717 protein-coding genes, 13 tRNA genes, 5 pseudogenes and 1 riboswitch (1 of these 736 running past the window's edge) are annotated in these 789,710 nt (G+C 57.5%); of the genes and pseudogenes, 400 read left to right on the forward strand and 335 right to left on the reverse strand.

Features of this window, described 5'->3' with window-relative positions; genetic code table 11:
- The 10 genes from EQV96_RS06580 to EQV96_RS06625 form a co-directional block, all read right to left on the reverse strand.
- Positions 1-688 carry the 5' portion of a sigma-54 dependent transcriptional regulator gene (locus EQV96_RS06580; protein WP_240881645.1) on the reverse strand. The gene continues 230 nt to the left of window position 1, outside the view, so only the first 688 of its 918 coding nucleotides appear in the window; the start codon lies at positions 686-688; its stop codon lies beyond the left edge, outside the window.
- A gap of 250 nt (positions 689-938) precedes the next feature.
- Positions 939-2,003, reverse strand: coding sequence for an FUSC family protein (locus EQV96_RS06585; protein WP_240881648.1), 1,065 nt, complete (start codon positions 2,001-2,003; stop codon positions 939-941).
- Between the two features lie 124 nt (positions 2,004-2,127).
- The gene (ychF, locus tag EQV96_RS06590; RefSeq protein ID WP_086798695.1) at positions 2,128-3,228 is read right to left on the reverse strand and encodes a redox-regulated ATPase YchF; all 1,101 of its coding nucleotides are present in this window, start codon (positions 3,226-3,228) and stop codon (positions 2,128-2,130) included.
- A gap of 23 nt (positions 3,229-3,251) precedes the next feature.
- On the reverse strand, positions 3,252-3,836 hold the full coding sequence (gene pth / locus EQV96_RS06595; RefSeq protein WP_016781749.1) for an aminoacyl-tRNA hydrolase: 585 nt from the start codon (positions 3,834-3,836) through the stop codon (positions 3,252-3,254).
- 166 nt (positions 3,837-4,002) lie between these two features.
- Positions 4,003-4,590, reverse strand: coding sequence for a 50S ribosomal protein L25/general stress protein Ctc (locus EQV96_RS06600; protein ID WP_095003177.1), 588 nt, complete (start codon positions 4,588-4,590; stop codon positions 4,003-4,005).
- Between the two features lie 139 nt (positions 4,591-4,729).
- Entirely contained in the window at positions 4,730-5,671 is a 942-nt protein-coding gene (locus tag EQV96_RS06605) for a ribose-phosphate pyrophosphokinase (RefSeq protein WP_019825119.1), read from the reverse strand.
- Positions 5,672-5,716: 45 nt separating this feature from the next.
- Positions 5,717-5,791 (reverse strand) — tRNA-Gln (locus EQV96_RS06610).
- Positions 5,792-5,828: 37 nt separating this feature from the next.
- Positions 5,829-6,677, reverse strand: coding sequence for a 4-(cytidine 5'-diphospho)-2-C-methyl-D-erythritol kinase (gene ispE, locus EQV96_RS06615; RefSeq protein ID WP_095019685.1), 849 nt, complete (start codon positions 6,675-6,677; stop codon positions 5,829-5,831).
- A 13-nt stretch (positions 6,678-6,690) separates the two neighbouring features.
- Entirely contained in the window at positions 6,691-7,317 is a 627-nt protein-coding gene (gene lolB, locus EQV96_RS06620; RefSeq protein ID WP_095021221.1) for a lipoprotein insertase outer membrane protein LolB, read from the reverse strand.
- A gap of 3 nt (positions 7,318-7,320) precedes the next feature.
- Positions 7,321-9,045, reverse strand: a complete 1,725-nt coding sequence (locus EQV96_RS06625) for a tetratricopeptide repeat protein (RefSeq protein WP_095024935.1) — start codon at positions 9,043-9,045, stop codon at positions 7,321-7,323.
- Positions 9,046-9,246: 201 nt separating this feature from the next.
- Here EQV96_RS06625 and hemA point away from each other — a divergent pair, with 201 nt between their 5' ends.
- The 6 genes from hemA to EQV96_RS06655 all read left to right on the forward strand — a co-directional run bounded on the left by hemA (position 9,247) and on the right by EQV96_RS06655 (position 14,580).
- Positions 9,247-10,530 carry a glutamyl-tRNA reductase gene (gene hemA, locus EQV96_RS06630; RefSeq protein WP_095003174.1) on the forward strand — a complete coding sequence of 428 codons (1,284 nt, stop codon included), beginning with the start codon at positions 9,247-9,249 and terminating at the stop codon, positions 10,528-10,530.
- A gap of 2 nt (positions 10,531-10,532) precedes the next feature.
- On the forward strand, positions 10,533-11,615 hold the full coding sequence (gene prfA, locus EQV96_RS06635) for a peptide chain release factor 1 (protein WP_095003173.1): 1,083 nt from the start codon (positions 10,533-10,535) through the stop codon (positions 11,613-11,615).
- Entirely contained in the window at positions 11,616-12,446 is an 831-nt protein-coding gene (prmC, locus tag EQV96_RS06640; protein ID WP_240881651.1) for a peptide chain release factor N(5)-glutamine methyltransferase, read from the forward strand. It begins immediately after the preceding gene.
- On the forward strand, positions 12,440-13,195 hold the full coding sequence (locus EQV96_RS06645) for a molybdopterin-synthase adenylyltransferase MoeB (RefSeq protein ID WP_095031454.1): 756 nt from the start codon (positions 12,440-12,442) through the stop codon (positions 13,193-13,195). Before prmC ends, EQV96_RS06645 begins: the two co-directional genes overlap by 7 nt.
- Complete coding sequence (gene murI, locus EQV96_RS06650) at positions 13,188-13,979, forward strand: glutamate racemase (RefSeq protein ID WP_095018255.1); 792 nt, start codon at positions 13,188-13,190, stop codon at positions 13,977-13,979. The genes EQV96_RS06645 and murI overlap by 8 nt, the downstream gene beginning before the upstream one ends.
- An 82-nt stretch (positions 13,980-14,061) precedes the next feature.
- Positions 14,062-14,580 (forward strand): acyloxyacyl hydrolase, encoded by a 519-nt coding sequence (locus tag EQV96_RS06655; RefSeq protein WP_240881653.1) that lies wholly within the window; start codon positions 14,062-14,064, stop codon positions 14,578-14,580.
- A gap of 10 nt (positions 14,581-14,590) precedes the next feature.
- Here the strand turns inward: EQV96_RS06655 and EQV96_RS06660 are convergent, their stop codons facing one another.
- The 10 genes from EQV96_RS06660 to EQV96_RS06705 form a co-directional block, all read right to left on the reverse strand.
- Positions 14,591-14,896 carry a YkgJ family cysteine cluster protein gene (locus EQV96_RS06660; protein WP_095001104.1) on the reverse strand — a complete coding sequence of 102 codons (306 nt, stop codon included), beginning with the start codon at positions 14,894-14,896 and terminating at the stop codon, positions 14,591-14,593.
- Positions 14,897-15,136: 240 nt separating this feature from the next.
- Positions 15,137-15,643 carry a DUF2878 domain-containing protein gene (locus EQV96_RS06665; protein WP_095018254.1) on the reverse strand — a complete coding sequence of 169 codons (507 nt, stop codon included), beginning with the start codon at positions 15,641-15,643 and terminating at the stop codon, positions 15,137-15,139.
- Positions 15,636-16,907, reverse strand: a complete 1,272-nt coding sequence (locus EQV96_RS06670) for a cyclopropane-fatty-acyl-phospholipid synthase family protein (protein ID WP_240881654.1) — start codon at positions 16,905-16,907, stop codon at positions 15,636-15,638. The genes EQV96_RS06665 and EQV96_RS06670 overlap by 8 nt, the downstream gene beginning before the upstream one ends.
- Positions 16,894-17,694: a DUF1365 domain-containing protein gene (locus tag EQV96_RS06675; protein WP_095020519.1), complete on the reverse strand. Its 801-nt coding sequence runs from the start codon at positions 17,692-17,694 to the stop codon at positions 16,894-16,896. Before EQV96_RS06675 ends, EQV96_RS06670 begins: the two co-directional genes overlap by 14 nt.
- Positions 17,691-18,938 (reverse strand): FAD-dependent oxidoreductase, encoded by a 1,248-nt coding sequence (locus EQV96_RS06680; protein ID WP_095001108.1) that lies wholly within the window; start codon positions 18,936-18,938, stop codon positions 17,691-17,693. Before EQV96_RS06680 ends, EQV96_RS06675 begins: the two co-directional genes overlap by 4 nt.
- Complete coding sequence (locus EQV96_RS06685) at positions 18,935-19,705, reverse strand: SDR family NAD(P)-dependent oxidoreductase (protein ID WP_095018251.1); 771 nt, start codon at positions 19,703-19,705, stop codon at positions 18,935-18,937. Before EQV96_RS06685 ends, EQV96_RS06680 begins: the two co-directional genes overlap by 4 nt.
- Positions 19,698-21,143, reverse strand: a complete 1,446-nt coding sequence (gene phrB / locus EQV96_RS06690) for a deoxyribodipyrimidine photo-lyase (protein WP_095018250.1) — start codon at positions 21,141-21,143, stop codon at positions 19,698-19,700. The genes EQV96_RS06685 and phrB overlap by 8 nt, the downstream gene beginning before the upstream one ends.
- A gap of 8 nt (positions 21,144-21,151) precedes the next feature.
- A complete protein-coding gene (locus tag EQV96_RS06695; RefSeq protein WP_095001111.1) occupies positions 21,152-22,090 on the reverse strand; it encodes a MerR family transcriptional regulator in 939 nt (312 codons plus the stop codon).
- A gap of 2 nt (positions 22,091-22,092) precedes the next feature.
- Positions 22,093-23,061 (reverse strand): DUF523 and DUF1722 domain-containing protein, encoded by a 969-nt coding sequence (locus tag EQV96_RS06700; protein ID WP_095001112.1) that lies wholly within the window; start codon positions 23,059-23,061, stop codon positions 22,093-22,095.
- Positions 23,062-23,233: 172 nt separating this feature from the next.
- Positions 23,234-24,220, reverse strand: a complete 987-nt coding sequence (locus EQV96_RS06705; RefSeq protein WP_095001113.1) for an FAD-dependent oxidoreductase — start codon at positions 24,218-24,220, stop codon at positions 23,234-23,236.
- A 192-nt stretch (positions 24,221-24,412) separates the two neighbouring features.
- Here EQV96_RS06705 and EQV96_RS06710 point away from each other — a divergent pair, with 192 nt between their 5' ends.
- Complete coding sequence (locus EQV96_RS06710) at positions 24,413-25,315, forward strand: TIGR01777 family oxidoreductase (protein WP_095001114.1); 903 nt, start codon at positions 24,413-24,415, stop codon at positions 25,313-25,315.
- 13 nt (positions 25,316-25,328) lie between these two features.
- Positions 25,329-26,354, forward strand: a complete 1,026-nt coding sequence (gene hemH / locus EQV96_RS06715; protein WP_095001115.1) for a ferrochelatase — start codon at positions 25,329-25,331, stop codon at positions 26,352-26,354.
- A gap of 106 nt (positions 26,355-26,460) precedes the next feature.
- Here the strand turns inward: hemH and EQV96_RS06720 are convergent, their stop codons facing one another.
- Positions 26,461-27,738 carry a uracil-xanthine permease family protein gene (locus tag EQV96_RS06720; RefSeq protein ID WP_240881655.1) on the reverse strand — a complete coding sequence of 426 codons (1,278 nt, stop codon included), beginning with the start codon at positions 27,736-27,738 and terminating at the stop codon, positions 26,461-26,463.
- A 1-nt stretch (position 27,739) separates the two neighbouring features.
- A complete protein-coding gene (upp, locus tag EQV96_RS06725) occupies positions 27,740-28,378 on the reverse strand; it encodes a uracil phosphoribosyltransferase (RefSeq protein ID WP_095001117.1) in 639 nt (212 codons plus the stop codon).
- A gap of 164 nt (positions 28,379-28,542) precedes the next feature.
- On the opposite strand from upp, the gene EQV96_RS06730 reads away from it, so the two are divergent.
- Positions 28,543-29,100, forward strand: coding sequence for a hypoxanthine-guanine phosphoribosyltransferase (locus EQV96_RS06730; protein ID WP_095018249.1), 558 nt, complete (start codon positions 28,543-28,545; stop codon positions 29,098-29,100).
- Positions 29,101-29,164: 64 nt separating this feature from the next.
- On the forward strand, positions 29,165-30,106 hold the full coding sequence (locus EQV96_RS06735; RefSeq protein ID WP_095023081.1) for an AEC family transporter: 942 nt from the start codon (positions 29,165-29,167) through the stop codon (positions 30,104-30,106).
- A 2-nt stretch (positions 30,107-30,108) separates the two neighbouring features.
- Here the strand turns inward: EQV96_RS06735 and EQV96_RS06740 are convergent, their stop codons facing one another.
- The 6 genes from EQV96_RS06740 to gatC all read right to left on the reverse strand — a co-directional run bounded on the left by EQV96_RS06740 (position 30,109) and on the right by gatC (position 36,466).
- Positions 30,109-31,581, reverse strand: a complete 1,473-nt coding sequence (locus EQV96_RS06740) for a PhoPQ-activated protein PqaA family protein (protein ID WP_240881657.1) — start codon at positions 31,579-31,581, stop codon at positions 30,109-30,111.
- A 137-nt stretch (positions 31,582-31,718) separates the two neighbouring features.
- Positions 31,719-32,759 (reverse strand): calcium/sodium antiporter, encoded by a 1,041-nt coding sequence (locus EQV96_RS06745; protein WP_169916777.1) that lies wholly within the window; start codon positions 32,757-32,759, stop codon positions 31,719-31,721.
- Between the two features lie 47 nt (positions 32,760-32,806).
- Positions 32,807-33,178, reverse strand: a complete 372-nt coding sequence (locus EQV96_RS06750) for a septal ring lytic transglycosylase RlpA family protein (protein WP_095001121.1) — start codon at positions 33,176-33,178, stop codon at positions 32,807-32,809.
- A gap of 77 nt (positions 33,179-33,255) precedes the next feature.
- Complete coding sequence (gatB, locus tag EQV96_RS06755) at positions 33,256-34,701, reverse strand: Asp-tRNA(Asn)/Glu-tRNA(Gln) amidotransferase subunit GatB (protein ID WP_240881662.1); 1,446 nt, start codon at positions 34,699-34,701, stop codon at positions 33,256-33,258.
- 10 nt (positions 34,702-34,711) lie between these two features.
- On the reverse strand, positions 34,712-36,163 hold the full coding sequence (gene gatA, locus EQV96_RS06760; protein ID WP_095001123.1) for an Asp-tRNA(Asn)/Glu-tRNA(Gln) amidotransferase subunit GatA: 1,452 nt from the start codon (positions 36,161-36,163) through the stop codon (positions 34,712-34,714).
- A 15-nt stretch (positions 36,164-36,178) separates the two neighbouring features.
- The gene (gene gatC, locus EQV96_RS06765) at positions 36,179-36,466 is read right to left on the reverse strand and encodes an Asp-tRNA(Asn)/Glu-tRNA(Gln) amidotransferase subunit GatC (protein WP_016781778.1); all 288 of its coding nucleotides are present in this window, start codon (positions 36,464-36,466) and stop codon (positions 36,179-36,181) included.
- A 210-nt stretch (positions 36,467-36,676) separates the two neighbouring features.
- Here gatC and mreB point away from each other — a divergent pair, with 210 nt between their 5' ends.
- From mreB to tldD, 8 genes are all read left to right on the forward strand, one after another.
- Positions 36,677-37,714 (forward strand): rod shape-determining protein MreB, encoded by a 1,038-nt coding sequence (mreB, locus tag EQV96_RS06770; protein ID WP_002555108.1) that lies wholly within the window; start codon positions 36,677-36,679, stop codon positions 37,712-37,714.
- A gap of 143 nt (positions 37,715-37,857) precedes the next feature.
- The gene (mreC, locus tag EQV96_RS06775) at positions 37,858-38,928 is read left to right on the forward strand and encodes a rod shape-determining protein MreC (RefSeq protein ID WP_095001124.1); all 1,071 of its coding nucleotides are present in this window, start codon (positions 37,858-37,860) and stop codon (positions 38,926-38,928) included.
- Entirely contained in the window at positions 38,929-39,417 is a 489-nt protein-coding gene (mreD, locus tag EQV96_RS06780) for a rod shape-determining protein MreD (protein ID WP_095001125.1), read from the forward strand.
- A gap of 51 nt (positions 39,418-39,468) precedes the next feature.
- Positions 39,469-40,074, forward strand: a complete 606-nt coding sequence (locus EQV96_RS06785; protein WP_095018244.1) for a Maf family protein — start codon at positions 39,469-39,471, stop codon at positions 40,072-40,074.
- Positions 40,075-40,130: 56 nt separating this feature from the next.
- Positions 40,131-41,588: a ribonuclease G gene (rng, locus tag EQV96_RS06790; protein WP_095001127.1), complete on the forward strand. Its 1,458-nt coding sequence runs from the start codon at positions 40,131-40,133 to the stop codon at positions 41,586-41,588.
- A gap of 75 nt (positions 41,589-41,663) precedes the next feature.
- A complete protein-coding gene (locus EQV96_RS06795) occupies positions 41,664-45,476 on the forward strand; it encodes a YhdP family protein (RefSeq protein ID WP_095001128.1) in 3,813 nt (1,270 codons plus the stop codon).
- 9 nt (positions 45,477-45,485) lie between these two features.
- On the forward strand, positions 45,486-46,313 hold the full coding sequence (locus EQV96_RS06800) for a carbon-nitrogen hydrolase family protein (protein WP_095001129.1): 828 nt from the start codon (positions 45,486-45,488) through the stop codon (positions 46,311-46,313).
- Positions 46,314-46,468: 155 nt separating this feature from the next.
- A complete protein-coding gene (gene tldD, locus EQV96_RS06805; protein ID WP_240881668.1) occupies positions 46,469-47,911 on the forward strand; it encodes a metalloprotease TldD in 1,443 nt (480 codons plus the stop codon).
- Positions 47,912-47,958: 47 nt separating this feature from the next.
- Here tldD and yjgA read toward each other — a convergent pair whose 3' ends face one another.
- Complete coding sequence (gene yjgA / locus EQV96_RS06810) at positions 47,959-48,480, reverse strand: ribosome biogenesis factor YjgA (protein WP_016781786.1); 522 nt, start codon at positions 48,478-48,480, stop codon at positions 47,959-47,961.
- 107 nt (positions 48,481-48,587) lie between these two features.
- On the opposite strand from yjgA, the gene pmbA reads away from it, so the two are divergent.
- The 6 genes from pmbA (at position 48,588) to EQV96_RS06840 (ending at position 53,850) form a co-directional block, all read left to right on the forward strand.
- The gene (gene pmbA / locus EQV96_RS06815; RefSeq protein ID WP_095018242.1) at positions 48,588-49,934 is read left to right on the forward strand and encodes a metalloprotease PmbA; all 1,347 of its coding nucleotides are present in this window, start codon (positions 48,588-48,590) and stop codon (positions 49,932-49,934) included.
- Between the two features lie 141 nt (positions 49,935-50,075).
- Positions 50,076-50,471 carry a FagA protein gene (locus tag EQV96_RS06820; protein WP_095001132.1) on the forward strand — a complete coding sequence of 132 codons (396 nt, stop codon included), beginning with the start codon at positions 50,076-50,078 and terminating at the stop codon, positions 50,469-50,471.
- Positions 50,464-51,840, forward strand: coding sequence for a class II fumarate hydratase (locus tag EQV96_RS06825; RefSeq protein WP_095018241.1), 1,377 nt, complete (start codon positions 50,464-50,466; stop codon positions 51,838-51,840). Before EQV96_RS06820 ends, EQV96_RS06825 begins: the two co-directional genes overlap by 8 nt.
- 27 nt (positions 51,841-51,867) lie before the next feature.
- Positions 51,868-52,317 (forward strand): hypothetical protein, encoded by a 450-nt coding sequence (locus EQV96_RS06830; RefSeq protein ID WP_095001134.1) that lies wholly within the window; start codon positions 51,868-51,870, stop codon positions 52,315-52,317.
- Position 52,318: 1 nt separating this feature from the next.
- Positions 52,319-52,930 (forward strand): superoxide dismutase, encoded by a 612-nt coding sequence (locus tag EQV96_RS06835; RefSeq protein ID WP_095001135.1) that lies wholly within the window; start codon positions 52,319-52,321, stop codon positions 52,928-52,930.
- A 26-nt stretch (positions 52,931-52,956) separates the two neighbouring features.
- Positions 52,957-53,850 (forward strand): ZIP family metal transporter, encoded by an 894-nt coding sequence (locus tag EQV96_RS06840; RefSeq protein WP_095001136.1) that lies wholly within the window; start codon positions 52,957-52,959, stop codon positions 53,848-53,850.
- Between the two features lie 133 nt (positions 53,851-53,983).
- Here EQV96_RS06840 and EQV96_RS06845 read toward each other — a convergent pair whose 3' ends face one another.
- The 10 genes from EQV96_RS06845 to EQV96_RS06890 form a co-directional block, all read right to left on the reverse strand.
- Positions 53,984-54,256, reverse strand: coding sequence for an HPr family phosphocarrier protein (locus tag EQV96_RS06845; RefSeq protein ID WP_095001137.1), 273 nt, complete (start codon positions 54,254-54,256; stop codon positions 53,984-53,986).
- Positions 54,257-54,271: 15 nt separating this feature from the next.
- The gene (rapZ, locus tag EQV96_RS06850; protein ID WP_019825031.1) at positions 54,272-55,129 is read right to left on the reverse strand and encodes an RNase adapter RapZ; all 858 of its coding nucleotides are present in this window, start codon (positions 55,127-55,129) and stop codon (positions 54,272-54,274) included.
- 2 nt (positions 55,130-55,131) lie between these two features.
- A complete protein-coding gene (gene ptsN, locus EQV96_RS06855; RefSeq protein ID WP_095001138.1) occupies positions 55,132-55,596 on the reverse strand; it encodes a PTS IIA-like nitrogen regulatory protein PtsN in 465 nt (154 codons plus the stop codon).
- A gap of 12 nt (positions 55,597-55,608) precedes the next feature.
- Positions 55,609-55,917 carry a ribosome-associated translation inhibitor RaiA gene (gene raiA, locus EQV96_RS06860; protein ID WP_016781796.1) on the reverse strand — a complete coding sequence of 103 codons (309 nt, stop codon included), beginning with the start codon at positions 55,915-55,917 and terminating at the stop codon, positions 55,609-55,611.
- Between the two features lie 75 nt (positions 55,918-55,992).
- A complete protein-coding gene (locus EQV96_RS06865) occupies positions 55,993-57,486 on the reverse strand; it encodes an RNA polymerase factor sigma-54 (protein WP_095001139.1) in 1,494 nt (497 codons plus the stop codon).
- Positions 57,487-57,721: 235 nt separating this feature from the next.
- Entirely contained in the window at positions 57,722-58,447 is a 726-nt protein-coding gene (lptB, locus tag EQV96_RS06870) for an LPS export ABC transporter ATP-binding protein (RefSeq protein ID WP_095001140.1), read from the reverse strand.
- Positions 58,447-58,992, reverse strand: coding sequence for a lipopolysaccharide transport periplasmic protein LptA (gene lptA, locus EQV96_RS06875; RefSeq protein ID WP_095001141.1), 546 nt, complete (start codon positions 58,990-58,992; stop codon positions 58,447-58,449). The genes lptB and lptA overlap by 1 nt, the downstream gene beginning before the upstream one ends.
- Complete coding sequence (lptC, locus tag EQV96_RS06880; RefSeq protein WP_095001142.1) at positions 58,979-59,551, reverse strand: LPS export ABC transporter periplasmic protein LptC; 573 nt, start codon at positions 59,549-59,551, stop codon at positions 58,979-58,981. The genes lptA and lptC overlap by 14 nt, the downstream gene beginning before the upstream one ends.
- Before the next feature lie 8 nt (positions 59,552-59,559).
- A complete protein-coding gene (locus EQV96_RS06885) occupies positions 59,560-60,084 on the reverse strand; it encodes an HAD family hydrolase (protein ID WP_095001143.1) in 525 nt (174 codons plus the stop codon).
- A complete protein-coding gene (locus EQV96_RS06890; protein WP_095001144.1) occupies positions 60,084-61,058 on the reverse strand; it encodes a KpsF/GutQ family sugar-phosphate isomerase in 975 nt (324 codons plus the stop codon). Before EQV96_RS06890 ends, EQV96_RS06885 begins: the two co-directional genes overlap by 1 nt.
- Positions 61,059-61,350: 292 nt before the next feature.
- Between EQV96_RS06890 and EQV96_RS06895 the strand changes: the two genes are divergently transcribed.
- From EQV96_RS06895 to hisC, 10 genes are all read left to right on the forward strand, one after another.
- Entirely contained in the window at positions 61,351-62,160 is an 810-nt protein-coding gene (locus EQV96_RS06895; RefSeq protein WP_095001145.1) for an ATP-binding cassette domain-containing protein, read from the forward strand.
- On the forward strand, positions 62,160-62,957 hold the full coding sequence (gene mlaE / locus EQV96_RS06900; protein ID WP_095001146.1) for a lipid asymmetry maintenance ABC transporter permease subunit MlaE: 798 nt from the start codon (positions 62,160-62,162) through the stop codon (positions 62,955-62,957). Before EQV96_RS06895 ends, mlaE begins: the two co-directional genes overlap by 1 nt.
- Complete coding sequence (gene mlaD, locus EQV96_RS06905) at positions 62,957-63,424, forward strand: outer membrane lipid asymmetry maintenance protein MlaD (protein ID WP_095018238.1); 468 nt, start codon at positions 62,957-62,959, stop codon at positions 63,422-63,424. Before mlaE ends, mlaD begins: the two co-directional genes overlap by 1 nt.
- Positions 63,425-63,435: 11 nt before the next feature.
- Entirely contained in the window at positions 63,436-64,095 is a 660-nt protein-coding gene (locus EQV96_RS06910; protein ID WP_095001148.1) for an ABC transporter substrate-binding protein, read from the forward strand.
- Complete coding sequence (locus tag EQV96_RS06915) at positions 64,092-64,397, forward strand: STAS domain-containing protein (RefSeq protein WP_095001149.1); 306 nt, start codon at positions 64,092-64,094, stop codon at positions 64,395-64,397. Before EQV96_RS06910 ends, EQV96_RS06915 begins: the two co-directional genes overlap by 4 nt.
- Before the next feature lie 115 nt (positions 64,398-64,512).
- Positions 64,513-64,752: a BolA family protein gene (locus tag EQV96_RS06920; RefSeq protein WP_003439919.1), complete on the forward strand. Its 240-nt coding sequence runs from the start codon at positions 64,513-64,515 to the stop codon at positions 64,750-64,752.
- Positions 64,753-64,783: 31 nt separating this feature from the next.
- Positions 64,784-66,049 (forward strand): UDP-N-acetylglucosamine 1-carboxyvinyltransferase, encoded by a 1,266-nt coding sequence (murA, locus tag EQV96_RS06925; RefSeq protein WP_095001150.1) that lies wholly within the window; start codon positions 64,784-64,786, stop codon positions 66,047-66,049.
- A gap of 181 nt (positions 66,050-66,230) precedes the next feature.
- Positions 66,231-66,866 carry an ATP phosphoribosyltransferase gene (gene hisG / locus EQV96_RS06930; protein ID WP_016781809.1) on the forward strand — a complete coding sequence of 212 codons (636 nt, stop codon included), beginning with the start codon at positions 66,231-66,233 and terminating at the stop codon, positions 66,864-66,866.
- Positions 66,867-67,014: 148 nt separating this feature from the next.
- Positions 67,015-68,337 (forward strand): histidinol dehydrogenase, encoded by a 1,323-nt coding sequence (gene hisD / locus EQV96_RS06935; protein WP_095001151.1) that lies wholly within the window; start codon positions 67,015-67,017, stop codon positions 68,335-68,337.
- Positions 68,338-68,342: 5 nt separating this feature from the next.
- Positions 68,343-69,395, forward strand: a complete 1,053-nt coding sequence (gene hisC / locus EQV96_RS06940; protein WP_095001152.1) for a histidinol-phosphate transaminase — start codon at positions 68,343-68,345, stop codon at positions 69,393-69,395.
- A gap of 106 nt (positions 69,396-69,501) precedes the next feature.
- Here hisC and algW read toward each other — a convergent pair whose 3' ends face one another.
- Positions 69,502-70,656, reverse strand: coding sequence for a Do family serine endopeptidase AlgW (gene algW / locus EQV96_RS06945; protein WP_095001153.1), 1,155 nt, complete (start codon positions 70,654-70,656; stop codon positions 69,502-69,504).
- Between the two features lie 100 nt (positions 70,657-70,756).
- Here algW and EQV96_RS06950 point away from each other — a divergent pair, with 100 nt between their 5' ends.
- The 3 genes from EQV96_RS06950 to cysN all read left to right on the forward strand — a co-directional run bounded on the left by EQV96_RS06950 (position 70,757) and on the right by cysN (position 74,588).
- Positions 70,757-71,515 carry a Nif3-like dinuclear metal center hexameric protein gene (locus EQV96_RS06950; RefSeq protein ID WP_095001154.1) on the forward strand — a complete coding sequence of 253 codons (759 nt, stop codon included), beginning with the start codon at positions 70,757-70,759 and terminating at the stop codon, positions 71,513-71,515.
- 247 nt (positions 71,516-71,762) lie between these two features.
- Entirely contained in the window at positions 71,763-72,680 is a 918-nt protein-coding gene (gene cysD / locus EQV96_RS06955) for a sulfate adenylyltransferase subunit CysD (protein ID WP_095001155.1), read from the forward strand.
- Positions 72,681-72,689: 9 nt separating this feature from the next.
- Positions 72,690-74,588: a sulfate adenylyltransferase subunit CysN gene (gene cysN / locus EQV96_RS06960; RefSeq protein WP_095024926.1), complete on the forward strand. Its 1,899-nt coding sequence runs from the start codon at positions 72,690-72,692 to the stop codon at positions 74,586-74,588.
- A 180-nt stretch (positions 74,589-74,768) separates the two neighbouring features.
- Here the strand turns inward: cysN and EQV96_RS06965 are convergent, their stop codons facing one another.
- The 3 genes and pseudogenes from EQV96_RS06965 to EQV96_RS06975 all read right to left on the reverse strand — a co-directional run bounded on the left by EQV96_RS06965 (position 74,769) and on the right by EQV96_RS06975 (position 78,142).
- A complete protein-coding gene (locus EQV96_RS06965) occupies positions 74,769-75,674 on the reverse strand; it encodes an acyltransferase (protein WP_095018235.1) in 906 nt (301 codons plus the stop codon).
- Positions 75,675-77,774: a phosphate acetyltransferase gene (gene pta / locus EQV96_RS06970; RefSeq protein WP_133144311.1), complete on the reverse strand. Its 2,100-nt coding sequence runs from the start codon at positions 77,772-77,774 to the stop codon at positions 75,675-75,677.
- 60 nt (positions 77,775-77,834) lie between these two features.
- Positions 77,835-78,142, reverse strand: a pseudogene (locus EQV96_RS06975) (DUF3565 domain-containing protein).
- Here EQV96_RS06975 and EQV96_RS06980 point away from each other — a divergent pair.
- Together EQV96_RS06980 and EQV96_RS06985 are read left to right on the forward strand one after the other, a co-directional pair.
- Entirely contained in the window at positions 78,141-78,626 is a 486-nt protein-coding gene (locus EQV96_RS06980) for a peptidylprolyl isomerase (protein WP_095001159.1), read from the forward strand. The pseudogene EQV96_RS06975 and the gene EQV96_RS06980 sit on opposite strands and share 2 nt — an antisense overlap.
- A gap of 135 nt (positions 78,627-78,761) precedes the next feature.
- Positions 78,762-79,244 carry a glutathione peroxidase gene (locus tag EQV96_RS06985; protein WP_095001160.1) on the forward strand — a complete coding sequence of 161 codons (483 nt, stop codon included), beginning with the start codon at positions 78,762-78,764 and terminating at the stop codon, positions 79,242-79,244.
- Here EQV96_RS06985 and EQV96_RS06990 read toward each other — a convergent pair.
- A complete protein-coding gene (locus EQV96_RS06990) occupies positions 79,241-80,431 on the reverse strand; it encodes a glycosyltransferase family 1 protein (RefSeq protein ID WP_232527634.1) in 1,191 nt (396 codons plus the stop codon). The two genes, EQV96_RS06985 and EQV96_RS06990, sit on opposite strands and share 4 nt — an antisense overlap.
- A gap of 61 nt (positions 80,432-80,492) precedes the next feature.
- Positions 80,493-81,254, reverse strand: a complete 762-nt coding sequence (gene cysZ / locus EQV96_RS06995) for a sulfate transporter CysZ (RefSeq protein WP_095001162.1) — start codon at positions 81,252-81,254, stop codon at positions 80,493-80,495.
- A gap of 311 nt (positions 81,255-81,565) precedes the next feature.
- Here cysZ and trxB point away from each other — a divergent pair, with 311 nt between their 5' ends.
- The gene (gene trxB / locus EQV96_RS07000) at positions 81,566-82,528 is read left to right on the forward strand and encodes a thioredoxin-disulfide reductase (RefSeq protein WP_016781820.1); all 963 of its coding nucleotides are present in this window, start codon (positions 81,566-81,568) and stop codon (positions 82,526-82,528) included.
- Between the two features lie 152 nt (positions 82,529-82,680).
- On the opposite strand, the gene EQV96_RS07005 is transcribed toward trxB, so the two are convergent.
- The 6 genes from EQV96_RS07005 to EQV96_RS07030 form a co-directional block, all read right to left on the reverse strand.
- On the reverse strand, positions 82,681-83,022 hold the full coding sequence (locus EQV96_RS07005; protein WP_095001163.1) for a HopJ type III effector protein: 342 nt from the start codon (positions 83,020-83,022) through the stop codon (positions 82,681-82,683).
- Positions 83,015-83,311: a DUF1244 domain-containing protein gene (locus EQV96_RS07010; RefSeq protein ID WP_095018232.1), complete on the reverse strand. Its 297-nt coding sequence runs from the start codon at positions 83,309-83,311 to the stop codon at positions 83,015-83,017. The genes EQV96_RS07005 and EQV96_RS07010 overlap by 8 nt, the downstream gene beginning before the upstream one ends.
- A 14-nt stretch (positions 83,312-83,325) precedes the next feature.
- Complete coding sequence (folX, locus tag EQV96_RS07015) at positions 83,326-83,712, reverse strand: dihydroneopterin triphosphate 2'-epimerase (RefSeq protein ID WP_095001165.1); 387 nt, start codon at positions 83,710-83,712, stop codon at positions 83,326-83,328.
- Positions 83,712-84,272 (reverse strand): GTP cyclohydrolase I FolE, encoded by a 561-nt coding sequence (folE, locus tag EQV96_RS07020; RefSeq protein ID WP_095001166.1) that lies wholly within the window; start codon positions 84,270-84,272, stop codon positions 83,712-83,714. The genes folX and folE overlap by 1 nt, the downstream gene beginning before the upstream one ends.
- A 25-nt stretch (positions 84,273-84,297) precedes the next feature.
- Positions 84,298-85,008: a dihydromonapterin reductase gene (folM, locus tag EQV96_RS07025; RefSeq protein ID WP_095001167.1), complete on the reverse strand. Its 711-nt coding sequence runs from the start codon at positions 85,006-85,008 to the stop codon at positions 84,298-84,300.
- 88 nt (positions 85,009-85,096) lie between these two features.
- Positions 85,097-85,666, reverse strand: coding sequence for an antibiotic biosynthesis monooxygenase (locus EQV96_RS07030; protein WP_095001168.1), 570 nt, complete (start codon positions 85,664-85,666; stop codon positions 85,097-85,099).
- 246 nt (positions 85,667-85,912) lie between these two features.
- On the opposite strand from EQV96_RS07030, the gene EQV96_RS07035 reads away from it, so the two are divergent.
- On the forward strand, positions 85,913-86,845 hold the full coding sequence (locus EQV96_RS07035) for a MerR family transcriptional regulator (protein ID WP_095018231.1): 933 nt from the start codon (positions 85,913-85,915) through the stop codon (positions 86,843-86,845).
- Here the strand turns inward: EQV96_RS07035 and EQV96_RS07040 are convergent, their stop codons facing one another.
- Positions 86,846-87,451 carry a hypothetical protein gene (locus tag EQV96_RS07040; RefSeq protein ID WP_095018230.1) on the reverse strand — a complete coding sequence of 202 codons (606 nt, stop codon included), beginning with the start codon at positions 87,449-87,451 and terminating at the stop codon, positions 86,846-86,848.
- Positions 87,452-87,509: 58 nt separating this feature from the next.
- The gene (locus EQV96_RS07045; RefSeq protein WP_095001171.1) at positions 87,510-87,977 is read right to left on the reverse strand and encodes a PAS domain-containing protein; all 468 of its coding nucleotides are present in this window, start codon (positions 87,975-87,977) and stop codon (positions 87,510-87,512) included.
- Between the two features lie 101 nt (positions 87,978-88,078).
- Between EQV96_RS07045 and EQV96_RS07050 the strand changes: the two genes are divergently transcribed.
- The gene (locus EQV96_RS07050; RefSeq protein ID WP_095001172.1) at positions 88,079-88,534 is read left to right on the forward strand and encodes a flavodoxin; all 456 of its coding nucleotides are present in this window, start codon (positions 88,079-88,081) and stop codon (positions 88,532-88,534) included.
- Here the strand turns inward: EQV96_RS07050 and EQV96_RS07055 are convergent.
- Positions 88,515-89,411 carry a LysR family transcriptional regulator gene (locus EQV96_RS07055; RefSeq protein WP_095001173.1) on the reverse strand — a complete coding sequence of 299 codons (897 nt, stop codon included), beginning with the start codon at positions 89,409-89,411 and terminating at the stop codon, positions 88,515-88,517. The two genes, EQV96_RS07050 and EQV96_RS07055, sit on opposite strands and share 20 nt — an antisense overlap.
- Positions 89,412-89,510: 99 nt before the next feature.
- Between EQV96_RS07055 and EQV96_RS07060 the strand changes: the two genes are divergently transcribed.
- From EQV96_RS07060 to EQV96_RS07070, 3 genes are all read left to right on the forward strand, one after another.
- Positions 89,511-89,897: a CidA/LrgA family protein gene (locus EQV96_RS07060; RefSeq protein ID WP_095001174.1), complete on the forward strand. Its 387-nt coding sequence runs from the start codon at positions 89,511-89,513 to the stop codon at positions 89,895-89,897.
- A complete protein-coding gene (locus EQV96_RS07065) occupies positions 89,887-90,573 on the forward strand; it encodes an LrgB family protein (protein ID WP_095001175.1) in 687 nt (228 codons plus the stop codon). Before EQV96_RS07060 ends, EQV96_RS07065 begins: the two co-directional genes overlap by 11 nt.
- Positions 90,574-90,943: 370 nt before the next feature.
- Entirely contained in the window at positions 90,944-91,318 is a 375-nt protein-coding gene (locus EQV96_RS07070; RefSeq protein ID WP_240881670.1) for a hypothetical protein, read from the forward strand.
- Positions 91,319-91,330: 12 nt separating this feature from the next.
- On the opposite strand, the gene EQV96_RS07075 is transcribed toward EQV96_RS07070, so the two are convergent.
- A complete protein-coding gene (locus EQV96_RS07075; RefSeq protein WP_095001178.1) occupies positions 91,331-92,125 on the reverse strand; it encodes an IclR family transcriptional regulator in 795 nt (264 codons plus the stop codon).
- Between the two features lie 164 nt (positions 92,126-92,289).
- Here EQV96_RS07075 and hmgA point away from each other — a divergent pair, with 164 nt between their 5' ends.
- The 4 genes from hmgA to EQV96_RS07095 all read left to right on the forward strand — a co-directional run bounded on the left by hmgA (position 92,290) and on the right by EQV96_RS07095 (position 96,804).
- A complete protein-coding gene (hmgA, locus tag EQV96_RS07080; RefSeq protein ID WP_240881671.1) occupies positions 92,290-93,594 on the forward strand; it encodes a homogentisate 1,2-dioxygenase in 1,305 nt (434 codons plus the stop codon).
- A 3-nt stretch (positions 93,595-93,597) separates the two neighbouring features.
- Positions 93,598-94,902 (forward strand): fumarylacetoacetase, encoded by a 1,305-nt coding sequence (gene fahA, locus EQV96_RS07085; protein ID WP_130871992.1) that lies wholly within the window; start codon positions 93,598-93,600, stop codon positions 94,900-94,902.
- Positions 94,903-94,914: 12 nt separating this feature from the next.
- A complete protein-coding gene (gene maiA / locus EQV96_RS07090; protein WP_095020533.1) occupies positions 94,915-95,553 on the forward strand; it encodes a maleylacetoacetate isomerase in 639 nt (212 codons plus the stop codon).
- Positions 95,554-95,778: 225 nt separating this feature from the next.
- Positions 95,779-96,804 (forward strand): Glu/Leu/Phe/Val dehydrogenase dimerization domain-containing protein, encoded by a 1,026-nt coding sequence (locus tag EQV96_RS07095; RefSeq protein WP_095018259.1) that lies wholly within the window; start codon positions 95,779-95,781, stop codon positions 96,802-96,804.
- Here EQV96_RS07095 and EQV96_RS07100 read toward each other — a convergent pair.
- The 3 genes from EQV96_RS07100 to EQV96_RS07110 form a co-directional block, all read right to left on the reverse strand.
- A complete protein-coding gene (locus tag EQV96_RS07100; protein ID WP_095018224.1) occupies positions 96,780-97,172 on the reverse strand; it encodes a MerR family transcriptional regulator in 393 nt (130 codons plus the stop codon). The genes EQV96_RS07095 and EQV96_RS07100 overlap by 25 nt on opposite strands.
- Before the next feature lie 30 nt (positions 97,173-97,202).
- Positions 97,203-97,778 carry an NAD(P)H-dependent oxidoreductase gene (locus EQV96_RS07105; RefSeq protein WP_095001390.1) on the reverse strand — a complete coding sequence of 192 codons (576 nt, stop codon included), beginning with the start codon at positions 97,776-97,778 and terminating at the stop codon, positions 97,203-97,205.
- A 78-nt stretch (positions 97,779-97,856) separates the two neighbouring features.
- Positions 97,857-98,114 (reverse strand): YebG family protein, encoded by a 258-nt coding sequence (locus EQV96_RS07110; RefSeq protein WP_016781842.1) that lies wholly within the window; start codon positions 98,112-98,114, stop codon positions 97,857-97,859.
- 269 nt (positions 98,115-98,383) lie between these two features.
- Here EQV96_RS07110 and EQV96_RS07115 point away from each other — a divergent pair, with 269 nt between their 5' ends.
- A complete protein-coding gene (locus tag EQV96_RS07115) occupies positions 98,384-98,884 on the forward strand; it encodes a phosphate-starvation-inducible PsiE family protein (RefSeq protein ID WP_016781843.1) in 501 nt (166 codons plus the stop codon).
- A gap of 74 nt (positions 98,885-98,958) precedes the next feature.
- On the opposite strand, the gene EQV96_RS07120 is transcribed toward EQV96_RS07115, so the two are convergent.
- The 4 genes from EQV96_RS07120 to EQV96_RS07135 all read right to left on the reverse strand — a co-directional run bounded on the left by EQV96_RS07120 (position 98,959) and on the right by EQV96_RS07135 (position 103,603).
- Positions 98,959-99,387: an HPF/RaiA family ribosome-associated protein gene (locus EQV96_RS07120; protein ID WP_095001183.1), complete on the reverse strand. Its 429-nt coding sequence runs from the start codon at positions 99,385-99,387 to the stop codon at positions 98,959-98,961.
- Between the two features lie 202 nt (positions 99,388-99,589).
- The gene (gene fecA / locus EQV96_RS07125) at positions 99,590-101,926 is read right to left on the reverse strand and encodes a TonB-dependent Fe(3+) dicitrate receptor FecA (RefSeq protein ID WP_095020534.1); all 2,337 of its coding nucleotides are present in this window, start codon (positions 101,924-101,926) and stop codon (positions 99,590-99,592) included.
- 226 nt (positions 101,927-102,152) lie between these two features.
- Positions 102,153-103,118: a FecR family protein gene (locus tag EQV96_RS07130; protein WP_346769610.1), complete on the reverse strand. Its 966-nt coding sequence runs from the start codon at positions 103,116-103,118 to the stop codon at positions 102,153-102,155.
- Positions 103,115-103,603 carry a sigma-70 family RNA polymerase sigma factor gene (locus EQV96_RS07135; protein ID WP_095001186.1) on the reverse strand — a complete coding sequence of 163 codons (489 nt, stop codon included), beginning with the start codon at positions 103,601-103,603 and terminating at the stop codon, positions 103,115-103,117. Before EQV96_RS07135 ends, EQV96_RS07130 begins: the two co-directional genes overlap by 4 nt.
- A 182-nt stretch (positions 103,604-103,785) precedes the next feature.
- Between EQV96_RS07135 and EQV96_RS07140 the strand changes: the two genes are divergently transcribed.
- The 3 genes from EQV96_RS07140 (at position 103,786) to EQV96_RS07150 (ending at position 107,923) form a co-directional block, all read left to right on the forward strand.
- Positions 103,786-104,340: a sigma-70 family RNA polymerase sigma factor gene (locus EQV96_RS07140; RefSeq protein WP_095018221.1), complete on the forward strand. Its 555-nt coding sequence runs from the start codon at positions 103,786-103,788 to the stop codon at positions 104,338-104,340.
- A complete protein-coding gene (locus tag EQV96_RS07145) occupies positions 104,334-105,323 on the forward strand; it encodes a FecR family protein (RefSeq protein WP_240881957.1) in 990 nt (329 codons plus the stop codon). The genes EQV96_RS07140 and EQV96_RS07145 overlap by 7 nt, the downstream gene beginning before the upstream one ends.
- A gap of 182 nt (positions 105,324-105,505) precedes the next feature.
- The gene (locus tag EQV96_RS07150) at positions 105,506-107,923 is read left to right on the forward strand and encodes a TonB-dependent receptor (RefSeq protein ID WP_095001189.1); all 2,418 of its coding nucleotides are present in this window, start codon (positions 105,506-105,508) and stop codon (positions 107,921-107,923) included.
- A gap of 11 nt (positions 107,924-107,934) precedes the next feature.
- On the opposite strand, the gene EQV96_RS07155 is transcribed toward EQV96_RS07150, so the two are convergent.
- Positions 107,935-108,807, reverse strand: a complete 873-nt coding sequence (locus tag EQV96_RS07155; RefSeq protein WP_095001194.1) for a helix-turn-helix domain-containing protein — start codon at positions 108,805-108,807, stop codon at positions 107,935-107,937.
- Positions 108,808-108,925: 118 nt separating this feature from the next.
- Between EQV96_RS07155 and EQV96_RS07160 the strand changes: the two genes are divergently transcribed.
- Positions 108,926-109,822 (forward strand): DMT family transporter, encoded by an 897-nt coding sequence (locus EQV96_RS07160; protein WP_095018257.1) that lies wholly within the window; start codon positions 108,926-108,928, stop codon positions 109,820-109,822.
- Positions 109,823-109,934: 112 nt separating this feature from the next.
- On the opposite strand, the gene EQV96_RS07165 is transcribed toward EQV96_RS07160, so the two are convergent.
- On the reverse strand, positions 109,935-110,924 hold the full coding sequence (locus EQV96_RS07165) for a D-glycerate dehydrogenase (RefSeq protein WP_095024913.1): 990 nt from the start codon (positions 110,922-110,924) through the stop codon (positions 109,935-109,937).
- A 170-nt stretch (positions 110,925-111,094) separates the two neighbouring features.
- Positions 111,095-112,027, reverse strand: coding sequence for a LysR family transcriptional regulator (locus EQV96_RS07170; protein ID WP_095001197.1), 933 nt, complete (start codon positions 112,025-112,027; stop codon positions 111,095-111,097).
- Between the two features lie 223 nt (positions 112,028-112,250).
- Between EQV96_RS07170 and EQV96_RS07175 the strand changes: the two genes are divergently transcribed.
- From EQV96_RS07175 to EQV96_RS07190, 4 genes are read left to right on the forward strand one after another with little or no spacing between them, the layout of a single operon-like run.
- Positions 112,251-113,762 carry an efflux transporter outer membrane subunit gene (locus EQV96_RS07175; RefSeq protein ID WP_095018218.1) on the forward strand — a complete coding sequence of 504 codons (1,512 nt, stop codon included), beginning with the start codon at positions 112,251-112,253 and terminating at the stop codon, positions 113,760-113,762.
- Between the two features lie 46 nt (positions 113,763-113,808).
- Positions 113,809-115,995, forward strand: coding sequence for an FUSC family protein (locus EQV96_RS07180; protein WP_095001199.1), 2,187 nt, complete (start codon positions 113,809-113,811; stop codon positions 115,993-115,995).
- Entirely contained in the window at positions 115,985-116,185 is a 201-nt protein-coding gene (locus EQV96_RS07185; protein WP_016781859.1) for a DUF1656 domain-containing protein, read from the forward strand. The genes EQV96_RS07180 and EQV96_RS07185 overlap by 11 nt, the downstream gene beginning before the upstream one ends.
- Positions 116,186-116,195: 10 nt before the next feature.
- Positions 116,196-117,059 (forward strand): HlyD family secretion protein, encoded by an 864-nt coding sequence (locus EQV96_RS07190; protein ID WP_016781860.1) that lies wholly within the window; start codon positions 116,196-116,198, stop codon positions 117,057-117,059.
- Between the two features lie 109 nt (positions 117,060-117,168).
- Here EQV96_RS07190 and EQV96_RS07195 read toward each other — a convergent pair whose 3' ends face one another.
- On the reverse strand, positions 117,169-117,564 hold the full coding sequence (locus tag EQV96_RS07195) for a DUF4440 domain-containing protein (protein WP_095018217.1): 396 nt from the start codon (positions 117,562-117,564) through the stop codon (positions 117,169-117,171).
- Positions 117,565-117,577: 13 nt separating this feature from the next.
- Positions 117,578-118,801 carry an MFS transporter gene (locus EQV96_RS07200; protein WP_240881672.1) on the reverse strand — a complete coding sequence of 408 codons (1,224 nt, stop codon included), beginning with the start codon at positions 118,799-118,801 and terminating at the stop codon, positions 117,578-117,580.
- A gap of 109 nt (positions 118,802-118,910) precedes the next feature.
- Between EQV96_RS07200 and EQV96_RS07205 the strand changes: the two genes are divergently transcribed.
- On the forward strand, positions 118,911-119,795 hold the full coding sequence (locus tag EQV96_RS07205) for a LysR family transcriptional regulator (protein ID WP_095020543.1): 885 nt from the start codon (positions 118,911-118,913) through the stop codon (positions 119,793-119,795).
- A gap of 40 nt (positions 119,796-119,835) precedes the next feature.
- On the opposite strand, the gene EQV96_RS07210 is transcribed toward EQV96_RS07205, so the two are convergent.
- From EQV96_RS07210 to yaaA, 3 genes are read right to left on the reverse strand one after another with little or no spacing between them, the layout of a single operon-like run.
- Positions 119,836-120,660: an SDR family oxidoreductase gene (locus EQV96_RS07210; RefSeq protein WP_095001203.1), complete on the reverse strand. Its 825-nt coding sequence runs from the start codon at positions 120,658-120,660 to the stop codon at positions 119,836-119,838.
- 10 nt (positions 120,661-120,670) lie between these two features.
- Positions 120,671-121,135 carry a multidrug transporter gene (locus EQV96_RS07215; protein ID WP_095001204.1) on the reverse strand — a complete coding sequence of 155 codons (465 nt, stop codon included), beginning with the start codon at positions 121,133-121,135 and terminating at the stop codon, positions 120,671-120,673.
- A gap of 56 nt (positions 121,136-121,191) precedes the next feature.
- Positions 121,192-121,971 (reverse strand): peroxide stress protein YaaA, encoded by a 780-nt coding sequence (gene yaaA, locus EQV96_RS07220; protein WP_095001205.1) that lies wholly within the window; start codon positions 121,969-121,971, stop codon positions 121,192-121,194.
- 143 nt (positions 121,972-122,114) lie between these two features.
- On the opposite strand from yaaA, the gene EQV96_RS07225 reads away from it, so the two are divergent.
- On the forward strand, positions 122,115-123,242 hold the full coding sequence (locus tag EQV96_RS07225; RefSeq protein ID WP_095001206.1) for a polysaccharide deacetylase family protein: 1,128 nt from the start codon (positions 122,115-122,117) through the stop codon (positions 123,240-123,242).
- 47 nt (positions 123,243-123,289) lie between these two features.
- Here EQV96_RS07225 and EQV96_RS07230 read toward each other — a convergent pair whose 3' ends face one another.
- Positions 123,290-123,610, reverse strand: coding sequence for a hypothetical protein (locus tag EQV96_RS07230; RefSeq protein WP_095001207.1), 321 nt, complete (start codon positions 123,608-123,610; stop codon positions 123,290-123,292).
- Between the two features lie 565 nt (positions 123,611-124,175).
- Here EQV96_RS07230 and EQV96_RS07235 point away from each other — a divergent pair.
- Complete coding sequence (locus EQV96_RS07235; protein ID WP_095001208.1) at positions 124,176-125,570, forward strand: PhoH family protein; 1,395 nt, start codon at positions 124,176-124,178, stop codon at positions 125,568-125,570.
- A 183-nt stretch (positions 125,571-125,753) separates the two neighbouring features.
- A complete protein-coding gene (locus EQV96_RS07240; protein WP_095001209.1) occupies positions 125,754-126,665 on the forward strand; it encodes a LysR substrate-binding domain-containing protein in 912 nt (303 codons plus the stop codon).
- Here the strand turns inward: EQV96_RS07240 and EQV96_RS07245 are convergent.
- Positions 126,654-127,100 (reverse strand): DMT family transporter, encoded by a 447-nt coding sequence (locus EQV96_RS07245; RefSeq protein WP_095001210.1) that lies wholly within the window; start codon positions 127,098-127,100, stop codon positions 126,654-126,656. The two genes, EQV96_RS07240 and EQV96_RS07245, sit on opposite strands and share 12 nt — an antisense overlap.
- A gap of 145 nt (positions 127,101-127,245) precedes the next feature.
- On the opposite strand from EQV96_RS07245, the gene moaC reads away from it, so the two are divergent.
- Genes moaC through moaE form a run of 3 tightly spaced genes read left to right on the forward strand, consistent with a single transcriptional unit; the run spans position 127,246 to position 128,413 of the window.
- Positions 127,246-127,719, forward strand: a complete 474-nt coding sequence (moaC, locus tag EQV96_RS07250; RefSeq protein ID WP_095001211.1) for a cyclic pyranopterin monophosphate synthase MoaC — start codon at positions 127,246-127,248, stop codon at positions 127,717-127,719.
- A complete protein-coding gene (locus tag EQV96_RS07255; RefSeq protein ID WP_095001212.1) occupies positions 127,716-127,961 on the forward strand; it encodes a MoaD/ThiS family protein in 246 nt (81 codons plus the stop codon). Before moaC ends, EQV96_RS07255 begins: the two co-directional genes overlap by 4 nt.
- 2 nt (positions 127,962-127,963) lie before the next feature.
- Positions 127,964-128,413, forward strand: coding sequence for a molybdopterin synthase catalytic subunit MoaE (gene moaE / locus EQV96_RS07260; protein ID WP_095001213.1), 450 nt, complete (start codon positions 127,964-127,966; stop codon positions 128,411-128,413).
- A 117-nt stretch (positions 128,414-128,530) separates the two neighbouring features.
- Here moaE and rhlB read toward each other — a convergent pair whose 3' ends face one another.
- The gene (gene rhlB, locus EQV96_RS07265; protein WP_095001214.1) at positions 128,531-130,027 is read right to left on the reverse strand and encodes an ATP-dependent RNA helicase RhlB; all 1,497 of its coding nucleotides are present in this window, start codon (positions 130,025-130,027) and stop codon (positions 128,531-128,533) included.
- 86 nt (positions 130,028-130,113) lie between these two features.
- Positions 130,114-130,770 (reverse strand): alpha/beta fold hydrolase, encoded by a 657-nt coding sequence (locus EQV96_RS07270; RefSeq protein ID WP_240881673.1) that lies wholly within the window; start codon positions 130,768-130,770, stop codon positions 130,114-130,116.
- A gap of 406 nt (positions 130,771-131,176) precedes the next feature.
- Here EQV96_RS07270 and EQV96_RS07275 point away from each other — a divergent pair, with 406 nt between their 5' ends.
- The 4 genes from EQV96_RS07275 (at position 131,177) to EQV96_RS07290 (ending at position 135,340) form a co-directional block, all read left to right on the forward strand.
- On the forward strand, positions 131,177-132,208 hold the full coding sequence (locus EQV96_RS07275) for an amino acid ABC transporter substrate-binding protein (protein ID WP_240881675.1): 1,032 nt from the start codon (positions 131,177-131,179) through the stop codon (positions 132,206-132,208).
- Between the two features lie 65 nt (positions 132,209-132,273).
- Complete coding sequence (locus EQV96_RS07280; protein ID WP_095024906.1) at positions 132,274-133,455, forward strand: amino acid ABC transporter permease; 1,182 nt, start codon at positions 132,274-132,276, stop codon at positions 133,453-133,455.
- 10 nt (positions 133,456-133,465) lie between these two features.
- Positions 133,466-134,563, forward strand: a complete 1,098-nt coding sequence (locus EQV96_RS07285) for an amino acid ABC transporter permease (protein WP_095023049.1) — start codon at positions 133,466-133,468, stop codon at positions 134,561-134,563.
- Positions 134,564-134,575: 12 nt separating this feature from the next.
- Complete coding sequence (locus EQV96_RS07290) at positions 134,576-135,340, forward strand: amino acid ABC transporter ATP-binding protein (protein ID WP_095001219.1); 765 nt, start codon at positions 134,576-134,578, stop codon at positions 135,338-135,340.
- Between the two features lie 67 nt (positions 135,341-135,407).
- On the opposite strand, the gene EQV96_RS07295 is transcribed toward EQV96_RS07290, so the two are convergent.
- Together EQV96_RS07295 and EQV96_RS07300 are read right to left on the reverse strand one after the other, a co-directional pair.
- Positions 135,408-135,878: a type II toxin-antitoxin system MqsA family antitoxin gene (locus EQV96_RS07295; protein WP_095001220.1), complete on the reverse strand. Its 471-nt coding sequence runs from the start codon at positions 135,876-135,878 to the stop codon at positions 135,408-135,410.
- Entirely contained in the window at positions 135,875-136,186 is a 312-nt protein-coding gene (locus tag EQV96_RS07300; protein ID WP_095023048.1) for a type II toxin-antitoxin system MqsR family toxin, read from the reverse strand. The genes EQV96_RS07295 and EQV96_RS07300 overlap by 4 nt, the downstream gene beginning before the upstream one ends.
- Before the next feature lie 165 nt (positions 136,187-136,351).
- Between EQV96_RS07300 and EQV96_RS07305 the strand changes: the two genes are divergently transcribed.
- The 4 genes from EQV96_RS07305 to EQV96_RS07320 all read left to right on the forward strand — a co-directional run bounded on the left by EQV96_RS07305 (position 136,352) and on the right by EQV96_RS07320 (position 139,123).
- Complete coding sequence (locus tag EQV96_RS07305) at positions 136,352-137,011, forward strand: FadR/GntR family transcriptional regulator (protein WP_095001222.1); 660 nt, start codon at positions 136,352-136,354, stop codon at positions 137,009-137,011.
- Positions 137,001-138,320, forward strand: a complete 1,320-nt coding sequence (locus EQV96_RS07310) for a CynX/NimT family MFS transporter (protein WP_095018209.1) — start codon at positions 137,001-137,003, stop codon at positions 138,318-138,320. Before EQV96_RS07305 ends, EQV96_RS07310 begins: the two co-directional genes overlap by 11 nt.
- Before the next feature lie 66 nt (positions 138,321-138,386).
- Positions 138,387-138,857 carry a nuclear transport factor 2 family protein gene (locus EQV96_RS07315; protein WP_095018208.1) on the forward strand — a complete coding sequence of 157 codons (471 nt, stop codon included), beginning with the start codon at positions 138,387-138,389 and terminating at the stop codon, positions 138,855-138,857.
- A 2-nt stretch (positions 138,858-138,859) separates the two neighbouring features.
- Positions 138,860-139,123 carry a GIY-YIG nuclease family protein gene (locus tag EQV96_RS07320; protein ID WP_232527635.1) on the forward strand — a complete coding sequence of 88 codons (264 nt, stop codon included), beginning with the start codon at positions 138,860-138,862 and terminating at the stop codon, positions 139,121-139,123.
- A gap of 116 nt (positions 139,124-139,239) precedes the next feature.
- Here EQV96_RS07320 and EQV96_RS07325 read toward each other — a convergent pair whose 3' ends face one another.
- Together EQV96_RS07325 and yejK are read right to left on the reverse strand one after the other, a co-directional pair.
- Complete coding sequence (locus EQV96_RS07325; RefSeq protein WP_016781886.1) at positions 139,240-139,590, reverse strand: glutaredoxin family protein; 351 nt, start codon at positions 139,588-139,590, stop codon at positions 139,240-139,242.
- Positions 139,590-140,594 (reverse strand): nucleoid-associated protein YejK, encoded by a 1,005-nt coding sequence (yejK, locus tag EQV96_RS07330; RefSeq protein WP_095001225.1) that lies wholly within the window; start codon positions 140,592-140,594, stop codon positions 139,590-139,592. The genes EQV96_RS07325 and yejK overlap by 1 nt, the downstream gene beginning before the upstream one ends.
- Before the next feature lie 386 nt (positions 140,595-140,980).
- On the opposite strand from yejK, the gene EQV96_RS07335 reads away from it, so the two are divergent.
- Positions 140,981-141,262, forward strand: coding sequence for an HU family DNA-binding protein (locus EQV96_RS07335; protein ID WP_003440137.1), 282 nt, complete (start codon positions 140,981-140,983; stop codon positions 141,260-141,262).
- Between the two features lie 133 nt (positions 141,263-141,395).
- Here EQV96_RS07335 and rlmF read toward each other — a convergent pair whose 3' ends face one another.
- The 5 genes from rlmF to EQV96_RS07360 form a co-directional block, all read right to left on the reverse strand.
- Positions 141,396-142,412, reverse strand: coding sequence for a 23S rRNA (adenine(1618)-N(6))-methyltransferase RlmF (gene rlmF / locus EQV96_RS07340; RefSeq protein WP_095001226.1), 1,017 nt, complete (start codon positions 142,410-142,412; stop codon positions 141,396-141,398).
- An 89-nt stretch (positions 142,413-142,501) separates the two neighbouring features.
- Positions 142,502-145,348, reverse strand: a complete 2,847-nt coding sequence (locus EQV96_RS07345; protein ID WP_240881678.1) for a valine--tRNA ligase — start codon at positions 145,346-145,348, stop codon at positions 142,502-142,504.
- 172 nt (positions 145,349-145,520) lie between these two features.
- A complete protein-coding gene (locus EQV96_RS07350; RefSeq protein WP_095001228.1) occupies positions 145,521-145,916 on the reverse strand; it encodes a DNA polymerase III subunit chi in 396 nt (131 codons plus the stop codon).
- Positions 145,917-145,923: 7 nt separating this feature from the next.
- Positions 145,924-146,376, reverse strand: coding sequence for a DNA polymerase III subunit chi (locus EQV96_RS07355; RefSeq protein ID WP_095024904.1), 453 nt, complete (start codon positions 146,374-146,376; stop codon positions 145,924-145,926).
- Positions 146,377-146,435: 59 nt separating this feature from the next.
- Positions 146,436-147,926, reverse strand: coding sequence for a leucyl aminopeptidase (locus EQV96_RS07360; RefSeq protein WP_095001230.1), 1,491 nt, complete (start codon positions 147,924-147,926; stop codon positions 146,436-146,438).
- A gap of 310 nt (positions 147,927-148,236) precedes the next feature.
- Between EQV96_RS07360 and lptF the strand changes: the two genes are divergently transcribed.
- The 8 genes from lptF to pdxJ all read left to right on the forward strand — a co-directional run bounded on the left by lptF (position 148,237) and on the right by pdxJ (position 156,682).
- Positions 148,237-149,355: an LPS export ABC transporter permease LptF gene (lptF, locus tag EQV96_RS07365; RefSeq protein ID WP_095001231.1), complete on the forward strand. Its 1,119-nt coding sequence runs from the start codon at positions 148,237-148,239 to the stop codon at positions 149,353-149,355.
- Entirely contained in the window at positions 149,348-150,409 is a 1,062-nt protein-coding gene (gene lptG / locus EQV96_RS07370) for an LPS export ABC transporter permease LptG (protein ID WP_095001232.1), read from the forward strand. The genes lptF and lptG overlap by 8 nt, the downstream gene beginning before the upstream one ends.
- A gap of 161 nt (positions 150,410-150,570) precedes the next feature.
- Positions 150,571-152,370, forward strand: a complete 1,800-nt coding sequence (gene lepA, locus EQV96_RS07375) for a translation elongation factor 4 (protein ID WP_095001233.1) — start codon at positions 150,571-150,573, stop codon at positions 152,368-152,370.
- Positions 152,371-152,375: 5 nt separating this feature from the next.
- Entirely contained in the window at positions 152,376-153,230 is an 855-nt protein-coding gene (gene lepB / locus EQV96_RS07380; RefSeq protein WP_095001234.1) for a signal peptidase I, read from the forward strand.
- A gap of 218 nt (positions 153,231-153,448) precedes the next feature.
- On the forward strand, positions 153,449-154,138 hold the full coding sequence (gene rnc, locus EQV96_RS07385; RefSeq protein ID WP_095001235.1) for a ribonuclease III: 690 nt from the start codon (positions 153,449-153,451) through the stop codon (positions 154,136-154,138).
- On the forward strand, positions 154,131-155,033 hold the full coding sequence (era, locus tag EQV96_RS07390; RefSeq protein WP_095001236.1) for a GTPase Era: 903 nt from the start codon (positions 154,131-154,133) through the stop codon (positions 155,031-155,033). Before rnc ends, era begins: the two co-directional genes overlap by 8 nt.
- Before the next feature lie 164 nt (positions 155,034-155,197).
- Complete coding sequence (gene recO, locus EQV96_RS07395) at positions 155,198-155,887, forward strand: DNA repair protein RecO (RefSeq protein WP_240881680.1); 690 nt, start codon at positions 155,198-155,200, stop codon at positions 155,885-155,887.
- A 51-nt stretch (positions 155,888-155,938) separates the two neighbouring features.
- Complete coding sequence (gene pdxJ, locus EQV96_RS07400; protein ID WP_095001238.1) at positions 155,939-156,682, forward strand: pyridoxine 5'-phosphate synthase; 744 nt, start codon at positions 155,939-155,941, stop codon at positions 156,680-156,682.
- 87 nt (positions 156,683-156,769) lie between these two features.
- On the opposite strand, the gene mltF is transcribed toward pdxJ, so the two are convergent.
- Positions 156,770-158,227, reverse strand: a complete 1,458-nt coding sequence (gene mltF, locus EQV96_RS07405; protein WP_095001239.1) for a membrane-bound lytic murein transglycosylase MltF — start codon at positions 158,225-158,227, stop codon at positions 156,770-156,772.
- Positions 158,228-158,512: 285 nt separating this feature from the next.
- Between mltF and purL the strand changes: the two genes are divergently transcribed.
- Positions 158,513-162,409, forward strand: a complete 3,897-nt coding sequence (gene purL / locus EQV96_RS07410) for a phosphoribosylformylglycinamidine synthase (protein ID WP_095018204.1) — start codon at positions 158,513-158,515, stop codon at positions 162,407-162,409.
- A 4-nt stretch (positions 162,410-162,413) separates the two neighbouring features.
- Positions 162,414-162,725 carry a YqfO family protein gene (locus tag EQV96_RS07415; protein WP_095001241.1) on the forward strand — a complete coding sequence of 104 codons (312 nt, stop codon included), beginning with the start codon at positions 162,414-162,416 and terminating at the stop codon, positions 162,723-162,725.
- Between the two features lie 72 nt (positions 162,726-162,797).
- On the opposite strand, the gene EQV96_RS07420 is transcribed toward EQV96_RS07415, so the two are convergent.
- Complete coding sequence (locus tag EQV96_RS07420) at positions 162,798-163,364, reverse strand: L,D-transpeptidase family protein (protein WP_095001242.1); 567 nt, start codon at positions 163,362-163,364, stop codon at positions 162,798-162,800.
- A 35-nt stretch (positions 163,365-163,399) separates the two neighbouring features.
- Positions 163,400-163,957: an NUDIX hydrolase gene (locus EQV96_RS07425; protein ID WP_240881682.1), complete on the reverse strand. Its 558-nt coding sequence runs from the start codon at positions 163,955-163,957 to the stop codon at positions 163,400-163,402.
- Positions 163,958-164,102: 145 nt separating this feature from the next.
- Here EQV96_RS07425 and EQV96_RS07430 point away from each other — a divergent pair, with 145 nt between their 5' ends.
- The 5 genes from EQV96_RS07430 (at position 164,103) to purT (ending at position 167,383) form a co-directional block, all read left to right on the forward strand.
- Positions 164,103-164,705 carry a CoA pyrophosphatase gene (locus tag EQV96_RS07430; RefSeq protein ID WP_095001244.1) on the forward strand — a complete coding sequence of 201 codons (603 nt, stop codon included), beginning with the start codon at positions 164,103-164,105 and terminating at the stop codon, positions 164,703-164,705.
- Between the two features lie 40 nt (positions 164,706-164,745).
- Complete coding sequence (locus EQV96_RS07435) at positions 164,746-165,270, forward strand: gamma carbonic anhydrase family protein (protein WP_095001245.1); 525 nt, start codon at positions 164,746-164,748, stop codon at positions 165,268-165,270.
- Positions 165,267-165,476 (forward strand): DUF1289 domain-containing protein, encoded by a 210-nt coding sequence (locus tag EQV96_RS07440; RefSeq protein WP_016781908.1) that lies wholly within the window; start codon positions 165,267-165,269, stop codon positions 165,474-165,476. The genes EQV96_RS07435 and EQV96_RS07440 overlap by 4 nt, the downstream gene beginning before the upstream one ends.
- 177 nt (positions 165,477-165,653) lie before the next feature.
- The gene (locus EQV96_RS07445) at positions 165,654-166,115 is read left to right on the forward strand and encodes a VUT family protein (protein WP_095018202.1); all 462 of its coding nucleotides are present in this window, start codon (positions 165,654-165,656) and stop codon (positions 166,113-166,115) included.
- Between the two features lie 86 nt (positions 166,116-166,201).
- Positions 166,202-167,383 carry a formate-dependent phosphoribosylglycinamide formyltransferase gene (gene purT, locus EQV96_RS07450; RefSeq protein WP_133144293.1) on the forward strand — a complete coding sequence of 394 codons (1,182 nt, stop codon included), beginning with the start codon at positions 166,202-166,204 and terminating at the stop codon, positions 167,381-167,383.
- Positions 167,384-167,491: 108 nt separating this feature from the next.
- Here purT and EQV96_RS07455 read toward each other — a convergent pair whose 3' ends face one another.
- The 3 genes and pseudogenes from EQV96_RS07455 to ccsA form a co-directional block, all read right to left on the reverse strand.
- Positions 167,492-168,808, reverse strand: a complete 1,317-nt coding sequence (locus EQV96_RS07455) for an MFS transporter (protein ID WP_095024902.1) — start codon at positions 168,806-168,808, stop codon at positions 167,492-167,494.
- A 257-nt stretch (positions 168,809-169,065) separates the two neighbouring features.
- Positions 169,066-169,761: pseudogene (locus EQV96_RS07460) on the reverse strand (transporter associated domain-containing protein); the annotation flags it as partial.
- 195 nt (positions 169,762-169,956) lie between these two features.
- Positions 169,957-170,769, reverse strand: a complete 813-nt coding sequence (gene ccsA / locus EQV96_RS07465) for a cytochrome c biogenesis protein CcsA (protein ID WP_095001249.1) — start codon at positions 170,767-170,769, stop codon at positions 169,957-169,959.
- A 208-nt stretch (positions 170,770-170,977) separates the two neighbouring features.
- On the opposite strand from ccsA, the gene ffh reads away from it, so the two are divergent.
- The 6 genes from ffh (at position 170,978) to EQV96_RS07495 (ending at position 175,062) form a co-directional block, all read left to right on the forward strand.
- Positions 170,978-172,354 carry a signal recognition particle protein gene (gene ffh / locus EQV96_RS07470; RefSeq protein ID WP_095001250.1) on the forward strand — a complete coding sequence of 459 codons (1,377 nt, stop codon included), beginning with the start codon at positions 170,978-170,980 and terminating at the stop codon, positions 172,352-172,354.
- A gap of 249 nt (positions 172,355-172,603) precedes the next feature.
- Entirely contained in the window at positions 172,604-172,855 is a 252-nt protein-coding gene (gene rpsP, locus EQV96_RS07475) for a 30S ribosomal protein S16 (protein WP_095001251.1), read from the forward strand.
- Between the two features lie 5 nt (positions 172,856-172,860).
- Positions 172,861-173,400, forward strand: a complete 540-nt coding sequence (gene rimM / locus EQV96_RS07480) for a ribosome maturation factor RimM (protein WP_048363294.1) — start codon at positions 172,861-172,863, stop codon at positions 173,398-173,400.
- Between the two features lie 2 nt (positions 173,401-173,402).
- Positions 173,403-174,155: a tRNA (guanosine(37)-N1)-methyltransferase TrmD gene (trmD, locus tag EQV96_RS07485; protein WP_003440270.1), complete on the forward strand. Its 753-nt coding sequence runs from the start codon at positions 173,403-173,405 to the stop codon at positions 174,153-174,155.
- Positions 174,156-174,200: 45 nt separating this feature from the next.
- The gene (rplS, locus tag EQV96_RS07490; protein ID WP_003440273.1) at positions 174,201-174,551 is read left to right on the forward strand and encodes a 50S ribosomal protein L19; all 351 of its coding nucleotides are present in this window, start codon (positions 174,201-174,203) and stop codon (positions 174,549-174,551) included.
- 97 nt (positions 174,552-174,648) lie between these two features.
- Positions 174,649-175,062 (forward strand): acyl-CoA thioesterase, encoded by a 414-nt coding sequence (locus EQV96_RS07495; protein WP_095001252.1) that lies wholly within the window; start codon positions 174,649-174,651, stop codon positions 175,060-175,062.
- Between the two features lie 6 nt (positions 175,063-175,068).
- Here the strand turns inward: EQV96_RS07495 and EQV96_RS07500 are convergent, their stop codons facing one another.
- Positions 175,069-176,865, reverse strand: a complete 1,797-nt coding sequence (locus EQV96_RS07500; protein WP_095001253.1) for a sodium:proton antiporter — start codon at positions 176,863-176,865, stop codon at positions 175,069-175,071.
- A gap of 120 nt (positions 176,866-176,985) precedes the next feature.
- On the opposite strand from EQV96_RS07500, the gene xerD reads away from it, so the two are divergent.
- From xerD to EQV96_RS07530, 6 genes are all read left to right on the forward strand, one after another.
- Positions 176,986-177,882, forward strand: a complete 897-nt coding sequence (gene xerD / locus EQV96_RS07505) for a site-specific tyrosine recombinase XerD (RefSeq protein ID WP_095038756.1) — start codon at positions 176,986-176,988, stop codon at positions 177,880-177,882.
- A gap of 122 nt (positions 177,883-178,004) precedes the next feature.
- A complete protein-coding gene (locus EQV96_RS07510) occupies positions 178,005-178,736 on the forward strand; it encodes a DsbC family protein (protein ID WP_095001255.1) in 732 nt (243 codons plus the stop codon).
- A 136-nt stretch (positions 178,737-178,872) separates the two neighbouring features.
- Positions 178,873-180,177, forward strand: coding sequence for a homoserine dehydrogenase (locus EQV96_RS07515; RefSeq protein ID WP_016781922.1), 1,305 nt, complete (start codon positions 178,873-178,875; stop codon positions 180,175-180,177).
- Positions 180,178-180,282: 105 nt separating this feature from the next.
- Entirely contained in the window at positions 180,283-181,692 is a 1,410-nt protein-coding gene (gene thrC / locus EQV96_RS07520) for a threonine synthase (RefSeq protein WP_095001256.1), read from the forward strand.
- A 120-nt stretch (positions 181,693-181,812) separates the two neighbouring features.
- Positions 181,813-183,909 (forward strand): transporter substrate-binding domain-containing protein, encoded by a 2,097-nt coding sequence (locus EQV96_RS07525; protein ID WP_095020554.1) that lies wholly within the window; start codon positions 181,813-181,815, stop codon positions 183,907-183,909.
- Between the two features lie 131 nt (positions 183,910-184,040).
- Positions 184,041-184,460, forward strand: a complete 420-nt coding sequence (locus tag EQV96_RS07530) for a response regulator (protein WP_095031485.1) — start codon at positions 184,041-184,043, stop codon at positions 184,458-184,460.
- A gap of 164 nt (positions 184,461-184,624) precedes the next feature.
- On the opposite strand, the gene EQV96_RS07535 is transcribed toward EQV96_RS07530, so the two are convergent.
- Both EQV96_RS07535 and EQV96_RS07540 read right to left on the reverse strand, forming a co-directional pair.
- On the reverse strand, positions 184,625-185,437 hold the full coding sequence (locus EQV96_RS07535; protein ID WP_240881684.1) for a TIGR02285 family protein: 813 nt from the start codon (positions 185,435-185,437) through the stop codon (positions 184,625-184,627).
- 43 nt (positions 185,438-185,480) lie between these two features.
- The gene (locus tag EQV96_RS07540; protein ID WP_095023041.1) at positions 185,481-186,680 is read right to left on the reverse strand and encodes a CaiB/BaiF CoA-transferase family protein; all 1,200 of its coding nucleotides are present in this window, start codon (positions 186,678-186,680) and stop codon (positions 185,481-185,483) included.
- Between the two features lie 134 nt (positions 186,681-186,814).
- On the opposite strand from EQV96_RS07540, the gene EQV96_RS07545 reads away from it, so the two are divergent.
- From EQV96_RS07545 to EQV96_RS07600, 12 genes are all read left to right on the forward strand, one after another.
- Entirely contained in the window at positions 186,815-187,357 is a 543-nt protein-coding gene (locus EQV96_RS07545; RefSeq protein WP_016781928.1) for a YaeQ family protein, read from the forward strand.
- Between the two features lie 41 nt (positions 187,358-187,398).
- Entirely contained in the window at positions 187,399-189,108 is a 1,710-nt protein-coding gene (recJ, locus tag EQV96_RS07550; RefSeq protein WP_240881686.1) for a single-stranded-DNA-specific exonuclease RecJ, read from the forward strand.
- Between the two features lie 205 nt (positions 189,109-189,313).
- The gene (locus tag EQV96_RS07555) at positions 189,314-190,420 is read left to right on the forward strand and encodes an NADH:flavin oxidoreductase/NADH oxidase (RefSeq protein ID WP_153398752.1); all 1,107 of its coding nucleotides are present in this window, start codon (positions 189,314-189,316) and stop codon (positions 190,418-190,420) included.
- Positions 190,421-190,498: 78 nt separating this feature from the next.
- On the forward strand, positions 190,499-191,206 hold the full coding sequence (locus EQV96_RS07560) for a tellurite resistance TerB family protein (protein WP_240881688.1): 708 nt from the start codon (positions 190,499-190,501) through the stop codon (positions 191,204-191,206).
- A gap of 191 nt (positions 191,207-191,397) precedes the next feature.
- Entirely contained in the window at positions 191,398-193,074 is a 1,677-nt protein-coding gene (locus EQV96_RS07565; RefSeq protein WP_130872007.1) for an acid phosphatase, read from the forward strand.
- Between the two features lie 140 nt (positions 193,075-193,214).
- The gene (locus EQV96_RS07570) at positions 193,215-194,837 is read left to right on the forward strand and encodes a methyl-accepting chemotaxis protein (RefSeq protein ID WP_095001265.1); all 1,623 of its coding nucleotides are present in this window, start codon (positions 193,215-193,217) and stop codon (positions 194,835-194,837) included.
- Positions 194,837-195,352, forward strand: coding sequence for a chemotaxis protein CheW (locus tag EQV96_RS07575; protein ID WP_095020557.1), 516 nt, complete (start codon positions 194,837-194,839; stop codon positions 195,350-195,352). Before EQV96_RS07570 ends, EQV96_RS07575 begins: the two co-directional genes overlap by 1 nt.
- Entirely contained in the window at positions 195,349-196,623 is a 1,275-nt protein-coding gene (locus EQV96_RS07580) for a protein-glutamate O-methyltransferase CheR (protein ID WP_095018191.1), read from the forward strand. The genes EQV96_RS07575 and EQV96_RS07580 overlap by 4 nt, the downstream gene beginning before the upstream one ends.
- Complete coding sequence (locus tag EQV96_RS07585; protein WP_095001268.1) at positions 196,620-197,306, forward strand: chemotaxis protein CheW; 687 nt, start codon at positions 196,620-196,622, stop codon at positions 197,304-197,306. Before EQV96_RS07580 ends, EQV96_RS07585 begins: the two co-directional genes overlap by 4 nt.
- Positions 197,303-199,612 (forward strand): hybrid sensor histidine kinase/response regulator, encoded by a 2,310-nt coding sequence (locus EQV96_RS07590; protein ID WP_095001269.1) that lies wholly within the window; start codon positions 197,303-197,305, stop codon positions 199,610-199,612. The genes EQV96_RS07585 and EQV96_RS07590 overlap by 4 nt, the downstream gene beginning before the upstream one ends.
- Positions 199,609-200,619 carry a chemotaxis response regulator protein-glutamate methylesterase gene (locus tag EQV96_RS07595; RefSeq protein WP_095001270.1) on the forward strand — a complete coding sequence of 337 codons (1,011 nt, stop codon included), beginning with the start codon at positions 199,609-199,611 and terminating at the stop codon, positions 200,617-200,619. The genes EQV96_RS07590 and EQV96_RS07595 overlap by 4 nt, the downstream gene beginning before the upstream one ends.
- Before the next feature lie 52 nt (positions 200,620-200,671).
- Positions 200,672-201,673 (forward strand): diguanylate cyclase, encoded by a 1,002-nt coding sequence (locus EQV96_RS07600; RefSeq protein WP_095001271.1) that lies wholly within the window; start codon positions 200,672-200,674, stop codon positions 201,671-201,673.
- Positions 201,674-201,817: 144 nt separating this feature from the next.
- On the opposite strand, the gene EQV96_RS07605 is transcribed toward EQV96_RS07600, so the two are convergent.
- The 6 genes from EQV96_RS07605 to EQV96_RS07630 are packed head-to-tail and all read right to left on the reverse strand — an operon-like array spanning position 201,818 to position 207,688.
- On the reverse strand, positions 201,818-202,444 hold the full coding sequence (locus tag EQV96_RS07605; protein ID WP_095018188.1) for a riboflavin synthase subunit alpha: 627 nt from the start codon (positions 202,442-202,444) through the stop codon (positions 201,818-201,820).
- On the reverse strand, positions 202,444-203,232 hold the full coding sequence (locus EQV96_RS07610; protein ID WP_165484566.1) for a class I SAM-dependent methyltransferase: 789 nt from the start codon (positions 203,230-203,232) through the stop codon (positions 202,444-202,446). Before EQV96_RS07610 ends, EQV96_RS07605 begins: the two co-directional genes overlap by 1 nt.
- Positions 203,233-203,248: 16 nt before the next feature.
- Entirely contained in the window at positions 203,249-204,121 is an 873-nt protein-coding gene (locus EQV96_RS07615; protein WP_095001395.1) for a 3-keto-5-aminohexanoate cleavage protein, read from the reverse strand.
- Between the two features lie 5 nt (positions 204,122-204,126).
- Positions 204,127-204,771, reverse strand: coding sequence for a GTP cyclohydrolase II RibA (ribA, locus tag EQV96_RS07620; RefSeq protein ID WP_232527636.1), 645 nt, complete (start codon positions 204,769-204,771; stop codon positions 204,127-204,129).
- 14 nt (positions 204,772-204,785) lie between these two features.
- Complete coding sequence (locus EQV96_RS07625) at positions 204,786-206,183, reverse strand: MFS transporter (RefSeq protein WP_240881690.1); 1,398 nt, start codon at positions 206,181-206,183, stop codon at positions 204,786-204,788.
- Positions 206,180-207,688, reverse strand: coding sequence for a gamma-glutamyltransferase (locus tag EQV96_RS07630; protein WP_095001276.1), 1,509 nt, complete (start codon positions 207,686-207,688; stop codon positions 206,180-206,182). The genes EQV96_RS07625 and EQV96_RS07630 overlap by 4 nt, the downstream gene beginning before the upstream one ends.
- Positions 207,689-208,050: 362 nt before the next feature.
- Between EQV96_RS07630 and prfB the strand changes: the two genes are divergently transcribed.
- From prfB to EQV96_RS07665, 7 genes are all read left to right on the forward strand, one after another.
- Positions 208,051-209,146, forward strand: a protein-coding gene (gene prfB / locus EQV96_RS07635; RefSeq protein WP_130872011.1) for a peptide chain release factor 2 whose coding sequence is annotated in 2 segments (ribosomal slippage) — positions 208,051-208,122 and positions 208,124-209,146 — 1,095 coding nt in all. Because the reading frame shifts where the segments join, the coding sequence is not laid out codon by codon here.
- Positions 209,147-209,258: 112 nt separating this feature from the next.
- Positions 209,259-210,761 (forward strand): lysine--tRNA ligase, encoded by a 1,503-nt coding sequence (lysS, locus tag EQV96_RS07640; protein WP_130872012.1) that lies wholly within the window; start codon positions 209,259-209,261, stop codon positions 210,759-210,761.
- Between the two features lie 170 nt (positions 210,762-210,931).
- Complete coding sequence (locus tag EQV96_RS07645; protein ID WP_095001278.1) at positions 210,932-211,636, forward strand: TetR family transcriptional regulator; 705 nt, start codon at positions 210,932-210,934, stop codon at positions 211,634-211,636.
- 12 nt (positions 211,637-211,648) lie between these two features.
- Entirely contained in the window at positions 211,649-212,197 is a 549-nt protein-coding gene (locus EQV96_RS07650; RefSeq protein WP_095001279.1) for a hypothetical protein, read from the forward strand.
- A 19-nt stretch (positions 212,198-212,216) separates the two neighbouring features.
- Complete coding sequence (locus EQV96_RS07655) at positions 212,217-213,500, forward strand: flavohemoglobin expression-modulating QEGLA motif protein (RefSeq protein ID WP_153326490.1); 1,284 nt, start codon at positions 212,217-212,219, stop codon at positions 213,498-213,500.
- Positions 213,501-213,617: 117 nt separating this feature from the next.
- Positions 213,618-214,529 (forward strand): alpha/beta hydrolase, encoded by a 912-nt coding sequence (locus EQV96_RS07660; protein ID WP_095024890.1) that lies wholly within the window; start codon positions 213,618-213,620, stop codon positions 214,527-214,529.
- Positions 214,526-214,852 (forward strand): hypothetical protein, encoded by a 327-nt coding sequence (locus EQV96_RS07665; RefSeq protein ID WP_029611547.1) that lies wholly within the window; start codon positions 214,526-214,528, stop codon positions 214,850-214,852. Before EQV96_RS07660 ends, EQV96_RS07665 begins: the two co-directional genes overlap by 4 nt.
- A 159-nt stretch (positions 214,853-215,011) precedes the next feature.
- Here EQV96_RS07665 and EQV96_RS07670 read toward each other — a convergent pair whose 3' ends face one another.
- Positions 215,012-215,791: an OmpA family protein gene (locus EQV96_RS07670; protein ID WP_095001282.1), complete on the reverse strand. Its 780-nt coding sequence runs from the start codon at positions 215,789-215,791 to the stop codon at positions 215,012-215,014.
- Positions 215,792-215,857: 66 nt separating this feature from the next.
- Positions 215,858-216,256: a DUF4398 domain-containing protein gene (locus tag EQV96_RS07675; protein WP_169916774.1), complete on the reverse strand. Its 399-nt coding sequence runs from the start codon at positions 216,254-216,256 to the stop codon at positions 215,858-215,860.
- Positions 216,257-216,541: 285 nt separating this feature from the next.
- Between EQV96_RS07675 and ppc the strand changes: the two genes are divergently transcribed.
- The 5 genes from ppc to EQV96_RS07700 all read left to right on the forward strand — a co-directional run bounded on the left by ppc (position 216,542) and on the right by EQV96_RS07700 (position 222,157).
- On the forward strand, positions 216,542-219,172 hold the full coding sequence (gene ppc / locus EQV96_RS07680) for a phosphoenolpyruvate carboxylase (RefSeq protein WP_095001283.1): 2,631 nt from the start codon (positions 216,542-216,544) through the stop codon (positions 219,170-219,172).
- A gap of 286 nt (positions 219,173-219,458) precedes the next feature.
- On the forward strand, positions 219,459-220,106 hold the full coding sequence (gene adk, locus EQV96_RS07685; RefSeq protein ID WP_095001284.1) for an adenylate kinase: 648 nt from the start codon (positions 219,459-219,461) through the stop codon (positions 220,104-220,106).
- A 95-nt stretch (positions 220,107-220,201) separates the two neighbouring features.
- Positions 220,202-220,885 carry a tRNA (adenosine(37)-N6)-threonylcarbamoyltransferase complex dimerization subunit type 1 TsaB gene (tsaB, locus tag EQV96_RS07690; RefSeq protein ID WP_095018182.1) on the forward strand — a complete coding sequence of 228 codons (684 nt, stop codon included), beginning with the start codon at positions 220,202-220,204 and terminating at the stop codon, positions 220,883-220,885.
- 116 nt (positions 220,886-221,001) lie between these two features.
- Positions 221,002-221,289, forward strand: coding sequence for a hypothetical protein (locus tag EQV96_RS07695; RefSeq protein ID WP_095018181.1), 288 nt, complete (start codon positions 221,002-221,004; stop codon positions 221,287-221,289).
- A 4-nt stretch (positions 221,290-221,293) separates the two neighbouring features.
- The gene (locus EQV96_RS07700) at positions 221,294-222,157 is read left to right on the forward strand and encodes a DUF72 domain-containing protein (protein ID WP_240881692.1); all 864 of its coding nucleotides are present in this window, start codon (positions 221,294-221,296) and stop codon (positions 222,155-222,157) included.
- Here EQV96_RS07700 and EQV96_RS07705 read toward each other — a convergent pair.
- Entirely contained in the window at positions 222,154-222,774 is a 621-nt protein-coding gene (locus tag EQV96_RS07705) for an energy transducer TonB (RefSeq protein WP_095026623.1), read from the reverse strand. The two genes, EQV96_RS07700 and EQV96_RS07705, sit on opposite strands and share 4 nt — an antisense overlap.
- Before the next feature lie 93 nt (positions 222,775-222,867).
- Here EQV96_RS07705 and EQV96_RS07710 point away from each other — a divergent pair, with 93 nt between their 5' ends.
- On the forward strand, positions 222,868-223,650 hold the full coding sequence (locus EQV96_RS07710) for a class I SAM-dependent methyltransferase (protein ID WP_095001289.1): 783 nt from the start codon (positions 222,868-222,870) through the stop codon (positions 223,648-223,650).
- Between the two features lie 130 nt (positions 223,651-223,780).
- Here the strand turns inward: EQV96_RS07710 and EQV96_RS07715 are convergent, their stop codons facing one another.
- Positions 223,781-224,422 (reverse strand): TetR/AcrR family transcriptional regulator, encoded by a 642-nt coding sequence (locus tag EQV96_RS07715; protein ID WP_240881694.1) that lies wholly within the window; start codon positions 224,420-224,422, stop codon positions 223,781-223,783.
- 89 nt (positions 224,423-224,511) lie between these two features.
- Here EQV96_RS07715 and EQV96_RS07720 point away from each other — a divergent pair, with 89 nt between their 5' ends.
- Together EQV96_RS07720 and EQV96_RS07725 are read left to right on the forward strand one after the other, a co-directional pair.
- Complete coding sequence (locus EQV96_RS07720) at positions 224,512-225,612, forward strand: efflux RND transporter periplasmic adaptor subunit (protein WP_095018178.1); 1,101 nt, start codon at positions 224,512-224,514, stop codon at positions 225,610-225,612.
- 5 nt (positions 225,613-225,617) lie between these two features.
- Positions 225,618-228,683, forward strand: a complete 3,066-nt coding sequence (locus EQV96_RS07725) for an efflux RND transporter permease subunit (RefSeq protein ID WP_095001292.1) — start codon at positions 225,618-225,620, stop codon at positions 228,681-228,683.
- Between the two features lie 163 nt (positions 228,684-228,846).
- Here EQV96_RS07725 and EQV96_RS07730 read toward each other — a convergent pair whose 3' ends face one another.
- From EQV96_RS07730 to plsB, 3 genes are all read right to left on the reverse strand, one after another.
- The gene (locus EQV96_RS07730) at positions 228,847-229,245 is read right to left on the reverse strand and encodes a YbaY family lipoprotein (protein ID WP_095001293.1); all 399 of its coding nucleotides are present in this window, start codon (positions 229,243-229,245) and stop codon (positions 228,847-228,849) included.
- A 124-nt stretch (positions 229,246-229,369) separates the two neighbouring features.
- Positions 229,370-229,546, reverse strand: coding sequence for a hypothetical protein (locus EQV96_RS07735; RefSeq protein ID WP_153328079.1), 177 nt, complete (start codon positions 229,544-229,546; stop codon positions 229,370-229,372).
- Between the two features lie 123 nt (positions 229,547-229,669).
- Positions 229,670-232,168, reverse strand: coding sequence for a glycerol-3-phosphate 1-O-acyltransferase PlsB (gene plsB / locus EQV96_RS07740; protein WP_095018176.1), 2,499 nt, complete (start codon positions 232,166-232,168; stop codon positions 229,670-229,672).
- A 239-nt stretch (positions 232,169-232,407) separates the two neighbouring features.
- Here plsB and EQV96_RS07745 point away from each other — a divergent pair, with 239 nt between their 5' ends.
- Positions 232,408-232,617, forward strand: coding sequence for a cold-shock protein (locus EQV96_RS07745; protein WP_095001295.1), 210 nt, complete (start codon positions 232,408-232,410; stop codon positions 232,615-232,617).
- A gap of 127 nt (positions 232,618-232,744) precedes the next feature.
- On the opposite strand, the gene EQV96_RS07750 is transcribed toward EQV96_RS07745, so the two are convergent.
- From EQV96_RS07750 to EQV96_RS07765, 4 genes are all read right to left on the reverse strand, one after another.
- Complete coding sequence (locus EQV96_RS07750) at positions 232,745-233,122, reverse strand: hypothetical protein (protein WP_095001296.1); 378 nt, start codon at positions 233,120-233,122, stop codon at positions 232,745-232,747.
- A gap of 80 nt (positions 233,123-233,202) precedes the next feature.
- Positions 233,203-234,012, reverse strand: coding sequence for a putative RNA methyltransferase (locus tag EQV96_RS07755; RefSeq protein WP_095018175.1), 810 nt, complete (start codon positions 234,010-234,012; stop codon positions 233,203-233,205).
- Positions 234,012-235,163 (reverse strand): succinyl-diaminopimelate desuccinylase, encoded by a 1,152-nt coding sequence (gene dapE, locus EQV96_RS07760; RefSeq protein ID WP_095001298.1) that lies wholly within the window; start codon positions 235,161-235,163, stop codon positions 234,012-234,014. The genes EQV96_RS07755 and dapE overlap by 1 nt, the downstream gene beginning before the upstream one ends.
- Positions 235,164-235,258: 95 nt before the next feature.
- Entirely contained in the window at positions 235,259-237,850 is a 2,592-nt protein-coding gene (locus tag EQV96_RS07765; protein WP_095001299.1) for a glycosyltransferase, read from the reverse strand.
- 276 nt (positions 237,851-238,126) lie between these two features.
- On the opposite strand from EQV96_RS07765, the gene tcdA reads away from it, so the two are divergent.
- On the forward strand, positions 238,127-238,945 hold the full coding sequence (gene tcdA, locus EQV96_RS07770; RefSeq protein ID WP_095001300.1) for a tRNA cyclic N6-threonylcarbamoyladenosine(37) synthase TcdA: 819 nt from the start codon (positions 238,127-238,129) through the stop codon (positions 238,943-238,945).
- Positions 238,946-239,066: 121 nt separating this feature from the next.
- Here the strand turns inward: tcdA and EQV96_RS07775 are convergent, their stop codons facing one another.
- The 4 genes from EQV96_RS07775 to EQV96_RS07790 are packed head-to-tail and all read right to left on the reverse strand — an operon-like array spanning position 239,067 to position 242,164.
- Positions 239,067-239,471 (reverse strand): SufE family protein, encoded by a 405-nt coding sequence (locus EQV96_RS07775; protein ID WP_153400135.1) that lies wholly within the window; start codon positions 239,469-239,471, stop codon positions 239,067-239,069.
- Positions 239,468-240,673 carry a cysteine desulfurase gene (locus EQV96_RS07780; RefSeq protein ID WP_095001302.1) on the reverse strand — a complete coding sequence of 402 codons (1,206 nt, stop codon included), beginning with the start codon at positions 240,671-240,673 and terminating at the stop codon, positions 239,468-239,470. Before EQV96_RS07780 ends, EQV96_RS07775 begins: the two co-directional genes overlap by 4 nt.
- 58 nt (positions 240,674-240,731) lie before the next feature.
- Positions 240,732-241,766 (reverse strand): 2,3,4,5-tetrahydropyridine-2,6-dicarboxylate N-succinyltransferase, encoded by a 1,035-nt coding sequence (dapD, locus tag EQV96_RS07785; protein WP_095001303.1) that lies wholly within the window; start codon positions 241,764-241,766, stop codon positions 240,732-240,734.
- A 35-nt stretch (positions 241,767-241,801) separates the two neighbouring features.
- Complete coding sequence (locus tag EQV96_RS07790) at positions 241,802-242,164, reverse strand: ArsC family reductase (protein ID WP_095001396.1); 363 nt, start codon at positions 242,162-242,164, stop codon at positions 241,802-241,804.
- Positions 242,165-242,393: 229 nt separating this feature from the next.
- Between EQV96_RS07790 and EQV96_RS07795 the strand changes: the two genes are divergently transcribed.
- A complete protein-coding gene (locus EQV96_RS07795) occupies positions 242,394-244,040 on the forward strand; it encodes a Na+/H+ antiporter (RefSeq protein ID WP_240881696.1) in 1,647 nt (548 codons plus the stop codon).
- Positions 244,041-244,145: 105 nt separating this feature from the next.
- Here the strand turns inward: EQV96_RS07795 and dapC are convergent, their stop codons facing one another.
- Genes dapC through map form a run of 3 tightly spaced genes read right to left on the reverse strand, consistent with a single transcriptional unit; the run spans position 244,146 to position 248,984 of the window.
- Positions 244,146-245,345 (reverse strand): succinyldiaminopimelate transaminase, encoded by a 1,200-nt coding sequence (gene dapC / locus EQV96_RS07800; RefSeq protein WP_095001305.1) that lies wholly within the window; start codon positions 245,343-245,345, stop codon positions 244,146-244,148.
- Between the two features lie 26 nt (positions 245,346-245,371).
- Positions 245,372-248,074 (reverse strand): [protein-PII] uridylyltransferase, encoded by a 2,703-nt coding sequence (locus tag EQV96_RS07805; protein ID WP_095020566.1) that lies wholly within the window; start codon positions 248,072-248,074, stop codon positions 245,372-245,374.
- A 55-nt stretch (positions 248,075-248,129) separates the two neighbouring features.
- Entirely contained in the window at positions 248,130-248,984 is an 855-nt protein-coding gene (map, locus tag EQV96_RS07810; protein WP_095001307.1) for a type I methionyl aminopeptidase, read from the reverse strand.
- 867 nt (positions 248,985-249,851) lie between these two features.
- Here map and rpsB point away from each other — a divergent pair.
- The 23 genes and pseudogenes from rpsB to ispD all read left to right on the forward strand — a co-directional run bounded on the left by rpsB (position 249,852) and on the right by ispD (position 275,976).
- Positions 249,852-250,595: a 30S ribosomal protein S2 gene (rpsB, locus tag EQV96_RS07815; RefSeq protein WP_016781981.1), complete on the forward strand. Its 744-nt coding sequence runs from the start codon at positions 249,852-249,854 to the stop codon at positions 250,593-250,595.
- 206 nt (positions 250,596-250,801) lie between these two features.
- On the forward strand, positions 250,802-251,671 hold the full coding sequence (gene tsf, locus EQV96_RS07820; RefSeq protein WP_095001308.1) for a translation elongation factor Ts: 870 nt from the start codon (positions 250,802-250,804) through the stop codon (positions 251,669-251,671).
- 208 nt (positions 251,672-251,879) lie between these two features.
- Entirely contained in the window at positions 251,880-252,623 is a 744-nt protein-coding gene (gene pyrH / locus EQV96_RS07825; RefSeq protein ID WP_003440426.1) for a UMP kinase, read from the forward strand.
- Complete coding sequence (gene frr / locus EQV96_RS07830; protein WP_016781983.1) at positions 252,620-253,177, forward strand: ribosome recycling factor; 558 nt, start codon at positions 252,620-252,622, stop codon at positions 253,175-253,177. Before pyrH ends, frr begins: the two co-directional genes overlap by 4 nt.
- Before the next feature lie 15 nt (positions 253,178-253,192).
- Complete coding sequence (gene uppS, locus EQV96_RS07835) at positions 253,193-253,948, forward strand: polyprenyl diphosphate synthase (protein ID WP_095001309.1); 756 nt, start codon at positions 253,193-253,195, stop codon at positions 253,946-253,948.
- Positions 253,948-254,754, forward strand: a complete 807-nt coding sequence (locus tag EQV96_RS07840) for a phosphatidate cytidylyltransferase (RefSeq protein ID WP_095001310.1) — start codon at positions 253,948-253,950, stop codon at positions 254,752-254,754. Before uppS ends, EQV96_RS07840 begins: the two co-directional genes overlap by 1 nt.
- Entirely contained in the window at positions 254,751-255,938 is a 1,188-nt protein-coding gene (ispC, locus tag EQV96_RS07845) for a 1-deoxy-D-xylulose-5-phosphate reductoisomerase (protein ID WP_095001311.1), read from the forward strand. The genes EQV96_RS07840 and ispC overlap by 4 nt, the downstream gene beginning before the upstream one ends.
- Positions 255,939-255,981: 43 nt before the next feature.
- Positions 255,982-257,334, forward strand: coding sequence for a sigma E protease regulator RseP (rseP, locus tag EQV96_RS07850; RefSeq protein ID WP_095018172.1), 1,353 nt, complete (start codon positions 255,982-255,984; stop codon positions 257,332-257,334).
- A gap of 75 nt (positions 257,335-257,409) precedes the next feature.
- Complete coding sequence (gene bamA, locus EQV96_RS07855) at positions 257,410-259,770, forward strand: outer membrane protein assembly factor BamA (protein ID WP_095001313.1); 2,361 nt, start codon at positions 257,410-257,412, stop codon at positions 259,768-259,770.
- A 44-nt stretch (positions 259,771-259,814) separates the two neighbouring features.
- Positions 259,815-260,318, forward strand: coding sequence for an OmpH family outer membrane protein (locus EQV96_RS07860; RefSeq protein ID WP_003440444.1), 504 nt, complete (start codon positions 259,815-259,817; stop codon positions 260,316-260,318).
- A 2-nt stretch (positions 260,319-260,320) separates the two neighbouring features.
- A pseudogene (gene lpxD / locus EQV96_RS07865) lies at positions 260,321-261,375 on the forward strand (UDP-3-O-(3-hydroxymyristoyl)glucosamine N-acyltransferase).
- Positions 261,376-261,484: 109 nt separating this feature from the next.
- The gene (fabZ, locus tag EQV96_RS07870; RefSeq protein WP_016781990.1) at positions 261,485-261,925 is read left to right on the forward strand and encodes a 3-hydroxyacyl-ACP dehydratase FabZ; all 441 of its coding nucleotides are present in this window, start codon (positions 261,485-261,487) and stop codon (positions 261,923-261,925) included.
- Positions 261,922-262,698: an acyl-ACP--UDP-N-acetylglucosamine O-acyltransferase gene (gene lpxA / locus EQV96_RS07875; protein WP_095001315.1), complete on the forward strand. Its 777-nt coding sequence runs from the start codon at positions 261,922-261,924 to the stop codon at positions 262,696-262,698. The genes fabZ and lpxA overlap by 4 nt, the downstream gene beginning before the upstream one ends.
- 2 nt (positions 262,699-262,700) lie before the next feature.
- Positions 262,701-263,831: a lipid-A-disaccharide synthase gene (lpxB, locus tag EQV96_RS07880; protein WP_095018170.1), complete on the forward strand. Its 1,131-nt coding sequence runs from the start codon at positions 262,701-262,703 to the stop codon at positions 263,829-263,831.
- An 11-nt stretch (positions 263,832-263,842) separates the two neighbouring features.
- The gene (gene rnhB / locus EQV96_RS07885) at positions 263,843-264,451 is read left to right on the forward strand and encodes a ribonuclease HII (protein WP_095001317.1); all 609 of its coding nucleotides are present in this window, start codon (positions 263,843-263,845) and stop codon (positions 264,449-264,451) included.
- 78 nt (positions 264,452-264,529) lie between these two features.
- A complete protein-coding gene (dnaE, locus tag EQV96_RS07890; protein WP_095001318.1) occupies positions 264,530-268,051 on the forward strand; it encodes a DNA polymerase III subunit alpha in 3,522 nt (1,173 codons plus the stop codon).
- 184 nt (positions 268,052-268,235) lie between these two features.
- Positions 268,236-269,183 carry an acetyl-CoA carboxylase carboxyltransferase subunit alpha gene (locus EQV96_RS07895; RefSeq protein WP_016781995.1) on the forward strand — a complete coding sequence of 316 codons (948 nt, stop codon included), beginning with the start codon at positions 268,236-268,238 and terminating at the stop codon, positions 269,181-269,183.
- A gap of 130 nt (positions 269,184-269,313) precedes the next feature.
- The gene (tilS, locus tag EQV96_RS07900; protein WP_240881700.1) at positions 269,314-270,630 is read left to right on the forward strand and encodes a tRNA lysidine(34) synthetase TilS; all 1,317 of its coding nucleotides are present in this window, start codon (positions 269,314-269,316) and stop codon (positions 270,628-270,630) included.
- A 272-nt stretch (positions 270,631-270,902) separates the two neighbouring features.
- Positions 270,903-272,534, forward strand: coding sequence for a CTP synthase (locus EQV96_RS07905; RefSeq protein WP_029611550.1), 1,632 nt, complete (start codon positions 270,903-270,905; stop codon positions 272,532-272,534).
- Between the two features lie 5 nt (positions 272,535-272,539).
- Positions 272,540-273,385 carry a 3-deoxy-8-phosphooctulonate synthase gene (kdsA, locus tag EQV96_RS07910; RefSeq protein WP_016781998.1) on the forward strand — a complete coding sequence of 282 codons (846 nt, stop codon included), beginning with the start codon at positions 272,540-272,542 and terminating at the stop codon, positions 273,383-273,385.
- Between the two features lie 153 nt (positions 273,386-273,538).
- On the forward strand, positions 273,539-274,828 hold the full coding sequence (eno, locus tag EQV96_RS07915) for a phosphopyruvate hydratase (protein WP_095001321.1): 1,290 nt from the start codon (positions 273,539-273,541) through the stop codon (positions 274,826-274,828).
- 168 nt (positions 274,829-274,996) lie between these two features.
- A complete protein-coding gene (gene ftsB / locus EQV96_RS07920; protein ID WP_016782000.1) occupies positions 274,997-275,275 on the forward strand; it encodes a cell division protein FtsB in 279 nt (92 codons plus the stop codon).
- Positions 275,272-275,976 (forward strand): 2-C-methyl-D-erythritol 4-phosphate cytidylyltransferase, encoded by a 705-nt coding sequence (gene ispD, locus EQV96_RS07925; RefSeq protein ID WP_095001322.1) that lies wholly within the window; start codon positions 275,272-275,274, stop codon positions 275,974-275,976. The genes ftsB and ispD overlap by 4 nt, the downstream gene beginning before the upstream one ends.
- Positions 275,977-276,091: 115 nt before the next feature.
- Here ispD and EQV96_RS07930 read toward each other — a convergent pair whose 3' ends face one another.
- On the reverse strand, positions 276,092-276,997 hold the full coding sequence (locus EQV96_RS07930; protein ID WP_095001323.1) for a LysR substrate-binding domain-containing protein: 906 nt from the start codon (positions 276,995-276,997) through the stop codon (positions 276,092-276,094).
- 108 nt (positions 276,998-277,105) lie between these two features.
- Here EQV96_RS07930 and EQV96_RS07935 point away from each other — a divergent pair, with 108 nt between their 5' ends.
- From EQV96_RS07935 to rpoS, 8 genes are all read left to right on the forward strand, one after another.
- Complete coding sequence (locus EQV96_RS07935; protein ID WP_016782003.1) at positions 277,106-278,218, forward strand: S-(hydroxymethyl)glutathione dehydrogenase/class III alcohol dehydrogenase; 1,113 nt, start codon at positions 277,106-277,108, stop codon at positions 278,216-278,218.
- Positions 278,219-278,302: 84 nt separating this feature from the next.
- Positions 278,303-279,154, forward strand: a complete 852-nt coding sequence (gene fghA, locus EQV96_RS07940) for an S-formylglutathione hydrolase (protein WP_176464271.1) — start codon at positions 278,303-278,305, stop codon at positions 279,152-279,154.
- Between the two features lie 43 nt (positions 279,155-279,197).
- A complete protein-coding gene (gene ispF, locus EQV96_RS07945; protein WP_095001325.1) occupies positions 279,198-279,671 on the forward strand; it encodes a 2-C-methyl-D-erythritol 2,4-cyclodiphosphate synthase in 474 nt (157 codons plus the stop codon).
- Positions 279,668-280,726, forward strand: a complete 1,059-nt coding sequence (truD, locus tag EQV96_RS07950; RefSeq protein ID WP_240881705.1) for a tRNA pseudouridine(13) synthase TruD — start codon at positions 279,668-279,670, stop codon at positions 280,724-280,726. Before ispF ends, truD begins: the two co-directional genes overlap by 4 nt.
- Positions 280,714-281,463: a 5'/3'-nucleotidase SurE gene (surE, locus tag EQV96_RS07955; protein WP_095001327.1), complete on the forward strand. Its 750-nt coding sequence runs from the start codon at positions 280,714-280,716 to the stop codon at positions 281,461-281,463. The genes truD and surE overlap by 13 nt, the downstream gene beginning before the upstream one ends.
- A gap of 41 nt (positions 281,464-281,504) precedes the next feature.
- Positions 281,505-282,140 carry a protein-L-isoaspartate(D-aspartate) O-methyltransferase gene (locus tag EQV96_RS07960; RefSeq protein WP_169916772.1) on the forward strand — a complete coding sequence of 212 codons (636 nt, stop codon included), beginning with the start codon at positions 281,505-281,507 and terminating at the stop codon, positions 282,138-282,140.
- Positions 282,141-282,349: 209 nt separating this feature from the next.
- Positions 282,350-283,177: a peptidoglycan DD-metalloendopeptidase family protein gene (locus EQV96_RS07965; protein WP_095001329.1), complete on the forward strand. Its 828-nt coding sequence runs from the start codon at positions 282,350-282,352 to the stop codon at positions 283,175-283,177.
- A gap of 106 nt (positions 283,178-283,283) precedes the next feature.
- Entirely contained in the window at positions 283,284-284,288 is a 1,005-nt protein-coding gene (rpoS, locus tag EQV96_RS07970; RefSeq protein WP_095001330.1) for an RNA polymerase sigma factor RpoS, read from the forward strand.
- Positions 284,289-284,916: 628 nt separating this feature from the next.
- Here rpoS and EQV96_RS07975 read toward each other — a convergent pair.
- The 3 genes from EQV96_RS07975 to EQV96_RS07985 are packed head-to-tail and all read right to left on the reverse strand — an operon-like array spanning position 284,917 to position 287,466.
- Positions 284,917-285,966 carry an alkene reductase gene (locus EQV96_RS07975; protein ID WP_095001331.1) on the reverse strand — a complete coding sequence of 350 codons (1,050 nt, stop codon included), beginning with the start codon at positions 285,964-285,966 and terminating at the stop codon, positions 284,917-284,919.
- Between the two features lie 20 nt (positions 285,967-285,986).
- The gene (locus tag EQV96_RS07980) at positions 285,987-287,153 is read right to left on the reverse strand and encodes an MFS transporter (RefSeq protein ID WP_095001332.1); all 1,167 of its coding nucleotides are present in this window, start codon (positions 287,151-287,153) and stop codon (positions 285,987-285,989) included.
- 10 nt (positions 287,154-287,163) lie between these two features.
- On the reverse strand, positions 287,164-287,466 hold the full coding sequence (locus EQV96_RS07985) for a helix-turn-helix transcriptional regulator (protein ID WP_095001333.1): 303 nt from the start codon (positions 287,464-287,466) through the stop codon (positions 287,164-287,166).
- 154 nt (positions 287,467-287,620) lie between these two features.
- Between EQV96_RS07985 and EQV96_RS07990 the strand changes: the two genes are divergently transcribed.
- Both EQV96_RS07990 and EQV96_RS07995 read left to right on the forward strand, forming a co-directional pair.
- Positions 287,621-288,208, forward strand: coding sequence for an ACP phosphodiesterase (locus tag EQV96_RS07990; RefSeq protein WP_095020574.1), 588 nt, complete (start codon positions 287,621-287,623; stop codon positions 288,206-288,208).
- A gap of 871 nt (positions 288,209-289,079) precedes the next feature.
- Positions 289,080-289,349, forward strand: coding sequence for a short-chain dehydrogenase (locus tag EQV96_RS07995; RefSeq protein WP_095031499.1), 270 nt, complete (start codon positions 289,080-289,082; stop codon positions 289,347-289,349).
- A 530-nt stretch (positions 289,350-289,879) separates the two neighbouring features.
- Here the strand turns inward: EQV96_RS07995 and EQV96_RS08000 are convergent.
- Entirely contained in the window at positions 289,880-290,671 is a 792-nt protein-coding gene (locus EQV96_RS08000; protein WP_095026058.1) for a lysophospholipid acyltransferase family protein, read from the reverse strand.
- A complete protein-coding gene (gene olsB, locus EQV96_RS08005; protein ID WP_240881707.1) occupies positions 290,671-291,426 on the reverse strand; it encodes an L-ornithine N(alpha)-acyltransferase in 756 nt (251 codons plus the stop codon). The genes EQV96_RS08000 and olsB overlap by 1 nt, the downstream gene beginning before the upstream one ends.
- 237 nt (positions 291,427-291,663) lie before the next feature.
- Here olsB and EQV96_RS08010 point away from each other — a divergent pair, with 237 nt between their 5' ends.
- The 3 genes from EQV96_RS08010 (at position 291,664) to EQV96_RS08020 (ending at position 294,151) form a co-directional block, all read left to right on the forward strand.
- Positions 291,664-292,254 carry a YceI family protein gene (locus tag EQV96_RS08010; RefSeq protein WP_095001339.1) on the forward strand — a complete coding sequence of 197 codons (591 nt, stop codon included), beginning with the start codon at positions 291,664-291,666 and terminating at the stop codon, positions 292,252-292,254.
- A gap of 1 nt (position 292,255) precedes the next feature.
- Positions 292,256-293,413 carry a phosphatidylserine/phosphatidylglycerophosphate/cardiolipin synthase family protein gene (locus EQV96_RS08015; RefSeq protein WP_240881709.1) on the forward strand — a complete coding sequence of 386 codons (1,158 nt, stop codon included), beginning with the start codon at positions 292,256-292,258 and terminating at the stop codon, positions 293,411-293,413.
- 102 nt (positions 293,414-293,515) lie between these two features.
- A complete protein-coding gene (locus EQV96_RS08020; RefSeq protein WP_095001341.1) occupies positions 293,516-294,151 on the forward strand; it encodes a LysE family transporter in 636 nt (211 codons plus the stop codon).
- Between the two features lie 137 nt (positions 294,152-294,288).
- Here EQV96_RS08020 and EQV96_RS08025 read toward each other — a convergent pair.
- The 4 genes from EQV96_RS08025 to EQV96_RS08040 form a co-directional block, all read right to left on the reverse strand.
- A tRNA-Gly gene (locus tag EQV96_RS08025) sits at positions 294,289-294,362 on the reverse strand.
- A 106-nt stretch (positions 294,363-294,468) separates the two neighbouring features.
- Positions 294,469-295,323 carry an alpha/beta hydrolase gene (locus EQV96_RS08030; protein ID WP_176465209.1) on the reverse strand — a complete coding sequence of 285 codons (855 nt, stop codon included), beginning with the start codon at positions 295,321-295,323 and terminating at the stop codon, positions 294,469-294,471.
- An 87-nt stretch (positions 295,324-295,410) separates the two neighbouring features.
- On the reverse strand, positions 295,411-296,121 hold the full coding sequence (locus EQV96_RS08035) for a pseudouridine synthase (protein ID WP_095019718.1): 711 nt from the start codon (positions 296,119-296,121) through the stop codon (positions 295,411-295,413).
- Between the two features lie 33 nt (positions 296,122-296,154).
- Positions 296,155-296,376, reverse strand: a complete 222-nt coding sequence (locus EQV96_RS08040; RefSeq protein ID WP_095019719.1) for a cysteine-rich CWC family protein — start codon at positions 296,374-296,376, stop codon at positions 296,155-296,157.
- A 251-nt stretch (positions 296,377-296,627) separates the two neighbouring features.
- Here EQV96_RS08040 and EQV96_RS08045 point away from each other — a divergent pair, with 251 nt between their 5' ends.
- Positions 296,628-297,065, forward strand: a complete 438-nt coding sequence (locus EQV96_RS08045; protein ID WP_133144264.1) for a DUF3757 domain-containing protein — start codon at positions 296,628-296,630, stop codon at positions 297,063-297,065.
- Between the two features lie 302 nt (positions 297,066-297,367).
- Here EQV96_RS08045 and EQV96_RS08050 read toward each other — a convergent pair whose 3' ends face one another.
- Complete coding sequence (locus tag EQV96_RS08050; RefSeq protein ID WP_240881711.1) at positions 297,368-297,673, reverse strand: hypothetical protein; 306 nt, start codon at positions 297,671-297,673, stop codon at positions 297,368-297,370.
- A gap of 130 nt (positions 297,674-297,803) precedes the next feature.
- On the opposite strand from EQV96_RS08050, the gene ung reads away from it, so the two are divergent.
- The gene (gene ung, locus EQV96_RS08055; protein WP_095001347.1) at positions 297,804-298,496 is read left to right on the forward strand and encodes a uracil-DNA glycosylase; all 693 of its coding nucleotides are present in this window, start codon (positions 297,804-297,806) and stop codon (positions 298,494-298,496) included.
- A gap of 60 nt (positions 298,497-298,556) precedes the next feature.
- On the opposite strand, the gene EQV96_RS08060 is transcribed toward ung, so the two are convergent.
- From EQV96_RS08060 to EQV96_RS08075, 4 genes are read right to left on the reverse strand one after another with little or no spacing between them, the layout of a single operon-like run.
- Positions 298,557-299,600 carry an AbrB family transcriptional regulator gene (locus EQV96_RS08060; protein ID WP_240881712.1) on the reverse strand — a complete coding sequence of 348 codons (1,044 nt, stop codon included), beginning with the start codon at positions 299,598-299,600 and terminating at the stop codon, positions 298,557-298,559.
- A complete protein-coding gene (locus EQV96_RS08065) occupies positions 299,593-301,107 on the reverse strand; it encodes a tripartite tricarboxylate transporter permease (RefSeq protein ID WP_095001349.1) in 1,515 nt (504 codons plus the stop codon). Before EQV96_RS08065 ends, EQV96_RS08060 begins: the two co-directional genes overlap by 8 nt.
- A gap of 1 nt (position 301,108) precedes the next feature.
- A complete protein-coding gene (locus EQV96_RS08070; protein WP_095001350.1) occupies positions 301,109-301,567 on the reverse strand; it encodes a tripartite tricarboxylate transporter TctB family protein in 459 nt (152 codons plus the stop codon).
- Positions 301,568-301,624: 57 nt separating this feature from the next.
- Positions 301,625-302,560 (reverse strand): tripartite tricarboxylate transporter substrate binding protein, encoded by a 936-nt coding sequence (locus tag EQV96_RS08075; RefSeq protein WP_238705541.1) that lies wholly within the window; start codon positions 302,558-302,560, stop codon positions 301,625-301,627.
- A 396-nt stretch (positions 302,561-302,956) separates the two neighbouring features.
- On the opposite strand from EQV96_RS08075, the gene EQV96_RS08080 reads away from it, so the two are divergent.
- Entirely contained in the window at positions 302,957-303,628 is a 672-nt protein-coding gene (locus EQV96_RS08080; protein ID WP_095020844.1) for a response regulator, read from the forward strand.
- Complete coding sequence (locus EQV96_RS08085; RefSeq protein ID WP_095001353.1) at positions 303,621-305,015, forward strand: sensor histidine kinase; 1,395 nt, start codon at positions 303,621-303,623, stop codon at positions 305,013-305,015. Before EQV96_RS08080 ends, EQV96_RS08085 begins: the two co-directional genes overlap by 8 nt.
- A gap of 153 nt (positions 305,016-305,168) precedes the next feature.
- Here the strand turns inward: EQV96_RS08085 and EQV96_RS08090 are convergent, their stop codons facing one another.
- On the reverse strand, positions 305,169-305,972 hold the full coding sequence (locus EQV96_RS08090; protein WP_095001354.1) for an HDOD domain-containing protein: 804 nt from the start codon (positions 305,970-305,972) through the stop codon (positions 305,169-305,171).
- A 32-nt stretch (positions 305,973-306,004) separates the two neighbouring features.
- Positions 306,005-306,949, reverse strand: a complete 945-nt coding sequence (locus tag EQV96_RS08095; RefSeq protein ID WP_240881713.1) for a folate-binding protein — start codon at positions 306,947-306,949, stop codon at positions 306,005-306,007.
- Positions 306,950-307,097: 148 nt separating this feature from the next.
- On the opposite strand from EQV96_RS08095, the gene EQV96_RS08100 reads away from it, so the two are divergent.
- Together EQV96_RS08100 and EQV96_RS08105 are read left to right on the forward strand one after the other, a co-directional pair.
- Positions 307,098-307,352: a succinate dehydrogenase assembly factor 2 gene (locus tag EQV96_RS08100; RefSeq protein ID WP_048363403.1), complete on the forward strand. Its 255-nt coding sequence runs from the start codon at positions 307,098-307,100 to the stop codon at positions 307,350-307,352.
- On the forward strand, positions 307,336-307,788 hold the full coding sequence (locus tag EQV96_RS08105; RefSeq protein ID WP_095027212.1) for a protein YgfX: 453 nt from the start codon (positions 307,336-307,338) through the stop codon (positions 307,786-307,788). Before EQV96_RS08100 ends, EQV96_RS08105 begins: the two co-directional genes overlap by 17 nt.
- Here the strand turns inward: EQV96_RS08105 and EQV96_RS08110 are convergent.
- Positions 307,757-307,948, reverse strand: a pseudogene (locus EQV96_RS08110) (L-aspartate oxidase); the annotation flags it as partial. The gene EQV96_RS08105 and the pseudogene EQV96_RS08110 sit on opposite strands and share 32 nt — an antisense overlap.
- A gap of 43 nt (positions 307,949-307,991) precedes the next feature.
- Between EQV96_RS08110 and EQV96_RS08115 the strand changes: the two are divergent.
- The 6 genes from EQV96_RS08115 to EQV96_RS08140 all read left to right on the forward strand — a co-directional run bounded on the left by EQV96_RS08115 (position 307,992) and on the right by EQV96_RS08140 (position 313,578).
- Positions 307,992-309,425 carry a tyrosine-type recombinase/integrase gene (locus EQV96_RS08115; RefSeq protein WP_240881714.1) on the forward strand — a complete coding sequence of 478 codons (1,434 nt, stop codon included), beginning with the start codon at positions 307,992-307,994 and terminating at the stop codon, positions 309,423-309,425.
- 36 nt (positions 309,426-309,461) lie between these two features.
- Positions 309,462-309,782, forward strand: a complete 321-nt coding sequence (locus tag EQV96_RS08120; protein ID WP_237148380.1) for a hypothetical protein — start codon at positions 309,462-309,464, stop codon at positions 309,780-309,782.
- A gap of 1,137 nt (positions 309,783-310,919) precedes the next feature.
- Positions 310,920-311,465, forward strand: coding sequence for a hypothetical protein (locus tag EQV96_RS08125; protein ID WP_240881715.1), 546 nt, complete (start codon positions 310,920-310,922; stop codon positions 311,463-311,465).
- Complete coding sequence (locus EQV96_RS08130; protein WP_240881717.1) at positions 311,465-311,782, forward strand: hypothetical protein; 318 nt, start codon at positions 311,465-311,467, stop codon at positions 311,780-311,782. The genes EQV96_RS08125 and EQV96_RS08130 overlap by 1 nt, the downstream gene beginning before the upstream one ends.
- 315 nt (positions 311,783-312,097) lie before the next feature.
- On the forward strand, positions 312,098-312,490 hold the full coding sequence (locus EQV96_RS08135) for a hypothetical protein (RefSeq protein WP_240881719.1): 393 nt from the start codon (positions 312,098-312,100) through the stop codon (positions 312,488-312,490).
- A 74-nt stretch (positions 312,491-312,564) separates the two neighbouring features.
- Entirely contained in the window at positions 312,565-313,578 is a 1,014-nt protein-coding gene (locus tag EQV96_RS08140) for a hypothetical protein (RefSeq protein WP_086798458.1), read from the forward strand.
- Positions 313,579-314,121: 543 nt separating this feature from the next.
- Here EQV96_RS08140 and nadB read toward each other — a convergent pair.
- Entirely contained in the window at positions 314,122-315,729 is a 1,608-nt protein-coding gene (gene nadB / locus EQV96_RS08145; RefSeq protein WP_240881720.1) for an L-aspartate oxidase, read from the reverse strand.
- A gap of 524 nt (positions 315,730-316,253) precedes the next feature.
- On the opposite strand from nadB, the gene rpoE reads away from it, so the two are divergent.
- From rpoE to EQV96_RS08165, 4 genes are all read left to right on the forward strand, one after another.
- Positions 316,254-316,835 (forward strand): RNA polymerase sigma factor RpoE, encoded by a 582-nt coding sequence (rpoE, locus tag EQV96_RS08150; RefSeq protein ID WP_016782046.1) that lies wholly within the window; start codon positions 316,254-316,256, stop codon positions 316,833-316,835.
- A 31-nt stretch (positions 316,836-316,866) separates the two neighbouring features.
- Complete coding sequence (locus EQV96_RS08155; protein WP_095019735.1) at positions 316,867-317,457, forward strand: RseA family anti-sigma factor; 591 nt, start codon at positions 316,867-316,869, stop codon at positions 317,455-317,457.
- A gap of 8 nt (positions 317,458-317,465) precedes the next feature.
- Entirely contained in the window at positions 317,466-318,428 is a 963-nt protein-coding gene (locus EQV96_RS08160; RefSeq protein WP_095027214.1) for a MucB/RseB C-terminal domain-containing protein, read from the forward strand.
- A 179-nt stretch (positions 318,429-318,607) separates the two neighbouring features.
- On the forward strand, positions 318,608-320,035 hold the full coding sequence (locus tag EQV96_RS08165; RefSeq protein WP_095001367.1) for a DegQ family serine endoprotease: 1,428 nt from the start codon (positions 318,608-318,610) through the stop codon (positions 320,033-320,035).
- 140 nt (positions 320,036-320,175) lie between these two features.
- Here the strand turns inward: EQV96_RS08165 and EQV96_RS08170 are convergent, their stop codons facing one another.
- The 12 genes from EQV96_RS08170 to arcD (EQV96_RS08225) form a co-directional block, all read right to left on the reverse strand.
- Positions 320,176-320,664: an RDD family protein gene (locus EQV96_RS08170; RefSeq protein ID WP_095001368.1), complete on the reverse strand. Its 489-nt coding sequence runs from the start codon at positions 320,662-320,664 to the stop codon at positions 320,176-320,178.
- A gap of 93 nt (positions 320,665-320,757) precedes the next feature.
- The gene (locus EQV96_RS08175; protein ID WP_016782052.1) at positions 320,758-320,970 is read right to left on the reverse strand and encodes a cold-shock protein; all 213 of its coding nucleotides are present in this window, start codon (positions 320,968-320,970) and stop codon (positions 320,758-320,760) included.
- Positions 320,971-321,350: 380 nt separating this feature from the next.
- Complete coding sequence (gene gcvT / locus EQV96_RS08180; RefSeq protein WP_095001369.1) at positions 321,351-322,475, reverse strand: glycine cleavage system aminomethyltransferase GcvT; 1,125 nt, start codon at positions 322,473-322,475, stop codon at positions 321,351-321,353.
- Between the two features lie 17 nt (positions 322,476-322,492).
- Positions 322,493-323,869 carry an L-serine ammonia-lyase gene (locus EQV96_RS08185; protein ID WP_095019740.1) on the reverse strand — a complete coding sequence of 459 codons (1,377 nt, stop codon included), beginning with the start codon at positions 323,867-323,869 and terminating at the stop codon, positions 322,493-322,495.
- A 154-nt stretch (positions 323,870-324,023) separates the two neighbouring features.
- Complete coding sequence (gcvP, locus tag EQV96_RS08190) at positions 324,024-326,882, reverse strand: aminomethyl-transferring glycine dehydrogenase (protein ID WP_240881721.1); 2,859 nt, start codon at positions 326,880-326,882, stop codon at positions 324,024-324,026.
- Between the two features lie 10 nt (positions 326,883-326,892).
- Positions 326,893-327,276, reverse strand: a complete 384-nt coding sequence (gcvH, locus tag EQV96_RS08195; protein ID WP_095001372.1) for a glycine cleavage system protein GcvH — start codon at positions 327,274-327,276, stop codon at positions 326,893-326,895.
- Between the two features lie 465 nt (positions 327,277-327,741).
- Complete coding sequence (locus EQV96_RS08200) at positions 327,742-329,250, reverse strand: sigma-54-dependent transcriptional regulator (RefSeq protein WP_240881722.1); 1,509 nt, start codon at positions 329,248-329,250, stop codon at positions 327,742-327,744.
- Between the two features lie 184 nt (positions 329,251-329,434).
- Positions 329,435-329,794 carry a DUF5064 family protein gene (locus EQV96_RS08205; RefSeq protein ID WP_095001374.1) on the reverse strand — a complete coding sequence of 120 codons (360 nt, stop codon included), beginning with the start codon at positions 329,792-329,794 and terminating at the stop codon, positions 329,435-329,437.
- A gap of 54 nt (positions 329,795-329,848) precedes the next feature.
- Positions 329,849-330,778: a carbamate kinase gene (arcC, locus tag EQV96_RS08210; RefSeq protein WP_095001375.1), complete on the reverse strand. Its 930-nt coding sequence runs from the start codon at positions 330,776-330,778 to the stop codon at positions 329,849-329,851.
- Positions 330,779-330,935: 157 nt separating this feature from the next.
- Complete coding sequence (locus EQV96_RS08215; protein ID WP_095001376.1) at positions 330,936-331,946, reverse strand: ornithine carbamoyltransferase; 1,011 nt, start codon at positions 331,944-331,946, stop codon at positions 330,936-330,938.
- Between the two features lie 78 nt (positions 331,947-332,024).
- Positions 332,025-333,281, reverse strand: coding sequence for an arginine deiminase (gene arcA, locus EQV96_RS08220; RefSeq protein WP_088377977.1), 1,257 nt, complete (start codon positions 333,279-333,281; stop codon positions 332,025-332,027).
- A 33-nt stretch (positions 333,282-333,314) separates the two neighbouring features.
- A complete protein-coding gene (gene arcD / locus EQV96_RS08225; RefSeq protein WP_029611554.1) occupies positions 333,315-334,742 on the reverse strand; it encodes an arginine-ornithine antiporter in 1,428 nt (475 codons plus the stop codon).
- A 454-nt stretch (positions 334,743-335,196) separates the two neighbouring features.
- On the opposite strand from arcD (EQV96_RS08225), the gene arcD (EQV96_RS08230) reads away from it, so the two are divergent.
- Positions 335,197-336,624, forward strand: coding sequence for an arginine-ornithine antiporter (gene arcD / locus EQV96_RS08230; protein ID WP_095001377.1), 1,428 nt, complete (start codon positions 335,197-335,199; stop codon positions 336,622-336,624).
- A 171-nt stretch (positions 336,625-336,795) separates the two neighbouring features.
- Here arcD (EQV96_RS08230) and EQV96_RS08235 read toward each other — a convergent pair whose 3' ends face one another.
- The 7 genes from EQV96_RS08235 to gap form a co-directional block, all read right to left on the reverse strand.
- Positions 336,796-337,197, reverse strand: coding sequence for a YbaN family protein (locus tag EQV96_RS08235; RefSeq protein WP_095001397.1), 402 nt, complete (start codon positions 337,195-337,197; stop codon positions 336,796-336,798).
- A gap of 57 nt (positions 337,198-337,254) precedes the next feature.
- Positions 337,255-337,863: a biliverdin-producing heme oxygenase gene (locus EQV96_RS08240; RefSeq protein ID WP_240881723.1), complete on the reverse strand. Its 609-nt coding sequence runs from the start codon at positions 337,861-337,863 to the stop codon at positions 337,255-337,257.
- 112 nt (positions 337,864-337,975) lie between these two features.
- Positions 337,976-340,573 (reverse strand): TonB-dependent receptor, encoded by a 2,598-nt coding sequence (locus EQV96_RS08245; RefSeq protein ID WP_095001379.1) that lies wholly within the window; start codon positions 340,571-340,573, stop codon positions 337,976-337,978.
- A 118-nt stretch (positions 340,574-340,691) separates the two neighbouring features.
- Complete coding sequence (locus EQV96_RS08250) at positions 340,692-341,660, reverse strand: FecR domain-containing protein (protein WP_095001380.1); 969 nt, start codon at positions 341,658-341,660, stop codon at positions 340,692-340,694.
- 51 nt (positions 341,661-341,711) lie between these two features.
- A complete protein-coding gene (locus EQV96_RS08255) occupies positions 341,712-342,230 on the reverse strand; it encodes an RNA polymerase sigma factor (protein ID WP_095001381.1) in 519 nt (172 codons plus the stop codon).
- Positions 342,231-342,395: 165 nt separating this feature from the next.
- A complete protein-coding gene (locus EQV96_RS08260) occupies positions 342,396-342,860 on the reverse strand; it encodes a methylglyoxal synthase (RefSeq protein ID WP_095001382.1) in 465 nt (154 codons plus the stop codon).
- A gap of 4 nt (positions 342,861-342,864) precedes the next feature.
- A complete protein-coding gene (gene gap / locus EQV96_RS08265) occupies positions 342,865-343,866 on the reverse strand; it encodes a type I glyceraldehyde-3-phosphate dehydrogenase (protein WP_095001383.1) in 1,002 nt (333 codons plus the stop codon).
- Positions 343,867-344,075: 209 nt separating this feature from the next.
- On the opposite strand from gap, the gene edd reads away from it, so the two are divergent.
- From edd to EQV96_RS08285, 4 genes are all read left to right on the forward strand, one after another.
- Positions 344,076-345,902, forward strand: coding sequence for a phosphogluconate dehydratase (gene edd, locus EQV96_RS08270; protein ID WP_095001384.1), 1,827 nt, complete (start codon positions 344,076-344,078; stop codon positions 345,900-345,902).
- Entirely contained in the window at positions 345,899-346,855 is a 957-nt protein-coding gene (locus EQV96_RS08275; RefSeq protein ID WP_095025545.1) for a glucokinase, read from the forward strand. Before edd ends, EQV96_RS08275 begins: the two co-directional genes overlap by 4 nt.
- Positions 346,856-346,944: 89 nt before the next feature.
- Complete coding sequence (locus EQV96_RS08280) at positions 346,945-347,676, forward strand: response regulator transcription factor (protein WP_095019828.1); 732 nt, start codon at positions 346,945-346,947, stop codon at positions 347,674-347,676.
- Positions 347,666-349,126 (forward strand): HAMP domain-containing sensor histidine kinase, encoded by a 1,461-nt coding sequence (locus EQV96_RS08285; RefSeq protein ID WP_095001387.1) that lies wholly within the window; start codon positions 347,666-347,668, stop codon positions 349,124-349,126. Before EQV96_RS08280 ends, EQV96_RS08285 begins: the two co-directional genes overlap by 11 nt.
- On the opposite strand, the gene EQV96_RS08290 is transcribed toward EQV96_RS08285, so the two are convergent.
- Positions 349,095-349,742, reverse strand: a complete 648-nt coding sequence (locus EQV96_RS08290) for an AP2 domain-containing protein (RefSeq protein ID WP_095020852.1) — start codon at positions 349,740-349,742, stop codon at positions 349,095-349,097. The genes EQV96_RS08285 and EQV96_RS08290 overlap by 32 nt on opposite strands.
- A 354-nt stretch (positions 349,743-350,096) precedes the next feature.
- Between EQV96_RS08290 and EQV96_RS08295 the strand changes: the two genes are divergently transcribed.
- The 6 genes from EQV96_RS08295 (at position 350,097) to EQV96_RS08320 (ending at position 356,779) form a co-directional block, all read left to right on the forward strand.
- Complete coding sequence (locus EQV96_RS08295; protein WP_095019694.1) at positions 350,097-351,386, forward strand: ABC transporter substrate-binding protein; 1,290 nt, start codon at positions 350,097-350,099, stop codon at positions 351,384-351,386.
- 108 nt (positions 351,387-351,494) lie between these two features.
- The gene (locus EQV96_RS08300; RefSeq protein ID WP_095003275.1) at positions 351,495-352,403 is read left to right on the forward strand and encodes a sugar ABC transporter permease; all 909 of its coding nucleotides are present in this window, start codon (positions 351,495-351,497) and stop codon (positions 352,401-352,403) included.
- The gene (locus tag EQV96_RS08305; RefSeq protein ID WP_095003274.1) at positions 352,396-353,232 is read left to right on the forward strand and encodes a carbohydrate ABC transporter permease; all 837 of its coding nucleotides are present in this window, start codon (positions 352,396-352,398) and stop codon (positions 353,230-353,232) included. The genes EQV96_RS08300 and EQV96_RS08305 overlap by 8 nt, the downstream gene beginning before the upstream one ends.
- A gap of 3 nt (positions 353,233-353,235) precedes the next feature.
- Entirely contained in the window at positions 353,236-354,396 is a 1,161-nt protein-coding gene (locus EQV96_RS08310) for an ABC transporter ATP-binding protein (protein ID WP_095003273.1), read from the forward strand.
- Between the two features lie 84 nt (positions 354,397-354,480).
- A complete protein-coding gene (locus tag EQV96_RS08315; RefSeq protein WP_095003272.1) occupies positions 354,481-355,818 on the forward strand; it encodes a carbohydrate porin in 1,338 nt (445 codons plus the stop codon).
- Positions 355,819-355,915: 97 nt separating this feature from the next.
- A complete protein-coding gene (locus EQV96_RS08320; RefSeq protein ID WP_095003271.1) occupies positions 355,916-356,779 on the forward strand; it encodes a D-hexose-6-phosphate mutarotase in 864 nt (287 codons plus the stop codon).
- 22 nt (positions 356,780-356,801) lie between these two features.
- Here EQV96_RS08320 and EQV96_RS08325 read toward each other — a convergent pair whose 3' ends face one another.
- Positions 356,802-357,662, reverse strand: a complete 861-nt coding sequence (locus tag EQV96_RS08325) for a MurR/RpiR family transcriptional regulator (RefSeq protein WP_169845242.1) — start codon at positions 357,660-357,662, stop codon at positions 356,802-356,804.
- Between the two features lie 205 nt (positions 357,663-357,867).
- Here EQV96_RS08325 and zwf (EQV96_RS08330) point away from each other — a divergent pair, with 205 nt between their 5' ends.
- Genes zwf (EQV96_RS08330) through EQV96_RS08340 form a run of 3 tightly spaced genes read left to right on the forward strand, consistent with a single transcriptional unit; the run spans position 357,868 to position 360,720 of the window.
- Positions 357,868-359,337, forward strand: a complete 1,470-nt coding sequence (zwf, locus tag EQV96_RS08330; protein WP_095003270.1) for a glucose-6-phosphate dehydrogenase — start codon at positions 357,868-357,870, stop codon at positions 359,335-359,337.
- A complete protein-coding gene (pgl, locus tag EQV96_RS08335; RefSeq protein WP_095019695.1) occupies positions 359,324-360,037 on the forward strand; it encodes a 6-phosphogluconolactonase in 714 nt (237 codons plus the stop codon). The genes zwf (EQV96_RS08330) and pgl overlap by 14 nt, the downstream gene beginning before the upstream one ends.
- Positions 360,034-360,720 (forward strand): bifunctional 4-hydroxy-2-oxoglutarate aldolase/2-dehydro-3-deoxy-phosphogluconate aldolase, encoded by a 687-nt coding sequence (locus EQV96_RS08340; protein WP_169916916.1) that lies wholly within the window; start codon positions 360,034-360,036, stop codon positions 360,718-360,720. The genes pgl and EQV96_RS08340 overlap by 4 nt, the downstream gene beginning before the upstream one ends.
- Before the next feature lie 95 nt (positions 360,721-360,815).
- Here the strand turns inward: EQV96_RS08340 and EQV96_RS08345 are convergent, their stop codons facing one another.
- Entirely contained in the window at positions 360,816-362,009 is a 1,194-nt protein-coding gene (locus EQV96_RS08345; protein WP_095019696.1) for an aminotransferase class V-fold PLP-dependent enzyme, read from the reverse strand.
- A 12-nt stretch (positions 362,010-362,021) separates the two neighbouring features.
- Complete coding sequence (locus tag EQV96_RS08350; RefSeq protein WP_019693207.1) at positions 362,022-362,258, reverse strand: DUF3820 family protein; 237 nt, start codon at positions 362,256-362,258, stop codon at positions 362,022-362,024.
- Positions 362,259-362,466: 208 nt separating this feature from the next.
- On the opposite strand from EQV96_RS08350, the gene EQV96_RS08355 reads away from it, so the two are divergent.
- Positions 362,467-362,934, forward strand: coding sequence for a PA2169 family four-helix-bundle protein (locus EQV96_RS08355; protein ID WP_095003266.1), 468 nt, complete (start codon positions 362,467-362,469; stop codon positions 362,932-362,934).
- A gap of 119 nt (positions 362,935-363,053) precedes the next feature.
- On the opposite strand, the gene EQV96_RS08360 is transcribed toward EQV96_RS08355, so the two are convergent.
- Positions 363,054-363,524 (reverse strand): MaoC family dehydratase, encoded by a 471-nt coding sequence (locus EQV96_RS08360; protein WP_019829146.1) that lies wholly within the window; start codon positions 363,522-363,524, stop codon positions 363,054-363,056.
- A 79-nt stretch (positions 363,525-363,603) separates the two neighbouring features.
- A complete protein-coding gene (locus tag EQV96_RS08365; protein ID WP_095003265.1) occupies positions 363,604-364,548 on the reverse strand; it encodes an alpha/beta hydrolase in 945 nt (314 codons plus the stop codon).
- A gap of 209 nt (positions 364,549-364,757) precedes the next feature.
- Between EQV96_RS08365 and fadD2 the strand changes: the two genes are divergently transcribed.
- Together fadD2 and fadD1 are read left to right on the forward strand one after the other, a co-directional pair.
- Positions 364,758-366,446 carry a long-chain-fatty-acid--CoA ligase FadD2 gene (fadD2, locus tag EQV96_RS08370; protein ID WP_240881725.1) on the forward strand — a complete coding sequence of 563 codons (1,689 nt, stop codon included), beginning with the start codon at positions 364,758-364,760 and terminating at the stop codon, positions 366,444-366,446.
- Between the two features lie 329 nt (positions 366,447-366,775).
- On the forward strand, positions 366,776-368,467 hold the full coding sequence (gene fadD1, locus EQV96_RS08375) for a long-chain-fatty-acid--CoA ligase FadD1 (protein ID WP_095003263.1): 1,692 nt from the start codon (positions 366,776-366,778) through the stop codon (positions 368,465-368,467).
- A 206-nt stretch (positions 368,468-368,673) separates the two neighbouring features.
- Here fadD1 and EQV96_RS08380 read toward each other — a convergent pair whose 3' ends face one another.
- Complete coding sequence (locus EQV96_RS08380; protein WP_016782092.1) at positions 368,674-369,054, reverse strand: hypothetical protein; 381 nt, start codon at positions 369,052-369,054, stop codon at positions 368,674-368,676.
- A gap of 281 nt (positions 369,055-369,335) precedes the next feature.
- Here EQV96_RS08380 and EQV96_RS08385 point away from each other — a divergent pair, with 281 nt between their 5' ends.
- Together EQV96_RS08385 and def are read left to right on the forward strand one after the other, a co-directional pair.
- On the forward strand, positions 369,336-370,289 hold the full coding sequence (locus tag EQV96_RS08385; RefSeq protein WP_095003262.1) for a YihY/virulence factor BrkB family protein: 954 nt from the start codon (positions 369,336-369,338) through the stop codon (positions 370,287-370,289).
- A gap of 2 nt (positions 370,290-370,291) precedes the next feature.
- On the forward strand, positions 370,292-370,831 hold the full coding sequence (gene def / locus EQV96_RS08390) for a peptide deformylase (protein ID WP_095003261.1): 540 nt from the start codon (positions 370,292-370,294) through the stop codon (positions 370,829-370,831).
- Here the strand turns inward: def and EQV96_RS08395 are convergent.
- On the reverse strand, positions 370,785-371,231 hold the full coding sequence (locus EQV96_RS08395; protein WP_095020857.1) for a GNAT family N-acetyltransferase: 447 nt from the start codon (positions 371,229-371,231) through the stop codon (positions 370,785-370,787). The genes def and EQV96_RS08395 overlap by 47 nt on opposite strands.
- Before the next feature lie 604 nt (positions 371,232-371,835).
- Here EQV96_RS08395 and EQV96_RS08400 point away from each other — a divergent pair.
- Entirely contained in the window at positions 371,836-373,155 is a 1,320-nt protein-coding gene (locus EQV96_RS08400) for a PAS domain-containing methyl-accepting chemotaxis protein (protein ID WP_240881727.1), read from the forward strand.
- A gap of 34 nt (positions 373,156-373,189) precedes the next feature.
- On the opposite strand, the gene EQV96_RS08405 is transcribed toward EQV96_RS08400, so the two are convergent.
- Positions 373,190-374,221: a LacI family DNA-binding transcriptional regulator gene (locus EQV96_RS08405; protein ID WP_095003278.1), complete on the reverse strand. Its 1,032-nt coding sequence runs from the start codon at positions 374,219-374,221 to the stop codon at positions 373,190-373,192.
- 229 nt (positions 374,222-374,450) lie between these two features.
- Here EQV96_RS08405 and EQV96_RS08410 point away from each other — a divergent pair, with 229 nt between their 5' ends.
- Positions 374,451-374,984, forward strand: coding sequence for a gluconokinase, GntK/IdnK-type (locus EQV96_RS08410; RefSeq protein ID WP_095003258.1), 534 nt, complete (start codon positions 374,451-374,453; stop codon positions 374,982-374,984).
- 85 nt (positions 374,985-375,069) lie between these two features.
- Positions 375,070-376,422: a GntP family permease gene (locus EQV96_RS08415; RefSeq protein ID WP_095003257.1), complete on the forward strand. Its 1,353-nt coding sequence runs from the start codon at positions 375,070-375,072 to the stop codon at positions 376,420-376,422.
- Positions 376,423-376,470: 48 nt separating this feature from the next.
- On the opposite strand, the gene alaC is transcribed toward EQV96_RS08415, so the two are convergent.
- A complete protein-coding gene (alaC, locus tag EQV96_RS08420; protein WP_095003256.1) occupies positions 376,471-377,679 on the reverse strand; it encodes an alanine transaminase in 1,209 nt (402 codons plus the stop codon).
- Positions 377,680-377,877: 198 nt separating this feature from the next.
- Here alaC and EQV96_RS08425 point away from each other — a divergent pair, with 198 nt between their 5' ends.
- Positions 377,878-378,369 carry a GyrI-like domain-containing protein gene (locus EQV96_RS08425; protein ID WP_095003255.1) on the forward strand — a complete coding sequence of 164 codons (492 nt, stop codon included), beginning with the start codon at positions 377,878-377,880 and terminating at the stop codon, positions 378,367-378,369.
- On the opposite strand, the gene EQV96_RS08430 is transcribed toward EQV96_RS08425, so the two are convergent.
- From EQV96_RS08430 to EQV96_RS08450, 5 genes are all read right to left on the reverse strand, one after another.
- Positions 378,366-378,872 carry a GNAT family N-acetyltransferase gene (locus EQV96_RS08430; RefSeq protein WP_153327079.1) on the reverse strand — a complete coding sequence of 169 codons (507 nt, stop codon included), beginning with the start codon at positions 378,870-378,872 and terminating at the stop codon, positions 378,366-378,368. The two genes, EQV96_RS08425 and EQV96_RS08430, sit on opposite strands and share 4 nt — an antisense overlap.
- A gap of 113 nt (positions 378,873-378,985) precedes the next feature.
- Entirely contained in the window at positions 378,986-379,774 is a 789-nt protein-coding gene (gene mddA, locus EQV96_RS08435; RefSeq protein WP_240881962.1) for a methanethiol S-methyltransferase, read from the reverse strand.
- A 141-nt stretch (positions 379,775-379,915) separates the two neighbouring features.
- Positions 379,916-381,094 (reverse strand): GAF domain-containing sensor histidine kinase, encoded by a 1,179-nt coding sequence (locus tag EQV96_RS08440; RefSeq protein ID WP_240881729.1) that lies wholly within the window; start codon positions 381,092-381,094, stop codon positions 379,916-379,918.
- Positions 381,095-381,224: 130 nt separating this feature from the next.
- Entirely contained in the window at positions 381,225-381,530 is a 306-nt protein-coding gene (locus EQV96_RS08445) for a PepSY domain-containing protein (RefSeq protein WP_095003251.1), read from the reverse strand.
- 95 nt (positions 381,531-381,625) lie between these two features.
- Positions 381,626-382,759, reverse strand: a complete 1,134-nt coding sequence (locus EQV96_RS08450) for a glycerophosphodiester phosphodiesterase (RefSeq protein WP_240881731.1) — start codon at positions 382,757-382,759, stop codon at positions 381,626-381,628.
- Positions 382,760-382,927: 168 nt separating this feature from the next.
- On the opposite strand from EQV96_RS08450, the gene EQV96_RS08455 reads away from it, so the two are divergent.
- Positions 382,928-383,251, forward strand: coding sequence for a DUF2025 family protein (locus EQV96_RS08455; RefSeq protein WP_095019703.1), 324 nt, complete (start codon positions 382,928-382,930; stop codon positions 383,249-383,251).
- 23 nt (positions 383,252-383,274) lie between these two features.
- Here the strand turns inward: EQV96_RS08455 and EQV96_RS08460 are convergent, their stop codons facing one another.
- A complete protein-coding gene (locus EQV96_RS08460) occupies positions 383,275-384,354 on the reverse strand; it encodes a diguanylate cyclase (RefSeq protein WP_095003248.1) in 1,080 nt (359 codons plus the stop codon).
- Positions 384,355-384,610: 256 nt separating this feature from the next.
- Here EQV96_RS08460 and EQV96_RS08465 point away from each other — a divergent pair, with 256 nt between their 5' ends.
- Positions 384,611-385,639: an MBL fold metallo-hydrolase gene (locus EQV96_RS08465; RefSeq protein ID WP_095003247.1), complete on the forward strand. Its 1,029-nt coding sequence runs from the start codon at positions 384,611-384,613 to the stop codon at positions 385,637-385,639.
- A gap of 9 nt (positions 385,640-385,648) precedes the next feature.
- On the opposite strand, the gene EQV96_RS08470 is transcribed toward EQV96_RS08465, so the two are convergent.
- Positions 385,649-385,966 carry a helix-turn-helix transcriptional regulator gene (locus tag EQV96_RS08470; RefSeq protein ID WP_095003246.1) on the reverse strand — a complete coding sequence of 106 codons (318 nt, stop codon included), beginning with the start codon at positions 385,964-385,966 and terminating at the stop codon, positions 385,649-385,651.
- Positions 385,967-386,575: 609 nt separating this feature from the next.
- Between EQV96_RS08470 and EQV96_RS08475 the strand changes: the two genes are divergently transcribed.
- Positions 386,576-387,622, forward strand: coding sequence for a hypothetical protein (locus EQV96_RS08475; protein ID WP_095025552.1), 1,047 nt, complete (start codon positions 386,576-386,578; stop codon positions 387,620-387,622).
- Between the two features lie 79 nt (positions 387,623-387,701).
- Here the strand turns inward: EQV96_RS08475 and EQV96_RS08480 are convergent, their stop codons facing one another.
- The 3 genes from EQV96_RS08480 to EQV96_RS08490 all read right to left on the reverse strand — a co-directional run bounded on the left by EQV96_RS08480 (position 387,702) and on the right by EQV96_RS08490 (position 390,118).
- Positions 387,702-388,952 (reverse strand): ribonucleotide-diphosphate reductase subunit beta, encoded by a 1,251-nt coding sequence (locus EQV96_RS08480; protein WP_016782118.1) that lies wholly within the window; start codon positions 388,950-388,952, stop codon positions 387,702-387,704.
- Between the two features lie 503 nt (positions 388,953-389,455).
- Positions 389,456-389,713 (reverse strand): heme utilization protein, encoded by a 258-nt coding sequence (locus tag EQV96_RS08485; protein ID WP_095019707.1) that lies wholly within the window; start codon positions 389,711-389,713, stop codon positions 389,456-389,458.
- 141 nt (positions 389,714-389,854) lie between these two features.
- On the reverse strand, positions 389,855-390,118 hold the full coding sequence (locus EQV96_RS08490) for a DUF2790 domain-containing protein (RefSeq protein ID WP_095003243.1): 264 nt from the start codon (positions 390,116-390,118) through the stop codon (positions 389,855-389,857).
- A 415-nt stretch (positions 390,119-390,533) separates the two neighbouring features.
- On the opposite strand from EQV96_RS08490, the gene acs reads away from it, so the two are divergent.
- From acs to argR, 7 genes are all read left to right on the forward strand, one after another.
- Positions 390,534-392,489, forward strand: a complete 1,956-nt coding sequence (gene acs / locus EQV96_RS08495; protein WP_086798394.1) for an acetate--CoA ligase — start codon at positions 390,534-390,536, stop codon at positions 392,487-392,489.
- Positions 392,490-393,001: 512 nt separating this feature from the next.
- Positions 393,002-393,775, forward strand: a complete 774-nt coding sequence (locus EQV96_RS08500) for an ABC transporter substrate-binding protein (RefSeq protein WP_095003241.1) — start codon at positions 393,002-393,004, stop codon at positions 393,773-393,775.
- A 105-nt stretch (positions 393,776-393,880) separates the two neighbouring features.
- A complete protein-coding gene (locus EQV96_RS08505) occupies positions 393,881-394,570 on the forward strand; it encodes an ABC transporter permease (protein WP_095003240.1) in 690 nt (229 codons plus the stop codon).
- On the forward strand, positions 394,567-395,265 hold the full coding sequence (locus EQV96_RS08510) for an ABC transporter permease (protein WP_095003239.1): 699 nt from the start codon (positions 394,567-394,569) through the stop codon (positions 395,263-395,265). Before EQV96_RS08505 ends, EQV96_RS08510 begins: the two co-directional genes overlap by 4 nt.
- 3 nt (positions 395,266-395,268) lie before the next feature.
- A complete protein-coding gene (locus EQV96_RS08515; protein WP_095003238.1) occupies positions 395,269-396,381 on the forward strand; it encodes a succinylglutamate desuccinylase/aspartoacylase family protein in 1,113 nt (370 codons plus the stop codon).
- Between the two features lie 23 nt (positions 396,382-396,404).
- Entirely contained in the window at positions 396,405-397,169 is a 765-nt protein-coding gene (locus tag EQV96_RS08520; protein ID WP_095003237.1) for an ATP-binding cassette domain-containing protein, read from the forward strand.
- Between the two features lie 115 nt (positions 397,170-397,284).
- On the forward strand, positions 397,285-398,265 hold the full coding sequence (argR, locus tag EQV96_RS08525) for a transcriptional regulator ArgR (protein ID WP_095003236.1): 981 nt from the start codon (positions 397,285-397,287) through the stop codon (positions 398,263-398,265).
- A gap of 2 nt (positions 398,266-398,267) precedes the next feature.
- On the opposite strand, the gene EQV96_RS08530 is transcribed toward argR, so the two are convergent.
- Complete coding sequence (locus tag EQV96_RS08530) at positions 398,268-403,391, reverse strand: NEL-type E3 ubiquitin ligase domain-containing protein (protein ID WP_240881732.1); 5,124 nt, start codon at positions 403,389-403,391, stop codon at positions 398,268-398,270.
- 396 nt (positions 403,392-403,787) lie between these two features.
- Here EQV96_RS08530 and EQV96_RS08535 point away from each other — a divergent pair, with 396 nt between their 5' ends.
- The 7 genes from EQV96_RS08535 (at position 403,788) to astE (ending at position 411,670) form a co-directional block, all read left to right on the forward strand.
- Positions 403,788-405,008 carry an aspartate aminotransferase family protein gene (locus tag EQV96_RS08535; RefSeq protein ID WP_095020866.1) on the forward strand — a complete coding sequence of 407 codons (1,221 nt, stop codon included), beginning with the start codon at positions 403,788-403,790 and terminating at the stop codon, positions 405,006-405,008.
- Positions 405,009-405,248: 240 nt separating this feature from the next.
- On the forward strand, positions 405,249-406,268 hold the full coding sequence (gene aruF, locus EQV96_RS08540; protein ID WP_240881734.1) for an arginine/ornithine succinyltransferase subunit alpha: 1,020 nt from the start codon (positions 405,249-405,251) through the stop codon (positions 406,266-406,268).
- A gap of 56 nt (positions 406,269-406,324) precedes the next feature.
- Complete coding sequence (gene astA / locus EQV96_RS08545) at positions 406,325-407,362, forward strand: arginine N-succinyltransferase (protein ID WP_130872045.1); 1,038 nt, start codon at positions 406,325-406,327, stop codon at positions 407,360-407,362.
- Positions 407,359-408,828, forward strand: coding sequence for a succinylglutamate-semialdehyde dehydrogenase (astD, locus tag EQV96_RS08550; protein WP_240881964.1), 1,470 nt, complete (start codon positions 407,359-407,361; stop codon positions 408,826-408,828). The genes astA and astD overlap by 4 nt, the downstream gene beginning before the upstream one ends.
- 117 nt (positions 408,829-408,945) lie before the next feature.
- Positions 408,946-410,292: an N-succinylarginine dihydrolase gene (gene astB / locus EQV96_RS08555; protein WP_095003230.1), complete on the forward strand. Its 1,347-nt coding sequence runs from the start codon at positions 408,946-408,948 to the stop codon at positions 410,290-410,292.
- A gap of 67 nt (positions 410,293-410,359) precedes the next feature.
- Positions 410,360-410,647 (forward strand): hypothetical protein, encoded by a 288-nt coding sequence (locus tag EQV96_RS08560; RefSeq protein WP_003440880.1) that lies wholly within the window; start codon positions 410,360-410,362, stop codon positions 410,645-410,647.
- A gap of 12 nt (positions 410,648-410,659) precedes the next feature.
- Complete coding sequence (astE, locus tag EQV96_RS08565) at positions 410,660-411,670, forward strand: succinylglutamate desuccinylase (RefSeq protein ID WP_240881736.1); 1,011 nt, start codon at positions 410,660-410,662, stop codon at positions 411,668-411,670.
- On the opposite strand, the gene EQV96_RS08570 is transcribed toward astE, so the two are convergent.
- Both EQV96_RS08570 and EQV96_RS08575 read right to left on the reverse strand, forming a co-directional pair.
- On the reverse strand, positions 411,667-412,968 hold the full coding sequence (locus EQV96_RS08570) for a M91 family zinc metallopeptidase (RefSeq protein ID WP_143518905.1): 1,302 nt from the start codon (positions 412,966-412,968) through the stop codon (positions 411,667-411,669). The genes astE and EQV96_RS08570 overlap by 4 nt on opposite strands.
- Positions 412,969-413,300: 332 nt before the next feature.
- Positions 413,301-413,795 carry a 6,7-dimethyl-8-ribityllumazine synthase gene (locus EQV96_RS08575; protein ID WP_095019218.1) on the reverse strand — a complete coding sequence of 165 codons (495 nt, stop codon included), beginning with the start codon at positions 413,793-413,795 and terminating at the stop codon, positions 413,301-413,303.
- A gap of 131 nt (positions 413,796-413,926) precedes the next feature.
- Positions 413,927-414,097: riboswitch (FMN riboswitch) on the reverse strand.
- A gap of 215 nt (positions 414,098-414,312) precedes the next feature.
- On the opposite strand from EQV96_RS08575, the gene ltaE reads away from it, so the two are divergent.
- From ltaE to mgtE, 10 genes are all read left to right on the forward strand, one after another.
- Positions 414,313-415,317, forward strand: a complete 1,005-nt coding sequence (gene ltaE, locus EQV96_RS08580; RefSeq protein ID WP_095003367.1) for a low-specificity L-threonine aldolase — start codon at positions 414,313-414,315, stop codon at positions 415,315-415,317.
- 146 nt (positions 415,318-415,463) lie between these two features.
- A complete protein-coding gene (alaS, locus tag EQV96_RS08585; RefSeq protein ID WP_095019219.1) occupies positions 415,464-418,082 on the forward strand; it encodes an alanine--tRNA ligase in 2,619 nt (872 codons plus the stop codon).
- 83 nt (positions 418,083-418,165) lie between these two features.
- The gene (locus EQV96_RS08590; RefSeq protein WP_095003369.1) at positions 418,166-419,401 is read left to right on the forward strand and encodes an aspartate kinase; all 1,236 of its coding nucleotides are present in this window, start codon (positions 418,166-418,168) and stop codon (positions 419,399-419,401) included.
- A 184-nt stretch (positions 419,402-419,585) separates the two neighbouring features.
- The gene (csrA, locus tag EQV96_RS08595; protein WP_095003370.1) at positions 419,586-419,774 is read left to right on the forward strand and encodes a carbon storage regulator CsrA; all 189 of its coding nucleotides are present in this window, start codon (positions 419,586-419,588) and stop codon (positions 419,772-419,774) included.
- 61 nt (positions 419,775-419,835) lie between these two features.
- A tRNA-Ser gene (locus EQV96_RS08600) sits at positions 419,836-419,926 on the forward strand.
- Positions 419,927-420,033: 107 nt separating this feature from the next.
- Positions 420,034-420,110 (forward strand) — tRNA-Arg (locus EQV96_RS08605).
- A 71-nt stretch (positions 420,111-420,181) separates the two neighbouring features.
- Positions 420,182-420,258, forward strand: a tRNA-Arg gene (locus EQV96_RS08610).
- 71 nt (positions 420,259-420,329) lie between these two features.
- Positions 420,330-420,406: transfer RNA gene (locus EQV96_RS08615), tRNA-Arg, on the forward strand.
- 71 nt (positions 420,407-420,477) lie between these two features.
- A tRNA-Arg gene (locus tag EQV96_RS08620) sits at positions 420,478-420,554 on the forward strand.
- Positions 420,555-420,957: 403 nt separating this feature from the next.
- Positions 420,958-422,400, forward strand: coding sequence for a magnesium transporter (mgtE, locus tag EQV96_RS08625; RefSeq protein WP_016782141.1), 1,443 nt, complete (start codon positions 420,958-420,960; stop codon positions 422,398-422,400).
- A gap of 75 nt (positions 422,401-422,475) precedes the next feature.
- Here mgtE and EQV96_RS08630 read toward each other — a convergent pair whose 3' ends face one another.
- From EQV96_RS08630 to EQV96_RS08640, 3 genes are all read right to left on the reverse strand, one after another.
- Positions 422,476-422,802, reverse strand: coding sequence for an Arc family DNA-binding protein (locus EQV96_RS08630; protein WP_016782142.1), 327 nt, complete (start codon positions 422,800-422,802; stop codon positions 422,476-422,478).
- A 274-nt stretch (positions 422,803-423,076) separates the two neighbouring features.
- Positions 423,077-423,253, reverse strand: a complete 177-nt coding sequence (locus EQV96_RS08635; protein WP_165446519.1) for a PA3371 family protein — start codon at positions 423,251-423,253, stop codon at positions 423,077-423,079.
- A 28-nt stretch (positions 423,254-423,281) separates the two neighbouring features.
- On the reverse strand, positions 423,282-423,512 hold the full coding sequence (locus EQV96_RS08640) for a hypothetical protein (RefSeq protein WP_095019285.1): 231 nt from the start codon (positions 423,510-423,512) through the stop codon (positions 423,282-423,284).
- A 324-nt stretch (positions 423,513-423,836) separates the two neighbouring features.
- Here EQV96_RS08640 and EQV96_RS08645 point away from each other — a divergent pair.
- A tRNA-Arg gene (locus tag EQV96_RS08645) sits at positions 423,837-423,913 on the forward strand.
- 63 nt (positions 423,914-423,976) lie between these two features.
- Here the strand turns inward: EQV96_RS08645 and EQV96_RS08650 are convergent.
- From EQV96_RS08650 to EQV96_RS08680, 7 genes are all read right to left on the reverse strand, one after another.
- Positions 423,977-425,164 (reverse strand): fumarylacetoacetate hydrolase family protein, encoded by a 1,188-nt coding sequence (locus EQV96_RS08650; RefSeq protein WP_095023006.1) that lies wholly within the window; start codon positions 425,162-425,164, stop codon positions 423,977-423,979.
- A 132-nt stretch (positions 425,165-425,296) separates the two neighbouring features.
- Complete coding sequence (locus EQV96_RS08655; protein ID WP_095003372.1) at positions 425,297-427,081, reverse strand: IlvD/Edd family dehydratase; 1,785 nt, start codon at positions 427,079-427,081, stop codon at positions 425,297-425,299.
- 21 nt (positions 427,082-427,102) lie between these two features.
- Positions 427,103-427,987 carry an NAD(P)-dependent oxidoreductase gene (locus tag EQV96_RS08660; RefSeq protein ID WP_138738495.1) on the reverse strand — a complete coding sequence of 295 codons (885 nt, stop codon included), beginning with the start codon at positions 427,985-427,987 and terminating at the stop codon, positions 427,103-427,105.
- Positions 427,984-429,351, reverse strand: a complete 1,368-nt coding sequence (locus tag EQV96_RS08665; protein ID WP_095003374.1) for an MFS transporter — start codon at positions 429,349-429,351, stop codon at positions 427,984-427,986. Before EQV96_RS08665 ends, EQV96_RS08660 begins: the two co-directional genes overlap by 4 nt.
- A gap of 171 nt (positions 429,352-429,522) precedes the next feature.
- Positions 429,523-430,497: a D-erythronate dehydrogenase gene (denD, locus tag EQV96_RS08670; protein ID WP_240881737.1), complete on the reverse strand. Its 975-nt coding sequence runs from the start codon at positions 430,495-430,497 to the stop codon at positions 429,523-429,525.
- A 37-nt stretch (positions 430,498-430,534) separates the two neighbouring features.
- Entirely contained in the window at positions 430,535-431,383 is an 849-nt protein-coding gene (locus tag EQV96_RS08675) for an ureidoglycolate lyase (protein WP_240881738.1), read from the reverse strand.
- A gap of 138 nt (positions 431,384-431,521) precedes the next feature.
- Positions 431,522-432,262, reverse strand: a complete 741-nt coding sequence (locus EQV96_RS08680) for an SDR family oxidoreductase (RefSeq protein ID WP_095019225.1) — start codon at positions 432,260-432,262, stop codon at positions 431,522-431,524.
- A 106-nt stretch (positions 432,263-432,368) separates the two neighbouring features.
- Between EQV96_RS08680 and EQV96_RS08685 the strand changes: the two genes are divergently transcribed.
- The 3 genes from EQV96_RS08685 to EQV96_RS08695 all read left to right on the forward strand — a co-directional run bounded on the left by EQV96_RS08685 (position 432,369) and on the right by EQV96_RS08695 (position 435,767).
- Positions 432,369-433,325: a LysR family transcriptional regulator gene (locus EQV96_RS08685; protein ID WP_095003378.1), complete on the forward strand. Its 957-nt coding sequence runs from the start codon at positions 432,369-432,371 to the stop codon at positions 433,323-433,325.
- 116 nt (positions 433,326-433,441) lie between these two features.
- A complete protein-coding gene (locus EQV96_RS08690) occupies positions 433,442-434,710 on the forward strand; it encodes an MFS transporter (protein ID WP_240881739.1) in 1,269 nt (422 codons plus the stop codon).
- Between the two features lie 598 nt (positions 434,711-435,308).
- Positions 435,309-435,767, forward strand: coding sequence for a transposase (locus tag EQV96_RS08695; RefSeq protein WP_153326841.1), 459 nt, complete (start codon positions 435,309-435,311; stop codon positions 435,765-435,767).
- Between the two features lie 26 nt (positions 435,768-435,793).
- Here the strand turns inward: EQV96_RS08695 and EQV96_RS08700 are convergent, their stop codons facing one another.
- The 9 genes from EQV96_RS08700 to EQV96_RS08740 all read right to left on the reverse strand — a co-directional run bounded on the left by EQV96_RS08700 (position 435,794) and on the right by EQV96_RS08740 (position 443,867).
- Positions 435,794-436,045: a hypothetical protein gene (locus tag EQV96_RS08700; protein ID WP_095001843.1), complete on the reverse strand. Its 252-nt coding sequence runs from the start codon at positions 436,043-436,045 to the stop codon at positions 435,794-435,796.
- 84 nt (positions 436,046-436,129) lie between these two features.
- The gene (locus EQV96_RS08705; protein WP_095001842.1) at positions 436,130-437,440 is read right to left on the reverse strand and encodes an MFS transporter; all 1,311 of its coding nucleotides are present in this window, start codon (positions 437,438-437,440) and stop codon (positions 436,130-436,132) included.
- Positions 437,441-437,476: 36 nt separating this feature from the next.
- Positions 437,477-438,703 carry an L-fucose:H+ symporter permease gene (gene fucP, locus EQV96_RS08710; RefSeq protein WP_095001841.1) on the reverse strand — a complete coding sequence of 409 codons (1,227 nt, stop codon included), beginning with the start codon at positions 438,701-438,703 and terminating at the stop codon, positions 437,477-437,479.
- A 148-nt stretch (positions 438,704-438,851) separates the two neighbouring features.
- Positions 438,852-439,193, reverse strand: a complete 342-nt coding sequence (locus EQV96_RS08715; protein WP_095038635.1) for an L-rhamnose mutarotase — start codon at positions 439,191-439,193, stop codon at positions 438,852-438,854.
- On the reverse strand, positions 439,190-439,966 hold the full coding sequence (locus tag EQV96_RS08720) for an SDR family oxidoreductase (protein WP_095001839.1): 777 nt from the start codon (positions 439,964-439,966) through the stop codon (positions 439,190-439,192). Before EQV96_RS08720 ends, EQV96_RS08715 begins: the two co-directional genes overlap by 4 nt.
- Complete coding sequence (locus EQV96_RS08725) at positions 439,963-440,808, reverse strand: amidohydrolase family protein (protein ID WP_095019230.1); 846 nt, start codon at positions 440,806-440,808, stop codon at positions 439,963-439,965. Before EQV96_RS08725 ends, EQV96_RS08720 begins: the two co-directional genes overlap by 4 nt.
- A gap of 24 nt (positions 440,809-440,832) precedes the next feature.
- Complete coding sequence (locus EQV96_RS08730; protein WP_095019231.1) at positions 440,833-442,110, reverse strand: L-fuconate dehydratase; 1,278 nt, start codon at positions 442,108-442,110, stop codon at positions 440,833-440,835.
- A gap of 14 nt (positions 442,111-442,124) precedes the next feature.
- Entirely contained in the window at positions 442,125-442,973 is an 849-nt protein-coding gene (locus tag EQV96_RS08735) for a fumarylacetoacetate hydrolase family protein (RefSeq protein WP_095021369.1), read from the reverse strand.
- Positions 442,974-443,126: 153 nt separating this feature from the next.
- Entirely contained in the window at positions 443,127-443,867 is a 741-nt protein-coding gene (locus EQV96_RS08740) for an SDR family oxidoreductase (RefSeq protein ID WP_095019233.1), read from the reverse strand.
- Between the two features lie 238 nt (positions 443,868-444,105).
- Between EQV96_RS08740 and EQV96_RS08745 the strand changes: the two genes are divergently transcribed.
- Positions 444,106-444,867: a FadR/GntR family transcriptional regulator gene (locus EQV96_RS08745; protein WP_095001834.1), complete on the forward strand. Its 762-nt coding sequence runs from the start codon at positions 444,106-444,108 to the stop codon at positions 444,865-444,867.
- A gap of 120 nt (positions 444,868-444,987) precedes the next feature.
- A complete protein-coding gene (locus tag EQV96_RS08750) occupies positions 444,988-446,205 on the forward strand; it encodes an EAL domain-containing response regulator (RefSeq protein WP_240881742.1) in 1,218 nt (405 codons plus the stop codon).
- Here EQV96_RS08750 and EQV96_RS08755 read toward each other — a convergent pair.
- On the reverse strand, positions 446,198-447,496 hold the full coding sequence (locus EQV96_RS08755; RefSeq protein ID WP_218722814.1) for a histidine-type phosphatase: 1,299 nt from the start codon (positions 447,494-447,496) through the stop codon (positions 446,198-446,200). The two genes, EQV96_RS08750 and EQV96_RS08755, sit on opposite strands and share 8 nt — an antisense overlap.
- A 305-nt stretch (positions 447,497-447,801) precedes the next feature.
- On the opposite strand from EQV96_RS08755, the gene EQV96_RS08760 reads away from it, so the two are divergent.
- Positions 447,802-449,043: a glutamine synthetase family protein gene (locus EQV96_RS08760; RefSeq protein WP_165446524.1), complete on the forward strand. Its 1,242-nt coding sequence runs from the start codon at positions 447,802-447,804 to the stop codon at positions 449,041-449,043.
- Between the two features lie 65 nt (positions 449,044-449,108).
- Positions 449,109-450,422, forward strand: a complete 1,314-nt coding sequence (locus tag EQV96_RS08765; protein WP_095001830.1) for an MFS transporter — start codon at positions 449,109-449,111, stop codon at positions 450,420-450,422.
- Positions 450,423-450,522: 100 nt separating this feature from the next.
- On the opposite strand, the gene EQV96_RS08770 is transcribed toward EQV96_RS08765, so the two are convergent.
- From EQV96_RS08770 to flgA, 4 genes are all read right to left on the reverse strand, one after another.
- Positions 450,523-451,263, reverse strand: a complete 741-nt coding sequence (locus EQV96_RS08770) for a flagellar brake protein (protein WP_095001829.1) — start codon at positions 451,261-451,263, stop codon at positions 450,523-450,525.
- Positions 451,264-451,359: 96 nt separating this feature from the next.
- Positions 451,360-451,827 (reverse strand): flagellar protein FlgN, encoded by a 468-nt coding sequence (locus EQV96_RS08775; protein ID WP_095001828.1) that lies wholly within the window; start codon positions 451,825-451,827, stop codon positions 451,360-451,362.
- A 49-nt stretch (positions 451,828-451,876) separates the two neighbouring features.
- On the reverse strand, positions 451,877-452,203 hold the full coding sequence (flgM, locus tag EQV96_RS08780) for a flagellar biosynthesis anti-sigma factor FlgM (RefSeq protein ID WP_095001827.1): 327 nt from the start codon (positions 452,201-452,203) through the stop codon (positions 451,877-451,879).
- A gap of 151 nt (positions 452,204-452,354) precedes the next feature.
- Positions 452,355-453,125, reverse strand: coding sequence for a flagellar basal body P-ring formation chaperone FlgA (gene flgA / locus EQV96_RS08785; protein ID WP_095001826.1), 771 nt, complete (start codon positions 453,123-453,125; stop codon positions 452,355-452,357).
- Positions 453,126-453,201: 76 nt separating this feature from the next.
- On the opposite strand from flgA, the gene EQV96_RS08790 reads away from it, so the two are divergent.
- The 6 genes from EQV96_RS08790 (at position 453,202) to flgE (ending at position 458,413) form a co-directional block, all read left to right on the forward strand.
- On the forward strand, positions 453,202-454,134 hold the full coding sequence (locus EQV96_RS08790; protein ID WP_095001825.1) for a chemotaxis protein CheV: 933 nt from the start codon (positions 453,202-453,204) through the stop codon (positions 454,132-454,134).
- Positions 454,135-454,179: 45 nt separating this feature from the next.
- Positions 454,180-455,007, forward strand: coding sequence for a protein-glutamate O-methyltransferase CheR (gene cheR / locus EQV96_RS08795; protein ID WP_095001824.1), 828 nt, complete (start codon positions 454,180-454,182; stop codon positions 455,005-455,007).
- A 449-nt stretch (positions 455,008-455,456) separates the two neighbouring features.
- Positions 455,457-455,864, forward strand: coding sequence for a flagellar basal body rod protein FlgB (gene flgB, locus EQV96_RS08800; RefSeq protein WP_016782175.1), 408 nt, complete (start codon positions 455,457-455,459; stop codon positions 455,862-455,864).
- Between the two features lie 3 nt (positions 455,865-455,867).
- Positions 455,868-456,314 (forward strand): flagellar basal body rod protein FlgC, encoded by a 447-nt coding sequence (gene flgC, locus EQV96_RS08805; protein WP_095001823.1) that lies wholly within the window; start codon positions 455,868-455,870, stop codon positions 456,312-456,314.
- 15 nt (positions 456,315-456,329) lie between these two features.
- Positions 456,330-457,055, forward strand: coding sequence for a flagellar hook assembly protein FlgD (flgD, locus tag EQV96_RS08810; RefSeq protein WP_095001822.1), 726 nt, complete (start codon positions 456,330-456,332; stop codon positions 457,053-457,055).
- Between the two features lie 29 nt (positions 457,056-457,084).
- Positions 457,085-458,413, forward strand: a complete 1,329-nt coding sequence (flgE, locus tag EQV96_RS08815; protein WP_095001821.1) for a flagellar hook protein FlgE — start codon at positions 457,085-457,087, stop codon at positions 458,411-458,413.
- A 156-nt stretch (positions 458,414-458,569) separates the two neighbouring features.
- Here the strand turns inward: flgE and codA are convergent, their stop codons facing one another.
- From codA to EQV96_RS08835, 4 genes are all read right to left on the reverse strand, one after another.
- Positions 458,570-459,805, reverse strand: coding sequence for a cytosine deaminase (gene codA / locus EQV96_RS08820; RefSeq protein ID WP_095019237.1), 1,236 nt, complete (start codon positions 459,803-459,805; stop codon positions 458,570-458,572).
- Positions 459,802-461,025 carry a PucR family transcriptional regulator gene (locus EQV96_RS08825; RefSeq protein WP_240881744.1) on the reverse strand — a complete coding sequence of 408 codons (1,224 nt, stop codon included), beginning with the start codon at positions 461,023-461,025 and terminating at the stop codon, positions 459,802-459,804. Before EQV96_RS08825 ends, codA begins: the two co-directional genes overlap by 4 nt.
- A complete protein-coding gene (gene codB, locus EQV96_RS08830) occupies positions 461,022-462,287 on the reverse strand; it encodes a cytosine permease (RefSeq protein ID WP_240881746.1) in 1,266 nt (421 codons plus the stop codon). The genes EQV96_RS08825 and codB overlap by 4 nt, the downstream gene beginning before the upstream one ends.
- Positions 462,288-462,641: 354 nt before the next feature.
- Complete coding sequence (locus EQV96_RS08835) at positions 462,642-463,871, reverse strand: hypothetical protein (RefSeq protein WP_141232525.1); 1,230 nt, start codon at positions 463,869-463,871, stop codon at positions 462,642-462,644.
- A 476-nt stretch (positions 463,872-464,347) separates the two neighbouring features.
- On the opposite strand from EQV96_RS08835, the gene EQV96_RS08840 reads away from it, so the two are divergent.
- Positions 464,348-465,877 (forward strand): hypothetical protein, encoded by a 1,530-nt coding sequence (locus EQV96_RS08840; protein ID WP_095019242.1) that lies wholly within the window; start codon positions 464,348-464,350, stop codon positions 465,875-465,877.
- 487 nt (positions 465,878-466,364) lie between these two features.
- On the opposite strand, the gene EQV96_RS08845 is transcribed toward EQV96_RS08840, so the two are convergent.
- The 3 genes from EQV96_RS08845 to EQV96_RS08855 all read right to left on the reverse strand — a co-directional run bounded on the left by EQV96_RS08845 (position 466,365) and on the right by EQV96_RS08855 (position 470,389).
- Entirely contained in the window at positions 466,365-467,111 is a 747-nt protein-coding gene (locus EQV96_RS08845; protein WP_048351756.1) for a hypothetical protein, read from the reverse strand.
- Between the two features lie 303 nt (positions 467,112-467,414).
- Positions 467,415-469,121 (reverse strand): ATP-binding protein, encoded by a 1,707-nt coding sequence (locus EQV96_RS08850; RefSeq protein ID WP_048351755.1) that lies wholly within the window; start codon positions 469,119-469,121, stop codon positions 467,415-467,417.
- Between the two features lie 2 nt (positions 469,122-469,123).
- The gene (locus tag EQV96_RS08855; RefSeq protein WP_231984114.1) at positions 469,124-470,389 is read right to left on the reverse strand and encodes an SIR2 family protein; all 1,266 of its coding nucleotides are present in this window, start codon (positions 470,387-470,389) and stop codon (positions 469,124-469,126) included.
- Positions 470,390-470,788: 399 nt separating this feature from the next.
- Here EQV96_RS08855 and EQV96_RS08860 point away from each other — a divergent pair, with 399 nt between their 5' ends.
- Positions 470,789-471,046 carry a transposase gene (locus EQV96_RS08860; protein ID WP_072022822.1) on the forward strand — a complete coding sequence of 86 codons (258 nt, stop codon included), beginning with the start codon at positions 470,789-470,791 and terminating at the stop codon, positions 471,044-471,046.
- Between the two features lie 104 nt (positions 471,047-471,150).
- On the opposite strand, the gene EQV96_RS08865 is transcribed toward EQV96_RS08860, so the two are convergent.
- Entirely contained in the window at positions 471,151-471,618 is a 468-nt protein-coding gene (locus tag EQV96_RS08865) for a helix-turn-helix transcriptional regulator (protein ID WP_048351754.1), read from the reverse strand.
- 177 nt (positions 471,619-471,795) lie between these two features.
- A complete protein-coding gene (locus EQV96_RS08870) occupies positions 471,796-472,011 on the reverse strand; it encodes a hypothetical protein (protein WP_048351753.1) in 216 nt (71 codons plus the stop codon).
- Between the two features lie 160 nt (positions 472,012-472,171).
- On the opposite strand from EQV96_RS08870, the gene EQV96_RS08875 reads away from it, so the two are divergent.
- The 3 genes from EQV96_RS08875 to EQV96_RS08885 all read left to right on the forward strand — a co-directional run bounded on the left by EQV96_RS08875 (position 472,172) and on the right by EQV96_RS08885 (position 473,899).
- Complete coding sequence (locus tag EQV96_RS08875; protein ID WP_048351752.1) at positions 472,172-472,594, forward strand: hypothetical protein; 423 nt, start codon at positions 472,172-472,174, stop codon at positions 472,592-472,594.
- A gap of 104 nt (positions 472,595-472,698) precedes the next feature.
- Positions 472,699-473,427 (forward strand): metallophosphoesterase family protein, encoded by a 729-nt coding sequence (locus EQV96_RS08880; RefSeq protein WP_240881748.1) that lies wholly within the window; start codon positions 472,699-472,701, stop codon positions 473,425-473,427.
- 70 nt (positions 473,428-473,497) lie between these two features.
- The gene (locus EQV96_RS08885) at positions 473,498-473,899 is read left to right on the forward strand and encodes a hypothetical protein (protein WP_240881750.1); all 402 of its coding nucleotides are present in this window, start codon (positions 473,498-473,500) and stop codon (positions 473,897-473,899) included.
- 27 nt (positions 473,900-473,926) lie between these two features.
- Here the strand turns inward: EQV96_RS08885 and EQV96_RS08890 are convergent, their stop codons facing one another.
- Positions 473,927-474,541: a hypothetical protein gene (locus EQV96_RS08890; protein WP_240881751.1), complete on the reverse strand. Its 615-nt coding sequence runs from the start codon at positions 474,539-474,541 to the stop codon at positions 473,927-473,929.
- Positions 474,542-474,830: 289 nt separating this feature from the next.
- Here EQV96_RS08890 and EQV96_RS08895 point away from each other — a divergent pair, with 289 nt between their 5' ends.
- The gene (locus EQV96_RS08895) at positions 474,831-476,129 is read left to right on the forward strand and encodes an RES family NAD+ phosphorylase (protein WP_048351748.1); all 1,299 of its coding nucleotides are present in this window, start codon (positions 474,831-474,833) and stop codon (positions 476,127-476,129) included.
- A 367-nt stretch (positions 476,130-476,496) separates the two neighbouring features.
- Here EQV96_RS08895 and EQV96_RS08900 read toward each other — a convergent pair whose 3' ends face one another.
- On the reverse strand, positions 476,497-478,641 hold the full coding sequence (locus tag EQV96_RS08900) for a DEAD/DEAH box helicase (RefSeq protein WP_048351747.1): 2,145 nt from the start codon (positions 478,639-478,641) through the stop codon (positions 476,497-476,499).
- A gap of 103 nt (positions 478,642-478,744) precedes the next feature.
- Positions 478,745-480,370: a dsDNA nuclease domain-containing protein gene (locus EQV96_RS08905; RefSeq protein WP_048351746.1), complete on the reverse strand. Its 1,626-nt coding sequence runs from the start codon at positions 480,368-480,370 to the stop codon at positions 478,745-478,747.
- Positions 480,371-480,541: 171 nt separating this feature from the next.
- Here EQV96_RS08905 and EQV96_RS08910 point away from each other — a divergent pair, with 171 nt between their 5' ends.
- Both EQV96_RS08910 and EQV96_RS08915 read left to right on the forward strand, forming a co-directional pair.
- On the forward strand, positions 480,542-481,390 hold the full coding sequence (locus EQV96_RS08910) for a hypothetical protein (protein WP_151121062.1): 849 nt from the start codon (positions 480,542-480,544) through the stop codon (positions 481,388-481,390).
- Between the two features lie 570 nt (positions 481,391-481,960).
- Positions 481,961-482,260, forward strand: a pseudogene (locus EQV96_RS08915) (transposase domain-containing protein); the annotation flags it as partial.
- Here EQV96_RS08915 and EQV96_RS08920 read toward each other — a convergent pair.
- From EQV96_RS08920 to bglX, 10 genes are all read right to left on the reverse strand, one after another.
- Positions 482,221-483,114, reverse strand: coding sequence for an HNH endonuclease (locus EQV96_RS08920; protein ID WP_240881754.1), 894 nt, complete (start codon positions 483,112-483,114; stop codon positions 482,221-482,223). The pseudogene EQV96_RS08915 and the gene EQV96_RS08920 sit on opposite strands and share 40 nt — an antisense overlap.
- Positions 483,111-484,826, reverse strand: a complete 1,716-nt coding sequence (locus tag EQV96_RS08925) for an AAA family ATPase (protein WP_197678349.1) — start codon at positions 484,824-484,826, stop codon at positions 483,111-483,113. Before EQV96_RS08925 ends, EQV96_RS08920 begins: the two co-directional genes overlap by 4 nt.
- Positions 484,827-485,240: 414 nt before the next feature.
- Positions 485,241-485,600, reverse strand: a complete 360-nt coding sequence (locus EQV96_RS08930) for a hypothetical protein (RefSeq protein ID WP_240881755.1) — start codon at positions 485,598-485,600, stop codon at positions 485,241-485,243.
- Between the two features lie 407 nt (positions 485,601-486,007).
- A complete protein-coding gene (locus EQV96_RS08935; protein ID WP_048351744.1) occupies positions 486,008-486,682 on the reverse strand; it encodes a hypothetical protein in 675 nt (224 codons plus the stop codon).
- Between the two features lie 617 nt (positions 486,683-487,299).
- On the reverse strand, positions 487,300-487,713 hold the full coding sequence (locus EQV96_RS08940) for a hypothetical protein (RefSeq protein WP_047295392.1): 414 nt from the start codon (positions 487,711-487,713) through the stop codon (positions 487,300-487,302).
- Positions 487,714-489,852, reverse strand: a complete 2,139-nt coding sequence (locus EQV96_RS08945) for a hypothetical protein (protein WP_240881757.1) — start codon at positions 489,850-489,852, stop codon at positions 487,714-487,716. It abuts the gene before it with no gap.
- Positions 489,853-491,316 (reverse strand): tyrosine-type recombinase/integrase, encoded by a 1,464-nt coding sequence (locus tag EQV96_RS08950; protein ID WP_048351742.1) that lies wholly within the window; start codon positions 491,314-491,316, stop codon positions 489,853-489,855.
- Positions 491,313-492,494: a tyrosine-type recombinase/integrase gene (locus EQV96_RS08955; protein ID WP_048654688.1), complete on the reverse strand. Its 1,182-nt coding sequence runs from the start codon at positions 492,492-492,494 to the stop codon at positions 491,313-491,315. The genes EQV96_RS08950 and EQV96_RS08955 overlap by 4 nt, the downstream gene beginning before the upstream one ends.
- A gap of 191 nt (positions 492,495-492,685) precedes the next feature.
- Positions 492,686-495,559, reverse strand: a complete 2,874-nt coding sequence (locus EQV96_RS08960) for a ribonucleoside-diphosphate reductase subunit alpha (protein WP_095001817.1) — start codon at positions 495,557-495,559, stop codon at positions 492,686-492,688.
- A gap of 693 nt (positions 495,560-496,252) precedes the next feature.
- Entirely contained in the window at positions 496,253-498,544 is a 2,292-nt protein-coding gene (gene bglX / locus EQV96_RS08965) for a beta-glucosidase BglX (protein WP_130872071.1), read from the reverse strand.
- 243 nt (positions 498,545-498,787) lie between these two features.
- Between bglX and EQV96_RS08970 the strand changes: the two genes are divergently transcribed.
- The 10 genes from EQV96_RS08970 (at position 498,788) to EQV96_RS09020 (ending at position 505,987) form a co-directional block, all read left to right on the forward strand.
- Positions 498,788-499,396 (forward strand): LemA family protein, encoded by a 609-nt coding sequence (locus EQV96_RS08970; protein WP_095019250.1) that lies wholly within the window; start codon positions 498,788-498,790, stop codon positions 499,394-499,396.
- Between the two features lie 154 nt (positions 499,397-499,550).
- Positions 499,551-500,291: a YgcG family protein gene (locus EQV96_RS23250; RefSeq protein ID WP_095022961.1), complete on the forward strand. Its 741-nt coding sequence runs from the start codon at positions 499,551-499,553 to the stop codon at positions 500,289-500,291.
- A 26-nt stretch (positions 500,292-500,317) separates the two neighbouring features.
- A complete protein-coding gene (locus EQV96_RS08985) occupies positions 500,318-500,932 on the forward strand; it encodes a TPM domain-containing protein (RefSeq protein WP_240881761.1) in 615 nt (204 codons plus the stop codon).
- Between the two features lie 256 nt (positions 500,933-501,188).
- Positions 501,189-501,380, forward strand: a complete 192-nt coding sequence (locus EQV96_RS08990; protein WP_095001812.1) for a LuxR C-terminal-related transcriptional regulator — start codon at positions 501,189-501,191, stop codon at positions 501,378-501,380.
- A gap of 86 nt (positions 501,381-501,466) precedes the next feature.
- Entirely contained in the window at positions 501,467-502,018 is a 552-nt protein-coding gene (locus EQV96_RS08995; protein ID WP_095019252.1) for a hypothetical protein, read from the forward strand.
- The gene (locus EQV96_RS09000) at positions 501,999-502,583 is read left to right on the forward strand and encodes a 2OG-Fe(II) oxygenase (protein ID WP_095019253.1); all 585 of its coding nucleotides are present in this window, start codon (positions 501,999-502,001) and stop codon (positions 502,581-502,583) included. The genes EQV96_RS08995 and EQV96_RS09000 overlap by 20 nt, the downstream gene beginning before the upstream one ends.
- A gap of 3 nt (positions 502,584-502,586) precedes the next feature.
- A complete protein-coding gene (locus EQV96_RS09005) occupies positions 502,587-503,441 on the forward strand; it encodes a hypothetical protein (RefSeq protein WP_240881763.1) in 855 nt (284 codons plus the stop codon).
- Positions 503,442-503,736: 295 nt separating this feature from the next.
- Complete coding sequence (locus EQV96_RS09010) at positions 503,737-504,954, forward strand: SAM-dependent methyltransferase (protein WP_095025861.1); 1,218 nt, start codon at positions 503,737-503,739, stop codon at positions 504,952-504,954.
- A 115-nt stretch (positions 504,955-505,069) separates the two neighbouring features.
- On the forward strand, positions 505,070-505,651 hold the full coding sequence (locus tag EQV96_RS09015; RefSeq protein ID WP_095001809.1) for a DJ-1/PfpI family protein: 582 nt from the start codon (positions 505,070-505,072) through the stop codon (positions 505,649-505,651).
- Between the two features lie 15 nt (positions 505,652-505,666).
- Positions 505,667-505,987, forward strand: coding sequence for a ribbon-helix-helix domain-containing protein (locus EQV96_RS09020; protein WP_095001808.1), 321 nt, complete (start codon positions 505,667-505,669; stop codon positions 505,985-505,987).
- 138 nt (positions 505,988-506,125) lie between these two features.
- Here the strand turns inward: EQV96_RS09020 and EQV96_RS09025 are convergent, their stop codons facing one another.
- The 3 genes from EQV96_RS09025 to EQV96_RS09035 all read right to left on the reverse strand — a co-directional run bounded on the left by EQV96_RS09025 (position 506,126) and on the right by EQV96_RS09035 (position 510,269).
- Positions 506,126-508,672 carry a TonB-dependent receptor gene (locus tag EQV96_RS09025; RefSeq protein WP_130872076.1) on the reverse strand — a complete coding sequence of 849 codons (2,547 nt, stop codon included), beginning with the start codon at positions 508,670-508,672 and terminating at the stop codon, positions 506,126-506,128.
- A gap of 119 nt (positions 508,673-508,791) precedes the next feature.
- Positions 508,792-509,733: a FecR domain-containing protein gene (locus EQV96_RS09030; RefSeq protein WP_240881765.1), complete on the reverse strand. Its 942-nt coding sequence runs from the start codon at positions 509,731-509,733 to the stop codon at positions 508,792-508,794.
- Positions 509,730-510,269 (reverse strand): RNA polymerase sigma factor, encoded by a 540-nt coding sequence (locus EQV96_RS09035; RefSeq protein WP_130872077.1) that lies wholly within the window; start codon positions 510,267-510,269, stop codon positions 509,730-509,732. The genes EQV96_RS09030 and EQV96_RS09035 overlap by 4 nt, the downstream gene beginning before the upstream one ends.
- 172 nt (positions 510,270-510,441) lie before the next feature.
- On the opposite strand from EQV96_RS09035, the gene EQV96_RS09040 reads away from it, so the two are divergent.
- Positions 510,442-510,774, forward strand: a complete 333-nt coding sequence (locus EQV96_RS09040; RefSeq protein WP_095001804.1) for a YegP family protein — start codon at positions 510,442-510,444, stop codon at positions 510,772-510,774.
- A gap of 154 nt (positions 510,775-510,928) precedes the next feature.
- Here EQV96_RS09040 and EQV96_RS09045 read toward each other — a convergent pair whose 3' ends face one another.
- Positions 510,929-511,954 (reverse strand): DUF4917 family protein, encoded by a 1,026-nt coding sequence (locus tag EQV96_RS09045; protein WP_095001803.1) that lies wholly within the window; start codon positions 511,952-511,954, stop codon positions 510,929-510,931.
- Between the two features lie 137 nt (positions 511,955-512,091).
- Between EQV96_RS09045 and yiaY the strand changes: the two genes are divergently transcribed.
- The gene (gene yiaY, locus EQV96_RS09050) at positions 512,092-513,240 is read left to right on the forward strand and encodes an L-threonine dehydrogenase (RefSeq protein ID WP_095001802.1); all 1,149 of its coding nucleotides are present in this window, start codon (positions 512,092-512,094) and stop codon (positions 513,238-513,240) included.
- A 120-nt stretch (positions 513,241-513,360) separates the two neighbouring features.
- Here yiaY and EQV96_RS09055 read toward each other — a convergent pair whose 3' ends face one another.
- A complete protein-coding gene (locus EQV96_RS09055; protein ID WP_095001801.1) occupies positions 513,361-514,884 on the reverse strand; it encodes a fumarate hydratase in 1,524 nt (507 codons plus the stop codon).
- A gap of 350 nt (positions 514,885-515,234) precedes the next feature.
- Here EQV96_RS09055 and EQV96_RS09060 point away from each other — a divergent pair, with 350 nt between their 5' ends.
- Complete coding sequence (locus EQV96_RS09060; protein ID WP_130872079.1) at positions 515,235-516,170, forward strand: iron-sulfur-binding ferredoxin reductase; 936 nt, start codon at positions 515,235-515,237, stop codon at positions 516,168-516,170.
- Positions 516,171-516,230: 60 nt separating this feature from the next.
- Here the strand turns inward: EQV96_RS09060 and pyk are convergent, their stop codons facing one another.
- Positions 516,231-517,682: a pyruvate kinase gene (gene pyk, locus EQV96_RS09065; RefSeq protein WP_088377893.1), complete on the reverse strand. Its 1,452-nt coding sequence runs from the start codon at positions 517,680-517,682 to the stop codon at positions 516,231-516,233.
- A 162-nt stretch (positions 517,683-517,844) separates the two neighbouring features.
- Between pyk and EQV96_RS09070 the strand changes: the two genes are divergently transcribed.
- From EQV96_RS09070 to sbcB, 3 genes are all read left to right on the forward strand, one after another.
- Entirely contained in the window at positions 517,845-518,225 is a 381-nt protein-coding gene (locus EQV96_RS09070) for a tetratricopeptide repeat protein (RefSeq protein ID WP_240881768.1), read from the forward strand.
- Between the two features lie 239 nt (positions 518,226-518,464).
- The gene (locus EQV96_RS09075) at positions 518,465-518,824 is read left to right on the forward strand and encodes a PilZ domain-containing protein (protein ID WP_095001797.1); all 360 of its coding nucleotides are present in this window, start codon (positions 518,465-518,467) and stop codon (positions 518,822-518,824) included.
- A 67-nt stretch (positions 518,825-518,891) separates the two neighbouring features.
- Complete coding sequence (gene sbcB, locus EQV96_RS09080; RefSeq protein WP_240881770.1) at positions 518,892-520,343, forward strand: exodeoxyribonuclease I; 1,452 nt, start codon at positions 518,892-518,894, stop codon at positions 520,341-520,343.
- Between the two features lie 76 nt (positions 520,344-520,419).
- Here the strand turns inward: sbcB and mvaT are convergent, their stop codons facing one another.
- Positions 520,420-520,797 carry a histone-like nucleoid-structuring protein MvaT gene (mvaT, locus tag EQV96_RS09085; protein WP_048363549.1) on the reverse strand — a complete coding sequence of 126 codons (378 nt, stop codon included), beginning with the start codon at positions 520,795-520,797 and terminating at the stop codon, positions 520,420-520,422.
- 349 nt (positions 520,798-521,146) lie between these two features.
- On the opposite strand from mvaT, the gene purU reads away from it, so the two are divergent.
- Positions 521,147-521,995, forward strand: coding sequence for a formyltetrahydrofolate deformylase (gene purU, locus EQV96_RS09090; RefSeq protein WP_095001795.1), 849 nt, complete (start codon positions 521,147-521,149; stop codon positions 521,993-521,995).
- Positions 521,996-522,047: 52 nt separating this feature from the next.
- Positions 522,048-522,227 (forward strand): hypothetical protein, encoded by a 180-nt coding sequence (locus EQV96_RS09095; protein WP_095001794.1) that lies wholly within the window; start codon positions 522,048-522,050, stop codon positions 522,225-522,227.
- Here EQV96_RS09095 and EQV96_RS09100 read toward each other — a convergent pair.
- A complete protein-coding gene (locus EQV96_RS09100) occupies positions 522,224-524,113 on the reverse strand; it encodes a methyl-accepting chemotaxis protein (RefSeq protein ID WP_095038655.1) in 1,890 nt (629 codons plus the stop codon). The genes EQV96_RS09095 and EQV96_RS09100 overlap by 4 nt on opposite strands.
- 195 nt (positions 524,114-524,308) lie before the next feature.
- On the opposite strand from EQV96_RS09100, the gene EQV96_RS09105 reads away from it, so the two are divergent.
- Positions 524,309-525,793 carry a helicase HerA-like domain-containing protein gene (locus EQV96_RS09105; protein ID WP_095022951.1) on the forward strand — a complete coding sequence of 495 codons (1,485 nt, stop codon included), beginning with the start codon at positions 524,309-524,311 and terminating at the stop codon, positions 525,791-525,793.
- A gap of 64 nt (positions 525,794-525,857) precedes the next feature.
- On the opposite strand, the gene EQV96_RS09110 is transcribed toward EQV96_RS09105, so the two are convergent.
- A complete protein-coding gene (locus EQV96_RS09110; RefSeq protein WP_095001791.1) occupies positions 525,858-526,316 on the reverse strand; it encodes a DciA family protein in 459 nt (152 codons plus the stop codon).
- Between the two features lie 307 nt (positions 526,317-526,623).
- Between EQV96_RS09110 and secA the strand changes: the two genes are divergently transcribed.
- The 4 genes from secA (at position 526,624) to EQV96_RS09130 (ending at position 532,385) form a co-directional block, all read left to right on the forward strand.
- Entirely contained in the window at positions 526,624-529,377 is a 2,754-nt protein-coding gene (secA, locus tag EQV96_RS09115) for a preprotein translocase subunit SecA (protein ID WP_095001790.1), read from the forward strand.
- Positions 529,378-529,492: 115 nt separating this feature from the next.
- Entirely contained in the window at positions 529,493-530,710 is a 1,218-nt protein-coding gene (gene argJ / locus EQV96_RS09120) for a bifunctional glutamate N-acetyltransferase/amino-acid acetyltransferase ArgJ (RefSeq protein ID WP_095001789.1), read from the forward strand.
- 101 nt (positions 530,711-530,811) lie between these two features.
- The gene (locus EQV96_RS09125) at positions 530,812-531,444 is read left to right on the forward strand and encodes a glutathione S-transferase (protein WP_095001788.1); all 633 of its coding nucleotides are present in this window, start codon (positions 530,812-530,814) and stop codon (positions 531,442-531,444) included.
- Positions 531,441-532,385, forward strand: coding sequence for a Nudix family hydrolase (locus EQV96_RS09130; protein ID WP_095019263.1), 945 nt, complete (start codon positions 531,441-531,443; stop codon positions 532,383-532,385). The genes EQV96_RS09125 and EQV96_RS09130 overlap by 4 nt, the downstream gene beginning before the upstream one ends.
- 159 nt (positions 532,386-532,544) lie before the next feature.
- On the opposite strand, the gene EQV96_RS09135 is transcribed toward EQV96_RS09130, so the two are convergent.
- From EQV96_RS09135 to EQV96_RS09145, 3 genes are read right to left on the reverse strand one after another with little or no spacing between them, the layout of a single operon-like run.
- Complete coding sequence (locus EQV96_RS09135) at positions 532,545-533,126, reverse strand: cob(I)yrinic acid a,c-diamide adenosyltransferase (RefSeq protein WP_095001786.1); 582 nt, start codon at positions 533,124-533,126, stop codon at positions 532,545-532,547.
- Positions 533,127-533,128: 2 nt separating this feature from the next.
- Positions 533,129-535,165, reverse strand: coding sequence for an ATP-binding protein (locus tag EQV96_RS09140; protein WP_095001785.1), 2,037 nt, complete (start codon positions 535,163-535,165; stop codon positions 533,129-533,131).
- 47 nt (positions 535,166-535,212) lie between these two features.
- A complete protein-coding gene (locus EQV96_RS09145) occupies positions 535,213-536,178 on the reverse strand; it encodes a putative 2-dehydropantoate 2-reductase (protein ID WP_095022948.1) in 966 nt (321 codons plus the stop codon).
- A 115-nt stretch (positions 536,179-536,293) separates the two neighbouring features.
- Between EQV96_RS09145 and EQV96_RS09150 the strand changes: the two genes are divergently transcribed.
- Positions 536,294-536,779 carry a YajQ family cyclic di-GMP-binding protein gene (locus EQV96_RS09150; protein WP_007906601.1) on the forward strand — a complete coding sequence of 162 codons (486 nt, stop codon included), beginning with the start codon at positions 536,294-536,296 and terminating at the stop codon, positions 536,777-536,779.
- A gap of 136 nt (positions 536,780-536,915) precedes the next feature.
- Entirely contained in the window at positions 536,916-537,758 is an 843-nt protein-coding gene (locus tag EQV96_RS09155) for a mechanosensitive ion channel family protein (protein WP_130872086.1), read from the forward strand.
- A gap of 265 nt (positions 537,759-538,023) precedes the next feature.
- Here the strand turns inward: EQV96_RS09155 and EQV96_RS09160 are convergent, their stop codons facing one another.
- Positions 538,024-539,307, reverse strand: coding sequence for an OprD family porin (locus EQV96_RS09160; RefSeq protein WP_240881771.1), 1,284 nt, complete (start codon positions 539,305-539,307; stop codon positions 538,024-538,026).
- A gap of 781 nt (positions 539,308-540,088) precedes the next feature.
- Here EQV96_RS09160 and EQV96_RS09165 point away from each other — a divergent pair.
- Positions 540,089-540,514, forward strand: coding sequence for an HIT domain-containing protein (locus tag EQV96_RS09165; RefSeq protein WP_095001781.1), 426 nt, complete (start codon positions 540,089-540,091; stop codon positions 540,512-540,514).
- Between the two features lie 2 nt (positions 540,515-540,516).
- Positions 540,517-540,723, forward strand: coding sequence for a SlyX family protein (locus EQV96_RS09170; RefSeq protein WP_095019267.1), 207 nt, complete (start codon positions 540,517-540,519; stop codon positions 540,721-540,723).
- A 68-nt stretch (positions 540,724-540,791) separates the two neighbouring features.
- On the opposite strand, the gene EQV96_RS23255 is transcribed toward EQV96_RS09170, so the two are convergent.
- Positions 540,792-541,394, reverse strand: a complete 603-nt coding sequence (locus tag EQV96_RS23255) for a cold-shock protein (protein WP_095001779.1) — start codon at positions 541,392-541,394, stop codon at positions 540,792-540,794.
- A gap of 473 nt (positions 541,395-541,867) precedes the next feature.
- Between EQV96_RS23255 and EQV96_RS09180 the strand changes: the two genes are divergently transcribed.
- The 17 genes from EQV96_RS09180 (at position 541,868) to EQV96_RS09260 (ending at position 554,998) form a co-directional block, all read left to right on the forward strand.
- The gene (locus EQV96_RS09180; RefSeq protein ID WP_095001778.1) at positions 541,868-542,230 is read left to right on the forward strand and encodes a ribbon-helix-helix domain-containing protein; all 363 of its coding nucleotides are present in this window, start codon (positions 541,868-541,870) and stop codon (positions 542,228-542,230) included.
- Between the two features lie 180 nt (positions 542,231-542,410).
- Complete coding sequence (locus tag EQV96_RS09185; protein WP_029611571.1) at positions 542,411-542,632, forward strand: zinc ribbon domain-containing protein; 222 nt, start codon at positions 542,411-542,413, stop codon at positions 542,630-542,632.
- Positions 542,633-542,741: 109 nt separating this feature from the next.
- Entirely contained in the window at positions 542,742-544,517 is a 1,776-nt protein-coding gene (aspS, locus tag EQV96_RS09190; protein ID WP_016782225.1) for an aspartate--tRNA ligase, read from the forward strand.
- Between the two features lie 109 nt (positions 544,518-544,626).
- Entirely contained in the window at positions 544,627-545,373 is a 747-nt protein-coding gene (locus EQV96_RS09195; RefSeq protein WP_016782226.1) for a YebC/PmpR family DNA-binding transcriptional regulator, read from the forward strand.
- 128 nt (positions 545,374-545,501) lie between these two features.
- Positions 545,502-546,026 (forward strand): crossover junction endodeoxyribonuclease RuvC, encoded by a 525-nt coding sequence (ruvC, locus tag EQV96_RS09200; protein WP_029611572.1) that lies wholly within the window; start codon positions 545,502-545,504, stop codon positions 546,024-546,026.
- Positions 546,027-546,136: 110 nt separating this feature from the next.
- Entirely contained in the window at positions 546,137-546,745 is a 609-nt protein-coding gene (gene ruvA, locus EQV96_RS09205; RefSeq protein ID WP_095001777.1) for a Holliday junction branch migration protein RuvA, read from the forward strand.
- Positions 546,746-547,804 (forward strand): Holliday junction branch migration DNA helicase RuvB, encoded by a 1,059-nt coding sequence (gene ruvB / locus EQV96_RS09210; RefSeq protein ID WP_095001776.1) that lies wholly within the window; start codon positions 546,746-546,748, stop codon positions 547,802-547,804. It abuts the gene before it with no gap.
- A gap of 137 nt (positions 547,805-547,941) precedes the next feature.
- A complete protein-coding gene (gene ybgC, locus EQV96_RS09215; RefSeq protein WP_016782230.1) occupies positions 547,942-548,409 on the forward strand; it encodes a tol-pal system-associated acyl-CoA thioesterase in 468 nt (155 codons plus the stop codon).
- The gene (gene tolQ / locus EQV96_RS09220; RefSeq protein WP_048363571.1) at positions 548,399-549,094 is read left to right on the forward strand and encodes a protein TolQ; all 696 of its coding nucleotides are present in this window, start codon (positions 548,399-548,401) and stop codon (positions 549,092-549,094) included. The genes ybgC and tolQ overlap by 11 nt, the downstream gene beginning before the upstream one ends.
- A 23-nt stretch (positions 549,095-549,117) precedes the next feature.
- Positions 549,118-549,570 (forward strand): protein TolR, encoded by a 453-nt coding sequence (gene tolR, locus EQV96_RS09225; protein ID WP_162200692.1) that lies wholly within the window; start codon positions 549,118-549,120, stop codon positions 549,568-549,570.
- Complete coding sequence (gene tolA / locus EQV96_RS09230) at positions 549,570-550,664, forward strand: cell envelope integrity protein TolA (RefSeq protein WP_095001775.1); 1,095 nt, start codon at positions 549,570-549,572, stop codon at positions 550,662-550,664. Before tolR ends, tolA begins: the two co-directional genes overlap by 1 nt.
- Before the next feature lie 47 nt (positions 550,665-550,711).
- Complete coding sequence (tolB, locus tag EQV96_RS09235; protein WP_016782234.1) at positions 550,712-551,962, forward strand: Tol-Pal system beta propeller repeat protein TolB; 1,251 nt, start codon at positions 550,712-550,714, stop codon at positions 551,960-551,962.
- Between the two features lie 55 nt (positions 551,963-552,017).
- Positions 552,018-552,518 (forward strand): peptidoglycan-associated lipoprotein Pal, encoded by a 501-nt coding sequence (pal, locus tag EQV96_RS09240; protein WP_003441254.1) that lies wholly within the window; start codon positions 552,018-552,020, stop codon positions 552,516-552,518.
- Between the two features lie 6 nt (positions 552,519-552,524).
- Positions 552,525-553,343 carry a tol-pal system protein YbgF gene (gene ybgF, locus EQV96_RS09245; protein ID WP_095001774.1) on the forward strand — a complete coding sequence of 273 codons (819 nt, stop codon included), beginning with the start codon at positions 552,525-552,527 and terminating at the stop codon, positions 553,341-553,343.
- Positions 553,344-553,506: 163 nt separating this feature from the next.
- Positions 553,507-554,154 (forward strand): 7-carboxy-7-deazaguanine synthase QueE, encoded by a 648-nt coding sequence (gene queE / locus EQV96_RS09250; protein ID WP_095001773.1) that lies wholly within the window; start codon positions 553,507-553,509, stop codon positions 554,152-554,154.
- A 1-nt stretch (position 554,155) separates the two neighbouring features.
- Positions 554,156-554,848 (forward strand): 7-cyano-7-deazaguanine synthase QueC, encoded by a 693-nt coding sequence (gene queC / locus EQV96_RS09255; RefSeq protein ID WP_095001772.1) that lies wholly within the window; start codon positions 554,156-554,158, stop codon positions 554,846-554,848.
- Between the two features lie 74 nt (positions 554,849-554,922).
- Positions 554,923-554,998 (forward strand) — tRNA-Lys (locus tag EQV96_RS09260).
- 346 nt (positions 554,999-555,344) lie between these two features.
- Here the strand turns inward: EQV96_RS09260 and EQV96_RS09265 are convergent.
- The 3 genes from EQV96_RS09265 to EQV96_RS09275 form a co-directional block, all read right to left on the reverse strand.
- The gene (locus EQV96_RS09265) at positions 555,345-556,700 is read right to left on the reverse strand and encodes a site-specific integrase (RefSeq protein ID WP_240881773.1); all 1,356 of its coding nucleotides are present in this window, start codon (positions 556,698-556,700) and stop codon (positions 555,345-555,347) included.
- Positions 556,697-558,442 carry a MobH family relaxase gene (gene mobH, locus EQV96_RS09270; protein ID WP_240881777.1) on the reverse strand — a complete coding sequence of 582 codons (1,746 nt, stop codon included), beginning with the start codon at positions 558,440-558,442 and terminating at the stop codon, positions 556,697-556,699. The genes EQV96_RS09265 and mobH overlap by 4 nt, the downstream gene beginning before the upstream one ends.
- 333 nt (positions 558,443-558,775) lie before the next feature.
- Positions 558,776-558,970: a hypothetical protein gene (locus EQV96_RS09275; protein WP_240881779.1), complete on the reverse strand. Its 195-nt coding sequence runs from the start codon at positions 558,968-558,970 to the stop codon at positions 558,776-558,778.
- A gap of 291 nt (positions 558,971-559,261) precedes the next feature.
- Between EQV96_RS09275 and EQV96_RS09280 the strand changes: the two genes are divergently transcribed.
- The gene (locus tag EQV96_RS09280; protein WP_240881781.1) at positions 559,262-559,633 is read left to right on the forward strand and encodes a hypothetical protein; all 372 of its coding nucleotides are present in this window, start codon (positions 559,262-559,264) and stop codon (positions 559,631-559,633) included.
- Positions 559,634-559,661: 28 nt separating this feature from the next.
- Here EQV96_RS09280 and EQV96_RS09285 read toward each other — a convergent pair whose 3' ends face one another.
- The 6 genes from EQV96_RS09285 to EQV96_RS09310 form a co-directional block, all read right to left on the reverse strand.
- Entirely contained in the window at positions 559,662-561,233 is a 1,572-nt protein-coding gene (locus EQV96_RS09285; RefSeq protein ID WP_240881782.1) for a conjugal transfer protein TraG N-terminal domain-containing protein, read from the reverse strand.
- Between the two features lie 14 nt (positions 561,234-561,247).
- Positions 561,248-561,598: a hypothetical protein gene (locus EQV96_RS09290; protein WP_240881783.1), complete on the reverse strand. Its 351-nt coding sequence runs from the start codon at positions 561,596-561,598 to the stop codon at positions 561,248-561,250.
- Between the two features lie 10 nt (positions 561,599-561,608).
- Positions 561,609-563,030 (reverse strand): integrating conjugative element protein, encoded by a 1,422-nt coding sequence (locus EQV96_RS09295; protein WP_240881784.1) that lies wholly within the window; start codon positions 563,028-563,030, stop codon positions 561,609-561,611.
- Entirely contained in the window at positions 562,976-563,914 is a 939-nt protein-coding gene (locus tag EQV96_RS09300) for a TIGR03756 family integrating conjugative element protein (protein ID WP_240881785.1), read from the reverse strand. Before EQV96_RS09300 ends, EQV96_RS09295 begins: the two co-directional genes overlap by 55 nt.
- Positions 563,911-564,279: a TIGR03757 family integrating conjugative element protein gene (locus EQV96_RS09305; RefSeq protein ID WP_240881968.1), complete on the reverse strand. Its 369-nt coding sequence runs from the start codon at positions 564,277-564,279 to the stop codon at positions 563,911-563,913. Before EQV96_RS09305 ends, EQV96_RS09300 begins: the two co-directional genes overlap by 4 nt.
- A gap of 448 nt (positions 564,280-564,727) precedes the next feature.
- Positions 564,728-565,372 carry a hypothetical protein gene (locus EQV96_RS09310; RefSeq protein WP_240881786.1) on the reverse strand — a complete coding sequence of 215 codons (645 nt, stop codon included), beginning with the start codon at positions 565,370-565,372 and terminating at the stop codon, positions 564,728-564,730.
- Positions 565,373-565,627: 255 nt separating this feature from the next.
- Here EQV96_RS09310 and EQV96_RS09315 point away from each other — a divergent pair, with 255 nt between their 5' ends.
- Positions 565,628-567,577, forward strand: a complete 1,950-nt coding sequence (locus tag EQV96_RS09315) for an AAA family ATPase (RefSeq protein ID WP_240881788.1) — start codon at positions 565,628-565,630, stop codon at positions 567,575-567,577.
- A gap of 136 nt (positions 567,578-567,713) precedes the next feature.
- On the opposite strand, the gene EQV96_RS09320 is transcribed toward EQV96_RS09315, so the two are convergent.
- The 5 genes from EQV96_RS09320 to EQV96_RS09340 all read right to left on the reverse strand — a co-directional run bounded on the left by EQV96_RS09320 (position 567,714) and on the right by EQV96_RS09340 (position 573,556).
- Entirely contained in the window at positions 567,714-569,951 is a 2,238-nt protein-coding gene (locus EQV96_RS09320) for a hypothetical protein (protein WP_240881790.1), read from the reverse strand.
- A 1-nt stretch (position 569,952) separates the two neighbouring features.
- Positions 569,953-571,110, reverse strand: coding sequence for an ATP-binding protein (locus EQV96_RS09325; RefSeq protein WP_240881792.1), 1,158 nt, complete (start codon positions 571,108-571,110; stop codon positions 569,953-569,955).
- A 319-nt stretch (positions 571,111-571,429) separates the two neighbouring features.
- Positions 571,430-571,834: a hypothetical protein gene (locus tag EQV96_RS09330; RefSeq protein ID WP_240881794.1), complete on the reverse strand. Its 405-nt coding sequence runs from the start codon at positions 571,832-571,834 to the stop codon at positions 571,430-571,432.
- Between the two features lie 296 nt (positions 571,835-572,130).
- A complete protein-coding gene (locus EQV96_RS09335) occupies positions 572,131-572,415 on the reverse strand; it encodes a DUF3077 domain-containing protein (protein WP_240881795.1) in 285 nt (94 codons plus the stop codon).
- A 454-nt stretch (positions 572,416-572,869) separates the two neighbouring features.
- Positions 572,870-573,556 carry an SOS response-associated peptidase family protein gene (locus tag EQV96_RS09340; RefSeq protein WP_240881970.1) on the reverse strand — a complete coding sequence of 229 codons (687 nt, stop codon included), beginning with the start codon at positions 573,554-573,556 and terminating at the stop codon, positions 572,870-572,872.
- A 151-nt stretch (positions 573,557-573,707) separates the two neighbouring features.
- Here EQV96_RS09340 and EQV96_RS09345 point away from each other — a divergent pair, with 151 nt between their 5' ends.
- Both EQV96_RS09345 and umuC read left to right on the forward strand, forming a co-directional pair.
- Positions 573,708-574,136 carry a S24 family peptidase gene (locus EQV96_RS09345; RefSeq protein WP_134049875.1) on the forward strand — a complete coding sequence of 143 codons (429 nt, stop codon included), beginning with the start codon at positions 573,708-573,710 and terminating at the stop codon, positions 574,134-574,136.
- Positions 574,126-575,403 (forward strand): translesion error-prone DNA polymerase V subunit UmuC, encoded by a 1,278-nt coding sequence (gene umuC, locus EQV96_RS09350; RefSeq protein WP_240881798.1) that lies wholly within the window; start codon positions 574,126-574,128, stop codon positions 575,401-575,403. The genes EQV96_RS09345 and umuC overlap by 11 nt, the downstream gene beginning before the upstream one ends.
- A gap of 348 nt (positions 575,404-575,751) precedes the next feature.
- On the opposite strand, the gene EQV96_RS09355 is transcribed toward umuC, so the two are convergent.
- The 3 genes from EQV96_RS09355 to EQV96_RS09365 all read right to left on the reverse strand — a co-directional run bounded on the left by EQV96_RS09355 (position 575,752) and on the right by EQV96_RS09365 (position 579,815).
- Positions 575,752-576,381, reverse strand: coding sequence for an HNH endonuclease (locus EQV96_RS09355; protein WP_240881800.1), 630 nt, complete (start codon positions 576,379-576,381; stop codon positions 575,752-575,754).
- Positions 576,368-577,798: an AAA family ATPase gene (locus tag EQV96_RS09360; RefSeq protein ID WP_240881802.1), complete on the reverse strand. Its 1,431-nt coding sequence runs from the start codon at positions 577,796-577,798 to the stop codon at positions 576,368-576,370. The genes EQV96_RS09355 and EQV96_RS09360 overlap by 14 nt, the downstream gene beginning before the upstream one ends.
- A 667-nt stretch (positions 577,799-578,465) precedes the next feature.
- Complete coding sequence (locus EQV96_RS09365; RefSeq protein WP_240881804.1) at positions 578,466-579,815, reverse strand: transposase; 1,350 nt, start codon at positions 579,813-579,815, stop codon at positions 578,466-578,468.
- Positions 579,816-580,155: 340 nt separating this feature from the next.
- On the opposite strand from EQV96_RS09365, the gene EQV96_RS09370 reads away from it, so the two are divergent.
- The 5 genes from EQV96_RS09370 to EQV96_RS09390 all read left to right on the forward strand — a co-directional run bounded on the left by EQV96_RS09370 (position 580,156) and on the right by EQV96_RS09390 (position 586,544).
- Entirely contained in the window at positions 580,156-581,445 is a 1,290-nt protein-coding gene (locus EQV96_RS09370) for an SIR2 family protein (protein WP_240881805.1), read from the forward strand.
- A gap of 3 nt (positions 581,446-581,448) precedes the next feature.
- The gene (locus tag EQV96_RS09375; protein WP_240881806.1) at positions 581,449-583,155 is read left to right on the forward strand and encodes an ATP-binding protein; all 1,707 of its coding nucleotides are present in this window, start codon (positions 581,449-581,451) and stop codon (positions 583,153-583,155) included.
- 68 nt (positions 583,156-583,223) lie between these two features.
- Positions 583,224-583,751 carry a hypothetical protein gene (locus EQV96_RS09380; protein WP_240881809.1) on the forward strand — a complete coding sequence of 176 codons (528 nt, stop codon included), beginning with the start codon at positions 583,224-583,226 and terminating at the stop codon, positions 583,749-583,751.
- A gap of 421 nt (positions 583,752-584,172) precedes the next feature.
- A complete protein-coding gene (locus EQV96_RS09385; protein ID WP_240881811.1) occupies positions 584,173-585,621 on the forward strand; it encodes an AAA family ATPase in 1,449 nt (482 codons plus the stop codon).
- Positions 585,618-586,544, forward strand: a complete 927-nt coding sequence (locus tag EQV96_RS09390) for a hypothetical protein (RefSeq protein WP_240881814.1) — start codon at positions 585,618-585,620, stop codon at positions 586,542-586,544. The genes EQV96_RS09385 and EQV96_RS09390 overlap by 4 nt, the downstream gene beginning before the upstream one ends.
- Before the next feature lie 1,180 nt (positions 586,545-587,724).
- Here the strand turns inward: EQV96_RS09390 and EQV96_RS09395 are convergent.
- From EQV96_RS09395 to EQV96_RS09440, 10 genes are read right to left on the reverse strand one after another with little or no spacing between them, the layout of a single operon-like run.
- Positions 587,725-588,003 carry a hypothetical protein gene (locus tag EQV96_RS09395; RefSeq protein WP_240881816.1) on the reverse strand — a complete coding sequence of 93 codons (279 nt, stop codon included), beginning with the start codon at positions 588,001-588,003 and terminating at the stop codon, positions 587,725-587,727.
- Entirely contained in the window at positions 588,000-590,921 is a 2,922-nt protein-coding gene (locus tag EQV96_RS09400) for a conjugative transfer ATPase (RefSeq protein ID WP_240881818.1), read from the reverse strand. Before EQV96_RS09400 ends, EQV96_RS09395 begins: the two co-directional genes overlap by 4 nt.
- The gene (locus tag EQV96_RS09405; RefSeq protein ID WP_240881821.1) at positions 590,921-591,325 is read right to left on the reverse strand and encodes a TIGR03751 family conjugal transfer lipoprotein; all 405 of its coding nucleotides are present in this window, start codon (positions 591,323-591,325) and stop codon (positions 590,921-590,923) included. The genes EQV96_RS09400 and EQV96_RS09405 overlap by 1 nt, the downstream gene beginning before the upstream one ends.
- Positions 591,303-592,781 carry a TIGR03752 family integrating conjugative element protein gene (locus EQV96_RS09410; RefSeq protein ID WP_240881823.1) on the reverse strand — a complete coding sequence of 493 codons (1,479 nt, stop codon included), beginning with the start codon at positions 592,779-592,781 and terminating at the stop codon, positions 591,303-591,305. The genes EQV96_RS09405 and EQV96_RS09410 overlap by 23 nt, the downstream gene beginning before the upstream one ends.
- Entirely contained in the window at positions 592,771-593,616 is an 846-nt protein-coding gene (locus EQV96_RS09415) for a TIGR03749 family integrating conjugative element protein (RefSeq protein WP_240881825.1), read from the reverse strand. Before EQV96_RS09415 ends, EQV96_RS09410 begins: the two co-directional genes overlap by 11 nt.
- Positions 593,613-594,269, reverse strand: a complete 657-nt coding sequence (locus EQV96_RS09420; RefSeq protein ID WP_240881827.1) for a PFL_4703 family integrating conjugative element protein — start codon at positions 594,267-594,269, stop codon at positions 593,613-593,615. The genes EQV96_RS09415 and EQV96_RS09420 overlap by 4 nt, the downstream gene beginning before the upstream one ends.
- On the reverse strand, positions 594,266-594,646 hold the full coding sequence (locus EQV96_RS09425; protein ID WP_240881829.1) for a TIGR03750 family conjugal transfer protein: 381 nt from the start codon (positions 594,644-594,646) through the stop codon (positions 594,266-594,268). Before EQV96_RS09425 ends, EQV96_RS09420 begins: the two co-directional genes overlap by 4 nt.
- 12 nt (positions 594,647-594,658) lie before the next feature.
- Positions 594,659-594,997 (reverse strand): TIGR03745 family integrating conjugative element membrane protein, encoded by a 339-nt coding sequence (locus EQV96_RS09430; protein ID WP_240881831.1) that lies wholly within the window; start codon positions 594,995-594,997, stop codon positions 594,659-594,661.
- Positions 594,998-595,015: 18 nt separating this feature from the next.
- Complete coding sequence (locus EQV96_RS09435; RefSeq protein WP_240881833.1) at positions 595,016-595,255, reverse strand: TIGR03758 family integrating conjugative element protein; 240 nt, start codon at positions 595,253-595,255, stop codon at positions 595,016-595,018.
- On the reverse strand, positions 595,252-595,548 hold the full coding sequence (locus EQV96_RS09440; protein ID WP_240881972.1) for an RAQPRD family integrative conjugative element protein: 297 nt from the start codon (positions 595,546-595,548) through the stop codon (positions 595,252-595,254). The genes EQV96_RS09435 and EQV96_RS09440 overlap by 4 nt, the downstream gene beginning before the upstream one ends.
- A 766-nt stretch (positions 595,549-596,314) precedes the next feature.
- Here EQV96_RS09440 and EQV96_RS09445 point away from each other — a divergent pair.
- Positions 596,315-597,679, forward strand: coding sequence for a hypothetical protein (locus tag EQV96_RS09445; protein WP_240881835.1), 1,365 nt, complete (start codon positions 596,315-596,317; stop codon positions 597,677-597,679).
- 43 nt (positions 597,680-597,722) lie between these two features.
- Here EQV96_RS09445 and EQV96_RS09450 read toward each other — a convergent pair whose 3' ends face one another.
- The 5 genes from EQV96_RS09450 to EQV96_RS09470 all read right to left on the reverse strand — a co-directional run bounded on the left by EQV96_RS09450 (position 597,723) and on the right by EQV96_RS09470 (position 604,530).
- Positions 597,723-599,270 carry an IS66 family transposase gene (locus tag EQV96_RS09450; protein WP_240881838.1) on the reverse strand — a complete coding sequence of 516 codons (1,548 nt, stop codon included), beginning with the start codon at positions 599,268-599,270 and terminating at the stop codon, positions 597,723-597,725.
- A gap of 49 nt (positions 599,271-599,319) precedes the next feature.
- Positions 599,320-599,655 (reverse strand): IS66 family insertion sequence element accessory protein TnpB, encoded by a 336-nt coding sequence (gene tnpB, locus EQV96_RS09455; RefSeq protein ID WP_240881839.1) that lies wholly within the window; start codon positions 599,653-599,655, stop codon positions 599,320-599,322.
- On the reverse strand, positions 599,652-599,915 hold the full coding sequence (locus EQV96_RS09460; RefSeq protein WP_240881841.1) for a transposase: 264 nt from the start codon (positions 599,913-599,915) through the stop codon (positions 599,652-599,654). The genes tnpB and EQV96_RS09460 overlap by 4 nt, the downstream gene beginning before the upstream one ends.
- Positions 599,916-600,265: 350 nt before the next feature.
- Positions 600,266-602,227, reverse strand: coding sequence for a UvrD-helicase domain-containing protein (locus EQV96_RS09465; RefSeq protein WP_240881843.1), 1,962 nt, complete (start codon positions 602,225-602,227; stop codon positions 600,266-600,268).
- Positions 602,224-604,530 carry an AAA family ATPase gene (locus tag EQV96_RS09470; protein WP_240881844.1) on the reverse strand — a complete coding sequence of 769 codons (2,307 nt, stop codon included), beginning with the start codon at positions 604,528-604,530 and terminating at the stop codon, positions 602,224-602,226. Before EQV96_RS09470 ends, EQV96_RS09465 begins: the two co-directional genes overlap by 4 nt.
- A gap of 371 nt (positions 604,531-604,901) precedes the next feature.
- Between EQV96_RS09470 and EQV96_RS09475 the strand changes: the two genes are divergently transcribed.
- The 4 genes from EQV96_RS09475 (at position 604,902) to EQV96_RS09490 (ending at position 609,741) form a co-directional block, all read left to right on the forward strand.
- The gene (locus EQV96_RS09475) at positions 604,902-606,575 is read left to right on the forward strand and encodes an ATP-binding protein (protein WP_240881846.1); all 1,674 of its coding nucleotides are present in this window, start codon (positions 604,902-604,904) and stop codon (positions 606,573-606,575) included.
- Positions 606,572-607,465, forward strand: coding sequence for an HNH endonuclease (locus EQV96_RS09480; protein ID WP_240881848.1), 894 nt, complete (start codon positions 606,572-606,574; stop codon positions 607,463-607,465). The genes EQV96_RS09475 and EQV96_RS09480 overlap by 4 nt, the downstream gene beginning before the upstream one ends.
- A gap of 83 nt (positions 607,466-607,548) precedes the next feature.
- Positions 607,549-608,397 carry a hypothetical protein gene (locus tag EQV96_RS09485; protein WP_240881850.1) on the forward strand — a complete coding sequence of 283 codons (849 nt, stop codon included), beginning with the start codon at positions 607,549-607,551 and terminating at the stop codon, positions 608,395-608,397.
- 168 nt (positions 608,398-608,565) lie between these two features.
- A complete protein-coding gene (locus tag EQV96_RS09490; RefSeq protein ID WP_240881852.1) occupies positions 608,566-609,741 on the forward strand; it encodes a restriction endonuclease in 1,176 nt (391 codons plus the stop codon).
- 1,494 nt (positions 609,742-611,235) lie between these two features.
- Here the strand turns inward: EQV96_RS09490 and EQV96_RS09495 are convergent.
- The 9 genes from EQV96_RS09495 to EQV96_RS09535 all read right to left on the reverse strand — a co-directional run bounded on the left by EQV96_RS09495 (position 611,236) and on the right by EQV96_RS09535 (position 618,478).
- Positions 611,236-611,991: a TIGR03747 family integrating conjugative element membrane protein gene (locus EQV96_RS09495; protein ID WP_240881854.1), complete on the reverse strand. Its 756-nt coding sequence runs from the start codon at positions 611,989-611,991 to the stop codon at positions 611,236-611,238.
- Positions 611,991-614,153 (reverse strand): type IV conjugative transfer system coupling protein TraD, encoded by a 2,163-nt coding sequence (gene traD, locus EQV96_RS09500; protein ID WP_240881856.1) that lies wholly within the window; start codon positions 614,151-614,153, stop codon positions 611,991-611,993. The genes EQV96_RS09495 and traD overlap by 1 nt, the downstream gene beginning before the upstream one ends.
- Before the next feature lie 16 nt (positions 614,154-614,169).
- Positions 614,170-614,676, reverse strand: a complete 507-nt coding sequence (locus EQV96_RS09505) for an integrating conjugative element protein (RefSeq protein WP_240881859.1) — start codon at positions 614,674-614,676, stop codon at positions 614,170-614,172.
- Positions 614,673-615,230: a lytic transglycosylase domain-containing protein gene (locus EQV96_RS09510; RefSeq protein WP_240881861.1), complete on the reverse strand. Its 558-nt coding sequence runs from the start codon at positions 615,228-615,230 to the stop codon at positions 614,673-614,675. Before EQV96_RS09510 ends, EQV96_RS09505 begins: the two co-directional genes overlap by 4 nt.
- The gene (locus EQV96_RS09515; RefSeq protein WP_240881974.1) at positions 615,215-615,940 is read right to left on the reverse strand and encodes a TIGR03759 family integrating conjugative element protein; all 726 of its coding nucleotides are present in this window, start codon (positions 615,938-615,940) and stop codon (positions 615,215-615,217) included. Before EQV96_RS09515 ends, EQV96_RS09510 begins: the two co-directional genes overlap by 16 nt.
- Before the next feature lie 51 nt (positions 615,941-615,991).
- The gene (locus EQV96_RS09520) at positions 615,992-616,681 is read right to left on the reverse strand and encodes a methyl-accepting chemotaxis protein (RefSeq protein ID WP_240881863.1); all 690 of its coding nucleotides are present in this window, start codon (positions 616,679-616,681) and stop codon (positions 615,992-615,994) included.
- Between the two features lie 341 nt (positions 616,682-617,022).
- A complete protein-coding gene (locus EQV96_RS09525) occupies positions 617,023-617,562 on the reverse strand; it encodes a PBECR2 nuclease fold domain-containing protein (protein WP_240881865.1) in 540 nt (179 codons plus the stop codon).
- An 81-nt stretch (positions 617,563-617,643) separates the two neighbouring features.
- Positions 617,644-618,072: an SGNH hydrolase domain-containing protein gene (locus tag EQV96_RS09530; protein ID WP_240881867.1), complete on the reverse strand. Its 429-nt coding sequence runs from the start codon at positions 618,070-618,072 to the stop codon at positions 617,644-617,646.
- On the reverse strand, positions 618,056-618,478 hold the full coding sequence (locus EQV96_RS09535) for an acyltransferase (protein WP_240881870.1): 423 nt from the start codon (positions 618,476-618,478) through the stop codon (positions 618,056-618,058). Before EQV96_RS09535 ends, EQV96_RS09530 begins: the two co-directional genes overlap by 17 nt.
- Before the next feature lie 142 nt (positions 618,479-618,620).
- On the opposite strand from EQV96_RS09535, the gene EQV96_RS09540 reads away from it, so the two are divergent.
- Positions 618,621-618,899 carry a hypothetical protein gene (locus EQV96_RS09540; protein ID WP_240881872.1) on the forward strand — a complete coding sequence of 93 codons (279 nt, stop codon included), beginning with the start codon at positions 618,621-618,623 and terminating at the stop codon, positions 618,897-618,899.
- Between the two features lie 154 nt (positions 618,900-619,053).
- Here the strand turns inward: EQV96_RS09540 and EQV96_RS09545 are convergent, their stop codons facing one another.
- The 4 genes from EQV96_RS09545 to EQV96_RS09560 all read right to left on the reverse strand — a co-directional run bounded on the left by EQV96_RS09545 (position 619,054) and on the right by EQV96_RS09560 (position 622,307).
- Positions 619,054-619,536: a GNAT family N-acetyltransferase gene (locus EQV96_RS09545; protein ID WP_232527639.1), complete on the reverse strand. Its 483-nt coding sequence runs from the start codon at positions 619,534-619,536 to the stop codon at positions 619,054-619,056.
- Between the two features lie 278 nt (positions 619,537-619,814).
- The gene (locus EQV96_RS09550; RefSeq protein ID WP_232527640.1) at positions 619,815-620,426 is read right to left on the reverse strand and encodes a hypothetical protein; all 612 of its coding nucleotides are present in this window, start codon (positions 620,424-620,426) and stop codon (positions 619,815-619,817) included.
- Positions 620,427-620,551: 125 nt separating this feature from the next.
- Entirely contained in the window at positions 620,552-621,448 is an 897-nt protein-coding gene (locus tag EQV96_RS09555; protein ID WP_240881874.1) for an SDR family oxidoreductase, read from the reverse strand.
- A gap of 118 nt (positions 621,449-621,566) precedes the next feature.
- A complete protein-coding gene (locus EQV96_RS09560; protein ID WP_095001760.1) occupies positions 621,567-622,307 on the reverse strand; it encodes an SDR family oxidoreductase in 741 nt (246 codons plus the stop codon).
- A gap of 137 nt (positions 622,308-622,444) precedes the next feature.
- Here EQV96_RS09560 and EQV96_RS09565 point away from each other — a divergent pair, with 137 nt between their 5' ends.
- The 4 genes from EQV96_RS09565 (at position 622,445) to EQV96_RS09580 (ending at position 636,261) form a co-directional block, all read left to right on the forward strand.
- Positions 622,445-623,335, forward strand: a complete 891-nt coding sequence (locus tag EQV96_RS09565) for a LysR family transcriptional regulator (protein WP_130872092.1) — start codon at positions 622,445-622,447, stop codon at positions 623,333-623,335.
- Between the two features lie 567 nt (positions 623,336-623,902).
- A complete protein-coding gene (locus tag EQV96_RS09570) occupies positions 623,903-625,621 on the forward strand; it encodes a ShlB/FhaC/HecB family hemolysin secretion/activation protein (protein ID WP_240881876.1) in 1,719 nt (572 codons plus the stop codon).
- A gap of 30 nt (positions 625,622-625,651) precedes the next feature.
- Positions 625,652-635,827: a DUF637 domain-containing protein gene (locus EQV96_RS09575; protein WP_240881878.1), complete on the forward strand. Its 10,176-nt coding sequence runs from the start codon at positions 625,652-625,654 to the stop codon at positions 635,825-635,827.
- Positions 635,828-635,835: 8 nt separating this feature from the next.
- Positions 635,836-636,261 carry a hypothetical protein gene (locus EQV96_RS09580; protein WP_143518580.1) on the forward strand — a complete coding sequence of 142 codons (426 nt, stop codon included), beginning with the start codon at positions 635,836-635,838 and terminating at the stop codon, positions 636,259-636,261.
- A gap of 359 nt (positions 636,262-636,620) precedes the next feature.
- Here EQV96_RS09580 and EQV96_RS09585 read toward each other — a convergent pair whose 3' ends face one another.
- Entirely contained in the window at positions 636,621-637,862 is a 1,242-nt protein-coding gene (locus tag EQV96_RS09585) for an MFS transporter (RefSeq protein ID WP_179292405.1), read from the reverse strand.
- 65 nt (positions 637,863-637,927) lie between these two features.
- Between EQV96_RS09585 and EQV96_RS09590 the strand changes: the two genes are divergently transcribed.
- Positions 637,928-638,749, forward strand: a complete 822-nt coding sequence (locus EQV96_RS09590) for a helix-turn-helix transcriptional regulator (protein ID WP_095001756.1) — start codon at positions 637,928-637,930, stop codon at positions 638,747-638,749.
- Positions 638,750-638,763: 14 nt separating this feature from the next.
- Here EQV96_RS09590 and EQV96_RS09595 read toward each other — a convergent pair whose 3' ends face one another.
- Complete coding sequence (locus EQV96_RS09595; protein ID WP_095026558.1) at positions 638,764-639,279, reverse strand: cupin domain-containing protein; 516 nt, start codon at positions 639,277-639,279, stop codon at positions 638,764-638,766.
- Between the two features lie 176 nt (positions 639,280-639,455).
- Entirely contained in the window at positions 639,456-640,475 is a 1,020-nt protein-coding gene (locus tag EQV96_RS09600) for an alpha/beta hydrolase (protein ID WP_095026557.1), read from the reverse strand.
- A 62-nt stretch (positions 640,476-640,537) separates the two neighbouring features.
- On the opposite strand from EQV96_RS09600, the gene EQV96_RS09605 reads away from it, so the two are divergent.
- Complete coding sequence (locus EQV96_RS09605) at positions 640,538-640,717, forward strand: hypothetical protein (RefSeq protein WP_143518471.1); 180 nt, start codon at positions 640,538-640,540, stop codon at positions 640,715-640,717.
- Between the two features lie 37 nt (positions 640,718-640,754).
- Here EQV96_RS09605 and EQV96_RS09610 read toward each other — a convergent pair whose 3' ends face one another.
- The gene (locus EQV96_RS09610; RefSeq protein WP_138738467.1) at positions 640,755-641,993 is read right to left on the reverse strand and encodes an acyl-CoA dehydrogenase family protein; all 1,239 of its coding nucleotides are present in this window, start codon (positions 641,991-641,993) and stop codon (positions 640,755-640,757) included.
- 313 nt (positions 641,994-642,306) lie between these two features.
- Here EQV96_RS09610 and EQV96_RS09615 point away from each other — a divergent pair, with 313 nt between their 5' ends.
- From EQV96_RS09615 to EQV96_RS09625, 3 genes are all read left to right on the forward strand, one after another.
- Complete coding sequence (locus EQV96_RS09615; RefSeq protein WP_218722837.1) at positions 642,307-643,230, forward strand: ABC transporter substrate-binding protein; 924 nt, start codon at positions 642,307-642,309, stop codon at positions 643,228-643,230.
- A 17-nt stretch (positions 643,231-643,247) separates the two neighbouring features.
- Positions 643,248-644,567, forward strand: a complete 1,320-nt coding sequence (locus EQV96_RS09620) for an LLM class flavin-dependent oxidoreductase (RefSeq protein ID WP_240881880.1) — start codon at positions 643,248-643,250, stop codon at positions 644,565-644,567.
- 263 nt (positions 644,568-644,830) lie between these two features.
- On the forward strand, positions 644,831-644,980 hold the full coding sequence (locus EQV96_RS09625) for a hypothetical protein (RefSeq protein ID WP_165484563.1): 150 nt from the start codon (positions 644,831-644,833) through the stop codon (positions 644,978-644,980).
- A gap of 32 nt (positions 644,981-645,012) precedes the next feature.
- Here EQV96_RS09625 and EQV96_RS09630 read toward each other — a convergent pair whose 3' ends face one another.
- Positions 645,013-645,678 (reverse strand): response regulator, encoded by a 666-nt coding sequence (locus EQV96_RS09630; protein ID WP_138738465.1) that lies wholly within the window; start codon positions 645,676-645,678, stop codon positions 645,013-645,015.
- A 3-nt stretch (positions 645,679-645,681) separates the two neighbouring features.
- Complete coding sequence (locus EQV96_RS09635) at positions 645,682-647,067, reverse strand: ATP-binding protein (RefSeq protein ID WP_095001749.1); 1,386 nt, start codon at positions 647,065-647,067, stop codon at positions 645,682-645,684.
- 138 nt (positions 647,068-647,205) lie between these two features.
- On the opposite strand from EQV96_RS09635, the gene EQV96_RS09640 reads away from it, so the two are divergent.
- Genes EQV96_RS09640 through EQV96_RS09655 form a run of 4 tightly spaced genes read left to right on the forward strand, consistent with a single transcriptional unit; the run spans position 647,206 to position 654,702 of the window.
- Positions 647,206-648,402 carry an efflux RND transporter periplasmic adaptor subunit gene (locus EQV96_RS09640; protein WP_095032092.1) on the forward strand — a complete coding sequence of 399 codons (1,197 nt, stop codon included), beginning with the start codon at positions 647,206-647,208 and terminating at the stop codon, positions 648,400-648,402.
- Between the two features lie 2 nt (positions 648,403-648,404).
- Positions 648,405-651,539 carry an efflux RND transporter permease subunit gene (locus tag EQV96_RS09645; protein ID WP_095038669.1) on the forward strand — a complete coding sequence of 1,045 codons (3,135 nt, stop codon included), beginning with the start codon at positions 648,405-648,407 and terminating at the stop codon, positions 651,537-651,539.
- A complete protein-coding gene (locus EQV96_RS09650; RefSeq protein WP_240881882.1) occupies positions 651,536-652,909 on the forward strand; it encodes an efflux transporter outer membrane subunit in 1,374 nt (457 codons plus the stop codon). The genes EQV96_RS09645 and EQV96_RS09650 overlap by 4 nt, the downstream gene beginning before the upstream one ends.
- 41 nt (positions 652,910-652,950) lie before the next feature.
- Entirely contained in the window at positions 652,951-654,702 is a 1,752-nt protein-coding gene (locus EQV96_RS09655) for a tannase/feruloyl esterase family alpha/beta hydrolase (RefSeq protein ID WP_240881884.1), read from the forward strand.
- A 5-nt stretch (positions 654,703-654,707) separates the two neighbouring features.
- Here EQV96_RS09655 and EQV96_RS09660 read toward each other — a convergent pair whose 3' ends face one another.
- Complete coding sequence (locus tag EQV96_RS09660; RefSeq protein WP_095001744.1) at positions 654,708-655,568, reverse strand: response regulator transcription factor; 861 nt, start codon at positions 655,566-655,568, stop codon at positions 654,708-654,710.
- Positions 655,569-655,809: 241 nt separating this feature from the next.
- Here EQV96_RS09660 and EQV96_RS09665 point away from each other — a divergent pair, with 241 nt between their 5' ends.
- The 15 genes from EQV96_RS09665 (at position 655,810) to EQV96_RS09735 (ending at position 670,436) form a co-directional block, all read left to right on the forward strand.
- Positions 655,810-656,001 (forward strand): Flp family type IVb pilin, encoded by a 192-nt coding sequence (locus EQV96_RS09665; RefSeq protein WP_095001743.1) that lies wholly within the window; start codon positions 655,810-655,812, stop codon positions 655,999-656,001.
- A gap of 417 nt (positions 656,002-656,418) precedes the next feature.
- Positions 656,419-656,610 (forward strand): type IVb pilin, Flp family, encoded by a 192-nt coding sequence (locus tag EQV96_RS09670; RefSeq protein WP_016782274.1) that lies wholly within the window; start codon positions 656,419-656,421, stop codon positions 656,608-656,610.
- A 28-nt stretch (positions 656,611-656,638) separates the two neighbouring features.
- A complete protein-coding gene (locus tag EQV96_RS09675; protein ID WP_240881894.1) occupies positions 656,639-657,157 on the forward strand; it encodes a prepilin peptidase in 519 nt (172 codons plus the stop codon).
- Between the two features lie 14 nt (positions 657,158-657,171).
- Entirely contained in the window at positions 657,172-658,494 is a 1,323-nt protein-coding gene (locus EQV96_RS09680; RefSeq protein ID WP_095001741.1) for an AAA family ATPase, read from the forward strand.
- 12 nt (positions 658,495-658,506) lie between these two features.
- Positions 658,507-659,313, forward strand: a complete 807-nt coding sequence (gene cpaB / locus EQV96_RS09685) for a Flp pilus assembly protein CpaB (RefSeq protein WP_095020918.1) — start codon at positions 658,507-658,509, stop codon at positions 659,311-659,313.
- Positions 659,314-659,356: 43 nt separating this feature from the next.
- Entirely contained in the window at positions 659,357-660,694 is a 1,338-nt protein-coding gene (locus EQV96_RS09690) for a TadE/TadG family type IV pilus assembly protein (RefSeq protein WP_240881896.1), read from the forward strand.
- 8 nt (positions 660,695-660,702) lie between these two features.
- Entirely contained in the window at positions 660,703-661,173 is a 471-nt protein-coding gene (locus tag EQV96_RS09695) for a TadE/TadG family type IV pilus assembly protein (RefSeq protein WP_095001738.1), read from the forward strand.
- On the forward strand, positions 661,173-661,676 hold the full coding sequence (locus EQV96_RS09700; RefSeq protein ID WP_095001737.1) for a TadE family protein: 504 nt from the start codon (positions 661,173-661,175) through the stop codon (positions 661,674-661,676). Before EQV96_RS09695 ends, EQV96_RS09700 begins: the two co-directional genes overlap by 1 nt.
- Positions 661,670-662,887 (forward strand): AAA family ATPase, encoded by a 1,218-nt coding sequence (locus EQV96_RS09705; protein ID WP_240881904.1) that lies wholly within the window; start codon positions 661,670-661,672, stop codon positions 662,885-662,887. Before EQV96_RS09700 ends, EQV96_RS09705 begins: the two co-directional genes overlap by 7 nt.
- A gap of 3 nt (positions 662,888-662,890) precedes the next feature.
- Positions 662,891-664,330 (forward strand): CpaF family protein, encoded by a 1,440-nt coding sequence (locus EQV96_RS09710; protein WP_095001735.1) that lies wholly within the window; start codon positions 662,891-662,893, stop codon positions 664,328-664,330.
- Entirely contained in the window at positions 664,327-665,313 is a 987-nt protein-coding gene (locus tag EQV96_RS09715) for a type II secretion system F family protein (RefSeq protein ID WP_095001734.1), read from the forward strand. The genes EQV96_RS09710 and EQV96_RS09715 overlap by 4 nt, the downstream gene beginning before the upstream one ends.
- A gap of 24 nt (positions 665,314-665,337) precedes the next feature.
- On the forward strand, positions 665,338-666,300 hold the full coding sequence (locus tag EQV96_RS09720; protein ID WP_095001733.1) for a type II secretion system F family protein: 963 nt from the start codon (positions 665,338-665,340) through the stop codon (positions 666,298-666,300).
- A 204-nt stretch (positions 666,301-666,504) separates the two neighbouring features.
- Positions 666,505-667,845, forward strand: a complete 1,341-nt coding sequence (locus EQV96_RS09725; protein WP_095001847.1) for an aromatic acid/H+ symport family MFS transporter — start codon at positions 666,505-666,507, stop codon at positions 667,843-667,845.
- A 25-nt stretch (positions 667,846-667,870) separates the two neighbouring features.
- A complete protein-coding gene (locus EQV96_RS09730; protein ID WP_095019332.1) occupies positions 667,871-669,133 on the forward strand; it encodes a gallate dioxygenase in 1,263 nt (420 codons plus the stop codon).
- A gap of 55 nt (positions 669,134-669,188) precedes the next feature.
- Positions 669,189-670,436, forward strand: a complete 1,248-nt coding sequence (locus tag EQV96_RS09735) for an OprD family porin (protein WP_095001731.1) — start codon at positions 669,189-669,191, stop codon at positions 670,434-670,436.
- Here EQV96_RS09735 and EQV96_RS09740 read toward each other — a convergent pair.
- Positions 670,415-671,629 carry a LysR family transcriptional regulator gene (locus EQV96_RS09740; RefSeq protein ID WP_095001730.1) on the reverse strand — a complete coding sequence of 405 codons (1,215 nt, stop codon included), beginning with the start codon at positions 671,627-671,629 and terminating at the stop codon, positions 670,415-670,417. The genes EQV96_RS09735 and EQV96_RS09740 overlap by 22 nt on opposite strands.
- A gap of 156 nt (positions 671,630-671,785) precedes the next feature.
- Between EQV96_RS09740 and galB the strand changes: the two genes are divergently transcribed.
- The 5 genes from galB to nadA all read left to right on the forward strand — a co-directional run bounded on the left by galB (position 671,786) and on the right by nadA (position 676,348).
- On the forward strand, positions 671,786-672,520 hold the full coding sequence (gene galB, locus EQV96_RS09745; protein ID WP_240881906.1) for a 4-oxalmesaconate hydratase: 735 nt from the start codon (positions 671,786-671,788) through the stop codon (positions 672,518-672,520).
- Complete coding sequence (locus EQV96_RS09750; RefSeq protein WP_095020913.1) at positions 672,517-673,233, forward strand: 4-carboxy-4-hydroxy-2-oxoadipate aldolase/oxaloacetate decarboxylase; 717 nt, start codon at positions 672,517-672,519, stop codon at positions 673,231-673,233. The genes galB and EQV96_RS09750 overlap by 4 nt, the downstream gene beginning before the upstream one ends.
- Positions 673,234-673,235: 2 nt before the next feature.
- The gene (locus EQV96_RS09755; protein WP_095001727.1) at positions 673,236-674,312 is read left to right on the forward strand and encodes a 4-oxalomesaconate tautomerase; all 1,077 of its coding nucleotides are present in this window, start codon (positions 673,236-673,238) and stop codon (positions 674,310-674,312) included.
- A 76-nt stretch (positions 674,313-674,388) separates the two neighbouring features.
- The gene (locus EQV96_RS09760) at positions 674,389-675,075 is read left to right on the forward strand and encodes a type 1 glutamine amidotransferase domain-containing protein (protein WP_240881908.1); all 687 of its coding nucleotides are present in this window, start codon (positions 674,389-674,391) and stop codon (positions 675,073-675,075) included.
- 214 nt (positions 675,076-675,289) lie between these two features.
- Positions 675,290-676,348, forward strand: a complete 1,059-nt coding sequence (gene nadA / locus EQV96_RS09765; RefSeq protein ID WP_095001725.1) for a quinolinate synthase NadA — start codon at positions 675,290-675,292, stop codon at positions 676,346-676,348.
- 39 nt (positions 676,349-676,387) lie between these two features.
- Here nadA and EQV96_RS09770 read toward each other — a convergent pair whose 3' ends face one another.
- A complete protein-coding gene (locus EQV96_RS09770) occupies positions 676,388-677,818 on the reverse strand; it encodes a M48 family metalloprotease (RefSeq protein ID WP_095001724.1) in 1,431 nt (476 codons plus the stop codon).
- A 120-nt stretch (positions 677,819-677,938) separates the two neighbouring features.
- Between EQV96_RS09770 and EQV96_RS09775 the strand changes: the two genes are divergently transcribed.
- Together EQV96_RS09775 and EQV96_RS09780 are read left to right on the forward strand one after the other, a co-directional pair.
- Positions 677,939-678,178, forward strand: a complete 240-nt coding sequence (locus EQV96_RS09775; protein WP_095001723.1) for a sulfurtransferase TusA family protein — start codon at positions 677,939-677,941, stop codon at positions 678,176-678,178.
- An 86-nt stretch (positions 678,179-678,264) separates the two neighbouring features.
- Complete coding sequence (locus tag EQV96_RS09780; protein ID WP_095001722.1) at positions 678,265-679,335, forward strand: AI-2E family transporter; 1,071 nt, start codon at positions 678,265-678,267, stop codon at positions 679,333-679,335.
- A gap of 69 nt (positions 679,336-679,404) precedes the next feature.
- On the opposite strand, the gene acnB is transcribed toward EQV96_RS09780, so the two are convergent.
- Entirely contained in the window at positions 679,405-682,005 is a 2,601-nt protein-coding gene (gene acnB / locus EQV96_RS09785; protein WP_095001721.1) for a bifunctional aconitate hydratase 2/2-methylisocitrate dehydratase, read from the reverse strand.
- Positions 682,006-682,411: 406 nt separating this feature from the next.
- Here acnB and EQV96_RS09790 point away from each other — a divergent pair, with 406 nt between their 5' ends.
- Positions 682,412-682,882, forward strand: a complete 471-nt coding sequence (locus tag EQV96_RS09790; protein ID WP_095001720.1) for a DUF1289 domain-containing protein — start codon at positions 682,412-682,414, stop codon at positions 682,880-682,882.
- Between the two features lie 4 nt (positions 682,883-682,886).
- Here EQV96_RS09790 and EQV96_RS09795 read toward each other — a convergent pair whose 3' ends face one another.
- Positions 682,887-683,750 (reverse strand): universal stress protein, encoded by an 864-nt coding sequence (locus EQV96_RS09795; protein ID WP_240881916.1) that lies wholly within the window; start codon positions 683,748-683,750, stop codon positions 682,887-682,889.
- 220 nt (positions 683,751-683,970) lie between these two features.
- Here EQV96_RS09795 and miaE point away from each other — a divergent pair, with 220 nt between their 5' ends.
- From miaE to EQV96_RS09820, 5 genes are all read left to right on the forward strand, one after another.
- Entirely contained in the window at positions 683,971-684,579 is a 609-nt protein-coding gene (gene miaE / locus EQV96_RS09800; protein ID WP_095001718.1) for a tRNA isopentenyl-2-thiomethyl-A-37 hydroxylase MiaE, read from the forward strand.
- 261 nt (positions 684,580-684,840) lie between these two features.
- On the forward strand, positions 684,841-685,314 hold the full coding sequence (locus EQV96_RS09805) for a MarR family transcriptional regulator (protein WP_095020911.1): 474 nt from the start codon (positions 684,841-684,843) through the stop codon (positions 685,312-685,314).
- Positions 685,311-686,786, forward strand: coding sequence for an efflux transporter outer membrane subunit (locus EQV96_RS09810; RefSeq protein ID WP_095001716.1), 1,476 nt, complete (start codon positions 685,311-685,313; stop codon positions 686,784-686,786). The genes EQV96_RS09805 and EQV96_RS09810 overlap by 4 nt, the downstream gene beginning before the upstream one ends.
- 9 nt (positions 686,787-686,795) lie before the next feature.
- Positions 686,796-688,001 (forward strand): efflux RND transporter periplasmic adaptor subunit, encoded by a 1,206-nt coding sequence (locus EQV96_RS09815; protein ID WP_095019325.1) that lies wholly within the window; start codon positions 686,796-686,798, stop codon positions 687,999-688,001.
- Between the two features lie 63 nt (positions 688,002-688,064).
- Entirely contained in the window at positions 688,065-689,594 is a 1,530-nt protein-coding gene (locus EQV96_RS09820; RefSeq protein ID WP_095001714.1) for a DHA2 family efflux MFS transporter permease subunit, read from the forward strand.
- A 121-nt stretch (positions 689,595-689,715) separates the two neighbouring features.
- Here the strand turns inward: EQV96_RS09820 and lpxH are convergent, their stop codons facing one another.
- Both lpxH and EQV96_RS09830 read right to left on the reverse strand, forming a co-directional pair.
- Positions 689,716-690,453 carry a UDP-2,3-diacylglucosamine diphosphatase gene (gene lpxH, locus EQV96_RS09825; RefSeq protein ID WP_240881918.1) on the reverse strand — a complete coding sequence of 246 codons (738 nt, stop codon included), beginning with the start codon at positions 690,451-690,453 and terminating at the stop codon, positions 689,716-689,718.
- On the reverse strand, positions 690,450-690,953 hold the full coding sequence (locus EQV96_RS09830) for a peptidylprolyl isomerase (protein ID WP_095001712.1): 504 nt from the start codon (positions 690,951-690,953) through the stop codon (positions 690,450-690,452). Before EQV96_RS09830 ends, lpxH begins: the two co-directional genes overlap by 4 nt.
- 277 nt (positions 690,954-691,230) lie before the next feature.
- Here EQV96_RS09830 and EQV96_RS09835 point away from each other — a divergent pair, with 277 nt between their 5' ends.
- Both EQV96_RS09835 and cysS read left to right on the forward strand, forming a co-directional pair.
- Positions 691,231-692,928 carry a glutamine--tRNA ligase/YqeY domain fusion protein gene (locus EQV96_RS09835; RefSeq protein ID WP_095001711.1) on the forward strand — a complete coding sequence of 566 codons (1,698 nt, stop codon included), beginning with the start codon at positions 691,231-691,233 and terminating at the stop codon, positions 692,926-692,928.
- A gap of 22 nt (positions 692,929-692,950) precedes the next feature.
- Positions 692,951-694,333 (forward strand): cysteine--tRNA ligase, encoded by a 1,383-nt coding sequence (gene cysS / locus EQV96_RS09840; RefSeq protein ID WP_095001710.1) that lies wholly within the window; start codon positions 692,951-692,953, stop codon positions 694,331-694,333.
- Between the two features lie 220 nt (positions 694,334-694,553).
- Here the strand turns inward: cysS and folD are convergent, their stop codons facing one another.
- Entirely contained in the window at positions 694,554-695,411 is an 858-nt protein-coding gene (folD, locus tag EQV96_RS09845; protein WP_088377854.1) for a bifunctional methylenetetrahydrofolate dehydrogenase/methenyltetrahydrofolate cyclohydrolase FolD, read from the reverse strand.
- A 280-nt stretch (positions 695,412-695,691) separates the two neighbouring features.
- On the opposite strand from folD, the gene EQV96_RS09850 reads away from it, so the two are divergent.
- From EQV96_RS09850 to EQV96_RS09895, 10 genes are all read left to right on the forward strand, one after another.
- Positions 695,692-695,768: transfer RNA gene (locus EQV96_RS09850), tRNA-Arg, on the forward strand.
- A gap of 41 nt (positions 695,769-695,809) precedes the next feature.
- Positions 695,810-695,885 (forward strand) — tRNA-His (locus tag EQV96_RS09855).
- Positions 695,886-695,941: 56 nt separating this feature from the next.
- Positions 695,942-696,026: transfer RNA gene (locus EQV96_RS09860), tRNA-Leu, on the forward strand.
- An 86-nt stretch (positions 696,027-696,112) separates the two neighbouring features.
- A tRNA-His gene (locus EQV96_RS09865) sits at positions 696,113-696,188 on the forward strand.
- 359 nt (positions 696,189-696,547) lie between these two features.
- Positions 696,548-697,858 (forward strand): trigger factor, encoded by a 1,311-nt coding sequence (gene tig, locus EQV96_RS09870; protein ID WP_029611584.1) that lies wholly within the window; start codon positions 696,548-696,550, stop codon positions 697,856-697,858.
- A gap of 90 nt (positions 697,859-697,948) precedes the next feature.
- Positions 697,949-698,590 carry an ATP-dependent Clp endopeptidase proteolytic subunit ClpP gene (clpP, locus tag EQV96_RS09875; protein WP_095001709.1) on the forward strand — a complete coding sequence of 214 codons (642 nt, stop codon included), beginning with the start codon at positions 697,949-697,951 and terminating at the stop codon, positions 698,588-698,590.
- Positions 698,591-698,696: 106 nt separating this feature from the next.
- A complete protein-coding gene (clpX, locus tag EQV96_RS09880; RefSeq protein ID WP_016782313.1) occupies positions 698,697-699,980 on the forward strand; it encodes an ATP-dependent Clp protease ATP-binding subunit ClpX in 1,284 nt (427 codons plus the stop codon).
- Between the two features lie 162 nt (positions 699,981-700,142).
- A complete protein-coding gene (gene lon, locus EQV96_RS09885) occupies positions 700,143-702,539 on the forward strand; it encodes an endopeptidase La (RefSeq protein WP_095001708.1) in 2,397 nt (798 codons plus the stop codon).
- 148 nt (positions 702,540-702,687) lie between these two features.
- Complete coding sequence (locus EQV96_RS09890) at positions 702,688-702,960, forward strand: HU family DNA-binding protein (protein WP_016782315.1); 273 nt, start codon at positions 702,688-702,690, stop codon at positions 702,958-702,960.
- A 229-nt stretch (positions 702,961-703,189) separates the two neighbouring features.
- Positions 703,190-705,061: a SurA N-terminal domain-containing protein gene (locus tag EQV96_RS09895; RefSeq protein ID WP_095019322.1), complete on the forward strand. Its 1,872-nt coding sequence runs from the start codon at positions 703,190-703,192 to the stop codon at positions 705,059-705,061.
- A gap of 240 nt (positions 705,062-705,301) precedes the next feature.
- On the opposite strand, the gene fabI is transcribed toward EQV96_RS09895, so the two are convergent.
- From fabI to gloB, 8 genes are all read right to left on the reverse strand, one after another.
- Positions 705,302-706,096: an enoyl-ACP reductase FabI gene (gene fabI, locus EQV96_RS09900; protein ID WP_016782317.1), complete on the reverse strand. Its 795-nt coding sequence runs from the start codon at positions 706,094-706,096 to the stop codon at positions 705,302-705,304.
- A 19-nt stretch (positions 706,097-706,115) separates the two neighbouring features.
- Positions 706,116-707,726 carry an ABC transporter ATP-binding protein gene (locus EQV96_RS09905; RefSeq protein ID WP_095038674.1) on the reverse strand — a complete coding sequence of 537 codons (1,611 nt, stop codon included), beginning with the start codon at positions 707,724-707,726 and terminating at the stop codon, positions 706,116-706,118.
- Position 707,727: 1 nt separating this feature from the next.
- Complete coding sequence (locus tag EQV96_RS09910) at positions 707,728-708,747, reverse strand: ABC transporter permease (protein WP_095019320.1); 1,020 nt, start codon at positions 708,745-708,747, stop codon at positions 707,728-707,730.
- Between the two features lies 1 nt (position 708,748).
- Positions 708,749-709,822 (reverse strand): microcin C ABC transporter permease YejB, encoded by a 1,074-nt coding sequence (locus tag EQV96_RS09915; RefSeq protein ID WP_095019319.1) that lies wholly within the window; start codon positions 709,820-709,822, stop codon positions 708,749-708,751.
- Positions 709,823-711,664: an extracellular solute-binding protein gene (locus EQV96_RS09920; RefSeq protein WP_095038675.1), complete on the reverse strand. Its 1,842-nt coding sequence runs from the start codon at positions 711,662-711,664 to the stop codon at positions 709,823-709,825. It abuts the gene before it with no gap.
- A complete protein-coding gene (locus EQV96_RS09925) occupies positions 711,661-713,493 on the reverse strand; it encodes an extracellular solute-binding protein (RefSeq protein WP_095022902.1) in 1,833 nt (610 codons plus the stop codon). Before EQV96_RS09925 ends, EQV96_RS09920 begins: the two co-directional genes overlap by 4 nt.
- Before the next feature lie 154 nt (positions 713,494-713,647).
- Positions 713,648-715,048, reverse strand: a complete 1,401-nt coding sequence (locus EQV96_RS09930) for a lytic transglycosylase domain-containing protein (protein WP_095001701.1) — start codon at positions 715,046-715,048, stop codon at positions 713,648-713,650.
- 97 nt (positions 715,049-715,145) lie between these two features.
- Positions 715,146-715,925 carry a hydroxyacylglutathione hydrolase gene (gene gloB, locus EQV96_RS09935; RefSeq protein ID WP_095019317.1) on the reverse strand — a complete coding sequence of 260 codons (780 nt, stop codon included), beginning with the start codon at positions 715,923-715,925 and terminating at the stop codon, positions 715,146-715,148.
- Positions 715,926-716,034: 109 nt separating this feature from the next.
- Here gloB and EQV96_RS09940 point away from each other — a divergent pair, with 109 nt between their 5' ends.
- From EQV96_RS09940 to EQV96_RS09955, 4 genes are all read left to right on the forward strand, one after another.
- Positions 716,035-716,793: a class I SAM-dependent methyltransferase gene (locus tag EQV96_RS09940; RefSeq protein ID WP_095001699.1), complete on the forward strand. Its 759-nt coding sequence runs from the start codon at positions 716,035-716,037 to the stop codon at positions 716,791-716,793.
- A gap of 86 nt (positions 716,794-716,879) precedes the next feature.
- Entirely contained in the window at positions 716,880-717,332 is a 453-nt protein-coding gene (gene rnhA / locus EQV96_RS09945; protein ID WP_095001698.1) for a ribonuclease HI, read from the forward strand.
- Positions 717,325-718,083 carry a DNA polymerase III subunit epsilon gene (gene dnaQ / locus EQV96_RS09950; protein ID WP_095001697.1) on the forward strand — a complete coding sequence of 253 codons (759 nt, stop codon included), beginning with the start codon at positions 717,325-717,327 and terminating at the stop codon, positions 718,081-718,083. Before rnhA ends, dnaQ begins: the two co-directional genes overlap by 8 nt.
- A gap of 67 nt (positions 718,084-718,150) precedes the next feature.
- The gene (locus tag EQV96_RS09955) at positions 718,151-718,726 is read left to right on the forward strand and encodes a GNAT family N-acetyltransferase (RefSeq protein WP_095001696.1); all 576 of its coding nucleotides are present in this window, start codon (positions 718,151-718,153) and stop codon (positions 718,724-718,726) included.
- 53 nt (positions 718,727-718,779) lie between these two features.
- On the opposite strand, the gene EQV96_RS09960 is transcribed toward EQV96_RS09955, so the two are convergent.
- The gene (locus tag EQV96_RS09960; protein WP_095001695.1) at positions 718,780-719,691 is read right to left on the reverse strand and encodes a LysR substrate-binding domain-containing protein; all 912 of its coding nucleotides are present in this window, start codon (positions 719,689-719,691) and stop codon (positions 718,780-718,782) included.
- Between the two features lie 171 nt (positions 719,692-719,862).
- Positions 719,863-720,084 (reverse strand): hypothetical protein, encoded by a 222-nt coding sequence (locus EQV96_RS09965; RefSeq protein WP_095001694.1) that lies wholly within the window; start codon positions 720,082-720,084, stop codon positions 719,863-719,865.
- Positions 720,085-720,280: 196 nt separating this feature from the next.
- On the opposite strand from EQV96_RS09965, the gene EQV96_RS09970 reads away from it, so the two are divergent.
- Entirely contained in the window at positions 720,281-720,829 is a 549-nt protein-coding gene (locus tag EQV96_RS09970) for an NAD(P)H-dependent oxidoreductase (RefSeq protein ID WP_095001693.1), read from the forward strand.
- Positions 720,830-720,892: 63 nt separating this feature from the next.
- On the opposite strand, the gene phnX is transcribed toward EQV96_RS09970, so the two are convergent.
- Complete coding sequence (gene phnX / locus EQV96_RS09975; RefSeq protein ID WP_095001692.1) at positions 720,893-721,720, reverse strand: phosphonoacetaldehyde hydrolase; 828 nt, start codon at positions 721,718-721,720, stop codon at positions 720,893-720,895.
- A gap of 72 nt (positions 721,721-721,792) precedes the next feature.
- The gene (locus EQV96_RS09980; RefSeq protein WP_095001691.1) at positions 721,793-722,902 is read right to left on the reverse strand and encodes a 2-aminoethylphosphonate--pyruvate transaminase; all 1,110 of its coding nucleotides are present in this window, start codon (positions 722,900-722,902) and stop codon (positions 721,793-721,795) included.
- A gap of 113 nt (positions 722,903-723,015) precedes the next feature.
- Here EQV96_RS09980 and EQV96_RS09985 point away from each other — a divergent pair, with 113 nt between their 5' ends.
- Positions 723,016-723,873, forward strand: a complete 858-nt coding sequence (locus EQV96_RS09985; protein WP_095001690.1) for a LysR substrate-binding domain-containing protein — start codon at positions 723,016-723,018, stop codon at positions 723,871-723,873.
- Between the two features lie 44 nt (positions 723,874-723,917).
- Here EQV96_RS09985 and EQV96_RS09990 read toward each other — a convergent pair whose 3' ends face one another.
- Positions 723,918-724,787 carry a LysR substrate-binding domain-containing protein gene (locus EQV96_RS09990; protein WP_095001689.1) on the reverse strand — a complete coding sequence of 290 codons (870 nt, stop codon included), beginning with the start codon at positions 724,785-724,787 and terminating at the stop codon, positions 723,918-723,920.
- Positions 724,788-725,078: 291 nt separating this feature from the next.
- On the opposite strand from EQV96_RS09990, the gene EQV96_RS09995 reads away from it, so the two are divergent.
- From EQV96_RS09995 to EQV96_RS10005, 3 genes are all read left to right on the forward strand, one after another.
- Positions 725,079-726,404 (forward strand): MFS transporter, encoded by a 1,326-nt coding sequence (locus EQV96_RS09995; RefSeq protein WP_095019312.1) that lies wholly within the window; start codon positions 725,079-725,081, stop codon positions 726,402-726,404.
- Positions 726,405-726,419: 15 nt separating this feature from the next.
- Complete coding sequence (locus EQV96_RS10000; RefSeq protein ID WP_095020899.1) at positions 726,420-727,811, forward strand: FAD-dependent oxidoreductase; 1,392 nt, start codon at positions 726,420-726,422, stop codon at positions 727,809-727,811.
- A 107-nt stretch (positions 727,812-727,918) separates the two neighbouring features.
- On the forward strand, positions 727,919-728,623 hold the full coding sequence (locus tag EQV96_RS10005) for a YebC/PmpR family DNA-binding transcriptional regulator (RefSeq protein WP_016782338.1): 705 nt from the start codon (positions 727,919-727,921) through the stop codon (positions 728,621-728,623).
- 56 nt (positions 728,624-728,679) lie between these two features.
- Here EQV96_RS10005 and EQV96_RS10010 read toward each other — a convergent pair whose 3' ends face one another.
- From EQV96_RS10010 to EQV96_RS10020, 3 genes are all read right to left on the reverse strand, one after another.
- Positions 728,680-729,990 (reverse strand): protein kinase, encoded by a 1,311-nt coding sequence (locus EQV96_RS10010; RefSeq protein ID WP_138738448.1) that lies wholly within the window; start codon positions 729,988-729,990, stop codon positions 728,680-728,682.
- A 173-nt stretch (positions 729,991-730,163) separates the two neighbouring features.
- On the reverse strand, positions 730,164-731,315 hold the full coding sequence (locus EQV96_RS10015) for a M14-type cytosolic carboxypeptidase (RefSeq protein ID WP_095038679.1): 1,152 nt from the start codon (positions 731,313-731,315) through the stop codon (positions 730,164-730,166).
- A 535-nt stretch (positions 731,316-731,850) separates the two neighbouring features.
- Positions 731,851-732,318, reverse strand: a complete 468-nt coding sequence (locus EQV96_RS10020) for an Lrp/AsnC family transcriptional regulator (protein WP_095001684.1) — start codon at positions 732,316-732,318, stop codon at positions 731,851-731,853.
- A gap of 170 nt (positions 732,319-732,488) precedes the next feature.
- Here EQV96_RS10020 and EQV96_RS10025 point away from each other — a divergent pair, with 170 nt between their 5' ends.
- Positions 732,489-733,541: a Glu/Leu/Phe/Val dehydrogenase dimerization domain-containing protein gene (locus tag EQV96_RS10025; protein ID WP_095019308.1), complete on the forward strand. Its 1,053-nt coding sequence runs from the start codon at positions 732,489-732,491 to the stop codon at positions 733,539-733,541.
- Positions 733,542-733,588: 47 nt separating this feature from the next.
- On the opposite strand, the gene EQV96_RS10030 is transcribed toward EQV96_RS10025, so the two are convergent.
- Complete coding sequence (locus EQV96_RS10030; RefSeq protein WP_095001682.1) at positions 733,589-733,936, reverse strand: DUF3077 domain-containing protein; 348 nt, start codon at positions 733,934-733,936, stop codon at positions 733,589-733,591.
- Positions 733,937-734,065: 129 nt separating this feature from the next.
- Between EQV96_RS10030 and EQV96_RS10035 the strand changes: the two genes are divergently transcribed.
- On the forward strand, positions 734,066-734,725 hold the full coding sequence (locus tag EQV96_RS10035; protein WP_095001681.1) for a S24 family peptidase: 660 nt from the start codon (positions 734,066-734,068) through the stop codon (positions 734,723-734,725).
- A gap of 60 nt (positions 734,726-734,785) precedes the next feature.
- Here EQV96_RS10035 and EQV96_RS10040 read toward each other — a convergent pair whose 3' ends face one another.
- The 4 genes from EQV96_RS10040 to EQV96_RS10055 are packed head-to-tail and all read right to left on the reverse strand — an operon-like array spanning position 734,786 to position 740,351.
- Positions 734,786-736,726, reverse strand: a complete 1,941-nt coding sequence (locus EQV96_RS10040) for an acetyl/propionyl/methylcrotonyl-CoA carboxylase subunit alpha (RefSeq protein ID WP_218722850.1) — start codon at positions 736,724-736,726, stop codon at positions 734,786-734,788.
- Positions 736,723-737,541: a gamma-carboxygeranoyl-CoA hydratase gene (locus EQV96_RS10045; RefSeq protein ID WP_095038682.1), complete on the reverse strand. Its 819-nt coding sequence runs from the start codon at positions 737,539-737,541 to the stop codon at positions 736,723-736,725. Before EQV96_RS10045 ends, EQV96_RS10040 begins: the two co-directional genes overlap by 4 nt.
- 27 nt (positions 737,542-737,568) lie before the next feature.
- Positions 737,569-739,176, reverse strand: coding sequence for a carboxyl transferase domain-containing protein (locus EQV96_RS10050; RefSeq protein ID WP_095001678.1), 1,608 nt, complete (start codon positions 739,174-739,176; stop codon positions 737,569-737,571).
- An 11-nt stretch (positions 739,177-739,187) separates the two neighbouring features.
- A complete protein-coding gene (locus tag EQV96_RS10055; protein WP_095001677.1) occupies positions 739,188-740,351 on the reverse strand; it encodes an isovaleryl-CoA dehydrogenase in 1,164 nt (387 codons plus the stop codon).
- 204 nt (positions 740,352-740,555) lie between these two features.
- Here EQV96_RS10055 and EQV96_RS10060 point away from each other — a divergent pair, with 204 nt between their 5' ends.
- On the forward strand, positions 740,556-742,238 hold the full coding sequence (locus EQV96_RS10060) for an AMP-binding protein (RefSeq protein ID WP_240881920.1): 1,683 nt from the start codon (positions 740,556-740,558) through the stop codon (positions 742,236-742,238).
- A 672-nt stretch (positions 742,239-742,910) separates the two neighbouring features.
- Here EQV96_RS10060 and EQV96_RS10065 read toward each other — a convergent pair.
- The 3 genes from EQV96_RS10065 to EQV96_RS10075 form a co-directional block, all read right to left on the reverse strand.
- Entirely contained in the window at positions 742,911-743,807 is an 897-nt protein-coding gene (locus EQV96_RS10065) for a hydroxymethylglutaryl-CoA lyase (protein WP_095026534.1), read from the reverse strand.
- A 108-nt stretch (positions 743,808-743,915) separates the two neighbouring features.
- A complete protein-coding gene (locus EQV96_RS10070; RefSeq protein ID WP_095001674.1) occupies positions 743,916-744,326 on the reverse strand; it encodes a MerR family DNA-binding transcriptional regulator in 411 nt (136 codons plus the stop codon).
- A gap of 26 nt (positions 744,327-744,352) precedes the next feature.
- Positions 744,353-745,306, reverse strand: a complete 954-nt coding sequence (locus EQV96_RS10075) for a LysR family transcriptional regulator (RefSeq protein ID WP_095001673.1) — start codon at positions 745,304-745,306, stop codon at positions 744,353-744,355.
- A gap of 155 nt (positions 745,307-745,461) precedes the next feature.
- Between EQV96_RS10075 and EQV96_RS10080 the strand changes: the two genes are divergently transcribed.
- Positions 745,462-746,667 (forward strand): acyl-CoA dehydrogenase, encoded by a 1,206-nt coding sequence (locus EQV96_RS10080; protein WP_095019302.1) that lies wholly within the window; start codon positions 745,462-745,464, stop codon positions 746,665-746,667.
- Positions 746,668-746,694: 27 nt separating this feature from the next.
- Here EQV96_RS10080 and EQV96_RS10085 read toward each other — a convergent pair whose 3' ends face one another.
- Positions 746,695-747,990, reverse strand: coding sequence for a phosphate ABC transporter substrate-binding/OmpA family protein (locus EQV96_RS10085; RefSeq protein ID WP_240881976.1), 1,296 nt, complete (start codon positions 747,988-747,990; stop codon positions 746,695-746,697).
- 134 nt (positions 747,991-748,124) lie between these two features.
- A complete protein-coding gene (gene xthA / locus EQV96_RS10090) occupies positions 748,125-748,937 on the reverse strand; it encodes an exodeoxyribonuclease III (RefSeq protein WP_095001670.1) in 813 nt (270 codons plus the stop codon).
- A gap of 182 nt (positions 748,938-749,119) precedes the next feature.
- On the opposite strand from xthA, the gene EQV96_RS10095 reads away from it, so the two are divergent.
- The 3 genes from EQV96_RS10095 (at position 749,120) to EQV96_RS10105 (ending at position 755,233) form a co-directional block, all read left to right on the forward strand.
- On the forward strand, positions 749,120-749,770 hold the full coding sequence (locus tag EQV96_RS10095; RefSeq protein WP_095001669.1) for a GNAT family N-acetyltransferase: 651 nt from the start codon (positions 749,120-749,122) through the stop codon (positions 749,768-749,770).
- A 64-nt stretch (positions 749,771-749,834) separates the two neighbouring features.
- Positions 749,835-751,562, forward strand: coding sequence for an autotransporter assembly complex family protein (locus EQV96_RS10100; RefSeq protein ID WP_095001668.1), 1,728 nt, complete (start codon positions 749,835-749,837; stop codon positions 751,560-751,562).
- Positions 751,559-755,233, forward strand: coding sequence for a translocation/assembly module TamB domain-containing protein (locus EQV96_RS10105; RefSeq protein ID WP_240881922.1), 3,675 nt, complete (start codon positions 751,559-751,561; stop codon positions 755,231-755,233). Before EQV96_RS10100 ends, EQV96_RS10105 begins: the two co-directional genes overlap by 4 nt.
- A 117-nt stretch (positions 755,234-755,350) precedes the next feature.
- On the opposite strand, the gene EQV96_RS10110 is transcribed toward EQV96_RS10105, so the two are convergent.
- Positions 755,351-756,346 carry an aldo/keto reductase gene (locus tag EQV96_RS10110; RefSeq protein WP_095019299.1) on the reverse strand — a complete coding sequence of 332 codons (996 nt, stop codon included), beginning with the start codon at positions 756,344-756,346 and terminating at the stop codon, positions 755,351-755,353.
- A gap of 111 nt (positions 756,347-756,457) precedes the next feature.
- Here EQV96_RS10110 and EQV96_RS10115 point away from each other — a divergent pair, with 111 nt between their 5' ends.
- Both EQV96_RS10115 and EQV96_RS10120 read left to right on the forward strand, forming a co-directional pair.
- On the forward strand, positions 756,458-757,363 hold the full coding sequence (locus tag EQV96_RS10115) for a LysR family transcriptional regulator (RefSeq protein WP_095001665.1): 906 nt from the start codon (positions 756,458-756,460) through the stop codon (positions 757,361-757,363).
- A gap of 150 nt (positions 757,364-757,513) precedes the next feature.
- Positions 757,514-757,702, forward strand: a complete 189-nt coding sequence (locus EQV96_RS10120) for a hypothetical protein (RefSeq protein ID WP_095001664.1) — start codon at positions 757,514-757,516, stop codon at positions 757,700-757,702.
- Here the strand turns inward: EQV96_RS10120 and EQV96_RS10125 are convergent.
- Positions 757,699-758,085, reverse strand: coding sequence for a fe2+ zn2+ uptake regulation protein (locus EQV96_RS10125; protein ID WP_095001663.1), 387 nt, complete (start codon positions 758,083-758,085; stop codon positions 757,699-757,701). The two genes, EQV96_RS10120 and EQV96_RS10125, sit on opposite strands and share 4 nt — an antisense overlap.
- 202 nt (positions 758,086-758,287) lie before the next feature.
- The gene (locus EQV96_RS10130) at positions 758,288-759,289 is read right to left on the reverse strand and encodes a FecR family protein (RefSeq protein ID WP_095001662.1); all 1,002 of its coding nucleotides are present in this window, start codon (positions 759,287-759,289) and stop codon (positions 758,288-758,290) included.
- Between the two features lie 164 nt (positions 759,290-759,453).
- On the opposite strand from EQV96_RS10130, the gene EQV96_RS10135 reads away from it, so the two are divergent.
- Positions 759,454-759,729, forward strand: coding sequence for a PepSY domain-containing protein (locus tag EQV96_RS10135; RefSeq protein WP_095001661.1), 276 nt, complete (start codon positions 759,454-759,456; stop codon positions 759,727-759,729).
- Positions 759,730-759,815: 86 nt separating this feature from the next.
- On the opposite strand, the gene EQV96_RS10140 is transcribed toward EQV96_RS10135, so the two are convergent.
- From EQV96_RS10140 to EQV96_RS10150, 3 genes are all read right to left on the reverse strand, one after another.
- Positions 759,816-760,367 carry a GNAT family N-acetyltransferase gene (locus EQV96_RS10140; protein ID WP_218722855.1) on the reverse strand — a complete coding sequence of 184 codons (552 nt, stop codon included), beginning with the start codon at positions 760,365-760,367 and terminating at the stop codon, positions 759,816-759,818.
- A gap of 111 nt (positions 760,368-760,478) precedes the next feature.
- Positions 760,479-760,736, reverse strand: coding sequence for a DUF2790 domain-containing protein (locus tag EQV96_RS10145; RefSeq protein ID WP_095019298.1), 258 nt, complete (start codon positions 760,734-760,736; stop codon positions 760,479-760,481).
- Between the two features lie 285 nt (positions 760,737-761,021).
- Positions 761,022-761,276 (reverse strand): DUF2790 domain-containing protein, encoded by a 255-nt coding sequence (locus EQV96_RS10150; RefSeq protein ID WP_095001658.1) that lies wholly within the window; start codon positions 761,274-761,276, stop codon positions 761,022-761,024.
- 304 nt (positions 761,277-761,580) lie between these two features.
- Here EQV96_RS10150 and zapE point away from each other — a divergent pair, with 304 nt between their 5' ends.
- The gene (gene zapE, locus EQV96_RS10155) at positions 761,581-762,699 is read left to right on the forward strand and encodes a cell division protein ZapE (RefSeq protein ID WP_240881931.1); all 1,119 of its coding nucleotides are present in this window, start codon (positions 761,581-761,583) and stop codon (positions 762,697-762,699) included.
- Positions 762,700-762,853: 154 nt separating this feature from the next.
- On the opposite strand, the gene dkgB is transcribed toward zapE, so the two are convergent.
- Positions 762,854-763,657: a 2,5-didehydrogluconate reductase DkgB gene (dkgB, locus tag EQV96_RS10160; RefSeq protein WP_240881933.1), complete on the reverse strand. Its 804-nt coding sequence runs from the start codon at positions 763,655-763,657 to the stop codon at positions 762,854-762,856.
- A 322-nt stretch (positions 763,658-763,979) separates the two neighbouring features.
- Between dkgB and EQV96_RS10165 the strand changes: the two genes are divergently transcribed.
- The 6 genes from EQV96_RS10165 to EQV96_RS10190 all read left to right on the forward strand — a co-directional run bounded on the left by EQV96_RS10165 (position 763,980) and on the right by EQV96_RS10190 (position 772,767).
- The gene (locus tag EQV96_RS10165) at positions 763,980-764,459 is read left to right on the forward strand and encodes a sigma-70 family RNA polymerase sigma factor (protein WP_095019296.1); all 480 of its coding nucleotides are present in this window, start codon (positions 763,980-763,982) and stop codon (positions 764,457-764,459) included.
- Between the two features lie 347 nt (positions 764,460-764,806).
- On the forward strand, positions 764,807-767,569 hold the full coding sequence (gene mgtA / locus EQV96_RS10170; protein WP_240881940.1) for a magnesium-translocating P-type ATPase: 2,763 nt from the start codon (positions 764,807-764,809) through the stop codon (positions 767,567-767,569).
- Positions 767,570-767,960: 391 nt separating this feature from the next.
- Entirely contained in the window at positions 767,961-768,584 is a 624-nt protein-coding gene (locus tag EQV96_RS10175) for a response regulator transcription factor (RefSeq protein ID WP_095001652.1), read from the forward strand.
- Complete coding sequence (locus tag EQV96_RS10180) at positions 768,585-771,851, forward strand: transporter substrate-binding domain-containing protein (protein WP_240881942.1); 3,267 nt, start codon at positions 768,585-768,587, stop codon at positions 771,849-771,851.
- Complete coding sequence (locus EQV96_RS10185; RefSeq protein ID WP_232527641.1) at positions 771,823-772,191, forward strand: hypothetical protein; 369 nt, start codon at positions 771,823-771,825, stop codon at positions 772,189-772,191. Before EQV96_RS10180 ends, EQV96_RS10185 begins: the two co-directional genes overlap by 29 nt.
- Before the next feature lie 90 nt (positions 772,192-772,281).
- Entirely contained in the window at positions 772,282-772,767 is a 486-nt protein-coding gene (locus EQV96_RS10190; RefSeq protein ID WP_095019294.1) for a GNAT family N-acetyltransferase, read from the forward strand.
- 52 nt (positions 772,768-772,819) lie between these two features.
- Here EQV96_RS10190 and EQV96_RS10195 read toward each other — a convergent pair whose 3' ends face one another.
- Together EQV96_RS10195 and EQV96_RS10200 are read right to left on the reverse strand one after the other, a co-directional pair.
- Positions 772,820-775,033 carry a TonB-dependent siderophore receptor gene (locus EQV96_RS10195; protein WP_240881944.1) on the reverse strand — a complete coding sequence of 738 codons (2,214 nt, stop codon included), beginning with the start codon at positions 775,031-775,033 and terminating at the stop codon, positions 772,820-772,822.
- 139 nt (positions 775,034-775,172) lie between these two features.
- Entirely contained in the window at positions 775,173-776,915 is a 1,743-nt protein-coding gene (locus tag EQV96_RS10200; RefSeq protein ID WP_095001648.1) for a phosphoethanolamine transferase CptA, read from the reverse strand.
- Between the two features lie 362 nt (positions 776,916-777,277).
- Here EQV96_RS10200 and gnd point away from each other — a divergent pair, with 362 nt between their 5' ends.
- The 5 genes from gnd to nudC all read left to right on the forward strand — a co-directional run bounded on the left by gnd (position 777,278) and on the right by nudC (position 782,391).
- Complete coding sequence (gnd, locus tag EQV96_RS10205) at positions 777,278-778,258, forward strand: phosphogluconate dehydrogenase (NAD(+)-dependent, decarboxylating) (RefSeq protein ID WP_095001647.1); 981 nt, start codon at positions 777,278-777,280, stop codon at positions 778,256-778,258.
- On the forward strand, positions 778,255-779,778 hold the full coding sequence (gene zwf / locus EQV96_RS10210; protein WP_240881947.1) for a glucose-6-phosphate dehydrogenase: 1,524 nt from the start codon (positions 778,255-778,257) through the stop codon (positions 779,776-779,778). Before gnd ends, zwf (EQV96_RS10210) begins: the two co-directional genes overlap by 4 nt.
- On the forward strand, positions 779,775-780,593 hold the full coding sequence (locus EQV96_RS10215; RefSeq protein ID WP_153381242.1) for an HAD family hydrolase: 819 nt from the start codon (positions 779,775-779,777) through the stop codon (positions 780,591-780,593). The genes zwf (EQV96_RS10210) and EQV96_RS10215 overlap by 4 nt, the downstream gene beginning before the upstream one ends.
- Positions 780,594-780,717: 124 nt before the next feature.
- Positions 780,718-781,530, forward strand: a complete 813-nt coding sequence (locus EQV96_RS10220; RefSeq protein ID WP_095001645.1) for a crotonase/enoyl-CoA hydratase family protein — start codon at positions 780,718-780,720, stop codon at positions 781,528-781,530.
- A gap of 30 nt (positions 781,531-781,560) precedes the next feature.
- Positions 781,561-782,391 carry an NAD(+) diphosphatase gene (gene nudC, locus EQV96_RS10225; RefSeq protein ID WP_095020880.1) on the forward strand — a complete coding sequence of 277 codons (831 nt, stop codon included), beginning with the start codon at positions 781,561-781,563 and terminating at the stop codon, positions 782,389-782,391.
- On the opposite strand, the gene EQV96_RS10230 is transcribed toward nudC, so the two are convergent.
- Both EQV96_RS10230 and EQV96_RS10235 read right to left on the reverse strand, forming a co-directional pair.
- Positions 782,359-783,138, reverse strand: a complete 780-nt coding sequence (locus tag EQV96_RS10230; RefSeq protein WP_095001643.1) for a TSUP family transporter — start codon at positions 783,136-783,138, stop codon at positions 782,359-782,361. The two genes, nudC and EQV96_RS10230, sit on opposite strands and share 33 nt — an antisense overlap.
- Positions 783,139-783,310: 172 nt before the next feature.
- Positions 783,311-784,396 carry a sigma-54 dependent transcriptional regulator gene (locus tag EQV96_RS10235; RefSeq protein WP_240881949.1) on the reverse strand — a complete coding sequence of 362 codons (1,086 nt, stop codon included), beginning with the start codon at positions 784,394-784,396 and terminating at the stop codon, positions 783,311-783,313.
- A gap of 331 nt (positions 784,397-784,727) precedes the next feature.
- On the opposite strand from EQV96_RS10235, the gene EQV96_RS10240 reads away from it, so the two are divergent.
- Complete coding sequence (locus EQV96_RS10240) at positions 784,728-785,897, forward strand: aminotransferase class V-fold PLP-dependent enzyme (protein ID WP_240881951.1); 1,170 nt, start codon at positions 784,728-784,730, stop codon at positions 785,895-785,897.
- Positions 785,898-785,953: 56 nt separating this feature from the next.
- The gene (locus EQV96_RS10245) at positions 785,954-787,774 is read left to right on the forward strand and encodes an aminopeptidase P family protein (RefSeq protein WP_240881953.1); all 1,821 of its coding nucleotides are present in this window, start codon (positions 785,954-785,956) and stop codon (positions 787,772-787,774) included.
- Between the two features lie 49 nt (positions 787,775-787,823).
- Here the strand turns inward: EQV96_RS10245 and EQV96_RS10250 are convergent, their stop codons facing one another.
- A complete protein-coding gene (locus tag EQV96_RS10250; RefSeq protein ID WP_095001639.1) occupies positions 787,824-788,105 on the reverse strand; it encodes a hypothetical protein in 282 nt (93 codons plus the stop codon).
- Between the two features lie 151 nt (positions 788,106-788,256).
- Complete coding sequence (rhtA, locus tag EQV96_RS10255; RefSeq protein WP_095001638.1) at positions 788,257-789,156, reverse strand: threonine/homoserine exporter RhtA; 900 nt, start codon at positions 789,154-789,156, stop codon at positions 788,257-788,259.
- Positions 789,157-789,710 lie beyond the last annotated feature (554 nt).

A 789,710-nucleotide genomic window follows, 5' to 3' on the forward strand; every position in this document is an offset into this window, starting at 1 on the left:
ACTCCCTGACATTGCCCGGCCAGTCATGACAGATGATCTGTTGTAGCAGCGCAGTGTTCGGTACTGGTATGGATGAGTTGAAATGCCGGGCCTCACGCTGAATAAACTCCATAAACAAGGGGGTAATGTATTCGCGTCGTTCTCGCAAAGGCGGCAAGTGCAGGTTCACGACATTCAGGCGATAGTACAGGTCGCACCTGAAATGACCTTGTGCCACCAACTTCGCAAGGGAGGTTTGGGCCGAGGCAATCACACGCATGTCCACAGGGATGAATGTTGTCGAGCCCAATCGCTCAACACCACGGGTTTCCAGAACGCGCAACAATTTGGCCTGCAAAGCCAGCGGCATGCTGTCTATTTCATCCAGGTACAGAGTGCCTTTATCTGAAGCTTCTATAAATCCTGCACGTGATTGCAGGGCGCCGGTGAATGCGCCTTGGGTGACACCAAACAACTGGCTTTCCGCCAGACTCTCGGGGATGGCCGCGCAATTGAGTGCAATATAACGACCACGGCGCCCGGATAAGGTATGCAGATGCTCGGCCAATGTATCTTTGCCTGTGCCTGTTTCACCATGAAGCATTATGTCGATATTTTGTGCTGCCGCATTTCTGACAGTAGCGTGAAGTTGTGTGTCATCGGAAAAATATAGGCTTGAAGGCTCTTTGTCCGGGCGAAAGGATCCCATTGAATATACTCCGGCGCCATGTTTTTTTGGTAGGGGAAATTCGCAATGTTAAACAGGTATAAACAACGCTTTTTATTTTATAGTTTGAAGGTGTTGACGGTTTAAACCAAGGCCTGAACTGGCCGCCTGTCGAGAGCTAAAACACATAGACACGGTAAGGATTAGTATTTATTGGCGTAGGGATAGCGTGCCTTACCTCCATGGATCGAACTTCGTGGAGGTAAGGGTAAACGGGTATTTATTCGTATTTTTATTCAGGGTTTTTTCTGCTATCGCCCTGAGTCGTAAATCCGAAGGTCAGAAGGGCGCTTTCAACGGTGCTCAAGTGCTGCATGCACAGCTGCCATGGTGCTGACACAACATCGGCCGATTCATCGCCGGCTACGGGGATGAGTACCGGGTGTTCATCGTCGCTGGCGATCGAGGCGCACCCTGAAGCAACGTTTGCCAGCCGTTCGTGGAGGGAGGACGGTGCCGGGCCCTGTTCCTTGCGCAAGGCATCGGCAAAGGCTTCTGCAAACAACAGGGAGCTGGCGTATAAACGCACGGCGTGGCGCTCGTAACGGCTGGCAATGTCTTTGACTTCCCGTGATACAAAGCGCCCGCGCAAGGTCCAGCGGGCGGTATTGCGGGCCATGCTGATGCCGTTCTCCAGGGCAATAAGGCTGTCGTGGGCCCTGGAAAATATCTGCACGGCATTTTGAGCCTTGGCCGCATTTTGTCCTTCGAGAGCTTGCAGGCTTTTACCGAATCCCGACGCCAGCTTTTCGAGCAACTCCTTGGCGGAGCTGTCGATAATGCCGATCGGGTTGGGGGTCAGCAGTATCTGGCTGAAAACCAGCCCGACGCATGAGCCCACGACCACATCAAGCATCCGTACCACGCCAGCACTTTCCGGGCCTACGGCCAGCATCAGCACCGCCGATACACCGGCCTGGATGGGCACCACGGCCCCCAGGCCATAGAGTGCCGCGATGGCGATGGCAGAGAAGGTGGCAAAGCCAATACGCACCAACGGGTAAGCATCCGGCAACCACAAGGCGGCTTCGCCTACGATGATCCCGGTGGCGACACCCACCATCAGGCCCACCGCTTGCTTGCCATGACTGGGCAGGCCTGGAGCCAGGCACACCACGGCACTGATTGCGGCAAACACGGGGTGTATGTGACCGAAAAAATGCCGGGCGATAATCCACGCCAGTGCGGCGGCAATGGCTGAGGCCAGGGCGTCTCGCCAGCCCAGGGACCAGCGGGCTTTGATTTTTTCGACTATGGGGTCGGTATAGCGGCTGAGGAATTTGGCGCGGGGAATCATTGAGGCTCCCGATCATGAGGTGAGATGGCGTTAACCATAGACCGTTGTTGCGCCCCGGAGTGCGCCACAAACGCCAGGCCAAAAAAAACCGCGCCTGGGCGCGGTTTTTTATACGTGTGCTGTATTACACGTTGAAACGGAAGTGCAGGACGTCACCGTCTTTAACGATGTATTCCTTGCCTTCCAGACGCCACTTACCGGCTTCTTTCGCGCCCGCTTCCCCGTTGAACTTGATGAAATCGTCGTAGGCGATAACTTCAGCGCGGATAAAGCCTTTTTCGAAGTCGGTGTGGATCACACCGGCTGCTTGAGGGGCGGTCGCACCTACTTTTACTGTCCAGGCGCGAACTTCCTGCACGCCGGCGGTGAAGTAGGTTTGCAGGTCCAGCATTTCGTAACCGGCGCGAATCACACGGTTAAGACCAGGCTCTTCAAGGCCCAGGGCCTCCAGGAACATGTCTTTCTCTTCGCCGTCATCCAGCTCGGCGATTTCTGCTTCGATCTTGTTGCAGACCGGAACAACGATCGCGCCTTCTTCTTCAGCGATAGCCAGCACAACGTCCAGCAACGGGTTGTTCTCAAAACCGTCTTCAGCCACGTTGGCGATGTACATCACCGGCTTGGTGGTCAGCAGGTGGAAGCCTTTGATGATGGCTTTCTCATCTGCGTCCATGTTCTTGATCAGGCTGCGTGCCGGCTTGCCCAGGGTGAAGTGGGCGATCAGCTGTTCCAGCAGGGCTTTTTGGGCTACGGCTTCCTTGTCACCGCCTTTGGCATTGCGCGCGACTTTCTGCAGTTGCTTTTCGCAGCTGTCGAGGTCGGCGAAGATCAGCTCAAGGTCGATGATTTCGATGTCGCGTTTCGGGTCAACGCTGTTGGAAACGTGAATAACGTTTTCGTCTTCAAAGCAGCGGACCACGTGAGCGATGGCATCGGTCTCACGGATGTTGGCCAGGAACTTGTTACCCAGGCCTTCACCTTTCGATGCGCCAGCCACCAGGCCCGCGATATCAACGAACTCCATGGTGGTCGGCAGGATACGCTGTGGCTTGACGATGGCAGCCAGCGCGTCCAGGCGTGGGTCGGGCATCGGCACGATACCGGTGTTCGGCTCGATCGTGCAGAAGGGGAAGTTCTCGGCCGCGATACCGGACTTGGTAAGGGCGTTGAACAGGGTGGACTTGCCGACGTTAGGCAGGCCGACGATGCCGCAGTTGAATCCCATGGTGTTTCCCCTCGGAAAAAGAGTCAGGCCTTCTGGCTGTGCAGGTTTTTCATCGCACGGTTCCATTCCCCGGCGAGGATATCCGGCAGCACGCCGAGGGCAAAATCGATGCTGGCATCCAGTTTTTCCTGTTCGGCGCGTGGCGCACGACCGAGGACAAAGTTGGACACCATGCTGGCGACGCCCGGGTGGCCAATGCCAAGCCGCAGACGGTAGAAATCTTTGTTGTTCCCCAGTTGCGCGATGATGTCGCGCAATCCGTTGTGACCTCCGTGGCCGCCGCCCAGCTTGAGCTTGGCAACGCCTGGCGGGAGATCGAGTTCGTCGTGGGCCACCAATATGGATTCCGGCGCAATGCGGTAGAAACCGGCAAGCGCCGCAACGGCCTGGCCGCTTCGGTTCATATAGGTGGTGGGGATCAACAGACGAACATCCTGACCCTGGTGGCTGAAGCGCCCGGTCAGGCCAAAATATTTGCGGTCTGCAACGAGGTTTACCCCATTGGCTGCCGCGAGACGCTCAACAAAAAGGGCCCCTGCGTTATGCCGGGTCTGTTCGTATTCGGTGCCTGGATTTCCCAGGCCAACGATCAGTTTTATGGCGGTCACGACAAGGGCCCTTCTATGGAGTTGTGGATAACATCGCCGCTAACGGTTAGCGGCGAAAACGGACAAGAAAGCGGGTTTACGTGAGTAAACTTCGCGATCTTGTCCGCTTTACTCGCTGCGTGTTAGCTCGCGATGTTTCTCAAGACTCCAACGACAGAGTAATGAATTACTCTGCTGCTTCTGGTGCAACACGTGGAGCGTGAACGTTGGCTACTGCCAGGTCGTTACCGTGTGCCAGAGCTACGAACTCAACGCCTTTAGGAGCGGTGATGTCCGACAGGTGAATGATCGAGCCGACTTCAGCGTTAGCCAGGTCAACTTCGATGAATTCAGGCAGGTCTTTTGGCAGGCAGGAAACTTCGATTTCCGCAACAACGTGGGAGATCTCGCCGCCTTTCTTGATCGGAGCCGCTTCACCAACGAAGTGAACCGGTACGATTGCAGTCAGTTTTTGACCAGCAACAACGCGTACGAAGTCAGCGTGCATCACGTGGCCTTTAGCCGGGTGACGTTGCAGAGCTTTGATGATCACGTTTTGCTTAACGCCGCCAACGGTCAGTTCGATAACGTGGCTGTAAGCAGCTTCGTTTTCGAGCAGTTTGGCAACTTCTTTAGCCAGCATGCTGATGGATTCAGGGGCTTTTTCGCCACCGTAAACTACAGCTGGAACCAGGCTTGCGAGACGACGCAGGCGGCGGCTCGCACCTTTCCCCAGGTCGGAACGCACTTCAGCATTCAGAGTAAAATCGTTCATGTTGTATCTCCAAAATAACCACATCCGCCCTGGCGTTTGCGACCAGCGCCATGGACGGTATGGGCAAAAAAGCCCCGCCCCAACGGATTGCTGGGGCGGGGCGCTTTTCGTCAGCAGAAGTCCTGAAAGGGCAGGGCCCTTATCGGAACATCGCGCTGATCGATTCTTCGTTGCTGATGCGGCGAACCGCTTCAGCCACAACCGGTGCGATATCCAGTTGGCGGATACGCGAACAGGCTTGTGCGGCAGCGGACAGCGGGATGGTGTTAGTCACCACCAGCTCATCCAGCATGGAATTTTCGATATTCTCGATTGCCCGACCCGACAGCACAGGGTGTGTGCAGTAGGCGAACACTTTGGAAGCACCATGCTCTTTCAAGGCTTTAGCCGCGTGGCACAACGTGCCGGCGGTATCGACCATGTCATCAACCAGAATACAGGTACGCCCTTCGACATCACCGATGATATGCATCACTTCAGAGTGATTGGCTTTCTCACGGCGTTTGTCGATGATACCCAGATCGACGCCCAGGGATTTGGCAACAGCACGTGCACGCACGACGCCGCCGATATCCGGGGACACAATCATAAGGTTCTCAAAGCGCTGATCTTCGATGTCATCCACCAAAACTGGGGAGCCATAGATGTTATCTACAGGAATATCGAAGAAACCCTGGATTTGGTCAGCATGCAAATCAACCGTGAGAACACGATCGATGCCGACTACGGTAAGCATGTCAGCAACAACTTTTGCGCTGATAGCCACACGTGCGGAACGCGGACGGCGATCCTGACGGGCATAACCAAAGTAAGGAATAACAGCAGTAATACGAGTCGCTGAGGAGCGGCGGAAGGCATCAGCCATCACGACGAGTTCCATCAGGTTATCGTTGGTCGGAGCACAAGTCGGCTGAATGATGAAAACGTCTTTACCGCGGACATTTTCATTAATCTCAGCGGTAATTTCGCCGTCGGAAAACTTGCCGACAGAGATGTCACCGAGTGGGATATGCAGCTGACGTACGACACGCCGAGCCAGATCGGGGTTAGCGTTCCCCGTAAAGACCATCATCTTGGACACGCGCAGTACCTGAAGGCTGAGGGTAACCTGGATGAGTATAAGAAATGGCAGGGGCGGCTGGATTCGAACCAACGCATGGCAGGATCAAAACCTGCTGCCTTACCGCTTGGCGACGCCCCTGTATCTGTTGCTACGAGTACCGTGTACCCGTTTCCTTTTACAAATTTTGCAGCTTGCGATGCAACATCGAAACGTTGCTTCCTTTTGCTACAAACCCTGTAAGGGTCTCTGTAAGAAGGTGCAGCACTTTATCAGCATCTGCTTCGTTTGGGAAGGCCCCAAATATACAACTTCCAGTTCCAGTTAATTTTGCTTCGGTATATTTACCTAACAAATTCAAAGCGTTACGTACTTCTGGATAACGCTCCTTCACTACTGCTTCGCAGTCGTTTCGGCTGTTTCCCTTGGGAACGGGGCGCACTTTAATGGGCAAAGAGTCACGTGTCAACAACGGATCTGAAAATATTTCTGCAGTACTTACAGATACTTGCGGGACAAGCACCAGATACCAGGGTTCTTCTGGCTCGGCAGGCGTAAGAATTTCGCCGACACCTTCAGCAAATGCGGCGTGGCCACGAACGAAAACCGGGACGTCGGCCCCAAGAGTCAGGCCCAGCGCTGCCAGCCGGTCTTCATCCCAGGCCAGTTGCCAAAGATGGTTGAGCGCGAGCAGTGTGGTGGCGGCATTGGAACTGCCGCCACCGATGCCGCCGCCCATGGGCAACACTTTTTTGATCCAGATATCGATCCCCAGAGGGCAAGCGGATTGTGCCTGAAGCTTTTTTGCGGCCTTGACGATCAAATTGTCGTCATGAGCAACACCGGGGAATTCGGTGTGCAGGCAAATGACTCCGTCGTCACGCACGGCAAAGGTCATTTCATCGCCGTAGTCGAGAAATTGAAACAGCGTTTGCAGTTCGTGATAGCCATCTTCGCGACGACCGAGAATGTGCAGCATCAGATTAAGCTTTGCCGGTGAGGGCAAAACCAGAGTGTTTCGATTCAGACGGTCTTGCATCTTATTGACCCAACAAGCGAGGTTGCCAATCTTTAACCACGAGCGTGACATCCAGATCCGGGCCGTGCAGCTTGACCCGCTCAGGCAGCCAGAAGCCGTTTTGCTCGACATAGCTCAAATATTCGATTTTCCAGCCGTCCTGTTCCAGGTTGGCCAGGCGGCTGTCACCATTCAATGTTACCCGGCTTTTGCTGCCGGGCGCAGGCAAGCCGCGTACCCACCAGACCAGATGTGACACTGGCAGGCTCCAGCCCAATTGTTCGCCCAAAAGCGCTTCAGGGGTCGGTGCTTCATAGCGGCCCTGATTGGCCACTTCCAGAAGCACGCTGCCCGGGCGCCCGGTCAGGCGAGCGGCTCCGCGGCCCAGCGGACCGGAAAGGCGTATGTCGTAATAGTCCTGGCGCTGCAGCCAGAACAGCGTGGCGCTGCCCGATTCTTTAGGGGCGCGAATGCCGACTTTGCCGCTGATTTGCCAGCCGTCGAGCCGGGTCAATTGCTGTTTGTGGGCTGACCACAGGGCAGGGCTGCCGTGGCCTTCTACGGATTCGCGGGCGCCGAAGCCCGCGCAACCGGCGAGCACGGCAATCAGGCTGAAAACCACGAGATGGCGCAAGTGACGATAAAACATGAGTTAAAGAGTCTCTGATCCGGTCAGGCGCAAAATGGTTTTGCGCAGAATAGGGCTGTCAGGATTTTCTTTAAGAAAAGTGCCCCAGATTTTTTTCGCTTCACGCTGCTTGCCATTGGCCCACAGCACTTCGCCCAGATGAGCGGCTACTTCCTGATCAGGAAAACGCTCCAGCGCCTGGCGCAGCAAGCGTTCGGCCTCATCCAGATTGCCAAGGCGATAATTCACCCAGCCCAGGCTGTCGAGCACAGCAGGGTCGTCCGGGTTCAGATCATAGGCTTGCTGGATCAGCGCCTTGGCTTCCGTGTAGCGAGTGGTTCGATCCGAAAGCGTATAGCCCAGGGCGTTCAATGCCATGGCGTTGTCAGGTTCACGCTTGATGATGGCGCGTAAATCCCGCTCCATCTGATCTAGATCGTTACGTTTCTCGGCCAGCATGGCGCGTGAATACAGCAGGTTGAGATCGTCCGGGTATTGCTTGAGTGCTTGTTGCAGCGTGTTCCAGGCGCGATCGGTCTGGTTGTTCGCCGCCAGGGTTTCGGCTTCTATCAAGTACAGCTGGATGGCGTAGTCGGGCTGTGCACCACGGGCCGAGGCCAGTTTTTTCGAGGCTTCGGCGCCGCGACCATGGCTGATCAGGATGTCCGCCTGGCGCAGTTGTGCGGGCAGGTATTCGCTGCCGGGACCTACCAATGCGTACTCAACCAGTGCGCCCTCCGGATCATTGCGTTCTTCGGCGATGCGGCCCAGGTTCAGATGCGCCGAGTCGACGTGGCTGTCGCGCTCGATCAGCTCTTGCAGATAGCCTTCGGCTTCGTCCCAGGATTTGCCTTCCAGGCAAACCAGTGCCAGCGAGAATCGCAGCTCATCGTCTTCGGGGTATTGCTCCACCAGGCTGGCAAACTGCACTTTTGCCTCGGCCATGCGGTTCTGCTCGACCAGGGTGCGCGCATAGGTCAGGCCCAGGCGCTTGTCATCGGGGTACTGGCTGACGCTTTTTTTCAGCAGGGGCAACGCTTCATCACCGCGGTTGAGGCTTTGCAACAAACGGGCGCGCAACAGAATCGGGGCAACTTCGCCGTTTTGCGGCGGGTTCTTTTCCAGTAGCTTCAGCGCGCCTTCGGCATCACCGTCCTGTTGCATCAACAAGGCCTTGCCGAAAATCAGCTGACCGTTGTCCGGGTGCTTGGCCAGCAGGCTGTCAAAACTTTTTTGCAGACCTGCCCGGGTATCCGCATCGGTTTCTATGGCCGCCAGGGCCAGGAAATCGAAGTGAGTATCACCCTTGGCCTGCAGGACTTTTTCCATGTAGACCAGGGATTCGTCATAACGGCCGTTGCGCGCCAGCTGAATGGCTGCAGCACGTTGCGCCTCGATATCGTCCGGGGCGTTTTTCACCCAGATCAGCGAGGTATCCAGTGCGGCCTGGTCGGCGCCCAGATACTCGGCGATACGGAAAGCGCGTTCGGAAACTCCCGGATCCTGCGTGTTGATCGCTTGCGTCACGTAGTTATCGAGGGCGATATCCAGACGATTGCGCTGGCCGGCCAGCTCGGCGCTCAACAGGCTGTACAGCGTGTCTTCGCTGAACGAACTGTAGACCGTGGGTTTTTCCGGGGTGGAGGAAACGTCTTCTGCCGCGGATGAGTCATCCGGGGACGTGGGGGCCAGAGCCTGGCAGCCACTGAGAAGGACGAGAGCGAGGAGCAACGCGGAGGATCTATTCATATAAGAGATGGGCGACTTACCTGCGGTCTGGGCATCATGACACATGCAATGGTGCAAACCATAACAGGTGCGACTATCGATATCCGGGGCTGATGATGTGTTCAACAGACGTTAACTATAGAGACAATAGTCAGCAATGGTTGTTCTGAATCTGGCGAAGTAGGACAATTGTCGGCTTCTTGTCATCATCAGCGATCTTGAATGGCCTTCCTCGCACTCGGTATTAACCACAAGACTGCTTCAGTAGACGTCCGCGAGCGCGTGGCTTTTACTCCGGAGCAGTTGGTTGAGGCCTTGCAGCAGCTCTGCCGCCTAACCGACAGTCGCGAAGCTGCGATCCTCTCCACCTGCAATCGCAGCGAGCTCTATATAGAGCAGGACCACCTTTCGGCAGACCGTGTGCTGCAATGGCTGGCGGACTATCATGACCTGAGCCTCGATGAACTGCGTGCCTGCGCCTATATCCATGAAGACGACGCAGCCGTTCGTCACATGATGCGCGTGGCTTCAGGCCTGGATTCGCTGGTGTTGGGCGAACCGCAGATTCTCGGCCAGATGAAGTCGGCCTATGCCGTGGCGCGTGAGGCGGGCACGGTCGGGCCGTTGTTGGGGCGCTTGTTCCAGGCCACGTTCAACTCGGCCAAACAGGTGCGCACCGACACCGCCATCGGTGAAAACCCGGTTTCGGTGGCCTTTGCCGCGGTGAGCCTGGCCAAGCAGATCTTCAGCGATCTGCAGCGCAGCCAGGCCTTGCTGATCGGTGCGGGCGAGACGATTACCCTGGTCGCCCGCCACCTGCATGACCTGGGAGTAAAGCGTATCGTGGTGGCCAACCGTACCCTGGAACGCGCCAGTACCCTGGCTGAGCAGTTTGGCGCCCACGCGGTACTGCTGTCGGATATTCCCCAGGAGCTGGTACACAGCGACATCGTGATCAGCTCCACGGCCAGCCAATTGCCGATTTTGGGCAAGGGCGCGGTCGAAAGCGCCCTGAAGCTGCGCAAGCACAAACCGATCTTTATGGTCGATATTGCCGTTCCCCGGGATATCGAGCCTGAAGTCGGTGAGCTGGACGACGTGTACCTCTATACCGTCGATGACTTGCATGAAGTGGTTGCGGAAAACCTCAAGAGCCGTCAGGGCGCGGCCCAGGCGGCAGAAGAGCTGGTGAGCATAGGCGCTGACGATTTTATGGTGCGCCTGCGTGAACTGGCGGCTGTGGATGTGCTCAAGGCCTACCGCCAGCAAAGCGAACGCCTGCGTGACGAAGAGCTGCAAAAGGCCCAGCGCATGCTCGCCAACGGCAGCAATCCGGAAGATGTGCTGGTACAACTGGCGCGCGGGCTGACCAACAAATTGCTTCATGCCCCCAGCGTACAACTGAAAAAACTTTCCGCCGAAGGCCGCCTCGATGCGCTGGCCATGGCCCAAGAACTTTTTGCCCTCGGTGAGGGCTCATCGCATAGCTCTGCGGATAAAAAATAGTAATGAAAGCGTCACTGCTTAATAAACTGGACATCCTCCAGGACCGTTTTGAAGAACTGACCGCATTGCTTGGCGATGGCGAAGTCATTTCCGATCAAACCAAATTCCGCGCCTATTCCAAGGAATACTCGGAAGTTGAACCCATTGTTGCCGCTTACGCGCAGTGGCTCAAAGTGCAGGCCGACCTTGAAGGCGCCCAGGCGTTGCTCAAGGACAACGACCCGGACATGCGCGAAATGGCGGTCGAGGAAGTTCGTGAAGCCAAAGAGCGATTGATCGAACTGGAAAAAGACCTGCAACGCATGCTGCTGCCCAAGGATCCGAATGACGGGCGCAACGTGTTTCTGGAAATTCGCGCCGGCACCGGTGGCGATGAAGCGGCGATTTTTGCCGGTGACCTGTTTCGCATGTACTCGCGCTACGCCGAGCGCCGTGGCTGGCGGGTTGAAATCCTGTCCGAAAGCATCGGCGAGCATGGTGGCTATAAAGAAGTCATTGCCCGTGTCGAAGGTGAGAATGTTTACGCCAAGCTGAAGTTCGAGTCCGGTGTACACCGCGTGCAGCGTGTACCTGCAACCGAATCCCAGGGTCGTATCCATACCTCGGCCTGTACCGTGGCGGTGCTGCCAGAGCCCGATGAGCAGGAAGCCATCGAGATCAACCCGGCCGATTTGCGTGTGGATACCTACCGTTCCTCCGGAGCCGGTGGCCAGCACGTCAACAAGACCGACTCGGCCATCCGCATTACTCACTTGCCCTCGGGCATTGTGGTGGAGTGTCAGGAAGAGCGTTCCCAGCATAAAAACCGGGCGCGGGCGATGTCCTGGCTCTCGGCCAAATTGAATGACCAGCAAACCAGCGCCGCGGCCAATGCCATTGCCAGCGAGCGCAAGTCGCTGGTGGGCTCGGGGGATCGTTCCGAGCGCATCCGCACTTACAATTTCGCGCAGGGGCGAGTGACTGACCATCGTGTCAACCTGACCCTGTATTCCCTGGATGACGTACTGGCTGGCGGCGTTGATGCCGTTATCGAGCCTTTATTGGCGGAGTTTCAGGCTGATCAACTGACAGCCCTGGGTGAATAAATGACTATTATTGCCAGCTTGTTGCGTGCTGCTGAACTGCCTGATTCACCTACGGCCCGTCTTGATGCGGAGCTGCTGCTGGCCGCTGCCCTGGGCAAGTCGCGCAGCTATCTGCACACATGGCCCGAAAAAATCGTCAGCAGCGAAGCCGCCTTGACCTTCGCCGAGTACTTGCTGCGCCGCCGTGCCGGTGAGCCGGTGGCCTATATTCTGGGGCAGCAGGGTTTCTGGAACCTTGATCTGGAAGTGGCGCCGCATACGCTGATTCCGCGCCCGGACACCGAGTTGCTGGTGGAAACCGCGCTGGCCCTGCTGCCCGCAACCCCGGCCAAAGTGCTGGACCTGGGCACTGGCAGCGGTGCAATCGCCCTGGCTTTGGCCAGTGAACGTGCCGCCTGGCACGTCACGGCAGTTGACCGCGTGCTTGAGGCCGTGGCTCTGGCCGAGCGCAATCGCCAGCGTTTGCAGCTCGACAACGTCAATGTGTTTACCAGCCATTGGTTCAGCGCGCTGGACGACCAGCGTTTTGACCTGATTATCAGCAACCCGCCCTATATTGCTGCCGGTGATATTCACCTGGCGCAAGGCGATGTGCGTTTCGAACCTGAAAGCGCTCTGGTTGCCGGTGCCGATGGCCTGGACGATATCCGCCAGATCATTACCGCTTCTGCGCAGCACTTGAATGCAGGTGGCTGGTTGATGCTGGAGCACGGTTACGATCAGGCTGCAGCTGTGCGCCAACTGTTGCAGGACGCAGGTTTTACCGAGGTTGAAAGCCGCACGGACCTGGGCGGCCACGAACGCATTACATTGGGCCGCCTGCCGTGCTGACCGACGAGGAGCTGTTGCGCTATAGCCGACAGATCCTGTTGCAACAGGTTGATATCGATGGCCAGCTGAAGCTGAAAAACAGCCGTGTGCTGATTGTCGGGCTGGGTGGGCTGGGCTCGCCCGTCGCGCTGTACCTGGCCGCCGCCGGTGTCGGCGAGCTGCATCTGGCTGACTTTGACAGCGTTGACCTGACCAATCTGCAGCGTCAGATCATTCATGACACTGCCAATGTTGGCGAGAGCAAGGTGGACTCGGCGTTGCGCCGACTGCGCCTGATCAATCCGCATCTCAAGCTGGTTGCCCACCGCTCGGTGCTGGATGCCGATTCGCTGGCCGACGCCGTTGCCGCGGTGGATCTGGTGCTCGACTGCTGCGACAACTTTGCCACCCGTGAAGCGGTGAACAAGGCCTGTGTTGCGGCGCGCAAGCCGTTGGTCAGTGGCGCGGCGATTCGCCTTGAGGGGCAGCTGTCGGTGTTTGACTCGCGCCAGAGTGCCAGCCCTTGCTATCACTGCCTGTACGGGCATGGCAGCGAAGAGGAGCTGACCTGCAGCGAAGCCGGCGTCATTGGCCCCCTGGTGGGGGTGATCGGCAGCTTGCAGGCCCTTGAAGCGCTCAAGGTGTTGGCCGGATTTGGTGAGCCACTGGTGGGCCGGCTGTTGCTGGTCGATGCCTCGAGCACGCGTTTTCGCGAATTGCGGGTCAAGCGCGACCCGGCCTGCAGCGTATGCGGTACTGGCCATGAGTGAGGCGCCGATTGGCGTTTTCGACTCCGGCGTCGGTGGCTTGTCGGTACTCAAGGAGATCCACGCGCTATTGCCCAACGAGTCGCTGCTTTATGTGGCGGACTGCGGGCATATCCCCTATGGCGAAAAAAGCCCCGAATTCATTCGTCAGCGCTGCGCGGTAATGGCTGAATTTTTCCAGCAGCAAGGCGCCAAGGCGCTGGTGCTGGCCTGTAATACTGCAACGGTGGCTGCGGTGGCGGATTTGCGTCAGCGTTACCCGACCTGGCCCATGGTCGGTATGGAGCCAGCGGTCAAACCGGCGGCAGCGGCCACCCGCAGTGGTGTGGTAGGCGTACTCGCCACGACCGGCACATTGCAGAGCGCCAAATTTGCCGCCTTGCTCGATCGTTTTGCCAGCGATGTGCGGGTTATCACTCAGCCATGCCCGGGCCTGGTGGAGCTGATCGAAACCGGCGACCTGCACAGCGATACCTTGCGAACTTTGTTGCGCGGTTATGTCGAACCGTTGCTGGCCGCGGGCTGTGACACCATTATTCTTGGCTGTACGCATTACCCCTTCCTCAAGCCTCTGCTAAGCCAGATGCTTCCTGGTTCGATTACCCTGATCGACACCGGTGCCGCCGTGGCGCGCCAGCTCAAGCGATTGTTGGCTGAGCGCGGCTTGCTGGCAGCTGGCCCGCCTGCTGAAACGCAGTTCTGGACCAGCGCTTCTCCTGAACACTTAGGAAATATCCTGCCTGTGTTGTGGAATAAATCTGGCGTTGTGCGAAGCTTCGGTCTGTAAAAAAACAGAACTTATGCTTCATGACACCTGCCTGATGAAGCGCATAACCACTGACATGGGCATATGAAAATAGGATTTTCTTATGAAGCGACTTTTTTGTTTGGCTGCGCTTGCAGCCGCTGCACTGGGGCAAAGTTTTACTGCACAGGCTGCCGGGCTTGAATTTGCGGTGGGGCACACCAGCGAATCGACCATGACCTACCGTCTGGGCTTGAAATCTGATTGGGACAAAAGCTGGCTACTAAGTGATGTGGGGCGTCTGACCGGCTATTGGGATGGGGCTTATACCTACTGGGAAGGTGACAAGTCATCCGCGAGTAATAGCCTGTCGTTCTCGCCCGTGCTGGTGTACGAATTTGCCGGTGGAAGCGTAAAGCCCTATCTCGAAGCCGGGATCGGGGTGGCGTTGTTCTCGCACACTGAAGTGGAGGGCAACCGTCTGGGAACAGCTTTCCAGTTTGAAGACCGTTTGGGGTTTGGCCTGCGCTTTGCCGGTGGTCATGAGGTCGGGATACGTGCGACCCACTATTCCAATGCCGGGATCTCCAGCACCAATGACGGCGTAGAAAGCTATGCGCTGCACTACACCATGCCGCTGTAGGGGCAGGTATTTAGCGATACGCCGTGGCAATGCCCTGGCGTTCATTGAGGCATTCGACTTCGCCCATTTCGAACTCGCGGCAAATCAGTGGTCGAAGCTCATAGATGGTGCACATCATGGTGTTGCGGTCCAAAGCCGCACACCAACCATCATCCAGGCGCAGCATCACTTCGCCGCCCCAGTCATCCTCTGCAATAAAACGCTCGGGCACACCGGTATCGGTGATCAGCATCACTTCCAGCTGGCAGCAGCATGCCGCGCACGTTGAACAGGTAACGGCGGGTTCGGTAATTTCGGTCAGGGGGATGTTGGTCATAGGCGTGCAGTGTAAGGCAGTGCTGGCATCAGGTGTGAATGTGCTGATGAACGCAGATGTATAACCCCCCGTAGATACTCTGTTGCCGGTCAACCCTCCCTGTGGGAGCGAGCCTGCTCGCGAACGACTTTCGCGAGCAGGCTCGCTCCCACAGTTAAAATTTCCTTCAGACCTTGCAGCTGCCGCAGCCGTCGTAAAGTCAGCCATTGCGGTTTGCCAGATGAAACTCGCTCTCAGGATTTACGCTTGCTGCGCAACCGGACGTAGCCTGTCGGCAATCGCTACAAGGACCGCAAACAACCCAGCCCACAACAGGCTCAACCCGGCCAGCGTCGGCCAAAGGCCCAGCGGGAATTGCACCGCGCCCAGACGTTGCCCGGCGTAATACGACAGCGGTCCACCGATGGCTCCCAGCAAAACAGCACGCCACCAGGGCTTGGCAGTCCACGCCAGGCAGTGGTTCAAGGTGATGGCCAGCAGGGCCCAAAGCAACATCAGCCAGAACGGAATCACTATGCCGGGCTGCTTGAAGGCGAAAACATCGGCATTGAGCAACAGGCTGTCCACCGTACTGCCGAGCACGCACACGACCACTACCAGGCGCACTTCTGCCAATGAGCGGCTGATAAACAGCAGATGCACCAGCAGGGCGCCCGCGGCCAGCAGCAACCACAGGCTGTTGCCTCCCAGTACACAGGCAAACCAGCCGAGCTGGAACAGCCCGGCATTTACCAGGTTTTTAAGCATTGAACCGGCCAAGCAATGGTTCGGTCATGGCCGCCGGCTTGGCCAGCAACAATTGTGCGGTGCCGATGCTGCGCTCGAGAAAGCCGCCCTCGCAGTAGCACAGGTAAAACTCCCACAGGCGCAGAAAGTATTCGTCGTAGCCCAATTCCGTTAAACGGCCGTGTGCGCGGCGAAAGTTCTCATGCCACAAGCGTAGGGTTTTGGCGTAGTGCAGGCCAAAATCTTCCATATGCATCAGATTCATATCGGTGTCCTTGCCGACAATTTCGAGCATTTTTTGCACGCTAGGCAGTGCACCACCGGGAAAGATGTAGCGCTGGATAAAGTCCACGCTACTTTTTGCCTGCTCGTAACGCTGCTCGCGAATGGTGATGGCTTGCAGCAGCATCAGGCCGTGGGGCTTGAGCAAGCGGGCGCATTGCTTGAAGTAACTGGGCAAGAAGTGATGGCCGACTGCTTCGATCATCTCGATCGACACCAGCTTGTCGTATTGCCCGGTCAGGTCGCGGTAATCCTCCAGCAGTAACGTTACTTGCTCTTGTAAGCCCAGCGCCTCGATGCGGGCTTGGGTGTAGTCGAATTGCTCTTTGGACAATGTAGTCGTCGTCACCTTGCAGCCGTAATGTTGCGCTGCATACAACGCCATGCTGCCCCAGCCGGTACCGATTTCCAGCAAATGGTCTGCGGGCTTGAGGTCGAGCTTCTGGCAGATGCGCTGCAGCTTGTTAAGCTGGGCTTGCTCCAGGGTGTCGTCAGCCGTTAAGAACTGCGCGGCGGAATACATCATGGTCGGGTCGAGGAATTGCTCGAACATGTCATTACCCAGGTCGTAATGCGCAGCAATGTTTTTTTGCGAGCCCTTGCGGGTGTTGCGATTGATCCAGTGCAAGCCGCGTATCAGCGGGCGACCCAGGCGGGCCAGGCCACCTTCCATGGCATCAAGCACGTCCATGTTGCTGACCAGTACGCGGATCACTTTGGTCAGGTCAGGTGAACTCCAGTAGCCATGAATAAAGGCTTCGCCGGCGCCAATCGAGCCGTTGCTGGCGATCATGCCCCAGACACTTGTATCGTGAATCTGCACCTCGCCGACCAGGCCCGCACCGCTGTCACCGAAGATCAGGCGTTCACCGTTTTCGGTGATCACCAGATGCCCGCTTTTCAATTGACTGAGCTGGCGCAGCACCCCGCGACGCAGTAGTGCGCTGGTCAGGTTATGGGTAGTCGACAGTGAGGTTTTGCTCACCAGGCTAGGGCTCTTCATGGCGTTGATCCTTGGGTTGCAGGGCGGCAATGCGAAAGGCGCCGTCGGCGGCCTGGTGGGAAAAAATCGGTGTGCGTTTAAGAAACAGGCGCAACGCTTGCCAGTAAATGGCCAGGCAGGTTTTGGCGGTCATCCACGGGAACTGCCGCAGATAGCGGTGCAGGCCCGGGCGGTCCAGGGGAGTGCGTTGCAGGTTGAGGGTGGCATCAAACAGTTTCAGATCACCTTGCCAGTCGGCCATATGCACCCCGAGCCGGGCCTGGGGCGGGCTGAAGCTCATGTGGTATTCCAGATCCCGTGGCAGAAAAGGTGATACGTGGAAGGCTTTGGCCACGGCAACGTGGGAAAAACCGTCTCCATTGGCGGGAAGCACATAGTGATAACGTTCGCGCCAAGGCGTATTGGTGACTTCACACAGGAGGGCGGCCAGTTTTCCGTCAGCTTCGTAACAATAGAAGAAGCTCACCGGGTTGAAGGACAGCCCCCAACTGCGGGCTTGTGTGAGCACGCATATCGGGCCTTGCGGCGTATAACCCAAAGCGCTGGAAACTTGCTGGCGTACCGCATCAATCAGGCGCATGCCGGTTGCGGTGAAGGTTTTCAGGTAATCGGTTTCACGAAACGAGAAGGGCGCAAAGCGACTTTTGCCTGCCAGTGGTGAAAGCCCCAGTACAGCGTCTTGCTCATCCAGATCCAGATACAACAGGCCGATCTGATAGCGAAAGGCATGGGGCTTTGGAGCAAAGCGCCGATGGCCGATCCAGCCGCTGTACAGGGCGCTGTTCATAATTGCTGACCAAAGGCCTGGGCCACGCGCAAGGCGCTGACCACGCCGTCTTCATGGAAGCCGTTGGCCCAATAAGCGCCACAAAAGTAGCTGTGCTGTGCGCCCAGCAGTTCTTGCCAGCGCGCTTGCGCGGCGACGGCGTCCAGGCTGTATTGCGGGTGGGCATAGGTGTAGCTGGCCAGCACTTTGAGCGGGTCAATTGCTGCGGTTTGGTTGAGACTGACGCAAAAAGTGGTCTCGCTCTGAATCCCTTGCAGGATGTTCATATCGTAGGTTACGGCTGCACGTTTTTGCCCTGCACCGCCCAGGCGATAATTCCAGCTAGCCCAAGCCAGCTTTCGGTCGGGTAGTAATCGGGTATCGGTGTGCAGCACGACCTCGTTGTCGGCGTATGGCATGGCTCCCAGAATCTGTTGTTCGGCAACCGAGGGCTTGGCCAGCAGCTTCAGGGCCTGGTCGCTGTGACAGGCAAAGATCACCTTGTCGAAAGATTCAGTACCACCAACGCTGTGCACCAGAACGCTTTCGGCATTGCGTTCAACCTGGATAACCGGGCAGTTGCGGCGAATCCTGTCGGCAAATCCTGCGCTCAAGGGTTTTAGGTAGCTACTGGAACCGCCTTCAATCACACGCCATTGCGGGCGATTGCTGACGCTGAGCAGGCCGTGATTCTTGAAAAAGCGCACAAAGAACTGCAATGGAAAGGCTTGCATCTCGACCAGGGACATCGACCAGATCGCAGCCCCCATCGGCACGATATAGTGTTCGATAAAGCGCGAGCCATAACCCCGCAGTCGCAAGTAGTCGCCCAACCGGGTGTTGCTGGCAATACGTTGTTCGTCCAGGTCGCGAATGGCCTCGCGATTGAAACGCAAAATATCGCGCAACATGCCCCAGAACCTGGGCGACAACAGGTTGCTGCGCTGGGCGAACAGGCTGTTGAGGGTATTGCCGTTGTATTCGAGGTTGCTGTCGGTGTCGTGGACTGAAAAACTCATTTCAGTGGCTTTGGAGCCAACACCCAATTGCTCCATCAATTTGATGAAATTAGGGTAAGTCCAATCGTTGAACACAATAAAGCCGGTGTCCACGGCATAGGTTTGGCCTTTGACGCTCACATTGACGGTATGGGTGTGCCCGCCGATCCAGTCGCTGGCCTCGAACACGCTGACATCATGTTCTTTATGCAGCAGGTAGCCGCAGGTAAGCCCTGAAATCCCGCTGCCAATGATCGCTATTTTCATGATGGCTTTCCGTCGGATGTACGTGCCAGACGCTTGCCTAACGCCACTTGCAGGCGCTTTGGCAGGTTTGCCAGCAGCCGCAAGGAGGCAATGAACAGCGTCGGGAAGGCGATCTCCAGCGGGCGTTTTTCCAGGCGCTGGCAAATATGCCGTGCCGCCTTGTGTGCAGGCCAGCGCATGGGCATCGGGAAGTCATTGTGTTCAGTGAGCGGGGTATCGACAAAGCCGGGGCTGACCAGGGTGACATCGATCTGTTCCTGGGCCAGATCGATGCGCAACGATTCGAGCAAGTAGCGCAGGCCGGCTTTTGACGCACCGTAGGCCCCGGCCCGTGGCAATGGCCATAAGGTGACCGAGCTGACCACTCCCACCAGATGCGGGCGCGAGCCTGCGCGCAGCAGTGGCAGTGCGCTTTCCAGGCAATAGCTGTTGGCCAGCAGGTTGGTGCGCACCACGCGCTCGACCAGTGCGGCGTCGAAGTGGCGGGCATCAACATACTCACAGGTGCCTGCATTGAGGATTACGGTGTCCAGCGCGCCCCAGGCCTGGATGATGCGCTTGCCAATTTCGCGTACCTGCAGGCTGTCGGTCAGGTCGCCGGGCACCAGCAAGACCTGTCCGGGGTAACGGTCGGACAAGGCTTTCAAAGGCGCCAGCGTGCGGGCTGTCAATGCCAGCCGGGCGCCACTACTGAGCAACTCTTCGGCCATTTGCGCACCAATGCCGCTGCTGGCGCCCGTGAGCCAGATCCGCCGCCGATCAGCCATGGCTGGCCTCCAGCATTTGCCGGGAGGGCAGATTTTTGAAGGCGCTCAAGGCGCGGTCGCGGCTTTGGCTCAAGTTGACGATGGGCGCCGGGTAATTCGCCACGCCAAACAGCCCGCCCACCGACGCGGGGTTGTGCACCTGTTTTTTGTTCAGCTCGGCCAGTTCGGGCAGCCAGTGCTTGATAAATTTACCCTCGGGGTCGAAGCGTTCGGACTGGGTGATCGGGTTGAAAATACGGAAATACGGCACCGAGTCGGTTCCCGTGGATGAACTCCACTGCCAGCCGCCATTGTTGGCGGCCAGATCACCGTCGATCAGATGCTGCATAAAAAAGCGCTCGCCCTCGCGCCAGTCGATCAGCAGATTTTTGGTCAGGAACATAGCCACTACCATGCGCAGGCGGTTGTGCATCCAGCCGGTTTCCAGCAGTTGCCTGATGGCCGCGTCGATAATCGGGAAGCCAGTGCGGCCCTGTTTCCAGGCGGCCAGTTCATCCGGCGCGTGGCGCCAGGGCAGGTATTCGGTTTCCGGACGAAAGGCGCGGTGACGTGAGACCCTTGGGTAGCCCACCAGGATATGTTTGTAGAACTCGCGCCACAGCAGCTCGGTGATCCAGGTAAAGACCCCCGGGCTGCCGCTTTCAAACTCGCCGTTGTTGCTTTGCAATGCGGCGTGCAGGCATTGGCGGGGTGAGATCACGCCTGCCGCGAGGTAGGCCGACAGCTGGCTGGTACCGGGTTTGGCGGGCAGGTCGCGTTCGTCCTGATAGTAGTGGATCTGCTCATCGGCAAACTGTGCCAGGCGTTGGCGAGCCTGATCCTCGCCTGCTGGCCACAATGCGCGCAGCGAATCGCTGGGTACGGCGAAACCGCTGACAGACTTGGGTATGACGTCGCTCTGGATATTCAGCGGTGATTGTTTTTCAGGCCTGGCAACCAGCTTGGGCAAGGCCATGTGCAGGCGGTTGTAGCAGATGCGGCGAAACTGGCTGAAGACCTGAAAGTACGAGCCCGACTGCGTGAGGATGCTGCCCGGCTGGAACAACAGTTGGTCGAGGTAACCGTGAAACTCGATGCCCTGGGCTTCAAGGGCCCGGGCAACTGCCTGGTCGCGGCGGGTTTCATGGATGCCATATTCCTGGTTGGTGTGTACCGCCTCAACTCCGTGCTGCTGGCACAGCTCAAGGAGCACCGCAGGCGCCTGGTCCCAGCTGGGCGCAGTACGAATAAGCAAAGGAATATTGAGCTGTTGCAGGCTGTTGCTCAGCGTGCGCAGATTGCGCAGCCAGAAGTCTACCTTGCTTGGCGCATCGTCATGGGCCAGCCATTGCTCGGGGCTGATCAGGTATACGGCCAGGGTGGGGCCGCGTTTGGCAGCGGCGCTCAGGGCGGTGTTGTCGTCGTGGCGCAAGTCGGTGCGCAGCCAGATCAGTTGCATATCATTTCCTAGCGATAAAGGCCGAGTTGGCTGAGGCGTTGATGGGCCTCTACCGGGTTGTGGGCCAGATACAATCCTGCGATCTCGGTTGTACTTACGGACAACTGGTCGAAGTGGATGCATACCGTCGGTCCGGCGATCAGGATCGGGCAGTCGATACCCTGCAGCAGTCGGGGCAGTTGATGGGTATTGAGGGTTTTGCTGGAATACAGCACCACGGCGCGGGGCTTCAAATGCTCGACAGCCAGGCCCAGTTCGCCGCCGGGCACAGGTGCGTCGAAGACTTCTACCGGGCAGTGGCTGCTGCTGACCAGCAAGGCGGTCAGCCACAGTTGCGGCTCGAAGGGCAGGTCGGAATGATTGATCAGCAGTACCGGCGCGCCCTTGAGCGAACGGTTGTTGTGATAAATCCGTGCCCCCAGCTTGCTGCGCAGCCAGGAGTGGAAAAACACCCGCTCCAATTGCGCACCGAACTGCCCTTGCCAGCGTTGTTCCAGCTCGCTCAAAAGAGGCAGCAGCAGTTGTTCACAGAGCGGGCGGGCGGGGTAGAGCGACATTGCCTGGTTAAAGCAGTCGTCGAGGCGGCGTTCGGCCAGCTCACTGATGGCTTCAATCATGGTTTGCCGCCACGCCTGCCAGTCGCTGTCAGGTGCCGGGGCGAGAGTCGGCGGCGCGTTGAGTAGCGGCTTGATCTGGCTGACCGACACGCCACGGTTGAGCCACAACAAAATCTGCTGGATGCGCTGGATATGCTCGGTCGAGAACAGGCGATGGCCCTTGGCCGTGCGGTGCGGCACGATCAAGCCGTAGCGGCGTTCCCAGGCACGCAGGGTCACGGCATTCACACCGGTGATGCGCGACACTTCGCGGATGGGCAACCAGCCTTCGGCCAGTGCCTGGCTGTAGTCCGTACCAGGGGTGTTGGACATGATCAGGTCATCATTCATGGTCAGATGGCATTACGCAGGCTGAGGTCTTCCGGGTGCGGCTGCAGGTAAACCTGGCGCGAGATGTACGGGTGGGGGTGCAGGCGAAAGTGATGCTTGAGCAGGGTCAGCGGGACCACCAGTGGCACGATGCCGTGCAGGTACTGGCCAATCAGTTGCTGGACTTCCTGCTTGTCTTCGGCGCTGATGGCTTGCTTGAGGTAGCCGCTGATATGTTGCAGCACATTGGTGTGGGTGCGGCGGGTGGCGCATTTTTTCAGGGCTTTCATCAGTTCGCTGAAGTACTGCGGTGCGATGCCCATAGGGTCTTGCTTGCCAAGGCTGCCGAGCAGGTTGCCGAGGGTTTTGTACTGCACCGGATGATGGGCCATCAGCAGATATTTGTAGCGGGCATGAAACTCGGTCAGTGAGCGGCGGGTAACGCCCTGTTTGAGCAGTGCCTGCCAGGCGCTGTAGGCGTACACCCGGGTCATGAAGTTTTCCCGCAGCACCGGGTCGTTCAAACGGCCGTCTTCTTCCACGGGTAAATCGGGTTGAGCGTCACAGAATGCCCGGGCGTAGATGCCGCGCCCGCTCAGTTCGGCAGGGCGTCCGCCGTCCTGATACACCTTGACCCGCTCCAGGCCACAGGACGGTGACTTCTGCATGAAGATGTAGCCGCAGATATCGGTGTGCGCCGCGGCCATTTCCACGCCGTAGTCGTGCAGGGGCCGGGTCACGTCCAGCGTGCTGTCGACCGTGCCGACAGCCTGGGGTTGTAAGGGGTTGCCCACCAATCGCACCGGCTGGCGCGGAATACCCAGACCGATGGCGACCTCGGGGCAAAGCGGGACAAATTCGAAGTGTTGGGTCAGGGCCTGGCTGCACAGGCGTGACTCTTTATGCCCGCCGTTGAACCGCACTTCAGCCCCCAACAAGCAGGCGCTGATGGCTATTTTGGGTTTGTGCCGGGCAGATGCGGGGCTGGGCATGTGACGAACCTCCAAGAATTACTTGTACATCTTTTTGGTGATGTACAACTTGAGTTCATCATATGCCAGATGTTGTACAAGTCAAATTTCTTGTACAGGTATTTGAAGGGTTGTTAATCCCGCGTAGCAGCTGCTCGTTCCTGCGGCAGCTGCTGCGGCACGTGTTGTGGCTTCAATCCAGATGCTCGATCAGCCGTCGCGCTGCTTCCTGGCCGCTGAGCCAGGCGCCTTCCACGCGACCTGACAAGCACCAGTCACCACAGGCATACAGGCCCAGATCGGAGTCGGCCAGCGCGCCCCATTCATGCGCCGCAGCAGGGCGGGCGTAGAGCCAGCGGTGGGCCAGGCTGAAAATCGGTGCGGGAGTAGGGAAGTGCATCAACTCGGCAAATGCGCCGTGCAGATGTTCGATCACTGACTCTTTGGGCAGGTCGAGGTTCTGTTTGCTCCAGGCACTGGTGGCGTGCAGGACCCAGGTGTCAGGCTGGCTGTCGCGCCCGGGTTTGCTGCGGTTACGGGCCAGCCAGTCCAGCGGGCTGCCTTGCACGAAGCAGCCTTCCATGGGCGTGTCGAGGGGGGATTCGAACGCCAGTGCCACGGCCCAGGCCGGTTCCATTTTCACACCGGCAGCAGCGCTTGCGAGCTTGGGTGCGCTGGCCAGCAGGGACGTGGCTTGTGGTGCCGGAGTGGCGATGATGACGTGGCTGAACGGGCCGTGTTCCTCACCTTCGGCATCCAGCAAGTGCCAGCGTTTTTCGCCGCGTATAAGGTCGGTGATCTGGCAGGAGAAACTCACGGGCAAATGGCCCAGCAGGCCTCGGGTAATGGCGCTCATGCGCGGCGTGCCCACCCAGCGGGTTTGCTCGTCGGGTGAGGGGCTTAACAGGCCATTTTTATAGTGGTACAGGTGCGGTTCCCACTCGGCGGCCCAGCCTTCGGCTTGCCATTGCTGGACTTCATCGACAAAACGGCGGTCGCGTGCGGTGAAATACTGAGCCCCCAGGTCCAGTACCCCGACATCACTGCGCTTGCTCGACATGCGTCCACCGCTGCCCCGGCTTTTATCGAACAATTGAATTGCATGCCCCGCCTTGTGCAGGGCATTTGCGGCTGACAGCCCGGCTATGCCGGCACCGATAATTGCGATGGGTACAGTCATTGTGGCCCCCGATCTCTGTTTGCACAGACTACGCCGTCGGCAATACCTGTACAATTATGTTTTTTAGTATAGGTTTTAGTGTTTGCTTCAGATCCATGTGGCCTATTCTTAAATCAGCTCAACGACCGATAAAAGGTCTTTATATAAAAATAGACCAGTGCTCCCGATAAAACTCCTTGTGAGGATCAACTCATGCACATTTTGCTGACCGGCGGTACAGGCTTGATAGGGCGTCAGCTCTGTCGTCACTGGCTGGCGCAAGGCCATCGCCTCAGTGTGTGGAGCCGGCGCCCCGAACAGGTGGCTCAATTATGCGGTGCCCAGGTCAAAGGGATTGCCCTGCTTGAAGAGCTTGGTGAGGAGCCGATTGATGCGGTGATCAACCTGGCCGGCGCGCCGATTGCCGATCGGCCCTGGACCCGCAAGCGCAAGGCTTTGTTGTGGAGCAGCCGCATCACCTTGACCGAGACCCTTGTGGGTTGGTTGCAAAGTCGTGCGCAAAAGCCTTCAGTGCTGGTATCGGGTTCGGCGGTGGGCTGGTATGGCGACGGTGGTGAGCGCGAGCTGACAGAAGAGTCGCCGACGGTGAGTGAGGATTTCGCCAGCCACTTGTGTATCGCCTGGGAAGAGACCGCTCAGCGGGCACAGGTTTTGGGGGTGCGCGTGGTCCTGGTGCGCACGGGGCTGGTGCTGGCGGCCGAAGGCGGCTTTTTGTCGCGCCTGTTGTTGCCGTTCAAGCTGGCGCTGGGCGGGCCGATAGGCAATGGTCGGCAATGGATGCCGTGGATTCATATCAATGACCAAATCGCCCTGATTGATTTTCTTGTGCATGAGAATGCCGCAAGCGGTCCTTATAATGCCTGCGCGCCGCATCCGGTACGCAATGGCGAATTTGCTCAGGTGCTGGGTCGCGTGTTGCACCGCCCGGCCTTTATGCCCATGCCTGCCTTTGTGTTACGTGTGCTGCTCGGCGAGATGGCCGGTTTGTTGCTGGGTGGCCAGCGGGCTCAACCGGCAAAACTGCTGGCAGCGGGTTTTACTTTTCAGTTCACCGATTTGCGTGCGGCGCTCGAAGATGTCGCCGCCCGCCCCTGAAATAGGAAGTTGCATGACCGATCACGCGCTGTTGCTGGTTAACCTGGGTTCGCCGGCGTCTACTTCGGTAGCGGATGTACGCAGCTACTTGAATCAGTTTTTAATGGACCCGTACGTCATCGATCTGCCGTGGCCGGTGCGACGCTTGCTGGTGTCGCTGATTCTGATCAAGCGGCCCGAGCAATCGGCCCATGCCTATGCCTCGATCTGGTGGAAGGAAGGTTCGCCGCTGGTGGAACTGAGCCGCCGTTTGCAACAGGCCATGACCAAAGAGTGGAGCCAGGGCCCGGTCGAGCTGGCAATGCGTTACGGCGAGCCATCGATTGAAACCGTGTTGACCCGTATTGCTGCGCAGGGCATCAAAAAGGTCACTCTGGCGCCGCTTTACCCGCAGTTCGCCGACAGCACCGTGACCACGGTGATTGAAGAGGCCAAGCGGGTGGTAAAGGCCAAAAAGCTGCCTGTCCAGTTCTCCATCCTGCAACCGTTCTATGATCAGCCCGAATACCTCGATGCTCTCGTGGCAAGTGCCCAACCGCATCTGGAGCAGGATTACGATCACTTGCTGCTGAGCTTTCACGGCTTGCCCGAGCGGCATTTACACAAGCTGGATCCGACCGGCAACCACTGCTTCAAAAATGATGACTGCTGCAAGAATGCATCGCCTGCGGTACTTGCCACCTGTTATCGGGCGCAGTGTCTGCGCACCGCACAGGCCTTTGCCGAGCGCATGGGCTTGCCTGAAGGGAAGTGGTCGGTGGCGTTCCAGTCCCGTCTGGGCCGGGCCAAGTGGATTGAACCCTACACTGAGGCGCGTCTGGATGCGTTGGCCAAGCAAGGGGTAAAGAAGATTCTGGTGATGTGCCCGGCGTTTGTGGCCGATTGCATTGAAACCCTGGAAGAGATTGGCGATCGCGGACGAGAGCAGTTTATCGAGGCGGGGGGCGAGGAGTTGGTGCTGGTGCCGTGTCTCAATGACCACCCGCAGTGGGCGCAGGCGTTGAACACGTTGTGTGAGAGGGCGCCGCTGGCCCTGTAGAAAACCCCTGTGGGAGCGGGCTTGCTCGCGATGCAGTCAACGCGGTCTATCTGTTGGATAGAGGTGATGCCATCGCGAGCAAGCCCGCTCCCACAAGGATTACAGGTCAGATGACGGGGCCGTCACCTTTTTTCTTGTGCTTCCAGCTGTCATTGCCCGGCAGGATCAGGTTCAGCGCAATCGCCACAACGGCGCACAGCGCGATGCCTTTGAGACCGAAGTCCTCAGGCCCCATCCCCGTACCGATCAGTACGCCGCCAATCCCGAATACCAGGGTCACCGAGACGATTACCAGGTTGCGTGCTTCGCTCAGGTCGACTTGATGGCGGATCAGGGTGTTCATGCCCACCGCCGCAATCGAACCGAACAGCAGGCACAGAATCCCGCCCATCACCGGCACTGGAATGCTTTGCAGCAGTGCGCCGAACTTGCCGATAAATGCCAGGCTGATGGCGAAGATCGCCGCCCAGGTCATGATTTTCGGGTTGTAGTTCTTGGTCAGCATCACCGCGCCTGTCACTTCGGCGTACGTGGTGTTGGGTGGGCCACCCAGCAAGCCGGCTGCAGTGGTGGCAATGCCGTCACCGAACAGTGTGCGGTGCAGGCCCGGTTTTTTCAGGTAGTCGCGACCGGTTACGCTGCCTACGGCAATGACACCGCCGATATGTTCAATGGCCGGGGCAAGTGCCACGGGGACGATAAACAGAATCGCCTGCCAGTTGAACTCGGGCGCGGTGAAGTGCGGTAGCGCAAACCAGGGGGCGGCGGCGATCTTGGCGGTGTCGACAACACCGAAGTAGAACGCCATGCCAAAACCTACCAGCACGCCGGCAATGATCGGCACCAGACGGAAAATCCCTTTGCCGAATACGGCCACGATCAAGGTGGTCAGCAGTGCTGGCATCGAGATCAGCATTGCCGTCTGATAGTGAATCAGCTCGGTGCCATCTTCAGCGCGACCCATGGCCATGTGTGCAGCAATGGGTGCCATCGCGAGGCCGATCGAGATAATCACCGGGCCAATCACCACAGGTGGCAGCAGGCGGTCAATAAAACCGGTGCCCTTGAGCTTTACCGCGAAACCGAGAAAGGTGTACACGAAACCGGCTGCCATCACGCCGCCCATGGTCGCGGCCAGGCCGAACTGACCCTTGGCGAGAATGATCGGAGTAATGAAAGCGAAACTCGAAGCCAGAAAGACCGGCACCTGGCGCCGGGTCACGATCTGGAACAGCAGAGTCCCGAGACCCGCCGTGAACAGCGCAACGTTAGGGTCCAGGCCTGTAATCAAAGGCATCAACACCAACGCGCCAAAGGCCACGAAGAGCATCTGCGCGCCAGATATGATCTGGCGCCAGAGCGGGTCGTTGAACTCGTCCTGCATGTTAAATGTCCTTTTGCTTGGTGCCGAAGATCTTGTCGCCGGCATCACCCAAGCCCGGAATGATGTAGCCGTGCTCGTTCAAACGCTCATCAATGGAGGCGGTGTAGATGGTTACGTCCGGGTGAGCGGCTTCAACAGCTGCAATCCCTTCAGGCGCAGCAACCAGCACCATGGCGCGGATTTCCTTGCAGCCTGCTTTTTTCAGCAGATCAATGGTGGCAACCATCGAGGAACCGGTGGCCAGCATCGGGTCGATAATCATCGCCAGACGCTCGTTGATTTCCGGTACCAGTTTTTCCAGGTAAGTGTGGGCCTGGAGGGTTTCTTCATTGCGGGCAATGCCGACAGCACTGACCTTGGCGCCCGGGATCAGGCTAAGGACGCCTTCAAGCATGCCGATACCTGCACGCAGGATCGGGACGACGGTAATTTTCTTACCGGCGATTTTTTCAACTTGAACAGTGCCACACCAGCCGTCGATATCGTAGGTTTCGAGGGTCAGGTCACTGGTGGCTTCATAGGTCAGCAACGCGCCGACTTCCTGAGCGAGCTCGCGGAAATTCTTCGTGCTAATGTCAGCACGACGCATCAGGCCGAGTTTGTGACGGATTAGCGGATGGCGTATCTCACGGATAGGCATAGGGAAAAACTCCGGGGGCAGGCAAAAAAACCGGCCTAGATTAATCTAATCCGGGGTGATGTCCTACAGACATTACTGCACGTTAGTCCATAAATGCTTGATCTGAGCCAAGCGGATGCGTACCTTTGCCCGCTTTTCTTGCACAACACCCCCTGGAGAGCGTCATGTCTGCTGATCTCGAGCATATCCGTCAAATCATGCGAGAGGCTGACTGCCTGTACACCGAAGCTGAAGTCGAGGCAGCCATTGCCCGCGTTGGCGCGCAAATCACGGCTGAAATGGCCGAGACCAATCCAGTGGTATTTTGTGTGATGAACGGCGGCCTGATTTTTTCCGGCAAGCTGCTTACCCATCTGCAATTTCCGCTTGAAGCGTCGTATTTGCATGCGACACGCTATCGCAATGAAACCACGGGTGGTGACCTGTTCTGGAAAGCCAAGCCTGAAGTCTCGTTTATAGACCGTCATGTACTGATCATCGATGACATCCTCGATGAAGGTCACACCCTGAGCGCGATCGTTGATTTCTGCAAACACGCCGGTGCCCGTCAGGTGCATACCGCGGTATTGATCGACAAGGAACATGACCGCAAGGCGCGTCCTGACCTGAAGGCCGACTACACGGGCTTGCCTTGCATTGACCGTTACGTGTTTGGCTATGGTATGGACTACAAAGGCTACTGGCGTAATGCTGCCGGCATTTATGCCGTCAAAGGTATGTAATAAAGGTCGTTGAAGCTGACCTCTGGAAGGCTTCAACCTGTCCTGTCTTCACGAGAGCGCCGACATGCTGGCTATATTCCTTCAGACGCTCTCCATTACGGCTCCCGTGTTTGCCATGCTGTTTTTAGGCGTGGTGCTCAAGCGTGTGGGCTGGATCAATGACAACTTTATCCATACGGCGTCGGCATTGGTGTTTAACGTCACCATGCCGGCGTTGTTGTTTTTGGGTATTTTGCACGCTGACCTCAGGGCTGCCTTGCAGCCCAAGGTGCTGGCGTATTTTGTCGCGGCGACCCTGCTCAGCTTTGCCCTGGCGTGGGGCTGGTCAATCTGGCGCTGCCCGCGGGAAGATCGCGGCATCTACACCCAGGGCGCTTTTCGCGGTAATAACGGGGTTATCGGCCTGGCTCTGGCGGCCAGCATGTACGGCGACTACGGGATTTCACTGGGGGCAGTGCTCGCCGGCCTGGTGATCCTGCTCTACAACACCCTGTCGACCATCGTATTGGCGGTTTACAGCCCGGTCATCAAGTCCGATCCGTGGAGTATCTGCAAAAGTGTGGTCAAGAACCCGCTGATCATCAGTGTTCTGGCTGCAGTGCCCTTTGCGCTGTTCAAGATCAGCTTGCCTGGCTGGTTGCAGGCATCGGGTGAGTATCTGGCGGCGATGACCTTGCCGCTGGCGCTGATTTGCATCGGTGGCACGCTGTCATTGGCGAGCCTGCGCAAAAGTGGCGACATGGCGCTGAGCGCCAGCCTGGTGAAAATGGTCAGCATGCCGCTGCTGGCAACCCTCGGCGCCTGGATCTGCGGTTTTCGCGGGCCGGAACTGGGGATTTTGTTCCTGTACTTCGCCAGCCCTACGGCGGCTGCCAGTTATGTCATGGCGCGGGCAGCCAATGGTAATCACGAGCTGGCAGCAGCGATTATCGTGATCACCACCTTGATGGCGGCTATCACCACCAATATCGGGATTTTTGTGTTGCAGTGGGGCGGCTGGATTTAATCTCAGGCTGGATCGTTCAGGTTTCTGCATGCAGGCCCGATTTGTTTGGGTGTCCAGGTCGGATAGGTGTGCGGCAAAACCAGTACAGGCGTACTGATGACCAGGCCGTCGGCCATCGTGGCCTCTATGTAGTTGGCGCTCCAGCCCTCTTCGGGTGAGTTCAACTCAACGGTAAGCGTGTTGTTTTCGGTCATGACAATCGGGGTGGCTTCGTACCTGATACCGCAGGCCAGTCGGAAATCACGATCATTGAGATTGAACGCGCGCCATTGAACCAGTTTGGTGGGGCGTTCAGAAAACCCAAGTTGCATTTTTGAACTTGCCGATTCGGTTTTTTCGATGGTTGTTAGGGTCGGTAATGGACGTTTCTGTTGCAGTCGGTTGGTAAAAGCAATCAACGAACTCTCGATAAATGCCTTTATCCCGTAATGGTTTGCGTTGGGTGCGACACGGAGCATTTTTGTTCCAGGCAACGCGTCAAAATAAAACCGTGCGTTGTCCGGGAGAAAAAAGTCATCGCTGCTGGCATTCACGATGTACTTGGGGATTGTCATCCTGTCGGTTGATGATTTGACATAGAGCAGAGGGTCTTCTATCTGCATCAGTTTGTCGAAATCAGCCGTTTCTAACTGTTGCGTAATGCCTTCGTGGTGATAGGCATTGAAAGCAATCGGCCAGCTTTTACCATAAGCACCATAGGTGTGTTTCAGAACCGCTTTGGTGTTGAGAATATCGATAACAAAGGGGGCTATTGCGCTCACCCGCGAGTCTGTCAGCGCCGTCATCCATACCGCCCACCCCCGTTTGGACGCGCCGCTGGCAATAAAACGATCTATTTGCCATGGCTTGAGCTCCTGTTGGGCAAGGTCCATGGCTTTGACCAGTGTGAGCATCATGGGAATGTGCAGCGAAAGAAATGGCCGGGTCTCAGGGCTTTTTAGAAACAGAGACCAGCTATGGGCCACGCTGTCATCTTCGCGACGCGCCAGGTCATCATCGGCATAGGTCAGGTACTGATTCGGGATATTGCTGACAGAGACCACAATGGTTTGCGTTTGCCGGGCAATGCCGAGTGCCATTTCTTCGGTAAAGTCTGTTGAAGGTTGCAGGGGTTTGTCGGTTGCAGGGATATTGATCCCGTTATTGGCGATCAATAGTGCCTGGCTATTCAATGCAGCTTGCGGAATATAGATATCGACAGTGTGAACCCAGTCGGTCGGGCGAGCGAAGTCATGCCCTGTCCAGCGCTGGGACTGAAGCTCGAAGCGACGTCTTTCCACCCCGGGAAACAATGTTGAGCCGATGAACTTGTGCGTCAGCGCCTGATCAGCTTGAGCCTGTTTGTAGCAGCCCAATACTTTACTGAAATCTTGACCGTTGTTGATGAAGCAGGTCATCGCGGCATCCGATGCGTAACTGCAACCGCTTGTCAGCAGGGTGAGGGCGAGTAAAACGAGGGAGCGAAGTGAGTTCATGGCAGGCCCGTAAATACCAGAGGCGCATGTATCGCGCGGCATCTTCCATGTTTACGGGAGTTATCTAAATACTTCAGCAGGATGTACCTGTCTTTGTTGTAAGTTTTGTTCCTGCATTAAGTGGTAGTTTCCACGCCTCAATGTTGTCGGCGCCATGCACGCAAAGTGCTGAACAGCAGAAACAGCAACAAAGCCGGCAGAATGTAAAACAGCATCAGATGCTCGAGCTTGCCTGCCAGCGGCATGCCGGTGGTGAATGACACTACGTGCAGGCCATACGCCAGATACAAGCCGAGAAACAGCAAGCCTTCCGCCCGTGTCACCCGATAGCCGCTATAGAACACCGGCAGGCACAGCGCTGCGACGCCCAGCATTACCGGCAGGTCGAAGGCCAGTGCATTGGGCGACACCGACAGTGGCGCGGGCGCCAGCAGGGCGGTGAGCCCCAATACGCCCAGCAGGTTAAACACGTTGCTGCCAATGACGTTGCCCACCGCAATTTCACGCTGGCCGCGAAATGCAGCAATCAGGGAAGTGGCCAGCTCGGGCAGTGAGGTACTCACGGCGATGATGGTCAGGCCGATGATGCGTTCGGACAGGCCCAGCTCTGACGCCACCTCGACGGCAGCGCCCAGCAGCAGGTGGCCGGCAAAGCCGAGGAGGAGCAAGGCGCAGCCCATCTGCGTGAGTGTGCGTAGCCATGAAGCGTGAGGGGTGTCGCGGCCGGGGTGGTGGTGACCGCTGTGGCGGGATTGGTGCAGCAGCAAGAACAGGTACACCAGCAAGCCGACCAGCAACAGTGCGCCGTCCAGGCGGTCGAGTTGATGGTTCAGGGCCAGTGCAAACACCATGATGCTGGCGAGAATCATCAACGGGATGTCCAGGCGCACCAGCTGTCGCGACACCCGCAGTGGAATAATCAGCGCCGAAAGCCCGAGGGTGACGAGGATGTTAAAAATATTGCTGCCAATGACACTGCCCACGGCAATGTCCGCGGTGTCATTGAGCGCGGCCTGCAGGCTGACCGTCATCTGGGGTGCGCTGCTGCCCATTGCTACCACGGTCAAGCCGACCAGAAGTGGCCGTACCTTCAATTTGCTCGCAATGTGCTCTGCGCAGCGCACCAACAGCTGCGCACCTGCAATCAACAGCACCAGGCCGCCGAACAGTTGCAGCACGCTCCACGCAGATAATGCGCTCAAGCCGAAAATAGTGACCCCCTCGCTTAGTTGCTCAAGCCCTGGACCCGGACTTTAGCCGTGCCACTGCGCAGCATATCCAACTGCCTGGCGGCCTGGCGTGAAAGATCGATCAAGCGGCTGCGCGTATGCGGGCCGCGGTCATTGATGCGTACTACGACGGATTTGTCGTTGCTCAAGTTGGTGACCAGTACCCGCGTCCCGAAAGGCAGGGCGGGATGGGCAGCGGTAAGGGCATTTTGGTCGAAAGGTTCACCGCTGGCGGTTCGCTTGCCGTGGTGGCGAGCGCCGTAATAGGAGGCAATGCCGGTTTTGTCATAGCCGCGGGGGTCTATGTCATGGCTGGCACAGCCGGCGAGCAAGCTGAGCAGGGCGCAGGCGCCGAGTAGCTGCTTCATGGGGGAATCCTTCTGTTGCGGGAAATAACCACAAAAATCTGTGGGAGCGGGCAAGCCCGCTCCCACAGTTGAGTGGCTTAGCCTTCGAGTTTGCTTTTCAGCAGCTCGTTGACCTGTTGCGGGTTTGCTTTGCCTTTGGACGCTTTCATCGCCTGGCCGACAAAGAAACCGAACATCTTGCCGCGCTTGGCTTCATCTGCCGCACGGTATTGCTCGACCTGCTCTGCGTTGGCCGCCAGCATTTCGTCCAGCACCTTTTCAATGGCGCCGCTGTCGGTGACTTGCTTGAGACCGCGCTTTTCGATGACCTCGTCAGCGCTGCCCTCGCCATTGGCCATTGCTTCAAGCACCACTTTGGCAATCTTGCCGGAGATGGTGTTGTCCTTGATGCGCTGCAGCATGCCGCCCAGCTGTTCGGCGCTTACCGGTGACTGGTCGATGTCCAGGCCTTGCTTGTTAAGCAGGCTGCCCAGCTCAACCATGACCCAGTTGGCCGCCAGCTTGGCGTCGCTGCTGATGCTCACGACTTTTTCGAAGTAGTCAGCTTGTTCGCGGCTCGAAGCCAAAACGCTGGCGTCGTAGGCCGACAGACCGAACTGCGACTGGAAGCGCTCGCGCTTTTGCGGTGGCAGTTCTGGCAGGGTGGCGCGAACCTGTTCGATAAACGCATCTTCGATCACCACCGGCAGCAGGTCGGGATCGGGGAAGTAACGGTAGTCGTTGGCTTCCTCCTTGCTGCGCATGGCGCGGGTTTCGTCCTTGTTCGGGTCATACAGGCGGGTTTGCTGGATAACCTTGCCGCCGTCTTCGATCAGCTCGATCTGGCGCTGGATTTCGCTGTTGATCGCCTTCTCGATAAAGCGGAACGAGTTGACGTTCTTGATCTCGCAGCGGGTGCCGAACTCGGCCTGACCCACCGGGCGCACCGATACGTTGCAGTCGCAACGCAGCGAGCCTTCGGCCATGTTGCCGTCGCAGATACCCAGGTAACGTACCAGGGCGTGCATGGCTTTGACGTAGGCCACGGCCTCTTTGGCGCTGCGCATGTCCGGTTCGGAAACGATTTCCAGCAGCGGTGTGCCCGCGCGGTTCAGGTCGATGCCGGTGGAGCCGCTGAAGTCTTCGTGCAGGCTTTTGCCGGCGTCTTCTTCAAGGTGCGCGCGGGTAATGCCGACCCGCTTGACGGTGCCGTCTTCCAGAGTGATGTCCAGGTGACCCTTGCCGACGATCGGCAACTCCATCTGGCTGATCTGGTAGCCCTTGGGCAGGTCGGGGTAGAAATAGTTCTTGCGGGCAAACACGTTGTGCTGACCGATCTCGGCATCTACTGCCACGCCGAACATGACGGCCATGCGCACGGCCTCCTGGTTCAGTACCGGCAATACGCCGGGCATGCCCAGGTCTACCAGGCTGGCCTGGGTGTTCGGTTCTGCACCAAAGGTGGTGGCACTACCGGAGAAAATCTTCGATTGGGTGGCGAGCTGGGAGTGAATTTCCAGCCCGATCACAACTTCCCATTGCATATGTTTCTCCTCAGAAGCCGGCAGGTGAGCGCGTGTGCCAGTCAGTGTTCAACTGATACTGGTGGGCGACGTTGAGCAGGCGACCTTCCTGGAAATAAGGTGCAAGCAACTGCACGCCCACTGGCAAGCCATCGACAAAACCGGCTGGCATCGACAGGCCCGGCAGGCCCGCGAGGTTGGCGGTGATGGTGTAGACGTCTTCCAGGTAGGCGGAAACCGGGTCGCTGTTTTTAGCGCCGATTTTCCAGGCCGGGTTAGGCGTGGTCGGGCCGAGGATGATGTCGACTTCGTTGAATGCCGCCATGAAGTCGTTTTTGATCAGGCGACGGATTTTTTGCGCCTGCAGGTAGTAAGCGTCGTAGTAGCCCGCCGACAGGGCGTAGGCCCCCACCAGGATCCGGCGCTGTACTTCCGGGCCAAAGCCCTCGGCGCGCGAGCGCTTGTACAGGTCAGTGAGGTCCTTGGGGTTTTCGCAGCGATGGCCGAAGCGCACACCGTCAAAACGCGACAGGTTGGACGAGGCCTCGGCAGGTGCGATGACGTAGTACGCAGGAATCGCGTGCTGCATGTTCGGCAGGCTGATCGGCTTGATCACGGCGCCGAGTTTTTCCAGTTCCTTGATGCTGTTGTGGATCAGCTCGGCGATACGCGTGTCGAGGCCTTCGCTGAAGAACTCTTTAGGCACGCCGATACGCAGGCCTTTCAGCGAACCATTGAGGTTGGCGCTGAAGTCCGGTACGGGTTCGTCAATGCTGGTGGAGTCTTGCGGGTCGAAACCGGCCATGCCTTGCAGCAGGATGGCGCAGTCTTCGGCCGTGCGAGCCAGCGGGCCGGCCTGGTCGAGGCTGGAGGCGTAGGCGATCATGCCCCAGCGCGAAACGCGACCGTACGTCGGTTTCAGGCCTGTGAGGTTGGTCAGGGCTGCCGGCTGTCGGATAGATCCTCCAGTGTCGGTCCCCGTCGCGGCAGGCAACAGGCGGGCGGCAACGGCGGCGGCCGAACCACCCGACGAACCGCCGGGTACGTGGTCAAGGTTCCACGGGTTTTTGACCGCGCCGTAGTAGCTCGATTCGTTGGCCGAACCCATGGCGAACTCGTCCATGTTGGTCTTGCCCAGGCTTACGGCGCCGGCAGCGGCCAGCTTGGCTACCACTGTGGCGTCGTACGGTGCCTTGAAGTTGTCGAGCATCTTCGAGGCGCAGCTGGTGCGTACGCCCAGGGTGCAGAACAGGTCCTTGTGAGCGATCGGGGCGCCCAGCAGGGCACCGCTTTCACCGTTGGCGCGACGTGCGTCAGCGGCCTTGGCCTGCTCCAGGGCAAGGTCTTCGGTGAGGGTGATAAAACTGTTGAGCTGAGGATCGAGCTGGGCGATACGCGCCAGCAGGGTCTTGGTCAGCTCTTCGGAAGAAAACTTTTTATCGGCGAGTCCGCGGGCGATCTCGGCCAGAGTCAATTGATGCATGCAGGCGCTTTCCCTTTACTCGATGACTTTCGGAACCAGATAGAGGCCGTTTTCGACCGCTGGTGCGATGGACTGATACGCCTCGCGATGATTGCTCTCAGTCACGACGTCTGCACGCAGGCGCTGGCTGGCTTCCAGTGGGTGGGCCAGAGGCTCGATACCGGTCGTGTCGACGGCCTGCATCTGATCAATCAGCCCCAAAATGCTGTTAAGGGCTTCGGTGGTGCGTGGAATATCGGCATCATTGAGGCCAAGACGGGCCAAATGTGCGATTTTTTCCACGTCGGAGCGGTCTAGCGCCATGGGATTCTCCAGTGGAAAACAGGACGGATGCTATCCGTGTGTTAGATTGTCGGAACACTACCGCATTTCTACGGTCATATGGCCGCGATTGTGGGTGTTGGTGCTCAGAAAAGCGCCCAATTTAACATATTGGCGCCTTGCCCAAAATCCCTGTCGTTGTTAGAGTTTGCCGCACTTTTTTACCCACGCGTTGCCTAGGGTCCCTTTCCCATGTTCAAGAAACTGCGTGGCATGTTTTCCAGCGATCTTTCCATCGACCTGGGCACTGCCAACACCCTTATTTACGTGCGCGAGCGCGGTATTGTCCTGAATGAGCCATCAGTTGTGGCTATTCGGACACACGGTAACCAGAAAAGTGTCGTTGCTGTCGGCACCGAGGCCAAGCGCATGCTTGGCCGTACACCGGGCAACATTGCTGCCATTCGTCCGATGAAGGACGGCGTTATCGCCGATTTCAGCGTTTGCGAAAAAATGCTGCAGTACTTCATCAACAAGGTGCATGAAAACAGTTTCCTGCAGCCTAGCCCGCGAGTCTTGATTTGCGTGCCTTGCAAATCGACTCAGGTAGAGCGTCGCGCCATTCGTGAATCGGCACTCGGTGCCGGTGCCCGTGAAGTGTTCCTGATCGAAGAACCAATGGCTGCGGCCATCGGTGCAGGCCTGCCGGTTGAAGAAGCTCGTGGCTCGATGGTTGTCGATATCGGTGGCGGTACCACTGAAATCGCGCTGATCTCCCTGAACGGTGTGGTTTACGCCGAATCCGTACGGGTAGGTGGCGACCGTTTCGACGAAGCAATCATCACCTATGTGCGCCGTAACTACGGCAGCCTGATCGGTGAATCGACTGCCGAGCGCATCAAGCAGGAAATCGGCACTGCCTACCCGGGTGGTGAAGTACGTGAAGTCGACGTACGCGGCCGTAACCTGGCAGAGGGCGTACCACGTGCCTTCACCCTGAACTCCAATGAAGTGCTCGAGGCTCTGCAAGAGTCGCTGGCAACCATCGTTCAGGCCGTGAAAAGCGCGCTGGAACAGTCTCCGCCAGAGCTGGCTTCGGACATCGCCGAGCGTGGCCTGGTACTGACCGGTGGTGGCGCCTTGCTGCGTGACCTCGACAAGTTGCTGGCTCAGGAAACCGGTCTGCCGGTGATTGTTGCCGAAGACCCGTTGACCTGTGTTGCGCGTGGCGGTGGTCGTGCGCTGGAAATGATGGATAAACACACGATGGACCTGCTCTCCAGCGAATAAGATCGCGTGGTGCAGCCCTTTCGTTATCATCAGAAGGTAGCACTTTGCAGTGCTGCCTTTTGGCGTTTATCTTCTGTCAATCTTCATCCAGGCCGCTTGAAGCCGTATGAATAAATTGAACACCTGCCCGGGAGGAGCGGCTTATTAAACCGCTCTTTTCCAAAGGCCCCTCATTGGGCGTGCGCTTTCTGGTGCTGGTCGTGCTATCGGTCGCGCTAATGGTAGTGGACGCTCGCTTTACGTTACTCAAGCCTGTGCGCAGCCAGATGTCTCTGGTACTGATGCAGTCCTACTGGATCACCGATCTGCCGCAGCGTTTGTGGCAGGGCGTGGCCAGTCAGTTCGGCAGCCGCACTGAGCTGGTGGCTGAAAACGAGAAACTCAAAACCGAAAACCTTCTGCTTCAGGGGCGCATGCAAAAGCTGGCGGCCTTGACCGAGCAGAACGTTCGCCTGCGCGAGTTGCTCAACTCTTCGGCGCTGGTCAACGAAAAGGTCGAAGTGGCCGAGCTGATCGGCATGGACCCCAACCCCTTCACTCATCGCATCATCATCAACAAGGGTGAACGTGACGGCGTTGTGCTGGGCCAGCCGGTACTCGATGCCCGCGGTCTGATGGGGCAGGTGGTTGAGTTGATGCCTTACACCTCGCGTGTCCTGTTGCTGACCGATACCACCCATAGCATTCCAGTACAGGTCAACCGTAACGGGTTGCGGGCGATTGCCAGCGGTACGGGCAACCCCGAGAGCCTTGAACTGCGTCATGTTGCCGACACGGCGGATATCAAGGTGGGTGACCTGTTGGTCAGCTCGGGCCTGGGGCAGCGCTTCCCGGCCGGTTATCCGGTGGCAACGGTAAAGGAGGTGATTCACGATTCGGGTCAGCCCTTTGCCATTGTGCGGGCCGTGCCGACGGCAGCCCTGAATCGCAGCCGTTACCTGCTGCTGGTGTTCAGTGACAGCCGTACCCCTGAAGAGCGGGCCAACGATGCGGCCAAGGCTCAGCAGGCTGAACAAAACGGTGAACCGCCGCCGATCATTCCGGCGACGGTGCCCAAGCCGGTTGCGCCTGCAGCGGCCGTTATCCCGGCGGCTGTGGCTCCAGCTCCGGCGGCTGTTGCCGAGCCCAAGACCGTGAAAAAACCTGCGCCCGCTGCAACCCCTGCCGCCAAGCCGCCAGCCGCCGTGCCGGCCACTACCCGGGAGAGGCAATAAATGGCGAGTACCCGTTCGCGTAACGGCTGGATCATCTGGCTGACATTTGCCATTGGCCTGTTGCTCAGTATTTCACCCATGCCCCAGTTCATGGAAATCCTGCGCCCGCTCTGGCTGGCATTGCTACTGGCTTTCTGGGCCTTGTACATGCCGCACAAAGTGGGCATGGTCACCGCGTTTTGCCTGGGGTTGGCGGAGGATGTGCTGTATGGCACGTTGCTGGGGCAGAACGCCCTGACCCTGACCCTGATTACCTTTCTGGTGCTGTCCCTTCAGCAGCGCTTGCGGGTGTTCCCGATGTGGCAGCAATGCCTGGTGCTTCTGGTTGTGTTCGGCCTGGCGCAGCTTGCCCAACTGTGGCTCAGTGCGTTGACCGGCAATCGCCAGCCAACGCTGGCGCTGGTGTTGCCGGGTGTGGTCAGTGCCCTGCTGTGGCCCTGGGTCAGTTACGGGCTGCGCGGGCTGTGCAGACGCTTCAAAATCAATTAACCGGATACGAGCCATTTCCTGGTTTGTGCACCTCGACAGGGAGATGTCTTGATGACCTCGCTTTATCTGGCCTCTGGCTCACCGCGCCGACGCGAGTTGTTGACTCAGATCGGCGTGCCGTTTGAAACGGTCAGCGCAGCCATTGACGAAACTCCCCTCCCGAATGAATCCCCTGTGGCCTATGTCGAGCGCCTGGCGCGCGAAAAGGCCCAGGCCGGGCGCCAACAACTGCTGACGACCATGCCGGACGCTGCGTTTTGCGTACTGGGGGCTGACACGGCCGTGGTGCTCGATGAACACATTCTCGGTAAACCGGTCGACGAGGCCGACGCCTTGGCTATGCTCATGGCGCTGTCTGGCCGGGAGCATGAGGTGTTGACCGCGATCGCGATTATTGACGCCGGGCGCTGTGAAACCCGAGTGGTACGCAGTCAGGTACGCTTTAGAAACATCAGCAAACAAGAAGCCAGCCTGTATTGGGCCAGCGGTGAACCCCTGGACAAAGCCGGTGGCTACGCCATTCAGGGCTTGGCTGCGGTGTTTGTGGCGGGCTTGAATGGCAGTTATTCCGCCGTCGTGGGCCTGCCTGTGTGCGAAACCGCAGAACTGCTCGGGCATTTCGGCATACCCTGTTGGCAAAACCTTACCGTGCGCTGAATACGGCACCTACGAGACGTGGCACTACTGTGATGACGCCTGAACGAGACCCAGCCATGAGTGAAGAGATCCTGATCAACATCACGCCGATGGAATCGCGCGTGGCAGTGGTAGAGAACGGTGTTCTGCAAGAGGTGCATGTCGAGCGTACCCAGCGCCGGGGCATTGTCGGTAATATCTACAAAGGCAAGATTGTCAGGGTTTTGCCCGGCATGCAGGCTGCCTTTGTGGATATCGGTCTGGATCGTGCTGCTTTTATTCATGCCTCCGAAATTTCCCTGCGTGAAGGCCAGGCCGTTGAAAGCATCGGTACGCTGGTGCATGAAGGCCAGAGCCTGGTGGTGCAAGTCACCAAAGACCCGATAGGTTCAAAAGGTGCGCGCCTGACGACTCAACTGTCGATACCCTCGCGCTACCTGGTGTATATGCCGCGCACTGCCCATGTCGGCATTTCGCTGAAGATCGAAGACGAAGCCGAGCGCGAACGCCTTAAACAGGTGGTCAGTGATTGCGTGGCCCAGGAAGGCATCAAGGAAGCCGGCGGGTTTATCCTGCGTACGGCGGCCGAAGGTGCCGGGGCGGATGAGATCCTGATGGATATTCGCTACCTGCGTCGTTTGTGGGACCAGATCGGTGCCCAGATCAAGACGGTTGGCGCGCCGACGGTGATCTACGAAGACCTGGGCCTGGCGCTGCGTACATTGCGTGATCTGGTCAGCCCCAAGATCGAGAAAATTCGCATCGATTCGCGGGAAACCTTTCAGAGGACCACGCAATTTGTTGCCGAACTGATGCCGGAAATCGCCGACCGCCTTGAGCACTACCCGGGCGAACGGCCGATTTTCGATTTGTACGGCGTTGAAGACGAAATCCAGAAGGCTCTGGACCGCAAGGTACCGCTCAAGTCCGGCGGTTATCTGGTGGTCGACCCGGCTGAGGCCATGACCACCATCGACGTCAACACCGGCGCGTTTGTGGGGCATCGCAACCTTGAGGAAACCATCTTCAAGACCAACCTCGAAGCGGCTACCGCGATTGCCCGGCAACTGCGCCTGCGCAACCTGGGCGGGATCATCATCATCGACTTTATCGACATGGAAGATGAAGAGCACCAGCGCCAGGTGATACGCACCCTGGAAAAACAGCTGGAGCGTGATCACGCCAAGACCAACATCATCGGCATTACCGAGTTGGGTCTGGTGCAGATGACCCGCAAACGTACGCGCGAGAGCCTGGAGCAAGTGTTGTGCGAGCCGTGCGTGTGCTGCCAGGGCCGGGGAAAGTTGAAAACCCCCGAAACCATCTGCTATGAAATCTTCCGTGAGATCCTGCGAGAGGCCCGGGCTTATCAAGCGACCGGCTATCGTGTGCTGGCCAACCAGAAAGTGGTGGATCGTTTGCTGGACGAAGAGTCAGGCAATGTCGCGGAGCTGGAAGGGTTTATCGGTCGCACGATTCGTTTTCAGGTCGAAACCATGTACTCCCAGGAACAATACGACGTGGTGCTGCTCTGAAGTATCTAGCGTCACATAGCGTCGAAAAGGGGCTGAAACCGGCCCCTACGATCATTATTTAAGGGGCCACCTGACATGGAGCGTCTGACACGCTTTTTTGCCGCGCTGACCCGTTGGGGGCTGGGCGCGTGCGCTCTGGTTTTGGTCCTGACGGCGTTGTACGTCAGTATCGGCCGTGAATTGACCCCCCTGATCGCCGAATACCGCGTTGAAGTGCAGAGCAAAGCCCGCGAAGCGCTGGGCATGCCATTGACCATTGGCAGCCTGGAAGGAAGCTGGAGCGGCATGGCGCCGGTATTGAAGGCCCACGACGTCATGGTCGGTGAGGGCAACAGCGCCCTGCGTCTGGATGAAGTGCAGGTGGTGCCCGATGTGTGGGCCAGCCTGTTGAACCGTGATATCCGTATTGGTCACGTGCAGCTCAATGGTCTGCAACTGAGCTTGCGCCAGGATGAACACGGCCACTGGGCACTCGAAGGGCTGCCGGTGCAGGATGACCAGCCGCTTGACCCTGAACAGTTGCTCAATCAGCTGCAACGCGTGGCGCGGTTGTCGGTGCTCGACAGCCAGGTGACCCTGGAACCCTACAAACAATCCCCGCTGACCCTGACTTATGTCGGGCTGACGCTGGACGTCGGCGCGTCGGACCAGCGTCTTGATGCGCGGCTGACCTTGCCCGATGGCCAGCCCGTGGCGCTGAGCCTCAGCACACAGGTTCAGGCCAGCCACTGGCGTGACGGTGCGGCCCAGGCCTATGTGAGCCTGCCGCAAAGTGATTGGGCCAAGTGGCTGCCGGCCACGCTGATCGCACCGTGGAAAGTCTCCGAGCTCAAGGCTGGAGGCGAGTTCTGGTTCAACTGGAGCCAGGGCTCGGTACAGAGCGCGGTGGCGCGCCTGAATGCGACCCGGTTCAGTGGTGCCTATGCCGATCGCAAACCCGAGACCATCGAGAACCTGGCGCTGCATGCCTGGGCTGAGCGCGGCAAACAGGGTTTCAGGGTGGTGCTCGACTCACTGGCCATGAACCTGGGCAAGACCCGTTGGGAAACCCGTCTGCAACTGCAGCAGTTCGCGGCCACCGACAAGGAGCAGGAGCGTTGGCACCTGCAGGCCGACCGCCTGGACCTGACCCCGATCACGCCGCTGATGGACTCACTGGCCCCCGTGCCGGAAGCCGTCGCCAAAGTCATCGATCAATTGAGCGTTACCGGCACCTTGCGCAATGTGCTGGCTGATTATCGACCAGCAGCCACGGACGATCAAAAAATCAGCTTTGCGGCCAATCTGGAGCAGGTCGGCTTCAATGCCACCCACGGCGCTCCGGCGGCGCGCAATGTCAGTGGCCTGATCAGCGGCGACCTGGGCAAGGGCGAACTGCGCCTGGACAGCAAAGACTTCATGCTGCACCTCGACCCGATCTTCGCCAAGCCCTGGCAATACCTGCAAGCCAATGCCCTGCTGACCTGGACCCTGAACAAGGACAGCTTCACCCTGATTGCGCCCTACATCAAAGTGCTGGGGGAAGAGGGCAATATCGCGGCCGACTTTTTGATCCGCATTCACCTTGACCATTCCCAGGAAGATTACATGGACCTGCGGGTGGGCCTGACAGATGGCGACGGTCGTTTTACCCCCAAGTACCTGCCTGAAGTACTGAGTCCGGCGCTTTCGGAGTGGCTGAGCACGGCGATTATCAAAGGCGCAGTCGAAGAGGGCTTCTTCCAGTATCAAGGTTCGCTGAGCCATGACGCCGTTGCGGCGGCGCGCAATATCAGCCTGTTTTTCAAGGTGCATGGCGCAGAACTGGCGTTCCAGCCTGGCTGGCCCCATGTGCGTAACGTGTCGGGCGATGTGTTTATTGAAGATAGCGGTGTGCGGATCATGGCCAGCAAAGGTCAGCTACTCGACACCCGTGTGCGTAACGTGGCTGTCAGCATCCCGCATGTGCCTGCCGGCAAGGTCAGCCATCTGTTTCTGGATGGCGACTTTGAGGGCGGGCTGGGGGACGGTCTGAAAATTCTTCAGGAAGCACCGATAGGTACCGCAGAAACGTTCGCTGGCTGGCAGGGTGAAGGTTCGCTGAAGGGCCGTGTTGATCTGGACATCCCGCTGGAACAGGGCGTGGAGCCAAAAATCCTGGTGGACTTCAATGTCGACAAGGCGCGCCTGAAAATCAGCGAACCCGAGCTTGAACTGACCCAGCTCAAGGGTGACCTGCGCTTTGACAGTGCCAAGGGCCTGAGCGGCAAGGGCATCAGCGCCCGGGCGTTCGATCGCCCGATCACCGCGCAGATCTTTGCCGACGGCAAGCCTGGCCGCATCAGCACCCGGGTGGTGGCCAGCGGTCAGGTGGGGGTGAAAAAACTCACGGACTGGCTCAAGTTCAATCAACCGATCCCGGTAAGCGGTGACTTGCCCTATCAGTTGCAACTGACCCTGGACGGTGCCGACAGCCAGTTACGCGTCAGCTCCAGCCTCAAGGGCGCGGTGGTGGATTTGCCGGCACCCTTCGGGCTGGCGGCCAATGAAAGCCGCAACAGCGTGTTTCGCATGACTCTGCAAGGGGCCGAGCGGCGGTACTGGTTTGACTACGGCGACCTGGTCAACCTGACCTTTGCTGCCCCCAATGGCAAGTTTGAAGACGGGCGTGGCGAGTTGTTCCTGGGCGATGGCAAACCCGTTTTGCCCACGACCAAGGGCCTGCGCATTCGCGGCGTGCTGTCGGAGCTGGACGTCGCCCCCTGGCAGGCGCTGGTCGAACGATATGCCGGCAATGACCCCGGCGGCAGCGCCAAGCAACTGCTCAGCAGTGCGGACTTTAAAGTCGGCAAGTTGATTGCCTTCGGCACCCAATTGGATCAGGTGCGCCTGGTCATGAAGCGCGTCGCCGCCTCCTGGGCGCTGCAAATCGACAGCAAGCAGGCCATCGGCGCCGTGACCCTACCGGATGCGAACAACGCGCCGATTGTGGTCAACATGCAGACCATTCGCCTGCCTGCGCCTGATCCCAAGACGGTGGCAGACGAGAATGCCCCCGACCCGCTGGCTGCGGTCGACCCGCGCAAAATACCGGCCCTGGACATCATTATTCGCCAGCTCTACCAGGGGGCGGACCTGCTTGGTGCCTGGTCACTCAACATTCGACCCAACAGCCGTGGCATCAGCCTTACCAGTCTCAACCTGGGGCTCAAGGGCATGCTGCTAGAAGGTTCGGGCGGCTGGGAAGGCGTGGCGGGTAACAGCAAAAGCTGGTACCAGGGGCGCCTGGGTGGCGGCAACCTGGCCACGGTGCTGAAGAACTGGGGCTTTGCCCCCAGCGTCACCAGCGACAACTTTCATGTGGACATCGATGGCAACTGGCCCGGTTCGCCAGCGTGGATTGGTCTCAAGCGTTTCTCCGGCACACTGGACGCCTCGCTCAACAAGGGGCAGTTTGTGGAAGTCGACGGCAGCGCCCAGGTGCTGCGCATTTTTGGCTTGCTCAACTTCAACGCCATTGGCCGCCGTCTGCGCCTGGACTTCTCCGACCTGTTCGGCAAGGGCCTGAGCTATGACCGGGTCAAGGGCGTGCTCAATGCCCGCAGCGGCGTGTACAGCACAGGCAAGCCGATCCTGATGACCGGGCCGTCCACCAATCTGGAACTTAACGGTACATTGAACATGGTCACCGACCGGGTCGACGCCAAGCTGCTGGTGACCTTGCCCGTGACCAATAACCTGCCCCTTGCAGCGCTGTTGGTGGGCGGGCCGGCAGCGGGCGGGGCGATGTTCCTGCTCAACAAGCTGATCGGTGATCAGGTGTCGCGCTTCGCCAGCGTGCAATACAGCATTCAAGGGCCGTGGAACGATCCGAAGATCACTTTCGACAAGCCTTTCGAGAAACACTAGGAGCGCAGCATGACCCTGGCAGTGATTCAAATGGTCAGCCAGAGCGATGTCCTGGCCAATCTGGCCCAGGCCCGTCGCCTGCTGGAGGAGGCTGCCCAAGGCGGTGCGCAACTGGCCGTGTTGCCCGAGAACTTTGCCGCGATGGGCCGTCGCGATACTGCCGCCATCGGCCGCGCCGAGGCCTTGGGCGAGGGCCCGATCCTGCCCTGGTTGAAACAGACCGCCCGCGACCTCAAGTTATGGGTAGTGGCTGGTACTTTGCCTCTGCCCCCCGAGGGGCAGCCTGAAGCCAAGGTCAATGCTTGTTCATTGCTGATCAACGCCGAGGGCGAGCAAGCGGCCCGTTACGACAAATTGCACTTGTTTGATGTGGATGTGTCTGACAACCGTGGCCGCTATCGCGAGTCTGATGACTATGCCCGGGGCAAGCGTGTGGTGGTGGTTGATACCCCGGTCGGCAAGCTGGGCCTGAGCGTATGTTATGACCTGCGCTTCCCGGAGCTGTACAGTGAGCTGCGCACTGCGGGCGCTGAACTGATTACCGCGCCCTCGGCCTTTACCGCTGTCACGGGTGCGGCCCATTGGGAGATACTGATACGCGCCCGCGCCATTGAAACCCAGTGCTATATCCTTGCAGCGGCCCAGGGCGGCGTGCATCCGGGCCCGCGAGAAACCTGGGGGCATGCAGCCATTATCGATCCCTGGGGGCGGGTGCTGGCCGAGCAGGCGCAGGGCGAGGGGGTGTTGCTGGCCCGCCGCGATGCGCTTGAGCAGGCGGATATCAGGGCGCGCATGCCGGTGGTGAGCCATCGGCGGTTCAACGCCCATCTAATTTAAGTGGGAGCGGGCTTGCTCGCGATGCAGGCGACAGGGTGTAACCGTTGCCCCGCATCGATGCCATCGCGAGCAAGCCCGCTCCCACAGAACAGATTTTTCAGGCCCGAGGGTTCAGCACTTAAAGATGCTGAAGCAGGGGCCAAGACGGAGTGATTATGAGCGAGTTGTTGACCTCAGTCAGCGAACACCTGTTGGCACCCGGAGGTGTCACCATCGAAAGCCTGCAAAGCGTATTGGGCGACCTGGCCGGGCCGGGTATCGACGCGGCAGACCTGTATTTCCAGGGCCAGATTTCCGAATCCTGGGCGCTGGAAGACGGCATCGTCAAAGAAGGCAGCTTTAACCTCGACCAGGGTGTAGGTGTTCGCGCCCAGTCTGGCGAGAAGACCGGCTTTGCCTACAGCAATGCCATTACCCTGGACGCATTGGGTCAGGCCGCCCGCGCCGCCCGTTCGATCTCCCGTGCCGGGCAAAACGGCACGGTGCAGGCGTTCACCACTCAGGACGTGGCTCAGCTGTATGGCCCGGACAACCCGCTGGAAGTCATCAGCCTCGCAGAAAAGGTCGAGCTGCTCAAGCGTGTCGATGCCGCCACCCGCGCCCTCGATCCGCGTATCCAGCAAGTCACCGTGAGCATGGCCGGGGTCTGGGAGCGGATTCTGGTGGCCTCCACCGATGGCGGGCTGGCGGCAGATATCCGGCCGCTGGTGCGTTTCAACGTCAGCGTCATCGTTGAGCAGAATGGCCGTCGCGAGCGCGGCGGTCATGGTGGTGGCGGGCGTACCGACTACCGCTATTTCCTCACTGACGATCGTGCCATGGGTTACGCCCGTGAAGCGTTGCGCCAGGCCCTGGTCAACCTCGAAGCGGTACCGGCTCCGGCAGGCACCATGCCGGTGGTTCTGGGCTCGGGTTGGTCCGGCGTACTGTTGCATGAAGCGGTGGGTCACGGTCTGGAAGGGGACTTCAACCGCAAGGGCAGTTCTGCCTACAGCGGACGCATGGGCGAAATGGTTGCTTCCAAACTGTGCACCATCGTCGATGACGGTACCCTGGCGGGCCGCCGTGGCTCGCTGAGCGTGGATGACGAAGGCACCCCGACCGAGTGCACCACCCTGATTGAAAACGGCGTGCTCAAGGGCTATATGCAGGACAAGCTCAATGCCCGTCTGATGGGCGTGGCGCGCACCGGCAACGGCCGTCGCGAATCCTATGCGCACTTGCCGATGCCGCGCATGACCAACACCTACATGCTGGGCGGCGAAAGCGATCCTGCCGAAATCATCGCTTCGGTGAAAAAGGGCATCTACTGCGCCAATCTGGGTGGTGGTCAGGTCGATATCACCAGCGGCAAGTTTGTGTTCTCCACCAGCGAAGCCTATCTGATTGAAGACGGCAAAATCACTCGCCCAGTCAAAGGCGCGACCCTGATTGGCAACGGGCCGGAAGCAATGAGCAAGGTGTCGATGGTCGGTAACGATCTGTCGCTGGACAGCGGCGTAGGCACGTGTGGCAAGGATGGGCAGTCGGTGCCGGTAGGTGTCGGCCAGCCAACCCTGAAGATTGACGCGATCACTGTAGGCGGTACGGGCGGTTGAGGGGAGGTCCCGTGAAGGTTGCCAGGCAACCTTCACGGGTACGAGGCTTAACGCAGACCGCGTTGAGTCTCGTCCAACCCACGGATGTACTTGAACAATTTGCGGCTTGAAGCCGGTGCCTTGTTATGAGCCAGCTCGTGTTTGGCCTGACGTATCACCGAACGCATTTGCTGGCGGTCGGCTTCAGGGAACTCGGCAACAAACTTTTCCAGTACAGCGTCATCACCCTCGATCAGGCGATCACGCCAGCGCTCGAGGTTGTGAAAACGTTCGTTGTACTGGCGAGAAGAGGCATCGACTTGATCGATCAAGGCAAGAATTTCGTCAAGCGGTTGATCGCGCATCAGTTTGCCGATGAACATCATATGGCGCTTGCGCGCAATATGAGCCGTGTGTTTTGGAGCATCTGCCAAAGCCTTACGCATAGCGTCAGTCAGGGGCATTTTGTTCAGCAAGTCAGGCTTGAGTGTCGTGAGACGCTCGCCCAGATCAACCAGAGCATGAAGCTCGCGTTTGACCTGCGATTTGCTTTTTTCGCCGTCGAAGGCGTCGTCGTAAGAATCAACCATGGTGGCAGTCCGCAAAGAAACGCCGCCATGATAACCAGTCGGGGGCCGCTTGTCCGGCCCGGTCGCTCGGCGGCCCTGCCGAAAACAGAATTTGAGTGGAGAAAACCATGAGTGCAGTTCAAAGCGTCGGCCCGCAGGCCTTGCCGGCACTGCAGGAACAGGTCGAGCAAATCATCGCCGAAGCCAGGCGCCAGGGTGCCAGCGCCTGTGAAGTCGCCGTGTCGCTGGAGCAGGGGTTGTCGACCTCGGTACGTCAGCGCGAAGTTGAAACCGTAGAGTTCAACCGTGACCAGGGTTTTGGCATCACCCTCTATGTAGGCCAGCGCAAAGGCTCGGCCAGCACCTCGGCCACCGGCCCGGATGCCATCCGCGAAACCGTCGCCGCCGCCCTGGCGATTGCCAAACATACCTCGGAAGACGAAAGCTCGGGTTTGGCCGATGCCAGCCTGATGGCGCGTGAACTGAAAGACTTTGATGTGTTCCACACCTGGGATATCACCCCCGAGCAGGCCATTGAAAAGGCCCTGGCCTGCGAAGCCGCTGCATTTGAGGCCGACAGCCGGATCAAAAATGCCGATGGCACCACCCTCAGCACCCATCAGGGCTGCCGCGTGTACGGCAATAGCCATGGTTTTATCGGCGGCTCGGCTTCGACCCGTCACAGCCTCAGCTGCGTAATGATTGCCGAAGGCGACGGCCAGATGCAGCGTGACTACTGGTATGACGTCAATTGCCAGGGCGAGTTGTTGATGGACGCCGTGAGCATTGGCCAGCGCGCTGCCGAGCGCGCTGCCCGGCGACTGGGCTCGCGCCCGGTACCGACGTGCGAGGTGCCGGTGCTGTTCTCGGCCGAACTGGCTGGCGGCCTGTTTGGCAGTTTCCTGGGGGCAATCTCGGGTGGCAACCTGTACCGTAAATCGTCGTTCCTGCTCGATGCAATGGGGCAGCAGATTTTCCCTGAATGGTTGACCCTGGATGAGCGCCCGCACCTGATGCGCGCCATGGGCAGCTCGTCGTTCGACAATGATGGCCTGGCCACTTACGCCAAACCGTTTATCAAGGACGGCGAGTTGGTTTCGTACATCCTGAGCACTTACTCGGGGCGCAAACTGGGCATGCCGAGCACTGCCAACGCCGGCGGCGTGCATAACCTCTTTGTGACACACGGTGATGAAGACCAGGCAGCCTTGATTCGCAAAATGGGGCGTGGTCTGTTTGTCACCGAGTTAATGGGCAGCGGCCTGAACATGGTCACCGGTGACTATTCCCGTGGCGCGGCGGGTTTCTGGGTCGAGAATGGCGAAATCCAGTTCCCGGTGCAGGAAGTGACCATCGCCGGCAATATGCGCGACATGTTTAAACAGATCGTGGCCGTGGGCAACGATCTGGAACTGCGCAGCAACATCCGCACCGGTTCGGTGCTGATTGAACGCATGATGGTGGCGGGCAGCTAAGACTGGCCTGTTCCATGCCAAGGCGTATCACTGCAGCGGTGATACGCCTTTTTTGTGTTTGTGCATCCTGTCCTTTAGCAGACTTGTTTTGATAATCAATATCGCTTAATAATGAATCTCATTATCGAGTGAGCCTGGGTCATGAGTTCTGCGTTGCGTGAAGGGCCGTATCTAGAAAGCTGGCGCTGGATGAGCCGCCAGATCCGCTGCGGGCTGGCGCCGGACGAGCCGCGCCTGATCGAGCATTACCTGGCTGAAGGCCGCTATCTTGCTGGCTGTACAGCCACTTCCCCGTGGTTGATTGCGGTCACCACCTTCCGCCTGATGCTAGACACAGCCACTGACACCGCGCTGCCGTGGCACTGGCGCAATCTGTGCCTGGACAACGCGTGGCGTCCGCTGCGCGACCTCGAAACCCAAGCCCTGTGCAATTGCCGACTCAAGCGCTGGCAAAGCTTTGCCTGGCAGTTGGCAACCTGCGAGCTCGAACCTTCAATTTCTTTAACAGAACTGGTGCAAGGATTTCCCGATGAGTAACACTCGTATCGAACGTGACAGCATGGGTGAGTTGCGTGTGCCTGAATCCGCGTTGTACGGTGCGCAAACCCAGCGTGCAGTCGACAATTTCCCCATCAGCCATCAACGCATGCCTGCGCAATTCATTCGCGCCCTGATCCTGGCCAAGGGCGCAGCGGCCCTGGCCAACGTTGAACTCAAGCAGATCAGCGCGGCCCAGGGCGAGGCGATTGTCGAGGCCACCCAGATCCTGTTGACCGGTGATTTCATGGAGCACTTCCCGGTGGATATTTTCCAGACCGGTTCGGGCACCAGCTCCAACATGAATGCCAACGAAGTGATTGCAACCCTGGCCACGCGGCTGCTGGGCGAGCCGGTGAACCCCAACGATCACGTCAACTGCGGGCAAAGCAGTAACGACATTATCCCGACCACCATCCATGTCAGCGCTGCACTGGGCCTGCACGAGCAGTTGCTGCCGGCGCTGAGCCATCTGGTGCAGGTTATCGAGCGCAAGGCGATCGAGGTTCACGCCTACGTCAAAACCGGGCGCACCCACTTGATGGACGCGATGCCGGTACGCATGAGCCAGGTGCTCAATGGCTGGGCGCAGCAGCTCAAGGCCAATATCGAGCATTTGCATAACCTGCAGCCAGCTCTGCAAGCCCTGGCCCAGGGCGGTACCGCGGTGGGCACCGGGATTAACGCCCACCCGCAGTTTGCTGCGTTATTCAGTCAGCAACTCAGCGAGCTGACCGGGGTGGCCTTCACGCCGGGCAAGGACCTGTTTGCCTTGATTGGTTCGCAAGACACCGCAGTGGCTGTTTCTGGTCAGTTGAAGGCCACGGCAGTGTCACTGATGAAAATCGCCAACGACCTGCGCTGGATGAACTCCGGCCCCCTGGCCGGTCTGGGCGAAATCGAACTTGAGGCGTTACAGCCGGGCTCGTCGATCATGCCGGGCAAGGTCAATCCGGTGATTCCGGAAGCGACGGCGATGGTCGCGGCCCAGGTCATCGGCAACGACGCGGCGATCACCGTGGCAGGTCAGTCCGGCAATTTCGAACTGAACGTCATGCTGCCGGTGATTGCGCACAACCTGTTGAGCAGCATCGAACTCATGGCCAACTCAAGCCGCCTGTTGGCTGACAAGGCCATCGCCAGCTTCAAGGTCAATGAAGCCAAGCTCAAGGAGGCGCTGTCGCGCAATCCGATCCTGGTAACGGCACTGAACCCGATCATCGGTTATCAAAAAGCCGCCGAAATTGCCAAGACCGCTTACCAGCAAGGGCGCCCGGTAATCGATGTGGCACTTGAATACACGGATTTGTCACGCAGCCAGCTTGAGGTCCTTCTCGACCCCGAGAAACTCACCGCCGGCGGCGTTTAATCCATCGACACTGCTTTGGAGGTTCACATGGATCACTGGAAACGCACGATCGAAAGAGCCAACCGCTGTTTCGCCGAAGGCGAACTGGTCGATGCCCGCGAGCATTATCTGCAGGCGCTGGCCCTGGCCCAGGTGCTGTTCGAGCGCTGGAGTGATGCCGACGAAGCAGTGGCCGCCTGCGTCATTTCACACCACAACCTGGCGGATCTGCATTTGCGCCTCAATCAACCGGAGGAGAGCGTGGAGTACCTCTGTGCGATTCATCAGCGATTGTTGCAAACCATGCAGAACGCGCGCCTGCCGACAGCATTGCGTGAAGCGGCGCTGCGTCAGAGCAGCAAGACCTACGTAGAGCTTTTGAATTTTATCAGTGAGTACGGCGAGTACCCGCGCTCCAACCTGTTGCTCAAAAGCAATGTGGCTCAGAGCAGCCATGAGTTCTCGACAGTTAGCGGCCATCACTTAGGAGCACATTGAAATGACTTACACCTTGCCTGCATTGCCTTATGCCTATGACGCGCTTGAACCGCATATTGATGCGCAAACCATGGAAATTCACTACACCAAGCATCACCAGACCTACATCAATAACCTCAATGCGGCCGTAGAGGGCACCGAATGGGCCAAGTGGCCGGTGGAAAAACTGGTGGCCAGTGTTCATCAGTTGCCCGAAAAGCTGCGCGCTGCAGTGATCAACCAGGGTGGCGGGCATGCCAACCACTCGTTGTTCTGGGAAGTCATGAGCCCTAAAGGCGGGGGTAAGCCCGAAGGTGCGCTGGCCAAGGCGATTGACGAGCAGTTGGGTGGTCTGGAGGCGTTCAAGGAAAACTTTACCAAAGCCGCGCTGACGCGTTTTGGCAGTGGCTGGGCATGGTTGAGCGTGACCCCGCAAAAAACGCTGGTAATCGAAAGCAGCGGCAACCAGGACAGCCCGCTGATGAACGGCAATACGCCGATCCTGGGGCTTGATGTGTGGGAGCACGCGTATTACCTGCGCTATCAAAACCGCCGCCCGGAGTATATCAACGCGTTTTACAACGTGATCAACTGGCCGGAAGTGGCGCGACGCTATCAAGCGGCGATTGGCTAAGCGCAACGAAAGGATTCAGGCGGATTATGGGCACGCAAATTTTAGCGGTCGGTGGCGTTCGAATGTTTCGCTATGCCTTCGGTACGCTTTTGCTGTTGGCGGGTACGGCCCTGTTGGTTGCCAAGGGGCTGGTCTGGCTGGATCTGGAGCCCCGGCTGCTGCGGGCGCTGCAGGGCGGTGCGTTGTGTGCACTGGGCACGGCGTTAGGCGCCGTGCCTGTCCTGGTTATTCGAAAAATGCCGGTGGCGGTCAGTGACACTCTGCTGGGCTTTGGGGCCGGTGTGATGCTGGCGGCCACGGCCTTTTCGCTGATTGTGCCGGGCATTGCGGCAGCGCAAAGCCTGGGGTTGTCACCCTGGCCCGCCAGCGGGCTTATAAGTGCAGGGATCCTGCTGGGCGCATTCTGCCTGTTTCTGGTGGATCGCAAGGTGTCCGGGGCCGGTCCGGAGGTATTTGTCAGTCGCCCCGGTGAGCCGGTCATCGCGCCGCGCATCTGGTTGTTTGTGATTGCCATTGTGGCGCACAACATTCCTGAAGGCATGGCGGTCGGGGTGTCGGCGGGTGGCGGCATGCCGGATGCCGATAGCCTGGCGATGGGCATTGCGTTGCAGGATGTGCCGGAAGGCCTGGTAATTGCCCTTGTATTGGCAGGGGCGGGCATGTCGCGGGTCAAGGCGTTCCTGATTGGTGCGGCATCAGGTCTGGTTGAGCCGGTCTTTGCGGTGCTCTGCGCATGGCTGGTCAACTTGGCCGAGGTGCTGTTGCCGTTGGGTCTGGCATTGGCGGCCGGGGCGATGCTGCTGGTGGTCACCCAGGAAGTCATCCCCGAGTCGCGGCGCAATGGCCACGAAAAGCTGGCGAGCCTGGGGCTGTGTGTCGGCTTTTGTTTGATGATGGTGATGGATACGGCGCTTGGTTGAATCGATCTCTGCAGATACTCTTTAGTCGATCAATTCCTGCCGTGGGAACGAGCCTGCTCGCGAACAACCTTCGCGAGCAGGCTCGTTCCCACGGTGGCAGTTTTCCTGCCGCTGCGTCGAAAAAGCTTCAGGCTTATTCGCCTTCATCAAAGTAGTTGTTGATCAGGGCAACCAGTGCGTCCAGCGCCTCCTGATCCTTCTCACCTTCGGTCTTGATGTGGATGGTTGTGCCCTTGCCGGCGGCCAGCATCATCATGGCCATGATGCTTTTGCCGTCGACCATCGACTCAGGGGTGCGACCCGCCTGGATCTGACATGGAAACTGCCCTGCGATGCCGACAAACTTTGCCGATGCACGGGCGTGCAAGCCCAGTTTGTTGATGATTTCAATTTCCACTGCAGGCATCGCGGGGTAGATCCTTCAAGTAAGGTCGCGGTGGCGAACCTGGACGTTCTTCAGAGTTTCTTGCAGGCATTTGCCCAGGCGTTCGGTCAGGTACACGGAGCGGTGATGCCCGCCCGTGCAGCCGATTCCGATTGTCACATAGGCGCGGTTGCTGGCTGCAAAGCGCGGTAGCCATTTAAGCAGGTAGCTGGAGATGTCCTGGAACATCTCTTCGACATCAGGTTGCGCCGCCAGATAATCGGCTACCGGCTGGTCCAGCCCTGACTGCTCGCGCAGCTCGGGTTTCCAGTACGGGTTGGGCAGGCAGCGCACGTCAAACACCAGGTCGGCATCCACCGGCATACCGCGCTTGAAACCGAACGACTCCACCAAAAAGGCGGTGCCTGGCTCTGGCTTGTTCAGCAGGCGCAGCTTGATGGTGTCACGTAACTGATACAGATTCAGATTGGTGGTGTTGATGGTCAGGTCAGCAAGGTCGGCAATGGGGCCCAAAAGCTGGGTTTCATCGCGAATGGCTTCGGCAAGGGAGCGGCTCGCGCTGCTGAGCGGGTGGCGCCTGCGGGTTTCCGAGAAGCGCTTGAGCAAGGTTTCTTCGTCGGCATCCAGGTACAGCACGTCGCACTGGATATGCCGGTTACGCACCTCTTCAAGCAACTGCGGAAAACGTGATAAATGACTCGGCAGGTTGCGCGCATCGATCGAAACGGCCACCAGTGGCTGGGCCAGTTCAGTGTGAATCAACGCGCGTTCGGCCAGTTCCGGCAGCAAGCCGGCTGGCAGGTTGTCGATGCAATAGAAACCGTTGTCTTCAAGGACGGCGAGGGCAGTGCTTTTACCGGAGCCGGAGCGTCCGCTGACTATGACTAAGCGCATGATTAATGACCGTTCTGTACGTCCAGAACAACCTGATACAACGCTTCGTTGCTAGGTGCGTTGCGCAGTCTTTCGCGCACGTCTTTGCGATCGAGCATGCTGGCAATCTGCCGGAGCAGTTCCAGGTGTGCATCGGTTGCCGCTTCTGGCACCAGCAAAACGAAAAGCAGGTCGACCGGCGCGCCATCGATGGCGTCGAAATCTATGGGGGCGTCGAGGTGCAGCAAGGCGCTTACAGGCGACTCGCAGCCCTTGAGGCGGCAATGGGGTATGGCGATGCCGTTGCCAAAACCGGTGGAACCCAGTTTTTCACGGGCAATAAGGCTCTCGAAAACATCCTGCATTTCGAGACCAGGCACTTCGCGGCTGATCAGGTTGGCAATATGTTCGAGTGCACGCTTTTTACTGCCGCCCGGCGCGTTCACCAGGGAACGGCCGGGGGTCAGGATACTTTCAAGTCGGATCATGGGTAGGGAGTATTAACGACCGGTCGCGCCCTGGAGCAGGCTTTGGGTCTTTTCCTTATGCTTTTTCAGTTGGCGATCAAGCTTGTCAGTGAGCAGATCGATGGCGGCATACATATCGTCATGCTCGGCGTTGGCAACGACTTCTCCTCCATGGATGTGCAAGGTGGCCTCGATTTTCTGTTTCAGTTTTTCGACCGCCATCGTTACCTGTACGTTGGTAATCTTGTCGAAGTGACGCTCCAGTCGGTCGAGTTTTTCGCCGATGTATGCGCGTAGCGGTTCGGTGACTTCCAGTTGGTGTCCACTGATGTTGACTTGCATACAGTTTCTCCTTTGATGCCATTGCATAAAGCGGCAGGCCGAGCAGCCTGCCACTGAAACGCCGGGGTCCGTGGCTTACATCAAACGCTTGCGTTCGCTCGAAGGCGCTATCCCGAGGGATTCGCGGTACTTGGCGACGGTGCGACGGGCTACCTGAATACCTTGTGCCTCCAGTAAACCAGCGATCTTGCTGTCACTCAACGGCTTTTTCTGATTTTCCGCTGCAACCAGTTTTTTGATGATGGCACGGATCGCGGTGGAGGAGCATTCGCCGCCTTCAGAGGTGCTGACGTGGCTGGAGAAAAAGTATTTAAGTTCATAAATGCCCCGTGGGGTATGCATGAATTTTTGTGTGGTAACCCGGGAAATGGTGGATTCGTGCATGCCCACCGCTTCGGCGATATCGTGCAGTACCAGGGGTTTCATGGCTTCATCGCCATGCTCGAGAAAGCCGCGTTGGTGCTCGACGATCTGGGTCGCCACTTTCATCAGGGTTTCGTTGCGGCTTTGCAGGCTTTTGATAAACCAGCGTGCTTCCTGCAGCTGGTTGCGCATAAAGGTGTTGTCGGCGCTGGTATCGGCTCTGCGTACGAAACCGGCGTATTGCGCGTTCACGCGCAGGCGCGGTACGGACTCCTGGTTAAGCTCGACCAGCCAGCGCTCGTTGTCCTTGCGCACGATCACGTCAGGTACGACGTATTCGGCTTCGCTGGATTCGATTTGCGAACCCGGGCGCGGGTTGAGGCTCTGTACCAGTTCAATGACCTGGCGCAGTTCGTCCTCTTTGAGCTTCATGCGGCGCATCAGCTGGCTGTAGTCGCGTGCGCCCAGCAGGTCGATGTAGTCGGTGACCAGGCGCTTGGCCTCGCTCAGCCAGGGGGTCTTGGCAGGCAGTTGGCGCAATTGCAGGAGCAGGCATTCACCCAGGTTGCGCGCGCCAATGCCAGCCGGTTCGAATTGCTGGATGCGGTGCAGGACGGCTTCGATTTCATCGAGTTCAATGTCCAGTTCCGGATCAAAGGCTTCGAGGATTTCTTCGAGGGTTTCGTCCAGGTAGCCCTGGTTGTTGATGCAGTCGATCAGGGTTACGCCGATCAGACGGTCGGTGTCGGACATCGGAGCCAGGTTCAATTGCCACAGCAGGTGGCTTTGCAGGCTTTCACCGGTCGAGGTGCGGGTGGTGAAGTCCCACTCGTCATCGTCGTTGCTTGGCAGGCTGCTGGCGCTGGTCTGGTAGATGTCTTCCCAGGCAGTGTCCACGGGCAGTTCGTTGGGAATGCGCTCACCCCAGTCACCGTCTTCCAGATTGTCTACGGTCTGGGCAGTTTCCTGGTAGGTGGGCTCTTGAACGTCGGGATTGGGCTTTTGCTCAATGTTATCGGCAAGGGGGTCTGCATTGTCGAAGTCGTCGCCTTCTTCCTGGCGCTCGAGCATGGGGTTGGACTCCAGGGCTTCCTGGATTTCCTGTTGCAGATCGAGGGTCGACAATTGGAGCAGGCGGATGGCCTGTTGCAGCTGAGGTGTCATTGTCAGCTGCTGGCCCATTCTCAGGACTAGCGATGGTTTCATGGCAGGGGCTTAACACCTTATTCGCCGGCGCACATGGCGCCATCCACTACAGGGCGCGTGAGCGCCAAACATAAGCAAATTATATGCCTGAAACCGGTGCGTTTGCCTAGGGGGCGGTCTAAATTAGTTTGCGGGTGGTGAACTGATCGAGAGCACCCCGTTGAATATTCGGGCAATAAAATGCTGGCGCATTTTTACTGCCCGGATGCCCTGGCTGCCCATGATGTGTCCGGGCTTACAGGCGGAACTCGTGACCCAGGTAAACTTCCCGCACCAACTTGTTGGCCAGAATCGTTTCAGCATCGCCTTCAGCGATCAATTGCCCGTCATTGACGATATAGGCCGTTTCGCAGATATCGAGGGTTTCACGGACATTGTGGTCGGTGATCAGCACGCCAATGCCCTTGGCTTTGAGGTGGTAGATGATTTGTTTGATGTCGCCCACCGAGATCGGATCGACACCGGCAAAGGGTTCGTCGAGCAGGATGAACTTGGGTGCCGTGGCCAGTGCGCGGGCAATTTCTACCCGACGGCGCTCACCGCCCGACAGGCTCATGCCCAGGTTGTCGCGAATATGGTTGATATGGAATTCCTGCAGCAGGCTTTCCAGCTCCTTGCGACGACCGGTCTTGTCGAGCTCCTTGCGGGTTTCGAGGATTGCCATGATGTTGTCGGCCACCGACAGCTTGCGAAAGATCGAGGCTTCCTGTGGCAAGTAACCGATACCGGCGCGTGCGCGACCATGCATGGGCTCGTGGCTGACGTCCAGGTCATCGATCAGTACGCGACCCTGATCGGCGTGCACCAGGCCGACAATCATGTAGAAACAGGTGGTTTTGCCCGCGCCGTTGGGGCCGAGCAGGCCCACGATTTGCCCGCTGTCGATCGACAGGCTGACATCACGTACTACCTGACGGCTCTTGTAGCTTTTGGCCAGATGCTGGGCTTTCAGAGTTGCCATTACTGGGCCTTCTGCTGGTCGGTTTTCTTCTTGGGCTGGATCACCATGTCGATGCGCGGGCGAGGTGCGGTGACATTGGCGCCATTGGCGCGACCGGCACTGGCAATTTGTTTTACCGTGTCGTAGACGATTTTCTCGCCCTCGGTGGTATTGCCGTCGTTGATCACTTTGGCCTTGTCAATCAGTACGATGCGGTTTTGTGGTGCATGGTATTGAATGGTGACGGCATAAGCCTGTACCGGTTTGGGGTCAGTGGCTTTTTGCAGTTGCTCGAAGTAGGCCAGGTTGCCGACGGATGTCACCACGTCGATTTCGCCTGCAGCATTACGGGTGATGGTGACGGTGTTGCCGGTGATTTTCATCGAGCCCTGGGTGATGATGACATCGCCCTTGTAGGTGGCAATACCTTGCTTGTCATCCAGTTGTGCCTCGTTGGCCTGGATGCGAATAGGTTGTTCGGTGTCGTTCGGCAGAGCCCAGGCGCTCACGCTTCCCAGTGCTGCGCTCAGGCTGAGCAATAAAGGGAGGGTTTTAACGAGACTCATACTGTCCTCTTACGTTGGACAGCAGGTCCATCCTGCCGTCTTTCAAATATGCTTTCATGCCCTTGCCAGTGGTTACGCCGCCAGCGCCGTCGATTCTAACGTCTCGCTCGGTCTGCGCATATTCCTTCTGGGGGAATACAGTCATACGGGTACTGGTAATAATGGTGGTGCGGTTTTTTTCGTCAGTGCGCGCGATGCGCACCGAATCGATAAGCTCGACCTCGGTGCCATCCGGGTTGACTTCACCGCGCTCGCTCTGCACGTTCCACGGGTAGGCCGTGCCGCGGTAGAGCTGCATTTTCGGTTGGGTCATCTGAGTGACCTCGGAAGCCTTCAAATGTTCAAGCTTCTCGGACGTCATGTCGTACTGCAGCTTGCCGTCAGGTAAAAACTGACGGCTGTGTGCATTGGTGGCGTAGTAGTCGATAGCGTTTTCATCCACCGCCAGGGTAGGGGCATTGAGAAAACGTTCCGGCCTGATATTCCAGTAGCCAGCAGCTGCAAACAGCGAGGCAATCACTGTAAACAGCACTATTTGGCGAATCTTTTTGCTCAGCATAGAAAGCTCTATAGGTAGGCGGCGTGGGCTGCGTCCAGGCTGCCCTGGGCACGCAGAATCAGCTCGCAGAATTCACGGGCGGCACCTTCGCCACCCCGCGCCCGGGTTACCCCGTGGGCGTGCTCGCGGACAAAGTCCGCAGCGTTGGCCACGGCCATGCCCAGACCTACCCGGCGGATAACCGGCAGGTCGGGCAAGTCATCTCCCAGGTAGGCAACCTGTTCATAGCTTAGGTTGAGTTGGCCAAGAAGCTCGTCCAGTACGACCAATTTGTCTTCGCGGCCCTGGTACAGATACGGGATGCCCAGGTTTTGTGCGCGACGCTCGACCACCGGGGTTTTGCGGCCGCTGATAATTGCCGTTTGCACACCGGCGGCCATAAGCATCTTGATGCCCTGGCCGTCGAGGGTATTGAAGGTCTTGAATTCGCTGCCATCTTCGAGGAAATACAGGCGGCCGTCGGTCAATACGCCGTCAACGTCAAAAATGGCCAGCTTGATGCCCTTGCCGCGCTTGAGAAGTTCCTGGGTCATTACATTACTCCTGCGCGTAGCAGATCGTGCATGTTCAAGGCGCCAACCGGACGATCTTGCTTGTCGACCACCACCAGCGCGCTGATTTTGTGGTCTTCCATGATTTTAAGGGCTTCGGCTGCCAGCATGTCGGCGCGGGCGGTTTTGCCGTGCGGGGTCATGACCGCGTCGATGGTGGCGTTGCGGATGTCGATTTCGCGGTCCAGGGTGCGGCGCAAGTCGCCGTCAGTAAAGATTCCGGCCAGTCGACCGTCCTCTTCTATGACGACGGTCATGCCCAGCCCCTTGTGGGTCATTTCCATCAACGCTTCCTTGAGCAATGTACCGCGCACGACTTGCGGCAGTTCATCACCAGAGTGCATGACGTTTTCCACTTTCAGCAATAGGCGTCGGCCCAGTGCTCCGCCGGGGTGGGAAAAGGCGAAATCTTCTGCAGTAAAACCGCGAGCTTCAAGCAGGGCAATAGCCAGTGCATCGCCCAGCACCAAGGTTGCCGTGGTGGACGAGGTCGGTGCCAGATTCAACGGGCAGGCTTCCTGGGCCACGCGGGCATCCAGGCTGACATCGGCGGCCTTGGCCAGCGGCGATTCGGGGTTGCCGGTCATGCTGATCAGCTTGATGCCCAGGCGCTTGATCAGTGGCAGCAGGGTGACGATTTCGGCGGTCGAGCCGGAGTTGGACAGTGCGAGGATAATGTCATCGCGGGTAATCATGCCCATGTCGCCGTGGCTGGCTTCTGCCGGGTGGACAAAAAAAGCCGTGGTGCCGGTGCTGGCCAGGGTTGCGGCAATTTTATTGCCGATGTGTCCTGACTTGCCCATGCCGACCACGACCACCCGGCCTTTACTGGCCAAAATCATCTCGCAAGCGCGTACGAAATCTGCGTCGATATGTGTCAGCAAGCCCTCTACGGCTTCCAGTTCGAGGCGGATGGTGCGTTGGGCGGATTGGATCAGGTCGCTGGATTGGCTCATGGTTGAAGTCGGGTAGCCTGAGAAAAGGCAACGATTATAGCGGTTATGTGGCGTTCCCTCACGCTTGATCGCTGTGCTTTATTGCATGTGCTTACAAAGTGCGCGTGTGTTTGCAGAAAAAACATCTTTATTTCACTGTACTGAGACTTAACCGGCACTCCTTCGGTCTTGGGCGGTCACTATGAGCAGTGGTATAGTTCGCCGCCAGTTCGGCCCGCCAGGGAACGCGTGCTTCTTCACAAGAAGTTTGGTGTCCGGGTGAGAGGCAGAGGCTGCATCGCAAGGAGTTTAGATGAGCGCCGATAACGCCTACGCGGTCGAGCTGAAGGGAGTGTCCTTCAAGCGCGGTACGCGCAGCATCTTCAATAATGTCGATATTCGCATCCCGCGTGGCAAGGTCACGGGGATCATGGGGCCGTCTGGCTGCGGCAAGACCACACTGTTGCGCCTGATGGGCATGCAACTGCGTCCCAACAGCGGCGAAGTGTGGGTCAACAATCAAAACCTGCCGGCCCTGTCGCGCAGTGATTTGTTTGATGCCCGCAAGCATATGGGCGTGTTGTTTCAGAGCGGTGCGCTGTTTACCGATCTGGACGTGTTCGAGAACGTTGCTTTCCCGTTGCGGGTGCATACCGAGCTGCCGGAAGAAATGATCCGTGACATCGTGCTGCTTAAATTGCAGGCGGTGGGCTTGCGCGGAGCTATCGACCTGATGCCCGACGAGTTGTCCGGCGGCATGAAACGCCGGGTGGCGCTGGCGCGGGCGATTGCCCTGGATCCGCAGATCCTGATGTATGACGAACCCTTCGTGGGGCAGGATCCCATTGCAATGGGCGTGCTGGTACGCCTGATTCGTTTGCTCAATGATGCGCTGGGCATTACCAGTATCGTGGTTTCTCACGATCTGGCTGAAACTGCGAGCATTGCCGACTATCTATATGTAGTCGGCGATGGCCAGGTGCTGGGGCAGGGCACGCCCGAAGAATTGATGAACGCCGATAACCCGCGCATTCGCCAGTTCATGACCGGCGACCCGGATGGCCCGGTTCCGTTCCACTTTCCGGCGTCGGACTACCGAACCGATCTACTGGGGAAGCGCTGATGCGCAAGATGTCATTAATGAGCCGTATCGGTCTGTTCGGCCGGGCCGGGATCGACACCGTTGCGGTACTGGGGCGTTCGGCAGTGTTCCTGTTTCATGCACTGCTGGGGCGTGGCGGTATCGGGGGCGGGTTTGGTTTGCTGGTCAGGCAGCTGCATTCGGTTGGCGTCATGTCGCTGGTCATTATCGTGGTGTCCGGCATATTTATCGGCATGGTACTGGCACTGCAAGGCTTCAGTATCCTGTCCAGCTATGGTTCGGAGCAGGCAGTGGGGCAGATGGTGGCCCTGACCCTGTTGCGCGAACTGGGTCCCGTGGTTACCGCCTTGCTGTTCGCCGGGCGCGCAGGGTCGGCGCTGACGGCTGAAATCGGCAACATGAAATCGACCGAGCAGTTGTCCAGCCTGGAAATGATCGGTGTTGATCCGCTCAAGTACATCATTGCGCCGCGGTTGTGGGCCGGGTTTATTTCCCTGCCTGTGCTGGCGATGATTTTCAGCGTGGTCGGGATCTGGGGTGGTTCGTGGGTTGCCGTGGACTGGCTCGGTGTCTACGACGGCTCCTACTGGGCCAACATGCAAAACAGCGTAACCTTCAGTGGTGACGTAATTAACGGGATCATCAAAAGCATCGTGTTTGCCTTTGTGGTGACCTGGATTGCCGTGTTTCAAGGTTATGACTGTGAGCCCACCTCAGAGGGGATCAGCCGTGCCACTACCAAGACCGTGGTGTATGCCTCACTGGCAGTCCTCGGGCTGGACTTTATATTGACCGCCTTGATGTTTGGAGATTTCTGATGCAAAACCGCACCATGGAAATCGGTGTCGGCCTGTTCCTGCTGGCTGGCATCCTGGCTTTGCTGTTGCTTGCCTTGCGGGTCAGCGGGCTGTCCCCGACGGCGAGCACTGACACCTACAAGCTCTATGCCAATTTCGACAATATTGCCGGGCTGACCGTGCGCGCCAAAGTCACCATGGCTGGCGTGACCATCGGCAAGGTGACAGCAATCGACCTGGACCGTGACAACTACATGGCCCGCGTCACATTGCAGCTCGAAAAAGCGGTGGATAACCTGCCTGTGGATTCGACAGCGTCTATCCTCACAGCAGGCCTGCTGGGCGAGAAATACATCGGCATCAGCGTGGGTGGCGAAGACGCGACCCTCAAGGACGGCGGCACCATTCACGACACGCAGTCGTCGCTGGTTCTTGAAGACCTGATCGGTAAATTCCTGCTCAATACCGTTAGCAAAGACGCCAAATAAGGAGCTTCCAGATGATTTCTCTCTTGCGCCGTGGCCTGCTGGTAATACTGGCCGCAGCCCTTCCTCTGGTGGCGAACGCCGCGCCGGGGCAGTCGGCCCATGACATCGTTTCAGATACCACGACAAGGTTGCTGGCCGACCTGGCTGCCAACAAGGAGCAATACAAACAAAGCCCAAGCAAGTTCTATGATGCCCTGAACGAAATCGTCGGCCCTGCAGTAGATGTTGATGGCATCTCCAAAAGCATCATGACGGTCAAGTACTCGCGCAATGCAACGCCTGCCCAGATGCAGCGCTTTCAAGAGAACTTCAAGCGCAGCCTGATGCAGTTCTACGGCAATGCCTTGCTTGAGTTCAAGAATCAGGGCATCACCGTTGGCCCGGCCAAGGACGAAAGCGGCGATCGCACCAGTGTCGACATGACCGTCAAGGGTGACAACGGCGCCATTTATCCATTGTCCTATACCCTTAACAAGGTCAACGGCGAGTGGAAAGTGCGTAACGTGATCATCAATGGCATCAATATCGGCAAGCTGTTCCGCGATCAGTTCGCCGATGCCATGCAGCGCAACGGCAACAACCTGGATAAAACCATCGACAACTGGGCGGGTGAAGTGGCCAAGGCCAAGCAGACCACTGATGCGGCATCGCCCAAGGCAGCCGGGCAATGAGTGAAGCGGCCATAACCCTGGCCGGCGAGAGCGAGCTACGCCTTAGTGGCGTGCTCGATTATCAGACTGGCCCCCGTTTGCGCACAGAAGGTCAGGCCCTGATCAAAAAAGCCCTGGCCAAAGAGCTGGTGGTTGACTGCTCGGGCGTTACCAAATCGAGCAGCGTCGGTTTGTCGCTGCTGCTGTGTTATATCCGTGATGCCCAGGCCCTGAACAAGCCATTGAGCATTCGTGCCATGCCCGAAGACATGCGCGAAATCGCCCAGGTTTCGGGTGTGACCGAGCTGCTGGCACATCATTAATCGCCACATTTAAATAAGCCCCCCTGTCAGAGTCCTGTTATGCGGGGTTCGCAGGCGCGGGGCTTTTTTGTATGATGGCCGACCCGTGCGCGTTAGGCGCCGATTGAGGTTGAGCATGCAGGCCGTAGAAGTGAAGAGCTTTCTTGAAGGAAAGCTGCCAGGAACCCAGGTAGAAGTTGAGGGCGAAGGCTGCAACTTTCAGTTGAACGTGATCAGTGACGAACTGGTGGCCCTGAGCCCGGTCAAACGTCAACAAAGCATCTATGCCCATTTGAACCCGTGGATCGCTGATGGCAGCATCCATGCGGTCACTATGAAATTCTTCAGCAGCGCGGCCTGGGCCGAGCGCACCTGAGCCCCCTGAGCCCATTGGCGTCGAGATTGTTATGGATAAATTGATTATTACCGGCGGTGCCCGCCTTGATGGCGAGATCCGCATTTCCGGGGCGAAGAACTCTGCCCTGCCGATCCTGGCAGCGACCCTGCTGTGCAATGGCCCGGTCACTGTAGCCAACCTGCCGCATTTGCATGACATCACCACCATGATCGAGCTGTTCGGTCGCATGGGCATTGAGCCGGTGATCGATGAAAAGCTCAGTGTCGAAATCAACCCGAACACCATCAAAACCCTGGTCGCGCCGTATGAGCTGGTGAAAACCATGCGCGCATCGATCCTGGTACTGGGGCCGATGGTTGCACGTTTCGGTTACGCTGAAGTTGCCTTGCCGGGCGGCTGCGCCATTGGCTCGCGTCCGGTTGACCTGCACATCCGCGGCCTTGAAGCCATGGGCGCAGTGATCGACGTTGAAGGTGGCTACATCAAGGCCAAGGCGCCTGAAGGCGGCTTGCGCGGTGCCAGCTTCTTCTTTGATACCGTCAGCGTGACCGGTACCGAGAACATCATGATGGCCGCAGCACTGGCCAACGGCCGCAGCGTATTGCAGAACTCTGCACGCGAGCCTGAAGTCGTCGACCTGGCCAACTTCCTGAACGCCATGGGCGCCAAGGTAAGCGGTGCTGGTACTGACACCATCACCATTGATGGCGTCAAAGAGCTGCATTCGGCGACTTACCGCGTCATGCCGGACCGTATTGAAACCGGTACTTACCTGGTAGCCGCTGCCGTCACCGGTGGCCGCGTGAAGGTCAAGGACACTGATCCGACCATCCTTGAAGCCGTCCTTGAGAAGCTCAAGGAAGCAGGCGCCGAGGTCACCACCGGTGAAGACTGGATCGAGCTGAACATGCACGGCAAACGCCCTAAAGCGGTGAACGTGCGTACTGCTCCGTACCCGGCGTTTCCGACCGACATGCAGGCGCAGTTCATCTCGCTCAACGCCATTGCCGAAGGCACGGGTGCAGTGATCGAGACGATCTTCGAAAACCGCTTCATGCACGTGTATGAACTGCACCGCATGGGCGCCAAGATCCAGGTTGAAGGCAACACTGCCATCGTGACCGGCACTGAAACCCTCAAGGGCGCGCCAGTAATGGCCACCGACCTGCGTGCTTCTGCCAGCCTGGTGATTTCGGCGCTGGTGGCGGAAGGCGATACCCTGATCGATCGCATCTACCACATAGACCGTGGTTACGAGTGCATCGAAGAAAAACTGCAAATGCTGGGCGCCAAAATCCGCCGCGTTCCGGGCTAGTTTTTGCTGTTTGGCATCATGGGCACAGGGATAGTGTCCAGCTGCCAGGTGACGTAACGGCCTGCAAGCGTTACCTTACCTGGCCTCGAATCGTTCAAGTCGAGCCTGATATCAGGCTCGATGCTTGTCCGGCGCCGATTGCGCACGGGCAAAAGTACCCTGATAAGGACTTACGTTTCCCATGTTGACCATTGCACTGTCCAAGGGCCGTATCCTTGACGACACCCTGCCGCTTCTGGCCGAAGCAGGCATTGTGCCGACCGAGAATCCGGACAAAAGCCGCAAGCTGATCATCCCGACCTCACAGCCTGACGTCCGCCTGCTGATCGTCCGTGCCACCGACGTGCCGACTTACGTTGAGCATGGTGCCGCCGACCTCGGTGTGGCCGGTAAAGACGTGCTGATGGAGTATGGTGGCCAGGGCCTGTACGAGCCGCTGGACCTGCAGATTGCCCAGTGCAAGCTGATGACCGCCGGTGCCATTGGTGTCGCTGAACCCAAGGGCCGCCTGCGCGTTGCGACCAAGTTCGTCAATGTCGCCAAGCGTTACTACGCCGAACAGGGCCGTCAGGTCGACATCATCAAGCTGTATGGCTCGATGGAGCTGGCCCCCCTGATTGGTCTGGCCGACAAGATCATTGACGTGGTCGATACCGGCAACACCTTGCGTGCCAATGGCCTGGAACCCCAGGAATTCATTGCCGCCATCAGCTCCCGCCTGGTGGTTAACAAGGCTTCGATGAAAATGCAGCACGCCCGTATTCAAGCCCTGATCGATACCCTGCGCAAAGCAGTGGAATCTCGACACCGCGGCTGACTCACCTGCGCGGCTTCAGGTCGCGCCCATCTATCCGCGTAATAGCCAGAAATCTCAGGTACCCACGCGGATGGCTTGGTAGTCTTGTGGTGCCTGAGCTGCGCAAAACCCTTATTCCAAGCATTCGCCCATTACCGAGGCCCTCGCTATGACCGCTCCCACTGCAATTCGCCGACTCAACGCTGCTGACCCGGACTTCGCGCAGCATCTGGATCATCTGCTGAGCTGGGAAAGTGTGTCTGACGACTCGGTCAACCAGCGTGTGCTCGACATCATCAAGGCTGTGCGTGAGCGGGGCGACGCTGCCCTGGTTGAGTTCACCCAGCGCTTTGACGGGCTTGAAGTGGCCTCGATGGCTGACCTGATCCTGCCGCGCGAGCGCCTGGAACTGGCCCTGACCCGCATCACTGCGCCACAACGTGAAGCACTGGAAACGGCCGCACAGCGCGTGCGCAGCTACCACGAGAAACAGAAACAGGACTCCTGGAGCTACACCGAAGCCGATGGCACGGTGCTGGGCCAGAAAGTCACGCCGCTGGATCGCGCCGGTCTGTACGTACCGGGTGGCAAGGCGTCGTACCCTTCGTCGGTGCTGATGAACGCGATTCCGGCCAAGGTTGCCGGCGTGACCGAAGTGGTGATGGTCGTGCCGACCCCGCGTGGCGAAATCAATGAACTGGTGCTGGCTGCCGCCTGCATTGCGGGCGTTGACCGGGTGTTCACCATTGGTGGCGCACAAGCGGTTGCGGCATTGGCTTATGGCACCGAAAGCGTACCCAAAGTCGACAAGGTGGTAGGCCCGGGCAATATCTACGTCGCGACCGCCAAGCGCCATGTATTTGGCCAGGTAGGCATCGACATGATTGCCGGCCCTTCGGAGATCCTCGTCGTGTGCGACGGCCAGACCGACCCGGACTGGATTGCCATGGATCTGTTCTCCCAGGCCGAGCACGATGAAGACGCGCAAGCGATTCTGGTTAGCCCTGATGCCGAGTTCCTCGACAAGGTGGCGGCTAGCATCGCCAAACTGCTGCCGACCATGGAGCGGGCCGAAATCATCGAAACCTCGATCAATGGTCGTGGTGCGCTGATTCTGGTGAACGACATGCAGCAGGCTATCGACGTGGCCAACCGCATTGCTCCGGAACACCTGGAGCTATCGGTGGCAGACCCGCAAGCCTGGTTGCCGCAGATCCGCCACGCCGGTGCAATCTTTATGGGTCGTCACACCTCAGAGGCGCTGGGCGACTACTGCGCAGGGCCTAATCACGTACTGCCGACTTCCGGTACGGCGCGTTTTTCGTCACCGCTTGGCGTTTATGATTTCCAGAAGCGCTCCTCGATTATCTTCTGCTCCGAGCAGGGTGCTTCCGACCTGGGCAAAACCGCTTCGATTCTCGCTCGCGGCGAATCGCTGACCGGTCACGCCCGCAGTGCTGAATACCGCATCCTCGCCGACAAACAGGGGTAACAAGTATGAGCAAGTTCTGGAGCCCATTCGTTAAAGCCCTGGTGCCTTATGTGCCGGGTGAACAACCGAAGCTGACCAAACTGGTCAAGCTCAACACCAACGAAAACCCCTATGGGCCTTCGCCTAAAGCGCTGGCAGCGATGCAGGCCGAAATCAATGACAACCTGCGTTTATACCCCGACCCGAACAGCGACCTGCTTAAGCAGGCGGTGGCCGAGTATTACGGTGTGCAGACCAATCAGGTGTTTTTGGGCAACGGCTCGGACGAAGTGCTGGCCCATGTTTTCAATGGCCTGTTCCAGCACGACAAACCGCTGCTGTTTCCGGATATAAGTTACAGTTTTTATCCGGTTTACTGCGGGCTGTATGGCATCGAGTTTGACGCCATAGCACTGGATGAGCAGTTCCAGATCCAGCCTGCGGACTACACCCGGGCCAATGGCGGGATCATCTTCCCCAACCCCAATGCACCGACCGGTTGCCTGCTGGCGCTGGAGGCCATCGAACAGATCCTCAAGGCCAACCCTGATTCGGTGGTCGTGGTGGATGAAGCGTATATCGACTTTGGCGGCGAAACGGCCATCAGCCTGGTGGACCGTTATCCGAACCTGCTGGTCACCCAGACCCTGTCCAAGTCGCGCTCCCTGGCCGGTTTGCGTGTCGGCCTGGCGGTGGGCCATCCGGATCTGATCGAAGCGCTGGAGCGAATCAAGAACAGCTTCAACTCCTATCCGCTTGATCGTATCGCCATTGTTGGCGCAGCGGCAGCGTTTGCCGACCGCGAATATTTCCAACAGACCTGCCAGTGGGTGATCGACAGTCGCGAGCAAGTGGTCGCGCAGTTGCAGGCGCTGGGCTTTGAAGTGCTGCCATCGGCCGCGAACTTTATCTTCGCCCGTCACCCGGAACACGATGCGGCGGCGTTGGCGGCCAAGTTGCGTGATCAGGGGGTGATCGTGCGTCACTTCAAGCAACTGCGCATTGCCCAGTTCCTGCGCATCAGCATCGGCACGCCGGAGCAGAATGCGGCGTTGATTGAAGGGTTGTCAGACTTGTAACCGCTGCCCTCTCCCGGAGGGAGAGGGGACTAAAGCAAGAGCAGTATTCGCGCAGCACCACAAATCGGCCCCCTCTCCCTTTAGGAGAGGGCTGGGGTGAGGGTTTTCAGTCGTTCTGCGGCGGCTGCTCTTGCGGCGGTCGCAGGCCCACTGCGGCGGTGAGCTTGAGCTCTTTGCCGTTGCGCATGACCTGTATGGTGATTTTGTCCGAAGGTTTGATCCGCGCCACCTGATTCATCGAACGACGGCCATCGCTGGCGGGTTCGCCATCAATGCTCAGAATCACGTCTCCCAGTTGCAAACCGGCTTTTTGCGCCGGGCCATCACGGAAAATCCCTGCCACAACAATTCCCGGACGACCACTGAGGCCAAACGACTCGGCCAGCTCCTGGGTCAACGGCTGCACTTCAATGCCCAGCCAGCCGCGAATCACCTGGCCGTGCTCGATGATCGACTTCATGACTTCCATGGCCAGATTGATCGGGATCGCAAAACCGATGCCCTGTGAGCCGCCGGACTTGGAGAAAATCGCGGTGTTGATGCCGGTCAGGTTACCGTTGGCATCCACCAGCGCGCCGCCCGAGTTACCCGGGTTGATCGCGGCATCCGTCTGGATAAAGTCTTCGTAGTTGTTCAGGCCCAACTGGTTGCGCCCGGTGGCACTGATAATGCCCATGGTGGTGGTCTGGCCAACGCCAAACGGGTTGCCGATCGCCAGGGCGATATCACCGATGCGCAGGGTGTCCGAGCGGCCGATGGTAATTGCAGGCAGGTTTTTCAGGTCGATCTTCAGTACTGCCAGGTCCGTTTCCGGGTCGCTACCAATAACCCGTGCATGTGTTTCGCGGCCGTCCTTGAGTGCCACCACAATCTGGTCGGCACCTGCGACTACATGGTTATTGGTCAGTAAATAGCCCTCGGGGCTCATCAGCACTGCCGAACCCAGGCTGGACTCCATACGACGCTGTTTAGGCTCGTTGTTGCCGAAAAAGTGACGGAACTGCGGGTCTTCAAACAATGGGCGGGCGTTTTTGTTCACCACCTTGGTGGTGTACAAGTTGGCCACGGCAGGCGCGGCGCGCACCACTGCATCGGCGTAGGTCACGGGACCCTGCTGCATGTAACTGGTTTGCGGGGCTTGTTGCAGATTAACGTCCAGGCTCGGCAGCCCAACCCATTGCGGGTAACGCTGAATAATCAGCAAAGCGATAAGCACGCCAGCCAGCAACGGCCAGCCAAAGAAACGCAAAGCCTTAAACATTGAACTCAGTCCTGAAGGTTGCAGAGCCATTCTGACGGCCCATAATGACGCCATTATACGAGGGCCGCCCGGCTCTGAACGCTATATTTAGGAGTCTTTTATGGCTGTCTCCCTGAGCACGCTGGTAGAAGAGGCAAATCGTTACCTCAACTGTGCCGCCATCGGCGATTACTGCCCCAATGGCTTGCAAGTCGAAGGCCGCCCGCAGGTGATGCGTATAGTCAGTGGCGTGACCGCCAGCCAGGCATTGCTGGATGCCGCAGTCGAGGCCCAGGCTGATCTGGTGCTGGTGCATCACGGCTACTTCTGGAAAGGCGAAGACCCGTGCGTTACCGGTATGAAGCAGCGCCGCCTGAAAACCCTGCTCAAGCACGATATCAGCCTGCTGGCCTACCACTTGCCGCTGGATCTGCATCCAGAAGTGGGCAACAACGTGCAATTGGCCCGGCAGCTGGATATCACCGTCGAAGGTCCGCTGGAACCGGGCAATTCGAAAGTGGTGGGGCTGGTGGGTTCCTTGGCCGAGCCTGTAACGGCCCGCGATTTTGCCCGCCGTGTGCAAGAAGCGCTGGGCCGTGAGCCGTTGCTGATTGAAGGCAGCGAAATGATCCGTCGCGTGGGCTGGTGTACCGGTGGCGGGCAGGGCTTTATCGATCAGGCGGTACAGGCGGGGGTTGATCTGTACCTGAGTGGCGAAGCGTCAGAGCAGACTTTCCATAGTGCCAGGGAAAACGACATCAGCTTTATTGCCGCAGGCCATCACGCCACCGAACGTTATGGCGTGCAAGCCCTGGGGGATTACCTGGCGCGGCGCTTCGCCCTGGAACACCTGTTTATCGATTGCCCGAATCCGATCTGAGCATTGGAGTTGAACCCTGTGGGAGCGGGCTTGCTCGCGATCGAATCAACGCGTTCTTGCTGTATAACCGCATTGCCTGCATCGCGAGCAAGCCCGCTCCCACATGGAGTAATCGCCCAAACTCCGAGGTCTATTCTTAGACCGTTTCGATCTAGTTGGTGCCATCTATAGAAGAGGGTGCTGTGCTAGCATTCGCCCCTCGAACACGGCCCGCAGGCCGTTCATAAGATAGCTTTCGTGAGTAGCCATGGTCGACAAACTGACGCACCTGAAACAGCTGGAGGCGGAAAGCATCCACATCATCCGCGAGGTGGCCGCCGAGTTCGATAACCCGGTGATGCTGTACTCGATCGGTAAAGATTCCGCCGTGATGCTGCACCTTGCTCGCAAGGCGTTTTTCCCTGGCAAGCTGCCGTTTCCGGTGATGCATGTCGATACCCAGTGGAAATTCCAGGAGATGTACAGCTTTCGCGACAAGATGGTCGCCGAGCTGGGCCTGGACCTGATCACTCACGTCAACCCGGACGGCGTGGCACAAGGGATTAACCCTTTCACCCACGGCAGCGCCAAGCATACCGATATCATGAAGACCGAGGGCCTGAAGCAGGCTCTGGACAAATACGGTTTTGATGCCGCCTTTGGTGGTGCGCGTCGCGATGAAGAAAAATCCCGTGCCAAAGAGCGCGTGTATTCCTTCCGTGACAGCAAGCACCGCTGGGACCCGAAAAATCAGCGGCCCGAGTTGTGGAACGTCTACAACGGCAACGTCAACAAAGGCGAATCGATTCGCGTGTTCCCGTTGTCGAACTGGACCGAGCTGGATATCTGGCAGTACATCTACCTCGAAGGCATCCCGATTGTGCCGCTGTACTTCGCCGCAGAACGCGAAGTGATCGAGAAGAACGGCACGCTGATCATGATCGACGACGAGCGCATCCTTGAGCACCTGTCTGATGAAGACAAGGCGCGTATCGTCAAGAAAAAGGTCCGTTTCCGGACGCTTGGCTGCTACCCGCTGACCGGCGCGGTGGAGTCCGAGGCTGAAACCCTGACCGACATCATCCAGGAAATGCTCCTGACGCGAACTTCCGAGCGCCAGGGCCGAGTCATCGATCACGATGGCGCAGGCTCGATGGAAGATAAAAAACGTCAAGGTTATTTCTAAGGGGTTGTCATGTCGCACGTATCTGATTTGATCAGCGAGGACATCCTCGCCTACCTGGGCCAGCACGAACGCAAAGAAATGCTGCGTTTCCTGACCTGTGGCAACGTCGACGACGGCAAGAGCACCCTGATCGGGCGCTTGCTGCACGACTCCAAGATGATCTACGAAGACCATCTGGAAGCCATTACCCGCGACTCGAAAAAAAGCGGTACCACAGGCGACGATATCGACCTGGCGCTGCTGGTAGACGGCCTGCAAGCTGAGCGCGAGCAGGGTATTACCATCGACGTGGCTTATCGTTATTTCTCCACCGCCAAGCGCAAATTCATCATTGCCGACACCCCTGGCCATGAGCAGTACACCCGCAACATGGCCACCGGTGCATCGACCTGTGACCTGGCGATCATTCTGGTGGATGCCCGTTACGGCGTGCAGACCCAGACCCGTCGCCACAGCTTTATTGCTTCGTTGCTGGGCATCAAGCATATCGTCGTGGCCATCAACAAGATGGACCTCAAGGGTTTCGACGAGGGTGTGTTCGAGTCGATCAAGGCCGACTACCTGAAGTTCGCCGAAGGCTTGAAGATGAAGCCTACCAGCCTGCACTTTGTGCCGATGTCCGCCCTTAAAGGCGACAACGTGGTGAACAAGTCCGAGCGCTCGCCGTGGTACACCGGCCAGTCGCTGATGGAAATCCTCGAAACCGTGGAAGTGGCGGCCGACCGCAACCTCACCGACCTGCGCTTCCCGGTGCAGTACGTGAACCGTCCGAACCTGAACTTCCGTGGTTTTGCCGGTACCCTGGCCAGCGGCATCGTGCACAAGGGCGATGAAATCGTCGTATTGCCGTCGGGCAAGAGCAGCCGGGTCAAATCCATCGTTACCTTTGAAGGTGAGCTGGAACACGCAGGCCCGGGCCAGGCAGTTACGCTGACCATGGAAGACGAGATCGACATCTCCCGTGGCGACCTGTTGGTGCATGCCGACAATGTGCCGCTGGTGACTGACAACTTCGAAGCCATGCTGGTGTGGATGGCTGAAGAGCCGATGCTGCCGGGCAAGAAGTACGACATCAAGCGCGCCACCAGCTATGTACCGGGTTCGATTGCCAGCATCATCAACAAGGTCGATGTGAACACCCTGGAAGAGGGCCCGGCCAGCGCCTTGCAACTGAACGAGATCGGCAAGGTCAAGATCAGCCTCGATGCACCGATCGCCCTGGACGGCTACGCCAGCAACCGCACCACCGGTTCGTTTATCATCATCGACCGTTTGACCAATGGCACTGTCGGTGCCGGGATGATCGTCGCGCAGCCGTTGAGTCATGGCAGCGCGACCCATCATGGCAAACTGGCGCATGTGGCGGTTGAAGAGCGTGCCCAGCGCTTTGGCCAGCAGCCCGCCACAGTGCTGTTCAGCGGCCTGTCCGGCGCCGGCAAGAGCACTCTGGCCTATGCTGTTGAGCGCAAGCTGTTCGACATGGGTCGTGCGGTGTTTGTACTCGATGGTCAGAACCTGCGCCATGACCTGAACAAGGGGCTGCCACAGGATCGTGCCGGTCGTACGGAAAACTGGCGTCGTGCCGCTCACGTGGCGCGTCAGTTTAACGAAGCGGGCTTGCTGACATTGGCCGCGTTCGTGGCACCGGATGCCGAAGGCCGTGAACAGGCGAAGGCGCTGATCGGCAGCGACCGTCTGCTTACCGTGTATGTGCAGGCATCCCCGGCCGTATGCGCCGAGCGAGACCCGCAAGGTTTGTATGCGGCGGGTGGCGACAATATTCCGGGTGAGTCCTTCCCGTATGACGTGCCGTTGAATGCCGACCTGGTGGTCGACACGCAAACGCTGTCACTGGAAGAAAGCGTCAAGCAGGTGCTGGACCTGTTGCGTCAACGCGGCGCAATTTAAGCCGCACTAAAAAGCCCGCCACCGAGTGATCGGTGGCGGGCTTTTTGTTGGGCGCTGTATTTTTCCCCAGCCCTCTCCCGAGGGAGAGGGAGCTGATTTGTGGTGTTGTACAGGTCTGCTTTTGCCTTTAGTCCCCTCTCCCTTTGGGAGAGGGTTAGGGTGAGGGGCTTTTGATCTTCTTCACTGTGCCGGATAGTCCCGATGCAACTGCTCCAGCAAGCGGTCCTTCTCTTCCCAGAGCTGGTTGATCCAGCCCTGGAACGCCAGGCGGTACTCCGGGTCCTGGTCGTAGTTCTTGCCCAGGAATTCATCGGGTATTTGCAGCTCTTCAAACACCACGACTACGTCCTTCACATTGCCGCACAACAAGTCCCAGTACCCCGGACGCCCGCCCGGGTAGTGGATGGTCACGTTGACGATTGATTTCAGCTGTTCGCCCATCGCGTCCAGGACGAAGGCGATACCGCCGGCCTTGGGCTTGAGCAGGTAGCGAAACGGCGAGTTCTGTTGCGCATGCTTGGCTTCGGTGAAGCGCGTGCCTTCGACGAAGTTGAAGATGCCCACCGACTGGTTCTTGAATTTGGCGCAGGTCTTGCGCGTAGTTGCCAGGTCAGCGCCTTTCTTTTCCGGGTGCCTGGCCAGGTACGCCTTCGAATAGCGTTTCATAAACGGAAAGCCCAGTGCCCACCACGCCAGGCCAATCACCGGAACCCAGATCAGTTCCTGTTTAAGGAAGAACTTCAGCGGACGGATGCGTTTGTTAAGCACATATTGAAGCACCATGATGTCAACCCAGCTCTGGTGGTTGCTGGTCACCAGATACGAGTGCTCATAGTCCAGCCCTTCAAGGCCTTTGATATGCCAGCGGGTCTTGCGTATCAGGTCCATCCAGCGGTTGTTGTTGCCGACCCAGGCTTCGTGGATCCGGCGCATCAATTCGTCGGTCAGCCGTTGCGCCGCCGGGAACGGCAGGCACAGCTTGAAAATCGCGACGATAAACAACGGCGTGCAACACAGGATGGTGTTGATCGCCAGCAGCAGTGAAGCGATGACGCCGCGTATCGGCGCAGGCAGAAAGTCCAGCATTTACACATCCATAGGTCGGTTGGCGGCTTGAATCGCCGTAAGGGCGATGGTGTAGACGATATCGTCCACTTGTGCGCCGCGAGGCAGATCGTTTACCGGTTTGCGCAGGCCCTGCAGCATCGGCCCCAGGCTGACGCAGTCGGCGCTGCGCTGTACGGCTTTGTGCGTGGTGTTGCCGGTATTGAGGTCGGGGAACACAAATACCGTGGCCCGGCCCGCCACCTGGCTGTTGGGCGCCAGTTGCCTGGCCACCACTTCGTTGGCTGCTGCGTCGTATTGCAACGGGCCGTCGATCAGCAGCGCATGTTGCGCTTCGTGCGCCAGAAGGGTGGCTTCGCGGACTTTTTCGACTTCTTCACCGCTGGCCGATTCGCCGCTGGAGTAGCTGATCATGGCCACCCGTGGCGTGATGCCGAAGGCAGCGGCAGAGTCGGCACTTTGCAGGGCGATCTCAGCCAGTTCAGTGGCGCTCGGGTGCGGGTTCATGACGCAGTCGCCATACACCAGCACCTGCTCGGGGAACAACATGAAGAACACGGATGACACCAGCGTACAGCCCGGCGCGGTTTTGATCAGTTGCAGGGCAGGGCGGATGGTGTTGGCGGTGGAGTGGATCACCCCTGAAACCAGGCCGTCGACCTCATCCAGCGCCAGCATCATGGTACCAATCACCACCGGGTCTTCCAGTTGTTGCTCGGCCATCGGCGCGTTGAGGCTTTTGGTTTTGCGCAGGGCCACCATCGGTTCGACGTACCGGCCGCGGATCAGGTCCGGGTCAAGAATCTCCAGTCCTTCGGGCAGTTCAAAACCGTGGGCCTTGGCCACTGCCTGGACTTCTTCGGGCTTGGCCAGCAATACACAACGGGCGATACCGCGTGCCTGGCAAATGGCCGCAGCCTGTACGGTCAGGGGTTCGCTGCCTTCGGGCAGGACAATGCGCTTGTTGGCCTGCTGGGCACGCTGGATCAACTGATAGCGAAAAACTGCAGGGGTGAGGCGCATTTCGCGGGGTGTACCGCAGCGCTGGTGCAGCCAGTGGGCATCGAGGTGGCTGGCGACGAAATCAGTGATGATTTCCGCGCGCTCGCGGTCATCGATGGGAATTTCCTTGTTCAGGCCGTTGAGACGGTTGGCGGTGTCGTACGAGCCGGTACTCACCGACAGCACCGGCAGCCCGGCCTGCAGGGCGCCACGGCAGAGTTCCATCAGGCGTGGGTCGGGCTGGGTGTCGCTGGTCAGCAGCAGGCCGGCCAGCGGGACGCCGTTCATGGCAGCGAGGCTCACGGCCAGGATAATGTCGTCGCGATCTCCCGGGGTAACCACCAGCACGCCCGGTTTGAGCAGTTGCAGGGTGTTGAGCACCGTGCGTGCGCAGAGGATGATTTTCGACATGCGACGGGTTTCATAGTCCCCGGCATTGAGCACCTGGGCTCCCAGCAATTCGGCCACATCGCGGGTGCGTGGAGCATTCAGCTCGGGCTGAAAGGGAATGCAGCCCAGTAACTTGAAATCACCACTGCGCAGCAGCGGCGAATGCTCTTTGAGGCGTGCCGCAAAAGCGTCCATGCTTTCGTCGGTGCGCACCTTGTTGAGGATCACGCCCAGCACTTTCGGGTCTTTTGGCCCGCCAAACAGCTGGGCCTGCAACTCCACCCGACCCGACAGCTCGGTCAGCACTTCGTTTTCCGGGGCCGAGACCAGGATCACTTCAGCATCCAGGCTCTTGGCCAGGTGCAGGTTGACCCGTGCCGCGTAGCTGGCCGTGCGGGTGGGCACCATGCCTTCGACAATCAGCACGTCCTTGCCGATGGCCGCTTGTTGATAGAGGTTGATGATTTCTTCGAGCAACTCATCGAGCTGGCCGTCACCCAGCATGCGCTCGACATGGGCCAGGCCCAGTGGGGTAGGCGGCTTGAGGCCGTGGGTGCGGGCCACCAGTTCAGTGGAGCGCTCCGGCCCCAAATCCCCCGGGTGCGGCTGGGCAATGGGCTTGAAAAACCCGACTTTAAGCCCGGCGCGCTCAAGAGTGCGAACCAGGCCCAGGCTAATGGATGTCAGACCCACACCAAAATCGGTGGGCGCGATAAAGAAAGTTTGCATGCGAGCTTCCTGACGTGGCAGTGCAAGGGCAACACCCTTTAAACGGGGCTTGTGCCTGAATCAATTGCCAAGATTAGCGCTATCCGCCTCTTGAGCACACCAGCCACAGGCAAAGGGCTGGCCTATTTTGGCCTGGCGTTGCCCGGGATCAAGCACCCACGGCCGGGATTGCCAGGGCGGTTGATGGCGCTGGTGCTGTGTGTGGCCACAGGAGAGCACGGTAACCCAGTGCTGCTCCTCATCCTGACGCCAGCCAATGATCGTTGAAGTTTTCAAAATTATCCGTTGGTCTTGGTTGTGTTCGCTTTCGGGCGATTGCTTGGTTAAACTTGCGAACTCATTATTTTTTGCAAAAGGTCTCGCCCCATGACGATCGCCGCTAACAAGGCTGTCTCCATCGACTATACCCTGACCAACGACGCTGGTGAGGTCATCGACAGCTCCGCCGGCGGCGCGCCGCTGGTTTACCTGCAAGGCGCTGGCAACATCATCCCGGGTCTGGAAAAGGCTCTGGTTGGCAAGGCCGTCGGTGACGAGCTGGACGTTACCGTTGAGCCGGAAGACGCGTACGGCGAGTACTCCGCCGAACTGGTCAGCACCTTGAGCAGCAGCATGTTCGAAGGCGTTGACCAACTGGAAGTTGGCATGCAGTTCCACGCTTCGGCGCCGGACGGCCAAATGCAGATCGTGACCATCCGTGACCTGGACGGCGACGACGTGACTGTAGACGGTAACCACCCACTGGCTGGTCAGCGTCTGAACTTCAAGGTCAAGGTTGTGGCTATCCGTGACGCGAGCGAAGAAGAAATCGCTCACGGCCACGTACACGGTGAAGGCGGTCATCAGCACTGACAAGTGCTGCTACGCTCACATGAGAGCTAGCCAGGAAAGGCGCCTACGGGCGCCTTTTTGCATCCTGGATTATGAGGGCAATCGGCAGGCTGAACGATTGTTTGAATGTGGATACGGGAATTTTTGGAGTCCGTCATGAGTGCATTTCACGAACTTACCCTGGACGCGCTGGATGGCAAGCCGCTGCCGCTGGAGACTTTTAAAGGCAAAGTGGTGCTGGTAGTGAATGTCGCCTCCAAGTGCGGTTTGACCCCTCAGTACGCAGCCCTGGAAAACCTCTACCAGCAATTCAAGGGCAAGGGCTTCAGCGTTCTAGGCGTGCCATGCAATCAGTTCGCCGGGCAGGAACCGGGGAGCGAGCAGGATATCCAGGCGTTTTGCAGCCTCAACTACGGCGTCACTTTCCCTCTGAGCAGCAAGCTTGAGGTCAACGGGCCTGACCGCCATCAGCTTTATCGGTTGCTGGCAGGCGAGGGCGCCGAATTTGAAGGGGAAATTACCTGGAACTTCGAGAAGTTTCTGGTTGGCAAGGATGGCCGGGTATTGGCGCGTTTCTCACCGCGTACCGCCCCAGACGATGCCACGGTCATTCAGGCCATTGAGAAGTCCCTGGCCTAAGGCTTTTTTACGGTCATCGGAACCGGCACCGGGGCTGCGTATTCGCGGCCCTGGCGAGCCTGCTGCAACTGGTTTTCGAACTGCTCGACAATCCCCGTCCAGCTTTGCCGACTGGCATGGCAGCGGGCATTGAGGCGCAGGGTGCGCAAGGTTTCCGGGTCATCAAGCAGCCAGCAGGCGGCTTCGATCCAGGCGTATTCATCCCCCGGCATGGCCAGTACGCCGTTGTAGCCATGACGAATATGCAAGCCGGCAGCAGCCTCGTCATAGGCCACCACTCCCAGGCCTGAAGCCTGGGCTTCGAGCACCACGTTGCCGAAGGTTTCGCTCAGGCTGGGAAACAAAAACACGTCACCGGATGCGTAATGGCACGCTAGCGCTTCGCCAGACTGCTGCCCGCAAAAAATGGCCTCAGGCAACGAGGCTTCCAGTGAGGCACGTTTTGAGCCGTTGCCCACCACGATCAATTTGAAGCGGCGTGCGGGATAACGGGCTTGTAGTTCATCGAAACAGCGCTTGAGTGCGTCCAGATTTTTTTCCGGTGCCAAGCGTCCTACATACAACAGGGCAATATCGTTTTCTCTGAGCCCCCAACTCTGGCGCAAGGCATTCTGACGTTTTGCCGGGCTGAACAGCTGGCTATCGACGCCACGGGGCAGCAGCTCCAGGCGTTCAAAATGCCTGCGCTCAAGTTCTACGCGTTGGCTGGCACTGGGCACCAGGGTCATTGCCGAGCGGTTGTGAAACCCGCGCAGGTAGTGAGTCAGCGCCCGGGTAAACAGGGTCAGGCCATGCTGGCGCAAGTACTGCTGAAAATTGGTATGAAAGCCGGTGACCGCGGTAATGCCGAGGCGTCGGGCAACCCTGAGTGCGCACAGCCCAAGGGGCCCCTCTGTGGCGATATAAACCACGTCAGGGGGGTGCTGGCACCAGCGCCTGGTCAGGCGATGGGTGGAGGTCAGGCCCCATTGCAGGCCGGGATAACCGGGCAGCGGCCAACCGCGGCAGAGCATCAGGTCGTCGCTGCTGCGCTGATTGCCATCGGCGCTCTGGCGTGGGCGTATCAGTTGCACGCGGTGGTTGCGGGCGCGCAAGCCATCGCACAGGTGGCCAAGGGTATTGGCCACGCCATTGATTTCAGGGGCGAAGGTTTCGGTAACAAGTGCGATATGAAGGGCTGTGGTCATGACCCCAGTGTGCGTTGGGGTCATGACGTCAATGTGTCACGGTGATGATGGAATGATGAAGTCAGCGGCTGCGGTTGGCGGCTGCCAGCGCTTCATCGCCACGCTCGCGCACCCAGAACAGGGTTGCACCGGCAACGGCTGCGGGCATCATCAGGATATTGACCACCGGGATCAGCAGCACCAGATAGACGATGCCGCCAAAACTCATGCTCTGCCAGCGTTTTTCGCGCAGCCAGGCGAGCATCTCGTTCCAGCCCAGCTTGTGGTTGTCGGCCGGGTAGTCGATGTACTGGATGGCCATCATCCAGATCCCGAACAGCAGCCACAGCGGTGCCGCGATCAGGTTGAGCACCGGAATAAACGAGAGGATCAGCAGGGCAATGGCCCGCGGCAGAAAGTAGCCCAGCTTGCGCATTTCACGGGCCAGGGTGCGCGGCACCATGGCGGCCAGTTCGCCCCAGCTGAAAGGTGGCGAATTATCGACCCCGCGCACCACGGCTTCGACCTTCTCCGAGAGAAAACCGTTAAATGGCGCGGCGATGATGTTGGCCAGCATGGTGAAGGTGAAAAACACCATCAACGCCACCAGCACCACGAACAGTGGCCACAACACGTAGTTGAGGAAACCGAGCCAGTTGGGCAGGGTCGGCATCAAGGTATCGACCCAGAGGCTGAACTGATGCCCGGCGAAATAAATCAATCCGACGAACAGCACCAGATTGATCAGTAACGGCAGCAGCACGAACAGGCGCAAGCCAGGGCTGAGGATCAACTTAAGGCCTTCACGCAGGTACTGCGGGCCAGAGAGAACAGGGGCGGGCATAGCGTGCTCCGAACAGTGGAAAACCGGGCGACCTTAGCGGCTTTGTCCGCAGGACGAAAGCCTTGTCGCAGTATCGACAATAACTGTAACAAAGCCGTCTAAAATCGACTTCGACTACATAGAGACCTGCTATGAGCTGGATTGTTAATGCGTATTTCCTTACTCTCTGCGGCCTCTATATGCTTCACCCATATTTTTCAGGATCTGCGCGTTGCAGGCATAGCCTGGGCAGGTTTACGATTTCTTTTTATTCCAGCCGGTAAAGCGGCGTTCCGACCCGGTTTCAATGCGGGCGGTCATAGGAGTGAGTCATGTCTGAAGTACGTCATTCGCGTGTGATTATTCTGGGTTCCGGCCCTGCCGGTTACAGCGCCGCTGTCTATGCGGCCCGCGCCAACCTCAAACCACTGCTGATCACGGGCATGCAGGCTGGCGGTCAACTGACCACCACCACCGAAGTCGACAACTGGCCCGGTGATGTTCACGGCCTGACCGGCCCGGCCTTGATGGAACGCATGCGTGAGCATGCGGAGCGTTTCGAGACGGAAATCATTTTCGACCACATCAATGAAGTGGACCTGAAAAATCGTCCGTTCACCCTCAAGGGTGACAGCGGTACATTCACCTGCGACGCACTGATCATCGCTACCGGCGCCAGCGCCCGTTATCTGGGCTTGCCGTCGGAAGAAGCATTCATGGGCAAAGGCGTTTCTGCCTGTGCGACCTGTGACGGTTTCTTCTACCGCAACAAACCTGTTGCCGTAGTGGGTGGTGGTAACACCGCGGTTGAAGAGGCCCTGTACCTGGCCAATATCGCCAGCAAAGTAACCCTGGTTCACCGTCGCGAAACCTTCCGCGCCGAGAAGATCCTGATCGACAAGCTGCACGCCCGTGTTGCTGAAGGCAAGATCGAACTCAAGCTGAATGCGACCCTGGACGAAGTGCTGGGCGACAACATGGGTGTGACCGGTGCGCGCCTGAAGAACAACGACGGCAGCTTTGACGAGCTGAAAGTCGATGGCGTATTTATCGCCATCGGCCACACACCGAACACTTCGTTGTTCGAAGGCCAGCTTGAGCTTAAAGACGGCTACATGGTTGTGCAGGGCGGCCGTGAAGGCAACGCTACTGCGACCAGCGTTGAAGGCGTGTTTGCTGCGGGCGACGTGGCGGACCACGTTTATCGTCAGGCCATTACCTCGGCTGGCGCCGGTTGCATGGCAGCGCTGGACACCGAGCGCTACCTGGACGGCCTGCAGAACGCCCAGTTCTGATAGCCTGCCTCAACAAAAAAACCGGCTTTGGCCGGTTTTTTTGTGTCTGCCCTGTGGGAGCGGGCTTGCTCGCGATGGGATCGCAGCGGTGTAACTGAAAAAAATCGGCGCCTGCATCGCGAGCAAGCCCGCTCCCACGATGAGTTGCAGTATTACGCCTTGCGCGTAAGCGGCTGTGCGTCGAATTTAACACCGGCCAGGCCGTGGGCAATCAGTGCGCGAATGTTGCTGTGGTCTGTGCCTTCAGGCGTGGCCAGTACCGAGCGGTAGTGTTCGCCGAAAGCCAGCAGGGTTTCCTGGTCGCTCAAACCTTCCAGCAGGGCCAGGCCCAGGGTCTTGCACGAACCTTCATTTTGCCCTGCAGCGTTTTCCACACCGCCGTTGATGAAGCTCTGAGGCTGGTAATCGTAGTGCGCGCCAATAAACGCCAGGGTATCGGCAAAAACGTGCTCGCCGCTGTTGAGGCTGGCGCGCAGGGTGTTCAAATCAGTCATGCTTTTTTCCTTGGGTGAACGCCGCCGTCTGTTCGGCGCTGGCTTCTTTCTGGTACTGGGCTTTCCACTCGGCATACGGCATGCCGTAGACCACTTCGCGTGCGTCATCGAGGCTGATGGCGATCTGGCGCTCGTCTGCTGCGGCCTTGTACCACTTGGACAGGCAATTGCGGCAAAAACCCGAGAGGTTCATCAGGTCTATGTTTTGCACGTCCTTGCGGCTGTCCAGGTGCGCGACAAGGCGGCGAAAGGCGGCTGCCTCCAGTTCAAGCTGTTCTTGAGGTGTCATGGGGTTCACCGGGGTTATGAGGTTGCAGTCTGACGGCTCGCCGCCAGTGTAATCGACACCGATTCGGCAAAGCGCAGCGCGTGCGGTTTGTCGACTTCGACTTCGGCATACAGTACCGCGTCGTTGGCCATCACCAGATCCAGCAACTCCTGGGTCAGGCGCTCAAGCAGGGCGAAGCGGTTCTCTTCGACGTGCTGGATCACGGCCTTGGTGATGGTGCGGTAATTGAGCGCGTGGTCGATATCGTTATCGCGCACCGCCTCCTGCGCCGCGTAGAGGATGGTGAGGTTGATCAACACATCCTGCTTGTTGAGGATTTCTTCCTCATTGATGCCGATATAGGTACGCAGGCACAAGTCCTTGACGCGAATACGGGCCATTCCTGGCTGAAGTTGTGGCATTACGACTTGCTCCGTCCAATCAGTTGCAAGAACTCCATGCGGGTGCTCGGTTCGCGGAAGGCGCCGAGCATGACCGAGGTGTTCATGGTCGAATTCTGTTTTTCTACGCCGCGCATCATCATGCACATATGCTGGGCTTCGATCACCACGGCCACACCGGCAGCCTGGGTGACGCTTTCGATGGCGTCCGCGATTTCCCGGGTGAGGTTTTCCTGGATCTGCAGGCGCCGGGCAAACATGTCGACAATGCGGGCGATTTTCGACAGCCCCAGTACCTTGCCCGTCGGTATATAGGCCACATGGGCCTTGCCGATAAAGGGCAGCAGGTGATGCTCGCACAATGAGTACAGCTCGATATTGGCCACGATCACCATTTCGTCACTGTCAGAGGCGAAGAGGGCGCCGTTGACGATTTTCTCCACGCTCTGCTCGTAGCCATGACACAGGTATTGCATGGCTTTGGCGGCGCGTTTGGGGGTGTCGAGCAGGCCTTCGCGCTCAGGGTCTTCGCCTAAACCAATAAGAATCTCGCGGTAATGCTCAGGCAGTGATGCGCTCATCTAAGTACTTCCTCGCGGGGCGGCATTATTTTAAATGCCGGCCGCCGTTGACGGTCAGGGTGGTGCCGGTCACATACGGGTTGTCCAGCAGATAGCGCAGGCTGCGGTAAATCACCTCGGCGCCGGGCTCGATGCCCAGCACGGATTTGGCCAGCGCTTGGGTGCGGTACGCCGCATCGTCGTCGGGGTTGAACATCAGCAAGGCCGGGGCGATACCGTTGACTTTGATCTGTGGCGCCAGTTTAGCCGCGAATGACAGGGTCAGGCTGTCGAGCCCGGCTTTGGTTGCGCAATAGGCCATATGCTTGCTGCTGCCCTTGCGTGTTACATCATCGCTGATATGCACAATATCTGCAGGGTTCGAGCGTTTGAGCAGCTCGCTGCAATGCAGGTTGATCAGATATGGCGCGAGCATATGCACGCTGAACATGTGCAAAAAGGCGCTGGTTTCTGTCTGTGGGGTTTCTTCCAGCCAGGCCGAGGCGTTGTGGACAATCGCCCGCAAGCTGTCGGTGTGTATTTTCAGCCGTTCGATAAAATCGAGAATGCCGGCTTCGGTCGAAAAGTCGGCAAACAGCGCAATGGCACCCAGGTCGCGGAGAATTTGCACGCCGGGTTTTTCACTGCGATAGGTGAAAATCACCGGATAGCCGTCGGCCAGCAGCTGCTGCGCACAATGCAGGCCAACGCGCTGGCCTGCGCCAGTGATCAGAATCGGTGCGGTAGAAGTGGGCATGACGTACTCGGTGCACAAAAGCCGGAAACAGTCGCGGCGCATTGGCAAAACTATACCAGTGTCCGCGACCTGACGGCCAAGCCCGAGATTAGTGGCGCGGTGTCGCGATAGCGCTGCGCAGGGGTTTGCCTGGGGTGCTGTGCAGCCAACCTGCCAGCAAGTGGGTAGAGAGTGGAATAAACAGGTAAACCATCAGCGGCGTCAGGGCCAGGGTACTGACCAGTACCCGTGGCAACAGGGCTAACTCGCCGAGCAAGGGGGCGCATACAAAGTTGAACAGGAGTGAGACCGGGAAGAACGCCAGCCAGATGGCGACTGCCTGCTTCCAGCGGGGCGGTCTTTGCCCGGTATTGCCGAACCAGCCGTCGATGCCGCTGACCCGGTGCTCGGAAGGGTTGGCGAACAGGTCGCTGCCACGCAGCAACCAGGCCTTGCGCGAGACGGAGTGCTCCCAGGCATGCAAGGTGGATTCGTCGGCAAAGCGGAAGATGATTTGAAATTCGTCGTCGCCCGGTGGCGGCGCCAGAACGCCCGAGCCCAGGTAGCCGGCAAAGTCCGTGGCCAGCTGTTCGCCTTCGTGCAGCCAGGCGATCAGTTCCTGGTAGCGGCCTTTGGCGACACGGCGCGCAACCATCAATGTGACAGGGGAGGTAGACATTGTGTATCTCCATGAGGCTGATGCTGCCCGGGTAGGGCAATCACAAAACACGGCGCCGGGGTGGTGGGCCATGTCCGTAAAAACAAGCAAGGATTGTTCCTGAATACACACAGCGCCGTTTGTGGGAGCGGGCATCACCGCGCTCACCTGACAGACCGCGTGGCCTGCACCGCGAGCAAGCCCGCTCCCACAGGGTCTGGATTGACGGGTAGAATCCAGTCACCCTTTCTGATTGTTGCCCTGCCGATGCCTGTGATTACTGAACTCGAGCCCATTGCCCAGGCTGATGATTGCCAGGGTCTGTATCCGATCCGGGAAGTGGCCAGGCTGACGGGAATCAACCCGGTAACCCTGCGTGCCTGGGAGCGCCGCTATGGGTTGATCGAACCAAAACGCACCGAAAGTGGGCATCGTCTGTATTCCGTGAGCGATATTGGAACGATTCGTCAGGTCATGGGCTGGCTTGAGCGTGGGGTTTCTGTCAGCAAAGTCGCGCAATTGCTAGCAAGCAACAGTTCCGTCGATGTCCCGGCACCCGCCAGCAGTGAGTACCGCGACTGGCAAACCCGTATTGGCAGCGCCCTCACGGACTTTAACGAACCCGAATTGGAGCGTCTTTACGGGCAGATTTTCTCCAGCTACCCGATTGACGTTGTGTTTCAGGGGATTTTCCTGCCGCTGTGGCAGCAACTGCTTGGGACCCGGGATACTTTTGGCCGTACCAGTGAATGGCTGCTGCTGGACGGCTTCTTGCGCGGTCGGGTACAGCATCGCCTTCAATTGCAGGCCGCTGTTGCCCGCCCGTGCGTGCTGGTGGTGGCGATGCCTGAGTTGTGCCGCGAGCTGGAGTTGCTGGTGGCGGGCTTGCTGCTGACCCGTAATGACCGCGTGGTCAGGGTTGTGGCCATAGGTCAGCCATTGGAAGAGTTGTCACTGGTTTGCCAGAAGCTGGAGCCCCGGGCCGTTGTGCTGTTTGCCAACCATGCATTGAACACGGTCCACCAGCGCAGGCTGACACGCCTGGCACAGACCCTGAATTGCTCGGTGTCGTTGGCAGGTGAGGCCTCGGATGTGGTTCAGGAGGCTTTGGCGAACTCATCCATCGCTTGCCTGGGGAGTGTGTCACGCCTGATCAATCAACGTCTGGATGCTGAACTCAAGGCAACGCCGGGGGGTTGATCAGACGTGCAGGCCCGGGTGCGCCAGGCGGTGTTGTTGCAGGATGTACTGGCGCAGATGCTCGGTTTCGCCCTTGTCGCTCTGGCTTAGGCGGTAGGCATAAAGGCCCGTTTCCGTTTTGCGCTCCAGGGTGCCGCGCAGGTTGATCCGCTCATATCCATCGGGGCTGAACCACTGTGCAAACTGGCGTGGCGGCTGGCTGTCGTGACGCATTTCAATCAGCACGCCTTTGAATGACAGTTCGGTTACCCACAGATGACCTGCCTTGCCGCGGATATTTTCCAGCGGCACCGGCTCGGCCAGTGACAGGCGCCAGGGGCGCGCCTTTGGCCCGTCTTCGAAGATGCTCGGGGCGCCGAGTTGCAGATGCTGGGCATGGAATTCGTCTTCAACCAGGCGCAGCGGAAAACTCATTTGCTGATTGGCAATTTGTGCCTGGATGGTGACCTGTTCATGGGCGGCAAGGCGTGTCAGCAAATCGCGGATTTGCGACATCCCGTTGACCATCAGGCTCGACGACGCATCCCGTTTATTCAACAGCGGGTTTTGGTGCATCGTTTGGATGAAATCCAGTTCGTCCTGAGTCAAAAGGGCATCGTGCGACATGGATAAAGCTCGAAAAGGTGTCTGAAAAATCGTCACAGCGACTATCAGACCGTAATTTCTACGTTTTGTTTAATCCGCTCGTCGCCTTGAGCGCCTGCAGTTCAGCCTGAACCGAGGCCAGTCGGGCTTCGAGCTGGGCGACCCGCTGCTGGGCCTTTACCTGCAAGGTGACGTCTTTTTGCACGCCAATAAAGTATGTCAGCTTGTCGTTTTCGTTAAACACCGGCGTGATCGACAGTTCATTCCAGAAGTGCGTGCCGTCCTTGCGATAGTTGCGCAGGATCTGGCGGGTGGGCTGACCGCTGGCAATCGCCTCGCGGATCAATTGCAGGCCCTGCTGGTCACGGTCGCCGGCCTGCAAGAAGCGGCAGTCCTGATAGAGGATGTCGTCGCGGCTGTAGCCGGTGAGGGTTTCAAAGGCGTTGTTTGCATAAATCAGGATGTTGTCTTCACCTTCTTGTTCGGCAACGACAATGCCGTCCTGGGACGCGTCCACCATGCGTTGTAATAAACGGGCGTTGATCATTGAGTGGTTCTCCAGAGAGGCATACAGATGGGCGCATGGTAAGGCATCGCTGCCAGACCTGTTAATATCCCAGGCTTTTAGTCAGCTACAGGATCAGATTGATGAAAGTCGCCATCCTTTCCGGCTCGGTGTACGGCACCGCTGAAGAAGTCGCCCGCAATGCGAAACAACTGCTGACCGATGCCGGTTTTGAGGTTTTGCTCAATACCCGCGCCACTTTGGCCGATCTCCAGGCGTTTGCTCCCGAAGCGCTGCTGGCGGTGACCTCGACCACGGGCATGGGCGAGCTACCGGACAATCTCGTGCCACTGTACAGCGCCATCCGTGACCAGTTGCCAGGCGCCTGGCGCGGGCTGCCTGGGGCAGTGATTGCCCTGGGTGATGAAAGTTACGGTGACACGTTTTGTGGCGGTGGTGAGCAAATGCGCGAACTGTTTGCCGAGCTTGGCGTGCGTGAAGTGCTGCCGATGCTGCGTTTGGACTCCAGCGTCACGGTGACTCCGGAGGAAGACTCCGAGCCGTGGATTGCAGAACTGATCAAAACACTGAAGCCGTAACCGGGCGTTCACGCAGCAGCTCAAGCCAGGCCTGGGCTGCCCGTGACAGATACGCGCCATCACGCCAGATAAACGCGATATCCCAGCGCAAGTCATCCGGTGCGAGCAGTTTGAGCCGCACCACCCCGGGGCGCACCAGCCCGCGGGCGACCACACTGGGCAGCAACACTACGCCCTGGCCTGCAGCCACCAATGCCACCAGAAAATCCGCCTGGCCACTGCGCCCGCCTTCGTTGGGGGTAAAGCCTGACTGCTGGCAGGCTTTGAGCACCCGATCGTTGAGCACAAAGCTGCGCTGGTAGAGCAAAAAGGGCGTATCAGCCAATTGCTCAAGTCTTACGCCGGGCCCCTCGGCCAGTGGATGATCGGCCGGGAGCAGAACATCCAGCGGCTCGTCACAAAACGGCTGATAAGCAAACGCGGGATTATTCGGGGTCAGGCTGCCGCCCAGCTCCAGTTCGCCGCTCAAAACGGCCTGTTCGATATTCAAGCTGCCTTCTTCGAGCAACTGCACCCGGATATTCGGGTAGCGTCGACGGTATTCGGCAAACAGCCCGGCAAACAGGGTGTTGCTGCCCAGCAGCGGCAGGCCCACCCGCAGTTCCCCCCGGGTCATCTGGCTCAAGTCGTCCAGCTCGCTCAACAACTCCCGATGCAAGCGCAGCATGCCTTCGGCCCGCTGCAACACCACATTGCCCGCTGCCGTCAGCCGCACCTGAGAACCCAGGCGGTCGAACAGCGGTGTACCGAGGCTGTGCTCGAGCTGCGCCACTTGTTTGCTCACCGCTGACTGGCTGATATGCAAGCTGTGGGAGGCGGGGGTAAAACCGCCCTGGCGGGCGACTTCGACAAAGGTGCGCAGGTGTTTGAATTCCATTGGCGTGATTCCATTTTGGAATGGCTACAAGTCTGACAATTCGTTTCCGGGATGTTAGCAGGCTCTTTAAACTGGAAACCTGTCTGAAATGGAAACAACATGAAACGCTTCGATGTAAAACGCCTGGGTCGGTTGGTCAGTGAACTGGCCGTTTTGTTGGCGCTGTATTTTCTGGGCTGCCAGCTGGCAACCTGGGGGCACTTGCCGATCCCGGGCGGGGTGGTGGGCATGGCGCTGCTGTTGCTGGCGTTTGCCCTGGGCTGGGTCAGACCGGCGACCCTGCAATTGGGGGCCGGTGTGTTGATGGCCGAAATGCTGTTGTTTTTCATCCCTGCACTCATGAGCCTGCTTGATTACGGTGTAATCGTGCGTGATGAAGGTTGGCGCATCCTGTTGGTCATTGGCGTGAGTACCTTGCTGGTGATGGTGGTGACGGCGTTCACGGTGGAAGCGGTGTGCCGCTGGAGGATGCGTCATGAAGTTTGAACTGATGCCCATGTTCTGGCTGCTGTTCACGCTGTTGACCTACGCCTTCAGCCGCTGGCTGTACCGGCGTACCGGGCGATACCTGCTGTCTCCGCTGATCCTGGTCCCGGCCTTGCTGCTAGCCGTGGCCGTGCCGTTGCACACTGCCTATGCTGAATACTCAAGCAATACCCATTGGCTGATGCTGGTTCTGGGGCCGGTAACGGTGGCCTTTGCCGTACCGATCTGGCAGCAACGCAAGTTGCTGGCCCGTCACTGGGTGGCGTTGCTGCTGGGGATGCTGGCAGGCAGCGCGGCGTCCATTGGCAGTTCGTTCTGGCTGGCCCGGGCGCTGGCGCTGGACACCTCATTGACCATGTCGCTGGTGCCGCGCTCCATCACCACACCGTTTGCCATGCCGCTGGCACAGGATCTGGGGGGCGTACCTGAGCTCACGGCGGTGTTTGTAATGTTCACCGGTGTGTTTGGCGCGTTGCTGGGCGGTATTTTGCTCAAGTGGCTGCCGCTGCGCAGCAGTCTGGCCCGGGGCGCCCTGTTTGGTATCGGCGCTCATGGCGCAGGGGTCAGCCGTGCCCGCGAAGTGGGCAGTGAGGAAGGCTCGGTAGCAGGGCTGGTGATGGTGCTGACCGGCATCCTTAACCTGTTTGCCGCGCCGTTGCTGGCGATGGTGTTCTAGTTCTTAAACCCGCCACATACCCCGTGGGAGCGGGCACCATAAAAAAGGCCGCTGTAAAACAGCGGCCAAGGAAGACGTTCATCAAGGAGCTACAAATCAACGTCAGGGTAAATCGGGGAGAGCAGAGTCGATGCGACTCGATGCGTGTCCGTGTTGCGAAGTCCGGCAAGCTTAAGGGCTGGCCCGCAGCGGAGTAAGCCCGGTTTGGGACAATCTGTATTACAGCTACGGCAACAGTCCTTGTGCGGTAACTATGTGCCGCACACCTGCTGTCGTCCCGGTGTTGAATGAGCCTTCACACGGACTCTCCAGGTCGACTTGAACCGTGCACGACGCCGGATGGGCCTGGAGCACTGACAGGAGGTTCACCATGACCCGTAATGAAAAACCCGCATCGCCGATCAACAACTTCAGCCTCAAACCCAGCGCAGAAGTGATCGAGCGTGTGCGCTCGTTTCTTGACGAGCGACTCCAGCCCCAGGGCCTGGATTGCAGAAGCCTCTATCTCAATACAGTGAACAATATCGTTGACCAGACCCTGACGTACAGCCAGAACCTGCTGGGTCTGGGTGTGGATACGCTGGAGTGGGGCGCTGTGCAGGCCCATGATGACTGGGAGTCGGGGGTGTTTTCCCGGTCCTGGACATTCGATGACAGCCTGCGAGTGGATCAACCGTCCATGGCCGACATCGAGCAGATGATGAAAGACCTGCTCGATGAGGCCAAATACGAGTGGATGGTCTAAAACAATGAGCTGTCAGGCTGGCTGATAACCCATCCGCCAACTGATGGCCTGGCTCGCGGCCAACAAGCGTTTGGCTGCGGGCCCGTTTTCATCGGCGTGGAACAGGGAGGTGGGACCAACCACTGTCAGTACGGCCGCCACCTGACCGGTCGCATTGAACACCGGGGCCGACAAGGCATCGACGCCAGGCATCAGCAAGCCATGGACGAAGTGCAGGCCGCGCTGGCGGATTTGACTGCAAAGTGCGACGTAGGCTGCAGGTGTTTGCAGCGGATGCACCTGATCGGTCTTGAACTCCAGTTCGCGCAAGTCGGCGGTTTCGCGATCCGGTAAAAAAGCGTTGAACACCAGCCCCGTGGATGAGCTCAGCAATGGCAATACCGAGCCCAGCTGGGTCACCACCGTGACCGCCCGCACCGCCGGCTCGATATGCACCACGGTCGCGCCCTGGTTACCCCACACCGCCAAAAAGCAGGTTTCGTTCAAGTCGTCGCGCAGTTCGGCCAGGGGCAGGCTGGCGACCTTGAGCACATCCATGCTGTTGAGCGCAGCCAGTCCCACACGCAACGCCTCGCGCCCCAAACCGTAATGATTGGTGGCGACATTTTGCTCGGCAAACCCGCTGGCAATCAGTGCCTGTAAATAGCGATGCACCTTGCTCGCGGGCATTTGCACGTGTTCGGCCAGGCGCGACAGCGACGTGGAGGGTGAGAGCTCGGCCAGCGCCTTGAGGATGTCAGTGCCGACCTCGGCCGAACGCACTTTTTGCTTGCCGGTGCTGTCGTTGCTGCTGCGGGGCTTTTCCATGGAAGTGTTTATATCTCGGGACGAATGGGCGTCTTTATAGCTTGACGCTTGTTACCAATCAAATTACGTTATGCGTAATTGAATTACGATAAAAATAACGCAGCGACGCGCAAATGCCTTCAGCGCAGGGCGCAGTCATCTGCCTTCTCCATGCTGGAGGCTCCATGAACGTCGATTCGCCTTTGTCAGGTCTTGGCTATCTGTCCGGGTTTGGCAACGAATTCAGCAGCGAAGCATTGCCCGGCGCCCTGCCGGTGGGTCAGAACTCCCCGCAAAAAGCCCCCTACGGTCTGTACGCCGAATTGTTTTCCGGAACTGCGTTCACCATGGTGCGCAGCGAGGCGCGGCGTACGTGGATGTACCGCATCCAGCCGTCAGCCAACCATCCGGCGTTCGTCAAACTGGAGCGGCAACTGGCTGGTGGCCCGTTGGGCCCGGTGACGCCGAATCGCTTGCGCTGGAACCCGCTGCCGATTCCTGCCGAGGCTACGGACTTTATCGACGGCCTGGTGGGCATGGTGGCCAATGGCGGGTCGGATAAACCCTCGGGCATCAGCATTTACCATTACTGCGCCAATACTTCGATGCAGCGGGTGTTTTTCAATGCCGACGGCGAAATGTTGCTGGTTCCCGAGTCGGGGCGTTTGCGCATTTGTACCGAACTGGGGCGTCTGGATCTGCAGCCTCTGGAGATCGCGGTCATTCCTCGCGGTCTCAAGTTTCGTGTCGAGTTGCTTGACCCGCAGGCCCGCGGCTATGTTGCCGAGAACCATGGTGCACCGCTGCGCCTGCCTGATCTGGGGCCGATTGGCAGTAATGGCCTGGCCAACCCTCGCGACTTTCTGACTCCGCTCGCCCACTACGAAGACGGTGCGCTCCCTACGCAACTGGTGCAAAAATTTCTTGGTGAGTTGTGGGGCTGCGAGCTGGATCATTCGCCGCTCAACGTAGTGGCCTGGCATGGCAACAACGTGCCGTACAAATACAATCTGCGCCGCTTCAACACCATCGGCACTGTCAGCTTCGATCATCCCGATCCATCGATTTTTACTGTTTTGACTTCGCCTACCAGCGTACCGGGACTGGCCAACCTCGATTTCGTGATTTTCCCGCCGCGCTGGATGGTGGCTGAAAACACTTTCCGGCCACCCTGGTTCCACCGCAACCTGATGAACGAATTCATGGGCCTGATCCAGGGCAGTTACGATGCCAAGGCCGAAGGCTTCCTGCCCGGCGGTGCATCGCTGCACAGCTGCATGAGCGCCCACGGGCCGGACGGCGAAACCTGTACCAAAGCCATTGCGGCCGAGCTGCAACCCAGCAAGATCGAAAACACCATGGCCTTTATGTTCGAAACCAGCCAGGTGTTGCGCCCCAGCCGGTTCGCCCTGGAGTGCCCGCAGCTGCAATCGAACTACGACGCTTGCTGGGCCACGCTGCCCGTGACCTTCACCCCGAACCGGAGATAACCCATGACCCAGTCCACTTTGACCCGCAGCTGGATCGCCTCCGCCAACGGCCACAGCGACTTCCCCCTGCAAAACCTGCCCATGGGCATTTTCAGCATTGATGGCTCGGCGCCACGTAGCGGGGTGGCTATTGGCGATGCCATTTTCGACCTGGAAGCCGGGCTGGCAGCGGGGCTGTTTGAAGGTCAGGCCAAGATAGCCGTAGAGGCTTCGTTGGGCGGGGCGTTGAATAGCTACTTTGCCCTGGATCGGGGCGCCCGGGTTGCCCTGCGCGAGCGTTTGCAGGAACTGCTGGGGGAGGGCAGTTCCCTGCGCGGCAAAATCGAAGCCCAGGGTTCCCGCCTGCTGCCACTGGCAGCTGATTGCCAGATGCACCTGCCGGCCAAAATCGGCGACTACACCGACTTTTATGTGGGCATTGAGCACGCCAAAAACGTCGGCAAGCTGTTCCGCCCGGACAACCCGCTGCTGCCCAACTACAAGTATGTGCCGATTGGCTATCACGGGCGCGCCTCGACCATTCGCCCGTCCGGTGCCGAAGTTCGGCGCCCTAAAGGCCAGACCTTGCCTGCCGGGCAGACCGAGCCAACCTTTGGCCCGTGCGCCCGCCTGGACTACGAACTGGAACTGGGCATCTGGGTTGGCAAAGGCAATGACATGGGCGATGCCATCCCGGTCAGCGAAGCTGCAGAGCACATTGCCGGCTTCTGCCTGCTCAATGACTGGTCGGCACGGGACATCCAGGCCTGGGAATACCAGCCGCTGGGCCCGTTTCTGTCCAAAAGCTTTATCACCAGTATCTCGCCGTGGGTGGTGAGTGCCGAGGCGCTGGAACCATTCCGTCGCGCGCAACCGGCCCGTCCTGAGGGTGATCCACAGCCACTGGCTTACCTGCTCGATACCAGGGATCAGGCCAATGGCGCGCTGGATATCGAACTTGAAGTGCTGCTGCTGACCGAGGCGATGCGTGAGCAGAACCTGCCAGCCCATCGTCTGGGCTTGAGCAACAGCCTGAACATGTACTGGACCGCGGCCCAACTGGTGGCTCACCACAGCGTCAACGGCTGCCAGTTGCAGTCCGGTGACCTGTTCGGTTCGGGCACCTTGTCGGGCCCGGCCCGTTCGCAACTGGGCAGCCTGCTGGAAATCACCGAGGGCGGTAAACACCCGATAGAACTGGCTTCAGGCGAAGTGCGTAAATTTCTGGAGGATGGTGACGAAATCATCCTGCGTGCCCGCTGCGCCCGTGAAGGCCATGCTTCCATCGGTTTTGGCGAGTGCCGGGGCAAGGTTGTTGCCGCGCGCTAAAAGGAGCGGGTCATGGAACTCTTCACCTATTACCGCTCAACCTCGTCTTACCGGGTGCGTATCGCGCTGGCCCTGAAAGGGCTGGATTATCAGGCGGTGCCGGTCAATCTGCTCGTACCGGCTGGCGGTGAACACCGTCAGCCGGCGTATCTGGCCATCAACCCGCAGGGCCGCGTGCCGGCCTTGCGTACCGATGAAGGCTGCGTCTTGACCCAGTCGCCAGCAATCATCGAGTACCTTGAAGAGCGCTATCCCCAGGTGGCGCTGCTGTCCGCTGACCTCGCCACCCGCGCTCATGAACGGGGGGTAGCGGCTCTGGTTGCTTGTGATATCCACCCGTTGCACAACGTCAGCGTGCTCAATCGATTGCGCCAGTTGGGGCAGGATGAGGAGCAGGTGGTGGAGTGGATCGGTCACTGGATCGGCCAAGGGCTGGCAGCCATCGAGCAGTTGATCGGTGACGAAGGTTACTGCTTTGGCGCGCAGCCCGGGTTGGCGGATGTGTATTTGATCCCTCAGCTGTACGCGGCGCAGCGTTTTGGCGTGCAAATGGCGGCGTACCCGCGCATTGCCCGAGTGGCAGCGCTGGCTGAGCAACACCCGGCCTTTATCCTGGCGCATCCGGCCAATCAACCTGACACGCCTGCCTGACCTCACTCTGTGTGTGGGAGCGGGCTTGCTCGCGATCGAATCAACGCGGTCTTGCGTAATAACCGCATTGCCTGCATCGCGAGCAAGCCCGCTCCCACAGAACCCTATCCCGCCGGGATATGTCCGAAACCCTGAAAACCGCGCAGGCTTATTCCTGAGCTCTTCAACGAATTTTCTGGCGCCACCTATACTGGCGTTTACCCATAATCGTTCGAGGGCCTGATGATGTTTGCTCTTATGCAAAGCGCTCAGCTCGAGTCGCTGCACCTTAGTGTAGACCCCGTTACAGGCCTTAAAGCCGTGATAGCCATCCACAACACTCGCCTGGGGCCAGCGTTGGGGGGCTGTCGTTATCTTGCTTACCCCAATGACGAAAGTGCAGTCGGTGATGCCATCCGCCTGGCTCAAGACATGAGCTACAAAGCCGCGCTGGCAGGGCTGGCTGTTGGAGGGGGGCAGGCTGTGGTGGTGCGTGCGGCCCACGTTGATAGTCGCGCGGCGCTGTTTGAGGCTTTTGGTCGCTGTGTGGACCAACTGGACGGGCGCTATATCACGGCAATTGACAGCGGCACCTCCACTGCCGATATGGACTGCATTGCCCAGCACACCCGGCATGTCACCAGCACCACTGCTGCGGGGGATCCTTCGCCGCATACGGCCATGGGGGTTTTTGCCGGCATTCGCAGCACCGCATCGTCGCGATTGGGTAGCGACAACCTCGAAGGTTTGCGGGTGGCGGTGCAGGGCCTGGGCAAAGTGGGTTACGCGCTGGCCGAACAGCTGCATGCTGCGGGCGCCGAATTGCTGGTCTGCGATACCGATCCCGGCAAAGTGCGCCTGGCCATGGAACAACTGGGGGCGCACCCGATTGCCTGCGAAGCCTTGCTCAGCACACCCTGCGATATCCTTGCGCCGTGTGGTCTGGGCGGCGTATTGAACTGGCACAGCGTCGCGCAACTGCGCTGCTCGGCTGTGGCCGGGTGTGCCAATAACCAGCTGACCAATCTACAAGTGGCCGATCAGCTCGAGCGGCGGGGGATTTTGTATGCCCCGGATTACGTCATCAATTCCGGCGGGCTGATCTATATGGCCCTGACCCATGAAGGTGCCGCCCCCGAGGCCATCAACCAGCAGTTGCTGCAGATCAGTCAGCGCCTGACCGGCATCTATGCTCACGCCCAGGCCGAAAAGCGTTCACCGGCACGGGTTTCGGACGAGCTGGCTCATCAATTGTTGTACCCCAAGGACTGAACACAGGCCAGGTCCAGTTCCGGGCCTTCCATGGCAAAGCGTGTTTCAAACTCTTCCAACCCCGCATGCACCTGTTGCAACGCTTCGATCTGATTCATTACGGCGTGTTTTTTGCGGGCGATGGCGTTGCTCACGACCTCCCATGGCAGCGTCTGGCCGCGGTGTTGATCAAGGATGGCCTGCATTTCCTTGAGCTTGAAGCCCAGCTGTTGCGCGCATTTGATAAATGTCAGCAGTTCAACGCTTTGCTCGCTGTAGATGCGATAAGCGCCACGGCGTTGCGGTGCAGGTAACAGGCCGATTTCTTCGTAGTGGCGAATGCTTTTGACGGTGGTGCCCGACAATTGGGCGGCTTTGCCGATGTACATGAAAAGTCCTTTTAATCGCCGCCCGCCGAATTATCGAGTGGCGAGCTTGCGTGCCTCTAGAAGCCAGGCGTCTCTTTGATGAGGCGTGGCGTTCAGGATGGGGCCAAACGTCAGGGTGGCGGTGGGTTTTATGCCACAAAACGCCAGTGTGGTTTTGCGTATCTGATGCAGCCCCGGCATGCGGTACACCCATCTGTAGTACCACGGCGGGGTGTCCATCGTCACCAGCAGGTGCGCGCTGCGGCCTTTCAGTAGCTTGTCGGGGAAAGCCTTGCCCTTGCGGTATTGAAAGGCAAAACCGGGCAGCAGGATGCGATCGAAAAAGCCTTTGAGCAATGCGGGGATTCCGCCCCACCAGATCGGGTAGACCAGCACCAGGTGTTCGGCCCAGAGGATGTTGGCCTGGGCGTGGAGCAGGTCAGGCTCCAGTGCCTGGACCTCCTGATAGCCTTCGCGCAGCACCGGGTCGAAGCGCAGGGCGCCCAGGCGCATGATGCGTACTTCATGGCTGGCATCCTTGGCGGCAGCTATGTAGCTGTCTGCCAGTGCGCTACAGAAACTGTTCGTGCCGGGGTGACCGAGAATCACCAGTACTCGCTTGCTCATCATGACGCCAACCTCAAAGGGGGCCTTTGAGGGTAGAGGCTGCCCCGTAGGGGAGAGTCAAGCGAGAACCGGGGGCGATTACTCGCTGTCGACCAGCAACTCGGACAGGGCGTCCGGCTGGCTCTTGAATGCCTTGGCAAACACATCGCGATTTTTCGCCATGTAGATACCGGCTTCTTCGACTTGCTGCTCGTTCAGGGACGGCACAGCTTTTTGCAACACTTCGGCCAGCAACTCTGCCAGTTCCAGCATTTTGTCATGACGGTCAGCTTCGGCTTTATCCATGAACAAACGCTCCAGATCTCGGCTGCTGCGGTATACCACTTCGACGGCCATTTACCACCTCATATGCCTTCACGTAAATTATCTAGCGATTACTGTATTTATATACAGCTAAAAGGATAAGCCAATCATCGGGATTTGAATAGCGGCTTTTTCACTCTAGCTGTAATTGATAGGCGCAGCGGGCGCCCGACGTGTCTAATTGCCGCCCGCCATCATCTTAAGTGAGCAGCATCAGGCTGCCACATGGCCTTTTTTCTGCATGTTAAAAGCGTCATGTGCATCGCGGATGATCCGTTCGAGTCGATTCAAGGAGCTGCATCGTGAGAGTTAACAAAGCTGAGAAGCTACGTCGCCAGGTTCATGAACTGGCCGAGTCGATGGGCAACCTGTTCGTCGAAACCTTCCATTACCTGGCATTGTTTGCCATTGGCGCGGTCACTGCCTGGGCGGCGGTGATGGAATTCCTGGGAATGGTGGAGAAGGGCAACATCACGATTGATGACATCCTGCTGCTGTTTATCTACCTCGAGCTGGGGGCAATGGTCGGGATTTATTTCAAGACCAACCACATGCCCGTGCGCTTCCTGATTTATGTGGCGATCACGGCGCTGACCCGCTTGCTGATTTCCAATGTGTCCCATCACAACCCGCCAGACATGGGAGTGGTGTACCTGACCGGGGCGATCCTGTTGCTGGCCTTCGCCATTCTGGTGGTGCGCTATGCGTCTTCGCAGTTCCCGTCGGTGAAGATCGAGAACCCTCATCGCAAGACTGGTGCCGGTTCCGGCGAGCATCCGGAAGTGGAGAAGGGGGAATTGTAAGTCGATTTTACATATGAAAAAGGGCGGGCTTACCAAGGTAAGCCCGCCCTTTTTTGTGCCTCACTGACGTTCAATCAGCTGATCTTGTCGAGTTCCTTTTCTTTCTCCAGGAACTCTTCTTCAAGCAAGTCATCAGCGGTCTGCTTTGGCTCTTTTGCCTCAAACCCTTCCGGGGCGAGGGTCACTGTACGTTTGCCACGCAGCTTGCCGAACAGGTGCTCCAGAGCGTGCTCCAGTTTTTGAGCAGCACCCTCCACAGCTTGGGTCAGTGAATCAGCGTCGTGGGATACGAGAATTGGCTGGTGTCCTTTAGGTCGAGCCTCCATTTTGCAGCGTTTGTCCTTGGGACCGGACTTGCCGCCATTTTCATCACTGAGATGGACCTCGACCCGGGTCAGATCTTCCAAATGGCGTTCGAGCGTGACTTCAACAGTAGCGGTGACCCAGTCCTGGGTGCGTTTGTCACTGTCGATGTGTTTATCGGAAAAGACGTGAGTAAGCATAGTTCTTCCCTTATATAAGCGTGCTCGTGTGAGGTCTGACGGCCTTGGGTGTACAAAGGTTCATCGTCATCGCTCAGTTACAGTGTTTGGGCCGATGAGCAAATATTTCAAGCACTATTTTCAGGAAGTCTTTCAAGTCGTGACCGGTGTCAGTCTTTGCCTGTAGGAAAAGCCCGCGTGTGCGGGCTTTAGCCAATTTAAATCAAAATGCGACAGAGGTTTGTACATAGAGCGTGCGTGGCTCGCCCACGTATTTGCCCTTGTTGTTGTCGTCAAACGAGCGGGTGTAGTACTCGTGGTTGAGGATATTTTTGACCCCCACAGCCACGTTAAGGTCGGACAGCTGGTGGCCAAAGTCATAGCCCACACGGCTGTTGAAGACCATATAGCCTGGGATCAAACCGGTGCTGCCGTCAGCGCTTTCGGCGCGGGTATTGGCGTTGTCGGCGAACTGGTTGCTTTGGAAGGTGCTGTCCAGGTTGGCTTTCCACGGCCCCTCGGTATAGCCGACGCCGATGCTGCCTTTGTTTTTCGAGGAGAACGGCACACGATTGCCTTTGTTCGGCCCGTCTTCGCGGATGGTCGCGTCAACATAGGCATAGGTGGCGTATACGTCGAACCCCGCCAGTACCGGGCTCAGGCCATCCAGCGCGTAGTTGACGCTGGCCTCGATGCCCTGATGACGGGTCTTGCCCCGTGCGATCACCGTGTCGGTGGTTTGGTTGCTGTCGTACTGGTTGTTGAAGTTGATCAGAAATGCGCCGATCTCCGCGCGCAGGTTGCCATTGTCGTAGCGAGTGCCAATTTCCCAGGTGCGCGCTTTTTCCGGTTTTACCTCGCCGCCGGTAACGCGATTGGGCATCTGGCTGTACTGCACGCTGCCGAAGGAGCCTTCGGTATTGGCATACAGATTCCAGCTGTCGGTCACGTGGTACATCACGTTCAGGGCGGGAAGCGGAGTGTTGTAGTCGCCCTTGTATTTGACGTTGGTCAGCAAGTTGGTTTGCTGTTGTTCAATCATTTCGTAGCGAATGCCCGGAGTGAAGGTCCATTTGCCGATGTCGATCTTGTCGTCGATAAAGAATGCATGGGCTTCGGTGGCACCACGGGTGTCGCGGTCATTGCGGCTGTTGGTGGTGGGCAGTTCATTGGCGGCAATCGGCGTGCGGTAGCGCAACTCATGGCCGGCTTCGTTGATATAACGATAACCTGCGCCCACTTCGTGGCTGCTGTTGCCCAGATCAAAGCCCTGGGCTATACGGGTTTCGATCCCGCGCACCCAATATTCCCGCGGTGACAGCGAGAGGAAGCTGCCCTGGTCCAGATACCCGCTGCGCAGGGTCTTGGTGAAGAAGCTGTTGACGGTGAATTCACGGCGATCTTCCTGGTAGCGATAGCCAAAGTTGACCAGGGTGCGACGGCCCCAGAACTTGTCGTTGGGGCGGGTCGACTGATACGGGTCAGCCTTGTAGGCCGCGGTGCTCAGGCCGCCGGGCATATCGGCCTCGCCATCGTAGTATTGGGCCATGGCGTGCAGGCTGTTGGCTTCGTCGATCTGATAGTTGCCCTTGAGGATCAGGTCGTCGATGCGTGTGTCGCTATGCTGGCGCCAGTCGCCGCCGCGTACGCCGGAATACAGCAGGGCGCCGCCGAGGCCGTTGTCGGCGGTGCCGCCGGCCAGCAGGTTGGCGGTTTTCTTGAAGCCATCCTGGGTGGACGATGGGCTGGTTTCGGTTTGCAGGCCAACTTTTACAGTCGGTTCGTCAGGAATGGCGCGGGTCACGAAGTTGACGATACCGCCGACGTTCTGCGGGCCATACCGCACGGCACCGCCGCCACGCACTACGTCTACCGCATCCATATTGCCCATGCTGATGGGGGCAAACGACAGCTGCGGCTGACCGTAGGGGGCGAAGGGCACGGGAATGCCGTCCATCAACACGGTGGAACGGGTCGCCAGGCGCGGGTTGAGCCCGCGGATACCGAAGTTCAGGGCCATGTCATGGCTGCCGGTGCCGTTGTTTTCCGGAGCGTTGACGCCAGGGATGCGGTTGAGCACTTCGCGGGCACTGGTGGCGCCCTGGCGTTCGAACTCTTCGCGGCGGATCACGTCACGGGCGCCGGGGTGTTCGAACACATCGGTTTGCGCCGCGTCGCCGAGCCAGTCACCGACCACGCTGGAAGCGCCCAGCTCAATGCTTGCCGGAGCTGTCGAGGTGGTTGCCGGTTGCAGGCTGAATGCCCCCTGGCCTTCAGCGCGGGCTTGCAGGCCAGTGCCTTCAAGCAGGGCCTGCAAGCCTTGTTCTGGATCGTAGGTGCCTTCCAGGCCCTTACTCTGCATACCGCTGGCGGCGGCGGAGCTGAACGAAATCAGCACCCCGGCTTCGCGTCCGAATTGGTTGAGAGCGTTTTCCAGCGATGACGGTGCGATGTGGTAAGCCTTGGCGTCGGCAAATGCCATCGGCAGGACGCTGAAACTCAAACTGGCACCTAATAGCAAGCGGGCCAGGGACGTAAGACGGAAGGGCTGAGCGGGCATGAGGGATCCTGTGGGGATGAGAATCTAAGTGGCTTACCTTCTCTGTCACGCCAGATCCGAAATCGGCTCACATTTTTTGAAAATAAAATGCACACCCTTTGTGGGAGCGGGCTTGCTCGCGATTGGATCGCCGTGGTGTGACTGGCAGACCGCGTTGTTGCCATCGCGAGCAAGCCCGCTCCCACAACAAGCTCGCTGCTACAACACGTCCGTTTGCACAGAGCCGTTACACCCGCGCTTCAACCGTTACCCAATAGCGGGTAAAGCGCTTTATTCGCACTGGCAAGCTGACGGCAAGCAGGTCCAGCACGCGTTCGCTGTCGTCCACCGGGTAGGTGCCGGAGATCAGCAGGTCGGCGACTTTTGGGTCGCAGTTGAGCTGGCCCCGGCGATAGCGGCCCAGTTCGACGAGAAAATCCGCCAGGCGCATATGCGCAGCAACCAGCATGCCGTCGGTCCACGCACCGCTCCCCGCATCCAGAGGGCGCGGGGTGTTCCAGGCCTGGCGGGTGAAGCTCAGTTGCTGGTGCGGCTCAACCCACAATGCACTACCCGTATGCGCTGTTGGCATCAGCGCTACCCGGCCATCGAATACGGCGATTTCAGTATGCTCGCCAAATTGGCGCACATTCAGGCGGGCGCCCTGGGGCTGCAAGCTGCCGTGGGCGGTGAGCACCTGCAAGGGCCGCGAATCCCGGGCGGCGGTGAGCAGCATTTCGCCTTCGAGCAGGCGGATGACTCGTTGCTGGGCATCGAATTTCACATCCACCGCGCTGGCGGTGTTGAGCTGGAGCTGGCTGCCATCATGCAACTGCAGGTTGCGCCGCTGGCCCACCGGTGTGCTGAAGTCTGCCAGCAACGGGGTGACGGGCAACTGCTCGCGCAGGCCCCAGGTCAATGCCGAGCCTGCGCCTAAAAGCAGCAACAGCTTCAATGCCTGACGGCGACTGCTGCTTTTGGGCGCGTTCAGGGCCGCATGGGCCAGTGGCGACGACAAACCGCGCAAGCGCTGGTTGATGCGCTGGATATGCTCCCACGCCCGCTGGTGTTCAGGATGGGCGTGTAACCATTGCTCCCAGGCCTGCTGGCGCCTGGGACTGAGCGCACCGCCCTGCATTTCGACCAGCCAGCTGACTGCTTGCTCGGCCACCGCCGTGCCGATGTCGGGCGGTGCATTGAAGGCACCGTTCACAGGGCGAAGTAGCAACGCAGGGCTGCCTTGCTCAAATGACGTTTGACCGTGGCAATCGAGATACCCAGTTGAGCGCCGATTTCTGCGTAGCCCAGGCCATCGACCTGAGCCAGTAAAAAGGCCCGTTTGACCGGGGAAGGCAGGCCGTCGAGCAATTGATCGAGCTCCATCAGGGTTTGCAGAATGATTGCGCGTTCTTCTTCACTGGGGGCAACCTGTTCGGGCAGGTCAGCCAGGGCCTGCAGGTAGGCGCGCTCCAGATCCTGGCGGCGATAGTGATTAAACAGCACGCGCTTGGCGACCACGGTCAAAAACGCCCGGGGTTCGCCAGGGGGCGGGGTTTCGCGGGCGGTCAGCAGCCGCATGAAAGTGTCCTGGGCCAGGTCGGCGGCATTCTGCGGGCAGCCGAGCTTGCGCCGCAACCAGCCCGTGAGCCAGCTGTGGTGGTCCTGATACAGAACCTCGACGGTGTTTGACTGCGACAACGACCACTCCGGCTGCGCTGAATAACGCTTTAGAGAACAAGAATTGTTCGCATTGTAGGGGTGGCTTTATGCATTGAGCAATCACCACTTATCAAGGGCGGTCGCGCAGCCCGTCATCTGCTTTTGCATATGAGAATATTTATCATTAGTATCGCTTTCCTTTTGCCTGCGCATCGATCTCCATGACCCCACCCGAACTCAAGGATGGCCCTACCAGCGAACCGCGCCAGGGACGAGCGCATTTCCTGCAGGTGTTTCTTAGCCAACGTCCGCAGATGGAAGCGCTGGTGAGCCGCCGCGTGGGCTGCCGGGCTACGGCCGCGGATCTGGTGCAGGATTTGTTTTTGCGGTTTTGGCGGCGGCCGTTGGTGCAGGTTGAAGAGCTGAGCACCTATCTGTTGCGCTGTGCGGGCAATATCGCCATCGACCATTTGCGCAGCGAAGGTACGCGCGAGCGGGTCAGCCATCACTGGCAGCCTGAACCGGACGCCAGAAGCTGCGAGCCCCAGGCCGCTCTGGAAGCCGGAAATGACTTGCGCCAGGTCGAGGCGGCATTGCGCAGCCTGCCCGAGCGCACGCGGCATATCTTTTTGCTCAACCGTATTCACGGTCGCACCTATGCCGAGATCGCCAAGGTCATGGGCGTGTCGCAAAGTGCTGTCGAAAAACACATGATGCGTGCCCTGGAGGCCTGCAAGGCCAGTCTGCGTGAGCCGCCATCAGGGACAGCATTGTGAACCGCCATTCGAGAGTTGCCGTGACAGCCGAGCAAGAGCGTGCCGCGTTGGACTGGCTCAGTGTGCTGCACGACCGGCCCGACAGTGGCGATCAGGCCACCTTCAATCGCTGGCTGCAGGCTGACCCTGCCCATGCCGAGGCCTATGCCCAGGCGCAGGTGGTGTGGGAGCTGAGTGAAGTGGCGGCCAGTACCCTGGCTAACGAAGAGTCGCTGGCCCTTCAGCGATACCTGTCGGCTATGGATACATCCCGGCGCGGTCGCCTGCGGCATTGGGCCGGTGGGTTGGCCATTGCTGCATGCCTGCTGCTGATGGTCGGTGTATTTGCCGGTTGGCAACCGGCGCGCTGGGTGGACGATCTGGGCGCGGACTATGTGAGCGCGCCTGGGCAAGTGCGCACTGTGGTGCTGGCCGATCAAACGCAGGTCACGCTGGATGCCGACAGCGCCATTGCGGTGAACTTCAGTGGTGGTGAACGCCATGTGCAATTGCGCCGTGGCGTGGCCTTCTTTCACGTCACCCATACCGGCGCGCCCTTTGTGGTAGATGCCGACGGCGGTGAAGCGCGGGTCCTGGGCACCGAATTTGAGGTGCGCCTGCAACCGGGCGGGGCGCAAGTCACGGTGTTGTCCGGGCGGGTAGGGGTCAAGGCTGGCAAGGATTCGGCTCAGCAGATTCTTACTGCCGATCAGCAAATCACCTACGACGCTGGGGTTACCGATGCAGTGCATCACGTTGACAGCCAGAGCCGTCTGGGCTGGCGCTCGGGCTGGTTGAGCTATTACAAAACCCCGCTGGCTGATGTCGTGGCCGATCTCAGGCGTTATTACCCGGGGCAGATTGTGTTGCTCAACAGCCAGTTGGGTGCCAGGAAAATCAGCGGCAGTTTCCCCAGCCAGGACCCGCAAGCCGTGCTCAATTCGTTGCAGGGCGTGCTCGGATTTGAGCAGCACAGCGTGTTAGGGCTGATTGTGTTGCGTTGACGCGCCCTCCACATATCCCTGTGGGAGCGGGTTTGCTCCCACCGTTTTCCCACAGGCGGTCTGTGGCGTCATCGCGGATTTTTTTTCATTGCGTGGTGAGGTAAACCCCGGCCCCATCCGTGTAGTGCTTGAAAATGCGAAAAATTCGTATTCCGTATCAGGTCAACACACAGGTCATGAGCATGAAGTCCAGGGCAAGTTCGGTGAAACAGTGGTTGGGAGCTTCTGCATTCGTGATGGCCGGGTTGGCGCTAAACCCGCTTTATGCGGCCATGGCTGCCGAGGCGCCGCAACAGCAGGCCGAAGCCTTGTTCGATTTCAACCAGCCGGCGAAACCTCTGCCCCAGGCGCTCAACGACTTTTCCCGGCTGACCGGCCTGAGCGTGGTCTACACCGATGAAGCCCCCTTTGGCCTGCAAGCGCCGGCGATCAAGGGACGCATGAGTGCCGGGCAGGCTTTGCAGCAGTTGCTCGCGCAGTCTGGCTTCAATGGGCGGCGTACCGACGCCAACACTTTTGCCCTGGAACCCCAGCCCACCGCAGGCGCCCTGAACCTGGGGGCCACCAGCATTACCTCGCTGGCCACAACCGACACCAGCTACCAGCCACCAGCCACCACTTCGGTGATGCGCGGCACGGGCTCATCCATGGAAGTGCCGCAAACCATCAATGTGGTTGCCGCCCAGGTGATTCGCGACCAGGCGCCGCGCAATCTGGATGATGCCCTGAACAATGTCAGCGGCATCACCCAGGGCAACACGCTGGGCAGTACCCAGGACTCGGTGATGAAGCGCGGCTTTGGTGACAACCGTGACGGTTCGATCATGCGCGACGGTATGCCGCTGGTGCAGGGCCGGGCGATGAACGCTACCACCGAACGGGTCGAAGTGCTCAAGGGGCCGGCCTCGTTGCTCTACGGGATTCAAGATCCGGGTGGTGTCGTCAACGTGGTCAGCAAAAAGCCGCAGCTGGAGCAGTACAACGCGGTGACGGTGCGTGGGTCAACCTACGGTTCGGGTAAAAACGGCGGCGGTGGCAGCCTCGACAGCACCGGCCCGCTGGGTGACTCGGGGCTGGCCTACCGGATGATCATCGATCATGAAGATGAAGATTACTGGCGCAATTTCGGTGTGCATCGCGAAACCCTGATCGCGCCGTCGCTGGCCTGGTACGGCGACAACACCCAAGTACTGCTGGCGTACGAACACCGCGAGTTCCTGACCCCCTTCGACCGTGGCACGGCCATCAATCCGGCGACCAACCATCCGCTGGACATTCCGGCCACGCGCCGCCTGGACGAGCCGTTCAACAATATGGAAGGGCGCTCGGACCTGTACCGCCTTGAAGTCGATCACGACCTCAACGACGACTGGAAAGCCCATTTCGGCTACAGCTGGAACCGCGAAACCTACGACGCCAGCCAGGTTCGGGTTACCAAGGTCAACTCCGACGGCACCCTGACGCGAAAAATGGACGGCACCAAAGGCGCCATCACCACCGACCGTTTCAGCACCTTCAGCTTGCAGGGCAAGGTTCAGGCCGCTGGCATGCAGCATGACCTGGTGTTTGGCGTGGACGACGAATACCGCAAAATCTATCGCGCCGAGCTGATCCGCCAGGACAGCCAGTCCACGTTCAATTACGAAAATCCGGTGTACGGCAATGAAGTCGCCGGTACCACTGTGAGCGCCAGTGACAGCAACCAGACCGACCTGCTGCGCAGCGACTCGTTGTTTGCCCAGGACTCGATCCACCTCACCGACCAATGGATTCTGGTGGCGGGCGCACGCTTTCAGAAGTACGACCAACTGGCGGGCAAAAGCATTCCGTTCAAGGCCAGTACCGATACCAACGGGGTGAAATGGATCCCGCGGGCCGGGCTGGTATACCGCTACACCGATGAACTGTCGTTCTATGGCAGCTACACCGAATCGTTCAAGCCCAACTCCTCGATCGCTCCGCTGACGGGCGGCGTGGTACTGGACTCCTCCATCGCACCGGAGCAGTCAAAATCCTGGGAACTGGGGGCCAAGCTGGATATCCCGGGCCGTATCACTGGCACCCTGGCCTTGTACGACATCAAAAAGCGCAATGTGCTGGTGTCCTCCACGGTGGACGATGTCACCGCATATTCGGCCGCGGGTGAAGTTCGTTCCCGGGGCCTGGAACTGGACGTCAGCGGCCAGTTGACGGACCAGTGGAGCCTGATCGGCAGCTATGCCTATACCGATGCCGAGGTGACCAAAGACACCACCTACCAGGGCATGCGTCTGCAGAACGTGGCCAAGAACAGCGGTTCGCTGTCGGCGGTCTATGACTTTGGCAGCATCGTGGGCGGTGACAAGCTACGCGTTGGCGCAGGCGCGCGCTATGTGGGCGAACGGGCGGGGGATGCCCTGAACGACTTCGATCTGCCGGGTTACACCGTGGCCGATGCCTTTGCCACCTACGACACCAAGGTTGAGGGGCAAAAGGTCAAATTCCAGGTCAACGTCAAAAACCTTTTCGACCGCACTTACTACACCTCGGCGGCCAGCCGCACCTTTGTCTCCATCGGCGATGCGCGGCAACTCACATTTTCCAGCACTCTGGAGTTCTAAGGCCGCCAGGGTTACCTGAACACCGCCCGAAACTCCCCCGGCGTGCCGCCCAGGCTTTGCTTGAAGCGGTTGGCGAAGTGGCTGGCGCTGGCGAAGCCACAGGCCAGTGCAACATGGCCCAACGCCAGTGTGCTGTTGCGCAGCAGGTCGCGGGCGCGGGCCAGGCGGCGGGCCAGCAGGTATTGATGGGGCGGTACGCCAAAGCTTTCGCGGAACATGCGGGCAAAGTGGTAAGGCGATAGCGCGCACTGCGCTGCCAACTGGCCGATGTTCAGCGGTTCGGCCAGCCGGTGCTCGATGTATTCCACCAGTTGGCGGCGCTGATAGGCCGCCAGCCCGCCCTTGAGTTGCAGCCCGTCACGCAGCCCCACCTGGGTCAGTACGGCATGGTCGAGCAGGGCGCTGGCCAGGCTGCTGGTGAGCAGGCGTTCGGCGGGCTCGTCCCAGTTGGTCTGGATCAGTTGATGAAAGCGGCGGGTTTGCTGTTCGTCATCCTGAAAGGTCAGTTCCCGCAATTGCATCTCCCTGGGTTCGCGGTCGAGCAGGGCGATGCAGCCCAGGGCAAATTGCTCCTGGCTGACATACACATGGGCCAGGCGTATTTCGCCATTGATCACCCACGCCGATCGATGATCGGCGGGCAGCACGCAGAGCTTGCCCGGTGAGCCCTTGGCGCCCGGTTGCTCGCGTCTGAAAGTACCGGTGCCGCCGGAGATATAGCACGACAAGGTGTGGTGCGTCGGTGCTTCATACTCACGGGCATCGTGGTGGTTGGTCCACACAGCAGCGGCCATGCCCTCACCCAGCTCGGCACTGTGCACCAGACGGGCATTGGGCGAGCTGTTCATGGACTGGAAGACTTGCAGGGTATCGAATGCGGGCATGCTCGCATCCTACTCCGTCGCACTGCGGCTGCCAGCCCCGACCCCACAAAAGCGCAAGAATCTGCAAGTGCGGCCCAGGCAGCGGGCCCAGACTGAAGGCCATTGTCTGGAGTGCGCCATGAACCTGTTTTTATATGTAATGACTGTCTTGATCTGGGGCACCACCTGGATCGCCCTGAAATTGCAATTGGGGGTGGTGGCGATACCGGTGTCCATCGTTTACCGCTTTGGTCTGGCGGCGTTGGTGCTGTTTGCCGTGCTGTTGCTCAGCCGCAAGTTGCAGGTGATGAACAGGCGCGGGCATCTGATTTGCCTGGCCCAGGGGTTGTGCCTGTTCTGTGTCAACTTCATGTGTTTCTTGACCGCCAGCCAGTGGGTGACCACAGGCCTGATCGCGGTGGTGTTTTCTACCGCCACATTGTGGAATGCGCTGAATGCGCGGATTTTCTTCAAGCAGAAAATCGCCCGCAACGTGATCGCTGGCGGTGCCCTGGGCATGCTCGGGCTGGGCCTGTTGTTCTGGCCGGAATTGAGCGGGCATGCCGCCACACCGCATATTGCCCTCGGACTGGGGCTGGCGTTGATCGGCACCCTGTGTTTTTCGGCGGGCAACATGCTGTCCAGCCTGCAACAGAAAGCCGGGCTCAAGCCGCTGACCACCAATGCCTGGGGCATGCTGTATGGTGCCAGCATGCTGGCGGTGTACTGCGCGCTAAGGGGTATCCCGTTCGAAATGGAATGGAACACGCGCTATATCGGTTCGCTGTTGTACCTGGTGATACCGGGCTCGGTGATCGGCTTTACCGCGTACCTGACCCTGGTCGGGCGCATGGGGCCGGAGCGCGCGGCCTATTGCACGGTGTTGTTCCCGCTGGTGGCGCTGAATGTGTCGGCCTTTGCCGAAGGCTACCAGTGGACCCCCCCGGCGTTGGCCGGGTTGGTGCTGGTGATGCTGGGTAACGTGCTGGTGTTTCGCAAACCCAAGCCGGTGGCATTGAACGCCAAGCTGGCGTGAGTCTGTAACCCCCTGTGGGAGCGGGCTTGCTCGCGATGGCAGCGACGCGGTGTATCAGTCACACCTCGGCGATCCAATCGCGAGCAAGCTCGCTCCCACAACAGACCTTGCCTCAGCCCTTGAACACCTGCGGGTTGACCAGGTCTTGCGGGCGTTCGCCCAGCAGGGCGCTGCGCAGGTTGGCCAGGGCGCGGTTGGCCATCGCCTCACGGGTTTCGTGGGTGGCCGAGCCGATATGGGGCAGGGTCACGGCGTTTTTCAACGCGAACAAAGGTGATTCGCTCAGCGGTTCTTTCTCGTAAACATCCAGGCCAGCGCCGCGAATGGTGCCGTTTTGCAGGGCTTCGATCAGTGCCGGTTCGTCGACCACCGGGCCACGGGAGATATTCACCAGAATAGCGCTCGGCTTCATCAGCTTGAGTTCGCGCTGGCTGATCAGATGCCGGGTTTTCTCGCTCAATGGCACCACCAGGCAGACGAAGTCCGCTTCGGCCAGCAACTGGTCGAGGCTGCGAAATTGCGCGCCCAACTCTTGCTCAAGTGCGGTCTTGCGGCTGTTGCCGCTGTACAGGATTGGCATGTTGAAACCCAGCCGGCCACGACGGGCAACGGCTGCGCCGATATTACCCATGCCGACGATACCCAGGGTCTTGCCGTAGACATCGCTGCCGAACAGGGCGGGTGGCACGCTGGCTTGCCATTGGCCGGCCTTGGTCCAGGCGTCCAGCTCGGCGACCCGACGGGCGCTGCTCATGATCAGGGTAAAACCCAGGTCGGCGGTGCTTTCGGTCAGCACGTCCGGGGTATTGGTGAGCATGATGCCGCGTTCGTTGAAGTAGTCGACATCGTAGTTGTCGTAACCCACCGAGACGCTGGAGACGACCTCAAGCTGCCGGGCATGTTCCAGCTGCTTGCGCCCCAGTTTGCGGCCGACGCCGATCAGACCGTGGGCGTGGGGCAGTGCCTCTTCGAATTGGGCGTTGATATCGCCCAGCTTGGGGTTGGGCGCGATGACGTTGAAATCCTGTTGCAGGCGCTCGATCATCTCGGGGGTGACGCGGCTGAAGGCAAGTACGGTTTTCTTGGTGCTGGAAAGGCTCATCTGAACAAGACTCATCGGCTGTCGGGAATGTAAGCACGCTAACATTCTCGCCCGCCCGCTGCCAATCCTTGACCTGTGGGAGCGGGCTTGCTCGCGATTGGATCGTCGGGGTGTGGCAGATACACCGCGTTGTAGCAATCGCGAGCAAGCCCGCTCCCACAAAATCGCAATCAGCTATAGGTGGCCAGTTCAGTCTGATGCGCCGCCAGAATTTCCGGCAGCGAGCTTTTCAAGTATTCGACCCAGGTCTTGATCTTGGCATCCAGGTACTGGCGCGACGGGTAGATGGCGTACAGGTTCAGTTCCTGGGAGCGGTACTTGGGCAGCATGCGCACCAGCGTGCCGTTGCGCAGGCCTTCGATGGCGGCGTACACCGGCAGCACGCCGACACCCATGCCGCTGGTGATCGCGGTTTTCATCGCGTCGGCCGAGTTGACCAGAAACGGCGAAGAGTTGATCAGCACCATTTCCTGGCCTTCCGGGCCTTCGAACACCCATTTGTCCAATGCAATCACCGGGCTGACCAGGCGCAGGCAGGAATGGTTGAGCAGGTCGCTGGGCTTGGTTGCCGTGCCATTGGCTTTCACATAGCCGGGCGATGCACAGACGATGCTGTAGGTAATGCCCAGGCGCTGGGACACAAAACCCGAGTCCGGCAGCTCGCTGGCCAGCACGATGGACACGTCGTAGCCTTCGTTGAGCAGGTCCGGCACGCGGTTGGCCAGGGTCAGGTCGAAGGTCACGTCGGGGTGGGTCTTGCGGTAGCGGGCAATGGCGTCGATCACGAAGTGCTGGCCGATGCCGGTCATGGTGTGCACTTTCAATTGCCCGGCAGGGCGCGAGTGGGCGTCGCTGGCCTCGGCTTCGGCTTCCTCAACGTAGGCCAGGATTTGCTCGCAGCGCAGTAAATAGCGTTTGCCGGCTTCGGTCAGGGCGATGCGGCGGGTGGTGCGGTTAAGCAGGCGTGTTTGCAGGTGGGCCTCAAGGTTGGAGACCGCGCGCGAGACGTTGGCAGTGGTGGTGTCCAGCATGGCGGCAGCGGCCGTGAAACTTCCGGCTTCGGCCACACAACTGAAGGCGCGCATGTTTTGCAAAGTGTCCATGAAGTGCTCTCAAGGGGCGATATAGGGGACAGCAACCAATTACACAGCAACAAATTGTGACATGAAGTTTCAGGCTTTACAGGCCGCTTTTCATTCGACCAACGGATTATCCCAAGAACGGTAATAAAGATTCACATTTATGCCCGCTTATCGTTGTGCCTGCCAAGTCATAGACTTCTCTATCTCAAGCCTCATCCTCCCTCCTTTTCAGGAATTTGCAGCAGTGCAGCGTCGCATCAGCAGAGAGCTTAAAGCCCTCAGTGTTCTGGCTTTATCGTTAGCATTAAACGGTTGCATTGGTTTTGGTGGCATCGCGCCCAAGGGCAGCATGCTTCCCGCCAATACGCTGGCCACCGACGAGGCGATTCAAAGCGCCGCGAAAGACGCGAACTGGCCCAAAGCCCAATGGTGGCACGCTTATGGCGACCCGCAACTGGATGAGTGGATCAGCCTTGCCGTACAGGGTAGCCCAACGATGGCAATGGCTGCAGCCCGTGTGCGTCAGGCCAGAGCCATGGCCGGGGTTGCCGAGTCGGCCGAGTCGCTGCAAATCAACGCAGATTCGACGCTCAAACGGCACAACTGGCCCTCGGACCAATTCTATGGCCCGGGTGCATTGGACAACTCCACAACCTGGGACAACAACGCCGCGCTGGGCTTCAGCTTTGCCCTGGACTTGTGGGGCCGCGAAAGCAATGCCACAGAGCAGGCCGTGGACATGGCGCACATGAGTGTGGCCGAAGGTCGTCAGGCCCAGCTCGAACTGCAGAACAACGTGATTCGTGCCTATATCCAGCTGTCGCTGCACTACGCCCAGCTCGATATCGTCGAATCGACCCTGCACCAGCAAGAACAGATTCTCGATCTGGCGCAAAAGCGTCTGGACGGCGGTATCGGCACCCATTTTGAAGTCAGCCAGGCGCAGGCGCCGCTGCCCGAGATTCATCGCCAGATTGACGCCCAGGAAGAAGAAATCGCCTTGACCCGCAACCAGTTGTCGGCGCTGGCCGGCAAGGGCCCGGGGGAGGGTGCACGCCTCAAGCGACCAACCCTCGCCCTGGCCACTGCACTGAAACTGCCGTCGAGCCTTCCTGCTGAACTGCTGGGACAGCGTCCTGATGTGGTTGCCAGCCGCTGGGAAGTGGCAGCCCAGGCCCGCGGCATCGATGTGGCGCACGCCGGTTTCTACCCCAACGTAGACCTGGTGGGCAGCATCGGCTTTATGGCCACCGGTGGTAGCGCGCTGGGTTTTCTGACCGGCAAGAAGCTCAACTACAACGTTGGCCCGGCCATTTCGCTGCCGATCTTCGATGGCGGTCGCTTGCGCTCGGAACTGGGCGTGGCCTCTGGTGGCTATGACATGGCCGTGGCCAAGTACAACCAGACCCTGGTGACTGCGCTCAAGGGCATTTCCGATCAGTTGATCAAGCGCGAGTCGATGGAAAAACAGCAGGTCTTTGCCGCCGAGTCGGTGCAGGCCGCGCAAAAAACCTACGACATCGCCGTGGTCGCGTTCCAGCGTGGTCTGACCGACTACCTCAACGTGCTCAATGCACAAACCCTGCTGTTCAAGCAGCAGCAGATCCAGCAACAGGTCCAGGCCGCCCGCCTGAGTGCCCACGCCGAGCTGGTGACGGCGCTGGGTGGCGGCCTTGGTGCTGGCAACGATGTGCCCAGGGACGATCGCTATGTGCCCGACAAACCGCCGGCCGTCATGGCGCTGTTCAACCACTGAACCTGACCACCAATCCCCCTCGATGGCTAATTTTGAGAGCCTGTAGATGAACCACTTGCCCGCCCCGGTACGCTGGCTGTATTCCCTGGAATGGCGCCGTGGCTTTTTTGACTGGGCACGCAGCGATGGCGTGACCTGGGTGCATATTTTCAAAGTGCTGGTCGCCGCCTTTCTGACCCTGTGGCTGGCCATGCGCCTTGAGCTGCCGCAACCGCGCACCGCCATGATCACTGTCTTTATCGTGATGCAGCCGCAAAGCGGCCAGGTGTTCGCCAAAAGTTTTTACCGGTTTTTGGGCACCCTGACCGGCTCGGCGGTAATGGTGGCGCTGATCGCCCTGTTCGCGCAGAACACCGTGCTGTTTCTCGGTGCGATGGCGATCTGGGTGGGCATCTGCTCCGCCGGTGCTGCTCGCTGCCGCAACTTCCGTGCTTATGGTTTTGTGCTGGCCGGTTACACCGCTGCAATGGTCGGCCTGCCTGCCCTGGCCCACCCCGATGGCGCCTTTATGGCCGCGGTGTGGCGGGTGCTGGAGATCTCGCTGGGCATTCTCTGCTCCACCGTGGTCAGCGCTGCGATCCTGCCCAAAACGGCTGGCGCAGCAATGCATGACGCGCTGTACAAACGCTTTGGCGTATTTGCCGGTTTTGTTGCCGAAGGCCTGCGTGGCCAGTCCTCCCAGGAGGCCTACGAGGCCAGCAACGTGCGTTTTATCGGTGAAAGCGTGGGCCTCGAAGGCATGCGCAGCGTGACCGTATTTGAAGACCCGCATATGCGTCGTCGCAGTGGCCGCCTGAGTCGTTTGAACAGCGAGTTCATGGCCATTACTACGCGCTTCAATGCCTTGCACCAGTTGCTTGCACGTTTGCGCAGCCGTGGTGTGGTGGACGTAGTGTCGGCCATCGAGCCGGAGCTGGAGATCCTGGCGCAGTTGCTCGACACCTATGCCGGTCGCTCGTTGACGGATAAAGACGCGGCTTTGCTCGCCGAGCAACTGGATGCCTTCAAGGCGAGCCTGCCAGGGCATGTCCGTGCGTTGCGGGTCAGGTTTCTGCAAAGCGAACCCAGCCCGTCTGACTTCCTCGACTTCAACACCGCCTACGAGCTGCTGTTCCGCTTTGTCGACGACCTGCACAACTACGCGCTGACCCACGCCTCGCTGGCCGATCACACCCACGAACGGGAGCGTTGGGACCAACCGTTTATTTCGCAGACCAACTGGTGGTCGGCGGCCGCTTCCGGGATTCGGGCAGCGTTTATCCTGGCCGTGCTCGGCACCTACTGGGTGATGACCGCCTGGCCCAGCGGCGCCATGATGACCCTGATCGCCGCCGCCACGGTGGGCTTGTCGGCAGCCACGCCCAACCCCAAACGCATGGCTTTTCAGATGGCCTGCGGGACCTTCCTGGGGGCGTTGATCGGCTTTGTCGAAATGTTTTTCGTGCTGCCTCATATCGACGGTTTCCCGCTGTTGTGTCTGGTGCTGACGCCGGTGATCGTGCTCGGTTCGTTCCTCACGTCGCGGGCCAATTACGCGGGTGTCGGCCTGGGCTTGCTGATCTTTTTCAGCACCGGCTCGGTCCCCGACAACCTGACGATCTATAACCCGTATCAGTTCATTAACGACTACATCGCGATGGTCATGGGCATGCTGGTCTGTGCGGCTGCCGGTGCGATTATCCTGCCGCCCAACAGCCGCTGGTTGTGGAGCCGTCTGGAGCAGGATCTGCGTGAACAGGTGGTGTATGCCATCAGTGGCAAGTTACGTGGTCTGAGCTCCAGCCTGGAAAGCCGTACCCGTGACCTGATGCATCAGGCTTACGGCCTGGCCGCCGGCAAGCCGCAGGTGCAACGCCAATTGCTGCGCTGGATGTTTGTGGTGCTGGAAGTCGGCCACGCAATTATCGAGCTGCGCAAGGAACAGGCCATTTTGCCGGTTCACCCGGCGTATGCCGAGGCCCAGCCGTGGCGCCAGGCCATCCGGGTCATGGGCCGGGCGCTGGTGCGGCTGTTTATCGCCCCCAGCGAAAGCAACCTGGAGCGCGCGCTGATTGCCGTCGATCACGCCATCAGCCGCGTGCAGTCTACCGACGAACCCTTTGCCCGCAACTTCGATACCTCGGCGTTGGTGCGGGTGCAAAGCTACCTGCATTTTATTCGTACATCACTGCTTGACCCGCAATCGCCGCTGGCCGCTTATGCCCAGCCGCAAGGACTTGAACATGCCTCGTGAAATCGCCTTCCACGGCGTCTACATGCCCACCATGACCCTGATGTTTTTTATCGCGGCGGGGTTGGCATGGGGCTTTGACCGACTGTTTTCCGGCTACGACCTGTACCGCTTCTTCTGGCACCCGGCGCTGCTGCGCCTGAGCCTGTTTGCTTGTCTTTTTGGCGCCATGGCGCTCACTGTTTACCGTTGAGACCGATCCGATGAAAAAGTTCTTCAGCCTGCTTGCCACCTTGCTGGTTTTGGCCCTTGCGATATGGATCGGCCGAACCCTGTGGGAACATTACATGAACACCCCGTGGACCCGTGATGGACGGGTGCGGGCCGATATCATCAACGTCGCGGCCGACGTCAACGGCTATGTGGTCGGCGTGCCGGTCAAGGACAACCAGTTGGTGAAAAAGGGCGACGTGCTGCTGGAAATCGACCCTGAGCACTACGAAATCATGGTCAAGCAAGCCCAGTCGCTGGTGGCCTCCCGCAAGGCAACCTGGGAAATGCGCAAGGTCAACGCCCATCGTCGGGCTGACATGGACAGCCTGGTGATTTCCCGCGAGAACCGTGACGACGCCAGCAACATCGCCGACTCGGCCCTGGCCGACTATCAGCACGCCCTGGCGCAGCTGGACGCGGCGCAGCTCAACCTCAAGCGCACCAAGGTCCTGGCCACGGTCGATGGTTACGTGACCAACCTCAATGTGCATCGCGGCGACTATGCACGGGTGGGTGATCCGAAAATGGCCGTGATCGACCAGGATTCGTTCTGGGTCTATGGCTTCTTTGAAGAAACCAAACTGCCGCATATCCGCGTGGGCGACAAAGCCGACCTGCAAATGATGAGCGGTGAAGTGTTGAAGGGCCATGTTGAAAGCATCTCGCGCGGTATCTACGACCGCGACAACCCCGAAAGCCGTGAGCTGGTGGCTGACGTTAACCCGACGTTCAACTGGGTGCGTCTGGCCCAGCGGGTGCCGGTGCGGATCCATATCGACGAGATCCCCGATGGCTTCCTGCTGGCCGCGGGTACGACCTGTACGGTGATCGTGGATCAGGGCAAGGCCGAGTAAAGTTAATGTGGGAGCGGGCTTGCTCGCGATGGCCTCGACGCGGTTTAACTGAAACACCGCAGTGACGGCATCGCGAGCAAGCCCGCTCCCACAAGCGCGAGGCCGGGGTTCAAGCCGCGCAAAACGTCTCGTGCAAATGCCGCCACAGTATCTTGCCGTCGGCGTCTTTCTCGAATACCACGGTGGCGCGGCGGTCGGTGCGGTTGCCGTTGTGTTCTTCCTGCAGCTCGCGGTAGCTGACTACTGCACCACCTGGATGCAGGGCAATGCCCTTGAACTCGCTGAGGGTGATGTTCAGGCCCGGGCGCGCACCGCGCAGTTGTTCAAACAGTGTTTCTACGCCGTTGGCGTCCAGCACGTTGCCGCTGGGGGCAATCATCGAAAACTGCGGCGAAAACCGCGCCAGCAATACCGGCAGCACGCCGGGTTCCAGACCGGAAAACCAGCCTTCAATTTCGACGTGGGTTTCGCTTACCAGATCGAAGTAGCGCTTATAGTCACTCATCAAAATCTCCAGGTCAGGGTGCGAGCAAGGCCAGCACGCGGGATGTATCAAGGCGTAGAACGGGAACCAGCGGCACCAGCGTCAATGCACCCCCGATGGCAAAGCATAGGGCAAAGGCGTGGGACGTCGAGGTGATTGCGGTCAATGTACCGAACAGGGCCATCATCAAGGCCGGGCCAAGCAGGAAGCTCAATTGGCGGTTGAGGTTCCACAGTGCACTGGCGTGGCCCATGTGTTCGGGTGCGATATCGATAAAGGCTGTGTTTTGTGCGCTGCTGCTGCACAGGCTGCCACCAAAGCCCATCACGGCGTACAGCGCCATGGGCAAGCCGATGCTGGAGCTATCGATTTGGGGCAGTAACGCAATACCCGCGGCTTGTACGCTCATGCCCAGCAGTAGCAAGGGTTTGGGGCCAAGGCGGTTGAACTGGTAGCGGCTCAGGGTGATGCCCAGTGCTGAAGCCAGAGCCCAGGGCAGCATCAGCATGCCGGTTTGCGTGGCGCTAAAACCCAGTTGGTGCAGGTACAAGATACTCACCAGTTGCGTGCCGATGAAAATGCCGGGGATAAACAGGTAGGTCAGCATTGCCACTTGCAGCAACGGGCTTTTGAACAGGCGGCCCATATTGGCTGCGCCAGCTCGAATGCGCCTGTAAGTCATGGGCAATACGGGCTGCGCAGGCGGGTCGGGTTGCAGCCAGCAGACTGCCAGCAGCAGGGTAAGCAAGGTCAGTGGCAGATTGGCATAAAACACCCAGCGCCAAGTGAGCGCTTCGATCATCCAGCCGCCCAGTGCTGGCGACAGTGCGGGCACTAGCAGCGCCACCAGCAAAATCACTGAGGTCAGTCGGGCCCGGTCGCGGATCGGGAAGTGCCGATAGGCCATAGCCTGACCGACCGGAATCAACAGCCCGCCCCCCAGCCCCTGCAGCAGGCGGTAGCCGATCAGAGCTTCAATTGAGGTCGCTTGGGCCACACACAACGACGCCACGCTGAATAATGTCAGTGAAAGCACAATCAGGCGTTTCTCACCAAACAGTTGGGTTAGCCATACGCTGGGCACAATGACCAGGATCAGGCCAAGCATGTAGGCATTGCCAATCCACGCCAGTTGTGTGACCGAGGCATGCAGCTGCTGGCTGATATCCGGGTAGGCGATCGAGGCTGCGAACATATTCACCAGATCCAGGGCAAATCCCAGCAGATACACCAGCGCGACTTTATTGCGGTAAGCCATGGGTGGCTCCTTTTCAGTAGAGCGCACAGTAAGCAGCTTTGGCTTATGGAGGAACCGTCCGTCTGCTGCTAGATTGTCAAAATTATTTTGACAATTGGCAGGTTTCTCTATGGTCAGCCTCGACCGGTTCGACACCTTCAAGGCCGTGGTCGAAGCAGGCTCCCTTACCGCCGCGGCTGATTTACTGGGGCAAACCCGTGCGGTGGTCAGCTTCAATATCAAGCGTCTAGAGGCTGAGCTGGGCGTGACCCTGCTAACGCGCAACACCCGACGGTTGGCCCTGACTGAGGCGGGTGAGCGCTTTTACCAGCGCTGCCTGAGCATGCTGGAAGAGGCCCGGCTGGCGATTGACGAAGCGCGCAGCGAACACACCGAACTCAAGGGCACGCTGCGCATCACCACCACCGTTGAATATGCCCTGGCCAAGGTGGTGCCGGCGCTGGAGCTCTTCCGTGCCTTGCACCCTGACCTCAACGTCCAGCTGTCGACCTCATCGACCCACGCGGATCTGATCTCCGAGCGTTTTGACGTGGCCTTGCGACTGGGTCGCGTGCTCGACTCCAGCCATCGTGCCGTGCAATTGAGCACCTTCGGCATTCTGCCGGTGGCCTCGCCGGCGTTCGTTGCCAGCGTGGTGCCGATAGACAGCGTGCACGCGCTTGAGCAAACGCCGTGGCTGGAGCATGGCCGGGTTGGGGAGTTGACTATTACCGAGGTGAGCAGCGGTGTGGTCCGTCCTTACCAGCCCAACCCCTGCAAGGCGCGCATCAGGGCGGACAATTCATCGGTGTTGCAGGCGTTTGCCCTGACCGGGCAAGGCGTGGCGATCCTGCCCGACTGGCTGATCGAGGAGGATTTGCGCACGGGGCGGCTGGTACATCTGCTGCCCGAATGGCAACTGAGCCGCCAGGGGGTGTACGCGCTCTACCCCGATACACGGCATTTGCCGCTGAAGGTGCGGGTGTTTATCGATTTTATGAAGGCGTATGCATAGGCCAGTGCTATCACCCGTAGCAGCTGCTACATAATGAGTGTCAGGCACGGGTATTGAGGCCGAACCGCTTCATCAGGATTTTTTCCAGTAGGGCAGCGGGCACCAGCGCGGCCAGCAGCGGCAAGGCGCGGCTGCCATTACCGTAACGCAGCAACATCGGTGGCTTGGGTTTCATGACGGCCTTGAATACTGCGTCGGCAAAAGCTGTGGCCGGGGTGGGATTGTCTTGTGAGGCCCTGGCCCTGGCGCGAATACCGTCGCGCATGGGCCACCAGGCGGAGCTCTCGGCAATCAACTGCTCGGCCTGGGCGCTGGCATTTTTCGCGAAGCTGGTATCAATGGCCCCGGGCTGCACTTCCAGCACGCCAATGGCAAAAGGCGCCAGCTCCATGCGCAGGGCATCACTCAAGGCATGTACTGCAGCTTTAGAGGCACAGTAGGCGCCGGCAAACGGGGTGACCAGTACCCCGGAAACACTGCCGATATTGACCACCAGGCCCTTGTTGCGGCGCAGCGCCGGGAACAGCGCGCGGGTAACGCCCACAATGGAAAATACATTGGTTTCAAATTGCTGCTGCAAGCCCTCGACGCCGCCATCGAGCAGGGGGCCCATAGCGCCGAAACCTGCATTGTTTATCAGCACGTCCAGCCCGCCGCCTGCCTGCTCCAGGCGCTCGGCCAATTGCTCCAACCCCTGCGGATCATTGACGTCCAGTTGCACAGCGGCAAACCCCGCCGCAGCCAATAGTGCTACATCCCCAGGCTTGCGGGCGCAGGCCCAGACATCATGCCCCGCCACCTTGAAAGCATCGGCCAGGGCGCGGCCAATACCGCTGGAACAACCGGTGATCAAAACACGCAGCATGGGAACATCCTTAATTGGAAAAACTGCCTTGCAGGCGTTCTGCCCGAAACTCGAGGGTTTGCGGGCGATAACCCGTGCGCAGCGGCGGCATCGGCAAGCAGTCCTGCCAGCTTGCCCCTGCTTGCAATTCGCCGGGGCCGCGGTAGCGCGGGGCGGTGTAAAGGTTGTCGGCAAGATTGACGGTGTCGCCCGGTGCATAGGCGGCAATGCGCCAGCCAAGTTCGACCAGTGGTACGTCATTGCTGTTTTTCAGGGTCAGTTGCAGCGGTCGGTCTGCCGGGCATTGGGCAGGGTCATAGACGATGCGCAGTTCCAGACGTGCCAGTTGTGCCGCCTCACGGCTGTCCAGCCACGCCACCGAGGCTGCAACTATCGCCAGCCCCAGTACGGCAGCCAGTGAGACCGGCAAGGCCTTGGCCGGGTAGCGCAACAACAGGACAAGCCAGGTGATGATCAGTAAAACGCCGATAAACATGGCTGGGCCTCTTGCAGGGAATACCTATAACTTACCAGCATGAGGCATGCAGCGGGTCACTGCGGGGCGTGGTCGCGCAAAAACACCAGCAAATCCGGCTTGGACTGCTCGGCGCTGAAGCGATAACCCTGCTCATCAAACTGCTTGAGGTGCTCAGGGTTGTCGATGCGCTCCTTGATCACAAACCGGCTCATCATGCCTCGGGCTTTTTTCGCATAGAAACTGATGATTTTATGCTGGCCGTTTTTCAGGTCCTTGAACTCGGTATTGATGATGCGGGCGTTCAATGCCGACTTTTTTACCGCCGAGAAGTATTCGTTGGATGCCAGATTGAGCAGTACGTCATCGCCTTGTTCGGCCAGGGCCTGGTTGAGCCATTCGCTGATGTGCGTGCCCCAGAACGCGTACAGGTCCTTGCCCCGTGCGTTGGCCAGTTTGGTGCCCATTTCCAGGCGATACGGCATCATCAGGTCCAGCGGACGCAGCAGGCCGTAGAGCCCCGAGAGCATGCGCAGGTGGCTTTGCGCATAGTCGAAGTCGGCCTCGCTGAAGTCCACGGCATTGAGGCCGGTGTAGACATCGCCCTTGAACGCCAGCAGTGCCTGCTTGGCATTGGCGGGGGTAAAGGCGGGCGTCCAGCTGCCAAAGCGCGCCGCGTTGAGGCCCGACAGCTTGTCGGATAAATGCATCAGCTCGCCAATCTGTTGCGGGCTCAGTTCGCGCAATTGTTCGATCAATTCCTGGGAATGGTCCAGGTACTGGGGCTGGGTGAAACGTGCTGTGGCGGGCGGCGTTTCATAATCGAGGGTTTTAGCGGGTGAAATCACCATCAGCATGGGGTTGTCTCCTTTTAGCGTCGGGGGATTCTAGGCGTTGGCGCAGTTTGACTCCACCTATGAACGCGATAGATCCCCCAACGCCTGCGGGGTCGGGCACTGGTCGGGTTATAGTGCCGTCAGTTTTTACAGGGGGTTGATCAGTGCGCATTGCTCTTTTCTTGTGGGTCTGGCTGGTGTGTGCCGGGGCGGTGGCAGCACCTGTCGAGCCCGCGACGCTGGATCGCAGCACCTGGCCCGAACAATTGACCAGCCCGGCCTTGTTCGATGTTGCCTCGCGTGCCGAAATACTCGCTTTTGCCCATGCCTTGATGGTCAGCGAAGCGCTGGATGAAAGCGCCCTGAAACAGCGGTTGGGTCTGAAAATAATCAATATTGAGGCAATAGATGCTCTGCGCCAGCGGATGTGGCAGCGGTTACTGACCAACTACAACCTGGCGCAGCAAAGTTGCGATCAGGATGCTTCGTTCTGCTATTACGTCGATGACATGGACAGTCTGCGTGAGCAGGCGGGCAAGTTCGCGATCGCCGATGACTCGTTTTATGTGGCCTGGGCCGAGCCCGGCCGTGAGTTTCACCAGCGCTACCTGGATGAGCAATTACGCATGGCGGCGCTGCTCCCGCAAATCAGCAGTGAAATCGCTCTGTTGGGCGACCAGGAAGTCAACGGCGAGACGATGCACGACCGGCTGTTTTTGTTGACCTTCGACAGCGGCCCCACGCAATTGCCGGGCACTACTGACTGGCTGACCGGTTACCTGCGCAAGCAATCCATCAGCGGGATTTTTTTCGTGCTGGGTAACAGCTTGCAGGTGCGTCTCGACAAGGAGGGCGCGCTGGCCTTGCAGGCACTCTACAAGGGACAGTGTGTGGGTGTGCAGGGCTGGGAGTACCGTTCCCACAGTCACTGGAAAGACTGGCAGGACTCTATTGCGCGTAGCGCCGCCCTGGTCAATCAGGTTGTGCCGCAGCGCTACGTGCCTCTGTTTCGCCCGCCCTACGGGCAGCGCCGGGCCGACAGCGGCGGTTTTTTTGAGGCTCAGGGCATGCGGGTGGCCTTGTGGGGCATCGATGCCCAGGACTTGGCGACGAGCTTGAACGGCGAGCAGTCAGCCCATCGAGTATTGACCCTGATGCTGCTTTGGCGGCATGGGGTGATTGCGTTTCATGACACCCAGGACAAGGTGCGTACGGCATTACCCTGGCTGATGAACGCTACCTCACAAAGTGGATTGGGCTGGGACAGTTGTGAAGCGCTCGGTGAGCGCTAGACCATTCCTCCTGGCCCGCCGGCTTCGACGGGCCAGGAAACACGGCGTTACAGCAGGCGCAGTGCCAGATGGCTGCCTGCGCGCAGGTATTCAACCTGGGCGGTGATTGCATCCTTGACGATGGCTTCACCGGTATCGGTCAGCTTGGCGTTCTTGGCATCGATTACTGCCAGTTGCAGCAATTGCATGGCGACATCCATGGCCTTTTGAAAAGCGGTCGTATTGTTGTGATGGCCAAAGTGCTCGATGATCCTTTCCATTCTTTCATCAGCATTGTCGCGCAGCTGTTCGTACTCGGTGAACGAAACGCTGCCGTCCTTGTAAATCTCGAGCAGCAATTGTTCAAGTGTTTTGGAGATGGGAGTCATGCAGTCATCCTTTCGCAGTAACGCGGTCGCGGTTTTTATTCGTCACCTGAAGAGGGGGGCGTCAGTACCGTGACCTCGTGCATTAATGAAGGTGTTGCGCGGAGTTGAATCAGAAAATCACCACGGAAGTGACGGTTAGCGGACTCAGTGCCAGCCGCAGCTTAATGCGGGCGAAAAGATGCCGGTGCAGGGTTTGTCCTGGATCTATGTAGGAATTAACGGGCTTTAATGAAGGGGTGTCGAATTCAGGTTTGAGCGCTGCGCACTGCCGCGACAGAGGACGAACAGGTTGATTGCAGCACTTTTTAATACCGGTAGATCTATTAGCTTAGTTGCGGTCCCGGAATGCGCCAAGGGTTGTTCGTCATTCAAAAAATAAAGTGCTGGAATGTGAAAAAACATTTTTTTTGTCACACATTTAGGAGTATTACGAAGACAGACGGCCGAAACCTGCGAAACAGGTGGCGTCTTCCAGGACGCCATCGGGCAGGGCATACGGCAGTCACTTCGAGGCGCAGCACTGTTGCGGTATTGCGTCGAATGGCTCCCACAAAGGTGACCGAGTATGGATGATCACGGACGCACTCCTTCTTCCAACCAGCCAATCCTTTATGTACTCGATACCAATGTTCTGATTCACGATCCAAACGCAATGCTTAACTTCGAGGAACACCACGTCGCGATCCCGATGACGGTGCTCGAAGAGCTCGACAAGCTCAAAACCGGCAAATTACTGGTGGCAGCCGAGTGCCGTCAGGCCATTCGCCTCATTGACCAGTTGCTGGGGGTTGCCACCCCCGATGACGTCGAAAAAGGTGTGCCGATCCAGCGCGGCAAAGGCGCACCTAAGGGCTTCCTGTCGATCATGATGAGCAAGCGCCGCGAGCCCAACGCGTTGCTGCCCGAAAACCTCAACGACAACATCATCATCAACCAGTTGATCGACTTGCACGCGCGTGAGCCGCAATTGCGCGTGGTGCTGGTCACCAAAGACATCAACATGCGCCTAAAGGCCCGGGCTTGCGGGATCGAGTCCGAGGATTACAGTACCGACCAGCTGGTTGACGACGTGTCGATGCTCTCGCGCGGCTATCACACCATGACCGGTTCGTTCTGGGACCGCGTCAACAAGGTCGAAACCCGCCAGGGGCATGGCCGTACCTGGCATCAGGTGCAAATGAACGAAAACCTGCCGGCGGTGCATATCAATGAATTCATCATTGATGAGCAGGGCTTTGTCGGCTGGATCAAGGAGGTGCGCAAGGATCAGTTGCTGATCCTCGACATGCATCAGGAACCGCTGCTGCACCAGGAAGCCTGGGGCCTCAAACCGCGGGATATTTACCAGGGGCTGGCGCTGTTTGCTTTGCTCGACCCGGACATTCACCTGGTCAACCTGTCGGGTGCGGCGGGATCGGGCAAGACCATCCTTGCGCTGGCGGCAGCGATTGAACAAACCATGGTCAGCAAACGCTACCGGCGGATTATCTGTACCCGCAGCGTGCAGGGCCTGGACCAGGAAATCGGCTTCTTGCCGGGCACCGAAGCCGAAAAAATGGAGCCTTGGCTGGGTGCCATTACTGACAACCTCGAAGCTCTGCACATGGATGATGAAAATACCCACGGCAGCGTCGACTACATTCTGAGCAAGGTGCCGTTGCAGTTCAAATCCCTGAACTACATCCGCGGTCGCAGTTTCCAGCAGAGCCTGATCCTGATCGATGAGTGCCAGAACCTGACACCGCACCAGATGAAAACCATCATTACCCGTGCCGGTGCCGGTTCCAAAGTGGTATGCCTGGGTAACCTGGCACAGATCGATACCCCCTACCTGTCGGCCACCAGTTCGGGGCTGACCTACCTGACGGAGCGTTTCAAAGACTTCCCCAACGGTGTGCATATAGCCCTGCAAGGGGTGCCTCGCTCGATTCTGGCGGAATACGCCGAGTCACATTTGTAACTGCCTGAAGGTAGGAGCGGGCTTGCTCGCGATGAAGATGACGCGGTATCCCAGATACACCGCGCCACTTTCATCGCGAGCAAGCCCGCTCCCACTGGCGTTTTGGCTTCATGTAAGCTGACGGCGGTTGCGCGCATGGATCATGCAGCGTTGCCCTGGAGTTGGCCAAGACAGGAGCGTCAGGTGTTACTGCGTAATATCGATTTGAATCTGCTGGTGGTGCTCGATGCGCTGCTCACGGAAAAACACGTAACCCGCACCGGTGTTCGTTTGCATTTGAGCCAGCCCGCCATCAGCCACTCACTGAACAAACTCAGGGTGCTGCTTGATGACCCGTTGCTGATCCGTCAGGGCAACGAGGTGGTGCTGAGCGTGATGGCGCAAAATCTCCAGGCGCCGCTCAAGGCCATCCTGGGACAGGTCGAAACGCTGCTCGGTCAGTCCATCGACTTTGTGCCGGCAGAATCACAGCGCACCTTTCGCCTGGCCATGTCCGATTACGGCGCGACCATCGTGTTGCCAAAACTGCTGGTGCTGCTGCGCGAGCAAGCACCGGACACTTCGCTGGTGATCATCCAGGACAGCCGCCTGGGCATGCTGGAGCAGATCGAGCAGGGCAAGATCGATCTGGCCGTTGGGGTTTTCCCCACGATGCCAGCAGATATCTGCAGCGATGTATTGTTTGAAGAAACCTTTACCTGCCTGCTCAATCGTCGTTCGCTCCCGGACAATGGCGTGCTCGATCTGGACAGCTATCTGGCGCGCCCGCACCTGCTGGTGTCGACGGATGGCAATACCCAGGGTGAGGTCGATAACGTGTTGCACGCCCGGGGGTTGCAGCGCCGGGTTGCGGTCAATGTGCCGCACTGGGGCACGGCACCGGGGATGATTACCGACACCGACCTGATTCTTACTGTGGCCACCCGTACCCTGGACAATCTGTCATTCGGCGACAACCTGGTGGCACTGCCGCCTCCCATGACGATAGCGCCGTTCAACTATGTGCAGGTCTGGCATCAGCGTTTCAACGAAGACCCGGCTCATCGCTGGCTGCGGGATCTGGTCAGGCAAGTGAGTGCGCCTTCAGCCGCGTGAAGCGATGACAAAACCTGCCAGCACCACGCTGACCCCGAGCAGTTTTTGCAGGCTGGGGGTGTTTCTTGGCAAACCCAGCAAGCCGAAGTAATCGATCAGCAGTGAACTGATCAACTGGCCCACCACCACCGCCATGATGAAGTTCAGCGCCCCCAGGCGCGGCACGCTGATCAGCGCCACGGTGATGTAAAACACCCCGGCCAGCCCGCCGAGCCAGATCCACCAGGGGCCGGTGAGCAGGGCCGCGAGATTGGGGCGGGGCACTTTGACAATCAGCATTACCAGCGCAATCGCCAGGCCGCTGATCAGTAATGAGATCACGGTGGCCCAAAAGGGATGGCCCAGCACCACGCCCAATCGAGCGTTACTGCCCGCTTGCAGGGGCACCGCAGCACCCGCCAGCAGGCTCAGGGCAATGGCAATAAAAAGTGGCATAGGTATGACTCCAAAGTTTCGACCTTTGTACGGCGATTGCCTGCGGGCGGCCAATTCCATGTTCTGATGCGCGGTATTCGCGGGGTCGATGGCCTTAAGCTGACCCTCGGGTTTACAATCGATACTCCTCTCTGGAGTACCCCCTGTGCTGACTCACTTAGATTCCCAAGGCCGCGCCAACATGGTCGATGTCACCGACAAAGCGGTGACCTCCCGTGAGGCTGTGGCACAAGCGGTGGTGCGCATGCGCCCTGAAACCCTGGACATGATCATCAGTGGCGGTCACCCCAAGGGTGATGTGTTTGCCGTGGCGCGGATTGCCGGGATCCAGGCGGCGAAGAAAACCTCGGACCTGATCCCTTTGTGCCATCCGTTGATGCTCACCAGCGTCAAGGTTGAGCTCAGTGCCCAAGGCAGCGACGCGGTATTGATCGTGGCGCGCTGCAAGCTGTCCGGGCAGACCGGCGTCGAAATGGAAGCCCTGACCGCCGCCAGCGTTGCAGCCCTGACTATTTACGACATGTGCAAGGCGGTCGATCGCGGCATGACCATCGAAGGTGTGCGCGTACTGGAAAAGCTCGGCGGCAAGAGCGGGCACTTTCAGGCGGATGCGTCATGAAGCTCAAAGTGGTTTTCTTTGCCCGCTATCGCGAGGTTCTGGGGCTGGATAGTGAGGCAGTGGAGGGCGGGTTCGTCTCCATTGAGCAGTTGCGCGCGCACCTGACGCAACGCGGTGGTGCCTGGCAGGTGCTGGCCGAGCCCAACCTGATGTGTGCGCGCAATGAAGAGCTGTGCAAGCTCGCCGAACCCCTGGCGGACGGCGACGAAGTGGCATTTTTTCCGCCCGTGACCGGAGGCTGAACATGGCGATTCGGGTGCAAGCGGCGGCCTTTGATCCTGGCGCTGAAGTCAATGCACTGCATGCCGCGAATCTGGGCGTGGGCGCAGTGGTGAGTTTTGTCGGTTATGTGCGCGACTTCAATGACGGCCGTGACGTGGCGGGGATGTTCCTGGAGCATTATCCGGGCATGACCGAGAAAGCCCTGGGCAAAATTATTGATGAAGCTGCGCAGCGCTGGCCGCTGCTCAAGCTTGAAGTGCTGCACCGTATTGGCCTGCTGGAGCCGGGAGAGCCGATTGTGTTTGTTGGCGTAGCCAGTGCTCACCGTCAGGCCGCTTTCGATGCCTGCAGTTTTGTGATGGATTATCTGAAAACCCGCGCCCCGTTCTGGAAAAAAGAACAGACCCCCTCAGGCCCGCGATGGGTGGAGGGGCGGGTGAGCGATGAAGTGGCGGCGCAGCGCTGGAAGTAATCAAGCCCTGTAGCCGCTGCCGCAGGCTGCGATAAGGGCCGCAGGCCCTTCAAAAAGCGGGGCCGCTTCGCAGCCCATCGCAGCCTGGTGCCTCGGCAGCGGCTACAGATTTGCGTATCAGGCCGTTGCAGTCGGGTCCTGCGGCTTGCGCACAGCGCGTACGACAGGGCGCAGCAGCTCGGCTGGCGGCGTTTCGCAGCTGATTTTACGACCTAGCAGGGCTTCGATAGACGGCAACTGGTACGAGTCGTCTTCACCGGCAAAACTGATCGATACACCGCTGGCGCCAGCACGGCCGGTACGGCCAATACGGTGTACATAGTCGTCCGGCACTTCAGGCAGGGTGAAGTTGATCACGTGGCTGATGCCATCAATGTGGATGCCACGACCTGCAACGTCGGTAGCTACCAGCACGCGGATCTTGCCTTCGCGGAAGCCTTCCAGGGTCTTGATACGTTTGTGCTGCGGTACATCCCCCGACAGTTGCGCCGCGTTGATACCGTCACGTACCAGGCGCTCTTCGATGCGGCGCACTTCGTCCTTGCGGTTGGCAAATACGATCACCCGTTCCCAGCCATTGTCGTTGACCAGGTTGAACAACAGCTTGTACTTGTCGGCACCGGCGACGGCATAGACGTGCTGCTCAACCATGTCACTGGCGACGTTGACCGCTTCGATCTCGACGATGGCAGGGTCTGTGGTCCATTGCTTGGCCAGGTTCATCACGTCCTCGGTAAAGGTCGCGGAGAACAGCAGCGTCTGACGTTCGGCTTTTGGTGGCGTTTGACGAATGATCTGGCGTACTTGCGGGATGAAGCCCATGTCCAGCATGCGGTCGGCTTCGTCGAGCACCATCACTTCGACCATGTCCAGATGCACTTCGCCGCGCTGGTTGAAGTCCAGCAGACGGCCCGGTGTGGCCACCAGAATGTCGCAATGGCGGGCTTCAAGCTGCTTGAGTTGCTTGTCGAAGTCCATGCCGCCCACGAATGTCATGACATTGAGGTCGGTGTACTTGGTCAGGTCGGCCGCGTCCTTGGCTATCTGCACCACCAGCTCACGGGTCGGCGCGATGATCAGAGCGCGTGGTTCGCCCATGTAACGCTCTTTTGGCGGCGGCGTCTGGGTCAACTGGCTAATGATCGAGATCAGGAACGCAGCCGTCTTGCCCGTACCGGTCTGGGCACGGCCAATGGCGTCACGCCCGCTCAGGGTATAGCCCAGTACGCCTGCCTGGATCGGCGTGCAGTACGGAAAACCAAGGTCCTGGATGGCGTGCATCAGCTCGGGGGCGAGCTTGAAATCGTGAAAGCGGACTTTGCCTTCTTGTGGCTCGACGGCGAAGTCTTCGAGTTTCCAGGGAATGACCGGTGGCTTGGGGGCCGCCTCACGCCGTGGCTTGGCAATTTTGGGTTTTTCGATACGCGGTTGTTCAGCAGCGGATTGTGCGTCGGGAGTGTTCACCGGCTCAGGGGCTGGAACAGGAGCAGAACGGCCAGGTTGTTGCGCGTCGGTTCGCGCTCTGGCGTTGCCTGGAGGTGTAACGGAAGCTGGCGCGAGCGGCTCAGCCTCGCTTTTACCGAATATTTTTTTAAGTGCTTTGAGCACGGTCATCTCATCAGTTGGTTAAGGAGTATACGCCGGGCAGTGTAATGCAAGTCGGGCGCTCGGCGTGTAGTGAACGACGGGATGTTTCGGTTTTAGCTCAGATGTTTCGTCAGCCAGGTACCGATATCGCTTATTTCCTCTGGTAACACTTCATGGCCCATTGGGTACTCCTGCCATGTAACGGACACACCTGCGGCTTTCAAATGCTCATAAGCCGTACGACCCATAGCGTTTTGGACTACATCATCGTACTGCCCGTGCAGGCACAAAGCCGGGATTCGCTGCTGGCTGGCCGACAATGGCAGGCCTTCGTTGAAGGTTGGCGCATAGGTTGAAAGGGCAATAACGCCACCCAGTGGGCCCTGCCATTTCAAATAAGCGGTATGGAAAACCACGGCGCCACCTTGTGAAAACCCGGCCAGAAAAATCCGGCTGGCGTCGATACCGCTCTGGCGCTGGGCTTCGATCAAGGCAATGACCATTTCGGCCGACTCTTCGAGCTCTTCTTCACTGATCGAGCGGGCAGGACTCATGGCCTTGATGTCGTACCAGCTAGGCATGGCATAGCCGCCATTGATGGTCACGGCGCGGGTTGGAGCCTGCGGCAATACAAAGCGCGTGGTCAGCAACGACTGTTGCAGGATCTCAGCCACCGGCATGAAGTCATAACGGTCGGCACCCAGACCGTGGAGCCAGATAACACAGGCGTCTGCGGTTTTTTGAGGCTGGATGATCAGGGGTTGGGTCATGGCTGCTCCATCGTTGTGCATGTGCGCAAATCGGGTGCGCTACAAGTGTGCTTGATCGACTAAGGATTACAGAATATGTCGCGTGCTTGAACGTTTTTTCCTGCATTACCTACTGAACTTACTTAGGGGCCAAGAGTGGTACGCGCCTTGCTATGTGGACAGTGGCGTGAATGCGCCCCCTTTGGACGGTAACACTAACAGGGGGGGCTGCAAAAATCCCGAGGTTGGAGTTAGACAAGGAATTCAACAGCTCAAGTGAGCGCTTCAGTTTGACGGTTCGTGCGATGCACCCATCGCTCAAGGCTTATGCCGCTTGACCCAATAAAAAGCCAACATGGGTCAACAGTGCCTCACAAGGGGGCGGCGGGCCTTGTTCAAACACAAAAAAGCAGCACTGGAGGTTTGAATGAAGCAATTGAAATCCACCCTGGCTTTGGCCACAGCAGCCATCGTGTTACTCAGTGCCAGCGGTTTTGCCCACGCAGGCGGGACCCTGGACAGTGTCAAGAAGAAAGGTTTTGTGCAATGTGGCGTGAGTGACGGTTTACCGGGCTTTTCGGTACCGGATAAAGACGGCAAGATCATGGGGATCGATGCGGATGTCTGTCGTGCAGTGGCCGCCGCAGTGTTTGGCGATGCTACCAAGGTCAAGTTCAGCCAGTTGAACGCCAAGGAGCGTTTCACCGCGCTGCAATCGGGCGAAGTCGATGTGTTGTCGCGCAATACCACCTGGACCAGTTCCCGTGATGCGGGCATGGGCATGGTGTTCGCGGGCGTGACCTATTACGACGGCGTCGGCTTTTTGGTCAACAACAAGCTGGGGGTAAAAAGTGCCAAGGAACTGGACGGTGCAACCATCTGTATCCAGGCCGGCACGACTACCGAGCTGAATGTGTCGGATTACTTCCGCGCCAATAACCTCAAGTACACCCCGATCACCTTCGACACCTCTGATGAAAGCGCCAAGTCTCTGGAAAGCGGCCGTTGCGACGTGTTGACCTCCGACAAGTCCCAGTTGTACGCACAGCGTAGCAAGCTGGCCAACCCGAGCGACTATGTCGTATTGCCTGAAACCATCTCCAAGGAGCCTCTGGGGCCTGTCGTGCGCAAGGGCGACGAAGACTGGTTCAGCATTGTGAAGTGGACCCTGTTCGCCATGCTCAATGCTGAAGAAGCCGGCATCACCTCGAAAAACGTTGTGGCTGAAGCCAAATCCACCAAAAACCCGGATGTCGCCCGCTTGCTGGGTGCTGACGGCGAATACGGCAAAGACCTGAAACTGCCAAAAGACTGGGTGGTGCAGATTGTCAGCCAGGTGGGTAACTACGGTGAAGTCTTCGAGAAAAACCTCGGTAAAAACACGCCTCTGGCCATCGACCGCGGGCTGAACGCTCTGTGGAATAACGGCGGCATTCAATACGCACCCCCTGTGCGCTGATAGCCCTTTCATCCGGCAGGCCAACTGCCGGGTGATGTTGTCTGATCCATTGTTAGGGGCACTTCATGCAAATTAAAGTCGGCGCACCCAAGCCCAGGCTCAGCCTCGGCGATCCACGTGTGCGTGCGTGGTTATTTCAGATCGTCACCGTCGCGCTGGTGGTCCTTATGGGCTGGTATCTGTTCAACAATACCCAGACCAACCTGCAACATCGCGGCATTACTTCGGGTTTTGACTTTCTGGAGCGCAGTGCCGGGTTTGGCATTGCGCAGCATTTGATTGATTACACCGAGTCCGACAGTTATGCGCGGGTCTTTCTGATCGGGTTGCTCAACACCTTGCTGGTGTCCGTGATCGGTATCGTCCTGGCGACGATCCTGGGGTTTATCATCGGCGTGGCACGCCTGTCGTCGAACTGGATGATCAGCAAGCTGGCAACGGTGTATGTGGAGATCTTTCGCAATATCCCGCCATTGCTGCAAATCCTGTTCTGGTACTTCGCGGTCTTCCTGACCATGCCAGGGCCACGCAACAGCCATAACTTTGCCAACACCTTCTATATGAGCAGCCGTGGCCTGAACATGCCGGCCGCAGTGGGTACGGATGCCTTCTGGCCGTTTGTGGCCAGTGTGGTGCTGGCTATCGTGGCCGTGGTGCTGATGGTCCGTCGGGCCAACAAGCGCTTTGAAGACACCGGCGAGCCATTTCACAAGTTCTGGGTCGGGCTGTTCTTGCTGCTGGCGATTCCTGGCCTGTGCGTGTTGCTGTTCGGTACCCCGGTGCACTGGGAGATGCCACAGCTCAAGGGCTTCAACTTTGTCGGTGGCTGGGTGCTGATCCCGGAACTGTTGGCGCTGACCATTGCGTTGACGGTGTACACCGCGGCCTTTATTGCCGAAATCGTACGGTCGGGGATCAAATCCGTCAGTCACGGTCAGACCGAAGCCGCCCGCTCGCTGGGGCTGCGCCCGGGGCCGACGCTGCGCAAGGTAATCATCCCGCAAGCGCTGCGGGTGATCATCCCGCCTTTGACCAGCCAATACCTGAACCTGGTGAAAAACTCGTCGCTGGCGGCGGGCATCGGTTATCCGGAAATGGTTTCACTGTTTGCCGGCACGGTCCTCAACCAGACCGGGCAAGCGATTGAAGTCATTGCCATCACCATGAGCGTGTACCTGGCCATCAGCATCAGCATTTCGCTGCTGATGAATTGGTACAACACGCGCATTGCGCTGATCGAGCGATGAGGACTGGACTATGACGACTCATGTTTTCAAACCCGACATGCCGCCGCCTGGCAACCGCATCGGTATTGTCGCCTGGGCGCGGGCAAATCTGTTTTCCAGCTGGCTCAACACCTTGCTGACCCTGTTTGCCTTTTATCTGGTCTGGCTGATCGTGCCGCCGCTGCTGAGCTGGACGATTTTCGATGCCAATTGGGTAGGCAGCACGCAAGCTGATTGCACCAAAGAGGGCGCTTGCTGGGTGTTTATCCAGCAGCGTTTTGGCCAGTTTATGTATGGCTATTACCCGACCGGGCTGCGCTGGCGGGTTGACCTGACGGTATGGCTGGCCGTGGTGGGTGCGGCGCCGTTGTTTATCTCGCGCTTCAAGCACAAGGCTATCTACGGGCTGGGCTTTTTGGTGGTGTACCCCATCCTGGCGTTTACCTTGCTCCACGGCGGCTATCTGGGCCTGACTAACGTGGCTACCAGCCAGTGGGGCGGCCTGATGCTCACGCTGGTGATTGCCACGGTAGGTATTGCCGGCGCCTTGCCACTGGGGATTTTGCTGGCCCTGGGCCGCCGCTCGGACATGCCGGCCATTCGCGTGGTGTGCGTGACTTTTATCGAGTTTTGGCGCGGCGTTCCGCTGATTACCGTGCTGTTTATGTCTTCGGTGATGCTGCCGCTGTTTCTGCCCGAGGGCATGAACTTCGACAAATTACTGCGGGCCTTGATCGGCGTAATCCTGTTTCAGTCGGCTTATGTGGCGGAAGTGGTGCGTGGCGGTCTGCAAGCCATCCCCAAGGGTCAGTACGAGGCGGCTGCGGCCATGGGCCTGGGCTACTGGCGCAGCATGGGCCTGGTGATTTTGCCGCAAGCCCTGAAGCTGGTGATCCCCGGCATCGTCAACACCTTTATTGCCCTGTTCAAGGACACCAGCCTGGTGATCATCATCGGTCTGTTCGACCTGCTCAATAGCGTCAAACAAGCCGCCGCCGACCCGAAATGGCTGGGTATGGCCACTGAAGGCTATGTGTTTGCCGCCTTGGTGTTCTGGATTTTCTGTTTTGGTATGTCCCGCTACTCCATGCATCTGGAGCACAAGCTGGACACTGGCCACAAGCGTTAGGAGTATTGCAAGATGAGTGAAACAATCAAAAAGCCAGCAAGCTCTGAAGGCATTATTCAGATGCTGGGCGTCAACAAGTGGTACGGCCAGTTCCATGTGCTAAAGGACATCAACCTCAACGTACAGCCGGGCGAGCGTATCGTCTTGTGCGGGCCTTCGGGCTCCGGCAAGTCAACCACCATCCGTTGCCTCAATCGCCTCGAAGAGCACCAGCAGGGACGCATCGTGGTCGACGGTGTAGAGCTGACCAACGACATCAAGCAAATCGAGACGGTGCGGCGTGAAGTGGGCATGGTGTTCCAGCACTTCAACCTGTTCCCGCACCTGACCATTCTGCAGAACTGCACGCTGGCGCCGATGTGGGTGCGCAAGATGCCCCGGCGTCAGGCCGAAGAAATTGCCATGCATTATCTGGAACGGGTGCGTATTCCGGAGCAGGCGCACAAGTTCCCGGGGCAGTTGTCGGGTGGTCAGCAGCAACGTGTGGCAATTGCCCGGGCGCTGTGCATGAAGCCCAAGATCATGCTGTTTGACGAACCGACTTCAGCACTTGACCCGGAGATGGTCAAAGAGGTGCTGGACACCATGATCGGCCTGGCGGAAGACGGCATGACGATGCTCTGCGTAACCCACGAAATGGGCTTTGCGCGCACCGTGGCCAACCGGGTGATCTTTATGGACAAGGGCGAAATCGTGGAGGAGGCCGCCCCGAATGACTTCTTCGACAACCCGCAAAATGACCGGACCAAACTGTTCCTGAATCAGATTTTGCATTGATCGGGACTTGTAGCCGCTGATGATCGTAGCCTCGCTGCGCTCGTCAGCGGCTAGAAAACCAAAGGTGTCAGTTTTCGCGCTGCTGCTGTTTTTGCACCAGCAGCGCATTGATGTCTGCACACTCGTTGATGGCTTGTAATTCGCGGACCAGTTCGGGGTGGCGATCGAGCAGTCGCATCAACACAAACAAGGGTTTTGGTGGCTCCACCTCGGCCCGTTCATAACGACTGAACGCATTGTGGCCACCCCCCGACAGCAACTGCACGGCATTTTTTTGGGTGAAGTGAAGCTTGCGGCGGATACGCTTCATTTCTTCCGCCATAACCCGTTTGGCATCTTCTACCAGTTCGTCGCCAGCCTGGGCATATAGCTCTGCGCTGGGTGCATCAAATTCGATCTCGGCGCACTCGGTGCATTCGTGCCCGTCCAGGCCGTGCACCACCCGGTTCAATTGCTTGAAGTTCACATTGAAGCTGCGGCCCTTGAACGCTTGCATGGCATTGGCGGCGCCGCAGGTGCAGCAGTCATTTTTGCTCATGATGTTTTCTCCTTGAAAGCGATGACCGGCGGCCCTCCGCAGGGGCGATACGTCACCTTGATAGAGATGGCCAAACCGTAGGCCTGTGCGTGATATACGTCCTGCCAGACCTTGTGGTCGGCGTGGGTCGACATCGATTTGTACAGCGCACTGCGCTCCAACGAGGTAATGACCCTCTGCATTTGTGCGAGGACCAGGCCCAGGCTTCGTCCACCATCCAATGCGCTTTTGGTAAAGGCGACAGCGCCAAGCCGTTGTACATCGGCTTGAATGCACTGGAGGTTGTAGTGAGGTGTTTTCTTTTCCATAAGAGGCAGCCTCGATGCAATCAAAAGTACCCTTAAAGGGTTTTTTGTTCAAGGGTGAACAAGGTTTTTTAGGGGGCTTTTAATCTGTAGTTGATTGCTCGTATGGAGGTGTCTGAGTAACATGTCGGAAAATTCATCCTATGATTGGATGAAAAGGCGAATTAAATGACAGACGCTTCTCCCATCATCAAACGCTCGCTGGTCGACCAGGCTCTGGAGCAACTGCGTGCGCGAATAAACAACGGTACCTGGGAGGTGGGTCAGCGTTTGCCAACCGAGCCCGAGCTGGCTACGCAATTGAACATCAGTCGTAACACTGTGCGTGAAGCCATGCGCGTGCTGGCATTTGCCGGGCTGATAGAGATTCGCCAGGGCGATGGCAGCTACTTGCGCAGCCGTGTCGACCCGATGGACACGCTGCGCGCGCTGTCATCCTGCTCTCTGGAGCAGGGCCGGGAGATGCGTCACATCATTGAGGTTGAAGCCGCTGGCCTGGCCGCCCTGCGCCGCACGGACGAGGACTTGCGCCTGCTGCATCAGGCGCTGGACGCCAGTGGCCAGCACTATCACGGTGAACTCGATACCTATATTTGCTGTGACCTGGTGTTTCACCAACGACTGATTGATGCCGCCCACAACCCGGCCCTGAGCGAGCTCTACCGCTTTACCTCAAGCGTCTTGACCAATCATTTGCGCAAGACCATGGACGTCCATCCGCGTCGTCAAGTGGTGTTCGACCTGCACGTTGATTTACTGGAAGCCGTAGAACAACAAAACCCGCAACGGGCCATGGCGCTGTGCCGGACGTTGATCAATGAACCTTGAGCCGGAGCACGCCATGAGCCACCCTTCGTCAATTTCCAATGCCAGCGTCGAGCCCGTTCGTCATCTCGATGAACTGGAAGAATTGCTGATCGACGCTGAAATTGACGACGAGCAGGTTCAGCACACTGCGCCTGTTGTCTTGCGTCCGTGGTTATTGCTTCTGGGGCTGGTGCTGGTGGCTTTGAACCTGCGTCCCGCGCTGTCGAGCATGGCGCCGTTACTGGGTGAGGTGTCTGACAGACTGGGCTTGTCTGCGGCGCAGGCTGGCCTGTTGACCACGTTGCCCGTGCTGTGCCTGGGGCTGTTCGCGCCCCTGGCGCCAATCCTGGCGCGGCGATTTGGTACCGAGCGGGTAGTGCTGGGGATTTTGCTGACGCTGGGCGGCGGGATCGTTCTGCGCAGTTGCCTGGGCGAAGTGGGGCTGTTTGCCGGGAGCATTCTGGCGGGGGCCAGTATCGGCGTCATCGGTGTGTTGTTGCCGGGCATCATCAAGCGTGATTTCGCCGGGCATGCCGGAACCATGACCGGTGTTTACACCATGGCCCTGTGCCTGGGTGCGGCACTGGCGGCGGGGGCCACGGTGCCCCTTAGCGAGTCACTGGGGCAGAGCTGGGCAATGGGGCTTGGCTTCTGGGCCTTGCCCGCATTGCTTGCGGTTGTTTTCTGGCTGCCACAGGTGGGCAAGCGTCAGGGCACGCACAACGTTGCTTACCGCGTGCGTGGCTTGTTGCGTGACCCGTTGGCCTGGCAAGTGACGCTCTATATGGGGCTGCAATCCTCGTTGTCCTACATTGTTTTTGGCTGGTTGCCGTCAATCCTGATTGGTCGCGGCCTGACGCCTACCCAGGCGGGGCTGGTGATGTCCGGCTCGGTTATCGTGCAATTGATCACGGCGCTGACGGCACCGTGGCTGGCCACGCGGGGTAAAGACCAGCGGCTGGCAATCGTGCTGGTTATGGGCATGACCCTGGCCGGGCTGTTTGGTTGCCTTTATGCGCCTATCGAGGGCTTGTGGGGCTGGGCGATTGTGCTGGGCCTGGGGCAGGGCGGCACATTCAGCCTGGCCTTGACCATGATCGTGCTGCGCTCGCGCGATGCCCATGTCGCCGCCAATCTGTCGGGCATGGCCCAGGGCATTGGTTACACCGTGGCATCGATGGGGCCGCTGGCGGTGGGCGTGGTGCATGAAGTGACGGGTGGCTGGAGTGCCGTGGGCTGGATATTTGCAGTCATCGGTCTGGGGGCCATCGTCGCCGGGCTTGGCGCCGGCCGTTCACTGTATGTGAATGTACAAAGCGAGAAAGTCTGAGGCCCATAGTGTTTCTGTTCATGGCAGATTATCGTGCTCTGATTCCAGACCTGTACGGACCCTGCCATGAGCCAAGACCACCAAGCATTGATCACTCGTTTCTACCAGGCCTTCCAGCGGCTTGATGCCGAGGCAATGGCTGACTGTTACACCACTGACGTGGTGTTCAGCGACCCTGTGTTTGGCGAGCTGCGTGGCCACAACGCCGCTGACATGTGGCGCATGCTGACCTTGCGGGCCAAGGATTTCAGCCTCACCTTCGATCAGGTTCAGGCTGACGGCCAGCATGGCAGCGCGCACTGGGTGGCGACCTATGTGTTTGGCCAGACCGGCGCCACGGTGGTCAATGATATCCAGGCACGGTTTGTGTTTCGTGATGGCAAGATTTGCGAGCATCACGACCATTTCGATCTGTGGCGCTGGTCGCGTCAGGCACTGGGCACCAAGGGCCTGTTGCTGGGGTGGACACCGCTGGTACAAAACGCCATTCGGGCGCAGGCGCAAAAAGGGCTCAAGGCCTTTCAGGGCAGCCGCTGAAAGTGGTCGAGAAACCCTGGTTTGTGTACCTTGTGCGGGCCGCTAATGGCTCTTTGTATTGCGGTATCAGCGATGACCCGGTGCGCCGTTTTGCCAAGCATCAAACGGGCAAGGGCGCGCGTTTTTTCGCTTCAAGCCCGGCAGTGGCGCTGGTGTATGTCGAATCCTGGCCGGACAAGGGTGAGGCATTGCGCCAGGAGCGATTGATCAAGAAGCTCAGGAAGAGTGCCAAGGAGTGTCTGGTGCAAAGTCAGAAGCTGGAGTGATTTTCCTGTGGGAGCGGGCTTGCCCGCGATGGTATCTCTGCGGTTTGTCTGGCTGACCGCAGCGCCTGCATCGCGAGCAAGCCCGCTCCCACAGAAATTGAACAGTTGTTCCCGGCTTATTTCAGTGCCGCCAATATCGCATCGGGCTTGAAGTCGCGAATCAGCGTGCCGTTTACATCCAGTATCGGAATGCCGCGCCCGCCCAGCGCCTCGTAAGCCTGGCGGGCACTGGCATCCTTGTCGATATCGAATTCCTTGAACGGTATGCCTTTCTCATCCAGGAACCGCCGAGTGGCCTTGCAGTAGCCGCACCACTCGGTGGAGTACAACACCACCCGGGCGCTGGCCCGGGTTTGCTCACTGACGACACCCGAAGGGTTGAGCACGCGCTCGATCTTGCCCCAGTTCTGAAAGATGACCACTACCACCAGAACAAACAGGACTTTCTTCAAGATACCGTTGAGCATTACTTGCTGCGCTTGAGCTGATCGAGCAGTTGGGTCGGCAAGCCCTTGATCACCAGCGTACCGGCTTCTTCGTCGAACTCGACCTTGGAACCCAACAGGTGTGCCTCAAAGCTGATAGAGAGCCCCTCAGCGCGCCCGGTGAAGCGACGGAACTGGTTCAGGGTGCGCTTGTCAGCAGGAATTTCGGGGGACAGGCCGTAATCCTTGTTACGGATATGATCGTAGAAAGCCTTGGGGCGTTCTTCGTCGATCAACTCGGACAACTCTTCCAGGCCCATGGGTTCGCCGATTTTTGCCTGACTGCTGGCGTAATCGACCAGGGTCTTGGTTTTTTCCCGGGCGGACTCTTCCGGCAAGTCTTCGCTTTCTACGAAGTCACTGAAGGCCTTGAGCAGGGTACGGGTTTCGCCCGGGCCATCGACACCTTCCTGGCAGCCGATAAAGTCGCGGAAGTACTCCGAAACCTTCTTGCCGTTTTTACCTTTGATAAACGAAATGTATTGCTTGGACTGCTTGTTGTTCTGCCACTCGGAAATGTTGATCCGTGCGGCCAGGTGCAGCTGGCCAAGGTCCAGATGGCGCGAAGGCGTCACGTCCAGCTCCGAGGTCACGGCAACGCCGTCGCTGTGGTGCAGCAGGGCGATGGCCAGGTAGTCGGTCATGCCTTGCTGGTAATGGGCGAACAGCACGTGGCCGCCAACGGAAAGGTTGGACTCTTCCATCAGTTTTTGCAGATGCTCGACGGCGACGCGGCTGAACGCCGTGAAGTCTTTACCGCCATCGAGGTATTCCTTGAGCCAGCCGCTGAACGGATGCGCGCCGGACTCGGCATGGAAAAACCCCCAGGCTTTACCTTGCTTGGCGTTATAGCTTTCGTTGAGGTCAGCGAGCATGTTCTCGATGGCTTGAGACCCGGCCAGTTCAGAGTCACGGGCGTGGAGAACTGCGGGCGTACCGTCGGGTTTTTTGTCAATCAAGTGGACGATGCAATGACGGATCGGCATGGGCTTCTCGGTGTGTAATGAGAGGGCAGGGTGCACACCCCGCAAAGGCGCCAAGTGTACCGCACCTGAGCCTCGGGTCGGGGTTTGGGGGGCTTGAGGGCGCCCTGGACGGTTTTTTTACCGTTTTAAGGCCATAAAGCTGACCAAAAGCCCAGGTAGAGGCGGATATTTAACTGTCTCTGTGCTAGTTTTGCCCGGTCTTGCGCTCGGAAACGGCGTAAAGCGTGCATTCAGCATGTGTCAGGTCGAACCAAACCCCGTTTTAGCTATCTACATCCGCGATTCGTCGTGAAAGCTGGCGGGTGTGCCAGACCCTTGAGATCTGGCTCGATGGCTGACATTGCACTCTGCAAACCAAATGAATTTGATAGGGAAGGAACATCTCAATGGCTATTACTAAAGACCAACTGATCGCTGATATCGCTGAAGCTATCGACGCGCCGAAAACTACCGCGCGTAACGCTCTGGACCAACTGGCCCAGATCGTTGCTGATCAATTGGAAAATGGCGGCGAAATCACTCTGCCAGGTATTGGCAAACTGAAAGTGACCGAGCGTCCTGCCCGTACTGGCCGTAACCCTTCGACTGGCGCAGCCATCGAAATCGCAGCCAAAAAAGTTATCAAGCTCGTTGTGGCCAAAGGCCTGACTGACGCTGTTAACAAGTAAGACTGCTGTAAAAAAGCCGCGCTTCGGATTACTCCGAAGCGCAGCTTTTTTATGCCTGCAAAGTTTGTAGCAGCTGCCGAACGCAGCCTCGCGCAGCTCGGCAGCTGCTACGAGGTTTTGCATATTTACAAGATTACTTCCAGTTCTTCTCGCGCCACAGCTGTTGCTGTTCTTTGTCATGGAATGTCCAGGCGACAAAGCGGCTTTGCTTGTTGCCCTGAGACATGTCGACCACCTGGCTTTCACGCACACCGGCTTTTTTCAGTGCGGTCTGGATCGCCGGCAAGTTGGACGCCTTGGACACCAGTACGCTGAACCACAGCACCTGACGGCCCACTTGCACGCTTTCGCGAATCAGTTGGGTCACAAAGCGCTGCTCGCCCCCTTCACACCACAATTCGGCCGCTTGACCGCCAAAGTTCAGAACAGGCAGTTTGCGCTTGGGATCAGCTTTGCCCAGTGCCCGCCATTTACGCTCGCTGCCGCGCGTTGCTTCATCGATGGACGCATGAAACGGCGGGTTGCACATGCTTAGGTCAAAACGCTCGGCGCTGTCCAGGACGTCCAGCAAGATCTTCTTCTGATCGGGTTGCAGGCGCAGGCTGATGGCTTTGTTCAGGCCGTTGGACTGCACGATCGCCTTGGCCGCTTTAACGGCTGTAGGGTCAACTTCGGTGCCCAGGAACTGCCAGCGGTATTCGCTGTGACCAATCAGCGGGTAAACGCAGTTTGCGCCCATACCGATGTCCAGCACGCGCACGCTCGGGCCACGCGGGATGACGCCATCGTTCATGGTGGCCAGCAGGTCGGCCAGAAAGTGCACGTAGTCAGCGCGACCGGGCACAGGCGGGCACAGGTAGTCAGCCGGAATGTCCCAGTGGGCGATACCGTAGAACGCCTTGAGCAGCGCACGGTTGAATACGCGCACGGCATCCGGGTTGGCGAAGTCGATGCTTTCTTTGCCGTACGGGTTGATGATCACGAACTCTGCCAGCTCAGGGCAGACCGAAATCAGCTGCGGGAAGTCGTAGCGGCCCTGATGGCGGTTACGTGGGTGCAGGCTTGGCTTGACCCGTGGCTCAGCCGGCTTGGCGTCGCTGACAGCCTTGGGCTTGTGGCGTGTGGCTTTGGAAGTGCGTGGGGTTGTCATGTTCAATTCATTCCACAAAAGCAATCGCGGGCAAGCCCTTAGTTCCTTTCAGAGCTAAGGGCTTGCCCGCGATCAGGTGCGCAGCTTTATTACAGGCTGGAAATCCGCGCGTGCTGTTCGGCCAATTTGCTCAAGGCTTGTTCGGCTTCGGCTAACTTGGTTCGTTCTTTTTCGATGACTTCGGCCGGAGCTTTGTCAACGAACGCGGCGTTAGAGAGTTTTCCACCTACGCGGGCCACTTCGCCGTTCAGACGCTGGATTTCCTTGTCCAGACGCGCCAACTCTGCATCTTTGTCGATCAGGCCGGCCATGGGCACCAGCACTTCCATCTCGCCTACCAGTGCGGTAGCCGACAGCGGTGCTTCGGCGCCCTCTTGCAGCACGGTGATCGCTTCGAGTTTAGCCAGCTTTTTGAGCAAGGCATCGTTCTCGGCCAGACGGCGTTGATCTTCGCTGCTGACGTTTTTCAGGTAGATCTGCAAAGGCTTGCCCGGGCCGATGTTCATTTCGCCACGGATGTTGCGAATACCCAGCATCAGGCCCTTGAGCCATTCGATATCGTCTTCGGCGGCCTGGTCGATGCGCGCTTCGTTCGGTACCGGCCACGGTTGCAGCATGATGGTCTTGCCTTCAGCACCGGCCAGCGGCGCGATGCGCTGCCAGATTTCTTCGGTGATGAATGGCATGAACGGATGCGCCAGGCGCAACGCCACTTCCAGCACCCGAACCAGCGTACGGCGAGTGCCGCGCTGACGTTCTACCGGGGCGTTTTCGTCCCACAGCACAGGCTTGGACAGTTCCAGGTACCAGTCGCAGTACTGGTTCCAGATGAACTCGTACAGCGCTTGCGCCGCGAGGTCGAAACGGAACTGGTCGAGGTGACGGGTCACTTCTGCTTCGGTGCGCTGCAGCTGCGAGATGATCCAGCGGTCAGCCAGCGACAGTTCGTAGGCTTCGCCGTTCTGGCCGCAGTCTTCGCCCTTGTCCAGCACGTAGCGTGCGGCGTTCCAGATCTTGTTGCAGAAGTTGCGATAGCCTTCGACGCGGCCCATGTCGAACTTGATGTCACGGCCGGTGGACGCCAGCGAGCAGAACGTGAAGCGCAGGGCGTCGGTACCGTAGCTGGCGATGCCGTCGGCGAATTCGTCGCGGGTCTGCTTCTCGATTTTCTTCAGCAGTTTTGGCTGCATCAGGCCGGTGGTGCGTTTGGCCACCAGGTCTTCGAGCTCGATGCCGTCGATGATGTCCAGCGGGTCCAGGACGTTGCCCTTGGACTTGGACATCTTCTGGCCTTGACCGTCACGGACCAGGCCGTGGACATACACGGTCTTGAACGGAACTTGCGGGGTGCCGTCTTCGTTTTTCACCAAATGCATGGTGAGCATGATCATCCGGGCAACCCAGAAGAAAATGATGTCGAAACCGGTAACCAGCACGTCAGTGGAGTGGAAGGTTTTCAGTGCTTCGGTTTTTTCCGGCCAGCCGAGGGTGGAGAACGTCCACAGACCCGAACTGAACCAGGTGTCGAGCACGTCGTTGTCCTGTTGCAAGGCAACGTCCGGGCCCAGGTTGTTCTTGGCGCGTACTTCGGCCTCGTCGCGGCCTACATAGACTTTGCCCGACTCGTCGTACCAGGCCGGAATGCGGTGGCCCCACCACAGCTGACGGCTGATGCACCAGTCCTGGATGTCGCGCATCCACGAGAAGTACATGTTTTCGTACTGTTTAGGCACGAACGCGATGCGCCCGTCTTCCACGGCAGCAATGGCAGGCTCTGCCAGAGGCTTGGTCGACACGTACCACTGGTCAGTCAGCCACGGTTCGATCACGGTGCCCGAACGGTCGCCTTTCGGCACTTTCAGGGCGTGATCATCGACGCTGAGCAACAGGCCGGCTTCGTCGAAATCAGCGACAATTTGCTTGCGCGCTTCGAAGCGGTCCAGGCCTGCATACTTGGCCGGCAGGGTACCGTCGATGGACTCGTTCAGCGTGCCATCGAGGTTGAACACCTGGGCAGCAGGCAGCACGGCGGCGTTTTTATCGAAGATGTTGAGCAGCGGCAGGTTGTGACGCTTGCCGACTTCGTAGTCGTTGAAATCGTGGGCCGGGGTGATTTTCACACAACCGGTACCGAATTCAGGATCGCAATAATCGTCCGCGATGATCGGAATGCGGCGGCCAACCAGCGGCAGCTCGACAAACTTGCCGATCAGGGCCTTGTAGCGCTCGTCTTCCGGGTTTACCGCAACAGCTGCGTCGCCCAGCATGGTTTCCGGACGGGTGGTAGCAACCACCAGGTAGTCCAGGCCTTCGGCGGTCTTGGCGCCGTCAGCCAGCGGGTAGCGCAGGTTCCACAGGAAACCTTTCTCGTCGTGGTTTTCCACTTCAAGGTCGGAGATGGCCGTGTGCAGCTTGGTGTCCCAGTTGACCAGGCGCTTGCCACGATAGATCAGGCCGTCTTCGTGGAGGCGCACGAAGGCTTCCTTCACGGCTTCAGACAGGCCGTCATCCATGGTGAAGCGCTCGCGGCTCCAGTCTACGGACGAACCCAGGCGGCGGATCTGACGGCTGATGTTGCCGCCGGACTGATCTTTCCATTCCCAGATCTTGTCGAGGAATTTTTCACGACCCAAATCGTGGCGGTTCAGGCCTTGTGCTTCGATCTGACGCTCGACCAGCATCTGGGTGGCGATACCGGCGTGGTCGGTACCCGGCTGCCACAGGGTGTTGCGGCCCTGCATGCGACGGAAACGGATCAGGGCATCCATGATCGCGTTGTTGAAGCCGTGCCCCATGTGCAGGCTGCCGGTGACGTTCGGCGGCGGAATCATGATGGTGTACGGGTCGCCCGCGCCTTGCGGGGCAAAATAATTCTCTTCTTCCCAGGTTTTGTACCAGGAAGTTTCAATGGCGTGCGGCTGGTAGGTCTTATCCATGCGCGGCGGGACCCTATTGGCATTAATTCAGGAAAGCCGGCAAGTATAGCGGGGTGGGACTGCGCGGGGAACCTATTGCTGTTGTGGGAGCGGGCTTGCTCGCGATACGGGCAACCCGGTGCATCGGCTTCATTAAGGTGCTGCAATCGCGAGCAAGCCCGCTCCCACAGGGTCAGCTTTGATGTTGGGCGAGCAGACGCTCCATGTGGGCATCAAGGCGGCGCTTGATCTCGGTTTCGATGTGCGGGGCGAAGTCGTTGATCACGTCCTGCATGATGGCCTGGGCAGCAGTGCGCAGCTCTCGGTCCAGGTGCGCAAGCAGTGCGTCAGGGGCTTTCTCCGTCGCGGGCGCCGGGGTGATGCCGACCAGCGGTATTTGCGTGGGCACCGGCTCCGGCTCTGGTTCATCGCTGATAACTTCGTCGAGCAACGGGATCTGTTCGTCGGGCCGACCTACCATCTCTGTCAGCAGCGGCGGTTGCAGCCCCTCATCGCCGAGCAGCTTGCGAATGGACTCAAGATCATCAAGCAGGTGTGCAGCTTTTTGCGGCGAATTGGAGGTGTCCATCGTGTGCTCAGAGTCGTTGTAACTTGTGGTCCTGCAGAGGATAGCCCTGTTCTCGGTAGAAACGGAAACTCTCCCGTGCAGCCTGTCGCACGGCGGGGTCTTCGACCACCACTTCGGCCACGCGGGCGAAACGTTTGAAAAAGTCGGGGACTTTGAGGTCCAGGTTGATCAGTAAGTCCTGGTGGTTTGCGGGTGCATCCGTACAGCCCATGACCACGACGCCATCGGGTTGGTCTTCAGTGTTGCTGTGGGGCACGAAGCTTTCGCCCTTGAAGCGCCACAGGCGTTCATCCAGGTCCTGGCGCTGGGCACTGTCAGAGCAATGCAGATACACGCGATGGCCCAGGCGCCAGGCCTTCTCGGTGAGTTTGCAGGCAAAATCCAGCCGCGCAGAGGGTTCGGCGCTGGGCAGGATATAAAAGTCGATCTTGGTGAGTTCTTGGTTTGCTTCGGGGGTCATTGCGATTCCTGAATCGGGACTGCGCCGCCCTCAAGCGGCGCAGTCTTCGATTGTCAGCTTCAAGCGTTGGCGCGATCCAGCAGGTACTGGGTCAGCAGGGGCACTGGGCGGCCACTTGCGCCCTTGTCCTTGCCGCCGCTGACCCATGCCGTGCCGGCGATGTCCAGGTGCGCCCAGTTATAGGCCTTGGCAAAACGCGACAGGAAGCAGCCAGCAGTGATGGCGCCGCCTTTAGGCCCGCCAATGTTGGCCATGTCGGCGAACGGGCTGTCCAGTTGTTCCTGGTACTCGTCGAACAGCGGCAGTTGCCATGCACGGTCGTCGGCTTGCTTGCCGGCTTCCAGCAACTGGTTGATCAGGTCGTCGTTGTTGCCCATCAGGCCCGAGGTGTGAGCGCCCAATGCAACCATGCAGGCGCCGGTCAGGGTGGCGATGTCGATCACGGCCTGTGGCTTGAAGCGCTCGGCGTAGGTCAGGGCGTCACACAGCACCAGACGGCCTTCGGCGTCGGTGTTGAGGATTTCGACCGTCTGGCCGCTCATGGTCGTCACGATGTCGCCCGGGCGTGCCGCGCCGCCGCTAGGCATGTTTTCAGCACAGGCCAGAATGCACACCAGGTTGATCGGCAGTTTCAGCTCGAGTACGGCGCGCAGGGTGCCGAACACGCTGGCAGCACCACCCATGTCGTACTTCATTTCATCCATGCCGGCGCCCGGCTTGAGGCTGATGCCGCCGGTGTCGAAGGTGATGCCTTTACCTACCAGTACGTACGGTTTTTCGGATTTTTTGCCTCCGGCGTAGTTCATCACGATCAGACGAGGCGGCTGGTCGCTGCCCTGGCCTACAGCGTAGAACGCGCCCATGCCCAGATCCTTGATCTTTTTCTCGTCAAGGATTTCGACTTTCAGGCCTTTGAACTCTTTGCCCAGGTCCTTGGCCTGCTCGGCAAGGAAGCTCGGGTGGCAGATGTTCGGCGGCAGGTTGCCCAGGTCGCGGGTGAACGCCATGCCGGCGGCAATTGCCTGGGCGTGGGTCACGGCGCGCTGCACTTCAGCCTGCGCGGCCTTGATGGTCAGCAGGGTGATTTTTTTCAGGGCGCGGGGTTCGGCCTTCTGGCTTTTGAAACGGTCGAAGGTGTATTCGCCGTCTACGAGGGTTTCGGCCAGCAAGCGGGTCTTGCTGTAGCTGTCGCGGCCCTTGACCACCAATTCGTCCAGTGCGAACACCGCATCGCTACCGCCCAGGCCTTTGAGTACACCCAGTGCGCCGCTGATGATTTTGCGGAACGGGCGATCGCCCAGTTCTTCATCCTTGCCGGTACCCAGCAGCAGCACGCGCTCGGCTTTGAGGTTGGGCAAGCTGTGCAACAGCAGGCTTTGACCGGTTTTGCCGGCCAGGTCGCCGCGCTTGAGGACTGCGCTGATGGCGCCACCGGTGAGTTCGTCGAGGGCTTTGGCGGTTGGGCCGAGCTTGCGGCCTTCGCCGATGGCGACCACCAGAGTGGCCGTTTTCAACGTTTCTGGGCTAACGCTTTTTACAACCAGTTCCATGTCCGGGTCCCTGAGTCAAATGGTCAACATGCGCACAAACAGTTCTGTTTGTTTGCTTATATAGAAGAAGCGCTTCACCTGTGATCAAGGCTGGCGTCAAGGCGGGCAGTTTGAACCCCGTCGGAGGAGCCTGACAACCCCGGTTTAGGGCCAAGTTGCCACTTTCAAGACTGTGCAGTGACAGGGGAGGGCATTCACAGGATAATGCGCCATCTTTTTAGACGGCCCATCTCATCTATGATGAGGTATGTGCCGACTCGTTATGCTGTTTGTTTGGCCGCCTTAGCCTGACGACCCTGGAGTGTCTGGTTTGATCGTCTTCCGTTATCTGTCCCGCGAAGTCCTGCTTACATTGAGCGCTGTCAGTGCTGTGCTGCTGGTCATCATCATGAGCGGTCGCTTCATCAAATATCTGGCCCAGGCCGCCTCGGGCGCCCTGGACCCGGGTTCGTTGTTCCTGATCATGGGCTTTCGCCTGCCGGGCTTCATGCAGCTGATCCTGCCTCTGGGGCTGTTCCTGGGCATTCTTCTCTCTTATGGTCGCTTGTACCTTGAGAGCGAAATGACCGTGCTGTCGGCCACCGGCATGAGTCGTCAGCGGTTGCTGGCCATGACCATGGCACCGGCTGCGCTGGTCGCGCTGATCGTGGCCTGGCTCAGTCTGAGCCTGGCCCCGCAGGGCAACAATGAATTTCAGCTGCTGCTCAACAAGCAGGATGCCCTGACCGAATTCGACACCCTGGAGGCCGGGCGCTTCCAGTCGCTGAGTGACGGTACACGGGTGACCTACACCGAAGAATTGAGCAATGACCGCAGCCTCTTGTCCGGCGTATTCATTTCGCAGAAGAAACTCGGAGAAGAGGCCAAGGATCGCAGTATTTCCGTGCTGCTGGCCGAGAAGGGTCATCAGGAAGTGCGTCCTGACGGCAGTCGCTGGCTGGTGCTGAACAATGGCTATCGCTATGACGGCAACCCTGGGCAGGCCGATTATCGGGCAATCAAGTACGATACCTATGGTGTGCTGCTGCCCAAGCCGGAAGTCAGCAATGAAGTGACAGACCGCGATGCGATCCCTACCGCAAGCCTTCTCGGCAGCACGGATCCTCGTGTGGTTGCCGAGCTGCATTGGCGGATTGCCTTCCCCGTGCTGGTCTTTATCGTGACCTTGATCGCAGTGCCGTTGTCGCGGGTCAATCCGCGTCAGGGGCGCTTCCTCAAGTTGTTGCCGGCGATTCTTCTTTATATGAGCTACCTGAGCATGCTGACCTGGGGCAAGGGGCTTCTTCAGGATGGCAAGACCCCGATGGCGCTGGGCCTGTGGTGGGTGCATGGGCTGTTCCTGATCATTGGCCTGGGGTTGATGTACTGGGAGCCGCTGCGCTTGAAACTGGCAAGTCGCCGTAGTGCCGAGGAGATGGCCCGTGGTTAAGCTCGACCGCTACATTGGTAGCAGTGTGTTGTTGGCGATTCTGGCCGTGTTGGGGATCATCCTCGGGCTGGCCCTGCTGTTTGCCGTGATCGACGAGATGCGCAGTCTCAGCAGCACCTACACCGTTCTGGATGTGTTCAGTTTTGTCATGCTGACTGCGCCCCGACGCCTGTATGAAATGTTGCCGATGGCAGCGTTGATTGGCTGCTTGATCGGTTTGGGCGGCCTGGCCAGCAACAGTGAGCTGACCATCATGCGTGCCGCAGGTGTGTCCCTTGGGCGCATCGTCTGGGCCGTGATGAAGCCGATGCTGGTGCTGATGGTTGCAGGGGTGCTGATTGGCGAATATGTAGTGCCTGCCACGGAAAACATTGCCCAGGCCAACCGCGCGCTGGCCCAGGGCGGTGGCGACTCGCAAAGCTCCAAGCATGGCTTGTGGCACCGCCAGGGTGATGAGTTTATCCATATCAACGCCGTTCAGCCCGATGGCCTGCTTTACGGTGTGACCCGTTATCGCTTCGACAAAGACCATCAGATGCAGTCGGCAAGCTTTGCCAAAAAGGCCCAGTACCACCAGGGCGACTGGCAGTTGAGTGATGTGAGCACCACTCTTTTTCATGGCGACAGCACTGAGGTAGTCAAGGCGCCTGAAGAAAAATGGGACGTGTCGTTGAGCCCGCAACTGCTCAATACCGTGGTCATGGCGCCCGAATCGCTGTCGATTTCCGGGTTGTGGAACTATATCCACTACCTCAAGGATCAGGGCCTGAACAACGGCCGTTACTGGCTGGCTTTTTGGGTCAAGGTGTTGCAGCCGCTGGTGACTGCCGCGCTGGTATTGATGGCCATATCTTTCATCTTCGGCCCGTTGCGCTCTGTTACGCTGGGGCAGCGGGTTTTTACCGGGGTGCTGGTAGGGTTTACCTTCAAGATCGCCCAGGACCTGCTGGGGCCTTTGAGCCTGGTGTTCGGCTTCTCGCCGCTGTTTGCGGTGCTGCTGCCGGCTTCCATTTGTGCCGTGGCCGGTATCTGGCTGTTACGTCGAGCGGGTTGAGTAGCGCTCATTGAGCCAATCAAGAGCCTCTATCTCTCGATAGGGGCTTTTTTGTAGGTGCCCATTGGCCTGTGAACGTGACGCTTGGCGCGATGTTCAGGTACAATTCCCGGCTATTTTTCGGCGGGCAGTCTGCCTGCGACTTTTTTGAGTGTTGACCCGTGAGTGATCTGAGTCATATCCGCAATTTCTCCATCATCGCCCACATTGACCATGGCAAGTCGACGCTGGCCGATCGTTTCATCCAGATGTGCGGTGGCCTGACTGCCCGCGAAATGGAGGCCCAGGTACTGGACTCCATGGACCTCGAGCGTGAGCGCGGGATCACCATCAAGGCCCACAGCGTCACCTTGTATTACACGGCCAAAGACGGTAATACCTACCAGTTGAACTTCATTGATACCCCGGGCCACGTTGACTTCACCTACGAAGTTAGCCGTTCCCTGGCGGCCTGTGAAGGTGCGTTGCTGGTGGTCGATGCGGGGCAGGGTGTAGAAGCCCAGTCCGTAGCCAACTGCTACACCGCGATTGAGCAGGGCCTGGAAGTCATGCCGGTGCTGAACAAGATCGACCTGCCACAGGCTGATCCTGATCGCGTTAAGGAAGAAATCGAAAAAATCATTGGCATCGACGCCACTGATGCCGTGACCTGCAGTGCCAAGACCGGCCTGGGCGTGGACGAGGTGCTTGAGCGCCTGGTACACACCATTCCTGCGCCGACCGGCAATATCGAAGATCCGCTGCAAGCGTTGATCATCGACTCCTGGTTCGATAACTACCTGGGCGTTGTGTCCCTGGTTCGCGTGCGCCACGGCCGCGTGAAAAAGGGCGACAAGATTCTGGTCAAATCCACCGGCAAGATCCACCTGGTGGACAGCGTTGGTGTATTCAACCCGAAACACACCGCCACTGCAGACCTGAAAGCCGGTGAAGTAGGTTTCATCATCGCCGGTATCAAGGACATTCACGGTGCGCCAGTGGGCGATACCCTGACCTTGAGCACGACTCCGGATGTTGATGTACTGCCCGGTTTCAAGCGTATTCAGCCTCAGGTATACGCGGGCCTGTTCCCGGTTAGCTCCGATGACTTCGAAGACTTCCGTGATGCGTTGCAAAAACTGACGCTGAACGACTCTTCGCTGCAATACACGCCAGAAAGCTCTGACGCACTGGGCTTCGGCTTCCGTTGCGGCTTCCTGGGCATGCTGCACATGGAGATCATTCAGGAGCGCCTGGAGCGCGAGTACAACCTGGACCTGATCACCACTGCGCCAACCGTAATTTTCGAACTGCTGCTCAAGACCGGTGAAACGATTTACGTCGATAACCCGTCCAAGCTGCCAGATCTTTCAATGATTGAAGACATGCGCGAGCCAATCGTGCGTGCCAACATTCTTGTGCCTCAGGAGCACCTGGGTAACGTCATTACCCTGTGCATTGAAAAACGTGGCGTGCAGCACGACATGTTGTTCCTGGGTACCCAGGTACAAGTGACCTACGATTTGCCGATGAACGAAGTGGTTCTGGACTTCTTCGACCGTCTCAAATCCACCAGTCGCGGCTATGCTTCGCTTGATTACCACTTCGATCGTTACCAGTCAGCTAATCTGGTCAAGCTCGATGTACTGATCAACGGTGACAAGGTAGATGCGCTGGCCCTGATCGTGCACAAGGAAAACGCGCACTACAAAGGTCGCCAGTTGACCGAGAAGATGAAAGAACTGATTCCGCGCCAGATGTTCGACGTCGCGATCCAGGCCGCCATTGGCGGGCAGATCATTGCACGGACCTCCGTCAAGGCACTCAGAAAGAACGTACTGGCCAAATGCTACGGTGGTGACGTTAGCCGTAAGCGCAAGCTGTTGGAAAAGCAAAAGGCCGGTAAAAAACGCATGAAGCAAGTGGGCAACGTGGAAATTCCACAAGAAGCCTTCCTTGCAGTGCTCCGTTTGGATAGCTAGGTCCTATGTCACTAAATTTCCCGCTGTTGCTGGTCATTGCTGTTGCCGTGTGCGGTTTGCTGGCGCTGCTCGATTTGGTCTTCCTGGCTCCGCGCCGGCGCAAGGCCATTGCCAACTATCAAGCCAGCGTTACGCCGGTTGATATGCAGGTAGTCGAAAAGCTCAACAAGGAGCCGCTGCTGGTTGAATACGGCAAGTCGTTCTTTCCCGTGTTGTTTATCGTGCTGGTGTTGCGTTCGTTTCTGGTTGAGCCGTTCCAGATTCCGTCCGGCTCGATGAAACCGACCCTGGATGTGGGCGATTTCATTTTGGTGAACAAGTTTTCGTACGGGATCCGCTTGCCGGTACTCGACACGAAAATCATCGAAGTGGGTGATCCGAAGCGGGGCGATGTGATGGTGTTTCGCTACCCAAGCGATCCGACAGTCAACTACATCAAGCGTGTAGTTGGCCTGCCGGGCGACAAGATCCGCTATACCAGCGACAAGCATCTTTATGTCAACGACCAACTGGTTGCCGAGCAACTGGTCAAGGCCGAGCCTGGAACCCTGGGCAGTGCCGAGTTGTACAAAGAGAAGCTGGGCGAAGTCGAGCACATGATCCGCAAGGAAATGAGCCGCTATCGTGCGCCGCCTGACAAGGAGTGGACGGTTCCGGCCGGGCATTACTTCATGATGGGTGACAACCGTGACAATTCGAACGACAGCCGTTACTGGGATGATCCGAACATTCCCAAAGACGAGCTGGGCATGGTTCCCGACAAGAATATTGTCGGCAAGGCCTTCGCTGTTTGGATGAGCTGGCCGGAACCCAAGGCGAGCAACCTGCCGAACTTCTCGCGGGTTGGTCTGATCAAGTAGCCAGAACGGCGCTGTTTATAACAGCGCCGATTGCTTTTCAGGTGTGCGAAACAAGTCGCGCGCCTGAGTATTCAGGATGTGGATTTGAACAAAGCGTTAAGTGTGACGGCGGCGAACAGCCTGTTCCCTGTCCATTTGCTATGCGATAAACGAGCATCACTGATCCCTAATATCGGTCCGGTGGTGACATTCGGCCACGAACTCAGCGTGGGTAAATCGTGAGTTTTTCTTTAGAACGTTTAGAGCGTCAGCTCGGCTACACCTTCAAAGACCAGGAACTGATGGTTCTGGCCCTGACACACCGCAGTTTCGCGGGGCGCAATAACGAGCGCCTTGAGTTCCTGGGGGATGCCATTCTCAATTTTGTTGCCGGCGAAGCCTTGTTTGACCGTTTCCCGCTGGCGCGTGAAGGCCAGTTGTCACGCTTGCGTGCGCGGCTGGTAAAGGGTGAGACCCTAGCAGTACTGGCCCGCGGCTTTGAGCTGGGCGAGTACCTGCGCCTGGGTTCCGGTGAACTGAAAAGCGGCGGATTTCGCCGTGAATCGATCCTGGCCGATGCCCTTGAGGCGCTGATCGGCGCCATTTACCTGGACGCCGGCATGGATGTCGCTCGCGACCGCGTACTGGCCTGGCTGGCCAGCGAGTTCGAGACGCTGACCCTGGTCGACACCAACAAAGATCCAAAGACCCGCCTGCAAGAGTTCTTGCAGTCGCGTGCCTGCGACCTGCCACGTTACGAAGTGGTGGATATCCAGGGCGAACCGCATTGCCGCACCTTCTTTGTCGAGTGCGAGATTGCCTTATTGAATGAAAAAAGCCGGGGACAGGGCGTGAGCCGTCGTATTGCCGAACAGGTAGCGGCCGCCGCAGCACTGATTGCCCTTGGCGTGGAGAATGGTCATGACTGATTCAACCGCAACTCGCTGTGGCTACGTTGCCATTGTTGGTCGTCCAAACGTGGGTAAATCCACACTGCTGAACCATATCCTGGGTCAAAAGCTGGCGATCACCTCGCGCAAGCCTCAGACCACCCGCCACAACATGCTGGGCATCAAGACCGAAGGCAACGTGCAAGCGGTCTACGTGGATACCCCGGGCATGCACAAGGGCGGCGAAAAGGCCCTGAACCGCTATATGAACAAAACCGCTTCGGCTGCGTTGAAAGACGTCGATGTGGTGATCTTCGTTGTTGACCGCACCAAGTGGACCGACGAAGACCAGATGGTGCTGGAGCGCGTGCAGTACGTAACCGGCCCGCTGATCGTGGCGTTGAACAAGACCGACCGTATCGAAGACAAGGCCGAGCTGATGCCGCACCTGAGCTGGCTTCAGGAGCAACTGCCGAACGCCCAGATCATCCCGATCTCGGCTCAGCACGGGCACAACCTTGAAGCCCTTGAGCGCGTGATTGCCGATCACCTGCCGGAAAACGAGCACTTCTTCCCGGAAGACCAGATCACCGATCGCAGCAGCCGCTTCCTGGCCGCCGAACTGGTACGTGAAAAGATCATGCGCCAGATGGGTGCCGAGCTGCCGTACCAGATCACCGTCGAGATCGAAGAGTTCAAGCAGCAGGGCAAAACCCTGCATATCCATGCCTTGATTCTGGTTGAGCGTGATGGTCAGAAAAAAATCATCATTGGCGACAAGGGCGAGCGTATCAAGCGTATCGGTACCGAAGCGCGCAAGGATATGGAGCTGCTGTTCGACTCCAAGATCATGCTTAACCTTTGGGTTAAAGTGAAAGGTGGCTGGTCCGACGACGAGCGCGCCCTGCGTTCGCTGGGCTACGGCGACCTGTAAGCACAGCATTACACCCCCCCCCTGTGGGAGCGGGCTTGCTCGCGATAGCATCAACTCGGAACTTCAGACAGGCCGAGTTGCTGCTATCGCGAGCAAGCCCGCTCCCACATTAGTTTTATGCTGTTCTTCCTGGCAGTGTTTGCCTTTTGAGATAGCTGACTTCCATGTCCAGTAAACCCCCGGCCCCCCAACTCGCCTACGTCCTGCACAGTCGCCCCTATCGTGAAACCAGTGCCCTGGTGGATTTCATCACGCCTCAAGGGCGCCTGCGGGCCGTGCTGCGCAGTGCGCGGGGCAAGGCGGGGACGCTGGCCCGGCCTTTTGTGCCGCTGGAAATCGAATTTCGCGGCCGTGGCGAGCTGAAAAACGTCGGACGCATGGAGAGTGCCGGGATTGCCACCTGGCTCAATGGCGAAGCGCTGTTCAGCGGCCTCTATCTCAATGAGCTGCTGATCAGGCTGTTGCCAGCCGAAGACCCGCATCCGGCGGTCTTCGACCACTATGCCGCGACGCTGATGGCGCTTGCGCAAGGACGCGCGCTCGAACCTCTGCTGCGAGCGTTCGAATGGCGCCTGCTGGACGATCTGGGCTATGGCTTTTCGTTGACCCGGGACATTCAAGGCGAACCGGTGGCCAGCGATGGCATGTACCGTTTGCAGGTAGATGCCGGGCTTGAACGGATTTATCTGGTGCAGCCCGGTCTGTTTCATGGCACCGAACTGCACGCAATGGCCGAGGCTGACTGGACCGTGCCCGGAGCCTTGTCCGCCGCCAAGCGCCTGATGCGTCAGGCATTGGCCGTGCATTTGGCTGGTAAACCGCTGGCCAGTCGTGAGTTGTTTCGCAAGCCCTGAATAGACCGGTATGCTGTGCGCCGAATCGTCAACTCTTCAGGAGAGCCCCCCGTGACCCAAAGCAATCGCATTCTTCTCGGCGTGAACATCGACCACGTAGCCACGCTGCGTCAGGCTCGCGGCACCCGTTACCCTGATCCGGTCAAGGCAGCGCTGGATGCAGAAGAGGCGGGCGCCGACGGCATTACCGTGCACTTGCGCGAAGATCGTCGACATATCCAGGAACGCGATGTGTTGCTGCTCAAGGATGTCCTGCAAACGCGCATGAACTTCGAAATGGGCGTTACCGAAGAGATGATGCTGTTTGCCGAGCGCATTCGCCCGGCGCATATCTGCCTGGTGCCTGAAACCCGTCAGGAACTGACCACCGAAGGCGGTCTGGATGTTGCCGGGCAGGAAGCGCGGATCAAGGCAGCTGTCGAGCGGCTGAGCAAGATTGGCTGTGAAGTGTCGCTGTTTATTGACGCCGATGAGCGTCAGATCGAAGCGTCCAGGCGCGTAGGCGCACCGGCAATCGAACTGCACACCGGACGCTATGCCGATGCCCAGACCCCGACCGAAGTCGCCGAAGAGTTGCAGCGTGTCGCCGATGGCGTTGCGTTTGGCCTGGCTCAAGGGCTGATCGTCAATGCTGGCCACGGTCTGCATTACCACAACGTGGAAGCGGTAGCCGCGATCAAGGGCATCAATGAATTGAACATTGGCCATGCGCTGGTGGCGCATGCATTGTTCGTGGGCTTCAAGTCGGCAGTGGCTGAAATGAAAGCGCTGATTGTGGCTGCGGCCAAGGTTTAAAAACGGCTACGGGGATCATTCAATTGTGGGAGCGAGCCTGCTCGCGAAGCTCATTCGCGAGCAGGCTCGCTCCCACAGAATTGTGTTCTACAACTGCGGCTCTTCTTTGGGCTTGGTCTTGTCGATGCCGGGGATATGCAGCTTGCTGTCGGCCGCCTGATCACCTTCGAGCTGTGGCTGCGTGGCCCAGGTCAAGATGTCGTAGTAACGACGGATGTTGGCCACAAAATGTACTGGCTCGCCGCCACGGGCGTAGCCATAGCGGGTTTTGCTGTACCACTGCTTCTGCGCAAGGCGAGGCAGCATTTTCTTTACATCAAGCCACTTGTTCGGGTTCAGGCCTTCTTTCTTGGCCAGCTTGCGTGCGTCTTCCAGATGACCGCCACCGACGTTGTAGGCAGCCAGTGCGAACCAGGTGCGATCCGGTTCCTGAATATCATCGTCCAGCTCGCTCTTGATCAATGCGAGGTATTTGGCGCCGCCCATGATGCTTTGCTTGGCATCCAGGCGGTTGGACACGCCCATCGCTTGAGCCGTGTTCTGGGTCAGCATCATCAGGCCGCGCACACCTGTTTTTGAGGTGACGGCGGGTTGCCATAAAGATTCCTGATAACCCATGGCTGCCAGCAGGCGCCAGTCGATCTGTTCTTTTTTGGCCGCTTCCTTGAAGAACTTTTCGTACTTGGGCAAGCGCTGTTGCAGGTGCTGGGCGAAGGTGTACGCGCCAACGTAGCCAAGGACATCGACATGCCCGTAGTAGCGGTCTTTAAGGCGTTGCAGGGTGCCGTTCTTTTCGACCTTGTCCAGATAGGCGTTGATCTCGTTGAGCAGGCTGTTGTCTTCACCGGCCGCCACTGCCCAGCGCTGACTGCGTGCATCGCCCAGGTCAAAGGCGACGCGCACGTTGGGGAAGTACACCTGGTTCATCGCCACTTCGTTGGAGTCGACCAGCGTGAGGTCGATCTGGCCTTCATCGACCATGCGCAGCAAATCGACGACTTCGACCGCGTCGGATTCGTCGTACTCGATTCCGGGATACTGTTTTTTCAGTTCGGCCAGTTGCTCTGCGTGGGAGCTGCCTTTGAGGACCGTGATGCGCTTGCCGGCCAGATCCGCAGCAGAGGTGGGGCGGGACTGGCCGTTGCGGTAGATGATCTGTGGCGTGACTTCGAGGTACGGGTGGGAAAATCTGGCTTGTTGCAGGCGTTTCTCGCTGCTGACCAGTCCGGCAGCAGCCAGAACCGGGCCGTCAGGCTGGCCCAGTTGATTGAACAGTTCATCCAGGTTGTCCGCGGTCTCGATTTTGAGCTCAACCCCAAGATCGTCGGCAAAACGCTTCACCAACTCGTATTCAAAGCCGGTTTCACCATTGCGATCCTCAAAGTAGGTCGCAGGGCTGTTGCGGGTAATCACCCGCAGTACCCCATCCTCCTTTACGCGCTCCAGGGTGCTGGGTTTTTCAACGCAGGCACTGAGCATCAGGAAGAGTCCGGTTGCGAGCAGCCATTTGGCGCAGCGCGGGCGGATATCAGTTAGAGAAAACATCCGCGCAGTATACGCAAAGCAGCACGGGTGCCATATCTCGACAATTTCCAGTCATTCTGATATTGACCGCGAAAATCGCTCAAACCCTTGTAAAATGGGGGGTAGAGCTCTGTTTAAAGATCATAATCGAGCATCCGTTAAGCGGCTGATAGCTATAAAGAATAAGGCTTTGGTCGATTCGCGACGTCTGGTGCGCTTCAGGTGTGCCGTTTCGGGTGCCGTGGCGAACGGTTTAGGCTAGAATGCCCGGCCTCAAAGCATACCCCTCCCGAGGCTGTCCCGAAGATGTTGATCCTGCGCGGCGCTCCTGCCCTTTCTGCCTTTCGCCACAGCAAACTCCTTGCACAACTGAGCCTCAAGGTTCCGTCTGTCACTGGTTTGTATGCTGAATTCGCCCACTTTGCCGATACCACCGGTGAGCTGACCAGCGATGAACAGCAGGTACTGGCTCGTCTCCTGAAGTACGGCCCAAGCGTGCCGGTCCAAGAGCCGAGCGGCCGACTGTTCCTGGTGTTGCCGCGGTTTGGCACCATCTCTCCCTGGTCGAGCAAGGCCAGCGACATTGCCCGTAACTGTGGCCTGGCTAAAATCCAGCGCCTGGAACGCGGCATTGCATTCTATGTAGCTGGCCAGTTCAGCGATGCGGATGCCGAACTGATCGGCGCTGTATTGCATGACCGCATGACGCAAATCGTGCTGGGCGCTCTGGAGCAGGCTGCAGGCTTGTTCAGCCACGCCGAGCCAAAGCCGCTGACCGCGATTGACGTACTGGGTGGCGGTCGTGCCGCGCTGGAAAAAGCCAACGTCGAGCTGGGCCTTGCCCTGGCCGAAGACGAAATCGATTATCTGGTCAATGCCTTCAACGGTCTGGGTCGCAACCCGCACGACATCGAATTGATGATGTTTGCCCAGGCCAACTCCGAACATTGCCGCCACAAGATCTTCAACGCCAGCTGGGACATCGACGGCCAAAGCCAGGACAAGAGCCTGTTTGGCATGATCAAGAACACCTACGTGATGCACAGCGAAGGCGTTCTGTCTGCTTATAAAGACAACGCGTCGGTTATCGTCGGCAGTGTTGCCGGGCGTTTCTTCCCGGATCCCGAAACCCGCCAGTACGGTGCGGTGCAGGAGCCAGTGCACATCCTGATGAAGGTAGAAACCCACAACCACCCGACCGCCATTGCCCCGTTCCCGGGTGCAGCGACAGGCTCCGGTGGTGAGATCCGTGACGAAGGTGCAACCGGTCGTGGTGCCAAGCCAAAGGCCGGCCTGACCGGTTTCACCGTGTCCAACCTGCAGATCCCGGGCTTTGTACAACCGTGGGAAGTGCCGTACGGCAAGCCTGAGCGCATTGTTACCGCGCTGGACATCATGATCGAAGGCCCGCTGGGCGGTGCTGCATTCAACAATGAATTCGGTCGTCCTGCCCTGACCGGTTACTTCCGTACGTTCGAGCAGTCCATCACCACCCCCCGTGGCGAAGAAGTGCGTGGTTACCACAAGCCGATCATGTTGGCCGGCGGCATGGGCAACATCCGCGCCGAACACGTGCAGAAAGCCGAAATCACCGTGGGCTCCAAGCTCATCGTGCTGGGCGGTCCGGCCATGCTGATCGGCCTGGGTGGCGGTGCAGCATCCTCTATGGCCACCGGCGCAAGCTCGGCTGACCTGGACTTCGCTTCGGTACAGCGCGAAAACCCGGAAATGGAGCGTCGTTGCCAGGAAGTGATCGACCGCTGCTGGCAGCTGGGTGACAAGAACCCGATCAGCTTTATCCACGATGTGGGTGCTGGCGGTTTGTCCAACGCATTCCCTGAGCTGGTGAACGACGGCGACCGTGGTGGCCGTTTCGAACTGCGCAACATTCCAAACGACGAGCCGGGCATGGCCCCGCACGAAATCTGGAGCAACGAATCCCAGGAACGTTATGTTCTGGCGGTGGGCGTCGAAGATTTCGAGCGCTTCCAGGCGATCTGCGAACGCGAGCGTTGCCCGTTTGCCGTCGTCGGTGAAGCCACTGCCGAGCCGCAACTGACCGTGACCGACAGCCACTTCGGCAACAACCCGGTGGACATGCCACTGGAAGTGTTGCTGGGCAAGGCGCCGCGCATGCACCGTTCGGCTGTTCGCGAAGAAGAGTTGGGCGATGATTTCGACCCGGCACAGCTGAGCATCGGCGAGTGCGTCGAGCGCGTTCTGCATCACCCGGCCGTGGCCAGCAAAAGCTTCCTGATCACCATCGGCGACCGCACCATCACCGGTCTGGTTGCCCGCGATCAGATGGTCGGGCCGTGGCAGGTTCCTGTGGCTGACGTTGCTGTCACCGCAACCAGCTTCGACGTGTACACCGGTGAAGCCATGGCCATGGGCGAGCGTACGCCGCTGGCACTGCTGGATGCTCCGGCATCGGGCCGCATGGCAATTGGTGAGACCCTGACCAATATCGCGGCTTCGCGCATTGGCAAGATCAGCGACATCAAGCTGTCAGCCAACTGGATGTCCGCTGCAGGCCACCCGGGTGAAGACGCCCGCTTGTACGACACCGTCAAGGCTGTCGGCATGGAGCTGTGCCCTGAGCTGGGCATCACCATTCCGGTGGGCAAGGACTCGATGTCGATGCAAACCCGCTGGAGCGAAGAGGGCACGGACAAAACCGTGACCTCGCCGCTGTCGCTGGTTGTGACCGGTTTTGCCCCGGTGCTCGACGTTCGCCAGACCCTGACCCCGGTACTGCGCATGGACAAAGGCCTGACCGATCTGATCCTGATCGACCTGGGCCGTGGCCAGAACCGCATGGGCGCCTCGATCCTGGCCCAGACCTACGGCAAGCTGGGCAAGCAGGCCCCTGACGTTGATGACGCAGAAGACCTCAAGGCTTTCTTCGCGGTGATCCAGGGCCTGAATGCCGATGGTCACCTGCTGGCTTACCATGACCGTTCCGACGGTGGTTTGCTGACCAGCGTGATGGAAATGGCCTTTGCCGGCCACTGCGGTCTGAACCTGACCCTGGATTGCCTCGCAGACAGCGCCAGCCAGCTCCCGGCCATCCTGTTCAACGAAGAACTGGGCGCCGTGATTCAGGTGCGTCAGGACGCGACTGCTGATGTGCTTGCACAGTTCAGCGCTGCAGGCCTGGGCGAGTGTGTCGACGTGATCGGCCAGCCGCTGAACAACAGCGAAGTCACCATCACCTTCAACGATGAAAAAGTGTTTGTCGGTCAGCGTGGCGAGTTGCAGCGCCAGTGGGCTGAAACCAGCTTCCAGATCCAGCGTATGCGTGACAACGCGGACTGCGCACAGCAAGAGTTCGACGTGCTGCTCGAAGAAGACAACCCGGGCCTGACTGCCCAGTTGAGCTTTGACGTCAACGCCAATATCAGCGCGCCGTACATCAAGAAAGGCATTCGTCCGCAAGTGGCTGTCCTGCGTGAGCAGGGCGTCAACGGTCAGGTTGAAATGGCCGCGGCGTTTGACCGTGCCGGTTTCAATGCAATCGACGTACACATGAGCGATATTCTGGCCGGCCGTGTCGACCTGAACGAGTTCAAAGGTCTGGTTGCCTGCGGTGGTTTCTCCTACGGCGACGTACTGGGTGCCGGTGAAGGCTGGGCCAAGTCGGCGCTGTTCAATGCCCGTGCCCGCGATGCGTTCCAGAGCTTCTTCGAGCGCACTGACAGCTTCTCCCTGGGTGTGTGCAACGGTTGCCAGATGATGTCCAACCTGAGCGAACTGATCCCTGGCAGCGAGCTGTGGCCACACTTTGTGCGCAACCGTTCCGAGCAGTTCGAAGCCCGTGTGGCGATGGTTCAGGTTCAGGAGTCGAACTCGATCTTCCTGCAGGGCATGGCCGGTTCGCGAATGCCGATCGCCATTGCTCATGGTGAAGGTCATGCCGAGTTCGCCAGCGAAGAAGCCATGCTGCAAGCGGACCTGTCCGGTTCGGTGGCGCTGCGCTTCGTCGACAACCACGGCAAGGTCACGGAAAACTACCCGGCCAACCCTAACGGCTCGCCGCGCGGGATTACCGGCCTGACCAGCCGTGACGGCCGTGTGACCATCATGATGCCGCACCCGGAGCGGGTATTCCGCGCCGTGCAGAACTCGTGGCGCCCGGAAGAGTGGAACGAAGATGCGCCGTGGTTGCGCATGTTCCGTAACGCTCGTGTGTGGGTAGATTAAGAGCATGTACAAGCTCAGCTTTTTCGTTCCTCCGAGCCATGTGGACGTGGTCAAGGATGCCGTATTCGCTGCCGGTGGCGGACGGATCGGCAGCTATGACCACTGCGCCTGGCAGACCATGGGCCAGGGCCAGTTTCGCGCGCTGGACGGCAGCCAGCCGTTCATCGGGCAAACTGGTCAGGTCGAGTATGTGGGGGAGTGGAAGGTTGAGCTGGTCGTCGCCGATGATCTGATTCAGGCCGTGGTGGCTGCGCTCAAGCACAGCCACCCGTATGAAACCCCGGCGTACGAAGTGTGGCAACTGGCTGATTTCTAGCCACAAGTCATATAAAAAACCCGCTGAACCGTTACCGGTCAGCGGGTTTTTTGTTGCTCGTATGACAGCTGGCTATGGGCGGATTTCAACCATGGTGCCGTCTGGAACGAGGTTCCAGACTTCACGCATTTCGTGGTTTTTCATCGCGATGCACCCATCGGTCCAGTCCAGGGTATGGAACAGTTCCTCGGGGTTGTCTTCGCTGTCCGGGGTGCCGTGGATCATGATCATCGAGCCCGGGTTCAGGCCTTCACGCCGGGCCGTGGCAGCGTCGCTGATGTTGGGGTAGTTGATGTGCATCGCCAGGTTGAACTTGTCGCTTTTTTTGCGCCAGTCGACCCAGTAGATGCCCTCGGGAGTGCGTTTGTCCCCTTCGCGTACTTTTGGGCCCTTGGGTTGTTTGCCCAGGGAGATGCGGTAGGTCTTGACCGGTTTGCCGTTGCTGATCAGCTCCAGCTTGCGGGCAGACTTGATGACCAGCACCTTGTCGATATTCTGCCCGGGACGTACCGGAAGCGACGAAGGGGCGGGTTTCAGGACCTGGTTTTTATCAACGGGTTTGCCGTTTACGGTTATGACAACAGAGGCCTGGCAGGTAACGGCAAATGACAGGCATAGAGCAGCGAGCAACCAACGCATTAGAGGAACATTCCTGAGTTACAAGGCAAGCAGCATTATTTTTGGGCGGTCTTCAGGCTGGCCAGCGGTGCTACAGCCTCGCTGCGTACGGGGTAGTGAGCGCCCGGGCGGTCAGCGAAAAAGCATTCTAAGGTACGGCTGACCGTGCGGAAAGCCAGCTCTGACCAAGGGATGTCGACTTCTTCGAGCAGGCGCACTTCCAGGCTCTCTTCACCGGCTGCGAAGTTCGGGCCCAGCAGGTCGGCGCGGTAGAAAATATGCACCTGATTGATATGCGGCACATCGATCAGGGTGTAGATGGCCAGGTTCTCAACCACGGCACAGGCTTCCTCCAGGGTTTCGCGTCGGGCCGCGTTTTCAACCGTCTCGCCGTTCTCCATAAAGCCTGCGGGCAGTGTCCAGTAGCCTTTGCGCGGTTCGATGGCGCGACGGCACAGCAGCACTTGTGTGCCCCACACGGGCACGCAACCGGCGACAATATTGGGGTTTTGATAATGAATGGTCTGGCAGTGGTCGCAGACATAGCGCAGGCGCGAATCGCCTTGCGGGATATGCTGGCTGACGGAATGGCCGCACTGGCTACAAAATTTCATGCTGTGGTCTCTGGCTCGTTGTCTATCTTGGGGGCTGAGGTGGGCTCGCGGCAAGTGTGGTCTGGCGGGCTGCGACACTGTAGGACTTGGGTGCCCGGTGCGATTTGGTGCATGATGCCCGATAAGTGCCGGATCGAGATGACCTATGCTGGACGAGCTGCTTGGCCGTGTGAGCCGCTATACCCCACGGACGCTGGAAACAGAACGGAATTACCCGGAAGCTGCGGTGTTGTTGCCGGTCACACGCAGTTCTGAGCCTGAGCTGATTCTCACCCTGCGTGCCAGCGGGTTGTCGACCCACGGTGGTGAAGTGGCTTTTCCGGGCGGTCGCCGCGACCCGGAAGACCCCGACCTGGTGTTCACCGCCCTGCGTGAGGCCGAAGAAGAAATCGGCTTGCCGCCGGGGCTGGTCGAGGTGATCGGGCCGCTGAGCCCCTTGATCTCGTTACACGGTATTCGCGTAACGCCTTATGTCGGTCTGGTCCCGGATTACGTTGAGTATCTGGCCAATGACGCCGAAATCGCTGCGGTATTCAGCGTGCCGCTGGAGTTCTTCCGCCAGGACCCGCGTGAGCACACTCATCGCATCGACTACCAGGGCCGTAGCTGGTACGTGCCGAGCTACCGTTTTGGCGTGTATAAAATCTGGGGACTGACGGCAATCATGATCGTGGAGCTGATGAACCTGCTCTATGACGACGTCAATATCAACCTGCATACCCCGCCTGAACGTTCCATTCCAATTTAGAGCCGTCAGCAGACGGCCACGCCTGCCTTGAGGACATCCCATGAAATACCGCTTGGGCGACTCGTTCGTCGAAACCCATCCCGAAAGCTGGACCGCACCCAATGCCACCCTGATCGGCAAGGTGCGCCTGGAAGAGGGCGCCAGTGTTTGGTTTAACGCCGTGTTGCGTGGCGATAACGAACTGATCCTGATCGGCAAGCACAGCAATGTGCAAGATGGCGCGGTGATGCATACCGACATGGGCTATCCGCTCACACTTGGCACCGGCGTGACCATTGGCCATAACGCCATGTTGCATGGTTGTACGGTGGGCGATTACAGCCTGATCGGTATCAATGCGGTGATCCTCAATGGCGCGAAAATCGGCAAGCACTGCATCATTGGCGCCAATTCGTTGATTGGCGAAGGTAAGGAAATTCCGGACGGCTCGCTGGTCATGGGGTCGCCGGGCAAGGTGGTACGTGACCTGACGGATGAGCAGAAAAAATTGCTGGAAGCCAGCGCGGCCCACTACGTCAAGAACGGCCAGCGATATGCCCGTGACCTTCAGGTGCAAGAACAATGACGGAAGCAGAGCGCCCGGTCGCCTCGCCCTGTGTGAATATCTGCGCGCTGGACGACGACGATGTGTGCAGTGGCTGCCAGCGTACCGTGGCGGAAATCACCCGCTGGAGCCGCATGACCAACCCGGAGCGCCGCGAGGTGCTAGTGCTGTGCCATGAGCGGGCCAAAGCCAGTGGTGTGGTGTGGATGTTGGGTTCCGGTAGCTGAAAACGCTTCTTTATTGTGTGAGCGGGCTTGCTCGCGATGCAGGCGCCGCGACCTGTCAGGCAAACTGCGCTGATATCATCGTGAGCAAGCCCGCTCCCGCAGGGGGATGTCGCGGGTACAAAATCGACTGCGACTCAAGTACCCTGTGCGCCTTATTTAGAGGTGTCGCCCGCTGCCATGCTGTTTCTTGTCGCTTATATCGCCAGCGTCGTGCTGATCAACTACGCGTTTTCCACTGCGCCGCACCTGGACATAATCTGGTCAGCCTGGGGTGGCCTGGTGTTTGTATTGCGCGACATGGTGCAAACCCGATTCGGTCACGGTGCCCTGCTGGCCATGCTGGCGGCCCTGGTGTTGTCGTACGTCACCTCCGATCCTTCCATTGCACTGGCCAGCGCCACTGCCTTCGCCGTGTCCGAGTGCATCGACTGGCTGGTCTTCAGCATCACCAAGCGGCCTTTGCATGACCGCTTGTGGATCAGCTCTGCGCTGAGCATCCCGATCGACACCTTTATCTTCTTCGGCATGATCGATGCCTTCACCCCTGGCGTGATCATTACCGCCATGGCCTCGAAATTCGCCGGCGTCACCTGCGTATGGCTGGCAATGGCCTGGCGTTTGCGCAAAGCCTCGGTCTAGTCATGTAAAATGCCGGCCTTTGTATCCCCCTGCAGGCGCTGGCTTGGTCAGTGCCTTCGATGATTTTGTTTCCTTGAGGACCTGAAATGACCCGTATCGGAACTCCACTGTCGCCCACTGCGACCCGCGTCATGTTGTGTGGCTGCGGTGAGCTGGGCAAAGAAGTTGTCATCGAATTGCAGCGCCTGGGGGTCGAAGTGATCGCCGTCGATCGCTACGCCAATGCACCTGCCATGCAGGTTGCCCATCGCAGTCATGTGATCAACATGCTTGACGGCGCCGCCCTGCGTGCCGTCATCGAAGCAGAACAACCGCACTTTATCGTTCCGGAAATCGAAGCCATCGCCACCGCCACCCTGGTGGAGCTGGAAGCTGAAGGTTTCACCGTTATTCCAACGGCGCGTGCCACGTCGTTGACCATGAACCGCGAAGGCATTCGTCGCCTGGCAGCCGAAGAGCTGGACCTGCCAACCTCGCCGTACCATTTTGCCGACACCTTTGAAGACTACAGCGCCGCCGTGCTGGATCTGGGCTTCCCGTGCGTGGTCAAGCCGGTGATGAGTTCGTCAGGCAAGGGCCAGAGCCTGCTGCGCAGTGCTGAGGAGGTAAAGGCTGCGTGGGACTACGCGCAGGAAGGCGGTCGTGCGGGCAAGGGTCGGGTCATTATCGAAGGCTTTATCGACTTCGATTACGAAATTACTTTGCTGACCGTGCGCCATATTGGCGGTACCACGTTCTGCGCACCGGTTGGTCACCGACAGGAGAAGGGCGATTACCAGGAATCCTGGCAGCCACAGGCCATGAGCCCGATTGCTCTGGCCGAGTCCGAGCGTGTCGCCAAGGCTGTTACTGAAGCGCTGGGTGGTCGTGGTCTGTTTGGCGTTGAGTTGTTTATCAAGGGCGATCAGGTGTGGTTCAGCGAAGTGTCGCCGCGCCCGCACGATACCGGCCTGGTGACATTGATTTCTCAGGATCTGTCGCAGTTCGCATTGCATGCTCGCGCCATTCTCGGCCTGCCGATTCCATTGATTCGTCAGTTCGGGCCATCGGCTTCGGCGGTGATTCTGGTAGAAGGTCAGTCGACCCAGACTGCATTCGCCAACCTGGGTGCTGCCCTGAGCGAACCGGACACCGCATTGCGCCTGTTCGGCAAGCCAGAGGTCAACGGCCAGCGTCGCATGGGCGTGGCCCTGGCTCGCGATGAGTCGATTGAAGCAGCTCGCGCCAAAGCGACCCGCGCGGCCAAGGCAGTAGTTGTAGAGCTGTAAAAACCATTGTGGGAGCGGGCTAGCTCGCGATTCAATTGCCCCGGTACATCTGATGTACCGAGGCGTTGCAATCGCGAGCTAGCCCGCTCCCACAGGTTAAGTGTTTCTTCAAGCCACCTTGTTCAGGTCAGCCTCTCTCGTTTCCTTCAGGCACAGCACGGCAATCAGGCTGAGAATCGCTGCGCCCGACACGTACCCGCCTACCCAGCTCAACCCCCCCATGCTCACCAGCTTTTGCGCAAAAAAAGGTGCAGCGGAAGCTCCGACAATGCCACCCAGATTGTAAGCCGCCGACGCGCCGGTATAGCGCACGCGGGTCGGGAACAGTTCAGGGAGCAGGGCACCCATCGGGGCAAAGGTCACGCCCATCAAAAACAGCTCGATGCACAGGAACAGCGCCACACCCCAGGTGGTGCCGTGGGTGAGCAGAGGCTCCATCAGAAAACCTGACAAGATCGCCAGCACGCCACCGACTATCAGCACCGGCTTGCGTCCATAACGGTCACTGGCCCAGGCCGACAGAGGTGTGGCCGCCGCCATGAACAGCACGGCAAAACACAGCAGGCCGAGGAAGGTTTCGCGGGTATAGCCCAGGGTGGCGACGCCATAGCTCAGGGAAAACACTGTCGAGATATAGAACAGTGCGTAACACACCACCATCGAAGCGGCGCCCAGCAGCATCGGTGCCCAGTATTGGCTGAAGAGTTCGACGATGGGCATTTTCACCCGCTCGTGCTGTGCTACGGCCTTGGCAAACACCGGTGTCTCTTCCAGCTTCAGGCGTACATACAGACCCACCATCACCAGCGCTGCGCTAAGCAGGAAGGGGATGCGCCAGCCCCAGGAGCGGAACTGCTCATCGCTCAGGCTCATGGCCAGAATCAGAAACAGGCCATTGGCCGCCAGAAAACCGATCGAAGGCCCCAGTTGCGGAAACATGCCATACCAGGCGCGCTTGCCCTTGGGGGCGTTCTCGGTGGCCAGCAATGCCGCGCCGCCCCATTCGCCACCCAGCCCCAGGCCCTGGCCGAAGCGCAGCACGCACAGCAGGATCGGGGCCCAGGCGCCGATTGTGGCGTAGCCCGGCAGCACCCCGATCAATGTGGTGCACACGCCCATCAGTAGCAGTGAGGCCACCAGGGTGGATTTGCGTCCGATGCGGTCACCGAAGTGGCCAAACAGGAATGAGCCCAGCGGGCGGGCGAGAAAGGCGATGCCGAAGGTCAGAAACGCCGACAGCATTTGTGCGGTACCGGATGTCTGCGGAAAAAATACCGGGCCTATCACCAGTGCAGCGGCGGTGGCATACACATAAAAGTCGTAGAACTCGATGGCCGTGCCAATAAAGCTGGCCGTGGCGACGCGGGTGGCGGAGTTGGCCGGCTTGTCGGGCGTAGCTTCGCTATAGGTTGTGCTGGAGGTCATGCGTATATCCCTGACAGTTATGAGCCCTGTGCCGATGTCCGCTTTGGCGGTGCGACATGGCGAGCAATTTTTATGGTCGTTGGCCCTGAGGGATAACAGGGTGCAAGCGCAGTTCAGGATGGGAACGTACGCAGGTACTGCGTCATACAACGCGCCGACAGCGCTGGGTGCGGGTAACACGCGTGTTGGCGAGGCTTGGGTAAGCGATGATGATTATAGGGAGGCCCGCTCAAATGTAACAAGACCTTGCGCGGCGATTAAACCGCGGGCTTGACGCTGTTGTGCCAGATCAGTACGCGGCTGACGCGGTTTTCTTCGGTCTGGAGGATCTCCAGGCGATAGCCGCCGATTTTCAGGCACACGGTGGTCTCGGGGATGGTTTCCAGCGCTTCGGTGACCAGGCCATTGAGGGTTTTCGGGCCGTCGCAGGGCAGGTGCCAGCCCAGGGCCTTGTTCAGCTCGCGAATGGAGGCTGCACCATCGACAACATAACGGCCGTCGGGCAGGGGGTCGATATGGGGGTTATCGATATTCTGCTCGTCTTCGAACTCGCCGACGATCTCTTCGAGGATGTCCTCAAGCGTCACGATGCCAAGCACTTCGCCGTATTCATCGACCACCACGCCCAGGCGGCGCTGCTGCTTGTGGAAGTTAAGCAGTTGCAGTTGCAGCGGGGTGCTTTCGGGGATGAAGTAAGGTTCGTGGCAAACGGCCAGCAGTGCTTCTTTGGTCAGGCTGGCGTCGGGCAGCATGTGCTGGATGTGGCGGGTGTTGAGGATGGCTTCGACCTGGTTGATGTCGTTGTGAAACACCGGCAGGCGTGTGCGCGAGGTCTGGCGCAACTGCTCAATCAGGTCTTCGATCGGGTCGTCGAGGTTCAAGCCTTCGACTTCGTTGCGCGGGATCAGGATATCGTTGACCGTGATGTTGTCCAGCGCATGGATGCCTGATAGCAGGGCCGGGCGGCTGTTGGGCTGCTCGTCCTGTTGCTGGGGAGCCTCCTCTCGCAGCTGCTGGGCGTTGGTGCGCCTGGCGCGGGCACTGCTTTTGCCCAGTATAAAGCCGATAAATACAGCGGCTCCTGCGATCAATAGTGCCGAAATTGTCAGAATCGGCCCAGGGGGCAAGCTATCCATAATTATCGCCCGTCAGATATGCAGAATGTATTCACGAACCAGCTTGCTGCCAAAGTAGGCCAGCATCAGCAGGCAAAAACCGGCAAAGGTCCAGCGGATGGCCTTGTGACCGCGCCAGCCGAGGTGGTGACGGCCCCACAGCAACACGCTGAATACGATCCAGGCCAGGCAGGCCAGCAGGGTCTTGTGCACCAGGTGCTGGGCGAACAGGTTGCCCAGAAACAGCCAACCGGAAACCAGGGACAGCGAAAGCAGCGACCAGCCGGCCCAGAGAAAGCCGAACAGCAGGCTTTCCATGGTTTGCAGTGGCGGGAAGTTCTTGATCAGGCCCTTGGGATGCTTGTGCTTGAGCTGATAGTTCTGCAGCGACAGCAACAGCGCCTGGAACACCGCAATGGTGAACATGCCATAGGCCAGAATCGACAGCAGGATATGCGCGAGTATGCCTGGCTCTTCATTAATGACCTGAACCGTGCCGGGCGGGGCGAATTCGGACAGCAGTACTGTCAGCATGCCCAGCGGGTATAAAAGCAGCAGCAGGTTCTCGACCGGTATGCGGGCGCAGGCCGCCAGGGTCACGGTAATCACGGCCACGGCAATCAGGCTGGCTGCACTGAAGAAGTCCAGTTCAAGGCCTGCAGGCGTCATCAGGTGGGTGAACAGGCTGGCGGCGTGGGCGAGTACGGCAAGAATGCCGAGCGTCACCAACAGGCGTTTGTTTGCCTTTGCGCCCTGGCGCAGACAAGAGCCCTGATAGAAGGTCGCAGCGGCATACAAGCAGGCGGCGGCGAGGCTGGGTAGCAAACTGGGTGACAAGGGGAGCATAAATCCTGTTAGGCAAGCCCGAAAGGACTGAGTTTGGCATACAACCGCCTGTGCACGAAAGACCACATAAGCCGACGGCATGGTGTCGGACACGGCCAGTCTTCGCTATAATCCGCGACCTGCCCACGCCGCAGGCTCGCCGAGCATCAGTTTTACACGGGCTGGGCCGCAATAACCCCGGTCTACTTTGGGCCTGAAAGGATCGCGCATGTTTGAAAATTTAACCGACCGTCTTTCGCAGACGCTGCGCCATGTCACCGGCAAGGCCAAGCTGACCGAAGACAATATCAAAGACACCCTGCGTGAAGTACGCATGGCGTTGCTGGAAGCCGACGTGGCTTTGCCAGTGGTCAAAGACTTCGTCGCTGCGGTCAAAGAGCGCGCTGTCGGCACTGAAGTGTCGCGCAGCCTGACGCCGGGCCAGGCGTTTGTAAAAATTGTTCAGGCTGAACTTGAAAGCCTGATGGGCGCTGCCAACGAGGACCTGGTCCTTAATGTCACGCCGCCAGCCGTTGTATTGATGGCCGGTTTGCAGGGCGCTGGTAAAACCACGACTGCCGGCAAGCTGGCGCGCTTCCTTAAAGAGCGCAAAAAGAAAACTGTGATGGTGGTCTCGGCCGACGTTTATCGTCCGGCTGCGATCAAACAGCTCGAAACCCTGGCCAATGAAGTCGGTGTAACCTTCTTCCCGTCCGACCTTAGCCAGAAGCCGGTAGACATCGCTCGCGCCGCCATTGCGGAAGCCAAGCTGAAGTTCATCGACGTGGTCATCCTCGATACCGCAGGTCGCCTGCATATCGATGCCGAGATGATGACCGAGATCCAGGAGCTGCACGCGGCCGTCAAGCCGGCAGAAACCCTGTTTGTCGTCGACGCCATGACTGGCCAGGATGCGGCCAACACCGCCAAGGCGTTCGGTGATGCATTGCCGCTGACCGGGGTGATCCTGACCAAGGTCGACGGTGATGCCCGGGGTGGTGCGGCGTTGTCCGTGCGAGCCATTACCGGCAAGCCGATCAAGTTCATCGGTATGGGTGAGAAGAGCGATGCGCTCGAGCCGTTCCACCCGGATCGTATCGCTTCGCGCATCCTCGGCATGGGCGACGTGCTCAGCTTGATCGAGCAGGCCGAACAGACCCTCGATAAAGACAAAGCCGACAAACTGGCTAAAAAGCTTAAAAAAGGCAAAGGCTTCGATCTCGAAGACTTCCGTGACCAGCTGCAACAGATGAAGAACATGGGTGGCCTTGGCGGCCTCATGGATAAACTGCCGAACATGGGTGGTGTCAATCTGGCGCAAATGGGCAATGCCCAGGGCGCAGCTGAGAAACAGTTCAAGCAGATGGAAGCCATCATCAACTCCATGACCCCGGCCGAGCGCCGCGACCCTGAGCTGATCAGCGGTTCGCGCAAACGCCGGATTGCCATGGGCTCCGGCACTCAGGTGCAGGACATCGGCCGCTTGATCAAGCAGCACAAGCAGATGCAAAAGATGATGAAAAAATTCTCCACCAAAGGTGGGATGGCGAAAATGATGCGCGGCATGGGCTCGATGATGCCCGGCGGCGGCATGCCAAAAATGTAATTTACCCGCCCGGACGCTTGCGTCCGGGCAACTCGCAGCAATGCGAGACACCCGGCAAACCCGCACTGTGCGGGAGCTGACCTGTCACCATTCGTGGTGACCTAGTTGCAAGTCTGTACGGCATGCCGATAGGCGCCAGAAAAAGACATTTGCAAAAGTCCGGATATTCCTTAGAATATGCGGCCTTTCGGGCACCTATGCCCGCTGTGCCTTTAGATTTGCAGCACCGACTACAGGAACGATGTTCACATGCTAACAATCCGTCTTGCCCTTGGCGGCTCCAAAAAGCGCCCGTTTTACCACTTGACCGTTACCGACAGCCGTAACCCACGTGACGGTTCCCACAAGGAACAAATTGGTTTCTTCAACCCGGTTGCCCGTGGTCAGGAAATCCGTTTCTCCGTTAAAGAAGACCGCCTCGCCTACTGGCTGAGCGTTGGTGCTCAACTGTCTGAGCGTGTTGCTCAGCTGGTTAAAGAAAACGCTAAGGCTGCGGCCTGAGCAATATGAGCGTGACGCCTGAAACTGCTGATGATTTGATCGTTATCGGCAAAATCTACTCGATTCACGGCGTGCGCGGCGAAGTGAAGGTTTATTCCTTTACGGATCCAATTGATAACCTGTTGGACTACAAAAAACTGACGCTTCGGCGCGGTAATGATGTACGACAGGCAGAGCTGGTCAGTGGCCGTTCTCATAACGGCAAGTTTCTGGTTGTAAAGCTCAAGGGTCTCGATGACCGTGATGAAGCTGGTCTTCTTCGTGAATTCGAAATCTGCGTGCCGCGTAACCTGTTTCCTGAGCTGACCGACGGCGAGTACTACTGGTACCAGCTGCAGGGACTGAAAGTGACCAACCTTGAAGGGCAATTGCTCGGCAAGATTGTTGACCTGATGGAAACTGGCTCGAACGATGTCATGGAAGTCAAACCTTGCCCAGGTAGCCTGGATGATCGTGATCGCTTGTTGCCCTATACAGAGCAATGCGTGTTGAGCGTCGACCTTGCAGCTGGCGAGATGAAGGTGGATTGGGATGCGGACTTCTAAGCGTGGCTAAATTGCGCGTAGAAGTGATCAGTTTGTTTCCCGAAATGTTTTCCGCCATCAGCGACTACGGCATCACTAGTCGTGCGGTGAAACAAGGGCTCTTGCAGCTGACTTGTTGGAACCCGCGAGACTACACAACGGATCGGCATCACACTGTGGATGATCGCCCATTTGGCGGTGGTCCGGGCATGGTGATGAAGATCAAGCCTCTGGAAGATGCACTGGTTCAGGCCAGAGAAGCAGCCGGAGAGGCGGCGAAGGTGATTTACCTGTCGCCCCAAGGCCGTCAACTGAATCAGTCGGCGGTACGCGAGCTGGCGAATGAGGAAGCATTAATCCTTATTGCAGGTCGTTATGAAGGCATTGACGAGCGTTTTATAGACGCTTATGTCGATGAAGAGTGGTCAATTGGTGACTATGTACTCTCTGGTGGCGAGCTGCCGGCGATGGTTCTGATTGATGCGGTTACACGACTGCTGCCTGGAGCTTTAGGGCATGCGGACTCCGCGGAGGAAGATTCCTTCACAGATGGTCTGCTGGATTGCCCGCACTACACCCGACCGGAGGTGTATGCGGATCAGCGTGTTCCCGACGTATTGCTTAGTGGCAATCATGCACACATCCGGCGTTGGCGTTTACAGCAGTCCCTTGGGCGGACCTTTGAACGACGCGCCGATCTTCTGGAAAGCCGCTCGCTTTCTGGAGAAGAGAAGAAGCTGCTCGAGGAATACATCCGCGAGCGGGACGATAGTTAACAACGTATCGATGGTAGATCAGTTGATCTACCTTAGGAGCACAGCATGACTAACAAAATCATCCTTGCACTCGAAGCAGAGCAGATGACTAAAGAGATCCCTCCTTTTGCCCCGGGCGACACCATTGTCGTTCAGGTGAAAGTGAAGGAAGGCGATCGTTCGCGTCTGCAAGCTTTCGAAGGTGTAGTGATTGCCAAGCGTAACCGTGGCGTGAACAGTGCTTTCACTGTTCGTAAAATCTCCAACGGTGTTGGCGTAGAGCGTACTTTCCAGACCTACAGCCCGCAAATCGACAGCATGGCTGTTAAGCGTCGCGGTGACGTGCGTAAAGCCAAGCTGTACTACCTGCGCGACCTGTCGGGTAAAGCAGCTCGCATCAAGGAAAAACTGGCTTAAGTCCAGCTTCCCGATGCAGAAAAAAGCAGCCTTCGGGCTGCTTTTTTGTTGCCTGAGATTTGTCAGACCTTTGTCCAGTTGTAGGTAGTAAGAAAGCATGACTTCGCGTGAGCAAGAGATTCAACGCCGTACCGACCTCTCCGTTACCCGTATTACCAAAGCGGTATTCCCCTCTACCACCAATCACCACAACACCCTGTTTGGCGGCACCGCGCTGGCGTGGATGGACGAAGTTTCGTTTATTGCCGCAACGCGTTTTTGTCGTCTGCCGTTGGTGACGGTGTCCACGGATCGTATTGATTTCAACCATCCGATCGCGGCTGGCTCCATCGTTGAGCTGGTGGGGCGTGTGGTTAAAGTTGGCAACACCAGCCTCAAGGTTGAGGTCGAGGTGTATGTCGAAAGCATGAGCTGCGATGGTCGCGAACTGGCGATCCAGGGCTTGTTCAGCTTTGTCGCCATCGATGATGACAAGCGCCCGGTACCGGTGTTGCCAGGGTTTGCCTCGTAACAGCTGCTACGGGTGCCTGATCAACGCCAGCAGCGTCCACCCGGAGCCTGGTTTCAATTCACTGTCAGGTGTCACTACATGCACCCAGCCAGTGTTGTCGCGGGCGAAGAGCAGGGTGACGCGCTTGCCATGCAGGGCCAGGTAGTCCGCCCAGGTGAAGTTGTCGGTCAGTGTGGTGCTGTACAGCTCGGCTCCCTGGCTCAACTCACTGGCGAGCTGGCCGTAGGTCAGCGCCGGGTTGCCCAGGGCTTGACCGCGGTACTCGTGGCTGGCGCGATGCTTGTCAGTGCGACGAATTTCCTGGCCATTGGTCAGTGTAAACAAGCGCTGTAGCCCGAACTCGTGATGAAAGCGTGCCGCTGCCAGGGTATTCAACTCGCCAGAGGGTGACAGTGCGAGCAAATGCCCCAGCCCCACCAGATCCAGGTGACTCTCGGCATGCTCTGAAGCCGGATTGCCAAAGTAAGTGGGCAAGTTGTCCATGCGCGCGGCGCGAATGTGTTCCCAGTTGGAATCGGTTAGCAGTACGCGGCTGCCCAGTTGCTGCAATGCCTTGCCAATAACCCGGGCCGGGCCATTGGCGCCAACGATCAAAAAGCCGCTGGGGGCCGGCTCCGCGACTTTGAGCAGGCGGGCCAGGGGCCGTGCCGTCGCGCTTTGCAGCACCACCGTACCGATGATCACTGCAAAGGTCAGGGGCACCAGTAGCAGCGCGCCGTCATGGCCTGCTTCGTCCAGGCGGATCGCAAAAATTGCTGAAACGGCTGCCGCGACAATCCCGCGTGGGGCGATCCAGGCGAGCAAGGCGCGTTCGCGCCAGTTCAGTTTTGAGCCAAAGGTCGAAATCACCACGTTCAGAGGCCGGGCGATAAATTGAATAATCAGCAGCAACACCAGCACCACAGGCCCCAGGCCGATCATGGCGTTCAAGTCCAGGCGCGCCGCCAGCAGGATAAACAGCCCCGAGATCAGGAAGATGCTCAGGTTTTCCTTGAAGTGCAGGATGTTGCGTACATCCACCCCCTTCATATTGGCCATCCACATGCCCATCAAGGTGACCGCCAGCAGTCCGGACTCATGCATCACCGTATTGGCGCCAATAAATACGCCCAGCACTGCTGCCAGCGTGGCCAGGCTGTGCAGGTACTCCGGCAGCCATTGGCGGCGTACGATCTGCCCCATGATCCAGCCACCTACAATGCCGAACAAGCTGCCGCATACAATCACCCCGGCAAAGGTCAGCAGGCTGTGGCTCAGGCCTTCGCCCGTGGCGCTGGCGATGATAAAGCTGTAGACCACCACCGCCAGCAGCGCGCCAATCGGGTCGATGACAATGCCTTCCCAGCGCAGGATATTGGCAATCGATGCCTTGGGCCGTACTACGCGCAGCATCGGCACAATCACCGTAGGCCCGGTGACCAGTGTCAGCGTGCCGAACAGCAAGGCCAGAAGCCAGTCAAAGCCCAGTAGCCAATGGGTCGCCAGGGTGATCACGGCCCAGGTCGAGAGCGCACCGATAGTGACCAGCCGATGGACCACAGTGCCGATTTCGCGCCACTCGGACAAATGCAGGGTCAGGCTGCCTTCAAACAGAATCAGCGCCACCGCCAGTGAGACCAGCGGCATCAGCAGCGGGCCGAACAATTCTTGCGGGTCCAGCCAGCCCAATACCGGGCCGACCAGGATCCCGCTCAACAGCAGAAACAGGATGGCCGGCAGCTTCAGTCGCCAGGCCAGCCACTGTGAGCCCAGGGCAGCGATGCCGATGCCGCCGAAAGACAGCAAAATCTGTTGTTCGGTCATAAGGTCATCCTGTGAAAACTTGGGGTTTATGGCATCCGCCAGCCATGAAAGACTAGCGCTCACTTTTGCAGTTCACTTTATATTTGTGCGCAGCCTCCGGCCTGTGCGTTTCGAGAGCCAATGCCCGCTATAGACGACCCACTTATCGACCGTTTTCTGGATGCCCTGTGGCTGGAAAAAGGCCTGTCGGACAACACCCGCGGTGCTTATCGCAGTGACCTGGCTTTATTCAATGGCTGGTTGCAGGAGCGCGGTATCGCTGTGGCCAGCGCCGGGCGCGAGTTGATCCTCGATCATCTCGCCTGGCGCCTGGAGCAGGGCTACAAGCCTCGCTCGACTGCGCGCTTGCTCTCAGGTTTGCGTGGCTTCTATCGTTATCTGCTGCGAGAAAACATGATTGCCGTCGACCCTACCTTGCAGGTCGATATGCCGCAGTTGGGCAGGCCATTACCCAAGTCCCTGTCAGAGGCAGACGTAGAAGCGCTGCTCGCCGCCCCTGATCTGAGTGAGGCCATCGGCCAGCGTGATCGGGCCATGCTTGAAGTACTGTATGCCTGTGGCCTGCGCGTAACCGAATTGATCAGCCTGACTCTGGAGCAGGTCAACCTGCGCCAGGGCGTTTTGCGCGTGATGGGCAAGGGCAGCAAGGAACGCCTGGTGCCGATGGGGGAGGAGGCCATCGTCCGGGTCGAGCGCTACATGCGCGATGCCCGGCATGAGCTGCTGGGCGGTCGCCCCAGTGATGTGCTGTTTCCCAGTCAGCGCGGTGAACAGATGACCCGCCAGACCTTCTGGCATCGCATCAAGCATCAGGCCAGGGTGGCCGGGATCGACAAGTCGCTGTCGCCACATACCTTGCGCCATGCCTTCGCCACCCATTTGCTCAATCACGGCGCCGATTTGCGTGTGGTGCAAATGCTGCTGGGGCACAGCGACCTCTCGACGACACAGATTTACACCCATGTTGCCCGTGCCCGACTGCAGGACCTGCATGCCCTCCATCACCCGCGTGGCTAGTCGGAGTCGGTCATGCAGGCCATCTGTGGTAGGCTTTGCCGGTTTAGAAAGCGCGCCGCCCAAACCCGTTGTTTCAGGACGGGTATCGGGGTTGGCAGCTTTGCCCGTCTTCAGGAGTTCCCATGCGTGTGATCCAGATTTTCGCCGCCGCAGCCATTGCGTTGGTCAGCACCTTCTCGTTCGCCGATACCGGCGCCGAACAAGCAATCCGCAAGAGCCTCGAAACCCTGCAACTGGATGTGCCGGTCGAGAGCATCAGTGCCAGCCCCATGGCCGGCCTGTATGAAGTCAAGCTCAAGGGCAGCCGCGTGCTGTATGCCAGTGCCGATGGCCAGTTCATCGTTCAGGGCTACATGTTCCAGCTCAAGGACGGCAAGCCGGTGAACCTGACCGAGCAGGCCGAACGTGTTGGCGTGGCCAAGTTGATTAATGGCATTCCGGTGGCAGAGACCGTCGTTTACCCTGCCATCGGCGAAACCAAGTCGCATATCACGGTATTTACCGACACCACTTGCCCGTACTGCCACAAATTGCATGCCGAAGTCCCGCAACTGAACAAGATGGGGATTGAAGTGCGCTATGTTGCGTTCCCGCGTCAGGGCCTCGGCTCACCGGGTGACCAGCAGCTGCAGGCGGTGTGGTGTTCCAAGGACAAAAAAACGGCGATGGACAAGATGACTGATGGTAAAACCGTCGAGGCGCCAAAATGCGCCAATCCGGTTGCCAAGCAGTTCGCCATGGGCCAGTCCATCGGCGTCAATGGCACGCCAGCCATCGTTTTGGCTGACGGTCAGGTGATTCCGGGTTATCAGCCTGCTGCGCAGGTTGGCAAGCTGGCACTCAGTGTTAAATAATCCAGTGTCGTCACGATAAGCCTGTGACGATCATGGCGGGGCAGTTCAGTTGCCCGGCCATTAATAGAGAACCGTGGCAATCCACGGTTGTTTTTCACGGCCGACCTTGAGTCGGCCGTTTTATGGGGAGTTCAGCGTGAATCCGGTCAAAGTAGGTATCTGTGGGCTCGGGACCGTCGGTGGCGGCACCTTCAACGTACTAAAGCGTAACGCCGAGGAGATTGCCCGCCGTGCCGGGCGTGGTATCCAGGTTGCGCAAATTGCAATGCGTACGCCAAACCCTCAGTGCGACATTACCGGTACCCCCATTACCAACGATGTATTCGCTGTTGCGACCAACCCTGAAATCGACATTGTTATCGAGCTGATTGGTGGTTACACCATCGCCCGTGAACTGGTGCTCAAGGCCATCGAAAACGGCAAGCATGTCGTGACCGCGAACAAGGCGCTGATTGCCGTTCACGGTAATGAAATCTTCGCCAAAGCCCAGGAAAAGGGCGTGATCGTGGCGTTCGAAGCGGCCGTTGCAGGCGGTATCCCGGTGATCAAGGCGATCCGTGAAGGTCTCTCGGCCAATCGTATCAACTGGGTGGCGGGCATCATCAACGGTACCGGTAACTTCATCCTCACCGAAATGCGCGAAAAAGGCCGTACGTTCGAAGACGTGCTGGCTGAAGCACAAGCGCTGGGTTATGCCGAGGCAGACCCGACGTTTGACGTTGAAGGTATCGATGCGGCGCACAAGCTGACCATTCTGGCGTCGATTGCTTTCGGTATCCCGTTGCAGTTCGACAAGGCCTACACCGAAGGCATCACCAAGCTGACAACCGCTGATGTGAATTACGCAGAGGCGCTGGGTTATCGCATCAAGCATCTGGGTGTTGCACGCAGCACGGCCAACGGCATCGAGTTGCGGGTTCACCCGACGCTGATTCCGGCTGACCGCCTGATCGCCAACGTCAACGGCGTAATGAACGCAGTCATGGTCAACGGTGACGCTGCCGGTTCGACCCTGTTCTATGGTGCTGGCGCCGGTATGGAACCAACGGCTTCGTCCGTGGTTGCCGACCTGGTAGACGTGGTGCGTGCCATGACCAGCGACCCGGAAAACCGCGTACCGCACCTGGCCTTCCAGCCGGATCTGCTCTCCGACCATCCGATCCTGCCGATCGAAGCGTGCGAAAGCGCCTACTACCTGCGCATCCAGGCCAAAGATCACCCGGGCGTATTGGCCCAGGTGGCGAGCATCTTGTCCGAGCGCGGCATCAATATCGAATCGATCATGCAGAAAGAAGTCGAAGAGCATGACGGCCTGGTGCCAATGATCCTGTTGACCCATCGGGTAATTGAACAGCACATCAACGATGCCATTGCCGCGCTTGAAGCATTGCAGGGCGTTGTGGGTCCGGTCGTTCGCATCCGCGTTGAGCATCTTAATTAATTAAGAGCGGCAAGCGGCAGCGGCAAGCGGCAAGCAAGAGCACATCGGCTTTTACTTGTTGCCTGGCGCTAAACCGCTTGGCGCTCAAACCGAAGGTTTGAACCCATGCGCTATATCAGTACCCGTGGCCAGGCACCGGCCCTGAATTTTGAAGATGTGTTGCTGGCCGGTCTGGCCAGTGATGGCGGTTTGTATGTACCGGAAAACCTGCCGCGCTTTACCCAGGAAGAAATCGCTTCCTGGGCCGGTTTGCCTTACCACGAACTGGCCTTTCGGGTTATGCGCCCGTTCGTGACCGGCAGCATTCCGGATGCAGACTTCAAAAAGATTCTCGAAGAAACCTACGGCGCGTTTTCCCACGCAGCTGTAGCGCCACTGCGTCAGCTAAATGGCAATGAATGGGTACTTGAGCTGTTCCACGGTCCGACCCTGGCGTTCAAGGACTTTGCCCTGCAACTGCTCGGCCGCTTGCTCGACTACGTGCTGGCCAAGCGTGGCGAGCGTGTGGTGATTGTCGGCGCGACTTCCGGGGATACCGGTTCGGCGGCGATCGAAGGCTGCAAGCATTGCGAAAACGTCGACATCTTTATCCTGCACCCCAACAACCGAGTATCGGAAGTCCAGCGTCGGCAGATGACCACGCTGTTCGGTGACAACATTCATAACATCGCCATCGAAGGCAACTTCGATGACTGCCAGGAAATGGTCAAGGCCAGCTTCGCCGACCAGGGTTTCCTCAAGGGTACACGCCTGGTCGCCGTAAACTCGATCAACTGGGCGCGGATCATGGCCCAGATCGTTTACTACTTCCATGCCTCCCTGCAACTGGGCGGGCCACACCGTTCCGTGTCGTTCTCGGTGCCTACCGGCAACTTCGGCGACATCTTTGCGGGCTACCTGGCACGCAACATGGGCCTGCCGATCAACCAGCTGATCGTTGCCACCAACCGCAACGACATCCTGCACCGCTTCATGAGCGGCAATCAGTACGCCAAGGACACCTTGCACGCGACTCTGTCGCCGTCGATGGACATCATGGTGTCGTCGAACTTCGAGCGCTTGCTGTTCGACCTTCATGGTCGCAATGGCGCAGCCGTTGCCGGTCTGATGGATACCTTCAAGCAAACCGGTAATTTCAGCGTTGATGAAGATCGCTGGACCGAAGCGCGTCGTCTGTTTGATTCGCTGGCGGTTGATGATGAGCAAACCTGCGAAACCATCGCTCAGGTATTTGTCGAAAGCGGCGAAGTGCTCGATCCGCACACCGCTATCGGTGTGCGTGCGGCCCGTGAATGCCGTCGCAGTCTGGATATCCCGATGGTCATTCTGGGCACGGCACATCCGGTCAAGTTCCCTGAAGCGGTTGAAAAAGCCGGCATAGGAAAAGCGCTCGAACTGCCGTCTCACCTTTCTGACTTGTTTGAGCGAGAGGAGCGTTACACCGTACTGGCTAATGACCTCAAGGCTGTCCAGGGCTTTGTCAGCCAGCATGGCAACCGTGGCAAGCCGCTTTAACGGCATTCGTCTTACGTAATTTGAAGCCCGTCATCTGACGGGCTTTTTTATTGGTGCATGGCAAACTTGCCAGGTCTTCGCCCCTTCTGTGCTGGCGAATACCCGGTCAAGGATGCTGTCATGTCACGTATTCACCAGACATTTGAATCATGGATGCGCATAGTGCTGGGCATGGCCTTGTTGAGCCTGGCCCTGCCGGTGATGGGCGCTTCCGGAACGCCTTTCAGGCTCGCAACACGCTTTGTGGATATCCAGCCTCTGCAACTGGATGCCCCGGAGCGGCAATGGCTGGCCAATCATGGAACGCTACGGGTTGGTATCGCCATCGGTGATTACGAACCGGTCGACATCACCGACGACCGCAATAACTATCAGGGCATCAGCGCAGATTACCTGAGCATCGTTCGAGACACGTTGGGCGTGCCTGTTGAAGTCCTGGGCTACAGGCGTCGTGATCAGGCCGTTGCAGAGCTGCTGGCCGGCAATATCGATATTCTGGCCAGCGCCAGCGGGTTTGAGCGAGGGATTGAAGGTGTAGCTTTTTCCCGGGAGTACATGACTGATCGACTGGTTATCGTTTGTCGCTCATGTGAGGAAGAGCCGGTCAAAAACTGGGTCGGGAAAAAAATCGGCTTTATGGAGGGCTACGTCGATATTCATACCGCCCAGGCGTTTTACCCTGACAGTGAAATCACCACCATCAGTGACCTGCATAATGCAATGGACGCGCTGGTTGAGGGGGATATCGACGGGTTTATCGGCAATGAACTTATCGTGCAGTCATTCAAAAGTGTCCGGCCTCATTCGGGGGTGCGCATTATCGGTGATAGCGCCTTGCCATCCTCCGGTTTTGCATTTGCTACACGCCTCTCTGACCCCGAACTTGGGTTGCTGATCAACCGCGCGCTGGGCAGCCTTGATGACAATACATCGCGCATGGTGCTTTCACGCTGGATCATCGGGCTTGAAGGGCACGCTGTTCAATCGCATATCAACCTGCTGCCTGGCGAGCTTGAGTGGATCCAGCGCAATCCGGTTGTAGCCCTGGCGACCCAGCAGTTCCCCTTGTACGCATTCAAGACCGGGGACGGTCGTTGGGTAGGGCTGAGTGTGGATATTCTGGCGCGAATTTCTCGCATGACCGGGCTGCAGTTTGTACATAAAGAAGCGTTTTCAACGGTACAAATCCTCGACATGCTCAAAAGTGGCGAGGCACTGATGAACTCAAGCCTCTCCAGAAGTCGTGAGCGCAAAGCTTTTTTGAACTTCACCTATTCCTACGGTGGGGCACCCTGGGTGTTTGTTGTACGAGTCAATGATTCCCGGCTGGGTTCATTGGACGAACTGGCCGGCAAGGTTCTGGCGCTTCCAGCCAGGCACGCCCTCGAAGACTTGATTCGACGTGAATACCCCGCAATCACCTTGCATCTGGTTGATACCTACGCCCAGGCACGTCACGCGGTCGCCAATGGCGAGGCAGATGCGACGATACAAACAGAGACACAGGCTCATCTTTACCCACCGGGGCGCCTCAAGGTCGGACGCAGTGTTGACGGGCAATGGGCTGCCGCCAGCTTTTCGGTCCCTGTTCTATACCCGGAGCTTTTCAGCATCATGAACAAGGCGTTGGAAGCCATGCCCATGGCCGAGATTCGGGCGCTGAGAACCAAGTGGCTGGGGGGGGTGGGCAAACCGCTGATCATCGAGAGTGGCCTGTATCACTCAGCCCGTCTTTATTGGGCGATAGCGGTCTTGATTGCGGCCGGGCTTATGTTGTTTGTGTACAACTGGTTTCTGCGCAGGCAACTGATTATTGCGCGTCAATCCGAGAAAACCCTGAATGAGCAGTTGGGGCTCAGTCACCGCTTTCTGGATGGCATTCCCAGCCCGATTTTCGTGGTTGGCCTGGAGGGAGAGCTGATTACCTGCAATCAAAGCTATGAGCAGCGTTTATCTGTCCAGTTGGGACGGATTCGCGGGTTAAAGGTGACTGATGTTGATTTGTTTTCGAAGGACCTGGCCGAGAAGCTCCAGCGGGAAATAATGCGCATGATTCAAAGCCGCAAACCCTGTTACCAAAAACGTTGGGTGGAGTTTAAGTCCGGAGGCATGGAAATCTATCAGTGGGTTGTTCCGTTTTATTCAGAGACTGGGCGTCTGGAGGGGCTGGTAGGAGGATGGTTCGACAAATCTGAAGCTAAAAAGTGGGATCAGTAAGCTGGTTTGATCCAGTAAATGAAAGGCGTTGTGGATTCCTATGGTATTTACAGATATGTCCTATGTGTATTGAGTGTTGAGCCCACTAAGGTTTACCTCCTCTGTAGCGCTAGGTTTATGCCTGAAGGCCCATGATGCGATCTTTGAAAGTATTGATTCTTGAAGACAACCCGTTTCAATTAATGGTGTTGCATCAGATGTTGAACGCCTTCCGCATTTTTGACGTGTTGACGGCCGAAAGCGTTGATTGCGCCCGCGAGTCCTTGCTCAGGCGCGGTGCCATAGACGTGGCCATTTGTGATTTGTATATGGAAGGGGCATCAGGGCAGGAGCTGATCCGCGAGTTGGCCCTTGAACGCAAAGCTGCAGCGTTGATCATTTTGAGTGCTGCTGCACCTCCGGTGGTCGAGAGGGCGGCCAGAGTGGCCCGCAGTCAAGGTCTCAGGGTGCTGGGGTGTCTGTCAAAACCCGTGACCATAGGGGCGCTGGGGCAATTGTTGGGTGCCTTCGAGCTACAGCAGATAAGTGCTGATGGCGCGAATGCAGATTAATTGCCAGTACCGGGGGAACTTCCAGCAGGTTTGGTTTGTCAGATTTTTCATCAGCAGGAGCAAGTTTATTGCTCCGATACTTGTAGCCTGTTGAGCGGGTTATCATGACCCTGTTAAACCCCGAGCAGCCTCCCCACTGCTCGGGGTTTTTTTATGCGTACGTGTCATTGCTCATCCAGGTAAGACAGGGATGGCGAGCCCAATGTGGTGAGTATCGAATTGACCCTGCTAATGACCTCACGTCCTTGCGCAGTGTCCGAGCAGCCAACGTAAATCGACTGATATTCCGGGGCGCCCTGGATCGGATAAAACAGCAGTTCGTCGGATGACAAACCTTGCTGACTGGCCTTGGCCTGGATTTCTGGCCAGTAGCCCAATAGCGTCGGCATACGGCCTGCATGTTGCATTTGCAGCAGGCTGCCCAACGGATCGTTACCGTAATGCATGACAATCTGGCCTGGCGGGCTCAGCTTCAGCTGGCTATCAATCAATACTCCGTAGCTGCGTTTGGCAATGACTCCAAGCTTGAGGGTTTGCGCCTTGAGCAGCCCCGGCAGGTCTACCTTGTCGTCATGGACAAAGGGTTCGATCAAATGCTGATTCTCACGCAGTATGGCCATGCCATTGCTGTGCATGATCGCAACGGGCTCGGAGTAAACGATCGAGAGGGCGCGGGCGGGATTCCAGATCAGCGCCGGATCGCAGGTCAGCGAGGGTTCTTCAAGCATCTGCAGGGCCCGAGCCCGGTTAACCCGCATTATCACGTGCTGGTATTGCGGCATGCCTGCGATCAGGGCTGGCATCACCTGGTCGACTATCCCCTTACCTTTTTGCGGGCCATGAAACACCGTTAACGGTGGCAGGTCGCGCAACAACCAGATGAGTGTGGGTGCTGCCTGACTGCCAGGGGCCCAGGCCAGAAACAATGCGGTGATCAGGCCTGCCCAAAGTCTTCGCAAGGTCGAACGCTGGGTCATGCTGCTGATCTCCTTGGGTGGCCACTAAAAATGGGCAACACGCCTAGATGGCGCCCGCTTGCTTGAGGTTGGCGATTGCTGCAGCGTCGTAACCCAGGCTGTTCAACACCTCGATGTTATGTGCACCCAGTTCGGGGCCTACCCAATCTGCCGTGCCCGGAGTATCGGAGAGCCTTGGCACGATACCGGGCATCTTGAAGTCTCTACCGTCAGGCAGTTTGGCCTGCAGGAACATTTCACGGGCCAGAAACTGTGGATCGCTGAACATGTCTTCTGCCGAGAAAATACGGCTGGCAGGCACCTGCGCTGCGCCCAGTTGTTCAAGTACCGTGGCCAGCGGCAGCGAGCCGACCCAGCGGTCAATCACGCCATACAGTTCGTCACGGCGTGCGTCACGACCATCGTTGTGTGCAAGCTCCGGGTCGTTGGCCAGATCGTCGCGCCCGATAATCTGCATAAAGCGCTTGAAAATGGCGTCGCCATTGGCGCCGATCTGTACGTGCTTGCCGTCCAGGCTGGTATGGATGGAAGAGGGCGTAATTCCCGGCATGATATTGCCGGTACGTTCACGGATGAAACCGAACACATCGAACTCGGGCACCATGCTTTCCATCATGGCAAAAATCGCTTCGTAGAGCGCCACGTCTACCACCTGGCCCTGGCCGCCGTTGACCTCGCGATGACGCAAAGCCATAAGGGCACCGATCACACCCCACAGCGCGGCAATCGAGTCGCCAATCGAGATGCCTGTGCGCACTGGCGGACGATCTTCGAAACCGGTGATATAACGCAGCCCGCCCATGGATTCGCCGACCGCACCAAACCCCGGCTGATCTTTCATCGGGCCGGTCTGGCCAAAGCCGGACAGGCGCACCATCACCAGCTTGGGGTTCAGTGCATGCAGCACATCCCAACCCAGTCCGAGTTTCTCCAGAACCCCGGGGCGAAAGTTTTCGATCAGAATATCGGCGTCTGTCAGCAGCTCCTTGAGAATGCTCAGACCGTCGGGGTGTTTTAGATTCAGGGTCAGGGATTTTTTGTTGCGCGCCTGGACGAACCACCATAGCGATGTGCCTTCATACAGCTTGCGCCATTTTCGCAGCGGGTCGCCGCCGTCAGGGGATTCGACCTTGATCACCTGGGCGCCAAACTCGGCGCAAATGCGCGATGCAAATGGCCCGGCGATCAGGGTACCCAATTCAACAACTTTAAGGCCTGAAAGGGGTTTGGTGGCGAGCGGCATGTGGAATCCTTGTCCAAGGGCGAGCGAGTACAGCCTTTTAACATAGCTGGCGGCTGGCAAGAAGCTGGCCGATTCGTTCAATCACGGTGTATCGGTTAGACTTGTCGCCTTTCTCCGTATCAAGAAGCCCGTTCATGGCACAGCCGTCCACGACCTACAAGTTTGAACTCAACCTTACCGATCTCGATCGCGGGGTCTATGAAAGCGTCAAGCAGACCATCGCCCGCCACCCTTCGGAGACCGAAGAACGCATGACTGTGCGCCTTCTGGCCTACGCTTTTTGGTACAACGAGCAGCTGTCTTTTGGTCGAGGCCTGTCAGATGTAGACGAACCGGCCCTGTGGGAAAAAAGCCTGGATGACCGTGTTCTGCACTGGATCGAAGTCGGACAGCCCGATGCCGACCGTCTGACCTGGTGCTCGCGCCGTACCGAGCGCACCAGCCTGCTGGCGTATGGCAGCTTGCGTGTGTGGGAAGGCAAGGTGATTCCTGCAATCAAGAACCTGAAGAACGTCAATATCGCAGCCGTTCCGCAAGAGATTCTTGAGGTGCTGGCCAAAGATATGCCACGGGTTATCAAGTGGGACGTGATGATCAGCGAGGGTACGATTTTCGTGACAGATGATCGCGGCCAGCACGAAGTGCAACTGCAGTGGCTGCAAGGCGAACGCGGCTAAGTTCCAACCCTTTTTTACGCTTAGAGACTCTTCACCTGCTTATGCGCATCGAACCTCGTCCATTGCCTGAACCCCTGCCTTTTCTGGGCGAAATGCCAACCCTGCTGACCCGCCTTTACGCCGCACGGGGTGTGCAGTCGCAAGCTGAGCTGGACAAGAGCCTGGCGCGGTTGATCCCGTATCAGCAGCTCAAGGGCATTGATTCAGCGGTGGACTTGCTGGTGGTCGCGCTTGAGCAGCGCCAACGCATTCTGATCGTCGGCGACTTTGACGCCGACGGTGCCACGGCCAGCACCGTGGGTATGCTCGGTCTGCGCCTGCTGGGGGCGGCCCATGTCGATTACCTGGTGCCCAACCGCTTCGAGTATGGCTACGGCCTGACCCCGGAAATCGTCGAAGTTGCGCTGACCCGCACGCCGCACTTGTTGATCACGGTCGATAACGGAATTTCCAGTATCGAAGGTGTGGCCGCAGCCAAAAAAGCTGGTTTGAGCGTGCTGGTTACCGACCACCACTTGCCGGGCAGTGAATTGCCGGCCGCGGATGCCATCGTCAACCCCAACCAGCCCGGCTGCGAGTTCCCGAGCAAGGCGCTGGCGGGGGTAGGGGTGATCTTCTATGTGCTGATCGCTTTGCGCGCGCGCTTGAACAGCCTGGGCTGGTACCAGAACAGCAAGGCGCCGAATATTGCCGAATTGCTGGATCTGGTGGCGCTGGGCAGCGTCGCGGACGTGGTGCCGCTGGATGCGAACAACCGCATCCTGGTACACCAGGGGCTTGAGCGCATCCGTGCCGGGCGTGCCCGGCCCGGGCTCAAGGCTATTCTGGAAGTGGCCAAGCGTGACCATTCGAAAATTACCTCCACCGACCTGGGTTTTATCCTCGGGCCGCGCCTGAATGCCGCCGGGCGCCTGGACGACATGAGCCTGGGTATCGAATGCCTGCTCACCGATGACGCCAATGCCGCACGGGAAATGGCTGCGCAACTGGACGAAATGAACCAGGACCGTAAATCCATCGAGCAGGGCATGCAACGTGAAGCGCTGGCCCAGCTCAAGGATCTGACCATCGACAGCATGCCGTTTGGCCTGTGCCTGTTCGACCCCGAGTGGCACCAGGGAGTGATCGGAATTCTGGCTTCGCGGCTCAAGGAGCGTTACTTCCGCCCGACTTTTGCCTTTGCCGATGCCGGGGATGGCATGCTCAAGGGCTCCGGCCGATCGGTGCCGGGCTTTCATATTCGTGATGCACTGAGTGTGGTGGCTGCACAGCATCCGGACTTGATCAGCAAATACGGTGGCCATGCCATGGCGGCTGGCCTGACTTTGCCTGAGGCTAACTTCCCGCTGTTCTGTGAGGCCTTTGATGCTGAAGTGCGGCGTCAATTGCGTGAAGAAGACCTGACCGGGCGCATGCTGTCTGACGGCAGCCTGGCAGTGGAAGAGTTTCACCTGGAGCTGGCGCGTGCCCTGCGCAATGCCGGGCCATGGGGGCAGCACTTTCCCGAACCGCTGTTCCACGGGGTATTCCAGTTGGTGGAGCAACGCATCGTGGGGGAGCGGCATTTGAAAGTCGTGCTCAAGACCGAATGCGGCAGCGTAAAGCTCGACGGCATTGCTTTCGGGATCGACCGCGAAGTGTGGCCGAACCCGACCATTCGCTGGGTGGAACTGGCCTACAAGCTTGACCTCAACGAATTTCGCGGCAACGAAACCGTACAGTTGATGATTGCCCATATCGAGCCGCGCTAATCCGCCAATCCCCTGTGGGAGCGGGCTTGCTCGCGATGCTTTCACCGCGGTTGGCCTGACAGGCCGCGGTGCCCGTATCGCGAGCAAGCCCGCTCCCACCAAAACCACCACGTCCCGTTGCGATATGAACTCCCCCTCATCCAGTGTTGTCGACTAGGCTCTTCAGAAGTACTTGGAGCCTGCCCACTGGAATTAGAGGTGACCCATGAGTCTGCTGCTCGAACCCTATACCCTGCGCCAACTGACCCTTCTTAACCGCATTGCGGTCTCGCCAATGTGCCAGTACTCCAGCGTCGATGGGCTGGCAAATGACTGGCACCTGGTCCACCTGGGCAGCCGTGCCGTTGGCGGCGCCGGGCTGATTTTTACCGAAGCCACTGCCGTCACCCCCGAAGGCCGTATCACTGCCCAGGATCTGGGCCTGTGGAACGACGAGCAGATTGAACCCCTGCAACGCATCACCCGCTTTATTCGCGCCCAGGGCGCTGTAGCCGGCATCCAGCTGGCCCATGCCGGGCGTAAGGCCAGCACCCACCGCCCCTGGTTGGGCAAGCATGGCAGCGTCAAGGTGGAGGAGGGCGGCTGGGTGCCTGTCGGGCCGTCCCCCATTGCCTTCGACCCACAGCACACTGCCCCAGTGCAACTGGACGAGACCCAGATCAAAGAGGTTATCCAGGCGTTCGTGGCTGCCGCCAAGCGAGCGCTGGAGGCTGGCTTCTCGGTGGTTGAAGTACATGCTGCTCATGGTTACTTGTTGCATCAATTTCTTTCACCGTTGAGCAACCAGCGACGTGACCAATACGGCGGTTCGTTCGAGAATCGCATCCGTCTGGTGTTGGAAGTCACCGAGGCCGTGCGCGGTGTATGGCCGCAGGAGCTACCGCTGTTTGTGCGGGTCTCGGCCACCGACTGGGTGGAAGACGGCTGGAACCCTGACGAAACCGTCGAACTGGCACGACGCCTCAAGGCATTGGGCGTGGACCTGATCGACGTGTCTTCGGGCGGTACCGCAGCCAATGCCGAGATTCCGGTGGGGCCTGGCTACCAGACCCGTTTTGCCGAGCGCGTGCGCAAGGAGGCCTGCATTGCCACCGGTACGGTGGGCATGATCACCGAACCGGCCCAGGCCGAGCATATTTTGCGTACCGGGCAGGCCAACCTGATCCTGCTGGCGCGTGAACTGTTGCGTGACCCGTATTGGCCGTTGCATGCAGACGATGACCTGGGCGGTAAAAAGGCCATCTGGCCAGCCCAGTACCAGCGCGCGACCCATCGCGACCAACCGATTCATGAGTCCGACCTGCGCGACTGATAGCCAATGCTCTTTACGATAAACCTGCCTGCGGGCGGGTTTTCTGGCGCCCCCTGACCCTGTTAAGAGAGGATGCTTATGAGTTTGCTCGACCAACTGCTTAAATCCGGCCAACAGATGCTGGCGAAAAAAACCGGCACCCAAGGCAGCGCCTCCCGTGACGATAAAGGCGGCCTGGGTGACCTGCTCGGGTCTGGTGGTCTGGGCGGCCTGCTTTCCGGCGCGGGTGGCGGCGCTCTGGCAGCCAGTGCCCTGGGGCTGCTGCTGGGCAACAAGAGTGCGCGCAAATACGGTGGTCAGGCACTGACCTATGGCGGCCTTGCCGCCCTGGGCGTTCTGGCCTACAAGGCCTACGGCAACTGGCAGGCCAATCAGGGCACGGCACCGCAGACCGAGCCGCAAACCATTGACCGTGTTCCGGCGCCGCAAGTGGAGCAACACAGCCAGGCGATCCTCAAGGCCCTGGTGGCTGCTGCCAAGGCTGATGGGCATGTGGATGAGCGTGAGCGCCAACTGATCGATGGCGAGTTGAACAAACTCAATGGCGACCCTGCATTGCGCCAATGGCTGCAAGCTGAACTGAACAAGCCGCTGGACCCGGCAGAGGTTGCCAGAGCTGCCAGCACCCCGGAAATCGCGGCCGAAATGTATATCGCCAGCCTGATTCTGGTGGATGAAGAACATTTCATGGAGCGCGCCTATCTGGAAGAGCTGGCCAAACAGCTCAAGCTCGACCCGGGGCTCAAGATCGAGCTGGAAGCCCAGGTCAAGCAGGCGCAGGGCTAGCGCACTCTGTGGGCGCGAGCCTGCATCACGATGCAGGCGCCGCAACATGCTTGTTTTAGACGCTCCGAGCCGCAACGGCCCGGGGCGTTTTTTTATGCTTCGTGGCTTCGATCCACTGCAACTTCCCCGTCATAATCCCCTGTTAGCCTGCCCGCCAGAAATAATTTGTTACGTGTAATCAGGAAGCCGCAATGAGCGACAAGAAAGACCAGGACACCCAATGCCCTGCCGACAGCAGCCGCCGTCGCTTCCTCGCCGGTGCTGCCGCACTGGGCGTTGGCGCGGCCACCTTGAGCGCTTGCGGCAGCAGTCAGCATGAACCCCCCGTCAGGCCGCAACCGCTGACCCCGGCCGAGCTGGACAAAAAGCTCCACGAACAGGTCAAGACCATCGTGGTGATCTATGCCGAGAACCGCAGCTTCAACAACCTGTTTGCAAATTTCCCCGGTGTCGAGAAGCCGTTGTCGGCCCTCAAACCCGCCGACTACCAGCAACGCGACCGTGATGGCAGCCTGCTACAGACCCTGCCACCGATATGGGGCGGGCTGCTGCAAGTGGGACCGCAGACGGTAGATGGCGTGACCTATGCGCCGGGTGAGCAGTTTCAGGAGAACCTGCCCAACGCCCCCTTCGCGCTGAAAGGGCCGAATCAGCAAGATCTGCCGTTGAATCTGGTGACCCGCGACCTGTGGCATGTGTTCTATCAGAACCAGATGCAGATCAACGATGGCAAGAACGACCAGTTCGTGGCCTGGGGGGATTCCGGCGGCTTGCCCATGGGCTACTACGCCCAGTCGCAGTATTCGCTGCGTCTGTGGGACGTAGCCCGTGAATTCGTACTGTGCGACAACTTCTTCCAGGGGGCTTTTGGCGGTTCGTTCCTTAACCACCAATACCTGATCAGCGCAGCGGTGCCGTTCTATCCGAACGCGAATACCTCTGTTGCCGAGGCGCAGATTGCTGTTTTGCAGGGCGATGACCCTGCCGGTACACGCTTGAAGGCTCTGGACAAATCCCCGGCCAGCGCCATGACCGGCGCCGCGCAGTTCGGTCCCAGCGCTCTTACTCCGGACGGTTTTGCAGTCAACACCATGGCGCCGCCTTACTGGCCGACCTGGATCCGCGACCCCGAGCGTCCCGACTATGCCAAGTCCGACCTGCCAAGCGTACTGGTGCCACAAAGCCATGAGCATATCGGCGACAAACTGAGCAAAAAGAACATTGACTGGGCCTGGTACGCGGGGGCCTGGCAGGCCACGCTGGAGCAGTTCAAGGGCTCGGACGGGATCCCCAAGATCCCCAACTTCCAGTACCACCACCAGCCATTCAACTACTTTGTTCAACAAGGCCCGCAGAACCCGCAGGAGCGCAGCAAGCGCCTGCGCGACGCAGGCCTGGGCGATGAGTCCGGCAGCAACCGCTTTCTGGCTGACGCCGAGGCTGGCAGCCTGCCAGCCGTGAGTTTCTACAAGCCTCAGGGCAACCTCAACCTGCACGCTGGCTATGCCGATGTGGCTGCTGGTGACCGGCACCTTGACCGTGTGCTCAAGGTGCTGCGCAACAGCCCGCAATGGCAAAACATGGTGATCGTGCTTACCGTGGACGAAAACGGTGGCTGGTGGGATCACGTTGCACCGCCCAAAGGTGATCGCTGGGGGCCGGGTACAAGGATTCCGGCTCTGGTGGTATCACCTTTCGCACGCAAGGGGACGGTGGATCACACGGTGTATGACACCGCTTCGATTCTGCGCCTGATTAGCCGGGTGCATCAGCTGGAAGTGCTGGATGGCCTCAAGCAACGTGACGATGCCATGAAGGCGCGGGGGCAAGCGCCCATGGGCGACCTGACCAATGCATTGATGTTCTGACAACAGCCCTCCCACAGGTTTGAAGTTTTGCATGTAGGAATTTTTGTCTATTGCTGTGAGATCTGTCTCAACGCCTGTACGAATCATTGCTTACCCTCGGCTATACTCACCTTCATTTGAATGGCACCCGAGGATCGACTGTGAAGAACTGGACGTTACGCCAACGCATCTTGGCGAGCTTTGCTGTAATCATCGCCATTATGCTGCTGATGGTTGTTGCGTCTTACTCGCGCCTGCTGTCGATCGAAACCAGTGAAGAAAAGGTGCAAACCGACTCGATTCCCGGGGTCTATTACAGTTCGATGATTCGTAGCGCCTGGGTCGACAGCTATGTCCTGACCCTGGAGCTGGTGGGCTCGCTTAATCAGCGTGACCTGACCAACGAAGACCGCAAGTTGTACGCCAGCTACGAAGACCGCTTGAACAAAGAACTGGATAACTATCGCGGCACTATTTTTGAAGGTGAAGACAGGGCCCACTTCGACGACTTCGAGCGTCTGCATGGAGAGTACGGCGTGGTGTTGGCGAAAATTCTTGATCTCTATCAGAACAAGGATTACGCCCAGGCCCACAAGGTGCTTAGTGAGCAACTGGCTCCAGCCTGGATGGAAGGCCGCAAGTTGCTCAACAGCATCATTGAAGGCAACAGCGAGTCGGCCAAGCTCGCCACTGACAATATTGGTCACGCCGTATTGACTGCCAAGATCAGCATGATCATTTCCCTGGTTATTGCCGTACTTGCAGCAGCGCTGTGTGGCTTCCTGTTGCTGCGCGCAATCATGTCGCCGATGCAGCGTATCGTCACGATTCTGGAAGTGATGCGTTCCGGTGACCTGAGCTCGCGCTTGAATCTGGAGCGCAAGGACGAGTTTGGCGCGGTGGAAACCGGCTTCAACGACATGATGGCCGAGCTGACTACGTTGGTGTCCCAGGCCCAGCGCTCTTCGGTGCAGGTCACTACGTCGGTTACGGAAATTGCCGCTACCTCCAAGCAACAACAGGCCACAGCCACTGAAACCGCAGCCACCACTACGGAAATAGGTGCAACTTCCCGGGAAATTGCCGCCACGTCCCGTGACCTGGTGCGCACCATGACCGAAGTGACCTCGGCAGCCGACCAGGCCTCGATCCTGGCCGGTTCCGGGCAGCAGGGCCTGGCCCGCATGGAAGAAACCATGCACTCGGTGATGGGGGCTGCCGATCTGGTCAACGCCAAACTGGCGATCCTCAACGAGAAGGCCGGTAACATCAACCAGGTGGTGGTGACCATCGTCAAGGTCGCCGACCAGACCAATTTGCTGTCGCTTAACGCGGCCATTGAAGCTGAAAAAGCCGGTGAATACGGCCGCGGTTTTGCTGTGGTTGCTACCGAAGTGCGCCGTTTGGCCGACCAGACTGCTGTGGCTACCTACGATATCGAGCAGATGGTGCGCGAGATTCAGTCGGCAGTGTCGGCGGGTGTGATGGGCATGGACAAGTTCTCTGAAGAAGTACGCCGCGGCATGTCCGAAGTGCAGCAAGTGGGCGAGCAGCTGTCGCAGATCATCCATCAGGTTCAGGCCCTGGCGCCGCGTGTACTGATGGTCAATGAAGGCATGCAGGCTCAGGCTACCGGTGCCGAGCAGATCAACCTTGCGCTGGTGCAATTGGGTGATGCCAGCAGCCAGACCGTCGAGTCCCTGCGTCAGGCCAGCTTCGCGATCGACGAATTGAGTCAGGTTGCCGTTGGGTTGCGCAGCGGCGTTTCGCGTTTCAAAGTCTGATGAGCGAGCTTTCAGCCAAAAAACCGGGCGCCAAGGTGTCGCAAAAACGCCTGTTTCTGGTGTTTTATATTGGTAACGAGCGCTATGCACTGGCCGCTGGCGATGTGGTCGAAGTGTTGCCGCGCTTGCCACTCAAGCCCATAGCCCATGCCCCCGAGTGGGTAGCGGGGGTTTTTGCTCATCGTGATCGAATGGTTCCGGTGATCGATATCAGTGCCATGACCTTTGGCACCGCCGCCGTAGCCCGAACCAGCACCCGGCTGGTGCTGGTCAATTATCGCGGGCAATTGCTCGGCCTGCTGCTTGAACAGGCCAGTGACACCTTGCGCTGCGATCCGGCGGAGTTTCAGCCCTACGGTGTCGATAACCGCGATGCGCCTTACCTGGGACCGGTGCGCAAAGATGAGGCCGGGCTGTTGCAGTGGTTAAGTGTCGACGATCTGCTCAGCCCTGCGGTGTCTGCTCTGCTTTTTGCCCAGGGCGAAGATGACACCTGCGTCCAGGTGGCGCCATGAGTCTTGATCAGCGTTTTTTTGACTATTTGAAGCAGCGCATCGGCCTGGATGTGGCATCGGTCGGCCCGGCGATTATCGAACGTGCCGTACGCCAGCGCTGCATTGCATTGGGCATGGCTGATAACGATCGCTACTGGCAGCGCCTGCTCAGTTCCCAGGATGAACAGCAAGCCCTGATCGAATCGGTGATCGTGCCCGAGACCTGGTTCTTCCGTTACCCCGAATCCTTTGCCACCCTGGGCCGCCTGGCCAGGCAGCGCCTGGCGGAAATCGGCAGCCGACGCCCGTTGCGTATCCTGAGTCTGCCGTGTTCGACCGGCGAAGAGCCGTATTCGATTGCCATGGCACTGTTTGATGCCGGATTTGCTGCACACCAATTCAAGGTCGACGCCCTGGATGTCAGTCCGCTTTCGGTGCAGCGTGCGCAAAACGCGCTGTATGGCAAAAACTCCTTTCGAGGTCAGCCAACAGATTTTCGTGAGCGCTACTTCTGTGTCGAGAGCGATGGTTATCAGTTGTCGGAGCGGGTCTGCGGGCAGGTCAGCTTTACCGCAGGCAACCTGCTGGATCCGATACTGCTCGCCAGCCACGAGCCTTATGACTTTGTGTTCTGCCGCAACCTGTTGATCTACTTTGATCTTAAAACCCAGCAGCAGGCCCTGGATGTGCTCAAGCGCCTGACCCGTGATGATGGTGTTTTGTTTATAGGTCCGGCCGAAGGCAGCTTGCTCAACCGGCTGGGCATGCGTTCGATCGGTGCTCCGCAGTCATTTGCCTTTTGCCACAATCATGAGCCATTGCCGGCAGCGCGCCCTGTGCTTGCCGAACTCAAGCCACTGGCACGACCAAAAGCGCCAGCGCCTGTGCCGACACCGGCCAGCCGGCCTTTTGCCCCGCGCGCGCAAGCCCCGATCGGGCAAAAATCGGCTTCGCCAGTGGATGGGCCGGGTCTGTTGCTTGAACAGATTGCCAGCCTGGCCAATGAAGGCAAAAGCCTTGAGGCGCGTGCGGTCTGCGAACAGTTCTTGCAGCGGCATGACCCGCAGGCCGAGGTGTTTTACTGGTTGGGCCTGCTCAGCGATGTGCAGGGCCAGACCTCAGAGGCCCAGGGCTTCTATCGCAAGGCGCTGTACCTGGAACCCCAGCATTCGGAAGCGCTGGCCCATCTGGCAGCGCTGTTGGCTTCACAAGGCGATGAAGCAGGCGCCCGGCGCTTGCACGAGCGCGCAGCCCGTAACGGGCGTTCCACTCAAAGTGAGCGTAAACAATGAGCGCTTTAGCAGCACAGAGCTTGATTCACTCCGAAGCGCAGGCCATTGATGACTGCTGGAACCGCATTGGCATCTACGGTGACAAAAGCTGCCCGTTGCTGCCCCAGCATATCCATTGCCGCAACTGCGACACGTATGCTGCTGCCGCGACCCGTTTGCTCGACCGCTATTCATTTGAGCAGCAAAGCCAGGAGCTTTATGCCCCGCAGGCCCATGAGCAAAAGGTTGCAACCTGCTCACTGGTGATTTTCCGCCTGAGTGAGGAGTGGCTGGGGCTGCCCACGCGTTGCCTGGATGAAGTGGCACCGATGCAAACCATTCACTCCCTGCCGCACCAGCGTTCCCGGGCCTTGCGCGGTGTGGCCAATGTGCGCGGCACTCTGGTGCCGTGCCTGTCGCTGGTTGAACTGCTGGGGCTTGACCCTGCCACGCCGGGAGCCTCTTCGCAGCGGGTGATGCCGCGCATGCTGATTGTGGCCGCCCACGGTGGAGCCGTGGTACTGCCGGTGGATGAGGTGGATGGCATTCATAATATTGCCGAGGGCGACATCAATGCTGCATCGCTCTCCGGCGAGCATGTCAGCGCCAAATACACCCGGGGTGTGCTGCAGTGGAAAACCCGCAGCCTGCGTTTACTGGATGAAGAGCAACTGTTGAGCGCAATCACCCGGAGCCTGACATGACCCCCGAGCAAATGCGCGACGCCTCGCTGCTTGAGCTGTTCAGCCTGGAGGCCGAGGCGCAAACCCAGGTGCTCAACGAAGGCCTGCTGGCGCTGGAACGCAACCCGACCCAGGCTGACCAGCTGGAAGCTTGCATGCGCGCGGCCCACTCGCTCAAGGGCGCAGCCCGGATTGTCGGGGTGGATGCCGGGGTCAGCGTGTCCCATGTCATGGAAGACTGCCTGGTCAGTGCCCAGGAAGGCCGTTTGTACCTGCAACGCGAACACATTGATGCCTTGTTGCAAGGTACCGACCTGCTGATGCGCATTGCCACCCCCGGCAACACTGTCACGCCTCACGACATCGACGCCTATGTGGCGCACATGAATGAGCTGCTGGATCCGTCTGCCCCCGGTGCGCGGGTGGCGCCGCCCGAATTTGACGTGTCGCAGCTGTTGTTGATGCCCTCGCCAGCTGTACCCGAATTTGCGCCAGAACCTGTGGTTGAGCGTCAGGTCGAGGTGCCAGCCGAGCCGGCAGCGGAGCCAGCACGTCGCCCCCAGCGTCTGACCGAAAGCGGCGAGCGGGTACTGCGGGTCACGGCCCAGCGCCTTAACAGCCTGCTCGATCTGTCGAGCAAATCCCTGGTGGAAACCCAGCGCCTCAAACCCTTTCTGGTGACATTGCAACGGCTTAAACGCATGCAAAGCACCAACTTGCGGGCCATGGACACGCTCAATGAACACCTCCAGGTCTCGGGCATCAGCCATGAAGCCGAGCAGGCACTGGTCGATGCCCGGCAGATGCTGGCCGAGTCCCAGCACCTGCTCAGCGAGCAGACCGCCGAACTTGACGAATTTTGCTGGCAGGCTGGCCAGCGTGCGCAATTGCTCTACGACACTGCACTGGCGTGTCGCATGCGGCCCTTCGCCGATGTGCTGGTCGGGCAGGAGCGCATGGTGCGTGATTTGGGTCGCGCCCTGGGCAAGCAGATCCGCCTGGAAATCGAAGGCGAGAAAACCCAGGTTGACCGCGACGTGCTGGAAAAGCTCGAAGCACCCTTGATCCATTTATTGCGCAATGCCGTCGACCACGGTATTGAAACCCCGGAACAGCGCTTGCTGGCGGGCAAACCGGCCGAAGGCCTGATCCGCCTGCGCATCTCCCATCAGGCCGGTCTGCTGGTGCTGGAGTTGAGCGATGACGGTGCCGGTGTCGATCTGGACCGTTTGCGTCGCACCATCGTCGAGCGTCAGTTGTCCACCGAGGAGACGGTGGCGCAACTGAGCGAAGAAGAGCTGCTGACCTTTCTGTTTTTACCCGGTTTCAGTCTGCGCGACACCGTCACCGAAGTATCGGGGCGCGGTGTGGGGCTGGATGCCGTACAGCATATGGTGCGCCTGTTGCGCGGTGCCATTGTGCTGGAGCACACCCCCCAGCATGGCAGCCGCTTCCATCTTGAAGTGCCGTTGACTCTGTCGGTGGTGCGCAGCCTGGTGGTTGAAGTGGCCGACGAAGCCTATGCCTTCCCGCTGGCCCATATCGAGCGCATGCGCGACCTGGAGCCCGACGACATCGTGCAGCTCGAAGGCCGTCAGCACTTCTGGCATGAAGGCCGCCATGTGGGGCTGGTTGCCGCCAGCCAATTGTTGCAGCGCCCTGCCAGCCAGAGCGATGACGAAACCCTCAAGGTGGTGGTGATTCGCGAACGCGACGCGGTCTATGGCGTGGCCGTTGAGCGCTTTATCGGTGAGCGCACCCTGGTGGTCCTGCCCCTTGATCCGCGTCTGGGCAAGGTCCAGGACATTTCCGCCGGGGCCTTGCTGGATGATGGTTCACCGGTGCTGATCGTAGATGTCGAAGACATGCTGCGTTCGGTAGACAAACTGCTTAATACCGGGCGTCTTGAGCGTATCGACCGGCGTAACCGGCACACCGCCGAATTGACCCGCAAACGTATTCTGGTGGTGGATGACTCATTGACGGTGCGCGAACTGCAACGCAAGTTGCTGATTAACCGTGGTTATGAAGTGGCTGTGGCGGTTGACGGCATGGACGGCTGGAACGCGCTGCGTGCCGAACATTTCGATTTGTTGATTACCGACATCGATATGCCGCGCATGGATGGCATCGAACTGGTTACCCTGTTGCGTCGCGATAACCGATTGCAATCAATGCCGGTGATGGTGGTGTCGTACAAAGATCGTGAAGAAGACCGTCGGCGCGGCCTGGATGCAGGCGCCGACTATTATCTAGCCAAAGCGAGTTTCCATGACGATGCCCTGCTCGACGCAGTGGTTGAACTCATTGGTGGAGCCCAGACATGAGAATCGCCATCGTCAACGATATGCCCCTGGCGGTTGAGGCCTTGCGCCGGGCGCTGGCGTTCGAACCCGCGCACCATGTGATCTGGGTTGCCGGTGATGGTCAGGAGGCGGTGCGCCTGTGCGCCGAGAACACCCCGGACCTGATTCTGATGGACTTGATCATGCCGGTCATGGACGGCGTCGAGGCCACGCGCCGGATCATGGCTGAAAGCCCTTGTGCGATTGTGATTGTCACCATCGACCGCGAGCAGAATGTGCACCGTGTTTTTGAGGCCATGGGCTTTGGTGCGCTGGATGTGGTGGATACCCCCGTGCTGGGCGGCAGCAACCCCAGAGAGGCGGCGGCGCCTTTGCTGCGCAAGATACTCAATGTTGGCTGGTTGATGGGGCAGAGTGAGAAACGGGTCAAGCCGGTAGTGACCCATGCTCGTGTACCGGGTGTGCGGGCAGGGCTGGTGGCCATCGGTTCGTCGGCAGGTGGTCCGGCTGCACTTGAAACCCTGCTTAAAGGTCTGCCGAGAAACTTTGAGGCAGCTATCGTACTGGTTCAGCACGTTGATCAGGTGTTTGCTGCAGGTATGGCCGAGTGGCTGAGCACTTCGTGCGGACTTGATGTGCGCCTGGCCCGCGACGGGGAGACGCCGCAGGTGGGCACTGTGCTGCTGGCGGGCACCAATCACCATATCAGGCTATTGAAAAATGGCACGCTGGCTTACACCGCCGAGCCGGTCAATGAGATTTATCGGCCATCGATCGATGTTTTTTTTGAAAGTGTTGCCCGCTACTGGAATGGTGAAGCGGTGGGAGTGCTGTTGACCGGCATGGGGCGTGACGGGGCTCAAGGTCTTAAACTCATGCGCCAGCAGGGGTTTCTCACCATTGCCCAGGATCAGCAGAGCAGCTCGGTGTACGGAATGCCCAAAGCGGCAGCGGCCATCGATGCCGCAGTCGAGATTCGCCCATTGGACAAGATTGCGCCACGCTTGCTGGAGAAATTTGCCAAATGACTGGTAGAACCCGGCAAGAGTGGCTTGAAGGCAGTAATTCAGGTGAACGCGCATGAGCGACTTGCAGTTGGACGACGTTAAAACTGATGAAAACGCGGCCATGGTGTTGCTGGTAGACGATCAGGCAATGATCGGCGAAGCCGTGCGCCGAGGGTTGGCCCTTGAACAGAACATTGATTTTCACTTCTGTGCCGACCCGCACCAGGCCATTGCCCAGGCTATCCGCATCAAGCCGACGGTGATTTTGCAGGATCTGGTGATGCCGGGCCTGGACGGCTTGAGCCTGGTGCGCGAATACCGCAACCACCCGGCGACGCAAAATATCCCGATTATCGTGTTGTCCACCAAAGAGGACCCGTTGATCAAAAGCGCGGCGTTCTCGGCCGGGGCCAATGATTACCTGGTGAAGCTGCCGGACAACATCGAACTGGTGGCGCGTATCCGCTATCACTCGCGCTCCTACATGACGCTGTTGCAGCGTGATGCTGCCTACCGTGCGCTGCGGGTCAGCCAACAGCAATTGCTGGACACCAATCTGGTGCTGCAACGGCTGATGAACTCCGATGGCCTGACCGGGCTGTCCAACCGCCGCCACTTTGATGAATACCTTGAGCTGGAATGGCGTCGCGCCATGCGTGAGCAGAACCAATTGTCGTTGTTGATGATCGATGTTGATTACTTCAAATCATACAACGACTCGTTTGGCCATCTGGACGGCGATGAAGCGTTGCGCAAGGTGGCGGCGGGCATCCGTGATGCCAGCAGCCGGCCATCTGACTTGCCGGCCCGTTATGGCGGTGAGGAATTTGCCATTGTACTGCCCAACACTTCCCAGGGCGGCGCGCGGCTGGTGGCAGAAAAACTGCGCATGGCGGTTGAAGCGATGAAAATCCCGCATATTTCGCCGACAGCAGGCTCCAGCCTGACCATCAGTATTGGCCTGTCGACCATGACCCCGCAGCAGGGTAGCAACTGCCGCGAGCTGATCTCGGCGGCGGACAAGGGGCTTTACCTGGCCAAGAAGAATGGGCGTAATCAGGTGGGTATTGAGTGATTGCTCTCAAGACCTTGTCGCTTGCATCGCAGGCAAGCCAGCTTCCACAGGTTTTGTGTCGTTCACACAGCCGGAGTGCTTACAGCACTGTCGTGGGAGCGAGCCTGCGCGCGATGGCATCAACGGTGACTGCTTTGCCGCACGCTACAGGTTTCCCGGGAGCAGGCGGGCCAGGGTAGTCCTAAGGGTATCTACCAGGGTTCGGGTGGTCTGGTCGATTTCGATATTGACCCGGTCGCCCACCCGCAAGCTGCTCAAATTGGTCAGGGCGAGTGTTTGCGCAATCAGGTTGACCGTCACCCAGTGCCGCTCTTCATCCAGGCTATCGATGGTGAGGCTGCAGCCATGCATACCGACAAAACCCTTTTTGAACAGGTAGGCAAAGGTCGACGCATCCAGCTGGAGTTGCGCAGTCACCGTTTCGCCCAGTGGCTGCCACGACACGACCTGCGCGGTACTTTCAACATGGCCGTACAGTGCGTGCCCGCCATTCTCATCGCCAGTTCGATGTGAACGTTCAATATTGACCTGCTCATCGATACTCAAGTGTTTGAGTGTCGTGATTTCGGCCGTTCGGTGAGAAATATCAAACGTCGCGGTGCCTGCAGAGTAGGCAACGACGGTCAGGCAGGTGCCGTTGACCGACACGCTGGCACCGATATCAACGTTTTCGAATAGAGAGGCTTTCTGGGCCAGGACGATACGTTTGTGCCCAGCCTGCGTGTGCACCGACAGCACCCGGGCAGTGCCTTGAACAATTCCGGTATACATCAGGCAGCCCTCCTTTTAAGCAGCATCAAGCCAGTGGAATACGCGGTTTTGTATTCTGCGGCGCAATAGTGCTCATAGAGTTTTTGATAGTAAGCGGCGATTGCCAGGTCGCGGACGCTTTCTTCGAACTGGCCATAGACCACGGAGCCGCTACCCAGGTGCCAATCCCTGAAATCTTCAAACGTCTTGAAGTGCACGGGTTCCTCGATACGGTGCGAGCGAATGATCTCGAAACCGTGAAGTGCCGTGACAAGGGAGTGCCTGTTGAACCTGAAATCATCGAATACCACGGGCTCGGCAATACAGGGGTATTGCTGGCGGATAGCGGTCAGCACCCGCTCCTGGATCGATCGCTCACCTTGTACATAATCGAAGTCGAAAGCACAGGATAAATATAAGTAACCGCCCGGTTTCAAAGCCCTGAATAATTTATCGATAACAGTTTGTTCGTTGGGAATAAACCAATGCAGGCAGGCGGCACAGACGGCTGCGTCAAACGCTGGCCAGTGTTCGAGGGGACAGTCCAGGAAGTCGCTGACCATAAATCTGATATTGGGTGCTGCATGAGCGCGGTTGGCGTACGCAATCATGTCAGCGGAAATATCAATGCCCACGTACTGCTCAATCTTTTCTTTGTCCGTGAAGAGCAGGGTATTACCGGTTCCGCACCCGACATCCAGCAATGTGCCTTGGGGGGGAGCGAACGACAGCAATAGTTTCAAACAGCGTCTCTGCAGGTTTTTGGAGGTGCGTTGATAATTTTCGGGAGTAAACCAGACATTCTCCATTTTCTGTTTCCTCGTATCAGTCAACGATAGGGGGCAAGCCATAGCGACCTTGTCCAGGTTGCAGTCCTAGTTGTTCCCTGACCTGCCTGGGGGTGGCGGGTGTCAACTCCTGCAGGTTGGCAATGGCGGTGATGCGCTCGAGCAGGCTGCGATTACTCGCCAGGGTGGTGCGTTTATGGTCGAGCCAGATATTGTCTTCAAGGCCGATGCGGATGCCATGACCAGAGGCGAGAGCCAGGGTATTGCTGCGCAGTTGATAGCTGCCCAGCCCGGCGAAAGAACTGACGACATTGCCCGGCAGTGAGCTGGTAATGGCTGCCATGTGCGCAAAACTGGGCTGTGCGCCAAAAATATTGCCCAGCAAAATATTGGCGTAGACAGTGGGCGGCATTAACGATTTTTTGATCAGGCAATGCAGGTAGTTCGACATGCCGCTATCAAATATCTCAACCTCGGGCGAGATGCCTTTTAGCGCCATTTGTTCGGCGAGGTAGTTGATTGTCGCCGGGGCATTAATGCTGGGCTGCGTGGAAAAGTTCATGGACGACAAGGTCAATGAACCCATATCGGGTTTTGCGTCACCGTCCAATGACAGGGGCAGCGCTCTGAGAGTTGGATCGGAAATGTTTCGACCACTGAGTGAGGCGCATAAAATCAGTTGTTTATTATATTTTCTGATGCCTTCGAAGAGAGTGGCAAATGTGTTGAGGTCGCAGGTCGGTTCGCCGGTTTTTTGATCCCTGGCGTGCAGGTGCGCAATGGACGCACCCAGTTCGGCGGCCATCAATACATCGTCGATAATTTCTGAGGTGCTGATGGGTGTGTGGGGGTTCATCTGCTTTGTCGGTAGCATGCCTGTAGGTGAAAAATTCAGAATGTAAGTGCTCATTGCGATCACCATTTTTTGTTTTTCAAGTTGATCGTATGGTGTTTTTTATTGATTTTGCTGCGCAGGTAGTCCTCGTTTTCGACGGTCAGGAAAACCCCGGAGGGCAGGGTGGTATTGATGGTGATATCGCAATTTTCCAGGGCCAGGATTTTTGCCGGGTTGTTGGTAATCAGGTCGATGTGATGAATATGCAGGGCCTTGAGCATGGCCCCCGCACTTTCAAACTCTCTCAAGTCATCGGCGTACCCGAGCATCTCGTTGGCAGTGAAGGTATCAATGCCCTGGTTTTGCAGCAGGTAGGCATCGAACTTGGAGTACAGGCCAATACCGCGCCCTTCCTGACGCAGATAGATCAATACGCCACCCCCTCGCGCGGCTATTTGCGACAGGGCTTCTTTGAGCTGGGCGCCGCAATCGCAACGCTTTGAGCCGAATACATCGCCTGTCAGGCACTCGGAATGAACCCGGGTGAGTACGGGAGTGGTTTGACAGTCACCAATCAATAGCGCGAAGTGTTCTTTATCGACACCTTCAAATGACACAAATCGGGTGAGTTGAGGAACGCCCTCTATCGGAATTTCAACGGTGGTTTTCAACGTCAATGCTTTCATCTTCAGCTCCTTGCGTAACACCACATGAGTACGGGACATACCCAGGTTTTCCGTTAATCGGACTTGAAGTGCATGGGGTCGATATGGCTCCTGTTTGAGTTGGGCAGGCGCAGTGCGCCCAGCACGGTAAGAAGTGACGCAAGCGTCACGGTGGACATGCCGATCGTGAAGAACGGCAGGTGTTCGGGAATAAAGAAGGCACTCAGAAGGGCAGGTACTGCCTGGCCGATCAGGGCGTTGTGTTGCATCACCGAACTGATCAGGATATTGGCGTGATGCATGCGGTGCTGTTGCACATTGCGCAGTGCGGTGGATGAGTAGCCGAGAAATTGAAATGAGCGTGCGCAACCGTGTAGAAAACACATCAACCACAGTGCCGGTAGTTGGTTTAGCAGTGGCGGGAAAAGAAACAGGCCCAACGTGACGGATGTCGTCAGTGCCGAATAGATGAAATAGCGTTTCAGGCAGCGGCAGCCTGTTAATAGCCGGGCTGCCACGGGTTTTGAAACAAGGTTGCCGGCGAAAATAAACAACAGGCAGTGGCCAATCGAAACGGGCGAATAATTCGAATTTTTCATGAGGTGAATAATCAGCAGCGTTGGAAATGCATAAATGCTGATACGGAACAAACTGCCGGAGAGAATGTTGAACTTGAACGCTGGATCATTGAGCAAGGACAGATCAAACAATTGCGCCTTCGCGTGCTGGTGCAGCCTTGTGCAAAGTCGTTTGCTGCCATAGAGCATTGCACCTGCGGCCAGAACGCTGCAGAAGAGCCAGTTATTCGAAGCCGCCATAAACATCATGAACAAGGCCGATGAGGACAGTGCCCATAGTGCGTAGGCATGTTTATCAAGCTGTAAACGCGGGGTTTCAGGGGCAGGCAGTGAGTACAGGGTGATGCGGCAGGCAATAATCAATCCTGCGGCAAAGAGTCCGATAGAGGCAAAAATCAGTCGCCAGTTGCCGATGTTTAACAGCAGGTTGGCCATATAGGGGGCAACCATCGGGGCGACGAGCGCAGGCGCAATCAGCCAGGCCATGGTTTTGGGAATGGCAATCTTCGGGGTGTTGGCCAGGATCAAGGCTCGTCCGGCAGGTACCACCAACGCACTGCCAAAGCCCTGGACAAGGCGGGCGATGCACAGCAGGTAAATATTCTGGCTGATGGCGCAGGCCAGGGAGGCGAGGCAAAAAATCGCCAGGCCGCACAGGAATTGTTGGGCAAGCGCGAAACGGTTGAACAAATGCCCGCTCAGGGGCAGGAACAAGACCAGGGCCAGTAGATAGGTGGCCAGTGACAGTGTCACGCCGCTGATGCTGGCGCCCAGGTCGTTGGCCATGGGGATGATGGCCATCAGCATGATGGTTGCATCCAGTACTTCCAGAAAGAAAGCACTGGCGACAGTCAGTATGGCTGCATGGCCTGAACCGCAAACGTGAGCCTTCATACCGCCAGCGCCACACCGCTGCCACGAGGGTCTGCAGCGGCGAACACCTGACCGGTCAGGGTGTTGATGCCAGCCAGCTGTACCACCCCGAATTTATCGGATAGCCCGTGAGTACAGGTAAATATCGGGTTCGTTTGTGCGGATTCGCTTAAATAGGTAATGCCGTTTGTCTTCGGGTGCCGGCCCAGATTGGCAAAGCGCGGGCTCGACAGGGCGGTTTGAACCGGGCATTGCTCAGCGATAATTTTGTAGATGACGTACGCCAGTGTCTGGGACTGCACAGGCCCCCCGGATGTACCAATGATAAATTCCAGGTGATCGGTGGTGACACGCACGCAGTTGGTGGTGTGTTTGGCGGCTGTGTTGCCCTTGAAGGTCGAACCCAGATGGGGGCCATTGAATGAGAATGCCCGGTTGCTCAGGATAATGCCTGTGTCATCGATCTCGAACAGTGACCCCAGGGGGGTAAAGATCGAGTTGGTTATGCCGGTCAGGGTCCCGTCGGCCTCGGCACATGCCATAAAGATGGTGTGGGAGGGTTTGGACAATTGAGGCACAGGTTCGGGGTTGTCGAATTTGAGCTGTTGATAGATCAGGGCGGCCTGTTGGCTCAGGCTGTCATCGCTGTGCGTCTCTGAAGAAAGCGGCGATGCCACCCAGCTGTCGATCAGCCCGGCTGCCGTACAGAGCTGTGCCGGTGTGAGCAAGGCCGTGTCTTCGGCACTCCACTGGTAGACTTTCAAGAGCAGGAACAGCTCTTTCCATGGACTGTTACTGCCATGCGCCGTGACATTGGCGTGCATGAAAGTGGTTTTTTTTACTTCTGAGGGGTTAGGGGTAAAGTCGGAAAAATCTTCAGGTGTATACAAATGCGGGTCACAGGTCGACAGCGCGTCAAATACCTGCGCCGCCAACTGCCCCCTGTACATGGATGCAAAACCTTCACGCGCCAAAGCGGCCAGGGTTTGACGGTAGAAGGGCGCTGGATCTTGCTGTTGAATAAAGTATTTGTTCCATTGTGAAAATCGTGTCTGTCTGAGTGAGTCTTTAGTGCTGTTATCAAACGCCTGAATCAAACTGCTGGACGCCACCACGCCATGTTTCAAGTCATTGTCGTGCAGGTGTTTAAATACGCCGTTCAAGTCGATGTCATGTAGGCGTGTATAACGATCATAAGCTGAAGGGCAGCCATAGATCATGGTGCTGTAAATCCCTCTGCGAGGAATTGATACAAGGCCTTTATGCAAGTAGTTGTCGTGATGCTGGTGAAAACCTGTTCTGCCCGTTCCGTTGAAGATGGCCAGGTTATGGGGGGTTGATTGCATGATAATTGCGTCGCCTCCCAGGCCGCATAAGTGCGGGAGGTTATACGTCAGTGACACGGCTGCACTTAATACGGCATGCGGGGTCGCCCCTGATGTTAGATAGGCCTGCATGGCCATCATCGAGGACTTGAAGTGGGGGGTCGCTATACCGAATGAGTGACCGTTCGCTAAGTTCGACATGGGGCTGCCATTTAATTATTGGTTGTTCGGATATGGCGTGTGGGTATCAGGGAATCAGGTGTTGTAAGTGTGTTGTAGGTATAGCGGTGCAGGTTTTTAAGTGCAATTATTTGGCGTGTAGTACTTTTCTCTCAAATTGGGTAATTATTCCTATGTAGTATTCAAACTTGTCGTACGGCTGAGATGGCCTCGTCTTTCAGATGTAATTCTGTGCCCAGAATTATGTGCGACGTATCGCTCATCGAAGAAGGCTTGCGACCTGTTGTCACTGGCCACATAACCCCGCCAGGCGGGCTGCTGATACGCTCGGTTTACGGTATACTCCCCGGCTTTGTAAAAATCGCCTGAGAGTGCCGCCAGCCATGGAAATCAACCCGATCCTTAACAGCATCAAGGACCTGTCAGAGCGCTCCGAAACCATTCGGGGGTATCTTTGACTACGATCAAAAGCATGAGCGTCTGACCGAAGTCAATCGCGAGCTTGAAGATCCGAGTGTCTGGAACAACCCTGCATACGCCCAGGAACTGGGGCGCGAGCGCTCCCTGCTGGCGCAGATCGTTGAAACCCTCGATGAGATGCACACAGGCCTGGCCGATGCCAAAGACCTGCTGTTGATGGCCGCCGAGGAAGAAGACCAGGGCGCCGTCGATGACGTGGCCGCTGAAGTTGAACGCCTGCGCGAAGCCCTTGAAAAACTCGAATTCCGCCGCATGTTCAGTGGTGAGATGGATGCCAACAACGCGTACCTGGACATCCAGGCTGGCTCCGGTGGCACCGAAGCGCAAGACTGGGCCAATATCCTGCTGCGGATGTATTTGCGTTGGGCCGACAAGCGCGGCTTCGATGCCACCATCATGGAACTGTCCGCCGGTGAAGTTGCCGGTATCAAGGGTGCAACCGTTCATATCAAAGGCGAATACGCATTTGGTTGGTTGCGCACCGAGATTGGCGTCCATCGTCTGGTACGCAAAAGCCCGTACGATTCGGGCAACCGTCGTCATACCTCGTTTTCGGCTGTATTCGTTTCGCCGGAAATCGATGACAACATCGAAATCGACATCAACCCCTCTGACCTGCGGATCGATACCTATCGCTCCTCCGGAGCGGGTGGTCAGCACGTAAACACCACTGACTCGGCCGTACGTATCACTCACGTGCCGACCAATACCGTGGTGAGCTGCCAGAACGAACGTTCCCAGCATGCGAACAAAGACACCGCGATGAAAATGCTTCGGGCGCGTCTTTACGAGCAGGAAATCCAGAAGCGCAATGCCGCTTCCCAGGCCCTGGAAGACACCAAGTCGGACATCGGCTGGGGTCATCAGATCCGCTCGTACGTTCTCGACGCCTCGCGGATCAAGGATTTGCGTACCAATATCGAGCGCAGCGACTGCGACAAGGTGCTCGACGGCGATATCGACGAATACCTGATAGCCAGCCTGAAACAAGGGCTGTAAGTCGGCAACAAAACGTGTGCGAAGCCAGTGCGATGCCCAGAGGGTGCGCCAAAGCCCGCTTCCCCCTGCCGCAAGGCGGGGGCAACAGAACTGTGATGGAATTTTTAAAGACATGAGCGACCAACAACTCGACCCGCAAGACCTGCAACAGGAAGAAAATGCCCTGATCGCCCTGCGCAAGGAAAAGCTTGCTGCCGTGCGTGCCAAGGGCAATGCCTTCCCGAATGACTTCCGCCGTGACAGCCTCTGCGCTGACCTGCAGAAGAAGTATGCGCAAGCGTCCAAGGAAGAGCTGGCCGAAGCCGCCATTCCGGTGAAGGTTGCCGGTCGCATCATGCTTAACCGTGGCTCGTTCATGGTGATCCAGGACATGACCGGTCGCATCCAGGTCTACGTCAACCGCAAGACCCTGCCGGAAGAAACCCTGGCCGAAGTAAAAACCTGGGACCTGGGCGACATCATTGCCGCTGAAGGCACCCTGGCCCGCTCCGGCAAAGGTGACCTGTACGTTGAAATGACCAGCGTGCGCCTGCTGACCAAATCCCTGCGTCCGCTGCCGGACAAGCACCACGGCCTGACCGACACCGAGCAGCGCTATCGCCAGCGTTACGTTGACTTGATCGTTAACGAAGACGTGCGTCACACCTTCCGTGTACGTTCACAAGTGATTGCCCACATTCGCAGCTTCCTGATGGCACGCGACTTCCTGGAAGTCGAAACGCCGATGCTGCAAACCATCCCGGGTGGCGCTGCGGCCAAGCCGTTTGAAACCCACCACAATGCCCTGGACATGGACATGTACCTGCGCATCGCGCCGGAACTGTTCCTCAAGCGTCTGGTGGTGGGTGGTTTCGAGAAAGTGTTCGAGATCAACCGCAACTTCCGTAACGAAGGCGTGTCGACCCGTCACAACCCTGAATTCACCATGTTGGAGTTCTACCAGGCTTACGCCGACTACGAAGACAACATGGACCTGACCGAAGAGCTGTTCCGTGAACTGGCGCAGCTGGTTCTGGGCACTACAGACGTACCGTACGGCGACAAGGTGTTCCACTTTGGCGAACCGTTTGTGCGTCTGTCGGTATTCGACTCGATCCTCAAGTACAACCCCGAGCTGACCGCTGACGACCTCAACGACCTCGACAAGGCTCGCGCCATCGCCAAGAAAGCCGGCGCCAAGGTGCTGGGCTTCGAAGGTCTGGGCAAGCTGCAAGTGATGATTTTCGAAGAGTTGGTCGAGCACAAGCTGGAGCAACCGCACTTCATTACCCAGTACCCGTTCGAAGTGTCGCCGCTGGCCCGTCGCAACGACGAAAACCCGAACGTTACTGACCGTTTTGAGCTGTTCATCGGTGGCCGTGAAATCGCCAACGCCTACTCCGAGCTCAACGACGCAGAAGACCAGGCAGAGCGCTTCATGGCACAGGTAGCCGACAAGGACGCCGGTGACGACGAAGCCATGCACTACGATGCCGACTTCGTCCGCGCCCTGGAATACGGCATGCCGCCGACTGCCGGTGAAGGTATCGGTATCGACCGTCTGGTGATGTTGTTGACCAACTCACCGTCGATTCGCGACGTTATCCTGTTCCCGCATATGCGCCCGCAGGCGTAACGATGCAGAATAAGAAGCCGCCGTTAAAGGCGGCTTTTTATTGCCTGGCATGCAGCCAGCAGAATAATCAGGAGAGTTTGTGGGAGCGAGCCTGCTCGCGAAGGTGGCTTTCGCGAGCAGGCTCGCTCCCACAGTTTCGGTAACGCCGCTCAATTCAGAAGGAATCTGTGATGCCTCCTCAAGGCGCAGCAAATGTTGCGGTGGCGCTTGCCCAAAGTGTCGAATACCAGGGTCGCAAGGCCAGCCGGCATGGCAGCGAGCAGCGCCGCCAGTTGATTCTCGATGCTGCCATGCGCATCGTCATACGCGACGGCGTGCGGGGCGTGCGCCATCGGGCGGTGGCCGCCGAAGCGGGGGTGCCGTTGTCGGCAACCACGTATTACTTCAAGGATATCGATGACCTGATCAACGACACCTTCGCCCAGTATGTGGAGCGCAGTGCGGCCTTTATGGCCAAGTTGTGGCAGGGCACCGAAGGCAAGTTGCGGGAAATGATGGCCCAGGGCGATGGCAGCCACCGGGCGCGGGGGCTGCTGGCCGATGATATTGCACGGATGACCGCCGATTACCTTCAGCGCCAACTGCTCACCCGCCGCGACCAGTTGATGGCCGAGCAAGCTTTTCATCAGGCCGCATTGATCAACCCGCGGCTGGCGGTGCTGGTACGTGCCCATCAGCAGATTTTCCTGCAGGGTGCCGGGCAGATCTTCGAAGTGCTAGGCTCCACACAACCTCAGCAGGATGCCAAAGTCTTGACGGCGATTATCGGTCGGATGGAATATCAGGCCCTACTTGATGGCGCGCAGCCCGAGGCGGATGACGACCGTCTGGCTATTCTTACGCGTTACATGCACTTGGTGTTGGCCGCTCTATAGAAGGATGCAGGCATGAAAGTTTGGCGCGTGATGCTTATGGCATTGTCGTTTTTGATGTTGAACGGTTGTCTCGTGACCTTCAGCCAGGCCCCGATCGAGGCGCAGCCGGCACCCAAACAGCTGCTGGGCAAATGGATCAGCAAGGATGCCTGGGGCCAGGCACGCAATCTCGATATCAGTGCCATCGACAAAACACGCTACCAGGCCGTCGTTTACCCCAAGGGCGAACCCAAGGCCCGTGAGCGCTATGTCTTTATCGTCGCCCGCCACGGCAGCCGCTGGTATGCCTCGGCCGCGATACCGGCCAAACTGGGCGGCAACCATACCCTCAGCGGATTTGAGCTGACCGATAACGGCGAACTGGTGATCTACGATCTTGACCTGGATCAGATCAAGCAGGCCATTGGCCAGTCCGCGTTGAACGGTGAGCCGGTGGAAACCGCTGAAGGGACGGGTACCCTGATCAAAAGCCCGTCGGCTGAAGTCTTTGCCTATCTGGATGACCCGGCCAATTCCGACGTATTTGTCGAAGCGGCCCGCTATAAACGTGTGGCCAAATAACGCTGTTAACTGAAGGAAGCTGCCGGTGGACGACTACCAGCGCACGATACGCACCTTGTCTGACCGCATCGTGCTGGCACAGACACCGATCCGCGTGCTGGATGCGGTGAAGTGGGATGACAGCATCCGCCAGGGCTTTTTAAAGGCCAAAGGCAAGGCCATGCCTGCAGTTGATCGCGACTATTACCTGGGCCGGCCACTGGCTTTTGATTCGGCGGCGGTGAAGTCCGAGTTCCAGAACATCGAGCGGGATATCACCCGCCAGCTGGGGCAGTTCAACCCGGTCGGGCAGATCATGCGGCGCATGTGCAAGGAATACCGCATGGTGGTGCGCATGCTCGAAGCCCGTGGCACCGAGGATTTCGGGCTTATTTCCCAGGAGCTGTATGGCGCAGCTTCCGATGCGTTTCATGCTGGCGATCCGACCCTGGCTGACCTGGGCCTGATGATGTCCGATTACCTGGACAACATCGACGGGCGCGGGGCGCTCAAGGACGAAGCCAAGATCCTGACCGCCAAGGATGCCGTGAATCTGCTGCAAAGCCGCCTGAACAAGGTGTTTGGCGAGGCTGAAGAAACCATCCGCGTGTTCGAGTCCGACGGTATCGTGGCAGATGCGGCGGCGGGTGCCGATTACATCAAGATCCGAACCGATGCGATGTTCAACGAACGCGACGTGCGCGCCCTCGAAGTCCACGAAGGGCTGGTGCATGTGGGCACCACGCTCAATGGCCTGAACCAGCCGATCTGCACCTTCCTGTCCAAGGGGCCGCCTTCTTCCACCGTGACCCAGGAAGGCCTGGCAATCCTGATGGAGATCATCACCTTTGCCTCCTACCCCAGTCGCCTGCGCAAACTGACCAACCGAACCCGCGCCATCCATATGGTGGAGGAGGGCGCAGATTTCATGCAGGTGTACGAGTTTTTCCGCGAGCAAGGCTTCGAGATGCCAGAAAGTTATGGCAACGCGAGTCGGGTTTTCCGTGGGTCGGTGCCAAATGGACTGCCATTCACCAAAGACTTGTCCTACCTCAAGGGCTTCATCATGGTTTACAACTACATTCAGCTGGCCGTACGTAAAGGCAAGCTGGAACAAGTGCCGCTGCTGTTCTGTGGCAAGACCACCCTGGAGGACATGCGAACCCTGCGTCAGTTGGTGGATGAAGGCCTGGTGGTAGCGCCCAAGTACCTGCCGGACCAGTTCCGCGACATGAACGCGCTCTCGGCCTGGATGTGCTTCAGCAACTTCCTCAACCATTTGAGCCTTGACCGTATCGAAGCGGATTACTCCAACATTTTGTGAACCCTGTGGGAGCGGGCTTGCTCGCGATACAGGCGCTGCGGCGTTTCAGTTGAACCGCGTCGATGCCATCGCGAGCAAGCCCGCTCCCACACTCACTCGTTCAGGCGAATCGTTCTGATGAAAATCCTGGCTGCACTCTGCCTGCTGTTGACCCTCAGCGGATGCAGTTCCCTGTTGTTCTACCCTGAGCCCGGCCAGCCGGTTACCCCGAAGGCCGCTGGCCTGGATTATAGCGATGTCACCCTGACTGCCGCCGATGGCACGCGCCTGCACGGTTGGTGGCTACCGGCCAAGAAAGGCGTGCCGCTCAAGGGCACGGTGCTGCATCTGCACGGCAATGGCGGCAACCTGGCTTACCATCTCGGCGCCACTGCCTGGTTGCCGGAGCAGGGTTATCAAGTGCTGATGCTCGACTATCGCGGTTACGGCCTGTCCCAAGGAGAGCCCGGGCTGCCGGCGGTGTATCAGGACATCGATGCCGCTTTTGACTGGTTGCAGCATGAGCCGCAAGCCCGGGGCCTGCCGCTGATTGTGCTGGGGCAAAGCCTGGGCGGCGCCATGGGCATCCACTACCTGAGCGAGCACCCGCAGCAGCGCGCGCGAGTCAAGGCGGTGGTGCTCGATGGCGTGCCGGCCAGTTACCGCGAAGTGGGGCAGTTTGCCCTGAGTACGTCCTGGCTGACCTGGCCGCTGCAGGTGCCGCTGTCCTGGCTGGTACCGGATGCCGACAGTGCTCTTTACGCGATACCGAACATGGGCGACACGCCGATGCTGATCTTCCACAGCCTCGATGATCCCATCGTGCCGCTTTCCAATGGCCTGCGCCTGTACCAGGCTGCGCCACCGCCCAAGGTGCTGCAACTGACCCGTGGCGGCCATGTACAGACGTTTGCCGACCCGACCTGGCGTCAGGTAATGCTGCGTTACCTGGATGACCCGCAACATTTCAATGGCGTGCGGCGCCTGGGCGAAATTGCCAATTACCCCGCGTCACCGAACACCGAACTTGAATCCGAGAGCCAACAATGAGTGAAGAACGCAACGCCATCCCCCTGATCATCACCGGTATCTGCAGCATTATCGGCACCGTGGGCGCCCTGTGGTACTACGGTTACCTGCATTTTGCCAAGCCCGAGGACGCCTTGCTGCTCAGCGACTTCACCATGCTCAAGACTATCCCGGGGGAGGACTATAAGGTCTCGCTCACGCCGGCCAACCAGGTGGCGCAGTGCATCGACGGCATCATCGTCTTGTTCGATACCGAGCAAAAAGGCCTGACCGGTGTGCTGGTCAACAACAAGAAACAGGCCGTACGTTGCCTGGGCCAGGAAACGCCGAAGCTGGAGCAGTAACGTTCTGTTGTGGGAGCGGGCTTGCTCGCGATTGAATCGCCTCGGTATGCCTGACTAACCGCGCTGTCTGCATCGCGAGCAAGCCCGCTCCCACAGTTGTGGATATATTTGCGCAAAAAAAAGCCCCGCCTGATTACTCAGGCGGGGCTTTTTCATGTCTTACTTCATGGTTGAACGCGGAGCAACCGGCTGGTTGTCGTTGGAGATGGTCACTTCAACGCGGCGGTTCTGGGCGCGGCCAGAATCGGTGCTGTTGCTGGCCACCGGGTATTCCTTGCCATAGCCCTGCGCCACGATGCGGGTAGGGTCTACACCTTTGCGCACCAGTGCATTACGCACCGACTCGGCACGGCGCTCGGACAGGGTCTGGTTGAAAGCCGCCGAACCGACACTGTCGGTATAACCCTCGACAATCACCTTGCGGTCCGGGTTCTGCAGCAGGTATTCGGCCAGGGTGTTGATATTGCGCATGCCGTTGGGTTGCAGCTCGGATTTGCCGAACTGGAACAGCACATCACCAAAGGTCACCAGTGTGCCGCGTTCGGTTTGCTTGGCGTTCATGCCTTTGAGTTGCTGGATCTGCGCATCACGGGCATCGAGCAAGGCCTGGTTGCGCGCCGCACCGGCGTTTTTCAGATTGTTTTCAGCGGTTCGCAACGCGATGGTCTGCTTGGCCACTTCCACACGCTGGTTGGTCAGGTAAGCCAGCTGGTCAACCTTGGACTCGTCTTCCTTGTTCAGGTAAGCCTTTTCAGCCTTGTCCAGCCATTCGCTGGCGTCCTTGGTTTCGAGCGCTGCAACCTTGGTCGCTTCAGGGTTGGTTTGCAGGGCCGAGAAGTTGGTCTTGGCGTTTTCCAGGTTGACGTTGGGCTGGTGCGAGCACGCCGCCAGGCCAACGCTCAGGGCCAACAGGGCAGGGATCATTACTGTATTGCGCATGATATGTCGTCCTTTCTATCGATTAGGAATGCTGTGTCGTCAGATGCAGTCAAAAAAGGGCAGCGTTTACTGAACGCTGCGCATGCCTTCCTGACGCAATTGCTGAACGGCATTCTGAGCATCCTGAACAGCCTTCTCTGCTTTAGCTGCCTGGGCCTTGCGCTCTGCTACGCGTGCATCCCACTCAGCCTGTTCGGACAGGCGGCGGGCCTCGTCATATTTTTTGTCATGCATGGCCAGCTCGGCCTGCTTGAGCTTGTCCTGGGCTGACTTCATTTCCACCGGTGCATATTCAGTGGCACCTGCGCTCACGGCGTTGTTCACCGCCGATTGCGTCACGGCGTACTGCTCTGAAGGTGGATTGCCAGCACAACCGGCCAGAACGAAGCTGGTGCCGATTGCCAGCGCAGCCAGTTTTAGCCCGCGCAGGCGAGGTGAGGTGGTTTTGACAGTGCGGGTCATCATGGTCTTCAACTCCATTGGGAAGCTCCTTAAAAAAGCAAATTCCATCACGACTGGCGACGTCACCCGGAGTGTTGGAACACGAGTTCCAGCGGTGATGGTTAATGGCTGTGACCGAAGCGTTTTTTGAATAGTTCAATAAAAGATGGCATTTGGCCTAAAAGATTTTCTGACCGATTGGTCAGCGCATTTTTTTAAATCTGTGCTTCCCATGGCTTGCCTCCAACTGCCTTTGCAACGCACTCTTGGGGCACGAGCTGTCCCCGGATCCTGCTGGAGAAACTGCTGATGACCGATATTGATGCACGCTTGCGCGATGATGTTCACCTGCTGGGTGAGCTGTTGGGTAATACGATTCGTGACCAATACGGCGAAGCTTTTCTCGCCAAGATCGAGCGCATTCGCCAGGGGGCCAAAGCCGACCGGCGCGGCACCACCGGCGAGGAGTTAAGCGCCATTCTGGACGCCCTGGGCGATGACGAAGTGCTGCCCGTTGCGCGAGCCTTCAACCAGTTTTTGAACCTGGCCAATATTGCCGAGCAGTACGAGCTGATCCACCGCCGTGAAGAAGGCCAGCCCCAGCCGTTCGAGGCGCTGGTGTTGCCGCAACTGCTTGCGCGCCTGCTCGCCGAAGGCCATGACCCCGAGTCGCTGGCGCGCCAGGTCAGCCGTCTTGAAATTGAACTGGTACTCACCGCACACCCCACTGAAGTGACTCGCCGCACCCTGATCCAGAAGTACGATGCCATTGCCGAGCAACTGGCGGCCCAGGACCATCGTGACCTGACCCTCGCGGAAAAATCCGAGATTCATCAGCGCTTGCAGCGGTTGATCGCCGAGGCCTGGCACACCGAAGAAATCCGTCGCACCCGACCTACCCCTGTGGATGAGGCCAAGTGGGGTTTTGCGGTGATCGAGCATTCGTTATGGCACGCCGTGCCGCATATGCTGCGTAAGGCTGACAAAGCTCTGCATGCCGCGACCGGCCTGCATTTGCCGCTTGAGGCCGCACCGGTCCGCTTTGCTTCCTGGATGGGCGGCGACCGTGATGGCAATCCCAATGTCACGGCCAGCGTTACCCGTGAAGTACTGCTGCTGGCGCGCTGGATGGCGGCGGACCTGTACCTGCGCGATATCGACAAACTGGCGGCCGATCTGTCGATGCAACAGGCCTCGGCGCAACTGCTGGCCGCCGCAGGCGACAGCGCCGAGCCGTATCGCGCCGTACTCAAACAATTGCGTGAACGCCTGCGGGCCACCCGCAATTGGGCGCATACAGCCTTGCACAGCACCCAGGCCGCGCCGCCTGAAGTGCTGCAGGACAATCGCGAACTGCTGGCGCCGTTGCAGCTGTGTTATCAGTCCCTGCATGCCTGTGGCATGGGCGTAATTGCCGATGGCCCGCTGCTCGATTTCCTGCGTCGGGCTGTAACCTTCGGCCTGTTCCTGGTGCGCCTCGATGTGCGCCAGGATGCTGCACGCCATGCCTCGGCCATGACTGAAATCACCGATTACCTGGGCCTGGGCCGCTATGAGGACTGGGACGAAGATGCGCGTCTTAGCTTTCTGATGCGCGAATTGAACAACCGTCGGCCGCTGTTGCCCGGTTATTTCAAGCCGGGGGCCGACACCGCCGAAGTGCTGGCGACCTGCCGCGAAGTCGCTGCCGCACCGGGCGCCTCGCTGGGCTCCTACGTGATCTCGATGGCCGGTGCTGCCTCGGATGTACTGGCGGTGCAACTGTTGCTCAAGGAGGCTGGGCTGGAGCGGCCGATGCGGGTTGTACCGCTGTTCGAAACCCTCGCCGACCTCGACAATGCGGGGCCGGTGATCGAGCGCCTGCTGCTGTTGCCGGGTTATCGCGCGCACCTGCAGGGCCCGCAGGAAGTGATGATCGGCTATTCCGATTCGGCCAAGGATGCGGGCACCACCGCGGCCGCCTGGGCGCAGTACCGGGCGCAGGAAGCCCTGGTCAATATCTGCCGTGAGCAAGGCGTCGAGCTGCTGTTGTTTCATGGTCGCGGCGGTACCGTGGGGCGCGGCGGTGGCCCGGCTCACGCGGCCATCCTGTCGCAGCCGCCGGGCTCGGTGGCGGGGCGTTTCCGCACCACTGAACAGGGCGAAATGATTCGCTTCAAATTCGGCCTGCCGGACATTGCCGAGCAAAATCTCAACCTGTACCTGGCCGCCGTGCTGGAGGCCACTTTGCTGCCACCGCCCCTGCCGGAGCCGGGCTGGCGGGTACTGATGGATGAGCTGGCGGCAGACGGGGTCGCTGCCTACCGTGGCGTAGTGCGGGATAATCCGCAGTTCGTCGAGTACTTTCGCCAGTCCACCCCGGAGCAGGAGCTGGGCCGCTTGCCTCTGGGCAGTCGGCCGGCCAAGCGCCGGGCAGGGGGCATTGAAAGCCTGCGGGCCATCCCCTGGATTTTTGGCTGGACCCAGACCCGCCTGATGTTGCCCGCCTGGCTGGGTTGGGAAACTGCATTGCGTCGTGCGCTGGAACGCGGTGAAGGTGATCAACTGGCACAAATGCGTGAGCAGTGGCCCTTCTTTCGCACCCGTATCGACATGCTGGAAATGGTCCTGGCCAAGGCCGATGCCGATATCGCCCGGCTTTACGACGAGCGCCTGGTGAGCCCGGAACTGCTGCCATTGGGTGCGCACTTACGCGACTTATTGTCGCAGGCGTGCGCAGTGGTGCTGGGCTTGACCGGGCAGGCGCAGTTGATGGCACATAGCCCGGAGACGCTCGAGTTCATCCGTTTGCGCAACACTTACCTTGATCCTCTTCATCTATTGCAGGCCGAGCTGCTGGCACGCTCGCGTCGCCAGCAAGCGGCGCAGGACAGCCCTCTGGAACAAGCGTTGCTGGTGACTGTGGCCGGGATCGCGGCCGGCTTGCGCAACACCGGCTAAGGCAAAACAGCGGCAAATGTCGCGCCAGAGCGGACGGGGACACGGCAGACTGGATGCCGATCGCTGCGCGGGCGCGACACTTTATTGTGGGGTTGCGACCTGTGACACCCGGCCGCACAGGCCCGTTTGGCTGTAATTTTTCCTACTTTGGGCGGCTTGTGTGGGCCGGGCCTGCTGTGTATCTTGATCAGCCCTTGGCCGTTTTGATGGCCATAACCCGATTTTGAGACTGGCCCAAAGAGGCGAGTTTGTTGTCATTTAAATAAAAAATTTGAGGAGCACATCGATGCGCGTAATTCTGCTGGGAGCTCCCGGGGCCGGTAAAGGTACTCAGGCAAAGTTCATCACTGAAAAATTTGGCATCCCGCAAATCTCCACCGGCGACATGTTGCGTGCAGCCGTAAAAGCCGGCACCGAGCTGGGCCTGATCGCCAAAGGCGTGATGGACAGCGGTGGCCTGGTTTCCGACGACCTGATCATCAATCTGGTCAAAGAGCGCATTGCTCAGCCGGATTGCGTAAACGGTTTCCTGTTCGACGGTTTCCCGCGCACCATTCCGCAAGCTGAAGCGCTGGTTAAAGCCGGTGTCGAGCTGGACCACGTGCTGGAAATCGCCGTTGAAGACGAAGAGATCGTCCAGCGTATTGCTGGCCGTCGTGTACACGAAGCCTCGGGCCGTGTGTACCACACCGTCTACAACCCGCCAAAGGTTGAAGGCAAGGACGATGTGACCGGCGAAGATCTGGTACAGCGCAAGGACGACACCGAAGAAACCGTTCGTCACCGCCTGTCTGTTTACCATTCGCAAACCAAGCCGCTGGTGGACTTCTACCAGAAGCTGGCCGCTGCTCAGGGCAAGCCCAAGTACAGCCACGTTGAAGGCGTTGGCTCGGTCGAATCGATCACGGCCAAGGTGCTTGAAGCACTGAGCTGATAAGTCGATTTTGCGTCATGACAACAGCCCGCTTGCGGGCTGTTGTTGTTTATACTGCTGCACTTTTTTCAATTCTGATTCTGACGGGAACACCGATGACCACCTTGCTGGCCCTGGATACCGCGACTGAAGCTTGCTCAGTTGCCTTGTTGCACGATGGCAAGGTTACTAGCCACTACGAGGTGATCCCGCGCCTGCATGCGCAAAAGCTGTTACCGATGATCAAGGCGCTGCTGGCCGCGGCCGGTGTCGAGCTGTCGGCGGTTGAGGCCATTGCCTTCGGTCGCGGGCCTGGTGCCTTTACCGGTGTGCGTATTGCCATTGGCGTGGTTCAGGGCCTGGCCTTTGCACTGGAGCGTCCGGTGTTGCCGATCTCCAACCTGGCGGTCCTGGCCCAGCGTGCTCACCGTGAGCACGGCGCAACCCAGGTGGTGTCGGCGATCGATGCGCGCATGGACGAGGTGTATTGGGGCTGCTACCGCGAAGAAGCGGGTGAAATGCGCCTGCAAGGCGCTGAAGCGGTATTGGCGCCTGAGGCTGCGGCCTTGCCCGATGGTGCTACAGGCGACTGGTATGGCGCGGGCACTGGCTGGGGCTATGCCGAGCGCTTGAACGTCAAGCCGTATGCAATGGACGCAGGCATGTTGCCCCACGCCGAAGACCTGCTGACCCTGGCCCGCTTTGCCTGGGCCCGCGGCGAAGCCATCCGTGCCGATGACGCCCAGCCTGTGTACCTGCGCGACAAGGTAGCGGCTACAAAAGCCGAACGTGGCGTTTGATCCACTTTTGTAGCAGCTGCCGAGCGGAGCGAGGCTGCTGCTACAAAATGGCCGGCCCATTTGCTTAGTCTGCCCTGCGCCGCTAAATTGTATCTATCGTTACAGAGCATGCAGCCATGCGCATTGACAGCTTTTCTCCCCGGTCATACCCCATCAAGCGCAAGCCGCGTAATGGTCAGGCGGTGGTTGATGAGTCGGTTGAAGACACTGAGGCTGCGCCCGAAAACACCCCCCGCACATCCTCCGGCGCCGAGCGCATCAGCCAGTTGCCGGTGCGCTCGCAAGACATGATCTTCCAGCGCGCCATGAGCAAAAGCGCGGCCAGTGCCCTTGCCAGCTACCTGACCACCGCAGGCTTCGTCGACTGGGAACAGGAAGTGCTGGGCCTGGATCTTTACATCTGAGTACATGACTGACCTTCCTTACTACCTCGGTTGTCCGTCCTGGAGTGAAAACGCCTGGCGCGAAGAGCTGTATCCGCAAAACGCCCGCCCGGCGGATTTTCTGAGCCTGTATGCGCAGGTGTTCAATGCGGTCGAGGGCAACACCACGTTTTACGCCAGGCCTGCACCGACCACGGTGGTCCGATGGGCACAAAGCCTGCCTGAACACTTTCGGCTGACGGCCAAGTTCCCTCGGGATATCAGTCACGGCGGTGATTTGCGCGAGCAATTGCATGCAGCCGAAGACTTCCTGCAACTGTTGCAGCCCTTGGGAGCGCGTGTAGCGCCATTTTGGCTACAACTCCCGGCAAGCTTCGGGCCACAGCGCCTGGCGGAGCTGGTGAGCTTTGTGGACGCCTTGCAGAGGCCGTTGGCCGTTGAGGTGCGGCATCCGGAGTTCTTCGCCAAGGGCGATGCCGAGCGCCTGCTCAATCGTCTGCTGATGGATCGAGGGGTTGAGCGTATCTGCCTTGATTCGCGGGCACTGTTCAGTTGTGATTCGGGCGACCCTGCCGTGCTTCACGCACAATCGAAAAAGCCCAGGGTGCCCCCACGTCCGGCGGCTTTCACGCAATGTCCGCAGGTGCGTTTTATTGGCCGTCCGGAGCTTGAGGCCAACGATCCTTACCTGGTGCCCTGGGTTGAAAAAGTCGCGGGCTGGATCGAGGAAGGGCGCACGCCCTATGTTTTTTTGCACACGCCGGACAATCACCGTGCTCCGGAACTGGCACGGCGTTTTCATCTTCAACTGAGTGAAAGGTTACCTGGGTTGCCGGCATTGCCCGAGCTGCATCCCCCCCAGAGTCGCGAACAACTAGGCCTGCTTTAAGCCGCCAGGCGCAAGTTGTTGACCACCAGCGGGCGTGCCCAGCCCAGATCGAAATCCATGGCCCGTTGTTGCTCGATCAGGGTCATGGCATCGAAGGGCTCGGCAGGCGGCGGCAGCAAGTCAGACTCAAACTCGGCAATGGGCAGATGCAACGCGCGAGGTTCAGGCGCAGGGCCCGGTTCAGGCAGCGGATGGCCCTGAGCCATGACTACTGGGCGCACCCACGTAGTGTTGAAATCCTGCTGGTGTTGTTGCTCGACAATGACCTCAGGCGGGTAGGGCACGCCGGGCGGTGGCAGCAGGTCCAGTTCAAATTCGGCAATGGGCAAAAACAGGGCTTCAGGCGGGCGCAGTTCAGTGTCCTGAACGTCGCAGTGGCGCTGGGTCACGATAGTGCCCAAAACCTCACTGCCGCCACGGGGCTCGGCATTTTCATTTTTGGCTGTCGGCGCTGTATCAACCGTCGCATAGTCTTCAGTACCGGACTGCTCGGCCAATGCCTGGGCGTAGAAGTCCTTCCACAGGTGGTTGACGCTTCCTGTGATCTGGGAATTGTGTCGGCCAAAGTCACCAATGGGCGCAATAAAGCCGATAGATGCGGATTGAATGTCTGACATAACTCTCGGTTGGCGCTCAGCTCTGGCAAAATGCCGGATATTTCATTTATCGGCAGTCTTTGCCGATCATTAAATTTTTGAGCGTGTTTTTAGATGATTGAGCAAACAGCGGGCTGTCGTATCAAAGTCGAGGCACTGGACGAGGCTTATCAGGCCCTGGCCGAGCAATGGGCCGAGCGTCTGGGTTTGTCGTTGGACGAACCGGACGCCGAGTTCGCCTTGCAATTGAGCGCCCAGGGTTTGCAGCTGCAGCAGTTGGGCGCAGATGCGCCGGGCCCGGTGCGGGTCGACTTTGTCGAAGGTGGCGCGGCCCATCGACGTTTGTTTGGCGGCGGCACGGGGCAGATGATCGCCAAGGCCGTGGGCATCCAGCAGGGTGTGCGCCCGCGGGTGCTGGATGCCACGGCGGGCCTGGGCAAGGATGCATTTGTGCTGGCGAGCCTGGGCTGTGAAATGAGCCTGATCGAGCGCCAGCCGCTGATCGGTGCCTTGCTCGAAGACGGGCTGGCCCGTGGTCTGGATGACTTTGAGGTGGCGCCGATCGTGTCGCGTATGCACTTGCTCAAGGGCAATTCGATCGAAGTGATGCGCAATTGGCAAGGCGAACCGCCGCAGGTGATTTACCTGGACCCGATGTTCCCCCATCGCGAAAAAACCGCCCTGGTGAAAAAGGAAATGCGCTTGTTCCGGCCATTGGTGGGTGATGACAACGATGCCCCGGCGTTGCTGGAAGCTGCGCTGGCGTTGGCCAGCCACCGGGTGGTGGTCAAGCGCCCGCGCAAGGCACCGTGCATTGCCGGGCCCAAGCCGAGCCATGCGCTGGATGGTAAGTCGAGCCGTTACGATATTTATCCGAAAAAAGCGTTGAAACCTTAAAAGCCCCTCACCCTAGCCCTCTCCCGGAGGGAGAGGGGACTAAAGGCAAAAGCAAATCTGCGTAACACCACAGATCAGCCCCCTCTCCCTCCGGGAGAGGGTTGGGGTGAGGGTAAAAGGCGCCGCGGTCTCACGACAATGGCTGATACGCCCGCATAAATATCCCCACCACTTCCTGCACATGGGCCTCGCTTTCCTCGGGGCCCGGCGGTTCACCGCCAGCAAACAGCAGGCGAAAGTTCGGAGCGCCCTTGAGCATGCAGAAGAAGTGCTCCGCCGCATAATGGGGGTTGTCGATCTGCAGCGCGCCACTTTGATCCATCTTGCGCAGTAGCCCCTCCATCTCGTGCACCACACGCTCCGGCCCGGCCTCCAGAAAGATCTGCGACAGCTTCGGATCCTGGCTGCCCAGGGCAACCATCAGGCGATGCAGGTTCAGCGACTCTTCACTGTTGATCAGCAGCTGAAAACCACGGGCAATGTTCACCAATACATCCTTGATCGGCTTGCCTGCAGGTAATTCAAAGAACAGTACCGGCAACTGTTCGGTGCATTTGGACATGATGGCCGAGGAAAACAGGGTCTCCTTGTCGGTGAAGTGACTGTAGACCGTCAGTTTTGACACGCCTGCCAGACCCGCAACCGCATCCATGCTGGTGTTGGCATAGCCCTTGGTCAAAAACAGGGTTTTGGCGGCGTCGAGGATCGACTGGCGTTTTGCCAGGTCCTTGGGGCGCCCGAGGGCATTGGGGGGTAAAGGATTGTCAGACATATCCGTTTATTACTGGACTGGTGAGTTTAGTATTAATAACATGCTGCCAGTATAAATATTCCAAGCCCCATTAGCGAAAGGTCATCACCATGTTGCGCCATGCCTTGCCCCGCGCTGTGCCTGTGTGTCTGCTGTTTTTATTGTCTGGGTGTGGGCAGCAGGAGCCCGCAAAAATCAGCATCAGCCCGGCGATGGTGGTGCAACCGCAGCCTTCGGCACTGGCCAGCCAGAGTTACCCCGGCGAAGTGCGGGCACGCTTTGACCCGCAGTTGGCGTTTCGCATTGGCGGCAAAGTTACCAAGCGTCTGGTGGACGAGGGGGAGCGGGTCAAGGCTAATCAGCCGCTGGCCGAGCTGGACCCGCAGGACGTGCGCCTGCAACTGGACGCCACCCGCGCCCAGGTCGCCGCCGGGCAGGCCAACCTGAACCTGGTGCGTGCCGAGCGTGATCGCTACAAGACCCTGCTGGACCGGCAGATGGTCAGCCGTTCGCAGTTCGACAACGCCGAAAACCTCTACCGCTCAGGCGAAGCCAGGCTGCAACAGCTCAAGGCCGAGCAGGACGTGGCCAGCAATCAGGCGAGTTATGCGGTGTTGCGTGCGCCGCAAGACGGTGTGATTGCCCAGCGTCAGGTCGAAGTGGGGCAGGTGGTCAATGCCGGGCAAACGGTGTTTACCCTGGCTGCCGACGGCGAGCGTGAGGTATTGATCAGCTTGCCGGAACAGGATTTTGGCCGTTTCAAGATAGGCATGCCGGTAGCGGTCGAGTTGTGGTCGCAGCCTGGCCAGCGCTTCAGCGGCCGCATCCGCGAACTGTCGCCTTCAGCTGATCCTAAATCGCGCACCTTTGCTGCGCGTATCGCTTTCACCGCTGGCAAAGTGCCTGCCGAACTGGGACAAAGTGCCCGGGTGTTTATTCAGAGTGAAGGTGTCAGCTCGCTGTCGGTGCCGTTGTCGGCCCTGACTGCGGAAAATGGTGCGTCCTATGTGTGGCGGGTGGGCCAGGGCAACAAGTTGGAGCAGGTGCCCGTGCGTGTGGGGCCGTTTGGCGAAAGCAGCGTGCCGGTGCTCGAAGGCCTTACGGCCGATGACTGGATTGTTGCCGCCGGTGTGCATGTGTTGCATCCCGGCCAGGAGGTGCGGCCGATTGATCGCTCCAACCGGGCGATCAATGTCGCGGCCAAGGAGTAGTCGCCATGGGTTTTAACCTTTCCGCATGGGCGTTGCGAAATCGTCAGATCGTCCTGTTTCTGATGCTGTTGCTGGCAATCGTTGGCGGTCTTTCTTACACCAAATTAGGGCAAAGCGAAGACCCGCCGTTTACCTTCAAGGCGATGGTAATCCGCACCCTGTGGCCGGGCGCCACGGCTGAAGAAGTCTCGCGTCAGGTCACCGAGCGAATCGAGAAGAAACTGATGGAAACCGGCGAGTACGAGCGCATTGTCTCGTTCTCGCGCCCGGGTGAATCGCAAGTGACCTTTATGGCCCGCGATTCGATGCATTCCGACCAGATCCCCGAGCTGTGGTATCAGGTACGCAAAAAGATCAGTGATATCCGCTACACCTTGCCACCGGATGTTCAGGGGCCGTTCTTCAACGATGAATTCGGCACGACCTTCGGCAATATCTACAGCCTGAGCGGCGAAGGTTACGACTACGCGGTACTCAAGGACTACGCTGACCGTATCCAGATCCAGCTGCAAAGGGTCAAGGATGTGGGCAAGGTCGAGCTGCTGGGCCTGCAGGACGAAAAAATCTGGATCGAGCTGTCCAACCTCAAACTGGCGACCCTTGGCTTGCCGCTGGCTGCGGTGCAAAAAGCCCTTGAAGAGCAAAACGCAGTATCGACGGCGGGCTTCTTCGAAACCCCGACCGAGCGCGTGCAATTGCGTGTGAGCGGTAACTTCAAGACGGTCGAAGAGATCGAGCGCTTCCCCATTCGCGTAGGCGAGCGCACCTTGCGCATCAGCGACGTGGCGGATGTGCGTCGCGGTTTTAATGATCCTCCGGCACCGCGCATGCGCTTTATGGGCCAGGACGCGATTGGCCTGGCCGTGGCGATGAAGGACGGTGGCGATATTCTGGTGCTGGGCAAGGCACTGGACACCGAGTTTGAGCGGATCCAGAAAAACCTTCCGGCGGGGATGCAGCTGGGCAAAGTGTCAGACCAGCCTGCGGCGGTGAAAACCAGCGTTGGTGAGTTTGTGCAGGTGCTGGTCGAAGCACTGGTCATCGTTTTGCTGGTGAGTTTTTTCTCCCTGGGTGTGCGTACCGGCATGGTGGTGGCGCTGACCATTCCGCTGGTGCTGGCCATGACCTTTGCCGCCATGCATTACTTTGGCATCGGCCTGCACAAGATCTCGCTGGGCGCGTTGGTGCTGGCGCTGGGCCTGCTGGTCGACGACGCGATCATCGCCGTGGAAATGATGGCGATCAAAATGGAGCAGGGCTACGACCGGCTCAAGGCCGCCAGCTTTGCCTGGACCAGCACCGCGTTCCCGATGCTCACCGGTACGCTGATAACGGCTGCGGGCTTTTTGCCGATTGCCATGGCGCAGTCGAGCACCGGCGAATACACCCGCTCGATTTTCCAGGTGGTGACCATTGCCCTGCTGGCGTCGTGGGTGGCTGCGGTGGTGTTTGTGCCGTATTTGGGCGCGCTGTTGTTACCGGACCTGGCGAAGATTCATGCGGCCAAACACGGCACAGGGGCTGGCGTGCCTGACCCCTATGCAACGCCATTTTACCAGCGCGTACGTCGGTTGGTGGAGTGGTGCGTGACCCGGCGCAAAACCGTGATTGCCCTGACCGCGTTGGTGTTTATAGGCTCGGTGGTGCTGTTCAAGTTTGTTCCGCAGCAGTTCTTCCCGGCGTCCAGCCGACTGGAGCTGATGGTCGATATGAAGCTGGCCGAGGGTGCTTCGTTGAGCAACACCACCGACCAGGTCAAGCAGCTCGAGGCACTGCTCAAGGATCACCCGGGCATCGAGAACTATGTGGCTTACGCAGGCACCGGTTCGCCCCGCTATTACCTGCCACTGGATCAGCAACTGCCCGCGGCGAGCTTTGCCCAGTTTGTGGTGTTGGCCAAGACCATCGAGGACCGGGAAAGCCTGCGCACCTGGTTGATCGACACGCTCAATGAACAGTTCCCGACGATACGCTCGCGGGTGACGCGTCTGGAAAACGGCCCGCCTGTGGGCTATCCGGTGCAGTTTCGGGTGACCGGCGAGCATATCGAAGAGGTACGGGCGCTGGCGCGCAAGGTCGCAGCCCAGGTGCGGGGCAACCCCCATGTGGTTAACGTGCACCTGGACTGGGAAGAGCCGAGCAAGGTGGTCAACCTCAATATCGATCAGGACCGGGCGCGTGCCCTGGGGGTGAGTACGGCCAACCTGTCACGCTTCTTGCAAAGTACCTTGCTGGGCTCGACGGTCAGCCAGTACCGCGAAGATAACGAGTTGATCGAAATTCTGCTGCGCGGCACAGCCCAGGAACGTACCGAACTGGCGCTGCTGCCGAGCCTGGCGGTACCGACCGATAATGGCCAGAGCGTTGCCCTGTCGCAGATTGCGACCCTGGAGTACGGCTTTGAAGAAGGCATTATCTGGCACCGCAATCGTCTGCCGACCGTGACGGTGCGGGCGGATATTTACGGCAAGGAGCAACCGGCGACCCTGGTGCAGCAGATTCTGCCGACCCTGGAAGGTGTGCGTGCCGAGCTGCCAGATGGCTATCTGCTGGAAGTGGGTGGCACGGTGGAAGACTCCACCCGCGGCCAGGACTCGGTGAAGGCCGGTGTACCTCTGTTTATCGTGGTAGTGCTGACGTTGCTGATGGTGCAGTTGCGCAGTTTCTCGCGCATGGTGATGGTATTCCTGACGGCGCCTTTGGGTTTGATCGGGGTGACATTGTTCCTGTTGTTGTTTGGCAAACCGTTCGGTTTTGTGGCGATGCTGGGCACCATTGCGTTGTCGGGGATGATCATGCGCAACTCGGTGATCCTGGTGGATCAGATCGAGCAGGACAAGGCGGCGGGGCTGGACCCGTGGCGGGCGGTGATTGAAGCGACGGTGCGGCGGTTCCGGCCGATTGTGCTGACCGCGCTGGCGGCGGTACTGGCGATGATTCCACTGTCACGCAGCGTGTTCTTCGGGCCGATGGCGGTGGCCATTATGGGCGGGTTGATCGTGGCGACTGTGCTGACGTTGCTGTTCTTGCCTGCGTTGTATGCGGCTTGGTTCAAGGTGAAGAAGGTCTAGGAGCCAAAGCCCCTCACCCTAACCCTCTCCCGGAGGGAGAGGGGACCGACCGCGTTGATGCGGGATTCAACTCAATGCTTTCAGACTGCCGAGATTCTTGAAAATCCCCTAATCGGCTCCCTCTCCCTCCGGGAGAGGGTTGGGGTGAGGGCGAGCCTGCGGATTAGCGAATCTGATCCACGCGCACACGGATCGGCTGCTGGGTCTTGGCCGTCAGGTCGACACTGTTGCGCTCGGTGTTGATAAACAGCAACTGGCCGTTCTCTTCAATCCGCGCGCTGATTGCGTAGGTGTGGCCAGGTTTGATTTGCGCCGGGTCATAGGTCAGGTGGAAAGGCAGTGGCACCTGGCCTTTTACCGGGCCGCTCTGCTTGGCCAGCGTTACCGCTGGCGCGTCGGCCAGAGACACATCCTGCAGGCTCACTTCCAGTGTAGCGGTAGGTGGCAGGGCGATACGTTGCAGGTAGAACACTTCACCGTCGAGGGACGCTTGCGGGGTCGAGGTCATGGAACTACAGGCTCCCAGCAGGGCGGTCAGGCTCAGTAAAAGTAACTTTTTCATAGGGCAGACTCCGTTTCTTTTCCTGTGTAAGACATTTCACACTGGAGAATGGAAGGGATTCTAGCAATGAACTTGCCTTTGAAGCGGCAAACCTGTGCCTGACAACCGCTGCTGTTTCAGTGGGTTATTCAGTCAGAGGTTCATCCTGGGATTCGTCAGGGGGGTTGTTGTGGCTGGCGGGTTGGATGCCGTTGCCACCGTGGACGCTGCCATCGGGATTCTGAACATGCCAGGGCGTGCCAGCATTACCCCTGGTTTCAGGAGAGGGGTGTTCGGAGGGGGTTTTGTTGTCTTGGGTCATTTCCAGACTTCCTTATCGTTGGTTTGCTTTGGATGTGTGCCGAAATCTTCGGCACACATCCAAGGCTAGTCGCGGATTGGAAGGCTGAAACCGGTTGAGACGTTTCAACTCAACTTTGCAGGATTATCCCACGCTCTCGGAAATATCCGCGGCATCTTCACTGCGGTGCAATGCCACCTGGCGAATGGACAGGCGGATTTCCGCAGGCAACACGCGCTTGGCGGCCCCTTCAGCCAGTTCACCGAGCAATTCGTGGTAGCTCAGCTTGCCATTGCTATCGCGGCGCAACACGTCCTCTTCAAGCAAGGTCTGGATAAAGTGCCGGAACAGGCTCTTGTCGAAGAATTCCGGGGCGTTGAGCCCATGCAGAATCGACAGGCGCTGGGCCATCATGGTGCACAGGTCTTCCAGTTCTTCGGCGCTCAGGGTGTTCTGGCCGCTGTTGAGCAGCAGGGATATAGCCATGTAAAAGCGCTGCAGGGTTTGCGCAATGCTTTTGGACAGCAGCGTCAGCAATACAAAGTGTCGCGAGCTTGGCGCAGGGCGCAGGTACACGTCTTTTTCGAACCGTAGCAACCCTTGCTCGACAAAGGCTTCAAGCCATTGATCGACCACTCCGTCGAGTTCTTGCTCGGACCAGCGGATAAACAGTTCCGATTGCAGGTACGGATAGAGCGCATGGGTGTAGCGCAGGATCTGTTCGCGGCTCATGCGCGAAGTGCTCTGGAAGAAGCTGGCGAGTAAAGATGGCAAGGCAAAGATATGCATCACGTTGTTGCGGTAATAAGTCATCAGTACCGCGTTCTGCTCATCCAGATAGAGGATCTTGCCCAGCGCATCGCTTTGCTCGGCCAGCAGATTCATGTCTTTGACATGCTTGATCAGCGCCGGGCCATCGCCTTCGGGCAAGGTGGTGTACGGCGAGTAAGGCACACGGCGCAGCAGGGCCAGATAGAGGTCCAGTACCCGGGCCATGGCTTGCTCATCCAGGGCCAGGCGGGTAGTGGACAGCAAGGCCAGTGCCACCAGGTTTACCGGGTTGATGGCCGCCGCTTCATTCAGATGCCGGGCAACCTTTTCTCCCAGGCGGTTGGTGGTCTGGCTCAGCCATTCAGGGCGGTAGGACGGTGCAAGCTCCTGCTGACGCCAGCCCGGCTGCTCCTGCTCAAGAAACTCGGCCAGCTTGATCGGCTCGCCGAAGTTGACTGCGACCTGACCGAACTTCTGTTTTTTCAGCGCACCGATCACTTTGAAAATGTCAAAAATCGACTCTTTTTTCTTGCTGGCGCCGCGCAGCTCACCCAGGTAGGTACGGCCTTCAAGAACGCGTTCGTAACCGATGTATACGGGTACGAACACGATCGGCGTGCGTGATGAACGCAGGAAACTGCGCACGGTGATGGCCAGCATCCCGGTTTTCGGTTGCAGCATGCGTCCGGTGCGCGAGCGGCCACCTTCGACGAAGTACTCCACCGGGAAACCCTTGGTGAACAGGGTGTGCATGTATTCGTTGAACACCGAGGTGTACAACGGGTTGCCCTTGAAGGTGCGGCGCATGAAAAATGCCCCGCCACGGCGTAGCAGCGGGCCCAGCACCGGCATGTTCAGGTTGATCCCGGCGGCAATGTGCGGCGGGGTCAGGCCGTTGCGAAACAGCAGATAGGACAGCAGCAGGTAGTCGATATGGCTGCGGTGGCACGGCACATAAATGATCTCATGGCCCTGGGCGACCTTTTGCACGCTCTCGATCTGGTTGACCTTGACCCCATCGTAAATCTTGTTCCAGAACCAGCTCAGCAGTACTTCAAAAAAACGGATCGCGGTGTAGGTGTAGTCCGAGGCGATTTCATTGGCGTAGCGCAGCGCAAGGGCACGGGCCTTGTCGGGCGAAATATTCTCGCGCTCGGCTTCATCGAGGATCGCCTGGCGCACGGAAGGCTCGTTGACCAGGCCCTTTACCAGCGTACGCCGGTGCGACAGGTCGGGGCCGATGGTCGAGATTTTCAGGTTGCGAAAGTGCACCCGTAAAATGCGCTGGGCCATGCGCACGGTGCGTTCGTGGCCCTTGTTGAGGTCGACCAGCTCTCGCATATGGATAGGGGCCGAGAACTGCACGCGGGTTTTACGGCCCAGAATCAGGATGCGCAGCATGCGCCGCAAACGCCCGGTCACGGCCCAGCTGTCGGCGAACAGCAGTTTCCAGGGGCTGGACTCGCTGTCGGGGGACTGGCCCCAGAATACGCTGACCGGGATGATTTGCGCGTCTTCCCCCGGGTGCTGGCTCAAGCCGTCAACCAGTCGGGTCAATACCGGCGGTGCGCCACGCTTGTCCTGACGCCCCAGCCAGTCCGGCTCGGGGGTCAGGTAGAAGAAGGCAGCTGGCTCTATCATCTCGCCTACGGCAACTGGCAGCACCGGGCGCGGCAGGCCGGCTTTGGAGCACTCGGCGTCGACAACGGCCAGCTCGGTCAGCGAGGGCGATTGCAGTACATAGAACACCGGTCGGCTGCGATCCAGGTTCAGGGTCAGCGAAGACTGGTTGATGGTCTCCGAGCGCACCCACAGGTACAGCAAGCGACGCAGGGCGCCAAATACAAGGCGGCGGAATGGGGAGGGGGTCATACGGCTTCTGCGTTAGTGAATTAAACGAGCGTTTACTCGGTCGGGTAGTTTGCAGTATCAGCGCAAAATCGGCAAAAAAGCGCTGAACTAATATTGATTGAGTGTTTTTTTGCCTGACCTATACTCGGTGGTCTTTCGCGATACTGCGTCAGACAGAGTTTTGCAGAGTCAGGTTCAAACGATAGTTCTCAAAGGGCCAGTTAACGAGCCCGATCAATAATAAAAAGGGGGGATGTTCCATGACTGCACGTGTAACGGGCAATGTGAAGTGGTTTAACGACGCAAAGGGCTACGGCTTTATCCAGTGCGAAGACGGGGCTGATGTGTTTGTGCATTACCGTGCCATTCGCGGTGAAGGCCATCGCAGCCTGGCCGAAGGTCAGCAGGTCGAATACACCCAGGTCTCGGGCGCCAAGGGCCTGCAAGCCGAGGATGTAGTGGGGTTGTAAGGCACTGCTTGCCCTCCCTGTGGGAGCGGGCTTGCTCGCGATTGCATCAGCGCATGTGCACATAGACACCGCGTCGGTCGCATCGCAGGCAAGCCAGCTCCCACAAGGGATCTATGGCCGGTCCGAATCAGGAACCGGTTTTCCAGGTGATTTCTTCCTGGCCGTCTTCGCTGATGCGGATCCAGCGGTCGGCGTCTGCCTCGCCCTGTTCTTCAACCCAGCTGCCCGGCGCGCAGCGCACTTCGATGTGCAATGCCTCAAAAGCAGCCTTGGCGCAGGCGATGTCGTCTTCCCACGGCGTCTGGTCACTGTCCAGGTACAGGCTATTCCATTTGCCTACAGCTTTTGGCATCCAGGTTACGGGCACGTTGCCGGCCATGCACTTCCAGGTTTCGCCTTTCTTTTTCCATTCCGTGCACGGTCCCAGCACGTTTGCCAGCCAGGCTTCGACGTCTTTGTAAGTGACGGCTTCTTTCAGGTAAATCTCGATATCGGGTTGGCGCATGGATGTCCTCACTGCGTGTCTGAAAAATCCATTCGCGGATTAGTCGGGCCAAGGGCATGTGCACCTGGCCGTAAAATGGGTTATTGAAGTACGAAGTAATCGTAGCGCATCGACACGGTCACCACTAAAGGCTCGGGGTGCTCGATGACCTCGGCGCGCCGCTCGGCACTGGCACGCCAGCCGTGAGGGGTCATGGCCAGCAGGTTGGCGCGATCCTGGGGTTCGCTCAGGCTGAGGGTGAACTCCAGTGTTTCACTGTGCTGTAGCGACATGCCTTCGGGCACCAGGGCCAGATGCTTGTCGTCGGCGTAATCCCGGACTTCGTCGTACAGGCGTTCGCGCAATTCCATCAAGTGACCGCGGGTCGGGCCTACACGCATCAGGCCGCCACCGGGGGTGAGCAGGCGCTTGGCTTCGAGCCAGTCCAGCGGGCTGAACACACTGGCCAGGAACTGGCAGCTGGCGTCAGCCAGTGGCACGCGGGCCATGCTGGCGATCAACCAGGTCAGTTGCGGGCTGCGTTTACAGGCACGCTTGACCGCTTCGCGGGAGATATCCAGCGCGTAGCCATCGGCGTTGGGCAGCGCGTCGGCGATTTGCGCGGTGTAGTAACCCTCGCCACAGCCGATGTCGAGCCAGCGCTGCGGCGCGCGTTCGGCGGCCAGTTCGGCCAGGCGTTTGGCCACAGGGGCGTAATGCCCGGCGTTTAGAAAGTCGCGGCGGGCTTCAACCATAGCCTGGTTGTCGCCTGGGTCACGGCTGTTCTTGTGTTGCACCGGCAGCAGGTTCAGGTAGCCCTGGCGGGCACGGTCAAAGCGATGGCCGGCAGGGCACACCACACCATTGTCTGCCGCGTTGAGCGGCTCGGAGCAGATCGGGCAGGCGAGCATCAGGCGAGCAACTTGATCAGGGTCTGATAGTAGATTTCGGTCAACACGTCGAGATCGCTGGCCAGCACCCGTTCGTTGACCTGGTGAATGGTCGCGTTGACCGGCCCCAGCTCTACCACCTGGGTGCCCAGGGTCGCGATAAAGCGACCGTCGGATGTGCCACCGCTGGTGGAAGCCTTGGTTTCGCGACCGGTCACCTGCTTGATGCTCGACGACACGGCATCCAGCAGCGCCCCCGGCTCGGTCAGGAACGGCAGGCCGGACAGCGCCCAGTCGATGTGCCAGTCCAGGCCGTGCTTGTCCAGGATGTCCGCGACGCGCTTTTGCAGGCCCTCAACGGTGGACTCGGTGGAGAAGCGGAAGTTGAACACTGCAACCAGATCACCCGGGATGACGTTGGTCGCGCCTGTGCCTGAGTTGAGGTTGGAAATCTGGAAGCTGGTTGGCGGGAAAAAGGCATTGCCGTTGTCCCAATGCTCGGCGGCCAGCTCGGTCAGCGCAGGCACGGCCAGATGAATCGGGTTCTTGGCCAGATGCGGGTAGGCCACATGGCCTTGAACGCCGCGAACGGTGAGCTTGGCCCCCAGAGAACCGCGACGGCCGTTCTTGACCACATCACCCACCAGGGAAGTGCTCGACGGCTCGCCGACGATGCACCAGTCCAGACGCTCGTTACGTGCGGCGAAACGTTCGATCACGGCCTTGGTGCCGTGATGGGCCGGGCCTTCTTCGTCACTGGTGATCAAAAATGCGACCTTGCCCTTGTGGTCCGGGTAGTCGCAGACAAAGCGTTCAGCGGCCACCAGCATGGCTGCCAGGCTGCCTTTCATGTCGGCCGCGCCACGGCCGCAGAGCATGCCGTGCTCATCGATCAGCGCGTCGAACGGGTCGTTCTGCCAGGCCTGTACCGGGCCGGTCGGTACCACGTCAGTGTGGCCGGCGAAGCACAGCACCGGGCCTTCGTGTTTGCCGTGGGTGGCCCAGAAGTTGTCGACGTCTTCGATGCGCATCGGCTCAAGCATGAAGCCGGCATCGCCCAGGCGCTGCATCATCAGCTTCTGGCAGTCAGCGTCGATCGGCGTCACGGAAGGGCGACGGATCAGATCGCAGGCGAGTTGCAGGGTCGGCGAAAGGTCGGCGTGGGCCGTCATGGTAGGGACTCCGAAGCGGGACACAAGGCACAAAAGGGCGGTTATCTTAAAGCAAAACGGCGGCCAGAGGCCGCCGTTTAGTGGTTGCAGTCGATTTATGCAGCGGGTTGCTCTTGTGCTTCTTCGACCGGTTTAGGCAACGAAGACATAAAGGCCATGATCAGCGCTGCCAGATACGGCAACGATTGCACCAGCAGCATCACCACCCAGAAACGCATGTCGTTGCTCGGCAGGCCTTGTACGAAGAAAATCCCCACAGCCGCGCCCCAGAGCAGCAGCATGATGAACACCTCTTCGCGGGCTTCCGAGATCGCTACCCAAAAGCCGTGGTTATCGGCGTTTTTAGGCGTCCGGAAGAACGGGATGCTGGTGGTGAAGAACCCGTACAGCACGGCTTTGGCGATGGTGTGGGACAACGCCAGCCCGGCCAGTGCCGCGGCGAAGGCGTCCTTGAGGTTGACCCCCACTGCACGGCGGTACAGGAAAATGATCTTGCCCACCTTGAACACAAATAGCGCCAGTGGCGGAATGGCGAAAATCAACAGTGGCGGGTCGACCCGCGTTGGCACGATGATCATCGCCGCCGACCACAACAGGGCACCGACAGTGAAGAAAATATTCATGCCGTCGGCCACCCATGGCAGCCAGCCTGCGAGGAAGTGATAGCGCTGGCCACGGGTCAGCTCCGTGTCTTTGCCCAGCAACAGGCTGGAGGTGTGACGCTTGATAATCTGAATCGCACCGTAGGCCCAGCGGAATCGCTGTTTCTTGAAGTCGATAAAGGTATCGGGCATCAGGCCCTTGCCATAGCTGTTGTGGGAATACGCGGCGGAATACCCTTTTTCAAATACCCGCAGGCCCAGTTCGGCGTCTTCACAGATGCACCAGTCTGCCCAGCCCAGTTCTTCGAGCACTGAACGGCGGGTCATGGTCATGGTGCCGTGCTGAATGATCGCATCGCGGTCGTTACGGGTGACCATGCCGATATGGAAAAAGCCCTTGTATTCGGAGTAGCAGAGCTTTTTGAAGGTGCTTTCGTTCTGGTCGCGGTAGTCCTGTGGCGATTGCACGATGGCGATTTTCGGGTCGGCAAAGTGCGGCACCATATGCTTGAGCCAGTTGCGGTCCACGCAGTAATCAGAGTCGATCACGGCAATCACTTCGGCATCCGGTGCGGTATGCGGGATCAGGTAGTTCAGCGCGCCGCCCTTGAAACCGGCCAGGGGCGCGACGTGGAAGAACTTGAAGCGCGGGCCGAGGGTGGCGCAGTAATCGCGCACCGGCTCCCAGACTGCCGGGTCCTTGGTGTTGTTGTCGATGATCAACACTTCGAAATCGGGGTAGTCGAGGTTGGCCAGGGCGTCGAGGGTCTGTTTGACCATCTCCGGCGGCTCGTTGTAGCACGGCACATGGATCGAGACTTTCGGACGGTAGGCATCGTCGGCTTCTACCGGTAAAAACTCCCTTCGCCGCTTGCGAATCCATACTGCTTCGGCCAGTTCATGGGCCTCGGTGAGCAGCACGATAAACACCCCGAGCGCACCTAAGCCAAGCAGAAAGCCCACAGTCAGGCTGAACCAGGTGCTGTATTGCTGGCTGTAGTCATAGGCGATCCACACCAGCACCGAGCCGCAGAGGAAAGCGGTAAAGGTCAGGAAGGTACGGCCACGCTGGCGCAGGGCGGAACCGTCGATCAGCAGCAGTGCCAGTGACAGCAGGCCCATGACCACCGAGCCGATGGCCAGTACGCGCCACTGTGGAATCGCCACCACCGGCCCTTCAAAATTGAATTTTTGCTGGCGGGCAGCGTTGTACACGCCCCAGTACGCGCCCACTGAACCTTCGTCGCTGGCCTTCCACGGCTGGTCGAAGGCTTCGATCACAAAATAGTTGTAGCCCCGGCGGTTGAGGGTATTGACCAACGTACGCAGATAAATCGCTTGGTCGGCCGGGGTAGCGTCAGCGCCACCGCGCATGCGGCCATTGCTCGGCCAGCCAACTTCCGACAGCAGCAGCGGTTTTTTCGGGAACATTTTTTTCAGGTCGCGGGCACGGTCCAGGACGAATTCGCCGGCCTTGTCCACCGGGATAAATTCCCAGTAGGGCAGGATGTGCGCGGCGATCAGGTCAACGTGCTTGGCCAGTTGCGGGTACTTTTCCCAAATATGCCATTGCTCGGACGTGGTGACCGGCACCTTGACCGCGGCGCGCACCCGATCCAGCAGGACGATCAGGTCTTCGGGCGTGATTTCTTCGCGGAACAGGGCTTCGTTGCCCACCACAACCCGCACCACGCTGCGTGAGTTGTTGGCCAGTTCGATGGCTTTCTGGATTTCCCGCTCGTTGCGCTCCAGATCAGGGCTGATCCAGATCCCGATGGTCACGCGCAGGCCGAATTCTTCGGCCAGCTTGGGAATGTCGCCCAGGGTGCCGTCAACCGAGTAAGTCCGGATGTTGTCGGTCAGCTTGCTGATGATTTCCAGGTCGCGACGCATTTCATCGTCGGTCGGGTACTGGTCTTTCTGTGGGTACTGCCCTTGCTGGAACGGCGAGTACGAAAAACCGGAGATTTGCTCGGGCCAGTTGGGCGCAGAGACCGGGCGATTGATCAGCGCCCAGAAGCCTGTGAAGAGCGCGGCGATGGCCAGGACCACCACCAGATTGAGTCCAAATTTACGCGATGACATAACTATTTCGGGTTCCAAAGGGAGTGGAACGAAGATCGGTCGGCGGGTGCCAAACGGCGCGCATCCTACACTGTGCTTTGACCAATCGTATAGCGGACGGAATTGAGTCTGGCGTTTGGCACTTACAGCCGACTTAAGTTCTTTCTTTATTAGTTGTAGCTCTTATCTTCTTCCGTAGCAGGCTATTAAAGCAGGCTTGGTCGCATAGCTTGTAGGAAAGATACTCAATGCAATGTAAGAACCCTATAATGCGCGCCGGTTTTTGGGGTGTTGGTCATGAGTACAGAAGATCCACGTTTTGCCGGTGTAGCCCGGTTATATGGGCTGGAAGGCCTTGAACGACTGAAGGCGGCGCATGTGGCGATCGTCGGTGTAGGCGGCGTCGGGTCGTGGGCAGCGGAAGCGATTGCGCGCTGCGGCGTCGGCGAAATTTCGCTGTTTGATCTGGATGACGTGTGCGTCAGCAACAGCAACCGCCAGTTACACGCCTTGAGTACGACCATTGGTCGGGACAAGGTTGAGGTGATGGCCGAACGCCTGCGTCAGATCAATCCTGACTGCAAGGTTCATGAGGTGGCCGATTTCGTGACGCGCGAAACCATGGCCGACTACATCACCCCCGATATTGATTGCGTGATCGACTGCATCGACAGTGTGAATGCCAAGGCGGCGCTGATTGCCTGGTGCAAGCGGCGCAAGATACAGATCATCACCACCGGTGGCGCGGGCGGGCAAATTGACCCGACGCTGATTCAGGTCTGTGACTTGAACCGTACCTTCAATGACCCTCTGGCCTCCAAGGTGCGTTCGACCTTGCGCCGCGATTATGGATTTTCGCGCACCATGACCCGTCACTACAGCGTGCCGTGTGTGTTTTCCACCGAGCAGCTGCGCTACCCAAAGCCGGACGGCAGCATTTGCCTGCAGAAGAGTTTTGTCGGTGACGGGGTGAAGCTGGACTGTGCTGGCGGGTTTGGCGCAGTGATGATGGTGACGGCCACCTTCGGCATGGTGGCGGCGACCAAGGCGGTGGACAAGATCGTGGCGGGCGTGCGCCGGCCTTCGGAGAAGGTAAAGCCTGCACCACAGGAATAAGGCTCGCCTCGGACCTGGCCTGTGGGAGCGGCCTTGCTCGCGATAGCACCGGCGCGGTGTTTCAGATGAACCGAATCGCCCGCATCGCGAGCAAGCCCGCTTCCCCAGGGGGCGGCAATGGTCAGGCTGCCAATTCCCGCATCCGCACCAGCACCGCATTGAGCCCATTGCTGCGCGATGGCGACAACTGCCGGCTAAGCCCCAATTGCTCGAACCATCCCGGCAAATCGACCTGCAGCAGCTCTTGCGTGGTCAAGCCGTTCACCCGCACCAGCAGCAACGCCACCAGCCCGCGAATCAGTCGCGCTTCACTGCTGGCAGCAAACTGCCAATGGCCATCGACCTGCTCACCCACCAGCCACATCTGGCTTTCACAGCCATGCACCCGGTTGGCGTCGGTTTTGTCGGCTTCGCTGAGTTCCGGCAAGCGCTGGCCCCATTGCATCAGCAGGCGTGCACGCTGTTCCCAGCCGGTGCAATGCTCAAAGCTGTCGAGCGCCGCCTGGGCGTCGGCGGGCAGGGTCATTGCAGCAACTCCAGCGCCTGATCGAGGGCGAGGAAAAAACGCTCCAGATCTTCTGAGTCATTGTACAGCGCCAGCGAAACACGGATGGCACCAGCCAGACCAAGGCTTTTAAGCAGTGGCATGGCGCAATGATGCCCGGCGCGAACGGCAATCCCCTGTTCGGTCAGCAGATGGGCCAGATCGGCGTTGTGGACGCCCTCGACTACAAAACTGACCAGGGCCAGTTGCGGGGCGCCCAGCAGACGAATGCCCTGGCGCTGCTGCAAACCCTCGACGAGCAATCTGTGCAGTGCTGTTTCGTGGGCCTGGACTGCGCCCTGGTTGAGGTTGGCCAGATAGTTGAGGGTTGCCCCCAGTCCGATCACGCTGGCAATCGGCGGGGTACCAGCCTCAAATCCCAGCGGTGCCGGGCGAAAGGTGGCGTGCTGATAGTCGGCGTCCTGCACCATCTCGCCGCCAAACTGCCAGTGTTGCAAGCGGGCCAGGGCTTCATGACGGCCAAACAGCACGCCCAGCCCGTCGGGGCCATAGAGCTTGTGGGCGGAAAACACATAGAAGTCACAACCCAGCGCCTGAACGTCCTGGCGACCGTGGACAACACCCTGGGCGCCGTCAACCACGGTCAGTGCATTCTGTGCCCTGGCCAGCGCCAACAGTTCGGGCAGGGGCTGCCACACACCAAGGACGTTGGATAACTGGCTCACGGCCAACAGGCGAGTGCGCGGGGTGATCAGGCGTGCGGCGGCCACGAGGTCGATCACGCCGTCGGCATCCAGTGGCAGTACCACCAGGGCCAGCTTTTTACGCTTTGCAAGTTGCTGCCACGGCAGCAAGTTGGCGTGATGTTCCAGGGCGCTGATAACGATTTCATCGCCCGTATTGAATTGGTGCTCCAGGCCGTAGGCCAGAAGGTTCAGCGCTGACGTGGCGCCGTGGGTGAACACGATTTGCCCGCACTCGCCGGCATTGAGCCATTGCGTCACTTTGTGGCGGGTGTTTTCGAATGCCTGGGTCGCGTGGGCGCCCGGCAGATGTTGGGCCCTGTGTACATTGGCTGCGCCGTTGGCGTAGTAATGCGTCAGTGCGTCGAGCAGGGCTTGGGGTTTTTGCGTGGTGGCAGCGCTGTCCAGATACGTCTGGTCCTGACGTTGCAAGGCGGCGATGGCGGGAAAGTCAGCGCGCCAGGGAGAAGGCAAAAGCATGGTGTTCGGGCTCTGTTGACGAGGCCGGAAGCCGGCCCCGTCAGTTGCAGACAGACGCTTAGTTGTGAGCGTGCAGTGCTTCGTTCAGCTCGATGGCCGACTTGTGGGTTTTGCATTCCACAGCGCCGGTTTCCGAGTTGCGGCGGAACAACAGGTCAGGCTGGCCAGCCAGGTCACGGGCCTTGACCACTTTGACCAGCTGGTTGTTTTCGTCCAGCAGGGCCACTTTGGTACCTGCGGTCACGTACAGGCCGGACTCGACGGTGTTGCGGTCACCCAGCGGGATGCCGATACCGGCGTTGGCGCCGATCAGGCAGCCTTCGCCGACCTTGATCACGATGTTGCCACCACCCGACAGGGTGCCCATGGTCGAGCAACCGCCGCCCAGGTCCGAACCTTTGCCGACAAACACGCCTGCCGATACACGGCCTTCGATCATGCCCGGGCCTTCGGTACCAGCGTTGAAGTTGACGAAACCTTCGTGCATCACGGTGGTGCCTTCGCCGACGTAGGCGCCCAGGCGAATACGCGCCGCATCAGCGATGCGCACACCGGCCGGAACCACGTAGTCGGTCATTTTCGGGAACTTGTCGACCGAGAACACTTCCAGCAGATCGCCACGCAGGCGCGCTTCGAGTTGACGCTCGGCCAGTTCGCCCAGATCGATGGCGCCCTGGCTGGTCCATGCCACGTTTGGCAGCAGCGGGAACACGCCCGCCAGGCTCAGGCCGTGGGGCTTGACCAGGCGATGGGACAGCAGGTGCAGCTTGAGGTAGGCCTCTGGCGTCGAGGTCAGAGTGGCGTCTTCGGCCAGCAGGGTGGCAACCAGCGGCTTGTGGCTTTCGGCCAGGCGGGTCAGCAGGGCAGCCTGGGCGGCGTCGACCGGTTTGGCGGCTTCAGCCATCTGTGCGGCTTGGGCGGTAGTAAAGGTGATTGCCTGATTGCCACCGGTGTAGCCCAGAATCGGTGCGATGGCTGCAATCAGCTCGGCCGATGGATTGACCAGGGGTTGTGCGTAGAACACTTCCAGCCATGCGCCTTGGCGGTTTTGGGTGCCGACGCCGAAGGCTGCGCTGAACAGGGTAGTAGACATGCAATTACCTCTTACAAAAATAAATGGGCGGGCGCTTACAGAAGGGCCGCCGCATAAAGATCTGGCTTGAAGCCAATCAGGGTTTTGTCACCGAGATCGAGCACCGGGCGCTTGATCATCGAGGGTTGGGCGAGCATCAGTTCAATGGCTTTGGCTTGGTCGAGATCGGCTTTGCGTTCGTCGTCGAGCTTGCGAAAGGTTGTACCGGCGCGGTTGAGCACCACTTCCCAGCCGTGCTCATTGCACCAGCGGGTCAGGTGTTCACGGTCAATGCCGCTGCTTTTGTAGTCATGGAAATCGTAGTGCACTGCATGTTCATCGAGCCAGGTGCGAGCCTTTTTCATGGTGTCGCAGGCTTTGATGCCGAAAAGGTGCAACGTCTTGCTTGAATCGGTCACGGAAATTGCCCCCCCTTTGGAGATGCGGTAAATGAGCAGTCGCGGATTATGCCATGCGCAGCGCCCTTGGGCGTGATTGGCTGCGAGCTTGGCACAGACTTGTGACATGTCGTCGCACTGCTACTTTTGTTCAGGCTCGGCTTTTACGGTTAGACGCTACTATGGAGCGCAATGGGAAATTGTTGCTATTTATTTAGTTTAAAACTGATCGTTCGGGAACTCTGCTGATATGCAAACCGCCTATACCGTCCTTATCCTGCTGATGCTGGTGGGGGTTTCGCGTCTGTTGGGGCGTGTCATACCTCTGCCTTTGCCGCTGGTGCAGATTGCCGCCGGTGCCGTACTGGCCTGGCCGACACTGGGCCTGCATGTGGCGCTGGAACCTGAGCTGTTCCTGTTTCTGTTCTTGCCGCCGCTGCTGTTCTCGGATGGCTGGCGCATGCCCAAGCGTGAGTTCTGGCGCCTGCGCGGGCCGATTCTGACCCTGGCAGTAGGGCTGGTTTTGTTTACGGTGGTGGGTGCGGGTTATTTCATCCATTGGCTGTTGCCGACCATCCCCTTGCCGGTGGCATTTGCCCTGGCAGCAGTACTGTCACCCACTGATGCGGTGGCGGTATCGGCCATTGCACAGAATCGCTTGCCCGCACCCTTGATGCACATGCTGCAAGGCGAGGCGCTGATGAATGACGCCACGGGCCTGGTGACCTTCAAGTTCGCCCTGGTGGCTGCCATTACCGGGGTGTTTTCCCTGGCCAATGCCAGCCTGACCTTCATTTTGGTGGCCTGTGGCGGGCTGGCCATTGGCGTCGCCCTGAGCTGGCTGGTGGGGCGTTTGCGCGCGTGGATGATCGCCCGTGGCTGGGATGACCCGGCCACCCATGTGGTGTTTATGTTGCTGCTGCCTTTTGCCGCCTATGTACTGGCCGAACGCTTGGGTGCTTCGGGCATCCTGTCGGCGGTGGCGGCGGGGATGATGCAGAGCTGGCTGGACCTGTTGCCGCGTCAGACCAGCACCCGCCTGCTTAATCGCAGTGTGTGGTCGCTGCTGGAGTTTGCCTTCAACGGGTTGATCTTTTTGCTGTTGGGCCTGCAATTGCCGGACATCATCAAGGCGGTGGTCAGCCACGAAACGACTCTGTGGCCGACTTTGATGTATCGCTGCCTGGATGTGGTGGCGATTTTCCTGGTGCTGCTGGCGCTGCGCTTCATCTGGGTGCAGAGCATCTGGCGGCTGTCCGGCCTGTTGCGCCGCTGGCGTGGCAAGGGCGAGCTGACGATGGTGCCGACAGCCCGCTCCTGCTGGCTGCTGACCGTGGGCGGGGTACGCGGTGCGGTGACCCTGGCGGGCGTGATGTCGGTACCGCTGCTGGTCAGCGAGGGTTTGAATTTTCCTGAGCGTGATTTGCTGATCTTTATTGCTGCCGGGGTGATTTTGCTGTCGCTGGTGGCAGCCTGCATCGCCTTGCCGGTGTTGTTGCGCGGTATTCCAAAAAGCCCGGACGATGCCATGCGCAAAGAAGTGCGCGAAGCCTGGCGGCGCACCGCAGAAGCGGCGATTCACGCGCTGGAAGCAGAAGAGGTGGTGGAGGCCGATGGTCAGCAGGATGCGGCCCAGGCGGCTCTGGCGGCTGAGCTAAAGGCGCGGATCATGTCTGAGTACCGTCATCAGCTTGAGGTGTACAACGACTCGGCGGAGGCCCAGGCACTGGCTTCGCAAATGGACCAGCTGGAAAGCCGCTTGCGGCTCAAGGCGCTGCGGGCGCAGCGGCTGGAACTGTACAGCTTGCGCCGCCATCACGAAATCGGCGACGACGCCCTGAGCGAAATCCTCAAGGACCTGGACTTGAGCGAGGCCAACCTGGGAACGGTGAAATAACCCAGCTTTATGTGGGAGCGGGCTTGCTCGCGATGGCATCGCAGCGGTTCGTCTGGCAGACCGCATCGCTTGCATCGCGAGCAAGCCCGCTCCCACAGGGGCGGTTTAGCCGCGGCGCTGGATAAAGTCGCGGATCCGCCCGGCGGCTTCCACGCACTCAGCCAGTGGCGCAACCAGGGCCATGCGTACGCGACCAGCGCCGGGGTTGAAACCGTCTACTTCGCGGGACAGATAAGAGCCCGGCACTACGGTGACGTGCTCTTGGGCAAACAGGTCGCGGCAGAATTCGGCGTCGTCGCCTTCAACCCTGGGCCACAGGTAGAAGCCGCCATCCGGGCGCTGCACATCCAGTACCGGGGTTAAAATCTCCAACACCGCATCAAACTTCTCGCGATACAGGTCACGGTTGCTACGTACGTGGTCTTCGTCGTTCCAGGCGGCAATGCTTGCCAGCTGGGTTTGTACCGGCATTGCGCAGCCATGGTACGTGCGGTACAGCAGGAACGCCTTGAGGATGTCGGCATCGCCGGCCACAAAACCGGAACGCAAACCCGGCAGGTTGGAGCGCTTGGACAGGCTGTGGAACACCACGCAACGCTTGAAGTCTTCACGGCCCAGGGCCACACAGGCGCTGAGCAGGCCGACCGGTGGTGTCTTCTCGTCGAAGTACAGCTCGCTGTAGCACTCGTCTGCGGCGATCACGAAGTCGTGTTCGTCGGCCAGTGCGATCAGTTTTTTCAGGGTTTCAAGCGGGATCAGCGCACCGGTCGGGTTACCCGGCGAGCACAGGAACAGGATCTGGCAGCGTTTCCAGGTGTCGACGGATACGGCGTCGAAATCCGGGTTGAACCCATGCTCGGCCAGGCACGGCAGGTAGTGCGGCTGAGCGCCTGCCAGGAAGGCGGCCCCTTCATAGATCTGGTAGAACGGGTTCGGGCTCACCACCAGAGCGTCGTCACCACGGTTGACCACGGTCTGGGTGAAGGCAAACAGGGCTTCACGGGTGCCGTTGACCGGCAGGATATTGCGCGCCGGGTCAAGCCAGCCTTTTGGCACGTTGAAACGACGCTCGGCCCAGTCGGCGATAGCTTCGCGCAGCGCCGGGATGCCCAGGGTGGTCGGGTAGACCGCCATCTGGTCGAGGTTGTCAGCCAGTGCCTTGGCCACGAAGTCCGGCGAGCGGTGCTTGGGTTCGCCAATCGACAGCGCGATCGGGCGCTTGTCGGCGTTGGGCTGCACGCTGCCAAGCAGGGCGCGCAATTTTTCGAACGGGTAAGGCTGCAGCTGGTTTAGAGCGTTGTTCATGGGGTGCGGGTCTCACTCGGCGGCGGTTAAATGCTCAGGCGCCACGGTTCTGGGGTTGAATCCTGATTGACCGTCAGTTGCTCGACGATCGCTTCCTGCAAACGCATGCACAGCTGCGGGTCTGACAGCGGCTGGTTGTTTGCATCGGTAATGAAAAAGACGTCTTCGACGCGTTCACCCAGGGTGGCAATCTTGGCGTTCTGCAGCGACAGATCAAACTCCAGAAAGATCATTCCGATGCGAGCCAGCAGGCCCGGGCGGTCGGGGGCGCTGAGCTCCAGCACGGTCACCGGGCGCTGGGCGTCGTTATGGATCGTGACCTGGGGCGCAAAGGCAAAGTGCTTGAGCTGGCGCGGCACGCGGCGCTGGATGATGGTCGGGTAGTCGTCCGGGTTGCGCAGGGCTTCGGTCAGCCCCTTACGGATTTTTTCGATACGCGCCGGGTTGTTACCAATCGAGCCACCATCGTTGTCGAGCACGATATAGGTGTCGAGGGTGAACTGACTGCTGGAGGTGATAATGCGTGCGTCATGGATGTTCAGGTTGAGCTGGTCCATGGCGGCCACTGTCACGGCGAAGAAGTCGTGCTGGTCGGGTGCATAGATGAAGATCTGCGTGCCGCCCTCGAACTCGCGCTGGGTGGTTTCCTTGATCAGCACCAGCGGGCCGCCATCGGCAGGCTGCTGCAGGATGGCTTCGGTATGCAGGGCCACGTCGGCAGAGGAGTGTCGCAGGAAATAGTCGTCGCCCAGCTGTGACCAGAGCTGTTCCACGTCATCCTGGTCGGTACCCCCGCGCACCAGAATATCCAGCGCCGCACTTTGCGTCTGGCGGATCTGTTCTTCGCGGTCCACCGGGTTTTCCAGGCCTCTACGCAAGGCACGCTTGGTCTCGGTGTAGAGCTGGCGCAACAGGCTGGCGCGCCAGGAGTTCCACAGCGTCGGGTTGGTGGCGTTGATATCGGCGACAGTCAGCACATAGAGGTAGTCGAGGTGGGTTTCGTCCACCACAATCTGGGCAAAATCATGGATGACCTGCGGGTCGGACAGGTCCTTGCGCTGGGCGGTGGTGGACATCACCAGGTGGTTTTGTACCAGCCACACGATCAGGCGCGTGTCCCACTGCGGCAACTGATGACGGATGCAGAACGCTTCTGCATCCACGGCACCGATTTCGGAATGGTCGCCGTGGCGGCCCTTGCCGATATCGTGGTACAGCCCGGCCAGGTAGATCAGCTCGGGCTTGGGCAGCTTGGCCATCAACTTGCTGGCGAGCGGGAATTTCTCCGATACCTGGGTGTATTGCAGCTTACGCAGGTGTTTGATCAGGTTCAGGGTGTGGGCATCGACCGTATAAATGTGGAACAGGTCATGCTGCATTTGCCCGACGATAAAACCAAACTCGGGCAGGTAACGGCCCAGGATGCCGTAACGGTTCATCCGGCGCAGGTTGCGGTGGATGCCGATCTTGCACTTGAACAGTTCGATAAACAGGCTGGTGTTGCGGATGTCTTTGCGGAAATCTTCGTCGATCAGGTAGCGATGTTCGCGTAGCAGGCGGATGGTGTCGGCCCGCACGCCCTTGATCTCGGGGTGCTGTGCCATCAGCAGGAAGATTTCCAGCATGGCGAAGGGGGTGCGCTTGAACACGTGGTCGCTGGTGGCTTCGATATAGCCATCGTGCAACTGGAAGCGCGAGTTCAACGGGGTTGGCGGCGCTTCGTCCTCGGGGGCGAGAATCACTTCTTCGAAGTGCTGGATGATCAGGTCGCTGAGCTGGGCAATGCTCATGACCACCCGGTAGTACTGCTGCATGAAATTTTCGATGGTCTGCTTGGCGTCTTCGCCGGTAAAGCCGAGCAGTTCGCCGATGCTGCGCTGGTGGTCGAACAGCAGACGGTCTTCGGCACGCCCGGCAAGCATGTGCAGGGCGTAGCGCACCTTCCACAAAAATTCCTGGGACGAGGCCAGCAGGGCGTGCTCGCTTTCTACCAGAAAGCCTTCGCCGGCAAGGGCGCGCAAATTCAGGGTGCCGTACTGGCGGCGGGCTACCCACAAAATGGTCTGGATATCGCGCAGGCCGCCGGGCGAACCCTTGACGTTAGGCTCCAGGTTGTACTCGGTGTCATTGTACTTGTGGTGGCGGGCCTTTTGCTCGGCGCGCTTGGCCAGGAAAAACTCCTTGCTGGGCCACATGTGGGCGGTGCTGGTGACGTCCAGCATGCGCTGACGCAAATGCTCGGGGCCCGCCACGGTGCGGCTTTCCATCAAGTTGGTGATGATGGTCAGGTCGGCGCGGGCCTGCTCTGCGCACTCATCCACCGAGCGCACGCTCTGACCTACTTCTAGGCCTATGTCCCATAGAAGTGTCAGAAAACGCTCAATGGAATCACGGAAAACTTCGTGATCTGCGTTGTCCAGCAGTATCAGCAAATCGATATCGGAATAAGGGTGCAACTCGCCGCGGCCATAGCCGCCGACGGCGACCAGCGCGATGTCGGCCTCAGCGCTCCAGCTGAACTGGTCCCACGCCTGTTGCAGGATGTTGTCGACGAACCATGCACGGTCTTCGATCAGGCGGCGAATATCACGCCCCTTTTTGAAGCGTTCGTCGAGTACCTCCCGAGCCTGGCGGATCGCCTTTTTGAAAGCGGCAATGGGGCTCGCCTTTAATGCCAGCTCGGCCTGGAACTGGCCGCGGTCAAAAAGTTCTGGATCCACCTGCGGCATCGATTGGCATTCCTGTGCTGGGTTTTACGGGCTAAACGGTGAAAACACGCAAGTTTCAGGCCGAAACGCGGGGGATGGTGTCATCGCTGCGCAGGGTGAAAATTTCGTAACCGGTGTCGGTGACCAGCAGGGTGTGTTCCCACTGGGCAGACAGCTTGCGGTCCTTGGTGATGGCGGTCCAGCCGTCGCCCAGCACCTTGGTGTCGGCCTTGCCCTGATTGATCATCGGCTCGATGGTGAAGGTCATGCCGGCCTTGAGCTCCATACCGGTGCCAGCGCGGCCGTAGTGCAGGATCTGCGGCTCTTCGTGGAATACCTTGCCGATACCGTGGCCGCAGAACTCGCGTACTACAGAAAAACCGTTCTTTTCAGCGTGCTTCTGGATCACTTCGCCGATATCGCCCAGGCGGCAGCCCGGTTTAACGATTTCGATAGCCTTGTACATGCATTCCTGGGTCACTTGCGACAGGCGCTCGGCCCATACCGGAACCTTGCCGACGTGGAACATGCGGCTGGTGTCGCCGTGGTAGCCGTCCTTGATCACGGTGACGTCGATGTTCAGGGTGTCGCCGTCCTTCAATACCTTGTCGCCCGGGATGCCGTGGCATACCACGTGATTGATCGAGGTGCAGATCGACTTGGGAAAGCCTTTATAGTTGAGCGGGGCAGGGATGGCCTTTTGCACATTGACGATATAGTCATGGCAGATGCGATCCAGCTCTTCAGTGGTGACGCCGGGTTTTACGTACTCGGCGATCATTTCCAGGACTTCGGCGGCCAGTTTGCCGGCGATACGCATTTTTGCGATGTCCTCTGGGGTTTTGAGGGTGACGGTCATTCGGGCTCTCTTCGCGCGTTGGCGCTCATCATCAGGATTGCGGGCGTGCTGTGAATCGCGGCACGCCGTCATAAAAGTACGATTCTAACAGACGGTCGGCGTTAGTCGTGGGCCTGTAGCCATCGCTTCTCTTAATAGATAGGAGCATCCTGGTTCTATTCCAAGGCCCCGCGCGAATAAGGTAAGCGGCCGAAGCCCGCGCTTTTGATTTTTTCGCCCTTCGTGAGGCCGAATAGGTATGTACTCGGTAGTTTTAAATGGCATTGCGCGTACATATCCAGCATTTGTGTCTAACTGAGACTATGGTTTCGACCTTACGTCGAGTCCCTTTTGGAAGGACCCAAAAGGAACCAAAAGGTCCTCGCCCCATCGTACGGCCTTCGCTGCGCTCAGGTTCCCTCGCTCCGGCTCTGCTCCGTGGGCCCGCCGCCACGGGCCATCCATGGCCCATCGCGGCTCTCCCGGCATCCATGCCGGTCGACCCACTCCGCAGAACCTCCTCTCGGCCTCCCGGGAGGGCAGGCAGATCAAAAGCACTGCGCCCCGAGGCGGCCGACCGGCCGGCCTGTTCGGTCAATTCAGAAGCGGCCCTGGCCCAGGTGTCAGACTTGTTGTGCTGTGCGGCCGTCTCGCTCCGACGCTGTTATGGACTTGCTCGGTGTTTGGAATATTTTGCTGGTGGAAGTGGTATTGTTGGACAAGAAGCAAGAGCAAGCCAGGCGTAAGCCCTTGCAGGGCAACGCTTTAGCAATAAAGTCTGAATTCACACTTCGTTTTTAATGCATCTTGTGGTATAAAATGCGCCGCTTTGCGGGTATAGCCCGCAGAGCACAAACCCACACACGTGTCGACACGATGACCTGGGTGCCTTCAGCTTTGAAGCTGCTGGTTGGTCGTTGGGATACGTGGAGGCCTAACCCGACTTATTAAGGAACTATCATGTCCCAAGTCAACATGCGCGATATGCTGAAGGCCGGTGTGCACTTCGGTCACCAAACCCGTTACTGGAACCCGAAGATGGGTAAATACATCTTTGGCGCGCGTAACAAGATCCACATCATCAACCTTGAAAAAACCCTGCCAATGTTCAACGAAGCTCTGACTTTCGTTGAGCGCCTGGCCCAGGGCAAAAACAAGATTCTGTTCGTCGGCACCAAGCGTTCCGCTGGCAAGATCGTTGCTGAAGAAGCAGCACGTTGCGGTTCGCCGTACGTGGATCACCGCTGGTTGGGCGGCATGCTCACCAACTTCAAAACCATTCGTGCTTCGATCAAGCGTCTGCGTGACCTTGAAATCCAGGCAGAAGACGGTACTTTCGCCAAGCTGACCAAGAAAGAGGCGCTGATGCGCACTCGCGATCTGCAGAAGCTGGATCGTAGCCTGGGTGGTATCAAGGACATGGGCGGTCTGCCAGACGCTCTGTTCGTTATCGACGTTGACCACGAGCGTATCGCGATCACCGAAGCTAACAAGTTGGGTATCCCGGTAATCGGCGTTGTCGATACCAACAGCAGCCCAGAAGGTGTTGACTACATCATCCCGGGTAACGATGACGCAATCCGCGCTATCCAGCTGTACATGGGTGCGATGGCTGATGCTGTGATCAAAGGCCGTAACCACGTTGCTGGCGGCACCGACGTTTTCGTCGAAGAAGCTCCAGCTGCAGCGGTAGTTGAAGGCTGAGTAATTAACGCCTAGCGTTTACTCAGTACGCAAAAAGGGGGCTTGGCCCCCTTTTTGCCACCTCGAAATCCATTTGTTGTAACCCTGTTTGTTGTATCTGTATCAGATGGCGACCTGCACGGTTGATTCGGGGTGCGCTTCAAACGAATTGAACGCCCGTTCGGTCGGGTGGAATGGTTGAAAACCTATCCAAGAGGAATTTTGAAATGGCAGAGATTACTGCAGCGTTGGTTAAAGAACTGCGTGAGCGTACTGGCGAAGGCATGATGGACTGCAAGAAAGCCTTGACCAAGGCTGGCGGCGACATCGAAAAAGCCATTGATGACATGCGTGCTTCGGGCGCCATCAAGGCAGCCAAAAAAGCAGGTAACGTTGCTGCTGAAGGCGCTATCGCAGTTAAAGTTGCAGACGACAACAAGTCGGCTGTAATTCTTGAAGTCAACTCGCAAACCGACTTCCTGGCTCTGCAAGACGACTTCAAAAAATTCGTTGCTGACAGCGTTGAAAAAGCGTTCGCTGACAAACTGACCGACGCAGCTCCGCTGATCGCTGCTCAAGAAGCTGATCGTCTGGTTCTGGTTGGTAAAGTAGGCGAGAACGTCAACATCCGTCGTCTGGCCCGCATCGAAGGTGACGTTGTTGATGCTTACCTGCACGGCAACAAAATCGGTGTTGTGGTAGCTCTGAAAGGCGGCAACGCCGAGCTGGCTCGTGACATCGCCATGCACGTAGCTGCAAGCAACCCTGAGTTCCTGCTGCCATCGCAAGTTTCCGCTGATGCTATCGAACGCGAAAAAACCGTGTTCATGAGCCTCAACGAAGACAAGATCAAAGGCAAGCCAGCCGAAATCGTTGAAAAAATGGTTGCCGGTCGTATCAGCAAGTTCCTGGCTGAAGCCAGCCTGGTTGAGCAAGCGTTCGTCAAGAACCCGGAAATCAAGGTCGGCGATCTGGCCAAGAAAGCCGGCGCTGAAATCGTTTCCTTCACTTACTTCAAAGTAGGTGATGGCATCGAGAAGCCAGTTGACGACTTCGCTGCTGAAGTTGCTGCTCAAGTGGCTGCAAGCAAGCAATAAGACGGTTCTAAACTGTCGACCCGAAGAGGCTGCCCGCTCACGCGCGCAGCCTCTTTTCAAATGGGAGGGGATTTTTCCTTCTCGGCGGAACCGGTTTGCAAAATCGTGTTCCGATGGTGCTGCTGTGCAGTGCCACAGCTAGAACAAGCGCGGGTTGAAAAATGACCTCGCACAGATTATCTATAAAACGCGGCAGGAGAGATTCGCAATGGCTCAGCAGGGCAGTGGTTATCAAGCTCGCTATAAACGCATTCTACTCAAGCTAAGCGGCGAAGCCCTGATGGGCTCTGAAGAGTTCGGGATCGATCCCAAGGTGCTCGACCGCATGGCGCTGGAAGTGGGCCAACTGGTCGGCATCGGCGTTCAGGTAGGACTGGTGATTGGTGGTGGCAACCTGTTCCGTGGTGCTGCATTGAGCGCCGCCGGTATGGATCGTGTGACTGGCGACCATATGGGCATGCTGGCTACCGTGATGAACGCCCTGGCCATGCGCGATGCGCTGGAACGTGCGAATATCTCCGCCATCGTTATGTCGGCCATTTCCATGGTTGGTGTGACCGATCATTACGATCGTCGCAAGGCCATGCGCCACCTGAATGCCAAGGATGTGGTGATTTTCGCTGCAGGCACCGGTAATCCTTTCTTCACGACGGATTCGGCAGCATGCTTGCGTGCCATTGAAATCGACGCTGATGTCGTGCTCAAGGCAACCAAGGTTGACGGCGTGTACACCGCAGATCCATTCAAAGACCCGCATGCCGAGAAGTTCGATCATCTGACTTACGATGAAGTACTGGATCGCAAACTGGGTGTTATGGACCTGACGGCCATCTGTCTGTGCCGCGACCACAAAATGCCATTGCGTGTATTTAATATGAACAAGCCCGGCGCCCTGCTTAATATTGTCCATGGCGGCGCTGAAGGTACTCTGATCGAGGAAGGTCAACAATGATCAACGAAATCAAGAAAGACGCTCAAACGCGTATGCAGAAGTCGCTGGAATCCCTGGCCCATGCATTTGGCCAGATCCGTACCGGCAAGGCTCACCCGAGCATTCTGGGCAGCGTGATGGTGCCTTACTATGGCTCGGATACTCCGATCAGCCAGGTCGCCAACATCACCGTCAAAGACTCCCGCACCCTTCAAGTTGTGGCGTTCGAGCGCAACATGCTGGGCGCAGTCGACAAGGCCATCCAGAGCGCCGGTCTGAACCTGAACCCGACCAACCTGGGTGAGTTGCTGCTGATCTCCATGCCGGCCCTGACTGAAGAAACCCGCAAGGTTTTCGCCAAGCAGGCCCGTGATGCAGCTGAAGATGCCCGTATTGCCGTGCGCAATATCCGTCGCGACGCCTTGAGCCAATTGAAAGACCTGGTCAAGGAAAAGGAAATCAGCGAAGACGAAGAGCGTCGTGCTGCTGATGATATCCAGAAGCTGACCGACAAGGCCGTGGCGGATATCGAAGTTGCCACCAAGCAGAAAGAAGCGGACCTGATGGCCGTATAAGGGTCAGGGCGTTTTATGGAAAAGACGAAGCAGGCTGACCCGTCATCTGTTCCGCGACATGTCGCGATCATCATGGACGGTAATAATCGCTGGGCAAAAAAACGCTTTCTGCCAGGTGTTGCCGGGCATAAAGCGGGTGTGGATGCAGTTCGCGCGGTCATTGAAGTGTGTGCCGGGGCCGGGGTCGAGGTACTGACCCTGTTCGCGTTTTCCAGTGAAAACTGGCAGCGGCCCGCCGCTGAAGTCAGTGCCTTGATGGACCTGTTTTTCAGGGCGCTGCGTCGTGAGGCCAAGCGCCTCAACGAAAACGAGATCAGCCTGCGGATCATTGGCGACCGCTCGCGCTTTCATCCCGACTTGCAAAAGGCGATGCGTGAAGCGGAAGCAATGACAGTGGGCGAAGGCCGCTTTGTCTTGCAGATTGCCGCCAATTACGGTGGCCAGTGGGATATCGCGCAGGCCGCGCAGCAGTTGGCGCGTCAAGTCCAGACAGGGCACTTGCAGCCGGAGGATATCACTCCGGGTTTGCTGCAAACCTGTCTGGTAACGGGTGATCTGCCATTGCCCGATCTGTGTATCCGCACCGGTGGCGAGCACCGCATCAGCAATTTCTTGCTGTGGCAGCTGGCCTATTCCGAGTTGTACTTCTCCGACCTGTTCTGGCCGGACTTCAAACACGAGGCCATGCAGCACGCATTGGCTGATTTCGCTTCTCGCCAGCGCCGCTTCGGTAAAACGAGCGAGCAGGTTGAGGCTGGAGCCCGGATTTAATGCTTAAACAAAGAATCATCACTGCACTTATCTTGCTGCCAATTGCCTTGTGTGGCTTTTTCCTGCTCGAGGGCAGCGGCTTTGCGCTGTTTATTGGCCTGGTCGTGACCCTGGGTGCCTGGGAGTGGGCGCGTCTTGCCGGCTTTGAGGCGCAAGGTGCACGGGTGCTGTTTGCTGTAGTAGTGGCCGCGCTGCTGTTGGGGCTGCATATATTCCCCGATCTGGCGCCCTGGGTGCTGGGCGCGGCGGTGTTGTGGTGGGCGACAGCGACCTTTCTGGTGCTGACCTTTCCGCAATCGGCTGCGCACTGGTCGAGTATTGCGGCCAGGCTGGTGATCGGTCTGTTGATCCTGCTGCCGGCCTGGCAAGGGCTGGTCCTGATCAAGGCGATGCCGCTGGGCAACTGGCTGATCATGGCGGTGATGGTTCTGGTATGGGGCGCAGATATTGGTGCCTATTTTTCCGGGCGCAAATTCGGCAAGCGCAAGCTTGCCCCCAAGGTCAGTCCGGGCAAAAGCTGGGAAGGTGTATTTGGCGGTCTGTTGCTCAGCCTGCTGATCACCGCGGTCGTGGGTATAGTGCGTGACTGGAGCGCTTCGCAGATGTTTGTTGCACTGCTGGGCGCTGCTGTGATCGTCCTGATTTCGGTGGTGGGCGACCTCACGGAAAGCATGTTCAAACGCCAGGCCGGGGTCAAAGACAGCAGTAACCTGCTGCCGGGCCATGGTGGTGTACTGGATCGTATCGACAGCCTGACGGCGGCGATCCCGGTATTTGCTGTATTGCTGTGGATGGCGGCTTCATGAGCCGTCCACAACAGATTACTGTTCTGGGGGCTACGGGTTCCATTGGCCTGAGCACCCTGGATGTTATTGCGCGTCACCCTGACCGCTATCAGGCCTTTGCCCTGACAGGCTACAGCCGTCTCGCCGAACTGCTGGCCTTGTGCATCAAGCACCGGCCGCAGGTTGCCGTGGTGCCGGATGAGCGTGCTGCCAGCCAGTTACAGGCGGATTTGCGCGCAGCCGGGCTCAATACCGAAGTATTGGTAGGTGAGGAGGGGTTGTGTCAGGTTTCGTCGGCTCCTGAAGTGGATTCGGTGATGGCGGCAATTGTCGGTGCCGCAGGCCTGCGCCCGACACTGGCGGCGGTCAATGCCGGCAAGAAGATCCTGCTGGCCAACAAAGAAGCGTTGGTGATGACCGGCGACCTGTTTATGCAGGCCGTGCGTCGCAGCGGTTCGGTATTGCTGCCCATCGACAGCGAACACAACGCGATTTTCCAGTGCTTGCCCCGGGACTTTTCCCGTGGCCTGGGTAATGTCGGTGTTCGTCGGATTTTGCTGACAGCCTCTGGTGGTCCATTCCGTGAGACGCCGCTGGCAGAGCTTGAACACGTCACGCCGGATCAAGCCTGTGCTCATCCCAATTGGTCGATGGGGCGCAAGATTTCGGTTGATTCGGCCAGCATGATGAACAAAGGCCTGGAGCTGATCGAGGCCTGCTGGCTGTTTGATGCACGCCCGGAACAGGTCGAGGTGGTGATCCATCCGCAAAGCGTGATTCACTCGCTGGTCGATTATGTGGATGGCTCGGTGCTGGCCCAGTTGGGCAACCCCGATATGCGTACGCCGATTGCCAATGCCCTGGCCTGGCCTGAGCGGATTGACTCGGGTGTTGCGCCGTTGGACCTGTTTGCAGTGGCGCGGCTGGACTTCCAGCGCCCTGACGAGCAACGCTTCCCTTGTTTGCGTCTGGCTCGCGAGGCTGCCATGGCGGGCAATAGCGCGCCAGCGATGCTCAATGCGGCAAACGAAGTTGCCGTGGCCGCCTTTTTGGACGGGCGAATCCGTTATCCGCAGATCGCGCGTATTATCGAAGACGTATTGAACAGCGAGCCCGTTGTGGCCGTCGACGAATTGGAAGCGGTATTTGCCGCAGATAGCAAAGCCCGGATGCTGGCTGAACAGTGGTTGAGTCGTAACGGCTGAAAGTGATGTGAGCCGGAACCGGACAGAATCGCGGAGAAAGTAGATGAGTGCGCTCTATATGATTGTTGGCACCCTGGTGGCATTGGGTGTGCTGGTCACTTTTCATGAATTCGGTCACTTTTGGGTGGCGCGCCGTTGTGGCGTCAAGGTTCTGCGCTTCTCCGTGGGCTTCGGTACGCCTCTGCTCCGCTGGCATGACCGCCAGGGCACCGAGTTTGTAGTTGCTGCCATTCCGTTGGGTGGCTACGTCAAGATGCTCGATGAGCGCGAAGGCGAAGTGCCCGCCGAGCAGCGCGATCAATCGTTTAACCGCAAGACCGTAGGCCAGCGCATTGCCATCGTTGCGGCCGGGCCAATTGCCAACTTCATGTTGGCCATGGCGTTCTTCTGGGTGCTGGCAATGATGGGCAGCCAGCAGGTGCGGCCGGTCATCGGTGCAGTGGAAAGCGGCAGCCTGGCGGCTCAGGCCGGGCTGACTGCCGGTCAGGAAATCGTCTCCATTGATGGCGAGCCAACCACGGGCTGGTCAAACGTCAACCTGCAGCTGGTTCGCCGTCTGGGCGAAAGCGGTTCGTTGCAGGTGGTGGTGCGTGAGCCGGGTACAACGGCTGAAACGTCCCGTCAGTTGGTATTGAAAGACTGGCTCAAGGGCGCTGATGAGCCGGATCCGATCAAGTCGTTGGGGATTCGCCCATGGCGTCCCGAGTTGCCAGCCGTTCTGGCAGAACTCGACCCTAAAGGCCCTGCCCAGGCTGCCGGGCTTAAAACCGGTGACAAGCTGCTGGCCATCGACGATCAGCCGGTCAAGGACTGGCAGCAGGTCGTGGACTGGGTGCGGGTACATCCGCAAGCCCGTATTGTTTTGCATGTCGAGCGCGACGGTGTGCCGGTAGAGATTCCGGTCACGCTGGCTGCGCGTGGCGAAGGCAAGGCAGCAACCGGTTATCTGGGGGCCGGCGTCAAAGGTGTCGACTGGCCACCATCGATGATCCGTGAAGTCAGCTATGGCCCGCTCGCGGCAATCGGGGAGGGGGCCAAACGCACCTGGACCATGAGCATATTGACGCTCGACTCACTCAAGAAAATGTTGTTCGGCGAGCTCTCGGTAAAAAACTTGAGTGGACCGATAACCATTGCTAAAGTGGCGGGCGCTTCTGCCCAGTCGGGTGTTGCTGATTTCCTGAATTTCCTGGCTTATCTGAGTATCAGCCTCGGGGTTCTGAATTTGTTGCCCATACCTGTACTGGATGGGGGACATTTGTTGTTTTATCTGATCGAGTGGGTGCGTGGTCGCCCCTTGTCGGATCGGGTGCAGGGTTGGGGAATGCAGATCGGTATCAGCTTGGTGGTCGGGGTGATGTTACTTGCCTTGATCAACGATCTGGGCCGTCTGTAAACGCTTCGCTGAATTGCGAATCTGCCGCATTTTGCGGCAGTTTGTTTATTGCCAGTTGGAATAAGAAAGGACTTCATGAAACGTCTGCTGCTAACTGCGGTTCTCGCCGTACTGATGATCGCCGAAGTTCACGCCGAGTCCTTCACTATCTCTGATATCCGTGTCAACGGCCTCCAGCGGGTTTCCGCCGGTAGCGTGTTTGGCGCGTTGCCTCTGAACGTGGGTGAAGTAGCGGATGACCGCCGTCTGGTGGAATCCACTCGTGCGTTGTTCAAAACCGGGTTCTTTCAGGACATCCAACTGGGTCGTGATGGCAATGTGCTTGTTATCACGGTTGTCGAACGTCCTTCCGTCTCCAGCATCACCATTGACGGCAACAAGGCGATCTCCACTGATGACCTTATGAAAGGTCTTAAACAGTCGGGCCTGGCCGAAGGTGAAATCTTCCAGCGCGCCACCCTTGAAGGCGTGCGCAACGAACTGCAACGCCAGTATGTTGCCCAGGGCCGCTACTCGGCGACGGTAGACACCGAAGTGGTGCCCGAGCCGCGTAACCGGGTTGCCTTGAAGGTCAATATCAACGAGGGCACGGTTGCCGCGATCCAGCACATCAACGTGGTGGGCAACACGGTTTTCCCTGAGTCCGACCTGGTTGACCTGTTTGAACTCAAGACCACGAACTGGCTGTCGTTCTTCAAGAACGACGACAAGTACGCACGTGAAAAACTGTCGGGTGACCTTGAGCGTCTGCGCTCCTACTACCTCGATCGCGGCTATATCAATATGGATATTGCTTCGACCCAGGTATCGATCACGCCTGACAAGAAAAGCGTCTACATCACCGTAAACGTGAATGAAGGCGAAAAATACAATGTTGGCGAAGTGAAACTGAGCGGTGACCTCAAGGTTCCGGAAGATCAGATCAAGTCGCTGCTGCTTGTTCAGCCGGGCCAGGTGTTCTCGCGCAAGCTGATGACCACCACCTCGGAGCTGATCACCCGTCGTCTGGGTAACGAGGGCTATACCTTCGCCAACGTCAACGGCGTACCTCAGCCAAACCCTGAAGATCACACCGTGGCCATCACCTTTGTGGTCGATCCGGGCAAGCGTGCTTACGTCAACCGCATCAACTACCGCGGCAACACCAAGTCGGCTGACGAAGTGCTGCGTCGCGAAATGCGCCAGATGGAAGGTGGCTGGGCATCGACTTACCTGATTGACCAGTCCAAGGTCCGCCTTGAGCGTCTGGGCTTCTTCAAGGAAGTCAACGTCGAGACTCCGGCAGTGCCAGGCACTGACGATCAGGTTGACGTGAACTATGCAGTAGAAGAGCAGGCATCGGGTTCCATTACCGCCAGCGTCGGTTTTGCCCAGAGCGCAGGTTTGATCCTGGGCGGTTCGATTACCCAGAACAACTTCCTGGGTACGGGCAACAAGGTCAGCATTGGCCTGACCCGCAGCGAATACCAGAGCCGCTACAACTTCAGCTATGTCGATCCGTACTGGACAGCTGATGGTGTGAGCCTGGGTTACAACGCTTTCTACCGTACTACCGACTACAAAGACCTCGACGTTGACGTAGCAAACTACTCGGTGGACAGCCTGGGTGCTGGTATCACCATGGGCTACCCGATCAGCGACACATCGCGCCTGACCTATGGCCTGACTGTGCAGCAGGATGAAATCAGCACCGGCCAGTACACCGTTGACGAGATTTTCGACTTCGTAAACCGTGAAGGCGACAAGTACCTCAACTTCAAGGCATCGGTCGGCTGGTCTGAATCGACCCTGAACAAAGGCGTATTGCCGACTCGCGGCAGCTCGCAGAGCCTGGTGTTTGAAACCACCATTCCAGGCAGCGACCTGCAGTTCTACAAGCTGGACTACCGTGCCCAGCTGTTCCAGCCGTTGACAGACACCTACACCATGCGCCTGCACACCGAGTTGGGCTATGGTGATGGCTATGGTTCCACCGAAGGCCTGCCGTTCTATGAAAACTATTACGCGGGTGGCTTCAACTCGGTACGTGGCTTCAAGGACAGCGCTCTGGGCCCACGCAGCACCCCAAGCCGTGGTGCTGGTGTAACCGGTAACGTAGGCACCATCGCCGACCCGGATCAGGATCCACTGCCATTCGGTGGTAACGTGCTGATCCAGGGTGGTGTGGAAGTGTTGTTCCCTATGCCGTTCGTCAAAGACCAGCGTTCCCTGCGCACCTCCGTGTTCTGGGATGTGGGTAACGTGTTCGACACCAACTGCAAGGGCGATACCAAGGATTGCGATATCGGCTTCAGCAACCTGGCCAGCTCTGTGGGTGTTGGTGTGACCTGGGTGACTGCGCTTGGCCCGCTGAGTTTCAGCTTGGCCATGCCGATCAAGAAACCGGATGATGCCGACACTCAAGTGTTCCAATTCTCCCTCGGCCAGACTTTCTAAAGCCTGACTTCAGATACAGACAACGGATTTTTTAGGAGTGCATCGTGCGTAAGTTGACTCAATTGGTTCTCCTGGCTTCGGTTCTAGTGGCTGGCCCGGCTTTCGCCGACATGAAAATTGCCGTGCTGAACTATCAGATGGCATTGCTTGAATCGGACGCCGCCAAGCGTTACGCCGTAGATGCCGAGAAGAAATTTGGCCCGCAACTGACCAAGCTCAAAAGCCTGGAAAGCAGCGCCAAGGGTATTCAGGACCGTCTGGTAAAAGGCGGCGACAAGATGCAGCAGGGCGAGCGTGAGCGTCTGGAGCTTGAATTCAAGCAAAAGGCCCGTGACTTCCAGTTCCAGTCCAAGGAACTGAACGAAGCCAAAGCCGTTGCTGACCGTGAAATGCTGAAACAGCTGAAGCCGAAACTGGACAGCGCTGTTGAAGAAGTCATCAAAAAAGGCGCCTTTGACCTGGTGTTCGAGCGTGGTGCTGTGATTGATGTTAAACCTCAGTACGACATCACTCGCCAAGTTATCGAGCGCATGAATCAGCTGAAGTAATTATGACTGCGACTATAAAACTCGGCCAATTGGCCGAGTTCCTCGGGGCCACCTTGCGTGGCTCTGCGGAGAAAGAAATTACTGGGCTAGCCACTTTACAAGAGGCTGGCCCAGCTCAGTTGAGCTTTCTGGCCAACCCCCAGTACCGAAAATTCCTTGTCGACTGCCAGGCCGGAGCTGTATTGCTCAAGGCTGCTGACGCCGAAGAGTATCCCGGTGATGCCCTGGTTGTGCCGGATCCTTACCTGGCTTATGCGCGGATTTCCCATCTGTTTGATCCCAAGCCCAAAGCCACTGCCGGCGTTCATCCATCGGCAGTGATTGCTGCTGACGCGGTGGTTGACCCTGCGGCGAGCATTGGTGCGTTTGCCGTCATCGAAAGCGGTGCGCGCATCGCTGCCGGTGTCACGGTGGGCCCTCATTGCTTTATCGGGGCGCGTTGCGAAATCGGTGAAGGCGGCTGGCTGGCTCCACGCGTGACGCTTTATCACGATGTTCGTATCGGCAAGCGTGTGGTTATTCAGTCGGGCGCAGTGCTGGGCGGTGAAGGCTTTGGTTTTGCCAACGAAAAAGGCGTGTGGCAAAAAATCGCGCAAATCGGTGGTGTGACCATTGGTGATGATGTCGAAATCGGTGTCAACACGGCCATCGACCGCGGCGCCCTGGCCGATACCGTAATCGGTAATGGGGTCAAGCTGGATAACCAGATCCAGATCGCGCACAACGTTCAGGTCGGTGACCATACGGCCATGGCCGCATGTGTCGGGATCTCGGGCAGCACCAAGATCGGCAAGCACTGCATGCTGGCAGGTGGTGTCGGTTTGGTGGGGCACATTGAAATTTGTGACAATGTATTCTTGACTGGCATGACAATGGTGACCCACTCGATTACCGAGCCTGGCGCCTACTCTTCCGGTACCGCGATGCAGCCGGCCGCCGAGTGGCGCAAAAGTGCGGCACGTATTCGTCAGCTGGACGATATCGCCCGGCGATTGAAACAACTGGAAAAGCACGTCGGTAAGTGACCCCCGGCGGTAAAGCTTCTTCAAAAGGTTAATACAATTTCCATATCAAGCGTGCAGAGCCATTGGTTTGCTTCCTTGATTTGCTAGAGGAGCGCGCCTTAGTCGCGCGCGCCCAATCTTTATTACAGGCTTCCCCACGAAATGATGGACATCAACGAGATTCGCGAATATCTGCCCCACCGTTACCCGTTCCTGCTGGTGGACCGAGTGGTGGATCTGGATGTCGAGAACAAGCGCATTCGTGCCTACAAGAATGTCAGCATCAATGAGCCTTTTTTCAACGGTCACTTCCCGGCCCACCCGATCATGCCGGGCGTGTTGATCATCGAGGCCATGGCTCAGGCAGCCGGCATCCTTGGTTTCAAGATGATGGACCTCAAGCCGGCTGACGGTACACTTTATTACTTCGTAGGTTCCGACAAGCTACGCTTTCGTCAGCCTGTGCTGCCAGGTGATCAACTGATCCTTGAGGCCAAGTTCTTGAGCTGCAAGCGTTCCATCTGGAAGTTCGAGTGCCAGGCAACGGTTGACGGCAAGCCGGTATGCTCGGCTGAAATCATTTGTGCGGAACGCAAACTATGAGTTTGATTGACCCTCGCGCAATCATCGATCCGACGGCCATTTTGGCCGACGACGTCGAGGTCGGCCCTTGGTCGATCATCGGCGCTGGTGTGGAAATCGGCGAGGGGACTGTGATTGGGCCGCATGTGATTCTCAAGGGCCCAACCAGGATCGGTAAGCACAATCGCATCTACCAGTTTTCTTCGGTAGGTGAGGACACCCCTGATCTGAAGTACAAGGGTGAGGAAACTCGCCTGGTGATCGGTGACCACAACGTGATTCGTGAAGGTGTCACCATTCATCGCGGCACCATTCAGGACCGCTCTGAAACCACGCTGGGTGATCACAACCTGGTAATGGCCTATGCCCATATCGGCCATGACAGCGTTATTGGCAACCATTGCATCCTGGTCAATAACTCTGCGTTGGCAGGCCATGTGCACATGGGTGACTGGGCCATCCTGTCCGGTTTTACCCTGGTCCATCAGTTCTGCCACATCGGTGCGCACAGCTTTTCGGGCATGGGCACTGCCATTGGCAAGGACGTTCCTGCATTTGTAACCGTGTTTGGCAGCCCTGCCGAAGCACGCAGCATGAACTTCGAAGGCATGCGTCGTCGCGGCTTCAGTGACGATGCCATCCATGCCTTGCGTCGTGCCTACAAGGTGGTTTACCGCCAGGGGTTGACTGTTGATCAGGCGCTTGCAGAATTGGCCGAGCCTGCTGCTCAGTTCCCGGAAGTTGCCATGTTTGTAGAGTCCATTCGCTCTTCCACTCGCGGCATCACGCGCTAGTCATGGCCAGATTGCGTATCGCGCTGGTAGCGGGTGAGGCCTCGGGCGACATATTGGGTTCGGGGTTGATGCGGGCACTCAAGGCCCAGCATTCTGATATCGAATTTATCGGCGTGGGTGGTCCATTGATGGAAGCAGAGGGCATGAGCTCCTACTTCCCGATGGAACGTCTGTCGGTGATGGGCCTGGTTGAAGTGCTGGGTCGCCTGCGTGAATTGCTCAAGCGCCGCAAGCTGTTGGTTCAGACCCTGATCGCCGAAAAGCCCGACGTGTTTATCGGCATCGACGCCCCCGATTTCACCCTCAATATCGAACTTCAATTGCGTCGTGCCGGGATCAAGACCGTGCATTATGTGAGCCCGTCCGTGTGGGCGTGGCGGCAGAAGCGCGTGCTGAAAATCCGCGAAGGTTGCGATTTGATGCTGACGTTGCTGCCATTCGAGGCGCGCTTTTACGAAGAGCACGGTGTGCCCGTGCGTTTTGTCGGGCATTCGCTGGCAGACACCATTCCTCTTGAGGCCGACAAGGCCGGTGCGCGCGCCGAGTTGGGCCTGCCTGACGGGCCGTTGGTCGCCTTGATGCCGGGTAGTCGTGGTGGTGAAGTTGGCAAGCTTGGCGGGTTGTTTCTCGATGCCGCGCAAATAATCCGCCAAGCTCGCCCTGATGTGCGCTTTGTATTGCCTTGCGCGAGCGCAGCGCGTCGCGAGCAGATCGAACAGTTGCTGGTGGGGCGCGACTTGCCGCTGACCTTGCTCGACGGCCAGTCGCACCTCGCGCTAGCGGCCTGTGATGCGGTCTTGATCGCATCGGGCACGGCCACTCTTGAAGCCTTGCTGTACAAGCGGCCGATGGTGGTGGCTTATCGTCTTGCGCGTCTCACGTTCTGGATTCTCAAGCGTCTGGTCAAAAGCCCGTATGTGTCGCTGCCCAACTTGCTGGCCCAGCGCATGCTGGTGCCCGAGCTGTTGCAGGATGCAGCCACGCCTGAGGCACTGGCCCGCACCTTGCTGCCTTTGCTTGAGGGTGGTGAAGAGCAGACCCGCGGCTTTGACGAAATTCATCGCACCTTGCGTCTCGACGCTTCCAATCAGGCCGCCAAAGCGGTACTGGGCCTGATTGCACAATCCAAATGAGTAAAGTAACCATGCAAATCGGCTTGGACTTCAATCTGGTCGAAGACCTCGTGGCGGGTGTCGATGAAGTGGGTCGTGGCCCCTTGTGCGGTGCCGTGGTAACGGCCGCCGTGATTCTCGACCCCAATCGGCCTATCGCCGGGCTCAATGATTCGAAAAAGCTCACTGAAGCCCGTCGCGAAAAGCTCTTCGACGAAATTCGTGAAAAAGCACTGAGCTGGTGCATTGCTCGGGCCGAAGTCGAAGAAATCGACGAGCTGAACATTCTGCACGCCACCATGCTGGCCATGCAGCGCGCTGTTGAAGGGCTGAGCATTACCCCGAAACTGGCCATGATCGACGGTAATCGTTGCCCCAAGCTGGCTATGCCAGCCGAGGCCGTGGTCAAGGGCGATAGCAAGGTACCGGCAATTGCCGCGGCATCGATTCTGGCCAAGGTCAGCCGTGACCGCGAAATGGCTGCATTCGAGCTGCAGTACCCTGGCTATGGCATTGGCGGGCACAAGGGTTACCCAACGGCCGTTCATCTTGCAGCCCTTGAGCGCCTGGGGCCTACACCGATACATCGCCGTTCGTTTGGTCCGGTGCGTCGTGCTTACGAGGCCCTTGAAGGCCTTTAGCCATAAGGCTGATGTTTTTGCCAAGGCCCGGTACAATCCGGGCCTTGTTGTTTCTCAAAGCTTATAGACAGGATCACCATGCCGGCTTCATTCGTTCACCTGCGCCTGCACACTGAATACTCCCTGGTCGATGGCCTGGTGCGGATCAAACCGCTGATCAAAACTCTGGCCGGCATGAATATGCCCGCTGTCGCGGTGACCGATCAGAACAACATGTGCTCCCTGGTCAAGTTCTACAAGGCGGCCATGGGCGGCGGCATCAAGCCGATCAGTGGTGCAGACCTGTGGCTGTCGAACAAGGACCCTGAAAACCCCCTCAGCCGTATCAGCCTGTTGGCGATGAACCCGTTGGGCTATCGCAACCTGACCGAGCTGATCTCCCGTGGTTACATCGATGGCCAGCGCAATGGCCAGGTCATCATCGAGCGCGAGTGGGTAGCCGAGGCCGCCGATGGCCTGATCATGCTGTCGGCTGCGAAAGAGGGCGAGATCGGTGTCGCGCTGATCAGTGGCAACACTGAAGAAGCCGAGACCCTGGCCCGAGAATGGATGACGGTGTTCCCTGACCGCTTCTATATCGAAGTGCAGCGCACCAAGCGTCCCAATGACGAAGAGCATCTGCATGCGGCTGTGGCCCTGGCAGACAAGATCGGCGCGCCGCTGGTGGCAACCAACGATGTGCGCTTTATCAGGCAACAGGACTTTGAGGCTCACGAAACCCGCGTCTGCATTGGTGAGGGCCGGGCACTGGACGACCCGCGTCGCTCCAAGAATTACAGCGATCAGCAGTATCTGAAAAGCGCCGAGGAAATGGCCGAGCTGTTCAGTGACTTGCCTGATGCTTTGGCAAACACGGTTGAAATTGCCAAACGCTGCAATATCGAAGTAAAGCTGGGCACTCACTTTTTGCCCAACTTCCCGATCCCTGATGGCATGACCATCGATGAATATTTCCGCAAGGTGTCATTTGACGGCCTGGAAGAGCGCCTGAGCGTTCTGCTGCCCAAAGACACCACCGAGGATTACGACACCAAGCGTCAGGTGTATGTCGACCGGCTGAATTTCGAACTGGATATCATCATCCAGATGGGGTTCCCGGGTTACTTCCTGATCGTGATGGACTTTATTCAGTGGGCCAAGAGCAATGGCGTACCGGTAGGACCGGGCCGGGGGTCGGGTGCCGGCTCGCTGGTGGCCTATGTACAGAAGATCACCGACCTTGATCCGCTGGAATACGACCTCCTGTTCGAACGATTCCTTAACCCGGAACGGGTATCGATGCCCGACTTCGACGTCGACTTCTGCATGGATGGTCGCGACCGGGTAATCGAGTATGTGGCCGAAAAATACGGACGCAACGCGGTAAGCCAGATCATCACTTTCGGTTCGATGGCCGCCAAGGCGGTAATCCGTGACGTGGCGCGGGTGCAGGGCAAGTCCTACGGCCTGGCGGATCGTCTGTCGAAGATGATTCCGTTTGAAGTCGGTATGACCCTGGAAAAAGCCTTCGAGCAGGAAGAAATCCTGCGCGACTTTATCAAGGTTGATGAAGAAGCGGCCGAAATCTGGGAAATGGCCCGCAAGCTTGAAGGCGTTGTACGTAACGTCGGCAAGCACGCCGGTGGTGTGGTGATCGCACCGACCAAACTGACTGACTTCTCGCCGATTTACTGCGACGAAGAGGGTGGTGGTCTGGTTACCCAGTTCGACAAGGATGACGTTGAGTCTGCTGGCCTGGTGAAGTTCGACTTCCTCGGTCTGCGGACCCTGACAGTGATCGACTGGGCGTTGAAAACCATCAACCGCGATCGCGCCAAGGTCGACGAGCCGCCGCTGGATATCGCCTTTATCCCGCTGGACGACAAGCCGACCTACCAGTTGCTGCAAAAGGCCGAAACCACCGCGGTGTTCCAGCTCGAGTCGCGCGGTATGAAAGAGCTGATCAAAAAGCTCAAGCCCGACTGCCTGGAAGACTTGATCGCACTGGTGGCCCTGTTCCGTCCAGGGCCGCTGCAGTCAGGCATGGTTGATGACTTTATCAACCGTAAGCACGGTCGCGCCGAACTGGCGTACCCGCACTCCGATTACCAGTACGAAGGCCTCAAGCCTGTATTGGCACCCACTTACGGCATCATTCTGTATCAGGAACAGGTGATGCAGATTGCCCAGGTCATGGCCGGTTATACCCTCGGCGGCGCTGACATGCTGCGTCGGGCCATGGGCAAGAAAAAACCCGAAGAAATGGCCAAGCAGCGCGGTGGCTTTATTGAAGGTTGCGCCAATAACAATATTGACGCTGACCTGGCCGGTAACATTTTCGACCTGGTGGAAAAATTTGCCGGTTACGGTTTCAACAAGTCCCACTCCGCTGCCTACGGCCTGGTGTCGTACCAGACCGCCTGGCTGAAAACCCACTACCCGGCGCCATTTATGGCCGCGGTACTGTCGGCGGATATGCACAACACCGACAAGGTGGTGATCCTGATCGAAGAGATTCGCAGCATGAAGCTGCGTCTCGATGCGCCGGATGTGAATGCCTCGGAGTTCAAGTTCACGGTGAACGATGAAGGCCGGATCATTTATGGCCTGGGGGCGATCAAGGGGGTGGGCGAGGGGCCTGTCGAGGCCATTACCGAGGCGCGTCAGGACGGCCCGTTCAAGGATTTGTTCGATTTCTGCGCCCGGGTTGACCTCAAACGTATCAACAAGCGTACTCTTGATGGCCTGATCCGCAGCGGTGCCCTTGACCGCCTGGGGCCGTTTTTCCATGACGAGCCCAAGGCCTGGCAAGCCAACATCGACCAGAACCGTGCGGTGTTGCTGTCGGCGCTGGAAGAAGCGATCAAGGCAGCCGAACAAACTGCGCGCACCCATGACAGCGGGCACGCCGACCTGTTTGGCGGGTTGTTTGTCGAGGCTGATGCGGACGTCTATGCCCACCACCGCAAGGCCAGGGAACTGACGCTCAAGGAGCGACTCAAAGGCGAGAAGGACACTCTGGGCCTGTACCTGACCGGCCATCCGATTGACGAGTACGAGGGCGAGATCCGCCGCTTTGCCCGCCAGCGCATTATTGATCTCAAGCCAGCCCGTGATACCCAGACCGTTGCCGGGATGATTATCGCGTTGCGGGTGATGAAGAACAAAAAAGGCGACAAGATGGGCTTTATCACTCTCGATGACCGTTCGGCGCGCATTGAAGCGTCGTTGTTCGCCGAGGCGTTTCATTCGGCGCAGTCGCTGTTGCAGACTGATGCGATGGTGGTGGTCGAAGGTGAAGTCAGCAATGACGACTTCTCCGGTGGCCTGCGCCTGCGGGTCAAACGGGTGATGAGCATGGAAGATGCACGCACCAGTCTGGCCGAGAGCTTGCGCCTGAAAGTGAACCGGGACGCGCTCAAGGGTGATCAGTTGCGTAATCTGGGCGAGTTGCTGAAAAAACATCGCGGAGCCTGTCCTGTCACCATGGAGTACACGGGCGAAGAGGCCAAGGCCATGCTGCAGTTTGGCGAGACCTGGCGGATCGATCCGGCAGACAGCTTGATTCAAGCCCTGCGTGACCAGTTCGGGCGAGACAACGTCTTCCTCCAATACCGTTGACGGTCAGGGGCCATAGCTGCGCCCTGACCTCGACCTGAATTTTTAATCTCGACCTGAGAGCGCCTGTCCCTTAAGGTAGGCGCGATACAGATCAACCGGCTGCCCCAGCTCGGTTAGAAACGCCAGCAATTGCTGGGTTTCAGACCCTCTGGCATGCTTTGCCGCCGACCCAAGACGGATGCTTATGAACCCGAATTTTCTTGATTTCGAACAGCCGATTGCTGACCTGCAAGCCAAAATCGAAGAGTTGCGCTTGGTTGGTAATGACAATTCGCTGAATATCAGTGATGAAATCTCTCGTCTGCAAGACAAAAGCAAAACGCTGACTGAAGATATTTTCGGCAAGCTGACCAGCTGGCAGATTGCCCGTTTGGCCCGTCACCCGCGTCGTCCCTACACGCTGGACTACATCGATCACATCTTCACCGAGTTCGATGAGCTGCATGGCGACCGCCACTTTGCCGATGACGCTGCCATTGTTGGCGGTATTGCCCGTCTGGACGATCAGCCAGTGATGGTGATTGGTCATCAGAAAGGCCGTGAAGTGCGTGAAAAGGTACGACGCAACTTTGGTATGCCGCGCCCTGAAGGCTACCGCAAGGCCTGCCGTCTGATGGAAATGGCCGAGCGCTTCAAGATGCCGATCCTGACCTTTATCGACACGCCGGGTGCTTACCCGGGTATCGACGCCGAAGAGCGCAACCAGAGCGAAGCCATTGCCTGGAACCTGCGCGTCATGTCGCGCCTGAAAACCCCTATCATCGCCACCGTTATCGGCGAAGGCGGTTCGGGCGGTGCATTGGCCATTGGCGTGTGCGACCAGTTGAACATGCTGCAGTACTCGACCTACGCGGTGATCTCGCCGGAAGGTTGCGCCTCGATTCTGTGGAAAACCGCCGAAAAAGCGCCGGACGCAGCTGAAGCCATGGGTATCACTGCAGAACGTCTGAAAGGCCTGGGCATCGTCGACAAGGTGATTGGCGAGCCATTGGGCGGCGCGCACCGTGACCCGGCTGCGGCTTCTGCGAGCATTCGTGCCGATCTGATTTCCCAGCTCGACATGCTCAAGAAGCTGGATCACGAAGCCCTGCTCAAACGTCGTTATGATCGTTTGATGAGCTACGGTCTCTGATACTTGATTAAAACCGGCCCTCACCCCAACCCTCTCCCGGAGGGAGAGGGAGCTGATTGGTGGTGTTCTCGCTACCGCGTGCGGTCAGTCCCCTCTCCCTCTGGGAGAGGGCTAGGGTGAGGGGCTTTTAATGGCTGACATGTCAACTCTACTTCTGCAAGCCCTCGGCCCCTGGCGCAACGCCAAGGCCTGGCACGTCGCGCTCTCCGGCGGACTCGATTCCACCGTTCTGCTGCACCTTCTCGTTCAATTACGTAAAACCCACTCATTACCGCCTATCACCGCTGTCCATGTGCATCATGGCCTACAGGCGGCGGCCGATGCGTGGCCAGCCCATTGTCAGGCACTGTGTAGGGGGCTTGGAGTGCCCTTGCAGGTGATTGCCGTGCAGGTGCAGGCGGGCGCAAGCGTCGAGCGTGCAGCGCGGGATGCGCGCTATCAGGCGTTTGCGGCGATCAGCGGTGCCGGGGAGGTGCTGCTGCTCGGGCAGCATCGCGATGACCAGGCTGAAACCCTGTTGTTTCGCCTGTTGCGCGGGGCGGGGGTCAGCGGCCTGGCGGGCATGCCGCGCCAGCGTCGCCTGGGCGCAGGACACCTGTGCCGGCCTTTGCTGGACGTGTCCCGCGCCCAGCTTGAGTCATATGCCCGAACACAGGGTCTGAGCTGGATTGAGGACCCGTCTAACACCCAGACAGATTTTTCCCGCAATTTCCTGCGCCATGAAGTCCTCCCGATCCTCGCTCGGCGCTGGCCCCAGGCGGCTGCCAGCATGGCCCGCAGCGCAGCGCACTGTGCCGAGGCGCAGGGTTTGCTGGATGAACTGGCCCAGCAGGATTTGCACGCTGCGGGCTCTACCAGCGAGTTTGCCTGGCTTGGCTTGCCCTCCCTGGAACTGACCGCCATCGCCAGCCTGTCACCTGCCCGTCAGCGCAATGCCTTGCGTCACTGGCTGTCAGCCTTCACGTCATTGCCGGACACCGACCATTGGGCGGGGTGGGATGCCCTGCGGGATGCCCGCATCGATGCGCAGCCGGTGTGGAAGCTCGCAGACGGCGAGTTGCATCGTGCCGGTGGGCGTATTTGGTGGCTGGCCGGCGAATGGTTGCACCAACCGATCGCCCCCGTGTTGTGGCCCTGTCCTGATCAGGCCCTGGCGCTGCCGGGTAATGGTCGTGTGCATTTTGTCGGGGATATCCCGGATGGCCCTTTGCAAGTGAGCTATCGTCTAGGGGGCGAAGTGATGGCGCAGGCACAGCGCGGTCATCGTGATCTCAAGCGGCTGCTCAACGAGCGAGGTGTTCCGTTGTTTGCCCGTGGCAGATTGCCGCTTCTGTACCGCAATGAGCAGTTATTGGCCGTGGCAAACCTCCCTGGACTGGACTCCAGCCCCTGTGGGCACTGGAAATTGCAGTGGCTGCCAACTTCGAGCGATCAAGGTTTGAGCTGAAAGGGGGTTTCCGGTAGACTACGCTCCCTTCTTGATACAACTTCTGTGGATTCACCAGAATTGCAGATGTTGCCGATTACCAAGCAGTCTTTGCTGGGCGATTTTAAAAAAATGTGTGGCTTGCATCGAACCGGTGGTTTCCATCGGTCTGTTTCAACGCAGCAGTTTTTCGAAAGGTGCACTGTGACTAATGCTGGTGATTGGGGGCTTCGGCCTTCCTTCGCTTTCCCCGGCGGCTCTGACCGCTTTAACGCAGACTTCTAGGGTTTTTCATGACGCGCTACATCTTCGTCACGGGCGGTGTTGTTTCTTCATTGGGGAAAGGCATTGCCTCGGCTTCATTGGCAGCCATCCTGGAGGCGCGGGGACTTAAGGTCACCATGCTGAAGCTGGACCCCTACATCAACGTTGATCCGGGCACCATGAGCCCGTTCCAGCACGGTGAAGTGTTCGTCACGCACGACGGCGCCGAAACCGACCTGGACTTGGGCCATTACGAGCGGTTTATCCGCACGACCATGACCCAGAACAACAACTTCACCACGGGCCGCGTTTACGAACACGTCCTGCGCAAGGAGCGCCGTGGTGATTACCTGGGTGCAACCATTCAGGTAATTCCGCACATCACCGACGAAATCAAACGTCGGATCATCAAGGGCGCCGGCGATGCCGACGTAGCGATGGTTGAGATTGGCGGCACTGTGGGTGACATTGAGTCGCAACCGTTCCTCGAAGCTATCCGTCAGCTGCGCATCGAAGTGGGCGCCAAGCGCGCCATGCTGATGCACCTGACTCTGGTTCCGTACATTGCCACCGCTGGCGAAACGAAAACCAAACCTACACAGCACTCGGTTAAAGAGCTGCGTTCCATCGGCCTGCAGCCAGACGTACTGATCTGCCGCTCCGATCACCACGTTGATGTGTCTTCGCGTCGCAAGATCGCGCTGTTCACCAACGTTGAGGAACGTGCTGTCATTTCGCTGGAAGACGCCGACACCATCTACAAGATCCCGGGCATGCTGCACGCTCAGGGCCTGGATGATTTCGTCGTTGAGCGCTTTGGCCTGGAATGCAACAGCGCCGACCTGTCCGAGTGGGACAAGGTCGTCGACGCCAAGCTGAACCCGGAGCACGAAGTCACCATCGCGATGGTCGGCAAGTACATGGAACTGCTGGACGCGTACAAATCGCTGATCGAAGCGATGAGCCACGCCGGTATTTCCAACCGTACCAAGGTCAACCTGCGCTATATCGACTCCGAAGACATCGAAAACAAAGGCACCGAGCTGCTTGAAGGCTGTGATGCCATTCTGGTTCCGGGCGGCTTCGGTCTGCGCGGCGTCGAAGGCAAGATCACTGCCGTTCAATATGCACGCGAGAACAAGGTGCCATACCTGGGTATCTGCCTGGGCATGCAAGTAGCGGTTATCGAGTTCGCACGTAATGTGCTGGGCTGGAAAGACGCCAACTCCACCGAATTCGATCGCAGCAGCGGCCATCCGGTTGTCGGTCTGATCACCGAGTGGGAAGACGCCACCGGTGCAGTCGAAACCCGTACCGAAACTTCCGACCTGGGCGGCACCATGCGTCTGGGCGCGCAGGATTGCCAGCTGCAAGCCGGTTCCCTGGTTCACGATTGCTATGCCAAGGACGTGATTGTTGAACGTCATCGTCATCGCTATGAAGTGAACAATAACCTGCTGCCGCAACTGACCGAAGCAGGCCTGAAAGTGACCGGTCGTTCCGGTGACGGCGCGTTGGTCGAAGTGGTTGAAGCTCCGGACCATCCTTGGTTTGTCGCTTGCCAGTTCCACCCGGAGTTCACCTCCACGCCACGTGATGGCCATCCATTGTTCACCGGTTTCGTCAAAGCTGCACTGGCGCAACACGAGAAGAAGGCGTAATCAGAATGGCGCAAAAGATTATCCGTGTAGGCAATATCGAAATTGCCAACGACAAGCCAATGGTCTTGTTCGGTGGGATGAACGTGCTGGAAAGCCGTGATATGGCCATGCAGGTGTGCGAAGAGTACGTACGGGTCACCGAAAAGCTTGGTATTCCTTACGTGTTCAAGGCCAGTTTCGACAAGGCCAATCGTTCATCTGTCAGCTCTTACCGTGGCCCAGGCCTCGAAGAAGGCATGCGGATTTTTCAGGACATCAAGGCCGCCTTCGGTGTGCCGCTGATTACCGACGTCCACGAGCCTGCGCAAGCGGCCGTGGTCGCCGAGGTCTGCGACATCATCCAGTTGCCGGCTTTCCTGTCGCGTCAAACTGACCTGGTCGTGGCCATGGCCAAGACCGGCGCCGTGATCAACATCAAAAAAGCCCAGTTCCTTGCGCCTCAGGAAATGAAACACATCCTGAGCAAATGCGAAGAAGCGGGCAATGATCAGTTGATCCTCTGCGAACGTGGTTCCAGCTTTGGCTACAACAACCTTGTTGTCGACATGCTGGGCTTCGGCATCATGAAGCAGTTCGAATACCCGGTGTTTTTCGACGTGACCCATGCGCTGCAAATGCCTGGCGGTCGCTCGGACTCTGCCGGTGGTCGTCGTGCCCAGGTAACCGACCTGGCCAAGGCTGGTATCAGCCAGAGCCTGGCCGGTCTGTTCCTGGAAGCACACCCGGATCCTGACAACGCCAAGTGCGACGGCCCTTGTGCCTTGCGCCTGGACAAGCTGGAGCCATTCCTGGCCCAGCTGAAGTCGCTGGATGAGTTGGTTAAAAGTTTTCCGACAATAGAAACCGCGTAACCCTCGTTTCTCCGGTAAAGTACCGCACGATTTCTCGGGCCTCAGGGCCCGAGCCTTATCGCCCGCAAGGCTGCCCGCTATTTGACCCTTGCCGCCGATAACAATATTTCCCTCAGCTGCGTCGTTTTCGTCAACTTTGGAGTATTTACAACAATGGCAAAGATCGTCGACATCAAAGGTCGTGAAGTTCTCGACTCCCGTGGCAATCCCACTGTGGAAGCGGACGTGCTTCTCGACAACGGCATCATCGGCAGCGCTTGCGCGCCGTCCGGTGCTTCCACCGGTTCCCGTGAAGCGCTGGAACTGCGTGATGGCGACAAAAGCCGTTACCTGGGCAAAGGCGTGCTGAAAGCCGTTGCCAACATCAACGGCCCTATTCGTGATTTGCTGCTGGGTAAAGACCCGGTTGACCAAAAGGCGCTGGACCACGCGATGATCGCGCTGGACGGTACTGAGAACAAAGGCTCCCTGGGCGCCAACGCCATCCTGGCCGTGTCTTTGGCTGCTGCCAAAGCTGCTGCCCAGGACCAGGACCTGCCGCTGTACGCACACATCGCCAACCTGAACGGTACTCCGGGTGTTTACTCGATGCCGGTTCCGATGATGAACATCATCAACGGTGGCGAGCACGCCGATAACAACGTCGACATTCAAGAGTTCATGGTTCAGCCGGTTGGCGCCAAGACCTTTTCCGACGCGCTGCGCATGGGCACCGAAATCTTCCATCACCTCAAAGCAGTGCTCAAGGCCCGTGGCCTGAACACCGCAGTGGGCGACGAAGGCGGTTTCGCACCTAACCTGGCGTCCAACGAAGATGCTCTGAAAGTCATTTCCGAAGCCATCGCCAATGCCGGTTACACCCTGGGCACCGACGTGACCCTGGCGCTGGACTGCGCGGCCAGCGAATTCTACGAAGACGGCAAGTACAACCTGTCGGGCGAAGGCCAAGTGTTCAGCTCCGAAGGTTTTGCTGAATACCTCAAAGGTCTGACCCAGCGTTACCCGATCATCTCCATCGAAGACGGTCTGGACGAGTCTGACTGGGATGGCTGGAAAATCCTGACCGACAAAATCGGTGAGAAGGTGCAGCTGGTAGGCGACGACCTGTTCGTGACCAACACCAAGATCCTGAAAGAAGGCATCGACAAGAGCATCGCTAACTCGATCCTGATCAAGTTCAACCAGATCGGCACCCTGACCGAAACCCTGGAAGCCATCCAGATGGCCAAGGCTGCAGGTTACACGGCTGTGATCTCCCACCGCTCCGGCGAAACCGAAGATTCCACCATTGCCGACCTGGCCGTGGGTACCGCCGCTGGCCAGATCAAGACCGGCTCGCTGTGCCGTTCCGATCGCGTTTCCAAGTACAACCAATTGCTGCGTATCGAAGAGCAACTGGGTGCAAAAGCCAAGTACAACGGCCGTGGCGAGTTTCGCGGCTGAGTACTTAATGGTAAAAAGTCAGCAGGTAGTGTCGGAAAGCTCGCCAAGTCGGGTCTTTTGACACTAATCTGATGCTTCTGTATACAAGCCTGGTTCGTCCAGGCTTTGTATTATTCGTTGTTTACGTTTGTCGGCATGGCTGTCTTTTCACTGGATACCTGATATTCGATGCGCAGTCCCAATTGGTTGTTTCTAATCTTGCTCTTGCTGCTGGCAGGCCTGCAGTATCGCCTGTGGGTGGGTAATGGCAGTTTGGCGCAGGTTACTGACCTGACCCAGCAAATAGCCGATCAACGTGCTGAAAACGAAATCCTGCTTGAGCGCAACCGCGTGCTGGATGCGGAAGTGCTGGAGCTGAAAAAAGGCATGGAGACCGTTGAAGAACGTGCTCGCCATGAGTTGGGCATGATCAAAGAGGGTGAAACCCTCTATCAGTTGGCCCAATGAGTCATTTGTCACCGGCCTTCTGGGCCGTGATTCCTGCCGCGGGTGTAGGTGCCCGTATGGCCGCGGACCGTCCCAAACAATATTTGCAGTTGGGTGGACGCAGTATTCTGGAACACAGCATCAGCTGTTTCCTCGACCACCCGGGCCTGAAGGGGCTGGTGGTCAGTGTCGCTTTTGATGATCCTTTCTGGCCGTCCTTGCCTTGTGCTGCCGACCCTCGGGTTGTGCGGGTAGACGGCGGGCGTGAGCGCGCCGACTCGGTACTCAACGCGTTGTTGCACCTGCATGCGCAGGGCGCGGCAGATGACGATTGGGTGTTGGTGCATGATGCCGCGAGGCCCAACCTGTCTCGGGAAGACCTTAACAAGCTGCTGAGTGAATTGGCTGACGACCCTGTAGGTGGTTTGTTAGCCGTTCCAGCGCGGGACACGCTCAAACGGGTGGACAAGCAGGGGCGTGCGGTTGAAACCGTGGATCGCAGCTTGATCTGGCAGGCCTATACGCCGCAGATGTTCCGCTTGGGGGCGTTGCATCGTGCTTTGGCTGACAGTCTGGTGGCCGATGCAACCATCACCGATGAATCTTCAGCGATGGAGTGGGCAGGTCTGGCGCCGCGTTTGATCGAAGGGCGTTCGGACAACATCAAGGTCACCCGCCCCGAAGACCTTGAGTGGTTGCGTTTGCGTTGGGCCAAGCGCTGATCAGAACCTGCTGAGGTTCTTGTGGGAGCGGGCTTGCTCGCGATGGTATCAACTGAGTTTGCCTGACAGACCGAGTCGTCTGCATCGCGAGCAAGCCCGCTCCCACTGTTAAAAACTACTGCTCCCTCTCCTGGTATTCCTCCCGCCTGGCCAACCCCTCCTTCAAGTAATCAACCAGCTTTCTGACTTTGGGCGACAAGTGCCGCTGTTGCGGGTACAGCGCCCATACTGCGGTGTTGGGGGGCTGGTGGGTGTCGAGCAACGACACCAGCGTCCCGGTCTTCAAGTGCTCCAGCACGTAATAGTCCGGCAACTGACAAATCCCTACACCCTGTAACGCAGCATCCAGTACAGCCTGCCCACTGTTGCATCGCCAGTTCCCTTGCACCCGTTGCGAAAATTCGCGGCCGTCCTGCTGCAATTGCCATAGATCTGAACTGCCAATCAGACAATTGTGCCGGCTCAATTCCGACAGGCTATGGGGGCGCCCGTAACGTTCCAGGTAGGAGGGCGAGGCGCACATATACATGCGCCTGGGAGCCAGGCGCGTGGCTACCAGTCTTGAGTCCTGCAAGCGCCCCAGGCGGATCGCCAGATCCAGGCTTTCATGCACTAGGTCCAATGGCCGGTTGCTCAGTTCGATGTCCACCCGCAATTGCGGGTACAGCCCCATAAAGCGCGTAACCAGCGGCACGATAAAACGTTCGCCATAGGCCACGGCACAGGTCATGCGCAACATGCCCTTGGGTTCGCTGGCCAGATCACCGATGGCACGCAGTGCTTCTTCACGTCCGTCTTGCAGGCGCTGGCAGTGCTGCAAAAAAGTTTGACCGGCTTCGGTCAGCGTCACCTTGCGGGTACTGCGATAAAACAGGCGGGTCTGCAACCGCTCTTCAAGTCGCGCTACCTGGCGGCTGATATGGGATGAAGAGACGCCAAGACGTTCGGCCGCCGCTGTGAATTGGCCACATTCGGCCACAGCGACAAATTCGTCTATACCTTCCCAGCGGTTCTCATTCATGGTTGATTGTCCCTGCATGGCAATAATGTTTTGCTTTTGCCTGGATTATTAATCACCTGGCGCTGATTTACACTCTGCGTCTTGTTTTTACTTTGCTGGAGACGATCGATGATCAAGTCACGTGCCGCCGTTGCGTTCGAAGCCAAAAAGCCGCTGGAAATCGTGGAAGTAGACGTTGCCATGCCCAAGGCTGGCGAAGTGCTGCTGCGGGTTGTGGCCTCGGGTGTTTGCCATACCGATGCCTACACCTTGTCGGGCGCAGACCCGGAAGGCATCTTCCCGTCGATCCTGGGCCATGAAGGCGGTGCCATCGTTGAAGCCATCGGCGAAGGCGTGACCTCGGTTGCGGTCGGCGATCATGTCATCCCGCTGTACACCCCTGAATGTGGCAAGTGCAAATTCTGCCTGTCGGGCAAGACCAACCTGTGTCAGGCCATTCGTGCCACCCAGGGCAAGGGCTTGATGCCTGATGGCACTACGCGCTTCTCCTACAAAGGTCAGCCGATTTTCCACTACATGGGCACTTCGACCTTTTCCGAATACACCGTGCTCCCTGAGATTTCGGTCGCAAAAATTCAGAAGGACGCTCCTCTGGAGAAAGTGTGTCTGCTGGGTTGCGGCGTGACGACCGGGATCGGCGCGGTGCTGAACACGGCCAAGGTCAAGCCGGGCGACACCGTGGCCATCTTCGGTCTGGGCGGTATTGGCCTGTCTGCGGTAATCGGTGCGGTGAAAGCGAAGGCGGCGCGGATCATAGCCATTGATATCAACCCGGCCAAGTTTGAAATCGCCCGACAGCTGGGTGCTACTGATTGCGTGAACCCGAAAGACTTCGATCGCCCGATTCAGGAAGTGATAGTCGACATGACCGATGGCGGTGTCGATTTTTCCTTTGAGTGCATCGGCAATGTGCAGTTGATGCGTGCGGCACTGGAGTGCTGCCACAAGGGATGGGGCGAGTCGGTGATTATTGGCGTGGCAGGTGCGGGGCAGGAAATTTCCACCCGTCCGTTCCAGCTGGTGACCGGTCGCGTCTGGCGCGGTTCGGCATTTGGTGGCGTGCGCGGCCGCAGCGAATTGCCAAGCTATGTAGATATGGCACAAAGCGGCGAGATCCCGCTGGATACTTTCATCACCCACACCATGGGCCTGGAAGATATCAATAAGGCTTTTGACCTGATGCATGAAGGCAAAAGCATCCGCACTGTCATCCATTTCTAAATAACTGCGGCAAGTCGAATGCCATAAAATACCTGTGGGAGCGGGCTTGCTCCCACAGGGGGGTGTTTGTCTTGTGGTCTGGAGTTGCCCATGTCTCTTGAGAACATTTCCTGCCAGAAGAGCTTTGGCGGTTGGCACAAGCGTTACAAGCACCGGTCCGAAGTGCTGGGCTGCGACATGGTGTTTGCCGTGTACTTGCCGCCGCAGGCGGAGCAGGGCGCAAAGCTGCCTGTAGTGTATTGGCTGTCGGGTTTGACCTGTACCGACGAAAACTTCATGCACAAGGCCGGGGCTATGAAGATGGCTGCCGAATTGGGCCTTATCATCGTCGCACCGGACACCAGCCCCCGTGGCGAAGGCGTGCCCGATGACCCGCAGGGGGCGTGGGATTTCGGCCTGGGTGCAGGGTTCTATCTGAATGCCACTCAGCAGCCGTGGGCCCAGCACTATCAGATGCACGATTATGTGGTGCAGGAATTGCCGGCTCTGGTCGAAGCGCATTTCCCGGCTTCGCAAAAGCGTGGCATCAGCGGACACTCGATGGGTGGGCACGGGGCATTGGTTTGCGCGTTGCGTAATCCGGGGCGTTACCTGTCGGTGTCGGCGTTTGCGCCCATCAGCAATCCGACGGATTGCCCGTGGGGGCAAAAGGCATTCTCCCATTACCTGGGAGAAGAGCGGGCGCGCTGGCGTGAGTGGGATGCCAGTGTGCTGATTGGCGAGGCCAGTGAAAGGCTGCCGTTGCTGGTCGATCAGGGAGATCGCGATGACTTCCTGGCTGTTCAGCTCAAGCCTGAAGTGCTGCAACAGGCCGCCAGGCTAGCCGATTACCCGCTGACCTTGCGTTTGCAACCGGGCTACGACCATAGCTATTTCTTCATCGCCAGCTTTATTGACGACCACTTGCGTCACCACGCAAGCGCACTAAGTGCTTAATAGTAGGTAGAATCACGCCCTGACTTAATCGGGGCGTTTTTTTATGCGTATTGGCCACGGCTATGATGTGCACTGTTTCGCTGAAGGCGATTTCATTACGTTGGGCGGCGTGCGGATCTCCCATAAATTCGGGCTGTTGGCCCACTCTGATGGCGATGTGCTGTTGCACGCCCTGAGCGACGCCTTGCTGGGCGCTGCAGCGCTTGGCGATATCGGCAAGCATTTCCCGGACACCGATCCGACCTTCAAGGGCGCTGACAGTCGCGTTCTGTTGCGTCATGTCGTCGGTCTGATCCATGCCAAGGGCTGGAAAGTCGGCAATGTCGACAACACCATCATTGCCCAGGCACCAAAAATGGCGCCGCATATTGAAACGATGCGTGCGCTGATTGCCGCGGATCTAGAGGTTGATTTGGACCAGGTAAACGTAAAGGCCACGACCACCGAGAAGCTCGGCTTCGTTGGGCGTGAAGAAGGCATCGCAGTGCATTCCATTGCCTTGTTGGTTCGCTCATGAACGAGTTCGATCTGCTGGGCCCGCTCGCTTATGGCGAGGCATTGGGCACGGCTGTGCTCAAGGCCACGGCTGAAGATTTTCAAGTCGACGAAGTGCTTGATATACCGCTGTCCGGAGATGGTGAGCACCTGTGGTTGTGGGTCGAGAAGCGCGGCCTGAATACCGAGGAGGCGGCCCGGCGCCTTGCCAAGGCTGCAGGCGTGCCACTGCGCACCGTCAGCTATGCAGGCCTCAAGGACCGCCAGGCATTGACCCGCCAGTGGTTCAGCGTGCAACTGCCGGGCAAGGCAGACCCTGATCTGTCGGGCGCCGAAAACGACACGCTGAAGATTCTCAAGATCTCGCGACACAAGCGCAAATTGCAGCGTGGAGCCCATGCGGCCAATGGTTTCACCTTGCGCCTGACGCAACTGAACGCCGACAAGGACGCGCTGGAGCAACGCCTGCAACTGATCGCCAAGCAGGGTGTACCGAACTATTTCGGTAGCCAGCGCTTTGGCTGGCAGGGCGGCAATCTGGGTGAAGCCCGTGATTATGCGGCGCGCAAGGCCTTGCCTGAGCAGCGCAACGTTCGTTCGCGGCTGCTGTCCACCGCGCGCAGCTATCTGTTCAATCAGGTGCTGGCCGCACGGGTGGCCGATGGCAGCTGGCAACGGGCGCAGGTTGGCGATTTACTGGCTTTTACCGACAGCCGCAGCTTTTTCCCGGCGGGCGAGGCTGAATGCAGCGACCCGCGCCTGGCCATTCTCGATCTGCACCCCACCGGCCCGCAGTGGGGCGAGGGCGAATCCCCGACCACTGGCGCCACCCACGCGCTGGAGCAGTCAATTGCAGAGCGTGAAGCCGACTTGCGTGACTGGCTGGTACGCGCCGGCATGAGCCATGAGCGACGTATCCTGCGACTGCCCATTGGCCGGTTGACGTGGCATTATCCTCAGCCTGACATTCTGCAACTGGAATTTGTTCTGCCGCCAGGATGCTTCGCCACTGTTCTGGTGCGCGAGCTTGTTGATCTGGTGACGTTGGATCAAGCGGACACCTTATGCGAATTCTGATTTCAAACGATGACGGGGTAACAGCTCCGGGCCTGGCCGCGCTTTATGGTGCGCTGGCCGACTACGCCGAGTGCGTGGTAGTTGCCCCCGAGCAGGACAAAAGTGGCGCCAGCAGTTCGCTGACGCTGGACCGTCCCCTGCATCCTCATACCCTGGCCAATGGCTTTATCAGCATCAACGGTACACCTACCGATTGCGTGCATCTGGCTATTCACGGCTTGCTCGAGCAGCAGCCGGACATGGTGGTGTCGGGCATCAACCTGGGTGCCAACCTGGGTGATGACGTGTTGTACTCGGGCACTGTGGCGGCGGCACTCGAGGGCCGCTTCCTGGATCGTCCTTCTTTTGCCTTTTCGTTGGTCTCCCGCCAGGTGGACAACCTGCCGACGGCGGCGTTTTTTGCCCGCAAGCTGCTTGAAGCCCACGCATCGCTGAATTTGCCGCCGCGTACGGTCCTCAATGTGAACATTCCCAACCTGCCGTTGGCGAAGATTCGTGGCATTCAACTCACCCGTCTCGGCCATCGTGCCCGTGCTGCTGCACCGGTACGGGTGGTCGATCCGCGCGGCAAGGCAGGTTACTGGATTGCTGCGGCAGGCGATGTCGAAGACGGTGGCCCGGGCACGGACTTCCATGCCGTGATGCAGGGTTATGTATCGATCACGCCGCTGCAACTGGATCGCACCTTTGGTGATGGTTTCAACAGCCTCAATGACTGGCTGGAGGGCATGGGCTGATGGCGCGCGAGCAGGATGGCATGATGCACCGCGGCATTGGCATGACCTCTGAGCGCACCCGTGAGCGGCTGATTCAGCGCCTGCGTGAAGAGGGCATCGTTAACCAGAACGTGCTCGAGGTCATTCGCCGCACGCCACGTCATCTGTTTGTGGATGAAGCCCTGGCGCACAGGGCGTACGAAGATACGGCGCTGCCGATCGGCAATAACCAGACCATCTCCCAGCCTTACATGGTGGCGCGCATGAGCGAGCTGTTGCTTGAGGACGGGCCGCTGGACAAGGTCATGGAGATCGGCACCGGTTCGGGGTACCAGACCGCCGTGCTGTCGCAGCTGGTCGAGCGGATTTTTTCGGTCGAGCGCATCAAGGTGCTGCAGGACCGGGCCAAGGAGCGATTGCTTGAGCTCAACCTGCGCAATGTGGTGTTCCGCTGGGGCGATGGGTGGGAGGGCTGGCCTGCGCTGGCGCCTTACAACGGCATTATCGTCACCGCTGTAGCCACTGATGTGCCGCAGGCACTGCTCGACCAACTGGCCCCTGGCGGGCGCCTGGTGATCCCGGTGGGTGCCGGCGAGATGCAGCAGTTGATGTTGATCGTGCGCGAAGAGCACGGTTTCGCCCGGCGGGTGATCGGTAATGTACGCTTTGTGCCGCTGCTCAACGGGCCGCTGGCCTGAGTCTTTGTTCGTATCGGGTGAATTTTGGGGCAGGGTACGGGTCATAAAGCCCATCACCCGGGCTCTGCCCGGTATGTGTGTATGTTTTATACGCTGTGTTTATCAATCGGCTTTACAGTCTGTAAAAGCCCTATAGCCAGTTATACTTGCTGCAAACCATGGCCAGTACTGGCGTTTTACTATTTAGCCATCTTCAAAGGGAGCGGCGGGTGAGTCTCACAGTCATTGCGCAGCGTAAGAGCAGCAAAAGCTTTCAGAGACTGGTGGTCGGTCTATTTCTGAGTACCACACTGGCTTTGTTGGCAGCGTGCTCCAGCACCCCCAAAAATGGCGTGAATGTCGTTGACCGTAACGGCGTGGCCCAGCGCCCGGCCGTGACCACCGGGCAATACGCGGTGCGTCGCGGCGACACTTTGTTCTCGATTGCCTTTCGTTATGGGTGGGACTGGAAGGCCCTGGCTGCACGCAACAATATTGCCGCCCCGTTCACCATCGTCCCGGGCCAGGTCATCCGCTTTGACGGGCGCTCAGGCACCCAGCCTGCAGGCGGCTCGACCACCACCGTTGTGTCATCCTCTTCGGGCAGCAAAACCACGGTTATCAAGCGTTCCGCCACGGCTGCAAGTGCCCCCGCAGCGGTTGCCCCGATGCCGGCAGGCCCCGCTCCCAAGGGGTGGGGATGGCCCTCAAATGGCATTTTGATCGGAAAATTCTCTTCAAACGGTAGTTTGAATAAAGGTATTGATATCGCCGGCGATTTGGGACAGCCTGTTTTAGCTGCGTCTGATGGTTCGGTTGTATACGCTGGCAGTGGATTGAGGGGCTACGGCGAACTGATCATCATCAAACACAGTGATACCTACGTCAGTGCCTACGGTCACAACCGCAGGCTTTTGGTTCGGGAGGGGCAGCAGGTCAAGGTCGGACAGACAATTGCCGAAATGGGGTCAACTGGTACAGACCGGGTGAAACTTCACTTTGAGATTCGCCGCCAAGGTAAACCTGTAGATCCATTGCAATTCCTTCCTCGCCGTTGATCGGTTACCAGCCTGTTCCTGATGTGGATAAGGAACAGGCTCCAGCGTTGCCAGGGATTAAGGCGAGGCTTGAGCTTGAGGTCGAACTCAACAAAGGACTATTGCAATGGCTCTCAACAAAGAAGCGCCGGGGTTTGACATCGACGATGAGGTGCTCCTTATGGACTCCAGCATCGATAGCGACTTGATGTCAGAAGAAGACGATTCGCCCCCTACAGCTAGAACCAAGTCCAAAAAAGCAGCTGCTACAAAACAGCACAAGTACATTGACTACACGCGGGCCCTTGATGCGACCCAGTTGTACCTCAATGAAATCGGCTTTTCCCCGTTACTCTCTCCGGCAGAAGAAGTCCATTTTGCGCGTTTGTCGCAAAGCGGCGACCCGGCCGGGCGCAAGCGAATGATAGAAAGCAACCTGCGGCTGGTGGTGAAAATTGCCCGACGTTACGTCAACCGTGGTTTGTCATTGCTTGACCTGATCGAAGAAGGCAACCTGGGCCTGATCCGGGCTGTCGAGAAATTCGATCCCGAACGAGGGTTTCGCTTCTCGACCTACGCCACCTGGTGGATCCGCCAAACGATTGAACGGGCGATCATGAACCAGACCCGCACCATCCGTTTGCCGATCCACGTTGTAAAAGAGCTGAACGTCTACCTGCGAGCCGCGCGCGAACTCACGCAAAAGCTCGATCACGAACCCTCTCCTGAAGAAATCGCCAATCTGCTCGAAAAACCGGTCGCCGAGGTCAAGCGCATGCTTGGGCTTAATGAACGCGTGTCTTCGGTAGACGTGTCTTTGGGGCCGGACTCTGACAAAACCCTGCTTGATACCCTGACGGATGACAGGCCCACAGACCCTTGTGAGCTGCTTCAGGACGATGACTTGTCGCAAAGTATCGATCAGTGGTTGTCCGAGCTCACAGACAAGCAGCGTGAAGTGGTGATTCGCCGTTTCGGGCTGCGTGGCCATGAGAGCAGCACTCTTGAGGATGTAGGGCTGGAAATTGGCCTGACCCGTGAGCGTGTGCGCCAGATCCAGGTTGAAGGGCTCAAGCGCTTGCGAGAAATTCTTGAACGCAACGGCCTGTCGAGCGAGTCGCTGTTCCAGTAATCCGCGAACGGCTGACAAAAAACCCCGAACTAATCGGGGTTTTTTGTGGGTGTTTGTTTTGAGTGATGCCCGGTAGTGCGAATTTGACAACAATATGGACCTTGTTGTTATACAAACTTGAACTAATTGTTTATTTAATCGGCTTTGAAATGGAATGTCACGGACGAGATAGGTTATTGCCTGTGGCTTGCTGTAAGCATTTACTTACTTTTTACGTAAGCCAAGGGCTTGGCAATAAAGGGCAAACGCCTTTGTGTAACAGTGCTTAACTCATAAGTCATTGAAATATAATGCATTTATATTTTTAGTTGGGCAGTTTGTGTAATAAATACTCATAACATCCGCGCTTGCAGCAATCCTATAAAACTCTAGTATTTGAACTGTATCGACGGATCGATACGGCGCTCAAGGAAGAACGCAGACGGACATCGCGGGAAGCGATTCATCAGGATGATGAGAAGGAACAAAAGGGACTAGGGAAAAAATGTGGGCGGGTCAAACCGCCCCTTTTTTTGCCCGCAAAAAAGGTCCGGGCGGTGATGTTTAAACGGTTATAGCAAAACGCCCAAGGCCATTGGTCTCGGGCGTTTTGCGTGGTGCAGTCACCTGGCCGTGCCAGGCTCAGTACTTAGAGTACTGGATAGTCGATATAGCCCACTGCGCCATTGACGTAGAAGGTTTCCGGGTGCGCCTCATTCAGCGGCGCATCGGCCTTCAAGCGTGCGGGCAGATCAGGGTTGGCGATAAACGGCACGCCGAATGCGACGGCATCGGCCTTGCCTGCTGCCAGCCAGGCATTGGCACTGTCTTTGGTGAAGCTCTCATTGACGATGTACGGGCCACCGAAGGCTTGCTTGAGTTGCGGGCCCAGGCTGTCGGCAGCTTCATGCTCGCGCGCACAGATGTAGGCAATACCGCGCTTGCCCAGTTCGCGGGCGACATAACCAAAGGTTTCGGCCAGGTTTTCATCGCCCATGTCGTGCAGGTCGGCCCGTGGCGACAAATGCACGCCAACCCGGCCGGCACCCCAGACTTCAATGGCGGCGTCGGTAACTTCCAGCAACAGGCGCGCACGGTTCTCTATGCTGCCGCCGTACTGGTCGGTACGTTTGTTGGTGCTGCTTTGCAGGAACTGGTCGAGCAGGTAGCCATTTGCACCATGGATCTCGACGCCATCAAAACCGGCAGCCTTGGCGTTTTCTGCGCCTGTGCGGTAAGCCTCGACAATATCGGCGATCTCGGCAGTTTCCAGCGCGCGAGGCGTCGGGAAATCAACCTTCGGGCGCACCAGGCTAACATGGCCTTTGGCCGCAATGGCGCTGGGTGCAACCGGCGTTTCACCGTTCAGGTACATCGGATGCGAGATGCGGCCTACATGCCACAACTGCAGCGCAATCCGGCCACCGGCAGCGTGGACGGCCCGGGTGATATTGGTCCAGCCGCGTACCTGGTCGTCGGCCCAGATGCCCGGAGTGTCAGGGTAGCCGACGCCCATAGGCGTGACCGATGTGGCCTCGCTCAGGATCAGGCCGGCAGAGGCGCGTTGAACGTAGTATTCAGCCATCAGGGCATTAGGTACCCGACCTTCGCTGGCGCGGCAGCGGGTCAGCGGAGCCATGATGATGCGGTTGGGCAGTTCGAGGTCGCCCAACTTGATCGGATCGAAAATCGTCGTCATTTATGCAGCCCTCTCAAGGATCAGTTAGTAGCAGTAGCCAGTTCGGAATTGCCGCCCTGGCGGAAAGTGATCAGCGTCACCAGCAGTGCCAGTATTGCCAGTGCGGCAGCGGCCAGTGGAACGCTGGTGAGGCCGAAGCCGTGGGCGATGACACTGCCGCCAACCCAGGCGCCGAGTGCATTGCCGACGTTGAATGCGCCGATATTCAGGGTTGAAACCAGGTTCGGGGCAGCCTTGCCGAAGGTCACGACATTGATTTGCAGCGCCGGTACGGCAGCGAATGAAGCCGCAGCCCACAAAAACAGGGTGATTTCAGTCGGGATCACCGCGACGCTGGTCCAGGTCAGTACGGTGGACATCACCGCCATCGCGATAAACACACCGATCAGCGTTGCGGCCAGGCGTTTGTCCGCCAGCTTGCCACCGATGATATTGCCCACCGTCAGGCCAAGGCCGATCAGCAGCAGAGTCCAGGTCACGCCGCTTGGCGAAACGCCGGTGACATCACCGAGCAGGGGCGCGACATAAGTGAACAGGGTGAACATCGACGCGGAAAACAGCGCAGTCATGCTCAGCGACAGCCAGATGCCTGCGCCTTTGAGCGCGGCCAGTTCGGCACGCATGTCGAGTTTTTCCTCGTCACGCTTGGCTGGCAGAAAGCGGATCAGGCCGATCAATGCCACGACACCGATCACGGTGACGGCAAAAAACGTCGAGCGCCATCCTGCTGCCTGGCCCAGAGCAGTGCCCAGGGGAACGCCGAGCACGTTGGCCAGGGTCAGGCCGGTAAACATCAGGGCCACGGCAGACGCGCGCTTGTTGGCAGGTACCAGGCCTGCGGCCACGACCGAACCAATACCGAAGAACGCGCCGTGGCACAGGGCAGTGACAACACGGGCAAACATCAGCACGTTGTAATCACTGGCCAGGGCACAGAGCAGGTTGCCGATGATGAATATCACCATCAACGCTACCAGGGCGGCCTTGCGCGGCAACCTGGCCGTGGCCAGCGCCATAAACGGCGCACCGATGGCCACGCCCAGCGCGTAGCCGGTTACCAGCCAGCCGGCACCGGGAATGGATACACCAAGGTCGGTTGCGACATCAGGCAGCAAGCCCATGATCACAAACTCGGTGGTCCCGATGGCGAAAGCGCTGAGCGCCAGAATGAGTAGCGAGAGGGGCATGGAAGTCCTTTTAAAGCTCTTGGCTGATTTTTTCGAGGAAGACCTTGATGGTTTCCTCATTACGTTTGAAAAAGTGCCACTGACCGTGTTTTTGGCTGGTAATCAGGCCCGCTCGCTGCAGCGTTGCGAGATGGGCAGAAACCGTGGACTGCGACAGGCCGCAGAGCTGATCAAACTGCCCGGCACACACACCATGTTCGGTGGAGTGGACCTGGTCAGGGAACGAGGCATCAGGGTTTTTCAGAGCGTTGAGAATTTCTCGGCGTACTGGGTGTGCCAGGGCTTTTATTATTTCGTCGAGGTCGATCGTCATGGTTGCAGTGCTCATTGGGTACAACGTTATATCGCGATGAGGCGAACTTTAAATCGTTATATCGCGATATACAAATATGATTTCGATCTTAGATCAGCTCAAATCGATATATCGGGTTATAACGATATTGGTGTGGCAGTGCTAAACTGCGCCCATGAATTATCTCGCACATCTGCACCTTGGCGGTCAGCGCCCGGAAGAAATGCTGGGCAGTCTTTATGGCGATTTTGTCAAAGGGCGGCTGCATGGCCAATACAGCGCGGACATTGAACACGGTATAGCGCTGCACCGCAGCATTGATGTCTTTACTGACAACCACCCCCTGGTTGATCAGTCGTTGTCGCGATTTGCCCATACTCGCCGGCGGTATGCGGGCATTGTGCTGGACGTGTTTTTTGACCATTGCCTGGCGCGGGACTGGGGGCAGTATGCTGAAGGGCCGCTGGAGCGTTTTACCTCGGATTTTTACCGGGTGCTGGTGGCCGAACAACAGCTGCCACGGCGGCTTGCCACGATTGCGCCGCACATGGCGGCCCATGACTGGTTGGGTTCGTATCGGGATTTTGCCGTGCTGGAGCAGGTGTTCAATGGTATAGCCCGGCGCTTGTCGCGCCCCGAGGAACTGGCCGGGGCGATGCAGGACTTGAAGGCGTTGTATGAACCTCTGAGCGAGGATTTTCGGGCGTTTTATCCGCAGTTGCAGGTATTTGCGGCGGGTTGTTACCGGAAGGGATGTCCGTAGCCGCTGACGCGGGGCGAAGTCGTCGCAAAATCAGGCAATGGGTTGTGTCAGTTACACCAGGTTCTCAGGGTTTACGGCTGTTTGATCTTGTTTGACTGGTGTGTTGAGTACATATCCGGCATTCGTGCCTAACTGGGATATTGGTTTCGCTCTTACAGCGAGTCACTTTTTCCAGACGCCGAAAAAGTAACCAAAAAGGCTTGCCCCGGCGTACGGCCTTCGCTGCGCTCAGGTTCCCTCGCTCCGGTCCTGCTCCGTGGGCCCGCCGCCACGGGCCATCCATGGCCCATCGCGGCTCTCCCGGCATCCATGCCGGTCGACCCACTCCACAGAACCTCCTCTCGGCCTCCCGAAGGGGCGGGCAGATCAAAAGCACTGCGTCCCGAGGCGGCCGACCGGCCGGCCTGTTCGGTTCGCGTGTACTGCGCAATCTCTGTAGATACTCTGTTGCAGGTCAAGCCCTATTTGTGGGAGCGAGCCTGCTCGCGAACGACCTTCGCGAGCAGGCTCGCTCCCACAGTTGCAGTGTTCCTCGGCAGCGGCTACAGAAACTACAAGCTCACGTTTTTTCGGGATTTTTCTCACAGGTTTGCCAATTGCTGGGGCGAGGGGACGACGCTTATAGTCGGTGTTCGCCGATAAGGCGGCCGGGTTTGGCGACCTGCTTAACATTTAGTTAGCATGCGATTGTTCTATATGGCAGAGCGTGTATTTTGCTCGCGTTGCTCTATGGCAGCTGTGCGTGGGAGATCTTCGGGTCTGCCGGGTTTTCCTAAATGTTACCGGTTCGCCAACCCGCGTACAGCAGCCACCTGCTTTTGTTTGGCGACGAAAACGGTCGGCTCAAATTCGACATTTAGGAGTTTGATTAATGACCGACTCATCGTTTGTCCCGCTTACCGCCATCGACTGCACCATCCCCGCTTTATTGATCGACCGTCACGCGCCCCTTGACGTACTTCACGCCAACGCCGCTGCTCGCGTACTGGCCGTCACGCAACTGATGGAATCGTTTTCCAGTCGGGAAGTGCAAGAGGCTGACTCTGTAGATCTTAGGCATATGGCTACTGTTTCGGCGCAATTGCTGCGTGATGGGTGTGATTTGCTGGATGTGCTGGGCTGGCGGTTGAGGCCTGCTTGATAGCGTTTTATAACTGATGCATTGAGTGCATAACCAATATTCGCTTTAAAAATCGCAGCCTTGTTCCTTCGGCAGTGACTACAGAGATTTTGCAGCACACACTTACGCCAAACAGGCCGGCCGGTCGGCCGCCTCGGCGTAGTGCTTTTGATCTGCCTGCCCTCCCGGGAGGCCGAGAGGAGGTTCTGAGGAGTGGGTCGACCGGCATGGATGCCGGGAGAGCCGCGATGGGCCATGGATGGCCCGTGGCGGCGGGCCCACGGAGCAGAGCCGGAGCGAGGGAACCTGAGCGCAGCGAAGGCCGTACGATGGGGCGAGGACTTTTTGGTTCCTTTTTGGTCCTTCAAAAAGGGACTCGCCGTAAGGGCGAAACCAATATTTCAGTTAGACGCACATGCCGGATATGTACGCGGTGGGCCAGTTAATGTGCAACGTACCTTTACTGTTGCAACGCGACTTTATCGTCGCACCGTGTCGCCTGCATCGCGAGCAAGCCCGCTCCCACAACATCCCCTTACATGGCTCCCGGCTCAAATCATCGCCCCCACTCTCTCCGGCAGCGGATCTGTTTGCGTCACCGGTGCTGACACCACCCGCCGGATCGCTTCCTGCGCTCTGAACGCCAGCACGGCCCGCTCTTGTGCCTGGCTGGCAATGGGCTCCAGCAGATGAATCTCAACGTCGCTCTGCTCATGGCTAAACAGTCGCAGCAGATGTGAGAGCAAATCGTCATTGCCAATAAACGGCGCTATCGCATCGACCTCGCCATTGCGCAAATAGCGGATGGCTACAGGTTGCAGTGGTACCCGGCTGTCAATGGCCGCCGACAGCAACCGCCCATGAAAGGTACGCACCGAGCACCCATCCGTGGTGGTGCCTTCGGGAAACATCAGCAGGGGTAGCGGCTGTTGCAGGTGACGGGTCATTTGCTCACGAATCACCTGGCTGTCTCCCGCACCACGGCGGATAAACAAACTGCCTGCCTTGGCCGCCAACCACCCGGCCACCGGCCAGCCACGCACCTCGGCTTTGGACAGAAATGACAGCGGGGTCAGTTGCCCCAGCAATGCAATATCGGTCCAGGACACGTGATTGCTCACCCACAGCATCGGCGTTGCCGGGATTTCCCCGACCACGGTGACGCGAAAGGGCAGGGCGCTGCTCAGGCGTGTCATAAAAAACTGCGACCAGCGCTGGCGGCGATCCATTGTGCTGTTCAGGCCCAGGCGTTCAAGCAGCCCGAACATGCCCGCCATGCCCAGCCCCAGACTGACCACCCCGAGCACCCGTGCCACCCGGGCATACCGGCGCAAGCGGCGCATCACACGGCCGCCTTGAAGTGACGCGCATAGCGCGGGCACAGTTCATCACGCTTGAGCAGGATGAAGACGTCGGCCACCTGAAAGTCTTCATCCCAGCAGGGCTCGCCGCAAATCCTCGCGCCCAGGCGCATATAGGCCTTGAGCAGCGGCGGCATTTCCGTGATGACGTTGCTGGGCACTTCCTGCGCCGGCAGCGGATTTTTCGGCTCGGCGCGTAGATGCTCCGTACACAAGTAACGCTCGCGCAGACGCTGCATGATCGCCTGGGCCTGAATGCCACCATCCTGCATCGGGATGCTGGCGCAGCCCATCAGGTAGCGATAATTGCCCTGGTTAAGGACTTCGGCCAGTTCACCCCACAGCACGGCGATGGTGCCACCATTGCGGTAGGCCGGGTCGACGCAGGTGCGCCCGATTTCAAGCAGCGGCCCCTGCAGGTTGGCCAACCCGTGAAGGTTGAACTCTTCTTCGCTGTAAAAATGGCCGATACGTTGTGCCGCGCTGTGATCCAGCAGGCGGGTGGTGGCAACCAACTGGCCGCTATTGAGATCGCGTACCCCGATATGTTCGCAATAAGCGTCATAGCCGTCCTCGTCCAGCCCGTGTTCGGCGCTTTTGAGTTTGGCCTTCAACTCGTCGCTGAACACACGAAAACGCAGGGTCTGAGCCTCGCGCAATGCCGCGGGGCCGAGCAAACGCTCAGCCTGCAAGCGACGTTCTGGAGCGGTGTCGCGGATACGGGCGATCTGGGACATTGCGAATCTCCGTGCAGGCACTGTGCCCGCTCTGGGTATCTGCCAATCGACTGAGGTGTGCAACTTCAGGCTAAGCAGGTGCAATGTCACCACTGTGACGTTTGGATGATGCTTGTGTGACAGGGGGGCGGGAGGAACTGTCGGTAGCGCCTGGCGTCTCAAGAGGGTGAAAAAAGTCCTGCCAAAACCGCTCGCCGGGTTTAATGTTCACCCACGTTTATTGGTTGATGAGTTTTTATGCTTAAAGCGCTGTTATCTTCTGCCTGTGCCTTGTTGCTGACCCTGGGTGTGAGCCTGTCTGCCCAGGCCAACTGGTACCTGGACGGTGAGTCGTCACGGCTGTCATTTATCACCACGCAAAATGCCAATATCGCCGATGTGCACCGCTTTCTGGTCCTGCATGGCAAGGTTGACCGCAAAGGCCTGGCGCAATTGCGTATTGAGATGGACTCGGTCAACAGCTCAGTGCCACTGCGTGATGAGCGCATGCGTGACGTGTTGTTTGATTTCAAGCACTTCCCGGAAGCGCAGATCAGCGCGCAGATCGACCTGCAACCGATCAATGACCTGGCCTCCGGTGCGCAACTGGAATTGCGCTTGCCGGTAACGGTCAGCTTGCGCGGCAAACAGCACACCTATCAAGCCGAGCTATTGGCCACCCGTCTGGATGAACGACGCTTTCAGGTCGTGACCCTGGAGCCGCTGATGCTGCAAGCCGAAGATTTTGGCCTGCAACCGGAGCTTGAAACCTTGCGCAAACTGGCCGGGCTTTCGGCCATCAGCTTTTCAGTACCGGTGAATGCGGTGCTGATTTTCACGGCCCGTTAAGATGGCCGGCGCAGTGTTTGGCTGGCGCAGTGACAATAGTTTTGAGTTGCTGATCGACGGGCCGCAGTTTTTCCCGCGCATGCTGGCCGTCATTGAACAGGCTCAGGAGCAGATCGATCTGGAGTTGTATCTGGTTGAGGCCGGTGACTGTGCCGAAACCATCGTCCAAGCCCTGGAACAGGCGGCCTGGCGCGAGGTGCGGGTGCGTTGCCTGTTTGACGCCTACGGAAGTCTGGGATTGGGCCCGGCGTTGCGCCGCAGGCTGATCGAAGCCGGGGTTGAGCTGCGGCATTACAACCCGCTGAGCTGGCGCCGTGGCCTCAACAATCTGTATCGCGATCATCGCAAGCTGTTGTTGGTGGATCAGCAATTGGCTGTGGTGGGTGGCACCGGCGTCACCGATGAGTTCTGGCGCCCCACTGAAAACAGCTGCGACTGGCATGAGGTGATGGTGCAGATGCAAGGTCCGCTGGTGCTGGACTGGCAGATGCTGTTTGATCGCCAGTGGCGGGCCAATATCAGCCGCAAGGCCTGGAAACCGGCGACCCACTTCGGCCTGGCGCGCTTGCCCGGTGTGCCCGACGAGGCTGAGGGTATGGGGCGCGTGGCCTACGCCGATGCCCATCAACATCGCGATATCCTGCAATCGCTGGTGCGCGCGATCAACAGCGCCAAGCAGCGCATCTGGCTGGCCACGCCTTACTTTCTGCCGACCTGGAGCGTGCGCCGTTCATTGCGCCGGGCAGCAGCGCGGGGTGTCGATGTGCGGCTGCTGCTCACCGGGCCGCGCACAGACCACCCTTCGGTGCGCTACGCCGGGCACCGTTATTACCCGCGGCTGCTCAAGACCGGAGTGCAGATACTGGAATATCAGCCCTGTTTTCTGCATTTGAAAATGGTCCTGATCGACGATTGGGTCAGCGTTGGCTCATGCAATTTTGACCACTGGAACCTGCGTTTCAACCTTGAAGCCAACCTTGAGGCGCTGGATCCGGCGCTTACCCAGGCGGTGGCGGCCAGCTTTATCGCCGACTTCGCCCAAAGTCAGCCCGTCAGCCTGCAAGACTGGCAATCACGCCCCCTCTGGCGACGGGTGAAGCAGCGCATCTGGGGCTGGGTTGACCGGCTGGTGGTGAATATTTTGGGGCGGCGCCACTGAATTTCGCCCTGCACGCGGTTACTTAAGCGTTGATAACGTGCAAAATCGAGCCACTTCACGGCAGCGGACGAACGTGAGGCATGATTATCTGGAGCGTTTTGCATGACACCTTCGTTGTTATTGGCCGTTCTGGCCTCAGGCTTTATCTATGGGATCACGCCGGGCCCGGGCGTGCTGGCTGTTTTCGGCATTGGCGCTGCCCGTGGGCGACGTGCCGGCGCCGGTTTTCTGTGCGGGCATTTGCTCGGCGATGTGATCTGGTGCAGCACGGCGTTGATTGCCATCGTCGGCGCACGTGAATTTGGCAGCACTGCCTTCAACGTGCTGGGCTTGATCAGCGGCTTGTACCTTTTCTGGCTGGGCCTGCGTGCCGTTCGCGCCCAGGGCAGCAGCAGTGCTCAACAAGGCCCGGCGCGACAGCCGTTTGCCCACGGGATTTTCTTCGGATTGACCAACCCCAAAGCGTATCCGGTGGCAGTGGCGACATTCACTGCGCTGTTGTCCAGCCGCGCAGAGTTACTGACCTGGGCCATGTTGCCCTGGTTGATTGCGTTGAGCTTTGTGGGTGGGGCGCTGGCCTACATGATTCTGGTGGGTGTTGTTGGCGCCGGCCATGTCAGGGCGCTCTATCAGCGCCATGAGTTACTGATTACCCGGCTGTGCGGGGTGATGTTTATCGGCTTTGCCATCAGTGCGCTGATGCATGCGCTGCCCGGATTGTTGCAAGCGATCGTTTGAAATAACGGGCAGGGGGGATGCAGTGTGGACAATGTCATCGGGGATGAAAAAGGGTGGGGTAGGGCTTGGATGGCAATGCAGTTGCAGGATTTTGCTGTGTAGCGAAGCTTTCAAGTAGATTGAAAGCTAGGAAGAAGTGGAGCGGGTGGCGGGAATCGAACCCGCGTGATCAGCTTGGGAAGCTGGAGTAATACCATTATACGACACCCGCTCAGAGCGGCTGACTTTGTACCAGAAGATGGCAGCGATGAGAAGTTTTATTCTTGAAATGTGTTGTTTTAGCAGCTTTTTCGTTCTGCTGATTGCCTCGAGCACCCTCACAACGACAGTGAGGGTGGGTGAGGTCGGGTTGGCTTTAAAAACTCGAGCAGGGCGTTTTTACTGCTGTGGCTGGCGCTCCTGTTTTCCATATCGAGAAAATGCCCGGTGTTTTCCAGGCTGATGAACCGGCTGTTGGCAATCGGCTGGGCAAAGTGCCGGGCGTCGCTGGCCACGGTGTATTCGTCCCATTGGCCATTGATAAACAGCACCGGTATATCGATACCCTGCGTGGCACTGAGAAAGCCTTGCTGATCGTTGTTCAGGACCTGGTCTATATGAAAGTGCATTTGCGCGTATTCATGCTCGGCCAGGCTGCTGACGTGCCTGAAGTTGAAACGCTTGAACAATGGCGGCAAATGCTTGCCCAGTGTGTCGTTGACCAGATTGCCCACCTGAGTGCGGTTGCAAGCTGCCAGGCAATGACGGCCACGCTCCAGGTAATCGCGCATGGCGTCGTTGATCAGCGGCGAAAACGAACTGATCACGGCCTTTTCGATGCGTCGCGGCACACACGCCAGGGCGGTAAGTGCCGCTGTCCCGCCCCATGAAAATGACAGCAGGTAGTTCGCGTCAAAATGCTCTATCAGCTCCAGCAAAATTTGAGCTTCTATTTCCCTCGTCAGCATCTTCTGATGAGGGTTATGAGGTCTGGAGTTGCCCGCGTAGGGCTGGTCATAGAGAACAACGTTTAAATGCGGGTGGAGGTTTTTCAGGGTCTGGCCAAAGGACGCAGTGGTGGCCATCGAACCATTCACCAGGATGATGGTGTTTAGCGCCGTATCGCAACGATAAAGCTCGGTATGGATACGGTATTGGCCTTGAATGTCGAGCACGGCAATTTCGGGCTTCATCATGGCGTCAGACTCCAGTGAATCGAGCGTCGGTCTGACTCATGGTGCTCTGTGATTGTTACAGAAAGGGGTGGGCCTCGTTGCCGGCTAATTTGCTGGAGTGGGTTGGAATTGCACCACTTCCTGCTCGCTCAGCGCCCGGTACTCGCCGGGGGCCAGCAGGCTGTCGAGCACCAAGGGGCCGATGCTTTCGCGGTGCAGGCGCACGACCTTGTTGTTGAAGAAGCCAAACATGCGTTTGACCTGATGATAACGGCCCTCAACGATGCTCAGGCGCGCACTGCAAGGGCCAAGCAGTTCCAGCCCGGCGGGCTGCGTGGTCAGGTCTTCAAAAGCGAAATAGACGCCCTCACGAAATTTGCTGATATACGCGTTGGTAATTTCCTGCTCGGTCTCGACGTAATACACCTTGGGCATCTTGGTCTCGGGCTGAGTGACATGACGCGACCATTGGCCGTCATTGGTAATCAGCATCAACCCGCTGGTGTTGAAGTCCAGCCGACCTGCGATATGCAGGTCGTGTTTGTCCGGCTCATCCAGCAAGTCGATCACCGTAGGATGTTCCGCATCCTGGGTGGCGCTTACACATCCGGGTGGCTTGTGCAGCATGAAGTAACGCGCCGGTTTGCCTGCCTGCAAGATTTGCCCGTCGAACTCAACCTGGCTGAATGCCCGGATTTCGTGACGTGGATCGCAGATAACCTGCCCATCAACCTGGATGCGCTTCTCTATCAGGAGCAAGCGTACTTGCTGGCGGTTGAACTGGGGGCGGTTGCTCAGAAAACGGTCTAAACGCATAGCGATCAATCACAAGGAATTCATGCGCGTATCTTACGTGAGGCTCTGCGCCCGTGCAGGCGGCAATTGACTTGCAACGTTCGCGCAACGTGGGCACAGGCAGGCGAGGTCACGTAGCTCAAGTGGTAATGCCTGTATGACCTTGGGATCAATATTGACGGTATGGCACCAGCAGGATTGAGCCGCGATATCCGGGCTGGCCATGGAGCAGTCGTTTCGAGCGCCGCATGCTGGGCACAGGTCAGGGGTGGTCATTTCAGCATGTCCATGGAAATAGTTGATGGCTTGATAATAATCCTTACAAGGGTAGGAAAACGATCGTTATTTATAATCAGTGTGGAGGTTGGGTCTTTTTGATTAGGTGCTGAGGATAAAGAAGATCGCACGTATCCTCAGGAAATTCCCTACATAATAACCTGTTGTTAAATAATAATGTCCGTTTAGGATTGGGGGGGGCGGCAAGTTGCTTGTCGTGAACAATTTTCAGTATTTGATTGGGGGCGTATATGAAATACGTGTACTTGTTGTGTGCGATGTTGTTTTATTCTTCGGTTTCTTTAGCCAGTGTGGTTGAAAGTTGTCCGCGTGCTGAAACCGTGACGCTCAGAAATGGTATCTATACGGCGCCAGCCAATGCTTCCGCAGCTGAATGGATCGCTGTGGCAAGCGCCCCGACAGCGTCACCGTTGCAAACATTCGAAGCCGCTGTTTTTTATCCAGCCAATAACGAGGCAGGGTCTACGGGGCGGATCGGGTACTGCGAGTACAGGGCGGCGGACAGGTCACTTCTGAACTTGCATTATAATAATCCGGATGCTTCCGGTGACGCCATGACTCTGGTGGAGGCTAGAAACTGGAAGATGTATACCAGCGGGTTTGGGCTGGCTTTTTATGAATGCAACTCATCTGACACCAATGGGTGTTCGTTTTCGGTACGGAATTGATTTGCGTGTCCGGTAATGCCTTATCCAGCTGATGCGGCCAGGCAGGGAGTCTGGCTGACTACTCTGCATGGCTGTGGGGTGTAAATTCGAGAGTGTTTGGTTGGTTTCTTAGATATTGAATGAAGTGTGCGCGGTTTTTTATATCTTTCGATGGGGCGGGAGCACTGTCTTTGGTTTGAGAGGTTTGTATGTATATTCGAGTTATGGCTGTTGTTTTAATAAGTGCATCCCTGTCTGCCTGTATAAATTATCCTGTGTATCCCAGGCACCATCAGCGAGCCGACGTGCGTTCCGCCCCACTGTTAAATCAGGGCGTAAATAGCCCTGTGGTCAGGCAAAAAGTTAAGGCGCCGCTTATTCGGCGCGAAAAGCTGAATCAGCAAAGGATCAATAGCCCTGTGCTTGTGCGAGAGGTTCAGGCGCCGCTTATTCAGCGCGAACAGCTGAATCAGCAAGGGGTCAATAGTCCTGTGCTTGTGCGAGAGGTTCAGGCGCCGCTTATTCAGCGCGAACAGCTGAATCATCAAGGGATTAATAGCCCTGTGCTTGTGCAAGAGGTTCAGGCACCCCTCATTCAGTATTAAAGGTTCAGCAAGATCAGCGTTCACGGTCGAACCGGCAATGACCCCGGCACAAGCACCTGACCCGCTTGCATGGCGCCGGACGCGACGGATGGGGATGTTGACAACAGGGACGGGGTTTTCTAGTGTCCGCCCCATTGTTTCTCAGGACTTACCCATGACCCCGGATGACCGTATAAAACTTGAACCTGTCTGGAAACAGGCATTGCGTGAGGAGTTCGATAAACCTTACATGGCCGAGCTGCGCGAGTTCCTGCGCCAGGAACATGCGGCCGGAAAAGAGATTTACCCACCGGGTCCGCTTATTTTCAATGCCCTTAACCTGACGCCGCTGGACAAGATCAAGGTGGTCATTCTTGGTCAGGACCCTTATCACGGCCCCGGTCAGGCCCATGGTTTGTGTTTTTCAGTACAGCCCGGTATCCCGACACCGCCGTCGCTGGTCAATATCTATAAAGAGCTCAAGCGTGACCTGAATATTGATATCGCCCCTCACGGCTGCTTGCAACATTGGGCAGAGCAGGGCGTTTTGCTGCTCAATACCACGATGACGGTGGAGCGCGCCAATGCCGCCTCCCATGCCAAGAAGGGCTGGGAGCATTTTACTGACCGGATTATCCAGGTGGTCAGCGAGCAGCAACCCAAGCTGGTGTTCCTGCTGTGGGGCGCCCATGCCCAGAGCAAGCAAAAACTGATCGATGCGACCAAACACCTGGTGCTGACGTCGGTGCATCCATCGCCGCTATCGGCGTATCGGGGCTTTATAGGCAACGGCCACTTCAGCCGAACCAACAAGTTCCTTGAGCAAAACGGCCTGGCTGCGATCGACTGGAAACTGCCACCGGTTTAAGTCATGACTCAGCGGTACAAGGCACACTCAGCGCAATAGCCGGTGTGCCAGCACTTGTTGTCAGGAAGGGTTGGCTTCATCCTGGCGAGCCCAATAGCGGAACAGGGGTTCAGCCAAAAACAGCACGAAGATCAGGCGCATCACCTGCAACGCGGTAACCAAGGGCACTGACAGTTGCAATGTTTCTGCGGTGAGGCTCATTTCTGCAATGCCGCCCGGCATCATCCCCAGGGTCATCGAGCGCAGATCGAGTTGGGTAAGGGCACTCAAGCCCAGTGCGCACAGGCTGGCTATCAACATGGTCAGGGCTGTGCCCAGCAGGGTTTTACCGATAAAAGACGGCGCCCGTCGAAAGAATGCCCGATTGAAATGACAGCCCAGCCCGCTGCCAATCAGCCACTGCCCCATCTGGCTGCTGCCGTCTGGCAGGCCTATATGCAAATCCCACAGAATACTCACGCTGGCACTGACCAGCAGCGGCCCGAACAGCCACGGGTTTGGCTGGCGCAGGCGTTGCCAGATCCAGGCCAGCAAGGCACCTGCCGGAAACAATAACGCCAGCCAATAGAAGTTAATCGAGGCAGGGTGTACGGCAGGAGCACCTTCGCCCAGCAGGTACTTGAAGGCTGCCGGAACGCACAGCACAACGGTCAGTACGCGCAGGCTCTGCCCAGCAGCGACGCGGCTCAATACGGCGCCATTGCGTGCGCCGAGGTTGACCATCTCCCCCGAACCGCCGGGCATGCTGGAGAAGAACGCAGTGGCGCGATCCTCACCGCTGCGGCGCATCAGCCATACACCGATCACACTCGACACACTGGTGAGCAGGGCGCCCGCCAGGATCAGCCAGAAATGCGCCAGCACCTGCTCCATCACCACAGGTGTGAAATGCAGGCCGATACCGATGCCCACAATCCACTGCCCGCATTTACGCCCGCCGGGAATCTCGGCCAGTTGCCAGGGTGTCAGGCAACGCACCAGGATGATCGCCAGCAGAGAGCCGACCATCCACGGTAACGGCCAGCCGATCTGGCTGGCGAGGTAGCCGCCAGCCAGGCCGATCAGCGGCGTGCCCCACCAGTGCTTGAGTCCTGAATCAGGCATTGGCCAGGGCGCGACGTTGAGCGCTGCGTTTGCGCCAGATACGTATGACAGGCAGCAACAACATGATTGTCGTCAGTACCCAGACACCCAGGGTGATCGGGCTCGCCCACAGGATATCCAGCGCACCGTTGGATATCGACAGTGCGCGACGCAGGTTCTGCTCCATCAGCCCGCCCAGAATGAACCCCAACAATACCGGAGACAGCGGGAAGTCGAGCTTGCGCAGGATATAGCCGAAGATGCCGATACCGATCATCAGGAACAGATCGAAGGTGGTCGCGTGCACGGCGTATACACCAATGGCCGTGATGATGGCGATTGCGGGCACCAGCGCCCAGTTAGGCACCGACAGAATCCGGGTGAAGATACGGATCATCGGGATGTTGAGGATCACCAGCATGACGTTGGCGATAAACAATGACGCGATCAGACCCCAGACGATATCCGGCTGCTGCTGAAACAACAGCGGGCCGGGGGTGATGTTGTACAGCGAGAGGGCGCCGATCATCACTGCCGTGGTGCCCGAACCCGGCACGCCCAGGGTCAGCATGGGTACCAGCGCCCCACAAGCGGAAGCACCGATTGCGGTTTCGGGGGCCGCCAGACCGCGCATGTCACCCTCGCCGAATTTGCCGGAAGTACCCGCCAGGCGTTTTTCCGTCATATAGGACACAGCGCTGGCTAGTGTGGCACCTGCACCCGGCAGAACGCCCATGATAAAACCGAGCAACCCGCAACGGATATTCACCGCGAATACCGCAGACGCTTCCTTGAAATTGAACATCATGCGTCCGGTGGCCTTAACCGCTTCCTGGCCGCGATGGGTTTTTTCCAGCAGCAACAGGATTTCGCTGATGGAGAACAAACCCAGTACCAGCACGACAAATTGAATGCCGTCAGTCAGGTGGATGTTGTCGCCGGTGAAGCGGTATACGCCACTGTTGGCATCAATCCCCACGCAGGCCAGAAACAGGCCGATAAGCGCAGCGATAAAGGTTTTGAGCGGACGGTCCCCGGCCATGCCGCCGAGGCAGACAATGGCAAACACCATCAGCACGAAATACTCCGCCGGGCCGAAGGCTATCGCCCACTTGGCCAGTAGCGGAGCAAACAGCACCATGCCGCAGGTGGCGATAAAGGCGCCAATAAATGAGCTCCAGGCCGACAGCGACAACGCCACGCCAGCCAGGCCTTTACGCGCCATCGGGTAGCCGTCGAGGGTGGTCATCACGGTCGAAGCTTCGCCAGGGATGTTCAGCAGGATCGAGCTGATACGCCCGCCGTATTCACAGCCCAGATACACCGCCGCCAGCAGGATCAGCGCCGATTCCGGTGGCAGGCCCAAGGCAAATGCGATGGGGATCAGCAGGGCGACCCCGTTGATTGGGCCAAGCCCCGGCAGCAGGCCGACCACGGTGCCGATCAAGGTGCCGCACAGGGCTGTGACCAGATTGTACGGGCTGAGCGCGACGCCGAAGCCCTGGCCCAAATAGCCGAAAGTATCCATATCAGTCCTCCAGAACGTCGAGCAGGCCAAGCGGCAGCGGAACGTCCATGGCTTTATCAAAGAGTAAATAAAGGCCAACGCTCACCAAGCTGATGATCACGCTGCTGGGCAGCCAGCGACCGCCATACAGACGCGCCAGCGGGATGCCGACCAGGATGCTGCTGAGGATAAAACCGAGAGGTTCGAAGGTGCCGGCGAAGATCAGCAACAGCACGATACACAGGCCGATCTTGGTCAGGGTTTCACGATCCAGTTTGGGGTCATCTTCGCTGTGCACCACGGGGGAGGGGCGAAAGATCATGTAGGCCAGCCCCAATCCCATTAATGCCAGCATCAGCAAAGGGAAAGCGCGAGGACCAACGGGTTCGTAGGAAAAGGCTGCCTGATAAGGCCAGGCCATCGCCGCCAAACCGGCGCAGACAAGCAGCAGGGCCGAAGCAAATACGCGTTGTGCAAGCATGGTTCACTCCTGGGCTGTGCCCCTGGGTGCAAGGGCACAGCCAGTGGTCGGCGGCGGTTACTGGATCAGGCCGAATTCCTGGGCCAGTACTTTGTAGTCAGCCACCTGCTTTTTCACATAGGTGTCCAGCTCCGGGCCGGTCATGGCGAAGGGGAACAGTTCGCGCTGATCACGCAAAGTGGCGAAATCTTCGGAGGCCAGCAGCTTGTCAAAAGCCTCTTTCCACCAGGCGTACTCTGCATCGCTGACTTTTGGCCCCAGGTAGAAGCCGCGTACGACAGGCCAGACAATGTCGTAGCCCTGTTCCTTGGCCGTCGGGATGTCCTTCATCTCCGGCTCATCGAGGCGCTCGTTGGCGAATACGGCGAGCAGGCGCATATCACCGCTCTGGATATGGGGCATGGAGTCGGAAATATCTGTACTGCCTACCTGAATATGGCCACCCAGCAGCGCGGTAGCGATTTCACCGCCACCCTCTAGGGCCACATAACGCAGGTCACGGGGGTTGATCCCGGCGGCCTTGGCGATCAGGGCGGTCTGCATCCAGTCCTGGCTGCCCACGGTGCCGCCTGAGCCAATGACCACTTTGCTCGGGTCTTTTTTCAGGGCCTGAACCAGATCATCGAGATTTTTGTAGGGCGAGTCCTTCTTCACCGCAATGGCCCCGTAGCTGGTGCCGACCGCTGCCAGCCAGCGTACGGCGCTTTCATCGAAGCGGCCGAACTTGCCCTGGGCCAGGTTAAGCAATGAGCCACTGGACCAGGCTACCAGGGTGCCAGCATCGGCCGGGCGCTGGGCGACCACGGCGTTGTAGGCAACAGCCCCCACGCCACCCGGCATGTAGGTCACACGCATGGGTTTGCTCAGCAGCTTCTCGTTGACCAGTGCGCTTTGCGCCAGTTTGCAGGTCAGGTCAAAGCCACCGCCAGGGGACGCCGGGGCAATGCATTCGGGGCGTTTGGGTTCAGCCAGCAGTTGGCCAGTGAAGAGCATGCAGCCGGCCGCAATAGCCAGAGTGCGCAGGGGGAATTTCATATCGTCTCCTCAGGAGCTTTTATTTTTATAGGGCAGTTTTGGGGTGTGCGAAATCATCGCGACAGAGCGCGGGTAGGGGGGGAATACAGGGATGAAGGGCTTCGGGCTGATAAGTCAGCATGCAGGTGCTCCATTATTGTTCTTATTGGCGAAAACGCTTCAAGGCGTTTTTCGGGCCGTTATGCAGTGCATGACGGCGACAGGGATTACTGTCAGTCTCGTGATGCTAGCCGGCCAACCTTTCGCTAACCTTTCAAAACAGATTCACTGTTTTTGCGCTTCACAGCACTCCTGCCGTCTGTACACTCCGCGCACAAAAGGCTGCGGCCTGGACAAAAAATCGAGGTAAAACCGATGCGTGTGCTTTTGGTCGAAGATCAGCTACAGCTGGCCGAGAGTGTTGCCCAAGCCCTGAAAGGCATGGGCCTGACCGTGGATGTTCTGCATGATGGCGTGGCCGCCGACCTGGCCTTGAGCAGTGAAGAATATGCCGTGGCGATTCTGGATGTAGGCTTGCCGCGCATGGATGGCTTTGAAGTCCTGGCGCGTTTACGGGCTCGTGGCAAAACCTTGCCGGTGTTGATGTTGACTGCGCGCAGTGACGTCAAGGACCGGGTTCACGGGCTTAACCTAGGGGCCGATGATTACCTGGCCAAGCCATTTGAGCTGACGGAGCTGGAAGCCCGGGTCAAGGCGCTGCTGCGTCGCAGTGTGCTGGGTGGTGAGCGGCTGCAGCAATGCGGCGCCCTGGTGTACGACCTCGGAACCCGGCGCTTCACCCTTGGTGATGAGCTGCTGGTGCTGACCTCCCGCGAGCAGGCGGTACTGGAAGCGCTGATAGCGCGCCCTGGCAGGGTCATGAGCAAGGAGCAACTGGCCGCTCAGGTGTTTGGCCTGGATGAGGAGGCAAGCCCGGACGCCATCGAGATTTACATTCACCGACTGCGTAAAAAACTCGACGGCCAGGCAGTGGCGATCGTGACGTTCAGGGGCCTGGGGTATTTGCTGGAAGGCCGCGATGTTTAAGCTCGACAGCTTGCGCTGGAGCCTGTTGTGGCACCTTACGCTGTTGCTGGTTGTGTTGATGCTGGCGAGCAGCTTGAGCGCTTACTTCAACGGTCGCGAGGCCGCCGATACGGCGTATGACCGAACCCTGCTGGCATCGGCACGAACCATTGCCGCCGGGCTCTCGCAGCGTGATGGCAGCCTGAGTGCGGATGTGCCCTACGTTGCCCTTGATACCTTTGCCTACGACAGCGCCGGGCGAATCTACTACCAGGTCAATGATATTCATCAGAAGCTGATTTCCGGTTATGAAAATCTGCCCGCGCCGCCAGCTGGCACGCCGCGGACCGATGATTATCCGGCGTTGGCGCGTTTTTATGATGGCACTTATCTCGGCCAGAACGTGCGCGTTGTGAGTTTGCTCAAGGCTGTGAGCGAACCCAGCATGAACGGCATGGCGGAAATTCGTGTGGCCGAGACCGACGAAGCACGGGTGGCCATGGCCCGTAGCTTGATGGCGGACACCTTGCTGCGCCTGGGCATGCTGGGGTTGGGGGCATTACTGGTGGTGTGGTTTGCCGTAAGCGCCGCACTGCGCCCGCTGGAGCGTTTGCGCAGCGCCGTGGAGGAGCGCGAGATGGATGATCTGCGACCCTTGCCGCTGGTGTCGGTGCAGCGAGAACTACGGCCATTGGTGCAGGCACTCAATCATTTTACCGAGCGTTTGCGTGGGCAGTTCGCTCGTCAGGCGCAGTTTATTGCTGACGCTGCCCATGAGTTGCGCACACCTCTGGCAGTCCTCAAGGCCCAGCTTGAATTGGGCTTGCGTGCAAAGGAACCGCAGACCTTGCGCCATACCCTTGAGCAAGCGGCCCAGGGTACGGACCGGTTGACCCATTTGGCCAATCAGTTGCTGTCGCTGGCGCGCATCGAAAACGGCGCCCGGGCTATTGCCGAAGGCGGTGCGCAGTTGCTCGACCTGAGTCAGTTGGCCCGCGAGCTGGGCATGGCCATGGCGCCGCTGGCCCATGCCCGCGGGTTTGCCCTGGCGCTTGAGGCCGACCAGCCGGTCTGGCTGTACGGTGAGCCTACGTTGCTGCATGAACTGCTGAGCAATCTGGTGGACAACGCCATGGCTCACACACCGGTGGGTGGCAATGTGATTTTGCGCGTGACAGCGCCTGCCGTGCTGGAAGTCGAAGATGATGGTCCGGGCATTCCCCATGAAGATCGCGAACGGGTATTTGAACGCTTCTATCGACGTAATCAGCAGGTGGCCGGGTCGGGGCTGGGGCTGGCGATTGTGGGTGAAATCTGTCGCGCCCACCTTGCCCATATCAGTTTGCATGATGGCGTGCAGGGCGGGTTGAAAGTGCGGGTGAGTTTTGTGCCGGCCAATGGGCGCTAGTCCTGTGACATGGATGGATAAATACCCTGGCCAGTCGACCCGGCGTCAAATCCCCTGTGGGAGCGGGCTTGCCCGCGATTGAATCGATTCGGTGTAACTGACAGACCGCGTCGTCTGCATCGCGAGCAAGCCCGCTCCCACAGATTCAGAGGTTCAGATAAGCATCCAGCGCGCTTCGTGCAGTTGCTCCTGAAACTTCAGGTCATCAGCTTGCACCTTCAACTTCTTGAGCGCGGGCAGGGCGACCAGTGCTTCCATGTCTTGCCCCATAAACACGGTAGCGATTTGCACCAGATCGATGTAGTCGATGGCTTTGGTTTGCCGGGAAAAGTCCTGATACTGCCCGGGAATCTTTAGCAGCATTTCCGGAAACTCCCAGCCTGCCAGCAGCTTGTCACCAATCAGCGGGTGAATGCTGTCGATGACGTGGTTAAGCGAAACCGGATCGGAAAGCAGTTCGTTGTGCTCTTCGGCGTAGGTCAGGATGGGCAAGACGCCGATCTGGTGCACCAGGCCGCCCAGTGCCGCCTGGTCAGGCTTGAGCAAGGTATGACGGCGGCACAGGGTGTAGCAGATGCCGGCCACTTCCAGGCTCTGGCGCCATACATCGCGCATTTTCTGCTCGACCACCTCGGAGCGGGCATGGAAAATCTGCTCCATCACCAGCCCGATCGCCAGATTGCTGCTGTAGTTAACACCCAGGCGGGTGATGGCCGTGTGCAGGTCAGTCACCTCACGGGTGGCACGCAACATCGGGCTGTTGACCACTTTGATCAGTCGGGCTGACAGCGCGGTGTCACGACCTATGACCTTGCTCAAGTTACTGACGCTGATTTCAGGGTTTTCCGCGGCCTTGCGAATGTTTAACGCTACTTCCGGTAGTGTGGGTAGAACCAGGTCATCTCTATCAATGGCCTTAAGCAAGTCCATTTGGACTCTGTGCGCCAGCATGCTCATTTCTCTAGGTACTGCATTTCAATGTGTGGCAATCAACGCTGGATTTCGCGATCGCGGTCCAGTTGATACGGCAGCTCAAGCAGTGAAAGGCCAGGGCCTTGCAGGTCACCCAAGTGAATATCTCCGGCTTGCGCAGCATCGCTGGTCAGCACGGCTAGCAGCTCAACACCGTTTTCGGCGTTAGCGGCCAGTACCACTTCGCCCACGGAACTGGCGTGGGACGGGGTAAACAGCGGCGTGCCGGGGGCGGGCGCAGCATGCCCCGCCTCAAGGGACAGGCGGTAGAGGTGGCGTTTGAGTTTGCCCAGGTATTGCATGCGGGCAACGATTTCCTGGCCGGTGTAGCAGCCTTTTTTGAAGCTGACACCGCCTACGGCCTGCAGGTTGATCATTTGCGGAATGAACAACTCACGGGTTTGGGCCATGACCTGGCCAATGCCGGCGCGAACCTGGCCCAGCAGCCATTGGTTGAGGTCGGCCTCGGGCAGCTGTGCCTTGAGGTGCTGAACGAGGCTTTCAGTCTGTTCGACAGGGGCCCAGAGTTCCGCGCGGCCTTCAGAAGCGCGAATGGCGATCAGGTCGCTGGCGCGGGCAACGCTGTCAGTTTCAGCTGGCAGGTCCAGGCCCAGGCTTTGCAGCACCGAGTCGGCATTTACCAGGCCAAAGCGTACCCAGTTGGCACTGTCATCGGTCAGTTTGGACTTGGAGAACACCGCGTACTTTTTCAGGTCCGCCAACTGCGGTTCAACCAGTTCGCGCGCCATTGCCAGCAGGCAGCCGTTGTCTTGCAGTACGATGCGAAAGCTCGACTGCATACGGCCTTTTTGCGTGCAGCGGGCGCCAAGGCTTGAGCTGGTTTCACTCAAATAGTTGAGGTTGCAGGTCAGCTGCCCTTGCAGAAACTTGCTGGCGTCGTTGCCGATCACAGCAAGGATGCCTTCGTGGTTCAGGGTGCAAAAAAAAGCAGAGTCGGCCATGGGTCATCGCAGTTGAATAAGTCTGGAACACATCATAGAGGTGCGCCCTGCAAATGGGTAGTTCGCAAAGGATGGACGGGGCCGACCAAAGCCGACTGTTCTATGACGGATCGGCCTGTATACTTGCGTTCTATTTGAGGAGCGCTCCATGGTCGAAGATGTTGAACTCAATCGTCTCTACTGGCACAGCCGCCGCGGCATGCTTGAACTTGATGTGTTGCTGGTGCCTTTCGTCAAGGAGGTGTACGCCACCCTTAATGACGTAGACCGCGAATGCTATCGCAAGCTGCTGGAGTGCGAAGACCAGGACATGTTTGGCTGGTTTATGGAGCGCAGCGAGTCCGAGGACCCTGAGCTGCAGCGCATGGTCCGGATGATTCTGGACCGTGTCCAGCCCAAGTAATTATTTTGAATGCCGCTGGCATGCCTCGGGGCAATTGCTGGCGGCGTATCTTGCAGCCCAGTCGCTGGCGCTGATATCTATTTGCCTTCTTTCAATCCCTGCCTGGGCACACCTGCTCGGCGCATTGCTGTGTCTGGCTCACGGGGCCTGGGTGTTGCCAAGGCATATCCGCCTGACCCATGGCAGTGCCATTACCCGGTTGCGTCATGATGTTGATGGCTGGCAGTTGTGGAGTCGTGACCAAGGCTGGCAGGCCGTGCAACTGCGCCGTGACAGCCTGGCGCTACCCCTGGTGGTAGTGGTGCGCTTTCGCTTGCCGGGTGAGCGGCGGGTGCGTGCGGTGTGCATTCCGGCCGCCGCGCTGGCACCGGATCAGCACCGGCGCCTGCGCGTGCGACTGAAGTTCAGTCGGCGTAGGTGGCTGGCACCAGAATAGTGTCCAGCGCTTCGGGGAGCATGTGCGGGTAGTCGAGGGTGTAGTGCAGGCCGCGCGACTCCTTGCGGGTCATGGCACTGCGGATCATCAACTCGGCCACTTGCGCCAGGTTGCGCAACTCGATCAGGTCACGGCTGACCTTGTAGTTGCTGTAGAACTCGACCCTATGAGGCTAAACCCAATGGATACAGGGGTTTCAGCCGATGACCGTCAACCACCACTCCCTAACTGGGACAAACCTGTTACAAACTGCCCTCGCCAAGCCGTACCACTATCGCCGGTCTGGTCGCTATTACCTTCGCCTTCGCCCTCAAGGAACCGCTAAGGGTTTCTATACGCTATCGCTCAGAACCACAGACAAGGCCACTGCTATGACCATCTCCAAGGACATCCTCAAGACGCTCGCTGCTTTCCACTTGGATAACCCAGAGGCAACATGGGATGAGCTCAGAGAGCGATTGGCTGACATCGCTGAGGAGTGCCTGACCATGGCTCATGGTGATGACTCATTGGTGGCCTACGAGATGATCTATGACGAGCTACGTCTGTCGCTTCGTGAGGCATCAGCTAAGGGGCCAATGACCATTGATCAACAAAGGGCCGCGAGCAAAGCCGAGGACATCCTTGAGGCCGCTCAGGAGCGCTTGAAGGGGAGGCCGGGCAAGCTGGTTGGGATCGTTGAGGAACTCAGAGGTGTTCCTTGTGGCACGTCTGTAGCCCCTTGTCTGTCCCTATCTGTAAACGCTTCTAAGGCTCTGACATTCGAGCATCTCTCAGGGCTCTATATGGCGGAGCAAAAGGACAACGTACAGGCCAGCACTATGAGAGATGTTAAGTCGTCTTGTGCTGCTATCAGCGCTGTTCTGGGAGGTCTCGATCTTAAAGAGCACACTCGGGCTGACATGGTGGCGCTCAAGGCAAAACTCCTTGAGGACCGCAAAGGTTCCACTGTAAACAAGCTGCTGACCCGACTATCAACTGTCATGGATTGGGCTGTCCATAATGGCTATCTCGACAAGAGTTTTGACAAGGGCCTGAAGCTCTCTAAGGACGCTGACAGCTCGCGTGAGGCGCTCTCTCAGGATCAGGTCCAGTTGCTCATGTCCTACGCTAATGGCCTGTCTGCTGATGTATGGCAGCGCTGGGCGTTGTCCCTTGGGGCCATCACTGGGACCCGTATCGAGGAGCTCAGGCAGTTGACCAAGGCTGACGTTAAGCAGGTTGGAGGTGTGTGGGTCATCGACATTAATAGGAATGACGGCAAAACGGCTAAGACTAAGCATTCACTTCGGGTCGTACCGTTAACCGATGGGGCCTATGGGTTTGACCTAAAGGCGTTCCTTAAGTTTGTCGAAAAGTCCGACACTCGGCTGTTCACGCTGGGGGCTGGGCAATTCTCTGGTGTGCTCAATGGGGCCCTTCGGGATGTCTTGAAGTTGAAAGCTGATCGGACCCAAACATTCCACTCGTTGCGACACTCATTGGCTGGAGCCTTGAAGGCCGCTGAGGTGCCTGTGGGGACCGCTGAGTCGATCTTGGGGCACTCGTCGGGGTCGATTAGTTATGACCTCTATGGTGCGGGGAGTGCTGTGGAAGTGGGGCGTATGGCTGAGGCCTTGAAGGTGGCCTTTCAATAGCCAAGTGATATCATCAACGTTCTGAATGGAGGTTTCATGACCAACCCGATAGAAATAACTCTCTCTGTTGTAGCCGGGATTTTGATCGTTAAGGGGGGGATGTTTCTATGGCAAAAAAACAAAGAATATCGGGCAGCTTGTATGACTGCGCTGGCCTTGGAAGTTCGCTATGAGGCCATGCGTGATGCTGGGCACGAGCTATTAGACCAGTACGAGTTGGAGCTCGAGCCGTGTCGCCGTGCTGAGGTCCTCAATGCTTTGATCCATAAAATGTCTTTGAGGGATGCGGATACTTTGGCTGCAAAGGAAGCTCAACTGCACGCTGAGAAGCCTAAAACTCCCGGAAGCTGGACCTAAAGACGTTCTATATTGAAGTGCAGCTTCCCGGTACGAGCTGTGCTCTCTTAGGGCGCCCCGACTCCTCTGTGCTTCATTTGAACATCTTGAAAACGTCCCACACGACAGCTCCAATGAACGCAAACCCAGAGATTGCCCATAGAGCCTGCATGATTTTGCGCCGTGCCACATTGATTGACGGTCGCATGCCTGAGGTGATTAGCGTTGCTGCGAAGTTGATTACCAATTGGGCACCCATCAGTTTGAGGATGAGGAGTGTATAAGGCATTGAAACTCCTTGGTTAGGTTGCCAAAAGATATCATTGTGCCATATCTGATTTTATGCCAGTTGTCATATCTAAAATATTTCTTCTTGTCGCTTGTCAAGAACGATTTAAAAACCCTCACTAAGGGTACAGGTAGGCAGACACACAGAAATAAATCCTGCCTGTACATTCAGATTCCTACCATTTGACCTGAGACCACCGAGTGCCAAGAGCGATCACCTAAAGGGTGACACGCCAACGCTCAACCGTCCCCGGTAAGCAGACCAAGCGTCTGGCTCCAGTAGGAAGGAGCGAATATTGATATTGCTGATCGTAAGTCGGTGCCTTTTAGGGCATCGCTGAGAAGCCTTGCACGGGATTGGGGCCACCGTGTATTGCTCAATGTTCACGGGGACCTTAACTTAAAGATCTTAAAGATTGCTCATTGAGAACTATCTAATAATTATCTTTAAATAAATCTATTTCTTTATCTTTAAGAAAGGACTTGTAGGTTTCTTTTGGAAGGGATTTGTCTTGCGACAATGATTATCCCTGCTCGCCGAGAATAACCTTAAGCAGAGCTGTAAGTGGTCGTTCACACCAGCGGTGAATTTGGCGCTTGGTTTTCTTTAAGAGGTTCTGTTGGCTTCGTAGAAGCTGTGCAAATTCTGCATAGCTCGAAGGACTCAGCACCAAAGAGGGTCATATAAATCAAGGTGTCGTAAAAACCCTCACTAAGGCTACACATACATCACGCCCATCGCTGGGCATCACACAGATAATCGCAGAGTCTTCCTGTTTGCTTCTTCATGCCACCGTCCAGAACCTTTGTCGGGTCTCTGCGCTGGGCTGTGGGAGCGAACCTGAGGGAGCAAACAAGAGGAATAGACAAATGATCACTGACATCAAACATAAGCACGCTGGGCACGTCATCATTATCGAAGGTCAAGCATTCAAGGCCAATGATGCAGGGCAGTGGGATCTAACTGACATCTGGCGAACCTTAAAGTTACCAAAGGGTAAACAGCCGGGTAAGTGGGTAGACACCAAGAAGGCCAAGACCTTGGAACAAACCGGAAATATCGGTTCGTTAAACAAGGGCCGAGCAGGGTCCGTGACACAAGCAACCAAGCGAGCCACTCTGGCATATGCCGGATGGGTCTCAGATGAGTTTGAGAGGATGGTCTATGACGCCTTCGAGGCGATCCTTGAGTTACCCGAAGTTGCTCTCATCGTTGCCGACAAGATGGCCTCCTTGGGGAACGATCACAGTGCATCCATCCTCAAGCGCATGACATTCAATGACAAGTGTCAATGGAACTCTCTGGGGCACCGTAATACCGTACAGGGCCTTCGTTCAGCTATCGCTAAAGGCAACCTCACAGAAGATCAAGCAGCCACCCTTGCAGCCAGAGACGGCCTAAAGGGATTCGCTTAATGAGCAACTTTAAGAAAACCATTCCGACAATCGATGAGCTCGTCTTGATTAACAGGGTGTTCACCAAGCCACGCCGGGCATCGCTCATTACGATCCGCGCCTTGGTCTCAAAGGTGAATGCTCCAGGCCGTTCGCGTGATCCTGAATTGGGCACTGTTTATGACCTCGCGGTGACGCTCCCCTACATTGCCCTCATAACAAACCATCGATGCATGGAAGCGCTCAAGGACGCTCTTGAAGACGGTCTCAGTTTGAAGACACTTGTCCGCTGTGACCTGTCCATTCCGATGAACAGTCAGCCGATAGTACTGGCCTGAGAACTGTCGTTTAAAAACCCTCACTAAGGCCACGGGAATCAGTCACCCATGGTCTCCTCAAAGTCCCACGAGGCGCCCTAAGCGTCAGTAGTGGGCAATCTATGCACCACACCGGAACCTCTTTGCTGTCCGCCATTCAGCACAAAGGCATTCCTACAGTCCCCGCCAAGTTAACGCCCACAGGACTGTGAAACCACCTTCAATCCAATACCTTTAAGCAAACCTTGTTGATCCCGTGCGGGTCTCCTTTCCCCATTGGTCACGCGATCATGGCGGCAAGGTTTGACTTAAGGGTCTCTCAAAGGAGAACCCAATATGAAACTCGACATCGTACATACCGATAAGACCCTGACTATTCAAGGCCAAACTGTGACTAAGGCATATGCCGAAGGCGTGATGTTGGCAGGCTTGCTGGCTGCTGTGGGCAAGAACCACGGCGCTATCATTTCGATCATCAAGCAGTTCATGGAGGCTGGTCTGAGCACCGCAGCATTCCCTGATCAAACCTCAGTTGCCCGCCAAGAGATCCACGCGGCTGGTCTACGTGAAGCTGCTCGACAACGTGATGCCCAGTTCCATGCGGACCGCTTTGCATCCTACAAGGCCCCGACACGTCTTGAGGTAGCTCGTGCTCGGGAGACCAAAGAGAAGCAAGCAGCGGCTATCCGTGAACACGGCAACGCCATTCGTGCAGCCCGCCGTAACTAACAGTCGGCCACAAGGAGCCTTTGAGACCTCTCAGGGCTTCCCTAAACAGAATTCAATTCAGGAGATTATCAAACATGAAACCATACGAATACGTTAAGCCTACAACGTGGTCCACCGCTATCACCGAACAAGGTGGGACCATTCAGTTCAACACTGAGACCACCATCAAAGGTGGCGCAGGCACTGATGCAGCAGCTTATGTGAAGGCCCTGACAGATGGTCTCGATGAATACTTCAACGGTGGCGACTGGGAAGAAGGCGCTGAAGAAGCGATTCCCTGTGAGTTCCGCCCTAAGGGCACCGAGCCGACCACCCAACAGATCGTTCTGATGCAAGATCGAAGTGTTGAGTTCGACCCGCGCAAGTCCATCTATGACGATTCGACCTTCACTAAAGGCGAGGCCGTCGCTGGTGACTTCCTGTTCTGTGAGGCCACCCCTCAGGCCGCTCTGTTTTCTTTTCGTCAGACCTTCTTGGACCATCACATCATGTCGGGCTTCACCCTCAATGGTTTGACGCAGACCGCTGAGAAGCTCTTGAAGGACTTCGAGATGTCCTGTGGTGCGACCATTGCCAAGATTCTGACCACCTCTTCGTCCACTGAGGTCAAGGCCCTTACAGGTCTCTCTAAGAACCCACGCGAACGCGCTGAGGACATCATTGATGGTCTGACCATGAACATCAACCAAGCAGTTGGAACCTCGCTGTCTGACTTCGTGTTGCTGATCCCGGCTAAAGAAGTTGCTGGTCTTGAGCGTGCTGCTCAGCGTGCTGGACTGTCAGACGTAGAGGACCTCTTGGGCTGTGGCTCTCAGTTCTACTCTGGCGAGGACTTGGGCATCTTCATGTTGCCTAAGGGCATGGCCTCACTGAGCTTCCGTAAGGACTCCAACGGTGCTGTGTGGCAGATCCATGCGACCCGTAACCCTAACGCTATGGCGTGGGACGTAGAGGTCATTGGTGTGGCTGATGTGGTGACACAGGCCAAGGTACAGCTCAAGCTGGCAAACCCTGCTGACCCTAAAGAGAAGCTCCAAGTAGAGCTGGTCGATTTCCCTATGGTCACTCGTGTGACCCTGGCTGACTAAATGATGTATCCCTGAGGCTCCCTTTGAGGAGTCTTGGGTTCTTTTAGTGATATGTTATTTCGTTTCTTTTTGGCTGGTTCAAGGAGGACCCTTATGACCATGCGAAAGATGTTCGGTTGGCTGTCCTCAAGGCTATCGTTAAGTCTCCCAGCTTCTGGAAGGTAGTCGCCATGATTGCCATCGTCAGCGGGGTGGCTGTCCCTGAGGGACTCATAGAGCTTACCCATGATCTGCTGAGCGATGTAATGACAGCCATGTAGGGCGTTCCTGTGTGAAATCTCGTGGGCCATTGGCTTGCAGGTTATTCAGATTTCACACAGGAACCCCTAAGAGGGGCTTTTAGAATTTGGCAGAAAAATGTGAGTGACCACCTTTAATGCACTCTGGGAGCAAGTACCCCCGTAGGCCCTCGCGCACTCGCTCAGGCGCACCATAAGGACCCTTGCGGGCACGCGATAAGGACCCCAGCATTGGGACAAAAGTGAGCCAAAGCTGTTACAAAACGATGCCTTATGGTGCTACGCTAAGGTCTCCTAACGTGCCTCAAAAGGTCGGTGTAAGGATCGTATCCTTCGCCTCTGGCAGCATCTCAGGATAGTCCAGCGTGTAGTGCAGACCCCGAGATTCCTTACGTTCCATGGCAGACCTGATCATCAGTTCAGCTACTTGGGCAAGGTTCCTCAGCTCAATCAGGTCTCTGCTTACACGATAGTTGCTGTAGAACTCGTCAATTTCATCCAGCAGCAGGCGCACCCGGTGCTGGGCCCGCTGCAGGCGCTTGTTGGTGCGCACGATGCCCACGTAGTCCCACATAAAGCGCCGTAGCTCATCCCAGTTGTGGGCGATGATTACGTCTTCATCGGAGTCGGTCACCTGGCTGGCATCCCAACTCGGCAGTGCGACGGGGGCGGCGATTTCGGGCGACTGGGCAAGGATGTCTGCCGCTGCCGACTTGGCGTACACAAAGCACTCGAGCAGCGAGTTGCTGGCCATGCGGTTGGCACCATGCAGGCCGGTGAAGCTGGTTTCGCCGATGGCGTACAGGCCCGGCACATCGGTGTGGCCATGTTCGTCGACCATCACGCCGCCGCAGGTGTAATGCGCCGCAGGTACTACCGGGATGGCCTGTTGAGTGATGTCGATACCAAATGCCAGGCAGCGCTCATATACAGTCGGGAAGTGGGCCTTGATAAAGCTATCGGGCTCATGGCTGATATCCAGGTACACACAATCGATGCCCAGACGCTTCATTTCATGGTCGATGGCCCGGGCGACGATATCCCGCGGGGCCAGTTCGCCCCGCGGGTCGAAGCGATGCATGAAACGCTCGCCGTTGGGCAGCTTGAGGTGCGCGCCTTCGCCCCGCAGGGCTTCAGTGATTAAAAAGCTCTTGGCTTGCGGGTGATACAGGCAGGTGGGGTGGAACTGGTTGAACTCCAGGTTGGCCACCCGGCAACCCGAGCGCCAGGCCATGGCAATGCCATCACCGCAGGCACCGTCCGGGTTGCTGGTATAGAGGTACACCTTGGCTGCGCCACCGGTTGCCAGAATGGTGAAGCGCGAGCCAAAGGTGTCGACTTCACCCGTGGCACGATCCAGCACATAGGCACCGAGGCAGCGATCACCTTCCAGGCCCAGGCGGCGTTCGGTAATCAGATCGACGGCAACGCGCTGTTCGAGCAGTTCGATATTGGGGCGCTGGCGGGCCTGTTCGAGCAATGTCTTGAAAATCGCCGCGCCGGTGGCGTCGGCCGCATGGATGATGCGCCGGTGGCTGTGCCCGCCTTCTCGGGTGAGGTGGAACTCAAAGCCCTGTTGCTCCGGGTCGATGCTGTCATCGCGGGTGAAGGGTACGCCCTGATCGATCAGCCACTGGATGGCTTCGCGGCTGTGCTCGACGGTAAAGCGTACCGCGTCTTCGTGGCACAGCCCGCCACCGGCATTGAGGGTGTCTTCGACGTGGGACTGCACCGTGTCGGTGTCATCCAGGACAGCGGCGACACCGCCCTGGGCCCAGAACGTCGAACCATTGGCCAGATCGCCTTTGCTCAGCACTGCAATACGCATATGGCTGGGTAACGTGAGCGCAAGGCTCAAGCCGGCAGCGCCGCTGCCAATCACCAGCACATCATGTTGAAAATGTTGGCTCATTCTTCTCACATCCGCAAAAAAACGCCCTCTGGTATCTCTAGTATATAGAGGGGGGGATCGGCACAATGGCCGGGCCTTTATGGCATTGTGAAATTACAGCGGGCGCAAAGTGTGCCTCAGACACGAAGGGTCTGCATGTTGATTTGCACAATTAATCTGCATGCTGGGGCAGTGCTCTGGAATGGCGCGGGTTCTGATACGCTTCCAAGGTACTGCAGGGCTTGTTTTATACGAAGTTTTTGAACTTTTCGTATAGCCAGGGGTTCCATAGTGGGCTGCCCTTGATGCAGGGGAACGGCGTCCAGATTGATGCGGGGTTTGTTTTTTCGACTCGACAGCTGAATTTGACGACAAGATTATTGACGCAGCCGGCCAGGCCCGAGCTGCGTTTTCGTGTGTGCCAAATCCGGGCACGCAGGAAACTTGCCAGGGGGGAGAGAACTTTTGCGAAAAGCCCGAGTCTATGTTTGCAAGCCTGATCAATTAGCACAGCAATCTTCCTCCCGGTCTTATGAGGAGTATTCATGCTAGCCCAGGAAGAGGATCAGCAGCTGGTCGAGCGCGTACAGCGTGGCGACAAGCGCGCGTTCGATCTGCTGGTGTTGAAGTATCAACACAAAATTCTCGGGTTGATCGTGCGTTTCGTGCACGACACCCATGAAGCCCAAGACGTTGCCCAGGAGGCCTTTATCAAGGCGTACCGGGCACTTGGTAATTTTCGCGGCGACAGTGCCTTTTACACATGGCTGTATCGCATCGCCATTAACACGGCGAAAAACTATCTGGTGTCACGCGGTCGACGTCCGCCTGACAGCGATGTGAGTTCGGAAGATGCCGAGTTTTATGATGGTGATCACGGTCTCAAGGACCTCGAGTCGCCGGAGCGCGCTTTGCTCCGAGACGAGATCGAAGGCACCGTTCATCGCACTATTCAGCTACTGCCAGAAGATTTGCGTACGGCTTTAACTTTACGTGAATTTGATGGTCTGAGTTACGAGGACATTGCGAGCGTCATGCAATGCCCGGTGGGTACCGTGCGCTCCCGGATTTTCCGCGCCCGGGAAGCCATAGATAAAGCCCTGCAGCCGTTGTTGCAGGAAAACTGAGACAGCGGCGACAGCCAAGAGAGGAACCGCCATGAGTCGTGAAGCCCTGCAGGAATCGCTGTCCGCAGTGATGGATAACGAAGCGGACGAACTGGAACTACGTCGGGTATTGAATGCCTTCGACGACACACAAACCCGTGACACCTGGTCCCGTTATCAGGTGGCCCGTGCTGTGATGCACAAGGACCTGTTGATTCCGCGCCTGGACATCGCATCTGCCGTTTCGGCCGCGCTGGCTGAAGAGCAAACCCCGGCCAAGGTTGTCCGTGGGCCGTGGCGCAGCATTGGTCGCCTGGCCGTAGCCGCGTCGGTTACCGTCGCTGTTCTGGCGGGTGTGCGGCTGTACAACCAGGATGACATCGTTGGCAACCAGCTCGCCCAGCAGAACCCTGCGCAGAGCCTGAGTGCACCGATGGCCAAAGGTCCGGCAGTACTGGCCAACTACAGCGAGAGTGCCGATCAGGCCACCGGCCCGATGGCCAACGGTGTCCTGCAAGGTCAGCCGGGCTGGCAAGATCAGCGTTTGCCTGGCTACCTGCGCCAGCACGCAGAGCAAGCAGCGCTGAAAGGGGCTGAAAGCCCTCTGCCTTATGCTCGTGCTGCGAGCCTCGAAAACCGTTAAGGACCATCATGCGCGTCCTACCTTTGCTACCTCTTCTGCTCAGTGGCTGGTTTGCAGTACCGGCCCACGCCGATGAAGCCCAGGACTGGTTAAAACGTCTTGGGCAGGCCGAGCAACAGCATAGCTATCAGGGTACTTTCGTTTACGAGCGTAACGGTAGTTTTTCTACCCACAGCATCTGGCACCGCGTGCAGGATGGCAAGGTTCGTGAACGGTTGATGCAGCTTGATGGCACTGCGCAAGAGGTGATCCGCTCGGATGGGCGCACTGAATGTGTCACTGGCAAACAGGCCTCCGGGTTGGGCGATGTCACGGCTGTCGCGGCGCGTCAATTCGATGTCCAGAAGTTCAATGACCTGTATGCCGTGGCAATCGAGGGCAACTCCAGGGTCGCCGGTCGCCCGGTAGTGGTCATATCGTTTGCTCCGCGTGATCAGCATCGCTACGGTTTTGAGCTGTATCTGGATCGTGAAACCGGTTTGCCTCTGAAGTCCTTGTTGCTCAATGACAAGGGGCAGTTGCTTGAGCGCTACCAGTTTACGACCTTTGCCACCACGCCTCCTGATGACAGCCAGCTCACGCCTGCGGGGCAGTGCCGTGCTGTTGCCCCTGCCGACAAAGGGGCCGGGCAGGTCAATTCGGTTCAGGCCTGGCACTCTGACTGGCTGCCCTCCGGTTTTGAGCAGGTCAGCAGTACGGTGCGCCGTGATCCGCGGACCAAATCCGAAGTCACCAGCCTTCTGTATGACGATGGCCTTGCCCGTTTTTCGGTGTTTATCGAGCCGGTCAAGGGCGCTGCTGTTCCAGATGCCCGCGTCCAGCTCGGGCCCACAGCTGCGGTCACGCGCCACCTGAGCACGCCTCAGGGAGACATGATGGCCACGGTGGTGGGTGAAATTCCCATGGGCACTGCTGAACGAATTGCCCTGTCGATGCGTGTCGGTGAAAACGATGCTCAGGCCAAACCATAGGGTTGCATCGACATGGCGGGTGACAATTTTCGATTTGCCATTTTTATCTCTTTTTATAAAGGTCAGAGCCCCAAAGGGCTTTGGCCTTGTTTGTTTTCCGGGGTCTGAAAAACGGTCTATGCTTTTGACTTGTTTTTAGGTGCCTGTCGCTTAACTCTGCTGTTATTAACGGGAGCTGTATGTCGATGCCGCGATTGAAATCTTATCTACCCATTTTTGCAGCCGTGCTGATGCTCGGGCAGGCAGTGCCGGTGATGGCTGAAGCGCAGTTGCCTGATTTCACCCAACTGGTTGAACAGGCTTCGCCAGCCGTAGTGAATATCAGTACCACGCAAAAGCTGCCTGAGCGTCGCATTTCCAGCATGGGCCAAATGCCCGACCTGGAAGGCCTGCCGCCTGGCCTGCGCGACTTTTTTGAGCGCAGCCTGCCACCTGCACCCGGTGGCAAAGGCGGGCGTCAGCGCGAGGCCCAGTCCCTGGGCTCGGGCTTTATCATCTCGCCCGATGGCTACATCCTGACCAACAACCACGTGGTTGCAGATGCCGATGAAATCATTGTGCGCCTGTCCGATCGCAGTGAAATGAAAGCCAAGCTGGTGGGCACTGACCCGCGCTCTGACGTGGCCTTGCTGAAAATCGATGGCAAGAACCTGCCGGTGCTCAAACTGGGCAAGTCCCAGGACCTCAAGGCCGGCCAGTGGGTGGTTGCGATCGGTTCGCCATTTGGTTTCGACCACACCGTTACCCAGGGCATCATCAGCGCCATGGGCCGCAGCCTGCCGAATGAAAGCTATGTGCCATTTATCCAGACTGACGTGCCGATCAACCCGGGCAACTCGGGTGGTCCGCTGTTCAACCTGGCGGGCGAAGTCGTGGGCATCAACTCGCAAATCTATACCCGTTCGGGCGGTTTCATGGGCGTGTCCTTTGCAATCCCGATCGATGTGGCGATGGACGTTGCCAATCAGCTCAAGGCTGGCGGCAAAGTCAGCCGTGGCTGGTTGGGCGTGGTGATCCAGGAGGTCAACAAGGACCTGGCCGAGTCTTTCGGTCTGGAAAAACCTGCCGGTGCACTGGTGGCGCAGGTACTGGATGACGGCCCGGCTGCCAAAGGCGGTCTGCAAGTGGGCGACGTGATTTTGAGCATGAATGGTCAGCCGATCGTCATGTCGGCAGATTTGCCGCACCTGGTTGGCGCTCTCAAGGCCGGCAGCAAGGCCAACCTTGAAGTTATTCGTAACGGCAAGCGCCAGAATCTGGAGCTGACCGTGGGCGCTATCCCTGATGATGCAAAAGACATCGCTTCGGGTGGCGGCGCTGAACAAAGCAGCAACCGCCTGGGCGTGTCCGTAGCGGACTTGAGTGAAGAGCAGAAGAAAGCCAACGACATCAAGGGCGGTGTGATCATTACTGACGTTCAGGACGGTCCTGCGGCCTTGATCGGCCTGCAGCCTGGCGACGTGATTACGCACTTGAACAATCAGGCCATCACCAATGGCAAGGAGTTCACCGAGATCGCCAAGGCATTGCCGAAGAACCGTTCGGTGTCGATGCGGGTTCTGCGTCAGGGGCGTGCCAGCTTTATCACGTTCAAGCTGGCGGAGTAAGCCGCACAGCCGTGAGGGAGCGGGCTTGCTTGCGATAGCATCGGCGCGGTTCAACGGCGAAACCGCGTTGCCTTCATCGAGAGCAAGCCCGCTCCCACAAGGGCAATAAAAAAGCCCGTATCGCGAGATACGGGCTTTTTTTATTTCTTCTGCTTGGGGACGCGAACCAACTGCGTATTGGAATACATGTCATGCCAGGTGCGTTTTTGCTTGTCGAAGATCGACCAGACAAACCCCAGCCCCAGGCACAACCACGAGCCTATGGACACGATAAAACGCAGAAGGGCCTGCCACAGGCTGATTGCCGTGCCGTCGGCGTTCTGTACGCGAACTCCCCAGACCTGCATGCCCAGGGTTTGCCCGGAGTGGGTCCAGAACTTGGCAAAGAAACCGAACAGGACGAAAAACAGGAGGGTCGACAGCAGCGGGTCACCATCCAGGGCGCCTGCTTCTGACAGTTCGCGCATTTTGGCTTCGCCAATAAAGCTCATCATGATCAGCTTGTAGATAAAGGTCGTGACGATCAGCAGGGCGGTACACAGCAGAAAGTCGTAGAACATGGCTGCCAGGCGGCGCCCCAGGCCAACGGCGGGAAAGTCGCCTTGAGGGCTAAGCGGTTGTTTCGACATGGCAGGGTCTCGTGAAGGAAAACAGCCATCTTACGGAATAACGGCCATAAAAAAGCCTCTGATGTCACCATCAGAGGCTTTTGTGCACGAGATTTAAGCTTCTGCTTGAACTTCGTCAGCCTGCAGGCCTTTTTGGCCCTGTACCGAGATGAAGGTCACTTTCTGGCCTTCCTTCAGGCTTTTGAAGCCGTTGCCCTGGATGGCACGGAAGTGCACAAACAGGTCCGGGCCGCTTTCAGGGGTGATGAAACCAAACCCCTTCTCGTCGTTGAACCACTTGACCGTACCGCTCTGACGTTGAGACATTTCTTAATTCCTTGACGCTAACAATTAATGACAGCCTCTTTCACATGAAAGAGTACTGGTGCTGGGTTGCAGGAAAGTAAGAGACGCAGAACGGGATGTAGCAAGCATTGAGCTACTGCCCAGGTCACGATTCCAGCGACCCATGCAAACACAGTGGGCAAACTCTACGAAACTGTAATTGAAAAAACAAGCCCCTTTAAATACGCCGCAGGGCCGCTGTTTTTAATACTCTAAACGCAGAGTCAAAGAGCGGATCGTTATAGAGGTGTTCAATTATTTTCGTGTAATAAAGACTGTTTTCGCTATCGAAAGTTTGCACTGTTATGTAGCAGTTGCATGACACGTACGCACCGTGAACATGCAACTGTATAACTTACTGTTTAACCCCTGTAATAACGTTGCGCTACAAACGGCATTTTCGACACTTTCATCGGCACGCGCTTGCCCCGCACGATGGCCCAGACTTCAGTGTCCACAGGCGTGAATGCGATATCCAGATAACCCATTGCCAAGGGTGCGCCCAACGTTGGCCCAAAGCCGCCGCTGCATACGGTGCCGATCTCGGTGCCGTCGGCATCGACGATTTGTGCGCCTTCACGCACCGGGGTACGTTCCTGGGGCAGCAAGCCCACTCGTTTACGCGCTACGCCGTTTTGCTGCTGGGCAAAGATGCTCTCGGCACCCGGGAAACCACCGGCCCGCGGGCCGTCAGCGCGACGGGCCTTGGAGATGGCCCAGAGCAGGCTGGCTTCGATAGGCGTCGTGGTGTCGTTCATGTCGTGGCCGTACAGGCACAGGCCCGCTTCCAGGCGCAGCGAATCCCGTGCGCCCAGGCCGATGGCCTGAACCTCTGGCTCGGCCAGCAGGCGGCGGGCCAGTGCTTCGGCGTGCTCGGCCGGCACTGAAATCTCAAAACCGTCTTCGCCGGTATAACCCGAGCGGCTGACGTAGCAATCCGCGCCCAGTAAGGTCACCGGGGCAAATTGCATAAAGGTCATGTTCGCCACTTGCGGTGCCAGGCGTTGCAGTACGCTGACTGCAGCCGGGCCTTGCAGGGCAAGCAGGGCGCGCTCTTCAAACAGCGGCTGGATCTGGCAGTGGGCGCTCAAATGCTTGCGCAGGTGGGCCAGGTCCTGATCCTTGCAGGCGGCGTTGACCACCAGGAACAGCTCGTCATTACCCAGGTTGGCGACCATCAGGTCATCGAGGATGCCGCCCTGTTCGTTGGTGAACATGGCATAGCGCTGCATACCCACTGGCAGGTCGATGATATCCACCGGCACCAGTGCTTCCAGGGCTTTGGCCGCGTCAGCACCGGTCAGACGGATCTGGCCCATGTGCGATACATCGAATAACCCGGCCTGTTCACGGGTGTGCTGGTGCTCTTTCATCACCCCTAGCGGGTACTGCACGGGCATGTCGTAGCCGGCAAACGGCACCATGCGGGCGCCGAGTTCAAGGTGCAGTGCATGCAGCGGGGTTTTAAGCAGTTGTTCGGTGGACATTCGAGACTCCTTGAAAATCAGCACTCAATAATGTTGACGGCGAGACCGCCGCGGGCGGTCTCCTTGTATTTGCTTTTCATGTCGGCGCCGGTCTGGCGCATGGTGCGGATCACCTTGTCGAGCGAGACAAAGTGCTGACCATCACCTCGCAGGGCCATGCGCACTGCGTTGATGGCCTTGACCGAGCCCATCGCGTTACGTTCGATGCACGGCACTTGCACCAGCCCGCCAATCGGATCGCAGGTCAGGCCGAGGTTGTGCTCCATGCCGATCTCGGCGGCGTTCTCGACTTGCTGCACGCTGCCGCCCAGCACTTCACACAACGCGCCGGCCGCCATTGAACAGGCCACGCCGACTTCACCCTGGCAGCCGACTTCGGCCCCCGAAATCGAAGCGTTTTCCTTGTACAGAATGCCGATGGCGGCGGCAGTGAGCAGAAAACGCACCACGCCGTCTTCATTGGCGCCGCCGATAAAGCGCATGTAGTAATGCAAAACGGCCGGGATAATTCCCGCCGCACCGTTGGTAGGCGCTGTGACCACGCGCCCGCCGTTGGCGTTTTCTTCATTGACGGCCAGGGCGTACAGGTTCACCCAGTCCAGTACTGACAAGGCATCGCGCAGCGCGGCTTCCGGGTTGGCACAGAGCTGACGGTGCAAGGCCGGGGCACGGCGCTTGACCTTCAAACCGCCGGGTAAAATCCCTTCATTGCGACAGCCGGCACTTACGCAGTCCTGCATGACCTGCCAGATTTTCAACAGACCGCTGCGGGTCTCGGCTTCCGGGCGCCAGGCGCCTTCATTGGCCATCATCACTTCACTGATCGACAGGTGATGGGTTACGCATTGGCGCAACAGGTCCTTGGCGGTTTTGAAGGGGTATTGCAGCACAGTACTGTCTTCGACAATTCGGTCGGCACCTGCCGCGCCTTCGTCCACCACAAAACCACCGCCGATCGAGTAATACTCGCGGCTGCGGATCTGAATGCCGGCGGCATCCAGTGCCCGAAAAATCATGCCGTTGGGGTGATAGGGCAGGGGTTTGCGAATCATCGCCAGGTGTGATTTTTCGATGAATTCGATGGGGTGTTCACCCAGCAGGTTCAGGCGCCCGCTGCTGCGAATCGCGGCCAGTCGTTCGGCCACGGTTTCGGTGTTGACGGTATCCGGATGTTCACCTTCCAGCCCCAGCAGCACGGCTTTGTCGCTGCCGTGGCCTTTGCCGGTGGCGCCGAGGGAACCGTAGAGTTCAACTTTTACGCAGGCTGTTTGTTGCAACAGCTCATCACGGCGCAGACCTTCGACAAAACGCGCAGCAGCACGCATGGGGCCGACGGTATGGGAACTGGAGGGGCCGATGCCAATCTTGAACAGGTCGAACACGCTTAACGACATGGGGTTCTCCGGTTTCTTATTGTGTGGGTAGGCAAATCATCTGTAGCCGCTGCCGCAGGCTGCGATAAAGCCCGCAGGGCCTTGGCCGTTGTGCCCGAAAGCGGGGCCGCTTCGCAGCCCAGCGCAGCCTTCGGCAGCGGCTACAGGTTTTGACTTATGCCTCCTGATAGTTCTCGATCGACGGGCACGCACACACCAGGTTGCGGTCGCCAAATACGTTGTCGACGCGACCGACCGGTGGCCAGTACTTGCCTTCAATCAAGGACGCCACCGGGTACACCGCCTGTTCGCGGCTGTAGGGGTGAGTCCATTCGCCGACCATTTCTGCGGCGGTGTGCGGGGCGTTTTTCAGCGGGTTGTCTTCCTTGTCCAGGCCGCCGCTCTCGACTTCGCGGATTTCTTCGCGGATGCAGATCATCGCGTCACAGAAACGATCCAGCTCTTCCTTGGACTCGCTTTCGGTCGGCTCGATCATCAGCGTGCCCGCCACCGGGAACGACATGGTCGGGGCGTGGAAGCCAAAATCGATAAGGCGCTTGGCCACGTCATCGACGCTGATACCGCTGGTTTCCTTGAGCGGGCGCAGGTCGAGGATGCATTCGTGGGCGACCAGGCCATTGCTGCCCGAGTACAGCACCGGGTAGTGCTCTTCAAGACGGCGGGCGATGTAGTTGGCGTTGAGGATGGCCAGTTGCGATGCACGTTTGAGGCCTTCACCGCCCATCATGCGGATATACATCCAGGTGATCGGCAGAATGCTGGCACTGCCAAACGGTGCCGCGCAGACTGCGCCTTCCTTGCGTGCCATGGCCGCGTGGCCCGGCAGGAAGGGTGTGAGGTGCGATTTGACGCCAATCGGGCCTACACCCGGGCCGCCACCGCCGTGAGGGATGCAGAAGGTTTTGTGCAGGTTGAGGTGGGACACGTCGCCGCCGAACTTGCCCGGAGCGCACAGGCCCACCATCGCGTTCATGTTGGCGCCGTCGATGTACACCTGGCCGCCGTTGTCATGAATGATGCCGCAGATTTCGCGGATGCCTTCTTCGAACACGCCGTGGGTGGAGGGGTAGGTGATCATCAGCGCGGCGAGGTGGTCGCGGTGCTCGATGGCCTTGGCACGCAGGTCTTCGATATCAACGTTGCCGCGGGCGTCACAGGCGGTGACCACCACGCGCATGCCGGCCATGTTGGCGGTGGCCGGGTTGGTGCCGTGGGCCGAGGACGGGATCAGGCAGATATCGCGGCGCTCGTCGCCACGGCTCTGGTGGTAGGCACGAATGGCCAGCAAGCCGGCGTATTCGCCCTGGGAACCGGCGTTTGGTTGAAGGGAAATAGCATCGTAGCCGGTAGCCGCGCAGAGCATGGCTTCCAGTTCGGTGGTCAATTGCTGGTAGCCCAGGCTTTGTTCGGCAGGCGCAAACGGGTGCAGGTTGCCGAACTCGGCCCAGGTAACCGGGATCATTTCGCTGGCGGCGTTGAGCTTCATGGTGCACGAGCCCAGCGGGATCATGGTGCGGTCCAGCGCCAGGTCCTTGTCGGCCAGGCGACGCAGGTAGCGCATCAGCTCGGTTTCAGAGTGGTAGCGGTTGAACACCGGGTGGCTGAGGATCGGCGACTGGCGCAGCAGGGCGGCGGGCAGGGTGCCCGTTACGCTGGTGGCCAGTGCGTCGAAGTCAGGCAGGGCCTGGCCGTCTGTGGCGAGCAATGCCCACAGTGCAGTGACGTCGGACTGGCTGCTGGTTTCATCCAGCGACAGGCCCAGGCGCTGGTCGTCGATCACGCGCAGATTGATGTTCTGCGCATGGGCCTTGGCGTGCAGCGCAGCGGTGTGGGTGCCGGTGTTGAGGGTCAGGGTGTCGAAGAACTGTTCCTGCTCGACCTTCAGCCCCAGATCGCTGAGGCCACGGGCCAGGATCGCGGTCAACTGGTGAGTGCGTTGGGCGATTTGCGTCAGGCCTTTAGGGCCGTGGTAAACGGCATACATGCTGGCGATGTTGGCCAGCAGCACCTGAGCGGTACAGATGTTGCTCGTGGCCTTCTCGCGGCGGATATGCTGCTCGCGGGTTTGCATGGCCAGGCGCAACGCCGGTTTACCGTGACGGTCAACCGAAACACCGACCAAGCGACCCGGCATGTCGCGCTTGAATGCATCGCGGGTGGCGAAGTAGGCCGCGTGCGGGCCACCGAAGCCCAGTGGTACGCCAAAGCGCTGGGCGCTGCCGATGGCGACGTCCGCGCCGAACTCGCCCGGCGGGGTCAGCAGGGTCAGCGCCAGCAGGTCGGCGGCAACAGCCACCAGGGCGTTGGCGGCGTGGAAACGCTCGACCAGTTCGCGATAGTCGAATACATCGCCGTTGCTGGCCGGGTATTGCAGCAACGCGCCGAAGAAGGCTGTCACGTCAGTCAGTTCGCGCTCGTCGGCCACAAACACTTCAATGCCCAGCGGCTCGGCACGGGTGCGCAGCACGTCGAGGGTTTGCGGGTGGCAGTGGCTGGAGGCGAAAAAGCGGTGGCTGGTTTTGTTCTTGCTCAGGCGTTTGCAGAAGGTCATGGCTTCTGCAGCAGCGGTGGCTTCGTCGAGCAGCGAAGCGTTGGCAATCGGCAGGCCGCTAAGGTCGCTGATCAGGGTCTGGAAGTTGAGCAGCGCTTCGAGACGGCCCTGGGAAATTTCTGGCTGGTACGGTGTGTAGGCGGTGTACCAGGCCGGGTTTTCCAGCAGGTTGCGCAGGATTGGCGAAGGCGTGTGGCAGTTGTAATAGCCTTGGCCGATATAGGTTTTGCATAGTTGGTTTTTGGTCGCAATGGCCTTGATAGAGGCCAGGGCGTCGGCTTCACTTTGCCCGGCCGGCAAGTTGAGCACGCTGGTGCCCTTGATGCTTTCCGGGATCACGCTGGCGCTGAGACCTTCAAGGGAATCAAAGCCCAGGGTGGCGAGCATGGCCTGTTCATCGGCCTGACGCGGGCCGATATGGCGCGCGATAAATTCATTGGCGGTGCTGAGATTGATGGTCATGGCTGGGCTCTCAGTTGTCGTCTTGGGCTTTGATCAGGCGGTCATAGGCGTCCTGATCGAGCAGTTGGCCAACAGCGTTGGCGTCGGCGGGCTTGAAGCGGAAGAACCAGCCTTCGCCCAGCGGGTCTTCGTTGACCAGTTCCGGGCTGCTGTCGAGCGCCGGGTTGACTGCGATCACTTCGCCGTCCAGGGGCATATACACGCCGCTGGCCGCCTTGACCGACTCGACAGTCGCGGCTTCGGCGCCCTTGTCGTAGGCCTGCAGCTCGGGCAATTGCACAAACACCACGTCACCCAGAGCGTTTTGCGCAAACGCGGTAATCCCCACGGTTACGCTGCCGTCAGCTTCGGCGCGCAGCCATTCGTGGTCTTCAGTAAAACGCAATTCGCTCATGGAAACTCCTCAAGGCCAGACAGGTCTGGTGGTCACAGGTAAATGCTCGTGCAGGTCGAGCTTATTGAGAAGTTCATTGCAAGATGGTTGCCAGTTTAAAAATATTCTTATTTATCAATAACTTAAGATTTTATAAGCGATATTTGAAGAGCAGGGCTGTAGCGAATTCGATACAGCCTGAAGGCCATAAAAAAATCCAAGGGGATCAAAGCCTTGCGTGGCATGGGTAGAGAGGGTGTGTATCGAATTCGTTCCGGTGGAGTGAATTCGATACAAGGCTTGGGTTGCCAATGAGCGGGAGCACAAATTCTGTTGCAGCTGCCGAAGGCTGCCTTCGGCAGCTGCAAGGTCTGAAGGAAATTTTAACTGTGGGAGCGAGCCTGCTCGCGAACGAGTTTCGCGAGCAGGCTCGCTCCCACAGGGAGGGTTGACCGGCAACAGAGTATCTACAGGGCTCTGTGTCCGTCAGGCCTTGCCCGGGATGCCGTATTTGCGCAGTCGATGGGCGATGGCGGTGTGACTGGTTTGCAGGCGGCTGGCCAGTTGGCGGGTGGAGGGGTAGCTGACGTAGAGCTTCTCCAGCAGCGCCTTCTCGAATGTTTCGACAGCGTGCTCGAGGGTCTCGATCTCGCTGTCGTTTTGTCGTGCCACCGAGGTGCCGGCGATATCCAGGTCGCCAATGTCCACCAGCGAACCCTCGCAGATGGCCGCTGCGCGAAAAATCACGTTCTGCAACTGGCGTACGTTGCCGGGCCAGCGGTTGCCCAGCAGGGCCGGGTAGGTACCGGGTGCCAGGCGACACGCCGGACGCTGGATCTGGGTACAGGCCTGCTGCATGAACGCGCGTGCCAGCAACAAAATATCCTGGCCGCGTTCACGCAGGGGGGGCACTTCGATATTGAGCACGTTCAGACGGTAGAACAGGTCTTCGCGAAAGCTGCCTTCGTTGACCATTTTTTCGAGGCTGCGGTGCGTGGCGCTGAGGATGCGCACATTGACCTTGACCTCGCGTTCGCCGCCCACCCGGCGAAAGCTGCCGTCGTTGAGAAAGCGCAGCAGCTTGGCTTGCAGGTAGGGTGACATTTCGGCGATTTCGTCGAGAAATACCGTGCCGTTGTTGGCCAGTTCCATCAGCCCCGGCTTGCCGCCACGCTGGGCGCCGGTAAAAGCGCCGGGGGCATAGCCGAACAGTTCGCTTTCAGCCAGGTTCTCCGGGAGCGCAGCGCAGTTCAGGGCCAGGAACGGTGCGCCAAACCGATCGCTGATGGCATGGCAGGCGCGGGCCACCAGTTCTTTGCCGGTGCCGGTCTCCCCCTGGATCAGCAAGGGCGCGTCCAGGGCCGCTACGCGCTGCGCCCGGGCTTTAAGGGTGCGGATGGCAGGGGAGTCGCCGAGCAGGGCGTCAAAGCCTTCTGCGTGATCGTGATGCAGGGCTGCCAGGCGCTCGCCGATGCGGCTTGGCTGGTACAGGGTGAGCAGGGCGCCGGCATCGGTGATCGGCGTAGCGTCGAGCATCAGCGGATGGCCGTTGAGCGTGACTTCGCGCAGTGGCAGGCGAAAGCCGTTTTCCAGCAGCACGTCGAGCAGCCCGGGGTCGCTGAACAGTTGGCCGATACTTTCGCCGGTCGGCTCGTGGCCGTACAGTGCAACCAGCGCCGGGTTGGCCAGCAGCACATGGCCTTCGCTGTCGAGCGCCAGTACCGGGTCGGTCATGGCGGCGAGCAAGGCGTCCAGTTGCAGGTGACGGCGCTGGCCGGGAAGGATATCGACCACCGTTACCGTTTGCACACCGCGGACACCAAACAGGGCCTCGCGCAGCTCGTCGAGCACTTGCGGGCTGAGGGTCGGGGCGTCGATGTAAACGTTGGGCGGAACCATTTCCACCGCATCCAGATTGAGGTTGCGCCCGCCCAGCAATGCCAGGACTTCCTGGGTGATGCCAACTCGGTCGATAAAACTGACATGGATACGCATGGGAACGGCAAACACTTCTGGCCAGCAGGGACGGCCAGTATGCCTTGGCGGGGGGGATAGGTGAAATTCCGTGGGAGCGGGCTTGCTCGCGATGGCATCAGCGCGGTCTAGTCGTTAAACCATGTTGCCTGCATCGCGAGCAAGCCCGCTCCCACAAAAATGCAGCCCTCAGCCAGTGGCTGAATCAGTCCAGATGGTCGAGCTTGATCGGGTCGCCCGGCTTGTGGTTGAGCTGGGCCATCACGTCGGCGAACATCTTGTCGTAGTAACCGTGCATCGAGCGGATGTCGGCGGTTTTGGGAATGCCGTGCTTCACGGCAATCTGGAAAGCGTCATGGGCAAAGTTGTAGGCCATGTCCTTGGGCAGTGTGAAGGACTCCTTGAACTCCTTCTTGTTGATCTGGCCGTGCATGTCGAACTGCATCGACTTGCCTTCCTTGGGATCCTGAACGACCTGGTAATCGATCTTGATGTCATACCCAAAGTCGCTCGGTTGCAGCGGTTCGCGGTGGATATGCAGGTGACCGGGTTCGAACGAGGCCATAGGGTACTCCTTGAGGCTATGGGAAAGGGCAGGCCCCGGGGCCTGCCCCGAGGTTCAGAAGTAGGTGATACCCGGTTTTTCGGTGCTGACCCGAGTACCGGCCTTACCTTGAACGATTGCTTCGATATCCGCCAGTGCGCCGATCACGGCAGTCTTGCCGGTTTTGCGGGCAAACTCGCAGGCCGCTTCCACTTTAGGGCCCATGGAGCCCGAGGCAAAGCCGAGTTTTTCCAGCTCGTCCGGGTGGGCCTGAGCAATGCCCTTCTGGGTTGGCTTGCCCCAGTCGATAAAGGCCGCATTCACGTCAGTGGCGATCACCAGCAGGTCGCTGTCCAGTTGCTGGGCCAGCAGCGAGGACGCCAGGTCCTTGTCGATCACCGCTTCGATGCCGCGCAGCTTGCCGTCTTCGCCGTACATGGTGGGAATGCCGCCGCCGCCCGCACAGATCACGATGGTGCCCTTTTCCAGCAGCCACTTGATCGGGCGAATTTCGAAGATGCGTTTGGGTTTCGGGCTAGGCACTACGCGACGGAACTTGTCGCCGTCCGGAGCAATGCTCCAGCCTTTTTCGGCGGCCAGGCTCTTGGCTTCGCTTTCGGTGTAGACCGGGCCGATCGGCTTGGTCGGCTTCTGGAACGCGGGGTCCTTGGGGTCGACTTCAACCTGAGTCAGCAGGGTGGCAAACGCGGCCTCCTGTGGCAGCAGGTTGCCCAGTTCCTGCTCGATCATGTAGCCGATCATGCCTTCGGTTTCAGCACCGAGCACGTCCAGCGGGTAAGGGGCGACTGCAGTGTAGGCGGCGGCTTGCAGGGACAGCAGGCCGACTTGCGGACCGTTACCGTGGGCCACTACCAGCTCGTTGCCATGGGCAATGCGGGCGATTTGGGCGGTAGCGGTCTGGATGTTTTCGCGCTGGTTCTCGGCGGTCATGGGCTGGCCGCGACGCAAGAGGGCGTTACCGCCCAGTGCAACGACGATACGCATAGAAGATGTCCTTTTAAAAGTGTGGGAGCAGCCTATGTGGGAGCGGGCTTGCCCGCGATGGCATCGCCTCGGTGCATCAGATGAATCGAGGTGTTTGCATCGCGAGCAAGCCCGCTCCCACGGTAGTCATGGGTTCACATGACTACCGTGGACAGGCTTAGATATCAGCCAATGCCGCGACCAAAATCGCCTTGATGGTGTGCATGCGGTTTTCAGCTTGCTCAAAGGCGATGTTGACAGGGGACTCGAACACTTCCTCGGTCACTTCAATGCCGTTTTTCAGGTTTGGATGGTGCTCGGCCACATCTTTGCCGACCTTGGTTTCACAGTTGTGGAACGCAGGCAGACAGTGCATGAACTTCACGCGTGGGTTTTCTGCCGCCTTGATCATGTCGCTGTTGACCTGGTAAGGCAGCAGCAGCTTGATACGGTCGTTCCAGGCTTCAACCGGTTCGCCCATCGATACCCAGACGTCGGTGTGGATAAAGTCCACGCCTTTGACGGCAGCTTTAGGGTCTTCGGTCAGGGTGATTTTGGCACCGCTTTCCTTGGCGAATTCCTGGCACTGTTTAACGAACGACTCTTCCGGCCACAGGCTTTTTGGTGCGGCAATACGCACGTCCATGCCCAGTTTGGCACCGATCAGCAGCAGCGAGTTACCCATGTTGTTGCGGGCGTCGCCCAGGTACGCGTAGCTGATGTTGTGCAGCGGCTTGTCGCTGTGTTCGCGCATGGTCAGCACGTCGGCGATCATTTGCGTCGGGTGGAACTCAGCGGTCAGACCGTTGAACACCGGCACGCCTGCGTACTTGGCCAGCTCTTCGACAACAGCCTGTTCAAAGCCACGGTATTCGATGGCGTCAAACATGCGGCCCAGAACGCGGGCGGTGTCTTTCATGCTTTCTTTGTGACCGATCTGTGAAGAAACCGGGTCGATGTAGGTAACGTGCGCGCCCTGGTCGTGGGCTGCCACTTCAAATGCGCAACGGGTGCGGGTCGACGTTTTTTCGAAGATCAGGGCGATGTTTTTGCCTTTCAAGTGCGGCTCTTCAGTACCGGTGTACTTGGCGCGCTTGAGATCGCGGGACAGATCGAGCAGGAAATGCAACTCACGTGGAGTGTGGTGCATCAGGCTCAGAAGGCTGCGGTTTTTCATGTTAAAAGCCATGGTGATCTCCTTGGTTTCGGGTTAACCGGCTTGCACCGGCCCCGTGTTGGGGCCGGGGCAAGCAATCAAATGGGTAGATTAATAGTCGACAGGGTCACGCACGATCGGGCAGGTCATGCAGTGACCGCCGCCACGGCCGCGGCCCAGTTCGGAGGCGCTGATGGTGATGACTTCAACGCCAGCCTTGCGCAGCAGGGTGTTGGTGTAGGTGTTGCGGTCGTAACCGATCACCACGCCAGGCTCCAGGGCCACCACGTTGTTACCGTCATCCCACTGCTCGCGTTCTGCTGCGAACGAGTTGCCGCCGGTTTCGACCACACGCAGTTTTTTCACGCCCAGGGCCTTGGCCACTACGTCGAGGAAGTGTCCTTCTTCGCGTCGTACGTCCACGCCGCCTTGTTTCTTGTCGTCCGGGTACACCGAGAACGCAACGATCTGGTTCACGACTTCAGGGAAGATGGTCACCAGGTCGCGGTCGCAGAAGCTGAACACGGTGTCCAGGTGCATCGCCGCGCGGGACTTGGGCATACCGGCAACGATCACTCGTTCTACAGCGCCGTTCTTGAACAGGTTTTGTGCCAGTTGGCCAATGGCCTGACGTGACGTGCGCTCGCCCATACCGATCAGGACTACGCCGTTGCCGATTGGCATCACGTCGCCGCCTTCAAGGCTGGCGTTGCCATGGTCGACAGTCGGGTCGCCGTACCAGATCTGGAAGTCGGCGTTGGTGAACTCAGGGTGGAACTTGTAGATCGCGGTGGTCAGCAGGGTTTCCTGACGACGCGCCGGCCAGTACATAGGGTTCAGCGTCACGCCACCGTAGATCCAGCAAGTGGTGTCACGGGTGAACTGGGTGTTGGGCAGCGGTGGCAGGATAAAGCTGGTGTGACCGAGAAAGTCACGGAACATCTGAATGGTCTTGCCACCAAAGCTGTCCGGCAGGTCGTCGGCCGACACGCCGCCGATCAGGTACTCGGCAATTTGGCGTGGCTCAAGGCTTTTAAGCCAGGATTTGACTTCGTTGACCAGGCCCACACCCACCTGATTGGGGGTCACTTTGTGGTCCAGAATCCAGTCCAGGGCTTCCGGGATGGCAACGATATCGGTCAGCAGGTTGTGCATTTCCAGCACATCAATGCCGCGGTCGCGCATTTTGGTGACGAAGTCGAAGTGGTCACGCTTGGCCTGGTTGACCCACAGTACGTCATCGAACAGCAATTCATCGCAGTTGCTTGGGGTCAGGCGCTGGTGAGCCAGGCCTGGGGAACACACCATAACCTTATGCAGCTTACCGGCTTCGGAATGCACGCCGTATTTCACTTTTTCCGTGGTCATTACAGTCATCCTCCAAAGTACACAAACAGGTTGTTACAGGGTCAGGAAACCGTCGTAGAGACCATAGGCAGCCACCAGGGCGCCGATCACTACTGCGGCAAAAATCACTTTCTCGATGTTGGTGAACACGGGCTGGCCGCTTTCACGCTTGGCCTTGGCGAACAGAATCGCGCCAGGTGCATAGAGCAGGGCCGACAACAGCAGGTACTTGAGGCCGCCGGCATAGATCAGCCAGATCGCGTAGATCAGGGCGATACCGCCGATGATCAGATCTTTCTTGCGTTCTGCCAGGGCGTTCTCGTAAGTCTCGGCACGTACCGCCAGCAGGAAGCCGTAGGCTGCAGACCAGAGGTAAGGCACCAGGATCATCGAGGTCGCCAGGTAGATCAGCGACAGATAAGTACTGGCCGAGAACAGGGTGATGATCAGGAACAGTTGCACCATGGCGTTGGTCAGCCACAGGGCGTTGACCGGTACATGGTTGGCGTTTTCCTTTTTCAGGAAGGCCGGCATGGTGTGGTCCTTGGCCGCCGAGAACATGATCTCTGCGCACAGCAGTACCCACGAGAGCAGGGCACCCAGCAGGGAGATGATCAAGCCGACGCTGATCAGTACTGCACCCCAGTGACCGACCACATGCTCAAGCACGGCCGCCATCGAAGGGTTTTGCAGTTTTGCCAGTTCAGGCTGAGTCATGATGCCCAGCGACAGCACGTTCACCAGTACCAGCAACAGCAGCACGGTGATAAAGCCGATCACGGTGGCCCGACCCACGTCCGAACGTTTTTCGGCACGGGAAGAGAAGATGCTTGCGCCTTCGATACCGATGAACACCCAAACGGTGACCAGCATCATGTTGCGCACCTGATCCATCACGCTGCCCAGGTCCGGGTTTTTTACGCCCCAGATGTCACTGGTAAAGATGTCCAGTTTGAACGCGAAGAGGGCAATCAGGATAAACAGAACCAGCGGTACGACCTTGGCAACGGTGGTTACCAGGTTGATGAACGCTGCTTCCTTGATGCCGCGCAGTACCAGGAAATGCACGGCCCAGAGCAGGATCGAGGCGCCGATGATGGCGGCGGGGGTATTGCCTTCGCCGAAGATCGGGAAGAAGTAACCCAGGGTGCTGAACAGCAACACGAAGTAGCCGACGTTACCCAGCCAGGCGCTGATCCAGTAGCCCCAGGCTGACGAGAAACCCATGTAATCGCCGAAGCCTGCTTTGGCGTAGGCATACACGCCGCCGTCAAGGTCAGGTTTGCGATTGGCGAGGGTCTGGAACACAAAAGCGAGGGTCAACATACCGACAGCGGTAATTGCCCAACCGATCAGGATTGCGCCGACATCAGCGCTGGCGGCCATGTTTTGTGGCAGCGAAAAAATCCCGCCGCCAATCATTGAGCCGACTACCAGAGCAACCAACGCACCCAGTCGCAGTTTTCCAGGAGTATCAGACATTTGTAGTGACTCCAATCTAGGAGAAGTGAGGCTTCAAAGTTAAGTCCATTGATATTCAAGCCGTTTGACATAGATCAGGGCATTACTACATTCCATTGTTGATAGAGCGGGGAAGGTCGCGATCACGCATTTTTATGACGCTTCCTGAAAGCCTTACTCCAGAGATGTTTTCAGGTATTAATACGTTCGTTACCCACGGTGTCGTGGGGATTGAAGCTAGCCAGTATTTCCAGATTTGCAAATGTCATCTTCAAGTTTCATGAACCCCTCCATGAAATTAAATCGTCATCTATATATGAACGGTTTTTTAGGTTTCAATAGGCGCAATGGTTATCAGGGAAGCACGGCTTATTGCGGGGATCTATTAAACGTTTGGGCACTGCATATATTTAGTCAGTGAACGTCTGTAGCCTGATATTCATAAGTTTTAACCAAGTAGTACAGCGAGGTGACGATGTCGCAACAGACGCAAAAGCTTAGGCTCAACGCCCTGATCGCGTTGGTTGTCGGCTCGATGATTGGAGGCGGGATTTTTTCGTTGCCACAAAATATCGCCGAGCATGCTGCCGGTGGTGCCGTGTTGATCGGCTGGGCAATCACGGCAGTGGGCATGCTGGCGCTGGCCTTTGTGTTCCAGACCCTGGCCAATCGCAAGCCGCAGCTGGATTCGGGGGTGTATGCCTACGCCAAGGCCGGGTTTGGCGACTACATGGGTTTCTCGTCAGCCTGGGGCTACTGGATCAGCGCCTGGATGGGCAACGTCGGTTACTTCGTATTGCTGTTCAGCACCCTGGGCTATTTTTTTCCGGTGTTTGGCCAGGGCAACACGCCGATCGCCATAGGTTGCGCATCGTTGCTGCTGTGGGGGGTGCATTTCCTGGTGCTGCGCGGGATCAAGGAAGCGGCGTTTATCAACCAGCTGACCACCGTGGCCAAAATCGTCCCCATTGTGATGTTTATCGTGCTCACCGCCGTGGCGTTCAAGGCCGATATTTTCACCCGGGATTTTTGGGGCACACAAACACCCAGCCTGGGCAGCGTGATGGACCAGGTGCGCAACATGATGCTGGTGACGGTCTTCGTGTTTATCGGTATTGAAGGTGCCAGTGTCTACTCGGGCCGTGCCGAGAAACGTTCGGATGTGGGCAAGGCTACGGTCATTGGCTTTCTCGGCGTGCTGGCCCTGCTGGTGCTGGTGAACGTGCTGTCGCTGGGGATCATGAGCCAGCCGGAACTGGCCAGTCTGCAAAACCCGTCGATGGCCGGGGTGCTCAAGCATGTGGTGGGAGAGTGGGGTGCGATACTGATCAGTATCGGGCTGGCGATCTCGCTGCTGGGGGCGCTGCTGTCGTGGGCGTTGCTGTGCGCCGAGATCCTCTATGCCACAGCCCGGGACAACACCATGCCGGCGTTCCTGAAAAAGGAAAACGCCAACCATGTGCCGGTCAATGCCCTGTGGCTGACCAACTCGATGATCCAGATTTTCCTGGTGATCACCCTGGTGTCCGCCGGTACTTACACCAGTCTGATCTATCTGGCGTCATCGATGATCCTGGTGCCTTACCTGTGGTCGGCAGCTTACGCGGTGCTGCTGTGCGTGAGGGGCGAGACTTATGAGCGGGCGGGGCGGCGGAGGGTCAAGGACCTGCTGGTAGGGGCGGTGGCGCTGATTTATGCGATGTGGCTGTTATATGCGGCGGGGCCCAAATACCTGCTGCTCTCGGCGTTGCTGTATGCACCTGGGGTGTTCTTTTTCGCCAAGGCCAAGCGCGAGCAGGGTGAGCTGCTGTTCAAGCCCTGGGAGAAGGTGATATTCGCGATGGTGGTGATAACCGCACTGGCGGCAGCTTATGCGCTGTATAGCGGGGCGTTGGCGTTGTAAGTGGCGATTTGTGGGAGCGGGCTTGCTCGCGATGGCATCGCCGCCGTTTGCCTGATACACCGGGGTGTCAGTATCGCAGGCAAGCCAGCTCCCACAGGTGTGCGGCGCTCATAAATTCCGAGGGGGGCCAGTTCCTGTAAAAAGCCTTATGAGTGCTCCGCTCGTCAACTGCTACGAAGGGCTTGGCAAGCGCTCCGGTCGCGACCAGATCCACAGATTGCCCATGCTCATGCCGGCAATCGCCAGAAACACCGGCCAGTTGTGATCCAGCACATACAGCATCAGCCCTGCGCACAACAACATGCTGACAGTGGCGCTGATTTTGGCGTTGCGCTTGATGATCTTGCCGTTGCGCCAGTTGCTCAGGATCGGACCAAACAACCGGTGGTTTTCCAGCCAGGCACTCAAGCGCGGGGAGCTTTTGGTCGCGGCCCAGGCGGCGAGCAAAATAAATTCGGTGGTCGGCAGGCCAGGAATCACAATCGCAATCAGGCCAATGCCCAGGCTCACATAGGCCAGCAAGCCGAACAGGATTCGGGCGATTTTCGACGTGGATCGGGTTTGGCGGGTCATAAGCTCAGGACGCATAAAAGGACACCCGACCAGCGTGCGCTGGTCGGGCCTGTCAGCTTAAGCCAGTTCTGGCTGAGCAGCGTAGGCGTGTTCCAGTAATACGGTAAAACGCTCAAAGGCCGCTACTGCACCTTTGTCGAGGTCGGCTTCTTCTTCAGCCGTCAGTTCCAGGCCGTCGAGGGTGCGGATAAAGCTTTTCCAGCCTTCGGCACGGCCACCGGCAGGCTCGCCCAGGTGGCGGGCGCCGAAGCTGTCGCTCAGGCCCAGGCCCACAGCACGCTTGATCAGGAATGCAGCGCCCAGCTTGGAACCTTCGGAAACGAAGATCCAGCCCAGTGCTTCAGCCTTGCTTGGCGAATTGACCGCGCCGGCAACCGGGGCAGGCACTTCGGTGTTGAGGTCGGCCAGGTCGGCCTTGGCTTGCTCGGCGCGGCAGCGCTCTGGCAGGTCAGGGACGATTTCTTTCAGGGCCGGGTCGGTGTACAGCGCCTTGAGCTCCGACTGGAACAGGTACTGGGCGACGACAAAGCGGGCGAAACTGGCCGCGTCATCAAATGGCTTGTGCGCCTTGACCAAAGCGTCGAGCTTTTGATGCGGCTCGTTGGTGATCTGGTTCAGACGTTGGGAACGCAAGGCCGGACGTGATGCGGAATCAGCAGTGGTCATGAAAAAATCCTTGAGAATGAGATGCGCTTTGTAACTAGACGATCAGGAAGACGCATCACAGTAAAAAATCCTCACTGCGCAGAGCAGAATTCTGCGCAGTGAGCGTGGCTGATCAGATATCCCAGACCAGATTGATCGAGAAGTTGCGGCCCGGCGCGGTCAGTCGCTCCATATTGGCCGGGTTCAGCACGCCGGCCTCACCCACGCTGTCGTAGCCGCGCACGTCATCCCAGTTCCAGTATTTCTTGTCGGTCAGGTTGTACAGACCGGCATTGACGGTGACGTCCTTGGTGACCTTGTAGAAACCGGTCAGGTCGAGCACACCATAGCCAGGCGACTTGAACTGCTTGCTGGTGCCATCGGGGGCGAAGTAGCTGGTGTCGTCGACCTGATCCTTGCTCTTGACCAGGGTCCAGCTCACCAGGGCGCCATAGTTCTGCTGCTCGTAGCCCAGGCCCATCACGGCGGTCAGCGGGTTGACGCTGTTGATCGGCTGGCCGGTGTCTTCGTTGCGACCGTGGGCATATGCCACGGAACCACGGGTATAGAGGCCCTGTGGCGCGCCGAAAGCGTCCAGGTTCAGGCGGCCTTTGACCTCGGCACCCTTGATGGTGGCGTGCTTGATGTTGTTGGCTTGGAACTTGAGGTCGTCGTAGCCGGGGGTGATGGCATCTTCGTTAATGAAGTCGCGGTACTTGTTATAGAACACGGCTACGTCGAATGAGCCGGCGTCAAAGTTGCCGCGCAGGCCGGTCTCGTAGCTTTTGCTTTTTTCCGGTTCCAGATCCGGGTTCGGCTCTACCGAGTAGCCTGCCTGCAGGTTGTCAAATCGACCGTACAGCGCCTTGGCGGTCGGGGTGCGGAAGCCTTCGGCGTACTGGCCGTACCAGGTGTAGTTGTCGTTGAACGCGTAAGTGACGCCCAGTTTTGGCGACAGGCGGTGCCAGACCTTGTCTGCATCGCTTACGGTGCCTTTCTGGTCGCTGTTGACGGTGTTGAGGAATTCCTGGGTGATATGCGGCGTCAGCTTGGTGTAGTCGTAGCGCAGGCCGGGCATGAAGGTCCAGTCATTCCAGCTGATCTGGTCCTGGGCGAACAGGCTGTAGGTGTTGATGGTCGGGTCCGGGAAGTCGCTGGATTTGACCAGGTAATCTTTCGGGCTGTCGGCGCCCACGGCGGTGCAACCATTGCCTACTGCCAGGCAGGTGCCCGAGCCACTGCGCGAACCGGTGACTTTCTGGTGCTTGATAGTGGCACCGTAGGTCAGCAGGTGATCGGTGTCAGCAATATGGAAGGCTTTGTCTGCCTGGGCGTCCAGTACCCAGGTTTTTTCTTCGTAGGTGGTGTTGCGCGAACGCATCACATGACGGCTGTAGGGGAAGTAGTCTTCCAGGGTGTTCTGGTCGGTTTTGGCGATCTGGTAGTTCAGGCTCCACTTGAAGTGGTCAGCCACGGCGGTATCCAGCGCCATGCTGTTTTCCAGGCCGAAACGCTCGCGGCTGATGGTGTCCTTGCCGTTACGCGACAGGTACATGCCCAGCGGCTGGCCGTTGTTGAACGGTCCGCCGACCGCGCTTTTTTCATTGATGTCGAGGCGGTCCTTGTACTTCTCATAAGTGAAGCCAAGACGGTCGTCATCGTTGTAGTTCCAGCCCAGCTTGGCCAGTACGTTGGTGGTTTTGGTATCTTCAGGGTTGGCCGCGGTACGGGACAGCCCGGTGCCGCCGTGGTCACCGTAGGATTCGGTTTCGTGACCGTCGCGCTGGCTCAGGTGCAACAAGCCGTCGAAGTCGCCCGAGCGGCCGGCGACGGTGCCGGATTTCAACCAACTGCGATCGGCCGAGCTGTAGCCGGCCTTGAGGCGGGCGCCAACATCCTGGCCCGGCTTGATGATGTCATTGGGGTCGAGGGTGAAGTAGCTGACGGCACCGCCAATGGCGTTGCTGCCATAAAGTACCGACGCCGGGCCACGGAGGATTTCGACGCGCTTGATGATTTCCGGGTCGACGTAGTTGCGCTGGGTCTTGGCGTACGGGCCGTTGAAGAACGAGTTGGGGATCTCGACGCCGTCCACCTGGGTCAGGATCCGGTCGCCGTCGATGCCGCGGATGTTGTAGTTGCTGATGCCGCCACGCTGGCCGGCGCCGCCTACCGAGACACCCGGCTCATAGCGCACCAGGTCCTTGATGGTATTGACGTTATCGCGGTCCATATCCTGGCGGTCATGGACGGTAATGGTGCTGGGCACCGAGTTCACGTCCTGCTCCTGGCGAGTGGCGCTGATGGTGACTTGTTGCAGGGCCAGGGTGCCGGTGGAGCTGCTGCGCTTTTCCAGCACGATATTGTTGCTGGCCAGCTTGCGGTAGCCCAGGTTGGTGCCGATCAACAGGCGCTCCAGGGCTTTTTCCGGGGTGAGTGAACCGCGCACGCCGGGTGAGGACACATTCTGCGCCAGCTCTGCCGGCAGGCCGACCTGCCAGCCGGTCACCGTGCTGAAATCGTTAAGCGCGGAGGCCAATGGCTGCTGGGAGATCGCAAACTTGTAATTGCCCACGGAGCGGGTCGCCGGCTGCTCATCGGTCGCCGCCAGGGCTGGAGCCGCCTGCACACCGGCCAAAAGCATGGCGGCGGTCAACAACGACAACGTGCACTGCTGCAAACCACCCTTGCGGGCGTTGGATGAGGACCGGCTGTTGAAACGAGTGGGCATTGATAGCGCTCCGTGGTGAACGAATCTTATAGTTGCGAAGCTGACTCAAAATGCGAATCAGTTGCATTGACTACAACGAGACGTATGACCTTAGGCTATCGAGTAAAAAAACCTACTTTTAATTGAGAATTACCAACGCCGGGAATTCTGAAAGGCTACTTGAGGTGATATGGGCCAGTGAGCGGACGATATCCAGAGGCTGATCCAGCCGGTAGTTGCCGGTCACTGCCACGTTGGCGAGTTTGTCGTTGTTGTTGACGATCCAGCCTGGGTAGTAGCGGCGTACTTCATCCAGCACCTTGCCCATCGGGCAGTTTTCGAACACCAGGCGCCCCTGCACCCAGGCCAGGTCGGTCTGGGGGTTGAGCCGGGCGGTCTTGCTGAAGCCGTCAGGGCCAATGCGCACGCTGTTGCCAGCCGACAGGCGCATTTGCGCACCGGCACTGTTGACCCGCAAGTCGACGTCGCCGCGCTGCACCCGCACCTGTGTTTCACCATTGAGGTAGCTCACGGCGAAGGCGGTGTCGCGCACGCTGACGCGCACGGGGCCAGCATCAAGCACCAGCGGGAACTCCAGGTCGGCGGGAATTTCGAAATACGCTTCGCCCTGATACAGGCGGGCGCTGCTTTGGGCATTGACCACCTTGCTGGAAAACGCCGAGTTGGTGTTAAGCAGCACTTTTGAGCCGTCCTCGAGTTGCAGGCGCTGGCGCTCGCCCACCACGGTCAGGTGATCGGCTTGCAGGCGTAACGGTACATTGCTGTAGCTGCCGACGCTGATAATCACCACCGCCGCAGTTGCCAGGTGTTTCCAGTGTCGTCCTATGCGCCGCAACAGGCCGGGGCTACGGCGGGCTTGCAGGGTTTGCGCGGCGGCCAGCAGCGGTTCGCCGTTCCAGATCGCATTGGCCTTGGCAAAGGCCTGGGCATGGGCGGGGTCGGCATTGAGCCAGTTTTCGAAAGCGGCTTTTTGTTCGTCGCTCGCACACTCAAGAGTAATCAGCCATTCCAGTGCCTGATCCATGGCGCTGTCCTGCAGCACGTCTTGCGCCAGTTCTGGCACGGCAGATTTGTGAGTGTCCGTCACGGATGTTCCTTGGCAGTTTCAGAGCGTTCTAGCAGGCATCGCCGGTCAAGGTTAAGGGCGATTGAGTCTGTCGGCTACCCCGATGCAGATTGCCATGATCAATTTGAGTTCCTTTTGAACGGTGCTCAAGGAAACGTCAAGCTCTTCGGCAATCTCCTGATAACTGCAGCCATGCAGGCGGCTGAGGATGAAAATCCGTTGTTGACGGGCACTTAACTGGCTCAGGCTCACACTCAGACGCTCCAGTAGTTGCGCGGCTTGATGGGCTTCTTCAGGGGTGCTGAGAGGGGAGGCAACGCCTTCGATCACTTCAGTGGGCACATCTTCGACCACGGTGCGTGACTGGATCCGCCGGGCGCGCAGGTGGTCAAGCGCCAGATTGCGTGCGGTCTGGAACACAAAGGGCTCAAGGTGCTCGACGCTGCGTTCGCTCAAGGCGCGGGTTACGCGCAGGTAGGTCTCCTGCAGCAGGTCTTCGGCGGTGCTGTGGTTGTTGACCATCCGCTCCAGGGTGCGCAGCAGGGTTACCCGTTGGGTAAGGAAGACTTGATTGAAGTGGGACTGACTCACAGTGCTACCCGACCGATTTTGAGCGAATGATAATGCTTATCATCTGTGCTATTGGTCAAGTGCTGTTTTGAAATGGTTTGAAATCGTTCTGGTGGGAGTGAGCCTGCTCGCGAAGGTCGTAGACGATAGTGCGTCTTCGCGAGCAGGCTCGCTCCCACCATAAACCTAAACCCGACCCTTCAAATACGCACTGTAATCAGGAATGCGGTGTTCATGGGGCTGGCTCATCAGCGGGCTGCTGAGCAGGTAGTCGGCGCTGCATTCATTGCACGCCACGGGGATGTTCCATACTGCCGCAACCCGCAGCAGTGCCTTGATGTCCGGGTCGTGGGGCTGGGGCTCGAACGGGTCCCAGAAGAACACCAGCATGTCGACCCGTTGCTCGGCGATCCGTGCCCCCACCTGTTGATCGCCGCCCAACGGCCCGCTGATCATGCTTTCGATCGGCAGGCCAAGGCGCTGGCTCAGCAGCAGCCCGGTGGTGCCGGTGGCGCACAGGTCATGCTGGCTGAGGGCTGCCTTGTGGCGTTCGGCCCAGTCCAGCAAAAAGCCCTTGCAATGATCGTGGGCCACCAGGGCGATACGCTTGCGCGCCGCCAGGGTGGCCGTGGTGAAGCTGATACCGATCATCGCGTTACTCCGCGTTGTGCAGCGCCAGGCAGTTATCGAGCATGCGGTTGGAGAAGCCCCACTCGTTGTCGTACCAGGCCAGCACTTTTAGCAGTTTGCCGCTGACTTTGGTGTGATTGGCATCGAAGATCGACGAAAGCGGGTTGTGGTTGAAGTCGCTCGATACCAGCGGCAGGGTGTTGTAACCCAGTACTTTGGAGTGCTGGCTGGCTTCCTTGAACAGCGCGTTGACTTCAGCTGCGGTGGTTTCGCGCTTGAGTTCAATGGTCAGGTCGACCAGCGACACGTTGATCACCGGCACCCGCACGGCCATGCCGGTGAGCTTGCCGGCGAGTTCCGGCAATACCAGGCCCACGGCTTCGGCTGCGCCGGTTTTGCTCGGGATCATGTTCTGGGTGGCCGAACGTGCGCGGTAGGGGTCCGAGTGATAAACGTCGGTCAGGTTCTGGTCATTGGTGTAGGCGTGAATGGTGGTCATCAGGCCGTTTTCAATGCCGAATTCGCGGTGCAGGATCTGCGCCACGGGTGCCAGGCAGTTGGTCGTGCAGGAAGCATTGGAAATAATGTGGTGGGATTGACGCAAAATGTCGTGGTTGACACCGTAGACCACCGTCGCATCGGCATTTTTGCCGGGAGCAGAGATAATCACCTTGCGGGCGCCAGCAGTAATATGTGCTTGTGCCTTGCTGCGCTCGGTGAACAAACCTGTGCATTCAAACACCACATCGATGTTCAGTGCCGCCCACGGCAGTTCGGCCGGATTGCGAATGGCGGTCACGCTGATGCGGTCACCATTGACGGTCAGGCTTTCCTGATCGTGTTCGACATTGGCGTCGAACGTGCCGTGAACCGTGTCGTACTTGAGCAGATGGGCATTGATCGAACTGTCACCCAGATCGTTGATGGCGACGATCTGCAGGTCCTGACGGTAGCCTTGGGTATACAGTGCGCGCAGGACGTTACGGCCGATACGGCCAAAACCATTGATTGCGATTCGTAGAGTCATGGAAAGCGCCTGCCATCGATTTGTTGTTGGAATTACAAGATTATTCGCATAAAAATAGAAAACAAGCCATTTAAGTGGCAATATTTTGTTTTATCTACAACGAGTGACCTGAATCAACGGGTCCGAATGATTGAAGTCGCTCCCCGGAGCCCTTCGGTCAGCATAGGACACGCACAGGTCGCCACATCCGTTAGCCTGGAGTTCAACACATGCATCCCCGCGTTCTTGAAGTCACCGAGCGTCTTATTGCCCGCAGTCGTGCAACCCGCGAGGCGTATCTGACGCTTATTCGTGGCGCTGCCGGCGACGGCCCGCAACGCGGCAAGCTGCAATGCGCGAACTTCGCCCACGGCGTGGCAGGGTGTGGCACTGAAGATAAAAACAGCCTGCGGATGATGAACGCGGCCAACGTGGCAATTGTTTCGTCATATAACGACATGCTCTCGGCGCACCAGCCGTACGAGCACTTTCCTGAGCAAATCAAAAAAGCCCTGCGTGAAATTGGCTCGGTGGGCCAGTTCGCAGGCGGCACCCCGGCCATGTGTGACGGCGTGACCCAGGGCGAGCCGGGCATGGAACTCAGTTTGCTGAGCCGCGAAGTGATTGCCTTGTCCACAGCCGTGGCGCTGTCCCACAATATGTTCGACGCGGCGCTGATGCTGGGCATTTGCGACAAGATCGTGCCGGGCCTGCTGATGGGGGCGCTGCGTTTTGGTCACTTGCCGACCATCTTTGTACCGGGTGGGCCGATGCCGTCGGGCATTTCCAACAAGGAAAAAGCCGATGTGCGCCAGCGCTACGCCGAAGGCAAGGCCAGCCGCGAAGAGTTGCTGGAATCGGAGATGAAGTCCTACCACAGCCCTGGCACCTGCACGTTCTACGGCACCGCGAACACCAACCAGTTGCTGATGGAAGTGATGGGCCTGCATTTGCCAGGCGCCTCTTTCGTTAACCCCTACACGCCTTTGCGCGATGCCCTGACTCGCGAAGCGGCTCATCAAGTCACTCGTCTGACCAAGCAAAACGGCGATTTCATGCCGCTGGGCGAGATCGTTGACGAGCGTTCGCTGGTCAACTCCATCGTTGCGCTGCACGCCACCGGCGGTTCGACCAACCACACCTTGCACATGCCGGCGATTGCCATGTCGGCGGGTATCCAGCTGACCTGGCAAGACATGGCCGACCTCTCCGAGGTGGTACCGACCCTGTCCCACGTGTATCCAAACGGCAAGGCCGATATCAACCACTTCCAGGCCGCCGGTGGTATGGCGTTCCTGATTCGGGAGCTGCTGGAAGCCGGTCTGCTTCACGAAAACGTCAACACCGTGGCGGGCTATGGCCTGAGCCGCTACACCCGCGAACCGTTCCTGGTGGATGGCGAGCTGGTATGGCGTGAAGGTCCGATTGAAAGCCTCGACGAGTCGATCCTGCGCCCGGTTGCCCGTGCATTCTCCGGCGAGGGTGGCCTGCGGGTGATGGAAGGCAACCTGGGCCGTGGCGTGATGAAGGTCTCGGCGGTAGCCCCGGAACATCAGATCGTCGAAGCCCCGGCGCGGGTGTTCCAGGACCAGCAACAACTGGCCGATGCGTTCAAGGCCGGTGAGCTGGAGCACGATTTCGTGGCCGTGATGCGTTTTCAGGGGCCGCGCTCCAACGGTATGCCCGAGCTGCACAAGATGACGCCGTTTCTGGGTGTGTTGCAGGATCGGGGCTTCAAGGTGGCGCTGATTACCGACGGGCGGATGTCAGGCGCGTCGGGGAAGATCCCGGCAGCGATTCATGTGAGCCCCGAGGCTTCGATTGGCGGCGCCCTGGCGCGGGTGCAGGACGGCGACATAATTCGCGTCGATGGGGTAAAAGGTACGTTGCAACTGCTGGTGGATGAGGCAGAATTTGCCGCGCGCACCCCGGCTGTCGGCACTCTGGATAATGCCGTCGGCACCGGGCGTGAGTTGTTTGCGTTTATGCGTCAGGCCTTCAGTTCGGCCGAGCAGGGCGCGAGCACCTTTACCTCGTCTCTGGAAAATCTGAAATGAAGCTCGCACTGGTCGGTGATATAGGCGGTACCAACGCACGTTTTGCGTTGTGGGAAAACGACCAGTTGCGTTCGGTCAGCGTATTGCCCACAGCAGACTTCGCCTGCCCGGAAGATGCCATCAAGCTTTACCTGGATACGCTGGAACTGGCTCCGGGCTCTGTAGGCTCGGTATGTCTGTCAGTGGCCGGGCCGGTGAGTGGCGATGAATTTCGTTTTACCAACAACCATTGGCGCTTGAGCCGCTCGGCTTTCTGCCATGCGCTGCAGGTCGACAATCTGCTGCTGATCAACGACTTCAGCGCGATGGCCTTGGGCATGACCCGGCTGCAACCCGAAGATGTGCGCCAGGTTTGCCCGGGGGTTGTTGACCCGACGCGCCCGGCGGTGGTTATCGGGCCGGGCACCGGGCTGGGTGTGGGCACTTTGCTCAATCTCGGCGAGGGTCAATTCATGGCCTTGCCGGGGGAGGGCGGGCATGTCGACCTGCCCATGAGCAACCCGCGTGAAGTGCAGTTGTGGCAGCACATCTACAATGAAATCGGCCATGTGAGCGCCGAGAGCATTTTGAGCGGCAGCGGTTTGCCGCGGGTCTATCGGGCGATTTGTGCGGTGGATGGCCATGCACCGGTACTGGACAGCGACCGGGCCATTACCGCGGCTGCTTTGGCGGGCGACCCTGTGGCGCTGCAAGTGCTGGAACATTTCAGTTGCTGGCTGGGCCGTGTGGCGGGCAACAATGTGCTGACCATCGGTGGCCGTGGCGGGGTGTATATCGTCGGCGGGGTGATTCCGCGCTTTGCCGATATCTTCCTGGCCAGCGGCTTTGCCCGCAGCTTTGCCGACAAAGGCTGCATGAGCGACTACCTCAAGGGTATCCCGGTGTGGCTGGTGACGGCGCCGTACCCGGGTTTGATCGGTGCCGGGGTGGCGTTGCAGCAGGCGTTTGGCTGAAAGCTCCGTGAGTGGGCTTGTTGTGGGAGCGAGCAAGCCCGCTCCCACAGAGTTTGGATCGCCGTATAAAAACAATAAGGAACACCACTGTGAGCACACCCGGCAAATCCATTTTGCTGGTCGATGACGACCAGGAAATTCGCGACCTGCTTGATCTGTATCTCACCCGCGCCGGTTTCCAGGTGCGTGCCGTGGGAGATGGCGCCGGTTTTCGCGAAACGCTGGACAGCGCGGCGAGTGATCTGTTGATCCTCGATGTCATGTTGCCCGATGAAGACGGCTTCAGCCTGTGCCGCTGGGTGCGTCAGCATCCGCGCTTTGCCCAGATCCCGATCATCATGCTCACTGCCAGTTCCGACGAGGCCGATCGCATCATTGGCCTTGAGCTGGGCGCCGACGATTACCTGGGTAAACCCTTCAGCCCCCGTGAGCTGCTGGCGCGGATCAAGGCGTTGTTACGCAGGGCACAATTTGTCGCTACCACCTCGGGCAACGAGGTGCTGGCATTTGAAGAGTGGCGGCTGAACACCGTGACTCATCGGCTGTTTCATACCGATGGAGAAGAGGTGATTTTGTCGGGGGCAGATTTTGCCTTGCTCAAATTGTTTCTCGATAACCCGCAGCAGATTCTCGACCGCGACACTATTGGCAATGCAACCCGCGGGCGTGAGCTGATGCCGCTTGATCGCATTGTCGACATGGCGGTCAGCCGCCTGCGCCAGCGCCTGCGTGACACTGACAAGCCGCCACGGCTGATCCGCACCATCCGCGGCAGCGGTTATCAGCTGGCGGCTCAGGTCATGTCCGGCAATGACCTTTAAGCGCCTGGGCAAATGGCATATGCCCCGTTCGCTGCTGGGACGCATGTTGTTGCTGACCTTGCTCGCCATCCTGCTGGCGCAAACCCTGTCCAGTGCTATCTGGTTGTCGCAGTTGCGTACCACGCAACTCGAAGGCCTGGTCAACAGCGCGCGTAGCCTGGCCCACTCGATGAACGCCACCGTCGCCTACCTGCGTTCCCTGCCGCTGGCCTATCGTCCATTGGTACTGGATCAACTGCGCAGCATGGGCGGTACGCGTTTTGTCGTGAGCCTCAACGACAAACCACTGGATATGCAGGTGTTGCCGCCCACCCAGCGCAAGCAGGCGGTACTGGATGCCGTGGATCAGGTATTGCGCGAGGCCGTGGGGCCCAATGTCGAGATGTCGGTGCAGTTTGTCAGCCCCCAGGATCTGCGTATTTTCAATGCCGGTCTCAAACTCGACGAGCTACCGCGCTCCTGGGCGCATTTTGCACTGACGCTGGAGCCGGTCGATCCGCCGATCCTGGTCACACAAATCCAGATGGTGCCCGGTGAATGGCTGTATATCGCCTCCTTGTTGCCCCAGCCCTACACCAGTCTCGAAGAGGAGGGGCTGCCGGCCCTGCAGGTGTGGTTTATCGTGCTCAGCAGTATTTTTCTGTTGTTGTTCATCGGTCTGTTGATGCACTGGCAAAGCCGTCCGCTCAAGCGTCTGGCGCGAGCGGCCCGGGACATGTCGCTGGGTGAGGACGAGGTCAAGCCGGTCGAGGTGGGCGGCGGCAGTGAAGTGGTCGAGGTGGCGCGCGCCCTCAATACCATGCGTGCCCGCATCAGTCGTTATCTGACCGAGCGCGGCCAGTTGTTCAGTGCCATCTCCCATGATTTGCGCACGCCCATTACCCGCTTGCGCCTGCGGGTCGAGCTGCTCGACGACGAACAACTGCAATACAAATTCGGCCGTGATCTGGACGAGCTGGAAATGCTGGTCAAAGGGGCGCTGCAATGTGTGAAAGACACCGATATTCACGAAAACATCGAAGCCGTGGACTTGAACCAGTTGCTTGACTGCCTGATCGAGCCTTACCTGCTGCCCCAGGGTAACGGCCGCGTAACGCTGCAGGGCCGGGCTGTCAGACCTTACTATGGTAAACCCCTGGCGCTGCGGCGCTGCATGGGCAACCTGATCGATAACGCGCTCAAGTACGGCCACTACGCGCATTTGCGTATTGATGACAATGAGCAGGCCTTTGTCCTCACGGTTGACGATGAGGGGCCGGGCGTACCCGAGCAGCGTCTTGAGCAGGTATTCGAACCGCACTTTCGCCTGGCCGGGCAGCAGCAGGGCTACGGGCTCGGATTGGGGATTGCACGCAGCATCGCCCATAGCCATGGCGGTGAAGTCAGTTTGCAGAACCTGCGGGCCGGCGGCCTGCGGGTTACTTTGCACTTGCCGCGAAATGGCGATTGATCGACAGGGTCGCCTGCTCGGGGCTGATGGGCAACAGGGGTTCCAGGTTGCTGTCCGAAGGCTTTGCAAGGGTGGGGCTGGGCGGGTGGTCGCTGTTCATGGCGGCGTTGATACGGTTCTCACGCACGCGCCTGCTGGTCTGGCCGAAGTGCTGTTGCAGTTTTTCCATGGCCACGTCGTAGGGCTCATTGCACAGAGTCAGTTGCCTCTGACGCTCTTGTAGCGCCAGACGTTTGGCCTCGTCATCGCCATGCCGGTCAACGCGAAAGCTCTTGCTCAGGTTGTAGCCGTGAATGCGGGTTGTCGCACGCCAGTAGTCGATCTGGTTGGAGCGGACCCGGTACACCCCTGGATGACCGCTGGTGTTGTGCGGCATAAGGCGCTGACGGTTTTCATAAGAAAACGCCAGGGGCATTTTGAGAACCAATTGGTTACGCATGGTCTCAGCGGCCTCCAGGGCAGCAGCCTGATCCGCGTAGTCGGTGAAATTGAAACAGTGGACATGTACTTTCCCCGAGCGCCGAATGTCCAGCTTCCAGGCGCAGGGGGTGCCGTCCGGATCCAGTAGCTGGCTGATAAAACAGTGATTCTGGGGCGTTGCGCGCTGTTTTGGCATGAAACTCATCTCCTGATGGGGGGGCCGGCATCCGTTCTTGAATTGTGGCGAAGTGTTGCAGCCTCGCTGAAGTTTTTTGCAGGTTCAACGTGGGAAAACGACTTCGGGATCCGTCCTACATGCAACGCAGAAAATACCTTATGTATCGATAGGCGCAGCTTAAGTGCCCAGAGGAATACGGGGTTTAGCGCTGTTGAAAGATCTTTGGAACAGAACAATCACCTCGGCCGCCATGTCACCAGGTTGTGACATTTCGGCGTCTGTTCGTTACGTGCAGGCAGTTTGCGATGGATACACTCTCTAGCAGCGCAAGCAAAAGACTTGCACAGCTATAACAACAAGAAAGGTCTCGACATGAATTCATTCAATCGCCTCGCCGTTGTCATTTCGCTTGCCACACTGTTCCCCCTGGGTGCTTATGCTGCCGCCCCTGCCGATTCCAAAGGCACGGTTGAAGTGGTGCATTGGTGGACCTCCGGCGGTGAAGCCAAAGCGGTTGATGTGCTGAAAAAACTGATCGAAAAAGACGGTTATACCTGGCAGGACAGCGCTGTAGCAGGCGGTGGCGGTGCTGCGGCCATGACCGTGCTGAAAACCCGCGCCGTCTCCGGCAACCCGCCATCAGCGGCGCAGATCAAGGGCCCGGACTTGCAGGAGTGGGGCGCACTGGGTTTGTTGACCAACCTCGATGAGGTGTCCAAGGCCAACAACTGGGATGGCATGCTGTCCAAGACCGTATCCGACACCATGAAGTACGACGGCCATTACGTGGCGGTACCGGTGAATATTCACCGGGTGAACTGGTTGTGGATCAACCCTGAAGTCTTCAAAAAGGCCGGTATCGACAAGGCGCCCACTACCCTTGACGAACTTTTTGCTGCGGGCGACAAGCTCAAGGCAGCGGGCTTTATTCCCCTGGCCCACGGCGGCCAGCCGTGGCAGGACAGCACGGTCTTTGAAGACCTGGTGCTGAGCGTCATGGGCCCGCAAGGCTATAAAAAAGCGTTCGTCGATCTTGATGAGAAAACCCTCACCGGCCCGCAGATGGCTGAAGTGTTCAGCAAACTGAAAAAACTCCAGGGCTATATGGACCCTGACGGCACCGGCCAGGACTGGAACCTGGAAGCGGCCAAGGTGATCAACGGCAAGGCCGGCATGCAGATCATGGGTGACTGGGCGAAAAGCGAATGGGCTGCTGCGGGCAAAAAGGCCGGTACTGATTTCGAATGCGTGCCGTTTCCGGGCACCCAGGGCAGCTTTACCTACAACATCGACTCGCTGGCGATGTTCAAACTCTCGGCGAAAAACAACACGCCGGGCAATATCGCCGCGCAAAACGACGTGGCCAAAGTCGCCCTTGAACCCGAATTCCAGTACGTGTTCAACCAGAACAAAGGCTCGATCCCGGTACGCAGTGACCTGGACATGAGCAAGTTCGACAGCTGTGCCCAGGCCTCGGCCAAGGATTTTGCCGAAGCGGGCAAAACCCACGGTCAGTTGCCGAGCATGGCGCATAACATGGCCACCTCGCTGGCGGTACAGGGCGCTATTTTCGACACGGTAAGCAACTTTATGAGCGACAAGAGTGCTGATCCGGCCACTGCCGGGAAAAAGCTCTATTCGGCCATCAAGTCGGCACAGTAATTCGTTGAGCTGACCCGCCACGCCTTGTGCGTGGCTCCCCCCCCCTTGTCCCTGGTTGTGCGGCATCTGCATTGGCGGATGCCGGCATACCCTGCCGGGAGTATTTCGATGAGTTCCGTGGCTGTGTTCAGCAAGGCCTCGCCCTTTGATGCGCTGCAGCGCTGGTTGCCCAAGCTGGTTTTGGCGCCGAGCATGCTGATCGTATTGGTGGGCTTTTATGGCTACATTTTTTGGACGTTCCTGCTGTCGTTCACCAACTCCAGTTTTATGCCCAGCTACCAGTGGGTCGGCCTGCAGCAATATGCGCGCTTGATGGCCAATGACCGCTGGTGGGTTGCGAGCAAGAACCTGGCGGTGTTTGGTGGCATGTTTATCGTCATCAGCCTGGTGATTGGCGTGTTCCTGGCGATTCTGCTCGACCAGCGGATTCGCAAGGAAGGTTTTATCCGCACCATCTACCTGTACCCGATGGCGCTCTCCATGATCGTCACCGGTACGGCCTGGAAATGGCTGCTCAACCCGGGCCTGGGGCTGGATAAAATGCTTCGTGACTGGGGCTGGGAAGGCTTTCGCTTTGACTGGCTGCTGGATCAGGACCGGGTGGTGTACTGCCTGGTGATCGCGGCGGTATGGCAGGCCTCCGGATTTGTCATGGCGATGTTTCTGGCCGGGTTGCGCGGGGTTGATCAGTCGATCATTCGTGCCGCTCAGGTCGACGGCGCAAACTTGCCGACCATCTACTTGCGCATTGTCCTGCCGAGCCTGCGACCGGTGTTTTTCAGCGCCTTCATGATCCTGGCGCACATTGCCATCAAGAGCTTCGACCTGGTGTCAGCGATGACTGCCGGTGGCCCTGGCTACTCCTCGGATCTGCCTGCGATGTTCATGTACTCCTTTACTTTCAGCCGTGGGCAAATGGGCATCGGTTCTGCCAGCGCGATCATGATGCTGGGCGCGATTCTGGCCATTCTCGTGCCGTATCTGTATTCCGAGCTGAGGAACAAACGCCATGATTAATGCTCAGCGTTTTACCTTCAGCCGTGTGGCGATCTACGCCACCCTGATCCTTGCGGCGGCGGTGTATCTGGTGCCGCTGGTGGTGATGCTGCTTACCAGTTTCAAAACCCCGGAAGACATCCGCACCGGCAACCTGCTGAGCTGGCCGCAAGTGATCGACGGTATCGGCTGGATCAAGGCCTGGGACACGGTGGGCGGGTATTTCTGGAACTCGGTGAAAATCACCGTGCCAGCGGTCCTGATTTCGACCTTTATCGGCGCCATGAACGGTTATGTCCTGTCGATGTGGCGTTTTCGCGGCTCGCAGCTGTTTTTCGGCCTGCTATTGTTTGGCTGCTTCCTGCCGTTTCAGACGGTGTTGCTGCCGGCCTCGTTCACCATCGGCAAACTGGGGCTGGCCAACACCACCACCGGCCTGGTGCTGGTGCATGTGGTCTACGGTCTGGCCTTTACCACGCTGTTTTTCCGCAACTACTACGTGAGTATCCCGGATGCGCTGGTCAAGGCTGCGCGTCTGGACGGTGCGGGCTTTTTCACTATTTTCGGGCGCATCCTGCTGCCGATGTCGGTGCCCATCGTCATGGTCTGCCTGATCTGGCAGTTCACTCAAATCTGGAACGACTTTCTGTTTGGTGTGGTGTTTGCCAGTGGCGATGCGCAGCCGATTACGGTGGCGCTCAACAACCTGGTCAATACCAGCACCGGCGCCAAGGAATACAACGTGGACATGGCTGCGGCCATGATTGCGGGGCTGCCGACGCTGCTGGTCTACATCTTTGCGGGCAAGTATTTTCTGCGCGGGCTGACGTCCGGCGCGGTCAAGGGGTAAGGCATGGCGACTCTAGAATTACGCAACGTAAATAAATCCTACGGCAAGGGTTTGCCCGACACGCTGAAAAACATCGAGCTGAAAATCGATGACGGCGAGTTCCTGATTCTGGTGGGGCCTTCGGGCTGCGGCAAATCAACCCTGATGAACTGCATCGCCGGTCTTGAGAGCATCAGTGGCGGGGCGATTCTGGTGGACGATGCCGATATCAGCGGCATGAGCCCCAAGGACCGTGACATCGCCATGGTGTTTCAGTCCTACGCGCTGTACCCGACCATGAATGTCCGCGACAACATTGCCTTCGGCCTGAAGATTCGCAAGATGAGTGCGGCGGCCATTGACGAAGAAGTGGCGCGGGTGTCCAAACTGCTGCAGATCGAGCACCTGCTGACGCGCAAGCCCGGCCAGCTGTCCGGTGGCCAGCAGCAGCGCGTGGCCATGGGCCGGGCGCTGGCGCGGCGGCCGAAGATCTACCTGTTCGACGAACCGCTGTCCAACCTCGATGCCAAGTTGCGGGTCGAGATGCGCACCGAAATGAAGCTGATGCACCAGCGCCTGAAAACCACCACCGTCTACGTTACCCACGACCAGATCGAAGCCATGACCCTGGGCGACAAAGTGGCGGTGATGAAAGACGGCATCATTCAGCAGTTCGGCACCCCGAAACAGATCTACAACGACCCGGCCAACCTGTTTGTCGCCAGTTTTATTGGCTCGCCACCGATGAACTTTATCCCCCTGCGTTTGCAGCGTCGCGACGGCCGCTTGCTGGCCTTGCTCGACAGCGGCCAGGCGCGTTGCGAGCTGCCGCTGGGCATGCAGGACGCCGGGCTGGAAGACCGCGATGTGATCGTGGGCATCCGCGCCGAGCAAATTGTGCTGGCGCCAGCCGAACCCAATGGCCTGCCGGTTATTCGCGCCGAGGTGCAGGTTGTCGAACCCACCGGCCCCGATACCCTGGTTTTTGTCAGCCTCAACGGCATCAAAGTGTGCTGCCGCATGGCTCCGGATGATGCCCCTGCGGTCGGTCAGAGCCTCAATTTGCAGTTCGATCCTGCCAAAGTGCTACTGTTTGATGCGAATACGGGGGAGCGTCTGGGGGCGATGAGTTCGCCTCAGGCTCAAGGCCGGGCTGATAACGTGGCGCAATTCAAGGGTCGTTAAGTCAACAGGGAGCCTGTTACCGGGCCTCCTTGCAGTTGTGCCGCGTTAAACAAAGCCAATAAGAAGACAACGAGGATTAAAGGGATGACTAACAGAATGACCCGCACCCGTCTGGCCTGCCAGCTATCGGCAATTGTCGCGCTAGGTCTGGGTGCAAGCAGTGTCTACGCCGACGAAGCCTTCAGTGCCGATTCGAAATGGATGACGGGTGACTGGGGCGGCGAGCGCACCAGGCTGATCGAGCAGGGTATCGACATCAAGGCCGATTATGTCGGTGAAGTGGGCGCCAACCTGCACGGTGGCTACAACGACGACAAGACCGCACGCTACAGCGACCAGTTTGGTCTGGGTGTGGCGCTGGACCTGCAAAAGCTGTGGGGCTGGGACAACACCCAGGCGAAGATCCAGCTGACCAACCGTAATGGTCAGAATATTTCCAATGACCGTGTCGGTGATCCGCGTGCAGGGACCTTGAGTTCCTCCCAGGAAGTCTATGGCCGTGGCCATATGGTGCGTCTGACCCAATTGTGGATCCAGCACCAGTTCCTCGATGGCAAGCTGGACGTCAAGGCCGGTTATTTCGGTGAAGGCGAGGACTTCAACACCTTCCCGTGCGAATTCCAGAACCTGGCGTTCTGTGGCTCGCAGGTGGGTAACTGGGCCACCAACCTCTGGTACAACTGGCCGGTCAGCCAGGCGGCGCTGCGCGTGAAGTACAACATCACGCCTGAGTTGTACGCGCAAATCGGTGCGTACAACCAGAATCCGTCGCAACTGGAGCACGGCAACGGCTTCAAGCTCAGCGGCAGCGGTACCAAGGGCACTGTGTTGCCGGTTGAGTTGGTGTGGTCGCCCAAGGTCAACGACCTGCCGGGCGAATACCGTGTGGGTTACTACAAGAGCACGGCGCCTGCCGATGACGTGAAGGTCAATATCACCAATGATGGTCAGGACTATCGCGTACGTGACAGCAAACACGGCTACTGGTTTGTCGTGCAGCAGCAACTCACCAGCCACAACGGTGACGCTTCGCGCGGCCTGCATATCGCGGCCAACGCCACTTTCCATGACAAGCAGACCAACATCGTCGACAACTATCAGTCGCTGATGTTTGTGTACAAAGGGCCGTTCGATGCCCGGCCCAAGGATGACATCGGCATTGGCGCCGCCCGTATTCATGTCAACGATGACGTGAAGAAAAGCGCCGAGCTGATCAATGCGTCCATCGGTGCCACCGACTACAGCGACCCCTTGTACACGCCGCTGCGCAATACCGAGTACAACTACGAACTCAACTACGGCTTCCACGTGACCAACTGGCTGACGGTGCGTCCAAACCTGCAGTACATCACTCACCCGGGTGGTGTGGACCAGGTAGACAACGCATTGGTGGCCGGACTGAAAATTCAGTCGACGTTCTAAATGCGCTAAGCTCCTTGTTTTTCCAGCGGATAGCCTTGGCTATCCGCTTTTTTTCGGGGCTGCACCCCCCGGCGCATGATTTTCAGGACTGCGGCACATGCATGAGCATCCGCTTCACCGTTTTTTCAAATCCAGACGCGAGCAGCCGGTTTTCCAGTGGGAGCGCTTTCAGCAGCGCGACGTACTGGTGATCGATCATCCGCATTGCCAGGCGGTGTTCAGCCGTCAGGGCGCGCAGTTGCTGCACTTCCAGCCGACCGGGCAAAAACCCTGGCTGTGGTGCGCTGCCAAGTGGCCGCAAGTGGGTGCGATACGTGGTGGGGTACCGATCTTCTGGCCCTGGTATGGCCGTCACCCCAGTGAAAACGCCTGGCCATCCCATGGCTGGGCGCGGTTGATCGACTGGAAGCTGCTCGACAGCAGCAGCGACGAAGAAGGGGTGACCTTGCACTGGCGCTTGCAGCTGTGCGATTGGCAGGTGGATTTGCATGCGCGATTGGGCGAAGAAATGGAGCTGCGCCTGAGCACCGAACATCAGGACGACGAGCCTTGCCAGGTGAGCCAGGCGTTGCGCGCTTACTGGCGAATTGGTGATGTTGCTGAGGTAGCGCTGTCCGGTCTGGACGGAGCGCACGGCTACGACCAGTTGAACCGTGAGGTATGCCAGCAGAAAGGCGAGTTACGGGTGGGAGGTGGTTGTCAGCGGGTGTTCCAGCATGACGGCGAAATGCAGCTCAATGACCATGCCTGGCAACGGGCTTTGAGCATCGACACGGGTGATCAGGGCAGCACGGTGGTCTGGCATCCCGGCAAGCGGCCGTTGCTGGGGGTGAGCTGGAACGAAGTGATGGGCTTTGTGTGTGTGGAGTCCACGAGTGGCGGTACCCATAACCAGGCCCTTGCCCCGGGCGAGCAGGCTCATTTGAGCTTGCAGGCGAGGGCGGGGCTTTGCAGCGTCTGATGGGGCATTACCAAGCGCTTGCCTAGTTGAACTCATCGCCCACCGGATAGCGGCTGGCGTTGAGGCTTTCCTTGATTTTGCGCAGGTGTGGCTGGAAGTCCACGCCGCGGCGCAGGGTCATGCCGGTTGCCAGTACATCCAGTACGGTCAGCTGGATGATGCGCGAGGTCATCGGCATATAGATGTCGGTGTCTTCGGGCAGCGGGATGTTCAGGCTCAGGGTGCTGGCCTTGGCCAGTGGCGAGTTTTCCGCAGTTAGCCCCAGTACCGAGGCACCGTTGGCGCGCGCAATGCGAGCCACTTCCACCAGTTCACGGGTGCGACCGGTGTAGGAAATAATCACGAACAATTCACCCGTGTGCGCCACCGAGGCGATCATGCGCTGCATCAGCACGTCGGCGTGGGCGGTGACGGCCAGGTTGAAGCGGAAGAACTTGTGTTGCGCATCCAGTGCCACCGGTGCAGAAGCGCCCAAGCCAAAAAAGTGGATCTGCCGGGCCTGGATCAGCAAGTCGACGGCGCGGCTGATAAGGTTGGGGTCCAGTGCCTGGCAGGCACTGTCCAGCGAGGCGATGGCGCTGCCGAAGATTTTTTGTGTATACGCGGCCGGATTATCGTCTGCCTCTACCGCGCGGCTCACGTAAGCTGCGCCGCTGGCCAGGCTTTGTGCCAGTTGCAGCTTTAACTCGGGGTAGCCGCTGACACCAAATGAACGGCAGAAACGGTTAACCGTGGGTTCGCTGACAGAAGCTGCCTGCGCCAGGGCGGCGATGCTGAATCGGGTCGCCTGCTGCGGGTTCTGCAAAATGATTTCGGCCACTTTGCGCTCGGCCTTGTTCAGGTCTTCGAGGCGGCCCTTGATCTGTTCGAGTAAATTTCGCACGCGGTCCATTTATGGTCCTTGGGTCAGCGATGCAAGAACCGGACTAAAGCGGTTCTGGAAGGTGGCCTATCCTACTGGTGGCCTGTGACGACCACTAGCAGGAATCTGTATTTTGAGAAAATGTTGTGTTTATTACTACATTTTTCCTTGAGTGATACCTTGAAAAAAGGTATTTGTAGCTTAACTTGATAAAAGAACAAACATCATGCCTTCGATTACGGTTGAACCGTGCACCTTTGCCTTGTTCGGCGCCCTTGGCGATCTGGCCCTGCGCAAGCTGTTTCCTGCCTTGTACCAACTGGATCGCGCCGGTCTGCTGCATGCCGACACACGCATTCTCGCGCTGGCCCGAGAGCCGGGCGAGGCCTCCACGCACCTGGCGCATATCGACAGCCAGTTGCGCCAGTATCTGGGCGAGAAGGAAATCGAAGTCGAAGCATTGAACCGCTTCCTGGCTCGCTTGAGCTACCTGCATGTGGATTTTTTCAAGACTGAAGATTACCTGGCGCTGGCTGAAATGGCCGGCACAGAGCAGCGCCTGATCGCTTACTTCGCCACTCCGGCGGCTGTGTACGGTGCCATTTGCGAGAACCTGTCCGCGGTCGGCCTGGCTGAAAACACCCGTGTGGTGCTGGAAAAGCCCATCGGTTCGGATCTTGAGTCTTCGCGCAAGGTCAACGATTCCGTGGCGCAGTTCTTCCCCGAGAACCGCACTTACCGCATCGACCACTACCTGGGCAAAGAGACCGTACAAAACCTGATCGCGCTGCGTTTTGCCAACAGCCTGTTCGAGACCCAGTGGAACCAGCGCTACATCTCCCACGTTGAAATCACCGTGGCCGAGAAAGTCGGCATCGAGGGCCGCTGGGGCTATTTCGACAAGGCTGGCCAACTGCGCGACATGATCCAGAACCACCTGCTGCAGTTGCTGTGCCTGATTGCCATGGACCCGCCTGCGGACCTGTCGGCCGACAGCATTCGCGACGAAAAGGTCAAAGTGCTCAAGGCCCTGGCCCCGATCAGCGCCGAAGGCCTGACCACCCAGGTGGTACGCGGCCAGTACATTGCCGGTTACAGCGAAGGTCAGTCGGTGCCGGGTTATCTGGAGGAAGAAAACTCCAACACCCAGAGTGACACCGAGACCTTTGTGGCACTGCGCGCCGATATTCGTAACTGGCGTTGGGCAGGGGTGCCGTTCTACCTGCGCACCGGCAAGCGCATGCCACAAAAGCTCTCGCAAATCGTTATCCACTTCAAGGAGCCGTCGCACTACATCTTTGCTCCCGAGCAGCGCCTGCAAATCGGCAACAAGCTGATTATTCGCCTGCAACCGGACGAAGGTATTTCCTTGCGGGTAATGACCAAGGACCAGGGCCTGGATAAAGGCATGCAACTGCGCAGCGGCCCGTTGCAATTGAATTTTTCTGACACTTATCGCAGCACACGGATTCCGGATGCTTACGAGCGCCTGTTGCTCGAAGTCATGCGCGGCAACCAGAACCTGTTTGTACGCAAAGATGAAATTGAAGCGGCATGGAAATGGTGCGACCAGTTGATCGCCGGCTGGAAAAAGTCCGGTGATGCGCCCAAGCCTTACGCGGCGGGGTCCTGGGGGCCGATGAGTTCCATTGCACTGATTACGCGGGACGGGAGGTCTTGGTATGGCGATATCTGATTTGAAACTGCCTGAAGGTGTGAGCTCGCACACCTTCAAGAACCCGGCGTTGTTGGCCGAAGGGCTGGCAACAAAAGTTGCCGGGCAATTGAACCAGGCTATCGCCGAGCAGGGCGTTGCCACTCTGGTGGTGTCCGGCGGCCGCAGCCCGGTGGCGTTTTTCCAAAGCTTGATCAAGCAGCCGGTCGATTGGTCGAAAGTGGTTGTCAGCCTGGCGGATGAACGCTGGGTGCCGGTCGAGCATGCCGACAGCAACGCGGGCCTGCTTAAAAAGCATCTGCTCCAAGGCCCGGCGGCCAAAGCCCGTTTTGTCGGCTTGTATAACGCTGCAGCCACGGTAGAAAAGGCTGCGCTGGAGGCCGATCAGGGGCTGGCCGAGTTGCCGCCGATCGATGTGCTGATCCTGGGTATGGGCGATGACGGGCATACCGCGTCGCTGTTCCCCAATAGCCCGAATCTGAGTGAAGCCCTGCAACTGGACAACCCGCGTCGTTGCTGGGCGATGCTGGCGCCAACGGTGCCGCACCAGCGTCTGAGCATGAGTCGCAGCCTGTTGGCGAGCGCGAAGCACAAGGTGCTGTCGATCCAGGGCCAGTCCAAATTGAACACCCTCAACGAAGCGCTGGGGGGCACAGATGTTGCCGCCTTGCCGATTCGTGCCTTCCTGCAACCTACGTTAGAGATTTACTGGTGCCCATGAGCCAAGGATCAGCTGCCATGACAACAACAATTGCGAACGTATCGATGGCGGATAAAGTCGCCCTGATCGACAGCCTGTGTGAGCGAGCACGAATTCTGCCGGTGATTACCATTGCCCGCGAACAAGACATCCTGCCTTTGGCGGATGCGCTGGCGGCCGGTGGTCTGACGGCGCTGGAAGTGACCCTGCGTTCGGCGTTCGGCCTCAAGGCCATTCGTATCCTGCGTGACCAGCGCCCTGAGCTGGTGACAGGTGCGGGTACCGTACTGGATCGCCATATGCTGGCGGCGGCGGAAGACGCCGGTTCGCAATTTATTGTTACGCCGGGCATTACCCGTGACTTGCTCGAGGCCAGTGTTGCCAGCGACATTCCGCTGCTGCCGGGCATCAGCAATGCTTCCGGGATCATGGAAGGCTATGGCTTGGGTTACCGCCGTTTCAAACTGTTCCCTGCAGAAGTCAGCGGCGGTGTAGCGGCGATCAAGGCCCTGGGCGGCCCTTTTGGCGAAGTGAAATTCTGCCCGACCGGCGGTGTTGGTCCGGCTAATATCCGCAACTACATGGCCTTGAAAAACGTGATGTGCGTGGGCGGTAGCTGGATGCTGGACAGCGAATGGATCAAGAACGGCGACTGGGCCCGAATCCAGGAATGCACCGCTGAGGCGCTTGCCCTGCTGGATTGATGTTTTAGTTACGAATGTGTTGTGTGTTCTACGGTTTTTGGTGCGCTTGGTCGGCGCACCTTTTTTTTGCCTGAAAAATACCCGCTCCCACAAGGTTATGTGTGAGCTTGCGAAAGCTCGCGCAGCGCCCGCACCAGTTGGTTGATGTCATCCAGCGTGGTGGCAAAGCCCACTGTTACCCGGATACAACTGCCACACGCCGAACCGTTGCGGGCTACGGTGAACAGGTTGTAGTCCTTGAGCAGGCGATCAACCATCGGTTGTTGATCCTGCACATGGGTAAAGCGCAGCGAAGTGATTGCGCAATACAAGCGCGGATCATCGTTGACCAGCACTTCAATGCCCTCGATCTTGCGCGCCTCGCTGACCCACAGGTTGCGCAGGTAGTTGAGTCGGGCACCCTTGCCTCGGGCGTCACCCATCTCATGGTGTTCCTGCAGCACCTTGGTCAGGGTTAGCCAGGCGGGGATGTTGACCGTGCCATAAACGGCGCGGTTGCGCACATCCGGCTCGGGGTAGCGCTCATTGCCCATATCGGGGTCAATGTCGCCCAGGCGCTGGGGATCGATATACATCAGGCCCAGGGTCAGCGGCGCGCCAATCCATTTATGCAGGTTGAATCCGGCAAAGGCCACACCCAGTGCCGGCAGGTCCAGTTCGATCTGCCCCAGGGCATGGGCACCGTCCAGAATCACGTCAACCCCATGCTCTTTTGCCGCCGCAACAATGGCCTCCACGGGCATGACCAGGCCAGTGCGATGGGTAACGTGAGTGAGCGCCATCAGCTTGATCCGCGGGTTACGTTCAAATGCCTGGCGATAGCTGGCCACCAGGCTTTCAAACGTGGCTGGGTGCGTGTGGGAGATTTCGATAATTTCCAGGCCGCGTTGGCGTGCCACTCCACGCATGGCGTATTCGACGCTGTGGTATTCCAGGTCGCTGATCAGCAATTGATCGCCCGTTTGCAGGCCATTGTAGTTGCGGATCAATGATTGCAGGCCGTCAGACGCGCAAAAGGTCAGCGCCAGGCCGGCAGGGGCTACACCAAGCAACCCCGCCAGCGAGTCGCGAATTTCCAGGCCCTGAGTGGTATCGAAGTGCTGGCGCACAGGCACCGAGTTGTTGCGGTTAATAAAGTCGATATTACGCTGGTAGTCCTGTGCCACGTCGCGGGTCATACGCCCGAAGTAGCCGTTCTCCAGATTGATCGGGCCGGGCGCAAGGTCGTAGCGCTCGGCAATTGCTTGCCAGAAGTGTTCGTCGCGGGCGTTATCTTCAATCCTTGGCATGGGGCAGCTCTATCAATGGCGGGGTTTGGGTTTTCCGTGTTTGGCGCGTAACGGGTCGAGCAGGTCCGACAGGCCGTTATGATCAATCTCTTGCATCAGGGCCAGCAAGCCGCCCAGTTCTCCGTGGGGGAAACCTTCACGGGCGAACCAGTTGAGGTACTGGCCGGGCAGGTCGGCGATGATTCGGCCCTTGTATTTGCCGAAGGGCATTTCACGAGTGACCAGCAGTTCGAGTTTTTCGGGGTTCATGCAGCGGCCCTTAGATGGGTAAAGCTGTGGAAATCAAAATACAGGCAATTTGCATGAAGGCCAATTGACAGATCATGCATATAAACCGGATACAGATTTTTTGATATTTATTAAGTCATTGATATTTAAGGATTTTATTTAATTATAAAACTGGCACGAGCCCTGCAACCTCTATTGCACGATCCTCAACCTTGTAAGGAATTGAACAATGACTGACCTTAATAAAGAAGCCATTAGCATCCTGAACGATCTGATCGAAACCAGCAAAGACGGCCAGGAAGGGTTTAAAAGCTGTGCCGAAGATATCAAGCACCCGGAGCTGAAGGCTCTGTTTGCCAAGCGTTCAGCCGATTGCGCTGCCGCAGCTGCCGAACTTCAGGCTCAAGTTCGAGCTCTGGGTGGTGACCCGGAAACCAGCACCAGCGTGGCCGGTGACTTGCATCGCCGTTGGGTGGATGTGAAGTCCGTGTTTACCGGCAAAGACGAAGAAGCGGTGCTCAACGAAGCCGAGCGCGGCGAAGATCATGCGCTGAAGGCTTATAAAGAAGCGCTGGAAAAAATCAGCAAGCACAACCTGGTCGGCATTCGTGATCTGGTAGAGCGCCAGTACCACGGCGTGCAACGCAACCACGATCAGGTCAAGGCGCTGCGCAATCAGGCCCGTGCCCGTGCATGATTAGCTTGAAGCTGTAGTTCCAAAAATGTGGGAGCGGGCTTGCTCGTGATGCAAAAACTCGATTGATCAGAATGATCGAGTTGATGTTATCGCGAGCGAGCCCGCTCCCACATTGCGTTTTAGCCAATGCTGATCGCAGGCAGTACCGGCAGGGTCACGGTTTGTTGCTTGCGTGGCGCAATGATTTCGGCCTCGCCATCAACAACGATTTCATCGCGCTGGTTGAATACGCGAGTAGCAATGCGCACACGGAACTTGGGCAGTTTTTCCAGGATTTCCAGGCGCACGGTGAGGGTGTCACCGATTTTCACCGGTTTCTGAAAGCTCATTTGCTGGCCGACATAGATGGTGCCCGGGCCAGGCAGCTCGCAGGCTACGGCAGCACTTATCAGCGCACCACTGAACATGCCATGGGCAATACGCTCCTTGAACATGGTGGCGGCGGCGAACTCGGGGTCGAGGTGCACCGGATTGTGGTCGCCGGACATGGCCGCAAAAAGCTGAATGTCACGCTCTCCGACGGTTTTGCTGTAGCTGGCTGTCTGGCCGACTTCGAGGGCTTCGTACGGGGTGTTGGTAACCTGAGTCATCTAGCGCATGTCCTGTGACGAGTGTTTGGTTTTAAAGCTATGATTTTAAAAGCTTTTTAGGTGTAAATCTGTTTTTCGCTCATTCGCTTCGCGACGGGCGGGAGTGGCTCAATGCCTGATTTAGCCACTTAATTACATCAGCCATGACTTCATCGCGGTTGGTTTCGTTGAAGAGTTCATGCCGCGCTTGCGGATACAGATTCAGTTGCAACTGACGATTGCCGGCATTTCGCAATGCCCTGGCCAGATCAGTGAGACGCTTGCCTTCACTCACCGGATCACATTCGCCGCCGATTATCAGCAGCGGCAGGCCCGGATCGATCTGAGCGAGATTGGACGCTTTGCTGATTTGCTGCAACCCGCCGAGCAGGTCGATCCACAGTTGGTTGGTGCACCGAAAGCCGCACAGGGGGTCGCTGGCGTAGGCATCGACCTGGGCCGGATCGCGGCTGAGCCAGTCATACGGCGTGCGATTGGGTTTGAAGGCCTTGTTGAACGAGCCGAACGACAACCATTCGATCAGCGCACTGCGGCCCTTGGCTCCCTGGCGCCAACGCTCTAGTCGGGCGATCAGGCTGGCTGCACGATAGAGCGCCACCGGCTGGAAATTCGAAGCACTCAGAATCACCCCTTGCAGGCTGGCACTGTGATGCATCACATACGCCTGCGCGATATAGCTGCCCATGCTGTGCCCGAGCAAAAAAACCGGTATGCCAGGGTGGGCCTGGCCGATATGCCGGCTCAGGCTGGCCACGTCGCTGACCACCGCGCACCAGCCATCATTGTCGGCAAAATAGCCCAGGGTGCCGCGCTCGGCTGTTTTACCGTGACCGCGCTGATCATGGGCATACAGGGCAAAACCGGCAGCACACAGGGCCTGGCCCAGGTGCGCATAACGGCCACTGTGTTCGGCCATGCCATGAGCCAGCAGGACAACAGCCCTGGGTGTACTGTCCGGCAGCCACTGGTTAACGAAAAGACCGCTGCGGTCATTCGCTTCCAGCCAGAAAGTCTCAGGGGTCATGGCATTTCCTTTAATTATTGTCGTACCAGTGTATAGCGCATTTGCAAGGGGGCCAGTTAACGGGCGTTTACCCGGCAATAAGATTCAAGATGTAAATGGCGAAGATCGCTGTATTTGCCTACAACTTTATAACTGTTAACGTCCGCAAGCTCCGCTTTTCATTCGACACGAGACGCGGCCAGGCACACTCAGGTACGAGGATAAAAACAATGCAACCTGATTTCTGGAATGACAAACGTCCCGCCGGTGTACCGCTGGATATCGACATGACGGCTTTTAAATCGGTTGTTGACGTGTTTGAGCGCTCCTGCAAAAAGTTTGCGGATCGCCCGGCCTTCAGCAATCTGGGAGTGACCATCACCTATGCCGAGCTTGAGCGCCACAGTGCCGCGTTTGCCGGTTATCTGCAGGAGTACACCGATCTCAAGCCGGGCGACCGTATTGCCGTACAAATGCCCAACACCCTGCAATATCCGATTGCCGTGTTCGGAGCCATGCGTGCAGGCCTGATTGTGGTCAATACCAACCCGCTCTACACCTCGCGCGAGATGCGCCATCAGTTCAAAAGCGCTGGCATTCGTGCACTGGTGTACTTGAACATGTTCGGCAAGCGCGTACAGGAAGTGCTGCAAGACACTGAAATCGACTACCTGATCGAAGCCAGAATGGGCGACATGATGCCCGCCGCCAAAGGCTGGATCACCAATCTGGTGGTCGACAAGGTGAAAAAACTGGTGCCTGCCTATCAGTTGCCCCAGGCCATTGCCTTCAAAAGCGTCTTGCGCCGGGGCGCGGGGCAGGTGATCCGGCCACTGGCGGTAGCGCTGGATGATATCGCCGTCCTGCAGTACACCGGCGGTACCACCGGCCTGCCCAAGGGCGCGATGCTCACCCATGGCAATCTGGTCGCCAATATGCAGCAGATTCGTGCGTGCCTGTCCCAGCATGCCGAAGATGGCCTGCCGATGTTCAAGGACGGTCAAGAGATCATGGTGGCACCGTTGCCGCTTTACCATATCTACGCATTCACGGCCAATTGCATGTGCATGATGGTTACGGGCAATCACAACCTGTTGATTACCAATCCGCGCGATATCAAGGGTTTTATCAAGGAGCTGAAAAACTGGAAGTTCTCCGGGTTGCTGGGCTTGAACACCCTGTTTGTGGCTCTGATGGACCATCCTGACTTTAAAGACCTGGATTTCTCCCACCTCAAGCTCACCAACTCAGGCGGTACTGCGCTGGTCAAGACCACAGCTGAGCGTTGGGAAAGGCTCACCGGCTGTCGCATCGTCGAAGGCTATGGCTTGACTGAAACCTCACCGGTGGCCAGTGCCAACCCTTACGGCCCGCAGGCGCGTCTGGGCACTGTGGGCATGCCGGTACCGGGAACGCTGATGAAGGTGATCAGCGATGATGGCAATGAGGTTGGGCTGGGTGAGCGCGGCGAGCTATGCATCAAAGGCCCGCAAGTGATGAAGGGTTACTGGCAAAACCCCGAGGCTACGGCCGAGGTGCTGGACGCCGAGGGCTGGTTCAAGACCGGCGATGTCGCCGTGATTGATCCGGACGGTTTTGTCCGCATCGTCGATCGCAAGAAAGATCTGATTATCGTCTCAGGCTTTAATGTCTACCCCAACGAAATCGAAGATATCGTGATGGCACACCCTAAAGTGGCCAATTGCGCAGTTATCGGCGTACCTGATGAGCGCACGGGCGAGGCAGTCAAACTGTTTGTGGTGCCGCGTGCAGGCGGGGTGACCGTTGAGGAGCTCAAGGCCTACTGCAAGGAAAATTTCACCGGTTACAAGGTGCCCAAGCAAATAGTGTTGCGTGATGCTTTGCCCATGACGCCGGTGGGAAAAATCCTGCGACGGGAGTTACGGGATACCGCCTGATTCGTTCATCATGGCGACAGACGCTCGCAGGCTGAAAGGCCGCGGGCGTTTTTTTATGCCTATGATAAGGGGCTGTAATACCTGAGATAGAGGGGTTTATCGGTTAATAGAGTGTTTATACTAATGATGACTTTGGATTGTCCTACAGTCAGGTTGGTGACTCTAAACCCGGTTTTTGGCTCTAGGCGGCCTTTGGCAAAGCTGCTACTCTCGGCGCGCTTTGTGACTTCAGGGTAAGTGAAAGTCAGAGCTGTCCATTATAAAAATCAAACAAATAAGAACCGCACCCGATGCGGTGAAGAATTCGCGACGCTGAGGAGTGGGCTTCCATGATTGAAGGCTTTTGGAAGGATAAGTACCCAGCTGGGATTGCTGCTGAAATCAATCCAGATGAATATCCAAATATTCAGACGGTACTGCGGGAATCTTGCCAGCGTTTCGCCGATAAACCGGCGTTCAGTAACCTCGGCAAAACCATTACCTACGGTGAGCTCTATGAGCAGTCGGGCGCTTTTGCAGCCTGGTTGCAGCAGCACACCGACTTGCAGCCGGGCGATCGCATCGCCGTGCAGCTGCCCAACCTGTTGCAATACCCGATTGCTGTGTTCGGAGCCATCCGCGCCGGTTTGATTGTGGTCAACACCAACCCGCTGTACACCGCGCGGGAAATGGAACACCAGTTCAAGGATTCCGGTGCCAAGGCACTGGTGTGCCTGGCGAACATGGCGCATCTGGCTGAAAAAGTCGTGCCCCAGACGTCGGTCAAGTATGTGATCGTCACCGAAGTGGCTGACATGCTGTCGCCTTTCAAGCGGGTGCTGATCAATAGCGTCATCAAGTACGTGAAAAAGATGGTCCCTGCTTATCATTTGCCACAGGCCGTCAAGTTCAACGACGTGCTGAGCAAAGGCCAGGGCCAGCCGGTCAAGGAAGCCAGCCCGGTGAGCAGTGATGTTGCCGTGCTGCAATACACGGGCGGCACTACCGGTGTGGCCAAGGGCGCGATGCTGACCCATCGCAACCTGATCGCCAACATGTTGCAGTGCAAGGCATTGATGGCCTCCAACCTCGATGAAGGTTGTGAAATCCTGATTACGCCTTTGCCGCTGTATCACATCTACGCCTTTACCTTTCACTGCATGGCGATGATGCTACTGGGCAATCACAACGTATTGATCAGTAACCCCCGTGATTTACCGGCGATGGTCAAAGAGCTGTCCAAGTGGAAATTCACCGGTTTTGTCGGCCTCAATACCCTGTTTGTGGCGCTGTGCAACAGCGAGGCGTTCCGCAAGCTGGATTTCTCGGCCCTCAAAGTGACGCTCTCGGGTGGCATGGCCTTGCAACTGTCGGTGGCCGAGCGCTGGAAGACCGTGACCGGTTGCCCGATCTGCGAAGGTTATGGCATGACCGAGACCAGTCCGGTAGCCACGGTCAACCCGGCCCAGAGCATTCAGATCGGTACCATTGGCATTCCGGTGCCTTCGACCCTGTGCAAAGTGATTAACGATGCCGGCGAAGAGCTGCCGCTGGGTGAAGTCGGCGAGCTGTGCATCAAGGGCCCGCAGGTCATGAAAGGCTACTGGGAGCGTCCTGACGCCACCGCCGAGATCATGGACAGCGAAGGCTGGTTGAAATCCGGTGATATCGCAGTGATTCAGCCTGATGGCTACATGCGTATCGTTGATCGCAAAAAAGACATGATTCTGGTGTCGGGCTTCAATGTTTACCCCAACGAGCTGGAAGACGTGATGGCCTCCTTGCCGGGCGTATTGCAGTGCGCTGCAATCGGTATTCCGGACGAGAAGACCGGTGAGCTGATCAAGGTGTTTATCGTGGTCAAGCCGGGTATGACGCTGACCAAGGAACAGGTCATGACGCATATGCGTGCCAACCTGACGGCTTACAAGGCGCCCAAGTTCGTCGAGTTCCGCGACAGCTTGCCGACCACCAACGTGGGCAAGATCCTGCGTCGTGAGTTGCGAGACGAAGAACTGAAAAAGCTGGGCCTCAAGAAGTAACAGGCCTGGATACGAAAAATCCCCGCAATGCGGGGATTTTTCGTTTTGATACGGTGAAGGTCTGTTGTAGCAGCTGCCGAAGGAACACTGCAACTGTGGGCGCGAGCCTGCTCGCGAAGGTCGTTCGCGAGCAGGCTCGCTCCCACAATAGGGCTTGACCTGCAACAGAGTATCTACAGGTCGGCCACAGGTTTTGGCCTTTGGGTTTATTTCTGTAAAAACTGTGCGAAGTTGACGCCAGTACCTGTAGGACGCACGTCCTGCAGATAGGAGTCCTTGTCTGCACTCAACTCCAGGCTCATGGTCGGCGTACGCTTGTGCGTTGCACGTACTACCATGCCTTCGCGTTTTTCACGCAGGAATGCAGTCGTTACCTTCAGGTGCAGCAGTTCGTCGGTGCTTGGGGTGTGCAGGAGCAGATGCACCCATTCGTACTGGCCGACGGCCAGGCGCGCCAGCGGAATATCGAACCACCAGATGTTCTTGTTGGTGTTCAGTGCGGCGAAATGGCAGTTGTTGACGCCGAGTACCGCGCCGCCGAGTTCCTGGTTCCTGCGGGCAATAGCCAGCTTTTTATCGAGTTTCATAACCTTCCTACAATTGCGGATCTTCAGCGCCATAGCCTGAATACGTCGCGTATTCTCGGGGGTTAGCGGGCAAACATAAAGCCCAACCTGCGCTGATCGACGAAATGATGGGCAGAAAATAAATGAAACTCGATGCCGGACCACAAGGTCAATGTTGGGTTGGCCTTTTTACGGGTTTGGCGATCCGGTATTTTCAAAGTCGCCAATTGGGCTACTTTTAGGTAAAACCCTTCGCTTGGAGGCGTGTTGACCTCATTAACGATGCGGCGAAAGGAGACGCTATGTTATTCCCAGGCTTGAATGGCCTGCCTTTGGGCAAAGTCTTGATCCGAACGGTCAAGGAATTTATCGACGATGAAATGTCGACCTACGCCTCGGCGCTGGCCTATCAAATGCTGTTTTCGTTATTCCCTTTCATTCTGTTCCTGATTGCATTGATCGGTTTTTTGCATCTGCCAGACTTCTTTACCTGGTTGCGCCTGCAGTCCGAACTGGTACTGCCGCCGCAAGCGCTGGAGCAGGTCAACCCGGTGATCGACCAGTTGCAGCAATCCAAGGGCGGATTGCTTTCGGTAGGTATCGTCATTGCGCTATGGACGGCTTCTGCGGGTGTGCGCCTGATGATGAGCGCAATGAATGCTGCCTACGACGTGGTTGAAGGGCGCCCCGTCTGGAAACGTTTTCCGCTGTCGATTTTCTACACGATCGGCATTGCCGGCATGCTGCTGGTCGCCGCCGCACTGATGGTGCTCGGACCGCAGGTGATGAGCTGGCTGGCGGGGCAGGTGGGGCTTGAAGACTTTGTGGTCACGTTGTGGACCATCCTGCGCTGGCCGGCGATTATTTTGCTGATGATGGTGGCAGTGGCGTTGATGTATTACGTAATGCCCGATGTTGAGCAGAAATTCCGTTTTATTACCCCGGGCTCGGTGCTGGCGGTAGTGGTCTGGATTGTGGCTTCCTTGGGGTTTGCCTTTTATGTCAAAACCTTCGCGGACTACAACGCCATGTATGGCAGTATCGGTGCAATCATTGTGCTGTTGCTTTACTTCTACATTTCGGCCGCGGTGCTGTTGCTGGGCGCTGAAATGAATGCTGTGATCGAACATATGTCGGCTGAAGGAAAAAATCCGGGCGAGAAGACATTCGATGAGTCTGCCGACCCTGATCCAAAGCAGCATGTCTCCGGCCTTGGCCGCGACCACTCCCTTAAATCCACTTCTGATGAAACCTGACCATGATTCGTGAAATCCTGAAAATGGGTGATGAGCGTTTATTACGTGTGGCCCAACCGGTGCCGGATGAGATGTTCGACACGCCAGAACTCTGGCAACTGCTCGACGACATGTTGCAGACCATGGAACACGCTGGCGGCGTGGGCCTGGCAGCGCCGCAGATTGGCGTTGACCTGCAACTGGTGGTGTTCGGTTTCGAGCACAGCGAGCGTTACCCGGATGCCGAAGCCGTGCCGCAGACCATTCTGATCAACCCGCTGATCACGCCGCTGAGCCCGGCAGTTGAAGAGGACTGGGAGGGTTGCCTGTCGGTGCCGGGTCTGCGTGGGGTCGTGGAGCGCTTCCACAAGATCCGCTACGAAGGTTTCACCCCCAAGGGTGAGCCAATCGTACGGATTGCAGAGGGGTTTCATGCGCGGGTCGTGCAGCATGAGTGCGATCACTTGATCGGTCGTCTGTATCCGTCACGGATCAAGGACTTCAGCAAGTTCGGTTTTATTGAGGTGCTGTTTCCTGATCTGGATCCGCACACCAAGGAGTAAGGCCCATCGCTATCATCGCTTTGTTGCGTTGATAGCGAACCAGCCGCTCATGCAGGGCATGGGGCAATTCCACGTCCAGGCTAAACCCCAGCTTTTCATAAAACCCCTGCAACTGCGGGTCGCAGAACAACCAGATCGGGCCATCGACGGCAGCTATTGCCTGGCTGAGCAGATCGCCAGCCACCCCTTGGCCGCGTAGCGCTGGCGCGACAAAAAGCCCGGTCAGCCAGTGGCCGTGAGCCATTGGTCGCAAACATAAACCGGCAATAATCCCCTCTTTGCGGGCGACCCATAACTGCGCTTCCCTGACCGCCTTCATCGATGATTGATGTGTGCGATAAAACTTGTTCATCAGTGGCCATAAAGCCGCTTCAAGTGGGGCGTAAACAATGGCAGTCATAAGTCCACAGGCTCAGGGGAGGGGCGCGCAGTATAAATAACTAAAAGGCAGATTTCTGCGGGTTATCTGAATAGTGTGGGTGATCTGTATTCGGAATTAAAGCGTACACATACGCATTCATTTCGAAATAACCGACTTTAAATGAAAGTTCACCATGGATCAGTGCTATACCTCAGTGAACAACCCTGGTTACTGGAGTGCATAACATGTCCAAAGGTATGGATTCAAAGAAAGCAGCGAAGAAAAAGCCGGCTAAAACAGCCGATGAAAAACGCGCTGACAAGAAAGCCAAAAAAACTGATACCGGATTGTTTGGTCATTAAGTGGATTTACCGGGGCCCGCTCCTCGGGGCCCTGTCACTTTTAATACTGCATCATCCATTTGGTAAATTTTTAAAGCGTGAGCGTTCCGTCGCAGGTTGATGGCCATTTGCTTGCGCGCGTCATTTGGCTAGCTATGCTCCATGTTTACGGGGTCGTAGCCATAAGTGCTCAAACCCTCGAAGTGCGTACAGCTCTAACGTTAAGAGTGAGATACCCAGCTGATTGGCTGCGTCTTGAAACTTTTGAATTATCAATAGACAGCACCTCCAGGGATTGAGCCATGTTTAATTCGCATCGCAAAGCCGATCTGCTCGAAAATCAACGTCTTAGCGGCTTATTAAATGACATGGCCGCTAAAGTGCAGGCTATCAGCCGTTCCATGGCAATTATTGAGTTCGCCCCTGACGGCACCATTCTGGATGCCAACGAGAATTTTTGTCGGGTTGTGGGTTATTCCGCTGACGAGATTCGGGGCAAGCACCATCGGCTATTTTGCGAAGCGGCTTACGTTAATTCCAGTGAGTACAACAATTTCTGGCGGGACCTGGCCCGAGGCGAACCTTTGAGCGGCACCTTTTCACGGCTCGACAAGGCGGGGCGTGAGGTGTGGCTGGAAGCCAGCTACATGCCCATCGTCGGCGCTGACCAGCACGTTGTGCGTGTCATCAAGGTGGCTTCGGATGTCACAGATCGAATCAATAAAGAACACGAAACCCAGAGCATCGTAAACGCCCTGAGCCGGTCGATGGCGGTGATCGAGTTTTCACCGGATGGGCGGGTAATCAATGCCAACCAGAACTTCCTCGACACAATGCATTACTCGCTGAGCGAAATTGTCGGCCAGCATCACGGCATGTTCTGTCGTCGAAGCGAGGCCGAGTCAGCCGGCTACAAGGCTTTCTGGGCCTCGCTCAATCGCGGCGAGTACCATTCCAGACGATTTGAGCGGGTCGACAAACACGGTCATACGGTGTTTCTCGAGGCCTCCTATAACCCCATCTTCGATGCCAGGGGGCGCCTGTACAAAGTGGTGAAATTCGCCAGTGATATCACTGCTCAGGTCACCAACCTGCAGACTGCCGCCGAATCGGCCCACAGCACTTCGGTGCAAAACGATGCCTGCGCGCAGAAGGGCTCGCAGGTGGTGCAGCAAACCGTGCAAATCATCGAGGCCATTTCCAAAGACCTTAATGAAGCAGCGCAGAGCATTGATGCGGTAAGCAAACAGTCGGACAGTATCGGCAAGATCGTGCAGACCATTCGTGGTATTGCGGATCAAACCAATTTACTGGCGCTCAATGCCGCGATCGAGGCAGCGCGGGCGGGGGAGCACGGGCGCGGCTTTGCCGTGGTGGCCGATGAGGTCAGAAGCCTGGCGGCGCGCACCAGTGCGGCCACCCTGGAAATTGTCGAAGTGGTGCGTCGAAATCATGATCTGTCGCTGAGCGCTGTGACCAGCATGCAGTCGAGCCTTAGCCGCACAGGGCTTGGTGTTGAGCTGGCAAATGAGGCCGGGGAAGCGATTCTGGAAATCCAGCAAGGCTCCCGGCATGTGGTCGATGCCATCAGCCAGTTCAACTCGACGTTGCAACTGCATTAAAGCTGTACTGTTTACATGATGAGGGTGAGGGGCTTTAACTGCTTTCACGCACCATCAGTTCAAAGCCCATGTCCTGCACAGGGTTGGCAACTTTATTGCCTGCCATCAGTGTCAGCATCTGCTCGGCTGCGCGACGGCCAATAGCTTCCCGGGGCGTACGAATACTGCTCAGGCGAGGCACCATAAACTCTGAAGACGGCAGGTCGTTAAAGCCCAGTACGGCGATTTGCTCCGGGATTTTGATGCCGATGCGTGCAGCCTCAAGCAAGGCGCCCTGGGCCAGGTCGTCGTTGCCGAAAAAGATCGCATCCACTTGTGGATGGCTGGCGAGCAATTGCAGGAACAATTCGCCCCCCAGGCCAACCGAAGACGGACGTGGCGTCAGTACTTCAAGATCAGGGTTGTACAGTCCGGCTTCCTGCAAAGTGCGGCGATAACCCTCACCGCGCAGCAACGTGCGTTGATCGAGCTGGGCGCCGATATAGGCCAGATGTCTGCGGCCACGGGAGATCAAGTGCCGGGCAGCTGTTTCACCGGCCTGCAGCTGTGAAAAGCCGACGCAGTTCAAGCCCTCGGCGGCATCCAGCTCCATCATGTACACGCAGGGTACATTGCTGGTCTCGATCATCCGCCGTGAGCTTTCAGAACGATCAAAACCGGTCAGCAGCAGGCCTCGGGGCTGGTAGGCCATATAGTTGCGCAGCAAATTTTCTTCTTCGTCACGGGAATAGTGGAAGTTGCCGATCAATACTTCAAAGCCCCGGGGGCGCAACACGTCATGGATGGCTTCGAGGGTGTCTATAAAAAGCAGGTTGGACAGCGAAGGTACCAGCACCACGACAGAATGACTCTGCGCCGAAGCTAGCGCGCGGGCGGCGGGATTGACCACATAGTTCAGCTCGTCGGCAGCAACACGGACCTTTTCGGCCAGCTCCGTGGCAACGCTGCTGATACCGCGCAGGGCTCGCGAGGCGGTGATGGGGCTGACCCCCGCAAGGCGGGCAACTTCGTTAAGGGTGGGGCGACCCGTGGTCCGGGTGTTTTTATCGTTTTTGGAGGTGGTCATCAGGGCGGCTTGCCAAACAAAAAACAAGTCACTAAGGTAGCGCTGTCCTGTCGGACCCGCAATTGCCTGATTGCGTGTAAATCAGTTACCCCAGCTTTGTATGTCGAGAGCGTCTCCGCGTCTCCCCATAAAAATGAGAAATAGACGTCGGTAGCCTAAGCTTTGTGCTTTGCTTTCAAGTATTGAACGCATGAACAAAGACAGCGCTGTCTACGGACTGAGGTGTTTCATGAGTCAACCTATCACTGCTCTGGTCATCATGGGTGTTGCCGGCTGCGGCAAATCCAGCGTTAGCCAGGCATTGTGCCAGCTCAATGGCGCGACCCCGATTGAAGGCGATGCGTTTCACCCGGCGGCCAACATTGCCAAGATGAGTGCCGGTATTCCCCTGACCGATGAAGACCGTGCCGGCTGGCTTGACAGCCTGTGCGACGAATTGCGTCGTGCGGTTGCCAGTGGTCAGCGCCCGGTGCTGACCTGTTCGGCACTCAAGCTGCGTTATCGCGAGCGTTTACGCAGTGCGGTAGATGGTCTGGGTTTTGTGTTTCTGGAGCTGACCCCTGAGGTGGCGGCTGCCCGGGTGGCCGATCGTCCGGGGCACTTTATGCCTAAGACCCTGATCGACAGCCAGTTCGCTGCGCTTGAATCACCGACCAATGAATCCTTGGTGCTGACTCTGAATGCAGCCCAGATGAACGTTAAGCAATTAGCAAGCGCCGCCCGAGACTGGTGGTGCGAGCAGACGGTAATGGCAACTTCATGATGTTGTTTCAAACAGATAGCGCTATCTGCCTCGGCTGTAGCGGCACCCCCGTACTTGATAACAACAAAAAGGCAGGAGACGCCCCATGCTAGGCATGTCCCATAATACGTTTCTGCTGCTTGATGCAGTGGTGACCATTATCGGCCTGATCGTACTGATCACCCGATTCAAACTGCACCCCTTTATTGCCTTGATCATCGCCTCTGCGTTTCTGGGGCTGACGGCCGGCATGCCTGCCAACCTGATCATCAAGTCGTTCCAGGATGGTTTTGGCGGCGTGTTGGGCTTTGTCGGGATCATCCTGGCGCTGGGCACCATGCTTGGCAAAATGATGGCCGACTCCGGTGGTGCTGACCAGATCGCCCGTACCTTGATCCGTGCCTTCGGCAAGGACAAGGTGCAGTGGGCAATGATGTTTGCCGCCTTTCTGGTCGGTATTCCATTGTTCTTCGAAATCGGCTTTGTACTGCTGATTCCGCTGGTGTTTATCGTTGCGCGACGTACTGGCGTGTCGATCATCAAGATCGGTATCCCGCTGCTCGCCGGCTTGTCGGCTGTTCACGGGCTGGTACCGCCGCACCCGGGCCCGCTGCTGGCCATTGGCGTGTTTGGTGCCGACATCGGCAAGACCATTCTGTACGGCCTGATTGTTGCTCTGCCTACCGCGATCATTGCCGGACCGATTTACGGTACGTTTATCGCCAAGTACATCCCGGGCCATGCATCCCAGGACCTCATGGATCAACTGGCCAGTGAGCCGGAATCCAGCACCTTGCCGAGTTTTTCCATCACCCTGATCACCGTGCTGTTGCCGGTATTCCTGATGCTGCTCAAGACGTTCGCCGACGTGGCGCTGCCCGATGGCAACTTCTTCCGTGTGTGGATGGACATGATCGGCCACCCGATCAGTGCGCTGTTGCTGGCATTGCTGCTGGCGCTGTACACCTTTGGCGCCCGCCAGGGTATCGACTCCAAACGCATCCTCAAGCTGCTGGACGCGAGCCTGGCTCCTACCGCAGCGATCATTCTGATCATTGGTGCGGGCGGCGGTTTCAAGCAGATGCTGGTAGCCAGCGGTGTGGGTGACGTGATCGGCCATATGGCGGTAAACGCGCAAATTTCGCCGATTTTGCTGGCCTGGCTGGTGGCTGCAGTGATTCGTATCGCGACGGGTTCTGCGACCGTAGCGACCATTACCGGGGCGGGGATTGTGTTGCCGGTGGTGGACATGATTCCGGGTGTGAACCGTGAGCTGCTGGTATTGGCAACCGGCGCAGGCTCGTTGATCCTGTCTCACGTCAACGACGCAGGTTTCTGGCTGGTGAAGCAGTACTTCAATATGACCGTGGCTGAAACCTTCAAGACCTGGACCGCGATGGAAACCATCCTCTCGGTTGTAGGTTTGATCTTTATTCTGCTGCTGTCGTTGGTGGTTTAAAGCACCAATAAACCTGTGGGAGCTGGTTTACCAGCTCCCACAGTCGTTTTAGCCAGCGTTAAAGCCATCAGCGCGGAACATAGCGCGAATTCCACGCAGCGCCTGACGAATGCGATCCTGATTTTCAATCAGGGCAAAGCGCACATGGTCGTCACCGTACTCCCCAAAGCCTACCCCCGGCGAAACACAGACCTTGGCATCTGCCAGCAGCTTCTTGGCGAATTCCAGTGAGCCCAGGTGGGCGTAGTGTTCGGGAATCTTGGCCCAGATATACATCGAAGCTTTCGGGTTTTCGACCATCCAGCCCAGTTCGTGCAGCCCTTTGACGATCACGTTACGGCGCTGACGATACTGTTCGGCAATATCCTTCACACATTGCTGGTCACCCTCAAGTGCAGCAATTGCCGCCACTTGCAGCGGGGTAAAGGTGCCGTAGTCGTGGTAACTCTTGATTCGCGCCAGAGCATTGACCAGCTCAGGATTGCCCACCATAAAACCGATACGCCAGCCTGCCATGTTGTAGCTTTTGGACAGCGTGAAGAACTCCACGGCGATGTCCTTGGCGCCCGGTACTTGCATGATCGAAGGCGCTTTCCAGCCGTCATAGACGATATCGGCGTAGGCCAGATCGTGCACAACCAGCACATCATATTGCTTGGCCAGGGCCACCACGCGCTCGAAGAAATCCAGTTCGACACACTGCGCCGTCGGGTTGGACGGGAAGCCCAGGATCATCATTTTCGGTTTGGGGATGGAGCCGCGGATAGCTTTTTCCAGCTCAGCAAAAAAGTCCACGCCGGGGATCAGCGGTACCGAACGCACCTGGGCACCGGCAATCACGGCACCGTAGATATGAATCGGGTAGCTGGGGTTGGGCACCAGCACGGTGTCGCCCTGATCCAGGGTGGCAAGCATCAAGTGCGCCAGGCCTTCCTTGGAGCCGATGGTGACAATGGCTTCGTGCTCGGGATCGATCTCAACGTTGTAACGGTCGGCATACCAGCGCGAAATGGCCCGGCGCAGGCGTGGAATTCCCCGCGAAGTCGAGTAGCCGTGAGTGTCTTCACGCTGCGCGACGGTGCAGAGTTTTTCGACGATGTGGGGAGGTGTCGGGCCGTCAGGGTTACCCATGCTGAAGTCGATGATGTCTTCGCCACGACGACGGGCGGCCATCTTCAGCTCGGCAGTGATATTGAAAACGTAGGGGGGGAGTCGATCTATGCGCGCAAAACGTCGCGGCGAACCTTGGTCTGCCATGTGTGCCTCTGATACGTAAGCGCCCGGAACCGTCCGAGCGACGTTGACCACTGCGGTGGTCTGGACGAAACAATACGGGCGCTGATGGCCTTTTGTCTAGGTGCTGTCAGCGTCTATTTTTCGCTGATCCGACCTGTATGTGGTTTTGTTCCTATACTCAGATGCTAGGTTTCCTACTTCCTCCATCGAGCATGCCCCATGGACCAACTAAAAAAGTTCGAGCTGTCAGCGCCGCGATTTGCCAAAGGCCAGTTTCAATTGATCGCGGGTTTGGGTGGCCGTTTCACTGAGGAGAGCGTTGATCGAATCCCGCTGTTATGGGAAAAATTCATCCCGGAAATCGGCAAGGTACCAAGCCAAATTGGCGAGGAAACCTACGGTGTTTGTTGTAATCCTGATGGCGAGGGTGGCTTTGAATACATTGCTGGCGTGGCTATCAGCAAGCTTGATGATCTGCCTGAGCGGTATCGCTGGATTGAACTGCAGGAGCAGTCTTACGCGGTCTTTGAGCATCACGGGGCATTGGACACGCTTGGTCAGACCTTTCAGGCGATCTGGAAAGACTGGTTGCCAAATTCGGGCTACCAAGCCGCTGATGCGCCCGAGTTCGAGCGCTACAGCGCAGACTTCAATGCGGACACCGGTACGGGGCTGCTGGAAATCTGGCTGCCGATCAAAAAGCCTGCTTAGCTTGCCTGCAACTGCAGGGGCGGCATGGGGGCCAGCGACAGCACCAACCGTCGCTCACCACGATAGGCCTCGCCTTGCTCGACCCAGCCCTGGCTCAGATAAAAAGCCATGGCGCTGGTATTGAACGGGCTGACCGAGAGCATCAATTGGCGAATCTCGGGCCATATCTGTTCAATGGCCCTGGCCAGCTCGCGCAAACAGGCCTTGCCCAATCCCTGGCCCTGAGCACGGCTGTCGACCTGTAGTGCGTGCAAGGTGGCGCAGCCCGGCTCAGCCCAGTGGGCCAGAAGCGGCTCGCGCTTGAGAAGCAAAAATGCCACTGGCAACTCGTCGTTGAGCAGCACCAGCCCTTTGATGCCCGCCTGCGGCTGGACCGGCAACGAGTGCAGGGCAGACTCGATGGTGCCGCAAAAGGCAATCTGCTCAGGGCGAACTTCTATCTCGCGCAGTTGCTCGCGCTGGCGGGGTGTCAGGTCTTCATAAGCGCATAGGCGGGTGTTCATGTCGGGTTTCTGTCGAGGCGCAATAGGAGGCATCTGACAGGCAGTGTCAGTAGCCGCTGAACAGCGCGTCAGTTTCTACCCATCACGGTTCTAAATACAGATTTATTCGTGGGTCAGCGCCCGGTGCCGGACTTGCGGCGTAGAGAGGGCAGCAACATGCCGACGTTTTTTTGATAAACCCGGTACTTGTCCCCAAACAGCTCAACCAGATCTTTCTCTTCCAGTTGGGTGCCGATCAGAATGTAAAGGGTGCTTGTCAGTGCAAACACCAGGTGCCCGACACTCATCTCGGGCGTTACCCAGAAAGCGATCAGGAATCCCAGATACAACGGGTGACGCACGAGCTTGTAGAGCGCGGGGGTTCTGAATGCGTTGTTTACGGGTTTTGGTTGGCGCAGGGTGTCAAAGGGCTGTTTGACGCCAAACAATTCGAAGTGGCTGATCATGAAAGAGGCCAGCAGCACCAACCCCCATCCGAACCAGTACAGCGTGACAAGTAACCCCGCAAACAAGGGCGACTGTACACTCCAGACACTGATATCGATCGGCTGCCACAGCCAGCATATAAGCGCCAGCACCGCACTGGAGGCCAGGACATAAGTGGCCCGTTCAATAACTGGCGGTATGACATGACACCACCTGCGCTTGAAGCTTTTGCGCGCCATGATGCTGTGTTGCAGGGCAAATACGGTGATCAGCAGCACATCGACCACAAGCGCCCAGGGCCATGCCAGGCCAGATCCCGAATCGATACTTTTCGGGACGGCGACATTCCCCAGAAAACCTATCAGATAAACAAATGTCAGTAGAAAAAACAGATAGCTGAACAGGCTATAGAGCAGCGCTGCGAGTTTTTCAGTACGGCTGGTTGAACGCGGTTTCAGCTCAATTTTGGTGTGCATGAACGACTCCTTTCGAACATGGCGAAATTTCAATTAAAACGTCTACAGCCAGTACCTTAGCCCCTATATGGCAAATGGCTAGCGTCGCGGCCGGGCGGTCATAAGATGTCGTCTCACATACCAGTCGAGGGCGTCAGAGCATCAGGGCAGCGCCATGCTGAAGGTGAAGACTGTGCCTTGGTCCTGGTCCGAGGTGACTTCCATATGGCCGCCGTGGGACAGGGCGATCTGGCTGGCAATATACAGCCCAAGGCCAAGTCCGGCCTGGGGAGTGTCGGTGGCCGGGCGTGAGTAGGGTTTGAACAAATGCGGCAGTTGTTCGGCCGGGATGGGCTCGCCCTGGTTGCAGATCCTCAGGGTGAATACCCCATTGAGTACCAGTGCCGAGATGTCAACGGGCCCGTCGGGGCAGCCATGGGTGATGGCATTGGTCAACAGGTTGGAGAGCAGTTGGGCCAGGCGGCCGCTGTCACAGCGGATGCCCTCAAGTGGCCCTATGTCTGAGCGGATGGAACGTTGTGCATGAACGCTTTGCAGTTCCGAGATGACATGGATGAAGACCTGGTCGAGATCGGGGCACTCGCGCAGCGTCAGCGGGATGCCGCTACCGAGCCGTCCGCGGGCAAAGTCCATAACGTCCTCAACCAGCTGCGAGGCACGGTTGCCGCAGCTCAGGATATGCTTGACCAGGACATCGGTGGAGGGGTCTGGGTGCACCCGTAGCAAGCGCTCTGCGGCTGTGGTGATGGCGAATAACGGGTTGCGCAGGTCATGGCCTATAACAGCGATAAATTGCTCGCGCAGCTCTGCGGTTTCACGCTCCTGCTCCAACGCGGTTTCTGTACGTTGCAGGTTTTCTTCGGCGTCAATTTGCAGCGACAGCAGGCGTGCGAATGACTCCATTGTGGACTGGATCGTACTGTTCCTGAGGCTTGCAGGCTCGGGGTCGAGTGCGCACAGGGTGCCGAAAAAACTACCGTCAGTGCGCCATACCGGAATCGTGATGTAGCTTTCGAAGCGATAAATCCGCGGCGTGTGATGGTGTTGGTACAGCGGATCGGCGCTGGCTTTATCAATGATGATCGGCAGGTGCGAGTTCATGCTTTCAAAGCACAGGGTGCTGACCAGGTCCAGCTCGCCACCGGACTGCAAACCGAAACCCAGCTTGTCGAGTACCGCGCAGGCGGTCCAGGTGGTCTGGGTGACACGGGCAACGGCAGCAAAGCGCATACCGGTCATTTCCGTAATCACCTGCAACATTGCAGGTACGGCACTGATCCGGTTAATTGTCGCGATATCGTCAGCCGTGCCGTACGTCATGGTAAATGCTCGAGCTCAAAAAGATGATTCTAGCCAGAACACTTGAGCGCGGCACTTATTCCTAAGCAAGCGCTAAATAAAAAGGCCGCGCCACCCATGAAGAGTGGCGCAGCCTTTTATTCAAATCAACTTAGGTGTCTTGTTTGTCTTGCAGCACTTCGCCGGTTTTTGCGTCGAGATCTACGTCCCATTTGATGCCTTTGGTATCGCGCAATTCAACTTCATACACCAGCTTGCCGTAGGAGTGATCAAGCTCGGTATCGAGAATGGTCGCGCCAGGGTGTTTGTCCAGTGCTGCTTGATTCAACTTTTCAAACGAGGTGATTTCACCCGATTTGATCAGGCCCGGGATATGGTCCGGGCGTACATCGGCCTGAGCAATACCGGCAGTCAGAGCCAGGGCAACAGTTGCAAATACCAGATTAAGTTTTTTCATGTTGAGTCCCTTTGGGTTGATCTGTTCAAGTGGGATCAGATTAACCGGCGCAACTTAACTCACCCTTAATTTTCGCCCCTTGCCGGCTTGCAGGTTTAAAAGTCATTTTTCTCCAGCAACTGATTGACGCTTTGTGGCACCGGGCGCTGGTAATACGTGAGCAACTCGCTGGCGCGGTTGGTGAAGATGCCGTCGACACCTGCGTCCATTGCCTTTTTGAAGTCAACGGGGGCATCGAGGGTGTAAACATGTACCAGCATGCCCCGGTCATGGGCGGCGCTGTTCATCCAGGGCTGGATCAGGTCGAAGTAGCTCTGGTCACCCCCGTGGGTCAAGGCTGCCGAAGGGCCTGTACCGATGGCACCGTTGGCCTTGGCAAAGTCGAGCCACTGGATGAATTCGGCTTTGTCCTTGGGTTGCTGTTTGGCGTAGTACGCGGCTTTATCCTTTTCGCCGGAGTCGGCGAAACTGACTGAGGTGTTGGGCTTCATGCCGCCTTCACCTACCCATAACAGCAGGATCTTCGGCGTGTCGGGCATTTCTTTTTGCAGCAGCTCAAGGCTGTTTTTGTCGAAGGTTTGCAACATGACCCGGCCTTTGCCCTGGCCGACCAGTGGTTTGCCTTCCGCCTCTGCCGAGGCAACGGGCTCAAGCCAGCCGCGTTCGCTCAACTTGTTTTTCAGATCGTGTTCAAGGCCCGGGAACTGCCTGGGCTCTTTGGTTTCGATGTAGAGGCCCGGTTTGTACTGTGGATTGCCCTGGGCGATATCGATAATTTCGTCCAGGGTCAGGATCGGCAGCCCGACATAGGACGGGCGCGCGCGATCCGGATAAGCCTGGTTGAACCAACTGCCGGCATCCAGGGTTTTAAGCTCGGCCAGGGTAAAGGCGCTGGCCGGGCTGTCCTTGCGTTGCGGAAACTTTTTGGCGACGTCAGTGGTGCGCAACAGGCTGTTGTCATGCAGCGCAAACAGAACGCCGTCCTTGCTGCGTTGCAGGTCCATTTCCAGATAGTCAGCCCCCAGATCCCTGGCAAGGGTGTAGGCGGCAGCGGTTGATTCCGGAGCATCGAAGGACGCACCGCGATGGGCGATCACCGCCGGGCGCGGTATGCCGTGAGCGTTGGCCAGTGCCGCCTCGGTCGCATTGGATGCGCCAGCATTCTGTACGCCACCCAAGCCCAGGAGCAGGCTCAGCAGCAGGGCGTTTTTGCCAAAAGTGTCAGGCATTGGTTGAGTTCCTTTCAATCATAAAAGCAGAGGGTGTTTTTTAGCGGTTTTTCGTGAAGATGTGCAGTATTCTTGGCCACATCAACGTCCCCGGCAGAGGGGCAGGCAATCGAACTTGCGTGTAAACCACCGTCCCGGAGCCTTTCAGGCTCATCAGTGAGGTTTACCATGCGTATCACTTCGCAACTCATCTGTCAGGCCGCCGACCTACTTAGCGGCTTTGTTGGTTTCAATCGTAAGACAGGCCAGCACATTGTCCGTTTCAGTGAAGATTCATTTGGAATGGATGTCGCCGACGACAACATCACGCCCACCAGCGAATTTGTCTGGCAGGCCGATGGTGCTGGCACCATGACTCTCAAGCGCGAGTTGATTCAGTTGTTGCTGGATCAGAATATCGATGACCGCCTGAACATCACCGAGCCCTTGAGGGTGTATATGCATCGCCAGGATGTGCCCGAGATTTCGGCCTTGCGTCGCTGCATCAGTTGAATAGCGCTGCCCGGGCCCTGTTTCTATACCGGATCATTGCTCAGCTGTGATTCAGCAAGGGTGTCTGCTGCGCCAACACTGATTTTGTTGCGCCCGGTATTCTTTGCGATATATAGCGCTTTGTCTGCCTCGTTCAGCCACGTGCTGGCCTGGAGGAGTTCGGGGCGGCAAGTGGCAAGCCCGATACTCAGGCTAACGCACAGGCCGGGCTCGTCGGCGTGTTGATAGTTGTCAATCACATGGCGCAGCCGTTCCATGATTTCCCGGGCCTGGTCCAGGGTGCGATTGGGCAGGATGACGCAGAATTCATCACCGCCGTAGCGGCCTGCAAGGTCTTCAGTACGCAAATTGTCCTTGAGCTCCTTGCTGAGCTGGCGCAATACACTGTCGCCGACAATATGCCCGTAGGTGTCGTTGATCTGTTTGAAGTGATCGATATCAATCAGCGCCAGAGTCGCCGGAGAATTGCGCTCCAGACTTTGCTGGAAACTGAGTTGCAGCAGGTCTTTCCATGAGCCGTGATTAAGCAGCCCGGTCAGGCTATCGGTGCGGCTGAGGGTACTGAGGGTGCGTTTATGCTCGGCCAGGGTGATTGCCAGACCATAGCTGACCATGCCTACAGCAAAAGGGTAAAGAATCAGCACGGGTACGCAGGCATAGACCTGCAGGCTGGTGGTATGGGGTGTAAACGCAAAGCCGAACAGCAGCAACGCAACCAGGGCGCCTGCCAGCTGCGCCAGCGCTCCGCGAACCAGCAGTTTTGGCCCTCCGGCAGCCACGTTGTGCATGGTCATCATCGACACGATGATCACCGTAGGCAGCGGATTGAACTCGATAGCCGCCGCCCAAAACCCTCCGCACAGGGAATCAATCAAAATATTTCGACGTTCAGCCCGGTAGGGATAGGTTGCACGCGATGACAATTGATAGGCCAGGTGAGGCCATACGAACGCGTTTAGCAGCAGTAGTGGCCAAACCCATATGGATCTGTCGAGGGGGTAGAGGGCGGCCATTAGCCCGATACTGCCAAACCCTGAGCCAATCACTCGCGGCGCATAAATACGCTTGGCGAACGACAACCCTTTGCCTCTTTTATTGTCCATGTCTATCTGCGCAAGATGTGCGGGCGGAGTTTCTGGCAACTGCCGGGTACTGCATTATCGATTGTTGGCTGGTCGGTCAGCCTTGTCGAGAATACACCCCATCTGTTCCGAAAATTCTGAAACAGTTATGGGGACTAGATTAGCTTATTAAGTCGAGGGCAAGCTGCGGCGCAGAAGGATGCCAGTAGAATGTCGATCATCCTCTAACAGGCCTGTAAACAGAGTATTAATCACTTTTGACTGGAGCCTTCAAGCCATGGCACTCGACTCAAGCAGTGCAGAGGGGCCTAAGCCCGCTGAGCGTCATAAAGGTGCATTTCAAAATGCTGGCGTCAGGCCGCCTTCCAGTATCGGCAAAACCTTGGGCATTTTTTGGAGAATGATATTCCAAAAGCCTGCGAGCACTCGCCCTGCAGGTGTGATCCCGGTCAAACCGCTGACCCGTGAGCAATTGGACGAGGCTGCGGATTTCAGTGTGTACCGGTTGGGTCACTCGACTCTGCTGCTCAAGCTCAAGGGAAAGTACTGGTTGACCGACCCGGTCTATGCTGAGCGTGCATCGCCGTTCCAGTGGGCTGGCCCCAAGCGCTTCCATGCGCCGCCCATCAGCCTTGATGAGCTCCCGCCATTGGAAGCTGTGATTCTTTCCCACAATCATTACGATCACCTGGACCAAAAAACCGTATTGCAACTGGCCGCCAAAACACAGCAGTTTTTGGCGCCGCTGGGTGTGGGCGACTTGCTGGTCAAATGGGGAGTACCAGCCAGCAAGGTTCAGCAACTGGATTGGTGGCAGGGCACCCAACTTGCAGGTATCCGCTTTATCGCGACTCCTTCCCAGCACTTTTCAGGCCGCGGCCTGTTTGATCATAACCAGACGCTTTGGGCATCCTGGGTGATGATCATTGATGACGTGCGAATCTTCTTCAGTGGAGACTCAGGTTACTTCGACGGTTTCAAGCTGATCGGCGAGCAGTTTGGGCCATTTGATCTGACCCTGATGGAGACGGGTGCCTACAACACCGACTGGCCCGATGTGCATATGCAGCCCGAACACAGCCTGCAAGCGCACAACGACCTCAACGGGCGTTGGTTGTTACCTATTCACAACGGCACCTTTGATCTGGCCTTTCATGCCTGGTTCGAGCCGTTTGAGCGCATTGTGGCGTTGGCAGAGCAGCGCAAAGTGCTGATTACAACGCCACAAATGGGTGAGGCTTTCAATCTGCTAACCCCTCACCGGGGCCGTGCCTGGTGGCTTGAGGTAGAAACCCCAGGGCAATAGGGCCGTATTTCACTCGATCAGAGCAAAATCTTCGCGCCCCATCGGGTCTGGTGTTGTGCCGCGAACATTTCCCCCGCGACCGGGGGTAAAGCCGGGAAAGAACACCAGGCCCTGCGCCTCAAGGCTATAGGCCAGGGCCAGCCGGGTTACGTCGCGAACGGGGGCTTGTGACTCGAAGCGTTCAATGGCCGAGACTGAAACCCCGGACTGCTCACTCAGGTACTCGCGATTCCAGCCCAGCATTTCGCGGGCCTGCGAGCAGTGCAGCGGGGTAAATTGATTGATGACGATACGTTCAAACGTACTGCGCGTGGCTGAATGAGGCATGGGTTTCTCCAGGGCTGAGTCAGTGCTTGAAAATGTACTGTGTTTTTATACAGCTATCTTGGTGCCGGAACAAACTCATTTTTTGATAAGTGCCGAGGGGCGAAATCTGTTGTCTGGCTGCATTTTTATGAGCTTTTGCGCGAAGAGCATGGGTCGAAAATTTCGATAGTGGGGTGTGTGTAATTTTTTCGCGGAAAACGGCCATGTTGCTCACGTCATCGCGGGGACACGGTTAGCAGAGCTTTCTTCGTTGAAATCAGAAAAATCCTAACTCTTTTATTTTAAATAAGCTTAAGACTGGTTCCCATATCAGGGATGTCCCAGTGCTTAGCCTGCACATTGACGCTATCAAAATATAATGCCCATAAAGTTTGCACACTTGTATCTGTTGAAGCAGCCATCACCTTCTACGAAGACACCCACGTTGTATTCAGGGTGGGAGCCTTGCGGCGAAAATCAGCAATAAGTCAGTTGCAAAAGGTATCTGGGGTTTTCTCTGTCGCTGGGTGTGTGCGGTTAATGTAAAAGAGAACTTTTAAACAGTTTTTCAGTGGTCGGATGATGACTGTTTAAACGTTTACCCTTATCTGCAAGAACGGTATAAAAAAGATGATGGAAGCCATAGGTGAGCCCACCAACAGTATCAATCAACTCCTGTATTTGCTGTATGGCGACAAAGAAGTTTATCGGCTTGAAGCAAAATTCAGTATTTTGTCGGCGTTGCGCTACAGAAAAGATCCGGCTGACTTTACGATCACACTGATGACTGATCAGCCTGAGGCATTTGATGGCTGGCCTGTGAGCGTGTTGCCTCTGAGCGTTGAGGTGCTGGACGCCTGGCAAGGGGCAGGTGGTTATTATCACCGGCGTAAGGCTTGCGCTATCCAGGCGGGCGTTGCGCTGTCTGGCAAAACCATTTTCGTTGATACCGATACGGTTTTTTTCAAAGACCCGGCCCAATTGTTTAAACGGGTCTCTGATAATCATTTTTTGATGGATAAGTTTGAGTTGAGTTGGGCAGATGCTTCCCGGCGCCTGGGGTTTCGTAAACTGGTTACACAGCTCGACGCTGAAAATAAAGCCCCCGCACCGTGGTTGAAGCTGTTCAATAGCGGGGTTTGCGGGATGACCAAAACCAACGGTCATATTTTTGAAGGTGTAATTAGTTTGATTGATCAATGGGCTCATCATGGAGCAACACTTCTTACGATTGAGCAAATTGCTATATCGTTTATGCTGCATGGTCGAAAAGTGATTGCGGCCAATGACTGCATTAATCATTACTTCTCGGTGAAGCACTATCACCATGCAATGTACCGGGCTTTTTTTAATAAGCAGGATGAGGGCTATCGTGAGGGTTTGCCGCAAGCATCATTTGCCGTTCCTGACCGTCTTCCCAGGGTCTCGCTGCGTCATCGTTTACAGCTGAGGTGGAAATTGAGGGGGCAATGCAGTACCTCTCGAAAAATTGCCAAACTCTATCTGCTGGGTAAGGCGGGTAGCCAATTACCCTATCTTGAGGCGTGTAAGCCTCTTTGGTGGGCTGTAGCCGTTGAGGAGCTGAGAAATCTGGAAGCTGCTGGGAAGTCTCACACGAAACTCGCCGCACTATGGCAGGCGGATTCCGGCTTTTTGAGTTTAATAAAGGGTAATTGAAAATTTCGATGCCAATAAAAAGGGCCAACATGGTTGGCCCTTTTTATTTACCCGGTGTGGCTTTAACCAACCCGGTGTATCAATCCCAGCTCAATGCACCGCCGGTTTGGTATTCGATGACCCGTGTTTCGAAGAAGTTTTTCTCTTTCTTCAAATCCATGATTTCGCTCATCCATGGGAACGGGTTAGTCGTGCCCGGGTATTCTTCTTTCAGGCCGATTTGCGACAGGCGGCGGTTGGCGATGAACTTGAGGTAGTCTTCCATCATCGCTGCGTTCATGCCCAATACGCCGCGTGGCATGGTGTCACGTGCGTATTCGATTTCCAGCTGGGTGCCTTGCAGAATCATCTGCGAAGCTTCTTCCTTCATTTCAGCGTCCCACAAGTGCGGGTTTTCGATTTTGATCTGGTTGATCACGTCGATGCCGAAGTTCAGGTGCATGGATTCGTCGCGCAGGATGTACTGGAACTGCTCGGCAACCCCGGTCATTTTGTTGCGACGACCCATCGACAGGATCTGCGTAAAGCCGCAGTAGAAGAAGATGCCTTCCAGAACGCAGTAGTAGGCGATCAGGTTGCGCAGCAGCTCTTTGTCGGTTTCGACAGTACCGGTTTCGAACTTCGGATCAGAGATCGAACGGGTGTATTTCAGGCCCCAGGTAGCTTTTTTAGCAACCGACGGGATCTCGTGGTACATGTTGAAGATCTCGCCTTCATCCATGGCCAGCGATTCGATGCAGTACTGGTAGGCGTGGGTATGGATCGCCTCTTCGAAAGCCTGGCGCAGGATGTACTGGCGGCACTCCGGGTTGGTGATCAGGCGGTATACGGCCAGTACCAGGTTGTTGGCTACCAGGGAGTCGGCAGTCGAGAAGAAGCCCAGGTTGCGCATCACGATGCGGCGCTCGTCGTCGGTCAGGCCTTCCGGGTTTTTCCAGAGGGCGATGTCGGCGGTCATGTTGACTTCTTGCGGCATCCAGTGGTTTGCGCAACCGTCCAGGTATTTCTGCCACGCCCAGTCGTACTTGAACGGTACGAGCTGGTTCAGGTCGGCGCGGCAGTTGATCATCATTTTTTCGTCAACCGCTACACGGGCGGAAGCGCCTTCGAGTTCGGCCAGACCTTCAGCAATGTCGAGGTTGTCCAGCGCGGCTTTGGCACGAATGATCGCGGCCGAGTCGGTAGCCGTGACTGCGCGGGCTTCCTGGGCAGCTACGCCGCCAGCGGCGTCGAGGCGGTCCATGTTGGCTTCGGTTGCGTGGCCTGCGTTGGCGCCTTTAACAGCGACTTCGCCTTCGTCTTCTTTGTCGAATTCGTCCCAGCTCAGCATGACGTGTCGTCTCCTGCGTGAGGGCCTGATAGCTGCGTGAAAACACTTATGGTTTGGTTTTTACGCGGCCATAGGCCACTTGGATCTAAGAAATGTTGCTTGCAGTAGCGTTGTGCTCACGCAAAAACATGAATGTGTACGTTGGCTTGTACCGCTGTCGTTCAGGGAAGGAGGTCGTGCCTGCACTTGCCCTGGGCCTTGAGGCCGTAGCAGCGTGGTTTTTTAGCCCGCGAAGGGGATATGCCAAGCCTTTTTGATGGCCGCAGTATAAGGCTTTTGCACAAGGTATTTCAGCCAGTTTTTTTGCTGGAGATGCGACGAAACGCCCTAAATTTGTCCAGGGCTTAAGCAAGGCTGCGGCTGGGCGAGGGTTTGCCGGGGCAGAAGTTTTTTTGTCATGGGTCTGGGCGACCAAATGACCTGTGGCATGAGCGGGAGGGAAGGGAGATTTGTTGCAAGGCAGACCACGCCCGGCAGCTACCGGGCGTCAGGTCGAAGCGGTGTTAGCTGAGACGATGGCCGTTGGTACGGTCATAGCCGTCTTCAGCAAAGCTGGCCGAGCGGGTGCTGTCATAGCCGTCTTCGGCAAAGCTGGCCGAGCGAGTGCTGTCATAGCCGTCTTCGGCAAAATTGGCCGAGCGGGTGCTGTTGTAGCCATCTTCAGTAAAAGTGGCGGCGTGGGTACGGTCATAACCGTCAGCGGCAAAAGCTGAACTGGCCAGAACAGACAAACTGAAAGCCACTATCAAAGAACGTTTCATTAGATAATTCCCGGGCGATACATGCGCGGCGGGCAACGTTTCAAAGTTATATAAGCCAGGTTGAAAGTTGCAATTAAACACCGCGTTGGTTCGCGTGAATAAGTGAGTTGATTAACGCTGGAATAAATCGCAGGTTATTAATCAGCCGTTGGAGCAGCCGTTGCCCATGACACGGTATTCAAGAGTGTGCTGCTTGCCCTGCGAGTCTTCGTAGACCATCTGGGCCGGCACAACTTCGCAAACGCTGGGGATTTCGCTCATGGAAATCACTTTGGCGATGTCCAGTTCGGATGAGTAGGAATACTGTTCGACGGCAGGTTGCGGGTGCGCAGCTTGTGTGTTCACTTCCTCAGCCATGGCGGTCAGACACACACTGCTCAGGGCCAGAACTAACAACGCTTTCATTTCAGAGTTACCTGTTTTAGGTCGAGTGGGGTCACACAGCCCTTGTGAGGCTGTGCGTGAAACTGAGTATTGAAGAGCGACTTAACTTGCCTTCGTGGGGGCTGTAACTTGGGTTAATCGCGGTGCCTTGGTTGGCGAGATGAATTTTAGGCCTGTGCCGTGCGGGCATATAGAGGGAGTTTTGATAAAGACTGTTGACAGTTTCTGCAACAATCGTCGAAAACAGAGCTCATTTCTGACGTTTACAAGGCGCGTGACGAGCAGGAAATCGCTGTAAGTACTGTGCTTGAGCCTTGCGCAGAAAAACCATGACTTTTCTGCGTGTTTCTTACTACCAACGTCGAATGGATCTCACGGCCTGGCCCGGCTAAAACAGGGTCATAAAACAACAACTACAAGCATTGAGGTATGAAACATGAGTGCCGCTTCCCTGTATCCCGTACGCCCTGAAGTCGCTGCCAATACGCTGACTGACGAGGCGACCTACAAGGCGATGTACCAGCAGTCCGTCGTCAACCCGGATGGCTTCTGGCGCGAACAAGCAAAGCGCCTCGACTGGATCAAGCCTTTTACCACCGTCAAACAGACCTCTTTCGACGATCATCATGTCGATATCAAATGGTTCGCGGACGGCACTCTCAACGTTTCCTACAACTGCCTGGACCGTCACCTTGCCGAGCGCGGCGATCAAGTGGCCATCATTTGGGAAGGGGATGATCCTTCCGAGCAGCGCAACATTACCTACCGTGAGCTGCACGAAGAGGTGTGCAAGCTGGCCAACGCCTTGCGCGGTCAGGATGTGCACCGGGGTGACGTAGTCACCATCTATATGCCGATGGTGCCTGAGGCTGTGGTCGCCATGCTGGCGTGTACCCGGATCGGTGCAATCCACTCGGTTGTATTTGGTGGGTTCTCGCCAGAGGCGCTGGCCGGCCGGATCATCGACTGCAAATCCAAGGTAGTGATCACCGCTGACGAAGGCCTGCGTGGCGGCAAGCGTACCGCGCTCAAGGCCAATGTCGATGTGGCACTGACCAACCCGGATACCTCCAGCGTTCAGAAGATCATCGTGTTCAAGCGTACCGGCGGGGACATCGCCTGGTACAAGCATCGTGATATCTGGTACCACGACCTGATGGCCGTGGCCTCGACTCACTGCGCCCCGAAAGAAATGGGCGCAGAAGAAGCCTTGTTTATCCTTTATACCTCCGGCTCCACCGGCAAGCCCAAAGGTGTGCAGCACACCACGGGTGGCTATCTGCTCTATGCGGCGTTGACCCACGAACGCGTGTTCGACTACCGCCCGGGCGAGGTGTACTGGTGCACGGCGGACGTCGGCTGGGTGACCGGTCACACTTATATCGTCTACGGGCCATTGGCCAACGGCGCAACCACCGTGCTGTTCGAAGGTGTGCCGAACTACCCGGACATTACCCGCGTTTCGAAAATTGTCGACAAGCACAAGGTCAATATTCTCTACACCGCGCCTACAGCCATTCGCGCGATGATGGCCGAAGGTCAGGCGGCGGTTAAGGATGCCGATGGCTCCAGCTTGCGCTTGCTGGGCTCGGTGGGTGAGCCGATCAACCCTGAGGCCTGGAACTGGTACTACACAACGGTCGGCAAAGAGCGTTGCCCGATTGTGGATACCTGGTGGCAGACCGAAACCGGCGCTTGCATGATGAGCCCGCTGCCTGGGGCGCATGCACTCAAGCCAGGCTCTGCAGCGCGTCCGTTCTTTGGTGTGGTGCCAGGGCTGGTGGATAACCTTGGCAACCTTATAGAAGGGGCCGCTGAAGGTAACCTGGTGATTCTGGACTCCTGGCCTGGACAGGCGCGCACCTTGTATGGCGATCACGACCGGTTCGTCGATACCTACTTCAAGACCTTCCGTGGCATGTACTTCACCGGCGACGGCGCGCGTCGTGACGAAGACGGTTACTACTGGATCACCGGTCGTGTAGATGACGTGCTCAACGTGTCCGGCCACCGGATGGGGACTGCTGAAATCGAAAGCGCAATGGTGGCCCACCCTAAAGTGGCAGAGGCTGCAGTGGTTGGCGTGCCCCATGACATCAAAGGGCAGGGGATTTATGTCTATGTCACCCTCAATGGTGGCGAAGAGCCAAGTGAGGCGTTGCGCCTTGAATTGAAAAACTGGGTGCGCAAAGAGATCGGTCCGATCGCTTCGCCGGATGTCATCCAGTGGGCGCCCGGCCTGCCGAAAACCCGTTCGGGCAAAATCATGCGTCGTATCCTTCGCAAGATAGCTACCGGTGAATACGACGGTCTGGGTGATATTTCTACTCTGGCTGACCCGGGTGTGGTGCAGCACTTGATCGATACCCATAAAGGCATGAAGGTCGCGTAACACGGCCTGAAGGTCACCAAGCCCCGTCCGGCATAACCTGGCGGGGCTTTTTATTGGGCAACTGCAGATCCTGTGGGAGCCGACTATGTGTTACCGCAGATGTAACCGGTTGCCCGTTAGCGGGGCCTTCTGATACTCAAAGCACCGTTTTAGAGCCCTTTTCGGCTCCTGAAAAAATAAGATGAAACGCTGCACTTGCCGGAATAGAAGGCTTTGCGAATAATAGGCCCGCTATTTGCAACTCACATAGGTTCTATGTCTTTTGCTCTTGCATAAACATGAAGAGCTGTCAATGCCTGGAGTCGCTTTTTTCGGTGCATCTGTAACTAGTTGTCGCATTGAAGAAATAACGGCTTGAAGCCTGTCGTTAGAATGCCGATCACCCGCTCGTCGTTGTTGTGCTGGTCACAGTGCAACGCCAGTAGGACGTGGCGCCGCATTCCCGGTTTAACCTCCGCATATTGGGCTCAGGCTCACTCTGCTTTTATTGCCTTTACCGATGGAGTCCTAAGATGAAGAAACTCGTGCTTCTTGGCGCCCTGGCACTGTCCGTGCTGTCCCTGCAGGCTTTTGCTGCTGACAAACCTCTGAAAATTGGTATTGAAGCGGCTTACCCTCCGTTCGCTTCCAAAGCCCCGGATGGCAGTATCGTGGGTTTTGACTACGACATCGGTAATGCACTGTGCGAGCAGATGCAGGTCAAGTGCGTGTGGGTCGAGCAAGAATTCGATGGCCTGATCCCGGCACTTAAAGTGCGCAAAATCGACGCAATCCTGTCCTCGATGTCCATCACCGAAGACCGCAAGAAGTCCGTTGATTTCACCAACAAGTACTACCTGACGCCAGCGCGCCTGGTGATGAAGGAAGGTACTGTGGTCAGCGACAGCCTTGATGAACTCAAAGGCAAGAAAATCGGCGTACAGCGCGGCTCGATTCACGACCGTTTCGCCAAGGAAGTTCTGGCGCCTAAAGGTGCCGTTGTCGTTCCTTACGGCTCGCAGAACGAAATCTACCTGGACGTGGAAGCGGGTCGTCTCGACGGCACCGTTGCAGACGCCACCCTGCTGGAAGACGGTTTCCTGAAGACCCCGGCTGGCAAAGGCTACGCATTCGCAGGCCCGGCATTCACCGACGTCAAGTACTTTGGTGATGGCGTGGGTATCGCCGTACGCAAGGGCGACGCCCTGAAAGACAAGATCAACGCTGCTATCACGGCTCTGCGTGAAAACGGCAAGTACAAGCAAATCCAGGACAAGTACTTCAACTTCGATATTTACGGTCAGTAATACATCGCAGCAGTACGTCCGAAATGGCGCAAGCGACAGAATCTCTGAAGTTTGCGCCATTTTTTATTCCCCCATTTTCGAGCTATTTTTTAGAGGGCCGGAATCATGTTGAAAGGCTACGGGGCTGTCATCCTCGATGGCGCTTGGCTGACGCTTCAGCTCGCCTTGTCGTCCATGGCCCTGGCCATTGTTCTAGGTCTGATCGGTGTTTCGTTGCGCTTGTCGCCGGTACGTTGGCTGGCTTGGATGGGCGATCTGTATTCAACGGTAATCCGCGGGATTCCCGACCTTGTGCTGATTTTGCTGATTTTCTACGGCGGTCAGGACCTGCTCAATCGCGTTGCGCCGATGCTGGGCTACGACGATTACATTGACTTGAATCCGTTGGCGGCCGGTATCGGCACCCTGGGCTTCATTTTTGGTGCCTACCTGTCCGAGACCTTTCGTGGGGCCTTCATGGCCATTCCCAAGGGGCAGGCTGAAGCCGGCATGGCTTATGGCATGAGCCCGTTTCAGGTGTTTTTCCGGGTATTGGTGCCACAGATGATTCGCCTGGCGATCCCTGGCTTTACCAATAACTGGCTGGTGTTGACCAAGGCGACTGCACTGATTTCGGTGGTGGGCCTGCAAGACATGATGTTCAAGGCCAAGCAGGCGGCTGATGCCACCCGCGAGCCGTTCACCTTCTTCCTGGCCGTTGCGGCGATGTACCTGGTACTGACCAGTGTTTCGCTGCTGGCATTGCGACAACTTGAGAAGCGCTACTCGGTAGGCGTAAGGGCGGCTGATCTATGATCTTTGACTACAACGTCATCTGGGCCAGCATGCCGCTGTACTTGAGCGGCATGCTGGAAACCGTGAAACTGCTGGGTATTTCGCTGTTTTTCGGCCTGCTGGCAGCCGTGCCGCTGGGGTTGATGCGGGTCTCCAAGCAGGCCTGGGTCAACTTTCCGGCCTGGCTGTTCACCTACGTGATTCGCGGCACGCCGATGCTGGTGCAGCTGTTCTTGATCTACTACGGGCTGGCCCAGTTCGAAGTGATTCGTGACAGCTTTATGTGGCCGCTGTTGTCCAGTGCCACCTTCTGTGCCTGCCTGGCGTTTGCCATCAATACCAGCGCCTATACCGCCGAAATCATAGCCGGCAGCCTGCGGGCCACGCCCAATGGTGAGATTGAAGCGGCCAAGGCAATGGGCATGTCCCGTTCCAAGATGTATCGCCGCATTTTGCTGCCGTCGGCCATGCGCCGGGCTCTGCCGCAATACAGCAATGAAGTGATCATGATGTTGCAGACCACCAGTCTGGCCTCCATCGTGACCCTGATCGACATTACGGGCGCTGCGCGTACCGTCAATGCCCAGTACTACCTGCCGTTTGAGGCCTACATCACGGCCGGTGCTTTCTACCTGTGCCTGACCTTCATTCTGGTGCGCCTGTTCAAACTGGCCGAGCGCCGCTGGCTGGGCTATATGGCCCCGCGCAAGGCCTGAGTCATGGAGCGTATCGATCACCTGCTGCCCTGGAGCAGCCTGGGTTCCGAGCGTCACTTGACGGTGTTCCGTTTCGGTGAAGGTGAGCGCAAAGCCTATATCCAGGCCAGCCTGCATGCAGACGAACTGCCGGGCATGCGTTGTGCCTGGGAACTGAAAAAGCGCCTGAGCGAACTTGAAGCCCGGGGTGCTTTGAATGGCGTGATCGAACTGGTGCCCGTGGCCAACCCCCTGGGGCTCGGCCAGTTGCTGCAAGGCAGTCATCAGGGACGTTTCGAGTTTGGCAGCGGCAAAAACTTCAACCGCGATTTCGTCGAGTTGAGTGAGCCGGTAGCGCAGAGGCTGGCAGGTCGCCTGGGGGATGATCCTCACGCCAACACCCGACTGATCCGTCAGACAATGCTTGATATATTGTCCGAGTTGCCAGATCCGGTCAGTCAGTTGCAAGGTATGCAGCGTGTTTTGTTGAGTCATGCCTGTGATGCAGACATTGTCCTGGATCTGCATTGCGAGACCGATGCCGCACTGCATCTGTACGCCTTGCCCCAGCATTGGCCGCAGTGGCGTTCGCTGGCTGCGCATCTGGGTGTGCGGGTTGGGCTGTTGGCTGAAGACTCGGGTGGCAGCTCCTTCGATGAAGCCTGCTCAGTGCCCTGGCTGCGTTTGCAGCGCCAGTTTGCCGATGCGCAGATCCCTTTGGCCTGCATGTCGACCACCCTGGAGTTGGGCGGGCAGGCGGACACCGGCCGCCCGCAGGCCGAGGCTTATGCCGAGGGCATTCTGGCGTTTCTGGCCGAACAGGGCCTGATCACAGGTGACTGGCCTGCAGCGCAGCATGAGGCATGTGAAGGCATGCCATTTGAAGGCACTGAGTTGTTGTTTGCACCGCACCCCGGTGTGGTGAGTTTTTTACGTCCGGTGGGCGCCTGGGTTGAGCCCGGCGAGCCGCTGTTTGAAGTGATTGATCCTTTATCTGACCGGGTCAGTACGGTATGCGCGGGCACCGCCGGTGTGTTATTTGCCGTTGAGCGACTGCGCTATGCCCAACCCGGTTTCTGGCTGGCTAAAGTGGCGGGGCGCAAGCCTTTGCGTCACGGGCGCTTGCTCAACGACTGACTGTTTTTGTGAGAACCGACAGCATGTACAAACTTGAAGTCCAAGACCTGCATAAACGCTATGGCAGTCATGAAGTGCTCAAAGGCGTTTCGCTGGCCGCCAAGGCAGGTGATGTGATCAGCATCATCGGTTCCAGTGGCTCCGGCAAAAGTACCTTTTTGCGTTGCATCAACCTGCTCGAGCAACCCCATGCAGGCAAGATCCTGCTCAATGGTGAAGAGCTCAAGCTGATTGCCAACAAGGACGGCGCGCTCAAGGCCGCCGATCCCAAGCAGTTGCAGCGCATGCGCTCGCGCCTGTCGATGGTGTTCCAGCATTTCAACCTGTGGTCGCACATGACCGCGCTGGAAAACATCATGGAAGCGCCGGTGCATGTACTGGGCATGTCCAAGGCCGAAGCCCGTGACAAGGCTGAGCATTACCTGCAGAAAGTAGGCGTGTCGCACCGCAAGGATGCTTACCCGGGGCATATGTCCGGTGGCGAGCAGCAGCGTGTGGCAATTGCCCGTGCGCTGGCGATGGAGCCTGAGGTCATGCTGTTTGACGAGCCGACCTCGGCCCTTGACCCTGAGCTGGTGGGTGATGTGCTCAAGGTGATGCAGGATCTGGCCCAGGAAGGTCGCACCATGGTGGTGGTGACCCACGAAATGGGTTTTGCCCGTGAAGTGTCGAACCAACTGGTGTTTCTGCATAAAGGTATTGTCGAAGAAAGCGGTGACCCGCGTGAAGTGCTGGTTAACCCGCAGTGCGAGCGGTTGCAGCAGTTTCTGTCGGGCAGCTTGAAATAACTGCAATTTTAAGACTGCCGCTGTGCACCAAAATAGGTCATGCTCCGCATCCCGCGTAGCTGGCCCAGGCTGGGTGCACAGGTTTTATTCCCGTTTTCGTTCCGGATAGCACGCCATGACCGCCCATCGAATTGGTTTCCTCATTTGGCCCAGCACCAAAGCCTTGACTCTGGCGCTGGCCGAGGAAGCGTTGCGTGTTGCCCAGCGCGTGCATCCTGAAGTCGTCTACGAGTTGTTGTTCTTGCAGGCCGAGGCACCGCTTGAAGGAGCCTGGCAATTGCCGGGTGAGCCCTGGAACGGCAAGCTTGAAGGTTGCCAAAAGCTGTTTTTGCTGGCGGATGAGCCGCCTGCCGCCCTGACCTCGGCCCTGAGCAGTGCGCTCAAGCAACTGGTGCGGGCAGGGTGCGTGATTGGCGGGCTGTCGGCGGGTGTCTACCCGCTGGCGCAATTGGGTTTGCTGGATGGCTACCGTGCGGCCGTGCACTGGCGCTGGCAGGACGATTTCGCCGAGCGCTTCCCCAAAGTAATCGCCACCAGTCATTTGTTCGACTGGGATCGTGATCGCCTGAGCGCTTGCGGCGGGCTGTCGGTACTCGATTTGTTGCTGGCGGTGCTGGCTCGCGATCATGGTGCCGAACTGGCCGGTGCGGTGTCCGAGGAGCTGGTGGTCGAGCGCATCCGTGAAGGCGGTGAGCGTCAGCGTATCCCGCTGCAGAACCGTCTTGGCTCCAGCCATCCCAAGCTGACCCAGGCTGTGTTGCTGATGGAGGCCAATATTGAAGAGCCCCTGACCACCGACGAAATCGCCCAGCATGTGTGCGTTTCCCGTCGTCAGTTGGAGCGTATCTTCAAGCAGTACCTCAATCGCGTGCCGAGTCAGTACTACCTCGAACTGCGCCTGAATAAAGCCCGGCAGATGTTGATGCAAACCAGCAAGTCGATCATCCAGATCGGCTTGTCCTGCGGTTTCTCGTCGGGGCCGCATTTCTCCAGCGCCTATCGCAACTTCTTTGGTGCGACTCCCCGTGAAGATCGCAATCAGCGCCGTAGCAGCAGCCCTTTCGAGTTGTCTTCGGCCCCGGCCGAGCGCGGCTGAGGTCAGGTCAGCCTGGCTTTGGTCAGAGCCTGACGGGTCAACTGCCGGCTGAGCTCTTTGCGTTCATCGGCGATCTGGCTGTAGATCCGGTAGTAGAACCTGTCATTCATGGGCTCGGAGGTGAATACCTGAGGCTCAGGCACTGCCAGTTTTAGGGCGAGTTCCTGCAGCTCGACACGCTGCCCTGCATGGCGCTGCTCCAGGCGCGTATCCGAGCGAACCCAATTATCCTGCAGCTCCCTGAGCTGCTCGAGCCACTCGGCCTTCTGTTCGAAGAGGCTGGCGTTGGCGTCCAGTTCCGAGGCGTAAGTTTTGTTCAGGTAGGTCTCCCAGAAGGGCACATCAAGGATCTGATTGACCAGCCCGTCACCGGCTTCGCCCTCATGAATCAGGCGATAGGCCCTGACAAACTCCGTATCGCCCACCTGGGCAGTCATCCTGTAGACCATGTAGTTAGGTACCCAGGGCAGTTCGAGGCTTGTGCTCAGCCGGGTCTGGTAGCCGGTGTGGACTTCGACTTCGTCGACCGTTCCGGGCGCACCATCGATCACTTCGCTGGTAAACCTCAAGCCCTGGCCGCCCTCACTCACAGGCCTGACACGTTGCGCCACATCCGCCCGGGCAATGTCACCGATCTTGGCCAGCCGGGCCTTGCCGCGTGCCAGCGTTATCAGGTTTTTTTCCAGTTCCAGTGGTGTGCTTCGGGCGTTATAGAACTCATGGGCCATGGTTTCCAGGCCCATGGCATTGAATATCTGGGCGCCGGCGTCGGCGCAATTGGTGGGCGAACTGGCCATGGTGAACAGTAGCTCGCGCATGCGGGTGTCGTTACTGGCAGCATCGATCAAGCGCCAGACTTTCTGCGTCAAATCTCCCAGGCCTTCCTGATAGGCAATTTGGTCAGAGGGTGTTTCAAATACGTCCGGGGGGATTTCCATTCGGGCGATGACTTCAAAAAACCCCTGTGAGCCATGCTCGTGCTCTAGAGTCTCCCAGAGTTCCTGCATGGATACCTGTGACCCGGGGGGGCCGAACAACCAGAATGAGCTTTGCTCTGACCCTCGTGGCGGATAAGTGCGATGAGGGTCTAGGCCAAGGGCGCGGCGATACTGAGTGACACGGTCCTGACTCTCCAGGTCAAGCTTCTGGCGTTCAAGGCGGGCATTGGCAATCAACCAGGATTCGGCCGATTGATCGGGGTAGTCGGGCACGGTATGGATCTCGTTGCCCAGCAGGTTCAATTTGAAAGCCTTCGGTCGTGGCTGGTCGAACAACCCCGGGGGCCATTGAGTGATGCGGGTGTTCTCCAGTACCAGTGTCCTGAGTTCGGGCATATGCCCCACGGCCAAAGGGCTGCCAAGAGGGTTGTGGCCCAGATCAAGGTGTTGAAGACGGGTAAGGTGCTTGAGCTGACTCTGCATCCCGGCGTTCAGGGTCAGGCGGTTATGGGCAAGGTGCAGCGACCTGAGGTGCGGCAGTGTATCGAGTGTCCCGGGCAGGGTTTCAAGGTCGTTGGCGTTGAGCGAAAGTACCTTCAGATTGGGAAAGTAGGTCAGGAAGTCGCCCTGGTTTGGGGAAAAGCTGCAATCGTCGAGCCTCAGCAGGCCTACATGGCTCAGGGGGCGGCTTAAAACCAGGCTGTCGGTGCCGGCATGGCCGAACAGGGTGCTGCTGAAGTCCAGTTCGGCCACTATGGCAGCCTGTCCTGTTTTGTTGATATGGACCTTGTCGGCCGATAGCCAGGAGTTCTTTATTCTGGAGCCTATCAGGCGCCTTAAACCATGAAGGTTGGGTGGCAATGCGTTGTCGGTGGTGACGCCGATCGCAGCGCTGATCCAGTTGTCCAGTGTCTCGAAAAGCTGGTCTTTTTCCTCCTCGGTGGCGCGCAGGTGTTCAAGGGCCTGCTCGCTGTCGATTCGCGCCGTGATCAACGCTATCTCGTCGTTATTTCGATAGGGGTAGAGGGCCTTGACCCGTTCCTGCAAGGGATTGGCTGCAGGCGTGGTATTGACCCGGCTGCTGGCGGCGCCGCGCAACAGGGTTTCGCTTTCGGTTGCCACGCAAGCTGCCGGGGGTGGCAGGTCAAGTGCCGTTCGGATTTCACCGGGGGCGCTGTACTTATCTGTCAGCCATTGTTTGAAGTTCTGGCCAATGGCGAACCTGGATTTCAGGTGCTCGCTGTTGCGTTCGGGGAGCGCCTTCATCAGCGCACCGTGAAAGCGCGAGGCTGGATGCAGCAGGGCATGCTCGCCATCGTAGGTTTCATAGGCGTCCGGACCTTTACGAACCAGTATTCGGGTGTGCCTGGCGTCCTTGGGGGCATGGCTGCAGCGCAAGGTGCCGTCAACGACCAGATCGCGCACCTCGAGATGAAGGTCGTGGATCGCATCGGTGTAGGTTTTCAGGGTGTTTATGGCCAGTTTTTCGCCGTCTGGAGTCAGCAGGTCATCTTCAAGCAGTCCCTCCTGGGCGTGAGCTATGCGGGTTTGGTGTTCCAGCTCGGTGGCCAGATTTTTTACCCTCAGGGGGATTCTGCCATTCTCGAGGAGGGTGGTTTTCTCGAGCGTGCTGGTGGTCTCAAGCAGCGCTTGGGTGACAGGGGCGGGCAGGTGCGCAAAGGTGCTTTCTATCAATCGCGCTGCCGGGTTTTTTGTCTGGCGCTCCCTGGCGTACTGATGGTCGAAGATGTCTTCCCGTCGTTGCCGGGCGTAGTCGGACACCTTGGCCTGCAGGGTGTTGACGGCTTCTGTCTTTGTTGCGCGCGGGCCCAGCAGGGCATCGAGTTGAGGCGTGTTGAAGTTGTCGACAATCAGGGGCCACAGTTTGCCGTTCTTGATGTCCTGCTGAGAAATCCTGAGAGAGTCCTCGGGGAGTGCCTCGGGGGCACCGTAGACATGGGCCATGCCACTGAGGGTTTCATCGACAAAGACATTCAGGGCTTTGTCTGGCGGCCAGCCGGGTAATTCGGTGGGCAGGCTTTCCAGCCAGTTCCCCTTGGTTGAAAGGGCTCGCCCTTGGCGAATACGGGTGATGTCCTCGATATTTTGTTTTTGGATCCTCAGTCGTGCCATACAGTCTTTGAGCAGAGGCGGAGTCGGTTCGTTATGCAGGTGAACCCTTCGCAACACGCCTTCATCGGTGCCGCTGATAATTCGCAGCTTCTCCAGCTCGGCATCGCTGAAGCCCTCGGCGACAGGGCCGAGCCGACGCATAAGGATCGAGCCTTGCCAGGTTTGCGGGCGCTCACCCTCCATCAGCCAGGCGCCTTCACCGTTGTGCTGCATCCGGGGGCCGTAGGCGTGGGGCCGTGTCGGGTGACGCAAGGTATAAGGGCCGGCGCTTTCGGTCTTGTCCAGTACTAGCGTGTGTCGGGCTTGCTGCCCGGAACTGAGGGTCAGCAGTGTTTTGTCCTGGTGGTACTGCAGGCCCAGTTCGTCGGACGCGAGGTGTTCGGGCAGGGCCAGGTCGTGGTGGTAGGCGCTGATGTCAGGGTTCCACAATCGAGTGGCGCCATCGTTGCAGGTGACAGGTTTCATGCCTTGTACAAAGGCGGATGGCTTGGGCAGCAAGCCTCCCAGCACTTTTGTGCCCGCCGCAAAAAAACCTGCCTGGATACCGCTCTCCAGCACCCCGAACAGGTGTTCGAATGCTTCAGTGGTCTTGCCTTGCACCCAGTCGTGGATACCCTCATAGGTGTCGTCCAGCAGTTGCCAGGCCATTTGCAGCAGCATCAGTTCGCCGACGACAGGTACAAAAGGCGCGATGACAAAGGCTGCGGCATTCAGCAGTGCCATGCCAATGCCTTTCAGGCGTTCAAGGCGTGCCTCACGGGTTTTGCGGTCTTCGGCATCGGTCGACACGGCGAGGCTTTTGGCATCGTTGAAAATTTTTGCCAGTTGCCTGCTGTAAAGCGTTTCCCAGAGGTCATCAGGTATCGGCACCAGCAGGTATTCAATCGCGGGTTTTTCGATCGGTATCAGGGTTTGCGCAACCAGTGCGTCTGGTAGCGTTGCGCCCGGTGCGATGGGGGTGTCGGGGATGACCTGCCAGTAGGTTCTTTTAAGACCCTCCAGAAAAGCCCCCAATCGGTCGTGGGCGACGAAGCGGCTGAAGAAATGCTGGTAGGAAGTGCTTTTCAGGCGTTCGGTCAGATGCGCCATGCACTCGCCGATCGATGAGTATTCCTTGACCGGATGCAGGGGGTCGTGGGGTATGTACGCAACTACCGATCGTTGATGTACCGGCATGAAGATCAGCGGGCTTTCGATGTCGAGGGAGAGCACTGTCAGGCGATAGGTCAGCCAACGGTTGTCCAGGCCTATGAGAAAGGCATCCAGTGACTCATACAGGGGCAGGCCGATCTGTCTGGTCATCACGGCGTAGGTCAGATCGGCCTTCAGGTCGGCGCGTTGACTGTCCAGTATTTTGTTTTTCAGCCTTAACTGCCTGCCATGATCGTCAAGACCCAGATGGCGCGTGAGATGGTCCTTGTAGCGGGCGCCCAGATTCAGTGTTCGGCACAAGGCCGTGAAGGCCTGCACGGGCATGTGCTCGGTGATGTGATTGAGCTGCTTGAAATGCCCCTGGGCATCGGGGCGGCTGATATACCCCGAGCCTGAGAGGTAGGCATAGGGCAGGGTTTCATGCAGTTCAAAGTTGTGCAGGGCCGCGTCTAGCAGGGACACGCGCCAGGTCGTGGTACCGCTTTCGCGCAGGCCGATGACAGGCAGGTAGTTCGGGATATACAGATTGATAAAGGTGTTGTGTACATCCAGGTCCAGCTGATATTGGCGTTTAATAAGGTTGTTCAGCAAGGGCGCCGCAAACCCGTGAACATCTACGACCCTTGCCAGGTCTTTTTCAACATCGTTGCGGGCGGCCCATCGCGCTGCAAACGTTTTGCGCAAGGTGTCGCCCTGAGCGGGCGTGAGGGTCCTCAAGGTTGGGTGAAGGCTGGGGGACGTCCCTTTCAATGCGTTCAGGGTCGGTCGGCCCAGGGACGTGGCCCAGGGCGGCATGGCCTCGGCAATGGTCGTGAAGTGGGGGATGGTCTGGAGTCGGTTCGCCGCTGTTAACCCTTTTTCAGGGGGCGGTTTCAGGGGCGCAAGAGGTGTTGGATCGGGCATGTCCGGTACTCGTATGTCCTGATGGAGTACCTTCAAGATCCGCCAGTACGAGCCCGTTAAAAAGCGCAAATATTTGCTGGCTGGCGGAGGCTTTGCATCAACAATCAGCGATCAATCCATACATATTTAGCACCCATACGTACAGATCCGGCGGTGATCGGCAAAAACTCGCGTTTTCCGGGAAAATCAGCGCGCCAGAGTGCTGCCGCAAAGACGCCCCAGCGTTTAAACTGCGCCTTTGTGACGGAATATGTCGCATTGTCGTAATGCCTTTGTAAATCGTGGTTTGGCGCTATAAGAAGTTGTCGCTTGGCGACAAGGCGTGCTCCCGATGTGTCCCTACAATCCCCCCATCGCTCGCCAGTTTAGGCAGGCGTTCCTCTTCAGGAGACTCCGATGTCCGTTGAGCAAGCCCCGGTGCAACGCGCCGATTTCGACCAGGTCATGGTTCCCAACTACGCGCCTGCAGCCTTTATTCCTGTGCGTGGTGCCGGTTCCCGAGTATGGGATCAGGCCGGTCGGGAGCTGATCGACTTCGCGGGCGGCATTGCCGTTAACGTTCTTGGCCATGCGCATCCGGCATTGGTCGGTGCCTTGACTGAGCAGGCGAATACTCTTTGGCATGTGTCCAACGTGTTCACCAACGAGCCGGCGTTGCGCCTGGCGAAAAAACTGGTGGACTCGACCTTTGCCGAGCGTGTGTTCTTCTGCAACTCGGGCGCTGAAGCCAACGAAGCCGCTTTCAAGCTGGCCCGTCGTGTCGCCCATGACCGTTTCGGCAGCGAGAAGTACGAAATCATCGCTGCGCTCAACAGCTTTCACGGCCGCACGCTGTTCACCGTGAACGTGGGCGGGCAGTCGAAGTACTCCGACGGTTTTGGTCCGAAAATCACCGGCATTACCCATGTTCCGTTCAACGACCTTGACGCGCTGAAAGCGGCGATTTCGGACAAGACCTGCGCAGTGGTGCTGGAGCCGATCCAGGGCGAAGGCGGCGTGCTGCCGGCCGAGCAGGCTTACCTGCAAGGCGCCCGCGAACTGTGCGACCAGCATAATGCGTTGCTGGTGTTTGACGAAGTTCAAACCGGCATGGGTCGTACCGGCGAGCTGTTTGCCTACATGCATTACGGCGTGACCCCGGATATTTTGACCAGCGCCAAGAGCCTGGGCGGCGGTTTCCCGATCGCAGCCATGCTGACCACCGAAGCGCTGGCCAAGCATCTGGTTGTCGGCACCCACGGCACCACCTACGGCGGTAACCCGCTGGCGTGTGCAGTCGGCAATGCGGTAATCGATGTGATCAACACGCCAGAGGTACTGCAAGGCGTCAAGGCCAGGCATGACCTGTTCAAGACCCGCCTTGAGCAAATCGGCCAGCAATACGGCCTGTTCACTCAAGTGCGTGGCATGGGCCTGCTGCTGGGTTGTGTGCTGAACGATGCCTGGAAGGGCCGCGCCAAGGACATCTTCAATGCCGCTGAAAAAGAAAACCTGATGATTCTGCAGGCCGGCCCCGACGTTGTGCGTTTCGCGCCAAGCCTGGTGGTTGACGAGGCCGATATCGAAGAAGGTCTGAACCGCTTCGAACGTGCCGTAAAGAATCTGACGCAAGCCTGAGTGTGACCTCGACGCCCGGCTTGCCGGGCGTCGAACCGAATTTAATGTGCCGGGCCAGGCTCAATGCACAGGGCTTTCAATGTCGGAGCGGGCTTGCTCGCGATACAGGCAGCGCGGTGTGTCAGTCACGCCGCAGTGACGTCATCGCGAGCAAGCCCGCTCCCACAGTTGAAATCCCGGGTGTACTCGACTGTTCGGCCTATACCCCTCTATGCAATTCAAGGATTAAGGAGTGACACCATGCTGGTGATGCGCCCTGCGCAAATGGCTGATCTGGGCGAGGTACAGCGTCTGGCTGCGGACAGCCCGATTGGTGTCACTTCATTGCCGGACGATATCGAACGCCTGCGCGACAAGATCGCCGCGTCTGAAACCTCGTTCGCTGCCGAAGTGAGCTTCAATGGCGAAGAAAGCTATTTTTTCGTCCTTGAAGACACCGCTGCCGGCAAGTTGGTGGGGTGCTCGGCGATCGTGGCCTCGGCCGGTTATTCGGAGCCGTTTTACAGCTTCCGTAACGAGACGTTCGTGCACGCCTCCCGCGAACTGAAGATTCACAACAAGATTCACGTCCTGTCGCAGTGCCATGATCTGACCGGTAACAGCCTGCTGACCAGTTTTTATGTGGTCCCGGAACTGGTGGGGTCGGCCTGGTCCGAACTCAACTCCCGTGGCCGCCTGCTGTTTGTGGCCAACCACCCGGAGCGTTTTGCCGATTCCGTGGTCACCGAGATCGTTGGCTACAGCGATGAAAATGGCGACTCGCCGTTCTGGGACGCCATTGGTCGCAACTTCTTCGACTTGAACTATGCCGCCGCCGAGCGTCTGTGCGGGCTTAAAAGCCGCACCTTCCTTGCCGAGCTGATGCCGCATTACCCGATTTACGTGCCGCTGCTGCCCGACACAGCCCAAGAGGTCATGGGGCAAGTCCACCCGCGTGCGCAGATCACCTTTGACATCCTGATGCGCGAAGGTTTCGAGACCGATCACTACATCGATATTTTCGACGGTGGCCCGACCTTGCATGCCCGGGTTTCGGGCATCCGCTCAATCGCCCAGAGCCGCGTGGTTCCGGTCAAGATCGGCGCACTGAGCACAGGCGGTGGACGTCAGTATCTGGTGGCCAATGCCCAGCTACAGGATTACCGCGCCGTATTGCTGGAGCTGGATTGGGCGCCGGGCAAACCGGTCACGCTGGATCTGGAAGCGGCCGAAGCACTTGGTGTTGGCGAAGGTGCCAGCGTACGAGTGGTAGCGGTATAACGCGTTTGAGCGAGTTTCGCGGGGGGTCGTCAGCGAGCCCCGTCCAAGGAGATAGCATGATAGTTCGTCCTGTACGCAACAGCGATTTACCGGCCCTGATTGAGCTGGCACGCAGCACCGGCACCGGCCTGACCACCTTGCCGGCCAACGAAGAGCGCTTGCTGCATCGGGTCACCTGGGCTGAGAAAACCTTCCGTGGCGAAGCCGAGCGTGGCGATGCGGACTATCTGTTTGTGCTCGAAAACGACGATGGCAAAGTGGTGGGTATTTCCGCCATTGCCGGTGCCGTGGGCTTGCGTGAGCCCTGGTACAACTTCCGTGTGGGCCTGACGGTCAGCGCCTCTCAAGAGTTGAATATTTACCGCGAAATCCCGACCCTGTTTCTGGCCAATGACCTGACCGGCAACTCCGAGCTGTGCTCATTGTTCCTCAGTGCCGATTACCGTACCGGGCTCAATGGCCGCCTGCTGGCCAAGGCGCGGATGCTGTTTATCGCCGAGTTCCCGGAGCTGTTTGGCAGCAAGATCATTGCCGAAATGCGTGGCATGTCCGATGAAAGTGGCCGCTCGCCATTCTGGGAAAGCCTGGGCCGGCACTTTTTCAAAATGGAGTTCAGCCAGGCCGACTACCTGACCGGCGTGGGCAACAAAGCCTTTATCGCCGAGTTGATGCCCAAGTTCCCGGTGTACACCTGTTTCCTGTCCGAAGATGCCCGAGCGGTGATCGGCAAGGTGCATACCCACACCGAACCGGCCTTGAACATGCTTAAAAGCGAAGGCTTCAGTTATCAGGGCTACGTCGATATTTTTGACGCAGGCCCGGCGGTTGAGTGTGAAACCAGCAAGATCCGCGCAGTGCGCGACAGCGAAGCGCTGGTGCTGGCTATTGGCACACCGGGTGACGACGCAACGCCTTACCTGATGCACAACCGCAAACGCGAAGATTGCCGCATCACGGCCGCCCCTGCGCGGCTGGCTGCTGGCACCCTGGTGGTCGACCCGCTGACCGCCAAACGCCTGCAACTGAGCGCGGGCGACCAGGTGCGCGCCGTTGCCTTGTCCGCCCAGTCAATGGCCCCACGGGAGTCAAAATAATGAGTACGTTGTATATCGCAGGTACCTGGCAGAGCGGGCAGGGCGAGGCTTTGGAGTCGCTGAACCCGGTTACCCAGCACGTGCTTTGGGCTGGCAAGGGTGCCGATGCCGGGCAAGTGGATACCGCCGTGAAGGCTGCGCGCCAGGCTTTCCCGCAGTGGGCCAAACAGACTTTCGAGCAGCGCCTGAGCGTGCTCGAAGCGTTTGCCGCAAGCCTTAAAAACCACGCCGACGAACTGTCGCGCTGCATCGGTGAAGAAACCGGCAAACCCCTCTGGGAGTCGGCCACCGAAGTCACCAGCATGATCAATAAAGTGGCGATTTCGGTACAGAGCTACCGCGAGCGCACGGGTGAAAAAAGTGGACCGCTGGGGGATGCCACGGCCGTTTTGCGTCACAAGCCTCATGGTGTAGTGGCTGTTTTCGGTCCGTACAACTTCCCCGGTCATTTGCCCAACGGGCACATTGTTCCGGCGTTGCTGGCGGGTAACAGCGTGGTATTCAAACCGAGCGAATTGACCCCTAAAGTCGCCGAACTGACGGTCAAGTGCTGGATCGAAGCGGGTCTGCCTGCGGGCGTGCTCAACCTGCTGCAGGGCGCACGCGACACCGGTATCGCCCTGGCGGCGCACACGGGTATCGACGGGTTGTTCTTCACCGGTTCGAGCCGCACCGGCAATGCCCTGCACCAGCAATTTGCCGGGCGCCCGGACAAAATCCTGGCTCTGGAAATGGGTGGCAACAACCCGCTGGTGGTCGATCAGGTAGAGGACCTGGACGCAGCGGTGTACACCATCATCCAGTCGGCCTTTATCTCCGCCGGGCAGCGTTGCACCTGTGCCCGCCGCTTGCTGGTGCCGCAAGGCGCATGGGGCGACAGCCTGCTGACGCGCCTGGTTGAAGTGAGTCAGAGCATCGAAGTGGGTGCTTTCGATCAGCAGCCGGCGCCATTCATGGGGTCGGTGATTTCCCTTGGCGCAGCGCGCGCCTTGATGGATGCCCAGGAAGTGTTGCTGGGGTCGGGGGCTGTGGCCTTGCTGGAAATGCACCAGCCAGACATCAATGCCGCCTTGCTGACGCCGGGCATTATCGATGTGACAGAGGTTGGCGATCGTTCGGACGAAGAACTGTTCGGGCCATTGCTGCAAGTGATTCGCTACGCTGACTTTGATGCGGCGATTGCTGAAGCCAACAACACGGCGTTTGGTCTGGCGGCCGGGTTGCTGTCGGATTCCGAAGCGCGTTACCAGCAGTTCTGGCTCGAAAGCCGCGCCGGTATCGTCAACTGGAACAAACAATTGACCGGCGCGGCGAGCAGTGCGCCATTTGGTGGTATCGGGGCGTCGGGCAATCATCGCGCCAGTGCCTACTACGCGGCGGATTATTGCGCATACCCGGTGGCTTCCCTTGAAACGCCGACCCTGGCTTTGCCAGCAGCGCTGACCCCGGGCGTGCGGATGTCGTAACGCTTATCTCAACCCTGTGGGAGCGAGCCTGCTCGCGAAAGCCTTATAGGCCATTCGCGAGCAGGCTCGCTCCCACAGGTGCTGTATGACTTATAACCGTTTTCCGGAGCCTCGCTGATGAAGTCCTTTGAAGTCAATTTTGACGGTTTAGTGGGGCCGACCCATAACTATGGCGGTTTGTCGTTTGGCAACGTCGCTTCCCAGAGCAACAGCCAGCAGGCTTCCAACCCTAAGGAAGCTGCGCTGCAAGGCCTGGAAAAAATGAAAGCGTTGATGGACATGGGCTTTGTCCAGGGCGTGCTGGCCCCGCAAGAGCGTCCGGACGTTGCTGCCTTGCGCAGCCTGGGTTTTGCCGGGACTGATGCTCAGGTGATCGAGCGCGCCGCCAAAGAGGCCATGCCATTGCTGGTCGCCAGCTGCTCGGCCTCGAGCATGTGGGTAGCCAATGCGGCCACAGTCAGCCCCAGTGCCGACACCGCTGACGGTCGCGTGCACTTCACCGCTGCCAACCTCAATTGCAAATACCATCGCAGTATCGAGCACCCGACCACCAGTCGCGTGCTGGGCGCGATGTTTGCCGATCAGGAGCATTTTGCCCACCACGCGGCTTTGCCGGCAGTGGCGCAATTTGGCGATGAAGGTGCAGCCAACCACACGCGTTTTTGCCGCGATTATGGTGAGGCCGGTGTCGAGTTTTTTGTGTTCGGCCGCAGTGCGTTCGACAGTCGTTACCCGGCACCGCAAAAATACCCGGCGCGCCAGACCCTCGAGGCTTCGCAGGCAGTGGCTCGCCTGCATGGCCTGAGCGAGGAGGGTGTGGTGTTTGCCCAGCAAAATCCCGCGGTCATTGACCAGGGTGTGTTTCATAACGACGTGATCGCCGTGGGTAATGGTGAACTGTTGTTCCATCACCAGGATGCTTTCCTCAATACCGAGCAGATGCTGGCCGAGTTGCAGGCCAAGCTGGCGACCCGTGGCGCCAACTTCCAGTCGATCAGCGTGCCCCGTGATCAGGTGGCCGTGGAAGATGCCGTGCGCTCTTATCTGTTCAACAGCCAGCTGCTGAGTCGCGCCGATGGCTCGATGCTATTGATCGTGCCTGAAGAGTGTCGTGCCAACCCGCGCGTGTGGCAGTACCTGCAAGGGCTGACGGCCGCTGGCGGGCCGATCCGTGAGGTCAAGGTGTTCGACCTCAAGCAGAGCATGCAGAATGGCGGTGGTCCGGCGTGCCTGCGCCTGCGGGTCGCGCTCAACGAAACCGAGCTGGCGGCCGTCAACCCCGGCGTGATCATGACCCCGGCGCTGTACGACACCCTGACGGTCTGGGTGAACAAACATTATCGTGATGCTTTGCGCGAAAGTGACCTGGCTGATCCACAATTGCTGCTTGAATGCCGCACGGCATTGGATGAACTGACGCAAATCCTTAAACTGGGCGCGGTTTACCCCTTCCAGATCAATTGAAAGGCGCTGTGCCTGGGCGATAGTTGACGCCGGGCACGCACCTTCACACCCCAATGAGAGCGATGAAATGACTGATACCCTGAAGCTGATCCTTGAAGACACCGACGGTACCCAGCTGGAAACGTCCTGCACGCGCGTTGCTGTCATGTGGCAGGGCAAGGAATTGTGGATCCAGCAGGACGGCCGTGGCCAGTTGCTGATCGGTGTAGACGTTGAAGAAGGCGATGCCGAATACGCCAACCTGCTGCTGCGCCCATTGGCGACTAACCTTGTGAGCCTGCAACTGGAAATGGAACCGGCTGATCTGGGCGATGATGAAGACGGTCACGTACACGGTCCGGACTGCAACCACTGATAAGGAAGTTCTATGCTCGCTCTCGGCAAACTGCTTGAACTGACCTTGGCCGGACGTGAACCGGCCGAGAAAACTCAACTGACTGTCGACGGCGTGCGGATGCGCTGGCTGACCGAAGGCGCGCTTGAAGTGCGCCCGCCCGAGGCTCGTGACAACGGTATGGATCTGTTGTTGTCAGCCGGCATCCATGGCAATGAAACAGCGCCGATCGAGTTGCTTGATCGCCTGTTGCAGGCCATTGCACGGGGTATTATCAAGCCCCGTGCGCGAATTCTGTTTCTGTTCGGCAACCCCGGCGCCATGCGTACTGGCGCACGTTTTGTCGAGGAAGACCTCAACCGGCTGTTCAACGGCCGTCACGAAAGCAGCAGTGGCCCCGAAGCCCTGCGTGCTTGCGAGCTTGAACACCTGGCTGAAACCTTTTTCAGCCCTCCCGGGCGTACTCGTCTGCACTACGACTTGCACACGGCCATTCGAGGGTCGAAGATCGAGCAGTTTGCGTTGTATCCCTTCAAGGAGGGCCGTAGCCACTCTCGCGAAGAGCTGTCGCGCTTGCGTGCGGCCGGGATGGAAGCGGTGCTGTTGCAAAACAAGCCCTCCATTGTGTTCAGTGCCTATACCTACGATCGCTTGGGCGCCGAGGCGTTTACCCTTGAGTTGGGCAAGGCCCGGCCTTTCGGGCAGAACGGCGGAGTCAATGTCGAACGTCTGGAGCAGCGTTTGCAGCAGATGATCGAGGGTAGCGAGCCAGCACTGGCCGATGCTTCGCTCGAGGGTTTGCAGTTGTTCAGTGTGGCGCGTGAAGTCATCAAGCACAGTGATGCCTTTATCCTGCACTTGCCTGCCGATATCGAAAATTTCAGCGAGTTGCCCAAGGGCTATCTACTGGCGCAAGACGCCGGCAAAACCCGCTGGATTATTGAAGAAGAGGGTGCGCGGATCATCTTTCCCAACCCTAAAGTCAAAAATGGCCTGCGCGCCGGTATCATTATCGAACCGACAACCCTGGCCCCACAGGGTTAATCATCCGAGTAATGGATATAGGTTTTGCGCAGGGGCAGCCCCAGTTCTTCGCGTATGCCGTTTTCGCTGAACTGTGCCGGGTTCGTGGGGAGGGCAGGGGTTGCAGGGTCTTTATCGAAGTCAAAGGGCTCTGTGTTGCAAGGTAAGCCCACGGCCTGCAGTTCATCATTTTTCACCAGCGCAGCTTGCTTGGTTCCCTGATGCCCGTCGGGGCTTGCGCCTAAAAATCGTGTGCCCGTGACAAAGTTGTAGGCGTGGCATAGCTCGTGGTAGAGAGAGGTAAGCGGTATCGCGCCGGGTGTGGAAAATGCCGGGTTGTAGTACACCGTTCCTCCGAAATCAGGCAGACCTGCCATCCCGACCTGAATAAAAGACCGGCCATCACCCAGATTGGGTATGTATAGGCCGTTATTTACCTGCTTGAGTTCGGCGATGGTGATGGGTTTCTGGCTTTTACGAATACTTTTTGTCAGTTCGCGCAGTAGCTGGCTCCCGTTGCCGGAGCTCAGCAACAGTTTCAAGTCATCCTGAACCCTTACGATAAACTCTTCGCTGCCTTGAATAATCAGCCCTGATTCCGGCAGGGGGATTGGGCTGCCAATAAATGTATTGGCGACCTTTTTGTGCGGGGTGATTCTGCCTTCGGCGATATAGGTGGGCTCGCTGTCGGTGAATACTTTGTCCCTGTCTTTTATTTGATTGAGGATGTCCTGGCCCTGGCCGGTATAGATCACATTGGAGCCCGCTCCGGCTGTAATAAGGTCATCGCCGTCGCCCCCGCATAGAATGCTGTGGCCCTGGCCTCCGACGGCTACATCGTCACCTTCTCCTGCGTCGATAAAGGCCATGCCGGCCCCGCCACGAAAAAAGTCTGCCCCTTTGCCCGTGTAGGCAACGGTTGTGCCCGTGCCATTGGCGTTGACGATGTCATTGCCATCTCCAGTGTCTACGTAGCTGGTGCCCCCACGGGTCATCACCATGTCATCGCCAGTACCGGTCAGCACCGTGGACTTGCCGCTGCTGGTCACGACGGTGTCATTGCCGGGGCCGGTTTCGATATGAAAGGTGTTTTTCAGGGTGTCGGCGATGTAAACCGTATCGTTGCCGTTCAAGGTATGAATTTCGATGATCTGCTTTGCACTTGCAGGCTTTATCCGATAGCGCTCATGGTTCAGGTCGATCAGCAGAGAGTCGTTGTCGCCCTTGGTGACGCAAATGGATGCCCGCGCCACCGAGGCACGGAAGACCAGGCGGTCAATGGGGCGGGGGTACAGGACGCCTTCAGTGACGTAGCGCACGAGGGTGGCGTTATCGCCAATATGAAGAATGCTTTGTGTGGTGCTCTCTGTCACATGGGGCAGGGGGTGTGAAACCGTTGTTTCGGTTCTTTCGAGCGGGGCCTGGGCACCGCCGTCAAACTCGAAATGATGAGGGGCTGGCAGAGGGGTAGTTGTTACTGGGGGCGGGGTTGGGCACATAAGAGATGCTCCTGGGCGTCAAGTTCAAATGTCATCGGTGACCGGGCACCTGTATCGACAATTGAAACGCCTGGATGGCTTATGTGTGCGTTACATGTTTATGGTGTGCTCCCCGGCGAGCCTGGTTTCAGGGCTGGCCGGGGAATCAGGCATTACACCGCGCGTTTTTGCTGGGTATCCATGCGCTTGATGTTGCGGATTTTCTGCAGTGTGTCTACGCACGTCCGGGCGGCTTCCTGGCCTTTGTGCACGAAGTGCTCAAAGAAAAACTTCTGATGCTCCTCACCGGCGTGGAAGTGGTGCGGCGTGAGGCTGACGGAGAACACCGGCACTTCGGTTTCCAGTTGTACTTGCATCAGGCCGCTGACGACCGTCTGGGCAACAAAGTCGTGACGGTAGATGCCGCCATCCACGACCAGTGCGGCGCCGACAATTCCGGCGTAACGACCGGTCTTGGCCAGCAGTTTGGCGTGCAGCGGGATCTCGAATGCGCCGCCGACTTCGAAGAAATCGATGTCGCTTTCCTGATAGCCCAGCACCAGCATTTCGGCCAGGAAGCCCTTGCGGCTCTGGTCGACAATCTCTTTGTGCCAGGAAGCCTGGATAAATGCGACACGTTCGTTGTGGTGAATAGCTGTAGGTTGCATGTTCAGATTCCTGTTTGTGTGAAAAACAGGGCATATGAATCGAATGGGATTAAAGGGTACGTTCAGGAGGGCAGCGCACGGCCATACGGCATCGCCACTATCCCGCCTGGTTGACGGCCCTTTGGCGCCAATCCCGTTCTCTCTTCATCCGGACTATGACCGTCGGCCCCGGGATCACACCGGGTCTGCTGACCTTGGTTTATTCCTGGCCGAAGCTCAAGAATGTGCCAAGCGCTCGCGGGCTATGCGCTTTGCGCGCAATTACCGCCGGTGGGGAGTCGCACCCCGCCCTGAGAACGTTGCCACCAGCCTTTCTGGCGGCGGACATTTTGTATCACATATTTTTCGAGTATGCATTGATGCTTTTTGCTAATAGCTATCAGTTTTTCCATTTCATTAATAAGGTAATTCCTACGTGAGCATCCGAATATTGTCGATCGCTGCAGAGTAGGCTTGTTCTGGCGGGAATCGCACGTTTAGCATTCAACACTGATCAAACCTTGCCGAGGCCAATGCCATGTCTGTTATCGATCTTCGTAGTGACACCGTGACCCAACCCACCCCAGGCATGCGTGAAGCCATGGCAAATGCGCCTATGGGCGATGATGTGTATGGCGAAGATCCTTCGGTGAACAAACTGGAATCCGAGCTGGCATTGCGCCTGGGCTTTGCCAGGGGGCTGTTTGTGCCTACGGGCACCATGAGCAACCTGCTGGCCTTGATGGCGCATTGCGAGCGCGGTGATGAATACATCGTCGGTCAGCAGGCTCACACCTATAAGTATGAAGGTGGCGGGGCGGCGGTCCTGGGGTCCATTCAGCCGCAACCGCTGGAGGTGCAGGCCGATGGCTCGCTTGATCTGAAACAGGTGGCTGCCGCGATCAAACCGGATGACTTCCACTTTGCCCGCACCCGCCTGCTTGCGCTGGAAAACACCATGCAAGGCAAGGTGCTGCCCACCGAGTACCTGGCAGCGGCCGGCCGCCTGACCCGCGAGCACGGCCTGGCGCTGCATCTTGATGGCGCGCGGTTGTACAACGCGGCGGTCAAACTGGGCGTTGACGCCGGTGATATCACCCGCCATTTCGATTCGGTATCGGTCTGCCTGTCCAAAGGCCTGGGCGCGCCCGTGGGGTCGGTGCTGTGCGGCACCGCCGAGCTTGTCTCCCGCGCTCGACGCCTGCGCAAGATGGTCGGGGGCGGCATGCGCCAGGCCGGTCAACTGGCGGCTGCCGGGCTGTATGCACTGGATCATCAGGTGGCGCGTCTGGCCGATGACCATGCCAATGCCCAGTTGCTGGCCGAGGGCCTGCGTGCTGCCGGTTATGAGGTTGAGCCGGTGCAGACCAATATGGTCTACGTCCAGATCGGTGAGCGTGCCGAGGCACTCAAGGCCTTTGCGGCCGGCCAGGGGATCAGGCTCAGTGCCGCGCCGCGCTTGCGAATGGTGACGCACATGGATGTCAGTCGCAGCCAGATTGAGCAGGTGATAGCGGTTTTTGCCGAGTTTTCCCTTCAATAAGCGTTCAATCCGTCCAATTGCTTGTCGCTATCGTATAAACACGCTGTACCCGGGGCGAAGGGCCGATATAATGCGGCCCTTTGCGAGTCGCACTGTCGATTGACGTGATTTACTTGCCTCTGGCCGCAGCCTCCGTGGAAGAACCTATGAAAAGCGCAGAAATCCGTGAAGCCTTCCTTCGCTTCTTCGAGGAGCAAGGTCACACCCGTGTCCCTTCCAGCTCCTTGGTCCCTAATAACGACCCGACCCTGCTGTTCACCAACGCGGGGATGAACCAGTTCAAGGACTGTTTCCTGGGTCAAGAAAAACGTGCCTACACCCGAGCGACCAGCAGCCAGAAGTGCGTGCGTGCCGGCGGCAAGAACAGCGACCTGGAAAACGTCGGTTACACCGCCCGTCACCACACCTTCTTTGAAATGCTCGGCAATTTCAGCTTTGGCGATTACTTCAAGAAAGATGCGATCAATTTCGCCTGGACCTTCCTGACCGGTGTTCTCAAGCTGCCCAAAGACAAGCTGTGGGTGACCGTCTACGCCAGCGATGACGAAGCCTACGACATCTGGACCCAGGACGTCGGCGTGCCTGCCGAGCGCATGATCCGTATCGGCGACAACAAGGGCGCGCCGTATGCATCGGACAACTTCTGGACCATGGGCGATACCGGCCCGTGCGGCCCGTGCACCGAGATTTTCTACGATCACGGCCCGGAAATCTGGGGTGGCCCGCCGGGCTCGCCAGACGAAGACGGCGACCGTTACATCGAAATCTGGAACAACGTTTTCATGCAGTTCAACCGCACCGCCGATGGCGTGTTGCATCCGTTGCCAGCGCCGTCGGTAGACACCGGCATGGGCCTGGAGCGGATCAGTGCGGTGATGCAGCACGTCAACTCCAACTACGATATCGACCTGTTCCAGAGCCTGCTGACCGCAGCGGCGGACGCGATCGGCTGCGCCAACGAAGGCCAGGCATCGCTCAAGGTGGTAGCGGACCATATCCGTTCGTGCAGCTTCCTGATCGCCGACGGTGTACTGCCATCGAACGAAGGTCGCGGCTACGTGCTGCGCCGCATCATTCGTCGCGCCTGCCGTCATGGCAACAAGCTGGGTGCTACCGGCAATTTCTTCTACAAGATCGTCGCGGCCCTGGTGGCCGAGATGGGTGCCAGCTTCCCGGAGCTGGTGCGCGAGCAGGCCAATATCGAGCGCGTGCTCAAGGCTGAAGAAGAGCAGTTCTCCAAGACCCTGGAGCAGGGTCTGAAAATCCTCGAGCTGGATCTGGCTGAGCTCAAGGGTACCGTGGTGCCTGGCGACGTAGTGTTCAAGCTCTACGACACCTACGGCTTCCCGATGGACCTGACGGCCGATATCGCCCGCGAGCGCAACCTGACCGTGGACGAAGAAGGCTTCGAACGCGAGATGGAAGCCCAGCGTGTGCGTGCCCGTTCGGCCAGCTCGTTTGGCCTGGACTACAACACCCTGGTCAAAGTCGACGTGCCGACCGAGTTTGTCGGTTACAACGCTACCCAGGCCTCGGCCAAGGTGGTTGCGCTGTATAAAGAAGGGCAGTCGGTTGCCAGCCTGAACGAAGGCGACGAGGGTGTGGTGATTCTCGACCAGACCCCGTTCTATGCCGAATCGGGCGGTCAGGTCGGCGATTGCGGTTACCTGCAGGCGGGTGCTGCCCGCTTTGACGTGCGCGACACCACCAAGACCGGTGGCGCTTTCCTGCACCACGGCGTGGTTGCTGCGGGCGGCCTGAAAGTGGGCGAAACCGTTGAAGCCCAGGTGGACGCCGATGTGCGTCACGCCACGGCGCTGAACCACTCGGCCACCCACTTGCTGCACGCCGCCTTGCGCCAGGTTCTGGGCGAGCACGTTCAGCAGAAAGGCTCTCTGGTTGACAGCCAGCGCATGCGTTTTGACTTCAGCCACTTCGAAGCGATCAAGCCTGAGCAGATCAAGGCGCTGGAAGATATCGTCAACGCCGAGATTCGCAAGAATACCCCGGTCGAGACTGAAGAAACCGACATCGAAACCGCCAAGGAAAAAGGCGCCATGGCGCTGTTTGGCGAGAAGTACGGCGACAGCGTGCGCGTGCTGAGCATGGGTGGTGATTTCTCGGTTGAGCTGTGTGGTGGTATCCACGCCAAGCGCACCGGTGATATCGGCCTGATGAAAATCATCAGCGAAGGCGGTGTAGCCTCCGGTATCCGTCGTATTGAAGCGGTGACCGGCGCAGCCGCACTGGCTTACCTCAATGCTGCCGAAGAGCAGCTCAAGGAAGCCGCCAGCCTGGTCAAGGGCTCGCGCGAGAACCTGGTCGACAAATTGTCGGCGGTACTTGAGCGCAACCGTCAGCTGGAAAAACAGCTTGAGCAGTTGCAGGCCAAGGCCGCAAGCGCAGCGGGTGATGATCTGTCATCGTCGGCAGTGGACGTAAAAGGCGTGAAAGTGTTGACCGCCCGCCTGGACGGTCAAGACGGCAAAGCGCTTCTGGCGCTGGTAGATCAGCTGAAGAACAAGCTCGGCCGTGCGGTGATCCTGCTCGGCAGTGTCCATGAAGACAAGGTTGTACTGGTTGCAGGCGTAACCAAAGACCTGACTGGCCAACTCAAAGCCGGTGATTTGATGAAGCAGGCTGCTGCGGCAGTGGGCGGGAAGGGCGGTGGTCGTCCGGACATGGCGCAAGGTGGCGGTGTTGATGCTGCAGCCCTGGACGCCGCGCTGGCTCTGACCGTGCCATTTGTCGAGCAGGGTATCTGAGGTCCAGAACGCGCCGTTGTCTAGTAACGGCGCGTCGTTTGAATGATAAATGGGCGCCCTTTATGGGCTGAGGCTGCTTTGAAATGGCTTTGATCGTACAGAAATTCGGAGGCACCTCGGTCGGCACTGTCGAGAGAATCGAGCAGGTCGCCGATAAAGTTAAGAAGTTCCGCGAAGCCGGCAATGATCTGGTGATCGTGCTATCGGCCATGAGCGGCGAAACCAATCGCCTGATCGACCTGGCCAAGCAAATCAGCGATCAGCCGTTGCCGCGTGAGCTGGATATGATTGTATCCACGGGCGAGCAGGTGACTATTGGTCTGCTGTCCATGGCGCTGAACAAGCGTGGTGTGCCGGCCGTGTCCTACACCGGCAGCCAGGTGCGCATCCTCACGGACAGCTCGCACACCAAGGCCCGTATCCTGAAAATTGACGATCAGAAGATTCGCGCTGATCTCAAGGCCGGTCGTGTGGTTGTGGTTGCCGGTTTCCAGGGCGTTGATGAGCTCGGAAATATCACCACGCTGGGCCGTGGCGGTTCCGACACCACGGGTGTGGCGCTGGCAGCGGCCCTCAAGGCTGATGAATGCCAGATCTACACCGATGTTGACGGCGTCTACACCACTGACCCGCGGGTTGTGGCCAAGGCGCAGCGTCTGGAAAAGATCACCTTCGAAGAAATGCTGGAAATGGCCAGCCTGGGTTCCAAGGTGTTGCAGATCCGCGCAGTCGAGTTCGCCGGCAAGTACAACGTTCCGCTGCGCGTTTTGCACAGCTTCAAGGAGGGTCCAGGTACCCTCATTACTATTGATGAAGAGGAATCCATGGAACAGCCGATCATTTCTGGTATCGCGTTCAATCGCGACGAAGCCAAGCTGACCATCCGTGGCGTGCCGGACACCCCGGGCGTGGCGTTCAAGATTCTGGGCCCGATCAGCGCGGCCAACATCGAAGTCGACATGATCGTGCAGAACGTTGCGCACGATAACACCACCGATTTTACCTTCACCGTACACCGCAATGACTACAATGCGGCGCAAAGCGTGCTGGAAAATACCGCTCGCGAGATCGGTGCCCGTGAAGTGGTGGGCGACACCAACATTGCCAAGGTTTCGATCGTGGGTGTGGGCATGCGCTCTCATGCAGGCGTTGCCAGCCGCATGTTTGAATCGCTGGCCAAGGAGAACATCAACATTCTGATGATCTCGACTTCCGAGATCAAAGTGTCTGTTGTGATCGAAGAAAAGTACCTGGAGCTGGCCGTGCGTTCCCTGCACACCGCTTTTGATCTGGATGCGCCAGCCCGACAGGGCGAGTAAGGCGTTGGCAGAAGGGCGCGGTTAATCCGCGCCCTTTGTTTTTTGGCAGGCATGCACGAAGCCCACCCGTTTTGTCATGTTGGTCAATACTAAGGAGCGCAGAGTGCTACTAGTCGCTAGTAGGCTCGGGCTCTTTTTTTTTGCAGACTGTTGTCCCTGAAAAGATAAGTGTGAGGAGAAACGTATGCTGATTCTGACTCGCCGTTGTGCGGAAAGCCTGATCATAGGCGATGGCGAAATTACCGTGACCGTATTGGGCGTCAAAGGCAACCAGGTGCGCATTGGCGTCAATGCTCCCAAGGAAGTGGCCGTACACCGTGAAGAGATCTACCTGCGGATCAAGAATGAAAAGGATGAAGAACCAAGTCTTTAATTTTATTTAAGTTTTTAGTTGCATGCGGGGAAAAGGCTGGTTATTATACGCCCCGTGTTGCGGAGAGGTGGCCGAGTGGCCGAAGGCGCTCCCCTGCTAAGGGAGTACATCTCAAAAGGGTGTCGGGGGTTCGAATCCCCCCTTCTCCGCCATTATTCATGTAGCACGTTGTGATCTAGGCAGTTCAGTAAGTTGTTGAAAATACTGAAAAAAAATCTTGCCAGAGAGATTCAACGGTCTATAATGCGCCGCTTCAAATGCACTCGTAGCTCAGCTGGATAGAGTACTCGGCTACGAACCGAGCGGTCACAGGTTCGAATCCTGTCGAGTGCACCATTTAAGAGTCAATTGCCAAGGCGATTGGTTTTGCTTCAACCAGCGGTGGTCTGGTCTATCAAACACAACTTGCACTCGTAGCTCAGCTGGATAGAGTACTCGGCTACGAACCGAGCGGTCACAGGTTCGAATCCTGTCGAGTGCACCATTTAAGAGTCAATCGCCCAGGCGGTTGGCTTTGCTTCAACCAGCGGTGGTCTGGTTTATCAAACACAACTTGCACTCGTAGCTCAGCTGGATAGAGTACTCGGCTACGAACCGAGCGGTCACAGGTTCGAATCCTGTCGAGTGCACCATTTAAGAGTCAATTGCCCAGGCAGTTGGCTTTGCTTCAGCCAGCGGTGGTCTGGTTTAACAAACACAACCTGCACTCGTAGCTCAGCTGGATAGAGTACTCGGCTACGAACCGAGCGGTCACAGGTTCGAATCCTGTCGAGTGCACCAAACATCAAAAAGCCCGCACATTGTGCGGGCTTTTTGTTATCTGCGATTTGGCTATTGCTGTCATCCTCGCGACTTGTCTTGTGTTTATTCTGGTTCTTGTCCCTGCTCGTCAACGGCTACAAGGTTGAATTTCAGCTTTGAGTTGTGCCCTGTGCAACTCATCCTTCGTCGCACAAGCAGTGCGCAGGCGCCGTCTGGCGGTTTTTCGCAAGCTTTTGTTATCTCCAAGATTTTTGCGTCATTAATTTTCAAGCCGTGTATGATTGCGCCCGTCAGCCCCGCCGGGGCTTGTGGAATACCTCCATGGACTTACCCAGTAGTAACTCAGCATCCCGCTTTACCAATCATGAATTGACTGATTGATCCTTCCGGCGTGCCCTGCTGCTGGGAGTGGAGTTCGCCTATGACCGAAGTTGAAGTAAAGAAAACCCAAGAAAGCCTGCAAAGCCGCCTTGCTCAAGTTATTGAGCTGCTTAATCGCCAGCGTGTGGTCGAAGATCTGACTCATCGTCAGGAAGGCCATCACCATGACCGGGTCGAGAACCTGGTCCATCGGCAAAACCTTGTTGAACTCCAGCGCAAGCTGGAAGACCTGCACTCCGCAGACGTTGCCTATATCCTCGAAGCATTGCCTCTGGACGACCGCCTGACGGTCTGGCAGCTGGTCAAGGCTGATCGCGATGGCGACATCCTGCTCGAAGTATCCGACTCGGTGCGTGAAACCCTGATCGCCGACATGGACGATCACGAGCTCCTGGCAGCCGCCAAGGAGATGGACGCCGACGAACTTGCTGACCTGGCTCCCGAGCTGCCGCGAGACGTCGTCCATGAGCTGATGGAGACCCTGGATGGCCAGCAGCGTGAGCGCGTGCGCTCCGCACTGTCCTATAACGAGGACCAGGTCGGTGCCTTGATGGACTTTGAGATGGTGACCATCCGTGAGGATGTCAGCCTTGAAGTCGTGCTGCGTTACCTGCGTCGCCTCAAGGAGTTGCCGGGCCATACCGACAAACTGTTCGTGGTCGATTACGACGGTGCGCTCAAAGGCGTGCTGCCGATCAAGCGTCTGCTGGTCAACGACCCTGAAAAACAAGTGTCTGAGGTCATGGCCAACGACCCGGTGAGTTTTCACCCGGACGAAGATGCCTACGATGCTGCTCAGGCATTTGAGCGTTATGACTTGATTTCGGCCCCGGTGGTGGACAAGAACGGCAAGCTTATCGGCCGTCTGACCATCGATGAAATGGTCGACCTGATCCGTGAAGAGAGTGAAAACGAAGTTCTCAACATGGCCGGTCTGCGAGAAGAAGAAGACATCTTCGCCTCGGTGTGGAAGTCCCTGCGTAACCGTTGGGCCTGGCTGGCAGTCAACCTGGTCACGGCATTTATTGCTTCGCGGGTGATTGGCCTGTTCGAAGGCTCGATTGAAAAGCTGGTGGCTCTGGCAGCACTGATGCCCATCGTGGCCGGTATTGGCGGTAACTCCGGCAACCAGACCATTACCATGATCGTGCGCGCTATGGCCCTGGATCAGGTCAACACCGGCAGCACTTCGCGGTTGATGCGCAAGGAGCTCGCCGTGGGCCTGATCAATGGTCTGGTGTGGGGTGGGGTGATTGGTGTTGTGGCCTACCTGCTGTATGGCAGCTGGTCGCTCGGCGTGGTGATGACCGCAGCCATGACCCTCAACCTGCTGCTGGCAGCACTGATGGGGGTATTGATACCCATGACGCTGGCCCGGCTGGGGCGTGATCCGGCCATGGGCGCAAGCGTGATGATCACCGCCATGACCGACAGTGGCGGGTTCTTCATCTTTCTGGGGCTGGCAACTATCTTCCTGCTTTGATCATTCTGTACAGGGCGCGAACAGCGCCCATAAAAAAAGCCAGCATTTGCTGGCTTTTTTTATGCCTGGGTTAAATCAGGATTCTTCAGAGGCTGCTTCAGCATCGTGAGCAATCAGTGATACCAGGGCGTTTTGCTGGCGGTGTGACAACTGGCGGAAGCGTTGCAGCAGCTCACGCTCATGCAGGGAAAGCTCGGGGCTGTCGAGGCGCATGCTGAGCTCATCACCCAGAACGCCTTCCTGGATAAGGCTTTGCTCGAGACGAGCAATGATTTCAGAGTTCATGCTGCGGTGATGGTTGCGAGCCACTTCGGCGATGCGCTCGCGCATTCCGTCTGGCAGGCGAACGACGAACTTGTCAGCCGTGCGGCTGGAGTAAATTGCCTGTTTCAATGGGCGCATTTTAGTTAACCGGTTAGTTCAGGGGAGCGGTTCTCGGGAATTGGCCGCAGGATGTGTTTAAGACCGTCCTTATAGCCAAATGTTCAACCTGAATTGCTAAGAGGCGCGCATCATGCCTCAAATCTGCCACTTCCCTGGCGTCAATTCTGTGACAAATATTGAACCGGATAAAGGCGTTATGCCAGTAGGTCTTGTTAAAAATATACACTCGAATGGGTGGCTTAGCGATTAACCCAGCAAATTAATGGGTTTTCCCCCTTGCCTATGGGCAGTTTCAGCGCAATTGCGGGTCAAACTTGAACCTGCGACCAAGCATCAGCGCCACCAGCCAGCAAGCGAAAAACACCGCGGCGGCGATCAAGGGCAGATTGCCAAATTCGTTACTGGTGAATACATCCAGGGCAAGGCTCGACAGTGCCAGCATTAACAGAGCCAAAGCGATTTTGGACATGATTTCTTACCCATCTCTCAATGTGCTTTCAAAAGACCCAGCGTTCACCCGCAGGTGCCTGGTCGGCGACGGGCTGGTTGGCAGCCAGACGAGGTGTCACGCGGCTGGTCTCTTTCATCACCGCAACCTGTGGCCGCGGTTTGTTGAAGGTAGCCGTCATTTCAACAGGCTGCTCGGCCGAAACGGGCTCGGGCAGAAAATGAAAAACCAGCAATACGGCCAGCGCGAGGGTGTTTAACAGTAGTAGCGTGCTGTTCATGGCGGTCATCTCTGAGAGCATGGACGGGATACTGTTAATAGAGCAGTCTTCGTGCCAACTGTAACAAGGCTAAAAAACCTTATAAAACAGCGAGTTGAGCCGTATATTCAAGAGTGTTTAATTGCATTTTGCAATGATGGCTTTTTGATGTAGTGCAAATTGCACGATGGTCGCCTGAGCCTTGCTTGTGCTGTGCAGTCGATCGCAACCTCGTACCGCTCATCGGAGGCAAAAAAATCTATTTAGGCCGCTGTCTTACAGTTAAAAAGACCACTCACGACATGACAAACCCAGGCATGCCCGTTACCATGCACGCCGTTATTTGTCTCAGTAGCTCAATTGGATAGAGCATCCCCCTCCTAAGGGGAAGGTTGCAGGTTCGAACCCCGCCTGGGACACCAGATACGCAAAGGCCCCGCACTGTTGAACAGGCGGGGCCTTTTTTGTGGCTTTCAATCAGCCAGTCAGGCCTGGCCGAGCAGCCCGCGGCCCGCCAGGTTCTTCATCAGTGCACTGACCCCGAACGCCCATTGTGGCGCCTGGTCGCTGCCGGTCACGCGGTTGTGCAACGCTCCCAGTGTCGGTGACGAGATGCTTACAACATCATCGGCCTTATGGGTAAACCCCTGGCCCGGCTGGTCGCGGTCTTCGGTAGGAGCGAACAGGGTACCCAGGAACAGGACAAAACCGTCCGGGTACTGGTGGTTGGCGTTGAGCGTCTGTTCGGCCAGGTCCGCCGGGTCGCGGCTGATCTGGTTCATTGAGCTTTTGCCGTTCAGCACGTAGCCATCGACACCTTCAACACGCAAGGTCACTTCACAATGGCGCACGTCGTCGAGGTTGAAGTGTTCGTCAAACAGGCGAATAAAGGGCCCCAGTGCACAGGAGGCGTTGTTGTCCTTGGCCTTGCTCAGCAGTAACGCGCTGCGACCTTCGAAGTCGCGCAGGTTGACGTCGTTGCCCAGGGTTGCGCCGTGGATCCGGCCCTGGCTGTCTACCGCCAGCACCACTTCCGGCTCCGGGTTGTTCCAGCTTGAACCGGGGTGGATGCCAATGGCGCTGCCGCTGCCCACCGCAGCGAGGATCGGTGCCTTGGTGAAAATTTCGGCGTCGGGGCCGATACCCACTTCCAGGTACTGCGACCACATGTTCTGTTCGATCAGCACTTGTTTGAGGCGCATGGCTTCTGGCGAGCCGGGGCGCAGGTCGCGCAGGTTATTACCAATCACTTCGTGCACCAGGGCACGAACCTCTTCGGCACGGTGGGCATCGCCTCCGGCTTTTTCCTCGATCACCCGTTCGATCATGCTGGCAGCAAAGGTGACACCCGCCGCCTTGATCACTTGCAGATCTGCCGGGGCCAGCAGGTAGGGTTTGGCCATGTCGCGCTGCTCGCCGCTGTTGGCCAGCAAGGCCTGGATCGTGCCCAATACGGTGCCGCGGATTTCACGCACGGCTTGCAGCGGGTTGTCGCTATCGAGCAGCAGGCTCAGGGTGGGGAAGTGGGCCGTGCAGTCGATTACTTCACCGTCACGAATCACCACCACGGCCGGGCCGCCACGTTCGCCGGGCAACCACACGCGACCGACCAGGGTGGCGCGCTGCCAGTCATCGGGCAGGGTGTTTTCTATGGTCAATTGCAGCGTTTGCATATACGTGATCCTTGAAAAGAGTGCTTGGTGGGAGCGAGCTTGGTCGCGATCAAGTCACCACGGGTTGGCTGACCATCTGCAGTGTCTGCTTCGCGAGCAGGCTCGCTCCCACAGGTAATGTGTTTGTCGTGTCTAGTGGGAGTGACGGGGCGGGCCGTTTTCCGGGATCACGCGCCAGTACAGGGTGGCCGGTTCGAGGCAGCCGCCGGTGGAGAGCTGGCCGACCAGTTGGCGGTAGAGTTCCTGCCACGGAGTTTGTGACGGGGCCAGCGGTGGCAGCGGTTCCTGGCGGCGTTCGTTGAGCACGCTTTCGTCCACCAGCAGGTTGACGCTGCGCGCGTTGAGGTCGACGCGCAGGCGATCGCCGGTGCGCAGTAACGACAGACCGCCACCCACCGCAGATTCCGGGGACATGTTGAGAATTGACGGGCTGGCCGAGGTGCCGCTTTGGCGGCCATCACCCATGCAGGGCAGGGAGTCGATCCCGGCCTTGATCAGGTTGGAAGGTGGCGCCATGTTCACGACCTCGCCGCTGCCGGGGAAGCCCACGGTGCCGCAGCCTCGAATCACCAGAATGCAGCGCTCGTCGATGTCCAGCGAAGGGTCGTTGATCCGCGCCGTGTAGTCTTCCGGGCCCTCGAACACAATAGCCCGCGCTTCGAAGCTGTTGGGTTGCAACGGGTCGCTGAGGTAGGTCTTGCGAAATGCTTCGCCCACCACTGACATTTTCATGATGGCACTGTCGAAGAAGTTGCCGCTGAGTACGATAAAACCGGCTCGGTGCATCAGCGGGTCTTCGTAGGAACGGATCACGTCACGGTCGCCGGTGACGCAGTCGGCAACCACGTCACCCATGCTGCGGCCACTGACCGTGAGGCAGTCGCGGTGCAGGCGGCCGACCTTGTCCAGTTCATGCATCACCGCCGGTACACCGCCTGCGCGGTGGAAACTTTCACCCAGGTACTCGCCGGCGGGCATGCAGTTGACCAGCAAGGGCACGTCTTCGCCGACGCGCTGCCAGTCTTCCAGTGACAGCTCGATACCGCTGTGGCGGGCGATGGCAATCAGATGTGGCGGGCAGTTGGTGGATGCGCCCAGCGCCGAGGCCACGGCAATGGCGTTTTCGAAGGCCGCGTGGGTCATGATCTGGGAGGGGCGTACGTCTTCGCGCACCAGGTCGACGATGCGCATCCCGGTGGCATAGGCCATTTGCCCGCGCTCGCGGTACGGTGCCGGGATGCTCGCGCAGCCGGGCAGGGACATACCCAGTGCCTCGGCCAGGGCGTTCATCGACAGCGCAGTGCCCATGGTGTTGCAGTGACCCACCGACGGCGATGATGCGGTGGTCAGGGTCATAAAACCTTCGTAATCGATTTCGCCGGCGCTGAGCAGATTGCGCGCATGCCACAGTACGGTGCCCGAACCAATGCGCTGGCCTTTGTGCCAGCCGTCGAGCATCGGCCCGCCGGACAGCACGATGGAAGGCAGGTCGGTGGTGGCCGCTGCCATCAGGCAGGCCGGGGTGGTTTTGTCGCAACCGGTGGTCAGCACTACGCCGTCCAGCGGGTAACCATGCAGCACCTCGACCAGGCCCAGGTAGGCGAGGTTGCGGTCGAGGGCCGCGGTGGGGCGGCGCGACTGTTCGGCAATCGGGTGTACCGGAAACTCCATCGGGATGCCACCTGCATCGCGAATGCCGTCCTTGACCCGCTTGGCCAGTTCGATGTGATGGCGGTTGCAGGGTGTCAGGTCGCTGCCGGTCTGGGCGATGCCGATAATCGGCCGCCCCGATTGCAGTTCGGCGCGGGTCAGGCCCTGGTTCATGTAGCGTTCCACATACAGTGCGGTCAGGTCGGCGTGGCTTGGGTCGTCGAACCACAGCTGGCTGCGCAGGCGGCGTGGGGTTGAATCGGTCATGGCAGGCTCCGGCTGATTATTTTATTCAGGCAATGGGTTGTTGCGGCGCAACTGGCGGATCAGTCCGGCGTGGTCGAGTTCGCCGTCACCGGCCTCGACCATGGCGGCAAACAGGCTGTCTACCAGGCTGCCGACGGGCAGGTTCAGGCCCAGTTTTTGTGCTTGGGCCATGGCGGTGCGGGTGTCCTTGAGCTGCCATTTGGCCGGGCCACCGGGAGTGAAATCGTTGTTCAGCATGCGTTGGCCGTGCTGGCGCCAGATCGGCGAGTCGACAAAACCACCCATCAACGCTTCGTGGACCTTTGCCGGGTCGGCGCCGCCGCGCTCGGCCAGCAGCAAGCCCTCGGCGACGGTGGCGATGGTGCTGGCGACGATCAACTGGTTGACCAGCTTGGACAACTCGCCGGTGCCCGCCGGGCCGACATGCACCGGGCGGCCCATGGCGGCCAGTACTTCGCGGCCCTGCTCAAAGGCGGCCGTTTCGCCGCCAACCATGATTGCCAGGCTGGCCTCCCGCGCTCCGCGCTCGCCCCCCGACACCGGAGCATCGAGGTAGCGCAGGCGGCGTTCGGCACACAACCGCGCCTGTTCAACGGCGGTGTCGACCGGGATCGAACTCATCACGATCACCAGCGCCCCCGGTGCCAGTGCCAGGGCGGCACCGTTTTCACCAAACAGCACCTCGTCACAGGTTGGGCCATCGCTGAGCATGCAGATCAGCACCTGAGCACCGTCTGCCGCGCCTGCCGGGGTCGGCGCAACCGCCGCCCCCAGTGTTGCCAGCGCCTGCAACTTGCCCGGCGAGCGGTTCCAGGCCCGCACCGGGAAGCCGGCGTGCAGCAGGTTGCGGGCCATGGGCAGGCCCATGATCCCGGTACCGATAAAGGCTACGCTTGGCAGGTTCATGCTTTTCCTCCAGTGGCAGGGGCCAGTGCGGCGCCAATTTGCGATTCTTTATTGCGCGGCATCAGCACCATGCCCAGGCCACCCAGGCCAACCAGTGCGGCGATCACCAGAAACCCCGGGGTGTAGCTGCCGGTCACGGTGAACAGGTAGCCGGTCAGGTAAGGGCCGATAAAACCGCTGAGGTTGCCGATGGAGTTGATCAGGCCAATGCCCACGGCCGCGCCGACACCGGTCAGCACTTGCCCGGGGACTGCCCAGAACACGTTGATCGCGCTGTACACGCCCATCGCCAGCAAGATAAAACCGATAACGATGATCCACGGCTGGTTGAGCCACAGCGCCACGGCAATCGACACTGCCGCGAGCATGGCGGCCCCGCCGGCATGCCAGTGACGTTCTTGCAGGCGGTCAGAGCGACGGCTCCACCAGATCATCGCCACAGCAGCAACGGCATAGGGAATGGCGGTGATCAGGCCGTTCTGCATCAGGCCGATTTCCAGGCCGAAGGTGCCGCGGAACGATGCCAGAACCGTTGGCATGAAGAAGTTCATCGCGTTGGAGCCCGAGGTGATGCCGAAATACACCAGTGCCAGCAGCCATACCTGGCGGTTGCACAGGGCCTTGCGGATCATCTGGCCCTTGGTCGGTTGCACTCCCACCACCAGCGGTTTGTTGCGCTCTTCCTGGGCCAGGGTGTTGATCAGCCAGGTGCGCTGTTTGTCGGTCAGCCAGTGGGCATCGGCCGGGTGGTCAGTGAGGTAGAAGTAGCACACCACACCGAGGATCACCGCCGGTACGGCTTCGACGATATACATCAGGCGCCAGCCGACAAAGCCCCAGGCATCGCCCATCTCCATCAGGCCCACCGACAGCGGTGCGCCGATGATTTGCGCGATGGGTACGCCCAGATAAAACGAGGCGATCATGCGTGCGCGATAGCGGCTCGGGAACCACAGCGACAGCAGATAGATCACGCCAGGGAAGAACCCGGCTTCGGCAATACCCAGCAGCACGCGCAGGGAGATGAAGTGGATTGGCGTCTGCAGGAAACCCATGGCGCCGGCGATGATGCCCCAGGTCACCATGATCCGCGCGATCCATACACGGGCGCCATAGCGGTGCAGCAAAATGTTGCTCGGCACTTCGAACATGAAATAGCCGAGGAAGAAAATACCTGCGCCCAGGCCATAAATGGTCTGGCTGATGCCGATATCTTCGTTCATGCGCAGTGCGGCGAAACCGACGTTGTTGCGGTCCAGAAAGGCGACCACAAACAGCAGTACAAGAAAAGGAATCATGCGCCTGGTCACGCGCTTGATTGTCTGTTGTTCGATGTCCGAGACATCGGTGAGTGGAGTAGTCATGTGGCACGACCTCAGTTTTTATTGTTGTGAGTAGCGTGAGCGTTGCAGCATTTGGGTGAGACAGGGCTTTTTGTGGGAGCGGGCTTGCTCGCGATGGGATCGCTGCGGGGCTTCAGTTGCACCGCGTCGCCTTGATCGCGAGCAAGCCCGCTCCCACAAGGGAGTGGTGGGTTATTTGCCGGCCGTATCCTCGATATGTGCGCGCACGATGGCATCGAAGTCCGCGTCGGCGGTAAAGCCCAGGGCACGGGCGCGGGGGGCTTCTACCTTGCTCGGCCAGCTTTCGACGATACGCTGGATAGTCGCGTCGGGCTCCCAGCGAATCAGTTTGACCACGTCATCACCGGCCACCCGTTGCAGCGCCGCGACCATGTCGGCCACGGTGGTGGTCACGCCCGGCAGCGGGATAATGCGCTGGTTGCCCAGGGTTTCTGGCGACAGGGTCATGCCCAGCAGCATCGACTCAATAATGCGCCGCGGCGAGGTGAGGTAAACCTGGGTATCCGGGCGTACCGGGCATACGGCAGGCAGGCCCACCAGTGGCTCGCGGATGATCGAACTGAAGAAGGTCGAGGCCGCCTTGTTCGGCTTGCCGGGGCGCACTGCCACCGTTGGCAGGCGCAGCACCCGGCCGTCGACAAAGCCTTTGCGCGCATAGTCGGCGACCAGCAATTCGCCTGCGGCTTTTTGCATGCCGTAGGACGATTGCGGGGTAAGCACGGTGTTGTCATCAACGACTGGCGGCAGGGCGCCGCCGAATACTGCAAAACCGCTGGCGTAGACAAAGCGCGGCGCGTTGCCTTGCTTGCGCAGGGTTTCGAGCAGCAGCATCAGGCCGTGCAGGTTGACCTGCATGCCCAGGTCGAAATCCGCTTCGGCCGCCGAGCTGACCACGGCTGCCAGATGCCACACCAGATCCACGCCATCGGTGACGCGGGCGATAACATCGGGGTCGGCTATATCGCCGGTCACCAGCTCGATGCGCGGGTCGCTCGGCACATCTTCGCCGGCAAAGGCGTCGAACAACACGATGCGCTCAATGGTGCGAGGCGCCTGGCCTTCAAAGGTCAGGCTGTTCATGTCGAGCAGGCGCTGGGCCAGTTGTTTGCCGATAAAGCCGGTGCCGCCAGTAATCAGAATGCGCATGTGTAAAACCCTTTCTTATAGTTGTGTGAGCGTGAAGTCAGTCGGCCTGTACGGTGAGCTGGCGCTGTTCGCCAAGGCCGCTGATGCCCAGGTGCATGACCTGGCCTGCGCGCAGGTACACCGGGGTTGGTTTGACGCCCAGGCCCACACCCGGCGGTGTGCCGGTGGAAATCACGTCGCCCGGTTGCAGCGACATGCAGCGGCTCAGGTAAGCAATCAGGGCCGGGATCTGAAAGACCATGGTGCGGGTGTTGCCGTTCTGGTAGCGCTGTCCGTCGACTTCAAGCCAAAGGTCGAGCTGGTGCGGGTCGCTGATTTCATCACGGGTCACCAGCCATGGTCCGAGGGGGCCAAAGGTGTCAAAGCCCTTGCCCTTGTCCCAGGTGCCGCCACGTTCGATCTGCCATTCGCGCTCCGACACATCGTTGATCACGCAGTATCCGGCCACGTGCTCCAGGGCGTTATGTTCATCGATATTGCGTCCACCCTTGCCGATCACCACGCCTAGCTCGACTTCCCAGTCGGTTTTGGTCGAGTCGCGGGGGATTTCCACGTTGTCGTTGGGACCGCAGATGGCGCTGGTCCATTTGCTGAATACCACCGGTTCCGACGGCACCGCCAGGCCCGATTCGGCAGCGTGGTCGGCATAGTTCAGGCCGATGCAGATAAATTTGCCGACCTGGCCGACGCAGGCGCCGATACGTGGCGAACCGCTGACCAGCGGCAAACTGGCGGGGTCGATTTTGCTCAGTGTTTCCAGGCTTGCGGCTGACAGCGCAGCGCCTGCAACGTCGGTGATATGCGCCGACAAATCGCGGATATTGCCTTGGGCATCGAGCAGGCCGGGTTTTTCCTGACCTTTATCGCCGTAGCGCAGCAGTTTCATAAAAGCTCCTTTGGTGCATGGAAATTAATCTAGTGTGGCAGCGAGCCTGCTCGCGAATGCATCAATGCGGTGCCACTTAAACACCGAGGTGCCTGCATCGCGAGCAGGCTCGCTCCCACAGGGTTTCCCACAAAATGCTTAATTACTCATCCCGCCATCGATCACCTGGACGGTGCCGGTGGTGTAGCTGCTGGCATCGCTGGCCAGGTACAGCGCCAGTTGTGCGATTTCTTCAGCGCTGCCGATGCGGCCCATGGGCTGGCGGTCAACAAAGGCCTGATAGACCTCAGCTTCGGAGCGCCCTTGCTCAAGGGCCTGTTCAGCGATGCGCTGGCGTAGCGAAGGGGAGTCCACCGTGCCGGGGCAAATGGCGTTGCAGCGAATGCCCTGGCGCACGTAGTCGGCGGCGACCGATTTGGTCAGGCCGATCACCGCAGCCTTGCTGGCGGTGTAGGCAAAGCGGTTGGGCACGCCTTTGACGCTGGAGGCCACCGAAGCCATGTTGATGATCGAGCCGCCGCCGTTTTCCAGCATGCCGGGGAGGAAGCCGCGGATCATGCGGTACATGGCGGTGACATTGAGGTCGAAAGAAAATTGCCAGGCCTGCTCGTCGCACTCCAGCAGGGCACCGCTGTGCACATAGCCTGCGCAGTTGAACAGCACGTCGATAGCGCCCAGCTGCTGGCAGATGGCATCGATGGCGCAAGCTTGGGTCACGTCCAGGGGCAGGACTTGAATACCGGGGATATCTTGCAGGGCTTCGACATGCAGGTCGGTGGCGATGACCTGCGCGCCCGCATCGCGAAAGGCCAGTACCGAAGCGCGGCCTATGCCTTGCGCCGCAGCAGTTATCAGCACACGTTTGTTGGCTAGGTTCATGACGAAAGTCCGTTGTTATTATTTGGCCCAACAGCTGCACACTAATATTGCTTTGCGATAATCGCCAATGAGATATTCTCAGGTCTTAATAACCGGGGGTTATCGGATGGCGGATGTCGGATTTAACCAGTTGTGCAACTGGCTGCGGTTTCGCCATTTGGTGCTGATCGACACCCTGGCGCGCACGCAAAACATGCATGCGACTGCGCAGGAAATGAGCATCAGCCAGCCAGCCGTGAGCAAGATGTTGCGCGAAATCGAGCACCAGCTGGGCTTCGAAGTATTTGCCCGTTTGCCGCGCAGCATGACCCTTACCGATCTGGGCAGCCATGTGGCCCGTTTTGCCCAGATCGCGTTGAACGACACCGGTCAGTTTGTCAGCCAGATCAACCATCTGCGCCAGGGTGGGCATGGCCTGATCAAGGTCGGCACCATTTATGCGGCCACAGCCCTGGCCGTGCCTGCTGCCATTGTGCGGGTCAAGCAGGACTGGCCGTTGCTCACCGTGCAAGTGCTTGAGGGCACCAGTGCCAATATGCTGACCTTGCTCGAACACAAGGAACTGGACCTGGTGGTGGCCCGTTTTACCCTCGATCGTCATCGTGAGTTGTTTGAATTCCAGGCGCTGGCGCCGGAGCCGTTGTGCCTGGTTACGGGCAGCCAGCACCCGCTGGCCGGGGCTAGTGAAGTGCCACTGGCGGATTTGGGCAGTTGGCCGTGGGTGATTTACCCGACGGGCACGCCGATGCGCGCACGGGTGGAAAAAGCCTTCGTCGAAGCAGGCATGCAGACCCCGGAAAACACCGTCGAAACCGTGTCCTTGCAGACCACCATGCAACTGCTGCAAACCACGCCGTCGGTGGCGATGCTGGCCGAGTCGATGGTCGAACCGGAAATCCAGGCCGGTCGCCTGACCCGCCTGGCCTTGCCGTTTCCGCTGGTGCTGGCTGACTACGGGGTGATTACCCGGCGCAACGATGTCCCGCAGTGGTCGGCAAAAGCCTTTATCGACGCCTTGTTAAGTGGCCCCGACGCTCTGCGTGGTGCTCGCCAGACGCCTTGATAACGCAGGGTTATTAACTGATGGAATGATGTAATTGGGCACAGGCCAAACCGCCCTCTAAAGTGAGCGTCGCCCCACCTGTCGGGTAGGGGCGCAACCGCTCATGAGAGGCGCGTATGAGAACAATAAAAAGCTACAAGACGCTGACGATCTTCTTTCTGTTCCTGATTGGCGTGGTCAACTACCTTGACCGCAGCGCCTTATCCATCGCCAACACCACCATCCAGAAAGACCTGGCCATCAGCCCGATGCAAATGGGGGTGATGCTCTCGGCGTTCTCCATTGCCTACGCCTTTTCACAACTACCTCTTGGTGCCTTGATCGACAAGTTGGGCAGCAAGCTGGCACTGGGTGGATCGCTGGTGGTGTGGTCGGTTGCGCAGGCGGCCTTCGGCCTGTTCAGCAGCTATGGCCATCTGGTCGGCTTGCGGGTGTTGCTGGGGATAGGTGAGGCGCCGGTGTTTCCTTCGGCGGCCAAGGCATTGTCGGAGTGGTTCGATACCCAGGAGCGCGGTACGGCGACCGGCTGGGTGTGGTCTTCGACCTGTATCGGCCCGTGCCTGGCGCCGCCGTTGTTGACTGTTTTCATGGTACATCTGGGCTGGCGCGGGATGTTTATCCTTACCGGCGTGATGGGCCTGCTACTGGCGGTGTGCTGGTTCAAGTTCTACAAAAGCAAAGCGCAATACATGGCCGAGACAGGCCGTGCGGAACCGGTGCCGGTGCAACAGGTCAAGGCGGCGAAAGTGCGCTGGACCTCGTTGTTCAGGGATCGCAACACCTGGGGGGCGTTCCTCGGGTTTATGGGTGTGATTTACATGATCTGGCTCAATCTCACCTGGTTGCCCGGTTATTTTGAGCGTGAGCACGGTCTGGATCTGTATCGCACGGCCTGGGTGGTATCGCTGGCTTATTTGTTTGGCGCGTTGGGCACCATTGTGGCCGGTAAATGCTGTGATCGACTGGTGGCACGAGGCATGCGGGTATTGGCCAGCCGCAAGCTGATGGTGATTCTGGGGCTGCTGGGCGGGGCGCTGTTTACCCTGATTGTGGCCTTTACCACCAACGTGGTGGCGTGCGTGATCCTGCTGTGCCTGACCATGTTCTTTATCAACATCTCCAGTGCCACGGCGTGGATGATCGTCAACACCATTGTGCCGTCGGAGCGTGTGGCTTCGTTTGGCTCGATCCAGAACTTTGGCGGTTACCTGGCAGGTTCCATAGCGCCGATTCTGACTGGATTCAGCGTGCAGCAGAGCGGTTCGTTTTCCTCGGCATTTGTGATCAGTGCGGTGGTGGCGGCGTGTTCGGCCTTTGCCTACTTTGCGTTGCTCAAGGAGCCGCAGGCACCGGAAGCGCCCTTGGCCACCCTTGCTCCCGCCTGACTGAGCCCTTGTGGGGGCGGGCTTGCTCGCGATGGCATCCCCGGAGTGCGCCAGCCAGACCGCGTTGTTTGCATCGCAGGCAAGCCAGCTCCCACAGGTTTTGCGGTGCTCACAAAATCCGGGGTCAGCCGCGTACCTCTGTGGGAGCGGGCTTGCTCGCGATGGCATCCCCGGGGTGCGCCAGCCAGACCGCGTTGTGTGCATCGCAGGCAATCCAGCTCCCACAGGTTTTGCGGTGCTCACAAAATCCGGGGTCAACCGCGTACCTCTGTGGGAGCGGGCTTGCTCGCGATGGCATCCCCGGGGTGCGCCAGCCAGACCGCGTTGTGTGCATCGCAGGCAATCCAGCTCCCACAGTTTTTGCGGTGCTCACAAGATCCGGGGTCAACCGCGTACCTCTGTGGGAGCGGGCTTGCTCGCGATGGCATCCCCGGAGTGCGCCAGCCAGACCGCGTTGTGTGCATCGCAGGCAAGCCAGCTCCCACAGGTTTGCGGTGATCACAAAAAAGTCCCACGACATATCCCGTCAAACGATGCCCGTTGTGGCTGGCCCGCTACTGACTAACCTTTGAAATTCATCAACTCATAGAGTCAGGCCATGCCTTCTTTTTCTGCCTCCCACCGCCTGCGCCGTGGTCGTTACAGCGAGCAAAATCGCATTTATCTTCTGACCGCCAATACGCTTGGACGCCAACCGATTTTCCTGAACTGGCGTGTAGGCCGACGGGTGGTCGAACAGTTCAAGCGGGCACAAGAGCAGGGGCTGGCCACTTCGCTGGCATGGGTGGTGATGCCGGATCACTTTCATTGGCTGATCAGCCTTGATAAAGGCTCGCTGGATGAGTTGATGTGTCGCACAAAATCGTTGAGCACCCGCGCGATCAACCAGTCCACTGGGCAAACAGGCCGCCGTTGGCAGCAGGGCTACCACGACCATGCCTTGCGGCGTGATGAAGATATCAAGCAGATGGCCCGTTATGTGATTGCCAACCCGCTGCGCGCCGGGCTGGTCCAGCGGGTGGGGGACTACCCCTTGTGGTACGCAATCTGGGTTTGATCCCACAGGGGGATAGGTGTTTACCGTTACAACCACGACTCGGTAATGCGCCGGTCCAGTTCTTCCCAGTCAGCCATGCCCAGCACCCGGGTGGTGTTGAGGCCGCGCAGGTAGCCGCGCAGCTGTTGGGCACTGGCCTGGATGTCGGCAGTCGGAGTGTTTGCGCTGTGCAGCGTCTCTTCGTAGAGGCTCAGGTATTCGTTTACGCGGTCGCGGTACTCGGGCAGTACCGCTTCACGGATCAGGTCGAAGGTACGCAGTTTTTGATTGGTATTCACGGGTCACCCTTTGTGAGTTTACGGGCTGTTGTTTGTTACCCAATGTAGCTCACATGTGACCCGTGTTAATACCCACAGTGCCCCTCAGTGTGGTGTGGCTGCCGGGGCCGGGAGTTTGCCCGGATTGCCGCTCGCCCTCGCTGAGCGAATCAGCATCAATGCGCCCAGCAGCGCCGTGCCGGCCAGAAAGTACATGCCCGCGTGCGGGTTGTTGAAGTAGCCCTCGGCCCAGGTTTTGACCGTGGGTGCAAGAAAACCGCCCAGGTTGCCCAGGGCACCGATCACGGCAATCCCGCTGGCCGCCGCTGCACCACCCAGAAAGCGGGTAGGCAGTGTCCAGAACAACGGTTGCACGGTGATAAAACCGGCGGCAGCCACGCAGAACGCCATAATCACCAGCACCAGGTTGCCACTCAAGGTCGAGCCGATCATGCCCACTGCGGCCATTGCCAGCATCAATGCGGCATAGCGGGTTTGTTGGCCCTTGCGGTCAGCATGGCGTGTCACCAGGTACAGCATGCATACGGTGGCAATCCACGGAATGGAGGTCAGGGCGCCGACCTTAAGGCCAATGCCGGTACCCAGCAACTCGGCGATCCGCGTTGGCAGGTAGAACAGCACGCCATACACGCTGACCTGAATGGTGAAGTAGATCAGGGTGAAGTACAGCACCACCGGGTTGAACATTGCTGCACGCCACGACGACGGGCCTTTGTTGGCTTTTTGCAGTTGCTCTTTTTCCAGCTCGTGTTCGATCGCGGCCTTTTCTTCGGTGTTCAGCCACTTGGCATCCCGGGGTTTGTCGGTCAGGTAGAAGAACGCGAATACGCCAATGATCGAGGCCGCGAGGCCTTCGGTGACAAACATCCATTGCCAGCCGGTAAGGCCGAACTGCGCGCTTTCCAGCAACCATCCCGATACCGGGCCGCCCACCATCAACGACACCGGCACGCCAAAATAGTAAATGCCATAGGCCGAGCCACGCTGGTTCTGCGGGAACCAGTAGGTCAGGTACAACACCACCCCCGGCGACAGCCCGGCTTCGGCTACGCCCAGCAGAAACCGCAGGATATAGAAGCTGGTTTCGTCGTGGGCAAACATCATCGCCGCTGAGACCAGGCCCCAGGTCACCATGATCCGGCTCAGCCAGATGCGTGCGCCGATCTTGTGCAGCATCAGGTTGCTCGGTACTTCGAACACGGCATAGCCGATAAAGAAAATCCCCGCACCCAGGGCAAATGCCGCGTTGCTAAGGCCGGTATCCGCCTGCAGGGCGTGTTTGGCAAAGCCGATATTGGAACGATCGATGATCGCCATGGCGAACATCAGGGCGACAAAGGGCAGGATGCGCCAGCGGATCTTGCTCAGCGCCTGTTGCAGTGCGGGGTTGGTCATGGGGTGCTCCGTTATTGTTTTTGTGGAGTACAGCAATCAGATTTTTTTCAGGGCAGCACGGGCATAGGCAGCGACGATCACAAAACAGCCCATTGGCAACAGATAGGCCACGGCCGTGGAGGAGTGGTCGGCCACCAGGCCCATCACATAGGGCAGCAGCGCGCCGCCAACAATGGCCATGATCATGAACGAGCTGCCGCGCTTGGTATGTGGACCGAGGTTTTTCACGCCCATGGCAAACAGGGTGGGGAACATGATCGACATAAAGAAGAACGTCGCCACCAGCGCGACCACCGATACACCTTCAAACCCCAGCACCACCACCGCACACAGCGCCACGTTGATCAGCGCATAGATCAGCAGCAGGCGCTGGGCATTGACCCTGCCCATCAGCCAGGTGCTGAAAAAGCGTCCGAACATAAAGCTGAGCATGGCCACCGAAAGCAGATACGCGGCTTGCTGGCTGCTCATCTGCGCCCAGTGCTCGGTGACGTAGTTGATAAAAAACGCCCCCACGCCAACTTGTGCTCCCACATAAAAGAACTGGGTGATAACCCCCGTGACGAATTCGCGGTGTTGCCACAGGCCTTTGTGGTCGTGCTGCGCAACTTGCACTTCCTGCTCGCGCAGGTCGGGCAGCGCAGTGCGGGCGATAAGGATGGCCACCAGCAACACCAGTGCGGCAATCACCAGATAGGTCATTTGCAGCGATTGTGTGGTGTCGGTGCTGTTGGCACCGCTGAAGAACAGTGCGCCGCCAATCAAGGGGCCGAAAAACTGCCCCAGGCCGTTGAACGACTGCGCCAGGTTCAGGCGGCGCTCGGCACCGGCGGGTTCACCCAGCACCGTGGCGTAGGGGTTGGCGGCGGTTTCCAGGCAGCCCAGGCCGCAGGCAATCACAAACAGGGCGAACAGGAAAAACTGAAAACTCTGCGCCGCAGCGGCGGGCATAAACAGCAGGGCGCCAGTGGCGTAGAGGCACAGGCCCAGCAGGATGCCGGCCTTGTAGCCGTACCTGTCCATCAGCAAACCGGCGGGCAGGGCGATCAGAAAATACGCGCCAAAGTAGGCGCTTTGCAGCAGGCCCGACTGCGCCTTGCTGACGTGCAGGGTTTCCTGGAAGTGCTTGTTGAGCACATCGAGCAAGCCATAGGACAGGCCCCAGAGAAAGAACAGGCAGGTGACCAGGATCAGTGCCCGGCGATAGGACGTGACCGCCCGGGTAAAGGACGGCGCTGCGACGTTCGGGTGCTTGAGTGACATGACGCATCTCCTTTTTATTGTTGTGAGTTCGGCGTTGTGGTTTGCGTGGATCTACACCCTGTGGGAGCGAGCCTGCTCGCGATGCAGGCGGCTCGGTTTGCCTGACCACCGCGGTGATGCCATCGCGAGCAGGCTCGCTCCCACAGGGTCAGGGAGAATCTTTCAGGCTAAAAATCTGTGCCATTGGCGCCCATTTTTCACCGGGCTTTGTCCAGGGTGTAGGCTGCTGAAAACGCCACATCAGCGCTTCCCATTCCTGCACCTTGGGGTCGCTGGCGCCAGCCAGGACAAAAGCTTCGGCACTGAACTCGGGGGCTGTGTCCATGACCATGAACAGCCGCGTGCCCAGGCGCCATATCTGCATGTCGAGCACGCCATGCCCGCGCAAATGGGCGCTGATCTGCGGCCAGATGTTCTGGTGCAAGCGCTCATACTCGGCAATCAGCGCCGGGTCGTCCTTAAGGTCCAGCGCCAGGCATTGGCGGTTCATGTCAGCGCCCGGTCCAGGTGGGTGTAGCCACCGTCCACCACCAGCCATTGCCCGGTGGTGTGGGAGGCGCGCGGGGAGAGCAAAAACAGCACGCTGTCGGCGATTTCTGCGGCCGTGGTCATGCGCCGGCCCAGGGGAATTTTTTCAACAATGCTCGCCAGCTTGGCTTGCGGGTCGGCGAAGGTGTCGATCCAGCGCTCGTACAAGGGGGTCATGACTTCGGCCGGGATCACCGCATTGACCCGGATCCCGTCAGCCAGCAATGAAGTGGCCCATTCGCGGGTCAACGACAGTTGCGCGCCCTTGGCGGCGGTGTAGCCGCTGGTCCCGCCTTGCCCGGTGAGGGCCGTCTTGGAGCTGATATTGACGATGGCACCGCGGCTGGCCTTGAGCGCATCGACGCACAGATGGGTCATGAGATAATAATGGATGAGGTTTTTTTCCAGTGACTCGACAAAGGCCGAGCGCCCGGCTTCAAGGCCAACGCCATCGTTGACCCCGGCGTTATTGACCAGCCCGTCAATGCGCCCGAAGCGTTGCAGCACGCTGGCGACTGCCGCGCGGCAGGCGTCTTCGTCGCGCAGTTCGACCTGCACAAACAGGCTCTGCGCCCCGCGCTGATCCAATTGCCGGGCCAGCTCATCGGACAGCGGGCTGTGGCCGAAAATCACCGGGATCGCACCTTCGTCAGCCAGCCCCAGGGTGATGGCTGCGCCGATCCCCGAGCCGCCGCCGGTCACGATAAACACCTTGTCTTGCAGATGCAGATTCATTGCGTCACTCCCTCTATGTTGTAGACGCGGCACGCCGTACCACCCCAGATGGCCGCGTGCTCTGACACGCTGGCGACCAGGGTGTGAGTGGCCTCGTAGTCGCTGGCCAACAGGCACACCGGCCAGTCGGAACCGAACATCAGGCGCTCGGGGCCAAACAGTTCCAGTGCCATGTGCAAATAGGGCGTCAGTTGTGCGCTGGACCAGTCCTGCCAATGGGCTTCGGTGATCAGCCCTGACAACTTGCAGCTGACGTGGGGCAGGGCCGCCAACGGTGCCAGTTGGCTGGCCCAGGTTTTCAAGTCCCCGGCCTGGATATCGGGTTTGCCCAGGTGGTCGAGTACCAGATGGTGCTGGTCATGCTGCTGGCACAGTTCGGTGACCGTGCGCAGATCCCGGGCCTTGACCAGCACTTCGTAGACCAGCCCCTGGCGTTGCAAGGTATGCAAGCCCCGGCTGAACCCCGGATTTTGGATAAACTGGGCGAGCGAGGGTTCGTCCTGCAACTGATGACGAAAGCCACGCAAAACCGGCGCTTGCGCCCAGCGCTCAAGCGATTGCTCAAGGTCGCGGGCACACAGGTCGACCCAGCCCACCACGGCGCGAATCCACGGGTAGCGCTGCGCCAGTTGCAACAGTTGATCGGTTTCACTGGCACAGGCGCGGGCCTGCACGGCGATGCAACCGTCGAATCCGCCAGCATCGAGCAAGGGCCGCAGATCATCGGGGGTAAAGTCCTGGCGCAAACCGCTCATGTCGCGACCTATCCACGGATAGGCCGCGGCGTCATAGCGCCAGAAGTGCTGGTGTGCATCCAGTCGTAGTGAGTGTGGGGACGACATTATTGTTGTACTCCGTCCGTTTGCTTAGCCCCGGTAGCGGTACTGCTCGCGGGAGGCGGCCTTCATCTGGATCGAGAAGCCCGGAGCCTGTGGTGGCATATAGGCCGCGTTGCGGATCACGCAGGGGTCTTCGAAGTGCTCGTGCAGATGGTCGACAAATTCCACCACCCGGCCTTCGTGAGTCCCGGCGATGCACAGGTAGTCGATCATCGACAGGTGCTGCACGTACTCGCACAGACCAACGCCGCCTGCGTGCGGACATACCGGCAGGTTGTACTTGGCGGCCATCAGCATCACGGCCAGCACTTCATTGACCCCGCCCAGGCGGCAGGCGTCGATCTGCACCACGTCAATGGCTTCACGCATGATCAGTTGCTTGAACACGATACGGTTCTGGCACATTTCGCCGGTCGCTACCTTGACCGGGCTGACACCCAGGCGGATTTTTCGATGACCTTCGACGTCGTCCGGGCTGGTGGGCTCTTCGATAAACCACGGGTTGGCGAATGACAGTTCGCGCACCCAGTCGATGGCCGCGTCCACTTCCCATACCTGATTGGCATCGATCATCAGCTTGCGATCCGGGCCCAGTACTTCCCGGGCGATACGCACGCGGCGGATATCGTCCTGCAGGTCGTGGCCGACCTTCAATTTGACGTGAGAGAAGCCCGCATCCACCGCTTCCTGACACAGCCTGCGCAGCTTGTCGTCGGCATAGCCCAGCCAGCCGGCGGAGGTGGTGTAGCAGGGGTAGCCCTCAGCCTCGAGCAAGGCCAGTCGCTCGGCCTTGCCATTGGCGCGTTCGCGCAGCAGGGTCAGAGCTTCTGCCGGGGTGATGCAGTCGGTGATATAACGAAAGTCGATACAGCGCACCAGTTCTTCGGGGCTCATGTCTGCCACCAGACGCCACACCGGCTTGCCTTCGGCCTTGGCCCACAGGTCCCAGGCGGCGTTGACCACCGCACCGGTGGCCAGGTGGATGGCGCCCTTGTCCGGGCCGATCCAGCGCAACTGGCTGTCGCTGGTCACGTGGTGCCAGAAACGGCCCATGTCTTCGGCGATCCACTCCAGCTTCAAACCCACCAGCAGGCTGGCCAGGGCCTTGATCGAGGCACAGCAGATTTCGTTGCCGCGGCCGATGGTGAAGGTCAGGCCATGGCCTTCAAGGCCGGGGGTGTCGGTTTCGAGGATGACATAGGCCGCCGAGTAGTCAGGGTCCGGGTTCATCGCGTCAGAACCGTCGAGGGATTGCGAGGTGGGGAAGCGGATGTCTTCAACCCGTACGGCAGTAATTGTGGTCATGGTATGGCTCCCTGTCAGTCGGCGTTCACGGTGCGTTGCTGTTGTTCGCCCAGCCCGCTGATGCCCAGGCGCATGGTCTGGCCGGCACGCAGGTAGACAGGCTCGGGTTTGATACCCAGGCCGACGCCTGGCGGGGTGCCGGTGGAAATCACATCCCCCGGTTGCAGGCTCATGAACTGGCTGAGGTAGCTGATGATTTTCGGGATCTGGAAGATCATCGTGCGGGTGTTGCCGTTCTGGTAGCGCTGGCCATCCACTTCCAGCCACAGGTCGAGCTGGTGCGGATCGGCGATTTCGTCGCGGGTCACCAGCCACGGGCCCAGCGGGCCGAAAGTGTCGCAGCCTTTACCTTTGTCCCAGGTACCGCCCAGCTCCAGCTGGAACTCGCGCTCGGAGACGTCGTTGATCACGCAGTAACCGGCCACGTGTTCCATGGCCTGGTTTTCGCTGATATAGCGTCCGCCTTTACCGATCACCACACCCAGCTCGACTTCCCAGTCGGTTTTGCGCGAATTGCGCGGGATTTCGACGTTGTCGTTGGGGCCGACGATGGCGCTGGTCCATTTGCTGAACACCACCGGTTCGGCGGGGATTGCGGCACCGGTTTCGGCAGCATGGTCGGCGTAGTTCAGGCCGATGCAGATAAATTTTCCGACCTGGCCGACGCAGGCGCCGATACGGGGGGAGCCCTCAACCAGTGGCAGGGTGGACGGGTCGATATCTTGCAGGCGGGCAATGCTTTCGGGGCTCAGGGTCTGGCCTGCGATATCCGCGACCACTGCCGACAAATCGCGCAGTTGGCCGTCGTTGTCGAGCAGGGCGGGACGCTCCTGGCCTTTTTCACCGTAACGCAGCAGTTTCATAAACAATCCTTTTTGGGGGAGGGGCAGGGCCCAGTGGGAGCAGGCTTGTTGCGGGAGCGGGCTTGCTGGCGATGGCATCAGCGCGATTTGCCTGATACAGCGCAGCGATCCAATCGCGAGCAAGCCCGCTCCCACAAGGTCAAAAGCTTGCGGCTAGTTACTCCAGCCGCCATCAATGATTTGTGCCGTGCCGGTGGTAAAGCCGCTGGCACTTGAGCCCAGGTACAGCGCCAACTGGGCGATTTCCTCGGCGGTGCCAATGCGGCCCATGGGCTGGCGCGCGGCAAAGGCGGCATACACCTCGTCCACGCTGCGGCCTTCGCGCTCGGCCTGTTCGCGAATACGCTGGCGCAGGGAAGGGGAGTCGACGGTGCCGGGGCAGATGGCGTTGCAGCGGATGTTCTGGCTCACAAAGTCAGCCGCTACAGAACGGGTCAGGCCAATCACCGCGCCTTTGCTGGCGCAGTAGGCAAAACGGTTGGGCACGCCTTTGACGCTGGAGGCGACCGAGGCCATGTTGATGATCGAGCCGCCGCCGCTGCCCAGCATGCCCGGCAAAAAAGCGCGGATCATGCGGTACATGGCTGTCACGTTGAGGTCCAGGGCGAAGTTCCAGTCCTTTTCTTCGCATTCCAGGATAGTGCCGCTGTGCACCACGCCCGCGCAGTTGAACAGCACATCCAGTGGGCCCAGCTGTTTGGCCAGGCGCTCGATGGCAGCAGCATCGGTGACGTCCAGAACATGTTTGTGCGCGCCCTCAAGGGCGTCGAGGGCGCCGGCATTGATATCGGCGGCGAAGACTTCGGCACCGGCGGCGAGGTATGCCTGGACGGTGGCCTGGCCAATCCCCTGCGCAGCGGCAGTGATCAGCACACGTTTGCCGGAAAGATCCATGGGTGCTCCGTTACGATGTCATTGTTTTTATAGTTGGCCCAATGGTCAGGCCATTGGGGGCGTAGCAAATGGCAAAACGACACAAGTACAAGGATAAGGTTTGCTATGATCGCTTTACGATATCCATCCAATGGTCAGGCCATTGGGCCTTTTGTAGCATGCACCTCAAGCTTCAACAAGCGTCTTTTTCAGCTCCAAGTGCTTGTCGAATGCTGTCCAAACCAGAGCTTATTTCCTGATGCCATTTCAAGTTATTGATAACCAACGGCTTTATCGGCAAATCGCTGATCAGCTACGCGCCTTGATCGACAGCGGTGAATTTCCGCCGGGCAGCCGTTTGCCAGCCGAGCGTGAACTGGCCAAGTTGCTGGGTGTAAGTCGTGCCTCGGTACGTGAGGCGATGATTGCGCTTGAAGTGATAGGGCTGGTGGATGTACGCGTCGGTAACGGGGTACTGGTCTGTGAGCCGCCGGTGCAGGCGGTGTCAGATGAACCGGTTATGGCCCAGGCTACGCGCAACCAGTGGAAAGAACTGGACCCCGAGCTGAACCTTGAAATCGACTTCAATGCCGAAATTCCACCGTTCGCGCTGTTGCAGGCCCGTCGCCTGATTGAGCCCGAAGCGGCGGCGCTGGCGGCGATCAATGCCAGTGACGAGGAGTTGGCGGGCATCCGCGAAGCTTTTGAACGCAACGTTCAGGACAACCGCGAAGGGTCCCACACCCACCCCGGCGATCGTCTGTTCCATATCCGCATTGCCCAGGCCTCGGACAACCCGGCCTATGCCCTGATGATCCAGCATCTATTGGGCCATCGTTACGGCAGCATGTTCCAGCGCCTGCAAAACCACTACACCCCACAGGATATGACCCATCGCTCGGAAGATGAGCACCGCCGTATCCTGCTGGCGCTCGAGCAGCACGATGCGCCCGCCGCACGGCAGGCAATGGCCGAGCACCTGGATGAAGTGATCCGTATATTCAGTCGCAGCGCGCGCTGACATTCAATCGCCAGTCGGGAGGGTTGGCATTAGTCCTACATTTATTGGGACTTTTCCTAGGTAAAAATCTTTCAGCATTCGAGATGATTGACCTACACCGTTTCTCGATGGTTCATCTTAATGCCTGGAAATCCACTGCGTGTCCTGATCCTGGAAGATGACAGTTTCCAGCGTGCCGTCGCGGTAAGCATGTTTCGCTCCCTGGGTTGCCATGACGTGTTTGAGGCCAGTGACGGCAGCCAGGCGTTGACGGTTCTTCAGCAAGTGGGGCCGGTGGATATCGCCGTGTGCGATTTGCAGATGGATGGCATGGACGGCCTGGCGTTTTTGCGTCGCGTGTGCAGGACGGGGCAAGTCCGGTCGATTATTGTCAGCAGTGCGCTGTCGGCCGATTTGCGTTGTGCTGCGCATCAGCTCATTGCCCTGTTGGGGCTCGAGTTGCTTGGCGATGCCGGCAAACCGTTGTATGCCGCTGTGCTGCAACCTCTGTTACTCAAGTATCAAAGCAGTATCTGCACGCTCGGACCTGTACCGGGCAGCACGCTGTCACTGGCTTGCGAGGACGAAGTGCGTCAGGCTCTGGCCCTGCAGCAATTGCAGGCCTGGTATCAACCCAAGTTCAATCTGCAAACCGGCGATGTGACCGGAGTCGAAGTGCTTTGCCGTTGGCTGCACCCCGATAAGGGCGTGCTACCACCGGCGGTATTTATCCCGGTGCTGGAGCGCTGCGGCTTGATGGACGAGTTGCTGTTTGCCCAACTCGATCAGGCGTTGAGCCTGCAAGAGCAAGCACGGACCCGGGGTTATCCCTTGAACATGGCGTTCAACCTGCAAGCGTCGCAACTGGCTAACAGTCAGCTGACTTATACCCTAAAGGGGGTTCTGACCCGTCATGTCACGCCGGGCTCCAGGTTGACATTCGAATTGACTGAAACCGGTTTGCTGCAAGCTCCGGTCGCCAGCCTGGAGAATCTGGTGCGCCTGCGCATGATGGGCTGCCGGTTATCAATTGACGATTTTGGTGCCGGTTTTTCGTCATTGCAGCGGCTGTGCCAGTTGCCATTCACCGAAATCAAGCTGGACGGTGAATTTGTGGGCAACCTGGAGCATGAACCGCGTTGCGCCGCCGTGATCGCCAGCACCCTGGCCCTGGGTAAAGCCTTGGGTATGTCGGTGGTTATTGAAGGGATTGAAACCGAGGCACAGTCCCAGCGTTTGCTGGCCATGGGCTGTGTTGAAGGGCAGGGTTACTGGTTTGCGCGGCCCATGAGCGGGCAGGACTTGCTGTGCTGGTTGCAGCAACGTGAAGCAAGCCCTGCCTTGACCACAACTAGTTGAAGGTGTAGGGCGTCAGCGCGGTGGGGTCGATGTTCTGCTCGACTTTGACCATCGCATCCTTGAGCGGGCAGAGCAGGCCTGCGCTGGTTTTGCGGCAGTCACCGGCGCTTTGGAAATCGCTCCTGAGGGGTTTTTGCGTGTCGGTCAGTTGGGTCAGGTTACGAATCTGATCCATTGACTGGGCCTCAAAGGCGATGCGCAAAAAGTACTCGCCGGTTTTGACTTCCTTGTAACGTTCGAACTGCAACGTACCCACGGGCGGGATGTTGTTGGCGATGTAATCTCCCTGCTTCCAGCCGAAGCCGAGCATGGTGCGCAGGTAAGAGATATTGGTGTCGTGAGCCACCAGCAGCATCAGCGGTACATCGGGCGGGCTATCCGGCGCGTCTTTCTGTTCCAGCGGGGTGCCCTGCTTGAGTTCCAGGGCAATCTGGTTCATCAGCTCGGAAGCGCCGCGGCTGGCGATATAGGGGATGTCGTTGAGGTAGTCGTACTTGGCCTTGGTCAGCACCATCAGGCTGGATACCTCGGCGGCGGTGCGGCCGTTGCCGAAGGCGACCTTGTCCAGTGGCAGGCCCTGGCTATATTCCAGACGGAACACTTCGCCCATATTGGCACCTGCGCTCAGGCCCTTGATCGCGAAACGGCCCTTGGCGTTTTGTTCCAGTGTCCAGTCCTGTTTGCCATACGGGCAATCGGTGGCAGGCAGGCAGACGACCTCCCTGAGTTTTTCTTCAAAGGGTTTGTAGCGTGCCTGTGCGGCTTCGACGCTGCCGCCCAGAGCCTTGAGGATTTCAGCTTTGGCCTTGGCCGGATCGAGCGCGGCAAAGGGCATTTCATTGGCCTGGAACAGGGCATCCTGCTTGCCGTGGACATAGCCCGGTTGCAGGCCGCAGCCGGGGAACATGCCATCGAGCAAGGCCTGGGCCGTGGCCTTGGTGCGTTGCAGGGGGCTGGCGTGTACCAGCAACTGGCTGGCATCCGGGCAGCCCCGGGGGATCAGCCCGGCGTCGCGCAGCACTTCACCACGGTAGCGGCCCATTTCCACCGCGCCGGTATAGCCGTGGCCGGTCAGGTTACCGAAGGGCACCAGCCAGGTTGGCCATTTGCGCTGGGTGACCGAGGTCAGCAGTTTTTCATTGGATTCGGTAGGCGGGCGCACTCCATGGCGGCTGACCTGCACGACTTTATCCAGCACATAGCCATCGCTGCTGGGTATCTGGGCCAAGGCTGCGGGGCTGAACAGGCTGGCCAGCAACAGGCCGGTATAAAGCGGGGGCAGCGTCTTCATCGATCTTCCTTTGGGTCTTCCTGACACAGTGGGCGAAGAGTCTAGTCGGCAAATAAGACAAACGCCGAGCTCCGTAGCAGTTGCCGAAGGAAGGTTCACTGTTTTCGCGAGATTTGTGCGGTGCTCGCTTGAAATTCCGAACAGGCAGTGCGTATTTTGTAGCCATTGCCCTGCGCGGCCTGCTTAACAACAAGGATAGTGGCATGAATAGCGATGGCCAGGGTTTGCTCGCACAGCGATTGGCGGGTATTGATGAGATTGAATGCGTCACCCCCGACCTCAATGGCGTGCCCCGTGGCAAGGTGATGACTGCTGCGGGGTTTATAGAAGGGCGGCGCTTGCAGATGGCCCGTGGCGTGCTGCTGCAATGCATCATGGGTGGCTACCCGGAGTCACGCTTTTATGGCGGCGAGGACGGTGATCTTGCCTTGGTGCCAGACCTCACCCAGCTTCATCGCCTGCCCTGGAGCCAGCCAACCCGTGCCCTGGCCATTTGCGATGCCGATGAGCTCAGCGGTGAAAGCTCGCGTCTGTCGACCCGTGGCCAGTTGAAAGCGGTGATCGCCCGCTACGCGGCGCGGGGACTGGCGCCGGTGGTAGCGACCGAGCTGGAGTTCTTTGTGTTTGCGCACAACCCCGATCCGGCCCAGCCGTTCCGCCCGCCCGTGGGCCTGGACGGGCGCCGTGAAGACGGATTTTCGGCGTTCAGCATCAGCTCCAACAACGGCTTGCGGCCTTTTTTCAATGAGGTGTACCTGTGCATGGCGGCACTGGGCTTGCCCCGTGACACCTTTATGCACGAGATGGGCGTCAGCCAGTTCGAGATCAACCTGCTGCACGGTGATCCGATGCTGCTGGCCGACCAGACTTTTCTGTTCAAGCACCTGCTCAAGGAAGTTGCCCTCAAGCATGGCCTTAACGTGGTGTGCATGGCCAAGCCGCTGGCGCACACGGCCGGCAGTTCGATGCATATTCACCAGAGCGTGGTCGAGGCGGCCAGCGGGCGAAACGTGTTCAGCGACGAAGCGGGGCAGCCGACAGCCACCTTCCGCCATTTTATCGGCGGGCAGCAGGCGGGCATGGCGGACTTTACCGCGTTGTTTGCGCCGAACGTAAATTCCTATCAGCGCTTGTTCCACCCCTATGCGTCGCCGAACAACGCGTGCTGGTCCCATGACAACCGGAGTGCGGGTTTACGCATTCCAGCCAGCTCACCTGCGGCGCGGCGGGTTGAAAACCGTTTGCCGGGGGCGGACGCCAACCCCTACCTGGCAATTGCCGCCAGCCTCGCGGCAGGGTTATATGGCATCGAGCGTGGGCTTGAACCGAGTGCTGCGATCCAGGGTGAGTTCCAGGTGCCCGAGGCGCTGACATTGCCCTGCACCTTGCACGCGGCACTGGCACGCCTGGCCCGTAGTGAAATGGCGATTGAACTGTTCGGCACTGAGTTCATCGAAGGTTACGTTGCGTCCAAGACGCTGGAACTGACCAGCTTCCATGACGAAATCACGCCCTGGGAACGTCGCGTTCTGGCGGCTCAGGCTTGACCGTTTAAATCTGTGGCGCCGGGCCTGTTCCCGGTGGCAGACACAAGGAGCCGTAGGGAAAGCCAATGCACCAGATCTGGAAGTCCTTTAGAGCGTTGTATTTTGCCTCGCTGATGATGTTGATCGGTTCCGGCCTGTTGAGTACTTATCTGGCGCTGCGCCTGGCAGCGGACAATGTCGACGGCCTGTGGATCGGCGCGCTGATGGCGGCCAACTATTTTGGCCTGGTGCTGGGTGGCAAGATCGGCCACCGGCTGATTGCCAGGGTCGGGCATATTCGTGCCTACGCCACGTGCGCCGGTATTGTCGGTGCGGCGGTGCTGTGCCACGGGCTGACGGACTGGCTGCCGATCTGGCTGTTGCTGCGGGTGATTGTCGGTCTGGGCATGATGTGCCAGTACATGGTCATCGAAAGCTGGCTTAACGAGCAGGCCGAGGCCAGGCAGCGCGGCGTGGTGTTCAGCCTCTACATGATCGCCTCCTATCTGGGGCTGGTGCTTGGGCAATTGATCCTGGCGGTTCACCCGCAGCTCGGTCTCGAGTTGTTGATGGTGGTGGCCTTGTGTTTTGCCTTGTGCCTGGTGCCTGTGGCCATGACCCGGCGTATTCACCCGGCGCCTTTGCACCCGGCGCCGATGGACCCGAAATTTTTTATCAAGCGTGTGCCGCAGTCGTTGATTGCGGTGATGGGCGCGGGTTTGCTGGTGGGCTCGTTTTACGGTCTGGCACCGCTCTACGCATCGCAGCAAGGGCTGTCTACCGAACTGGTCGGCTTGTATATGGGTAGCTGCATTTTTGCCGGCTTGCTGGTGCAGTGGCCGTTGGGCTGGTTGTCCGACCGTTATGACCGGCCGTTGCTGATCCGTATCTTCGCCGGCTTGCTGGCGGTGGCTGCGTTGCCATTGGCGATCTTGCCGGCGGTGCCCATGCAGGTACTGTTTATTGCCGGTTGCCTGGCGGCTTTGCTGCAATTTTGCATCTATCCGCTGGCCGTGGCCTTTGCCAACGACCATATCGAGCCGGAGCGTCGTGTGTCGCTGACGGCCATGCTGCTGGTGACTTATGGCGTGGGCGCAAGCGTGGGGCCGTTGGTGGCGGGGGTGCTGATGAAACTGTTTGGCAGCCAGATGCTCTATGGGTTTTTCAGCGTGGCGGGGTTGATCCTGGTATGGCGGATTCGCCCGAATGCGGTGACCAACCTGCACCAGGTCGATGATGCGCCGCTGCATCACGTGGCCATGCCCGACAGCATGTCCAGCTCGCCGCTGGTGGCTGCGCTTGATCCGCGTGTGGATGAGCAGGTGGTGCAGGAGCAAATGGTGCAGGAACCGGTGGTGGAGGAGCAGGAGCCAGAACCGGAACCAGAGTCCAAGACATAGGCAATACCCCTGTGGGAGCGGGCTTGCTCGCGATGGCTTCAGCGCGGTTTTTCAGCCAGACCGCGCCCTGTGCATCGCAGGCAAGCCAGCGACCACTGTTTCAATAATCATCGTCTTTATCAAACTGGCGCGCCTCGCGCTGCAGTTGATAGACAAACCGCTCGACCTGGCGCTGCACCGCGCCGCTGATATTGTGAAAGCGCATCCCGGCAAAGGTGATATTCAGCCGCTCTTCAAAATGCAGGTAGCGCAACTCCACCGGTGTCGACATCAGGCCAAACGGCAGGTCGGCGCTGAAGCGCTCATACACCTGGCCCAGTTGCATGCCCTGGCTGATATCCCCCTCAAAACGCAATTTGCAGCCGGTTGCCGAAACGTCCAGCAACTTGCCCTTGATCGGCGCCTTGAGCTTGTCACCCGCCACTTGCACATTGACCAGATTGGCCAGCCGCAGGGCCGCACGGAACGCATTGCGGCGCTGGTGGTACACCACTTCGTGGGGCATCGCGCCGCGATAACAGCGGTGTTCATGACGGTCATCAATGGTCAGCGCCGTGGTGCACTCCCAGGCGATACGCACGCCATCATGGAAGCCCTCAACCTTGAACGGCACCCCCGCTTCAAGAAAACGCTCACCGTCACGGGGGATCATTTCGTCCAGGGCCATGGTGTTGCTCTCGCGATTAACATCCACCACATAGCTCTGGAAGCGCTGGGTGCGGTCCTGGAAAGTAATGATCAGCGGGTCATGGCTCTCTTGCAGCATCCGCAAGTTGGAGGCAATTTCCAACGGCGTGGTGAGCACCTTTGGCGGTTGCGGAGCATCTTGGGCGTCGAACACGTTTGATCAATCTCCAGACAAAATACAGCGACACGCAAAAGATGGGCATTCTGCCATCATGTTGTGTGTCTCGCTACATGCGGTGGTTGCGCGGGCTCAAGCCTGGCTGTAGGCGCGGTGCTTGTTGAGCATCGAGGTGGTGCCGCGTGCGTCATACAGAGACGGGGCTTCGCCGCCATGGAGGATGCGCAACTGGTTGGCGGTGATCGCCTGCTGGGTCTGGATCGACTGACCATTGAGCAGGTTGGCGGCCTGGCATTTCGCTAGCAGCTGGTTCAGTGCATCGCTCTGGGCGAGCAGTTGTGTTCCCACGCTGGAATGGCTGGCCAGGCTTTCGAGGCCGCTGCGGTTGGTGGCCAGGCCAAGGCTGGCGAGAATTTCGCTGCGTCTGCGGCCATGTTGCTCAAGCAAAATGATCAGCGACTGTTTGCGCGCCAGAATGTTTTCCAGCACCTGCATGTCGCGGCCTTTGAGGGCGATGGATTCGTCCTGTAACAGGCCGAGCAATTGCTCGGCAGGAGCGAGGTCATCGTTGATCAGTTGCAGTAAATTTTCGTCGTGCATGGCGGGCTCTGGGAGTTAAGCGTCCAAAAGCGCGGCACTGGCCGTTGGCCTAGCGCTGGGCTTCCATGTCAAGCAGTTTGCTGGCGATCCGGTCGCTGTCGACTTTGTAGCTGCCGTCCGCGATGGCTTGTTTAAGCTCTGCCACCCGATTTTTGTCGACTACAGGTTGGTCACGCAACGAGTCGCTGATCTTCTGCAACTGTTGAGCCTCTTGGCTGAGGTGAACAGATTCCCCGCTTGGGGCGCTGACGCCGTTTTGCTCAGGGTTTATTGCCGGGGCCGCTTGCGTGGCGCTGCCGGTTTCCTGGCTGGCGTTACTGCGTGTACTGCCGGTCAGGGGCGGGGCGCTGTTGAGACGACTGAAGTCGATGACCATAACGTTAAACCTCGGGGTATTTGGACGCTTGCCATGTTTTCGGCCATACCCGGAAAAACTTTAGGCTCGATTAATCATGGCTTCACACAGAGCTGTACTGATCTGCGTCAAATGACAGTGTAGGAAAGTCGCGAGACTGATGCCAACTTTCCTATAATGCCACTTCTACTTGCCCGGGTGCTGTCACCCTGGCGCGGATAACACGCTTGGAGTTCAGGTTTTTTACCCGTATTTGCTCGCTAAGGCCACCGTCTGACAGGGCTTCGCCGGGCATCTTGACACTTAATGTGCCGCTGCGCGCGCTGATCACCACATGATCGCCCTTGCGCACGGCTGCGGCCTGCTCCAGGTGGGTGAGGGTCAGCACCTGGTCGGTGACCATGGGCCTGAGCAATTTTTGCCCCACGGCCAGCTCGGTGGCGGTCAGGTAGCCCTGGCTGATCAGGCTGACATCGCGCTCGCGCAGGGTCACGTCGGGGTAGTCGATAACCATGCCGCGCTTGAGCGGGTGATTGACGGTGACTACGTCGCGGAACAGTTTGACCTGGGCCGGCACAAAGATGGTCCACGGCGACAGCCCTTCGCAGCGTACGCGCACGATTACCCGGCCCATGGGTTGCGCCGGGCTTTCGAGGGAAGCTGTCAAATCCTTGTCGCACTGGGCCAGGCGCAGGCGCGGGTCAAGATTGTTGACCTGGATCTGATATCGACCCTCGGTCTGGCTGGTGGCCAGGTAGTCTTCAACCGTGAATTCAAGAAAGCCCTGGGTCACGCCGATAAGCTGTTCAGGCGATGTAAACGCGTCAGCCCTGCTATAAGTGCTGAGTGCAAGCAAGGTGCCCGCCGCCAGCGCGCTCAGACCACAGCGGCGCAGACTCGGCAGGAAAGGTCGGTGGCAGGATTTTGTCGTTTTTGCGTTCATGACCGATAAAAAGCAAGCCCCGTGCCGTTTTCGGAATATGCGGGTTGAAACTTGAAGTTTTTAAGAGGAGCTGAGTATGGCCGGAGTGATGGATGCGGTTAACCAGCGCACTCAACTGGTGGGGCAAAACCGCCTGGAGCTGTTGCTGTTTCGCCTGGATGGGCCACAGCTTTACGGGATCAATGTGTTCAAGGTCCGCGAGGTGCTGCAATGCCCCAAGCTGACCCTGATCCCCAAGTCCCACCCCGTGGTATGCGGTGTGGCGAGCATTCGCGGCGCGACCATACCGATTCTCGACCTGGCGATGGCCACCGGTGCGGGAGCCTTGAAGGATCAAAGTAACCCGTTTGTGATCATCACCGAGTACAACACCAAGACCCAGGGCTTTCTGGTGCGTTCAGTGGAGCGTATCGTCAATATGAACTGGGAAGACATTCATCCGCCGCCCAAGGGCACCGGTCACGACCATTACCTGACGGCCGTGACCCGTATGGACGAGCAACTGGTCGAAATCATCGACGTGGAAAAGGTGCTGGCAGAAGTCTCGCCATCGTCTGAAACCATCAGCCAGGGCGTGGTGGATGTTGAAACCCAAAGCAAGGCGCTGTCATTGCGGGTGCTGACCGTTGACGATTCGTCGGTGGCGCGCAAGCAGGTTGCCCGTTGCCTGCAATCGGTGGGTGTTGAAGTGGTGTCGTTGAACGACGGGCGCCAGGCGCTCGACTACCTGCGCAAGCTGGTGGACGAGGGCAAGAACCCGTCTGAAGAGTTTCTGATGATGATCTCGGATATCGAGATGCCGGAAATGGACGGCTACACCCTGACAGCTGAAATCCGCAACGACCCGCGGATGCAAAACTTGCACATCATTCTGCATACTTCGTTGTCCGGGGTATTCAATCAGGCGATGGTCAAAAAAGTCGGTGCCGATGACTTTTTGGCCAAGTTCCGCCCTGATGACCTGGCAACCCGGGTAGTTGACCGGATCAAAGCAGCAGACCACAGCTAGGGGCGCAGCCCCTGGCGGTCAAAACGATTTAAGAGGCAGGATCATTTGTCGACGGCTAATTTGGATTTTGAACAGTTCCGGGTATTCCTGGAAAAAGCCTGTGGCATTTTGCTGGGTGAGAACAAGCAGTACCTCGTCTCCAGCCGCCTCAACAAATTGATGGAGCAGCAGGGCATCAAGTCGTTGGGCGAGCTGATTCAACGCATCCAGGCTCAGCCGCGCAGCGGGTTGCGCGAGCAGGTGGTCGATGCCATGACCACCAACGAAACCCTGTGGTTTCGCGATACCTATCCCTTTGAAGTGCTGAAAAACAAGGTGTTGCCGGAGCAAATCAAGGCCAGCCCCGGCCAGCGCCTGCGTATCTGGTCGGCGGCTTGCTCTTCGGGGCAGGAGCCGTTCTCGCTGTCGATGGCGATTGACGAATTCGAGCGCAGCAACCTTGGGCAGCTCAAAGCCGGCGTGCAGATTTTTGCCACCGATCTGTCAGCGCAGATGCTCAACACCTGCCGCACCGGCGAATACGACAACCTGGCCATTGGCCGGGGCCTGTCACCGGAGCGCCTGCAACGTTATTTCGATCCCAAGGGACCGGGGCGTTGGGTGATCAAGGCGCCGATCAAAAACCGCGTGGAGTTTCGCCCGTTCAACCTGCTGGACAGCTACGCCAGCTTCGGCAAGTTCGACATCGTGTTTTGCCGCAACGTGCTGATCTACTTCTCGGCCGAAGTGAAAAAAGACATCCTGCTGCGCATTCACAGCACCTTGAAGCCGGGCGGGTATTTGTTTCTGGGCGCCTCTGAAGCCCTTAACGGCTTGCCGGACCACTACCAGATGGTGCAATGCAGCCCGGGGATCATTTACCAGGCCAAATAGGCTGGGAAAACCCCGTAGATACTCTGTTGCCGGTCAAGCCCTATTGTGGGAGCGAGCCTGCTCGCGAACGACCTTCGCGAGCAGGCTCGCTCCCACAGTTGCAGTGTTCCTGTAGCTGCCGTAGGAACGAGGCTGCGTTCGGCTGCGAAGCAGTCGCAAAATCAGGGGCTGCGGTGTAACAGTCAAACCCGGCTACCAGGGTTTTTACGACGACTTCGTCGCCGAACGCAGCCTGGTTCCTTCGGCAGCTGCTACGACGAATCCAAAGCAAAGCGGCAGAAAACCGGCAGTCAGCGGTCAAGCATTGCCGCTTTTTTGCCATTGCCATCTCCCGCCTCCCGGCAAACCCTTGTGTTACGGGGCTGTAAAAACTGGCACGGGGTTTGCTCTATCCCTGTCATGTAAAACCTGAACCACACTCTCAGGTCAGCCCACAAAGGTTTTTCGAGATGAGCATCAGCTTCGATAAAGCGCTTGGTATCCATGAACAGGCCCTGGGCTTTCGTGCCCAGCGCGCTGAAGTACTGGCCAACAACATCGCCAACGCCGATACCCCGAACTATAAGGCTCGGGATCTGGATTTCGCCTCTGTGCTCGCCGCCCAGAACGACAAAAACCAGAACGGCACATTTGCGTTGAACAAGACCAACACCCGCCATATCGAAGCCCAGGGCCTGAGCAGCGGCGACGAGTCGCTGCTGTACCGCACGCCGATGCAGCCGTCGATCGATCAGAACACCGTGGACGCTCAGCTTGAGCAGTCGAACTATGCAGAGAATGCGGTCAACTTCCAGGCCAGCTTCACCCTGCTCAACAGCAAATTCAAAGGGCTGATGTCGGCCCTGCGCGGGGAGTGATCCATGTCTCTATCCAGTGTCTTCAATATTGCCGGTAGCGGCATGAGCGCCCAGACCACGCGCCTGAACACCGTGGCCAGCAACATCGCCAACGCCGATACGGTGTCGTCGAGCATCGACCAGACCTACCGCGCCCGCCACCCGGTGTTTGCCACTATGTTTCAAGGTGCGCAAGGCAGCAGCAGCGGCGACTCGCTGTTCCAGAACCAGGACGCCGCCGGCCAGGGCGTGCAGGTGTTGGGTGTGGTTGAAGACCAGAGCGAGTTGCAGGCCCGCTACGAGCCCAACCATCCTTCTGCCGACGCCAAGGGCTATGTGTATTACCCCAACGTCAATGTGGTTGAAGAAATGGCCGACATGATTTCCGCCAGTCGTTCGTTCCAGACCAACGCCGAGCTGATGAATACCGCCAAAACCATGATGCAGAAGGTCCTGACCCTCGGTCAGTGATAAGGGGCGACGCAAATGAGTGTGACCGATTCCACCAGCGGCTTGACCCTTAACCAGGTACTCGCCAACTCCGCCCAGGCCAAGACCACTGACACCAGCCTGGCGGCGGCCTCCAAGGCGGTATCCGGCAACACGGCGCTGGGCAAGGATGCGTTCCTGCAACTGCTGGTTACCCAGCTGAAAAACCAGAACCCGCTGGACCCGCAGGACAACACGGCGTTCGTTGCGCAACTGGCGCAGTTCAGCAGCCTGGAAGGCATCACCACGCTCAACGATACGGTCAATTCGATCTCCGGCAACTTCCAGTCTTCGCAGGCGTTGCAGGCCTCGTCGCTGGTGGGGCGTTCGGTGATCGTGCAGACCGGCGAAGCCTATGTGGATCCGGCCAGCGACAAGCCCTTCAACGGCACCGTGGTGGTCAAGGATGCTGACTCCAAACCCGTTATCACCATCACCAATGCCGACGGTGAGGTGGTTCGCACCATCGACATGGGCACCCAGAAAGCCGGCAACGCGGAGTTCACCTGGGATGGCAAGGACGACGAGGGTGTGCTGCTGGAAAAGGGCTCCTACACCTTCACCGCATCCAGCAAAACCGACGCCGGTACCACGGCGCTCACCACCTATCTGCCAGCCACGGTCAACAGCGTGACCCTGAGCAAGACCGGCGGTGAAATCATGCTCAACCTCGCAGGCCTGGGCAGCATTGGCATGTCCAAAGTCCAGACCATTGGCTTGTAAGCCGACTCATACGCCTCAAGGAGAGAAACATGTCATTCAATATCGGCCTTAGCGGCCTCTATGCGGCGAACAAGCAGCTGGACGTGACCGGCAACAACATCGCCAACTCTGCGACCACCGGCTTCAAGGCCTCGCGTGCGGAATTCGCCGATATCTACTCGGCCAGCAAGCTGGGTACCGGCAGCAAGACCATCGGCAGTGGCGTGAACCTGGCAGCGGTCTCGCAAAATTTTGGTCAAGGTGCGGTTAACAACACCGGCAACCTGCTGGATATGGGCATCCAGGGCAGCGGCTTTTTCGTGCTCAGTGACAACGGCTCCCTGAGCTATACCCGCGCCGGTACGTTCAAGGCCGACAAAGACGGCTTTGTCACCAGCTCTGATGGCACTGCGCGCTTGCAGGGCTATGGCGTGGATGCCAATGGCAATATCGTTAATGGCGTATTGACCGACCTGCGCATCGATACTTCCAACCTGGCGCCCAAGGCGACGGGCTCGGTGGACTCGACGATCAACCTCAATTCCAACGCTGCGGTGATTGATCAGACCGCCAACCCGTTCGACCCGAGCAAAGCCGAATCCTATACGAAAAGCTTCAGTACTACGGTCTACGATACCCAGGGCAATCCACACCCGATGGACCAGTACATGGTCAAGACCGGTGCCAATACCTGGAAGGCCTACACCCTGATTGACGGTCGCAACCCCGATGGCAGCGCAGTGAGCGGAGACGGCGCGAAGGCGCCGGTGGCTTCGATCATGCAATTCGACTCAGCCGGCGGGCTGACCAGTGTGACGACGCCCAACCCGGTGGCCGGCGAACCCGATATCGTCAGCAACACCCTGACCGTCAGCACCTGGATGCCGGGCGCCATGGTCAATGGCAAGTGGGCGTCCAACGGCGCGGCAGCCAAGGACACCGGGATTGCCATCGACATGGCCAAAACCACTCAGTACAACACCGACACCTCGCGCAACCCGCCGACCCAGGACGGCTACGCTACCGGCCAGATCAACAACCTGACCATCGACGGTTCGGGTGTGATGTTCGCCAACTTCAGCAACAACCAGAGCCGTGCCATTGGCCAGATTTCCCTGGCCAGCTTTACCAATGAGCAGGGTCTGCAACCAGTGGGCGGCACGGCCTGGAAGGAGACCTACGCCTCGGGCGTGGCGGGCTACGACGCACCGAAGGTCGGCAGCCTGGGCGCCATCCAGTCCAACTCGCTGGAAGACTCCAACGTTAACCTGACCAGTGAGCTGGTGGACCTGATCAAGGCCCAGAGCAACTACCAGGCCAACGCCAAAACCATCTCGACCCAAAGCACCATCATGCAGACCATCATTCAGATGACGTGATAGCGCTGCGACCATGATCCTGCGGGCATCGGGTGCGTGAGCAATATATAACCTGCGGGAGCTGGTTTGCCTGCGATGCAGACGCTGCGGCATGTCAGGCAAACCGGGCTGATGCCATCGCGAGCAAGCCCGCTCCCACAATGTTCGTCGCGGGTCTCAGCTGAACTCCACCTGCTCCGGTACCCGCGTCATCAGCACCTTGCCAGCGCGGATCGATACCCGCGCCTTGGCCTGGCGGCGCACCGCTTCGTAATCACTGTCGGCATCCAGCACCACCAGGTTCGCCGGGCGGCCCACTGCGATACCGTATCCCTCACCCAGATTCAGCGTCCGTGCACTGTTGTCGGTGACCAGGTCCAGGCTGCGCGCCAGGTCTTCAAAACCCATCATGTGGCAGATATGCAGCCCTGCATCCAGCACCCGCAAAATATTGCCATTACCCAGCGGATACCACGGGTCCTTGATTGAGTCCTGACCAAAGCACACGTTCATGCCGGCACGGTCGATTTCGGCCACCCGGGTCACGCCACGGCGTTTCGGGAAGGTATCAAAACGACCCTGCAAATGGATGCTTTCGGTCGGGCACGAGACAAAGTTGATCTTTGATGCCTTGAGCAAGCGGAACAGTTTGGAGCAGTAGGCATTGTCATACGAACCCATCGCTGTGGTGTGACTGGCGGTCACCCGGCTGCCCATGCCGCGTACCCGGGCCTCTTCGGCCAGCACTTCAAGAAAGCGCGAGTGGGGATCGTCGGTTTCGTCGCAATGCACGTCCACCAGGCACCCCGTGCGCTCGGCCAGATCCATCAGGAACTTGATCGAACTGACTCCCTGCTCGCGGGTGTTTTCAAAGTGCGGGATGCCACCCACCACATCGGCGCCCAGCTCCACGGCCAGGGTCATCAGCTCACGGCCACCGGCATAGGACTCGATGCCTTCCTGGGGGAATGCCACGATTTGCAGGTCGATCAGGTGGCGGGTTTCATCGCGCACTTCAATCATCGCCCGCAAGGCAGCTAGGGTTGGATCGGTGACGTCGACATGGGTGCGCACATGCTGGATGCCGTGTTCGGCCAGCATGCGGACAGTGGCGTGGGCACGCTGCTTGGTGTCTTCATGGGTGATGGTTTCCTTGCGCTGCGCCCAGCGTTCGATGCCTTCGAACAGGGTGCCGCTGAGGTTCCACTCGGGCTGGCCGGCGGTCAGGGCCGCGTCCAGATGGATATGCGGTTCTACAAAAGGCGCAATCAGCAACTGACCGCGGGCGTCGATATCGCCGGCTTGCGCCGGCACGCTGCCTGCCTGCAGGGTGATGGCACTGATCAGCGCACCTTCACAGGTGACCGTGTGCAGACCCGAGGTTTTACGCAGTGTGGCATTGATGATCTTCATGGTCGTTCCTGTCGTTGAGCTTCGGACATGCGCCACACCAGCAGGGCCACCGAAGCATTCATTCTGAATAAGGGATCATCGAGCGACTGGGCGCTGTTTTGCTCGATGCGTTGCATGCGTTGATTGATGGTATTTCGATGGATGCTCAGGCGTTGCGCGGCCTTGAGTGCGTTACCGTTCTCCTGGAGCAGGGCATCCAGGGTATCGATCAAGGTATGGGGTTGCTTGCGGTTGGGTTCGATCAGCGGCCCCAGGGTTTGCTGTACGAAAGCCTCGATCACCGAGCGTTCGCCCACGGCCTGCAGCAGACGCAACACGCCCAGTTCGCTGAAATCGCAGAGGCCGGTGGCCGGGCGCAGGTTTTCTGCAACATCCAGCGCCTGGCGTGCTTCGTTCAGGGCCCGGTGATAATGGGCGCAATCCTCGACCTTGCCTGCCAGCCCCATAAACAGCGCCAGATTACCGATGATGGCCTGCAAGTCCCGATACAGGCTCGCCAGTTCTGTGCGCAGGTTGTTGTCTTCAGCGAGCAACAGGATGAACAGATCACCCTGCACGATCACCGGCAACGCGCGGGGCAGGGCACGGCTCCACACGTCGAGGTGATCCTGTACGGTCTGGCGGGTGTGTTGCAACAGGCGTTCTGCCTCCTCGGGTGCGTGAATGGCAAACAGTACACTGACTGCTGACAAGCGTAGCGCAACCAGGCGGCACGGTTGGTCCAGCGCCAGCTGCAAGTGCGTTGCGCGCTGGCGGAGGGTGGCCAGGCTGGGGTAATCGCCACTGAGCAGTTGCGCCAGAATGTCGTGGCGCGAGCGTTTGGTCTGGGCCATTTGTACCAGTGCAGTACCAATCAAATGGGTGACGATGACCATTCTCAGCAAGTACGGTTGCTCGATCAGGGGCACGCCGCGGGCTTCGGCCAGTGCAATCACCGATGGGGGAATGCTGTGGATGAAGGTCTCGCCGGTCAGGATCACCAGTCCGGCAATCGCACAATCACTGCCTTCGTCGATCAGGCGCAGCAAGTTGGCCTCGTCACGGGGGTGGTTGATCCCGGTGACAAACACCAGCTCACCGCCCATGACCCAGCCGGCGATGCCTTCGTTCTCGGCCACATAGGACCAGCGCACGCTGCGCTGGCGGTTGCGTGCGCCGGCCCGCAGGGTCATCTCTTCGAGGCCGGGCAGGGCCAGGATCTCTTCAACGGTCAGGCTCAAAGGGGCTCCTGGACGGTGGGCAGCACCGCCGGTTGACGGCTGAGTTTCAGCAGCACGATATAGACGATGGCCGATGCGCCAATGCCTACCAGAGGCGCAATCCATGGCGACAAATAGGCCAGCAAGGCGCCCACGGCATAGGCGGTCAGCCCTGCCAGGTTGTAGCGAGGTAACTGGACGCTGGCCAGGGCCGGGTATTTGCCGCGATGGCGAAACCAGAAGTCGGCCATGATCACGCCGCCAATGGGCGGGATGACCGAACCCAGCAGCACCAGAAACGGAATCAGCATTTCATACATGCCGCCCATCGCCAGCAGCACGCCCACGGCAGCGGCGAGCAGAGTCATGGTCCGTCGGCGCTCGCTGCGCACCATGTGGCAGGTGGCGGCGGCCACGTTGTAGATGGTCGGGCCCTGGATCGTCCACAGGTTCAGGCACAGCATGATCACGGCGGCGAACGACAGGCCCTGGAGCATCATCACTTCAACGATATCGGCCTGCTGATAGACCATGGCGCACCAGGCCCCGGCGACGATCATCAGGCCATTGCCCAGCAGGAAACTGACCACGCTGGCGGTGACGGCAATACGCCCGCTGCGCGAAAGGCGCGTCCAGTTGGTGGCCTGGGTGGCACCGCTGGCAAAAGTGCCGAAGACCATGGTGATGGCCGCCGAGACGCTCATGGTGTCGTGGGGGATCACGGCTGCCAGCCCGGAAAACCCGCCGACATGCTGCGTGGCGATATACATGGACACAATCAGCAGGACAAACATCAGCGGCACCGACACCCGCGACAGCACATCCAGGCCCTTGTAACCGATGATCGCCGTGATGCTGAAGCCCATGCCGAAAAACACCATCAAGGGCAGGGTGAAGCCTTCGGCCAGGCCGAGCATCTTCACCAGCACGATGGCCACGGTTGCCGTGCCCCAGGCGTACCAGCCGAGTTCGGCAAAACCGAGCAGGAAGTCCGAGAGGCGGCTACCGGCCTCACCAAAGCACAAGCGTCCCATCAGCACCGTGTTCAGGCCGCTGCGCGAAGCGATCAGGGCCAGGGCGGCAGCATACAGCGCCAGCAGGGTATTGCCGATGGCCGCAATCCACAGCATATCGACAAAGTTGAAGGCCATGCCCAGCTTGCCACCGGCGAACATGGTGCCGGTAAAGAAGGTAAAGCTGAACAGCACCATCGAAATCGACAACAGCCCCTTGCGGGCTGAACGCGGGGCTTCGCTCAAAGGAAAATCGCCGGGTGAACTCATGGTGCAGGTCTCCGCCTCGAATGGGTGCGCCGATATCGGTAGCACACAGGAGCCAGAGCAATAAGCGGGCCTGTTTTGTCAGGGCGGGTAAACCGGAGAAAAGCGGGCACACGGCATATGGGCGGGTGTGCAGAGTGCCTATTGGCGAGCGAATATCAGGCTGAAGAATGTGCAGAGTGATTCATTTTGTGGCGCGGGCGCACTGTTTCGGGGTGATGGTTACACGTTCTGTGGGAGCGGGCTTGCTCGCGACGGGATCGCTGCGGTGTAACAGGACAATCGCGGGCAAGCCCGCTCCCACAGTGCCCAACAGTTAGAACGCAATGCTATCGCTGCGGATCCGCGAATCGAGGTTTATTGCCCCTGTCTTTCAGCCATGGCCTGGGCGAAAGCGCCGGGCTCCAGTACCAGGGAAAGGCGCTGGTCCATCAGGTCCGTCTGGTTACCTTCGATCAGGGTGTTAAGTACACGTTGATTGATCTGTGAAAGTTGGCTATCGAGAAATTTCGCCGTGTCGGCCGAGAACTCCCGGTGCTCGATGCCATTGATTTTTTCCATGTTGTAAATGGCCAGGGCCGGCAGCAACGATGTTTCTACATAGTTGTACTCGTGGGTATCCCTCAGGTGCCGGGTTTCGTCGGGGGTTAACGGCTGGTTGTTCTGTTGCCTGGCGTTGAGGAACGTACTCAGGTTGTCCTGCAAGTCAAGCACCTGAAGTTGCGCGATGCGCAGGTCAATGGACGCCTTGAAGGCCTCGACACTTTCAAAGTGCAGTGAAGGCAAGCTGGTGAACGCTTCTTTGTAATAAGCAATGGACGTATCTGTCGTCGGCACGCCCGTGTGGGCCAGGGTCAATGTAGTCCCCATATAGGCAGGGGCTGTATCAACACTGTGCGGCAGGGCAATCGGGAAATGATTGATGTCACCCTTGGCATAAATTTCATTTTTGAAGGGAACCATCACGGCTTCGTTTACAAGCGTTGCCCCCCTGGCGCCCTGGGTTGTTTGCGCACTCGATGCGCCAAGCACGTATTTGTTGAATTTGTCTTTGGGGTCATGGGGCTGCGAGACACTGCGTTCTTCGTAATTGACGTTGTTGTAACCACCAGTAAGCACATTGCTGGCCAGCGTCCAGCGATGACGGTGGGGGATGTCTTCGCCTCCAAGCCCTGTGCCGCGCACACTGTAATTGTGGAGTCTTAAATTCCAGTTTCTGCCTGTCTCCTTGTCCCCGGACATCAAATAAATCTTGTCGAAAAGTTGAGTCCGAGCAGAGTCTTTTTTGCTCTCCTGCAGTGCGCTTTCATCCTCTTTCAAGTGTCGCAGTATGCCAATCAAATCTTTTTTGGTAATGAAGTCGATATCACCGGTTACTCCGGCCTTGCCGGCAAATCCCATTTCCTTACCTTGATCGAATGACAGATAGCGCCGGGATATTTCCTGGTGGACACGATCGTATATTTCTTTGGGTGTACAGCAAGGTGGGGCGGCGGGAATGGCGCCGGCGCTGATGTGTGAAGTCCCCCGGGCAACGCTGTCCGTGGGGGTAAACCTGAAGGGGGAAATCGAGCTGAGATCTTTCATGTGTTTTCGTTCGTTCGATCGAATGGTGGTCATCCTTCGTGGGAAACAACATGTGAACGGTCAAGCAACACACTCCGGGAGCAGGGAGGGTATCGGCGACCGTGCAGTCCATTACATGTCTCGCAGTCTGTGGCCCGGGCTGCAGGGCGGGTTCCACAACGTGCAAGCGAACTGTTACCGGGGGTTAACAGGTACAAAGATCGCAAGTGTTATTGATAAGGCATCATGTCTTTATTGCCGTGAAAGTGTTTATTGGATGTGAGTATGTATTCGGTTCAGTACGCTAATAATTAAGAGGGCTGTTCGTCTTTCCTTGTTATTTTCTTACACTTTGATATTTGTTTTGTTTTTAGTTCAAGGGCAAAGTTTGCGGCCCAATGGCTGTTGCGTCGCCAGGTTTGCTACTGGTTTGCGAGCCTGTGCGTGCCTTCTCCATGCCCCATCTATCCAAGTGCACTATTAATGAGGTGAGCATCATGTTTATTTCCAGGTCAGGTACATCGCTCGATGCGGTATATGGCATCGACAGTCAAGGTAAGCCAGATGCCGTTGCTCAAAGCAGTCCCCATGGTGTTGCCCTGACGGATGTACAAAGACAGATGATCACCAACAGCAAGTTTTTTGAAGCGGGCGCCAGCATGGCCTTGTTGAACCAGCCAGGCAGGATAGGTGAAGTGTTCGACCAGCACGCCGCACAACTGGCAACGGTGTTGCGTCAGGGGTTGAGCGAGCAAAGCGTGGCGGGTGGGCTTGCCGTCCATTACAAGGGACGGGAGCAGCCGTTGCGCGATGTTCTGCAGGCCACCATCGAGCCTTTGGCAGCACAGTCCGACCAGATTGGTCGGCAGATGAAACCCGGGCAGGCGCTGCAACCGTGGTTGATCAACACGCTGCAGACTCCTCTGGCCGGATGTACAGAAGGGTTCGACAAGCAAAACCATGTTGACCTGCTGACTAAAATCCGTGCGTCGAGCGCTTTTGGCAGCACGATGTGCCAGTTGATGGCCCCCGTAGAAGACGAGAGTCAACCCGGGCTCTATGCGCAGCACAAACAAGCCAATACCGCGGCTTGCGTGGCCTTGCTGCGTGAGGCTGGTCTTGATGCGCAGGCAGATCAGTTCGCTGATCGTTTCAAGGAGTTTTCAAGCAAGACGCGTACGCCGGCCTTTGACAATCCGCTCAGTCGTGCCCGCAGTGAACGGATGCCTATGGTGGAAGTCGGCGGGGAGTTGCGGCCGGTGAAGGGAGTTTATGAAGATGCGGCCAAGCTCAAGATGGGGTTTGGGCTGGTGGTACAGAACACGGTCGACCCGCACAGCACTGAGCAGGCCGCCTTGCGCAAAGCGCTGGGTGATCGCAATCAGAATCTCAATGCAATTCCCCGTCAAGGTGCGCCGATTGCAGACCTGACCCGGCCTTTCACCATGTCAGAGGCTGAAATGGAGAACGTGCCGCCAGCCTATTCCCAGCAAGGCCTGACCGGCATGCTGGAGCATTTTTCAATGCTGCATGGCGTGGGTATCAATCGTTGGCAGCCCTTTGGCACATTCGCAATGGAGTCCAACCTCAAGGGTCTGCCATCTGCGGGGGCGCAATCCGGCAGTACCTGTGACGTGCTGCTGGCGCTCAACACGTTGAACCCGGATAGAATCTATGGCAATGAACACATGGTGCTGGCGGCCGGGCTGGGTATTGCCGCCTTCATGAACTTTGGCGGCTACCATACCTTTGCCGAAACATTCCCGATTGCAGAGGCCGTTGCGGCTAATCGCCCCTATGTCCCCACCAACCTGGCGGCTACCAATCAGATGGACTTGTATCAACGCATCGAGACAGCAGCGCAAACGGCCAGCCCGCAAGGTGCAAAACAGCTTGGGCAATTCCGTCGCAGTCATGCTCAAGTGCTTGAGGGGTTACGTCACAATCAGCCGGATGGGCAGCAAGCCTTGGGTGCTGGCGTTGATTTCTACGCCACTGCGCAGCAGATAGCCGATTGGCGCAAATGACCGCGTAACTCCCCCACCCCTCCAAAAAACAAAACCCCCGTCAAACCCACCTGTTGCCAGGGTTTAACGGGGGTTTTGGGTCAGGCGGTTTGACCCGCCTGCCTGCTCAGCTTATTGGCATAATATTCATATAGGTCTACGTATACATTCGCGCAGCCCAACGCCTGCGGGGCTTTTATCAAGTCTTAATCGATGCGATCGAGTAAAAACGTATACTTTTGGCTATTTCAGCTTCATTTTGAGGGTCGAAGTATACGCTTTATCAGCCAAACTTCGAATCCGAAATATTTTGTAAGTCGACGTCTCTGAGCAAGCTGAGAGCTGTAAATCACGCTCCAATCCGGCTAAGCAAGAACCCATGCCCGTCGAACGATAACCCCATGTCTAGACATCAATTCCTCTTTACGTATGCTGTTCAGCCTTTTGATCGACCTGAGGTGATCGGCCATCCAGCCCAGGCTGAATTGAAGGATTGAAGCGATCTCGTTTAGTTGGGGACTGAGCCTTTGGAGGTGTGATAACGCTTGGCCAGAGCAGCAATTTTATCGGCCGTTATTGTGTCGCCCGGCCTGGCATTGGCAACAGTGTCAAAGATTGCATGAATCACCTCTTCCACATCGGGGATCTCCATAAGAGCATTGCGACAAAAAGCCAATCGGGCACGGTGCCCTTTTTGTATCTGCCGCACCAAAATATCCCATCGATGATCATCGGGGATGACGGCCTCTTTCATTTGAGTTGGTATTGTCTCGTGTTCGCCAGGATGCATAGGGCGTAACCGGTGAGATCTAGCGGAGTGTGTCTCAAACCACTGTGCGTCATCCGTCTTCCACGGGGTGTCGGTCAACGAAATACCTTGAGCAGGCCTCGAAAGCCCTCCGCGCCGCATTGTGCGCTCGACGATGTCCTCTAGTCCTCCAATGCCCGACTGGAGACGCCTCGAAGCTTCCAGCGCATCCGCGACTGGTTGCCCACCTGAATCACCTTTCATCTGCTCCAAAACACCCATGATGGCATCGGTGTTCTGGTTGATGTACACCCCGGAACCCATGACGACATCGAGCTGGTTTTGGCAGCACTCACCCGCCAATGCAGCGCATCCATCCGACAACACTCCGCCAAAAGTACGGGAGTTGTGTTTCAGTGGCTTGCGGCAAATCCCGCAGTTATCACCGGCCTTCTTCAAAGCTTTTGGAAACTCTTTCTCGTACCTGCGGCGCTCTGATCGGTTCATTCCTTGGAAATCTCATGACTGTACGAATGAAAGCTAGCACTTCATGATCGCGCACTCTGAATTTATCTACAACCAACCGGTGGTTAGATACCTTGGCCGGACGCATACGGTTCAAGCGTCAAAAACAAGGCACAGTAACCTGAGTTTATAGCGTTACCCATACAGATGGCCGGAGTAAATTCGCAAGCTGCATCATCGTATATTTGTGTTGAGATCCAGCACCCGCGACGTCGCTTAACTGTTTGAATTCGAGAGTAGCTGAACATTCTCAGAACACCGATGCAAGCGAAACGGATTGCGACATCACCATAGCGCTTGAAAGCTTGGCCCGTCCGACCTTGGAGGTTGGGTGGGGCGTCCCATCTGAATGGTTACAGGGATTGGGAAATCAACACCTACCAGTGCCACCTCGCCCTGCTTGAGGTTGGGCAAAAAAGCGGCGGCTGAACGATCCAGCTCTCCACAGGCACGTTCGACCACTTCTCGGTCACGGTCATTGGTCAGCCGATGTACAAGCAACGTGCCCATCTGACTCAGCACTCCTTCTGTGATGTCTCGCGGTCGCTGAGTCACTAGGCAAATGTTGAGTCCGTACTTTCGTCCTTCTTTCGCTATGAGCTCGAACGCGTCCAGGTTCTGAACATCGTCTTCACTTCCCAACGTTTTTCCTAGGAAATTGTGAGCCTCGTCCAAGATGACGATCAGCGGACGCTGCCTAAAAAACTCGTTACGTGCTCGAAGCAATAACAGCCTGCCGATGGCGTTGGCGATGACTTCTCTTGCGTTGAACTCATAGCCGACTGAGCTGAGGCATATTCTGAATAACCGCTTTTCTCCAGCGATAAACTCATCGAGATGTTCAACCAAGCTCGGGAGACCCTCTGCAGGGCGAAATATACTGCTCAGCGAAGGAGAGTCCATGACACTCATGATTCGTGTCATTAGGGAGGAGCAGTAGGATAGCTCGCTACTTGCCGCGCCCCATCTACTCATGTCGTTGTTCTGTCCCGTCGGGAAGCAGCATTCCTCGACAATTTGCCGAACCAACATGCCCTGATCAAAGGGGAGATTCGGATTACCCACCCGGTTGGCGTTATTGTCCCTATTCATCGCTCGACGAAAATCAGCTTTGAGTTGACCTACTTTCGGAACGTACCCTCCCGTGAAGATATCTGGAGCCAACGCCGCAAGCCTCAGGCTTTTTATGGCTTCTCTGAGTTTTGGGCCTTGAGTTTTACCTGACGGCTGAAAGAGTGCGATAAAATCCGTCTCATTAAAGCATGTGGGCGGAATGGCCACTTCAAGTGAGGCAGGAGTCCGATGCAGCGGGTTTCCAAGATGGTGATGTGTTGAGTCTTCCCCTTCAAGTGACCTGTATTCCCCGGTAGCGTCCACAAGCACGATCTTGCAGGTATATCGACGACACTCCTCAATAAGCTTTGAAGTCGTCCAGCTTTTCCCGCCGCCGGTTGAGCCCAAGATCGCGCAATGCCGACCAAAGAGTTTTTCTGGCGTTACAGCAATCGCGAAACCTCCGTCCCCAGAGACATGTCCGAGGTCGAGTGTTACACGGGGGGACTCCCCATTTATTCCGCTCGAAATCAATGTTGGGATTTTGGAGATAAACGAGCCAGGTGCTGAGTAAACCCGGTCTCCCAATCGTGGGTAGGAACTCACGCCTGCAGTGACTTTCAAGGTGTGTGGATCAACAGACCCCAGTAGGCGGATCAAGCCAATTGCATCAATAGCATGCGTGCCAGCGAAGTCCTGGGAAATCTCGGTGCGCTCACGATCAGGTAGGTTCACCTCGGTGATGCGTCCTAGGAGCACCGCTTGCTGACCCTCGATCAGCACCAGTTCCCCCACCTCACCCTTACCGTAGCGATTGTGACCTAAATATCGACCGCTGTTTTCTCCAGCATGTGCCAGGTTGATTTTGATCAGTTGCGCTGCCACGCTGGTGACCACTCCGATTTTCAGCGTGCTAAGAAGTATTCCTTCTGGGGACATGGTTACCTACCAATCCGTTTAACAGCATTTGCCAACTGTTCAGCTGGTGAAGCGGTGCGCAGGTGGGGGATATGAGCCGTCAAATCACCAAATGAGCCGCTGACAAAATGGACGTCGAAACCGCGCTGAGCGAGATCGCGGAATTTTCCCCAATACGGACTCGACCCATTAAAACCCCGGTTGTGGACATGGCTGATGCACTGGAAGTCGCAAAGAATCAGCTTCAGGCTTGGGTTGGATTGCAACGCTGAATAGATCGGTTCGGAAAGGTGGTCATCGTTAAACCCGAATCCTGACACAACCAGGCAGCTGTTCGGCTGACGCAAAAACTCTAAAAATCTTGAAAGCAGCTCTAAGTGAGGTTGGAGAAACGCTTGTTGGTACTTTCCTTTCGCGGGGTATATCAGGCAGGCATTTTCCGGCGTCGGTCGACTGTCCTCGTAGACTTCATTGCTCTCTCGGCTCCAGCTGACGGAACCATGGAGCTTCAGTAGTTGAAAAATGCCTTCGGCAAACTCATGGCTGTCAGCTTCACGGCGCACGATGTCGTATGTGAAATGTTTGCCGTCAAACCGACGTCTGCGGGTGTAGGAGAATCCATCAATAATGACCATCCCCAGTTCCGACGCTGCCGTTTCAAAGCACATGTCATAATTTGTCGTAAACACCTTCAGGCGCGGGTCACGAACCCTTCTCCTAGCCAGCTTCTGAAGGAGTTCACGATATGCCGATATGTCTGACGTGGGCAGGGTAATAAACGTTGAGCAAGCGTGTAGGATTTGCTCTTTCACGCGTGCAACAAACCCTTCGACGGCTGGGTCGTCGTTGAACGCTAGGTAGGCATCGCATTGTGACAAGAAATGCTCAATGTTCGGATTTTTGCGCTCGGCATAACGGACACGCTCAGTAACCTGCTGACCGGCAGCTGTCAGCGTATGGGTCAGCGGGTCGCACATCGAGTCTTGCCATAGCTTCAACATGCTAGGCCCACCGGGGTTACCTAGGGATGTACCGCTTCCCGCAAAAAAACCTAGGTTAGGCACCTGAAGAGCGGACGAGAACATCTCGCTCAACGTATTCCTGTTCGAACTGATCAGTTGGGCATCATCAGGCTCGGCCCCTTTCAGTACGCGATATGCTTCAGCTGTCAGTGGCATCCACTCATTCGCACCTGGGGGAAGATATGCCTGCTGCCCTTGATGTTGGAGTGTGAGAGGGATTACAGGCAGTGGTGCTAGAGGGGCAAGTGGCAGGGCATCGACTGGCATAGAACACGATCCTGTGTTGTGAAATGAAAGCCATACAGCCCCGGTTTTATCGACCGTTCCCAAGCTGCTTGTGTTGATATCTACTTGGCATCATATCGCATGCGGACATAGCGGCGTATGGCAGATTGCCCCACACCCGAGCCGGGCCAAGAGTGGAATTCATGGGGTCTACTAGACAGTTTTGTCGATGGCGGGTTGGGGTATGACCGCCGAACAGTCGGTATTGGCGGCGGGCAATTTCAATTGGGCTCTCATCCAGTCGACATCACGAGCCGCCATTCTATGGTGAGGCCTATCGCTGGTCGGTGGACGTCACCGTCTACATATCACCAGAGTGTAGTGATCTAATGAAACCGGACACCCATTTAGGCAAGAATGCTCGCCATATCGAGGTGTCAGATGACCAAACAGCGTCGTGCTTTTTCCGTTGAATTCAAACGCGAGGATGCCGACCTCGTACTCAAACAAAACTATAGCTTCATCGAAGCCAGTCGCTCGTTAGGTGTTGGCGAGTTGGCCCTGCGCCGCTGGGCTAGCCAGCTTCTGCAGGAGTGCACAGGTATCACCCCGCAGACTAATGCACTGACCCTGAGCAGCAAAAGATTCAGGAGCTGGAAGCCCGAATCGCTCGTCTCGAACGAGAGAAATCGATATTAAAAAGGCTACCGCGCTCTTGATGTCGGAAGATCTCGAGCGTTCGCACTGATCCATCAACTAAGCGTTGCAGCGACAGCAGAATATGTGTCCGCAGGTACCCCAAGCTACGTACCACTAACATTCCACAAATCAGCCACTGTGGATTTGGGGAGCTGTAGCTTTTTCGCCGCCTCTCGCTGGGTCATCCCGATCATCCTGCACTCTTGAACTGCCAGTTGCTTTTCCAATCGGCTGTTTGCCCTAGACGCTACTGCACCATCCTCTACCTGGCTAGTTAGCTTTTCCAAGCCGCCTTGGCTTTTAAATTCCGCCAGCTCCTCCTCTACACATTTCAGTATTTGTTCTGGCGTTTTACCGTTATTCGCTACTGCGCGGAGCACCATCAACGTCACAGTGTCAAGCCCGGCCGCTAAGGCGATTTCATCAAGTTTGCTAAGTGTCACATCCGACTTGGCCCGCTCGATCCTAGATAAAAATGTACGACCTGCTGCAGATGCTAGGTCGCTCTGGGCGAGGTCTTTGGTGGCTCTAATCGCTCGTAGAACGGCTGCTAAGCCTTGGCTCAGTGACATAGGAAATCCTCGAAAGGCGAGGATGTAGCCACGTTGCTCTGCCCGGATCGACTCTATATAGTGTTCTTCCGGGCAATCACTTGAGCTCCAACGTATTTTTCGCCGCCGGTTACCGCTGGCGGCGACAAGCGCTGTCAAGCGTAGACGGCATAGGTACTGAACCTATCACATGTAATGTCAGAGGCTTTTTGATTGGAACTCGAAGATACCCAAGCAGCCGGTGAGCTCCTCTCCAGCAATGGAGAACCTCGGTCTGGTTCTACTGAAAGCCAAGAGAGCTTGATTCAGTTGGTACAGAGCTGCTTTCCAAACAAAGGCTTTTGCATCGTCCAGCAGTGGACGATTGTGCGTGCGATAGCAAGCGATGAGGATCTGACCAAAATCTACGTCCATGGCCATTTCATTCCAAGATGGCTTTCTCTTTGAAACCAAAAATACGGTGTACGTTTTGATGGGCGATGGCGATGAAAAGTCAGCCAGCCTCGCCGCGATTATGTCTCTTTATCAATGAAATCAGCTGCAACTGCGGCCTGTAGATCTATGGGAATGTGAAATGTTTAGAAGTCATGAAGCCTTTGCCGACGGCACCCCTAATATCTTTGGGGATGGGTATTCAAACTGGCGGATATTTGAACGCCACTTGGCTCATCCTTGGTATCACGTCGTTCTTGAAGAGTGCTCGGATGGCAAGGTGTGGCCACGCACCATGATGATTAGTGACATCGATATGCTCGACGAAATACTTTCTCAACAAACCAGCGAGTTTGTCATTACGGAAATTCAGGTCGTCACACCCGGGTGGATGAACAAAACCGGTAAATGGATCATGGAGGGGCTTTCTGGATTACTGGTGGGATATGACTCCACGGGATGTCGGGTATGTCTTCACAACATAGATGACGAAAAGGCTTATGCCGATGCCCCAGGTCGTCTTATAGATGCCCACTCTCTAAAAGGACTCCGAGTGATTTTTTAATCCAAGTCGTAAACGCAGCCTCTCCTTGCAAGACGAGTCACCCTAGGAGGCCAGCTGCCGCAGCGTTATCCAAAGTACATCTAAATCGAAACTGGTCGTCCGCTATGAAAATTCAGATTTACTCTGACCTGCACCTCGAGTTCGTTCGGTTCGATCCCACCCCAAGCGATGCGGACGTAGTCATTCTCGCTGGTGACATTGATGTCAAATCGCGTGGAGTCTCATGGGCGAATGAGACATTCCAGTGCCCTGTGATCTATGTGTGTGGCAATCACGAATATTACGGCGGGCACATAGGTCACACACTGCGAAAAATGAAAGATGCGGCATTGCCCCATGTGCATGTGCTCGAAAACGAGATGCTCATTTTCAATGACACACGTTTTTTGGTCACAACTGCCTGGACGGATTATTCGGCTACAGGTGATGTGGTTGCGGCAAAGCGCCTTGCTTGGGATTCGATGAACGATTTCTTGGCTATTAGAGCCGACTTGGATTACAGGCGCCTGCGCCCAGATGACCTAGTCGCTAAATCAATAAGAGCTCACCGCTGGTTAACTCAGGAGCTTGATACACCCTTTCAAGGAAAAACAGTGGTGGTCACACACCATGCGCCAGCGTTGGATCATCTGGGTGACGATCATCCTGGGCATTTGGCTGCAGCCTACGCGAACGAATGGCCAGAGTTACTTAGTAAGGCTGATCTTTGGATACATGGGCACACGCATTTTGCAGCAGACTTCTTCAAAAATGGGTGTCGGGTGGTGTCCAATCCACGCGGTTATCCGGGGCAGAACACGGGCTTTGATCCTGATTTATTGATCGAGCTTTGATTATCAGTGATTGGCTATTGGACACGTTCGTGTGGCTGGCCGCGCTCAACGGGATGGAGGTTTTTTGATAGTGACATTGGAAGAGGTCTCGCAACTCTTGTACGGCGCTGGGGAAGAGGTTGTCGGTTGGGAAGGTTCACAAGAAGACCTGATCTCTTTGGCAGCAAAGACATTCCCGGGCAAAGCATTCTGTGTGGTCAAACAGTGGATCTTGATCGACCTCATCGTTACGCAGGTTGAAAGGGAAAAGCTTACGAGTCTCGGTCTACTTCCCGCGACACTTTTCGCTCATGAAATCGTCCTAGACAGTGAAGGTCGTTTCCAGCCAGCCATGTGGGTACGCAGTAACTTCGGAAAATCTTTCACTGAAGGCTGCATGTTTGAAACCAAGAGTACCGTCTACCTCCTTTGGGGATCGGGCCTTAGAAAAGAGGCCAGTGTGGGTGCTGCTTTTTCCATGAAAGTCGGTTAGCAATGACTGCAGCAAATACAGTTTGAGTCACTTTGGAGCTTTGGCCGGATGCCAGAAATCATCGAAGTCGAATTTCATAGTAAGTATCTCAGTGACTTTCAGTTGAGTCGTCTTGTACAGGCGAGTCTTCGAAAATACACCGTGGCCATAACGGCTTTTATCAGCGATGCGGTGATCATAGAAAATAGGTGCCTTGGGGTGTTCTTCGATCACCTTCAGGAAGATGACGCGTATCGAACAGCTAATGGCGGAATAATTTGCACGACGAAAATTCAAAAGGTATGGAAAGAAGGACGTTTCTGGCTTTTGGAGACGGGGGAGGGGAATTACCTTGTTGGTAGCTTCAAGCGCGGCGGTGGGCGACGTAGTTTTCTTGAGTTGCTTCGGTAAAGTGAACGGCTCGAGTCTGATCAAAGGTTGAATGCGCGATTTCATTGGACGTGGAGGCATGACTGTGTGGCAATGGAAGAGCGCTGGAGGGCTACTCGGGCTACGAACAATTTCGATGAGTTGGTCGAAAAGGGAATCACGAATAGTAAACCGATTTTCATCAGTGGGAGGATGCGCTTTTTGAAGAGAACCGCCGGAAGCTGATCGACCAGGACTGTAAGGTTCAGCATCTATGAAGGTGATTATGCTCACCAATTAGAGAGAACTGCGTTTTGCGAGTGTTCCCTCCATCCTGATCTAGGGATGCGCTGGGAGATGATGAGCTAGAGCCTTCACTACGCGGGGTGATCAGCTTGGGACTGTGTACTGCCTTAGTCCGAGCGATCTGGTGGCTTCGGCCGAAAGACTTGATTGGATTATTCGAAATTATGGCTCAATAATAGTTATTGCTGAGCCATAATCTCTAGCGAGTTTTGACGGAGATTAGGTCTTAGTGTCGGCTAGGGGGCTTGGCGTTAGTTAGGGTTTTTTGGAGATTTAATTGGATAGCGACGTGATCTGCTTTGGCTGTGTAAATGATGACTACCTTGTTAAACTCATCAAGAGAAAGGGGGTCAGCTCCGAATGCTCAGTCTGTTCAAAAAAACGTAAGGCCATTCCTGTTAGCGACTTGGTTTTGATGGTCGATAATGTTTTACAACGCTATTTTTTACCGGGTGCGGATTATCCAAAATTCACTCATAGTGGGAGCTTTTCCCACTATGAGCAGAAGGGTGATCTATTGATCCTTCATATTGCTGAGATGCTGGGCGTTGATGAGGATGATCCGGTATCGGAACTTGTTTGCGGTGCTCTAACGACCTGCTCACACTATGAGTTCATGCAGGGTGGAGAGCCCCAATATAGCGACGAACTAAACTACGTCTCGCGAACGCTCAAGCCCTATCAGGCTGAGCACCGATGGGACGATTTCAAGCTAGACATGAAGCACGGAAATCGTTTCTTCAATAAAAATGCGAAACAGTTTCTTGATTGGCTGTTTAAAGGGATTGATCTCTTTGAAGTCTACGGCGATTTCAGAACCGTAATCAGAGAGCTGAGCGATGAAGAAATCTATCGTGGTAGACGCTGTGATTCCACTGCTGAGTATGTTGTGATCGCGAAGGATGCCGCTAACCAGTTAGGGGCGCCTCCAAAGGAGCGTGCAGGATCGGGGAGGATGAATCCTGCAGGTGTGCCTGCCTTCTATGGAGCTTTTGAACGTGACACATGCGTAGCTGAACTTCGTCCGCCTGTAGGAGGACGGGTTATCAGTGGGCTATTTAAGCTTAGGCGGCCCGTTCGGGTTTTGGACTTTATAACTTTAGACAAGGCTTATGAAACGCACCCGCTAAGCATCTTTGATCCCGCATACGCAGAAAAAAAGGGGCGCCGAGATTTTCTTAAAACACTACACAGCAAAATCAGAATTCCCGTATTACCCGACCAAGAGCATGAGTATTTAGTCACTCAAGTAATGGCGGAGTACTTGGCTACCCAGCGAACACCTCCCATCGATGGAGTTCTTTTTGCCTCTGTACAGGTGGCGGATGGCACAAATCTAACCTTGTTCAACCATGCGGTGATTGCCGAAGAACCGCGAGTGGATGTAATCGACGATCTTGGGCAAATATCGAATTCGTTACCTCCGCGCTTGAGTGCTATTGAATACGTTTCGAATTCACTCATGCTCCACAGCGTTCAGCGGGTTAAATTCTCGACGGATGACTCACCGCGAAATGATAACGATCCTGATCAGTGTGATTTTGACGACGATTGGTATGGGGGTGATTGGGATTGACCCCCGCGGGCACAAAGCCTGACCCATACTCTCTGTGAGGTAGATCGCGCATTAGGCTTTGTGAGATACCCTAATCGCGTTGTTTAGTTAAGAGGCTCGGACGAGCACATAAAAATTACATTTGAGGGTTTTTATATCCAAACTCGCAGAGCTCCGCCAACTTGAAAGCATCTCGTCGAGCAGTTCCAAGCGCTAGAGGCCCTGAAAGGTGATGTTGTATTATGCCTCTCCTCGCATGAAGGACGGTTTGGCAGTTGGGGCCGTGTTGAGACTGCTATCCGTTACTGGCTTGGCGAATCAGCGACAAGGCTTTGCTGTGAGTCGGCCCTTCTATGACTCTCGAAAGACCGAATTCCTTAGCCTTTGGTTACATCTCTGCGATGGCCCAACTCATCAAGCTTTTCTCGAAGTTGCTCAACCTTAACCGTTCTACTTGGGGGGCCAACGCCCGGAGCTTTCGAAGCAAATCGTTCAGGTTATCAGACGGTAGAATCATGCCTTTGATCTGGGTTGAGACCTGCGTAGGAATGCCGTACTCATCCAGGGCCGTGAGTAACGGGTCAAGGAAAAGGTTCTCCAGCTGCTCTGCGAAAAAGCTGAAGTCTCCTGGCTCGATATTTCTTTGGGTGAATACATCGTCCTGTATTTTGCTAATCGCCATTATGTCCCGTGGCAACCTAAAGCAGACCATGTTCCTGAGGAATTTCAATCGCAGATTTATCGCTTCGCTCGGTGTGTCATCCTCCCTACGATTCAGTACGGCATCCTGGAGATAGGAGGGCAAATCTTTCTTTGTTCTGATCTCATTGATGTGCCATGCCAGATGGGAGCTTGAAGAAATTCCGTACTCCATCAAATTGCCGCCTTCCAAGCTATAAACGAGATCGCAGAGGTAATTAAGCTGACTCGATTTCTCTGGAATGCCCTTCCAAGTGAGCAACTGCCTGCTTTCAGCCAGCTCCCGAATGATCGCGTTGGCAACCTCGAGTTGTCGATCGATTGGTATATGCCGGTTCTCAATCAGGGTTGCTGGTGATATGACAGGATTCGAATACGCCTCTTGAAGCCGTCCGCGCGAGACGTCAGTGAGGTATTCATTCTCCAGTTGCATGAGAAGGCCCATTGGAGAGCTTTCGTCCTGGTGGCCGATGGGGTACTCAACGGTAAGACCCCGCTCCACAGGGGGCTCCTCGAGCATAAAAACCTTGCCGATGAAATATTTATTCATTCGACCAGCACGGCCAGAAATGTTCTTAAATGTGAAGTAGTCAAAATTTGACGTCTTTAATCGGCGATCATAGATGATGACGTTCTCTGCCGAAGTATTAACCCCCTCGATCATCGTTGACGTGCAAATGATGCGCTTGATAACCCCTTCGTTGAACAGCTTTACGATGTATTGCTGCAGCGCGCGAGGGACGCCTCCATGGTGAATGCCGATGCCTAAGGCAATAGCCTTGGCGACGTTCCACTCCGGGTGATAATGCTTCGAGATCCAGGCGGCTATTTCCTTTGTTTCCGGCACCTCGGAAAGCCCTGCCTCTTCGATCAAGTATTGAGCGACACGATTGGCGCTCGCTGGCGCTTGGCAGTAGATTAGCGTGGGGGAGGCTAGGGTCTTGACGAGTTTCAGCAGTGTTTCTTTTCTCTCCTCCGAGCGCATACCTAGGTTGAAGTTCTGAATGTCGACTGCGACCGTACTGAAGTCGGACGGGATAAAATTATACTCGTAGCTATCCAATCCAGTAATCTGCTGAATGTGAGGGCCGAGCATATAAAATTGAGCACGGGTCTTGGCAAGCTTGTGAAACGCCAAGCTCAGATCAACAGCGCGGGTACTCCCGTCCTTGTCGCTACCCAAGTCTATTTTGTAAAACTCATCGACAACGAAGAATTCGACATCATCTAGGTCTTTGCGTTGGATGACCCTTTCTTGAGTCAGAAGGTAGACGTTGGTCGTTCCTGCTTCTGCTTCTTGGCTGGGATGGGTGATCAGGTTGAACTGTTTGAATCGTTTAACAAGACGGCGACGGGTTTCATCGATTAACGCAATGGTTGGAACGATCACAACGACTTTTTTGAAGCGGTGCTGAGCCAGAACAGCATCGATTACGAGGCTTTTACCAACACTTGTGGACGCGCTAAGCACCACGTTTCGGCCCTGCATTATTAAGCTGAACACGTGAGCCTGCAGGTGATGGAATACCATACCCTGTTCTAGTCCCTCTACCCGATGAGCCTCGTATGCTAGCCGGTCGGACAGATCCATATTGCTCAGGTGAGGGGTTATATAGGGAAAGAGGCCAACTGCACGCACCATATTGAGCAACAGTGATTGCTCAACTGGGCCGAACAGATCAAATTTGTCGAGCGCCCGGATGACTAGGTCACGTCCTTCCCACTCAGGGTCACTTCTGCTGACAAAAGTGTTGATGGCTATTAGCAGATCGATACTCAATAGACTGCTTTCGTTAAGCTGAACCAGATTTTCTTTGGCTTTCTCGTAATTCATGACCTATTCCTTGAGGCCTTGGTCGAGTCTCTACACTCCCCCGAGGCCAATTCCGTCTTTGGCGTGCAGCTACTAGGCTAGAGTCGAGCATTCAGATCAGCGTCTATAAATCTTCAAGTTTTTTACAGCGTTCGTTGAAGGCTTTGATTAGCTTCGCAACGCTCTCCATAGGTACAAGAAAGACGGCAACCTTTACCTGTTGAATGTTCTCGGGTAACTGCGTCCTTAGAGCGCTGTAGTGGTCGATAATCTCATTTTCGAGGTGATTGACGTAGTCGGCCAGCCAGCCAGAGGCGAGCGATGCGCTGTCGTAGGTCAATAAGATAGGGAAGCAAAGGACGTTAAGCATGTCGTCCACAGGCGAGTTTCGATGTAACGCCTGATTAAATGTTTCAGCTTTTGGCAGGTGATGGTGGGGTTCGCGGAGCGCAATGACTATCTCGCGCTCAGCGGACAGAACGGCTTCAGAGATGGTGGCGTCCAACACTTCGCAAATCTGCTCAAGCGTAGTGTCCATACTGCCAGCTTCGATTAGCCGCGCAAGGCCAAGCCAAAGTTGGTCGTTTTGTCCTTGCTCTTGGATGATATGGGCATTGCCGAATTCTGAAAGCTTGCCAGCAGCCTTGTAGAAAACTTTGCAGGCGATAGGCTCGCTGTTTGCTCGGCTGCGTAGAATTGCATGAAGTATGAGCTCTGCAACGAGCCTTTCTCGTGGAAGCTCATTGTTGCTAAAAGCGCTGATCGACCGTGCGATTATTGCTTCAGCGTTGTGTGCCTGGATGTTCACGATTTCACTGGCCTTCAACGAGAACTCTGGCAACCATTCGATCAGATGCTTCGCCATGTCCTCACATCGCCATTTTTTCAACGAATAGCGAACGTCGTAAGCGGTAACTGAGCGGAGTAATCCCTCTTCGGTGCTGGCGTGAAACTGTACCAAAAATGGTTCAGGTCGAGTCTTGTAAGGCTTGGAGGTTGAGGTTGAAACCGCATCAGCTTCGTCAAGTCGCTGCCGAATGAGGGTTAATGTAGTTTCGCGGCTTATGATCTTGGTCGCTGCATCCGTCTTCACATCGGCGGTCGCCGCCTTATCAGCCAACTCCAAGAGTTCCTCGTAAATATCTTTAAGCTGGTTGTAGTTGGGTCGATTGCCATACTGCTCAGCTAACTTAGCAAGCGTGTTGATGTTGATCGCTTCTAGGGCATTCACTTCGCCGTAAACCTGCCACACGAAATTCTCCGCCCAGTACGAGAAGTCTCGGTTCTGAGGGGAACAGAATGTTTTGAATTTCTTAAGCAGTGCTTCGCTTCGCTCCGTGGTTGTATCAGGCAGAAGCCGCTTTACCAGCTCAGTTTTGAAGCCTTCCAAGATGGTTGCTACGTCTCGTTTTGTTACTATCCGGAAGCGAGCCGTGCCAGATCGGATGTCACATTTAAGCGATTTTTGGAACAGGGAAGACTCTGCCTTCTTGTTCTCAAGATCCGTCACCTCTTTCCAGTTCCACTTGTGGTTACCTTCCGTGGTTTTGACTTGGATATATTCAAAGACGGTCAGTCCCGAATGTTGGAAGACTGCAACGATATCGTCGGCTGTCTCGCACTCAATCTGAACGTAGCTACTGTCGCGAAGCATCTTGACGATGAAGCTAACAGCCACGTGGTCTTGATATTTGAAGCCCTGCCTCGCCGCAGGCCCACCTTTATTGGTTGGGCTAGAAATACGCACCATGACGTCCTTGTATCGCAAGAAATTTGGCTAAAATTCGGACGACCGCTCAAGCTTCTGTAGAAGAGGCGAGAGGGGGGGGGCCGAGCCTGTAAATTATCTAACGCTAACACTAATGGCAATTGGCCGGCCATCTCTGCTGCGGATCACTATACGAGCTCACAGGGGAATCGTGTGCATCTTTTAGGATCAGAAATTGGCCATTTCACTGCTACTGATTGCTCACCGGAGAAAACTCAAAGATTACCTACTTCTGAGTCTTGCATTTTAGACGAGACCTTCAGAGGAAAAGCGCCGGCAGTGGTGCGCGTCATGGGGAGGCAATGGGCTAACCTAAAGTTTGTTAAGTTTAACCTGCACGGCGGGCAAAGTATGGATGTTGGTTTTTTCCTGAAACAGCGCACTGCGTTCATAACGCACTTTTTTGATGAGGCCTCAGTCCCGTTTGTGGAAACGATGCGAAAAATAGAGGCAGGAGAGGAGCCATTCGAGGAACAAGGCTTCGATCCAGACGCGGCGACTGGTGAACCTGCATTCACAGATGAATGGCTTCGCGCGCAGACTGGGTTAGAGATAATTGGTCAAACCGCCATATCCATGTTGTCTGAGACCTTGAAAATTTTTTTCGTTACTCACGAAAAGAATGCTGGTCTGAATTGCGTAAAAGAGGTTGGCCAAGATGTGTTCGGCAAAGGCTTCATTCGTGGTTACCGTACCTGCTTCGCGCAGCACGGTGTTGACTGGAGCCAATGCCCCGTAGATTTCTCTATATTGGAGCAAATTGTATTGGCTAGGAACGCTAGCCAGCACGTCAGTTGCATAACCTACACTCGGGCTAACCACACCCTAAAAGCGCTGCAAAAGCACCCAAGCCCTATTTTTGTGAGTGAGTACGAAAGAGAGCTAATGGAGCGCTTAGGAGGTAGCTGGATGATTGAACCATCTGTCCATGTGACACGGGAGGCACTAGAAAAGGCGATCGAAGAGGTAGAAAAACTAGCTTCCTGGCTTGAGGGTGAGTAGCTGATGAGTGACCTAGAACCCTAACATCGTTAACTCTTATCATTAGGGACGTATCTCACCGCTTGGTTTCATGAGCTGAAGGGAATTACCTTCAGCAGTACCTTTGCTCTAGAGACAGTTGCTCCCTGCCTGCACAGTAAGGGAGCGGCAAACACACCTTCCGAACTCTCAAATTAAGGGCGATGTTGTCCGTCTATTTTTAAGCGGACGCGATAGTCCTTAAATGCGCCAACGAAGCTTTTACCCCAAGTCGTTCAAAGCCTAGGTTGTTCAGGAATGCCTGCAACCCGGCGTATCCATTTCCAGCGTTGCCATCAGTCACGGCATCAATACCAACGTGATTCGTAAGTGGCTGCCGCTTTATCGAGATCAACCGTCCGCAACGCTGCCAGCGTTCGTACCGATAAAGGTCGCCCCAAAACCAGCAACTGAATCGTCAGTGATCATTGACCGCCATTTGGCGAGCAAACTATCACGGTGAAATGGCCGTTTTCAGATATCGAGGGATGCGCCCGCTTTTTCCGTGGACTTGCTCCATGATCCGCATCGATGCGATCTGGCTGGCCAACCAGCCTCTTGATAGACAACAACTATATCGAGCAGCAAATTCGTCCCTGGGTTCTGGGAAGAAAAAATTGGCTCTTCGCAGGGTCGTAACGCAGTGGCAAACGCGCTGCTGCGTTGATGAGCCTGATCCAGTCGGCCAAGCTCAATGGGCATGATCCCTTTGCCTACTTGAAGTGCGTTTTTGCTCGCCTGCCAACGCAGCGGGCAATTGAATCGGAGAGTCCGCGGGACGCTCTCAGCTTTGCGCTCCAGATCTTGGCGACTCAGTCAGAATCGTCCAAGAGCTCATCTAGAATTCGCTGAGGTACCTTGAATATCTCCACGAAACCTTCGCCGACGAACTCGTCGTGGTTTGTCAGCGCTCTCAACAAGGTAGGTCGCCAGTGATTGGTGTAGAGGTTTTCAGCCTCAATTGCTCCCTGGTTGCGAAGAAATTTCCTAACGCCGCGTTCACCCTTTCTGGCGTGTTCAAGGTGAATCGCCGTCGCGTGGGACATCACGTAGTTGTTCAATTCTTTTTCATAACGTTCGTTGAGCTTCAACGTAATCATTTGGTTAGAAAGGCGACCACTGATGCCTTCATCCAGTGCAACCTCTGGTATCACTTGGAACGTTGCAACCAGCCCACCTTCAGAGATGTCTATTTGCGCCTCCAGAAACTGGATGTCAGGCAGTGCGTCAAAATAGGCGTGGACAAATGCCAGCTCTTCTTCGTTTTGCCCCCCGAAACCGGCGAGTTTGATGTGGTTGCAGTCGTGGCAACTCGGTACGAGGTTTCGAGCATAGATCGCGAGCGGTGCGAAATGAGAGCGAGGGAGAAAGTGATCGAGCTCGGCGACCGGATCAATTCCACAGATAGGGCATAAGCCTATTCCCTTGAAGAGTCGTTCGCGCAGCGGATATAGCGATCGAGTCTCGTAGGTTTTCTCATAGGCCGCGTCCAGTGCGTCAATCAGTGTTTGAGGGAAGTTGGAGCCTTTGAGCAACTGGCTCGCTGCCCCCCTGTCTTGATCGTATTGGTCGTACAGGGCAAGCAGGTCTGATATTTCGATTTCAGACAGCGCATGCCCTTGCGGGCCGCGATAGTTGTACTGGCGGATGGATGCAATCAGATCTGCCCTGGAGGTTTCGCGATGAGGGAGGGGAAGGTTTCTCATCGTGCCAACCTGCGTTTCGCCATCTTGGACAACACATAGGCACGAGCCTGAGCGCTGAGCCCGAACTCAAATATGGTGTCGATCTCTTTGAGTGTATCGTACTCCGCAGCCAGCAGATCTAGGGCAGCATGATAGTCAGTGCTGGCCGCCGTCAGGCCGAAGCTGTCGTATGTCAGGATGCCGATGTTCTCCCCGTAAGTTTCGAGCGTCGGTGGAGTAATCGTTAGAGTCGAACCATTTCGTTCGACGTAGCGGACATGGCGGGCCAGTGTCTCTTGCAGAAGAACAGGCGAATGCGTTGCAACCACGCAATACGCGTTCACCTCGGTCAAGATCAAACGTACGGAATGCATCAGAGCCGCCATCAATGGTGGATGTAGGTGCGTTTCCGGTTCGTCAAAGAGTACAAGTGATTGTGGGCGTGTATGAGCTACCAAGGATGCGATTACGTGCAACGCGATTTTGTGGCCGGTACTCCATTGCATGAAGTATTTGCGCGCCAGTCGGGTACTGCTTAGAAGCGCATCAAGTTCAACGGTGAAATCCCGGAATGACGGATCTGTCATTAGCGGCTCAATTGCTGCTTTGAACAGGTTTTCATCCTTGTTCTCTCTGATGGCCTTTAGGAGTTTGATGAATTCATCTGCAAGGGCGTCAATAGGCTTAAGCTCAGTGGAACTCCGGCGATCCATCGATACACTTGATCGGGCACTTTCTGGCTTACTCTCAGCTCTTGCCAAGTCTTTACTCACCTCTCGAACGATGTCTCGAAGCCCGCAGAACACGAAGCGGCTGTCACCGTTGTCGATGTCCTCAATGATCTGCTTCAAGTCCTTTTCGGCAAGTCCGGGTACGACGAAGCTATCAAACGCGCTGTAGGATATGGTGACCACTCGCATGAAACCAATACTCGCTGGCGTAATCTCACCCATTGCTAAAAGTTCTTTCTTATTCCGTTCTTGAGGAGAGGCGTAGGCCAGGTGAGCTAGCCTCGAAAGGATAGTGCTCTTGCCTGATCCATTGCGTCCGACCAATACAACAATGCGCTCTGGCAGCAGTACCTTAGTGCGACTAGGCCCGATTTTTCGATATGAACCACCGTAGTCAGGTGGGACGGGGGCTTCAAAGTTGAAATCAATGGACTCTGTGGCCCCTTTCGGGCGAAATGAAAAATCCTCCATTCCAACCAGGGCGCTGAAATTCCCCTCGTAGAGAACACGGGCGTCGGAGAGAAACTTATTCCAGTTGGACGTGTTTCGAAAGATCGACGTCTTCCATCCCGTTTCATTCTGGAACTCCTCGATCAGATCTGGGATCGCCACAGCGTCCTGCAAGGCAGACATGATCTTCTCGCGGTGCTTGATTGGTAGCTCATTCAGCCGTTTGTAATAATCAAGTGATGTGCCTACTGACACCCATCCGTGACCAAGACGGGAAAAAGGCTTCTGAATGAGCTGGGGGCCTGTTTCTTGGTCTCGCTTGAGAATTTTCACACCGCCGATGTATTTAACTTTGTCCGGTTTACTGGCGCTCGGGCGGTAGTAAAGGTGGTAGAGGGTTTTGTAACTGTAGTCGTTCCAATCGTCCTGCTGGAGAGCAAATTGGGTGTCTATGCTTTTGAGGTTTCTGCTCGAAGGTGGGTAGATACTGATAGGCATAACGATTGAGAGTCCGTTCAGGGCCAGTGGCAATCCATTGATTTGAATTGGCATTCAAGCTTTCGCAACCAAGTTTGCCAAGAGTCTGTTGATTTATGCGAGAGCATCCACGCATCAGGCTATGAACTTATAATTCTCCCTGGATAGAGAGGGCAAATTTGACGCAAGATACAACTTCATGTGGACGCAGCGTAAATCAATGGTGTTGTCTTTTCATATACGACGAAAACCATGCGGGGGCATGGCCTTTGGCTGATGCTGTACTACTTGGTCAATTGCTGTTCGATGGTTTTCTTGAAGAGCTTTGGCTTTCCAAGGTCATGACCTAAATGCAGGATTTCAAACTGGCCGTTGAGTTCTAGGGCTAGTGTCGGAACACCCCTCGCTTGGATCAGGGCCATCAGCTCATTGCATTACTGGATAGGAGGTGCGGTGCGATCCTAGGAGCACACCGCCACATCAGAGCAGTCAGAAATTCAAAGAGGCGTTGAGGTCTACGTCTTCACCGCGAAACCAGCCCAGAATTTTCGTTTTTTTCATCGAACCCTGGATTAAGCGCTGCCTCGCCTCTTCCTTAGGAATTTGGTAGGAAGCTGCAAGATCGCTCTCCAATCGTCCTTGGCCGCGTTGCCAGGCTAGTTCCAGGTCGAGATCATATTTCTCAAGCTTCTTTACGAAGACTGCACCTGCAGAGTTCAGCTCTTGATTTTCGTATGCGGCACGGATCTCAACGTCGCCGTCCTCGAAAGATTTGCAAACAGGTTCCATTTTCAACCCCTTGCTGACTAGCTCGCGGATCATTTTCTCCGACCATGATGCGTAATCCATGTTGACCTTAATTCCTTATTTGATGGGGTTTTTGTAGTCTCGCGACTACTTATTTTTGGCTTGAATTGCCCCGGGTTGCAAGGCCTGTACGCGGTAAGCTTTCGGCCAACTACCCTTACGTAAATCAGGCCAGCACCCACTGAAGCGACTGCAATTGCCCGATCTCACTGGCCCGCTGTGTCGGTATCTGAGCGAGATCGAGCACACGCTGCTGTCAAGGATTAACGGCACCGTTTGAATGTCTAGCCCGGCCTCGATCATAGACCCTTAGCTGTTCAATCAGTCTAGATATCGGGACGTTAAATGAGTCCGTCACCCATGCGGCAGCTACTCAGGCTCCGACTAAGTCGGAAAGCTTTATACCCACGTTCGGCATGATTCGTACTTGATACCGCAGGCGCTAGTCGTCAAGCGGAAAAGTACGTCCCTAATCCATCTTTCAGGAATGACCAGTTACTGATTGCCAGCGAGATCGCTGTCGAAATTAGAATGCTGAAAATGGCCCATCTCACCGTGGCCCTGACGCCAGACTTACCTTCATCTTGAACAGGGCGAATGATGTTTTTGTAGATGTGCTCGTAGCCTTCGGACACGATGCTGATGCTGTCGAAGTGGCTCTGGATCTCGCGTAAAGGGCCCGCCATAGGCTTGAGGAGGTCGTTTGATGCCACGAGTTTTTTGACATCTTCAATCTGACGCTTAGTGTCGGTGATTCGATTAGTCAGCGCGCTGGGATTGAAGGTAAGGATATCGGTGATGCGCTTGTCTAAGTCAACGTAGTCCGACTCAGTTTTCTCAGCCAACCCGGCTACGTACTGATGCGTGTCATCGTTGACGAAGCAAAGAATGATTGGCTTGAAGCCGTCCTCACCGATTTCGGAATAATCGATCACACCAGCCTCATCGAGCTTATAGAGCAGATAATCCGCGGCGTTCCAGTTCCTCACCAGGCTACTAAGGGTGGCCGTGACGTCGGGGTTGTTGAAATCTACGCTTCCTTTTGCGTCTGCATGACGGATCAAACAGAGAAGGATTCTGAGCTCCTGAAGCGGTGAAATTTGATCGTCTATTGTAGTTTTCATGCTTAACCGTAACTCAGCTGTCCAAAAATAGTCATAAGCGCCCTAAATGCTGCGGCGAACGCTTCCCAGCACCGCGACAAACTTCCAGGTCAGCAAGCCTATCTCTCGCTTACGGTCTATGCTTGGGAGGTAAGACGGGTGACTGCTATGGCTATCGATACAGTGGCCAGTCGCTGTGCCGCGTTTATCGCACATCCCAATCGAAACGCCTAGATGGCTAAGCACTTTAGGTAGAGCTGCATCCGTTTGGACAGAACAGGATTATCAGTTGGCGCACCGAGGAGCACCTCTACATAGTTGTTTCCCACAGCATCCTGAAGCCCGAAACTATGGAGTAATGCCCCCGATGCGGAGCGTTAAGTCCCCTTTGGCCCGTTATGTGCCCAAATGGGGGGACTACAGGGCTCACAGTCCTGTTTCTAGAAGTGGGCGGTCGACATCACCGCCAGGCGTCAAAGAGACTTAGGCTGGCCGTCATACCTAGATGACTTGGCCAGACGCTTACTTTCAAGCAGTACTCGCGTTAGCTGATGGGTTTCTAGCAAGCGGCGAAATCGCAGCAAGATAGTGGCATCCGGTGCAGACTCACTGGCGAACACACCTTCCCGTCCACGAGGCTACCGGATTTCTTTTGGCTTGGCATATGGCAGAGGCCGGTCGAGGTCATCCAGGGTGAGGCCTCCCCGTACTGCGTTGTGGCTCCACCGCACAAATTGCTCCAAGAGAGCGTTGTTTTCACGAGTTAAGCGTTCGACCCGTGCCTCTAGGAGCTTGACGCGCTCCAAAGCCTTATCTGTCTCAACTGCTCTTCGAGAAACGCTTACTCCGTTGTCATCCTTTGCATGCTCCTTAGCGTGATCCCAGGCCGATTTGATGCGTGGGCGCCGGAGCATTGCCGCCTTGGTGTACTTGTGCCCAATCTCGACCTCTAGCATGGCGAGGTAGCGATCCCAAGTCAGTTTTCCGGCCCAGCCATCCAGCAGGCGGACTGCCTTTTCGATTCCGGTATCGTTTAGCTTTGGCGCGCCCATTTAGAAAAACCCCATGTCTAGTAGCAACTTCTCGTCGGCGTCCAAATCGTCATCGACTTTCGCCTTAGGTTTCTTCGGCACTTTTGCGTCTAGGTTAACGATTCTCACGGCTTGAGCTAGCCCAGCCTTTGACTGCGGGTTTTCAGGGGGGGGCAATGTGATAAGCGTTCCATCAGCAATTGTTGGATCGTTCAGCTTGGTGAGAACAAGCCGCCACCGTTCGAGTTTAGGCTGGTGAAGCTTCAGCCACCTTGATGCGCCTGGCTCACCACGTTCGTCAGCCGCTTCAGCATCCGCGACAGCTTTTTCATGGAGCTTGAATTGGAACTCGGCTTCGTCGTGATGGCGCTTGTCGCCCTTCACAAACGTGTGCTCTCCGCAGCTCACGCAGTCCTTGTCCTTAGGGCATGGTGTGAGTGCGTGATCATGGCGGCAAATGCCGTAACGGGTGCGATGAGTCGCCCCCAGCTCCAATTGTAGGGCCTGCTCTCGTGTGAGCCCGTGAGCAATCGCCATTGAGTTCACCTTGGCTTCCAGGTGCCCGTGTACGTGCAGTGGCCGTTGCTTGGCCCCAAGCTTGAGATAGGCCTCGATAAAGGCCTCTTGAGGCAGATGGTCATACCATTCGTTCTGCTTGACACTTTTGCGTCCAGACCAAAAAGCAATCAGCGACTCACTAAGGTATTTGCTTTGAGCTAGCGTATTCAGCAGGTGGCGGAAATCATGCGTATTGATCGCGATAGGACTGCCATCAGGATTCACTTTGGCATTTCGGCTGAAAATAGTAACCCCGGCAGGATTTGCGCCTAGCTGATTATTGAATTGATATGTCGATAGTGGTGCGGGTACATGCAGCAAGGGCTCAGCGTTGGGCCTAAGGATATTTTCGGGGAGTACGAATAGCGCTTCGTGCCACTTGAGCCCTGTGTGTCCGTCCAAGATTGGAAAAGCATCTGGGAGCTTCGCCAGAATGAAGCTTTTCAGCGATTCAAACTCGTAAAGTGCTACCCAATGGGCCTTCTGCGACTTAGGCCCCATACGCTCCTTATTGGTGGTGCGATCCTCACGTTTTACCAAGCCATAACGGGTAGCGTGGCATCCGCTAATTGGTGCCGTCTTACCCAAAATGGTAGCGGCTTCATACAACGTAATCGGCTGGTCACGCAGATGCTCTGCCCCAGGAGGAAGATAGATTTTGTCGGGGTTGTTTGCATACCAAGCCGCAGCTTTTCTGGCGGGTGCACCAAGGTTAGTGAGGTATTTGACCGTCTCTTTCACCACTGTCTCAAATTCATCAGAGGCGGAAAATTTTGTCATCGCCTCCGCGCCTTTGGCAGGAGCCCATGCGATGCCCATGATTGGGCCTTCTTTGGTATCTGCGGTGCGGATACAGTCTACCGGAAGGCTCAAAATTTCAGATGACCGGCTTGGCGCATACATGGCAAGAGACACAAAAGCGGTTGTCAACCTATCTGACACATTGGTGCTGGTGTGATGAATTTCAGCGAGTGCAAAAATCGATTCAAGTGACGGAAGCCTTTCCACTGCTTTTTCGGATTCCTTGGTCGCAACCCTGTCATTTCTGACTGGGGCCTTGTATCGAATTGGGCTTCGCCACTCCAACACAATTGGCGTTAGGCGTGCAGGATTGACTACTTCTGTCACAATTCTTTCGAGAACCCTTGCTACTGACCAAGAGTCCGCGTATCTGGCTTTCAACAAATCAGCTGCTTTGTCGAGCACAAAAGGAGTCAGCTGTGTAATGCATGGTCTGGATTTGGAGTCAATTAATGCCTGCTCTATGGCTTGAAGTGCATATAGGTGTCGAGAGAACTCTGACAGTCGCAAACGGCGCATTACTTCGCTGAACGTAGCTTTTGCAAAGGTAAGAAAGTCTATTTCAAATGGGATTTGGACTGTTGATTTGCCTTTGGATTCGTCGCGCATTGATTTGAAACGCGCGATTTTTTTCTTTTTACCCTGAGCCCTGCCGATAACAAAGGTTGAGATGTCCCAGCTGTTACTCTCCCAATCGACGTTAACGAAAGGAAAGTTTGTCTTGGCATGGAAGATGAATAGCTCCAAATTCTCCTGAGCACTTAGCGCGTCTCTGCCAATGAAGTGTACGATTTCGCTCATTTAAAATGCTTCTTCTGATGTGTCGCGGATCGTGATGATCTGTTGAATAGCAGACATTGCACTGTGATTGATCTGACGGATTCTTAGCTCCGTTTCGATCTCTTGATCTGCTACCAGAAAAGCCATCAACGTCTCCCAGGGCGCGCTCAGCAATGGCTCGAAATGGGCGCACCCAGCTAGGCAGGCGACCGGAGCGTTCTGGTGGCATTCAGCACGGGTTCCGCAAGCGCCAACAGGCATCCCCATGAGCCTCATGAAGTCCGTGATAACGGCGTCAGGATCCCCAGCCCTAGTGGCTTCGTGCAGCCCAGAAATAGGCTTGCCTTGAAATGCCCGAGCGAAGTAGCCCATTTCTTTGCCCAGCGCCTCACGGATGGGCTTCTGGAGCTCTGGCATGGATGCCCGATAATATTGGATGCAGGAGGTGCTCCGGTGGGTAAGCAGTCGCGCCACTTCGTAATCCGAAGCCCCTTGGGCCAGAGCCCTGGTGGCGAGTGTGTATCTGAAGCGATATGGGGTGATTGGGATTTTCGCGCCCAGCCTGTCTGAATATGTATCGAGGGCTGAAAATGTCTCAACTACCTTTCTGCTGAGTTCTCTCGATGACTGGCCTAAAAACAAGTGATCGTGATCTTTGGCATCGCGCATTGCAGGCGTGTCGAGGTAACTTATCAAAGTTTCTGCGAGAACTGTTGGGGCACGCCGAAGCCAATACTCATCTGCTACTGTCTTCTCACCCTTTGCCAGTGGGATCCTCAAGGTAACGTCGAAACCTTGGCGGTCATGCACTACTACGTCACGCTTCCTCATTCGCCGGGCTTGAACTGGGCGAACGCCTGTACCAATGAAGAACCAACAGAGTGTGTATGTATCTTGGCTGATGAGGCCTAGAGCGAACGCGTTGTTCAACACCGAATTGGCATTGTGCAACTCTTCTTCCGTAAGGGCTCCTTTCTCAGGGTCATTGGTGATGAGGCCGTAATACGCGCCCTGGGATTTTTCTTCCCAGCTATGACTGTTCTCCAAAAAGTCACAAGCTTCATCACTAAGTACGGAAGTGTTTGAGTCCTTAATCCGACGAAGAAGCGGGATGATAAAAGGCCTGTAGCTTGCCTGGATTTCGGAGAGAGCGTTGATTTCCGGAATACCTATTAGATCTTTGCCCACCATAGTAGGTAGGCGCAGCCACTTCTCTGTGGCATGGCATACGGTGGAGTTATAACGAAGACTATGCGTAGAAAGAGTAGTCGCTAGGCAAGAAAAAACGCTTTGATGAAAGGGGTTTTTTTTGTCAAATAAACCAAATCTAATTGGCGTAGAAATACCATCCCTGTCAATCAGAGGTAGATTTACACCGAGTTCGGCTTCCACAATCCGACCATCAAGCAATACAACTCTTCTGGCCGTTCGGTAGGTTAATGAGCAGGCCTGGCTCAATAAAGTATGATCTTTGGTGCTGATCATTTTTTATCTCGCAAGCTATTGGCCAGTTCTTCCGCAATCTTGTCTGCCTTTTCACGAATGTGCCGACGGGCATAGCGCTCTTCCATCGATGAATTTTTCGACCAGCCGTTAAGTCTGTTTCGCATTTGCTTTTCTTTCTCGGGCTTCATTCGTTCTTCTGGAGGCAAAGCGTCAATTGCTCGGCTTAAGCGGTCATTCCATGTCCGTCGCATTGAGTGCGGAGCTATGCTGGCCGGCAAATAACTCTTGCGACGTAGCTCCCTGAAAACGAGGTTTATTGCCTCTAGGGATAAGTGGTCGCCCGTTTTCGTTGTGAACAAATAACCATGCTTTCTGCCCGTGACTGGGATGTTGCTCCAGTGCTTCATGACGAATTGGTGGAAGTCGTCTGCAGTCTGTTCGGATAAAGGCAGGGTTCTTGCTATGGTTTTCGACACCCGAATGCCGACTCGGCGGGTTGCGTGGTTTATGTCCTCCACTCGAATGTAACGAAGCTCGCTTCGCCGGATCGCCGTCTCCGTGAAAATCCGGTACATCAGATGATTACGATACTGATGAAAGTCCGATTGAAAAGGATTGGTCTCGGATCCTGGCTCGAATGCAGCATCCAATGCGTCCATTACCTCTTCAGATAGACCCTCAGGAGCATCTCCTTCATCGGACGGTGTTGCCCTTGGTTCTTGAGCTCGCAACGCGGCAATGGCCCTCTCTCGTGATTTGGAGAGGTCTTTCCGTGGCTTCTCGGATGCCTTTGGGTTGATACGCTCATGATTGAATTCCAGAAAGTTCGCTACTGTCCGGATCCGGTATCCACCTTCCACTGCTGAAATCAATGTTCTGGGCACGTTCGGGGCACCGCCACTGCGTACCTGTTCCAGTCGCACGATCTTTCGAGTTCGAATTTCCAGAGACTCTGCCACCAGTTGATCTTGGGCGCCTCGATCCATGCGAAGGAAGAACGCCAGATCTTCACATTGCTCAATCGAGAGAAAAGTTTCTGATCGTAAAGCCTGGTCAAGATCGATTTTTCGGGAGATCGCCCACAGATATGCCATGCCCAATGAACGGAGCACCTTTTCAGTGGTCGTTGCGGCAAAGCCCACGTCTCGGTATCGGAGGGTTGCATAGATATTGGGGAGGAAGGGAGGACGTCCTTCATGATCTACGAGCACAACCATAGGCAGGTCGTCTGATGCTGTAAAAGATCTTATGGAATAGTTGACCAAAGTATACGCTTCCGGCCTATAAGCTAGTTAGGGCGGCGAGTATAGGGAGGGGTATACGATAAGTAAATCCTCCAACCCCTTGTTTTTAAAGGGGTTAGAGGTTGTTGTCTTTTATAAAGTATACGCTTTAGAGTGCATACAGGTTATTGGCAAGCTTCGCAATCCGGCTCGTCAATGGCGCAAGCCTTTGGCACCGGTGCCGGGCCGGCTGGGGCCGCAGCAACGTCTTCACTGTTTTTGCCGCTCGATACTGCGTTGAGCTTGCCGGTGTTGACGGTGGACTTCTCGGTGCTGGTCGCAGCCAGGGCACGGAGGTAGTAGGTGGTTTTCAGACCACGGTACCAGGCCATGCGGTAGGTCACGTCCAGCTTCTTGCCCGAAGCGCCAGCGATGTACAGGTTCAGCGACTGCGCCTGGTCGATCCACTTCTGACGACGGCTGGCGGCGTCAACAATCCACTTGGTGTCCACTTCGAACGCAGTGGCATACAGCTCTTTGAGCTCTTGCGGGATGCGTTCGATCTGCTGCACGGAACCGTCGTAGTACTTCAGGTCGTTGATCATGACCGAGTCCCACAGATCGCGAGCCTTGAGATCGCGAACCAGGTACGGGTTGATCACGGTGAATTCGCCCGACAGGTTCGATTTCACATACAGGTTCTGGTAGGTCGGTTCGATCGACTGCGATACGCCGGTGATGTTGGCGATGGTGGCGGTCGGTGCGATGGCCATGATGTTGGAGTTGCGAATGCCTTTTTGTACACGGGCGCGAACCGGTGCCCAGTCCAGGGATTCGTTCAGGTCAACGTCAATGTACTTCTGGCCGCGCTGCTCGATCAGAATCTGTTGCGAATCCAGCGGCAGGATGCCTTTGGACCACAGCGAACCCTGGAATGTCTCGTAAGCGCCACGCTCGTCAGCCAGGTCGCAGGACGCCTGGATCGCGTAGTAGCTGACCGCTTCCATCGACTTGTCGGCAAATTCCACGGCTGCTTGCGAAGCGTAAGGAATGTGCTGCAGGTACAGGGCGTCCTGGAAGCCCATGATCCCCAGACCAACCGGACGGTGCTTGAAGTTCGAGTTGCGCGCTTGCGGTACCGAGTAGTAGTTGATGTCGATCACGTTATCGAGCATGCGAACGGCGACGTCGATGGTGCGCTTGAGCTTGTCGGTGTCCAGCTTGCCGTTGACGATGTGGTTCGGCAGGTTGATCGAGCCCAGGTTGCAAACCGCGATTTCGTCCTTGTTGGTGTTCAAGGTGATTTCGGTGCACAGGTTCGAGCTGTGAACCACGCCAACGTGCTGCTGCGGGCTGCGCAGGTTGCACGGGTCTTTGAAGGTCAGCCAAGGGTGGCCGGTTTCAAACAGCATGGACAGCATTTTGCGCCACAGGTCTTTGGCCTGGATGGTCTTGAACAGCTTGATCTTGCCCGGGTACTGGGACAGTGCTTCGTAGTACTCGTAGCGTTCTTCGAAGGCCTTGCCGGTCAGGTCGTGCAGGTCCGGTACTTCGGACGGCGAGAACAGGGTCCACGGGCCGTCATCGAAGACGCGCTTCATGAACAGGTCAGGGATCCAGTTGGCGGTGTTCATGTCGTGGGTACGACGACGGTCATCACCGGTGTTCTTGCGCAGCTCGATGAACTCTTCGATGTCCATGTGCCAGGTTTCCAGGTAGGCACATACAGCGCCTTTGCGCTTGCCACCCTGGTTAACGGCTACGGCGGTGTCGTTCACCACTTTCAGGAACGGTACAACGCCCTGGGATTTGCCGTTGGTGCCCTTGATCCACGAACCCAATGCACGTACCGGAGTCCAGTCGTTGCCCAGGCCACCGGCGAATTTGGACAACATGGCGTTGTCGTGGATCGCGTGGTAGATGCCCGACAGGTCGTCCGGCACGGTAGTCAGGTAGCAGCTGGACAGCTGCGGACGCTGGGTACCGGCGTTGAACAGGGTCGGTGTCGAGGCCATGTAGTCGAAAGACGACAACAGGTTGTAGAACTCGATGGCACGGTCTTCTTTCTGCTTCTCTTCGATCGCCAGGCCCATGGCCACGCGCATGAAGAAGATCTGCGGCAGTTCGAAACGCACGCCATCGTGGTGGATGAAGTAACGGTCGTACAGGGTTTGCAGGCCCAGGTAGGTGAACTGCTGATCGCGCTCGTGGTTGATCGCCTTGCCCAGTTTTTCCAGGTCGAAGGTGGCCAGCACCGGGTTCAGCAGGTCGAACTCGATACCCTTGGCGATGTAGGCAGGCAGGGCCTTGGCGTACAGGTCAGCCATCTCGTGGTGGGTGGCGCTGTCAGCTACTTTCAGGAAGCTCAGGCCTTCGGCACGCAGGGTGTCCATCAGCAGGCGGGCGGTCACGAACGAGTAGTTCGGCTCACGCTCTACCAGGGTGCGGGCGGTCATCACCAGGGCGGTGTTGACGTCGCTCAGCGCTACGCCGTCGTAGAGGTTTTTCAGGGTTTCGCGCTGGATCAGCTCGCCGTCCACTTCTTCCAGACCTTCGCAGGCCTCGGAAACGATGGTGTTCAGGCGACCCATGTCCAGAGGGGCGAAGGTGCCGTCGGCACGGGTGATGCGGATCGACGGGTGAGCCTGCACGGCGTCTTCGGCCGGTGCGCGGTTGGCGCGTTCCTTGGAGCGTGCGTCACGGTAGATCACATAGTCGCGGGCCACTTTTTGCTCGCCGGCGCGCATCAGGGCCAGTTCTACCTGGTCCTGGATTTCTTCGATGTGGATGGTGCCACCCGATGGCATGCGACGCTTGAAAGTTGCGGTGACCTGTTCGGTCAGGCGCGCAACGGTGTCGTGAATGCGCGACGAAGCGGCAGCATTGCCGCCTTCAACTGCGAGAAACGCCTTGGTGATGGCAACGGTGATCTTGTCATCGGTGTAAGGAACCACAGCCCCGTTACGTTTGATCACGCGCAGCTGGCCTGGCGCGGTCGCAGACAGATCCAGATTTGAATCGGTACCCTGCGAGTTCTCGCGAGTTGTATCGGTTTGCATGGGGGTGTCTCCACATTCTCTATGTTTGTTTGGGCGCCTTTTGGGTGCCCACCGTTCCGTCCTGAAGCACTACAACCGGTAATGAACCGGGCATAACAACTTCGGGACGTACAGAAGGGGGGTTAAGCCGCTTCCGTGCCGAAGTCTTGATTCACGCAGACCGCGTGAAACCGTATTCCTGTTGGATGACAGTATTTTTACTGCAACACCCGGGCCGCTTTCCGACCTTTGGGCTGGAAAACGGTTGCCATCCGCATAAGCGGTTTGGACTTTGAAAGCTGCGTTTGGTTTAACCCGACAGGCGCGAGAAAAGGGCTTGAAATTCTCGTCTGAGTTGTGTTGGGTTTTTGGCCTAAAACCCTACATATGGGGTTTTTTGGCGAAGCTGATACAAGATATGCGTTTTATAGGGGTTGTGCAACGTACTGCCTGTGGATAACCCTGTGTGTAAATTGTGTGTGAAAGCTTGGAGATCCACGTAGGCCGCACTGCACCGGCATTTAGCCGTTTGTCACCGGATTTAGCCGGGACAAATCCTGTGTGCCGGATTTTGAGGGCGCGAACCCTACCACAAAAAACAGCGCTGTCCGAACGCATTTTCAGGCGGGTGCAAAGATAGGAAAGGTCAAGTACGGATTGTTGCGGGGAGGGGCCGGGAAGGCGGCGTGGAGCCTTCCCGGCAATTACGCGAAATTACTGCAACTGGAAGCTGTTTTGCTGGACGTTTTGCGAGTCCAGGCCAATTTGTACGTTGAATTCGCCAGGTTCGGCGACATGCTGTAACTGCGCGTTGTAGAACTTCAGGTCGTTCTCGCTGAGGGTGAACTGCACGACTTTCTGCTCGCCGGGGTTGAGCATGACCTTCTCGAAGTTCTTCAGCTCTTTAACCGCTCGGCTCATGGACGCAGTAACGTCCTGGATATACAGCTGAACCACCGTTTCGCCAGCACGCTTGCCGGTGTTTGTTACGGTGACGCTGGCCGTCAGGGTTGCGCCCGGCTTCAGGGTTTTGGCCGACAGGCGGACATCTGAAAGGCTGAAGTCGGTGTAGCTCAAACCATAGCCAAACGGGTACAGCGGGCTGTTGCCCTCATCGAAGTACTGCGAGGTGTAGTTGCCCGGTTTGCCCGGCGTGAAGGGACGGCCAATGCTCAGATGGCTGTAGTAAGTCGGAATCTGACCTACGGAGCGTGGGAAAGTGATCGGCAACTTGCCGGAGGGGTTGTAGTCGCCAAATAGCACGTCGGCAATGGCGTTGCCGCCTTCGGTGCCGCTGAACCAGGTTTCCAGCACGGCATCGGCCTGTTGCTGTTGCACATCGATCGACAACGGGCGACCGTTCATCAATACCAGCACCAACGGCTTGCCGGTGGCTTTGAGGGCCGTAATCAGGGCGCGCTGGCTGGCAGGAATGTCCAGATTGGTGCGGCTCGACGACTCGTGGGACATGCCCCGCGACTCACCTACCACAGCAACCACCACGTCGGCCTGCTGCGCAGCCTTGACGGCTTCGTCGATCATGACCTGCGCCGGGCGCGGGTCGTTGACCACTTCGGGTGCATCGAAGTTGAGGAAGTTGAGGTAGTCGACGACGCTTTGATCGTCCGTGATATTGGCACCACGGGCGTAGATCAGGTTGTCCTGTTGGGCGATGGCATTGCGCATGCCGTCAAATACGGTCACCGATTGCGCAGGCTGACCGGCTGCGGCCCAGCTGCCCATAATATCGATCGGGGCTTTGGCCAGCGGGCCAACCAGGGCAATGCGCGCCTGCTTGTTGAGGGGCAGGGTGTCGTTCTGGTTTTTCAGCAATACCAGGCTCTTGCGTGCCACTTCACGGGCTTCGGCACGATGCAGGCGGCTGTCGGCCTTGGTGTCGGCCGGGTCATCTTCGGCCTTGCCGATACGCAGGTACGGGTCGGCAAACAGGCCCATGTCGTACTTGGCCCCCAGCACCTCGCGTACGGCATTGTCCAGATCGCTTTGCGGCACTTCACCAGACTTGAGCAAGCCCGGCAGCTCTTCACCGTAGGCCTTGTCGTTCATGCTCATGTCGATACCGGCCTTGATCGCCAGCTTGGCGGCCTCGCGGCTGTCCTTGGCCACGCCGTGTTTGATCAGCTCGTTAATCGCGCCGTGGTCGCTGACCGCCACGCCTTTGAAGCCCCAGTCCTTGCGCAGCAAATCCTGCATCAGCCACATGTTTGAAGTGGCTGGCACGCCATTGATCGAGTTAAGGGCCACCATCACGCTGCCCGCACCTGCCTCAATGGCGGCGTGGTAAGGCGGCAGATAGTCCTGAAACATGCGTGTCGGGCTCATGTCCACAGTGTTGTAGTCCCGGCCGCCTTCTACCGCGCCATACAGGGCAAAGTGCTTGACGCTGGCCATGATGTTGCCGGGCAGGGCCGGGGATGCGCCCTGATAGGCCTGCACCATCACCTTGGCGATACGCGAGACCAGGTAGGTGTCTTCGCCAAAGCCCTCGGAGGTACGGCCCCAGCGCGGGTCACGGGCGATGTCGACCATCGGCGCGAAGGTCAGGTCGATACTGTCGGCGCTGGCTTCCCTGGCGGCGATGCGGCCGCTCAGGCCGATGGCGTCCATGTCCCAGCTGGAGGCCAGGGCCAGGCTGATCGGGAAAATCGTTCGGTGGCCGTGGATCACGTCGTACGCGAAAAACATCGGAATCTGCAGGCGACTGCGCATGGCGGCGTCTTGCATCGGGCGGTTTTCGTCGCGGCTGATGGAGTTGAACGTACCGCCGATGCGGCCCGCAGCAATTTCCTTGCGGATCATCTCGCGGGGCATTTCCGGGCCGATACTGATGAGGCGCAGTTGGCCGATCTTTTCATCGACGCTCATCTTTTTCAGCAGCTCAGCGACGAACACGTCTTTGGGGGGGAGCGGGGCGGCCGGGGTTTGAGCCCAGGCGGTGTGACTGGCCAGGCTGATGACGATGCCCAGCAAACACATATTTCTCATTGGATTCTTCTGCGCAGCCGCTCACTTGAAGCGAGGGAGACCCACGCTCGTGCAGCGATATTGTTCTGGGGAGGTATCAGGAGTACTCGAATCAAAGATTTGACCTACCTTTAGAACGGAGTATTCCTGCATGGCAGGCAGTCTTTTAGCTGATTCGCCGCGAGCAATCCAGTATTGCCGGGAGTTATTAGGCGTGGTGTGTGGTCAATAAACCCAATGTTGTTATTTCGGAGCGTTGCAAGCATGGGCATACAAAGTTTTAAAGCAGTGGGCTGGAAAGCCCTCGCCCTTCTGGCCTTGAGCAGTCTGCTGGCGGGGTGCGGGATCAACACCATTCCCACCCTCGACGAGCAGGTCAAGGCGGCCTGGTCCCAGGTGCAGAACCAGTATCAGCGTCGTTCTGACTTGATCCCCAATCTGGTCGAAACGGTCAAGGGTGCAGCCAAGCAGGAGCAGGCCACCCTGACCGCGGTGATTGAAGCGCGGGCCAAGGCCACCTCGATCCAGGTTGATGCCAGCACGCTGAACAACCCGGAAAAACTCAAGCAGTTCCAGGACGCGCAGAACCAGCTGACCGGAGCTTTGAGCCGGTTGATGGTGGTGTCCGAGCGCTACCCTGACCTTAAATCCAACCAGAACTTTCTGGCGTTGCAATCACAGCTAGAAGGTACGGAAAACCGCATCAGCGTGGCGCGGCGCGACTTTATCCTCGCGGTTGAACGCTACAACACCGAGATCCGTACCTTCCCGGGGCGTTTGTGGCATGCGGTGATGTACAGCGACCTGCCGGTGCGCTCCACATTCGAAGCCACCACCCCGGACGCCGACAAAGCGCCGGAAGTGAAGTTTTAACGGCCTTATACCGTTCCCCCCCCCTGTGGGAGCGAGCTTGTTGTGGGAGCGGGCTTGCTCGCGATGGAATCAACGCGATTTGCCTGACAGACCGCGCCGCATGTATCGCGAGCAAGCCCGCTCCTACAATGGATAACAAACGTTCGAGGTAGCGATGCGCGTATCAAGACTGGGGTTGGGCCTGTTGCTGTGGCTATTTATAGCCACGGCCCAGGCGCTGACCTTTCCCGCGCTCAGCGGGCGGGTAGTGGACGAGGGGCAAATGCTCACGCCCGCCACCCGCGAGCAATTGACGCAAAGCCTGCAGGCTCACGAAAAGGCCACCGGCGAGCAAGTGGTGGTGGTCACCGTGCCTGACCTGCAGGGCATGCCCATCGAAGACTACGGCTACCAACTGGGCCGTGCCTGGGGTATCGGGCAAAAGGACAAAAATAACGGCGCCTTGCTGATCGTGGCCCGCGACGACCGCAAGTTGCGCATCGAGGTCGGCTATGGCCTTGAGGATCGCCTCACCGATGCCCAGGCCTCGGTGATTATCAACCAGATCATCACCCCGGCCTTTAAAACCGGGGACTACAACCAAGGTATCAGCGACGGTGTGGGTGCCATCCTGCAAGTATTGGGCGGCACGCCCCTGGCCGAACCGGCCTACGCCAGCAGCCAGGGTGACGGCAGCGACTTTATGGCCGAGCACCCCGGGGGGGTGATGCTGCTATTTATCCTGTTTGTACTGGTGGTTGCCGCCTGTCAGTTCTATGGCATCTGCAATTCGGGTGGCAGTGGCGGTTCGCGCTCCGGTGGTTTTGGCGGTGGCGGGTTCGGCGGAGGCGGTGGTGGCGGTTTTCGCGGCGGTGGTGGCAGCTTCGGCGGCGGCGGAGCCTCTGGTGGCTGGTAATTCACTTTTTAACGAGTACGAGACTTATGGCTTTATTAACCCCCGAGCAACAACGGCAGGTCGAAGACGCGGTCACCCGTGCCGAACAGCACACCGACGCCGAAATCGTCACCGTGCTGGCTCCCCGTGCCGACGACTACAGCTACATCCCCTTGCTATGGGCCAGCCTGATTGCCTTGGTGCTGCCGGCCGTGGTGCACTTCTTGAACAGCGGCCTGGCGACTTACACTCTGCTGATGCTGCAATGGGCCAGCTTTATCTTTCTTAGCCTGATCTTTCGCATCCCGGCCATCACCACTCGCCTGATTCCGCCCCGTGTGAGGCATTGGCGTGCGAGTAACCTGGCCCGGCGCCAGTTTCTCGAACAAAAACTGCACCACACTGCTGGGCGCACGGGTGTACTGATCTTTGTCAGCGAAGCCGAGCGTTATGTCGAAATACTGGTGGATGAAGGGATATCCCGCCATCTGGACGACAGTGACTGGGGCACTATCGTCAGCGATTTCGTACGCCGCGTGGCGTTGGGGCATACGGCAGAAGGTTTTATCACTTGCATCGATGCCTGCGCTGAAGTGCTCGCACAGCACATACCCAAAACCCAAGCGCGCAACCAACTGCCGAATCGGTTGGTGATGTTGTAATCATTTTCTTAGTGGCTTTGATATTTCCGACACTTTGATGAGAAGTGTCGGGCTTTTGTAAAGTTATCTTTATGGTTTTATTCTTGTCTGTCCGTAAGTAAGTTCTTGCTGGGTCGTGATATAAATTTCTTCTGATTATAATTTTCATTGTTGTGAAAAACTGTGTTGTCATTTTTTTGAATGATGGCTAGGTTGTGTTTGAGCGTTTTTGTTGGGTGCTTTCCCGTGAGAAATTAAATGGTTTGGGAGAAAAGGGTTGAAGCTTACGCACAGGGAGAAAGAAGTGCTTGATTTGCTTTTGCAGGGGCGCACGAACAAGAAGATAGCGCAACAGTTGCGTATAAGTGGTTTTACGGTACGGGATCATGTGTCTTCATTGCTGCGCAAGTACAGTGTCGGAAGTCGTATGGAGTTAGTAGTGGAGATTGGCCGTATGGGTGAAGGTTAATATGGGCTTGCGGGCCCCCTACATCGGTAGGGTTGCTATGTCAGGTGTTGAGGTTTATTTTTAGATCAAGTGCGCAAGAGGTGAGGATGAAAAAGCTGTCTTTATATATACCGCTTGATTATGTGGCGACCCGTGTGGATTTGGTTGTGATGGCGTTGAGTTGCCTGTTTATGCTGGGGCTTGGTGTGATGATGTGGGATGCGAGGGTGGAAGTGCCGCCGGAACCGAAAAAGTTGGTGCTGCGCAGCGCATATGTTACCCATCCTTTGGATCGGTCGAAGTCGTCAGCTTTTTTGTATTTTACTGTGGGGCAAGATGAAGGGGGTTATAAGTACAGGGTTGAGTTCTCCAGTGAGGATGCAAGGTTGTTGGATGTTCAGAAGCATAAAAAGTTGTGGGTGGCTGTAGATGCTAGTGGAGAGAGCGAATTTGTATGGGCTGTGTATGATGATGAACTTCGATTGATGGTGAGTCGTAAGCAGATTGAGTGGTGGGTGCGATATAACAATGGTGGTAATTACCTTGCGATTGTGTTGTCGTGCCTGGCTTTAAGTTATTGCGGTTTTTTCATGTTCAGGTGTGGTATTTGGAATCGGTATTATTGCAGGAGTATGGTTGATGGCAATAGGGGAGGTTGAGGGAGGTATTTATGTAGTTGATGATTTCTTGACTGAAGCTGAAGAGAAGGCGATCGCTATTCAGCTTAAGGGTGAAGTGTGGCGCTATAACTGGCCAAGCTATGAAAATTCGTCCTCTGTGAGGCCCTGCTGGCACGTGTTTATTGCAGGTAAGGGTCGCCCGCTAGTTCAGTCAAGCCTTGAGGAGTTGAGGGGGAATAAGCCTTGGAGTTTTTTAACCCATGTGTGGGAGCGATTTCTGGCATTGCATGATTTTAAAATTACTTTGTTAGGCGTTTATGCGAACGGACAGACGTTTGGTCAAGATACGATCATTCATCGAGACAATAAAGTACATCCCGGATTAACGATTGTTGTATTTTGTAATGAGCACTGGCCGACCTCTTGGGGTGGTGAACTGGTTTTTTACAATGACACTAAAGAGCATATTATCAAGGCGGTATTGCCGAAACCAAGGCGTATGGTGGTGTTCGACGGGCGAATCCCCCATGCCGCACGATCACCTTCAAATACATGTGATCAAGTCAGGATGACCCTGGCATTTAAAACAATAATTGAGGAATAGCTGATGGCAGGTAAAATTGAAATAATAATAGGTGTTATTGATGATGGTGTTATCGTGGGCTCGGGAGCGGTTGCCGTATCAGATCAGCTTGTAACCAATAATGAGGGGGCAGCACTACTGACTCAGTCAGCCCAGACAGGTGCGGTTGTGGCGAGTGTTACTTCGGTGACTAAACTGGCGGGCCCCTACGTGCCAATAATTAGTCTGCCAGGGAATATTATCGCGGGAACTATTACATTCCTGAAGGTGGGGATGGATGTGAAGGCTGGGCGTGAAGTTAAAAAGGGTGAGCTGTATAGTCTACTGGGTAATGGAGTTGGGGTTGTTGGAACATTTGTTGTTTTGTCCGGTGCGGGGGCTTTTTTTGTTGGGTCTTTAGCTGTAGCTGCTATTGCGACAGGTTTGTTGTCAATTTACCACTCAGATATTTTCGGGAATGTGATGGCTGCTGCTGACGATTTCTTTAGAAATAATAGAGGTGATAGTTATCTTGATTATATGTGCGCGCCAGATATGCGCATCGTAGATCGGAACACGCTAAGAACGGCTTATGCCAATAAGATTTTTTCTTGTAATTGGGTGGCGACGACGGGTGAGTTGTTGCCTTCTTCGGTGGTTGTGAGCAATGAAAGTAATAGTGTCGTGATAGGAGGAGGAGGAGGAGGAGGAGGAGGAGGAGGAGGAGGAGGAGGAGGAGGAGGAGGAGAAATGGTGCTCGGTGGCACATATATACCCTTCGGATCTTCTGCTTCCGAGTCGTCTGGTTATGGTGCTGGACGCGTGGATATTAGTCTTGAATTTGGTGGTGATATTTATGGGGGAGGGGATAAATATCTGGGGGATAGTTATCATAAGTGATTTTTTAGGCTGGTAACTTTGGTTGGTTTTTTAAAGGTTAGATTATTAAATGTTCATGTTGTGCTGTGTAAGTTAATGATCTTCACATGTCGGCCGGCATTCTTACTGTTCTACTCATATGAGCTGCAATTATTTTTCACATCACAAACCATTTATAATTGTTGGCAAGGTCTGCATACCCGCCACTGTCCGTGCCCGTATGAAATTACCCCGTGCCCTGAGCGCCCAACACGCCTAAAATACCTGCCATTCGTTTTCTGATTTTCCCTCCTGCACCCCCGAGGCACCTTTTTCAATGTCAGTGACTGCTACCACCGCCGCGTCTGTGCCGGATCATCGTGCGCAATTTTTGAACCTGCTGGAAACCGGTCTGGCCCAGAATTCCTTTATCAAGCTGGTGCTGGCCAAATACGTGGGCCCCGAGGCTGAATTGCAGCGGGTGATCATCAAGCAGGTAACAGTCAAGGAGCAGCCTTGCCTGTCCTTTGTCTATCGCTATAAAACCCGCGATATCACCAAGAATTTCCCGCTGGACGAAGGCGTGGCGATCATTGCCGGCCTGCTGCCCGAAGCGTTCAAGAATGCCCACCTGCTGACCCTGACCGACGAAGTGCAGCTTGAATACAGCAAAAAGGGTAAAAGCTCGCTGTTCAAAGGCAAAAGCCAGCAAGAGCGCGAAGTGCCGTCGGCTGAGCACAATCGTGAGAAAAATCGCTTTCTGGATCTGACCCGGCCGTTTCTGGCGGACCTGGGTGTGACCAACAAGCAGCAAGAACTGATCCCGGCGATGTCGCGCAAGTGGAAGCAGATCAACAAGTTTATCGAGGTGTTTTCCCACGCCCTGAGCAGCTCACCGCTCAAGCTCGATCAGCCGGTCAAGGTGGTGGATTTCGGTTCGGGCAAGGGTTACCTGACGTTTGCCATTCACGATTACCTGCGTCACAGCCTGCAAGCCGAAGGCCTGGTGACCGGGGTTGAGCTGCGTGAAGACATGGTCACGCTGTGCAATAACGCCGCCCAGCGTCTGGAGCACCCGGGCCTGACCTTCCAGCACGGCGATGTGCGCAGTTTTGCACCCACCCCGATCGATGTGATGATCGCCCTGCATGCCTGTGATATTGCCACCGACTATGCGATTCATATGGGCGTTCGCTCCGGGGCGGCAATCATCATGTGCTCGCCGTGCTGTCATAAACAGATCCGCCTGCAAATCCAGAGCCCGGCGTTGCTCAAGCCGATGCTGCAATACGGCCTGCACCTGGGCCAGCAGGCCGAAATGGTCACCGACAGCCTGCGCGCGCTGTACCTCGAAGCATGCGGCTATGACACCAAGGTGTTCGAGTTTATCTCGCTGGAACATACCAATAAAAACAAGATGATCCTCGCGGTCAAACGTGCCGGACCTTCCGATCCGGCGCAGTTGTTGGTGAAAATCCAGGAACTCAAGGCGTTCTACAACATTCAGGAACACTGCCTCGAAACCCTGCTTCAGGCAGACGGTTTGCTGAAGTAAGCCTGTAAGCAGCTCTGGCGGGAACGTAGTACATGGCTATTACCCGCCCGCGCGCTCAGGGGTTACCTTGGCTACTCTTACTGGCCCAAGGTCTTACCCCACAGGAGCACGCACCATGGCAGCGAAAAAAATTCTGATGCTGGTTGGCGATTACGTCGAAGACTATGAAGTGATGGTGCCGTTTCAGGCACTGTTGATGGTCGGCCATCAGGTTCATGCGGTATGCCCGGGAAAAACCGCAGGCCAGACCGTACGCACTGCCATCCACGACTTCGAAGGCGACCAGACTTACAGCGAAAAGCCCGGGCACTTGTTTGCCCTGAATTTCGACTTTGACAAGGTGAAAGCCAGCGATTACGACGCACTGCTGGTGCCGGGCGGTCGTGCGCCGGAATACCTGCGTCTGAACGAAAAGGTGCTGGAGCTAGTGCGTGACTTCGACAAGGCGGCCAAGCCAATTGCAGCAGTGTGCCATGGTGCGCAACTGCTGGCCGCTGCGGGCACGCTGGAAGGCCGTGAGTGCAGTGCTTACCCGGCGTGTGCACCGGAAGTGCGGCTGGCGGGGGGGACTTATATCGATATCGATGTGACCAAGGCCCATGTGCAAGGCAACCTGGCCACAGCCCCTGCGTGGCCGGCACATCCGGCGTGGCTGGCGGCATTCCTGGGTTTGCTGGGTACCAAAATCACTTTGTAGGCAGAGGGCGTGACCATGTGTGAACTGTATGTAAAAGCCGACCCGATTCTTTACGAGTCACGTTCGCGCTCATTGCGTATTTGCGGCGTGGTCACCACTTTGCGCCTGGAAAACCAGTTCTGGGACATCCTCAGCGAAATCGCCGAAACAGATGGCATGACCACCAACCAGTTGGTGGCCAAGCTCTATGAAGAGGTGATGGATTATCGCGGCGAAGTAGTCAACTTTGCCTCGTTCCTGCGCGTGAGCTGCACCCGCTACTTGAGCCAGCGCCGGGTGCAGGCGCCGGAGTTGAGTGTGGTAGCACGTAACAGTAGCCGCGCTCTCCCGCAATAGCGCTTGCGGGTGTGAGCGGTACACACCTGTGGGAGCCGGGCTTGCCCGCGATGGCATCGGCGCGGTCGGCCAGATACACCGTGCCGGCGGAATCGCGAGCAAGCCCGCTCCCACAGAGGGTTTGCCGGATCAGCCAACTCAGAAGAACCGCGTCACGCTGATCTTGGCATTGCGGCCCTGGCTGTAGGCGTTTTCGCCACTGAGCATCGGCTGATAGTTTTTATTGAACATGTTGTCCAGGGTGAAGTTGACTTCGGTGCCCTTGAGGTACGGCTGCTGCGGCTTCCAGTTGGCAAACAGGCCCTGCACGTTGTAGCTGTCGTTGGGGAACTGGTCCCAGTAGCGGTCGCCCAGCGCACTGATCGGGCTGCTGTAGTAGTTGTCGCTCGGCAAGCGGTCGGTCTTGCGTACGAATTCTCCCTTCCAGCCAATCCGGGCATCCAGGCTCGGGATCTTGGTACCCAGTACGGCAATCCACTTGGGCGCGGGTATGTCACGCGCCCAGACGTTGGGACCCCAAGGGTTGGTATAGGCGCCTTGGTGTTTGCCGGTCATCCATGCGTAGGACAGGGATCCGAACACGTAGGTGGATTCGTAGAAGCTCTCAATTTCGAAGCCCTTGATGGTCACGCTGCCAATGTTGCGGTAGTTGGGCATGTTGGGCCCGCACGCATCGCTCATGCTGACCGTAGGGGTTTGCGCGGCGCAGCCGACGCCCGTGGCCTTGAAAATCTCGTCGTCGACGGTGTTGCGGAACAGGGTGGTGCGCACCAGGGCGTGGTCGTTGTCGCCAAAAATCTGGTCGAAGGTGGTGATGTTGCCGCCGCGCCAGCCGGTGATGCGCTCCGGATCAAGGCCCAGGCTGCTGGAGGTGCGGCTGCCGACGCCTTGTACTTCGTACTGCTCGTCAATCACCGGGGCACGCCAGGTTTTGCTGTAGTCCAGGAACAGGGCGGTTTTCGGGGTGATTTTCCAGAAGGCCGACAGGCGAGGCGACCAGCCGGTGTAGGTTTTGTCGCTGTAGTCGTGACCCAACTCCGGGTGGTTATAGTACGGCGCGTCGTTTTCCTGGCCGCGATTGCGTACGTGGTCGTAGCGCATGGACGGCGTGAGGGTGAAGTCACCCCAGGTGATGGCGTCCTGAATATAGAAGCTGTTGGTGTCGACCTTGCCCCGGGGCATGAAGTTGGGCTGGTAGTGGCCGTAGTTGTACTTTTCGACGTCGTAGATACCGCCCGGCATCCACATGTCCACATCACGCTGGTGCTTGCGAAATTGCACGCCGGTGGTCACTGCATGGTCCAGCGGGCCGCTGGCAAACAGGCTGATGTTCTCGACCTGGAGCATGTCATCGGTATAGCCGGTCTCCATTTTGCGCCCGCCGCTGGTGGGCTGGGTGTAAGCCTGGGCGTCACGCTTGTCGGTTTGCTCGGTGTTGGAGTGCGAGTACTTGACCTCCAGGTCCACCAGCGGGTTGTCCAGGGGTTCGTACTTGTATTTGGCCGACCAGGTGGTGTCGATCGTCGAGCGGTTGGACAGGTAGCGCCGCGCTGCAATGTCGTAACCAAATTTGTCGATGTTGGCCTGGCTGGGTGGCGCCGGGTAACTCACGGCCGAGAAGGGCACCCACAAATAGTTGTTCGAGCGCGAGTAAGACATGCCCACACTGTGTTCGTCATTGAGGTGCAAGTTGAGCTTGAGCAGTTGTCCGTCCAGGTCCTGGGCCGTATTGGGCAGACGCTGCGGGTTAACCGGGTAGACATTGCCGGGGTTGGGCATTTTACCGGCCAGCTTCATATCGTCGCCGTCGCGCTTGGTGTAGTAAAACAGAGCGTCGGCGCGACCATCTTCGGTGCGACCGTAAACAGCGCCGCTGTAGACCTGTTGATGGTCGTTGCTGCTGTAGCCGTATTTGAGCATGGCGCCGGTGTTCTTGCCCTCTTCGAGCAAGTCGGTCGCGTCCTTGGTTTCCATGTGCACTACACCGGCGAAGCCGCCATTGCCGGTGTGGATATCGTGGGGGCCTTTTTCGACTTCCAGGCGTTTGATCAGCTCGGGTTCGATAAAAATCGTGCCCTGTTTGTAGCGTTCAAAGCCGCTTTTGGTCGCGCCATCGACGGTCATTTGTACGTCTTCGGCTTCTCCCATGCCCCAGATATTGATGGTCTGGCCACCGGGCTTGAGCGAGCCGCCGAGGTTGATGCCTGGCAGGGTGGCGAGCAGGCTGGGGATGTTATTGGCCTGATAGCGGTTGATTTGCTCCTGGGTCATGGTCGACTTGCCGACGTTGCTGGAGTCGACCTCGCTACCGTTGCCGACCACGCTGACTGCGCCCAGCTCCAGGCTGTTGCTGGTGGTGGTGCCGGACTCCCGGGGCCGCACGACGTAGGTGCGATCGATCTGCACAAGGCTGAAGTCGGTGTCTTTGAGCAGGCGCTGGATAGCTTCCTGTGGCTCGAAGGTGCCACTGAGTGCCGGGGCTTTCACGTTGCGTAACAGGGCTTCGTCGAACAGCAGCTGGATTTTTGCCTGCTGTGCCACCTCGCTCAGCGAACTGGCCAGCGATTGTGCTGGCAGTTGCAGTTGGATCGACTCCGCGTGGGCTTGCAGGCTGATCGCCAGGCAAGCCGCCAGCAGTGTCGGGCGGGTGTACAAATGCGAGAAGCAATGTGGTGCGCGAAACATGAAATCCCCCGGTGTGGCAACAAAGGCCAAAAAGACATGCGTTAGCAACGCAGACCGGAGGAAGACGCAGCAAAATGAAAAAACCACATATGCGAATGTAAAATATTCGCATATGTTTTTTAGCGTGGTTCGATACGGATTTTACCGCTGTCCAGCAGCACGGTTTTTACCGGGATCAGGGCGGGCAGGGCTTTGACCAGTGCCAGTGGATCGCTGACATCCAGGTTGCCTGAAACCTTGTAGCCAGTCAGCGGGCCGTCGGCCAACTGAATCAGGCCCGGGCGGTAGAGGTCCAGTTCATCCACCAGGCTGGCCAGTTCGCGATTGCGAAAGGACAGATGGCCGCTGCGCCAGCCCGCCACTTCGCCCGCACTCAACGTCTGTTCTATGAGTGCTCCCCTGTTGTAGTCCCAGGTGGCGCGTTGTTGTGCACCCAGCAGCATTGCTGACCTGGGGTCTGGGATGAACGCAACCTCGCCGTGGGCCACGCTGACCACCAATTGGCGCGAACTGCGGCGTACATCGAACCCCGTGCCGACCACCCGTATGCGCGCCTCCCCGGCATGCACCACCAACGGCTGCTCCTTGTTGGCCGCGACCTCGATGTAAAGCTGGCCCTGGTCCAGATAGATGTCACGCTGGTGGGCGCTGAAGTCCAGGCTCAGGCGCGTGTTGGCATTCACGTTCAGGGTGCTGCCGTCGGGTAGCAATATCGTGCGGGCGCCTTGGGCCAGTGTGCTGACCTGCTGTTGATGCAGCGCCACCGGGGCGCCCAGGTTCAGTGCAAAGACGGCGCAGAGCACGGCGGCAGCAGTGGCCAGCGCAAAGTGTGCGCGCCGGGGCTTGGCAGGGAGGGGGACCGGCGAGTTGATCTGTTCAAGTTCTCCCAGGTCGGCCCACAACGATTCAAATTCGGTATAGGCCCGGGCATGACTCGGGTTGGCATGCCAGGCGTTGAATTGTTCGCAGCTGCCTTGGTTGCGGGTATTGCGGTTGCGTGCAAACCAATTGGCGGCCTGTTCATCGATGCTGTCGTTACCGGCCGTGTGAAAAGGGCTCATTGTGTCTGCTCCTTGCCGCTGTCCCGCTGTAGATGTTGCTTGCAGTGCAGCAAGGCCTGGGCAATGTGCTTTTCAACCATGCTCACGGATATCCCCATGCGTTCGGCAATCTGTGCCTGACTCAAGCCTTCAAAACGGTGCAGCATAAGGGCTTCTCGACGCCTGGGCGAGAGTTCTGCAACTACCCTTTTAAGTTGTTCAAGGCGTTGCAGGCGCAGGGCTGCGACCATCGGATCATCCCTGTCATCGCTCAAGGGCTCGACCTCACTTTCACTGTGCTCGCCGTGAGCGGCGTGTCGCACTTGCTGTCGACGCCAGTGATCGCGCAACAGATTGCGCGCCATCTGGAACAAAAACGCCCGGGGCTGTTCGATTTTGCCTCGGTCCTGATAGCCCAGCCATTGGGTGAAAACATCCTGGGTCATGTCGGCTGCATCGCTGGTGTTGTCGGTACGCTTGCGCAGAAAGTGCAAAATTTGCGTATAGAACTCGCGAAAGTGATCGGCCGCGGGCGGATCGGGTTTAAGGCCAGACATGAAGATCCTTATAGACACAGCGATGCAAATAAGCTGCGAATGGTATCGATAACCATTGCTATTTGTCTCGTTGAAATTTCCTGTTTCCTTCATTCCTGTCGATAAATGGATAAATAGCCCATGGGGTCTTTACTGAATAAGTGCAGGAACCTTTAATTTCGGGAGAAAGGCTATGTCGGGTTGGTATGAGTTGAGCAAGACCAGCAGCGGGCAGTTCCGTTTTGTACTGAAGGCGGCGAATGCCGAAACCATTCTGGTCAGCGAGCAATACACCACGCTGGCGGCGGCCAAGGGCGGGATCGCCTCGGTGCAGGTCAACAGCCCGCTGGATGAGCGCTACGAGAAGAAAGTGGCCAAGGACGGCAAGCCATACTTCAACCTGAAGGCGGCCAATCACCAGATCATCGGCACCAGCGAGCTGTACTCCTCGGAGGCCGCGCGGGACAAGGGCATTGCCAGCGTCAAGCACAATGGCCCGACCACGGTGATCAAAGAGAAATTTTGATACCTGAATGTGTGCTCTTGTAACCCTGTAGATACTCTGTTGTAGATCAAACCCTATTGTGGGAGCGAGCCTGCTCGCGAACGACCTTCGCGAGCAGGCTCGCTCCCACAGTTGCAGTTTTTCCTGTTGCCGCTGCTCGTCAGCGGCTACAGGTTTACCGTTCCACAGGTACTGAGTGCCTGGTATCGCCCAACGGATGGGTTTTTGAATCAAAGAAGCGCAGTTCAAGCTTCTTGTCGGCAAACAACGCTGTGTAGTGGTTTTTCTGAAAGCGAATAAAGGCTTCGCTGCGCGGGTAAATCGAGATGCACAGGGTTTTCAGCGGTGCCTGGCGCAAGGCATCGATCAGGTGCTGGTCCTGCTCGCCCAAGCTGTGGCCGAAGATGCACAGCGCGTCTTTCTGGGTCAGCAACTGCTCATGACAAAAAGACAGGTAATCGGACTGGCGAATGGATTTTCGCTTGTCTTCGCTGCCGGTTTCGCTGACAAACAGCGGTACGTCGTCCAGGGCGCTGATGGAGTGGTTGATCGCAAAGTTGCTTAGCAATGTGGGTTGGTTGGCTGCCAGCTTGCGCGCCTTGCCTTCCTGGTTTTTCACCAGGTGCAGCGCGCCGTGCAGGTACAGCACACGTGTAGTCCTGCTTTTGGCCAGTGCCGCGGCAGGCTCAAAGGTGGCCTGCGGGGTACCGAACAGGTCGTTGAAACCTTTGGGTGCGTGCATCACGGCCCAGGGTGCCAGCAGGTCATAGTTGGCGCAGTACACCGTGGCGTAGCGCGCCAGTTCTTCGTTCCAGCAGGCCAGGGTCTCAGGCTGCATCAGGCGCCAGGGGATGTGCACGTCCTGGGTACAGTTGATCAGGGCTTCCTTGATTGCGTAGTAGCGTTTGCGCGGCGAGGCCGAGTTGATGGCCAGTGCCTTGTTGACCTTGCTTGCGGTTTTCAGGGCGCTGAGCACATGTTCGAAATTGCGCGTGCAGAGGGCCTCGAACACGCTGAGTTCGGTCTGGCTCAGCGGCTTTTCGGCCACGCTTTTGGCTTTTTCAAACAGCGAGTCGTAATAGAAATCATGCCACACGGCCATGCTGGCGCCGTTGCCAATCAGCAGTCCGCTGCACGGGGTGCTGGTGCGTAACTGGTTCCAGTCTTCTAGTTGGGCATCAAATTCCTGGAAGGGGGTCATCGCAAATATCGTCTCAAGGCGTGGGCGGTAGCGGACTTTATCACGCTCAAGTGTTGAGCCAGATCAACATTGCTGCTTTGTGATTGGAGGAAGCTGTGGAGACCGAATTAGCCAATGACCCGCGAAGAGGACTCGACATGACCAGCACTTTCTTTATTCCTGCTGTAAACATTATGGGTAACGGTTGCCTGGATGAAGCCATGACTGCGATTCGCAATTATGGTTTTCGCAAGGCCTTGATTGTGACCGACGCGGGGTTGGCCAAGGCGGGGGTTGCGACGTTGATCGCCGAGAAGCTCGCGTTGCAGGATATTGATTCGGTGATTTTCGACGGCGCCAAGCCGAACCCGAGCATTGCCAACGTCGAGGCGGGCTTGAAGGTGCTCAAGGAGCATCAGTGCGACTTTATTGTGTCGCTGGGTGGCGGCTCGCCCCATGACTGCGCCAAGGGTATAGCGCTGTGTGCCACCAATGGCGGGCATATCCGTGATTACGAAGGTGTCGATCGCTCGGCCAAGCCGCAGTTGCCGCTGGTGTCGATCAATACCACGGCCGGCACGGCCAGTGAGATGACGCGGTTTTGTATCATCACCGACGAAGAGCGCCACGTGAAAATGGCCATTGTTGACCGCAACGTGACGCCGCTGCTGTCGGTTAACGACCCTGAGTTGATGGTGGCGATGCCCAAGGGCCTGACTGCCGCCACGGGCATGGACGCGTTGACCCACGCCATCGAGGCATATGTGTCCACGGCGGCCAACCCCATTACCGATGCCTGCGCGATCAAGGCGATGGAACTGATCAGCCAGAACCTGCGTCAGGCGGTAAGCGACGGCAAGAATCTGACGGCGCGGGAGAATATGGCTTACGCACAGTTCCTCGCGGGCATGGCCTTCAACAATGCCTCGCTGGGCTTTGTGCATGCGATGGCGCACCAGTTGGGCGGCTTCTATGATTTGCCCCACGGTGTATGCAACGCGGTGTTGTTGCCCCATGTGCAGACGTTCAATGCCAGTGTGTGTGCAGCCCGCCTGACCGATGTGGCCCATGCACTGGGTGCCGATGTACGTGGCTTGAGCCCGGAAGAGGGTGCGCAAGCGGCCATTGCGGCGATTCGTACTCTGGCCAAGGATGTTGAGATTCCGGCCGGGCTACGGGATTTGGGCGCCAAGCTGGATGACATCCCGATCCTGGCCACCAACGCCTTGAAAGATGCCTGTGGCTTTACCAATCCGCGCAAAGCCGATCAGGGGCAGATTGAAGAGATCTTCCGTAACGCGTTTTAACGGCTTGCCCTCACCCCAACCCTCTCCCTCCGGGAGAGGGCCTGGGTGAGGGGGCTTTTGGACAGGCATAAAAAAGGCCGGGTAAATGACCCGGCCTTTTTATTTCTGGCTAAAAAGCGCTTATTGCACTTCTACAGCCAGGCTGTCGCTGATTTTCTTCTGCCAGATCGCCGGGCCGGTGATGTGCACCGACTCGCCTTTACTGTCGACTGCCACCGTAACCGGCATGTCTTTGACATCGAACTCGTAGATCGCTTCCATGCCCAGTTCGGCAAAGGCCACTACACGGGACTTTTTGATCGCCTGGGCGACCAGGTAAGCAGCACCGCCCACAGCCATCAGATACACGGCTTTGTGTTCCTTGATCGCTTCAATGGCGGTAGGGCCGCGCTCGGACTTGCCGATCATGCCCAGCAAGCCGGTCTGATCAAGGATCTGACGAGTGAACTTGTCCATTCGCGTAGCGGTGGTCGGGCCTGCAGGGCCAACCACTTCGTCACGCACCGGATCAACCGGGCCAACGTAGTAGATAAAGCGACCCTTGAGGTCTACCGGCAAGGTTTCACCCTTGTTCAGCATTTCGACCATGCGCTTGTGCGCCGCGTCGCGACCGGTGAGCATTTTGCCGTTGAGCAGGACGGTCTCGCCCGGCTTCCAGCTCTGTACGTCTTCCGGGGTCAGGGTGTCAAGGTTGACACGGCGGGCCGACGGGCCGGCTTCCCAGACGATTTCCGGGTAGGCGTCCAGCGGTGGCGCTTCGAGGGCTGCCGGGCCGGAGCCGTCCAGCACGAAGTGGGCGTGACGGGTGGCGGCGCAGTTCGGGATCATGCACACCGGCAGGGACGCTGCGTGGGTCGGGTAGTCCATGATTTTTACGTCGAGCACGGTAGTCAGGCCGCCCAGGCCCTGGGCGCCGATGCCCAGCTGGTTGACCTTCTCGAACAGCTCGATGCGCATCTCTTCGATACGGTTGCTCGGGCCACGCTTGATCAGGTCGTGAATGTCGATGGATTCCATCAACACTTCCTTGGCCATCACTGCGGCTTTTTCCGCGGTGCCGCCGATGCCGATACCCAGCATGCCCGGTGGGCACCAACCCGCGCCCATGGTCGGAACGGTCTTGAGCACCCAGTCAACGATCGAGTCGGACGGGTTGAGCATGGCCATTTTCGACTTGTTCTCGGAACCGCCGCCCTTGGCTGCCACGTCCACTTCCACGGTGTTGCCCGGAACGATGGAGTAGTGGATCACTGCAGGGGTGTTGTCCTTGGTGTTGCGACGGGCACCGGCCGGGTCGGCCAGGATCGAAGCACGCAGGACGTTTTCCGGCAGGTTGTAAGCGCGACGCACGCCTTCGTTGATCATGTCGTCCAGGCCCATGGTGGCACCATCCCAGCGCACGTCCATGCCGACGCGTACGAATACGGTGACGATGCCGGTGTCCTGGCAGATCGGACGGTGGCCGGTGGCACACATGCGCGAGTTGATCAGGATTTGCGCCATCGAGTCACGGGCCGCTGGCGATTCTTCGCGCAGGTAGGCTTCGTGCATGGCCTGGATGAAGTCCACGGGGTGGTAGTAGGAAATGAATTGCAGGGCGTCAGCAACGCTCTGAATCAGGTCGTCTTGCTTGATCACGGTCATGGGTCGCGCTCCTCTATAAGACGGGAACATACAATCAATAAGGTGTTTGCGACCTTGGTGCATCGGTCTGTCGAAAACATCTTTGCTTGGCATACCGGACACGCATGACCGGTACAAAAACGGCGCGGCAGTATAACCCGGTACTCTCACTGATACACCCGTAGAGGTGCAAACGAAAGTAGGGGGTGGACGAGGGGTGATAAGTTAAACTGTAAAACCACGAAATATATGAAGATCAACTGTGGGAGCGGGCTTGCTCGCGATTGCATCACCGCGGTCATTCAAAAAAACCGCGCCGCCTGCATCGAGAGCAATCCAGCTCCCACAGGCTTACCCTGCGGAGGCCAGCAGTGCCCCAGTTACACGTCGCTGACCAGCACTGGTCAGTTGCCCCGAACACTAACCTGCTCGATGCCTTGAATCAGGTTGGCGTGTCGGTGCCCTACAGTTGCCGGGCGGGCAGTTGCCATGCCTGCCTGGTGCGCTGCGTGCGTGGTGAGCCCGCCGATCTCAAGCCCGAGGCATTGAGTCGGGACCAGCATGAGCAGGGCTGGCGCCTGGCCTGTCAGTGTCAAATTGTCGAAGACCTGCAGATTGAAGCCTTTGACCCGCTGCGCGACGGTGTGCCGGCCCAAGTGGCAGGGCTCGACTGGCTCAGTCCGACGGTGTTGCGCTTGTGCCTCACGCCGCAGCGGGCTTTGCGTTATCGCGCAGGCCAGCATCTGGTGCTGTGGGCCGGCGATGTGGCGCGGCCGTATTCATTGGCCAGCCTGCCCGAAGAAGACCGCTTTCTGGAGTTTCACCTCGATTGTGCGCACCCCGGTGAGTTTGTCGATGCGGCCCGCCAGTTCAAGGTCGGTGACGTTGTACGGCTGGGCGAGTTGCGCGGCGGCGCACTGCGTTATGATCCGGACTGGCAGGAGCAACCGCTCTGGCTGCTGGCATCAGGTACCGGCCTGGGGCCTTTGTATGGCGTATTGCGCGAGGCCTTGCGTCAGGATCATCAAGGCCCGATACGGCTGGTGCATGTGGCCCGCGACAAGGCTGAGCATTACCTCCAGAGCGAACTGCTGGCCCTGTCGGCGGCTTGTCCAGGGTTTGTGATCGAGTACCTTGAACGCCCTCAGTTGCCCGACTACCTGTTACAGATGGGGGTTGTCTCGCGCCAGACCCGTGCCTTGGTCTGCGGTCACCCGGATACGGTCGATGCCTTTGCCAAACGTTTGTTTCTGGCGGGCTTGCCGCGTAATCAGCTGTTGGCCGATGCCTTTTTGACCCGCAGCTAGGCGCACAAAAAAGCCCCGCCTGATCACTCAGGCGGGGCTTGGGATTCAAACCTTGCAGGCTTAAACCATTTTGTCGCCGACATGCAGGATCTTCATGCCGTTAGTGCCGCCGATGGTGTGGTAGCTGTCGCCCTTGGTCAGGATGACCCAGTCGCCTTTTTCCACAACGCCACGCTTGAGCAGCTCGTCGATGGCAGCCTGGCTGACCTGTTCTGGCGGCAGCGATGCCGGGTCGAACGGTACGGTGTAGACGCCACGGAACATTGCCGCGCGCGCCTGGGTTTCACGGTGCGGGGAGTAGGCGTAGATCGGCACCGAGGAGCGGATGCGCGACATGATCAGCGGGGTGTAGCCGCTTTCAGTCAGGGCGATGATCGCTTTGACACCCGGGAAGTGGTTGGCGGTGTACATGGCCGCCAGCGCAATGCTCTGGTCGCAGCTTTCGAAGGTTTTACCGATACGGTGGCTGGACGTTTTGCTGGTCGGGTGCTTTTCAGCGCCGACACAGATGCGCGCCATAGCCTGCACGGCTTCCAGCGGGTAGGCGCCGGCAGCACTTTCAGCCGAGAGCATCACGGCGTCGGTGTAGTCGAGAACGGCGTTGGCAACGTCGGACACTTCGGCACGAGTTGGCATCGGGTTCTGGATCATCGACTCCATCATCTGGGTTGCCACGATCACCGCTTTATTGTGGCGACGTGCGTGCAGAATGATTTTCTTCTGGATGCCCACCAGCTCGGCATCGCCGATTTCAACACCGAGGTCGCCACGGGCAACCATCACCGCGTCGCTGGCCTTGATCAGGCCGTCGAGGGTTTCGTCATCGGCTACGGCTTCGGCGCGTTCAATCTTCGCTACCAGCCAGGCAGTACCGCCGGCTTCGTCGCGCAGTTGGCGGGCGTATTCCATGTCGGCAGCGTCACGCGGGAACGACACGGCCAGGTAGTCGACTTGCATTTCGGCAGCCAGCTTGATGTCGGCCTTGTCTTTTTCAGTCAGGGCCGGTGCGGTCAGGCCACCACCGCGACGGTTGATGCCTTTGTGGTCGGACAGTGGGCCGCCGATCAGCACGGTGCAGTGCAGGGCGTCGTCGGTGGCAGTGTCTACACGCATCACCACACGGCCGTCATCGAGCAGCAGCTCGTCGCCGACGCCGCAGTCTTTAACCAGGTCCGGGTAGTCGATGCCGACCACTTGCTGGTTGCCTTCGGTCAACGGATGGCTGGTGGAGAAGGTGAATTGATCACCGATCTTCAGCTCGATCTTTTTGTTGGCAAATTTGGCGATACGAATTTTCGGGCCTTGCAGGTCACCCAGCAGGGCTACGAAACGACCGTGCTTGGCAGCGATGTCACGTACCAGCTTGGCGCGAGCCTTGTGCTCGTCGGGGGTGCCGTGGGAAAAGTTCAGACGGGCAACGTCCAGGCCAGCGAGGATCAGCTGTTCCAGCATTTCCGGTGAATTGCTGGCAGGGCCAAGTGTGGCAACAATTTTGGTTCGACGAACAGACATGCAAAGACTCCTGAGTTCAAGCGCTGCCAAAGGCTACTATGGTCTTTGGCTGTAGTCATTGTTCCTCTGCACTACTTTCTGCTTAAGTTGTGGTGCATCGGGTCTGTTGTCTGAAGAATCTGGCCGTGGGGTCGATACACTGTTATGAACAGGAGATGCCCCATGCGAATCGTGCTCGTTTTAATCTTGGTCGCCAGTGCGACCGGCTGTACCCGTTGGTCGATGAACCATCATTTGAACAATGCCTATCGTGCTTACGACCGGGGCAATTGTGAAACGGTAATGCTTGAGTTGTCCGAGGTTGATCGCGACAGTCGTAGTCGCCCGTACATTTGGCCACAAACAGCTATGCTCCGTGGACTGTGTCTTGAGCGTACGAAGTTTTACTTGGATGCGTCCCAGACCTACCAGTACATCATCAACGAATTTCCCAAGAGCGAGTACGCCTACCGGGCCAAGGCTCGGATCGAGACATTGCGCATTCTCAGGTTCATCCCGGGCCCCGGCACTACTGCCCAGGCAGTGCCTGTAAACATTCCATGATGGGCGAAATTTAAACTGGTCATTTGTGCCCGGTTGGCTAATATCAAATTCGTTCGAGTGTTTTTTGTTTCTCTTGGTACTCAAACGGATTGCTCGCTCTGTCGCTGCTTGATATGTCGAGCTTCAGGTGAAGATGGCGGGCAGATCTACACGTGACTGTTGGCCCGGATGTGGGGGACAGGGCGTTTCGAGACGCCAGCGCGGCCATGCTGAATGGCCTCTCTATAGTGAAGTTGAACATGGTTATCGAACGGCTTATCCAGCGGCACCAACTGACGTTTTTCCTGAAAGTGTTCAATCGGTTCACTGACAAGCCTATTGGCTATCTGGGCAATGTGTCTGATGGCGGGTTGATGCTGATCAGCCAGTTACCGATGTTGGTCGACGCCAATTTCGAGTTTCGGATCAAGCTTCCCGGTGCCGATGGGGAGGTGCAGTTTATCGACCTGACAGCGCGTTGCCTGTGGTGCCGTGAGGATCTAACGCCGCATTATTACGATTCCGGGTTTATCCTGTATCAGCCACCTGCCGAGTACAGCGGTTTGATCAGTGCCTTGCAGCGCTACTTCAGCTTCCAGCCCCTGCAAGCCTCTGCATAGTTCCGGGGCTGGTCTTGCCCGGGTTTGAGCGCCTAGACTGTCCGGGTCTACTGCTCAGGAACACCCCGTGACCTCTATCTTCTGGTACGACTACGAAACCACCGGTATCAACCCGCGCTGCGACCGGGCGGTGCAAGTGGCCGGCATCCGCACCGACCTTGAACTCAACGAGATTGATCAGCCGGTCAACCTCTATTGTCAGCCAAGCGACGATATCCTCCCTCATCCCATGGCCTGCCTGATCACCGGCATCACGCCCGCTCGTCTCGAAGACAAGGGCCTGGGCGAAGCCGAGTTCATGACTCGCATCCATGCCCAGCTGGCCCTGCCCGGCACTTGCGGGGCGGGCTACAACTCGTTGCGCTTTGATGATGAGGTAACGCGCTACAGTCTCTACCGAAACTTCTTCGACCCTTATGCGCGTGAATGGCAGGGTGGCAACAGTCGCTGGGACCTCATTGATGTGGTGCGAACAGCCTATGCCCTGCGGCCTGAAGGCATCGTCTGGCCAGAGGAAGAGGGGCGGGTGACGCTCAAGCTTGAACGGTTGACGGCGGCTAACGGGATTGATCATGGCCAGGCCCACGATGCGTTGTCCGATGTGCGGGCAACCATTGCGCTGGCCCGGCTGATTCGTGACAAACAACCCAAGTTATATGACTGGTTATTCCAGTTGCGCAGCAAACAACGTGTGCTTGATCAAATTCGGCTATTGCAGCCCATGCTGCATATCTCGGGGCGTTTTTCCGCGGCCAGACATTATGCCGGTGTGGTCTTGCCGCTGGGTTGGCACCCAAAGAATCGTAATGCTCTGATTGTCTACGACCTGCACTTAGACCCTCAGCCTTTACTGGAGATGGACGCCGCAGCGTTGCGCAAGATGCTCTATACCCGGCGTGAAGATTTACCCGACGGTCAATTACCCATTGGGCTAAAGCTGATTCAAGTTAATCGTTGCCCGGTGGTCGCCCCCTTGAATGTAGTGCGTGCCCAGGACCAACAGCGATTGCAACTGGACATGGACCTCTATCACGCGCGAGCCCGGAGCCTTGTTGAGGCTCAGCAAGTTTGGCAGGAAAAGTTGTCGGCCATTTATGCCCGCGAAGACTTTGCCCCCAGTGAAGATCCGGAGCAGCAATTGTATGACGGGTTTATTGGCGATCGAGACCGTCGACTGTGTGAGCAGGTCAGGCACAGTGACCCGGAGCAATTGGCCAAAGATACATGGCCATTTGATGATGAGCGCTTGCCCGAATTATTGTTTCGATACCGCGCCCGAAACTTTCCACATACCCTGAGTGAACAAGAACAGCAGCGTTGGCATATCTTCTGCCAGCAGCGTTTGTCGGATCCGGCCATGGGTGCGCCTTTGACCCTGGACAGCTTTATGCAGGCAGCAGATGAGCTGTCGCGCAGTGCCACGCCGGCCCAGCTAAAGCTTCTGGGCGAATGGCAGCGCTATGCCCAGGCATTGAGCCGGCGTGTCGGGCTGAGCCCGCCCGCCGAGAGTGCGGACTAAAACACAGGCAATAAAAAACGCCAGCATGCTGGCGTTTTTTAGTGGCATCGCAAAATAGTTGCGGGCCCGGTGTCACTTAGTCGAGCAAAGTAGCCCAACCTTCAACCACGTCGCCGCCCCACTTGGCTTTCCACTCTTTCAGAGTTTTGTGGTTGCCACCTTTGGTTTCAATCACTTCACCATTGTGTGGGTTTTTGTATTGTTTAACCTTACGGGCACGTTTGGTGCCGGTGGTTTTAACAACGCCGCGAGGTGCTTTGCTAACTTTGGATTCCGGATCCAGCAGAGCGATGATATCGCGTAGCGATTTTTGGTATTCGCCCATCAGCGTGCGCAGTTTGCCTTCAAATTCCAGCTCGGTTTGAAGTTTGTCGTCTTCGGACAGGTTCTTCAGGCGGGCTTGCAGTTCTTTGATGGCTTCTTCGGTTGCACGATATTCGTTGATCAAGGACATGAGGATAACCTTATGTTGAAAAGGATGTCAGGGAGACAGTGGCGCAATAGTAGTCAGACAGTTACTGCAAGTAAACATGAAAGGGCTATTTAATTTAAAATTTTATTCATTAACTTTGCCCTCGGGAATATGCGCGCTATTAAATACACCGCGCTACAGTGAGGTTAATATGGACGATCAATAACATCGGCAAGTGTCCGTCCATTGCAGTGCAGGCCACGTCGATGCTGGTGTGGCACCTTTGGTGCGCGACCCGATGGCGCAGGTGCCGAGCTGTAACGAATACTGCAGTTTTGCTGCGCACTCGCTAGAATGGCGGCCTTAGTAAAGTTTTTGGAGTTTTCCCCTCATGCGCACTTTTCGGTTGGTGATTGCGTGCCCCGACGGCGTCGGCATTGTCGCCAAGGTCAGCAATTTCCTTGCCTCCCACAATGGCTGGATCACTGAAGCAAGCCACCACTCGGACGACCAGAGCGGTTGGTTCTTTATGCGTCACGAGATTCGTGCCGATTCCCTGCCGTTCGGGCTGGAGGCGTTTCGTGAGGCATTTGCCCCGATCGCCGAAGAGTTCTCGATGGAGTGGCGCATTACCGATACGGCGCAGAAAAAACGCGTGGTATTGATGGCGAGCCGCGAATCCCACTGCCTGGCAGATCTGCTGCACCGCTGGCACAGCGATGAACTGGACTGCGATATTTCCTGCGTGATCTCCAATCACGACGACCTGCGCAGCATGGTCGAGTGGCATGGCATCCCGTTCTATCACGTACCGGTTGACCCGAAGAACAAGGAGCCGGCTTTCGCCGAAGTCTCGCGTCTGGTCAAGCACCATGCTGCCGAAGTGGTGGTACTGGCCCGTTACATGCAAATCCTGCCACCTGACCTGTGCAGCGAATATGCCGGCCAGGTCATCAATATCCACCACAGCTTCCTGCCGTCGTTTGTCGGCGCCAAGCCTTATCACCAGGCCTCGATGCGGGGCGTGAAGCTGATCGGTGCAACCTGCCATTATGTGACTGAAGAGCTGGATGCCGGTCCTATCATCGAGCAGGACGTGGTACGTGTCAGCCACAGTGACAGCATTGAGGATATGGTGCGTTTCGGCCGTGATGTCGAGAAAATGGTACTGGCCCGTGGCTTGCGTTATCACCTTGAAGATCGCGTGCTGGTGCATGGCAACAAGACTGTAGTGTTCTGATCGACACCGTGGGAGCGAGCCTGCTCGCGAAGGATTGCCGGCGGAGGATGTGATGAGCGATCCACTCGACAAGGCGACATCCAGTGCTCCACCGACCTTGGGTGAGGGCTGTCTGAGTCGCTATGACCCGGATGCCCTCAGCCCCGAGGACGGCACCGACTTCCCCGGTGCCGCCGAGCTTTGGGCGCAGGAGCTAGACGCTGCAGGCATGCAGCGTGTGCCTGAAGCCTAAATCCTGAAACTGCCCACCAGATGCTTCAGGCGGGCAGCCTGCTGTTCCAGATCGGAACACGCGCGAAGGGTTGATTGAAGGTTTTCGACGCCTTCCTGATTCAGCGTATTGATCTCGGTAATGTCCATATTGATCGACTCGACCACCGAGGTTTGTTCCTCGGTTGCCGTGGCGACAGACTGGTTCATGCCGTCGATTTCACCAATGCGTTCGGTCACGCTGATCAGGCGCTCGCCCGCGCGGTTGGCGATTTCCACGCTGTCCTGGCTGTGACGCTGGCTTTCTTCCATGGTGCTCACTGAGCCTCGGGCACTGATCTGCAATTCTTCGATCATTTTCTGCACTTGCTGCGCCGATTCCTGGGTGCGGTGTGCCAGGTTGCGCACTTCATCGGCGACCACGGCAAAGCCACGCCCGGCTTCGCCAGCACGAGCTGCTTCAATGGCGGCGTTAAGGGCCAGCAGGTTGGTTTGCTGGGAAATGCTGGTAATCACCTCCAGGATTTGACCGATATTCACCGTCTTGTCGTTAAGCGACTCGATATGACCGCTGGAAGTGCCGAGCATTTGCGACAGCTTCTGCATCGAGCTGATGCTGCGTTCGACCACTTCCTGGCCTTCCTCGGCAAGGCTGCGTGCATCGCTGGCCTGGTGCGAGGCCTGGGCGGCGTTGCGGGCGATCTCCTGTGCGGCGGCGCCCAGTTCGTTGATAGCAGCGGCGACGCTACTGGTGCGGCTGGCCTGTTCGTCAGAGTTGAGCATCGATGAGTTGGAAGCGCTGACAACCCGCAGGACCACCTCGTTGACTTGGCCGGTGGCCGAGGCCACTTCGCTGATGGAAGCGTGAATGCGCTCGACAAAACGGTTGAATGCGCTGCCCAGGGTACCGAATTCATCCTGGGACTCCACCACCAGGCGGCGCGTCAGGTCGCCTTCGCCTTCGGCAATATTCTGCATGGCGCGGGTCATCACGTGCAGCGGTTGCATCAGCAGGCGAATCAACAGGCCGAGCAGGGCGATGATCGAAACCACGGCGATAACCGTGGCAATAATTGCCGACGTACGGAACTCACTGAGCGCTGCGAAAGCCTGCTCCTTGTCAACCGACAGGCCGATGTACCAGTTGGCTGAGCCCAGCCCTTTGATCGGGGTGAAGCTTACGATCCGGGTTTTGCCATTGGCCTGGATCTCGCTGAACGCAGTGGTGATCGCGGGAGTGTCCTGCGGATAGATGTCCTTCAGGTTCCTGGTGGCCAGGCTCTTGTCCGGGTGCACCAGGATTTCGCCGTCGGCATTGATCAGAAAGGCGTAACCCATGCCGTTGAAATTCAGCGCGTTGATGCTGTCGGTGATGGCTTGCAGGGTCATGTCGGCGCCGACCACACCCAGGGTTTGAGAGCCCTTTTTTACCGGGGCCGCGATGGTAATGACCATCTGTCCGGTGGCAGCATCTATATAGGGTTTGGTCAGGCTGGAGCTGCTGCTGTTGAACGCATCCTTGTACCAGGGCCGGGTGCGCGGATCGTAGCCGTCAGGCATCTTGCTGTCAGGGCGAATGGTAAATCCGCCTTGGCTGTCACCAAAATAAACCGACATAAAGGTACTGCTCAGGGTTTTTTGTTCCAGCAGGCTGGCCACCTGGGCGGGCTCTGGTGTCAGGGCGATGGATTCAGCGAGGTTTTGCGCCAGCAGGATCCGGCCACCGAGCCAGGTCTGAATGTTATTGGCCGTGACACTGCCCATCTCGTGCAGGTAGTTGTCCAGGTTGTTGCGGATGGCGTTGCGTTGCAAGTAGTCGTTATACAGCGTAAATAGCGAAAAGGCGGCTATTACGATCAGGGACGCGGCAAGCAGGATTTTATGACTGAAACGCAGGTTTTTATTCATGGCTTGAAGGGTCCGCTAAGGTCTAAAAGTGTGCGACATACACTCTGGTAAAACGCGCGCTCTACACAGCACTGCCTGAACAGGGCAAGTTGGCTGTTGATCAAGCCGCTTTACCACGCTAAATCCGGTTTTATGTGGTCTAGCATTCAGTGTGTATCGACCCGCGATCGCTAAAGATTAATAAAAGGTGGCAAAATGCCTGACTCTTCTGCTCTAGTAATCGGCGCTGACCTTTCGGCTCAGCCCATCGCGCAGTCCTTGCGCCTGGCCAATCGCCACGGTTTAGTGGCGGGAGCCACGGGCACGGGTAAAACCGTTACGCTTCAGCGGCTGGCTGAACAGTTCAGTGATGCCGGGGTGGCCGTCTTCGCCGCCGACATCAAGGGTGACTTGTGCGGCCTGGGTGCGGCCGGCAATCCCCAGGGCAAGATTGCCGAACGGATCGCGGGAATGCCCTGGCTCAATTACCAGCCCAAGGCCTATCCGGTTACTTTGTGGGATATCCAGGGCAAGACGGGTCACCCATTGCGCACGACCCTGAGTGACATGGGGCCGTTGCTGCTGGGCAGCCTGCTGGAGCTGACCGACAGCCAGCAGTCGGCCCTCTATGCCGCCTTCAAGGTGGCGGATCGGGAAGGGTTGTTGCTGCTTGACCTTAAAGACCTCAAGGCACTGCTCAATCACCTGCGTGACAACCCACAAGTGCTCGGCGATGACGCGGCCCTGATGACCACGGGCTCTAGCCAGGCGTTGTTGCGCCGTCTGGCAACCCTTGAACAGCAGGGTGCAGAAGCCCTGTTTGGGGAGCCGGCACTGCAGCTCGACGATATTTTGCAGCCCGCCAGCGACGGGCGCGGGCAGATCCATCTGCTCGATGCCAGCCGCCTGGTGCATGAAGCGCCCAAGGTCTACGCAACGTTCCTGTTGTGGTTGCTGGCGGAGCTTTTCGAACAGTTGCCCGAGCGCGGCGATGCAGACAAGCCCTTACTGGCGCTGTTTTTCGACGAAGCGCATCTGTTGTTTGCCGGTACGCCAAAAGCATTGCAGGACCGGCTGGAACAAGTGGTCAGGTTGATTCGTTCCAAGGGTGTAGGGGTGTATTTCGTCACTCAATCACCGGCGGACTTGCCCGATACGGTGCTGGCACAGTTGGGGTTGCGTATCCAGCACGGGCTGCGGGCCTTTACGGCCAAAGAGCAGAAATCCCTGAAAGCTGTGGCAGACGGCTTTCGCCCCAATCCGGCATTCAGCGCGCTGGCCGTACTGACGGAGCTGGGCACGGGGGAGGCTCTGGTGGGCATGCTTGAGGAAAAAGGCACGCCGGCGATGGTTCAGCGGGTGCTGATTGCGCCACCGCAATCGCGTATAGGCCCGCTGACGGAGGCCGAAAGGGCTGCATTGATCAGCCGTTCAGCGCTGCAGGGGCGTTATGACAAGCCCGTTGATCGAGAGTCGGCTTATGAAATCCTCATGGCCCGCAAAGGCGTGGCGCCGCAAGATCAGGCGCAGACACAGGCTGCACAGCACGAGCCGGGGTTTCTTGATCAGGCGGGAGACTTTTTGGGCACGACAGCAGGCAAGGCCTTGCAGTCGATGGCGCGTCAGGCGGCGGGTCAGATGGGCCGTCAGCTGGTGCGCGGGCTGTTGGGGTCGTTACTGGGTAACAGCAAGCGCAAATAAATAACAAGACTGCAACTGTGGGAGCGAGCAGGCTCGCTCCCACAATGGGGCTTGATCAGGAGGATCAGTCGGGTTTTGGCCGCGCGTGGCTGGCCAGGCGTTCAAGGGCCGCGCGCAAGGCCGGGTCGGTAATGCCATCGGCCGTTGCCTGGATGGTCTGGGCGGCATCGACGGACAAATCCAGCGTATGCCCCGCGACCTTGGCCTGTACCGTGGGCGGCTGCACCTTGAACAAAATGCGGGTCAGGCTGGCGAACTCGTCGAATGCCTGCAGTTGGCGCAGCAGGCGCTTTTGCTGATAGCGCAGGCGAGTGGCCCAATGGCCGTCGGTCACGATCAGCAACAAACTCCCTTCACGCCATGAGGCAACGTGACAATGCTCCCTCGCGGCGGGCTGAAGCTGGCTTTCAAGCAGGCGTTGCAGGTGTGCCAGGCGCTTGGCATGGCCGAAAATAGCTTTTAGGGGCTTGGCCTCGCGGAGCAGGACGGAGGGTGCCCGTGCTGGATGTGGGCGAAATGCCATGTTCAAACACCTGATAAAACAGAGCTGCAATCTTAGCAGATGCCTGCCTCTCACTGGTCCGGGCTAAGGTAAATCTGAATTTATTTATGAAATCAATGAGTAACTTCTTGTGCAAACGGGTTGAAGTTCAGCAAAAAGCCCTTATTTTAGGGAGGCCCCTTCACAACGCAGTACCAGTATCGTGGAATAACGCCACTTTCCTCACCGCCGTTTCCGGGTAGAATGCTCGTTCGCATGCGGCCATCAGGGCTGCTCGGGCGACTCTCGGGGCCGCCCTCCATCCCTATGTGTGGAAGATCCTGCCGATATGTTTGCGCCTTTGTTAAAGAAACTTTTTGGAAGCAAGAACGAGCGCGAAGTTAAACGCATGCTCAAGACAGTACAGGTCGTCAATTCCTTCGAAGAGCAGATGGTTGCCCTGACCGATGAGCAATTGCGCGCCAAGACCGAAGAGTTCAAGGCCCGCATAGCCAAAGGTGAGACCCTCGACCAACTGCTGCCAGAAGCCTTTGCGGTCTGCCGTGAAGCCGGCAAGCGTGTCATGGGCATGCGTCACTTCGATGTACAGCTGATCGGCGGCATGACCTTGCATGAAGGCATGATCGCAGAAATGCGTACGGGTGAAGGCAAGACCTTGGTAGCAACCCTGGGCGTTTACCTCAACGCATTGTCGGGCAAGGGCGTTCACGTGGTAACCGTGAACGACTACCTGGCTCGCCGGGATGCCAACTGGATGCGCCCGCTCTACGAGTTCCTGGGCCTTACGGTCGGTGTCGTGACACCGTTCCAGCCACCTCAGGAAAAGCGCGAAGCCTATGCTGCCGATATCACTTACGGCACCAACAACGAGTTCGGTTTCGATTACCTGCGTGACAACATGGCTTTCAGCATGGAAGAAAAATTCCAGCGCGAGCTTAATTTCGCCGTAATCGACGAAGTCGACTCCATCCTTATCGATGAAGCCCGTACTCCGCTGATCATCTCCGGTCAGGCTGAAGACAGCTCCAAGCTGTACATTGAAATCAACAAGCTGATCCCTCGCCTTGAGCAACACATCGAGGAAGTGGAAGGCGAAGTCACCAAGGCTGGCCATTTCACCATCGATGAAAAGACCCGCCAGGTTGAGCTGAACGAAGCCGGTCACCAGTTCGTTGAAGACATGCTGACCCAGATCGGCCTGCTCGCCGAAGGCGAAAGCCTGTACTCGGCGCACAACCTGGGCCTGTTGACCCACGTGTACGCTGCACTGCGCGCCCACAAGCTGTTCCATCGCAACGTTGAATACATCGTTGAAGACGGTCAGGTATTGCTGGTCGACGAACACACTGGGCGTACCATGCCGGGTCGTCGTCTGTCCGAAGGCCTGCACCAGGCGATCGAAGCGAAGGAAGGCCTGAATATCCAGGCAGAGAGCCAGACCCTGGCCTCGACCACCTTCCAGAACTACTTCCGCCTGTACAACAAGCTGTCGGGCATGACCGGTACAGCAGACACCGAAGCGTTTGAATTCCACCAGATCTACGGTCTGTCGGTAATGGTCATCCCGCCGAACAAGCCGCTGGCGCGTAAAGACTACAACGACCTGGTGTTCCTCACCGCGGACGAGAAGTACGCGGCAATCGTGGCCGACATCAAGGACTGCATGGCCAAGGGTCGTCCGGTGCTGGTGGGTACGGCAACCATCGAAACCTCCGAGCACATGTCCAACCTTCTGAAGAAGGAAGGCATCGAGCACAAGGTTCTGAACGCCAAGTTCCACGAAAAAGAAGCAGAAATCATTGCACAGGCCGGTCGTCCGGGCGCGTTGACCATTGCAACCAACATGGCCGGTCGTGGTACCGACATCCTGCTGGGCGGCAACTGGGAAGTGGAAGTAGCCTCCCTGGAAAACCCGACACCTGAGCAGATCGCGCAGATCAAGGCCGACTGGCAAAAACGTCACCAGCAGGTGCTGGAGTCGGGTGGCCTGCATGTGATCGCTTCCGAGCGTCACGAATCGCGCCGTATCGACAACCAGCTGCGTGGCCGTGCCGGCCGTCAGGGTGACACCGGTTCCAGCCGTTTCTACCTGTCGCTGGAAGACAGTCTGATGCGTATCTTCGCCTCTGATCGGGTGAAGAACTTCATGAAGGCCCTGGGCATGCAGTCCGGCGAAGCGATTGAGCACCGCATGGTGACCAACGCGATCGAGAAGGCCCAGCGCAAGGTTGAAGGTCGCAACTTCGATATCCGCAAGCAATTGCTGGAGTTCGATGACGTCAACAACGAACAGCGTAAAGTGATTTATCACATGCGTAACACGTTGCTGGCAGCCGACAACATCGGTGAGACCATCGCCGACTTCCGCAAGGATGTACTGGACAGCACCGTAAGCGCTCATATTCCGCCACAATCGTTGCCGGAACAGTGGGACGTCAAAGGTCTGGAAGCGGCCATCGAAAGCGGCTTCGGGGTGAAACTGCCGATCCAGCAATGGCTCGACGAAGATGATCACCTGTACGAAGAAACCCTGCGTGAGAAGCTGCTGGCTGAATTGATTGCAGCTTACAACGAGAAAGAAGAGCAGGCCGGTGCTGAAGCACTGCGCACGTTCGAGAAGCAGATTGTGCTGCGCGTTCTGGATGACCTGTGGAAAGACCACCTGTCGACCATGGACCACCTGCGCCACGGTATCCACTTGCGCGGTTATGCGCAGAAGAACCCGAAGCAGGAGTACAAGCGCGAGTCGTTCAACCTGTTCTCCGAGCTGCTTGATTCGATCAAACGCGACTCGATCCGTGTGTTGTCCCACGTACAGGTTCGTCGTGAAGACCCGGTCGAAGAGGAGGCGCGCCTGCGCCAGGAAGCTGAAGACCTGGCTTCGCGCATGCAGTTCCAGCATGCTGAAGCGCCGGGCCTTGACCAGCCGGAGGCAATGGCCCAGGTGCTGCAAGGTGCTGACGTCGAAGATGTTGTGGCGGCAACCGAGCCTGTTCGTAGCGAGCAGAAGCTGGGTCGCAACGAGCTGTGCCACTGCGGCTCGGGCAAGAAATACAAGCACTGTCACGGGCAAATCAACTAAAGCCCGCTTCACCTGCTGAAACACCTGCGCCGCGACCGGCATTAGCCGTCGCGGCGTTTTACCATTGAATTCCCGTCCTTTTGCGGCGGCGCACAGAACTTTTTAGGAGCGCGTCATGGCTGTTGGTCTTGGTCCTTTGCCTGTTTTGCACCCGGTGGCCGGTTTTGAACTGGGTATCGCTTCTGCCGGTATCAAGCGCGCAGGGCGCAAGGACGTGGTGGTTATGCGCTGCGCCGAAGGCTCCAGCGTGGCGGGTGTTTTCACCCTGAATGCGTTTTGCGCGGCCCCTGTGATTCTGGCCAAACAACGTGTGCAAGGCCCGGTTCGCTATTTGCTGACCAACACGGGCAATGCCAACGCCGGTACCGGTGAGCCGGGGCTGATCGCTGCAACCCGGACCTGCGCCAGGCTGGCTGAACTGACCGGCGTTGATGCCAGTGCAGTGCTGCCGTATTCCACCGGGGTGATCGGCGAGCCGCTGCCTGTCGAGAAGATCGAAGGCGCATTGCAAGCCGCGCTGGACGATTTGTCCGAGAACAACTGGGCCGAGGCTGCAACTGGCATCATGACCACCGACACCCTGCCAAAGGGTGCCAGCCGTCAGTTCGAGCATGAAGGCGTAACCATCACCGTGACCGGTATCAGCAAGGGTGCGGGCATGATTCGTCCAAATATGGCCACCATGCTGGGCTACATCGCCACCGACGCCAAAGTTGCCCGCGACGTGTTGCAAAACCTGCTGCTCGACGGTGCGAACAAGTCGTTCAACCGCATCACTATCGATGGCGATACTTCGACCAACGACTGCTGCATGCTGATTGCCACCGGCAAGGCTGCCCTGCCTGAAATTACAGAAGCCAGCGGCCCGCTGTTTGCCGCGTTGAAACGGGCGGTGCTGGAAGTCTGCATGGAGGTGGCGCAGGCCATCGTGCGTGACGGTGAGGGTGCGACCAAGTTTGTCACCGTTGAAGTAAATGGCGGCGCCAATCACCAGGAGTGCCTGGACGTGGGGTACACCGTTGCACACTCGCCGCTGATCAAGACCGCGCTGTTTGCCTCGGACCCGAACTGGGGCCGCATTCTGGCTGCAGTGGGCCGCGCAGGCGTGCCGGATCTGGACGTCAGCAAGATTGACGTGTTCCTGGGTGAAGTGTGCATTGCCAGCGGCGGCGCCCGTTCGGCCACTTACACCGAAGAGCAGGGCTCGGCAGTGATGGCTCGCGAAGAAATCACCATCCGCATCGAATTGGGTCGTGGTACCTGCAGCGAGACTATCTGGACCACTGACCTGTCCCACGAATACGTGAAAATCAACGCCGAGTACCGTACCTAAGTCGTCTCGACATCACGGGGTTGTCAGCCGATCCTGCGCGGGCAGCACCGTGATGCCTTGAGGGCATCAGATTTACCCCCTAATTCTCAAGGTGTCTGTGTATGAGCTTCCACCTGATCATTGGCGACAAGTTGCACTCTTCGTGGTCCCTGCGTGGCGCGCTGGCGCTGGATCTGGCGGGTGCTGCCTACACCGAGACACTGATAAAACTGGGTCAGCCGGATACCCGGGCACTGATTCTGCAACACTCGGCAACGGGTAAAGTACCGTTGCTCAAGACCGAACATGGCACCATCGCTGACTCGCTGGCGATTGCCGAATATCTGAATGAGCGTTTCCCTGCGGCCCAGTTATGGCCTGCAGATATCAAGGCACGGGCCCAGGCCCGATCGGCTTGCGCGCAAATGCACAGCGGCTTTTTTGCGTTGCGGGGCAATCTGCCATTTGATTTGAGCCATGATCAGGCGCTGGTACCCATGCCGGCCGAGGCTCAGGCCGACATCGAGCGCATCATTGCCTTGTGGGCAGAGTGCCGTGCTGTGGCCAGCGAACGCGGGCCGTACCTGTTCGGGCGGTTGAGTGTGGCTGATGCGTTTTTCGCGCCGGTGGCTGTGCGCCTTCGCACTTATCGCGTGGAGCTGTCAGCAGAAGATCAAGCGTATATCGACGCCATTTATCAATGGCCTGCGTTCAAAGCCTGGCAACAGGCCGGATTAGAGGAAGTACAAGGGTGAAACGAGTTCATGTGGCTGCGGCCGTTATCCGAGGCACAGACGGCAGCATTCTGATCGCTCGTCGCGCTGACACTCAGCATCAGGGCGGTCTGTGGGAATTTCCCGGCGGCAAGGTCGAGGCCGGGGAATCGGTCGAAGCTGCACTGGCGCGCGAGCTGAAAGAAGAGTTGGGCATTACGGTCGAGGTGGCCCGGCCTCTGATCAAGGTTCAGCATGACTATCCGGATAAGCAGGTTCTGCTGGATGTATGGGAAGTTTCGGCGTTTTCCGGCGAACCTCATGGCGTAGAAGGTCAGCCACTGGCTTGGGTCAGTCAGCGCGAGTTGGTGGACTACAGGTTCCCTGACGCCAATCAGCCCATTGTGGGCGCTGCCCGCTTGCCCGATCAGTACCTGATTACGCCGGATGAACTGGAGACCCCTGAGCTGTTGCGCGGTATCCAGAAGGCGATTGCAGGCGGGATCAGGCTGATTTCGTTGCGTGCCCCCAATGGGTACGACCCCAAGTACCGCGACCTGGCGGTGGACGCGACCGGCTTGTGTGCCGGCAAGGCGCAGTTGATGCTCAAGGGGCCGTTGGAGTGGTTGGGGGATTTTCCTTCGGCCGGCTGGCATCTGACGGCCGCGCAATTGCGCAAGTACGCCGCCAAGGGTCGGCCATTGCCAAAAGACCGCTGGCTGGCTGCTTCATGCCATAACGCCGAGGAGCTGGCGCTGGCTGAACAGATGGATGTGGACTTCGTGACCCTGTCGCCGGTGCTGGCGACGCAGACCCACCCTGATGCACAGCCACTGGGCTGGGAGCAGGCGCAGCAATTGATCGCCAATTTCAGCAGGCCGGTATTTTTGCTGGGTGGGCTCGGCCCGGATGATCGCCAGCAGGCGTGGCAGATCGGTGCCCAGGGCGTGGCGGGTATTCGGGCGTTCTGGCCGCAGGTTTGATGTGATTCGGAGGCTGTTGCGGGTCCCGCGACGGCATGCACGTTCTGTTGGTTGTGGGAGCGAGCCTGCTCGCGAACGACCTTCGCGAGCAGGCTCGCTCCCACAGATTCAGTTTTTCCTGTAGTCGCTGACGAGTAGAGCGACTACAAATGAACGACATCAAGCCTTTGGTTTGGCTGCCGCCTGCCACAGGATCTCTGCAACCCCCTGGCGCTTGGCAATCAGGCGCGCGGCGACAAACAGCAAGTCAGACAAGCGATTGATATACGCCAGCCCCACACCTGCCAGTGGCTCCAATGCATTGAGCTGCTGGCAGCGGCGTTCGGCACTACGTGCCAGGCTGCGGCAAACATGGGCCTGGGCTATCAGGCTCGAGCCGCCGGGTAGAATGAAGTTCTCCAGTGGCCCCAGCTCCTCATTCCAGCGATCGATCGCAGTTTCAAGCCGTTCAATCTCGGCGGCGTTAAGTGCCTGATATTCCGGCATCGCCAACTCACCCCCCAGGTCAAACAAACGGTGCTGACACGGCTCAAGCACCTCGATCAGCTCGTTGAGCCCCGGCTGGCTGGCACTGTGCTCGATGAGCCCGGCCAGGAGCAGGCCGACCTGGCTGTTAAGCGTATCGACTTCGCCGATGGCTTCTATGCGCGGGTGATCCTTGGGCACACGGCGACCGTCGCCAAGCCCTGTTTCGCCCTTGTCGCCGGTGCGGGTATAAATTTTCGATAAGCGAAAGCCCATGGTTACATTTCCACGTTGGTTGGTTCGGGGGAGGCCGGCTGGTTGCCGGCCAAGGGCAGGCGCAGGGTAAAACAGGTGCCTTGGCCCTGGGTTGAGTGCACTTCCATTTGGCCCTTGTGGTTGTTGGTAATGATGAAGTACGACACGGACAGGCCAAGCCCTGTGCCCTGGCCAACTTCCTTGGTGGTGAAGAAGGGCTCGAAAATTCGTTTGCGCACCGCCTCGGGCATACCGGCACCGTTGTCTTCGACCTGTATTTCCGCCCAGGGCGGGTTGAGCCTGGTGCGCAGGGTTATGCGTCCCGGCTCGCTCTGATCGGCACGTTGATGAATGGCCTGGGCGGCGTTCTTCAGCAAATTGAGCAGCACCTGCTCCAGCTCGTTGGGGATGCCGGGCACCGGTCCCAGTTGCGGGTCGAACTGGCGAGTGATGGCTTGTCCCATAAAGTCAAAACCAATGGCCAGGTCGAAATCATTGCTGGCGATGTCCAGAGCCTGGTCAATCAGGGCGGACAGATCACAGGGGCTCATCTGCCGGTTGCTGCGGCGGCTGAAGCTGAGCATATGGGTGACAATTTTCGCCGCGCGTGCACCGGCCTGTTGAATGCCATCAAGTAGCTGCGGAATTTCCCGGGCCTGCAGGTAGTGGTTGACCACCTCCAGGTCGATGCCGGTCTGCTCGGCTTGTTCGATGTTCTTGGGCAACTCGCTCGACAGGCGCCTGCGAATGTTCTGTACGTTATGCAGGATCGCTCCCAGCGGATTGTTGATTTCGTGAGCCATACCGGCAGCCAGCCCGCCTACGGAAAGCATTTTTTCCGATTGCACCATCATGTCTTCCAGCGACAGGCGCTGGGTGATGTCATCGATGCGGATCACCACGCCGCGTCCACCACCGCCCATCAGGGGGTAAAAGGTCAGGGCATAGTGGCGGGCTTCCTCGCCCTGATTCCAGGTAACGCGTTCAATTTTTGCGACCTGGTGGTGCTCAATGGTGTCTTTGAGTTGCGGCAGGAAGGGCTTGAGAGGTTCAAATGCCAGCTCGATGGGCTTGTTCAGGGCTTCATCCAGCTGCGTGCCGGAGAGGGCGCTGGCTTCCTGGTTCCATTGGGTGACATAGAGCTGTTCGTCCAGTGCAATCAGCGCCGAAGGCATGGAGTCGATGATGCAGTTGAGGTAGTTCTGAAAACCGGTAAGTTTTTTCTCGATTTTGCTGCGTACCTGGACTTCCAGTTCCAGCTTGCGATTGGTGTTGCGGGTTTCTTCGGCCAGCGACTGCGCTTGATCGTACGCCTGTCGGGCCTCGTCCCGTGCGCGTTTGAGCGCTTGATCGCGTACTTCAATGCGCGACAGCATGGTGTTGAATGCCTCGGCCAGGCTACCGATTTCGTCGTTGTTGCCGGGCGCCGCGCGCAATGCGTAGTTCTCCTCGCGAGTGACCTGGCGGGACAGTTCTTCAAGGCGGTGAATAGGCTGGGTAATCAGGCGCTTGATCTGCCGCGCCACCACGAACCAGAGCAAAGCGCTGATGATCAGAATGCCCAGGCTGGCCGTTAGCGTGCCGGTATAGAACGCCATTGGCAGTTCGCTGCTGGCGATCAGCAACAAATGCCCGGGGGGTTGGTCGCCGTTATGCAGGCGGGTGATTTGATGGCTGCGCAGTTCGGTGAGGCTCCAGGCCTCAAGTTGACGATAGTGCTCCGGAAGTGGCAGGTGTTCGCCGTGTTGCAGTTGTCCCAGCAGGTTGCCCGCGCTGTCATAAATGGCGGCAGCACGCAGGGGGGCGTAGCTGCCGATCTCGTTGAGCAGGGCTTTGGCGCTTTGCGGCGAGTCCAGTGCGTGGGTGATCAGGTCGGGGTTTGCGGTCAGCTTGCCCAAGGTTTGCAGGGCTTGCGGAGCCGTGCTCTCGTGGGAGATCCAGTACGCGACGCTGATAAACGTCAAGTTGGCCACCAGCAATACGGTGGCCAGCAAGGCGAGCAGGGCGGTCAGCAGCTTCTGGCCTACCGGGAGGTTTTCAAGGCGCTGGCGCAAGGGCATGAGATGGCCATTTGATAAAAGAACAGAAGGGCAGGGTAGCGCGGCCCTCAGTTGCAGGGCAATCCGCGCTGGCGCAGGTGTTCGCTCAAGCGTTGGTGCAGACCCTGCAGACAGGGGGCGGCGAACGATCGGTTGCGGGCGGCAGTGCAAGCGTAGCCCAGCAAGTAACTGATTTCGGTGCGCCGGCCCTGGCTGACATCTTGGTGCATCGATGAATAATTGTTGGCTGTCGCCTGGATGACCCGGTGCACCTCGGTGGCCAGGTCGATGGCGGCTTCTGCCTGGCCGCAGTGTTCCAGCAAGGCGCTGAGTTCGGCGCACAGGGTGTTCACTTCGGCATCATGGGCTTGCAAGCCGCCGTTGCGGCAATCATGGAGCACCGTCAGTGGGTTAATCGCACAGTTTAGTGCCAGTTTGCGCCACAACCTGCTCAGAATATTCGGGCTCCATTCATTGGCAATGGCGCTGAGTTGAAGCTCTTCCAGCCATTGAGGGGCAGGGCCATGACGTGGGTCGCCCAGCCAGGTATGGCCACGCCCGGCAAACACTACGCGCCAGTCGCCATCGCGATAGGCGCCTTCAGTGCTGGAGGCGAAGATGCAACGCGCGTGGGGTACCTGCGCAGCGACGGCCTGCTGGCTGCCGAGGCCATTTTGCAACAGGATCAGTTCGGCACCCGGGCTCAGGCGCCCGGCGATTTGCTTGACCGCCTGCTCGGCGTCGTATGCCTTGCAGGTGACCAGCAAGCGCTGGATAGGCTCGTCGGTTTCAGGGGTTTGTGCGCTGATGGGCCAGTGTTGCGAATCTTCGCCTTCAATCAGGGTCAACTTTTGCACGGCTTTATAGGCTTGCAGGCGGTCGTCGTTGCGCAGAATGAGGGTGACGGGCAGGCCGGCGCGTGCCAGTCGTGTTGCCCACAGCATCCCCATGCTGCCTGCACCGAGAATGTGCCAGGTGGTGCTAGCCCGTGCCGGTGCGTTTGGGGGATTTTGGGGGATGGCCGAATCTGGCATGTGAGCTCGCAAGTGAATGAAGTCGAAGAACCGCTATAATGCCCGCGCATTTTAACTGTCAGGTCAGGCGTGCTCCATCTGTGTTGAGCGCGCCGTTTATTATTGGAGAAATTACATGCCGTCGTTCGACGTGGTATCCGAACTGGACAAGCACGAAGTCACCAACGCCGTCGAGAACGCCGTCAAGGAGCTGGACCGTCGTTATGACCTCAAGGGTAAAGGTACTTTCGAGTTCAAGGAAAAGGATTTGACGGTCAACTTGACCGCTGAAGCCGACTTCCAGCTCGAAGCCATGATCGAGATCCTCAAGCTGGCACTGGTCAAGCGCAAGATCGACGTTCAGTGCCTTGAGGTCAAGGACGCTTACGCTTCGGGCAAGTTGATGAAGCAGGAAGCGGTGCTCAAGGAAGGCATTGATAAAGAGCTGGCGAAAAAGATCGTCGCTCATGTCAAGGACGCCAAGCTCAAGGTTCAGGCCGCCATTCAGGGCGAGCAAGTGCGTATCACGGGTAAAAAACGTGATGACCTGCAAGAAGCCATCGCTGCGTTGCGTGCCAAGACGTTCGACATGCCGCTGCAGTTCAACAACTTCCGCGACTGATCACCACCCGGGGAACCTCTGGCGATCATTGACGTCCGATTTTCCTGGGCGCTGCAGAAACGATTGAGCTGCCAGGGTGGCTCGATCGTTTTGCTGAATAAATGACGCTGGCAGGTAATGGCGTGAGGAGATAAAAATGGATTTGAACACTGAAGTTGATCAATTGATCAAGGCCTCCCAGGCCTGGGTTCCGATGATCATGGAGTACGGCAGTCGCGTGCTGCTGGCACTGGTTACCCTGGCTGTCGGCTGGTGGCTGATTAACCGCCTGACGACCAAGATCGGTCAGTTGCTGGCGTTGAGAAAGGCGGATCTTGCGCTGCAGGGCTTTATCAGCAGCCTGGCCAATATCATTCTCAAGATATTGCTGATTGTCAGTGTTGCATCGATGATCGGTATTCAGACCACCTCGTTTGTGGCAGCCATCGGTGCGGCAGGTCTGGCCATTGGCCTGGCATTGCAGGGCAGCCTGGCCAACTTTGCAGGTGGGGTACTGATTCTGTTGTTCCGCCCGTTCAAGATCGGTGACTGGATCGAAGCTCAAGGTGTAAGCGGGACTGTCGACAGCATTCAGATTTTCCACACGGTGCTGCGTACCGGTGACAACAAAACCGTCATCGTGCCAAACGGTAACCTGTCCAACGGCATCATCACCAACTACAACCGTCAGCCGACGCGCAAGGTGGTGTTTGATGTGGGTGTGGACTACGAAGCTGATCTGCAGAAGGTGCGTGAAGTGTTGTTGGCGCTGGCCGATGACCCGCGCGTGCTGAAGCAGCCTGCTCCGGTCGTTGTGGTGACTGCCTTGGGCGACAGTGCTATCACCATGTCGCTGCGGGTTTGGGTCAACACCCCGGATTACTGGGATGTACTCTTTATGCTCAACGAGCATTCGCGTGACCGCTTGAAGGCTGAAGGTATTGATATTCCTTTTCCGCAGCGTGTAGTACGTGTGGTTCAGGAAGTGGCTGCGGAATAAGGCCGGGAACTGCACCTGATTATTGAGTCAGGTCTGGATAAACAATTAAAGGGGCTAAGGCCCCTTTAATTGTTTTTGTCCCCTGGCCAGGGCAGGGGTCTATGTTGGTTTGGGTAAAGATAAATAAGTGATAATTGATTGCATTTAGTGATGTTAGTTAGCTTGCTATATATATGGTTTTTAACCGATAAATAAAAAGCCACGCCCTGAGACAGGGCGTGGCTTTGACTAAGCATTATGTTTGTAACTAGCCCCAGGGCTGTTATTACAAGATGTTCAGTGGGTATTCAGCAATCAGGCGCAAGTCGTTTACGTCATTGCCGTTGTTGCTGGTGGTGCGGTAGATCGCGCTACGCAGACGCAAAGACAGGTCTTTGGCCGGGCCTTCCTGCAACACGTACTTGGTTTCGAAGTCGAATTCGTGCTCTTTGCCTTCGCCATCAGTCGTGGAGATGTTGTCGCCTTTAACGTAGCGAGCCATGAAGCTCAGGCCTGGCACGCCGTAGCTGGCCATGTTCAGGTCGTAGCGACCCTGCCAGGAGCGTTCGTCACGCTGGTTGAAGTCGGAATATTGCACGGAGTTGGCGAGGAAAATAGTACCGCCGCCGTCTACGCCGTAGTAGTAAGCGCTGTCACCGGTGGAGCGCTGGTGAGCGATGGTGAACTTGTGGGCGCCCAGGCTATAGGCGGCTGCCAGGCTCCAGATTTTGTTGTCAACGTCGCCGGCGCGTTCCTGACCCTGGCTCGAGGTTCTGTAGCCGTTGAAGTCGAAGTTCAGGGCTTGAGACTCTGCGATTGGCAGGGTGTAGTTCAGGTTGATGTACTGCTTCTTGAAGTAGTCATCAACATCGGATGCGGCAATGCCGCCGACGAAGTTGTCAGTGAACTGGTAGGTTGCGCCGGCAATATTGGCGGCGGTCAGGCCTGGCTCACCTTTGCCGTTGATGCTGTCACGGGCCATGCCAGTCTGGGAGCTCAGTGCGGTGAAGCGACCTGCGGTCAGCTCCAGGCCTTTGATTTCCTTGCTGGTGATCAGGGTGCCGGTAGCAACCTCAGGCAGCAGGCGGCTGTCGTCAGTGGAGAAAACCGGGCTGGCGACGAACTGGTTGCCGTATTTCAGCTCGGTGTCGGACAGGCGGAATTTGACCGCGCCGCCGATTTTCCCTTGGGTATCTTCAGGGGAGCCATCGCTTTTGCTGGCGAACAGGCCGTTGCCCTGGCGACCGGCACCGCCATCCAGGCGTGCAGTACCCATGGCGAAAGCATCAACACCGACACCAATGGTGCCTTGGGTGAAGCCGGACTGGTAGTTAAGCAGCTCGCTCAGGCCCCAATCTTCACGGTAGCCGCTTTTGAACGAACCATCGGCCTGCTGCTTGTTGCCAGCACCGTTACGGAAGTCGCGGTTCATGTACAGCATGCGGGTTTTGGAAGTCAGCGTGCTGTCTTCAACGAAACCTTTTGCGTCGTCCTGGGACGAAGCCATTGCGAACTGAGTAGTGCCGGCTGAAACAGCCAGGGCGATCATGCTCCACTTCATCACGCGCATCGTGATTTGCTCCTTTGGTTTTTAGGAAGAGTACTGCCGTCCCACCTGAATTATTATCTGGGCGGCTCTTTCTTTTTGTGTCGGCGCAAACTTATATCACGCCGGCAATATTGGCGATACTTGCTCTCATAACCTTTCAGCTTCTTTACAGCCATGTCGCAAATGGCACCCCACATGTCGCAAGCGCGCCGCTTAGAGCCTTGTTTGAGCATCTATTCAGTACTGTTTCCAGTGTTGGGCATATGATTGATTTCATGTTGCCTACAATGAAAACTCAAAATTCCTACTGTTTAGCTATTGTTATTTATCGTCGGGTTGCTGTGCTCCTGCTCAGGCCTGGCGACTGTGTCAATGATCTATGCAACAAGCGTGCTCAAATTCCTGCCTGGATGAAAAATAAATAATATTCTGCGTTTTTGAGCTATGAGGCCTGATCTTGCTTGGGTCAAACGGCGATAAAGCTGCCTTCAGGGTGTTGTTTTTTGTTGCAAGGAGTGGTGCCTATCCCGGATTTACGCCTTAAGCGTTACCGGTTAACACCCGCTGGGGTGGCAGGTGACGTTTTGGCGCGCTTGAAACATGCGCTTTGTGCAGTTTTGGTGCATAAGTGTTCGAGCACTGTTGCTTGGGCGTGCAGCGTCGCATTTGCGGTGCGTGCAGGGCTGGAGGCGTGATGCCAGTCGCAATCAAGGGTATCCTTGATTCCTGTCGTCTGGCCTGCGGTGAATGTCACCGGGTGCCGGGTTGTGCTGAAATGAACGGTCAAACAGGAGAGCTCCCAGTGTTCGCTTTGGATACACGTCTTCAAGAGGATACCTGGCTGATAGGGGACTTCCCCTTGTGCCGCTTGCTGCTTTCCAATGATTCGAATTACCCCTGGTTTATCCTGGTGCCGCGACGCGAGGGTATAACTGAACTGTTTCAATTGGATGACGCCGACCAACAGCGGATGTGGGCTGAGACCACGGCTTTGGCGCGGGTGCTGAAAGAGTCGTACGGTGCGGATAAAATCAATGTTGCCACCCTGGGTAATGTCGTCAGTCAGTTGCACATGCATGTGATTGTTCGTTACCGGGCTGATGTGGCATGGCCAGGGCCTGTCTGGGGCAAGCATCCTGCAAAACCCTATGCGCCGGCAGAGGTGCGTGCTGTCCGGGACAGGCTGGCATCGGCTCTTGATGCAAGTTTTACTATTTCGGAGGGTTGATCGTGACGCTTGAAGCGCGAGTGATGGACCTTGAAAGCCGCGTGGCTTTTCAGGATGACACCATTCAGGCATTGAATGATGTACTGGTGGCCCAGCAGAACACCGTGGATCGTCTGCAGATGCAGATGGCCGCCTTGCTCAAGCGCCAGGAGGAAATGGGCGGGCAGTTCGAGTCGTTTGAAGAAGAGGCTCCGCCACCGCACTATTGATTGTTTTGTGCAGGCATAAAAAAACCGCGATTCAGCCTGGCTGATCGCGGTTTTTTTTCAGGCTTGAATCAGCGGCGCGGCAATGCTGCGATCACGTCTTCGGCCTGCAGGCCCTTGTCGCGGTTCATGACCGAGAACTCGACACGTTGCCCTTCCACCAAAACACGGTGGCCCTCGCCACGAATGGCGCGGAAGTGTACAAAAATATCATCACCGGAATCTCGGGAGATAAAGCCGAAACCCTTTGAGGTGTTGAACCATTTGACAGTCCCTGTATCGCGGTTGGTCATGTCATAGCTTTGCGAGGACGACGAAGGTGACGATTTATAGAAGCTGACAGCAAGATGAAGCAGTACGGCAATAACAGCAGGTGTCAGGCCCAGGAGAACAGCGGGCTGATCACCAATCGGCAGCAGCAGGCCGAACAGGGTCAGGGTCTGCAGGACAACGGACAGTACCAGCAGCGCACTGACCAGATTCTGCAGTTGATGGCGCGGGCCTTTATTCCAGAATGGAATGACTGGGGCCAGTGTCAGGTTCAGCAGGCCAAAAAACGCCAGGTAAAGGGCATCAGGATGTTGTAGGTAAGGTAAAGCTTCAGATTGCAGGCTGGGAATAAAGGACAGCAGCAAAGCCGCTGCACCCGTTATCAGGTGGACGATTTTCAACATTTCAATGACTCACATTAAGATAGATCGCAAGGAAGAGCTGATTGCGCACGGTTCGCTTCAGAAAAAATGGAGGCGCTGGACACGTGAGTTCATCAGCCTATGCGCCCTCGCCGGAGGCGAAAATTGGGCAACACGCTGCCTATTTAACAGCAAAGCTTGGGTCTACTCAAATTAAGCGTATGGGTCTATCTGTGAGTGAGACTGTTCGATGAGGCCTAGGCAAAATCAGCTTATTACGAAAGCCTTGTCTTAGACGCATGTAGGCCTCTGGTCTGGGGGTTGGGGGGTGGTGTGATCTGATGGGGGTGCTGCCTGCTCCGTCCATGACCATATTCGCCGCACGTAGCGAGAGCGCTCCTACAGATTTGCGGGTTTGATCCGCTGGATAAGAATTTTTACATGTCGTTTTATGAGGCAAGTTCTTTGAAAAAAGAGTAATCAAATCCAATGATGCGCAATGGAGTGCTTTTGCGATGGGGCGATTGATGCGGCAAGAAAATGCCGGGTGCAGATCAATGCAGAGGGTCAGGATTGACCCTGCCATTCTGGACTTTGGCATCACGCTGGCCCGGCCATTATCACGTTCGGTACGGTTGAATGGCTTTGCCACCTGTTTGCGGCTTGAGGAAGTGTATTGGGAGGTGTTGTCCGATATATCACGTATCAACAAGTGTTCAATAAATACGCTGCTGTCCTATATCGACCTGGAGGTTCACTTGCGCCATGGCGGGGTGAAGAACTTCAGTGGGTTCATTCGGGTCGTCTGCGTCATGCACTTGTTGAAAATGGGTCGCGGCCTTCAGGAGGTAAAACAGCAGCAGGTGTTTGCGGGTTGAAGGCCGCAGCCGGCTGGAGGTGCATGCTCGACGGCTTGTAATCGCCCACTATTTATGATGCATTTAGGTGCTTCTGGCTGTTCATGCGGCTGCAATGGCTCGATTTACCAGATATAATCTCGCTCTTTGCTGTGCGGCCCTGCTTAAGGGTTGCCGCTAACGGATTGTCGAGACACGCCAATGCCCATGTACGATTACCAGTGCGCTTCCTGTGGTCATCAGCTGGAAGCCATTCAAAAGATCAGCGCTGCACCGCTGGTTGATTGTCCAGCCTGTCAGGCCCCCGAGCTGAAGAAAATGCTGTCCATGCCGGGTTTCCGCCTTAGCGGTACAGGCTGGTATGAAACAGACTTCAAGACAGGCTCGAAAAAGAATCTGGCAGGCGGCGATAAATCCGACTGAGGTCTAGCGAAAGCAGTCAGAACACAAGCGGGCTCTTGCAAGGTTACCAGCACCGACGGTGCGCAAGACCTCCACCGAATTTCGAATTACGAGAAGTGAAACCACTACCATGATGCGCAGCCATTATTGCGGCCAACTGAACGAAAGCCTGGACGGCCAGGAAATTACCCTTTGCGGATGGGTTCACCGTCGCCGTGACCACGGTGGGGTGATTTTCCTCGATATCCGTGATCGTGATGGTCTGGCCCAGGTGGTTTTCGACCCGGATCGCGCTGAGACCTTCGCCGCTGCCGACCGTGTGCGCAGCGAGTATGTTGTCAAGATCACCGGCAAGGTACGTCTGCGTCCTGCCGGTGCAGGCAATACCAACATGGCGTCGGGCATGATCGAAGTGCTGGGCTATGAGCTGGAAGTGCTGAACGAAGCAGAAACCCCGCCATTCCCGCTTAACGAATTCTCGGATGTCGGCGAAGAAACCCGTTTGCGCTACCGCTTTATCGACTTGCGTCGCCCGGAAATGCTCGAGAAGCTGCGCCTGCGTTCGCGCATGACCACCAGCATTCGTCGTTACCTGGACGAGAACGGTTTCCTGGACGTTGAAACTCCGATCCTGACCCGTGCCACCCCGGAAGGCGCCCGTGACTACCTGGTGCCTAGCCGTACTCACGCCGGTTCGTTCTTTGCACTGCCGCAATCGCCACAGCTGTTCAAGCAGTTGCTGATGGTGGCCGGTTTTGACCGCTACTACCAGATCGCCAAGTGCTTCCGCGACGAAGACCTGCGTGCTGACCGTCAGCCTGAGTTCACTCAGATCGACATCGAAACCAGCTTCCTCGATGAAAAAGACATCATGGGCCTTACCGAAGGCATGATCCGCAACCTGTTCAAGGAAGTGCTGGATCTGGAATTCGGCGAATTCCCGCACATGACCTTCGAAGAGGCCATGCGCCGCTACGGCTCCGACAAGCCTGACCTGCGTAACCCGCTGGAACTGGTTGACGTTGCCGATCAGCTCAAAGACGTGGATTTCAAAGTGTTCAGCGGCCCGGCCAACGACCCTAAATGCCGTATTGCGGCCCTGCGGGTTCCGGGTGCTGCAAGCATGCCGCGCAAGCAGATCGACGACTACACCAAGTTTGTCGGCATCTACGGTGCCAAAGGCCTGGCGTACATCAAGGTCAACGAGCGCGCCAAAGGCGTGGAAGGTCTGCAGTCGCCGATCGTTAAAAACATCCCTGAGGCCAACCTGAACGTGATCCTGGATCGCGTCGGTGCCGTCGATGGCGATATCGTGTTCTTCGGTGCCGACAAGGCCAAGATCGTCAGCGAGGCCCTGGGCGCGCTGCGTATCAAGGTGGGTAACGACCTGAACCTGCTGACCTGCGAGTGGGCCCCTATGTGGGTGGTCGACTTCCCGATGTTCGAAGAGAACGACGACGGCAGCTTCAGCGCCTTGCACCACCCGTTCACTGCTCCGAAGTGCTCGCCTGAAGAGCTGGAAGCCAACCCGGCAACCGCGATCTCCCGTGCCTACGATATGGTCTTGAACGGTACCGAGCTGGGTGGCGGTTCGATCCGTATCCACCGCAAGGAAATGCAGCAAGCGGTATTCCGCCTGCTGGGTATCGAAGAAGCCGAGCAGGAAGAGAAATTCGGCTTCCTGCTGGACGCCCTGAAGTACGGCGCGCCGCCCCATGGTGGCCTGGCCTTCGGTCTGGATCGTCTGGTCATGCTGATGACCGGTGCACAATCGATTCGTGAAGTGATTGCCTTCCCGAAAACCCAGAGTGCTGCCTGTGTCATGACACAAGCACCTGGCGTGGTTGACGCCAAAGCGTTGCGCGAGCTGCATATTCGTTTGCGCGAACAAGCCAAGGCAGAGTAAGTCTGACCTTCAAAGGCGCATCTTCGGGTGCGCCTTTGCATTTGGGGTCGAGAATTTTTATTGACAGGCCTTGGCCTGGCAAGGTTTTTAAAGGGATTCGGAGTGCGTTATGGCAGGTCATTCTAAGTGGGCGAACATCAAGCACCGCAAAGAGCGTCAGGATGCCAAAAAAGGCAAGATTTTCACCAAGTGGATCCGTGAACTGACCGTTGCTGCCCGTCAAGGTGGCGGCGATCCGAGTTCCAATCCGCGCCTGCGTCTGGCGCTGGACAAGGCCCTTGGGGCGAACATGAGTCGCGATATCATTGATCGCGCCGTGGCCCGTGGTGCCGGTGCGGCTGATACCGATGACATGGTCGAATTGAGCTACGAAGGCTATGGCCCGGGTGGCGTAGCCGTAATGGTCGAGTGCATGACCGACAACCGTAACCGTACTGCTGCGGCTGTACGCCATGCGTTCAGCAAGTGTGGCGGCAACCTGGGTACTGACGGTTCTGTTGCCTATCTGTTCGAGCGCAAGGGCCAGATCTCCTATGCAGCCGGCGTTGATGAGGATGCCTTGATGGAAGCCGCGATGGAGGCCGATGCCGACGACGTGGTGACCAACGAAGATGGCTCCATCGATGTGTTCACGTCGTTCTCCAGCTTCTATGCCGTGCGTAACGCCCTGGAAGCGGCAGGTTTCAAGCCGACGGATGCTGAAATCGTCATGTTGCCGACCACCAGTGCCGAGCTTGATCTGGAGGGCGCAGAAAAGGTTCTCAAGTTGATCGACATGCTTGAAGACCTGGATGACGTCCAAAACGTCTACTCCAATGCTGAAATCCCTGACGCCGTCCTGGAACAGCTTGCCTGAGCGATTGCGTCAATCAAGAGGCCGGAGGTGCTCCGTCGCGACAATCGCGGCGCTGGGCACCTCCGGCTTCTGCCTTTAAGCTGTCCGGGTATGTGCCGGTGGGCATCACTTCATAAGCTGTAGGCGTTATGACTCTTATTCTTGGTATCGATCCGGGTTCGCGAATCACCGGTTATGGCGTCGTGCGAGACACTGGGCGTGGCTGTGTGTACGTGGCTTCGGGATGTATTCGTACGGGGAGCGGCGAACTGCATGAGCGGTTGCAGATCGTCTATCGTGGGGTGCGTGAGGTTATTCAGACGTACGGTCCTGTCACCATGGGCATCGAAAAGGTGTTTATGGCCCGCAATGCCGATTCGGCTCTCAAGCTGGGGCAGGCCAGGGGCGCGGCCATTGTTGCGGGAGCCGAAGAAAACCTGGAGATCGCCGAGTATTCGGCAACCCAGGTCAAGCAGGCGGTGGCGGGTACAGGTGGCGCCAATAAAGAACAGGTGATGATGATGGTCATGCACCTGCTCAAGCTGACCAGCAAGCCGCAAATCGATGCGTCGGATGCCCTTGCGATTGCCTTGTGCCATGCCCACACTCGCTCCAGCTTGCTGCCCCACGGGCTGGGTGCGGCCCGTAGCCGTGGCGGGCGTTTGCGGCTGTGAAACGCAATTTTTAACTGGATTGGGCTTCCTGACAGGGCTTCATCTGTAATGATGCGGCTCTGTCTTTGTATTTGTCAGCCATTGATCTGGCCAGTGAAAGGATCTGAAACGTGATTGGACGCTTGCGCGGCACTCTGGCTGAAAAACAGCCGCCGCACCTGATTCTCGATGTAAACGGCTTGGGTTATGAGCTGGAAGTACCGATGACCACGCTTTATCGATTACCGTCTGTCGGCGAGCCACTGACCCTGCATACCCATCTTGTGGTTCGCGAAGACGCCCAGTTGCTCTATGGTTTCATAGGCAAGCGCGAGCGTGACTTTTTTCGTGAGCTGATCCGGCTCAACGGCGTCGGCCCCAAGCTGGCGCTGGCGTTGATGTCCAGCCTGGAAGTCGATGAGCTTGTGCGCTGTGTGCAGGCTCAGGACACATCGGCCTTGACCAAGGTTCCGGGGGTGGGCAAAAAGACCGCGGAACGACTGCTGGTAGAGTTGAAGGATCGTTTCAAGGCGTGGGAGCAAGTACCCAGCATGTTCGCCCTGGTCCCTAATCAGCCGGATGCTCCGGTGCCGGTCGCCAGCGCTGAAAGTGATGCGGTGAGTGCCTTGATCTCCCTGGGCTATAAGCCTCAGGAAGCGAGCAAGGCGGTTTCTGCGATCAAGGATAAAACGTTGAGCAGTGAAGACATGATTCGCCGAGCCCTCAAGGGGATGATTTAAGTGATTGAAGCTGATCGACTGATTACAGCCTCAAGCGGGCGGGACCGGGAAGAAGTTCAGGATCGGGCGATTCGGCCTCTGAGCCTGGCCGACTATATTGGCCAGCCCACCGTTCGCGAGCAGATGGAGCTGTTTATCCAGGCTGCGCGCGGGCGTGCCGAATCGCTGGATCACACATTGATCTTTGGGCCGCCCGGGCTGGGCAAGACGACGCTGGCCAACATCATCGCCCAGGAAATGGGCGTATCGATCAAGAGCACTTCCGGGCCTGTTCTGGAGCGCCCGGGTGATCTGGCTGCGCTGCTGACCAACCTTGAGCCCCATGATGTGCTCTTTATCGATGAAATCCATCGCCTTTCACCCATTGTCGAGGAAGTGCTTTACCCGGCCATGGAGGACTTCCAGCTCGATATCATGATTGGCGAAGGGCCGGCTGCGCGTTCCATCAAACTCGATCTGCCGCCTTTTACCCTGGTGGGGGCGACCACGCGCGCCGGGATGCTGACCAACCCGTTGCGTGATCGTTTCGGGATTGTTCAGCGACTGGAGTTCTATAGTACTGACGACCTGGCGACGATTGTCAGTCGCTCGGCGGGTATCTTCGGTTTGCCGCTCGACCCTGAAGGTGCGTATGAAATTGCCCGGCGGGCTCGCGGGACACCGCGTATCGCCAACCGTTTGCTGCGTCGTGTGCGGGATTTTGCCGAGGTGCGTGCCAAGGGGCATATCACCAAGCCGGTCGCTGACCTGGCGTTGAACCTGCTGGACGTAGATGAGCATGGTTTTGATCATCAGGACCGGCGATTGCTGCTGACCATGATCGAGAAGTTCGATGGCGGGCCTGTGGGAGTCGATAGCCTTGCCGCAGCAATCAGCGAAGAGCGTCATACGATTGAAGATGTGCTGGAGCCGTATCTGATTCAGCAGGGTTACATCATGCGTACGCCGCGTGGTCGCGTTGTGACCCGGCATGCGTATTTGCACTTTGGTTTAAACATTCCGTCACGATTAGGCGATATGCCTGTGGTAGACGAATTTCTGAATGCTTTGGATGATTAATAAGCCGTTAGCGGTCGATTTTTTTAAGGTTTTTGCTGTCTCAAGGACTGGCGCTGAAAATCTTCGGTCATAAAGGCCAAGAAGCGTAAAAAACAGTGGTTTGGCGGATTGGCAACCTGAGGAGTAAGCACTAGAGTATGCGCGCGCAAAACAGGCTTGAGCCGTTCGCACATCGCTGTCGCGTTTATTACGAGGACACCGATGCGGGTGGCGTCGTGTATTACGTAAATTATCTAAAGTTTATGGAGCGGGCTCGAACCGAAAGGCTGCGGGAATTGGGGTTTGCCCAGTCCGCGCTGGCAGGCGAGAACCTGTTATTTGTCGTGCATTCCAGCGAGGCGCGCTACCACGCACCGGCGCGACTGGACGACGAACTGTTGGTAAGTGCGCAAGTGATGGAACTCAACCGTGCCAGCCTGCGTTTCAAGCAGCAGGTCTGGCGGGCTGCAGATGCAACGCTGCTCTGTGAAGGGCAGTTTTTGGTGGCCTGTGTGCGCGCCGATAGTTTTAAACCCCGAGCCATTCCCGAAGCTCTACGTACGGCCTTTGCCGACGTGAGCGGCGCGGGTAAACATTTAGAGCAGGAGATAAAGCGTGGAAGCTAACGTCGTCGACCATTCCTCCATGTGGAGCTTGGTCAGCAATGCCAGCATTGTTGTGCAGTTGGTAATGTTGACCCTGCTGGCCGCATCGGTTACCTCGTGGGTCATGATTTTTCAGCGCAGCACCATGTTGCGCGCCGGTCGACGTGCCCTTGAAAGCTTTGAAGAGCGTTTTTGGTCGGGTATCGACCTGTCGAAACTGTATCGTCAGGCAGGTAGCAATCCGGATCCGGACTCGGGCGTGGAACAAATCTTTCGTGCCGGTTTCAAAGAGTTCTCGCGTCTGCGTCAGCAGCCGGGCGTTGATCCTGAAGCGGTTATGGAAGGTGTGGCGCGTGCCATGCGCGTGGCCATCTCCCGTGAAGAAGAAAAGCTTGAACAAAGCTTGCCGTTCCTGGCCACCGTTGGTTCCGTAAGCCCGTATATCGGCCTGTTTGGTACCGTATGGGGCATCATGAACTCCTTCCGTGGCCTGGCCACTGCCCAGCAGGCGACACTGGCGACTGTAGCGCCAGGCATTGCCGAAGCACTGATCGCAACGGCCATCGGCTTGTTCGCGGCCATCCCGGCAGTTATTGCTTACAACCGTTTTGCTGCCCGTAGCGAAACGCTGATCGGCCGCTACTACACCTTCGCCGATGAATTCCAGGCGATCCTGCACCGCAAAGTGCACACCAGCGAAGAATAAGCAGGTAATTTCCAATGGCTTTAATCGCTCGAGCGCGTAAAAAGCGCAAGCCGGTCGCCGAGATGAACGTAGTGCCTTACATCGACGTGATGCTGGTGCTGCTGGTCATTTTCATGGTGACCGCACCGATGCTCAACCAGGGTGTGAAGGTTGATTTGCCCAAGGTCTCCAGCGAGGCTTTGCCGCAAGACAACAATACCCAGGTTCTGACCATTTCGATCAAGGCTGACAAGACCTATTTCTGGAACCTTGGCAGCGAAGTCGACACCGACAAGCAGATGGACAAGGCAATGACCTTGCCCCAGATGACTGACGCCGTGACCAAGATCATCCGCGCAGGCAATGAAGGCGGCAAGCACACCCAGGTGTTTATTCGCGGTGACAAGACCGTGGATTACGGGGCGGTAATGGGGGCTATGGGTGGTCTGCAGAAGGCCGGGGTCGGTAACGTTGGCTTGATAACCGAGGCTCCCTGATGCGCGAACAGCGGGAGCCGTCCGCCTCTGAAAACTATTTTTGGCCTGCAGTCTGGGCGGTAGGGTTGCACGTCCTGATTTTTGGCCTGCTGTTTGTCAGCTTTGCCATGACTCCGGAACTGCCGCCTTCCAAACCGATTGTTCAGGCGACCTTGTACCAGCTCAAGTCCAAAAGTCAGGCGACCACCCAGACCAATCAAAAGATTGCGGGTGAGGCGAAGAAATCCGCCGCGCGCCAGACCGAAGTCGAGCAGATGGAACAAAAGAAGGTTGAGCAGGAAGCTGTAAAAGCTGCGGAACAAAAGAAAGAAGAGGCTGCCGAAAAAGCTGCAGAAGCCAAGAAGGCTGACGAAGCCAAAGCGAGCGAGGCCAAAAAGGCAGACGAGGCGAAGAAGGCTGATGAAGCCAAGAAAGCCGATGATGCCAAAAAGGCCACTGAAGCCAAAAAAGCCGAAGAGAAAAAACTGGCTGACATAGCCAAGAAAAAATCCGAGGAAGAGGCCAAGAAGGCTGCGGAAGAAGAGGCCAAGAAAAAGGCCGCGGAAGACGCCAAGAAAAAAGCGGCTGAAGATGCGAAGAAAAAAGCAGCTGAAGACGCCAAGAAAAAGGCCGTAGCAGACGAGGCGAAAAAGAAATCCGCCGAAGATGCGAAGAAAAAGGCCGCTGCCGATGCCGCCAAGAAAAAGGCCGTGGAAGCAGCTCGTAAATCGACCGAAGAGAAAAAGGCGCAAGCCTTGGCTGATTTGCTTTCCGATACGCCGCAACGCCAGCAGGCGCTGGCAGATGAGCAAGGTGATGAGGTCGCCGGCAGTTTCGATGACTTGATTCGTGCTCGTGCAGCAGAAGGGTGGGCCCGTCCGCCATCGGCGCGCAAAAACATGACAGTGGTGCTGCAGATCGGCATGTTGCCAGATGGTACGGTAACCTCTGTGACGGTTGCCAAATCCAGCGGTGACGGACCGTTCGACAGCTCCGCAGTGGCAGCGGTCAAGAATATTGGCCGTTTAACGGAAATGCAGGGTATGAAACCCAGCGATTTTAATCCTTATCGATCGTTCAAGATGACATTCACACCTGAGGATCTAGCCTTGTGATTAAACTTTTTCGAGGACTGCTGGTCGTCGTCTGCTGCCTGGCAGGGATGGCTGTAGCAGATGAAAAGAACATCCTGGTCACCAGTGGCAGCGATCGGGCAACGCCAATTGCCGTAGTCCCTTTTGGTTGGCAGGGCGGTACAGTGCTGCCGGACGACATGGCTGAAATTATCGGCAATGACCTGCGCAACTCGGGTTACTACGCGCCGATTCCAAAGCAGAACATGATCGGCTTGCCTACCCAGGCCAGCGAAGTCATTTTCCGCGACTGGAAAGCCCTGGGTGCCCAGTACGTAATGGTTGGCAATATCGTGCCGGCAGGCGGTCGCCTGCAGGTGCAATACGCCTTGTTCAACGTTGCAACCGAGCAGCCAGTACTGACTGGCAGTGTGTCGGGCACGGCTGAACAGCTGCGGGACATGGCGCATTACATCTCCGATCAGTCGTTTGAAAAACTGACCGGTATCAAAGGTGCATTCTCCACCCGTCTTCTTTACGTGACGGCCGAGCGTGCCAGTGCCACCAACACCCGTTACACCCTGCAACGTTCGGACTACGACGGTGCCCGTGCCGTGACCCTGCTGCAATCCCGTGAGCCGATCCTGTCGCCGCGTTTTGCGCCCGATGGCAAACGCATCGCTTATGTGTCGTTCGAGCAGAAACGTCCTCGCATCTTCGTGCAGAACATTGATACCGGCCGCCGTGAGCAGATCACCAATTTCGAAGGTCTGAACGGTGCGCCAGCATGGTCGCCGGACGGCTCGAAACTGGCGTTCGTATTGTCCAAGGACGGTAATGCCGAGATCTATGTGATGGATCTGGCTTCCCGCGGGTTGACTCGTGTTACCAACAACCCTGCAATTGATACAGAACCTTTCTGGGGTAAAGATGGTTCTACCATCTATTTCACCTCCGACCGTGGCGGCAAACCACAGATCTACAAGACCAACGTTGGCAGCGGTAACGCAGAGCGCGTGACCTTTATCGGCAACTACAACGCCAGTCCTAAGCTTTCGGCTGACGAAAAGACCCTGGTAATGATCCATCGTCAGGACGGCTTCACCAATTTCCGTGTTGCGGCGCAAGATTTGCAGCGTGGAAGCGTGAAAATCCTCACAGATACCAACCTTGATGAGTCTGCTACTGTTGCGCCCAACGGCACCATGGTAATCTACGCCACCCGCCAGCAGGGCCGGGGAGTCTTGATGCTCGTGTCCATTAATGGACGCGTAAGGCTCCCTCTTCCTACCGCTCAAGGCGAAGTCAGAGAACCTTCCTGGTCCCCTTACCTGAACTGACGTGGTGATAGCTTTACGTTGCACATAACACTTGGGGTTCATTAGGAGTTTTACGATGGAAATGCTGAAGTTTGGTAAATTTGCTGCGCTGGCACTGGCCATGGCTGTAGCTGTAGGTTGCTCGTCCAAAGGCGGCGACAATGCCGGTGAAGGCGCTGCTGTTGATCCAAACGCTGGTTACGGCGCAAACACTGGCGCTGTTGATGGTTCCCTGAGCGAAGAAGCTGCTCTGCGCGCTATCACTGTTTTCTACTTCGAATACGATTCTTCGGACCTGAAACCAGAAGCAATGCGCGCTCTGGACGTTCACGCCAAAGACCTGAAAGCTAACGGCGCTCGCGTTGTTCTGGAAGGTAACACTGACGCCCGTGGTACTCGTGAGTACAACATGGCACTGGGCGAGCGTCGTGCGAAAGCCGTTCAACGCTACCTGGTACTGCAAGGCGTTTCTCCAGCACAGCTGGAGCTGGTGTCCTACGGTAAAGAGCGTCCAATCGCTACTGGCAACGACGAACAGTCGTGGGCTCAAAACCGTCGCGTCGAACTGCGTAAGTAATTCGTCATGCGAACGTGCCGCCGTGCTGTAACTATTCTGACTCTCAGCCTCCTGCCGCTATCGGCATGGGCTGCGGTTCCTGTGGTCGATGACAACTCTGGCTATAACAATAGCGGGGGGAGTTATCCGTCACCGGGTTATGGTGCGAGCGGCGCCTATGCCGGGGGAGGGGTTTCGACCCCTGTCTCGGCACAGGGCGAGCTGTTCAACCAGCTGCAACAAATGCAGGAACAGATTGCACGCCAACAGGGTGTGATTGAAGTTCTGCAGAACGACATTTCGCGCATGAAACAAGAAAGCCTGGAGCGATACCAGGAACTTGATCGGCGTATTGGTGCTGGCATTGCTCCTGCTGCCGCCCCTGATAATTCTTCTGCTGGTGGCGCTAATGCCGCCGGTAATACAGCAGCGCCTGCTTCCCAGGCCGCTGCCAGTGCCGAGCCTGGCGATCCGGCGAAAGAGAAGCTCTATTACGATGCTGCTTTCGACCTGATCAAAGCCAAGGACTTCGACAAGGCCAGCCAGGCATTTACTGCCTTTTTGCGCAAATACCCCAACAGTCAGTACGCGGGTAACGCCCAGTACTGGTTGGGAGAAGTAAACCTGGCCAAAGGTGATTTGCAAGCGGCAGGCCAGGCCTTTGCCAAGGTCAGCCAGTTGTACCCCAAGCATGCCAAAGTGCCGGACTCGCTCTACAAGCTTGCTGATGTAGAGCGCCGCCTGGGCCATACCGACAAGGTAAAAGGCATTCTGCAGCAGGTTGTAGCCCAGTATCCAGGCACTTCCGCTGCACAGTTGGCGCAACGCGACTTGCAGCGTATGTAAGCAATAACCGGCTTTAATCGAGAAACCCGCGCCTGTCGCGGGTTTTTTCGTTAGAATCCACGCCCTTTTATGAAATACGCTCTTCTGGATCCTGCGCGAGCAGATTTTTTGGAGTGCCTGACGGAGGCGGACAGCCTGTTTAGCTGTTACGCCCGTGGCGAATATGCAAGACACATTGAGAATTACCGAAGTTTTTTACTCGTTGCAGGGTGAAACGCGGACGGCTGGCCTGCCCACCGTTTTTGTGCGCCTGACTGGCTGCCCTTTGCGCTGCGGTTACTGTGACAGCGCTTATGCCTTCAGTGGCGGGACTGTGCGCCCTCTGGACGACATCCTTGAGCAGGTTGCCGGCTTTCGCCCGCGTTATGTGTGCGTGACAGGCGGCGAGCCGCTGGCCCAGCCCAATGCCATTCCTCTACTTAAGCAGCTCTGCGATGCGGGCTATGAAGTCTCGATCGAGACCAGTGGTGCGCTGGATATCTCGGCGGTAGATCCGCGCGTCAGTCGCGTGCTGGATTTGAAAACGCCGGGCTCCAAGGAGTCCCACCGCAACCTCTACGAAAACATCGCCCTGTTGACGCCCAACGACCAGGTCAAGTTTGTGATCTGCTCGCGGGAAGACTATGACTGGGCAGTGTCCAAGTTGATTGAATACGGGCTGGAGCGACGTGCAGGCGAAGTACTGTTTTCGCCGAGCCACCATGACCTGTCAGCCCGTGACCTGGCCGACTGGATCGTGGCGGATAACCTGCCAGTACGTTTGCAAATGCAGCTGCACAAATATCTGTGGAATGACGAGCCGGGGCGCTGAAATGACTGAACAAACTGTTGTCACTGAAAAACGGGCCGTGATCCTGCTGTCTGGCGGCCTCGACTCGGCAACCGTCGTGGCCATGGCTCGTGCCGAGGGCTACAGCTGCTACACCATGAGCTTTGACTACGGTCAGCGCCATCGTGCTGAACTGGACGCTGCTGCACGTGTTGCACGGGATCTGGGGGCTGTTGAGCATAAAGTTATCGGCCTGAACCTGGACGGCATGGGTGGCTCGGCATTGACCGACAGCTCCATAGACGTGCCCGAGGCCCCGAGTGAAGGCATTCCGGTTACTTATGTTCCGGCACGCAATACCGTGTTCCTGTCCTTGGCGCTGGGTTGGGCAGAAGTGCTGCAGGCGCGAGATATTTTTATCGGTGTCAATGCGGTGGACTACTCGGGTTACCCGGACTGCCGTCCAGAGTTTATCGAGGCCTTTGAGGTCATGGCCAACCTGGCGACCAAGGCCGGAGTAGAGGGGCAGGGCTTCAGTATCAAGGCGCCTCTGCAAAACCTGAGCAAGGCACAAATCGTACAGGCAGGTATAAAGCTGGGCGTGGACTATTCGCTGACAGTTTCCTGCTACCAGGCTGACAATCAAGGGCGTGCCTGTGGCAAATGCGACAGTTGCCGTTTGCGTGCAGAAGGCTTTGCAGCTGCCGGAATTAGCGACCCAACCCGTTATTTTTGAATTATTTCGGATTTATTTCTGAGCGGGTATTGAATTCTCGTTAGAAATCAGTATTATACGCCCCACAACGAAGCGGGTCGTTAGCTCAGTTGGTAGAGCAGTTGGCTTTTAACCAATTGGTCGTAGGTTCGAATCCCACACGACCCACCATATCGCTACACCAAAACAGCCGGTCTAGTCCTCAGGATTAACCGGCTTTTTTGTGCCTGGGATTTGGTGGGTGTGAGAGCTGACAGTCGTAATTACATAAAAAACCTTCGCAGACGCAGCCGTCTCCTGCCAAACATTAGTGTTGGCTTTTTTTGATGTCAATGTGGTGTAGCTGTTTTTCAGCAGTCTTCATCAAAAATACGAAGTGTCCGACAGATGTTTTTTTCGTTAGCTGTAGGAAGTTGGTGTGAGTGTAGGAGGAGGGTTCGTGTTCATGACGTTGCTTAAGCTGCGTCGTGCCACTGGCATGTTGTGCGCGGGTGTCATTTCGCCAAGCTGGCTAACCTTAACCCCAGTCGTAGCATTTCATTCCCTCTCGAATGCTCATCAATGCAAACAGCGTCGAAGCGTCTGATCGCTCATCCACCGATGGCGGTGGTGGCAAACTCAAGTCCTTCCACCAGGTCCCGGGTCCATCCCAGGCCAGTTCGTGAATAAGTCCCGTGCCCACCGGGAGAATGGCCTGATCCAGCGAGTAGCGTTCCGACGGCAGACTCGCCACCTGTGTCAGAAGCTTCGAGTGCGGCGATGACACAGGTTTTGGCGGTGGCGGTGGCGTCTCTATGCTGATGCCCTCGATCGGCGCGAGGGAGGCGGGCGCAGGCGTGAATTCTATTAAGACTGGCGTTGAAGGTTGCTCAGGTGGTTCCGTGCACACTGGAGGCGGCATCTGCTCATCCACATACCGTTCAAATGTGATCGCCCCCTGAGCCAGGCTGCGCTGATGCAGCGCGGCGCGTATCACGTCGTAATCGGCCTCGATATAACCCATCGTTGTAGCAATGTTGGAGTGGTTCAGCAGGCTTTTGGTCAGGTGGATATTGCGTTCAGGTTGGCGCATTAAATCCGTTGCCAAGGTGTGCCTGAAACGGTGTGGGGTCATGCGCGTCTTGAATTTCTCCATCAGCTTGCGATACATGCCCTCTACCTGATCAGTGTTCATGGTTTTGGAGCGGTAGTGGATGGAAAAACGATTCACGTTGAACAACTGATCATCAGGCAGAAAGCCAATGTTATCGGCTGCATCCTTTAGTCTTTGCAGGTGTGGTTCCAAGCCCGGGGCGATTGGGATGGCGTATTCGCGATGGGTTTTTTCAGTCTCGGCGCGCACATAAATCCTGCCATTTTCCCAGTTAATATCGCGATAGCGCAGGTTGAGCAGTCCGTTGAGGCGTATGCCTGAGTAATAAAACATCTCGTATACGGCCAGCCAAAACCAGGCTGGGGTTATCTGGCTGCGTTGGTGAGTACTTTCTTCTTCGATCACCAGCGACTTGAGCCATTCACGGCCAGTTCTTATCGCTTCACGGTCGATGGTTTTGCTGGAGCGTCTTGGCGGGATGACCGCTGTTTTCTTGAACGGATTGATTGTGGTGCAAGTCAGAGTGCCCTGTTCAATGGCATAGCCCCAAACGGTGCGCATATGGTTTGAGTAGGTATTCCAGCTTTGCTTCGATAGACCGTTTGCCAACACCTTTTTGCGCCATGCAAGCACGGCACGGTGGGTAATGGCCTCAACCGAGACCGTCTGACCAAAATGCCTGAGCAGCGCCCGCGTGGAGCCGAAATAGATCGTTGCAGAAGCGTCTCTGAGGTCGTGAGTCGAAATATAGTCGTGGGTCAGATCCATTGGCGTATTCATGCGCAATCCTCAGCAGTCTCGGTAACAAGATTCAGGCTTGGATTGTCGAAGGGCATTTCACTAAAGACTGTCAGGCCGTCATTGAGCAGGTAGCCGCGAAGTTTTTTGGTGCTGCGGGGGCCGATCACTTGGCAGGTCCATATGTTGAGGCTTTTGCCCGTTTTTCGATGCAGTTTCAGCTTCTCGAAGCCGCGTTGCACCATCTGCCAGGCATTCAGATTTTGAGCCTTTGCTTGTGCTTCCAAGGTGGGGAGCTCCTGCACATAGCGCTTGAAGATGCCCGGCGTAACCAGCATCACTGTGCCTGATACGGTATGTACCAGTGCCTTGGCGTCATTGATGATGATTCGCCGTGAGGCGAGGCCGTCCATTAGCCAATCCATGAAATCTTGGCCTAGCCCGGTCTTTGCAATGGGCTGGATACTGGCGTCTGTACAGGCTTCAGTGCCAGGCGGTAGTTCGCTTTCACTGTCGGTTAACAAAGCCAATAGTGCGGCCGTTTCATCGGGTGTAGGGGGGCAGTTGGGCGCCGGCACGACAGTAATAGCCGAAGCTGAGACTGGATCTGCACTCATCTGATCTTCAGAGACCTGTTCTATGGTGCTTGCGGTCTGGACTTGCACCGTGCCGCTAAAAACCGAAGGGCGCTCATTCGGGTCGCCCCAGATCAGTGCCGGCGCCACCTTCAGCAAGGTAAAGGTGTTGCGCCAACCGCATGCATTGTCGATCGTCGCTTTCCAGATCGCCTTGTCCTGATCATTGGTCTGGACGACGCCCTGGTCCTGGAGCATGTTGAAGAACGGCGCATTTGAACTAGGGACACCCTCAATTCCCTGGGTCAGCAGATAGGCTCGCAACTGATCAGCAACAGGCTTGCTCACTAGCCACAGCGCATCCTGTGTCAGCCAACCATCAGAAGGGCCGTTGGGTTGATTCAGTTTGTAGGTCTCGCGCACCAAGTAACGTAAGCCGTCGGCCAATTGTCGTTGTAGCGATTGCTTGGGTGCTGCCAGTGCGCGTGCCGGATTTCCTCCCAATTCCTGGGCGACCGATGCCTGGTCAGCCTTGACCACAATTTCACCAAGAATCTCGGCGTGCTCATAGTGGCCGGACAGCACAAAGATCAGTTGCGACCATAATTCCGGGAAGCCGCTGAGCCAGTCCAGAATGTCCGGGGTAAGGATCTGTGTGTAGATCAATGCTGCGGCTGCACCATGCAGCTGGTAGTTGCGCCCCTTTGTATAGCGAAACCGGTAGGGCGATCTGATAGGGCCGTGCCACGGGTGCCAGTTTTTTCCGTCTTCAAGCTCGACATGCAGATCAACGGCAATTTTGCCGACATCGTGTATCAGGGCGCCATAAGCCGCGGCAGCCGTCCAGGCTTCTGCCTGTGCCGATTGAGATTCAGGTGGCGCGCCAATGGGTAGTAGGTAGGTTTGCCGGATTTTCAGGGCGTAGGCAACGATCTCCAGCCCGTGATCAAGCATTCCGCCGGGGTGGGCATGGTGGTGGTTCTGCGAGGCAGGAAGCTGCTGGACCAGCTCAGCGTAGCGATTGAGCGGACCCTGGTAGAGATCAGCAAATTGCAGGTGAGATAGCGAGGCACGCTGCCAGATATTTTCCAGCAGCTTTTGCCGTCTTGGTAATGCGAGCAGTGTCTGGGCGCAGGCAGGTTGCGTAAAGCCACTTGGCGCAGATGCCAGAAAGGGAGCGACTTTGTTGCGGCGGAATAAAGAAAACATGGCTAGCTCCAGTAGTAATCATGGGGCGGCCTTTTCCTCTATGTGGCGCCTGATGCTCAATGGAAAAGCATCATTAGCAGCGCATCATGTTTTTAGGGGCAATCTGCCATGAAGTCCCGATGGCAACAGATACTGAAGAGTATGAATGCGAATAAAAATCGGAGTGTTCTTCGCTTGAAGTCGGTTAGATCCGGTTCTGATGAGAGTATTTATACGGCTCAATCGAGCGAAGCAGGGCGCCCTTTGCCGTATCAAGCCCTTTCGGGTAGGGCTTTTACCCTTGGGATCCCTTCCATTCGCTTGAAGAGACCCTTTCCCTTTGGGCTGGCCATTTCAGGTTTCGGATATGTGCATGCCCAGTTCAGAGATATAACGCTCAAGGTTTGCGTCTTGAACTTCGGTGAAACGACCGTGCTCAAGGTTCTTTAGCCCGGTCGTTATTGCGTGGTGCAGGGCGGTCACTTTTGCGCTTTCATCTGGTTCACTCTGTGCTTGCTGCGCAGTGGGTACTGCTTTGCGATTCGACATGGTTACCCCCTGCCTGGCGGTCAATCTCGTTGAGCTCTTTTCAAGGTTGAAGTGGCATCAATATCAAAATACGAAGATAGGAAATTTCCCCTATAAATGTGGGATTTGTCTTTTATGGTCCTGGTGGCTGCATGGTTGGTTTACGGAAGGAAGATTCGCTGCCAATTTTATAGAGAGTTTGTTGCGGTTGAACGCAGAGAGCGATTCAGGTTTGCTACCGGAACCTGCAAAAGCCCATGCATCTGATCTATAGCTTGGCAGCTTGCATTCCAGCCTAAGGAGGGACTCAGTATGAAGTCAGTCAATGCAAATGAGGTAGGGCGTGACGCTTTAAAACACCTGAAAAGGCTTTATGCCTGGGTGCCGCCAAGGCGGAATACTCCGATCGCCAGAAAACTAAAGTTTTGTGGTTTTCTTTCGATCATCGGTTTGTTTTTCTATTTTTTCGGTGTATGGCTTATAAATTTGATTGTTGCAGCTGTTCTGATTGTAAGTGGTCTGGTACTGGTGGTTTTGGGTGTTATTACTCAGGCCAATAGTTCTCCAACGTTTTCTGGTAGCTCCAAACTATTTGGAGATGAAGAAGCGGACAGCCCATATGGTTTTGACGCATATGGAAACCCATTAGAGGCTGGCCAAAGCTCACAGAAATCTTACGACTGAAGGCAAGTCCCAAGAAAAGTTATAGATGTCATTTAGGCGACCCTTTAGCCGCAATTTTGGCACCCGATACTATGTGGTCGGCCCCTTTGCTTCCTGCCTCCTGCGCTTTTTTCGTTCCGCCTGCCAATCCACTAAGAACATCGCCAGCTTTGACACCGGCCCATCCCAGCGCCGTAACCCAGAATAACGGCATGATGATAAACATAGCCCCCATGACATAGTTCAGAACCACATCTTGCGCTGTATTAAGGGTACCTAGCAGCGGGTCCAGGTTTTTGTATGGGGAACCTGATCCATACAGCGTATTAATAATGGTGCTGTCCAGCCAGCGCGCCAACTGGAACCAGAAATCTACGAACATCAAGGCGAAAAACACCACTGTAACGGTCATGGCTGTTTGTAGCTGAAATGCTCCAACGATGAGAATCAGTGGTATACAGATCACCAAGGCCATTTTTAAAAAGGCCATGACCATTGGCAGTGCTTGGCGAACGATATCCATAGCCGGGAAGTAGGCAGCGGATCCAACCCCAACGCCGATGTAACCTGCGGAGCGTGTGAGCGCTCTTGATGTTGGAGCCCAAACAAAGGCATCGTTTTGGAGATAAGCAGCGCCTATATCCCCTCCGTAATCTGTGTAAACATTTCCGCCCACTTGTTGCCGTGGGGACACTACTTCGCGAATGACCGCCTCTTTGACCTCATCTGTCGATAACCACTTCGCCCAGCCCAAAAATTGAGTCATCAAATCCGGGTCCACTTGAGCTTGAACTCGATCTTTGAGTCCGATGACCCCGTCCGCCCACCATTGCTTGCAAGTGGGGTAGCCTCCGCCTCCAGTAACCTGAGGTAGTCCTGCATCACGCGTTGAGTCATATGGCCATGGGGTTCGCGGGGATCTTGAGTAATCCGTATCGTAGTAACCGGCCGTACTCAGGAAATACTTTGAGCCAATCCAGCCCAAATCACGCAAGGTTTCAGTTTGGCTTGCCACTGATCCAAGATTTGGCTGACGCATAAACAACCGCGCCCGCGACGAGCCGTAACAGTCGCGAGTAAAGTCTGCGACCTCCTGAGCCAGCAATGGGTTGTTGATGCGGGCGTTGTTGACGTCCATGCGCATCTGTCGAAGGTCAGTACCGCAGGGGATGGCAGCCACGGCGCCGCTGGTCGTCGCCTTGGAGAAAGCGTGCATAAACCCCCACCACACTGGCATCTGTGCGCTCTTTCCAGCCAGGGTGCTAAAGGACGCTGCCCACCCAGTGTTTTGTGGTTCGGGCAATTGGTATTGGCATTGACTGGCACGGGACTGATCAAAGGCCAAGGTATCGAAGCCGACATGTATCACCGGCACACCGCACAGCGTAACCACGATATAGCCGACATAAACGTTGGTTTCGATACGCGCGAGAGATAAGACACCCTTGTTGCCTTCGTCCGCACCTTCACCTCGGACCTTCAGCCACTCGCGTAACACAATCACGGCAAAAGGCACTGCAAACAGGCCAGTGTCTTCAATCATTCCCCAGAGGCCGTTATTGATCAGCCAGCCGACGAGGGTCAGGTAATACTCCAGGTAGTCGTTGGTGTAGAGCGTCATTTGTTATCTCCTCGTTACCTGGTGGCCTTGATCAGCTCGATCATCAGCAGCAAGAGAATCATCAGGGTTTCGATCCGCCGTACTTGTTTGTGCTCGGGCGATGAGCTGTTGAGCCTGTGGCGAGCCTTGAGCTTTAACCAGGCAGCGACCAGTACGCTGTAAAGAACCAGGCGCCAGACCAGCAGATGGCCGTAGTTCTCAACTCGCCAGGCTTGCCAGCGCAGAAAGTCCTCGGGGTCGCGAAAGAGCAGGGGCCCCAGCACAATCACCAAAGCGCTAAGGGCGCACAGAACCAGAAACCCAATACCTGCGATCCGAAAGACCAGGCGTAGAAGGGCGGTTTTGGATAAGGGTTGATCTGCCATCGCCATGTCCTCAGCGCTGGCCTTGAGTCGGCGTTTGCAATTGATTCAGCCGATCTGTTTCAGGGTCGCCCTGGAACACCCCGCGTGAGTTCTCGGTTCTGGCCTTGCCCCGGGCAATAATCGTCATTGGCGAGTTATTAGCGAGTTGCTGGCGCAAATCGAACTCGATCCTGAGGTTGTCAATTTCCTCCTGCAGAGATGACTTCTGTTGGCTTACGGCCTGCAGAGCCAGATCGTTGGCTGCGACATTCGGCTCGCGGCTGCCAGCGAGCAGTGTGCGTTGCAGCAGCAGGGCTTTTTCCAGTACATCCGAGAGGGCCACTTCCGAGGCCAGCCGGCGAGCCAGCACGTCTTGGTCGCGCTCATCGCGTAGCGCCACAATCACTCCGCGTGTAATGGGCAAAGAATTGCTGCTGGCCGCGCTGAGGTTTTCTGCCGACATGGCCTTGCTGCCAGTGATCAGGTCCTGAAGGGCTTTGAGCTTGGTGTCGTAGGTTTCCTGAATCAGCGGCGTCAGCCCAACACCTGCTGACGTGATCGTTTTCGGGCAGTGGGTGCAAGTCTGCTGCTGTTGCTCGCCCAGCACGCGAGTGGCAAAGCTGGTGGCGGCTTGCGGTGACGACCACACATTGCACACAAAGCCATTGCGGCAATTGCCCGGGCTGATGGGTGAGCTGTCTTCGGAGGAGCGGCTGTTAAGCAGGTTGTAACCTGCCTTGGTCACATCGGCGACGATATTTATAGGCTTTTGACCAGAGCCACCGGCACGGTCGCCACCAATCCAGGTCACGCCGTCATCTCCACTTTTCTTCTCGACCTGTTCCACGGCCGAAACGGCATCGGTATTAGTGGCCAGCGTTTTACTCATGCTTTGGCCTTCAGCCAGCGTGCCCCAGCCGGTTTGATTACCTGCGATATCCGCCATTTTGTTGGCCAAGGCCTTACAGGATGATTTGGAGCGATCAAAGTCGAGCCGGGCTTGCAGGATGCCATTGGTGATCAGGTTATAAAGTGCCGGATTGGCACGTTGTAAAATCAATGCGGGTAACGAAGCGACTGCGCCCGTGGCGTTTTGCACCACCGTGCTCATGATGTTTTGAAACCCGGATGTCACGCCGTTTAGCTGGTTCTCCAGCGTATTGTTCAGGCTCATATTTCCGCAGATCAGATTGCTGTTCCAACCGCCGCCCACTGCGATGCTGTCCATATTCCCGGCGCTGCCCATCGTTACCGCGCTGCCTCCGCCGATGCTGTAAAGCACATCGTCACCGATCACACTGCCGGAGGAAGAGGCGCCTATAGGGTCGGCTGCAAAAACCGCCGAACTTGCGAGTGCCCACGCCAACCCAAGCCCTCTGATAACCAGCTTTAATCTGCTCATTGTTGGAAGTCCGTGCTGCCGAGAAAAGTTTGACCGCGCCGCTGGCAGCACGAATAAGGCCGCCACAGGGCCCAGGTATAGCCACCGTCTTCTGCCTGGATCTGAACGTCACTATTGGGAAAAACAGCACAGGACTGGCTCGTGCGTGGTGTCAGTTCTTGCCATTTACCTGTCTTGGCATCGCCCTCAACCAGCTCGCCAGCAGGCCAATACCCATCCTTGGCCTTGGCCAGCATGGGTAAGTAAACGTGGATCTGGCCGGAGCGCGTGGTGATATCACCTGCCCGCTGAGCGATCACTGCTCCAGTTTTGTAGTCGTCCAACTGATGCAAAAAACCACTGCGCGGATACACATTGCCCCACAAATCCGCAGTGGCCATGCTGCCGACCTCTCGCCGCCCGGGTATCAATGCTTCGGGGTAAACGGTTTCGGGGATGCCATATCGCCAGGCTATCGGATCAAGCGTGCTGACGAAGTAGGGCACCAGAGGTAGTGTCGCGCCCTGACAGGCATACCCCGAAGCACTGGCAAACTGACTGAATGTGGCACCGCCCGGGTGGCCAATCACATCTGCTTCCTTGAACTTCAGCGCCGCGTTTTCGCCGATATGGTTGGTGGTCGCGTCATTGCCTGCCTGAGACAGTGGGGTAGGCGTACCGAGTACCGACAGCTCGGCCCACGGATTCGCTCCTGTATTGGAATACGCCGACACCACCGCGTCCGGTATGTAGTGGCGAACCTTGGTCGAAGTCCTCACCTTGCAGCCGAAGGCCGTGCACAGCAGCCAGTAGCAGATGCCGACCACCTTGTACTCAAGGCACTGTGGCGAGAGCGAGGAGGCAATAATGCTGGCCGAGTTGATTGATGCGGATGCGCTGAAGGGCAGGTTGCAGATAAGGGCCAGCGAGACCGGGCGCAGCAGGTGGCGATTCATTGCGGCTGGCTCCTGGCGCGGTTGATCAGATCCAGGGCCTTGGCCAAATCCGGTTCGCCATAGACCACATAACGTCGATCAACGACCACGGCCGGGATTTTTTCAATGCCCATGTTCCAGGCATCGGTTAGAGCTTGTTGGGCTTTACCGATGTCGGATTGCAGGCGTTTGCCGGAGGGGCTGTTCAAGCGGTTCTGGATGATAGCCGCAGCTTGTTGCGGATCTGAGGGGAGGGCGCGGGATAGTTCGGTTTCGAGGTGTTGTTGCTGGTCCAGTAACACAATGTGTGCGTCGGTAGCGGCAGTTACTGGGTGAGCCTTATCTGTATAGACCAAGGCCTCGGCCAATGCAGTGGCGGGTGGCATCAGCAGCGAGAGCAGTAGGTACTGGCATCGCAGATGGCTGTTTTTGAGGAGAGCAACGCTCATGGTACCGGCCTTGATGTGTGTTCAGGCGTAGCAAACCGTAAGGTGGGTAATGTATGCAGCAGGAAATAGATATTTAGGGCTAATGGGATTTTCTACTCGCCATTGCGCCGACAAGATCGGTAGCCAGTTAAGAAACAATCAGGATAATCGAGAGGGTTTCACATTTTCTTGGCTCGCTGAAGAACAGCGGTGTTGCGAGAGCTATAGATAAAGGGTGTTCATGATGCGTCTCGTTAGTTGCCCTCTGCTGTAGGAATCGGGGAAGTAAGCGTGAAGCGTACTATCTGCTAAAATATTAAAATTCCAACGCGTCACAGATTCAGATGCTGTTTAGTTTCGAGGTTTTTTATGGTTTTTTATGGTTTTGCTAGGTTCGTGATACTTTCTAAGTAGACAGCTTGCGGCTTATGCTAGGTCTCAGTCTGGACGTTAGGTAAGTTAAAATTGCGGCTTCGGATTTGGTTCTTACGGTGTGCTGTTTGACCTTTGTCTTATTCAAGGTTGTATGGTGAGAAGCTCGGTCTCGTTCCATTTTTTCACGACTGACCAACGCAAAAATCACGGTTTGAAGAATATGCTTCACTGGTTTCATACCGTTGTATTGTTGCTGTAAGCCGATACTTAAATGCTTATAAAAGCACTTGGGGCCAAGGCCGTGTTCAATTAGTTGGGCGAACTCATTGCTGTCGATGTGTTTGAGTTTGTCTTCTATCAAAAAAGATAATTTTGCACCATTAACACCGTCACAGTCCGATGCCATAGTTCCCCATGCAAACACCACTGGATAACCAGACAGTTTTTGTACGTCTATAGCTTTTTCTATTTCTTTTATTGAGGGGAGAGGACCTTTTACCTCTAAATAAACATTTGCACCATAAAGAAAAAAGTCAGGAAGGTACATTCCATGTCTTGTTTCAAATAGTTTTGGCTCATAGGTCCATCGAAGTTCAAGTGCATCCATCATCGATGCCCATTTTACCTCTGAAAATGAGCGCATCCAATAATCATTGTGAGGAAAAACAGAGCTCATGACTTAGCTCTCCATGCATTGTTTGAGCCATTTTTTGAGTATATTCTTGAAAAGATCTTGGCGCAATAATGAGCATCTATAAAATACAAGACGTAGGGCGCAAGCAATTTGGAGCTTTTACGGGTCATTCGTGCATCGGCATGTCTTGCGCCTTGTAGGTCGTGGTTTCTGCTATAGAATCGAGAGCACGCGTGTTCGTACTCAGTTATCCTCTTTGACTGCTCAGTGTGAATCTGAATCCGGTGACCTTACTCAATGTCTACTTCCATTATCAGTGACGATCATTATTTTCTTCCTCTTAGCCGGGAAAAGGCGTGCCAGTTAGCGCAGGGCAAGTGCAAGCTGGATAACCTCCAGGTTCCCGAGCTTGCTGCAGTGCTGCTTGTTCAAAATTTATCGTCGCTGGTACGTGCAGGGCTCAAGGCACCCAAAATCGAATCAGTCCTAGCTAAGGCACTGAGTGCCGGATTGGTTTCGGATTCTGAGTCTGATGGTCATACCTTTGGCCAGGCGGTCTCAGAGCGGTTCTCGGTAGAGGATTTTAAGGAAGGTCTCGGGCTGATTGACAGTCTGATGTTTAATTTTCTGGAGGACGATGAGGTTGCTGACCGAAAGTATCAGAAACCAGACGGTAGTTGGGATTTTGGCTTTCGCATCGAACACGCTGCAAAACTCAACCCGTTAAAAGAAGTCGTTTATACTGCGTCAGGAGAAAGCATTTGCTTGACGACCCCGCAGTTCCGAATATTCAAAACGCTGCGTAGTGAAATGGATGAGCATCTACACCTGCAGGGACTAGCTGGTGTTGGAAAAACGTCGATGATCAGTATTCTGTTGGAGTATTTGAATCCGGAAGAAACATTACTTCTGGCGCATACACCTCAGCAACTTCAGGCTTTGACTGCTCGATTAGGCAGCAAAAAATTTGTCGGGAAAACTTTTGGACAACTTGCAAGTCAGCTGCTGTTCACACCTCCGACTGTCTATCGAAAGCCCGATAGACAGCGTTACCAGCCAACCTATCAGATGACAGATGCAGATGTGGCCAGGGTTTTGTGTATTCAGCCTGTTGGGAATTATCAGGCTACAAGAGTAGCTGATATTTGTCGTCGCACCGTACAAAGTTACTGCTATTCAAGTAGTGGTAATATATCTGTAGATAATTTGCCGCTGTTAGAAGAGTATTTGAGTGATTATGATCGTGCAGCGCTAATAGGCTATTCAAAACTTATGTGGCAGGAGATAACGCAGCCTCGTCTTCTACATGAGGGGAATAAAACACATCTCCCAATACGTGTTTATCACTTATTGAAATTACTAGCGCTCGATACTAGTATTTCTCTGAACGTGGCTGCCTATCGCCATATTGTGATTGATGAAGCCCACGACTTGTCTGCTCCTTTGCTGCAATTTCTTGATCGTTGTCCTCAGGCAACCTGCACGCTTGGAGATGTTTTCCAGCGCCTGGATGGTATGCCTGTGGGGCGTGGGAAGCATGTTAGGCAACGGGAGATCTCGCAGTCAGTTCGTTCAGGGCGGCAAATGGAAGTGATTATAAATCCACTTATTGCAGCACATCCGCGTGCAGAGTTGGCACCTTTGGTCGGAGCTCGAGATAAAAAAACAATTATCGAATACTATGACCGATCGGAAATTCCTGATGCTGGCACAACCATTCTCACGAAGGGGGAGTGGGGGCTGTTTGAATGGTTTCAACGTCTTGCCAACGCTGATGCGAGTTTTTGTATGATGCCTAACTCAGAGAAACAGTTCCGGCGTTTTGTTGGTGATTGTATTGAGCTTTATCTGCATGCTTCTCCGCCTAAGCATGCTGTCCTTTTTCGACATAGTACTTGGGATAGCTTGGGTCAAACTTATGCCAACGACTACTCGTTCAAAACTATTGAATCTATGTTAATGCGAGGTTATAACTTAAAAGATTTTGAGCGCTCAATGGCAAGAATGGATCGATCTGGTAATGCTAAGATCGTCTTGGGTAGAGTGAGCGATGCACGTAGTCTGGAAATGGATAAAGTTATGTTGGGGCGAGATTTGCTATCTCCCATTCAAAAAGGTGATGTGGATGAGGCTGCAAAAACCTTTGCAGGTCTTTATACTGGTAGTTCAAGAGCTCGTTATAAATTAATAGTGCCCGGTCACATGCGAGACTGGATGCTTGACCAAGCAGCTAATGTAAAGAAATAGTTGGATAGACAAGGTAGTGAAAACTAAGAAGCGTGCGTGCTTGTTTCTGCCCATCTCAATAGGCACCATTAGGTAAGTAGCCCAAAAATCCTCTGCGAATTTCGCGGAGGATTTTAAGATTGCAGCTAAGCACCTGTTAGAATGGAGAAGGCTCGCCGTCTAATAGCAGCGACAAGTCAACTATTCGTGTTCCTAGAGTCTGTTTAAGTGATTTTTTCAATTTCTGATCTACCTCCTTGTGCAGACGGATTTTTCCAATTGCCAGTGCGATGATGAACTCCATCGCAGCTTCTCCACGCTCGTACCCATATCCCTCAGCGACCCTCAGGATAATGTCGGCCATAGAGCTGCTGTAAGTCTCGTGGGCACTATAATCAAGCTCTGTAGGCAGGGCCGCTCGCAGATATGCGCTCTGGATGATGCCGTCGTCGTACCGAGAGAACACTTCAGGGGTGAGCAAGACCTGCTGCAGCTCACCGGATTCTAGGCGCTTGGTATCTTTAATTTTTGCGCTGTCGCGAGCGTTTTGCAAAATCCAGTGGATCGTTAAGAAGACGTCCACGCACGAGGCGATTTCCACTGGCTGACTGCCGTCGACAAACGCGAATCCCTTGCTCAGGACCATCTGGGTATTGCTGTAACTGCTATCCCAGAATACCTGATCTGACAGGCCCTGCATCGTTGCTGCATCGAAGGCATCAACCCTATTCTGAATCATGGGTGAAGTAAGCGGATCGCTAAACGCAACTAACTTGCTTAATAGCCGGTACTCTTGAGCCCAATGATTATTACAAATCAAGCTGGCAGCAGGGATCTCCAGGTATTTTTTGAAAACATACCGGCGATGCCCTTTGGGTGGTTGGCAGAGGTTGGCGTTCAAATCCGACATCTGTTCGTATGAGCGACCAAACAGGGCGCCGACGATGTACAGTCGAGTGCCAGAGCCTGGAGTTTGGGCTGTACGCAGTCGGCGACTGATACTAAGAAGCACCGAGCCTCGTTCTGCTGCAGCTGCTACGACAATAACTGATCCGTCGAATTTGTCTTCCGCCTTGAATTCCTTTGCACTGATCTTCGAGCAACCGTTGAGCCCTTGAGCATGCAAGTAGGCTAAAGCCTGAGTTGCTAGTTTCTCACTTGCACCATCATCGTCATGTATAACCCGGGTACTAGATGCCGGCGACTCCTCCGCCAAACACTGCTTGAACCACTTTTGAAATCCTGTCGACGCCACCAGATTTTGTCTGTCCACGTGAACAGTGCGGTTCCTTTCACGCTGAGGGATCTGGCTGAAGCAAGTGAACAGGTTCTTGCCTATGAATGAGTAAAACTTGCCCTGTAGGCCTTCAGGTAGGTGGTCCATGCTGATGTTCAAGAGTCGCGTTTCGACCTGTTCTGCGACGAAGCGCTCGCCATGGATGCGGATCATCCGCCGCGCTTCGGTTGACTCAGAATCGGCCAGCGTTTCGAAATCCTCAGGCTTCTCCATGGTATGCAGGATAGTGCAAGCGTCCGACTCGGTTAGAAATGACAGGAATGTTGCGACCCGAAAGGGGGAGGCGCTATTGACCCTCCCCCACTCTTTGGCCAACCCACAATTAGTGGAAGCTGAGATCAGGCAGAGCGCTGACGCCCCATTGGGCATAGGCCCATCTTTCAATCCATCATGAGAGTGGAAAGATTTTATGCTGGAGATCGTCTTACGTTCAAACCTTGCCTGATACAGCTGAATCGACAGCGCGATCGGCAAAAAAGCCATGGTATCGAGGTAGATGGTATCTGGCTCGCTCATGCCATCGTTTGAGGCTTGTTTGAGCATTTTCAGGGATACAAATCCGAGGAAATGAGCATGCAGCGTTTCGGAAAGCAGGTTTTCTGCTCGGATAAAGTAATTGGATGCTCGAGAGGAAGGCTTGGAGAAAAGGAAGCCTGCCGGCGCCCTGTTGAGAACCGATGTGCATTTGACCAGTTTGGTCATCCCGGCTTTGACAATATCATCAGCCTTAGCTGTGATCAGTTGCCCTATATTTTTCGCTTGTCCCGCAACACGTACGTACTTGGTGATCGCGCCGAACTCATCAAAAAATGAAAACCCATAGCTAGGAGATCTACCCGTTCCTCTTCGCTCAAGAGCGGTGGCGAGCGGCGAGTTCTTACTCGCACACAAAGCCCTAATTTCTTCGCGATAGCACAGTGGAACGAGGAAAATTACATGGTCGGGTAGGATGTAATTGTTGAGCCTTTGCTGGAGTGCCTCGGTGATCTGGGAGTCATCAATCATTTCCGGGCCTGTGAAGAACACGACCACTTGGGCGGGTTCTGCTCCGAGAGACGATGGATTAAGGGTTACCTCAAAATCAAAAAGATCAGGCATATCAATTCACCGGAATGCAGATGGTGAAAACGGTGCCTTCAGCGGCGGTCAGTTCTTTGTCGCCGCTCCATTTCTTCGGGCTGTATTCGACGACTTGATCATGGCCTTGGAATGTCTGGTAGAGGCAGAGCCTACCGGTGCGTAAACGCACAAAGGCTTTGAGCTTATTCAACGCCTGGATGGCGTTGTGCAGCCCCATCCCAGAGGTCGACGAGTCTTTGGAAGTCACGTGTTTCTTAAAACAATCCAGAGTGGCCTGAAGCTCTTCTTCAATAGGTAAGGTATCAAGGCTTTCGACAGGGCGACCTACCTTGGCAGATATCCAGCGCCGCGCCAGTCCCGGCCCACTGTCAATGATCGAGATCTCCAGGAAATCGAGTGCTTCCTGTCCCTTCACCATGTTCTTTACGATGAACCTAGCGAACTCGGGTTCCGTTTTCGAATGGTGATGAACGTCCTGCTTCCTAATGCGGCTGGACTTAATGGACGTACCGCGTAAGCCCTTTTTGTACTTAACTCCATGCACATCCGTGACAGAATGCTCGTCAGCATTGGATATCAATTCGGCAAGCACTCCCCCTAGCGCTGGAAGGCCACTTTTCAGCAGGGAATTTTGTTCATGCCTTGTATGCATTAAGGCGGATGAAATCTCGATCAGCGCCGAAAACCAAGATCTGGGGTGAACCTTGGGTTGGCTGTCCCCGTAGTAAAATGGTTTGATGAACTCCATCCTCGCATTGTTGATGCAGAACAGGTTGATAGTCTTGGGGCGCGCACCTTTCTCACTCGATGTATTTTTCAAGTCACCTTCGTACATCGCCTCAATCAAAGGACGAATTACCGTGAGTGCTGCGCGCTTTTCGATGGGCTCATGAGTTTCGGATTCAATACTTGTGCACATAATGAGCGCCGCAAGACCAGCCGCTGTCCTGGCGAGCTGCGGAATTTGCTCTATGGCGCTTTCAGAGTTGGCGTAAAGATGCAGAACGCTTCTCTCCTGAACGCGAGCCCAACTAATGACCAACTGCGCGAGCGAGGCGTCGACGCCCAGCAGGCCGCCATGGTTCATGCTGATCGGCAGTCTCAATTGGTCATCAGTTTGACATTGAGGATAAAGCTCTTCTATGTCGTAGGTGTTCAAGCGTTTGGCGATCTGCATCAGCACCTCTTCTGTCCAATCAAATAACGAATGCGGCCCAGTATGGTGACATGAAGGCCGCACTCAGTCTTGCTTCCAATTCAATTGATGCTTCCCTGTCGATACATACATTTCCAGATTGAACAGTGGGGGGGCGGATCTCTCGATCCCCCCATCCACACGTTAGTGATCAAATAGCCAGCTTTTGAACACCGATCAATAATTGCTACTCAGCGGTTTTAGTCAGGGCCGCGTCTGGCGGTTGACGTTAGGTGCAAGCGGCCGCCGATGCCCCGCCTGCACCTGTTGAGTGGACTGCCCTCCAGCACTCTGGCCGGGTCTAAGCTCTGATTACAGTCCAATGATCTGGGAGGGGCTGGCCGTTGCACTCCCGGCTGCTTTCGCTCGGTACCGATACGAGGGTCTGGGTCGCACTTCCAGTCGGGTTGGCGGATGCGTGCTGTTGGCCAATAAAGTTGATCTCGCCACATTCGAATCTGACTTTAATGTTTTGCAGCGGCTTCGACAGATTGACCTCACCTGTGAATGTGCCCTTGAACGTGCGGGAATTGCCATGAGAGTCAACCAGTGCGAGCTCTGCAACGGGGTGCTTCGCGTTTCCGTATGCTTGAAAATAGGCTCCTTCCGTTTTAGGAAAGGCAACACGGGTAACATCCTTTCCATTGCAGCCAGCGAGGAGGGCTGCGGCAAAGAGAGGAAAGGCAATGTGGCTGAAACGCATCATGGAGCTCCGACAGAGTAACGACCGGAATTCGGCCGCCTTACTTATACATCTCCGTTTTCGATCTGCGTTTTCAAGGGGGAGCCCCAAACTTTTTTTGTCTGATAGGCATTGCGATTATCAAAGGCCGCTGTCTTCCTGGTGTTTTGAGAGAAAAAACAGCCCTGGAGAATTTAGAATCTGGAATCCGTGGAATGCAGCACGTTCACTCGTGAGGATTGAACAGGGGGCTTTGTCACTTCATTGCCCCCTCATTCACAAGCCCGTAATCAGGCTTGTCAGCTCCTGGGTGTGTGGGCTTAGAGATTTGTGTCCTGCACCTGCTGTAGCCCCAGCGTCACATCATCAATCAACGCCTTCGCCATCTCGCTGAGATAGTGCGAGGCCCATCGCAGCGTTTCGTTGCCATCGTCCATGGCCCCCAGAAACGATAGCGTGTTCACGCAGTTCAAGATCAACGAGGCGTGCTGCAGCGCTTCTTCGCCAGAAACACCGGCGTTGACGCTGAACAGGCGCTGATTCTCAACGTTGCACTTGCCGAACGAGGCTCCGCCAACCGTATGGATTAAAGGTGAGGCGTTCATAGGCCACCCCCATTCCTGTCGAGCATGCGGATGTTGGCCATTGGGATGTAGCAGGGGGAGATGCAAGCCGTGAGGCTGTCATCGGTGGGCAGAGTGACGAGTGCGATTTCTGGATAAGCAGTGACGCAAATTTTGAACGGAGTGAGACTGTGCATCTGGCAAATCTCCTGTATGTGAGGAGCTACCACGGTTCGCCGCTAAACGAATTTAGGTGGCAGCTGTGCGCAGGTTAGCGGACCGGGCATACAGGACCCCGGCAGACTCGAAAGTCTCCCACGCACAGCCGCCATAACGGATATTAAGACGTAAAAAAACGCCTGCAATCGTAATGGTGGCGTCTATGCGCCTGTATGAACTCGGGCCGCTAAACCCGTTCGCTGAATATGCAGCGACATCGAAAGGTTAACGTTCAGCTCTCAAAAGTGCAACTGCGCTCCCGTCGTGGCGCCTCCCCTCAAAGCGGCTTGATCAGCTCAGCCCCTTGGTTTCTTACATTGCCTACCGCTGTGCTCACCGGATACCACTCAAAATCGTCAGTCGGCTGGCAACATTCCAGCGCCAACTCTTCAGCTTTTCGCGCATCCAGATCGCTCTCCACCCATTCCCGGGCATGTTCAGGCGCAAGCACCACAGGGCGGCGATCGTGAATATCCACCATTCCCTGATCGCTGGCGGCCGTGATAATCACGAAGCCGTCATACTCATTTGGCTCCAGCCCAGGATGAACCTTGGCCAGCGCGGCAAAGAACATGGGGGCCTGGCTTTTAAGTCGAATGAAATAGGGCTGTTTCTTTTTGGGATCGTCCGCATCTTTGACCCACTCATACCACCCATCTGCCATCACCAGAGCCCGTCCGTTGGGCCAAAGTTGCTTGAAGAACTTGCCCGTGGTGACGGTTTCTACCCGGGCGTTGATGGGATCAGGGCGCTTGCCCTTGGCCCAAAAGGGCGCCCAGCCCCAGCGCACCGGATCTATTCGTAATCCGTCTGGCACCCCGTGCAGGATGTTGACGCGAGTGCTGGGCGCGATGTTGTAGCGGCCAATGGGCTGGTTGTCATACCCGCTGACGAGTTTGCGGTCTGATGCCAACACTTCCAGGTAATCCGCGATGCCCTGGGACTGCACAAATCTTCCACACATGGTGATCACCTCTGACAAAGACAGTGCTGCTCAGAGCGTAGCTTCATCGGCTCAAGCGCTCCTCCTGTCAGAAACATCTGTCGGAAATATTGACCGGATGCGTCCTACAACGTTAACTGTATATACATACAGTTTATTAAAGGCGTGCGTCATGAGCTTCACACTCTTGGGTCCTCTTGCTGAAGGCGGGGTTCGTTTACCGCTGTGCTCGTTCAAGATTCCAGCCGGGTTTCCGTCACCGGCTGCGGACCATATCGAGAAAGTCATCTCGCTGGACCAAGTGCTCAACGTGCGTGCGCCTCATGTTTACCTCGCGACTATCGATGGCGACAGCATGCAGGGCATCGGCATTTTTTCAGGGGATCTGGCGGTCATCGATCGCTCGATCGAACCCGTTCACGGGCATGTCGTGGTGGCACTGCTGAACAATGACCCGATCTGCAAACGTCTGTGTCTGCGTGGGAAGGATGTCATCCTCAAGTCTGAAAACAGCAAATACCCGGACCGGCATGTCATGGAGGGGGACGATCTGTCGATCTGGGGAGTGATTACTCACAGCGTGCGCAGCCATGGTCACTAAGCTCAAACCGGTTTTCGCCCTGATTGACTGCAATAGCTTCTATGCCAGCTGCGAGCGCGTGTTCAGACCTGATCTAGCCAAAGTCCCCATCGTGGTGCTGAGCAACAATGACGGCTGCGTCATCGCCCGCAGTTACGACGCCAAGCCCTTTGTGAAAATGGGCGAGCCCTATTTTCAGATCAAACAGCGCCTCCAGCAGCAGGGCATCGTCGCGTTCTCGTCGAACTATGCGCTGTATGGCGACATGAGCGAGCGCGTGATGAGCTTGATCGAGTCCATGGTGCCGGCAGTGGAGGTGTACAGCATCGATGAATCCTTTGCCGACCTGACCGGCATTGCGGATGCTAGCGCCATGGGCCGGGAGTTGCGCGCCAGAATCCTCAAATGTACCGGCATACCCGTGGGCGTTGGCATTGGCCATACCAAAACCTTGGCCAAACTCGCCAACCACACTGCCAAGCGCCTCCAGGCGCACACCGGTGGCGTGGTGAACCTGTGTGGTGACCATGAGCGCGACTGGGTGCTGCGCAATACCGCCGTGTCTGAAGTCTGGGGAGTAGGGCGCCGTATGACTGCTCACCTGGAGGGCATGGGCATCAAGACCGCGATGGACCTGGCCAAATCTGATCCGTGGTCCCTGCGTAAAAAATTCAGCGTGGTGATCGAGAAAACCGCTCGTGAGTTGTCGGGTACGGCTTGCCTGGAACTGGACGAACCTGACCCGCCAAAGCAGGAAATCTGCTGCAGCCGGATGTTTGGCAAGCGTCTGACCGAACTGGCGCCGATCAAAGAGGCCGTGGCCACCTACATGATGCGTGCCTCGGAAAAGCTGCGCGCGCAAAAATCCTACTGCAAGAAAGTCAGAGTCAGCATCCGTACCGGCATGTTCAACCCGGATGAAGCGAAATACGCCAAAGGGGTGATCGTGACCCTGCCATACCCGACGGATGATGTGCGCCTGCTGACCAAGGCGGCAGTAGATGCGCTGGGACATGTCTTTCAGCCCGGGTTCAAGTACAGCAAGGCCGAAGTGTTGCTGCTGGATCTGCGTCAGCCGGGGGAGTTTTCCGATGATTTGTTTGCGGTCAATCAGCCAGCAGAAGCGTCCAGGGTGATGGCCGTGCTGGATGAAATCAACGGGCGGTGGGGCAGAGGCACGCTGCCTGCCGCCAGTGTGCCGAGCAAGCCGGACTGGGGCATGCGGCGGGAGATGATGAGTCAGAGCTATACGACTAGGTTGGATCAGTTGTGGCGGGTGGAGTGTTAGACAAGGTACATGGGCTGAAAACAGATAGCTGCTGTAAATGGTGGATGGCAGCTATCGGCCAAGAGCGGACGGCGTCCAGTAAATAAATCTGTCCCCTTTTTCCGTTGTCTGCGCGTCGAGGTTATGCAAGAGCTGGTGATCAAAGAGCGACTGCGCTGGGTACATGGTGGGGATTGTTATAGTCCAGGCACCGCTTCCGCTTATGCAACGGGCAGGTCGTCAGTGGCAGGCGCCGCCTGCCCCGTGGCCCCGTAGACGGTTGCGCCACACCGTAGCAATGATTTGTCCAGTCGCTGTCCTCTTCGTCGTGTTGTCCGAAGCCTTGCTGAAGGGTTGCCGCTTTAATGTCTATTCCGGCCTGAAGTGTGAAATAGCTTTGACTTCAGCGGCATCACTGGCCGACAACTGATTATACATGGCTATTTCTGTTATATAACCTGCGCGTCTGGCGGTTGCACTGGCAGAGTCAAGCTCGAAAAAATCAATAGTGTCTTCCCCTTTTTGGGTTATTTTTTTAACGAAAATAGCGTCGCTCACGCCGCGCTCGACAAACGAGATTTCTTCCGAGGCGGTGTCGAAATAAGGGTGAATTAAATGAAATTCACAATCGCGGTAATTTTTATTGTAGAGTTTGATCATCGATTTGGTGCCTTTAAGCATGCGGTTGCAGTAACCACATGCTGCAAAAAGGTTTTCGGTGATAAACATGAACTCTGGCCAGCCCCCTTTTTGATCCTTGTGAGCGAAGTGCTCTCGGTCTACGAGCTGTCGCCTCAAGCCGGTGCCACAATATACACACCTGTTGTTCTGGATTTTCAGTAACTGCTCAAGGAGGCTGGCTTTATAGGCCTTCATTTGATTGGTTTTCAAGTCCCACTGCTTGGCCTTATGCGGCTTCAATTCTTGGAGATAGTCCAGCGTCGACTGATCAAAATCCGGCAGTTCGGTGATGTTTAGATACCATTCACGGATTGGCATCGACCAGCTCCGCAATATTTTTGATGACCCGGTGGAGTGGGTCTGATTCGTTAAACGCTAAGCGTTCAAATTTCTTTTTTAATTGTATCAGTCGACTGTTGTCTTGGGATTTGCTTGAAATTAACTTCAACGCTTCGGTAAGGTCGCTTTCGAATGCTAAATTCCCCACGGTTCGTACATCAAAGACATCATAAAGGATGTGGTCGGCACTCCAGGCGTACGTGGAGTATTCTATATTTCTAACGTTCAGCTGTTCATCCTTGTTCTCGAATACATGCAGTGAACTGGTTTCTTGTTCAAGATCAGAAATGATGAAGTGCGAGTGGGTGGCTATGATGACGTGACTGCCTGGGAATGAGCTTAATGCGCGTTTAAGCAGTGCCACATATTTTATTTGCCAGCTTGGGTGGAGGCTAAGTTCTGGTTCGTCGATGAAGACAAGGCAGTTGGGCTTCGCATGCCGGATAAGGCTGGAGAATGTATAGAGAAGTTGGGTTTCTCCGGAGCTGGAGTGGCCGAATCCAAATTTTTTATTTGTATGGAGTTTCTGTATGTTCAGGTCGACATCTGAAATCATGCCAATACGCCGAAATACGTTAATCCCGAAATAAAGGTCGCTGTAGTCGGCAGCGGTGTTGTTGAGGTCTATGGTGACACTATTTTGACGTCCAGCGAATATTTCGTTCATCAGGCCATGACATGCTCGAGACGCATCTTCATAGGTGAAGTTCCGAAACATTTGGACTTGTAATCTGGAGCTTTTGCTTGAGTAGTTATGAACTGCCAGCATTAAATGGACAGGGTCGGCGACCAGTTCGCGGAATTCTTCGAGATTACTTACGCTGAAAGCAACTTCAATCGTGGGCGAAATCCCTAAGTATTTAAATAGCTCTGCAAGCGAGTGGTGATGATGCCGCAATGGAATATTAAGAAGGTTTTCGATTGTGCGGCGTGACAGCGTTGCTGTCCAAGACGCATTGGACGTTTCACGTACACCGCAGTATCGATAAAAGTCATCTTCGTCTGAGTCAGCAAAGGGGAACTTATCATTTACGGTGGAGCTGATTGCTAGGACTCGTGAGGGTAAGGGGAGATCAAATGCGGAGGCCTCCTCTCCATCGATGGTAAAGCGTACGCCAAACTCGCCAGCTTGGCACTCGACCAGATCCCCACCAATGTAATATTTGAATTGCAGCTGGTCAGTAATCGCTCCTTTTTTCTTCACGGTACTGAATTTTCCATGCTGGTTCTTCGCCTCAGAGAGCAAGCGGAATGACTCAATCAGCGAAACTATGAAGCGCGTTTTTCCTGTAGCGTTTCCGCCGACAATAACGCTTTTGAAAGGTGTTGCGCCTCCTGTCGAAGGAGCCACAAATTCTTGATTCTTAGGTTTAAGTACATGTATCAATCTGAACAAGATATAACTCCCGCAGCGCAGCGGCACTTCCTGCGAACGTTGTCTTAACTGTCGAATATTGAGCTAAAGTTGTTCCAGCGCTGACACCTGCCTGCAGCACGGCTCACAAGAGCGCTGATTTCCCTCTCCCTCACCGAGACGATCTGTGTCTTACGGCAGTGCTGGAGTATTTTTTAGCGTGTGGCTGTGTGGTTCGGCAGATGCGTCTTCCATTTGAAACGCCTGTATCCATATACATGATGGCGCATACTAGCATTTCACTTCACTGGCGAGGAAGGACGGTCCTCGTTCACTGCCCGAGACAGGAAATCGCGCCAGGCAGCCTGCTTTAGGGCCCTGTTGTAGCCCAATGATTCTGGACACCCCGATAGGGCGTTAAGCTTCGCCCAACCATGAGGTGTTTGCGTGATCAGAAGATCATTCAGTACAGATTTCAAACTCGAAGCAGCCAGCCTGGTTTTAGCGAAAAGGGGACAGATTTATTTACTAGCCACCGTCCGCTCTTGGCCGATTCTGTTGAAAAAGTCGGAATTTCAGGCTGTAAGAAGGCGACGTTGGCCCTCGTTTCAGAACCTGGTCACCACGTTGCGTGGCTTTCAGGTTCTGCATTGATCGTTGCAGCTGGTTAATAGGTTAATTTGAGGGTTTTGGCTGATTCCGGGCGTACCTATCCCGTGGCCGGCGGCCCTTGTGAGGTCAGTTTCGCCAGTCTTCTTAAGTTCTGTACCGCAGCGGCCAAGGTAAATTCGTCGTTTGCACCGGTCATTCCTCGTAGCCTTAATCGATCCAGTTTCAGGATTCGTTTGAGATGAGCGAACAACATTTCGACCTTTTTGCGCTCATGGCGAGAGCACACGTATTGCGGTGTTGCGGCAATTCGCCGAGCAACATTGCGTGCCGCCTCATGGACGCTACGGGCGATTTTTCGGAACGAGGTGTTTGGGCAGCAGCGCTCTTTCATCGAGCATTTAGAGCAGTCTGTTTGCCGGGATCGAAAGATGATGGTGTCGGCTTTCGTGACATGTGAGCGCTGGTTCTTGAAGGCCCGCCATTCGCTACGCAGGGCATGCCCCGTGGGGCAACGATATTCCTGCGCTTCTTCACTCCATTGAAAATCACTGATCGAGAGGCTTTCGTTCTTTCGCTCGGTTTTGTCCCAAACCGGCACATGTGGCTCGATATCTTTTTCGTCCACCATCCAGGCCAGCATCGGTGCGACTCCGTAAGCGGTATCGACGATGAGCCGATCCGGCTTGATGTCGAACTGTTCTTCGATCCGCTCGATCATGGTCTTGGTGCTCTCGATCTCGGCGGTTCGATGAGCTGGGGTCGGCTCGACATCAATCAGATAGTTCGTCGAGTAAGCGAAAAACGCCGGGCCTCCTGGCGCTGCGGTCCAACGAGAAAGTGGATCAGTCAGTGACAGGCGCTTGGGGAGTGCTTCAGCCAAAGCTTCTTTATCCAGCGCTTCAAGGTACTCACGCACGGCGCGAGTACTCAGCGCCGGATCGCGCCAGTTGACCTCTTCGTTGCCGGGTACGCCACGTTGCCGACTGGCATCTGCTTTGATAATGCTGGCGTCGACAGCAAACCCTTCGCCCTTGACCAGACCTGCGTCCATGCAACGACGCAGCACCTCATTAAACAGCCAGCGAAACAGCGAACTGTCACGAAAACGACCGTGCCGATTCTTGGAAAACGTAGAGTGATTGGGGACTTCGTCTTCGAGGCTTAAGCGGCAGAACCAGCGATACGCCAGGTTCAAATGAGCCTCTTCGCACAACCGACGTTCGGAGCGAATGCCGTAGCAGTAGCCCACCACCAACAGGCGAATCATCAGTTCGGGATCAATCGACGGGCGCCCGATTGGGCTATAAAAATCGGCGAGATAATGGCGCAGATCGCTGAGATCAAGGCATCGATCAATGCTGCGCAGGAGGTGATTGGCTGGGATGTGATCTTCAATGTTGAAAGAGTAAAACAGTCTCTCTTGTCCGCTCGACAATTGTCCCATCATGCTGCGAATCCTCCCGCTGGCCGATGACCTGATTTTTGCCGCAGGCCAAGCAGGAGATCCACTTTTTCAACAGAATCGGCCAGAAGCTGACCCACAAACAGGTCTACGATATTAGGGCCGGTTCAGTGTACTGCAAGTGAGGTAAGCATCGCTGCCGCCTGTGAGAGGTGGACTCATTAACGCAAAGTGAGCCGCGTAGACGTTTACGATCTTGCTATCAGCTCGCCTCGAGTGGTGGCACTATGGCTCTCCAAGCCCTACTGCTGCTGTAGCGCGGAGCTCATCTGGGCAATTTGTTTGGGCATTTGCAGTTTCGCTCTTTGTATACAGGATCGTATTCATGACAGTCGAAGTTCCTACGCCTTCCGTTTCAGATTCGCTTCACTCACCTGCAATCCCGCCCATTCCTCCTTTTCCATCAAGCTACAAGGGGCTGCAAGCCTACCGTCCACCGGGGGCAGCGGAATGGCTTTCACTAACGGAAAACGCACGTCAAGTTTTGAAACCAACGCCAGAAGTGGATGATGAACTGATTCGCAGAAACCGGGCTGCACTGGCTGATATGTTCACTGCTGCGCTTCAAGTGCCAAACCTGGGTTTTCTTGCTGGAAGCGGAACATCGCTGCATCCTGTGGGTGGGCCAAGCATGTGGGAGCTTTGGCAGCAAGCAATGTGTGAGAAGGGTAGTGATGATCTGACGCATGAGGCGAAATACGTTGCAGGGGTGGTGCGGTATACCGAGCGAACAGCCCCTAACATTGAGCATTTTCTGTCTCAGTGCGATGCGTATCTAGCGTTCAATGAAGATCTGCGGGTTGGCGCTTTCCTCCACCAAGTAAAAACGGTCATTCTGAGAGCCTGTTCGGACTTCATTAACCTCCCGTCGTCGGACATTTCTGCCTACGAGTTTTTGTTACAAAAGCTAGCAAGACGGCGCGTCCGAGATCCGCGACTAAAGGTCTTCACCACCAACTACGACATGTGTTTCGAAACGGCTGCTTCTCGATTGGGAATGGTCGCTATTGACGGATTTTCCTACACGCGTCAGCGCCGCTTCGATGGAAAACACTTCACTTACGATATCGTCCGGCGTGAGGCGGATAGCCATGAATTTACTGAAGGCGTTTTCCAGCTTCTAAAACTGCACGGATCGGTCAGCTGGAGCCGGGAGGGAAACGAGATCTATGAGGACGCAGCGCCGTCTGCAGAAAACGCTTGTCTGATTTATCCCGCGAAAGGGAAGTACCAACAGGCGTTTTTACAACCTCACCTTGAGTTGCTATCTCGTTTCCTAGAGTTTCTACGGCAACCGAACAGTTGCCTGGTGGTCGCAGGCTTTGGCTTCAATGATGACCATCTATCGGAGCCAATCTATTCAGCGATCAAGTCTAATCCCAGCTTGAAGCTCATTCTCTGCGACTATCAATGCATCAACCACGTCAATAATCGTGGTTCGTATAGTTCCAGTCACTACTGGGGCGATTTCCACGACCTAGCACAGAAAGGGTTTGACGTGCATTTCGTCAGCGGTTCTTTTAGCGATCTGGTAAGTCTAATTCCAAACCTGCGAACAGCGTCGCCGGCGGAACAACTCGCGAATGCAGTTAAACGTATTGGTATTGGGAGGTGATGCATGTCGCTGAATGGAATACTTTCCAGTAACCTCAAAATCGGTGTCGTATCAAATATAAGTGCGCAGCTCATCAAAGCAAATTTAGCGCACGCCGGAGAGGTTAGCGGGCAATACCTCGGAAAGCATCGCTACGGTAAAGGCGAAGTCGGGGAGTTGGTGCTCATCGAGGGCCAGCAATCCGTACTTCTGGGAAGGATCACTGAGATCAGTCTTCCCGATCGTGATCGCGCCGAGATATCCCAGGACTTTGCTGGTAGCCAACAAGTCGACGCGATTGGGTTCATCCGTCTTTTGGGCTCCGTGAATCCGACCACCCTAAAGGTCACTGCAGGAGTGAACTCATACCCACGCCTCGGCGACCGGATATACTCAGCTCCTGGAGAGTTCGTATCTCAGATACCGCTCTTGACCTCTAGCGGGATAGACGGAGAGCCGCCCCGAGTCGCACTAGATCTCGGAAATGTATCGGGCGACAACGGTTTTCCCATTTCAGTCACGCCGGAGAAATTGTTCGGCCGCCATTGCGCCATCTTGGGGTCTACTGGCGGTGGTAAAAGCTGGACAACCTCCAAGCTCATCCAGGAATGTCGCCGATATCCCTCTAAAGTAGTTTTGATTGATGCCACAGGGGAGTACCGCTCTCTTACAGGGGACGATACGGAGCATTTTCACCTTGGCTCACCGATACATCGAGCAGTGGGTGCGATCGAGGTAGCAATTCCTCCAACGAGCTTTACCGAGAGCGACTTTATCGCTTTATTCCAGCCATCTGGAAAAGTGCAGGGCCCTAAGCTCAGGGAAGCTATCAAAAGCCTTAGGCTTGTTGCCCTTGCTCCGGCTCAGTTTCCTGAAGGCATCGTACGCAAGATCGGCCAGGCCAAAAAGACCTATCAGGACGCAATTAGAAGTGGAGATAACAGAAGCCTCGTCAGCAGTCCAAGCCAGCCTTTCGACCCATCTAATTTGGTGCGGCAGCTTGTTGAGGAGTGCTGTTATCCCGATGCGATAAACAATGCTACCTGCTGGGGTGGAGCGAGCAATGAAGTGTCCTTTTGCTCGTCGCTGTTCACGCGCATTCTCAGCGTCATGGACTCTCCGTCTCTACGATGTGTATTCAAGCCCGCCGCAGCGCTCCCAAGCGTGGTCGAAAAGTTCGACGCGTTCTTCGCAGGAGATAAGCGCTTGCTCCGAATTTGCCTGAGCTCCATTGGCTATGAGTTCAATGCTAGGGAAGTGATCGCCAATGCCATCGGGCGCCTGCTGCTGCAGCGAGCCAGGGCCGAGACTTTTAGACTCAAGCCCTTGATCGTAATTCTCGACGAAGCCCACAACTTTCTTGGCAAGACTCTTGGCAATGAAGACGATGTCCAGAATCTCGATGCTTTCGAACTCATTGCTAAAGAAGGACGAAAATACGGCTTGAACATATGCTTGGCCACGCAGCGCCCCAGAGATATTACTGAAGGGGTGCTCAGCCAGATGGGGACGCTACTCGTTCACCGATTGACGAATGATCGAGACCGGGAGGTCGTGGAGCGCGCGTGTGGTGAGCTTGATCGGTCGGCCGCCGCCTTTTTACCGAACCTCAAACAAGGTGAGGTCGCTATGGTTGGCGTTGATTTTCCCATACCTGTCACTATCCAGATCGGCAGGCCCAGTCAGCCGCCGATATCGGATGGGCCGAGCTTTCAGGATCTTTGGGGTTAGAGAGCCATTTACTTTAGTGCGGCAGGAGTATTTTAGGCTCTGATTGAAGAAGGGAGTATGGAAAGGTCATGAGAGACATCGAGGGAATCGACAAAGTGGTTGCGTACTTTCAGCCGCATAGGGCGGAGATTGAAGTGCGCTTCCATACAGAAAATGAAAACTACATAAACCTGATGAATCGGCCCCATGACATTATCGGTCGGCTCCTCAAATGTCATCCTGTCGTAGAGCACTATCTCGAACGCTTCCTGTCCGAGCATTACGGTATAGAAAATGTTCAAAACGCGAAGCTTAGTTTTTTCAATAAGGTAGCACTCCTACCTGGTCAGGCTTCCAGTGCAGCATTCGTTAAACCTGGAATCTTGAAGCTCAACTCACTCCGCAACCAGGTGGGACACAACCTAGGAGCAGATATCAGTTTCGATGATTTGGGCCCAATTAATGGTGTGCTAAACGTCGCTCGTCCAGGGATAGCTTTTCAAGCGCCAATCGATGCTATTGAGGCGTTCACAACCGTCGCCTGCACTTGGTTGATAGTCCCTCCCAAGGAGCTTCAGCACATATTTACAGAGGCATTCTCAGACGTTCGGCTGTAGCCTGGGGTACTACACAGTCTCAGGTCGCCAAGATGATTCTAAACTATTTTACGCAAGCCAAGCCTTCAGATAGGTTTAGTAGTTGAGTAAAATATTTCGGATCCTCGCGACAAGCCACAATCAATCCGCAGAGCTCCGCAAAATCCAAGGGCAAACCTCCTAATCGCTGACGGAGTAATTTTTCAGTTTGTTAGGTGGCTCAAAGAACTGTCGGCCTTGAACAATAAGGAGTATTTGGGGGGGGAGTTAAGTAGCTTGAGCTCTAGGTACGATCGTGGAGCAATCTGAGTATTTTGAGCTGGATTGTTTTTAGGGATAGGCCAAAATCTTATCGCAGCAGGTTATGGCTAAATGCTATTATTTCCCAATTACAGCATGCTCAATTCTTTGCAAGATTACTAACGGTGGTTAGGACAAGGTTATGTCAAAAATTCAAGCGGTACGAGTTGAGGATCGGCTGATTGAGCTTCTACCCCAAGGAATTGATCGCCTCGGAAAATTGTTTGAAATTGATAGCATTAATTTGCTATTAGGAACGAATGGCTCGGGAAAAACCAAGATGCTGTTGTCCTTGGCAAATGCTATCGGTTCCTCTCAGGATGACTCTGTTCAATTATATTTCCAAGGAACTCCTAATGGGAAATATGAGCCGAGTGCTCCGTATAATGAAGATATTTGTGCAATCTACTACTCAGCCTTACCGTACAGAAGGAAGATGCCTAGGAAGTCATGTGTCATAAATGCATCTCCTGTTGCAAAAACTTCTACTGATAGACTCCGGCTTACTCAGTTGCAAGAAGTTGCTGATATTTTGAAAGTAGATACGCGGTTGACGGGAGTTTTTGGGTACTCAAGAACTGTCTTTAGATCGGTTCTGATTCCTGCTTTAAGGAGTGAAAAAGAGATTCTGTCAACAGATATTAAACATGCCGCTCTTGAGTTAAATAAGTTGGTGAGCTATATTGAATCTAAAGAGGGGCGTGACTATAGAATTTCTGATAACAAGCGCGAGAGTATATTAAGGGAGTTAGAGTACCTTTTGGAGAAAAGGATAGATGCTCAGCTTGGGGTTCGGGACAAATGCTTGTTCTTGACAGCTTTAGAATATATATATGCAAAGAGCGATCGCTTTGACCGTAATGCCGTAGCGTTAGAGTTTTTGACTCGTATGGATATTGTTGATGTGCCTTCGAATGTTTCACAATTTAAAAAATTGGAAAAAGTTGTAGAGGATACTAAGCGCGTATTGGATAATTATGCCTATCAGGCGGATTTTGACTGGGAACAAAGACTTCATACGTTTCAAATTGACAGTGTTAGCCAGTCAGAGGCTATTCGGCAAAATGAAACACCTATTAAAATTGAGTGGTCGAATTTAAGTTCAGGGTTGCAAGCCTTGGTCGAGCAATTTTCACTAATCGATCGGGCAATAGGTCAAGCGGCCAGCAAAGGTAAGTTATCTATCTTGTTGTTGATAGATGAAGGGGATGCCTACTTACACTTGGATTGGCAGCGTAGGTACGTTTCTATGCTAAATAATTTTCTTGGCGGTCTAAAAATAAAGCATGGCCTTCATAGCTTGCAATTGATAATGGCGACTCACTCACCTTTGCTAGCAGCAGATATTCCTGGAGAGCTAGTTACTAGCCTTGACTCTAGAGATTCAATAAGTTCATTTGCGGCTCCTTTGGAGGACGTGATTGCAGGAGCTTTTGGTTCGAACTCTCTTGGTGAGTTCGCTGCTAGTAAAATCAATGAAATATATAGGCGGGCAGTAACTGGAGATACGACTGACTCTGATCGTCAAGTAGTCGAGGTTATAGGAGACTCGGCTATTAAGTCGGCGTTGAAACGGAGTTTCAGGGAATGATTATAAATATCTCTGATGTGTGGGCTAATGCCATGGCTGATCACTCGGTATTCCTCAGCTCCGAAATTGATATTGGATTAGAGGAGTTGAGCGATTCGTTTATAGATGTTGCTATTAGTGAGTTTATCACGGCTAATAGAGCGATAATAGTTGAAGGAACTCCCCTGGAGTTACCCGTATGTATTAATGATTTTGAAGAGCGTTTTGGTAGTGGAGTTCTTCGCAAGTGTGCTACTCAAAGGCTACAAGATATCTTTGACTTTTCCGATTTTTCAAAAAAATCTGACAAGCCTTGGACTGCTTATCAACTTTGTCTGCAGGCTAAATATAAAGTATGTTGTTACTGTCATATGGTAGAAACTGGGACTTGTCTGCCTGATGAGAATGTAAAAGGATATAGGCCGCCTATTGATCATTATTATGCAAAGTCGGATTATCCGTTTTTGGCGCTGAGTCTTTCAAATTTCATACCGTGCTGTGAGAAATGTAACGGCAGTCAAATGAAGCATGCAGTTGATTTTGCAAAAAAAATTCATTTAAATCCATTTGTTGATGAGGAGTCGATTGAGTTTGAACTTCACCCTCTATTAGTAGCCGAGGAAATGGTTGCGAGTGCTCTTGCTCTAGGACTATCCCCGGAGCACTATCAGCTAAAAGTTGAAGCGAAAAAAAACTATGCTGCCTCTAATGCGTCGATAAATACATTTCAGCTAAAGAGCCGCTACGAAGATTATTCAAGTAAAGCATTCTATCTCGCAAGAAAAATGAAAGGCTACGCCTCGCGCCAAGCGATGCTTGAAGCTGAGTTAGAGTTTGCGTTCACGCTCACTGATCATTTAGAGTTCGAACTCGATGATTACAAAAATCATGCTTATGGGAAAGTAAGGGTGTGTATTGCAAGGCAGTATGGAGCTATACCGTAGTGGCAATATGCATAAGTATACGAGTAAGGGTATGAATTTTTTGGCGGGCCTTCCTATTGTTGGAGGTCTGCATTTTTTCAGGTCTATAAATTTTTCATTTAGGTTGTGATTTTAAAAAACCACGAGTAGATGTGCAAGCTTTGACAAGTAGAATCTAGGGTTTAGAAAGCAAGGCATGCTGCTACTTCTTTCTGAGGGGGGCATTTTTTTGTTTCCAGTATCCTATAAATTAAAGCTAATGTATAAGCCGTTAGCTAATAGTTGCGAACGGATACGTTTCGCTAAGATACTTGTGGCGGTTTTTATAGCCTGGTTTAATATTCCTACGTCCTCGGAAACTCTCTGCTTCAGAAAATTTTTAAAAGTCTTTATTTGCTGTCAAAGAATGGCACTTTTCAGTGCTGGGATCGCGGTTAGTCATGGGAATGGCAGATACTTTTGGGCTGTGATTTTTGAGTACAAACCAAGGGGGTTGTGTAGTGATATTCAATACATACAGTCGCCGCGAGCAGCGCCAACTGCAGGCCGATGACCTGGTGCTGTTCTTTGATTTTGATGGGGCGCTACATCCAGATGCCGTGTACCGCACCAGATGCGGTCTTGAACTGAGGGCACCGGGTGCCCTGATGATGCATGCACCTATTCTGGTCGAGATACTGTCCGACTTTCCCAAGTCAAAATCTGCTTGTCTATGGTGCAGGGGGCAGTCCACCTGACGATTTCGCAATCCCGCTATCCAAATATGGCCATCTCATTCCAGATGTTCAACCGTCGAATCCGCAAGAGGTTCAACGGATCGTCCTGTTCCTGGCGTACCTGAGCCGCAACCCCGAGGTCCTTCCAGCCTTGGCCAAACTCTTCGATGCAAAGGCCGAGCAGATTGCGGCGTTCAGGTACTCGACAGAGCTCAGGAATACGATGGGGGAAGCTGTTGCCAAGTTGTCTGAAATCACCCCGGCCCTCTAAAAAAGGTTGCTCTAACCAAGGGCTTCAAGCGCCTGATCCAGACGCTCAAAAGGGCCGGGCGTGATCCCGAACCTGAGCAAGATGCGTAACGGGCTGTTCCCGTTCAGAGCCTAGCATTGGAGATTGCGGAGCAGGCCGAGGTCTGAAAGCGTACGGCGACTGGCGTGGTATGACCGCCGCTATGGGCTGCCCCCGCACCCTAGCCGTCTCCAGCCTATGCTTGGCTCACCAACCCACCTAGACGCAACCCTTCAAACAACTCCGTCTCGGCTGCTGAAGATTGCGGGTACTTCGTCAACCAAACCTCCAGCACAGCCCTCAACTGAATCTCAAAATCCCGTCGATCCACCGCCCGCACCAACACCTCCTGCAACTGCTCAACCAGCACCGGTGCGCAAACCTCCAGCGTCTGTAGCGCATCTTCCCCAGGCTTTTGCAGCAACAGGGTCAGGCTTTCTATCAAGTTTTGGGTCAGGCTATTTAGCGTTCTCATACCGGGGGCTCCAAGGCCGTGATGGGTTCGGGGAAGGTGATGACGTGGGGTTCGATTCCGCGTAAGCGGTCAATGCGGGCGGCGATTTGGATGGCGGCATCGAGTTCGCTAACCCCCTGGCTTTGCATGATGTCGTAGCGTTCTTTCTTTTCTTCCGACTCGGTCATGGCCAGCGCCAGGTACAGGCTGGGCGGTACTGCGCGGAACAGTACTTCCATGCTCTTGGAGAGCAGGACGCCTTCGGTGTATTTGCCGCTTTCTTTGCGCGCCGAGAGCATCAGGGCTTTTTGCGCGGGTGTCAGTTCGCGGAATCGGGAGATTTTCTCAACTTCGTCCGGCGGCATGTTCAGGCAGATCCACCACTCAATCATGTTGAGCATCGGTGCCGCCGCCGGGGGCAGGTCGTCGATGTTTTGCGTGGCCAGCCAGAACCAGGCGCCGAGCTTTCGCCACATTTTGGTGATCTTCACCACGTAGGGAGAGAGCAGCGGGTTTTTGGTGATGATATGGCCTTCGTCCGTCAGTTTGACGATGGGCCGGCCTTTGTATTGGTCGCGCTCGGCCAGGTTGTTGATGGTGTTCAGTAGCGAGATGTAGGCAATCGACAATTGGGCGTTGTAGCCTTCCAAGGCATAGGTGGCCAGGTCGACGATGGTGATGTCGGCTTCGGGCCAGGGTGTGCCTTCGCGGTTGAAGATGTCGCCATCGCTGCCCATGCAGAATATGTCCATGGCTTCGGCCATTTCCTGCATGCGGTTGCGCCGGGTCTCAGGAGCGCCTGCGTCCTGGGCGGCGGCTTTGAGGGCATCGCGGATGTCCTGGGTCAGTACCGGTCGGCCTGTGCTGGCGCAGGTTCTGGCTGCGGCGAGGATACCGTGGCGAATGGCGCTGCGATCGGCGCGGGTCAGGCGTTCTTCCTCCTTGGCTTCACCGCCGGTGATCATCAGGCGTGCGGCGATTTCCAGTTCACCGAGGATGTCGCGCTGTTCGTCCTGGCTGCTGGTATGGGCGTCGGAGGTCTCCACGTCGTCGGGGCCGACGATTTTGAGATTGTCTGTGCTTTGTACCAGCCGGATGGCATCGGCAAAGGGCGCCAGGCTGACGCCTGAGCCGGGGCTCAATTTGATTCGGTTGACGGTCAAGCCCAGGCGTTTTGCCAGATCGCCGGTCAAGCCGAAGCTGTTGCCAGCTTCCACGATAAACAGGCGTGGCCGGTACACCGCTATCAGTTGGCTGATCAGGTTACACAGGGTCGCCGATTTGCCGGCACCGGTCGGGCCGAACACAAACAGGTGAGCATTCATCTGCCGATCGAGCCGGTTTAGCGGGTCGAAGGTCAGGGGCGCGCCGCAGCGGTTGAACAGGGTGATGCCGGGGTGGCCGGTACCGGTGGAGCGGCCCCAGACCGGCGCCAGGTTGGCGATATGCTGGGCGAACATCAGTTGGGTGTACCAGTCCAGCGCACGGCGTTGGTTGGGGTCGAAGTTGCCCGGTAGCCAGCGCAGGTAGGTGTTCAGGGGCGCCACTTCATCCCGGGGCTCAACCGGCTCCATTCCGGCGCCAAGCAGAGCGGTGCTCAGTTGCAGGCTGCGTTCCTGCAGTTGCGCGTGGTCGTGGCCGCGCAGGTAAAACGCCACGCTGCCCCGGTACAGTTTGTGTTTGCGGCCGAGCAGTTGGCGGGCTGTGTTGACGTCTTCGCGGGTCAGGATCGAGGCCTGGGTATCTCCTACGGCTTTGCGGGACAGTTTTTCCAGATGACTTTCCAGGGTGTCCTGCGGGGTGATGACCAGGGTTATGCAGAGGAGGGTGTCCTCTGGCATTTTGTCGAACAGGGCATTGAGGGCATCGCCGCCTTTGCGGGTTTCGCCGGTGAGATGGCCGGTCTTGGGCGCTTCGCGCAGTCGATCGAGCATCACCACGCGATGGGGCAGGCCGTCGAAGTACCACAGGCCTTTGTCGGTATTCGACAGTGGCTCGCGGTAGCACAGGTTCTGCGAGAAGTCGGTGCCGCTGGCCAGCGGTAACTCGTCTTCGGCCATCGCGGGCACTTGCTGGCAGACCAGTTCATAGAAGCGGCGGATATCGGCATCTGCTGGCCCAAGGTGGTCGGGCCGAGGGTTGAACCAGTGGATCAGCCAGTGGCGGATGGCGTGGCCATCCATGCGATGGCTTTTGATACCTGCATTGGCCAGGCCTCCTGTCAGTCGATCGCAGATGATTTTCAAATACGGGCCGGGGGTTTGGCCACGTACGTCCAGGTCTGCGTTCTGGATACGGCGATAGACGACCAGTCGCACACGGCGTTGCTGGCCCCGCCAGGGCAATTGGCTGACCGTGGTGTCCTCGAACAGGCCGCCAGGTTTGGAGATGGCCGCCAGATGTAGTTTCATCAGTTGCAGATACAGCTCGGTGAAGGCGGTGCCTTTGGCCCGGGGCTGGATGTAGTCGTGCAGGTGTTGGAGATAATCGTCCCAATTAGTTTCGTCCTGGGCGTAGAGCTGGATCACCCAAGGGGATGTTTCCAGTTCGTCGAAGGAGTCCTGCAGCGCGTTTTCCAGCGCATCACGGACTTTGCGCAACCAGTCAGGGTCGCGGCCCTCGGTGCCAATGGGTGTCAGCTCGAAGAAAGCCGCGCGGGATACGCCGTCCTCCAGCAGCATGGCTTGCTCTGCCGGCAAGTAGTCGACCCAGGGCAGCAGGTCGACGAAGGAAGCGTTGACGTCGTACAGGCGGGCGACGTCGGCGGTGGTGGCCGGTTTCTGTTTGGGATTGCGCCAGTCCTCTGGGGAGGGAACGCCTTGCGCGGCCAAGCGTTCGAAGTAGCAATCGGTAGCGGCCTCGAAAGCTTCTGATGTTTGAGTGTGATCAAGGTCAGGCTCTGATCGTTGGCGTGCTTTAAAACGTTGCCAAAGTCCCATCAATAGTCCTCCGTGCGCTCACCGGGCATGGCGTATTGCACGCGCTGATACAGCGGGAACACCGTTGAGTAGCCCGGTATCGGCGCCGGGTCTGAGCCGGCCAAATGCGGGAAGACGTACATCACCAGGTCGGGATTGGGCAGGCGCTTGAACTGGCTGTAGATCTCGTTTTGCGCTGTGCGGGTAAAGGTGGTTTGATCGACCGGCCCGGACTCAAACGGTCGGCGCAGGGCCTGGCGTGCGTCTATCAATTGACGGTTGCTGGCGCTGGTGCCTTGCTGCCAAACATCCATCATCGTCTGCTTGCCGTGGGGTAGCAGCTCGTCCTTGCTGGTGGAGCAGGCTGAAGTCAGCAGTGTCAGGGTCAAAACGACAGAGTGTTTAGTCCAGCGACGTCGAGACATGGTGCCCCCCTGAGCGGTAGTCGACCTTGCGGCCCTTGAGTTCGTAATCGATGGTCAACTGCTGGTCCAGATGCACCACGACTTTGGCCCCGGGCTGCACATATACGGCGGCGAAGGCCTGACCATAGAGCTTGTTCACCCAACTGGAGATATCGTTGACGCCTGAGCCGATGATCTTGCTCATGGCTTCGCTGCCGGACATGCCGACGCTGCCCACCGTTCCGGTCTGGGTGTTGACGAATGAGCTACCGCCATCCGACTTGATAAGAGAGGCGGCGCCCGCGCCGGCAGCGGTGATCAGCACCTGAGAGCCGATGTACTGCGAGGCGTTGCTTTTGCGCTCTCCGCTGATGCAGGGAATGCCGTGGTCATCGCTGATCCAGCCCAGCCCGCCTTGAATGGTGGACTGGTTGCCGTTATTGCTGTTCGGGTTGTGGGTAGCTTCTTCAGGAGGCGCGGGCAAGGTGCGGACGGTGCCGTCGTTGAACACGAAGGTCAGGCTTTTGATCTGCCCGCGTACGCACGACAGGGTCCAGTCGCCGGACGCAGTTCCGCTGGCCACCGCCCCGGCGACATCGGGCAGGTCGATACCGTTGGCGGTTAGATTGTCCGGGCCGATCAGCACCTTGAACGGGTAGGGGTCATTGACGGTGCCGTCGATGGGCACCCGGCCAATCAATGCGGACATGGCCACCGAGCCCATCAATGTCGAGTTTTGCGGCAGGGTGTAGACCTTGCGCACTTGCTTGCGGGCGTCCTGCGGGGCGATTTCATTCGCCACGGTCTGGGCACCGAGGCTCAGGGCGTGTTGGTCGCGATCCAGGGTTTCCCCAAATGAGGTCGGGAAGTTGAAACCGTTAGCAGTTTGATTGGAGCCTGCGGCAATGGGTTTGCCGTTGATATCGACGGGCGTGGCGTCTTGCGGATTTATCCACACCAGGTCCAGCTCCGGCGCTCCCTTGAAGTGCTGGCCATCCCCGGGCTGAACACCAAAGCCGATCGGCAAGTCAGTCCCGGTGGTGCTGCCTGCGCCCGGTTTGTTGCTCAGGGTGTTGTACTGCTGTTGCATCGTATCCAGGAAGGTTTGACTCTGTTGCTGCGACTCTTGCTTGAAGGTGTCCTTGGCGTTTTGCAGAGTGGTCGCGATATTTTGATCGATGCTTTGCAGGCGCTTTTGCAGCTCGGCATTCTGTTGTTTTAGTGCGTCATTGTTCTGCAGGGCATTGCTGACCTGATCTTTGAGCTGGCGACTTTCGGCAACTATGGTGCGCAGCGTGTCGCCGGGGGTATCGCCGTCGACTCCGAGTTTTTTCGCTTCGTTTGAATTGAGGGAGAGGATGCCTGCATCTTGAGCGTCCTGCTGAGAGCTGCCGCCGCTAAACAGCTTGGCCATGACGATAACCGCGACGATCACGAACGGGATAACCAGAAACTTGATCAGCGGATTATTCTTCACGGCGCGCTCCTTTCGGGTCTATCAGCCCAATAGTCAGGGGCAGTACCGACTCGGGCAGGCCGTGGCCACGGGTTACCAGATAGACAGTCGTGGTGTCGCTGGAATCGCCTTTGGCGCCGAGATAGGGGTGCTGGAAAGTGGCGGTGACGAAGTCGCCCATCAACTCACGCGGGTCCAGAGCCACAGGCTGGCTGCTGGTGTTGCGTAATTTGACGGCCGTGATCCATAAATCCTCCAGTCGCCATGCCCCCAAGATCCCGGCCTTGACAGGCCGAGTGGGTAGCAGGGTGGTGAGATCCAGGTTGCGTTTGATATTGACCTGCGCAATGCCTGGCACCGGCTCAACCGTGCGCAATGGGGCATACAGCATCTGCGCGGCATAGCGTGTCATCACCACTGGCAGCGGTGTTTCACGCCGGGCTGGCGCTGCGTCGTCGCTAATATTCTCGGTGGAATGGGGAGCGGCTTTAGTGGCCCCAGGCTTGTCACCGGCCACGATCCTCATCGGCTCGGGAGCTGGCTGCTCCGCCTTGGCCGGTGTCGCGATGATATCCACCAGCATGATTTCGCCGGTACTCATGTTTTGCAGTTGCAGGCGGGTCGGTTCGATGGGCTCCTTGGCCAGCAAATACAGGGTGCCACCGGTACTTTGTAGACGCAGCTTGTCCACCAGATGGCGGGGTAGGCCCACCCGCACATTCTGATCAACGAAAACGATGCGCTCCTGCCCGACAATCAAGGGCAAGGCCAGCGGAATACGCTCCCAGCGCTGGATCTCCACGGCATGGGCGAAATTGCATGCAACCAGCGCAGCGAGCAGCAGAAGGCGCTTCATCCTCTATCTCCCACCCTGGTGGGTTCTGCGGCGACCTCTATACGTTGCGGATTACCGCTGTAGCAGTCCCAGGCCAGGCCGAAGGGGTTCTTCTCGGGATCAACATCGGAGCGAATGATATGCAGGGGGTAGCGCGCAAACGCTCGCTTGACCCGCTCGCCGCCGTAATGCTCGTCGGCGGTGATATCCAGGTTCACGGTCCAGTCATTGATGCTGTGTTGCTGAACATGCGGCTCTTGCAGGTTGTCGATACCGCGCCCGGGAATCTCGAACACCCCGCGTTCGCGTTTGCGTAACTCCCCGCTATTGCGGCGCAACTCGAAATCCCGCTGCAAGTAGGCTTTGCAGCTCGGCGTTAGATAGCCGCCTAGGCGGATGATATTGTCCTCGTAGTCGGTCTCACCGTCAGAGGGCCAGCGGTTCATTTGCTGGAAGATGTACAGCCCAAAGGCGTACACCGACTCGGGAGGAACGTCCCACCACGGCCGTGTGCTGCCGGTTCGCAGGTCTGGCGGCACATGAATGGTCAGGTCGCGTGGGGCGCTTTGCCAGCCATACGCCATAAACAGCCCGAGTGCGATCAGCATGCCGATCACCAGGCGCAGGCTTTTGATGTGGGCCAACTGCGCATCCACGCGCTTGCGATAGGTCATGGCGCCTCCGTGCGACGGCAAGTCCATGCTCCCGAGCGCGTGATCAGGCGTGCGCTGTTCCAGGTCGGGATATGCCGGGCAATCGCCAACTGCATCTGGCGGTACAGCCAGGTGCCCGGGCGTCCGCGCTTCATGCGGCGCAAGATTCGGCTGGCGATAGCCAGTCCCAGCACGCCGCCGACCATGGCTCCAGCAATAATCAGTGCCCAGATTTGGGTCAGAATTGCGGCGGGAATGCCAGCCAACAGTCCCGTTACGCTACAGACCAGCAATGTGGTCCACATCTCGTCGGCAGTCAGACCTCCCATGATCACGGGTTGGCTGTTCAGCCTGCCCGGAAGAAACATCAGCGTGCCGTCATCAAATAGCTCGGTCATAGCCCGTACTCGTTAAAGGATGGCGGTGGCCTTGGTTACCAGGAAGATGGCAACCCCGAGAATCGCCACACCCACCGCGGCGGTCGCTCCCAGGTCCATCCACTTCTTCTTGCCGAGCTGAATCTCGTGGTAAGTGCCGAAGGCATGCCAGGCCACCCCGCAAAACACTACGGTGCAGATAATGAGGCCGATGAGCAGAGAGCCGTCATAGGCGAAGTTCTGCATCGTTTGAATCAGATTCGTACCCTCGCCACGAGAAGGTGCCTGAGCCGTTGGAAGCCCTGCCATGGCCAAACCGGGCAAAGCGAATGCACCGGTCGCAATACAGCGTGTTTTTGAAAGTCGAAACATGGCAAAACTCCAAAGCGGTCAGCTAAGAACGAAAGCAGTGAGAATCATGCAGAGCAGCAGAATGCGGATCACAGAGGGTGCCGCGACGGATCGATCCAGATTGCCGGTGGCCCAGCCCCGGTAGCAGCTCCAGATCGCCCAGGCCCCCCACAAAAAACTGATCGCCACGGTAAAGCCAACAAACAGCAGATAACTGGCTGAAGGCGGGAAACCTCCAGCAGCCTGAAAGGCAGAGGCTTGAACGCCACTCATGCTCATGGCTTGCGTCCTTCAGTTGAGTAATTGCCCGAAATCTCAACCGGGTCGCGAGGCTGGGCTCGACTGGGCGTCAGGTAGTTTTCCAGGCCCAGTCGGATTCGCTCGATATCCCGGGTCAGACGCGGATAGTCGAAGTAGTAGCGTTTGCCGGGTTCATCGGTGAGCTGGGCACTGCGCTGGGCTGTGTCTTCCAGGGCGTTTAACTGGCGGATCATGATGGCCATGTTGGATTGTTCGGAGGCAGAGGCGGCTGATGCGTGGGCGATCGGCAGGGTGCATCCAGCCAGTGCGATAAGACACGCAAGGGTAAAGCGGTAAGTGAGTGCTGTGAGACGCAGGTACTGGATCACGGCTGAGCTCTGGTGATTCGTGTTGTTGCCAGAGTGCCGAGTTCAGTAGGGTGCTTGCCGCAAGAAAAGAATATTTAGGGGGGGAGGGATTTCTTCTGTGGCTCGAGTGGCCATGACTCAGTTTAGGTTGGATCTTTGAAAAGCCCTTTGAATAGAGTTCGTCTAAGGGCTAGCCAGTCCAAGGGCTGTACAAAGAAGCGATGATGCTGGACGGTCTCTTTGGTGCTAGTAGTAAGTTTTCCACCTAAATGTCCCGCTTGGATCCTTGCATTGCATTCCTTTAACCTTCCCTGTGATCGTAATCTCGTCAAGTGCCTTCGTATGCTGGCAGGGATTTGATGCGGAGTCTCCTGAAAAGGCAACTGAAGAACCAAGCATCGAGACTTATGCAGCCAGGAGACAGCGGTCTCGATTTGTTCCGGGATGAATTTCACAGGGATGCGCTCAGAGGGCGTGATTCATGCGGGTGACTTGGGCGTACGCTTACCTTCCATCACCAGTTTGAGGGTTGAATAGTAAGCGTCCGCCGAAGTCACCTTGCACGACTCAGGTAGCGGCGTAGCCAGGCACCCCACATCCGACATACTCTTGAAGAGTGGCAGGGCTATTTAAGGGCTGGCCGGAAGTAACTCCGGAGGGTGATGCACAGACGCAGCCTGATGATCGTTAATTGCGGAGCATAAAATAATAAATGCGCGTTGAGTTCAACATGAAGACAAAGAAGCTGTTGGCGCAGCGCGCGGGGTATCTGTGTTCGCATTATGACTGCTTACGGCCGACGATCGCTCCAGCGAAAAACCAAAAGGGGGAGGATGGTGCCGTTGGCACCGGTGTAGCAGCTCATATCTATGCTGCGTCTGAGTTGGGGCCACGCCCACCAGTGGGCATGACAGAGGCTCAGATCAAAGCTTTGTCCAACGGGACTTGGATGTGTAAACAGTGCAGTACACAAATTGACGATTTCCGCTGGAACTACCCTCCAGAGCGGGTCTTGGAAATGAAGCGCGTGCGTGAGTTCGCGCAGGTCACGTCAGCCACTCAAAGTGACGCCGCATACCTTGTTGGTTGGATGGGCGTGAAGCGACTTGATCTTATCATCCGAGCTCATTTACCGGATTTAGACCCAGAGAAAATCAGGCTGGCCATCCTAAAAATGGGAAGGAAATTTGTTGGCGATAATCTAGTGACTGATGGGGCGCTGCTGCTGGCGCCATCAAGCGAATTCACGAAGTCAGCGCTGCTAGAAATGATCAAGGAAGCAGAGCATGAGATATGGCGTGGGCCTTCAATTTCAAATATTGGGATTGAGCATCGCTGGGCGATCGAAATTGCACGTGAGTTCAACAAAGATTTTTATGATGCAGGGAATTACGACGCTTTCCATTGGAGCAATGGCCAGGTTTGCCTTCGTGCACGCTGCCCGAAAACGGGACAGCTTTCAGATGCGACCTATCATGCCCGAGCGGACATTCGTTGTAAGCACAATCCGTTTCTTCGTGAGGGAGACGAGATTTTTCTGCACGTAGCTTCTCGCTGCGGCGCCGAATGGAAGTTCGGATTGATCACCGAACCGAGGGACGCTCATGTCAGCAGCCAGCTGACATTGGAGAGGTTCACGCTGCCGACGATTACGGACGGTCTTAACCAGTCTCGGCAGGAATTTGAAGGCTACGCTGGCTGGATTGATGCACTGGTGGAAGGGTTCACGCCAGTGGGCCAAATTGGCTTGCGGCCGACTGACTACCCGAGGGAAGACAATCTGCACTCAGGCATTTTTCATATTGAAATGAGAGCTCAACCTCACAGATTGCAAGCTGCTGCTGAACTCTGTGCGAGGGTAAGATTTGCCTATGATTTGGCCGACAAATTCGACACTTCTGTATCTTTGAACACGCATCTATTTGAATCCGGCCTTACCCTTGATTCGCTGCGCGAGGCTACAAAGGATCTGATGGTTGAAAATCCAGGAAGAGATTTTATAAGTGATCCGTTGTTCGCTTTCCCAGACGGGGTTTGGGGCTTATATCTGCGCAAAACTAGGGCTGGTCTAGCGGTGGTCAAGCAGCGACTCTAAACCGCGAATTAGCGTAAGCGTCCAGGCATCCCGTCTTGCGCAGCTAAGCCGGTTGCCATCGATGCGGCAACAAATCCCCAATCTCACTCGCCCGCTGCGTCGGCAGGCGAGTAAGAACGTCCTTCAGATAAGCATATGCATCGTGGCCGTTGAGCTTGGCCGACTGGATCAAACTCATTAGCGCAGCAGCGCGTTGGCCACTGCGTAGTGAGCCAGCAAACAACCAGTTCTTGCGCCCGAGCGCCCATGGGCGTATCTGATTTTCGAGGTGGTTATTGTCTATGGGCACCGTGCCGTCGTTCAGATAACGGCTCAACGCAGCCCAACGTTTAAGGCTGTAATCCAGCGCCTTGGTAATCCCCAAACCTTCATGCACACGCTCGCGCTGGGCGATCATCCAGGTATGAAACGCGTCCATCAGGGGCGCGGCTTTTTCCTGACGTATTCGTCGCCGGACATCCGGTTCCAAATCGCAGACTTCGCGTTCAACCTCATATAAAGCCGCGATGTACCGCAATGCTTGCTCGGCCAGCACGCTTTTTTTGGTGACGTGCAGGTCGTAGAACTTGCGGCGGGCGTGGGTCATGCAGCCGATTTCAGTGACGCCAAGTGCAAAACTGGCTTTGTAACCGCCGTAGTCGTCACAGACCAACTTGCCTTTCCAGTCGCCCAAAAAGTTGCGGGCATATTCGCCAGAACGACCGGGGCTGAAGTCGTACACCACCGCGCTTATCTCGGCGAACGCGGTCGTGGCATAACCCCAAACATATGCTCGGTGGGTTTTCTTTTCACCCGGAGCCAGCATCTCTACCGGCGTTTCATCGACATGCACCACGTTGTGCTCAAGCACGACTTCGCGCAGGGCATCGACCAGTGGCTGCAATTGCACACCGCAAGCACCGACCCAACTGGCCAGTGTTGAACGAGGAATCGCGAGACCGGCCCGGCCGAAGATTTGCTCTTGGCGGTACAGCGGCAAATGATCGGCGTATTTCGCAACCATCACCTGAGCCAGCAACCCGGCAGTCGGGATGCCTTTGTCGATCACTTGCGCCGGCACCGGCTCTTGAATCAAGGTTTCGCAGTTATCACAGACCCATTTGCCACGAATATGCCGTTCGACGCTGAACACGCCAGGCGTGTAGTCGAGCTTCTCGCTGACGTCTTCGCCGATGCGCTTGAGGGCGCAGCCGCATTGGCATTGAGTGTTTTCTGGATCGTGATGAATCAGCGTGCGCGGAAACTCGGCAGGCAATGCAGTGCGTTTGGGTTGCTGGCGGGCTGCTGCTTGCGCTGGCTTTGGTACCAGGATTTCAAGCTCTGCTTCGATGGCGGCTAGGTCGGTCTCAATCAGGTCGTCGAGCAAGCTGGCCTGATCAGGGCTGAACGACTCGGAACGTTTGGCGAAGCGGTGGCGTTTGAGCTGGGCTATTTCGTGAATAAGTTGCTGGTTGCGGGTCTTCTGATGCAGAACCTCTTTGTCGAGGCTCGCCAGCTGCATATCTAGATGCTCAACGCGGTTGAGCAACTGCGCAGCGAGGCTGCGCAGTTGTTCGGTGTCGAGCTGATCGAGAGGAGTAGTAGGAATCATGGCGATGACTCTGCCCGATCTGCTGATCGATGTATGTCATCCATGTCTCTTAATGGTTACGGATGTCTCCGTCAGACCCAAGCCATTGCCAGGGAAGACCGACCACCAGTGCCTGGAGCTGCTCAGTATTTAGCTCCATTTGGTCACCATACCGATCACTCGGCCAAGAAAACTTCCCCTGATGTAGGCGGCGTGCCGCCAACCAAACGCCCAAGCCGTCGTGCACCAACACTTTCATGCGATTGCCTCGGCGGTTGGCAAAGAGATAAGCACAGTGCGGCTGCGCCGCACCGAAGACGGCCACTACCCGGGCGAGGGCTTTCTCGGTGCCGGAGCGCATATCCATCGGTTCGGTGGCTAGCCGAATTGCGTCAATGCGGATCACGAAGCAAGTCCACGGACAAAACGGACACACCCTTCAGGATCGGAAGACGGCCATTTCACCGTGATAGTTTGCTCGCCAAATGGCAGCTCGATGATTACAGATGACTCGGCCTGCCTTTGCGGGGCGACCTTTACCGGAACAAACGCCGGCAAGGTTGCGGGTGGTTGATCTCGGAAAAGTGGCAGCCACTTGCGGATCACGTTGGCATTGATGCCGTGACTGATGGCTACGCTGGAAATGGAGGCGCCGGGTGCAGGCATTCCTGGACAACCTGGGCTTTGAACGACTTAGGGTAAGAGCTTCGTTGGCGCATTTAAGGGCTATCGCGTCCGCTTATAAATAGGCGGACACCATCGCCCTTAATTTGGGAGATCGGTAGGCGTGTTCACCGTTCGCTTACAGTTAATCTAGGGCTGCAATACGAATGAATGTAAATCCAAGCCATAACTGCCAAGAAGACAAAAATCTGGCTCGATAGTTATTCCATGATCATCGAAGACACTGCCAGCCCGGAGGCGACCCCACGAAACATGGCAAGCATTCCAGAAAATTAAGTCCTACATCATGGCTTTCGAGTTTTCATGAGCCCCTAGCGTCTCCACTCGTGACCTCAACTAGTCTTAAATTGAATCGCTTCAAACTCCCCATCAACAAACCAGCCGCTAGTTTTAATTCGGGCTAGGGCCGCTGCAGGATCCGACGACCAAAGCACAAGGGCCAGCGACTCTTTAGCTCGGCTGCAAGTAACGTATAGCAGGCGCAACGTGCGGTCGATGGCCGTTTCCTTGCCCTTTTCTATGTTTTCTCTGTCAGTTTTACTGAGCTCCGCACCACCAAAAATCTTGTCGTAGGAGATCTGATTGCTCCCAGCTAGCTTGTCATCCATCACTACCATGACATGCAAGAACTCAGAGCCTTTAACAACTTGGTGAGTAGCTAGCAACGAATTCCCAGCTAGGTAAGTACGATACTTTTGCAACTGATTCCAAGGGCAAGCGAACAGCGCACACCAGCCGCGACGCATCCGGTCCTGTTTTGATTCGTCTTCACCTCTACCCGGAGTCGGGGGAGGCGGTGATTTGTCCAAATATGCGGTCATGAGGCGATGATCAAAATCAAAGAGTTTCGCGCGCAGAACTGGTTCAAGCGCGTCTTCTATGGTTGCAACAGGATTAGCACAGACGGCGACGAAACTCTCAATGGCATTAAGCATCTCATTGGTGCGGTTTGCTCTCTCTTCCGTGTTATCGGGCATCTCATCGAGGCGACCGAAGCGCCTGAAAACCTCAGTAGCTCGGAACTCATCAACAACATAATCAGCATCAACACACGCCTCTAGCTGCGCTAATTCATTAAATAGAATCTGTACGGCAGTGGGCCCTTTGTTTTCGCCGCTTCCGGAAGGCGCAGCAGCGTTCGGATCAAGTAGAGCCATAGCACTGTACACATCGAGAAACGAGCCTCGCGTTGCAACAAGCTTGTGTTCCAATGCGAGCATTTGATACCCGCTCTGGCTCCAAGCGACAGACTCGCTCGCTTCTAGCATCTGCTCAGCGCACCAACGCTCACCGAGCACCTTATCCTCCGAGGAGCACGACGTGTCACCGACGAATATCCGTACAATCCCCCCCGTCTTTTCGCTTCGATGCTGTTGTTCCACTCCATTTGCAGGCTGAGTCCGGCCCTCAAGCTCCGCGCCCCATATTTTGTTTATGAGAGTGACAATTCGGCGCTGGCTACGATGATTCATTTGAAGTTTCGGCGTCGCCCAGTTCGGCGGTACCAAACTTGGAAGGTCAATATGTCCGTCCTGGTAGATGCGTTGCCGGTGATCGCCAAGTAAGCCAAGAGTTAGACCTCTACCCCTTGGCTCCGAAAGCTCCATCAAAACATCCAGCATCCTCTTCGTTGTATCCTGTGACTCGTCGATGAGTACGATGGGGTGCCGGTCTTTGAGGATGATCTGAAGCGTAGGTCTTTCCCGGAGGAGCCAAGCAGTTGCGTCAAGGACGTGCTGATGAGCAAGTGCACCGGAACCATATGTCTCGCGATCCGGGTGGTAAAGAAACACATCCGTAGCTCTAAACGCCGCGATGTCATCCTTGATTTCATCCAGGTCCCGCTGTTTTGCCGAAGTGATTCCTCTCGGTTTTGCTAACGCTTCAGCTGTGTCCTTTTGTAGTTGAGCTTCCTTGAGTGCTATGAGCGCCGCGCGAATGTCATCATTGAACCCGCTTATGAGCTCCCAACAGAAAGCGTGGATGGTAGAAACACCCACTAAATCGTTATCTCCAAGGCGACTCTTGATTACCGATACCGCATTCTTCGTATATGTCACCACACGTATCGAGCGTCCATGCATCCGCAAGCGCCGAGCAAGCTGACCGCCTTTCTCATGCTCTACGACACCAGTCATCCGACGCAACACTTCTACTAGCGTACGTGTCTTTCCAGAACCGGCACCGGCGAACAGGAAGTAGCTGCGCGGCGGATCCTCAGTGAGATAGCCGCAGATTTCTTCGACAACTCCAACATCGCGGTTGTTATCAGCAAAAATGGGAGCCTGACTCATGCCCTAGACTCCTTATTGGGCTCTAGTTGCGTCTGCAGCCAAGCTAAGGCATCAGCAATGTATTTTGGACATTCGACAAGCTCACCCGAAGAAACCCTCTCGAAAATGCTTGCAGCAAAATCACCTTTATTAAACGAACTGTGCATCAAGGTATGAAGCGCGCCTAACAGCTCTGGGGCACTTGGGGCTTCGGCAACTTTTTTTGCGACTGATGCAAGTGCCCCAGTTGGTACCTCAACTTCCACGCCATCCTCATCAACCTTCTCGCTCATCAGTTCCTTGAACCAGGGAATGTTCGTAAGGACGAGTGAGTCTTCAAAAGTGCTAGGCCAACTGTTGTCCGCTTCGGTTATAGGCAATTGCCAAGCGAATCGCACAACGCAATCTGCAGTCTCGGTCCAGACCAACTGGGCATCTGTCGGGCTCTTGAAATCATCAAGTTGCTGCATCTTAGGATGCCAGCCACGAAGAGTTGGATTGCCACAGTGCAGACCAGCTTGTCCCGTGTTCGCAACCGCAACGAGTTTTTTGGTCGGGTCACCATTCTTCTTCGGCTTTCCGTCTTTTTCCTCGGCGGGGTCTATGTCGGTAATGATGACCGTAGGAATTCGAAGCTTCTCAACGAGCGGTTTGAGCCGATGGGCATGACTTCCCCCAATGTCCAGAAAAGACACGTACCGGCTGTTCAATGCACTGAAGCCGCGCTCGATGAAGAGCGGTACAAGCATACGTTCTGCAACGCCTTCAACGAAAATAGCCGCGTTAGCAAACAACAGGTCCGTGTGCTGAACGCGGAAGTAGCGTTCAGCAAACTGGCGGGTCTTTTTATCATTACCAAAGACCTGCCCAAGATTGACTACCTCAGTTGTCGGCATGGGACTCTCCGCACTCTTCGCGATACGGCGTACGTATCGCAGCCGGTCGAAGCTTTCAGCGTGGGCAAGATGGCTTGAATGAGTGCTAATGAGTAATTGACTTTTGAGTCCCGACGCGTCCTTCTCATTCGGACTGATGAGCTTGTGTGCTTTTCCAGGAAAGATCCGCTGAACTTGAACGTGGAGGTGCGCTTCAGGCTCCTCGATCATCACTAGATGAACGGGGGCAGGAGAACCTTTTTCAGGCTTGAGTCGGGCTGCTTTGAAGGACACCAGCTGATAGCTCAGGGACTGGAGATTCTGATATCCGAGCCCGATAGAGTATTCAGGTAAAAGCTCTTCAAGTGATTCTTTTTGCATGCTGTATTGGACAGCGGTTCCATGGTCAAGCAGGTCCGCTGTTTGGATGCGGGTACGAAAGCGAATCTCTTGAGGGTCATGCAGTCCTGGATAGCCCAGTTCCCTTACTTCCTCAACCGAGCCTGCAATGGCTTCGTGAATCTTCTTGTCCAGTTCTCTCTGAGCTTCAGCGACAGCCTTAATAAGATCTGCGCGGTGACCGTGCCCGGTGCTGGCGACGTTCAAGTGTTGTCGGGCAAACTTGAGAAGTTGGTTAGAAAACATACCAATCCGATGTGGTCCCGAGGCAGACCGTGAATCTGCTTCTTCGCTTCCAAGTCCACGTTGAGCGGCGACAAAATCAACCCGAATCAGTCTCGACAGGTACTTACGCTCGATTGGACTCGCATTTGCGAGTGTCTGACTTGAATAGGTTGAGAAACTCGTCAACGGGTTGTTTTCTGCGTCTAGCTTGTATGCACGAACTTGGCCGAGTTTCGATGGCTCTCGTAGCCAGAAATCAAGAAGGTCAATAGGCCACGCAAGCGAATCTGCCCCCATATCTTTTATCGGCGAACGCGCAGTGTGATAAGTCCAAGCCAGTTGCTTGATCTCATCAATGCTCGCAGCGGGCTCGAGCCTGAGGCGAACGCCGACTGCACCTCCCTTCCAGCTGAACTTGGAAAGAAATGGTGCGACATAGTGGTACATGCCAGCCTCGGCATCGAACCACAGGTCCAAGGTAGGCATGGCCCCAAGAAGTATCTGAAGCTGCTTATTCCATTGATCTTCAGACTCGTCTACCGTTGAGGGGTCTTCAGTAAGCGATTCCCAAGCCTTGCCAAGCTCTCGCAGTTTCGGCCACTGCGAAAGGCTGATATCGAAAGCACCGAAGGGGGATCCATCTGCAAGGAAGTGACGTAGAGCAGCAAGTATCGAAGTCTTTCCGCTGTTGTTTGCGCCAACCAGAATAGTGGTGCTTTGGTCAATGTCCAATTGAACTTTTCCCAGTCTACGAAACTGACAGAGCTCGATGAATCGAAGTTTGATATTGCCCGATACCGGAACCATTGGGGCTGCTTCTGGCATTGACACGCCTCCATGCGAATTATTGGAACGCCCCGTGGACAAACGGGCGTCGAAACGATCCTACACTCTATTGATGGCAACAAGCCATGTCATCATGCGATGTGCGAGTTGGACACTAGAAAACTAAATGACCACCCCCTTGCTGTCCTAGCACCGTTGAATTGCAAGCGACTGTTACATTGGCTGATTCATGCTTGTCTTTCAACGACGGAGAATCGGTCATGCCCCCCTACTTACAGGCACCAATTATGGAACAAAGGAAAGCGAGCTCGGCCTTACGAAGCTAGAAATCACTGTCAGATAGCTCCCCCCACGCCGGCCCGTGTGAGCAATGGCCCAGCAGATAACAGACACTAGGACTCGTGATTCCGATGCCCATCGAAATTTACCCACCATCGCGCAAAGTTTTGAGCAAAAGCTACAGTGTGTTCGCACTCCAGCTGGACGATTGGGATGATCACAGCTATCAAACGCTGTACCACCTCTACTATCGACCCAAGTCAGAGGAACCCGATGTTGTCACCTACATCGGTGGTGTGAAAATTCTCAAGCAAGGCCAGACGACTGGGCCTCGTCTTATAAAAAAACCCTTTAACAAGTTAGGTGAAGGCTGGGTCTCTGTTGGGACGTCGCTCGATTATTATCAACGCCTGAACGAGCTGCCCAGCGGTCGCCGCAAACGCATCATGAATGCGCTGCAGGATGCGGTGGCGAATCCGAATCTCATTGACGTGTTCAAAGATGAGGACGGATGGAAGTCTTCTATTTTCAGAGACACGCCTGATTGGAAGGAATTCATTCGTGACGCGAAAATCCTCTACGAGGGTAACTTCAAAGCGCTCGTGGGAATGGAAGCATTTTCCTTCCTTCCCGCCGGAGCCACCCGACCTATCGAATTCAATTTCGAGGCTCCAAAGCCAAAGGGATACCGCGGGTCTTATCGGAAGGTCGGACCAGGCCGGAATCGAGTTCTGTTGCCTGAACGTATTATCGTACTGGTGGGCCGCAATGGGTCCGGCAAGAGTACGATCCTTTCTCGCTTGTCCCACCTCGCCTATGCATCCCCGCATGAGCGTGATCAGGACGGATTTTCCGCGATGGGCGAGATAACGCCAAAAGCTATCGGATTCATGCGGGTTATTACTATTTCCTACAGCGCATTTGATAGCTTTGTAGTGCCGGGGCTCGATGCTCGCGATCTATCCCAGATCATCAATGACATTGAAAGTGGTGACAGTCGTTTCGTCTTCTGTGGGCTTCGGAACATTGTAGAGGAAGTCCGTGACGATCTTGAAAAGCTCAGCGCTGAAGCCGAGTTTGATTCCGATAACGAGCCGCCCGAGATTTCAATGGAAAGGCGCAGCTCGACAAAACTCAAATCGATAGATGCGCTTGCGGACGAGTTCGTAAGCCTGCTGAAGATAATTCGAAAAAACAAAAGAGATGAATTGTTCGAGCTGACCGTTGAATCGCTAACTGCCGATCCCTCATTTCGAGATTTGAAAACTCAGCTGGCTGATCTCATCGCAAGGCCTCGGCGCTCCCGGCAGCATTTCATGGATTGGAGTACCGGACATAAAATTGTCCTGCACGTGATTGCTTCCCTTGTCGCCCATACACGGCCACAGTCACTGGTCCTTTTCGACGAGCCGGAAACACATTTGCACCCCCCACTAATGGCCGCATTAATGCACACCGTGCGGATGATTCTGACGGAGCTGAATGCCTACTGCGTGGCCGCCACTCACTCTCCTGTATTGCTGCAAGAAACTCTCTCCTGCCACGTCCGCTACGTCAGTCGAAACGGTTCAGAAATCACCATCAAAAGGCCGAAAATCGAGACTTACGGAGAAAACATCGGCCTCCTTACATACGACAGTTTTGGGCTCACCGCGGCGAGCACTGACTACCATGCAGCTCTCGACCTATTAGCTGAAGAGTACGACACTCTTGACGAGGTTGAGACTGCGTTCGAGTACGGCCTCAGCGCTCAAGCTCGAGCTTATGTGCTATCCAAGCAAGCGAAGCGCAGGTTGAAGAAATGAGAAATCTTCCCCTGCCTGATCGTGATTCGTCGCGAGCGGATCTGACTGCTTCGGTGCGTGAGTACAATTACAAAATTCCACGCGGCCATAAGCTCAAGGAAGATGAGATTGCACAACTGCTTGCCATCTATGACCGATACGACGCCGACCTTGGCGCAGCCAGCAAGATATTGAAAGGCGCAGCGTTCCCTAAGTCGCTGATCGACGCGGTGTATGCCGCTTACGACCGAACTCAGGAGGGCCGTTTACTGTACTCATTGCGTGAGCGCTTGTTCAAGGGTGTAGATCTGTGCCCGATTTGTGGAATCGACTCAGTTTCAGAGCTCGATCATTTTCTTCCCCGATCTGAATTTAAACCGCTGGCTATCTACTCGCGAAACCTCGTACCGAGCTGTCACGATTGCAATCACATAAAGCTCGCAGGTTTCGGGGAGCAGGCCGACGGGGAGCTGGCCTTGATTCACGCCTATTTTGATGAGCTGCCTAACGTGCACTTTCTGGAGGCGAGAATCGATATTTCCGAGGGCGGATTGGTTGCCACTTTCCAGGTCATGACCGATGTAGACCTAGCTGAAAACCTGCGTGATCGCTTGAAGCATCAGATAAAAACGCTTGAGCTTAATGAGCGCTATGAAAAAGAAATCAACACCTACCTCATGTCGCACGCAACTGGGGTTCATCTTGAGTATGCTCGAGATGGCAAAGCAGGCGTGCGAAGATTTCTCCGGACTCAAGCTCGTATTGAGGAGAGAAAGCTGTACTCCAACCACTGGCGGCCCACTCTACTGAGAGCATTGTCAAGGCAGGAGGATTTCATAGACGGTGGATTCGTGGGCATTTTCAACGTACCCCAAGACATTCTTGACGATCTGTTTGACGAGGAAGGTTAATATTCGTTGTGAGGCGTACGTCGCCTCTCATCCTAGTGCGCGCATACAGTTACCACGTAATCATTTTTTGCTGGGGAATCTAGATGGAGGGTGAAATCAATAAGGTGATGGGGCTATGTGCGTTGTGCGGCCCTGACAATGGGGAAGCGCGGACTCTGCGGCAAAGTCATTTCCTACCAAAGGCTATCTATAGATATCTCAATCGGCACAAAGCCGAAGGTACGAAGCTATTACTCCGAAGTCAGGAAAATGAAAAAGTATTCTCGATGGGGAAGCAGGTATTTCAGGCGTTGCTGTGTGACACGTGCGAGGGATTGATGTCAGCAGAAGGTGAGGACTACTACTTATCGACGGTGCTCAAGATCAATGAAAAGGAAAAGCTGCCTTCGCCGGTCTACCAGATCCTAAAGAACAGTCTGATGCCTGCCTGGACGGCTCCTCGTGGGGATTATGGCCCCGGTCTGATTCTGAGTGTAGGAAGCAATATCTTGCCGGCTATCAAATCGCAGCAACTGTATCATTTTGTGATCGGCATGTTTTGGAAGGCAACGTTCGAAGGGTGGGAACACTGCTCAGTAATGCACTTGGAACCGCATGTTAAAGAGGCGATGCGTAAGTTTCTTCGGGGCGGAGATTTTCTACAGGGCTACATAGTCAGAGTTGTGCCTTCATTCTGGTGGGCCAAGTTTGGAGCAGTTTTTCCAGTTCTGAACCAAGGGCAACCTTTCTTCTCTATAGGACAGCTCGACTTTTACCTCGAAAAGGCTGAGCAACAGTTCAGGTCGGCTATATCGATGGAGGCTGTCCCATTGCTTTATACCGTCGATTCGATGAGGTCTCAGAGAGCCTATCGGATTATGGCTGCAAACTATAAGAAAGCGGAGGAAACAAAATCTGCTGCAAAAACCCAGCTGTCTTGGCTCGGAGACTGATCGCAAGGGGCCGTTCACTGAGTACCCCCGCCTTGCTGTTTAAGTGTGGAGCGGTTGCAGAAAGGTTGTATATGCACACAAAAAGGTACCCCTCTGACGAGCGATGGTATATTTCCCTTATGCGACGAACCACATCGTGAGCATCGGTTTACAGACGGAATGACGGCAATGGATATCCAGATGGCCTCGGAAGCTGCTGTTTATAGGCTGGTCGCTCAGATCACCAGCATCACGATTGATTGGGCTAAGCACCATGATATTTGGTACGACGCCTGCCATACAGACTCTGTGGCTTACTATGATGACGAACCTTGGCTGGGTGGTGCGTTACTTCTATTATGTGTGGAGGGTCCGATAAACACCGTCCTCGAGTGGGATCACGAGGAGGCGCAGGAGCTAGGTCGCGCGCTGGAGTCAGTCGGTGTCTACCTAGAGTGCCATGAATCATGCACATGGGGATACTATTTAATCGATGACGGGAATGATCTGGCTCAAGCAGCCTATCGCGTCGCGCGTTGGAAATGGATCTGTCGATTGGTTGAGGCTGATACAGCGGATATCAGCGGCGACCTTTACGCTCATTTTGCTGCGAATGCGCAAGACTTTCATCGGCTTGCTCCTCGCGAGTTTGAAACACTCATCAGCAGCATCTTCGCCGCTAGAGGATGGAAAACAGAGCTCGGGCCTGGTTCTGGGGATGAAGGTGTTGACCTGCGAATCTGGCAACGAGACCCGATAGGAGACCTGCTCACGCTGGTACAGGTTAAGCGTTATGCGCCCGGTAATCCCATCAAGCTTGATGCGGTTGCGGCCCTTTCAGCTCATGTAGACCGTCACAAAGCTAATCGCGGCCTATTTATTACCTCCTCGCGCTATCTACCTGGAGTGCACCGTTTTGCCGAGCAGGCAGGCTCGAGGATCATCCTGGCAGATACCAGCAATCTGACACAGTGGTGCAACGAGTCGGCGCAAGAAATGACTATGGCCCGTAATCGAGTTCTAGCCGCTCAAGAGCTTTTACCTTTACTTCAAGAAATACAAAATCGAGGAGTAGATGCTCGTCTGGTTGTGGGCGGTAGGCGTTATCCGAGCTTTTGTATCGTATTGCGCGAATCGCGGACATCCGCTTTGCTCGCCCATATCCCTAGCGTCCGAATTTCTGGCGACATTCAAATGGGACAGGTAATGCCAGTTTTTAATCAAGGAGCTGAAGTCGCTGAATACCGAGAAACTGTGTTCCGTGCAGTGCGGACAGAAGAACGCGGCGAAGTGCAGTATTGGGGGCAGCGAACGCTATTTTCAGCTTGGAACGGAAGACCAGTTGGGTTCGACCATTGGGACTAAGCAGGGGCTTCAGGCAAGGCAACGGATAATCCGTCGATGTCAGTGCTCATGTGTGTTGTGCACAAACGCGCCAAATGCAGTTAGGAGTTACCCTTAAAAAAACGACTATGCGGGTATGGGGCTACGCAGTCGCTTCGAACATAAAATACGAAAGAAGTTAATTTTGGTAAGCATATGATTTATTGAAGGTAAAAAGAATGTAACTGTTAGCAAAGCTCCGGAATCATTAAGCGCTTGATCAATGCAGTTACTACACGTAAGAAAAAAGGAAGCGGCAACATGATAGGACTTCGAGCGCGTCATTCGTTTGCACAGTTTTTAGAACTGCAACCCCAATCGTTTCAGTTGTTCTCTTAAGCAAGTATGGGGTTCAGCATCATTCACTGGCTCATGACCATCATGCATGTACTTGCCGAGGTTATAGCAATCCCAGGCGATTTGCGTGCAAGGGTCAACCCGAATTTTTAAGCCCAGGCGCTCATCGGCCAGTCGGGATTCCCGAAGATCAGATGACACGCCTCGGGCGGTCATTTGCGCTCAATATGTGTTGGTTCTTGCTCAAAAATCACTTGCCGTAAGTGACACCACACCAGACGTATAGGAAGGGATCGCTGCATACCACCGGCGTTCGTGGGACTTTTGTAGTACCAGGATGCGGGTTTCTCATCCGTGAAAACGAAGGATAGTTTATGACTGCGCAATGTTCTGACCGGAAACCAAAACTTGGTTTTCTACTTATGAGGCCTCAGTGGTTTCCTCATGAAGGTTTTTGGCGATTGATTCAAGTATTTCGACTAGGTTCAGCCGCCGTGTTCATTGCCTTTTCAGTGATGGCTTTCATCTTCGGTGGGGATCTTGCAGCGGCGTTCGCAGCTGCTGCACTTGCTTGTTTGATAGGGCCAATTCTCGCTCTTCGCCTTCTAATGTGGGTCATTCGGGGCTTCAAACCGACCCCTTAGATACTGATAGGAAAAGGTCGCCAGACGCCCGCCGGCAAGCACATCTCTTGGCTGCGGCAATTGAGGTACGCACGTTTTTGTGCCACGTAGAATCGCTTCTGGGGGCTGGTGAGTATCCTTTGGCCCTGAAATCTTGTGAAATGCTCTCTGTCAAACCCGTTGTCGGCGCTGACCATGAATTTTTTGAATAAACTGAGCGCGTCGCGTACCAGCTCCCAGCCCTGGGAGCTGGTCGCTCTAACAATATCTGTGAGGCGTAGGCTCTTGTCTGCTTGGCGGTTATTGGCTGCCGTAGACCGCATAGGCCAGATCATGGGGTGGTATTGCAGGCGCACGTTACGTGGGAAGCTCCCCTTGGCTGCAAGTTCAACAGATGTGTTTTAGCTGAAGTACCGCATTTTCACTGAGACGTGGTGAATGGAATAGTCCACCAGCGTTGTGGTTTTACCGGTACCGGCGAAGGCCTGTAACAGCAGAATATAGGCGGTCTAGTGGATGATGGTTTGTAGTTATGAGTCCACTGCATACGTCACTCCTACAAGTATTTCTTGAAGCTTGAGACAGTGATATAGACGGACATGTCTATTAAAACCGCGCTGGGCAGCAGAATCAAAAACGGACTAACGCTGACCGGCATAGCCAAATACACCGTCCAAGGCACAATCATCAGCGGAATAATCGCCCCCCGTGCTTTGTGATACAGATAGCTCGATTCCCGCCCCGAACCAAATTTGCGCAGGTCACGCCGCACCAACCCATCGACCAGCCCTGTAAACCCTGCCAGTAAAAACAGCGGGATGGTCATCGTCAAAATGACCATCCGCACGCAGAAGGTGAGCACGGTATACAGCGCGGCCAATCCATAGTCCTGAAGCTTGATCATTACCCGGCCTGTTTCGTAGCGCAGATCGAAGTTGACGATCTGCTGTGGCGAAGCGGTCCTGGCGTACTGGGTCAGGGCATTCAGGCAATCCAGCATGCCGGTTTTCACCATCAGCCAGTCATAGACCATTTGGGCGAACCAGGTTGCCGTGCGCCCCGGCTCCTTGATCACGACGCTATGGATCAAGTCCTGGGACAACCAGCTCAACTCGTATTCAAACATCTGTTGCGCATGTCGCCAGCCAGCCTCTGGCCAGAACAGATACAGGCATATCCATTCGACGACAATGGCAGCCAGCAAGGAGCCAAACATCACTCCCAGAAAGTGGAAGGGCGTTGCAATCAGAATGCCGAGAAAGGTTTTTTGACCTTCTTGCTGCTGTTGGGCTTTTTCTGCGATGTCGGCCATCAGGTTTGAGCCTTATGACCTTCATGGGCTATCTGGCGAAAGTCATCCACCAGATCCTCCGGTAACGATTCGCTCAACGCTTGATAGCCGGGGGCCTGCCACCAGTCGCTACTGTCCACAGAGCCTTTGCGCATTCCTTCGGCCAGGGCCTGCAGGTCCTTGGGCATGACTTCGTCCGGGTCGCTCGCCGGTAATGGCATACGAATTTTCCACAGATTGCCGCCCTCGATCAGGGCAAAGCATTGCCCCTTGGGCAGGCTCACCACATGGGCGGGCTCGATCATTGGCACGCTGACACTCTGGATCTGGTCGTGGGTGTTGGAGGTGAAGGCGGCGTTGCCATTGATCGCATCATTGGCGCTGCTGGCGGTTGTGCTGGTGAATACCTGGACCTTGGGTAATTGGTTGGTCAGCAGTTCGGCAGTGGCGGTTTCGCGAACACGTAACATAAAGAGGTTGTTGAAGTTGCCGATCACCTGGCCAGCCTTGGCCCTACTGCCGATTTTTGCCTCGATATCGCTCATGGTCTGGGTGTAGGCGGTGACTTGCATGCCGGCGCCACCGCCCTTGTTGATCATCGGGATAAATTCGTCGCCCATCAGTTCGTTGAATTCATCCGCATGCACATTGATTGCGACCTTGCCGCTGCTGGCGCCGGGCAGGCCGTCATCGATGCCGAATTTGTAGATATGCCCGGCGACTGACACCAGGTCGCTGAACATAGAGTTGCCCACGGCGGCGGCCACTTCGGTGTCCGACAGGGCATCCAGTCCCACATACACAACCGCTCGTTTACGGATGACCTGCATCCAGTCGAAGATTGGGCGTGGGTCTTCAAGGTCCATATAGTCGGGCGACAGCAGCTCTGCGATACGGCCGGTGGTGAGTTTTTCCAGCAGTGGTAGCAAACTGGCGACGATCTTGTCGAAGTAGGTTTTGTCGTAGCGCACTGCCGAGCGCAGGCCATCCATGACCGGGTCAGAGATGCGTTTTTGGGTGAGGTACATATCCAGGGCAACCACGCGCAGCGGGCGATCTTTCATGGCGAAGCTGAGGTTTTTTCGATCGATCTTGCCCTCGACCTCGACGATGGTTTGCCAGGCCTTGGGGTCGTTCTGCGCGAAGTAGCTTTGTGCGTACTCTATGAACAAGGCATCGATATTGATCACATGCTTGAGGATCTGTTCGTAGTCCGGGCGTCGGCCGAGGGCTACCAGAGCGCGGGCAATGATATTGACGAAGCGCCAGGCGAACTCGCGGAACGCTGCGGAGTTGCCTTCCCCCGACAGTTGACCGGCAATGCGCGTGGCCACTTCTGAGATCCGACCAAAACGACCCACCGCGTTGTAGCGGGCCGAGTAGTCAGGCCAGCCCAGATGAAAGACGTAGAACTCATCGAGTCGGCCTGCGCGTTTGCATTCAAGGTACATGCGCTTTAACAGGTCGGCATCACCCTTGGGGTCGAAGACGATCACGACCTCGCGATCAAGATGCTGAGTTCGGTGACGCCGGGTTCGACGTATGTCCTGAGTGATAAACAGCTCGGCAAGACGAGTCTTGCCCACCCTCGTTGTGCCCAGTACCAGTGAGTGGCCAACCCGTTCTCCCAGCGGCAAGCTGACGTCGCCCTCGTGCGGTTCTATGCCATGCAAACGCGGCAATCCACCTACGGGAGGGAGTGGCCGGGCCGGGTTCAAAGCGATATTCCAGGTTGTGACTTTGCTGAGCATCTTGAGCGGAAAAGGCGCGAACTCCAGCCGCTCTTCCAGGCGGCGTGCCGACCTGTAAATCGAAGTTGGCTCAACATACTCGGCGTATTTGGGCAGATAGGTGTCCATCAGGCGCTGGGTATGTTTTTGCGTCCAGCGAAAGCCTTTGCCGATAAACAGACGCTCGTTGCTGACCGGAATATCCTTGCTGGTCATGGTGTAGTGGGGCAGGCGGCGGATATTGCGGCGGTAACGTAACACCACCCATGCCTGTCGCAGGCGCACAAAGCCAAGGGCTATAAAGCCTGTCGCAGCGACTGCCCCGAACAGCGGAGTCAGGGCAAAGGCCCAGGGCGCGAAAACGCATAGCAAGGCTGCGGCGACACACACCAGGACTGTGTACAGCTCGACTGCGGGTCGCAGTAGCGATTCGATGGTGTAGGTGCTGGCCATGATTTCGGTCAGCGCCTTACTGCTGGAGCGTGGTGGCGGTGATCAATAAAGGGTAGTGACGGATGCCGAGACGTTGCGCCAGATCATCAGCTGGTGCCGGCACTATCTGCAGTGTTCCGGCCCAGCGTTGAACCTCGGCAAAGCGCTCGGCGCTGGTCACATTGATCACGATCCCTACGGCCTGCAGTTGTTGCAGTTGCTCGCGACGCTGTGAGAGCCAGGTTCTGGACAGTTCATCGTCTCCCACCAGAAATAGCGGCTGCAGGCCGGGCGCGTTGATCACTCGGCTCTTTTCCTGGCCGGGTGTCAGTTGTGTCGAGCGCACAGGAAATGCCCCGGTGCCACGAACGCCAATGTTCAAGGCCGATATCGATTGGGCGGTTGGTTCAGGGTTGAGGTCCTGATAATAGGGCAGGGCAGACACGCCGCCCCTGTCCTCGACCACAATCAGCGAGCTGGCGTGTACAGCCTGCGCCAGGCTCAGGCAGGGCAGGAGTAGAAACGGATAACAGAGTCGATTCATGGAGTGTTCGCCATTAGATTGATGCCGGTAACGCGGCTCAGGTGTTTGGCAAAGGCCAGTCGATAGCGGGCAGCGGGCTTGCCCCCGGCCGGACGGTGATAGCGCCCGGCGGCCGTGATCCAGTCGCCGCCTTTGGCCTTGTGCTCGGCGAGAATTTGAGCGGTGACCGACAGATTTTTATACGGATCAAGCCCCTCGCATGGAGAGCTGTAACGGTGACCATTGGCGCCGATATTGGTCTGGCCGAGGCCCACGTCGACCCGGTGAGGGCCTGCGGTTTGAATGGCGTGCAGCAATGCGTTGCAAGCATCACTACGGGTCGCAAAGCGATAACCGGCGCCTGCAACATTCAAGGTCCAGGGCCAGGGCACGAGTTGGCCGCGCAGTCGGGTACCACTTTCTTGCAGGGCGACCGAGTACAGCACCTCTGAAGGCACGCCTGCCGGTAATGCGATCAGTTGATACGCCGGAGGTGGAGTCTCGGTGCCGTAGGTGAGGGGAGTGCCCAGCAGAAGGCTACCGAACAGCCCTGCCCGAATTACTGACGTTGCCATTGGCCATTGACCTCGCGCACCACAGCCGGAAGCTCGCCGCCGAGACCCAGCCCGAGCCAGCGCCCGGCGTCGTGATTCAGTGTAATGGTGCGGTTCAGGACACCGGTCGGTTCTATCCTGGCCAGGACTGCCCAGCGGCGGATCTTCTCGTCATCGCCCAGGCTGCCGACGAAGTACAGGTCGAAAGGCTGATTTTGCGCCTGGAGGTTTTGGACCCGCGTGACACAAGCCATGCAGTTGTCCTGCACAAAGATGGCCAAGCGACCGTCGCTTTTAAGCGCTCGTGGGGAACTGGTCATGGGGGAGGCCGGGCTGGCTGACAGCTGGATAATCTTTTCGTGCGGGTACAACCGCTTAAAGGCCTGGTCATAGGCCTGTTGGTAGGCCAATTCCTTCTCGACCCGCTGGCGCTCGGCTTTGACCTGCAACTCCGCGTAACGACCGCGATCCTCTGCCGACTTTGCTTCAATACCCAGGGCAGTCAGCGGGTCCAGCCCCGGGGAATAGATGCCGCGTGGACCTTTCATTAGGCCCTGATAACGGCTCCAGTCCTCAAGGGTTAGCCCCCATTCGCTAGCCAGCTCAATCTGGCTGCTGTCACGGTTTGAACTGATTGCTTCAAGGCTTTCCTGAGAATTTGTCGTGCTTGTTGCTGCATTAACACAAGGCGGTGCGGCAGCCACCAGGCCTGCTACAGCTAACCCGAGCACGGCTAAACGCGACGGTTTGCAGAGGATATTTGAGTCAGCCACGGCGACCTCCTATGGCTCAACAGTTAGGGTTCTCGACAGACCGGCCACTTCGAAGTGGGCTAATCGGCCATCCATTGATTTGAGCTTCCAGGCAGTGCCCGTGACCCCATCGCCGGGCCGGATCAGGTTGATCTGGCTTAGCTGCGTACTGCCGGATGGCGCCACGGACAGAAAGCGCTCGCCACCTCGATATTCGATACCGATTACGGTGAACGGAGGAGGTTGGGGCGCAGGTGGAGGTTTCTTGTGAACAACCGGTTTTGGGGGAGGGGCAACCAGTGGTGGTTCTGAGGCTTGAGGCTTGCTCAGTTCCTGCAGCCGGTTATCGATCATCTCGATACTGGCCTTGAGCACCATCACCTGCTCCTCGGCAGCTGTTACGCGCATGGAGAGGTCTTGGGTGGTTTTAGACGCTTGCTTGGCATACGCCTGAACGGCATCGATGCGATTGGAAAGCGCCTGTTGCCCCGAGCGGAAGTCGTCGTTGGTAACCAGGTGCTTGCCGTCAACGGCATCCAGTCGCTCATCAACCTTGGCCAGCCGCGTCAGAATCGCGTCGAGTGAATCCTTGTTGGCCGTGGTCTCCAGTCTGTTGGTTAGCAGAGAGAGCTGATGATTCTCGTAGGCCAATACACTGGCCAGGGCGATCAGGCAGAGGCTGAAGATCATTGTGGTGCGGGTTGGACGTGGAAGTTTCATGGGCGGCCTCGCGTGAGAACGAGGACATCCTGTCAATCCAGGTTGTGGAGCGCAGCTGGAAATAGGTTTTTCGCACGCCGTTGTTTTAAAGGTCGTGGAGGTCATCAACCGAGCACTATCACCTTGGCTTATAGGCCAGCGGTCTTAATGCTGAGCAAGCAGTTGATCTTTTTTGATGGATCATAAATAATGTTTTGGAGCGCGAAACCAGTTGCCTCCAGCGGCTATAACTGGCGTAGGAACCCTGTCGATGGCTGGCACATCAGCGTAGGGTGAGACCTCCACACCCCTGCTTGAGGGTGCGTATATGAATATCAAGCACACTCCCTAAAGGGCAGTTCTCAGGACTGCCCTTTTTCTTTGTCCGTGATTAAAGGCTTATAGCGCTGGTGCTGCAGCTCGCCATGTCGATGCTTGTTCAGTGACTTGGCGTCCGTTTGCATGAAATTCCAGAACAAAAGCCCGTCTCGCACAGCGACAATGACCAGCATCTGGCGCTTTGCTTCGTAGGCTCCTATAAAGGCCAAGCGGTACGAGCCATCATCGTATTCGACCTTCCAAACCTCAAAAGGCCCAGTAAGCGTGTCCATGGCCATTTTCACATAGCGTTCGCGAGCATCGGCACGCTTTTCTACTATGTGATAGAAGCTTTTTCGGTCGACGATTACTAACCCCATGGGTGTCTCAATGGTGAGGGACAAAATGGCCGGGTTAACAAAACCCAAATTTTGAGCGACCAGCGCTATGGCAGCTTCATGGCTATAGGCTGCCTCCACCTCATCTACTGCAGCTGAACGCAGCTCACGCTCAAGGGTTCTCAAATCAGGGAGCCCGTAATCACCCCACGTTGGCTGGCCTTTTATTTCTTTTATGGGGGGCATCTACCATGTCCAAAAAAGCATGCTCGGAAACGTCCAGGCGAGTTGCTGTCCACCAGTAGGGCAACCATGGAATTGGGGGCGTTAAATCTGTTCAATGATTCCATTGAACAACTCTTTCAATTGCTCGTTACCAGCATCCACCAGGTGGTTGTCGTCGTAGTACAGCGGCACACCATCCCTTGAGCCCATGCATTGTCCGTTCGGGCAAAGATATGGGGTTGGGTCAATAACCTTGGCATTGCACTGCTTTGCCGCGACTTCAATGGCGTGGTTGGCTATGCGATTACGTCTCTCATAGTCCTGCAGTGAAACGGTGATGTCCGATGAGTACTGGAAAATGCGCTTATGCAGGTTCAAGCCTTTGTAAATGTTGAACGGCATTTCCGGGATCGGTTTGACGATATACACCGGACGATTTTCTGCGATGGCACACACAACTTTGGTGTACTCAGCCGCGTATGTATCGGCAAATGACTGCCCCGTGAGGTGCTCCTTACCCGGGAAGTACACGCGGTAACTGTTGCCTCTGCTCGTATCGGTGTGGTGCGTCGAAATAGCCCCTGCTTTTGGCGAACATGAAATTGGAGCTGAACAACAAGCTGCTCTTGATTGCTCTGATCAACTCGCGGTAGTCATCGAGGGAAAAATAGACAAACCCGAAGATCAGCAACGCTGCACACAGAGTCAGCAAAGCCGGAATGATTCGCCGTGCCCTGGAGGCGTAAAAGCCCAAGAGTGAGAAGTTTTGATTGTGGAGGCCGTTGACGATGATTCCGGTCATCAGAAAACCGGAGATAACAAAGAAGATGTCGACTCCAGCAAAGCCCCCGCCGAACCCTCCGATTTTGAAGTGAAACAACACAACGGAAATGACCGCGAGCGCTCGCAGCGAATTTATATTCTTTCGGAACTGCATTTGTGTAATCCATGAAATAGGTCAGTAGTGCGAGAGCACCGCATTGCGCGGGGTACTATAGGGAATAACCTATTTCAAAGAGGTAGGCTCGTATGTATATGTAACAGTTAATACTTTAAGTAAAATCTGTAGTTTGGTTCTTGTGCTCCTCAGCGTTGCGACCTTGGGGCTGACGTTTGGTGGCGCTCCCTCGTTACTACAGACGGCCATTGCCGATACCGCCGGTGACGGGGCCGATGTAGCGCAGTCGATGCTGGTCGCCATCTTCAATCTGGCAGTGGCCGGAGGTGGCATTGCTGGTGGCTTGTTGCTGGAACAGGCGGGGCCGAGCTCTTTTTCCCCAACGCGGCTGATACTGGCGCTGCTCGGTCTGTCCGTGGTTTGGTTCGCCAGGGCCAATGGGCCGCCGGGTGCATGTTGAAGCTAATAAAAATAGCTTGAGAGTCTGCTTTCGGCACAAAGTGTGTAAAGACACCTCCGCGAACCCAGGCGATGATTGCTGAGGGTTTCACCGCAGTAATTCAATGCTGCGCTTATAGCAATATCTGTCCGGCCAGCACAGCTGCATATGGACGCTATGATTCGAGATGCTTTTCCAAAAATATACTATTGGGATCATATTCATACCCGCCGAATGGCCCTCGACGCTGATATCCGTTGCGCTCATAAAATGAAATTGCTTCCAGTTGTCGATAGCCGGTTTCAAGCATTAAATGAAAGCAGCCCTCCTTTCGAGCTTCGTTTTCTAGGGTTGTAAGAAGCCGACTGGCCAGCCCTTGTCCCCGGAATGTTGGTTTTGTAAACATCCGCTTCAGCTCGCCGTGCGTCGGGTGCACCACCAAGGCTCCACATGCCACGGCCTCTCCGTTACTGGAACGCCCAACAGCGAACAGCACATTTTTCGAAGAAAGAGCTTCGATGTTTATGCCGTGATGACTTTCTGCGGGGTAAAGCGGGGCTTGGTAAGCATCAAGCTCCTCAATGAGGGCAATCACTTCCGGTTGATCAGGGGATTCAAGCGAAATAAAGGGGGGAGTCTTCAAAAGATCTACGCTCAAATGACTGGTTCGGATTTATATATCAGTCTGAATATAAGGTGTAAAAATATACGTCAACACTCAATTTAACGTGTGCGTCTATCCACGTCATCTACCCAGCTCCCAAAGCTGTGACATGGTGTGCACTTTGATTTAAGTGGGCAGCAGTTTTAGCCTTTTAAGCGGGTATTTAATGCAGCCAAAATGACGTTCGTATTCCAGATCTTTCAAAGCCCAGGTCATTCAAGAGTGGGGCCAACCCGCAGCTTCGATTGCCAGCATCGTCCTCAGTCATAGCCTCAATCCAAACCAGCTGCAAAATCCCCAACTTCACAGGGGCAGTTCAGCCCTTGCGTCGTAGTGAATATCGACTGGTAGTACCTTCGCCCGGCTTCAAGATGAGGCCCGAACGTAAAACCTTGTTCCAGCATTGTGTTCATGTCGGCCTCGGTAATGCGCATGATGTAGCTGTGCCCGGTCGTGATCAGCGCACAGTCCGCACCTTGTGTTTCGCCCATATTGAACCATTTGCCCGCATCACCATGCCCGCTTGCGAAGGTATGGCCGTTGTAATGAACCTGCCATCCACCATCGAGCAGGATCCAGGTGTCCGGTGCCGATGCTCCACCCTGGTCCTTCTTGGCGATGACCGCTCCGGCTTCGGTTTCCCATTCGTTTGAGTGGTCGATGACCCACCGCAGTTGTTCGGTCGTCAACGACGTGAAAAACGGCGTGTGGCGTAGCAAATGTAGATACGTGATTGAAGGTTTCATGGTCATTTCCTGCATTGCATCGGGCGTACGATGATCGCCGCACGCTGCAAACCCCATAGTGGTCAAAACGGTCAGGCCCGCATTTCGAAAGCGCCTGCGCAGGGTCGCCGTACCGTGGCTCAAGTTGATGTTCATCATTGTCATGCCCTATGTGATTGGCGGTCTTGTGGGAGGTCGCCGGGGGGCTTTGGCCTTTGCGTAAAACCTGGAGTGTGTGTATTCCACTTAGTCGCCGTAGTACCCCTCGGGCCGCGAGGGCAGACTCAGCGAGCAGCGACCTTGAGCAGGTCTTCCAGGCCTATGCGGCGAAGCATTTCAGCGCGTACCCGGTCGGCCATGGCATTGACGACCTGGGCACCGTCCTGGGATGGATCGATATGACACCGAAATGGACGGGTACCCAATGGCATTCCGACGATTTCGACGATGGCTTTGGCCACTTCACCGACATCCGCGTCAGCCGGTTCCAGGGCTGCCAGACCTTTGAGTGCCTGATCCGGCACACCGGAGTAAGGGCCTTCGTTGTATTCGGCGGCTCGAACCTGGTCTGCAGGGGAACCGGAATGGGTGAAGTGGTTGGTGCCCTTGGTGAACGCACCCGGCACGATGATTGACGTCTCCACCCCCCAACGCGTCAGTTCGCTGGCGTAGGACACTGCCAGCGAGTCCATGGCCGCCTTGGCCGCAAAGTACGGAGCCAAATACGGCGGGGTGCCACCGCGGGCACTGCTGGAGGAAACCCACAGCACCAGCCCCCGTCCCTGTTTGCGCAGTTGCGGCAAGGCCGCTCGGTTAACGCGTTGAGTGCTCAATACGTTGATGTCGTAGAGCTGGGCGAACTGCTCGGGCATAAAGGCTTCGGCGGGGCCAAAGGACATGTGCCCGGCATTGTGAATGATCACGTCCAGTTGGCCGCAATCGCCGATGATTTTCGCGACGCCCGCCTGGACCGACTCGGTTGAGGCGACGTCCAGTTCAACGCTGCGCAAGTCAACCCGGTGTTCGTCCGCGTAGCGCTGTGCTTCGAGTACTTGCGCTGCGTTGCGGCCCTGGGTTTCACGCATGCTGGCGTAGACGGTATGGCCAGCGTCGGCCAGGGCGCGTGCGGTGAGCGCGCCAAACCCGCTGGAGGCACCGGTAATCAGAATGACGGATTTCAAGATAAAGACCTCTCCAAAATCAGCAGATAAAACCTGCCGTCACTGCGCTGAACAATGTGAACATCCGCTGCGATTGCTGGCAGCATGTTCACCTGCCCTGAGTCTCAAGCAGGACGGTTCAGACGAGGCCGCCGTTGACGCGCAGGATTTGTCCGTTCACCCAGGCCGAATCAGGGCCGACGAGGAAGGACACCACGCGAGAGATATCTTCTGGCTGAGCCAGGCGCTCCAGCGGAGGCATTTTGGCGAAGGTCTGGATTTGCTCTTCGCTCTTGCCATGCAAGAACAGATCGGTGGCGACCGGGCCAGGTGCCACGGCGTTGACGGTGATGTTGCGACCGCGCATTTCCTTGGCGAACACTTGGGTCAGGGATTCCACCGCTGCTTTGCTGGCGATGTACACGGCGTAACCCGGCAGGTTCATGCCGACGGTACTGCTGGAAAAGTTGATGATCCGGCCGCCATTGTTCAGGCGGGTAGCGGCTTCACGCAGCGTGTTGAAGGTGCCGCGGGCGTGGATATTGAAATTCTGATCGAACAGCTCGTCGCTGTGTTGCGCCAGCGGCATGACTTTGAGGATGCCCGCGTTGTTGACCAGCACGTCGACTTTACCCAGTTGCGCTTCGGTTTCATCAAACAGGCGGCGTACATCTTCGGCACTGGCAACATCTGCCTTTATCGCGATGGCCTGGTGTCCGGCCTGACGCAATTGGGCAACCAGAGCCGTGGCTTCGTTGGCGCTGTTGGCATAATTGATTGCGACTGCGAAACCTTCGGTGGCCAGTTGTTTGGCAATAACAGCGCCGATGCCGCGGGAGGCGCCAGTGATAATGGCAACTTTCAAATTGTGAGTCGTCATGGCTGTCATTCCTTGTGTCAGTGGGGGGTGTTTGCTGGGGACGAGGCTAATTTCACATGTTTACTCTTGGTGTTAAATGCATGAAAGTTGGCTTAACTGTTCAATAAATACCAACAATCAAAAAGAGGGCGTTCAGCGTGGATCAAGTCAAGGCGATGAAAGCCTTTGTGCGGATTTATGAGCGCAGCAGCTTCACGAAAGCTGCCGATGACTTGAACCTGCCGCGGGCGACGCTGACCCATACCCTGAATCAATTCGAGGCCTGGCTTGGTACGCGTCTGCTGGAACGCAGTACGCGAAAAGTGCGCCCTACGCTTGATGGCGAGGCGTACTACCAGCGTTGCGTGCAGTTATTGGCGGAACTGGAGGAGGCCGAGCTGGCATTTCGCGGCGTGGCCCCCAAAGGCCAGTTGCGCGTAGATTTGCATGGCACTTTGGCCAAACACTTCGTTATCCCGGCGTTGCCGCAGTTTATGGCCCGGTATCCGGAGATAGAGTTGTCCATCAGCGAGGCCGATCGCTTTGTCGACCTGATTACCGAAGGTGTGGACTGTGTCCTGCGTGCCGGAACCCTTGGTGATTCGGCATTGATTGGCAAGCGTGTGGCCAACCTTGAACAGATCACCTGTGCAAGTCCGGGGTATCTGCGCCAATACGGTGTACCGAAAAGCCTCGACGACCTGGGCCATCACCGCGCCGTGAATTACGTCTCGCGCACCACCGCCAGGCAGTTTCCGTTTGAGTTCATGGTCGATGGCCAAGTCAAGGAAGTGGTCATTGAGGGGGCGTTGTCGGTGTTTGGTGCAGAAGTTTATGCGGCGTCGGCAATTGCCGGGCTCGGCATCATCCAGTGCCCGCATTACCGGATGAAAACGCAGATATCCCAAGGCCTGGTGCAGAAAATTCTCGCCGAAACGCCACCGCCACCGATGCCGGTTTCTGTGCTTTACCCGCAGAACCGGCACATGTCGCCACGGGTTCGGGTATTTGTCGACTGGTTGAGCGAAATATTCGCCGATGCATCGTGAGGGCATCGTGAGGGCATCGCGACGGCGCGTCTGAGTGCTTATTTCAGGATGAGCGGCCAACGTTCGTTCAGAAGGGCGGGTAATCCCCCCATTTTTAGCATTCACCAAGCATAGAGGTCAGGCGGGGCAGTCCCTTTTTTACCCGGCAGATGATTGGGTGACTGATTTTAATCATGGTGTCCGTGAGTGGTTTATCGGTATGCGATCGGCAGTAAATATTCAAAGAGCGGCGGATTTTTAATCTGTTCACCCCGTTGGCCGTTGATATCAACCACGGATCGGCACTCATCGATAAGGCCAACGCAGTGCTCTTGGGCGCTCTGACAATTTGGCTTTGCACATGGGGGCAAGCGGACCCCTCAACTACCAGATCTACCTGCTTCGAAAAATCTAGTCCCCTAGCGAGAGGTTTCGTCGTTGGTATAGGAAACGTCCTAAATCATTTCCCTCTGAGAAACTTAAAACTTACGCCATCCACGGGCGCTCCTAGGCATTTTTCTACGAGTTGCCCCTGTCAAAAGGCTTTGGCTCACACAGCAAGGTTTGCGAACCACGGATGGAGCAAGCATGTCGGCATGTCACCTCGCTGTAAGGTTTTACTTTTCGTCTCTGCTGGTTGGTTTGGCCGGGGTGAGTTCCGCTGTGGCTGAATCGGGCCCGACGCCGGGTGATCAGGATCTGATTCGCGATCGTCAAGAACGTCTGCTCGAAGAGCAACGGCGCCGGCTTGAGGAGCTTCAGGAGCTTCCCGGCAAACAGATTTCTCTTACGGCTCCAGCTCAGCCAGCCGACAGTCGCTGTTTCCCCATAGAAGAAATCGAGCTCAAGGGCGCCGACAGCCTGTCCGCCAGTGAGCGCGAATCGGTGATCCAGTCCTATATCGGCCAGTGTCTGGGCGTGTCCCAGCTCAATGAACTACTCAAGGTCATCACCAACCGATATATCGACAGGGGTTTGGTGACCAGTCGTGCTTACTTGCCGCAGCAGGACCTTTCCCAAGGGCATCTGCAAGTCCTGGTGGTTGAAGGCAAGCTTGAAAGTTTCAAGGGCGACGACAACAGCAAGCTATCCAGCCGCGAATTGGCCATGAGCTTTCCCGGTCAGCCTGGTAATCAGCTGGATTTGCGGGAAATCGAGCAGGCGATTGATCAGCTCAACCGCTTGCCATCCAACCAGGCACAAATGGAACTGGCACCGGGCAGTGAGGTGGGGGGGAGTGCGGTAGTGGTCAAAAACGCGCCGCAAAAGCCCTGGCGTGTCGGCTTGTCGCGTACTAACGACGGTCAGAAAAGTACCGGTGAACAGCAGTGGGGTACGGGGTTTGAGTGGGACAGCCCGCTGGGTCTGGCCGATCAATTGGTGCTGCGTGGGGGCCACGATGCAATCAGTGACCACCGGAAAACTTCGAAAAATGCGAGCTTCTACTACAACCTGCCGTGGGGCTGGTGGAACTTCGCTTATAGCTACAGCCAAAGCGATTATCGCTCGGTCGGCCAGGCCAATACGTTTGATTTCAAACAAACCGGGGACAGTGCAAACCATCAACTGCGTGCCGAGCGGGTGGTCCATCGCGACGCGATGAGTAAAACCTCCCTCAACACCGGTCTGGCGCATATGCGTTCCAATAACTACGTAAGCGATTCACGACTGCGCAACAGCAGCCACCGTCTTAGCGAATTCCAGGTTGGCATCAACCACGGTCGACGTATCGCGAGTTCCTTCGTCAACCTCGATGTCGGTATGCAAAACGGTATCGGCGCCTTCGATGCCCAGGGGGAGCACAGCCCCGAGCGGGGCATGCCAGAGGCCCGCTACCGCAAATACACCGCGACCATCAGCTATTTACAGCCTTTCAAGCTGTGGGGTGAGTCCTTCAGCTTTACCAGTATGGCCACCGGTCAACGCAGTGAGGATGTGCTGTTTAGTCCACAACGCTTAAGCCTGGGCGGTACAGCCTCGGTACGGGGATACAAGGACCAGCAACTGTCCGGCGACAGCGGAGGTTACTGGCGCAATGACCTGCGCTGGTGGCGTCCGGTGACGTGGGGGTGGCTGCGCCCGGTATTTACCGATTACGGCACCAGCCTTGGCTACGACCAGGGCGTGATTCGCCACGGGCGTTACAACCGCGAGGTACATGGCCGGGTCTCCAGCAATTCGCTGGAGTTGTTTGCCCGGGGCCGCAACCTCAGCGCCAGTGTGACCCTGGCTCATTCCCTGGAGCGACCGGATGTGCTCACCGAGCGTGAAGCGCCGATCTACTTCCGTATGGATTTCTTTCTTTAATTCAACGCTTCGTTGTATCGAGAAACTGACATGGACGACCGTCACCTGGCCTTTTTGGCTCGCCAGCCCTCCGCGGCCCTGCAACCCCGAGAATCCTTCCTGGGCATGCCCAAGCATGGCCTGGCCTTTATTCTGGCCAACGCGATGTTCTGGCAGCCACTGCTGGTGCAGGCCGAAGGTATCGTCGTCAGCGGGCCAGGCACCAGTCTGCAAACAGCGGGTAATGGCGTCCCGATCATCAATATTGCAGCACCCAATGGCAGCGGGCTGTCGCATAACCAGTTCAATGATTACAACGTCGGTGCCAATGGCCTGATCCTCAACAACGCCACCGATCGCACCCAGTCGACACAACTGGGCGGCATCATCCTCGGCAACCCGAACCTGCATGGCAATGCTGCCAACATCATCCTCAACGAAGTCAGCGGCGGCAGCCCCAGCCAGCTGCGCGGCTATACCGAAGTGGCGGGGCAGTCGGCCAAGGTGATCGTGGCCAACCCCTACGGCATTACCTGTAATGGCTGCGGTTTTATCAACACCCCTAGCGTCACCCTGAGCACCGGCAAGCCCGTCCTGGATAACGGCCACCTGGATCGTTATCAGGTGGATGGCGGCGCCGTGACCATCGACGGTCAGGGCTTGAACGCGAGCAACGTTGACAGCTTCGAAATCATTACCCGCACAGCCAGAATCAATGCGCAGATCAATGCACGCAATTTGACCGTCATTGCCGGGCGTAATGACGTCAGTGCCCAGACTCTTGCCATCACCGCTCGGGTCGACGACGGCAGTGCAAAACCTGAATTGGCCATCGATTCATCTGTACTGGGCGGCATGTATGCAGGTGCTATCAAGCTGGTAGGTACGCAAGCGGGTGTCGGCGTGAAGCTGGACGGCACCCTGGCGGCCAGTGGTGGCGATATTGTGCTCGACGCCAATGGGCATTTGCGCATGGCCCAAGCCTCGGCAAGTGGGGCTATCAATGTCAAAGCGGCGAGCCTCGATGCCCAGGGCCCGGTCGATGCTGGCACTCGGCTTGATGTACAAACCACAACGGCACTGAACAACCAAAAAAGCCTCGCCGCACGGGACAGCATTACCCTCAGCAGTGGTGGCCAGTTGACCAATAACGGCATCATCGAAGCCGGGGTCAACGCAGACAACACCCGCAATACCACAGGTGATATCAGCCTTTCAGCAGCCAATCTAAGCAATACCAATAGCATAGTTGCCAGTCGTGCCTTGACGGTGGCCGCCACACAAACGCTGGACAACCAAACGGGTACGTTAAGCGGCCCGAAAACATCGGTCACTGCCGGTCACCTCGATAACCGTGGGGGCCGCATCCTCGGCACTGACACACTCAACGTCAACGCTACCCGCCTGGACAACCGAGCCGATGGCTTGCTGCACAGCACTAACAGCGCAGACGTCACGGTACTGGCGGCTCTGGAAAACCAAAATGGCCGAGTGATTGGCCTCAACGACTTGAAACTCAACGCTGGTCAACTGACCAACGACATGGGCCTGATCGCCAGCACCGAGCGGGCCAGCGTGACGGCCGGACACCTGAGCAACCGGTCGGGTGAACTATCGGCCAGCCAAACCCTTATCACTACCACGACCCTGGACAACCGCTCAGGCACGTTGTTGGGCAGCAACCTTAACGTGACGGCCAGCGGCGCAATCGATAATCGTCTCGGCATTTTTTCTGCTGTTGACTGGCTGACAGTTCAGGCCGCCAGCCTGGATAACAGTGGCCAAGGTTCTTTGTCCAGCCAGGTCGGCTTGACCGCATCCATCACCGGTCTGCTCGACAACCGCAACAAAGGCAATCTGGTCAGTCAGGGGGCTCAGCAGATCACGACTGGTCAGTTGTACAACTCCCAGGCAGGACTGATCTCCAGCAAAACAGGCCTGACGTTGCACAGCGATGCCCTGGTCAATCACGCAGGCCTGGTGATCGCTGATGGAGCACTGACCCTGAGGGGTGGCCGCGTTGATAACAGCCAAAAAGGCGTTATCAGCAGCAAGGCAGGTGCCCGTGTTGAGTTGGACCGTCTGGATAACACCGGCGGCAAACTGAGCAGCGAGGGTCTTTTGGCCCTCAATGCCAACCAGATCGAAAACGGCGCCGGGCGGATCAGTGCCAAGGGCGGTCTGCAGGTCACGGTTGGTGTCCTGAATCAACAAGGTGGTGAGCTGGTCAGCGAAGGTGCACTGGCACTCAAAACCACCACGCTGGACAACCGCAACGGCGGCCTGATCGCCGCTGATAAAGGCGTGGCCCTGCACGGCCAAACTCTGCTCAATCAGCGAGGCGAGATTTCCAGCCAGGCCAAGGTACTGCTGGCTGCTGATTTTCTGAATAACAGTGGCGGTAAAGTGATTGCCGACAGCGGCCTGAACCTGACGGTGCAACGGCTTCTCAATCAGAACAAAGGGCTGCTGGCAGGTCGCGAAGGGCTGGTATTGAACGGTGGCCAGCTGGATAACAGCTCGGGTGGACGCCTCACCAGCCAAAAAAATATTCAAGTCAATTTGACTGAGGATCTGCTTAACCATTTCCAGGGCGAACTTGTCAGCGAGGGAAACCTGAGAGTAAACGCTGCCAGTCTGGATAATGGCCAGGGCGGTATTCTCTCCGCAGCCAAGGCGTTGTCGGTCACCACTCGGGGCCTATTGAATAATCAGGCCGGCAAACTGCTGGCGGATGGTACGGCCAGCCTGTACAGCGGCGACCTTAACAACAGCCAGGGCGGTGTCATCAGTGCCAGAAACAGCATTGATATCCTCAGCGCGAACCTGGACAACAGTCAGCAAGGCAGTATTAAAAGTGACGCCGGGATCACCCTTGATGGCGGTCAACTGAACAACAGCCAGCAAGGTTCGATCTTCGCCAAGTCCACGGTTAACGCAACGCTGACCGGACTGGATCAACACGATCGGGGCGAACTGGTCAGCAACACGGGCATCAATCTGAACCTCAATCATGGGGTTTTGATCAACCGCAACCGAGGATTGATTGCGACACCAGGGCAGTTGCTGCTAAGCAACTTGGGCGTGGTCGACAACAGCCAGGGCGGCGAGATTTCCAGCACGCAGTCATTTGTGCTGGCGGCAGATTCGCTGAACAACCGAGGCGGCAAGGTCATCAGTGCCGATAGCCTTCAACTGCACGTGGCCCATGCACTGGATAACAGTGTCAAAGGGGTGCTGTCGGCGCAGAACGTATTACAAGTGGCGACCGCCAGCCTGGACAACCGGTCCGGTGGGGCGCTCGCCAGTCATGGCGACCTCAACCTCAAGGTTGAGGGGGTTCTGGACAATCGCAACCAAGGCATGATCACGGCCGCGACCACACTTGAAGTGGCCTCCGGGTCATTGAACAACAGCGACAAGGGACGACTCTTCGCCGGTGCCCACCAGACCCTCAACACGGGAGCGCTGGACAATCGCCAGGGCGGCAGTTTAGCCAGCGATGGCTCCATGATTGTCACGGCTGGCAACGTGGATAACCGTGAAGGGGTAATCGGCAGCCAGCGGGCGTTGAATCTGACCACCGCTGACCTTGAAAACAGCGCAGGCCTGATCAACAGCCAAGGCGATCTTGCTTTGGCGGGTCAACATGTGACCTCAAGCCGGGGCGGGGAAATCTCGGCCAAGGGCGACCTGGAACTCACCGTTCAACAGTTGATTCAGCGCCAGGGTCGCCTGGTCGGCGAGCGTGCCGTGGCCATTGACCTGCAAGGCGGGGATCTGGACAACAGGGGTGGTTTGATCAGGGCCAACGGCCCGCTGACCTTTGCACGTCTGGTCGCCCTGACCAACCGTGAACACGGGGAAATCTCCAGTCAGAACGCATTCACCCTGGGGGCCAAACACATCGATAACGGTGATCGCGGCGTCATCCTCAGCACCGACCAATTGCGCCTTGAGGCTGGGCATGTGGTCAACTCCGACCACGGCTTGATCTCCGGCTGGAATGGCCTGAAGGTGATTGGCGACAGCTTGGACAACAGCGTCCAAGGCACCCTGTCGAGCAAGGACGGCACCCTGCAGGTTGTCCTCACAGATGCTTTGGATAACCACGGCGCGGGCGCGCTGGTCAGCCATGGCAAGCAACATGTCAGTGCCGCGAGTCTGAATAACAACCAGGGCATTATTTCGGGCCAGGATGACCTAACGCTCAGCATCGCGGGTGGTCTGGACAACAGTAATGACGGTTTGATTTCGTCCGCAAGAGATCTGGATTTCAACCACGTGCGGACTGAGCTGAGCAACCGTAAAGGCAAAGTCAACGCTGCCAATATCACCCTCACAGGTCGGAGCGTGGACAACAGCGCTGGGCAACTGATCAGCCAGGGAACCCTCAAAGGCACCTTGAGCGGTGCATTGATCAACGCCAATAACGCGCGCTTGGCCAGTGGTGCGGCCCTGCTGCTCAATGCGGCCAGTCTGGATAACCGTGGCGGTCAACTGGCCAGCCAGGATCAGCTTGATCTGACTCTCACCAACGGTGATCTGGACAACCGCGACCAAGGCACCCTGGCCAGCCAGAAAGACCTGGTTATCAAACTGTTGGCTGGTGATGTACACAACCAGCAGGCCGGTTTGATCTTCAGTCAAAAAGGTCGACTCGACCTGGCTGCCCGCGCCCTCAACAACCAGCAAGGCACGCTGCAAAGCCAGGCCGATAATAGTCTGCACCTTGGTGATGCCTTGAATAACCAGGGCGGCAAGGTCGACAGCCTGAGCGCCAATGTGAACCTTGAAGCGGCCAGTATCGCCAACGATGCAGGCGGTGTGCTCAACAGCAACAAGGGCTGGATAAAACTGGTCACCGGCTTGTTCGACAACAGCGGTGGGATCACCCAGGCGCAATCCCTGGATATCGACGCCACAGGCGGACTGCTCAATCAGATGGGGCACTTATCTGCACTGGGCGGCGAAAACCGCATTGTTACCAGTACGTTCAATAATCAGGGCGGTGGTATCTATGCCGATACCCGGCTCAAAGTCACGGCTGAGCACTTCGACAACCAAGGGACAACTGAAGGAAACGGAGGAAAAGTCGGTGCGAAGGACATCGAGTTTAGTCTTGCGGGATCTTTGAGCAATAGTTTCGGCTTGATCGAAAGCGATGAAACGCTGCGTCTAGCCGCGCGTGATATCAGCAACGTAAACGGCACCTTGCGGGCCATGGGGCGCACGGGCACCTCGTACATCAGCGCCTCGGGCCAGCTGGATAATCGTTTTGGTGTGCTCGAAAGCACCAACCCATACCTCAACCTGCAAGCATCAGCGCTGGACAACAACGGTGGTCGCGTCCTGCACAGCGGCAGCGGTAAATTTGACCTGGCTTCAGATCAAGTCACCCGCGCGGGCGGCAGCTTCGTGACCAATGGCCAGCTGGATATCAAGGCGGCGAGCTGGACCAACAGCAGTGTCATCCAGGCCGGTCGCCTGAACCTTGATATCGGTCAGTTCACTCAGACAGCCAGCGGTCAGTTGCTGGGCTCGCAACGTTTGAGCGGCAAAGGTGACACCTGGATCAACGAAGGTCTCCTGGCCAGTGACGGTAGCCTTGAGCTGACCCTTACCGGTGACTACAGCGGCAACGGTCGCATCAGCAGTCTGGGCGACATGCACCTTGCCAGCTCCAGCATGAACCTGGGCGACACCGCCCGGATTGCCAGTGGCGCCACTACCCACATCAACAGCACGACCTTGAACAACCATGGCCGCCTGACATCGGCAGGCGACCTGACGGTCAACGCCAGTAAATTGAACAACTACGGCACCCTGGGTGGTGCCGAAAAGGTGCGGTTGAACGCTGCTCACCTGGGCAACGACCAAGGCCTGATTTTCAGCGGCAACGACATGACGGTGCGGGTCAATGACTTCAGCAACCGCTTCGGCGATGTCTACAGCCTGGGTGACCTGGACATCGCACGGGACGACACGAACGGCCGCAGTGCCCTGATCGAAAATATCTCAGGCACCCTGGAAAGCATCGGCGATATGCGTCTGCTGGCAGGCAGCCTGAGTAACCGCCGCGATCAATTCAGTACAGAAAAGAAACTGGTATCGGGCAACATCAACGTCTACTCCAACGATTTCTGCAAGGGTAAAGGCTGCTCGCTCAGTTTCACCTCGGTAGAGCGCTATGAAGATGTGATAACCGGCAGTTCGGCCTCGGCGTTTATTAACGCAGGGGGGGATCTGACAGTGGGCAGTCAAACCTTCGACAACCTCTACAGCTCGGTCTCGGCGGCAAAAAACATCCTTATCAACACTGATGTCCTGAACAACACCGGTGCTGCGGGAGGGGAGGTGCGCCATCTGAATTCGGCGATGTATACCCGTGATCGTGGTTTCTACAACACCTTCATCAGCCGCCGTGACCAATTCAACCAGTACAACAACCCAACTTCGGCAAACTACCGCCCGGGTGATATGACCGTAGCTCAGGTCATGGCCGGTATCGGCAACTTTATCGAGACCAGCACCTATGTCGTACCGACCTCGGGGAGTGTTATTGCCCAGGCGGTTATCCAGGCGGCAGGCTCCGTCGCGGTCAATGCCGCGCAACAACTCAACAACAGCGTCATCCGCCCGAACGCCACGGATATCAACAATCCCGGGCGAAACCACAACACCAGTTCCGATGTATTTGCCTCGACTGTGAAGCCAGCGATCACCGCGCAACTGCCACCCGATCTGGCACAACAGCAAGTCAATCCGGTGACCTTGCCGGGATTTAGCCTCCCCACCGGGCAAAACGGCTTGTTTCGGCTAAGTGGTCAGCAAGCCACTGATGACGCTGCGAACAATGCTCCCAAAGGTGGCGGCGATTTCAGCGTCACAGGCCGCCAAATTGCCGCGCAAGATCGCGAAAAAACACTGGGCTACAACGCTGCCCAGGAACGGGGTTTTACCCTCGATACACCGCCGGTAACAGCCACGGTGAATGGTCAGGGGCCGTTGGTTCTGGAGACCAATACGCACAGCGTCACTCGGGTGCAAGGCCTGCCTGAAACCCCTGCGGCGGATAATAGCCACAAGTATCTGATCGAAACCAACCCGGCACTTACCGACCTCAAGCAGTTCATGAGTTCCGACTACCTGCTCGACAAGCTGGGTATGACTCCGGACGCAACCCATCGTCGTCTGGGCGATGGGCTTTATGAGCAACGGCTGATTCGTGAAGCGGTAGTTGCCCGCACCGGTCAGCGTTACATCGAGGGGATTACCAGCGACGATGCGCTGTTCCGCTACCTGATGGACAACGCCATTTCATACAAGGACACGCTGAAGCTTCAACTTGGCGTTTCCCTGACCGCCGAACAAGTGGCGGCACTGACCCACGATATTGTGTGGATGGAAGAGGCTCAGGTTAACGGCCAAAAAGTCCTGACCCCGGTGCTTTACCTGGCCCAGGCCAACAACCGCCTGGCCCCTAACGGCGCGCTGATCCAGGGCCAGGATGTCAGCCTGATCTCCGGTACTGACCTGCACAACAGCGGCACATTGCGGGCCACGCACAACTTGAACATGGTGGCCAACACCCTCGACAACAGCGGCCTGATGCAGGCCGGCAACCGTCTGGACATGCTCGCCACCGACTCCATCAGCAACAGCCGTGGTGGGGTGATGGCGGGGCGCGAAATCGATGCAACCGCGCTGACCGGCGACATTCTCAACGAACGCACCGTCACCACCTTCAAGCGTGAAGGCGATGGCTATCAGTTGCGCAATGACGTGGTGAGCAACGCCTCCCGCTTTGAAGCCACGGACACCCTCAAACTCAACGCTGGGCGCGATATCGCGAGCATCGGCAGCACCCTCAAAACCGGTGCCGATGCGTCCATTGTCGCCGGGCGCGACGTGGTAATTGCCAGCAGGGCTGAAGAAGACAGCTACGACTACCAGCGCCGGCGCAGCAGCGGCACCGAACAAACTATCCAACAACACGCCTCGGCAGTGGATATCGGTGGTGACTTGAGCATCGATGCTCGGCGGGATATCGCCGTAATCGCCAGCACCGTCAGTGCTGCTAAAGACTTGAGCGTCACAGCCGGGGAAAGCCTGACCCTGGCCGCTGCTGCCAACGAAAACCATGATTACGCCAAAGAGAAAAAAGGCAAAACCAAGACCAACACCCAGTCGGACCAGGTGACTCAGCAGTCTGCCGAACTGAGCGCCGGTGGCGACCTGCTAGCTATTGCGGGAACAGACCTGACGCTGATGGCGAGCAAGATCAGTGCAGGCAACGAGGCCTATCTTCATGCTGATAACGAGTTGAGCCTGTTGGCTGCGCAGGACAGCAACTACTCGTTTTATGACATGAAAAAGAAGGGCGGTTGGGGGAGTAAGAAAACCAAGCGAGATGAAGTTACCGACATCAAAAACATCGGTAGCGAAATCAAGACCGGTGGTGACCTGACCCTAAGCAGTGGCGGTGATCAGCTTTATCAAGGGGCCAGGCTCAACAGCGGTAACGACATCGCGATCAACAGCGGTGGGGCTGTGACGTTTGAGGCAGTGAAGGATCTGCATCAGGAGAGTCACGAGAAGAGCGACGACAATGCGTTTTGGGGTTCATCCAAGGGTAAAGGCAACACCGACGAAACCTTACGTCAGACCCAGATGATTGCCGAAGGCAGCATTGCGATTAAAGCTGTTGGTGGCCTGAAGATCGATATCAGACAGGTTGACCAACAATCGGTCAGCCAGTCCATCGACGCGATGGTCGAGGCTGACCCTCAACTAGCCTGGCTCAAGGATGCAGAAAAACGTGGCGATGTAGATTGGCGTCAGGTCAAGGAAATCCACGACAGCTTCAAATACAGCCACTCGGGGCTGGGTCCGGCTTCGCAGATCATTATCGCTATTGTGATGGCGGCCGTGATTGGGCCTATGGCGATGGGAGCCATGGCCGGTGCGACAGGGGCTGCGGTTGCCGCCGGAACAATGACTGCGGGCACCGCGGCTGGTTTGTCAGCAGCTGCAGGAGCGGTAGCTGCAGGCGCGGCAACGAATGCCACCGTTAGTACCGTCAATAATCGCGGAAATCTTGGTGCGGTGATCAAGGACGTCACGTCATCCGATGCGATGAAGGGCTATGCGATATCAGGTGTTACCGCTGGTGTGACGGCTGGCTATTTTGACGACTTGACGGCAAGCAAAACCAATACGGGCACAGGCAAGGTCAATGTCCCCCTCAACACCTGGAAAGGCGCTGGGCAATTTGCAGCCAACCAGACGCTGCAAAATGGCACCTCCCTGGCCTTGAGCAAGGCCTTGGGGCAGGGTGGCAATATCAGCGATGCCTTGAAAAGTGCGCTATTCAACACCTTGGCGGCGGCCAGTTTCAACGCTGTTGGCGATTACACCCAGGGTGTGTTTGCCGATGGCTCAGGGCCAAAGGTCGCAATTCAGGCCATGGTCGGAGGTTTGCTGGCAGAAGCCACGGGCGGAGACTTTAAAACCGGTGCCTTGGCCGCAGGTGCCAACGAGGTGTTGGTTGGTCACTTGAATGACTTGGTCAATGGTGATGAAAAACTGCTGACCATGAGTTCCCAGATCGTTGGTGTGCTGGCGGCTGCCGCTCAACATGATGTGGACGCCAGCAAGCTTGAGAAAGGCAAATGGATTGCGCAGAACCTGACGCAGTACAACTTCCTTAACCATCTGCCGCCTGGCTTGGTTGAGTATGGACAAGCGGCAACTACCCTCGCAACAGATATGCAAAGCAAGGGCGCTACGGGTGATGAAATAGCTCAGGCGCAACTGGAGTTGGCCCGAGGGCAAGGGTTTGATGGTGTCCAACCGGCTACTGAGTTCGTTGAGGCTTGGGGGATGTTTATGGCCGGCGAGCTCACAGGGGCGGCTCTCGCGGGTATATTGTGGCGCCTCGGGTCTTGGGGGGTAAAAGGCGCTGAAATAACTACGCTAGCGAACAAACCTTTAGGTCTTGGTTCGACGGGTAGGTCTGCACCTGCTAACTTGAGTGAAAAGCTTGCAATGGAGCAGGCTATTTCGAACCCTGCTGCTGGTCGCCCACTGACTGTCCCAATGACTGATCCCCGATGGCCGGCAAATGATGGTTGGGTGAAATCGGCCCAAAATATAAATGGAATCGAAATTCACTATGTAAGAAACTCCATAACTGGAGCCATTGATGATTTCAAATTTAAGTGAGTAAAACTATGCTTGCCTTATGTCAGGCTAATCTCGGTAGTGCTATTCCAGCCAAGGAGCGCTATTTGGGTGAGGTTGATCAAACTGACTACTCCCCTTTAAGTATTGGTGGGAGTTATGTGGTGTATGGTCTGCTGTGTGTTTTTGAACGAGTGGATTTTTTAGTTCGAGTGCCTGAGCAACCACCTTTCTGGGCTCCGAGCAGTCTGTTTCAGTTGGTTGATGCTAGAATTCCAGCCGGCTGGCAGCTTTGTATTACGCAAACGCGCCCTGATTATAAGTGTCTTTTTGAAGCTTTTAAAATTAGCCATGTTATAGGCTATCCGCTACTGGTTAATGAGTATGAGCATTATATAGGGGTTGTTGAACGGGACCCAGTGGAAGTACTGCGATTCCTGGAAGAAGTGGAGCGCATAGCAGAACCATGGGGTTAGGGTATGGTCAGCATATAATTGGTGGTTTGGGAGGTGGAGATGTCCTCCTAGTTTGTGCTGATTAAAACTCAAATGGTGTGAAAGTAACTGGGGCCTATCTAATAACTGTTAACTTCGTTTGTGCTGCCCTCAGCGGAGCGGTATTGAAAGGCGTTTTTTCTCGTGCGACAGCTATTCAAGACTATCTATTTTAATAGTGCTGACTACGAGACCCAGCACAAAGCTTTCAGCCAAGGCAGGTTCTTAGCCTTTGAGAGTTAACTTAGGGAACACCAAGAGCCCAACCCGAGCTCTTGCGTGACTCCCATTAATTGCATGCGTTGCGTCAGGCTGGTAGTGATTTCCCAGCGCGGCCTCCCTCAAACCCCTTTGGTATTCGGCAGCAAGATGGTCAATACCCCCAGCAGCGGCAGGTAGGAACAGAGTCCATACACATACTCGATGCCCTGGATGTCCGCCAGATGCCCCAGCAACGCGGCGCCAATCCCGCCAAAACCGAACATCAAGCCGAAGAACACACCGGCAATCATGCCGACGTTACCGGGTACCAGTTCCTGGGCATAGACGACGATGGCAGAGAACGCCGACGCCAGAATAAATCCAATAACCATGCTCAATACGCCTGTCCAGAACAGGTCCACATAAGGCAAGGCCAGTGTAAAAGGGGCTGCCCCCAGGATCGAGAACCAGATGACTTTTTTGCGCCCGATCCTGTCGCCAATCGGGCCACCAAAGAAGGTACCTGCTGCCACTGAGCCGAGGAACAAGAACAGGTAAAGTTGAGAGCTGGCCACTGACAGGTGAAATTTCTCGATAAGGTAGAACGTGAAATAACTGGTAAAGCTGGTCATGTAGAAGTATTTGGAGAACACCAGCATTGCGAGCACCACCAGTGCAAACGTTACTCGTCCCTTGGACAGGCCGTGGCTCGCCTGGCTGCCCTGTTTAAGCTTGAACAGGGCCAGGTGGTTGCGATACCAGCGGCTCAAGCCGTACAGCACGAAGATGGCGAAGGCGGCAAACAGGCCAAACCAGGCGACATGCCCCTGGCCATAAGGGATCACGATGGCCGCAGCCAGCAGCGGGCCGAATGCGCTACCGGCGTTGCCGCCGACCTGGAAGGTTGACTGGGCCAGGCCATAGCGCCCGCCTGACGCCAGTCGCGCCACACGGGAGGCCTCGGGGTGGAAGGTCGATGAGCCGATGCCGACAAGGGCGGAGGCCACCAGGATCGACGCAAAGCTGGCGGCAAAGGCCAGCAGCAGGATGCCGATCAAGGTGCACACCATGCCCGCCGGCAGCAGCCAGGGTTTGGGGTGGCGATCGGTGTGATAACCCACCCAGGGCTGCAGCAGGGAGGCTGTCAGCTGGAAGGTCAAGGTAATCAGCCCCACCTGGGTAAAGCTGAGCCCATAGTTGGCCTTGAGCATGGGATAGATCGAGGGAAGCACGGCCTGGATCAGGTCGTTGATCAAATGTGCCAGCGCGCAGGCGCCGATCACCTTCATGACCAGCGGGCTCGCTTGTTGGGCCACTGAGGCTGACGCAGACGCAGACGCAGACGCAGACGCAGAGGCCGGGGATGCGGTTGTTGTAGACATGGCAAATCTTCCGGGGCGATAGGGGTGCGAGCTCAATGCTCGACGCTATCCTAGAATTCGCCTGCATGCCTGTCTCGCTGTATAAGGGAGCAAACCATCGCAAAAGGGGCGTCGCGATCAAACCACTCAATGATTTTTTGCTGGAGATCGATCGGAGCAACTGGACGGTGATCGGCAGCGCGACCGATTATCCTCAGGACTGGATCATCCCGGCCCATACTCATGAGAAGCATCAACTGCTGTATGCCATTGCAGGTGTCATGGTGGTTTACAGCGAGTCGAGCCAGTGGACTGTTCCCTCCAATCGGGGGGTGTGGATGCCCAGCGGCAGGGTTCATTCGATCCGCTGTGTGGGGCCGCTGAAAATGCGCAGTGTGTTTGTGCGACCCGATGCACTTGTGGACCTGCCTGCCGAGATAAGGGCCGTGAGCATCTCGCCGCTGTTGAGCGAGTTGATCAAGGTTGCCGTGGGCCTGAAGCTGCCATATACCGCGCACACCCGCGAAGGTCGGGTGATGCAGCTGATTCTGGACGAGTTGGCTCTACTGCCCGCATTACCCTTGCATCTGCCCCGGCCAGCCGATCATCGCATCAACGATATTTGCCTCAGGTTGCAAAAAAATCCCGCCGACAGTTCGACGCTGGCTGACTGGAGTACCCATCTGGGCCTCGACGAAAAAACCATCCAGCGCCTGTTTCGCAAGGAGACCGGCATGACCTTCGGCCAGTGGCGCCAGCAGGCGCGTTTGCTGCTGGCGGTTGAGCGCATGGCGGTGGGGGAGAAGATTATCGATGTGGCGTTTTCACTGGGGTATGAAAGTCCGAGTGCGTTCACCAACATGTTCAAAAAGCAGTTCGGCAAAACCCCCAGCCATTTTTTCAAATAGCCTTTCGCTCGCTTCTAAGAACCGCTACACACCTTGGCAGCAACCGGGTCGTCGGGGATAAACGAGTCCTTGGCTGAGGGTTTAAGCACCACGTAGCCGCGGCGCCAGGGCTGGTCATCGACCATGCTCCAGCGATGCCCCGTACCGGTGTTGTCTTCGGCGATCAGCACTTCGCCCGGATGCAGGGTGAATTTCTCGCCATTGCGGGTCGCGAATGCCAGCGTGCCCGACAACGTGATGACGTACTGCGGCTCCGGGTCGTTGTGCCAGTCATAGGAAGCATGCGCCGGGCTTTGCTTGAAATGGATGGCGGTCACGTCGTTGCGCATGTTCTGGTCGATACGGCCTTGCAGAACATGGGAGGCGTTGTCCGCACCCGTACACAATTTGTAGGCCTTGATGGTGTCGGTAGTGGAGGTGGCGGCCTGGGCACCGCTCAGGGTCGCCAGGGTAATGGCTACCGCCGCCGCCGTGCGCAGGCCCAGGCGGTGGATTGCAATGCGCTGCGGTGCGCGAGTGTGCTTATGCATGGAGCAGGGTTCCCTTGTGCTGAATTGACGTGACAGGCAGTCATGTTCTGCGGGGGAGCGGCTCTGGACAATTAACAATTTGTTTATGGGTTATAAAAGCCCGACTGATCGAGACGGACTTTTGGTGAGCGCTGATGGGGTTGGTTGCCCGCTCATGCCATTGCCAGCATTCAGCGTTACTGCAAATGTGCCTTGAGTTCTTGCGAGGCTTGCAACATGGCAGAGCGCACTGCAGGCACCTGGCTGACCACGTTCAAAAGACCAAAGTCGTGAATCATGCCGTTATAGCGAACCGCAGTGACCGGTACTCCTGCCTGATCCAGCTTGCGGGCGTAGGCTTCGCCTTCGTCACGCAGTACATCGGCACTGGCGGTTTGTACCAGTGCAGGTGGCAGCCCCTTCAACTGATCCACCGATGCGCGAAGTGGCGAGGCGTAGAGGTCGGCACGTTGCTTGGGGTCGGTGGTGTAGTTGTCCCAGAACCACTTCATCATGTTGCGGGTGAGAAAGTGGCCCTCGGCAAATTGCTTGTAGGATCCGGTATCAAAGTTGGCATCAGTCACTGGCCATAGCAGCACCTGGTATTTGATCGCCGGTGTGCCTTTGTCTTTGGCCATCAGGCTGACCACAGCGGCCATATTGCCGCCCACGCTGTTGCCTGCAACGGCCAGGCGTTTGCCGTCTACATTGATTTCGCTGCCGTGCTCGGCCACCCACTGGGTTGCCGCGTAGGCCTGGTTGATGGCTGTCGGGTACCTGGCTTCGGGGGAGGGGGTGTAGTCAACATACACCGCCACTGCCCCGGAACCCGCGACCAGGTCGCGTATCAGGCGCTCGTGGGTCGGGTAGTCTCCCAGCACCCAGCCGCCACCGTGGAAGTACATGAACACGGGCAAGATGCCTTTCACGCCTGCCGGGCGCACGATGGTCAGGTTGATATCCTGACCCTCGACGGAAATGGTCTTTTGGCTGATATCGGCTTTGGGCAGAGTCAGCTCTACCCCCGACTGGGCACTCGCCAGCACCGCACGCGCATTTTCAGGCGAGAGCTTCTCGATGGGTGTGCCGCCACTGGAATTCAATGCATTAAGGAAGTTCCGGGTGTTGTGTTCAATACCGGTGTCAGTTGCTGCGAACGCGCTGCCTATAGATACAGCGAGGATTGACCCCGCCAGGATTTTAACAAGAGTGCTCATGTTTTTATCTTCATCGCAGTGGGTTGAGCGTACACGTACGGGTGTACATCGCAATTGCCTAAATGGGCGACGAAGTTATGCTCAAGCTGGCTGAAAGCGTCAACTTCCAGACTGTTAGAGGATTTGTAGTCGGAAAAACCAGCGGCTCATTCTGTATTTGTTTTTCACGACAGTTGTTTGATGAGCGTTTACAAGTTGCCCGGGTTTTATCTGGCGAGCGCAAGCCAACTCATTACCGTTAAGGGTGGCAATGAGCTGAAAGCCGCGCCTGCGCAATAATCAGCCCTTGGCCACCCCCACCCGCCACTGCGAAGGGGGCACCAGGCCGTTGACCAGGTAGTTGCCGACAATGCGTGACTTGTAGACCCGGGGGTTGTGGTTGGCCAGGGTGCGGGCGTTGCGCCACAGGCGGTCCAGCGCCTTGTTGCTGGCGGTGGCACTGGCGCCCAGGGCATCGAACAGCGCCGTAGTCGCGGCCAGGGTGGCGTCTACCACGGGGTTGACCGCCAGGCACACTTCCAGTTCGGCCAGTGCCACCTGCGGGTCTTCATGGGTCAGCGGCTGCTCACTGGCAATGGTGTATTGCGCGGTGCTTTCCAGGCGCTGCGCCGCGTACCGGGCAATGGCCTGTGCTGCATAGGCCTGGCTGGCCACCTCGCCAATCACTTGCAGCAATTGCACGTCCTGCGCGGCGCTGTCGGCATTGCCCGTAGAGAAGGTTCTGGAGCGGCTGTGCAGTTCGTCGGCACCACTCAAGGCGGCGCGGCGGGCGATGCCGGCCAGGGTGCTCAGGTGGTAGATCTGGAAGAATGATTGGCCATAGGCAAAACGCTGGTCGGTGGCGCGGGGTTCATCGTTCACTCGCACGTTGTCGAAGATGCAGGTGCCGCTGGCAGTCAGGCGCTGACCAAAGCCGTTCCAGTCATCAATGATTTGTACGCCGGGGGCCTTGAGATCGACCACTACGCTGTACAACGTGCCATCGTCACCGGTGCCGATGGTGTTGATCAGGTCACTGTAAAGGGCGCCGGTGGTGTAGAACTTTTTCCCGCTGATACGCAGCGAGCCGTCTTCAGCCCGGTGGATGCGGGTTTCGAATTCGCCACGGGTCTGCGTGCCCACCTCGGTACTGCCCGGCGACAGTAAAACGCCCTGGCTGAGTGTGTCCAGCCAGCGGGCCTGCCAGTCGAGATTTTTCGAGACCAGCACTTCTTCGCAGAACCCAAAATGCCCGCGCAAGGCCTGGGTGATGTTGGAGTCGGCTGCGGACAATTCAGTCAACAGGGCGAGCAACTCAACCAGCGTGGCGTCCTGACCGCCATAGCTGGTCGGCAGACGCCAGCGCGGCAAGCCCAGGGCGTTCAGTTGCTGGATCACCTTGCCCAGGTGGCTGCGCGAACCATCAGCTTCGGCGGCTTGTGCGCCGATTTGGGCAAACAGCGGGCGAAAGGGAGCGGCCAGTTGTTCGTAACGGGCGCTTGGGGCGCTGCCCCAGATATCAAGTTGTGGATTAGGCATGCAGTCTGACCTTGCCGGGCCTGCGCTCAAAGGCGCGCTGGCGCTGAAATGAGTGAAGTAAATACGGTTAGGCCCAGTGGTCTGGTGAAGCCACCCTAATACTAGATTGGTCAAATGCTTAATACCAAAAACAGCTAACCAAATACCCGGACAGGGTTCTATGGATATGCCTTAAAAGTATTGGTTGCTTATGTCTTTATTGCGCTAGCTTCTAAAAACGCCACGCTTGGCGACTCAAAAAGCCTCTTTTCTCAAAGCCAGACTGCATGCCTACAGATGGTTGATTCAGCTGTTAACTCTGTAGGAATCCTTAATGACAACACGTCAAAAATTGCTCGGCCTGTTGGGTCTGGCCTCTCTGGTGCTGCATGGCACTCCCGCCTGCGCCGCTACCCCGCAGACCCTGGTGGTGGGCGATCAGTTCTTCTCCAACCGCATTGTTCTCGAACTCTCGGGTGAGCTTAAAGATTTGCCCTATACCATCGATTTCAAGCGCTTCAATACCGGTTCGCCGGTAGCCTCGGCCGTCGCCAGCGGCGCCCTGGATATTGGCGTGGTAGGCGATACCCCGGTGATCAGCCTGGCGGCCAACGGTGCCCCGGTCAAAGTCGTGGCCAGCACCCAGACCAGCCTTAACGGTGTCGGCATTGTGGCCCGCCCGGGCATCCATTCGGTGGCTGACCTCAAAGGCAAGACCGTGGCGATCTGGAACGGCTCCTGGAGTCAGCAGATGATGTTCAAGGCCCTGGATGAAGCAGGCGTGCCACGTGACAGCGTGAACTACAAGTTCCTGTTGCCGGCGGAAGCCAGCATGGCCTTGAGCCAGGGCGATATCGATGCCTTCGGCACGTGGGAACCCTATGTGTCGCTGCAGGAAAAAGAAGGCAGCACCCTGATCCGCAACGCCAAGGGGCTGATGAGCGCACCGACTTATGTGGTTGCCTATGAGCCGGTGCTGGCGCAAAAGGGCGAGATCATCAAGGACTTTGTTGCGCGCCTGACCCGCGCCCGGGAGTGGAGCCAAAGCCATGTTGATGAATACGCTGCCGCCTGGTCCAAGGCCAACCAGTCCTCCCCGGAAATCGCCAAGGCCTGGTTCAAGCGTGACGCCATTATCGTGTTGCCGATCTCGCCCACCATTGTTAGCGAAGCCCAGGCCACTTCTGACTTTCTATACGACGCCAAACTGCTGAAAAAGCCGTACGACGTCACTCCCATGTTTGACCGCGCACTCTGACAACCAAGGAAAACCTTATGGCCAAGCAAATGGCACTGGCGGGGTTTATGCTTTCGGGCCCCGTGGTACATAGCCACGCGGTGTGGCGTCACCCGCAAACCCATAGCCACTTTCTCGACCCCGACTACTACATCGAAATCGCCAAGACCCTGGAAGAGGGTTGTTTTGACCTGTTGTTTTTCGCTGATCGCCTGGCGGTCGGCGATCAGGCCGGGCAATCCCGGGCGCGTTCCTTCGAGTTGGGTGCGCAGGATGCGGCGCGGCTCGATCCGCTACCGATTCTCAGCTTGCTGGCCGGTCACACCAAGCATATTGGCCTGAGGCTGACACGCTCTACCACCTACTACCAACCGCCCCATGTGGCGCGGGCCATCGCCTCCCTGGACCATATCTCCAGAGGTCGCAGCGCCTGGAATATCGTGACCTCGATGAACGACAGCGAAGCGCGTCTGTTCGGCCATGCCCAGCACCTGGCCCACGATCAGCGCTACGCCCGCGCCGATGAGTTTGTCGAACTGGTGCTCAAACTGTGGAACAGCTGGCAGCCGGATGCGCTGGTGCTGGACAAGGTGCGCGGCATCCTCGCCGACCCGAGCAAGATCGATGCCTTCAAGCACAGCGGCACCTACTTCGACTGCGAAGGCCCGCTCAATATTCCGCGAGTGCCACAGGGCCAGCCGGTGCTGATCCAGGCCGGAGCCTCGGGGCGGGGTCGCCAGTTTGGTTCACGCTGGGCTGAAGTGATTTTCAGCATCAACAGCCGGGTAGAGCGCATGCTCGAATTCCGCCAGGATATCCACCAGCAAATGCGCGCCATTGGCCGCAACCCGGATGACTGCAAAATCCTCACGGCGGTCATGCCATTTATTGGCGGCACTGAAGCTGAAGCGATCAAAAAGCGCGATGAGCACAATGCATTGGCCAACCCTGAACTGGGGGTTATCACCCTGTCGACCCAGTCCAATTTCGACTTTGCCCAATTCCCGCTGGACACCCGCCTGCTGGATATCGCCCGGCACTCGGCCACCCCCGACGTGATTGCGCAAAAACTGCGTCTGGAACGTGACATCACCCTTGGCGAGTACGGTGCGATCATGGCCGCCAGTATCCGCGTGCCGCAATTGGCGGGGACCGCAGAGAGCGTGGCGCAGCAATTGATCGACTGGCTGGAGTTGGGTGCCTGTGACGGTTATGTGGTGTCGCCTGCCTATCTGCCCGGCACTTTCACCGAGTTCACCGAATCGGTGGTGCCGATCCTGCAACGCCGCGGTTACCTGCGCAGCGCCTATGAACACCCGACCTTGCGTGGGCATCTGGGGTTGAAAAGTTTCAATTGAAACCGGAGTGCGAGGGGGGCAATCCTGAACCCCTCGCCAATGACGGATTGCTCGATAGCCCCTGAGGCCGGTTCCTTTACAGAATATTCAATGGGTAGCTGACAATCACCCGATGCTCGTCGCAGCCTCGCTCCGCTCGACAGCGGCTACAGGTGCTTGGCAGTTGTGCAAGGACTGTAAAGTTGGGTAAATCTTGGCTTCGAGCCTTGCTCGCACTGGTATAAGGGCGGCGTTTTTTCCCTGTTGAAAATGAGCGTTCGGTCATGAAATTGAAGTCTGTTGTTAAAGCGATGGTTGTAGCGGTGGCGGTATCGGCCTTGTCGGGCTGCTGGATGTTTATGCCGCCAGGCGGCGGTGGCGGGGGCGGTGGTGGCGGTCATGGTGGCGGTGGTCAGCACGGTGGTCAGCGCTGACCGGGTGAGTCGCTTTATTGTGGGCGCTGGCATTACAACTCCAGCTTGTAGCCCACGCCATACAACGACTGGATCGGGTCGTGCCCGGGGCTGGCCTGGGCCAGTTTGCGCCGCAGGTTGCGGATATGGCTGTCCACCGTGCGGTCAGTGACCACGCGATGGTCGGAGTAGAGTTTGTCCAGCAACTGGTCGCGGGAAAATACCCGCCCCGGGGCGCGGGCGAAGGTGTTGAGCAGGCGCAGTTCAACCGGGGTCAGGTCCAGCGCCACGCCATCGAACGAGGCGCGATACTGCGCTTCGTCGATCTGCAGGCGGGCCCGGGCCACCTGCTCGAACTGCGGGCTGCGGCGCAGGATGGCCTTGACCCGGGCCACCACTTCACGCGGGCTGAACGGCTTGCAGATATAGTCGTCAGCGCCCAGATCCAGCCCCAGCAGGCGGTCCACTTCTTCTACCCGAGCGGTGATCATGATGACCGGGATTGCGCTGAAATCCCGCAGCTCCTTGCAGATTTCCAGGCCGTCGCGACCGGGCAGCATCAGGTCCAGCAGGATTAGCCGTGGCGCATGGCTGCGTACCCACGGCACCACGTCCAGGCCGTTGTCCAGGCAATGCACGGCGTAACCGGCGAGGGTCAGGTAGTCATGCATCAATGCGGCCAGTTTAGGCTCATCTTCAACGATCAGAATCGTGTCCATGCTTTACACCTTGCGTGGCAAGCGCAGGCTCAGCCAGAGGCCGCCCAGGGGTGAGTGGTCGGCCGTGAGGCTGCCGCCGTGGGCCAGTACGATGCTGTGACAGATCGCCAGTCCCAGGCCGGCGCCACCACTGGCGCGATTGCGCGAAGCTTCGCCGCGGTAGAAGCGCTCGAACAGCCGCGGCAGTTGCTGCGGGTCGACGCCGGGGCCGGAGTCCATAAAGCTGACCAGTATGTGCTCATCTTCAATGGAGGCGCTGATCAGCAGCATGCCGCCGGCATCGGTGTAGCGCACGGCGTTTTCCAGCAGGTTGCCGAACAGCTGTTGCAGGCGCTTGGCATCGGCTTCCAGCAGCAGGGCGCAGGATGGCAGGCGCAGCTCAACCCGCAGGCCGGCCGCATTGCAGCGTTCCTGATACATGGCCACCGAGGTCTGCAGCAGGTCGTTGAGGTCGCATTGGCTTTTGCGGTAGGTCAGGGCACCGACATCGGCCAGTGACAGCTCATACAGGTCGTCCACCAGTTTGCTGAGCATGCCGACTTCGCCTTGCAGTGACTTCATCGAACTGTGGTCGAGGGTGCGTACACCGTCCTCGATGGCCTCCAGTTCCCCGCGCAGGATCGACAACGGCGTGCGCAGTTCGTGGGAGACATCGGCCATAAATTCGCGGCGCATTTTTTCGTTGCGCTCAAGGGTGTAGGCCAGTTGATTGAAGTCGCGGGCCAACTGGCCGACTTCGTCATTGGACGATACGGCTACCCGGTTGCTGTATTCCCCGGTGGCCAGTTTGTGGGTGGCCGCAGCCACGCGCTTGACCGGGTCGAGCAGGGTGCGGGCGATCCACCAGGCAATCAGCATGGCCAGCAGCAGCGAGAGCACGCCCATGCCCAGACTGGTTTGCAACTGGTATTGCTGGAAACGCTCGCCACCGGCCTCGGTCACGCTCTGGAACGGGGTCACGGCCAGCCAGCCGACGGTTTTGCCATTGACTTCAATTGGCCGCAGCAGAGCATCGTCGCCGATGGAGGGGTAGCCGGTGACGCGCTTTTTATCCTGGTCGAGCAGGGCAATGCGAAACAGCGCGCCGGTCAGGTCCGAGGGCAACGGGTTTTTAAGGTCGCCGCGTTTGGGTTCATCCCCTGCGTCTGGCCGCATAAGTTGAAACCAGCGCTCTGGATTGTGTCGCAAAAAATCCCAACTGCCTTCGCGCTGCCAGGCGCTAACCATACGCGGCTGCACGGATTCCATGCGCTCCAGCGCCTGTTCATTGAGGTAGCCGAGAAAGCCCCGGGTGAAACTCCAGCTGGTGGCCAGGCCCATGCTCAGAATCACGAACAGCACGCTGGCCAGGACGGCGATAAACAGCTTGGTGGAGATACTCAGTTTCATCGGCTCGGCTTACTGGCGAAATGGCCTGCTCATTTAGGCCCTGCGCCGGGGAAGATTCAAGGCTTGCGGGCAATCTTCAATTTTCCTGCACATTTGCCTCGCACCATGACATCAGCCAACTGTCTTGTAGAGGCCGCCATGTCGATCAAACTGTTTACCAAATCCCTGGTAACCGCCGCTGTTATTGTGTCTTTGCTGGTTCTCGTTGTGTTGAGCGGATGCTCGGCCGGTGATTCCGCGCCCGTTGCCGAAAAACCCAAGGTTTCGGTGCTCACTGTGCAACCGCAGCGTCAGGCATTGACCACCGAGCTGGCCGGTCGCACCCAGGCATTTATGGTTGCGCAGATCCGTCCTCAGGTCAGCGGCATTGTGCAGCAGCGCCTGTTCGTCGAAGGGGCCGAGGTCAAGGCCGGCGAGGCGCTGTATCAAATTGATGCGGCGCCATACAAGGCCGCCTTTGCCCAGATGCAGGCCACCGCCGCCAAGGCCCGCGCCACCGTCAAATCGGCTCAGGCCACGGCCCGGCGCGACGCGCAACTGGCGAAAATAGACGCCATCAGCCAGCAAGATAATGAAGACGCGCAGGTCAGCCTGCAAACCGCCGAAGCCGATCTGCAAGTGGCCTTGGCCGACGTCGAAACCGCGCGCATCAATCTGGCTTACACGCGCATCAGTTCGCCGCTCAGTGGCCGCATCGAAACCTCCACCGTGACCCCCGGCGCCTTGGTGGTGGCCAGCCAGGACACCGCGCTGACCACCGTGCAGCAACTGGACCCGATCTATGTCGACGTCACCCAGTCGACCAGCGAGTTGCTGCGCCTGAAACGCGACCTGGCCAGCGGCACCCTGCAAAACAATGGTCAGGGCGAAACCCCGGTGTTGCTCAAACTCGATGACGGCAGCACCTACAACCACGCCGGCAGCCTCAAGTTCAGTGGCGTCACCGTCACTGAAGGCACCGGCACCGTGACCCTGCGCGCTGTCTTCCCCAACCCCGATCACCTGTTATTGCCGGGTATGTATGTACGCGCCGTGCTGGATCAGGCCACCGACGACAGGGCGATTTTGATCCCGCAAAAAGCCGTCACCCGCAGCGCCAGCGGCGTGACCTCGGTGCTGGTGGTGGTCGAGGGCAAGGTCGAACAGCGCGTGCTGACCATTGACCGTGCCGTGGGCAATCAATGGTGGGTCACCTCCGGGTTGAATGCCGGTGATCAGGTGATTGTCGAGGGCGGGCAGAAAGTCCGGGTGGGCAACGAGGTATTGGCACAAAACAGCGAAACCCGTGCGCTGCCAACCCGTGCCGCACCCACTGCAATTGCCAAGGAGGGTTGAGCATGGCGCGTTTCTTTATTGATCGGCCGATTTTTGCCTGGGTGATTGCCATTGTGATCATGCTCGCGGGCGCGCTGTCGATCACCCAATTGCCCCTTGAACAGTACCCGGACATTGCACCGCCCACCGTGAAAATCGCCGCCACCTACACCGGCGCATCGGCCAAAACGGTCGAGGACTCGGTGACACAGGTGATCGAGCAGCAAATGACCGGTATCGACAAGCTGACCTATATGTCGGCCTCCAGCAGTTCGGCGGGCAGCGCCAGTATCAACCTCACCTTTGAGGCCGGCACGGATCCCGACGTGGCGCAGATGCAGGTGCAAAACAAGCTCCAGCAAGTGGAATCGCGCCTGCCCAGCTCGGTGCAGAGCGAAGGCCTGACCGTGACCAAGGGCGGCTCGGATTTCTTGATGATTGCCGCGCTGGCCTCGGATAACCCGAGCGTGACCGGCACGCAGATTGGCGATTACATCTCCAGCACCTTGCTCGACTCCATCAGCCGCATCGACGGCGTCGGTGAAGTCAAAGCCATGGGCTCGGGCTACGCCATGCGCATCTGGCTGGACCCGGCGCTGCTGCAAAAATATTCCCTTATGCCTTCTGACGTGACCACCGCCCTGGAGGCGCAAAACACCGAAGTGTCGGCCGGGCAATTGGGCGCCTTGCCCGCCGTGGCCAGCCAGCAACTCAATGCCACCATCACCGCGCGCAGCAAGCTGCAAACCGCCGAAGAATTTCGCAATGTGGTGGTCAAGTCCAACAGCGCCGGTGCCGTGGTGTTGCTCGGCGAAGTGGCCACGGTGGAGCTGGGCAGTGACAGCTATGACGTCAACTCGGCCCTTAATGGCAAACCGTCCGCCGCCATGGGCGTGCAACTGGCCACCGGCGCCAATGCGCTGGAAGTCGGTGAGGCGGTCAAGGCCAAGCTCGCCGAACTGGAACCGTACTACCCGAGCGAAATGCAGCTCAAAAACGTGATCGCCTACGACACCACGCCGTTTGTCAGCCTGTCCATCGAAGAAGTGGTCAAGTCCCTGGGCGAGGCCATCGTGCTGGTGGTGCTGATCATGTTCCTGTTCCTGCAGAATTTTCGCGCCACGCTGATCCCCGCCATCACCGTGCCGGTGGTGCTGCTGGGCACCTTTGGCGTGCTGGCGATGTTTGGTTACTCGATCAACACCCTGACCATGTTTGCCATGGTATTGGCCATTGGCTTGCTAGTGGATGACGCCATTGTGGTGGTGGAAAACGTCGAGCGGGTGATGAGCGAGAAGGGCCTGTCGCCGCTGGAGGCAACGCGCCAGTCGATGGATGAAATCACCAGCGCCTTGATCGGCATCGCCCTGGTGCTGAGCGCGGTGTTTATCCCCATGGCGTTTTTCAGCGGTTCAACCGGGATTATCTACCGCCAGTTTTCGGTGACGATTGTGTCGGCGATGGTGCTCTCGGTGCTGGTGGCCATGACCCTGACACCTGCCCTGTGTGCGACCTTGCTCAAGCCGGTTGACCCAAACGGGCACGGCCCGCAGACCGGCTTCTTCGGCTGGTTCAATCGCACCTTTGAACGCGGCGCCCAGGCGTATCAACGGGTAGTCGGCAAGATTTTGCAGCGCAGTGGCCGCAGCCTGATGGTGTACGTGTTGGTGGTTGCCGCGATGGCGGTGGGTTACACCAAACTGCCCACCTCGTTCCTGCCCGATGAAGATCAGGGCATCCTCATGGCGCAGATGCAATTGCCGGTAGGCGCCACCGATGACCGCACCCAGGCGGTGCTCAAACAGTTCGAGAGCTACATCCTGCAACAGCCGGAAGTCGAGGCCATGATCAGCATTTCCGGCATGGGCATGGGTGGCAATAGCCAGAACTCGGCGCGGGCGTTTATCCGTCTCAAGGACTGGAGCGAGCGTACCGGCGCCGGGCAGGATTCAGCGTCGATCGCGCAGCGCGCCACGCAGGCGCTGTCGAGCATCGGCGATGCCGATGTGTTTGTCATGCAGCCGCCAGCCGTGCGCGGATTGGGGCAAAGCTCGGGGTTTGATTTGCAACTCAAGGACGTCGCCGGGCTGGGCCATGAAGCGCTGGTGGCGGCGCGTGAGCAACTGATCGAGCTGGCCAGACAGGACCCGCGCCTGCAAGGCGTACGCAGCAACGGTCTGGACGACACGCCGCAGCTCAAGGTGACGATTGATGACCGCAAAGCCGGGGCGCTGAGCCTGACCACCAGCGATATCAACACCACGTTATCCACGGCGTTGGGCGGCAGTTACGTCAATGACTTCCTCAATCAGGGCCGGGTGAAAAAGGTCTATGTGCAGGGGCAGGCGTCGTCGCGGATGCAGGCTGACGACCTTGATCACTGGTTTGTGCGCAACAGCAATGACGAAATGGTGCCGTTCTCCTCGTTCGCCAGCAGCTCATGGACCTCGGGTTCGCCGCTGCTGGAGCGCTATAACGGCAGTTCATCGCTGGAAGTGGTGGGTGATCCGGCACCGGGCGTGAGTTCCGGGGTGGCGATGGACGCTGTGGAGTCGATCATCAAGCAACTGCCCGAAGGCATCAGCTACGAATGGACGGGACAGTCCTATCAACTGCGTCTGTCCGGCTCGCAAGCGCCGTTGCTGTATGCGATTTCGGTGCTGTTTGTGTTCCTGTGCCTGGCGGCGCTGTACGAGAGCTGGTCGGTGCCGTTTTCGGTGATGCTGGTGGTGCCATTGGGCGTGGTGGGCGCAGTGCTCGCCACCCGCTTCAGCGGCTTGAGCAATGACGTGTACTTCCAGGTGGGGCTGTTGACCACCGTGGGGCTGGCGGCGAAAAACGCCATTCTGATCGTCGAGTTCGCCAAGCACCTGCAAGAGCAGGGCAACAGTTTGATCGACGCCACGCTGATCGCGGTACGGCAACGTCTGCGGCCGATTTTGATGACCTCGCTGGCCTTTATGTTTGGCGTGTTGCCGCTGGCCATTAGTTCCGGTGCAGGTTCGGCCGGGCGTCAAGCCATCGGCACCGGCGTGCTGGGCGGCATGTTCAGCGCCACGGTGCTGGGAATCTTCTTTGTGCCGCTGTTCTTCGTGTTGATTCGCCGCCGTTTCAGCCGCGTGTCGACCCCCACCACTGACCGTACAGGTGAAGCATGAGTCGCTCTCGTTGGCCGCTGCTGGCCGTTTTCGCACTGCTGGGCGGCTGCATCAATCTGGCGCCTGAGTACGAGCGCCCGCAAGCCCCGGTGGCCGAACAATGGCTGCCGGGCACCGCTACGCCCAAAGGGCAGGTGGCGGCGGACATTCAATGGCAGCAGTTTTTCACCGACCCGCGTCTGGCGCAGTTGCAGACCCTGGCCTTGGCCAATAACCGCGACCTGCGGGTGGCCAGCCTGAATATCGAAAAAGCGCAGGCGCAATACCGTATTCAGCGTGCCGCCTCGTTTCCGGGGATCGACGCCAGCGTCAGTGGCAGTTCCAGTCGGGCCAACAGCAGCACCAGCCACAGCTACAGTGCCGAACTGGGGTTGAGCAGCTACGAAGTGGACGTGTTCGGGCGAGTCAAAAACCTTCAGGACGAAGCGCTGCAATCCTATCTGGCGCTGACCGAAACCCGCCGCAGCACTCAGATCAGCATGGTCGCCGAAGTGGGCACCGCGTGGCTGACGTTGGCGGCGGACAACGAGCGCCTGAAATTGGCACAAGAGACGCTGACCAGCCAGCATTCCACCTACGAACTGACCCAGCGCAGCCATGGTTTGGGTGGTTCATCGGGGCTGGCGGTCTCTGAGGCGCAAACCACCGTGGAATCGGCGCGGGTCGAAGTGGCCGAATACGCCAGTCAGGTGCTGCAAGATCAGAATGCGCTGCGCCTGTTGGTGGGCAGCGACATCCCGGCCAACCTGCTGCCGGGCGACAGCCTGGAATCGGCGGCGATGCTGGTGCAAGTGCCAGCCGAGTTGCCGTCCACCTTGTTGCAGCGTCGCCCGGACGTACTGGCCGCTGAACATAGCTTGATGTCCGCCAACATCGACATTGGCGCGGCGCGGGCGGCGTTCTTCCCCAGCATCACCCTGACCGCCGGTGCCGGGTCAGCCAGCACCAGCCTGTCGAGCCTGTTCAAGGCCGGCAGCGGCGCGTGGAGCTTTGCGCCGAGTATCAGCCTGCCGATCTTCGACGCCGGCAGTAATCGGGCTACGCTGGACTCAGCCAAAGTGGAGCGCGAGATACAGGCGCAGACCTACCAGCTGACTTTGCAGACTGCGTTCAAGGAAGTGGCCGATGCACTGGCGGTGCGCAGCACCCTGGACCAGCGCCTGAGCGCCCAGCAAGCGCTGACCGAGGCCAGTCGCAAAAGCTACGAGTTGTCGGATGCACTGTACCGCAGTGGTTCGCAAAGCTTTCTTGAAGCACTGGTTTCCCAGCGTTCGCTGTACAGCGCCGAACAAGACCTGATCACCCTGCGACTGGCCGAACAAAGCAACCGCGTGACGTTATACAAAGTGCTGGGCGGTGGCTGGAACTGAGCGCAGGTTTACCCCGGATTTTTCATTGAAAAGGAGCTGTCATGATCGCCCTCCAAACCCTGCGCCGGCTATTTCTCGGCAGCACAGTGCTTCTCCTGCAACTGCCGAACCTGGCCCAGGCCGAAACGCCCATCGCCGCGCTGCCCGTGGTCAAACCCGCCATCAGCTGCGCGGCCCTGACCCGGGTTGATCTGCAGGCAATCGGCGGCAAGGGTAGCCAGGTGGTGTCGGCCAGCGAAACCACCAGCAATGGGGTTACCGCCTGTGAAGTGCAAGGCACGCTGGCGCCGAGCATCGGTTTCAAGGTCATGCTGCCAACCCACACCTGGACCCAGCGTTATCTGCAAGTGGGTTGCGGCGGCCTGTGCGGGCGGATTTCATTGCAGGTGGGCGCGGCCGAAGGCTGTGCCCCCCTGAGCAGCGGCGGCTTTGTGCTGGCAGCTACCGATATGGGTCACGAGGGCATGGACAACAGTTGGGGCAACGATGCACAAAAACGTGCTGATTTCGCCCATCGCGGCGTCCACCTGACGGCACTGGCCGCCAAGCAACTGATTGGCGCCTATTATGGCCAGCAACCTGCGTACGCTTATTTTACCGGCTGCTCCGATGGCGGGCGCGAAGCCCTGATCGAAGCCCAGCGCTATCCCGACGATTTCAACGGCATCATTGCCGGGGCGCCGGCATTGAATTTTCTGGTGCAGAATTCGATTTATCATGCCTGGCAGGCCCGCGCCAATCAGGACGGGGAGGGCAAGGCGATTCTTGTCGCCTCGCGCCTGCCGATCCTGCACAAGGCTGTGCTGCAGCAGTGCGACGCGCTGGACGGGCAGGTCGATGGTCTGATCAGCGACCCCCGGGCTTGCCGTTTTGATCCTGCAACTGTGCAGTGCAAAGCCTCTGCGACGGATACTTCGGACTGCCTGAGCGCCAGGGAGGTGGAGGCGGCCCGAAGCCTTTATGACGGCCCGCGTGACCCGGCTACCGGTGAACGCCTGACCATTGCCGGGCCACAGCCGGGTTCCGAACTGGCCTGGGCCGGGGTGTTTGTGCCGGACAGCGTCGATCAGCCGATCAACAGTGAAAAGATGGCCCTGGATGTCTTGCGCAATCTGGCCTTCGAGCGCAATCCGGGAGCAGATTACAGCCTGGCGGACGTGAAGTTTGATCGCAGCACCCTGGATCAATTGCGCGCCCTGCACCCACTGTATGACGCCACCAACCCGGATCTGTCGGCATTCGCAGACCGCGGCGGCAAGCTGATCCTGTGGCACGGTTGGGCCGATCAGCATATCTCGCCACTGAACACCATCGCCTACCACCAGGCGGTGCAGGTGCAGATGGGCAAGTCGAAGGCCGAGTCCTTCGAGCGGCTTTATCTGCTGCCAGGGGTTTACCACTGTGGTGGCGGTGAAGGCCCGAGCCTGCTGGACCTGCTGACACCCATGATGTCATGGGTCGAAAAGGGTCAGGCCCCCGCTGCCATTGTGACCTTGCAGGCCAGCAGCAAACAGGCCGCTGCCAGCGAGTTTGGCGCACCGACCAATCTGCCGGGCCGGGCTGCTGCGGACCAAAAACCGTCAATGATGGCGCCCCGGTCTGTCGCCCAGGACCCTGCCAACGACGGGCGTACACGCCTGGTGTTTCCGTACCCGGATGTGGCGGTGTATGACGGCAAGGGCGATGTTAAATCGGCCGACAGTTATGTGCGCAGCCCAAACGCGGTGGATGAAAAAACCCCGCAGTGGCTGGGCTCGGACTTTTTCACGCCCTATGCACCGCTGCAACGCTGAGGTCTTCAGCCCTCGGCACTGCGCGCCAGGCTCTGGATGACCTGGGTGAGGATTTCATCCGATAATGGCACATCACTGCGTCGCGCCTGGCGATACTCGCTGGGGGTACTGCCCGCGTATTGCTTGAATGCGCGGGCGAAGTAGGAGGGGTCCTTGAAGCCGACTTCATAGCCGATACTGGTAATGGGCATCTGGCTGTTGTCGAGCAGGTCCTTGGCGCTGTCCATGCGCTTGCCCAGTATGTAGTCCATAAAGCCCAGCCCGTAGACTTCCTTGAACAGGCGGCTAAAGCGAAAGGTAGTCATCCCGCAGCGCTTGGCCAGGTCTTTCTGGTCAATGCTTTCGCAGTAATGCTGATCGATGTACTGCAGCACATTGTGCAGTGCGTTGTGCTTTTGATGGTCGGTGGTCAGGCGGATGCTGTCGGGCAGAGCAGGACCATGTTCGATCGGCAATGCCTTGTTGTTCCCGGCGGCGCTTCTCAATGTACACAGTTGCTCAAGGGCGTTGAGGTAACGGTTGATCTCGGCCGCACTCAAGGGCAGCACCACGTATTCCCAGACTCGCGAACGCATGGCCCAGATCGCAAGCTCTTCGGAGTGCTGCACGGTAAACATGGTGATCGGGATAGAGGGCGACTTGAGTTTGATTTCCTGCAACAGGCTGAGCCCCGCCAGGTCGGGGCAGTCAAAATGCATGCAGATCATGTCTGGCACTGGTTCGCGGTGTTTGTTGGCCCAGGCCCGGGGGGTGTCCAGCAGGCAGTGGCAGGCGGAACGAAAGGGCAGCATGAGGGCTTCAGTGGATTGATTGCGGGTAAGGTCGAACCATAGGAGATGAGGTTGTTTGACAGCTTCAGATTTCATTCACCTAATCCTTTCTTGTGCAGAGCGCTGTCGGGTTGATAGGTCGAATCAATATGTACGCGCACTTTCAAGTTGGTTTTTAATTGGATCCGATCAGGGTGTTTGCCTATCTAATTAGTGCAAAAAAATCCTGCTGTTCGACAATAAACTCCTAACCGCTCCTTCCACCGATGGCTAGCCTTCAATCAGGCGGTGCATTTAGTAATCGCTTTGGGCAAGCCACTCGAGTGAGGTGAACAAAATGAACTTGCAAACCATTAAAACTTCCGTCCAGGCCTTTATTAAGGATGAGAACGGCCTGACCATTGTTGAATACGCCGTGGCCGGTGGCTTGATAACCCTGGGGGCGGTTGCGGCATTCGTCACCCTGGGTGGCAACGTCAAGGACGCCATTACCAGCCTGGGGTGTGCGGTCAAGGGTACTACCTGCTGATGCACGGGCAATGATCACTGGGGCATGGCTCCTTTGCAGTTGCTGGCTGCCGGTTTGCAGCGCCAATGATACCAACCCGTACATAAGTATCGCTGTTGCTGTGAGGTTGTGAAGATTAAATCCTGCTATGAAACCCCCGGCTTAGTCTGTTGCGCTATACGTCCCCTCTAGCCCAGCACCCTTAAGCCGGTTTTTTTGTGCCTGATTAGTTGTAGTACGGATTGCATATAAAGAGTCTGTTAGTGGCAGTTACCTGCTCTTGAATAGGTGGGGTTTAACTGTTTCTGGGTAATGTCAATAAAGTCCTAGCAGTCAGCAAAAATCTCCTAACCCTCAAATAACCCTCTGGCTAAGATCCAATCAAGCAGCGCAAATAGCCCTGCTTCTTGATATCAAACATTGAGTGAGGTGGACGAAATGAGCCTGCAATCAATCAAGACTTCCGTAGTGAAGTTTATCAACGACGAAGATGGCCTGACCATTGTGGAATATGCAGTGGCAGGCGGGCTGATAACACTGGGCGCTGTCGCCGCGTTTATCACCCTGGGCGGCAATGTGAAAACAGCAATCACCAGTCTGGGATGTGCTGTCAAGGGCACTGTCTGCTAACACGATGTCTCCTGTTGAGGGTGCAGCCATGAGCGAGTTACTGATTGCTCCTGTCGTATTGCTTTTAGGGCTGCTGGGAGTTGCGGTGGTGAGCGATCTTCGCAGTCACCGCATTCCCAACCTTCTTGTTTTGCTGGGGCTGGTACTGGGTCTGGTCGGCCAGACCTGGGCCGCAGGCTTTATCGGGTTGGGGCATTCACTGCTGGGCATGCTGATCGGTTTCGGAATTTTCCTGCCCATGTACGCCGTTGGCGGGATGGCCGCCGGGGACGTCAAGTTAATGGCCATGGCCGGCGCATTTTTAACCCCCCATGACGCCCTCTGGGCTGCGTTTTTCAGCCTGATTGCAGGTGGGGTATGCGGGTTATTGATCATCCTGGTGCAGGGCCAGGCCCTGCAAACCCTGGGCCGCTACTGGTTGATGCTCAGGGCACGCGCCTACTTCCCCCCCCACGCTGCTGAAGTGGCCGGCAAACCTTTCCCTTATTCGGTCGCCGTTTTGCTCGGCACCTTGGCCAGCGTCTTTTGGCTGACCTTGGGCCACTAGTTCAGGAGAACACCATGTACGCCATCAGCAGCAACCGTGTTTCTCTCGATGAGCGCGAAGCGGTACAACTACTGGCTCCACAACCACGGACCATCCTTGAAACCGGATTGGCAGACAATTTTCTCGGTGATCTGGTGTGCAAGCATTTATACGATGCGGGTGTGCTGGACATGGTGCAGCTGGTGGCGCGACTGGCGCTTACCGGTGCGGTAATGGAAGAAATCCTCACGTTCCTGCGCAAGGACCGTCGCGTCGAAGTACTGGGCCAGGCAGGGGGGCAGGCCATGCGCTACGGCTTGACCGAGCGCGGCCGCAACAGTGCCCGCGATGCCCTGGCCCGCAGTGGCTACATAGGTGCAGCGCCTTACCCGGTGAGTGCCTACCGCTCGCTGCTGAAGTTGCAGACCATTCACCACGGGCGTATCAGCGCCCATGACATGCACCACTGTTTCGGTTCGATGGTGCTGGCGCAAAGCATGCTCGATCAACTGGGTGTTGCCTTGAATTCCGGGCGCGCCATCATGATTTACGGGCCTGCGGGTACCGGCAAGACCTATGTCAGCAGTCGGCTGATCCGCTTGTTTGCCGAAGCGATCTGGGTGCCTCATGCCATCGCCATCAATGAATCGGTGATCGAGATCTTTGACCCTCAGGTACACAAGCGCCTGGGCGATGACGAACATCAAAACGGCTTGATGCTCAACGAGGGCATAGACCGCCGCTTGCTGTGCTGCGAACGGCCGATCGTGATCACCGGTGGTGAGTTGACGATGGAACAACTGGATGTGCGTTATGACCCTTATGCCCGTCAGTACCAGGCACCGTTGCAACTCAAGGCCAGTAACGGCCTGCTGATCATCGACGATCTGGGGCGTCAGCGCATGACCCCGGGCGAGTTGTTGAACCGCTGGATTGTGCCCATGGAAGAGAGGCGAGATTTCCTCAACCTGGGGGGCGGGCGCCACTGCGAACTGCCGTTTGACCTGATCCTGGTGTTCTCCACCAACCTCAATCCGCTGGAGCTGGCTGACGAAGCATTTTTGCGGCGCATTGGCTACAAGCTGCAATTTGGCTACCTCAAGCCTGGCGAATACGAACGCATCTGGATTCAAGAGACGCAGCGCCTGGGTATCCCCTATGACCCGCTGTTGCTCAGTTTCGTGCTGCACGACCTGTATGGCGCCGAAAACATGCCCCTGGTGCCATGTCATCCCCGGGATCTGTTGAATATGGCGTGCGATCGCCAGCGTTATCTGGAGGGGGCGGGGCCACTGACTACTCAGGAGCTTGAGTGGGCGTGGCGCAACTATTTCGTCCAACTCGATTTTCTTGGCTAAGGAGTTACCGTCATGAACTCGCGCACGCTGACTTTGATTGTCCTGTCCGTGATCCTCGGGCTGGGGGCTACATGGATGGCCAATAACTGGCTCACGGCACGGCTGAACACCAGCCCTGACGATAACCAGCAAAACGTGGTGATTGCCACGGTGGAAATCGCTTTCGGGCAGATGATCGAGCCCCAGCAAGTGACGGTGGTGCGCATGCCCAGGGATGCAGCCCCCGAAGACGCCTTCGACACCACTGAAAAAGTGGTCGGCAAGATCGCCACCTTCTCCCTGCTGCGCGGCGACATTCTGCGGGGGGCACGGTTGGCCGAGCATATGGGTGGCAGCACCCTGGCCTCGCTGATCGAACCCAGCAAACGGGCCATCTCGGTGCGGGTGGATGACGTGGTGGGCGTCGGCGGCTTCCTGCTGCCGGGTAATCGGGTCGACGTGCTGGCAACCCGGCAGGTTGGTAGCGAAGGTAATGCCGAGTCCAAGACCATTCTCCAGGACCTGCGGGTACTGGCTGTTGACCAGACCGCCAGCACTGACAAGACCCAACCGGTGGTGGTGCGTGCGGTAACCCTGGAGATGACCCCCGCCCAGGCCGAAGTGCTGGTCAAGGGCATGAGCGCTGGCAAGGTGCAACTGGCCTTGCGCAACCCGCTGGATAACAACAAGACACCCATTGCGGCTGAACCCGTTGCCATGGCGGCGCCGGTACTGCCGACCGTGATGGCCAAGCCGGTGGCTCGCCGTCGTGCACCGGCCAATGACGGTGGCGTGATTGTCATCCGCGGTGTCGCGGCCACGGTTGAAAAAGCGATGTAGAGGGCCGGGCAGCGGCAGCGCAACACTATCAAGGTGAACCATCATGAACGCGCGTATCCAACAGCCCCACACCGCGTTTCCCCGGCAACAGCGCGGCGCCATGCTGGTCCTGGTGGTGATTGCCATGGCTTCGCTCCTGTTGATGGGCGCCCTGGCCCTGGACGGCAGCCATATGCTGCTGAACAAGACCCGGTTGCAAAACGCCGTGGATGCGGCGGCGTTGAGCGGGGCCAAGACGCTCAGCATGGTAGTGGGGGCGACCGGCTCGGCCAGCCTGACGCAAACAGCGGCCCTCAATACCCTGAGCCTCAATGCCAATGCGACGGGCAACGAGGAATTGGGCAGGGCCATCACGGCCAACCCGTCAGGCTTTGCCTCGGTGGAACTGGCCACCAGTGTCTACGGGCCGTTTTCTTTCCCGGGGCCGACCAATGCGACCTTTGTTCGGGTCACGGTGAACAACTATCCCCTGAGCAGTTTTTTCTGGGGCGTATTCCAGGCGCTGGACAACGGTAACGCCACCGGCAAGGCCGTCGCGGCGGTGGCCACTGCCGGGCCCAGCCCGAGCAGCGGCCCCTGTGATCTGACGCCGCTGCTGGTGTGCGGCAACCCTGCGCAGAACAATCCGGCTGCGGGGATGTTCTGGGGTTTCACGTTCGGTGATCTGCAGGTACTGAAAACTGCCGCCAACAACAATTCGCCCATCGGTCCGGGCAATTTTCAGCTGCTGGATTTCGGTTCGGGCGGCAAGACGGTCAGGGAAGCGCTGGCGGGCGGGATCGACCAGTGCAATATCGTCGGTGCAACCGCCCAGACCAAGCCGGGCAACACCGTGGGCCCGGCCTCCCAGGGCCTCAATACGCGCTTTAACGAATACAAGGGTGGCCTCAGCGCTTCTGACTATCCGCCGGACCTGGTGGTAACCGTCAACCCCCAGTCGTTTACCTCTGCCGGCTTGCCTGCGCCGATTCTGTATGACGGCAATACGGTCACGTCCAGCAGCGGCAACCTGTCCACCAGCAGCGGTGCCCTGTACGACTACAACAACTGGAAGCAGGACGAGGCAGCTTGTGTGGGCGGCGGCGCCGGTTGCCAGGGCAATGGTGTATTTGAACGACGGATCCTGAAAATCGTGATCGGCGATTGCTCGGGCAAGAACGACGGAGCCTCGGCGATTCCGGTGCTGGGCTTTGGCTGCTATTTCGTGATGCAGCCAGCCGCTCAGCAGGGTAATGAAGCGCAAATTTTCGGCCAGTTCGTCAGCGTGTGCGAAGGCGACAACGTGCCGGGCCCCAACCCTGCGGCCAACGCCGGGCCACAGGTGATCCAGCTGTACAAAACCTATATCGACAACAACCAGACGCCGAGCACCGACTCCTAGGAGGTCTCATGAGACGCTGTGGATTCAGGTCGTCCCGCGCCCAGCGGGGCCTGGCGATGGTCGAACTGGCGCTGACCCTGCCGCTGCTGGTGTTGCTGATGCTGGCCTTCGCCGAGTTCGGCCGCATGCTGTTCCAGTACAACAGCCTGCAGCAGGCCAGCCGTGATGCCGGGCGTTATGTGGCCAGCCAGGCGTGGAACGCCACCCTGGGCACGCTGGACCTGAACGCGGCGCTGGTCACCAAGACCAAGAACGTTGCCGTTTATGGCCTGCCGGCCAACCCCAACGGTTACCCGGCGGCGGCACCGGGCCTGACCACCGGTGATGTCACGGTGAGTGCGGTGGGCACCAACCATGTACGGGTCAGCATTGCCTACACCTTTGTCCCGGCGCTCGGCAGCGCCATTCCTGCGCTGTATGGCAGCAGCGTGCCACTGGGCCTGCTGTTGACTTCAACGGTCGTAATGAGGGCCTTGTGATGAACCGAAAACGCATGGGTGGCGTGTATATCGTCGAGTTCGCCATCACCGCTCTGGTGCTCTTCACCCTGCTGTTTGGCGCACTGGAAATGGGCCGGCTGTACTTCACCGTCAATGTGCTGAGCGAATCGGTGCGTCGCGGCGCGCGGCTGGCAGCGGTGTGCAATATCCAGGACCCGGTCATCCTGCGTCGTGCCATGTTCAACACGGCGGGCAATGCCGGGCCAAGCAGCCTGATCGCCAGCCTGACCAGTGCCAATCTGAACCTGATCTATCTGGACGCCAACGGTGCAGTGGTCTCCAGCCCCAATGATCTGGTGGGGGCCGGCGGTTTTGCCGCCATTCGTTATGTGCAACTGCAGGTGACCAACTTCAGTTTCAATCTGTTGATCCCCGGCTTCAGGGGGGTCTTCATTCTGCCCACGTTCAGGTCGACCGTGCCTCGTGAGAGTCTTGGCCGTCAGCCTGATCCGGCGGTTACACCGGGGATTACGCCATGTTAAGTGTCCGAGAAGTGACGGCGGCTACGTCATCAGACCGCCAGGGAATACGCCTGTTGATCAGCGGCCGTGATGCCGCGGCCTTGAATCATCTCAAGGCCTTGAGCCAGGGCATAGCCCACTTGCAGGTGAGTACGCGGCTGGTGAGCAATGGCCACACTGACCCGCTCTACGGCCTGGAACAGCAGCCTGATTTTCTGCTGTTGCGCGTCAGTCATTTATGGCGCGAGGAACTGGCGGCGTTGTTGCAGCATCCGCTCAAGGAGCGTCCGCCACTGCTGGTGTGCGGGTCGCTGGATGAGCATGAAGGCATGCGTATGGCCATGCAGGCCGGGGCCCGTGACTTTTTGCCGGAGCCAGTGTCGGCCGAGGACTTGCAGTCGGCGCTGGAGCGCATGCAGCTGGAGCAGCACAGCGAGTATGGGAGCAAGGGCAAACTGGTGTCGGTGATGAATGCCAAGGGCGGTTCGGGTGCCTCGATGCTGGCTTGCAATCTGGCTCATCAATTAAGTGTGCAGGGCGGCAGAACCCTGCTGCTGGATCTGGACCTGCAATTCGGCAGCCTGGCTCACAGTCTGGATGTGTTGCCCACCCACAGCCATACCGATGTGCTGCAACAGATCGATACCCTGGACAGCGTGGCGCTGCGGGGTTTCTGCAGTCATTTCAGCCCCAGTCTGCATGTGCTGGGCGGCCGCACCGATGAGCTGTGCCTGTCCCAGGAAATTCGCCTGGAGCAACTGGACAGTTTGCTGAAACTGGCGCGCAGCACCTATGACTGGGTCGTGGTGGATTTGCCGCGGCATATTGATCACCTCACCGGCATCACCCTGGAACAGTCGGACCGGGTCTATATCGTGCTGCAGCAAAGCTTGAGCCATCTGCAGGACGCCAACCGCCTGGTGCGCATTCTGCGCGACGACCTGGGCGTGCAGGGCAATCGTCTGCATGTGGTGCTTAACCGCTTTGACAAGGCGTCGCCCTTTAAACCCAAGGACATCAGCGAAGCCTTGCGCTGCGCGGAACTGCAAAAGTTGCCCAATGACTATGCGGTGGTCAGTGAAAGCCAGAATACCGGGGTGCCCCTGGAGCTGCATGCTCCCCGTGCCAGCATCACCTTGAGCCTGCGTGAGCTGAGCCAGAGCCTGATCGGCATCGAGGCCACTGAAGCAGGTTTGCTCAAACGTACTTTCAGCCGTCTGTTCGGAGGATAAGCCATGCTCAGCGACTTTCGTAATCGTTTGCGTCAGCAAGCCGGCAAGCTGGCCTCCGCAGAAGTGGTGGCACTGCCTGTCGAGGGCGCCGATTGCACCAGTGTATTGATGGCCTGGGAAGCCAGCGTGCCGGATGTGGTGTATGAAACCCGCACCAAGCTCAGCTCCATGGAGGCCGAGTGGCGGGAGAAGATTTACCAGCAGTTGCTCAAGGTCATGGACCTGTCCTTGCTCGACACCCTGGAGCTGGCCGATGCAGGGCGCCAGATTCGCGAGATCAGTCAGCGCCTGCTGGATGAATACTCGGCACCGGTCAGTGCCAGCAGCCGTCAGTTGATTATCAAGCAGATTACCGACGAGGTGCTGGGCCTCGGGCCGCTGGAGCCGCTGCTGGGTGACAGCAGCGTATCGGACATTCTGGTCAATGGTTTTGACTCGGTGTACGTCGAGCGCTTCGGTAAATTGCAGAGAACCGATGTGCGCTTTCGCGACGATCATCATCTGCTCAATATCATCGACCGTATTGTCTCCAGCCTCGGGCGGCGTATCGATGAGTCCTCGCCCCTGGTGGATGCACGGCTCAAGGATGGGTCGCGGGTCAACGCGATCATCCCGCCGCTGGCCATCGACGGGCCGAGCATGTCGATCCGCCGCTTCGCCGTAGACCTGCTCAATACCCAGAGCCTGGTGCAGATGGGCACCCTGACCCCGGCCATTGCCCTGATGCTCAAGGCCATCGTGCGCGGGCGGCTCAATGTGCTGATCTCCGGCGGCACCGGCAGCGGCAAGACCACCATGCTCAATGTGCTCTCCAGCTTTATCCCGCACAACGAGCGCATCGTCACCATTGAAGACTCCGCCGAGCTGCAATTGCAGCAGCCCCATGTGGTGCGCCTGGAAACCCGGCCCTCGAATATCGAGGGGCGTGGCGAGGTGGGTCAGCGTGAACTGGTGCGCAACAGCCTGCGTATGCGCCCTGACCGGATCGTGATCGGTGAGGTGCGTGGCGCCGAGGCGCTGGATATGTTGACGGCCATGAACACCGGCCACGACGGGTCGCTGACCACTATTCACGCCAATACGGCCCGCGACGCGCTGGGGCGGATCGAAAACATGGTGTCGATGAGCGGCGCCACCTTTCCGATCAAGGCCATGCGTCAGCAAATTGCCTCGGCCATCGGCGTGGTCATCCAGCTGGAGCGTCAGGAGGATGGTACCCGGCGCCTGGTCAGCGTGCAGGAAATCAACGGCATGGAAGGCGACATCATTACCATGACCGAGATCTTCGCCTTTGTACGCAGCGGCATGGGCGAAAAAGGGGAAGTGCTGGGCGAGTTCCGCTCAACCGGCATGGTGCCGGCATTTCGTGATGTGCTGGCCAAACGGGGTATTGAGCTGCCGCTCAGCCTGTTCCGGCCGGAATGGATGGAGGGGCAGTCATGAATCAGGTTCCTGGCGAATTTATCCTGGCGTTCCTGGGCATGGTGTTCACTGCCATGTTCCTGCTCAGTCAGGGTTTGACCATTCCGGTGTTCGGTGAGGCCAACCAGGTGCGCAAGCGCATTCGCGGGCGCCTGAACCTGCTGGAGCGGGCGAGTAACCTGCCCAATATGCAGTCGATCCTGCGCCAGAAATACCTGCGGCGTCTGCCACCCCTTGAGGCCCGCCTTGAGCAGTTGCCGATGATGGAAACCCTGGCGCAGATGATCGAGCAGGCCGGCCATGAATACAGGGCCTACCGCGTGTTGCTGCTGGGGCTGGTGCTGGCTACGGCGGTGGGGCTGGTGCTGTGGTCGTTGTTGCAGCTGTGGTGGGTGGCGTTGCCAGCGGCGTTTGTCTGCTTCTGGCTACCCATCTGGAAGATTTCCCACGATCGCATCAAGCGTTTTGCCCAGTTTGAAGAGGGTTTGCCCGATGCGCTGGATGCCATGTGCCGGGCTTTGCGCGCCGGGCATCCGTTTAACGAAACCCTGCAACTGGTTGCCGAAGAGCATCACGGGCCGGTGGCTTACGAGTTCGGCCTGGCCTTTGCCGATATCAACTATGGCAATGATGTGCGCCGGGCCATGCTCGGCCTGCTGGAACGGGTGCCCAGCATGACGGTGATGATGCTGGTGACCACGGTGCTGATCCACCGCGAAACCGGCGGCAACCTGACCGAGGTGTTGACCCGCTTGAGCAGCCTGATCCGCGGGCGCTTTCGCTTCCATCGCAAGGTCAAGACGCTCTCGGCTGAAGGGCGGATGTCCGGCTGGATTCTGGTGTCGATGCCCTTTGTGCTGGCGTTGGCCATCCTGATTTCCAGCCCGACTTATATGCCCCTGCTGTTCAAGGAGCCCATGGGCCAGAAGCTGATCATGGGGGCTTTTGTGGCCATGATCATCGGGATTTTCTGGATTCGCAAAATCATCCGGATTCAGGTTTGAACACGGCTCGCCCTGGAGGGTGACATGAACTATTTACTCGAACTGATCAACCGGATGGTGGGTAACGAGCAACTGACCCGCATGCTGTTTGCCGGGCTTATCGGCCTGAGTGTGGTGTTGGTGGTGGTCACCCTGGCGGTGCTGGTCAAGGGCCTGCAAAGCCCGGTACAGCGGCGCTTGATGTTGATCAAGCGCGGGCATGGTGTCGACCACCGGGCGCCGCCGAGCAATCTGCAAATGATGCTGGAGCAGGTCGGGCAGCGTTTCAGCTCCGGTGAGACCCGGGGGGCATCGGCCACCCGGACCCTGCTGATCCATGCCGGTTATCGCTCGCCGTCTGCGGTGCAGGTGTACTGGGCGATTCGTCTGCTGCTGCCACTGCTGCTGATGGGTATTGCGCTTCTGGCATTGCCGTTTATTCCCAACATGTCGCTGCTGCTGGGGGGCGGCATCCTGGCAGTAGCGCTCGGGGTGGGCTGGTTGATACCGGCGATCTATGTCAGCTCACGCAAGAAGTCGCGCATGTCGCGGTTGCTCATTGCCTTCCCGGATGCCCTCGACCTGATGGTGGTGTGTGTGGAATCGGGCCTGGCCTTGCCCCAGGCTATTGAACGGGTGGCCGAGGAAATGGCCGTCAGCCAGCCTGACCTGGCCATGGAACTGGCGCTGGTCAACGCCGAGGTGCGTGCCGGGGTGCCCAGTACTGAGGCGCTCAAGCACCTGGCCGAGCGTACCGGGCTGGAAGATATTCGCGGGCTGGTGAGCTTGCTGGCACAAAGCATTCGCTTTGGTACCAGTGTGGGGACGACCCTGCGGATTTATGCTGAAGAGTTTCGCGATCGGCGCACCCAGCTGGCTGAAGAAAAGGCCGCCAAAGTCGGTACCAAGCTGGTGTTTCCACTGATCTTCTGCCTGTGGCCGAGCTTTTTCCTGGTGGCCATCGGGCCTGCGATCATCAGTGTGTTCAAGGTGTTCGGCAAGATTTAAGTAGAAAAGCAAGGCGGTACGCACGAACGTGTGGAACACCTGATAAGAAAAATCGATACCCGCTTAAGGATTTCCCAGAGGCGGGGCAGGCATCGGCGGCCTTAGAGTCATGCCCAACAGTTCGACTGTTGGGCATGACTTTTTTTGGCCTGCGCTTATGCCAGTGCCAGTCGCAATTTCTACAAAAATAATAAGGTGGAAAACATGACTCACGAAACGGTCGATATCAAGGCCTGGATCGATGACAGGCCCGTCGCCAAATACCAGTGGTTGATTCTTGCACTGTGCTTTTTCGTTGTGTTGTTCGATGGTTTCGATGTGGCGGTGATGGGCTTTGTCGCACCGTCACTGATCCAGGAATGGGGCCTGTCACGCGCTGCTTTCGGCCCGGTGATGAGCGCGGGAATGGTCGGGCTGGCCATTGGCGCCCTGACTGCGGGGCCATACGCCGACCGTCTGGGGCGCAAGAAAATCATGCTGTTTGCCGTGACCGGGTTTAGCGTGCTGAGCCTGGCCTGCGCTTTTGCCCGTAATCCCTATGAGTTGGCAGCCCTGCGCCTGCTGACCGGGGTGGCGCTGGGGGCGGCGTTGCCCAATACCACCACACTGCTGGCTGAATACTTGCCGGAACGCAACCGCTCGCTGTTTATCACCATCATGTTCACCGGTTTCAATATGGGCTCCGGACTCGGCGGCTTTGTCGCAGCCTGGTTGATCCCGAGCCATGGCTGGCAGTCGGTGCTGCTGTTTGGCGGAATCATGCCGCTGCTGCTGTTGCCGTTCCTGTGGTTGCTGCTACCCGAATCCGCACGTTTTCTGGCGGCCCATAATGCCTCGGCCAGCCAGATTGCCAAGGTGCTGAACAAGCTGGGCGGCACTTTCACTGCCGCCACCCGGTTTGTCATGTCCGAACCCCAGGTGCAGCACAAAGCGCCAGTGCGCATGCTGTTCACCAGGCAGTACCGCTTCGGCACGCTGGCTCTGTGGTTGACCTATTTCATGGGCCTGTTGGTGATCTACCTGACCATGGGCTGGATGCCGACCCTGCTGCGTGACGGTGGTTTGTCCATCGAGCGTGCCGCCACCATCACCGGGCTGTTCCAGATCGGCGGCACGGTGGGTGCCATCGTGGTGGGCTGGGCAATGGACCGACGCAATCCCAATGCCGTGATCGCCACCTCCTATGCCCTGGGCGGTGCCTTTATCCTGCTGCTGGGGGCATTCAGCCTGGAGTCCAGCCTGCTGGCCGTGGGCGTGATTGCCGCAGGCTTTTGCATGAGCGGAGCGCAAACCGGTCTTAACGCTTTTGCGCCGGGCTACTACCCGACCGACTGCCGCGCTACCGGCGTGAGCTGGATGTTGGGCATTGGCCGTTTTGGCGCGATTTTCGGCTCGCTGATCGGCGGTGCGGTGCTCAGCCTGGGGCTGGACTTACCGTTACTGTTCGCGATGCTGGCGGTGCCGGCCTTTATCGCTGCGTTGGCAATCATGGGCAATGGCCGGGCACGGCAACGGGCTGTCAGCCGTGCGGTGCTGGCGCAATAAACTCTTATTATTCAAGGAATTCGTCATGGCTCGCATCATAGGTGGCCTCGCTGTATCACACACCCCGACCATCGGCTTCGCCGTTGATCACGACAAACAGAACGAGGCCGCCTGGGCACCAATATTTGATGGTTTTGAACCCATCAAGGTGTGGCTGAAAGAGCAGCAGCCGGACGTGCTGTTCTACATTTTCAATGACCATGTGACGTCGTTTTTTTTCGACCACTACGGTGCGTTTTCTCTGGGGGTGGATGAGCGTTACGAAGTAGCCGACGAAGGCGGAAATCCGCGCGCGTTACCGGGAGTCGGCGGGCATGCGGCCCTGTCCCGGCATATCGGCGAAAGCCTGATGGCCGATGAATTCGACATGAGTTTTTTCCGTGACAAACCGCTGGATCACGGTTTCTTTTCGCCCATGTCGGCGCTGCTGCCCCACGAGCCGCACTGGCCGGTGCAAATCGTGCCGCTACAGGTCGGCGTGTTGCAGTTCCCCATTCCCAGTGCGTTGCGCTGCTACAAGCTGGGGCTGGCGCTGCGCCGCGCCATCGAAAGTTATCCAGAGGATTTGAAGGTCGCCATCGTCGCCACCGGCGGGGTTTCCCACCAGGTGCATGGGGAGCGTTGCGGCTTCAACAACCCGGAGTGGGATGCGCAGTTTGTCGACCTGCTGGTCAATGATCCGGTGCGTTTGACTGAAATGACCCTGGCCGAGTTTGCCACCCTTGGCGGCCTGGAGGGGGCAGAGGTCATTACCTGGCTGATCATGCGCGGTGCGTTGTCGGCTGTGGTGAAAAACCTGCATCAGGATTACTACCTGCCGTCCATGACCGGGATTGCCACCCTGTTGCTGGAGAACCAGGATCGCCCGGTGCCGGCCGAGGTCAATGCCCGTCATCGGGCACATATGCAGCACCAACTGGCAGGGATCGAGAAGTTGCCAGGCACTTACCCCTTCACCCTGGCCCGCAGTGCCAAGGGCTATCGCCTGAACAAGTTTTTGCACCGCATGATCGAGCCCGAATGGCGCCAGCGCTTTTTGGCCGGGCCTGAGGCGATGTTTGCCGAGTCCGGGCTCAGCGAAGAAGAACGTGACCTGTTGCGTCGTCGCGACTGGCGCGGGTTGATCCACTACGGAGTGATTTTCTTTGTGCTGGAAAAACTCGCGGCGGTATTGGGTATTCCCAATCTGCAGGTATATGCCGCCATGCGCGGCGAAAGCCTGGAAGACTTTATCCAGACCCGCAATCAGCAAGTGCTCTATTCAGTGGCGGGCAAAGCTTCGCGCTGATCGTGTTGCCCCCGCAAAGGGGGCGATTAACCAATACAAACGGAAAACAATAACAATGACTGTCACCCTCAACTCACGCAATTTCTGCGCGTTGGCGCTTGCCTGTGCGTTGCCTTTACCAGGCCAGGCGGCCGGCTTTGTCGACGATGCCAGCGTCAACCTGAACCTGCGCAATTTCTTTATCAACCGCAATTTTACCAACCCGGGCAATGCCCAGGGGTTGGCTCAGGAATGGACCCAGAACTTTATTCTGGACGCCAAGTCGGGTTTTACCCAAGGCACTGTCGGCTTCGGGGTGGATGCGCTGGGCCTGTATTCGATCAAGCTCGATGGCGGCAAGGGCAGTGGTGGCACCCAATTGTTGCCGGTGGGCAGTGACGGGCGCCCGGCTGACGATTTCGGGCGTCTGGCGGTGGCCGGGAAAATGAAAATCGGCAAGACCGTGCTCAAAGTGGGGGAGTGGATGCCGGTGCTGCCGATCCTGCGTTCCGATGATGGTCGCTCACTGCCACAAACCTTTGAAGGCGCTCAGGTAACCTCGCAGGACTTTGATGGCCTGACACTGTACGGCGGCCAATTCCGCAAAAACAGCCCGCGTAACGACTCGAGCATGGACGACATGTTTATGCAGGGCAAAGCGACGGTTACATCCGATCGCTTCAACTTTGTCGGCGGCGAATACACCTTCAACGAAAAACGCACGATGGTCGGCTTGTGGAATGCCGAGCTCAAGGACATCTACCAGCAGCAATACCTGCAAGTGACCCACAGCCAGCCGCTGGGCGACTGGACGCTGGGGGCCAACCTGGGTTACTTCCGGGGTACCGAAGAGGGCAGTGCCAAAGCCGGCAACCTGGATAACCGCACGGTGTCGGCGCTGCTTTCGGCCCGTTATGGCGGCAACACGTTCTATGTGGGCCTGCAAAAGGTCAGCGGTGATGACGGCTGGATGCGGGTCAATGGCACCAGCGGCGGAACCCTGGCCAATGACACGTACAACTCCAGCTACGACAGTGCCCGGGAGAAGTCCTGGCAGTTGCGCCACGACTACAACTTTGCGGCGCTTGGGGTGCCCGGCCTGACGTTGATGAACCGCTATCTCAGTGGCAGCAACGTGCATACCGGCACCATCACAGATGGCAAGGAATGGGGGCGTGAAACCGAGCTGGCCTACACCCTGCAGAGTGGCACGTTCAAAGACCTCAACCTGCGCATCCGCAACTCGACGATACGCCGCGACTACAGCACCAGCGAGTTTGATGAAAACCGTCTGATTGTCAGCTATCCGTTGAATATTCTCTGACTTCGGGTTATTTCACGGATCACGTCCATCAACGCCTGCGCCACCGGTGAGTGCAGGCTGGCGGTGCGTGAGGTCAGGCCGATGGCGCGGGAGGTATGGCGCAGTTCCAGCGGCAGGATGCACAGCTCGCCACTGGCGATTTCAGGCTCCAGTTGGTGTGCGGACACCGCCGCGAGCATGTCCGAGCGCAGCAGCAGGCCGCGGATGATCGCCATGTCGCCGCTCTCGACCGCCGGGCGCGGCGGCGCAATGCCAAATGCCGTAAAACAGTCGTCGAGCATATGTCGCGCCGGCGAGCCGGCCCGTGGCAGTACCCATTGCGCATCAGCCAGTTCGGCCTGCAAGGCACTTTTCGAATACAGCGGATGACCGCGTCGCGCCAGCACCACCATCTCCTCCGTCAGCAAGGCCTCGCCCGACAGGTCGCTGGCGTACGCTGTCGAGCGCAAGGCGCCGAAAATAAAATCGACATCGCCCGCGCGCAACTCGGTGGCCAGCAGATCGAACGGACTTTCGTTGGTGATCACCTGGATGCCGGGGTGTTCGCGCATCAGGCGCACGATGGCCTCGGGCAGGATGCGGGTGCGGCCCAAGGGCAGGGCACCCACCTGAACCACACCCTGCAGCGCTCCCTGCAGGGCGCTGATATCGGTGTCGATATGGCGCAGTTCATTGAGGGCGCGGCGCACCGGGAACAGGATGTCGAGGCTGGCGCGGGTGGGCAGCAGGCCCCGTGGCGTACGTTCGAAGAGGGTTTGGCCGCAACCGCTTTCGAGCACCTTGAGGGTCGAGCTTATGGCCGGCTGGCTCAGCCCGAGCAGGCTGGCGACGGTCTGCATATGGTGGGTTTCGCACAGTTTGACAAAGACTTGCAGGCGTCGGGCCTGAAACAGGTACAGCGGCTCGTTCTGGGCTTTGTCTGCACCGTTGAGCAGCTGCGGGACGCTGTCCAGTTCGGCCAGCACGCGGCGGGCGCGAGGCAGCAGGCGGGTGCCGTAATCGGTCAGGCGCATGCCGTTGGCATGGCGCTCAAACAACAGCACGCCGAGGCGAGCCTCCAGTTCGGAAATCGAGCGGGTCACGACCGACTGTGCCCGGAACAGGGCTTCAGAGGCTTTGGACACACTGCCGTAGTCGGCCACCCGGACAAAGGCGCGCACGTGCATCAGGCTGGGTAGCTCACTCGGCTGCATGGGGGCAGGCTCTTTGATTGGGCAATACGGTGGGACTATGCCTGCCTGGAAGATGAGCTGGCAATAAATAAAACGCATACCTGTAACAAGCTTATGCATTACTCCGGGGCGGCAGGTGGGTGCGATCCTTTGGCCAACTGTTGAAGGAGCCCGCACATGAATGCATCACCCAAAACCGCACTGGTTGTCAGTGCCCACTCGGCCGATTTTGTCTGGCGCGCCGGCGGTTCCATCGCCTTGCATGCGCAACAGGGTTATGCGGTGCACATTGTTTGCCTGTCGTATGGCGAGCGCGGTGAATCCGCCAAGTTGTGGCGCAAAGGCGAGATGAGTGAACAGCGGGTCAAGCAGGCGCGCCGCGAGGAAGCACAGCAGGCCGCGGATATTTTGGGCGCCAGCGTCGAATTCTTCGATATCGGCGACTACCCGATGCGCGCCGACAAGGACACGCTGTTTCGCCTGGCTGATGTGTTTCGCCGCGTGCAGCCGGAGTTTGTGCTCAGCCATTCGATCAAGGACCCGTTCAACTACGATCATCCGCTGGCCATGAACCTGACCCAGGAGGCACGCATCATTGCTCAGGCCGAAGGTTACCGGCCGGGCGAGAGAATCATCGGGGCACCACCGGTGTACAGCTTCGAGCCGCATCAGCCGGAACAGTGCGAGTGGCGCCCGGATGTGCTGCTGGATATCACCGATGTGTGGGACAAAAAATACGCGGCCATTCAATGCATGGCCGGTCAGGAACATCTGTGGGAGTACTACACCCGTGTTGCTTTGCAGCGCGGGGTGCAGGCCAAGCGCAACGTGGGTATCGCCTCGGGGCGCAATATCGAGTATGCCGAGGGTTACCAGAGCATCTTCCCGCGTGTGACGGAGAACCTGGCATGAGCGAACTGATGGGTAAAACCGGCCTGGTCGTGCGCAATATCCCCCGTGCCGACGCGGCGCTGGTCAACGAACTGGGACGCTACGGGGTGGCCACGATCCATGAGGCCCAGGGCCGCAAAGGCCTGTTGGCCCCTCGCATCACACCGATCCAGCGCGGTACGGTGATCAGCGGCACGGCAGTGACAGTGCTGGTAGCGCCAGGGGATAACTGGATGTTCCATGTTGCCGTGGAGCAATGCCAACCCGGCGACATTCTGGTGGTGGCACCGACTTCACCTTGTACCGACGGTTATTTTGGCGATCTGCTGGCCACCTCGCTCAAGGCCCGTGGTGTGCGTGCACTGATTATCGATGCGGGAGTTCGCGACACCCATACCTTGCGTGGCATGGGCTTCCCGGTGTGGTCGCGGGCCATCAGTGCCCAGGGCACGATCAAGGAAACATTGGGCTCGGTGAACCTGCCGATCATCTGCGCCGGGCAACTGGTCAACCCTGGGGATGTGGTGGTGGCGGATGACGACGGGGTAGTGATTGTGCGCCGCGTCGAGGTGGCGAAGGTGGTCGAGGCCAGCCGCGAGCGGGCTGATCTGGAAGACCACAAAGCCCTGCGCCTGGCCAAGGGCGAGCTGGGGCTTGATATCTATAACATGCGCGGGCGGCTGGCCGAGAAAGGCCTGCGTTACGTCGACAGCATTGAAGAACTCGGGGGCTGAGCATGACCCAGACCCGCATTCCTTGCCTGTTGATGCGCGGTGGCACCTCAAAGGGCGCGTATTTTCTGGCCAGCGACTTGCCCGCAGACCCGCTGTTGCGTGATCTCGTGCTGCTGGCGGTCATGGGTTCGCCGGACAGCCGGCAGATTGACGGCATCGGTGGTGCCGACTCGCTAACCAGCAAGGTTGCAATTATCCAGCCGTCTGCCCGGCCGGACGCTGATGTGGACTATCTGTTTGCGCAAGTGCTGGTGGATGAGCCGCGAGTCGACTACGGCCAGAACTGCGGCAATATCCTGTCCGGCGTCGGGCCGTTTGCCCTTGAGCGGGGGCTGGTGCCAGTGGCGGGGGATGTAACCCCGGTACGGATATATATGCAGAACAGCGGGCAGATCGCGATTGCCCATGTGCCCACATCTTCCGGCCGTGTCTGCTACAGCGGTGATGCGCGAATCGATGGTGTGCCGGGATTTGCCGCGCCCCTGGTCGTCGAGTTCGAAGACATCGCCGGGGCCAGCTGCGGTGCGCTATTGCCAACGGGTAACGCTGTTGATGTGCTGGACGGAGTTGCAGTGACCTGCATTGACAATGGCATGCCGGTAGTGTTGCTGCGGGCCCAGGAACTGGGATGCAGTGGCTATGAAAGCCCGGCACAGCTGGATGCGGACGTTGCGCTCAGAGCACGGCTTGAGTCGATCCGCATGCAGGCCGGTCTGGCCATGAACCTGGGTGATGTGCGCCAGCGTAATGTGCCGAAAATGTGCCTGGTGGCACCTGCACAGGCGGGGGGGGCGTTGTGTACACGTACATTCATTCCGCATCGCTGCCATACCAGTATTGGCGTATTCGGGGCGGTCAGCGTGGCTGCCGCGTGTTTGATCGAGGGGAGTGTGGCGGCAGGATTGGCCCGGGTAGGGAAGGGGGATGTGCGGCAACTTTCGGTAGAACACCCGACAGGAGAGTTCACGGTGGAGCTGCGTTTGCACCACGGCCAGTTGGCTGGGTGCGGGCTGATGCGCACGGCGCGGTTGCTGTTTGACGGGGTGGTGTGTGTGCCGGCGGCGGTCTGGGCAGGCTAGGACAAATGCGCGCTGGCGTGGTCTATGCTCTTGTTCCCACCGGTTTGCCGGTGTCCGCACAAACAGGAGGTTGACCATGAGCAAGAAGATTTTGGTGGTACTGACCAGCGTCGAGAAATACCCGAACCTTGATCGCGCCACAGGCTTATGGCTGGGCGAGGCCGTGCATTTTGTGCACAAGGTCGAGGCCGCAGGCTATGCCGTCGACTACGTCAGCCCGCAAGGTGGGTACACGCCGATCGACCCCCACAGCCTTGCCGCCGACATGGCGTCGCCGATTGACTGGCAGTGGTACCACAACAAAGCGTTTATGAGCCGGCTTGGGGCGACGCTGACGCCGGATCAGGTCAACCCGGATGACTATATCGCCATTTATTACGCGGGCGGCCATGGTGTGATCTGGGATTTTCCTGACAACGAGAAACTGCAAGCGCTCAGCCGTCATATCTATGAGCACGGCGGGGTGGTTTCGTCGGTGTGTCATGGCGCTGTGGGTTTACTGAATATCAAGCTGAGTAATGGTGAACTGCTGGTCAAGGGCAAGAAAGTCACTGGTTTTTCCAATGAAGAGGAAGACCTGGCCGGATTAAGCCAGCATGTGCCGTACCTGACCGAAACCGAGCTGGTGAAGCGCGGTGCCTTGTATCAAAAGGCCGGCACCCCATGGGCACCGTTTGCCATCGCAGACGGACGGCTGATTACCGGGCAAAACCCGGCATCGGGCGGGCCGGTGGCCGAGCTGGTACTGGCGGCGATTCAGTAAAATCCCCCGTTCTAAAGCCGATGCAGGCCCCTCAGCCTGCATCTACCTGCCTGATACCCACATTAAACTTTTGAATCCCAAGGATATTCTGTAGCCTTGTCGCGCTTCAGTGCTTGTCCGTGCCTGATACATACATTCTCCCAGCGGGGCTTGCCGGCCCGGAGCTGGTGGTACACTCGACTTTCGCGCAACAGCGCTTGCAGGTCTTGCGAACATGACGCAAATTTCTGAACGACTTCTGGTTCAAGCCCACCTTGATGCCAAGCAGCCCAAGCCGTTGACTGAGGCTCAAGCCCTCAGCCTGCGGGCGCAAATCGCGGCTGAACTTAAAGCCCGCGACGCGGTGCTGGTGGCGCACTTTTATTGTGATCCGGTGATTCAGGCCCTGGCCGAAGAAACTGGCGGCTGTGTCTCTGACTCCCTGGAGATGGCCCGCTTTGGCGCGGCTCACCCGGCCAAGACCATTCTGGTCGCCGGTGTGCGCTTTATGGGCGAAACCGCAAAAATCCTCACCCCTGAAAAACGCGTGCTGATGCCGACGCTGGAGGCCACCTGCTCGCTGGACCTGGGCTGCCCGGTGGAAGAGTTCTCCGCGTTTTGCGACAAGCACCCCGAGCGCACGGTGGTGGTGTATGCCAACACGTCGGCGGCGGTCAAGGCCCGGGCGGACTGGGTGGTGACGTCAAGCTGCGCGCTGGAAATCGTCGAAAGCCTGATGGATAACGGCGAAACCATTATCTGGGGGCCGGACAAGCATCTGGGCCGTTATATCCAGCGCCAGACCGGTGCCGACATGCTGCTGTGGGACGGTGCCTGCATCGTTCACGAAGAGTTCAAGTCCAAGCAGCTGGAAGACATGAAGGCGCTGTACCCGGATGCAGCGATTCTGGTGCACCCGGAGTCGCCAGAGTCGGTGATCGATCTGGCCGATGCCGTGGGCTCTACCAGTCAGTTGATCGCTGCGGCGCAGAACCTGCCGAACAAGACCTTTATCGTGGCCACCGATCGCGGCATTTTCTACAAGATGCAGCAGTTGTGCCCGGACAAGGTGTTTATCGAAGCCCCGACCGCGGGTAACGGTGCGGCGTGCCGCAGTTGCGCGCACTGTCCGTGGATGGCGATGAATACCCTGGAGCGCACGCTGGAATGCTTGCAGCAGGGCAGCAACGAAATCTTTGTCGACCCGGCACTGGTGCCCCATGCCATTCGCCCGCTCAAGCGCATGCTCGATTTCACCCAGGCAGCGCGGTTGAAGCTGGCGGGGAATGCCTGATTAGCAAACCCGCTCCCACAGGAACTGAGCCAGTCAGGCTCAGTTCATCATTTCCTTGAGCGCCCGTTCCTGATCCATCAACTCCCGCTTGCGAGCATCCAGGCGTGCCGACAGCTGAAAGTTGTTGGTCAGCTTCTGGGCGAAATCCAGCTGCTGGATGGCCTGGCGGTAATCCCCCACCAATGCGAAGTACTCCGCACGGGCCTGGTGCAGGCCGATGATATTGCCTGACAAACCTCGGGTCTCGGCAACCGAATACCAGACATCCGGGTCGTCGGGGCGGCTCTTGAGCAGCGCCTCAAGGGCCTTGTCGGCTTCCTTGGGATTATTCTGCTTGAGCAGCAAATCAACCCGGGCCTGATTGAGCGGGTAATTGCCCGGGTACAGGGTGCGCATCCGGTCGATACGTTGCTGGGCTTCGCTCAGGCGGTTGCTGTCCATGTCCAGCTCGATCTGTGCCAGGTTATAGGTGATGTCGTTGGGCGCCTTTTCCAGCAGTGGCTTGAGGGTCTCGCGGGCTTCGTTGAACTGGCTGCCTTTTATATAGGCAATCGCCAGGCCATAACGGGCTACGTTATTTTTCGGGTTTTCATCCAGTTGCTGGCGAAAGCGTTTGGCCGCCAGCCCCGGGGTTTCTTCGTAATTGAGTTGCACCCGGGCGCGGATCAACTGATAGCGCAGGCTGTCTTCAGTGCCGCCTGGCCGGGCCTGTTCCGCGCGGTTGCGGGTGTCGGCGATACGCGACTCGGTGACCGGGTGAGTCAGCAAAAATTCCGGCGGCCTGCCATCAAAACGGTACTGGCGCATCAGGCGCTCAAACATGGTGGGCATGGAGCGCGGGTCGTAACCGGCTTTCTCCAGGTTAAGAATGCCGATGCGGTCAGCTTCCTGCTCATTCTGGCGCGAGAAGCGTCGCTGCTCTTGCAGGGCCGCAGCCTGGGTGCCGGCAATCGCAGCGATGCCGGCATCTCCTGCGCCAGAGGCTGCAACGATGATCCCGGCGAGCAGCGCTGCCATCATCGGCAGTTGCATGCGCTGCTGGGCTTCCACGCCACGGGCAAAGTGGCGTTGGGACAAGTGGGCCAGTTCGTGGGCCATTACCGAGGCATATTCACCTTCGGTCTGGGCATTGAGGAACAGGCCGCCGTTAACCCCGATGATGCCGCCGGGTGCGGCGAAGGCGTTGAGCTGCGGGCTGTTGATCAGGATGAATTCCAGGCGGCGGTCCTGCACCTGGCTGGTTTCGACCAGTTTGTAGACACTGGTCTCGACGTAGTCCTTGAGCTGCGGGTCGTTGAGTTGTGACACCTGGCCGCGCAACATGCCCAGCCAGGCGCGGCCCAGTTGGTACTCTTGCTGTGGCGAGACAATGGACGAACTGGCGTCACCCAGAGACGGTAAATCGTCGGCGAAACTCGGTGATGCGAGCAGGCAAGCGAGCGTCAACAGGGTAGGGCGCAGAAAAGTCATGCACAAGGCTCTGGTCGGTAAAGCGCTTACTGTAGCTGGACACTTGGCTGGCGACCAGTGGCGGGGTTGCTTGGGGTATTCTAGCCCGCATAAAAAAAGCCCTCTGTGGAGACGTATGCAATGACTGATGTGCTGGCCCATGATGCCGAACTGGATGCTGCCGGGCTCAATTGCCCGCTGCCACTGCTCAAGGCCAAGATGGCGCTTAACAAAATGGGCAGTGGCCAGACCCTCAAGGTGATTGCCACCGATGCCGGCTCACAACGGGACATTCGTACCTTCGCGCGCCTGGCAGGCCATGAATTGCTGCGTGAAGAAGTAGATGCTGGCACTTATCGCTACTGGTTACGCAAGGCCTGAGCCTGCTTGACCTCGCTGTGGGAGCGAGCCTGCTCGCGAATGAATCGCTGCCGCAGAAGCGCTGCACTTTCTTTTAAGGAATATCGATGTTCAAGGTTTTACGTGGTTGGGTGCAGCGCTATTTCTCTGATGAAGAAGCGGTGGTGCTGGCGGTGTTGCTGGTGTTGGCTTTCACCGCCGTACTGACATTGGGCGGCATGCTGGCGCCGGTGCTGGCGGGCATGGTGCTGGCGTATTTGATGCAGGGCCTGGTGGTTGCACTGGAACGCATGCGGATGCCGGCCGCGGCGGCAGTCGGGCTGGTGTTTGCGCTGTTTATGGGGCTGTTGCTGGTGTTTCTGGTGGTGGTAGTGCCTTTGCTCTGGCATCAGTTGATCACCCTGTTCAACGAGCTGCCGGGCATGCTTGCCAAGTGGCAATCGTTGTTGCTGTTGCTGCCTGAGCGCTACCCTCACCTCGTGTCGGATGAGCAGGTGTTACAGGCCATCGAAGTTGCACGGGGTGAAATCGGCAAGTTCGGGCAACTGGCACTGACCTTTTCGCTGTCCAGTTTGCCGCTGCTGGTCAACATCATGATTTATCTGGTGCTGGTGCCGATCCTGGTGTTTTTCTTCCTCAAGGACCGCGCGGTGATTGGCCGTTGGGTGCGGGGTTATTTGCCCCGTGAACGGGCATTGATTACCCGCGTGGCTGAAGAAATGAACCGCCAGATTGCCAATTACATTCGCGGCAAGGTGATCGAGATCATCATTTGTGGCGGCGTGACCTATATCGCCTTTGTCACCATGGGCCTCAATTATGCGGCCTTGCTGGCGCTGCTAGTGGGGGTTTCGGTAGTGGTGCCCTATGTCGGGGCGGTGGTGGTGACGGTGCCGGTGCTGCTGATTGCGCTGTTCCAGTGGGGCTGGAGCGATCAGTTTATCTACCTGATGGCGGTCTACGGGATCATTCAGACCCTGGATGGCAATGTGCTGGTACCGCTGCTGTTCTCCGAGGCGGTGAGCCTGCACCCGGTGGCGATCATTTGCGCGGTGCTGTTGTTTGGCGGTTTATGGGGGTTCTGGGGGATATTCTTTGCGATCCCGCTGGCGACCTTGTTCAAGGCCGTGCTCGATGCCTGGCCGCGCGAGCAGCAAGTCGTATCACCGCTGCTGTAAATCACTGAACGCCAGACATGAAAAAGCCCCGGCTCGTAAGAGTCGGGGCTTTTTCGTTACTGCATCAGCTTACGCTTGAATAACCGGGATATTGGCATTGGCTGCCGCTTCACGGAATTCGGCGATCTGATCAAAGCTCAGGTAGCGGTACACGTCCGCAGCCATGGTGTTGATCTCTGCCGCGTAGGCCATGTATTCCTCAACGGAAGGCAGGCGACCCAGGATCGAGGCAACCGACGCCAACTCGGCCGAAGCCAGGTAAACGTTCGCGCCGTCACCCAGACGGTTCGGGAAGTTACGGGTCGAAGTCGACACAACAGTCGAGTTCGGCTCTACACGTGCCTGGTTACCCATGCACAGCGAGCAGCCCGGCATTTCCATGCGCGCGCCAGCTTTGCCGTAAATACCGTAGTAGCCTTCTTCGGTCAGTTGGTGAGCGTCCATCTTGGTCGGCGGCGACAGCCACAGACGGGTTGGCAGCTGGCCTTTGACCTTGTCCAGCAACTTGCCCGCAGCGCGGAAGTGGCCGATGTTGGTCATGCACGAACCGATAAACACTTCGTCGATTTTCTCGCCAGCAACGCTGGACAGCAGACGGGCGTCATCCGGGTCGTTTGGCGCGCAGAGCACAGGCTCTTTGATGTCAGCCAGATCGATTTCGATAATGTGCGCGTATTCGGCGTCAGCATCGGCTTCCATCAGCTCAGGGTTGGCTACCCAGGCTTCCATCGCTTGAGCACGACGCTCGAGGGTACGTGCGTCGCCGTAACCTTCACCGATCATCCAGCGCAGCAGGGTGATGTTGGAGTTCAGGTATTCGGTGATCGACTCTTTGGACAACTTGATGGTGCAACCGGCTGCCGAACGTTCTGCCGAAGCGTCGGACAGTTCGAAGGCTTGCTCGATGCTCAGGTTGTCCAGACCTTCGATTTCCAGGATACGACCCGAGAATTCGTTGATCTTGCCTTTCTTCTCTACCGTCAGCAGGCCTTTCTGGATAGCGACGTAAGGAATGGCGTGAACCAGGTCACGCAGGGTGATGCCCGGTTGCATTTCGCCCTTGAAGCGAACCAGAACCGATTCCGGCATATCCAATGGCATTACGCCAGTAGCTGCGGCGAACGCCACCAGGCCCGAACCGGCCGGGAACGAAATGCCCATCGGGAAACGGGTGTGGGAGTCACCACCGGTACCGACGGTATCCGGCAGCAGCATGCGGTTCAGCCAGCTGTGGATGATGCCGTCGCCCGGACGCAGGGAAACACCGCCGCGGGTCATGATGAAGTCAGGCAGGGTGTGGTGGGTGGTCACGTCGATCGGCTTTGGATAAGCCGCGGTGTGGCAGAACGACTGCATCACCAGATCAGCGGAGAAGCCCAGGCACGCCAGGTCCTTCAGTTCGTCACGGGTCATAGGACCGGTGGTGTCCTGAGAACCTACGGTGGTCATCTTCGGTTCGCAGTAAGTGCCTGGACGAACGCCAGTCACGCCGCAAGCCTTGCCGACCATTTTCTGCGCCAGGGTGAAACCCTTGGTGCTTTCAACCGGTGCTTCAGGCTTCTTGAACAGGTCGGTAGGGCCCAGACCCAGCTCGGCGCGAGCCTTCTCGGTGAGGCCGCGGCCGATGATCAGCGGAATACGGCCGCCAGCGCGTACTTCGTCCAACAGAACCGGGGTTTTCAGTTCGAAAGTGGTGATGACTTCGTCAGTACCGTGCTTGCAGACTTTGCCTGCGTGCGGGTACAGGTCGATCACGTCGCCCATGTTGATGTTGGAAACATCAAATTCGATTGGCAGTGCGCCAGCATCTTCCATGGTGTTGTAGAAGATCGGAGCGATTTTGCTGCCGAAGCAGAAACCGCCGGCACGCTTGTTCGGTACATAAGGAACGTCGTCGCCGAAGAACCACAGTACGGAGTTGGTTGCCGACTTGCGCGACGAACCGGTACCGACTACGTCACCGACGTAAGCGATAGGGAAGCCCTGGCCGCGCATTTCTTCGATTTGCTTCATCGGGCCGATGGAGCCTTGCACGTCCGGCACGATACCGTCACGGGCCATTTTCAGCATGGCCAGGGCGTGCAGCGGGATGTCAGGGCGCGACCAGGCGTCCGGTGCCGGCGACAGGTCGTCGGTGTTGGTTTCGCCGGTTACCTTGAACACGCGCAGGCTGATTTTGTCAGCCAGGGTAGGGCGGTTCTTGAACCACTCGCCGTCAGCCCAGGACTGCACCACGGCTTTGGCGTGGGCATTGCCGTTCTTGGCTTTTTCTGCAACGTCGTGGAAGGCGTCAAACATCAGCAGGGTGTGCTTGAGTTGCTCGGCGGCAACCGGAGCCAGCTCCGCGTCGTCCAGCAGGTCAACCAGGGTCACGATGTTGTAGCCGCCCTGCATGGTGCCAAGCAGTTCAACAGCGCGTTTTTTGCTGATCAGCGGAGAGGTCGCTTCGCCTTTGGCAATCGCGGCCAGGAAGCCGGCTTTTACGTAAGCAGCTTCGTCAACACCCGGCGGAATGCGGTTGGTGATCAGGTCTACGAGGAATTCTTCTTCGCCGGCAGGCGGGTTTTTCAGCAGCTCAACCAGGCCTGCGGTTTGTTCGGCGTTAAGCGGCTGGGGAACGATACCCAGTGCTGCGCGCTCTTCGATATGTTTGCGGTAGGCTTCAAGCACAGTTATTACCCTCATCATTGGTCCCAAATGGGTGTCCGGGACGCTCATCCAGGAATGCCGAGCACTCATGCGCTGCGCGGCTTTATGAGCCGCTTGGCCAGAGTTTCAAGGATTCCCAACAGAAGCTGTTTTCAAAGTTTTACGCCTTCCGAACGGGGGAGATGATGAATGTCGGTGGGGGTATCTGCAGTGCAAACACCCCTCACCAACACCGTTCTTCGGGATCAACTGTGCTCGTGACGCTTTGAAAACAGCTTCTAACGGACATTGGCGCCTTAAAAGGCAGGCCGATTCTACGGTAAAAACTTGTTAAAGGTAAGTTAGGCCCTGAAGGTTGAGGGGTGATCTGCGTTAGACAAAGGGCTAACATGGCCACCTGTTTCGTTCTGCAGTGCTCTATTTCGCCATGTCCAATCAAACCATCAAGACCCCCTGCATAGGCCTTTGCTCAACGGTTTACGGCGACCTTGTGTGCCGTGGTTGCAAGCGTTTCCATCATGAAGTGATCAACTGGAACGGTTACAACGAGGAAGAAAAGCGTGCCGTGTGGCGTCGGCTCGAGCAGTTGTTGGTGCAGGTGATGGCCGGCAAGGTCGAAGTGTTCGACCGGGCCACGCTGCGTGACCAGCTGGTGGCGCGCAAAATCCGCTTTGTGCCTGCCCAGTCCGAGTATTGCTGGGCCTACCAGCTGATTGCCCGCGGGGCGCGGGTGATCAACCAGCTGGAGCTGTACGGCATGGTGCTGTTGCCGGAGTTTCGCGGCTGGCCGCTGACCGATCTGCGCGATGCCATTGATCGGGAATTTTTCCTCCTGTCCGAAGCGCATTATCAGCGCTATATCGCCCCGGGCTTTCTGAAGGATGCGTTTGGCGAGTAAGCGCTCAGAGCTTGCTCGCCAGTTGCTCCAGATGCTCGACGATGTCATCGGGCTTGAGCACCAGAATGTCGCTTTCCAGCTTGTCGATCACCACTTCGGCGGTATTGCCGATCAGGGCCCCGGAAAAACCGGTACGGGCGACGGTGCCCATCACGGTGACCACGGCGTCCAGGTTTTTGGCTACCCGCGGAATGATCACGTCCGCCGGGCCTTCTTCAATATGCAGGCGGCTGTCGTCAATTTCGCATTGTTGCTGGAAGACTTTACATTCTGCGCGGTAGGTCTGTTCCAGCTCGGTATCCAGCGGGTAGACCGCGTCGACTGTTGCGAGCATTGGCGCCGGGTGGGCGCTGACCACATGCAGTTCGGCATGGGCCATGCTGGCGATGCGAAAGCCGTGGTCGACAATGCTGGTATGCAGGGCCATATGCTCCGGGTCGTTATTGCCCACGTCGACGGCTGCCAGTATCTCGCCGTGCTCCCAGCTCTGTGCTGTTTTGGCCAGCAGCACCGGGCTTGGGCAATAGCGCAGCAGTTTCCAGTCTTCAGGGGTCAGCAGGACTTTTTTTAGCGGGTTGTCGGGCACATGCTGTTTGATCACCAGCCCGCAGTTGTGCGCCTGCTGCACTTTGATAATGGTGGCGTGCTGGCTTTCGTGCCAGGCCTGCTCGCTGCTCACACTGTAGGCTTCGCTTTTGAGGCTGCTTTCAAGCACGCTCAGCAGGGCTGAGTGGTCATTTTTTTTATCGCAGATCAATAGATGCAGATGCGCCTTGGTGTGACTGGCAATGTGCTTGGCCCGCTTGAGTGCGAGGCTTTCCATCAGGTGAGGCTCGATGACGACCAACAGGCTGTTAATGCTGTGCATGACCGGTGACTCCACATGTAATAGAAAAGGCGTGCATTCACTATAGTTGGTCGGCAGTTGAACCTGCGTTGATGCATATCAAGTTGTGTCGTTGGTGCTGCGCGCCGGGGCCCGTATAATCACCGGCTCGCCTCAATTCAGTCTTTGTGAGTCCCATGTCAGCAATTGTTCAAATCACTGCCGGTCTGCCGTGCAATTCCCAATGCCTGGGAGTGTGCGCGTGAATCTTCCTGAAATTCATGAGTTCCTGGGTTGCCGAACGCCTGACGGCTGGATTGCAGCGGCACTGGCTGATCAGGAAACCCTGCTGATCGATCACAAAAACTGCGAGTTCAAGGCCGCCAGCACGGCGCTGAGCCTGATCGCCAAATATCACTCCCATGTTGACCTGATCAATATGATGTCGCGTCTGGCTCGTGAAGAGCTGGTGCACCACGAGCAAGTCATGCGTCTGATGAAAAAGCGCAAGATCGAGCTGCGCCAGCTATCGGCCGGGCGCTATGCCTCGGCGCTGCGCAAGGTGGTGCGCAACCATGAGCCGGTCAAACTGGTGGATACCCTGGTGGTGGGGGCGTTTATCGAGGCCCGCAGCTGCGAGCGTTTCGAGGCGCTGGTGCCGCATCTGGACGAAGAGCTCGGCAAGTTCTACTTCGGTCTGCTCAAGAGCGAGGCCCGACATTTCCAGGGTTATCTGAAACTGGCCTACCAGTATGGCGACGCCAAGGATATCGCCCAGGTGATCGAGCGGGTGAGGGCGGCGGAGCAGGAGCTGATTGAGTCGCCGGATGTTGAATTCCGCTTTCATAGTGGTGTGCCGGCAGTTTCTTGAGTCTTCTGTAGATCTACTGTGGGAGCGGGCTTGCTCGCGATGCAGACGCTGCGGTCTGTCATGCAGGCAGGGCGATGCCCTCGCGAGCAAGCCCGCTCCCACAACAATCCCGCCATCATCTAGATAGTTGCTCTCTTAGGCACCGGTTTGCGTGCCCGCTGAAAAACCAGATAGATAGCCACCTAATAATCGGCTTGACATTAGCTGCCTAGACAGTAATATTTAGAAACATTACTGCCTAGGCAGCTTCCTGGTGCCCTGATGAAGCATTTTCACCCCGATAACTTTCAAAACTGCACCCTGGGTTTGCTCCTGGGGCGCACGGCCATGCTCAAAGACAAGATCATTGACCGCCATATGGAGCCTTACGGCATCACCGCGGCGCAGTTCAAGGTGCTGATCATCATGGCCCAGTTCGACGTCGACACTCCGGCTGAGCTTTGCCGCCATCTGTGCCTGGACAGCGGCTCGATGACGCGCATGCTCGATCGTCTTGAGCAGAAAAACCTGCTGGTGCGCCAGCGTTCCGAGGCTGACCGTCGCCAGGTGCGGCTGGTACTGAGCGAAGACGGCAAGGCCCTGGCAGGCCTTCTGCCGAAGGTCGGTGCCGATGCGATGAACCAGCTGGCCGGCGCCATCAGCCCGCAAGAACTGCAAAGCCTGGAACAGATCCTCAAGAAAATACTGTTGGCAGCGGGTGATCCCATCACTGTCATGCGTTTAGGTGAAAAATGAGCCACAAGACACTGCGTACAGGCCTGAGCCTGGTTTTTACGTCGATGCTGCTGGCCGGTTGTGCCAGCTACAGCGGGCTGAACACCGAGGGCGTGAGCCAGGACGGGAAAAACCTGGAAGCGGCCAGGACCCTTGCAGGCATTGCCGTCAGCCCGGCGGCATGGCCTGAAAAGGACTGGTGGAAGCGCCTGGGCGACACTCAACTGGATGGCTTGATCGAACAAGCGTTGCGCGACAGCCCTGATATGCAAATAGCGAGTGCCCGCGCCCATCAAGCAACGGCTGCAGCCGGGGCTGCAGATGCCGCACGCATGCCGACCCTGGATGCCGAGGCCGATGTTTCGCGTTCGCGCCTGTCGCGTTCCCAGGATCCGACCGGCCAGGGTGGCCGTTACGACACGCTACGCAACGCCAGCCTGACATTTAATTACACCTTCGACCTATGGGGCGGCCAGCGTGCGGCCTGGGAAGCGGCGTTGGGCCAGGCCCGCGCTGCCGAAGTCGACACTCAGGCCGCGAGCCTGACCCTGGCTGCCGATGTAGCGCGGGGGTATAGCAGCCTGGGACATGCCTTTATCGTGCGCGACCTGGCCAGGGATGACCTGGAACGCACCGGTAAAATGCTGGACCTGAGCAAGCGCCGCCTGCAAGCCGGTATCGACAGCCATTACCAGTACCAGCAAACCGAAAGCCTTGAGGCCAGCTCCCAGGAGCAGTTGATCAATGCTGAAAAACAACTCAAAAGTGCACGCATCGCACTGGCGGTGTTGTTGGGCAAGGGGCCGGACCGCGGGATGGATATCGCTCGCCCGAAAACCCTCGCCCCGGGCGCCGTGGCGTTACCGAGCAGCTTGCCAGCTGAACTGCTGGGGCGTCGCCCCGATCTGGTGGCTGCGCGCTGGCGGGTAGAGGCGGCGAGCAAGAATATTGCCGCCGCCCGGACGCGTTTTTATCCCAATCTCAATTTGAGTGCAGCGGCGGGAACCCAGTCGTTGCTGGGTGATGCGCTGTTCGGTTCTGCCAGTCGCTTCCTCAATATTGCCCCGGCGATTTCGCTGCCGATCTTTGATGGCGGGCGTTTGCGTGCCGGGCTGGACGCAGAGGACGCCAATTACGATCTGGCGGTGGCGCAATACAACAAGATCCTGGTCGGCGCCCTGGGCGATGTCAGTGACACCCTGGCGCAGTTAAGTGCCGTGGGCCAGCAGATAAGCGCCCAGCAACGGGCCACCCAGATCGCTCAGGAGTCGTTCGATACCGTCTTGCAGCGCTACGGCTCGGGTGTCGGCAACTACCTCGACGTGCTCAGCATCGAGCAGCAATTGTTGCAGGCGCAGCGCCAGCTGGCGGGCCTGAATGCCGAGCAGATCGACCTTTCGATTCAACTGATGCAAGCCCTGGGCGGCGGACTTGAGCCCGGCAATCCGGCTGCGGCCGCTCCCGCTGAAGCCCTCGCTGGCAGAATAATTTAGGTACCCGTCATGGCCACTGTGCAAACACCGAATGAAACGCAACAACCCCAGGACGCTGCCAGCCAGCGCAAACGCAAGCTCTGGCTGAGCGGCCTGGCAATTTTGGTCATCCTGCTCGGGCTGGGTGTCTGGGCCTGGGAAGAGCTCTATGGTCGCTGGAATGAAAGCACCGACGATGCCTATGTAAATGGCAACGTGGTTGAAATCACCCCGTTGGTCACCGGTACGGTGGTGAGTATCGGCGCCGATGATGGCGATCTGGTGCATGAAGGGCAGGTGCTGATTGATTTCGATCCGAGCGATGCCCAGGTCGGCCTGCAGAGCGCTGAAGCCAATCTGGCCCGTACCGTGCGCCAGGTACGCGGCCTGTTCAGTGATGTGAAGGGCATGAAAGCCCAGGTGGCTGCGCAGAAAGTTGAAGTGCAGAAAAACCAGGACAACTACAGCCGCCGTAAAAGCCTGGCAGCAGGCGGGGCGATCTCTCAGGAAGAGTTGTCCCATGCCCGGGATGATCTGTCTTCGGCGCAAAGCGCCTTGCGCAATGCCGAGCAAAAACTCGACACCACCCTGGCGCTGGTCGATAACACCACGGTGGCCAACCACCCGGATGTGAAGGCTGCAGCGGCGCAACTGCGCCAGGCGTACCTGGCCAATGCCCGTTCCACCCTGATTGCGCCGGTCACCGGTTATGTGGCCAAGCGCACCGTGCAGCTGGGCCAGCGGGTTCAGCCGGGCACGGCGTTGATGGCGGTCATTCCGCTTAACCAGCTGTGGATCGATGCCAACTTCAAGGAAACCCAGTTGCACAAGATGCGTATCGGGCAGGCGGTGGATATTGAGTCTGATATCTACGGCAGCGGCGTGAAATACAGCGGCACCATCGACAGTATCGGTGCCGGTACCGGCAGTGCATTTGCTCTGTTGCCCGCGCAAAATGCCACGGGCAACTGGATCAAGATTGTCCAGCGTGTGCCGGTGCGTATTCATATCAATGCCGATGAGCTGGCCGAGCACCCGTTGCGGGTCGGCTTGTCGACGACTGTGGATGTCAACCTGCGTGACCAAAGTGGTCCGGTACTGGCTCAGCAACCGCCGCAAAAAGCTTCGTTCTCCACCACGGTGTATGCGCAGCAATTGGTCGATGCCGAAGCCCTGATTACGCGTTTGATTGACAGCAACAGCGCTGGCACTGGCGACATGGCCGCCCAACGCTGATTCGCCAATCCATGAGCCCCGCCGCAAGGGTGGGGCTGCATCCCCGGTTTTAAAGGATTTGCGATGAGTACAAACGCGTCATTTTCCCCTCCCAGCCTGGTAATGGCCACGATCGGCCTGTCGCTGGCGACCTTTATGCAGGTGCTGGACACCACCATCGCCAACGTCGCCTTGCCCACCATCTCCGGTAATCTTGGAGTGAGTTCGGAGCAGGGTACCTGGGTCATTACGTCATTTGCGGTCAGTAACGCGATTGCCTTGCCGTTAACCGGCTGGCTCAGCCGGCGTTTTGGTGAGGTTAAGTTATTTCTGTGGGCCACGATGCTGTTCGTTCTGGCCTCGTTTTTGTGCGGTATTTCCACCTCGATGCCAGAGCTGGTCGGGTTTCGCGTGCTCCAGGGGCTGGTGGCAGGGCCGCTTTATCCCATGACCCAGACTTTGCTGATTGCGGTGTATCCCCCGGCAAAACGGGGGATGGCATTGGCATTGCTGGCAATGGTCACGGTGGTTGCACCGATTGCCGGGCCTATTTTGGGCGGCTGGATCACCGACAGTTACAGTTGGCCGTGGATCTTCTTTATCAATATCCCGATCGGTATTTTTGCCGTGATGGTGGTTCGTCAGCAACTCAAGGCGCGCCCGGTGGTGATTACCCGTCAACCGATGGATTACGTGGGGCTAATCACCTTGATCATCGGTGTGGGTGCGTTGCAGATCGTGCTCGACAAGGGCAATGATCTGGACTGGTTCGAGTCCAGTTTCATTCTCTCGGGCACGGCGTTATCGGTAGTGGCACTGGCGGCCTTTATCATTTGGGAAATGACAGACAAGCATCCGATCGTCAACTTGCGCCTGTTTGCTCACCGTAACTTCCGGATTGGCACCATTGTGCTGGTGTTGGGTTATGCCGGGTTCTTTGGTATCAACCTGATTTTGCCGCAATGGCTGCAGACGCAGATGGGCTATACCGCTACCTGGGCCGGTCTGGCGGTGGCACCGATCGGGATCTTGCCGGTTTTGATGTCGCCCTTTGTGGGCAAGTACGCGAATAAATTCGACTTGCGCCTGTTGGCCGGGCTGGCCTTTTTGGCTATTGGCCTGAGCTGCTTTATGCGTGCCGAGTTCACCAATGAGGTGGATTTCCAGCATATCGCGATGGTGCAGCTGTTCATGGGGATTGGCGTGGCCCTGTTCTTTATGCCGACCTTGACCATTTTGATGTCGGATTTGCCGCCGCATCAGATTGCTGATGGCGCGGGGCTAGCGACCTTCCTGCGCACACTGGGCGGCAGCTTTGCGGCGTCCTTGACCACCTGGATCTGGATTCGCCGGGCGGATCAGCATCATGCCTACTTGAGCGAAAGCATCAGCGCCTATGACCCTGTGACCCGGCATACGCTCGAAAGCCTGGGGGGCGCCAGCACGCCCGCCTATGCACAGATGGACAAGATTCTGACCAGTCAGGCCTATATGTTCTCCACCGTGGATTACTTCACCATGATGGGTTGGCTGTTTATGGGCTTGATTCTGCTGGTGTGGCTGGCGAAACCACCGTTTATAGCCAAGGCGGGGCCGGCGACCAGCGGGCATTAGAGGTAGAGGGGCTGGAGCCCTGCAAGTCCCTTGTGGGAGCGAGCCTGCTCGCGAAAGTCGGCATGCGGTTTATCTGTGATGTTGTGCAGAAACCTTCGCGAGCAGGCTCGCTCCCACGAGTTTACTGTGCGCCAGGCGGAGCAAAATCAAACGGCGCGAGCTGCATGCCTTGCTCATCCACTTGCAGTACCCAGCCCTGGCGGTCCCAGTCACCCAGCACAATGCGCCGGGCGGTCTGTTCGCCGATCTGCAGTTTGTGTATCGCCGGGCGGTGGGTGTGGCCGTGAATCAGGGTGTGCACACCAAAGTGCGCCATGATCCGGGGTACTTCCTCGGGGGTCACGTCAACGATGTCGTTGGCTTTCATGCGGGTCTGGGCGCGGCTTTCGCTGCGCAGCTTGCGCGCCAGTTTATGCCGCGTGCTCAGCGGCAGGTGGCGCAGGACCCACAAAGTGACGGGGTTGCGCAGGATGCGTCGCAGGCGCATATAGGCTTCGTCGCGCGTGCACAGGCTGTCGCCGTGCATCAACAAAACCGGTTCGCCATAGAAGTCGACCACGCTGGGGTCTTTGATCAGGGTGCAGCCAGCCGCTTTACAAAAGGCCTGGCCAAGTAAAAAGTCGCGGTTGCCGTGCATCAGAAAGATCTGCGTGCCGGTCTCGCTCAGGGTGCGCAGCGCTGCACAGATCGAGCGCTGATAGGGGGTCATGGCATCGTCGCCAATCCAGGCTTCGAAAAAGTCGCCCAGGATGTAGAGCGCCTGAGCCGAGCGCGCACGCCCGGTCAGGAAATCCAGAAACGCCCGGGTAATGTCCGGGCGCTCCTCTTCCAGATGCAAATCTGAAATCAGCAGTATCACTCAATGATCTCTGCTTTCTCGACGATCACGTCATCTTTAGGCACGTCCTGGTGGCCGGCTTTGGACGTGGTGGCAACGCCTTTGATCTTGTCTACTACGTCCTGGCCTGCAACGACTTTACCGAATACGGCGTAGCCCCAGCCCTGAGCGGTTTTGCCGCTGTGGTTGAGGAAGCTGTTGTCAGCCACGTTGATGAAGAACTGGGCGGAAGCCGAATGCGGTTCCATGGTGCGAGCCATGGCCACGGTGTACTTCTCGTTCGGCAGGCCGTTGTCGGCTTCGTTCTGGATGCTTGGACGCTTGTCTTTCTTTTCTTTCATGCCTGGCTCAAAACCGCCGCCCTGGATCATGAAGTTGCCGATTACACGGTGGAAAACGGTGTTTTCGTAGTGGCCGGCTTTTACGTATTCGATGAAGTTGGCTACGGTGATCGGTGCTTTTTCAGCGTTCAGTTCGATCACGATGTCGCCGTGGTTGGTGCTCAGTTTTACTTGGGTCATGGTCGTATCGCTCTATCAGGGAATTCGTCGGGCCGGGGAGCGGGGTGAACACACCTCAATCTCCCGGGCTGGCTGGGTAGATACAGCCGCGGGCGGAGTTTAGCGTGCTCGCACGGCATTTCGATGGTGTTTTTCCCATATGGGGACTAAAAGCCGGCATTTCAATCGCTTTGATTGAGCACCTGCTCTGTCAGTGACTTGGCGGCATCGGCTATGATAGGCGCTTTGATTTAGTCGGCCGACCCAGGCCGCGCACCCTGTTACGTTCAAGGATCCTATGAGCAAGCCCACTGTCGACCCCACTCTGAATCCAAAGGCTGGCCCTGCTGTCCCGGCTAACTTCCTGCGTCCAATCGTTCAGGCGGACCTAGACTCGGGTAAATACACACAGATCGTGACCCGCTTTCCGCCGGAGCCAAACGGCTATCTGCACATCGGTCATGCCAAATCCATTTGTGTGAACTTTGGGCTGGCTCAAGAGTTTGGCGGCGTGACGCATTTGCGTTTTGACGACACCAACCCGGCAAAAGAAGACCAGGAATACATCGACGCCATCGAAAGCGACGTCAAGTGGCTGGGCTTCGAGTGGGCCGGTGAAGTGCGTTACGCGTCGCAATACTTCGATCAACTGCACGAGTGGGCGATTTACCTGATCAAAGAAGGCAAGGCCTACGTCTGCGACCTGACGCCCGAGCAAGCCAAGGAATACCGCGGCAGCCTGACCGAGCCCGGCAAGAACAGCCCGTTCCGCGACCGTAGCGTTGAAGAGAACCTGGATCTGTTCGCCCGCATGACCGCCGGTGAGTTTGAAGACGGCAAGCGTGTGCTGCGCGCCAAGATCGACATGACCTCGCCGAACATGAACCTGCGCGACCCGATCATGTACCGCATCCGTCATGCCCATCACCACCAGACCGGTGACAAGTGGTGCATCTACCCCAACTATGACTTCACCCACGGTCAGTCGGATGCCATTGAAGGCATCACCCATTCGATCTGCACCCTGGAGTTCGAAAGCCATCGTCCGCTGTACGAATGGTTCCTGGACAGCCTGCCAGTACCGGCGCGCCCGCGTCAGTACGAGTTCAGCCGTCTGAACCTCAACTACACCATCACCAGCAAGCGCAAGCTCAAGCAGCTGGTCGATGAAAAGCACGTCAACGGCTGGGATGACCCGCGCATGTCGACGCTGTCGGGTTTCCGCCGTCGCGGTTACACGCCTAAATCGATTCGTAATTTCTGTGACATGGTCGGCACCAACCGTTCTGACGGTGTTGTTGACTTCGGCATGCTGGAATTCAGCATTCGTGACGATCTGGACCACAGCGCGCCGCGCGCCATGTGCGTGCTGCGTCCATTGAAAGTGATCATCACCAACTACCCGGAAGGTCAGGTCGAAAACCTCGAGCTGCCTTGCCACCCTAAGGAAGACATGGGTGTGCGGGTGTTGCCGTTTGCCCGTGAAATCTACATCGACCGTGAAGACTTCATGGAAGAGCCGCCAAAAGGCTACAAGCGTCTTGAGCCTGCGGGCGAAGTGCGTTTGCGCGGCAGCTATGTGATCCGTGCCGACGAAGCGATCAAGGATGCCGATGGCAACATCGTTGAACTGCATTGCTCGTACGATCCGCTGACCCTGGGTAAAAACCCTGAAGGTCGCAAGGTCAAGGGTGTTGTGCATTGGGTGCCGGCGGCTGCCAGCGTCGAATGCGAAGTGCGTTTGTATGATCGTCTGTTCCGCTCGCCGAACCCTGAAAAGGCCGAAGACGGCGCGGGCTTCCTGGAAAACATCAACCCTGACTCGCTGCAGGTACTGACCGGTTGTCGTGCTGAACCCTCGCTGGGCAATGCACAGCCGGAAGACCGTTTCCAGTTCGAGCGCGAAGGCTACTTCTGCGCAGATATCAAGGACTCGAAACCCGGTCACCCGGTATTCAACCGTACCGTGACCCTGCGTGATTCGTGGGGCCAGTGATCAAGTTTTGAAGGAACAAGCCGTGCTTACGATCTACAACACGCTCACCAAGAGCAAAGAAGTTTTCAAGCCGCTGGACGGCAACAATGTGCGCATGTACGTGTGCGGCATGACCGTGTACGACTACTGCCACATCGGCCATGGTCGCAGCATGATTGCCTTCGATCTGGTGACCCGCTGGTTGCGTTTCAGCGGCTACAACCTGACCTACGTGCGCAACATTACGGACATTGAAGACAAGATCATCAATCGTGCGCGTGAAAACGGCGAGCCTTTCGAGGTGCTGACCGAGCGCATGATCGCGGCCATGCATGAAGATGAAGCGCGGCTCAATATCCTCAAGCCGGATATGGAGCCTCGTGCCACGGATCATATCCCTGGCATGCACGCGATGATCCAGACCCTGATCGACAAGGGTTACGCCTATGCCCCGGGCAATGGTGACGTGTACTACCGCGTTGCCAAGTTCATGGGCTACGGCAAGCTGTCGCGCAAAAAGATCGAAGATCTGCGCATCGGCGCGCGCATCGAGGTCGACGAGGCCAAGGACGATCCGCTGGACTTCGTGTTGTGGAAAGGCGTCAAGCCGGGCGAGCCGAGCTGGGAGTCGCCGTGGGGCCCGGGTCGTCCGGGCTGGCACATTGAATGCTCGGTGATGTCTACCTGCTGCCTGGGTGAGACCTTCGATATTCATGGCGGCGGCAGCGACCTGGAGTTTCCGCACCATGAGAACGAAATCGCCCAAAGCGAGGCGGCTACGGGTAAAACCTACGCCAACGCCTGGATGCACTGCGGGATGATTCGCATCAATGGCGAGAAGATGTCCAAGTCCTTGAACAACTTCTTCACCATTCGCGACGTTCTGGCGAAGTATCACCCGGAGGTTGTGCGTTATCTGTTGGTGTCGAGCCACTACCGTAGTTCGATCAACTATTCGGAAGACAATCTCAAGGATGCCAAGGCAGCCCTTGATCGCTTCTATAACGCACTGAAAGGGTTGCCCAAGGTTGCTCCGGCCGGTGGTGAAGCCTTTGTTGAGCGCTTTACCCAGGTCATGAACGACGACTTCGGTACGCCGGAAGCCTGTGCGGTGCTGTTCGAGATGGTTCGCGAGATCAACCGGTTGCGCGAAACCGATCTGCAGGCGGCTGCCGGTCTGGCGGCACGTCTCAAGCAATTGGCCGATGTGCTGGGTGTGTTGCAGCTTGAAGCGGATGACTTTCTGCAGGCCGGTGCTGAAGGCAAGATCGATGCCGCTCAGGTGCAGGCCTTGATCGATGCGCGTCTGGCTGCCCGCGCTGCCAAGGACTGGGCGGAGTCTGACCGTATCCGTGATCAGCTCGCGGCAATGGGTGTGGTGCTGGAAGACAGTAAAGGCGGGACAACCTGGCGCTTGGCTGACTAGATTGCCCGTTGTGTGAACAAAAGCCCGTACGGGGCGTGATGCTGATGATTTTGTGGGAGCGAGCCTGCTCGCGAAGGTCTCGGGTGGGCTTTCGCGAGCAGGCTCGCTCCCACAATTGAGGTCATGGCATTGCGCCAAGTGCGGGCTTTTGTTTGCCCGGATTTTAGCGGCGCCAATAAAAACGGCACCCGAAGGTGCCGTTTTTTTGCAGCGCTTTGCACTAGTTGCCGTGCAATTCTTCGGCTGCGTACAAGGTGTTTTCCAGCAGGCAGGCACGAGTCATCGGGCCTACGCCGCCCGGTACCGGGGTGATCCAGCCCGCGCGGGGCAGGGCGGTCTCGTACACCACGTCGCCCACCAGCTTGCCATCAGCCTGGCGGTTGATGCCCACGTCGATGACGATGGCGCCTTCCTTGATCCATTCGCCTTTGACCAGGCCAGGCTTGCCGGCAGCTACCACCACCAGGTCGGCGCGGCCAACGTGGCCGGCCAGGTCCTTGGTGAAACGGTGGGTTACGGTCACGGTGCAGCCAGCCAGCAGCAATTCCATGGCCATCGGGCGTCCAACGATATTGGAGGCGCCGACAATGACCGCGTCCATTCCGTACAGGTCCTGGCCGGTGCTTTCCAGCAGGGCCATGATGCCTTTGGGGGTGCATGGGCGCAGCAGCGGGATGCGTTGGGCCAGACGACCGACGTTATAGGGGTGGAAACCGTCGACATCTTTGTCCGGACGGATACGCTCCAGCAGTTTGGAGGCATCCAGATGGGCAGGCAGAGGCAGTTGCAGCAGGATGCCGTCGATGTTCGCGTCGTCATTGAGACGGTCGATCAGGTCGGTGAGGTCCTGTTGGGTCGTGTCGGAGGGCAGGTCATAGGCTTGGGAAATAAAGCCTACCTCTTCGCAGTCTTTACGCTTGTGCGAAACATAAACCTGGGAAGCAGGATCGCTGCCGACCAGAATCACTGCCAGACCAGGGGTGCGCAGGCCTTGCTCGTGGCGCTCGGCGACACGTTTGGCAATCTGCTGGCGCAGGCTGGCGGCGATCGCTTTGCCGTCGATTAGTTGTGCAGTCATTACGCGTGATTAACCATCGTAAAGGGTGGAAAAAGGACGTGCATTCTCGCATGCCGCGGCGCGAGGGCAAAGGCGCCTGGTCTGTTTATTGCCCTAACTCCTTTATATTTCTAAACTTTTTTTAAAAAACAGTTGACGACTTACGGGCTCACCTATAACATTCGTCGCACTTGTCGGGCACAGCCTAGCACTGGTTAAGAAGGTAGAGCGAAGTTGTTGTCCAGCTTGGTGATACTGAAAGCACTTGGTTTGTAGTCGTCAAAGAATACAGGCTAACAATGCGCCCGTAGCTCAGCTGGATAGAGCATCCGCCTTCTAAGCGGATGGTCGCAGGTTCGAGTCCTGCCGGGTGCGCCATTAGGCAGCTTTGGCACAAGTAAAGCAGTACAGGCAATATGGTGGGCGTAGCTCAGTTGGTAGAGCACGGGATTGTGACTCCCGTTGTCGAGGGTTCGATCCCCTTCGTCCACCCCATATTTAGAAAGCCGCCAGATTAAAAGTCTGGCGTCTTTGCTTCAAGAGTTTGAAATGCGGATGTGGTGGAATTGGTAGACACACTGGATTTAGGTTCCAGCGCCGAAAGGTGTGAGAGTTCGAGTCTCTCCGTCCGCACCAAATTTTGATAGAGCCGCTTGTAGCGGCTTTTTCTTTGGTTGTAACTGTCGGCTTCCAGGAGCAGGCAGCGTTGTAAGCGCACTATGGTGGGCGTAGCTCAGTTGGTAGAGCACGGGATTGTGACTCCCGTTGTCGAGGGTTCGATCCCCTTCGTCCACCCCATATTAAAAGAAAACGCCAGACTAACCCTCTGGCGTTTTTTTGTATCTGCGGTTTGAGAATCGCATATAGGGGTGTCGTTCGGCGCCTTGTTTCCCGCATGCTTAGCGTCCTCTGTGATTTGTGTGACAATGCGCGCAGATCGGGGTAGCTCCAAAGGCTGCCCGTTATCGCCAATTGATCAGTGCAGTCTTCTATCTATATAGAAGGCGAGGCGGATGGCTGCTTTTACTTAATTTCTGTCGGCCGTTTCTTAGGGTGTTTGCGGTAGGGTGACTTCTTGAGTTTGACCCACTAGAATGCTTGCCCTTGATTATGGGGTCGGAAACGGCCGGCTAATGTCTGTGCAACGAGGAATATCCATGCAAGTTTCTGTTGAAAATACTTCCGCTCTTGAGCGTCGCATGACCATTGGCGTGCCAGCTGAGCGTATTGAGGCTGAAGTCAACAAGCGTCTGCAACAGACTGCCCAAAAGGCCAAGATCCCGGGCTTCCGTCCAGGCAAGGTGCCAATGAGCGTAATCCGTCAGCGTTACGAAGCTGATGCGCGCCAGGAAGCGCTGGGCAATGTAGTCCAGTCTTCGTTCTACGAAGCTGTGGTTGAGCAGAAGCTGAACCCGGCTGGTGCTCCTTCGATCGAGCCTAAGGTTTTCGAAAAAGGCAAAGATCTGGAATACGTTGCTACTTTCGAAGTATTCCCTGAATTCGAAGTGACCGGTCTGGACACCATCGCTATCGAGCGCCTGAGCGCCGAAGTGGCTGATGCCGACCTGGACAAGATGCTGGACGTGCTGCGCAAGCAGAACACCCGCTTTGAAGTGACTGACCGTGCTGCCCAGAACGATGATCAGCTGAACATCGATTTCGTTGGCAAGGTAGACGGCGAAGTGTTCGCTGGCGGCTCCGCCACCGGTACTCAGCTGGTGCTGGGTTCGGGCCGCATGATTCCTGGCTTTGAAGAAGGCCTGGTAGGCGCCAAAGCCGGTGAAGAGCGCGTTCTGAAACTGACTTTCCCTGCTGACTACCAGAATCTGGACCTGGCTGGCAAAGAAGCCGAGTTCACCGTAACCGTGAACACTGTTTCCGAGCCTAAGCTGCCAGAGCTGAACGAAGAGTTCTTCGCCCAGTTCGGTATCAAGGAAACCGGTCTGGAAGGCTTCCGCGCCGAAGTTCGCAAGAACATGGAGCGTGAACTGCGTCAGGCCATCAAGTCCAAGGTCAAGAACCAGGTAATGGACGGCCTGCTGGCTGCCAACCCGATCGAAGTGCCGAAGTCGCTGCTGGCCAACGAAGTTGACCGTCTGCGCGTGCAGGCTGTTCAGCAGTTCGGTGGTAACATCAAGCCTGATCAACTGCCGGCAGAGCTGTTCGAAGAGCAAGCCAACCGCCGTGTAGTGCTGGGTCTGATCGTGGCTGAAGTGGTCAAGCAGTTCGACCTCAAGCCTGACGAAGATCGCGTTCGCGAAATGATTCAGGAAATGGCTTCCGCTTACCAGGAGCCAGAGCAGGTTGTAGCCTGGTACTACAAAAACGACGCGCAATTGAACGAGGTTCGTTCGGTTGTGCTGGAAGAGCAAGTTGTGGATACTGTTCTGCAGAAGGCCAAGGTGACCGATAAAGCGGTCTCTTACGAAGAAGCTGTCAAGCCGGTGGAAGCTCCACAAGCCGACTGATTTCTGACTCGTTAGAAAACACAACCATAAGCCAGCCTCGAGCTGGCTTATGCGTATCCAGACAAGACTATTTGGGAGTGACTGCCGGACATGTCCCGCAATTCTTATATTCAGCAGAACTCTGATATCCACGCCGCTGGCGGCCTGGTCCCGATGGTTGTCGAGCAGTCCGCCCGTGGCGAACGCGCTTACGACATCTACTCGCGCCTCCTGAAGGAGCGAATCATCTTCCTGGTCGGCCCCGTAGAAGACTACATGGCCAACCTGGTGGCTGCGCAGCTGCTGTTCCTTGAAGCCGAGAACCCGGACAAGGACATCCACCTGTACATCAACTCGCCGGGCGGTTCGGTGACTGCAGGCATGTCGATCTACGACACCATGCAATTCATCAAGCCTGACGTGTCGACCATCTGCATCGGCCAGGCCTGCAGCATGGGTGCCTTCCTGTTGGCCGGTGGCGCACCGGGCAAGCGTCACTGCCTGCCGAACTCGCGCATGATGATTCACCAGCCACTGGGCGGTTTCCAGGGCCAGGCGTCGGATATCGACATTCATGCCAAGGAAATCCTCAACATCCGTCACCGTTTGAACTCGCTGCTGGCTCACCACACGGGCCAGACTCTCGAAACCATCGAGCGCGACACCGAGCGTGACAACTTCATGAGCGCCGAGCGTGCAGCCGAATACGGTTTGATCGACTCTGTGTTCAGCAAGCGTCAAATGCCCGCTTAAGCAGCTCAAATGTGGGTGGTTGGGTTAACCGACCACCTGCGGGCTTGAAAAAGCCCGCAGTTGCCTTCATCTTGTGTTGCAAGCCTATCGGATTTGGATCGATCGAATGACTGACACCCGCAACGGCGAGGACAACGGCAAATTGCTCTATTGCTCCTTCTGTGGCAAAAGCCAGCATGAAGTGCGCAAATTGATTGCCGGCCCCTCGGTCTTTATCTGCGACGAATGCGTTGACCTGTGCAATGACATCATCCGTGAGGAGGTGCAGGAAGCCCAGGCCGAGAGCAGCGCGCATAAATTACCATCGCCAAAAGAAATCAGCGGCATCCTTGATCAATACGTCATTGGTCAGGAACGTGCCAAAAAGGTTTTGGCTGTAGCGGTGTACAACCACTACAAGCGCCTCAACCAGCGTGACAAGAAAAACGACGACGTCGAACTCGGCAAGAGCAACATCCTGCTGATCGGCCCTACCGGTTCGGGTAAGACCCTGCTGGCAGAAACCCTTGCACGCCTGTTGAATGTACCTTTCACCATCGCTGACGCAACCACGCTGACTGAAGCCGGTTACGTAGGCGAAGATGTTGAAAACATCATTCAGAAGCTGCTGCAGAAATGCGATTACGACGTAGAAAAAGCCCAGATGGGCATTGTCTACATCGATGAAATCGACAAGATTTCGCGCAAGTCTGACAACCCTTCGATTACCCGTGATGTTTCCGGTGAAGGTGTGCAGCAGGCATTGCTCAAGCTGATCGAAGGTACCGTGGCTTCCGTACCGCCTCAAGGCGGCCGCAAGCACCCGCAGCAGGAGTTCTTGCAGGTTGATACCCGCAACATCCTGTTTATCTGCGGTGGTGCGTTCTCGGGCCTTGAGAAGGTTGTACAGGCGCGCTCGACTCGCGGCGGCATCGGCTTCAGTGCCGAAGTGCGCAGCAAGGAAGAGGGCAAGAAGGTTGGCGAATCCCTGCGTGAAGTCGAGCCTGACGATCTGGTCAAGTTTGGCCTGATCCCGGAATTCGTGGGTCGTCTGCCTGTGCTGGCAACCCTGGACGAGCTGGACGAGGCTGCCTTGATGCAGATCCTCACCGAACCGAAGAACGCCTTGACCAAGCAGTACGGCAAGCTGTTCGAGATGGAAGGTGTAGATCTTGAGTTCCGTGCCGACGCCTTGAAGGCCGTGGCCAAGCGTGCTCTGGAGCGCAAAACGGGCGCTCGTGGCCTGCGTTCGATTCTTGAAGGCGTGCTGCTCGACACAATGTATGAAATCCCCTCGCAATCCGAGGTGAGTAAAGTTGTGATCGACGAAAGCGTTATAGAAGGCAAGTCCAAGCCGTTGTTGATCTATGAAAACAACGAAGCGACTGCCAAGGTTGCACCTGACGCGTAAATGTAATGCTGGCATTCCACATTGCGTGTTAAAGAAGGGGCCTTCGGGCCCCTTTGTTTTTCCTGTCGTTCAACGCTTGTTTTTTTTCAAGACTGCCCCCATCTTGGCTTCAAGCTTACATCCATCTGATTACGGCCTTATGGCCGCCGTAGAGGCGAAATCATGAAGACAACCATCGAATTGCCTCTCCTGCCGTTGCGTGATGTTGTTGTGTATCCGCACATGGTGATCCCACTGTTCGTGGGACGCGAGAAGTCGATCGAGGCCCTTGAGGCTGCGATGACGGGCGACAAGCAAATTTTGCTGTTGGCTCAAAAGAATCCGGCTGACGACGATCCGGGCGAAGACGCCCTGTATCGCGTTGGTACCATTGCAACTGTTCTGCAACTGCTCAAGCTCCCGGACGGCACGGTCAAAGTGCTGGTTGAGGGTGAGCAGCGCGGTGCGGTTGAGCATTTTGGTCAGGCAGATGGTTATCTGAGTGCCGAAGTCTCCCTGATTGACGAAGTGGCTGCCCCGGATCGCGAATCCGAGGTCTTTGTGCGCAGCCTGCTTTCGCAGTTTGAGCAATACGTGCAACTGGGCAAAAAAGTCCCGGCCGAGGTTCTGTCATCGCTTAACAGCATTGACGAGCCAAGCCGTCTGGTCGATACCATGGCTGCCCATATGGCACTCAAGATCGAGCAGAAGCAGGAAATCCTCGAAATCATCGATCTGCAGGCCCGTGTCGAGCACGTTCTGGCCCTGCTGGATGCCGAGATCGACTTGCTGCAAGTCGAAAAGCGCATCCGTGGTCGCGTCAAAAAGCAAATGGAGCGCAGCCAGCGCGAGTACTACCTGAATGAGCAGATGAAGGCCATTCAGAAAGAGCTGGGTGATGGTGACGAAGGTCACAATGAAATCGAAGAGCTGAAAAAACGCATCGATGCTGCCGGTTTGCCGAAAGATGCAATGGCCAAGGCCCAGGCGGAGCTGAACAAGCTCAAGCAAATGTCGCCAATGTCCGCAGAAGCCACCGTGGTGCGCTCCTACATCGACTGGCTGGTGCAGGTGCCGTGGAAGGCTCAGAGCAAGGTGCGCCTGGATCTCAAGCGTGCTGAAGACATTCTGGACGCAGATCACTACGGTCTGGACGAAGTCAAAGAGCGGATTCTCGAATATCTTGCCGTGCAAAAGCGTGTGAAGAAAATTCGTGGTCCGGTTCTGTGCCTGGTCGGTCCTCCGGGTGTAGGCAAAACCTCGCTTGCTGAGTCCATTGCCCACGCAACAAACCGTAAATTCGTGCGTATGGCCTTGGGTGGCGTGCGTGACGAAGCGGAAATTCGTGGCCATCGCCGTACGTACATCGGTTCGATGCCAGGAAGATTGATTCAAAAGATGACCAAGGTTGGTGTGCGCAACCCGCTGTTCCTGCTTGATGAAATCGACAAGATGGGCAGTGACATGCGCGGCGATCCGGCGTCTGCACTGCTTGAAGTGCTCGATCCCGAGCAGAACCACAATTTCAACGACCATTACCTCGAGGTTGATTACGACCTCTCCGATGTGATGTTCCTGTGTACGTCCAACTCGATGAACATCCCGCCAGCCTTGCTGGACCGGATGGAAGTCATTCGTCTGCCTGGCTACACCGAAGACGAAAAAATCAACATTGCTGTCAAATACCTGGCCCCGAAACAAATTGAAGCCAATGGCTTGAAGAAGGGCGAGCTGGCATTTGATAACGAAGCCATCCGCGACATGATCCGCTACTACACCCGGGAAGCCGGTGTGCGGGGCCTTGAGCGCCAGATTGCGAAGATCTGCCGCAAGGCGGTCAAAGAGCATGCGCTGGAAAAACGCTTTGCGGTCACCGTCACGCCGGAGCTACTTGAGCACTTTTTGGGCGTAAGAAAATTCAGCTACGGTTTGGCTGAAGTTCAGGACCAGATCGGTCAAGTGACCGGCCTGGCCTGGACCCAGGTGGGTGGCGAGTTGTTGACCATCGAAGCGGCCGTTGTTCCTGGCAAAGGCCAGCTGATCAAGACCGGTTCGCTGGGCGACGTGATGGTAGAGTCCATCACCGCTGCATTGACGGTGGTGCGCAGCCGCGCCAAGAGCCTGGGTATCCCGTTGGATTTCCACGAAAAACGCGATATTCACATTCACATGCCCGAAGGCGCTACGCCTAAAGATGGCCCTAGTGCTGGTGTGGGAATGTGTACTGCCCTGGTCTCTGCATTGACCCTGATTCCGGTACGCGCCGATGTTGCCATGACCGGTGAAATTACCCTTCGTGGTCAGGTGTTGGCGATTGGTGGCCTGAAGGAAAAATTACTTGCTGCTCATCGTGGTGGCATCAAAACTGTAATTATTCCTGAAGAGAACGTTCGTGACCTGAAGGAAATTCCTGACAACATCAAACAGGATCTTCAGATTAAACCGGTTAAATGGATTGACGAAGTCCTGCAAATTGCGCTGCAATACGCCCCGGAGCCCTTGCCGGATGTGGCTCCCGAGATTGTTGCCAAGGACGACAAACGAGAATCTGACTCTAAGGAAAGAATTAGCACGCATTAATACGGATTCGCCTGACGGGCTTTCTTGACGCTTTTTAGAGCCCTTGTTATAAAGCGGCTCTATAAGTGTCCGTAAGTGCTTCAGCAGTCGTTTTGCTTTTACCAAAAAACTTTAGAAACATACTCAGACAGATATAAGGGGACTTAGAGTGAACAAGTCGGAACTGATTGATGCTATCGCTGCATCTGCTGATATCCCGAAAGCTGCAGCTGGCCGTGCGCTGGACGCAGTAATCGAATCCGTCACTGGCGCTCTTAAGGCTGGCGACTCTGTGGTACTGGTTGGTTTTGGTACTTTCTCTGTAACCGATCGTCCTGCCCGTATTGGTCGTAACCCACAGACCGGTAAAACGCTGGAAATTCCTGCTGCCAAAAAGCCAGGCTTCAAAGCCGGTAAAGCACTGAAAGAAGCGGTTAACTAAGTTTCTGTAACACCTTTTACCCAACCGGGTCAGGCGCACGCCAGGCTTGGCAGCGGAGCGGTAGTGCAGTCGGTGGCAACATCGATGTGTCACGCCGGGGGTCGCGGGTTCGAGCCCGGTCCGCTCCGCCAGTTACGAGAAGGCGCATCCTCGGATGCGCCTTTCTTCTATCCGGACTCTACCCACGCTCCACGGTTGCTCATTATGCAAGACCGTTTCTGGGGGAAGCATGCTGCAAAATATCAGGGACAATTCACAAGGCTGGATTGCCAAGACCATCATCGGTGTCATCGTCGCGTTAATGGCGTTGACCGGTTTCGATGCCATTTTTCAAGCCACCTCTACCAGCCAGGATGCTGCCAAGGTTAACGGTGAAGAAATCACCCAGGTTGAACTGAGCCAGGCCGTCGATATGCAACGCCGGCAGCTGCTGCAGCAGTTGGGCAAGGATTTCGACTCGTCGTTGCTGGATGAAAAAATGCTGCGTGAAGCGGCCCTCAAAGGGTTGATCGATCGCAAGCTGTTGCTGCAAGGCGCCAAAGACGCGAAGTTTTCGTTTTCTGAAGCCGCTTTGGACCAAGTCATTCTGTTGACTCCTGAATTTCAGGAAGACGGCAAATTCAGCCCTGAGCGTTTCGACCAGGTGATCCGTCAACTGGGTTACGGTCGCTTGCAGTTCCGTAACATGCTGGGCGAAGAAATGCTGATTGGTCAGCTGCGTGCCGGTCTGGCGGGCAGTGGTTTCGTGACCGACGAACAGGTGAATGCGTTCGCCCGTCTTGAGAAACAAACTCGTGATTTCGCTTCGCTGAACATCAAGGCCGACCCGGCTGCGGTGAAACTGAGCGATGACGAAATCAAGGCTTACTACGACGAGCACGCCAAGGAATTCATGACCCCTGATCAGGTCGTGATCGACTATATCGAGTTGAAGAAATCTTCTTTCTTTGACCAGGTAGCCGTGAAGGATGATGAGCTTCAAGCGTTGTATCAAAAGGAAATCGCCAACCTGGCCGAACAGCGCCGCGCTGCGCATATCCTGATCGAAGTGAACGACAAGGTCAGCGACGAGCAGGCCAAAGCCAAGATCGCCGAGATTCAGCAGCGTCTGGCCAAAGGTGAAAGCTTCGAAGCTCTGGCCAAGGAGTTCTCCCAGGATCCGGGTTCGGCTGCCAATGGCGGTGACCTGGGCTTCGCAGGCCCTGGTGTTTACGATCCTGTGTTCGAAACGGCTGTTTACGGGTTGAAGCAGGACCAGGTTTCGGAGCCGGTACGCACCAGCTTCGGTTATCACCTGATCAAGCTGCTGGGTGTTGAAGCACCTGAAGTGCCGAGCTTTGCCAGCCTGAAAGACAAGCTGACCCATGACCTGAAAACCCAGCAGGTTGAACGCCTGTTTGTCGATGCAACCAAGCAATTGGAAGACTCGGCATTTGAAGCGTCCGATCTGGCTCAGCCAGCTCAAGAGCTTAAGCTGACTGTGCATACCTCTGCGCCATTTGGTCGCGAGGGGGGCGAGGGTGTCACCGCCAATCGCGCTGTGATTCAGGCCGCATTCAGCACCGAAGTGATGGATGAGGGCGCGAACAGTACAGCCCTGGAGCTGGACCCTGAGACCGTAGTGGTGTTGCGCGTCAAGGAGCACCGCAAGCCTGAGCAGTTGCCGCTGGAGGCTGTTGCCTCGAGCATTCGTGCGCAACTGGTCAAGGAGCACGCCAGTGCTGCGGCCAAAACCCGTGCCGAAGAAATCATCAAGGAGCTGCGCGATGGCAAACTGCCGTTGAACCAGCCGGTTGATGGTCAGGCGTGGAAGGTCCAGGAAGCGGTTGCCCGTGGTCAGGAAGGTATTGATCCTGCCGTGCTGCAAGCGGTATTCCGCATGCCGAAACCTGCAGCCAAGGACAAGCCGACATTCAGCAGTGTCACCCTGGCAGATGGCACTGTGGTTGTATTGCGTTTGAACGGCGTCAACGATGCAGTAGCGCCGACTGAAGAAGAGAAAGCGTCGTATCGCCGCTTCCTCGCTTCGCGTGTTGGCCAGCAAGACTTTGCTGCCTACCGCAAGCAGTTGGAAAACGAAGCCAAGGTTGAGCGCTACTAAGTTCAGCCTGCTTCGCTAAAAATGGCCGCTCATTGAGCGGCCATTTTTTTGCGCTGGTTTTTTTGTGGGAGCGGGCTTGCTCGCGATGGCATCCATGCGCTCTGTCTGACGTATCGCGTCGTTTGTATCGCGGGCAAGCCCGCTCCCACAGATCATCTCCCAGAGATTGTCGCGAGGCAAAAAAACGCCCGATGCAATCTCTGCATCGGGCGTTTTTGAGTAGCGCTTGTAACGAAGGGTTTACTCTTCGAGGCTGCCCATGGCGGTAGTGTTGAAGCCACCGTCTACGTACATGATTTCGCCGCTGATGCCCGATGCCAGATCGGAGCACAGGAAGGCGCCGGCATTGCCGACTTCGTCGATGGTCACGTTGCGACGCAGTGGCGTCTGCGCTTCGTTGGCCGCCAGCATTTTGCGGAAGTTCTTGATGCCCGACGCTGCCAGGGTACGGATCGGGCCTGCCGATACGCAGTTAACGCGAGTACCCTCAGGGCCTAGGCTGCCTGCCAGGTAACGTACACCGGCTTCCAGGCTGGCCTTGGCCATGCCCATCACGTTGTAGTTAGGCATGGTGCGCTCGGCGCCCAGGTAGGACAGGGTCAGCAGGCTGCCGTTGCGGCCTTTCATCATCGGGCGGCCGGCCTTGGCCAGGGCCACGAAGCTGTAGGCGCTGATGTCGTGAGCGATGCGGAAGCCTTCACGGGTGGTGGCGTCGGTGAAATCGCCATCCAACTGGTCGCCAGGAGCGAAACCTACGGAGTGAACGATGCAGTCCAGACCGTCCCACTTCTTGCTCAGGTCTTCGAAGACCTTGGCGATTTCTTCATCGCTGGCAACGTCGCAAGGGAAGCACAGCTCAGGGTTCGAACCCCAGCCTGCGGCGAATTCTTCAACACGACCTTTCAGCTTTTCGTTCTGATAAGTGAAAGCCAGCTCGGCGCCTTCACGGTGCATGGCGGCAGCAATGCCAGAAGCGATGGACAATTTGCTAGCGACACCAACGATCAGTACGCGCTTACCGGTGAGAAAACCCATGTGTTGTTCCTCTATCAGGTTAATCGACAGCCACTGGTGCCAAAAAGGCGGCTTCCAGCAGCTGTTGTGTATATGGATGTTGCGGTGAGGCAAAGATACTTTGCGCATCACCCTGTTCGACCACTTGGCCATGCTTGACCACCATCAACTGGTGGCTCAGCGCTTTGACGACAGCCAGGTCATGGCTGATAAACAAATACGTCAGGTTGTGCCTGGCTTGCAGTGAGCGCAGCAGTTCAACAACCTGGCGTTGTACTGTGCGGTCCAGCGCAGAGGTTGGCTCGTCCAGCAATATCAACTCCGGCTTTAACACCAGTGCGCGGGCAATGGCGATTCTTTGCCGTTGTCCGCCTGAAAACTCGTGAGGGTAACGGTGCCGGGTTTCCGGATCCAGACCTACTTCTCGCAAGGCTTCAATAATTGCACTTTCCTGTTCCGCTTCGGTGCCCATACGGTGAATGCGCAACCCTTCACCGACAATCTCGCTGACGCTCATGCGCGGGCTGAGACTGCCAAACGGGTCCTGGAATACCACCTGCATTTCCCGTCGCAATGGCCTGACTTCTTTCTGTGACAGACAGTCTAGCCGTTTGCCTTCAAAGCTGATCAGGCCCTTGCTGGCAATCAGACGCAAAATCGCCAGGCCCAGCGTTGATTTGCCCGATCCGCTTTCACCCACAATTCCCAGGGTCTGCCCCTGGGGCAAGCTGAAATTGATACCGTCCACCGCTTTCACGTAATCGACGGTCTTGCGCAGCAGGCCTTTCTTGATCGGGAACCATACCCTCAGGTCCTCGACTTGCAGCAATGGCGGACCGGCAATGGTGCTGGCCGGGCCTCCGCTGGGCTCTGCGCTGAGCAGTTCCCGGGTGTAAGGATGCTGCGGCGAACGGAACAGCTGCTCGCACGATGCTTGTTCGACGATTAAACCGCGCTGCATGACACATACGCGATGCGCAATTCTTCGTACAAGGTTCAAATCGTGACTGATCAGTAACAACGACATGCCCAGGCGGGCTTGCAGATCCTTGAGCAAGTCGAGGATTTTAAGCTGAACGGTCACGTCCAGGGCGGTGGTAGGTTCGTCGGCAATCAGCAGTTCGGGTTCATTGGCCAGGGCCATGGCGATCATCACGCGCTGTCTCTGACCCCCTGAGAGCTCGTGTGGCAGCGCCTTGAGGCGTTTGTGAGGCTCGGGTATGCCTACCAGCTCCAGAAGCTCCAGGGTGCGCAGGGTAGCGGCCTTGCCGGTGATCCCCTTGTGAATGCCGAGCACCTCATTGATTTGTTTTTCAATGCTGTGCAGCGGGTTCAGGGAGGTCATGGGCTCCTGAAAAATCATCGCAATGCGGTTGCCGCGAATGTTGCGCAGCTTTTTCTCGTCCACGCTGAGCAAATCCTGGCCGCCGTAGGCGATGCTGCCGCTGGGGTGGCGTGCAAGGGGGTAGGGCAGCAACCTGAGGATCGAGTGCGCGGTCACCGATTTGCCCGAACCGCTTTCGCCCACCAGGGCCAGGGTTTCGCCGCGCCTGATATCAAAACTGACGCCTTGCACCACCCGCTGCGGTGTGTCACCCGCTACAAACTCGACGCTGAGGTCGCGCACTTCGATCAGATTGTCCTGCGTCATCTTATTTCCTCGGGTCGAAGGCATCGCGAGCGGACTCACCGATAAACACCAGCAGGCTGAGCATGATGGCCAGCACTGCGAATGCACTGATGCCCAGCCAGGGCGCTTGCAGGTTGGACTTGCCCTGGGCCACCAGTTCGCCCAGCGACGGCGCGCCCGGGGGCAGGCCGAAGCCCAGGAAGTCCAGGGCAGTGAGGGTGCCGATGGCGCCAGTGAGGATAAACGGCATAAAGGTCATGGTGGAGACCATGGCGTTGGGCAGGATGTGGCGGTACATGATGGCCATGTCCTGCATGCCCAGGGCGCGGGCGGCGCGCACATACTCCAGATTGCGCCCACGCAGGAATTCGGCGCGCACGACGTCCACCAGGCTCATCCACGAGAACAGCAGCATGATGCCCAGCAGCCACCAGAAATTGGGCTGCACAAAACTGGCGAGAATGATCAGCAGGTACAACACGGGCAAGCCTGACCAGATTTCCAGAAAGCGCTGACCGGCCAGGTCGACCCAGCCACCATAAAAGCCCTGCAAGGCCCCGGCGATCACGCCGATGATGGAGCTCAGTACCGTCAGGGTCAGGGCGAACAGCACCGATATGCGAAAGCCATAAATCACTCGGGCCAGCACGTCGCGGCCCTGGTCGTCGGTGCCCAGCCAGTTCTCGGCGGAGGGCGGTGCAGGGGCAGGGACTTTCAGGTCGTAGTTGATGCTTTGATAGCTGTAGGGGATGGGTGGCCACACAACCCAGGCATCTTTCTTGGCCAGCAGTTCACGGATATACGGGCTTTTGTAGTTGGCTTCGAGGGGGAATTCGCCGCCGAAGTCGGTCTCTGGATAGCGCTTGAGCGCCGGGAAATACCACTCCCCGTCGTAATTGATCACCAGCGGTTTGTCGTTGGCAATGAACTCGGCGTTCAGGCTGAGCCCGAACAGCACCAGGAAGATCCACAGCGACCACCAGCCACGCTTGTTGGCTTTGAAACGGGCAAAACGGCGTCGATTGAGGGGGGATAGCTTCATCTCAATGCTCCCTGCTTTCAAAGTCGATACGCGGATCGACCAGGGTGTATGAGAGGTCACCGATCAGCTTCACCACCAGCCCGACCAGCGTAAAGATAAACAGGGTGCCGAATACAACCGGGTAGTCGCGATTGATCGCGGCCTCGAAACTCATCAGGCCCAGGCCATCGAGGGAGAAAATCACTTCGACCAGCAGTGAGCCGGTAAAGAAAATTCCGATAAAGGCCGACGGGAAACCGGCAATAACCAGCAGCATGGCATTGCGGAACACATGGCCATAGAGCACCCGGTGGTTGGTCAGGCCCTTGGCTTTGGCAGTGACGACATACTGTTTGTTGATCTCGTCGAGAAAGCTGTTTTTGGTCAGCAGGGTCATGGTGGCGAAGTTGCCGATAACCAGTGCCGTAACGGGCAATGCCAGATGCCAGAAGTAATCGAGAATCTTGCCGCCCAGGCTCAGTTCGTCAAAGTTGTTGGACGTCAGGCCGCGCAGGGGGAACCAGTCCAGGTAACTGCCCCCGGCAAACAGCACGATCAGCAGGATGGCAAACAGAAAGGCCGGGATGGCGTAGCCGATGATGATCAGTGAACTGGTCCAGACATCAAAGTGGCTGCCGTGGCGCGTGGCCTTGGCGATCCCCAGGGGGATCGACACCAGGTACATGATCAGGGTGCTCCACAACCCCAGCGAGATGGAGACCGGCATTTTCTCCTTGATCAGGTCGATGACCTTGGCGTCGCGGAAGAAGCTTTCGCCGAAGTCCAGTCGGGCGTAGTTTTTAATCATGATCCACAGGCGTTCCGGCGCCGACTTGTCGAAACCGTACATCTTTTCGATTTCCTTGATCAGTTCCGGATCCAGCCCTTGGGCGCCACGGTAGTTGGAGCCAGCCACCGATACTTCCGAACCACCACCGGCGATGCGGCTGGTGGCGCCGTCAAAGCCTTCGAGCTTGGCGATCATCTGTTCAACCGGGCCGCCGGGGGCCGCCTGGATAATGATGAAGTTAATCAACAGAATCCCGAACAGTGTCGGAATGATCAGCAGCAGTCGCCTGAAAATATAAGCCAGCATTTAAGGCTCCTGGCTTGCGCTTGAAGGTTTGGTAGAGGGCGCAGGTTTTGCGTCAGGTTTAGCCCACCAGGTGTTGGTGCCGATATCGTATTTGGGCGTAATTTCGGGATGGCCGATATGGTTCGAGTAGGCCACGCGCCAGGTTTTGATATGCCAGTTGGGGATCACGTAGAAGCCCCACTGCAACACACGGTCCAGCGCCCTGGCATGGTTGATCAGGCTTTGCCGTGACTCGGCGTTGATCAGGCCTTCGGTCAACTGGTCGATGGCCGGGTCCTTCAGGCCGATAAAATTTCGGCTGCCGGGTTTGTCGATACTTTGTGATTCCCAGTACTCGCGCTGCTCGCTGCCGGGTGAGCTGGACTGCGGGAAGCTGCCGACAATCATGTCGTAATCCCTTGAGCGCAGGCGGTTGAGGTATTGGGAGGTGTCGACCCGGCGAATCTGCAAATCGATGCCCAGGTCGCTGAGGTTGCGCTTGAACGGCAGAAGGATGCGCTCGAATTCGGTTTGTGCCAGCAAGAATTCGATCTTCACCGGCTTGCCCTGGGCGTCGACCATCTTGTCATCGACGATGCGCCAGCCGGCGTCTTGCAGCAGTTGGTAGGCGCGGCGCTGTTGCTCGCGAATCATGCCGCTGGCGTCGGTGACGCTGGGTTTGAACACCTGGCTGAACGCCTGCTCGGGAATCTGGCCGCGCAAGGGCTCCAGAATGGCCAGTTCAGCTTCGGTCGGCGGCGCCTTGGCGGCCATTTCCGAGTTTTCGAAGTAGCTGCCAGTGCGCGCATAGGCACCGTTGAAGAGTTGCTTGTTGGCCCATTCAAAGTCGAACAGCAGGCTTAGTGCCTCGCGTACACGCACATCCTGGAACATTGGCCTGCGCAGGTTGAAGACAAATCCCTGCATGCCTGTTGGATTGTGGTTGCGGATTTCTTCTTTTTTCAGGCGGCCCTGAGTAAATGCCGGAGAGTTGTAGGCTCCGGCCCAGTTTTTGGCGCTGATCTCCAGCCAGTAATCAAACTGACCGGCCTTGAGGGCTTCGAAGGCAACGCTGTTGTCGCGAAAGTAATCGACCGTGATGGCATCAAAATTGTACAGGCCCTTGTTGATGGGCAGGTCCTTGCCCCAGTAGTCCTTGTTGCGCTCGTAGCGGATCGAGCGCCCGGGCTTGATCTCGGCGATGGTGTAGGGGCCGCTGCCGGGCGGGATTTCCAGGTTGCCCTTGTTGAAGTCGCGGGTTTCCCACCAGTGCTTGGGCAGAACCGGGAGCTGGCCAAGGATTAGCGGCAGTTCGCGGTTTTTGTTGTGCTTGAAGGTGAATTTCACTTGCAGTGGGTTTTCCGCGATGGCCTGGTCGACATCGCTGTAATAACCCTTGTACAGCGGCGAGCCACTTTTCATCAGGGTATCGAAGCTGAATACGACATCTTCGGCGCGAATCGGATGGCCATCGCTGAACTTCGCTTCCGGGCGCAGGTAAAACCGCACCCAGCTGTTATCCGGGGCTTTCTCGATTTTCCCGGCAATCAGGCCGTAGGACGTAAAAGGCTCGTCGAGGGTTTGCCGGGCCAGGGTATCGAAGGTCAGATCAATGTCGTCGGCTGGCACGCCTTTATTGATAAACGGGTTGAGGCTGTCAAAGCTGCCCAGCGCAGACTTGCGAAAGGTACCGCCCTTGGGGGCTTGCGGGTTGACGTAGTCGACATGCTTGAAGTCGGCAGGATATTTCGGCGGCTCGTCATAGAGGGTCAAGGCATGCTGGGGAGCGGCCATGGCCGTGCAGGCAAAACCGGCAAACAACAAGCTGGCAAGGGGCTTTAGCCATGTACGCAAAGGCATCATTGTTTTTTCTCCGTAGGCTTAAGCCACCACGCGCTGAGGCCCAGGGTGTAGGGCGGCGTAGTCACAAAGGCGAACCGGTTGCGGTACGCCAGGCGGTGATAGTTCAGATACCAGTTGGGAATGATGTAGTGCTGCCAAAGCAACACGCGGTCCAGGGCCTGGCCGGCAGACAATTGCTCGTCGCGGGTCCGTGCGGCCAGCAGGCGCTCGAGCAGTTGGTCCACCACCGGGCTGGCTACCCCTGCATAGTTTTTGCTGCCCTTGACGTTGGCCTGGCTGGAGTGGAAGTACTGCCACTGTTCAAGGCCGGGGCTCAGGGTCTGGTCAAGGGTCATCAGGATCATGTCAAAGTCGAACTGGTCCAGGCGCTGCTTGTATTGCGCGCGATCCACGGTGCGCAGCCGGGCATCGACGCCAATGCTGGCCAGGTTCTCCACATAGGGTTGCAGGATGCGCTCAAGGTTCGGGTTTACCAGTAATATTTCGAAACGCAGGGGTTTGCCTTCACTATTGACCAGGCGCTGGCCCGACAGTTTCCAGCCGCTTTCATCCAGCAGTGCCAGTGCCTGGCGCAGAGTTGCGCGGGGGATGCCGCGGCCGTCGGTTTGCGGCAAGGTAAAGGCCTGGTTGAACAGTTCGGGCGGTAGTTGGCTGCGCCAGGGTGACAGCATCAGCCACTCATGCCCCTGGGGAATGCCGCTGGCCGAGAATTCGCTGTTGGGGTAATGGCTCACGGCGCGCTGGTAGGCGCCGTTGAACAGGGTGCGGTTGGTCCATTCAAAATCAAACATAAGGCCCAGGGCCTCACGGGTTTTGTTTTGCGCAAAGGTGGCGCGGCGACTGTTCATAAACAGCCCCTGGGTTTGTGTCGGGATCTGGTGGGTAATTTCGGCCTTGATCACATCGCCGCGGCGTACCGCCGGGAAGTTATAGCCATTGGCCCAGTTCTTGGCCTGGTGCTCGATGTAGATGTCGAACTCGCGGGCCTTGAACGCCTCGAAGGCGACATCGCTGTCGCGGTAGAACTCCACTTCAACCCGGTCGAAGTTGTATTTGCCGCGGTTGACCGGCAGGTTGGCGCCCCACCAGTTCTTGACGCGCTCAAAGACCAGTTGGCGCCCGGGGGTAACCCGGGTAATGCGATAGGGGCCGCTACCCAGCGGTGGCTCGAAGGTGGTGGCTTTGAAGTCGCGCTTTACCCAGTAATGCTGGGGCAACACGGGCAGTTCGCCCAGGCGCAAAATCAGCAACGGGTTGCCTGAGCGCTTGAAGACAAAACGAATTCGTTTGGGGCCCAGGATATCGACCCGCTGGACTTCCTGAAGATTGGTGCGGTACTGCGGATGACCTTCTTTTAGTAACAGGTCGTAGGAGAAGGCAACATCGTAGGCAGTGATCGGCGTCCCATCATGAAAGCGGGCTTCGGGTCGCAGGTTAAAGACGACCCAGCTGCGGTCCTCGTTGTACTCCACTGATTGAGCGATCAAACCATAGCTGGATGTTGGCTCATCGCCGGAGGGGGCATATTGGCCCGTACCGGCCATCAGGGTTTCATTGAGTTCATTGACCCCGTACTGCAGGAAGTTGGGAGTCGAAACCGGGCTGGTGCCTTTGAAGGTGTAGGGGTTGAGCGTGTCGAACGTGCCGAACGCCATGACCTTCAAGGTGCCGCCCTTGGGGGCGTCAGGGTTTACCCAGTCGAAATGGGTAAAGGTGGCGGGGTACTTGAGTGTGCCGAACTGCGCATAACCGTGGCTTTCGCTCAGGTTTGCGCTGGCGGTGAAGCTCAAGGCCAGGCAGATAAATAGCGTAAGGAGGGGACGCGTCAAGTCAGAGATCCGATCCAGGCATTGGGCTTAAGGTTTCCGTACAGTAACAGCTTGTATCTGTAGGAAAAAGGCCACGCTGGTAAGCACGACGGGCAAGCTGCGGCCTACTTTTGTGTAGGAATCAGCTTGCCCGCGGGGGATGTCAGCGCTGTGCTTATCGGGGTTTGGAAACGGTCAGCATTTGCCCCGGCTTGAGGGCTTTTGCGCTGTTTGGATTCCAGCGCTTGAGATGCTGCATTTCAACGTTGAAACGCTTGGCCACCATATACAGCGAGTCGCCTTTCTGGACCTTGTATTGGGTCGGCTTTTTGCCCGAGGGCTTGCGTGTGTCCTGCATCACCAGGACCTGGCCGGCCTTGAGGTTGTTGCCGCTGAGCTTGTTCCAGTGTTGCAAGTCTTTGACATTGACCTTGTTGGCCTTGGCAATCAGGGTCAGGTTGTCGCCGCTCTTGACCCGGTACTTGCGGTTCAGGCGAGCTGGGGATGTGCTTGCAACCTTGTCAAATACCGGCTTGTTGGGGCGCAGACTGACCAGTTGGTCGGAGCTGAGATTGGACAGGCTGGCAGTCAACAGCTGGGCTTTGGCCGTAGGTACCAGCAGATGCTGGGGGCCATCGGTGGTGGCGCGCTGTTTGTAGGCCGGATTGAGCTGGAACATTTCGTCTTCGTCGATTTCGGCCAGGGCTGCCACGCGGGACAGGTCCATGGACTGTTTGATCTCGACCATTTCGAAGTAGGGTTCGTTGGCGATCGGGTTCAGGTTGATGCCGTAGGCTTCAGGGGCCAGAACCACTTGTGACAGGGCCAGCAGTTTTGGCACGTAGTCTTTGGTTTCCTGCGGCAGTGGCAGGTTCCAGTAGTCGGTCGGCAGGCCGAGCTTTTCGTTGCGCTCGATGGCCCGGCTGACGGTACCTTCGCCAGCGTTGTAGGCCGCCAGGGCCAGCAGCCAGTCGCCGTTGAACATGTCATGCAGACGGTTCAGGTAGTTCAGGGCTGCCAGCGTCGAGGCGGTAATGTCACGGCGACCATCGTAGGCACGGGTTTGACGCAGGTTGAAGTAGCGGCCTGTCGACGGAATGAACTGCCAGAGCCCGACCGCATTTGCGTGGGAATACGCCATTGGGTTGTAGGCGCTTTCAATGGCTGGCAGCAGGGCCAGTTCCAGCGGCATATTGCGTTCTTCGAGGCGCTCTACAATGTAGTGGATATAAAGGCTGCCGCGCTCGCCCGCATTCTCGAGAAACGACGGGTTGCTCGCAAACCACAGGCGCTGTTGTTCAATTCGGGGGTTGACGTTCTGGCCGTCCTGCAACTTGAAACCCTGGCGCATGCGCTCCCACACATCTTGAGGGGGGAGGGGGCTGGGCTTCTGGCTGAGCCAGAGTGGATCCTGGGGAATGCGTTTGGCGATTTTAAGGCTGGCCCGCTCCGTGGTCTGCGCCGAATGATCCATGGACTGGCAGCCCGCGAGCGTGGCGCAGACAGCCACCGCAATGGCTTTGACCATGCGCGTCAATGCGTCTGAATTGATGGAGTTACCTTTAAATGACGACATTGTTTTGAAAAAAGTCAGGAAAAAATGTCGGGGGATTCTAGAAAGCAGGGGGGGCGCGGTCAACTGTTGAGAATTTTTGTTCTGACCGCGGCCGGTTTTAGAACCTGTCTTTCCAGCTGCGCAGGCTGGCAAAGACCGCACTGGGCGAGTCGTTGTCGCGGGAGTTCCACTCGTCAGCTTTTTCTTTAACAGATGTTTCGTGGACTCGCAGAAAGGGATTTGTGCGTAGTTCCAGTGCCATAGATGATGGCAAGCTGATACGACCTTCAGCCCGCCACTGCGTGACTTGCGCTACACGCGCGGCAATATCCGGGTTGTTCGGTTCCACGGCCTGGGCGAAGCGCAGGTTGCTCAAGGTGTATTCGTGGGTGCAGTACACGCCGGTGTGGGCGGGCAGCGCGGCCAGGCGAGTCAGGGAGTGATGCATCTGTTCCGGGGTGCCCTCGAACAGTCGGCCGCAACCCGCGGCGAACAGGGTGTCGCCACAGAACAGCAGGGGCGCTGTCGGGTCTTGGTGATAGTAGGCGATATGCCCAAGCGTATGGCCGGGTACCAGCAGGATCTGGAACTCCAGGCCCAGTACCTCGATGCGGTCGCCGTCGTTGAGTGCCACTTGTCGGGCCGGTATGGTCTCAAGCGCCGGCCCCCAGACCTTCGCGTTAGTGTGTGCGTGAAGTTGCGCGACACCGCCTACATGATCGAAATGGTGATGGGTGATCAGAATGTCGCTGAGGACCCAGTCCGGGTGCCTGGCCAGCCACTCCAGAACAGGCGCGGCATCACCCGGGTCGACCACGGCGCAGCGCTTTTGGGTAGTGTCCTGTAACAACCAGATGTAGTTGTCGTTGAAGGCGGGCAGGGCGTCGATCTGTAACATGGTGCAATTCCCAAGTGTGAAACAATGGCGCATCTTAGGGGCTGTTGACGTTTTATTGCGAGTCGCGTCGTCAGGGCTTGCGACAGATAAAGGGCGAGTTGGAGGAGCAATGACCGATAAAGCATTGGCTCAGGCTGATCCTGAGTGGCTGGCACTGATCAGTTCGGCGCGTGAGTGGCTGTCTGGCCCCCATGGGCAGTTGTTGCTCGAAGATGAGCAACGGGTGCTTGAGGACGAGCTGGGGCGCTTTTTCGGCGGCTATCTGGTGCATTACGGCCCTGCTGCCGACACCCCGCCCAAGGCCCCGCAGGTTCAGCGCAACGTACGCCTGGGCGCGCCATTACCGGGTGTTGAAATCATCTGCGAAGAACAGGCCTGGCCATTGTGCGAGCACGCTGCCGACGTGGTGGTGCTGCAGCACGGGCTGGATTTCTGTCTGTCGCCCCACGGTCTGTTGCGCGAAGCGGCCAGCAGCGTACGCCCTGGCGGGCACCTGCTGATTGTCGGGATCAACCCCTGGAGCAGCTGGGGCTTGCGCCATGTCTTCGCCAAGGATGCCCTGCGCAAGGCACGCTGTATCTCACCTTCACGGGTCGCCGACTGGCTGAACCTGCTGGGCTTTGCGCTGGAGAAACGCCGCTTCGGGTGCTATCGTCCGCCGCTTGCTTCCAAAGTGTGGCAAAGCCGCTTGTCCGGCTGGGAACGCAAGGCCGGTAGCTGGCAATTGGCAGGTGGCGGCTTCTATGTATTGGTTGCTCGCAAAATGGTGGTGGGCTTGCGCCCTGTCAACCCGATGCGCCGGGAACCGATGGGCAAGCTGATTCCCTTGCAGATGGCCAAGGTCAATCGGCGCCACACAGACTCCTAAATTTATGTTGGGCCGGGTTTGCCCGGCTCAGGTGCTGGCCATTGCTGATGGTCAGGCCATAAGCAGCCTTACCTGGATAGTTTGCAATGATTGATAGCGTTGAAATGTTCACCGATGGTGCCTGCAAGGGCAATCCTGGCCCGGGTGGCTGGGGTGCCTTGCTGATCTGCCAGGGTGTCGAGAAAGAGCTCTGGGGTGGCGAGGCCAATACCACCAACAACCGCATGGAACTGATGGCCGCCATTCGCGGGCTTGAAGAGCTCAAGCGTCCGTGTGAGGTGCTGCTGGTGACTGACTCGCAGTATGTGATGAAAGGCATCACCGAGTGGATGGTCAACTGGAAAAAACGCGGCTGGAAAACCGCCTCCAAGGAGCCGGTAAAAAATGCCGACCTGTGGAAGCTGCTCGATGAGCAGGTCAGTCGTCACACCGTGAAATGGCAGTGGGTACGCGGTCACATCGGCCATCCCGGCAACGAGCGCGCCGACCAGTTGGCCAATCGTGGGGTCGATCAGGTACGGGGAATCAAGCATGCGTAGTGTTGTACTCGATACCGAAACCACCGGTATGCCGGTCACCGACGGCCACCGGGTGATCGAGATCGGTTGCGTCGAGTTGATGGGGCGCCGTTTGACCGGTCGCCATTTTCACGTGTATCTGCAACCCGACCGTGAAAGTGACGAAGGCGCCATTGGCGTCCACGGCATTACCAATGAATTCCTGGTGGGCAAGCCGCGTTTTGCTGAAGTCGCCGATGAGTTTTTCGAATTCATCAAGGGCGCACAGCTGATTATTCATAACGCTGCGTTTGACGTGGGCTTCCTCAACAACGAGTTTGCCCTGATCGGCCAGACCGATCGCGCCGACCTGACTCAGCACTGCACCATCCTCGATACCCTGGCCATGGCACGGGCCCGTCACCCGGGCCAGCGCAACAGCCTCGATGCGCTGTGCAAACGCTATGGTGTCGACAACTCGGGCCGTGAGCTGCACGGCGCCTTGCTCGACTCCGAGATCCTGGCCGACGTTTACCTGACCATGACCGGTGGCCAGACCAGCCTGTCGTTGGCCGGGAATGCTTCTGACGGTAATGGCTCGGGTGAGGGGTCGGGCAATCAGGCCAGCGAAATTCGCCGCCTGTCGGCGGACCGTCAACCGGGCCGGATTATTCGTGCAAGTGAAAGCGACTTGACCGAGCATGCGGCTCGACTTGAAGCCATTGCCAAATCGGCTGGCGGCCCGTCGTTGTGGGCGCAACTCCTCGACGCGAAAGGGCAGACGCTGCAGTAACCTGGCGCCTACCTGACTGCCGCTGCCGCTTATTGTCAGCGTCGACGACAGGAAAGAAGGATTTTTCATGCATCTGGTTATCAACCCCCAAGACCCTCAAGTCTCGGTACGCCTGGCCGACGAGGGTTTTGCGCCCTATGTCTGGTGCAACGATTTCAGCTTTGAAGTTCGTGCCTATGCCCGTGCCGACCGGCATAAAAAGGTCGAGCACTGGCCGCTGGAGCTGATTACGCCCTATCGCAAGTGCTACGGCATCGACCCGGATGAGTTCGCCAGCTACCGCGGTGGCAAGGGCAGCGACATCTTTATGGCGTACCTGGACAACCAGCCCGTGGGGCATGTGGTTGTAAGCACCCACTGGAACGGCTTTGCCCATGTCGATGAACTGGCCGTTATCGCGGGCGCCCGTCGCCACGGTGTGGCCAGGTCATTGCTGGAAGTGGTGAGGTTCTGGAGCCATAAAAAAAACCTGCCGGGGATCATGCTCGAGACCCAGAACAACAACCTGGGCGCCTGCCGGTTGTATGAGCGTTGCGGGTATCAGGTAGGGGGCATCGATGATTTGCGCTATCGCGGTATTGACCCACAGACCCGTGAAGTGGCTATTTTCTGGTATTTGATATTTGAGCGCAGGGATCTGTAGCAGTTGTCGAGCTCTGCGAGGCTGCGTTCGGCGGCTGCTACAGGGCTCGTGTTTTAAAGCACCACCAAGCCCTGATCCGCCAGCAATGCCTCGGCCTTTTGCCGCACGATCTCCAGCAAGGCATCCAGTGCCAGCCCGTGCCGGGTGCCTTTGCGTGTAAGCGCATAGAGCGTCACCGGGATCGCCGGTGAGATCGGGCACACATCCAGCCCGCTTGCCCTGGCACCCACTGCCGTGAACGGGTCGACCAGCGCCAGTCCTTCTCCCGCTTCGACCATGCTGCGCATCATCTGGTAACTCTGCACCTGAATCTGCACCACCGGTGCCGGACGCAAGGCTTGCAGCTTGCTGTCGAGCAGGCGGCTCAACGGGTCGTGCTGATGCAGGCCGATCATTGCCTGTCCCGCCAGCTCTTGCAGTGCGATGTATTTGTGCTTGGGTGACAACCAGCCATGAGGCGCCAGAAACTGCACCTTGCCTTGAACCAGTGGCTGAGATTCGATCCCGGATTGCTCCGATTGCTGCAGGCTCAAGCCCAGATCGCATTCGTCCATTAACAGACGGCGCACAATTTCGGCGCAAGGCTGGCTGCTCAAGGTTGTCGGGGTATCGGGAAAGCGCCGTCTGAGAGCGCCTATGCAATGAGGCAGCAGCGGTTGGGCCAGGGTTTCGCTGCAGGCTATGCGCAAGGCCGGTTCCTGATGCTGGCGCAGCTCGTTGCCCAGCTGGCGCAGAGGCTCAAGAGCCTGGTACAGCTGATTGATAAGGGGTTGCAGCACAAGGGTGTCGCGGGTGGCTTGCAGCCTCCCGCGAATACTGGCAAACAGCATAAAGCCCAATTGCTGTTCGGCTTCCTGCAGCGTTGCGTTGAGGGTGGCCGTGGGCAATTGCAGCAATTCGGCAGCATGGCCGAGGTTGCCGGTTTGCAAGATGGCTTGAATCACTTCGATGTGGCGTAGACGCATACTGGTGTCCTGTCTCGCAAATACTGATCCTTTTTGACGGCGTCTGTTGTCGTCAAAAAGGATCGTAATCATGAGGCCGGACACCAGTGCCCGGCAGATGAGGTTTCAGCGTTGCGAAGCCTGATCCGTCTCTCATCCTTTGACTTCAACCTGTACGCCCTGAGTGGCAGGTCAGGCTGCGACGACGGGCGACGGGTCGCGAACCAGGATGACACCCGACTGCACCAGCTCGAAGTTGTTGTCATCGTTCTTTTTGACACGATCGCCAATGGCCAGTTTGTAGGTCATTACGGGTTGATCGCCGGTTGCTTGTGAATCTTCAAACTCATGCACGGAATAGACGCGACCTTCCGCATCTCTTGCATGAAATTGTCCAACGAGAACTGCCGCCATTTGTAGAGAACCTCTGGAGATAAACACCCAATTTGCGGTTCTGTAGACCGTTGTTCAGCAGGGGAAGTTTAACCATGTGAAAAAAATAGTCCCCCTACTTTACAGGCTTGCAGGCCGATAGGGTGAACTGGGGTGCAAGAAAGCCGTCCGATCATCTATAACTACTCTTCCTACAGCTACTGACTCGGGGTTTTCCATGAGCAAGGTCTACAGCGTTGCAGTGTTGGTTGGCAGTTTGAGGAAGGATTCCCTCAATCGAAAAGTGGCTCAGGCTCTGGCAGAGCTGGCTCCGCCAAGCCTGAAACTGTTTATTGTCGAAATCGGTGAGCTGGCGCTTTACAACGAAGACATTGATGGTGCGTCGCCACCTGCGCCATACACGGTTTTTCGCGATCAGATCCGCCCGGCCGATGCCATCCTGTTTGTGACCCCCGAGTACAACCGCTCGGTGCCAGGCGTGTTGAAAAACGCCATTGATGTCGGTTCGCGACCCTATGGGCAGAGTGTGTTCAGTGGCAAGCCGGGCGCGGTGATCAGCGTTTCGCCTGGGGCCATTGGTGGCTTTGGGGCTAACCATCACTTGCGCCAGTCGCTGGTGTTTCTCGATGTGCCGTGCATGCAGCAGCCTGAGGCCTATCTGGGAGGAGCCGGTGATGCGTTTGATGCATCCGGTAAACTGTCGGATAAAACCCGACCGTTTTTGCAGAAATTTATCGATCAGTTTGCCGGGTGGGTAGAGCGCTAGGACTACAGCAGTCGCAAGCCGCAAGTCAGAAACTTGCAGCTTGCAGCTATCAACCTGTAGCTATCAGCTGCTCTGCGGCATCTCGCCCTTGGCCAGGCGCTGGTTGATATCGCTAATCACTGCGGGCAGGTCGCTGATGGTGTCGATCAGATAGTGGGGGCGAGAGCCGGCGAACAGGGCGTGAATGCGGTTGCGTTCGCTGTCCAGGGTTGCCGGGGCCAGTGCCTTGTATTGTTCCCAGGTCAGGCCCAGGGCGTTGCCCGAGCACACCAGCGCCACGGTCCACATGCCGGCGCGGCGACCTTCAAGAATGCCCGGTACGGTGTCGTCGATCTTGACGCAGGCACCCACATCATCAATACCCAGCGCGATCACGTTGGCCAGTGCCTGGGCCGGCCAGGGGCGACCGTTAGGGACTTCATCGGTGGCCACGACGTGGTCGGCCACATAGCCATTGGTGGCGGCCAGTTCAACCACTTTGGCCATGACCTGCGCGGGGTAGCCCGAGCAGGAGCCGATCTTGATACCTTGCTCACGCAGTTGGGCAATGGTGTCCAGTGCGCCGGGAATCAGGGCCGAATGCTCGGCGATCTTTTCGATCTGCAGCGGCATAAAGCGCTCATAAATCGCGGTGACGTCATCGTCGGTCGGTGCACGGCCAAACACTTTTTTATAGCGCTCGGTTATCTGCGGCTGATCACACAGGGTACGAATGTGGTCCCACTTGCCCATGCCCATCGGCCCGCGAGCTTCTTCGATGGACACCTGCACGTCAAACTCGGCAAAGGCTTCGACAAAAATCTGGGTTGGGGCGAACGAGCCGAAATCGACCACGGTGCCGGCCCAGTCGAGGATGGCGGCTTGCAGCTTGCTCGGGTTGGTGTAGTTCATGTCTGTTAATCCTGTAAGAGCGGGCTGTGCCGCACGAAGTAAATAGGGTTGTTCTAGCCTGTTCCTGCACCATCAAATATCGAAGACTTCCATTTCCTGCAGCACCTGGCCTATGGCGTCTACGGCTGCCTGCATCTCGGCCTGATTGACGTGGCCGATGCAGCCCACACGAAAAGTCTCAACCTGGGTCAATTTGCCCGGATACAGGATGAAACCCTTGGCCTTGACCCGCTCGTAGAACTCCTTGAACTGATAGCGGGGGTCTTTTGGCGCATGGAAGGTGACGATAATCGGCGCCTGGATAGCCTCGGGCAGAAAACTGCTAATGCCCAGTTTGGCCATGCCGTCGAGCAGGGCCTGGCAGTTGTTGGCGTAACGCTGATGGCGGGCAGGCAAGCCGCCTTCTTCGTTGTATTGCAGCAGTGCCTCGTGCAGGGCGGCTACCACATGGGTCGGCGGGGTAAAGCGCCATTGTCCGGTTTTGCTCATGTAAACGTGCTGATCGTGCAGGTCCATTGCCAGTGAATGGCTGTTACCGGCGGCATTGCCCAGGGCTTCTTTGCGGGCGAATACAAAGCCCATGCCGGGCACACCTTCGAGGCATTTGCCGGAGGCAGCGATCAATGCATCAAAAGGGACTTGCCGGGCATCGATCGGCAGGGCACCGAAGGAACTCATGGCATCGATGATCAGGCGTTTGCCGTGCTGAGCGATCACTGCGGCAATGTCGGGCAGCGGGTTAAGGATGCCGGTGCTGGTTTCGCAGTGGATCAACGCCACGTGGGTGATGCTCGGGTCTGCATGCAGCAGGCGGTCGACGTCTGCCGCCGTGGTGGGCTCGTCTTCAGCGGTTTCAAAGGTGCTGTAGCGACGGTCCAGCACTTCGCAGATTTTCGCCAGACGTTTGCCGTACGCACCGTTGATCAGCACCAGTACATTGCCATCCCGTGGTACCAGGGTGCCGATGGCGGCTTCGACGGCAAAGGTGCCGCTGCCTTGCAGGGGCACGCAGTGATGGCTGTCGGCGCCGTTGATAATGGCCAGCAGTTGCTGGCACAGGCTGGCAGTCAGCTGGTTGAAGCTGTCATCCCATGAGCCCCAGTCAACCATCATCGCCTGGCGGGTACGCGCCGAGGTGGTCAGTGGGCCAGGGGTCAGCAGGATCGGCGCGGCAGTACTCATTCTGAATTCCTCACAAGCATGGGATGGCTACTTGGTACAGGACATAAATTGCAGTTTGTGTTGATATCAATCAAATTGTTTGTTGTTATGCCTGCCATCAGTGAGGCTTATAAATGAATTTATTCCAGCTCCGTGCGTTTGATGCCGTGGCCCGCGAGGGCAGTTTTACCCGGGCTGCGGCCCGGCTGTTTATCAGCCAGCCGGCGGTGACCGGGCATATCAAGGCGCTTGAGGAGCACTACCAGATCACCTTGCTGCGGCGTACGGCGCGGCGGGTGGAGTTGACTGAAGAAGGCACCAAGCTGGCGGCCATCACCCGGGCCATGTTCGGTTTGGTGGATGAAGCGCAGGTCATGCTGGAGGCCAACCGCCAGTTGCTTACCGGGCGACTTGAGGTGGCGGCCGATGGTCCGCATCTGGTGATGCCGATGCTGGCAAGCCTGCGCGCACGTTATCCGGGGGTTACCGTGAATTTGCGCCTGGGCAACGCTCAGGAAACCCTGGCGGCGTTGCTGTCGGAGCATGCCGATGTGGCGGTGCTGACCGAAGTGGAGCCGCGCAAGGGCCTGGCCTTGCGTGCGCTTAACGAGTCACGGATTTGTGCGCTGGTTCCCGCCAACCACCCGTGGCTGGCCTTGCCTGATGGCATCGCGATCGGGCAACTGGATCAGGTGATCATGGTGCTGCGTGAACCAACCTCGATTACCCGTCGCACTTTCGACAATGCCTGTGAGCAGGCTGGAGTCAATCCACGGGTATTACTGGAACTGGACAGCCGGGAGGCGGTGACCGAAGCCGTCGCTGCGCAGTTGGGTGTGGGCATTGTGTCGTCGGTGGAAGTCAGTCATGACCCCCGCGTGCGTGCGGTGCCGATCAACGGCGCGGGGCTGGTCAACCTGCATATGCTCGGCTGCATGGAACGGCGGGCCGAGTTGCGGTTGATCAAGGCGTTTATGGAACTGGCGGTGTGATTTGTGCGGGGATAACACGCGTAGCAGCTGCTACGAATGGTGTGTTACAAGTCTGCCCGCACAATCTCCAGAAACGTTGCCACTACCCGCCGTGAGCTCTGCTCCTGCAGGCACACCAGGGTTTCGGTCAGGCGCCTTTTGCAGTCGATGATGGGCAGGGCGCACACCCGGGAGTCCGAGCCAAACTCCGCCGCCGACACCACCCCCACGCCAATCCCGACCACCACTGCTTCACGCGCCGCTTCACGACCCTCTACCTGGATCGCGGCGCGGATACGCAGGCCGGCCTGGCTCATTTCTTCTTCCAGGGTTTGCCGGGTTACCGAACCGACTTCGCGCAATACCAGCGGTGTGTCATCCAGGTCGGCCAGGCAGATCGAACGGCGGCTTGCCCAAGGGTGCGTGCGTGCTACAAACGCCACCATCGGGTCGCTGCGCAAGGGCACGCTCAGCAGCCGGTCATCATTCACATCGCGCCCCAGCAGGGCCAGGTCTGCCTGGTAGTTGAACAGCCGCGCCAGACATTCGTCGGTGTTGCCTGTTTCGATTTTTACCGTGATCCCGGGGTAGCGCTGGCAAAAGCGGGCGATTTGCGGCAACACATGAACAGGGGCGTCCACGGCCAGGATCAGGCTGCCGGTTTGCAGGGCCTGGGAGTCCTGCAGTAACTCCTGGGCCTCGGCCTGTACCCCGAACAGGCGCTGGGTGATGCTCAGCAACCGCTCACCCAGGTCGGTAAGGCGCACCGAGCGCTTGTTGCGGTGGAACAGCAACACCCCGAAGCGTTCTTCAAGTTTTCTGACCTGATCGGAGATGGCCGGCTGGCTTAAAAACAGACGTTCGGCAGCCCGTGTGAAACTGCCGTGAACGGCGACGGCATGAAAGGCCTTCAACTGCGCATGGGAAACTGACATTGAAAAACCTCTTACAAGCTGAGCTTATGAGTGAAATACGATAAATCGATTTTACCTATTAGTCAGTAATTGCTTTGATCGACCTCAGCCCGGCGTTATGTCCTCGATAACGGTGGGTCGCGACACACTGATGTGCAGCCCCTAACTCCAACAAAAAAAGGGCCGTTCAGGGTGTGTCTGTCAAATACGGCTCTTGTCTGAAGGGCGGTATTGAAGTGCTCAACACAATAAAAAAACAGGCGTTCTCTTCTGATTCTGCCGGCACATTCCACCTCTGAGGTCAGACCCGACATGAACAACTCCTTTGCCACCATCAAGCGCTGGCGCGTGCAGATTTTTGCCATCACCTGGCTGGCCTACGCGGCCTTTTACTTCACTCGTAAAGCCTTTTCCGTGGCCAAACTGGGGATTGCTGATGATCCCGGCTTCCATCTGGACAAGATGGCAATGGCCAACCTCGATGCCATCTACCTGGCAGCCTACGCCGTAGGGCAATTTACCTGGGGCATTCTCGCCGATCGCTTCGGCCCGCGGGTTGTGGTGCTGGGCGGCTTGATCATCTCTGCACTGGCGGCGTTGGTGATGGGCACTTACGCCACCTTGCCGATCTTTGCCACCTGCATGCTGATCCAGGGTCTGGCGCAATCCACCGGCTGGTCGGGGCTGTGCAAAAACATCGGCAGCTTTTTCCCGGCGCAGCAACGTGGTCGGGTGCTGGGACTGTGGAGTTCGTGCTACGCCTTTGGCGGGCTGGTGGCCTCACCCTTTGCCGGGTGGTGGGCGTATACGCTGATCGGCAGCTGGCATGCGGCGTTTATTTCCAGCGCGGCGGTGGTGGCGCTGGTGGCGGTGCTGTTCTTTATCTTCCAGCGCAATACGCCGCAAGATGTCGGCCTGCCGGCGGTTGAGCCCGAGCCGCCAATGAGCGCCGATGAAATCGCTGCCGAAAAGCGCATCAGCGTTTGGGCACCCTTGCGCGAGATCATGCGCAATCGCACGGTGCTGACCCTGGGTCTGGCGTACTTCATGCTCAAGCCGGCACGCTACGCGATTCTGCTGTGGGGGCCGGTGATTGTGTTCGAGCAAATGCCGCAAGTGGGCAAGGTAGGCGCCGCGATTATTCCTACGGCCTTTGAGTTGGCGGGTTTGCTGGGGCCGATCATGATCGGCCTGGCCTCCGACAAGCTGTTCGGTGCCCGGCGCATGCCCGCCTGCATTTTGAGCCTGTTGGCGCTGACCGTTTCCCTGGCGTTTTTCATGGGTGCACTGCATTCCGGCAGCGTGGTGCTGGTGGTGGCCTTGCTGTTTGTCATGGGCCTGACTCTGTATGGGCCTGACTCCATGATCAGCGGCGCTGCAGCCATTGATTTCGGCACCGCCAAGGCCGGAGCCACGGCGGCGGGGTTCGTCAATGGCTGCGGCTCGGTCGGGGCGATTCTGGGCGGCCTGCTGCCCGGTTATTTCGACACGGTCACGGTGTTTATCGTATTTGCCTGCTGCGCGCTGTTTTCCTCGCTGGTGCTGATTCCGCACTGGAACAGCCGACCTGCGGGGCTCAAAGCCGCGTGCCCGTTTGTGCCCAATCATCCATTGCTGATCAAGCCTTTACGCACCTGAGCAGGAGAATGACCCATGCGACCTTTTTGGCTGGAACAGGCACTGGCCCTGGAAAATGAAGCACCCTGCGAGGCGCTGGCGGGTGAAACCCGTGCCCAGGTGTGCATTGTGGGTGGCGGTTATACCGGGTTATGGACGGCGATCATGCTCAAGGAGCAAAGCCCTGAACTGGATGTGGTGCTGATTGAAGCCGATATATGCGGCGCAGGTGCCAGCGGGCGCAACGGTGGCTGTGCGCTGTCATGGTCGGCCAAGTATTTCACCCTTGAGCGGTTGTTCGGGGTGGAGGAGGCCGTGCGGCTGGTCAAAGCCTCGGAACAGAGCATTTACGCAATCGGTGCATTTTGTGAGCGCTATGGTGTGGAGGCTGATTACCGCCTCGATGGCACGTTATACACCGCGACCAATCAGGCCCAGATCGGATCGACGGATGGCGTGATTGCTGCGCTGGAGCGCCAGGCCATCAACTCGTTCAGCAAGCTGGCGGTTGATGACGTGCAGCGCCGGGCCGGTTCTGCCCAGCATCTGGAGGGCTGGTTTTCTCCCGCTGCTGCCAGCGTACAGCCTGGCAAACTGGTGCGTGGTTTGCGTCGGGTGGCCTTGCAGCTGGGGGTTAAAATCCACGAAAACACGCCAATGACCGGGCTGGAAGAGGGCGCGCCGGCGCTTATCCGCACGCCTGGCGGAAGCATTCGTGCTGACCGCGTGGTGCTCGCGATGAATGCCTGGATGGCCCGGGCATTCCCGCAGTTCGAGCGCAGTGTGGCGATTGTCTCCAGCGATATGCTGATCACGGAACCGCGCCCGGACCTGCTGCAGGACATCGGCCTGACCAGTGGTGTCACCGTGCTCGATTCGAGAATATTCGTGCACTACTACCACAACACCCCGGACGGACGAATCATGTTGGGCAAGGGTGGCAATACCTTCGCCTACGGCGGGCGCATGCTGCCTGTGTTCGATCAGCCGTCGCCCTACGCCGGGCTGCTGGGCAAAAGCCTGGAGCAGTTCTTTCCGGCGTTTGCCGGGGTTGGGATCGAGGCGACATGGAATGGTCCTTCAGACCGTTCTGTCACCGGTTTGCCGTTTTTTGGTCAGATGAGCAGCCACGGCAATGTGTTTTATGGCTTTGGTTATTCGGGCAGCGGCGTGGGGCCTTGCCATATGGGCGGGCAGATTCTCGCCTCGCTGGTGTTGGGGCTGGCCAATGACTGGACCCGCTCGCCGCTGGTCAACGGACCGTTGGGGTATTTCCCGCCCGAACCCATTCGTTACCTGGGGTCGCTGATGGTGCGCAACGCCATTCGGCGCAAGGAGCGGGCCGAAGATCATGGTCGCCGGCCTCGGCATCTGGATGTGCGCCTGGCCAGATTTGCCGCGGCGGCGGGCAAGGCTGACAAGGGTTAAGCAGGTATCAATTGGATTTTTTGGTCGATTGCCGACTTCTTGCCGTATAAACTTGCGCCCATTCGACGGCCGACAGGCTGCGACACACCAGATTGAGAGAGTGAGTAATGGGCGCACAGTGGAAGGTTAAACATAAAGCGGACGCCGCCAACAGCCGCGGCAAGATTTTTGGCAAGCTGGCCAAGGAATTGACGGTTGCTGCGCGCAACGGCGCCGACCCGGACATGAACTCGCACTTGCGTCTGGTCTATGAGCAGGCCAAAAAAGCCTCGATGCCGGCTGACACCATCAAGCGCGCGATCAACAAGGGCGCCGGTATCGGCACCGAGGCCGTGCAATACCACCGCGTTACCTACGAGGGTTTCGCTCCCCACCAGGTGCCGCTGATCATTGAGTGCCTGACGGACAACATCAACCGTACCGTCGCTGAAATCCGCGTGGCCTTCCGCAAGGGCCAACTGGGCGCTTCGGGTTCGGTGGCGTGGGACTTCAATCATGTCGGCATGATCGAGGCCAAGCCTGATACCCCGGACGCAGACCCTGAAATGGCCGCGATTGAAGCCGGTGCCCAGGATTTCGAAGAAGGCGAAGAAGAAGGCACGACCTTGTTCATCACCGAGCCGACTGACCTCGACGCTGTACAGAAAGCATTGCCCGAGCAAGGTTTTACCGTGGTTTCAGCCAAGCTGGGCTACCAGCCGAAGAACCCGGTAAGCGGTTTGACGGACGAGCAAATGGCCGAAGTACAAGAGTTTCTGGCCAAGCTGGAAGAGCAGGACGACGTGCAGGACATGTTTGTAGCGTTGGCGTAAGCCATCGAGCCTATCCCGTAGCAGCTGCCGAGGAACGAAGGCAGCTGCTACAGGACTTACTCTAATGCCCGTATAACCTCGGCAAATCCCGGCCGTGCCAGTACCTCTGGCTGAATACAGCGCTGTTGCAACCCTTGCAGCTCAATGCGCTGTTGATCGCTCAAGCCCGAGTCGATCCGCTCCAGCAATTCGCCCAGCAAAATCCCGAACGCTCGCACTTCGATGCGTTGCAGCGCCCGGCTTTGCGGGCTGTCGTCCAGGGCATGGAAGCACGCGGCACCGAAATCGCCCAGCAGGCAGTCACCCCGGGCATTGAATAAAATATTGTGTGCGTACAAGTCGCCATGGCAGATGCCCTGCGCGTGCAGGTGGCCGGCCGCCGAGGCAATACCGCGGGCAATGCGCAAGGCGCTGTCGCGGGTGAAACGGGTGCTGTCGGCATACACGTCGCGGCTACAGGTGTCGAAGCTGGGCAGGGCCGCGAGATTGATAAAGGACGGGTCGATCAGTTCCATCACCAATGCGGCCTGATCGTCGGGATGACCCGTGACGCGGCCCAGTACCTTGATCAGGTTTGGATGCTGGCCTGCCGCGATGCAGGCATTCATTTCATTGAGCGGCGAGCCATCACTGGTGATGCTGCCCTTGTACAGTTTGACCGCCACCGGTTGCAGGGATTGCCCCGGTGCGCGCCACTGCGCCTGATAAATGATCCCGGAGGCGCCTTCGCCCAGCTTTTGCTCAAGCTCGAGCTGCGACCAGTCAATATTTGGCGTGGTGTCGGGCTGGTGCCGGGTGCTGGCATCTTCACGCAGCGGGTTGCCGGCATACGCCAGCCAGCTCAGGCCCGGCAAGGCCAGCAGGGTGTCGGGCAGTTCGCTGAACTGGTTGGCAGCCAGGCGGATCAGCTCCAGGCGCTCGCACTTGGCCAGACTGGCGGGCAGTTGCTGCAAGCGGTTACCGGCCAGCATCAGCTTTTGCAGCAGTGGCCGCTGGCCCAGCTCTTCGGGCAGTTGCTCGATGCAATTGTCGGTCAGGATCAGCCAGCGCAGTAAAGGAGGCAGTGCCGCACCGGGTACGTTGGCGATCCGGTTGGCCTTGAAACCAATCATGCTCAATTGCGCACACTGCCCAAGACAAACCGGCAGCTCGGTGAATTGATTGTCCGAGCAAAACAGGATGCGTAACCGGGTCAGGCGATGCAGGTCAGCGGGCAGGCTGCTCAGGGCGTTGCCGCTGAGGTTGAGGATTTCCAGGGTGTCGGCCAACTGGAATATCTCGGCCGGAAACTCGGTCAGCCCGCACGACAGATCAAGACGTTTGAGGCCCGCCAGTTGGCCAGCGCGCAGTTTAGCGAGGGTATCCATATGCAGGGTCGGGACTCGTAAGCAGGACAAAAAGTGTCGCGCATGATAGCGATTTATCGGCTTGGGGCCGAGGATTTGTCGGCGGGTTATGAGCGCAAAACGTGATGCTCCTGGGCTCTGGCCAGTCAGCGGTAAAGGGCCCTTGGTCGGGCCCGGTACTGCTTATGCAGCTTTTAACGCAGCTCTCTGACCATCGTCGAAAGGGTGGTCAGCACGTCCTTGGCCAATTGCTTAGAACGCTTGCCATCCCAGCCGGTCTGCGGGTCCGGCGCATCGTTGTTGTCCTTGAACGGCATCTCCAGGGTCAGCGACAGGCAGTCGAAGCGATGGCCAACGCTGTTGCAGGCCAGGGTCATATTGGCTTGCCCGGGTTCGTCGCGGGTGTAGCCGTGGGTGGTCTGGAAATCTTTGGTCAGGGCGCTGAGGTGCGTGCGAAAGCGTTCTTCCAGAGTTGCCAGGCGCTGGGTGTAGCCCGGGTTACCTTCGCAGCCTGCGGTAAACACGTAGGGGATTTCTTCGTCGCCATGAATGTCGAGGAAGAGATCGACGCCGTACTGGCTCATCTGCTCCAGGGCAAAAAACACTTCGGGGCTGACCTGCGGGCTGGTGTTTTGCCAGGCGCGGTTCAGGTCCTGACCGTTGGCATTGGTCCGCAGGTGCCCGTGGAAGGCGCCATCAGGGTTCATGTTGGGAATCAGGTAAAGATCGGCGTAGTCCAGCAGCTTGCGCATTTGCGGGTCGCTGCCTTGCTCCAGACGCTCCAACAGGCCTTCCATAAACCATTCGGCCATATGTTCGCCGGGATGTTGCTGGGCGATGATCCAGATCTTGCGCTTGTGGCTGGCGCCGCTACCTTTGCGCAACAACTGGATGTCGCGACCTTCAACGCTCTTGCCGGTGGCCAGCAGCTCGCAACCTGACCACTGCAGGGCATTTTTGATCAACTGATCATGACGTGCGCGGCTGTAGGGTTCGAAGTAGGCAAACCAGGCCTGAGGTTGCTCGGCTGCAAAATGAATATTCAGGGATGTGCCGTCGAAATCGCTCGGTACCCTGAACCAGTTTTCCTGATCGTAAGACGCCACTGCCTGATAGCCATCCCACGCTTTATTGTAGGAAGACTGGCTGGCGTTGCTCAATTGGAAATGGTGGGTGTGACCGGGTGTCAGGCCATCGACCTTGAAATGGAACCACTGAAAATGCGGGCTCTTGGTGTCCGGCTTGATGGCAAGTTTTACCTGCAACGGGTTGCTGGTATCCAGCACCTGGATATTGCCGCTGTCGAAGTCGCTGCTGATATGAAGTGAAGAGGGCGCCACGGTCATCGTCCAAATCCCGAAATCTGATAATTGTGGACGTTACTGTACCGTGCTATGGCGATAGGCCAATACAGAATTTTAGGCGGGAGGAAGAAGGAAATAGCGAAGGGGGGCGTCATCCTTGACGCATCGCAATTGTAGGGTTTTTGCGATTGATTCTCAAGTGCTAGATTGCCATTACGGCTATAGTCCTAGACTTCAGGCTTCCGTTTCTCGATGTTCTTTTGCTATCATCACCCTATCGTGACGGCCACCCAAGAAAATGGCTGCACACCAGACTTCATTAGCCTGAAGCACGCAGAGCCAGATAACTGGCCGCAAAAAAAAGACCCGGCCAGAAGCCGGGTCAAATAACCGTGATTAGCCTGATGAGGAGGTAATTCAAAAGACCGACCTAAGGTCCCTTGAATTATCGACTGATCTCGCGACCAGCTGCATGCAATAATAATCATTATCATTTGCAAATCAAGCTATTTCCCGCGCTTTTCCGAAATTAATTTTTCGCTCCCCGGCCCAATGCTCTATCCAGCGGCCTGCAGACCTAATCGAGTAACAGTTCCGTGGTGCGTTTGACCTCACTCATGGCGATATTGGAGTGGGCTTCCTGTACGTGTGGTTTCTGCAGCAAGTGATCGCGCAAAAAACGTTCGTAGCTGTCGATATCGTGGGTGACCACCTTGAGCAGGTAGTCCATGTCCCCGGCCATGGTGTAGCACTCGATCACTTCGGGGTAATCGGTAATCGCCTCTTCAAACTCGGTCAGATGGCGACGGCCGTGGCCCGACAGCCGCACATTGACGAACACCACTACATTGAGACCGAGTTTTTTCGGGTTGAGCAGGGCGACCTTGCGCTCGATCAGCCCTTCCTCTTGCAGACGGTGGATACGCCGCCAGCAGGGTGATTGCGACAATTCCACGCGTTCCGCCACCTCGGCGGCAGACAGGTCGGCATTGTGCTGAAGCAGGCGAAGGATCTTGCGGTCGATGGCGCTTAACTTTATCTGCATGAATTGATCTGTTTTCTTATTGTTTTTGAATGATGCATGCAGATTAGCAGAACAATTCCTGCAATTTAGAAAGAAAAATCCTAGGTAAAACCCTCACTCTTTTGCCACGGGTCACAGACTGACTTTAAGGTCTGGCTCGCATTCTGGCTAAAAACAAGAGAGAGAACGCAATGCCGATTTTTACCCACCCCGAATTCGATCACCACGAACAAGTCCAGTTCTGTCATGACAAGGCCACGGGCCTCAAGGCCATTATTGCGGTGCACAACACGCGCCTGGGGCCAGCCCTGGGCGGTTGCCGCATGTGGCCCTATGCCGACGAGCAGCAAGCCTTGAACGATGTGCTGCGCCTGTCCCGTGGCATGACGTACAAGTCGGCGCTGGCCGGGTTGCCATTGGGTGGCGGCAAGGCGGTGATCATTGGTGACCCGCGCAAAGACAAGAGCGAGGCGCTGTTTCAGGCAATGGGCGGTTTTGTCGAGAGCATGGGCGGACGCTACATCACGGCGGCGGATTCCGGCACCGGGGTTGCTGAAATGGCCCTCATGGGCCAGCGCACCCGCCACGTGGTGGGTGCTGGCACCCGCGAACAACTGGGCGGTGGCACGCGCAGTGGCGACCCGTCTCCGGCTACCGCCCTCGGGGTCTTTATTGGCCTGCGTGAGGCAGTGTTGCAGCGATTGGGGCGCCACGACCTGACGGGCCTGCGGGTGGCCGTTCAAGGGCTGGGTCAGGTGGGATACAACCTGGCCCGGCACCTGAAGGAGGCGGGCGCCGAGCTGTGGGTTCACGATATCCAGGAGGCCAATGTGCGCCGTGCTGTCGACGAACTCGGTGCCCATGCGGTCAGTGCACTGGATATTTACGGGCTCGATGTCGACGTGTTCTCGCCCTGTGCCATGGGTGCCATCATCAACGATGAAACCTTGCAGGTACTGCGTGCACCGGTGATTGCCGGTGCGGCCAACAATCAATTGGCCAAGGCTTCCCATGCCGATGAACTGTGGCGTCGGGGTTGCTTGCACGCACCGGATTACGCAATCAATGCGGGCGGCATTATTGACGTGTCTTACGAGTACAACGGTGGCACGCCTGAGCAGGTTCGCCAGCACGTTGAAGGCATTGGCGAGACGTTGCGTCAGATCTTTCTAAGGGCTAAAGCGCAGGACATGAACACCACGCGCATTGCCGACAGCCTCGCCCAGGAGCGTCTGAACGCGTGATAGCCAGGGCGCTGGTGCCCGCAGCAGGCAATCAGCGCCTTTTCACTTCAGCGGGCAGTCAGTTGTTGCATGTCGATAGCCTTGTCCAGCAATTGCCGGGATGGCTCCATAAGCAGCAGCAGGCTCAGCAGCAGATCCCGTTGAGAGCCCTGCTGATGCTCGCTGGCGCTTTGCGCATTGGCAATTGCGCAGCGCAAGTAATCCGAGGCCAGCACCAGAGCTTCTTCTTGGCTCACGTCATCGCTGACCTGGAAAATTTTCTTACCCGTAGCGTGTTGAGAAACAGGAGGTTTCAAATAATAGTCGAGGGCACGCTGGGTCGCGATGCTGTCCTTGATGGATTCAAGCCCGGCATCGGACTCGGTTTCGAAAGGGATTTTTGTTATGGGAGTCATGATTTACCTGCGTCTCAGGAGTTGATCGAGTCAGCTAAAGCAGATTAGTACATTAAGTATTTTTGTCTTATAAGTAAATAATACAATTCGTGTATTGTTGCGTCGAATTCAATCCGTATTGTTCGGCAGATGGATAAATGGATCGCTTTAGTCAGAACCAAATTGCGCGAGCTGAAACTCACGCAAGAAAAACTAGCCGAACGCGTCGGGGCTTCCCAGGGCGGGGTCGGCCATTGGCTCAATAAACGCCGTCAACCCGACTTGCCGACGATGAACAACGTACTTCACGCCCTTGGGCTGGAGCACCTTGAGGTCGCCCTGGTGATTCGTGAGCGCAACGAGGCGGGCGACAAGCCCGGGGTTGACGAATACACCTACGAGATCACATCGGCATTCCGCTACCCGGTGCGCGACTGGGTAGCGGCGGGTCACGTCAGCGAAAAGCTGCTGCCCGGTTATGCACCGCCCGGTACGCTGTTTGAAGTGAGTGATCACTACGCCAAAGGCGCTGCGTTCTGGCTGCTGGTCACGGGAGACGCAATGACTGCCCCGGTGGGGGTCAGCATTGCGCAGGGGATGATGATTCTGGTTGATCCGGACATCGAGGCCACGCCAGGCAAAATGGTCATCGCTCTTACGCCGGAATCCGATGCCACGACTTTCCGGCAGTTGATCGAAGAAAGCGGGCAACGTTACCTCAAGCCACTTAATCCGACCTACCCGAAAACCCTGTTTGATGAAAACTGCCGGATTATCGGCGTGGTGGTACAGGCCACTGCCAAGTTTTAGAAGCGGTGTGTCCATGCTGCAAGTGAAAAGGCGGATACCGGTCACGGTACCCGCCTTTTCTCATTCCAGCTCGACCAGTGCCGAACCCTCACTGACCATTTCACCTTCCTGGTAAAACAGCGCCTTGATCACGCCTGCATGGGGGGCTCGCAGGCTGTGTTCCATTTTCATGGCTTCCAGTACCACCAGCTGAGCACCGGCCTCGACGGTTTGCCCGACCTCGACCAGCACACGTACGATGCTGCCGTTCATCGGTGCAGTCAGGCCGCCCTGGGCCGTGTGACTGGCGTCCACGGCGCTGATCGGATCGTGCAGACGCACGCAGTGCAGTTCACCGTCCCAGCGCAGGTACAGCGCATCGCCCCGACGGATGGCCAGGTGCTGACGGCGTACACCGTCCTGCTCGATGAGCAAGTGTTCATCGCGCAAAGTGGTGGTGTTGCCACTGAGGTGGATAACCTGCTGTTCACCCTTGCAGGCCAGAACCAGCAAGGTGTTTGCCGGCAGACCGCTACGAAAGCCATTGGCTGTCGACCAGGGCGATGCCGGGTCATCGTTGCGTACCCGTAGCGGTTGACTTTGGCTGAATGCCTGGGCAGCGGCAGACCAGAATGCCGTAGGCAAAGGTTCGGCAGCAGGCAGTAATTCTTCTTCGTAGCGTGGGATAAATCCGGTATCGAGTTCGGCTGCGGCGAAGGCAGGGTGGCCGATAATGCGGCGCAAGAAATTCAGGTTGGTTTTCAGCCCGCCAATAGCGAATTCATCGAGCATGGCCATCAGGCGCAAACGTGCCTGTTCGCGGTCTTCACCCCAAGCAATCAGCTTGCCCAGCATCGGGTCGTAGAACGGTGAAACTTCGTCGCCCTCGCTGACACCGCTGTCCACGCGACGGCCCGGGCCAGCGGCCGACTCGCGATACACCTCAAGACGGCCGGTTTGCGGAAGGAAATCATGGCCCGGGTCTTCTGCATACAGTCGCACTTCTATGGCATGGCCGTTCAACGGGACCTGAGCCTGGCTGATGGGCAGGGTTTCACCTCGTGCCACGCGGATTTGCCAGGCCACCAGGTCGAGGCCGGTGATGGCTTCAGTGACCGGGTGCTCAACCTGCAGGCGCGTATTCATCTCCATAAAGAAGAATTCGCCTCGCGCATCCAGCAGGAACTCTACAGTGCCCGCGCCCACATAACCGATGGCCTGGGCCGCACGCACGGCGGACTCGCCCATTGCCTGACGCTGTTCGACACTCAGGCCCGGTGCTGGCGCTTCCTCTACGACTTTCTGGTGGCGGCGCTGAATCGAGCAGTCGCGCTCATTGAGGTACAGGCAGTTGCCGTGCTGGTCGGCAAAAATCTGGATTTCCACGTGTCGTGGCTTGAGTACGTACTTTTCCACCAGCATGCGCGCATCGCCAAAGGACGACAGGGCTTCGCGCTGTGCCGAGGCCAGCGCCTCTGCCAGCTGGGCGACGTCCTCGACCACCTTCATGCCCTTGCCGCCACCTCCTGCCGTGGCTTTGAGCAGCACCGGATAGCCGATGCGTTCTGCGGCGAGGCGAAAGGTTTCCAGATCCTGGGCTTCGCCGTGGTAACCCGGCACCAGCGGTACGCCCGCCACTTCCATCAAGGTCTTGGCGGCGGACTTGCTGCCCATGGCATCAATGGCACTGGCGGGCGGGCCGAGAAATATCAGCCCGGCAGCTTCAATGGCACGGGCAAAGCCTGCGTTCTCCGACAAAAAGCCATAACCGGGATGAATGGCCTGGGCCCCACTGGCCTTGGCGGCTGCAATGATCTTGTCGATTTTCAGGTAGCTGTCGGCCGCTTTGCTGCCCCCCAGGTCTACGCAGATATCGGCTTCGCGGCAATGCCGCGCATCGCGATCGGTCGCGCTGTGGACGGCTACTGTGGTGAGGCCCAGGGCCCTGGCTGTGCGCATTACCCGGCAGGCGATTTCGCCACGGTTGGCAACCAGTACGGATGTCAGAATAGGGGCGCTCATGAACGCGGCTCCAGGGTCGATGGATCGGCTTGCCAGCTGGGGGCACGTTTTTGCAGAAAGGCGCGCAAGCCCTCCTGGCCTTCGGGGCTGACGCGGATGCGAGCTATGGCGTTTTCGCAGTAACGGCGAATAGCCAGGGTCGGTGCTCCGTGGCTGACTTCCCGCAACAGGTCCTTGCATGAGCGCATGGCCTGGGGGCTGTTGAGCAGCAGGTTGTCAATCCAGAGGTCGATGTGCTGTTCAAGCTCGGCGAGCGGGTAGCACTCCGATAGCAAGCCCAGTTCCCGGGCACGTTCGCCGCTGAAGCGTTCAGCCGTCAAGGCGTAGCGGCGGGCAGCGCGCTCACCGATGGCCTGCACCACGAAGGGGCTGATCACCGCAGGTGCCAGGCCGATACGCACTTCCGACAGACAGAACTGCGCGTCTTCGGCGCCGATAGCCATGTCGCAGGCACTGATCAGGCCCAGCGCACCACCATAGGCCGCGCCCTGGACCACGGCCAGGGTGGGCATTTTCAGCTTGGCCAGGTTGTACATCAGCTCGGCCAGGTGGCGGGCGTCGTCAAGGTTGGTGTGGTAGTCCAGTTCGGCCGATTGCTGCATCCAGGCCAGATCGGCACCGGCGCTGAAATGCTTGCCGCGCCCGCGCAGCACCAGAAAACGCAGGGCAGGGTCGGCTTGTACGGCCTCCAGCGCCAGAATCAGCTCACGAATCATCTCGGCATTGAATGCATTGTTCTTCTGCTCGCGGCTCAACCACAGGGTGGCAAAGCCCCGGGGATCGGTGTGCAGTTCGAGGGTGTTGAAATCCATCATGTTTGTCAGTCCTGAAAGGCTGTGGGGTTACATCCGGAACACACCGAAACGGGTGGCTTCGACAGGGGCGTTCAAGGCCGCCGACAGGCCAAGGGCCAAAACCTCTCGGGTTTGCGCCGGATCGATCACGCCGTCATCCCACAAGCGCGCGCTGGAGTAGTAGGGGTGGCCTTGATGCTCGTACTGGTCGAGGATCGGCTGCTTGATCTCGGCCTCTTCCCGGGCTGTAAACCCGACGCCATTGCGCTCGGCCTGTTCGCGCTTGACCTGCACCAGCACACCCGCGGCTTGCTCCGCACCCATCACGCCGATTCGGGCATTTGGCCACATCCACAAGAAGCGTGGATCGTAGGCGCGGCCGCACATTCCGTAGTTGCCGGCGCCAAAGCTGCCGCCAATGATCACGGTGAATTTGGGCACCCTGGCGCACGCAACGGCGGTGACCAATTTGGCACCGTGTTTGGCAATCCCACCGGCTTCGTATTTCTGCCCGACCATAAAGCCGGTGATATTTTGCAAAAACACCAGGGGGATGCCGCGCTGACAGGCCAGCTCGATAAAGTGCGCGCCCTTTTGCGCGGCCTCGGCAAACAGGATCCCGTTGTTGGCCAGAATCGCCACCGGGTAACCCTGCAAATGGGCAAAGCCGCACACCAGCGTGGTACCGAACAGGGCCTTGAACTCATCGAATACCGAGCCATCCACCAGCCGCGCAATCACTTCGCGTACATCAAAAGGCTGCTTGGCATCAGCCGGGACTATGCCGTACAGCTCATCACGGTCGTACAGCGGTACCTGTGGTGTGCGCTGCTGCAACTGGCCCAGCTTGCGCCAGTTGAGGTTGGCAACGCTGCGCCGGGCCAGCGCCAGGGCGTGTTCGTCGCTGTCGGCATAGTGGTCGGCCACCCCGGAAATCTTGCAGTGCACATCGGCCCCGCCGAGGTCTTCGGCGCTGACCACTTCGCCCGTGGCGGCCTTTACCAGCGGCGGGCCAGCGAGAAAAATCGTTGCCTGTTGACGCACCATAATGGCTTCGTCGGCCATGGCGGGTACATAGGCACCGCCTGCGGTACAGGAGCCCATGACCACGGCAATTTGCGGGATGCCCGCTGCGCTCATGTTGGCCTGGTTGAAGAAGATCCGTCCAAAGTGCTCGCGGTCCGGGAACACCTCGTCCTGGCGCGGCAAGTTGGCACCCCCCGAGTCCACCAGATAAATGCACGGCAAGCGGTTCTGCTCGGCGATAGTTTGCGCCCGCAGGTGTTTTTTGACCGTCAGTGGGTAGTACGAACCGCCTTTGACCGTGGCGTCGTTGGCGACAATCATGCACTCCACGCCCTCGACCCGACCAATGCCGGCAATGATCCCGGCTGCCGGAACGTCTTCGCCGTACACGTTGTAAGCCGCTAACTGACTCAATTCAAGGAAGGGCGAACCGCTGTCCAAAAGGCGGTCAATCCGTTCGCGAGGCAGCAACTTGCCCCGCGAGGTATGCCGCTCCTGCGCCTTGGCGCCACCGCCTTGTTGCACCTGCGCTAGCAGGGCATGCAAGGCGTCGACCTGTTTGAGCATGGCGTCGCGGTTAAGCCCGAACTCGGCCGAGCGCGGGTTGATTGTCGTCTGCAAGATGGACATGCCTGCGCTCCTTAGCGGGTTTCGTTGAAGAGTTCGCGACCAATCAGCATGCGTCGGATTTCGCTGGTGCCAGCGCCGATTTCATACAGTTTGGCGTCGCGCAGGAGGCGCCCGGCAGGGAATTCATTGATGTAGCCGTTGCCGCCGAGAATCTGAATGGCATCGAGGGCCATTTGCGTGGCGCGTTCGGCGCTGTACAAAATCACGCCGGCGGCATCCTTGCGCGTTGTTTCGCCACGTTCGCACGCGGCAGCCACGGCATACAGATAGGCACGGCTGGCATTGAGCTGGGTGTACATGTCAGCCACCTTGCCCTGGATCAACTGAAATTCGCCGATGCTCTGGCCGAATTGTTTGCGGTCGTGAATGTACGGCACGATCAGGTCCATGCACGCCTGCATGATCCCGGTGGGGCCGCCCGAGAGCACCACACGCTCGTAGTCCAGGCCGCTCATCAGGACCTTTACGCCGGCATTGAGGGTGCCCAGCAGGTTCTCTTCAGGCACTTCGACGTCGTCGAAAAACAGCTCGCTGGTGTTGGAACCGCGCATGCCAAGCTTGTCGAAATGGCTACTGCGGCTGAAGCCTTTCCAGTCACGCTCAACGATAAATGCGCTGATTCCGTGCGGGCCTTTCTCCAGGTCGGTCTTGGCATAGATCACATAGGTGCTGGCGTCCGGGCCATTGGTGATCCAGGTTTTGCTGCCGTTGAGGACAAAGTGGTCGCCGCGTCTGTCGGCGCGCAGTTTCATCGAAACCACATCGGAACCGGCGTTCGGTTCGCTCATGGCCAGGGCACCGACGTGTTCGCCGCTGATCAGCTTGGGCAGGTATTTGAGTTTCTGTTCGTGGGTGCCGTTGCGGTTGATCTGGTTGACGCACAGATTGGAGTGGGCGCCGTAGGACAGGGCCACCGATGCCGAGCCGCGGCTGATTTCTTCCATGGCCACCACATGGGCCAGATAGCTCAGGCCGGTGCCGCCGTACTCTTCTGAGACGGTGATGCCGAGCAACCCCATGTCACCGAACTTGCGCCACATGTCGGCCGGGAACAGGTTGTCCTTGTCGATTTGCGCCGCCCGTGGCGCCAGTTCGGCAGCGACGAATGCCTGGACCTGATCGCGCAGCATATCGATGGTTTCGCCCAGGGCGAAGTTCAGGGTGGGGTAGCTCATGGGGCACCTATATTCATTGTTCTTGTGGAGGCAGTTACTGCGTCGCCATTAATAACCTTTACGTTAACGTAAACTTGGCGCCTTTAACTGTCAACGACCTTTACGTTAACGTCAACTTAGGCCAGAGTATTTGTTGTTCTTCAAATGAGCCGGTGCAGTACGCGCCTTGCTCATGCTCCCAAAACAATCACAAGAGGAGTTGCCATGAAGTTGCAATCCGTCCCCAGTTACAGCCAGGGTGCGCTGGACAAGCCGCTGCTGGCGATGACGATAGGCCAGGCTTTTGATCAGACTGCTGCGCGTTACCCGCAGGGGGAGGCGTTGGTGGTACGCCATCAGCAGCAACGTTATACATGGGCACAATTGGCCGAGGAGGTCGACCTGCATGCCAGGGCACTGCTGGCTTTGGGTTTGCAGGCAGGGGACCGGCTGGGGGTGTGGGCGCCTAATGGCGCCGAGTGGTTTATCAGCCAGTTTGCCAGCGCCAAGATTGGCGTGATTCTGGTCAATATCAACCCGGCATACCGGCTCTCGGAACTCGAATACGTACTCAAGCAATCGGCGTGTCAATGGTTGGTGTGTGCGGGCGCGTTCAAGACGTCCAACTATCACGCCATGCTCCAGGAGTTGATCCCTGAGCTGGCGGAGCAATCGGTCGGGGCGCTGGATTGTGTGCGCTTTGCCGATTTGCGTGGGGTCATCAGCCTCGCGGCTGAGCCGCCGGCAGGTTTTTTGCCGTGGTCGCACCTTGCCATGTTGGCTGACGAGGTCGAACCGGAGCAGTTACGCTGCCGCGAAGCCAGCCTGCACGTCGACCAGCCGGTCAATATCCAGTACACCTCCGGTACCACAGGCTTCCCCAAGGGGGCGACCCTTAGCCATCATAACATTCTCAATAATGGCTATATGGTAGGCGAAAGCCTGGGGCTGACGGCCAGCGACCGTCTGGTAATCCCCGTGCCGCTTTATCACTGCTTTGGCATGGTGATGGGTAATCTGGGTTGCGTGACCCATGGCACTACCATGATCTACCCTGCGGAGGCCTTTGACCCGGGCCTTACGCTGCAAGCGGTTGCGCAAGAGCGCGCCACCGGGCTGTACGGTGTGCCGACCATGTTTATCGCCATGCTCGACCACCCGCAGCGTGCCTCGTTTGATCTGTCGAGCCTGCGCACGGGGATTATGGCCGGGGCCACATGCCCGATCGAGGTCATGCGCCGCGTCATTAGTGAAATGCATATGGGCGAAGTACAAATCGCCTATGGCATGACCGAAACCAGCCCGGTATCGATACAGACGGGGCCTGCGGATGAACTGGAATTGCGGGTTACCACGGTGGGGCGTACCCAGCCACAACTTGAGAGCAAGTTGATCGATGCTGCGGGCAACACCGTTGCCCGGGGTGAGATTGGCGAGTTGTGTACCCGTGGCTACAGCGTGATGCTCGGTTACTGGAACAACCCGCAGGCCACCGCTGATGCCATCGACGGCGACGGCTGGATGCATACCGGTGACCTGGCGCAGATGGATGAGCAGGGCTATGTACGCATTGTGGGGCGCAACAAGGACATGATTATTCGCGGTGGAGAAAATATTTACCCGCGGGAGCTGGAGGAGTTCTTTTTTACCCACCCGGCAGTGGCTGACGTGCAGGTTGTGGGTATCCCTGACGCCAAATATGGCGAAGAGATCGTTGCCTGGATCAAGTTTCATCCCGGTCATACGGCCAATGAGCTTGAGCTGCAAACCTGGTGCAAGTCGCGGATTGCGCACTTTAAAGCGCCGCGTTTTTTCAAGTTTGTCGATGCATTCCCGATGACCGTGACCGGCAAGATCCAGAAATTCAAAATGCGCGAGATCAGTATTCAGGAGTGCCAACAGAAATGACCAAGCCCGTGGGAACGGGCTTGCTCGCGATGGCATCACCGCGATTTGCCAGACAGACCGCGGCGCCTGAATCGCGAGCAGGCTCGCTCCCACGGGGGTATGCAGTTAAGCAAATTATCAAACCACAGACAGCACAAAGGGGAGCCGAAGCTCCCCTTTAATATGTCGTTGCGTGCTCTTTTTTTATTATTGAAGGGCGGTCTATTGTTGTTTTTGGAACTCGCCCTTTTGCTGCGTTTTTGTGCGACCCCCATCCGGGGTCAAGAGCAAACGTATTTTTTTGAGCGCTGATCCACTTTTATCACCGGCTATCAAACCCGTGATCCAACCTGTGCGGGTGCTACCTGAAGGTAGTTTTATTCTTCTCTGCCCGGTTGCGAGGTGGTTTTTAGGCGCCTCGGAAAAGTAAACCTTCTCCAAAAAAATCTGTTAGCTGCGTCTCTGCCGTGTTGTTTTTGTTATGTCAGAGTCGTTTCGTATTGTTTTTATTATGTTGCTGCGGTTTTTATTCTTGTTATGCCATAGAGATAGCAGGAGCCGTGCCAACTTTTAAAAACCCTTATAAATCAACTACTTGAGAATTAAGGCAATAAAAAACCGGCCTTGGGCATGGCCGGTTTGTTTCCGTGTTACTCGTTTGTGTGGCGGCGAGGTAACACCCCGGAACACTTTTTAGCCCTGGCGGGCCTTTGCCACCCGTGATCCGGTAACACGACCCAGCACCTTGCAGATGTGCGCGCCGGCCAATAACAGCTTGTCCATGTCGACCCCGGTTTCGATGCCCATGCCGTTGAGCATGTACAGCACGTCTTCCGTGGCCACGTTACCGCTGGCACCCTTGGCATAGGGGCAACCGCCGAGGCCGGCGATGGAGCTGTCGAATACCGCGATGCCTTCCTGCAGGCTGGCGTAGATATTTACCAGCGCCTGACCGTAGGTATCGTGGAAATGCCCGGCGAGTTTTTCCCGCGGGACGCAAGCCGCTACCGTCTCAAACAGGGTGCGTGTGGCTGTCGGTGTACCGGTGCCGATGGTGTCGCCCAGTGACACCTCGTAACAGCCCATGGCGTACAGCTCCTGCGCTACCTGTGCCACCTGCTGCGCACTGACCTGGCCTTCATAAGGGCAGCCCAGCACACAGGACACATAGCCGCGTACGCTGATGCCGTGCTGCCTGGCCGCTTCAATAATGGGCACAAAGCGCGCCAGGCTTTCGCTGATCGAGCAATTGATATTGCGTTGCGAGAACGCTTCGGATGCGGCGGCAAATACCGCGACTTCCTTTACCCCGGCGGCCACGGCATCTTCAAAACCACGCAGGTTCGGTGCCAGCGCACCGTAGACCACGCCCGGCTTGCGGCGGATTTGTGCGAAGACTTCAGCCGAACCGGCCATTTGCGGCACCCACTTGGGGGAGACAAAGCTGCCGGCTTCGATATAGCCCAATCCGGCGTCGGTCAGAGCGTCAACCAGTTGCACCTTGTCCGCGACACTGATGGGTTGGGCCTCGTTTTGCAGACCGTCGCGCGGGCCTACTTCGATCAGCCGCACATGGGTTGGAAGTGTCATGGGGATCACCGTGTCCGTTGAAATGGGGTCTTGCCCAACCCTCACCCCAGCCCTCTCGCGGAGGGAGAGGGGGCAGATGGGGGTGTGCTGGAGTTCGCAGGCGGTCAGTCAGAGCGAGGGACTGTTAGTCGTCTGTTTTTTTATGGTCTGTTCCAGCGCCTGGAGACACCGCTCTTCAGCGGTATCGAGCTCCAGCTGCATCTGCTGGATATCCAGCAACTGCTGCTCAAGCTGCTCGCGGCGTTCGGCGATTTTGGCCAGCATGCTGTTGAGCTGTTTCTGGTTGCCGCTGGTGGGGTCATAAAGCTCGATCAGTTCGCGGCATTCGGCCAGCGAAAAGCCGATGCGCTTGCCGCGCAGAATCAGTTTCAGGCTGACTTTGTCCCGCGCCGAATACACCCGCTCCTGACCGCGTCGTTCAGGGGCGAGCAGGCCTTGCTCTTCATAAAAGCGAATGGCACGGGTGGTGATGTCAAGTTCACGGGCAAGGTCGGAAATACTGTACGTCTGGCTGCTCATGGGCGGGCTCTGGAGAAATCGTGTTGCTAAACTAAAGGTTGGTTGACGTATACGTCAAGCAGGCTTGCGGCTTCGAATTTCTGTTGTTGCTGGCACAGCTCTATCAGTTGCTCGCGCATCCAGCGATTGGCCGGGTCTTGCTCGGTACTTTCGTGCCAGTACAAATGGGTTTCCACATTGGGCAGTTCATTGAGGGGCAAGGCTACAAAGTGCAGGCCATGGCGGCGGGCAAAACGCTCGGGCACGGTCATTGCCATGTCGGTTTGCTGCAGCACATTGGAGGCCATCAGGTAATGCTGCGAGCGCAGGGTGATCTTGCGCTGCAGGCCCATCTTGCCCAGGGCCAGGTCGACCTCGCCGAGGCCGTTGCGTCGGGTCGAGATATGAATGTGGGTCAGCGCCAGGTATTCATCCAGGCTCAGGGTTGCCTTGCCGGCTGATGGGTGGCCCTGGCGCATGGCGCAGACGTAACGGTCTTCCATCAATTTGACATGGCGTACCTGCGGGTCGGTATTGAGGGGGGCATCTATCGCAAAATCCAGACGCCCGGCAGCCAGATCACTGGTGGTCTCACGCCGATGAGAGAGAAAACTCTCGACCACCACCGAAGGCGCCTGACGCCGTAGCCGCTGGAATAGCGGCGGCAAAATCACCGCTTCTGACAGGTCTGTCATGCTGATGCGGTAGGTCTTGTTGGCTTGCAGGGGGTTGAAGGTGCGGCTTTCCTGCACCGAAACACGCAACAGCGCCAGGGCACTGCGCACCGGGCTGATGATGTTCTGTGCCATGGGGGTGGGCACCATGCCCTGGGCGGTGCGCACGAACAGCGGGTCATTGAAGCTCTCGCGCAATCGCGCCAGGGCATTGGACACGGCTGGCTGGGTGATGCCGATAATCTGCCCGGCGCGGGTCAGGTTGGCTTCGGTATAGATGGCGTCGAAGACGATAAACAGATTGAGATCGACCTTGTTCAGGTTCATGACGCGCTGGCTCTTGTTGTTGGAAAGGAAAACGCGCCCCGATCATATATTGCTTATGAATGGTAATACACGTCGTTAATAGATGGCGCAAATAAAGGGTGGCTAATCTAGCATCGGGTATCACTTTTCAGCAGCCCGGTAGAAGGTAGTCACTTATGGATTTCGCTTACTCTCCGAAAGTTCAGGCACTGCGTGAGCGTGTGACAGCGTTTATGGACGCCCATGTTTACCCGGCGGAGGCGATTTTTGATCAGCAGGTGGCTGAAGGTGATCGCTGGCAGCCCACAGCGATCATGGAAGAGTTGAAACTCAAGGCCAGGGCTGAAGGGCTGTGGAATCTGTTTTTGCCAGAGTCCGAACTGGGCGCCGGGCTGACCAACCTTGAATACGCACCGCTGGCAGAAATCATGGGGCGCTCGATGCTGGGTTCCGAGCCCTTCAACTGCTCGGCACCGGATACCGGCAATATGGAAGTACTGGTGCGCTACGCCAGCGAGGCACAAAAAAAGCAGTGGTTGGAGCCGCTGTTGCGGGGTGACATTCGCTCGGCGTTTGCCATGACCGAACCGGACGTCGCCTCGTCGGATGCTACTAATATGACTGCATGCGCCGTGCGTGACGGTGACGAGTGGCTGATCAATGGCCGCAAATGGTGGACGTCGGGAGCTTGTGACCCTCGCTGCAAGATCATGATTTTCATGGGCTTGAGCAACCCTGAAAATCCGCGGCATCAGCAGCACTCAATGATCCTGGTGCCGGTAGACACCCCAGGGGTGAAAATCGTACGGCCACTGCCGGTATTCGGCTACGACGATGCTCCTCATGGTCATGCCGAAGTGCTGTTCGACAACGTACGAGTGCCGTATGAAAACGTTTTGTTGGGTGAAGGCCGGGGCTTTGAAATTGCCCAGGGGCGTCTTGGGCCGGGCCGGATTCACCACTGCATGCGCTCGATTGGCATGGCCGAGCGGGCACTGGCTTTAATGTGCAAGCGTTCGCTGGCACGTACCGCGTTCGGCAAGCCGCTGGCACGTCTGGGGGCCAATATCGACAAGATCGCCGACTCGCGCATGGAGATCGACATGGCGCGCCTGTTGACCCTCAAGGCTGCGTATATGATGGACACGGTAGGCAACAAGGTGGCCAGAAGTGAAATCGCCCAGATCAAGGTTGTCGCGCCCAACGTTGCCTTGAAGGTGATTGACCGGGCCATTCAGATGCATGGCGGGGCAGGGGTTTCGGCGGATTTTCCGCTGGCTTATATGTACGCCATGCAGCGCACGCTGCGCCTGGCGGATGGTCCGGACGAAGTACACCGGGCGGCAGTGGGCAAGTTTGAGCTGGATAAATATGCACTCTAGGGAGAGGGGGCATTTGACCTTGCACACTCAATAAACCCACACCTCAACCCGACGATTCTTCTGGCGCCCTTCATCTTCGATATTGGCTGCCACCGGCATTTGTGCGCCATAGCCACGAATTTCCCTGGGCACCACGCCGCTTTTCACCAGCTCGCGGCGTACGGCCATCGCCCGCAACGTTGACAGCAATTGTGCACGCTGCGGGTCATCCTTGGCATCGCCAAAACCCACCAGTGTGATCTGTTTGTCGAGTTTGCCATGGGCGCTCAGGTAGTCGGCCACACGCAGCAAGTCCTGACGCGCCTTGTTATCCAGTGAGGCGCTGCCTTCTTCAAAACGGAAGTTGACTGACAGGCGCTGTGCCTCCCGCGTCAGCGCCTGATACGCCTGGGGCATGTGCCCGCCCGGTAGCACGCTGCCAGCTTGTACGCTTTGGGCGACAAAGCCGTTTTGCCCGACAATGGCCTGACCTTGCGGGCTTTGGGTGAAGGCAACCAGTGCTTTTGCCCAGGGATTTATCGTCGAGGGAGGCAGGTAAAAGAACAGACGCCGCGACAAGGGGTAGTCTTCGCTGGCAATCAGGCTGGTGAGCGGCAGCATGGGCTGCGATGCGCCATCAACGATAGCCAGGGCCTTGGCCTCACGGATATACGGCAGGCCGATAAAGCCGATGGCTTGTGGGTCACGGCTGACGGCATCGGATAGCTCTTCGCTGGATTCGAAACGCTGTGCCGTACTGCTCAAGGACTGCCCGTTGCGGTTCAAGACCAGCTCTTTAAAGGTCTCCCAGGTGCCGGACTGGCCATCGCGGGCATATAAATGAATGGCACCACCGACCCCGCCCAGCTGTTCCCAGCGGCTGATCCGGCCACTGAAAACCTGTGCCAGTTGCTCGGTATCAAGCTGATTGAGCGGGTTGCGCGGGTGGAGAATGATCGCCAGGCCATCGATGGCAATCACTTGTTCGGCGCTCGGGCTTTTCAGGTCTCCCAGGCGCTCAAGGTCTACCAGTTCGCGGTCCTTGATGGGGCGCGAGGACGCCACCAGATCCGCATGCCCGGCGGCCAGGGCAGTAAAGCCGGTACCCGAGCCATGGGCGGCGACATCTACCCGGATCTGCCGGCCCTGCGCCGTGGTGCCGACAATAGTGTGCTCGTTGGGCGGGATGACCGGGACACTGTGGATGTCATGCAGGCCTTGCTCGGCGAGCATGGCGCTGACCAGTGCAGGGCCAAGGTTGGCGCCGATGGTGTTGGAGCCCTGGATGCGCAGGTCGGCAGCGCAGACCAGGCCGGTCAGCGCGCATAACAGGGTCAAGGACATAAGACGCAGCATCGGCAGGCACCTTCCTGGAGCCATAGAAAGGCCTGCAATTTAAGTCAGAAAGGTTTCAAGCCGATGACAGGCCCCTCTGTAGCAGCTGCCGAAGGAACGAGGCTGCTGCTAAGGGATTGTTCTTAGCTCAACTCCAGCCAGATCGGCGCATGATCCGATGGTTTTTCCATGCCACGCAGGTCGTAGTCCACACCCGCTGCCTTGATTCGTGGCACCAGCCCCTGGGAGGCAAGGATCACGTCAATGCGCAGGCCACGCTTGGGCTCATCCTCAAAACCACGGCTGCGGTAATCGAACCAGCTGAAACGGTCGGCCACGTCCGGGTGCAGGTAGCGAAAGCTGTCCACCAGGCCCCAGCCCTTGAGACGTTCCAGCCACTCGCGTTCTTCCGGCAAAAAGCTGCACTTGCCGGTTTTCAGCCAGCGCTTGGCGTTGTCCGGGCCGATACCGATATCGCAGTCCTGCGGCGAGATATTGATATCGCCCATTACCACCAGTGGTTGTTCATTGCTGAACTGGCTTTCAAGCAGCTGCTGCAGGTCGCTGTAGAAACGCTGCTTGGCCGGGAATTTGGTGGGGTGATCGCGGTTTTCGCCCTGTGGGAAGTAACCATTCATGATGGTCACCGGCTGGCCGTTTTCGTCAGCGAAAGTGCCCCAGATAAAACGCCGCTGGGCGTCATCTTCATCACCGGCAAAACCCTTGTGCAGCTCCAGAGGTGCCTGGCGCGAGAGCAGGGCGACCCCGTAATGGCCTTTTTGACCATGGAAGTGCACGTGATACCCCAGCGCTTCGATGTCGGCGATGGGGAACTGATCGTCATGGACCTTGGTTTCCTGCAGGCCGATCACGTCAGGCTGGTGTTTCTCGATCAGCGCTGCCAGCTGATGTGGCCGAGCGCGCAGGCCGTTGATGTTGAATGAAACGATTTTCATGGGCGGGCAGTCCTGAACAAAACTGCGATGCTAGCGGACTGACGCTCTGGCTGCCAGCGTGCAGTGGGGCAAATGCACTGCTAACGTAGGATGCACTTGGCCATGATGGAACTGTTGTGGCCCTCGGGGGTTCGTACGCATTAGAAGCGCCGCTATCCAGGCCGCGCCGGGGAGTTGATCGCATGACGCAAACGCCGAACGCCACCAGTCAGATCCAGTTGCTTGACAGTGGCTATTCAAGAGAAGCGCGCTCCTTGCTGTATCAGGCCTATCGCCATGAGCCGACATTCCGCTTTCTGTTCAACGCCGAGCGCAGCGGTTACGAACAACGGGTTCGCGCGACAGTGCGGGAGCTGGTCAGGCAACATTTTTTTCAGGACTTGCCGGCGCTGGGGTTGCTGGTCAATGACCGCCTGGTGGGCATTGCCCTGATTGCCCCGCCGCAGCGGCGCCTGGGGATTACCGAAAGCTGGGCCTGGCAGTTGCGCATGGTGCTCAGTGCCGGGCTGAACTGCACGCGGCGGTATCTGGACTATCACCAGGCAGTGCAGGCCTGCGTGCCGGGAGATGCCGTGCATATGCTGCCGTTGCTGGGTATTCATCCCGAATTCCAGGGTTTGCATTACGGTGAGCAGTTGCTTGAAGCAGTGCATAACTGGTGCGCCGAGGACGAGCACTCCGAAGGTGTGGTGCTCGACACCGGAAACCCGCATTACCTTGAATTCTACAAGCGCCAGGGCTATGTGGAGATCGGGGAAGTTGCGGTGGGGCCGGTGATAGAACATGTGTTCTTCCATGCCAATCCGCAGGTGTCACATACCGCAACGGTTTGAACACGAACTTTTTGCCCGTTGACGCGCTCTATGAGCACCCCAGCCCGTGATAGCATCCGCGCCTATGACGTTCCCAGGAAGATTTACCAGTGGTGTTGTCCTGCTGCTCAGCAGTTTTGCGGCGTGTGCCCAAAGCGAGTTGGTGGTCAAGGTCAAACCGGCAAACGACGCCCTCAAGGCCAACGTGGAAGGCTATATTGGCAGCCTCGGCGATCGTGACGAGAAAGCGCTTTTGCGTTTTCAACGTGGCGCGCAGGAGCAGGCCCTGAAAGCCTCCCAGGCCTTGGGTTACTACCAGCCCTCCATCGACGCCGAGGTCAAGCCCGGCGATCCGCCGCGTCTGGTGTTGAGCATCGATCCCGGCGAGCCGGTGCATCTGCGCAACGTCAACGTGCGCGTCGAAGGCCCGGCCGCTTCGCTGAAGGCCTTTCAGATACCGGCCAGCGATGATCTCAAACCCGGCGCGGTGCTCAATCAGGGCAACTACGAAGACGCCAAGCGCCTGATCCAGAACCGTGCCCTGCGTTACGGTTTTTTCAATGGTAAATTCACTCAGCATGAACTGCTGGTCGACCCCAAGGGCGGTTTTGCCGATATCAATCTGGTCTACGAAAGCGGCCCGCGTTTTTTTCTCGGTAAAGTCAGTTTTGCCGGCGATGCACCCTTTGACCAGACCTTGCTGCAACGCATGGTGCCGTTTACCCCGGATACCCCGTACGACTCGGAACTGGTTGCCGAACTTAACCAGAACCTGCAAAGCAGTGGCTACTTTGAAGTGGTGCGCGTCGATGCCGCACCCAGTACTGCGGTGGGGCAGGTGATCCCGGTCGACGTCGACCTGGAAACCCGCAAGCCGCGCACCATGACCCTGGGCCTGGGTTACTCGACCGATACCGGAGCCCGTGGCAAGGCCAGCTGGATGCGCCACTGGGGCAACCCGCGCGGTGACAGCTACGGCTTTGAATCCGAAATATCCCAGCCCAAGCAAAACGTCGGTGCCTGGTATGACATCCCGCTGGATCCACCGCTGACCGATAAACTGCGTCTTGCTGCGGGTTATCAAAACGAAGAAATCGCCAACACCGACACCTTGAGCAAGCTGCTCACGGTCGGCCCGGAGTGGCACAGCAAACTGGATAACGGCTGGACGCGCGTCATCTCGCTCAAATGGCAGCATGAAGAGTACCGCCTGGGCGATGACTCGGGCCTGAGTACCTTGCTGATGCCGGGCGTCAGCTATTCGGTATTGCGCAGCGACAACCGCATCGACCCCAGTCACGGCTACAGTGTGACCACGGATATGCAGGTGGCCAAGCAAGGGTTGATGTCCGATACCAACCTGCTGCATGGCGATGTGCAGTTCAAGGCGTTGACCACCCTGTGGGAAAAACACCGCTTTTTGGGCCGGATCCAGTTTGGTGGCAGTGCCACCAACGGCTACAAATCGATTCCACCGTCACTGCGCTTCTTCGCCGGTGGCGACCAGAGCGTGCGTGGTTATGATTACCAGAGTCTGTCGCCGAAAAACTCCGAAGGTGATCGTATTGGCGGGCGCTACATGCTCGCGGGTAGCCTGGAATATCAATATCAGTTCGCCGAAAAGTGGCGCTGGGCGACCTTTGTCGACCAGGGCAATGCGTTCAACACACTGGACTTTCCGAGCCTGAAAACCGGGGTCGGCGTTGGTATTCGCTGGATCTCGCCGGTAGGCCCCATACGTCTGGATCTGGCCCATGCGCTGGATGACGATGGCGGTGTCCGTTTGCACTTTTCGATGGGGCCAGAACTGTGATTCGTGGTTTGAAAATAGCCGGGCTGGTGCTGGTGGCGTTGGTGCTGCTGGCCGTTGTCAGTGTGGGCGTGATTCTGGGTACGCAAGCAGGCAGCCGCTGGGTGCTGGGGCAGGTACCGGGTTTGCAGGTGGAGAATTTTGCCGGGCGCCTGGGCGGCCAGTGGGGTGCCGATCATCTCTTGTGGGAGCAAGGCACCAGCCGGGTGGAGGTAAGCCGGCCGATCTTTGCCTGGTCGCCGGGCTGTCTGACCCGCATGACGCTGTGTATCGATCAATTGCAGGCTGACGCGATCAGCCTGCAATTTCCGCCCAGTGAAGACAGCAGCAGCGGGCCGATCAGCCTGCCGGAGCTGAAATTGCCACTGGCGATTGAAGTGGGTGTGGTCAAGGTCGGCAATGTACTGTTCAACGGCATCGAGCAGCTCAAGGGCATGCAGATGTCGGCGCAGTGGACGGCCAAGGGCTTGCAGCTCGACTCGGTGCAGGTTGAGCGCGAAGACCTCAACGTTGAACTGTCCGGCCTGCTGCAACCCAATGGCGACTGGCCGTTGACCTTGCAAGGTAACGTCAGCCTGCCAGCTCCGGATGGCAAACCCCTGGCGATCGCGCTCAAGGTTGATGGCAATCTGCGTACTAGCTTGAACCTCAAGGCCGACACCACCGGTTACATCAATGCGCACCTGACGGGCGAGCTGCAGCCTTTGGCCGACAACTTGCCGGCGCAATTGAAAATCACCGCCGAACCGTTCAAGGCCAGCCCCGATCTGCCGGACACCCTGGTGCTCAATCAGTTGTTGCTGACGGCCAAGGGCGACCTCAAGGACGGCTATGAATTGAATGGCAGCGCCCTGTTGCCTGCCGAAAAACAGCCAGTGAACCTGCAGCTCAAAGGCCGCGTGGATGCCAAGGGTGCGCAGATCGCTGCGCTGGACCTGACCGCCAACCCGCAGCAGCGCCTGAAACTGTCGGGGCAAGTGGACTGGCATGAAGGCTTGAGCGCCGAGGCCAAAATCGACTGGCTGGAGTTTCCCTGGCACAACCTGTATCCGCTGATCGACAAGCCTGATGTGGATTTGCGCACGTTTGTGGGTGAAGTGTCCTATCGCGACGGTAATTATCTGGGCAACTTCAAGGCGGACCTTGATGGCCCGGCGGGCAAGTTCAGCCTCAGCAGCCCGTTCAGTGGCGATCTGGGCAAGGTCTTCCTGCCGCAGCTCAAACTGGTGGCCGGGCAGGGCAAAGCCGAGGGCCACGTCAATGTGCAGTTTGCCGATGGCGTGGTGTGGGACACGGCGCTGGACCTGAGTGCGCTCAACCCTGCGTATTGGGTGGCCGAGTTGCCGGGTACGCTGGCAGGCCCGTTGCGCAGCAAGGGTTCATTTAAAAACGAGCGTCTGGAGCTGGATGCCAATCTCGACCTCAAGGGCCGTTTGCGCGGCCTGCCTGCGGTGCTGCAAGCCAAGGCCCAGGGCGCCGGTGAGGCCTGGACCGTCAGTGCGCTGGATATTCGCCTGGGCGATAATCGCATCAATGGTAGCGCCAGTTTGCAGGAGCAAATCAAGGCCCAGCTTGATCTCAATATGCCGCGTCTGGGCCAGCTGTGGCCCGAACTGCGCGGTCAGCTCAAGGGCCGTGTCGATGTAGGCGGAACCCTCAAGGCACCGCAAGGCAAAGTGGCGCTCAATGGGCAGCAACTTGCGTTTGCCGACAATCATCTGCAAAGCCTGACCCTGGATGCCAGCCTCGATCGCAACCAGCGTGGCCGCATCGACCTCAAGGGCAGCGGCATCCGCGCCGGTGACACCCAACTGGGCGTGCTCACCGCCAACGGCAGTGGCGATATCAAGCGTCAGCAGCTCAAGCTGGATTTGCAAGGACCGTTGGTGCAACTGGGCCTGGCCGTGGATGGCGGCCTGGACAAAGGCAACTGGCGCGGGCGACTGGCCAGTGGCGACGTCAAGGCCGGCGGCCAGGCCTGGGTGCTGCAAAACCCGGCACGGCTGGAGCGCCTGGCCGATGGCCGGCTCAATCTGGGCGCGCAGTGCTGGCTCTCCGGCCCGGCGAGCTTGTGCAGCGAAGAGCAGCGCCTGGTGCCGGACCCGAAACTGCGTCTGCACCTCAAGCAGTTCCCCCTCGACAGCCTGGCTGAGTGGTTGCCCAAGGACTTCCAGTGGCAGGGCCAGCTCAATGCCGACTTGATGCTGGACTTGCCTGCCAGCGGGCCTAAAGGCCAGGTGGTGGTGGATGCCAGTGGTGGCACGTTGCGCTTCAAAGACAAGGGCCAGTGGCTGGACTTCCCATACCAGGCGTTCAAGCTGACCAGCAACCTGACCCCTAACCGGGTTGAATCGCGGCTTGATTTCGATGGTGGCAAGCTGGGGCAGTTGATGCTGGCAGCGCGGATCAATCCGCTGCCCAAAAGCAAACCTGTTACCGGTGAATTCCGTCTCACCGGGCTGGATGTGTCGATGATTCGTCCGTTTGCGCCGATGGTGGAAAAACTCACCGGCCAGCTCAACGGCTCTGGCACGATTTCGGGTGCTTTGCTGTCGCCCCATGTCAACGGCAATGTGGCCCTGACCGGCGGTGAAATCTCGGGGCCGGAGCTGCCGACCAACTTCGAGAATGTGCAGCTTTCGCTGGCCATCAACGGCGAAACGGCGCAGATCAATGGCGGCTGGACCAGCGGCGACAAGGGCCAGGGCAGCGTCAGCGGCAATGTGGCCTGGGGTCAGGCAGTGGCGGTCAATGTGCTGGTCAAGGGCAACAACCTGCCGGTGACGGTCGAGCCTTATGCCAAGCTGGAAGTCGCCCCGGACCTGAAAATCTCCCTCAACCCCGACAACACCCTGTTGATCGCCGGTACGGTGAACGTGCCCAAGGGTGAAATCGTGGTACGGGAATTGCCACCCTCGACGGTCAAGGTGTCAGATGACACGGTGATTGTGGGCCAGCAGACGACGGGTGAAGCCGCGCCGATGCAGGTCGACATGGATATCACCGTGGTGGTGGGGCAGGAGTTGCTGACATTCTCCGGCTTTGGCCTGAACGCCGATCTGGCGGGGCAGGTGCATATTGGCAACGACATGGACACCCGTGGCGAGCTGCGCCTCAATAACGGCCGCTACCGTGCCTATGGCCAGAAGCTGACCATACGCCGTGCGCGTTTGCTGTTCGCCGGGCCGATTGACCAGCCTTATCTGGATATCGAAGCGGTCCGCCAGACCGACGACGTGATTGCCGGGATTCGCCTGACAGGCAGTGCGGAACAGCCCACTACGCAAATCTTCTCGGAACCGGCCATGAGCCAGGAACAGGCGTTGTCCTACCTGATTCTTGGGCGTCCGCTGACGGGTACCGGGGAAGATGAAAACCTGCTGGCGCAGGCGGCGCTGGGCCTGGGCCTGATGGGCAGTTCGGGGATTACCACCAGCCTGGCCAACCACCTGGGGATCAAGGATTTTGAGCTTGATACCGAAGGCACCGGCAACAGCACTGCAGTGGTGGCCAGTGGCAAGATCAACGAGCGGCTGAGCGTACGCTATGGTGTGGGTGTGTTTGAACCTGCCAGTACCATTGCCCTGCGCTACAAACTGAGCAAGCGTGTGTATGTCGAAGTAGCCAGCGGTTTTGCCAGCTCGCTGGATATCTTCTACAAACGGGATTTCTGACGTGCTGTGATATGACCTGATGGTGTGGGAGCGAGCCTGCTCGCGAAACAGGCGACGCGGTTTGCCTGTATCGCGAGCAGGCTCGCTCCCACAGGATAGGGTAAAGGTAGTGCAGCCTCAGAGCGTGAGCTGCTTCATCGTTGCTTCGGCATAGCGCAACCCGGCCACGGCGCTGGCCGGGAATATGCTTTCCAGTGCGGCCAGCTCGCTGGCGCTCAGCTTGACCTCCAGCGCTCCCACATTCTCCTGCAGATACTTGCGTTGCTTGGTGCCCGGAATCGGGATCAGGTAATCGCCCTGTGCCAGTACCCAGGCCAACGCCAGTTGCCCGGCCGTCACGCCTTTTTCGGCAGCCAGGGTTTGCACTTGTTCGACCAACAGCAGGTTTTTGCCGAAGTTCTCACCTTGGAAACGGGGATTGAAACGGCGGAAATCGTCTGCGGCAAAATCGTCCACGGTTCTTAGCGCACCGGTCAAAAATCCCCGACCCAGCGGGCTGTAGGGCACAAAGGCAATGCCCAGGCGCTGACAGGCTTCAAGGCAACCGTTGCCTTCCTGGTCGCGGCTCCACAGCGAGTACTCACTTTGCAATGCGCTGATCGGATGCACTTTGTGCGCTCGTTCAAGGGTCGCCACCGATGCCTCGCTCAGGCCCAGATAACGCACCTTGCCTGCCTTGACCAGAGCTGACAGCGCGCCGACGGTTTCTTCAACCGGTACGTTCGGGTCCATGCGGTGCTGGTAGTACAGATCGAGCGTCTCAACCCCAAGGCGCTTGAGGCTGCCTTCGACGGCCTGGCGGATGTACTCGGGGCGACCATTTATGTCGCGAAAGGCCGGATTGGCCGGGTCGCGGACGATGCCGAATTTACTGGCCAGAAACACTTGCTCGCGTTTCCCGCGAATGGCCTGGCCAATCAGTTCTTCGTTGGTGTGTGGCCCATAAATGTCGGCGGTATCGAGCAGGTTGATGCCCAGTTCCAGAGCGTGGTGCAGGGTGGCCACGGCTTCGCGGGTGTCGCTGCCGGTGGTGTAGAAGTCGGTCATGCCCATGCAGCCCAGGCCAATAGCGCTGACCTGAGGTCCGTCTTTACCCAGTTGGCGAGTGTGCATGCGAGGTGCTCCTGAATGAGTGGGGTAGAGCTATTCTTCACCTCGACAGTGGCAAGATAAACAGGGTAAATACACCATCACTGTTCGTAATTTCTAAACAATGGAGGGGTTATGGACCGTTTCAACGCGATGCGGGTCTTCACTCGCATCGTTGAACTGGGCGGCTTTACCAAGGCTGCCGACAGTCTGCAATTACCTCGTGCATCGGTGACGGTGTTGATCAAGCAACTGGAAGCGCATTTGGGCGTGCAGCTGCTGCATCGCACCACTCGCCAGGTCAGTCCGACCCTGGACGGCGCGGCGTACTACCAGCGCTGCGTCAACCTGCTGGATGATCTTGAAGATGCCGAAGGGCTGTTTCGCGGCAGCCAGCCCAAAGGCACGCTGCGGGTCGAGATGCCCGCTTCGGTGGGGCGTCTGGTGGTGTTGCCGGCCTTGCCGGAGTTCACGGACCGTTACCCGCAGATCGAACTGGAAATCGGCCTCAACGACCGCCCGGTGGACCTGATTCGGGAAGGTGTGGATTGTGTGATCCGCGGTGGACTGACCATGGACGACTCCCTGGTGGCGCGGCCCCTGGTGCAGATGGATCAGGTGACATGCGCCAGCCCCGCCTATTTGCAAGCTCGCGGTGTACCGCAATCGCTCGAAGACTTGAGCGGGCATCAGGTGGTGGAATATTTCTCCAGCGCCTCGGGCAAGCGTTACGGGCTGGAATTCCAGGTCGATGATGAAGTGCGCCTCGTCGACTTGCCCAAGCGGCTTGCGGTCAACAGTGCCGAGGGGTATCTGGCGGCGTGTGTGGCGGGGTACGGGCTGGTGCAAACCCCCCATTACCATGTTGCGCAGCTGGTGCGCGAAGGGCGCCTGCAAGAAGTGCTCAGAGACTGTTTGCCACCGCGGCTGGCGTTAACAGCCTTATATCCACACCATCGGCAATTGTCGCCGCGGGTACGTGTCTTTGTGGATTGGCTGGTGGACCTGTGTGCCCGGCCGGGGAGTGCCTTCAAACGTTAGCCCGGGCCTGCAGGGCAGGCCCGGGATGTTCGTTGGTGGCAGCCAAAAAGCTGGCTTGGCTGTAAGATGGGGCCCGATTTTTTCAATTTCTCCATGTAAGCCGACCCGGTTGTCGGCTTTCGTATACGGACTTACTGTCAGGAACAGGTCATGACCCCTTCGCAGCGCTTGAAATACTCGATTTTGATATCACTGGTGGTTCTGGGCATCATGTTCGGCCTTTCTTACTTGCAAAACGCCGGCATGATCACCGAGAAGATGTTCCAGTACATCGCCATCGGTGTGGCCGTGATCGTGGTTGTCATCAACGGCGTCATGCGCCGCAAGACCAAGATCTAAGCTTCGATCTTGCCGGTCAAAACGGCTTCAGCCTGTGGATGCAGGCTGTAGCTCTTGTCGCTGTTGAGTACCACCACCCCTTCGCTGCACAGGCGCTTGAGTACCTCGCGCACACTCAAGAATGACAGCGGGATATCCAGCGCCTGCAAGTGGCTGTGCATGCCGCGCACCCCCAGCCTGCGATCATTGCCTGCAGCCGTTAACAGCGCGTCAATGACCTTGAGCCGCACCAGGCTGGTACGCAGCCCGAAACACTTGAGCAGGTGGCGGATCCGTTCGTTGCCTTGCAAGGGCGCGAGCGCTTCCAGCAGCCCGGTATCGGGCTGAAAAGCGACTTCGCGATGCGGGTTTCTACCATCCGTTGGTATTTGCTGGTTATGCATGCAAAAAACTCCTTTTCAGAGCCTGATCAGGAAAAGAAAAAAATGCTCTCACTTAACTAGACGAATGAGCGACAGAAATCATGAACATTCAAATGTAGAAATTTTGTCGTGAATTCGTCTCAATCGCGTTTGCGACCAGTGTAGGCGGGGGTTTGGAGCGATTATTAAATTTTTTTAATCGTGAAGGGCATGCTCTGGCCCTCTACAGGGCCTGGCGGGCAGTCAGCACCGGCCGACCCTCGGTGTTGCGGCTCAGGTATACCGGCAACACTTTGGGCAGGGAGGTCACCAGATGATCGATTTCCCGGGTATTGAATACACCCCCAATGCGCAGTTTGCCGGTGGCGCTGTCGGCCAGGGCGAGGGGAGTGTCGAGGTAGCGGTTGATCAGGGGCAAGGCGTCAGCCAGTGACAGGTTGTCCAGCACCAGCTGGCCGTTGCGCCAGGCCAGCTCGGAGGTGACGGCCGCGACCGGGCCAATTTGCGCGGCATGGTCGCCTGCCTTGTAACGCGCCTGCATGCCCGGCTCCAACCGCAGGCCATCGCCACTCAGGCGCTTGTTGCTGGTGACCAGCACCGAACCTTCGAGCAGGGTGATCCGCACCTGGTCTTCGTACATCCACACATTGAACTGGGTGCCTGTGACACGCACCTGGCCTTCTGCCGCCTGCACCAGAAACGGGTGGGATGCGTCGTGACTGACCTTGAAAAAGGCCTCGCCCTTGCTCAGGGTCACCTGGCGCTGATCCTTGTAGTTACTGAAGGTCAGTTGGCTGCCCAGGTTGAGTTCGACCTGGCTGCCATCGGGCAGTGTCACCGTCCTGGCACTGGCATCGGCGCTGTAGCGCTCATGGGCATTGGGCACCCAGCCCAGTTGCCAGCCGCTGTAGGCCGCCACGGGAAGGGCGAGCAGGGTAATGGCGGCGGCCACGGCAAAGCGCTGCCAGGTGCTGCGGCGCGGTGCGGGAGGCAATGCAACCACCCGGGCTGGAGCGGGGGCCGGGCGTGTCAGGTGCGCACTGATGTCCCAGACATCCAGCATCGCTTCATATTCCAGCGCGTGGAGGGGGTTGGCATTTAGCCACACAGCGAAAGCTTCACGTTCCTGGCAGGTGCAGTCGGGCTCGTGCAAACGCAGGCACCACTGAGCCGCAGCTTCGGTGATGGCCTCGTTTTCAGCGTCTGTGTGGCGTGTTTCACTCATTGATATTTCCCGGTTTTGCGCATTCTAACCCCGTGCCAGAGCTAACGAGAACATGAGCCATGTCAAAAGCATGTCATTTAGCCCTATGGCCGGGTTTTTCTCTGCTACGGTTGTTCCAGTCACATTGAGTACCAGACGCAACATCAATTAATGGAGTTAAGACAATGTTGAAGAAAACCTTTGCTGCTGTGATCACTACTGCTGCTTTGTTGGGTGCCGGTGCAGCGATGGCTCAGCCTGTTGATCCGAACTGGGCATTCTCCAAGGAGTTGGTCGAAGTTCTCAAGAACAAGAACGGCTACACCGTGATCAAGAAAATTGAAGCCCAGGACCCGGCTGCCGGTATCTGGAAGGCCGAAGGCATCAAGAAGGTCGATGGCCTGGAATACGAAATTATTTTCGATTCGACCGGTAAGGTAATTTCCGAGAAGAAAGACTGATTCCCGGTACCTGAAACGAATCGTGCACTGAGCGTTTCTACCCGGCCCTGATCGTTTGTTTTGACAGGGTCGGGTGTTTTTACGCCTCAGGTTTTCTGCCGGGCCAACCATTGTTCGCGAGTTATTCCCCACAGCTCGCATGGCAGCCTGCCGCTGACAAAGTCTTTCTCTTCCCTGCCTATCAAGCGCATTCCGCCTCGCTCGGAAATAAGTCGTGAAGCCGTATTGGGCGCCGCTTTGGGCACGTGCATGCACGCGCGGTTCAAGGTCTGGAACCAGTAGGCATCGACCACCTCGCAGGCTTCGCTCATCAACCCCTGACCCTGCCATTGCGGCGCCAGCCAGAACCCCCGGTTGTTGTCCACGGCATCCATCAGGCTGATGCAGCCAATCAGCTCATCTGGCTCTGCTAACAGGCGAATCGTCCAGTGCCACTCTTCGCTGCGGGCCATGGCTGGCAGCGCCACGTCACGCACATAGCTCAGTGCGCCATCGTCCGGGTAGGGCCATGGCACGACTGCATTCAGGTAGCGCACGACTTGCCAGTGGGCAAAGCGCCTCTGGATGGCGGGCGCGTCGCTTAGTTGCAGGGGTTGCAGTACCAGTCGCGAGGTCTGGAGGGTAGGTAGGGGCTGCATCGTGGGTGGCTCCTTGCCATTGGTTTGCGTCGAGAGTACCGCGCAATACCATCCATAAAAAGCCCCCGTTAAACGGGGGCTGTATGGGGATAGTTGCGCCTGGCGATAATATCAGCCGTTACTGCAACCATTGCCCATCACGCGATACTCAAGAATATGACGCTGACCCTGGTGGTCTTCGTAGGTCATTTGTGCGGGTACTACTTCACAGACATCGGCAGCCGGAGACACGCTGATAACTTTGGCAATATCCAGATCGGTGGCATAAGTGTAATGCTCGACCACCGGTTGTAGTTGCGTAACTTGAAGTTCGTCAGCAGCCGCCAGGGTAGAAAAGCCAATAAGTGCAAGAGCGATCAAACGTTTCATTTATAAGACCTTAAAACAATCACGAATCACTGACTTCAGTTGCCATGGTGGCGGTCGAAGTTGTTACGCCGTGGAGTAAGTGGCGTAACACGAAGTACCGTGCCCTGTTTCAGTGTTGCGTTGAGGGATGTACATAGAATACGCGCGCTGCGTATTGATTAAAGTCAAAAGATCGTCATGGAGTCTTTCCGGATCAGTAACAATCGACGCTTTTTCCGCAGCACCACGAAAAAGCCCCCTCAAAGAGGGGGCTGGGGTCGCATCCGTGCGTGCAACCATTGAACTTTAGTGGGTGCTGCAGCCGTCGCCCATCACCTGGTATTCAAGGGTGTGGCGCTGGCCTTGGGAGTCTTCATAGACCATGGTGGCCGGTACCACTTCACACACCTTGGGTATGTTGGACAGGCTGACCACCCGCGCAATATCCAGTTGGGTACCGTAGTGGTAGTGTTCTACAGTCGCAGGCTGAACAGTGGAAGTTTCACCTGCAACAGCCAATGTGGCAAAGCCGGCAAGAAACAGTGCAATAAGATTTTTCATGTGATTGGCCTCTAAAGTAATCAAGATTTAAAGCTGACTGACTTCATTTGCCGATAAGGCGGGAAGAAGTTACGACACCCGGCAAGGTCGCCGGGTACGTACGAAGTACCGAAGTTTCAAGTGCAACTGATAGTTGAGTCATGTGAGTGAGGTTACGCTGATTTGCAAAAGTAAAAATAGCTGATGGCAAAATGCTCTGTTACCACATGGGTAACAATGTGAGGGCCCTGCATTATTTTTCAAGTGCCTGGGTCGTCTCCTGGCTGGCATACTGGCCTCTCTGATTCAGGAGCCATTTATCGATATGAATGTCGTGTCCCCCCTTAATGCCTATCAACAAGCTGTCGAACACCAGGGCTTTGTCCACGACCCCGCCCAATGGGTTGCAGTCCAGGCCTTGCAGCGCTGCCATGAGGCCCTGCACTCGGGTGCGCAGCCGGTCAATGGCGTGTATTTGTGGGGGCCGGTGGGGCGGGGCAAAACCTGGTTGATGGATCAGTTCTATCAAAGCCTGCGGGTGCCCGCACGGCGTCAGCATTTTCATCACTTTATGCAATGGGTACATCAGCGCCTGTTTCAGCTGACCGGTACGGCGGACCCGCTGAAGACACTGGCTAAAGGCTTGGGCGCGGAAGTGAAGGTGCTGTGCTTTGACGAACTGTTCGTCAATGACATTGCCGATGCGATTATTCTTGGGCGTCTGTTTCAGGTGATGTTCGATGAAGGCGTGGTGCTGGTTTGTACCTCAAACCAGCCACCGAACGACCTTTATGGTCACGGTTTTAACCGTGATCGTTTTGCTCCCGGTATTACGGCGATTCTCAAGCATATGGAGGTGGTGGCGGTAAACGGTATTGAAGACCACCGCCTGCATCCCGGCATTGCACATCAGCGTTACTGGGTGACCGGGCCGGGCCGGCCGAGTGCCATAGAGCCGGTGTTCAGATCCTTGACCGAGGGCCAGGCGGTGTCTGACCAACCCATTGATGTGGGCCATCGCTCGCTGAACGTGGTGCAGGCCAGTGATGGGGTGCTGTGGTGCAATTTTCATGAGTTATGCGAGCAGCCGCTGGCGGCCACTGAGTTCATGCAGATTTGTGATCGTTACAAGGTCATGTTGCTCAGCGAAGTGCCCTGCCTGAGTGCCGAGCAGCGCGAAGGCAAAATAGCCCGTGGTACGGAAGACGGGGCGGTGAAGGTCGCGGCGGGGGATCGTGAGCTGCCGCAGCTGTCAAAATACGATGACAGTGTGCGGCGTTTTATTGCCCTGATCGACGAGTGCTATGACCGCAAGGTACCGGTGTGTATTGAAGCGCAGGTGCCGATGGATCAGTTGTACACCCAGGGCTATCTGGAGTTCGCTTTTCGCCGCACCTTGAGCCGGCTGCAGGAAATGCAGTTGCAGCGGTTTGGCCTCCAATAACCCGTGATTGCGTGGGCCGTGTAGTCGCTGACTCGCGGAGCGAGGCTGCGAGGGGGGCTTGAAAGCAATGGGAGGGTGCCACTTCTGAACGTGTCCAGCCGCTCGCAGCCTTCGTTCCTCGTCAGCGACTACAAGGGGCTTGAAGGATTCAAGGTCAATCCCACGCTGGCGCAACGCTCTGCGGGTTGGTCAGGCGATGGCCGCGGTCCAGGGCTGCAATCCGGGCCATGTCGTCATCGCTCAGTTTCAGTGAGCAGGCCTTGAGGTTGCTCTCAAGGTTGCTGCGCCTGGTCGAAGACGGAATCACCGAATAGCCCAATTGCATGGCCCAGGCCAGGGTCACTTGTGCCGCAGTGGCGTTATGGCGGTCGGCAATGGCCATGATCACTGGATCTTTAAGCACTTCGCCGTAAGCCAGGGTCATGTACGAGGTTATATGGATGCCCTGGCTTTGTGCGAATTCCACCACTTTGCGGTTTTGCAGGTAGGGGTGCAATTCGATCTGGTTGGTCGCGATATTTTCCGCGCCCACCGCGGCAATGGCTTCTTTCATCAGGGCGATGGTGAAGTTCGAGACGCCAATCTGCCGGGTCAGGCCCTTTTCTTTGGCTTCAAGCAATGCGCCCATAAACTCGGCTACCGGGACTGCATTGTCAGGGCTCGGCCAGTGAATCAGGGTCAGGTCCAGATGGTCGGTGCGCAGTTTTTTCAGGCTCTCTTCAAGGCTGGGGATCAGTTGCTCCCTGGTGAAATTACTGACCCAAATTTTGCTGGTGATAAACAGTTCGTCACGCGCCACGCCGCTTTCGGCAATGGCCTGGCCGACTTCAGCTTCATTTTCGTAAATCTGTGCGGTGTCGATGGCGCGGTAGCCCAGGTCCAGGGCATTGCTGACCGAGTCTATGACTACCTGGCCTTTAAGGCGAAATGTACCGAGGCCAAATGCTGGAACTGTCATGGATATCTCCTTGGTGGACGTAAGAATGAGGTTGAGTATCCTCGCCCTTCACCGGCGGAAAAACCGCTGGCCAAGCAAAGCACTCTTGACCACAGATCATGAATCTTCAGCTGACCCCCCCCCCCGACTGCCACCCCATTAGCGGTTTGCCGATTGGGATGCTGCTGAATGTTTCGCAGTTGTTTGAGGAGGTGGGGTTTAAATCTATATGAGAATTACTATAAATTACATCTACAAAAGTGCCATCATCACGCCGTTATCCCATTAGATCTGTTTCTGCGCTCATGGAGTGTTGCCGCTGCTGTTGCGGCCAGGAGTCCTGTTGGAAAACTACTATCGCGAACTGGTGGGCTTTTTGAGTGCCAGGCTGGGTAATGCCCAGGCGGCCGAAGACGTGGTGCATGACGCTTATGTGCGAGTGCTGGAGCGTTCAGGCGACGAGCCGATCGCGCAGCCACGTGCTTTTTTGTATCGCACTGCACTTAACCTGGTGATCGACGGCCATCGCCGCAGCAGCCTGCGCCAGGCCGAACCGCTGGAAGTGCTGGATAGCGAAGAACGTTTTTACAGCCCCTCGCCTCAACTATTGATGGACCACGACCAACGCCTGGCCATGATCCAGAAAGCCCTGGCTGAGCTGCCTGCGGCGTGTCGCGAGTGTTTTCTGCTGCGCAAGATCGAAGGACTGTCGCACCCTGAAATCGCCGAACGCCTCGGGGTATCGCGCAGTGTGGTCGAGAAGCATATCGTTAACGCCATGAAGCATTGCCGAATCCGTATCAGGCAGTGGGACAACGCCTGAGTGGCGCTAAAAAATCAGATCGCATGACATTTCAGAGATGAAACTGAACTGCGCCTGAAGAACTTTCTTATATGCACACCACAAACCCCACCAGGGTTTAATCTCGAAAACGTCGCGCATAAGCAGTTGGCGTCTTGGTTGGGCTGTTCTGGCCTGATTGCCCAAGTCCACTTATCGACACAGAAACGTATGTGATTACGCCCCTCCAGTGGCAGGTCGCAGCACGTTGCATGCGCGTGCCTTTTGGCTCGCTCACGAGTTTGACCCCATGAACGAAGGCCTCAGATCAATGCCGGCTGCGCAGGTACTCTGCATGGCGTGAGCGCAGGCGGCGCAGGAGCAGCACCATGAAACTCTCCCTGAAAGAATTTTTCGCCGGCTTTTTGCGGACTCGCCATATTGGCCGGCATTTCCGGCGTCTGGTCCTGCTCGACAGCCTGACCAACACCACGGTCAACCGCGAAGTACCACCCACGCTGGCACAGATGCTGGTGGTCGCGGCCAACAGTGACAGCGCGGTACTGATCGACAACCTGGGCACCCACACCGACGGTTTGAGCGACGCCGAGGTCGATGTGCTGCGCGATCGCCACGGCCTCAATGAGATCGAACACGAGCAGCCGCTAAGCCCCTGGATACACGCGTGGCATTGCTACAAAAACCCGTTCAACTTGCTGCTGACCTTGCTGGCCGCAGTTTCCCTGGCCACTGATGACATTCAGGCGGCGGTGGTGATCGGCACCATGGTGGTGCTGTCGACCGTGCTGCGTTTTTGGCAAGAGGCCAAGTCCAACAAAGCCGCCGATGCGCTCAAAGACATGGTGAGCAACACCGCGACGGTGATGCGTCGCGACTTCAGTGCAGACGCTTCGCCCGTGTTCGGCAAGTTTTCCGGCGCCTCACGCCAGATCAGGGGGGCGCAGCGTATCGAGCTGCCGATCAAGCAGTTGGTGCCGGGCGATCTGATCGTATTGTCTGCTGGCGACATGATCCCGGCAGATTGCCGGGTGCTCAGCGCCAAGGATTTGTTCGTCAGCCAGGCCGCGATGACGGGCGAATCCATGCCCGTGGAAAAGTTTGCGCGTCAGCTCGACAGCCAGACCAGCAACCCGCTGGAACTGGACACTATTTTGTTCATGGGCACCAACGTGGTGTCCGGGGCCGCCACTGCGGTCGTGCTGACGACCGGTAATAACACCTATTTCGGTGCTCTGGCGCAGCGCGTCGGGACCACTGAGCGCGGTGCGACCTCATTCCAGGCCGGGGTCAACAAAGTCAGCTGGTTGCTGATCCGGTTCATGTTTGTGATGGCGCCGCTGGTGCTGTTTATCAACGGCTTCACCAAGGGCGACTGGACTGAAGCCTTGCTGTTCGCACTTTCCGTTGCTGTGGGGCTGACTCCGGAAATGCTGCCAATGATTGTGACCTCGACGTTGGCCAAGGGAGCCGTCTTCCTGTCGCGTAAAAAAGTCATCGTCAAACGCCTGGATGCCATCCAGAACTTTGGTGCGATGGATGTACTGTGCACCGATAAAACGGGGACCCTGACACAGGACAAGATTTTTCTGGCCCGGCATGTGGATGTCTGGGGGCAGGAGTCTGACGACGTACTGGAAATGGCCTACCTGAACAGCTATTACCAGACCGGGTTGAAAAATCTGCTGGACGTGGCAGTACTGGAGCACGTCGAGGTCCACCGCGAATTGAACGTGGGGACGGCCTTCAGCAAGGTCGATGAAATTCCGTTCGACTTTACCCGTCGGCGCATGTCGGTGGTAGTGGTCGAGCAGGACCGGCCGCACTTGCTGATCTGTAAGGGAGCTGTCGAGGAAGTACTCTCCGTATGTAAGACAGTTCGTCATGGTGAGCAGGAAGAAACCCTTGGCGATGAACTCTTGGTGCGCATTCGCCAAGTGACTGCGGCATTCAACGAAGAGGGCTTGCGCGTTGTGGCCGTGGCTGCGCGGTCCATGGCTGATGGGCGTGACGCTTACAGCCTGAGTGATGAGCAGGAGTTGACGTTGATTGGCTATGTGGCGTTCCTCGACCCGCCCAAGGAGAGCACCGCACCGGCGCTTAAAGCCCTGGCCGAGCACGGGGTAGCGGTAAAGGTTCTGACAGGTGACAACGAGCTGGTTACGGCCAAGATCTGTCGTGAGGTGGGCCTGGAGCAGCAAGGCTTGCTGATGGGCAATGATATTGAACGGATGACGGATGCCCAACTGGCCGTGGCTGTGGAGACCACCAACGTATTTGCCAAACTGACACCCACGCACAAGGAACGCATCGTGCGTTTACTCAAGGCTAATGGCCATGTTGTGGGTTTTATGGGTGATGGCATCAACGACGCTCCGGCACTGCGCACGGCGGATATCGGCATATCGGTGGACAGTGCCGTGGATATTGCCAAGGAAGCAGCTGACATCATCCTGCTGGAGAAAAGCCTGATGGTGCTGGAGGAGGGCGTGCTGGAAGGGCGTAGAACCTTCGCCAATATGCTCAAGTACATCAAAATGACAGCCAGTTCGAACTTCGGCAATGTGTTCTCGGTGCTGGTGGCCAGTGCATTCATTCCTTTTTTGCCGATGTTGCCAATGCATTTGCTGGTTCAGAACTTGCTGTATGACGTGTCACAAATTGCCATCCCGTTCGATAACGTCGATGAGGAAATGCTGAAAAAGCCACAGCGCTGGCAGCCTGCGGATGTAGGCCGTTTCATGCTGTTTTTTGGGCCGATCAGTTCGATTTTCGACATCCTGACGTTTGGCTTGATGTGGTACGTGTTCAAGGCCAACACACCTGAACACCAGACCCTTTTCCAGTCGGGCTGGTTCGTGGTCGGGTTGCTGACTCAAACCCTGATCGTGCACATGATTCGCACGCCTAAAATCCCGTTTCTGCAGAGCCGCGCAGCGATGCCGCTGATGGTGATGACAGGGGTGATCATGGCAGTGGGCATCTTCCTGCCGATGGGGCCACTGGCGGGCTACTTCAAATTGCAGGCGCTGCCGCCGCTGTACTTTGTGTTCTTGCCCGTGATTTTACTGGCTTACATGGCGCTGACCCAGGCCGTGAAAAGCTTTTATATTCGCAGGTTTGGCTGGCAATAAGGCCTGGCCGGGGCAGTTGGCCGAAAAACTGCAGTCTTTTGTCTTTGCGTGGGCCCTGGTCTTAAAGGGCCGGTGTGATGGATCAACAGACTGCAGTGATTTACCCACAACCATTTGGAAGATTAAGAAAATTCGCACATGACGTGTAGCTATTTCCCTTCTCGTAAATCGTATTCGATTAGTGATTATGCGCGGCGCGATTGCGAACGGGCTATGTGTGTTATGCGCGAATATTGTCGCAATGGTGGACGCTGATTGCAGGATTTATCCTATAATTTCAGTATCACTCATTCGGTTGTTTTTTTGAGAATAACCAATTGAACCTATTCAAAACGATACATTCACGCCTGACATACGCTGATGCCCGGCTTACTACTAGAGGGTTAAATGTATGAGAGTGTTGATTGCTGATGATCATCCACTTATTCGATCGGCGATGAAGTTGTTGCTGGAGAGTGATGGTCATGAAGTCGTGGCTGAAGCAGACAATGGCGCCGATGCTGTTCAATTGGCTCGCAAGCATAATGTTGACTTGATCATCCTTGATATCACCATGCCAGGCCTGGATGGTCTGGAGGTGATCAACAGAATCAGGGCTTCGGAGGTTAAAAGTCGCATTTTGGTGGTCACGTCCCAATCCCCCCTGTTTTATTCGCAGCGGAGCATGAAAGCAGGGGCGGCAGGTTTTATTACCAAAGGCCAGGATCTCACTGAGTTGATGAGAGCGGTAAAAGTAATCATGGACGGCTATACCTTTTTTCCATTTTTGGCGGCCAGCTCAGTGCGAAACAGTGATACAAGTATGAGCGACATAGAATTGATACAGAATTTGTCGGCGCGAGAATTGTACATACTGCAACAGCTTGCCCGGGGCCTGAGTAATAAGAAGATTGCTGAAGATATGATTCTTAGCAGCAAAACCATCAGTACTTACAAGGCGCGCCTGATCGAAAAGTTGAATATAAAATCGGTCGTCTACTTGGCTGAATTTGCCAAGCGCAATGATTTGATTTAATTGAACATCCTTCAATGTCTGGGGCTTGCAGGGCTGCTCCTGGTTCTTGGACAGCCCGTTGCAGCCGCTGACCCAAAAGTACAGACCTTGCAATTGATGGGGCGCTCCAATGTCGAGGCGTACAGCGTGGCACTTGAACCATCAGACAGGCAGTGGCTCAAGCAACACGGACCTTTGCGTCTGGGTATCTCCGCACCTGACTACGGTCCTTTTGAAATGACGGTAAACGGTCAGGACTTTGAAGGGTTGACGGCCGACTACGCGCAACTGCTGTCGCAGTTGCTACGCACTGACATTGTGGTCAAGCGTTACCCTTCAAGGCCGCAGGCGATAGAAGCGCTCAAGGGTGGTGAGCTGGATTTGTTGAGCAGTTCCAATGGTTTCGAAGCGCAATATCCTGAGCTGGTGTTAAGCCGTGCGTACGCAGACGATTCGCCTTCTCTGGTGACCCGCAGCAGTAACCAGGAGCGTCCGCCAGTTGATCTGGCGGGGCTGCGTGTGGCCATGCTCGATCACTACCTGCCGCCGCAGAAGGTCCAGGACTTCTACCCCAAAGCTAGCTTGCAGTTGTATCCGTCAACCCTGACGGCCATTGGCGCCGTGGCGTTTGGCCAAGCGGATGTATATCTTGGGGATTTTATTAGTGCCAGTTACCTGATTCACAAGAACTACCTGAACAATGTGCAATTGGCCGATTTCTCGCGACTGGAAGACAACCCCTTCGCCTTTGCGGTGAATCGTAAAAATCCGGGGTTACTGCGTATCGTCAATACAGCGCTGGCGGCGATCCCAGCCAGTGACCGCATGACAATTCTGCGCCGCTGGAGCTTCGACGGGCCAAAAACGTATGCCCCATGGCAGTTTACCCCTGCAGCCAGCGAGCAGCGCTGGATAGCTGAGCATCCGCGGTTAAAAGTGGCAATTTATGATGCGTTCCAGCCACTGTCCTTTTTTGATGAGCAAGGCAGGTTCAAAGGCTTGATTGCCGATCTTTTATCCAGCATCAGTACACGCACAGGGCTTAATTTCGAGGCAGTGCGTGTGTATACGCTGGCGCAGGGGATTGAACTGGTCAAGTCGGGCAAGGCAGATGTGTTGGGGGCTATCACGAGCAGTACCGCCCGAGAAAATCAACTGAGCTTTACCCGGCCCTACCTCACAACCCCTTTTGTGCTTATTTCCCGTATCGGCTCAGAGGGACCTCAAACCCTGGATGAAATGGCTGGCGGGCGTGTCGTGATGGTTCGCGGCAATGTACTGCGCGACTTTATTGCGCAGAACTATCCGCAGGTTCAGATTCAGGAAGCAGACAACCCGCCTGCGGCCCTGGCCATGGTGGCAGAGGGAAGCGCTGATGCCGCGATCAGCGTGTTGGTCAATGCGCGTTATCTGGTTTCGCGACGCTTTGACAATCAGCTGAAAATCACCAGCACCGTAGGTACTCAACCCGAGCAGATCGGTTTTGCCACTGCCGGCAATGATCAGCAGTTAAGCGCCATTCTGGACAAGGCCTTGCTCAATATCACTCCAGGAGACTTGAGTGAGCTGACCGGTCGTTGGTTCACTGACACACCAGAGGTTGAGAGCTACTGGCTGCGCAACCGTCCTGCGATTGTAAGAGGGTTTGCCATTGCCGCGGCGTTGCTATTGGTTGCCATTGTATGGATTACCTATTTGCAGAGAGTCATAGGCAGGCGCCAGCAGCTGGTGAATGAGTTGAATGCTGCCAAGCAAAGTGCCGATGCGGCAAACCGCGCAAAGACCACCTTTCTCGCAACCATGAGTCATGAGATCCGCACCCCCATGAATGCGGTCATTGGCATGCTCGAATTGGCCATGAAAAAGGCCGACCAAGGCGTTATTGATCGTTTCGCAATCGAAGTGGCCTCAGTCTCGGCCCACGAGTTGCTCGATTTGATTGGCGATATTCTGGATATCGCGCGCATTGAGTCCGGTCATCTTTCATTGCACCCCAAACGCTCAAATATCAAGTCGCTGGTAGAAGCCGTGGCACGAATGTTTGATGGGCTGGCGCGGCAGAAGCAATTGAGCCTGGTCTGTGAATCGAGCCCGGCAGCGGATGTGGATGTGCTGATTGATCCGATACGCTTCAAGCAAATCGTTTCCAATTTGCTGAGTAATGCCATCAAGTTCACGGACACGGGGGAGGTCCGGCTGATATTGACATTGGGGCTGGCTGCAGATGCGCAGCATACAGCGATCTGTTTGCGCGTGAAGGACACCGGTGTGGGTATTTCTGAGGAAGACCAGAGCCTGCTGTTCAACCCTTTTGTTCAGTCCAGTAACAACACGCAATCTGCGCGTCAGGGCTCAGGCCTGGGCCTGGTGATTTGCCGTGAGCTCTGCGAAATGATGGGAGGTCAGTTGCACCTCAGCAGTGTTGAGGGGCTGGGCACCCAAGTTGAGATCATGATGGTAGTGCCTCTGCTTGAACATGAAGAGCAAGCTGCAGACGCCCTCGAGCAAGCCCCGGCCATTACCCGGTCGCTGAACATTCTGGTCGTGGATGATTATCCGGCTAACCGGATGCTGCTGGCCCAGCAACTCAGCTATCTGGGGCACCGTGTGTCAGACGCCGAGAATGGCGAGCTGGGCCTCAAGGCGTGGCGGCAGGGGGCTTTCGACCTGGTAATTACTGATTGCTCGATGCCGGTCATCAATGGCTATCAGTTGGCCCAGGCAATACGAGCCGAAGAGGCGCAGCTGGGAAAGGCCCCTTGCCAGATTTTTGGTTTTACTGCGAACGCACAGCCCGGCGAAGTTGAGCGTTGTCTCGATGCGGGAATGGATCAATGCCTGTTCAAGCCCATCAGCCTGAAAGACTTGAGCGCCTGCCTGGCAACTGGCCAGGCGCAGAACCTGATATATACCGATGCCGATGAATCTGATCGAGGCGATAGGATTGATCTGACGTATCTTAAACAGTTGAGTCAGGGTGATGAGCAGATGATTCATACACTTCTTGCAGAGCTTGCGACAAGAAATCGTCTCGATCTCACTGCCCTGATCGAACTCTTTTTGAAAGATGATTACGCAGGCCTGGCTGCCCTGGCCCATGGCATCAAAGGAGGGGGCAGACTTATTCAGGCCAGGAAGCTGATTGAGTGTTGCGAACAACTGGAAGCGGTTTGCCAGTCCGGAAAATCAGAAGAACTCACCGTCGCGGTCGATGCACTTCACAGCAGTATGGAGCAGTTGGCTGACGAACTTGAACATTATGCTCAAGCTAATCAATCACATGGATGACGAGGCTGCAATGCCAACAAAATCTTTACGAATACTGATTGCCGATGCAGACCCGAACGAGGCTCTGAAAATAGAAAGGGCTCTTAATATTCTGGGCTATTACCGGATCGCGCCTTTGTACCATGGCGAGGCGCTGGTAAGCCTGAAGGCAGCACCCACCAATGAATATGATGTGTTGTTGATCAGTCAGAAAATGGCAGGTGAGGTCATTGCGGATGAGGTCGAATATCGCAAGGACAACTCGCAGTTTCGGCATGTACTGATTTACACGGATGCCGACAGTTTTGTGAATCAGCTTGCCAGTGTGATGCCGATGCTGGATGTTTCTGCCAACCCCTGAAACAGGCACTTGTCTGCATTGCCGGGGCCGCGATAAGGTCTGGCGTTGTTCCAACAAACCAATGCCCGGACTCGTCAAGGAAAACCCGTAATGTCGGATGTCGTCGTAGTGCAAGCAGACTATACCAACCCGGTTCATGCCCAGGCGTTAAGGGACGTGTTGAATCACTACGCCCGGGACCCGATGGGCGGAGGTGAAGCGTTGTCGCAAACGGTATTGGCGCACTTGCCGGCAGAGCTTGCCAGGCGCCCTCATGCCTTCAGCGTACTGGCGTTCGTCAATGGTGAGGCGGCGGGTCTGGTTAACTGCTTTGAAGGCTTTTCCACCTTTGCCGGCAAACCCCTGGTCAATGTGCATGATGTGTCGGTGGTCGATACGTTTCGCGGTCTGGGCCTGAGCCAGAAGATGTTGCTCAAGGTGGAAGACATCGCCCGCGAACGCGGCTGCTGCAAGATCACCCTCGAAGTACTCGAGGGCAACCCTGTGGCGCAAGGTTCCTATCGCAAATTCGGCTTCAGCGATGGCCAGCTCGACCCGGCGCACGGGCGCATGCTGTTCTGGAACAAATATTTGTAACTGTAGAAAAACCTTGTAGCAGTTGACGAGCTACAAGGTTTGCCTCCTCTGCCTACAGTGTCCACTCCAGGCCAACGCTCACCGTCCGCGGATCACCCCAGAACACGCCGTTATAGAAACCTACGTTTTCGTAGTACTTTTCATCGAACAGGTTTTTGACGTTCAGGGATGCCGAGACGTGTTCGTCAAACTTGTAGCGGGCCATCAGGTCGACCAGGGTGTAGGACTTCTGAGTGATGTCTTCCTTGAAGGTAATCGGGTTGCCTTTGTCATTTTTCTCGCCGTTCGGGCGATTGGCGGCACGATAGATATCGCTTTGCCAGTTGACGGCCGCCCCCACGGTCATTGCATTCCAGTCCCCAGGCAGGCGGTAGGTGCTCGAAATCTTCAGCATGTTCAAAGGCGCTGCAGTATTCATGCGCTGGCCTGCGGCGTTGCGCGAATGGGTGTAGGTGTAGCCTGCAAGCATATTCCAGTCGCGCATCACTTCACCGGCCAGCTCGACTTCGAAACCGTTGATCTTGTTGCCCTTGCCGCCGGATTTGTAATATTCCTCGCCCTTGGGGCCGCGTGGTACTGAGTCATCGATTTCCGGCACATTGTCCTGCTTGCTCCAGAACACCGCCGTCGACAGGTTGAGGCGCTCCTGCAAGAAGCTACCCTTCAGCCCCAGCTCATAGTTGCTGCCCACCACCGGCTCAAGGTAGGAGTTGCTGGCGTCCTTGCTGGTGGTTGGCTTGAAGATGTCGGTATAACTCGCGTAGGCCGTCAACTCGTCGGTGAAGTCATACAGCACGCCGGCGTAAGGCGTAATCACATCGTTTTGGGTCTGGCTGACTTTCGGGGCAGGGAAGTTGGTGCTGGAGCTTTGCCAGCTGCCATACCGGGTGCCCAGTACGGCATGCCATTGATCGGTCAGGTTAAAGCGCGTGGCCAGGTAGCCGGATTTCTGCTTGATGACGTCGTGAGTCCCTTCAATACCGGTATTGAAATCCTGATATTTGGGAATCGCGCTCATGTCTTGCCAATTGGGGATGTTGTAGTAGTCGTCCGGGTTGAGGTCAACCATCAGGGGCGAGGTGTTGTCGTTCTTGGCCTGGCCATAACCCACCATCAACTCGTGATCACGCCCGAACAAGGGGTAGGTGCCCGAGATATTGACGTCAACGGCGCTCATCTTCTCTTCGCCGATAAAGTGGCTGGCATAGGCCGACATGCCCGTACCATCGGGGTTGGGGAAGCCGCCGCCGGCGTAATAAACCTTACCTTCAGCGTCGCTGGTGCGATGGGTGTAGGCTGCTTTGAGGCGCCAGTCATTGACCAGTTGCTGGTCGAGGGTGGCGAAGGCGGTTTTGTCCTTCATCGGCCATGAACTCCAGGAAGTCGCCAGGTTGGTCGAGCGCCCGAAATTGGCTTTGTCGCCCGAGCCGGTCCAGTAAGGTGTGGTGCCCCAGGAAGAACCCTTTACCTGCTTGTCCTGGTAGTCGTAACCCACGGCCAGAACAGTGCTGTCGCTCAGGTCGGCTTCCAGAATGCCGTAAGCCACTTCGCGCTTGAGGGCGTAGATATCGCGAAACGATTTGCTGTCGCGATAGGCCAGCACCGTGCGCCCGCGCAGGCGGCCGTCGAAGGCCAGCGGGCCGCCCACATCGACATAGCTGTAATAGTTGTCGTAGCTGCCGCCTGAAGCACCGGCCTTGGCCTGCAACTGGTGGGTAGGGCGTTTGCGGATCATGTTGATGGTGCCCGACGGGTCGCCCGCGCCGGTGGTCAGGCCGGTGGCGCCGCGCACTACTTCAATACGGTCGTAGATAATGGTGTCGGCATCGGTCTTCATAAAACTGAAGGTGTTGAGCATGCCGTCAATCTGGAAGTTATTGATGGTGTAGCCGCGGGACGAGTAGCTGACCCGGTCCGAGTCGTTGTGCTGTACCACAATGCCTGTGGTATGGCGCATGGCTTCGGTCAGGGTGTTGAGGTCGAAGTCGTCCATTTCCTGACGGGTGACGACCGAGATCGACTGCGGAGTTTCGCGAATGCTCAAGTTGAGTTTGGTCGCGGTACTGGTCGAGCCCGTGGTGTAGGAACCGGTATTTTCTGTGGTGGCACCCAGGCCCTGGGCTGTGACGCTGGTGGTGCCCAGCTCCAGTGAGCGGGTCGTTTTCTTGACCTCTTCCTGCTCGGTATCCGCCAGTAATTGCGGGCATGCGGCGCTGCTGATGAGGCCGAGGGTGAGGGTCATGGAACGGGTGATTGGCGCGAACATCGCTGCCGACTCCTTGTCGTTGTTATGAAGTTGTTCAGTGCTTCAAACGAATGACAAGGCGCGGAGTTAGGCGAAAAGAGAATTATTTGTAAAGAAGTGTCGGAAACCTGCGGGGCGCGCCGTGCGCCCCGCACGTTGATTATTGCTGGACCACGTTGGCAGGGGCGGGCTGTTTTGGCTTGATCAGGCTGAAGTCGATCAAGGCCTTTTGTGGGCGCGAGTAGGGGTCGCCAATCAGCTGCGGGCGGGCGACAAACGTGTCGCTGACCAGGCTTTTCTTGTCGTCCAGTTCGTCGGCACTGAGGCCCGCCAGGTCTGCCCAGGTGTGGATAAACTGCGAGCTGCTGTAAGGTCGCCCGAGGTCGGCAGCGAAATTCCAGGCATGGTTTTCACGCCACTTGGGCGAGGCCCAGGCCATAAACGGAATGGTGTACATCGGGGCTGTCGGCTTGGCCTCGTTGCGGCCCAGCGTCGCGTGGCCGACCGAGTCGAACACGTCTTCACCGTGGTCCGACAGGTACAGCAGGAAACCATTGGGGTCGGTCTTGGCAAAGTCCTTGATCAGGCTCGATACAACAAAATCGTTGTACAGAACGGCATTGTCGTAGCTGTTGTAGGTGGGTACTTGTGCATCGCTCAAACCGGCGGGTACGCCACTACGGTCGACAAATTTGTCAAAGGTCGGTGGATAACGGTACTGGTAGCTCATATGCGTACCGAGCAGGTGAATCACGATCAGCTTGCGCGGGGCGCTGTCGGCCAGGATCTTGTTGAAGGGCTCAATCACGTCGCCATCATACTGGCGGGCGTTCTGGTTGCGGTTGTTGTTGAGGTAAACCTGCTGGTCAGCCTGCTCGGAGAAGGTCGTGAGCATGGTGTTGCGCTTGGTCATGGTTTGCTGGTTGGTGACCCAGAAGGTTTTGTAACCGGCTTGCTTCATCACGCTGACCAGTGACGGGGTGCTCAGGTACAGGTCGGGGTTTTCTTCGTCGGCAAAGGTCAGCACTTGTTGCAGCGCTTCAATGGTGTAGGGCCGCGGTGTCACCACGTTGTCGAAAATGGCCAGTTGATCGCGCAACTTGTCGAGGTTTGGCGTGGTTTCGCGCTGATAACCATACAGGCTCATGCGCTGGCGGTTGGTGGACTCGCCAATGACCAGTACCAGGGTAGTCGGCTTGCCGGCCTCGTTGTCCTTGAGGTTGGTCAGCGGCGGGATCTTGCTGACGCTGGCGAGCATGCCCTGCATGTTGTCCAGTTGCTCCAGGTAGCGGCGATAAGCTACTAACATCTGCCACGGTACTGCAGGTTCAACACGGCTTTCGAAGCTTTCCATGGCCGTGGCCAGGTTGTCGTGCTTGATCGTCTGTTTGACCAGCGGGTAGCCGATAACCGCCACCAATATGGCCACCGCTGCAGCCCAGGCCTGCATGCGCGGCAAATACACCGGGCGCAGGCGGGTCCACAGAAACACCGCAAAGGCGGTATGTGCCAGGAATGCCAGCACCATCCACCAGGCAAAGTACTGGGTCATGTATTCGCCGGCTTCAGATATGTTCGATTCGAACATGATGAAGATGACGCTTTGCGAGAATTCCTGTTGATAGATAAAGAAGTAGCCCAGGCTGGCCATCGAACAGGCCCACAGCACGACACCAATGACCGCCGCCATTGCCCGGGTGTGCCTGGGAAACATCAGCATCGGGGCCAGCCAGATGGCACTCATCACAAAGGCTTGGCGAAAGCCTGAGAACCCGGAAGTGCCAGTCAGCTGGATAAGCAGTTGGGTAATGCCGGAAAAATACCAAAAGAACAGGAACAGCCAGCCAAGGCCTGCCCAATCGAATCCCTTCGCAGATGTATTACTGCGTTTAAACATCCCCATACAGCGCTCCAGCTGATAACTACTTGAATGGTCAGTGCCATGTAGCCAGGCACAGCACATGAGTACTGCCTCAAGAGTGGGCAGTCACAAAGTGTTTAAGTATCGCCAAGGGGATGTGAAAACTTTGTCACCCATGATCGGGCTGGTAGACATGGATCGGTCTTGTCGCACCTTGAAAATTTTACGTTTTTTGCAGTCTTTACTGCTTCGTCCGTCTGTTGAGTGTATTGAATCGGGAATCTGCCCTCCAGCTTGTGCGAAACTATGCAGCATGTGTCAGGGCTGATCCTGATCGGGCACCTTGGGCAATGCTGCACCGAGGTGCTGTACACCTATTTATTTGTCGTTGGGAGCAACAGTACATGCAGTTGGGAATTATTGGATTGGGCCGTATGGGCGGGAATATCGCGCGGCGTCTGATGCTCAATGGGCATACAACCGTGGTTTTTGACCGCAATACCGACTTTGTCAGCGCTCTGGAACAGGAAGGCGCCACCGCCGTTGCCGATTTGCCAGCGCTGGTCGCAGGCCTGGCCAAACCCCGTGCTGTCTGGGTCATGCTGCCTTCCGGTGCGCCGACCGAAGACACCATCGAGACTTTGAGCGAGTTGCTGGACGCCGATGACATCATCATTGATGGCGGCAACACCTTCTACAAGGATGACATTCGTCGTTCGCAGTCGCTGGCCGAGAAAGGCATCCAGTACGTTGACGTGGGTACATCGGGCGGCGTGTGGGGCCTGGAGCGCGGTTATTGCATGATGATCGGCGGAGACAGCGCTGTCGTGAAACATCTGGACCCGCTGTTTGCAGCGCTGGCGCCAGGCATGGGCGATATTGCGCGGACCAAGGATCGCACCTCTGACGATGACCGTGCCGAGCGTGGTTACATCCATGCTGGCCCGGCTGGCGCTGGCCATTTCGTCAAAATGGTGCACAACGGTATCGAGTACGGCTTGATGCAGGCGTACGCCGAAGGTTTCAACCTGATGAAGATGAAAGGTGGTGAAAACCTGCCTGAAGAGCAGCGTTTTGACCTGAACCTGGGTGATATCGCTGAAGTCTGGCGTCGTGGCAGCGTGGTGTCTTCCTGGTTGCTGGATTTGACCGCCGATGCTCTGGCCACTGATGAGCCGCTGGATGGCTACTCGGGCGCCGTCGCAGACAGTGGCGAAGGCCGCTGGACCATCGAGGCCGCAATGGAGCAGTCGACCCCGGTGCCAGTGTTGTCGCAAGCCCTGTTTGCCCGCTACAGTTCACGCCAGCAAAGCCTCTATGGCGACAAATTGTTGTCAGCCATGCGCTTTGGTTTCGGCGGCCATGTGGAGACGCCTAAAAAATGACCGATCTGTCCAGTAAACCTGATGCCAAGCCTGCGCCGCCCACCACTCTGTTTTTGTTTGGTGCCCACGGTGATCTGGTCAAGCGCTTGCTGATGCCGGCGCTGTACAACTTGAGTCGTGATGGTTTACTGGACGGTGGCCTGCGCATTGTGGGCGTCGACCACAATGCGATCAGTGATGAGGGGTTTGCCAAAAAGCTGGAAGACTTCATTCGCAATGAAGCGTCCAGCAAAGTGGATCATCCTGACGGCGAGGGCTTGAATGCCGCTTTATGGGCCTCGTTGGCGAAGAACATCAGCTATGTGCAGGGCGACTTTCTCGATGACAGCACCTACGCGGCGCTGGAACAGAAGATTTTCGCCAGTGGCACCGCCAATGCGGTGTTCTATCTGGCCACTGCACCGCGCTTTTTCAGCGAAGTCGTGCAGCGGCTGGGCGTCAGCGGGTTGCTCAAGGAAACCCCGGAGGCTTTTCGCCGGGTAGTCATTGAAAAACCTTTTGGCTCTGACGTGCAAACAGCCCAGGCATTGAACGAATGCCTGCTGAGCGTCATGAGCGAGAAGCAGATCTACCGGATTGACCATTACCTGGGCAAGGAAACCGTCCAGAACATTTTGGTCAGCCGTTTCTCCAACGGGCTTTTCGAAGCTTTCTGGAACAATCATTACATTGACCATGTGCAGATCACGGCGGCAGAAACCGTCGGGGTTGAGACACGTGGCAGTTTTTACGAACACACCGGCGCCTTGCGCGACATGTTGCCCAACCATCTGTTTCAACTGCTGGCGATGGTCGCGATGGAGCCCCCTGCGGCCTTTGGTGCCGATGCGGTGCGCGGTGAGAAGGCCAAGGTGATTGGCGCAATCCGCCCCTGGTCCAAAGAGGATGCGCTGAAGAACTCGGTGCGCGGGCAGTACACTCAGGGTGAGTCCGGCGGCAAGCCGGTGGTGGGTTATCGCCAGGAAAACAACGTGGCGGCCGACAGCAGCACCGAAACCTTTGTCGCGCTCAAGGTGATGATCGACAACTGGCGCTGGGTGGGCGTGCCGTTTTATCTGCGCACCGGCAAGCGCATGAGTGCGCGGGACACTGAAATCGCTATCTGCTTCAAGCCTGCGCCTTATGCGCAATTCCGTGACACCGACGTTGAACGGTTGCAGCCCAACTATTTGCGGATCCAGATCCAGCCCAATGAAGGCATGTGGTTTGACCTGCAGGCCAAGCAACCCGGGCCGGGGCTGAAAATGGCCAATATCGAGTTGGGTTTTGCGTACAAGGACTTTTTCCAAATGCAGCCTTCAACAGGCTACGAGACCTTGATCTACGACTGCCTTACTGGCGACCAGACCTTGTTTCAACGTGCGGACAACATTGAAAACGGCTGGCGGGGTGTGCAACCTTTTCTGGACGCGTGGCAGGAACAAACGGACGTGCAACCGTACAAGGCCGGTGAAGACGGTCCTGAGGCCGCTAAAGAATTGCTGGGTCGCGATGGGCGTGTCTGGCTCAACATAGGATGAGAGACGTGAAGCAAAACCCGATTGAGCTGGTGTTGTGTGACATGGATGGCACCCTGCTTTTACCTGATCACAGCATCAGCCCGCGCAACCTGGCGGCAGTCAAGGCGCTGCAGGCCGCCGGCATTCATTTCACCCTGGCTACCGGCCGCCCGCCACGGGCCATGCGCGATTATATCCGGCAGTTGGGGGTTGAGCTGCCGACTGCCGGGTTCAATGGCGGGGTGCTGGTCAACGCCGATGGCAGCGTGCTGCAGTCCCACCATGTGCCGTACCAGGCCGTACTCAAGACACTCGAGTTTTTGGCCGGGCATGACGTTGAGGTCTGGGTGTTTGCCGACGATGAGTGGCTGTTGCGCGACCCGACGGGGCCGATGGTTGCCCACGAGCAGCAGGGCCTGGGTTATGCCCCGCTGGTAGTCGAGAGTTTTGAACCCTACCTGCACCGGGTGGACAAGATCGTGGCCACTACCGGCAATGCACCCTTGTTGGTCGAGCTGGAGCAGCGTTTGCAGCAGTTACTGCATGGGGAGGCCTCTGCCAGCCGCTCCCAGGCCCGTTATCTTGATATCACCGCGCTCAGGGCCAATAAAGGCGATGCCCTTGCCACGCTGGCCGAACACCTGGGTGTGCCTCTTGAGCGCACGGTGGCGATTGGTGATGGCGGCAATGATCCGGCCATGTTCCAGCGTGCCGGGCTGTCGATTGCCATGGGCCAGGCCGATGCGCCTATTCGCGAGCAGGCGATGCATGTCACCGGCAGCAATACTGAAGATGGCGTTGCCCAGGCGATCGAGCGGTTTATCCTGACGCGCTGAAGGGGGCTGTGACAGGTCGTTTTGTCCGTATTTTGGCGTGATCGCGGCCTGCCTGCAGCCTGCAAGCCTTGTTATAGTCCGCCGCTTATCGGCCGGCGACGGCGCCCCGCAAAGGATTCAGGTTATGTCCGATTACCAGGCTTTTCAGGTTGAGTTGAACGGCAATATCGCCCATGTACAGATCAATCGACCTGAAAAGGTCAATGCGATGAATGCTGCGTTCTGGTCCGAAATCATCGATATCTTCCAGTGGATTGATGAAACTGACGCGGTGCGCGTGGTGGTGCTCAGTGGGGCGGGCAAGCATTTCTCGGCCGGCATCGACCTGATGCTGCTGGCGTCGGTGGCCAATGAAATGGGCAAGGATGTGGGGCGCAACGCCCGCATGCTGCGACGAAAAATCCTGCAAATGCAGGCCTCGTTCACTGCCGTCGACCAGTGCCGCAAGCCAGTTCTGGCAGCGGTTCAGGGTTATTGTATTGGCGGGGCGATAGACCTGATTGCCGCCTGCGACATGCGCTACGCCGCTGAAGATGCACAGTTCTCGATCAAGGAAATCGATATGGGCATGGCCGCCGATGTCGGGACACTGCAACGCCTGCCGCGTATCATCGGTGATGGCATGCTCCGCGAGCTGGCCTATACCGGGCGAATGGTCGCGGCAGATGAAGCTCGCGCCATCGGCCTGGTAAACCGGGTCTACAGTGATCAACAGGCGTTGCTTGAGGGCGTTATGGCGATTGCCCAGGAAATCGCCAGTAAATCGCCGATTGCCATTGCTGGCACCAAGCAGATGATCGGCTATATGCGCGATCACCGAGTGGAGGATGGCCTGGAATATGTTGCGACGTGGAATGCTGCGATGCTGCAATCCAGCGATCTGCGCCTGGCAATGACGGCGCATATGACCAAGCAGAAACCCGAATTTCTCGATTGAAGGCTTTGTAACCTGAACAAGGATCACTTGATGACACCGCGTTGGATCACGGCAGTACTGGATACAGACCTGACTGGCGGCTGGGCCGTGGCGCGCGGCCCCGACGGTTTTCTGAATGATGACAATGGCCCGCTGTTCCCTCGCGAATGGCTCAAACGCCAGAACTTGCCGGTACTGGCCGAGCATGGCATCGGCCACCTCGACGGCGAGCCGGTATATTTGCTGGAGCTCAAGGGCGCCGCTCAGGTAGAGGGCTGCCATTGGCAGGGCTTGCGCGCCTTTATGCTGGGCGACGACCACACGCTTTATAAAGTGCTGGGTTATGCCGCGCAAATCGGCACCTGGGCTCGTGAACATCGTTTTTGCGGCAGTTGCGGGCAGGCCATGACGCAGGTGTCAAGGGAGCGGGCGATGTACTGCGCTACCTGTGACTTGCGCAGTTACCCGCGCATATCGCCGAGCATGATCGTGTTGATTACCCGTGGTGATGAAGTGCTGCTGGCCCGTTCGCCGCGCTTTGTGCCGGGGGTTTACAGCACCCTGGCGGGCTTCGCCGAGCCAGGCGAGTCGGCCGAGGATTGCCTGATTCGTGAAGTGCGCGAAGAAGTGCAGCTGGAGGTCAGGAACATCCAGTATGTGGGCAGCCAGTGCTGGCCGTTCCCGCACTCGATGATGCTGGGGTTTCACGCGGAATATGCCGGGGGCGAGATTGTGCCCCAGGCCGATGAGATAGAAGATGCGCAGTGGTTCAATGTGCATCAATTACCGCCGTTGCCGGCGTCGCGCTCGATTGCGCGCTATCTTATCGACCTGTATGTGGCGCGTCGCTTAGGCCATGCCGAACCAGTGCTGCCAGGCTAGGCGCACGGTCAGGCCCAGGACCACGGTAATAAATACCGGACGAATAAACTTGGCGCCGCCGCTGATCGCGCTGCGGGCGCCAAAGTAAGCGCCGACCATCACTGCAAAGCCCATGGTCAGGCCGATTATCCAGTCCACATGCCCGGAAAAGATAAACACCGACAGCGCTGCAATGTTGCTGACGAAGTTCATGCTGCGGGCCACGCCGCTGGCCTTCACCAGATCGATGGGGTACATCAGCATGCTGCTGACAGTCCAGAACGCACCGGTGCCCGGGCCGGCCACGCCATCATAGAACCCCAGGCCCAGACCCTGCGGCAATTGCCATTTCTTTTTGATCGGCGCGTCGTTGTCGACGGGTGTTTTTGGGGTGCCGCCAAACAACAGGTAAATCCCGCAACCGAAGACAATCACCGGCAGCATCTTGTTGAGCCACTCTGCGGGCATGTAATGGGCGGCAGTTGCGCCAATCAGGCTGCCGACCAGGGTGCCGAAAATGGCCAGTTTCCACTCGCGGGGATGGAACAGTTTGCGACGGTAGAAGGTAAGGCTCGCCGTGGCTGCGCCGAAGGTCGAACTGAGTTTGTTGGTCCCCAGCACAAGATGTGGCGGCAAGCCTGCGGTGAGCAGGGCAGGGGTGGTGAGCAAGCCGCCACCACCTGCGATGGCATCGATAAAACCGGCAACAAAAGCAACGGCGGCCAGAATGGCGAGGGTGGTCAAATCTACGCTGAGTTCAAAAGGCATGGGATCGACTTAATTCGGCGGGACGTACAGCGCAGGCGCGCGGGAAGGACGTCATCTTACCGATAAGCGAGAACAGCGGCGATAGGGCTTTTGTGATTGCCCGACGGCGCCATGAACGATCATGGGGATCGTTTGGCGCTATGGTCAGGCAATTGCGTCAGCGGGTGTTCTATTAATAGACGAGAGCGTCGGCATCCATCCGCCGGACGTTGACTGATAGTGCACCGAGCTTGATCAGCCGGGTGCGGGTGACGTTGCGACTCAAGCCCAGCAATTTGGCCGTGTGCACCTGGTTATGATGGCAAAATTCATAAGCGCTGCGCAGCAGGGTGTCTTCGACGGTTTCATGCAGGGCTCCCGGTTCTTCTTCGAAAAGCTTGCGAAATGCGCGCTGCAACAGATCCCGGGTAGTGTGTTGAACCGGTTGTTGCGTCAGCAAGTCCTGGCGCCTGCTTCGTGACTGGGACAGGCGCAGGTCCTGCACCGTGATGGTCTGGTTGCGGCACAGCAGCAGGCTGTGGTGCACGACGTTTTCCAGCTCGCGAATATTGCCCTGCCAGGGGTGATGCACCAGGACTTGCTCGGCGCACTCGCTCAGGGCCGTTGGCCCGTGGGGCAGGCGTTGGCGATAGGTTTTCAGGAAGTGGCGGGCCAGCGGCAGAATATCTCCAGGTCGCTCGCGCAAGGGCAGCAACGCAAGGCTGACAACATTCAGGCGGTAGTAGAGATCCTCGCGGAAATGTCCGGCATCGATGGCCTGCTCCAGGTTGACGTTGGTGGCAGCCAGCACCCGAACGTTGATCGGGGTGCTTTTGCGCGAACCCAGCCGCACAACCTCTTGTTCTTGCAGGACGCGCAACAGCTTGACCTGGATGGCCAGCGGCAAGTCGCCGATTTCATCCAGAAACAACGTGCCGCCATCGGCCTCTTCAAACCAGCCGGATTTTGCACTCAGGGCGCCCGTGAAAGCACCTTTTTCATGGCCGAACAACTCAGCCTCAACCAGTGACTCGGCAAACGCCCCGCAGTTGACCGCCACGAATGGCTGCTGGTGCCGGTGGCTGAGCTGATGGATATGGCGTGCAACGAGCTCCTTGCCGGTGCCGGTTTCTCCAATGATCAGCACACTGGCATCACTGGGGGCAATTTGTTGCAAGTGCGTCAACAGCGCTTTGGACGCTGGGTCTTCAAATACTTGGGCCGTGGCGCGTATGGACGTGGCCAGTGCCGGGGTGGCAGGTAATGTTAAAAGCTGCATTGACAGCTCCTTTTAACAGGGGCTCTGCCCACAAAAGGAAAGCCGGAGGCAGCTTTATAAAGTTATTTTGTTATTCCGTAAACTAACCTAATTCCATATTTATATATCGATATTGCATATCGGACTTGCATCGCGACGTGTTTTTAGCGCTTTATAAGACACTGCTTTCCAGGCCTCCTTAATTTAGGATTGAGCCTGGGAGGGTTTTCTCTTATTTACCTGTTTTCACCCGGCTCAATCAGTTATTTCTAACGGCCGCATTTTCAAGTGGTCTCATTAATCCTCAATCAGGGACGCCCTGATTCAGGAAAGCGCTCAGTGGATTTGAACAATGAACAAGCGACCTCTTTATTTCGATTACGCGGCCACCACTCCCGTGGACGCTCGTGTCATCCAGGTGATGGTCGAATGCCTGGGCTTTGAAGGCAACTTTGGCAATCCAGCTTCCGGCTCCCACGTCTTTGGTCAGCAAGCCCGGCATTCGGTAGAACTGGCCCGAGAGCAGGTCGCGCAACTGATCAATGCCAGGCCGGAGCAGATCATCTGGACCTCGGGCGCTACCGAGTCCAACAACCTGGCCCTGAAAGGTGTGGCACAGGCCGGTGGCCAGTTGCGCGGGCATATCATCACCAGCCAGATCGAGCACAAAGCGGTGCTGGATACCGCGCGTTTTTTACAGGATGCAGGCTTTGACGTGACCTACCTGGCACCTGATGCCAACGGGCTTGTCAGCGCTGATCAGGTCAGCGCCGCCCTGCGGGCAGATACGCTGCTGGTGTCGCTGATGCTGGTCAACAATGAACTGGGGACGGTGAATGACATCCCGGAGATTGGCCGTCGCGTGCGCGAGCATGGTGCGTTGTTTCACGTAGATGCTGCGCAAGGTGCAGGCAAAGTAGCCATCGACCTGAATGAGTGGGCCGTCGATCTGATGTCGTTTTCGGGGCACAAGATTTATGGCCCCAAAGGTATCGGCGCGTTGTATGTGGGCTCGCGGGCACAGGATCGCTTGCAGGCGCAGATTCACGGTGGTGGGCATGAGTCCGGTTTGCGCTCTGGAACGCTGGCGACGCATCAAATTGCCGGTATGGGCGCAGCTTTTGCATTGGCCAATCAGTCGTTTGCCGAAGAGCTGGAGCATATTCGTGAATTGCGTCAGCGTTTGCTTGCACAACTGGCCGATGTGCCGGGCCTGCAATGCAATGGTTGTCCGACCCAACGTATTCCTCATACCTTGAGCCTGACCTTCAGCGAAGGACACTTTAACAGCGCTGTCTTGAGTAGCGAGCTGGCGTACTCGGCAACGTCGGCATGCAACTCGGCCAGCAATGCGCCTTCCCATGTGCTGCTGGCGCTGGGGCATGATGCACGCCAGGCCGGGCGTACCATCCGCCTGAGCCTTGGCCGCTTCACCCGCGAGCAGGACATCGATGTAGCTGCAAAGGCAATCAAGGCTTGCGTAGCAGCGCCCGCACCTTTTTGGGCGGTTGCCCAACCTTGATGGCTGATCCATCATCAGCGACGAATAATAATTACCAGTGACTGGCAGGAGAATAAATGAGTACTCAGGTGTTGAATTCGGGGTCTGTTGTGGAGCGTTTGAAACGCACCCGGGCAGTGATGAGCCAGCACGGGATCCATGCGCTTCTCGTGCCTTCGGCCGATCCCCATCTTTCGGAGTACTTGCCTGCCTACTGGCAGGGCCGTCAGTGGCTGTCAGGCTTTTACGGTTCAGTGGGCACATTGATTGTCACACCGACCTTCGCCGGCGTGTGGGCTGACAGCCGTTACTGGGAGCAAGCGGGCAAAGAGCTCAGTGGCAGCACCATTGAACTGGTCAAACTGTTGCCCGGGCAGCCGGGTCCTCTGGAGTGGCTGGCTGAACAAACGCCAGAAGGTGCAACGGTTAGCGTTGATGGCGCCGTTCTTGCCCTGGCTTCAGCACGAACCCTTGAAAGCCGGCTCAAGGAGCGCGGTGCAACCTTGCGCACGGATATCGATTTGCTTGGCCTTGTCTGGCAGGATCGGCCAACACTGCCGGTGCAGCCGGTGTATGAGCACTTGCCACCACAAGCGACGGTCAGTCGGGTCGACAAGCTCCAGCAGTTGCGCGAAACACTCAAGCAGCGCAAAGCAGACGCGCATTTCATTGCAACCCTGGATGACATCGCCTGGTTGTTCAACTTGCGTGGCTCGGATGTCTCTTTCAACCCTGTATTCGTGTCGTTTGCATTAATCGAGGAGGCCCGGGCTACCTTGTTTGTCGATCTGCACAAGGTCAGTGCCGAACTGCGTGGCACCCTGGCCCGCGAAGGCATAGAGCTGTGCGACTACACCGGGATCAATGCGGCGCTGGCGTCCTTGCCGGCCACTACCCGGTTGCTGGTAGACCCTGTCCGCGTGACCTGTGGGCTGATCGGCCACCTGAAGCCTGAAGTGAAGCTGGTTGAGGGTTTGAACCCTACGACCCTGTCCAAGTCGCAAAAGAGTCTTTATGACGCCGTTCATATTCGCCAGGCCATGGAGCAGGATGGTGCTGCGCTGTGTGAGTTTTTTGCCTGGCTGGAAACGGCTTTTGGGCGTGAGCGCATTACCGAACTGACGATTGATGAACAGCTGACCGCGGCCCGTGCCCGTCGTCCCGGGTTTGTATCACTGAGTTTCAACACCATTGCTGCGTTTAATGCCAATGGCGCAATGCCCCATTACCATGCCACCGAACAAGAACATGCAGTCATTGAAGGTGACGGCTTGCTGTTGATTGACTCGGGCGGGCAGTACCTGGGGGGCACGACCGATATCACGCGCATGGTTCCCGTCGGTACGCCGACCGATGAGCAAAAACGTGACTGCACCCGTGTACTAAAAGGCGTGATCGCTTTGTCTCGTGCTCGCTTTCCAAAGGGCGTCCTCTCGCCTTTGCTGGACTCGATTGCCAGGGCACCGATCTGGGCTGAAAACGTCGATTACGGGCACGGCACTGGGCATGGCGTCGGTTACTTCCTGAACGTGCACGAAGGGCCACAGGTTATCGCCTATCAGGCTGCACCGGCGCCGCACACGGCAATGCAGCCGGGGATGATTACCTCGATCGAGCCGGGGACATACCGTCCGGGTCGTTGGGGGGTGCGCATCGAAAACCTGGTGTTGAACCGGGAAGCGGGTGATTCGGAGTTTGGAGTGTTTCTGAAGTTTGAAACCCTGACGCTATGTCCGATTGACACTCGCTGTCTGGAACCGTCATTGCTGACGCGTGAGGAGGTCGAGTGGCTTGACGGCTACCACGCCCAGGTTCTCGAGCGTTTGAGTCCGCTGCTTGCAGGCGCCGCTCTGGAGTGGTTGCAGGTTCGTACGGCACCCGTCGCGATCAAGCGCTGATCTTGATGCCATGCTGCCGGTCGGGTCGACAGCATGGCAACAGGTGTTACTACCTGCAGATGACAATCATGCTGCGACTGGTATAACCCGCAGGGTTAAGGCCGAACGGGTAGTCCCCTGGCTCTTCGGCCGCATCACCCGATTTGGCAATCACCCGGTATCCCTTGGTGCCGCAAGACTTGTCGGCTTCGGCATAGCATTTGTTCCACGAGGAGGACAATCCCGAACAATTGATATGCAGGCCTCGCTTGCCATGCTTGACGGAGGTTTCGGAGGTTGCAGCGCAGCCGGTTAAAGCAAGTACGGCTAAAGCTACCAAAATACGTTTCATTCCTGTCCTTAAGCGTTTGCATCGGGTTTACGGGATACGCATGTGTGAGGCTGCCTGTCCGTGGCCCCTGTAGATGTCCGTATCCTGAATCGGCCTGATGAATCTGGAGTGACAAACATCCCTTAAATGAGAGTCAATTACAATAACTGTGTCAACTGGCGTCTTTTTTGTCAGTAGCAACAGGTGTGGAATGGTTGCGCATGGTTAAAGTCGCCCCGATCGAAGCCATGATGATGCAGGAAATGGCCATCCATTGCGTAAATGACAAGATCTCATTCAGAAACAACAGGCCCGACAGTGCTCCGAAGGCGGGTTCTATGCTCATCAGTGTGCCAAATGTTCGAGTTGGCATGCGTGTCAGGGCAATCATCTCAAGTGTGTAGGGCAGAGCGGTGGACATAAGGGCTACGCCAATGGCTATGGGAATCAGGCCTGGAGTCAATAATGCGGCGCCAGCGTGGTACACACCTATAGGTGCGAAAAAAAGTGCTGCAATAATTACGCCTAAAGCAGCGGTCTGCACGCCATTATCCGCTCCGGCCCGTTGCCCATAAAGAATGTACAGTGCCCAGCAGACCCCGGCGCTCAACGCGTAACCCGCGCCGACAGGGTCGATTCCTTGCGTGCTTTCACCAAAGGGTATGAGTAGCAGCAGTCCGGTGATTGCCAGACCTATCCATATGAAGTCGATCGGCCGGCGGGAGGTGTAAATAGCCACGGCCAAAGGTCCCGTGAACTCAAGGGCCACAGCAATACCCAGCGGAACGCTGCGCAATGACATATAGAAGAGGAAATTCATCCCCCCCAGTGCTATCCCGTAAACAATCACGGTTTTTAAGGATTTTGCGCTGAGCCTGGCTCTCCAGGGGCGCAGTATCAGAAACATGATAATGCTGGCGAATGCCAGGCGCAGACTGGTTGTTCCTTGGGCGCCAATGATGGGGAACATGCTTTTAGCCAGCGATGCACCCGATTGGATCGAAGCCATGGCAATAAGCAGCAAGCCAACAGGGAAAAGCGTCGCCATCAGGTTGCGGGGGAGCTTTGTCATTACGGAGTGTGCCTGGGTTTGAGGGGCTTTAAGGCAGGCATGATGCTTAACTGATTGAGAATGTGCAATATAGTGCGCAACTTCTGGCGTTTTTCACGCTATAGGCGCTTACAGATCAATAGTTTCGATTAATGCTTGACTCGGAATTGTAACTGTCTATAATTCGCCCCACTTCCGGCGCAGTCGAAACGGAAAACTCCTTGGGTTTCAATGAGTTGGATGGTTTTCGGCGGTGTCAGCTTCAAGTCATCGAAGCAGGAAATGAGGTGTTGACAGCAGCGTGTAACGCTGTAGAATTCGCCTCCCGCTAACGAGAGATCGAAAGCGCAAGTGGTTGATGTTACAAGGGAAACTTTGAAAACATCTTAAAATAACTGCTTGACAGATACAGAGGCTGCTGTAGAATGCGCGCCTCGGTACAGCGAATAGCTGACCAACCGCTCTTTAACAATTGAATCAAGCAATTCGTGTGGGTGCTTGTGGAGTCAGACTGATAGTCAACAAGATTATCAGCATCACAAGTTACTCCGCGAGAAATCAAAGATGTAACCAAC

The organism is Pseudomonas sp. TMW22080 (assembly GCF_022496745.1).
Taxonomy (GTDB): Bacteria; Pseudomonadota; Gammaproteobacteria; order Pseudomonadales; family Pseudomonadaceae; genus Aquipseudomonas; species Aquipseudomonas bubulae.

What these genes read in the sequence shown, in the direction of transcription:
- EQV96_RS08075 (WP_238705541.1), bottom strand. Translation starts at nt 302,560, where the DNA reads ATGCTCTTCACTGGCCAACTGCTGGCTGAACCCAAACGCCCCGAATGC.
- truD (WP_240881705.1), top strand. Translation starts at nt 279,668, where the DNA reads ATGAACGAGTTCGATCTGCTGGGCCCGCTCGCTTATGGCGAGGCATTG.
- EQV96_RS10020 (WP_095001684.1), bottom strand. Translation starts at nt 732,318, where the DNA reads ATGCAGATAAAGTTAAGCGCCATCGACCGCAAGATCCTTCGCCTGCTT.
- EQV96_RS08635 (WP_165446519.1), bottom strand. Translation starts at nt 423,253, where the DNA reads ATGTCCAAAATCGCTTTGGCTCTGTTAATGCTGGCACTGTCGAGCCTT.
- EQV96_RS07990 (WP_095020574.1), top strand. Translation starts at nt 287,621, where the DNA reads ATGAATTATCTCGCACATCTGCACCTTGGCGGTCAGCGCCCGGAAGAA.
- EQV96_RS09000 (WP_095019253.1), top strand. Translation starts at nt 501,999, where the DNA reads ATGGCAATAGGGGAGGTTGAGGGAGGTATTTATGTAGTTGATGATTTC.
- rlmF (WP_095001226.1), bottom strand. Translation starts at nt 142,412, where the DNA reads ATGACAACCCCACGCACTTCCAAAGCCACACGCCACAAGCCCAAGGCT.
- EQV96_RS07235 (WP_095001208.1), top strand. Translation starts at nt 124,176, where the DNA reads ATGGATGATCACGGACGCACTCCTTCTTCCAACCAGCCAATCCTTTAT.
- bglX (WP_130872071.1), bottom strand. Translation starts at nt 498,544, where the DNA reads ATGAGAAATATGTGTTTGCTGGGCATCGTCATCAGCCTGGCCAGTCAC.
- EQV96_RS06750 (WP_095001121.1), bottom strand. Translation starts at nt 33,178, where the DNA reads ATGAAGCAGCTACTCGGCGCCTGCGCCCTGCTCAGCTTGCTCGCCGGC.
- ung (WP_095001347.1), top strand. Translation starts at nt 297,804, where the DNA reads ATGACCCCGGATGACCGTATAAAACTTGAACCTGTCTGGAAACAGGCA.
- EQV96_RS09490 (WP_240881852.1), top strand. Translation starts at nt 608,566, where the DNA reads ATGGATATCCAGATGGCCTCGGAAGCTGCTGTTTATAGGCTGGTCGCT.
- EQV96_RS06840 (WP_095001136.1), top strand. Translation starts at nt 52,957, where the DNA reads ATGGGCACGCAAATTTTAGCGGTCGGTGGCGTTCGAATGTTTCGCTAT.
- EQV96_RS08300 (WP_095003275.1), top strand. Translation starts at nt 351,495, where the DNA reads ATGAGTTCCGTGGCTGTGTTCAGCAAGGCCTCGCCCTTTGATGCGCTG.
- EQV96_RS06670 (WP_240881654.1), bottom strand. Translation starts at nt 16,907, where the DNA reads ATGAAGAGCCCTAGCCTGGTGAGCAAAACCTCACTGTCGACTACCCAT.
- pgl (WP_095019695.1), top strand. Translation starts at nt 359,324, where the DNA reads ATGGCGATATCTGATTTGAAACTGCCTGAAGGTGTGAGCTCGCACACC.
- EQV96_RS10045 (WP_095038682.1), bottom strand. Translation starts at nt 737,541, where the DNA reads ATGATGGATTTCAACACCCTCGAACTGCACACCGATCCCCGGGGCTTT.
- EQV96_RS06710 (WP_095001114.1), top strand. Translation starts at nt 24,413, where the DNA reads ATGCACATTTTGCTGACCGGCGGTACAGGCTTGATAGGGCGTCAGCTC.
- cysZ (WP_095001162.1), bottom strand. Translation starts at nt 81,254, where the DNA reads ATGCCCGCCCCTGTTCTCTCTGGCCCGCAGTACCTGCGTGAAGGCCTT.
- EQV96_RS09620 (WP_240881880.1), top strand. Translation starts at nt 643,248, where the DNA reads ATGGCCAAGCAAATGGCACTGGCGGGGTTTATGCTTTCGGGCCCCGTG.
- EQV96_RS10095 (WP_095001669.1), top strand. Translation starts at nt 749,120, where the DNA reads ATGACGCAAACGCCGAACGCCACCAGTCAGATCCAGTTGCTTGACAGT.
- EQV96_RS08160 (WP_095027214.1), top strand. Translation starts at nt 317,466, where the DNA reads ATGCGCGTCCTACCTTTGCTACCTCTTCTGCTCAGTGGCTGGTTTGCA.
- EQV96_RS08460 (WP_095003248.1), bottom strand. Translation starts at nt 384,354, where the DNA reads ATGGACAATAAAAGAGGCAAAGGGTTGTCGTTCGCCAAGCGTATTTAT.
- EQV96_RS08510 (WP_095003239.1), top strand. Translation starts at nt 394,567, where the DNA reads ATGATCTTTGACTACAACGTCATCTGGGCCAGCATGCCGCTGTACTTG.
- EQV96_RS08295 (WP_095019694.1), top strand. Translation starts at nt 350,097, where the DNA reads ATGAATTCATTCAATCGCCTCGCCGTTGTCATTTCGCTTGCCACACTG.
- mobH (WP_240881777.1), bottom strand. Translation starts at nt 558,442, where the DNA reads ATGTTTTCTTTATTCCGCCGCAACAAAGTCGCTCCCTTTCTGGCATCT.
- lon (WP_095001708.1), top strand. Translation starts at nt 700,143, where the DNA reads ATGAAGACAACCATCGAATTGCCTCTCCTGCCGTTGCGTGATGTTGTT.
- mgtE (WP_016782141.1), top strand. Translation starts at nt 420,958, where the DNA reads ATGACCGAAGTTGAAGTAAAGAAAACCCAAGAAAGCCTGCAAAGCCGC.
- EQV96_RS08410 (WP_095003258.1), top strand. Translation starts at nt 374,451, where the DNA reads ATGAGTCAACCTATCACTGCTCTGGTCATCATGGGTGTTGCCGGCTGC.
- EQV96_RS09630 (WP_138738465.1), bottom strand. Translation starts at nt 645,678, where the DNA reads ATGGACACGATTCTGATCGTTGAAGATGAGCCTAAACTGGCCGCATTG.
- EQV96_RS08315 (WP_095003272.1), top strand. Translation starts at nt 354,481, where the DNA reads ATGACTAACAGAATGACCCGCACCCGTCTGGCCTGCCAGCTATCGGCA.
- folD (WP_088377854.1), bottom strand. Translation starts at nt 695,411, where the DNA reads ATGACTGCACAACTAATCGACGGCAAAGCGATCGCCGCCAGCCTGCGC.
- EQV96_RS09505 (WP_240881859.1), bottom strand. Translation starts at nt 614,676, where the DNA reads ATGAATCGACTCTGTTATCCGTTTCTACTCCTGCCCTGCCTGAGCCTG.
- adk (WP_095001284.1), top strand. Translation starts at nt 219,459, where the DNA reads ATGCGCGTAATTCTGCTGGGAGCTCCCGGGGCCGGTAAAGGTACTCAG.
- EQV96_RS08380 (WP_016782092.1), bottom strand. Translation starts at nt 369,054, where the DNA reads ATGAAACTCGATAAAAAGCTGGCTATTGCCCGCAGGAACCAGGAACTC.
- nudC (WP_095020880.1), top strand. Translation starts at nt 781,561, where the DNA reads ATGACACCGCGTTGGATCACGGCAGTACTGGATACAGACCTGACTGGC.
- EQV96_RS08415 (WP_095003257.1), top strand. Translation starts at nt 375,070, where the DNA reads ATGCTAGGCATGTCCCATAATACGTTTCTGCTGCTTGATGCAGTGGTG.
- EQV96_RS10080 (WP_095019302.1), top strand. Translation starts at nt 745,462, where the DNA reads ATGGATTTCGCTTACTCTCCGAAAGTTCAGGCACTGCGTGAGCGTGTG.
- EQV96_RS07155 (WP_095001194.1), bottom strand. Translation starts at nt 108,807, where the DNA reads ATGCCCGCATTCGATACCCTGCAAGTCTTCCAGTCCATGAACAGCTCG.
- EQV96_RS10025 (WP_095019308.1), top strand. Translation starts at nt 732,489, where the DNA reads ATGCCGATTTTTACCCACCCCGAATTCGATCACCACGAACAAGTCCAG.
- EQV96_RS09615 (WP_218722837.1), top strand. Translation starts at nt 642,307, where the DNA reads ATGACAACACGTCAAAAATTGCTCGGCCTGTTGGGTCTGGCCTCTCTG.
- EQV96_RS08085 (WP_095001353.1), top strand. Translation starts at nt 303,621, where the DNA reads ATGTTTAAGCTCGACAGCTTGCGCTGGAGCCTGTTGTGGCACCTTACG.
- hmgA (WP_240881671.1), top strand. Translation starts at nt 92,290, where the DNA reads ATGAACGTCGATTCGCCTTTGTCAGGTCTTGGCTATCTGTCCGGGTTT.
- fadD1 (WP_095003263.1), top strand. Translation starts at nt 366,776, where the DNA reads ATGATTGAAGGCTTTTGGAAGGATAAGTACCCAGCTGGGATTGCTGCT.
- EQV96_RS09025 (WP_130872076.1), bottom strand. Translation starts at nt 508,672, where the DNA reads ATGTTTCGCGCACCACATTGCTTCTCGCATTTGTACACCCGCCCGACA.
- EQV96_RS09990 (WP_095001689.1), bottom strand. Translation starts at nt 724,787, where the DNA reads ATGTCAGTTTCCCATGCGCAGTTGAAGGCCTTTCATGCCGTCGCCGTT.
- EQV96_RS10035 (WP_095001681.1), top strand. Translation starts at nt 734,066, where the DNA reads ATGGATAAATGGATCGCTTTAGTCAGAACCAAATTGCGCGAGCTGAAA.
- EQV96_RS09770 (WP_095001724.1), bottom strand. Translation starts at nt 677,818, where the DNA reads ATGACTTTTCTGCGCCCTACCCTGTTGACGCTCGCTTGCCTGCTCGCA.
- EQV96_RS08350 (WP_019693207.1), bottom strand. Translation starts at nt 362,258, where the DNA reads ATGAACCCCGAAAAACTCGAACTGCTGGTCACTCGTGAAATGCCCTTC.
- EQV96_RS09665 (WP_095001743.1), top strand. Translation starts at nt 655,810, where the DNA reads ATGAACTTGCAAACCATTAAAACTTCCGTCCAGGCCTTTATTAAGGAT.
- EQV96_RS06625 (WP_095024935.1), bottom strand. Translation starts at nt 9,045, where the DNA reads ATGAATAGATCCTCCGCGTTGCTCCTCGCTCTCGTCCTTCTCAGTGGC.
- EQV96_RS10110 (WP_095019299.1), bottom strand. Translation starts at nt 756,346, where the DNA reads ATGCACACTCGCCAACTGGGTAAAGACGGACCTCAGGTCAGCGCTATT.
- EQV96_RS09495 (WP_240881854.1), bottom strand. Translation starts at nt 611,991, where the DNA reads ATGGCCGACATCGCAGAAAAAGCCCAACAGCAGCAAGAAGGTCAAAAA.
- gatA (WP_095001123.1), bottom strand. Translation starts at nt 36,163, where the DNA reads ATGCATCAATTGACTCTGGCCGAGATCGCCCGCGGACTCGCCGATAAA.
- EQV96_RS10235 (WP_240881949.1), bottom strand. Translation starts at nt 784,396, where the DNA reads ATGCAGCTTTTAACATTACCTGCCACCCCGGCACTGGCCACGTCCATA.
- EQV96_RS08395 (WP_095020857.1), bottom strand. Translation starts at nt 371,231, where the DNA reads ATGACTGCCATTGTTTACGCCCCACTTGAAGCGGCTTTATGGCCACTG.
- EQV96_RS10125 (WP_095001663.1), bottom strand. Translation starts at nt 758,085, where the DNA reads ATGCATAACCAGCAAATACCAACGGATGGTAGAAACCCGCATCGCGAA.
- yiaY (WP_095001802.1), top strand. Translation starts at nt 512,092, where the DNA reads ATGACCAGCACTTTCTTTATTCCTGCTGTAAACATTATGGGTAACGGT.
- gcvH (WP_095001372.1), bottom strand. Translation starts at nt 327,276, where the DNA reads ATGAGCGAATTGCGTTTTACTGAAGACCACGAATGGCTGCGCGCCGAA.
- EQV96_RS08560 (WP_003440880.1), top strand. Translation starts at nt 410,360, where the DNA reads ATGACTGATACCCTGAAGCTGATCCTTGAAGACACCGACGGTACCCAG.
- astE (WP_240881736.1), top strand. Translation starts at nt 410,660, where the DNA reads ATGCTCGCTCTCGGCAAACTGCTTGAACTGACCTTGGCCGGACGTGAA.
- rhlB (WP_095001214.1), bottom strand. Translation starts at nt 130,027, where the DNA reads ATGACCGTGCTCAAAGCACTTAAAAAAATATTCGGTAAAAGCGAGGCT.
- EQV96_RS07610 (WP_165484566.1), bottom strand. Translation starts at nt 203,232, where the DNA reads ATGGAGAATGTCTGGTTTACTCCCGAAAATTATCAACGCACCTCCAAA.
- upp (WP_095001117.1), bottom strand. Translation starts at nt 28,378, where the DNA reads ATGCCTATCCGTGAGATACGCCATCCGCTAATCCGTCACAAACTCGGC.
- EQV96_RS08035 (WP_095019718.1), bottom strand. Translation starts at nt 296,121, where the DNA reads ATGCGTTTAGACCGTTTTCTGAGCAACCGCCCCCAGTTCAACCGCCAG.
- lptA (WP_095001141.1), bottom strand. Translation starts at nt 58,992, where the DNA reads ATGAGTCTCGTTAAAACCCTCCCTTTATTGCTCAGCCTGAGCGCAGCA.
- EQV96_RS09595 (WP_095026558.1), bottom strand. Translation starts at nt 639,279, where the DNA reads ATGCATAAGCACACTCGCGCACCGCAGCGCATTGCAATCCACCGCCTG.
- EQV96_RS07180 (WP_095001199.1), top strand. Translation starts at nt 113,809, where the DNA reads ATGAACCACTTGCCCGCCCCGGTACGCTGGCTGTATTCCCTGGAATGG.
- EQV96_RS06835 (WP_095001135.1), top strand. Translation starts at nt 52,319, where the DNA reads ATGACTTACACCTTGCCTGCATTGCCTTATGCCTATGACGCGCTTGAA.
- EQV96_RS06695 (WP_095001111.1), bottom strand. Translation starts at nt 22,090, where the DNA reads ATGAATGATGACCTGATCATGTCCAACACCCCTGGTACGGACTACAGC.
- rimM (WP_048363294.1), top strand. Translation starts at nt 172,861, where the DNA reads ATGAGCGTGACGCCTGAAACTGCTGATGATTTGATCGTTATCGGCAAA.
- EQV96_RS08870 (WP_048351753.1), bottom strand. Translation starts at nt 472,011, where the DNA reads ATGGACGTAGATTTTGGTCAGATCCTCATCGCTTGCTATCGCACGCAC.
- EQV96_RS09680 (WP_095001741.1), top strand. Translation starts at nt 657,172, where the DNA reads ATGTACGCCATCAGCAGCAACCGTGTTTCTCTCGATGAGCGCGAAGCG.
- EQV96_RS08675 (WP_240881738.1), bottom strand. Translation starts at nt 431,383, where the DNA reads ATGAAACTGCTGCGCTACGGCGATAAAGGTCAGGAAAAACCCGGCCTG.
- mreB (WP_002555108.1), top strand. Translation starts at nt 36,677, where the DNA reads ATGTTCAAGAAACTGCGTGGCATGTTTTCCAGCGATCTTTCCATCGAC.
- EQV96_RS07055 (WP_095001173.1), bottom strand. Translation starts at nt 89,411, where the DNA reads ATGGAATTCAAACACCTGCGCACCTTTGTCGAAGTCGCCCGCCAGGGC.
- EQV96_RS10230 (WP_095001643.1), bottom strand. Translation starts at nt 783,138, where the DNA reads ATGCCTTTTGAACTCAGCGTAGATTTGACCACCCTCGCCATTCTGGCC.
- algW (WP_095001153.1), bottom strand. Translation starts at nt 70,656, where the DNA reads ATGTTTAAGGCTTTGCGTTTCTTTGGCTGGCCGTTGCTGGCTGGCGTG.
- prfA (WP_095003173.1), top strand. Translation starts at nt 10,533, where the DNA reads ATGAAAGCGTCACTGCTTAATAAACTGGACATCCTCCAGGACCGTTTT.
- EQV96_RS09030 (WP_240881765.1), bottom strand. Translation starts at nt 509,733, where the DNA reads ATGAGCCCTTTTCACACGGCCGGTAACGACAGCATCGATGAACAGGCC.
- EQV96_RS07035 (WP_095018231.1), top strand. Translation starts at nt 85,913, where the DNA reads ATGCCTGTGATTACTGAACTCGAGCCCATTGCCCAGGCTGATGATTGC.
- EQV96_RS07600 (WP_095001271.1), top strand. Translation starts at nt 200,672, where the DNA reads ATGAGCGACTTGCAGTTGGACGACGTTAAAACTGATGAAAACGCGGCC.
- EQV96_RS09575 (WP_240881878.1), top strand. Translation starts at nt 625,652, where the DNA reads ATGGACGACCGTCACCTGGCCTTTTTGGCTCGCCAGCCCTCCGCGGCC.
- EQV96_RS06660 (WP_095001104.1), bottom strand. Translation starts at nt 14,896, where the DNA reads ATGACCAACATCCCCCTGACCGAAATTACCGAACCCGCCGTTACCTGT.
- arcA (WP_088377977.1), bottom strand. Translation starts at nt 333,281, where the DNA reads ATGACCACGGAAAAAGTGAAATACGGCGTGCATTCCGAAGCCGGTAAG.
- cysN (WP_095024926.1), top strand. Translation starts at nt 72,690, where the DNA reads ATGTCGCACGTATCTGATTTGATCAGCGAGGACATCCTCGCCTACCTG.
- trxB (WP_016781820.1), top strand. Translation starts at nt 81,566, where the DNA reads ATGTCTGAAGTACGTCATTCGCGTGTGATTATTCTGGGTTCCGGCCCT.
- EQV96_RS09580 (WP_143518580.1), top strand. Translation starts at nt 635,836, where the DNA reads ATGCTTGCCTTATGTCAGGCTAATCTCGGTAGTGCTATTCCAGCCAAG.
- rng (WP_095001127.1), top strand. Translation starts at nt 40,131, where the DNA reads ATGAGTGAAGAGATCCTGATCAACATCACGCCGATGGAATCGCGCGTG.
- EQV96_RS07715 (WP_240881694.1), bottom strand. Translation starts at nt 224,422, where the DNA reads ATGTCTGACAATCCTTTACCCCCCAATGCCCTCGGGCGCCCCAAGGAC.
- purU (WP_095001795.1), top strand. Translation starts at nt 521,147, where the DNA reads ATGCGCACTTTTCGGTTGGTGATTGCGTGCCCCGACGGCGTCGGCATT.
- EQV96_RS09265 (WP_240881773.1), bottom strand. Translation starts at nt 556,700, where the DNA reads ATGAATACGCCAATGGATCTGACCCACGACTATATTTCGACTCACGAC.
- EQV96_RS07300 (WP_095023048.1), bottom strand. Translation starts at nt 136,186, where the DNA reads ATGGAAAAGAAAACACCTCACTACAACCTCCAGTGCATTCAAGCCGAT.
- EQV96_RS08995 (WP_095019252.1), top strand. Translation starts at nt 501,467, where the DNA reads ATGAAAAAGCTGTCTTTATATATACCGCTTGATTATGTGGCGACCCGT.
- raiA (WP_016781796.1), bottom strand. Translation starts at nt 55,917, where the DNA reads ATGCAAGTCAACATCAGTGGACACCAACTGGAAGTCACCGAACCGCTA.
- EQV96_RS07695 (WP_095018181.1), top strand. Translation starts at nt 221,002, where the DNA reads ATGCGCATTGACAGCTTTTCTCCCCGGTCATACCCCATCAAGCGCAAG.
- EQV96_RS08120 (WP_237148380.1), top strand. Translation starts at nt 309,462, where the DNA reads ATGACCAACCCGATAGAAATAACTCTCTCTGTTGTAGCCGGGATTTTG.
- ftsB (WP_016782000.1), top strand. Translation starts at nt 274,997, where the DNA reads ATGCGCAGTCCCAATTGGTTGTTTCTAATCTTGCTCTTGCTGCTGGCA.
- EQV96_RS06740 (WP_240881657.1), bottom strand. Translation starts at nt 31,581, where the DNA reads ATGAACTCACTTCGCTCCCTCGTTTTACTCGCCCTCACCCTGCTGACA.
- EQV96_RS10120 (WP_095001664.1), top strand. Translation starts at nt 757,514, where the DNA reads ATGACCCCTTCGCAGCGCTTGAAATACTCGATTTTGATATCACTGGTG.
- ybgC (WP_016782230.1), top strand. Translation starts at nt 547,942, where the DNA reads ATGCGCGCGCAAAACAGGCTTGAGCCGTTCGCACATCGCTGTCGCGTT.
- EQV96_RS07895 (WP_016781995.1), top strand. Translation starts at nt 268,236, where the DNA reads ATGAACCCGAATTTTCTTGATTTCGAACAGCCGATTGCTGACCTGCAA.
- EQV96_RS09045 (WP_095001803.1), bottom strand. Translation starts at nt 511,954, where the DNA reads ATGACCCCCTTCCAGGAATTTGATGCCCAACTAGAAGACTGGAACCAG.
- EQV96_RS09395 (WP_240881816.1), bottom strand. Translation starts at nt 588,003, where the DNA reads ATGAGAACGCTAAATAGCCTGACCCAAAACTTGATAGAAAGCCTGACC.
- EQV96_RS07415 (WP_095001241.1), top strand. Translation starts at nt 162,414, where the DNA reads ATGTACAAGCTCAGCTTTTTCGTTCCTCCGAGCCATGTGGACGTGGTC.
- EQV96_RS08140 (WP_086798458.1), top strand. Translation starts at nt 312,565, where the DNA reads ATGAAACCATACGAATACGTTAAGCCTACAACGTGGTCCACCGCTATC.
- EQV96_RS08655 (WP_095003372.1), bottom strand. Translation starts at nt 427,081, where the DNA reads ATGACCGATTCAACCCCACGCCGCCTGCGCAGCCAGCTGTGGTTCGAC.
- flgE (WP_095001821.1), top strand. Translation starts at nt 457,085, where the DNA reads ATGTCATTCAATATCGGCCTTAGCGGCCTCTATGCGGCGAACAAGCAG.
- EQV96_RS08165 (WP_095001367.1), top strand. Translation starts at nt 318,608, where the DNA reads ATGTCGATGCCGCGATTGAAATCTTATCTACCCATTTTTGCAGCCGTG.
- folM (WP_095001167.1), bottom strand. Translation starts at nt 85,008, where the DNA reads ATGCCCACTTCTACCGCACCGATTCTGATCACTGGCGCAGGCCAGCGC.
- EQV96_RS09380 (WP_240881809.1), top strand. Translation starts at nt 583,224, where the DNA reads ATGAGAGACATCGAGGGAATCGACAAAGTGGTTGCGTACTTTCAGCCG.
- EQV96_RS09180 (WP_095001778.1), top strand. Translation starts at nt 541,868, where the DNA reads ATGGGGCGATTGATGCGGCAAGAAAATGCCGGGTGCAGATCAATGCAG.
- tcdA (WP_095001300.1), top strand. Translation starts at nt 238,127, where the DNA reads ATGAGTACAGAAGATCCACGTTTTGCCGGTGTAGCCCGGTTATATGGG.
- kdsA (WP_016781998.1), top strand. Translation starts at nt 272,540, where the DNA reads ATGGCGCAAAAGATTATCCGTGTAGGCAATATCGAAATTGCCAACGAC.
- EQV96_RS09315 (WP_240881788.1), top strand. Translation starts at nt 565,628, where the DNA reads ATGTCTACTTCCATTATCAGTGACGATCATTATTTTCTTCCTCTTAGC.
- EQV96_RS23255 (WP_095001779.1), bottom strand. Translation starts at nt 541,394, where the DNA reads ATGTTGAAAATCGTCCACCTGATAACGGGTGCAGCGGCTTTGCTGCTG.
- EQV96_RS08485 (WP_095019707.1), bottom strand. Translation starts at nt 389,713, where the DNA reads ATGAAACGTTCTTTGATAGTGGCTTTCAGTTTGTCTGTTCTGGCCAGT.
- EQV96_RS07575 (WP_095020557.1), top strand. Translation starts at nt 194,837, where the DNA reads ATGAGCGAGCTTTCAGCCAAAAAACCGGGCGCCAAGGTGTCGCAAAAA.
- EQV96_RS09510 (WP_240881861.1), bottom strand. Translation starts at nt 615,230, where the DNA reads ATGGCAACGTCAGTAATTCGGGCAGGGCTGTTCGGTAGCCTTCTGCTG.
- EQV96_RS08630 (WP_016782142.1), bottom strand. Translation starts at nt 422,802, where the DNA reads ATGCGCCCATTGAAACAGGCAATTTACTCCAGCCGCACGGCTGACAAG.
- EQV96_RS08725 (WP_095019230.1), bottom strand. Translation starts at nt 440,808, where the DNA reads ATGTCGTCCCCACACTCACTACGACTGGATGCACACCAGCACTTCTGG.
- EQV96_RS08365 (WP_095003265.1), bottom strand. Translation starts at nt 364,548, where the DNA reads ATGACCCCTGAGACTTTCTGGCTGGAAGCGAATGACCGCAGCGGTCTT.
- EQV96_RS07980 (WP_095001332.1), bottom strand. Translation starts at nt 287,153, where the DNA reads ATGCCCCTCTCGCTACTCATTCTGGCGCTCAGCGCTTTCGCCATCGGG.
- umuC (WP_240881798.1), top strand. Translation starts at nt 574,126, where the DNA reads ATGGTCACTAAGCTCAAACCGGTTTTCGCCCTGATTGACTGCAATAGC.
- tilS (WP_240881700.1), top strand. Translation starts at nt 269,314, where the DNA reads ATGGCTGACATGTCAACTCTACTTCTGCAAGCCCTCGGCCCCTGGCGC.
- EQV96_RS07525 (WP_095020554.1), top strand. Translation starts at nt 181,813, where the DNA reads ATGTCACGTATTCACCAGACATTTGAATCATGGATGCGCATAGTGCTG.
- EQV96_RS06820 (WP_095001132.1), top strand. Translation starts at nt 50,076, where the DNA reads ATGAGTTCTGCGTTGCGTGAAGGGCCGTATCTAGAAAGCTGGCGCTGG.
- EQV96_RS07305 (WP_095001222.1), top strand. Translation starts at nt 136,352, where the DNA reads ATGACAGACGCTTCTCCCATCATCAAACGCTCGCTGGTCGACCAGGCT.
- EQV96_RS07030 (WP_095001168.1), bottom strand. Translation starts at nt 85,666, where the DNA reads ATGTCTACCTCCCCTGTCACATTGATGGTTGCGCGCCGTGTCGCCAAA.
- EQV96_RS10140 (WP_218722855.1), bottom strand. Translation starts at nt 760,367, where the DNA reads ATGCAGCCCCTACCTACCCTCCAGACCTCGCGACTGGTACTGCAACCC.
- EQV96_RS07565 (WP_130872007.1), top strand. Translation starts at nt 191,398, where the DNA reads ATGAGCGACAAGAAAGACCAGGACACCCAATGCCCTGCCGACAGCAGC.
- EQV96_RS08095 (WP_240881713.1), bottom strand. Translation starts at nt 306,949, where the DNA reads ATGGCCGACTCTGCTTTTTTTTGCACCCTGAACCACGAAGGCATCCTT.
- EQV96_RS07995 (WP_095031499.1), top strand. Translation starts at nt 289,080, where the DNA reads ATGACCGACTCATCGTTTGTCCCGCTTACCGCCATCGACTGCACCATC.
- EQV96_RS08515 (WP_095003238.1), top strand. Translation starts at nt 395,269, where the DNA reads ATGGAGCGTATCGATCACCTGCTGCCCTGGAGCAGCCTGGGTTCCGAG.
- EQV96_RS08015 (WP_240881709.1), top strand. Translation starts at nt 292,256, where the DNA reads ATGGCCGGCGCAGTGTTTGGCTGGCGCAGTGACAATAGTTTTGAGTTG.
- gcvP (WP_240881721.1), bottom strand. Translation starts at nt 326,882, where the DNA reads ATGACCATCAATCTCAGCACCGCCAATGAATTTATCGCGCGCCATATC.
- EQV96_RS08360 (WP_019829146.1), bottom strand. Translation starts at nt 363,524, where the DNA reads ATGACTCAGGTTACCAACACCCCGTACGAAGCCCTCGAAGTCGGCCAG.
- era (WP_095001236.1), top strand. Translation starts at nt 154,131, where the DNA reads ATGACTGATTCAACCGCAACTCGCTGTGGCTACGTTGCCATTGTTGGT.
- EQV96_RS07510 (WP_095001255.1), top strand. Translation starts at nt 178,005, where the DNA reads ATGCGTGTGATCCAGATTTTCGCCGCCGCAGCCATTGCGTTGGTCAGC.
- EQV96_RS07675 (WP_169916774.1), bottom strand. Translation starts at nt 216,256, where the DNA reads ATGATGACCCGCACTGTCAAAACCACCTCACCTCGCCTGCGCGGGCTA.
- EQV96_RS09475 (WP_240881846.1), top strand. Translation starts at nt 604,902, where the DNA reads ATGCCCATCGAAATTTACCCACCATCGCGCAAAGTTTTGAGCAAAAGC.
- EQV96_RS08175 (WP_016782052.1), bottom strand. Translation starts at nt 320,970, where the DNA reads ATGTCTCAACGTCAGAGCGGTACGGTCAAGTGGTTCAACGACGAGAAG.
- EQV96_RS08240 (WP_240881723.1), bottom strand. Translation starts at nt 337,863, where the DNA reads ATGACCACTGCTGATTCCGCATCACGTCCGGCCTTGCGTTCCCAACGT.
- EQV96_RS06915 (WP_095001149.1), top strand. Translation starts at nt 64,092, where the DNA reads ATGAGTGAAGCGGCCATAACCCTGGCCGGCGAGAGCGAGCTACGCCTT.
- EQV96_RS07650 (WP_095001279.1), top strand. Translation starts at nt 211,649, where the DNA reads ATGAAAGTTTGGCGCGTGATGCTTATGGCATTGTCGTTTTTGATGTTG.
- fecA (WP_095020534.1), bottom strand. Translation starts at nt 101,926, where the DNA reads ATGCCCGCTCAGCCCTTCCGTCTTACGTCCCTGGCCCGCTTGCTATTA.
- EQV96_RS10075 (WP_095001673.1), bottom strand. Translation starts at nt 745,306, where the DNA reads ATGAACCTGAACAAGGTCGATCTCAATCTGTTTATCGTCTTCGACGCC.
- mlaE (WP_095001146.1), top strand. Translation starts at nt 62,160, where the DNA reads ATGCGCAAGATGTCATTAATGAGCCGTATCGGTCTGTTCGGCCGGGCC.
- EQV96_RS09805 (WP_095020911.1), top strand. Translation starts at nt 684,841, where the DNA reads ATGAAGCATTTTCACCCCGATAACTTTCAAAACTGCACCCTGGGTTTG.
- EQV96_RS10200 (WP_095001648.1), bottom strand. Translation starts at nt 776,915, where the DNA reads ATGGGGATGTTTAAACGCAGTAATACATCTGCGAAGGGATTCGATTGG.
- EQV96_RS09905 (WP_095038674.1), bottom strand. Translation starts at nt 707,726, where the DNA reads ATGACGCAGGACAATCTGATCGAAGTGCGCGACCTCAGCGTCGAGTTT.
- EQV96_RS07205 (WP_095020543.1), top strand. Translation starts at nt 118,911, where the DNA reads ATGGTCAGCCTCGACCGGTTCGACACCTTCAAGGCCGTGGTCGAAGCA.
- EQV96_RS08345 (WP_095019696.1), bottom strand. Translation starts at nt 362,009, where the DNA reads ATGCCAAGGATTGAAGATAACGCCCGCGACGAACACTTCTGGCAAGCA.
- EQV96_RS08740 (WP_095019233.1), bottom strand. Translation starts at nt 443,867, where the DNA reads ATGGATCTTTCCGGCAAACGTGTGCTGATCACTGCCGCTGCGCAGGGG.
- arcD (WP_029611554.1), bottom strand. Translation starts at nt 334,742, where the DNA reads ATGTCTGATACTCCTGGAAAACTGCGACTGGGTGCGTTGGTTGCTCTG.
- hisD (WP_095001151.1), top strand. Translation starts at nt 67,015, where the DNA reads ATGACCGCTCCCACTGCAATTCGCCGACTCAACGCTGCTGACCCGGAC.
- EQV96_RS07040 (WP_095018230.1), bottom strand. Translation starts at nt 87,451, where the DNA reads ATGTCGCACGATGCCCTTTTGACTCAGGACGAACTGGATTTCATCCAA.
- EQV96_RS06865 (WP_095001139.1), bottom strand. Translation starts at nt 57,486, where the DNA reads ATGAAACCATCGCTAGTCCTGAGAATGGGCCAGCAGCTGACAATGACA.
- EQV96_RS09980 (WP_095001691.1), bottom strand. Translation starts at nt 722,902, where the DNA reads ATGAGTACTGCCGCGCCGATCCTGCTGACCCCTGGCCCACTGACCACC.
- ribA (WP_232527636.1), bottom strand. Translation starts at nt 204,771, where the DNA reads ATGTCCCGTACTCATGTGGTGTTACGCAAGGAGCTGAAGATGAAAGCA.
- murI (WP_095018255.1), top strand. Translation starts at nt 13,188, where the DNA reads ATGAGTGAGGCGCCGATTGGCGTTTTCGACTCCGGCGTCGGTGGCTTG.
- EQV96_RS10130 (WP_095001662.1), bottom strand. Translation starts at nt 759,289, where the DNA reads ATGAGTGAAACACGCCACACAGACGCTGAAAACGAGGCCATCACCGAA.
- gloB (WP_095019317.1), bottom strand. Translation starts at nt 715,925, where the DNA reads ATGTTACAGATCGACGCCCTGCCCGCCTTCAACGACAACTACATCTGG.
- nadB (WP_240881720.1), bottom strand. Translation starts at nt 315,729, where the DNA reads ATGAGCCAACATTTTCAACATGATGTGCTGGTGATTGGCAGCGGCGCT.
- EQV96_RS07630 (WP_095001276.1), bottom strand. Translation starts at nt 207,688, where the DNA reads ATGTCGAACTTAGCGAACGGTCACTCATTCGGTATAGCGACCCCCCAC.
- argJ (WP_095001789.1), top strand. Translation starts at nt 529,493, where the DNA reads ATGGCTGTTGGTCTTGGTCCTTTGCCTGTTTTGCACCCGGTGGCCGGT.
- EQV96_RS08735 (WP_095021369.1), bottom strand. Translation starts at nt 442,973, where the DNA reads ATGAAACTGCTGCGTTACGGTGAAAAAGGCCAGGAGCGTCCCGCCCTG.
- ltaE (WP_095003367.1), top strand. Translation starts at nt 414,313, where the DNA reads ATGTCTGTTATCGATCTTCGTAGTGACACCGTGACCCAACCCACCCCA.
- EQV96_RS07430 (WP_095001244.1), top strand. Translation starts at nt 164,103, where the DNA reads ATGCTGGACGAGCTGCTTGGCCGTGTGAGCCGCTATACCCCACGGACG.
- flgC (WP_095001823.1), top strand. Translation starts at nt 455,868, where the DNA reads ATGTCTCTATCCAGTGTCTTCAATATTGCCGGTAGCGGCATGAGCGCC.
- EQV96_RS08505 (WP_095003240.1), top strand. Translation starts at nt 393,881, where the DNA reads ATGTTGAAAGGCTACGGGGCTGTCATCCTCGATGGCGCTTGGCTGACG.
- EQV96_RS06675 (WP_095020519.1), bottom strand. Translation starts at nt 17,694, where the DNA reads ATGAACAGCGCCCTGTACAGCGGCTGGATCGGCCATCGGCGCTTTGCT.
- EQV96_RS09695 (WP_095001738.1), top strand. Translation starts at nt 660,703, where the DNA reads ATGAGACGCTGTGGATTCAGGTCGTCCCGCGCCCAGCGGGGCCTGGCG.
- EQV96_RS09405 (WP_240881821.1), bottom strand. Translation starts at nt 591,325, where the DNA reads ATGTCTCGACGTCGCTGGACTAAACACTCTGTCGTTTTGACCCTGACA.
- EQV96_RS10085 (WP_240881976.1), bottom strand. Translation starts at nt 747,990, where the DNA reads ATGTCCTTGACCCTGTTATGCGCGCTGACCGGCCTGGTCTGCGCTGCC.
- EQV96_RS07670 (WP_095001282.1), bottom strand. Translation starts at nt 215,791, where the DNA reads ATGCGCAATACAGTAATGATCCCTGCCCTGTTGGCCCTGAGCGTTGGC.
- EQV96_RS09520 (WP_240881863.1), bottom strand. Translation starts at nt 616,681, where the DNA reads ATGAAACTTCCACGTCCAACCCGCACCACAATGATCTTCAGCCTCTGC.
- EQV96_RS09910 (WP_095019320.1), bottom strand. Translation starts at nt 708,747, where the DNA reads ATGAAGCTATCCCCCCTCAATCGACGCCGTTTTGCCCGTTTCAAAGCC.
- EQV96_RS07615 (WP_095001395.1), bottom strand. Translation starts at nt 204,121, where the DNA reads ATGAGCACTTACATTCTGAATTTTTCACCTACAGGCATGCTACCGACA.
- ispC (WP_095001311.1), top strand. Translation starts at nt 254,751, where the DNA reads ATGAGCCGTCCACAACAGATTACTGTTCTGGGGGCTACGGGTTCCATT.
- EQV96_RS09605 (WP_143518471.1), top strand. Translation starts at nt 640,538, where the DNA reads ATGGGCGACGAAGTTATGCTCAAGCTGGCTGAAAGCGTCAACTTCCAG.
- EQV96_RS09135 (WP_095001786.1), bottom strand. Translation starts at nt 533,126, where the DNA reads ATGGGCTTTCGCTTATCGAAAATTTATACCCGCACCGGCGACAAGGGC.
- murA (WP_095001150.1), top strand. Translation starts at nt 64,784, where the DNA reads ATGGATAAATTGATTATTACCGGCGGTGCCCGCCTTGATGGCGAGATC.
- EQV96_RS07595 (WP_095001270.1), top strand. Translation starts at nt 199,609, where the DNA reads ATGAGAATCGCCATCGTCAACGATATGCCCCTGGCGGTTGAGGCCTTG.
- EQV96_RS08115 (WP_240881714.1), top strand. Translation starts at nt 307,992, where the DNA reads ATGACCGTCAACCACCACTCCCTAACTGGGACAAACCTGTTACAAACT.
- EQV96_RS09105 (WP_095022951.1), top strand. Translation starts at nt 524,309, where the DNA reads ATGCCTGACTCTTCTGCTCTAGTAATCGGCGCTGACCTTTCGGCTCAG.
- queC (WP_095001772.1), top strand. Translation starts at nt 554,156, where the DNA reads ATGACTGAACAAACTGTTGTCACTGAAAAACGGGCCGTGATCCTGCTG.
- EQV96_RS09795 (WP_240881916.1), bottom strand. Translation starts at nt 683,750, where the DNA reads ATGCACAGCATTAACAGCCTGTTGGTCGTCATCGAGCCTCACCTGATG.
- EQV96_RS08840 (WP_095019242.1), top strand. Translation starts at nt 464,348, where the DNA reads ATGTTTATTTCCAGGTCAGGTACATCGCTCGATGCGGTATATGGCATC.
- lptC (WP_095001142.1), bottom strand. Translation starts at nt 59,551, where the DNA reads ATGCTGAGCAAAAAGATTCGCCAAATAGTGCTGTTTACAGTGATTGCC.
- traD (WP_240881856.1), bottom strand. Translation starts at nt 614,153, where the DNA reads ATGGCCAGCACCTACACCATCGAATCGCTACTGCGACCCGCAGTCGAG.
- EQV96_RS07665 (WP_029611547.1), top strand. Translation starts at nt 214,526, where the DNA reads ATGAGTGAAGAACGCAACGCCATCCCCCTGATCATCACCGGTATCTGC.
- EQV96_RS07185 (WP_016781859.1), top strand. Translation starts at nt 115,985, where the DNA reads ATGCCTCGTGAAATCGCCTTCCACGGCGTCTACATGCCCACCATGACC.
- EQV96_RS07285 (WP_095023049.1), top strand. Translation starts at nt 133,466, where the DNA reads ATGACGACTCATGTTTTCAAACCCGACATGCCGCCGCCTGGCAACCGC.
- EQV96_RS08705 (WP_095001842.1), bottom strand. Translation starts at nt 437,440, where the DNA reads ATGACCAACCCCGCACTGCAACAGGCGCTGAGCAAGATCCGCTGGCGC.
- EQV96_RS08950 (WP_048351742.1), bottom strand. Translation starts at nt 491,316, where the DNA reads ATGATCAGCACCAAAGATCATACTTTATTGAGCCAGGCCTGCTCATTA.
- EQV96_RS07545 (WP_016781928.1), top strand. Translation starts at nt 186,815, where the DNA reads ATGGCACAGCCGTCCACGACCTACAAGTTTGAACTCAACCTTACCGAT.
- maiA (WP_095020533.1), top strand. Translation starts at nt 94,915, where the DNA reads ATGGAACTCTTCACCTATTACCGCTCAACCTCGTCTTACCGGGTGCGT.
- EQV96_RS08185 (WP_095019740.1), bottom strand. Translation starts at nt 323,869, where the DNA reads ATGTCGTTAAGCGTGTTCGACCTGTTCAAGATTGGCATCGGCCCCTCC.
- EQV96_RS08290 (WP_095020852.1), bottom strand. Translation starts at nt 349,742, where the DNA reads ATGCCAAAACAGCGCGCAACGCCCCAGAATCACTGTTTTATCAGCCAG.
- EQV96_RS09415 (WP_240881825.1), bottom strand. Translation starts at nt 593,616, where the DNA reads ATGAAGCGCCTTCTGCTGCTCGCTGCGCTGGTTGCATGCAATTTCGCC.
- EQV96_RS09300 (WP_240881785.1), bottom strand. Translation starts at nt 563,914, where the DNA reads ATGAATCGCCACCTGCTGCGCCCGGTCTCGCTGGCCCTTATCTGCAAC.
- flgA (WP_095001826.1), bottom strand. Translation starts at nt 453,125, where the DNA reads ATGAACGCAAAAACGACAAAATCCTGCCACCGACCTTTCCTGCCGAGT.
- mlaD (WP_095018238.1), top strand. Translation starts at nt 62,957, where the DNA reads ATGCAAAACCGCACCATGGAAATCGGTGTCGGCCTGTTCCTGCTGGCT.
- EQV96_RS06980 (WP_095001159.1), top strand. Translation starts at nt 78,141, where the DNA reads ATGACGATCGCCGCTAACAAGGCTGTCTCCATCGACTATACCCTGACC.
- fadD2 (WP_240881725.1), top strand. Translation starts at nt 364,758, where the DNA reads ATGCAACCTGATTTCTGGAATGACAAACGTCCCGCCGGTGTACCGCTG.
- ychF (WP_086798695.1), bottom strand. Translation starts at nt 3,228, where the DNA reads ATGGGATTCAACTGCGGCATCGTCGGCCTGCCTAACGTCGGCAAGTCC.
- mreD (WP_095001125.1), top strand. Translation starts at nt 38,929, where the DNA reads ATGGCGAGTACCCGTTCGCGTAACGGCTGGATCATCTGGCTGACATTT.
- EQV96_RS10245 (WP_240881953.1), top strand. Translation starts at nt 785,954, where the DNA reads ATGAGTACTCAGGTGTTGAATTCGGGGTCTGTTGTGGAGCGTTTGAAA.
- EQV96_RS06665 (WP_095018254.1), bottom strand. Translation starts at nt 15,643, where the DNA reads ATGCTTAAAAACCTGGTAAATGCCGGGCTGTTCCAGCTCGGCTGGTTT.
- EQV96_RS08690 (WP_240881739.1), top strand. Translation starts at nt 433,442, where the DNA reads ATGAGAACAATAAAAAGCTACAAGACGCTGACGATCTTCTTTCTGTTC.
- cpaB (WP_095020918.1), top strand. Translation starts at nt 658,507, where the DNA reads ATGAACTCGCGCACGCTGACTTTGATTGTCCTGTCCGTGATCCTCGGG.
- EQV96_RS08080 (WP_095020844.1), top strand. Translation starts at nt 302,957, where the DNA reads ATGCGTGTGCTTTTGGTCGAAGATCAGCTACAGCTGGCCGAGAGTGTT.
- EQV96_RS08320 (WP_095003271.1), top strand. Translation starts at nt 355,916, where the DNA reads ATGCATGAGCATCCGCTTCACCGTTTTTTCAAATCCAGACGCGAGCAG.
- EQV96_RS08400 (WP_240881727.1), top strand. Translation starts at nt 371,836, where the DNA reads ATGTTTAATTCGCATCGCAAAGCCGATCTGCTCGAAAATCAACGTCTT.
- zwf (WP_095003270.1), top strand. Translation starts at nt 357,868, where the DNA reads ATGCCTTCGATTACGGTTGAACCGTGCACCTTTGCCTTGTTCGGCGCC.
- EQV96_RS08835 (WP_141232525.1), bottom strand. Translation starts at nt 463,871, where the DNA reads ATGAAAGATCTCAGCTCGATTTCCCCCTTCAGGTTTACCCCCACGGAC.
- EQV96_RS08960 (WP_095001817.1), bottom strand. Translation starts at nt 495,559, where the DNA reads ATGCAAACCGATACAACTCGCGAGAACTCGCAGGGTACCGATTCAAAT.
- mltF (WP_095001239.1), bottom strand. Translation starts at nt 158,227, where the DNA reads ATGTTTTCTCTAACTGATATCCGCCCGCGCTGCGCCAAATGGCTGCTC.
- EQV96_RS09655 (WP_240881884.1), top strand. Translation starts at nt 652,951, where the DNA reads ATGATCGCCCTCCAAACCCTGCGCCGGCTATTTCTCGGCAGCACAGTG.
- EQV96_RS07560 (WP_240881688.1), top strand. Translation starts at nt 190,499, where the DNA reads ATGAGTTTGCTCGACCAACTGCTTAAATCCGGCCAACAGATGCTGGCG.
- EQV96_RS08455 (WP_095019703.1), top strand. Translation starts at nt 382,928, where the DNA reads ATGCGTATCACTTCGCAACTCATCTGTCAGGCCGCCGACCTACTTAGC.
- EQV96_RS09955 (WP_095001696.1), top strand. Translation starts at nt 718,151, where the DNA reads ATGCATCTGGTTATCAACCCCCAAGACCCTCAAGTCTCGGTACGCCTG.
- EQV96_RS07120 (WP_095001183.1), bottom strand. Translation starts at nt 99,387, where the DNA reads ATGCTTACTCACGTCTTTTCCGATAAACACATCGACAGTGACAAACGC.
- EQV96_RS07045 (WP_095001171.1), bottom strand. Translation starts at nt 87,977, where the DNA reads ATGATCAACGCCCGTTTATTACAACGCATGGTGGACGCGTCCCAGGAC.
- tig (WP_029611584.1), top strand. Translation starts at nt 696,548, where the DNA reads ATGCAAGTTTCTGTTGAAAATACTTCCGCTCTTGAGCGTCGCATGACC.
- rpsB (WP_016781981.1), top strand. Translation starts at nt 249,852, where the DNA reads ATGTCCCAAGTCAACATGCGCGATATGCTGAAGGCCGGTGTGCACTTC.
- zwf (WP_240881947.1), top strand. Translation starts at nt 778,255, where the DNA reads ATGACCGATCTGTCCAGTAAACCTGATGCCAAGCCTGCGCCGCCCACC.
- EQV96_RS09560 (WP_095001760.1), bottom strand. Translation starts at nt 622,307, where the DNA reads ATGACGACTCACAATTTGAAAGTTGCCATTATCACTGGCGCCTCCCGC.
- nadA (WP_095001725.1), top strand. Translation starts at nt 675,290, where the DNA reads ATGACGCAAATTTCTGAACGACTTCTGGTTCAAGCCCACCTTGATGCC.
- EQV96_RS10000 (WP_095020899.1), top strand. Translation starts at nt 726,420, where the DNA reads ATGCGACCTTTTTGGCTGGAACAGGCACTGGCCCTGGAAAATGAAGCA.
- EQV96_RS09305 (WP_240881968.1), bottom strand. Translation starts at nt 564,279, where the DNA reads ATGCCACCCGCCACTGCATTGGCCGAGGCCTTGGTCTATACAGATAAG.
- EQV96_RS08755 (WP_218722814.1), bottom strand. Translation starts at nt 447,496, where the DNA reads ATGAAGACGCTGCCCCCGCTTTATACCGGCCTGTTGCTGGCCAGCCTG.
- folE (WP_095001166.1), bottom strand. Translation starts at nt 84,272, where the DNA reads ATGAGCGCATCACTGCCTGAGCATTACCGCGAGATTCTTATTGGTTTA.
- aruF (WP_240881734.1), top strand. Translation starts at nt 405,249, where the DNA reads ATGCTGGTGATGCGCCCTGCGCAAATGGCTGATCTGGGCGAGGTACAG.
- EQV96_RS07075 (WP_095001178.1), bottom strand. Translation starts at nt 92,125, where the DNA reads ATGGAAAAGCCCCGCAGCAGCAACGACAGCACCGGCAAGCAAAAAGTG.
- EQV96_RS08860 (WP_072022822.1), top strand. Translation starts at nt 470,789, where the DNA reads ATGACCAAACAGCGTCGTGCTTTTTCCGTTGAATTCAAACGCGAGGAT.
- EQV96_RS07440 (WP_016781908.1), top strand. Translation starts at nt 165,267, where the DNA reads ATGACGGAAGCAGAGCGCCCGGTCGCCTCGCCCTGTGTGAATATCTGC.
- EQV96_RS06735 (WP_095023081.1), top strand. Translation starts at nt 29,165, where the DNA reads ATGCTGGCTATATTCCTTCAGACGCTCTCCATTACGGCTCCCGTGTTT.
- EQV96_RS10005 (WP_016782338.1), top strand. Translation starts at nt 727,919, where the DNA reads ATGGGCGCACAGTGGAAGGTTAAACATAAAGCGGACGCCGCCAACAGC.
- EQV96_RS09005 (WP_240881763.1), top strand. Translation starts at nt 502,587, where the DNA reads ATGGCAGGTAAAATTGAAATAATAATAGGTGTTATTGATGATGGTGTT.
- EQV96_RS07350 (WP_095001228.1), bottom strand. Translation starts at nt 145,916, where the DNA reads ATGGACACCTCCAATTCGCCGCAAAAAGCTGCACACCTGCTTGATGAT.
- EQV96_RS07975 (WP_095001331.1), bottom strand. Translation starts at nt 285,966, where the DNA reads ATGACGACGATTTTCGATCCGATCAAGTTGGGCGACCTCGAACTGCCC.
- EQV96_RS09725 (WP_095001847.1), top strand. Translation starts at nt 666,505, where the DNA reads ATGACTCACGAAACGGTCGATATCAAGGCCTGGATCGATGACAGGCCC.
- EQV96_RS07720 (WP_095018178.1), top strand. Translation starts at nt 224,512, where the DNA reads ATGTTGCGCCATGCCTTGCCCCGCGCTGTGCCTGTGTGTCTGCTGTTT.
- EQV96_RS08355 (WP_095003266.1), top strand. Translation starts at nt 362,467, where the DNA reads ATGACTGACCTTAATAAAGAAGCCATTAGCATCCTGAACGATCTGATC.
- EQV96_RS06705 (WP_095001113.1), bottom strand. Translation starts at nt 24,220, where the DNA reads ATGACTGTACCCATCGCAATTATCGGTGCCGGCATAGCCGGGCTGTCA.
- EQV96_RS09820 (WP_095001714.1), top strand. Translation starts at nt 688,065, where the DNA reads ATGAGTACAAACGCGTCATTTTCCCCTCCCAGCCTGGTAATGGCCACG.
- EQV96_RS08865 (WP_048351754.1), bottom strand. Translation starts at nt 471,618, where the DNA reads ATGTCACTGAGCCAAGGCTTAGCAGCCGTTCTACGAGCGATTAGAGCC.
- dapE (WP_095001298.1), bottom strand. Translation starts at nt 235,163, where the DNA reads ATGACGGCCCACGCCGACCTTTCGCCGACCCTGCAACTCGCCTGCGAT.
- EQV96_RS09970 (WP_095001693.1), top strand. Translation starts at nt 720,281, where the DNA reads ATGAGCAAGGTCTACAGCGTTGCAGTGTTGGTTGGCAGTTTGAGGAAG.
- mgtA (WP_240881940.1), top strand. Translation starts at nt 764,807, where the DNA reads ATGAAACTCTCCCTGAAAGAATTTTTCGCCGGCTTTTTGCGGACTCGC.
- hemA (WP_095003174.1), top strand. Translation starts at nt 9,247, where the DNA reads ATGGCCTTCCTCGCACTCGGTATTAACCACAAGACTGCTTCAGTAGAC.
- EQV96_RS08125 (WP_240881715.1), top strand. Translation starts at nt 310,920, where the DNA reads ATGATCACTGACATCAAACATAAGCACGCTGGGCACGTCATCATTATC.
- EQV96_RS07705 (WP_095026623.1), bottom strand. Translation starts at nt 222,774, where the DNA reads ATGTCAGACATTCAATCCGCATCTATCGGCTTTATTGCGCCCATTGGT.
- EQV96_RS08170 (WP_095001368.1), bottom strand. Translation starts at nt 320,664, where the DNA reads ATGTCGAAACAACCGCTTAGCCCTCAAGGCGACTTTCCCGCCGTTGGC.
- EQV96_RS08480 (WP_016782118.1), bottom strand. Translation starts at nt 388,952, where the DNA reads ATGCTGAGCTGGGACGAATTCGACAAAGAAGACGAAGGCGAAGTCGCT.
- EQV96_RS09780 (WP_095001722.1), top strand. Translation starts at nt 678,265, where the DNA reads ATGTTCAAGGTTTTACGTGGTTGGGTGCAGCGCTATTTCTCTGATGAA.
- EQV96_RS07160 (WP_095018257.1), top strand. Translation starts at nt 108,926, where the DNA reads ATGAACCTGTTTTTATATGTAATGACTGTCTTGATCTGGGGCACCACC.
- EQV96_RS09715 (WP_095001734.1), top strand. Translation starts at nt 664,327, where the DNA reads ATGAATCAGGTTCCTGGCGAATTTATCCTGGCGTTCCTGGGCATGGTG.
- EQV96_RS08730 (WP_095019231.1), bottom strand. Translation starts at nt 442,110, where the DNA reads ATGACCACAATTACTGCCGTACGGGTTGAAGACATCCGCTTCCCCACC.
- EQV96_RS07905 (WP_029611550.1), top strand. Translation starts at nt 270,903, where the DNA reads ATGACGCGCTACATCTTCGTCACGGGCGGTGTTGTTTCTTCATTGGGG.
- EQV96_RS09160 (WP_240881771.1), bottom strand. Translation starts at nt 539,307, where the DNA reads ATGCGCGTGATGAAGTGGAGCATGATCGCCCTGGCTGTTTCAGCCGGC.
- EQV96_RS07010 (WP_095018232.1), bottom strand. Translation starts at nt 83,311, where the DNA reads ATGACACCTCAAGAACAGCTTGAACTGGAGGCAGCCGCCTTTCGCCGC.
- EQV96_RS09965 (WP_095001694.1), bottom strand. Translation starts at nt 720,084, where the DNA reads ATGGCGGCAGTTCTCGTTGGACAATTTCATGCAAGAGATGCGGAAGGT.
- EQV96_RS07335 (WP_003440137.1), top strand. Translation starts at nt 140,981, where the DNA reads ATGGCTATTACTAAAGACCAACTGATCGCTGATATCGCTGAAGCTATC.
- EQV96_RS09610 (WP_138738467.1), bottom strand. Translation starts at nt 641,993, where the DNA reads ATGCCTAATCCACAACTTGATATCTGGGGCAGCGCCCCAAGCGCCCGT.
- EQV96_RS07795 (WP_240881696.1), top strand. Translation starts at nt 242,394, where the DNA reads ATGCAAACCGCCTATACCGTCCTTATCCTGCTGATGCTGGTGGGGGTT.
- EQV96_RS07445 (WP_095018202.1), top strand. Translation starts at nt 165,654, where the DNA reads ATGCTGTTTCTTGTCGCTTATATCGCCAGCGTCGTGCTGATCAACTAC.
- EQV96_RS08665 (WP_095003374.1), bottom strand. Translation starts at nt 429,351, where the DNA reads ATGACTACTCCACTCACCGATGTCTCGGACATCGAACAACAGACAATC.
- EQV96_RS07275 (WP_240881675.1), top strand. Translation starts at nt 131,177, where the DNA reads ATGAAGCAATTGAAATCCACCCTGGCTTTGGCCACAGCAGCCATCGTG.
- EQV96_RS09700 (WP_095001737.1), top strand. Translation starts at nt 661,173, where the DNA reads ATGAACCGAAAACGCATGGGTGGCGTGTATATCGTCGAGTTCGCCATC.
- EQV96_RS09710 (WP_095001735.1), top strand. Translation starts at nt 662,891, where the DNA reads ATGCTCAGCGACTTTCGTAATCGTTTGCGTCAGCAAGCCGGCAAGCTG.
- EQV96_RS08880 (WP_240881748.1), top strand. Translation starts at nt 472,699, where the DNA reads ATGAAAATTCAGATTTACTCTGACCTGCACCTCGAGTTCGTTCGGTTC.
- tldD (WP_240881668.1), top strand. Translation starts at nt 46,469, where the DNA reads ATGAGCGAGTTGTTGACCTCAGTCAGCGAACACCTGTTGGCACCCGGA.
- pmbA (WP_095018242.1), top strand. Translation starts at nt 48,588, where the DNA reads ATGAGTGCAGTTCAAAGCGTCGGCCCGCAGGCCTTGCCGGCACTGCAG.
- EQV96_RS06965 (WP_095018235.1), bottom strand. Translation starts at nt 75,674, where the DNA reads ATGCTGGACTTTCTGCCTGCGCCGATACGCGGCGTCATCGCTTCACTG.
- EQV96_RS08930 (WP_240881755.1), bottom strand. Translation starts at nt 485,600, where the DNA reads ATGGATTACGCATCATGGTCGGAGAAAATGATCCGCGAGCTAGTCAGC.
- rpoS (WP_095001330.1), top strand. Translation starts at nt 283,284, where the DNA reads ATGGCTCTCAACAAAGAAGCGCCGGGGTTTGACATCGACGATGAGGTG.
- lolB (WP_095021221.1), bottom strand. Translation starts at nt 7,317, where the DNA reads ATGTTTTATCGTCACTTGCGCCATCTCGTGGTTTTCAGCCTGATTGCC.
- rpoE (WP_016782046.1), top strand. Translation starts at nt 316,254, where the DNA reads ATGCTAGCCCAGGAAGAGGATCAGCAGCTGGTCGAGCGCGTACAGCGT.
- EQV96_RS08425 (WP_095003255.1), top strand. Translation starts at nt 377,878, where the DNA reads ATGGACCAACTAAAAAAGTTCGAGCTGTCAGCGCCGCGATTTGCCAAA.
- EQV96_RS09040 (WP_095001804.1), top strand. Translation starts at nt 510,442, where the DNA reads ATGTCGGGTTGGTATGAGTTGAGCAAGACCAGCAGCGGGCAGTTCCGT.
- EQV96_RS09155 (WP_130872086.1), top strand. Translation starts at nt 536,916, where the DNA reads ATGGATTTGAACACTGAAGTTGATCAATTGATCAAGGCCTCCCAGGCC.
- EQV96_RS10050 (WP_095001678.1), bottom strand. Translation starts at nt 739,176, where the DNA reads ATGTCCATCTTGCAGACGACAATCAACCCGCGCTCGGCCGAGTTCGGG.
- EQV96_RS06600 (WP_095003177.1), bottom strand. Translation starts at nt 4,590, where the DNA reads ATGAACGATTTTACTCTGAATGCTGAAGTGCGTTCCGACCTGGGGAAA.
- EQV96_RS09670 (WP_016782274.1), top strand. Translation starts at nt 656,419, where the DNA reads ATGAGCCTGCAATCAATCAAGACTTCCGTAGTGAAGTTTATCAACGAC.
- EQV96_RS07930 (WP_095001323.1), bottom strand. Translation starts at nt 276,997, where the DNA reads ATGAATGAGAACCGCTGGGAAGGTATAGACGAATTTGTCGCTGTGGCC.
- EQV96_RS10240 (WP_240881951.1), top strand. Translation starts at nt 784,728, where the DNA reads ATGAACAAGCGACCTCTTTATTTCGATTACGCGGCCACCACTCCCGTG.
- EQV96_RS09285 (WP_240881782.1), bottom strand. Translation starts at nt 561,233, where the DNA reads ATGACGCTCTACACCAACGACTACCTGGAGTATTACCTGACCCTCGTC.
- EQV96_RS09835 (WP_095001711.1), top strand. Translation starts at nt 691,231, where the DNA reads ATGAGCAAGCCCACTGTCGACCCCACTCTGAATCCAAAGGCTGGCCCT.
- tsaB (WP_095018182.1), top strand. Translation starts at nt 220,202, where the DNA reads ATGACCACCTTGCTGGCCCTGGATACCGCGACTGAAGCTTGCTCAGTT.
- EQV96_RS08475 (WP_095025552.1), top strand. Translation starts at nt 386,576, where the DNA reads ATGATGGAAGCCATAGGTGAGCCCACCAACAGTATCAATCAACTCCTG.
- EQV96_RS08155 (WP_095019735.1), top strand. Translation starts at nt 316,867, where the DNA reads ATGAGTCGTGAAGCCCTGCAGGAATCGCTGTCCGCAGTGATGGATAAC.
- EQV96_RS09390 (WP_240881814.1), top strand. Translation starts at nt 585,618, where the DNA reads ATGATTATAAATATCTCTGATGTGTGGGCTAATGCCATGGCTGATCAC.
- ruvC (WP_029611572.1), top strand. Translation starts at nt 545,502, where the DNA reads ATGACTCTTATTCTTGGTATCGATCCGGGTTCGCGAATCACCGGTTAT.
- EQV96_RS07725 (WP_095001292.1), top strand. Translation starts at nt 225,618, where the DNA reads ATGGGTTTTAACCTTTCCGCATGGGCGTTGCGAAATCGTCAGATCGTC.
- hisG (WP_016781809.1), top strand. Translation starts at nt 66,231, where the DNA reads ATGTTGACCATTGCACTGTCCAAGGGCCGTATCCTTGACGACACCCTG.
- EQV96_RS07625 (WP_240881690.1), bottom strand. Translation starts at nt 206,183, where the DNA reads ATGAAGGCTCACGTTTGCGGTTCAGGCCATGCAGCCATACTGACTGTC.
- EQV96_RS08135 (WP_240881719.1), top strand. Translation starts at nt 312,098, where the DNA reads ATGAAACTCGACATCGTACATACCGATAAGACCCTGACTATTCAAGGC.
- ffh (WP_095001250.1), top strand. Translation starts at nt 170,978, where the DNA reads ATGTTTGAAAATTTAACCGACCGTCTTTCGCAGACGCTGCGCCATGTC.
- EQV96_RS10185 (WP_232527641.1), top strand. Translation starts at nt 771,823, where the DNA reads ATGCTCAAGCTAATCAATCACATGGATGACGAGGCTGCAATGCCAACA.
- EQV96_RS07960 (WP_169916772.1), top strand. Translation starts at nt 281,505, where the DNA reads ATGACCTCTGAGCGCACCCGTGAGCGGCTGATTCAGCGCCTGCGTGAA.
- EQV96_RS07730 (WP_095001293.1), bottom strand. Translation starts at nt 229,245, where the DNA reads ATGAAAAAGTTACTTTTACTGAGCCTGACCGCCCTGCTGGGAGCCTGT.
- EQV96_RS08200 (WP_240881722.1), bottom strand. Translation starts at nt 329,250, where the DNA reads ATGCGTATCCATGTCAGTTTTATCGACCGAGTTGGCATCACCCAGGAA.
- EQV96_RS08065 (WP_095001349.1), bottom strand. Translation starts at nt 301,107, where the DNA reads ATGGATACTTTCGGCTATTTGGGCCAGGGCTTCGGCGTCGCGCTCAGC.
- EQV96_RS07425 (WP_240881682.1), bottom strand. Translation starts at nt 163,957, where the DNA reads ATGAAATTTTGTAGCCAGTGCGGCCATTCCGTCAGCCAGCATATCCCG.
- EQV96_RS09775 (WP_095001723.1), top strand. Translation starts at nt 677,939, where the DNA reads ATGACTGATGTGCTGGCCCATGATGCCGAACTGGATGCTGCCGGGCTC.
- EQV96_RS08970 (WP_095019250.1), top strand. Translation starts at nt 498,788, where the DNA reads ATGGGCATACAAAGTTTTAAAGCAGTGGGCTGGAAAGCCCTCGCCCTT.
- EQV96_RS09335 (WP_240881795.1), bottom strand. Translation starts at nt 572,415, where the DNA reads ATGAACGCCTCACCTTTAATCCATACGGTTGGCGGAGCCTCGTTCGGC.
- EQV96_RS09960 (WP_095001695.1), bottom strand. Translation starts at nt 719,691, where the DNA reads ATGCGTCTACGCCACATCGAAGTGATTCAAGCCATCTTGCAAACCGGC.
- EQV96_RS09010 (WP_095025861.1), top strand. Translation starts at nt 503,737, where the DNA reads ATGTCAGTGACTGCTACCACCGCCGCGTCTGTGCCGGATCATCGTGCG.
- EQV96_RS09145 (WP_095022948.1), bottom strand. Translation starts at nt 536,178, where the DNA reads ATGCCAGATTCGGCCATCCCCCAAAATCCCCCAAACGCACCGGCACGG.
- gatB (WP_240881662.1), bottom strand. Translation starts at nt 34,701, where the DNA reads ATGCAATGGGAAGTTGTGATCGGGCTGGAAATTCACTCCCAGCTCGCC.
- EQV96_RS09920 (WP_095038675.1), bottom strand. Translation starts at nt 711,664, where the DNA reads ATGATGCCTTTGCGTACATGGCTAAAGCCCCTTGCCAGCTTGTTGTTT.
- gcvT (WP_095001369.1), bottom strand. Translation starts at nt 322,475, where the DNA reads ATGTCCACCGAACAACTGCTTAAAACCCCGCTGCATGCACTGCACCTT.
- cysD (WP_095001155.1), top strand. Translation starts at nt 71,763, where the DNA reads ATGGTCGACAAACTGACGCACCTGAAACAGCTGGAGGCGGAAAGCATC.
- hisC (WP_095001152.1), top strand. Translation starts at nt 68,343, where the DNA reads ATGAGCAAGTTCTGGAGCCCATTCGTTAAAGCCCTGGTGCCTTATGTG.
- dnaE (WP_095001318.1), top strand. Translation starts at nt 264,530, where the DNA reads ATGCCGGCTTCATTCGTTCACCTGCGCCTGCACACTGAATACTCCCTG.
- EQV96_RS08430 (WP_153327079.1), bottom strand. Translation starts at nt 378,872, where the DNA reads ATGAACACCCGCCTATGCGCTTATGAAGACCTGACACCCCGCCAGCGC.
- dnaQ (WP_095001697.1), top strand. Translation starts at nt 717,325, where the DNA reads ATGCGTAGTGTTGTACTCGATACCGAAACCACCGGTATGCCGGTCACC.
- EQV96_RS09125 (WP_095001788.1), top strand. Translation starts at nt 530,812, where the DNA reads ATGAGCTTCCACCTGATCATTGGCGACAAGTTGCACTCTTCGTGGTCC.
- rplS (WP_003440273.1), top strand. Translation starts at nt 174,201, where the DNA reads ATGACTAACAAAATCATCCTTGCACTCGAAGCAGAGCAGATGACTAAA.
- EQV96_RS07420 (WP_095001242.1), bottom strand. Translation starts at nt 163,364, where the DNA reads ATGCGTTGGTTGCTCGCTGCTCTATGCCTGTCATTTGCCGTTACCTGC.
- EQV96_RS08100 (WP_048363403.1), top strand. Translation starts at nt 307,098, where the DNA reads ATGGTCGAAGATGTTGAACTCAATCGTCTCTACTGGCACAGCCGCCGC.
- EQV96_RS09095 (WP_095001794.1), top strand. Translation starts at nt 522,048, where the DNA reads ATGAGCGATCCACTCGACAAGGCGACATCCAGTGCTCCACCGACCTTG.
- EQV96_RS07110 (WP_016781842.1), bottom strand. Translation starts at nt 98,114, where the DNA reads ATGGCCGTCGAAGTGGTATACCGCAGCAGCCGAGATCTGGAGCGTTTG.
- EQV96_RS08765 (WP_095001830.1), top strand. Translation starts at nt 449,109, where the DNA reads ATGCACCAGATCTGGAAGTCCTTTAGAGCGTTGTATTTTGCCTCGCTG.
- ccsA (WP_095001249.1), bottom strand. Translation starts at nt 170,769, where the DNA reads ATGCTCCCCTTGTCACCCAGTTTGCTACCCAGCCTCGCCGCCGCCTGC.
- EQV96_RS07755 (WP_095018175.1), bottom strand. Translation starts at nt 234,012, where the DNA reads ATGCTCGCCTGCCCGATCTGCTCCGAGCCGCTCAACGCGGCAGACAAT.
- EQV96_RS07540 (WP_095023041.1), bottom strand. Translation starts at nt 186,680, where the DNA reads ATGCCGCTCGCCACCAAACCCCTTTCAGGCCTTAAAGTTGTTGAATTG.
- EQV96_RS08500 (WP_095003241.1), top strand. Translation starts at nt 393,002, where the DNA reads ATGAAGAAACTCGTGCTTCTTGGCGCCCTGGCACTGTCCGTGCTGTCC.
- arcC (WP_095001375.1), bottom strand. Translation starts at nt 330,778, where the DNA reads ATGCGTATCGTCGTTGCACTGGGCGGTAACGCCCTCTTGCGTCGCGGC.
- EQV96_RS08405 (WP_095003278.1), bottom strand. Translation starts at nt 374,221, where the DNA reads ATGACCACCTCCAAAAACGATAAAAACACCCGGACCACGGGTCGCCCC.
- purT (WP_133144293.1), top strand. Translation starts at nt 166,202, where the DNA reads ATGACCCGTATCGGAACTCCACTGTCGCCCACTGCGACCCGCGTCATG.
- EQV96_RS09790 (WP_095001720.1), top strand. Translation starts at nt 682,412, where the DNA reads ATGTCCAATCAAACCATCAAGACCCCCTGCATAGGCCTTTGCTCAACG.
- EQV96_RS09445 (WP_240881835.1), top strand. Translation starts at nt 596,315, where the DNA reads ATGAAGACAAAGAAGCTGTTGGCGCAGCGCGCGGGGTATCTGTGTTCG.
- EQV96_RS08340 (WP_169916916.1), top strand. Translation starts at nt 360,034, where the DNA reads ATGAGCCAAGGATCAGCTGCCATGACAACAACAATTGCGAACGTATCG.
- EQV96_RS10115 (WP_095001665.1), top strand. Translation starts at nt 756,458, where the DNA reads ATGGACCGTTTCAACGCGATGCGGGTCTTCACTCGCATCGTTGAACTG.
- EQV96_RS07585 (WP_095001268.1), top strand. Translation starts at nt 196,620, where the DNA reads ATGAGCGCTTTAGCAGCACAGAGCTTGATTCACTCCGAAGCGCAGGCC.
- xerD (WP_095038756.1), top strand. Translation starts at nt 176,986, where the DNA reads ATGCCCGCTATAGACGACCCACTTATCGACCGTTTTCTGGATGCCCTG.
- ispD (WP_095001322.1), top strand. Translation starts at nt 275,272, where the DNA reads ATGAGTCATTTGTCACCGGCCTTCTGGGCCGTGATTCCTGCCGCGGGT.
- EQV96_RS09400 (WP_240881818.1), bottom strand. Translation starts at nt 590,921, where the DNA reads ATGGGACTTTGGCAACGTTTTAAAGCACGCCAACGATCAGAGCCTGAC.
- mvaT (WP_048363549.1), bottom strand. Translation starts at nt 520,797, where the DNA reads ATGTCCTTGATCAACGAATATCGTGCAACCGAAGAAGCCATCAAAGAA.
- EQV96_RS09355 (WP_240881800.1), bottom strand. Translation starts at nt 576,381, where the DNA reads ATGCCAATCCGTGAATGGTATCTAAACATCACCGAACTGCCGGATTTT.
- EQV96_RS10175 (WP_095001652.1), top strand. Translation starts at nt 767,961, where the DNA reads ATGAGAGTGTTGATTGCTGATGATCATCCACTTATTCGATCGGCGATG.
- EQV96_RS08385 (WP_095003262.1), top strand. Translation starts at nt 369,336, where the DNA reads ATGTTATTCCCAGGCTTGAATGGCCTGCCTTTGGGCAAAGTCTTGATC.
- yjgA (WP_016781786.1), bottom strand. Translation starts at nt 48,480, where the DNA reads ATGGTTGATTCTTACGACGACGCCTTCGACGGCGAAAAAAGCAAATCG.
- phrB (WP_095018250.1), bottom strand. Translation starts at nt 21,143, where the DNA reads ATGCAACTGATCTGGCTGCGCACCGACTTGCGCCACGACGACAACACC.
- yaaA (WP_095001205.1), bottom strand. Translation starts at nt 121,971, where the DNA reads ATGCTGATGGTGATTTCACCCGCTAAAACCCTCGATTATGAAACGCCG.
- clpP (WP_095001709.1), top strand. Translation starts at nt 697,949, where the DNA reads ATGTCCCGCAATTCTTATATTCAGCAGAACTCTGATATCCACGCCGCT.
- rseP (WP_095018172.1), top strand. Translation starts at nt 255,982, where the DNA reads ATGAGTGCGCTCTATATGATTGTTGGCACCCTGGTGGCATTGGGTGTG.
- EQV96_RS09675 (WP_240881894.1), top strand. Translation starts at nt 656,639, where the DNA reads ATGAGCGAGTTACTGATTGCTCCTGTCGTATTGCTTTTAGGGCTGCTG.
- EQV96_RS08745 (WP_095001834.1), top strand. Translation starts at nt 444,106, where the DNA reads ATGCCATTTCAAGTTATTGATAACCAACGGCTTTATCGGCAAATCGCT.
- EQV96_RS08925 (WP_197678349.1), bottom strand. Translation starts at nt 484,826, where the DNA reads ATGCCAATTCAAATCAATGGATTGCCACTGGCCCTGAACGGACTCTCA.
- flgB (WP_016782175.1), top strand. Translation starts at nt 455,457, where the DNA reads ATGAGCATCAGCTTCGATAAAGCGCTTGGTATCCATGAACAGGCCCTG.
- flgM (WP_095001827.1), bottom strand. Translation starts at nt 452,203, where the DNA reads ATGGTCATCGACTTCAGTCGTCTCAACAGCGCCCCGCCCCTGACCGGC.
- xthA (WP_095001670.1), bottom strand. Translation starts at nt 748,937, where the DNA reads ATGAAAATCGTTTCATTCAACATCAACGGCCTGCGCGCTCGGCCACAT.
- EQV96_RS09930 (WP_095001701.1), bottom strand. Translation starts at nt 715,048, where the DNA reads ATGTCGTCATTTAAAGGTAACTCCATCAATTCAGACGCATTGACGCGC.
- EQV96_RS07605 (WP_095018188.1), bottom strand. Translation starts at nt 202,444, where the DNA reads ATGTATACCGGAATTGTTCAAGGCACTGCCCGGGTGCTGTCGGTGCAC.
- lpxA (WP_095001315.1), top strand. Translation starts at nt 261,922, where the DNA reads ATGAGTTTGATTGACCCTCGCGCAATCATCGATCCGACGGCCATTTTG.
- EQV96_RS07530 (WP_095031485.1), top strand. Translation starts at nt 184,041, where the DNA reads ATGATGCGATCTTTGAAAGTATTGATTCTTGAAGACAACCCGTTTCAA.
- EQV96_RS08875 (WP_048351752.1), top strand. Translation starts at nt 472,172, where the DNA reads ATGTTTAGAAGTCATGAAGCCTTTGCCGACGGCACCCCTAATATCTTT.
- mddA (WP_240881962.1), bottom strand. Translation starts at nt 379,774, where the DNA reads ATGCACACCAAAATTGAGCTGAAACCGCGTTCAACCAGCCGTACTGAA.
- EQV96_RS06785 (WP_095018244.1), top strand. Translation starts at nt 39,469, where the DNA reads ATGACCTCGCTTTATCTGGCCTCTGGCTCACCGCGCCGACGCGAGTTG.
- EQV96_RS06845 (WP_095001137.1), bottom strand. Translation starts at nt 54,256, where the DNA reads ATGCCTGCAGTGGAAATTGAAATCATCAACAAACTGGGCTTGCACGCC.
- EQV96_RS07360 (WP_095001230.1), bottom strand. Translation starts at nt 147,926, where the DNA reads ATGGAACTGGTTGTAAAAAGCGTTAGCCCAGAAACGTTGAAAACGGCC.
- EQV96_RS08855 (WP_231984114.1), bottom strand. Translation starts at nt 470,389, where the DNA reads ATGCCAGTCGATGCCCTGCCACTTGCCCCTCTAGCACCACTGCCTGTA.
- EQV96_RS08235 (WP_095001397.1), bottom strand. Translation starts at nt 337,197, where the DNA reads ATGACCCGCCAAACCCGATCCACGTCGAAAATCGCCCGAATCCTGTTC.
- EQV96_RS07985 (WP_095001333.1), bottom strand. Translation starts at nt 287,466, where the DNA reads ATGACGATCGACCTCGACGAAATAATAAAAGCCCTGGCACACCCAGTA.
- EQV96_RS08720 (WP_095001839.1), bottom strand. Translation starts at nt 439,966, where the DNA reads ATGAATCTGCATCTGCAAGACAAGGTGTTTATCGTGACCGGCGGCGGC.
- tolA (WP_095001775.1), top strand. Translation starts at nt 549,570, where the DNA reads ATGCGCGAACAGCGGGAGCCGTCCGCCTCTGAAAACTATTTTTGGCCT.
- tolB (WP_016782234.1), top strand. Translation starts at nt 550,712, where the DNA reads ATGGCTGTAGCAGATGAAAAGAACATCCTGGTCACCAGTGGCAGCGAT.
- EQV96_RS10015 (WP_095038679.1), bottom strand. Translation starts at nt 731,315, where the DNA reads ATGACCGTGGCGCCCTCTTCACTTCATATCAGCAGCGACTTCGACAGC.
- EQV96_RS07070 (WP_240881670.1), top strand. Translation starts at nt 90,944, where the DNA reads ATGACCCGTAATGAAAAACCCGCATCGCCGATCAACAACTTCAGCCTC.
- EQV96_RS09550 (WP_232527640.1), bottom strand. Translation starts at nt 620,426, where the DNA reads ATGATGAACATCAACTTGAGCCACGGTACGGCGACCCTGCGCAGGCGC.
- EQV96_RS08955 (WP_048654688.1), bottom strand. Translation starts at nt 492,494, where the DNA reads ATGGTTGTGCTCGTAGATCATGAAGGACGTCCTCCCTTCCTCCCCAAT.
- EQV96_RS06920 (WP_003439919.1), top strand. Translation starts at nt 64,513, where the DNA reads ATGCAGGCCGTAGAAGTGAAGAGCTTTCTTGAAGGAAAGCTGCCAGGA.
- codA (WP_095019237.1), bottom strand. Translation starts at nt 459,805, where the DNA reads ATGAAGATCATCAATGCCACACTGCGTAAAACCTCGGGTCTGCACACG.
- EQV96_RS07100 (WP_095018224.1), bottom strand. Translation starts at nt 97,172, where the DNA reads ATGTACATCGGCAAAGCCGCCCAATTGTCGGGCACCACCGTCAAAAGC.
- fucP (WP_095001841.1), bottom strand. Translation starts at nt 438,703, where the DNA reads ATGTCACTCAAGCACCCGAACGTCGCAGCGCCGTCCTTTACCCGGGCG.
- EQV96_RS08945 (WP_240881757.1), bottom strand. Translation starts at nt 489,852, where the DNA reads ATGAGCGAAATCGTACACTTCATTGGCAGAGACGCGCTAAGTGCTCAG.
- EQV96_RS07060 (WP_095001174.1), top strand. Translation starts at nt 89,511, where the DNA reads ATGAAACGCTTCGATGTAAAACGCCTGGGTCGGTTGGTCAGTGAACTG.
- tsf (WP_095001308.1), top strand. Translation starts at nt 250,802, where the DNA reads ATGGCAGAGATTACTGCAGCGTTGGTTAAAGAACTGCGTGAGCGTACT.
- EQV96_RS07750 (WP_095001296.1), bottom strand. Translation starts at nt 233,122, where the DNA reads ATGCGCCAACCCGATATCGAGATTTACCTGAAAGAAGCCGTCACTTAC.
- ptsN (WP_095001138.1), bottom strand. Translation starts at nt 55,596, where the DNA reads ATGATCCGACTTGAAAGTATCCTGACCCCCGGCCGTTCCCTGGTGAAC.
- EQV96_RS10250 (WP_095001639.1), bottom strand. Translation starts at nt 788,105, where the DNA reads ATGAAACGTATTTTGGTAGCTTTAGCCGTACTTGCTTTAACCGGCTGC.
- EQV96_RS09660 (WP_095001744.1), bottom strand. Translation starts at nt 655,568, where the DNA reads ATGAAATCTGAAGCTGTCAAACAACCTCATCTCCTATGGTTCGACCTT.
- secA (WP_095001790.1), top strand. Translation starts at nt 526,624, where the DNA reads ATGTTTGCGCCTTTGTTAAAGAAACTTTTTGGAAGCAAGAACGAGCGC.
- EQV96_RS07840 (WP_095001310.1), top strand. Translation starts at nt 253,948, where the DNA reads ATGCTTAAACAAAGAATCATCACTGCACTTATCTTGCTGCCAATTGCC.
- EQV96_RS09915 (WP_095019319.1), bottom strand. Translation starts at nt 709,822, where the DNA reads ATGCTGGCTTATATTTTCAGGCGACTGCTGCTGATCATTCCGACACTG.
- EQV96_RS06910 (WP_095001148.1), top strand. Translation starts at nt 63,436, where the DNA reads ATGATTTCTCTCTTGCGCCGTGGCCTGCTGGTAATACTGGCCGCAGCC.
- EQV96_RS09760 (WP_240881908.1), top strand. Translation starts at nt 674,389, where the DNA reads ATGAGCAAGAAGATTTTGGTGGTACTGACCAGCGTCGAGAAATACCCG.
- EQV96_RS08715 (WP_095038635.1), bottom strand. Translation starts at nt 439,193, where the DNA reads ATGAACCGCCAATGCCTGGCGCTGGACCTTAAGGACGACCCGGCGCTG.
- EQV96_RS08445 (WP_095003251.1), bottom strand. Translation starts at nt 381,530, where the DNA reads ATGAAAAAACTTAATCTGGTATTTGCAACTGTTGCCCTGGCTCTGACT.
- EQV96_RS09375 (WP_240881806.1), top strand. Translation starts at nt 581,449, where the DNA reads ATGTCGCTGAATGGAATACTTTCCAGTAACCTCAAAATCGGTGTCGTA.
- EQV96_RS09585 (WP_179292405.1), bottom strand. Translation starts at nt 637,862, where the DNA reads ATGTCTACAACAACCGCATCCCCGGCCTCTGCGTCTGCGTCTGCGTCT.
- EQV96_RS08030 (WP_176465209.1), bottom strand. Translation starts at nt 295,323, where the DNA reads ATGAAGCCCGAAATTGCCGTGCTCGACATTCAAGGCCAATACCGTATC.
- dapD (WP_095001303.1), bottom strand. Translation starts at nt 241,766, where the DNA reads ATGTCTACTACCCTGTTCAGCGCAGCCTTCGGCGTCGGCACCCAAAAC.
- denD (WP_240881737.1), bottom strand. Translation starts at nt 430,497, where the DNA reads ATGCGCATTCTGATTACTGGCGGCACCGGCTTTATCGGCAAACAACTG.
- queE (WP_095001773.1), top strand. Translation starts at nt 553,507, where the DNA reads ATGCAAGACACATTGAGAATTACCGAAGTTTTTTACTCGTTGCAGGGT.
- EQV96_RS10220 (WP_095001645.1), top strand. Translation starts at nt 780,718, where the DNA reads ATGTCCGATTACCAGGCTTTTCAGGTTGAGTTGAACGGCAATATCGCC.
- EQV96_RS06825 (WP_095018241.1), top strand. Translation starts at nt 50,464, where the DNA reads ATGAGTAACACTCGTATCGAACGTGACAGCATGGGTGAGTTGCGTGTG.
- EQV96_RS09290 (WP_240881783.1), bottom strand. Translation starts at nt 561,598, where the DNA reads ATGGCAGATCAACCCTTATCCAAAACCGCCCTTCTACGCCTGGTCTTT.
- EQV96_RS09570 (WP_240881876.1), top strand. Translation starts at nt 623,903, where the DNA reads ATGTCGGCATGTCACCTCGCTGTAAGGTTTTACTTTTCGTCTCTGCTG.
- EQV96_RS06985 (WP_095001160.1), top strand. Translation starts at nt 78,762, where the DNA reads ATGAGTGCATTTCACGAACTTACCCTGGACGCGCTGGATGGCAAGCCG.
- astB (WP_095003230.1), top strand. Translation starts at nt 408,946, where the DNA reads ATGAAGTCCTTTGAAGTCAATTTTGACGGTTTAGTGGGGCCGACCCAT.
- EQV96_RS06700 (WP_095001112.1), bottom strand. Translation starts at nt 23,061, where the DNA reads ATGCCCAGCCCCGCATCTGCCCGGCACAAACCCAAAATAGCCATCAGC.
- EQV96_RS09535 (WP_240881870.1), bottom strand. Translation starts at nt 618,478, where the DNA reads ATGCAGTTCCGAAAGAATATAAATTCGCTGCGAGCGCTCGCGGTCATT.
- frr (WP_016781983.1), top strand. Translation starts at nt 252,620, where the DNA reads ATGATCAACGAAATCAAGAAAGACGCTCAAACGCGTATGCAGAAGTCG.
- EQV96_RS08215 (WP_095001376.1), bottom strand. Translation starts at nt 331,946, where the DNA reads ATGGCTTTTAACATGAAAAACCGCAGCCTTCTGAGCCTGATGCACCAC.
- rpsP (WP_095001251.1), top strand. Translation starts at nt 172,604, where the DNA reads ATGCTAACAATCCGTCTTGCCCTTGGCGGCTCCAAAAAGCGCCCGTTT.
- EQV96_RS08305 (WP_095003274.1), top strand. Translation starts at nt 352,396, where the DNA reads ATGATTAATGCTCAGCGTTTTACCTTCAGCCGTGTGGCGATCTACGCC.
- eno (WP_095001321.1), top strand. Translation starts at nt 273,539, where the DNA reads ATGGCAAAGATCGTCGACATCAAAGGTCGTGAAGTTCTCGACTCCCGT.
- EQV96_RS07295 (WP_095001220.1), bottom strand. Translation starts at nt 135,878, where the DNA reads ATGAGCAAAAATGACTGCTGCACCTGCGGCGCCGCCAATGCCATGCAA.
- EQV96_RS09815 (WP_095019325.1), top strand. Translation starts at nt 686,796, where the DNA reads ATGGCCACTGTGCAAACACCGAATGAAACGCAACAACCCCAGGACGCT.
- lepB (WP_095001234.1), top strand. Translation starts at nt 152,376, where the DNA reads ATGTCACTAAATTTCCCGCTGTTGCTGGTCATTGCTGTTGCCGTGTGC.
- EQV96_RS08130 (WP_240881717.1), top strand. Translation starts at nt 311,465, where the DNA reads ATGAGCAACTTTAAGAAAACCATTCCGACAATCGATGAGCTCGTCTTG.
- EQV96_RS08045 (WP_133144264.1), top strand. Translation starts at nt 296,628, where the DNA reads ATGAAATACGTGTACTTGTTGTGTGCGATGTTGTTTTATTCTTCGGTT.
- EQV96_RS09330 (WP_240881794.1), bottom strand. Translation starts at nt 571,834, where the DNA reads ATGATGCGTTTCAGCCACATTGCCTTTCCTCTCTTTGCCGCAGCCCTC.
- EQV96_RS08245 (WP_095001379.1), bottom strand. Translation starts at nt 340,573, where the DNA reads ATGCCCACTCGTTTCAACAGCCGGTCCTCATCCAACGCCCGCAAGGGT.
- EQV96_RS07455 (WP_095024902.1), bottom strand. Translation starts at nt 168,808, where the DNA reads ATGACCTCCAGCACAACCTATAGCGAAGCTACGCCCGACAAGCCGGCC.
- EQV96_RS08590 (WP_095003369.1), top strand. Translation starts at nt 418,166, where the DNA reads ATGGCTTTGATCGTACAGAAATTCGGAGGCACCTCGGTCGGCACTGTC.
- EQV96_RS08535 (WP_095020866.1), top strand. Translation starts at nt 403,788, where the DNA reads ATGTCCGTTGAGCAAGCCCCGGTGCAACGCGCCGATTTCGACCAGGTC.
- EQV96_RS06800 (WP_095001129.1), top strand. Translation starts at nt 45,486, where the DNA reads ATGACCCTGGCAGTGATTCAAATGGTCAGCCAGAGCGATGTCCTGGCC.
- lysS (WP_130872012.1), top strand. Translation starts at nt 209,259, where the DNA reads ATGAGCGACCAACAACTCGACCCGCAAGACCTGCAACAGGAAGAAAAT.
- EQV96_RS08640 (WP_095019285.1), bottom strand. Translation starts at nt 423,512, where the DNA reads ATGAACAGCACGCTACTACTGTTAAACACCCTCGCGCTGGCCGTATTG.
- EQV96_RS09340 (WP_240881970.1), bottom strand. Translation starts at nt 573,556, where the DNA reads ATGTGTGGAAGATTTGTGCAGTCCCAGGGCATCGCGGATTACCTGGAA.
- EQV96_RS09020 (WP_095001808.1), top strand. Translation starts at nt 505,667, where the DNA reads ATGTGTGAACTGTATGTAAAAGCCGACCCGATTCTTTACGAGTCACGT.
- EQV96_RS08090 (WP_095001354.1), bottom strand. Translation starts at nt 305,972, where the DNA reads ATGAGCATGCTGGCGCACAGAGTCCAAATGGACTTGCTTAAGGCCATT.
- gnd (WP_095001647.1), top strand. Translation starts at nt 777,278, where the DNA reads ATGCAGTTGGGAATTATTGGATTGGGCCGTATGGGCGGGAATATCGCG.
- EQV96_RS09730 (WP_095019332.1), top strand. Translation starts at nt 667,871, where the DNA reads ATGGCTCGCATCATAGGTGGCCTCGCTGTATCACACACCCCGACCATC.
- EQV96_RS10135 (WP_095001661.1), top strand. Translation starts at nt 759,454, where the DNA reads ATGTTGAAGAAAACCTTTGCTGCTGTGATCACTACTGCTGCTTTGTTG.
- EQV96_RS07215 (WP_095001204.1), bottom strand. Translation starts at nt 121,135, where the DNA reads ATGTTTATCGGCGTTTTACTGATCATCACCTGGCTTGTCCTGTTGTTG.
- lptB (WP_095001140.1), bottom strand. Translation starts at nt 58,447, where the DNA reads ATGGCAACTCTGAAAGCCCAGCATCTGGCCAAAAGCTACAAGAGCCGT.
- galB (WP_240881906.1), top strand. Translation starts at nt 671,786, where the DNA reads ATGAATGCATCACCCAAAACCGCACTGGTTGTCAGTGCCCACTCGGCC.
- EQV96_RS07355 (WP_095024904.1), bottom strand. Translation starts at nt 146,376, where the DNA reads ATGACCCCCGAAGCAAACCAAGAACTCACCAAGATCGACTTTTATATC.
- EQV96_RS10190 (WP_095019294.1), top strand. Translation starts at nt 772,282, where the DNA reads ATGTCGGATGTCGTCGTAGTGCAAGCAGACTATACCAACCCGGTTCAT.
- EQV96_RS10030 (WP_095001682.1), bottom strand. Translation starts at nt 733,936, where the DNA reads ATGACTCCCATAACAAAAATCCCTTTCGAAACCGAGTCCGATGCCGGG.
- recO (WP_240881680.1), top strand. Translation starts at nt 155,198, where the DNA reads ATGTCCAGTAAACCCCCGGCCCCCCAACTCGCCTACGTCCTGCACAGT.
- EQV96_RS09755 (WP_095001727.1), top strand. Translation starts at nt 673,236, where the DNA reads ATGACCCAGACCCGCATTCCTTGCCTGTTGATGCGCGGTGGCACCTCA.
- EQV96_RS09100 (WP_095038655.1), bottom strand. Translation starts at nt 524,113, where the DNA reads ATGAATAAAAACCTGCGTTTCAGTCATAAAATCCTGCTTGCCGCGTCC.
- fahA (WP_130871992.1), top strand. Translation starts at nt 93,598, where the DNA reads ATGACCCAGTCCACTTTGACCCGCAGCTGGATCGCCTCCGCCAACGGC.
- EQV96_RS09635 (WP_095001749.1), bottom strand. Translation starts at nt 647,067, where the DNA reads ATGAAACTGAGTATCTCCACCAAGCTGTTTATCGCCGTCCTGGCCAGC.
- rnhA (WP_095001698.1), top strand. Translation starts at nt 716,880, where the DNA reads ATGATTGATAGCGTTGAAATGTTCACCGATGGTGCCTGCAAGGGCAAT.
- EQV96_RS06730 (WP_095018249.1), top strand. Translation starts at nt 28,543, where the DNA reads ATGTCTGCTGATCTCGAGCATATCCGTCAAATCATGCGAGAGGCTGAC.
- EQV96_RS08750 (WP_240881742.1), top strand. Translation starts at nt 444,988, where the DNA reads ATGCCTGGAAATCCACTGCGTGTCCTGATCCTGGAAGATGACAGTTTC.
- EQV96_RS07280 (WP_095024906.1), top strand. Translation starts at nt 132,274, where the DNA reads ATGCAAATTAAAGTCGGCGCACCCAAGCCCAGGCTCAGCCTCGGCGAT.
- EQV96_RS07555 (WP_153398752.1), top strand. Translation starts at nt 189,314, where the DNA reads ATGAGTCTGCTGCTCGAACCCTATACCCTGCGCCAACTGACCCTTCTT.
- EQV96_RS07710 (WP_095001289.1), top strand. Translation starts at nt 222,868, where the DNA reads ATGATTGAGCAAACAGCGGGCTGTCGTATCAAAGTCGAGGCACTGGAC.
- EQV96_RS08760 (WP_165446524.1), top strand. Translation starts at nt 447,802, where the DNA reads ATGACTGCTGCGGGGTTTATAGAAGGGCGGCGCTTGCAGATGGCCCGT.
- EQV96_RS07150 (WP_095001189.1), top strand. Translation starts at nt 105,506, where the DNA reads ATGAAGTCCAGGGCAAGTTCGGTGAAACAGTGGTTGGGAGCTTCTGCA.
- pal (WP_003441254.1), top strand. Translation starts at nt 552,018, where the DNA reads ATGGAAATGCTGAAGTTTGGTAAATTTGCTGCGCTGGCACTGGCCATG.
- EQV96_RS09995 (WP_095019312.1), top strand. Translation starts at nt 725,079, where the DNA reads ATGAACAACTCCTTTGCCACCATCAAGCGCTGGCGCGTGCAGATTTTT.
- rnhB (WP_095001317.1), top strand. Translation starts at nt 263,843, where the DNA reads ATGCAAATCGGCTTGGACTTCAATCTGGTCGAAGACCTCGTGGCGGGT.
- EQV96_RS08450 (WP_240881731.1), bottom strand. Translation starts at nt 382,759, where the DNA reads ATGCCTGACACTTTTGGCAAAAACGCCCTGCTGCTGAGCCTGCTCCTG.
- hemH (WP_095001115.1), top strand. Translation starts at nt 25,329, where the DNA reads ATGACCGATCACGCGCTGTTGCTGGTTAACCTGGGTTCGCCGGCGTCT.
- rhtA (WP_095001638.1), bottom strand. Translation starts at nt 789,156, where the DNA reads ATGACAAAGCTCCCCCGCAACCTGATGGCGACGCTTTTCCCTGTTGGC.
- EQV96_RS07745 (WP_095001295.1), top strand. Translation starts at nt 232,408, where the DNA reads ATGACTGCACGTGTAACGGGCAATGTGAAGTGGTTTAACGACGCAAAG.
- EQV96_RS06585 (WP_240881648.1), bottom strand. Translation starts at nt 2,003, where the DNA reads ATGATTCCCCGCGCCAAATTCCTCAGCCGCTATACCGACCCCATAGTC.
- EQV96_RS08985 (WP_240881761.1), top strand. Translation starts at nt 500,318, where the DNA reads ATGGCTTTATTAACCCCCGAGCAACAACGGCAGGTCGAAGACGCGGTC.
- EQV96_RS07170 (WP_095001197.1), bottom strand. Translation starts at nt 112,027, where the DNA reads ATGGACACTTTGCAAAACATGCGCGCCTTCAGTTGTGTGGCCGAAGCC.
- EQV96_RS07195 (WP_095018217.1), bottom strand. Translation starts at nt 117,564, where the DNA reads ATGAGTGACTATAAGCGCTACTTCGATCTGGTAAGCGAAACCCACGTC.
- EQV96_RS08020 (WP_095001341.1), top strand. Translation starts at nt 293,516, where the DNA reads ATGACACCTTCGTTGTTATTGGCCGTTCTGGCCTCAGGCTTTATCTAT.
- map (WP_095001307.1), bottom strand. Translation starts at nt 248,984, where the DNA reads ATGACGGCGTGCCGCGATTCACAGCACGCCCGCAATCCTGATGATGAG.
- EQV96_RS07805 (WP_095020566.1), bottom strand. Translation starts at nt 248,074, where the DNA reads ATGCCGCAGGTGGATCCAGAACTTTTTGACCGCGGCCAGTTCCAGGCC.
- EQV96_RS07580 (WP_095018191.1), top strand. Translation starts at nt 195,349, where the DNA reads ATGAGTCTTGATCAGCGTTTTTTTGACTATTTGAAGCAGCGCATCGGC.
- purL (WP_095018204.1), top strand. Translation starts at nt 158,513, where the DNA reads ATGTTGATCCTGCGCGGCGCTCCTGCCCTTTCTGCCTTTCGCCACAGC.
- EQV96_RS07700 (WP_240881692.1), top strand. Translation starts at nt 221,294, where the DNA reads ATGACTGACCTTCCTTACTACCTCGGTTGTCCGTCCTGGAGTGAAAAC.
- EQV96_RS07325 (WP_016781886.1), bottom strand. Translation starts at nt 139,590, where the DNA reads ATGCTCAACGGTATCTTGAAGAAAGTCCTGTTTGTTCTGGTGGTAGTG.
- rapZ (WP_019825031.1), bottom strand. Translation starts at nt 55,129, where the DNA reads ATGCGCTTAGTCATAGTCAGCGGACGCTCCGGCTCCGGTAAAAGCACT.
- EQV96_RS07780 (WP_095001302.1), bottom strand. Translation starts at nt 240,673, where the DNA reads ATGCTTTTGCCTTCTCCCTGGCGCGCTGACTTTCCCGCCATCGCCGCC.
- alaC (WP_095003256.1), bottom strand. Translation starts at nt 377,679, where the DNA reads ATGGCAGACCAAGGTTCGCCGCGACGTTTTGCGCGCATAGATCGACTC.
- EQV96_RS09140 (WP_095001785.1), bottom strand. Translation starts at nt 535,165, where the DNA reads ATGCCCTTGCGCCAGCGCCTTGAAAACCTCCCGGTAGGCCAGAAGCTG.
- EQV96_RS08680 (WP_095019225.1), bottom strand. Translation starts at nt 432,262, where the DNA reads ATGAACCTAGCCAACAAACGTGTGCTGATAACTGCTGCGGCGCAAGGC.
- thrC (WP_095001256.1), top strand. Translation starts at nt 180,283, where the DNA reads ATGCGCTATATCAGTACCCGTGGCCAGGCACCGGCCCTGAATTTTGAA.
- EQV96_RS07165 (WP_095024913.1), bottom strand. Translation starts at nt 110,924, where the DNA reads ATGAGCCTTTCCAGCACCAAGAAAACCGTACTTGCCTTCAGCCGCGTC.
- EQV96_RS08285 (WP_095001387.1), top strand. Translation starts at nt 347,666, where the DNA reads ATGACCTTTAAGCGCCTGGGCAAATGGCATATGCCCCGTTCGCTGCTG.
- recJ (WP_240881686.1), top strand. Translation starts at nt 187,399, where the DNA reads ATGCGCATCGAACCTCGTCCATTGCCTGAACCCCTGCCTTTTCTGGGC.
- EQV96_RS07095 (WP_095018259.1), top strand. Translation starts at nt 95,779, where the DNA reads ATGTTTGCTCTTATGCAAAGCGCTCAGCTCGAGTCGCTGCACCTTAGT.
- pyrH (WP_003440426.1), top strand. Translation starts at nt 251,880, where the DNA reads ATGGCTCAGCAGGGCAGTGGTTATCAAGCTCGCTATAAACGCATTCTA.
- EQV96_RS08440 (WP_240881729.1), bottom strand. Translation starts at nt 381,094, where the DNA reads ATGACGTACGGCACGGCTGACGATATCGCGACAATTAACCGGATCAGT.
- EQV96_RS07210 (WP_095001203.1), bottom strand. Translation starts at nt 120,660, where the DNA reads ATGCTGCGTGTTTTGATCACCGGTTGTTCCAGCGGTATTGGCCGCGCC.
- bamA (WP_095001313.1), top strand. Translation starts at nt 257,410, where the DNA reads ATGAAACGTCTGCTGCTAACTGCGGTTCTCGCCGTACTGATGATCGCC.
- EQV96_RS08650 (WP_095023006.1), bottom strand. Translation starts at nt 425,164, where the DNA reads ATGCAAACGCTGCAATTGACCATAGAAAACACCCTGCCCGATGACTGG.
- moaE (WP_095001213.1), top strand. Translation starts at nt 127,964, where the DNA reads ATGGCGATTCGGGTGCAAGCGGCGGCCTTTGATCCTGGCGCTGAAGTC.
- EQV96_RS07645 (WP_095001278.1), top strand. Translation starts at nt 210,932, where the DNA reads ATGCCTCCTCAAGGCGCAGCAAATGTTGCGGTGGCGCTTGCCCAAAGT.
- folX (WP_095001165.1), bottom strand. Translation starts at nt 83,712, where the DNA reads ATGCCACAACTTCAGCCAGGAATGGCCCGTATTCGCGTCAAGGACTTG.
- EQV96_RS08490 (WP_095003243.1), bottom strand. Translation starts at nt 390,118, where the DNA reads ATGAAAGCGTTGTTAGTTCTGGCCCTGAGCAGTGTGTGTCTGACCGCC.
- EQV96_RS10065 (WP_095026534.1), bottom strand. Translation starts at nt 743,807, where the DNA reads ATGACACTTCCAACCCATGTGCGGCTGATCGAAGTAGGCCCGCGCGAC.
- EQV96_RS08920 (WP_240881754.1), bottom strand. Translation starts at nt 483,114, where the DNA reads ATGAGAAACCTTCCCCTCCCTCATCGCGAAACCTCCAGGGCAGATCTG.
- yejK (WP_095001225.1), bottom strand. Translation starts at nt 140,594, where the DNA reads ATGCCGATCCGTCATTGCATCGTCCACTTGATTGACAAAAAACCCGAC.
- EQV96_RS08520 (WP_095003237.1), top strand. Translation starts at nt 396,405, where the DNA reads ATGTACAAACTTGAAGTCCAAGACCTGCATAAACGCTATGGCAGTCAT.
- dapC (WP_095001305.1), bottom strand. Translation starts at nt 245,345, where the DNA reads ATGAACAACGCTCTAAACCAGCTGCAGCCTTACCCGTTCGAAAAATTG.
- EQV96_RS09720 (WP_095001733.1), top strand. Translation starts at nt 665,338, where the DNA reads ATGAACTATTTACTCGAACTGATCAACCGGATGGTGGGTAACGAGCAA.
- EQV96_RS09435 (WP_240881833.1), bottom strand. Translation starts at nt 595,255, where the DNA reads ATGAGCATGAGTGGCGTTCAAGCCTCTGCCTTTCAGGCTGCTGGAGGT.
- EQV96_RS09485 (WP_240881850.1), top strand. Translation starts at nt 607,549, where the DNA reads ATGGAGGGTGAAATCAATAAGGTGATGGGGCTATGTGCGTTGTGCGGC.
- EQV96_RS09345 (WP_134049875.1), top strand. Translation starts at nt 573,708, where the DNA reads ATGAGCTTCACACTCTTGGGTCCTCTTGCTGAAGGCGGGGTTCGTTTA.
- EQV96_RS06990 (WP_232527634.1), bottom strand. Translation starts at nt 80,431, where the DNA reads ATGACCACAGCCCTTCATATCGCACTTGTTACCGAAACCTTCGCCCCT.
- EQV96_RS10100 (WP_095001668.1), top strand. Translation starts at nt 749,835, where the DNA reads ATGACGTTCCCAGGAAGATTTACCAGTGGTGTTGTCCTGCTGCTCAGC.
- ppc (WP_095001283.1), top strand. Translation starts at nt 216,542, where the DNA reads ATGACCGATATTGATGCACGCTTGCGCGATGATGTTCACCTGCTGGGT.
- edd (WP_095001384.1), top strand. Translation starts at nt 344,076, where the DNA reads ATGCATCCCCGCGTTCTTGAAGTCACCGAGCGTCTTATTGCCCGCAGT.
- gap (WP_095001383.1), bottom strand. Translation starts at nt 343,866, where the DNA reads ATGACTCTACGAATCGCAATCAATGGTTTTGGCCGTATCGGCCGTAAC.
- csrA (WP_095003370.1), top strand. Translation starts at nt 419,586, where the DNA reads ATGCTGATTCTGACTCGCCGTTGTGCGGAAAGCCTGATCATAGGCGAT.
- fabI (WP_016782317.1), bottom strand. Translation starts at nt 706,096, where the DNA reads ATGGGTTTTCTCACCGGTAAGCGCGTACTGATCGTTGGTGTCGCTAGC.
- EQV96_RS10195 (WP_240881944.1), bottom strand. Translation starts at nt 775,033, where the DNA reads ATGTTCGCGCCAATCACCCGTTCCATGACCCTCACCCTCGGCCTCATC.
- EQV96_RS07500 (WP_095001253.1), bottom strand. Translation starts at nt 176,865, where the DNA reads ATGACCGAACAACAGATTTTGCTGTCTTTCGGCGGCATCGGCATCGCT.
- EQV96_RS08060 (WP_240881712.1), bottom strand. Translation starts at nt 299,600, where the DNA reads ATGCCTGATTCAGGACTCAAGCACTGGTGGGGCACGCCGCTGATCGGC.
- EQV96_RS09465 (WP_240881843.1), bottom strand. Translation starts at nt 602,227, where the DNA reads ATGAGTCAGGCTCCCATTTTTGCTGATAACAACCGCGATGTTGGAGTT.
- EQV96_RS09055 (WP_095001801.1), bottom strand. Translation starts at nt 514,884, where the DNA reads ATGACCGTGATCAAGCAAGACGACCTGATTCAGAGCGTTGCTGACGCC.
- acs (WP_086798394.1), top strand. Translation starts at nt 390,534, where the DNA reads ATGAGTGCCGCTTCCCTGTATCCCGTACGCCCTGAAGTCGCTGCCAAT.
- EQV96_RS06895 (WP_095001145.1), top strand. Translation starts at nt 61,351, where the DNA reads ATGAGCGCCGATAACGCCTACGCGGTCGAGCTGAAGGGAGTGTCCTTC.
- EQV96_RS09370 (WP_240881805.1), top strand. Translation starts at nt 580,156, where the DNA reads ATGACAGTCGAAGTTCCTACGCCTTCCGTTTCAGATTCGCTTCACTCA.
- gatC (WP_016781778.1), bottom strand. Translation starts at nt 36,466, where the DNA reads ATGGCGCTAGACCGCTCCGACGTGGAAAAAATCGCACATTTGGCCCGT.
- EQV96_RS06655 (WP_240881653.1), top strand. Translation starts at nt 14,062, where the DNA reads ATGAAGCGACTTTTTTGTTTGGCTGCGCTTGCAGCCGCTGCACTGGGG.
- EQV96_RS08775 (WP_095001828.1), bottom strand. Translation starts at nt 451,827, where the DNA reads ATGCACGACGAAAATTTACTGCAACTGATCAACGATGACCTCGCTCCT.
- EQV96_RS09645 (WP_095038669.1), top strand. Translation starts at nt 648,405, where the DNA reads ATGGCGCGTTTCTTTATTGATCGGCCGATTTTTGCCTGGGTGATTGCC.
- EQV96_RS08845 (WP_048351756.1), bottom strand. Translation starts at nt 467,111, where the DNA reads ATGAACCGATCAGAGCGCCGCAGGTACGAGAAAGAGTTTCCAAAAGCT.
- surE (WP_095001327.1), top strand. Translation starts at nt 280,714, where the DNA reads ATGCGAATTCTGATTTCAAACGATGACGGGGTAACAGCTCCGGGCCTG.
- EQV96_RS09940 (WP_095001699.1), top strand. Translation starts at nt 716,035, where the DNA reads ATGACCGATAAAGCATTGGCTCAGGCTGATCCTGAGTGGCTGGCACTG.
- EQV96_RS09705 (WP_240881904.1), top strand. Translation starts at nt 661,670, where the DNA reads ATGTTAAGTGTCCGAGAAGTGACGGCGGCTACGTCATCAGACCGCCAG.
- EQV96_RS09310 (WP_240881786.1), bottom strand. Translation starts at nt 565,372, where the DNA reads ATGAGCTCTGTTTTTCCTCACAATGATTATTGGATGCGCTCATTTTCA.
- EQV96_RS09150 (WP_007906601.1), top strand. Translation starts at nt 536,294, where the DNA reads ATGCCGTCGTTCGACGTGGTATCCGAACTGGACAAGCACGAAGTCACC.
- EQV96_RS09650 (WP_240881882.1), top strand. Translation starts at nt 651,536, where the DNA reads ATGAGTCGCTCTCGTTGGCCGCTGCTGGCCGTTTTCGCACTGCTGGGC.
- EQV96_RS08935 (WP_048351744.1), bottom strand. Translation starts at nt 486,682, where the DNA reads ATGAAAACTACAATAGACGATCAAATTTCACCGCTTCAGGAGCTCAGA.
- EQV96_RS08470 (WP_095003246.1), bottom strand. Translation starts at nt 385,966, where the DNA reads ATGCCTCATTCAGCCACGCGCAGTACGTTTGAACGTATCGTCATCAAT.
- phnX (WP_095001692.1), bottom strand. Translation starts at nt 721,720, where the DNA reads ATGAACTACACCAACCCGAGCAAGCTGCAAGCCGCCATCCTCGACTGG.
- EQV96_RS10070 (WP_095001674.1), bottom strand. Translation starts at nt 744,326, where the DNA reads ATGAGCAGCCAGACGTACAGTATTTCCGACCTTGCCCGTGAACTTGAC.
- EQV96_RS07200 (WP_240881672.1), bottom strand. Translation starts at nt 118,801, where the DNA reads ATGGCTTACCGCAATAAAGTCGCGCTGGTGTATCTGCTGGGATTTGCC.
- EQV96_RS10040 (WP_218722850.1), bottom strand. Translation starts at nt 736,726, where the DNA reads ATGAGCGCCCCTATTCTGACATCCGTACTGGTTGCCAACCGTGGCGAA.
- EQV96_RS08000 (WP_095026058.1), bottom strand. Translation starts at nt 290,671, where the DNA reads ATGCGCCGCTTGCGCCGGTATGCCCGGGTGGCACGGGTGCTCGGGGTG.
- EQV96_RS09075 (WP_095001797.1), top strand. Translation starts at nt 518,465, where the DNA reads ATGGTTATCGAACGGCTTATCCAGCGGCACCAACTGACGTTTTTCCTG.
- EQV96_RS07495 (WP_095001252.1), top strand. Translation starts at nt 174,649, where the DNA reads ATGACTTCGCGTGAGCAAGAGATTCAACGCCGTACCGACCTCTCCGTT.
- olsB (WP_240881707.1), bottom strand. Translation starts at nt 291,426, where the DNA reads ATGTCCCAGATCGCCCGTATCCGCGACACCGCTCCAGAACGTCGCTTG.
- EQV96_RS09625 (WP_165484563.1), top strand. Translation starts at nt 644,831, where the DNA reads ATGAAATTGAAGTCTGTTGTTAAAGCGATGGTTGTAGCGGTGGCGGTA.
- EQV96_RS07310 (WP_095018209.1), top strand. Translation starts at nt 137,001, where the DNA reads ATGAACCTTGAGCCGGAGCACGCCATGAGCCACCCTTCGTCAATTTCC.
- EQV96_RS09385 (WP_240881811.1), top strand. Translation starts at nt 584,173, where the DNA reads ATGTCAAAAATTCAAGCGGTACGAGTTGAGGATCGGCTGATTGAGCTT.
- EQV96_RS08905 (WP_048351746.1), bottom strand. Translation starts at nt 480,370, where the DNA reads ATGGTGCGTATTTCTAGCCCAACCAATAAAGGTGGGCCTGCGGCGAGG.
- EQV96_RS08660 (WP_138738495.1), bottom strand. Translation starts at nt 427,987, where the DNA reads ATGAACCTGCCAAGCGTAGCCTTTATCGGTACCGGGATCATGGGCCTG.
- EQV96_RS10145 (WP_095019298.1), bottom strand. Translation starts at nt 760,736, where the DNA reads ATGAAACGTTTGATCGCTCTTGCACTTATTGGCTTTTCTACCCTGGCG.
- EQV96_RS07935 (WP_016782003.1), top strand. Translation starts at nt 277,106, where the DNA reads ATGATCAAGTCACGTGCCGCCGTTGCGTTCGAAGCCAAAAAGCCGCTG.
- EQV96_RS07190 (WP_016781860.1), top strand. Translation starts at nt 116,196, where the DNA reads ATGAAAAAGTTCTTCAGCCTGCTTGCCACCTTGCTGGTTTTGGCCCTT.
- EQV96_RS08940 (WP_047295392.1), bottom strand. Translation starts at nt 487,713, where the DNA reads ATGGGCGCGCCAAAGCTAAACGATACCGGAATCGAAAAGGCAGTCCGC.
- EQV96_RS10010 (WP_138738448.1), bottom strand. Translation starts at nt 729,990, where the DNA reads ATGGATACCCTCGCTAAACTGCGCGCTGGCCAACTGGCGGGCCTCAAA.
- EQV96_RS10150 (WP_095001658.1), bottom strand. Translation starts at nt 761,276, where the DNA reads ATGAAAAATCTTATTGCACTGTTTCTTGCCGGCTTTGCCACATTGGCT.
- EQV96_RS07065 (WP_095001175.1), top strand. Translation starts at nt 89,887, where the DNA reads ATGAAGTTTGAACTGATGCCCATGTTCTGGCTGCTGTTCACGCTGTTG.
- EQV96_RS06685 (WP_095018251.1), bottom strand. Translation starts at nt 19,705, where the DNA reads ATGGCTGATCGGCGGCGGATCTGGCTCACGGGCGCCAGCAGCGGCATT.
- EQV96_RS09810 (WP_095001716.1), top strand. Translation starts at nt 685,311, where the DNA reads ATGAGCCACAAGACACTGCGTACAGGCCTGAGCCTGGTTTTTACGTCG.
- EQV96_RS09690 (WP_240881896.1), top strand. Translation starts at nt 659,357, where the DNA reads ATGAACGCGCGTATCCAACAGCCCCACACCGCGTTTCCCCGGCAACAG.
- astA (WP_130872045.1), top strand. Translation starts at nt 406,325, where the DNA reads ATGATAGTTCGTCCTGTACGCAACAGCGATTTACCGGCCCTGATTGAG.
- EQV96_RS09325 (WP_240881792.1), bottom strand. Translation starts at nt 571,110, where the DNA reads ATGCAGATCGCCAAACGCTTGAACACCTACGACATAGAAGAGCTTTAT.
- EQV96_RS06950 (WP_095001154.1), top strand. Translation starts at nt 70,757, where the DNA reads ATGGCTGTCTCCCTGAGCACGCTGGTAGAAGAGGCAAATCGTTACCTC.
- EQV96_RS08310 (WP_095003273.1), top strand. Translation starts at nt 353,236, where the DNA reads ATGGCGACTCTAGAATTACGCAACGTAAATAAATCCTACGGCAAGGGT.
- EQV96_RS08790 (WP_095001825.1), top strand. Translation starts at nt 453,202, where the DNA reads ATGGCCGGAGTGATGGATGCGGTTAACCAGCGCACTCAACTGGTGGGG.
- EQV96_RS07590 (WP_095001269.1), top strand. Translation starts at nt 197,303, where the DNA reads ATGACCCCCGAGCAAATGCGCGACGCCTCGCTGCTTGAGCTGTTCAGC.
- EQV96_RS07255 (WP_095001212.1), top strand. Translation starts at nt 127,716, where the DNA reads ATGAAGCTCAAAGTGGTTTTCTTTGCCCGCTATCGCGAGGTTCTGGGG.
- EQV96_RS09185 (WP_029611571.1), top strand. Translation starts at nt 542,411, where the DNA reads ATGCCCATGTACGATTACCAGTGCGCTTCCTGTGGTCATCAGCTGGAA.
- EQV96_RS09425 (WP_240881829.1), bottom strand. Translation starts at nt 594,646, where the DNA reads ATGACCGAGCTATTTGATGACGGCACGCTGATGTTTCTTCCGGGCAGG.
- EQV96_RS10055 (WP_095001677.1), bottom strand. Translation starts at nt 740,351, where the DNA reads ATGAGCTACCCCACCCTGAACTTCGCCCTGGGCGAAACCATCGATATG.
- EQV96_RS08070 (WP_095001350.1), bottom strand. Translation starts at nt 301,567, where the DNA reads ATGCTTGCACAACGCGTATTTGCTTCGGCCCTGCTGCTTGTCTGCGCC.
- EQV96_RS06890 (WP_095001144.1), bottom strand. Translation starts at nt 61,058, where the DNA reads ATGAGCCAATCCAGCGACCTGATCCAATCCGCCCAACGCACCATCCGC.
- EQV96_RS08685 (WP_095003378.1), top strand. Translation starts at nt 432,369, where the DNA reads ATGGCGGATGTCGGATTTAACCAGTTGTGCAACTGGCTGCGGTTTCGC.
- EQV96_RS07140 (WP_095018221.1), top strand. Translation starts at nt 103,786, where the DNA reads ATGACCCCACCCGAACTCAAGGATGGCCCTACCAGCGAACCGCGCCAG.
- EQV96_RS07765 (WP_095001299.1), bottom strand. Translation starts at nt 237,850, where the DNA reads ATGTCATCGCGTAAATTTGGACTCAATCTGGTGGTGGTCCTGGCCATC.
- EQV96_RS09275 (WP_240881779.1), bottom strand. Translation starts at nt 558,970, where the DNA reads ATGTCGAATCGCAAAGCAGTACCCACTGCGCAGCAAGCACAGAGTGAA.
- EQV96_RS07005 (WP_095001163.1), bottom strand. Translation starts at nt 83,022, where the DNA reads ATGACTGATTTGAACACCCTGCGCGCCAGCCTCAACAGCGGCGAGCAC.
- EQV96_RS10060 (WP_240881920.1), top strand. Translation starts at nt 740,556, where the DNA reads ATGAAGTTGCAATCCGTCCCCAGTTACAGCCAGGGTGCGCTGGACAAG.
- EQV96_RS06830 (WP_095001134.1), top strand. Translation starts at nt 51,868, where the DNA reads ATGGATCACTGGAAACGCACGATCGAAAGAGCCAACCGCTGTTTCGCC.
- EQV96_RS09640 (WP_095032092.1), top strand. Translation starts at nt 647,206, where the DNA reads ATGTCGATCAAACTGTTTACCAAATCCCTGGTAACCGCCGCTGTTATT.
- EQV96_RS07245 (WP_095001210.1), bottom strand. Translation starts at nt 127,100, where the DNA reads ATGCCACTTTTTATTGCCATTGCCCTGAGCCTGCTGGCGGGTGCTGCG.
- EQV96_RS09320 (WP_240881790.1), bottom strand. Translation starts at nt 569,951, where the DNA reads ATGCCTGATCTTTTTGATTTTGAGGTAACCCTTAATCCATCGTCTCTC.
- EQV96_RS07290 (WP_095001219.1), top strand. Translation starts at nt 134,576, where the DNA reads ATGAGTGAAACAATCAAAAAGCCAGCAAGCTCTGAAGGCATTATTCAG.
- EQV96_RS07345 (WP_240881678.1), bottom strand. Translation starts at nt 145,348, where the DNA reads ATGGATAAGACCTACCAGCCGCACGCCATTGAAACTTCCTGGTACAAA.
- EQV96_RS09750 (WP_095020913.1), top strand. Translation starts at nt 672,517, where the DNA reads ATGAGCGAACTGATGGGTAAAACCGGCCTGGTCGTGCGCAATATCCCC.
- EQV96_RS08260 (WP_095001382.1), bottom strand. Translation starts at nt 342,860, where the DNA reads ATGATCGGTATCAGCTTCACCACGGCCACCCTGGCGGCGCGCAAGCGT.
- EQV96_RS09895 (WP_095019322.1), top strand. Translation starts at nt 703,190, where the DNA reads ATGCTGCAAAATATCAGGGACAATTCACAAGGCTGGATTGCCAAGACC.
- flgD (WP_095001822.1), top strand. Translation starts at nt 456,330, where the DNA reads ATGAGTGTGACCGATTCCACCAGCGGCTTGACCCTTAACCAGGTACTC.
- EQV96_RS07315 (WP_095018208.1), top strand. Translation starts at nt 138,387, where the DNA reads ATGAGCCAAGACCACCAAGCATTGATCACTCGTTTCTACCAGGCCTTC.
- EQV96_RS07270 (WP_240881673.1), bottom strand. Translation starts at nt 130,770, where the DNA reads ATGACCCAACCCCTGATCATCCAGCCTCAAAAAACCGCAGACGCCTGT.
- EQV96_RS09985 (WP_095001690.1), top strand. Translation starts at nt 723,016, where the DNA reads ATGAATTTATTCCAGCTCCGTGCGTTTGATGCCGTGGCCCGCGAGGGC.
- EQV96_RS09740 (WP_095001730.1), bottom strand. Translation starts at nt 671,629, where the DNA reads ATGCAGCCGAGTGAGCTACCCAGCCTGATGCACGTGCGCGCCTTTGTC.
- dkgB (WP_240881933.1), bottom strand. Translation starts at nt 763,657, where the DNA reads ATGACAGTTCCAGCATTTGGCCTCGGTACATTTCGCCTTAAAGGCCAG.
- EQV96_RS09450 (WP_240881838.1), bottom strand. Translation starts at nt 599,270, where the DNA reads ATGATTCCTACTACTCCTCTCGATCAGCTCGACACCGAACAACTGCGC.
- EQV96_RS09470 (WP_240881844.1), bottom strand. Translation starts at nt 604,530, where the DNA reads ATGCCAGAAGCAGCCCCAATGGTTCCGGTATCGGGCAATATCAAACTT.
- uppS (WP_095001309.1), top strand. Translation starts at nt 253,193, where the DNA reads ATGGAAAAGACGAAGCAGGCTGACCCGTCATCTGTTCCGCGACATGTC.
- def (WP_095003261.1), top strand. Translation starts at nt 370,292, where the DNA reads ATGATTCGTGAAATCCTGAAAATGGGTGATGAGCGTTTATTACGTGTG.
- EQV96_RS07230 (WP_095001207.1), bottom strand. Translation starts at nt 123,610, where the DNA reads ATGACTCCCATCTCCAAAACACTTGAACAATTGCTGCTCGAGATTTAC.
- EQV96_RS08205 (WP_095001374.1), bottom strand. Translation starts at nt 329,794, where the DNA reads ATGGCCTCGTTCGAACCCGGTCACCTGCATATCCACCGCGAACCGCTG.
- EQV96_RS07435 (WP_095001245.1), top strand. Translation starts at nt 164,746, where the DNA reads ATGAAATACCGCTTGGGCGACTCGTTCGTCGAAACCCATCCCGAAAGC.
- prmC (WP_240881651.1), top strand. Translation starts at nt 11,616, where the DNA reads ATGACTATTATTGCCAGCTTGTTGCGTGCTGCTGAACTGCCTGATTCA.
- EQV96_RS09420 (WP_240881827.1), bottom strand. Translation starts at nt 594,269, where the DNA reads ATGACCTATCGCAAGCGCGTGGATGCGCAGTTGGCCCACATCAAAAGC.
- EQV96_RS06795 (WP_095001128.1), top strand. Translation starts at nt 41,664, where the DNA reads ATGGAGCGTCTGACACGCTTTTTTGCCGCGCTGACCCGTTGGGGGCTG.
- EQV96_RS09110 (WP_095001791.1), bottom strand. Translation starts at nt 526,316, where the DNA reads ATGGCATTTCGCCCACATCCAGCACGGGCACCCTCCGTCCTGCTCCGC.
- aspS (WP_016782225.1), top strand. Translation starts at nt 542,742, where the DNA reads ATGATGCGCAGCCATTATTGCGGCCAACTGAACGAAAGCCTGGACGGC.
- clpX (WP_016782313.1), top strand. Translation starts at nt 698,697, where the DNA reads ATGACTGACACCCGCAACGGCGAGGACAACGGCAAATTGCTCTATTGC.
- EQV96_RS07535 (WP_240881684.1), bottom strand. Translation starts at nt 185,437, where the DNA reads ATGACCCAGCGTTCGACCTTGCGAAGACTTTGGGCAGGCCTGATCACC.
- pyk (WP_088377893.1), bottom strand. Translation starts at nt 517,682, where the DNA reads ATGTCTGTTCGTCGAACCAAAATTGTTGCCACACTTGGCCCTGCCAGC.
- ybgF (WP_095001774.1), top strand. Translation starts at nt 552,525, where the DNA reads ATGCGAACGTGCCGCCGTGCTGTAACTATTCTGACTCTCAGCCTCCTG.
- EQV96_RS06720 (WP_240881655.1), bottom strand. Translation starts at nt 27,738, where the DNA reads ATGCAGGACGAGTTCAACGACCCGCTCTGGCGCCAGATCATATCTGGC.
- EQV96_RS07050 (WP_095001172.1), top strand. Translation starts at nt 88,079, where the DNA reads ATGAAAGTCGCCATCCTTTCCGGCTCGGTGTACGGCACCGCTGAAGAA.
- EQV96_RS09735 (WP_095001731.1), top strand. Translation starts at nt 669,189, where the DNA reads ATGACTGTCACCCTCAACTCACGCAATTTCTGCGCGTTGGCGCTTGCC.
- EQV96_RS07735 (WP_153328079.1), bottom strand. Translation starts at nt 229,546, where the DNA reads ATGACCCAAGACAACAAAACCCCCTCCGAACACCCCTCTCCTGAAACC.
- EQV96_RS09365 (WP_240881804.1), bottom strand. Translation starts at nt 579,815, where the DNA reads ATGATGGGACAATTGTCGAGCGGACAAGAGAGACTGTTTTACTCTTTC.
- argR (WP_095003236.1), top strand. Translation starts at nt 397,285, where the DNA reads ATGACCGCCCATCGAATTGGTTTCCTCATTTGGCCCAGCACCAAAGCC.
- codB (WP_240881746.1), bottom strand. Translation starts at nt 462,287, where the DNA reads ATGAGTTCACCCGGCGATTTTCCTTTGAGCGAAGCCCCGCGTTCAGCC.
- EQV96_RS09480 (WP_240881848.1), top strand. Translation starts at nt 606,572, where the DNA reads ATGAGAAATCTTCCCCTGCCTGATCGTGATTCGTCGCGAGCGGATCTG.
- EQV96_RS08575 (WP_095019218.1), bottom strand. Translation starts at nt 413,795, where the DNA reads ATGCAACCTACAGCTATTCACCACAACGAACGTGTCGCATTTATCCAG.
- EQV96_RS09280 (WP_240881781.1), top strand. Translation starts at nt 559,262, where the DNA reads ATGAAGTCAGTCAATGCAAATGAGGTAGGGCGTGACGCTTTAAAACAC.
- EQV96_RS09195 (WP_016782226.1), top strand. Translation starts at nt 544,627, where the DNA reads ATGGCAGGTCATTCTAAGTGGGCGAACATCAAGCACCGCAAAGAGCGT.
- EQV96_RS10215 (WP_153381242.1), top strand. Translation starts at nt 779,775, where the DNA reads ATGAGAGACGTGAAGCAAAACCCGATTGAGCTGGTGTTGTGTGACATG.
- EQV96_RS23250 (WP_095022961.1), top strand. Translation starts at nt 499,551, where the DNA reads ATGCGCGTATCAAGACTGGGGTTGGGCCTGTTGCTGTGGCTATTTATA.
- EQV96_RS09070 (WP_240881768.1), top strand. Translation starts at nt 517,845, where the DNA reads ATGCGAATCGTGCTCGTTTTAATCTTGGTCGCCAGTGCGACCGGCTGT.
- arcD (WP_095001377.1), top strand. Translation starts at nt 335,197, where the DNA reads ATGTCGCAACAGACGCAAAAGCTTAGGCTCAACGCCCTGATCGCGTTG.
- EQV96_RS09430 (WP_240881831.1), bottom strand. Translation starts at nt 594,997, where the DNA reads ATGTTTCGACTTTCAAAAACACGCTGTATTGCGACCGGTGCATTCGCT.
- EQV96_RS08010 (WP_095001339.1), top strand. Translation starts at nt 291,664, where the DNA reads ATGCTTAAAGCGCTGTTATCTTCTGCCTGTGCCTTGTTGCTGACCCTG.
- zapE (WP_240881931.1), top strand. Translation starts at nt 761,581, where the DNA reads ATGAATGTCGTGTCCCCCCTTAATGCCTATCAACAAGCTGTCGAACAC.
- EQV96_RS09460 (WP_240881841.1), bottom strand. Translation starts at nt 599,915, where the DNA reads ATGCCTGCACCCGGCGCCTCCATTTCCAGCGTAGCCATCAGTCACGGC.
- EQV96_RS08530 (WP_240881732.1), bottom strand. Translation starts at nt 403,391, where the DNA reads ATGCCCGATCCAACACCTCTTGCGCCCCTGAAACCGCCCCCTGAAAAA.
- EQV96_RS08850 (WP_048351755.1), bottom strand. Translation starts at nt 469,121, where the DNA reads ATGTCCCCAGAAGGAATACTTCTTAGCACGCTGAAAATCGGAGTGGTC.
- ispF (WP_095001325.1), top strand. Translation starts at nt 279,198, where the DNA reads ATGCGTATTGGCCACGGCTATGATGTGCACTGTTTCGCTGAAGGCGAT.
- EQV96_RS08040 (WP_095019719.1), bottom strand. Translation starts at nt 296,376, where the DNA reads ATGACCACCCCTGACCTGTGCCCAGCATGCGGCGCTCGAAACGACTGC.
- EQV96_RS06680 (WP_095001108.1), bottom strand. Translation starts at nt 18,938, where the DNA reads ATGAAAATAGCGATCATTGGCAGCGGGATTTCAGGGCTTACCTGCGGC.
- pta (WP_133144311.1), bottom strand. Translation starts at nt 77,774, where the DNA reads ATGCAAACTTTCTTTATCGCGCCCACCGATTTTGGTGTGGGTCTGACA.
- EQV96_RS09600 (WP_095026557.1), bottom strand. Translation starts at nt 640,475, where the DNA reads ATGAGCACTCTTGTTAAAATCCTGGCGGGGTCAATCCTCGCTGTATCT.
- EQV96_RS07660 (WP_095024890.1), top strand. Translation starts at nt 213,618, where the DNA reads ATGAAAATCCTGGCTGCACTCTGCCTGCTGTTGACCCTCAGCGGATGC.
- EQV96_RS08900 (WP_048351747.1), bottom strand. Translation starts at nt 478,641, where the DNA reads ATGAATTACGAGAAAGCCAAAGAAAATCTGGTTCAGCTTAACGAAAGC.
- EQV96_RS09015 (WP_095001809.1), top strand. Translation starts at nt 505,070, where the DNA reads ATGGCAGCGAAAAAAATTCTGATGCTGGTTGGCGATTACGTCGAAGAC.
- fabZ (WP_016781990.1), top strand. Translation starts at nt 261,485, where the DNA reads ATGATGGACATCAACGAGATTCGCGAATATCTGCCCCACCGTTACCCG.
- plsB (WP_095018176.1), bottom strand. Translation starts at nt 232,168, where the DNA reads ATGACCCCCTCCCCATTCCGCCGCCTTGTATTTGGCGCCCTGCGTCGC.
- EQV96_RS06885 (WP_095001143.1), bottom strand. Translation starts at nt 60,084, where the DNA reads ATGACCCAGGAACTTCTCAAGCGCGGCAAGGGCATCAAGCTGGCCATT.
- EQV96_RS09035 (WP_130872077.1), bottom strand. Translation starts at nt 510,269, where the DNA reads ATGTCTGGCCTTAAACCCGATCCGCCCGCGGCCGATCACTTTCGCGAG.
- EQV96_RS09590 (WP_095001756.1), top strand. Translation starts at nt 637,928, where the DNA reads ATGCCTGTCTCGCTGTATAAGGGAGCAAACCATCGCAAAAGGGGCGTC.
- EQV96_RS08695 (WP_153326841.1), top strand. Translation starts at nt 435,309, where the DNA reads ATGCCTTCTTTTTCTGCCTCCCACCGCCTGCGCCGTGGTCGTTACAGC.
- EQV96_RS09525 (WP_240881865.1), bottom strand. Translation starts at nt 617,562, where the DNA reads ATGCCCCCCATAAAAGAAATAAAAGGCCAGCCAACGTGGGGTGATTAC.
- EQV96_RS08275 (WP_095025545.1), top strand. Translation starts at nt 345,899, where the DNA reads ATGAAGCTCGCACTGGTCGGTGATATAGGCGGTACCAACGCACGTTTT.
- alaS (WP_095019219.1), top strand. Translation starts at nt 415,464, where the DNA reads ATGAAAAGCGCAGAAATCCGTGAAGCCTTCCTTCGCTTCTTCGAGGAG.
- EQV96_RS08465 (WP_095003247.1), top strand. Translation starts at nt 384,611, where the DNA reads ATGGCACTCGACTCAAGCAGTGCAGAGGGGCCTAAGCCCGCTGAGCGT.
- EQV96_RS07105 (WP_095001390.1), bottom strand. Translation starts at nt 97,778, where the DNA reads ATGAGCAAGCGAGTACTGGTGATTCTCGGTCACCCCGGCACGAACAGT.
- EQV96_RS07775 (WP_153400135.1), bottom strand. Translation starts at nt 239,471, where the DNA reads ATGACCCTGCCCGCCGACGCCCAGGCGGCGCTCGACAGCTTTGAGCAT.
- EQV96_RS09830 (WP_095001712.1), bottom strand. Translation starts at nt 690,953, where the DNA reads ATGACCCAAGTAAAACTGAGCACCAACCACGGCGACATCGTGATCGAA.
- lpxB (WP_095018170.1), top strand. Translation starts at nt 262,701, where the DNA reads ATGGCCAGATTGCGTATCGCGCTGGTAGCGGGTGAGGCCTCGGGCGAC.